We start from the raw sequence: 922,746 nt of genomic DNA on the forward strand, positions 1-922,746 counted from the left end.
CATGACCGGAAAAATGAATTTGTAAGACCGCCGATAGCCAACGTCGACCAAGCGTTGATTGTAACATCAGCCATCCATCCTGATTTTAATTCGCTTCTCCTGGACAGATTTCTCGTTCTCGTTGAGGCTAAACGGATCGAACCGTTTATCGTGATTTCCAAGATGGACCAGCTGGACAGCGCTATGGTGGAAGAAATGGAGCAGTATAAGGCCGAGTATGAGAAGGTCGGATACCCGGTCATTTTGTCGGCTGTGAACGATTCCCATTCCATGGATGAGATACAAGCACACCTGGCTGGGCGGACAACGGTGATTGCCGGGCAGTCCGGAGTCGGCAAGTCGTCGTTGCTGAATTCCATCGACCCCCGTCTTTCCATCGACACGGATGAAATCTCTGAAAGTCTTGGAAGAGGAAAGCATACGACACGCCACGTGGAACTGTATGACATTTCCGGTGGGCTAGTGGCCGATACGCCGGGGTTCAGCTCCCTTGAGTTTGGGGATTTAGAGCTTGAACAGCTGCCGGAGTGCTTCCCGGAATTTGTAGAAGTACAAAATGATTGTAAGTTCAGAGGCTGTCTGCATCATAAAGAGCCTAAATGTGCGGTGAAAGCCGGTGTGGAAAACGGCGTTATATCAGAGCACCGCTATGACCACTACCTGCAGTTCATGCAGGAAATCCAGAATAGAAAGCCGAGGTATTAAGGAATGACAAAAATTGCACCTTCCATCTTATCTTCTGATTTTGCAAGACTGGCTGAAGAAATCCAGGATGTGGACCAAGGTGGAGCGGATTACATTCATGTGGATGTTATGGACGGCCATTTTGTCCCTAATATAACAATAGGCCCCCTGATTGTGGATGCGGTAAGGCCGGTCACCAACCTTCCGCTTGATGTCCATTTAATGATTGAGAACCCGGACGCCTATATAGAGGCCTTTGCCAAAGCGGGAGCGGATATCATTACCGTCCATCAGGAAGCTTCTCCTCACCTCCACCGCACCCTGCAGCTGATCAAAAGCTTCGGAGTGAAAGCGGGCGTAGTCATCAATCCCGGGACACCGGTCGAAATGATCCGTCCGGTTCTTAGGGAAGTGGACGTTGTTTTATTGATGACCGTGAATCCAGGATTTGGCGGTCAGGCATTTATTCCTGATATGCTTGATAAAATCAGTCAGGTGGCTCAATTAAGAAGCGAATACGGCCTCTCCTATGAAATTGAAGTGGACGGCGGAGTCAACGAGAAGACCGCCCGTCTCTGCACAGAAGCAGGAGCGGATGTTCTTGTGGCAGGCAGTGCTGTCTTTAATCAATCGGACAGGAAAAAAGCCATTGAAGGGATCCGCGACTCGTTGTAAATAACAGGGAAAACCAAGCGGCTCTGCATTTGGAGTCTTAGTTGAAAGAGCTCAGAGGATCGATGAGAATCCTTTGGGCTTTTTCTATAGAAAGGATGAGCATACGTGAAAAAAATCATCGTAGTCGGTGGAGGGCCGAAAACCTATATCCCCAGCTTCCAACGATGGGCAGAGGAAGATGTAGAATGGATCGGAGCAGATCAGGGAGCAGAAGTGCTTGTAGAAGCCGGAATAATCCCTGATGTGGCCGTCGGCGATTTTGACTCGGTCAGCGCTGCTTCCTATCAGAAGATTAAAGATAAGGCCCGAAAGATGCATACATATCCGGACGAGAAGGATGAGACAGATTTGGAGCTTGCGATTAATGAGGCACTGAACCGGAAAGCAGAGCATATCGTATTACTCGGAGTGACGGGAGGAAGGATGGACCATTCCCAAGCGAATATTCAGCTGTTGTATCCGTTAATGAAAAAAGGGGTGAAGGCGGTTATCGTGGATCATCAGAACCAGGTGGAAATGGCAGCGTCCGGATCGCATAAAATCAATGAGGACCCACATTATCCCTATCTATCTTTTCTTCCTGTGACCCTGGAGGTGAAGGAGCTGACGCTCAACGGCTTTTATTATCCACTTTCCAAGGCTTATCTGCCCTTCGGGTCCACCTTATGTATCTCCAACAGGCTCGTTGAAGATACAGGTACTTTTTCATTTGAGTCAGGCATACTCTTAGTAATAAGAAGTACAGACTCAATGGATCACGGAAAAGGGAGTTCGCATTAGTTCACTTAGGAGGAGGGGGCTCTTTTGAAATTTTACACCATTAAACTCCCGCGTTTTGTCGGGGGGATAGTGCGCGCAGTCATAAGTACTTTTAAAAAGGATTAGCTCCGGGCCATACGTGCCTGAAGGGAGAGGATAGGTGTCTCCCGGAAGGCCCTGATGCGATTCGGTGGTCTTTGGGGGCGGAGTAGACGCTCCCGGGGACTGCCATAATCATATAAAGGCAAGAAAAAAAGCACCCGCAGAACGGGTGCTTTTTTCAGCTCGTTGTTATACGCGCTGGACTTTACCAGATTTAAGTTCACGCGCTGTTACGTAAACTTTCTGAGGCTTGCCATCCACAAGGATGCGTACTTTTTGAACATTTGCTTTGAATTTACGTTTATTAGCGTTCATCGCGTGTGAACGGTGGTTACCTGCGCGTGTACCTTTACCAGATAGAACACTTCTACGTGCCATGAAAATCCCTCCTGTTACATACAAAAATCATCAGATACTTAGTAACTTTATCATATGTATGTAGGCTTTGCAATAATCTCCGAACAATTATATCAAGAATTTTTTCTTGACAGACAGATTGAATTGTTTCAAAGTATATTAGGGGATAACCGGCTTATTTTCAACAGTCAACACAAATTCATCACCCTTCACTTGTGTTATAATTAGGAGAGAAATTGAGGAATCTAAAGGAGGATCTATATGTCTGTGGATTTGAACAACCAATACGGCCATATAACGATTAGCAATGAAGTTATTTCAACGATTGCTGGAGGAGCAGCTGTAGAGTGCTACGGTATCGTCGGCATGGCTTCTAAAAACCAGCTGCGGGACGGGCTGGCTGAAATGCTCCGTAAAGAGAACTTTTCCCGGGGTGTCGTTGTCAGACAGGAAGAAGATCACCTCCACATTGATATGTATATTATTGTGAGCTATGGTACGAAGATATCGGAAGTCGCTCATAACGTCCAATCTCAAGTAAAATACACATTAAACAAAACAGTCGGATTGTCCGTTGACTCTGTCAATATTTTCATCCAGGGAGTCCGCGTGACAAGCGAATAGGTTGCAGTTGCAGTCAAAGGAGGAAGTAAGTGTGACGTTACAAAAGCTTGACGGCAGAACATTAGCCGAGATGATTTTACAGGGAGCGCATTATTTAAAGCAGAACTCGCAGATGATCGATGCGCTGAATGTATTCCCTGTACCTGACGGGGATACAGGAACAAATATGAATCTTTCCATGACCTCCGGAGCGGACGAGGTGAGAAACGTTTCCCAGGACCATGCAGGAGCAGTTTCCACTTCTCTGTCCAAAGGTCTTCTTATGGGTGCGCGTGGAAATTCAGGAGTAATTCTTTCCCAGGTCTTCCGCGGCTTTGCAAAAGCCATTGAGAATAAAGAGGTGTTAACGACCCGTGATTTCTCTGATGCCCTGCAGGGTGGTGTGAAAACGGCTTATAAAGCTGTGATGAAGCCTGTAGAAGGAACAATCTTAACTGTTGCCCGTGAAGCAGCGGAAGCATCTGTGGAAATAGCTGAAAAGGAAGAGGACTTTATTCCTTTCATGGAAGGTGTCGTAGAAGCAGCCAAAGCTTCCCTGAAGCGGACACCTGAACTTCTTCCGGTTCTAAAGGAAGTCGGTGTGGTCGACAGCGGCGGCCAGGGACTTGTAACGATCTATGAAGGATTTCTGGCCAACTTGAAAGGCGAGGAAATGCCGGATGTCGAAGAAATGGTTTCCATGAACGAAATGGTAAACGCCGAACACCATAAACTTGCTCAGGACTTCATGAATACCGAAGATATCCATTACGGCTATTGTACGGAGTTCATGGTGAAATTCGAAGAGGATAAGCTGGCTGAGAATCCTTATGATGAAGAAGCTTTCCGTAACCGACTGAGTGAATTTGGTGATTCCCTGCTTGTCGTGTCTGACGAAGAACTGGTCAAAGTTCACGTCCACGTTGAGTACCCGGGTGAAGCAATGACGCTTGGACAGAAGTATGGCAGCCTGATCAATATGAAGATTGAAAACATGAGGGAGCAGCATACGTCCCTCGTTGGTAATAAGAAAGCGAAAGCCGCGCCCGAGAAAAAAGCGCCATATGGTATTGTAACCGTCAGCATGGGCGAGGGAATGAAAAAACTTTTCGAAAGCCTCGGAGCCACCGTAATCATCCAGGGTGGTCAAACGATGAATCCTAGTACCCAGGACTTATCGGAGGCTATTAAAGAAGCGCATGCAGAACGTGTGTTCATTCTTCCGAATAACAAAAACATCGTGATGGCAGCAGAGCAGGCTGCAGAGATGGCGGAAGCGGAAGTGGCTGTCATCCCGACGAAGACCATTCCTCAAGGGATGAGTGCTATGCTTGGTTTCAATCCCGAAGCAGATCTCGATACGAACAAAGAAGAAATGATTAGTTTGATGTCAGAAGTGAAAACGGGACAGATCACCTATGCGGTCCGGGACACCCAGATTGACGGGCTTGATATTGAAAAGGGTCATTTTATGGGGATTTCCGACGGAAAGATTTCAGCGACCGATAAAGACGCCCTCATGACGGCGAAAACACTGCTGAACCAGATGATTGATGAGGATGAAGATGAAATCCTTACCATTCTTACCGGGGAAGGTGTGGACGATAAGGATGTGGCTGAACTGGAAGCCTATGTGGAAGAAACCTTTGAAGATTTAGAGGTGGAAATCCATCACGGTGGTCAGCCGATTTACAGTTATATCTTCTCTATTGAATAAAAAAGCACTGGTTCTGAATTGAGAACAGCGCTTTAAGGCTGTCGGGATTTTTCCCGGCAGCCTTATTTATTGGTCTATGGTCTGAATGAAGGAGGGAAGATGAAAGAAATTGTTTCACAAAGGATATTGATAAAACAATCGACAAATGCCGCCCTGCTGCTGTAGAACGTCTTCCTCTGAAAATGCCTTGACGGTTTGTCTTCTTGGCTTGTCGTTCTATAGGCTGAAAGCGTAGTTCTCTATTAGAACTGCGCTTTTTTTAGTCGGGTTTCCGTATGCGGGTGCCGGTGCCGTTGAATATATTTTCGCACCGAGAAGATAACGGCAGCGGCATATCCGGCAAGCAGCAGGCTGTAGATAACAATTATAATCTGTTCACTCCATGTGGCATAGGTAAGCAGTGTCCGGCTGTTCGTCAAAATGATAAATCCACCCGCTGCCACACCAAGCACGAGAGGGGGGAGTTTTTTTACAAGCCAGGCAGCGAGGGGGGCTGCTATGACACCACCGATCACAAAGGCGAGCACAAGCAGCCAGCTCAGCTCCTCCCACCCAAGGAAAAGCAGGAATCCGGCCGTAGCGGATAAAGTAACGATGAATTCGCTTGTATCTACGGTGCCAATGACTTTTCTGGGAAGGATTCCTTTACTGGATAAGAGAACAGGAGTATTTACCGGCCCCCAACCACCACCGCCCACGGCATCAAGAAAACCACCCAGGAAACCTAAAGGAAACAAGAAGCGCCGTCGAAATGGTCTTTTTTCAGTTTGCAAGGGCTTCACTCGATTCATCAACAAAAAGCGGATGACCACATAAATGCCAAGCCCTAGTAAAAAGATGGAAATGTACGGACGGATCAAATCACCTGGAATCCAGCTGAGCAGAGCAGCCCCGGCAAAGGCACTGATCCCTCCGGGGAGGGCAAGAGTCAAAACGAGCCGTTTATCCACGTTTCCGAATTTATAATGGGAAAACCCGGAAGCTGCCGTTGTAGCAATCTGGGACAAATGAATGGAGGCGGAGGCTACCGCCGGAGCCATTCCGTAGGCGAGGAGGATGGTGGAGGAACTTAAACCAAACCCCATTCCGAGGGCTCCATCCATCAATTGAGCAAAGAATCCAACCAGTGAAAATATAAGTAATTTCTTCATCGTACCTCTCCTTTTGATTAAACACATAAGATTACTTGGTTTTAACCATGAAGAGGCACAAAAAAACCTCTTCATCCAGAAGAGGTCAAGCTTCCTCTCCTTATCTTTCAGACCACCGTCTGCTGGAATGAGCACCTTTTCCTATGCGAGGTTGCTGCGGGATCATCAGACCAGTTTCCTCCCCCGGCTCTTTATAAGGATATATGTAGCCCGCTCCGAAAGCGGAATTCCTAAGTACATGAATAATATATTCAAAGCTAAAACATGGATGACTATTTGTCAATGGTTTACATTAAAATAAACAGAAAACTAGTAATATTTTAAATACATGTTGACATATCATTAAATCGGGTCTAATATTTGAATCAAATCTTTTGAACAATATCTGGAAACATTTTTCTTATCGAGAGAGGTGGAGGGACTGGCCCTTGGAAGCCTCGGCAACGGATCTGTCTTCATGAACAGAAACTGTGCCAATTCCAGCAGGTGATCAACACTTGGAAGGATAAGAAGAACGGTTGAATCATGTATGATGACTCTCCTTTCTTCTTACTATCAGAAGAAAGGTTTTTTTGTTGAAGATAAGAAAGGAGGAGCTTATGAATACGAGTGCACCGACATATGAAACATTCACCAGCGATCCTTTACACCATATGGACATTGATAATGGACACAAAGGGGCAGAGAGTGTGATTCGATGGGCTTACGGGCAATATGGAAAACAGCTCGTTTATGCGTGCAGCTTCGGTGCTGAAGCTATCGTACTGCTTGATTTCATTGCAAAGGCACAACCTGATGCCGACGTCGTTTTTCTGGACACCGGACTTCACTTCCAGGAAACCTATGATTTAATTGAAAAAGTGAAAAAGAGATATCCGGAGTTGAACATCCATATGAAAAAGCCGGAGTTGACGGTGGAAGAACAGGCAGAGGAATATGGTCCGGCTCTTTGGAAAAGGAACCCCGACCAATGCTGTGCCATCAGAAAAATCAAACCGCTGGAAGAAGCCCTGACAGGAGCAGCGGCCTGGATGTCAGGATTAAGAAGGGAACAATCTGCAAGCCGGAGTCATACGAATTTCGTAAACAAGGACGAACGCTTCCGGTCCATCAAGGTATGCCCCTTAATTCACTGGACATGGGAAGACGTCTGGTCATATATCCGACTAAATAGCTTGGATTACAATGAATTGCACGACCAGAGTTATCCAAGTGTCGGATGCATCCCCTGCACAGCGAAAGCGCTGGATGACGGCCGCTCAGGAAGATGGCAGGGATTCAATAAAACGGAGTGTGGACTCCACACGGCCGGAGATACGAAACAATAAAGGAGAGATAATCTATGTCCATTATTCAACCGCATGGCGGGCAGTTAATCAATCGTTTTACAGCACAGCCTGAAACACTTCCGGAACAAAGGATCGAACTTGATGCGATGGCGTTGAGTGATATCGATTTAATCGCTAATGGGGCGTACAGTCCACTTCAAGGGTTTTTAACAAAGGATGATTATGAGCACGTCGTTGAAAACCTTCGTTTGCAAGACGGCACTCCCTGGAGTCTTCCGATCACACTGCCTGTATCTGAAGAGCAGGCCCGTTCGTTACAAGGTCAAGCGGCACTTGTCAAAGATGGGACGATCTACGGTGTGATTGAAATCGAAGATATTTACAAGCCGGATAAACAGAAAGAAGCTGCAAAGGTTTACTTAACGACAGAAGACGCTCATCCAGGGGTCAGTAAACTTTACAAGCGCCCGGATTTTTATGTGGGTGGCAGAATTGAAGTATTCCATCGTCCGGAGCGGGAGCATTCAGACCATTACTACCTTGATCCCGAAGAGACAAGAGAACGATTCCAACAGGCCGGATGGGAAAAGGTTGTCGGTTTCCAAACGCGTAATCCTGTTCACCGTGCTCATGAATATATCCAAAAAGCGGCCCTGGAAAGTGTAGATGGACTATTTCTGAATCCGCTCGTAGGAGAAACGAAAAGCGATGATATCCCGAGTGATGTGCGCATGAGAAGCTATGAAGTACTCTTGGATGAATATTATCCAGAAAACCGGGTGACCCTGGCTGTCTTTAATGCGGCTATGCGCTATGCAGGCCCGCGGGAAGCCATCTTCCATGCGATTGTCCGGAAGAATTTCGGCTGCTCCCATTTCATAGTCGGGAGGGATCATGCAGGTGTCGGCGATTATTATGGTACATATGACGCCCAAAAAATCTTCAGTCACTTTGAAGAAGGGGAGCTGGAAATAACCCCCGTCTTTTTTGAACACAGTTTTTACTGCAAAGCCTGTGAAGCAATGGCTTCTCATAAAACCTGCCCTCACAGCAAGGAGCATCACGTAATTTTATCAGGGACAAAAGTGCGCGAGCTGCTTCGCAGCGGGCAGAAACCACCGAAAACGTTCAGCCGCCCAGAGGTTGTGGAAGTGCTGATTGAAGGCCTTAAACAACAGACAGCGGATGTAAAGGGGTGAATGGAATGGCGACGAATTTGACATGGCATGAAGCTGCCGTACAAAAAAAAGATTACCGCAGTAAAAACGGTCATTTCAGTGGTGTGCTCTGGTTCACCGGCCTCTCAGGGGCTGGTAAATCCAGCATTGCAAACCATTTGAACCGCCTGCTTTTTGAGCACGGCATCCAAACCTACCTGCTTGACGGGGATAACGTCCGTCATGGGTTGAATCAAGATCTTGGTTTTTCTGAAGCCGACCGTACAGAAAACATCCGCCGGATTGGTGAGGTATCCAAGTTGTTTACAGACAATGGGTCCATCGTTTTGACGGCTTTTATTTCTCCATACAGGCAGGACCGTGACCGGGTCCGCTCCCTTTTGGAAGAGGATGAGTTTATGGAAGTCTTCGTCGATTGTCCTGTAGAGGAATGTGAAAACAGGGATCCAAAAGGATTGTACAAAAAAGCGAGAGCTGGTGAAATCTCGGGATTCACAGGCGTGGATGCGCCTTATGAGGCACCGGTCAATCCGGAATGTATCGTGCAGTCCGGTCAACATTCCATCCAGGATTGTGCGGAACAGATTTTTCAACTTCTCATTGATAAAAAGTGGCTGAACGACAAGGAGGGATGAACGTGACCAAAGTATATATCGTAGGCGCAGGTCCTGGAGACATTGATTTGATTACTGTGAAAGGTCTTAAAGCTGTCCAGAAGGCTGATGTTGTCCTGTATGACAGACTGATCAACCAGGATCTGCTGGAGGAAACAAAAGAGGGAGCTGAGCTTGTTTTCTGCGGGAAAAGACCCGATCATCACGCACTTTCCCAATCAACCATCAATCACCTTCTTGTCAAATACGCCCTCCAAGGGAAAGTGGTCACACGCCTTAAAGGGGGCGATCCATTTGTGTTCGGCCGCGGCGGGGAAGAAGCAGAAGCTCTCGCGAAGAGATCGATTCCTTTTGAAATTGTTCCGGGAATTACGTCCGGTACAGCTGCACCTGCGTACGCCGGCATCCCTGTTACACACAGGGATTACAGCTCATCGGTCGCTTTCATATCCGGAGTCAGCAAACCAGGAACCGATGAAGAAGCGTACTGGGAGCGGGTCGTCAAAAGCATGGATACGCTGTGCATCTATATGGGTGTCAAAAGACTTCCGGAGATTTGTGATCGGCTGAAAAACTATGGACGATCTCCAGATACACCTATGGCCCTTATCCAGAACGGAACGATGAGCAGCCAGAAAATGGTAAAGGGTACGATCGATACGATTGTAGAAAAGAGCCGTTTTATCGAAAACCCTGCCATGATCGTTGTGGGGGAAGTGGTGGAACTGAGCAGCCACCTCCAATGGTTCGACCCGGCCGGTGAGGATGCCCGCGTATCTGCGGAAACGATCGTAGGGTAGGAAGAGGAGGGTGAGGATGGAAGCTGTCCTGTATGTAAGTCACGGAAGCAGAAGAAAAGCAGCCACCAGACAGGCAGAGGACTTTTTACACCGTACAGCCGGTGCACATGATCTGCCTTATGAAATTTGTTATTTGGAACTCGCTGAACCCGATATATCAGAAGGGGTGCGGCGCCTTGTGGAAAGGGGAGCATCCAACATCGTTGTACAGCCGGTTCTGCTTTTGAGTGCCGGTCATTATTACAAAGATATTCCTGAAGAGATTGACCAAATCTCCGTCCTTTACCCCGACCTGACGTTTTCCTATGGAGAGCCTCTGGGGGTGCAGCCATCGATTATAAAAGCGCTCGCCGAACGTTTACATGGAACGGATATACCGGTTCAAAAGGGAACGAATATCCTCTTGGTCGGAAGAGGAAGCCGTCACCCGGATACACCAGAAGCTGTCGAAAAGATTGCGAAGCTGCTGAAGGAGGAAATCAACTACTCTCACGTGGAGGTATGTTACCTCGCGGCTCTTTCCCCGCGTTTTCCAGAGGCTTTCCACCGGTCGACGGTGTCTTATGAGCACACCATTGTGCTGCCGTACCTTTGGTTCACAGGTGTATTGATGGAAGAGATTGAAGCGGAAGTCGCAAAAGCTGTCCAACTCGGGTTTTCAGCGGCGGCTGCCCATCATCTGGAGGATCATCAGGCCATGGAGCATGCGCTTCAGCTGAGGGTGAACGAAGCGCTCAATAAACTTACCAGAATGGAGTGACCGGCCTGTGAAACCTTTATCCATCGATTTACACAAAAAGAAGGTCGTTATTGTCGGAGGTGGCAGAGTAGCAGAGAAGCGTTTGAGATCTCTCTTGTCAGAGGGCCCGGAAATGACGGTGATCAGTCCTGAATTGACCGAAGCCCTTCGGCAGTTATGGGAGCAGGGGGTATTTGAGTGGAAGCAGAAGACTTATTTCCAAGGTGACGCTTCCGGTGCTTTTCTGCTCATAACGGCTGCTGATCAGCCTGAGGTTAATGAACAGGCAGCAGCTGAGTCAGGAGACGTTCCGCTGCTCAACCGTGCGGACAATGGAGGCGGCAATGTTCATTTTCCTGCCCATATGAAGAGAGGAAGACTCTCTGTATCTATCACAACGAACGGGGCCAGCCCTAAATTGACAGCGGAGATCAAACAGAGGTTTGAAGAGCAGTTTCCCGAGGATTACGGGAGTTACGTGGATTTTTTGTTCGCGTTGAGGAATGAACTTCGCCATGCCGGCTTTTCATCTGACCGGAGGCGTTTTTATCTGGAGGAGGGATTGAAAGAAGCCTGTCAATCCAGGGTTAATCAACAGTCATTGTTGGAGGAAATACATAAGGAGAAGGAGGCGGATGACTGTGAAAGGACTGGCCGGTAAAAAGATAGGTGTGGCAGCCGATCGGAGAGCGGATGAAATTGCCAGGCTGATTCGTAATATGGATGGCCGCTCCGCCGGTTTTCCCATTCAGGGCTCTCATCAATACAATCAGGAAACGGCACGAAGAGATGTGCTTCATTTTCTGAAGAAGAGATTTGGCTACGTCCTGTTAACGACAGGTATAGGAGCAAGAACATTGGAAGATGCAGCTGCAGGCATTGGTCACCGCCGTTCATTTATAAAGAAATTATCTGATGAAACCCTGCTCATCCGTGGTCAGAAAACCGCAGACTGGTTGAAAGAACAAAACCTTGCTTATGAATGGATGGCTGAAGACGGGACGATGGCAAAGCTGTTGTCCTATATGGAGAAAGATACCGGAAAATCTGGAAAAAGTGTGTATTTACAAGCCTATAATCTGGATGATGCTGCCTTAAAAGACAGTTTGGAGGAAATGGGATACGATGTTTATTTATCAAAGCCCTACTCATTCCTGCCACCGGATCCCGTTATTTTAGGAAGGCTGCGCAGCGAAATTACAAAGGGAAACCTTGATGCGGTCGTTTTCACCAGTAAAACCCAGGTAAAACAGCTGTTTTCGAAAGAGCAGCAGCCGGTCATCGACGCCTTTAACCGAAGTGTTCTCGCTACAGCTGTCGGAAAGGTAACGGCAGCCGCTTTGGAAGAGCAGGGGATTTCCTATGTCCTGCAGCCTGAAAAAGCGAAAATGGGCGCTATGATTGTAGCGTTGGAGCGTTATTACCGGGAGGGCGCGCACACGGCCGCTCATTTTTGACTATGGAGGTGACAGAATTGTCGTTACAAGTAATCAACAGTCCGTTTAATAAAGAGCAGACGGATTTACTGAACCAGCTGCTTCCAACATTGAATGAGCAGCAGAAAATCTGGCTCAGCGGCTATCTGGCCGCAGGGGCAGACAGTGGAAGTGGAGCAATACAGGAAACAGAAGCAGGAGCGCCGGCGGTGGAAACAAGACACGTCACCCTTTTATATGGATCACACACTGGGAACTGCCAGGCGCTTGCGGAAGAGTTTTCAGGCAGGTTGAAGGAAAACGGCCTGCAGGTTTCTGTCGAAGATATGGACCGATACAAACCGAAGTCCTTAAAAAAGGAAGAAGATCTATTGATCATTACCAGTACCCATGGAGACGGCGACCCTCCGGATAATGCGCTTTCCTTTTATGAATTTCTTTACAGCAAGCGTGCACCAAAACTGGATGACGTCCGCTACAGCGTGCTTGCCCTTGGGGACAGCTCGTACGAATTTTATTGTCAGACAGGTAAAGACTTTGATAAACGTTTGGAAGAGCTTGGAGCAGAACGGATCGTAGAACGTGTGGATTGTGACCTCGATTATGAAGATGAGGCGGAAGACTGGATCAATAAAATCATCAATTCTCTGGAAACAGCTGAAGAAGGTAAAAAGGTGCAGGCCGCTCTCAATCCGCCATCAGCCGGACCAGTGTATACGAAGAAAAATCCGTTTCCGGCGGAAGTGCTGGAAAATATCAACTTGAACGGCCGCGGTTCCAATAAAGAGACACGCCATCTAGAACTGGATCTGGAAGACTCCAACCTGGAATATGAGCCTGGGGACAGTCTTGGGATCTACCCGCTTAATGATGAGAAGCTGGTCGATCAATTAATTACTCTGATGCAGTGGGATCCTGAGCTTTCGGTTACCCTTAATAAAGACGGAGAGGTCCGTGCATTACGGGAAGCCCTGCTGTCCCACTTCGAGATCACTGTGCTTACTAAACCGCTGCTCGAAAAGCTGGGAGCCTTCACCAGTAATGAAAAACTGCAGGAAATCCTTGCATCCAAAGAGGCGCTTCAAACGTATATGGACGGTCGAGATCTTCTTGATGTTCTCACAGACTTTGGTCCATGGAACCTTGGAGCAGAAGAATTGGTGCAGCAACTTCGCAAAATCCCGCCTCGTCTGTACTCTATAGCGAGCAGCAGGAAAGCGAACCCGGACGAAGTTCACTTGACTATCGGCACTGTGCGGTATGAGAGTCACGGAAGGAACCGGCTTGGTGTTTGTTCAGGCCAGTGTGCAGAGCGGATGGAGCCTGGTGGAAACGTAGATGTATTTGTCCAGAAAAACTCCAATTTCAAGCTGCCGGAAGATGACTCTGCTCCTGTCGTTATGATCGGTGCTGGAACTGGAATCGCCCCATACCGTGCGTTCCTTGAAGAGAGAGAGGAGCTTGGATCTGAAGGAAATGCCTGGCTGTTCTTTGGAGAACAGCATTTCACGACGGATTTCCTTTACCAAACGGAATGGCAGCGCTGGCTCAAGGACGGCGTTTTATCCAGGATGGATGTCGCCTTTTCAAGGGATAACGAAGAAAAAGTCTATGTACAACACCGAATGATAGAGCGTAGCAGGGAGCTTTTTGAATGGATGGAAGCAGGGGCTCATCTCTATGTATGTGGGGATGAAAAGCATATGGCCAAAGATGTCCATCAGGCCCTCGTATCCATCGTTCAGAAAGAATCCGGAAGGACCGAGGAAGAAGCAGAAAGCTATGTGGCAGAACTTAGACAGCAGAAGCGCTACCAGAGAGACGTGTATTAACTATTATTGATATGGAAGCAACGGAAAGGAGAGGTCGAACCATGACAAAATCCGAACAACCCTCTCATCAGACACAGGGCCCTCCGGATGTAATGGAAAAAATCAAGGAGGACAGCCGTCTCCTGCGCGGGTCCCTTGTAGAGAGTTTTCAAGATCCTATTACAGCCAGCATCCCGGATGATCAAACAAAGCTATTGAAGTTTCATGGAAGCTATATGCAGGATGATCGTGATATCCGGAATGAACGAAAAAAGCAGAAGCTTGAACCTGCCTATCAATTTATGGTGCGTGTCAGGCTTCCGGGCGGTGTAGCCACCCCCGAACAATGGCTGACAATGGATGAGCTTTCGGACCAACATGGAAATGGAACATTGAAATTGACGACTAGGCAGACCTTTCAAATGCATGGCATATTGAAATGGAACATGAAAAAAAGCATCCAACGCATGGATCAAGCACTCATGGATTCCATTGCTGCCTGCGGAGATGTGAACCGGAATGTCATGTGTAATGTATACCCGGACCAGTCCAATGTTCATAAGGAAGTGTATGAGTGGTCGAAGAAAGTTAGTGAGCATCTTCTGCCTAGAACGAGGGCTTACCATGAGATCTGGCTGGACGAAGAGAAAGTGGCGGACGGCAGGGAAGAAGAACCGATATATGGTCCTGTATATCTCCCCCGGAAATTCAAAATCGGGGTGGCCGTGCCTCCTTCCAACGATGTAGATGTCTTTTCACAGGATCTGGGCTTCATAGCTGTTGTGGAAGATGATCAACTCGCCGGCTTCAATATTGCCGTCGGTGGGGGAATGGGGATGACCCATGGAGATGAGAATACGTATCCGCAGCTATCACGTGTTATCGGCTTCTGTCCAGCGGATAAAATTGTAGAAACGGCTGAAAAAGTAGTCACGATCCAGCGTGATTATGGGAACCGGTCCAATCGAAAAAACGCCCGGTTTAAATATACGGTTGACCGTCTGGGGTTGGATTGGATCCGTGAAGAACTTGAAAACCGACTCGGCTGGGAACTTGAAGAAGCCAGAGAATACCACTTCGACCATAATGGAGACCGCTATGGCTGGATTAAAGCCGCGGACGGCACCTGGCATCACACCTTTTTTATCCAAAACGGCCGGATTAAAGATGAAAAAGAATACCAGTTAAAGGCCGGACTAAGAAAAATTGCCGGTATACACGATGGCGACTTCAGGTTAACTCCGAACCAGAACGTGAGCATAGCAGGTGTGACAGATGCAAAAAAAGATGAGATATCAGCGGTCATCGATGAGTACGGACTGACCGATGGCAGGCAGAATTCAGCGCTGAGGAGAAATTCCATGGCGTGTGTCGCTCTTCCGACCTGTGGACTTGCGATGGCAGAGTCTGAGAGATACCTCCCGTCCCTCGTGGATAAACTGGAAGATATTCTAGATGAATACGGGCTCTCAGATGAAGAAATCATTATCCGGATGTCGGGCTGCCCCAACGGATGCTCCCGACCGGCTCTTGGTGAAATTGGATTCATTGGCAAAGCACCGGGGAAATACAACATGTATTTAGGGGCTGGATTTGCAGGAGATCGATTGAATAAAATCTATAAAGAAAACATCGGTGAAGAAGAAATTCTTCTCGAGTTAAGACAAATGTTTAAGGAATTTGCGCTTACCCGTTCAGAAGGTGAAAAGTTCGGGGATTTCGTCATTCGAGCCGGTTATGTGACGGCCGTTTCGTCAGGCACAGAGTTCCACACCTCCTAAACAGGTGTCACCTGCCGGCTGTCTCTGCATATCTTGTAGGGGAAACGACAGGCAGAGAGGTGTAGCAGCATGGATGATAAAAAGAGTCAGCTCCCCGGTTTTTTTGAGCATACGTTTCTGGATCTGGTTCGGGCCGTGGACTCGTTTTTTGATCAGTCCCTACAAGCGGTGGAACCATTATTCCAAGGAAGTTCATTTTCAGTTGACATCTATGAATCCAACGGAGAAATTGTAGTGGAGGCCGTTCTCCCGGATGTGCAGGAGAATCAAATCCGTATCGACCGTTCCGGCCGGCAGCTCCGCATTCTTATTGAACAACAGCAGATGCGCGAAGTGAACGATGAAGTTCGTGATTATTACAGACGAACGCATTTTTTGAAGAGTAGAGAACAAACCGTGGAACTGCCATTTGAAGCGGATACGAACAGCAGCCGGGCTGCTTTTCATAACGGTGTCTTAAAGGTTGTCTTTCAAAAGCGGGGGCCGCTGGAGTCCATTCCAATTGAAGACTGAAAGGGGAGGGAAGTGTCACCGCTTCTCTTCCCTTTTTTTATGACATATATATGAAGGGGAAGGGGGAAGGCTGTGTATCGATATTGGATTCCCTGCTGCTGGAGACCGGTCACTCCGATGTACCCAAGACCTGCACCTTCATATCCGGAGGTGGAGGCATCATTGTTCAGAGAATCCGCTATGACGATGGAGGACCTGATCAGAGAAGCAGAAGGACTGGTTGGAAAAATTCACAACGATGAGTCTTACGCCGAGCAGATCATGATGGCTGCCCAGCAATCCGATGATAAGAAAGTGGAGGGCCTGCTTGGTGAGTATATATCAAGTGCTTTTCAGACCACCTATAACCCTGACCGTTTGAAGATCACCCTTGGATCGTCCGGGAGTAGGGTGGACTGCTGCCGGCTTACGCTTATACTCCGCTGGAGATAAAAAAGCTTGAAGAGAACGAAACCTCGTTCTCTTCAAGCTTTTTTTAACTAAATGAATCATTAATGTCCAAGCGAGCGTACGATAAATTCAACGAGAAAGATCATGGCGATGAATACGACAGGGGTGGACAATTCCCGATGCCTGCCAAGGGCAAGCTTTACAATCGGGTAGGCAATAAAGCCGAAGGCCATTCCGTCAGCGATGGAATACGTGAAAGGAATCATCACGATAATTAAAAACGCCGGCATGGATTCAGAAAGCTGATCAAATGGAATTTCCTTGATGTTCTGAACCATAAGGGCTCCAACGATGATCAGGATCGGAGCGATAGCTGAAGATGGAACCATGGAAATCCATGGTATCAAAAACAGTGTGGCACCGAATAGAACGGCCATGGTCAGCGCCGATTTCCCTGACTTTCCTCCGGATGCAATGACAGCAGCACTCTCTGCGGAAGAAACCGTCGGAGATGTACCAAGGAATCCGGTGGATAAGGCGGAAAATGCCGTTGCCTGATAGGACCGTTTGAATTTGTCCTCCTGATTGAGCATGGAAAGCTGGCCGTGGATCAGCCCCATATTCTCGAAGATGAGAACGATCGCCAGCGGGAAAACCGCCATCCAGAAACCGAACCCGAAGATTCCGGAAAAGTCCGGCAGCATCAGAAAGCTCTGCTCCTGAATATCGATGCTTTTTCCACTTTCCCCGAGCAGACCCGTGAAGTGAGCCAGAACGGTCCCGGCAATCATCGTTACTAAGAAGTTGCCGGGGACGTTTCTTGAAAATAGAAAAATCCCGATAAATAAGGTGATGACACTGGTAATCACCATGGCAGATGACGGGTTGCCGAGCGTGATCAGGGAATGTTCCCCCTTGACAACGAGACCTCCCTTTTCAAGTCCGATCAGCGTCAGGAAAAGCCCGAGCCCGACGGTGATAGCATGCTTCAAAGAAGCGGGAATGGCATGTTTCAGCCAGTCACCGAGCTTTGTGAAAGCAGTGATCAGAAAAATGATGGAAGCCATCGTCACGACAGCGAGTCCTTCCTGAAAGGACATACCGGTTCCTTCGACAATCGAGTAGGCGAACAACGCATTGACACCCATCCCCGGGATGAGAACCATCGGTGCATTCGCATAAAAAGCCATGATCAAGCAGCCTAACGCGCTGGCGAGAATGGTAGCGACCATACCGCTCTCAAGCGGCAGTCCCGCACTCTCCAGAATCTGACTGTTGACGGCTACGATATATACCGTTGTGAAATAACCGATCAAACCTGCCAGTCCTTCTTTTTTCCAGCCCGCCTGTTGATGTTGCTGATTGAGCATTTCAATCCCTCATATGAAATTATCCCTCTCCCGCCCGGTTACCGAGTAACCCACAATCTACTATTCTACTCTCTCATAAGGAAACAATCAACCAGTCAAAATATGGAGGACACGAAAAGGAAGGAAGTATAAAGTGGAATGTGATAAGATGATAGAGGAATGTTAGAATGTAGTAAGCGTTTTCAACACTTACCTGTTCAGGTTTATATAGAAAGGAAAGGGATCTTAATGAAGTTTAGATCTGTGTTTGACATCATCGGACCTGTTATGATCGGGCCTTCCAGCTCGCATACTGCAGGAGCGGCCCGCATCGGGAGGGCTGCCCGCCATTTATTCGGAAGGGAGCCGAAGTATGCGCATATCCACCTCTACGGGTCATTCGCTAAAACCTACAAGGGGCATGGAACGGATGTAGCTATTATTGGTGGTCTCCTGGACTATGAAACCTATGATGAAAGGATAAGCACTTCCCTTGAAACAGCCAGAGCTTCGGGCATGAAAATCCGTTTTCACGAAGAGGATGCCCATACAGATCATCCAAACACCGCCCGTGTTAAGATCGGCGATGAAGACGGGGAACTGGAGCTTGTCGGCATATCCATTGGAGGAGGCAAAGCTGAAATTACGGAATTGAATGGCTTTGAACTCCGGTTATCGGGGAGCCACCCGGCTATCCTCCTTATTCATAATGACCGTTACGGGGCTATTGCATCAGCGACAGCGGTCCTTGCAAAAAATGAAATCAATATCGGCCGGATGGAAGTATCCAGAAAAGCCCAGGGTGAGCAGGCTTTGATGGTCATTGAGGTTGACCAGAATATTGATGATTCCATACTTAATGAATTGGAACGCGCAGACCACATTACTCAAGTGGCTAAAATCTCAGACTAGACATACAAAAGGAGTGTTCGCATGTTTCGCAATGTAGCAGAACTGATAGAGCTTGCTGAAAGTGAGCAGATACAAATTTCTGAAGTAATGATTCGTCAGGAAATGGAAGTGAAGCAGCTTTCCAGGGAAGAGGTCTTTGCCCATATGGAAAGGAATCTCGACGTCATGGAAAAAGCGGTGGAAGATGGCTTGAAAGGTGTGAAGTCTCACAGCGGACTTACCGGCGGGGATGCCGTACTCATACAGGATTACATGAAAAATCATACGCCTTTGTCCGGCCAGCTGCTGATGGACGCTGTCAGTAAGGCAGTGGCCACGAACGAAGTGAATGCGGCTATGGGCACCATCTGCGCCACGCCGACAGCCGGTAGTGCGGGGTGTGTGCCGGGTACTTTATTTGCCGTTAAAAACCAGCTGAACCCCACACGGGAGCAGATGGTCCGGTATTTGTTCACATCCGGGGCCTTCGGTTTCGTCGTAGCAAATAATGCATCGATATCAGGGGCTGCAGGTGGATGTCAGGCAGAAGTCGGATCTGCTGCTGGAATGGCTGCCGCGGCTATTGTGGAAATGGCAGGAGGTACGCCTTCCCAGTCTGCCGAAGCCATGGCGATTACTTTGAAAAATATGCTTGGATTAATCTGTGATCCTGTTGCCGGGCTTGTCGAAGTCCCGTGCGTGAAACGAAATGCCATGGGGGCCTCCAACGCTGTCGTGGCGGCAGATATGGCCCTTGCCGGTGTGAAGAGCAGAATTCCATGTGATGAAGTCATCGATGCCATGTATAAAGTAGGACAGCGGATGCCGTCAGCTTTCAGGGAAACTGCCCAGGGTGGACTGGCTGCGACACCGACCGGACGCGAACTCGAAGCAAAAGTGTACGGAATATCTTTAAAGAAAGAGTGAATGATGTGCTGCAGCAACCCATTAGTGAAATCAAAGGAGTTGGAGAAAAACTGCAGTCCCATTTAAATGAACTGGGACTGTTTACAGTGGAGGATCTTTTGTTTTATTTTCCACATCGTTATGATTCCTATGAAGTGAAGCCGTTGACGGAGCTGGATCATAATGAAAAAGCGACCATTGAAGGGGAGATTGTCTCCGAACCTGTCGTCAGCTATTACGGGCGGAAGAAATCAAGGCTGACCTTTACCCTGCAGGTGGAGCATTTTGCTGTGAAGGCAGTCATGTTCAACCGGGCCTTTGCGAAAAAGCAGCTGCAGCAGGGGGACACCGTTACAGTAACAGGAAAATGGGATCAGCAGCGTCTTCAAGTGACGGTTAGTCAATTCAAAAAAGGGGAGTCGAAAAGTCAGGCTCCCATCCAGCCTGTGTACACATTAAAGGAAGGGGTGAACATGAACACTCTCCGGAAAGTGATGACGGCTGCCTTCGGGGAGTATGGAGGATCGGTTAAGGAAATCCTTCCTGAGGATCTTGCTCTTGCTTATAAACTCCCGCCCCGCCGGGAAGCCCTGCAGCAGATGCATTATCCAGAAAACCGGGTGATGCTCAAACATGCCAAGCGCCGGTTCGTATATGAGGAGTTTTTAATTTTCCAGCTGAAAATGCAGCTGCTGCGTAAGCATAACCGTGAATCGACACAGGGCATTGTTCAAAGGTATGATAATCAGAAGCTGACCGGTTTTGTCCAGTCCCTGCCCTTTGAACTGACTGGGGCACAGAAGCGTTCGCTTGCGGAAATTTTGAAGGATATGAAACGTCCCCACCGTATGAACCGCCTTCTTCAGGGGGACGTAGGCTCAGGGAAAACCGCCGTTGCGGCGATTGCTCTCTATGCTTCCATCACCGCTGGCTACCAGGGGGCATTGATGGTTCCGACGGAAATTCTGGCGGAACAGCATTATCAGTCCTTGTCGGCCATGTTTGAAGGGCGGGCAAGAGTGGAGCTTCTGACAGGTTCTATTAAAGGGAAGAAACGCCAGGAAATCCTCGAAGCAGTCAAAGCGGAGGAGATTGATATTCTTGTAGGAACACATGCGCTCATTCAAGATGAAGTCCTATTCAGTCATCTCGGCTTTGTCATTGTAGATGAACAGCACCGCTTCGGTGTAGAACAGCGGCGTACCTTGAGGGACAAAGGTCTTTCTCCCGACGTATTGTTCATGACGGCCACACCTATCCCGCGGACGCTGGCCATTACGGCTTTTGGTGATATGGATGTCAGTGTCATTGATGAAATGCCGGCGGGGCGTAAGCCTGTAGAGACGTACTGGGTGAAAGGGGAAATGACCGACCGGGTCTTGAATTTCATCAAGAAGGAAATCGATCAGGGACACCAGGCTTACGTCATCTGCCCGCTTATTGAAGAATCTGATCAGCTGGATATTCAGAATGCCATTGATCTGTATCATCAGCTCAGCAGCGTTTTTGAGCCGGACATTTCTGTCGGGCTGATGCATGGACGACTTCATAATGATGAAAAAGAAGAAGTGATGAAGGAATTCGCTGATAATCATCTGAATATCCTGGTCTCCACTACGGTGGTTGAAGTGGGTGTGAACGTTCCCAATGCGACGATGATGGTGATCTATGATGCGCAGCGCTTCGGCCTTTCCCAGCTGCACCAGCTGCGGGGCAGGGTCGGACGTGGATCGGACCAGAGCTATTGTATTCTTCTTGCTGACCCGAAAGGGGATGTCGGTAAAGAACGCATGCGGATCATGACGGAGACGAACGATGGCTTCGAATTATCTGAGCAGGACTTGAAACTCCGGGGGCCGGGGGACTTCTTTGGAAAAAAACAGAGCGGATTACCTGAATTTAAAGTCGGGGATATGGTACACGATTACCGCGCGCTTGAAACAGCAAGAAAAGATGCAGCCGAAATGATTGAAGAAGACGTCCTGGATCAACATGAATCCTACAGTTCGTTGAAGGAAGTCGTCTATAAGGATAAGCAGATCATGGAAAATGTTCTGGATTGAGTGGAAAAGTACACGTCCTGACAAAAGGGCGTGTTTTTTCATTTCCTCTTTTCGCATGCATCCGTATTTTTTTAATGAATGGGTTTTCAATCCTTGCGTTATGGTTTCCGGTATTATATATTACTATTAGTACCTAGTCATAAAACGAGACTTATGGCTGGATGAACGGTGGTATTTGTGTGAAGAAAACCAAGAGAGTACGTCAGGAAGAACTGAAGACACGTATTGAGCAAATGCCTTTCACAACGGATGAAGAACTCGCTAAATCCTTTGGTGTCAGCATACAGACGATCCGTCTCGACAGGATGGAGCTCGGAATTCCCGAGCTGCGGGAGCGCATAAAATCGGTGGCCACACAGGAATGGAATGAGACGGTGAAAGCTCTGCCGGTTGAAGAAATCATTGGAGAGGTCGTTGATTTAGAGCTTGATGACCGTGCCATTTCCATATTGGATATCCGTCCGGAACACGTCTTTTCAAGAAATCATATCGCTCGGGGGCACCATCTGTTTGCCCAGGCCAATTCACTAGCTGTCGCTTTGATCAATGATGAACTGGCTTTGACAGCCCGGTCGACGATTCATTTTTCCAGACCGGTCAAACTGGGTGAACGCGTGGTAGCGAAGGCGACGGCCAAAGGTGAAGATGATAAAGGACGAACGATCGTAAGCGTCCACAGTTTTGTTGGAAACGAGGAAGTGTTTGCCGGTACATTTGAAATGTACCGCTCGAATCAGTAAAGGAGTCGAATGTTCATGAAGTTAGCCATTGATGCAATGGGCGGGGACAACGCCCCTGAAGCCATTGTGAAAGGAGCTGTCAAGGCAGCTGAAACGATTGATGGTTTGTCCATCACACTTGTAGGAGACGAATCACAAATCCGTCCGTTTTTGAAAGAGCAGCCGAATATAACGGTCTTACATACAACAGAAATGATTACTTCGGAAGACGAACCCGTAAGGGCTGTACGCAGAAAGAAAAAAGCTTCCATGGTCATGGCTGCGACGGAAGTGAAAGAGGGGCGTGCGGATGGGTGCATCTCTGCCGGTAATACAGGCGCTCTTATGAGTGCAGGTCTTTTCATCGTCGGCCGCATGCCCGGTGTGGAACGGCCGGCTTTGAGTCCTACCCTCCCCACGATGGATGGAAAAGGCTTTTTAATGCTTGATGTTGGAGCGAACGTCGATGCCAAACCGGCCCACCTGCTGCAGTATGCCGTCATCGGTTCGATTTACTCAGAAAACGTCCGGAAAATCAACAACCCAAGAGTGGGGCTGTTAAATGTCGGAACGGAAGATGGAAAAGGAAGCGACCTTACGAAGCAGGCGTTTCAGCTCATGAAGGAAGCGCCGATTAACTTTGTTGGGAATGTGGAATCCCGCGATCTCCTTAATGGGGTCGCTGATGTCGTCGTAACAGACGGATTCACAGGAAACGTCGCTTTGAAAACAATAGAAGGAACGGCTCTTACGATGTTTTCCATGATGAAGGAGACATTTATGAGCAGCTGGAAAACGAAAATTGCTGCCGGACTCGTGAAAGATGAGCTCCGCGGCCTGAAAAACCAGCTGGACTATAGTGAATACGGGGGAGCCGGTTTGTTCGGCCTTGCCTCACCGGTTATTAAAGCCCACGGCTCCTCAAATGAGCGTGCTGTGCTGAATGCGATCCGCCAGGCATGTGAAATGGTTGAACTGAATGTAACAGAAACCATCTCCAGTACGCTGGACCGGATGAAGGAAAAGGAGGAATCAGAATGAAAAAGATTGCAGTCGTTTTTCCGGGCCAAGGCTCCCAGGAAGTCGGAATGGGACGGGCGATGTATGAAGCCTATCCTTCTGTGAAAGAATTGTTTGATAGAGCTGACGAAAGTCTCGGGTATTCCCTTACTTCCCTGATGTTTGAAGGCCCGGTCGAAGAACTCACGAAAACGGAAAATGCCCAGCCTGCTCTGCTGTTAAACAGTATTGCCATCCAGCAGGTGCTGACTGAAGAAGGAATCACACCAGATATGACGGCGGGACACAGTCTTGGTGAATATAGTGCTTTGACTGCTGCCGGGGCTCTGGACCCGCTTGAAGCGGTTCAGCTTGTCCATATCCGCGGAAAACTCATGGAGGAAGCGTACCCGACCGGGAAAGGTACGATGGCCGCTGTACTTGGACTTTCCCAGGAGGAAATCGAGGATGTCCTGACAGGGTTCGACGGAGAAAAAGCCGTTGATCTCGCTAATATTAACTGTCCGGGGCAGATCGTCATCTCTGGTACAAAAGAAGGCGTGGAGGAAGCGAGTGGACAATTGAAGGAAAAAGGCGCAAAACGTGTTCTGCCTTTGAACGTGAGCGGTCCTTTCCACTCCCGACTTATGGAACCCGCGAGTGAAGAATTCGCCGGTCATCTGGACGCCCGTACCATCAGGGATGCTTCCATTCCAGTATACGCCAACGTATCAGCGGAAGCTGTCACGGAGGCAGAAACGATTGAACGTCTGCTTGTTGAGCAGCTTTATTCTCCCGTGCGTTTTCAACAAATTCTTGAGGCATTTGTCGAAGAAGAAGTCGATGCCATCGTAGAAGTAGGGCAGGGGAAAGTTCTCAGCGGCCTTGTGAGAAAAGTCCAGCGCCGGATGAAGTCATTCAGTGTTCAGGATCCAGATTCATTAAAGGATTTTGTAAAGTGGTATAAGGAGGAAGCCTGATGTTGAACGAACAAGTAGCTCTCGTTACAGGAGCATCACGTGGCATAGGCCGTGCCATCGCTTTAGAACTTGCGCGACAAGGAGCTAAAGTGGCGGTCAATTATGCAGGAAGTGAAGATAAGGCGGAAGCGGTCGTGCAGGAAATCATTGCCGGCGGTGGTTCAGCTATGAAGATCCAGGCCGATGTAGCCAGCGAAGAAGATGTGAAGCAGATGGTGAAAGCGGTCGTCGATGAGTTCGGACGCCTGGACATTCTAGTCAATAATGCCGGAATCACCAAGGATAACCTTCTCATGCGTATGAAGGAAGAGGAATTTGATTCTGTTATCAATACGAATCTGAAGGGTGTTTTCCTCTGCACGAAAGGGGTTACCCGTCAGATGATGAAACAGAAGTACGGCCGGATTATTAATGTAGCCTCCATCGTCGGCGTTTCCGGGAACCCCGGACAGGCGAACTATGTGGCTGCGAAGGCAGGCGTCATCGGGATGACGAAATCCAATGCCAAGGAATTGGCGGCCCGTAATATTCAGGTGAACGCTGTAGCTCCCGGTTATATCACAACCGATATGACGGATGCTCTAACAGAAGAACAGCGTGAGCAGATGCTTGCCCTTATTCCATTGAAACGTCTGGGAGAAGGGGAGGATGTGGCGAGAGTGGTCCGTTTCCTGGCCTCAGAAGACGCCGCTTATATGACCGGACAGACGCTTCATGTGGATGGCGGAATGGTCATGTAAAAACCACTATGGTTTTTCTCTGCAAAATTTACTATAATGACTGAAGGGAGGTGAGGTTCCAATGGCAGAAACATTTGATCGCGTAAAACAGATCATCGTCGACCGTCTAGATGTTGACGAATCCAAAGTAGTTATGGAAGCTTCCTTCAAAGAAGATCTTGAAGCAGACTCTCTTGACGTAGTAGAGCTTGTAATGGAGCTTGAAGACGAGTTTGATATGGAAATTTCTGATGAAGAAGCTGAAAAAATCAATACAGTTGGCGACGCTGTGAATTACATAAGCAGCCAGTCATAAAAAGGTCAGCTGTCCGTTGTTCAACGGGCAGCCTTTCCTGTATTCAGAAACTTTTAGTAAAGGACAAGGTGATTTATGGGTGATTTCTCCAGTTTCCAGAAGCAGATAAATCAATCATTTCAGAACATTTCGTTGCTGGAGCAGGCTTTCACGCATTCATCTTATGTGAATGAGCATCGTAAAACCGACCGGGAGGACAACGAGCGTCTTGAATTTCTCGGGGATGCTGTTTTGGAGCTTGGTGTTTCCCAGTATCTATACCGGGAGTTTCCGGATATGGCCGAAGGGGAGCTGACGAAGTTCAGAGCCTCGATCGTCTGCGAAGCCTCATTGGTCGAGTTTGCCAATGAACTGAATTTTCAGGACTTGATCCTTCTCGGCAAGGGCGAGGAATTGACGGGCGGACGCAACAGGCCTGCTCTATTGGCAGACGTATTTGAAGCCTTTATCGGCGCGTTATATCTGGATCAGGGGTATGAGGCGGTTATTCGGTTTTTGAAGACCTACGTCTATCCGAGAGTCCAAAAAGGTGCTTTTTCTCATGCGATGGATTATAAAAGCCAGCTGCAGGAGTTTATACAGCGGGATAAAAACAGTAAAATTGAGTACGAAATTGTGGAAGAAAGAGGCCCAGCACACAGCCGGGAATTTATCGCTCACGTGATGATCCAGGATGACATCGGCGGTATCGGCGTCGGGCGTACGAAGAAGGAAGCAGAGCAGAAAGCAGCTCAGCAGGCTTTAGAGAATCAGGGCGCTCGATTTTAAAAAGGACCGTCATCAGCCTTAAGCGGCTGTAGACGGTCCTTTTTTTCATCGCCGGTACTGGCCCAGTTCCTGGACAAATGCCTGGATTTCAGAAACACTGAGCTGGCCCTTCATATTGATGATGTCGTAGAGGGATTTGATTTCCTCATATTTGTCTAAATCATAATCCTCCGGTTTCATAAGGGAACGATTGACCACCTGCAGTTTTTCGGCCATATCGTCAATGATAAATGCAAGATTCTCTTGTTTTGGTTCTTGTAAACTCAAAAGCTGATTCCTCCTTCGGCTGACTTCATCCGGTTTAGTACATATGATAAAGGACTTTGTCCAATTTTGAAACCCTTTGACGGTAGGAAAAGAACGCTGGAGGCTTCCTACCGTAGGGAAAGTGTTTATGATAAAATATATTAGTTGAGTGAATGAAAGATTGTGAAGATACAGGAGGATGACTATGTTCCTCAAACAGTTGGATACTATTGGATTTAAATCATTTGCCGACAGGGTGACCGTGGATTTCGTTTCAGGCGTTACATCTGTGGTCGGTCCGAACGGCAGTGGGAAAAGTAATATAACAGATGCCATCCGCTGGGTGCTCGGAGAGCAGTCGGCCCGTTCCCTGCGCGGTGCGAAGATGGAAGATATTATATTTGCAGGGAGCGACTCGCGTTCTGCCCTGAATATGGCAGAAGTGACCCTTACGCTCGATAACGAAGATCAGACCCTGCCGCTGGATTACCAGGAGGTCAGTGTAACAAGAAGGGTTTACCGATCAGGAGAAAGTGAATTTTACATCAATAACCAGACATGCCGGTTGAAGGATATTATTGACTTATTTATGGATTCTGGTCTTGGGAGAGAAGCTTTTTCCATTATCAGCCAAGGGAAAGTCGAGGAAATTCTAAGCTCGAAGGCTGAAGAGCGCCGGACCATTTTCGAAGAGGCGGCCGGTGTCCTTAAATATAAACAACGGAAGAAAAAAGCCGAATATAAACTCGCAGAGACTCAGGAGAACCTGAACCGTGTGGAAGACATCATTCATGAAATCGATGGACAGCTGGAACCTTTGAAAGAACAGGCCGCTGTGGCTGAAGATTACCTGGAGAAAAAAGAAGAGTTGAAGCATATCGAAATTTCCCTTTTGATTACTCAGATTGAGGGTCTCCACAAGGATTGGCAGCTTGTTCTAAAGGAACTGGAAGAGGTCAAGAACGGAGAAGCGGCGTTGAAGGCTGATATCACCGCCCGGCAGGAATCCGTGGAGTCGAAGCGGGACCGCATTCAAAAGCTGGATGAGTCCTTGGAAAGTCTTCAGGAAAAACTGGTGGAGCTGACGAGGGAACTTGAGAACCTGGAAGGTAAAAAGCAGCTCATGAAAGAGCGGCATAAACATTTCGAAGAGAACAAATCCAAACTTGAAGAAGCCTACGAAGAACTCTCGAACAAACTTGAGACACTGAAGGCCGTAACGGCAGAAGAAACCTCCAAATTGGAGGAGGTTCGGGAAAAAAGGCGGAAATCCAAGCGGGAGCTCAAGGAAACGAATCAGGCGCTCAATCAGAACCTGCAGGAGATGGAAGATCAGATTGAGGATTTAAAAAGTGATTATATCGAACTATTAAACAAGCAGGCCGCAAAACGAAATGAAAAACATCTGTTGGAAAAGCAGCTATCAGAACTGCATTCAAAAAAAGATGTTCAGAGTGGAAAATTCCAGGGCCTGAGAGAAGAGCGGGAAACGCTCGAAACGGAGCGCAGCCGGTTAACCGCAGAGCTTGAAAAACTAGCGGCTGACCGCAGCGAACTAGAAAGCAGCCTCCAGGAAGTGTCAGATTCGCTTGATGAAAACAAACAGGCGTATCAGGAATGGCAGGAAAAACTGTACAAAGGGTATCAATATCTTGAGAAGATGCGTTCCAAAAAGGAAATGCTGGAAGATATGAAAGAGGACTTCTCTGGTTATTTCCAAGGCGTAAGGGAAGTTTTGAAAGCGCGGCAGAATGGACGACTCTCCGGTATAGAAGGGGCCGTCCTTGAGTTGATTGATATCCCGTCCGCCTACATGACAGCCATCGAAACAGCCCTCGGAGCTCAGGCTCAGCACATTGTTGTCCAGGATGAAAAAGCAGGTAGACAGGCTATCCACTGGCTGAAAACCCAGCACAAAGGCCGAGCCACCTTCCTGCCGCTTTCCGCTATCCAGCCGCGGTATGTGACCGGCGCCGGTTCATTGAACGAGCAGGACGGCTATGTGGGGGTCGCAGCTGAACTGATCCACGTCCCGGATGTGTATGCCAAGGCCGTACAGCACCTTCTTGGCCATATCGTTGTAGCAGAAACCCTGGAACACGCGAATGCGATTGCCCGTGTGCTGAACCGGAAGTACCGCGTCGTCACACTGGAAGGAGATGTCGTTAATCCCGGCGGTTCCATGACGGGAGGAGCAAAAAAACAATCCGGCCAGTCGTTGTTTACCAGGGAAAAAGAGCTTCAGGAGACAACGGGAAAAATAAAGGATTATGAAAAGAAACTGCAGGATGTTGAACAAAAGGTTATGCAGCTGAAGCAAAGCCTGAGTGAACAGGAACAAGCGAAGGAGTCCTATGCGGAAAAGCTTTCTCATATGAAAAATAAAGAGTATGAAAAACAGTCCGATGCCAGGGAAAATGAAGTCAGATTGAATCATATTAACAGTCAGCTCCACCTTTACGATCAGGATCAGGCCCAGTTTGATCAAGATCGCACACAGGCGGATGACAGACTTCAAACCCTGACAGAGAACCTTGGCTCTCTTGAGGAGGAACTTGCCTCGACCCAGCAGAGGATCGAAGCTCTTACTGCAGCAAAGGACAGGCAGAAAGAAGATGAGGAGGCTCTTCAAAAGCGGCGTCAAGAACTACAGATCAAGCTCGCCGAGCAGGAATCGGCCGTCCATAACCAACAGGAAAAGGTCAGCCGTTATGAAGAGGAGAAAGCACTGATCGAGCAGGAGCTTCGTGGCAATAAAGCTTCCTATCAGCAGCTGATGGAAGTGGTGGAATCCAATCAAACCGAAGAAGAATTAACAGAGCTGATCAAAAATGCTGGACAGGAGAAAACGGCAGCCTCAAAAGATATTCAGTCCCTTCGCAAAGAACGGTCGGATATCAGTGCCGATGTGCATAAAGAGGATGCATCTCTGAAGGAACACAACCGGCTGCATCAGAACTATCTGCAGGATATTCAGCAGAAAGAAGTCAAAGCCAATCGTCTGGACGTAGAGCTTGATAATCTTCTCACGTACCTGCAGGAAGAATACGTGATGACATTTGAAAAGGCGAAACGGGATTACGATACCGTTGAGGATGTTGATCAGGCTGCAACGAGAGTGAAACTGATCAAACGGTCCATTGAAGAGCTTGGAACCGTCAACCTTGGATCTATTGACGAATATGAACGTATCAAAGAGCGCTACGAGTTTCTTAAAGGCCAGCAGGATGACCTTTTGGAAGCGAAAGGAACCCTCCATAGTGTCATTAATGAAATGGACGGGGAAATGAAACGGAAATTTGAAGATACCTTCACGAAGATCCGTGCCGAATTCAATGAAGTATTCCGGACACTCTTCGGAGGCGGTCGTGCCGATCTTCAGCTTACCGATCCGGAGAACATGCTGGAAACCGGTGTGGATATTGTCGCTCAGCCGCCTGGTAAGAAACTTCAGAACCTGAGTCTTTTATCTGGTGGTGAAAGAGCGTTGACAGCCATTGCCCTGCTGTTTTCTATATTAAGAGTCCGCCCCGTACCTTTCTGTGTCCTGGACGAAGTGGAAGCGGCTCTTGATGAAGCTAACGTCGACCGGTTTGCCCGGTTCCTGAAAGAATTCAGCAGAAATACACAGTTTATCGTGATCACCCACCGTAAGGGAACAATGGAAGAGTCGGATGTCCTGTATGGAGTAACGATGCAGGAATCCGGCGTGTCGAAACTTGTTTCCGTCCGTTTGGAAGAAACACCTGAACTAATGGAAGCATAGAAAGGAAGATTGGATGAGTTTTTTCAAAAAGCTGAAAGATAAATTTGTGAAAGAGCAGGATGCTGAGGAGGAAAACAAGGATCAACACCCTTCTGATCCTGCAGAAGGCGACAGTTCTGTTTCTTCAGATTCTGCAGATGAGGAGTCTTCTCCTGAAGTTTCTACTTCCCTCCCAGAAAAAGAGGAACCGCCCGTGAACGAGGAGCCTGCAGGGAGAGGGAGCGTTGATTCTCATGCTACCGGAACGGAAGAGGAAGACAGGGAAGAGGATGCCGATCCAGATGTACCCGGGACAGAAGAGGAAGAAGGTAGTGTCGGACCTGAAGCCGGAAATCCTGTGGAGGACGACGAGGGCGAACGTCCATCCGGGGCTGTAGAGGAAGAGGACGAGAAAGAAACGATCGCTTCCAAGTTTAAAAAAGGACTGGCCAAAACGAGGAATTCCTTCTCAAGTAAAATCAATGACCTTGTGGCCCGCTACCGTACTGTAGATGAAGACTTCTTTGAAGAATTGGAGGAAGTGCTGATTTCTGCTGACGTTGGAGTAACCACCGTCATGGAAATGATTGAAGAACTTGAGATGGAAGTGAAACGCCGGAATGTCCAGGATCCACAGAAGGTCAAGGAAATCATTTCTGAAAAACTGGTGGACATTTATTATGGAGACGACGATGCAGGAGAAGTGGAAGGCCTGACGGAAAATCCGGATGGTCTGACCGTGTACCTGTTTGTCGGAGTCAACGGTGTCGGAAAAACGACAACCATCGGGAAGCTGGCCCACCGCTTGAAATCCGAAGGAAAAAAAGTCACGCTGGCTGCCGGAGATACGTTCAGAGCCGGTGCTATTGAACAGTTGGAAGAGTGGGGGAGCCGCGTAGGAGTCAACGTCACGAAGCATTCAGAGGGCAGTGATCCGGCTGCCGTGGTTTATGACGGCATAAAAGCGGCTGAATCCCGCGGCGCGGATGTGCTGATTTGTGATACGGCAGGCCGCCTGCAGAATAAAGTCAATCTCATGAATGAGCTTTCCAAGGTGAAGCGGGTCATTGAACGTGAAATCCCTGGTGCTCCTCACGAGGTTCTGCTCGTACTGGATGCAACAACCGGTCAAAATGCCATGAGCCAGGCGAAAACTTTCGCAGAGGTAACAGACGTATCCGGGATCGTATTGTCGAAGCTTGACGGAACGGCTAAAGGCGGGATCGTCCTTGCCATCCGGAATGAATTGGAAATCCCGGTCAAGCTGGTCGGGCTTGGTGAAAAAGTGACCGATCTCGAAACGTTTGATGCCCACGCCTTTGTCTATGGGCTGTTTGCTGACATGATAGAGGAGTACGAAGAGGATTAAGAAAATACGCTGTAAACCTTGACACACATGGACCCGCTCCGTTAATATTTATGTGTAAAGGTATTTCACTTAACAAGGAGTGCTACAAGCGTGCTTGAAAAGACGACAAGAATCAATTACCTATTCGATTTTTACCAATCGCTGCTGACTCCTAAACAGAGAAATTACATGGAGTTGTATTATCTGGAAGATTATTCTCTTGGTGAAATATCCGAGACCTTTGAAGTATCCCGTCAAGCGGTGTATGATAATATCCGCCGGACGGAAACCATGCTTGAAGAATATGAAAAAAAGCTTCATTTATATGAGAAATTCCAAAAACGCCAGCAGGTAATGGCGGAAATGGAAGCTGCTGTTGATAAAAAGGAGCTTCCAGAGCACACGGCCGTCTGGCTTGATCAATTACAAGAATTAGAATAGGAGGGTTTCTTCGATGGCATTTGAAGGTTTATCCGACCGTTTGCAGGAAACGATTAAAAAAATCAAAGGCAAAGGGAAGGTAACCGAACAAGACGTAAAAGAGATGACGCGGGAAGTCCGTCTCGCCCTCCTCGAGGCCGATGTTAACTTCAAAGTAGTGAAGGATTTCGTCAAACGTATTCGTGAACGGGCTGTCGGCCAGGAAGTTATGGAAAGTCTGACTCCGGGCCAGCAGGTCATTAAAGTCGTTCAAGAAGAGCTGACCGAGCTCATGGGCGGCAATGAAAGTAAAATTGCCGTAGCCAAGCGTCCTCCAACCGTCATTATGATGGTTGGTCTTCAGGGTGCCGGTAAAACAACGACCACGGGAAAACTGGCAAACCTTCTTCGTAAGAGTTACAACCGTAACCCGATGCTGGTTGCTGCTGACGTCTATCGTCCGGCCGCCATCCAGCAGCTGGAAACGCTCGGGAAGCAGCTGGGCATGCCGGTTCACGCTGAAGGGACAGAGGCGGACCCTGTGGACATTGCGCGCAATGCGGTTGCCAAAGCGAAAGAGGAACATCACGACTATGTTCTTATCGATACTGCCGGCCGCCTTCATATTGACGGAGATCTTATGGGGGAACTGCAGCAGATCAAGGATGCTGTCAACCCGGATGAAATTTTCCTTGTCGTCGACTCCATGACCGGACAGGATGCCGTCAACGTAGCGGAAAGCTTTGATGAACAGCTGGATGTCAGCGGCGTTCTTTTGACGAAGCTTGATGGCGACACCCGTGGTGGTGCGGCACTGTCCATCAAGGCCGTCACTGGAAAACCGATTAAATTTGCCGGTATGGGAGAAAAGCTGGATCAGCTTGAAGTTTTCCACCCCGAGCGTATGGCCTCCCGTATCCTTGGTATGGGAGACGTGCTCACTCTTATTGAAAAGGCTCAGACACAGGTCGACGAAAAACAGGCCAAAGAGCTGGAATCAAAAATGAGGAATGCTTCTTTCACGTTTGAGGATTTCCTTGAGCAGATGGAGCAGGTGAAGAACATGGGGCCGCTCGATGAGATCTTGAATATGATCCCCGGAGCCAACAAGATGAAAGGACTGCAGAATGTCTCCTTTGACGATAAACAGATCGTCCATGTGGAAGCAATTATTCAGTCTATGACCAAGCATGAGCGTCAGGATCCGTCATTAATGAATGCCGGCCGTAAAAAACGGATTGCCAAAGGTTCAGGTACGTCTGTTTCAGAAGTCAACCGTCTTTTGAAACAGTTTGAAGAAATGAAGAAAATGATGAAGCAGATGAGCAATACCAAAGGGAAAAAAGGCCGCGGAATGAAATTTCCGTTTATGTAATGGAAAAAACCTTTACACACCCTTGAAGTTCTGCTAAAATCTAATTCTGTGTGAAACAATTAATTAAAGAAATTTTGGAGGTTGTTAAATATGGCAGTAAAAATTCGCCTAAAACGTATGGGATCCAAGCGTAACCCATTTTATCGTGTAGTAGTTGCAGATTCCCGCTCTCCTCGTGATGGCCGCATCATCGAGCAGATTGGAACATATAACCCGGTTGTAAACCCAGTTGAGGTTAAAATCGACGCTGAAAAAGCGATCGACTGGATGTCCAACGGTGCCAAGCCGAGCGATACAGTCCGTAACCTATTCTCTAACGAAGGCATCATGAAGCAGTTCCACGATAAGAAAAACCAATAATAAAATAGTGGTGATATCATGAAAGCCTTAATCGAAACGATCGTCACTCCGCTTGTCGATCATCCTGATGACATCAAGGTGGATGTGAAAGAAGAAGAGCACAAAATGGTGTATCATCTTTCCGTCCATCCGGATGATGTCGGTAAGGTGATCGGAAAAAACGGGCGGATAGCGAAAGCGATTCGAACTGTCGTGTATGCGGCAGGCTCTGATTCTGATAAAAGAATCTATTTGGATATCATGTAAGAAGGGAGAGGGAGAACCTTTCCCTTTTTTACTATGTAATCTTTAGGATAGGGAGGCGGTCAGTGCATGCAGATCATCAGAAAAGTACCTGTCAAACAAGTCCTGACAGATTCCAGCCGGGCCCAGCTTAAAGAAAGGTTCAACCAGAGGGAGCGCCAGCTTGATGAAGAATGCCGGCAGCTTGCTTTTGAACAGAAGAAACTGGAGCGCAAACCCGGTGTATCCAAACAGGAAGTGGAGCGGAGGTTTTCCCGTGAGATCGGCCGCCGGAAAGATCAGCTCAGGTGGGTGGAATATCAGCGTAAACAGCTTGATATCCTTCCAGATGGAAGCGAGCTGGAAACGGACGAAGTCGACACCCTTGTCACGATCGAGGAAGGTGACGTGTGGCAAGACATTGTCCAGGACCGCCAGATCATCATTAAAGATGGAAAAGTCATACGAGCGAGGTAATAACATGGATAGACAAATGTTTAATGTCGGAAAAATTATTAATACACATGGCATCAAAGGAGAAGTCAAAGTTCATCGAATCACGGATTTTGAAGAGCGCTTCCAGCCCGGGCAGCTTTTGTATTGGGTAAATGATAAACAGGAAACAAAGACCTTGGTCGTGCGTAGTCACCGGATCCATAAAGGATTCGATCTGATCAGCTTTGAGGGTCTTCCATCCATTAATGATGTGGAACCATTGAAGAACGTGACCTTGATGGTTTCAGAAGAGGAACAGGAAGAACTCGGAGATCATGAATTTTATTTTCATGAGATTATCGGATGTACCGTCTGCCTTGAATCAGGGGAAGAACTAGGGGTTATTAAAGAAATTCTGACACCGGGGGCCAACGACGTATGGGTCGTTAAGCGCCGGGGAAGCAAAGATCTGTTGATTCCTTATATCGAACCGGTTGTGAAGAAGGTAAATCCAACGGAAAAAACGATCATCATCGATCCAATAGAAGGGCTGCTGGACTGACATGCATATGGATATATTAACGCTGTTTCCAGAAATGTTCGAAGGTGTCCTACAGAATTCCATTATGAAGCGGGCTCGTGAGCAGCAGGCTTTTTCATATGAGTATGTGAATTTCCGTGATTACACAACAAGTAAGCATAATAAGGTGGATGACTATCCTTACGGGGGTGGAGCCGGTCTTGTACTCTCCCCGCAGCCAATTTTCGACAGCATTGAGGCCATCCGGGAAAAATCGGAAAAGTCTCCACGTGTCGTCCTGCTTTGTCCACAGGGGGAACCTTATTCCCAGCAGAAGGCGGAAGAACTTTCTGAGGAAGACCATCTTGTATTTATCTGCGGCCATTATGAAGGATATGATGAGCGCATCCGCCAAGAGCTTGTGACCGATGAGATTTCCATCGGAGACTACGTGCTCACTGGTGGTGAACTCGGAGCAATGGTGGTCATTGATTCCGTCGTCCGTCTGCTTCCCGGGGTGCTCGGAAATGAACAGTCGGCTCCGATGGATTCCTTTTCCAACGGCCTCCTGGAGCATCCTCATTATACGCGGCCGGCGGATTTCCGGGGGATGAAGGTCCCTGATGTCCTTCTTTCGGGCAATCACGCTAAAATCGATGAATGGAGACACAAAGAGTCTCTGAAGCGTACGTATGAACGCAGACCGGACCTGTTAGAGAAGAAAGAGCTGTCGGATCAGGAAAAAACATGGCTCGATGAGTGGAAAAATTAACAGCCGACGGTTGAAGTTTTTCTCCCCCTATGGTATATTAAATTTTGTGCTTAAACGATCGGTTTAAGTGGAAAACGATGTTCCGCTGCCTCTTAGAAGACAAGAGCATTAGTTAAAAAGGAGTGAAGATCATGCAACAGTTGATTCATGACATTACAAAAGAACAGCTTCGTACAGATCACCCTGACTTCCGTCCTGGTGACACTGTCAAAGTACACGTGAAGGTTGTCGAAGGCACCCGTGAGCGTATCCAGGTATTCGAAGGTGTTGTTATTAAACGTCAGAACGGTGGAATCAGCGAAACATTCACAGTTCGTAAGATTACTTACGGTACAGGTGTTGAGCGTACATTCCCAGTTCATTCACCACGTATTGCTAAAATCGAACGTTCCCGTCGTGGTAAAGTACGCCGTGCGAAACTTTACTATCTACGTAACCTTCGTGGTAAAGCAGCACGTATTAAAGAAATTATCTAAACCGGTGAAAAGGAGCTTGCGTATGCCAAGCTCCTTTTTTCTACTTTATAATAAGTTCCAGCTGTTATACGATGAAAACAGCGAAGATGAACGTCATAAGACAGGGAAGTGGGGAAATGAAGCAACAGTGGTTGGACTGGGTCAAAGCATTTGCCATTGCTGCTGTTCTGGCAGTGATTGTACGGGTATTTATTTTTGCACCTGTTGTCGTCGAAGGACCGTCTATGCTTACGACACTTCATAGTGGAGATCACCTCATTGTGAGTAAGCTGCATAAACGTCTGACTTCTCCTGATCGGTTTGATGTCGTCGTTTTTCATGCAACAGAACAGAAAGATTACATAAAACGGGTCATCGGTATCCCAGGGGATCACATCGCCTATGAAAATGATCAGTTATATGTGAATGGCGAACGGGTGGAGGAGCCTTTTCTTGAAGAAAGAAAGGCGCAGCTTCCGGAAGACGGAAGATTGACCAGTGACTTCAGGATGGAGGAGGACATTCCAGGGGGTTTTGAGGAAGTGCCTGAAGGTCATGTCTTTGTCCTTGGGGATAATCGGGACAATTCAACAGACAGCCGTGTTCTCGGCATGATTCCGGAAGAGCAGCTGGTTGGAGAAGCTGTGTTATCCTACTGGCCGCTGGACCGTATCCGTATCGTTAATTAGGAGGATTTACATGAGTATACAATGGTTTCCCGGGCACATGGCAAAAGCGAAACGGGAAGTAGCAGAAAAATTAAAGCTCGTTGACTTTGTCATTGAACTTGTCGATGCCCGAGCACCTTTATCTTCACAGAACCCGATGCTTCACGGGATTCTTCAGGAAAAGCCGAAAATGGTTGTGCTGATGAAAAAAGATCTGGCTGATCCTGCAGTCACAGAGCAGTGGATCGACTATTTCCAAAACAAGAATATTCCCGCTGTTGCGATTGAAGCCAATCAAAAGCAGGATGTCCAGCGGGTGGTTCAGAAGGCAAAAGCTCTCGGGAAGGAAAAAATCGATAAGCTCGTGGCCAAGGGGATTCGTCCAAGAGCTTCAAGAGCGATGATTATCGGTATCCCGAACGTCGGAAAATCGACGCTGATCAACCGTCTTGTAAATAAAAGAGCCGCAAAAACGGGAGATAAACCCGGGGTTACGACAAAACAGCAGTGGATTAAAGTGAAGAAAGAATTTGAACTGCTGGATACACCGGGAATCCTCTGGCCTAAATTTGAGGAAGAAGAGGTCGGATACCGCCTCGCGTCCATCGGGACGATCAAGGATCAAATTCTGCCTAAGGAAGATGTAGCCGCCTACGTTCTTGATTTTCTCAGCCGGGAATATCCAAGTATGCTTGAACATCGGTTCGGGCTGGAGCAGGTTGATGATATGATGGACGTTTTTGAGCACATTGGTAAAAAACGGGGCTGCCTGGAAAGCGGAGGCCACGTGAATTTTGAAAAAGTGTCCGATATTATTCTTCAGGATTTACGCACAGGAAAACTCGGGCTGATCAGTCTGGAAACCCCTGAATAGATGCAGGAAGGAGCGCTGCAGGCCCGTGCCTGGAGCGCTTTTTTTATGCGTGTGAACCTGTAGATCCGACAGTCGAATTAAAAGAAACGGAGGAGCCAACATGTCCAAACGTACAATCAATGAAATTAAAGCCATGCTGCAGGCACAGAAGCCGACAGAAGCCCAATGGGAGGAACTGTCCGGGGACACCCGAAAAGGCGTACAGCACCTGTTGAAGCAGTACACAGACAGGCAGAAGAAAAAAGAAGCCCTTCGCAAACAATATGAAGACATGCTTGTGTTTGAAAAGGAAGCCTGGGCAGGAGAGCGTCAATATGTATGCGGTATTGATGAAGCCGGAAGGGGGCCGCTTGCTGGTCCGGTCGTCGCAGGAGCGGTTGTCCTTCCCGATGATTATTATCTGGAAGGTCTATATGATTCCAAGCAGCTTTCAGAATCCAGGCGGGAAAGTTTTTATGAACAGATTACAAGAGATGCCGACTGGGCAGCCGGTATTGTATCCAGCGGGGAAATCGATCAGCTCAATATCTATCAGGCGGCCAGGCTCGCTATGAAACGAGCCGTATCCCAGTTGAAACACGAGCCGGATCACCTTTTGGTCGACGCGATGACGCTCGGTGATGGATGGAGTGAAACGAAACTGATCAAAGGGGATCAACGGAGTGTATCCATCGCTGCTGCCAGTGTGATTGCCAAGGTAACGAGGGACCGGATGATGGCAGAACTCGACGAAGTGTATCCGGGCTACCACTTCAAGTCCAACCAGGGCTATGGAACCAAAGATCACCTGTGGGCCCTTGAAACCTATGGAATCACCCCTGTACACAGGAAAACCTTTGCTCCCGTAAAAAACATGCTCTAGAAGGGGGAGCCGTTTTCGTTATTGAAAAAGACTCTTCAAGGGAGTAGGAACAGAGGAGACGGATCTGCTCTGTCCTACTCTCTTTTGTTTACATAAGATAATTTTTGTTAATCTATTGAATTTTTCGACAGATATCACGCTTTTTATGGACAATTGACAGCGTTTTTTTATACAATGTACTTGCAGTGAAAATTGATGGGAGGATGAAACATGAACATTCATGAGTATCAAGGAAAACAAATCATGCGTGATTTTGGCGTTTCTGTGCCAAATGGATACGTAGCTTATACAGTCGATGAAGCTGTTGAGGCAGCAGAGAAGCTTGGCAGCAGCGTTACTGTCGTGAAAGCGCAGATCCATGCAGGTGGGCGTGGAAAAGCGGGCGGAGTGAAAATCGCCAAAAATCTTGATGAAGTACGTACATATGCCGATGAAATACTGGGTTCAACGCTTGTCACCCATCAGACTGGACCAGAAGGCAAGGAAGTTAAGCGCTTACTCATCGAGGAAGGATGCGACATTCAGAGTGAATATTATGTCGGTCTTGTCCTTGACCGTGCTACAAGCCGGGTGACGATGATGGCCTCTGAAGAGGGGGGTACGGAGATTGAGGAAGTGGCATCTGAAACACCGGAAAAAATCTTCAAGGAAGTCATTGATCCGGTTACAGGTCTGACTCCTTTCCAGGCAAGACGTCTGGCTTTTAATATCAACATCCCTAAAGAAGCCGTAGGTAAAGCGGTCAAGTTCATGCTCGGCTTGTATGATGTGTTCGTTAAAAAGGATTGCTCCGTAGCTGAAATCAATCCCTTAGTCACTACTGGAGACGGGGACGTCCTTGCCCTGGATACAAAGTTGAATTTTGACGACAATGCTCTGTTCCGTCAAAAAGATATCATGGAGCTTCGTGATCTGGATGAAGAAGACCCGAAAGAAGTGGAAGCATCCAAGTATGATCTCAGCTACATCGCCCTGGATGGCAATATCGGCTGCATGGTTAACGGAGCTGGACTGGCTATGGCGACGATGGATACTATCAAGCACTACAGCGGTGATCCAGCGAACTTCCTTGATGTCGGCGGCGGTGCGACGACGGAGAAAGTCACCGAAGCTTTCAAAATTATTTTATCCGACGATAACGTAAAAGGGATTTTCGTCAACATTTTCGGAGGCATTATGAAATGTGATGTCATTGCTGAAGGTGTCGTAGAAGCGACGAAGCAGATCGGTTTGACACTTCCGCTTGTCGTCCGTCTGGAAGGAACCAACGTCGAGGACGGAAAGAAAATTCTTGATGAATCCGGTTTGAACATTACTTCTGCAGATTCCATGGCAGAAGGCGCACAAAAAATCGTGGAACTAGTGAAGTAGGAAAGGCGGGGAATGAGATGAGTGTATTTATTAACAAGGATACTAAAGTGATTGTTCAAGGGATTACAGGATCAACAGCCTTGTTTCACACGAAGCAGATGGTGGAATACGGCACACAGATTGTCGGTGGAGTAACACCAGGCAAAGGCGGCACAGAAGTGGAAGGCATTCCTGTTTTCAATACCGTATCAGAAGCGGTTGAAAAAACAGGTGCCAACGCTTCGGTCATCTACGTACCTGCCCCATTTGCTGCAGATGCCATTATGGAAGCGACAGATGCAGAAATGGATCTGGCCATCTGCATTACCGAGCATATTCCTGTTCTGGATATGATTAAAGTGAAACGGTATATGGAAGGCAGGAAGACGCGTCTTGTCGGGCCGAACTGTCCGGGAGTCATTACGCCGGATGAATGTAAAATCGGCATCATGCCTGGATACATCCATAAGAAAGGCCATGTAGGGGTTGTATCCCGGTCCGGTACATTGACGTATGAAGCCGTACACCAGCTGTCTGAGGCAGGAATCGGTCAATCCACAGCCGTCGGCATCGGTGGTGACCCTGTAAATGGCACTGACTTTATTGATGTCTTAAAAGCCTTCAATGAGGATGACGATACGGAAGCTGTCATTATGATTGGTGAAATCGGCGGAACCGCTGAGGAAGAAGCGGCTGAATGGGTGAAAGCGAACATGAACAAACCTGTTGTCGGCTTTATCGGAGGCAGAACAGCACCACCAGGGAAACGTATGGGGCACGCGGGTGCCATCATTTCCGGTGGTAAAGGGACAGCGGATGAGAAAATCCGTGTCATGAATGAATGTGGGATTCAAGTGGCAGAGACTCCATCTGTCATGGGAGAAACCCTTATTGAAGTATTGAAAAATGAAAATCTTTTCGACAAATGTAAGACCCATTAAAAGGGAGTCCGGGGAGGCCGTATCGATAAAGATGCGGCCTCCTTATCATGAAATCCAATACAAATGAGGTGCCGTATGAATTCCAAACGAATCAGACTGATCGGCCTGCACAGCCTTTCGATGATAAGCAGAGCACGGATAAGAACCCTGCTGACATCTGACCCTGAACTCGATTTCCTCACAAACTTTTCCCCCGAACAATTCGCTTCTTTAACAGGGATCCCTATCCACACCTCCCATATGATTTATCGAAGGCTGAAAGACCCTAATATAATGAAGAAACTCGACAACTATTTTTGGAGGTATACCATTTTAACGTGGTTTGATGACCGGTTTCCTCCTATGTTCCGCACCATTCCCGACCCTCCTTTAGTGTTGTATATAGAGGGCCATCCCGATCTTCTCTCCAACGCTTTCTCCCTCAGCGTCATCGGTACTAGAAAACCTTCTTCTTACGCTTTCCCAGCTATGAAACAGGTGCTCACTCCACTCATTAAGCAGGGAGCCTTGATTGTCAGCGGGATGGCTTATGGAATTGATCAGTATGCGCATACCCTCGCTGTTCATAATGGCGGAAAGACAGCCGCTGTTCTTGGGTCGGGTTTTGAGCACATTTACCCTTCAAACAACCTTTCTTTGTATAAACAAATGGCTGACCATCATATAGTCATTAGTGAATACCCTCCTGATATGCCGCCGAAGAAATATCATTTCCCTGAAAGGAACCGGCTTATTTCAGGATTGAGCCCCGCCACATTTGTCATTGAAGCAAAAATGAGAAGTGGGACAATGATTACGGTAGACCAGGCTCTGGAGCAGGGGAGAAGCGTGTATGCCCTTCCAGGTCCGGCGGGAAGCCCGACAAGTGAGGGGTGTCACCACCTTATAAATGAAGGGGCCAAGCTTGTTCACACGTACCAAGACATAGCCGAAGACTGGTTTGAAAAATTTGAATAATCGATGACAAAGGTGGTACAGTACTAAGAAGAATTAGTCGTTATTCCCTAATAAAGAGAGAGGACCGGTTTGACAAACGGTTTCATTGTATTTAATAATAGGGAAGATTTATTTTATGTAAAATTTATAGAGAAAACACCTCTATGGGAGGAACCTGTATGGCAGATTATCTTGTAATAGTGGAATCACCTGCAAAAGCAAAAACAATTGAACGCTATCTTGGAAAAAAATATAAAGTTAAAGCTTCCCTCGGGCATGTCCGTGACCTTCCAAAGAGTCAAATGGGTGTGGACGTGGAACATGAATTTGAACCAAAGTATATTACGATACGAGGCAAGGGTCCTGTATTAAAAGAATTGAAGACGGCCGCTAAGAAGGCCAAGAAAGTCTACCTTGCAGCCGACCCCGACCGTGAAGGGGAAGCCATTGCGTGGCACCTTGCCCACAGCCTGGACATTGATGATAAGTCCAAATGCCGTGTCGTATTTAATGAGATCACTAAAGAAGCTATTAAAGATTCCTTTAAACAACCGCGGAGCATCGATTCAGATCTTGTGGACGCTCAACAGGCCAGACGTATCCTTGACAGGCTTGTAGGATACAACATCAGCCCGATTCTCTGGAAAAAAGTGAAAAAAGGGCTGAGTGCCGGGCGTGTACAATCCGTTGCAGTAAAAATTATTATTGACCGCGAGAATGAAATTAAAAACTTCCAGCCGGAAGAATACTGGACCATCGAAGCTGATTTCCTGAAGGACAAGGAGCCTTTTGAAGGATCTTTCTACGGTGTCGATGGTAAAAAGCAGGAGCTTAAGACTCAGCAGGACGTTGAAACGATCCAGTCCCGTCTGGATGGCAGGAACTTTACAGTAGACAAAGTAAACAAGCGGGAAAGGCGACGGAATCCTTCGCTTCCTTTCACAACATCCTCCCTCCAGCAGGAAGCAGCACGAAAGCTCAACTTCAGGGCTAAGAAGACGATGATGATTGCCCAGCAGCTTTATGAAGGGATTGATCTCGGCGGCAAACAGGGGATCACTGGTTTGATCACCTATATGCGTACCGACTCGACACGTCTTTCGAATTCTGCAAAGGATGACGCCAAGCAGTACGTGGAAAACAATTTCGGTAAAGAGTTTCTTGGTGCCGGCAAAGCGGCTAAAAAGCAGGAAGGGGCACAGGATGCCCACGAAGCGATCCGTCCGACAGGTGCTGATAGAGATCCTAAAGCTATGAAGAGTATCCTCTCCAGGGACCAGTACCGTCTTTATAAGCTGATCTGGGACCGCTTCATAGCCAGTCAGATGGCACCGGCTGTCCTTGACACGATGACCGTCCACATGACCAATGAAGGGGTGGAGTTCCGTGCAACGGGCTCTGAGGTCAAATTCAAAGGTTTCATGAAAGTATATGTGGAAGGCAATGATGACAACAAGAAGGAAAAGGATAAGCTCCTGCCGCATCTCGAGGAAGGCATGACAGTGAAGGCAGAGGAAATCAAGCCAAACCAGCACTTCACTCAGCCGCCTCCACGCTATACCGAAGCGCGCCTTGTAAAAACGCTGGAGGAACTGGGGATTGGACGTCCTTCCACTTACGCTCCTACGCTCGATACCATCCAGCGCCGCGGATATGTCGCTTTGGATAATAAACGATTTGTTCCAACCGAGCTTGGTGAAATCGTCCTTGATCAACTGCGCGAGTACTTCCCGGAAATCATCGATGCTGCGTTTACGAAGGAAATGGAAGATGACCTTGATGCCATTGAAGAAGGCAAAGAGGAATGGGCCAACATCATCGGCCAGTTTTATCAAGGTTTTCAGCCGAGACTGGAAAAAGCAGAAAAAGAAATGGAAGAAGTGGAAATCAAGGATGAGCCTGCAGGCATTGATTGTGAAAAATGCGGCCATGAAATGGTCTATAAGATGGGACGCTACGGAAAGTTTCTCGCCTGTTCCAACTTCCCGGAGTGCCGGAATACGAAGCCGATTTTGAAAAAGGTCGGAGTGACTTGTCCGAAGTGTAAAGACGGAGAAGTGGTGGAAAGGAAGAGTAAGAAGAATCGGAAGTTCTTCGGGTGTGAAAATTATCCGGACTGCGATTTTATTTCCTGGGATAAACCGATCAGCCGGCCATGTCCGAAATGTGAGTCCCTGCTTGTAGAGAAGAAAGTCAAGAAAGGTACCCAGATCCAATGTACCAGCTGTGATTATAAAGAAGAACCGCAGGCCTGAGTCCTGTTATATTTTCAAGAGCCTATGACTATCCTTATAGTCATAGGCTCTTTCCAATTATTTTAATTGACACGGGTGGAGTTGGACGCTATAATTACGCTTTGGTAAGGCTACATACTTGACAGCACTGATGGCACAGCGGCTGGAGTCGGAAATACTGTAATCTTTTCCAATTAATTGTTCAGACTTGGAAACAATTCAGAATTTTGTTACATTTTAATTAAATCCATTGTTTATTCAGTCAATGGTGTGATAAAATTTAATCGCCTTTGTGAGGTGAAAAACTCATGCATTCCTATAAAGACTCTTTTATGGAGTACCTTCAGATTGAAAAGAACGCGTCCCCTCTGACAATCAAACATTATGGCAGAGATATTGATGAGTTCTATACTTTCCTTCATGCGGAAGGTACAGCCATTGAGAACTGTGATTATTCCACCGTCCGAGTATTTTTAACAAAGCAGTATGAAGCCGGGTACGCGAGAAAAACTGTTTCCAGGAAAGTGTCCAGTCTCCGGAGTTTTTTTAAGTATTTAGAAAGGGAGAATTGGTTTGACAGCAACCCGTTCGCCAATGTGTCGCTTCCTAAAGCGGAAGCCCCTATTCCTAATTTCTTTTATGAACAGGAACTGGATCAGCTTTTTCAAGTCAGTGATCTGACAGATCCACTCGGACAGAGAAATCAGGCTCTTCTCGAACTGTTGTATGGAACGGGAATTCGTGTGAGTGAATGTGTCCAGTTGAAAACAGGAGACCTGGACTTTTCCCTGAACACAGCTCTTGTCCTCGGGAAGGGAAGAAAAGAGCGGTATGTTCCTTTTGGAAAGTCAGCTTCACAAGCGCTCCGAACATACATGGAAGACGGCCGTCTTGACTTAGCGTCTAAACATAAGGACCCAGTCCGGACATTGTTTCTCAATGCCCGGGGAGGGCCGCTTACGGCTGATGGAATCCGTTTGATTTTAAATAAAATGGTGAAAGAAGCTGCGTTAACTGTGGATGTTCACCCTCATAAGCTCCGGCATACCTTTGCTACACATATGCTGAACGAGGGGGCTGATATGCGGTCCGTTCAGGAACTGCTCGGCCATGAGCATTTATCCTCCACACAGATTTATACGCATGTAACCAAGGATCGACTGAGAAATGTATATATGAACAGCCATCCAAGAGCGAATAAGAGGTGAACCACATGGATCAGCAATTTCACGCCACGACAATTTTTGCCGTCCAGCATAATGGGAAATCAGCCATGAGCGGGGACGGACAGGTGACTTTAGGAAATCAGGTAGTGATGAAGCATACAGCCAGGAAAGTGAGAAGACTGTTCAACGATCAGGTGCTCGCAGGCTTCGCCGGTTCCGTAGCCGATGCTTTTACACTTTTTGAGAAATTCGAAGGCAAGCTTGAGAATTATGACGGTAATCTGGCAAGAGCTTCTGTGGAACTGGCCAAGGAGTGGCGCAGTGACCAGGTACTAAGGAAACTGGAAGCCATGCTGATTGTAATGGATAAAGAAAAAATGTTTCTCGTCTCCGGAACGGGGGAAGTCATTGAACCAGATGACGGAATACTTGCCATCGGATCCGGCGGAAACTTTGCTCTCAGCGCCGGACGCGCATTAAAGAGATACTCCCCGGATCAGTCTGCTCCGGATATCGCAAGAGCTGCGCTGGAAATTGCCGGAGAAATCTGTGTGTTTACAAATGATCAGATCGTTTTGGAAGTTCTCGAATAAGGAGGACCAGGAATGTCTATACAGTTAACCCCTAAACAAATTGTAGAAAAACTTGATCAATACATTATTGGACAGGACAGTGCCAAACGCTCCGTCGCTATTGCTCTTAGGAACCGTTACCGCCGCATGCAGCTGACTGATGAGCTGAAGGACGAAATTGTTCCTAAGAATATTTTGATGATGGGTCCGACAGGCGTAGGTAAAACAGAAATCGCCCGCAGACTTGCCAAGCTTGTAGGAGCTCCTTTTGTAAAAGTTGAAGCCACCAAATTCACGGAAGTCGGTTATGTCGGCCGTGACGTCGAATCCATGGTGCGCGACCTCGTCGAAATGGCGGTCCGAATGGTCAAGGAAGAGAAAATGGACGCGGTCAAGGACCGGGCTGAAGAACAGGCGGATAAAAGACTGGTGAAACTTCTCGTTCCATCCAAAAAGAAGCAGAATAATAATTTCAAGAACCCTTTTGAAATGTTGTTTAACCAAAATGGCCAGCAGGACAACCAACCCGATGAGTCTCAGGAAGAAGCTGAAATCGAAACGAAGCGGAGCCGGATCCGCCACCAGCTCGATATAGGTGAGCTGGAAGACCGCATGGTGACGATAGAGGTCGAAGAATCGCAGTCTTCCATGTTTGATATGCTCCAAGGTTCAGGAATGGAACAGATGGGGATGAACATGCAGGATGCATTCAGCCAGTTTATGCCGAAGAAAAAGAAAAAGCGCCGCCTTTCCGTATCAGAAGCGAGAAAAGTGCTGACCCAGGAAGAAGCGGGAAAACTTGTGGACATGGATGAAGTCGGACAGGAAGCGGTTTATAAAGTAGAGCAGTCCGGGATGATCTTTATCGATGAGATTGATAAGGTCGCGGCAAAGGGAGACAACCAGGGGAATGTATCACGGGAAGGTGTACAGCGTGATATTCTTCCGATTGTGGAGGGATCCACGATTGTAACGAAGTATGGACCTGTAGCGACCGATCACATCCTCTTCGTAGCAGCAGGGGCCTTCCATATGTCCAAACCATCTGACCTGATCCCTGAACTGCAGGGACGCTTTCCGATCCGTGTGGAGCTTAACAAGCTCAGCGTCGCCGATTTCAAGCGTATATTAATGGAGCCTTCCAATGCCCTTTTAAAACAATATAAAGCTTTACTTGAAATCGAAGGTATAAAGGTTGAATTTTCTGACGATGCTGTTACCAGACTCGCAGAAATCGCTCATGAAGTGAATCAGGAAACAGATAATATCGGTGCCCGCAGACTTCATACGATTCTCGAAAAACTACTTGAGGATCTATCGTTTGAAGCTCCGGATGTCATGATGGAAACCATCGAAATTACACCGCAGTATGTAGACAGTAAATTATCATCAATTGTTAAAAACAAAGATCTCAGCCGATTTATCTTGTAGGAGAGATCAACAAGGAGGAAATGCACATGAAACTACTAGACCGTGCACGTAAGATCAACGCAATGCTGCAGAAAACAACAGGAAAGTCCGTCGACTTCAATGATATGTCCGCCACGATGCGTGATGTTATTGAAGCCAACACATTCGTACTGAGCCGCCGCGGAAAGCTTCTTGGCTTTGCGATTAATCAGGAGATTGAGAACGAGCGTATGAAGGCGATGCTTTCTGACCGCCAGTTCCCGCAGGAGTATACCCAGAGTCTGTTCAATATCCAGGAGACAACACCTGATATTGATATCGACAGTGAATATACTGCCTTCCCTATTGAAAACCGCGATTTGTTTGAGAACGGTCTGACAACCATCGTTCCGATCATCGGAGGCGGACAGCGCCTGGGTACATTGATTCTGAGCCGTCTTAACGGAAATTTCAATGACGATGACCTTCTTCTAGCTGAATATGGTGCCACTGTTGTAGGCATGGAGATTCTTCATGAGAAAACAGAGGAAATCGAGCAGGAAGCGCGGAGCAAAGCTGTTGTGCAAATGGCGATCAGTTCTCTGTCCTACAGTGAACTTGAAGCCATCGAACATATCTTTGATGAACTGGAAGGCAATGAAGGACTGCTGGTGGCAAGTAAAATTGCCGACCGAGTGGGGATTACCCGTTCTGTCATCGTAAATGCACTCCGTAAACTGGAAAGTGCAGGAGTCATCGAGTCCCGTTCTCTTGGGATGAAGGGAACCTATATTAAAGTTCTTAATAATAATTTCTTGCTGGAGCTTCAGAAGCTTCGCACAAATTAAAGGAAAGCAGGCCGTGTGCCTGCTTTTTTATTTTTATCCATTTATATATAATACAGCCTCTGCTGTATGCCTAATGGATTATTTTTTTATTTTCCAATAAATACATACTATTCGACACATTTTTATGACATAATGTTCATTATAAGATTCTTTTCGACACTTTTACCAATATCATGAACTTTTTAAGGTAATTTATCATAGTTAATATGTACTATTTGTAATACTCTCGTAAAAAAGATCAGGATTGTATAGACAAATTTTAAGTAATTTTTTTAAAATTGAAGATGTGGTTATGGAAAAAATGTCGAATAAAGGATAGAGGTGGATAGATGAGCCTGTTTAATGAAACATTTACGTCCCTTCAGGGTGCTCTCGATTATTCTGCGGCCAAGAACAAAGCGTTATCCAATAATATCGCCAATGTAGATACGCCGGGATACAAGGCAGAAGGGGTGGCTTTCAAAGATATCCTTGCCAAGGAAGCGTCGTTTCAGACCAAAACAACACATGCCGGACATATCAACTTCAGCGGTGAAGCTGGTCAATCCTATACTACATATAAGAAGCATGATTCATCCTATCATCCGAACGGAAACAATGTGGATATAGATAAAGAGATGAACGAGCTGGCACAGAACCAGATCCAATATCAGGCGCTGGTGGAACGTATGAACGGGAAGTTTCAAAGTCTTCAATCCGTATTAAAAGGTGGTGGTTAATCGATGAGTATTTTTCAGGCTATGAACGCCAGCGGCAGTGCATTGACGGCCCAGAGGCTGCGTATGGATGTTGCATCATCCAACATTGCCAATGCGAATTCCACGAGAGCTTCCATCAATGAAGCTGGAGAATGGGAACCATACCAAAGGAAGATGGTTGTCTTGGAACCGGAGAGGCAGAATTTCAGGCACGTTCTGCAGCAATCCACGGAGAACGGCAGCGCATCAGGTGTGAAAGCATCGGAAATTGTGGAGGACGAAGAACCATTCAAGATGGCGTACAACCCGTCCCATCCTGATGCGGATGACGAAGGATATGTTCGAGTTCCCAACGTGGACCCCCTGCAGGAAATGGTGGATATGATGAGTGCAACACGTTCATATGAAGCCAGCGTAACATCGCTGAACGCTTCGAAAAGTATGCTGATGAAAGCTTTAGAGATTGGCAGATAAGAAAGGGGATAGATAACGGATGGCAGAAATGATTCCATTAACGAGTGTGAAATCAATATCCGAACCTGTGCAGTCACAGTGGCAGAAAGGGGTTTCCCCAAGCGAGTCCCATCGTTCATTTTCCGGTCAGTTAAAGAACGCCGTGGAACAGCTGAATCACGTCCAGGTCGTATCAGACGAAAAAACGAAGGCTCTCGCCACCGGCGAAATCGATGATCTCCACGATGTCATGATTGCATCCCAGAAAGCCGGTATTACGATGCAGACGGCTGTGGAAGTGCAGAGCAAAGTTATCGACGCATATAAAGAAATGATGCGGATGCAGGTATAGCAGTTCATTAGAAGATTTGCATTATACGATTCGTTTGAATCGTAATTTTTTTGGGGGCAGTTATGAAAGAGCAATTACATGTATTTAAAGAGCGGCTGACTGCTTTTTGGAAAGGCCGCAGCAAAGGACAGCGCAGCTTGATGACAATTGCAGGAGCTGTGCTGATTATTGCTTTAATCGTGATCAGTGTGCTGGCATCCAATACGGGGATGGTACCTCTCTACAAGGATATTACTGTGCAGGAAGCCGGACAGATAAAAGCGGAACTGGATACACGCGGCATCCCTTATGAGCTTGATCAGGGGGGGACAAGCATTCTCGTTCCTGACTCAGAGGTGGAGGGGCTTCTTGTAGATCTGGCAGCCTCGGGCATTCCGAACAGTGGAACGATCGACTACAGCTTTTTCAGTAATAACATACAGTGGGGGATGACAGACAATGAATTTGATGTCATCAAACTGGATGCTATGCAGACGGAACTGGCGGGATTGATCACAGGTATTCAAGGGATTGAAAATGCAAAAGTGATGATTAACATGCCTGAAGAACAGCTTTTTGCTGCTGATGCCGAAGCGAATGCTTCAGCGTCAGTTGTCCTTGATGTCCAGCCGGGGTATCAGCTGGAAGCGAGCCAGGTTGAAACGCTTTATAACCTTGTTTCCAAGTCCGTTCCCGACTTGTCTAAAGATAATATCGTCATCATGGATCAAAATTTTAATTATTTTGACAATCAATCTGAACTGGCTGGACAGGAAGATATGTATACATACCAGCAGAAGGTCAAATCAGATATTGAGAAAGATATCAAGCAACGGCTGCAGCATATGCTCGGTATGATGATCGGGGAGCAGAAAGTAATTGCAACCGTAACGGCAGATATTGATTTCACTAAAGAAAACCGTGTGGAAGAGCTTGTGGAACCGGTGGACCCCGAAACAATGGAAGGGCTCCCTGTAAGTATGGAATTGATTGAAGAGACATACGAAGACGGTGTTGTACCCGAAGGCGGAACGGCCGGAACAGGGGACGAAGATATTCCGAACTATGAAGCTGGCGAAACCGGCAGCGGCGATTATGAAATGAAAAAAGAAACGATCAATAACGAATTCAATCGGATTAAGAAGAATATAGAGGAAAGTCCGTATAAAGTACGGGACCTCGGTATTCAGGTGGCTGTGGATAACAAAAAATCCGTAAACGAAGACGGATCTATTGAGTATTTGACTGCAGCAGAAGAGCAGACCGTTCAGGAAAGTGTTCAATCGATTGTGGACTCGATGATTACAACTTCCATCAATGAAGAATACGAGCAGGAGAATACCGACGGAAAGGTTTCGATCGTATTCCAGGAATTCAGTGGTCAAGTGGAATTTCCAACCGGTGAACCGTCAACGGGGCTTCCGATGTGGGCCTACATCGTGGCTGGTGGACTGCTTCTGGTCATCATTGTTTTAATCTGGAGATTATTGAGACGGAACAAGGAAGAGGAAGAAGAATTTTACGTGTATACAGAGGAAAGCGCCGTACCTGAAGAAAAAACAGAAATTCCGGAAATAAAGGAAAAAGAAGATGAATCAACTCAAAAACGGAAACAGCTGGAAAAGATGGCGAAAGAAAAGCCAGAGGATTTTGCGAAGTTACTGCGCTCCTGGATTTCGGATGATTAAGGAGGTCTGAAGATGGCTTTGAACAAGCAGACACTGACAGGAAAACAAAAAGCAGCCGTCCTCCTCATATCTCTGGGACCCGACGTTGCTGCACAGGTATATAAACATTTGACAGAAGAAGAGATTGAACAGCTCACTTTGGAGATTTCTTCTGTTCAAAAAGTAGAAGCTGACAAGAAAGAAGACATTCTTGATCAGTTCCATCAAATTGCTTTAGCCCAGGACTACATTTCCCAGGGAGGCATCGGATATGCCAAAACGATCCTGGAAAAGGCACTGGGCGTGGAAGAAGCGTCAAATATCATCGGTCGTCTGACCTCTTCTCTTCAGGTGAAACCGTTCGATTTTGCCAGAAGGGCTGATCCCGGACAAATTTTAAATTTCATTCAAAATGAACATCCCCAGACAATCGCTCTCGTACTATCCTACCTGGATGCCGAGCAGGCTGGACAAGTCTTATCAGAACTTCCACAGCAGCAGCAGGGCGATGTGGCCAGAAGAATTGCCGTGATGGATTCGACGTCTCCTGAAATCATCAGTCAGGTGGAGCAGATTCTTGAAAAGAAATTATCGGCCACTGTCACTAACGATTACACGGAAACGGGCGGTATTCAGGCAGTTGTCGAAGTATTGAACGGGGTTGACCGCAGTACAGAGCGTACCATTTTAGATTCCCTGGAAACACAGGATCCAAACCTGGCAGAGGAAATTAAAAAGAGAATGTTTGTGTTTGAAGATATCGTCGCCCTCGATAACCGGGCTGTCCAGCGTGTGGTCAGAGATGTTGATCAGGATGATCTGCGTCTTGCGCTTAAGGTGTCCAGTGAAGAAGTGAAAGAAGTTGTCTTCAATAATATGTCCGACCGCATGGCCCAGACCTTTAAGGAAGAAATGGAATTTATGGGTCCTGTGCGCCTGCGTGATGTGGAAGAAGCTCAAACAAGAGTGGTTTCCACTATTCGACATTTAGAAGACATTGGCGAGATCATTATCGCCAGAGGCGGGGGAGATGACATCATTGTCTAACTATCCCCGGGATACCGGCAGGGTTATTCAAATCAAGAAAGTAAATCCGGCCCCGCATCCTTCTGAAGAGGAATACAGCTCAGAGAATCTGGAGAACCACAAGCATTCCCTCCAACAGGAGATCCATCATCTTCAGACTAGAAAGCAGGAGATGATCCAACAGACGACTGCCGAAATTGAAGCAATGAAACAGACCTGGGAGGAAGAAAGAAAAGTCATTGAAAATGAAGCCTTCCGGAAAGGCTTTGAAGAAGGAACATCTAAAGGGAAGGAGGAAGGCAGACAGGTGTATGAAAGCCGGATCGAACAAGCGAATCTTGTCGTTGAAAAAGCCGGGCTCCTTCAAAAAGAAAAGGTGAAGGAAAGTGAACGTATGATTCTGGACCTTGCCTTGACGTGTGCGGAGAAAATCGTGAAAAAACAACTGGTGGAACAACCGGAAGCGTTCCTTCCCTTGGTCAGTGCAGCCATTGAAGAAGTGCAGGCGCAGCCAGAAGTGACCATTTATGTTCACCCGGATCAGTTCGGTCTTTTACAGGAGCAGAGGGAAGAGCTTCATGAAGCGGTCCGTCACAATACAGACCTTTCCATCTACGTTGAGGCAGAACTGCCTCCTTTAACATGCAGAGTCGAATCCCCATTTGGAATTATCGATGCAGGAATTGATACACAGCTGACAGAACTTCGTAAAGCCGTCTTGAAAGCTGCAGAAAGGGCGGCTGCAGATGAATGAAGCTTTTTTTGAATCTGTGATCCGCCAGGCAGATACGTATAAGCGCTACGGGAAAATTCACCGCGTTGTCGGTCTGATGATTGAGTCCAAAGGTCCGGAAGCTTCGATTGGAGAAGTGTGTACCATTCATTCGCCGATAAATGGACAGGTAACTATCCAGGCGGAAGTGGTCGGCTTCCATGATGAAAACATTCTGCTTATGCCTTATCAGGAAGTGACTCATATCAGCCCTGGAAGTCTGGTGGAAGCTACTGGATCCCCTTTGAACATTCATGTGGGCAGAGGCCTGATCGGGAGTGTGCTGGATGCTTCCGGACAGCCGCTGGACGGGAGCCGGCTGCCCAAGGGGTTGAAGGAATATCCGACGATTCAGGACCCCCCGAACCCTTTATCAAGGCCGCCGGTAAGAGAGCCGATACAAGTCGGTGTCCGTGCGGTTGATTCCCTGTTGAGTGTCGGCAAAGGGCAGCGCGTAGGGATTTTTGCAGGCAGTGGTGTTGGAAAAAGTACGTTGATGGGCATGATTGCCCGAAACAGCTCGGCGGATTTGAATGTGATCGCCTTAATTGGAGAGAGGGGCCGGGAAGTCCGGGAATTTATCGAACATGATCTTGGAGAAGAAGGGCTGAGGCGGTCCATTGTTGTTGTGGCAACTTCAGATCAGCCGGCTTTAATGAGAGTGAAAGGGGCCTATACGGCGACAGCCATCAGTGAGTATTTCCGTGACCTTGGCTATAACGTCAACCTTATGATGGATTCCGTCACAAGGTTTGCAATGGCCCAGCGTGAAATCGGTCTGGCCACTGGCGAACCTCCGACTACGAAAGGATACACGCCGTCTGTCTTCGCTCTCCTTCCAAAGCTTTTGGAACGTACAGGGGCTTCCAACAGGGGAACGATTACAGCCTTCTATACCGTTCTTGTAGATGGGGATGACTTAAACGAACCGATCGCTGACACAGTCCGCGGTATTCTGGACGGCCATTTTGTTCTTGATCGTAAACTGGCTGAGCAGGGAAGGTTTCCTGCAGTCAATATCCTGAAATCCATCAGCCGCGTGATGAAGCAGATTGTCACAGAGGATCATGCCCATGCAGCATCCCAGCTCCGTGCTCATCTGGCGACGTATGAAGAGAACAGAGAATTGATTCAAATTGGCGCTTATAAAAAAGGGTCCAGCCGGGACATTGATGAATCGATTTCCTACTATCCGCATCTGGTGAAGTTTTTAAAGCAGGATGTATATGAACCGGCAAGCTATGAAGGTTCGGTGGAAGATTTGAAAGGGTTATTTGAATAGGGGGATTTGTAAATGACGGCCGTTGTTCAAACCTATCAAAAGATTAAGGACTTGAGAGATAAAGACAAGCATGAAAAGCAGAAAGAGTACCAAAAAACAGTGGAAACCTTTGAAAAACGGGCCGGCGAGCTGTATGAAAGGCTCAGGGAAAAAGAGACGGCAGTTGAACAGTTCAACGATTCCTTATCACGGGGGACTCTCCAGGCCGCCGCTTTTGTTCAACACCGGCAGTATATTGAACATTTAGAAGCCATCGTTGATGATCTGCAGCCGTCCGTCCAACAGGCCCGTATGAAAATGGAGCACGCTCAAACTGTTCTCACAGATGCTTACATCGAAGTGAAAAAGTATGAAAAATTAATAGAAATGAAGGAAGAAGAAGAAGTGCAGTGGATGAAACACGAAGAAAATGCACGCATGGATGAACTGTCCATGAATCAATACTTAAATTTCTTAAACAGGTGATGGTATGGCTGGAAAAATAAAAAACAACCCAACAAAAGAGCGTTCCTTAGGTAAAATCATGCTCGCTGTCTTCATTCCTTTTATCTTTCTTGGTGTTCTCGCATGGGTAGCACTGACACTGTCAGGGATGAACGTTTCCAAACAGGTTGGAAAAGCTGCGTCTGCCATTCCGGGACTCTCAACAATCACTTCTTCCAATGAAGCAGAATCTACCGGGGATACCAGTGACCGTCTGGAGGCAGCACTGGCAAACAAAGAAGCTGAAATCAGCCAATTGAAACAGGAGGCTTCAGATAAAGAATCATTGATGGAAGAGAAGGATAGACAAATCCTTCAGCTTCAAGCCGATTTGGAAGAAGCTTCCCAGCCGTCAGTGCAGGAAGAGGAGGCTGAAGACTCCGTGAAGGATCTGGCCTTGTCATTCCGTGAGATGGACGCAGAAGATGCAGCACCCATTTTACAGGAAATGAATCAGGATAAAGCTGTACTCGTTCTAAAAGAGATTACGAATAAAGAACGTGGAACGATTTTAGGCGCTATGGAATCGGCAGCCGCAGCCGAGATTGCCGTACGTTTAATGGATGAATAAACGGCACATTTGAAAAGGGGGTGAAGAAGATAACGACGCTATTTTCATTAGTTCCAAGGTCGGTACCCACGCAGTCACTCACGAGCCCTTCTCCTAAGACTGATGGGCTTACATTCAAACAAGCGCTTCAGGCTGTAAAAATGTCTGAGATTGGTACAACTTTACCGGCGGATACCAACGAAAACGAAGTCCTGGAAGAGCTGACGAATCAAATGCAGCAGTTGATCAATGAAGTTGGGCAGCAGGTAAAGTCCTTGTCCCCAAAAGCTGTCTCTGAAAACGACGGATGGGATATACATAATCAATGGGCCCGTATTCAGGGAGAATTCCAGAAGTTTCTCTTGATGCATTCCGGAAAATCATCGAGTATCAAGGCTGATCTGCAGACGGAAATAAAGCCGGTGCAGGGTGTGCCGTCCGAGGTTGCTGACCAACATCCCCCTGTGAAAAATAGGGGGCCTGGTGAGGAACAATCACTGGAAGTGTTAAGGAAATTAGTTTCCGTTGGTACGTCCTCTGTAAGGCAGTCGGAAGAACAGAAGACGGGAAGTCCTCCGGTCGTGGACAAGGATCATGATTTGAACTTATTTTTGACATCGTTTATACCGAAAACATCCGGGTCACGATTATCATCCCCTCCCGATTCGGTGACGGAAGGGATGCCGGCAGGTTTGAACAGACTATCTCAACTAAAGGAACAAGGGGATATTCCCTTGTCATTTGATTTTCAAGAAAATTCCTCGATAAAAAATGAAGAAACAGTTCGGATGCTTGAGAAGGTTAGAGCAGAAGGAAATGTCCGTGAACAGGAACGTCCACTTTTTGTAACAAAAGAAGCCGTCGAGACTTTCGTTTCTCAACTGGAAGATTTATTGGAATCATTGAATTCAATAGCTGGTGCAGATGGAGAGCAGGCAGCGATGACAGATCTCGAAGATCAGCTGCACGCAATTGGGAATACGCAGTCCCTGTTCATCACTCGGGAAACAAAGGGTGATCATTCCCAAACGGCTCTCCAAGATGAAGCGGTAAGTGCAACCACCGCCCTTTCAAATGGATGGAGAGATTTTCATCAATCACTCCTGCATCTGGCTTCTCGCAGGGAGGGCATTGAAGCCATTGATTCTATCACCAGGGAGTTTGCTCCTATAGCGGCAGCTTTGCAAAACATGCATCCGGATGATGCAGCGGTTGAAATGGCTTCTCTTTTTCGGGAAAGCCACCCAAAAGTGAAGGATATGCTTACAGCCCTGCTCAGAGGGGGGCAGGTCATTGATGCATCTGCCAGTGTAGAAAAAGGAGACGTTCTGCCTCAGAGTGTTCTCAATCGTGTGCCTGCAGGGGCAGCTCTGGACGTCGAACCATCGCTGATGTCCTTTTCAAAACAGTTCAGGAGTTTGGTTGAGGCCGTCAGGAATGGTGAGCAGGCAGGGTCAGATTTAAAAAAAATACTGATTCCGCTGACAAAATCCGTTCATCAGGCTTCCATGGATTCTGGGAAACAGGACGTCATCGACCGGCTGTTCCGTGATGCCCCGGTCGAGAAACAAGTTTTTCTACAGCTTGCTGCACGCCTGGAGCAGCATCAGAAGCTCCCTCAAACCTATCAGCAGCAACACCCTTTGACGGGAAGAGAGATGGGCAGGTGGGTCCAGGAAACATTAAAAAACACAGCCGGTGCGGATGAAGCCTATACACCATCCTGGACGGGGACTTCTGGAGCGATGTCTAAAGTCGAACAATTTGTCCTCCATGTGAATCAAACGGGAAGTGATCAGACCCGTCCTGCTGGTTTTCTGCAGGAACTGGAGCGGATGGTCCATAACAGCCGCTTGTTGACACATTCATCAGGGATGAAGGAAATGCAGATCCAATTGAAACCAGGGAGCCTGGGAAACATGATGGTACAGGTGACCCAGCAGAATGGTGAGATGATTGTCAAACTAATGGTGCAGACCCAGGCAGCAAAGGAACTCCTTGAAGGGAACCTTCATCACTTGAGGCCTATGTTCTCACCCCAGCAGGTAGTGGTTGAAAAAAATGACGCCTTGGCATTCACACAGCACCATTCCAGCGCGCAGACTGCTGATGAACATGGATCGTCTGATGAGTCACGCGGGGAGAAAGAAGACAGGCAGCATGTGAATGAAGAAGAGGAAGGGGAGGATGGCGCTTCCTTTGAAGATATATTAATGAATGAGAAAGTGTAGGTGGTTCCGTGACTTCGATTGATCCGTCCTTTTATTTGAAAAATCAGCAGCCCCATACATCCGGAAGCAACATCCTTGAAAAGGATGATTTTCTGAAAATCCTGATGACTCAAATTCAAAATCAAAACCCGCTTGATCCTATGAAAGATCAAGAGTTTGTTTCTCAAATGACGCAGTTCTCAAGTCTGGAACAGATGACGAATATGTCGACAGCTTTTCAGTCCTTCACAGAGCAGCAGAACATGTCTTCCTTGATTACCTACAGTCATTTAATCGGAAAGGAAGTTACGTATTCTTCCAAGGATCAGGGAGGTTTGAAGACAGATGTCGTTGCTGCTGTTAACCAAAAAGAAGATGGCACATATGTTGAACTGCAGTCCGGCAGTCTTGTATCAGTACAGGATTTGACAAAGGTGAGTCAAGAGAGCGGATCAGGAAAGCAGGAAACCTGATGGACCCGCGCATCCATGCTGTCCAGCCCCCTTTAATGGGAAGGCAGACCAGCATAAGAACAGAGAAAGAAACGTCCGCTTCATTTAAGAACGCCCTGGAGGAAGCAGCAGGGTTGAAAATCAGCAAACATGCGGAGCAGCGCCTGAAAACAAGAAACATTTCCATTGCGCCGTCTTCCTGGGAACAGATCTCTGCAAAAATGCAGGAAGCTGAAACCAAGGGCGTGACCGATTCTCTTGTATTGACAAATGAAGCAGCGCTGATCGTCAGTACGAAGAATCGAACCGTCGTAACCGCGATGAACCGGGAGGAAACGCAGTCGCAAATCTTTACGAATATCAATGGCACCATTTTTATCAATGAATAGGCTGGACCCGTATGAAGGGAAGCCGCAGCTGGGGCGGAAGGACAGAAGCACCGGCATTAAAACCCGAAAGGAATGTTGACTACATGCTACGTTCACTATATTCAGGAGTTTCTGGAATGAAAGGTTTTCAAACAAAATTAGATACGATCGGCAACAATATTGCCAACGTGAACACATACGGCTTCAAACAGGGACGCGTAACTTTTCAGGATATGATGAGTCAGACGATGTCCAATGCCCAAGGTCCGATTGCAAATGATAATGGTGGCAATGTGACAGGGGGACTGAATGCAACCCAGGTCGGTCTTGGGACACAAATCGGCTCCATCGATACCATCCATACACAGGGGAATCGTCAGTCCACCGGTCGTCCACTTGATCTTGCGCTTGAAGGAGACGGCATGTTTGTGCTTGCGGAAGCGGGAACGGCTGGCGTTAACGTTGGTGGAGGAAACACAGATCTTTCACAACTGCAGATCAGTTTCACGAGAGCAGGGAACTTTTACTTGGATGATGATGGCTCACTCGTCAATAACAGTGGGAAGTATGTCATTGGTAACGATGGTGCGATTACTATTCCTGATGATGCACAGAGCTTCAGTGTCCAGACGGATGGAACCGTCAACTACATTGATGCAAATAATAACGTTCAGCAGGCGGGTCAAATTATGCTTGCCAAATTTTCCAATCCCGGCGGTCTTGAGAAAGTCGGCGGAAATGAATATCGTGCAACGCCCAACTCTGGTTTTATAAGCAGTAATGCAAATGACGATGAATTGAATGACGTGTCTGATCTATCCGTTGCCGGTCAGAATGGAACAGGCGGCATGATTGCAGGGGCGCTTGAAATGTCCAATGTCGACCTCGCCGATCAGTTCACCGAAATGATTACATCCCAGCGTGGATTCCAGGCCAATACGAAAATCATCACCACTTCTGATGAGATTCTGCAGGAACTAGTCAATCTGAAGCGATAAGGAGAGACGGAGGGTGCCGACCCTCCTCCTTTCTATGATTACATTGACAAAGTTAAACGGACAATCTTTCACCTATAATGCGATTTACATAGAACAGGTCCAGTCTAATCCGGATACGACCATCACCACTGCCCGCGGTCGTACATTTCTCGTGTTGGAATCAGAGGAAGAAGTGGCTCTGAAGGTAACGGACTATTTTCGCAGCATAGGCCTGATCCAGGCTGCAGATAAGGCAGGTGAGTAAAAAGATGAACATTTTCAAAGGAATGATCATCACGTTAAGTACCTTAACGATTCTCGGTGTTGTTGCGCTTGTTTTCGTCCTGAACGTCAATGGCGGAGAAGAAGCATCCGGAGAACGCAGCATTGATGATATCCGGGAGGCCTCATTTGTAACAGAGGAGATCACCACGGACTTGAAAGATGGAAGCTATGTGAGGATCAGCTTTCAAGTCGTCACAGACAGCACAGCTACGAAAAAGGAACTGGAAAAGAGAGATTTCCAAATCAGCAATACATTGATTAAGGAATTATCTGTGATGAAGTCGGAAAGCTTTCAATCTGGAATTTCTGATTTAGAGGAAAAGATGAAATTAAAGATGAACGAGCTTCTTACAGAAGGTAAAGTCACGGACGTTTATACCGTAAACAAAGTCCTTCAATAATCGAAGGAAGGGGGAGAAAATTTGGCGGAAGAGGTTCTCTCACAAAATGAAATAGATTCCCTTCTATCTGCACTGTCTTCAGGAGAGATGGACGCCGAGGAATTAAAGAAAGAAGAAAAAGAAAAGAAAGTCAGAGTGTATGATTTTAAGCGGGCCTTGAGATTTTCCAAGGATCAGGTCCGAAGCCTGTCTAGAATTCACGAGAATTTCTCCAGGCTGCTGACAACTTACTTTTCTGCGCAGTTACGCACGTATGTAGATATACAGGTAGCGTCGGTGGACCAGCTTCCTTATGAGGAATTTATCCGGTCGATCCCAGCCATGACCATTTTAAATATTTTCAGCGTCCCTCCACTGGAAGGGCGTATTCTGCTCGAAGCCAACCCGAACGTCGCTTACGCCATGCTGGACCGCGTTCTTGGAGGCCGTGGGAGCAGTGTGAACAAGGTGGATAATTTGACCGAGATTGAAACGACGATTATGTCCCACCTGTTTGAACGAGCGCTTGAAAATTATCAGGAGGCATGGGGATCGATTGTGGACATCGATCCTATGCTTGAGGATTTCGAGGTAAACCCTCAATTCCTTCAGATGGTTTCTCCCAATGAGACCGTCATCGTTGTTTCATTGAACACGACGATCGGAGAAACGAGCGGCATGATCAACGTCTGTATTCCACACGTTGTATTAGAGCCGATCATTCCGAAGCTTTCCGTCCATTACTGGATGCAGAAAGAGCAGTCCAAAGAAAGAAATCCGGAAGACTTTGAAGCGATCAGCCGGACGATCCAGGGAGCAGAGCTTAATGTCCTTGCCGTTCTCGGAGAGGCGGATATGAGTATTGAGCAGTTTTTGAACCTTGATGAAAATGATGTCATCCGACTTGATCAATCCATCGAACATCCGATGATTATGAAAGTGGATGATGAACCGAAATTTTACATTCAGCCTGGACAGGTGAAAAGTAAGATGGCTGTTCAAATATTAGACGAATTTACAAAAGGAGGCGGGGAAGATGAGTGATGACATGTTATCCCAGGACGAAATTGATGCGTTATTGAATGGCGGGGGTGACACAGGCAGCAATAAAGATTCAGATCTGTCTCCCAAAGAGTCGCATCTGGCCATTCTTGAGGAAGATGCGCTCGGCGAGATCGGAAATATATCGTTTGGAAGCTCCGCAACTGCGCTGTCTTCTCTGCTCAATCAAAAAGTAGAGATCACTACGCCGGAGATCGCTGTTGTGTACCGGAAGGATCTGGCGGACGAATTTCCCAAACCCCATGTCGCCGTCGGAGTGACTTATACAGACGGATTCACAGGGGAAAATGTGTTTGTTATGAAGACGAAGGATGCAGCCATCATCGCTGATTTGATGCTCGGGGGGGATGGTCTGAACCCGGACGAAAACTTGAATGAAATCGCATTAAGTGCCGTTCAGGAAGCTATGAATCAGATGATGGGGTCCGCAGCTACGAGTATGTCCACCATCTTTAATAAGAAAGTGGATATTTCTCCACCGTCGATCAATGTGCTGGACTTGGAGGATCAATCCGGGGAGGATATGATCCCTGAGGAGGAAACGTTAGTCAATGTAGCCTTTCAACTCAAAATTGGAACATTGATCGACTCGAAAATCATGCAGTTGATTCCACTGAATTTTGCTAAAGACCTGGTAGAGCAGCTTCTCGATCCGGAAGGCTCTCAAACAAGTGAACCTAACATTTCAGATGAAAAACAAGTGTTGGAACAAAACGGGCCTTCTTCACCTGAAGAACCGCAGTCGTCTTCAGGTACTTCACCGGATCGTGAAGTTACAGAATTTGAAGAGCATCCGGCTGATCCGCAGTATGTGGGGGGGCCTGCAGGCCGCAGTGCTCAGGATGCAGATGTGCAGCATGCACAGTTCCAACAGTTCGAGCAGTCTCCATCAATGACAGGAACCGCTCATAAAAACCTTGATATGCTGATGGACATCCCGTTAAAAGTCACGGTGGAACTGGGAAGGACGAAACGGACGGTGAAGGACATTCTTGAATTGTCTGCAGGGTCTGTTGTGGAACTGGATAAACTCGCCGGTGAGCCTGTCGACATTCATGTGAATGAAAAGTTGATGGCTAAAGGGGAAGTCGTCGTCATCGATGAAAATTTCGGTGTGCGGGTGACTGATATTTTAAGTCCAAAGGACCGACTGACAAAATTACGTTAATACAGGAACGATATGACAGGAGGAAGAGAAATGGGAGAAAGAATACTAATTGTAGATGATGCAGCGTTCATGCGTATGATGGTGAAGGACATTTTAACAAAAAACGGCTATGAAATTGCCGGCGAAGCGGAAGATGGACAGAAAGCAGTGGAGCTTTACAAAGAGGAAAAACCGGATCTTGTCACGATGGATATCACCATGCCGGAAATGGATGGGATTACGGCGTTGAAGGAAATTAAGGCGGTTAATCCAGACGCAAAAGTCATCATGTGTTCAGCTATGGGGCAGCAGGCGATGGTCGTGGACGCAATCCAGGCTGGCGCCAAGGACTTTATTGTGAAGCCTTTCCAGGCGGACCGTGTGATTGAAGCGATTCAGAAAGCGTTAAGCTGAAGCGGGGAATATGATGTTTTCTGCACCAAGAGTATCAGCAATGTTGATGTTTACGGTCCTCCTGCTGACGGTTTTTCCTTTGCAAACGATGGCCCAGCCCTCTGTGAACGAATGTTTATCCAATCCGGAACTGGAGGGCTGCCCTGGTGCAGATGCGGATATGGATCCATCTGAGCCGGCCGCTGGAACAGCACAGGATCAGCCTTCGCTTCTGTGGAACTTCATGAAGCTCGGACTGGCCCTGGTTTTTGTTGTGGCCTTGATTTATGGATTGCTGAAATTGTTCAACCGTAAAAACCAGTGGGTGAACCAATCAAGAACTATGGAGAACCTGGGGGGGATGAGTCTCGGTCCTAATCGTTCCATACAGGCTGTAAGAGTAGGGGAGCAGGTGTTTTTATTAGGTGTAGGAGATACGGTGGAGTTGATCACTGAAATTACGGATCAGGATACGAAGGCTTCTTTTCAGAAAAAGGACCAGGGCCCTTCCATTCCAACAGCTTCCGTGCAGAACCTGCTGCGTAAACTCCCCGGTCATCAAGAGTCAAAAAAAGATACCTCGACGTTTCAATTCCAACAGCTTTTTGAAACCCAGCTGAACGATATGAAACAGAAACAGAAAAAAGCAGTGGAGAGAACGAAAGGGGGACAGGATCATGAATGAATTTGTAGATATCTTTACAAGCTCAGATCCTGAAAACATCGCTACCTCTGTCAAACTGCTGCTGTTGTTGACGGTTTTATCACTGGCCCCCGGTCTGTTGATCTTAATGACCAGTTTTACAAGGATTCTTATCGTTTTGTCCTTTGTCCGGACATCGCTGGCTACTCAGCAGATGCCTCCCAACCAGGTGTTGATAGGAATCGCTCTGTTTCTGACGTTCTTTATCATGGCTCCTACGTTTGAGGAAGTCAACGAGCAGGCATTAACCCCGTTGTTTAATGAGGAAATCACATTAGATGAAGCGTATGACGAAGCGAGTGCTCCGATGAAGGAGTTCATGGGCAAACACACAAGGCAGAAGGATCTGGCCTTATTTATGAATTATTCCGGTCTGGAAGCTCCTTCTTCTATCCAGGAAGTGCCGCTGAATACACTGGTGCCTGCTTTTGCCATCAGTGAACTGAAAACCGCTTTTCAAATGGGTTTCATGATTTTTGTACCATTTTTAGTCATTGATATGGCTGTCGCCAGCGTGTTGATGTCGATGGGAATGATGATGCTTCCACCTGTCATGATTTCCCTGCCGTTTAAGATTCTGCTGTTTGTCCTCGTGGACGGCTGGTTCTTAATAACGAAATCCTTGCTGGAAGGCTTTTAAGGAGGAACCACGATGAATAGCAATATGGTTATCTCATTTGCCAAGGAAGGAATTTATACGGTTCTGCTGATTTCAGGGCCCCTCTTGATTCTTGCATTAGCCGTAGGGCTGGTTGTGAGTATATTCCAGGCTACAACGCAGATTCAGGAACAGACGCTTGCCTTTATCCCGAAAATCGTCGCCGTTTTAATTGGACTGATCGTCTTTGGGCCTTGGATGCTTACCAATATGGTTGAATACACAGCGGAAATCTTTAATAACTTGAATATGCTGGTGGGCTGACTATGATCGAATCGATTTCGCTCGTGAATCTGCCGGCATTTCTGCTGGTCTTCGTCCGGGTGGCCGCTTTTTTTGCATCCCTGCCTTTGTTTTCTTATCGGACAGTACCGGTCACTCATAAAGTAGGGTTCAGCTTTTTTTTAGCCGCCTTGATGGTTTTCACCCTTCCTGTTCCTGAAATGACGGTGGACGGGACCTATTTTCTTCTGCTTTTAAAAGAGGCAGCCGTGGGACTTGGGGTCGGTCTTTTGGCTTACATTATTCTGGGAGCCATACAAATCGCCGGAGGGTTCATCGATTTTCAAATGGGCTTTGCCGTCGCCAATGTGATCGACCCTCAAACAGGAGCTCAAAGTCCTTTGGTGGGCCAGTATATGTATATCATTACATTACTGTTCATTTTAGTCGTCGATGGTCATCATTTGATGATTGATGGAATTTTTTACAGCTATCAATTCATCGGCCTTGATCAATTTCTTCCTATGAAAGAAGAAGGATGGATCATGTTTGTCATCCAGTCGTTCAATAAGATGTTTATGATTGCTTTTTTAATGGCAGTACCTATCGTTGGGTGTCTGTTCCTTGTTGACATCGCCCTTGGAATCGTCGCCCGGACCGTTCCACAGTTGAACGTGTTTGTTGTGGGGCTGCCTTTGAAAATTTTTGTCGCGCTGTCCGTTCTCGTTATAGCAATGAGTTTTTATGTTTATCTGATTCAAATACTGTTCGAAACGATGCTTGAAACCATGAGGGGATTTATGGATGTACTTGGAGGCTGATGAACAATGGCATGGATGAAGTTGGATCTGCAATATTTCGCAGCCGATGAAAAGACGGAAAAAGCAACACCAAAAAAGAGGCAGGATACGAGAAAAAAAGGACAGGTACCCAAAAGTCAGGATGTAAACACAGGGGTCCTTCTGTTGTTTATGTTCGGCGGCCTTTTTCTCCTTGGCGGATATATGAGGGACGCGGTATTGAATATGTACCGCCATGCTTTTACTTATTATGTGCATCAGGACTTAACACAGGAGCAGACTCATACCATTTTTGTTGAAATGACGATGGAAACAGCGAAGGTGACGGCCCCGCTCATGGGTATTGCAGTCGTTGCAGGGATCGCTTCCAACCTTCTTCAAGTAGGCGTCATGTTCACAGGGGAGCCTTTGAAGGCGGATTTGAAAAAAATCGATCCGATTAAAGGAGCCAAGCGGATTTTTTCTGCACGAGCCCTTGTGGAATTGTTGAAGTCTCTTCTGAAAATCAGCGTCGTCGGGGTGATCACCTTCTCTATCATTTGGATAAACAAAGATCAGATGATGATGATGTCGCAGAAATCGGTGGAAGATGCCGTGTCTTTCTTCGGGACGATTACTGTCATCATGGGAATCGCTTCAGCTCTGGCCCTGCTGCTCCTATCCGTTCTCGATTATACATACCAGCGTTATGATCACGAGAAGAACATCCGAATGTCCAAAAAAGACATAAAGGATGAGTATAAAAACATAGAGGGTGACCCTCAAATCAAAGCGAAAATCAAAGAAAAGCAGCGCCAGATGTCAGCATCGAGGATGATGAGTGAAGTCCCACAGGCTGATGTCGTCATTACCAACCCGACCCATTACGCTGTTGCGGTGAAGTATGATGACCAGGAATCTGACGCTCCGATCGTCGTAGCTAAGGGTGTGGATTTTCTCGCCCTTAAAATTAAGGATATTGCCAGGGCGCACGACATTGTAACCGTGGAAAACAGACCGCTGGCCAGATCGCTTTATGCCAAATGTGAAATAGACAAGCCGATTGATGAAGAGTTTTTTAAAGCGGTGGCTGAAATACTCGCCTACGTCTACCGGCTGCAGGAAAAGATTTAAGAAAGGAGTGCCCTTATGTCACCAAGAGATTTATCCGTCCTGTTAGGTGTAATATTGATCATCATTATGCTTGTTATACCTTTACCTGGGTGGCTCCTCAGCTTTTTTATTCTTATTAATATCACGCTCGCCCTTATCGTTATTTTAGTATCCATGAATATGGATGAGGCGCTCCAGTTTGCCGTCTTTCCGACCCTTTTGCTGCTGCTTACGTTATTCCGTCTTGGTCTGAACGTATCAACAACGCGTTCGATTCTTTCTGAGGCGGAAGCCGGTGGTGTTGTAGAAACCTTCGGAACTTTTGTCATTGGTGGTAATCCTCTCGTTGGTTTTGTTGTATTCATCATCCTTGTCATCATACAATTTTTAGTTATTACCAAAGGGGCGGAACGGGTTTCCGAAGTAGCTGCTCGTTTCACTCTTGATGCGATGCCGGGAAAACAGATGAGTATTGATGCCGACTTAAACGCAGGCATGATTAATGAACATCAGGCTAAGGAACGACGGGGAAAAATTGAAAATGAGGCCGATTTTTACGGAGCCATGGACGGAGCCAGTAAGTTCGTAAAAGGGGATGCCATCGCCGGAATTATTATCGTGATCATCAACATTATTTTTGGATTGATTATCGGCATGGCCCAGATGGGCATGTCTTTTAATGAAGCTATTGATACATATATGCGTCTGACCGTTGGTGACGGACTCGTCAGTCAGATTCCGGCCCTGCTCATATCGACCGCAACCGGAATTGTAGTCACAAGAGTCGCCTCAAAAGGGAATTTGAGTTCTGATGTGACCAGTCAGCTGCTCCGCTATCCAAAGCTTCTTTATATTGCAGCCGCCTCCATCTTCCTTCTCGGCCTGACCCCGATTCCCATTTTCTTAACGAGCCTGATCGCCGGAGTGCTGGCGTTTGGAGGGTATCGCCTTTCCAGGCAGTCTGAAAAGCAGGACATTGAAGAACCGGAGGAAACCGATGAAGCAGAAGGGGATCAGATGCGGTCGCCGGAAAATGTGGTTGACCTTATTAGTATGGATCCGATTGAATTTGAGTTTGGTTATGCCTTAATTCCTATCGCCGACACGAGTCAGGGGGGAGATCTGCTCGATCGGATCGTTATGATCCGGCGGCAGCTTGCCATAGAACTCGGCCTTGTCATTCCTGTTGTGCGTATCCGTGATAACATTCAGCTCAGTCCCAACGAGTACCGGTTGAAAATCAAAGGAAACCAAGTTGCAGGTGGAGAGCTTCTGCTGGATCATTATCTGGCCATGACCCCAGGTGATGAGGATGACGGAGTCGAGGGCATGGATACCGTGGAACCTGCGTTTGGACTGCCGGCTAAGTGGATTACAGAAGATGTAAAAGATGAGGCGGAACTGTCAGGATACACCGTTGTCGATCCTCCGTCTGTCGTTTCGACTCACATAACGGAAGTGATTAAGCGTCATGCCCACGCCCTCCTTGGCCGTCAGGAAACCCAGCAGCTGATCGATCACTTGAAGGCCTCCTATCCAATATTGGTTCAGGAAGTCACCCCTGACCCACTCAGTGTCGGGGATGTTCAAAAAGTGCTGGCCAAACTGCTGCGTGAAAACATCTCAATTAAAAATCTGCCGGTCATTTTTGAAACACTGGCCGATTTTGCGAAGATGACCAATGATACAGAATTGTTAGGTGAGTATGTGCGCCAGTCTCTGTCTGCACAGATTACGAGTCAGTTTAAGGGTGGTCATGATCAGATGAAAGTGATTACGGTTTCCGGTCAAGTGGAGAAGCTGGTCGCTGATCATATTAAGCAGACGGAGCATGGCAGCTATCTTGCCCTTGACCCTGAAAGGCAACAGGCGGTATTACGCTCTGTAGCTGAACAGGTCGAACGGGTCACTCTTCAGGAGGAGACGGCGGTCGTCCTTTGTTCGCCGGCTGTGCGAATGTACATGAAGCAGCTGCTGGACCGGGCGCTGCCCCAGGTCGTCGTGCTTTCTTATAACGAATTAGATCCAAGTGCAGAAGTCCAGAGTGTCGGGGTGGTGAATGTATCGTGAGAATAAAAAAGTTTCACGGAGTGTCGATGCCGGAAGTTATGAAAAAAGTGAGAAGTGAATTTGGAACAGAAGCCGTGATCTTAAGCTCTAAAGTTATCAAAAACGGGGGCTTTCTCGGGTTGTTTAAAAAAGAAATGACAGAAGTGGTCGCAGGTATGGACCCGGATGTTCCAGTTGAACGAAAGAAAGCAATACCCTCTGAACCACTTCTGGATAAGGGGAATAATGGAGAAAACCAGAAGATTCTGGATGAAATTACTCAGTTGAAAGCCATCATTCAAGATGGATCAACAGGGAATCCAGCTTTGTCCCCGTTGATGCAGGAGTTGGAACAATATTTATCAGGACAGGGGCTTCAAAAGCCATACGTTCAAATCCTTGTCTCTTCCATACTGGAAAAGTATGAACCTCCGAACAAACGTGGTGATGTAAAGAGAATGGCGGTAGAGGAATTGACGGACATGCTGCGTCAGATTCCGTCCGGGCATACGTTTCAGAAACGGTACATTCACTTGTTCGGGCCGACAGGAGTCGGAAAGACGACCACCCTGGCCAAGCTGGCCGGAGATGCGGTGTTGAATAAGGGGTGGAAGGTTGGGTTCATAACAACCGATACGTACAGAATTGGAGCAGTTGAGCAGTTGAAAACCTATGCCGGAATTCTTAATGCCCCGGTCGAGGTGGCTTATAACATGGAGGATTACAGGTTGGCGAAGGAAAAACTGACGGATGTTGATCTTGTTCTCATCGATACCGCAGGGCGGAACTACCGGAATCGTGCATTTATTGAAGAGCTCCAGAAGGTGATTGATTTCGAAGAGCAGGCGGATCATTTTCTTGTCTTATCCTTAACGAGTAAATATGCAGACATGCAGGCGGTTTATGATAACTTTTCTTTCTTACCTGTGGAGAAGATTATTTTTACAAAAGAAGACGAAACATCAACGCTGGCGGATGCCGTCAATCTGATCCTGGAGAAAAAACGGGGGCCGGCCTATATTACAAATGGACAGGACGTGCCCGATGATATTCAAAGCATGTCTCCCGGAAAAATAGCTGTCCAGCTTATGAAGGGGTATACCGATGAAGGATCAGGCTGAGCTTCTTCGGACACGTATGATTTCCCGTGAATCCAAGCCTCCTGCGCGGGTGGTTGCCGTTGCCAGCGGAAAAGGAGGGGTCGGGAAAACGAATATCACGATAAATATGGCCTTATCCCTGTGCCGCTCCGGGAGGAAAGTGTTGGTGCTGGACATGGATGTCGGAATGGGGAATGTGGATATTCTTTTAGGACGAACATCGGCTTTCAGTCTGCCTGATCTTATTCGGAACCGGCTGACGTTTCAGGAAATTATTGAACACGGGCCTGGCGGGCTCGATTATGCTGCCGGCGGATCTGGTTTGACAGAGTTGTTCAATATGAATGCAGAGGACTACGAATTTTTGAACCAGCAGCTTGAAGACGTCTCGAAAATATATGATGTCATCCTTCTTGATATGGGAGCGGGGATTACAGAAAGCAGCCGCTCATGGCTGCTTTCCGCTCATGAAGTCATTATTGTGACAACGCCGGAGCCTACGTCGATTACCGACGCTTATGCACTGATGAAACAGCTGGTATATCTAAACCCCGTACTTCCTTTCTCGTTTATCGTCAATCGGGCGCAGACCAGACCATCGGGGGAACGCACATTGGCTCGTCTGCAGGAGGCTGCGCATAGATTTTTACATGTTGACGTGCATCAGCTCGGTGTTGTTCTTGAAGATCGGCAGGTTCTTGAAGCTGTTTTGAACCAGGTCCCTTTTCTGATCCATGCCCCTTCAGCAAAAGCGAGCCGGGCCGTGGATCAAATCACCGGACGGTTTTTAAACCGCACATCATACAGGATCCATTTGGAAGAACCGGGATTTTTGGAAAAATTAAAACGACTCGTAAGGAAGGGGGAAGCGTAGTGAAAGAAATCAAAGTACTGGTCGTCGATGACTCAGCCTTTATGAGACGGGTGTTGAGCGATATGCTCCAGCGGGATCAGCGCATCAAGGTGGTGGGTGCTGCCAGGAATGGACGGGATTGTCTTCAAAAACTGAAGCAGGTTCAACCCGATGTGATCACGATGGATGTGGAGATGCCTGTCATGGACGGTCTGTCCACACTGGAGTGGATCATGAAGGAAACACCCCTGCCTGTCGTCATGGTGTCCAGTCTTACTAAAGATGGGGCCGAGAGCACGTTGAAGGCGATGGAACTTGGCGCCGTCGATTTCATACCAAAACCTTCGGGCGCTATCTCTCTTGATATGGAAAAAGTAGAAGCTGAAGTAATAAAGAAAGTGAAAGGCGCGGCGGAAGCAAGGGTAAGAACTATGCCATGGAGCCATCCTGTTGAAAATCCTCCCTCTGTTTCATTCCAAAAGGGGAAGAAGAAACGGGTCGTAGCGATCGGCACCTCTACAGGAGGACCGAGAGCTCTTCAAAAGGTACTCGCCGCCCTTCCGGAACAACTGCCGGCGCCGCTTTTGGTCGTTCAGCATATGCCGCCGGGATTTACTAAGACCCTGGCTGACCGGCTGGATAAGCTTTCTTCCATCACCGTCAAAGAGGGGGAAGATGAAGAAGAGTTGAAAAATGGTGTCGCTTATATTGCTCCTGGAGGAACTCATATGACGGTTGTTCAGAAAGGGGAAGGGCTTTTCCTTGAATTAAATGTCCAGGCACCTGTGAATGGACATCGGCCGTCCGTCAATACATTATTTCAGTCCCTTGCTGCTGTACAAGGGTGGATGGTTACAGCGGTTGTGATGACCGGGATGGGCACGGATGGACTGGAAGGCATGATCAAGCTTCGAAGCAGCTGTCCGACCTACACGATTGCAGAATCTGAACAATCCTGTGTCGTCTATGGGATGCCGAAAGCGGTCGTTAAGTCAGGACTGGCTGATGAAGTGACAGATGTCTCGAATATAAGCGCCGCAATCGTGCATGCGCTAGAGAAGGGGTAAAGAAATGGAAATGAATCAGTATTTAGAAGTCTTTATTGATGAAAGTAAAGAACACCTCCAAGCCATCAATGATCATCTGCTTATTTTAGAAAAGAACCCGCTGGATACCGCTATCGTCCATGAGATTTTCCGTTCAGCCCATACCTTGAAAGGTATGGCGGCAACGATGGGATACCAGGATTTATCGGACCTGACCCACAACATGGAGAATGTGCTGGATGCGGTCCGCAATGAACAGCTTCAAGTGAATGAAGGGGTGCTGGACATCGTCTTTGATGCGGTCGACGACCTGGAAGCAATGGTCATGGATATTGCTGATGGCGGGACTGGGGAGCGGAATGTAGACAACGTCGTCCGAAGACTTGAAGCGGTTGAAAAGGGTGGAGAGCAGCTGTTAATAAGTCAAAACCCTCTGGATGGAACACAAGAAACAGAGCTCCAGATCGATGCATTTACAAAGAATGTGATCCATATGGCAGAAGAGTCCGGGAATAAGGCGCTGGTGATTCACACACGCCTTCGGGACGATTGCCTGTTAAAAGCTGCGAGAGTGTATATGGTTTTTGAAGTTCTTGAACAAGCGGGAGAAGTCGTCGCTGCCTCTCCATCTGTTGAAAAACTCGAAAATGAAGAGTTTGAGAACAGCTTTACCGTTCTTTTGATTTCAGAGGGGTCAGAAGATGACATCCAAGCAAAAATTGAAAAAGTGTCAGAGGTGGAGCACGTTTCTGTTGAGCTGTATAAGGAAGAGGAAACACAATCGATGGAACAAACCCCGGCTCAGCCTCAACCAGAAACAAACATCAGGGCAGGAAAAGAAACGAGTAAACCATCCTCCAGCGGGCGTACGATCCGGGTGAATATTGATCGTCTGGATGCTCTTATGAACTTGTTTGAAGAACTTGTGATTGACCGGGGACGCTTGGAACAGATTTCGGCCGACCTTGCCCATCAGGAGCTTCAGGAAACGGTGGAGCATATGACGAGAATATCCAGCGATCTGCAGAGCATCATTTTAAACATGCGTATGGTTCCGGTTGACCAGGTGTTTAACAGGTTCCCGCGTATGATCCGCCAGCTTTCAAAAGATTTACATAAACGTCTGGAATTAACCATTACGGGCGCGGATACAGAATTGGACCGCACCGTTATCGATGAAATCGGAGATCCGCTCGTCCATTTAATCAGGAATGCGGTGGATCATGGCATTGAGAGTCCTGATGAGCGTGAAGCCAAAGGGAAACCTGCGGCAGGGAAAATTGAATTAAAGGCTTACCACAGTGGCAATCATGTATTCATCGAAATCAAGGATGACGGAGCAGGGATCAACCGTACGAAAGTGGTCGAGAAAGCCGTCAAAAATCAGGTCGTTACAAAAGAGCAGGCCGAGGCAATGTCTGATTCCCAAGTGTTTGATTTGATTATGGAAAGTGGATTTTCCACGGCTGACCAGATTTCGGATATATCAGGGAGAGGTGTCGGCCTGGATGTCGTCAGGAACACCATCGAATCCCTTGGCGGGGCTATTACAATTGAGTCGGAGTTTGGAGAAGGCAGCCGGTTTTCCATCCAGCTCCCTCTGACACTTTCCATCATCTCTGTCATGCTGGTTGAGGTGCAGAAAGAGAAATATGCCATCCCGCTTTCTTCTATTATAGAGACCGCTATTGTGAAGAAGAAAGATCTGCTGCACGCCCATAACAAAAGGGTGATGGATTTCCGCGGCAGGGTCATTCCGCTCGTCTACTTGACAGAACTTCTTCAGGTGCCTGTGGAACGGGAAGAAGAAGATGATTATTCTGTTGTGATCGTCCGTAAAGGTGACAAGATGGCAGCTCTTGTCGTCCACTCATTCATTGGACAGCAGGAAGTGGTTTTGAAGTCTCTCGGTGACTATCTATCCGGAGCGTTTGCTATTTCCGGCGCCACTATTCTTGGTGATGGTCAGGTGGCATTAATCCTGGACAGCAATGCGTTAATCAAATAAAAGGAGGGATTTTCATGACAGAATATAAAGGGCACGCTCAAAAGGTCATCGTTTTTCAAATCCAGGACGAGGAATATACCCTCCCTGTCCAAACGGTGGGGTCGATTGAAAGAATGGTGCCGATCACCCGGGTACCGGGAGCCAGGTCTTTCGTAAAAGGAGTCATCAACTTAAGAGGGGTCGTCACTCCAGTGATAGATCTGCGGGAAAGGTTCGGCTTTGAACCGGCTCCGGAAACGGAACAGACGAGGATCATTACAGTGACAATTGAAGATATGAATGTTGGTTTGATTGTGGATGCTGCCAACGATGTTCTGGACCTCCAAGACGATTTGGTCGAGCCGCCTCCTGAAGTTGTCGGCACTGTGGAAGCCGCTTATATTCATGGCGTGGCGAAAATGGAAGACCGTTTATTTATCCTTTTGAATCTGGAAAAAGTACTGGATAAAGAAGATGTTTTGGAATTGGAAAAGATGTATGGATAATTCCTGGACCATTTCTGGACAATCCCGGGTTATACACGACCAAAAAAAGCGTATAAGAATCGGGATCGGACAAATGGCTGCTGCGGGAAAGGATGCCTTACTCACCACAACAGGACTTGGTTCCTGTGTTGGAGTGGTGCTGTACAACGGGAAGGGCATGGCCGGCATGATTCATATTATGCTCCCCGAAGCGCAAACGGCTCTCCATGGGCGTGTTAACCGATGGAGGTATGCAGATACGGCTGTTGATGACCTTGTTGATTCTCTCATCAACAAAGGGTGCAGGCCCGGGAGCTTAAAAGCGAAGATCGCAGGAGGGGCTCATATGTTTTCGGTGAAAGATCAGAGTCCAAGGATTCGTATAGGAGAGCGGAATGTGAGTGCGGTCAAAAGCCGCCTTACGGAGCACCTTATCCCGATCATTGCGGAGGATACAGGGGGACAGGTCGGAAGATCCATCCTATTTAATGTGGAAACCAGTGAAATGAACATAAAAAAGGCCGGCGGCGGTGAGCTTCTATTATGAGAGGATGCGCCCGGTTCAATGAAAAAATGAAAAAAATGCGGGGAGGATGAAAATGGCAGGTGGTTTATCTCCTCAGGAACAACAATGGTGGAATTTATGGACGAACGAAAGAGACGGTGAGGCGGCCAACCAGCTTGTCCAGCTTTACGATTATCTGGTGAATTATCACGTCCATCGGATTACGGCTCATTTACCAAAGAATGTGAGCAAAGACGATGTAAGAAGTCTCGGAATGCTTGGTCTTTATGATGCCTTGAAAAAGTTTGACCGGTCCCGGGATTTAAAATTCGATACGTACGCTTCCTTCCGCATCCGCGGTTCGATTATTGATGGTTTGAGGAAGGAAGACTGGCTGCCGCGTTCGGTGAGGGATCGGACTAAAAAAATCGAACAGGTGACAGAGGAGCTTGAGCAGAAGCTGCAGCGTCCAGTCACGTCCAAAGAAGTGGCAGAAGCTGTCGGAATATCCGCCCAGGAAGTAGAAGCGGCTGTCAAGGACTCATTGTTTGCCAATGTCCTTTCTATGGAAGAGAAACCGAAAGACGGGGGCGAAGATCATAAGGAAGGCATCGGATACTCGATTCCTGATGAGGAAACCGGTTCTCCGGACTCCTCGCTCATCAAACAGGAAAACTATAAGGAACTGGCGGAGCAGATTGACCAGCTGAAGGAAAAAGAGAAGCTGGTGATCAGTCTTTTCTATAAAGAAGAGCTCACGCTTACGGAAATCGGCCACGTCCTGAATTTAACGACGTCCCGGATTTCACAGATCCATGCCAAGGCGATTTATAAACTAAAGCAGTCCCTCCAGAATGTGATGTAGCTGGGCAGCGGACGGGGAAGAAAGGATGTGACTCTCCTTGACATCATTTGTATTAGTGATCAGTTTTCTAATTGACGGTTTAATTTTATTCGGCCTTATGATAATGATGAAAAAAATCCGCCGGACAGAAGAACTCGAGCTTCGACAGGAAAAGGTCGCTGCGGAGATCGAAGACTTGTTTTCCTCTTACTTGTATGAAATTAAAGAGGAAAACAAACGGATGGAAGCCTGGGCTTCTTCAGGCACCGGTTCAACGGAAGAGACCATGAGCCCTGTGAAAGAAACGAAAGGCGGCGGGTACGAGCCTCCCCTTCCGGATGAAGGAACAGGAGAGGAGCAGCCCTCGATTCATTCTATGGTCATGAATATGAAACAGGATGGGTGGTCTGTGGAGGAAACAGCGAAGGCCTTGAACAAAGGAAAAACAGAAGTGGAACTGATGTATAAGTTTAATCAGTAAAAATGCTGAAAAAACTTGAACCATTCATACCTTTGTGGTATATTTACTGACGGTGTCAATACACACGCCTTTGGATCTGCTTGTGAGGTTGCTCCGATAAGGAGTTCACAGGAAGGAAATGAAAAGGGCGGAGGATACTAAAAAAACCAAAACAGGAGGAACAAACATGTCTGTAATTTCTATGAAACAGCTTCTAGAAGCTGGTGTTCACTTTGGACACCAAACACGCCGCTGGAATCCGAAGATGAAGAAATACATCTTCACGGAGCGTAACGGCATTTATATCATTGACCTTCAGAAAACAGTGAAGAAGGTTGATGAAGCATTCAACTATGTGAAAGAGGTCGCTGCTGACGGCGGTAACGTTCTTTTCGTAGGTACGAAGAAACAAGCACAGGATACTGTACGTGATGAAGCTACCCGCTGTGGTATGTACTACATCAACCAACGCTGGTTGGGCGGTACCCTTACGAACTTTGAAACGATCCGCAAACGTATTAACCGTTTGAAAGATATCGAGCGTATGGAAGAAGACGGTACTTTCGATGTACTTCCTAAAAAAGAAGTCGTTGACATGCTTAAAGAAAAAGATCGTCTTGTTAAATTCCTTGGCGGTATTAAAGAAATGAAGAGCCTTCCTGATGCAATGTTCGTCATCGATCCTCGTAAAGAGCGCATCGCGATTGCTGAAGCTCATAAATTGAATATCCCAGTTGTAGGTATCGTTGATACGAACTGTGACCCTGACGAAATCGATTATGTCATCCCTGCAAACGATGACGCAATCCGTGCTGTCAAACTGCTTACTTCCAAGATGGCTGACGCTGTCCTTGAAGCGAAGCAGGGGGAAGAAACAGAAACAACTGAAGAAACTGAAGCTGCTGTAGAAGCTGCTCAGGAGTAAGAAGGGTCTAAAGGTGATAAGGGGGTATACCTTTATCACCTTTTTTAAAGAATTCCTTTTATTCAACCAGTTCCGGTACAAGGCCGGACTGTTTAACCTTGTACATTATAAAGGAGGCTTTCACAATGGCTGTAAATGCAAAGATGGTAAAAGAACTACGTGAAAAAACAGGTGCTGGAATGATGGATTGTAAGAAAGCACTGACTGAAACTGATGGTGACATGGACAAAGCGATCGAATGGCTTCGTGAGAAAGGGATTTCCAAAGCGGCTAAAAAAGCAGACCGTATCGCAGCAGAAGGTTCTGCAGCAATTGAAATCTCCGGAAACACGGCTGTTCTTTTTGAAGTGAACTGTGAAACAGACTTCGTTACGAAAAACGACCAGTTCAAGGAACTTCTTAAAGATCTTGGACAGCACCTTGTTTCCCAGAAACCTGCCTCTGTTGAAGAAGCTCTTGAACAGAAGCTTCATGGAGAAGGCGAAACACTAAGCACATACATTACAGAGCGCGTAGCGAAAATCGGTGAGAAAATCTCCCTTCGCCGTTTCTCTATCAAAGAGAAAACAGACAATGACGCATTTGGTGCCTACATTCACATGGGCGGCAGCATCGGCGTATTGACTGTTCTTGAAGGTTCTACAGATGAAGCTGCTGCTAAGGATGTTGCTATGCACGTAGCTGCTGTAAACCCTCGTTATGTTTCCCGTGATGAAATTCCTCAGGAGGAAGCAGAAAAAGAGCGCGAACTTCTTAAAACACAGGCCTTGAACGAAGGCAAGCCTGAAAACATCGTTGAAAAAATGGTGGAAGGCCGTTTGAACAAGTTCTTCGAGGAAATCTGCCTGCTTGACCAGAGCTTCGTTAAAGATCCGGACCAGAAAGTGAAGCAGTATGTTGCTTCCACAAGCGGCCAGATCACGAACTTCGATCGTTTCGAAGTCGGCGAAGGTATGGAAAAACGTGAAGAAAACTTCGCAGACGAAGTCATGAGCCAAGTTAAAAAATAATGATGGTGAAAATAGGGGACACTGCAGGTGTTCCCTATTTTCAAAAAGGCTACATACATGATATACATGCTATGAGCAGCCATGTTCGACTTTTAGAAAAACACACGGGAGGTAACTATGACTACTGCTCGCTATCGGAGAATTGTATTAAAATTAAGTGGAGAAGCCTTAAGTGGAGAAGCAGGATTCGGGCTTGAGCCAAGCATCATAAAATCTGTGTCACGTCAGGTGAAGGAAGTGGCTGAACTGGGCGTGGAAGTAGCGGTTGTTGTCGGTGGCGGCAACATCTGGCGCGGCAAGGTCGGTGCTGAAATGGGCATGGACCGTGCAAATGCTGATTATATGGGAATGCTTGCTACAGTCATGAACTCACTTGCTCTTCAGGACAGCCTTGAAAACTTAGGGATCCCAACCCGTGTCCAAACTTCTATCGAAATGAGACAGGTGGCTGAACCTTATATCCGCCGTAAAGCCATCCGTCATTTAGAGAAAAAGCGTGTAGTTATTTTTGCTGCCGGAACAGGAAACCCGTATTTCTCAACAGATACGACGGCTGCCTTAAGAGCGGCTGAAGTTGAAGCGGATGTCATTCTTATGGCGAAAAACAACGTGGACGGTGTCTATACAGACGATCCGAAAACGAACGAGGATGCCGTGAAATATGATGAGCTATCCTACATGGATGTTCTAAATGAAGGGCTGGGCGTTATGGATTCAACGGCTTCTTCATTATGTATGGACAACGATATCGATTTACTGGTATTCTCGATTACGGAAGATGGTAATATTAAAAAAGCCGTTATGGGCGAAAACATCGGAACCATTGTGAGGGGGAAATAAATTATGTCTGAAGCTGTGATTAATGAGACGAAACAACAAATGGAACAAGCGGTTCAAGCTTATTCCCGTCAACTTGCCACGGTAAGAGCGGGTCGTGCGAACCCTTCCATTCTTGACAACGTATATGTGGATTACTACGGTGCAGCTACACCGTTGAACCAACTGGCGCAGGTATCAGCGCCTGAACCACGCCTGCTTGTCATTACTCCATATGACAAAACAGCCATTGCAGAGATTGAAAAAGCGATTCTTAAAGCAGACCTTGGTCTTTCTCCATCCAGTGATGGTAATGTTGTACGTATCAACATTCCGGCACTTACGGAGGAACGTCGTAAGGACCTTGCTAAAGTTGTAGGAAAGTATTCGGAAGAAGCGAAAGTACAGGTTCGTAACATCCGCCGCGATTCCAACGACCGTTTGAAGAAGCTTGAAAAAGACGGTGAATTGACAGAAGACGATCTTCGTTCCTATCAGGACGATGTGCAGAAGCTTACGGACCAGAACGTAGAGAAGATCGATCAACTGGCTAAAACAAAAGAAGAAGAAATCATGGAAGTTTGATTTTTCTCTAACCTCATATGCCATAAAGTGGTAAAGCCGCGCTGTAGATGTTTGGCAGCGCGGTTTTCTTTTTTTCACCAGCTGCGGGTCTCGGCATATGCGTTTATTTTAGTATATAATAGAAAGATGGAAGAAACGGACTGGAGGATTAACGATGCCAATCAAGTTTCCATTCGCAAAAACAAAAAAACAAGCAGAAACACAGTCGCTCGGCCTTGACCATACTCATCTTCCGAAGCACGTGGCCATCATCATGGACGGAAACGGCCGCTGGGCTAAAAATAGAGGAATGCCGCGGATTGCGGGTCATAAAGAAGGCATGGGAGTTGTAAAAAGGATTGTCAGCTATGCTTCTGACCTCGGTGTTCAGGTTTTGACCCTGTATGCTTTCTCCACAGAGAACTGGAAACGACCGAAGAATGAAGTGGAGTTTCTCATGAAGCTTCCTGTAGATTTCCTGAATACATATCTGCCTGAATTGATTGAGAAAAATGTCCAGGTCCGTACCATTGGTGATTTTGATGTTCTGCCTCCACACACGAAAAATGCCGTCCAGGAGGCCATCCAAAGAACGAAAGACAACGATGGACTTGTACTGAATTTTGCCTTGAACTACGGCAGCCGTTTTGAAATGGTGCACGCTGTCAGGCAGATCGCAGAAAAAGTGAAAGAGGGCGTCCTCGATCCATCAGATATCAGTGAAGAAATGTTTTCATCAGAGCTGTATACGTCTGAGCTGATTGAGCCGGATCTTCTCATCCGCACAAGCGGGGAGCAGCGCTTAAGCAATTTTCTGTTATGGCAGCTTGCTTATGCAGAATTCTGGTTTACAGAGGTGTATTGGCCTGACTTTAATGAAAGCCATTTCGAAAAAGCTCTTTATGATTTTCAAAATCGCAAACGTCGGTTTGGCGGAGTATAAGGTGTGAATGAAGAAATGAAACAACGAACAATTACTGCTGTCGTAGCAGCACTTATTTTTATCCCGATCGTCCTCCTGGGGGGATGGCCGTTTAAAGCTTTTGTCTATTTCATAGCCAGTATCGCTCTGCTCGAGCTGATACGCATGAAAAAAATCGCCCGTTATTCGGTCGCTGCAGGTCTTGGTCTTGTCCTGATGTGGGCATTGATGTTTCCGTACGAAGTTTTTGATAAAGTGGTGGACGCCGATGATCTTGTAACCAAATCGGAGATCACTCTGTTGGCGGTCCTCGTCCTGCTGAGCTATACCGTTCTCGTGAAGAACAGGTTCACCTTTGATGATGCAGGGTTCCTGCTTCTCTCATCCATCTATATTGGAATGGGCTTCAATTACTTAATCGAGACAAGGGAAGCGGATTTAACGTACATTCTGTTTGCTTTATTCATCGTATGGGCGACGGATACAGGCGCCTATTTATTTGGAAGATCATTCGGAAAACGTAAACTGTGGCCGCAGATCAGCCCTAAGAAAACGATTGAAGGCTCTGTCGGGGGCGTGGTCCTTGCCTGTGTCGTTGCATTTATTTTTCATCTGATACAACCCCTGGAGCATTCCTTGATTGTCGTTCTACTCGTAACAGTGCTCATATCGATTGCAGGACAAATTGGAGATCTAGTTGAATCAGCATTCAAGAGGCATTATGCAGTGAAGGACTCTGGAAAGATCCTTCCCGGGCATGGTGGTGTTCTCGACCGGTTTGACAGTTTAATATTTATTCTGCCGATTCTGCATTTGATCAACTTTATTCAGTAATCAAGAAGGGATGGGGAATATGAAACACATTTCATTATTAGGAGCGACAGGCTCCATCGGAATACAAACCCTGGATGTCATCAGACTCCACCCTGAACAGTTTTCGCTGTACAGTATGGCTTTCGGCCGTAACGTTGAAAAAGCCGTTCCACTCATACAGGAATTCAAACCAGCAGTCATCGTTGTGCAGGACGAGGATACGAAGCAGCGTTTGAGCAGGGAAATCGATCATTCCCGCATTTTAACCGGCGGAGAAGGTTTAATTGAGGCCGCTTCTGCCGATGATGTGGATGTCGTCGTCAACGCTGTGATGGGAAGTATCGGTCTGCCGGCCACTTTAAAAGCGATTCAGGCCCGTAAACAAATTGCCATCGCCAATAAAGAAACCCTTGTAACCGCCGGTCATCTCGTTATGGCGGAAGCCAGGAAATACGGTGTGGAACTGCTTCCAGTGGACAGCGAGCATTCCGCGATATTCCAGGCTTTAAATGGCGAAAACAGGAAAGAAATTGAAAAATTGATTATTACCGCTTCCGGCGGCAGTTTTCGTGATAAATCGAGAGATGAATTGAAAGGCGTGACGGTGGAAGACGCGCTGAACCATCCTAACTGGAGCATGGGGGCGAAAATCACGATTGACTCAGCTTCCATGATGAACAAGGGACTGGAAGTTATTGAAGCCCACTGGCTTTTTCAAGTGCCTTATGAACAGATTCATGTTATTCTTCATAGGGAAAGCGTGATTCATTCCATGGTGGAGTACGTAGACAGGAATGTCATTGCCCAGCTGGGAACGCCTGACATGAAAGTGCCCATCCAGTACGCCTTGACTTATCCAAGCCGGATGGACCTTCCTATTACAAAGCATTTGAATTTAGAAGAAATTGCGACCCTGAATTTCGAGAAAATGGACATGGATCGTTTCCCATGCCTGCGCATGGCTTATGAAGCAGGCAGAGCAGGTGGATCGATGCCGGCCGTTTTGAACGCAGCGAATGAAGAAGCCGTGCAAATGTTTTTGGAAGGCCGAATTTCCTTCCTGGAAATCGAATCATACATCGAAGAAGCGTTGGAAAGGCATGACAAGATTCATAACCCGGACTTGTCTACCATAATTTCTATTGATGAGGAAACAAGGAAGAGAGTCCGTTTCCATTTAAATTAAAAGGAAGGTGCTTCATTTGACTACAGTGATTGCATTTATACTCATGTTCGGATTATTGGTGTTCGTCCATGAGTGGGGGCATCTCATATTTGCCAAACGGGCAGGTATGCTGGCGCGGGAGTTTGCCATCGGCTTCGGGCCGAAAATATATCATTTTAAGAAAAATGAAACCTTGTATACGATCCGCCTGCTTCCCATCGGGGGCTATGTCCGTGTAGCCGGGGAAGACCCTGAAATTGTAGAACTGAAAGCCGGTCATCATATCGGCCTGGAATTCAATAACGATGGGAAAGTAAATCGGATCATTGTGAATAACAAATCCAAGCATCCGGAAGCCCGTGTGATTGAAGTCGAAAAAGCGGATCTCGACCATCGGCTTGTTATTGAAGGTTATGAAGTGGATGAAGACGAAAAGCTGTTTTTTGAAGTCGATCCAAAAGCGATGTTTGTGATGGATGAAAATGAAACACAAATCGCTCCCTATAACCGCCAGTTTGCATCCAAAACTGTACCGCAGCGGGCGATGCAGCTCTTTGCCGGTCCAATGATGAATTTCGTCCTTGCGATTATCCTGTTTATGATCTTAGGTTTCATTCAAGGTGTGCCTTCAGATGAGGCCAAGCTTGGTGAAATTCAAAATGGCACACCAGCCCAGGAAGCTGGTTTGAAGGCCGGGGACGAAGTGACCGCTGTGGACGGGGAATCCGTCAGTACATGGGAGGAATTCACGGCTATCATCAGGGACCATCCCGGTGAAGAAGTTACATTAACGGTGGAACGGGAAGGATCCGTCCAGCAGATGAATGTAACCCCTGCGTCCATTGAAGACCGTGACATGACCATCGGCCAGGTGGGGGTAGCTCGAGCGTTTGAGGAATCGTTGACTGAAAAACTGACGTTTGGATTTACTCAGACGTATGAGTGGGCCGGGTTGATATTGACGAACCTTGGCAAACTCGTGACCGGCCAGTTTTCACTGGATATGCTTTCAGGTCCTGTCGGTATTTATGACGCTACGGACCAGGTTGTTCAGACAGGTTTCACCAATTTCGTCATGTGGACAGCCATCCTGAGCATTAACCTCGGGATCGTCAACCTTCTTCCGCTTCCTGCCCTAGATGGGGGCCGCCTGATTTTTGTCGGGCTTGAAGGCGTCAGAGGGAAGCCGATCGACCCGCAGAAGGAAGGTCTCGTCCATTTCATTGGATTTGCTCTTCTGATGCTGCTCATGCTGGTGGTAACATGGAACGATATTCAACGCTTATTCCTATGATGAATCCTACAGCTGGAAGTCTAAAGGCAACAGGCATTACCTGGACTTCCGGCTTTCTTTTATTAACATTGAATTGAGGTGTAGATGATGAGACAAAGTCATATGTTCATTCCTACTTTAAAAGAAAACCCAGCAGACGCTGACATTAAAAGCCATCAGCTTTTAGTCCGCGCCGGCTACATACGCCAGATTGCCTCGGGGATTTACAGTTTCCTTCCGATTGGGCAGCGTGTGCTGAGGAAAGTAGAAAATATTGTAAGAGAAGAAATGGAAAAAATCGGTGCTCACGAAATGGCTATGCCTGCTCTTGAACCTTCAGAACTATGGAAGGAAACCGGCCGCTGGTCCACCTTCGGCTCCGAGTTGATGCGCTTGAATGACCGTCACAACCGTGAATTTGCTCTTGGAGCGACGCATGAAGAGGTGATTACAAGCCTTGTTCGGCATGAGGTGAAAAGCTATAAGCAGCTTCCATTAACGGTTTTCCAAATACAGAATAAATTCCGTGACGAAGCACGCCCCCGGTTTGGACTGCTCCGCGGCCGTGAATTTTTAATGAAGGATGCCTACTCCTTTAACGAATCGTATGAGAGCCTTGACGAAACATACGAGAAGATGTTCCAGGCCTATTCCAACGTGTTTTCCCGTCTGGGCTTGAATTTCCGTGCAGTTATCGCGGATTCCGGTGCGATGGGCGGAAAAGATACGCATGAATTCATGGTCCTTTCCGAAGTCGGGGAAGATGTGATCGCCTATTCAGACACATCCCGTTATGCAGCGAATATAGAAATGGCACCTGTTACAGCTGTTTATGAAAAGTCTGCAGAAGCTCCTATCGATATGGAGAAAGTCGAAACCCCGGGCTGTAAAACGATGCAGGAGGTTGCTGACTTTTTTGGACACCAGCTGGAGGAAGGCTTAAAAGCCATCCTGTTCAAAGTAGACGAGCAGTTTGTGCTGGCCGTCACAAGAGGAGATCATGAAGTCAACGATGTGAAACTGAAAAACCTTTATGATGCTGGTGTCGTAGAACTTGCATCAGCGGAGGATACGAATCGTCTGATGGGTGCAGGATTCGGATCCCTGGGGCCTGTAGGAGTGCCGGAAGATGTGGATGTTGTCGCAGATGCAGCTGTTGAAGCTCTTGTGAACGTGACCTGTGGAGCCAACGAGGACGGATATCACTATAAAAATGCGACACCGGAAAAAGATTTCCACGTATCCCGCTATGCAGATCTCCGCTTCATTCAAGAAGGAGATCCTTCTCCTGACGGGGAAGGGGTTATCCAATTCGCCCGCGGCATCGAGGTTGGGCATGTCTTCAAACTTGGAGAATTCTATTCTCAGCGTATGAATGCCACCTTCCTCAATGACCAGGGGAAAGCGGAGACGATGATCATGGGATCTTATGGTATCGGTGTATCCCGGACACTCGCGGCTGTGGTAGAGCAGTATAATGATGACCGCGGCATCACGTGGCCGGCCAATGTTGCACCGTTCCAGGTTCATCTGCTTTCCATGAATCCGAAGAAGGAAGAGCAGAAGGAGCTTGCTGATCAATTGTATGACCAGCTGCTTGAATCCGGCATCGAAGTTTTATATGATGATCGTAAAGAAAGAGCCGGTGTTAAATTTGCCGACAGCGATTTATTTGGAATCCCGGTTCGTGTGACGGTTGGAAAACAAGCCGGTGAAGGAATTGTGGAAGTGAAAGAACGAGCGACTGGAGAGCAGAAGGAACTTTCCGCTTCAGAAATCGCAGACTATATAAAAAACTGGTACAAAGCTTAATTGTTTCACAGAAAATACCCTTGCTTGGGATAAGATGAGCAAGGGTATTTCCATGAATGAGCTAAGTCCTTATGGTAAAGGGAGGAATCACGATGAGTGTGAACAGTCAGGAGAAGATGCACTATTTACTGGAACAGATCCAGTTTCCTCATAATCTGATTGAACCTCATTTTAAAGAAAGCCGGATGGAGAAGCTGGTCGTATTCAAGGAGAAGAAAGCGTGGCATTTCCATTTTGCCATGCAAAGGCCGCTTCCACCTTCTGTTTATGAGCTGTTCACAAGTAAATTGGTCCATGCCTTTCGTTCCATTGCTGAAGTAGACTGGACAATTGACACAGCGGATAAAGAACTGGCCGGTGAAGATATCGTAGAATACTGGCAGAACTTTATTAAGACGATGACAAACCTGACTCCGGGATACAAAGATCTGCTGTTGGAACAGCAGCCTGAAGTTAACGGGAACAAGATTATGTTAACTTGCAGGAATTTAGCTGAGAGCCATGCCGTACAGAAAAAGCTGGAAGAGCCTCTCAAGCAGTATGCGCAGCGTGCAGGTCTTCCTGCATTTGTTTTATCAACACAGGTGAAACATGAAAAAGACGAGATCAAGAGGTTTCAGGAAGAACGGCAGAAAGAAGATAAAATCCTTGTCCAACAGGCTGTGAAGGAGCAGGAGGAGCGGGCGAAAGATAAGGACGATCAAAAGCCTAAAGGTCCGATTGAAATTGGTTATAAAATCCAGGATGATATCATCCCTATGGAAGAGATTCAGGAAGAAGAGAAGCGTATCGCTGTCCAGGGGTATGTGTTTGATGCAGAAGTGAAGGAACTCCGCTCAGGCCGGCACCTTCTGCTGCTGAAGGTCACGGATTACACCGATTCGTTCTCCATCAAAATGTTCTCCCGCGGCGATGATCATGCTGACATGTTCAAGCTTGTCCAGGCGGGAATGTGGATCAAAGCCCGCGGAGGCGTACAAACGGACAGCTTTACCAACGAGCTGACGATGATGGCCAATGATATCAACGAAGTGAAGCCGAAGCTGCGTCAGGACGAGGCACCTGAAGGAAAGAAACGAATTGAACTGCATGCCCATACGACAATGAGTGCCATGGATGCACCCGTGTCTCCATCCCGTCTGATTAAGCAGGCAGGGGACTGGGGCCATGAAGCAATTGCCATCACAGATCACGCTGTCGTTCAGGCTTATCCTGATGCCCATAGTGCAGGAGAAAAGAATGGGGTTAAAATCCTATACGGGGTTGAAGCCAACCTGGTTGATGATGGAGTGCCGATTGCCTATGGGGAGCAGGACCGCGATCTGGAGGATGCCTCTTATGTTGTTTTTGACGTTGAGACGACAGGTTTATCTGCTGTTTACGATAAAATCATTGAACTGGCAGCTGTCCGCATTCAAGGAGGAGAAATTGTCGACCGCTTCGAATCCTTCGCCAACCCTCATCATCCCCTGTCTCAGACGACCATTGATTTGACAGGGATTACGGATGATATGGTAAAGGATGCACCGGAAATCGAAGAAGTACTAAAGGATTTTCATACATGGACAGGGGATGACATTCTCGTTGCCCACAACGCAAGCTTTGATATGGGCTTCTTAAATGCCGGCTATCAGGCGATCGATCTTGGGAAAGCGGAAAACCCGGTCATCGATACGCTGGAGCTGGCCCGATTCCTTGTACCGGAACTTAAAAATCACCGGCTGAATACCCTTTGTAAGAAGTTCGATATCGAGCTTACCCAGCACCACCGGGCTATTTACGATGCTGAAGCAACCGGTTACCTTTTGTGGAAACTTCTAAAGAGAGCCATGGAACGGGAGATTACCAATCACCAGAATTTGAACGACTATATGGGAGAAGGAAAAGCCTATCAACGCTCGAGACCTTCCCATGCCACACTGCTTGCGACGAATAGTACCGGCTTGAAAAACATTTACCGGCTGGTTTCTGAAGCGCATGTAAATTATTTCTACCGTGTGCCGCGGATTCCAAGATCGCTGCTTAAAAAGTATCGGGAAGGCATCCTTGTCGGATCCGGCTGTGATAAAGGTGAGGTCTTTGAAACGATTATGCAGAAATCGGAAGAAGAAGCTGAAAAAGTGGCCGATTTCTACGATTATATTGAAATACAGCCACCGGGGAACTATTATCACCTTGTCGAAAAAGATCTCGTTCAGACAGAAGCACAGATCCTTGATATTCTGAAGCGTCTCACCGCTCTTGGCGAACGGCTCGGCAAAACAGTCGTGGCTACTGGGAATACACATTACCTTGAGCCTCATGAAAAGCAGTACCGCCAGATTCTCATATCGTCACAGAACGGAAATCCTTTAAACAGACAGACCCTTCCTGAGGTGCATTTTAAGACGACGAATGAAATGATCGATGAGCTTTCCTTCCTGGGAAAAGAAAAAGCTGAGGAACTCGTCGTAACGAATACACATAAAATCAATGATATGATCGGGGAAGTTTCCCCGGTGAAGGATGATCTCTATACACCCAACATTGAAGGAGCGGATCAGGAAATCCGTGAGATGTCCTATAACAAAGCGAGGAGCATCTATGGCGAATCCATCCCTCAGTTGATTGTGGACCGGTTGGAGAAGGAGCTCGACAGTATCATTGGAAACGGCTTTGCGGTCATCTATTTAATTTCACAAAAGCTTGTGACCAAATCCCTTGAAGACGGATACCTTGTTGGTTCACGGGGGTCGGTCGGCTCGTCCTTTGTTGCGACAATGACAGAAATCACCGAGGTTAATCCGCTCCCTCCCCATTATGTCTGTCCGTCGTGCCAGTACAACGAATTCTTTACTGATGGTTCTGTCGGTAGTGGGTTTGACCTGGATGAAAAAGACTGCCCGGAATGCGGGACATCTTTAAAGAAAGACGGCCAGGACATTCCATTTGAAACCTTCCTTGGGTTCAAGGGGGATAAAGTCCCGGATATTGACTTGAACTTCTCCGGGGAGTATCAGCCGCATGCGCACAATTATACGAAAGAGTTGTTCGGGGAGGATAACGTGTATCGTGCCGGAACGATTGGAACGATTGCCGAAAAGACCGCTTACGGCTATGTGAAGGGCTATGCCGGGGATCATCAGGTCCATTATAAGAACGCGGAGATAGACAGGCTTGTCCACGGATGCACAGGAGTCAAGCGGACGAGTGGTCAGCACCCTGGAGGAATCATCGTTGTACCGGATGATATGGAGATTTACGACTTTTCCCCCATCCAGTATCCGGCAGATGATACAAAATCCGAATGGAGAACAACGCACTTTGATTTCCACTCCATTCACGATAACCTCCTTAAGCTGGATATACTTGGACACGATGATCCGACCGTTATCCGTATGCTTCAGGATTTAAGTGGAATCGACCAGAAGGAGATTCCCGTCGACGACCCAGAAGTTATGAAAATCTTCAGCGGCCCTGAAGCCCTCGGAGTAACGGCGGACCAGATCATGTGTAAAACCGGAACCCTCGGTGTGCCTGAATTTGGTACACGTTTCGTAAGACAGATGCTCGAGGATACAAAGCCTAAAACCTTTGCCGAACTTGTCATCATTTCCGGTTTGTCTCACGGAACGGACGTATGGTTGGGAAATGCGGAACAGCTGATCAATGACGGCATTTGTACACTGCCCGAAGTTATCGGCTGCCGTGATGATATTATGGTGTATTTAATGCATAAGGGCCTTGATCCATCTCTTGCCTTTAAAATCATGGAATTTGTAAGGAAGGGACGCGGCCTGCAGGACGAATGGATTGAAGAAATGAAAAAACACGGAGTACCGGACTGGTATATTGATTCCTGTAAGAAGATCAAATACATGTTCCCGAAAGCCCACGCCGCCGCCTATGTCCTGATGGCCGTTCGGATCGCCTATTTTAAAGTCCATTACCCGATTTACTTTTATGCGGCATATTTCACCGTCCGTGCCAGCGATTTCGAACTGGAAACGATGATGAAGGGATCCGAAGCGATCCGTACCCGTATGAATGAAATTCAGAGCAAAGGGTTTGATGCGACACCGAAGGAGAAAAGTTTGATGACCGTGCTGGAAATTTCTCTTGAGATGTGTGAGCGTGGGTTCAGCTTTAAAAATGTGGACCTGTACAAATCAAGTGCTACGGACTTTTTAGTGGAAGGCAACCAGTTGATTCCACCATTCAATGCGGTTGACGGACTGGGTACAAACGCGGCCATTAACATTGTTCAGGCCCGCGGTGAAGGAGAATTCCTTTCCAAGCAGGATCTTAGAGAACGGAGCCGCATCTCCAAAACGGTTCTTGAGTATCTGGATAACTTCGGATGCCTGGAAGGAATGCCGGATGAAAACCAGCTCTCTCTTTTTTAGGGGCATGGTTTTCTCCATCATCTGCCCTCCGGTTGCAAACCATAGGCAGTTATGATATATTTTTTATGGTGAGAAGAGCGATAGGAACGCCGAAAGAGTGGGGGAACCCGCTCTTTTGTCATATTTCAGGCTCTTACTTTTGTGGAAACTTTTCAATGCAGCAGGGGCTTGTATGCCCGCGAAGAGAACCGCTATGATCCATGTCATAGCGGTTTCTCGTGGCCTCTGTGACTGGAAAGCACTGGTACTTAAATGAAATCAGCCCGACCATCTCATACTAAGGGAAACGAAACAATGAACAGGCCAAAGGAGGGAAAAGCATGAGCAATCATGTGACATCCGTAGCGGAACGTCTTGTCCAGCCAATCTTAAATGATATGAATTTGGAACTTGTCGACATCGAATACAAAAAAGAAGGACAGAACTGGTATCTGCGCGTCTTCATTGATAAGGAGGGCGGCGTTGATATTGAGGAATGCGGTCAAGTATCGGAGCAGCTGAGTGAGAAGCTGGATGATGAGGACCCTATTGATATCCCATATTTTCTAGAGGTTGCTTCTCCAGGAGCGGAACGTCCGTTGAAAACGGAAGCTGACTTTAAGAAGTATACCGGTCATTACGTTTATATGAAGCTGTATGAACCGATTGATGGGGAGAAGGAGTTTGAAGGGACACTGAAGTCTTTCGAAAATTCCACAGCTGTCGTAGAAATCCGTATAAAAACAAGAAAAAAACAGCTGGAAGTTCCTTATGAAAAGATAGCCAAAGCAAACCTAGCTGTTACGTTTAATTAAGGGGGAGAAATCGTTGAGTAGTGAACTATTTGATGCCATGGATTATCTGGAAAAGGAAAAAGGCATCGACAAGAATCTGTTATTGGAAGCGCTGGAAGCAGCACTTATCTCTGCTTATAAGAAAAACTTTAATTCCGCAACCAATGTTCGTGTGGATATTAATGAACAGGAAAGTACAATGAAGGTACTGGCGAGGAAAGAAATCGTAGAAGAAGTGATGGATCCACAACAGGAAATTTCCCTTGAGGAAGCCAGCGGAATCGATCCAAACTACGATATCGAAGACGTCATCGAAGTGGAAGTGACACCGATGGACTTCGGCCGGATCGCAGCTCAGGCGGCCAAGCAGGTGGTAACCCAGCGTGTCCGTGAAGCCGAACGAGGCATCATTTACGGGGAGTACGTCGATCGTGAAGAAGATGTGATGACAGGAATCATCCAGCGAAAGGATCCTCGTTTTGTTTATGTAAACCTCGGTAAAATTGAAGCGCGCCTTCCTGAAGGTGAGCAGATGCCTACAGAAACGTATGAGGTTCACGATCGTTTGAAAGTATTTGTGACCAAAGTGGAAAACAGCAACAAAGGACCACATATTTACGTGTCCAGAACGCACCCGGGTCTGCTGAAGCGTTTGTTTGAAATGGAAGTACCTGAGATTTATGATGGCACTGTGGAAGTCATGAGTGTTGCCCGTGAAGCGGGGGACCGTTCCAAGATTTCTGTTTACGCCCAAGATCAGGATATTGATCCGGTGGGCTCCTGCGTTGGGCAGCGCGGGCAGCGCGTCCAAACCATCGTAAACGAATTGAAAGGTGAAAAGATTGATATTGTACAGTGGTCTGAGGATCCTGTTGAATATGTTTCCAATGCGCTGAGCCCTTCCAAAGTCGTTGAAGTTCTTGTCGACGAGGAAGATAAAGCGACAACCGTCATCGTTCCTGATTACCAGCTTTCCCTGGCTATCGGAAAACGCGGCCAGAATGCCCGTCTGGCAGCTAAGCTGACGGGATGGAAGATTGATATCAAGAGCGAAAGCGAAGCACGTGAACAAGGTCTTCTTTCTGAAACAGCGGAAGTAGAAAGTGACGACCTTGATGAAGATCTTTTAGAGGATTAAGGAGGGGGAAGACAATGACCCGTTCCAAAAAACAGCCGCTTCGGAAATGTGTCGTCACACAGGAGATGCTTCCGAAGCAGCAGTTAATCCGAGTCGTCCGTAATAAAGACGGAGAGGTATTCGTGGACGACACTGGAAAAATGAATGGCCGTGGGGCCTATGTAACTAAAAATCTGGATGTTATTGAGCAGGCAGAAAAACAACAGCTGCTGAACCGTCATTTAAAAGCTTCCGTAAGTAAGGAAGTTTATGAGGATCTCAAATCCAAAGTACAGGCGGATCCATCATGAGTGGAAGCTACTTGAACCTGATCGGTCTTGCCGTCCGTGCGGGGAAATGCACGTTTGGAGAAGAATCCATCGTTAAGGACATCCGCAAGCGGAAAGCCAAGCTGGTTCTGATTGCCAATGACACTGGAAAACAAACAAAGAAAAAGCTGACAGATAAATGCAGCTTTTATCAAGTACCCTGCTACGAGGTGGATGACAGAGAAGTTCTGTCACAGGCCGTCGGTAAAGCGGGGAGAGTCGCGATCGCAGTTCTGGATCAAGGATTTGCGAAAAAGTTGCAATCGCTGCTCGATGAATCTATTCGGGGGTGAAAGATATATGAGTAAAATGCGCGTATATGAATATGCCAAAAAGAACGAACTATCAAGTAAACAAGTGATTGAGAAACTCCAAAGCCTGAACATTGAAGTGAACAATCATATGTCTACATTAGAAGACGGATCAGCGGAAAAGCTGGATAAAGCGTTTGGGAAATCTGCAGGGAAACAGAAGCAGGATAACAAACGTGGAAATTCCAAGCCGAACAACAACAAAAAGCTGGGGAACCAGAAATCCCGCGGGAACAACCAGAAGAGGCAGAATCCTTCTTCCCAGCAGCAGGCTCCGAAAAAGCCGAAGAAGCAGCTGCCTGAAAAAATCACCTTTGTCGGCAGCTTAACCGTCGGTGAACTGGCGGAAAAACTAGGCAAGGACTCTTCTGAAATCATTAAAAAGCTGATGTTCCTTGGCGTTATGGCAACTAAAAACCAGGAATTGGATGCAGAATCCATTGAGTTGATCTGTGAAGAATTTGGTGTGGAAGTCGAGGAAGAAGTCGTGATTGATGAAACAGATATCGAAAATATGACTTTTGACGACGAACCGGAAGATCTTCGTGAACGTCCGGCTGTTGTAACGATCATGGGTCACGTTGACCACGGTAAAACGACACTTCTTGACCAGATCCGCAACACAAAGGTAACCGAAGGGGAAGCTGGCGGAATTACCCAGCATATCGGTGCCTATCAAATTGAAGAAAACGACAAGAAAATCACGTTCCTTGATACACCAGGACACGCCGCTTTCACAAGTATGCGTTCCCGTGGTGCACAAGTAACAGATATCGCCATTCTTGTGGTTGCAGCTGACGACGGGGTTATGCCGCAGACAAAAGAAGCGATCAGCCACGCCAAAGCAGCGGAAGTCCCGATCATTGTTGCTGTCAACAAAATGGACAAAGAAGGGGCCAATCCGGACCGCGTCATGCAGGAGCTTATGGAGTATGAGCTTATTTCTGAAGAGTACGGTGGAGAAACGATTTTCGTTAAAATGTCCGCCGTTCAGGGAGAAGGTATTGACGAGCTTCTTGAAATGATCGTTCTTGTTTCTGAAATGGAAGAACTGAAAGCGAACCCTGAACGTCATGCATACGGAACAGTTATTGAAGCAGAGCTTGATAAAGGACGTGGCCCAGTCGCTACCCTTCTTGTTCAAAATGGTACGCTGAACGTCAGCGATTCCATTGTTGTAGGTAACACATGGGGTCGTGTCAGAGCGATGGTTAACGATATTGGCCGCCGCGTGAAAACAGCAGGACCATCCACTCCAGTTGAGATTACCGGATTGAACAATGTTCCACAGGCCGGGGACCGTTTCCTTGTCTTTGATGACGAGAAGAAAGCCCGCTCCATCGGAGAAGCCCGTGCGCAGAAACAGCTGGAAGTCAACCGTGGCTCCAATGCTAAAGTAAGCCTTGAGGACTTGTTCAACCAAATCAAGCAGGGTGAAGTGAAGGAAATCAACTTGATCCTTAAAGGAGACGTTCAGGGTTCTGTAGAAGCACTGGCCGGATCTCTTGAGAAGATCGAAGTAGAAGGCGTGAAAGTTAAAATCATCCACACAGGTGTCGGTGCGATTACAGAATCTGATGTAAACCTTGCATCCGCGTCCAATGGAATCATTATTGGTTTCAACGTGCGTCCTGACGGGAATGCTAGAAAAGCAGCAGAATCTGAGGATGTAGAAATCCGTCTTCACAACATTATCTATAAAGTTATGGAAGAGATCGAAGCAGCGATGAAAGGGATGCTTGATCCTGAATTCGAAGAGAAAATCATCGGTCAGGTGGAGGTTCGTGAAATCTTCAAAGTATCCAAGATCGGTACCATTGCCGGTTCCTATGTTACAGACGGAAAGATCACACGTAACTCCGGCATCCGTGTCATCCGCGACGGTGTCGTCATTTATGAAGGTGAAATCGATGCGCTGAAGCGTTACAAAGATGATGCGAAAGAAGTGGCGCAGGGGTATGAGTGTGGAATTACCATTAAGAACTTCAATGACCTTAAAATCGGCGACATCATTGAACCGTATGAAATGCAGGAAATTGAACGCAAATGATTATAAGCGCAGAAGTGGATTGCATAATCTATGATGCGCAGTCGTTGAAAAATAAGCGTGCTGTATTGAAAAGAATCAAAACGAGACTGCACAATGAATTCAATATCGCTGTCAGTGAACTGGAGTTTCAAAATCTCTGGCAGCGGACACGTCTCGGGCTGGTTACGATTGCCAGTGATAAAACCATCGCTGAGCAGACGATGCAGCAGGCGCTTACTTTCATCGATTCTTTTCCGGAAATTGAAAGGACGGAAACACAGGTTGAATGGCTGTGATGTTTTGTTTGGAAGAGGTGAATGAACATGAACGATTTACGTGCCAGCCGCGTAGGGGAGCAGATGAAAAAAGAGATGACTGACATCATCAGCAAGAAAATCAAAGATCCCCGCGTAGGTTTTGTCACGGTTACAGAAGTGAAAGTAACCGGTGATCTGCAGCAGGCAAAAGTATATATTTCCGTATTAGGGGACGACAAACAAAAGCATGATACGCTTGTAGGTCTTGCCAAAGCAAAAGGGTTTATCCGCTCTGAAATCGGGCAGCGGATCCGACTTCGGAAGACCCCGGAGATTATGTTTGAGTTTGACGAAGCCATCGAACGAGGAAATCGTATTGAAACGATTCTCCGCGATCTTAACGATACAGAAAGCTGATAGGAATCCGTGCTGCTACAGCACGGATTTATCTTTGAAAAAATAAGGATGCTGGAGGTGAGGGTATGGATGGAATTCTGCCGCTTTGGAAGCCGAAGGGCTTTACTTCCCATGACTGTGTAAGTAAGGCCCGCGGGATGCTGAAAACTAAGAAAATTGGACATACCGGAACGCTGGACCCGGATGTGGAAGGAGTGCTTCCGCTCTGCGTCGGAAAAGCGACGAAAATCGTTCCTTTTCTTATGGATACAACCAAAGTATATGAGGCTGTCGTTACCCTTGGGTATGCAATGGACACGGAAGATGCCTCTGGAACGACTGTAGAAACAAGCAGGCTGGACCAGCAGCCGGGAATGCAGGATATAAATGAGGTTCTCGCCGCTTTTACAGGAGAGATCACTCAGACGCCTCCAATGTACTCGGCCGTCAAGGTGAATGGGAAAAAACTATATGAATATGCCCGTGAAGGAAAGACGGTTGAACGTCCTTCCAGAAAGGTATACATAAGTGAACTGCATGTAACTTCTTATGACGCGTCTCTTAAGGATGGTACGTATTCATTCGGCATTCGTGCCGTCTGCTCAAAGGGGACGTACATCCGGACGCTTTGTGTGGATATCGGAAAAGCGCTCGGCTTTCCGGCTCATATGAAGAGTCTCATACGCACTGAAACGGGGGACATTCATAAGGAGGACTGCTTCACTTTCGATGCCGTGCAGGAAGCAGTGGATCAAAACCGCGCTGCCGAGCTGCTGCTGCCGCTTTCCAAAGGGCTCTCACATCTCCCGTCGATTGATGTTGACGAAGAAACGAGAGATATGATTAAGCACGGACGTGTCCTTGACGAACCTGATGATTTGGAAGCTGATACGTTTACGATTCAGCATGGACAGGAAGTTGCAGCAGTTTATCAAAAGCATCCTACGAAACCGGGGTACATCAAGCCGGTGAGAGTATTTTAAAATTTTGTAAAGCGGGTGACTGCAGTGGAGACCTTTTACTTAACTTATAAATCTGCTGATTTTCCGGTTCCCGATCCCAATGTTATGGCCGTGGGCTTCTTTGACGGTATTCATAAAGGCCATCAGAAGGTTATTGAAGCAGCAGTGAACGAAGCTGGACATACAGGGGTCCGCAGTTCGGTGATGACGTTTGATCCCCACCCCTCTGTTGTACTTGGGAAGGGGCGTCCGCACGTATCGTACATTACACCTGTTCAGGAAAAAGAACGTATCCTGAGCGCTATGGGCGTAGACTATTTATTCATCGTAACTTTTGACAGGGAGCTCGCAGCCCTTTCCCCACAAGATTTTGTGGACCATTTTTTCGGATCATTACAGGTGACGCATATTGCTGCAGGTTTTGATTTCACTTACGGCCACAAGGGGAAGGGCACGATGGACGATCTTCCACATTACGCAGACGGACGTTTTACACAAACGACTGTAGCCAAAGTGGAGGAGGATAAAGAAAAGGTCAGCTCGACGAGGATACGCGGCCTGTTGCAAACGGGACATATCCAGGAGATCAACCACCTTTTAGGGAGACCTTATTCTGTGGAAGGGGAAGTGTGGAGTTCCGGAAGCCGGAAAGTCCGCTTTACCCCTTCCAACCAGTATTTGTTTCCGGCGGCAGGGGAGTATTACTGTAAAATGCATATTCATAGGAAATCCAGCCCCTGCCTTGTTACCGTTCCGGAACAGGCGGATGCCGGCTGGACAGCAGCTTTGCTTGATGAACGTCCATTGGAACGAAATACAGCGGCGCGCGTGCAGTTTTTTGCACCGACCGAAAGCGTGGAAGAGCCGGGAAATGAGGATGTTGAAAGATTTTTCGGCATAGAATAAGGGTTTCTCTTGCATTTCGCGACAAAAAATTGTACTCTTTAATATGGAACCTTCGCTTGGCGGTTCGTAACTCCGACGACCGCTCGGGGAATGGGAATTCTTAAATATTTACAGGAGGTGTAGTCAACATGGCTATCACACAGGAACGTAAACAGGAACTAATCAACGAGTACAAAACTCACGAAAACGACACAGGTTCTCCAGAGGTACAGATTGCTGTACTTACTGAGCAGATCACGACATTGAACGAGCACCTGCGCGCTCACAAGCAGGACCACCACTCCCGTCGCGGACTGCTTAAAATGGTAGGTAAGCGTCGTAACCTATTGAACTACCTTCGTAATAAGGACATTACACGTTACCGCGAGTTAATCAAGAGCCTTGGCTTGCGCCGTTAATGAATGGAAAAAGCGGGAGTATTCCCGCTTTTTCTGTATGTTTACATACAGAAGGGTGTAAACTTACAATAGTCCCTTCAGTTGAATTAGAGTTATTGAGAGGAGTTTAGTTCTTTATGGCAGAAGAAAAACAAGTGTTTTCGATTGATGTCGCCGGACGTACTTTTTCAGTGGAAATTGGTGAACTGGCGAAACAAGCGAATGGCGCAGCACTCATCCATTATGGTGATACAACGGTGCTTTCCACGGCAACTGGTTCAAAAGAACCGAAGGACCTGCCGTTTTTCCCTTTAACCGTAAATTATGAAGAGCGTTTGTATGCCGTTGGTAAAATTCCAGGCGGCTTTATTAAAAGAGAAGGGCGTCCAAGTGACAAGGCAGTTCTTGCCTCCCGTTTGATTGACCGTCCGATCCGTCCTCTTTTCCCTGACGGATACCGGAATGATGTACAGGTGATCAGCTCCGTGATGAGTGTGGATCAGGACTGTTCATCTGAAATGGCCGCAATGCTTGGATCATCTATTTCCCTTGGGATTTCAGATATTCCATTTGAAGGACCAATTGCCGGTGTCATCGTCGGCCGTGTTGATGGAGAATATGTAATCAACCCGACGGTGGAGCAGCAGGAGAAGAGTGATATCGACTTGACTGTTGCCGGTACGAAGGATGCCATCAACATGGTGGAAGCGGGAGCACAGGAAGTTTCCGAGGAGGACATGCTCGAAGCGATCATGTTCGGACATGAGGAAATCAAGCGTCTTGTAGCTTTCCAGGAAGAGATTGTTGCAGCGGCCGGCCGTGAAAAGATGGAGGTCAAGCTGTTCGATCTTGATGCAGAATTGAAAGCGAAAGTAGAAGAACAGGCGAAGGCTTCTCTTGTAGATGCTATTAAGACAGAAGAGAAAAAAGCCCGTGAAACTGCAATCGATCAGGTGAAAGCGGATATCACTGCGCTTTATGAAGAGCAGGAAGCTGATGAGGAAACATTGAAGCAGGTCGGCTCCATTCTTGACGACATGGTGAAGACCGAAGTACGCCGCCTGATCACAAAAGATAAAATCCGTCCGGATGGCCGTGGTGTCGATGAAATTCGTTCATTGTCCTCCCGTGTCGGGCTGCTGCCACGTACACATGGATCTGGATTGTTCACACGTGGACAGACTCAGGCATTAAGCGTATGTACACTTGGAGCTCTGGGGGATGTTCAAATCCTTGATGGTCTTGACCTTGAAGAGTCCAAGCGCTTTATGCACCATTACAACTTTCCTAAATTCTCTGTTGGTGAAACAGGACCCATCCGCGGACCGGGCCGTCGTGAAATTGGACATGGAGCTTTAGGTGAGCGTGCCCTTGAGGTTGTTATTCCATCAGAAAATGATTTCCCTTATACGATCCGTCTTGTGTCTGAAGTGCTCGAATCCAACGGCTCGACTTCTCAGGCAAGTATCTGTGCAAGTACGCTTGCGATGATGGATGCGGGTGTGCCGATTAAAGCACCAGTAGCCGGTATTGCTATGGGACTTGTGAAATCCGGCGAGGATTACACGATTCTTACAGACATTCAGGGTATGGAAGATGCTCTTGGTGATATGGACTTTAAAGTAGCTGGAACAGCTAAAGGTGTCACAGCTCTTCAAATGGACATTAAGATCGATGGTCTTTCAAGAGAAATCCTCGAAGAAGCTCTCGCGCAGGCGAAAAAAGGTCGTATGGAGATTCTTGAGTCTATGCTGGCTACGCTTCCGGAAACTCGTTCCGAGCTTTCTGAGCATGCACCGAAGATCATGACGATGAAAATTAACCCTGACAAAATCCGTGACGTTATTGGACCAAGCGGAAAGCAGATTAACCAGATCATCGATGATACTGGCGTTAAAATCGATATTGAACAGGATGGGACGGTCTTTATTTCATCCACGGATGCCGGCATGAACGCAGCCGCTCAAAAAATCATTGAAGACATCGTCCGCGAAGTTGAAGTCGGTGAAGTTTACAATGGTAAAGTGAAGCGTATCGAAAAATTCGGAGCTTTCGTTGAACTCTTCAAAGGCAAAGAAGGACTCGTTCACATTTCTGAAATGGCTGAAGAACGCATCGGTAAAGTGGAGGATATCGTATCCATCGGAGACTTTATCAAAGTGAAAGTAAAAGAAATCGACAATCAAGGACGTATCAATCTGTCCCGTAAAGCTGTTCTGATCGATGAGAAAAAAGAACAGGAATCCAACGTCGAACAATCCTAAACATTAAAGAAAAGAAACTGGCTTGCCAGTCTCTTTTTTTTGTCTTTTTTCCTTTAAAACCGAGTCAGAGGACCGTTTCTGTATTTTCTAAGGTCTAACATCCATCCTTCTTCCATACGATGATAGCAGGGGGGATTGTCCATGAAGTTCCGAACCGCTGCGGCAGGTATTATCATTCTTTCTTTTTTAACAGGTGTGGGACTGGCTGTTCTTACAACAGATAAAAACGTCCCTGTCTATAAAGAAAGCTCCCTGTACCAAAAGATCCTGAATGAAAAAGACCGCTATGAACTAAAGGCGGAGGATGCTGTGATCGATTCGGTATGGAAAAAAACACCGGGGATCTCCGGGCGTGAGGTGGATGTTGAAGCTTCTTATCGGAAAATGAAAAAAGAAGGATCCTATAACGAGGATCACTTGGTATATAAGATGACCCGTCCGGATGTGTCCCTTGATGATCTCCCTCCTGCACCGATATACAGAGGACATCCTGATAAACAAGCGGTCTCGCTTCTCATCAACGTATCATGGGGAGAGGAGTACATTCCGGAAATGATTGACGTGTTGAATAAACACCAGGCTAAAGCCGCCTTTTTTATTGACGGGGCATTTGCCAATGAGTTTCCTCATTTAATACAGATGATTGAGGAAGAGGGGCATACCATTGGAAGTCATGGATACGGACATAAGGATATGGGGCGGATGTCAAGAGCCGAGGCTGCAGATAATTTGAAGCAGGCGGATGATATTCTCTTTGCTTTAACAAAGCAGAAAATAGAATATTTTGCTCCTCCATCCGGCAGTTTTCATATGGAAACCGTGGAGGCGGCAGATGAACTCGGGATGGAGACGATGTTATGGACCGTGGATACGATCGACTGGCAGAAACCAAGCAAAGACGTTCTTGTCACCCGGGTGCTCAATAAAGTACATAACGGAGCAACGATTCTGATGCATCCGACACAGGTGACGGTTGACAGTCTGCCTCAGCTTATGGAAGGCATCCGCAAAAAAGGGCTGCAGATCTCGGACCTTCCGAAAATGTTAAGTGAAGAAAGATAGGAGGGCGTAGGGATGAGAATGAAGGCTATGGCAAAGAAAGAAGTCATTGATGTGGATAACGGGGAGAAACTCGGGATTTTGGGACGTGCAGATTTGATTATTGATCCGGATACCGGTCGGATCATTTCGCTTGTCATTTTAAATCATGGGGTAATTGGAATTGGGTCTTCCAAGCGGGAAATGACGATTGATTGGGAACAGATACAAACAATCGGAGAGCATACGATTCTATTGAAAAGAAAGTGATGGGCCGCAGCGTGTGCTGCGGCTTTTTTTGTTGGTGGTTGAAATCACTAACTCCGCATTCCGGCATAGGATACAAGGAGATAAGACATTAGAAAAAGGAGACATCCGGGATGCTAACAGGATACCATATTGCAGTTATTGGTGGCGATGCCCGGCAGATTGAGCTGATAAGGAAGCTTAATGAATGGGGTGCTGCCGTTTATCTTGCAGGATTCGACCAACTGAATGAAAGCTTCAGGGAAGCTGTCGATCTTGATCTTGATAGTAAGCAGGTAGAACAGCTCGATGCCATCATTCTTCCCGTACCTGGAACGGATGGGAATGGAAATATAGAGGGGATTTTCTCCAATCAGTTGATTCAATTAAAGGAAGAGTGGTTAAAGAAAACACCTCCTCACTGTCAGATTTATACCGGAATCGCCAACGAACACTTATACACACTGGCAGAACGTGCGGACAGGAAATTAATCCCTCTTATGGACCGGGACGATGTAGCGATCTACAACTCCATCCCTACTGTAGAGGGGACATTGATGCTTGTTATCCAGCATACAGACTTCACTATTCACGGATCGAAAGTAATGGTGCTTGGACTCGGGCGTGTCGGGATGAGTCTGGCCCGCACTTTTCATCACTTAGGCGCCGACGTCAGCGTCGGTGTAAGAACAACGAGCAGCGCAGCGCGGGTGCATGAAATGGGGCTGACACCGATTGATATGAAACGGCTGGAAGGCAGAGACATGTCTTGTGACATCCTGATCAATACAATTCCGTCACAAGTCGTTACACCGGGGATCATTAAACAGCTTCCTTCGCATGCGCTGATTCTGGATCTCGCTTCCAAGCCCGGAGGAACGGATTTCCGATACGCCGATAAGCGCGGGATTAGAGCACTGCTGGCTCCGGGCCTCCCTGGTATTGTGGCACCGAAAACAGCAGGCCGGATCATTGCTGATGTCGTTTCCAGGCTGATCCAGGATCATTCCAGAAAGGAAAATGAAGCATGATAAACTTAAAAGGCAGAGTCATTGGATTTGGATTAACCGGTTCCCATTGTACGTACCATGAAGTTTTCCCAGTAATGCAGGAACTGGTCGATATGGGGGCCACCGTTGTTCCGGTGTTATCCTATACGGTTCAAAAAACAGATACGCGTTTCGGGGAAGCCGCGGATCATCTGAAGAAGATTGAAGAAATTACAGGGGAAAAACCGATCATGACCATTCCGGATGCGGAGCCACTCGGGCCTAAGCGGCCGCTTGACTGTATGGTCATTGCCCCATTAACCGGGAATTCCACAAGTAAACTAGCCAATGCTTTAACGGATTCTCCTGTGCTGATGGCAGCTAAAGCTACCCTCCGTAATGAAAGCCCCGTCGTGCTGGCCGTGTCGACAAATGATGCGCTCGGACTGAACGGCATCAACGTGATGCGCCTGATGGCTACGAAGAATATTTATTTCGTTCCGCTCGGTCAGGATCATCCATATAAAAAGCCGAATTCCCTTGTAGCGGATATGACTTTGATTCCGGAAACCATTGAAGCAGCTCTGGAAGGGAAGCAACGGCAGCCTGTCCTGATAGAAAGATATCCAAATTAATTAAAAGTTTCTTTTCAGTGATTCTTCCATTTATGATAAAATAACAAAAATAGTGACATGTTTTACTATTCTTACAATAAATCAGCGAAGAAAGGGTGCCGAAGATGAATGATACAAACCAATACAATGTAGCCGTCGTAGGAGCAACCGGAGCGGTAGGCTTGAAAATGCTCGAAACTCTGGAAGACAGGGATTTTCCTATTGGAGAACTTAAACTCCTTTCTTCCAGCCGATCTGCCGGACAGAAATTAACGTTCAAAGGCAGAGAATATGTCGTGGAGGAAGCTGTACCTGAGAGTTTTGATGATGTGGATATCGCATTGTTCTCTGCGGGGGGATCGGTTTCTAAAAAGTTCGCCCCTGAAGCTGTAGACAGAGGCGCAGTCGTCATTGATAATACGAGTGCATACCGGATGGCGGAAGGTGTACCGTTGGTCGTGCCGGAAGTGAATGAAGCGGATATTCAAAAACATAAAGGCATCATTGCCAATCCCAACTGTTCAACGATCCAAATGGTTGCTGCACTCGAGCCGGTAAGAAAGCAGCTCGGCCTCAGCCGGGTGATTGTTTCCACCTACCAGGCAGTATCCGGTGCGGGGAATGAAGCTGCTGATGAGCTGAGGGAACAGTCGATGGACTTTTTGAATGGCGAGGATTTAAAAGCAGAAATCCTTCCAGTAAAAGGAGACGAAAAGCATTTTCCAATCGCCTTCAATGCGCTGCCGCAAATTGACGTTTTTCAGGAAAACGGGTATACCTTTGAAGAAATGAAAATGATCAATGAAACGAAGAAAATCATGCATGCCCCGGATTTATCCGTCGCGGCAACGTGTGTGCGTCTTCCGTTCTTTACTTCCCATGCAGAAAGTGTCTATGTTGAGGTGGAACAGTCTGGAGTGAGCGTTCAGGATATTCAGAACCTGCTGAAACAGGCACCCGGTATCACACTTGAGGATGACCCTTCCACCCAGACATATCCGACACCGCTGACAGCTGCCGGGAAAAGAGATGTATTTGTAGGAAGAGTCCGGAAAGATCTTGACCACGAGAAAGGGTTCCATATGTGGGTTGTTTCTGACAATCTCCTGAAAGGTGCTGCATGGAATTCCGTTCAGATTGCAGAGCGTCTCGTTGCTAATCAATGGCTGTAAACTTCTTATGAGTTGAGGTGGCCGAATGAAATTGATTGTACAAAAGTTCGGAGGAACATCAGTCCGGGATCTGGAAAGCAGATCCCGGGCTGTCCATCATGTGAAAAAAGCGTTGAATGAGGGAAGTAAAGTAGTTGTGACCGTGTCTGCTATGGGGCGCAAGGGGAGTCCTTATGCCACGGATACGCTGTTAAGCCTGATTCATTTTCCAGATATTGATGTCTCACCAAGGGAACAGGATTTGTTGATGTCCTGTGGGGAGATTATCTCCTCGATTGTGTTTTGTCATGAATTGTGCAAAGAAGGGATCAAAGCGGTATCCTTGACTGGAGCTCAGGCTGGAATCGTTACCAATGATGATTTTACAAAAGCAAAAATCACTCAAATGAACCCCGGGCGCATTTACAGAGAATTGAAACAGGTGGATGTCGTTGTCGTCGCAGGATTCCAAGGGCAGACGCTTCAGGGAGAGACAACGACGATCGGCCGAGGAGGCAGTGATACAACAGCTGCTGCACTGGGAGCCTCACTTCAGGCGGAGTACATCGATATATTCACCGACGTGGAAGGGATTATGACCGCAGATCCGAGGCTTGTCGAAGGTGCCCGGCCCCTCCCGAGTATTACGTACAATGAAATCTGCAACCTGGCTTATCAAGGAGCTAAAGTCATCCATCCCCGTGCAGTTGAAATTGCCATGCATGCGAAAGTCCCCATCCGGGTGAGATCGACCTATTCCGATTCCCCTGGTACATTGGTGACGGGTTTGAAAGACCATGCATCCGGCCGTGATCTAATAGAAAGAACGGTGACCGGGATCGCCCATATCAACGGGCTCACTCAAATCAAAGTTCAGTCCAAGGAAGACCCTTCCAAACTTCAATCCGATGTCTTCAAATCGATGGCATCCGCCAACATTTCTGTTGACTTCATTAATATCTCTCCAAGCGGCGTTCTCTACACCATCAGCGACCTCTACACGAACAAAGCCCGCCGGATTCTGCAGGAAATCGGTTACGAACCGGAAATTCGGGAAGGGTGTGCGAAAGTATCCACAGTCGGGGCCGGCATTACCGGAATTCCCGGCGTCACAGCTGACATCGTTCAAGCACTGACAGACAAGGGAATTCAAATTCTTCAGTCCGCAGATTCCCATACCACCATCTGGGTTCTGATAAAAGAAGAACATCTGATCCAGGCTGTCAATGCCCTTCATGACGTCTTTCAGCTGAGTCATACAACAAGAAAGGGAGAAATGCAGCCATGAGTTTTGGGAAAGTTTTAACGGCTATGGTCACTCCTTTTGATGAACAAAACCGGGTGGATTTTCATCAAACCTCCATCCTTATTGAACACCTCATAAGCAGCGGCTCCGATGGCCTTGTCGTAACGGGGACCACAGGAGAATCTCCGACGCTGACCCGAAGTGAAAAGATTTCCTTATGGAAGCATGTCGTCCAGGTCGTTCATAAGCGAATTCCAGTCATCGCAGGCACAGGCAGCAACAACACGATGGATACGATTGAAATGTCCCGTCAGGCAGAGGCGGCAGGCGTTGATGCAGTTATGCTCGTAGCTCCGTATTATAACAAACCGGATCAGGAAGGGCTGTATCGTCACTTCAAAGCTGCAGCCGAATCCGTCTCCCTCCCGGTTATGGTTTACAATGTACCCGGGCGGTCTGTAACAAAAATAGATCCGGATACGGTCGTCAGGCTTTCGAAAATCAGCAACATAACGTCGGTGAAGGAGGCATCCGGTGACCTCAATGCCATTGCCTCCATCGTATCCCGCACAGCCCCCGGATTTGATGTGTACAGTGGTGATGATCATTTGACACTGCCGGCCTATGTGATTGGTGCTGCAGGCATCATTTCAGTAGCATCACACGTCATTGGAGATGAAATGCAGCGGATGCTTCGTTTGTTCGACCTTGGAAGAGGTCGGAAAGCAGGAGCCCTCCATCGGGAATTGCTTCCTATTTTTGAAGGCATGTTCTCAGCGCCTTCCCCTGCACCCGTGAAAGCAGCCCTGCGCTGTATAGGTATTGAAACCGGCGGTGTGAGGCTTCCGCTCCGTGCGTTGACGGATGAGGAAGAGAAAGGTATCCAAACACTGCTGGATCATTCTTCTTTGCAGAGCTGACCGGCTGACATGCCGGTCTTTTTCGTTTCCTATTCGGATTCCGCTAACGCAGCATTGGAATCTCTGTATGTTTCTTTCCGTTTTCAGTCATACTACGGGAAAAGCATGTGAAAGGAGCGGAACAGATGAAAGACGAACCTTCCAAAGAAAAAGATCCATCCAAATCCCAGTCATCCCTTGTTGACAAAATCCAGCAGCTTGGGCAGAGCAATGTCCCTCAGCCGGCAGATTCAAATATCCATGTCCTGCCGATCATCGGCCAGGTGGAGGGCCATGTCCAGCTGCCTTCACAAAACAAAACGACTAAATATGAGCACCTCATCCCACAGCTGATCGCTATTGAGCAGAACCCGAAAATCGAGGGCCTTGTCGTCCTTTTGAATACAGTGGGCGGCGATGTAGAAGCCGGGCTGGCTATATCAGAAATGATTTCTTCGCTTTCCAAGCCAACCGTATCGATCGTACTGGGAGGAGGACACTCCATCGGCGTCCCGATATCTGTATCAGCCGACTATTCATTTATTGTGGAAACAGCCACGATGACCATTCACCCGATTCGGATGACAGGTCTTGTTATCGGAGTACCGCAGACATTTGAATACATGGATAAGATGCAGGAGCGTGTCATCAGTTTCGTCACCAAGCATTCCAATATTCCTGAAGAAAAATTCAAGGAACTTATGTTTGATAAAGGGAACCTTACAAGGGATATCGGAACAAATGTTGTCGGCCAGCAGGCGGTGGATCACGGCCTCATTGATGCGGTGGGCGGTGTGAAGGAAGCGATGGCTAAATTGAACGAATTGATTGAGAGCAATAAAGATGCGGACAGTCAGGTGGTCCAATGACGATTATCTATACACCTCTAAGTGAGTATGATGTGTTTCCTGACGAATCCACCATGGAGATGGTGTATCATGAACACGGAGACTGTCCCATGATGTGCAGAAAGGGACAGGACGGTAAAAAGCAGATAGTCCAGATTCTCTCTACGGACCCTTCTCATTTTCTGGATCCGTCTTTACAGCCGGGTCAATGGTTGGACTCGTAACAAGAGGACAAGCTGTGGTATAATATAAGAACTGAATGGCGGGATGTCGGTCGTTTTTCTTCAGCAGTGGATGAAGGAAGCACCGGCATCCTTCTCTTTTCAGTTTTAGTCAGGAGGTGGAATTATTATGGCTGGAAAACGCAAAAAAAAGAAAAAGCAATCCAATCTGAAGAACCATGTAAAGTTTGAGCTCGTGGGGCTTTTGTTTCTTTTTCTTGCTGTGATTGGAAGCGGGGCATCTGCGATCAGCGATGGAGCCATACCGGGTGGATTGGAAAGGTTCTGGCAGTTCCTTTTCGGTGTCTGGTATTTTATCGCTTCGCTGTTCTTTCTCATTGTAGGGATCTTCTTAATGGTGAAGAGAAGGTGGCCTTCGTTTTTACATAAACGCTTATTTGGTATTTATCTGATTCTTATATCCCTCATTTTGTTTACGCATCTGGAGACGCTATCTGCTGATTTAGGAACAGGGAATGGCTCCATATTAACGATGACATGGGAACGGATTACAGAAATGATGCGCGGAGAGCGCTCCTTCTACAGTGCTGGAGGTGGGTTGACAGGAGCTGTTCTATTGTCCATCACCTATTATTTGTTCGCCCAGGCCGGGGCGGCCATCGTCGCCTTTTTCCTGTTTATCACAGGAATATTGTTTGTGAGTGAATGGTCGCTGGGAGAGTTGTTTGCGATTCTTGGAAAGAATATGAAAAAACTGGGCCGTGAGCAGGTGGCCAGAATGAAAAATCAAAAACAAGACCGGAAAGTGAAGAAAGAAGAAAAAACAAAGGAACAGGAAGAGGAAGCTGTGGTCTATGACATCAGTGATTCGCCATCCGTTGTGGAAGAAGAATCGAAGAATGAACCGATCATTCAGGATTTCACAGAAACCGCCTATGCGGCTCAGGAAAAAGAACAGCCTTCTCCTGCCAAGGCTTCAGCCGGTAAACCGGACCCTGAGGGGGAGGATACGGCGCTGGAAAAATCCATGCCGACAGCTGAGCTGGAAAACCATGATTATCATCTGCCTGGAATCGAACTGCTGGATGAACCCACGTCATCCCCACAGAGTCAGGGTCGTTCCCATATCCAGGCTACGGTAAGAAAACTGGAGAAAACGTTCCAGAGCTTCGGCGTGAAAGCAAAGGTAACCAAAGTTCACGTCGGGCCTTCGGTCACAAAATATGAGGTTTATCCGGATGTAGGGGTTAAGGTTAGTAAAATCGTAAACCTTAACGATGACCTTGCTCTTGCTCTTGCGGCGAAGGATATCCGAATTGAAGCACCAATCCCGGGGAAGTCTGCCGTCGGAATTGAAGTGCCCAATCAGGAAGTGTCGATGGTTTCTCTAAGGGAAGTACTGGAAACAGGCAGGTCAAATCCTGATTCCAAGCTCAGCTTTGCTCTTGGGCGGGACATATCCGGTGAAGCCGTGATGTCCGAATTGAATAAAATGCCGCACATGCTTGTCGCCGGTGCAACAGGAAGTGGTAAGAGTGTCTGCATCAATGGCATTATTACGAGTATTCTTATGAGAGCAAAGCCCCACGAAGTGAAAATGATGATGATAGACCCGAAAAAAGTGGAACTGAATGTGTATAATGGTATTCCTCACCTCCTTGCGCCCGTTGTGACGGATCCTAAAAAAGCCTCCCGTGCCTTGAAAAAAGTGGTATCGGAAATGGAGCGGAGGTACGACCTGTTTTCTGATACAGGAACGAGGAACATCGAGAGCTATAATGAGTACATTAAAAAACACAACCAGGAACAGGAAGATGAGCAGCCGCAGCTGCCTTACATCGTTGTCCTGGTGGATGAGCTTGCCGACTTAATGATGGTAGCTTCCAACGAAGTAGAAGATGCCATTACACGTCTGGCCCAGATGGCCCGTGCCGCCGGGATCCATTTGATTATTGCCACCCAGCGTCCTTCCGTGGATGTCATTACCGGTGTCATTAAAGCCAATATTCCATCCCGTATTGCGTTCAGCGTTTCCTCGCAGACCGATTCAAGGACCATCCTCGATTCCGGAGGAGCCGAAAAACTGCTCGGCAGGGGGGACATGCTGTTCACGCCGGTCGGTTCCAACAAGCCGACACGGGTACAGGGGGCCTTCTTGTCTGATGAGGAGGTCGAACGCGTCGTCCAGTTCTGTGTCGACCAGCAGAAAGCCCAGTACCAGGAGGAAATGATTCCTGAAGAGGAAAGTGAAGTAAAACAGGAAGTCGATGATGATCTCTATCCTGAAGCAGTACAGATGGTCATAGAAATGCAGAGTGCGAGTGTTTCCATGCTCCAGCGCCGTTTCCGTGTCGGATATACACGGGCTGCGCGCCTGATCGATGCTATGGAGGATAACGGAATCGTCGGTCCTTATGAAGGAAGCAAGCCGCGTTCTGTCCTGGTATCTCAGCAGAGTGAGGAACAGCATACATCTTGAGTAAAGACAGCCTGGATAACCAGGCTGTCTTTTTCTATAGAGAAAAAACTCGGGGATATGTTCAAAAATATGATCATTCTTAAAGTTTCACATTCTGTCAAAAATGAAGCAAAATTCATAAAAATGACCTAATTCTATTTATTTATCTGTTGAATAGTGTTATATTATTGTCAAAATATGATGTGTCGAACGTCAGAGGTCAGATCACTGCTGTGACACTGGCTGATCCATAGATTCCGGGGTGAAACATATGTCAATCAAACAGGATACACGTCACCTTTATTTACAGGTGATTGAACAAGTGAAAAGAGATATTGAAAACGGTATCTTTAAAGAAAAGCAGAAACTGCCTTCCGAGTTCCAGCTTTCCAAATCTCTCGGTGTTTCCCGAGCTACTTTAAGGGAGGCGCTGCGGATTCTGGAAGAAGAGGGAGTAGTCACAAGACGTCACGGGGTGGGGACGTTTGTGAACCCAAAACCATTGTTTACATCAGGCATTGAAGAACTCGACAGTGTGACAGGGATGATAACGAAGTCGGGGATGACTCCAGGGACCCAGTATCTATCTGCTGATTTAGTAGAAGCGACCGAAGAGGATAAAAAACGGTTTTCACCTTTGGATGTCCAGCACCTGGCCAAAGTGGAGCGTGTGCGGACAGCGGACGAGCATCCTGTCGTATACTGCACAGACAAGATTCCGGAAGGGCTGCTTCCCATTGATCAGATCCGAGAAGCGGACTCTCTGTTCAATGTACTGGAGAAATACACTGGAAAGACGATCGGCTATGCCGTCACGCACATTGAACCGATCGGCTTCCATGACCGGATTTCACCGATTCTGAACTGTGAGCCGGATCAGTCGCTGCTCCTGCTTAAACAGATGCATTATTCCCAGGATGATATCCCGATGCTTTTGTCCTCCAACTACTTCAGGGCTGATAAATTCAGCTTTCACGTTTTGAGAAAAAGAGTGTAAGCGTTTACAATTTGATAACTTCAGGGAGGTGAGGCCTCTACAAACTGCCGTAAGTTTCTCTTGCTTCAACTTATACTTAAACCAATAGGGGGGTAAACGTTTTGTTGAAAAGTCGTTTTCTTATGGTATTTGTTTTGTTTGTAACGTTTGGAATGGTCCTTGCTGCCTGTGGTTCATCAGATAGTGAAGAAAGTACTGGAGGAGATTCCGGTGAGAGCTCTGGCAATGAAGAGTCAGGCGGGGACGGCGGAAGTGGAGACTTCTCTGTGGCAATGGTTACCGACGTCGGCGGCGTTGATGATAAATCCTTCAACCAGTCAGCATGGGAAGGTCTGCAGTCGTTCGGTGAAGAGAATGGGTTGAGCAAAGGGGAAGGGATTGATTACGCTCAGTCTGAAAGTGATGCTGATTATGCGACAAACCTGAATCGTCTTGTTCGTCAGGATTATAACTTGATTTTCGGAATTGGTTACCTTCTGCAGCCGGCTATTAAAGAAGTCGCCGGGCAGTACCCTGATACAAGCTTTGCGCTTGTTGACTCCGTTCAGGAAGGGGACAACATTGCAAGTATCGTATTTAAGGAACATCAAGGTTCCTTCCTTGCTGGAGTTGCTGCTGCAAAGAAAACACAATCCAACCAAATTGGCTTCATCGGCGGGGTTGACGGAAACCTGATCAACAAATTCGAAGCCGGTTTTGTGGCGGGCGTAAAATCCGTGAATGCGGATATTGATGTGGAAATTGAATATGCTGAGAATTTCAACGATCCGGAAAAAGGACGTGCTTTAGCCTCCAATATGTATTCCAAAGGCGTTGACGTGATTTATCATGCTTCCGGCGGGACAGGGAACGGTGTCTTCGCAGAAGCGAAGGATTTAAAAAATGCCAGTCCTGATGAAGACGTATGGGTGATCGGTGTTGACCGTGACCAGTATGAGGAAGGTCAGATCGGTGATGCCAACGTTACACTCACTTCCATGGTGAAGCGGGTGGATATCGCTGTTCAGGATGTATCCGAGCAGGCGATGAACGGGGAGTTTCCGGGTGGCGAAGTCATTGAGTATGGTCTTGAGGACGATGCTATCAGCATCGCTGAAACAAATGAAGAAGCGATGACGGAGGAAATCACTTCTTCCGTTAATGAATGGAAGGAAAAAATCATTAACGGCGATGTGGAAGTTCCGAGCACTCGTGAAGAACTGGAATCCTTTGTAGACGCACTGTAGGGAGAAAAGGCTGGTGAAAGCCGGCCTTTTCTTATGTCAATGAAAATCATCAAATGAAAAGCTGTTCCGGCCCTTTTCCTTTGGTGATTTTTAAAGGTCAAACGGGGGAGGAAGAGAGATGGAATATGTTATTGAAATGCTGAAAATCAGAAAAGAATTTCCAGGCATTGTCGCCAATGACGATATTACGCTCCGGGTTCAAAAAGGGGAGATTCATGCGCTGCTAGGCGAGAATGGAGCGGGGAAATCCACCTTGATGAATGTTTTATTCGGCCTTTATCAGCCGGAACAAGGCGAAATAAAAGTCCGTGGTGAACAAGTGAAGATTACGGATCCGAACACAGCCAACGCCCATGGTATAGGGATGGTGCACCAGCACTTTATGCTTGTCGATACATTTACGGTCACTGAAAATATCATTCTTGGCAGCGAGCCTAAAAAAGGCGGAACGGTCGACATAAAAAAAGCGGAAAAGCAGGTCGCAGAGTTATCGGAACAGTACGGGCTGAATGTAGACCCGAGTGCAAAAATCCGTGATATATCTGTCGGTATGCAGCAGCGTGTAGAAATTTTGAAAACGCTTTATAGAGGGGCGGATATCTTAATTTTTGACGAGCCCACGGCCGTTCTGACTCCTCAGGAAATCAAAGAACTGATAGAGATCATGAACAACCTGGTGAAGGAAGGAAAATCCATTATCCTGATCACTCATAAGCTGAAGGAAATTATGGAAGTGTGTGACAGGTGTACAGTTATAAGAAAAGGTCGTGGAATTGGAACGGTGGATGTGAGCGAAACGACCCCTGATCAACTGGCAGCGCTTATGGTCGGCCGTGATGTCAGCTTTTCAACGGAGAAAACAGCCGCTCAACCGAATGAAGTCTATCTGTCTATTAAGGATCTTCATGTCAAGGACGGGCGTGGAGTTGATATGGTTAAAGGACTGAATCTGGACGTCCGGTCTGGTGAAATCGTCGGTATTGCCGGTGTTGACGGTAATGGACAGTCGGAGTTGATCGAAGCTGTTACAGGCTTGAGGAAAAGTGAATCAGGGACGATTCACCTGCACGAAAAAGTCATCTCCAATCTTACACCGCGGAAAGTAACCCAGTCCGGCGTCTCCCACATCCCGCAGGACCGCCATAAGTTTGGTCTTGTCCTTGATTTTCCGATTGGGGAAAATATGGTTCTTCAGACCTATTATGATGAGCCGTTTTCTAAAAAAGGTGTGATGAACTTTAAGAACATCTATGAAAAAGCGTCAGATTTGATCGAGGAGTATGACGTCCGGACCCCTGATGCCTATACAAAAGCAAGAGCTCTATCAGGCGGGAACCAGCAGAAAGCGATCATCGGCAGGGAAGTGGACAGATCACCAGATTTGATTATAGCCGCGCAGCCTACAAGAGGTCTGGACGTAGGAGCGATTGAATTCATTCATAAAAAACTGATCGAAGAACGGGATAAAGGGCGTGCCATTCTGCTTCTTTCCTTTGAACTGGATGAAATTATGAATGTCAGTGACCGGATTGCGGTTATGTTTGATGGTTCCATTATTCGAGAAGTTGCTCCGGAGGATACGAATGAGCAGGAGCTCGGTCTGCTTATGGCTGGAAATACTGGTCAGAAAGCGGGGGGCGTCTAATGTTCTCCAATCGGATGATTAATATCTTGATCCCTGTGCTTTCTGTTATCCTCGGTCTTGTTGCTGGTGCTGTGATTATGCTTGTATTCGGATACAACCCGTTAGATGGGTTCGCCGCTCTATGGAAGGGGGCTTTTGGGGATTCCTACTTCTTTGGTGAGACGATCCGGCAGGTGACTCCCTACATCCTATCGGGGCTGGCCGTTGCTTTTGCCCTCCGTTCTGGCCTGCTTAATATCGGCGTAGAGGGGCAGGTGTTTGTAGGCTGGCTGGCGTCTGTCTGGATCGGTATATCTTTTGAACTTCCAATGGTGGTCCATCTCCCTCTGGCGATTACTGCAGCGGCCTTTGCTGGAGCAGCGTGGGGCTTCATACCCGGACTTCTGAAAGCGAAATTAGGTGTCCATGAAGTGATCGTCACGATCATGATGAACTACATTGCTCTTTATGTCTCTAATGCCGTAATACGAAGTTTGTTGACCGATGGCGCTGACCGGACGGAAAATATCGCTGCTACCGCGTCATTGAAATCCGAATGGCTGGCTGAGATGACGTTTTATTCACGGATCCACTATGGATTTATTATCGCCATCGCTATGGCGGTGGTCATGTGGTTTATATTGAACCGGACAACGAAAGGGTTCGAACTGCGGGCCGTCGGGTTTAACCAGCATGCATCCAACTATGCAGGGATGAATGTGGGCCGGAACATTATTACCGCTATGGTCATATCCGGAGCATTTGCCGGCCTTGCGGGTGCCATGGAAGGTCTCGGTACGTTTGGATTCATGTCGATTAAGTCAGGTTTCACAAATATCGGTTTTGACGGCATCGCCGTCGCCCTTCTGGGAGCAAATACAGCTGTAGGGGTGGTTCTTGCCGCCTTCTTATTCGGTATCCTGAAGATAGGTGCCCTCAATATGCCGACAGAAGCCGGTGTGCCAACCGAACTCGTAGAAATCATCATCGCTCTTATTATTTTCTTTGTAGCATCCAGCTATATGATTCGCTGGGTCCTTCTACGGTTCAAGAAGGAGGGGAAATAAAATGGAATTTATAGAGGTGTTCAGCCGTATCCTCGGATCCGCTGTCATTTTTGCAACCCCGTTGATTTTCACAGCGCTTGGCGGAGTATTCAGTGAGCGTTCCGGTGTTATTAATATCGGACTGGAAGGTTTGATGATCATGGGGGCTTTTGTAGGGATTGTCTTTAACCTGACTTTCCACACGGTTTTTGGTGCTGCAACTCCCTGGATATCCATGCTGGCGGCGGTGATCGTATCCGCTCTGTTTTCCCTCGTCCACGCGGCAGCATCGATTACCTTCCGCGCCGATCAGGTTGTCAGCGGTGTGGCCATTAACTTTCTCGCTCTCGGAATCGGGCTGTTTCTTACAAAGCAGTGGTACGACAAAGGGCAGACAGACTTCATTAAACAGCCTTTTTACTCTTCGGATGTTCCTGTTCTTAACAATATTCCTATTGTTGGGGAGATGTTGTTCAGTGGCTGGTACTGGACGTCTTACCTTGCCATTGCCATGGCGTTTGCTGCCTGGTTCGTGCTGTACAAAACCCCGTTCGGCCTTCGGTTGAGGTCGGTGGGCGAACATCCGATGGCGGCGGATACGAACGGCATTCATGTATACCGGATGCGTTATATCGGAGTTATGATTTCAGGTGCCCTCGGGGGGCTGGGGGGTTCCGTTTATGCCATGACTGTAGCGTTGAATTTTTCTCATGGCACCATTTTAGGACAGGGGTTCATCTCGCTCGCCGCCGTTATTTTTGGTAAGTGGCATCCCCTTGGTGCCCTAGGAGCAGCCATCTTTTTCGGCTTCGCTCAAAGTCTGAGCATTGTTTCCTCCGATATTGCCTTTTTAGAAGATGTCCCTTCCGTTTTTATGCTGATCGCTCCATATGTCCTGACGATTCTCGCACTCGCTGGATTTATTGGACGGGCGGAAGCACCTAAATCACTCGGAGAAGCATATATTAAAGGAAACCGATAAATATCTGTCCGGTGCTTTGGTGCCGGGCTGATTTTTTTACTTTTGTCCATATTTCCCTTACTATAAAACATAGTTATAATGGATGAATATGGACATCTGCGTCTATACTACTAAAAAGTACAAGGAGGATGGAAATGAAAATTACAAAAGAAACGATACTCGAAAAAGATGGGTACCGTCTACATATTTTACCAAGTAAGAAATATAAAACGATGAATATAGTAGCCAAATTCAAAGCTCCCTTAAAACGTGATGGGATTACGGAGAGGGCGCTTCTTCCGCATGTGCTTCAAAAAGCTACAAACCAGCACCCATCTGTAAGGTCTTTTCAGGCAGCATTTGAAAATCTTTATGGAACAGCTTTATCCAGTGATGGTTCGAAAAAAGGCGAAAACCATGTCATTAGTTTCCGGATGGAAGTGGTGAATGAATCTTATCTGAATGACAACGAACCGATTCTGGAAGAAGCATTTCAGTTGTTCCACAATGTCCTGTTTGATCCGAAAACTGTGGAGAACGGTTTTGACCCTGAAATCGTTGAGCGTGAAAAACAGACACTTGAACAGAAAATCACTTCCATCAAGGATGATAAGATGAGCTATGCGAACCTTCGTCTCATGGACCACATGTGTAAAGGGGAGCCTTACGCCCTTCACGTCCATGGATATCAGGAGGACATGTCATCCATTACTCCGGAATCGCTTTACACTTATTATCAGCTGATGATCAAACAGGATATGCTGGATGTGTACGTGATCGGAGACATGGATGAAAAAGATGTGGAAACATTAACAGACCGGTATTTCCATCGCAGTGGCAGCACGAATGAGGATAACGATCAGGTTTCTGTGTCCAAAGATGTCCAGGACTCTTCAGAGATCATTGAACGAGAAGAGGTCAATCAGGGAAAACTTCATCTCGGCTATCGTACATACACGAAGTTCGGAGATGATGACTATTATGCGCTGCAGGTGTTTAATGGTATTTTCGGTGGATTTCCGAGCTCGAAGCTGTTCATGAATGTCCGGGAAAAGCACAGCCTTGCTTACTATGCGGCATCAAGATTTGAGAGTCACAAAGGTCTTCTGCTTGTCTTCAGCGGGGTGGATCCAAAGGACTATGATCAAGCGAAATCCATTATTCTGGATCAGATGGAAGCGATGAAAAATGGAGACTTCACAGAAGAGCAGGTGGAGGAGACGAAAGAACAAGTCATTAACCAGCTGAAAGAGACGATGGATAATGCCAATGGATTGATCGAAGTGCTTTACCATCAAATGCTTTCCGGGATCGACATGCCGGCGGACCAGCTTATCGAAAATATCCGTGGAGTAACCAAAGAGCAGGTCGTTCAAATGGCGGAAAAGATTAAACTGGACACTATTTATTTCTTAACAAGTCACGAGGGAGGGGAAGAGTGATGGAAGAGTTAGTCTATCAACAATTGAATGAAACGGTGTATCAGGAAACACTTGACAACGGCTTGAAGGTATTCCTTCTATCAAAGCCTGAAATGGCAAAAACTTTCGGGATTTTTACAACCAATTACGGTTCTATAGATCAAACATTCACACCGATCGGTCAAGATGAAAAAGTTACAGTTCCAGAAGGGATTGCTCACTTCCTGGAGCACAAGCTGTTTGAAAAAGAAGACCGGGACGTTTTTCAGGATTTCACCCGCCTCGGGGCTTCTGCAAACGCCTTTACTTCCTTTACGAAAACAGCCTATTTATTTACAGCGACCAGTCAGGTGGAGAAAAATGTTCAAACCCTGTTGGATTTTGTTCAGGATCCTTATTTTTCGGAGGAATCGGTAGAAAAAGAAAAAGGGATTATTGCACAGGAGATCCGCATGTATGACGATCAGCCGGACTGGAGATCCTTTTTCGGAACCATCCAGAGCCTCTACCATAATCACCCGGTAAAAGTCGATATAGCCGGAACGGTGGAAAGCATTCAGGAAATAACGAAAGACGACTTATATACGTGTTATGAAACGTTTTATCATCCGTCCAACATGGTTTTATTCGTGGCTGGTAACATTGAACCTGAATCCATGATGACATTGATCCGTGAAAACCAGGGGCAGAAGGAATTTCCTCCAGCACCTGAAATCAATCGTTCCTATCCGGATGAACCTACTCATGCAGCCCGCAAGGAACATTCCATTACGATGCCGGTAACAACGGCAAAAGCCATGGTTGGTGTTAAGGAAGATGTCAGCGGCCTTAAAGGAGAAGAACTGCTGCGGCGGGAACTTCTTTCCGGCATGATTCTTGATTATTATTTCTCCAAGAGCGGAGCCTTTTATGAAGAATTGTACAAAGCTGATCTTATTGATGACAGTTTCCAGTTCGAAACAGAACTCGACCGTCACTTCGGCTTTACTATTCTTGGCGGCGATTCAAGAAAACCAGATGAAATGGCTGCCCGTGTGAAGGAAATGCTGCATGAATTAAAAGATATGCGGATAGCTGATGAAGACTTTACTCGTATGAAGCGTAAAAAAATCGGTCAATTCATGCGTGCGCTCAATTCACTTGAGTTTATAGCGAACCAGTTCACTCATTACCATACGCTTGGTGTTGATCTATTCGAAGTGCTTCCAGTGATTGAATCATTGACAGCTGATGATGCTGAAGAATACCTCAAAGACTGGCTTAATGAAGAAGCCATTGCTGTTTTCCAAGTAAAACCACAGTCCAATGAGTCGTAAACGCTGCCTTATTCTTGGAGCGAGCGGTGGGATTGGTGAAGCTATTGTCCACCGGGTCGTCGAAGATGGCTGGGCTGCAGGGGTTCAGTATTATACCAATGAAGAGAAAATCCGTTCGATGCAGCAGGATGTACCAAAAGATCAATGGGCGGGGGCTTTTCAAGGGGACCTTTCGACAGAGGAAGGCCTGAATGCCTTTCTCAACCTGCTTCCCGCTGAGTGGGATGCGGTTATCTTTGCCGGCGGCCATATGTACAGCGGAATGTTTCAGGATATGGATGCAGAGGATATGGACGCATTGTATTATGTTCATGTGAAAGCCCTGTGGATGACAACCCGGCATGTACTGCCGTATATGATTCAGCAGAAACATGGGAATATCATCGTAATCTCCTCCATCTTCGGTACAGAAGGAGCAAGCATGGAAGTTGCCTACAGTTCGGTCAAGGGAGCGCAGAACACGTTTGTGAAAGGTCTGGGCCGGGAGCTTGCTCCCAGTCATATCCGGGTAAATGCAGTGGCTCCTGGCTTGATCCAGACGAAGATGAACGGGCACCTCACTTTGGAGGATCTTCAGGCTCTCGAAAATGATATACCTATGGGTCGTGCCGGAACTCCTGATGAGGTGGCTGATGCTGCCGGATTTTTACTCGGCGGAGCTTCCCGCTATGTAACAGGACAGATTCTCCATGTCAATGGCGGCTGGTCTTAATTTCATGAATAAGACCAGCTGTTCCTCCTCATACTAAGCTTGAAAAAATTCAGAGGAGGGAACAGACATGTCTGTGCTCGATAATTGGGATTCTTGGAAAGACTTTCTTGGTGATCGTCTCCATCAGGCTGAAGGACAGGGGATTAATGACAGAGCCGTTTCAGAATTAGCGTATGAAATCGGAGGGTACCTGGCCAATTCTGTTGACGCTAAAAACAATGAGGAAGCCGTTCTTCGTGATTTGTGGAACGTCGCAGATGAAAAAGAACAGCATGCAATCGCTAATATGATGGTGAAGCTTGTTCAAAATAACGGTTCCCAGCAGTAATTGAAAAAAATCCGTACAAATTGTACGGATTTTTTATTTATGTATTCCTGCTATTTTTTTGCAGAGATCATAGTTCCCGCCTTTCCTATTTAAAGAAAATCCTTTATGATAGATAAAAGAGTAGATCAATCCAAATATCACTCGTCTTTGACAAATACCGACATTTTTTTAGAGGGGTTGGAACATGGATAAAACAGAATGGTATCTGGAATATGAAATTCAATACAACCGTCCGGGACTTCTGGGGGACATCTCCTCATTGTTGGGTATGATGGCCATTAATATCGTGACGATCAATGGAGTTGAAAATTCGCACAGGGGCATGCTTCTTCTCTGCAAGGATGACGAGCAGATCACCCGCTTAAAATCGATTTTAAATACAATGGATACGATTAAAGTAACGAAACTCCGGCGCCCGAAATTAAGAGATCGTTTAGCGGTCCGTCATGGAAGGTACATACACAGTGATATCGATGACCGTAAAACATTCCGTTTCAACCGGGAAGATCTTGGACTCCTGGTTGATTTTATGGCGGAGTTGTTTATGAAGGAAGGCCATAAGCTTGTCGGCATCCGGGGCATGCCGCGTGTCGGTAAGACTGAATCGGTAGTCGCAGCAAGCGTTTGCGCCAACAAAAGGTGGCTGTTTGTCTCCAGTACATTGTTGAAGCAGACGGTAAGGAATCAGCTGATCGATGAGGAATACAGCGAAGATAACCTGTATATCATTGATGGAATCGTTTCTGCAAAACGGGCCAATGAGAAACACTGGCAGCTCGTCAGGGAGATTATGCGTCTTCCTGCGACCAAAGTCATTGAGCATCCGGATATTTTTGTTCAGGAAACCGAATACAAGATGGATGACTTTGATTACATCATTGAACTTCGAAACAATGAAGATGAGGAAATTACTTATGAACCTGTGGAAAAACCGGAAATGAAGATGAATGAGGGATTTTCCATGTTTGATTTTTAAAATTGGATGGTGTTACACATGGAGATTGGAGCTAGATTAAAGGAAGCAAGGGAGACGAAGGGACTTTCGCTTGAGGACCTTCAAGAAACAACGAAAATACAGAAACGTTATCTTCAAGCTATAGAAAGTAATGATTTTCAAGTTCTTCCGGGGAAATTTTATACCCGCGCATTCATTCGTGAATATGCTTCTGCTGTCGGTCTGGATCCGGAACAGGTAATGGAAGAGCATAAAAATGAACTGCCCACTTACGAAGAGGAAAATACGGTCCAGTTCAGCCGGGTGCAGAAATCAAAGCAGGAAGCCGCTCAGAAAAGCGGAGGCACTTCCCGTTTCCTTCCTACTTTCCTTACCGTAGGGCTTGTCGTCGGTGTGATCTTAGTCGTTTGGATTTTCATGCAGAGCGGCAGTGAGGACAGCGGAGCACCTGCTGACAGTTCTTCATCAGATGAAATCAGTGTTCCGGCCGGTTCTGAAGAAGACACGACTGAAGAGACGTCCGGTGATGAAGAAGAAGCGCAGTCTGGTGAGCAGGAGCAGAACGAAGACACCGGTGCTGAGGAAGAAAAGGCTGAAGAGAAAGAAGAGGATAGTGAGCCTGAAGAAAAACAACCGGGCGTGGAGCTTTCGGAAGAGGGGACAGGTTCATTCCCGATGCACACTTATGAAGTGGTGCCGGCCGGAGATTCCAAAGTAACTGTTGAATTTTCCGGAAATGTCTATATGGAGATTCAATCCCCGCAGGGGGGAGAGAATCTTGTGACTCCCCGTGAATATACATCTGCTGACTCTCCTGTCACGATTGATATAGGAGATAAGCAGGAAGTATACATCAAAACCGGAAATGCTCCCGGTATGACGGTGAACGTGGATGATCAACCAGTAACTTTCCCTGATCCGGAACTGACGACGCAGAAGTTATTGTTGCAAATGAAGGAATAAAATCTATATAATCATGAACGGGCTGCCCTTTCAATATCGACAGAGTGACAAAGCCTCTCGATTGACCGGGCAGTCTTTTATTTACTGTTTTGTAGGAGTGTGGAGAAATGAATTTACCAAACAAGATTACGTTATCCAGAATTTTTCTTATTCCCATTTTTATTATTCTCATGAGTGTGCCTTTTGGATGGGGCACGCTGGAAATGGGAGAAAGAGAACTTCCAGTGGCTCACCTTGCCGGTGCGGTTCTCTTTATTATTGCTTCCACTACGGATTGGATTGACGGGTATATTGCCCGTAAATATTCACTCGTGACCAACCTCGGAAAGTTTCTCGATCCTCTGGCCGATAAACTGCTTGTAAGTGCGGCCCTCATCCTGCTCGTAGAGATTGGACTTGCTCCGGCATGGATTGTCATTCTCATAATCAGCCGCGAGTTTGCTGTTACAGGTCTGAGGCTTGTCGCAGCAGGTGAGGGAAGTGTACTGGCTGCCAGTCAGATGGGTAAACTGAAAACGTGGATTCAGATCATTGCCATATCAGCACTGCTTCTGCATAACTGGCCATTCGCTTTTATCGGTTTTCCTTTTGGGATGATTACGCTGTATCTTGCCTTAATCATTACGGTGTATTCCGGTTATGATTACTTCAAGAAAAACTGGCATGTTATGAGAGATTCTAAATGAGAACAGAAGTTATAGCCGTAGGAACAGAACTGCTTTTAGGTCAGATTGCAAATACAAATGCCCAGTGGATATCACAGAGAATGGCAGAACTCGGACTTCCTGTATACAGTCATGCTGTGGTTGGGGATAACCTCGACCGTGTCGCGGGTTCTTTCAGGGAAGCGGCCAGACGTTCGGATATTATTATTGTTACAGGCGGCCTCGGGCCGACAGAGGATGACTTGACAAGGGATGCCGGGAGTATGATCCTCGGGAAGCCTGTCCATGAACATGCTCCGTCTATGGAAAGAATCGAAGCATATTATAAAAAAAACAATAAAACAATGAGTTTGAATAATAGAAAGCAGTCCCACGTTTTTGACGGGGCATTCGTACTGGACAACAAGGAAGGAATGGCCCCCGGCCAGATCATTCAACAGGGAGAAGTCACCTGGGTTTTCCTTCCCGGTGTGCCCCGTGAAATGAAGGCGTTAATGGAAAGCGGAGTGATTCCTTTTCTCCAGAGGTCCTTTTCTCTTCAATCAGAGATTGTTTCAGAGATGCTCCATTTTATAGGCATCGGGGAATCGGATCTTGAAACCCAGCTGCAGGCGCTCATTTCCCACCAGACTAATCCGACCCTTGCCCCACTGGCTAGTGAAGGGGAAGTGGGTTTACGGTTGACCGCAACAGGGGAAACGACAGATGAAGCAAAAGCGAAAATTGCTGAGATGAAGAGGGTTGTTCTTGATAAGGTTGGAGATTTTTATTATGGAAGTGACGATGAAACGATCGAAAGCACCGTCCAGCGGCTTCTTTCCCGGCACGGATATCGTCTGGGCGCCGCAGAGAGCTTCACAGGAGGGAAGTTCATAGAACGTATGATTTCCCTTCCCGGCGCTTCAGCGGTCTGTCAGGGCGGTCTGACGACTTATACGGCCGAAATGAAGGAACAGGTCCTTGATATCCCTAAATACCTGATCAGAGAATACGGAACGATCAGTCATGAGTGTGCCGAGATGATGGCACTGAATACCCAGTCCCTGCTTCATGTGGATGCTGCTGTCAGTTTTACAGGAGTAGCCGGACCGGATTCAAGTGAAGGGAAGGAGCCTGGAACCGTATTTATCGGCCTGCAGATCAGGGACAAGAGTCCTGAGGTCCACCGATTCCAATTCCAGGGTGGTCGTGATCAAGTAAGGGAACGTGCGGTGAAGAAAGGGTTTGAGCTTTTATTTCACCACTTGAAAGATTAAATTTTCAATAATGGAACGCAAAAGGTTTTTGATATTCTCCCTGGGAGAGCATCAAAAACCTTTCGTTCCCAGCAGGTAAATAAACGGGAACAAATATTCGCTTTTCGGTTGGCAAATCCTTTAAAACAAGTTATGATAGGTATAGAAATTTTGAAAGGCGGTATACAATGAGCGATCGTAAACAAGCATTAGATATGGCATTGCGTCAAATAGAGAAACAATTCGGAAAAGGTTCGATCATGAAGATGGGTGAAGGTGCGGAGCAGAGGGTTAATACTGTTCCCAGTGGGTCTCTAGCTCTTGATGTGGCCCTTGGAGTCGGCGGCTATCCACGCGGTCGGATTGTGGAAATATACGGACCGGAATCTTCAGGTAAAACTACGGTTGCCCTTCACGCGATTGCGGAAGCGCAGAGAAAAGGCGGCCAGGCGGCATTCATCGATGCGGAGCACGCCCTGGACCCGGTCTATGCAAGAGCTCTGGGTGTCGACATTGAAGAACTTCTGCTTTCCCAGCCGGATACAGGGGAACAGGCTTTGGAAATCGCTGAAGCTCTCGTACGAAGCGGGGCTGTAGATATGGTGGTCATTGACTCTGTGGCTGCCCTTGTTCCAAAAGCAGAGATTGAAGGGGAAATGGGTGATTCCCACGTGGGGCTGCAGGCGCGCTTAATGTCCCAGGCTCTTCGTAAGCTTTCTGGTGCGATTAATAAATCGAAGACAACGGCTATTTTCATCAACCAGATTCGTGAGAAGGTCGGCGTGATGTTTGGTAACCCGGAAACGACTCCGGGCGGCCGAGCCCTGAAATTCTACTCTTCTGTACGTCTTGAAGTTCGCCGTGCAGAAACATTGAAACAGGGGAACGAAATGGTGGGGAATAAAACCCGCTTGAAAGTGGTTAAGAACAAAGTGGCACCGCCATTCAGACAGGCCGAAGTAGATATTATGTACGGGGAAGGAATCTCCAGAGAGGGAGAACTTGTGGATATTGGAACAGACCTGGATCTCATTCAGAAGAGTGGATCATGGTATTCTTATAATGATGAACGTCTCGGTCAGGGGCGTGAGAATGCCAAACAGTACCTGAAAGAGAACGTTGAAGTTTATGAGGAAGTGAAACGACTGATCCGCGACCATTATGGTATGGAAGCGGACGAGGAAAAGGCTGAAACTTCCAGTAAGGACAGCCAGGAAACACTGGACGTATAAATCGTTCCTGCGGTGAAATGTTGGGTGAGAATGAAGAAAGCAGCGCTGAAAAAAGCGCTGCTTTTCCAATATATTCAGAGGTGGGAATAAACTGATATTTTTAAATTTTTGCATATGTCAGCAGATACATAGCGGGATTCCTTGACATTCCGCATAGTCAGGCATAAAATGAATGTGTATCATTTTCATCTTTATACCCTTAATTTAACAAATGAAACTGAAAATGAATCGTTTGTATTTACCGACAAACGGACCAAGTTCATAGCAAGAGGAGGTGAAATTATGGATTTGATATCCTCGCTCATCTTCATTTTGCTTGCCCTTATCATCGGTTCTGTTGTTGGTTATCTTATTCGGAAGTCGATAGCGGAAGCGAAAATTTCCAGTGCTGAGGAATTAGCCAGACAAATTGTGGAGGAAGGACACCGCAATGCTGAATCGGCTAAAAAAGAGGCTCTTCTTGAAGCGAAAGAAGAGAATCAGAAATTCCGCCAGGAAGCTGAAAGCGAAGTTCGCGAACGCCGCTTGGAACTGCAGAAAACCGAAAACCGTTTGAATCAGAAAGAAGAGAATCTTGATCGTAAGAGTGGAACGCTGGATCAGCGTGATCTTTCACTCGAGAAGAAAGAAGGAACTCTTGCCGAGAGACAACAACAAATTGAAGAAATGGAAAGCAAAGTGAAAGCTATGCTTCAAGAACAGCAGACTGAGCTTGAAAGAATATCAAGCTTAACATCTGATCAGGCCAAACAGGTTATTTTGGAACGTGTTGAACAGGAAGTCTCTCATGAATCGGCGCTTATGATTAAAGAAGCGGAGAACCGGGCGAAAGAGGAAGCCGATAAAAAAGCGAAAAATATTTTATCCCTTGCTCTCCAGCGTTGTGCCGCTGATCACGTAGCCGAAACCACCGTATCTGTTGTCAATCTGCCTAATGACGAAATGAAAGGTAGAATTATCGGTCGGGAAGGACGAAATATCCGTACGCTGGAAACGTTAACTGGTATTGATCTTATCATTGATGATACACCTGAAGCGGTTATTTTATCCGGTTTTGACCCAATCCGAAGAGAAACAGCACGTATGGCTCTTGAGAAACTTGTTCAAGATGGACGTATACACCCTGCGAGAATTGAAGAAATGGTTGATAAGTCCCGCCGCGAAGTGGATGATTACATCCGCGAGGTCGGGGAGCAGACAACCTTCGAAGTCGGGGTTCACGGTCTTCATCCAGACCTTATCAAGATTCTCGGCCGCCTTAAATATCGTACGAGTTATGGTCAGAATGTCCTTAAGCACTCCACGGAAGTTGCCTACTTATCCGGCCTTCTGGCCGCAGAACTAGGTGAAGATGAAATGCTTGCCCGCCGTGCCGGACTTCTGCATGACATCGGAAAAGCGATAGACCATGAGGTAGAAGGAAGCCACGTTGAAATTGGTAAGGAACTTGCCATTAAGTATAAGGAAAACGACACTGTTGTGAACGCAATCGCTTCCCACCACGGAGATGAAGAGCCTACGTCAATTATTTCTGTACTCGTTGCGGCTGCCGATGCCCTATCTGCAGCACGACCGGGCGCAAGAAGTGAAACGCTCGAAAATTACATCAAGCGTCTTGAAAAACTTGAGGAAATTTCTGAGTCTTACGAAGGTGTAGAGAAATCATTTGCGATTCAGGCAGGTCGTGAAGTACGTATTATGGTCCGCCCTGATGAAATTGATGATCTTGAAGCAACAAGACTGGCGCGCGATATCCGGAACAGAATCGAGGGAGAACTTGATTATCCGGGACATATTAAAGTAACGGTCATTCGTGAAACGCGCTCTGTCGAGTATGCGAAATAAATAAAGCGGCCTTAGCGGCCGCTTTATTTATTTTTCAGAGGAAAAACAGGAAACATTACACAACTAAAGGAATGAATGATCTATGAGAATTTTATTTATTGGAGACGTTGTTGGTTCTCCAGGCAGAGATATGGTAGAGACGTATCTTCCAAAATTGAAAAAAAAGTTTCAGCCCGCCGTCACGATTATCAATGGCGAAAATGCAGCCTCCGGCAAAGGAATTACGGAAAAGATTTACCGCCGGTTTCTGGAACTGGGTGCGCAGGCAGTGACCCTCGGAAACCATGCGTGGGATAAGAAGGAGATTTTTGAGTTTATTGATAAGGCGGATTATCTTGTCCGCCCGGCCAATTTCCCGGAAGGTACGCCGGGGCGGGGCCTTACGTATGTAAAGACACCAAAAGGAGAAATTGCTGTGATTAACCTTCAAGGGCGGACGTTTATGGCACCGAACGATGATCCGTTCCGAAAAGCAGATGAGTTAATAGAGCAGGCATCTAAGCGAACCTCTTTGATTTTCCTGGATTTCCATGCCGAGACGACCAGTGAAAAACAAGCCATGGGATGGTATGTGGATGGGCGTGTTAGTGTTCAGGTCGGTACACATACCCATGTTCAAACGGCAGATGAACGGATTCTTCCCGAAGGCACAGGATATATTTCAGATGTAGGAATGACGGGTCCATACGACGGAATCCTCGGAATGGATAGAGAAGCGGTCTTAAAACGCTTCAAAACGAATCTTCCTGTACGTTTTGAAGTGCCTAAAACGGGAAGAGCACAACTAAGTGCCTTCTTGGTGGATGTGGATGATAAAACAGGGAAAACGGTAAAAGTAAAGCGGATCTTAATCAACGACGACCATCCTTTTTTTGAGTGATTATTTGAATTTTGCGACAAATTCATTCATAATGAAAAGGTAATATCCTACATCTCCAAGAATATAGTAGTTATGGAACAACTATAGTGATTGAAGGAGGAACTAGTAATGGAAGTCTTAAAAGTATCAGCTAAATCCGTACCTAATTCTGTAGCAGGAGCTTTAGCGAATGTCATAAGAGAAAGAGGAACAGCTGAAATTCAAGCCATTGGTGCAGGGGCTCTAAACCAGGCTGTAAAAGCTGTAGCCATTGCTCGAGGATTTGTCGCCCCCAGCGGAATGGATTTAATATGCATTCCAGCTTTTACGGATATTCTAATTGACCAAGAAGAACGAACAGCGATTAAACTGATTGTCGAACCCAGATAACTGATCCTTCAGGGAGATCCATTACTTTACATTACCTGTTTCATTTTAACGGATAAACCGCACTTAATCAGTGCGGTTTTTTTATATGGATTCCCCGCAGCACCCGTCTCTATCGAAAGCGGTGTCATTTTATGATCATTTGTATTTTTACAGTGGACATGAAAATTTGATTATTTTTTCATTCGTGTTAGAATGGCTTTATAAAGGGATAAAGATGAAATATAATCAGGGGAGATGTTCACTGTGGATGGAAAGATGAAAGCGATCATAAAACATCACCGCGGACCCGGAGCGAAGCTTGAGGAAGTGGATATTCCTCAGGTTAAGGATGATGAAGTACTCATCCGTGTCAAAGCTACCTCCATCTGCGGAACGGATGTACATATTTATAACTGGGATGAATGGTCAGAAAGTCGTGTCCAGCCGCCATATGTGTTCGGGCATGAATTTTCCGGAGAAATTGTGGAAACAGGAACAAATGTGGAGCATTTTCAAAAAGGGGATTACGTCAGTGCGGAAACACATCTTGTCTGCGGCCACTGCCCACAGTGTTTGACAGGAAAGTATCATATCTGTGCCCATACAAAAATCATTGGTGTCGACACACAAGGGTGTTTTGCTGAATATGTGGCTCTTCCAGCGGAAAATCTATGGAATAATCCGGAAGATCTTCCTTCCGATATCGCCTCCATTCAAGAGCCGATGGGAAATGCCGTTCATACCGTCTTGAACGGGGAAGTAACAGGAAAAACCGTTGCGGTTATCGGCTGTGGTCCTATAGGCCTGATGGCTGTCGGCGTAGCTGTCGCTGCAGGCGCCTCCCAGGTGCTGGCTTTTGATTTGAATGCATACCGTCTGGGACTGGCAGAGAAGATGGGGGCAACAGCTGTTATTCAGTCATCTGAAGAAGATCCCGTGGAAAAAGCATTGGCGCTGACGAATCATCATGGAGTTGATGTGGTCTGTGAAATGAGCGGGCACCCTGTAGCGATGGATCAAGGTTTTAAGATGGTGACTAATGGAGGACGTGTTTCCATTTTGAGTCTGCCGACCAAACGGGTCAGCCTGGATGTCACGAACGACATCGTATTCAAAGGAGTGGAAGTCCAGGGGATCACTGGCAGGAAGATGTACGAAACGTGGCAGCAGGTCTCCCGTCTTCTGCAATCTGGTCAGGTGAATGTGAAACCGATCATCACCCACCATTTGAAACTGGAGGAATTTGAAAAAGGTTTTGAATTAATGAATGAAGGTCTATGCGGAAAAGTAATTCTTCACCCATAATTAAAGGAGGATGAACGATGAAAGGTTTTGAGTATTTACAAAAAGAACTGGATGAAATGCAGGAACAGGGAACATTCCGCCGCTTGATTCCATTGGAGTCCGCTCAAGGGTCCAAAGTGACAATCAAAGGAAAGGAAGTTATCCAGCTTTCTTCCAACAACTACCTGGGGCTGACTTCCCATCCGAGATTAAAAAAAGCGGCAGAAGAAGCGAATGCGGAATATGGCGTTGGAACAGGTTCAGTGAGGACCATTGCAGGTACATTGAAGATGCATGAAGATTTTGAAGAAAAACTGGCTGAATTCAAACATACAGAAGCTGCCCTTGTCTTCCAATCCGGGTTTACTACCAACCAGGGGGTATTATCCTCGATTCTTGGTAAAGACGATGTTGTCATCTCTGATGAATTGAATCATGCTTCGATTATAGACGGAATCCGCCTGACTAAAGCCGACCGGAAAATTTACAAGCATGTGAACATGGAATCTTTGGAAGAGGCATTGAAGGAGAGCGGGGACTACCGCACACGTCTCGTAGTGACAGATGGCGTTTTCTCTATGGATGGCAACATAGCACCGCTTCCAGAAATTGTTGCATTGGCCGAGAAGTATGATGCGCTGATTATGGTGGATGATGCACACGCGAGCGGTGTGCTTGGTGATAACGGTCGAGGTACAGTGAATCATTTTAATTTAGACGGTCGTGTTCACATCCAGGTGGGTACCTTGAGTAAAGCTATCGGTGTTCTCGGCGGTTATGTAGCCAGTACAAAAACGCTGAGAGAGTACTTGATTCATAAAGGGCGTCCATTCCTGTTCAGTACATCTCATCCACCTGCTGTGACTGCTGCCAATGAGGCTGCGATTGATGTCCTTCTGGAAGAGCCGGAATTAATTGAACGCCTCTGGGATAATACCTCATTCTTTAAGGGTGGTTTGACGAAGCTTGGATTTGATACGGGTATCAGTGAAACTCCGGTCACCCCGGTCATGATTGGCGATGACGCTCTGACCCACACCTTCTCGGATGAATTATTTGAAGAAGGAGTTTTTGCCCAGGGTATTGTCTTCCCGACTGTGCAGAGGGGGAAAGGTCGTATACGGACGATTGTAACGGCGGAAGATTCCACTGAAGAGCTTCAGCAGGCTTTGGACGCTTTTGAAAAAGTGGGCAGGAAGCTGAATATTATCTAAACCAAGGGGGCTTATGTAAGTCTCTGTGCTAATGTAAAGAAATACAGAATAAATGGAAAAGTCTAAAAGGATCGTTGGGTTTGGTCACTGCCGGAACGATCCTTTTTGTTCTGTATTTTTCCATTTGACTTAATTTATCATAGAAAACTTGATATAATGATACAGTTAGAAGGATCGGCTTGAAAGGAGATTATAATGAACGAACAGCAGAGAAAAGAAATGTCTCAGATCCGTCAGACTGATGTTTCCGCTGCAGATCAGGACAATTTGAACCGTTTGAAGCAGCAGTCAAGCGAAGATTACGTCAAATATTTCCAAACAACCTATCAGCCTCCAAATATGAGGGACGCCCAGCGCCGCAAGCGCAAGGAAACGGATATCCATTATGATTTTGAAATTCCGGAAGACATGGATCAGGCCGGCCGTGGGAAAAAATATATGATCCGTACATATGGATGCCAGATGAATGAACATGACACCGAAGTTATGGCCGGTATTTTTGAAGAAATGGGCTATGTTTCCACGAATGACACGAAAGAAGCAGATATTATCCTGTTGAACACGTGTGCCATCCGCGAAAATGCTGAAAACAAAGTTTTCGGAGAAATCGGACACCTTAAACCGTTGAAAATGGAGAACCCGAATCTGATTATTGGGATCTGCGGCTGTATGTCACAGGAGGAATCCGTAGTCAATCGTATTTTGAAGAAGCACCCATTCATCGACCTGATCTTTGGTACCCATAACATCCATCGTCTCCCGCAGCTTGTAAAAGAAGCGATGTTCGGGAAGGAAATGGTCATTGACGTATGGTCCAAGGAAGGCGATATCATTGAGAACCTTCCCCGCTCACGAAAAGGTAAGATTAAGGCATGGGTGAACATAATGTATGGATGCGATAAATTCTGTACATACTGCATCGTTCCGTATACCCGTGGGAAAGAGCGGAGCCGTCTCCCTGGAGACATCATCCAGGAAGTCCGTCATCTCGCAGCGCAGGGCTATAAGGAAGTGACACTTCTCGGCCAGAATGTGAACGCTTACGGAAAAGATCTGGATATGGAATATGGACTCGGGGACTTGATGGATGAACTTCGAAGCATTGATCTTCCACGTGTCCGTTTTACCACCTCCCATCCAAGGGATTTCGATGACAGGCTGATTGAAGTGCTCGCTAAAGGCGGCAACATGCTGGATCATATCCATCTTCCTGTGCAGTCCGGGAATACAGATGTTCTGAAAATTATGGGGCGTAAATATTCCCGGGAGGAGTATCTGGAGCTTGTCCGTCGTATACGCACAGCTATGCCGGGAGCTACGCTTACCACAGACATTATCGTCGGTTTTCCCAATGAAACAGAGGAACAGTTTCAGGACACCCTTTCCCTTGTAGAAGAGGTTGGATTTGAAGCGGCTTATACGTTCATCTATTCCCCAAGGGATAATACACCTGCAGCGAAGATGAAGGATAATGTATCGATGGAGGAGAAGAAAGACCGTCTCCAGCGTCTGAATAAATTGGTGAATCAGCAGTCAGCAGAAGCGATGAGTCAATATGAGGGCGAAGTGGTGGATGTTCTTGTCGAAGGTGAAAGTAAAAATAATCCAGACGTCCTGGCCGGATATACGAAACGAAACAAGCTTGTGAATTTCCGGGGGCCTCGTTCCATTATCGGAAAGATCGTACCTGTGAAAGTAATCAAGGCAAAAACTTGGTCTCTGGATGGAGAACTGGTAGAATCTAGCGTAGAGGTGAAATAAATGGCACAATACACACGTCAAGAAGTAGTCGATGAAGCAAAAAAACTGGCAAAAATGATGGCTGATATAGAAGAGATTGACCGCTTCAAGCAGCTGGAATCCAAGTTGAATGAAAACCAGAAGGTGCAGTCACACATTAAGAAAATTAAAGCGCTCCAAAAACAGGCCGTGAACTTCCAGGCTTATGGAAAAACGGAGGCGCTGAACCGAATTGAAAAAGAAATTGACCGTCTTCAGGATGAGCTGGATGAAATTCCAGTTGTGGCTGAGTTTAAAGAAACACAGACGGTCATCAATGATATTTTACAGATGGTTTCGAGCACGATTTCCCGTGAAGTTACCAATGAGGTGATCCGTTCCACAGGAGGAGATCTCCTTCAGGGGGAAACGGGTTCTTCCAACAATCAAAGTCATGGCTGCAGCCGTTGATGCATACACTTCCGTCAGAGGGGTTTCCCTCCGGCGGATTTTTTTTCGTACAATTTTATAGGCTCGTGCATACAATGAAGTAAACACGTCCTTAGGCTTATCTCATGGAATCACCATTCGCCCAGACCATGCATAGGATGGGTGGTAGAATAAGGAGGAATGAGAGCTCATGTCTTTTTTTGAACGGGATTACAGAGAAATTATTACAAAAGCTGTAATCGGTAAAGGTAAAAAGTTTACAGAATCCACGCACACCATCAGCCCTTCCCACCGTCCAACAAGTATTCTGGGATGCTGGGTTATCAACCACATCTACAATGCGAAGAAGAAAGGGGATCACGTAGAGGTATCCGGGAGTTATGATATCAACGTCTGGTATTCCTACAACGACAATACCAAGACAGAGGTCGTAACAGAACGGGTGACCTATTGCGACTACGTTAAGTTGAGTGTGAAAGACGACAACTGCATTCACGATGATTTTGAAGTCATTGCGAAAGTCGTCCAACAGCCGAACTGCCTGGAAGCTACGATTTCCGGAAACGGCCAGAAGATTGTAGTAGAAGTAGAAAGAGAGTTTGTGGTTGATGTCATTGGTGAAACCAAGCTTTGCGTGAAAGTGGACCCGCATGGCTGCGGACACGATGACGACTATGAGCAGGATTTGTCATCGGATGATTATTCAGCGATTGAAACGGACTTCCTTCCATCTTCTTCAAGCAGTGATGACCATGACGATAAGCATTAACTCCCTGATCTTTCAGCAGGGGGTTCTTTTTTTTGGAAAGGCCCTGAAAAACAGGGTTCTGCGTCAATGCTCTGCGTTTGGCTGGGAGGTTCCTTCCGGTTTACTTATGAGCGATTTGTTCAAGCGGGTTGTTTCTATGTGCTATAATGGATGAAGAATTCTACGTACGTTTTGGAGGATTGACCGAATGGCACAATATACACCAATGATGCAGCAATATTTAAAGATTAAAGCCGATCAGAAGGACGCGTTTTTATTCTTCAGGCTCGGTGATTTTTATGAGCTGTTTTTTGAAGATGCCTTGAAAGCATCGCAGGAACTTGAAATAACGTTAACAAGCAGAGATGGCGGGGGAAGTGAACGCATTCCGATGTGCGGTGTCCCGTATCACTCGGCAGAAAACTACATAAGGCAGCTGATTGAAAAAGGCTACAAGGTGGCGATTTGTGAACAGGTGGAAGACCCGAAGGAAGCCAAAGGCGTTGTGAAAAGGGAAGTCGTCCAGCTGATTACGCCGGGTACCGTAATGGAAGGCAGCATGCTGGATGAGAAGGAAAACAACTATCTGGCTTCATTAAGCGCTTTTGAAGATGGATCGTATACCGTGAGCTATAACGATCTAACTACCGGAGAAAACAGCACAGCCTTAATTCCCGGCGGTTTTGACGCAGCCTTGAGTGAACTTTACAGCCGACCTGTTCGTGAAGTTGTCGTTGCCTCCGATTTTGATGAAGAGCAGCAGTTGATGCTGAAGGAGCGCCTCGGGTACACACTCTCCCACCAGGATGAGACGACCATTAATGCAGACCTCACGTCATTGACGGCAGGAATCCAGCAGGACAAACTGTTAACGGGGTTTGGCCGGTTGCTGAACTACATCCAGCATACGCAGAAGCGCTCGCTCGATCATTTGCAGCCGGTAAAAGTCATTGAGCTGAAACAGTATATGACGCTCGATATGTACTCGAAAAGGAACCTTGAGCTGTTGGAAACCATCCGGAAGCAGGGGAAAACAGGCAGCCTGCTTTCAGTTGTAGATAAAACGAAGACATCCATGGGCGCACGCATGCTGAAAAAATGGATGGAGCGTCCGCTTCTTTCTAAACAGGCTATCGAAACACGGCATGAGCAGGTGGAAGGTTTCCTTGATCAATTTTTTGAAAGGGAAACGCTGCGGGAACAGCTCACCAACGTTTATGATCTGGAACGTTTGGCAGGACGCGTGGCTTTTGGAAATGTCAATGCCAGAGATCTTCTCCAGTTGAAAAATTCCCTTGCGCGTATTCCTGAAATACTTGCTACGCTTCAGCAGTTTGACAACACTTCAGTGAAAGAACTGTATCAGACGATTGATCCTCTTGGGGAGCTTAAGGATTTGTTGGAGCATAGTATTGCCCAAGATCCTCCTATCAGTGTGAAAGAAGGTGGGTTGATTTGTGACGGATACGACCAACGGCTGGATGACTATCGCTCAGCTTCGAAAAATGGTAAGCAGTGGATTGCCGAGCTTGAGAAGAAAGAGCGGGAAAAAACCGGCATTAAATCCCTGAAAGTCGGCTACAATCGTGTCTTTGGCTATTATATCGAAGTGACCAAAGCTAATCTCCGCTACCTGCCCGAAGGCATGTATGAGCGGAAGCAGACATTGACGAACGCAGAACGCTTTATTACACCGGAATTGAAGGAAAAGGAAACGTTGATCCTTGAGGCGCAGGAAAAGAGTGTGGAACTTGAATACCAGTTGTTCCTCAACGTCAGGGAGAACGTCAAGTCCTATGTGCAAAGGCTCCAGCACCTGGCTGAACAGATCAGCCGCATCGATGTACTGCAGGGTTTTGCCCAGGTGGCGGAATCGTATCAATATGTCCGTCCATCTTATAATGACCGTCGCATGGTCGATATCCAGCAGGGCCGGCATCCGGTGATCGAACGGGTCATGCAGGATGGAACATTTGTCCCGAATGACATCTATATGGATGATGAAACGGATGTCCTTCTGATTACCGGTCCGAACATGTCCGGTAAGAGTACGTATATGAGACAGCTTGCCTTAACAGCCGTGCTTGGTCAGATGGGAAGTTTCGTTCCGTGCGGTTCTGCATCTCTTCCAATATTCGATCAGATTTTCACACGAATTGGAGCGGCCGATGATATTGTTTCTGGTCACAGTACGTTCATGGTGGAAATGCTTGAAGCCAACCATGCCCTTACACATGCAACAGAAAACAGTATGATCCTGCTCGATGAAATCGGCAGAGGAACGAGTACCTATGACGGAATGGCTCTCGCCCAGTCCATCGTGGAGTACATTCATGGAAAAATTAAGGCTAAAACCTTATTTTCCACCCACTATCATGAATTAACATCATTGGAAAATGAACTGGATCGTTTGAAAAACGTCCACGTAAGGGCGGAAGAATACGAAGGAAATGTCGTCTTTCTGCACCAGATCAAAGATGGTCCAGCCGATGAAAGTTACGGCATCCATGTTGCAAAACTGGCCGATCTTCCGGATCCGCTGATTAAACGGGCGACAGAGCTGCTGGAGCACCTGGAAGGAGCATCAGGGCCCAAAGAATCGGCTGCAGTGGATGAGGAAGAGCAGCTCAGTTTATTTGTGGAAGAACCAAAAGAAAAACCGAAGCAGGAAAAGCAAAGCACGAGCCAGATTTCAAATCTTGAAAAGCGGCTCTCGTCTCTTGATTTGATGGAGATGACACCGATGGACGCTATGAACGAACTATATCAGCTTCAAAAAAGCTTGAAGAAATAAAGGAGGTTCACGAATGGCACGCATTCGACTGATGCCTGATCACCTGGCCAACAAAATCGCAGCCGGAGAAGTGGTCGAGCGGCCTGCCTCTGTGGTGAAGGAACTGGTGGAAAACAGCATTGACGCAGGTGCATCCTGGGTGAAGATCGACTTGATGGAAGCCGGTCTTCAACGCATTCGTATCATCGATAACGGAGCAGGGATGGAGGAAGAAGACTGTGAGCGGGCTTTCCACCGTCATGCAACGAGTAAAATCCTGGATGAAAATGATCTATTCCACGTACGGACCCTTGGTTTCCGGGGAGAAGCCCTGGCAAGTATTGCTGCCGTCAGCCGGCTCAGCATTCAGACGTCTACAGGTGAAGAAGCAGGGACGAAACTGGACCTTGAAGGCGGTCACCTTATGCAGAAGGGAAGGGGAGACGCCAGGAAAGGTACGGATATCACGGTGGAGGAGTTGTTTTTCAATACCCCGGCACGGTTGAAATATATGAAGACGATCCATACAGAACTCGGTCATATTACGGATGTGTTGAACCGGATATCCCTGGCCCATCCCGAAGTGCAGTTCGTTTGTACGCATAATGAAAAGCAGATTTTCAAAACCAACGGCCGCGGGGATCTGCTTCAGGTGATTGCAAGTATCTACGGCATGAATGTAGCGAGGAAAATGGTTCCTGTGGAAATGGAAACATCGGACTTTAAAGTGAAGGGATATATAGCCAAGCCGGAAGTGTACCGGGCTTCCCGTCAGTATATGTCTACGATCATTAACGGACGCTATATAAAAAGTGTGCCCTTGAATAAGGCCGTCCAACAGGGGTTCCATACGCTTCTGCCAATTGGAAAAAATCCAATTGTTGTCCTGAGTATTGATATGGATCCGATTCTTGTTGACGTCAACGTCCATCCATCTAAATTAGAAGTACGATTTAGTAAGGAAAAAGAGCTGTATGCTCTTCTTGAAGAAACGATCCGCAATACATTTCGTAAGGAAACCCTCATTCCTGATGTTCAGGAAACGAAAGCGAAACCGAAAAAGGAGTATTCCGAACAGAAAACGTTTGAGTTTCATGAAACAAGAAAAGAAGAAGCTCATAATCAAAGAGAGTCTTCTGCAGCTCATCTTCTGAAAGAAGAGCCGCCGGCTGCACCGGAGATGAAAGAAGAGACGTCCCCTGTCTTTGCAGGTGAGCAGGAAGCGATGCTGAAGGAAATGATGGCTGACTTCAAACCGGAAACCATCGATGAAGAAGCAGCTGGACAGCCGGATGAGCAGGAAAATGAAGCGTCGTCTAAAAAGAAAGAGGGCCGCCGCGTTCCCGTCATGTACCCGATCGGGCAGCTTCACGGGACTTATATTCTCGCTCAGAATGAAGAAGGCATGTATATCGTCGATCAGCACGCCGCCCAGGAGCGGATCAAATATGAATTTTTCCGGGATAAACTGGCTCAGGTTGATCATGAGGTCCAGGAGCTTTTAATTCCATTAACCTTTGATTTTTCTAAACAGGAAGCATTAAAAATTGAAGAATATAAAGAGGAACTTGAACAGGTTGGCTTGTTTTTTGAACCCTTCGGTGACAACACGTATATCATCCGCAGTCACCCGACATGGTTTCCGGCAGGTTTTGAGCAGGAAGTCATTGATGATATGATCCAGCAGCTTGTTCAGGATGAGCGGATAAACATTCTGAAATTGAGGGAGGAAGCGGCCATCCTCATGTCCTGCAAGCGATCCATCAAAGCCAACCATTACTTGAATCAATCCGATATGTTTCAGCTTCTTGAAGAGCTGAGGACGTCGACGGATCCATTTACCTGTCCACACGGACGCCCGATCATCGTTTTCTTCTCTGAATATGAAATGGAAAAGATGTTCAAACGTGTTATGTAAATAAAAAAAAGACAGTCGGTTTAAACCGGCTGTCTTTTTTTATGGGCAATATATATACAAACGCAAATAGTTTACATAATATTATTTCAGTATTTCTGCTCTGCTTCTCAAGAATAGGGGAGGGTCAGGAGATGTTTTTCTGCTGGAGCAGAAAACGAAAGTAATTATCGATCTGCTTGATATCTTCCGGCTGTATTCCGAACCAGGCTTTTTTATCAAAAAACACAGGTTTTGAATATCCCTTCGTTTCCAGAAGGTGCTTGATTTCCCTCATTTCATCTTCCAATTCGTCGCTCAATCCAAGGAGATAATCTGCAGTGGTATGAAGAGCATGAGCAATCTTCGACAAGTCTTCTAGATCAGGGGATGTATAGCTGCGCTCCCAGTTGGATACCACTTGGGGAGAAACACCGACTTTTTCAGCCAGCATAGCCTGAGTCAAACGTCTTTCTTTGCGAAGTGTGCGAATCCTTTCATGAACCACGGTAGACGCCTCCTTTTTCTATACTATAACACAAACTAACGATATGCGATAGTGAGACTAACGAATATTTTGAATTTAACTAACGGATTTCGTTACTATAACTAACGGATTCCGTTGATTAAGACGTTGAGGTATGATTGTAGAGCCATTCATGTATAATAGAGATGGAATAAAGGAGGTGGAAGTTTGAAACCAATGGTAGCTGCTGTTGTGGGACCGACCGCGGTCGGTAAAACAAAGCTGGGTGTCCAGATTGCCCGAAAGTTTAATGGAGAAGTCATCAGTGGCGATTCCATGCAGATCTACAGGACTATGGATATTGGAACAGCCAAAGTGACCCGGGAGGAAATGCAGGGGATCCCTCATCATATGATTGATATCAAGGATCCTGAAGAGTCATTTTCTGCAGCTGAGTTCCAAAGGAAGGTCCAGTCATTAATTCATGAGATTCAAAAGCGGGGGAAGCTCCCTGTTTTAGTAGGGGGAACCGGCCTTTACATACAAGCAACCTTGTTTGATTTTGAGTTTACAGAGGAAAAGAAGGACGAAGCAGTAATGAAACGGCTTGAAGAAGAGGCAGCCGTTCAAGGTCCCGTGCATATGTACGAAAAGCTTCAAAGCCTGGATCCTGACCAGGCAGCCAAAATACATCCGAATAACAGCCGCCGGGTGCTGCGTGCTCTCGAAATTTATGAAACGACTGGGAAAAAGATGAGTGAGCAGGAGGCAGCGAAAGCCTGGGATTCTCCATTCACCCCTCTTTTGATCGGGCTCGAGATGGATCGGGAGCGCCTCTATGAGCGTATTAACAACCGGGTGGATCAAATGGTGGAGGAAGGTCTTGTGGAGGAAGTCCGCCGTTTATATCAGGCGGGACTTAAAGATGCCCAGTCCATGAAGGCCATCGGCTATAAGGAATTGATTCCATTCCTGGAAGGAAAGATGGAGCTTCAGGAAGCGGTTGACCTTCTTAAACGGAGCTCCAGGCGCTATGCCAAGCGTCAGTACACGTACTTCAAAAATAAACTGGATGTCCACTGGTATGAGGTAACGCCTGAGAAATATGAGGATAAATTTCAAACGATTTTCGCAGATTTAGCAGGAATGATCGACAAAAGCGGCGAATCGTAATATTACAGATAGAAAAGAGGAGGAAGATCCATGGCTCAATCCGTAAACATTCAAGATAACTATTTAAATCAACTACGCAAGGAACGTATGCAGGTGACTGTCTTTCTGACCAACGGCTTCCAACTGCGTGGAGTAGTGAAGGCTTTTGACAATTTCACTATTTTATTGGAAACCGAAGGGAAACAGCAGTTGATATTCAAGCATGCCATCTCTACATTCGCACCAATCAAAAATGTATCGCTGGATAAGGAATAAGGCTTACATAAGTCTTGAGTGAATGGGAAAAGCGGGTGCTCTTGAAGCATCCGCTTTTTTGTGTTTCTATCGGGCTGTTTTCGCTGTGGGCGTTTGTCACAGGTTCTTTCCCTGATGCGTATGATGAAGCAGAATAAGGAGGGATCCACGTGTATCCGCAAGCTAAAACAGCAAGGCCTGGTACGATTAACATTGTGCTTCAAGATGCAAAGGCAAGGCCTGCACCAGAAAGCAGGGTCCTCACCAAGGAAATGTCCCCCGCACCCTTCCAGGTGATTGATGATTTCTTTTCTTCCATTGTAGGTCTTGAAGGTTTGAAAAGGCAGATGAAAGAGATTTATGCGCAGGTGGTCATTGCTGGAAAAAGGGCTGATGCCGGGTTGAAAAAGAACCAGCAGGTGCTTCACATGGTGTTTAAAGGGAATCCAGGAACAGGGAAAACGACATTGGCCCGTATGGTCGCCCGCCTCTTTCATGAAGCGGGAGTGCTTGAGAAGGGTCATTTTATTGAGGCGGACAGAAGTGACCTGGTTGGAGAATACATCGGGCATACCGCTCAAAAAACAAAGGATTTAATCCATAAAGCCCTTGGAGGGGTTCTTTTTATTGATGAGGCGTATTCACTGGCGCGTGGAGGTGAAAAGGACTTTGGTAAGGAAGCGATTGATACCATTGTGAAATGCATGGAGGATCACCATGATGAACTCGTCATCATCCTTGCCGGGTATCCGGAAGAAATGGAAGATTTCCTAACCATTAACCCCGGCCTATCCTCCCGGTTTCCATTAAAGCTTTCCTTCAAGGATTATTCGTGGCGTGAGTTGTCTTCTATAGCTGGAGGGATGCTTAAAGACAGGGAATACCAGCTGGCCCCTGCAGCTGAGGTAAAACTTCAGGAACACCTGCGTTCCGTCTGCTCCCGTTCCCGTTTGAATTTTTCCAATGCCAGATATGTGAGGAATATGATCGAGGAAGCAGTCCGGAGGCACGCGTTTCGTATCATGACAGAAGAGTCCCCGGCAAAATCGGTATTGATGACGCTTGAGGCTGAAGATTTTTTATTTCCAAAAGACGAAGGGCGTGTCCATTAAAGGGGATGATACTCATAGATCCCCTTTTTCTGTTATGATGAAGGTGGATGATACAGGTGTAGAAAAGAAGGTGTTTAGATGAGCGCAAATGAACGCGTCATTTTAGTAGCAAGAAAAGATCCGGCGGAGCTGGAAGAGCGCTTCCAATCTTCGTTGGAAGAACTGCAGTCCCTGACAGAAACCGCTGAGGGAGAAGTATGCAGAATCATTACGCAGAAGCGTGACCGAGTTCATCCGGCCACGTATCTTGGTGAAGGCAAGCTGCAGGAAATTAAGGAAGCAGCTGAAGAGAATGAAGCGGAACTGATTATATTCAATGATGAGCTTTCTCCAGGACAGCTTCGTAATATTCAGGATATCACTGAGGTCAGGGTCATTGACCGCAGCCAATTGATTCTGGATATTTTTGCTGGCCGGGCACGGACGAAAGAAGGGAAGCTTCAGGTAGAGCTCGCACAGCTGCAGTACCTCCTTCCACGTCTTTCCGGTCAGGGGACGTCACTGTCCCGACTTGGCGGTGGAATTGGAACCCGAGGTCCTGGTGAAACAAAACTCGAGACAGACAGAAGGCACATCCAACGCCGGATTGATGATATCAAACGACGGCTGGATGCTGTTGTGAAGCAGAGGGAGCAGTATAGAAAGAGGAGAAAAGAAAACCGGGCGTTTCAGGTCGCTATTGTAGGATACACCAACGCTGGAAAATCGACGTTCTTTAATAGAGTCACAGACAGCCGGTCGTTCGAGGAGGACCTTTTGTTTGCGACGCTGGATCCTTTGACACGACAGATGAGCCTGCCTTCGGGTTTCCAGGCGCTCGTATCGGATACGGTCGGTTTCATTCAGGATCTTCCAACAACGCTGATTGCCGCCTTCCGTTCCACGTTGGAAGAAGTAACGGAAGCGGATTTCATCATTCACATGGTGGATGCGTCTCATCCGGATCACATCCAACAGGAGAAAATCGTGCTGCAGCTGCTCGGGGACCTGGGTGCCTCGCAGCTTCCCATGCTTACGGTCTATAATAAGATGGACCTTCTGAACGAAGATTTCATTCCGGATTCTTTTCCCTCCATAACTGTGAGTGTCCATGATTCCATCGATTTGAAGCGGATCCTTCATAAACTCGAGGAGGTTCTTAAAGAAGAATGGGACGAGTATGACGTCTTCATCCCTGCTTCTCAAGGAAAACGTCTGCAGCAGTTCAAAACATACAGTATGATAACGTCGCTTACGTTCCATGAGGATGAGGAAGGGTATGCCCTTCACGGATATATCCATCCCGACCATCCATTGAAACATCAGATTTATTAATAGAAAGAGAGTGCAGCATGAATATTCAAGCTTTGAAAGAACAAGTAGAAACACAAATTACAGATCAACACAGACACATTGCCCGGATCGTTGAGGAAAATCAATCCAAGGTTCTTGATGCCTTTCAAAAACTACGGGTCAGTGATTCCCATTTCAACCCAACAACAGGGTATGGGTACGATGATTTCGGCAGAGATACCCTGGAAGCCTTGTATGCCGAGATTTTCCAAGCGGAGGATGCCCTTGTCCGTCCTCAGCTTATTTCAGGCACCCACGCGATTACGACTGCACTGTTCGGCGTGCTGCGCCCGGGAGATGAGCTTCTCTACATATCCGGGCATCCTTATGACACCCTGACAGAAGTGATCGGTACAGAGGATGGAGAGGATAAAGGCTCCCTTAAAGATTTTGGTGTAACGTATCGGTCCATTCCTCTGGATGATGCGGGTGGTTTTTCCAAAGGGGAAATTAAGGAAGCTGTATCGGAGAAGACAAAGGTTGTCGCAATTCAGCGCTCTAAAGGCTATGACAACAGACCTTCCTTCCCCATTAAGAAGATAGAGGAAATCATTTCGTTTGTTCGCAGCTTGAAAGAGGATGTCATCATTTTTGTGGATAACTGTTATGGCGAATTTGTGGAAACAAAAGAACCGCTCGAGGCAGGAGCGGACCTTATCGCGGGATCGCTGATTAAAAATCCCGGAGGAGGAATCGCCCGCATCGGCGGATATATAGCCGGGAAGAAAGATCTCATTGAATTGTGCAGCTACAGGCTGACAGCTCCGGGGCTCGGTAAGGAAACCGGGGCCAGTTTGAACAGCCTGCAGGAAATGTACCAGGGGATTTTCCTCGCTCCTCACGTCGTAGGAGAAGCACTGAAAGGAGCCGTCTTCACATCCAGATTTTTAAGTGAATTAGGCTTTGATACGAATCCGTCCTTTGATGCTCCGAGAACGGACTTGATCCAATCGGTCAATTTTGAAAATGCAGATCAGATGATCCGCTTCTGCCAGGCCATTCAGCAGGCATCGCCGGTGAACTCCCATGTAACACCACAGCCGAGTGCCATGCCTGGTTACGAGGATGAGGTCATCATGGCTGCGGGGACCTTTATACAGGGCGCGAGCCTGGAGCTCACGGCCGATGGTCCTGTACGCCCGCCGTACACCGCCTATGTACAGGGGGGGCTTACGTATGCTCATGTGAAAACAGCTGTGATGAAAGCGGTGCAGGGTCTTGCCGATGAAGGAATGGTAAAGGTGGATTCCAGAGCCTACTAAAGCCCTTACAAAAATAGCGCGGATATAGTGTGAACATTCCTCACATATGTTGACATCTTCCCTCTGTCACGTATAATAAAAGTATCATCTTTACGGGAGGAGGCACATCGATGAGTGATGAGATTCGTCGTTCTATGCCGTTGTTCCCGATGGGGATTGTTCAATCGTTAACAGACCTTACAGCCAGGCAGATCCGTTATTATGAACAGCACGAGCTGATTCACCCTGCCAGGTCTGAAGGGAACCGCCGGATTTTTTCCTTCAATGATGTCGATCGACTGCTTGAAATCAAGGACCTCATTGACCAGGGAGTGAATATGGCGGGAATCAAAAAAGTTCTTAAGCTTGAAGAACAGCAGGAGAACGAGGCATATGATGGAGACCGTGTGAAGGAAGTTCACAATGAATTGACCGATAAACAACTCCGCCGTATGCTGCAGCAGGAACTTTTCACCGCGGGAAGACAAGGAAAACTAGCCATCAGGCAGGGAGAAATGTCAAGATTCTTCCATTAATGAATTTTTGTTGGAGAGGGGTATTTCTATGGGTTTAACAAGAGAAGAAATATTTAAGAAAATCGATGAGGAAAATGTCAAGTTCATCCGTCTGCAGTTCACGGATATGCTCGGCACGATCAAAAATGTGGAGATTCCACTAAGCCAGCTCGACAAAGCACTGGACGGAAAAATGATGTTTGACGGATCCTCCATTGAAGGATTCGTTCGTATCGAGGAGTCGGATATGTATCTGATACCTGACCTGGATACGTTTGTCGTTTTCCCATGGACATCAGAAAAAGGGAAAGTGGCCCGATTCATCTGTGATATTTACAACCCGGACGAAACTCCTTTCGAAGGATGCCCGCGCTACAACTTGAAGCGCAACATTAAGAAAATGGAGAAACTCGGATTCTCTGCCTTTAATATCGGTACAGAACCTGAATTCTTCTTGTTTAAATTAGATGAAAAAGGCGACCCATCCATGGAGCTGAATGACCGTGGTGGTTATTTTGACCTCGCTCCTACCGATCTTGGGGAAAACTGCCGTCGTGATATTGTGCTGGAACTTGAGGAGATGGGCTTTGAAATTGAAGCCTCCCACCACGAAGTTGCCCCGGGGCAGCATGAAATTGACTTTAAGTATGCAGATGCTGTGAAGCACTGTGATGATATCCAGACGTTCAAGCTTGTTGTCAAAACGATCGCGCGTCAGCACGGTCTGCATGCAACCTTCATGCCAAAGCCTCTGTTTGGTGTGAACGGATCTGGTATGCATGCCAACATGTCCCTCTTTAAGAATGGGAACAATGCGTTCTTTGACGAAAATGGAAAGGAACAGCTTTCCGATGTGGCTTATCAGTTCACCGCCGGTATCATAAAGCACGCGACGAACTTTACAGCGGTTACCAACCCGACTGTAAACTCCTATAAGCGTCTTGTGCCGGGATATGAAGCGCCATGCTACGTAGCATGGTCCGGCCAGAACCGCAGTCCGCTTGTTCGTGTACCGACGTCCCGTGGTATCAGTACACGTATTGAAGTAAGAAGTGTGGATCCGGCTGCCAACCCTTACATGGCAATGGCTGTTCTGCTTGCTGCGGGTCTTGATGGTGTGGAAAATGGGCTTCAGGCTCCAGCACCAGTAGACCGCAACATCTACGTTATGGATAAGAAGGAACGTGAGGCTCACGGTGTCAAAGACCTTCCCGCAACATTATATGATGCATTGGAAGAGCTTCAGGAAGACCCGATCATGGTGGAAGCTCTCGGAGAGCACCTGTTCGAGCATTTCATTGAAGCGAAGGAAATCGAATGGGATATGTTCCGTACCCAGGTTCACCCATGGGAGCGCGAGCAATATCTGCAGACCTATTAAATAAAAAAGATGGAAGGCCCTGACTTACCTAAGTCGGGGCTTTTTATGTTTACCTCAGTATCTGCCATTGGAATTACCACGAAGCCCGGGAGAAAATCTAACATGATTCATCATTTTATAGGAAAGGCCGGCACCAACGTTCTTATCCAAGCATACATTTGGAATAGGATGATAGAAGAATGTCCTAGTAAACCCCTTTTCCGGGAAGGAAGAGTGGAGAGAGGGATGTATATGGCAAGATTAATCAATCCACCAGGAAAATGGAATGGACGTACAGTAGCTTTGGATGATGGACATGGAATGGAAACTCCGGGAAAAAGAACGCCATACATTCAGGAAATAGGCAGACAAATTAAGGAGAACGAATTCAATCGTAAAGTTGTGCAGTATTTATCGAACATTCTTCTGGATCATGGATTCCGCGTGCTTCTCGTAGCACCTACAGATGAAGACACACCATTATCCTACAGGACGAGAGCTGCCAATCAGAACAATGCGGATATTTATGTATCCGTCCACTACAATGCTTTTGATGGGTCCTTTGGAGGGGCAGATCCAAATGGAATCGAACTTTACGTCTACCCCGGATATTTGAACCGGCCCGCCGGACGACTTGCCTCATCACTTGCGAAATACTTACGCCAGGGCACCGATCAAAACTTCAGAGGGATTAAAGAAGCAAACTTCCACGTTTTACGTGAAACGGATATGCCGGCGGTATTAACAGAGAATGGCTATATGGATAACAAGCGGGAAGCTTTATTGATGATTGACGAACGCTTTCAAAAAGAAGTCGCAGAGGAGCACGCCCGGGGAATCTTAGAATACTTTGGAGTTCCGTTTAAGGGCGGAATCGATTATCTTTCTCTTGGAGATACCGGCGCAGAAGTGAAGGAGATGCAGGAGAACTTATTGAAGCTTGGTTATACGATGAATGGTTACGGAGCCGACGGCAGTTTCGGACCTGCCACAGAAGCTGCTGTTAAAGCCTTTCAAAACGATAATAATTTGGAAGTGGACGGTTTTTATGGGCCGAAAACGAAAGCGGCAGTGCAGATAGCTTTAGATAACCTGAACAAAGGAGAAGAGGAAATGGAGAAATTAGCAGTTGTTATAAACTCTTTTGCAGACTTCCCGGCCGTTGAGGCACTGGTCATCCGGAAAAATGCTTTAATCGCGCTCAGAGCTGTGGCGGAAAAACGTCAGGTAGCAGAACAGATCATTGTAGCTGGCGGTGGCACAGACGGGCTCAAAGGGAGTAACTTTATTGATTTGACAGGAAAAACACGTTATGAGACTTCCCAAAACATTAAAAATTATTTAGCTAAGTAAAGCGACTGTAAAACATTCCAGTGTACTTTCCATCCATTCCTGCATATAATAAAGGAAATAGAACAAATGTTCGCGGGAGGGATTACCCATTGGAAACGGTTTTTAAGCAGTCCGTTAAAAACAAGCAGGTCATTGATATCATCTATTTGTCCGAAGGCAGGCATTGGTCGCAGCGTTCTGTTAGAGTGATTCAAAATCAACCTGATGCCATCCTTGCCTACTGCCTGCAAAAGAGGGACGTCCGCACGTTTTTGAAGAAAAATATTTATTCAGCTGATTTTCAACGGCGGGGTAATGGAGCACGTGCGGGAGCTTCATAATTATAAGATAATTATTTTCAACACACGTAAAAACCGGCGGGGACCCTCCCGCCGGTTTTTACGTGTGTTTTAATGAACGGTCCGATATAAGCCGACAACCCGGCCGAGAATGGATACGTCATTTAAGATGATCGGTTCCATCGTGGCATTTTCAGGCTGGAGTCGGATATGATTCTTCTCCTTGAAGAATCGTTTGACAGTAGCCTCTTCCTCTTCGGTCATAGCCACAACTATATCCCCGTTCTGGGCGGTCTGCTGCTGTCTGACAATGACCATGTCCCCGTCAAGAATGCCGGCCTCAATCATACTTTCCCCCTGAACGATAAGGACGAACGTATTATCTTCCGATCCTGCAAGCGTATCCGGGAGGGGAACATATTCTTCAATGTTCTCTACTGCCGTAATCGGTGAACCGGCCGTAACTTTACCGATGACAGGGGCATATGTGGCTTCCCCGCGAGGGATACTGTGGTCTTCTTCCAGCTCAATCACTTCAATAGCCCTTGGTTTCGTCGGATCCCTGCGGATATATCCCTTTTTCTCAAGACGGGATAAATGACCGTGGACGGTGGAACTGGAGGCCAGCCCCACAGACTGACCGATCTCCCTTACAGATGGGGGATACCCTTTTAGTAGAACCTGTTCTTTTATGAAATCTAGTATTTCCTGCTGCCGCTTTGAAAGTTTGCTCATAGATTAGCACCTCGTACATAGGATTATAGTAACCACATTGTACCATGCCATCCTCAAAAATACAAACAAGCGTTCGAAAAAAGTCGTTGACAAGAACATACATTCGTCTATAATGAGAATTAGAAAACGCGAACAGAGGTTCTTAGGAACGTTCGTTCTTAAATGGAGGGTTAATTATGTTTAATAAACTATCAAAACTGGACTACACTTATATCGTTTTGTTTATTGTTAGTTTTGCTATTCTCTATTATTCTATGGTTACAAGCGGATAAACCTTGAAAACCAGTAGAAGCGGGGACATACATCATGAGAGTAATCCTATATTGTCGCGTAAGTACGGAAAAGGAAGCCCAGGTCAGCTCCTTGAAAAGACAGAAGGCAGAACTGTATGCCATGGCCGAACACCATGGAATGGAAGTGGCCGCCTGTATAGAGGAGCAGGCCAGCGGGTATGAGATTGAACGGGAAGGTGTTTTTGAGATGCTTGATGCTTTTTCCAATCATGAAGCAGAGGCTCTGTTGGTTCAGGATGAGACGAGGCTGGGCAGGGGAAACACAAAAATCGCTCTGTTCCATCAATTGAACCGGTTGAAAGTTAAGGTTTATTCCTTAACCCATAACGGGGAACTGCATCTTTCCGAGTCAGACTCCATGGTTCTTCAGATTGTAGGAATCGTGGAGGAGTACCAGAGAAAAATTCATAATATGAAAATCAGGCGGGGCATGCAGAAAGCGGTCTCCGAGGGCTATGATCCATCTTCAAACCTGTCCAATCAGCATCTGGCAGCGGGAAGAGAGAGGAAGGAATTTCCGATCGAAGAGGTTGTCAGACTCAGAGGGAGTGACTTGACGTTTAAGGACATTGCGGCAACACTAAGAGGGCTTGGATATGATGTATCCAAGGCAACGGTTCACCGTCGCTATCAAGAGTACATATCACTTGAAAAAGAAGAATAGGCAGGTTACTATAGGAACATAAGGGAGACAAGAGTCTTAGGGCTGCTTGTCTTTTTCATGTTCTAAAGCTGATCCAGACTATAAAAAAAGGAGAAGGATCTATGTTATCTCAAGAAAAATTGGACCGTATAAACGAATTAGCCAATAAATCCAAGCAGCAGGAATTAACGAAAGAAGAGAAAAGCGAACAGAAGAACCTGCGTCAGGAATATTTGCAGAGTGCCCGTAAATCATTTAAAAACCAGTTGAAAGGTGTTACGGTCATCGATCCTGCCGGGAATGATGTGACTCCTGCGAAACTGCGTCAAATGCAGGAGAACGAAAAGAAAAACTAAATGACTGAACAGATCCGCATCTTCTTTAAAAGGTGCGGTTTTTTTTCGTTTAATTCAGCGGAATCACGGGGAAATTAAGGAAGGGCGGAGGACAAAAGTTTGCACAACGCCTTGTTTCATTATAGGATAATACATGGTACATATACCTGTACAGAAAGGGGATTATTGGAAATGGTAAAAAGTCTTGAACAAACTTCAATTGATACAATTCGAACACTAACGATCGACGCAGTAGAAAAAGCAAGTTCCGGTCACCCGGGTATGCCTATGGGGGCTGCTCCAATGGCTTATAAACTCTGGACGGAATTTATGGATCATAATCCTAAAAATTCAAACTGGTTCGACCGCGACCGTTTCGTCCTCTCCGCAGGACACGGATCTATGCTTCTATACAGCCTTCTGCACCTTTCCGGCTATAACGTGACAATGGATGATCTAAAATCATTCCGCCAGTGGGATTCTAAAACTCCCGGACACCCGGAATATGGACATACAGACGGTGTCGAAGCAACAACCGGTCCTCTGGGACAGGGACTTGCTATGGCAACCGGAATGGCGATGGCGGAAGCCCACCTTGCCGGAAAATACAACCGCGAAGGCTACAACGTCGTGGACCACTATACATTCTCCATCTGCGGCGACGGTGATTTGATGGAAGGGGTTTCCCAGGAATCTGCTTCGCTTGCCGGCCACCTTGGTCTTGGAAAGCTGGTTGTCCTTTATGACTCCAACGATATTTCTCTAGATGGAGATCTTGACCGTTCCTTCAGTGAAAGTGTTGAAAAACGCTATGAAGCGTATGGATGGGAAGTTATCCGTGTTGAGGATGGTACCGACGTGGAAACGATCGGACAAGCGATCCAGCAGGCAAAAGCCAACACATCCCAGCCGACTATGATCGAAGTGAAGACCGTGATCGGCTATGGTTCTCCTAACAAATCCGGTAAATCTGATTCACACGGGGCTCCACTGGGTGAAGAAGAAGGAACAGCTGCCAAACAGTTTTACGGATGGGAACACGAACCATTCCATGTACCTGATGAAGTATACCAGGACTTCCAGGATAAAGTTCAGAAAAATGGTGAAGACAAAGAGCAGTCCTGGAACGAGTTGATGGCTTCCTATAAAGAAGCTTATCCAGAGCTTGCTGAAGAACTGGAAGCCGCTATCCGTGGAGAGCTGCCTGAAGGATGGGATAAGGAACTTCCATCTTACAAAGTCGGCGAAGACAGCCCGGCTACCCGCGCAGCATCCGGTGACGCCATCAATGCATTGTCCAAAGCCGTTCCATATTTCTTTGGTGGAAGTGCGGACCTTGCAGGATCCAACAAAACGGCTGTAAAAGGCGAAGAAGATTTCTCCCGTGAGAATTACGCCGGCCGAAACATCTGGTTTGGTGTACGTGAATTCGCCATGGCTGCAGCGTTGAATGGTATGGGTCTTCACGGCGGATTGAAGGTTTACGCTGGTACATTCTTCGTATTCAGTGATTATCTTCGTCCAGCAGTTCGACTTTCTGCTCTAATGAATCTTCCGGTCAATTACGTGTTCACTCACGATTCTGTTGCTGTTGGTGAAGACGGCCCGACACACGAACCTGTGGAACAGCTCGCTTCTCTAAGAGCTATGCCGAACCTTTCCGTGCTTCGTCCGGCGGATGGGAACGAAACCAACGCAGCTTGGAGACTGGCTCTTGAGTCTGAAGATAAGCCGTCAGCCCTTGTGTTGACTCGTCAGGGACTTCCTACACTGGAAGGAACAGAAGAGCATGCATACGAAGGTATGAAGCGTGGTGCTTACATTCTGAGTGATTCAGATAAAGATGAGCCGGATGCCATTCTTCTTGCTTCTGGTTCAGAGGTTCAGTTGATTGTTAAAGCACAGGAAGAACTTAAGACAAAAGGCTATGATGTCCGCGTCGTGAGTGTACCTTCCTTCGACCGCTTTAATGAGCAGTCCGCTGACTATAAAGAAAAGGTTCTTCCGAACAGCGTGCGCAAGCGCCTGGCTGTTGAAATGGGAGCATCCTTCGGCTGGGAGCGCTATGTAGGCCTTGACGGATCTGTCATCGGTATCGATACATTTGGTGCCTCAGCTCCAGGTAATACAGTCATTGAAAACTACGGCTTTACGGTTGAAAATGTTGTCAAACATGCTGAAAACCTTATGAAGTAAGTGGAGAAGGCTGTTCCTTTAGGGACAGCCTTCCTTATACATATGTGAATCTCATGTGATAAACTTTCATGATAGAAGCATCCAGCCGTTTTATAAGGAACAAGTCTGGGACCTTTTCGAAAATGGCTTGACCTATGGTATAATAAGAGTATGAATGAATGTTGTTTCTTCCAGAGGACGGGAATGGGGTACTATACTCATGTAAGGGGTATCTTCACCGATGGAGTCGTTTATGCAGGCTGCAGAGGTGGAGAGCAGGCCGCGTTTGAAATGGCTATTGTATTCTGATAATCGTTTTACTATACTGTTATGGGAGACAACACGAAGGAGGAAGACGAAGACATGACATTGGGGATCGTTTGGGTTATCATCATTGCTCTATTGACTCTTGTCGGTGGTGTTGCACTAGGCTTCTTCATCGCCAGAAGATATATGATGAACTATTTGAAAAAGAACCCGCCAATCAATGAACAAATGTTACGTACACTGATGATGCAGATGGGGCAGAAGCCTTCTCAGAAGAAGATCAATCAGATGATGCGTTCCATGAACAACCAAATGAAATAATCAATCAAGCCTTCTTTCCCGGGAAAGAAGGCTTTCTCTATGGGGGCGTTCAACAGATGTTCACATCGCCATGCCCTTTTAGAAGATTCATCTGCTAAAATAGACAACGGATCATATCATGAAACAGGAAGGGGAGGTCAATTATGGATGTTAATCTATTCCTTGCCTTTGGAGCAGGCTTTTTATCGTTTATTTCCCCATGTGTCTTTCCTTTATATCCCGCCTTTCTTTCTTACATAACAGGAATGAGTGTGCAGGAGTTAAAAGAGGACAATGGCATGTTGAAGCGGACCAGTTTTATACATACGCTGCTTTTTCTGCTGGGCTTCACAACAATTTTCCTGATCTTAGGTTTTTCGGGGTCGTTCTTTTCCCAGTTTCTTATCCAAAATGAAACGATTATCCGGAGACTGGGAGCCATTCTCATTATTTTCTTCGGGTTTGTCATTATTGGTGTATTCAATTTCGACTTCTTAATGAAAGACCGGAAAATAACGTTTAAAAACAGACCATCCGGGTATTTAGGGACGTTCTTAATCGGCCTTACGTTTTCCCTCGGGTGGACTCCGTGTACCGGACCGATTCTTGCTGCTGTCCTTTCCCTGGCTGCTGATTCACCTGATTTATTTCTCGTAATGATGATCGCCTATTCCCTGGGTTTTTCCATTCCATTTTTTGCGCTTTCCTTTTTCATCGGACGTCTGGGATGGATCAGAAGGCACAGCGCGGGTATTGTAAAAGCAGGTGGGTACATTATGATTACCGTAGGGATTGCCCTGTATTTCAACTGGATGTACATGCTTACGTCCTATTTAGCAGGTCTGTTTGATTTTCAAGGGTTTTAATGCGTGGATTTTACCCGTTTTTTGTATTATCATGAAAGTAGAAAACCACATCACTAAAGGAGAAATCGTATGACCCGGACCAATGACATCATTTTACGAACCACTACAACGCTGATTGCCTTCATTCTGCTTGGTTTTTCAGCCTACTTGTTTTTCGCCGGCCACAATGCGCCGGGAGGAGGCTTTATTGGGGGCCTCATGACATCAGCGGCCATCGTGCTTATGTACATGGCCTATGGCATCAAATCGATGGAGAAGATTCTTCCGATCAATTTCCGGCATATTATTCCTGTCGGGCTGTTGATTGCAGCATTGACGGGTATCGGTGGTCTTTTATTTGACCAGCCGTTTCTGACCCAGACCTTTGCCTATTTCCAGCTTCCTGTCCTGGGTAAAACCGAGCTTGCTACGGCACTGCTGTTTGATCTTGGAGTGTATCTCGCTGTCGTCGGCGTTACGATGACCATTATTCTCACCATTGCGAACGACCGTGGGGAAGAGGAAGGTGTGTAAGCACCTGCGAAATCACGGGCGCTTTCGCTGAAGGTGAAGTGACCGTGATGATCATCAATCCTTGATCCGGACCGGATGGAACAGAAAGAGTGGATTTATATGTTTTGGTTGATTGCAAGTACGGTGGCAGCAGCTTTCATGGCTACGGCGATGATCTTTGTGCGTCTGAGAGCAGCCAGAAAGCCTGCCAGTGTGAAAAAAATTATTCTACCGCCATTCTTTATGAGTACGGGCGCCTTGATGTTTGTTTTTCCGGTTTTTCGTGTCGAGTGGACTCAAGTTCTCGAGGCTGTATCCATCGGAGCGCTTTTTTCAATCTTCCTTATCCGGACCTCGAAGTTTGAAGTCCGGGATGGCGATATTTACTTAAAACCTTCAAAGTCATTCATCATGATTTTGTTCGGCCTTCTTGCTGTAAGGATCATTTTTAAATTGATTGTCGGCCAGCATGTGTCTCTGGGAGAGACGAGCGGCATGTTTTTCCTGCTCGCTTTTGGCATGATTATTACCTGGCGTCTTGCCATGCTGAAACAGTACTTAAGCCTGGAAAAGAAGATGCAGACAGGAAAGGACCCCGCCTGAACAGCGGGGTCCTTTTTTTAATTCTCCAGAAGCGTCTGGTAAGGGGTCATATCGATTTCTTTTTCATTCAGCTTCCTGACCAGAAACTTATGGTCCCTTTTCGGTGTGGCAAGAATGTAGCCTTCAATGAGAATTTCTTCTGTAATTTTTTTCTTGCGGCTGCTCAGGGCAAGTTCACCAATGCGGCCGGCGATTTTCTGACGGGCTACATCCCTGAACAGTTCTGGAACCGGAGATATCAATTCCTCCAAAAGCTCCTTCTGATCCTTCGACCACATATGCCGGGTCTTGTCCACATAGTATTCTTCCCAGTCTATGGTCGATTTTCCATCCTCTTTTGGGAGTCGTTTTAAAAATTTCCGGAACATAAAAAATCCGCCGATGGCCATCAGGCTGACCATAATGATTATCCAGCCGACAATAAAGAGTGCAAAACCACCTGACATATGATCACCCGTTTCATATTCAAATCTTTGTTAATTTTATTATAATTCGAAGTGTAAGCAAACTCAAGTAGAGATGGAATGTTGATTTTTGTATAAAAAACTCCCAATTCAGAAAAATTTGCTGTCATTCATTTTACTTATAAATCGTTTTCATTTACAATTAATAGTGCGGATTTGATACCTGGGTAATACATAAGGGTTCAAATGTACAAATTTGGGGAACAATGATGCCTCTGTAAAGGCCATTGTTTGAATATTGATGAGGGGGTAAAAGGAAAATGGCTAGCAATGCATTTCAAGCTCGCAAACAATTTGACCTAAACGGCCAAACCTATAACTATTACGACCTGAAAGCCTTAGAAGATGCGGGACACGGTAAGATTTCCCGTCTGCCTTTCTCCATCCGTATCCTACTGGAGTCTCTGCTTCGTCAGCACGACGGACGTGTCATCAAAGATGAGCACGTGGAGAGTCTAGCAAACTGGGGAACTGAAAAATCAAAAGGGGAAGATGTACCATTCAAACCTTCCCGTGTTATTCTGCAGGACTTCACCGGCGTACCGGCTGTTGTTGATCTTGCTTCCTTGAGAAAAGCGATGGTGGACATGGGCGGAAGTCCAGACAAAATCAACCCGGAAGTACCGGTGGATCTTGTCATCGACCACTCTGTACAGGTGGATAAATACGGAACACCTGATGCACTGAATGTGAATATGGAGCTGGAGTTCGAACGAAACAAAGAACGTTATGAATTCCTTCACTGGGCCCAGAAAGCTTTTGACAACTACCGTGCTGTTCCACCGGCAACAGGTATTGTCCACCAGGTAAACCTTGAATATATTGCAAACGTCGTTCACGCGCTGGAAGCAGAAGACGGCACGTACGAGGCTTATCCGGATACACTTGTAGGTACAGACTCCCATACGACGATGATCAACGGCCTTGGTGTTCTAGGCTGGGGTGTTGGTGGAATTGAGGCTGAAGCTGGAATGCTCGGTCAGCCGTCCTATTTCCCTGCACCGGAAGTCATCGGTGTTAAGCTGAATGGCAGCTTCCCACAGGGAACAACAGCTACGGACCTTGCGTTGAAAGTGACTCAGGTGCTTCGGGAGCAGAACGTTGTCGGGAAGTTTGTGGAGTTCTTTGGACCAGGACTACAGGAAATGCCATTGGCTGATCGTGCCACGATTTCCAACATGGCACCGGAATATGGAGCTACATGCGGCTTCTTCCCTGTGGATGGAGAGTCTTTGGAGTATCTCCGTCTGACTGGACGAAGCGAAGAGCAGATCAACCTTGTCGAAGAATATTCCAAGCGCAACAACCTCTGGTATGATCCATCTTTCGAAGATCCTGAATTTACGTCATTGGTTGAAATCGATCTCGGGGAGCTGGAGCCGAACTTGTCCGGTCCTAAGCGTCCACAGGATTTGATCCCATTATCCAAGATGAAGGATTCCTTCGAAAAAGCGATCACCGGACCTGCCGGCAACCACGGATTCGGACTTGATAAGTCTGAATTTAAGAAAGAGGCGGAAGTCCAGTTCGAAAACGGCGACAAAACGGTCATGAAAACAGGTGCTCTTGCAATCGCAGCGATTACGTCCTGTACAAACACCTCCAACCCGCACGTCATGCTTGGAGCCGGACTTGTTGCGAAAAAAGCGGTGGAAGCCGGACTGCAGGTTCCTGACTACGTCAAAACTTCTCTGGCGCCCGGATCCAAGGTTGTAACCCGTTATCTTGAAGATTCAGGATTAATGGATTACTTGAACCAGCTTGGCTTCAACCTTGTCGGGTACGGCTGTACGACATGTATCGGGAACTCCGGTCCGCTTCTTCCTGAGATTGAAAAAGCGATTGCTGACAGTGACCTAACCGTGTCCTCTGTTCTTTCCGGTAACCGGAACTTTGAAGGGCGTATCCACCCGCTTGTGAAAGCCAACTACCTGGCTTCTCCACCACTTGTTGTTGCGTATGCACTGGCTGGTACGGTTGATGTCGACCTGAAAAATGAGCCGATCGGTAAAACAGCGGATGGAAAAGATATCTACTTTGACGATATCTGGCCTTCCCAGGAAGAAATTAAAGCGGAAATCGCCCGTGTAGTTACTCCGGAAATTTTCCGTAAAGAATATGAAAGTGTCTTCAATTCCAATGAAAAATGGAATGAAATCCAGACGACAGATGAGCCATTATATGATTGGAACGATGATTCCACATATATCCAGAACCCTCCGTTCTTTGAAGGGCTTTCCAAAGATCCTGAAACAGTAAAACCGCTGAATGGAATGCGCGTTGTTGGTAAGTTCGGTGACTCTGTTACGACGGACCACATTTCACCGGCAGGAGCGATTCCGAAAGATATGCCGGCAGGGGAGTATCTGCAGGATAAAGGAGTCAGCCCGCGTAACTTCAACTCCTATGGTTCCCGCCGTGGTAACCATGAAGTGATGATGCGCGGAACGTTCGCCAACATCCGAATCCGTAACGAGCTTGCGCCGGGTACGGAAGGTGGCTTTACAACTTACTGGCCTACAGAAGAAGTCATGCCGATTTACACGGCAGCTATGAAGTATCAGGAAGATCAAACGCCTCTGATGGTCATTGCCGGTAATGATTATGGTATGGGAAGCTCCCGTGACTGGGCGGCCAAAGGGACCGACCTTCTCGGCATTAAGACGGTAATCGCTGAGAGCTTTGAGCGTATCCACCGTTCCAACCTTGTCATGATGGGAGTTCTTCCACTGCAGTTCAAACCGGAAGATTCTGTAGAATCCCTTGGTCTTACAGGCCGGGAGACGTTCGACGTTGAAGTCGGTGAAGATGTGAAGCCGCGTGACCTTGTTAAAGTGACCGCTGTGGACGAAGAAGGCAATAAGAAAGAATTTGATGTCATTGCCCGTTTTGACAGTGAAGTGGAAGTGGATTACTACCGCCATGGTGGAATCCTTCAAATGGTTCTGCGTAATAAGCTTAAATAATGGGAAAGAGAGGCCGCTCTTTTAGAGCGGTCTTTTTCTTTATTCCAGGCTTTACGGACATAATCTTTTTTTATATTCTTATACATAGAACAAGGACAACCAGAAGCGGGGGAAATCTATGCAGAAATGGATCGCTGGTCTTTTTTTAGCCGGACTTCTCATATTCGGCATCTTTTCTGTGACACAGGAAAAAAGCGCGGAGCAGCAGACATCAGATGAGCCTGGAATCAGCGGCAGTCAGGACGGTACAGGGATGACGGCCCCGAATGCTCCTGAAGGGCTGCAGGTGGGAGATACTGCCCCTGATTTTACGTTGGAAACTCTTGAGGGGGAAAAGGTCAGCCTCTCTGATTTCAAAGGGAAAAAAGTGTTTCTAAATTACTGGGCGACATGGTGTCCGCCGTGCAGGGAAGAAATGCCTGAAATGCAGCGTTTTCAGGAAGCGCACGGAGAGGAAGTCGTTATCCTTGCTGTGAATGGGACAGGTTCTGAAAAAAGTGTCGAGAATGTTGCCGCGTTCGTAAAGGACGGAGGCTACACTTTCCCTGTACTGCTGGACAAGGAATTATCCTTGAATCAGGACTATCAGATCATTTCGATACCGACCACCTATTTCATCGGGACAGACGGCACTATCCAGGAGCCCAGGATCGTAGGGCCCATGACTTATGAGCATATGGAAAAAATGAAAAATGCGCTAAAATAGGAATATTTTTTGTCCAAAGTGGAAATCATACCAGTAAAGGAGAGATTTCCATGAGAAAACATAAACCTGTTTCTTTTGAAGAGCGTGTAAAAGAAAACATAAGGACGATTGAATCTGATCAAAAGCTGATGGATCAGATTGATGATCGTATAGAAAAAAGACATAAGGACCGTTTAAAGCAGATTCCGTCATAAACCGGAATCTGCTTTTCTTTTTTTCCATGTTCATAATTCAGTCCTTTATGGGAAAAGTAAGAGATGACTCCATGAGGATGGGGCGATAGAACGCAGACAGGAGGGTTTTGTATGTCTCATAAACAACAGCATATGGCCAATCAGAAACCAAATCCAGATAACCGTGCCGATAACGTAGACCGTTTGCAGGAGAAAGTACAGAACACGATTGAAAATATCGAAGCTTCTCATGATGCTCTTGCGTATGCTACAGAAGAGGAACAGCATAACATTGAAGACAAGAACAAACGGAGAAACGAGTCTCTCCGTGCGATGAGGCAGGAAATCAAAGAAGAGTCCGCTCATTCCAGACATCAACAATATTAAAAGCTGGCCGCTTCTCCTTAAAGAGAAGCGGTTTTTCATATCCTGTGCATCTTCATCTACATGTTCCGGTGACTATGATAAAATGTAAACCGGTGATAGAAAAGGAAGTGATGTAGATGCTGAATACGTTGAGACAATGGCAAAGTATAGATCAGGCCCCTCCTATTACAGAGGTGGAGGCCCTTCGATATGTGAATGAGGGGACGGAGGATAAGGAACTGAAAGCGGTCCTTTATACAGCCCTTGCTTATCACAGGATGAAAAGACATCCCGGGGAAGACCCACTGGCCGATCAGTTTATTGATGAAGCCCGCCGGCTGGAAGGGTCCCACTCCCTGGTTACCGACCTTTATGAGTCAAAACAGCTGATGAAGGCGTACGCCATACTGAAGGAGACACCTTTGGAGCAGTGGATCCTGCACGAGACGGACCATGACTCTGCAAAAGCTAAAAAAGTAAAATCGATACATGAAGATGTGAAAGAAGTCATCAATCAATGGAATCATGACCTGGCAGAAAAGCCCCTGCTTGATGTTTCCAGTCGTCTTAAGATTTACCAGGATATTTATAACGAGCTGGTCGAGCTGAAGGAGATGCTTGAAGAAGCCATCCATTCCATTGAGAATCGGAGAATCCGTGTACCGGTCAAGGAAGTGAATGAGCGGACGAGGCAGCTTTCTGATAAACAGGATGACATCCACCGGCGGCTGCCGGAGTTTTTAACGGAAACAGCAAGCCGTAATCCGTTGGAAGCCCTGGATCAAATGGTCGGTCTGCAGGATGTGAAAGACTACATCCACCGCTACTATCGCTTCCTGCAGTATCAGCAGGAACGGAAGAACTTCGGCTTTACCATGGTGGATGAACCAGGGTTACATATGATCATTACAGGTAACCCGGGGACAGGGAAAACGACGATGGCCCGACTGCTGGCTAATATTTACCATGAGCTTGGTATTCTTGACACGAAAGAGGTTGTTGAAGTCAATCGTTCGCATTTGGTCGGCTCTTATGTCGGTCAAAGTGAAGAGAACACGATGAACTACGTGAAACAGGCCATCGGTGGTGTATTGTTCATTGACGAAGCCTACAGCCTGCGCAGGGAAGGTCAGACAGGCAATGATTACGGACAAGCCGTCATAGACACCCTGGTGTCTGCCATGACGAGCAAGGAATACGGCGGGAAGTTCGCGGTCATCATGGCTGGATATCCAGAGGAAATGCGTCAGTTCTTATGGTCCAACCCAGGGCTGAGGAGCCGGTTCCCCGAGCAGAATCACATTGAACTCCCGGACTATCAGATGGATGAACTCATGAATATAGCCGAACAGACGGCGCTTGAAAATGATTTCTTTTTTACAGAACAGGCAAGAAAGCAGTTTGACTCCCTGATCGATAAAGAACGGGTCGATGATTCATTCGGGAATGCCAGAACAGTAAAAAACCTTGTGTTAAAAACGGTGTTTCACAAAGGAGCGCAGGAAGCAGAGCGTGATAAACAGCACTGGCTTGACCATATGCGGATTACGACGGAAGACTTATCGTGGGATAAGGACGATAAGCTGGAAGAGCGTTCCCCTATGCAGCGGCTTGATGAATTGATCGGTCTTTCAAGTGTTAAAACCGAAGTCCGGAAGTTGTCATCATTCGTGCAGGCCCAGCAGAAGCGGAAAGAAAAAGGATACCCGGTTGTACCCATTCAGCTTCATTCCGTTTTCTCAGGAAACCCGGGAACAGGGAAGACAACCGTCGCCTCCATCTATGCCGATGTATTGAAAGAATGCGGTCTTCTGAAGAGGGGGCACATGGTTGTCGCCTCCCGATCTGATCTTGTAGCCGGCTATGTGGGCCAGACCGCCATCAAAACAAAACGAAAAATCAGAGAAGCGCTCGGCGGCGTTCTTTTTATCGATGAAGCGTATGCTCTTTACAATGGGGGGCGTGATGATTTCGGAAAAGAAGCCATTGAAACACTTGTGGATGAAATGACAAAGCATAATGAAAACCTCGTTGTCATTTTAGCGGGGTATAAGCAGGAGATGGAGCAGCTGGTTGAAAGTAATCCAGGGCTGTCGTCCCGATTCAAGAAATACTTTCAGTTTCCTGATTATACAGAACAGGAGCTGTTGGATATGACCCATTACCATGCACAGAACTACGGCTACTTTTTCAATGAATGGGCCGAGTCGTACCTGCTCGAAAAATATGCCGGGCACTATATTCGCGGAAACGGACGTTTTGTTAATAATCTAGTAAATGAAGCCGTCCAATACCAGGCCATCCGTATGCTTGAAGATGAGCCTGAGGATATGAATGAGCTTGAACTGCCAGACTTGGAAAAAGCCTGGAGTGCAGTGAGAAGGGAGTCTTAGTGATGAAAATCGTTGAAACACCAATCCAGGTCAGGTATCAGGAAACCGATATGATGGGGGTCGTCTATCATGCCAATTATTTGATTTGGTTTGAAATCGGCCGGACCGCTTTTATCGACGGCCTGGGGTTCAGCTATGCGGAAATTGAAAAAGAAGGAGTCGTTTCACCGGTTATTGACGCACAGGTCAGCTTTAAAAAACCTGTCCGCTACGGAGATGATGTCTGCGTGCGCACATGGGTGGAGTCCTATGACGGTCTCCGGGTATCCTACGGGTATGAAGTGGTGCACGCGGACGGGTCTACAGCCGTGACCGGTGTCACCAAGCACGTAGTTGTAAAAAGCGGCAGTTTCCGCCCGGTGTCTATCCGAAAAAGCTTTCCTGACTGGCATGAAGCCTATCTTTCAGCAATGGAGACGACAGGCTGATGGCGTTCGGTGTAAAAAGGGAAGAGCTGCAGGCGTGGAAACGTCAGGTCCAGAATGGGGAAGTCGCTTTTCTTACACATTTCTGGATCGATGATCGTTTTCCAGGCTGTGATACCGTGACAAAAGCCGGATGCAGTGATCTGGATGTTTTAAAGGAATGGGGAAGCTGCTACGACCTTCACCCAGGATGGATCCATCTCGACCCTTATCCTCATTTTGATTTGTTCGGAGATAAACAGTATGAGATTTTAAAAGCGGAAGGCAGATGGGATCATATTGAGCGTTTCGCGCTCAGGAGAAAAGAGACATAAATAAAGACGCCTCCAAGGGCGTCTTTATTTTTTATATTCGAAGGAAGGTTCTTCCCATTTTGTATCATATTGAACTTCCAGGGAATGGTCATCAAAATACCAGGCATCATCTGATTCTATAAAGAAGTGAATCCGTCCTGTTTTTGTTTCGGCGACCGGTTCAGTAGGTTCCTCCAATTTAATTGCGAGGGAAAATCCAGGCTGAAGGCCCCCGGTCCCACCGTACCTGACGTAAAAACGGAGATGGGCCTGTTCATCAATATCGAGTTCATTTACGTACCATTCGGCAGCTTCTTCGGTTACAGTTAAATTCATATCTCAGCTCAACTCCTGTCATTAAAAATCATCTATATCCTGCTATATCCGTAAAGCGGAGAGGATAAACGTTCCGTCTCCGCTTTACTTGTCTGCGTGTTCTTTTTTCAGCGGTACAGGGTCGAATCCACCTGGATGGAAAGGGTGGCATTTTAAAATCCGCCGGACTGTCAGCCATGTTCCTTTAAAAAAGCCAAAGCGGCTGTAAGCCTCGAGTCCGTATGAGGAGCAGGTAGGCTGAAAACGGCAGCTCGGTGGAAAAAAGGGGCTGATTCCCTTTTGATAAAAACGGATAATGCCGATCATGACCTGTTTCATCGTTCTTCCTGTGTACGCTCCAGCTTCTTGTCGTAGCTCAAGGAAGCCACTGCGTCGTGAAGGTGAATCGATTCCTCATTCCGGCACTGAACTTCAAAGGATTCCACAAACGGATATTCATACAGATCGGCGGCTACAAGTCGGACGATATCCTCGACAAATCGAGGATTCTCATAGGCCTGCTCCGTGACCATTTTCTCATCCGGACGTTTAAGCACCGGGTGGATTCTGGCACTCGCATTGCTTTCAGCGGCTTCCAGAAGGGCAGCTTTCCAATCGATCTCCTGTTCATTGAAGTCGTCTGTCAGTTTGACCGTCATCGTCACATTCCCGCGCTGATTGTGCGCACTGTACTCACTGATTTCCTTCGAACATGGGCACAGCGTCGTAATTTTCCCAGTCAGGGATACAGTAACATCATGACCGGTTTCCTGATCGTACTCCACCCGGATAGTGGCATCGGCATGATTCATTCCTGTCAGGTCGGAATAAGGACCTTTTCTCTCAAAGAACCATGGGAAGGTGACTTCCACTTCAGCGTCCGTCTGTTTCAGACGTCCGGCCAGCTCTTCGGTGAACTGCTTCAATGTTTCAATATCTATCGCAAAACCTTCGTTGTGATATTTATCAAGCTGTTCAGTGAACCGGCTCATATTCGTTCCTTTACTGCCTTTAGCAATCGAGGAACCAAAGGAAAAGGTACCGATAGTCGTTTGAATCTGCGGGGTCATGCTGCTTGGAATACGGATCGGATGCTTCACGTTGGAAATACCGACCATATCAATATCGAATAGAAAATCTTTTCTTGAATTTTGAAGATCAGCCATCTGATCTTTTTCAACGGGTTTCGTGCGTGGACCTGGATCGACAGACCCGAATAATTTATGTCTTTCTTCTTTAGTAGGCAGCTGTTTCGTTTGATTTAGTTCGGTTTTATTCATAGCAAGGACTCCTTTCAGGCCTTCTTTCTATGTCAAAGTATACCTTATGTATTTCTTTAATGACAATGGAATGCTTATGGAAATGTGCCGTCTATTTAGGATGCTTCAATTAAAGAAAGCCTATCCTTGGAGGACAGGCTTTCGTGTTACATCCACGTGATTTTAGGTTCTGTCTTATTGATGATTCTTTTAATATTAGAGCGGTGCCGGTAGATGACAAAAATCGTAAAGACAGATATAACCATCGTCAATCCATACTCCTGCAGAAGAATGGAAGCTGCTATCCCGACAAGGCCGCACACCATCGAGGAAAGGGATACATATTTGGTTATATATAATAGGATGAAAAACGATAACACAAGTACAAGAAACACCAGAGGGTTTACTCCGAGGATCACGCCTCCGGACGTAGCGACGGCCTTCCCTCCCTTGAACCCGGCAAATACGGGATACATATGACCGATCACGGCAAAAATACCTATAATAAGCGGGATGACTTCTGCTCCAAGAAAAAATGGAAGAGCGGCTGCCAGCGTCCCTTTTAAAATATCGGCAATGGTAACGATCAAGCCGGCTTTCACTCCGAGAACGCGGAACGTATTCGTCCCACCGAGATTTCCGCTTCCATGTTCTCTGATATCTGTGCCATAACCCACTTTTCCAACGATTAGTCCTGATGGAATGGAGCCGAGGAGATAGGCGGTAAGGGAATAGAGTAGATATTCCAATAAGTTCAACTCCTTCATTACTTTCTTTTATTTTATCATGACGACGTTGGAGAAAGAACGGAAAATTCTATCAGCTTCTCTTCCTTCCAGGAACCTCTATGTATGTGACGAAAAGCTGCAATTCAAACGCCGCAACATCTTATTATACCAATCAGAAAAGTTGTGACAAGGCTTTTCCACTGGTTTTGTGAGGGAAGGTTGAATAATTGCAATAGGTTTCAAGCTGTGTGAAAGTGGGTAAATAGTACGGTCTTTAGTTTATGAAGGAGGAAATGCATGATAACTTTTACAGATGTGTCCAAAACGTACCCGGATGGGACGGCGGCTTTAAATAATATAAATCTCGAGGTGAAAGAAGGAGAACTGCTCACTTTGATTGGTCCGAGTGGATGTGGAAAGACGACGACGATGAAAATGATCAACCGGCTTATTCATCCAACCGATGGAACGATTACGATACATAATAAGGACATTAAAGAATACAACGTTCATGAACTGCGTTGGAACATCGGCTATGTTCTTCAGGAAATCGCCCTCTTTCCACACATGACGATTGAGGAGAACATCGCTATTGTACCTGAAATGAAGAAATGGAAGAAAAAAGATGTATCCGCACGAATTGATGAGTTGATGCAGATGGTCGGTCTTGACCCTGAGAAACACCGGAAACGTAAACCGAGTGAGCTTTCAGGCGGACAGCAGCAGCGTGTAGGGGTAATTAGAGCATTGGCAGCGGATCCGGACATTATTCTCATGGACGAACCGTTCAGTGCCCTTGATCCAATCAGCCGGGAGCAGCTACAAAAGGATATCCGGAACCTTCAGCAGGAAATTAAAAAGACCATTGTGTTCGTTACGCACGATATGGATGAAGCCCTGGCCCTGGGAGACCGCGTCTGCCTGATGAAAGAAGGCGGGATTGTCCAGGTGGATACACCGCAGAACTTCCTTCTACACCCGGCGGATGATTTTGTCCGTGATTTCATCGGGGGCAGAAAATCACCATGGCTGACAGCGGTGGATGTTATTATGGACCAGTCTGGAAGCAGGATTTTCCCTTATCACGATTTCCGACAGGGCCTGATCCCGGACAACGGCGCCTATGTTCTCACCTCTGAAAAAGGAGTGTATCAGACGGGCGTCACAGACGGCAGGGAAGTCATGCTGCCGGTCCTGACGAACGGAACGGTTCTCCGCGAAGCCGTCTCTGAATTCGAGAAAGGCTCTCACCGGATTCTTCCTGTGATAAAGGGAGACCAGCTTGTCGGAACCCTTTCTTATAAAGATATCGTTCATTACTTAAAAGAGAAGTCTGATGAGGAACAGGGGGCTGTTCAACTGTGAATGGATTTATTCAGGTTTTTGCAGAACGACAGGACGTACTGTGGGAGAAAGTGTGGGAGCACCTGCAGATCTCTATTATTGCCCTTGTGATCGCAACATTAATTTCTGTACCGCTCGGCTTGCTGTTAACGAGGAAACTGAATATTGCTGAACCTGTAATCGGGGTGACAGCTGTTCTTCAGACCATTCCAAGCCTGGCCGTCCTCGCATTTTTAATTCCATTTTTCGGAATCGGTGAAACGCCCGCCATCATAGCTTTGGCAGCGTATGGACTGCTTCCCATTCTCAGAAATACGTACACAGGAATAAAAGAAGTGGACCCGGCGTTAAAAGAAGCGGCTACCGGGATGGGAATGAGTTCTTTCAGACGGTTATCCCGTGTCGAACTGCCGCTGGCGATGCCGGTCATCATGGCAGGTATCCGGACATCGATGGTGCTGATTGTCGGTACTACGACCATCGCTGCTCTGATTGGGGCTGGAGGTCTTGGTGATTTGATCCTTCTCGGCCTCGACCGTGGCGGCGACGCCAATTTAATTCTGCTGGGAGCTATTCCAGCTGCCCTTCTTGCGATCGTGCTGGATTTAATTCTGCGTTTGTTTGAACGCACTTCTGCAAAGTCAGGATTCCGTTCCCTCGTCAGCCTGCTGGTCATTGCAGCTCTTATCGCCGTTGGGCCGCTGTTGTTCAGCAGCAAATCGCAGAATGATCTTGTGCTGGGGGCTAAACTCGGGTCCGAACCGGCCATTTTAATCAACATGTACAAACTTCTCATCGAAGAGGAAACCGATCTTCAGGTTGGATTAAAACCGAACCTTGGGAAAACAGACCTTGTTTTCAGCGCCCTTGAGGAGGGGAGCATTGACATTTATCCTGAATTCACCGGAACAGCCATCGTTTCCCTTATGGGAGAGCAGGCTCAAAGTAACAAGGAACAGGAAGTCTACCAGCAGGCAGCCCAGGGAATGAGTGAACAATATGACATGGCCTACCTGGAGCCGATGCAGTTCAATAATACGTATGCCGTCGCAACGACGGAAGAGCTTGCCGGGCAGTATGGACTGGAAAGCATCGGGGACTTAAAACAGGTGGAAGATCAGATAACAGCCGGTTTCACCCTCGAATTCAATGACCGCCAGGACGGCTATCAGGGAATGAAGGAAGTGTATTCTCTTGATCTCGGGGAAGTAAGAACGATGGATCCAGGCCTCCGCCAGGGAGCGATCTCCAATGGCGAAGTAGACATCATTGATGCCTATGCAACAGCAGGGTATATGGTGGACTTGAACCTCAAAGTGCTGGAAGATCCGGAAAATCTGTTTCCTCCTTACCAGGGTGCCCCGCTGATGAGACAGGAAACGCTTGATCAGTATCCGGAAATCGAAGATGCGTTAAATCAACTGGGTGGTAAGATTACCGGAGATCAAATGCGGGAAATGAATTATGAAGTAGATTTTGAAAACCGTTCACCAGAAACGGTGGCCCGTGAATATCTCGTTGAAGAAGGGCTTATCGAAGAATAGGAGGAATGGACATGCCATTTGAAAATCCGTCTCCAGAGGAGATTAAGAATGTATTAAAAGAATCAAAAACAATTGCCGTTGTCGGACTATCCGATAAACCCCACCGCACGTCCTACCAGATCAGCGAAGCCATGCAGGCGGCAGGGTACAAAATTATTCCTGTAAACCCGACGATAACGGAAGTGCTTGGCGAACCGGCCGCCGCTTCGCTTCAGGAGATCGAGGAGCCGGTGGACATTGTGAATGTGTTCCGCCGATCTGAATACCTGCCGGGAGTGGCCGAAGAAGCCCGCAGCCTTGGTGCGAAGGCTTTCTGGGCTCAGCAGGGTGTGTATCATGAAGAAGCTTGGGAACACTTGAAAGATACACCGGCAAAGGTGATTATGGACTTCTGTATCAAGGTTGCGCACAGCTTGTACCGATGATCAAATAAAGATGAATTTGAAAAAATCCCTGTCCTCTCAGGGATTTTTTCACGTTATCTGGAAGAATTATGTTTGCGAAACGATGTAAAATCGCTACAATATAACAAGCAGTGTTTTTTTGAGAGCGGTTGTATAAACAGCATCCATTTCACGAAACGATATAAGCAGGCGTAAGACAGGCAGCAGAATAGAGCGGGAAAACCTCTGCTCCACTGCGTGTCTTATAACTGAATCTGCCCGTGTAAACAGGAAAGTCATTTACACAATCGAACGTTTGTTCTATTATGATAATTAGTTGCTGTGTAAGAGAAAGGAGCCGATTGGAAATTGTCGAGTCAAAATCATACGTATTCAGATGATTCTATACAAGTATTGGAGGGGCTGGAGGCTGTCCGGAAGCGACCGGGTATGTATATTGGATCTACGGACCACCGCGGTCTTCATCACCTCGTCCACGAAATCGTGGATAACGCCATCGATGAAGCTTTATCTGGATTCGGACAAAAGATGACGGTTACCCTTCATAAAGATGGAAGCGTTTCTGTGCAGGATGAAGCCCGCGGCATGCCTGTAGGGATGCATAAAACCGGTAAGCCGACACCGGAAGTGATTTTAACTGTTTTACACGCCGGAGGTAAATTCGGCCAGGGCGGATACAAATCCTCCGGCGGTCTCCACGGCGTCGGAGCATCCGTTGTTAATGCTTTATCCGAATGGCTGGAAGTTCATATCTGCCGTGATGGGGAGAAGTACTACCAGCGTTTTGAAAAAGGGGGCGTGCCTGTTACCTCCCTGGAAAAAAAGGGAGCCACACGCAAAACAGGGACAACCATCCGGTTTAAGCCGGACCCTGAAATTTTTTCTGTAACGAAGTTTAATTTTGAAACCCTTTCGGAAAGACTGAGAGAAGCGGCTTTTCTTCTGAAAGGCTTTCGTATCGTCTTAGTCGATGAGCGGAAAGGTGGAGAAAAAGAGGAATACCAGTATAATGACGGACTGGTTTCATTCGTTAAGTATTTAAATGAAGAGAAAGACACCCTTCATCACGTCGTATCGTTTGAGGGCATACAGTCAGAGATAGAAGTGGACTTTGCGTTTCAGTTTAACGATGGATTCGCAGAAAATATTCTTTCCTTCGTCAACAACGTTCGTACAAAGGATGGCGGCACGCATGAATCGGGAGCGAAGACAGCCGTTACCCGGGTGTTTAATGATTATGCACGCAGAACCCAGCTGTTGAAGGAAAAAGATAAGAACCTTGAAGGAAACGATATCAGGGAAGGCTTTACAGCGATCATATCAGCAAGAATCCCTGAGGAGCTTCTTCAGTTTGAAGGCCAGACGAAAAGCAAGCTGGGGACATCCGAAGCCCGTTCTGCTGTTGACAGTGTTGTAGCCGAGAAACTCACGTATTTCCTTGAGGAAAATCCCGATTCGGCCTCGATGCTGATTAAAAAGGCGATCAGGGCGAAAGAAGCAAGGGAAGCCGCGAGGAAAGCGAGAGAAGACGCCCGTTCCGGTAAGAAAAAGAAGCGGAAGGATACGCTTTTAAGTGGAAAGCTGACTCCGGCGCAGTCAAAAAATGCGGAGAAAAACGAACTGTATCTTGTAGAGGGGGACTCTGCGGGCGGTTCAGCCAAACAGGGGCGTGACCGCAAATTCCAGGCTGTTCTTCCTCTCCGCGGTAAAGTCATAAATACAGAGAAAGCTAAAATTGCGGATATCTTTAAAAACGAAGAGATTTCTACGATTATTCATACCATCGGTGCAGGTGTCGGAGGGGATTTCACCCTTGAGGACTGCAATTACGACAAAATTGTCATCATGACCGATGCGGATACAGATGGTGCCCACATCCAGGTGCTGCTGCTTACCTTCTTTTACCGCTATATGCGGCCCTTAGTGGAAGCGGGGAAAGTGTTCATCGCTCTTCCACCGCTTTATAAAGTTTCCAAAGGCAAAGGAAAGAAAGAGAAAACCGAATACGCCTGGGATGAGGATGGTATGCAGAAAATACTGAAGGAATTCAAAAATGGGTATACGATACAGCGCTACAAAGGTCTTGGTGAAATGAACGCCGACCAGCTGTGGGAAACGACCATGAATCCAGAATCCAGAACGCTGATCCGGGTAACAATTGATGATATTGCCCGTGTGGAACGAAGAGTTACGACATTGATGGGAGACAAAGTAGAACCTCGCCGAAAATGGATTGAATCCCACGTTGCCTTCGGTCTTGAAGACGAAGCAAACATTCTGGAAAACGATAAAATCCAATCATAAAAGGGGGACGTTCTGTTGGCTGAGGCAGAGAAGTTTTTAGATTTACCTTTAGAGGAAGTTCTCGGAGACCGTTTCGGGAGATACAGTAAATATATTATCCAGGAAAGGGCCCTCCCTGATGCCAGGGACGGGCTTAAGCCTGTTCAGCGGAGAATCCTGTATGCCATGCATCAGGAGAAGAATACGCACGATAAAGCGTACCGGAAATCCGCAAAAACGGTGGGTACCGTTATTGGTAATTATCACCCACACGGTGATACATCGGTGTATGATGCCATGGTACGTCTGAGTCAGACATGGAAAGTACGCAAACCGCTTGTGGAAATGCACGGAAACAACGGAAGTGTCGACGGCGACCCGCCGGCTGCCATGCGTTATACAGAAGCAAGGCTTTCTGCGATATCGTCTGAACTGCTGCGGGATATAGAGAAGCAGACCGTTGAATTCATCCCAAACTTCGATGACACGATTGAAGAGCCGACGGTGCTCCCAGCGAAGTTTCCCAACCTGCTGGTGAATGGATCCACAGGAATTTCAGCCGGATATGCAACTGAAATTCCCTCCCATAACCTTGGCGAGGTCATTGACGCGGTCATCATGAAAATTGACAAGCCTGAGGCGGAAGTATCGGAGCTGATGACCAAATTAAAAGGTCCGGACTTTTCCACTGGAGGAATTATTCAAGGCGTAGACGGAATCAAAAAAGCCTATGAAACAGGGAAAGGGAAAATTATTGTCCGCGGCCGGGCGGAGATCCAGGAACAGCGGGGCGGACGGGAACAGATCGTCATAGATGAAATCCCATTTGAAGTCAACAAGGCCAGCATGGTTAAGCGGATGGATGAACTCCGTATCGATAAAAAAGTGGAGGGCATTGCAGAAGTACGTGATGAAACAGACCGTACAGGCCTGCGCGTTGTCATTGAATTGAAAAAAGATGCCAACAGTGAAGGTGTCCTGAATTACTTATACAAGCATACCGACCTTCAAATATCCTATAACTTCAACATGGTCGCGATCCATGACCGGACTCCGAAGCTTCTCAATCTTCCGATGATGCTCGATGCCTATATCGCACACCAGAAAGAAGTCGTGACCAGGCAGTCCATTTATGACTTGAATAAAGCGAAACGCCGTGCGCATATTGTGGAAGGATTGATCAAAGCGATTTCAATCCTCGATGATGTCATCACTACAATTCGTGCGTCTAAAGATAAGGCAGATGCCAAGGCCCGGCTGATCCAGGAGTACGCCTTCAGTGAGGAACAGGCGGAAGCGATTGTAACCTTGCAGCTGTACCGCTTGACAAACACAGACATTACAGCTCTCCAAGCGGAAGCGGAAGAGTTAAGGAAGCAGATTGAAGAGCTCGAAAAGCTTCTCACAAGTGAGCGGGAAATGCTGAAAGTAATCAAGTCCGACCTGCGGGCCATGAAGAAAAAATACAAAGATGACCGCTTAACAAAAATCGAAGATAAAGTGCAGGAACTGAAAGTGGACTTGGATGTGATGGTGGCCAGTGAAGATGTCCTCGTTTCCATTACAAAACACGGCTACATCAAACGGACGAGTTTACGATCCTACGCGGCATCAAATGGCGAGGATTTTGCTTTGAAGGACGGCGACCACCTGCTGCGACTGGTGGAAATGAATACAACCGATACGATTCTGCTGTTTACGAACTTAGGCAAGTACCTGTTTCTTCCTGTTCATAAACTGCCGGATATCCGCTGGAAGGATTTAGGTCAGTTTATATCCAACATCGTTCAGGTGGAAAAAGACGAATATCTTGTAGAAGCTATTCCAATACGGGAATTCAATGACGAGGATTTCCTGATGTTCTTTACGAAAAACGGCATGGTTAAAAAGAGTGAACTTCGTCTGTATCAGGCGCAGCGGCATTCTAAAGCCCTCGTAGCTGTTAATCTGAAAGGCGATGATGAAGTCGTCGATGTTTATATGACAGATGGGACAGGAGAGATTTTCCTCACCTCCAGCAAAGGTTACGGCCTATGGTATAAGGAAGATGAAGTCAATACCGTTGGACAGCGGGCGGCCGGCGTAAAAGCTATGACATTGAAAGAAGGCGAACGAGTCGTGTCCGGACAGATTTTCAAAGCGGAAGAAGACCCTTCGATCGTCATGACCACTCACCGCGGGGCTGCCAAACGGATGAGACTGAAGGAATTCGATCGTACGTCCAGAGCCAAACGGGGCGTGATTATGCTTCGGGAGCTGAAGAAAGATCCGCATCAAATTGTAGATGTTCACCTCGTTCAAAGGGAAGACCAGGTTGTACTCATGACAGAAAAGCAGGAGACGACGACGGTTAATCCGATGGACTTGAAAGCGAATGACCGGTACAGCAACGGATCTTACGTCCTCGATGTAGATCAAAAAGGAAGTGTTGTCGAATCTTGGGTGAAACCGGGGTACGAAGCACCTTTCAAGCTGGAAGATGAAAACAGCCAGTAAAAACCTACGCGGAAGGTTCAAAGCTCATGAACCTTCCGCGTTCTTTATTCAAACTTAGTAGCAACTCCGATATATAAAACAAAAAAAACATCAATAAGAAAAAACCGGAAAGTCAAAAGGATTCACGTTTTTGGCACAGGAAAGAATTTGGATATGATTGTATTTTCAAAATACTATGATAAAATGAAGGTATATTCAGTTGAAGGGAGATGATGTATGAGCCGCTTACGCAGCACCATTCTCGAAACTTCTCTGCAGTTATTTGATGAGCACGGCTTTCACGGCGTGACGGTTAACCAGATTGTAGCAGCCTCGGGGACATCCAAAGGAGGCTTTTACCACCACTTTCAATCCAAGGATGAACTTTTATTTGTGATTCATGACACCTTTATTACATACGTATTGAAAGAGGCTGGAGCAGCCAACGTGATTCACACCTCACCAACAGCCAAAATACAGGCTGTCATCCATTCTTTTGTAAAAGTCTTTGATTTATACAAACCACATATTTCTGTATTCTATCAGGAAAGCACCTACTTAAAGCCTGCGTACGAGGAGAAAATCAAAAAGAAAAGGGATGAATTTAAAGACATCATTTTCGGGATTATTCATGAAGGTCAGGCGGGTGGTGATTTTAGAAAAGAACTTCCTCTTGAGGTAACCGCTATGGCTGTCTTAGGGATGGTCAATTGGATTTACAAGTGGTATCAGCAGGATGGAAGGTATTCCATTGATGAAATTGCGGAAGTGTATATTGATTTGATCCTTCATTTTTTACTGCCCGGAAGCAGCGAGCAGCTCATGCGTCATATGAATAAAGTCCCTTTTTTTTACGATGTTAAGTAAACGCTTTCATTCTTTTTGTGTGCTTTACAGACCAACCAGTCGGTCTATAACTTCAGCAAGGGGGAGTAAAATGAACTTTGAACTGACGAAGGAACAGGAAATGACACGGAAAATGGTGCGGGATTTTGCGAATGACGTTATTGCACCAAGAGCGGTGGATATTGATCGAAATGCGGAGTTTCCGAAGGACATTTTCGATGAGATGGGGAGACTCGGTCTGCTTGGCATTCCATTTCCTGAGGAGTACGGCGGATCCGGCGGAGATACGGTTACGTACGCTTTGGCTGTTGAGGAAATCGGACGTGTATGCGGATCGACAGGGTTGAGTTATGCTGCAGCGGTATCTCTTGGAGCAAGTCCCATCTATTATTTCGGCACCGAAGAGCAGAAACAAGAATATCTTATCCCGCTTGCTAAAGGAGAAGGACTTGCTTCATTTGGTTTAACAGAGCCAAATGCAGGTTCGGATGCCGGCGGTACGAAAACACGCGCTGAATTAGTGGGGGATCATTATGTGATCAATGGAGAGAAATGCTGGATTACCAATGCGGAGTATGCCAAGTCCATTACGGTTACGGCAGTATCGGGAAAGCGTGAGGACGGGAAAAACATCATTTCCGCGTTTATCATTCCCAAAGACACCAAAGGAATGAAAATTACCAGCCCTTACGAAAAAATGGGCGTCCGCGGTTCCAATACTTCAGAAATCATATTGGAAGATGTGAAAGTACCGAAGGAAAACATCCTCGGTGATCCTTCCAAAGGGTTTCATCAGTTTTTGTATACATTGGATGGCGGCCGTATATCCATTGCTGCCCTTGCTGTCGGAATTGCTCAGGCATCTTTGGATAAAGCCCTTGCCTACGCGAAGGAACGGAAGCAGTTCGGGCAGTCCATATCAAAATTTCAAGCCATTCAATTTAAACTGGCCGATATGGCCATGGAAGTGGAGCTTGCAAGAAACATGGTGTTAAAAGCCGCTTGGTTAAAGGATCAGAAAAAGGATTTCACGAAGGAATCCGCATATGCGAAACTTTTCGCCTCTGAAACAGCGTTCCGTTCATCCAATCAAGCCATTCAAATCCACGGCGGGTATGGATACATGAGGGAATATGAAGTCGAACGTTTTCTAAGAGACGCTAAGCTTCTTGAAATAGGAGAAGGAACATCTGAAATTCAGCGTATGGTCATCGCACGCCAGCTGGGATGTTAATTGAAGGAGGATGAGAGAATGACACTACTCGAACAAACAGTCGGACAGCTGTTGGAGGAAAAGGCTTCGCTTTATCCAGATCAGGAAGCTTATGTGTATCCGGAAAAAGGGATTCGCAAAACGTATGCGGCGTTTAATGAAGAAGCTGATGCAGCCGCAAAGGGACTGATGGCTTTAGGGATAGAAAAAGGCGATCATCTGGCTGTTTGGTCTGATAATAAGCCGGAGTGGCTGATCACGCAGTTTGCTTCAGGGAAAATGGGCGGTGTGCTCGTTACCGTAAATACGAACTACCGCGCGCAGGAGCTTGAATATTTGCTGAAACAGTCGGATGCCTCTACGCTCATTCTTGCTGAGGACTTCCGCGGAGCCTCCTATATGAACATTTTGAAGGAAATCTGTCCGGAACTGGAATACTCAGAAAAAGGCAGCCTGCAGAGTGAACGGCTTCCCTTTTTAAAGAACGTTGTTGTTCTGAGTAATACTCCGCATAAAGGGTGCTATTCCTGGCAGGACGTTGTCGATATGGGGATGACCATTCAGGATGAGGAGCTTGAAACAAGAAAACAGTCGCTGACGTCCACAGATGTCATCAACATGCAGTACACCTCTGGCACGACCGGCTTTCCTAAAGGCGTCATGCTTTCTCATTATAATATTGTGAACAATGGAAACCAGGTGGCCGGCAGCATGAATCTAACGCATCAGGATCGTTTATGCATTCCTGTACCGTTTTTCCACTGCTTCGGATGTGTCCTGGGCACGCTTGCTGCGGTATCCAAAGGCGCGGCAATGGTCATTTTAGAACAGTTTGAACCGAAAAAGGTCCTGCAGGCTGTAAAGGATGAGGCATGCACAGCCCTGCATGGGGTCCCGACGATGTTTATCGCAGAACTCAATCACCCAGAATTCGAAGACTTAAAACCTACGACTCTCCGCACCGGTATTATGGCGGGTTCGACATGCCCGATGGAAGTCATGAAAAATGTCATTCATAAAATGGGGGCGGAGGAAATTACGATTGCTTACGGGCAGACCGAGTCCTCCCCAGTCATCACCCAGACCAATGTTCATGATCCTGTCCACCTGCGGGTAAGCAGTGTCGGCCGTACCCACCCTAATGTAGAAGTGAAAATCATTGAACCGGCTACGGGTGAAGAAGTGGATCCGGGGATACCAGGAGAGCTTTGTACGCGGGGCTATCTTGTGATGGAAGGCTATTACAAAAACGAGGAAGCGACAAGCGCAGCCATAGATCCCGATGGATGGCTCCATACCGGGGATCTCGCTGTCAGGGATAAAGAGGGCTATATTGAAATAACCGGAAGGATGAAAGACATGATTATCCGCGGCGGAGAAAATGTGTATCCAAGGGAAATCGAAGAATTTCTGTATCAGCATCCCGATGTCCAGGATGTCCAGGTCGTCGGTGTACCGGATGAAACGTACGGGGAAGAGATTATGGCCTGGATCATTCCAAAAGAAAATACGCAAATAAATGAAAGCGATATCAAAGAATTTTGTGAAGGCCGGATTTCCAAACATAAAATCCCGCGTTATATCTTATTTACGCAGGAATACCCGATGACTGCCAGCGGAAAAATCCAGAAATTCAGATTGAGGGAAAATGCCCTTGATCTATTGCAGACAGGAAAATAAGGGAGGGATTGGATGTTCAAAAAAATATTGATTGCCAACCGGGGGGAAATTGCCGCCCGGATCATACGTACATGCCAGCGGATGCAGATCTCAACCGTTGCTGTTTATTCTGAAGCCGATCAACAGGCTCCTTTTGTAAAAATGGCGGACGAAAGTTATTTGATCGGAAAACCCAGGGTCAATGAGTCTTATTTGAACATCGATAAGATTTTGGAGGCGGCTTTGAAATCCGGGGCTGAAGCGGTTCATCCGGGATACGGGTTGTTAAGTGAAAATGCGCCGTTTGCACAACGAGTAAAGGAAGCAGGCCTCACATTTATTGGACCTGAGGGAGATGTCATCGCGAAAATGGGAGACAAAATTGCTGCGCGTGCCGAAATGAAACAGGCCGGTGTGCCTGTCGTCCCAGGTACCGAAGAAGCAGTGACATCTGTAGAAGCAGCGAAAGCAGCAGCTCAAACGTTCGGATATCCGGTCATGTTGAAGGCAGCTGCCGGCGGAGGCGGAATCGGTATGCAGGCCGTCCATTCCGATGAGGAGCTGGAAAAAGCCTTCGAAGGAAATTCCAAACGGGCCAAAGCATTTTTCGGAGACGGAAAAATGTTCATTGAAAAGTTAATCGAAGAGCCGCGGCACATCGAAATTCAGGTTCTTGCGGATCACCACGGCCATGCTGTTCATTTGTTTGAACGGGAATGCTCCATTCAAAGAAGGCATCAGAAAGTTGTAGAGGAAGCTCCTTCACCGTTCCTTTCAGAAAAAACACGTCAGGAAATGGGAGACAGTGCCATCAAGGCTGTGGAAAGTCTGCAATACACCAATGCGGGAACGATCGAATTTCTTGTGGACCGGAATGAGAACTATTATTTCCTTGAAATGAACACCCGTCTGCAGGTGGAACACCCAGTAACAGAGGAAATATCAGGTGTGGATATTGTGGAACAGCAGCTGAAAATAGCCGCTGGTGACAAACTTGAGCTTCATCAGGATGATCTGCAGATAAACGGACACGCGATTGAAGTACGGATCTATGCCGAGGATCCGAATACGTTTTATCCATCACCGGGGACGCTTTCCAACCTTGTGCTTCCGGAAGGGCCTGGAATCAGGCACGAACTGGCCGTGGAAAGCGGATCAGAGGTCACTCCATTCTATGATCCGATGATTGCTAAATTAGTCGTTCATGGTGGTGATCGAAACCAGGCTTCCGAACGGCTTGCCAAAGCTCTCCATGCCTATGAAATCGACGGAATCAAATGCAACCTGACGATGTTAAAACGCATCATCACCCATGACAAGTTCCGTGAAGGAGATACAACAACAAGCTTCATTCAAAACTATTATCTACCTACTCTAACCAACCACTAAAAGGAGGACTACACATGTTTGAAGTAAAAGCATCTATGGCAGGAAGTGTATGGAAAATCACAGCAGAAGAAGGGTCTAAGATCAATGATGGGGAGGATGTCGTTATCCTTGAATCGATGAAAATGGAAATCCCCATCTCCGCGGAAACGTCTGGTACCATCAAAGAGCTGAAAGTAAGCGAAGGGGACTTTGTCAACGAAGGCGATGTTATAGCCATTATTGAAGCATAGGAGCGGATGGTATGCTGAACCTGCCTGATCATGTAACGATAAAGGAAGTCGGACCAAGAGATGGTCTTCAGAACGAAGCAAAGGAAATCCCAACCGAAAATAAAGTCACTTGGATCAATCTGTTATCTGAAACCGGATTGTCTTCCATAGAAATCAGTTCGTTCGTACATCCGAAATGGATCCCGCAATTGAAGGATGCTGCCCAGGTCGCCGCATCCATAGAACGGAAACCAGCGGTTACGTATGCCGCCCTCGTTCCGAATCAAAAAGGTCTGGAGGCTGCTTTAACGGCAGATGTTGATGAAGTCGCCGTATTCATGTCCGCCAGTGAAACACATAACCTAAAGAACATTAATAAAACGATCCATGAAACGTTCCCGGTGCTGCAAAACGTTGTACAGACAGCCAAACGTGAAGGGAAACAGGTGCGGGGCTATGTGTCTACAGTCTTCGAGTGTCCATATGACGGGAAAACATCACAGGACCAGGTCCTTCGGATAAGTGACCGCTTGTTACGCATGGGCATTGATGAGTTGTCCATGGGAGACACTCTCGGGACAGCGGATCCCAAGCAGGTGGACGAAGCGCTCGTCTATTGGAAAAAGCATCTCTCATTGGAAAACATGGCGATGCACTTTCATAACACGAGAGGAATGGCGCTGGCGAACATCGTGGTATCCATGCAGCATGGAATCACCACCTTCGATGCGTCTCTCGGCGGTCTTGGCGGCTGCCCTTATGCGGACGGAGCCACAGGAAACCTCGCAACAGATGATCTTGTTCATATGCTCCACAAGATGGGGATTCACACAGGAATAGATGAAGCCGCTCTCAAAAAAGCAGCGGATTACATGCAGCGCGTACTTGGAAAACCGCTTCCCAGTCACGGCATGCAGATCCTGAATAAGGAAAGGGTGTAAGTCATGAACGAACTCATCCGTATGGAAGAACCGGCGGCCCACGTCTGTCAGCTTACATTAAATCGACCCGATGCGGCCAATGCTCTTTCACATGCGCTTTTAGATGAGCTGTCTGAAAAAATCGACCATATCCAATCCCGCTCCGATATCCGGGTCGTCTTACTTACAGGAGAAGGAAACAAGGCGTTTTGTGCGGGAGCGGATTTAAAGGAAAGGGCCGGAATGTCTGACGAGGAAGTCGTCAAAACTGTGCGGAAGATCGGGGATACTCTTCGTAAATGGGAAAAAGTCAATGTTCCTACGATTGCTCTCATCAATGGAGCGGCTTTCGGGGGCGGGCTTGAACTTGCTTTGGCCTGTGATTTACGTATGATGAGTTCTTCAGCGAAAGTGGGGCTCACCGAAACATCACTCGCGATCATTCCAGGGGCAGGCGGTACCCAGAGACTTTCCAGGCTTATCGGTCCGGGGCGGGCAAAATCAATGATTTATACAGCCAAACCTGTAGAAGCAGCCAAAGCATTCCAGATGGGTCTCGTTGAATATATGTATGAACCGCAGATGCTTATGGAAGAAGCACAGGATTTGGCTGCCTGTATAGCAAGAAACGGCCCTTTAGCTGTTAAGGCTGCCAAGAAAGCGATGGATACCGGGTTTGACATGCCACTGGAGGAAGGCCTTGAAATTGAACACGCAGCGTATAAGTCGACCATCCCGACGACAGACCGAACCGAGGGGCTGAACGCTTTTAAGGAAAAACGCAGACCGGAATACAAAGGAGAGTGAGCACGTGGAAAAAACGATGTCAGATCAGCAGACGTTTGAAGAACGGGTAAAGAAAATCGCCAGGGGCGGCGCAGAAAAATATCATGAAAAGAACGCAGAAAAAGGAAAAATGTTTGTTCGTGACCGCCTCCAGCTATTGTTTGATGAAGATATAGATATCGAGGACGCTTTTTTTGCCAATTGTCAATCAGAAGGACTTCCCGCAGACGGGGTCGTTACAGGAATCGGAAAAATTAACGGTGAAACCGTTTGTGTGATGGCCAATGACTCTACAGTCAAAGCTGGTTCCTGGGGTGCGAGAACGGTGGAAAAAATCATACGCATTCAGGAAACCGCTCTGAAAATCAATGCTCCAATGCTTTATCTGGTCGATTCAGCCGGGGCAAGAATCACCGATCAAGTCGATATGTTTCCGAACCGGCGCGGAGCGGGGCGTATTTTCCACAATCAAATCAAATTATCCGGACGAGTTCCACAAGTCTGTCTGTTATTCGGACCATCTGCTGCAGGAGGGGCTTATATTCCAGCATTCTGTGACATTGTCGTTATGGTCGACGGCAATGCCTCCATGTATCTTGGTTCTCCGAGGATGGCAGAAAAGGTAATCGGGGAGAAGGTCTCCCTGGAGGAGATGGGTGGGGCTTCCATGCACTGCTCTGTATCAGGATGTGGAGATGTGCTGGCATCAGATGAAAAGGAAGCTTTATGGTTTGCCAGGAACTATTTGAGCTACTTTCCAAGTTCTTATCAGGAGCGTCCGAAAACAAGGGAAGCAAGAGAACCGCAGGCGTTCGAAAAAACGATCGAAGAATTGATACCTGACAACCAGAATGCTCCTTTTGATATGTATCAGTTCATCGACCGGATTATTGATGAGGACTCCTTTTGTGAAATTAAGAAGAAGTTTGCACCGGAACTGATTACAGGACTCTCCAGAATCAACGGAAAATCTGTCGGCATCATTGCCAACCAGCCAAGGGCCAAGGGAGGCGTCTTATTTCCGGATTCGGCAGATAAAGCCGCCAAGTTCATTCAATTGTGTGATGCCTTTAATATTCCTCTGTTGTTTCTCGCCGATATCCCGGGCTTCATGATTGGGACGAAAGTGGAACGGGCGGGAATTATCCGGCATGGGGCAAAAATGCTGGCCGCCATGAGTGAAGCGACGGTTCCTAAAATCTCTGTCATTGTCAGAAAGGCGTATGGCGCAGGGTTGTATGCCATGGCAGGCCCCGCTTTTGAACCGGACGCTTGTCTTGCTCTGCCAACAGCACAAATTGCGGTTATGGGACCAGAAGCGGCTGTGAATGCTGTCTATGCCAACAAAATTGCTGCCCTTCCGGAAGAAGAGCGTCCTGCCTTCATTAAAGAAAAGCAGGAGGAGTATAAAGAAAACATCGATATTTACCGGCTGGCTTCAGAAATGGTCGTCGATGCTGTCGTGAAACCCGGCCGCCTCCGTCACGAATTGAGCACACGCTATGAAGCTTACACACGTAAAGATGTCCAATTTACAGACCGAAAGCACGGGGTCTACCCGGTTTGAAAACGAACGCCTGGATCTTTTCTGAGATCCAGGCGTTTCTCATGATTCTGCACCGGCTTTTTTGCCAAGGTCAGAGATTTTCTGTATACTCTCAGGGTTTTCAAGGGCACTCAAATCTCCTGTGGGCTGGTTTAAATAGGCAGACTTAACCGCACGCCGCATCACTTTAGCATTTCTCGTTTTAGGAAGGTCCGCTACCAGGTGGATGATGTCCGGTGACAAAGCTTTTCCAAGCTTCTGATGCAGATGCTTTTTCAACTCTTCAATCAGAGACGCCTGTTCCACCAGCTCATCGTTAACCACTACAAAAGCGACCGGTTCTTCCCCTTTGGTTTCATGAGGGATACCGATGACCCCGGCTTCCAAAACCCGGGGATGGTCCACAAGTACCGTTTCCACTTCCGCAGGACCCAGCCGTTTGCCCGCTACATTCAATACATCATCAGAGCGACCGGTAATTGTAAAATAGCCTTCTTCATTTTCTACCACCCAGTCTCCGTGCACCCAAGTATCCGTAAAGCGGCTCCAGTATGCCTCTTCGTATCGTTCGTCATCTTCAAAAAAGCTGTTGGTCATGCCTACCCATGGCTTACGAATCGCCAATTCACCCACTTCATTCATCACGCGATTTCCTTGATTATTCAATACAACAGCGTCCATACCAGGCAGGGCAGCATTGAAAGTGACCGGCTGGATCGGCTTGATCAGGATATTTCCAAGAATGCCGCCGGATATTTCTGTCCCTCCTGAATAATTAAAGATCGGCACCTGTTTATGACCTGCATGTTCAAACAGCCAGTTCCATGGTTCTTCATTCCATGGCTCTCCTGTGGATGCAATTAGTTTCAAGGAGGCAAGAGAGTGACGATGCAGCCATTCAGGCCCGTGCTTCATCGATGTGCGTACAAGCGTTGGAGAAAGACCGAGGTGTGTCACGTTATACGTGTCGACAATCTCCCATAAGCGGTCAGGTCTGGGATAATCCGGTGTGCCTTCAAACATGACGATCGAGGCACCGTTTATAAGACCACCGTATACGAGGAAGGGCCCCATCATCCATCCCATATCGGTGTACCAGAACAAGGTATCCTCTTTGGTAACGTCCATACAGATTCCCGCATCAAAAGCAGCTTTTATCGGAAAACCCGCATGTGTATGAACCGCTCCTTTCGGTTTACCTGTCGTACCTGACGTGTAAATCAACATGAAGGGGTCTTCGGCTTTTGTAGCGGCTGAAGAGAAAGGACCCGATTTTTTCTGCAGCGAAGACCAGGCAACGTCCCGCGGCTCATGCCACTGGATATCCGTACCGGAGCGTTCTACGACAAAGACATGTTCCAGAGAGGGGCACTGCTCTGCTGCTGCATCTGCCTGATCCTTCATTTGAATGGTTTTCCCACGCCGGTAGAAGCTATCGACCGTTACCATGGCTTTTGCTCTTGAAGCCTGGATTCTTTTTGCTACGGCATCTGCTTTATATCCGGAGAACGCAGGGGAAAAAACAGCACCGACTTTAGAAAGGGCAAGCATACTGATCAGGGTTTCCGGAATCATCGGCATATAAATCGTCACAATTTCCCCTTCCGCTATACCATAGCGCTTGAATCCGTGTGCGGTCTGATCGACAGCTTCCTGAAGTTCTATAAAAGAATAGGAGGAGGAATCGCCACGATCTCCTTCCCAGAACAGGGCCGTTCTATTTCTATGCTCTGGGTCTTCCGCCCATTTGTCGAGAGCATTATGAGCGGCGTTGATTTCTCCTCCGACAAACCATTGGGGATAAGGGAGGCCCCGGGACAGATCAAGAGTCTTTTTGCAGGGAACAGACCATTCGATACCGAGTTCCCGGCATGCTTCCTCCCACATCCATTCCACCTGGTCTGTTGTGGCTTTATGAAAGGAATCATAATCCGTAAAGCCTGATTTTTTCATCCACTGAAACAAACGGGTGGATTCTTTCTGCTTTTGTGTCGGATTCCATACATTTGGATATGTACGCATAGAAACTTCCTCCTCATTCAGGAAAGACTTGTATCCATTATATAATAAAGCGTTTTCACAAACTATAAATGTACAGATTTCACAAACTTTATAAAAAAATCCAGAAAATCTGAAACGAAGGGAGGGGGTTTTTCGATATGCTAGACAGCCCTTCTTTTTGCGAGGGACTAATGGAAGGAGTGGATGGTATGTTCGAGGGAGCTTTAACGGTTATTATTCTGGGAGTGCTTGGTGCTGTCTTAATCATCGGCGGAATTGTAACCTTTATCATTTTCCGTCTGCGTTATAAAACGGCAAGTTCCAACGAAGCCTTGATTGTAACGGGGCCGAAGCTTGGAGATCCGGAACAGGAAAAGAACGTGTTTGAAGATGATAACGGAAGGTCCGTTAAAATCATTCGAGGCGGCGGGTATCGCCTCCGCATGTTCCAGACGGCAACACCGATTGATTTAACGTCCTTTCAACTGCAGGTCAATTCTGAGAAAGCCTACACAAAGGAAGGGATTCCGGTACGCGTAGCCAGCACAGCCGTTATCAGTATCGGCAGTGAGCTTGAGATTATGGCAAACTTTGCTGAGAAGTTTCTCGGGAAGAAGCAGAAGGAGCGGGAATCAGAACTGAAGGATGTACTGAATGGACATCTGAGGTCCATCATCGCCTCCTTACCGATCGAGAAGATTTACAACGACTTTAAAGAAGTGAATACGCAGGTGAAGCGGATTGCAGAAGCGGACTTGAAGGGCATGGGCTTTGAGATCACGTCCTTTGCTTTGAATGATGTGGAAGATGTAGACACCGAGAACGGCTACATAGATGCGCTTGGGCGTCCTCATATTGCTGAAGTACAGAAAAAAGCGAATATGGCTGAATCGGATGCGACGAAGGAAACACGTATTTATCAGGCTAAGAACGATCAGGAAGCGCAGGATGAGGAAAACCGACGCCTGACAGCTGTTGCATCTTCCACTAAAGAAAAAGATATTAAGGAAGCGGAATTCCAGACAGAAACAAACCGCGCTAAAGCGAATGCCGACCAGGCTGGTGAACTGGAACGCCAGAAGCTTGCCCAGCAGATTAAGGAAGAGGAATTGAAAGTTCAGTATATTGAAAAGCAGCGGGCTGTGGAGCTTGAAGAAGAAGAAAACAAGCGGCGACGATCCATTGCTGATGCTGAAGCTTATGAAGTCACGAAACGGGCCCAGGCAGAAGCAGATAATGAGCGGATCAAAGGGGAGTCTGACGCCGAAGTTATCCGTCAGCGCGGTATAGCGGAAGCAGAATCGAAAGAACGTATGGCCAAAGCGATGGAACACTACGGTGAAGCGGCGATTATGGAAATGCTGATTAAGGTTCTTCCTGAATATGCAGAGAAAGTGTCCGCGCCGATCAGTCAGATCAAAGACATGAAAGTGATTGATATGGGTGGTGCAGACTCCAAGGGAGGTTCATCAAAAGTCGCAGGTAATGTAACGTCGACTATGCTTGGGATTCAGGAGTCCTTGAAGGAAACGACAGGCATGGATTTGAAAGCGATGCTTGAAAGCTATGTTTCCAGAGGAACCGTCAACGGTTTTGCTTCTGAGGATAAAAAGGGAGCAGAGGAAGCGGCAGCAGCGGCTGAATCGACTGATGAGGATGAAGAATCAGCAGGAGACAAACCTGAGGAAAACAAAGAGAAAGAAGAATGATGAAACAGCGGGGAGCGGATGATGCTTCCCGCCTTTTTTATCATTTAAGGTTTAAACATATGTTATCGTGGGTAAAATCTCATTTAGGTCTCAAAGTCCGACATATTTCGTTTTCTTCTGAGTGTTTATGGAGTTTACAAAGAATTAATTGTTTCAAAATTGAATTAATGGTAAAGTCAAAAACGTAGAGACCATGACTGAATAGGAAGGGCGCGCCGGGTTGGTGGAATCTTTCCAGTTTTCGAACATTAGTCAAAAGTGTTACTCTATAAAAGAGAATACGAGTATGCAAGATGTAACTAGGAGGTAGATTATGAGAATTATTGTAGCAGGGGGAGATGGTTTCTGCGGATGGCCGACTGCCCTGTACCTATCCAAGCAGGGTCATGATGTAACCATCGTAGACAATTTAGTACGCAGAAAGTATGATGACGAGCTTCGCTCCAATTCAGTAACACCCATTGCCACACTTGAAGAGCGGGTGGCAAAATGGAAAGAAGTATCAGGGAAAGAGATTAAAACCTTTATCGGCGATCTCAACCACTATGATTTCCTTAGTGAAGTTTTCCGTCAGGTTGAGCCTGAGGCGTTCGTTCACTTTGCCGAGCAGCGTTCTGCTCCTTATTCCATGATTGACCGTGAGCATGCGGTGTACACGCAGACGAATAACGTCATGGGGAACTTGAACGTTCTTTATGCCATCAAGGATTTCGCACCGGAATGCCATTTGATCAAACTGGGCACGATGGGCGAATACGGCACACCCAACATTGATATTGAAGAAGGATATATTGAAATTGAACATAAAGGAAGAAAAGACACGCTTCCGTACCCTAAGCAGCCGGGCTCTTTCTATCACTTATCCAAAGTGCATGACAGCCATAACATTACGTTCGCCTGCAAAATCTGGGGTATCCGTGCAACAGATCTAAACCAGGGCATCGTTTATGGTTTACATACCGAAGAGACACGAATGGACCCGGTGCTTGTGAACCGTGTGGACTATGACGGTGTGTTCGGAACGGCTCTGAACCGCTTCATCAATCAGGCAGCAATCGGGCATGATATTACGGTGTATGGTTCAGGCGGACAGACACGTGCGTTCCTAAACATTGAAGATACGGTACGCTGTGTGGAAATCGCCGCGGAAAACCCGGCAGATAAAGGGGAATTCCGTGTATTCAACCAGTTTACAGAATGGTTCTCCGTTCAGGAGCTGGCTGAAAGAGTTCATAAGATTGCGAAGGAGGAAGGTCTTCAAACAGAAGTGAAGAAGATTGAAAATCCTCGTATTGAGAACGAAGACCATTATTATAATGCGGTCAATACGAAACTCCGTGACCTTGGTCTGGAGCCTCATCTGCTGACAGACGATGTGATCCGGGATATTCTCCGCACAGCTGTTGAAAACAAAGATCGTATTATCCAGGAGAATGTTCTGCCATCAATTACCTGGAAGTAAGGAGTTTTCCGCTTTGAAAATCGCCATCATTACAGAAACTTTCCTGCCATCAACAGATGGAGTAGTTACAAGACTGAAGGAAGCCATTACGTATCTCCTCAATCAGGATCATGAAGTGGTTGTCATTGCTCCAGATCTTGGTGTGAAGGAATACAAAGGAGCGATTGTCGAAGGGGTAAAGCCGACAAAACTGCCTTTTTACAGGTCTAAGGAATTCAGCCTGCCACAAAAACGGGTGAAGGATCTGCTGCAAAAGCATAATCCCGACCTCGTTCACGTGGTCAACCCAGCCCTTGTCGGAGTTTCTGGTGTGTACTATGCGGATAAGCTGAATTACCCGTTAATTGCTTCATACCACACACATGTGCCGAAATACCTGGACTATTACAGGCTTTATCCATTTAAACCACTTGTATGGTGGTACTTCAGAAAGCTTCATAACTACGCCCATGTCAACTTATGTACATCACAGGCGATTAAAACGGAGTTGGATGATAAAAACTTCCATAACGTCAGCGTATGGGACAGAGGTGTAGCTGTGGATCATTATCATCCCAGACACCGGACCGAGACGATGCGCAGTCGTTTATCCAACGGTAAACCAGAAAATAAGCTGCTCGTGTTCGTCGGAAGATTGGCGCCTGAGAAGGAAATCCATAAAATCAGGCCGCTGCTGGACGAACGGGAAGACATATCTCTTGCGATTGTGGGAGATGGCCCGGTCAAAGGAGAACTCGAAGAGGCCTTTAAAGGGACAAACACCGTGTTTACAGGTCTGCTGCATGGAGATGAACTGGCTGAGGCTTTTTCTTCTTCAGACGCGCTTATTTTCCCATCTGTGACCGAAACACTGGGTCTTGTTATATTGGAGGCTATGGCATCAGGTTTACCCGTCATAGCAGCCAAAAGTGGTCCGACAATGGAGCAGGTGGAAGATGGCCGAACAGGGCTTTTATTTGAAAACGAGAATACAGAAAGCATGATTGACGCCATCAACCGTTTGGAAGAAACCTCCCTTTATGCCGACCTTTGTAAAAACGCCAGGAAGGAAGCTGAGAAACACAGCTGGCAGAAACCTTCTGAGCAGATTTTGGACTATTACTACACAACGCTTCGCGTGTATGAGGAAAGTACAGCTCAAACACCGAAAAAATCGAAAGTAAAGGTCACAGAGTAATGACTCTGTGGCTTTTTTTATGAAGTTTCAACCCAAATAATTAAATCGGAGCACAATGAGAACATACGTTCTAGACCCGAAAAAGAGGCACATTTTACACTTTATCATAATATTCTTACTTATTACTTAGTAGCAACTCCAATATATGTATAAAAACAAACCATCCATAACACATAACAAATCAAAGGGAGGTCAAACTAATACAAAATCATATTCAAATAAAGGAGATGATTCAATGAAAATGAAATGGCAGAGAATTGGTATCAGGCGCTTATATAAAGGAAACGAATCAGTTTGATATGCAGCAGATTAAGCATTTTCAAACAAATTCAATACTTAGTGAAGATCAATTGATTCATCTAAATGAATATTTGGAAAAACACAGAAATGATACAAATCATGTGTTAACCATCAATGAGCAAATGCTGGTGCCGTTAAACCGGATGGATGTTCATAAGATTCTGGAAGATTTTACGTCGATCCGAAATTTCATCAATCAATCGAAAAATGCTCATGGTATGTAATAATCATGTGTGCTGCGACAAATCAGTATTGTTTGAGTTTTCACTGAATGCTGAATGTCTATCATACTGTTTCATTTTGTTTTGTCTCAATAACATGAGTAAACTTGATATTTGAGACAAAATTACACAATTCACACTAGCTTAGTATAATATATATTATGTCTACTAGAATTATATAAAAAAAGAGAGGCTCCATATGTGCTTCCCTTTTCAAAAACCAAAATTACTTCAGCAAGTTTAAGAACGTCCTGTACTTTCTTTCCATATATATCCCTTTATCGGCATAAATCCAATTGAAGAAATTTAGAACATCTTTTTTACCACTAACATAAAGTCTGAAATAAGTTTCAAAGGTCTTTACCTGACTTCTAATAACTTGTTCTTCAAGCATATCGCTTAATGAATAAATAAAGTCTTTCGATCCACACACAATATTAATAAACTTCTTATCTTTGTATACACACCCATCTCCATCGAAATAACCCCTGACAAAATGTGATTTATAATTTTCCGGGATCTCGGGAATCTGTACTTTCATACTTTTTTTCGGTGTGAAACCATGAATTTGTATAAGATCGTCTTTTATAATCTTGCTGTTTATATTTAGGATGAAGACATCAGTCGTTTCATTTAAAATGATTGGATGATTAGAACTTAACTCTTGTTTGATTAGATGGAGTATGTGTCTATCTTTCTGAGAAAAGCTGATTTGCTGCCCATTAGTTGGTATCATCCCATCTGCAGCAAAGAAACCAAGGATATAGGCCATATTGTTCGACCAGGTTTTAAAGTAATGCTCGTTGACGTGATATTTACGTTTCCAGCTGCCACGGGGACGCATAGGAACATTCATTTTTTTCAAAATGAGACGAATGGCGTCCGGAGTAATACCCGCCTCCCCTGCAATCACAGCTGTCCTCTCCCCATTTTTGTACCGTTCTGCAATTTCTTCATTTGTCAGCCGGCGTCTCCTTGAATTCAATCCATTCGATACCATGATCAACCTCCTTATACGAGTTAAGATCATTATACCGAACATTTGTTCCCGCATCCATTTTTTCGCACTTTTACATGCCACACCTCCTTTTCCAATCCTTTAGGTAAGCGCATACATCGTTGCTGTTAAAGGATTCAGCTGAAATGCTCAAGGATACTTCGCTTTCGAGTGATTGAAATAACTCAGCGATTGTGATGAGCGCCTCCCAATTTTCATTGTAATCACTTCCTGTATAGGTAGCTTGATACAATACCCACAGTTCTTCAGGCAGAAATCGTTCAAAATATTTACCGGCACTGCCGACAGAGACCGAAAAGTCATGTTTTGAGCCAATGTACCAGCTCATCATTTGGTGCAGCATCCTTCTCACAGGACCCTCCATCATCGTTTTAGCATAGGGCAGCTGCTTCCGCTCCAAGCCTTTAGCCACATACAGGCTTACCCACCAGAATTCATTGCTGCAGCGATAGACATCTTCATGTGCAGGTTTCTCAACGATATAATCGCGGTTGTCCGGATCTGGAATTTCCGGAAGACGCCCATCCTTGTCGAGCAGAACTTCTGTTAAACTCTCGAAAGTCTCAGGCAGATCGTGGACGTCAACGAGAGTCAAATCAATTCTTGTCCCATCTGTAAACTGCATCAAATAAGCAAACTTTCCCCTCCTTCCATCCTCCGCGTATAAAGGATAATGATCAGGCATCTGCGTGATCAGCCGCTCCCCGAAAACATCAATCCATGTGTGATCCTTCATAAAGGACGAAAAATCAGACACGATATACTGAATGTCGTAATCCTGAAGAGCGTCATGCTCTGTTTCTGCATTCCTATTGACCCTTGATCCATTTAAAAGCACCGCTCGTATCCGATCATCCTGCTCAGCCGTATGTAAAAGTAAATCATACATTTCCTGTTCTTTGCGCATCTCTTACCCCCTCTTCCATAGTTGTGATTCTTTCATCCATTGCTTACGATAAGAATGAGGTGGTGCTTTATGAAAAAAATGTTCGTTTTGATTGTTAGCATTTTTCTTTTTATTCTCTATCGTCCTAAAAGAGTCCATTCCTGCACGTTTGATCCTTCAGAGGTCTTACCAGGAGATGTATTGTTTTCCCCGATTGGAAAACGGGAGTCCAAATATGTAGGCCACGCAGGCATTGTCACGACAGATAAAAAGGTTCTTCATTCCATTCCTTCCGGTTTGATCAAGGATGAACCTGATGTTTATAAAAGAAAATTCCGCAGAGTTTCCCACTATCGGGCGCATGAGAAAGACACAGGCCTGCGCTCTGCTGCATTTGCAGGATATCTACACCAGAGATACCCTGAAGCTTTGTATCGTATTCACACCCCTTTGAATGGCCCTGATGACGTTCAGTACTGTACAAAAATTGTCTGGCAGTCCTATTACGCTGCTGGAGTTAATTTAGGATCTCTGCCTGAAAAAGCCAGAGCCGTCCACCCCCTTTGGTTAAAAGACAGCAAGCATCTATATCCATTAAAGAGGCGTTCAAACCGTTGAACGCCTTACATAATTCAGAAAATCCGCTTCTGATAAAATTTCGATGGATGCTCCTTGGCTTAACAGTGTTTCCGCTCTTTCCAATTTGGACGTTTTCTCTCCTGCCGTGTAACGCTCATACGTTTTGGTTCCAACGACCACATAATTGGTGGCCGCTTCAATATCATAATGAAACACCCCTCCGTGCTGAATCACCTTCTCAACAGCTTCCTCCCTCTTCATATGGGAAAGTCGGCCGGTAAAGGAAACCGAGGCCTTGTACAAAGGATGAGAAGGGTCCAATTCTACGGATGCTGCTGTGAAAGAAGAAGCTGACGGCTTCTGTGCTCTCCGCTTTTTATTCAACCGCGCCGGTTCATAACCACCTTCATACATCATCCCGTTCGTTGTGCCTGATTTATCCACGAGATCTTTAGAGTCGGCCGCTTGCAGCTTTTCTTTTGCCTTCATGAAGATATGGGCCGCTGCTTTTGCATCTTCAAGAGCATGGTGATGGGAAAATGAAAAGCCTAGATGATCCGCTACTCGATTCAAATTGTATTTAGGAAGCTGCCACGTCTTCCTTGAAATATTTAATGTACAGTTGTAGGCAAGCATAGGATAAGGAAGGTTGTACTCATCAAGGACGGCTCTTAGAACCCCCATGTCAAACTGGGCATTATGAGCAATCAAAAGCTTTCCTTCCACCATGGATTTAATTTCATTTTCCCACAACGTATGAAATTCCTCGGCATCTTTGACATCTTCCTTGGTAATTCCGTGCACACGTACATTTATGGGAGCAAAATAATTCTTTTTCGGTTTCACCAAACGGTAATATTCCCTTACAAGCCGCCCGTTTTCATACTCCACAAGCCCGATGGAACAAACCGAACCTTTGGATGCATTAGCCGTTTCAAAATCAAGTGCTGTAAAATTCATAGCAATCTCCTTTCCACTTCCTTTCTTTATGATAAAACGCTCCGGATGATTCGTCTAATATAATCCATCCGGCCTGCATAGAGAACCGACGATCCGCTTATGATAACAAGGAAAGGAGTGGCATGAATGACCTTCGACTTCGCCCGCCTCCCCACAGATCAGCTGCAGCAGATCAAACAGCTGGAGGAGAAATACAACATTGTCTTGATTGCTTACGATGACAAATACATGAAATAGAAAAAAGGTGCCTGATCCTAAGGGCACCTTTTGTTTATCCACCCGCATATATTTGCGGATTCTATAAAAACTAATGGGGATAAAGGAGGAATGATGATGACGCATAGAGGAAAAAGGACATTCTATAAAGGAGCAGTCTTTCTTATGGCTCTTTTGTTTCTTTCCGTATCCTTCAACCACGTGTTTGCCCAGCCTGATTATGCCAAATGGGGGAAAGCTGCAGTTGAGGAAACGGCTAAGAACTATCCGGATTACGACCTGGTGAATTATGATTATCAGGGGAAAGTAGCCATTGCTGATAACCGGGAGCAGTATACCTTCCTATTTACTATGGATCAAGCGGGTACAAAAAAGAACGTACGCGTGTATGTCCTGGTCAATCCTGCAGAGGATCAATTGATTGAAGTCCAGTTTGAAGACATAGCGTCTTCTTCCCCGTAAAAAAGCACACCTCCTGAGGGGTGTGCTGGACTTATGGTGTATAAAGGGTGAATTTATCGTCAATGGACGTCCGTTTTTTAGGTTCTGGTTTTTCTTCAAAGTACCCCATGTGAATGAAGCCGACAATCTTTTCCTCCGGCTGAATCCCAAGCAGTTCATGAACGTCCGGGTCATAAATGTGCGGATTGGTCTTCCAAACCACACCAAGATCTCTTTCCCATGCCAGCAGCTGGAAGTTTTGAAGCAGACAGCTGACCGCACCGAAATTTTCCTCCCACACTTTCTGCCTTGGATCTTCATCCATCACAACAATTAAGAAAGCAGAAGGCTTGCTGAAATAATCTCTGCGGTCTTCCTTCCGTTCTTCCGGAAACGTGTCGACGAGGGAGGATACAAAATCCTCTTTCTGCTCAGAAGGTACATAGATAAACCGCCATGGTTCACGCATCCCGTGGGTAGGTGCCCATACCGCATCCTCCAGAAGTTCCTTTACGAGTTCTGTCGGTACAGGTTTATCCAGATAGCCGGTTTTGATGGAGCGTCTTTCTCTAATAACCTCTGCTAATTTTGATTTGGTTTGATTCATGCCTCTCACCCTCATTATCATCATTATTTATGGTAATGATAATCGTTCTCATTGATGTTGTCAAGGCCACATCCTTTAAAGCAGAAAAAAAGACAGGGGAATCCCCTGCCTTAAGCTTTATCAAATACCTCTAAAAACTCCCCGTAGCCTCTTTCCTCCATTTCATCAACAGGAATGAACTCAAGAGCGGCACTGTTCATGCAGTAGCGAAGCCCTGTCGGTTCAGGTCCATCATTGAACACGTGGCCAAGATGGCTGTCTCCCGCTTTACTGCGCACCTCTGTCCGCATGCCGAAAATGCCCGGATCGTCTTTCGTGACTATATTCTCTTCCACCAGTGGCTTAGTAAAACTCGGCCAGCCGGTTCCTGATTTGTATTTATCCCGGGAACTGAACAACGGTTCCTTAGAAACAATATCCACGTAAATGCCTGCCTGTTTATTGTCCCAGTATGCATTATCAAACGCCTTTTCTGTTCCATCCTGCTGGGTGACTTTATATTGAATATCACTCAGTTGATCTTTCAGTTGTGCCTTTGTCCATTCAACAGTGTCCCCGTTATACATTTCAATCATTTTCGTGCCGGAAGACGCCTTTTTTTCAGGATCGGATGAAGCACCTGTGTTTTTACTCCATGTGAAAAGGCCGACGCCTGCAACAACGATAATAAGGGAAAGCCAGATCGATAGACTTTTCATAATCATCCTCCTTAGATCGGATTACTTACATTTTAACATGCAGCAGGAACAATGAATAAATTTGTGCCTGCTGCATGTGTTATAAACAGGAGACAACTCGGCTATCCTGATTAACAGACAGGAGGTGCTATTCAATGCATACATGGATCATGCTTATTTTTTCTGCCTTTTTTCTACTTACTGCCTGCGGAGAACCTGCCGGCGAAAAGGAAGCAGAAACAGCCGAACCTAACGCCGTAGACAACATTTCGTATGAGTTGGCGGATTCAACCGCCGGAGCTTTTTCATTTACTGCCTTTAATCTTGATGTTCACTATCCCGGTGGTGTAACCTACCGCGTTTACTATTCAGCTTATGATCAAGGAGCACAGGCGGTTGTGTACGAAATGGGCAGAGAAAGAATCTCAGGGACAAAAGCCATGAATCAGTTGACTCCACTCTTCCGGGAAATGAGTTTTGATGAAGATTCCCCGGATGCCCTTGTCATCAACGACGTCCTGCATATTTTTGGACTGGATACCGGCTATGAACACTTTTCGCTGCGTGTCACCTATCCAGACGAGCCGGAGCGGCATTATGAAAGCAGTAAAAAACAGCCCTTGTCAAACCGATGACATAGCGGCTGTTTTGTTTTTGTTTAGGTTTGGAGTTGCTACGAAGTTCGAAGTGCCGATACTCAGTTATGCTTTATAACGGTACGTCCGTCTTTCTGCTCAACTTTATCCTGTTTCATCAGCTGACCAAGCGCACGCTTGAAAGCGGCTTTGCTGATTTGGAACGTTTCCCGGATTTCATCTGGAGAGCTTTTATCATGAAGTCCCATAACTCCGTCGTTTTCCTCAAGGAATTGGAAAATCATCTCGGCATCTTCAGACATGCTTTCCTGTTTTAACGGTCTTAGAGAAAGATTGATCGTACCATCTTCCTTGACGTCAATGACACGGGCCTCAATCGTCTGGCCAAGGCGCGGTTCTTCTTTACGTTCATGCGGATGGATAAACCCGCGGTAGCCTTCGCCTGTTAACACAGCTGTGCCGGCTTTTATGGCCCGGTAAACCCTTGCTGTGACTTCTTCCTTCAACAATTCCGCAGGAGCCGGCTCAAGATCGTCCATCACTTCCTGCTCGCTGATCGGTTCGCCTGTCAACCGGCCTTTTTTATCCAGTTCCAAACTTATAAATAAGTGATCCCCTTCTGCAGGCCAGACTGACTTAAACAGGGGCAGATGGTCAGAGGACACAAGAATATCCTTATCCGGAAGTCCGATGTCAACAAACACTCCTGTGTTTGGAGAAATTTCGACAACTTCGGCCCAGCCGTAGGAGTCACGGGTAATTTCCGGAAGGTCTACCACCGCTGCCGCTTCTCCCTTTTTATTCATATATAAAAAGCAAGACAGTTCATCACCAAGTTCAACAGACTCGTCCACTTCTTCATCAGGAAGGAAGTATTCTTCATTTCCTGCCGTCACCTTGAATCCATGGGTCACTTTTTTCGTTAAAACAGCTTTTCTTACTGTTCCTAAATATTGTTCTTTACTCACTTTATTCACCCTTTTTGACAAGTCATGTCGTCCATTATATCCTAGTTTGTCTCATTTTAAAATATCACGGGGTATGGAAGCATAAAAAAAGCACGGGGGAAACCCGCGCTTCTGCTTATCAGCACCACCAGGAAGCTCCGACAATAATAAGGAGAATGAACAATACAACGATCAGCGCAAATCCTCCACCATATCCTTTACTCATACTTATTCCCCCTTTCCCTTTTATATATGAGAAAAAGGAGGAATTGGTATGGGTGAATGACTCATTTTTCTTCCGAAGCCATTACGTATGGAATTGTTGAGCAATCAGGCGGTAGGATTCTTTCTTAGCCTCCAAGTCGTAAATATTCGTAATGATGAGAAATTCATCGGTCTGGTATTGCTCTGACAATTCGAGCAGACGTGCCTTCACCTGCCGGGGGGTTCCGATAACCGCACGCCGGCGGTTCTGCTCGATTTTTTTCTTTTCGATTTCAGAATACGTATAGCTTTCTGCCTCTTTTATAGGAGGAACACGGGTCTCGAGTCCTTTTTCAACCTTAAGGAGCCACAGATCCTGACTAAGCGCCAGCTTTTCCGCTTTTTCCTCTGTCTCTGCGCAGACAACAAAAATACAAACATTCACCTCCGGCTGATCAAGGGAGGGGGAAGGCTTGAATTTTTCCCGGTAGGCTCTCAGTGCAGCCTCACCGTTGTCTGGACTGATAAAATGTCCGAGTGTAAATCCGGTGCCATTCACTGCTGCATGACGTGCCCCGCGTTCAGACAAACCGAGAATCCACGTTTCCGGCTGACTGTCTGTCGCCGGTCTTGCCGTCACTCCGTAATAATCGCTTCCCTTAGGCATCGTCCCGTGCAGAAACTGCTGCAGCTCTTTCACCTGACGCGAAAAGGAGCTGAGCGGCTTTTCCACCCCATCCGTCAAGGCCAGTCTTGTTTTACGACCGCCCCCGGGTGAGCGTCCAAGGCCAAGGTCGATTCTCCCCGGGTAAAAAGCCTCCAGCACTCTGAAATTTTCCGCTACTTTCAATGGACTGTATTGAGGGAGGAGTACTCCCCCGGAACCGACACGCATCCGGCTGGTAGCTGCGGCAATCTGACCAATCAGGATTTCCGGAGAAGATCCAGCTAATCCATTCGTGCTGTGATGTTCGGCCACCCAGTACCGGTAATAACCAAGTTCCTCCGTCCAGCGGGCCAGCTCAATGGTGTTTTGCAGCGCCTGTTCGGCAGAATCCCCTTTGGATATAGGGCTTTGATCCAGTACACTCAGTCTCACTTGTTGTCATCCTTTCGAGCTTAACGATACACATCTTTCATAATCTGGTTTAAAATCTGAATCTGTTCTTCAAACAATAATTTATACCGCTTCTTTAAAACGTCAAATTCTTCTTTCCCCTGGTCGGTTAAATAATACCAGTAAACCTTCTGACGTTTTTTATCGTGGGATTTGTAATCTTCCTTCCGATAGAGTAACCCCTGCTCCGTCATTTCATGTAATGTATCCAGAAGTGTTGAAGGTGCCGGAATCCAGTTCTTCGTCAGTTTTTTAAACTCCTGCTTAAAATGTTCACTGATCATCGGCTGGCGGATTTGTAACAGGTGCATGATGTAAAATTTGGTGAACTGGGCTGCGCTCATATTTAACGCAAAACGCTTCGGGTTGTTTTTATGTGACACGGCGCTCCTCCCCTTCCTTATCGAATACTTTCATTCTACAATAAATGATGGTAGATTTGTCCAATCATAAGCACATTTGTTCGCTTGTTGATGGTTTTATTTTTTATTTTTCGGAGTTGCTACTAAGTTAGAAGAGAGAATATTATGACATTTGAAAGCCGATTTTCCCGAAGTTTTTAGTATCGCGGATGTACGTGAAAGCTTCCTCCGCTTGATCCAACGGGAATATCCTGTCGATTTCCGGACGGATGCTATGATGTTCGATAAAAGCGATCATCGACCTCAGCTCCTCTGCACTTCCCATCGTAGACCCCAGTAAATTATACTGTCCGTAAAAGAATTCACGGATATTCAAAGTGACTTCATCTTCCGTACTGGATCCAAATGTAACAATCGTTCCCCCTTTACGGACAGCACGCAGTGATTGATTGAATGTAGCGGCTCCTATACTCTCAATCAATAGATCCACGCTCTCACCAGTCAATTCCCCACTCCAATCCGACTCTGTAAGGAATGCTTTATCCGCTCCAGCGTCCAGTGCCTGTTTGAGCTTCTTCCTGGACCGTGATGTAACGATCACTCTGGCCCCTTCTGCCTTGGCGAATTTGAGGGCATACGTCAGAACGCCTCCACCGATTCCAGGAAGCATCACCGTGTCTCCTGATTTGAGGTTCCCTCTTGTAAACAGAGCTCTATAAGCCGTCAATGCAGCCAGTGAAAGAACCCCTGCTTCTTCCATAGTTAAATGCTTCGGTTTCAACTCCAGGTGTTCTTCAGTACATATGTAAGTCTCCGCAAACGTCCCGTGGTCAGGAAAGCCGACAATCTCAAATCCTTCTGGAGGAACATCACTATTCTCCTGCCAGCCGAGACCGGGGTTGACTATGACTTCATCCCCTTTGTTAAAACGCGTCACATCTTTTCCTGTTTCCTCAACGATCCCTGAAGCATCTGAACCGGGAATGACAGCCGGGTCTTTACCTTTATGCCTTTTTGTAACAACCGCAAGATCCCGCCGGTTCATTCCTGCTGTGTGAATGCGCACCTTCACTTCACGGGCGTCCGGCGTTTTCTCCTCCATCATTTTCACCTGAAGACCTTCCAGACCATCTTTTCCTTCATGTACAATCGCTCTCATCATTAGTCTCCTTTCCAACCATAAGATGTCTTAAGTCTATCAATAAGCCTTCCTATATAAAAGAAAAAAGACCTTTTCAGAAGAACTGAAAAGGTCTTTATCTTTCAAAATATTGAAATTAGTCCGCAAGCACCTGTACTTTTACAGTCTGGCGTCCGAAATCAAGAGCATCGCCGCGGTCCTGCATATAAAGGTCAACACGGTTCCCGTTGATGGCACCGCCGGTATCACCGGCAATGGCTGTTCCATAGCCTTCTACATATACTTTAGAACCTAATGGAATGACGTTCGGGTCTACAGCAATTACTTTCTGGTTTGGATTCGCATTTAAATCAATACCAGTTGCTGTTACGCCGCTGCAGCCTGTGCAGTTTGCCGTGTAGGCCGTTGCTTCGGCTGTAATTTCCTTAACTACATCATTGCTCGTTCCTTTGTTCGTGTTCGCTTGAACAGCTTCTGTGGACTCAGCAGATGTTTCTTTAGCAGAAGCATTGCTGGAGCTGCTTGATTTCTGGCTGCTTTCACTGGACTTGGCTGTGCTTTCTTTAGCAGGAGCTGTAGATGTCTCTGCTGCTGCTTTTTGTCCGTCCACCTTGAATTGTTCCCCTGGGTAGATGAGAGTGGAAGATAAGTTGTTCCAAGCCATCAGCTGATCGACGGAAATATTGAATTTTTGGCTGATCGCGAACAACGTATCTCCGGATTTAACCGTGTACGTGGATGCGTTCGAAGATTTAGTAGTAGAAGTAGATGCTTGATTGCTGTGTGCGTTAGATACGGCAAGTGTTTGACTTGGATAAATAAGATTGGAATTTAGATCGTTCCAAGATTTCAGATTGTTGACAGATACGTTGTATTTTTGAGAGATGCTCCAAAGAGTATCCCCTTTATTGACAGAATATTGTTCAGATTCGTGAGCACTCACAGATGTGGCAAATGCTCCAGTCAAGGCTACGGTTGCTGCAACAGAAAATACAGTTTTTTTCATAGGATAGTGCCTCCCCTTGTTTGTTCGATCACTTTGTATTTTTTGATGTGATCAATTCACAATTACTAGATTACCAGATATTTCGTATAAATTAAGAACAAACAAGCAACAGTTTCGTTGCAAACGTAACATCTATATTTCACTGTCATTACAAGAGGCAGAAAACCAGCGTCTTTTCGATGATAAAAGCGGAAGATTGACAAAATCCGTCACGCTTCAAGGCATGTTCCTAGGGGATTTGGTCATTCAGAAGGTCGAACAAGGAGAAATTAAAGGGGGAAAAAGAAGAAAAAAAGCCTGTCAAAGTGACAGGCTTTTCAGTATTTATGCGTATTGAGCAGCGACCTGCTTTTGAATTTCCGGATCATTCAAATAGTCATCATACGTCATTTCCTTATCTACAAGACCGCTTGGAGTCAATTCTATGATGCGGTTGGCGATCGTTTGAATAAACTCATGGTCATGAGAAGCAAAGATGACAGAACCTTTGAAATTGATCAACCCTTTGTTTAAGGCTGTAATGGACTCCAGGTCCAGGTGGTTGGTTGGTTCATCAAGAAGAAGAACGTTTGCCCCGGACAGCATCATCTTAGACAGCATGCAGCGGACTTTTTCTCCTCCGGACAAGACGTTCGCTTTCTTCAATGCTTCCTCACCGGAGAACAGCATACGGCCAAGGAATCCACGCAGGAACGTTTCTGTTTCGTCTTCCGGTGAATACTGACGGAGCCACTCAACGAGGCTGCGTTCAGAATCGAAGAACTCGGAGTTGTCTTTAGGGAAATAGCTTTGAGAGGTCGTAACGCCCCATTTATAACTTCCTTCATCCGGTTCGATCTCACCCATAAGAATCTGGAACAGCGTGGACTTGGCCACTTCGTTCGCACCTACGAGAGCCACTTTATCATCTTTGTTCAATGTAAAGCTGATGTTGTCCAGAACTTTCACACCATCAATGGTTTTGGACAGGTTTTTTACCGTCAGCAGGTCATTCCCGATTTCCCTGTCCGCCTGGAAGGAAATGTACGGATACTTACGGGAGGAAGGCTGAATATCATCCAGGGTGATTTTATCCAGTAGTTTCTTCCTGGATGTTGCCTGTTTGGATTTCGAGGCGTTGGCACTGAAACGGGCCACGAACTCTTTGAGATCCTTGATTTTTTCTTCCTTCTTCTTATTCTGCTCCTGAGCCAACTTCATTGCAAGCTGGCTGGATTCGTACCAGAAGTCATAGTTTCCGACATAGACCTGGATCTTCCCGAAGTCAAGATCAGCGATATGGGTACATACATTGTTCAGGAAGTGACGGTCGTGGGAAACAACGATCACGGTATTTTCAAAGTCGATAAGGAAATCCTCAAGCCACTGGATCGCTTTAATATCCAGGTGGTTGGTCGGCTCATCGAGAAGCAGGACATCCGGATTGCCGAACAGCGCCTGGGCAAGAAGGACCTTCACTTTTTCCGAACCGGCAAGCTCACTCATCTGCTTCGTCTGCAGATCTTCCCCGATTCCAAGTCCTTTAAGAAGGCGGGCAGCATCAGAATCCGCTTCCCACCCGTTCATTTCTGCGAATTCGCCTTCCAGTTCAGCCGCACGCATGCCGTCTTCCTCGGAAAAATCACCTTTCATATAAATGGCGTCTTTTTCTTTCATGACTTCATACAGGCGTGTATGGCCCATAATGACCGTTTCAAGAACCTGATATTCATCATATTCGAAGTGGTTCTGTTTCAAGACCGCCAGACGCTGGTCTTTTTTCAGGCTTACATCTCCGATTTGTGGTTCAATTTCTCCGCTCAGGATTTTAAGGAACGTGGATTTACCTGCTCCGTTTGCCCCGATTAACCCGTAGCAGTTTCCCGGGGTGAATTTTATATTGACGTCTTCGAACAGTTTCTGGTCACCGAATCGAAGCCCTACGTTATTAACTGTTAACATGTCTGAATCCTCCATTGCTTTCGTTTGTAGAACAAGAAAAGTATATCATTCATCCGCTTCATAGAACAGTCATCACGGAGATTTCACGTACTCATTTTCACGACACCATTCCAGAAACAGCTGATAATCCGTGCTGACTCTTTCCTTGTAATGTCTGGACCATAAAATGAGCTCTGTTTGGAAATCCGCCTTATGTCCGTGAATAACCTCCATAATGGCATCCTCACTATGATAGGGAAGGATGCCTTCATCGATATCTGCATCCGCCCGCGCATGAATTTTGGCACTGATCTGAGCCATCGTTTTCAGTGTCTTCTTCATCCGCTTCTCCTCCAACAGATGTTTCGGTTTAAGATCTTTGGAATAAGGAGAACGTTCGCGCACATAATAGTCGCTGTTATTCATCGTAAAGTACCCGAGATACGGGTCGGACAAATGGTGCATCGCCTGCTGGGTGTGAATCACCCGCCGCCCCTGTTGACAGTGTTCTGTCCAGAACTGCTCATCATAAGGGAAGAAGTAGGCAGGAATGGGCGTGCGCGCTTCCTTGGCTTCCAGTATGATGTCATCTTCATGACTGTCCCCCGATTGGCCTTCTATTAAAATGTAATACCGGTTCAGGCCGGTTGAGCCGATACCCGAGCCTCGTTTTTTTACGATATCTTTGATCCGGTAAAATTCACGCGGCCGGCGCAGCTTTTGATCAAGCGAATGGTAGTAATCGTCCCATGCTTTAACCAGCTGCTCATATTCCTGTTTCGGTACCGATGCTAATTTCACCTTGCCGATATCAAAGGAACGGATCGAATCATGCTTGACGATCGTCTGTTTCTCCAGTTCATGGGAAGCCCGCCGTTCTTCTACTTTTTGAATCGCTTTTTTTACAGCGCCTTTACTTTCCTCTTTGGTAAAGTACATCGTCTGTGGATCCTCATCTCTATGGTGGAAGGCTTCCATCTGTTTCACGTAATGTTTCAGATAATGATCGACCATCGCATCATGACTGTCTTCAGGATAACCCAGTTGATCCATAGTTAAACGGATGCTGACAACCATCCGCATCACGTCATATAAGTAAGAACCGAGATAGCCCTCATCGAAGTCATCGACATCAAAGACGATATCCTTGTTTTCATTTTGAAACACACTGAAATTATCAAAATGGAGATCTCCCATGATCCATGTCGGCGTTTCCCCAGGAGTGTGAAACCTGAACGGCAGTTCTGTAACATCGTGAAAGAATAGATAGGCGCTCCCCCGGAAAAAGCTGTAGGGATTCTCCATCATTTTTTGATACTTCTGCCTGCGCTGCTTTTTTGATAATTTCATTAAATCCCCGTCAAAGCGGTCCAAAATTGTGCCCAGCGTATTTTTTCTGAGTGCTTGTTTCGTTTCCAGCATCTGCTTTACTTTGTTATCCATGTCCGGTTTCTCCTCCTCTCACGGAAAAAAGCGACCGCCCGTGAGCAATCGCTTTTTTTACCATATCATGACTGAGATTTATAATACAGGCTGTTGTTTTCCACAACTTGAAGGACTTTGTTTTCTTCCTTCATATCGCTGCCGCACATCGGACATTTCTTCTCATTGTTCGTACGGAAATTATCCCTCTGCCAGCAGTTGCAGTCATCGGATGAACAAACCCAGATTTTTGTATCTTCTTCTTTCACTTCAGCTTGATTTTTCTTTCCGAATGCCATTGAAGCAGCCCCCTTTAACTCAATTATGATAGAAAAAAGACTGACTTACTAAAGCCAGTCTTTTTATGATTTTATAATTTCGTTACGTTTGCAGCTTGTGGTCCGCGATTTCCTTCAGTTACTTCAAACTCTACAGCTTGACCTTCTTCAAGAGATTTGAAGCCTTCTTCGTTGATTGCGCTGAAGTGTACGAATACATCATCTTCGCCTTCAACCTCGATAAAACCAAAACCTTTTTCCGCGTTAAACCACTTCACTGTACCTGTTTTCATGGAATGGATCCTCCAATATTTCTAAATTAATATGCGTTTTGCTTTAATGAAAAAATCACATATTATAAAAAGTACCAATAGAATTGATCACTCTTTATAATAGGTGATTGGGAAGAATGAACTTCTTAATATTGGTAATTCAATCTTTATACTTACTATACTACGCCTGCGGTATGAAGTCAAGTACACTCCCTTCACATCACTCTACTTCCATTATATCCGTAAAGGAGGAGCATTATTCCTCCCCATGATGATTTATCCGGATTGAATGACGGCACAGGCGATTCTTTTCCCTGAACGTCCGCTGGGCTGGGACTGATAATCATCCGGCCCTTGGTGAATGATGACACTTCTTCCGATGATATCACGGACTTGAAAACGATCGGTGAAAAAAATCATCCGTGCCCTTCCTTGATTGGAAAAAAGCACAGGGAAATCCCCCGCATGATTGCCATGTGGCTGCTGATCAGGATTCCAATGGCCGTCTGCCGTTGCAAACGGATCGCTGCCGTCCCCAATTTCACACAAACCCTTTTCGTGGATATGAAAGCCGTGAGGGCCCGTCTGAACTCCGTTTTTTTCCTTTTTAAACGAAGGCAGTCCTTCTACATAAACAAATACCTCAACACCATACGGCATCTGGTAAAACTGAACACTCCCCTTAAGCCCGGGGGCAGAGGGGCTTGACGAAAACTCAGCAGAAGCTGTCTGTGATGCATACTGCTGCCGGTACATTCCCTGGTTCGGATTATACAACATGTTCGTCATCCTCCTTTCCTGTACACTGTATGCGTCTGGTCAGCGGGTGATGATAAAAGAAATTCCCCGGCCGGGGAGGAGGAAGAGAACCCCGGCCGGGGAGAATCGTCTTAGTCTATGGTATGTTTTCCGTTTCTCGTTTAGACCTTGGAGAGCTGATGCCAGACTTTTTCCACCTGTTTCCGGTTTACAGGGGTGCTGTAATGGTCAATCAGCTGATCGAACTGCTTTGCCGTTTCATCTATCCAGGTACGGCGGGCCGTCGCATATAGATCTGCCCATTGAGTCTGGTAATAAGGCGTTACGTCTTTGGAAATCAGATTTAATTGCTGATGCAGAACATCCGATGCGCGTGGAGCGGCCGCTTCTTTCATTTTTTCTTTTTCATTTTTCTCAAAGAAAGATTTCGTCCCCTTGAACATTTTCCTGATCTGATCCTGTTCCGCAGCCGTGAGCTCGATCTGCCCTTCGATCTTTGGAACGGAGATATCAGGGAGCTCAAGTGTTTCCAGATGGATGGACGATTCGATATGATGGAGGTTTGTTTCAATTTTAGCCCTCGTCTCATCGAGGTGCTGCGCAATAAACTGCTCCACACGGACACATACGGCTTTGACTTCCTCTTTCATATCAAAGGTCATCTCTTCAAACAGCTGCTTTTGTGCCTCCTTCACCTGTTCTTTCACATCCTGCTGTAATCCATTAATAGCCGCAGGATTGAAACGTCGTTTGAACAGATCGTTGAATTGGAGCATCATCCGTTCATGGACGTAATGAAGCTGCTTATCCATTTTGTTCTGCACCGCTTTTTCAGCCCCGCCGTCATACTCTTTTTCGAAAAGAGCCAGTGCCTGCTGCCTGCGTTCTTCCAGTTGTGCCTTTTTCTTTTTTCTTTCCCCTTCATCCATGTGGCTGCTCTCCACCATGGATTGGATATAGCTTTTCACCCGCTCTAAATCGTTTTCAATGGAAGCTGTCATCACTTGGGATAACTCCTCTTCCAAAAAGGAAGAAAAACCGTCTTCAAATGCCCCCATACCGGAATTTTCATCTTGATGGTATTTTTTCTCTTTCAACCCAAGGAGACTTGAGACTGGGTAAAGCCTCGGATTCCGAATTCCGAATGCACTCAGCTGTGTTTCCACATAGGACTCGACCTGCTGCAGCTCTTCATTGGACTGCGCAAGGTCTTTGGCATTGATGAGGAAGAACATCTTATCCATGGCAAAACTGTCCTTGACCCTGCCCAGTTGTTTCAGGAACGTTTCATCGGCTCTTGAGAACGGGTGGTTGTAATAGGTGACAAATAAGACCGCATCGGCATCTTTAATGTACTGAAAGCTGACATTCGTATGGCGGGCATTGACGGAATCTGCCCCGGGTGTATCGACAAGCGTCACGCCAGCCCTTGTCCAGGCACAATCGTAGTACACATCTATCGACTCGATAAAACAGGACTTGTCCTCTTGTGAAACAAAAGCGGCCAGCTGCTCCCAAGGCACAGAAATCCTTTGTCCCAGCTGTTCCTTCATCTGGGGGTATCCATCATAAAAGGCTTTTAGGAAGGAGCGCTCCTTTTGCTCCCATGATCTCCACTTTTCTACATCCGCTTCATCAAGTTCCTTCCAGGCTGATTCCAAGGAAGAAAAAGATGCGTACACAGCTGCTATGTCCTCCAGCATATCCATTTCTGATTTTACGACAGCTTCTGCCGATTGGTGCGGATGGCCGCTTGATACGGGAGATATCCGGTTGATGGCTGCCGTTGTGGGATTGGGAGACACGGGCAGAACGTCATCTCCGAGAAGCGCATTGCCAAACGAGGATTTCCCTGCGCTGAAGGCACCAAATAAGGCTATTGTAAACGTCCGATTATCCAGTCGGGTCACTTTTTCCTCCAGCCGGCGGGAAAGGTCGTTCATATTTTCCAACTCCTGAATAACAGCCAGAGTCTTCTCTGTCCTCTCTTTCACCTGATCCACCGTTGAACTCGGAGAGGGGTCCGGCCTGCCTTCGGATGGTTCTTCCACTATAAGATTCCCGCCCTCGTCCATGACGCGTGCAGGATGTTCCGGAGCATCAGACACCCGCTCCTCCAGACGCCTCTCATCTTCTTCTGCCCGTTTCCTGTTTTCCGCAGATATCGTGTCAGAAAAACTTTCATGAAGGCGGTTTGAGAACTGCCGGACCTTTTCAATGATGGCTTCGAGTTCCTCGTCAATCTTCTGTATGTCTTCATACGTAGAGAATGCTTGTTCATGTTGACGCAGCACATCCTGTTTTTTTGCTGAGACTTCTTCCAGAAAAGCTTTTTTCCATTCTCTGAGAAAAGCTTTGGCCTGCCGTTGAATATCAGCTGCCACTTCATCCGTGTAACGAAGAACATAAGCCCCTGTAACCGAAGCCCCTGATTGAACCAGTGTTTCCAGACGTTCTTTTGGATAGTGAAAATCCATGTCCTGAACGATTTGAAGAAGCTCTGTGGAATGGATGCCGTAAGCGTCCAGCAGTTTCATCATCCGTTCTCTCACCGGCCATTTCAACTGTTCTTCCATCGTTTTTTTCAAGGCTTCGTAAAAAGCGTCTTCCCTCACCTGTTTTTCTTCCTCGGTTTTTTTCTTTGCAAACAGAAGGCCGACTTTAAAGTCCGGCTGCCGGGACTCCAGGTAAGCTTCCGCATGCTCACGGAGGGCGCTCGGCATCAGGTAGGCATTGGAAAGAAACTGAAAGATACGCTTTTCAAACGCCTCGTCTGCCGCTTCTTCCAGTTCGCTGTACTCATGGATCAGATCCGGATTCATCGGACTTTCTTCGATGACCGATTGAAGGTTTTCTCTCTGTTCAAGAAGTTCTTCCCGCTTTTCTTCAAAAGTCTCTTCATAATCCCTGACGGTTTCTTCCATTAAAGCAGCAGCTACATCATCCGCCTGCTGTTCTATGAGGGTAAAATCCCTGTCAAACAACTGTTGGAAATGGTTTTTCAACTGCCTGTACTCATTTTGTTCCATAGTAAAATCTCTCATGGATGTATAGTAGACCGCTTCCGGGTGAATTCCCCACTGTTGAAAGGCCGCTTCGACACTTTTTCGGTAGTCGTCAAACCGAAGCTGGTCCTCTACATGCTTATCCACCTGGTTGATCACAACGCTAAAAGGGGTCTTCCTCTGCTGCATTTCCAATAAGAACAGTAGATTTACTTCCGACTGAACATGGTTGTAATCCATGACATAATACATGTAGTCCATCACGTGCAGAGAAGATTCGGTGATCAGCCTGTCTGCATCATTCGTAGAATCTACGCCAGGGGTATCCAGGACAGAAACGTGGGGTGGAAGGAGACTATCCGGACGGCTGATTTCCAGCCCGGTCACACTTTCACCGTCCCTGCACCATGCCTGTATAGTCTCCGGCTCTACATCCGCTTCGTATTTCACAGGCGCATCTGAAAGGAAATAAGCCTTTGTATACAGGGGCCCTGTTCTTAAACGGACAATATTGGCGCTCGTTGGAATAGGACTCGAAGGGAGCAGCCGGCTTTCCAGCAGCGTATTGATCAATGTGGACTTGCCGGCGGAAAAGTGACCGGCAAAGCCGATAACCATTTCCTCCTGCTTGATTTTTTTAATCAGATCCATAACTTTATCTTTTTGTCTGCTCATCCCTTCTTGTATTAAAAAGGCATAAAGGTTTTGAAGTTTCATGGCATTTTTACGTGTCGTTGTGTGCATCAAAGGTCTCCTTTACGGTTTACGTCTATCCTTATTGTACGCCGCAGACCCCTTCATCTCAATATGGTTTTTCAGGTGATGCCGTCCAGATAGGGAATATCCATAGCTGTATCAATCCAGCCGAACATTTTTTTCACAGGTGAACGGCGTCCCTTGATCCAGTTGTCGAAGGAAAACGAAACAGCCTGTGCATCACCGCCAAGTCCGAATCGGAGAGAAAGCGTCTCCGGGGAATAACCAGCTGTATGAATCGTACCCGAAGACCGTTGATACTGATCGGAAAAAATCGGACCCGAACGGTCGTTTAAAAATCGAAAAGCGTCATTAGCACCCCACTCCTCCTTCTGCCTGTCCTTCATTTGGGAAAGCCGCGCTTCTGAATCTGACAAGTGTCTGCGGTTTTCCTCCGGCATGTGGGAAAAGTGGTTGGTACAAGCCCGTCCTTCCTTCTTGATCACCCCTCTGGGAGATCCCTCTAAAATAGAAGATCTGCCGGCTTTATCAAACAGGACATAATTGAATGAATGCCGGTGGGGGAGCTCTTTCAGCAGCTTCTCTGCTTCAATGGTATCCCGGCAGCTCTCCAAAAGAATTCTAGTCAATGTACAGCAGATGAATCCATCTTCCGGGTGAAGACGATTGACAAAGTTGTACCCTGCGCACAGTCCATGTTCATTCATGCCATCGGTGCGTCCAATGACCCGCTGCCCCGGCCCGATGGATGCGGTCCCGTCGTCCGGCTGGTAAATCAGGAACCGTCCTTCATAGGTTTTCGGGTTGTAGTCATAGTTGCGGATCATATAGTTACGACCAAGCATGATAGAGTATCCGGAATGATCCCATTCCTGCTGCCACCCGCTGTATTCATGAACGGTTTCTTCAAGAGGCCATTCCAAACCTTCCGATAGTCCCCTCAGCTTTTCCCAAAGGAGCGGCGCCCAGTGCATAAGCATCGCTTTCACGTGTTCTGTATCTGTTTGATAATGTCGGATGGACCGCGGTCTGCGCAGAAGATGACTTTCATAAAGCAGGGTCTCTTTCAGTCTTTTTCCCTGCTCGTATCCGAAATCATCAGCTCGGCCCTTGAACTGGATGACTTCACTGTAAAGTTTTTTCACTGACAGAACCGTCCATTTCATGAATGATTTTATGAAATCCGGCGTCATACAGAATGTCGTTATGATCGGCCCCTGGAAGAATATCGACTGGACGGTCCCAGATATCTTCGGCCCACTTCTTCAATTTTTCTGCTTCAATCACCTCATCCTCACTGCCGACAGCAATGGTCACTGGTGCCTGCACACCTTTCAGCAGAGCGGGAGTCACTTTCTCAGGAAATCGGGAAACCAACAACCGGAAGGAAAGGGACAGCCGGCCGGTGCTGGCGAATTCGTCAGGAATCTCAGCGGCTGAAGCCTTTTCAAACCGGTGAACATTCATTTTATATAAAGTCATTAACACCATGACCTTTTTCGTATAGACGGTGTACTCGACATCATCTCCTTCTCCGGAAGGATCAGAAGCTTCGTTTTTATAAACGGGAACAGCCGGATGGAAAAATGGAGCTGTGAAGATGTAGGCATCTCCGATGGCTGGATTTTTCTTGATCAGGCGGAGCAGGTTGGCACACCCCATGGAATGCCCCATCAGTGTGATCCGCTTGTAGCCTTTTTTCTTGATATAGTGAATGAAATCAAACAAATCATCATCATACTGTCCGATATAATCCAGGTCACCGCGCTTATTTTTATGGTCATAGCCTCTGAGGACCGGAAGAAAAACATCCGCATCTCTCCGGCAGGCGGAAGCGAACTTTTTCTGCTCCGTTAATTCTGCCGTGATGCCGTGAATGATGATTACCGCCTCCTCACAATGATCGGATTGATGGGAAGACATATAGGAAAGGGTAGAAAAATCACGCGCTGTATAGCTTTTCCATCTGGCTTCAGTCATAGGAACGACTCCTTTTCTCCATGTATTCTTGAAAATGCTGCACTTTTAAATCATCGAGAAACCTCTGCTTCAACGCCTCGATGTACTCCGAGGATAAATAACGTTCGCCACCGCGGACAATCTCTTCGGCATAATGAAAGGGCGGAGGCATGTCTTCTTTCTTAGAGAGCACAGTGAATGTGACAGCCTGCAGGACTGAACCATCATCCATTTCCACTGGCACAATGGAAGGTCTGTATGCCCCCGCTTCCACCCCTTCCCTTAAAAAAAGGTAATGAAGGGCCTGCTTGTTGATTCGATATAGGACACCTTCCACTTTTTGGTGCGCGCCCTCCCTGATATCCGCTCTTGCTCCATCATTCAAATGATAAGAAAAAGCTAGACGGTAGTCATAAAGCGTTCCTGTTCCTATAACATCCGCAAAGAGATGGTGGACCTTCTGGGTAATGAACCGGGCATCATCCATGCAGGACCCGTAGGCGAAATAAATGTAGGAGTCTTGATGGAGGAACTGATGAACCTTCCAGTCGTTGTGAGAAATCGATGCTTTCGTCACTCCGTTCCAGTAAAAGGTTTCTGCCATTACGGAGTCTGTGTCCGAAAAGACTTCTGTTTCTTTCCTATACCATTCCCCATCTTCATTGCCTGGTTGAAAGCCTTCGTAATCATCAAGCTCTGATAGTAAGGAGTGCCGAATATGATAGAGTTCACCATACGTCCATGTATGCTGGTCTTCCCGAAGAAGCGGTTCATCCAAAGGACCAGAATAAAGAGTGCCTCTCACAAAAGCCTGAGCGGATACAAGTTCTGCCTCTCGTAAAAGGTGATGATCGTCCTGCCCTGAACATAAGGATCCATAAACAAATACGTACACGTGTGTCATCCTTTCTTGTGAGAATCCCTGGCGGCTGGATATTCTTCCGTGGAAGCACTCGAGAGGACGGCATTCAGGACCGCTTTTTCCATACACAGGGCAGCAGCAGCAGCCAGGGCGTTTGTGTCACAGGGAACTTGATTGTCCGACATACAGAAAATCGTATCCCCGTCCACAAAAGTATGAGAGGGACGGATTGTCCTTGCCAGACCGTCATGAGCCGCATCGGCCACTTTAGATGCCTCCGCTTTTGTCAAAGCCGCATTTGTAAGGATGGTCCCAATGGTCGTATTTCCTTTGAAACGATTGGTATCCGTATCTTCCATTTGATGAAGAAGCTGCTTTTCTGTATGTAAAAACTCATTTCCTTCATAAAGACCTGCGATCACTTTTCCTGTGGCCGGATCAACCACATCGCCAAAACTGTTCACCGCTGCTACAGCTCCGATTTCCACTTGCCCAATTCTGCAGGCCCAGCTTCCGATTCCGCCTTTCATACTGTGCGTCTTTCCCAGCGCTTTTCCTACCGAAGCCCCGGCACCCGCTCCGTAATTTCCCATTTGAAAAGCAGGTGCTTCATAAGCGGAACGTGCGGCCTCATAGCCGAGTTGTGCGTCCGGACGTTTGACGGCGGGATCATCGGTCAGATCAAACAAAATAGCTCCTGGGATGATCGGAACTTTAGCCACCTGCACATCAAACCCGATTCCTTTTTCTTCAAGAAATTTCATGACACCCGAACCGACATCCAGTCCAAAAGCACTGCCGCCTGAAAGGAAGAGACCATGAATATGCTGGACAAGGTTTTCCGGCCGGAGGAGGTCGGTCTCCCTTGTTCCCGGTGCACCGCCCCGGACGCTTACACCTCCGACTGCACCTGTGTCATGAAGCACAACAGTACAGCCGGTACGGCCCGATGGATCTTCTTTCTGTCCGATTTTAAACGGGGACAGATCCGTAATCTTTATTTCTTTCATCCTTCTTCCTCCTTATTGAGGTTTGCCTGCAGGGGGATGCAGGGAATTGTTTAGAGAGGAACTGGAGGTGCTGACACAATGGAAAACAATAGAATTCTTGTACATGGACGCGTTCAGGGAGTCGGTTTCCGGGCTTCTGCCAAGCAGATGGCTGAACAACTCGGCGTAACAGGCTGGGTCAAAAACCAGCCGGACGGAACCGTCCTGATCGAAGCTGAAGCTGAAGAGGGTCAGCTGAAACGTTTCATTGAAAAGATCAACGAAGGTCCAACTCCTTTCAGCCAGGTTGAATCCCTTGATATAACAACTCATGATGAAATTCAGGGGTACAGCAGATTTAAAGTTGTCCATTAAAAGATGACCGCTTCCCGCGGTCATCTCCGCTTGTAGGAAAACTTCTGTTTTTCTACAAGCTTTTTTTATATTAAGACGCTGCTTTTTTCTGCAGGCTGAAATGACCGCTGCAAGCGGTCATTTTTGCTTATGCCTGATGCAGCGGCCGTACAATGATTTCATTTACATTCACGGATTTCGGCTGTGTCACAGCATACGAAACGGCGTTGGCAATATCCGCAGCTTCAAGGGGCTGCATACTGCGGTCTTTAAACATATCCAGAACCTCTCCGTCAGTGATGTGATCGGTGAGCTCTGTTTCCACCGCCCCGGGAGAAATGTTGGTGACCCGCACACCGGTTTTGGCGAGTTCTTTTTCCATACCCATGGACAGCGCTTTAACAGCGTACTTGGTCGCACTGTACACCGTGCTGGATGGAAACACTTCATGTCCCGCCACAGAGGAAACATTGATGATATGGCCGGAATCCTGTTCAAGCATAACGGGCAGTCCGGCATGAATGCCGTACAGCACACCTTTAATATTCACATCCACCATCTGTTCCCATTCGTCTACATGATCATTTTTCAGGAAGGAAAGCAGCATAACACCAGCATTATTGATGAAAATGTCCAAACGGCCGAAGGCATCTTTCGTTTCCTTCACGAGATTTTCGACATCCTCCCGCTTTGTAACGTCCGTTTCCACCACTTTCGCTTCTACATGATATTGACTTGTAATTTCGTCAGCAAGCTCCTGCAGGCGTTCCGCACGGCGGGCTGCCAATACGACATGAGCCCCCTGTTCTGCGAGGGAGTGGGCGATCGCTTTACCAATTCCGCTGCTTGCTCCTGTAATAACAGCTGCTTGATTTTGTAACGTTGTCATAAAATAATAGCCTCCTATGTCCGAATTCTTTATGTATCTACCCGGAATTCAAGATAATTATTCATTGGAAGGCCGTGAAGAAAGTGGATAATAAAAAAACGCCTCCTTAGTCGTAAGGGGGCGTTTTTCAGTATGTGCCTTATTGTTCTTCGAAGAACTTGCGGTTGATTTCGATGTATGGGGTTTCCTCTTCAGGAACTTCATCCTCGATATAAATAGCCTCTACCGGACACACAGCTTCACATGCGCCGCAATCTATGCAGATGGCAGGATCGATATAGAACATATCTTTTCCTTCCTCGATACAGTCAACCGGGCACACATCCATGCATTCTCCAGCTTTTTCATCTTTACAAGGGGATGTAATAACAAATGCCATTTCGTTTTCTCCTCCTTTAAGTGGAATTAAGTGTGCTTACATTTCTATATTCACCTTGAATAGCTAAGATAAACACCACAATCTATCATAACGATTTTATGTCAAAATCGCAATCCGAGGTCTGACAACAGGAGAAATAAAGAAAGGAAAGATGACAGCCGAGCTGTCAATCTTCCCAAATGCGTTCCACAATATATTCTCCGCCCTGTTTCTGGACAAGAAAAACATCCGGGCGTGACAGCCGTTTCCAATCATAAAATCCAATTTCACGGTTATACTTCTGCAGCAGCAGTGCAAGAAGATTTCCGTGCGTTACGAGGAGGACATTCCCACAGTCTTGATTTTCCAGCTCCTCAATGAGCGAGAGGACCCTGTCCTTCGCTTCTACAGAGGACTCACCTCCGGTTAACTTTAAATCAGGATCCTGAAACGTATCGTGAAGGACTTCTTCCCAGTCATCCAATGGTTCGTGACTGAGAACCCTTTCCTCCAGGCGGTCGTCTCTTTCAATTTCCATGTCCTTGGACCGGGCATAGGGTCTGATGGTCTCAACGGCCCTCAAATAGGGACTTGAGATTATCCGGTCAATGGTTACACCAGACTGATCCAGCAGGACCGCCAGTTTCTGTGCTTGACGTATTCCAAGCTTAGTTAAGGGTGAGTCTTCATGCTGCCCTTCTGTTTCACTGTGGCGGACGATAATTAGTTTATCCATTTCTACCCATCCTCCCCTTTCCGTCACCTTACTCTTATTATGGATGATGGAACGAGTGTTTACAAGAAAAGTCGTACTTATCTTTTATAGACCCTTTGTCCTCTGTGCCAGGTTTCCAGGACACTCAATTCGTGCAGGTGCTCCGGTTTGATTTCCTCTGGATGCTGATCCAGAAGAACAAAGTCAGCCTGATAACCACCTTTTATGATGCCCTTATGATCTTCATTGTATTCGAGTTCTGCCGGTGTTTTTGTAAATCCGGTGTAGGCCGCTTCAAGGCTGATCTTTTCCTGCGGCATCCAGCCACCTTCAGGGCGCCCGTCCAAGCCGGTCCGGTTGACCGCTGAAAAAATCGTCACGAAAGGATCCAGGGCGCCGATAGGAAGGTCCGAGCTCAACGTAATCGGAATCTGTTCCTTCAGAAGACTTTCATAAGCGTCAGCGAATGGAACGAGACTTTCCGGTGACCAGTTTTGTTTTTTATCCCATTCATCAAGCAGGAAGGAAGGCTGTGTTTCAATATAGGGGGCAGCCTCTCTCATGCGTTGGATAAGATCAGGAGCGAGCGTCTGGGCATGAATAATCCGGTGGCGGAACCTTTCTGTTTCTGCTTCCGGCTGTTCAAGGGCTGTCAACGCCTGCTCCACCGCCCGGTCTCCAATCGCATGCATAGCTACCTGCATTTTTTGTTCACTCGCATAACGGACCATTTCATTCAATTGATCCTGGGTGTAGATGAGAATGCCGTCCTTATCTGGTTGAACAGGGTAAGGGTTGCGCATGGCTGCTGTAAACAACCGTTGTGTCCCGTCAAGGAAGATTTTCACAGAGCCTACCCGTACTCGTTCTGTCCCCCCGCCTGTACGGAGTTCATTATGAAGGCAGTAGTTTTTCAAATCATCGATATTGAATATATAATGGTGCAGATGAACATCGATAGGAAGTTCTCCTTCTTGTTCCAGCTGTGTATACGCTTCCCACAGGCGTTGATAAGACCCGATGAAGTTGATGTCATCGGTATGAACCGATGTGATACCGTATCGGCTTAAGTAGGGAATTCCGGTTTTCAGCGCCTCTTTCGCATCCGCGGCGGAACGGCCCCAGAAATGGTGTTTAATGTAATGAACAGCAGTATCCTTAAAACGTCCGTTCCATTCCCCGCTTTCATCTGTTTCCTTGAATTCATCCGGTTCCTGTTTAAACGCTTCCTCCTCTTTCAAACGCTCCAACGCTTTCTGACTGATTACGCATTCATGTCCATCCTGATGCATGAAGTACATATTGGCATCAACGTGGATCTCGTTCAAGTCCTCAGCTGTGAGCAGACCATCCAAATCGTCAAAGTTCCCATCATTGAACCCTTTTCCATAAATCCAGTCATTTTGTTCAATTTTGTCATAGTGGTCCTCGACCATCTGTTTCATTTCCTTCCAGCTTTTCGCTTCGGTCAAATCCAGCTCCTTTTTCAAAAGACTGTAGCGTAAAAGGTGCATGTGACTGTCATTGAAGGAGGGGGCAAGGACTTTCCCTTTCCCATCTATGACCTCCCCGCCTTCTAAAGGCTCCTCAGAGATTTTTTCGAACGTTTTCCCATTTATTTTAACCGCATACGTTTGATCATCATAAGGGTGGGAAGGATCGTAAATTCGGACATTATTCATAATCATAAAGAAGGCATCCTTTCTTCCTGTAGGCTTATACCCCCATACCCCTGCCAATCTTGAATGTAAACGTCCAATCTTCACAACATTCGACATCCTTACAGCTAATAAAAAAGCTGAAGGGATGCCCTTCAGCTTGTCTCACACTTCTTTGAAGTAATCTTTGTAGAAACCACCGATTCTGCCGGAGTTGTCCACTACAAAGTAAAATTCTTCGCTCTCATTTTTAACGTCGTACACCTTACCTGGGGTGAGGACGTTGTTGACAACGAATTTAGCGGCATCATTATGGACGCATTCGATTCGTTTTATCGTTTTATTGTTTTCCCAATCTTTATGAATCACAGCACTACCTCCTTTGTTCCCTGCCTTCTATCATACACGGAACAAGGATCGGACTCAATACAGGCACCATTAAAACTGCGACGCATACCACTCGGCGGCTGCCCGTACTTCCTGTTCAGTGAGCTGGTGCCCCATCCGCTCCCAGTGATCCGTGACATGGGCTCCGGAAGCTTGAAGCAGTGATTTTAAATCCTGGGTTTCAGAAGCCGGACAGATCGGGTCGTTTTCACCGGCACCAATAAATACAGGAATCCCCGTCTGGTCGGGAAGCTCTATCCCCCTTCTTGGCACCATCGGGTGGAACAACACTGCCCCAAGCAGACTCTTTTCATAATGAAACAGCAGACTTCCTGCAATATTCGCCCCATTGGAGTATCCTGCGGCTACAATCTGATCCCGGCGGAAGCCGTAATGAGCGGCAGCTTCATCCAGGAACTCGTTTAATTCCTTCGTCCGCTCAACCAAATCCTCCTCATCGAAAACTCCTTCTCTAAGCCGCTTAAAGAAGCGCGGCATTCCGTTTTCAGAAACATTCCCCCGGACAGACAAGACAGAGGCTTCGGGGTCGATCATCCCAGCGAGTGGGAGAAGGTCCTGTTCTGTACCCCCAGTCCCGTGCAGAAGCAGAAGAACTTTCTCATTCTGCCCTTCTTTAAAAATGTGCTTTATATTCATGTGAATCCCTCCGTTTTTTCTTTATCATCATAACTAAAAACATAATATCTTTAATTCGAGATATTGTCAAAGAAAGAACCCACCTTTTACAAAGCGGCGGGTTCATTCGTTTCTTTTCGACAAACCATGTTCCATCATCTGGAATAATTGCTCTGTCATATCCTCTGCCCCGATTTTTTTTCTGTTGGAAAATAAAATCGAATGAAAAATTACGTCGGAGATGAGCGTGGAGGAAACATCTGTCGTCCATATTCCAGCTTCTTTGGCTTCTTCAATCCAGCTGCCCATAAGTTGATGGGTTTTCATGAGATCCTTATGAACCTCGGTTTTATAAAACAGGGCCACCTGCTTATCGCTCGTTTGAAGTTCGTGAATCATTTGATCAATGTGATACGTATCGGCGTGCTCCAGAAAAATGTGGAGCAGCTGCTTTAATTTTTCGTTCGGAGGAAGATCCGGCGGCACCGCCTGGATTTTTCGATTCATTTCATCCATCATTGCTCTCATGTACGAGAGAATCAGCTCCTCTTTATTTTTAAAGTACTCATAAAGGGTGCTGCGGCTGACTTGAAGCTCTTCAGCCAGTTTTTTGAAATGAACCTCCTGGATACCACCGTTTCGAAGTACTTCCCCAGTTACGTTTAAAATGTCATCTTTGGTTAGGATTCGTTTTCTGCCCAAGGTCGTTCCTCCTCATCCAATCATTATAGCATTGGATGACAGCTGCTTCTAACCCTGACTCTCTGAACAAACCATTCAGCGGAAAAGATGCTTCAAATAGCCGTAACCTTTTTCGTCCATCTGATCTTTAGGAATGAATTCGAGCGCTGCAGAGTTTATGCAGTAACGTAGTCCTCCCTTGTCTACAGGGCCATCCTCAAAGACGTGTCCGAGGTGCGAATCGGCTCCACCGCTCCTGATTTCCGTACGGAACATGCCGTGGGAAGTATCTACTTCCTCTTTGACCTGCTGTTTCTCGATCGGTTTGGTGAAGCTCGGCCACCCACAACCGGCGTCATATTTATCCTTCGAGCTGAATAACGGCTCTTTAGAAACAATATCCACATAGATGCCTTCATCTTCATGATCGTGAAATTCATTATCGTAAGGACGTTCCGTTGCATTTTCCTGTGTTACCTTATATTGAATATCACTCAGTCGTTTTTTTAGATCTTCAGGATCCTTTTTATAACTCCAGTTGTCTTGAATAAATCCAGCACGTCCGGATCCTTTTTTGTAACGCTTGTAGTGGAACGCATTTTTCTTATAATACTCCTGATGCTTGTCCTCCGCTTCATAAAAGACGGCAGCGGGAAGGATTTCAGTAACAATCGGCCGGCTGAATCTCCCTGATTTCTCAAGCTCCTGTCTGCTTTGTTCAGCGACGGCTTTCTGTTCTTCGTTATGATAATAGATGGCTGTTGTATAGGAATGGCCTCGGTCAGCAAACTGTCCCCCGTCATCTGTCGGGTCTATCTGCTGCCAGAATAGTTCTACGAGCCTTTCGTAGGGAAAGATTTCCGGATCGTATACGATTTGAACAGCTTCTCTATGTCCGGTTGCTTCTGAAACCACCTGCATATACGTCGGATTTTCCGTATGCCCCCCGGTGTAACCAGAAACAATGGATTCGATCCCAGGTCGTTCATCGAAAGGTTCCACCATGCACCAGAAGCATCCTCCGGCGAATGTTGCTTTTTGTAATGTATTAGTCAATATGAAGCCTCCTCCGGCATTGTGTAATCAATGACCTTTGTTCCTATTCTTGCTAATTCATAAAAAAAAATCAAGCCACACGCACAGCCTAAATAAACAATTTAGGCTGTGATGTTCCTTGACTCTTTTTCTTTTTGTGGGATTTGGCGGTATCTTTACTCCTCCCTTTCCCCCTGCTGGAGCTTTCTCTGGACTCCCAGCTGTAGGAGGAGGACGATGATTCACCCGATTTTTCTGATGACTCATCTGCCTCTTCTTCATCCGGCTCATTCATGATTTTCATCATATTAATCATTGCTGGGATATTTTTGATCATCGGACCGTACTGCTGCATCATCGGCGCGGCAGTCTGGACGGCCTTCAGCGCTGTCTGCATATGCCCAAGCCACCCGGCCCCTCCCGTTTTGGCAGCGGCGCCGGCCGCATTCAACGCATTGGACCCAAGCCCTCCGCCACCGAGGAGGCCCGCTCCGGGTACAGATCCTAATCCGGCATTCCCGAAAAACCCGGGAGCTCCAGCGCCAAAACCGCCTTTACCGAGCAGACCCGGCAGACCTCCGAATCCACGGGAACCGGCATTTGCGAGAGATCCCATAGAACGCATCATTTGTGGACCAGCTGCTTGTTGAAAGCCCGGGAACGCCCCCATGGGAGGGTATGGTGGTTGACCAGTAGGAAACATAACAACCCCTCCGAAACTTTAGAATACTGTAACATATGCCCTGGGTAACCGTATGGTCTGGGCTCAAGCCTCTTCAGGATTGACTGGAAGCGCCCAGTTCACAGGGGATTCCCCATGCACGTTCAGAAATTCATTAGCCTTGGAAAAAGGGCGGCTGCCGAAAAATCCACGATGGGCAGCAAACGGGCTGGGGTGGGAAGATTCTAAAACGAGATGACGCTCCCGGTCTACAAAATCAGCTTTCTTTTGAGCATGTTTTCCCCACAATATGAACACCACAGGCTGTTCTTTTTCATTGACCTTCCGGATTACAGCGTCGGTGAACTTTTCCCAGCCGATTCCTTTATGGGAATGGGGCTCATGCGCCCGCACCGTCAAGACATCGTTAAGTAACAAGACGCCTTCCGCAGCCCATGACTGGAGGCATCCGTGATTGGGTTTTTTTATGTTCAAATCATGTTCCAGCTCTTTATAGATATTACGAAGAGAAGGTGGAATAGACACGTGGGGACGGACCGAAAAGCTGTATCCATGAGCCTGACCCTCATTGTGATAAGGGTCCTGTCCTAAGATGACGACTTTCGTATCTGAAAGTGCCGTTCCCTCCATAGCGGCTAACACGTGCTCGCGCTCAGGGAACACATGCACCTGTTCATATTCTCTTTCGATTTCCTTTTCAAGCTCCTGGAAATATTCTTTCTGCTTTTCCTGCTGCAGCACCGTTTTCCAGTCATTTTCAATCGTAAGCAATCCGCTCTCTCCTCTCTATCATTGACAGGGGTGGACCAACTATTTCCCGGGCAAGCGCATCATTAGACAATAGTCTTAGAGCCGGACCTTCTCACCGGGACGAATTTTGTTGGACAACGTCAGCCCCTGTACTTTCCCGGCAGGTTTTGCTCCTCAACTATAAAGGAGCAAAACCGTTCTTTACCGGTTATTGAAAAACAAATTGAAGTGAAGAACCTTTAGGACCGGTATAAACTTGTAGTTTGGCCGGGATTTCTTCTTTCAGCTGAGACACGTGGGAAATAATCCCGAGCATGCGGTTTCCATCCTGAAGTGTCCGCAGACAACCGATGGCCTGCTCCAGAGATACTTCATCAAGGGTTCCGAACCCTTCATCAATAAATAAGGTATCAAGCTGGACCCCTCCCGCATGGGACTGGACAACATCAGCCATACCCAGGGCGAGACTGAGTGAGGTTTTAAAGCCTTCACCGCCCGACAGTGTCCGCACAGAACGCTGCTGCCCTGTATGATGATCGATCACTTCAAGGTCCAAGCCGCTCTGAGCACCTCTTTTGGCGATTGACCCGCTCCGGATGAGCTGGTATCGGTGATCAGTCATTTGATCAAGGCGGATATTCGCCTGGACTAGGATTTCATCAAGGAAAGAAGCCAGCACATATCGTTCAAGCGAGAGCCTCATAGGATTATCTCCAGAAGCAAGCTGGGCAAGTTCAGCCACATCATAGTAATCAGCAGCCAGTGCTCCAACTTCCTCCACGAGACGGGTTATATTTTTCTCAACGTCCCGGTTCTGCTTCAACATAACCTGAATTTCATTTAACTGCTCCTGCCTGGCGTCCCGGGCAGCCTTTTTTTCCTCCAATACCTTATGGAGAGCATCCATATCAGGTTTTTCGGCTTCTTTCAGCTCACGGTCCAACACGCCCAGCCGTTCTTCTACCATGCTTTTCCGCTTATCATGTTCAAGGATTCTTTTCTCCATAGCTTCCCGTTCAGCAGTTGGTTTAAGAGCCTCCCTGTACGCTTCCGTGGAGGGGAAGGAAAATTGGTCAAGCGTTTGATTCATTCGTTTTTTCCGATCCTCTACGGCTGCTTTCATTTCCTCTACATACGCACGGCCTTCTTCTACGGCAGTCTGGACCTGCTGCCGTTCCTCCCTTTTCTGCTGATATACGGCCTTTGCTTTTTCCCAGCTTTGTTCTGCTGCAAGATATAAAGCTTCCTGCTTCTCTGTTTCCTTTTTCAATGTCTCTGCATCCGTCGTTTCAAAGGAACCATTCTTTTCCATCGCATTGATGTCAGCTTGAACATCAGCAGTCTTCTGGCGGGAAGACTGGAGAGCTTCCTGAAGATTCTCTGCCTCCCCGCGGAGCTGAACGATCGTACCCTCCAGCTCTTCCAGCTGTTTGTTTTCTTTTTGGAGGCGGGCTCTCTTTTCTTGAAGGCTCTGAAGTTCTTTATTGTAAAAGTCAAGATGCTCCCCGGCCGTGTGCACAGCTTTTTGAATCGATGCATCCGACATGTCTGTCAGATTCTCCTGCAGTTCCTGGTACAGACGGTCAGTGAGCTGGCGCTGGGTTTCGCCTGCTGATTTCACCTGGACAAATTCCTCTTGAAGCTTGGAGAGCTGCTCGTCGTGTTTTCGGTAGGCTTCTTTAAGCTGTTGGATGTCCGCTGCACTTTTAACAGCTGCCGGTTTCCGGGCAGGTTGAGGATGGTGGTTCGAACCACATACCGGACAAGGCGTGTTCTCAACGAGGTTCACGGAAAGCGTATAGGTGTGGTGGCTCTGCACCTCTTCGAGAGCAGATTCATAGGCCTCCTTGGATTTCTGCTGGTCTTTTTTGGCTGAGTCAAAGCGGACCATGAACGATTGGTAGGTTTTCCGGAGCTTCTTCAACTGCTCCCATTCCCGGCTCAATTGCTGGAGCTTCTGCTTTTTATCACCCATGTTTTCCTGCTTCTGCTTTAATGTATATTCTTTTTCAGCGAGAGAAGGATCTTCTTTAACGCTTTCCTTCAGCTTTTCCACCGTGTGAGATGCGTCCAGCAGCTTTTTTCGATTGATTTCGACGGCTTCCTGATTTCGGCGGAAACTTTCCTTATGCTTCTTGAGCACCTCCGCCAGCGAAAGGTATTCCTTCAACAGTTGTTCTTCTTCCTGTTTCTTTTTCCATTTATTTTTCAACGATTCACGATGCGGGGCGTTCTGTTCCTCCGCACGGTATTTTTCTTCAGCTTCCTGATATTCCTTCAATAGGGAAGCTCTCCGCTCTTCTTTCTCCTGGAGGCTCGTCTGCCATTTTTCCAGCTCAGCTCTACGATTTAGATAATCCTTTTCATAAGGAAGGATTTCCGCAGCCTTTGCCGCCCACTGTTTTTTCTCCTGCAGACGGTTCATTTCAGGCTGCAGATCTTCAATCTGCTGCTGTTCACACTCCAGGTGCTCTTTTTCCTGGAAAAGTTCTGTCACCCGCTGCTGTTGATAGACATGTTCCTGGAAAGCGTCTGACTCCTTCTTGATTTCCTGCAGTTTCTCCTGCTTTTCATGATAATGATTTTCCTGGTCGATAATCCGCTGATGCAGACGCTCTCTCACTTTTGAGAGCTCCTGGATTTCTTCTTCTTCCCGCTGATCCGGGTGCCAGTGAATTTTCTCTTTCTCCTGCTCAATTCTCCATTCAAACTGCTTCATCTCATCTTCAAGTTTTTTTGCTTCAGCTTTGAAGTGAGAGGTCAAAGCGGCAAAAAATTCAGTTTTAAATATACGTTGGAGAATTTCTTCCCTTTCTTTACTATTTTCTGAAATCAGTTTCCTGAATTCTCCCTGGGGAATCATGATCATTTTTCGAAACTGCTCATAGTCGAGCCCCATCAATTCCTCAATGGTATCGTTCACTTCCTTGATCTTTGAAGCAAGCAGCTGCTCTTCATCATCCATGATCTGATACAGCTCCGCCCGGGCCGGCTCTTCTTTATATCCTTCACCGCGTTCCTTTCTCTTCTGCTGCTTCGGCAGACGCTTGATGCGGTAGGTTCTGCCTCTCAATTCGAATAGATAATCCACATACGTGAGGTCCTCAGGAGAAGCAAAGTGACTTCTTAAGGTATCCTGGTCACGGTCACTCCCGCTGGCCCGCCCGTACAGAGCAAAACACATGGCATCAAAAATCGTCGTCTTACCGGCTCCAGTCGGTCCTGTAATTAAAAAGATCGATTCACTGCCCAGGGTCGTAAAGTCGACCGTCTGCTTATCTCTGTATGGCCCGAAAGCATTCATCGTTATCGTTATGGCTCTCATATTACTGCTCCCTTTCCTTTTTCTTTAACGCATGAACGGCCTGTTCAATCATGTCCTTCCGCTTTTCAGGAAGGGGATCTCCTTTGATATCTTCATAGAAAGAGGCGAAAAGTTCCGAGTGAGAGAGGGTCTGTCTTTTCTTCACATGCTCCAGATCGTCCATTTCAGGGTTGGACATCGATCTTTTTCTTTCTAAATGAAGGATGTTCGGATAGACTTGGCGGAGTTTCCCCATCGGATCAAGCAGCTGTCCGTCATCCAATAGACGAACATGCAGATAGTCCTCTTGATTGGACACCGCCTCACCCGAAAGAAGATCTTCAAAATACCCTTCGATCACTTTGAAATCGCGCAGCGGGTGTAAAGGGATTTTCTCAATTTCACACGTCCCGTCCTCATCCATATGGACAAGGGATACGGATTTATTGTGACTGGCTTCAGAAAACGAGTATTTCAGCAGCGATCCGCTGTAGCGGATATATTCCCGGGTCACCCGCTGGGGTTGATGCAGATGACCGAGCGCCGTATACGCAAAATTCGTAAACAAGGACGCATCCACATAAGGGCTGCCCCCGATCATTGAAAGCCGTTCTTCTGATTCGGACTCCATCCCTCCGGCGAGGAACGAATGACCGATCCAGACATGTCTCTCCTCCGAATCAAAACGGTGTTCGATATCGTTGATGATTTTTTCAGCTGCCTGGTGATGGGATTTTATCGAGTCATCATCAAAGACCTTTGCCGCTTCTGCCGGCTCTAAATAAGGAATTAAATGAAAATGGACAGGCCCGTGATCGTCATATAACGTGACAGGCTCCCGATCTTTCTTTAATTTAGAATCTAGAAACAGTCCCTGCCTGCGGAACATTTCGCTTCCGAACTGTAGACGATCAGGACTGTCGTGGTTGCCTGAAATCGCAAGAACAGGGATCTGCAGATCATTGACCAACGTCGTCAGCGTATCATTTAACAGCTCCACAGCCTCTTTAGGAGGTATGGAACGATCGTATAAATCGCCAGCGATAATAATACAATCGGGCTCTTTTTCTTTGACAATATCAATGAACCGCTCAAGCATATAACGTTGATCATCCGTCATATGTACATAGTTGACGATTTTTCCTAAATGCCAGTCGGCGGTGTGAAGGAACTTCATTGGATCACCTCATTCTTCTACTTGTTCATATTCATCATAAAGCCGGTCAAAAAGGCTGAGAGCCCCTGCAAAAGGAGCATTCCACTCCAAATAGCGGCTGATTTCATCATAGGAGACCGACTGTTTGGGAAAGCTGTGATCTTTGAACATCCACTCAGCCAGCTGCTTCTCCTCATCCATTCTCTTGTTTCCGCGGTAACGCATCATATAATGATAAAAAGATTTCATACAAATCCTCCTGTCTCTCTTTCTATAGTTTTATCACGAATAAAAGAAGCCGGCAAAAATTCAAGCCGGTCTTCCTTGAATAAAAAAGATCCCCGGCCGGGGATCTTTCTTATTCTTCGATATCCGATTCCATAAATTCTCTGTGCTTTTCAAGTTTTTTCCGATAAACCATCCGCGATAATACGATACTGATTTCATATAAAATAATTAAGGGCACGGCCACGACCAGCTGCAGAATGAAATCCGGCGGAGATATAATCGTGCCGATAATGACCAGCACAAAGTAGGCATACTTCCTGATTTTCACGAGCAGGACAGGGTTTACAATCCCCAGACTGGTTAAGAACATGACGATGACCGGAATTTCAAATAACACAGCAAACGGTATGGTCACCCGGAATAAAAATCGGAAGTATCGTTCCACTGTATAAATCTCATTGAACATCCCATTGTTCAGCGACAGCAGAAATGGAAGGATCAACTCTACGAAAACGAGGTACCCGAACGTCAGCCCTCCTAGAAACAGGATGAAGATGGCTGGTATGTAGGAAAGAGATGCCTTCCGTTCCTTAGGGGTCAACGCAGGTTTAATAAACAGCCACAGCTGCAGAGACAGAACAGGAAGAGTTCCGACAACGGCAACCAGTGTGGCGAATGTGAAGATGATCCAGATGATTTCACCTGGACTGGTCATGTTCAGTTCAAAAGGTAGATCTTTGATGAAGAAGTATTGAATCTGATCTACGTAGAAGAAGCCGGCAATAAAAAAGGCGGCAAAAAAGACGAACGTCCAGATCACACGTTTACGTAATTCACTTAAATGGTCGGTTATGTTCATTTCGATATCTTGAGATATATTTTCGTCGGACAAATCATTCACCTCCAGGCTTGCTCCAGCCTGACAAAAAGGAAGATGCAAGGGGAAACCCTTACATCTCCCTTATTCATTTAGTCTGTCTTTTTCTTTTCAGTTTTCCCATTGTCCTCATCGGACATGATATCGCCGGTCGCTTTTTTGAATTCCTTCAGAGAGCTTCCAAAGGCCTTGCCGATTTCAGGAAGCTTGGAAGGGCCGAACACGACCAGGGCGATGATCAAAATCAGAATCAGCCCGGGTACTCCAATACTGGATAACATGGAAAATCACTCCGTTTTTACAGGGTGGTGGTTATTTTTCGGTCTTCTTTTCCTCTGAATCACTAGTCAAATCGCGGGCCGAATTCTTGAATTCCTTTAATGTCTCTCCGGCAGCCTTTCCGATTTCAGGAAGTTTCTTTGGACCAAATATCACCAAAGCAATCGTCAGAATTAAAATCAACCCGGGAATACCAATACTTGAGAGCATATCCTCACCGCCTTTTTCTCAAAACGACTGATCGTTGGACCGAACCGTCGTTGATGCTTGGAAAAATTCTCTTGATAGCCTTATCATATCATTCATGACGGGGGTTTGTCTCTATCCCTTCGTCTTTTTTCAACCATTCCTCCGCCTTTCTGTAATCGGACGGTGTATTCATGTTGAAGAAATGCTTGTCCAGGACAGTTGAAGGGATGGGAGAAAAATCGTTGATTTCCTGCGTTCTGATCCCGGCCAGGAATTCCCCAACTTTTCTTCCACCCTGCTGTATGAATGTGTCCAGGGTATGTACCGTCCGTTTGTGATACAGCCCGGATAATGGATGCCTGCGGCCGTTATAGACGGGAATCACCGCGTCTGTTTGGGAATCCGCATACGTAAGCAGGTGGCGGTAAATCTCCGCGGAAAGAAAGGGTGTATCACAGGCCGTGACGGCTATCCACTCCTCTTCTGCATGGTTCATGACAGCATGGATGCCCCCGAGCGGCCCCGTCTGCTCAAAATGTTCCGGAGCCGTCGGATAGACCGGGTGTGCATCGCTTTGATTAATAATCAAATGCGGCGTCAATACTGCAAGGCGGCACAAAATTCTTTCCAGCACCGATGTGTGACCGAGCGGCAAAGAACTTTTATCCATGCCCATCCTCGTTGACCCCCCTTCATTCAGAACAGCTCCGCACACGGGCTTCATGAAGTCCGCTTCCGGTCGTAGGTTCGGAAGTAATAGTCATAAGGGTTTTTTTCGTCCTTCATGCCTTTCGTTTCGGAGGATAACGTCCATTGATCGTAATTGAATGGCGGGAAGTACGTGTCGCCTTCAAATTCAGCGTCAATATACGTAAGATACATACGGTCGGCATAAGGAAGCATTTTCTCGAATAATACACTGCCTCCGATGACGAACCATTCCTTATCCGGCTGTTCCTGTTCCAGTTTCAGAATCTTGTCTATGGAGTGAATAACCGTACAGCCTTCCCTGTCATAGGATTCGTTTGACGTCAAGACGATATGCTTTCTTTCAGGAAGCGGACGGCCGAAGGATTCGAACGTTTTTCTTCCCATGATGATGGTTTTCCCCCAGGTCATATCCTTAAAGAATTTAAAATCGTTGGGGATATGCCAGGGAAGGTCGTTATCTTTTCCGATTAGTTGATGACGATCCATCGCAAAAATAAATGAAATCACAGTCTCACAGCCTTTCTATGGTTTACACCGCTACCGGTGCTTTTATTCCCGGATGAGGGTCATAGTCTTCGATTGTAATATCCTTCATCTCAAAGTCGAAAATACTTGAGATTTCACTGCTCAGCTGAAGCTTCGGCAGCCCTCGGGGTTCTCTGCTGAGCTGTCGTTGAATCTGGTCTATGTGATTGGTGTAAATATGGGCATCTCCAAGCGTATGAATGAATTCTCCGACCTCGAGCCCGCATTCGTGGGCGATCAAGTGTGTCAAAAGGGCGTAACTGGCGATGTTAAAAGGCACACCCAGGAAGATATCGCCGCTTCGCTGATAAAGCTGGCAGGAAAGCTTACCATCCGCTACGTAAAATTGGAACATGGCATGACAAGGGGGCAGTGCCATATTGGAAGGGACGTCCTCCGGGTTCCATGCCGTTACGATATGGCGGCGGGAATCAGGGTTGGATTTGATGCTTTCCACCACATTTTTCAATTGATCGATGCTGCCGTCCCTGCTCGTCTTCCATTCCCTCCACTGCTTTCCATAAACAGAACCAAGCTCACCGTAGGTATCAGCGAAGGTATCATCGGTAAGGATTTTCTCCTTAAAAAGATTCATCTGATCTTCATAAACCTTTTGGAATTCCGGATTCTGCTGACTCCTGCGGCCGAAGTCCGTCATATCCGGCCCGTGGTAGTCCTCACTTTCCACCCAGGTCTTGAACGCCCATTCATTCCAAATATTGTTGTTGTTCTGCAGAAGATATTTAATGTTTGTATCTCCTTTAATAAACCAGAGCAGCTCACTCGCAATCAAACGGAACGGCACCCGTTTGGTCGTTAAAAGAGGGAAACCTTCTTCTAAATCAAAGCGCATCTGATGGCCGAACACAGAATATGTACCTGTCCCTGTCCTGTCGGATTTTTCACTGCCTTCTTCCAATACGAGCCGGCACAAATCAAGATAGGCCTGTTCGTTATTTGTCATGATGATGAACCTCCTCATTGGTGATGAAAATATCATTTCGCATTTCTTCAAGGAATTGTACCATAAATGAATGGCGCCTGGACGCCTCATTTCTGCCTGTTTCCGTATTCATAAGAGAGACCAGTTTCAGTAACTTCTCCTCGAAATGACTGAACGAATCCCGGGATCCATCTTCTGAATACAACGGCTGTCCATGCGCTCCACCATAAGCAAACGTGCGTGCGATACCAATGGCACCTATCGCATCCAGCCGGTCAGCATCCTGGACGATTTTTCCTGTCCACGTTTGAGGGATACGTCCTTTTGAAAACGACACATCACGGATCGATGCATCCAGTTCTTCTACCTCTCTTTGGGTCAGGGACAGGGAAAGAAGAAACGAATCTCTTTCTTTCAACGCCTGTTCAGGATGTTTTGTCAGCTTCCGGTCTCCAATATCGTGGAGCCAGCCGGCAGCTTCACACATAAAGGGATCCCCCTTCTCCTTCCTGGCAATCGCAGCCGACCAGAAGGCGACCCGTTTCATATGCTCGTAATCATGGCCGGTCGCGTCCCCTGAAAACTGCGAGGCCGTATAGGTCCGGATTCTTTCCAACATCTCTGTCTTCTTCATAGAACCTCCTAAAAATTGAATAACTCCATCTGTCTTGGATTTAAATCGTTGTAATGGATGTTCAGCATTTCCTGAAACTGTTTGGCATTGTCTGCGGCATCCCCGCCGGAATTATTGTTGAATAGGAGCGTAACTTCAGGGGTCTCCTGTTCGAGCTCCCGGGCCCGCTCCGCCCATTCGGCAAGCTCATCATGGCTGTACCGGTAAAGAAAACGGACTTTACGCCAGTCTTTACGGCCATTTTTGTTCCACCCGTGTGTATTCCGTCCATGAAAACGCACGAGCGTCTTATTGGGATGGGTCGGCACAAGAATACGGGGAACGGACCCTTCTCCTGCCTGTGGTTCATCACAGATGCTGTGAATCCACTGCTGATCCTTCATAAAAGAAAGTGTCTGCGCCCTGTATTCCTCCTGAAACCACGTTCGGTTCCGGAATTCAAGAGCGATCGGATACGGCTCCAGCCACTCCCGTATATACCTTAATTTGCGGATATGCTCTTTTCTTACATCAAACCACGGAGGGAACTGAAACAGCAGGGCGTTTACTTTTCCAGCTTCCCATACCGGTTGGACCGACTCCTCATAACGGAGCATAAGATCTCTCGCTTCCTGAACGGACCTGGATTCCCTGTCATGTCCTGTCAGCTGGTTGAATGCTTTAATAACAAAAGAGAACGAGTCCGGTGTCTCTTTCAGCCATTTTTCGTAGCGGGACAGCGGCTGGATTGCATAAAAAGCTGTATCCACTTCGACTACAGGGAAATGAGAAGCATATTCGGAAAGCTTGTTTTCTGAACGCGTTTTCTCCGAATAGAGAGAGGCGTGATCGCCCCACCCGGTAAGTCCAATATTGATCGTCATCGATGTCCCTCCTCTTTGTATAACAGCGTCCACAGGAAGATGATCAAAGATTAGAACAATCCTTTTACAACTCCGGACGCATCAACATCCATCTGGAGAGCTGCCGGATTTTTAGGTAGACCCGGCATCGTCATGACATCTCCCGTCAAAGCTACCAGGAATCCAGCACCGATGGAAGGATATAAATCTCTCACTGTAATCGTGAAATCTTCCGGACGCCCAAGCTTCGATGGATCATCGGAAAGAGAGTACTGGGTTTTGGCCATACAAATCGGCAGGTTGTTAAAGCCCAGGTTGTTCATCTGACGCATCTGTTTTTCAGCTTTTGATGAGAATTCAACGCCGGCGGCTCCATAGATCCTGCGGGCAATTTTTTCTATTTTCTGCTCTATGGAATCTTCGAGCTCATACGTGTAGGCAAGCGGCTGATGTTTTTGATCCGCTGCAGCTATGACTTTTTCAGCAAGATCCAATCCACCGCTGCCGCCTTTCTCATGGACCTGAACAAGAGAGACGGGTGCCCCCTCTTGATTACACCACGCTGTCAAGGTATCAATCTCTGCTTTAGTATCTGTCGGGAACTCATTGATAGCAATAACATAAGGGACTTGGAACTGCTCTATCGTTTCCATATGTTTTTTTAAATTGGCAGCCCCTTCCATTAAAGCAGCTGTATTTTCGTTGTGAAGCTCCTTTTTATCTACACCCCCATGCATCTTCAAGGCACGGATCGTCGCCACAATCACTACGGCATCGGGTTCAAATCCGCCTGCACGTGTTTTGATATCCAGGAATTTCTCTGCGCCCAGGTCCGCTCCAAACCCGGCTTCTGTTACGACGTAATCGCCGAGTTTCGCAGCCATCTTCGTAGCCTTGACACTATTGCATCCGTGCGCAATATTGGCAAACGGCCCTCCATGTATGATTGCCGGGGTATTTTCCAAAGTCTGAACCAGATTGGGTTTAGCAGCATCCTTCAATAGGAGAGTCAGAGCACCTTCATAACCGAGTTCCTGTACCGTTACAGGTTTTCTGTCATGCGTATAGCCGATGACCATGCGGGCCAGGCGTTCTTTTAAGTCCTGAAGATCTGAGGCCAGACAAAGAACAGCCATAATCTCAGAGGCGACAGAAATCATAAATCCATCTTCCCGCGGTACACCTTTGACAGGCCCTCCCAGTCCTACGACCACTTCTCTTAACGCCCGGTCGTTCAAATCCACCACACGCTTCCATGAAATACGACGAGGGTCGATATTCAGCTCGTTGCCCTGGTGTATGTGATTATCTATAAAAGCCGAGAGGGCATTATTCGCAGAAGTGATCGCATGAATATCTCCTGTAAAGTGAAGGTTGATTTCCTCCATCGGGACCACTTGGGAATACCCACCACCGGCGGCTCCGCCTTTCAGTCCCATCGTCGGCCCAAGGGAGGGTTCCCTTAAAGCGATGACCGCCTTTTTGTTCAGCTTGTTCAATGCCTGTCCAAGCCCCACAGTAACCGTGGACTTTCCTTCACCGGCAGGCGTCGGGTTAATGGAGGTTGTAAGGATAATCTTCCCGGATGAACGACCTTCCAGCTTTTGTTCAAGTTTGTCAGACAGCTTCGCTTTGTAATGCCCGTAAGGTTCCCAGTCCTCTTCGGAGAGATTCAATCCGGCAGCTATGTCCTTAATGGGTTTCATTTGTGCTTCAAGGGCTATATCAATGTCTTTATTCATATGTATCATCCTTTCTCTTTTCCACCTCTATTGTACCTTACACCGCTTGATAGTTATAGTCATCCACTCTTGTGAACCCTCTCTACGTGTATCCGCTTCCTAATCTTAATCTGAAAGGTTTTTTTAAAGAAAAAAGTATAGTCAGAATGTTGACGCTTTTTTCCTCATAAGATATATTTGTAGTAAGCAAATATCACGATCGGAAAGATAAATGACTGGTAAAGCCCATAGGAGTGACCGGAATTTATTTTCCGCACTTGTATGGTTTTTTTATTTCGGTCTGTATTTGTAATTCCCACGTTTGACGTGCAAGATTTAGGAGGAAACAACATGCAGAATGGTACAGTAAAATGGTTTAATGCAGAAAAAGGCTACGGTTTTATCCAGGTAGAAGGCGGCAACGATGTATTCGTCCACTTCTCTGCGATCCAGGAGGAAGGCTTCAAATCCCTTGAAGAGGGACAGGCCGTAACATTTGAAATCGTTGAAGGCGACCGCGGTCCACAGGCGGCCAACGTTGAAAAAGCATAAATCACCAAAAAAGCAGTCTCTTTTGAGATTGCTTTTTTTCATTCTTCGTTATCCTTGCATTCCTGCCTATTCCGTCGTATAATTTAGCGCTGTTGTACGCATACGCGGTTCGGGAACTCCCGCGTTACCAAAACTAGGAGGAATTGCAGCATGAATAACGAAATGATATGGCTCATTTTTGCAATCATAAACTTCATACTTCTGCTTGGAGTTTACCGGATATTCGGTAGAACAGGCTTGTTTGTCTGGATCGGTATGGCTACAGTGGTGGCCAACATCCAGGTGGTGAAAACCATTGAGTTGTTCGGTCTACAGGCGACACTTGGGAACATCGTCTATGGAACAGCCTTTTTAGCTACGGACATATTAAATGAAAAATATGGAAAGAAAGAAGCTGGAAAAGCGGTTTGGCTCGGTTTCAGCTCTCTGCTTGCCATGACAGTCCTTATGCAGGGGGCTCTCTTGTTCACGCCAGGAACAAATGATATCGCTCAACCCGCACTGGAAACGCTGTTCGGTATTGTTCCGAGAGTAGCAGCCGGAAGTCTGGCTGCCTATCTGGTGAGTCAATATTTTGATGTGTGGCTCTACGCCGGGTTGAAGAAACGGTTTGCTGATGATAAATATTTATGGATCCGCAACAACGGAAGCACCATGATCAGCCAGCTGCTGGACACAGCGGTTTTCTGCTTCATCGCCTTTTACGGCGTTTATCCAGCTGATATATGGCTGGAAATATTCCTGACGACCTACGTCATTAAATTTATTGTATCGGCTTTGGATACCCCATTCTTTTATATAGCAAAAAAATTTCCACGCTCTGAGTGAGGAGGGTCTTCATGATTGAAGTACACACAGATGCTGCCTGCAGCGGCGATCCGGGCCTGAGCGCCGCGGGGATTGTGATCAAAACCAACAATCAAACCGAAGAACACCAGTTCTTTCTTGGAACATGGACCAATCATGAAGCGGAATTCCTTGCGGTCATCCGTGCTCTGGAATTGTGCCGATCGGATTATCCCGGTGAGATCATTTCCATCCGCTCTGATTCAAAAATCGTTGTGGATACACTGGATCGGAAATATACGAAAAACAAAAAGTTTCTTCCTTTATTCGAGCACATTCAGGAGCTGGAACAGTCCTTTTCTTTTGTATTTTATAAATGGATACCAGACAAACAAAACCGGCATGCGGACAAGCTTGCCCGCGAATGCCTGTTGAAACACGCACAAAACCCAGATCAATCCTGATCTGGGTTTTGTTATGACTTCTTTAAAGCCAGCTTCTGTTCCACTACTTCATAGGCCCGGCGCTTGCTTGTAATGGATGCGTCTGCAATAAGTTCCAGCACACTGATAAAGAAGCTGGCATCAAAGGACTGCTGTGCTTTCAATGTTGTCCGGACAGCAATAATGGTTTTCCATTCAGCTGCATTCGTCGAATTTTTACCAAAGTAAATAAACTGTACATCCTCATCACTCAGTTTAAAGCCTCTGCTCCATAGATCCTCAAGAAAATAAGCCAAGTCATGTTTTCGATTCATAGGACGCTCCTTCGTGCATAGATCGTTGAACCCTTCACGTTCGCGAAAGAGTACAAAATCACTCCTTCTGTCCGTCCCCATTATAGCATTTTTATTCGACAAATTTCTTCTGTCTTTGCTTCTTTTTCAAAAATAAAGCCAGGTCCTAGGGCCTGGCGGAAATGGACGTTTCATATTCTTTTCTCATTTCCTCAAGGGATGCACGCTTTTGTAATTTCAATCTGTCGATGACAGAAACGGCCGGCGCAGCCCCGACTTTAGCTGTTATATAGATCATAAGAACACTGTACACCATCGTCACAGCAAGAAGAAGCAGAACCATCATCTGCACACCTTTCTAATTGAAAATGATTTTCATTTCTATTTAGAAATTATAGCAGAGCTTCGGCAGGTCCGCAACGTAAAATCTCTCCTATATCCGCTCCTTCAGCGCTTTTTCTTCTTCCGGTATCCGGACCGTTAAAACCATAAGATGGAGAAAAGGAAAAACAAGTGCAGTCGCATAAGCATGAAACAACACAGGGATGACCAGAAGCTCAAAAAATACAATCACATAATTAGGATGCTTCATATATTTATATAACCCACGACTGATCGGTTTCTCCTCGGGAAGAACGAGAATCCTTGTGTTCCACCTTTTCCCAAGTGTAGATATGCACCATATTCTCATCCCTTGGAGAACTATAAAAAGAAAAACGGCGGGATAGAAGATGGGTTGAAACACAAAAGTAGTAAACGTATATTCTGCTATGATGGACAGAAAAAACAGGGCATGCAGAAGGATAAACAGATAATAATGATTACTCCCCCATTCTTTCGCGCCTTGAGAAAGCATCCATTTCCGATTTCTTGCTGCCAGAATAAGTTCACCAAAGCGCTGAAAAATAATCAACGAAAAGATCAGCCACAACAGCATCTCCATCTATACCCACTCCAAACTGATAATTTCTGAACTGAAGCCAGGTCCGAGAGATGTCATGAATGAACGCGTGCCCGCTTCAGGACGCTGGTCCATAATACGCTCCAGGACGAAATGGACGGTTGGTGAAGACATGTTTCCATGCTGCGCCAATACGTTTTTGGAGGAAGTCAGCACAGAATCTTCCAGTTGGAGAACCTCCTTGTACGCCTCCAGTACTTTCTTCCCTCCGGGGTGCGCGACGATAAATGGAAGCCCGTTGATATCCCATTGGTGCTCATTCAATACTTCACGTGCATGGACACTCCAGAAATCCTTCACTAACCGTGGAATACTTTTTTTGAAAATAACTTCAAAGCCATTGTCCACGACACGCCACCCCATCACATCTTCACTATTCCGTTTTGTTTTGGAGCTGGCACTGATTATCGAAGGAACCGTTTCTTGAAGCTGGTTGTTCATTTTCCATGTATCGCCCGAAACAAGTACGGCAGAAGCACCGTCTCCGAATAATGCTGTTCCCACAAAATTGCTTGTTGTTGCATCATCCAATTGGAATGTCAAACTGCACAGTTCCACACAAACCACCAGCACGCAGCTATCCGGATGTCCCAGCAGCCATTCATAAGCTTTTGCTACTCCACTCGTTCCACCTGCACAGCCAAGACCAAAAATCGGGGTTCGTTTCACACTCTCCTTAAAATGCAGTTCATTCATTATGTAGGTATCGAGAGTTGGAGTGGCGATTCCTGTTGATGAGACAAATATGACGTGATCGATGGATCCATAGTCAAAATCTCCTCCACACACCTTTCCTACACAGTTTTTCACCGCTTCTAAACTGTACTGGAGAGCTTTATCGACGTACAGGTCATTTCGTTCTTTTAATCCGTGCTGCTTTTTATACCAATCCAATGGCTGCGCAAACTGTCGTTCTTTTACTTCCGCATGTTCAAAGATGGGAAGCAGTCGTTTCATCTCGTGAGGTTTCATAGGAAACAGTTCTTTTACCAGGTGCTGGACATCTGTTTGAGGACAGGAATATTCCGCACGGGCCGTTCCTGCAGCAATAATGTAAGGCATTGTCATCCTCCTTTTTCTTACTATGTGTAAAAAAAGGAGATTTATGTTTGTATGGATTTCTTCTTAGTGATGGTTTTTTTGTTTTTTATAATTCGGAGTTGCTACTAAGTTTTAAGTTGGATTTAAAAGGCATGGATTCCACTATGGATGATGGCTGTTTTTTCATTTTTAAAAGCCGTAAATGGTCATGCCTCCATCTACAAGGAGCGTCTGTCCTGTCATATAATTGCCGGCGTCTGAAGCCAGAAATACGGCTGCGCCGCTGAGTTCTTCCAGCTTTCCAATCCTGTTTAACGGCGTCCGTGCGAGAATCTCTTTCACATACTCCTCATCCTGAAGCAGCTTTTCTGTCAAGGATGTTGGAAAGTACCACGGCCCGATCGCGTTGACATTGATGTTGTACTTCCCCCATTCAAGGGCAAGATTCTTAGTCATCTGAATGAGCGCACTCTTCGTCATGGCATAAACCACACCAGTCCGAAGAGCGGTGTGTCCCCCTACAGAAGAGATGTTAATAATCTTACCTGCCCTGTTATCCATCATGATCCGTCCGGCATATTGAGAAAGAAAGAAGGCGCTTTTCATATTGGTATTGATGATCTGGTCCCACTCCGATTCGGAGACAGAGGCGGCTTCACTCCGGATATTCATGCCGGCGTTATTCACCCAGATGTCAATGGGCCGTCCCTGCCTGATTTTCTCGACTTTTTCAATGATAAGATCATAATGATTAATGTCTTCTACTATTGGAAAAGCCCGCTGCCCCAGTTCCTCTACGTCATTCTTTACTTGGTCAAGCTCCACGCTGTTTCTGGCAATGACGATGACGTCAGCACCGGATTCAGCAAAGGCCAGCGTAATGGCCCTTCCGATCCCTTTCGTTCCTCCAGTGACAACAGCTAAGCGGTGATCCAGTCTGAAATTTGGCAGATACATAGGTCATCCTCCTGTTTATTCGATGAATTTTCAGTATATTGTAACATTTTTGCTAATTCTTTACATTTTTCTCCTGCTTTTTTACAATAAACGTTGTAACTACATAAGGGGGTCATAACTTTGAAAAAATGGTTGATTGCTCTCGGTGTAACTTCGGCATTGATAACAGCCGGATGCAGCGGAGACACAGAAGAAAGCAGTGATTCAGAAGGACAAAACGAAGAAACGGCTGAAACAGAAGAAAATAACAGCCAGGATCTAAAAAAATCACTGATGGATGCCCAGATGGAATTGACCGATACATTTAAACCGCACCAACAGAAAATTTCCGCCTATCAAGCAGCGGCTGCTGAGGAAGAGCCGGATACAGAAACCATTACATCAGCAGGCGAAGAAGCGAAAACAGCCGCTGGTGAAGCAGCGGCTGCCGCTTCAGACTACACCGTAGAAACCGAACTCCCTGATGAAACGAAAACAAAAATCCAGGAAGCCATGCCTTCTCTTCAGGCTTACTACGAGGAAGTAGAAAAAGCATTGGATGAAAATCTAGAAGAGGCCGACTTCTCAACTGCTGAAGAAAAAGCAGCGGAATTCAATGAGCAGTTTGGTCAGATTCTAAAAGATGCCGACTTCCCAGCAGCCCCGGATTTAATTGGTGAAATGTCATAATGATAAGATACCCAGCTGCATGCAGCTGGGTATCTTTTTAATTACTTGGATAACTTATAGATGTTCTGGTATTTTTCAGTTACGTACGTAATGAGGTAATCGGGATTCAACCCTTCTCCTGTCACATCCTGGATAATTTCAAGCGGCTTCTTCATTTTTCCATACTTGTGAATGTTCGCCGTCAACCACTCCTGAATCGGTTTGAAATTCCCTTTTTCCATACAATCATCCACATCAATATCTTTCCTCATCACCGCGTTCATCTGGGCTGCGTACATATAGCCGAGAGCGTAGGAAGGAAAGTAACCAAAATCCCCCCCTGACCAGTGGATATCCTGCAGCACTCCCTCACCGTCGTTGGAAGGAATGATGCCAAGGTAGTCCTCCATCTTCCTGTTCCATAAATCAGGCAGATCCTTCACTTCAATTTCCCCACCGATCAAGGCTTTCTCCAGCTCATAGCGGACCATAATATGAAGACAGTAGGTCAGCTCATCCGCTTCAATTCGTATGAACGAAGGCTTCACTTCATTTACAGCTTTATAAAAGTCACTCAAAGGAAGCTCCTTAAAGCTTTCGGGTGCATAGTTCTTGAAGACAGGGTAATGGTTTTTCCAGAAGCTTTCACTTCTTGCGATAAAGTTCTCCCAGAAAAGGGACTGGGATTCATGGATTCCCATGCTTGTCCCATCCGCCAGAGGAGTGAAGGCTAAGTCTTTTGAAATGTTCTGCTCATATAGAGCGTGACCACCTTCATGAATGGTACCGAATACAGCGGTCCGAAAATCTTTCTCATCGTATTTCGTCGTTACCCGCACATCATTCTGGTTCAAACCGATGGCAAATGGATGGATGGTTTCATCCAGCCGCCCCGCCTCGAAATCATAGCCCATCCGCTTCAAAATCTCCTCACTGAAGGCAGCCTGCTGATTTTTAGGGAAATGTCCTTCCAGAACAGATGGATCGGGTTTATTATCAGAAGCTTGAATATCAGACAGCAGACCTGTCAACGCCTCTCTTACCTTAGGAAAAACCTCATCAAGAATCCGGACGGTCATGCCAGGCTCATAACTGTGCAGGAGCGCGTCATATTTATGCTCTTCATATCCCCAATATTCAGCAAAGCGGCGCTTAAAGTCCACCAGTTTCTCTAAATAGGGCTGGAATAAGGCAAAGTCATTGTTGTCCTTTGCTTCCGCCCAGACCGATTCCGCCCGGCTCTGCAGTGTCACATATTCCCTGTATTCTTCTGCCGGTATTTTCACCGTGCGAAGATACGTTTCTTCCGCTTCTTCGACCGCTCTCTCCATCATCGGACTGGATGTCCGCCCCTTCAATTCGCTGATCATCGCTTTCATCTGATGTGAGGTCTGGATTTCATGCACTTTGGAAGAAAGGACTCCAATCACCTCTGAACGTCCTTCTATCCCTTTTTTCGGTGCTTTTGTCCGCATATCCCATGCCATTAAACCAATAGCTTCTTCATAGGACGCCTGTTCCTTCAGCAGATCCTGAAATTCCTTCTCGGTATGACTGCTCACAGTACCCTCTCCTTTTTACAACATCGTTATGTAGATACCTTTTCATTATAGCAGTCTTTCTCTCTACACACAGGAATAGAAAAAGACCGCCCGGTTATCCGGACGATCTTCTCCTTCACTCTTTAAAAGCCTTTGGCTGTCTGTTTTTTCTTCTTCCCGAAATATTGATAATAGTCCGTCTTGATATATCCATTGAAGAGCTTCCTCTTCTTCGTTGCGGACTGGCCGTACAGTTTTTCGAAGCCTTCGTGAGACGTCAGGATGTAAACGCTCCATGATGGATAATCACGCATGATCATGCCAAGATCTCTGTACATCTGTTCCACTTCTTCACGGTCACCGATCCGCTCCCCGTAAGGCGGGTTGGATACAATATATCCGCCGTCCTGCTTCGGTTTCAAATCATTCATCTGCATCTGCTTCCACGAGACAAGCTCACCAAGTCCCGCTTCCATCGCATTTTTTCTGGCGATTTCAATCATTTTCGGATCAAGGTCTGACCCTGTAATATCCAGAGGCTGGTCATAATCCGCGGCATCTTCCGCTTCCTGAAAGGCATCATCCCAGGCTTTTTGAGGGATGAATCCCCAGCCTTCCGATGCAAATTCGCGATTAAACCCTGGTGCAATATTCTGCCCGATTAAAGCGGCTTCGATTGCGATGGTTCCAGAGCCGCAGAAAGGATCGACAAACGGCTTGTCCGGATGCCAGTTCGTAATCTGAACGAGAGCTGCGGCCATTGTTTCTTTCAACGGGGCTTCCCCCTGTCCCACTCTATAGCCGCGCTTATGGAGGCCTGAACCGGATGTATCGATTGTAAGAAGGGCTTCATCTTTATGAATAGCCACTTCCACTCTGTAAAAGGAGCCGGTTTCCTTCAGCCACGAGGCCACTCCATGCTTTTTCTTCAATCGTTCCACAATCGCTTTTTTAACAATCGCCTGACAGTCCGGAACACTGTACAGTTTCGATTTAACCGATTTTCCTACAACGGGAAACTCTCCGTCTTCTTCAATGAACGTTTCCCATGGCAGGGCTTTCGTTTCTTCAAACAATTGATCAAAACTTGTCGCTTTGAACCGGCCGACAAGCAGTTTAACCCGGTCTGCTGTCCGCAGCCACAAATTCGTTCGCGGAATGGCTGACACATCGGCTTGGAAAATGACACGTCCATTTTCCACTTCCACATCCTCATACCCGAGCGCTTTCACTTCTTTACTGACGATTGACTCCAGGCCCATCGCCGCTGTCGCGATTAATGTTACTTTTCCCGGCATCTTTTTTCTCCCTGCCTTTCCATTTACATATGAAAGTCAAAATAAAAACCCTTCTAAAAAGCATAGGGCTTTCCAGAAGGGTAGCTTATACATAATGAACGACCTTTGAATACTCTGTAAGCCATGTTCTGTTCCATCGTACTGCCAGCGGTGGTCAGCCTCGTACTCCGGTGGCAATCATCTATCTGCCGTAAAACGGCCTTTTCTCAGGTTCGTTTCCCTTCAAAAAGTGCCCCTACCTAAATTTGGGTTGCTCGCTCGCGGGGTTTACCTCGTTCCACCCGGCATATTTCTATACCGGCTCCGTCACTGTGGCACTTTCAAGGTAGTCATTCCCTATCCGTAGACGTAGGAATTTTCCCTGCCGTAAGTTCAAAAGAACTCCCCTGACTTATGATTTCGTCAGGCACGAACACTACAGACATCTCAGTACTGTGCGAGCATGGACTTTCCTCTGCGCAGTCAAGCTGCGCAGCGATTACCCGAGTATTCAAATGTATGTTGTCATCTGTTTCATTTACGCTTTAATGACGCACTGATAGAGTATACCAGAATCCTTCGCTTTTGTCATGTGGATTTTTTTGTCATTCTTCGGCGTATTTGTTTCCGAACACAGCTTTTTCCAGATTGGATACCCGCTTCAGAATGTCGTAATTGACCTGCGGTGTGCTGCCTGTGTTCTGCTTCTGCCTGGAAGCAGTCTCTCTTGAGGACATTTTCTTCAAACGTTCATTTTCGTGTTGGAGGCGTTCAATCTCCTGCTGAAAGCGGTCATAGTCCTGAATAATTAAGTCCAGATACTCATCCACTTCTTCCTGATTGTACCCCCGCATGGATGTTTTAAAGTCTTTTTCCAGTATATCCTTACCTGTCAAATGATACTCTTCTAAGTTCATTCTTTTCACCTCTGTTCCACACATTACCTACATTTTTTCAAATGGAGCCCCAATTGTCAATTTCATTTTTGTATAAAAAAATCACTGACTCCAAAAATCCGGATCGGCCATCCGCATTTCCTCAACGGTTTCCTCCAAATCAAACGGGGTAATATATAGAATCTGATAATTTCCTTTTTCCACAGCTTTTTCTGCCATATTTAGAAAGAAGCGCGGACTGCCCTCGGTCTCTTCATTATATAAAACGAGGCAGGCATCCGAGTGTTCAATAAGAAACTGATCTCTCGCTTTGAACTGATACGGTGCTTCATATCCCTTATTATAAACAGGCTGGTAAAAATCAGCCGTCATCGTAACTTCCTCATAAATCATCTGCAGATCTTCCGGCCAGCGCTCCTGCTGGTTCTCAAAAGGAGGAATGACGCCGAGGTTGACCGCATAATCTTCATCCTTCAGGTCAAGAACGACTTCAGCTGTCCAGAGTTCCACACCCATCTGCCCGGAAACAAGCACCCATTCAAGACCTTCATCAATATATGTAACCAGACGCCTTTTGATGGTTTCCTTTATAAAGGAGACTTTATCATCCTGCTGCTTGAATATCCCTATTTCCATGGGTTTGTAACCGGTCACCACTAACGTTCTCACGGCCGCACCGCCTTTCATTTGTTCCTTGCTTTCCCTATTTTACCTAGGTTTAAGGCAAAAAGAAAATAAGCCACTGGTATGGTGGCTTATTGATTTACTCTCCGAACCCCGGACCCATCATCGGCATTTGGCCGTTCATCCCAGGCATCTGACCGTTCATACCGGGCATCTGACCTTGATTCATCATCGGCATCTGGCCGTTCATTCCGTTCATTCCGTTCATTCCAGGCATCTGGTTCATTGGCATTTGTCCGTTCATATCTGCCATTCCGCCTTCTTCCATATCTCCCATAGGGCCCGCACCCTGCTGGTTCATGTTTTCCATCCAATTATAGTCTGGAGAAGACCCTTGAGGGTAGGCAAATTCCTGCGTTTGGAAATTGTTTTGTTCGGAAACCATGTATGGGAAGTAATGGTTATTGTTCAACAGGTGGTTGTTTCTTACGAGAATGTGTGTCGGGTGAATGTAATCCTGATTTTCACAGAAAAAATTGTCTACAACACAATGTTGGACCGGACATACAATTGGACAGCGGTTGCTGCACTGTGACATCGGTCCACAGCCGCACGAGTCATGCATTGAATGATGATGCATTCTCCTTCACTCCTTGTTCTGTTATTCCTTATCAGCGTATGTCATAAACGGGAAGGATGTACTAGGCGAAATCATCATATCTCCCTCTTCCTCTGCTTGTGCACCAATAATTGGAAAGGAAGTGAGCTTCTTTTGTACGGTAGAAAGCATACGTAGGTCGCTGATTCACATTCCAACGTCCAAAGAATGTCAGAGAATACATAAAAGAAAGACTGCCGTAATTTCGACAGCCTTAATCGTCATCATGATCCATTACTCTTCCGGAAGATCAGAAGGCGCAAAGGAAAACGGCAGGATTTCATCCATCGTAAATGTTTTGGAATCACCGTTTAAGTTGGTTGTATAAATCGCTACTGAGGAATCGAAAAATTCACTCATCACCTGGCGGCAGGATCCGCAGGGAGGTACAGGCCTTCCTGTGTCAGCCGCTACAGCAAGAGACTTGAACTTTTTATGTCCATCGGAAATGGCTTTGAATATTGCGACGCGCTCTGCACATAAGGACACCGGATACGCGGCATTTTCAATATTGCACCCCGTATAAAGGCTGCCGTCCTCTGTAATGAGCGCTGCTCCTACAGGAAATTTAGAATAAGGTGTGTAAGCCGTACCTCTGGCTTCAACGGCATGTTTCATCAATTGTTTTTGTTCCAACGTCATCCCTCCCTATTAGTGGGAAGGTCATTATATATGAATGAAAAACAAAAGTAAAGCGATTTCAATAGAGAGAACCCGGCACATTGAGCAGATTGATATTTGACACATGTGTCGGAAAAAAGCGTATACTGGAGAAGCACATAGAGAATAAGATAAGGGAGGAAAGCACATGAAGACACTTTTACAATACAACAAGATTGTATGGGTATTTATCTTACTATTATTGTTTACAGGTATTTTTACGTACCTGCAGCTTCCCAAAAGGGAAATTCCTGAAATTAACGTGAACGTCGCTTCTATTTCCACGGTTTATCCTGGAGCCACGCCTCAGGAAGTGGAAAGTACCATAATCAACCCTCTTGAGGAGGAATTATCCTCGCTTGAAGGTGTGGACGAACTCACCTCCGCCTCTACATCAGGCTTCGGTTCTGTGACAGCGTCCCTGGCAGGCGGAGCATCTGTGGATACGGTGAATTCTAAAATCAGACAAGCCGTATCCGATGTTTCCCGCGGGTTCCCTGATGAGGTTCAGGAACCTGAAGTCAATACAGACACGACTATGTCTGCTGTCGCTTCCTATAACCTGACTGCAGATGAACAGGAAAGTCTTTATGACCTGCGCAGTGACATAATGGTGTGGGAAGAAAAACTCACCTCCATCACAGGGGTCCAGTCGATTTTGGTCAAAGGGCTGCCGGACGAGCAGTTGACCGTTTCTCTAGACAATGAAGCCCTCTCGGAAAACCAGCTCACACCTGTGGCTGTCATACAAAAAATCCAGCAGGAAATCAGTCCTTCCGCTATTGGAACAGAGGAAACCAATGGTGAAATCAAGCAGCTGCTGTTTCAAAAGTACGAAAGTGCAGAAGAACTGGGCGGGTTAAATATAGGCACCGGCGCTGACGGCTCCCCTCTTTCCTTATCCGATGTAGGGGAAACGACGGTCACAGACAAAGCACTGGAAGACCGTATTATCTACGAAGGAAAGCCGGCTCTTTCTGTAACGATTCTCGCCGAAGAAGGCGTCAACATATCCGCTTTACAGGAACAGATCACCGGGCAGATAAAGGAATTGAGCGGCGACCTTCCTGAAAACATAGAAGTCGAACAATTTTATACACAAAGTACCATCATTGAAGAAGTGTTTACGAACTTAATCACTTCCTTTGGAATATCGCTTCTTGCTGTTATCGTAATCATGGTACTGGGTCTGCCTCTATCATCGGCCGTTCTGGTGGCACTGGCTATACCGGTTTCCATCGTTATCGGCTTGATTCCACTGCCGTATGTAGGAGTTGACCTTAACCAGATTTCCATCATCGGCATGATCATAGCCATCGGTATTCTTGTTGATGACGCCATCGTGGTCAACGATAATATCCAACGCAGATTTCAACTGGGAGACGGCCCTCTTGAAGGAACGGTACGAGGAGTAAGAGAAGTTGGGAAATCAATTGTGACATCTACATTAATGATCATTTTCAGTTTCTTTCCGCTCATGTTCCTTTCAGGGACCAACGGCGATTTCATTCGAGCGCTTCCTTCTGTATTGATTTTTACGATTACCGCTTCCACCATCATCGCACTCACACTGATTCCAACGGTACAGTATGCGAGGAAACGCAGGACCAAACAAAAGAAAAAATCTAAAACAGGCTTGCTGGGCGGACTTTTTGACCGGCTTGAGCGTGTCTATGCCGGCCGTCTGCTTCCTAAAACGACGAAACGGCCATGGGTGACAGCTGGATCAGGAATCGTGATCTGCATCCTGCTTGCTCTGCTTGCCGTTAAAATTCCATTTGAATTTTTCCCGGCTGCCGACAGACCTGAAGTAACCATCAATGTGGAAAATCCGAAAGGAACAACGCTTGAGGACACAGAGACAACCCTGCAGGATATGGTTCGTTTTATCGAGGATTCGGAGGAACCCGTAACAGAAACAGCCACTTATGCAGGTACAGGTCTTCCGAACCTGTTCAGCTCCGGACTCCAGCAGACTGGAGAAAATACCGGACAGGTGCTCGTCCGGGTGGACAGGGATGAGACAAGCGCTTCCGCTTTTATTGAAAAATGGGAGGAACCGCTTCGCAATGAGTTTCCAAATGCGGAAATATTCCTGGAGACCATCGTGTCAGGTCCGCCGCCTTCTCCTCCTGTTCAAGTGAAAATTCAAGGCCCTGATATCAATCAGCTGTTTGAAACGGCTGAGCAGGCCAAGCAAGAGTTTTCCTCTATTGAAGAAGCCGAAATTGTAACCATCAACGCCGATAAAAATCAGCCGTTTGTTGAATATATCCCTGACAGATCCCTGCTTGCTGAAAATGGAATTGCTGTCGATACCGTAGTGTCCCAGCTTCAGCTGGCCAATTCTGGTGCACCGCTGGGTACATTCGACAATGGCGTCACACGCCTGCCTCTCCAAGTCATCCTCGATGATGGCAGCGAAGAAGGAGCAGCTCTTGAAGAACTCCGTGTAGCTGCTTCAAGCAGTGAAAACGGCCCACCTGAGACGTTCACACTGGATGAAGTAGTCTCTGTTGAGGAAACGGAAGGCATCGGAGTCATCCCTCACTTGAACGGAGAACGCACATTAACGATCGAAGCCTATCCACAGGAAGGTTCCGAGGATGAATTTTCCAGTAAAGCTGAAGAAGTGACTGCTTCTATTAAAGAGAACCTGCCTGAAGGCTATTCTCTTGTAGAAACCGGACAGAATGATGCGCAGACGGAATTCTTCATTGAAGTATCCAAGTTATTTGTAATCGTTCTGTTCCTGATCTATTTAACCATTGCCGTTCAATTCAACTCCCTGTTTATGCCGCTGCTGATTACCGGAACGGTATTCCTCGCTGTCACGGGTGCCATTGTAGGACTATTCGTTTCAGGAGAACCACTCAGCTTCCTGGCTGTACTGGGTATCGTATCCTTGTCAGGCATAGTCGTTCGAAATTCCGTCATTCTGGTGGAATTCATTGAGCAGAACCTCGGCTCCTATGCGACGACGGCAGAAGCTGTCATTGAAGCAGGGCGTGCCAGAATCCGGCCCATTGTCCTGACTTCCCTGACATCCATCGCTGCATTAACTCCGATCATCTTTTCCGGCGATGTCTTATTCAGACCATTAGCTGTATCGATCGTTTCGGGACTTGCTTTTTCCACAATACTCACATTACTGCTCGTTCCTTCTTTCTATTTGATTTTCGCAAAAGTGACGAAAAGGGAAAAGCGGGCATAACAAATAAAACCGGAGCTAACTTCATCAGCTCCGGTTTTATTTATCTCTTACGATGATCTTTTTTCGATATCACTCAAAATCATATCCAGCACATAATGGGATGACTGGTATAATTCCTTGAACCGTTTGCGATCCACATCCAGGTAATAGCTGTGGAGAATGATCATCTCAATATTTTCATGTGTCGATTTCACCTGATTCGGGTGAACGGACGATTCTCTATTTTTCACAAACTGCTCCGCTTCCTCCATCCATTGATGGTTGACCTCGAACATCGGTTTCGTTTTTTCCTTCACATGAGCGAAGAAATCCCGGTTGTTTCTGTCCACAGGTCCATCTGTATGGAGAAAGCGTTTATGCTGTTGATCGATTAAGGATTTTAATTCCCGTGTATATTCTTTTAACGACATCCTCCCACACCTTTCCCTTCTACTTTATCATGTGGGCAGGGATGGCATCAATTTTATCCGACAGACCTTTTTTTGGCCTGCTGCGCGATTCTTCCCATGTAAGCCTGGCGTTTTTCTCTTTTCATATGCCTCAACTCTCCCTGCAGGTTCAAAACCTCTTCCTTTAACTCATCCACTTCTTTCCGGTGGGCGACTGTCATGGAAAAAACAATTTCATCCGCTTTCAAGGACATTCTTCTTTCAAGGAGTGAGAATTTTTCCTGCAGCTGGAAAAGCTGACGCTCAAATTCCTCAGGCGTGACGACAATCGGATTGGTCATGGGCATCTCCCCCTTTATTGGATACGTAACAAATTCTCTTCCCCGTGCATATCTCCTTTAGGAATGACAAGACTAGAACTAAAGCAACAAAACAAGTCAAATCCATTAATACCTTCGACATTAAAGGAGGAGTCCACATGGCAGGGAAAAAAGATAAGAAGAAGAAAAAACCGGTGAAAGCCGAGACTGACAATCCTAAGCTGGCGGGAGAAAACCGTCCGGCCACATAAGGATGATGCTGCTGCTATTTCTTTTAGCAGCAGTTTTTTTATCCTCACAAACGCAAAGGGATTTTCGAAGGACTATATATACAGGTTTAACATGTCTGTTCATAGGGAAATTTCCCTGGTGCTGAATCTTTCTGTGTCGGAATTGTGACAAAATGAAACTTTCCTCTGGTTCAAACGTCTATAAGAATTGAACCATTAGTATATATGCGTGGAGCGTAAATTTTGGTATGATACTCTCATGGCTACAGGGAGGGAAAAACATTGAATTATCCCAACGGGAGACGCAGCTCAAGCCGTCATGCTGCTCCCCAAGGAAAGACAAAACCAGAATTCAGCAACAGAGGGATGACCCTTGAAGAAGACATTAATTTAACGAATGAATATTATCTGCAGGCCGGAATGGCGGTCATCCACAAAAAACCGACACCCGTTCAGATTGTTCAGGTGGATTACCCAAAGCGCAGTGCAGCCGTTATTAAGGAAGCTTATTTTAAACAGGCGTCCACGACAGACTATAATGGTGTCTATCGTGGCAGGTACATTGATTTTGAGGCAAAGGAGACGAAGAACAAAACGTCTTTTCCACTCAGCAATGTCCATCAGCATCAGGTGGATCATATGAAAGCCGTGGAAAAACACGGGGGCATCAGCTTTTTCATTATTAAATTCACCCCCAGGGATGAGGTCTATCTTCTACCCTCTTCAACGCTGTTCGCCTTTTGGGATGACCAGCAGAACGGAGGTCGGAAATCGATCCCCTACCACAGTATTGACAAGGAAGGTTTTCGTATTCCTTTTCGTTACCAGGCCCGGATTGATTACGCCGGGGTTTTGGATAAGCTTTATTTCTGAAATGGAGGATATGTAACATGGCAAACGATAGCCAGTCGCGTACAGCACGACGAAAACAAATGAAATCATCGAAAAAAACTAAAGGAACATCAAAGTTCAAAAAAATCTTTATGACCCTGTTAACCATAGGAATCGTTCTGATGATCGGTGTCGGTGCATTATTTACTTATTATGCTGTTTCCGCCCCCGCTCTGGATGAAGAGAAATTATCCGATCCATTTTCTTCGAAAGTGTATGACGATGACGGTGAGCTTATTGCTGATCTCGCCGGGGATGAAAGGCGTACAAAAATTACGTACGATGATATTCCTGCGGTCATGGAAGATGCTGTGCTGGCAACGGAAGACGTCCGCTTTTACGATCATATCGGTATTGACTTCCAAAGAATCGGCGGAGCCATTCTAGCCAACATCACAGGCGGGTTTGGAGCTGAAGGTGCCAGTACAATTACCCAGCAGGTTGTCAAGGAGTCCTTCCTGACAACAGAAAAAACGATTAAGCGGAAAGTTCAGGAACAGTATCTGGCCATTAAACTCGACCAGGAATATTCCAAAGAAGAAATTCTTGAGATGTACCTGAACAAGATCTATTACGGCGCAGGTGCCTACGGGGTAGCAGAAGCCGCAGAAACGTATTTCGGTAAAAAAGACCTGAATGAACTAACCCTGCCGGAAGCCGCTTTGCTTGCAGGTCTGCCCCAGCGTCCAAGTGGATACATGCCTTTTGAAAACCCGGATCTCGCCAAAGACAGGATGAATACAGTCTTGAGCCTGATGGTACAGCACGGCAAAATCACAGAAGCCGAGGCTGATGAAGCAAGGAATGTTGAAATTGAGGACATGCTGATCGAGAGACAACAGGAAGAAGCCACTCCTTATCAGGCCTTCATTGACAAAGTTGCCAAGGAAGTTGAGGAAAAAATGGATGGCGCTGATATTTACAAAGACGGATTGAACATTTATACAACCTTGGACACGGATACACAGGATTATGTCCAGCAGCTCCTCAGCAATGAAGGCGGTATTTCCTGGCCAGACGATGAACTGGAAACCGGTCTTGCTGTAACGGATACCAAGACAGGTGCTGTCAAAGCCATCGGTGGAGGACGGAACTATCAGAAAGAAGGCTTTAACTTTGCAACGGATATCAACCGTCAGCCTGGCTCCACCTTCAAGCCGATTGCTGCTTACGGGCCGGCGGTTGAATACAATAAAATTTCCACCTATCACCAGCTCAATGATGAACAGACAGACTTTGGTGACTGGTCGCCGAATAACTTTGACAATCAGTTTAGAGGATGGGTTTCTGCCCGCTATGCCTTAAGCCGCTCACTGAACATCCCTACCATTAAACTTCTGCAGGAAGTCGGCGTGGATAAGGCTCAAGACTTTGCCGAAGGACTCGGCGTTGATTTCGGAGAAGAAGGCATGTCCTTGAACGATGCCATTGGAGGAGGATCAACAGGTATGAATCCCCTGCAGATGGCAGGTGCTTATGCGGCCTTCGGTAATGAAGGCGTCTATGTGGAGCCCTACACTGTTGAAAGTGTTGAAATTCCCGGAGAAGGTACGATTGATTTAAAACCTGAACCGACTTCAGCTATGAGCAGTGCGACGGCTTATATGGTATCCAACATGCTGCAGACGACGATGAGTGAAGGCTCAGGTTCGGCTGCCAACGTTCCCAACCTTACAGAAGCCGGGAAAACAGGAACCACGAACATTGGAGATGTAGCCAACAACTCATGGTTCAGCGGTTATACGACGAATTATTCCATCTCCATCTGGACGGGGTATGGAGAAGATAACTCCCGTGGACTGTCAGATGCAGCTAGAAATATTCCGAAACAGATATTTAAACCTTTGATGACCCAGATATCTCAAGGCACGGATACAGCTGACTTTACGAAACCTGATTCCGTAGCCTGGGTGGATGTTGAGGAAGGATCCAATCCTGCCCGCCTTCCGAGTGATTATACACCGGAAAGCCGGATTGTTACAGAGCTCTTCCATGTAGACAATCAACCATCCAAAGTGTCACAGGTATTCCAAAAGCTTGACCCAGTTAAAGGATTGTCCGGTCAATTCAATGAAGAGTCATCGACGATTGATTTGAGCTGGAATTATGGCAGTAGTGATGGCGTGACCTTCCGTATCGCTGCATCCATTAACGGCAGTGAAAGCAGACAGCTTACGACAACGAAGGATACCAGCGTGGAAATTACCAGCATCGATCCTGCTGCCACCTATGAATTCTCGGTCGTTGCCATCAGTGATAACGAAGAAGCTGAAAACAGCGATCCTGCCACTGTTCGTGTTCAGACACCTGGCTCTATCGGAGATGAAGAACCGGAAGAAGAACCGGAGGAAACCGAAGAGAACGAAGAGAACGAAGAAAATAGTGATGAAGAACCGCCTTCTGATGAGCAGGAACCAGCAGAAGAAGAAAGCGGAGAATCTGATGAAAACTCCGCTGGAGAAGAAGGCAGCGGTGAGGAAAGTGAAACCACCCCTGAAGAAGAACAGGAGAACAATCAAGAGAACGAAAACAGCGAGCAGAATAATGAAGATAACAGCAATCCGGACACCAACAATGGAAATGCCGGAGGAAATTCTGATGAAGGCGGCTCAGAAGAGCAGCCCCCTCAGGAAGAAAATGACACAGAGTTACAACAGAATGAAGAAGATGAAGAAGAGTAAAAAAATACCCGTACGCTATGATGCGTACGGGTATTTTTATGCGTTTTTTTCTTTTTTCTTCATCCTCTTCTGCCCTTCCCTGCAAAGGGAAAGCAGCGGGCATTCTTCACAGTTGGGGCGCTGGGCTTTGCAGTGATAGCGTCCGAAAAAGATCATCCGGTGATGCGTGACGCTCCACTCCTCTACAGGGACTTTCCGCATCAATGTTTTTTCTACTTCAAGGACGGAGTCCTTCCAGCGGCAGATGCCAAGCCGTTTCGAAACACGCTCTACGTGTGTATCCACTGCGATGGCTGGTTCATCAAAAGCAACCGAAGCAACAACATTTGCCGTTTTCCTCCCCACCCCGGCAAGGCTTTCCAGCTGTTCTTTCGTGGGGGGAACTTCGCCGTCATACTTTTCAAGCAGGGTTTCCGACAGCTTTTTAATATTTTTGGCTTTGTTACGGAATAGGCCGATCCGCTTAATGTCATTCTGAAGCTCTTCCAGCGGTACGTTCACATAATCTTCGGGACTTTTATATTTGGCGAATAAATCCGGTGTCACTTTGTTTACCAGCGCATCCGTCGCCTGAGCAGATAGGACGACAGCTACGAGAAGTTCAAATGGATTGGTATGATTCAATTCACATTCAGCATCTGGATACATCGATTGGAAAATATCCAGGCAGTAACGAATTTGTGATTTATTTAACATGAGCCTTTTTTATGAATCCTCCTCCAGCCAGTTGTAATAGAGAGAAATATCCCTCTTTTTTCTTTCCTGGTTCTGTGTCCGCTGGGCGGGCTGACCCTGACGGAACTGCCTTCCCTGCTCCCTGGCCTGCTCCACCGTGCGGATTCCTTTTTTCTTCCATTCCCTCAAAATCCGGTCGATATATTTAAAATTAAGCTTACTCATCAATACAGCTTCTCTTAATGCCGCTTTAATTAAAGCAGGTGACTGCTCCTCTTCATCCAGCCAGATGTTGATCGTTTCAATCTCAAATGGTGACAAAGGTCTGCCGAATTCCTGTTCAAATAATGGAAAGATGTTATCCTCGTAATTCGTTTCCTTTTGCGGACGCGCTGTGTTCACGGTGAACAGTTTCTCCCATAATGGTTCAAGAGAATAACGCTCATTGAGCACCTGATGTTCATTATGGTTCTGCTCAATGGTCATCAATCGTTTTTGAATAAGGCTGCGCAGAACTTTTGAACAGTCCTGGCTTGTGATAGATAAATGCTCTGCGATTTGTTCAGGTGTCGGAAAATCATTTCCTTCTGTTCCGAACCTGTGAATCTGCAGCAGGACAACCAATTCGGTTTCATCCATATTCAACTGGTGATAATGCATCAGCAGCTGTTTGGGAACGACTATTTGGTTATCAAGGATGTCTTGAAAGCTTTGGTATTTTCCCAAATGAATCCCTCCGTTCCTATACTTGCTCATGGAATGAAAAACACCGATAAGCCTCAGGCTGGACATCGGTGTTTTTTCTCTGCCGTCTATTTTATCATGGATACAGGCGGTTAAGCAGACGCGGGAATGGAATGGTTTCACGCACGTGCTCGACACCTGCGATCCAGGCGACTGTCCGTTCTAACCCCAGTCCAAAACCTGAGTGAGGCACGCTGCCATACTCACGAAGCTGAAGGTACCATTTATAGGCATCTCCGGAAAGGCCGTGTTCTTCATAACGCTGTTTCATCAGTTCAAGATCATCAATACGCTGGGACCCACCGATGATTTCTCCATACCCTTCAGGGGCGATCATGTCTGCGCATAATACTACTTCCGGACGTTCCGGATCCGGCTTCATGTAAAACGCTTTGATTTCTGCCGGGTAATTCGTGATGAACACCGGTTTGTCATATGCTTCGGCAATCGCCGTTTCATGCGGTGCACCGAAATCTTCTCCCCACTCAATGTCATCAAAGCCTTTTTCCTTCAACAGTGTTACTGCATCATCGTAGCTGATTCTAGGGAACGGTGCCTTGATTTTTTCCAGTTTTTCTGTGTCACGGCCGAGCGTATCGAGTTCGATTCTGCAGTTGTCCAATACTGACTGGACCACATGGCTGACATACTGTTCCTGGACTTTCAGGCTGTCCTCATGATCCATAAAGGCCATCTCCGGCTCAATCATCCAAAACTCAATCAAGTGACGACGGGTTTTGGATTTTTCCGCACGGAACGTTGGTCCAAAACTGAAAACGCGTCCGAAGGCCATGGCTGCCGCTTCCATATAGAGCTGTCCACTTTGAGAAAGATAGGCATCCTCTTCGAAATACTTCGTATGGAACAATTCCGTGGATCCTTCTGCTGAGGAACCGGTCAGGATTGGTGGATCAATTTTGACATATCCGTTTGTATTGAAAAACTCATACGTTGCGCGGATAATTTCGTTCCGCACTTTCATAACCGCATGCTGACGCTTGGAACGGAGCCACAGATGGCGGTGATCCATTAGGAATTCTGTTCCGTGTTCCTTTGGCGTAATCGGGTAGTCGACCGCTTCCTGAATCACTTCAAACCCTGTCACCTGCATTTCATAGCCGAGGGGGGACCTTGTATCCTCTGCAATCACACCGGTCACATAAAGGGAGGTTTCCTGGGTAAGCCCTTTGGCCTCCTGAAACTTTTCTTCGCCGATGTCCGCTTTTACGACGATCCCCTGCATGAATCCTGTACCATCACGGAGCTGCAGGAAGGCGATCTTTCCGCTGGACCGCTTATTACTCAACCAGCCACCAATGGTGACTTCTTCTCCAATATGTTTTGCTGCTTCTGAAATCGTTGTTTTCACACTAATACCTCCAACACTGCTTTATGATTGATGTTTTTCGACGAACCGCTTGATACGTCCGGCTGCTTCCTCCAACTGCTCCAGGGAAGTTGCATAAGAAAGCCTGACGTTCTCAGGACTTCCAAAGCCGGATCCGGGAACCAGAGCGACTTTTTCTTCGTCCAATAATGCTTTCACCATGTCGTCCACAGATGAAAAGCCGCATAGGGAAGCGGTCTCCTGAACGTTCGGGAACAAGTAGAAGGCCCCGGAAGGTTTGGCACACTTCACTCCAGGAATCTCCAGAAGAAGCTCATGAAGAACGTCCAGCCTTTCCTTGAATGCTTTTTTCATTTCCACTACTTTTTCTTCTGAGCCTTTATAGGCGGCAAGTGCCGCATACTGGGCAATAGAAGTTGGATTTGATGTGGAATGGGAAGCCATATTGGTCATCCCTTTAATAATTTCTTTTGGACCAGCAGCGAATCCGATTCTCCATCCTGTCATGGAATGGGATTTGGATACACCATTGATGATCACTGTCTGATTGTATAATTCATCTGATAGCTGCGCAATGGAAACATGCTTTTCTTCGGTATAAATCAATTTCTCATAAATTTCATCCGAAACGATTAACAGTCCGTGTTCAAGACAGATGTCTCCCAGAGCTTTCAGTTCCTCTTCAGAATACATCATACCTGTCGGATTGCTCGGTGAATTGATAATCACCGCTTTGGTTTGATCTGTAATGGCCGCTTTCAACTGCTCCGGTGTCAATTTAAAGTGATTGGCTTCTTCTGCTGGAACAATCACCGGATTACCTTGAGCCAGTTTGATTTGTTCCGGATAGCTCACCCAGTAAGGGGCAGGAACGATCACTTCGTCACCTGGATTCAATATCACCTGGAAGAGCGTAAACAGGGCGTGTTTGGCTCCTGTTGTCACTATGATTTGTTCGTTGGAATACGTCAGCGCCTGATCGCGCTTCAATTTATCGGTGATGCTTACCTTCAATTCAGGAATTCCACCCGCTGGTGTGTATTTTGTCAATCCATCATCCATCGCTTTTTTAGCGGCGTCCAGTATATAGGAAGGCGTATTGAAGTCCGGTTCTCCCGCTCCAAGTCCGATGACATCATGTCCTTCTGCCTTCAACGCTTTCGCCTTGGCTGTAATCGCTAATGTCGTAGATGGTGTTAATGATTGTACACGTTCTGCTAACTTCATGAACCTCACTCCTTAATTGTTTTGTCGGAACGCAAACCTCTGATCAAAGGAGTCTCCGCTTAATGTAAAATAATCAAGTACATATCTGCCCTGCTCATCAGTATAAACGAGCTCAAAGACAGGCTGTTCCTCTTCGTATCCGTAGGAGACATCCTTGAAACGGCAGTCCGGACAGTTCGAGGACCACCGGCTGATCAGTTGTTCTTCTGAGAGAACTTCAGCTTGATTCACATCGGTCAAAACCGTGTCGACTGCTTCATTGATGAAAACGAGCGAGGATTCTCCGTCTGACCCTTCCCCTTTTACGACGAACACTTCTGTTTCCCCGTTGTACGTTTCAACCTGATCGACGGTCGTCAGATTCGTTTTCTGGACGGCAAAGGCTGCGGCCTGTTCGTGGCCTGCGGTTCTGTCCTGATTAATTTGTGTATACATCCAGATGAAAAAAATAAGTGAAAGAAGGACAAGTCCAGCGATAATTCCGCCGCCCCATTTGACCCAACTAGGTACGGTATATGGTGAAGACTGCGGTTTCAGCATCGTCATCATCCAGCGCCATTCCAAACATTAGATTATCTTCTTTCAATGTACGATTCAATGTGTCTACCACTTTATAGAGGTCATCTGTCTTTTTAATTTTAACCGTAGATAACGTTTCTATTTTGTTTTCCATCGTGTCATCCTCCCTTTACCAGGCCTGTGCCCGATTGTAATTATAACAGCTCTTTAAGCACCAGGGTATCGGTTACAGCCAGTTTTCAATCCGGTCCATTAGTTTTTTTGTCGAGTCATAAACGACCGGTATATCAGGAAGGGATGATAGAAAATACTTCCCATATTTCGCTTCCATCAGACGCTGATCACACACGATGACAACGCCTCGGTCACTGCTGCTTCTAATCAGCCGCCCGAACCCCTGTTTAAATCGGATAATCGCCTGTGGAAGGGACTTTTCCATAAACGCATTTTTCCCTTCCTGTTTTAGCCGTTGATCGATCGACTTCTGCACAGGCTGATCCGGGGGTGCAAAGGGCAGCCGGACCATCATGAGACAAGACAAATCATCCCCTGGAATATCTACACCTTCCCAAAAAGAACTGGTCCCGAGAAGGATGGCCTGATCGAATGCCTGGAAATTCTTTTTCAAACGGTCTCTGCTTCCGCTCGAAATCCCTTGTGCGAAAATCATAAATTCTTCAGGATCTATGAATTCCTTTAAGAGACTATATGTCCGGCGGAGCATATCATAGGAGGTGAAAAGCACCATCATCCGTCCGTTTGTGACATGTGCTGTCGAATAAATCGCTTCACTCAAAGCTTCGATAAATGTATCGGGATCGTTTTTAATATCAGGGAAGTCATCCGGGACCAACAGCTGCACCTGTTCGCGGAAAGGATATGGAGAAGGAATCGATGTCTCGATGACACCTGGTTCATCCCCAAGACCCAGCGATTCACGGATGTATTTGAAGGAATCTCCAGTTGTAAGCGTGGCACTGGTCAGTACGACGCTCTTCTTCTGATTGAACAACCGTTCCTTCAAAATGCCGGGAGTGTTCAATGGCTCACTATACAAATAAATCGAATTGGCCGCCCCTTCCCCTTCAATTTCAATCCAGCGGACACTCTCTTCATCCTGACTATCGAAATAGTCGATCAACTGATCCCGGATATCCAGACAGACATCCTTTTGTGTATGGATTCTCGAAAGAAGGATAGGAATGCCGTGGTCTTCTTTTAATGTAAGAAGGATCTGCAGTTCATTCTGCATGGACGTCATCTGCTCGGTTATGACAAACACAGCAGACAAAAAGCGGTTCGACATTTCCTTCGCACTCTGCATGAACGAGGCAGACCGTTCTTTTTCCAGAGTCATCTGTGTCCGCCCCACATCACTTCTGCCTCTGCTTGAATTCCTTTGTTTTTTCACATGCTGGTAAATGTACCTGGAAAACTGGCTGAGTTCTTCCTTAGCTTCATCAACGGCCTTTTGGAGTTTATTCAGGTGGCTGTAAAAGGACTGCGGGACAGGCCATCCCTTATACAGACTTTTCTGGGCAAGTTCCGTCGTCTGCGTTAAATACCTCTGGAGATCCCTGTAGTTCATCCGCAGGCCGAAATACCTTCCTGCTACGGCTTCCAGGTGATGGGCCTCATCCACAACGGCACGATCATAGGAAGGCAGGGATGTTTCTTCTTTGATGATATCAAGACAGAACAGAGCATGGTTGGTAATGATGATATCAGCCTCTTCCGCTCTTCTCAACGCCCATTGGAAAAAGGAATCATCTGTATACCCGAGCTGTTCCGTTTTGGAGGACTGCTCGGCTGAAACCTTATGCCAGAATTGACGGCCGTTCGAAGGAAGCTGAACTTCATCAATATCACCGGTTCGCGTTTTAGTGAGCCAGACGAGAAGCATGGCTTTCGTCAGAGCTGTATCATAATTATCCTGATAGCTGCGCTCAAGCTCATATTGAAAGTGAATCAAACTGATGTAATGACCTTTACCTTTGTATAAAACGGCACGGATTGGTCTTGGAAACATCCGTTCAATTTTCGGAATTTCTTCTTCAAGAAGCTGTTTCTGCAGACTGTTGGTATGTGTCGTTATTAAAATACGCTCGTCATTTTTCACCGCATGATAGACCGCAGGAAGAAGGTAGGCGGCGGACTTCCCGGTACCGGCCCCTGCTTCGATCACAGCGTGACGGTTCTCTTCCAGAGCCTTGTGGACATGGGAGGTCATTTCCTGCTGTCCCTTCCGGATTTCATATTCCGGAACCATTGATTTCAGACCGTTCTCCCCTTCATATACCTCTTTATTCCACTGCTCAAATGGTGGAAAGATTGGAGAAGAAGCGGAACGCACTTCATCCGGCCGGCGGCTCCGGACAGCTATACCGTACAAAATTTCGATATCGGTGTCTTTTTGGGTCCGATACCTCGCTTCCTCTACCGCAGACTCGATAAAGGACCTCAAGTCACTCTTCAGCTTCCCCTCGATTTTCAGAAGCTGGGATAGTGTCCTTTCCGGAAGGGCCTGCATCTGTTTCAGCAGATACTGCAGCAAGTCGGCAGTCACCTGGGCATCTGACAGCGCTCGATGTGGGCGGTCATGGCCCATGTCCAGCTTTTCAGCCAGATGTCCGAGCTTAAAAGCAGAAGAAGTCGGCAGCATGATCCTGGCCAGTTCTACTGTATCAATGATGGGATTATGTAAGCGTGGAAATCCGCATCTCTGCAATTCATCATTCAGGAAACCAAGATCAAATTCAATGTTATGCGCCACGATATAAGCATCTTTGAATAATGGATGAATGTCTCCAGCAATTTCTGAAAACAATGGCGCATCCATGACATCCTCTTCATCAATCCCGGTCAGAGACGTAATAAAAGGTGGAATGTCTCTTTCCGGATAGATCAAAGAAGAGAATTCACGAATCACGGAACCTGCTTCATTCATTAGAACGATTCCAATTTCAATGATCCGGTCTCCTTTTGGTGATGCGTTTCCTGTTGTTTCTAAATCTACGATTGCAAATGTTGTCATGTTACCCCTACTTTCACCACAAAAAGGAAGGACCCTGCCTTCACGGACAGGCACAGATCCTCTTCTTATGCTTTAAGCTTTCAATAAAGTGGAAGCGTTGATAAAGGCGGCTCTTCCTCTATCATTTCCACGACCTGATTCCGTTCATTCATGAGAGCAATTTTTGGACGGAATTCCCCAAGCTCTTCCTCACTAAGCACGGCATAAGCTACGATGATTACGATATCACCGGGCTGCACGAGACGGGCGGCTGCTCCGTTCAGGCAGACAACGCCACTGCCTCTTTCTCCGGCTATCACATAGGTCTCCAGCCGTGCACCATTATTATTGTTGACAACCTGGACTTTTTCGTGGGGAAGAATCTCCGCCTGATCCAGAATATCATGATCAATCGTAATGCTTCCCACATAGTTTAAATTCGCTTCCGTAACACGGGCGCGATGAATTTTTGATTTCATCATCGTTCGAAACATCTTGTTTCCTCCCTGTGCCTCACCCTGTTGTTATCTTTCCATTCCGGTCAAAAACCACATTATCAATCAGCCGGGCCTTTTCATAAAAAACGGCAGCGGCCAGAATAACAGGCCTGTCTATGACGTCCACAGATGTCAATTCAGGATAAGATAGTAATTCAATATAGTCTATTCTACCACGAGTTCTGCTTTCGAGAAACTTTGTAACCGATTCTATGATTCGGGCGGGGCTCCTCTCCCCATCCTCCACCATCTGCCTTCCTGCCTGCAGGGATTCCTGAATCGCCGGGGCCTCATCTCTTTCCCCCGCTGTGAGGTGGACGTTACGACTGCTTTTGGCAAGGCCGTCTTCCTCACGCACTGTAGCTACAGGGACGAGTTGGATATCATAATTGAAGTCGTTGATCAGCGCATCAACCACTGCCACCTGCTGAGCATCCTTCATCCCGAAATAAGCTTGATCAGGCATGACGATGTTGAATAATTTAGTCAAAACAGCGGCCACCCCGTCAAAGTGTCCGGGCCGGCTTTTCCCACACAGCACGTCCGTCCTTTTCGTGACAGACAGCTGAATTGACATGGGCTCCGGATACATCATGGCTGTGGTTGGTAAAAATAAAACATCCACGCCGTGTTCTTCAGCTAGGTTTCTGTCCCGCTCTTCATCGCGGGGATATGTATCCAGATCTTCTCCAGCTCCAAACTGCAGTGGATTGACGAAGATGCTGAGGATGACTATGTCATTTTCGCTCCGGGCGGTCTCGATCAACTTCAGATGTCCTTCATGAAGGTAACCCATCGTTGGAACAAATCCCACGGTGCGTCCTTCCTTTTTCACCTGTTTCACATGCTGCTGTACATCTCTAATGTTACCTAATACTTTCATTCCCAATCACTTACTCCTTTGGAAGACCCGACATATTCATTGTAAACGTATGTTTTTCCTCAGGAAATTCCCCGTTTTTAACCTCTTGTACATAGCGGGAAATCCCGTCACCAAAAGCTTGATTTCCATCGGTGTAGGACTTGACAAATTTAGGAAGACGCCCCACTCCATAGTTGAGAATATCATGATAGACGAGAACCTGCCCGTCACAGTCGGCTCCCGCTCCAATACCGATGGTAGGGATATTCAGTTTTTCGGTTATTAAGGAGGCCAGCTGACGAGGTACACATTCGAGAACGAGCATCATCGCCCCGGCCCTCTCGATTTCCAATGCCTCATCCAATAAACGCGCAGCGGTTTCCTTGTCTTTTCCCTGCACTTTGTAACCACCGAGCACATTGACCGACTGCGGCGTCAGTCCGATGTGTCCGACAACCGGAATGCCGGCTTTGACAAGCTTAGCCATGGTTTCAGAGACTTCTCCGCTTCCTTCCAGTTTCAAAGCCTGTGCGCCCGTTTCCTGGTAAAGCTTTTTCGCATTGCTGAGTGTATCGGCTGTGGAAATGTGATAGGACATGAACGGCATGTCTACAACTTTGAAGGTTTGGCCTGCCCCGCGGCTGACCGCTTTTCCGTGATGGATCATATCCTCGACGGTCACAGGAATCGTGGATTCATAACCGAGGACGGTCATACCAAGACTGTCTCCGACTAAAATCATATCAGCCCCCGCCGCTTCCACTAGTTTCGCAGAAGGATAATCGTAGCTTGTCACCATCGTTATTTTTTCTTGATCGTGTTTCATTTGAAGGAACTGCTGTTTGTTAAGCAAGATATCCACCTTCTCCCCAATGAATTTCCGCTGAATATAATTTCTCTTCTTCCCCTGTCTTTCTCCTGGCGCGCAGAGCTCCATCCGGTTCGATTCCCAGAAGAGTCGCTTCCCACGTCTCTTTCATCGTCGAAATCGTGACGTTTTCCCCGATCTTATATCCATACTTCTCCCAGTCTTCCTTGACCGATTGAAAACCATCACGGATGAACTGGTCGTAGGAGGATTCAAACAATGTAAGAAAATGCTGGATCGTTTTTTGTATGTTCCAATCAAGGCCGGATTCGATTTTAAAGGAAGAGGCTTTATAACGGATGTCAGAAGGGATGTCTTCCTCCTCCTGGTTGACGTTCATGCCGATGCCAAGCACTATGTACTGGATCGTATCCTGTTCCGCCTGCATTTCTGTAAGAATCCCCGACACCTTTTTGTGATGGATCAACACATCGTTCGGCCACTTGATCTGTGGCTCAAGATCGGAGCGCTCATCAATCATTTTAGCAATGACCGTAGCCGCAAGAAGGGTCAACTGCGGTGCTTCCACGGGTGGCAGATCCGGCTTGAGCAGAAAGCTCATCCAAATCCCTTTCCCTTTCGGTGAGTCCCAGCTCCGGGCCATCCGTCCTTTCCCTCCGACCTGTTCATCGGCGACCACAACGGTTCCATGTGGTTTCCCCTGCTTGGCCATCTGATGGACAATTTCCTGGGTGGACTCCACCTGATCATAATGATACAACTGGTGTCCCATCCACCGGGTTTCAAGACCCCACTGTAATGTGTTTTCGCTGATCTTGTCCGGGAACCCGTGGATTTTATACCCTTTCCGTTGAACCGCTTCGATTTCATAGCCGTCTTTTTTCAATTCATTCATATGCTTCCATACAGCAGTCCTTGATATATTCAGCTGTTCAGATAACTGCTGGCCGGATATATGACCTTCCTGCTTCGTCAATAATTCAATCAAATGTTTCCGGGTGGATTCCATGTGATGACCCACTCCTTTATTTTTTCATAATCGTTCTCCAGCACCCCTTCGACTACACGGCGCTCCACGGCCTTCATCGTTTCTGATATCCAGGGGCCTTTCCTTTTATCCGGGTGCAAGGCAATCAAGTCCACCGACTCAAACTCAAGGTCTTTCCTATCGCATATTGGCAGGTGATGCTTCCGATCCAACAGGCGTTCTTTTATGCCACGGTCCATTCCTGCCGCTTCCGTCACACGGTCAAATGAACTGTACAATGATTCCGGAAGACAGTAGGCCAGCCATGAGGTCACATCATCTGCATCCGTATAAAGGTTCATGGCTTCCTTCAGTTGATCCGTCTCTCTTTTTTCCTGATTCGATCGTTTCCACGTTTTAAGAAAAGCAGATACAGAAAAAGAAGAATCCTGAAGACAGAGGAAGATAGCGATCTCGGGCCACGATTTCAAAGGACTGAGCGGAGGATTTTTCTGGAGGCCCATATCTTCAAGGAAAGGAAGCTGATGAAACAGACCGGTTTCATCAAGAAGCCCCAATGCATTCTTTATGCCTTGACCAGCGAAGGTTTTTCTTGTCTCTTCTGCAACTCGTTCCATTGAGATGTTCGCGAGTAGTGAAGCCTGCTTTACAAGCGCCTCTTTTGTGGTGCCTGTCACTTCAAAACAAAGCTGGCTCGAAAAACGGACGGCCCTCATCATTCGTAAAGGGTCTTCCTGAAATCGGTCGTAAGGATTGCCGACAGCCCTGATCTGTTTATGCTTTATCGCCTTCCTACCATCAAAAGGATCAATGATCCTGCCGTGTCGGTCCATAGCCATTGCATTCATCGTAAAGTCCCGCCGGGCAAGATCTGTTCGAATATCAGAGACAAAGGTCACCTCATCCGGATGCCTGTAGTCCTCATATCCGGATTCTGTACGGAATGTCGTCACCTCATAGGAGGTGGACCGGTGTCTGACGATGACCGTGCCGTGCTCGATACCTACAGGAATGACCTTTTCAAAGATTTCCTGGATTTTCGAAGGAGGCAGAGATGAAGCGATATCTATGTCACCAACCGCTCTACCACTTACATGATCCCTAACAGCACCACCGGCTATATATGCTTCTCCACCGGCTTCCTCAATTCTCTGCATCACCTCAAAGGCCTGTTCAAAAAGAGGGTCATGCTTCATCAGCGAGCACCTGCCGATACAATTCTTCATATTCATTCAAAATGGTTGCTGTGGCAAATTTATCCTGCACAACGGTTTTCGCCCGTTCAGACATTTGGTGATGATGGTCCTTGTCAGCCAGGATTCTATTGGCGAAATATGCCGTCTGTTCAATATTCCCCAGTTCAGCTATATAACCCGTTTCACCGTGATCAATAACTTCCGGTATCCCTCCGATATTGGTGCCGATGGACGGAACACCGCAGGCCATCGCCTCAAGAAGAACCAGCCCAAAGCTCTCTTTTTCGGACAAGAGAAGCTTAAGATCAGCAATAGAAAGCAGATCACTGACATTTTCCTGCTTCCCAAGGAATAATACATCCTCATCCAATCCGAGGTCCTGTACAAGCTGATAACAGGCGGAATACTCCGGACCGTCACCGACGAGAAGGAGCTTTGCAGGTCTTTCCGACCGGACTTTAGCAAAGGTCTGGATCACATCAGGCACCCGCTTCACCTTCCTGAAATTGGAGATGTGGATCAGGACAGCGTCCTCATCCTTGATGCCGTAATGGTCCTTCAAGTGCTGGTTCGACTTCCGGTAATATTCACGTTCATCCACGAAATTGTAAATGACATCAATGGAACGATCTGTATGTAGCATTTCCTGCGTCTGTTCCACGAGACTATGGGATACAGCGGTCACACGGTCAGACTGCTCAATACCGAATTTGATCATTTCCTGGAGGCTCGTATCGATCCCCAGAACAGTAATATCCGTCCCATGAAGGGTCGTTATGATTTTCACATCACGGTTACACATCTGCTTGGCTAAAATAGCACAGACCGCATGCGGCATCGCATAGTGCACATGAAGAATATCCAGTTCTTCACGGTTGATGACATCCGCCATTTTTGCTGCTAATGCCAAATCATAGGGTGGATGTTGAAACACAGGATAGCTGCTGACCTCCACCTCGTGGTAATAAATATTCGGATACACCCGGTTCAGCCGGAAAGGTACCTGTGAGGCCACAAAATGTATTTCATGTCCATTTTCAGCCAGCAGCTTTCCCAGTTCTGTTGCGATGACACCTGATCCCCCGACAGTCGGGTAGCAGGTGATTCCTATTTTAGCCATACTACGTTCACTCCTGTTTTCTGTTCTCTTCTATGATGCTGTTCCATTCAATATCGTCATGATCGAGAGCTCTTACCATAATCTCTGCGCCTGCCAGGTTCGTTGCAACTGGAATCTGGTGGACATCACAAAGGCGCAGAAGAGCACTGATGTCCGGTTCATGAGGCTGGGCGGTAAGCGGGTCTCTGAAAAAAATGACCATCTGCATTTGTTCGTCTGCAATTCTCGCTCCAATCTGCTGATCCCCGCCGAGCGGACCGGATTGGAAACGTGTGACGTCCAATCCCGTTTCATCCGCAATCCGCATGCCTGTAGTACCCGTTGCGAAAAGTTCATGCTTCGAAAAAACACCGGCATGCTTTTTTGTAAACTGAATGATATCTTCTTTCTTTTTATCATGGGCAATTAAAGCAATATTCATGGTCAATCTCCCCTTTTAATCGAGTAGATGCTCTAATCCATAAACCAGCGTATCCAGTTCAACAGCTTTTTCAACAGCAAGCTTTACGCCGCTCATGAAGGATTCCCTGTGAATGGAATCATGCTTGATTGTGAGTGTTTCCCCAAGTCCACCGAAGACGACTTCCTGGTGAGCGACGAGCCCCGGAAGACGCATACTATGAATTCTCATCCCCTCTTCATCAGCACCACGGGCGCCCGGCAGAGTTTCTTTTTCATCCTTGTGGCCCTGATGATGAGGATTGCGGACTTCCTTAATCAATTCCGCCGTTTTCACCGCTGTCCCTGATGGGGCATCAAGCTTCTGGTCATGATGTTTTTCAATGATTTCGACATCAGGAAAATGCTTGGCGGCCCATTTGGAAAACTGCATCATTAAAACGGCGCCGATGGCGAAGTTCGGAGCAATGACGGTACCCAGCTGTTTTTCTTCGGCAAGACTGGTCAATTCCTGAAGCTGCTCCTGTGTAAACCCAGTTGTGCCGACCACCGGACGCACCCCATTGTTCAGCGCAAGCTTTGTATGGATATACCCGTTATCCGGTGTCGTAAGATCGATCAGTACGTCCGCCTCCACCTCATTCAGGCAGGCTTCAGCATCCGTGTAGATCAAAGCGTCCAAGTCAGGGAGTCCGTGGATATCCTTGACATTGATGCCGTCATTTTCCCTGTCAATACATGCGGCCAGGCTCAGGTGCTGCTCCCGTTGTATCATATTCAAGGCTTCACTGCCCATTTTACCACGAGGTCCTGCTACAATCACCTTAATCGTTTCCATTACTTTTCCTCCTTTTTGGTCCAACGGTCTTTGTCCCGTGTTTCAATTTTGCTCATGGACTGCTCAAATGCCTCAGACAGGTCGATATCAAGAGAGTTCGCGAAACAAGTCAGCACAAAGATTACATCGCCAAGCTCCTCTTCCAATGCTTTATCCTTCTCTGTCTTTTTCTTAGGTTTCTCCCCATACCGGTGATTGACTTCCCTTGCCATTTCTCCAACTTCTTCTGTAAGCCTTGCCTGAAGGCTGAGAGGTGAGAAATACCCTTCTTTAAATTGTGATATGTAGTTATCGACACGTTTTTGTATGTCCTGTGTTGTATATTCCATTATAGATCCCTCTTTTCCTTCACGGATTCTCTCTAAATGTTAGCCAAAAGGAGCTCATTTGACAAATTTTCCGTTTATTCCACCTTCTCCTGCCTGTTCATATTGCCGCTCATTCGACAAACAACTATAATGATAATCGTGCAGATGACCTTGGAGGTGGACATATGAAAATTTTCGGACTGCGTTTAAAAAATATAACCCTGATCATACTGGGGTCCGCTGTGTTTTCGTTCGGGATCGTTCATTTCAATATCCAGAATGAACTCGGTGAAGGCGGCTTTACAGGGATCACCCTTTTACTGCTGTATTTATTCAACTGGGATCCTGCTGTGATGAACATTGTTTTGAACATTCCCGTCCTTTTTATCGGATGGCGTATTTTAGGACGTACCACATTTTTGTACTCCTTGATTGGAATTGTCGCGGTTTCTGTATTCATCGCCCTGTCCCAGCGATTTATGATTACCATCGACCTTTCGGATGACCTTACACTGGCTTCGCTGTTTGCCGGGGTATTTATCGGCGTCGGTTTAGGAATCATATTCCGCTACGGCGGAACAACCGGCGGTGTGGACATCATCGCCAGGCTCATCAACAAATACCTCGGCTGGAGCATGGGCCGGGCGATGTTCGTTTTTGATGCTCTCGTGATTTTCATTTCTGCCATTACTTATCTGGAACATGTCCGGGGAATGTATACGCTTGTCGCTGTTTTTGTCGGTGCGAAGGTGATTGATTTCATCCAGGAAGGTGCCTACGCTGCCCGTGGGACGACAATCATATCGGAAAAGAGCGAAGAAATCTCACAAAAAGTTATGCAGGAGATGGATCGTGGTGTGACCGTACTTGACGGCCGTGGGTCGTTTTCCGGTTCCAAACGGGATGTTCTCTATTGTGTAATTGCAAAAAACGAAATTGTACGGCTGAAGACCATTATCGAACAAATTGACCCTCATGCGTTTGTAGCCGTCAGTCACGTCCATGATGTGATGGGTGAGGGGTTTACATTGGATGAAAACAAAAACCCCATTGACTAAGACCATCCTGGAAAACAAAAAAAGACCTCCGCTGCCGGAGGTCTTTTTCCTGTCTTTTACTCTTCGTTCATCCCAATGAACATGAATACGAAGCGGAGAAGTTCGGCAAGGGCAACGAGTGCACCTGCCACATATGTCATTGCCGCAGCATTGAGGACCTTTTTCGTTTTCCGTTCTTCATCGTTCCGGATAACGCCGGTCGACACCAGCTGTGCCATGGCACGGTTGGAAGCATCGAATTCTACAGGCAGTGTAACCAGCTGGAACAGCACGGCCGCTGCGAAGAAGACAATCCCGACTAAGACAAGGCCTGTCATCTGAAGCAGCATACCACCAATCAATAGAAAAATGGAGATATTGGAACCAAAGCTTGCTACCGGGACGAGGGCGCTTCGGAAACGAAGGAAAGCATAATCCTGAGCATCCTGTATGGCGTGCCCCACTTCGTGTGCTGCCACTGCTGCACCAGCTGTGGAGCGTCCGTGATAAATGTCTGAAGAAAGACGAATCACTTTGGAGCGCGGATCGTAATGGTCTGTCAAATGGCCGCGGACTTCTTCCACAGCTACATTAAAGAGGCCGTTGTCATTAAGAATTTTTCGTGCTACTTCAGCACCTGACATGGACGATGAAGTAGGGACTTGTGAATATTTTTTGTACGTAGACTTCACTTTAGACTGAGCCCACAAAGGGATAATTAAAATCAAAGCAAAGTAAATGATAAAACTCATTTGTCATTCCTCCATAAGAATGGTTCTTAGGTCAATTTTAGTCAAATCCCTGTGGAAAATCAACTATTATGTTCTTTTATTGTGTGTCTAATTTTTGAACGGGAAGGATGCTTCCTCACCCCTACATAAAAAAGAACAGCAAGGATAAATCCTCCCACCCCTGCAGCCATACCCGTCAAGGACACTCCTTCATCGGTGCCTTGGACAAACGCATCGACCATTGCGGATGCAGAGGCAGCCGTGTCGGTCGTCGGTTGAAGATGATGCTGTTCAAGTGCCTCCCGGAGCTGCTTGGTGTCAACAGAGTCATACACGTGCATCACGACGGGCTCAAGGTCTTCCCAGTCCAGAAGAACCTGCTCCGCCGGAGTACTAGACAACCCCTCACGAAAAGCTGCTAATTTTTGTTCCACTGCTGTCTCTCTGTCTGGTGCTGTGATCACTTCAAAGAAAAGGAGAGCCGCTTCCGACGGCCGGTCTCCATCTTGGTACATGTTCAAATCCTCCCAGACGGCCCGGTCCTCTTCCGACACCCCGCTCATATATGTTTCCATATCCGGCCATCTGCTATGCAGGAGCCTCTCTGCTGCCTCAGTTTTTCCGTCATGTAGAAGTGACCTGTACTGGCTGTAAAATCGTTCCCACTGCTCCTGGGCTCCCTCACCCCACCCACCATGCAGGCTCAGCGGCATGAGCGTGAATATCAGGGATATGAACACAACTTTACACACCTGTCCCATTTCACTTCTCCCCTCTCATTATCCCGGTTAGTTACATGTTATGAAAAGGGATCCACATTTAGACGTTCTGTATCTTTTTCATAAGGTAATAGGCTGCGCCTATACAGAACAGACTCAGCCAGAAGGTGAAATAGCCGATTTCCTTCATATGCTCCATAATAGCCGGGTAGACAGGCATCTGTTCAAAGACATAGTCAATGACATCATTATGAAGAGTCCATACAGCAGCAAAAAGAATATGCCTGGTCCGCATCGCATAAAAGGGTGCATACAGAATCCCTTGAACAGCCATGGCACTATGAGAAAAAATAAGCATATAACCGGTCCATGGCAGAGCGCCATATTCCATAAAGGTAAGACCATTCATCACCACCGCCCATACACCGTATTTAAGCAGAGTTATGAGCGCGAGGGCTTCTATATATGGGACATTCCTTCCAAATAGATAAAAACCAAGAAAGATTGTAAAAAACAAGCTGGCTGTGGGGCTGTCAGGAACAAACAGGAGGAAGATCGGTTCTGTCACCTCCAACTGCGGTTCATACCACAGGTACCCGTAAATGGTTCCTCCGAGATTAACAAAAAATAATACGATTAAAAAAAGCCGGTGCGTCAAAATATATGTCAACATCTGTTTCATGCGAACCTTCCTCCTGTAACAAAAGAAACCGCGCATATTTCAGCGCGGCATTCATCAATCTATTTTGTTCATTCTTCAGAAGACCCGTTCTCTTCTTCTGAATCATCACCATTCTCTCCTTCAGAAGAACTTTCTTCATCGGAAGATTCTTCTCCTTCAGATGAACCTTCTTCCCCGGAAGATCCCTCTTCATCAGACGAGCCTTCTCCTTCGGAGGAGCTTTCTTCTTCCGAAGATCCTTCTCCTTCAGATGAGCCTTCTCCCTCTGAAGATCCTTCCGCTTCAGATGAGCCTCCTTCTCCACTGCCGGCGCCGACAACAAACTCAGCAAGCTGCTGAAGTTCCTCATCTGTTCCGTTAAAGATTCCTGCCGGCATGGCGCCTTTACCATTCACGGCAATATCTTTCACTTGGTCAACAGTCAGCTCTGCATCAATTAATGCTGGATAACTCCCCTGACCTTGAAGGGCGTCGCCGTGACAGCTTAGACAGTTGGCTTCATAAACGGCATAACCTGGAGCTGATTTATCAATGGTTGATTCAACCGCTTCCACGTTCACGCCATATTTCTCCGCACGCATTTCGTAATCTGCATGTGTGACGGACTCATACGTAAGCCAAAAGGTGGCTGCGAAGCCAAGAAGCATCAGACCTACAGCAATTGGACGCTTGTGAGGACGTCGTTCCGGCCCCCGGTCCAGGAACGGTGCAAGCAGAAGTGCACCGAAGGCAAGCCCCGGCATAACAATTGCTCCCAGAACAATATAATCTCCGCCGGCAAATTGATATTTAAGGAATTGATACAAGAACAGGAAGTACCAGTCCGGCAGCGGAATGTAACTCGCGTTGTTTGGATCCGCCTGCTGCTCCAGCGGTGACGGGTGGGCAGCGGTAAGTATTAAAAACCCGATCAGAAAGACCGATCCTACCAGCCACTCTTTCAACAGGAAGTTGGGCCAGAACGCTTCCGTGCGGCCTGGATATTCTGAATAGTCTTTTGGTAAATTGGCTTTTTGTTCGGCAGTGACCCTTGAATCACCGACGAACTTCATCCCTTTTCCCCTATGCACAGCTTTCCCTCCTTCTTTTGCTATTTTATAGTGGTCCGGAAATACCTTGTTTACGGATTAGGACAAAGTGGAAGGCCATTAATCCGAACAATGCAGCCGGAAGGAAAAATACGTGGATAGCAAAGAAACGTGTAAGCGTTTGAGCACCAACAATCGATGGGTCACCGGCAAGCAGTGTACGGATTTGATCTCCGATAAACGGTGTTGCCGCTGCAATCTCAAGACCTACCTGAGTAGCGAAATAAGCTTTGTTATCCCATGGAAGCAGATATCCTGTAAAACCAAGACCAAGCATGACAAAGAACAATAGGACCCCAATCACCCAGTTCAATTCACGCGGTTTTTTATAAGCGCCTTGGAAGAATACCCGCAGTGTATGTAAGAATAACATCACAATGACGAGACTGGCGCCCCAGTGGTGCATCCCACGTACGATTTGACCGTAAGCAACCTCTCGCTGTAAGTAATAAACGGATTTCCATGCGTTCTCAATATCTGGTACATAGTACATGGTCAGGAACATTCCGGACAGAATCTGAATGACTGTTACGAAGAATGTAAGACCACCAAAACAATAAACAAATGCTGAAAAGTGATGCGCCGGGTTGACGTGCTCAGGAACTTCGTGATCCGCTATATCACGCCATAACGGGGTTACATCGACACGCTCGTCCACCCAGTCGTAAATTCTCTGAAGCATGTGTTATGCCCCCCCTCTGTCTTTTGCTTCACCTAAATAAAGCATACCTTCTTTGGTTTCGTGCTCAAAAACAGGTAATGGTGCGGTCGGCGGTGTGCCCGGAACGTTATCGCCGTCTTTTGTATAACGGCCCCCGTGACACGGACAGTAGAACTCATTCGGGTACTCATCATTGGAACCCCAGTCCACTGTGCAGCCTAAATGGGTGCAGATCGGTGACAGGGCAACGATTTCATCATTGTCATCCTTGTATACCCAGGCTGTTTTCTGTACTTCAGATTCGTACCAGCCGTCCACCTGATCGATGGTCCACTCGAAGCGCTGCGGCTCTTTTGTGATCTCATCGACAGAAGCAACCGATTTCAAATCTCCGCCTTCTTTGGATTTCAAAACGGGATCGATTGCGAACCGAACCATCGGAGCAAGCATACCGGCAGCCATGAAACCGCCTACACCAGTGAGCGTGTAGTTCAGAAACTGACGTCGGGACACCCTCTTTTTATCGCTCATACTTTTCCCCCCTCTATGCTGTAATCCATGCAGCATGGATCGATCACACATGGTTTAACTAGGACATTACCATGATAGCGCAATCTTATAGCCTGGTCAATAAAATATCAAACCTTGTCGGAAGTTTTATCCAGTCACCAATAGGCCTGGATAAGTTCACTGATGCCGCGGGCCTGTTCCTTCACAAATGCCTGTGTTTCTGTCGATTTCATGCTGCCGCTGGACATCCCTGGCACCCAGATTAAACGACCGGCCAGATCATCCTCATGTTTCTTCCAGCCGCTGTCGAACGTAAATAGGAAAACGTGTTCAAACGGCTGTTTCCTGAAACGCTGAATCCACTCATTTAATCTTTCTTTCTCCTTTTCGTATCCACCCTTTAAATAGGCATAGTCAGGGGAAAGAAAGATTCTGCCTCTGTATTCTTTTTCAATCAGGTTCGTAAACACCTGATTCAGCTCCCGTTGGAAAGCCTGCCCGGCCATCTGCTGATCCCCGGCGGGGTCAAATGGTATCAGTGGAATCATTAACGTGTCCACATATTGTTTTTCCGGTAAGTACTGGGTCATATCTGCTTTCGTCCATTTCATAAGTATCCCCTGCCTTTGTTATGTACGTTTTTCTATATTTTACTACATAAAAATAAAAAATAAAGTCAGCGAACATCATAGGATGCTCCTGACTTTATTTTTAATAAAACGCACTCAGTTCCTCTTTCACTTTTTCAAGCCGGCCGCACAACTCGGTAAAAACCGTCCGTTCCCCATTGATCAGGGATTCATCAATCTGTTCTTCAATCTGCTTTCTCCGGTGCTGGAGGAGGCTGATTTTCAACAGCCGGTCTGCTTCATTCTTATCACGGTCGTTTAAATAATAATCTTTGGGAAGATATGGATTTTCCTCAAGAACAAGCGCATATTTGGAACATTGCTGGGCATTCTCGAAGTTCATCTGAATATAAACCGGCTCCCCCTGATTCATACGAAGATCATGAAAGGATTTTTCCGCATCGTTGGTCATCACCTGACCTTTATAAAACCGGAAAGGGGGATCGGAAACTCCCTGCGCACTAATTTCCATACCACGGGGACAAAACTTCACTTCCTGGACGAAATGAACACTGGATAAAAGAGATTCATGATTCATTAAATAGTTAAGAATCCAGACACTTTCCCTCTTTTTCAACTGAAAGTGATTCAAAAACCAGCGGACAAAATCTTTTTTCTCATCCACAGAAATTGGTGTCTGCATATGCGCCCCTCCTGCGCTTTAGTTTTCCATTTATTCCTCATTCAGACGCTTAACGAAATCCTCGATCTCTGTATCAGCAGGGTCGATGGCAAGGTATTCCTTGAATACACGTACCCCTTCTTCCCTACGGCCGTCCTCAATGAGGAAGTATCCGTAGGATTTGAGAAAGTCGGTGTCTTCCTTAAGGGAAAGATAAGCCTGGCTGTATTGTTCATAGGCTTCCTTGAATCGCTCTTCCTCTTCCAGGGCCAGGGCCAGCTCCCATAGATAATGCGGATCTTCCTCACCTAAGGAGATCAGTTCTTGAATTAAATCGATGATCTGATCATAGTCCTCATCGGATTTATAGTTTTCAATCAGAAACAGAACAGCTTCTTTATAACCGGGATCAAGGGCGACCGCTTCCCGCATGAGACGGTAACCTTCTTCCTTTTTTCCCTGACGGTGGGAAAGACTGCCGGCCAGGTGGTAAAGTTCCTTGTTGAATTCGTCTTTAGCAAGGCCTTTTTGAGCCATATCAAGGGCTTCCTGAGGCATCCCTTCGGACTCATAAGCCTGAGCCAGGTGCGGATAAACCGATTGGAAGTAAGGATCCTTCTCAATCAGCTCCTCCCAGACGTGAATCGCGATATCATTACGGTTTGCCTGGAAAGCCACAAATCCATAACGGAAGAGAACATCCGGATTGTCCTCTTCCACCTTTTGGAAGAATTCCAGCGCCTGCTCAAATTCCCCATTGGCTGCATAGGCTTCAGCCAGTCGTGTGGCCACTTCTATATCACCAATCACAGGCTGATGGTACATAGCATTTTCATAATACGGGATACACTTGGAGTACTCTCCATTTGAAAACGCGAGTTCACCAAGAGCAAAATCAATAATGGCTGAGTTCGGCTCCACGTTTTTAGCAGCCAGAAGTTTTTGTTCGGCTACTTCATACAGCCCCTGGGCCTGATACAGGTCAGCAAGCTGTACCAGCGCCTGAAGATAGTCTTCGTCTTCAGGTCCGAATTGGTTCAGCAGTTCGATTGCTTCATCATCTTCATCTAGATCGATGTGAATTTCTGCCATCATCACTTTCAATTCCTGCTCTTTCGGATAGCGTTGAATCAGTTCGTGAAGCACCATTTTCGCTTCTTCCAGCATTCCCCACTGCATGTACAGTTCTGCAATGGTAAAACGCTCCTCTTCATCCGCCTCTGGCAGATATGTTGTCAGTGTGTGTATTGCATCTTCCGTCTTATGGGCTTCCATTTGACGAATGGCTTTTTGTATTTCCTCCATGATGACATCCTTTCCACGTAAAGCACATACATGTGATTCTTCACTTTATTTAGATCGGATGGGGTTTTCCATCCGTCCGCTCGTATTTTTGTATATTGGAACAGCACTATGATATCTGAAAATATCCTTCTCTTCAAACGTTCCGGCTCTCCATCGGAAAACCACGTCTTTCAGATTAATCATACCATAATGTCCATCCAGTGAAGACCACATTTCTGATTAGTCGTTCGACGATATTCCATTCCGCTGACGAATTTTGTCCAAGGTTACCATTCAGGAACGGATAAGATGAAAAGAAGAATAGATGTCAGGGTGCGGATGTCTGTTTATGTACAACAGACAGCTTCATGATGTGGTCATATTCCAGATATCTGCTGCGTAAGCTATTCACTAGGTGTTCAAACCGAAAATGCAGGTCCCTCTTTTCAGTCATAAACCGCCGTAATATAATCCCACCAGGCCGAATGCGCTTCCATAACCATCAAATCCTGTACACCCCATCCCTTTCCTCGTGGTGATCCTGCCTGAGACCACATCCCTGGATCATCTTCTCTTTCGTTTCATACAAAGAAGCTCTCTACGATTACATCCACCAGGCAGGCTTTTTATATCGTATGAGAGCTTCAATGAAACTATGAAGTTATTTTAACGGAGTACTTCATTTAAATGTTCGAAAAAGGAAGGATAGGAAATATTGATGCAGTCCTTGTCCTGAATCGTGACCGGCTCTGCACTGATAAGAGAAGCGACAGCACCCATCATACCTATTCTGTGATCACCATAAGAGTGGACACTTCCTCCTGTTAAAGAAGCCCCTCCATGAATGACCATTCCGTCCTCTGTGGCCTCTACTTCTGCGCCGAGCTTTGTAAGAGTGGTCACGACCGCTTCAATACGATCGGTTTCCTTGAATTTCAGTTCTTCCGCATCCTTAATAACAGTTGTTCCTTCAGCTTGTGTCGCAGCAAGCGCAATAATCGGGATTTCGTCAATAAGATTCGGAATCAGCTCACCATCGAGCTGTAGAGCCTTGAGACGGGAGCTTCTGACCCGGACGTCCCCGACCGGCTCGCGCCCGATATAGGTATGGATATCCGTTTCAATATCCGCCCCCATTTTTTTCATCGCCTGAATAATACCGTCCCGTGTAGCGTTCAACCCTACATCTTTAATAATGAGATCACTGCCGGGAACGATGGAAGCAGCGACAATGAAAAATGCGGCTGATGAAATGTCCCCGGGAATTTTTATATCTGATGCCTGTGGCTGCTGACCGCCCTCGATGGTAATGGCAGCGCCCTCTACGTTAAGGTTCACGCCGAATTCAGGAAGGAGCATTTCTGTATGATTTCTTGTCTGTCCGAGTTCGACCACTTTGGTCTCCCCGTCCGCCAGCATGCCTGCAAGAAGGAGCGCTGACTTCACCTGCGCGCTTCTAACGGTGAGCTCATGCACGGTCCCTTCCAATTTACGGCCTCTGAACGCTAGGGGAAGCAGACGATTCTCATCCCTGCCGGTGATATCCGCTCCCATCTGCTTTAATGGGACGACGACACGGTCCATCGGCCGCTTGGATAAGGACGCATCCCCAAACGCTGTCGTGAATAAAGGAAGCCCTGCTAAAATCCCGCTCATCAATCTTGCGGTTGTGCCGGAGTTACCGAAATTCAATGGCGAAGATGGCTCCTTGAGGCCTTGAATTCCTCTTCCATATACCGTCAGACGGTCATCCTGCTGATCAATTCTGACACCCATTTCTCGAAAAGCTTCGACAGTCCGAAGGCAGTCCTCTCCCGTTAGAAAATTGGTAATATGAGAGGTTCCCTCCGCTAATCCTGAAAATATAACAGACCGGTGGGATATTGATTTATCGCCAGGGACAGACATGGTCCCCTGCAGCTGCTTCTGTGTCGGCTGCAATTGTATATCCGTCATTCTTCTGCCTCCCTTGTTTACTGCTGCACCATTACTTCATATTTTTTCTCCTGCAGGACTTTATGACTCAGCTTCTGCTCTTCGCTTGTAGCAAAGCTTACACGGAGAACCCCTGTAATCCCTTCACGGATTTCGAGGATTTGAATGTTTTTTATGCTGATTCCTTCCGCAGCCAAAAGACCGATCACATCATGGATAGCTCCCGGCTGGTCATGAATATCTACATAAATGTCATAAAAAGCTGGAATAGCTCCCTTTTCCTTCACAGGAAGGCCGTCACGGTAAAGCTTGGCTTCTTTTAAATATTCATATGTTTCCTCTTCCGCCTCCTCCTTAAGAAAGGTGCGGACTTTATCCATTTCATTGATCCAATCTTCCAGCATTGCAATAAGGAGGTCCCTGTTTTGAAAGAAAATATCCTGCCAGAGCTTCGGGTTGCTGGAAGCGATCCGGGTGATATCCTTAAAACCGCCGGCAGCCAGGTGTTCAATGTATGGGTGGGTTTCCTGCCAAACCTTCGCCTGATGGACGAGAGAGGAAGCAATCAAATGTGGGAAGTGGGAAATGACCGCAGTCATTTCATCATGTTCACTTGTCGAAAACGTCAGGAAACGGGCGTTTGTTTCGGATAGTAAATCCTTAAGCCTGTCCGCTTCTGCCTTTGTACTATTAAGGGCGGGCGTGAGAACGTATATCGCATTTTCAAACAGATGAGGTTTCGCCGCTGTATAGCCCTGCTTGTGTGAGCCGGCCATTGGATGGCCGCCCACAAAGGAAAGCAGAGGATGTGTCAGGCGGTCCGCTGCTTTTAAAACCTGATTTTTGACAGATGACACATCCGTAACAAGCAGCGGTTTAGTCAGCTCCACGTTCTCCAGCTGATGGAGAAAATCAATGGTGACTGAAATAGGCGTAGCCAGGATACATACATCCGCCTCCACAACTGCTTTAGAAAAGTTAAACGATGCCTGGTCAATGACGCCCTGTTTCAGCGCCATATTCAAAGCTGCTTCGTCTCCGTCCATACCGATGACAAAAACATCTTCTTTTTTTGATACATTCATAGCAATCGATCCGCCGATTAATCCTAAACCGACGATCAGGACTGTCTGTTTCATGACTGCTTAACCATTTCCAGCTTCTTTTTCATTGCCTGTTGAATCTGGAGCATGTCATCTTCTCTGCCGATGGTCAATCGTATGGAATTCGGCAGTCCAAGCGCTTCACCGGAGCGCACGATAAACCCTTGAGTAAGGAGGTATTCAAACATCTCATCCCCGCTGATAGGAAGCTGGATCAAAAGGAAGTTCGCTTGTGTATCGTAATAGCCCAGATCGTTTTCATCACAGAAACGCATCAAGGCTTGTTTATTTTTATGGGTGGCTTCCACCGTTGTCGTTATAAATTCCTGATCGTCCAGAGCAAGTATAGCAGCAGCCTGGGCGACTGTAGAGGTATTGAACGGTTCTCTTGCTGGTTCCAGTACCTGGATGACATCCGCAGCGGCCAACCCAAAACCGATACGCAGGCCGGCAAGACCATAAGCTTTTGAAAAGGTACGGAGAACCATTAAGTTCGGGTATTGATTTAATGCGGAGACCGCATCAAAAGAATCTTCCGCTTCCAGGTATTCGTAGTAGGCTTCATCAAGCACGACCAGCACATGTTCAGGCACTCTGGCCAGCACGTCTTTTATCGTTTCTTCATTGATATGAACCCCTGTTGGGTTATTCGGAGTACAGATCCAGAAAACACGCGTGTCTTCATCAATTTGACGAATCATTTCCTCGAGATCATGATGGCCGTCCTTCAACGGAACTTCCCTTACTTCTGCACCTTCTATCAAGGCATTGTGACGGTACTGGGGGAACGTTGGAGAAGCCATAACCGTATTGGCACCAGGCTCAAGGAATGTGCGGCAGATGATTTGGACAACTTCATCCGATCCATTTCCAAAAATGATCTGATTCTCGTCCACGCCAAGAAAACTGGAAACCTTAGTCCTGACACCCGCTGCATAGCCGTCCGGATAAATTTCCAGTTTGGAAACGAGCTTCGGAAGCTCCTCCTTTACCACAGGAGAAAAGCCGTATGGGTTTTCATTGGAAGCCAATTTGACAATACGGTCAAGCCCATACTCTTTTTTCACCTCTTCAATGCCTTTACCGGGTTTATAAGGTTTCATCGTCTTAAGAATATCTTTTGCTTTCATGAAAAAAACTCCTCTCAACTCTTTAAATCAGGGCGAAGTTGAACGGCCTGATGATGATATACATGCTGGATCTGTGCCTGCTCAATCTCGGTCCGGGCCGTCACCATCACCCGGATGCATTTTTTCAGGCTGCCAGGTACGGGGATTTCTCTCATGCACATGACGGGCACATACGTCCAACCATCCATCTGCCTCAAGCTTTTCGCTGGAAAGGTATCTGTTAAGTCTTCGGTAACGGTAAAATAAACGGACACGACATCATCCGCATCCAGCTGATTAGCCGTAATGATCGCCTGCATCATTTCTAATGAACGGTTGACGATTTCATCCTGTTCATTGTTTTCGACGGTCGTAGCTCCTCTGATTCCTCTGATCATCATCCGTTCCCCACCTCTTCTATGACACATTTTAATTCATTTAACAGGAGACTGTCATCCATGGCCTGGACATAGGGATGTCCTACGCCATCCAGCAGAACAAAGTTAATCTGCCTGCCGATCGTTTTCTTATCCCACTTCATACGATCCACCAGCTTTTCAGCATCAAGGCCTCTCAGTAGATCAAGGGGATATTCATTTTCTCTCAACCAGTTTACATAATCATTTACTCGTAAATCTTCGTCGCTTTTCCTGCTGCTTAATTTCAAAGCATACAAAAGCCCGAGGGCTACAGCTTCTCCATGTGTCACTCTGCCATAACCGAGCTCTGATTCAATGGCGTGGGCGAGTGTGTGTCCGAGATTCAAGTACTGGCGGATATCCGCTTCCTTTTCGTCTTTTTCCACGATAGAGGCCTTCACTTGAATGCCTCTATATAAATCTTCCTCCAGCTGCCTGCTTGTCAAGGTATCCAGCGACACATCAAGAAGGCTTTCAAGCCAGTTTACATCACTTAGGAAAGCGTGTTTAATGACTTCTCCATAACCTGAGCGGATTTCCTTCCGGGAAAGTGTAGCGATGGTTTCAAGGTCATAAACAACTTTCTGAGGGTTGAAAAAGCTGCCGATAAGATTTTTACCTCTCGGATGATTGATGGCTACTTTCCCGCCGACACTGCTGTCATGAGCCAGAATCGTAGTCGGAACTTGGATATAATCGATACCTCTTAAGTACGTTGAAGCGGTAAAGCCCGCGAGGTCACCAATCATACCGCCGCCAAGGGCGATGATCAATGAGCGGCGGTCCAGCTGATGAGTCGTGCAGGCATCCAGGAGCTGCTCATAACATTCCATACTTTTCGATGCTTCCCCACTTGGGACCACAGCCGTATGGACGTGTTGTCCACCGGTAAACGACTGCCTCACATCTTCGAGGTAATAATCCGATACCTGATCATCGGTGATGATCAGGATGGACTGATAATCTTTTTCCAGCATGTCAGCAATCCTATGACGGATCCCTTCTCCGAGGACAACCTCATATTCATGTGTAGTTGCCTTGATCTGTAATGTCTTCATCAAAAATCCCTGATTTCTTTTCTGTAATCATCCACCGCCCGCTTAAGACGTGGGAAATAATCGGATGGAAATTCTTCTGTAATCGCTTTGGCCAGTTCAAAAGCAACGATATGTTCCATTACAACAGACGCTGCCGGTACTGCACACGAATCTGAACGCTCGATACTTGCATTAAATGGCTCTTTCGATTCGATATCAACACTCTGCAGAGGCTTGTATAACGTCGGAATCGGCTTCATAACGCCTTTGACCACAATCGGCATCCCAGTAGTCATCCCGCCTTCAAACCCGCCAAGACGGTTCGTCCTGCGTGTGTAACCTTCCTCTTCACTCCAAAGGATCTCATCATGGACCTGGCTTCCTGGTTTTCTTGCTGCTTCAAAACCAATTCCAAATTCCACCCCTTTGTAGGCATTGATACTCATTACGGCCTGGGCAATTTTAGCATCAAGCTTCCGGTCGTACTGAACATAAGAGCCAAGCCCTGCAGGCATCCCTTCTACGTATACCTCAGTGACGCCTCCGATGGAATCTCCATCCTTCTTCGCATCATCAATGGCTTTCATCATTTTTTCAGCCGCCTGTTCGTCAAATGTACGGACAGGAGACGCTTCGGAAATTTCACGGCGTTCACTCAGAGTAAGATTTTCATCTACATCACTGACGATGCCTGCAATTTCTCTTACATAGCCGGCAACTTCAATGCCAAGTTCTTTCAGGAGGACTTTCGCGACCGCTCCTGCTCCTACCCTTGCAGCTGTTTCCCTTGCTGAAGAACGCTCCAGCACATTCCGCATATCACGGTGACCATATTTCATTCCGCCATTAAGATCGGCGTGACCCGGACGGGGCTTCGTTACAGTCCGTCGGATTTTATCTGTGCCTTCTGGAAGTGGATCTTCTCCCATAATATCTGTCCAATGCTTAAAGTCATCATTATGTACAACAAGCGTAATGGGTGACCCTAACGTATATCCATGTCTTACACCACTTGTAATTTCTACGAGATCTTTTTCAATCTGCATCCGTTTTCCACGACCGTAGCCACCCTGGCGGCGTATGAGTGATTCATTGATCTGTTCCCTCAACAGTGGAAGATGAGAGGGGATGCCTTCCAGTATTGTTGTCAGTTGTTTTCCGTGTGATTCACCAGCGGTTAAGTAGCGCATGAATATTGTACCTCCTGTATAGGTACCCCCGGATATAACGGGGGATAAATTTTAGATACTACTATATCATAAGGAATCCCGTTTGTAACATCGAAAAATTCAATTTTTTTATTAATCTTTTATGAAAACGCTTTTACATCCAGGGCTGCAGATGTTCTATTTACTTTCTGGTAAAAAAAGGTGTCGAAAACCTTGAAATGATAGTGTTCCGGCGAAAAAATCTGCTCCGTACTGCCTACAAAGAAAATTCCATCCGTCTCCAAAGCCTGGTTGAATTTAAAGTATAATTCTTTTTTGGCCTCTTCCGTAAAATAAATCATGACATTGCGGCAGACGATCAGGTCGCACCTGGAAGGGAAAGCATCGGCCAGCAGATTGTGTTCCTTAAACACAACACGGCTCCTGATATCTTCATGAACACGGTAAAATGAACCCTCTTTAGTAAAGTGCGCCTGCTTAATTTCATCAGGAACTTCTTTGAGTGACCGCTCGTGATACACGCCTTCTTTCGCACGTGCCAGAGCTTGAGGGTCTATGTCTGTAGCGATAATTTCCAACTGTTCCCGAGGAAAAAAACGCGATAGGATCATCGCCAGAGTATAAGGCTCCTCCCCCGTAGAACAAGCGGCACTCCATACGCGTAGACGTTTATTCTTTTTCAATAAATGAGGGATCACTTTCTTTTCCAGAACATCAAAACGCTGCCGATTCCGGTAAAATTCAGAGACGTTGATGGTGACCTTGTTCATCAACTCTTCCAAAAGCTCCCGGTCTCCCTCCATAGCTTGAAAATAGCTGGAAAAACTGCGGTACCCTCTTTTGTCACGCAGTGAGGTAAGTCTCCGTTTCATCTGCGTCTCTTTATAGAGAGAAAGATCAATGCCTGTCTTTGCAAAAATATTTTCCATAAAGCTTATGTAATCATCTGTCATCCCCGTTCCCCCTGCTTCTATAATCTACCTTTAACATTACGCTACCGCCTGCTTATTGTAAATATAGAGAGGTAGAAACAAAAAAACCGCCCGCAGGCGGTTTTATCGTTCATTCATAGACCCAGGCAAGGCTGTCTTTTTGATAATCGACCAGTTCTCCTTCGTTGAAGAACAAGGAAATTTCTCTTTCTGCACTTTCTTTTGAATCGGAGCCATGGATGACATTCTTCCCAACGATCATACCAAAGTCCCCGCGGATCGTCCCAGGAGCAGCGTCTGAAGGCTTTGTAGCCCCCATCATCTGTCGTGCGGCCGCTATGACATCCTCACCTTCCCATACCATTGCAAATACAGGACCGGAAGTGATGAATTCGACCAATTCGCCAAAGAAAGGCTTCTCTTTATGCTCGCCATAATGCTCTTGTGCCAATTCCTCAGGAATAGACATCAGCTTGGCGCCGGCCAGCTTGAAACCTTTCCGCTCGAATCTGCCTGTGATTTCTCCAATCAAATTACGCTGTACACCGTCGGGTTTTACCATTAAAAAAGTCTTTTCCATGACAAACACCTCATCTTATGTATAGTCTGAAAGCGCTTTTAATAAGTGCCATAAAAAAGTCTATCAAACAATGAAAGGAAAGGCAATAGAATCATGCCCTTCTTTTTCCAATATACTTGGCAATCCCTTTCAAAGTCTGTTTGGCACGTCCTGCTGGAAGCTCATGTAATGACTGATAGGCTTTCTGAAGATACAGGTCGCTGATTTCAAGGGATCGTTCAATCGAACCATTTGACTGGATGGTCCGGATTAGAGGTTTCAGTTTTTCTGTCGTTTCTTCTTCTGTCCCTGTGAAAGCTTCCTGAAGCTGCTTTTTGAAGAGTGGGTCTTCCATAGAAAGAAGCACCGGCAGTGTAACATTTCCCTGCAGAAGGTCACTGCCTGCCGGCTTACCCAGCTCCTCTTCAGAAGCTGTAAAGTCCAGCACATCATCGATGATCTGATAAGACATTCCTACATTGTAGCCATATCGGTAAAGAGCTTTTTCTCTCTCTTCATCAACATTCGCTGCAATGGCTCCGAGACGGCAGCTGGCCGCAATAAGCAGAGCCGTTTTCCTTTTGATCCGTCGTAAGTAAGTGCGGAAATTTTGGTGGACATTGTATTTGTCCTTAATCTGTTCAATTTCACCAAGGCACAATTCTACCATCGTTCCAGCGAGAATCTGATGGGCCTTCGGGTTTTCAAGTACCGACAGCGTTTCCAGAGAGCGCGCAAATATGTAATCCCCTGTATACATCGCAATGCGGTTATCCCACCTTGCTTTAATGGTTGGTTCCCCTCTTCTCAGCTCCGCTTCATCTATGACATCATCATGGACGAGAGAGGCTGTATGTATCAGCTCTAAAGAAACAGCAACGGCTTTCATTCGTTCAATATCATAATCGCCGAATTTGCCCCCGAGAAGAACGAAGACAGGGCGGATTCTCTTGCCGCCTGCCTGGAGAAGCTGACTGGACGCATCTCTTAAAACCGTATTGTTGGACTGAATGGTATCATTGACTGCATCTTCAATCACAGCCAGGTCATTTTTTAGAAAAGAGTAGATCATGGCTAATTTCATTCTAGTTCATCCTCGGTTAAAGCTTTTCACCCATATGCATAGCTGCTACGCCGCCTGTATAGGATTTGACAATGACGTTGGAAAGGCCGGCTTCCTCAAACATCATTTTTAATTCTTTCTTGCCTGGAAAGTCCTTGGCTGATTCATGAAGCCAGCTGTACTCCTGATAACTCTTTGCGAACACCCTGCCGAAAAGCGGCATGATATTTCCGAAATAGAAGTAATACATCCGTTTAAAAAACGGATTTGTCGGCTGGGAGGTTTCCAAACAGACGACTTTACCGCCGGGCTTGACCACCCGGTACATTTCCCGCAGCACCTGCTGGTAGTCAGGCACGTTCCTTAAACCAAATCCAATGGTTACAAAATCGAATTGATCATCCTCAAATGGAAGAGCCATCGCATTTCCATGCTGAAACTCAACCTGGCGCACTCGACCGGCCAGCTTTTTCTTTATACCGACAGAGAGCATGTTCTCACTGAAATCCAGGCCGGTGACTTTCCCATTGCTGCTGACAGATTCTGCCAAAGCCATTGTCCAGTCCCCTGTCCCGCAACAGACGTCAAGGGCCGTATCGCCCGGCTGGACATTCATGCGCTTCATGACGTCCCTGCGCCAAAGCCTGTGCTGTTGGAAAGAAATAATGGAATTCATACTATCATAACGTTCGTATATTTTCTCAAACACATGGTGTACCCGTTCTTCTTTCGTCTGTGGATCCATAAATACTTACCCTTCTTCCGCGATCTGTCTATGATTAAATTGATGATGAATAGCTGCATGGACGTAGGATTTCAGCCAGTTGAAATGAATGGGCAGCTGAGCTACCGCTGCCTCAAGATGGTTCACATGACTCTGCACCATCTGTTCGAGGCTTCCGATCACCTGTCCGTGATTCCCGAAAAGGCCGGGCCTTTTCACAAGGGCTTCGATCAACGGCGATACGTTCCCTTCCTGATAACTGCGTTTTTCCTCCATCAATTTCTTAGCCAGCAGCCATTCCCCTGCCATGTCATTGATGGCTGTTTTTTGAACATACGCACCTACTCTTTGTATGAGCAGCGATTCAATTTTCTTCACACCATCCAGAAATTCCTGAAAAGACTCCACATCCTTATAGTAGAGTTCCATCTTGAGCTCATTGATTTCCTTGATGGCTCCCGCAAGGGTATGAATCATTGGAATATCATTCAACTGGGATAATAAATAATAGTAGAGCCCGCTGAAATAATCACCAGCCAGAACCGTGAGCTGGCGGTGCCTTACTGTTTCTTTATCATCCTCGTCATCAGTCAAGGTAACCAGATCATGGGTGTCCAGAGCAATTTGTACGAGCATGGTCGTAATAATATACTGCTCTTTCTTCTCCACCGGCAGTGTTGTATGGTTCATAATGGAAGATAAGATAACAAGTTTGTCGTCATCGATGTGCGGCTCAGGTATAAAACGAACCAAATAAGGATGGCGGACCTTGGCTGCGATTTTACTTTTGAGCTGCTTAATATCGTTATCTGAAGAATTCAACATGATCACCCGGTCCCTTCCCGAACACTAATAAACATTCCTATTATAGCATATTTCGCCAGTCCCTGTATGTATCGGACAACAGAGGATAACCATCACTCTGTGTCGTTGGTCATTTCCCCGTGGCTCGTCTGAATAACCGCTTTTCCGCGTACCTTCACAGCAGATGTATGCTCTGTAAACTGAGCAATCATCACTTCATTACGGTCCAGCTTTTCTGAATGGTGGAATCTTGTGTCCGTCCCTCTTGTAAGACCAATGACATTCACACCATCTTCCAGTGCTTTAATTACAAAAAAATCGTTGTTGGATGCAGACATCGCAGGAGCCCTCCTTCTTTATCTTAACTATGTCTTAATGAGCCGCCTTTGTCAAAATATCCACCCTGTTGAATGGGCTTCAGAGCGCGATTCAAGTACAGTATGGACGCATATCCGGCTTTTTACTATGAAAAAAAGGAAAAGGGTGCAGTGTGCACCCTTTTCCCAAGCCCTATGTAGCTGATTATTTAACCGCATCTTTAAGGGCTTTACCAGGTTTGAACGCTGGTACTTTGCTTGCAGAGATTTCAATCTCTTCACCAGTTTGTGGGTTACGGCCTTTACGTGCCGCACGCTCACGAACTTCAAAGTTACCGAATCCGATCAGCTGGACTTTGTCACCATCTTTAAGTGAATCCATGATAGATTCGAATACAGAATCTACAGCTTGAGTCGCATCTTTTTTAGAAAGATCTGCTTTTTCAGATACCGCATTGATTAGATCTGTTTTGTTCATGACATTCACCTCCTCCCGAGAAGGTTAAACTCATTCAAGCGGTGTTCACACCGCTATAAATGTTTATTTAACGGTCATCATTTGATGACAAGCCTTATAATAAACGAGTTTTTCATGAAATTCAATAGACAATCCTTTAAAAATCGCGTTACAATGCGATTTCAAAGCTGAATTGTGGTTCACTTTCCATTCAGACGCGGAAATGTCCAACAATTGCAAAAAAACCCGCAAAGCCTGCCATGACAACGTTTCTACCAGTATGAACATCTTCTCATAGGTTAATACGACGTTGTTGTGAAAAAATCCTTTATTTCAAAGTTTTTCAGTAAAAAAATTTTCAAATCCTTCGTCCAGAAAGCCTGAAAAGACGCGGTTTTCACATTACGCCCCCATTTGAGAGCGCCTCCAGGTTCCTTGAGCAGCCATCCGGAATGCTATTCTTATGTATCTCTTTTGAACATTTGCCGCAGTTCTTCCTGCTGCTTTTTTAACAAAACCAACAGGATGAAGACCAAAGGCCATGATAAAAAATAAAAACGGCTCTTAATAAGAGCCGTTACAGAATGATTGCGATCATGCCGCCTGAACCTTCATTGATAATCCGTTCCAGTGTTTCCTGAAGCTTGTAGCGGGCATTTTCAGGCATTAATGCCAGCTTGGCCTGGATGCCTTCTCTTACAATAGAACTCAGGGAACGTCCGAAAATATCGGAATTCCAAATGGAAAGCGGATCATCTTCAAAGTCCTGCATTAAATATCGGACGAGCTCTTCACTCTGTTTCTCTGTTCCGATAATCGGTGAAAATTCAGACTGCACATCTACTTTAACCATATGAATGGAAGGGGCTACCGCCTTGAGACGCACGCCAAACCTGGATCCCTGTCTGATGATTTCCGGCTCATCGAGCTTCATATCCTCAAGAGAAGGAGCTGCAATCCCATAACCGGTCTGCTTTACCATTTGCAGGGCATCAGCCACTTGATCATATTCACGTTTTGCATAGGAGAAATCCTGCATGATTTCCAACAGGTGATCCCTGCCCCGGATTTCTTCACCAACGATTTCCTTCAGGACATGATCATATAAGTGCTCCGGCGCCTGCAGGTCAATTTCAGCGATTCCTTCACCAAGATCCATGCCTGAAATATGTGCCCCTGTTATATACTCATACTGATCGAAACTGCCTACAACGTGGTCGACATCACGGAGACGTTTGATGTCTTTTACAGTATCCTCGATCGCCGCCTGCAGGTTCGATCTCAACCAGTGCCTGGAATCAAGCACCATAACCCAGCTCGGCAGGTTCACATTCACCTCAAGAACCGGAAATTCAAACAGCGCTTCCCGAAGGACACTCTGAACATCTTGTTCTCTCATACTCTCCACAGAAAGAGCCAGGCACGGGATATCATATTTCTCCGCAAGGGACTCCCGGAGGTGTTCGGTGTTCGGATGATGAGGCTGGGCGGAATTGATGATCATAATAAAAGGTTTTCCAACCTCCCTCAGTTCCTCAACAATTTTCTCCTCGGCCTCCACATAGTCCTGCCTCGGTATTTCGCCTATCGTCCCGTCTGTCGTAACAACAATTCCAATCGTGGAGTGCTCCTGAATCACTTTCTGCGTCCCTATTTCAGCTGCTTCATGAAATGGGATGGCCTCCTCATACCATGGAGTGTGAATCATCCTCGGCCCGTGTTCATCTTCATAGCCGACAGCCCCGTTAACAGCGTAACCCACACAGTCCACCATTCGGACCCTGATATCCAGATGGTCATCTATTGTAATATTAGCCGCTTGGTTAGGGACGAATTTAGGCTCGGTGGTCATAATCGTTTTTCCTGCTGCACTCTGTGGCAGTTCATCCAAAGCACGTTCCCTGTCAGATTCCTCATCCATGTTGGGCAGTACAACAAGCTCCATAAATTTCTTTATAAATGTTGACTTACCCGTGCGTACAGCACCGACAACACCTAAATAAATATCTCCATTTGTCCGTTTGGAAATATCACTGAAGATATCAACCTTTTCCAAAGGATCCCCTCCCAAATGTAATTTCACCACCATACAAGCCTAGACACTCTGATTCTATGACGTTGTCCCAGGTGAATATGCCAGAAATCTATAATCAAGCGGCACAAGCACATCAGCCAGGGAAAGGAACATGAAAGAGGTGGACATACGAAAAAACCGCTCCCACAGGGGGAACGGTTCAATCAGGAAGAGGACGGGGCGGTAAAAAATACCGGCTCTCCCTCTTCCACCGTATAGGCCGTTGAATAGGCAGGCACGATCGGGGTATAATCCGTCAGAAGAAAACGAATGTCCTCTCCAGCCTCATACGCATGGTCCTCTGATCGAAGATATGCGTAGAGATCTTTCCGGTAATCGATATAGACCTGCCCCTGTTCATCCAGGTAAACCGGAAGACGCTGATCAGAATATGGACTGTCAATCATTGGTGGTTCATCCATACCGATCTTCTCATAATCCAGCTCGTACACCCCTTGGGACACGAAATCTCCTAAAGGAGGATAGCGGTTGTTATCCGTATAGAATTTGACCTTCACCTGGAGTGACCTGACTTCTTCTGTTGTCCGCAGGTCCAGCACTTTCACCGTAGGGTCCGTTTCCGGATGAATAATGACGTACTGGTAATGGCCCCCGTTTTCAAAAGATGTCCCCGGAAGCTCTCCAAGAATGTTCATTTCCTTCAGCTTGCTGAACTCAATAGGATATTTTTGAAAAAGCGGTGTATCCTGATCTTTCGTCTTAATAGGAAGAAGCCCGTTTGTTCTTTCCTGATAAGTATCGACAGCGTCCTGTACCATATTCAGCTGCTGATCGTTGGGAACCTGATTTTTCTGAAGTCTTTCTTGAGGATATAAGCACCCGGTTAACAGGAAAAGAAGAATGAGCAGCCCTGAGTAGTGAAAAATCTTCATGCTGTTTCCTCCTTCGTTAAGCGGTTGGGCCGCTGAGTACAATGTAAAAAATAATCAAGCCGCCCACAATCATAAACAAGTAGGCAAACACGGCGGTAACGGCTGAAAAAATGCCCTTTAATTTAAATCTGCTTAAATAGATGAGACCAATAGCAAGGAATAAGGAGATGATTCCAGCAAAGGATATGTACATATTCAGCATGGATTCAGACATAAATGGCCCTCCTTTGATGTACATTCGACTTTTGACATTATACCATATCCCCTTCGTAAACGGATACATAAAAAAACCGGGGTGTTCCCACCCCGGGTGACTAAACAATTCCCTGACCAGCTCATGTGTAATGATTGCTGCGTGATATCTTATGCATACGATGGAAAGACCGCCTCCTCAGGCGCCCACCAGTTCGCAATTATTTCAAAAATTTACCTAACGTATTCATATCCAGAGGCATATTCTGACTAATGACTGCTTCGACGATTTTGTCTTCCTTCTGCTTCGATATGTTTTTGCCTGCGACCGCTGACAACTGCCGGACCAGCCCCCGCACCGTTTTTTCGTCCGAAAAATCTGCGTGCTGGACCTTATCAGCGACCTTGAATACATCCTGAGCATCGATGTTTGCTTTTTTCTTCAGGTGATCAAAAATACTCTTTTGAAAATCACTCATGAACAATTGACCTCCTCGTGCATTAGGTTCTGTGTAGTATATGCACAGAGGTCATCATGTGTCAGTCATTCAACTGCTGGTCAAGGATATTTGTCAAATCCTCCATTTCATGCCTGCGGATCCGTGTCATCAATTGATCAACGACATCACGCGGACTTTTGTCCTCAAACAAAATTTGGTAGATTCCTGTGGTGATGGGCATGTCGACATTCTGATCGGAGGCGAGTTGATAGGCTGCTTTAGCTGTACGAACCCCTTCAACAACCATCCCCATATCCTCAAGCACCTGTTCAAGCCCGTTCCCCTGACCAAGCTTGTATCCGGCACGCCAATTTCTACTATGGGAACTTGTACATGTAACGATCAGGTCACCGATTCCAGTCAAGCCTGAAAACGTCAGGGGATTCGCTCCCATGGATGTACCAAGACGGGCGATTTCAGCAAGGCCTCTTGTGATAAGCGCCGCTTTAGCATTATCTCCATACCCGAGACCATCGGAAATACCCGCTCCTAAAGCAATGATGTTCTTCAAGGCTCCACCAAGCTCCACACCGACAAGATCCGGGGAGGTGTATACACGGAAATTCTGGTTGATATAGATATCCTGTACTTTTTCTGCCACGGTTAGATCGGAAGCCGATACCGTTACAGTCGTCGGCTGCCGGCGGCTGACTTCCTCCGCATGACTCGGACCTGACAATACAACAATATCCTCATAACTTTCTTTCGGAATTTCTTCAGCTATGATTTCAGATACCCGTTTGTAAGTTCCGGGTTCAATCCCTTTAGCTGCGTGAGTAAGGATGACTTTATCCTGTAGAAGATCCTTTAACTGGGCACAGACCTCCCGCATAGCTTTCGTCGGAACAGCCAATAGAATATGGCCGGCCCCTCGAACGGCTTCAGCCATTTCATGTGTGGCCTGGAGCTGTTCAGGAAGCGCCACACCTTCCAGGTATTTTTCGTTTGTATGTGTGCGGCTGATCTCCTCAGCCAGACTCTTCCGATGTGCCCATAAATGGACATCATGACCATTATCAGCGAGAACGAGAGCCAGGGCCGTCCCCCAGCTTCCCGCGCCTAAAACCGCTATCTTTTCCACAGTATCGACTCCCTTCCTACAGCTTAACTCCGTTTTCTTGCAAAGATTTTAATTGGAGTTCCTTCAAATCCAAAAGCTTCCCGGATCCGATTTTCCAGGAATCGTTCGTACGTGAAGTGCATAAGTTCAGGTTCATTTACAAAAACCACAAAGCTCGGTGGTTTCACGGATACCTGGGCAGCATAGAAGATTTTCAGCTTCTGTCCTTTAATGGAAGGAGAAGGATTCATAGCCAGAGCATCCATGATAACTTCATTCAACACGTTGGTCTGCACTCGTTTGGCATGGTTTTCGCTGACTTCCAGCACTCTTGGAAGCAGGGTGTGAATACGTTTCTTCGTCTTGGCAGACAGATAGACGATGGGTGCATAATCAAGGAATCGGAAGTTATCCCGGACTTTATCCTCGAATTCCTTCATCGTTTTCTCATCAGTTTCCAGCGTGTCCCATTTATTCACGACAATGACGACCGCCTTACCGGCTTCATGGGCATATCCGGCAATTTTCTTGTCCTGTTCCTGGATCCCGGTGTCTGCATCAATTAACGTTAAAACAACGTCGGAACGCTCAATCGCTTTCAATGCACGGAGTATACTGTATTTCTCTGTAGATTCATACACTTTCCCACGCTTACGCATCCCTGCGGTGTCGATGATGACATAGTCACGGCCGTCTTTCGTGAATGGTGAATCAACCGCATCCCTTGTTGTTCCGGCTATATCACTGACAATTACGCGCTCTTGTCCGAGCAGACTGTTTACAAGCGAGGATTTTCCGACATTCGGCCGTCCAATCAAGCTGAACCGGATGGTGTCATCATCGATTTCCTCCTCGATCCGTTCAGGGAAGTGCTTAACCACTTCATCAAGCAGATCCCCAAGGCCGAGACCGTGTGTCCCGGAAATCGGGAAAGGCTCCCCGAATCCAAGGGAATAAAACTCGTAGATATTCTCCCTCATCTGCGGGTTATCTACTTTATTTACAGCCAGTACGACAGGCTTATTGGATTTGAAGAGCAGTTTTGCCACCTCTTCGTCGGCTCCGGTAATGCCGTCACGGCCATTGACCATGAATACGATGACATCCGCTTCATCTATAGCCACCTGTGCCTGAGCACGCATCTGCACAAGAAGAGGCTCGTCTCCGATTTCAATGCCGCCTGTATCAATGACATTAAAGGTGGAGGTGAGCCATTCGGCTTCTGCATAAATCCGGTCTCTGGTTACCCCCGGCGTGTCTTCTACAATAGATATTCTTTCTCCAACCAGCCGGTTAAAAATCGTTGATTTACCGACATTCGGTCGTCCTACGATTGCAATTACTGATTTTCTCATGAAAGGATCATCCTTTCTTCATTCTATTTTCATTATTTCATGTTTCAACAGCAGTGAAAAGCAAAAAAAGACTGCTCCCCTACGGCTTGATGGTTTCCGCCCATCACCCGAAGAACAGCAGCAAGCCATTAACTTTTTTATTTTAGCAGACTTTAGGAAAAGAAACAATTCTTTCTTCAACGTTCAGTGCTTGACAATAATATAGAGCTGGTCACTCAACCGGTGGGCGATCCCATCTAAAATGGCTTCCAAATTAGCGGCCACCGCCTCCATCTCCTCTTTTGTTTCACACTTGAAAACAGCCGCACTTCCCTGGACTTTATTATCCAGTGTCGTAATGGAGGCGAGGATCGCTTTTTCCATTTTCATTTGTCATCACCCACTCCTTTTCCCTGGTTTTTGTATCGCATTTTCCAGTACCGGTACATTGGCTATGACTTCTCTGGCACGGGCGGGATCCTTCTCCTGAGGGAGGATGAATACACCGATCCTCCCATCATTCAAGTCACGCTTGATGAGCGGCACAAGAGCCGGTGTTCCGGAATCACGGAAGACCCCGAGCGTCACAGACACATCATGTAGAATCGCCTGCCGCTGGCCGAGATTGGCAATCGTAGAACGGATGTTAAAAGATTTAGGCGTCAGGATAAACCCCATCCCATACCTTAAGATTTCATCCTGCCGTTCAGGGAGACCGATATTCATAATATAAATGTTATCCACGTAAAGACCAGCCCCGTCGAACGTGAGCTCCCTTTGTTCAATCGTTACGATGTCGCCAAGTTTAGAGCCACTCATTAAGATAGAAGACAACACAAAACAGGCCGCCGCAGCCCCGAGAGCGGCCCACATATTCACAGCAAGGTAGCAAAGCGTTACGATGAAAGATGTAAAGATCACCAGATAATTCCGGCTCTCAAAGGCTACAGCAATCCCCTCAATATAAGTGTTCCCACGAGGTACGAGTTCATAGCTGTCCATTTCAGCCAGTGTATTCCTCTCCATGTTCCGCACCTCTCTGAACTGGGAGGCAGCCAGAGTCAGAAAAGTAACGGCCGTGAATTCCTTTTCCATGATAGATGGAATGGCAATGGTCCCGAGGGCAGCGGCAATAAACCCGAGCGATAAATGGATGATCTTACCATGCAGATAGGTCGGATACTGACGGTAATCCGTCCGCATCATAAACACCCTCAAAACTGTTCCTGCGATAATCCCGAACATTATGGGATATGTATATTCATTCATGCATATGCGTCTCCCTTTTGTTTACTTTTTCCTGCTCCTGCATTATTTTTCTTCAATACACGTAAACCATGCACAAAAAGGAGAATTAACAACCCTTTCAGAACAAAAACAAGCAGTGGCTGAGCCGTTACCACCCCTTCCTTCCCATAGAAACGGAGAACAACATAGGTGAGGGTCATACCTGCGCCGTTGATAAACAACCAGAGACCAGCTAATCCTCTAAAATCAGTCAAAATCATCCTTAAAAGCAGGACCAAAACAAACCCTGTCGAAAATCCAGGCAGGTGCATCCAAACCGGATGAATGAGAATAAAAAGGCTGCCGGACGCATGACCGATGCTTAAGAAAAACAACCATAAATAAACCACCAGCGGCCTTTTTTGAAAAGAAATGAAATATAGACCAAACAGGATAAGAAGGATCAGATGAGCATAAAGGTAGACAGATGGGGAAATGATCTTCCAGCTGAAGGAGCACATAAGGAAGTAAAGAAAGAACAGTAAGGCTGTCCTTGTTCGAGTATTTTTCATAAAAAAGTAGACACAGATGACCAGCACCCAGGCATACCAGTAAACCGCCATATTTTCCAACTCCTTCACAGTCATTATGGAGGGTTTTGGACGTCTTTAAACGTGGAGCACAAAAAAAGACCTATGACTTTACTGTCATAGGTCTTTCCTGCGGGTAACCCCGGGGCCATCTGCTTTTATTTCAAAGATAGAACAGGGCAGAGCCATACGCACAGACTTCTGAAACAGGATGTATACTGCGCTGAAAAACTTTTTCCATGATAAAGTCATTCGTTCCATCACCCTTAACGGCCTTATTGAAAGAGCCTCCATAAAAATAAGGCTGCCGTCCTATTCGCGGCAGCCCCGGAGATTACCAGCGGCCATTCGTAATCCTCTGCTCCTGCCATGCTTTTGTTTCTCCTGTCAGAACATAAGGCTTACCAGAAAGTTCTTCCGGGCTGGAGGCGTTTAAAAGCATCATAGCCATTTTCAATTCCTGGTGGATATGATGAATTTCCTCTATCAACGCTTCTCTGCCTTCCTCCATAAGAACTTTTAATAGAGAGCCGGCCATCCCGAATCCGCAGGCTCCAAGAACCAAAGCTTTCGCCCCATCCAGTCCATGCCTGATGCCGCCTGAAGCGAATACGTGCAGGTCCTGGCTGCTCCGCGCCTCGAGAATAGAGGCTGGTGTAGGTATCCCCCAATTATTAAAGGAAGAGAAAGGTTTCTCCCTCCTCAGGTTTTCCACTCGTGAGAAGTTGGTACCCCCCCGGCCGCCGACATCTATGTAACGTACCCCGATATCATAGAGCGTTTGTGCCGTTTCCATCGACATGCCGTAGCCGACTTCCTTGACGACCACAGGAAGATCCAACCCGTTTACGATTTTCTGAATGTTGGACATCCGGGAAGTAAAGTCCCTGTCACCTTCCGGCATGATTAATTCCTGCAGGGTGTTGATGTGGATCTGCAGCGCATTCGCCTCAATCATGTTGGCAGCTTCTTCCGCCTGCTGCAATGATGCCTCACTGCCCACATTGGCGAATACCACCCCTTCCGGGTTCATTTCTCTTACGACTTCATAGGTTGATCGTTCTTCCGGCCTTTTGATTGCAGACATCTGGGAACCGACAGCCATTCCTATACCGGTTTCCCTTGCTGCAATAGCAAGATCGCGATTGATTTCTCTTGTCTTTTCTCCGCCTCCACCGGTCATGGCATTAACAAAAAGAGGGGAACTTAATTTAAGTTCCCCTGCTTCTGCCGTTAACGTGATTTGATTGAAATCCAAACGGGCCAGACTTTGATGAACGATATTCATATCATCAAAATGGTTATAAGGAGCCCGTTCATGACCTAAAGCATGGCGGATATGATCAATTTTTCTTTTCGATCTACTCATATCCATCACCACGTACGATTTATTTTTTGTATTTATCCAGCTTGTCACCAATCATATCGCTTAGAGAAAAGCCGGAATTGTCTTCTTCTCTTTCATATTGTTCAATATCCGCGCGCGTTTCATCACGCTCCAGTTCTTTCATGCTTAGGGAAAGGCGTTTAGCCCCTTCATCCACATCCAGAACTTTCACTTGAACGGTTTGTCCTTCTTCGAGCACCTCATCCGGCGTACCGATATGGCGGTTGGAAATTTGAGAGATATGCACAAGACCTTCTACTCCAGGGAAAACTTCGACAAAAGCGCCGAAGCTTACAAGGCGGCGTACCGTACCTTCAAGAGTTTCTCCAGAGTTCACCTTATTCTGGATATCGTGCCAAGGTCCCGGCTGAGTAGCTTTAAGGGAAAGAGAAATTCTTTCATTGTCGCGGTCAACAGAAAGTACTTTAACCTTCACGGACTGGCCTTCTTCAACCACATCTGCCGCTTTCTCCACATGCTGGTGGGAAAGCTGGGAGATATGTACAAGACCGTCAATACCTCCAAGGTTTACAAACGCGCCAAAGTCAGTCAGGCGCTGTACTGTACCTTCGATGACCTGTCCTTCCTCAAGGGATTGAAGAACTTCCTGCTTCTTGGCTGATTCCTCTTCTTCCACGACCGCACGGTGAGAAAGAATGACACGGTTCTGCTCACGATCAAGCTCAACCACTTTAAGAGAAAGTGTTTTCCCTTTGTAGTCTTCAAAATCTTCCACATAATACGTTTCAACAAGAGAAGCTGGAATAAATCCACGAAGACCGATATCAACAACAAGACCGCCTTTTACAACGTCCTTGACTTCTGCTTCGAAGATTTCTCCACTTTCGAATTTAGCCTCAAGATCCTGCCACGCCTTATCGGCGTCTACAGCACGCTTGGAAAGTACGATTTCATCGTCTTCCACTTTCTTTACCTGCAGGGTCAGTTCGTCCCCTTCATTAACTGCGTCTGATGCTTTTTCAACATGAAGGCTGGATAATTCACTGATGGGTACAATCCCCTCGACTTTATATCCAACATCTACAAGGACTTGTTTTTCTTCAATTTTCACGACCTTACCAGTCACGATGTCCCCTGCAGAGAATTCTTTCATTCCTGATACTTCCTGATTCATTTCATCCATACCAAGCTACCTCCTTCAATTTCCGACACAACCTAATAATACAGAAATGCCCTTTTGTCTAACTTCTAATATTTAGAGCATTTTGTCAAGTGATTACGCCATATCATTGATGAATTTTATGCAATTGTCTGATTTCTTCCATGATCCGGTCCGTTACGACCTGGGCCGACGCTTTCTGTTCACGATATTCCGACATATCTATCGGTTCTCCATAAACGACCTTCAGACGCTTAAACTTTTGATAAGGTCCGATGATGGCACATGGAACGATGGCAGCTTCAGACCGAAGGGCGAAGAACCCGGCACCGGCAAGTCCCTCGCCGATTTCCCCGCTCTTCTGCCTCGTTCCTTCAGGGAACAACCCGAGAGCGTGACCTTCTTTAAGAATATCCAGACCCTTGCGGAGAGCATTCCTGTCTCTCATCCCGCGCTTAATTGGGAACGCGTGGACTTTTTTCAATATTCCCCCAATCAGAGGGTTTTTAAACAACTCTTCTTTGGCGAGAAAGTAAATATTCCGGCTGCTTGTAATTCCAACCACAGGCGGGTCTACATTCGAAATATGATTGGAACAGATAATAACCGGTCCTTCTGCAGGAATATTTTCCTTCCCTACAACCTTAATCCGGTACAGGGGATAAAAAATGACAGCGCAGAGCAGTTTACCAATTTTATAGAGGCTCATCGTTATTCCCCCTTTGGACTTTTCTGTTTCACGATTTCCAGGATACGGGCGACAACTTCTTCAATGTTCATCGAAGTTGTATCCACTTCAACGGCGTCATCCGCTTTGAGGAGTGGGGATACAGCACGGTTGGAATCCAGCTCATCACGGCGGCGGATTTCCTCTTTTAATTCCTCAAGGTTTGAGGAAAATCCTTTTTCCACATTTTCCTTATGGCGGCGCTCCGCTCTTTCGTCGACAGATGCGATCATAAAGATTTTCACTTCCGCATCCGGAAGCACATGGGTTCCGATATCACGCCCGTCCATCACAACACCTTTGTCTTTAACCAATTCCTGCTGGCGGCGCACCATTTCCTCCCGCACTTTCCTGTGCTTCGCTGTAATAGATACCTGGTTGGTCACTTCTGCCGTACGGATCAGTTCAGATACATCATTCTTATCCACGAGGATACGCTGGCCTTCATCCGACTGGACAAGGTTCAAATCCGTTCTGTTTAAAAGGGAGAAAAGAGCATCCTCATCCTCGAGCGAAACATTCTCCTCGATAGCTTTCCATGTCAGAGCACGGTACATAGCTCCTGTATCCACATAAATGAATGAAAGTTTTTCTGCGACTTTTTTTGCTACTGTACTCTTTCCGGCAGCCGCTGGACCGTCAATTGCAATCGTCATTGTGTTCATCATACGTTCGATTTCCTCCATCTGTCCTGACTACAGGGTAGAAACCGATTCTACCCTTGTAATGACTCCTTTTACCATTGTTCAGAATAACACAATCCCCGGGAGAAAATCTATTTAAAAAGCTAATTCAGCGCTTTAGCCCGCCACTTCATCTGTTGTTCAAAGCAGTAGCGGATGATCTGCTGGCGGTCTTTCTCCTCTATATCCGTAAACTCTACGGATATACGGGCCGTTTGACTGGAAGTAGCCGGGACTACACGGACAACCAAACCTGTTGTAGGGATGTAAAAATAATCTCCGGCATTCATAGGAAGCACAATGATGAAGTCCATCTCATCCCCTTGTTGAATGTCATGATGCGGAGGCCTCGTAAACATCATCCCGCCACCACTGATGTCACTGGTTACGGTCGTGAAGGAATAGTCAGAGGAGAGCGCAGCTACATCTACAGCTGCATCTACCCGCACGTAACGACGCCGTTGAATACGAACAAGATCATTCATACCCGGAAAAGAAAGGACAATGACCGGAATGTTTTTGATTTTCCGCGTCAACACTTCTGTTTTAAACCAGTACACACAATCATCTTCTCCCACAAAACTCGCATGAAACGAAGTCCCTTCATAAAAGAAACCCGTCTTTCCTGTTTCTGTATGGATGGGATAATCAATATATACCTGGTCCTGATCAATATCCACGAGCCTGCACCTGTACTTATCGGGTACATCTTTTGAATGTCCGCCCTGCACTTCCAAGATGACAGATGTCCCTATAGGAAAAACCTCCATTTAAAAACCCTCCCTCAACATGAATAAGTTAAAGAAATTATCTCATGAGCAAGAAGAAAAAGGAAGAATATAGGCATAAAGTTTTAAGAAAAAAGACACCCTCCTGTTGGAAAGTGTCTTTTTCCTATTAAATTTCCTGATTGAATTTCATTTCTGCTTTCTTCAACGTTTCCACCTTTTCTTCTTCTCCTGTGGAAGCATTTATGAAAATACGATAGGTCGTACTTTCCATCGTAGTTAGGAATTCATAACACAGCACCTGTTCTTTCAAATCATTTTCAATTACAGACAAATGATGCTCCTGGATATCCACGTTCGGATTCACTTTGGAGCGTGCTTCTTCCAGAGAAATCTCAGGCTCATTCAACTCCTGATCCTTGTGATAGTCGTAATAATCTCTGGCCGACAGCCCGAGGACCTCGCCATTATCCAAGGCGACTTTAACAACGACGGCATCCGGGAAAAAGCGGATATCGTTTTTCGTGTAAAGGAAACGGAACACACCCATTTTGTCATACTGGTTGCTCTCGACAAGTTCAAGATTGTCAATATCCAATCCGCTGACAAACTCCTTGGCCTTCTCAGAAGCCTCATACAGGCTTATTTCAGGGTCATTGACGTCCCGGCTGATCATCATAGTCAACGGGTGTCCGCCTTTTTCAGTAAGATCGATATAGCCGTTTTTATCTCCTTCCTGAAAGGAGGCTGTATACGTAGGAACATCTGCTCCTTTTCCTGATTTCGTCAGCGTAAGCTTCTCGGTATCCACTTTTTCCAGCCATTTGGAAGCTGTTTTCTTCGCTTCTTCCTTGGTCAGGTTTTCTCCTTGAAGATTCCGGTAATTTTTCTCAGGCCCGGAACTTCCAAACCCGACCTCTGTAACAGAGCTTTCAAAGCTGTCCATCGACTTTTCAACCGTTTTAAATCCATTGACAATCGTATTATCGCCGGCTTCATCATTCGTAGCCAGCGCCAGCTCCACATCCATCCAGCGAAGGTTGTCACTCAACACTACATTCTGCACTTTCCTCAATTCGCTTTCAATCTCACCTGACTTTTCGTGCAGTTCCTCCAAGAGTTTAACCTCTTCATCACTCAGCGGCTTTTTCTCCAAGTCCCTCACCGCTGTGCGGTAGGCAAAATCACCAACGTCGTAAAGAAATTCTTCTGTCTTGCTAAACGGAAGAAGCGTCAAGGGCAGCTGCCCGACATCCGAATTAGCTTCAGAAGAAATTTTCCATATGTCCGCAAGCTGCGGAGAAAGACTCTGCTTGGAATTCATAGCCAGGCTGGAGCCGATCTTATCATGAAGGAGATCAATGTTAAACGTAAGATCATGAAAAGCGCGTTGATAACTGTTTTCCGCTTGAATAAGAACCGCATTTTTATCTTGGTTCTCCTGATACCCCCATACGCCAAGACCGACAGCGGCAATACTTAAGACAACAATGAAAGACCACCTGATCATACTCGCACCTCCTATTTACAAAAGATATGTTTTCCAATCTGCTTAATTTGAGGTCTTGTCCAAATCCAGTCTGAAGTGGCGGTATTCGGATTAAAGTAGTACAACGCCTGTCCGGATGGATCCCATCCATTGATGGCATCCATGACCGCTTCCTTGGCCTGGTCATTCGGCTCAAGCCAGATCTGACCGTCTGCCACAGCTGTGAACGCCCGAGGTTCAAATATGACCCCCGATGCTGTATTCGGGAACGAAGCACTCTGAACTCTGTTCAATATGACAGCCGCTACAGCAACCTGACCTACATAAGGTTCACCCCTGGCCTCCCCATAGACGGCATTCGCCATAAGCTGAATATCATTTTGTGAATATCCGCTTGGAACGTTGACGGCTGTCGGCTCATCCGGCTGTCCCCCGCCCTGGCCCCCCTCTTGTCCTTCCGGCTGTTTCGAGGATGGAGGTGATTGACCGGCAGGCTGTTTCGTCTGCTTGCTTTTCGGAACGCCACCGTAATGGGTGAAGTCTTTACCTTCCCGGATCTGTTTTTTTACATATCCTTCATCGTAATTACTTGCTTTGACAAGCTTATCCTTCACTTCCTGACCGGCCAGGCCATCGATTTCCAATCCGAATTCATACTGGAAATTCCGAAGTCCCCAATAAGTCCCCCAGCCGAACACACCATCAATATCGCCATTATAAAAGCCGAGGTACTGAAGCCTTGCCTGCAGTTCAATGACATCATCGCCTGTTGCCCCCTGCTGGATGACCTGACTGGAAAATCCATGAACTGGTTTGCTCCATGTTCCATCTGCTATTGGGAATATCAGCAGAACCAGACCTGCAGTAACGACCATTGTTTTCTTCCATAACATCCACCAAACACCCCTGACGCAATAATTTAGTTATGGAAGTAGTTTTTTACTTTCGCGCAACTTTATACATTGCCTGTTCTCTATACTCGTTGGAATGGATTTCTCCAAAAAAATGCCTGTGGGTCGCCTTTGATTAGAAAGCGGGTGAATGGCAGTAAAAAAACACCCTCAACGGGGTGTCTCTTGATTTCTATAATAGATGGATTCATGATGATCATTGGCGAGCCTGATTTTTCGAATCCCAACCATCCATAAACCGATCATAAACGGGGTGATCCAATACGCCCATGTATCCGTCTGAATCGTGATGATGTAATCATAAATCGTATGTAATACAACAGGGATGATAAGCGCACAAGCAAGTGACTTTCGGATATGGACCGTTGTAAACTTCGCTTTACCCATATAATACCCCATAATGATGCCGAACAGGGCATGGGAAGAAACGGGAAAGACGGCCCGGAGCATCGCAATTTCAATGCCTTTATTAAAAAGGAAAAGAACATTTTCGATAGTCGCGAATCCGAGACTGACCGCTCCACCATAAATGATGCCGTCATAGTGGTGGTCGAAATGAGAATGTCTGTAGGCGACAAACAATAGAAAGAACCATTTGAAAAATTCCTCAAGGAGACCTGCCAGGAAGAAGGATACAAATAACTGGTTTGTAATGACCTGTTCCGTCTCAAAGGCATACTGGATAAACATGATGGGAAAAACCATAATGACGCCGATAACAAACATCCGTATAATAAGAGGGAGAGGCTCAAGTTCTATACGCTTGCTTAAATATATGAATGTCATGATGGCCACAGCAGGTGATATGGCAGCGGTCAATATGGCCAAGGTAATCAACCCTCTCTCTTTCTTTCAGCTAAGATTCATCGTATCATGAAGAATAAAGAAAAGGAACTATCGATATAGAAAGTTGGTGGATGATTCATGAAGCGCATTTTAATTATACATACAGGTGGAACCATCTCGATGAAAGAAGATAAGGAAACCGGTGAAGTGAACACCTCCTCCCGCCATCCGCTGGAGGAAATTTCGACAGTTCTTCAAGGACGCGTGGAAATTGAGGATGACATTCTATTCTACCTGCCTTCCCCCCACATTCGTCCCGATCATATGCTGAAACTCGGCCGCTATGTACATGAGAAAATGGCCAAACGAAATTATGATGGCGTCGTGATCACTCACGGAACAGACACATTGGAGGAGACAGCCTACTTCCTGGATTTGTTTTTACAAACAAGAAAACCAGTCGTCGTAACTGGAGCGATGCGTTCAAGTAATGAAATAGGAGCGGACGGGCTCTACAACCTGCTAAGTGCCATAAAGGTGGCGAGCTGTGATGAAGCCCAGGACAAAGGTGTCCTCGTCGTTATGAATGACGAAATCCACACAGCCAAAAATGTAACGAAGACGAGCACAAGTAATGTTGCGACTTTCCAGAGCCCTCAATACGGCCCTATCGGAATTACAACAAAATCGGATGTCTTTTTCCACCATAAGATGACCCGGCATGACTCCTATCCGATCCAAAACATAGGCAAGCGTGTGTCTTTGATTAAAGCATACGCAGGGATGGACGGCGATTTAATCGATGCGGTACGCGAAAGCCGTGTGGACGGCCTGATCATTGAAGCACTCGGACAGGGCAACCTCCCTCCCGAAACGATGGAAGCACTGGAGAGAACGATTAAGGAAGGCATTCCCGTTGTCCTAGTTTCCCGCTGCTATCAGGGAATTGTCCAGGACACTTACGGCTATCCCGGAGGCGGACGGCAGCTTAGAAATATGGGCATCATCTTCGCAAACGGACTGACTGGTCCAAAAGCCCGCATCAAGTTAATGGTGGCTCTGGAGATGACGGCGAATATGACAGAGCTCGAGCATATGTTCAGCTGAAAAAAACGTTCAGGCAGCCGCCTGAACGTTTTTTTACGCTTTCGATTCCGCTGCGATGGAAGCAGCGATTTTCCCGCCGTGGTGGCGGCCGTTCTCAATAAAGATTTCATTGTTGTTATATCCGGCAGCGATTACACCGGCAATGTATATGCCTGGAACATTCGTTTCCATTGTGTCCTCATTAAAGGATGGACGACCGGTTTCTTCGTTTATCTCCACGCCCATTTTCGTCAGGAAGCTGTGGTCAGGCTGATAGCCGGTCATTGCAAAGACAAAGTCGTTCGCCACGCTTTTTTCTTCCCCATTGCATTCATATAGGACGGCATCCTGAGTAATTTCTTTTACGTTGGCACAAAATTCCATGGTAACGATCCCTTTTCTCACAAGGGCTTCAAACTGTGGGAGAATCCATGGCTTGATACTTTTCGAATAATCTTCACCACGGTAAAGAACGGTTACCTGCGCACCTGATTTTTCCAGTTCCAGAGCGGCATCCGCTGCAGAGTTTTTCCCACCGATGATGACAACATTCTTGTTGTAATAGGGATGCCCCTCTTTGAAGTAGTGCATCACTTTAGGAAGCTCCTCTCCCTGGACGCCCATGAAGTTCGGCTGATCATAATAGCCTGTCGCAACAATTACCTGGTCCGCTGCATACGATGATTGTTCACCCGATGATTTTTCTGTATGGATGATAAACCCGTTTGTTACTCTTTCAACCTGTTGAACCTTTTCGTACGTATGCACCCGCAGGTCCTCTCTCTCCGCAACCGCACGGTAATAAGCAAGCGCCTCATTACGCACCGGTTTCTGCCTTTCCGAAATAAAAGGAATTTCACCAATTTCCAGTTTTTCACTGGAACTGAAGAAAGTTTGGTGGGTCGGGTAATGATAAATAGAATTCACAATATTTCCTTTTTCAATGATTAACGGTTCAATACCAGCCTTCTGAAGTTCAATAGCTGCACTCATCCCACAGGGACCGCCGCCGATGATGATGGCTTTTTCTTGTTGATGCACGTATAACACTCCTCTTTCCAACAACGTTCTTCCGTTCATTTCAAAAAAATGAATCTCCTACCATCATCATGATAGGAGATTCCATTTATAGAATCAAGTTATATCCATCCACGGAAACGGGATGCTTCTGCCATTTTTCGGACTCCGACCATATAGGCGGCCAGTCTCATATCCACACGTCTTGTTTCTGATGTACGGTAGACGTTGTCAAAACCTTTGACGATGACTTTATGAAGCTTCTCTTCCACTTCTTCTTCTGTCCAGTAATATCCCTGGTTGTTCTGTACCCACTCAAAGTAGGAAACAGTTACGCCCCCGGAAGAAGCCAGCACATCCGGCACAAGAAGGATGCCGCGCTCAGAAAGAATTCTCGTTGCTTCCAGTGTCGTTGGCCCGTTGGCTGCCTCTACGACAATGTTCGCTTTCACGTTATAGGCGTTATCTTCTGTAATCTGGTTTTCAATAGCTGCGGGAACAAGAATATCACAGTCAAGCTCCAGCAGTTCTTCATTCGTAATCGTATTGTTGAACAGGTTGGTCACTGTGCCGAAGCTGTCACGACGGTCCAGAAGATAGTCAATATCAAGACCATCCGGATCGTGAAGCCCTCCGTAGGCATCCGATATACCGACCACTTTAGCCCCTTTATCATGCATGAATTTCGCAAGGAAGCTTCCGGCATTACCAAAGCCTTGAACGACGACTCTTGCGCCTTCGACATTGATGCCTTTTTTCTTGGCTGCTTCTTCAATGCAGATGGTTACGCCCTTCGCTGTCGCAGTTTCTCTTCCGTGGGAACCACCGAGTACAAGCGGTTTACCTGTAATGAAACCCGGGTTGTTAAATTCATCAATGCGGCTGTATTCATCCATCATCCACGCCATAATCTGTGAATTGGTAAATACATCGGGAGCGGGAATATCTTTCGTCGGGCCTACGATCTGGCTGATTGCCCGGACGTATCCGCGGCTGACTCCTTCCAGTTCACGGAAGGACATTTCCCTCGGATCACATACGATACCGCCCTTTCCTCCGCCGTACGGAAGATCGACGATACCGGCTTTCAAACTCATCCAGATGGAGAGCGCTTTGACTTCTTTTTCAGACACATTCGGATGAAAACGGACGCCGCCTTTGGTTGGACCTACAGCATCATTATGCTGGGACCTGTACCCTGTAAAGATTTTGATCTGATCGTTGTCCATTCTTACAGGAATTCTTACGGTCATCATGCGGACAGGCTCTTTCATTAATTCATATACTTCATTGGGGTATCCTAATTTATCAAGTGCTTTTTTAACCACGGTCTGCGTGGATTTCAACACGTCAAGTTTGTCATTTTTTTCGTTTGCATTGTCTGCAGGCTTATCGGCTACCATCCATTTACCTCCTATATCATCCATTCGATTAGGGCTCTTCTTTCAGTGAATAGTATACACGTTCCGCTGCCTGTTGGAAAGGTCGAAACCAGCTTTTTCATCCGTTTTCACAAAGAAGTTGTAAGCGATTACACTTTTTTCTCATACGCAGGCTGGGACAGATCCACGAACGATTGGATTAAATCATCATAACTTAAGCCGATCTCTTGAGCAGCATCAGGAAACAGACTCGTCGGAGTCATTCCCGGCAGAGTATTGACTTCAAGAATTACTGGTTCATTTTTATCATTAATAATGAAATCGACGCGTGAATAAACGTCACATCCCAGCAGCTGATGAGCACGTACGGCATCTTCCTGAAGCTTCGCCGTAATATCAGCCGGCAGTTCAGCTGGTACGATATGTTCACTTCCACCTGGTTGATATTTTGAATCAAAATCGTAATAATCATTCTTCGGAATAATTTCAATGACCGGTAGAGCCTTCTCTTCCCCTCTGCGCCCCATGACGGGTACAGTTACTTCTCTTCCTTTTACATAATCTTCTACGAGAATCATAGAATCCGACTGTGCTGCTGTTTTGACAGCCCGGCCGGCATCTGCCTCATCCTTTACGATAGTCAGACCCAGTGTGGACCCTTCCTGATTCGGTTTAATGACAAATGGAACCTGAAACTGCTGTTTGATATCATGTTCAATCGAAGACCATTGACTCTCATCTGTGACATCGAAGGCCGCGCTCTCCGCTGTGTTCAAGCCGTTCAGGGAAAAGATCTGCTTGGATTTAGCCTTATCCATGGCGAGAGCAGAAGCCAGCACCCCCGAACCAACATAAGGAAGACCCTTCATATCAAGAAGACCTTGAATCCTTCCGTCTTCGCCAAAGCGCCCGTGCAGACCAATGAATACAAGGTCGACATCAAGCCCTGTGACCTGGTCCAGACGATCCGGTGAAAAATCGACGGCCGTAACCTCATGGCCTTTATTCTCCAATGCTTGTATAATTCCCTTTCCAGTAGACAAGGAAACTTCCCGTTCCCCTGAGGTTCCTCCATATAAAACCGCAATCTTCATTTCCTACACTCCATTTCCTACCACGATATAGATTTGCCAACCTTTATAGTAACACGTTTGACAACAGCCCTTCTATCCATAAATAAAAAGAACGAGCTTATCTTCAAGACTCGTTCCTTCATCATTAAGAGAAATGTTTAGTTATTAATCCACAGGCATCTTTGTCCATAATCAACTTCCCATATTCAATCAGCCGATATGATGTTACGGCTGTAGCTGAAGCGTATTCAGAAAGCAGGGCAATGACCTGATCCTGGTCCAGGTGATCTATTTCTTTATCTTCCAGGAGCATATAATAGGAATCCTCATAATGATAAATACTTCCACCTGTCACACCAAGCTGATGGAGGTGGATCCCGGCCTGGATGACGTGTTCGAAATCAGAAAAGGAAAACATCATTTCCTTGCTCTCATCAAGGGTTACCTTCATTTCAAGGTAGTCTTCGTCATCTTCCTCAATATCAGCAGGCTCTGTTCTTGTCACAACGACAAGCATGCCTTGTGCCTGAAGCAGATAAACCTGCACGAGCAGAACTCCTGTAAGCTCTACTCCGAGCTCTATGCCTGCGTCATACATCATATCGCTGAATATCCGGTGTACGCGAGGTAGATCATTCCAAAGTTCCTCGCGGGAGAGGCCCCGGTCCATTAAATCGTCAAAAGTAAGGAAAATCTTGAACTTTTCACTCGTCATTCTCTCTACTCGCATATGATCGCCCCCCTAGTCACGATGTGTTATCTATATAGTATGATGACCAGCGCCATTATGGCACCTTTTTTCAAATTATATCCGACATTTCAAGCCGGGGGCAAATATAATTTCCCAGTCCATCAGTTCGTTTGCAGCCACTGTTCCCATGCACGCTTGGAATTTCCAACGATAAACGGCTGAATCCGTTTTTTGTCCAATTCAGACAGCCGGTCATAGGCATACCCTCCGAGACCTATCTTAAGAGAGGGAAATTCACGCTGAAGCGCTTCGGCCAGACGAATCGTGATCGGTATGTTTTTCTTTAGTGTACAGGACATGAACATATAAGCGGGCTCAATTTCATTGATTACGATATCGATATCCCCTCCGGCAATGCTCTGGCCGAGATAGATGACATCATAGCCTTTCCGCTTCAAAAAGAGGGCAAAAATAAGCAGGCCCAGTTCGTGCCGTTCATTCGGGCCGCATACGAGCAGAGCTCTAGGAAGCATACTGTCCGATGGAATGGAAAGAAGCATCATGCCTATACGGGAGCGGATGAACTGGCTGGCAAAGTGCTCGTGAGCACTTGTGATTTTGTTTTCCTCCCACAAATCCCCGATTTTCACGAGAATCGGGCCGATAATATCAATCGCGACCGTTTCAGGCGTGAACAGACTGAATGCATGATCAAGATGCCGCTGGGCGTCATTTTCATTAAATGAAAGAAGGCTGTCCAGCAGCTGATCACCAATTTTATCAAGCTGTGTGCGGTTTTCCGAGTGCTCATTATGGGTGACGGCTTCCTCATTGCTTTCCAGGAGTGAAACCGCCTGTGATATCGTAAAGCCTTTATCCACTTTTTCCATCAACCATTTTAATATTCTGATATGCTCATCTGTATAAAGCCGATGACCCGCTTCATTGCGCGAAGGACGGATCATTCTGTATCGACGTTCCCAGGCTCGGAGTGTTCCAGGCTGGATGCCCAGCATCTGTGACACCGCTTTAATATTATATTTTGCTTTAGTCGTAGCCATAAGCCTGCCTCCAAGTAAGTCTTTTGCTTTAATTATATAGGAATCAAACGTATTGTGTAAAATTTGTATATTCTTTATGCAAGGTTTTTAGATGAATTCTTTACATATCCACCGATGTCTATGACGTGACACTCTGCTCTTGTCCCGAGCCTTAACGGCAGCAGGGATGTTCCGTACCCTTCACTCACCAGGTGAGGAATAGAATCCCTCCTGCTCCATCCTCCACGCTGATAGGGACCCATGCCGAACAGCCTGATCTGTCCTCCATGAGTATGACCACTCAATATGAGATCATACTTCTTTTTTTCCTGGGCATTCATCTGACTGTATACATAAGGATCGTGTACGCATAAGATTCGGAAACAAGAAGAATCAGCCAGTTCCACCGACCGCCTCGGCTTCAGGAAATAAGGATCAAGACCCGTGACTATGAACGGTGTTCCTCCTTTTCCTTCTCCCTCCACATCCTCATTGGACAACGTTACAACCCGATGTCTGTCCAATACGGCTGTAAGCGGTTCTTCGATCAGTTCATGATCATTGTTGCCTGGTATAAAGTAAACCGGTACTTCCCAATGGTTCAAACGTCTCAGGTTCGTCTCTAGTTTAGAAATGGATGTCCGCTTATCCACCAGATCTCCACCGATAATGACGGCATCCACTTTCCCGGCGTTTTTTAATGTTTGTTCTTTAATGAGGCGGTTATGTATATCAGAGATAAAGAAAATACGCAGGCGGTCTTCGTCATTTCCAAAGGCGGTCTGCACCACTTCCTCCCTGACATGATCTCTACCAGCCAGATACCTCATATACAAAAGCATACTCAGTCCTGCCACAGCCAATACAAGTATCCATATCAACAACTCCATCCCACCTCCTTGATTCTCGCAATGAAAATATCATCATAGCATATCCAAAAAAACACCGCTATGCCCGGATAGGCACAGCGGCAGTGATTATACATGTTTGACACTTAAGATTCGAAAGCCTGATTTTTCAAGTTTCTTTGTAAAGGCTTCTATATTATCATTTTCCTCAATTTTCAAAACGATTCTCCTCGCCAGCTTATCCGTCTCGTCAAAGGTAGCAAGGGAAATTACGTTTTCGTGATAGTTTTTGATGATATCCCCCAGTCGTTCAATCCGGCCCTCAGACTCTTCTGATGTAAAGGCGATCCGAATGCCTTGTTTCTTTACACCAAAGGCACTCTCAAATTGTTCAATCACATCATACCGTGTCACAAGCCCTTGAAAAACTCGGTGGTCATCCACCACCGCGAGTACGGCAAAGCCCTTGAACATAGGTAGTGTCCGTTCAAACACTTCTTCATTGGTGATACAGAAATCTTCATATCCGGCCGCTTCCCCTGCAGGTGTTTCTTCCAGGAAAGTTCCCGTGTCCTGTCCACCGGCCTTTTTATAGCAGGATTCATAAATCATTTCCTTCGAAATCATACCTCTGAATAGGTTCCCTTCCAGTACAGGCACAGCCTCGATGTCTTTCTGCTCCAACAGTTCCAGCACGTCTTTCAAGCTGGTGTTTACATCTGCTGTAAATGACTGATGAACTGGTTTCATGATCCCTTTTACAAACATACCTGTCACCTCTTTCTTTTATCGTCAGTATCTTATTCGCCTGAAGCCGGCGGTTCTACTGCCTTAATCAGAATAGGACAACATTTGGACACATATATTTTTGGAGACAAAGGGAGTGTTGAAATATGTATACACCAGTGAAGTGCTACCACCCTTATTACGGGCCTTTTGATCCGTGTCCCCCCATCAGGACCAAGTGTTACCAGACACCACCTAATTTATACCTCGGATTCCAGCCAATGAACCTGCAGCAGTATCCTCTGCAGGAAGCTTTATACAAAGGAACCTTATGGCCCTGTCTTTATGACCCCTACCCGACGCCCGTACCTAAAGGAGGAAAAGGATGAAGCAGGGTCAATCCCACGATCAGGAGCGCTATTCCTTGATGGAAAAAATTCAAATGGTCGATTTCGCTCTGGTTGATTTAACGCTTTATTTGGACACACATCCCGAAGATACGCAGGCGGTTCAGCAGTTTAATCAGCTTGCAGTGGAAAGCCGGGATTTGAAAACCGTCTTTGAGCAGAAATACGGTCCCCTCCGTCAGTATGGGGGCAGTTTTTCCGGATACCCTTGGAACTGGTCCGATGCCCCTTGGCCATGGCAGCTGTAAATCTTTGAACTTTTAGGAGGAATCACATGTGGTTTTATGAAAAGAAACTGCAGTATCCGGTTAAAGTAACGGAATGCAACCCCAGACTGGCCAAATATCTCATCGAACAATACGGCGGGGCGGACGGGGAATTGTCGGCCGCCCTCCGCTATTTGAACCAGAGATATACCATCCCTGATAAAGTCATCGGATTACTAACAGATATAGGAACAGAGGAGTTTGCCCATCTTGAAATGATTGCGACCATGATTTATAAATTGACGAAGGATGCTACACCAGAACAAATGAAAGAGGCAGGGCTTGGCGCGCATTACGCCAACCACGATCACGCTCTGTATTATCAAAATGCAGCAGGGAGCCCTTGGACAGCTACATATATAGCAGCCAAAGGAGATCCCATCGCTGATTTGTATGAGGATATAGCTGCTGAGGAAAAAGCACGGGCCACCTATCAATGGATCATTAATATGTCCGATGACCCGTGCCTCAATGACAGCCTCAAATTTCTCAGGGAGCGCGAAGTCATCCACTCCCAGCGCTTCCGGGAAGCTGTGGAGATTTTAAAATTCGAAAAGGACCGTAAACAATTCTTTTAACCGTTCAGCGCTCCACCGTGATTTCTTCATGGTAGGGCGCTTTTTCATTCAGATTCAGCGGCTGAAAAGATATCCCCTTGAGCCATTCGCCCCATAAAGGATAAGAGAAGACAAAGCAAATGAGAACTATGAATACGATAAACCAAAAACGGATCCAGGCAGTGCTGACTTTCCACCTGACTCTTCCGGTTCTGCTTGTATGGACCTCCTGCCGCGGCGGCAGTCCCAGCACATCGAGGTCTTTCTGTTCTTTTTCTTCATGGTTTTCATGTTTATCCGTCTGATGCATGCTTCTCCCCCCATTTCCCGAGCCTGATCCAGACACCGAGAACAACATCAATGATGAAATGAGCTGTAATGGTAACAGCGAGACTTCCTGTTGCTTCATACATGTACCCGATAAAGAAACTGACAAATAAAACCGATAACAGCAGCACCACCCGTTTTAAGTAACGGATATGCAGAATGGCAAACAGCACACTTGCTGTTATATAACCGAACTCATGATGGAGGACGCCCCTGAACAGCATTTCCTCACTTACGGCAACAAGCAGAGTGATGAAGATAATCCCAGGAAAAGACCGGCTCGCAAAAACCCTTTTATTGACTCCTCCATCATCATAAGCACTCTCAGGTAAAACATACATGAGAAACAAATCAATGAGAAGGACAATAAGTCCCGGAATGACACCGTAAAGCCACCAGTCCCGCCAATTTATATGAAATTGTTCCTGCCACTCGGAAAGAAACGGGTCAAAAAGAAAGGCACTTGCCACGACAGCGGCAGACAGAATGATCATCTGCGTCAAAAGAAGGTGAAAGGTGATCTGTTTGTCTGACATTTCCTGGATCATTTCCTGCTGGGCCTTACGCATGGGGCGGCCCCTGATGAAAAATCATCTGCAGGCGCTCCTTCCATGATTCTGCTGCCGGAGTTTCCTGTGACTCACGAAAGGTCAGATGATTTACAGAAAAACCACAGGCATCACAGCATGGAACATAAGGCGGCCGGATATGGTCCTGAAAAGATTGGTATAAAGCTTCCCTGCGGCATCCTGTATGATGAATCCATGTCAGCATTTCCGTAAGTTTCCCCTGCTTATAGGTCCAACGCTCCCGCAGCAGCGCGTGCAGACCGCTTTCGAAATCCATGGGAAACGGCTGAACCTTTCCATGATCCAGCACGCCCCGCTCTTCTGCCTGGTATTTGATGAAATTCCACTGCGATTCAGAAAGCTGAAGCTGCTCCATGATTGACGCATCCTCCAGAAGCTCCTGTCCTTCCTGCCGTTTCAAATAACCAAGGACCAGATCCAGCTGCTCCCGTTCAGGCAGCTCACTCTGGATAAGCATTTGGGGAAGATAGTGATCTTTTTTTGTAAACAAAACGAGACTGGCAGAAGGTTTTCCGTCTCTTCCCGCACGACCGATTTCCTGAATAAACGACTCGGTCTGGGCCGGGAGGTGAAAATGAATAACCAGGCGGATGTCTTTTTTATCCACGCCCATGCCAAAGGCACTTGTACAGCAGATCACATCCAGCTGTCCACTCATAAACTGCTGCTGAACGAGCATACGGTCTGTCTGTTCCATGCCTCCGTGATAGAAGGCAGTCCGGTGGCTGAGCTTCTCTCTCAGCACAAAGCTTACCTTCTCAGCCCACTGGCGGCTGGAGAAATAGATCATCGTCGGCGCGTGTATATGGGAGAGAATGTTTACGATTCTATCTGTTTTCTCCTCGGGGCTTTGGACTTCCTCCACTGACAGACTGATGTTCTGTTTATCCATAGGGTGGATATGGCGGATCATCCCCGGGCGGTTTAATTTTTCCATGATATCTCCCTGGACTTCAGGTGTAGCGGTTGCACTCAGAGCAAGTACAGGAGGGCTTCCTATAGAGTCAATGATACGGTGCAGTTTTAAATAATCCGTACGAAATTCGTGCCCCCACTGGGAGATGCAGTGGGCTTCGTCAATGACAAAAAGAGGGACGGTCATTCGTCTAAAGTCCTCCTGGAGCCGTTCATTTTGAAGCATTTCCGGTGAAACATAGACAAGATCATACCGATCAAGATTCTGGATCACTTGTTTTTTTTCCTTTATATCCATAAAGCTGTTCAATGCTGTGACCGATTTATATCCGGATGCCTTCAACTGCTTCACCTGATCGACCATCAAGGATATAAGCGGGGAGACAACGATGGTTGTTCCTTGGAGAAGCCGTGCGGGCAGTTGATAGCATAAGGATTTACCCGTGCCTGTTGGAAGAATCCCCAGAACATCGTTTCCGCCCATCACATCCCGGATGACATCCTCCTGCCCTTCCCGGAACTGGTCGAAGCCGAAATATTTTTTTAATGCTGCTGCTAACTGTGTACTCACGGTAATGGTTTCCTTTCTATATGCGTGCTCCGCCCATGAGCCAGAGCCAGGCGGATTTCAAAATAATCATAGACGCCTCCAAGATCCTGATGTATGTGCTTCAGCCGCTGGGTATTCAAATCAATCGCTTTCTGATTGATCTCGGCGACCTGATCCACCGTCAAAAACGGGGAGACATCAAAGTCAGGAGTTACAAGGGCGGCTTCCACAATATGATCCTGTATGGTGCTTTTCTTCAGCCGCCGGATGGTTACAATCTCTTCAAGGGAGAGGCCCTGGGCAATAAGCTGATAGGTTTTCCCTGCAGACGCTGTAACGAGATGGGAGGCTTGAAGACCACGCGTGCATAAATGGAGGACAGGATAGGCATCCTGGTTCATTTTTGCCTGCTGAAATAGATAATAGTACGTATGTCTAAGCCCCAGCAGGACATCCTCCTTGGACATCCTGAATTTCTCTTTAAGCTGATCCAGAGTCAGGCCTATCCATCCACCACCAGTAAGGCGGTGAGTAAACAGCTCAGCCTGGACCGGATCATGAGCAGAAAGCAGCTTTTCCAGTTCCTCATACAGGGATTGGTTGAGGCGGGCCAGCTTATTCTGGAAAGTAGCAAACACCTTTTTCACCCATAGCTGGGCTGCCGGATTGTCAACAATGGCTACATAGGACTGAATCCCTGCTTCTTTATTCGAAGACGCCTGGACGAGAAGGTTTAAACGGGAAATGAAGGCCGGGACCACTTCATGCCATGTCATTCCCTTAAAATACGGGAACGTCTGCGTAGACGGCTGCCGGCTGGTTTCTGTTATTTGCGGAAAACTCTGCTCATTCAAAACGATTTCTCCACTATGAGACATCTCGTCGATCAGGGTATCCAATCGTCTGCGATCCAGCTCTGGAAAAATACCAAACAGATGATCAAGCTGATACGCTTTGGCATCCTGCATGGTCTGGGAGGATCTTTTCCCTGTCAGCATATTAAAAATACCAGATACCGTCCGTTCCCCCTTAAACCGCTGGATGCAGAGAAGGACAATAGATTCAAACATCCACCCACCACCTTTCTAGTTTGATTTTTTCACCGTTCATACAAAACCGCCCTGAAAAACAGCTCCATGTCAACCATTTGAAAAATACAGGGGGGAGATTTACAATAGGACGTGGACCACTTTCATAGACAATGACTGTCAATATAGAATGGTTAGAAAAAGGAGGGGAAATCCCTTTGGCGAAATACACGATGGTCGATAAAGAAACCTGTATTGCCTGCGGGGCCTGCGGGGCGGCTGCTCCGGACATCTATGATTATGATGACGAAGGACTTGCCTTTGCAGTGATGGATGATAATGAGGGGACGGAAGCTGTACCCGATTTATATGAGGAAGATATGGAAGATGCCTTTGACGGCTGTCCAACCGATTCTATTAAAATTGCGGAAGCTCCTTTTCATGGAGATCCGTTAAAATTCGAATGATATACACCGGCCCCTTCTAAACAGGGGCCGTTCTTATGTTTCACGTGCTATCTTCTCCAAATGGAGTTCTGCCTCCACACGATTCCATGTCGAAAAAAGCCTCGTTCCCGCTCTACTGATGCGGAAATGACCGCTTCTTTCATTTCGTTCAAGCTTAAGACTGCCTTTTTCAGTGATGACCGTCCACGTCACCGGCAGGCTGGACGTAGCTTTTTCCCCGGCGTATATATGAAGATGGGCAGCCGTTTCCAATATTTCAAGAGGCGCATCCCCCAAGACTCTCCTGATGATCTCACTTTCTCTGAAGAGCGCACAGACCGCAGTGACCGTTGTCCACCCGGCCGTCGTTCTCTGCTTTTCAATTTGAACTAGGGTCTTTTTGGACAGCCCGATGATTTCAGCCATCCGATTCTGCGTGTATCCATATTCCACTCGGATGAGCTTCATTTTTTGAGAAATTAATTCCTGTATCTGCATTTGATCCATCTGCATGTCTCCTTTTTCAGACGGTTCTATTTTAACACGCATCAGCCGGAACGTCCCAAAAAAACTCCCCTGAAATAGGGGAGTTTGCAAAGGATCATGGTTCTACGTTGAACGGGGCGGGCAGATCAACAGGTTTTGTTAAATCATACCTTCCGGCTTCCTCCACTCCCATTCCACCAAAGGTTACCCGGGACATCCCGAAATGGCGGGCCGTAGCTGAAACAGCCTCAATCATCAGAATGAGCTCCTGTTCGCTCCTCCATTCCTGATGAGAAATATCCAGCTGTACATGCCCTTCTTCAGCCTTATCGACGGCAAATTCAACATGGTCTGGAACAGAGGGTTTGATATACGTTCCACCACCTTTCTCCTTCATCAAGTTCAACACTTCTTCCAGAGATGGTTTTCCTTCCGTAGGCACCGGGGCCAGATAGGTGGGAGACTGCGCGTTATACTGGTACAGCTTAAACATATATTCCCCTTCCGAAATCGGGTCCAGGCTGTCCAGTTCCCCATAATTCCCCATCGGGACCGAATCATAGGAAGGACGATTCAGCGCAATGGTCTGCACTCCTTTACCTTCCAGCTCCCAGCGGATACTTTCCATAAGCATTTGCACATAAGCTGTTCCTGCTGGATCAAATTCATCCGGAAAAGTAACCTCCGCCTTTTCCGCCGCTTCATCAATATCAATTTCGACGTTCTGCAGCAGTCTGTCTGACAAGCCTTTCTCCTCCGCTATTTCCTTTGTAAAAGGAAGAGCATCATGAGTGGAAACCGGTATGACAACTTCCGCATTCCTTCCTGGATAAACAAATGTAAACCACTCATCCTCCATGATAGACAAGGAGGCATCGGGAGCCTCCGAAGACTCCTCCCCTTCCTTTGCAGCGGACCCTGTAGAACTTTCATTTTCAGGGTTCTCCAGAGACGGAGAAGCTTTATCACTGGTTTGTGTGGAAGGCTGGGTATTTAGTTGCTGATGCTGTGACATAAAGACAGGGATGAAGACGGCGAGCAGTATGAGTACAGCGCAGACGGAAAATCCAGGCCCCAGCCACGAAGGGACACGTTTTTTCTTCCGGTGTAACTTTTCGTTTACTGCCTGATAGAGGATTTCTCTGGATTGATGATCTTTTATGGAAGGGAGCCTGGACAACTGCTCTTCCACATCCTGTCTATTAGATTTTTTCATATTCTCCTCCCCCTCCTTCCACTGAATCTGTGTATTCCTTCACGGCTTTCAACGCTCGATGCTGCGTCGTTTTCACTTTGCTTTCTGTCCAGCCCGTAACCTCGGAAGTTTCCTTAATTGAAAGCCCTTGGATATAACGCAGGATTAAAACGGTCCGCTGATCGACAGAGCACTGGTTCATCGCCCGGTAGACATGCTTTACGTCCTCACTCTGGATAATGATTTCTTCAGGGAGCGGATCGCGGTCAGGAAGCTGGGGGCCCTTTTCACCCCAGTCAAAAAATTCAGCCACTCGATCCCGCTTTCTTTTCTGACGGCGGAAATGATCGATGGTTACGTGACGAGCAATGGAAAACAGCCACGTTTTTTCCGAGCTTTTCCCATGAAAAGAATGATAGGATTTCAACACTTTCACGTAAACATCCTGGACAAGATCCTCCGCCAGGTTCCGGTCTTTTACCATATAATAAATGAACTGAAACAGGTCCTGGTGGTAATGATCATAAAGTTCATCAAAGAACGCTCTCAATGGCTGTACCTCCTGCGATACTTATTTAGACGCTCCTATGTATCAAACGTTACACTTTCATCTTAAAGTCTTCGTTTAGAAAAGAAAACCAGATCTTTCAACCGTCCATAAAAAAACGTAGAAGCTGCCTGCAGCAGGCAGCTTCTACGTTACTGGTGGTAAGGGATCTTGAAGGTGAAGGTTGTCCCTTCCTTCAGTCGGCTGTGGACACTGATCGAACCTTCATGTGCCTCCACAATGTTCTTCGTGATGGCAAGCCCAAGGCCGGTCCCTTTCTTGTAATTCATATTTTCGCGCTTTCTTGATTTATCTGCTTTATAAAAACGCTCGAATACAAACGGCAGATCCTCTTCAGGAATACCGAGGCCGGAGTCGCTGACTGATCCCACCCACGCCCCGGTTCCGGCTTCCACACGGATCATGACTTCGCCGCCTGTTTCTGTATGACGGATGGCATTATCAATCAGATTGGTAAACACCTGCTCAATCCGGTCGGGATCAAAGGAGGCCGTTTCCACTTCAGGATCTATAGCCGAATGAAGGATCACGCCCTTATCATTCGCAACCCCCTGGAACTTCCTGATAATCTTATGCATGTAGGATTCCATATCCAGCGCTTCCATGGACAACTGGATATGGCCCGCCTCCATACGGGCCAGGTCGAGCAGTTCATTGACGAGCCTGCCGATCCGAAGCGATTCATCATGGATAATCTGAGCCAGTTCATTCTTTTCCTCTTTGCTTTCCGCGATGTCGTCCACAATAGCCTCGCTATAGCCCTGGAGCATTGAAATAGGCGTTCTAAGCTCATGGGATACATTGGCAATAAAATCTTTCCTTAGTTTGTCCAGACGCCTCTCATCTGTCATATCCCTTAGAACAGCCACTGCACCACGGATTTTCTGACGATCGTATAAAGGCGTCATTAAAATAACCCATGAACGCCCCTGCAGAGTTGCCTCTGTCATCAACTCCTGTTCTTCGATAATGACACGCTGCAGCAGTTCCTGTAATGGTTCAGGAAGATCTACGTGTCCATCTGTCCCTTGATTTTCAAACTCATACGCTTCCAAGTACTGTTCAGCAGGTGGATTGGATACAAGAACATCCCCTTGACGGTTCACGGTAATGACCCCGTCCGCCATGGATCGAAGAATCCCGGATAACTGTTCTTTCTCATGATTCAGTGCATTAATATGAAATTTCAGCTCCCGCCCCATCCGATTAAAAGCCATGGCAAGCTCGCCGATTTCATCATGAGTACGGATCGGGATTTTCGTATTGAAGCGGCCTTTAGCAAGTTCGAGGGCGCTTTCCCTCATTTTTATCAAGGGCGAAGTGATTCTCGTCGACAAGAAGAAAGCAAAGATGGTAGTTAAAACAATTGCAATCCCTGCACCAAGGAAGATGATTTTAGTCGTTTGTTCAGAAGTCTCTTCAATTGTATCCAGCGACTGATAGACAAACACAGCACCCTGTCCCTTGTTCAGAGGTGTACCTACAACCATAATGCCGGTTTCTCCGACACTCAGGTCAGCTACTTTTTTCACATCCATGCCTTCTTCCATAACCGTGGATAAATCAGGGTCGTTACTAAACCATTCATAATTGATGACAGGAAGATTCTCAGAGGAGCTTTCCGCCGCAATCTGACGGCCCGGTCCCCAGGTAATGACAGCACGGCTCGCTGGATCTTTGACGAGGTCTGTCGTAGACAAAAGAAGATCCTCATCCTCCTCATACCTCTCCACCACTTCCGAAATTTTATCAGCGGTCTGTAGAAGATGCCGTTCCGCCTCAAGAATGTGGTAGTTCTGAAAAAATTCCAATAGAAGAATGGTTAAAATAAATAGAACAAAACACACGAGAAAGAGGATGGTAAACCATAGTTTACCTACAACACTACGCCAGAACATCAATCGCCGGAGACCTCAAATTTATAGCCGATCCCCCATACCGTTACAATCATTCCGGCAGCTTCTGCGGACACTTTACTGAGTTTTTCACGCAGTCGTTTCACATGGGTATCGACCGTTCTTAAATCCCCGAAGAATTCGTACTGCCATACCTCTTTCAAAAGCCTTTCCCGATCAAAAACCTTATCCGGAGCCTGCGCCATAAAATGCAGCAGTTCATACTCTTTCGGTGTCAATGATACTTCATTCCCGTCAGCGGTTACACGGTGGGCATCATTATCAATTGTCATGTGCGGGAAAACAAGGACGTTGCGGGCAGAGGTTTCCGTTTCCAAAAACTTCGTCGAGGAAGACCTGCGCAGCAGGGCCTTCACCCGCAGAACCACTTCCCTGGGACTGAAGGGCTTCACAATATAATCGTCAGCCCCTGCTTCAAAGCCTTGGACACGGTTGGCTTCCTCTCCTTTGGCCGTCAGCATAATCACCGGTGTCGCCTTCTTCTCACGCAGTTCACGGCATACGTCAATGCCGTCTTTCCCCGGAAGCATCAAATCCAAAAGGATCACATCATAGTCTTCCTGGAGCGCTTTTTGGAAGGCTTCTTCGCCATCCTCCGCCTCTTCAATCACGTAATCTTCTCTCTCAAGATACATACGGATCAGCCGGCGGATACGTTCTTCATCGTCCACGACCAGTACTTTAGCTTCTCGTTCCATAATATCTTCCTCCATTACCATTTAAATCGATTGAATGTACATCAAGGGCAGCACGATTCAAAACCGTCTGCCCTTGACCTTATGCATAAGAATGCAAACCTGAAATGATTAAGTTAACGGCGATCAAGTTAAACATAATGATGCCGAAACCACCGACAGCCAGCCAGGCAGACTTCATCCCCTGCCATCCACGGGAAAGGCGGAGGTGCAGGTATGCGGCATAAAAGAAGAAGGTGATCAAAGCCCAGACTTCTTTCGGGTCCCAGCCCCAGAACCTGTCCCATGCCTGCTGGGCCCAAATCATAGCGAAGATCAGTGCCCCAAGCGTAAAGACCGGGAATCCGATGGCTACCGCCCGGTAAGACACTTCATCAACAAGCTCAGGATTAACCTTTTTCAATAGTGGCTGAATGACTGCCGCAATACGTCTGCGGAAAATGAGGCGTAAGCCCCAGTAAAAAACAAGTCCGCCTGCGACTGCCCAGAGGAATGTATTGAATTTCTTCGCTGCATCTTCGCCACGCATCCATTCAGGAGCATCAAACAAAGGAGATGCAGCATCTTCTGTCAGTAATTCCCCTCCAGCAGGACCCGTAATGGCGGGCATCTCATAGGTAATGGTCACCGGCTGTCCTTCGACTGGTGCTTCAAACTCCGCCTGATAATTAAGAGCGCTGAAGGTTGAGGAAAGCACGATAAACGCTACTGTAGCGGCAATGATATAAATGACAAACTCGAGCCACATCGTATGCTTGGATCGTTTCGTCTGATCCACCTGCCGGATAAGAAATATTAAACCGGCGACAAAGCTTACGGACAGGATTCCTTGACCGAGAGAAGCTGTCGTTACGTGAATATATAGCCAGTGCGACTGCAGGGACGGGACGAGAGGTGAAATCTCTGTCGGAAACATGCTCGCAAATGCAATGAGAAGCAAAGCAATCGGCAGTGCAAACAGACCCAGCAGATCCACACGGTAAATAAAGTAAAGGACAATAAAGGCAAAGACGAGCATCATCCCAAAGAATGTCGTATATTCAAACAAATTACTGACAGGGGCATGACCACTTGCTCCCCACCTTGTAAAGAAGTATCCAAGCTGCGTAAGAAATCCTATGATGGTAATCGTAATACCGATATTTCCAGCCACTCTGCTGCTGCCTTTCTTCTTGTCTCTTATTGTTCCGCCGAAGAAGAAGGTAGCCGTCAAGTAGATGAAAAATGCCGCATAAAGCAGGTTACTGCTTATGGTCGTTAAATCTCCCATGTTCATCCTCCTGACTCTATGATTTCATTTCGTGCTGATCGACGGGAGCCTCTATCCCTGTTCCCTCAATCGCTTTATCAATCTCCATCCTTAATGCATACCAGTTTTTATTCGTATGACCTGCAATCCAGACGCCATCACTTCGAGGCTGAAGCCAGATTCTGCGGTGGTTCCAGTACATGCCCTGGGCAACCCCGATCATAAAGACAGCGCCTCCAAAAGCAATCAACCAGAGCGTTTCATCCTTTTTCACTGTCAGACCGGTCACATCCCTGACATCAAATTCAGTCAGACCAAGCTTGTACTCATTTTCACCACCAGCATCAACATTGGCTCCTATACCGAGAAAACTAGTTTCAGGTTCTGACTCCCCTGGAGGAAATAATTGAAAAACAAAGGCCGGGTTCCTTGGATACTTCGACACGGAAACCGGTTCCCCATCTTCCAGTTCATAATCAGGAAAATAGTTGGCGATTTCCACTCTGTAGCCTTCGTCCAGTTCATATGTAGATTGAGGATTTGTCAGATCGACGGTGAATTCTCCATAGTTGGTCGATTCGTCATCCTTGTCATGAATCTTAAAGGACATTTCCTTGAATTCATTCAATTGATAACTGGCTTGATAAAGGGCATAATCACCGAATTTCAAAGGATTGTTCATCGTGGATGCACCTTCCTTCACCTGCTCCAGCTCCGCTTCAGCTCCTGTGACATCCGAGTTGGTGCGCTCATAGATCACAGCATCCGTCCGGAAAGTTTTAGGAATGGCTCCGTTCTGATTTTCAATCGCTTCTTTAAATCGGGCATCATCAGGATTATCCTTGTCATACGTTTCCAGTGTAAAAGCTTTATTTTCAATATAATACTGTCCATCCGTTCCGGAAATTAAAATGGTTTCCCCTTCCCGGACCCAGATGAATTCATCGACATAAAAAGCCGGGACGAATCGGAGAAGTGCCCCGAGCAGAAAAATGATCAGGCCGATGTGATTGACATACGGACCCCACCGGGCAAAGCGGTTTTTCTCAGCCAGCAGATGGCCATCCTGTTCATACACACGAAAGCGCCGCTTCTTCAGGTTGGCTTTAAAACGCTCCACATCCACGTTCTGAGTTTCTGTCGTTCCGAACACCCGCTGTTTCTTCATAAACAGCTCATGCCGTTTCGGCTTCTGGTTTTTCAAGGTTTTGTAAAGCGGAAAAAACCGGTCAATGCTGGCGATAACGATGGAAATACCAATCATGGCAATCAGCAGCATATACCACCAGGAACTGAATAAATCATGAAAACCAAGCTGATAATAAATCTGGCCGGCGATTCCGTATTGATCCCGGTAGTGGGTGGCCGGATCAGCATTACCAGGTATAAACACTTCCTGCGGAAAAATAGTTCCTACCGCTGAAGCTATGACAGTAATAAAAATGAGCCACACGCCCACTTTAACAGAGGAAAAGAAATTCCATATTTTATCAACCCACGTCCGATTATACGTCTGGGATCTGCGGGCACTCCCATCATAGCGCATGTTCAGCAGTTCCTTCTGGTCATTGCCGTCGATATGCTGATTCCCCTCGACCGGCTTTCCACAGGACTCACACAAAACGGTACCTTCGGGGTTTACGTGTCCGCACTCACAGGTAATCTCATTCATAATAAAACCTCACAATATATAAGTAGACTCTATTCCTCTGGTGAAATCTCCTGCAGGTACCCCTCCAATTTTTCCAGCGTAAGCGGGCCGATCACCTGCTCTTCAATATCACCTTCCGGATTGATGAATAAGGTCGAAGGGATCGGACCGATGTTATACAGGTCCATCACCTGTCCTTTTTTATCCTGAAGAATCGGGAAGGAGAGGTTATATTCATTCACAAAGTTTTCTACAACCAATTCTGTTGAATCCAGGTTGACGGCAAGGATCTCCACACCTTTTTCCTTATACTCGTCGTATAACTCTTCCATATAAGGCATCTCATCCTTGCACGGACCACAATACGTGGCCCAGAAGTTCAGCATGACTCCCTGCCCTTTCAAATCACTCAATCGAACCGTTTCTTCCGTACCGAATTTCTTCAATTGAAAATCAGGCGCCTCTTCCCCTTTGGCAACAGCCACCTGATCATCTTTTCCATTTGCCACAAGAGCAAAAACGACAAGACCAATCATAACCGTCAGCATGGCAGCCCGGAAGATCAGCCTTTTTTTCTTTTTCCGGATGGTTTTCTCTTTCATAGCAGTCACTCCCAGATCATTATATCATCGATTGGAAAGTCAGAATATGAACGTTATTCAACATTTTCTTCAGCGAGCTGGCGCAGCTGTTTCACTTCAAAAGGCTTCAGAGGACGGTAATCCCCGGCATTCAGCCCTTTAAGGTCCAGCGTTCCGTACCGTTCACGCTTCAGTTTATCTACTGGAAATCCGAGGGTATCAAACATACGGCGCACCTGACGGTTTTTCCCTTCGTGCAGGATAACCTGAACGATTGCTGTATTTTTCCTGGAATCCGTAGAATTGATTTTTGCATGGACAGCTTTCAAATACTCCCCGTCCACCGTGATCCCTTTTTTCAACTGCTTCAATTGTTCCGGTGTCGGAATCCCTTTCGTTTTCGCGATATATACTTTGTTGACTTCATGGCTGGGATGCATAAGCATATTGGCGAAGTCTCCGTCATTGGTGAGCAGGATCAAGCCGGATGTATCATAATCCAGGCGTCCGATCGGGAAAATCCTCTCTTTCACTTCAGGAAGAAAGTCTGTTACGACTTTCCGGCCTTTGTCATCGCTTACACTGGAAATCACACCTCTTGGTTTATAAAGCATGAAATAGACAGGTTCCTCTTTATCAATCGGGACACCCTCCACTTCAACATCGTCGTTTCTTCCAACCTTTGTTCCAAGTTCCGTGACAATTTCACCATTCACTTTCACTTTTCCATCCAAAATCATCTGTTCTGCTTTTCTTCGTGATGCAACACCAGCATGGGCGATCACCTTTTGTAGTCGTTCTTTCTCTGCCATACGACCGTCACCAACTTTCTTCTGCTTCTAAAATCTCACATGTTCCCTGCAACTTTCCTACAGCAAGTGAACATACCATTTACATTATACACATTCTATAAAGGTTTGAACAAAAAAATCATCCTATCATTGGAATAGGATGATAACAATTATGATTGATGCCAGTATACCAACTAAATCTGCAAGCAGTCCAACCTTCAATGCATCACCCATCCGCTTGATTCCAACAGCACCGAAATAGACGGTGATGATGTAGAGCGTTGTATCTGTGCTTCCCTGCATGACGGATGCCAGATAGCCGATGAAAGAATCAGGACCGAACGTGCGGATCAGTTCTGTCGTCATACTCAATGCGGCCGTTCCAGAGATGGGTCGGATAAAAGCCAGTGGCAGAATTTCCTCCGGTGCGCCGAAAGCATTCATAACGGGCTCGAACAATACGAGCACCGCTTCCATAGCTCCTGAGGCCTGAAAAACGGCAATGGATACCATCATGCCTAGAAGGAAGGGCAGCAGGGACACAGCAATCTGTAGCCCTTCCTTACTTCCTTCTACGAAAACCTCATAAGAGGGAATCTTTTTTATGGTAGCCGTGACCAGTACGAGACAGATGATTCCCGGAATCAGCCATATACTGATCATAATCCAAGCCTCCGCTTTCTCCTGTAATAAAAATAGCGGTCGATGCAGAGGGCGGCGCAGGTGGAAATGATTGTGGCGAGTATAGTAGCCCCGATGATCGATGTAGGGTCAGAGGATCCATATTTCATCCTGACCGCTATAACGGTTGTAGGAATCAACGTTAACGAGGATGTATTGAGGGCAAGCAGGGTAATCATGGAACGACTGGCATGATCCGATCCGGATAGATCCTTCAATTCCTTCATCGCTTTCAGCCCCATCGGCGTCGCTGCGTTCCCCAGTCCAAACATATTGGCCGTCATGTTCGATAAAATGTATCCAAGCGCAGGATGGTTGTCCGGGATATCTGGAAAGATCCGGCGGACTACAGGTTTAAATAAAACAGCAAGTCCTCTTAACAATCCAGCTTCTTCCGCAATCTTCATCAACCCGAGCCAGAACACCAGCACACCTGCAAGGCTGATCGTAATCATAACTGCCTCATCCAACGTCTGAAATATCGCCTGGTTGACCTCTTTCATCGTGCCGTTGAACGCCGCATAAACAATACCGATGATCGCAAGAAGCGCCCAGATCAGGTTGACCATGGCGCCACCCCCATCATCCGGTGGAGAAAATCACCGACTTCCCGTAAAAAAGACTGCGGTGGACGTTCCTTCCATACAGCAGCTTCAACAATAGGATTATTACCAGACTTATAATAGGTAACCCCCGCCATGAGTCCGGTCCCTTCTTCCACAGGGTAAAACACCGCTTCCAGCTGCTCTTTTTCGGATGAGGTTAAGGGATAAGCTAAATCTCTCGGTACATAATAAGCTTCTCCCCCCACTTTCACCGTGCCTTTCTTCTGCAGAAGGACGGTTTCAAAATGGGCGAATCCCCATTCGAACATGTTTCTATGATCATTCCAATCATCCGGGGCATTCAAAGTAACCGCAATCAATTCCATTCCCTCTTTAGCAGCAGAAGTGACCAGCGTCCGTCCTGCTGCCTTGGTGAAACCTGTCTTTCCACCATTTGTCGGATCATAATACTGAGTCAGCATTTTGTTTTTGTTCATCCAGGCATAATCCCTGTTTTCTGAAAGGTAGGACTCACTACCCGTAATTTCACGAAACGTTTCGTCTTTCATTGCATAAGCCATCAGCAGCCCTAAGTCGTAGGCGCTGGAAAGGTGGGATTCCCCGTCCAGTCCATGAGGATTTTCAAACCGGCTGTCATTCATTCCGAGCCATGCGGCTTTATCATTCATCATCTGGACAAAGCCTTCTACACTTCCTCCCACATGTTCAGCTATAGCGACCGCCGCATCATTCCCACTCCTGAGCATGAGACCATAAACAAGGTCCTTTAAGCGAATGCTTTCTTTTTCTGTTAAATAAATGGAAGATCCCTCTGTATACACGGCCCTCTTACTTACGGTAACCTTCTCATCCATTTTACCTGATTCAACAGCAATCAGCGCCGTCATGATTTTTGTTGTACTGGCAATCAAAGCTGGCTCGTACGCATCTTTCTCATACAGGACCCGTCCGGATGCTGCATCCATCAAAACCGCATGCTCGGCTGATACAGACAGCGCTCCTTCAGCTTGAACCGGGTGTAAACTAAACCATTGGAAAGCGAGCAGGGCGGTTAAAATCATATATAAACACCTTTTCAAGAGGAGCTCCTCCCATTCTAGTCGTTTGCTACACCTTATGCCTGAATGTACAGGCATATGAATCCAGAAGCCCTCCCCCGGCCGTAAAAAAATGCTACCCCTGGATCAGGAGCAGCATGTGTCAGTCTTCATCATTTAACGGATCTTTCTCAAATTTTTCAAAGAAAAGATCGGCATCTCCTGCCATATCCTCAGGGTGTTGCAGGTCCTCAAGAGGAGGGAGGTCGTCGATCGATGTCAAACCGAAGTAAATTAAAAAGTCCTTCGTTGTTCCATAAAGAATCGGACGACCAATGGCATCTTTGCGTCCTTTTTCCTCAATCAAACCTCTATTAACAAGGGTTTGTATAGAGCGGTCACTTTTCACCCCGCGCAGATCGTCCACTTCAATTCTCGTTATCGGCTGCTGATAAGCGATGATCGCCAGCGCTTCAAGGGACGCCTGCGAAAGTCTGGTTGCGCTCGGGGAATCCAGCAGACGTTTGTAGTAGGACGCATGCTCGGGTTTCGTTGTGAGATGCAGGGTTCCCTGGGACTCCATAATCATCAGCCCCCGTGATGGATGCATATAAGCCTCCTGCATACTCTCAATCAAATCATTTACAGAAGATTTGTCCATCCCCAGCAAATCCATCAACTTCTTTTTTGGCACTCCTTCTTCACCGGAGGCAAACAGCACCCCTTCAATGATTGCTCTGTATTCCTCTAATTCCATGGGGCATCCTCCATCTTAAACACAATTAACTCTTCAAAATGCTTCTGCTGCACGCAGGTAATTTCATTGCTTTTCATTAACTCAAGAAGTGCAATGAACGTAACGACAATATGGGGCCTCGTCCGTTTTTCGAACAACTGGTAAAACGGAGTCCCTTCTGGTGAACGCTCCATTTGATGTAATATTTCGTCCATACGCATCTGGATAGGGATTTCATCACGCCGGACTCTGGCTTCATCAGGCTGCTTTTCTTTACTACGTTTCATCAGCCTGCCCATGGCCTGGATCATGTCATAAATCGACGCTTCTCCCGGACGGACTTCCGCCTTTTCCTCTTGCTGGTCCTCCATACTCAAAGGTGGACGCGTATAGATCCGGTTAGCATCCAGCTCTTTCTGCTTCAATTCATCCGCGGCCTGCTTGTATTTACGGTATTCGATCAAGCGCCGCATCAATTCTTCCCGTGGGTCTTCTTCGAGTTCCATATCTTCCATATCTTCTTCCATTTGAGGCTGAGGAAGCAGCATCTGTGACTTTATAGCCAGCAGTGTTGCAGCCATTACCAAATATTCACTGGCAAGATCAAGTTCTAATTCCTGCATCGTGTGAATGTAATGCATGTATTGATCTGTTATCTGCGAAACAGGAATATCATAGATATCAATTTCGTATCGATTGATAAGATGTAAAAGAAGATCCAGAGGCCCTTCGAAGCCTTCCACTTTCACTTGGTAGCTTTTTGTCATGTTATTCTTCCTTTACCACTGATTCTTCTCTTTTATCATATCAGAAATGTTCTTCTGCCAACAGGTGGTGTAAACGGTGCCCCTTGTAGGTGGAATGGTGTGTCCTATAAACTATAGAGAGCGGGCGCTCCGGTTGCGGAAAATGATTCGGACCAACAGGCTCCCGCTTGAAATGGAGTGATTGCGATGTACCCTTCTCTTTACTTAGAATACCTGGCCCATTTTCATGGGACAAGGGATTACTTTGAATGCCATGAAGTGCTCGAGGAGCACTGGAAAAATACAGACCCGGGCAACCGGCAGTCTGTATGGGTTCTGCTTATACAAACAGCTGTGGCTATGTACCATGACCGGCGGGGCAACCAAAACGGGGCTGCCACTCTTTTAAAAAGGTGTGTCCATCATATGCCGGCACAGCGGGAATCTCTTGTTCATCTGGGGCTTGATCCAGTGCACATGGAACAGAAGCTTTCCTCAGAACTCTCTCGTGTACGGAGCGGTGAACCTTATGTAAGCTGGAACTTTTCTATTACGGACCCACAGCTTTCACAGGATGTTGGTGAGATCTGTAAAAGATGGGGAGTGGACTTCGGGTCACCCAGCAGGATGGAAGATGAAAGGCTGATTCATAAGCATAAGCGCAGAAGATAAAATTCCCCATGAGAAAAGAGGTGCCGCAGCGGCACCTCTTTCATCTTACAACTGGGAAGAAGCACTTTCCTCATCACATTTTTCCATGAACGTTTCTGTAGCTGTATCAGCACAGATTTCACATTGATCTTTAAAGTGAAGACGGATGCTTTGAATCATTCTGCGTCCGATCCCCTGATTACGGTGGGATGGATTAACGGAGACGTGCTGTACGACGGCTCTGCCGCCCTCCAGACGGACGCCGACCGCCCCCAGAATATCTTCTTCTTTCCATAAAAACAGATGCCAGTCAGGATCTGCATCGTACTGCCGGATGACATCCTGCAGATTGCGGATATCTGTAACTTCCGGCATAAAAGAAAGCAGACCCATAGCTATCTTTTCAAAAGATTTTTTATATCGAATCAGCATATTAACCCCTCAATTATGAAATAACTAATCGTATTGGTTACCCTCATACATTTAAGTCATATCATTCTATTCAAGTAATTGTCCACTAGTCTGTCAGGCCGTACTCAACGTTTTTACATAACAATGCCAAACCAGTAAAACAGGCCCCAGCCAATGCTGAATAAAGCGAGAATGGTAAACAGTGTCCAGTTTTTCCATTTCATCTTGTTTCCCCCGGTCGAACGAATTTCTTATCCCCGTTCAATAAGAATATAGCAACAGGAGAAAATATTCAACCCTGTCTCCACAAGCGCAACATACTACGGTTTGACGAGAGATGATACCACACCGCGCCTATGCTGGAAAACAGGCGGACGCCCGTCCACCTCAACGCGCCCTCTTTCAATGAATGACTCATCGTTCATTTCATAAGCGGATGCAACCGCTCTTTTCCTCCCGGCCGGACAGAAAAAGAGGAGCCGCTGATCCAACAATGGGTCATTGTCTTTTCAAGTCGGCTCATCCAATACCTTATTTATCTTCTACTCTTACCTTCTGCATGACGTCACCGACACGTACACGGTCAACGATATCCACACCTTCAATGACTTTTCCAAATACCGTATGACGGCCATCAAGGTGAGGCTGCGGAGAATGACAGACAAAAAACTGACTTCCTCCTGTGTCCTTGCCCGCATGGGCCATAGACAAGGATCCGCGCTCATGCTTATGCGGGTTTCCTTCTGTTTCACATTTAATTGTATATCCAGGACCACCAGTACCTGTTCCGTTCGGGCAGCCTCCCTGAATGACAAAGTCAGGAATGACACGGTGGAAAGTCAGGCCGTCATAAAACTCATCGTTGGCCAGTTTCTCGAAATTGGCTACCGTATTCGGCGCAGCTTCCTCATAAAGCTCAGCCACCATTTTTTCACCGTTTTCAAATTGAATCGTTGCTTGTTTCATTTCTCTTTCCCCTTTCCTTTCTCGTATGACAAATCAAGTCTGGTCATATCCTGATAACTTTCTCTTTGGACGACCAGCTGATGTTCCCCGTTTTCCACAAACACGACTGCCGGTTTCTGAAAGCGGTTATAATTACTTGCCATAGCATAACCATACGCTCCCGTACTGAAAACTGCAAGTGTATCTCCATGCTCTACAGCAGGAAGCGCCACATCCCATATTAGCATATCTCCGGATTCACAGCACTTCCCGGCAATTGAATATTTATTTTCTGCCGGCTCCTTCATTTTTTCCGTAAGGGCGGCTTCATATTTTGCATTATACAGAGCAGGCCGGATATTATCCGTCATCCCCCCATCAACAGATATGTACGTCCGCACGTCCGGAATGTTTTTCACAGAACCTACTGTGTAAAGGGTCGTACCCGCTTCTCCCACAATCGCCCGGCCGGGTTCAATCCAGATCTCAGGCATCGGGTAGTCGAACTGACGGGATAAGGCTTTCACCTCTTTAATAAGAGCGTGTGCGTACTGATCCAGTTCAAGCGGCTGATCCTCTTCTGTATACTGAATTCCGAATCCTCCACCAAGATTGACGACAGAAGCTTCATAGTAATAGGTCTCTTTCCACTCATGAAGGGTGCGGAATAGGCGCTGGGCAGCCATTTGAAAACCATCCGTTTCAAATATCTGGGAACCGATGTGGCAGTGGAGCCCCTTCATCTGTATATTCGGGTCTTCCTTGACTTTCAGAAAAGCCTCCTCGGCCTGGCCGCTGCTCAAGTCAAACCCGAACTTGGAATCTTCCTGACCTGTCAGAATATAGTCATGGGTATGCGCTTCAATCCCTGGTGTAACACGAAGAAGCACATCCATCGTTTTATTTTGTTCTTTCAATACAGCGCTCAGCAGTTCAATTTCAAAGAAGTTATCGACGACAATGCATCCGATGCTGCAGCGCACAGCCATCTCAATTTCCTGGATGTTCTTATTGTTTCCATGCATATGAATTTTTTCTACTGGAAAACCCGCTTCGAGAGCAGTATGAAGCTCTCCCTGTGAAACGACGTCCAGGCTCAGCCCTTCCTGATGGGCGACTTGAAGGATCGCTGTGGAAGAAAAAGCTTTACTGGCATAAGCGACCTGGGCAGGAACGTTATATTCTTCGAATGTGCGCACAAATGCCTGCGCATTCGCACGGATTCGGTCGACATCATAGACAAATAACGGCGTGCCGTAGTGGTGGGCGAGCTCTTTTGCCGGCACTCCGGCAATCATAAGCTGCCCTTGTTCATTTACTTCGTGATTCATACCATCCCGCCTTTTTTGTTCAAACGTATGTACTTGGAATAAAAAGAAAATGCCCTTTATTGGAAAAGGACATTTTTTTAATTGTCTATAATTTATCACATTGCTGAATGAGCGGCAATATGATTATTTCTGCCGCTGATTATTTTGAGGATGGACCACACTCGGCCGTACCTTGAGCGACGGCATACTGAGACGCAGTATAATCTGCAGCGCGGCTTTGGCATTGAAAGGCAGGAAAGGCCAGAGATAAGGCGTGTTCAGCGATTTCGTATGAGCCAGCAGGAGAACAAAACCCAGGAAACCGATCATTAAACCTTTGATACCAAAAGCGGCTACTAAAATGACAAACAGTACACGGGCCATCTTATTAGCGACGGACAATTCATAACTGGGTGTGGAATAGGACCCGATCGCCGCGACGGCTACATAAAGGATAACCTCCGGGACAAACATCCCCACGTCAATAGCAATCTGTCCAATCAACACGGCCGCAATCAGACCCATTGCCGTTGATAACGGTGTCGGGGTATGAATGGCGGCAATCCTAAGCATTTCAAGACCGAGATCCGCAAGTAGAATTTGAATAATGATCGGTATGGCCGTCTCTTCATTCGGACCGATAAATGCCAGCGCCTGAGGAAGCAGATCCGGCTGCATCACGAAAAGCATCCAGAGCGGCAGGACAAATATGGATGAAAATATTCCAAAAAACCGCACCCAGCGGACAAATGTACCTACGGCCGGGGCCTGCCTGAATTCCTCCGCATGTTGAACATGATGAAAGTAGGTCGTCGGCGTAATGATCACACTCGGAGAGGTGTCCACCATAATTACGACGTGCCCTTCAAACAAGTGGGACGATGCGACATCCGGTCTCTCTGTATAGCGGACAAGCGGAAAAGGGTTCCTCCCCTGCTTGACGAGGAATTCTTCAACCGTCTTATCTGCCATGGACAGTCCGTCGATGTCGATGTTTTTAATTTCACTCTTAATCAGGTCAACAAGCCCGGGATCTGCGACATCCTTTATATAAGAAATACAGATATCCGTCTTTGACCTTTCTCCTACTTGGAGAATTTCATGACGAAGACGTTCATCACGGATTCTGCGCCTTGTTAAAGCAGTATTTTCAATAATATTTTCAGTAAACCCATCCCTGGATCCACGGATTACTTTTTCTGTATCCGGCTCTTCTGGTGTACGGCCCGGGTAGGTACGGACATCCACGATAAACGCTTCCGTCTCCCCTTCTACAAAAATGACAATCAGCCCGGATAACAATTGGGTAATACACTGGTTCATGTCTGAAGAGGACTCCACCTGTTGGTGCGGAATATCGTTCTTGATCCGCGACCGGACGGAATCCTCCTTTTCCGATCCTTCATTCAATTCAAACAACTGCCTCATAATTTCTACTATGATGGGCGTTTCTACAAGACCTGTCACATAATACACATTGACTTCTGATCCAAGAATATGAACGGTGCGGAATCCAAGATCAAAGGATTGTTCAACCCCTATCCTCTCGTTCATTGCTTTTCTATTTTGTTCCAGTTTCATAACGATGGGTGCTTCTTTTTGATCCGGCATTCCTTTCACTCCTTGAGGCATCATTATCCTTTCGGTTTAAAAAACACAGCAACGATAAAGCCAAACAAAATGGCAGAGGCAATTCCTGCAGACGTTAGTTCGAAAATACCGACGGCTATCCCGATGAACCCATGCTTTTCCGACTGTTCCATCGCTCCGTGCAGAAGGGAATGTCCAAAGCTTGTAATCGGCACCGTAGCCCCAGCCCCTGCAAATTCAATGAGTTTATCATAAATGTCGAAAGCGTCGAGAACCGCCCCCGCCACAACAAATGAGGACATCACGTGCGCAGGTGTCAGTTTGAATACATCCAGCAGGATCTGACCGATGACACAGATCCCTCCCCCTACGATAAAAGCCCATAAAAAGGTCATGAGGCTCCCTCCCCGCGCTTTAATACGACAGCATGCGCTATACCTGGAATCGATTCCTTCTGTTGAATCATCATTGGACTCATCAAAGCTCCGGTGGCTGCGACGAGCACCTTGTTATATTTTCCTTCCATCAAATCCTGTATCAGTTTTCCATACGTAACCACAGCGGAACAGGCACAGCCGCTCCCCCCGGCAAATACAGGCTGATCGCTGTGATAGACAAGCATGCCACAGTCTTTATGGACTTCACTAAGGTCGTACCCATCCTGTTTCATCATATCTCTGAAAATCGGTGAACCTACAGATGACAAATCCCCCGTGGCTATCACATCATAATCCGAAGGCATTCTCCCCATATCCTCCAGGTGGGTTTTAATCGTATCCCAAGCCGCCGGAGCCATAGCGGATCCCATATCGAAAGGATCCTTGATGTTATAATCCATCACTCTTCCGATTGTTGCCGCTTCAACTTGAACAGGAGAAGGAGTCCTGGAAAGAAGAGCGGCACCGCTTCCGGTTACCGTATACGTCGCTGTTTTCGGCTTCTGCCCCCCATATTCCGTCGGATAACGAAATTGGCGTTCGGCTGTACAATTATGAGAACTGACAGCTACTAAAGCCTGATCTGCAAACCCGCTGTCGACGAGAGCGGCGCCTGAGGCCAGGGTCTCCATGCTCGTCGAGCAGGCACCGAACATTCCGAGAACGGGAATTCCAAGCTGGCGGGCCACGTAATTTCCGGTCACGTTTTGATTGAGAAGATCACCCGCAAGAAACAGATCGATGGCGGACTGATCGACTCCTGCTTTTTGCAGACACGCGTATACCGCATCAAACATCAACTTCCTTTCCGCCAGCTCCCAGTTGGATTCTCCACAATGGAGTTCCTCATGAATCACATCGTACGTTGACCCGAGAGGTCCTTCCCCTTCCATCGGCCCGACAGCTGTACCTGAAGCCTGTATATAAACTTGATTAGAAAATGTCCATGTATGCTTTCCAGCTTTACCCATTCCTGTTTCCTCCTAGAATATAAGTGACCAAAGATATCGAAAAATCCCCAGAACATAAGCAGCCACTACACCGAAGACAATGACCGACCCGGCAAGTTTAAACAGGTTGGTCGCCACCCCGAGAACAAGGCCTTCCGATTTATGTTCAAGGGCCGCACTCGTAATCGAGTTGGCAAAACCAGTCACCGGCACTGCCGATCCAGCCCCGGCAAACTGCCCCAGCTTGTCGTAAACACCAAAACCTGTCGCGAGCGCCGCCAAGAGAATAAGGGTGGCCACGGTAGGGTTCATTGCATTTTCCTCATTGTAGTCAAACCAATGTATATACATTTGTGATAACAATTCTCCAAACACACAGATGAGGCCGCCTACGATGAATGCTTTTATGCAGTTCATTACATAAGGCGGCTTCGGTTGATAGGATTTAACGGCATTTTCAAAATTCTGCTCATTCAAAGGCTGCTTATCCATTCATATCCCTCCAATTTGCGGATTATCTGACAAAAATGATCCATTGAAACAGCGAACCTGCGATTTTCCCAAGTACCAGCGCCATTAATAGCGTAAAGAGATAACCATCGACTCCTATCCTTTTAAAAAGCAGCGGAAAAACATTCAATACTTCTGTGAGAGCCGCTGCAAGCATGCCAATGAAGATGCCATGAAACAGTCCCCACACGCCGAGACCCCACCATGTCATCTGAAGAGGAAAGCTGCCAAATGACAAATATATCCCGAAAAACACACCGGTGATGACCGCCCATTCGTAATGCCTCAATTTTGATTCCGAATGACTTAACTGCATGAGCCGTGGTACAATGCCAAGAACAGTCAGGAATGCTACAAATCCTGTTCCGACGGCAATCCCTGAAGCCAACCCGATTAAGATTTCAACGATCCACATCCTTTTTTTCCACCTTATTTTCTTTAATGGCTACATAATGATCCAGATCCTCCTGGTAGTTAAAGATCTCCACTTCCATGGGACTTGGTTCTTCATTGAACCTTTTCTGGAACCAATGGTTAAAAAATAAGATCATACCGATTCCCAGTCCGATCGAATAAGGAATTTGTATCCATAATGGATATTCGGCTTCCCGGCCTGTCAGCATCAGGTGCAGCTTCTGCTGCACAGACTGCATGCTGACATCGAAATGGAAATTCATAATGGCCATGGCGGCTCCAATAAATAATAAAATCCAAATAGCACTGATCAGTATGGGATTCGGTTCCTTCCCGTGTTTCTCTACATGGACAACACAGCAGGATGGTCCGATCAATTGGACTTCTGTACCAGGCTGTTGGTGAAGGATCTGCTCCACAATCATGAACGCGTCAATGACGACAATGTTCTGGTCCTCGGGTGTCACGGCATGCAGAACGAGTTCCTTCAAAGGGGCGATCTGCTGTTCAGCCCCTGCGATTCCAGCCGTATCCTTAAGACGAATTTCAGCCTGAGGTTGAACGTAAATGGACTGTTTCAGACGAATATAGACAGGTGCTGCCATCTTTTGCGCCCCCTGTAATGGTTAGATACGTTTATTATGCGTGGTGCAGCAAAAAACATACGCCATCCACTTCTCCCTGCAGCATGTGACCAATAAAAAAACTGCACCTTCAGCAGGCGCAGTCGTTTAACTCGTATCATTCATGGTAGCTTTCATATCCGCCAGAATCTTTTTCTCCAGCCGGGATACCTGGACCTGTGATATTCCAAGCCTTTCAGCAACTTCTGTTTGTGTTTGGTCTTTGTAATACCTGAGATAAATGATGAGACGCTCTCGTTTATCCAGCCGGCTCATCACATCCTGCAGTGTAAGCTGATCAAACCAGCTGTCATCCTCCTCAGCGATCTGATCGACAAGGGTAATGGGATCTCCTTCATTTTCATAAACGGTTTCATAAATGGACTGAGGTGCCCGCCCGACATCTTCTGCCTGGACAATTTCCTCCTTGGACATGCCGAGGGCCTCAGCCAGTTCATTGACGGTTGGCGACCGGCCATATTCCTTTAAAAGCTCTTCTTTTTTTGCCCGGACTTTATGATTCAGTTCCTTCAGGCTGCGGCTCACCTTGACACTGCCGTCATCCCTGATAAACCGTTGAATTTCACCAATAATCATAGGAACGGCGTACGTAGAAAAACGCACATCATAACTAAGATCAAATTTGTCAATGGACTTCAAAAGACCGATGCAGCCGATTTGATAAAGATCATCCTGGTCATACCCCCGGCGCAGATAGCGTTGTACAACCGACCAAACAAGCCTGGTATTCTTTTCAACAAGAAAATCCCTGGCCTCTTGATCTCCTGCCTGACTTTTCTTAATCAATGCCTTTACATCTTTATCCGACAGACGTTCTTTAGTGGCATCTCCCATAGGCGCAGCCTCAATTACAGAGCGCACGGGTGGACGTCAGCTGCTTGGTCATACGGATGGTCGTCCCGACCCCGGGCTCAGATGTGATATCCACTTGATCCATAAAGTTCTCCATAATTGTAAATCCCATACCGGAACGCTCCCATTCCGGCTTGGAGGTATATAAGGGCTCCTTGGCAAGATCGATATTATCAATACCGCTTCCATGGTCCTTAATAATCAATTCGATTTCTTCACCATCAATGGCACAGGTAAGAACAATTTTTTCGTCATTCTTTTCTTCATAGCCATGAATAATTGCATTGGTAACCGCTTCGGATACAACGGTTTTAATATCCGTCAGTTCCTCCATCGTCGGGTTGAGCTGACTGATGAAGGAAGCGACGGAAACCCTGGCCAGAGATTCGTTGGCGCTGATACTTAGAAACTCAAGGGTCATTTCATTCCGCATGATGCCACCCCCAGACTTTCCAGTGCAACGGCTTCATTTTCCATCAGCTGTATTATTTTGAATAGACCGGACATGTCAAACAAGCGTGTAACTTCAGGGGATACGGAACAAACGACCATAACATTCCCTTTAGCCTGTACTTCTTTATAACGACCAAGCATGACACCAAGGCCGGAACTGTCCATAAAGGAAAGTTTTTCTAAATTGACGATCACATGTTCTACCGCTTCATTTTCCAGATGTTTCTGCCAGGCTTCCCTCAAGTATCCTGTCTCATGATGATCGAGTTCCCCATTTAAACGTACGATTAAAACATTTTCCCTGACAGCGAATTGACTTTGAAGACTCAAGTGAATTCCTCCTCTGACATTTAAGAGTCCCTAAGTCTTTTCGTCCTTTTCTGAGTCATTTCCTGCCCTGGAACAATACTAGTGGGAAAGTGCTAAAACCTCTGAAAGCTCGTCAAATTCCTCCAGGACCGTTCCCACAACTGGAAAAACCCTGCTTCTTCCACTGGCTCTGAAGTCTCCAGACGTACTTTGGCGACTTCCTCACCATCATTTTTTACAACGACCCATCCCATGTGCGCCCCTTTTTCATAGGGAAGACTTCGACTGTCGTCGATCTTCAACTCTGTTTCATAATCCGTCTTTTTATCATTTTTCTTCTTCAGGACAACAACATCTTTTTCCGGTTTCAATACCGCTTGACGAGGCTCTCCCCTTGTCAGGTTCAACGTTGTCATGGGATCGTCCTTGGAATAAAGTTTGACACCTTCAAACTGGGAAAAGCCATAGTCCAGCAGACTGGAGACATCAGCATTGCGTTCTTTCGGAGTGGCCGCCCCCATCACGACCGCAATCATATGCATATCATTCCGCTGGGCGGATGCGGTCAGGCAGTATTTTGCTTCGGACGTGTAGCCTGTTTTCAAACCATCCATCCCGGGATAGGTTTTGATGAGCTTGTTCGTATTCACCAGCCAAAATTCATTATCCTGTCCTTTACGCAAATAATCATCATAAATCTTTGTATAGGTGGTTACTTCATCATGCAGAAGTAGTTCACGGGCCATAACAGCCATATCACGGGCGGTACTCAGGTGGTTTTCAGCCGGGAGTCCCGTCGGATTTTCAAAATGGGTGTTTTTTAAACCGAGCGACTCTGCTTTTTCGTTCATCATCGCTACAAATTCTTTTTCACTACCCGCAATTCGTTCAGCCATTGCTACGCTGGCATCATTACCTGAAGCTACGGCAATCCCTTTGAGAAGGTCTTCCACTGTCATCTCCTCACCCGCTTCAAGGAAAATCTGCGACCCTCCCATGGAAGCGGCATGTTCACTGACGCGGACCATTTCGTCCAACGTGATACCGCCCTTTTCCAGTTCCTCCATGATCAACAAAAGCGTCATGACCTTTGTCATGCTTGCTGGAGGCAGCTTTTTATCTGCATCCTTATCAAAAAGTGTCCGCCCGCTGTTTTTTTCCATCAGCACAGCCGATTTTGCTGAGTTCACAATATCCAATGACGCCTTTTCCTCCGCTGATATGCCCGCCGGAAGGACAGCGGCGGATAAACATATAGCCAGGATGACACCTATTAATTTTCTCATTCCCTAAACCTCCCATATAGCTGTAAGTGTCCCTAGCTTTCCCTTTCCATGATCTTCTATACAAATCTCTTTGCCGCATGTGTTTTATGATCATCACCATAAAAAAAAGACGGAGCCCTAAGGACTCCGTCTTCCGGTTTATTTAATGATGTTGTGGATCAACGTAGGTTTTTCCACCTTTTCGTTTGAAATTGTATACGCCTGCTGTACCTTCTGGATCGAATCTTCCGGCTGTTCATCATCACTTAGAAGAACGACGAGAGGTTCTCCGGCTTTTACCGAATCTCCGATCTTTTTCTTCATCGTAATCCCGACGCCATGGTTGATTTCATCATCCTTTGTCGCACGACCTGCACCGAGGTACATAGCGGCGACGCCAATGGATTCGGCGTTAATAGCTGAGACGAATCCATCTTTGTCTGCTTTTACTTCTACTTGATACTTCGCCTGCGGAAGTTTGGAGAGGTCGTCGATCATAGATACATCTCCCCCCTGTGCTTCAATAAGGTTGCGCAGGGATTGGAACGCCTTGCCGTTTTCAATATTGGCTTCCAACGCTTCATATGCATCCTCGTAACTAGGGAATTTTTCAGCCAGGACAGCCATATGGGAAGCGATTTCCAAGGATAGTGTACGAAGGTCTTCCACAGGGCTTCCCTGTAAAATTTCCGCCGCTTCCTTAATCTCGTTCGCATTTCCAACTTCATAACCGAGCGGCTGATTCATGTCACTGATCACTGCTACGGTTTTTCTTCCCAGGTTATTACCGATATTCACCATTTCACGCGCAAGAGCTTCGGAATCCTCCAGTGTCTTCATGAAGGCACCCGTTCCTGTTTTTACATCCAAAACGATGCTGTCTGCCCCGGATGCAATCTTCTTACTCATAATCGAACCGGCGATGAGAGGCAGGGAGTTGACCGTTCCAGTTACGTCCCTCAGTGCATAAAGCTTCTTATCAGCTGGTGCCAGATTGCCCGTCTGTCCTGCAACCGCGAGCTTGAATTTGTTGACATTCTCGATGAACTTCTCTTTGCTCATCTCAATTTCAAGGCCTTTAACAGATTCCAGCTTGTCCAGTGTCCCGCCTGTATGACCGAGGCCGCGCCCGGACATTTTCGCAACTGGAATACCAATGGATGCAACGAGAGGCCCTACAATAAAGGTGACTTTGTCACCAACACCGCCTGTCGAGTGCTTATCCACTTTTTTCCCATCAATTTCCGAAAGGTCGATCGTTTCACCAGAGTCCACCATCGCTTTCGTCAACGTTGCCGTTTCTTCCTGTGTCATGCCCTGGAAATAGATGGCCATCGTAAGGGCGGATGCCTGGTAATCAGGAATGTCTCCTTTTGTATACCCTTCCACAAAAAACTGTATTTCTTCCTTTGTAAGTTCCCCGCCGTCACGCTTTTTAACAATTACATCATACATTCTCATATCCTATCACCCTTTGCTTTTACTAAGAATTTCAGGCGGTGACTGAACAGCCACCACCTTAGCTGCTTCATTCCAAACGCGTCAAACAGAAAGTGTACGGAGCAGTTCCTTAACGAAACCGAGAAAATCTTCACGAACCTGTGCTGTCGTTTCAATCACTTCATCATGGGTAAGCGGCTGGTCAAGAATACCAGCAGCCATGTTTGAAATGCAGGAAATGCCGAGAACTTTCATACCTGCGTGGTTGGCAACCATGACCTCCGGAACCGTGGACATTCCTACAGCATCTCCACCAAGTGTACGAAGCATACGGATTTCCGCTCCCGTTTCATAGGCAGGACCCGTGTTACCGACGTACACACCTTTTTGGATGCCAAGGTTTAACTTCTCTGCAGCTTTTTCTGCATGAGCAACCAGCTCCCGGTCATAAGCTTCAGACATGTCCGGGAAACGAGCTCCCAGTTCATCATCATTCGGTCCAATCAACGGGCTGTCACCCATGTTATTGATATGATCGGTAATCACCATCAAGTTTCCAGGCTCAAAGGAAGTATTGATGCCGCCGGCAGCATTTGTGACGAATAGAGTGTCAACACCAAGCTCCTTCATCACGCGTACAGGGAAGGTAACCTGCTTCATTGTATAGCCTTCGTAATAGTGGAAGCGGCCCTGCATGGCAATGACCTGCTGTCCTTCAAGCTCTCCGATGACGAGCTGCCCTTTATGACCCGAAACCGTCGATTCCGGAAAATGAGGAATTTCGGAATAAGGGATGGCTGTAGGGTTTTGGATTTCTTCCGCTAAAACCCCCAGGCCGGATCCTAAAATCAGACCTACCCCAGGCTGTCCGGTGAGCTGCTGTTTAATAAATTGAGATGCTTCTTTTACTTGCGATTGATTCATAATCATACCCCTCCTATTGGATATCCTTTAAGAAACTCCGTCCATGCTCAGGCATTTGAATGTCGAAGTTATCGGAAATTGTGGCCCCGATATCTGCGAACGTCCGGCGCTGCTCCAGTTCTTTCCCTTGATCGATACCTTTATGGTAAACGACAAGGGGAACGAGTTCACGCGTGTGATCTGTACCATGGTGGACCGGGTCATTGCCGTGATCAGCAGTAATGATTAACAAATCATCGTCTTCCATCTTTTCCAATACTTCTGGAAGGCGCTCATCATAAGCTTCCAAAGCTTCCCCATATCCTTGAGGATCACGACGGTGGCCGTACTTGGCATCAAAATCAACGAGGTTCAAAAAGCTCATGCCTCGGAAATCTTTATCCATGGATTTCACTAACTGGTCCATTCCGTCCATGTTGTCCTTCGTTCGAACCGCTTCTGTCACACCTTCTCCATCATAGATGTCGGAAATTTTACCAAGGGCTACAACGTCAAGACCTGCATCTGCCATTTCGTTCATGACTGTGCGACCGAATGGTTTCAAAGCATAATCGTGACGGTTGGACGTCCGTTCAAAAGCGCCGGGCTCGCCAACAAACGGCCGGGCAATTACGCGGCCGACCATATACTTTTCATCCTTGGTAATCTCCCTGCAGAATTCACAGATTTCAAACAGTTCTTCGGGTGGAACAACATCTTCATGGGCAGCAATTTGAAGAACAGAATCAGCCGAAGTATAAATAATTAAATCCCCGGTTTCCATATGGTGTTCGCCAAGCTCTTTAATGATTTCTGTTCCTGAGGCCGGCTTATTTCCTACGATGCCTCTACCTGTCTTTTCCTTGATTTGATCCAGCAGTTCGTCAGGAAAACCATCGGGGAAGGTGCGGAACGGCTGGTCGATGTACAGCCCCATAATCTCCCAGTGACCGGTCATCGTATCCTTCCCATTGGAGGCCTCCACCATAGTCGTATAATGCGCCTTAGGTGCAGAAGCTTGTTCAATTCCCTGAATCCTTCTGATATTGCTCAATCCGAGCTCTCCCATATGCGGCATGTTCAAGCCGTTCATGTGGTCGGCGATATGGCCGAGCGTATCTGCTCCCTTATCACCAAACTTTTCTGCATCCGGGGCTTCCCCGATCCCTACAGAGTCCATTACAATCAAAAATACGCGTTTAAATGAATTCATCAACGATCCCTCCTGTTTTTAATTTCCCAAATTCGTCTGAAACTACCCTTTTTCCAGAGATGTAGGATGTCAGACATCTGTAAAGCAAAAAAAGTTTACGCTCGCGGATGATACGAGCGGTAAACATCTTTCAACCTTGTTTTTGAGACGTGCGTGTAAATCTGTGTGGTGGAAATATCCGCATGTCCCAGCATCTCCTGTACCGCTCTTAAATCCGCTCCATTCTCAAGCAGATGAGTGGCAAACGAATGGCGGAGCGTGTGTGGAGTCAGTTCTTTCTCCACCCCCATCTCCCGAGCAACCGCTTTCAGAATCTTCCAAAAACCTTGTCTGGACAGCTTATTTCCATGATGATTCACAAATAATTCTTCCGTGTTTTTCTGTTTGACCAGCGCCCCGCGGCCTGTATCCAAATAATTTTCCACGGCTTCCTTCGCCATATCCCCAAGTGGGATGATCCGTTCTTTGGACCCTTTGCCAAGGCAGCGGACAAATCCCATCGTCAAATGGAGGTCACTGACCTTCAGAGACACCAGTTCCGTTACACGGAGGCCTGTGGCATAAAGCATTTCAAACATCGCTTTATTCCTGGAGGAAAGTGGATCCCTGGCATGGATGTTCAAAAGTTTATCCACGTCATCCGAGGATAGAACTTTAGGAAGCCGGCGTTCCTTTTTCGGTGTTTCTATATGTAGGCTCGGGTCATGCTCTGTCTTTTTCTCCCTGATCAAAAACTGATGAAAAAGACGGATGGAAGACAGGAAACGTGCCGTTGTAGCCGGAGATCTCCCCTGATCATTCAAGTGGTGGAGGTATTGCATAATATGTGCCCTCGTCACCACATCCCACGATTTGATCTGTTCTTTTTCCTGCATAAACGCCGTGTACTGCGTAAGATCCCTTTTATAGGATTGTATTGTGTTAGGTGAAAGTCCGCGCTCCACCGTTAAATAGTGATAAAAATCTTCAAGAGCATACTGCATCTTCCACCTACTCTCCTAATCGAAAAAATATCGATAGACGATCGGCCCAATCAGAATCTTGAGAACTGGACACCTTCACGGCTGACCCTCCTGGAGGATCATATCGATGCTGCCTTTCGTATTCTCCATGAACCATTCTCAATGCCATATAAAATACGAACGTGCAGACAGTAAAAACTAAGAGGACTTTGACTAAATCTCTTAAACTATGCCGAAGCCGGCCCACTCCATCACCCCCACCGCTGTCCTTTATTCAAGGATATGCCGGAAACGGCTCAAAATATACGCGGCGGAGGTGAAAGAATCCGTATCTAGAACACAAGTCCATCTAGCATTAACGTACACGATTTTTCTTCATTTGTAAATAAAAACGAGCAGATGCTTACCATCTGCCCGGTCCCTCTATAAAAAAAGCCACTATGATTCTGCATAGCGGCCTCCGGCGTTCACTTTTTATTTTCTTCCGCAGATGAAGCAGCGACCGCCTGCTTTTGACAGACCCGGCAGATGCCGTGAAAGGTCAAACGGTGATCCTTCACTTCAAATCCCCACTGACTTTCAACTATTTTTTCAACATCAAGTAGAAGGTCTTCCTCAATTTCCTCCACGGATCCACATTCGATGCAGACGAGATGGTGGTGGAAATGTTCGGCCCCTTCTTTTCTAAGATCATAACGGGAAACGCCGTCTCCAAAATTGATTTTGTCGACAACTTTCAATTCTGATAAAAGTTCAAGTGTACGATATACGGTAGCAAGACCAATTTCAGGTGCTTTCTCTTTTACGAGGAGGTAAACATCTTCCGCACTTAAATGATCTTCTTCGTTTTCCAGTAAAACCCGTACAGTTGCTTCCCGCTGTGGTGTAAGCTTATAACTTTGGGAATGCAGCTGCTTCTTTATCTTTTCAATACGATGTTCCATATCGTTCGTCCCTCCCTCGTCTTACCATTCTCATTATAATCAGAGACAGAACGAGTGTCAAATTATAATCATTTTAATCTGTTAATGATAATCGTTATTATCTAGAGATGGATTCATTCATTCGTAAAGCCACTTTAAAACCAGTTCCAAAATGGAATTCGAAATAAAAACCTCAACGACGGAAGATACCATCAACACAGCCATCAATGCGCCGAACAATCCACTGTACCGGACGAATCCCTTCATCAGAGGCTGGTGCACCCTTCTTATAAAAAGCTGCTTACAGAGGGTAAGTGAGAATATCAAGGCAAGAGAGCCGGCAATCAGGTAAACGGGAATGATAATCAAATTCTGAGGTGCTATGGAAACGGTGGAAATCAGCAGACCGTACCATCCCATCTGGTTGACAAGAAAGCCGACGGAAAAGCCGAGCACCAGTCCTTTAATAAATAGCAGCACAGTAATGACAGGCATACCGATGACGGAAATGCCCAGCAAAAACAACAGCAGCATATACTTTACATGGTAAAGGACGCTGTCCTTCCATAAAACAGCTTTCCCCGTTCCCGGAGACGAAGCCTGCTGCTCAAAAAACTGCTTCAAATAGAAAAAGAGATCTTGTTTTTGTACAAAGTTCATACTATTTACGATGACAGCCCCGAAAATGATCCCCATAAGAAACAACACAAAAATGAATACGAAAATATTCATATGCGACTGTACATCATTTTTAACCATCCGCATGCCCTGGTGCATTATCCCTCATCCTTTCTCCTACCTGGTCTATGACCAATCTATGAGAAAAGGTGAAAAAGTAGACCTGAAAAAGCTAGCGGATCCTCCCGTACTTACCTCCCCCTCCTTTGGTGATAGAAAGCCGTCCCTGCCTCATGTCCATAATTTTTTGAATGGTTGATTCGGGCAGAATACCGCCCAGGTCCTGTTCTGCTGTATGATGAATGATATTCATCTCATTTTGGAACGCTTCTATCAGCTTTTGATAGGTTTTCGGGCCGATTCCTGGAAGGGTATGGAGCGGCACCTGTGGAACATATGGCGGCCTTTCCCGCTCCTGGCGCTTGTCTGACAACTCACGGATTCGATCGGACACCCCTTTGACCCATTTTCCTTTCCCGCAGGAAGGGCAGCGGCTTTCCTGACCAGCAGACTGTTGCTGCAGACAGGCGGCACACACCGTCTGAAAGTATTTGCCCATTCTCGGATTCATACCATAGTTGGCCTTCACTTTCCTCCCTCTAAGGTTGTGCAGAGCCAGACGCAGTTCTTCAAATGAAGGGGTTTCCATCTGGATGGTTTGGTATTCCCTTGCCATATTGGCCGTAGAATGGGCGTCTGAATTGGTTACATACGTATAAGGCTGAAGTTCATAGATATGCGAAGCCATCTCCGTATCCGCACTCAACCCGAGTTCTACAGCATCAATGGCGGTACTGTCCAATACTTCTATTAATGACGTACGCACTCCCCTGCCATAGAGACTTTTAAATGGGGTGAAGATATGGGCCGGGATAAACAGCCCTCCATGCTCCCTGACATACGACTGGAGCTCACGGGCTGTACCGTAGAAACGCTGGGAGCTCAGGGAGATATTTTTCATTTTGTTGGAAAGCCAGCTTGAAAAACGAACCATGTCCCTCAAATACGGAAAATAACAGAGCAGATGCACAGGACCTGAACAAGAAGCATCATATACTTCAATTTCTGCTCCAAGAATCAAAACCGTATGCTTGTATTGAATGCCCCCATCCTGAAGCTCAACTGCTTGACCGTTCATTAAATGGGATTGAATTTCATCCTGGACAGCAGGAGACTGGGCATCAATAACTCCTACTATATCCAGTCCTTTGGAATGGGAAGCTTCTTCAACCACGCTCGTCAGGGTAAGCTTCTTGGATCCGGTAATTTTCACAGGACCGCCGTTCCAGTCGCGCCCGATATGGATATGTAAATCTGCGAAGTAATCCTTCATTTCTGCTTCAGCTGCAGATATAGGAGGGCGTAGGCTGTTTTCGCATCATGAATTCGCTGGTCCTTCTCCAGCTGGACGGCTTCGTCCAAAGTCAGTTCCATCACTTCTACAAATTCGTCTTCATCCCCGTCCGGCTGGATATCCATCGGCTTGATATGATCTGTGAAATAAACATAGACGAGCTCATCTGCAAAACCCGGGGATGTGTAGAAGGAGGTGACCAGTTCCAAATCTTCGGTTGTATAACCGGTTTCCTCCTCAAGCTCTCTCATGGCGCATGCTTTCGGTTCCTCTCCAGGTTCCAGTTTGCCGGCAGGAATTTCAACGATGCTTTTCTCCATCGCTTTTCGATACTGTTCCACAAGGACGAGTTTCCCTTCTTGGGTCGTCGCGATAACAGCTACTGCTCCCGGATGTCTGATGAGCTCCCGTTTAGATGTATGACCATCGGGTAAAGTAACACTGTCTACATCAAGCTGGACAATTTTACCTGTATAGATAGTTTCGGTCTGGTAGGTTTTCTCTTCGAATTTTTTCATCGTTTTCATCCTCTCTGATTATCTACCGCCATTCTATCACAGGAGTAGCGTCTACAATGAATATTACGATAAACTATACAGGAAAGGATGATTATATGAAGAAACGACGCCTTGGAAATTCAGATTTATACGTATCAGAAATCGGGCTGGGATGCATGTCCCTCGGAACCGACTACGCTAAAGCAGAAAACATCGTCCACGAGGCTCTGGACTCCGGCATTAATTATCTGGACACCGCTGACTTGTACGACTACGGACAAAATGAAGAAATCGTAGGTCAGGCGGTTAAAGGCCGCCGTGATGACGTGATCATTGGTTCAAAGGTCGGGAATAAATTCACCCCCGGTGAAGAAGGCTGGACATGGGACCCTTCTAAAAAACACATCAAAGAAGGGGTGAAGAGCAGTCTGAAACGGCTTGGTGTGGATTATATCGATTTATATCAGCTTCACGGGGGGACGATTGAAGACCCTGTAGATGAAAGTATTCAGGCTTTTGATGAACTCGTCGACGAAGGATTGGTACGCGCCTACGGAATATCATCCATCCGCCCGAATGTCATCAAACAATACGTGGAAAAGTCGAATATCGTAAGCATAATGATGCAGTACAACGCCTTGGACAGGCGCCCGGAGGAGCTTCTCGATTATCTTGCTGAACATGACATCAGCGTATTAGCCCGCGGTCCATTAGCCAAAGGCATGCTCTCAAGCCAAGGGCGTGAGAAAGCCGCCTCGAAAGCAGAAGACGGGTATTTGGAATACAGCAGGGATGAAGTGCTCGCCATCGCTGAAGAGTGGCCTTCCTTTACAGATTCAGATAAAAACGCTGAAGCGCTCGCCCTTCAGTATGTCCTCCACCACCCTGCAGTGGCCTCCGCCGTTTTTGGCGCCCGGACGACTGGCCAATTGGCTGACAGCCTGACATACAGGACTGCTCCTGCTCTAACAGATGAAACGTACAGGAAGATACAGTCGGTGACAAAACCTCTTACTTATCAAAAACACCGTTCTTAAATAAAAGCCTCCGGGATCAACCCGGAGGCTTTTATTATTCTTTCCATGTCTGCTCCAACACCCTGATCCAGTTTTTATAAGTGAGCTTCTCCAGTTCGCTCTTCTTCCACCCTCTTTGCTCAAGAACACTTAAAAGCATAGGAACCCCTGTGACATCCTTCATAGCATCCGGCACCATCGTACCGTCAAAATCTGATCCCAGAGCAACATGGTCTACACCAATCCGATTTCTGACATAATCGATATGATCAGCAATATCCTCCAGGGATGCCCCAGGGTCCCCTTCGGCACTTGGCGTTACCATATTCGGATCAATGCTGTACGTAATCCCTATCAGACCAGCGGACTGCCCTATCTTATCGATTTGAGGATCTGTTAAGTTTCTCGATACCGGGCAGATCCTGTGAACGTTGGCATGTGTAGCCACCAAGGGTTTATCGGAAATCGCTGCCACATCCCAGAATCCCCGCTCATTTAAATGAGAAAGGTCAACCATGATTCCCAGTTCACTGCACTTTCGGACAAGTTCTTTCCCTTCAGGTGTCAGTCCCGGGCCGGTATCAGGAGAAGAAGGGTATCCGTAAGGAACGCCTTCCCCAAACTGGTTCGACCTGCTCCAGACGGGCCCGATGGACCGCAGCCCTGCCTTGTAAAACACATATAGCAAATCAAGATCGTCATCCAACGCCTCTGCGCCTTCCATGTGGAGAATCCCTCCCATCCAGTCCCCATCAACGGCTTTCTTCAAATCTGCAATCGTCCGTATGGTTTTGAAGGTTCCCTTTGACAATTCTTCCAATTGGGAAAAACGGGCCATAGACCTGGTAGTAGCAGCAAGCGCATATTCCCGTGAAAGTATTGGAGGCAGAGATTTCATATAACCTGCCTCTGTATGTACAATGCTGGGATCAGGATCTGATATTGGATTGGGAGCAAAAACCGCAAAGAAACCGGCCGCAAAACCTGCTTTTTTCCCACGGGTAAAGTCCAGATGAGCAGACGGGAGTCCCGTAAAGAAAGCGTCAGATCCATCATTCAATTCCAGCAGCGTGTCGTGATGTCCGTCGATAAATCGAAGCATATGTATGTTCCTTTCCTCATGAATGGATTTGTTTTTTCTTACCAGCGCGCGGATTTAACCTCTGTTCATAAAGCCACTCATCCCCTCTCTTCAAACCTTTCCAATGTCCTTCTGCGGACGCCTTTCAATTGTTTAATATATAATGAAACGGGGGCTGAATGGATGGACTCCGCAGCTCTTCTTCCGAGCACCAGGGCATCTCCCCACCGCAGTCCCTCCTCTTCATTCACGTCTCGATGTTCAAAACTGATCACTTGACGGACATATTCTCCGGCCGCCGTATGGAGGTGAAGAGCTCCGGTGGAATCCCCCCCCTTCCTCCCTTTGATCCAATTCTTTCACAGTCAGATCACGGACCTCTTTCATCGTGACCGACCAGACGTGATTCATCCTCCGGACCAGCTCTCCGGTTTTGGTGGGAAACCCTTTTTCAGCTTGTATTTCATAAAAAATCAAAAAAACACCTCATTTATTTTTTACAAAATGTTCATGAATCAGATAGAATAACAGAATTTTTCCTTCCCTCTGCCTGTCTATTCGACAAAACCACCTGTTTACCTTTCTGTAACAGAAACATCCATCGAATTATGTAGATATTTTTGTGGTTTAAAACCGGTGAAATGACGGTATATGCTAAGTACTAACAAATCGGTTCTCTCCGTTCGGCACTTGTCCCCAAATCCATTCAAACCCCTGAGGAGGAAAACCAATGAAAATCAAAGTTGGTATTTGGACGCGTTTGACAAACAAGGACAAAATGATTCTCTTAAAAGCGGTAAGCCAGCAGTCCATCTCTAAAAAATCCGCATAAATCTTTCTACTTTACCCATGCCCCGGGAAAGCAGCGGAAACCGACAACCATCCTCCTATACGTATGGTCAAACCTGCCCAGGCAGGTTTTTTGCTGTTTTCAAATGTACATTATGAACGCTGTGTAAAGTTCACCTCGATATCCGCCTCCCCCGCATAATCATTTTTTCAGGCGAATAAATAAATACCAGTAGACATGCGTGAAAAACATGGAGGGGGAAAATCATGAAAGTCGCCATCTTCACCGATACCTACGCACCTCAAATCAATGGTGTTGCCAAAACGCTGAAGAAATGGACAGATTTCCTGGAAACAAAGCAGATATCCTACCGCCTATTCGCACCGAACCCCCTTGAAACCTGTGATTATAACGAGAATATCCACCGCTTTAAAAGTCTTCCTTTCTGGTTATATCCGGAATGCCGTCTGGCCCTTCCCCGTCTGTCCCATATCCGAATGGAACTGGAACAGTTCAAACCAGACATCATTCACGTTGCGACACCGTTCAATATGGGGTGGACAGGTCATCATTATGCCCGGAAACTGAACATCCCTTTGGTCGCGTCGTACCATACACATTTTCACAAGTACCTTGACTTTTACAAAATGTCCTGCTTAACCCCCTTGATCTGGAAGTATATGCGGTGGTTTCACAAGCCTTTCAAACGGATTTTCGTCCCGTCCATGGAGACGAGGGACGAGCTGCTTAAGAAAGGATTAACCAATGTGCGCATCTGGTCAAGAGGAGTGGACAGTGACCATTTCCACCCATGGCCACACTCTACTTACCTGCAAGACACATTCGGGGCCACTGAGCCCTTCATCTTAACGTATGTCGGCCGGCTGGCTCCTGAGAAGGGATTGGACATTCTCATGAAAACAGCTGCCGCTCTCCCTTCAGAATGGCAGCCATATATTCATTGGATGATAGTCGGAGAAGGGCCTTTATATCAAACGCTTCAACAGGAAGCACCGTCCAACATGACCTTTACCGGTTACAAAGGTGGGATGGATCTGAGCCGGATCTATTCAGAATCCGCTCTGCTCGTTTTCCCCTCTGCGACGGAGACATTCGGAAATGTCGTGCTGGAGGCTCTGGCATCCGGAACACCGGCCGTTGTAGCAGATTCCGGGGGCGTCAAGGAAATTGTCCAGCACGGGAAAACAGGCTGGGCCTGTACACCAGATGATCCTTCCAGCTTCGTTTCAGCAGTCACACACCTGCTGCAGAATCCGCTTTTATTGAAGGCCATGAGCGAAAAGGCCAGAGCATATGCCTTAACCCGTTCTTGGGATGCAGTATTCTATGGCTTGTTGCAGGAGTATCAAACCATCCTGGAAGAAGTTCCGATGCTGTCCCATGCGTAAAAAGGAGATGATGATGTGAATAAGCTGGCTGTCATTGGAACAGGGTACGTGGGACTAGTTACAGGAATCTGCCTGGCTTCCTGCGGGCATCATGTCACCTGTATGGATGTTGATGAATCTAAGATTGACCAGATCAGCCGGGGGGACCTCCCTCTTTTCGAGCCGGGGTTACAGGAGCTCCACGAAACATGCACAGCCGCCGGCAGCCTTTCCTATACGACGAGTCCGGAAGAAGCTGTCCAGGATGCAGAAGCGGTTTTCATTGCTGTCGGGACACCTCCACGCAAAGACGGGAGTGCTGATTTATCTTACCTTCATGCCGCCGCCCACGATATAGCTCCATTCATTCAAAGAAATACAGTCCTCATCATCAAAAGTACGGTTCCTGCTGGTACTCATGCAGATATTAAAGATCAGCTGGACCGAACGACCGGGCAGTCCGTCCAAGTGGTTTCCAACCCTGAATTTTTAAGAGAGGGATCAGCTGTCAACGATTTTTTTTACGGTGACCGTATTGTCATCGGTTCAACCGATCCTTGTGCAGCTGCCTTCGTTGAGCATATTTATGAGAGCCTCCCTGCCCCGGTCCTTCATACAGATCCACAGACAGCAGAAATGATCAAATATTCATCCAACGCCTTTCTGGCCGCTAAAATCAGCTTTATCAATGAGATGGCGTCCTTATGTGAAGCTGAAGGCGCCGATATCACGATAGTGGCTGCAGGAATGGGGATGGATAAACGGATCGGTGAAAGTTTCCTAAGGGCCGGCATCGGTTACGGTGGCTCTTGTTTCCCTAAAGATACAGCCGCTCTGCTTTATTCAGCCCAGCAGAAAAAACTGCCCGTCCCCCTGCTTTCCTCCATCCATGAAGTCAATCGAAAACAGCCGGGGGCTTTCATTCAAAAGATCCTCGATCGATTTGGGTCTATAGAAGGAAAAAAAGCCGCTGTGCTTGGTTTAACGTTCAAGCCCAATACAGATGACCTGCGTCTATCCCCCTCCCGGGACGTTATCAATCTCCTCACCTCGGAAGGAGCAATGGTCATTGGATATGATCCTCTTATTAGTAAAAGCAGGAAGCGGATATGGCAGATCCCTCTGGCGGAAACGATGGAAGAAGCGTTGACAGGTGCTGATTTGGCCGTCATATGTACAGAATGGAAAGAAATCGTTGACTTCCCTCCAGACCGCTATCCTTCACTTATGAAGGAAGCCAATATTTTTGATGGAAGAAATTGTTACGCAATCAAACAAGCTTTACATCTGCCTATTTATTACTCCTCTGTCGGCCGGCCTGTGTATAAAGGATTATAACAAGGAAGCCTTCAGCGAAGAACTGAGGGCTTTTTTTATACCCTTAGTTTACATAATAATATACTTGTAATCTATTAGAGCAGAATGGTTTTCCCGCTGAAGAACACGGCGTATAATGGACGTTTAGTAGGTTGAAAAAGGAGGAAGGAATGTGTCCGAACAGACCCCCAATCGAATCCTGATGGCAGCTTTACTGCTTGCAGGATCGTTTATAACCATATTAAATCAGACGCTGATGATCACAGCCATCCCACCGATTATGGATGAAATGAACGTGTCGGCCAACTCGGCCCAGTGGCTGACAACCGTGTTCATGCTTGTCAACGGCGTCATGATACCAGTGACCGCCTTTTTAATTGAGCGTTTTTCCACCCGGCAGCTATTTTTAAGTGCCATGGGAATTTTCACAGTGGGGACCATCCTCGGAGGGATTGCCCCAAACTTTCCTATGCTCTTATTCGGCCGGGTGGTCCAGTCCATGGGCGCAGGTGTAATGCTGCCATTGATGCAGACCGTTTTCTTAATGATTTTCCCTGTCGAGCGCCGCGGCACGGCCATGGGTTACATTGGACTGGTTATTTCTTTTGCACCGGCCATCGGCCCCGCCTTGTCAGGATGGATCACTTCTGAATTCAGCTGGAGATTTTTATTCTGGCTCATTCTCCCGCTGCCCATTCTTATCATCATTGTTGCGTATTTCATATTGAAAAATGTAACAAAACTGACCTATCCAACGGTCGATCCCCTATCAATCATCCTGTCTTCAGCAGGATTTGGAGGACTTTTGTATGGCTTTACACTGGCAGGAAACGCCGGATGGTCTTCACCATTTACACTAGCCGTTCTCGCTGGAAGCTCAGCTGCCCTCGCTTTATTCATAACAAGGCAGCTGAAAATGGAGCATCCGATGCTGGAATTCCGTGTGTTCTGCTATCCTGTTTTTTCAATAACGACCGGAATTGCCATGATTGCCTTTTTAGGCTTAATCGGATCGGAAACCTTGATCCCTCTTTACATGCAGGACATGCGGGAATTTACAGCCTTCGAATCCGGACTGGCCCTGCTTCCGGGTGCCGTTATTACAGCATTCATGTCTCCGATAACAGGAAGGATTTTTGACAAAATCGGTGCCCGGCTGCTGGCGGTCTGTGGACTGATCATTCTTACCGGAGCCACAGCAGCCTTTTCGTTCCTGGATATCCAGACAACATTCACGACCATTACAGTCCTGTATGCCATTCGGATGTTCGGCCTCTCCATGGTTATGATGCCTGTGACAACGGCAGGATTGAACCAGCTGCCTAACCGGTTGATTCCGCACGGGACTGCGATGAGTAATACCATGCGGATGGTGGCTGCATCTGTTGGCACAGCCGTTCTTGTAACGATTATGACATCAACAACCCAGACAGCTGGAGCTGATCCCGCCATTGATCATCCTGCGATTTTTGGAGTGAACACGGCCTTTATGGTCATTACAGCCTTATCTATTGCGGGAATTGTGCTGGCATTTTTTGTGAAAAAGACCCACCCGCCTGATGAAGCAGAAGCAGCTTCTCCTGCACCGGAAACGGACAAAGAAGAAGCTTCCCTTCACACTTCATATGGGCATTCCAAATAAAAAAAGCGTGTAGAGAAACTTCATGTTTTTCTACACGCTTTTTTCTTACGAGCTCTCTGACCACGCCGTATCCGCAATACAATATAGTCTCAGAACTTCTCATTGTTTCAATCCTATAAGCTTGCATCGATAGAAATAACATTACATATAAATAGAGCACCCCGGGCCGGTGGATAGACTGAATCGGGGCGTATATTTAATTTTATTCAAATGTTCCTTTAACTAGAGGCTCTCCATCTCTCACCATTTCCCTTCCTAAAGCGATGACACGAGAAATTCTCAGTGTTTCCGGCTCCATCAAGATAAGGTCAGCCTCTTTACCAACTTCGATCTTCCCTTTAGCAGGCAGCCCCAAAATAACAGCCGGATTAAGCGTGATGACACGCAGAGCATCCTCCAAGCGCACCTTCTGATCCAGAACGGCCTCTTTAAAAGCTTCATAAAGCGAGGAGATTTTGCCTACCTTCAAACCAATCAGAATGCCTTGATCATCAAAATCCGGAAGGCTTCCCTGGGCGTCGGAAGTAAAGGTGATTTGTTCAACCGGCACCCCCTGATCGAGCATGCGTTTCAAGGCTTCACTACTTTTTACTTCGCCGTCTTCTAAAAATTTCGGAATGGTACTTGTCGTTAAATCTACATATCCTCCCTTTTTGGCATATTGGATGCCTGCTTCAAATAGATCGGCATTACGATTGATGTGTGTCGGGTAAAATTGCGTTATGGGTATATCAGTCGTTTCGATAACTCTCTCTATAAGATTTAATTTATCTGGGCTATCCCCGACATGCACATTCACAACTCCCTTCTTTCCGGACAGCATCCCACCGATACGCGCCTCCGAAGCGATTTTTGCTATTTCTTCAACAGTCGGCTGAGAAGATCGATGGTCGGATATGGCGATTTCTCCCGCTCCTATAATCAAGTCAATCAACAAAATGTCGTCTTCAATGTTTCCTGTCAAAGTCTTTACCGGGACTTGGTAGGAACCTGTGTGACAATAACAGGTAATTCCCTCTTCCCTCAATGCACGCGCCTTAGCCAACAGATTCGGCATTGTCCGTGTCGTCCCATCCGTGCCGATGACACCTACAAGGGTTGTTACTCCACTTAAGGTGGCATCCGTCAGGGTTAATTCCGGTGTGCGGGTACGGAAGCCTCCTTCTCCGCCCCCTCCTGTAATATGGACGTGGCCATCAATAAACCCTGGAGTCAACACCTTCCCCTCAGCTTCGATGACATTCACCTGTGCACCGGACAAGTCTATACGGTCCTGGATATCTGCAATCCGCCCATCGGCAATCAACACATCTTTTTCCCCTAAAAACTCAGGAGCATATACGGTTGCCTGTTTGAATAGAGTGATCAATTCTCATACCTCCTGTGTTGTTTCACTTAATTGAAATTGATAAGTACGGCGACAATGATAAAAATTGACGCGAGTCCGAAGAGAAGCAGCTGGAATTTGAAGATGAAACGGAACCAGTTCGCCCAGTCCAACCGTGCTGCTCCTAATGTACCCATAAGAGCCGCAGAAGTAGGTACGATGATATTCGTCAACCCGTCACCTAATTGGAATGCAAGGACAGCTACCTGTCTCGTCACCCCTGCAATGTCAGCTAACGGAGCCATCAGCGGCATCGTCAGAGCCGCTTGACCGGAACCTGATACGACAAAGAAGTTGAAGACTGATTGGAATAAAAACATCAACCATGCAGAGATCACCTCAGGCACACCTTCGAACACCTGTCCCGCTGAATGAAGAACCGTATTCAGCACAGAAGCTGCAGCCGGATCGTCACCTCCTAAAATGATAATGATCCCTTTAGCCATCCCTACGACTAAAGCAGCTGGCAGGAGATCTTTCGCTCCTTGAGCAAACCCTTCGGCAATATCATTGACTCTCATATTGTTAAGCTTGAAGATTACACCAATCATTCCTGCCACAAGACCAATCGTAAAGAACTGGCTAGCGATTTCCGGAATATAATAAGCGTGTTGAATCACTCCCCATATGATCCAAGCAATACCTAATACAACCGTTAAAATAACAAGAATGTGACCGAATTTGAAATTGACCTTCAAGTCTTTTTGCTCAAAGTCATCCCTGAAGTATTGATCGGATTCATAAGCTAGTGATCGGGTCGGATCTTTTTTCACAGAACTGGCATATTTCCATGTATAGTAAGTACCAATGGCCGTAAAGACCAGCCACATGGTAAACCGGAACGGGGTCCCTGATAAAACAGGTACATCTGACACTCCTTGAGCAATGGCCACACCAAATGGGTTCATCCAGGATGTCGCAAATCCAATTTGCGTGGCTACATAAGTAATCATGATTCCTGTAATGGCATCATAGCCAAGCGCCACCACGAGCGGCACCAGAATCATAGCGAAAGCGATGGCTTCTTCTCCCATACCGAAGACAGCGCCACCCAAGGAAAACAAAAAGAACATGATCGGAATAATCAATACTTCTTTCCCCTTCGTTCGATCGATGACCGACAAAATCCCTTCCTCAACAGCCCGTGTTTTCATAATGATCCCAAAGGCACCGCCGATAATCAGGATAAACGCGACGACTCCCACAGCAGATCCCCACTTATCCCCTGAAACTAACCCCTCAAATACATAATTTAAAAGACCGGCTCCTCCAAAAGGCTCGAACAAGCTTGTCCCCTGCAGCGTACTTTCTTCAGCCACTGAAAAGCTATCGGGTACGAGAACTGTCCTTGATTCTTCTGTGCCTGAATTGTCATACGTCACCTCTTTTGTTTCAAATGTCCCAGCAGGTATTATATAGGTTAATAAAGCTGCAAATAGGACAACGAAAAAGATGATGATGTACGTATGAGGCATCTCGAACTTCTTTTTCCGCTTCTTATCCATGCGTTTTCCCCCTTTTTGATCCACCTACCATTACACATGCAAGTTTCATGCCAAAGATAAATTCTGAAAATTCCACCTGGCATAAGGCCGCAAACCTAAAACCGGTTTGAATTGGGTGTTATAATATAACCCAATAAAGACCAATAAAGGAATGATAGGATGAAAAATCAAATAACCTTGTTAACGGGAACAAAAGAAACAAAAATGGCACTCCACCAGCAATTGGAAGATATTCTAGGAGAATTCATTCACATTGAGAGTTATGCCGTGGATGAACAAGTCCTCGATCAAATCCGTGACGATTTAATCATCTTTTCTTCTTATTTAATTGAAAAGGAAGCCTCACCTTTCATTGCTCCTGGATCACATCAAAAAACAGCCATACGCACGATTAATTACCAACACATTGAACGATTATTGGAACTAGAAGAAGGAACCTCCGTTCTTTGTGTCAATGACACATTTGAAATGGCAGAAGAAACGATCGACACATTAAAAAAGATGGGTATGAACCATCTTTCCTATACCGCTTATTATCCAGGACAAAAGAATACATATGACATCTCAACCGCCATTACCCCAGGCGAGGTTACACTCGCCCCTCCTTCGGTAGACAAAATCATTGATATCGGTGTACGCCTTATCGATATTACGACATTGATTGAAATTCTCGATCACTTCCACTTAAAGGAAAAGCTCGGGGGAATGATTTCAAACCGGTACACAGGAAAAATCATTGATTTAAGCAAAAAACTTTCAGAAATGAACAAACAAACGGAGCTCTTAAACCAACACCTTCAGCAGGTGGTCGATGGGGTGAACGATGGAGTTATGGCAATTGACTCCGATCAAAAGGTTACAGTGTTCAATCCTTTCATTGAAAAATACAGTGGTCTAGCGAAAGTACATGCTATGGGAAAACCGGTCCACCAATTATTCAAGGAACCTAAGCTCCTTAAATTTATGACCTCCCCTCAGGAAGAAGGACTGTATTTTCCTTTAAACGGCTATAACCTTATGATCTACCGAATCCAATGGGAAGAAAGCGACAATGTGATCTTCATTTTCAAAAACTCTGATGAAACCATCACAATGGAAAAAGCGGCCCGGAAACAATTGTTGAAAACGGGATATATCGCAAAGTACACATTCAAACATATTATCGGAAACAGCCCGGCGATACAAAAAGCGAAAAACATCGGAATTAAACTTGCGAAGACTCCTCTCCCTGTTTTAATACATGGGGAGAGCGGAACCGGAAAAGAACTGTTCGCCCATGCGATTCACCATGAGTCCGACCGCCGTAATGAACCCTTCCTCGCGGTAAACTTCAGCGCATTACCAGAAGACTTATTGGAAAGTGAACTGTTCGGGTATGAAGAAGGAGCTTTTACAGGAGCTAAAAAAGGCGGTAAAAAAGGGTTGTTTGAACAAGCGGATGGCGGAACCATTTTCCTTGATGAAATCGGAGATATCAGCTTGAAGCTCCAAGCTCGTTTATTACGCGTGATCCAGGAGATGGAGATCCGTAAGATTGGAGGATCTAAGACCATCCCCATTAACATTAGGGTCATCGCCGCTACGAATAAGGATTTACTTGAGCTCATCGATCAGGGGAAATTTAGAGAAGACCTTTACCATAGACTTAAAGTTCTATACGTATCCGTTCCTCCACTTAGAGAACGAAAAACAGATATTCCTGCACTTGTGGAACAATTCTTATTGGAAAACTATACGCCCAATAAAGCGCTGGGCAAAGGATTGCTTGGAGAATTGATGAGCTATGAATGGTTCGGAAACATCCGCGAATTAAAAAATACAATTTCCTATCTCCTTACCGTGTCAGAAGGGGATACCATTACGATTGATGACCTTCCTGATGCAGATTTTTTCCAAAGGCCGAAGAAGAATACTAAACGCGAAACGACAAGTCTGGTGGATGATCATTTGAACAAGAAAGTGTTGTCGGTTGTCTTGTCATTAAATGAAGCGTTGATCAATGCGAGCCGTAAAAAAATCCTTGAGAAACTCTCCGCCGAAGAATCCATCCCCTTATCTGAACAGCAGGTTCGCAGAGTGTTGACAGAGTTAAAGGAACGTGGATTTGTTACGATTAAACGCGGCCGGGCAGGCACACAAATCACAGAGGCAGGGGCTGACTATATTCGCAAAAACTAACGCAACCCCATTTGTTAGAACGATATGCTGACAAACTCTCTGAACCGCAAGAAAAACATATAATAATACAGTTATTGTGCTGACATTCCCTCTTTCTCTTTCATTTTGTAAAAAGATCTGACAGCAGAAAAAGAAAAATCAAAGCAGGTCTTTTACATACATGAAACGCTGAAGTGATGGGAGATTGATGCCTTTTGTGATTGGAATATTCGTTTTCCTGAAGAGTCTTTGAAGTAAAGAAAAACACACCACTGAACAGTGATGTACTTCATGAATACCACATACTTTTCTTTAAAGACAAACTTTTGACATGGCAGAAATAGAAGTGATGCACGGACCTTACAATATACAAAACAGTCGTTTATCACTTAAATAACCGGTCGATTGTGTAAGGACTGATGTCCATGGACGTATCCTCTCCTGCTGCAAGAGCAGCCAGCTGTGCCCCGACAAAAGGACCACTCGTCAGGCCGGACGCCCCAAGACCGTTAGCAGCAAGGATATGCGGCTGATTAGGCAGGCGGCCGAAGACAGGGAGGGATCCAGGGGTAAAAGGTCTGAACCCTACCTTCGTTTCTACGTAGGCAGCCTCCTTCAACCCCGGAGCTGTACGAAGAGCTTTTTCCAGCAATTGATGAATCCCACCGGCTGTAACTCGTGAATCATGCTCCTGAACCTTTTCTTTCGTGGCTCCAACAACAAGTTTCCCTTCTTCAAAACCAAGCATATAGTAGCTGAAAGGCGGCAGGAGGACCGGCCAGTGCTCCGTTGCCTGCCCGGTCAGATGAAGGTGGATGATCTGCGCTTTCTCGAAGGTGACCCGGGGGCTCAGGGCAGAAGGCGCAAACAATTCCCGCATCCAGGATCCATTCGTAAGGATGATTTGATCGGCATGCTGCGGCACACCATCAATGTCGACACCTTGGATTTCCCCTTTATACGTACGCAAAGAGGCGTTCCCATGGATAACTTCTGCTCCTTTCCGTTCGGCCGCTTTCAAGAGGGATTCGGTGATACGGCTGCCGTTTACTCTGCCCGCCCCCGACAGGTGAAGAGAGCGGTAATGTTCCGCAAGAGGTGGAAACATCTCTCTTGTTTCTTTTGGAGACAGCTTCGAAATCTCCCCCATTTCGGGCGTTTCCATTTTCCGCATTTCTGCATAAGCGGCTTTCCGGTCAAGCTTTTCTTCTGTATCGAATATATTGAGGGCGCCCACTCTTTTATATCCCGGTTCAGAAATACCGGCTTCCTTGAGCTGTTCCACCAGTTCAGGGTAATATCCGGCGCCGTTGACAGCGAGCTGATACCAGTCCTTACTCGTCCGGTTCGTCAGCCACGGACAGATGATTCCAGCTGCATTCCGTGTAGCCTGTCCACCTTCCCCACGGTCTACAATCGCCACTTTTTCTCCTTTTGAAGCTAAATGATAAGCTGTGGAAGCTCCCAGTATCCCAGCTCCAACAATTATATAATTCATCCTATACACCTACATTTTAATCATTTTCTTATGACAGTTTAAAGCAAAAATGTCTGGAAAGATAGGGAGCGCCACTATTTTCAATGCACCTCTCTGTGCAGAGACTCGTTCTTTGACGACCATCGAAATATGATAGGATGGATGAGAAGTTCCAAAAAGGAGTGAATCCGCTCATGAATGAACAATTAAAAACAGGGATTGCTTTGATCGCAAGTTTTTTTCTGACTTTTGCGGGAGCAAGCCGGATGTTAACAAGCCAGCTGGAAGATATGGCGGTATGGGTGGCATGGATTTTTGTCATTACGGGTGTGATCGGAATCATTGCCAATGGTCTGAAATGGAAAAAAATTAACCGTTCCCCCGGGACATCCAGCCCTAAGAGAAACCATAAATAAGAAAACGTCCAGCAACCGCTGGACGTTTTCAGGATTACCGTTTTATTGATACTGATGGACATCTGTCTTCATTTCGTTACGCAAGTTTACGACTGTCTCACGGTCCGAAGAAAACGGACGTTGATAGGACTGCTTGTACGTTTCATGACCTTTGCCGGTGATTACAATGACATCTCCTTCCCTGCCAGCCTCGACGGCCGTTTTTATGGCTGAGGTTCTATCAGGAATGATCCGCCCGTGAGCCCGGCCTTCTTCTTCATGAAGTTTGGAGAGGGCGGCCGTCATATCCTCATGAGAAACCGCGTTCAAATCGTCAAGGGTCAGGATATAGCCGTCGCTCCATTCTGCTGAAGCTTGCAGCATAGACGGCCGCTTGGACTCATCCCGATTCCCTCTAAATCCGAACACATGAGTTATATTCCCGTCAAACTGCCGAGCAGCGGTTTGGAGGATGTGACGAATACTGTCTGCTGTATGAGCATAGTCGATAATCACATGAGCACCATTCGGCATGGAATACTGCTCAAAGCGACCAGGAATACCTGGGAACGATTCTAAAGCATCGACCATGTTCCCTTTTGAAACTCCTAAATAAGCAGCAGCTGTACAAGCCTGCAGCGTATTATAGCTGTTGTAGACACCTGCAATCGGGGTTGGATAATAAGAAGGTTTTCCTCCTTCAAGGAAGCGGATCCCTTCGTCACTGACCTCATCGATCTGGATATCACAAGCATCATTTCCACCTATTGAGGTGACCGCAAGTCCTTCGTCTCTTAGCAGGTTGGAGAGTCTGTCCCCCCATGGGTCATCCACATGGATGATGGCCTGTCCCCTCTCCTTCATCATAAAAAAGAGTTTGGACTTCGCCTTAAAATATTCTTCCATTGATGGATGGTAATCCAAGTGATCCTGCTGAAGATTGGTGAATATCGTAATATCAAAAGACACCCCCTCCAGGCGATGCTGGTCAAGCCCATGAGAGGAGACCTCCATCACGATCACATCGTCCCTGCTTTCATACAACCATTTATGAAGGTCCACCACGCCGGGGGTCGTCTGGAACCCTTCCACGGATTTCCCATTCATATAATTCCCTACTGTTCCAAAGCGTCCGCAGGAAAAACCGCTGGATTCCAGAAGATGATGAAGCAGGTGTGTAATGGTCGTTTTTCCATTGGTCCCTGTCACTCCTATAATCCTTTTGTCACGTGCTGGATATTGATAAAAAGCAGCTGCCAGTATGCCCAGCGCTCTTCTCGGATGTTCGACGTACAGAAATGGTACGGGGATATTTTCCGGCTTTTTGCTTCCTACAATGAGTGCGGCTCCATTACGGCAGGCTTCCAATATATAATCATGGCCATCTGCTTCATGACCTTCTACCGCTGTAAATACTTGACCAGGACTCACCTGTCTTGAATCATCTGTGATTCCTGTTATGTCTTTTTCCAACCCAAGCTTTGTAAAGGGCTGGGGGTCTATGTTTAACAGTTCGAATACCTTGTTGATTTTCACGTGGACGACTCCTTTACTGCGACATTCAGTTACAGCCTTTATTCTAAAACAAGTCTGCCTTTCACGTACAAAATTTTTCATGATGTTATTGAATTTTAATGTCATGACCTAAATTTTGGTTCATAAGGAAATTTTGAAACCAACTCCTCCCCCCATCCGTATAGTAATTGTCGATAGAAATTCGATGAACATGTATACTATGGAAGAGATTGAAAGGAGAGTACATATGACAAAAAGAATTACCGCGGCAGTCATTGCCGGTGCCCTGCTGATTGTAGCGATTGCCGTCCAGGCGGCTGGAGCATTTTTATCACAGGAAGACGAAGAAAAAAACGGGGCCATGTCCCTTTTCTCCTCCAGTGAAAAGCTGGAAGAAAAAGTGGTGGAGCAAGGGTCTGGATCCAGCCGCATTGTAGAAATCAACCTTGAAGGAGCGATTATGGACAGCCCAAGCTCCAACACCAATCCGTTCAGCGGTGGAGGCTACCAGCATGACCGTTTTATGAAAAAACTCGAACAGATCAAAAATGATCCAACCATTAAAGGAGTGCACTTATATGTGAACTCGCCGGGCGGCGGTGTTTATGAGAGTGCAGAAATCCATGATAAACTGATGGAGATTAAAGAAGAAGACAAAATGATCTACGTGTCCATGGGGAACACGGCCGCTTCCGGCGGGTATTACATTTCAGCGCCCGCTGATCAAATTTATGCTTCCAACGACACGTTCACCGGCTCCCTTGGTGTCATTATGCAGAGTGTGAATTATCAGGAGCTCGCTAATGAGTATGGCGTCAAATTCAACACGATCAAGAGTGGCGAGTTCAAGGATATTATGAGTCCTACTAAAGAAATGACGGAGGCTGACAGAGAAATCCTCCAGACCTTGGTTGATGAATCCTATCAACAGTTCGTTGACGTCATTTCTGAAGGAAGAGATATGTCGGAAAGCCGTGTGAAGGAACTGGCTGATGGAAGAATTTATTCCGGTAAGCAGGCAGCTGAAAACGGACTTGTTGACCAGATCGGCTTCCGCGAAGATACCCTTGCTGCTTTAAAAGAGGAAATAGGTGGAAACCCACAGGTGTTCGAATACAAAAATAACATTACCTCTTTCTTTGATTTTCCAATGGCGCAGAGCTTGATGCCTGACAGTGAAATCCGTTATATTGAACAGTTGATCAGTGAGCGTCAAGGACCGACATTGATGTATATGTACACAGAATAAGGAGGAGTAAAGATGGAAACGACAGAATTTGAACAACCCAATCACCCATTATCCACTTTAGTCCTTCAGCAGAAGGATGATATTCAGAGAGTCATCTTTGCGGGATTTATCCCCCGCTTTTTTGCCTATCTCATCGACCTTCTCGTCATCTGGAGTGTGAATTCCATCGTAACAAAACCGCTGCTGCGCCTCGTTAACCTGGAGGATGCGCAGGTGTGGATCCCTTTGTTCAGTGCAGAAAATATCATGACGTCCCTGATTTTCTTCCTGTACTTCATTCTGATGACAAAGTTTTTCCAGGCATCGCTTGGAAAGATGGTGTTCGGTCTATCCGTTGTGTCCCTGACACGCAGCAGGATGAGTAATAGTCAGATTATCTTCCGGGAGTGCATCGGACGTTATATCAGCATGGCCCTTGGAGGAATTCCGTATCTTGTCGTGGCCTTCACAAAACGCCACCAGGGCATCCATGATTTGTTCGCCGATACTTCTGTGATCAAAAACCGTTTCACAGAATTGAACGAGCAGATCGAAGAGAACAACAAGTAATGAAAAGCCTGCTCCCTAAGAAGGAGCAGGCTTTTTTCATCGATATGGATCCTGTTTTCCCGTACCGTTCGTTTCCCCTTTTTCTCTTCGAAGCGCATTTAAATCCTTCTTGCTTTTATTTTTCGCTTTTTTTCCCATGTTCCACCCTCCTTTCCTTCTTATCCTTTGTTATTTTTCAGCAGATAATGAAGCAGTTTCTTCCATTCAGAAGTCTCTTCCGCTTTTCAGGGTAATCCCACATGATTGGCTCATACTAATAAAAATTCCAAGAATCTTATGGAGGGCTTTCCGTTGAATGTTAAGGAGTTCCTGTCCCAGAAGAAAAACGATGACTGTGTGACGGTCAAAACCATCCCATTTGATTCCCACAACATTTATGTCTTGTATATGCCCTCTAATACAGATATGACCAAGATCCAGGATTCCATTCTTGCTCCGCTGCTTGAGTGGAACAACCCGGAGGACAAAACCGTAGACCATGCATTTTCTGCGGAACCTTTGACAATCCTATCTAAAACAAAGGATATGGATAGTCATCTTCTCAATGGATATACACTAATGCTTGAGAATGAGACCGTATATGCTGTTGAAACGTGCGGATTCCATTACCGCGCTGTATCAGAGCCCGTATCTGAAATGACTCTCCGGGGTGCCAGGGATGGGTTTATTGAATCACTGGAGGAAAATATCAAGCTCCTCCGGGTTCATTTGAGGTCTACGCATTTAAAGTTCGAACACCTTTCTCTCGGTTTAAAAGCCTTCACACATGTCACCATTGCTTATGTGGAGGATGAAGCCAACGAAAAATTGTTGGAAGAAGTCAGAAAGCGCATAAAGGCGGTTAAGGAAGATTACCTCCCTGATGGAGGGGTTGTCGAACAAAGTCTGGAAAAGAATACGTTCTCTTTATTTCCTGAGCTACAGGAAACCGAACGACCTGCTAAAGTCGCCAACGCTTTGGCTGAGGGGAAAGTAGCCATTTTCGTGGAAGGATCCCCTTCCGTCCTGTTAGCTCCTGTAACATTGAATTCCCTTTTTCAGACATCAGATGATTATAACTTCAAATGGATCCCTGCTTCTCTCATTCGTCTGATGCGGTTTGCTGCCGCATTTCTTGCTGTTATGCTTCCCTCTATCTATATTTCGCTGATTTCCTTTCATCATGGATTAATTCCTACAGATCTGGCTATTTCCATATCCAAAACGAGGGAAGGCGTTCCGATCCCCTCGTTTATGGAAGCATTTATTATGCAGATGACCATTGAAATCCTCAGGGAAGCAGGTATCCGGCTGCCTAAGCCTATCGGGCCTGCTGTCAGCATCGTAGGAGCCATAGTAATAGGTGAAGCGGCTGTGACAGCCGGAATCGTCAGTCCATTGATGATTATCGTCGTCGCTTTTGCTGCCATTTGTTCCTTTACCATTGTAGACTACAGCCTCAGCCTTGCGTTAAGGACGGTGAGTTTCATCATGCTGTTTGCTGCTGCCATGCTCGGCATTTACGGCTTAATCCTCGCTGTCTTTATTTTAAGTATCCATTTAATCCGGTTAAACAGTTTTACAGTCCCATACCTGGAGCCCTTTGCTCCTTATTACCCAAGCAGATGGAAAGACACATTGATCCGGTTACGATTTGATAAAGAAGGTGGTTCGGATGAGTGATTTAAGACAATTGACCTCCATCCAGCTGATCGTCATCTTTATATCGGCGATGATTGGTGTAGGAATCATATTAATGCCGCGAGACCTGGCCAACGCTGTTAATTCCCCGGACTTATGGGTCAGTATCATTACCGGTGCTTTTCTTATGTGCCTGATCGCCACTATGTATGTTTTACTAGTCACCCGTTATCCAGGTCTCACTTTCTTTGATATGTCAAAAAAGATCGCAGGCAGATGGATCGGAACGCTGATCAACCTCTTTTTCATTTTTTACTGTCTGATTGTAGCCTCTTATATTTTAAGAGTGACCACAGCGATTATTAAAAATTACCTGCTGGATACCACTCCTTTATACGTCATTATTGGCTCATTTCTGCTGGTCAGTCTTTATTTAATCAGTAACGGGCCGGGAGATGTCGTTCGGTTTTTCCAATTGTACTTTCCTGTCATGATGTTTATGTTTCTGATTCTTGCTCTGCTGAGCATCAAGGATGTAGATGTCCAGAACGTAAGGCCTGTTCTGCAAAGCAATCTGCTGACAACGGTCACACAATCGAAAATTACGTTTTTTTCGTTTATCGGCATTGAATTTCTAATGATTTTCTCCCCCCTTATCAAAAAGAAAAAAACAAGAAATCTGGCACTATCTGTATGGATCAGTATCATTGTGACAGCTGTGATCTATGTGATCTTTCACGTTTTAACTATTGGAGTTCTAGGCATAGCAGAACTGAAGGAAATCACATTTCCTACGATTGAAATGGCAAAGAGCATTGAGTTTCAAGGCTTTTTCTTTGAACGATTTGAATTGATATTTATTTTCGGCTGGCTGATCACTGTGTTCACCTCATTTACGACTTACACTTACGGCATGATTCTTGGGATCGAAAAGGTAACCAAGTCGGGCTGGTGGTGTATGGCTGGCGCAGGCCTTCTGATTTTCACCGTGGCCCTTTATCCGGAAGGGCTTACGGAAGTGCTGGATTATTCCTCACATATCCAATGGATCGGTGCTGTTGCGGTTATTGGTTTTCCCGCACTTATGCTGCTCATATCCTTGATGAGGAGGCAGACACATGACACTTAAATCTTTTTTCTGCCTGGTTTGTTCCGCCGTCCTTTTATCAGGATGCTGGGATACTAAGGAAATTGAAGATGTCGGTATTGTTACAGGACTTGCATTGGACGTAGCCGAAGAAGAAGAGCTGCTAATGATCAACCAATATGTAAAACCGGGGCAGATTCCTACACAGCAGGATAGTTCTCAGCAGGACAGCCCCTATCAGAATCTTGAATCGACCGGAACAACGCTGTTTGAAATGATACGTGAGAACTCTTTGGAGAGTAACCGTCCGCCCAACTATACCCATTTAAAATCGATTTTATTTTCAACCAAACTGCTCGAAAAAGAACCGCTCAATCAACTGATTGATCTTTACATCCGTGATCACGAATTCCGTAGAACTGTTCCTGTATTCATTACGATGGATCCCGTTCAGAAGATATTCAACGCCCAGCCTGAAAAAGAGCTGTTTCCATCCATACAGATTAAGGAATTAAGCGAGAACTATCATAAGAATAATACCAACCCTAAAAACTTAACGATCGGAGATATGTCCCAGTATATTTCAGAAAAAAAGAGCTTTATTATACCTGGAATGGCTATGATTAATGGAAATATCAAATCCTACGGAGCCGGCGTCATTTCAGGTGAAACTTCCCAATACATCGGCTGGATCCCTCTTGAAAAAATGGAGGGCATCCGGTACCTTCATAACAATGTGGAAGGCGGATACCTTTACTTAAGCGAAAAAGATATAACAGACGGACCGGTTGTTCTCGAGATTAAGGGAGCCAATTCCAATTTTGATGTTTCCCTCTCTGACGGAAATCTCTCCATGAGGGTCGATGTAGAGGTGACCACTTCCCTTGGAGAAGACTGGGGTGTCGACCGCAACGTTTTTAAAACCGGGTGGGAAAAGGAAATCAAAAAAGCTGCGGACAAAGATATCGAGGATAAGGTTGATGTCATTCTTCAAATAGCCCAGAAAGAATTAAAAACGGATTTTGCCCACCTTTCCCAATGGGTCCGCATCCATCAGCCGGACTACTGGAAAGAACATAAAGAGGAGTGGGATGAAATTTTCACTCAGATGGACATTGATGTCCAAGCGGATGTAAGTATAAAAGACTTTGGCACACAAAACTTCAATATGGAGTAACATCCTTTGAATCCTTTCGTTCTACCGTTTACACTTTAAATAGAAAATGTAAGAAAGGATGAGCAGAATGGGACAGGAAATCAAAGGAAAAACCGCCTATATCACAGGAGCTGGACGCGGCATCGGTAAAGCTGCCGCACTTAAACTTGCCGCTGAGGGCGTTCACGTCGGGTTGATGGCCCGCACAGAAGACGAGTTAAACAAAACAGCAGATGAAGCAAGAGCTTTTGGAGTACAAGCCGCTGCGGTCTCTGTGGACATTTCCGGACTGGAGGATGTAGAGCAGGCTGTGCAGCAATTAAAAGATGAGATCGGCCCCGCCGATATTCTCATTAATAATGCCGGTATTGGTCTTTACGGAGACTTTCTCGACATCGATCCCGAAGATTGGAAACGGACATTTGAAGTCAATGTGTTCGGCACATACCATATAACAAGAGCAGTCCTCCCTCATATGCTTAACAAAAATCATGGGGACATCATCAATGTTTCTTCAAGCAATGGACTTAAAGGAACAGCTGGATCCACTTCCTACAGTGCCTCAAAATTTGCTGTCCAGGGAATGACAGAAGCACTGATGCAGGAAGTGCGCCGCAGCAACATCCGCGTCTTCACACTAAATCCGAGCCTTGTGGCTACAGAACTTGCTTTCGGAGAGGACTTGGAAGAGCAGGATAAGGAAAAATACATGCAGCCGGAGGATATCGCCGAATATATGACGGCTCAATTGAAACTACACCCGAGAATCTTCATCAAACAGTCCCTTCAATGGGCCACCAATCCGTTCTAGTGGATACTGATAAAAAACCCCGTCCAGTGAGGGACATCTTCCCCACTGAACGGGGTTTTTCATATTCCTTCTATTGTCAAGATGATGCTCAACGGATGATTCAAGATGCTGCGTAAGATTCTACAAAAAGGATCTTTATTGACCACTCCAGCGGAAAAATCTAGCGGCTAGTATCGTGGATACTACGGCGATGCCGATCAACACCATTGACTCCAGTCCATATTCCATAATTGGCGCTTCGTTCCACGTCCCACGCAGAAGTTCAATCACATAATAAAGTGGAAGGATTCTGGCTGTATATTGGAGGACTTCCGGCATCATTTCCAGGGGAAAAGTAGCTCCTGACAAGAAGATCATCACATTCAAAAACAATGAACTGATCGCAGCCGCAGATTGTGTATTTTTAGCCAAAGATGTGATAAAAAGAGCAAAAGGGAAAAAGGCAGCTATACTTAGAAAAAGAGCAGCTAGTGTGCTTCCTATATAAAGAGGAATTTCCAGGTCGTACAGCAGCATTCCAAATACAAGAAGAAGCAGAGCAGAACAAAGAAAAATCACCGTCCCTTGAACCGTATGAGCAGCCAGAATCTTCCACGGTTGTAAAGGGGTGGATTGATATCTGCGCAGGACTCCGGTCTCCCTGTAGCCGGCCAGGACGGTTCCCAAGGTAAAAAAGGAAGTAGTCACGATATTCACCCCGATCCAGGAGGGTACAAATAATGCAGCAAATGAAAAGTTTCCTTCAGCATTGTCTCCAAACATGGATCCAAACAGCCAGATCATGACGACTGGAAATAAAAAGGTCCAGAATACACTGAGACGGTCGCGGAAAAACATTTTCGTTTCCAGCTGTGCAAGCTTCCATACGACATTCATTTGGCTTCCTCCTTCTCCAAGTACTGGACAAACAGATCCTCCAACGTTCCTTTAGTAAATTGGAAATGATTTAAGGATAGATTCTCTTGATGACCATAGGTGAAGAGATGATAACTGGTGAGCTGCAGATCGTCACTGTACACTTTAAACGTATCCTCTTCTTTTTCAACTTTGACCACCCCCGGCATAGTTGGAAGCTTTACATAAGGAAAGTCATCGCTTTGGAATGTGATCAGCATGGCACCACTCTGCTCAAGTAGAGCGGAGGGTCGGTCCATTGCTTTCAGTTCACCACTGTAAATCATTGCCACCCGGTCACAGAGCTGTTCAGCCTCTTCCATATAATGAGTTGTCAACACAATAGTGCTTCCCTTCTCTCTCAACCGGCGGATCAACGTCCACATTTCCCTTCTGGCGTGGGGGTCCAGCCCCATACTCGGTTCATCAAGAAAAATGATTTCCGGCTGATGGAGGGTAGCCAGTGCCAGGGTCACCCGCTGCTTCCATCCTCCTGACAAATCTTCGAAACGGACATTCATTTTCTCCTCCAGGCCCAGCATCTCCACAAGCTGTTGTTTCATTACTTTTCCTGGATAAAAGGCAGCAAATAAATCCAGGGCTTCTTTCACTTTCATTTTCTTTTGGATGGATGTCGCCTGAAACTGAACACCGATCCGCTGATTCAATTGTTGAAGTTCCTTATTCGGCGTAAGTCCTAATACATCAATGGTTCCACTGTCAGGCTTTAAAATGCCTTCAATCATTTCCAGTGTCGTTGTCTTGCCCGCGCCATTGGGTCCAATGATTCCAAAAATTTCTCCCTTTTTGACGCTGAATGAGACCCCTTTGACAGCCTGCACTTTTCCGAAGCTTTTGGTCAATCTGTCAACTTTGATTACAACCTCCATTTGCTCTCCACCCCTTCTTCGTCCTTTCTGACCCTTCTTACGTATCATACAGAGATAAGTTTCAGAATAGCAGGAAAAATCACGCGCCTGCTATAGTTCCATCATAAGACCGATGGTTGAAAAATTCCTCCGGTTCTGTCCGACACGTCAGATCATCCCGGTCAAATACCATCGTTCCTTCTTCACCTGCATAAACCTCCACTCAAAAAAGCCGCCTTCCAAAGGAAGACGGCTCAAATGTTATTCTTCTTCTTTCATCCATTGAGGCTTTCCAAAGCCTTCAAACTTCTCATCAATGATCTGTTCGAACTCTTCCGATTCCACAACTTCCTTAATATCCTTGGCAAACTGGGCATCCAGATCTTCAGTCTTCACGGCTACCCGGTTTCTGTAATCATCCGGCATATCCTCGAGGGCGAGAGCACTCAACAAGTCCATCTCGGCAGCAAGCGCATAGTTACCAGGGACCATGGAAAGATCTTCACTATCCACCAGTCGTGGCAGCTGGCCGGCTTCTACTTCAACGAATTGGATTTCTTTAGGGTTTTCTACAATATCATTCAGGGACGCTCGAAGAGGGTCCACATCTTCTTTCAATGTAACAAGACCTTCATCTTCGAGAATGATCAGAGCACGCGCCAGGTTTGTCGGGTCATTGGGAATCCCCATCGTACTGCCTGTTTCAACACTTTCAATATCCTTATACTCACTGGAATAAATCCCCATAGGAGCTGTAGGAACAATAATGACCTCGGACAGATCCAGGTTGTGTTCTTCGGCAAAGGACTCTAAATAGATTTTGTGCTGGAACAGGTTGGCATCCAGATCACCATTGGCTAACGCTTTGTTAGGCTGCACATAATCTGTAAACTCTTTATTGGTAACTTCATATCCTTTTTCCTCCAGCAGCGGGGCAATCGCTTCGGTGACCATATCACTGTAAGGACCGGATGTAGCTCCAAAGCGGATGGTTTTCTTCTCTTCTGCATCTGCATTTTCTTCTCCGCCACCACAGGCAGACAAAAAAGTAATGATTGTTAAGGCTGCAAACAAGGTTACGATTTTTTTCATTTTAATTTCCTCCTGAACTTCGTTTCGTCTTGGATTAACTCTTTTTCACTGTTTTTGCCAGGAAATCCCCTGCGTACTGGACTACCTGAACAAGGACGATCAACACAATAACCGTTGTAAACATGACGAAATTATCATAACGGTAATAGCCGTACCGGATGGCGAGGTCACCGATCCCTCCCCCGCCGATAGCCCCGGCCATGGCGGAATAACCAATTAAACTGATTGCTGTTATGGTTAAGCCGCTGATCAACCCAGGCTTGATTTCAGGAAAAATAATATCTTTAATAATCAGCCACGGTGAAGCTCCACATGCGATAGCCGCTTCAATGACCCCTTTATCGATATCCCTGGCGGATGATTCGACAATTCTTGCATAAAAAGGAATTGCAGCTGCCGATAAAGCAACGGAGGCGGCAATCGGTCCTGTTGTCGTACCTAATAGAAAATTAGTAAATGGGAATAAGAACACAAGCAGGATAATGAATGGAATGGAACGGACAAGGTTTACAAAAATGCCCACAGCTCCTTTGATCCACTTGTTTTCCAAAAATAAATCACGGTCGGTTACAAAAAGCAGCAGTCCAAGAGGCAGACCGGCGATAACGGCTACGCCAAGTCCGATTCCCACCATGATCAATGTCTCCATAAATGATTTATTCAGCTCGGGCCACAGGTTGATCAGCTGATCGATCATGATTCAGCACCTCCACTTCATCCAGTATCGTTTTCAGACTTTCCACGGCTCTCCCGACTTCCTGCGGGTCACCGGTTAATTCCATGACAAATGTGCCGAGGGCTTTTTCCTGTATGTAATCCACATTTCCATGCAGGATGTTTCCCTTGATTTTATAGTTCTGAAGCAGATCCGACACAACCGTATCCCCGGCCTGTCCGCCGGTAAACTTCATCTGAACAATGGTGCCGCTGCTTTTTTTCAGCAGTTCTTCCGGAACATGGAAATCGATCACTGTTCGAATAAACCGCTTTGTCAAAGCATTTTGAGGGGAGGCAAAAATTTCATAGGCCGCCCCCTGTTCTACCACTTTTCCTTCTTCCATGACCGCACAACGGTCGCAGATTTCTTTCACCACTTCCATTTCGTGTGTAATCAATACAATGGTCAGTCCAAGTTCCCGGTTGATTTTTTTTAATAGTTTCAGGATTGACTGTGTCGTGTTCGGATCGAGTGCGGAAGTTGCTTCATCGCACAGCAGCACTTTAGGATCGTTGGCCAGTGCCCGGGCAATACTGACCCGCTGCTTCTGCCCTCCACTCAATTGAGCGGGGTACTGATCGGCTTTATCGCTAAGACCTACAAGTTCCAGCAGATGCCTGGCACGATCATTGCGTTCCTGTTTTGGTTTACCGGCCGCCTTCAATGCAAAGGCCACATTTTCCAAAACCGTCTTCCCCATAGCAAGGTGGAACCCCTGGAAGATCATGCCGATGGACTGTCGTGCTTTTCTAAGGTCCTTTTTGGACAGAGAAAGAAGATCGATGTCATCGATATAAACCTTTCCTGATGTCGGGCGTTCCAATATGTTCATGCATCGGAGCAGTGTACTTTTGCCAGCTCCACTGTATCCGACGATTCCATAGATTTCCCCTTCCTGAATATCAAGAGAAACCTTGTCCACCCCGATCACCTGTTTTTTCTTGGATGTGTAAATTTTACTGAGCTCTTGGATGGAAATCATAACAATCCTCCTTTACCTAATAAAAAAACTCTCTTCCTTATCAAGAAGAGAGTTTCGCATAACTATCAGCCAAACTCTTATCTCCCGGAAATCATCATTCCGGCGGATTTAGCACCACTCCACATGGAAGGTTGCTGTGACGTCTACGGGCCTTTCCCTCAGTCACTCTTGATAAGAATTAGTTGTTGCTATTCGTTTATGATTTACAACTTTAACGCATCATTCTGCATTTGTAAACAATTTTCTCAACATTTCATCAATGAAGACAGATATGCCGGGAAGCCTATTACGCTGTTTAAAGGTCTGGAAGAGTAAGGAATAAAAGGAATAACAAAGAAAAGGGAGAGTGAAAGAATGAACAAGCAAGGAGAAGACCTGCTCAAAGAGTATAGAAATGGCATTGAAACCCTTACCGAACACCTGCCGGAGGCCACAAAGGAATACAATCACTTTACCGGCTCGTTCTTTGAAGACGGAGAACTGAGCAAGGGCACCAAGCACTTAATGGCTCTTGCTATCAGTGTGAAAGATGGAGATGAAGCCAGTATGGCCTACCATATGGATCAGTGCGTGGAAGCAGATTGTTCAGACAGGGAAATTCTTGAAACGATGGGTGTATCAGCTGCTTATGGCGGAGGCTCTGCCATGAGTCAGGCCGTAACCACAGGTCTGAACATTCTTCATGAATTCCGAAACCGTTAACTCACAAAACCGGGAGGCCTGCTCCCGGTTTTGTTATTGACATATTATTCTGTCATCTGGATAATGATGGCTATATCATTTCCAGAGGTGATCAACCATGAAAAACGTAACTGTACAAGGAGCACCTGCGATTTATAAAGCTGAGCCTGGAATTCTAAGGGATCTTCCAGAAATGCTGGAAAACCAGGCCTTTTCAAAAGCAGGAATCATTCACGGTGAGCAGTCGTGGAAGGCTGCACAGCCCTATTTTCCAAAGCTGACGATGCCGGTCCAATCGGAAGCCTACGCTGGGGAGTGCTCCCACAAAGAGGTCATGCGCCTCAGTGAAGCCCTGCGGGGCTGTGATGTCTTGATCAGCATCGGAGGCGGAAAGGTCCTTGATCTCGGAAAAGCCTGTGCCGATCAATTGGATATTCCAGCCGTGCTCATCCCCACACTAGCCTCAAACTGCGCACCTTGGACGCCGCTCAGTGTGTTTTACGATGATGAAGGAAATTTTGAGGAGTACATTATTTATCCACGTAGTACATGGATGCTGCTTGTAGAGCCTGATCTGCTCGTTCGTGCCCCGGAACCTTATCTCAGGGCCGGCATCGGCGATACGCTCGCCAAATGGTATGAAGCGGATGTTCTTACGAGGTCTCTCGCCTCCAAGCCGATCTCGGTAGACATTGCGCTGCACGCGGCCAGATTATGCAGGGATGTTCTCATACAAGATGGCAGAGAAGCTGTGGAAGCCGTTCGTCAGCAAGCTGTCATACCTGCCTTTATGAGAGTCGCGGAAACCATTATCATGGCTGGAGGTATGGTAGGTGGGTACGGGGATAGTTATGGAAGAATCGCCGGAGCCCATTCGATCCATAACGGCTTGACCAAAGTACCTGAAACCCACGATTTTCTTCACGGTGAAAAAGTGGCTTATGGTATTCTCGTCCAGCTTGCTCTGGAAGGCCGCTTTGACGAAATTGAAGCACTCACCCCTTATTATCAGGAAATGGACCTGCCGGTAACCCTCGATGACTTCAACTTGACCAACAAAGCAGAAGCCATCTCCATAACAGCGGAACATGCCGTAAAACCCGGGGAATCCATCCGATTAATGAACGTCATGGATGCAGCTCAAGTCGAGGAAGCGATGACAAAGATTGAAAAAGGTTAACCGCTGATGCGGTTAACCTTTTTCAATTTTCTTATTCCCTAGTATGGATGAACATTTCCAAGTGAAACTGCTCAATACAACGGTTTGTGATTCCTGCCCAAGTCAGCTGAGGCCGTTCCCGCATCAGGCATCCACCAGTAAGCGGAACGTGAATTTCCACATAAAAGGGAAGCTCCACGAGAAGACACGTTCTTTCTACAGCCTGAGAAAAACGGCCGATTCCGTTATCCTCCTATTACCTCTCCTACATAAATCCCACTAGCCGCTGCCTGGGACAAGGAATGAGTGACGGATGAGCAGTCTCCGACCAGAAACAGTCCCGGGACGTCTGTTTCGAAATTCCTGTTGGTTGGAATAACTGGTTCGTAAAATTTAGCATCAAGACCATAAAGCAGTGTGTCTGGATCCACCGGTTCACCTATCGCTGCTTCAAGAGAGGTCAGGAACTCGATGAGAGCCTCTATATAAATATGTGGCACTTCCTCTATCAGCGACCCTTCTTCAGCGGAAAGGGAAGGGATCACGGGGTTTGTATGAAGAGAAGTCGTCCCCTTTCCCCTTTTCAAATCTTCGAGGCGCTGGACAACAATTCTTCCCCTCGAACGATTGATTCCACCGATTACACGTGAAGCTTCTTCCACCGCCTGCTTTTGACTCGGAAAGTAACGCGGGACAAACAGAGTGAAATTCAAATTGTCTCCCGGCATATCCTGTTCACGTAAATTCTGGCCATCAGGCATGACAAGCCCATGCTGATGCTTCTGAATAATCCTGCCATTGGGATTCATACAGTATGTGTAAGCCGTAAAACGTGTCGTTTTTTTCAAAAGTTTCGTTTCAAATGTTTCCCTTAGGAGAGCATCCAGCTGGCCGCCCCGCATTTCCACCCGTATACCCAGGTCCAGTCGCGTATCCCTCGGTTCGATGCCAAGCGGTTCCGTTATCCGCGCGAACCACTCACGACCACTGTTTCCTGTCGCAAGCACAACTTTCCGACTTAAAAACTCCTCACAATCTGTAACGAGACGGAAACCTTGACCCAGCCGTGTAATGGACTTGACACGGCTGTTAAAAGAAAAGGACAGCTTATTTACCAAATGTTCATAAAGGTTTTGAAATACCTCCTTCGCCAGGGAAGTACCAAGATGGCGTACCTCCGTCGTTAAAACTGTCAAGTCACCACATGCAGCCCTTCTTTTCACATGCTCGTTATCCGTTGAATACGTGTCCACTCGGTCTCCTCCATAACCGGTTAGAATGCGGTCCACTTCTTTCATAAGGCGGTCGGTTTCCTGCTCGCCGATTTTTCGTGGAAGCTCTCCTCCAAAGGCATTGGTAAAATTGAATTTCCCTTCTGACTTCCCAAGACCGCCAAAGCCTATGTACTGATCGCAGGCTCCAGAGCACGTGCAAGGTTGTCCATGCCCCTGTGCACAGGATCTCTCTTTCAACGGTTTTCCTACGTCTACGACTTTCACTTGAAGACCGGGGTGTTTCTGGACAAGGGTGTAGGCCATAAATGTTCCCGCTACACCAGCACCGACAATGGTCACATCATACATGTTTCTGCCTCCGTTCCTTTATCTTTGCGTAGACACATGTATCTGTCAGATGTTTCCCATCCACGGACCGGTCATCATTACGTAACATTCCTTCAAAATGGTAGCCAAGTTTTTCTGGAACCTGCCTGCTTTTTTCATTTTCCCTTTCACATCTGATTTCTACACGCGCTCCACCGAGGTCATAAAGAGCAAGCCGCGTTATTTCACGGACGGCTTCCTGCATATACCCATGTCCGCTCCATTTGGTGTCGATCCAGTACCCGATTTCGAACTTCGGAATATCCCAGTCAATATTATGAAGTCCAGTCGACCCAACAAACTCTCCATTTTCCTTGCGAAAAACAAGATACCGGAGTTTTTTTCTTTCCATAAAATCTGCATGGGCCTGCCTGACATTGCTTTCTGCATCTTCAACCGAAGGCATCTCCTGAACAAAAGGAAGCCACGGCTTCAATTCCTGTTCCGACCGGTGGACAGCTTCATTAATCGCCTGGCCGTCTCCAGCCTCCGGCCTCCGTAGACAAAGGCGTTTGGTATGCAGAACATAGGGAACGTCGATATGTATAGGATCCAAGATTTCCTCTCCCCTTTCTTAATAATAGAATACCAAACTGTTAACCTGTTAGAAAAAAGATTCACATTCATCTGATTAAAAATAAAAACGAGGAAGAAGGCCTTTCCCATTCTTCCTCGTTTTCATACATCTATGAAACCGCCGGCTGCCCCTTGCCTGCAGCGATCCGGTAATAATAATTTTTGGCCCTCCACCTTTGAAACCCGGAATAAAAACCGACCCCCAGACTAAACACGGAAAGAACAACTGCCATAACCCAGGAGAAGTCCGTAGTGATAATAGCCGGAAGCCACACTTGAGCCGATTGGGAAAATGATGAGCGCAGACTATATAAAAACGGCCGTTCCAGCCAACGCTCTTCCCAAATCTGCCATAATTGTTCATTCGTTTTACGAGCCATTAAGGTTTCATATAAAAACAGCCCGAAAAAGAGCATGGCCGCAAGATAAATGATTCCAGTCACCGATTCAAAAAAAAGCTGAGAGACCCCTACCAGAAAAGCCATAATCAGAAAGTTGTACCACATGGATTTCCGGCTTTTCATTCGAATGGAAATTTGATCCAGACTTTCTTCATCCAACGCTTTTTCCATAACATGCTCCCTTCCTACCTTTTTTGTTATTTTACCAAAAAAATACAGAGAGGGAAAAACCCCTTACATCAAAGGTGGGTTTCCTTGTTTCGAATCTACTGGATACGTACCATCTGCGTCGTGTTTTTCCTGCCCTTGTAGAGGTGGATTAAACACACAGACCATCCGCATATCCGTGAAGGCACGCAGCACGTGTTCATCATGCTGATCCAATGCGTATAAGGTGTTTTTGCGAATGGGCCAGATCCTTTGATCAGAAGCTGTCACGACCTCACCTTCCCCTTCTATGCAGTAGACCGATTCGAGGTGATGCTTATACCACATTTTCGTTTCCGTCCCCGCCCTGATCAAAGTATCGTGGACAGAATAACCCATATGGTCTTCAGCAACAAGTAAACGCCGGCTGATCCAGTTCCCTCCATCCACTTCCCTGTTGGATCCAACAACATCTTCCAGTGCTCTCACTTTCATCAGCTATCCCTCCTTGCCTTACTTTATTCCATAGCCACCATCATAGACCCTTTCATCACATTCTCTTTCTGTAAACAAAACAAGCCTGAGGGCCCATGTCATCGATGGTCCCTCAGGCCTTCCTGCGAGAAGTTGAATGTGCCGCTCTTCAGGCAAGCAGACATTCATGATCATACAAATAGGCGTATCTCAAATCAATGAAAAGAAAATGCTGGTCGGTTAATGGAAAACTGAATGTGCGGACCATTTCTTTCGTTTCTATATCAGAGTAAAGGTCCGAAAGCAGACCAGCGTGCGACTCCCTCATTTTCATCACATTTTCCAGAAAATATGGACGGAAAGCCCAGTTGGATCCTTTTTTATCCGTTTCCACAAACCACTCGTCTTCTTTTTTACGGAAGTTGGAGGATACCTGCTGACCATCCATATGGCAAATGAACATACGGAAACTTTCATTGTGAAACTTCTCTGTCACACCATCAATAAACGCATCTGATTTCTTTGGTCCTTCCCACCTGGCCAGGAGCTGCCTCACCTTTGCTTCCCAATGTTTCACATACTGCTGGCGATTTTCCAACAGGCGTTTTTCCCGCTGTACAAAGCCGCTCATCCGTTCTTTGATATCCACCGACAGCGCCCCTTTACCGACAGGGTCGAAGGATGGAAGGGCAAGGTAATATCCCTGATAGAACCTGCTGCCGTGCTTCCAGGCAAAATACAATTGAAAATCATCCTCGATATTCTCAAATAAAAGAGCCGCCCCGATCCGATGGGCGAGCATAGATAACGAGTACATGATATCCTGAAAAGCATCTCCATCCTGTCTGCGAATGATCCCTGTATCAATTTTTAAAATATGGGGTTCCAAAAGCCTGATCCGGTCGATATTCGAGCTCTTTGCTCCAACATGATCCACGGCAATCTGAATACCGTACGTTTTAAAATACAGCAGAAGGTGGTTCAGGGTTTCAAAGTCTTCATCAAAATCATGTTCAGTCACTTCAATGACAATACGACTCAGGTCAAACCCCTGGTCCTTGAATTGAAGGAGCGACTGCAGGAGATCATCCCCATTGTTCACCATCAGCTGCTTAGCATTGCGGTTAATAAACAGCAGACCTTCTTTTCTGTTATCCATCATCATTTGGACCGCTTGAGTGAGGACGACTTGATCGACCTCCACTTTGAATTCCTCCGGCACGTCCGTATCATGGAAAAAGGGACCAAGACTCTCCCACGTCTGATTCTCTTTATAACGGGCCAGCACCTCATATCCGATCACATCGTGATTAATTGCACTGACAATCGGTTGAAAGACAGGCTTTATTCTATGTAAGTTCCCTACAATATCCAGTGGATCCATGAGTCTCCTCCTTTTCACGTCATTCTATTATTATACAATACAAGTCGTATCCAGCTAAAGCATGTGTTTGACAAGGTGATTTTGCCGCTTCATCCATACAAGTATCTAAGAAAACTCATATACTAAAAGAGATTCTTGAGAGGAGAAAGATTGATATGAAAACCATTGTCATTGACCCGGGGCACGGAGGTACAGATCCAGGTGCCGTTTACCGAGGGTATCAGGAAAAGACCTTTAACCTATCCATTGCCCTCAACGTCCAGCGTTATCTTACGGAGCATTATGAAGCTGAAATTGTGATGACGAGAACATCCGATATAACGGTTTCCTTGAGCAGGCGGACAGCGGCCGCTAATGCCATCGACGCTGACTTCTTCCTATCGATCCACAATAATGCCGCCGGTGGAAGCGGCTTTGAAAGTTATATCTATAACGGGGCTCTTGCTCCGAATACTCAAGCTTACCAGTCCATCATCCATAACACGATTTATCAAACGGCTTCGAAATACAGAGTGAACAACCGCGGCATGAAACAAGCCAACTTGTTCGTCACCCGCGAAACACATATGAGTTCCCTTTTACTCGAACTATTATTTGTCGATCACCCCGACGATCTGGCCCTGCTGAGAAACTCCACATTCATCAACGACATATCCAGAGCTATCGCGGAAGGAACAGCCAAAGCTCTACAGCTGCCGAAGCTTTCCAGCGCCGCATCGCCAGAGCGCTCCACGTTATACAAAGTGATGGCTGGATCTTTCCAAAGCAGAGAAAACGCAGAACAAAGAGCCGAATTCTTATCTCAAAACGGTGTCGCTGCTTTTATCGTGCCTGCCTCCTTCTCAGGCGGTGTCTATTACCGTGTTCAAACAGGGGCCTTCTCTAAGGAAACAAATGCCAAATCACAGGTAGAACAATTAAAGCGGATAGGGATTGCAGACGCGTATATCCTTGCCGGAACCGACAAATCCGAATCCCCTGTGCGTGAAGATGATCTGTACCGGGTCATTGCCGGATCGTTCAGAGAAAGGAAAAATGCCGAGGAACGGGTGAACCTGCTTACCGCTGCCGGATTTCCATCATTTATCACGACTTTAGATATTGGCGGCCTCACCTATTACCGTGTTCAAGCCGGCGCTTTTCAAGAAATGGATCATGCGAAAGCTCTTGTGCAAAAATTGAAGTCGTTCGGTATCATCGACGCCTTCATCTGGTCGGGTTCTGATCTGCCACCCTTACCAGATTCACCAGCCCCTGAAACACCGGAGGACAAATGGACAATTCTTGGGCAGAGCGTGATTGACGGTTGTCAGCTTGACCAATTTGTCCGTTCGGTCTATCCAGATGCTCCACAGCTTGGTAGGTACTATAGGGTATACGGAAACCTTTACGGCATACGAGGGGATATTGCATTCGCCCAGGCCGTTCATGAAACGAACTATTTCCGTTTCACGGGCGATGTACAAAGAGATCAAAATAATTTTGCAGGAATTGGAGCTGTAGGCGGTGGAGCTGCCGGGGCATCCTTTTCGACACCCGAAGAAGGTGTCCACGCTCAGATTCAACACTTATATGCCTATGCTTCCAGCGATCCGATTCCAGCAGGGGTGAAGCTTGTAGACCCACGATTCGATCTTGTTGCACGGGGAAGCGCGCGCACATGGACTGCGCTGAATGGAAAATGGGCTGTACCCGGCAATCAGTATGGTCAGCTTGTTTTATCAATCTATGAACGAATGGCCGAATACACGCAGAAGTCTATAGAAATCCAGCAGCAGACCCTGCAAAAACTTATTCAAGATTTAAACCAATAAATAGAACCGGTTGCTTTACAGGAACCGGTTTTTCGTTTTAAAACAGGAACATTACTTCTCTTTTGTTTCTCTTGGCTTCATCGTTGTAAAGGATATGAGTTCCCCCCAGCTCCGTCCTTTTTTATCCAATACGGATGTTGCGGCAGAGACCAACAGCCACCACCCGTTGGTCAACAGCACCGGGCCGAATCCAAGAACAGCTCTTACCATGGATTGAAATACATGGGGGCTTCCTCCATGCGTCGATACGACAGACATATTTGTCAGCAGCATGCCTAAAGTTCTGCCCTGTAGGAATAATGGCAGAACCATCAACGTGCTCAGGTGGATCGTGATAAAGGCCTGCCAGAATACAGGATTGGGATCAAATCCCCTCCCGGTATCCTGCAGATACGTGTAAAGGGCAGCCCATATTCCGGATATGAGCAGCTCCCCGCCAAATCCTAGAAATTTCAAAAACAAGTATTTACGGCGCATAAACTTCCCTCCTTGTACGTATCCTATGGATTCTTTCTGGATAAGGTCAGCCCATTATTCCGTCTTTTGTCACGAGTGTGAGCCATCATGAAGTGACAGTTTCGTTAACGTTCGACATCATGAGATGATTTTCAAGCGGATTTTTTATATACTATTCCTGCAGTCTATTAAGAGATGGGGTATTACTTTGGAAATAAAAAAAGATTTTAATTATGTACCATGGGTGGTGGGACTATCCATTGCTATCAATCTAATTGTGGTGGCCTTGTTGTTCCTTCCGGAGATTGGAAGCGAGACCAGCTTTGATATTACGCTGCTCCCGTTACTTAATGCCGTATTCAATTCCTTCACATTCGTGTTTCTTTTGGCGGCTTTATTTATGATTATCCGAAAGAACATTACGTGGCATAAACGGTTCATTTTTGCTGCCTTTACAACTACAGCGTTGTTTTTAGTTTCATATCTCACGTACCATTCCATGTCTGAATCAACGTCCTTCGGCGGCGAGGGTCTGGTGGCGGGTATTTATTACTTTATTCTGATCACCCATATTGTGCTGGCCGCACTTATTGTACCCCTGGCCCTGTTAACACTGTTCAGAGGTCTGGCAATGAAAGTGGATAAACATAGGAGAATCGCCCGCTGGACGATGCCGATCTGGCTTTATGTCAGTTTCACAGGCGTCGTTGTCTATTTAATGATTTCTCCCTATTACTAAGAACAGTCACGTGTCTTTGGATACGTGGCTTTTTTCTTTTTTATATTACAAAAACAATAAGTAGACGGGAAAAGTTGGCTATTTTCCAAGATATTTGTTATTGTAGAATAACAGCCGGTAGGTATCGAAGCCGGTTAAGTCTATGAAAATATAATGAGCACATGTCCAACCAGCTTACGGCCATAAGGAGACTAACTAATGGACATTCTTAACTTTATCAAGGAAGAAGGATTTACGTCTGCAAGATTCCAATCGTTCGCAGGGAAAGATACGCTCATTCAATTGAATCGGATTACGGATATGAAGGAACTATTCGGCCTGCTTGATATGAACCCGACAACTGTGCGGTACTATCCTTATGAAAAACTTCCTTATCTGGACTGCTCTCAGAATGAAGACAACTTAAAATTAAGATTGTTTAAGCCATAAAAATAACCGGGATACATAACACATGTATCCCGGTTTTCTTTATTCCTTTATATTACTGAAAAAGGAGCCTTCACAGCAAGTGGTCTTTTAACCAAGGGTGATCTCCTTCAGGTCATCCACTGAGTAGACGCTTGTGAAACATCGTCTGATTCAACCATTAACAAAAGCAGCACAGATACTCCCGGTCACCAGGACGTCCCCCTCATGAATCAGGACACGGATAACCACAAAACCAGCACCTGCTGCTAAGTGAAACAAACAGGTATGAGCCCGCTTATCTTTGCTCCTCCCTCTGTGCTGGTTATCCCCACTGTATAAAGAACCGATTTCCTCTATCGGGAGATAACGGGAAACAGGATTCCATAAAGAAGGAAGGGGCTGGGAAAAGATAAAAAACGCCCCTTTTTCCAACCTCCACGTACAACAGAGACGCTATGGCCTCTATGTCGTTTTACCATTCTCCTTGAAAAGCATGGATGATTTTCCAACGCTGAACTGCCATAATTCCTTTCCATTGTTGTTCGGCTACAGCAAAAGCTTTTGTTCCGTCTCCCCAGTCCCAGGTGATATCCCAGATGCCTTCTTCCTTCAGCGTCTTCAAATAATAACGGATGTTTTCCAATACTAAAGGTTTATATTTAGCATATAACGGATGCTGTGGGGACGATATTATGTCAGTCGGAAGAGCACCGTACCCACTTCCCCATTCCGAAGGATCCTGACTAAAGCAGTTCTCGCCTAAAGCAAGAAGGTGGGACTGCACCTGATCAAGTCCATAAGGCATTAGATTATGAACATGTCCTTTATGCTTGTCCAAGGAGATCAGTAGATTTTGAAAGCACTGCCATTCGTGGAAATCCATCTGACTGACACTCATCAAATGTTCTACAGCTTTAACAGCACCAGCCACACCCGTTTCCCAGGCTTCCGTATCCCGTTGGGAGCAGTCGATGAGAAAACCGGCCAATTCCGCCGCCGGGTTAAACATCCAGTTGGACTGCACCCCTTCCCTCCACGACCACCAGGGTGCATGAGGAAAATGGTTGACCTCAGGAACAACCGAGGGCCACATCCCTGATTGACGATCATACGAGCGAAGCAGGTAGGAAACCATCTGTTGAAGCATCGGCTCTTTGGAAGATACATTCAATTCAGTCAGCACTTGGGAAGCTGCCCATGTGGCCATTGGAGAAGAAGCTGGAAGTTGAAAATCCGGCTCAATTCCATGACCAAAACCTCCATCTTCATTTTGGAACGCACTCAAATAATCGAGAACTTTTTCTTTAGGACCTCTTCCAAAAAGAGCTTCCCATCTGGCGGCTTCCAATGGACGTGCATACCGCTTTATCCACCTGTTTGCCCGATGCATGTGATTGTTCATGCCTGTCTCCCCTTCCTGTTGATGGTATCCCTTGTCTTCTGATTGCCCGACTCTTTTATTCCACTCAATAAATGACGGATTCTATTACCCTCAGCGTACCACGATTGGAAGATTTTGAAAATGAACTCTATCGTTCGTATTCATAAAAAGAAGAATAAACATTTACAAATATTCCAACATCCGCTACGATAGAATCAATACAAAAAACTGTATACATATGAGGCACTAGGGGAGCTGCTGCGAGCGGCTGAGAGGATGATCCGACCCTTGGCACCCGAACTAGATAATACTAGCGTGGGGAAGTGCAGCCGTTCTATCAATCAGGCCTTTACAGGTTTTATTCATCGATCAACGGACTGCATTCCCATGGGATGCAGTTTTTTTGTGTTTAAAAAAAGGAGGAATGATGGATGGATCAAGTTTGTGGTACATCAAAAATTGCCGGATGTTCGTTTTCTATACATCCGATGAGTGATGAGTTTGCGGGTATAATTCTGGAAAGCTTAAAGAAAGTGGATACATCTAAAGTATGGCTCGATACCGATGATGTCACAACGACGGTACGGGGACGAGTGGAACATATTTTTGATGTGACGAAGGCCATCCTTCTTCATGTATCCAAAACAAATGTTCATGCGGCTTTTCATGCGACTTATTCAATTGGGTGCCCGGGAGATTCGGCTGGAGATACGTATATGGCTGAATCCCTGCACCGGAGGAATGAAGACGCCTCCCGCTCGATCACCCAGCCATTGGCAGCTAAGTTTTCCCTGTATCCAATGGGAGGGGGCAGCTATATGGATACAATATACAAGCAGATTGAAGCGATGAAATCGAAGGGCATCCAAGTGACGCCCGCCCACTATTCTACAAGGCTTGACGGAGATACCCATACGGTTTTCGAAGGGTTGGAAAATGTTTTCCGTGAGACAGAAGCTTCAGGGTCGTCTCACACCGTCATGACTGTATCGGTGTCGGTCAACAGCCCTTCCTCAAAGGAGAGCATCTTATGAAAAACTGGAAACTCAAAGAAATCGTTGTTCTATCTGTTTTGTCTGTCGTTTTCGCTGTTGTCTACCTCGCTTTCCTGCCTGTTGGAAAACTTCTCTCAGGTCTCTTTGGTCCAATCGGATATGATTTTATCTTTGGTATCTGGTTCATCGTATCCATCATTGCCGCCTATATTTTACGCCGCCCGGGCGCAGCTTTTCTCTCTGAAACCATCGCAGCGACAATTGAAGTTCTGCTTGGAAATGCTTCCGGACCTATTTTGATCTTAACGGGAATGGTTCAGGGACTCGGAGCCGAAAGTGCGTTTGCTCTGACGCGTTACCGGTCTTATCATCTTTCTGTACTCATGCTCGCCGGCGTGATGGCTGCCGTTTTCAGTTTTGCATGGGGGTATTTCCAATCTGGATACGCTGCGTTAAGTGGTGGATACGTTGCTGCCATGCTGATTGTCCGTATGGTCAGCGGCGCTGTGATTTCCGGAGTATTTGGTAAGGCCATCGCTGACGGACTTGCACGTACCGGCGTCCTTTCCAGTTTTGCTCTCGGACGGGAACTGAGAAAGAAGAGGGCTTCCTGATGAAGACGGCTGTACAATTGGAAAACCTGACGCTTACGTATGAAGAAAATGAAAAAACCGTATTGACGGATATCACCCTCTCCATCCAAAACGAACAGGACACACTCATCCTTGGCCCGAGCGGTTCAGGAAAAAGCTCACTTGTCCAATGTATAAACGGGCTTTACCCGGAGGATTTGGATGGTGAGATGAAGGGCCGTGTTACCATTTACGGACGTTCAACACGCGCATTCAAACCTGGAGAGCTGGCTAAAACCGTTGGAAGTGTTTTTCAAGACCCCGAAACTCAATTTTGTATGCTCACCGTCGAGGATGAAATCGCCTTCGGTTTAGAAAACCTTCATGTACCTGCTGAGGAGATGGAACACAAAATAGATGATGTCCTTGCACAGGTGAATTTACTGGATAAAAAAACATCCTTCATCCATCATTTGTCCGGCGGACAGAAGCAGAAACTGGCCCTTGCCTGTGTGCTGGTGATGGAACCGGACATCCTTCTCCTGGATGAACCGACAGCCAATCTGGATCCGCAGTCAGCTCGTGATTTCATTACAACTCTGACTTCAATAAAAAAAACAAGGAGTCTCACCTTGATTGTAATCGAACACAGATTAGAAGGATGGCTGGAGCTTCTCAAGCATGTCGTTGTACTCCATTCCGATGGAGGGATTCTTACTCAGGGACCGTTAAAAGAAGTCCTCAATAACCAGGCCCGCGCCATCCACAATCAAGGTATCCGGCTTCCCTATGCTGTGCAGTACAGCATAGACGAAGGCAGCCCTCCTCCCTATCCATTTACCCTGGAAGAACTGACGCAGCGGGACATTGAAGTTCCTTCAGGTGTTCGTCACCCGAACCGACGCGGGAAGCCGCTCCTGGAATTATCCGATGTTCAGTGGAAAGCTATTTTACAAGATCTTACGTTCTCCCTTTATGAAGAAGAATGGATTGCTGTGGTAGGGGCGAATGGAAGTGGCAAATCCAGCCTATCCAAAATAATGGCCGGCATCACAAAGCCCGACAAAGGCACGGTTACATGGAAAGCGGACGACTTACGGTCACAGGTGGGGTATGTTTTTCAAAATCCGGAGCACCAATTTGTAACCGATGAAATGTTCGAGGAAATTGCGTTCAGTTTAAGACAGCGGGGAACACCCGAATTGGAAATATGCCGGCAGGTTGAAAATCTGCTCTCCCTTTGCCGATTGGATGGATTAGACAAGCATCATCCTTATCAGTTAAGTCAGGGGCAGAAACGCCGCTTAAGCGTGGCCACGATGATAGTGGAAAATCAATCACTTCTCTTGCTGGATGAACCGACTTTCGGCCAGGATGCAGTCTCCACCCAACAGCTGATGGCTCTGCTTGAAAAGCGCTTTCAACAAGGGACCACCTTATTTATGATCACACATGATATGGAGCTTGTTCACCACTATGCGACAAGGGTGATCGTGTTGGAACAAGGAAGGATCGCTTACGATGGTCTCCCAGAGCATCTGTGGAAACATAACCGACTTTCGGATTGGCATATTGAACCTCCCCTTCCTGTTCAACTGGATCGATTATTAATAGAAAGGAGCTGCCTTCATGTCCCTTCATACTCTTAATCCTGCCATGAAAGCCTGCACGATAATCGGACTCGTCTTTGTCCTTGCCTTTTTATTCGATCCTGTAACGCCTTTTGTCTTCACAGGATTCACAATCGCTTTGACATTGATTTTCGGCAGGTTTCGGAAACGAGTATATCTCCTATACCTCTCAGCGTTCACCCTGTTCGCCTTCGGGATGCTGTGGACGACCATTGCCTTTGCCGATGAACCAGCCAGGCCCGGCGAGACTATCCGCCTTGCTGGTTTTCTGTTCCCAAAAGAAGACTTGTTGATGGCTCTGGCGCTTTCCTTTCGTGTAATGGCCTTTGCCGCCTTATCTCTTTTGTTTGTATTTACGACAAACATGGTTCATTTCATATTAAGCCTCATTCAACAGTTGAAACTGCCTCCGAAGCTTGCTTATGGACTGATGGCAGGATACCGTTTCCTTCCAATGATGAAAGAAGAATTCGATCAGATCCGGGCGGCCCACCGGATACGTGGAGTCACAGAATCCAAATCAGTAAAAGGAAGATTCAAACAGCTGAAGCGCTATTCCATCCCTCTTTTGGCAGGCGCTGTCAGAAAAGCAGAGCGAACAGCTGCTGCGATGGAGTCCAAAGGATTTACGGGGGAACGGTCACGTACGTTTTACAGACCTATGAAAATCAGCACAAAGGACTGGGGGTTTCCTCTACTCATGTTTACGGTGCTGGGGGCATTGATCGTTCTGTCTATTCAATTGGACTATTTCCAATGGTATAACGGCCAGTTTTAAATCCATGTTGAGCTGGATACCTCCCCGGATATTACTAGAGAAAAAAAGAGAGGGCGCCCTCCCTCTCTATCATTCCATTCACTTTAAATAAAGCACTTACCAAAAACGATGAATTATTCTTCGCCGACGATGGACCGGATGTATGAGGCATCGTTTTGTGACAACTCCGAAAACCGGATACTATTCCACGTCTGTCCACTACGGATCCCAAGTACAGCCCTGTCTTCTTCAAACCAAACCCTTGCATCCAGAATGCCGATGGAACGCTCCGGACTGATCAACTTCAAGGTTACATCTGGATTTTCCATGTCCACAGATGCCCCTTCCATCGGCTTTTGATTCAGCAAAATATTGAGCATCGTATCCAGTTCAGCCTGATGCTCTCCATTATGAAGTGTGGTAGCCGTTTCTTTATTCTCTCCTGCTTTCACGGCAGTCAGCGTATAGGAAGGCGTGTCACCAACATACACAGCAGTCGCATACCCTCCACCAAAAATAAGTGCAATACCGGCTATCCATAATAAAAGTTTCCCTATGTTCATTGGTTACACATCCCTACTTTGACGTTTACTGAATTCGGTACGCAGTATGGAATACATATAGGCATGATGATTTTCTCCATTTTGAAACAGGTAGCCCCGCAGCAAGCCCTCTCTAAGAAACCCTGTTTTCTCAAGCACTCTTGATGAAGGAGTATTCGCCGGGAAGGTAACCGCTCCCACCCTGAACAGTCCTAATTCTTCGAACGCATAAGTAAGAACATGTGCAACTGCTTCCGTAATCAATCCCCTTTTCCAATAGCCGGGGTGCAGTTCATACCCTATTTCAGCTTTTCTCCCCCAGAGGCTTAAATGACTCAGCCCCACCGTACCGATAAACTTTTCTTCTTCGCTGAGCAAAATACCCCATCGTATAGCCTTTTCAGACTTAAACTGTTCTTTAAAGGTTTGAATCATTCCGTCAGCTTGATCCCGGTGGGTGAGGGAAGGCATCCCAATATACTTTGTCACTTCGTCTCTGGACAAGATGTGAAAATAGTCATCAATATATCCATCAGTCATTTCCACAAGACGCAGCCGTTCTGTAGTCAATTCCTTAAACTCCATATCGTTCCCCCATCCGCCATCCTGAGCCTATTCATCTAACTTAATCCTTTATGTCCGAAATAAAATCATGCTGTCTGTCATGTTATAACCGTTTTTACGTACATAAAAGCGATATTCACTGGTTAACCCTTGCGAACCGGGCACTTCCCACACGACAGCCTTATGATGGATGACTGCTGTTTTGTAATCCAGCCCCGACTGTGTAAGCTTTGAAGCTGTTTTGTTATAATCTATCCGCAGGAACGTTGTGTACACTCCTGTTTTTTATTTGAAAACAGATAGGAAAATAAATGATTCACTTGCATTCAAGAACCTTCCTACCCTCTACTTTATCATAATTTTCCAACAACTATAACCCTGCCATATGGAATCAAAGAAGAATAGAATAAAAGATTGACGACTCCATGAGGTTGGAATATTATACAAGTGTAGACAGCTGAAAGAACGATAACCAGCTCTTCACTACCCCGTTTGAAAAAGCGAACAAAATATTCATTCACCCTCATTCCCGGGTGGAGTCATTTATTCTGATTATGAAGGAGAAATCAGCCTATGCTTGCCAAACTTTTCAGCTGGATCAAAACCGGATTTCCTCAAGTGGATCTAGTCTTATCAGGAAACCAATTCAAACCCGGCGATTCAGTCCAGGGCTCTTTTCACGTTAAAGGGGGACTCACCCATCAAACCATTCAACGTCTGGAATGTGACTTATTTAAAAAGGAAGCAGGAAGAAAACCGGCTTTCATCCAGCCCATTACAACCATCTTAATGAATAGAGAACTTGATTCCAACGAAGAAACTCAGTACCCGTTCCATTTCGTCCTGCCTGAAGACATGGAACAGAGCTCTCCCGATATCGCCTATGTTCTTCAAACGAAACTTGTTCTCGGAAATAACCGTAAAACATCCGATACGGATGAGATTCGTATCACTCTTCTTCCTCATTAAGGGAAAGATTAAAAAAGCGTCATCCTCCATGGATGACGCTTTTCAGCTGCCGGCAATTTAAAATTGAAATTCCCCCTCTTTCATCAGCAGGACTTCACTTCCATCCTCGTTTATGCCTGTTACTTCCATATCTCCAGTACCAAAGGTCACATTAACGGACAATAGCGACGTATTCAGCCCAGCTGTCTTCAATTCTTTCTCAGATTGGTTCATGCCGTTCTGAATATTGGAAGGAGAAGCATGTCCAATTCCGATATGACAGGATGTATTCTCATCAAACAGCGTGTTGTAAAAAAGAGTATCCTCCTGAGCAAGTGGGGATGTATGAGAGACGAGAGCGATTTCCCCGAGGTAATGGGATCCCTCGTCTGCAGCAATAAGATGCTCCAGCACTTCCTGCCCCTCTGCCGCATAATAGTCCGTAATCCGACCGTTTTTAAAAATTAGATAAAACCCATCAATAACACGCCCCTCATAAACAAGGGGTTTACTACCTGCCAGTCTGCCATTCACTTTATTTTTATGGGGAGCAGTAAATACTTCTTCGGTAGGAATGTTCGGAAAGAATGGGATATCTTCTTTATCTGAGACTCCCCCGCCGATATAGAGATGGTTTTCAGGTAGACCAACGTGTATATCAGTTCCCCAGCTATTCTTAAAATGCAGGGATTCAAATTGGCTCTCATTCAGGAAATTCTTCCGGGACTCGAAGGCTGTATGGTGCGTTTTCCAATCCTTTACAGGGAAATCCCCGTCTGCCCGGGCTCCTTTTAAAATCGACGTCCACAATGATTGCACAGCTTCTTCTTTACGTAGGTTCGGGAATACCTTCAATGCCCAGTCAACACTCGGTACAGCCAGAAGACACCAGCGTATCTCGTGGCATCTAACCTTATTGTGATAATCCCTCAATTTGGTACGAGAAGCTTTTTGAAAACGGGCCACCCTCTCAGCAGAAACCTCCTTAAATATCTCCGTATTCTCAGTAATAATATGGATATAAGCGGCGTCTGCCTCTTCCCATTCCTTAAAACGGGCGGCCTGCCAATCCGGATAGTACCCGATGATGCGATCTGGTGCATGTAAGAAAAATTCTTTGGCAGACTGCACATCAGTCCAATCTATATGTACGTTTGATGCACCTGCCTTATAGGCTGCCGTTAGAATGAGACGTGCAAACGGAGCATTTTGGATATCACTATGAATAATCAACATCTGCTGTTTTTGTAGATTCACACCAACTTTTACAGCGAGTTCTGCGTACTTGTATAATGCTTCTTCACTTACACACTCATAGATTCCTGTAGTCATTTGATAACTCCCCAGAAGTAGTATGATAGATTCTCCTGCCAGGCTCTCTTCTGCTTTGATCTCCCAGCTTTTTATACATGTCTATTTCATTGTTTCTATCCTTAGCAAATTCTTTATAGATGAGTTTTTCCTTTTCACCATTTTGATTGAAAGTTTCAATCCGGATCACATTACCTGCATGAGCCCCTTTAATCATTTCTGAATGAATGGGGGACTTTTTCACTTCTTGTAGTCTTTGGTTTAGAAGATCCAAAAAAACCTTCCTTTCATTGCATAAGATCAACAGGGAAAGCTGAACCATCAATCCTTAGAGTGGTTGAAACGGTTTCGTAAAATGAGAGATGAGGCGGCAAAAACAGCAAAAGAACCTGCTGATCCAGCAGCCAATAAGAGTTCAAAGTCTCCTGTTGGAGATTTAAATAATAAAGGAACAGATAGCATTAAAATCACACCACTACAACTTAAACCTAATATAGAAAAGGCCAATAACTGATTCACAAAAACACTCCTCCGTTATGACTGCTTATATTTTTTTAGATCCTGTTATGGCAGAAGCCGGGCTTTGGATATTTGAGATTTGCGCGAAATTGATATTTCCTTCAACCAGAGGGCGAGTTAACAAAGGTACTATTGATTGTATTCCTATTTAACATTGAATCCTTGTTCAATCCATGACCCTTTCACGTACTTCATTTCACCTTAAATGCAACAGCAAAGGACAGAATAGCAAAAAGCATAAAAAAGAAACAAAGAATGCCATAAGCTGCCCCTTCGAATCCCCTGATGTTAACAAATCCAATATAAAAAAGGATAAGAGCTGCAATACTCAATAAAGCTCCGGGTAACATCCTGATAAACAGAGAAAAACCCTTTCTGCTGAACCACCACGTAAGACCCAATACAAGGATCCCTGGAAAGAATGATACGAGTAAAGGTCCGTAAATCATCATAAAATTCCCTCCATTTTATTATGTCTATGTGGCTCATATGATACCATAAAATGGATATTAACAGGTTGCATATGGAGCCTAATATCACGGAATACGGTGTAGGAAAGTAAAACCATTTCCATTCCTATTCCTTTCATTTTCTGAAAGACCTTCATGGATTCCAACATCACTTTGAGAGCTTTGATTCCGAAAGATACAAAGGGAAGATCTTTTGTTAAACAAAAGATCTTCCCTTTTTCAAATGATTATTGGGTGAGGGTACGGGGGGTGTTCAATGATGATGACTGCGCGCCAAAGATCTACTAGAGCAGGGGCTCGGATGACACCCACCGATAAGCGATACGTTAACGCAACTACGACATGGTGGGCAGCGATTGTTTCTCGACAGACAGAAAGCCGCTGCCTAAGCAGCGGCTTTTTACTACAATCGGTCTTCCTTATCCAACGTTTTGACCAGATACAGGAATATCCTCTTGTTTCCCTTTTTTCATAAGTTTATCAGCAATCGCAGTAATGGCTCCATCGCCTGTAACGTTCGTTGCTGTACCAAAGCTGTCTTGAGCTAGGTAGAGAGCAATAATTAAGGAAACCATGGTGGAATCGAACCCTAACATGGATTCGAGGAGGCCGATAGCTGCCATAACTGCTCCTCCCGGCACACCTGGGGCTGCAATCATTGTAATTCCTACCATAAGAATGAATGGAAATACATCGGCAAATGTTGTGGCTTGTCCAAGCATATACATAACCGCCATGGCACAGCTGGTAATTGTGATTGTACTTCCTGCTAAGTGGACATTCGCAAGTAACGGTACAGCAAAATCTGCGACACGTTCGCGCACTCCCATTTTCTTCACTTGCTTTAATGTAACTGGAATCGTAGCTGCCGAAGACTGCGTTCCTAATGCTGTAAAGTAGGCTGGCGTCATTTTCTTCAATAAGCTGAATGGATTTCTGCCATGCATACTGCCTGCAATACCATAGATAACGACAAGATAAAGCAGATGCAGGGCTATGATCATCAGAAATACTTTGGCGAATACACTTAAAATCGTACCGACTTGTCCTGCATACGTCATATTCGCAAAGATTCCAAATATATGAAATGGTAAGAGTGGAATAATGATATTCTCTATTACCTTTTGGATAATGGAACGAAACTCATTCATGACATGTAATAAGGAATCGCCTTGAACAGCCGTCATTCCAACTCCTAATAGGAAAGATAATATAAGTGCGGCCATTACGCCCATAATTGGAGTCATTTCGACTGAAAAAGGTGCTTCCACCAGGGATTCCTCCGGATTAGCAAAAGACCCCCCTCTTTGTCCTTGCAAAAAAGATGGATACAGATTCTTGGCGAATAAAAAAGCCGCTGTACCTGCCAGAACTGTGGAGGCATAGGCTAATCCAGTCGTCAGACCCAGCATCTTTCCTGCCCCCTTGCCCATTGATGCAATCCCCGGTGCAATAAAACCGAGAATGATTAACGGGATGACAAAGCTTAGGAAATTACCGAATAAACCTGTGAATGTTGCAGCGATTTCAATCAAAATCTCCGGTGCAAACTGTCCTATAATGATCCCCAGCGCTATTGCCAGGACAATCCTTACTAATAATGGTATTCTTTTCATCTCCCTCTCCCCTTCTTCATTTGTAAAAATTTAACGAGGTCATGTGTTATAGAACAAATCATGGTTTATACACTACCCTTTTTTCTATGGTTTGTGAAGTATAAAAAACAATAAAACAATGGATATGTAAAGAATAAAGTTACGGACTGGTGTTACCAACCTTCTGCGTCCCGTCTCAGCTGTTCAGGTCATCCTTTGACCAGCGCTGCACCACAGTCTGGAACGTGCTTTATAAAAACAAAAGCGCCACCCTCAAGGGGTGACGCCTTTTTATGCGGCAGCTCTTTCTTCCTGATTCTTTTTGATTTTAGAAATAGCGTGGATATTGATTAAAATTCCTGCAGAAAACATCATCATCAATAACGAGGTTCCACCAAAACTGACAAACGGAAGCGGAACTCCCGTCAAAGGAATTAATCCTGTCAATCCTCCCAGATTGATAACAGCCTGAATGCCAATCAAACCGGAAACACCGATAGATAGCAGCCTTCCGAAGGTATCATGACTGTTCATACTGACATAAAAACCACGCAGGACGATAAGAGCGATCAGTCCGATCACAACAGCCACTCCGATAATTCCCAGCTCTTCCGCTATGACGGCCATAATAAAGTCGGTATGCGCTTCCGGCAGATATCCAAGCTTTTGCACACCTGCCCCAAGGCCTGTACCGATAATCCCGCCATTATGGATAGCGAGATAGGAATTAATCAGCTGGTACCCTGCGTCATCCGCATATTCGAAGGGCTGGTAGGCACCATCAAACCGGGAGAGCTGTTCTTCACTCAATCCGAATTGATACATCGTAACTGCAGCCACTAAAACGAGACCGAGCATAAAGAACAAATGGGACTTCTTCAAGCCGCTGGACATAATGATCAATCCGGAAACAGCCAGCGCGATCACTGCCGTGCCCAAGTCCGGCTGCTTTAAGATCATGGCCACGACAAGCATCGTAATGATCATAGGAGGAAGCAGCCCTCGTGTGAAATCCTGTATGTAGCTGCTTTTTTTCGTATAAATAGCAGCCAGGTAGATAATTAGTGACATCTTTGCGAGTTCCGCCGGCTGAAAGCGTCCGATCAGCGGGAGGCTGATCCAGGACTGAGCGTTGTTGGTCGTTTGTCCAATGACAAAAACCATTCCTAATAAAATGACGGTCACCAGTAAAATGAGTTTAAATAAACGGCGGTAGTTTTTATACGGAAAGATGATCCCGAAAAATAAAGCGCCGATTCCCAGACCCCAGGAAAGCAGCTGTTTTTCAAAGAAATATCCGGGGGTTACGTCATACACCATGACACCACTGACCATGCTCGCGCTGTATACCATGACAGTACCAAAGGCGGAAAGTGCCAGTACGGCGAAAAGGATTGAAAAATCGATGTTCTTTAAGATTCTGACTATCATTGGTAACCCTCTTTCATTTTGGTGCTGATAGATAAATTATAAGGGTTCTCCCCATGTAAAAAAAGCATTCCTTTTAAATTAAATCAAAAGTCTTTATAATATCGATGAGAATGGTAGGAGGTTTGTGGAATGATCTATCTTTATGTCGGCTTTGGTGGGTTTATCGGGGCATCCCTGAGGTACTTGATTGGTCTATTATTTGTAAATACGAGTGGATTTCCTTATTCCACCCTGCTTGTGAATCTATCCGGCAGCTTTCTGCTGGCTTGGTTGACCGCGGGACTGATCAACAAATATCAGCTGGCGGCTGAGTGGAAAGCTTTTCTGGGCACCGGACTCATTGGATCTTACACGACGTTTTCCGCTTTGACAGCAGATGCGTTTTCGTTGTATGAGCATGGCAGTGAATGGGAAAGCCTTCTCTACATAAGCCTGAGCATCGGGGGCGGATTTCTATGCTCATCCCTTGGATACCACCTCGCAGGGAGGAAGACTCGATGACGATACTGTTATTACTCCTGGCGGGGGCAGGCGGATTCATTGGAGCTGTCCTGCGCTATACCATAAGTAAATGGATCAACAGACGGACATCTTCTTCCTTTCCTTGGGCCACTTTTACTGTCAATATGACCGGTTCCTTCCTGCTCGGTACAACAGCCGGCATGCATCTTTCAGAAGCATGGATAACATTGGCCGGAACAGGGATCATGGGAGGTTTGACCACGTTTTCCACGTTTAAACTGGAAGCCCTCCACCTCCACAGGGGAAGGGAGTGGAAAACACTTACAGCTTATACAATTGCCAGCTATACCTTGGGCCTGACCCTGTATATCATTGGGTATACCTTCCCTTCCCTGCTGTCACAGCTTTAACTGACGGGGCCCGCTCCTTTCCAGTGCGACGCCCTATCCTCCTGAAGGAGCCCTTTATAATCAGAAACTTCCACCAGCCGGACGACCTCCTTAACGAGATGCTCTGTCTCCTGCAGCGCCTGTGCAGGAGATGCGTGAAAGATGTGAGTCAATCTCTCAGACATCCGTTCAGGGTGAACGTCCATCTGCTTCAAGGTTTCTTTCATCCATTTAAAGGAAGGGTGTTTGACGTACATCCGGTTTAATCCGTGAAGAATGCCGAAAAGATTTTGGTGAACTCTGCAGATGACAGAATAAAACATCAGCCAGTCTTCTCTTTCACACAATACTCTCCGGCTGCGCCACGGGCTGCCAAAATCCAGGTGGATTTTGATCATCTTTTCCGCTAAGGCATCCGGGTAAACATCCACCTCCTGCTTCAGTATCTCTCCTACATGATGGCCATGTAATACGACCCCGTCCTGAATAGCTGCAAGAAGGCACTGTTTTTCATAACTCACATCCAGCTTTTTCTTTACATCGTGAATCACCTCTGAAATCGTAGTCGTTAAAAAGCTGCTGATTTCAAACTTCACCCCGCTTTGATCGTGATACGTCTCAGACCACTCACCATCTTCATAAGGGTAAAACGTATGAAGAATCCCTTCTCCTCTTTTTACCGGATCCATGCGGTCATAATCACTCGGTGGCTCTTTCCACAACACATGCAGTTCAATATCAGAATGCTGATCATCCAGGTTCCTGGACAAAGAACCAGCTAAAATGACAGCTTCCACATTGGCATTCTCCTGATAGAAGGACGCATTGTTTACAGCTTTTTTATTTAAACTCAACCAAATCCCTCCTCATATGTTCAATCTCATTCTGCCTGCCCTGCAAGCAGCATCTTCATACTCCGACAGAAAAGAGTTACGGTGGATGTCTGCCGGCAGGGAAGACGGTCTGCAAAGAAAAACCCGTACGATGATCCCATTTTTCACCGTACGGGTGTTATTTTCTTATTCGGTTTTACTAAGCTTTAGGTTTACAAAGCTTTATACCATATATTCATATCTTCGAGTCCACTGCCGATCATACTGTTTTGAATCATACAGCCCCCGAACGTGAAGCCCTGCTGTCTTGCTACGATATTCATCCCCATGGAAGCTGCACGCGTGTAGGAGAACATCGTCTGAACGCCGAGATGTTTCATCTTTTCTTCCAGGTGTGGGTATTGACAGGATAAAAGACCTTTTCCTCTATGAGAAGGAAGGGTTGCGCAGTCCGTGAATTCCGCTGCATTAAATTCAGGAAATAGATCAGCGGAACAGGAGCTCACCAGCTGGTGCCGGTCATGAATGAGGGAAAAATAAACTTCTTCTCTCATCAGCTGTTTAATATAGGAAGGGTCATGAATAGGGGTTGGGTATTTCGGAAAAACCTCCCGGTACAACTCGGCCATTTCCTCTGCATCCTTTTCCTCCGCCCATCGGATATCATAACCTTCAGGCAGGTGCTTAACCCCGGTCTGCTCCTGTATGTTTAATTCCTTGAGGCGTGGGATCACATTGCCCGTGCCGGCTCTCCCTCTGTCAGGATTCAAGTACCTGGCATAAATCAGCGCATCCTCCCCTTGAAAAAAACCTTGGATTTCACCTTCATATATAAAGGAAAGCTCCTCTGCAATCGATGTTTCTTTTTGATCCGCCCGCACATAGAAAATGATTTTATCGCAGTCGTTATCCAGAGCCGTCTGAGAAAGTTCATCCAGTTCTTCCTCAGTGATCCAGTCTGGAAGCTTGTACACCTTGATCCGTTTATTGACAGGTTCCAAATGAACATCATCGTTTTCCAAAAGCGTTTGAACAGAAAGATCCACCTTAGACATAATCACTTTTTCTCCCCTTTATGAGTTTCAAGTCAGCTTTCATTCACCTCTACTCTTTTATTTTACAGGGGCCTGGATAAAGAAGGAATATGTCTCGAGGGACTAATTATGACGACATTTGTAGAATTTCCGAGAGTGCATCGTCGATGGCAGGATATTCAAAGGAAAACCCTGCTTTGACCAGACGATCCGGAATGACCCAACGGCTTTTCAACACCAATTCGGTTTCTGTGCGGATAAATGCAGAACCAATCTCAAGCATCCACTTCGAAGCGGAAAGTCCAGAGCTCCGCCCCATTTGTTCCCGCATGATTTCCATGAAATGAGCGTTGGTGACCGGCCCGGGTGCTGAACAATTAAAAGCACCGGTTAAATCAGACCGGTCTTTCAGGAATAACACAATCCTGAACAAATCCTCCACGTGAATCCAGCTGAACATCTGCTTTCCACTCCCTTGGACACCTCCGAGACCAAACTTGACTAAATTTTTATAAGGGCCCATCACACCTCCCTCTTTACCGAGGACGATCGCTGTCCGAAGCGCGACCCTGCGGACTCCAGGCAGGCTGTGGGCATAGAAGTGATCCTCCCAGGTCGATGCGACATTGACGGAAAACCCACTCCCTGTTTCCCCCGACTCCTCAGTCATCGGCCGGTCTTCCGCATGCCGGTAAATCGTAGCTGTACTCGAGTTCATCCACACTTCCGGCGGGTGGGAACACGCTTTGAGAGCTTTACTTAGAACATGCGTCGTCATGACGCGAGAGATCATAATTTCGTTTTGATTACGTGGATGATACCGGCAGTTCACAGATTTGCCTGCCAGATTCACCAACAGATCGGCTCCTTCAAGAGCCTGAACAATCCCGTCAAAGTCTTCCCAGTGAATATACCCGGGCTGCCTGGAAATCATACAGGTTTCAACACCCATCTCTTCGAATCGCTGCTTAAAATAGTTGCCGATAAATCCAGTTCCCCCAGCTAATACCACTTTTTTCATATGTAAACCACCTTTCAGGAAAATAATGAAAGAGCAAAACGCTCCTTACTATGGCATGTAAACCATAGGTTTATTTTACCATGAAGGTCATGTTCTTTTCTTGAATTGACGGGCATGGGATTTGGCAAAATCTATAATCCGCTCGTACGTGTCTTCGTCAAAATCTTTTTTGGTTGTATTAAAAAGGGCAGCACTATCCTCATCAATGATCTTTACCCTCGCCCCTCCACGAACATAAAGCGTGACGTAAAGAAAGGGCTCTTTCATCCCCAGTGTCTTTTTCAGTTCAGGTGCAAAATCAGCAGTGATTAAGAGTCTGTCCTCGACCTGCTTCAAGGATAGCTGGCTGAGAAACTGCAGATTGTCGATTTCTTTCCATACCATGTTTACGCACTCCCTGTTTTTTCTTTACCTTACCAATATCTTCTTCTTTTAAACATCATCACCCATCCTACTGTTGAGCGGCACTGATTTCATGCGGTGTCACCAGTATAGCTCCGGGATATTCATCCTGTCTGAATTCTATGTAAAAATTAAGAAAAGAGGGGGTCGCCCCCTCTTTTCCTACACTTTATGATTTCGTTCTGTAATGACAACTCCCCGCTTCGCCATTTCCCTGATATAAAAATCACCAGGAACAATTCTTTCGGGAGGATGGACGCCCCGCTTTGTGATCCGGCCGCTTCCGATCATCTGTGCAGCAACGGATATCGTATTAGCGGTCGCTCTTGCCATCGCCGTTACATTGGCTTCCCTGTCTTTATATGTGATCATTTCATAGCAGCAGGATTGGTCTTCCCCATCCTTCCGCCCTTCTACCAGGACTCTTAAAAGCACAGCGTCATCTTTTTCTTTTAGTTCCAAAAGAGGGTCAATGCTTTTCAGTAGAACCTTTCTCGTATTTACTTTCCTCCCGTCTACTTCCACTTCTTTGCCGGCTCCTGTGAGGTTCAGGTCCACGAGCAGCTTCATCTTCGCTGCATGGCCGGGGTAACGGATCGTTTTATATTCCAGCGTTTCAATATCCGGGTAGGATTGCAGCAGCGTTGATGTGCCGCCGGAAGTGTGAAAAGCCTCCAGAGGGCCGAAGCGGTCAAAGTAAATCGGCTCTATTTCTGTCAGGGATTCCACCTCTTCCAGTTTCCCTTTTCTTATTATCGTGGAAGGATCAGAATAGTGGTCCAGCAGTCCTTCCATAGAAAAGACATGGTTATACTCGAGCGGGGGCTCTGGGCGGACAGGAATCCCCCCGACGAACAGCTTTATACCACTCAAGCTGTCCAGTTTTGATGCGCCATACCCGGAAAGGATATTAATCATCCCGGGGGCTACACCGAGGTCAGGGATGATGGTAACCCCCGCCTTTCGGGCCGATTCATCCAGCTGTAGCACACGGTCGGTAATGTGACCGATATGACCTCCAAGATCGACGGAGTGGACACCCGCATTCACTGCTGTACGCGCAACGATTTCGTTAAACGAATAAAACAAGGCATTGATCACGACATCGTAATCTTGTAAAAAGCTCTCGAGCTGCTGTTCATTGCCTGCATCAACCTGAAAGGCGGAGAGCTTTGGAGAATGCAGCGTATTAACCACAGCCTCGGCTCTTTTCTGATCAATATCAGCCAGACCGACATGTGTTACACCAGGACTGTGAACAAGGTCTCTGGCCGCTTCCTTTCCCATGAGACCGGACCCTAAAACAGCCACCTTCATTGGATCACTCCTTCTGCCCGTTATGAACCTTCCTCTACATCAATCTGCGCCCGCTGCAGGCGGCCGCTGAAATCGACATAAACGGCCTTCCATTCTGTGAACACATCAAGAGCAGCTACTCCGGAATCTCTATGGCCGTTGCCTGTGCCTTTTGTTCCGCCAAACGGAAGATGGATCTCAGCACCTGTCGTTCCTGCGTTCACATAAACGATTCCTGTGTCGAGATCCCGTTGAGCAGCAAACACTCGGTTTACATCCTTAGTGAAAATCGAACTGGACAGGCCGAATTCGACTTGATTATTGATATGAACCGCTTCTTCAAAGCTTTTAACAGGAATAAGGGATACCACCGGACCGAAAATTTCTTCACGGGCAATCCGCATGTCCGGGGTAACATCTGTGAAAATGGTCGGGGCGAAGTAACAGCCTTTTTCCAATGCGCCCTGGTTCATCACAGAACCTCCTGTAAGCAGCTTGGCCCCTTCTTGTTTTCCAATGTCTACGTACTGCTGAATTTTTTCAAGGCCGCCCCGATTGATAATCGGTCCCACCTTTATCGACTCATCAAGGCCGCTTCCTATCGTCAGCTTTGCCGTTTCCCTGAGCAGCCGCTCCTCCAGCTCTTTTTTGACGTTCTCGTGCACCATAACACGGCTGCAGGCGGTGCAGCGCTGTCCGCTCGTGCCGAACGCACTCCACAAAATCCCTTCAACAGCAAGGGATAAGTCAGCGTCATCCATGACGATCACACCATTTTTTCCACCCATTTCCAATGACACTTTCTTCAGGCGGCTTCCGCACTTACCAGCAATGTGCCTGCCAACTTCGTTCGATCCGGTGAAGGATATAACACGGATGTCATCTTCTTCGATCATCGCCTCCCCTACGTTGGAACCGGATCCGAACACAACGTTCAGAACCCCTTCTGGAAGGCCTGATTCCTGAAGAATCCCGGCCAGTTCGAAGGCCATGAACGGGGTTTCGGTTGCAGGTTTCCAAACGACGGCATTTCCAGCCACGATGGCAGGAAAGGACTTCCACGTTGCTATGGCAATGGGAAAGTTCCAAGGGGTAATAATTCCGACGACACCTACTGGGGCACGGACGCTCATAGCAAACTTATCCTTCAGCTCGGAAGGAGTCGTCTGTCCAAACAGGCGCCGTCCTTCTCCAGCCATATAGAATGCCATGTCGATCCCTTCCTGCACCTCCCCACGCGCCTCTTCAATGACTTTACCGTTTTCCATCGTCAGCAGACGAGCCAGATACTCTTTTTTCTCCTTCATGATCAAGCCTGCTTTATAAAGGACCTCCGCCCGCTGCGGTGCAGGAACAAGCGCCCATTTCTTCTGGGCAGAAACGGCCGCCCTGGTCGCCGCCTTGACGTCCTCTGCGCTGGACAACGGAACGTCGGCTAGTATTTCAGAATCAGCCGGATTATACACCTTGGTCATTTTTTCTGTAGAAGGTGCCTTCCATTCACCATTGATAAAGTTCTTTAACTTTTTCACCTGGGTGATTTCCACGTGCTCACTCCTCTTGGTTACTGATTTGACCGGAGACTTGAAATGGTCCGGTTCAAGGAAATCTGCTCCGGATCGCATTCAATTTCAATGACTACAGGGACGTTCGACCGTAGAGCTTTCTCCAGGGCGCCTTCGAATTCCTCTGCTGTTTGTACATAGAACCCTTCCGCTCCCATATGACGGGCTATTTTACTGAACCGGACCTCCCCCAGGTCTGTTCCGGCGACCTGATGCGGGTAATGCATTTCCTGATGCATGCGGATGGTTCCGTACATACGATTGTTAAAGACAAGACTGATTACAGGAATGTTGTATCTGACGGCGGTCTCCACTTCCTGCATGGTCATCATAAACCCTCCATCTCCGGAGAGAGAGACGACGGTTTTGTCAGGAGATGCCAGCTTCACTCCAAGGGCTGCAGGGAGTCCGTAGCCCATTGCCCCGGATGTCGGACCCACATAGGAATGGGGATGACGAAACACAAAGAATGAATGAAGCCATCCCGCAAAATTACCAGCATCGTTGGTAATCACACTGTTTTCTTTGAGTTTGTTCTGCAAACACTCGATAACCCGGCCGTTCAACATCTGCCTTCCAGCGTTGGTCAGCGTGCGTTCATATTTCAGCCGCCTTTGTTCCGCCCACGAAATCCATCCGGCGGTAATATCCATGGATCTCAGCTTTTTCAATGTCTGTCGTGCGTCAGCGGCCACCCCCAGAAACGGCGGATGCACACTTCCAATCGTCTGTTCATCGATATCTATATGAATGACCTTGTGGTCGGGAGTGAGAAGCTTATAGTCCTGTGTTGTAATTTCTGATAAACGGGTGCCGACCGCAACAATCGTATCGGCTTGACGGACCGTTTCCAGAATCTCCGCATCGGTTCCTAACCCGAGATGGCCGGCATATAAACGGTGGTCGTTTGGAAAGCTGTCATGTCTGCGAAAGGCTGTAACGACGGGAAGGCTGAAGCGTTCTGCGAAAGAGACCAGCTCTTGTTCTGCGCCTGCACGCTTAATCCCGCCCCCGGCAATCACCACCGGACGGACAGCGGAATTCAAGACAGTCTTTACGGCTTCTACTTCCTCATCAGAAGGTGCAGGTGCAGGTATTGTAACCGCCGTCCCGAATGTCATAAGGGCTTCTTTGTTCAAAACATCCTCAGGCAGCGAAACCACCACTGGTCCGGGGCGCCCCGTTTGTGCAATCCGGAAGGCACGCTGAATGATTTCGGTTGTCCGGGGCGGCTCTCTGATTTCCGCCACCCACTTCGCGATAGGTTTGAAAAAGGCTTCCAAATCCACTTCCTGAAACCCTTCACGCCCCTTGAAGCTGGAATGCACTTGTCCAAGGAGAACGACAAGAGGTGTGGAGTCCTGCGCAGCCGTATGGACACCAATAGCAAGGTTGGCCGCTCCAACTCCTCTAGTGGCCATGACGACTCCAGGACAGGAGCCCGCTTTCCCATAGGCTTCCGCCATAAACGATGCACCGCCTTCATGCCTGGCGGAAATCAACTGCATGGAACGTTCCCTTGATATAGCATCCAGCACCGGCAGAAAACTTTCACCTGGGACGCAGAAAATATGTCGGACACCTTCCATTTTTATACACTCCACAATGGCCCGGGCACTGGACATAACCGCTTGCTTCACACCATCACCCTCCCTTCATCGCCTTTTTCATCCGGAGCACAGCCTCATGCAGACGCTCGACGGGGTGGGTCAGACTGATGCGGATGTACCCTTCTCCCTGCTGCCCAAAGGCTGTTCCGGGTGTTAGAATGATTCCGGCTTCATCGAGCATTTTTTCAGCAAAGCTCTGGGATGTGAACCCTTCCGGGACCTGCGCCCAGACAAAAAACGTCCCTCTTGGTTTTACGGCACGGACATTCATTTCCTCCAGCTCTGGAAGAATAATAGTAAAGCGCATCTCGTACGTCCTGTTATTGGCCGCGACAGAATCAAAACTGCTGTTTAAAGCGGCTGCTCCCGCTTTTTGAATGGCAGGGAACTGCCCTGTGTCCCTGTTGCTTTTGACAAGACCGAGGCCTTGGATAAGTTCTTCGTTCCCCGCGGCATATCCCATTCTCCACCCTGCCATATTGAAGCTTTTAGACAGAGAGCCGAATTCAATCCCAACATCCTTTCCTCCCTCAGCCTGTAGAAGACTTGGAGATTGATAGTCTCCGAAGGTCACAAGATCATAAGCGGCATCCTGCAGAAGGATCAGTTGATTTTTCTTCGCAAATCGGACAGCTTGTTCATACGTTTCCAATCCAACCGTTCCACCGGTCGGATTGTTCGGATAGTTCAGGATCATCAATTTTGCCCGGGTGCAGTCCCGCTCCGAAATTTGATCAAATGCAGGTGCAAAATTCTCCTCTGGATTGAGAGGATAAGGAATCGTCATCCCGTAGGCCAAATGCACAGCTGATTGATACACCGGGTAGCCGGGGTCCGGCGCCAGGACGCCGTCGCCAGGATTGAGCATGGACTGGATTAAATGGGCAATGCCTTCCTTTGAACCGATCAGGGCCAAGACCTCCCTGTCCACATCAAGGGATACATGAAAACGGCGCTGATAAAAATCGGTCACGGCCTGCTTGAATTCCATGCACCCATGATAAGGGGGATATTTATGGTTCTCCGGCTTTCTGACTTCCTGAATAAGCTTGTCTATAATAAACGGCGGTGTAGAAAGATCCGGAGCTCCGATCCCCAGATCAATCACATCAATCCCCTGCGCCGTAAGAGCCATCTTCTTTTTATGAAAAAGAGAAAACAGATATGCAGGCAGACTCTGCACCTGTTTGGAAAGTGGAATCATTTACCCTACCTCCAGCCTGTCCTATATTCACATTCACCGTACTGTCTTATCCTATTAGCTGGATAAGGCAGGTATGATGATAGATTTTACCCATTCATAGGCTGCCCCCTTTCTGCATAGGATGAGATACACCCCGTAAAGGACAACTTTGAACCGTAACCCCCGCGTTTCCCAAGCCAGTCGGATTCATACCACGTATGGGTTCTTCTGGCTTTTTCTATGGAAGGAAGTGGTCGTAAATGGAGACAGCCTTGAAAGGACGTCGGATCCTTGATTTGACCCGTGTGCTGGCAGGCCCCTACTGTTCCATGATCCTCGGTGACCTTGGCGCAGAAGTCATAAAAATAGAGGCCCCGGGCGGCAGTGATGAAACACGCTGCTGGGGTCCTCCCTTCAAAAATGGGGTCAGCTCCTATTTTTTGTGTACCAATCGGAACAAAAAAAGCTTAACGGTGAACCTCAAAAAGCCGGAAGGCATACAGATCATCGAAAAACTCGTCCAAACATGCGATGTGGTCATTCATAACTTCAAGACAGGGACGATGGAAAAGCTCGGAATCGGATATGACCGTTTAAAAGAGATCCATCCAGGGATCGTCTTCTGTTCTATTACCGGATTCGGTGAAACCGGACCGTACCGTGACAGACCGGGATACGATTTTATCATTCAGGCCATGAGCGGCTTAATGAGCATTACCGGAGATGAAACATCCGGCCCGCAGAAACTGGGAGTAGCGATTACCGATATTCTGACCGGTCTTTACGCGTGTATCGGCATCCAGTCCGCTTTATTGGAACGCGAGGTTTCCGGAACAGGGCAGAAAATCGACCTGTCCCTTTTCGATTCAGCTGTAAGCGCCCTTGTGAATATCGGCAGCAATTATTTAATGACCGGTCATCTACCTGAAAGACTCGGCAGCCGTCATGCCAATATCGTCCCTTACCAATCGTTCTATACGAAGGACGGAGAAATTGTTATTGCTGTAGGAAATGACCGACAGTTCATGCAATTGGCAGAAATGCTCGGTAAACCCGAACTGGGATCGGATGAGAAGTTCAACTCCAATACGGGAAGAGTAGAAAACAGGAAGGAACTTTCAGCCATCCTGCAGAAGTTGTTTCTAGAGGGAAATACTTCCTTTTGGGAACAAGCCTGCCTGGCTAGGAATATCCCTTTCGGCCCCATCCAAACGTTGGAGGACGTCCGGAACGACCCGCAATTAAAGGACAGAGAAATGTTTATCCGCATGCATCACCCACAAGCCGGAGCGACATCCATCATCGGAAGTCCGTTGAAACTCTCAAAAACTCCCGTGACCTTCCGCACGGCTCCACCTGAACCAGGTGCCGACAGTGCTGTCCTTCTATCGGAACTCGGCTATGCCCCAAACGAAATACAACGACTGAAAAAAGGTGAGATCATATAAGGAGTGATGGTATGAATTTTTCATTTACGCAGGAACAGGACATGCTTCGTAAAACGGTCCGCAGCTTCGTTGATCAGGAAATTATGCCGAACATCAGACAATGGGATGCTTCCGGTCATTTTGACCACGGTGTCCTTCGACAGCTGGCAGACCTTGGGCTGATGGGGGTATGCATACCTGAAGATTATGGAGGAAGCGGGATGGATTATAACGCCCTGGCGATTGTATGTGAGGAACTGGAGCGTGGCGATACCGCTTTCCGCACCGCGGTGTCTGTGCACACAGGCCTGAACTGTATGACGCTTCTGCAGTGGGCCTCCGAGGAACAGAAGCAGCGTTATCTCATCCCTCAGGCCAAAGGAGAAAAAGTGGGTGCGTTTGGACTCACGGAACCAGGCGCCGGATCTGATGTTGCCGCCCTTCAGACGACGGCTGTCAAAGATGGGACCGAATACGTTTTGAACGGGCAGAAAACCTGGATCTCCCTCTGTGATGCTGCCGATCATTTTCTCGTCTTTGCCTATACAGATAAAAGTAAAAAGCACCACGGTATATCCGCCTTTATAGTCGAACGGACATTCCCAGGCTTTTCATCAAAAGCTCAAAAAGGAAAGCTCGGCATACGTGCGGGGAATACGGGAGAATTGTTTTTTGATGGTGTGCGCGTGCCGGAAGATAACCTGGTCGGTCAGGAAGGGGACGGGTTTAAAATAGCGATGTCCGCCCTTGATAATGGACGCTTTACTGTGGCAGCCGGAGCCTGCGGACAAATTATGGCCTGCCTGGAAGCATGCGTGGATTACTGCCTTGAGCGGAAAACGTTCGGAATGGAAATCGGCAGGCATCAGCTCGTCCAGCAGATGATCGCCCGAATGGAAGCCGGCCTGCAGATGAGCCGCCTGCTCGTCTATAAAGCAGGTGAATTAAAAAACGAAGGAAAAAGAAACACAAGAGAAACATCTCTGGCCAAATGGCAGGCGTGCGATTTTGCCAACAAAGCCGCTGATGATGCTGTACAGATTCATGGTGCTTATGGTTATTCTGATGAATACCCAGTTGAACGGTATCTGAGGAATTCCAAAGCTCCAGTCATTTATGAAGGCACACGGGAGATCCATACCATCATGCAGGCCGAGTATGTCCTCGGATATCGGAAAGATAAACCATTAGACCGCATGCTGCCGGCGTGGAAGTCATAAATCAATTAAAAAACAACAGCCTGCAGGTGCCCCCCTGCAGGCTGTTGTTCCTTACCTCATCCACTCAAAGCTGCTCTCACTTCTCATTTTGATTCGAGGATGCTTCCGAAGCTCTCCAACCAGTTGAAAAAGAGCTTCATCTTTTTGTTTCGCCTCAATCATACAGTCAATCTGGTCTGTTGTACCGGCAGTTTTCTCAATGAAAGTCAGGAACATATCCGGATCAACGTAATCCGCATGACTTTTGAATGCTTCCGGGCTCTTCGGGCTGGAGATATGCATTTTCACAGGAAGTGGGGAATGAGTCCACGTCTCAAGTACGCGGCTCCAATTCTCTTCCCATTCCTCATGATCATAGTTCGCCATATGATGATGAAGATCAAAAACGAGGGGGATTTGAAGTTTTTCACATACATAGAGACAATCATTCAACGTGTAGGAAGTATCATCATTTTCGATCATCACCATTTTCTGGATCCCTTTCGGCACAAGTGCCCAGTTCTCTATAAAACGCTCCAGAGATGATTCTTTATCCTTGTACCGCCCTCCGAGGTGGAAGACGCATCGATGGGTCGGATCGATCCCCATATGGTGCAGAAGGAGATAATGATACTTCAACACAGTGATAGACGATTGGAAAATCTCTTGATCACGGGCGTTCAGCACCACAAAATGATCAGGGTGGAAATCCAGGCGCATCCTATTCTCTCCCGCGTAATCTCCAAGCATCTTCAAGTCCTGCTTAATCGGACCGATGTAATCCCACCCTTGCAAAGCCTCATGCGTGGCGAGGGGAACAAGACGGGAACTCAATCGAAAAAACTGGATATCGTGTGCTTTGTTATGCTTCAAAAGTCTGAGGCAGTTCTGTAAATTGGCAGAAGCGGTCCGCTCCAGTTTCCTTTTTGCAGCTTCCTGATCTTTCATCTGAGCAAATCGTTTATAAGTTACGGTCTGAGAAGGAGAAGCATTGTGCAGATGAACACTCATAGCCACATAACCGAGTCGGAATAAAGTCATAACCATCACCAAGATTCTTTTTCTATATCATCTGTCATGGAATTCCCGCTTATGCATGGTCCATTCGTTTTAACAGCACCCAGCTCATACTGAGGAAAAGAGGATAAAAAACAAGGGCTAGTGCGACCGGCATCACCCAGGTGAACATACTGACACTCACGGGCACGGCTGTTAAAATGAACCACTTCACCGTCAGCGTAACGAGGACGACACTGGGAAGAAGCACAGCCAGGTATCCCGTTGTTACATCCGTTCTCTTCGTGAAATAGCAGCCAAGACCTGTACATACAAGAGCACTTCCTACGAGGAACAATCCAAACAAGGTCAGTATCATGGAAATACTCAATGGAAACGCCTCCTTACTATATGTCCTTCTAGATGAATGATGGGATCCCCTGCCATTTTCCTCATTTTTCCACTGGATGTTTTCCGAATGTTTCACTACCCATCAATACGGATATACACCTTAATGTGTACACGATGAATTACAAAAAAGAGCGTAATGATACACAAGTTAGAAACTACCAGAGGAGGAAATTAAAATGAAAGATCCAAAAGAACAGGCAGCACAGATGAATGAAGAGAAAAAAGATGAAATCATGAGCAACTTCCAAACATTTAAGGACTACCTCGGCGATAAAGTCCATAAAGGCGAAAAATTGGGCCTTGGTGAAGAAGGTCTTACAAAGGGCGCTAAACGCGTAGCGGATTATTTAGCTGAATACGAAGAACCGAGAAACAGGGAAGAAAAGGTTCTCAATGAACTGTGGAATGCGGCGGACAATAATGAGCGGGAGCACATTGCACACGCTCTTGTAAAAATGGCCGACCAAACCAATTAAAACCAGAACCCCCGAGGCTGATGCAGCCCTCGGGGGTTTTTTAACGTGGAAGAAGAGGGTGGAACAACGCCCCTGCTGCTTTACGGATCGCTGCTTCCTCTTCTTTTTTATAGCTGATGATAAAGCAGGTGGAAGGGCCGCCTGATTTATTTATATCCAATGAACAATGTTCAGGAAAAGTTTCTGCTAAATCGTTCGCTTTCAACATTTCCTGCAGCTCGTAAAGAATTCCTTTGGAGCCGACAGGAACCATTTCAAAAACGGACGGATGATCAGCGAGTTCTTTGAATAACGACAACGGCGCTATCCGGTCCTGCTTTTCCATCACTTCCTGCCCGACCAGCGGCTCACCGATGACAGCAAAGGCTGCATATTCCGGCGTACAGCCTGTCTTTACTTTTGACGGGCTTACTTTCCCCATGACAGTAAGGCTGAGCGCAGACTGCTGCAGAGGAAAGTTGGATTCTGTGCTTCCAGTCACGGAAACAGAAAGACCGAGACCTTCAGTCAATTCGTTGATCCGATCCACGCACGGCTGCCACACTCCTTCTCCTGAAAAATTGTGCAGCAGAATGGATAATGGCTCCGCTCCTACTGCGTAATTTTCCATAAAAGCCACCCTGAACATAGATTCCGCCACAAGTGGATAAGGAGCTTGGATGTGATCGGCATCCTTTTCGCCGATGTTCGCTGCGTTATCAGAACTGATGACCAAATCGAACTGTTTATCAAAAGGAATAAACGTACTATCCCGCACTGACTTTCTCCTCCTTTACCCCCATGAGTGCCGGTTTTATTTTCTGTAATACGAAGCAGAACAAGATGACATTAATGCAAGCCCCTGCTGTGAGAGCTGGTACAAGAGTCCAGTAAAACACAGAGTTCATCATCCATAAAAAAGGGAGCGGTAAAACAAGGCTGTTGAAGGTGATGAAAAACAAATATCCCATCCATCTGCTCTTATTGTAGATAAAAGGAAACAACAAAAGGAGCATAGCCATTTCCACCGAAATAAACAGATGAAAAGGACCGAGTGGAAAACCGCCGGTTAATGCGGAAAGAAGATGGCCGAGACCACCGGCAACCGCTCCACTGACTGGTCCAAGAAGAATAGATGCAAGAAGCGCCGGCACCGCATCAAGCGCGATACTTCCAATACCGACAGGAATTTTCAATAAGCCGCCTAGAGCGGCCATGGAAGTGAACATTGCAGTCCACACGAATTTCTTCACGTATCTTTAGACTTCCGCGGGCGGCCTTTGAACACTTCAGCACTGCGGATATACTCTACATCCTTCTCCCCGCTTACGAAATTGATGTAGCGGCTCACCGCAAAAAAGTAGTCGGATAACCGGTTTAAATATCGCAGGCACACATCATGAATGTCCTCTACTTTCGCAAGGGAAACTACATTCCTTTCCGCTCTCCTCGTAACCGTCCGTGCGATATGCAGTGTGCCGGAAGCCGGAGCCCCTCCAGGTAGGATAAACCGTTTGAGCTCAGGCGTTTCTGCAATATAATCATCCATCCGGTCTTCCAGCCAGTTCACACTTGTCTCTTCCAATTTATAGGGATGATCCGCTTTTTTATTAGCCAGATCGCCTCCACAGTCAAACAATTCATGCTGAATCCGTTCCAGTTCCTGATCCACCTGCTGAAGTGAATCGATCGACAGATCCAATTCTGTTCTTGCTTTTCCGACAAAGCTGTTAGCTTCATCAACCGTACCATAGGCCTCCACACGGATATCATCCTTGTCCACACGTCCACCGATGACACTCGTCTGGCCTTTATCACCAGATTTTGTATAAAGTCTCATTTGATAACCTCCTGTTTATTTCAATTGTTCTGCAATACCGAACCACACCACATACGCATGAGCTGCCTCTTCCATAATCCTTTGATATAAGAAACCTGTCCGGTCACGCCACTCTCTGTCCAACTTTTCCAATGGAACAATCCCTCTGGTAATATCCGTACCTATCAGAAGCAGACGGCGCTGAGGGGCCTGGCTCTCCCATAACAACAACGGCTTCAGCCAGGACCAGCCTTCTTCCGTTTCCCTGGCCATGAATTCAATGTTTTCAACAACAAGCTGATCTGTGTCCGGCATATGCACCTCCTGGGATTTCATATCCATCCATGTGTGCTCTTTATAATGGTTCAGCCACATATCCCTGGCCCATTTTCCTTTCCCGTTATAGGCTCCACCTGTAACAAATTCCATGACATCCCCCCTTCCCCTTTTAGCTGAAGCTTAATTTTGACGCCTTCTCCAGGGTGGACTCGATATGTCCAGAGAGGTGTTCCTGTCACCCAGCTGATCATTTCCCTTAACGGACCTCCGTGGGTCACGACCGCAGCGGATTCAACCGGCTGTTTCTTGACTGCTTTTAGCAGATAGAGCAAAAATCGTTCCACTCTCTGTTGGAAATGAGGATACGATTCACCCTCGGGCGGTGTAAACCGATCCGGCCGGGACACCCACGCCCTATAGAGGGCTTTATCCTTTAAATCCTCATATGTGCAGGTTTCCCAATCACCGAAATGGATTTCCCTCAAGGAAGAACTTCTTCCGTATCGACAGCCGGGGAACAACAGCTCCGTCGTTTCCAGGCAGCGAAGCAGATCACTGCTGTAAATCAACCCCATATCAGGGAGCTGGTCCTTGAGCTTTTGTATGTTTGTTTTCCCTTCTTTGAGAAGCGGAAAATCACTCCAGCCAATATATTGTCTCTGTTTGTTTCCTTTGGTTAATCCATGACGGATAAAATAGAGATCCACCATACGATCCACAACAGTGTTTCCCCTCCTTCTACCGTTGCACCTAGAACATCGCCCGTCATTCCCTCGAACGATCGGATAGATAAGTACCGGAACAGCCAATACATCAAAAAAGCAGCTGATAACGAAAGAAAGACCGGAACCCAGAACAGGTGATATCCAGCAATGAATAATGCAGTCAAAATAATGTTCTGCATAAGACTGATGATCATTAGTTTTTTTTCATAGGCTGACTGAAAAAGCACGCATAACCCTACCTGCTTCGCAGGCGGTGTCCAGGCAAAATGATAAAGAAGGATACCTCTGCTTATCCATGGAAGGACAAGGAGTCCGAACGCAAATGCAGCAAAGGATACATGCAGGGTTTCCATTAAAAACAGGAATCGGACAGAAAGGAGCAGAAGGACGGAAAGGACGCCGAAAGCCCCCGTGCGTGGATCACTCATGATCTCCAATCGTTTATCGATGGATTGATAGGAGAAATAAGCATCCCCTGTATCCATCCACCCATCCAGATGAATACCTCCAGTGAACACACTGCTGATAATCAAAGCTGCGAGCGCAATCCCTCCAACAGACATAGGCGTATACACATCCAACAGAAAAGAAACTGCTAGTGCGCATCCCCCGGCAGCAAGCCCGACCCAGGGTAGACTTACTATGGCTCCCTTCAACTGTCTTTCCTCCATCGGCAGCTCACGGCGCACAGGTAAAATGGAGAAGAATTGAAAAGCCAGAAGAAACCCTTGGACCCATGCCTTCATGGTATAAGCTCCTCCCCATTTAATAAACGCAGGAGCGCATCGGTATCCACTTCTGCTGCGAATTCTTCCGCCACTTTGTCATAAGGATCTCCGTCCTGATCCGCTTCAGGACGGACGGGAAGCTGCTTTGCATTACGAAGCCTGTTCAACCAATCCGTTCGAAAGCCATCATTATGGAAGACATGATGCAGATGGGTGCCTATCACTTTGCCATCGTTCCAGACTGCTCCTTCCTCATGGCCATTAAAACTGAACAAAGCTGAAACTTCGTCTTCAGCTGTGACTTCTCCGAGGTGAATTTCATACCCTTCAACAGACTGGAGTCCGAAACCACTGGAAGAGTGTACTTCTCCGTGCACCTTCCTCGTCTGCTTGTCGGTATGAAACACCGACCTCATCGGCAGAATGGACAGTCCCTCATGGGAACCGTGTTGATCTGTCAACTGCCGGGTGAGCATTTGATATCCTCCGCATATCCCCGCTGCTGTTCCTCCCCTATGTATATAAGAGGTCAGAGCTTCAGCCAAACCTTTGCTTCGCAATGCTTTCAAGTCTTCAATCGTACTTCTTGTTCCCGGAAGAAGTACGGCATCCGGACATCCAAATTCTTCCTTCTTATACACATAGCGTATACTGACATCCTTTTCCCTATAGAACGGATCGACATCTGTAAAATTGGAAACGTAAGGAAAAACGATGACGGCAAGGTCCAGAGACTTGGGAACGGTGGAAGCCTTAGGGGGACGTAATGACAAGGAATCCTCCGCTTCAATATGATGTTCGACATGCGGAAGAACCCCAAGGATAGGGAGTCCCGTATAGACTTCGAGCCACTTCCGTCCATCTTCGAACAAGGCAGGGTCCCCACGGAACTTATTGATGATGATCCCTTTGATCCTGTCCCTGTGATGCGGGGGAAGAAGTTCCAGCGTACCGACAATGGATGCAAAAACTCCGCCCCTGTCGATATCCGCTGCCAGCAGGACCGGAACGTCAGCAAGGTCGGCGACAGCCATATTCACAAGCTCCCGGTCATTCAAATTCACTTCAACAGGGCTTCCGGCTCCTTCAATCACGATATAGTCAAAAGAATTATTCAGTTTGTCAAGGCTCTGCTTGATGGCTTGAAGCCCCTCTTCATAAAAACCGGCCCGGTAATCACTCCCTGATAATGTCTTCACCGACTTTCCGAGACAGATGACTTCCGCATGCTGATCGTTTCTCGGCTTTAGCAGGATTGGGTTCATTTCCGGAAGGGCCGGTGTCCTGCACGCCTCAGCCTGGACTCCCTGTGCCCTTCCGATTTCTGTACCCCAATCGGTTACATAAGAATTATTCGACATGTTCTGCGATTTAAACGGGGCTGCTCGATATCCCTGGTTGGAGAGCCACCGGCAGATTGCAGTTACAATGAAGCTCTTCCCTACATTGGAAGCTGTTCCTTGTATCATTAGTCCCTTCATAGCTGTTTCCCCTTTTTAAGCTGGGCATGACCGAACTGCACTTGATAAACAAAGTCGGCCATAGCAACCAATTTTACATGGAGGGTTCCCAGCAGTTGTAGATATTCTTCAATCACAGGCGGATGATTGGATGCATCCGAAAAAAGATCATTAGAAACAACAATCAAATGACCTGCCCGTCCATTTAAATGAATGATTTCACCCAGAATCGCGGCCACAAGATCATCGACGTCGTCATCATCGTCCATCTTCATCCATTCATTCGTCGCCCAGGTCGTCAAACAGTCCAGGATGACAACGCTCCCATCAGGAAAAGAAGCTTCCGAAGGTTGTACTGGATGCTCATGAAGAACCCATGTATATAACGAATTTTCCCTGGACTTTTGATGATGATTAATCCGGTGCTGCATTTCTTCATCTGTGTTAACCCCTGCAGCAATATAATGAAGGCTTTCTTCTCCTGTATCCACAGCTTTCCTCTCCGCCATGCTGCTTTTGCCACTTCTGACACCGCCTATCACTACTGTAAGCATACACTTCTCCATTTTTCCAGAGCTTCGAGAAGCTGTTCATTATCCGTCCGCTGTTTCACCGCCACACGAACAAACGCACCGTTCAACCCCTTGAAGTTATTCGTATGCCGGACCGTTAACCCTTCCTGCAGAAGAAACCCGATCATGTCATCGGCCTGGGTGTGGAAAGGGTCTCTCATAAGAAAGAAGTTGGTTTCCGTGGATAAAGGAGTGTAGCCCAGCCTCTTCAATTGTAAAAAGAGATAGGCTTTCTCCCTGGAAATATCAGCAGCTGTCTTCCGGGCGAATCCTTCCTGACTTAAACAATACATACCCGCTTCCTCAGCAAGTGCGTTGACACTCCACTCCGGCTGCAGACGCTTCAGTGCTTCAACCACCGCTGCCTCCCCCATCAGATAACCGAGACGGAGTCCGGGAATGCTGTACATTTTTGTGAGTGAGCGAAGAAGAAGAACATTCGGAAATTCAAACAAGTCTGGTGAGAAGAAAGGCTCTCCTGAAACAAAATCGTAAAAAGCCTCATCAATCACGACCTGGACATTGTTGAATTTACAGAGTTTTAATAACCCATACAATACATCAGGCCGATAGGTTCTCCCTGTGGGATTGTTGGGATGACACAAGATTAATAGATCCAGGTTCGGGAGGTGTGGAAGAATATCTGGAATAAAGAGATGAAAATTCCTCTTTTCAGATACATGAAAGTCGATGATTTCACAGCCATACGCCTCACACGCTTTTTGGTATTCAGAAAAGGTTGGTTGAATAATCCCTACCCTCCTGCCCTGCCAAAACCGGGTTAGCATATGAATAAGTTCAGAAGCTCCGTTGCCGACGAGTACTTTTTCTTCCGGCAGGTCCTGCATCAAAGCAATTCGTTCTGTGAGACGCTTTTGTTCAGGATCAGGGTATTCCTGGATCAAGTCCAGATGGTTTGCCATATGATCCTTCAACCCTTCCGGAGACCCGTATGGATTTGTATTCACGCTGAAGTCCGTAATCGTTTCTTTCGGTATTTTCCCATGCATTTGATAAAGTTTATAAGGATTTGCCCCATGAGACGGCCAGTTCAAACCCAATCCCCCCTAACCAGAGCAGGACAATCCATGCTGCCACCGTCCGTGTTAACAGTACATTGACCTGCTTGATATGTATGTCTGCCAATTCATGATGAGGAAAACCAATATACGGGCGGAATGACTTTTCCCCGAAATACGTATTTTCTCCACCTAAACGTACGCCAAGCGATAAAGCGGCTGCGGCTTCCCCCCAGCCACTGTTCGGGCTTGGGTGATGCGAGGCCTGAGAAGGCAGGTGACGGAACCTCCATCGCTTTTCACGGAATGTTCCATTGGAAACGATGAGCGTCACCCAAGCCGTCAGCCGGCTTGGGATATAGTTAAACACATCATCCATTTTCGCTGATACATACCCGAAGGCTTTGTATCGGTCTGTTTTGTAACCGACCATTGAATCGCACGTATTCACTGCTCGATACAACACCGCGAGAGGTGCTCCTCCGATTAAAGCGTAAAAAAGTGGTGCTGTAACGCCGTCACTTGCATTTTCAGCCACCGTCTCGACCGTACCACGGACAATCTCATCCTCTTCAAGATGGTCCGTATCCCGGCCGACAATCCACCCAAGCTCCCCACGTGCGGTCTTCCAATCCCCGTCCTTCAAAGGTAAATATACCTTGAGAGCGGCTTCTTTCAGCCCTTTTCCTGCAATCGTCGTCCATATGAGAAGCCCTTCTACAATGACGGACGCCGGTTGACTCCATAAAGCCACAGCGGCTGTCATCCCCCATGCAATCAGAAAAGCAGAACCTGTAACGGCAATCCAAAGAAGGGCTCCTTTCCAAACCTGGTGACGGCCTTTGTTCCAGGACTTCTCCAAAAACGCAATAAGCTTTCCCATTCCTGTGACAGGGTGAGGCATCTTTGTCGGGTCACCAAAAAAGTAGTCAAGCAGGCAGCCTAATGTGAGGGCAAGCAGATGGGGAATCAAAACCCGTCCTCTTTTCGGTTGAGGTATCGGGCAGCCGCTTCCTTCGTCGCTTTGTATACAGCAAGACCGACCGCTCTGCCTAATTTGGAAATGGTTCCCCCATATTCCAACGTCGTTCCCTGCTGGGTGCCTGCGATTAATACACTATCCGTAGAAGTTCCTGTTGCCGCTGTACCCGTTACAGGATCGTTAATCCCCATATCCATCAAAGCCCTCACCTTGGCCTCTGTGGCGGTCATCAAGCTTTGAGCATAGGCCTGTTCAGATAAATGTCCGTCTATGAACACCCAGGTGTTGATCGTCCCAGGCACGGTTTCTTGTATATGACTGCTGCCGTGGACGACATCCACAGCGTTACCTGTTCCTGCAGTGACGACGACGAGCAGCGTAAAATCTTCGTTTTCCATAAACTCGATTGAAACATCCTCGACGTCCGCCGCTGTCATCATGCCCACGGTCCTATGGATCTGACAGCCCCATCGCTCCGCTTCTGTCATTAAATACCCCGCTGGATCATCACATCGGAAAGAATGGTCTACCTGGACGTTGATAAATTCTTCAAACCAGCCGAAGCCGGGATGAAGAACGGCCGAGGAATAACACTTCAAAGGTTGACGACTTTTGTAATAGACCCGCTCCTTTGAAACGTCCAACTCATCTGGTGATAGGATGGATTTTGGTTTATCTTCGTTAAAAGAGGGGACGACATTTGTAAAAGGCTTTGAAAAGGAGGGGTGGGCATGGACATGGATATCTGATCGGTAGACGGCTGATAGATGCTGTTCATTCAGCACTATTTCCGGTTCTTCAAGCGCCTTCACCTTTCCTTGATCCAAAAGAAGGAGACGGTCGCAGTACAGGCTTGCCAAATTCAAATCGTGGAAGATCGCGACGACCGTCAGTCCGTTTTTCAAGGACCATTGCTTTAACGCGTCCAGCATCTGCTTTTGATAACTGAAATCCAGGTGGTTCGTCGGTTCATCCAATAGTAGAATACCAGGTTTTTGAGCAAGCGCCTGTGCCAGGAAAACCCGCTGGCGCTCTCCTCCACTAAGGGATAACAGCGACTGATGTCTGAACTGTGTCACCCCGGTTTGTTCCATCACCTCTTCAGCAATCCGGTAATCCTCATTTGTCCACTGCTTGAAAAGGCCTTTTTGATAAGGGTAGCGGCCTATCAATACGGTCTGCTCCACTGTTGTGGAAAAGGACACATCATGATGCTGGGGCAGGACTGCCATTTCCCTCGCTGTTTCTTTCGCTGTCATACGGGTGATCGGACGGCCTTGAATGGCAATGTCTCCCCTGACTCCCGGCAGCGTCCCGTTTATCGCTTTGAGTAACGTCGTCTTTCCACTGCCGTTCGGACCGAGGACACCAAACATTTCACCCTTAAGTACAGAAAAGGACAGATCATGAAGAATGTCATGGTCGTAGCCGGCATAGAGATGTTGCACGTCAATCATGAACTTCTACCTCCTTTTCTTCTTCGGATTAGTATGGCAGCAAACATCGGTGCCCCGATTAGAGCGGTCACCACACCTATAGGAAGCTCGGATGGGGTGACGATCGTTCGGGCCAGTAAATCAGCGAGAATTAAAAACGCACTGCCATTCAAGACACACAATGGTATAAGGTGCCGGTGGTCACTCCCAAACAACTTCCTGCATATATGAGGGATCACCAGTCCGACAAATCCGATCGTCCCGGATACGGCGACAGCCGCACCAGTCAAAATAGAGGCCGCAGACAGGACCACGTATTTCTGAAGCTCCACATGAACCCCGAGCTGCCTGGCCCGTTCCTCACCAAATGTCATCGCATTCAGTTCCTGTCCTGTAAACATGAGTAATAAGACTCCACCAACAAAGAAAGGAAGAATCAAATGGACATAATCCCAGCCACGGTTACCGACACTGCCAAGCAGCCAGTTGATGATCTGCCGCAGCTCCTCTCCTGTCAAAGAAATCATAAGGGAGATGAATGATCCGAGGAATGAGCTGAAGATGATCCCAGTTAATATGATCGTCGTCATGGACATTGATCGGTCCACAAGCCTGGCAAAACCTACGACGATAAAAATCGTGCAGATCGCAGCCGTAATACTTACGACTGGAAGCGTAAAAGAACCGGCAAAAGGAAGACTTATGCCCAGGAACAAAACCGCAACGGCTCCCACCGACGCACCTGATGACACGCCGAGTGTATAGGGATCTGCGAGTGGGTTTTTTAGCAGCCCTTGAAAAGCAGCCCCTGATACAGCCAGTGCGCCGCCTACCAACCCTGCAAGAACGACCCTCGGCAGCCGGATCTGCAGAATAATCGCCTGCAGAGTAGGATCTGTCCCTTCAGACATATGTGAAAATGGAAGCAGCTGCCCGCCGATGATGCGGGCAATCGCTTCGAAGGAAATCGGGACACTGCCTAGGGACGTCCCAAGAAAAATGCTGAAAACTAAAAACAAGACACTACCAGTATAATGAGTGGTCTTATTCGCTAAAAACGTCTGGATAAACGGCTTCTGCAAGTTCCTGAACCCCTTCAACTAAACGTGGACCCGGACGTGTGACAAGGTCGGAATGAACATCATAGACCTGTTCATCCTCAACAGCAGGTACGGTGTCCCAGCCATCCCGGCTTAACACACTGCCTTGAGGATCTTCTGTGTAATAGCCATACGTCGTAATGATGACCTCCGGCTGCAGTTCAACGATCGCTTCATTATTCATTTTGAACCAGCCTTCCTGATCCCCGACGACATTTTCCGCCTGAATAACAGCCAGCATTTCATTCAAAAATGTCCCTTGTCCACCTGTGTAGATTTCAGGTTCCGGTGACACTTCCACAAATACATCTTTTTTGTCTTCCTCAGCAATTGCAGCCGCCTTTTCTTCGACCGCTTTCAAGTCGTTCTGCATACCAGAGACGATGTCTGAAGCTTTTTCGCTAGTTGCGGTAATATCTCCAATCGTGGCAATCGTTTCATAGACCGTATCGAACGAAGAAGCATCCTGGACGACATAAACGGCAATCCCAGCATCACGAATCTGCTGAAGGGCTTCTTGGGAAGTATGCGCTCCGGAAGCATGAGCAAGGACTACGTCCGGCTCAAGAGAAAGGATTTTCTCTACATTCAAATCCTGACCTCCAATTTTTTCCTTTTTGGCAGCTTCTTCCGGGTAATTGGCGAAATCACTAACCCCGACCACTTCCTCGTTCAAGCCAAGTGCAAACAGGATTTCCCCATTGCTTGGAATTGTACTGATGATTTGATCCGGTTCTTCTTCTATGGTTACTTCATTATCCATAGCATCCGTTAAGATCAATGGAAAAGAACCCTCATCTCCGGACGTTTCGTTTTCTTCTGTCGTTTGTTCAGACTGGTCATCGGAAGACTCTGCCTCCTCATTTCCACCTGAAGCACACCCTGCCAATAGACCGATGACAAATAACACAGCCAGCAGCTTTCTCCATAAATGTTCCATCTTTATTCCTCCCCTTATTCCTTGGAACACAAAAAAACACATCCCCGGAAAAGATGTGCACCATTAGAAAACACCGCAGACGGGTCTCTTCTAATCTTTCGACACACCCTCCTATCCGCGTAGGTTTTTTTGGTGTTTAAAGCAGGCAGGTCTCCTGACTTCAGGTCAACAAGCCCCGCTCCTTCCCATACGATTTCGCGTACAGTGGATCATGCGGGTCTCTCTCTGTTACAGTGGCGGGACCGTGCTGGAATTACACCAGCTTCCCTATTAAGCAATTGAGTCGTTCAATTGCGCCTGCTTTTCCAATATGTAATTCAATTCTATTGTAAACGAAATTTGACTAAATTGCTCCCATTTTCTTTTTTTCCGTCGGACTTTATTGAACCCAACCTGCCTTTCAAAGCTGTCCATCCTGTTCTTGTCATGATCCGTCCATTTCACTAACGTGCACCAAAGAAGCTTGAATAATATACCTTTCCGGCGCATCTCCAACAAAATTAAACGGATAACAGGTAGTCAATGTCAATGTCGGCTCCTTCTTATCCACAATGACAGAGCGGTCGTCTGCATCGGTAATCCAGGTCTTCTCTACTTTGTATTCATAACGCTTTTGTTCATACTCATAAAAAAGGGAATCTCCTTGCTTGATATCGCCCAGGTTCGTAAAAACCGTCTCCCGGTGCCCGCTTAACACGGTATGCCCTTTTTCATCAGGAGTGGTGGTCCACTCACTCACATACATGCCGACGCCTCGCTTCAGTGAATCCTCATCTGCTCCCCAGTAAGTGGTGTATCCTTTGTTAAGCATCGGGATGATTAACCTTCCCATCTGTTCTCCTTTTTCATATGTAGATACTTGCTCACTGTATACCTTTTCTTCCCCGGCCGTTTTACGGTCCGGCCCATCCATGACCGCCCTTTCATTTATTTCCGTGGAAGCTTCCTCCCATGTACTGATTTCTTCTTGGGAGACCTTCTCTACTGCACCGGCAGCATTCCACCATTGAAGTCCATAAAACAGAGAGATGGAAAGCCCGATGGTTATGATCCCAATAAGAAATTTATTCACGAAAAAACCTCCTTTTCATTAATAAAGAAAGGGAGAAGCCGCTGTGCGGCTTCTCTATCTCCTTCTTATGCTGTCTCTTTTCTTCTGTACAAAAGGACGGCTCCGGCAGCAGCGGCAGCAAGTGCGCCTGCTAATGCGTAAACCGGTTCATGGGAAGATGTGTCTGGAAGCTCACCACCGGCAGTCTCTTCGAGTGTCTGGGCATCCAGGACTTCCTGAGGAATTTCGATAGAGCCTACTCCATTGAAATTGGAAAGAGTGACATCAGATGTCTGACTGATGGTTATAGATTCACTGCTGTCCTCAAACGTCAGTTTCATATCCATCATCATACCTGTCATATAATGGTTTTCCTTATCAATGGTTACTTGATAGGAGAAATCTTCAATTTCAACTTTCTCCATCAACTGCTCAATCATCTTCTGCATTTCAGCAGACTGCTCCGAATCCTGCTGACTGCCGGAAGATTGAAGCATTTGCGTGGACATTTTCAATAGTTTTTCGCCGTCACCTTCATAGGTCAGAACATAAGCGTCATCTTCCTCACTGACGGTCATGTCCGAGGCAAGCGGCATGGCTTGGGACATCTGGCCTTCTGCCATCATGGATTTTTGAAGATTTCCAAGATCTCCGGACATTTTTACCCAGCCTTCCTCAGGCATCTGTACGTAATACCCATCTTCAGTCAAATATGATTCCGTTTCCTGACCGGCAATGGTCGTCGTCATATGCATTTTAAGAGGATCAAGCATGACATCCGCTTTTGATTCAGATGTCACTTCTGAGTTTTCTCCACCCTCCATACCAGGTACTTTCTGATCAGAAGACGTATGGATCGTATAGCTGTCCAGATCCATCATCGCTTCATTCGATTTTTTCAAGATGTCTTCCGCACTCATGTCAGCCGCAGCGGCTTGAAGAGGTAACGCAAACATTACAGCACCGGCCATCATCGTACTCAAAAACTTTTTCTTCATCCAAACACTCCCGTTTCATATTGGCTTCTACGGTGAGTTTCCTATGTATGTATGATCCAAAAGCTGACACAACCCACTATTTTCCACCTACAAGTTAATAACCCACCCTACCTACTCTTAAACATAAAATCCTCATTTTCTGCATTTTTATTCCAGATGTTGTCGAAGGATTGGGTCTATAGTTGGGAGGACCGTCGATTACTTTCCCGAAAGGTACAGGGATCCATCCTGATGAATTTGACAGGCTGAAATTTCCTTAAAAGAAACATACCCCGCCGTTTTCACCTGCTCCTGAAGCCATTGTTCGCTGAAACCGCTCTGCTGCAGCTGTTTTTTGACAACTTTTCCATCAGTGATCACAAGGTAGGGAGAAGAAATGGTTTGAGTGACAAGGTTCATCTGTGCGGGGGTGACCGGAGAAGCGTCCGCTTTCCTCAATACACTTACAGTCCCGTCGGTTTCGAGTACAGCTGCCTCCACCTGACTGAAGCTGAAGACACCTTTCTTCCTTAACTCTGCAATGAGTTCATCCACTGTAAAACGTACTTTTTTCATTTCTTCCATCTGAATCCGCCCATCTTTCATGAGCATGCTTGCTTCACTATTGAAAATCCGGCGGATCAAAAGACTTTTCAACGTCAAATGGTCGATAAGAAAAACCAGTCCGGAAAATAAAGCGAGGGCAAGGATGCCACGCGGAAGGGACACACTTGGAGATAGAAACGTCGTCGCTGTCATACTTCCCAAGGTTATACCTGCAATAAAATCGAAAAGCGTCATCTGGGATGTCAATTTCTTTCCAAGCGTCCGGGCCAGCATGTATAAAACAAAAAATAACACGATCCCGTTTCCAAGGTACATAACCGTATTCATAAGTCACCCTCCTTACTCTTTTTCCATAATCCTAGCGTTCCATAATCATCAGGGAATATGAAAAAGCCCCCGAATCTTACACTTACAGGGTATTCCAGTGTGAATGAAAAGCCTTTAAGTTGATGAAATGAAGCGGCTCTGAAATAATAAGACCACACCTACTAGAAACGGAGGTATGAACATGGATGCATTTATCCGCTCCGATCAATACCATTATATAAAGAATGAAACCCAGAATCTGTTGAACGGCCACCGGACGACCAATGATTCATCGGTCACTCAGGCACTTACCTCTCTCTCTTCCGAAAAAGCCCTCGATGTTTTTGAAACGTTAACGGAAGGCCAGCACGAATTGATCCGTCAGATTGAACAGGTGCAGGAAGAAACGGATGCCATTTTTTATTTTTCCAGACTGAAGCATTACGTGATTCCTTTCCCGAAGCTGACTGACGCAGAAATCAGTCTACTGTTTCCTAAAGTAAAAAAACTCCAGGTTCCGGAATTCGATGAAATGGACTGGGCTGAAATGTCCTATATGGGATGGAATGACCCTGCAGCCAATCGGAAATATATCATCACTAAAGTCGACGGCCGGTATACCGGTCTTTACGGACACTACCTGCCATCCCGGCAGAAAAACATATGCACGCTCTGCCATGAACAGGAGCGTGTCGGCCTGTTTACGGTCACCAGCAAAGGGAAAGATGCTGAAGAAAGCGTAAGCCGTGGGAATTATATCTGCTATGACAGCAGGAAATGCAACGAAAATATTAAATCCAGAAAACCTCTGGAGTCGTTCATCATCCGTATGATGAATCTATAATAAAAAAAGCCCATCCGGAATCCGGATGGGTCTTTTTTATGCTTGTTTCTGTTCAGTTTCTTTGTCGTAATCAGGAGAAACCGCACGCTTAATCGTAAGAGCAATGACCACTGTGATAACTCCCAGGGCAAGCGCAAACCAGTAGGCTTGATGGACGCCGGCGGTCATGGCTTCGGTCATAAGGGCACTTCCCTCCTGTGCCTGTTCTCCATCGAGGTAATTTCTCTGCCCCTGGCTCATTATGCTGACAAAAATGGATACTCCAAGCGCTCCACCGATCGGCTGCAGCGTATTGGCTATCGCTGTTCCATGAGGATACAAGTGCTTCGGCAGCTCATTCAGCGCATTGGTCTGGGAAGGCATCATAATGGCTGAAATTGACAACATCAGCAGTATATAAGCAAGAACAAAACTCCACGTCGGGATGGAGGGCGTGATTTGGCTGAAGAAGAACATGACGCCTGTCAGGACAATAGTCCCGGGAATAATCAGCTTCCGCGGGCCGACTTTGTCAAATAACGTCCCCATAACCGGTGACATTAACCCATTAAGCAAAGCGCCGGGAAGTAAAAGCAGTCCGGCGATTTTAGCAGAGTAACCAAGCGGCCCCTGGAGATACATCGGCATGACGATTTCGGAAGCGAACATTGCCATAATGACAATAACAAAAATAGAGATGCCTCTAGTATAGCTGGGATATTGAAAAACCCGCACATCCAGAAGCGGCTCTTCCAAACGGAGCTGCCGGAAAACAAACCAGGCTATGCTGATGACTGCCACAGCTAGAATCACAATGATTAATGGTGAGGCGAATCCTGCTTCTGTTTCCCCGGCACTGCTGAATCCATAGACAATCCCCCCGATTCCTATAGAAGAAAGGACAATCGAAAGTGCGTCCGCCTTCGGTCGTGTGATCTCACCGACGTTCTCAAGGAATTTCCATGCAAAAACGATGGAAAACAAGGCAAATGGAATGACAGTAATAAACAACCAGCGCCATCCAAGGAAATCGACAATGACTCCCGATAATGTCGGTCCAATCGCTGGAGCGAACATGATGACAAGTCCGAATGTCCCCATAATCCTTCCTCTGACCGCAGGCTCATAAAGCAAAAGGAGGGCATTCATAATTACAGGTATTAATAAACCCGTTCCAACCGCCTGAATCATGCGCCCTGTTAAAAGCATCGGGAAGTTCAATGCGGTCGCAGCAATTGTCGTTCCTATTAAGAAGATCGTCATAACTCCGATAAACATCTGTCTCGTGGTAAACCATTGAATCAAGAGGGCGGATATCGGCATCAATACCCCCATCACCAACATGAAGCCCGTGGCCATCCACTGGACCGTCGGAGCACTTAAGCCGAAAACATCCATAAGTTCTGTTAATGCTATGTTTAAAAGCGTCTCATTGAGAATCGCGAAAAACGCCCCGATCATAAACGTTGCCAAAATAATTTTTCTATTCTGCGTCGTCTCCATTTTGAACCTCCATCTTCTGTTTCAAAGTACAATCCTTCCCTATGTTCTATAAAATGATTCACTTTTGCAAGGGTTTTGTTTTTCTTTTTGATCATTTTAATCGGCTTTTACAATGGCTTCCCTCTTAATAGAAAGGAAATCAATCTTTCTTTGACAGGAAGCGCACAATGATGTAAATTACTATTGTACGAACAATATATTTAATTATTACTAAAATATTCGTGTTTCAGGAGTGATTTTGATGGAAAATGTATTTGATTATGAAGATGTTCAATTAATTCCCGCAAAATGTGTCGTAAATAGTCGTTCTGAATGCAATACCTCTGTTCAATTTGGAAATCATACGTTCAAGCTGCCTGTGGTTCCCGCCAACATGCAGACCATTATTGATGATGAAACAGCAACAAAGCTTGCTGAAAATGGATATTTCTATATTATGCACCGCTTCCAGCCTGAAACACGTACCCGTTTTATTGAAACAATGAAGGAAAGAGGTTTGATTTCTTCCATTAGTGTAGGTGTGAAGGAAGACGAATATGAATTTATCGAATCCTTAGCTGCCCGCCATCTGACTCCGGATTATATTACGATCGACATCGCCCACGGACATTCCAGCGCTGTCATTCATATGATTCAGCACATCAAAGCCCACCTCCCATCCACGTTCGTTATTGCCGGGAATGTCGGTACTCCCGAAGCTGTCAGGGAACTTGAAAACGCCGGGGCCGATGCCACTAAAGTAGGAATCGGACCAGGAAAGGTTTGTATTACAAAAGTCAAAACCGGTTTCGGTACTGGTGGGTGGCAGCTGGCAGCTTTACGCTGGTGTGCAAAGGCAGCCAGTAAACCTGTTATTGCCGACGGCGGAATCCGCACCCATGGAGATATCGCAAAATCCATCCGTTTCGGCGCCTCCATGGTAATGATCGGCTCTCTCTTTGCCGGTCACGAAGAATCTCCGGGAGAAACCGTTGAAAAAGGTGGGAAACTATACAAAGAATATTTTGGTTCAGCTTCTGAATATCAAAAAGGAGAAAAGAAGAACGTCGAGGGCAAGAAGATGTTCGTGGAATACAAAGGACATTTGAAAGATACCCTCACAGAGATGGAACAGGATCTTCAGTCCGCTATCAGCTATGCGGGCGGTACCGATCTTGATGGCATCCGACACGTGGACTATGTCATTGTGAAAAACTCCATCTTCAATGGAGACAAAGTTTATTAAAAGAAAACCGGCCGTAAGAGCGGCCGGTGAGGCTGTCGGTAAAGTTCCCGGCAGCTTTTTTGTACTTGGATTCCCGATCTTATGAAAAAAGCCCGTTAAGTATGCCTGAAGAAGCACCATCATCCGAAGATCTGCTTGGTCAGGAATCTCTACCGGAAAAAGGTAACGGAGGCCGTGCTCCCTACAGACTTCTTCCCAATATGCGGACCTTCGCAATCCAGATGACATACAGCTACCTCTACGTAATGTTTCTAAAGCTGGGACGGTCTTCTTTTTTGATCCGGATCAATGATCTCGCTGCTGAAGTGGGATGTAGATATCAAAATCATGATGATCCATTTTCCTTGGCACCGGGTACTTCTCGAACTTGATTGGCAGATCATCATAATACTCCACATCAGGTTCACGATGAGGTTGTCTCCCCGTATTCTTAAACCATTGATAGACAGCTGTATAGGTGTCTGCAACACTTTTTCCTTTCATATGCTGCACGTGAAGATAGGTTTGTTCTGGAATCGTTTGAATGTTCATCGTCGAAGGAAATTCCACCGACTCGTCAACCTGAAACCCTGAATAGTGCACAAATCCATCAGTCCTTGTATGATAGGAAAACCCCCACTGTTCAGATACATACTCAAGGTCAGCTCTTCCTATTATTTCCTCCATTACACCCTCAATCAACCCTTTCAGATCCGAAAGTTCTGTGTAACCTCCTTCCCATCTCCTGCAGGCTGCCTTCCATTCCGGAAGCGTAATGATTTCCATAGACTCGCTCCTTTCCCGTAAAACAGGATTGATTAGTTATGTGAGACGTTCAATCTGTTTTCTCTACTACATATGAGTCTCTTCCCTTCCAATCCAGCCCTTATAAATGATCAGGTCCTCCACCTTACGGTTTCCATAATTCGCTGGACAGCGTTGCCTGCTCTTCTACACGGTCGACGAACTCCTGGACGACTTTATCATTCCCTTTTTTATTCGCCAGCTTCATCATGGCACGGCCGACAAAGTTAGTCCCACGATTGGACCCGGAATATATCAACCTTGTTGTCGACTGATCCACTTTTTCCAATCGGAAGGACGCCGTTACTTCAAAAGCTTTGCCGATCACAAAAGCGATTTTCTTATGTTTAAATGCCGGCTTGTCCTCATACACAAGCGTATCTACAGTATAGGTTTCGAGACGCTTCCCTTCTCTGTAGGTCTGCAGGTGTTTCGCACCTGCTTCCGTTTCTGTTTTTTCAATCAGCTTATGCTCTTCCACCTTAGGCATGATCCGCTTAATGTTTTGATCTTTGAAAAGATCCCACACATCCTCAAGAGAAGCGTCGATCATTTTTTCTTTTTCCCATTCTATCATTCGTTCTCCTCCTTACCTGATTGGATAAAAGCATCCAGTTCCTTAATTCTTGCCTGAATATCTTCGGCCTCCTGTTCCATCTTTCTCTTCTTTTCTGCTAACAATTCTTCAAGACTGGCAAAGGATTCATCGTCCATTACGGTTTTCATTTCCTGTATGGAAAAACCGAACCTCCGCAGTTTACCAAGCAGAAGAGCGAGAAAATAGCTGCCGTCATCATAGTACCTGTACTTGTTTTCCGGATGAATAAAAGCCGGTTCCAACAGGCCCACCTCTGCATAATACCGGAGTGTATCCTTGCTGAGTCCCGTAAGGTTTGAGAATTCACTTCTTTTATACATGACACACCCTCCTGCACTTATTATAAACCGTGGGGTACACGCCATAGTCAAGGAATCTTTCCAAATGAAAAAACATCCCCTCCCATTGACCTTATTCACTCTATCTTTACGAATCTTTCACGCTGCACCTGGCAGGATAAAAGTCCGGGTAGTTTTTGTTTCATCTTGTTAAATGGTGAAAGATACTGTCTAAAACTGTTGATTTCAACCATATTATGTTAATCATGAACAGGAGGAATTTACCTTGTCATATAATGGAAATTTACATACACTTAATCATAAACATGTTAAACAATCTATCGCAAAGGAGTCCACCATGCTCACTAAAGTAAAGCAAGTCCTATTTTTAAAACGCTTGGAAAAAATGCTGGGATCTTACAGGATAGACGTTCTCCATTTTATTCCCGGCAGAGTCCGGCTTTCGTCACCATACTGGGAAGGCCGTTCTAAAATTATTACGCGTTTGATTCCATTGTTGGAATTGGAAAATAAAATATATACCGTCAAACACACACCAGAGACCGGAACACTGCTTGTAGAGTACGATCCTGATCCAAATGTAGGGGAAAAACAAATAGAAAACTGGTTAACCATCATTCAACGCGTTCACAATGATGTAATCTCCAAAGAAGTGACTGAATTATGATCCAGAATTTAATCGGGCTGGGTGCATCTTTGGCCGCTCCAGAAATCATGAAGCGGATGAAGGATCAAAAAGTTCAGGTCCTCCATGCGATGCCGGGAAGAGTCCGTCTCCAAAGCGATCATTGGAAAAATGAAACGACAGCCGCTGCTCTGGAAGAAGTATTCACGGAAATCCCCATCGTCCAGCATGTGGAAGCTTCAGGAATCACAGGGAGTCTTCTGATCTTGTTCAACAGCAGTACCCTGACATCAGAACAATTTGATGCCTTAATCCAGCTGGCCGTCGACACGTCTACATCGACCTACCCCTACATAGAATCAAAGATGAAAAGTTCGTTCCGAAAAGGGATGAACTCTCTGAACAATGCGGTTAAGAAACAAACCGGAGGGAAAACCGATGCGGAATCCCTTTTGGTTTTATGGCTCCTATATAAAGGAACAACAGGTTTCGGCGGCAACCCGGCCTTTGCCAGCAGCCTCCTTTACTGGGCTTATACTCTCATCCAGAAAGATGGTGACGATAAACCTTGATGCAAGGAACAATCATACATCAGCTGCCAGGAAGGACACGGTTGAGAATGGAAAAAGAACATAGGCCAGAAGTCGTCGAAGCTTTTCATCGAAACCTTCCAGGGGTGAAATCCGCCCTTTACACCCCGGAAACAGGATCGCTGCTGCTCCACCACGACGTTCACTGGAATGCGGACAGCAGCAGGACAGCTCGTTTACTCTCTTCTGTGTCTGAACTTTCACTGTATAAAAAAGAACTTCGAACAGCAGGTGCTGCGTTCCTGATGGACTTTTTCCTACCTGCCTCCCGGTTCACTGGAATGCTGAAAGTCCTTTCCCCTTCAGCATTGACCACCCTGTACGCTTGCAGGAATACTTTAAAGAACGGGGTGCGGCCACTTCAGGAAAAGACCCGCCCAAATGCCGACACATTGAGTATGGCTGCTATCATCGCTTCTATTATAAAAGGAAATCCGAAGTCAGCCGTTATGATTCTCATCATGTCGACGTTAAGTGAGATTATTACCGATATGACGTCACAGCGAACGAAAACATACGTGCGGGATATGATGAGTGTAGATACGCCATATGTATGGAAAGTAATTCATAACGGCAGGGAAGAGAAAGTCCCCATTCAAACCATCAATCCCGGTGATACACTGGCGGTTTTCGAAGGGGAAAAAATTTCAGCGGATGGCCAAGTGTGCCAAGGAACCGCCACCATAGATCAATCGGCCATTACAGGAGAATACATGCCTCAAGAAGTGTTCAAAGGACAGGAAGTGTATGCTGGGACTATTGTACAGTCCGGAAGTCTGCAGATGGAAGTCACCCGCGTCGGAGAAGACACGACCGCTGCCGGAATCATTCATATGATTGAACATGCTCAGGATTCCAAAGCCCCGATTCAAAATTACGCCGACGACATGTCGGAACGGCTGGTACCCGTGTCATTCCTGCTGGCATTATTGACATACGCCCTTACAAGAAGCTGGGACCGTGTGTTGAACATGCTTGTCATTGATTATGTATGTGGGATCAAGCTGGCTACAGCTACTGCTGTTTCCGCTTCAATCGGCAGAGCAGCCAGTCAAGGTGCCATCATGAAAGGCGGGCAGCACCTGCAGTCCTTAGCCTCTGTCGATACGGCTATATTGGATAAAACCGGAACAATTACGGAAGGACGCCCTGAAATTGTTCAAATCCTTCCATTTAATGGTTTCACCGAAAACGACATACTCCGATACGCGGCGTCTGCTGAGGAGCATTCCTCTCATCCAATAGCTGAATCTATTTTAACTAAAATGAAAAAGAATGGCCTTACTGCCTATGACCATGACCACTCAAGCATTGAAAATATCGTAGGTCACGGAGTTAGAGCGATCGTCAATAAAAAGGAAGTACTGGTCGGCAGCCAGGAACTTCTCATAAAGTCACATGTGGATATGACCAGCCTGCCTTTTCTTAAAAAATCTTTAAAAAAGAAAAACACCGTATATGCAGCAGTTGATCAGTCCATTGCCGGTGTGATTGTTATCGAAGATGCTGTCCGCTCAGGAATGAAGCGGACGATCAACCAATTAAGAAGAAGCGGGATTGATGAAATTGTCATGATTACAGGGGATAAAAAGGAGACAGCTGAAGAAGTTTTCAAGGAGCTTCATCTGGATCACTATTACCCTGAAGTCCTCCCTCACGAGAAAGCAGCCTTTGTCCATCATTACAAAAATCAAGGAAGAAATGTCATGATGGTCGGTGACGGAATCAATGATGCTCCTGCTTTGGCAGCAGCTGATATAGGAGTAAGCATGGGAGGAAAACGGACGGATATTGCCGTGGAAGCCAGTGACCTTGTTATCACCTCAGACGATCCGCTAATCCTGGCAGATATGGTCGATCTATCCAAGTCCACCATGCGGATGATCCGGAGGAATTTCGCTGTCACCATTGCTTTAAATAGCGCGGCTATATTGTTCGGCCTTTTCGGATGGATTACACCGACAGTGGGTGCCGCCATACACAACTCGGCTACAATCGGAGTTGTCCTGAACAGCACACGCTTGTTGGTGAACAAGGAGAGAAAACCATGCAGGCAACCTTTACCATCGTCCACGACATACCTGGTCGACTCCGCCTGATCATTCCTGCTCTCTACGATAAGAAAGAGCACGGGCAGATCCAGGATATGTTTACGTCCATTAAAGGAATACAAAAGGTAAACATTGAACCGGCTATTCAATCGATGACGGTCCACTACTCCAAGGATGTGATTAACAGAAAAATCATCCTCCGTTTTATCAGTTTATTTTTTAAGCAGACGCAGTTTGATCCGCTGGACAATATCATGATCAATATTGCCCCTGCCCAGCGCAAGGATTTTTTCCGAAGTCTTGTAACAGGAATCCTTATTCTGCTGGCCTATTTGAACAACAAGCCCGGCAGCGTCCCTGGAATGCTCGACTATGCCGTTGTCATTTCCACTGCTTATACGGTTCTGTCCCACGGAGAAAACAAACTCCGTCACCCGGATGTTCTCACGGGAATTGTAAGCATGCTGTCCATCGGGGCAGGAAACATTCTTCAGGTAGCTATGGTAACTTGGGCTGTCAACGTCCTTGAGCTTTTAAATGATTCAAACAAAAAAAGAATACTGCCATTCTAAAAAAACAGGAGGTATTACTATGGTATTAAATAAGGATTTCATGATGGGATTTGTATCAGGAACAGTCGTTGGAGCAGTCGGCTACCGGCTCTATGAACAAAACCAGGGTCAGCTTTCACAGCTCATTCAAAACCCCGGCGTTCAATCTATGAATTCACTGCCTTCCCTTTCAACCAACCAACATGAAGTAACGATGGAGGATTTAATCGCACAGAAAGAACGCCTGGAAGATTATATTGCCGAGAAAAAAGTGAACAGCGCCCAATAAGAAGAAGGCCAAAAAGGTACACTCCCCCGGGAATGTACCTTTTTTATAAACTTTCGTATAATATTCTGACTTCACTGTTGACATTTCGTGGAGTTAGCTATATATTTTGCACTAAGGAAACTTTTTATGCTGAAAGCAATACTGTCATCTTTTTTCGGGACCCCCATATAGTAAAGGGGTATCTTTTTTAAACTAAAAGTTGCACTCGGCAAATTTAAATGCCCTAATATAAATTTCATGAAGACATGCACGAACTATGTATAAAGAAAATGATTAAAGGAGGATCATCATGCACCACCCTGCTATTTCCATCAAAGACCTTCACGTTTCCTATTACGGAAATGAAGCTGTCAAAGGTATCAGTCTCTCGGTGCAGCCAGGGAACCTTATAGGAATTATCGGGCCTAACGGCGCAGGTAAATCTACGTTTCTAAAAGCTGTACTGAATTTGATTCCTAAAGATAAAGGAACCATTCATTTATTCGGGAATTCCATTCAGGAAGCACGACGGAAAATCGCCTATGTCCCTCAAAGAAATGATATCGACTGGGATTTTCCAATCACTGTTCTGGATGCTGTCCTGCTCGGCACCTACCCCAACTTGAAATTGTTCCGTAGACCGGGAAAAAAAGAAAAAATCTGGGCACTGGAGTGTTTGGACAGAGTCGGTATGAAAGATTTCAGCAAGAGACAGATCGGTGAACTTTCCGGGGGGCAGCAGCAGCGTGTATTCCTCGCCCGTGCTCTGGCCCAGAAAGCGGATATGTTCTTTCTTGACGAGCCTTTTGTAGGAGTCGACGTGTCCAGTGAGGAAACGATCGTCAAAATCCTAAAGGAATTATGCTGGCAGGGAAAAACCGTCGTGGTCGTCCATCACGATTTAAGTAAAGCAGAAGAATATTTTGACCAGCTGATTTTACTAAATAAGGAATTGGTTGATTTCGGCCCTGTCAGTGAAGTTTTCCGTACAGAAACCATTGCCAAAGCGTATCAAGGGCAATTTGCCTTCATGAAAGAGATTGGAGTGTAACTATGGAATTTATCGAGGCCGTCTTTCAATATGAATTTTTACAAAAAGCCCTGCTTACATCGATTATGGTCGGCATCATCTGCGGAGTCATCGGCTGCTTCATTATCTTAAGAGGGATGGCACTTATGGGAGACGCCATCTCACATGCCGTCCTACCTGGTGTTGCCATTTCTTATATGCTGGGAATCAACTTCTTTTTCGGTGCCGTTTTCAGCGGTGTACTAACCGCCATTGCCATTGGATTCGTCAGTCAAAACAGCCGGATCAAACATGACACATCCATTGGAATTATGTTCACCGCTGCATTTGCTGCCGGGATCATCATTATTACACTGCTGAAAAGCAGTACAGATCTGTATCACATTCTGTTCGGGAATGTCCTGGCCGTCCGTTCCTCAGACATGTGGATCACCATGGGCATAGGTTTAGTTGTCCTGGCAGCTGTTTACTTATTCTATAAAGAACTGCTCGTTACATCTTTTGACGAAACAATGGGAGCCGCCTATGGGCTGCCTGTACGTATGATTCATTATTTTCTTATGACTCTGTTAACGATGGTGACCGTGGCTTCTCTGCAGACCGTGGGCATTGTCCTCGTCGTAGCCATGCTGATTACACCGGCAGCCGCCGCTTACCTATTAACAGACCGGCTGTCCATCATGATTTTTCTTGCTGCCGGTATCGGCGTCATATCAAGCATTACAGGGTTGTACTTCAGTTTCACCTACAACCTGGCTTCAGGAGCTGCCATTGTTTTAGCAGCAACCGCCCTTTTTATTCTCGTATTCCTTTTTTCACCAAAGCACGGGCTTCTATGGAAAATGCTGAAGGTAAGAAAAAAGCGGGCATCCCTTGTTTAATGAATGAATAAGGTAAATGGGAGTCATCACTCCCCTAGTCATCATTTATGCCGGGAAGACAAGTACCTCTTCCCTTCTAACACTTGTTATCTAAAGCACCATTGAATAAAACAACGTTTTACGAATAGTCAGGAGGAATTATGTTTATGTTGAAAAAGAATTGGATCCTTAGTGTACTCGTGTTTTCCACTCTGCTCTTTCTGGCAGCCTGTGGAGACAACGAAGCAAGCGGAACGAAAGATGAAGATGAAAAAGTACAGGTCGTTACGACGTATTCCATTATTTATGACATCGTTAAGAATGTCGGTGGTGACAAAGTGGATATTCACAGTCTCGCTCCCATCGGCTCCAACCCCCATGAATACGATCCACTACCGGAAGATGTCAAGAAAACAACGGATGCTGATGCCGTATTCTACAATGGTTTGAATTTGGAAGCCGGAAATTCATGGTTCAATAAACTGATGGAAACCACCGGAAAAGCCGGCGACGATGCTCCTGTCTTTTTAATGAGTGAAAATGTTGAAGCCATGTACTTAACGACAGAAGGCAAGGAGGGTGAAGAAGATCCTCACGCCTGGCTGGATATTCAAAACGGTATCCAGTATGCTGAAAACGCACGGGACGGCCTGATTAAGGTGGATCCTGAAAACAAGGAAGTCTATGAAAGAAATGCAGAAGAATATATCGCAGAACTGCAAGATCTGCATGATGAAGCAGTGGCCCAGTTCGAGGAAATCCCCGAAGAGGAACGTGTGCTCGTTACAAGTGAAGGAGCATTCAAATATTTCAGTGAGGCTTACAACTTCCAAGCCGAATACATTTGGGAAATCAACCAGGAAAACCAGGGAACTCCTGATCAAATTACTAGAATTGTAGATTTGATCAACGAAAGACAAATCACTGGATTGTTCCTCGAAACCAGTATTGATGCCCGGAGTATGGAAGCTGTATCATCAGAAACCGATGTTCCGATCAGAGGTAAAGTCTTTACCGATTCCCTTGCTGAACCTGGAGAGGATGGAGACAGTTACATCTCCATGATGGAATGGAATATCAAAACCATAAAAGAAGGATTGACTCAATAAATGGTAAAAACGCCTCCCGGCTGATCGGGAGGCGTTTTTTGTATAACGGACAGCAGCCGAAGCCACTCTCCTGTACATGTACATCCATTTACGTATCTTACAGCCCGCTTTCAAGTGATCCAAGGGACATTCGGCTGCCCTACGACTCTAAAATATAAAAAGGGAGACTTTCTGTACTTCAGAAAATCTCCCTTTCTTCAAGACAAGCATTTGGTGAGTCCTCGTTCTGATTACCGGGAGACCTCCATACTTTTCCGAATGGTAATTGATGTTCCTCAATAGGAAACAGGTTATCAAGACTTCTTCAATAATAGATAAATAAAATAAGGAGCTCCGATTAGCGCGGTCATAATTCCGGCAGCAATCCCGTCAGGTTCTGCGATGTTTCTCCCGACCGTGTCAGCAAACAACAGGAGCCATCCTCCTATCAGGATACTCAAAGGCAGGTACAGCTGACTTCTCGGACCGATCAGTACTTTGGCCAGGTGGGGAGCCATCAAACCGACAAACGCAATCCCTCCGGTAACGGATACAGCCGAAGCAGCAAGAGCTACAGCGGTCATCAACATAATAAAACGCTCTTTCTTAAGCGGAAGACCAACACCGATGGAAACCGGTTCACTTGTGTTTAGTATGTTCATAACGTTGCTTTTCCAAAGCGCAAATGGAATCAAAACGATGATCCATGGCAGCAGCGCAAGGATGAAAGGCCAGTCTGTGCCCCAGATACTTCCTGCCAGCCATTTGGAGATAAAGTCCACTTTCTCCCTTGGTGCTGATGATATGAGAATAATCATTAAACCGGAAAGAGCCATGGAAAATCCGACACCGACCAGCACTAATCGTACAGGCTCAAAACCGGTCCGTTTATTATAGGAAAACAAATAAATTCCCAAGGCCGTAATCATTGCTCCCCCGAATGCGATCAGTGGAAGAATATAAACGAAAGAGCCTGCATCAATGGGGGCAAACAAAAAGAAGAGCGCAACAGCAGCCCCTGCCCCGGCGTTGATTCCAATAATTCCCGGATCGGCGAGATCATTGCGGCTGATCCCTTGAAGAATAGCGCCGGATAAAGCAAGGGCCATCCCCGCCAGTACCGTTATGATCATCCGGGGAAGACGAATCGAAAATAAAACAAATGCCTCTTTGAATTCGCCGTTCCCGAGAATCGTTGGAAGAATCCGATCATAGGAAACGGAGGAATATCCAAGGCCAAGTCCTACTACAGCGGTTGCTACAATTAAGAGAGAAAGCAGGATCAGATATAGACGTTGTTTTTTCAAGACGGAAGGATGAATCATGAGAATGCACTCCCCTTTTTTTGTATAACAAAGAGGAAGAACGGCAGACCGAGTACAGCAACAATCGCTGCAACAGGTGTCTCATAAGGGGCGTTAATGATCCGGGCCAATGTGTCCGCGAGGAGAAGGAAAGCCCCACCGAACAAAGCGGACATCGGAAGCACCATTCTGTAATCATTACCCACGATCGGTCTGACCATATGGGGCACCATCAAGCCGACAAAGGCAAGGTTTCCGACAAGCGCCACCGCTGCTCCGGCCAGCAGGGTAATGACGATGAATAATATAATTTTTACAGTCAGGATGTTCTGCCCGAGTCCGACGGCCACTTCTTCGTTCAAGCTGATAATCGTCAGCTGACGGGCCAGCAGAACAGCAACAATGGTCCCGATGAATACAATGGGAGCAATCAGCTGTATCTGACTCCAGGACGTTCCGATCAATCCGCCGGCCGTCCACATGGATACATCTTTGGACACTTTGAAATAAAGGGCTACACCTTCGGCCACAGCGAACAAAAACGCAGAGATGGCGGCTCCGGCAAGTACAATCCTGAACGGAGAAAAACCGCCGCGTTTAGCTGAACCGATTCCAAACACAAGAACCACTCCGACTGCCGCTCCAATGAAACAGGCCAGCATAATTCCCATGTAATTCGTAGAAGGGAAAAAAGCAAGTGTAACCGCAAGAGCAGCATTTGCCCCTGCGGTTAAACCAAGCAGACCCGGATCAGCAAGAGGGTTTCGGGTCAACCCCTGCATAATCGCTCCTGACACCGCCAGCGCTGCCCCTACCAAGGCTGCAGCAATCTCCCGGGGCAGACGAATTTCCCTTAACATCGTCGTAGTCGAGTCCAGCGAACTGGTCGTCATGGAAGCCCACGCCTGCTTAAAGGTGGTGTCCGCCGCCCCAAATGTCATGGCGACAAAGAAAGAAAGGATGAGGACGGCGATTCCAATTATGAATTTATATAGTTGCTTTAATGAAAAAGTATGCATAAAGTCTCATCTTTTCTACCAAAGGTTTATTCGTTCAAAAACTTCTCTTGAAAGAAGCTGAGCTGGTGTTCCAGTGAAATGGGATCATTGAAGTAGAAAGCTTCGGCATCTGCTTCAAACACTTGATCGTTCTCTACAGCAGGAATGTTCTTGTACGTTTCGGTTTCCTGGAAGGAACTGTCTGCACCATCGGACTTACTGAAAATCATGTAATCCCCGGCATAGTCTGAGAGCACTTCCGGAGAAATCGCATAGAAACCATCTTCCAGTGCCATTTCCTTCACTTTTTCAGGCATCTTCAGTTCCATCTCTTGATAGAGAATTTCTGTTCCGCGTGCCCAGTTATCTCCGAAGACATAAAGCTGCTTATCAAACTCTTCGAATACAGTGACCGTCGCATCTTCACCGATTTCATTTTTGATTTCTGTGCCTGCTTCACCGGCTTTTTCCTTAAATTCATCCACCCACTGCTGGGCTTCCTCTTCTTTGTTCAGAAGTTTCCCGATTTCCACATGCTGTTCCAAATAATCGAGCTTTCCATATGTGTAGGTGACAGTCGGAGCAATTTCATTCAGCTTGTCCGTGTTTTTCGTGTTCGCCAGCCCGATAATCAAATCCGGGTCAAGCTCGATGATTTTCTCAAGGCTTTCATCGGAAAGCTCTTCTGCATCCGCAAGATCCTCTTCAAACAACGGGTTTCCTTTAGACCATGCGTCCACCCCTACAATATTCGTATCCAGCGCAAGGACATTTCCTGCGAAGGACGAAAGGACAACAACGCGCTCCGGATCAGCAGGAACTTCAATTTCACCGTTTTCTGACTCATACATTCTTGTTTCTGAATCAGAGCTCGTCTCTTCGGTTTGTGTATCGTCATCGCTTTCATTCCCTGTATTTTCGTTTTCTGTTTCGCCACCACCACAGGCGCTAAGAATGAGCAGCAGTGACAAGAGACCGATCAGCCAGATTTTCTTCATGATTTCTATCTCCCTTTAATAAGTTGTATGTCAAACAAATAGGTTTTCCTGTTCGAGGGTCCGCAACGATTTCAGCATCAATATGAAAGACGCTTCTTAACACGCTTTTATGAATGACTTCCTGTCCGGATCCAGCTTTTATGATTCGCCCGTGCTTCAATGCAATCAGGTGATCAGCAAACCTGGCAGCCTGGTTGACATCATGAAGCACCATGACAATCGTACGCCCTTCCTCTTTATTCAGCCGTTCCAGCAGTTCTAGAACTTCCAGCTGGTGTGCCATATCAAGATAGGTCGTCGGTTCATCAAGCAGGATTAAATCTGTTTCCTGAGCCAGAGCCATCGCAATCCATACCCGCTGCCGCTGTCCACCCGACAAGGCATCCACGGGCCGGTATTTAAATTCCATCATTCCTGTCATTTCGATCGACCAGTCAATGACCTCCCGATCTTTTTTCGATAGACGGCCGAATCCTTTTTGATAAGGAAAGCGTCCGTACGATACAAGCTCACCGACTGTCAATCCTGGAGCACCTTCCGGAGATTGAGGAAGAATCGCCATCTTTTTCGCCAGTTCCTTCGTCGGGTGATTATGGATACTTTCACCGTCCAGATAAATGCTGCCTTCCTGTTTAGGAATGATACGTGCAATCGATTTCAGCAGTGTGGATTTTCCACAGCCATTGGCCCCAATAATCGTCGTTATTTTCCCTTCCGGAATTTCCAGTGTCATATCCTCTACAATGAGTTTATCCTCGTAGCCCACATGGAGACCATCCGTATGTAGACGTGTCATAATAAGGACCCCTTTCGAACATTTAAACCATTTAACAGTGATAATGATTCTCACTCTCGTACATTATACTACGTGCTGCTGAGAAATTTGTCAACGCTTCATTCCCTCTCAAATGTGCGAAAATACCCATTCCATGAAAAAATACGATCCTATTTTGTATTTTCCATAAAAAAAGAAGCAGAGCTGTGGCTCTGCTTCTTTGGCTGTAGAAAAAGTCTGTGTTAACCAGTTAGAGTTGTCCATTTGTCGTGTGAAGAGTCACATTCCGCTTGTTGGTGGATGAATGCCTCGGGTTCGCAGATTCAAAAGAACGGCACGGGCTGCACTATGGCCGCTCACGTGGAAAAGAAAAAGGGAAAGAACAAGCGCTGATGACGGCTGTCTACCGGAATATGAAAAAGACTCTCCTCCATCCAGCAAGGATGAGCGGGGTGAAGGAGAGTCTTTTTCGATTTTATAGAACGCCCAAGGAGCGGTGCCCCTTCCACTCCTGCGGAAGAACGAGTGGTCCGAGATCGCCGAGCGTGGGTTTTGCGAGGAAGCTCGGACGCTCGTCCGCGGAAAGGGAAGGGGCTTTCGCTCCTGGCGGTAAGAAAGAAAAAAGCTTGTAAAGAAACAGGGGTTTCTCTACAAGCTGAGAAGCAGAGCTGTGGCTCTGCTTCTTTTGGTCCTCTTCTTAATTGACTCCTACATTATTCCAAGCCTGTGTAACAGCGCTGGCTGTTGAAGATCCATACAGATCCTGGGCTGACTGCTCAAGCGCCTGCTTGGCACTGGAGAAGTTGCTGTTTGGTGTCAGGTAAACGGTAAGGGCACGATAATATATTTTTTCTGCTTTCGATTTCCCAATGCTGTTAATGGTATAGTATGCAGCTTTGTTCGGAATTCCGCTGTTAATGTGGACGCCGCCCCAGTCTCCAGCTTCTGTATTTGGAAGGTTCCGGTATTCATTCATATGATCCGGCTGATCGTAGGCATTCGGATTGGACATGGAACGGAGCGCATCTCCGGAACGCCCTGGTGTATACACATCCTCACCCATCAGCCAGTCCTCCGAATCCACGAAATATCCAAATACATCTGAAAATGATTCGTTTAACGCTCCCGGCTCATTTTCATACACAAGGTCAGCGGTTGTATCTGTCACAGCATGAGTCAATTCATGAGCGACGATATCGTCAGCACCGGAAAGATATGTGAACGTACTGCCATCCCCATCCCCATAAATCATCTGGTTCCCTGTCCAGGCTGCGTTATTGTAATTCGAACCATAATGGACGGTGGAACGGATATTGGATCCCTGGTCGTCATAACTTTCACGACCGAATGTATCATAGAAATAATCAAAAACTTCTCCAGCATAGTAATGAGCATCTACAGCCGCTTTCTGTCTTTCGCTTGTGAATGTGTTACCAGAATCGGTAACATAGCTTCCTGGTAGATTACTAAATTGCCCACCATAGTTATCAAATGTTTCAATAACGCCGCTCATTGGCTTTGTCGTATCATATAAGTAGTACGTGTTGTTATACGCGTAGGTGTTAAGTGATTTCGTATCTCCCAATACACCTGTTCCCGTACCTGTAGCTTCGTGGACAGCGTTGGCAGCTTTCAACACTTCTCCTGACTCCGCATTAATATAAACCTTCCAATTGGCAGGATAAGGCTGAGCAAACTGAAGCTCCACTTGGTAAGCCAGCGTGTAACCCTGTTCACCATTGAACACAACAAGGTCCGTGTTTTCCGTTAACGTTTCAAAATCTTCACCTACATCACTTTTCTGAACTTTATCCGCTTCACTGCGATCCACGTCAATGTGCTTCCAAGCAAGCATCAACGATTTTGTCTTGCTTACTCTTCGTTTTTCTTCAAGCTTGTCAGGTGCATCCATATGAAATTCACCATTCACAGCTGTAACAGTCCCGTTCTTATCGGTATGTACCACGATTTCTGAATCAGCGACAGGAATTCCCTCAATCACCCGTTGGTATGTGTAATGCTTCATTCCAAGTTCATCGGTTTCTGCATCCACCAGTTTCAAATCTTTGGATGGGTTCAGCTGAAAGTCTTTCGCGTTCTGCTTAAAGAATTCCTGGATCCCTTTTTCTGATTTGACATTTTTCGCCTGCCATTCTTTCTGCATAAACTCCGATGCGTTTGGTACCTCTTTTACATCTTTGCCTGTTTCAGCATGAGCGAGTGTCCCGCCAGACACAAGACTCGTACCCAGCACAAAGGTAGCCATTACTGATTTCCAATTCATCGAATCCCTCCTATTTATCTAGCACATTTACAATATATCATAATTTTCAGTTAATGAAATTGTGAAAGTAAGAGGGTTTAAAACCGTTTAAGATTGTCTTTTTTCATCGAACTTGGGAATATTTCTGCGGTTCAACTAACGAATATCTCATCAACCATAAAAAATCCCGGATTTCTCATCCGGGATTTCCTTCGATTTATGCGTTTTTGCGAAGCAGTCTCATACTATTGAGAATGACGATCAGAGCAGCACCTGTATCACTTAACACAGCCATCCACAAAGTTAAGAAACCTGGAAAAATCAAAACGAGCGCCGCTAGTTTCGTAAGCAGGGAGAACCAAACGTTCTGTTTGATAATGGTTAAGGCTTTCCGGCTCAATCGTATCGTATGAGGCAGCATTTCCAGATTATCCGCCATCAGAACAACGTCAGCTGTTTCCATAGCTGTATCCGTCCCTGCACCGCCCATCGCAATACCGAGATCTGAGGAAGCAAGAGCAGGAGCATCGTTAATCCCATCTCCTACCATAGCCACTTGTTTCCCTTCCTCCTGCAGTTTCTCGATCGCTTTAGTTTTATCTTCCGGCATCAAATCGGCAAAATAACGGTCCACACCTGCTTCTGCTGCTATCCGCCTGGCGGTCCCCTCGTTATCTCCCGTAAGCATAACCAGTTCTTTTAATCCGGATTTTTTCAAGGATTGGATCGATCGGATCGTGATTTCCCTAATAGAGTCAGCGACAGAGATGATCCCTTGGATTTCTTTTTCCGTACCTATAAGAACAAGGGTTTTCCCTTCTGACTCGAGCTGATCCAATTGATTTTTCAATTGACCCAGATCGACTCCCATTTCTTTGAACAATTTCGGATTCCCTGCGTAATAGACAGTCCCAGCAATCCGGGCCTGGGCCCCTTTGCCAGGCAGTGTACGGAAATCACTCCCGTGGGCTGTTGATATATGCCGTTCTGATGCATAGGAAGATACGGCTGCCGCTATCGGATGAGTAGAATATTCTTCGATCGTCCCAGCAATCCTGATCAGATTCTCCTTTTCCCCATTAAGAGCAATAACATCCGCTACTTTCGGTTTACCTTCTGTCAGGGTACCGGTTTTATCAAAGGCAATAGCTTGTATGGCACCCGCTTTTTCTAAGAATGTTCCACCTTTGATCAGTACACCCTGCCGGGCTGCATTACCAATGGCCGATACGATCGCAACCGGTGTGGAAATGACCAGGGCACACGGACAGGCAACAACAAGCAGGGAAATCCCTTTATAAAGCCATTCACCCCATGCTCCTCCTATAAACAACGGAGGGATCACCATCACTAAAAGAGCCAGCATAAACACAATAGGTGTATAAACAGCTGCGAATCGGTCTACAAACGCCTGGGTAGGAGCTTTCTTTTCCTGTGCTTCTTCAACCAGATGTATGATTTTTGCGATGGCTGTATCTTCGGATCGTTTCGTTACACGGACTTCCAAAGAGCCACTCTCATTAATCGTCCCGGCATAAACTGAATCTCCTTCCTGCTTATCAACAGGAAGAGATTCACCTGTAATGGGTGCCTGGTTCAAGCTGGAAGCTCCTTGGATGATCTCTCCATCCAAAGGGACGCGATCCCCCGGCTTGACAACGATGACCTCCCCGATCGATACCTCTTCAACAGCTTTGCTGACCCACTGACGGCCTTCTTTCACCAACGCTTCAGCTGGAGCTATGTTCATTAAGCTGCGAATCGAATCTCTCGTTTTTTCCAACGATCGATTTTGAAGGGAATTCCCTAATGCAAACAACCAGACGACCATAGCTCCTTCGAACCATTCCCCAATCAGGGCTGCTCCAAGAGCCGCGGAAGCCATCAGCACGTTCATATCAAGCGAGCCGCTTCTCACAGCATAGAAGGCACTTCTTAACGGTTTCCACCCTCCCACTGCAATGGCCAGCGCATAGAAAGCCGTCACCCATTCAGCAGACAGCGTCGTGAAGGTCCCGATAAAGCCCAGGGCAAGAAGAGCCCCCGATATTGCAGCAGAAGGGAAAGGTCTTCGAGCAGTTCTTTGTCTCTCCTTAGAGGAATCCCCTTTTTCAAGATAAGCTTCAAAACCCGATTTTTGGACTTCCCTCATGATTTCTTCAGGTTTTATCGTGTGAAGGACATGAAGCTTACCTGTGGAAAAATTCACGCGTACATCCTGAACATTGGGATGATTTGACAGGTGCTTTTCAATGGTTGCGGCACACGAACCACAGTCCATCCCTTCAACTTTATACGTTTCCATCTCCCTGCCGGTTTGAAGAGGCTCGGCTTCAAATCCCAGCTTTTTCATCTGGTGAGGAATTTGATCATAAACAGCCTGGTTTTCCCCGCCCACAGCCATTTTAGCCGTACCATAATGGACGGAAACAGATTGAACACCCTCTTTTTTTCGGATACTTTTTTCAATCGTTGCGGCACACGACGGACAATCCATACCTTTAACCTGGTATTCCACAAGCTGTGTCGGAGGTGCCGATGGACTGGAATCCTCATCTTCCTCTTCTTCACTGGTTTCACAGCATAAGTTTTCCCGCTCCTCTTTTCGTTGATTGGAAGGGCAGGAATTTTCCTCAACTCTCCTGCTGGGTTTCTCTTTCGAGCAGCAGGAAGATCCGGACTGGATCACTCCCGGTATTTGTTCGTTACTGCCGGAACAACAGCTATTTTGTATATCTTTTTCGTTCGTACTCATTAACCCCATCTCCATTCTGTAACATCACTCATGTTCGTTATGCAGCAAGGCGATCGATACTAATTGCCGGACATGTTCATCAGCCAGGGAATAAAAGACGAGCTTCCCCTTCTTCCTATGCTTAGCAAGATTCATATTACGCAGGAGCCGCAAATGATGAGAGGCCGTAGCGGTTGTCGATCCAATAATATTCGCCACATCACAAACGCACAGCTCATCTTCCAGGGTCAGAGCATAGGCGATTTTCATGCGTGTCGGATCGGACAGAGCTTTAAAAATCTGCTCCACCCCGGACACCCGCTCCACCTGAGGCTGCACGCGCTGAACAAGCGCCTCATCGTAACAGAAGATATCACACGTATCTTTGGCTTGCTTTTTCATTACCTCTTCAGGCATTCTGTCCACCTCATTCAAATACATGTTTGATTATATACTCATCATATGCTTTACGCTTTCACGCGTCAACATTCAAACGAAGATTAGAATGAAAAAAACTGCCTCTCTAGAGACAGTTTTTCCCTGGTTTCATCGCAAAACCGATCTTATGTATCAAGCTGCTTCCGGAATACCGAACTCACTTTGTCGTACTGCATATGTTTCTCGTAAAACTTATGAGCTCTTTGTCTTGTGAGTCCTGAAGATAAAGCGATGCTTGTAAATCCGTTCCGCTCGGCCCATCCTTCAATGAACTGCAGAAGGATGCTTCCCCATCCAGAAGAGCGTGCTCCGGCAGTCGTGACTAAATCACATACCCATACGAACCGGCCGTAGTACAGCGTCGTCATCGGCTTGAAACCTGCAGCAGCCACAAGCACTCCATCGTTCCATAATCCATAAAGGTGATAACGATCCACAGAGACGGCCTCTTGAACAAGTTCTACATAGCTCTGCTCACTTAAATGGGGACGCAGCTCCTGCATGACTGGAAAAACAGAACGGATATCAGATTCCGTTTTCATTTCTATGATTTTGTACCCTTTCATCTTCCCCCTCCTCCTGCATTTCAAGACCCTGCTGCAACCATGAACCAGACCATGCTTCCTACGACAATCACCAATAAGATGACCATCATCCATATGATCGACTTCATACGATTCACTCTCCTTTTGTTCATTGTAACAAAGAAAAAAGTAAAAAAATAAACCTTCATCCGGTACGATCATGCCAGATAAAGGTTTTCCTTTTACTTTTTCTTCTTCATCATTTTCTCCATAGAAGCCATGTCTTTCGGTACTTTGCCATCAAGAATAGCCTTGACGATCATATCTTCTTTCTCCCTGGATACCGGACGATTGGCAAGGGAAGATACTTTCTTAATTACGTTGCGAATGGTTTTTTCATCTTTAAAGTTTGCCCCCTGCAGGGATTGTGCCAGCTTAAAGACTTCATCCATTTTGACGCCTGTCTTTTTTTCAAATTTATCAAACAACGAGAACCCTCCTCCTCCATTCATAAGATTCATACATATCCTATGTGCAGAAAAGAAAGGCCGTATATGCATCTGTCCCTGTTTCCTTGATTCCTTCCATGTAGCAGCTACGGAGCGTTTTTTTAACTACTTGTCAGTAAAAAGGGAACCATGATAGATTTCTGCTGCACTCTTTTGCAGCAGGGAAAGCATCGTTTCTTCCGGGTGGGACCTATGGTAGGACTCCACCATCCGGTAGCCCAGCTGGTATCCGGCCCACTTCGGAAGTCCCTGCCTTTGACTGCCATACAAATAATCCATATGCTTCTCCTGACCTCTCAAATAGATGGAAGGAAGGTATTTCTTTTTCCAGATCTGCTTCAAATGCCGGTCGGAATACCTTTGTGTCCACGGTGCGGTGTATTCTTCCCCATAGAGCTGCAGGACTGCGTATTCTCCTAAACCCTCAATGATAAGGGAATCCAGAAGTGTGACCTTATTTAATGAATAGGACCCTTGGTGGAGGCGGCAGACATGGTTATACTCATGAGCAAGTACAGCTTTCCAGTCGTCCTTTTCTGAAGGTGCGCCATAAAAGATATATAAGGCTTCTTTGAAAGCTGCTCCACCTCTTCCTCGTTTTCCGAAGAGACCTCCCGTTTCTTGAAAAGGATACAAATAGACGGGCACATCAGGACCGCGCCACATTTTTTTCAGACGCTTGAATTCCTTCTCCAGACGCGAATATAACTGGTGCTCCTTCCACTCTTTCACCAACATTTCTGCTCTTTGGTAGTTTTCAGGCTTGAACAATCCATAGAAATGGAGAAGCCGTTGGATCTCCTTTTCTGTAAACTCTGGAAACGGATGGTCCTCCGCCCTGCATAACATGTTTCGCTGTATTTCGTTTGCATCCGCTCTGCTTTTCGCTGCAGCCTTGCAAAACCGTTCCACTGATTCCGCCGTCGGCACCACGCCCATGCCTATCCCCCACTTCAGCTTAACTTTTGTACAAGTATATGTATCAACTTTAAACTCATGTGAATCCCTGGTGAGTTAGACAACCGCACACGCATGATTCAGACCTGGACATATGCTATCAGTGTAGAGGAACCATCCTCAATTCATGTCAGAAAGGAGTTTTCCTCAATGGGCTTTGGATATGGTGGATACCCTGGTGGTTTCGGCGGCTATGGCTGTGGTTATGGATACGGCGGATACGGATCCGGCGGCGGTTTCGTATTGATTGTTGTATTGTTCATTCTCTTGATTATCGTTGGAGCAGCTTTCGTCTGCTGATCAACCAGCGGGTGCCCATCGCAGGCACCCGCTTTCCTGTTTTCCTATCATTTTATGTTATATCCAGTGTGAAAAGGGTATAGGACTAGGAATGAAATAGAAAAGGAGTGTCCAACTTTGACTACATTCAAATTAAACCAAGATGCACCTGATTTCACACTACCAACCGTGTCCGGGGAAACCTTCAGCTTCTCAGACACGTTAAAAGAAGAAGGGGAAAACTGGAACCTCATCGTCTATTTCCGCGGTTCCTGGTGCCCGGCGTGCATGAGTGAACTTGATGAATTCCAAAACAGCAGAGACTATTTCGACAAACATAACATCCGCCTCATAACTGTCACGCATGACGATAAGGAAGCTCTTGAGAAAATGGTGGAAGAGCATGATTTCACATTCCCTGTTCTTATTGATGAGAACCTGGAATTCCTTTCTTCCTACGGTGTCCATTATCATGATGAGCAGGCGCCATATGAAGATCACGGTACTCATGGAGAACCGGCCTACTTTCTGACAGATGATCAGGGGAAAGTCTTGTATCAACAGCGTCAGACAAGCCCGTTCGGCCGGCCACACCCAAATGAAATCCGTAAAATCGTTAAGTATATCCGAAGCAACCTGAAATAACAGACCTTTTCCTATACGACCGGTGAGAAAAGCACTGGTCCTGCGGCTGACGGGAATATTTCCGTCAGCCTTTTTCTATCCTTGATCTGCTGCTGTATTATGGTCCATGCACAACGGACTCTATCCGCTTTTATTCTAAAACGTACTGTATCGACAAAAAGACCGGTGCTGAACGCACCGGTCTTCCTTATTGCAGCAGGTGATAAAACAATCGTTCCCGATCTTCGATGAACTGTTTCATAATGTGGTAATGGCTCGTTTCTTCAACCCCGACTTTCCGGGATCCTTCCTCTGTAAGCTGAATAATATCAGCATGAGGATAAGCCATAAGAATCGGGGAGTGGGTGGATATGATGAACTGGGATTCATTCTCTACAAGATCATGAATTCTCGAGAGCATCGAAAGCTGCCTCAATGGAGAGAGGGCAGCTTCAGGTTCATCCAGAATATACAGCCCCTTTCCGAAGAAACGATGATTGAAGGCAGCAAAAAAAGACTCTCCATGGGACTGCTCATGCAGGGAGGTACCGCCAAAGGAATCAATAACCTTCCCCCCTCCCATTGGATCACTATCCATATCCTCAATATTTGTTGCTACATTATAGAACGTTTCTGCTCTGAAGAAAAATTGATCGTCCGGTTTTTTTATCCCTTTGACAAGGCGCAGGTACTCATCAAGGTGAGAGTGGGAATCATAGCTGGAGAAATTGAAATTCTTTGTCCCGCCTTCCGGATTAAACCCATAGGCTGCAGCCGCTCCTTCAAGCAGTGTGGATTTCCCCATTCCATTCTCACCTACGATGAACGTGACATTAGGATGGAACTGAAGTTCGTCTAATTCCCTCAGCACAGGTAAATGAAAAGGATAGGATTGAAAGGATGGAACCTTTTCTCTTAACAATTGAAGGGATCGGATATACATATCATTGCTCGATAATTTTGCCACGGGATGTCCCCCTTTCTGATATACATGAAATATTCTTTCTGCCCATACGATGGTAGAAGCACGTATGATGAGGGAGGAGCAGATTAGTGAAAAAAATCATCCTGTTTGCCGACCCTGGTATTGATGATTCCATCGCCATTATGTATGCCCTGATGCATCCCCAAATTGAAGTGCTTGCCATCGTCTCAAGCTACGGAAATGTAACGAAACAAAAAGCTGTTGATAACGCAGCTTTTCTTTTGAATAAAGCCGGCTTCTCTTCCATTCCCATGATCGGTGGAACAAACAGTCCATTGAGTGGTGAAACCCCTGAGTACTACCCGGAAATTCATGGGCCGGACGGACTCGGTCCATTGACTCCTCCACCCTTTAAAGGAAGACTCAACAACTTTTCTGATTTGTATGATATCCTCCATGCCCATACCGATGTAACGATAGTGGACATCGGGCGGAACACGGCGCTTGCGCATTTATTTCTCCTCGGGAGCGATATAGAGCCACACATTAAAGACATATTCCTCATGGGCGGGGCCTTTTTGGTTCCAGGCAATGTCACCCCATCTGCGGAAGCCAATTTTTTTGGTGATCCTGTGGCCGCCAACATCGTCCTTCAACGGGCTACGACCATCTATATCATTCCCTTGAATGTGACATCAAAAGCCGTCATTACCCCTCACCATATCCAGCAGATCACGGCGTATTCTTCTCATCCCCTTGTACCGATTATCAAAGAACTTATGGATTACTATACAGAAGCTTATCAAACCCTTATCCCCGGAATCAAAGGGGCTCCTCTCCATGATGTACTGACTTTATACTTGATGCTCAACCCTGGAAAGGGAAGGTATATAAGGAGATCCGTATCTGTTTTAGTCGAAGGGGAAGGAAAAGGAACGTCTATTGCCGATTTCCGCCCGGGGTCGCGCTCCAACCCGGGTGACCCTGCGATCTGTCTTGAATTTGATGTGCAGGCTTTTATCGATGATTTCATCTTTACCATCAGCTCATTCCCCATTTCCACCAGGGCACATCTGAAAAGGGAGGACCGCTCATGAAGGATGCAGCAGAAAAGGCCGTTTCGGAAATCACTTCTGCCGTCCAGGCTGAACAGGACTATGATGGTCACTACTCATACTGTTTTGAAAACAGTCTTTCCACAGATGTCTCGATGATCCTTTTGCTGCACTCGTTCACGAATGATGCTTCCACCGTCCAGAGTCTGTGCACACGACTCGCTTCCCTACAACATGCAGAAGGCTGGTGGTCCCTCTATCATGATGAAAAAGGGAACCTATCTGCAACGATCGAAGCTTCCTTCGCTCTTCTTTACGCTGGGTTCTATAAGAAGGAAAGTCAGGAAATACAAAAAGCCTTTCATTTCATCCGTGCCAAAGGAGGTCTTCGCCGCTCCCACTCCATGACAAAAATTATACTTGCCATCTATGGGGAATATGAATGGCCGCATGTCTTCCACCTGCCTGTTCATATCAGTCTTCTCCCCCCTGCATCGCCTTTGTCGTTTTATGATTTCAGCAGCTATGCAAGGGTTCATATGGCACCGATTCTGCTTATGTCTGACATAAAATTCCGTATTTTGAAACCAGGGATTCCAGACTTTCACACATTGAACAACCGAACAGTGGAAGATGGCTCGGACCCCCGTTCTCCGCAGCTGCTTTCTCATATAAAAAGGAAAATCCTCAATCTTGCCGGTGCTCCAGAGCAGTTGTACTGGACCGCTAGAAAAAGACTGGAATCCTATATGATCGATCGAATTGAATCGGATGGAACACTTTATAGTTATACGAGCTCCACCGTTTATATGATTTATGCCCTGCTGTCATGCGGGTATAAAGAATCCCATCCTGTTATTCAACAGGCCATTTCAGGATTGAGAACCCACCTCTTTCCACTCAAGGAAGGGTACCATATGCAGAACTCCCCCTCAGCCATATGGGATACGGCCCTGGCGGCTCATGCTCTAGCCCTTCCTCCATCATCTAAAGCAGGCTGTACCAAAGCATTATCCTTCCTCCTCCAACATCAGCAATACAGATACGGAGACTGGGTGATGGGAGCCCCTTCTCTTCTACCCGGAGGATGGGGGTTTTCAAAAAGCAATTCCATCCATCCTGATATTGATGATACCACGGCAGCTTTACGAGCTCTTACCCCCTTTTTAAAAAGTCACCCTTCGCTCACGAACCACTATACCCGTGGGTTGAACTGGGTGCTGGGACTTCAAAATGAGGATGGGGGCTGGCCGGCTTTTGAAAAAGGGAAAACAAACCCGCTCCTCCGCTATGTGCCGATGGATGGAGCTGAGCACGCTGCTCTTGATCCATCCACAGCGGACCTGACAGGGAGAACACTGGAATTCTTATGTGCAGATGGAGGTCTTAAATCTGATCATCCAAGCGTAAAAAAAGCCGTCCATTGGCTGACCGATCATCAAGAAAAGGATGGTTCATGGTACGGACGCTGGGGAGTCTGTTTCATTTACGGGACATGGGCGGCACTGACCGGTATGGCCGCTGCTGGAAAAACCACCGCCCACCCTGCCGTCCTCAAGGCAGCTGAATGGTTGATGTCCATTCAGAACACGGATGGCGGCTGGGGAGAGTCATGCCGGAGTGATCAAAATGGAACATACACTCCGTTAGGCACCAGCACACCCTCTCAGACAGCCTGGGCTTTGGATGCTCTTCTTTCTGTTTACAAAAAAAGGACTCCTGTCATCGATCAAGGAGTCTCCAGTCTGTTAAAGCAGCTGAAAAACGATGATTGGAGCACCCGATACCCTACGGGAGCCGGCCTGCCCGGAAATTTCTATATCCACTACCACAGCTATAATGCTATCTGGCCGCTCATCGCCTTGAAAAAATACCTGCAGATGGACGAATAAATCAGCCGTGGGCTTCAAGCCCGCAGCTGATGTTCCTCTGTATGTTCACTTACCTCCGGCTTTTTCTCCAGTTTATAGACGAGGACACCACCGATCAGAAGCGCAATACCAAGCAGCTTCTGCCAGGATAAATCGGAAGCAGCAAATCCGAACCATCCTCCTGTATTAATGATGAATGCAAGAACGATCTGGGAAATCAAAGCAATTGATATAGCATAAGCCGGGCCGATCAACGTAACTCCCTGCATTAAAAAGAAAACGATCCCAACACCGAAGACCCCGCCGAATAGATAAATCGGATTTACATTTCCAAAAGTGAACAGACTTTCCCTTTCAACTGCGTAAAACACTGGCAGCGAACAGACAAGGCCAAGACCAAGTACAAGAGTTGTTGTGGCCCATGGCCCTGTTTTTTCGCTGACCCGGGCATTAAAGACATTTTGCAGACTGATTAATATGCCTGCCGCGACGGCAAGAACGATGCCTGACATCGAATTCCTCCTTATTCATAAATATTACCTTTTGCCAGCAGCCGAAGCTCCTGTAAATTTTTTATCATAATCGATCCTCTCGACCTCTCGATAACTTCATCAGCTTCCATCTTTCTCAGGACCCGGTTCAAGTGGCGGTAGCTCGTTCCAATCCACTCGGCGAGTTCGGATAAGTTAGACGTACGCATTTCCTGATGAAAAGCGGTCCCTTCACCTACAGAAGAGATAGACAGCAAGTACCCGGCCAGCCGGACTTCAACAGGGTAAAGCATATGCATACTCGTAAAATGAGCCTCTGTATAAAATTTATGCGCCACCATTTCCAAAAGGAAACGGAGAATAGCCGGGTGCTCCTTTTCCAAATCCTTCAGTGCTGCATAAGGAAAGCCGATCATTTCACCCGAACTGACCGCTTCGACAGAATTAAGTACGGCACTTTGCTTTATATATTCAACATCTCCGATGACCGCGAGCGGTTTTTTAAACCGGTTGATCAGTGACTGGCCTTCTGGTGTGAGGGTGTAAATTTTAATTTTCCCTTCGACTAAGAAATAAAGCCGGTCCAGCCTTTCCCCCGGGACAAATAAATCTTCGCCTTCTGTAAAGGAAAACAATTGAAGCTTATCCTTGTAAGTTCCAGGAAAATACGGATCAAGATTATACATGGACAGGTAGTCCATCATTTTCTTTGTGCTTGCTTCTTTCATGGTGATGTCTCCTCTAAATCAAAGTTGAAAAAGGATCACGCCCAGCACCATCATCGTCAGTCCTGCCGCCTGCCTCAGGGTAATTGGAATTTTCTTCTCTCCAAACCAGCCGCGTGATTCAATGATAAAGGCGGTACCAATCTGCGCGACGAGTAAAACAGCAATAGCAGCTGCCGGACCGATCTGATGGATAGCGGTTAATTCGGAAAAGACGACAATGACACCAAAAGTTCCTCCGGTCAAATATACGAAGGGAACACGCGCAAAGCTTTTCCCTTTTCCATCTCTTACTTTCATATAAATGGAGAATGAAATGGCAAAGGCCACCAAATGAACCATTGATGTTGTATGCCAGCCGCCAATGGAATCACTCATTCTCGCGTTGAAAATACCCTGCAGGGTGATGCAAAGACCTCCAAGCAGGGAAAATAATGCACCTTTCATACGTCAACCTCCTGTTCTTCCTATATTAAAAAGGAAGACAGAGCGCCCGGAAAGGACATATGTCCTTTTTTGTCATAGATGCAAAAAAATACAGAAACAGACACGTTAGTTGACCGCGTCCTGTTTCTGCTTTTCTTTTTGTTTCTCTTTACTTTTTTTCACCCGCTCCTCCAGTGTCCGCTTCAGCTGGGCCTTATACTTCTCCTCGACAAGGATGTATAAAAAGTCCCCAGCGTGAATCTCTGTCTCTCCGTAGGGAGTAATCACTTCGTTATCGCGTATAATGGCACTGATATTGGCACGGTTGGGAAAGCTTACCTCATGGAGTTTTTTTCCGACAACCGCTGATTCAGCATTGGTCTGGTACTGAATCATCTCTGCCTTGGCTTTCCCCATAGATATAAGTTCGATGCTGTGGTGGGGCACATCCTTTTTCGGACCTACCAATGTCATCTTCTTGGCTACATAGGAAATCGTTGATCCCTGTACAAGGGCTGATGTCAGAACTACAAAGAAAACGAGGTTGAACAAGCTCTGGCTGTTTTCCAAACCTTCTACAATCGGGAACGTGGCGAGAACAATGGGTACAGCTCCCCGTAAACCAGCCCACGATATAAACAACTTTTCCTTATTCGAGTAGTTCATTCCAAGTAATGACAAAAATACGGCGGCGGGTCGGGCAATTAAAATAAGCACCGCCGAAAGCAGGAGACCATTGATCATGATCGGGGCTGTGAACAATTCACTCGGAAAAACGAAAAGGCCGAGAATCACAAACATTAAAATCTGTGCCATCCACGCGAAGCCTTCGTTAAACTGGAAGATGGAATACCGATATGTCAATTCGCTATTACCAATCACAAGCGCTGCTACATATACTCCAAGAAAGCCACTGCCTCCGCTGAATGCTGTAATGCTGTAAGTAGCCAGGGCAAAGGCTACAGAGAAAATCGGATAAAGAGCACTGGAATCCAGTTTAATCTTATTAATCGAAACCGAAGCGAGTTTCCCCAACACAAAACCAAATACAAGACCAAGACCCATCTGGAAGAAAAAGCGCGGAATCAGCATCCATAGGGACGTATCCGGTGATGTAATCAATTCAATGAAAGATAAAGTTAAGAAAACGGCCATCGGGTCGTTCGTCCCTGACTCGGCTTCAAGAGTCGCTCCCATTTTCGCCTTGATATTCCTTTCTTTCAAGGCAGCGAAAACGGCTGCAGCATCAGTGGATCCTACAATGGCACCAAACAAAAGGCTCTCCAATAAACTGAGTTCAAACAAAAAATAGACGGAAAACCCGGCAATCATCGAGGTAAGGAGCACACCGAGGGTCGCGAGTGACAGGGACGGAAGTGCGACAGACTTCACTGTAGCCCACTTCGTATGGAGCCCACCTTCAAATAGAATAATGACAAGGGCAAATACACCTATCAACTGTGCCGTTGATGCATCGTTGAAATAAACGATACCGAGGCCCTCACTTCCGAATAACATGCCGATCAAAATGAATAAAATAAGCGCCGGGATCCCCCAGCGGCTTGAGAATTTAGCTACAAATACACCGCTGAAAAGTAATAAAGCGGTTAATAATAAAAATGAGTCTGTTCCAAAAGCTTCGAAAAACATGGAAGGTCTATGCTCCTTCGTTGGTAATGGGGATTTTGAGGAAAAAGACGTGAGTCATCTATAATTATCCTACAGGACCGGTCCAAAATCAAAAAGACTGCCTGTGAAGCCATTTGTGAATCCAAACCGCCGCCTGAGCTCCATCAGCTGCAGCTGTACTGACCAGCTGGGAATGCATCAAGATATCCCCCGCAGCCCAGACGCCTTCAATATTTGTCATTTTCGTGCGGGGCTCCACGAGAACGTGTCCTTTATCATCCTGAATGACACCAAGTGAGTAAGCTAATTCAGTTCGGGGGCGGCTTCCACCGAAAGCAAGGAAGATTTTTTCCACAGCCCATGACTCTCCCGTGGAACTTCTCAAAGACTGGACCTGTCCATGATGCTGGATAAGGTCCGTAACCACCGCTTCATAGACAGGGATTTCCTTATCCTCCAGCCCTCTTCTTTTCTCAGCAGACAATGGGAAGGCACCATGATTGACATAAATAATATCTCTCGTCCAGTAATAGATGGTTCCCACCATGTCCGCCCCTGGGTCTCCACGCCCCCAGACAGCTGTCCGTTTACCTTTCACTTCATACCCGTCGCAATCTGGACAAATATACACAGAAACCCCTAGACATTCCTGCAAACCAGGGACATACGGATAGGCATCCTGGATACCTGTAGCGAACAAAAGACTCTTCCCTTTGTAAACACGGTCTTTCCGGGTCTGGACAATAAAATCTGTGAAAGACTTATGAACACGGCTGACCTCTTCTTCCACATGCGTAACTCCAAGAGCCTCTATATGTTTCAGACCACGCCTTCTCAATGTATCCCCGCTGACACCTTCCGGAAAACCAAGCAGGTTACTATATTTCCGGCACGCCGAGGACCTCCCGGAACCAGCATCTACGATAAGGACGCTCCGCATATATCTTCCAAGCTGGACGGCTGCCTGCAGACCAGCCGGGCCTCCTCCTATAATAATACAGTCATATTTCATCATATCCACGCCCGTTCAACCTTTTCGCTTACCTTACCCACGTGCGGATTATTTACTCTTTTTTTCTCCGCACCCTGTCATCCAACGGCCATCCCCTTTATAATGAGTAAGAGCAATTTTACTACAAGGAAAAAAGGTGTTTACGACTATGAGTTTACTAACAGTAAAAAACCTGAGCCACGGCTTTGGTGACCGTGCGATTTTTGAGGATGTGTCCTTCCGTCTTTTAAAAGGGGAGCACATCGGGTTGATCGGTGCCAATGGCGAAGGTAAATCAACGTTTATGAATATCATTACTGGAAAACTTGAACCGGATGCAGGTTCCATCACCTGGTCCAAGCGGATCCGGATTGGTTACCTTGACCAACACGCAGACCTTGCCAAGGGCATGACCATCCGTGACGTGCTGAGAACAGCTTTTCAGTATTTATTTGATATGGAACAGGAAATGAACGACCTCTTCGCAAAAATGGGAGAAGTCTCCCCGGAAGAACTGGAAACCCTCTTAGAGGAAACCGGAAGTATTCAGGATATGCTGACCAACAATGATTTTTACACCATTGATGCAAAGGTGGATGAAGTCGCCAATGGCATCGGGCTGGATGATATCGGCCTTGAGAGGGATGTTCACGACTTGAGTGGTGGTCAGAGAACGAAAGTGCTGCTTGCCAAGCTGCTGCTGGAAAAACCGGATATCCTGCTTCTGGATGAGCCGACCAACTACTTGGACGTCGAGCATATTGAATGGCTGCGCACTTACCTGCAGCAGTATGAGAATGCCTTTATCCTCATCTCTCACGACATTCCCTTCCTGAACAGTGTGGTCAATTTGATTTATCACATGGAAAACCAGGAGCTGACCCGTTATCCGGGAGATTATGAGGAATTTCAAAGAGTATACGAAATGAAGAAACAACAGCTGGAGGCCGCTTATAAAAAACAGCAGAAGGAAATCGCCAACCTCAAGGATTTCGTGGCCCGTAATAAAGCGAATGCCGCTACAAGTAAAATGGCGATGAGCCGCCAGAAAAAGCTGGATAAGATGGATGTCATCGAACTGGATAAAGAAAAACCGAAACCGAGCTTCCAATTCAAGCAGGCCCGTACACCAGGAAAGTATCTATTTGAGACCGAAGACCTCGTCATCGGCTACGACGAGCCTCTGTCCCGTCCTTTGAATTTATCTATGGAACGCGGCCAGAAAATAGCCCTCTCCGGGGCAAACGGAATCGGTAAGACGACCTTGCTGAAAAGTATTCTCGGGGAAATTCAACCTGTCTCCGGATCCGTGGAACTTGGGGAACACCTGCACATCGGATACTTCGAACAGGAGCTGACCGATGTCGGAAGCCGCACCTGCATTGAAGAAGTCTGGGAAGAGTTCCGGCACTTCACCCAGTATGAAGTACGCGCCGCCCTCGCTAAGTGCGGACTGACTAGAAAACACATTGAGAGCAAAGTCCAGGTGCTCAGTGGTGGAGAAAAAGCAAAAGTCCGCCTCTGCAAGCTGATCAATAAAGAAACCAACCTTCTCGTTCTTGACGAGCCGACCAATCACCTGGATGTGGATGCAAAAGATGAGCTGAAAAGAGCCCTTAAAGAATATAAGGGCAGCGTTCTGCTCATTTCACACGAACCAGAATTTTACCAGGATATCGTAACGGATGTATGGAATTGCGAAGACTGGACGACGAAGGTCTTTTAATGGAAAAAGGCTGCATCCTTTTCAGCAGCTTTCGAACACACGGCAAAAAAAGGAGGTATTCTGTCCAACAGAATACCTCCTTTTTTCATTTTAAATGTCAGAGGCAGCAGGTGCGGGAGTATCCTCTGCAATTCCGGAACGAGCTCACACTCCTCCACTGCTGCAGAAACAGAAGGGTTTTAAAGATGAGTCCGAATTTTGAGTTCCGGACTTTTTTTAAGACGTTCACAAGAACGCAGCCACTTCTCTTCCTCTTCCAAAATTTTATGATTGACACCCCCTCTTCCACCCTAATAAAATGTGGTGAGAAATTTAGAGAGTGCTGTGCATTTTCATTTGGAAAAGGAAGGGAGGAACATGTATGCTTTACCGTTCAATCGTCTATCTGACCGGTATGCTTATTAACTTCTTCGGTGTTGCGCTGCTTATCAATGCCACACTGGGAGCTGGATTCTGGACGTCATTTTTCATCGGGGTCTCTGACCACCTCGGATTTACGGTCGGTTTCTGGTACGGGGCTTTTCAGCTGATTATTATCTTTATCAATGCAAAGCTCATGAAATCGATGCCTGAAGTCCGGGCGGTCATCCCTGTATTTCTGGAAAGTCTCATCTTGGACTTCTGGCTTGAAATCGTCTTTGCAAGTGTAAACTTGACGGCTGCCCCGTTCTTCGTTAAAGTCTTGACTCTGCTTGCCGGTGTCATCATTATCGGTATTGGTGTAGCCATCTACATTCTGCCGGAATTCCCGAGAGCGCCTGTCGATCAGCTTTTCCTTGCTGTCAGTGAACGTTTCCAATTAAGCCTTCAGGCAGGTCAGACGATTGTAGCGGTCATCATGACCTCTCTGGCCTTCCTTATTGGAGGACCTGTGGGAATTGGAACACTGGCCCCTATGCTGTTTCTCGGTCCCGTGATCCAACTGGCTTATACAAGAGTTTATCCGCTGTATCACCGACTGCCGGCAGCAGCAGATAAAGCCTATCAGGAAGCTCCTTATTAAAGCATAATCGAATTGTTTTACCATCCGCCTGCAGAGAAACCTCATGTTTCCCTGCAGGCTTTTTCATTAACCATTCCCATTCATAACAAGAACCCGGGCTTCTTAACGCCCGGGTTCTTCACTTTACCATTCACGTAAAAAGGGCTGATTCTTTTCATCAAGACACGCCTGAATCCTTTCCAGGAAATTCGTCCATGTGACAAGTTTTTCAGCCTCTTCCAAATTGAAAAAACCAACATCAAGAGCCTCTTCTGTCGTTTTCAATTCTCCTCCAATCACTTTTCCAATGAAAAGGGCATTACAGATAGACCGATCAACGTTTTGAAAAATGCCGCAGAACCGGATCACTTCAATCTTCAATCCACATTCCTCTTCAGCCTCCCTGACAGCAGCTGCCGTTAAGGATTCTCCTTCCTCCACCTGCCCACCGGGAATCTCCCAGCCCCGCTTCGGCCCTTGAATCAGTACAAATCTTCCTTCTTCATTCAATATGACCGTCGCTGCCGATATGATGTGCTTTGGTGCCATTCCTCCCGCAACCTCCCCTTATTCTGTAAACTGTGCGTATGTTCACCTGCTCTTCCTTATGTAGATGACCAGGTGATGGGCAGCACCCGATGTTCTTCAACATAGGATACAAGATCGCTGATTACTTCTCCAGCTGAAGTGTCTCTGCTGAGCCTTGGGCTCTGCCCCGACCAGAGGGACATGTATTCCGGGTTTCCTTCGGCTGCGGAAGCCTGTCTGATCGCTTTTGTCATCTGGTTTTGCAAAGGGTATGGGAGCAGGTCCTCATGTCTGCTCAACGATTTTGTAAAAGTGTTACGGATGCCCCGGGCCGGCTTTCCGCTGAAGGCGCTGGTTAATGTCATTTCATCTTCTCTGGCCTTTTGGATCATCTCCTTATGCAACTCATGGGCTCCACTCTCCCGGCTTGTTACGAAGGCGGTTCCCATCTGGACCCCTTCAGCGCCAAGGGACAGAGCAGCCGAAAAACCACGGCCATCCATGATTCCGCCCGCTCCAATAACTGGAACCTTCACCGCATCTACGACCTGGGGAATGAGTGAAAAGAGACCGATCATACTTTTTTCAAAACTCTGCAGGAAAGAGCCTCTGTGCCCGCCTGCTTCACTTCCCTGAGCAACGACGATATCCAGGCCTTTCATTTCATTCAAAACAGCTTCTTCAACGGTTGTTGCTGTTCCTATTGTGATCACACCTGAATGTTTCAATGCTTTCATCACTCTTCCTGAAGGGAGACCGAATGTAAAGCTTACGACTCGTATTTTTTCTTCCAATACGACATTGATCTGCTGTTCAAACAATTCCACATCAAGAAAGGGGTCCTGACGTTCGTGTACAGCCAATTTATCATAGTAGGGTTTCAGCGCCTTACGGGCGGCTGTCACCTCTTCTCCACTTACATCGGGATATTCTGGCACAAACAGGTTCACAGCAAATGCCCTGCTGGTTTTTTCTTTGATATTCTTAATGGCCGATCTCAATTCCTCAGGGTGCATATAGCCACCGCCGAGTGTACCGAGACCTCCATGGTTCGACACTTCTGCTATAAGGGACGGAGTCGTGACTCCACCTGCCATTCCCGCCTGTATGATGGGATACTTAATAGAAAGCATATGGACAAGTCGGTTTTGCTTCTCCATTTACCGAACCTCCTCTTTTCAGATGCATCCAAAATCAACATTGACAGATCATCAGCAGATTGCCATCTGGATCCTTGAAATTAAAATAGTGGTGATGCTGAATTTCTGTCACGACATTGAAGTTATGACACATCATAAAATCATAAGCAGCTTCTATATCTGTCGTATTCAAATGAAAAACCGGAGTATCAAATGTTTTGCCGGGTTCATACATCCGGCTGTCCAAAACCGCTCCAGTACCCTTCATCGGCAGGATATACAAGTGGTCATGGACGATTTCACCGTCATTGGGTACACCTAATAGGCGGCAGTACCAGTCACGGGATTTTTCTATATCATGGACAGGGATAAAAACGGTCCCGATTTCATTTTTGACCGGGGTGGTCATATTACTTCCTCCTCTGTTTAGGTTATACCTTCACCGATAAAGAGCATCCGTCACAAGGATGCTGTACAAGTAGGAATCCCGCCAGCCTTGATCGAGTTTCAAATGCCCTCTCATCCGTCCTTCCTTTTCCATTCCGTTCTTTTCCAAAACACGGATGGCTGCGGCGTTGCGTGGATCACAGACAGCCTCAATTCTATGGAGGGTCAAGTTTTGAAATCCGTAGGAAATCATCTGCTCCGCGGCCTGTGTAGCGATGCCGCGTCCCCAGTACCCGGGATGGATCACATAAGAGATCCGGCCGATTTCATTTTCCTTATCCAAAATATTCATTTCAGCAGCTCCGATCAAGTGACCTTCTTCAATATCCGCCAGCCCCCAAACATATCTGGTCGGGTCCTCCACGCTCGTATCGGAAAGGACCTGCTCTATGTAAAGTTTTGTTTCCCTCTCTGAATTCGGGCCCCATGCCTGAAAACGACAGACGTCAGAAATGGACGCATAGCTGTGGACCGCTTCCCAGTCCTCTGATGTAATCTCCCGCATAAAGAAATTCGTTGCTGTTTTCATTCGTCTGCTCCTCTCAAGATCCATACTCTTCCTTTACCTTTTACTTCTCTCTGGGAACAGAAAAATCCTTTTCCCAACAAAAAAAAGCACAATTCGAGAATGAATTGTGCTTACTTCCCTCACTTTTGTACGGGAATCCAAATCTCAGAAGAGTAATCGTTACTGTAGGGATTTCCTTCAGGGTAGACTTCGAGTTCGGGCCCGGGGGCCTGGGTGTACCTGCTTGAAGGAAACCATTCGGAATAGATGCGTTCCCACTTCTCCTGCATCGCCTGAGGCATTGGACCTTTCACTTCAAATACAGCCCAAACAGCTTTTGGAATAGAGATGGAGGTCATAGAGGCAGGAACTTCGTTCACACTGGCTGCAGCAATCGAGTAATCAATGACACCTTCTTTTTCATCCGACCGGTCTTCACATATCCCCAGAATCCCTCTGACCGGTCCGTTATTCACTGCTGCGATTTCCTCAACCGTGCCATCCGTATTTAATTCCACCCACATCTCAGGGATCTTCTTTAGGTTTTCCCCGTGCAGACAGGATATTTCCCTTTTCACTCCAACAGCCTTAAACCCTTCCTTTTCCTCAATATGAAACTTCATCGGCTCAGCTCCTTTAATAGTTACTTGAATGACGAGGGGATTATAAACAGTCACCTTCCTTTCAGGAAGCCGTATATCTCTCGGCGGGCATCCATGCTGTTTTCGGAAGGCCCGGGTAAAAGATTCCGGTGATTCATAGCCATATCGATACGCAGCATCTATGACTCTGGTGTTCCCCTGCTTCAACTCCAGGGCTGCAAGTGTCAACCTTCTTCTTCTGATGTATTCCATTACCGTTGTACCTGTTAAAAGATGAAATGTTCTTTGGAATTGAAACGGAGAAAGACAGGCCTCCCTGGCAGCTTCCTTCACCGAAATATCCTTTTTCAAATGGCTTTCTAAATATTGAAGTGCTTTCTGCATTGTTTCAATGCCCTTCACATCTTCCCCCCTTTCCTTCTCCTTTACTTTAGCACGTGTAAATATTAAAAACCTGTCATCCCATGCTCTTGGATGACAGGTTGACGGTTGTAATGAAAAACCGTTGTCCGTTATCGTTCTGTATTTGGAATATCTTCATATGTTTCTACATCTATCGCGTACACATCACCGGATGCGACACCTTCTAAAATTCCATAAACACCCATTTCAACAGCGTTAACGAGCTGCCCTCGTTTCTTCTGACCATAACTCTGTGTCTGCCCCGTCACCTCAAACAGCACCGTTCCACTTCCATTAAGCGCAAATGAACCAAGCGCCGTTCCAGGTAGATCCAGGTCTTGAGGATAAAGGGAAATATGATCAAAAGGAGAATTCCCCCTTGTCTGCAGCGCACGATAAGCAGCTACATTCAATTGTTTGGAAAAATCCCCATCATACCTGTCTGCGTATTCCTCGTATTTTTCACCCGCTTTCGAAGCAGGATCAGGCACAAAACTCCCTGAAAGTGACAGGGTTACTTTATCTTTTGTCCCTTCTACAAAGTATTCGCCCTGGTGATGAAGATCAACAAAGACATCCACCTTACCAAATTCTTTAATCAATCCTTTATAAACGTCCCGTATCGTTTGGGCTTCAGGTGTGATAAACCAACCTGGCTTGGAAGAAGCGCCTGGAAAATCTTCAGGTGACGGCTGGTAGTTTAAATCAGGATTAAAGTCTCGGTTTACATCAAATCCGGGATTCGATTCATAGTCCCAGTATTGATTTGTATATGTATAGTAATTCCAAGATGGGGACGCATTTTCCAACTGAGGGAAATCTTCAATGATTTCATTCCATGAAAGGTCGTTTCCTCTTCGATTAAGTTCTGAAGCATCTGGATTCACCATTGGCATAGCTACAATAGTTACTTCATTCAGGATGGATCGTATTTCCTTTGAACCATTTGATCCCAGCTGTTGAAGCATGTTCAACAGGGCGGCTGTCCCTGTCTTTTCGTTCCCGTGAATTTCACTTTGAACAAGCATTACCTTATCTCCATCTCCTACACGAGCGGTATAAATTTCTCTCCCCATATTGGAATAACCAGCAGTATTCACATCCACTTGTCCTTGGCTGCTTTTCTCTATCTGGTTCAGCTTCCGGCCTAATTCTTCATGGCTGATAAACCCTTCCACAGAATACGTCTGATTCACCGGCGTACCGGGATTCGCAGCCGCTGAAACTGGAGCAAGGAGTCCCGCTGAGAGGAGGACCGCCCCACAGGCTGCCGATAAAGTTTTTATTTTTTTCATAAAAAGCCTCCTTTACTATAGTAAGTCTCTTATAGATGAACTTCTCTTTTTTCCTGATTTTACCTCCAAATAAAACACAAATAGCCGCTTTTGTACCATATTTCTATAGCAGACCAGGTCATTTAACCCATCTATTAAGGAATCATTTGAATTTAAACGAAAGGCTCTGTTATTGCTTGGTGTTGTTATTTAACATGTGAGCTCAGATCACCCCTTTCTGTCATGGGATTTGTATGAGGCGGCCTTGGGAATGACTCCCTTTCCGTGGGGTACCGTGAGCCTCCTCAGGCTGCGCCTTCCGGGGTCTCACGATGTACCTTCATCCCACAGGAGTCTCGCCATTCCCAAGGCCGCCTCTTCAAAGAAGGGTGGTTAGAAAGGACATAACCGAAGTCCGTTCCACCACTACGAAAGGGATGGCAGGGAAAACAGGTAGACTCCTGCGGGAAAAAGGAACAAGGTGAGACCCCGGAGAACGAAGTTCGAGGAGGCTCATCGTTCCCCGCGGAAAGCGGACGGTTTTCCCTGCCATCCCATGCTCTGAGTAAATAACGGACCGGACCCTTAATTCCAGACGGAGACGATTTAGTAATCATTTAAAATATCAACAACAGACTTTAACAGAGCTAAACGAAAAGAAGAGATGCATCTCTGCATCTCTTGAAAATGAATCCCTATTGTTTTTATTGCTTCATGGATATGCTTTAAGTAATCGTTCTACTCGTCCGACTTAGTGGTGATTTCCCGAGTGCTTCTTTCTATCATTTACGTGATGGACCCCAACATCGATAAGGCCGAGGATGTATCCCTATTTCCTCCGGGTATTACATATCTACTATTGATAATTAATCACCGCAGGGTTTGGGTCCAGCCTCAGTACATCTTCAGCACTCATCACCGGTTCGTCCTTGTTGTAAAAGATTTTAAAACCACCGTACTGGACGGCTTCATTGCGCACAAATTTACGGTAAAGAGACATTTTAGTCGCTGAATCCCCCCACCCATCATAGTTGAGAACGACTTCAACGTTATCTGTCGGCGTGATGGCTTCCTTGTTTGTCAGAGCTTCATCCATGAATTGGTGGACGAGGATCATTTTATCCGGCAGGTCGTTTTCCTCCACCAACTTCGATAAATAATCGACCGCCTGCTGCACTTCTGCTCCATCTACCTGACCTAGGTTCACTCCCGGCGTTTCGCCTTCAGCCACGTGAAATTCCGTATCGATGGCAAGATGGACATACGGGAGTTTCAGCCATTTCTCCAACAGCTTGACCTGATTCATCACAGAATCGGTTCCCAGCTGAACATCAAGCATCAACAAAGCATCATTCTCCTCGGCGAGTTCCGCGTAACGGTCGATATCTTCAGGCGAGGTGCGGTGATAATATTTACCTTCCGGACCAGGCGTGCGCTGCGCGACCGTACTGATCAACTCAATCATCGGAACAGCCGGTCGCTCAGGATCAGCGTTGGAAAAGGCCTGTGTCTGTTCCTTTAGTTTTTCCATGAGTGCGTCGGGTTCCATTTCCCCAAGGATTCCCATATTTTCAGAATCCGGGTGCCCATAATAAGCAACGATTCTATGATCCTTCAAAGGACCTGAACTTTCATCTTCAGCCCCTTTCACAAGTGTTTCTCCCACCGGCACCATCCGGGTCCGGTCACCCCCATGCGCCTCTGCAGACGGCATGTTGTTTAATTCTTCTTCGGTCAATCCTTCTCTTACAGGAGCTGCTGAATCATCCGGCTCTACGGCTTTAAATGGTTGTTCAGAATGTTGGGCATCTGATGAAGCTGATTCTGTTTCATCCTTTTCCTTCGTTTCTTCTTCCGTTTCTGTTTTATTTTCCTGTTGATCCGAAGATGATTCTTCTGAGCATGCGGCTGCGAATACTCCCAGAATCAACACAAATAGTATCACTGTAATCTTTCTCATGCAGTCACTTCCTATGTAGTAGATTCAGTTTCCTATTTGATAGAAAACTTCCTATATTTTAACATAAGCCGTAGAATGTTTTGATAGGTAGAATCGATTAGATTATTCACAGCAGATTACGATATTCCTTTATAAAAAAGGGTAAACAGACAAGAGAATCTGTCAATCTATCAAACCAACGTTTAGGAGGGAGTTCGATGCCGACATGTCCGTCATGCGGCCGCCGGTGGACCTACATGGAAACGTTCACCCGGATGTGGGCGGTCCGGAAACATCAAAGCACCTGTCCTTCATGCCATAGAGAAAGCAAGGTCGGGATAAAGTTGAGAATGGTTTTCCTGTGTTCTTTTATACCCTTAGTCCTGTATCCATTTGTCTTAACTGAAAGGATTCAAATCCCCGTCTATATGATTGGTTTAACCTTGACCGCTCTTTCGTTGATTTCTCTTATGCCCTTCTGCACTTATGTAAGAAACCGCCCATAAAAAAACCGCCGGGAGACGGCGGTTTCATTGAACTTTTTCCAATTTATGAACTTCACGTGAGGAGGTCAGATCTTTGGTTGCTTCACGATAGGCCTGATAATGGTCAGAATCGATATGCATCTGCAGGGCTTCCTGGTCCTTCCATGTTTCATAAAAAGCGAATACAGAAGCATCATCAAGAGAACGGTGAAGGACGTAATCAATACAACCCGCTTCCTTGCGGGAGGGCTCAATCACTTTTTTCAATTCGTTGAACAGTTCCTCCTCACGCCCTTCTTTCGCTGTTAGAAATGCATTAATGGTAATCATAGTTATTCTCCTTTTTTTACAGCCGGGTCCGGCTGATGACTTACTGCCTTTTCATTTTACAAAAACTCATTTCAGTAGAGAAATCATCCGCTCATAGAGTGAACAAAGATCCGACGCTTATTGTTCCCAAAAGCCTTCTTTGCATACCAGCATTCATCATATGGTGATTAAGAAAACTCATCCAAGAGGTGTTTCGCCGTCTTAAGCAGACGCGTGCTGATGTTTACTTGTGAGTGTAAAGAAAAGAACCGCTCCAATAAAGGATGTACTGAATAAAATCAGCCCCATAGGTACAGCAGACGTTTCATCCAAACCGACGAGCGGCGAAACAACGGCTCCAAACAACAGCGGAAGCATACCGAGAACTGCACTGGCGCTTCCTGCCCGGTGGCCTTGATGCTCCATGGCAAGGGTGAAGGTACTCGTCAGCACCATTCCCATCGCTGTCATATAAATGAAAATAGGGGTAACGATGGAATACAACGGCCCCTCTATCCAAGTCATTACCAAGAGAAACCCTGTGGCGGTTACCGCTGTCAGGACAGCCGTACGCAGCAGGCTGCGTTCATGGATGATTCCGCCGAGACGGCCGATCAAAAAGCTCCCTGTGATGATGGCAAGTCCATTGATTCCAAACAAGATACTGAAGACTTGAGGAGATACGTTATAAATACCTTGATAAACGAACGGTGTTCCGGATACATACGCAAAGCTTCCGCCATGGACAAAGCCGATGGTCAACGCGTACCCAATGAAGGAACGATCTTTAAGCAGACGTCCAATCGTCAAAATAGATTCTTTGACAGAGCTTGGGATCCTTCTCTCCTTTGGAAGAGTTTCCGGCATTTTCGCAATGACCGTCAAAACAATAGCCGCTCCGACAATACTTAAGAAAAAGAAAATCGTTTCCCATGTTGAAAACGGCAGAAGAAGAATCGCTCCTCCTGTCATTGGAGCAATCATTGGAGCTGTCGCATTAATAACCATCAATAATGCAAAAAACTTCGTCAATTCGCGTCCTGTAAAAACATCACGCACAACGGCACGTGAGAGAACGATTCCTGCTGAAGCAGTAAAACCCTGCAGAAACCTTGCTATAACAAGAATGGTAATGTTCGGTGCCAGTGCACTTAAAAGTGAAGCAATAGAGAATAAGGCCAGAAATATGGTTAATGGCTTTTTTCTGCCCTGCGCATCACTAATCGGACCTACGACGATCTGTCCAACAGCCAGACCAATAAGACAGGCGGTCAGACTGAGCTGCACCAATGAAGCACTTGTATTTAGGTCAGACGCGATGGCGGGAAAACTCGGCAGATACATATCAATATTCAGCGGACCCAGAATTCCGAGCATTCCAAGCAGAAACGCTAATCCGATTCTTTCTTTCCCTGTAGGATTTTGTAACATTGTTCAAACACCTTCCTCTTTCTCTCTATCTGTAAACAATCCCTGCTATATATCCCTCAATCACCTGTTTGTTAAACTTCGATTTTATCCCTCTTCCTTTGAAAAGTCTATGATTTTCTTAATGATTCACTGCTCTTGATAGAAAACAGACATTAGAAAGCGGTTCCTTCATCCATCAAAAAAAGACCTGACTGCGTCAGGTCCATAATCCTTCCTTGATCTAAATCCTTTCTTCCTGTGACTGCGTTTGTTCCGGCTGGGGTTCATAGGCTTGTCCAAAAAGCCTGGCGGGGTTTTTGGAAAAGATCTGCTCCAGCTGCCCGCTGGTTACGGCCCCTTCCTCCAGTAGACCAGGAAGAACATGCTGGAATAAATAGTCCGGCTTCCAATTTTTCAGGAGTTCCTTCAGAGGTTCAGGCATGACTGGTTCCCGTCCCCACCAGACGTTGACTGTATCATGCGAAAGAAACAGCTGGTCTTCATACCCTGACCCAAGAAGAGCCTTTAAAACAATTGTCCGCTCCTCATCCGCAGGAGCCCCGACTATCCCCTGAAGTCCCCAGCGATCCATCGCAAGATAGACTCCGTGCTTCAGCACCTGCAGATGTTCGGTAATGTCTGTCGTCCCACACATATGGCCGATCACAACTTTTTTAGGATCGGCTCCTTCTTCCATTAGAAATGCTGCCTGTTCCGGTCCCATCGTTCCTTCCTGCGTATGGGTTAAAAGAACGACGCCGGTTTCCTTCTGAACCCTCACCGCCGCCCGGAAAAACATGCGCTCATATGCAGTAATTTCGCCCTTGCTAGAAGCGAGCTTGATGATGCCCGGTTTAATACCGGTCCCTTCAATCCCCTCGGTTATTTCTGCTTTGAATAATTGATAGATTTCCTCTTCCGCTGTTCCTAGCTGCTGACGAAACTTAAAATAAGGCGTCGCCCCTTCCCCTTCATAGTAATAACCAGTAGCACAAATGATGTTCAGGCCACTTGCTTCAGAAACGGCTCTGAGCAGTTCAACATGACGTCCGCATTCATTCGGGGTAGGATCGACGACTGTTTCAATCCCCTGCGTTTGAATCAATTCGGCCACTTTAAGGCCCTGCTGTTTTTTCTCTTCAAAATCGTACCCTCCAAGGGTCAGGTCCCCTTGGAAACCAGGATACCCAAAGAAAAAGTGTTCGTGAATCAACGTTTTCCCAAGCTTGTCTGCCTTGATCGGTCCTGTTACCGTTTCAACGTACTGCATGGACTCCTCCTCCTCCTCGAAATACCTACCAGTCAGTATGTTAAGGCCAAAAAATAACCTTATCTTAAGGATAAGGTTATTTTTCAGAATATTCAATGCAATTATGAAAATATAGCGGTTAGTCACCGTAGGACCGCAAAGCTTTTTCAAAAACATTCCAGAACTTTTCCTTGTCCAAATCAACAGCGAAATGGACATTCGGTTCTTTTTTCGTCACACCAAGGAGATCGACACTTGTCATGCCCGTGGTATATTCTCCTCTAGTCTCCACGTCCACATGCACATGCCTGCATTCAAAGATATCTGGTTCTATAAGGTACATAGCTGTACAGGCGTCATGAATGGGTCCGGCTTCAAAGTTAAAGACATCCTTATACGTTTTCGAAAAAAATTCCAGAAGCTCAAAAACAAATTGAGCAACGGGGTGATCGACAGCTGCAACCATGTCCATAATTTTCCGGTCTGCGAGTGCTTGATGTGTCACGTCAAGACCAAACATCGTAATCGGGATGCCGCTTTCGAATACATGCTTCGCCGCTTCTGCATCCACCCATATATTAAATTCGGCCGCTGGTGTCCAGTTTCCGAACGTTCCCCCGCCCATCAAGACGATTTCCTCAATATTCTTCTTAATTCCGGGCTCCTTGATGAGAGCTGAGGCAATATTTGTCAAAGGACCTGTCGGGACGAGTGTAATTTTCTGTTCTGTTTGAAGGGCTTTTTCAATAATCAAGTCAACCGCATGCTGTTCAACCGGCCCTTTTGTCGGAATGGTTGGGAGTTCAGGACCATCAAGCCCCGATTCGCCATGAAAATCCCCTGCCGTCACCCGACCCCCTTTTAAAGGTTTTGCTGCTCCCTCAGCCACTGGAACGTCCAGTCCTATCATTTCACAGACATTTAGAGCATTGTATGTACATTTCTCCACTTCTACATTTCCAGCCACTGTCGTTATTGCTTCTATTTGAAGCGGACTTATTTGAGAAGCTGCTAAAATAATCGATATGGCATCATCATGACCGGGATCACAGTCGAGAATCACTTTCCTTTTCATTGTACACACCTCCCCTTCCCACGTCAGGAATAATTCGGATCTTTTTCGTCTGTAATAAGCATGTGTCCGGGCGCATGGGTAATCATAATCGAAGGCTGTGCCTGAAGGGCGGCATTCTGAGGAGTTACTCCGCATGCCCAGAACACCGGTGTCATTTCATCCCTGTCAAATGTAACAGCTTCACCATAATCCGGTTGTTGAATGTCGTCGATTCCGATCTGCTCCGGAGAACCGATATGGACAGGCTCACCATGGGAAGATTCAAATTGGTGGGAGATTTTCAAAGCCTGATCCACTAAATGATTCGGAACAGCACGCATACTTACAACCATATTTCCCTTGAAGATGCCTGCTTCTTTTAAGGGAATATTCGTATCAAACATTGGGACGACTTTGTTCTGGTCTTGATGCAGCAGAGGAATCCCCCCGTCAAGAAGGGCTTGTTCAAAGGTAAAGGAACATCCGATGAGAAAAGTAACAAAATCATCCTGCCAGACTTCGTTGAGATCCAGGACTTCCTCTGAAAAGAAGCCATTTCTATAAATCCGATAGCGCGGGAGATCGGTGCGGATGTCCGCATCAGCGGTAGAGGGCTTCGTCACCCCTGCTTCCATAACTTCCACAACCGGGCATGGTTTTGGGTTTCTCATGCAGAATAAAAGAAAATCGAAAGCGTAGGCTTTCGGGAGCGTTACCAGATTGGTTTGTATATACTGTTCGCACAAGCCGGAAGTTGTTCCAGTCAACTCCTGATTTCGAAATTTCATTCGTGTTTCCAATGGATTCATACCAACACCCTCTCTTGTCTATGGTTCTATTATAGCGAAAACAACCCTGATTTTTAAACCATTCCGAGTATTCTGTGGTTTTATGAAGCGGGAGTCTTTGTATTTCCAGTGTACCCGGGAGGGGAAAATTTATCTTTCCGGAAGAAAGGTTTACGATAACGTTCTTCTTTTATAAACATACCCATCACTCGGATCATGCAAAATACCCGGGGAGCGCCCCCGGGTATGCTTCAGGATATGAAGTCTGCCAGAAAGTTGAAAAAGGCGAGCCATGCTAAGGAAGCGGCACTCATAGCCAGTACGAATATAGACAATATGGGATGGAACCCTTTTTTATACTGAGCCTGGAATATGAAGAGAGCAGAAACAACGATGCCTGCAGCGAAGGCAAAGCCGAACAATAGATTTAGTACCCCTTCAAAGGTGAAATCGTATCTGAAAATGATGGTAAGCATGTATAGGATATCTATAGCAGCAAGAATAATTAAAAGACTTCTCTTCACGGATTCTCCTCCAATTATGATCTGTCGTCCTTCATCCTTTGCCTTTTCCATAAAAAAATAAACGTACGGATGTTCGAACAGAGCGCACAAAAAAACACCCGAGGATCTCAGGTGCTTTCGTTTTACAAAAGAAACATTCCAGCAATGCTGGCTGACAGGAAATTGGCCAGCGTTGCGGCAACAACAGCTTTAAGACCAAAGCTGGCTACGTCCTTCCTCCTGTCAGGAGCAAGACCGCCAAGGGCGCCGATCTGTACGCCGATACCAGACAGGCTGCCAAAGCCCGTTAATGCAAAGGTCGTCACTATCTCTGCCTTCGCACTTAATTCATTTTTAGCTTCGCCAAGACTGGAAAACGCAACAAATTCATTGGCCATGATTTTCTCCCCAATAAATCCAGCTGCTCTAACAGCTTCTTCCCATGGGACACCAATCACAAAAGCCAGAGGAGCCAGCACATATCCAAGCAGCTGCTGGATGGTAATCGTAAAGCCGAGCAAACCACCGATCCAGCTGACCATCCCGTTCAACAGGGCTAGAAGGGCAATGAACGAGAGCAGGATCGCTCCGATATTCAAGGCCAGCCGTAAACCGGTCACCGCTCCGTTTGCCACAGCATCGAATACGTTCGACGTATCGCTGTCTTCCGGATTGATATCAGAGAACTCTTCTGAACGCGGCTCAGTCTCTGGAAGAAATAATTTAGCCATCACAAGGGCCGCGGGTGCAGCCATAAAAGAAGCGGCCAGCAGGTACTCTACGTTAATGCCCAGAAGTGTATATCCTACAAGCGTTGACCCGGCTATAGATGTGAATCCACCAGTCATAACAGCAAATAATTCCGATTTGGAAATTTTGGATATAAATGGACGGATCAATAACGGAGCCTCTGTCTGTCCGACAAAAATATTCCCTGCAGCATTGATGCTTTCCACCTTCGTCGTGCCAAGAACTTTAGACAGGAATCCTCCGATCAGCTTTATGACAATCTGCATAATGCCAAGGTGATACAATACAGCAATCAAGGAACTGAAGAAGATGATCGTCGGCAGGACTTGAAAGGCGAACAGCATCCCCATCCCTTCCTGATTGATCAGCGGTCCGTAAAGGAAACCGATTCCTTCCTCTGTGTATCCGATCAGCTTACTTACTCCGGAGGACATGGCTCCGAGAAGTTTCTGCCCTCCACTGGTTGCAAAAACCAGGAAGGCAAAAGAAACTTGAAGCAGAAGACCTGCGCCAACAGTTCTCCAGCGAATCGCTTTTCTATTTGTTGAAAATAGCAGGGCCAGAATGAAGACGATACTCACGCCGCCTAACCCCCACAAGATATTTATCATGTTGAAACCCCTCTTCCTTTTCATCCACTGTTTCATGTGCTACCGTTTCGAACTAAAGGATAAATGATACCAGTTGAAAAAAAGGGCCGCAATAGGTTTATAACAAGTAAGAATTGTCCGATAATGCAAAAAATGGACCCCTTCTATGGGATCCATTCTCATTAAGAAGCCTTTTTTTCGTACGCTTTGTTCAGGTCACGACCGGACAGGAGCCAGCCACCGACAGCGACACCAAGTAAAATGGTCCAGAAGATCACCGTCCACCCAAGACCATGAGCGAAATGTTCATCCAGTATACCGACATCCTTATGGGATAACGTTATGACAGCAAGTTTCACCCCGACCCAGGCAACAATTAGATAAGCCGTCGTCTCCAAACTTGGACGTGTTTCTAAAAGCTTCACGAACCAGGAAGCAGCGAATTTAATCAAAACCAAACCGGCAATACCTGCTGTTATAACCACGATAAATTGACCACCGTCCATGCCTCCGATCACTGGCAGCGGTGAATCTGGAAGCGCAAGAGCCAGGGCCACAGCTGCAAGGATGGAGTCGATAGCGAAAACCAAATCGGCAAACCCGATTTTCACGATCGTCGGCCAGAAGCCCTTTCCTTTCCCTTCCTGTGCTGTTTCTTCATCGTCACTATCCCTCGATAAAATATTTTTCAAACCAAGGTAGATCAGGTAGGCGGCACCAAGAGCCTGCACCTGCCATACACTGGCGATGAATGATATAGCAAATAAAGCACTGAAACGGAAAATAAAAGCTCCGATAATTCCATAATTGATGGCTCGTTTTTTCTGATCCTCCGGCAGATGTTTAGCTATCACGGCGAGAACAAGGGCATTATCCGCAGATAACAAACCTTCAAGGCCGATTAAAATTAACAGGGTCCACCCGTATTCAATCCAAATAGATTCCATGTATTATTCCCCTTCCTGATAAAGGCTCCAGTATCATTTACAGAAGCACACAAAAAGACCCTTACCCTGATTGGTAAAGGTCCTGCCAGCAGCATGTATGCCGCCAGTAAAGCCGAGAGCGGAAACTCTGTCACGATGACTTTACTGTTAAAGCTACTCCCCTTTATAACTAGTAAAACTATAGCAGAAGGATAGAGAAGTGGTCAATACAGCTTAAATACTATACACGGCACAAAGAAGGGGTGCCTTGAAGTTCCTTATTCACTTCGGCCGCAATCATTACAGAAATCCTCTTCTGCGATTCCTCTGTTAAACCGGCGATGTGAGGAGTCAGCCTAACGCCCGGTGCATGGAGGATAGGGTTTTCAGGTTGGGCAGGTTCATTTTCCAACACATCTAGAAAAGCACCTGCCAAACGCCCTTCATGTAAGGTGTCAGCCAGAGCAGTTTCATCGACAATGCCGCCCCTCGCGGTATTGATGACCCAGGCAGAAGGTTTCATCATCTGTAAGGCTTCTCTGTCCACAAGGTTTTTCGTAGCCGCATTTAATGGCACGTGAATGGAAAGAAAATCGGACGTCCTCAGTACGTCTTCCCATTCTTTTTTCACAACGCCTGTTTCGTCAATCATATAATCATATTCAGTACGAAAAGGATCATAGCCGATCACATTCATGCCGAAAGCCTTAGCCCGTTTTGCTGTCCTGTGGGAAATCTCCCCCAGACCAATGAACCCGAGCGTTTTTCCACTTATTTCAAATCCGGTATGTACCTTTCTTTCCCACTTGCCTTCAGTTACACTCTTGTGGGCCTCATGAAGAGGGCGACCGGCGCTGAGAACTGCCTGCATCACATACTCCGCCACGGAAACGGCATTCGCGTTTTTAGCTGAGATGACAGAAATCCCACGGTTTTCCGCTTCGTTCCGTTCAATATTATCCAAACCTACGCCCAGTCGGCCGATGACCTTAAGATTTGGTGCATGGCTCAGCAGCTCCTCATCCACCTGGGTCTGGTTCCGCACAATCAACGCATCAGCGTCCCGAAGATGCTCCAGCAGCTCTCTTCTGTTCTTATACCATTCTTTATCGTATGTTACTTTGTGACCCTGATTCTCAAGAATCTCCACGCCCTCCAGCCATATCACTTCACTTATGAGAATATTCACAGTTCTCCCACCCTTTCCTTTCTTTCATTAAACCATTTTGTTGGAGAAGGGACAAAGGATGTCGTATGGTTTGTCGAATTTGAAGGATAATCAATCAAGGTGACCAACCAGCAGTCAGGAAAAGACTGCGTCGATCCAAGGTTCCTTCCTTTACACCTCTTTCTCAGGATGACTTTTTAAAATCCGTTCATCTCCATCATTTCTACTGCTCATATCCGAATATCACCTTTTGACAGACTTCACACCTGTGAGCTGGAATCTTCCTTACTTTAAGAAGAGCACTTTCTACCAGAACCTCACTGCCAAAATCCATAACCATCGAATCAGGCGATTCTGACCAGCAAATCTTCCGCGGAGAGAATATGTACCCCGCTTTGAGTTTACGGCCACAGTCAGGGCATAGCATGATGTCCTTGTTCATTTTTTCAGCACCACCTCTTTAATGCTTGGAAGGGAACAGCGTACTCTTGTGGTTATAAAACGCTTTAACCTCCACATAAATAGACATGAGCGTTATAAAAAGATCAGGATGCACCTTCCACTTATTCAAAAGACTCCGCTACTAAAACGAGGGTACCTATAGATAACTGCTCCAGACGACTTTCGAGTTTATAGGTGATAGAATCTGCCGTCCATTTCAAATATTTTGTGTTGTTATCCACGGCATACTTTCCTGTCCCATCACCAACCGCAACCTCTTCCGTTTCCATGCCCTCCAATGAAAGGCCTCCCTCTTTCATCGTGGTCAATGTCATGGATTCTCCTGACTCACCATGAAAAATAAACGTTAAAAGAGTATCTTTATCTTCCTTCGTTCCAGCTTTTATTTCGACACCATCCACCTCATAAGGCATCACTCGAGGGAATTGGGGCTGAAACGATTCATCAGAAGAACGGGTCTCCAGACTTGAATGGTCATACTCATATAATCCTTCCGATGTTTTTTCTACGGTATCAAGAGCATGACTCAATGCCTGGCCCTCCGTAAAATAGATCCGAGTGATTTCCCCATCTTCATTTGTGTTTACTCTCCCACGAACATCAGCCGTTTCGCCATTATCTACATTCACCTGGTAATCAAAAATATAACCTGTTTCAACGTCGCTTTGCTGGATGTCTTTATTTTCCACTCCCATCTTCACTTCGCTGCTGTACGCTTGTTGGTGATACCTTGTAAGCAGATTCGTCTGCATCGCCTGATCCATATAATCCTCCGTTAAATAGGGTGCGAACTGCTCCGTATAATAGGCATGAACCTTTTCATAACTGCCTTCTTCATACAACTCCTTAACCTCTTCTCCCGGTCCTGTGAACAGCTGCGTGAGCACTTTCGATACATCATCTTTCGTTGTGTTATTTTCTTCATGGTCCAAAGAAGACTGTGAAGATGTGCATCCTGCAGTAAAAAAAAGAACAGCAAAGACAATGGAAACCTTTTTGATCATGAAACAACCTCCACCTCTCCTTCTTTCCTGACTCTACGAACACCAGGGGCATCCAGTTTCAAAATTTAGTAAATGATTCCTTATTTTAGAACGTATCAAACGTTGTCGACGAAAAAAAGAAGCTGCGTTTAAGCAGCTTCCTTGTCTACTCTTGGTTCTTTTGTTTCCCAAAATGGAAAATGCCGACCAATATACCCAGGGCCGTCATGCATAAAGAGAGAATAAGTCCTGCCCACGGACCGACCCCGGCAATGAATGGGACAGAAAGTGCGGTGACGAGGCCACCTCCTAAAAATGGTTCATAAACGAGCTGCTTATAGCCGAAAGCTTCAAATGCCGGGGACTCGTTGTCCGGATCGACGATACGCATCAATAGAAGGCCCGTTGCCGTCACACCCATGGATTGACCAAAATCTCCGATTCCACGTTCAAACCAGTAATTTGGAATGATCTTGGGAGCAAGGAAAATAAAGCTGAAGAGGTTCCATGAAATCCCGGCCACAGCCAAAATTAAGAAAGGCACAAGATAGTCTCCGATCACTTCCAGGGAAACCGTTGCGATGGCTGAGATAATTAACAAGTCGAGAGCCAGCCCCTGGATGCGGTTCACCATTCTCCGATCAATCAAGTTGTACTTATCATTTTTGTTAAAGAAAATCTGAATGATAATGCCGCCGAACATAGCAACCGGAAACAATGGAATGTATGTCATGAAGCTCGATCCTGTCCAATTGGCAATCGTAATGCTTTCAAGTCCGATCAGTCCCTGTAAAATACCCCAGCCGATCAGAATGGCGACCATAATGATGGAGAGGTGGAAGGATAACGGCTCGATGGATTCAGGGCGGAGCGTCATTTTCCCGGCAGGTTCACGATTCTGATATTCCATGATCCCACTCTTCCGCAGTTCAGAAAATCCATGAGCATCTTTGATGACCTCGGTCTTGTTGTTCCGGACCGCCCAGTTAATCAGAATAATACCGAAGATGACACCTGATAAAACACCCACGGTGGCCAGGCCGATCGCTAAATCGAAGGCTTCTGAAAAACCAAGCTCTTCGAATGTACTTGCCATTCCCGCAGCTGTACCGTGTCCTCCTTCAAAAGCCACTTCAATAAGAGCACCGGCCATCGCTGGAATATCGAAAAACGGTGTAAGAATCAGCAGTACCACTAACAAGCCGATTACATACTGTCCCCACCCTACGGCCCAGCCGAAAGCAAGCTGTGGGCCGCCGTATGTCCAGACATCTTTCAATTTAGGCATAGCCGCTCCCAAGAAGAGAGAAGCAAAAACTACGTTAATCATTAACCCTGGAAGGGCTGACCAAACCTGGATAATCGTATCTGTCATAATCCCGTTCGTTAAGAAATGCCCTTCTGATACAAATAGAGATGCAATTTTACCAAGCACCTGCGGCCCTAATAATAAAGCAATAAAGCCGCCGATAATTGATGCCGGCAAAAAGAGATCCTGAAATATTTTCACTTTTACTCTGATAATCTTCCCGATGATAAGAAATACACCAATGTATAATAGCGCAAAACCTATTTGTTCCGGACTCATTATCCCTTCACCCCGCTGTTATTTTGACTTCAATCCATTTCATGAATAACCTTTTCCCCCGATTCCCGCTGAAAAATGAGTTTTAAACACTTATATAAAAAGAAAGACTTTTCAATTATTTCCCTTGAATAGTCTTTCTTTCCTATCTCTCCTATCATAGATCCCAACCTATCCCCGCCATGGAAGCCATCCTCTGTCCGGAACCTGAGCCGAATAGAAAACGAAATAAACCTCGATCTTGGTTACCTCCCGCAAAGAACGAAGTTTACGTTTCATAATCTAATGGGGCATGCTTCACCTACATGTATAACTCGGGCTATCGCAATTCCACTTGCCATAGTAAAAATAATAGAAGATCCATCTTCTTCTCTATCTTTTTAGAGACTGTGATATACATCTATACCATAGTTCATATCCTGTCATAGAATGAACTATCTTGATGTTTAGGAGGTGTATAGTATGAACCATAAACCGTGTAAAAAGGATTGTCATTCCGATGTGGATGTGATCACATGCAGCTGCTGTGTTACTGGACTAGCTAATGTCATCTCCAGCCGTTTCCGCTGCGGAGATACGATAGGAATCACTTTTTTCGTAGAAGAAGGAGCAGGGATTTTTGTCGGCAGGTATCGAGGACTGGAAGACTATGTTCTTGAAATTGATGATCTCCTTGTACCTGGGACAACCAGTTTCATTCCTCTATGTGATGTAGGAAGTGTCGAAAAAGGACTTCCACTGCAGGAGGAGCCTATGCAGATCACAAAGGTTAACAAGACGGCGGAGTAAACGAATGGATCGACCCTTGTCATTGAACGAAGAAAAGGGAGACACTTTTATAGTGCTCCCTTTTTTTCGTGTGATGTATTATGAAATCCTTTCATTCGTCCTGATGCATCAGTGGCTCCAGTTCAGCTAATAAGCGAGTGGCTTGGAATGCTTTGTCATGCTCCCCTCCTATCCCACCTTGAGAATTCACTTTCATCACTTCAATTGAATCTATTTCTCCAAAGTTACCATTAATTTGTAACACCTGTGTCGAAATCCTTATACCATCCTTCCAAGGTTCTTTCTGAGCAAATGTCTAAATGCTTAAGTGGAGGATAAAGGAGATCTCATCCGTCGTTATATCAGGTGTACGCCTCATCCCTCCCGTCTTCTCTTAAATCACTGCCCCTGAGCTCAACCCAGCGGTTACACAGTCAATTCCCCAGTCTGCCAAGGTTCATAAAGCATAAACGTAAACGTTCATTCTACTAATCTCCACTCATTACTCACTTCCTAACTCAATCCTTAAGACGAAAAACCATTCCGGTTAAAATGGAGCCCTTGCCTATTTACTATTCCATTAGAAACTTCTTTCATCGACTACGAATTGGCTTGTAAAAAGTTTCATAATGAAGAATATCCATCCATCTATAAGTCTATGGTCATTTTCCCATCATCGTCGAAACGGCGCAGCCTTCTTCTTCACGATTTTTTAATACCGGTAGATTTTTTCCGAAAATTCTATTGATTCTCACTATATTTTCCTGTATTGTAAAACGCAAGCGAAAGGATAAACGTTGATCAAACGGATCAGCTGCTTTAAAAACTACATACGAACTTATCCAGAGAGGTGTAGGGACTGGCCCTTTGATACCTCAGCAACCAGCCATTGGCACGGTGCTAAATCCAGAAGGCAGTCTTACTGCCTTGAAGATAAGGAGTCTTAGATAAATAGAAGGCCCCCTTATCAAAGGAGGTCTTTTTTTAATGGAAATATACACCACCTCTTCTGTTGAAAAGATCTCCCTCATAAACTGCGAGTCAGCATATTCCTGTAGAAGGATGAGCTTTCTAATATATTTGATCAATACTAAATGGAGAGGTTGTTGTGAAATGAAACGATCATTAGAGCAGAGGTTACAAGATGGACCCGTCATTTGTGGAGAAGGTTACTTGTTTGAACTGGAGCGACGCGGCTATTTACAAGCTGGATCCTTCGTACCGGAAGTAGCGCTGGATAACCCAGAGGCACTCAAACAGACCTATCGCGACTATATGCTTGCTGGCTCCGACGTTGTTTTAGCTTTCACCTACAATGGTCACCGTGAAAAAATGAGGATCATTGGCAAAGAGGATCTTTTAGAACCGCTGAACCGCCAGGCGGTTCGTCTGGCTAAAGAGGTGGCTCAAGAGCATCCAGAGGAAGAAGCTCTTGTCGCTGGGAACGTTTCCAATACCAACCTGTTCAATCCGGATGATCCTGAATCTGTTGAGAAAACAAGGAGCATGTTCGCAGAGATGATCGGATGGTGTAAAGAGGAAGGTGTAGATTTTGTTAACGGTGAAACCTTCTACTACTATGAAGAAGCTCTTATTGCTCTTGAAGAAATTCAAAAGCAGGACCTCCCTGCTGTCATCACCTTCGGTCTTATGGGTGAAAATGTTCTGCGGGACGGTTATGAAGTTGAAGAAGCCTGCCGTTTGCTGGAAGAAAAAGGGGCGCTTGTTGTAGGTATGAACTGTTTCCGCGGTCCGGCAACGATGCAGCCGTACGTAGAGAAAATCCGCAGCACCGTGGACGGTTATGTAGGGGCCCTTCCAATCCCTTACCGGACAACGGAGGAGCACCCTACTTTCTTCAACCTGCCGGACGGTGGCTGTGCCTGCACCCTTCCAACGGAAACAACGTTCCCAACATCACTTGACCCACTCTACACGAACCGCTATGAATTGGCGGAATGGGCTAAGGAAGCCCATAGTATCGGTGTGAACTACCTGGGGCTCTGCTGTGGAGCGTCTCCGGCTATGCTTCGCGAAGTAGCCGAAACCGTCGGACGTACAGCAGTAAACTCTACGTACTCTCCGGATATGAAGAAACATTTCTTATTCGGCAGTGATGACACCCTTCAGGATCACATGACATCTTATAAAACGAAAGCTTAAGCAAAAAAACCGCCTGTTCTACTTGGACAGGCGGCAGCTTGTAGAGAAACCTCTGTTTCTTTACAAGCTTTTTTCTTTCTTGCCGCCAGGAGCGAAAGCCCCTTCCCTTTCCGCGGACGAGCGGACGAGCGCCCGAGCTTCCTCGCAAAACCCACGCTCGGCGATCTCGGACCACTCGTTCTTCCGCAGGAGTGGAAGGGGCACCGCTCCTTGGGCGTTCTTTAACATCGAAAAAGACTCTCCTTCACCCAGCTCACCTTTGCTGGATGGAGAAGAGTCTTTGTCATATTCCGGCAGCCAGCCGTCATCAGCGCCTGTTCTTTCTCTTTTTCTTTTCCACGCAAGCGGCCATAGCGCAGCCCATGCCGTTCTTTTGAATCTGCGAACCTGCTTAGTGCACAATCTCTCTCCTCTATATTCTAACGTCGGCACGAGGAGCGTTCGGTGGTGACGCCTGTGGGAACAGCGCGAGCCAAAGATCCACTTGGTCCAATGGTTTTCTTGACCAAGTCAGGTGAGGCCGCCGTGCCCGCGGCAAGCATCCACCGATAAGCGGAACGTGTCCCCTCAACACGACATGCGGAGAACTCTAGCTGGATAACAGCCTGACGCCTTTCCCACCTGGACAGGCGGCTTTATTCAAACGAAAACGGCAAGGCTCACAAAGCATATGGATTCCCTTACTTTTCTTCCCTCTTGTATAAGGTGCGTCCTTCCTTAATTGTTTCTACAATCTGTATTTCCTTGATCTGAATGGGGTCTACTTGGAACGGGCTCTGATCAAGGATGACCAAATCAGCTAGCTTCCCTGCCTGAAGGCTTCCTTTTGTCTCTTCTTCTCCATATTGATAGGCGGCATGAATCGTAACGGCTTGAAGAGCTTCCCTTACAGAAACGCGTTGGTCCACCCCTATCGTTACACCTGACCTCGTTTTTCGATTCACCGCACTCCAAATGGTGTGAAGCATATCCGGCTTAATGACGGGGGCATCCTGGTGAAAATTGACAGGAAGACCTTTATCTATGGCTGATTTAGCCGGACTGATCCGGTTTCCCCGCTCTTCCCCGAGGTTTCTCAAGTGGACATCTCCCCAGTAATACGTATGATCAACAAACATAGAGGGAATCATCCCGATTTCTTTCATTACATCCAATTGATCGTCACGAACGGTCTGACAGTGGATCATAACAGGTCTCCTTGCTTTTGTTTCAGGTTGTTCTGTTTCTGCCAGAGAGGCTTTATAGCTTCTCAGCAATTGATCGGCTGCTGCATCTCCATTACAGTGGGTTAACAATTGGACATTGTCTTGCACCGCCTGTTTTGTAAACTGCTTCACCTGCTCATCACTGTACCAGGCACTGCCTCTATACGTTTCCTCTCCTTCATATGGTTCCGTAAGCCAGGCTGTTTTTCCCTGGGGAGACCCGTCCAAAAACATTTTGTATCCACCGAGTTTGAAGCGTTTATGATACTGTTTCGCATAAAGAGGATTTGATGTAAAAATCTCATTCGGATTTGTGTCCATGAGCGGGTAGGATACCACATCAATGAGCAGCCTTTCCTCTTCAGCTAAAGCTTTACACAACTCGACGAATTGCAGAGAGGCGGCTCCATCCTGGACAGTCGTTATCCCATTTCGTATATAAACGTCCTGACCTTCTTCCACCAGCTTCAAATAATCAAGTTCCATTCCTTTTTGTAAATACGGCTGAATCAACGAAAGACTTGTTTCCTCCACATATCCGTTTGGTTCCATACTGTCTGCCATTCGACCAATGGTTCCACCTTCGACTTCCTCCGTTCGGGAATCTACACCTGCCATTTGTAAAAGAGCGTCGTTGGCACAGCCCATATGAGCCGACGCATGAAAGACAAATACCGGTTGATCTGTAACTTGGTTCAGGATTTCCTTGGTAGGATGCTGCCCCTCCTCCAGGATAGTATGATCGTATCCAAACCCAATGATCACTTCACCTTGTCCATCCTCCTGCTGCTTTATGTATTGTCTGAGCGCGCGCTTTACATCTTCAAAATTTTCGCAGCCGCTCAAATCTGCCATTCGGGAAACCGGACCTACAAAAGAGATGTGTCCGTGAGGGTCAATAAATGAAGGCATTAACGTTTTCCCTTTCAAATCCACTTTTTCCACCTCTAATGGATGTGCTTCCTTCTCGATTTCCTGAAGCGCGCCCTTACGTTTAATCCATCCATCCTCGATCAAGATCGATTCGACAATCGAACTTTCCTCTTCCATAGTATGAATATTTCCTCCGTAGTAAATCGTCTGCATGGTCATGTCTCCTCTCATAGTCAGGTCATGTGAGAAGGGATCTAATGGTTTGATGTCCATTTTTTCCCTTAATTAATGAAGAGGACAGTATAACATGAGGAAAAAATGACCAAAAAGAGACTTTACACCGGGTCCCTTGCTCCTACTCTTTTATGTTCCCCACTCATTCATCATCCATAGATTCACTTACAAAAACCCTGGTGTAGGTCTCGGCAATCTTTACATCATTGTCCATACAGATGCCGTTTTTTTAGAAAAGAAGGAACAGAATCTATCCAATCCTTCCAGATTCTGATAGCATTCCATATATCAAATCGTATGGAGGAAGTCACTATGAGTCAAAAGTCTGCTCTTTTTTCAATCGGTACAGGCGCCGCTTTATGGGGGATCATCGGTTTTTACGTCACTTACTTGTACAATATCGGATTCACCCCGGCCCAAGTCGTATCGCTCCGGGTTTTATCAGCCAGCCTGCTTCTGGGATTTTACCTATTATCAAAAGACCGCCGCCTCTTTAAAATAAAAGCAGGTGACAGCCGATACTTTATCGGAACCGGGATCATCAGTATCGTCCTCTTTAACTGGTGCTTGTTCAGTGCGATTGAGGAAACGTCTATTTCTGTAGCATCCATCCTTCTCTACACAGCCCCGGCGTTTGTCACGATACTTTCAAGACTGATTTTTAAAGAATCGTTGACGGTGCGCAAAGTATCTGCTCTTTTGATTACTTTTCTTGGCTGTGCACTCGTCGTTGGCATCGTTCCACATTCGGAACAGTCCATTTCCATGTATGGCTTGATACTAGGACTTGGGTCAGGATTATTTTATGCCTTATACAGCATTTTCGGTAAGTTTGCCCTTGTGCACTACGATTCACTGACCGTCACCTTTTATACATTTGTATTCGCATCGATCGCTATCGTCCCATTCAGCGGCCTTTGGAATGAGGCTTCTTTATTTTCAACCGTATCCACATGGCTCTATGTACTGGGGCTGGGGCTCTTATCTACGATGCTTCCGTTTATTTTATACACGAAAGGTTTGAGCTTCATAGAATCGAGCAAGGCCTCCATTATCGCTACCATTGAGCCTGTGGTTGCGACACTTATGGGTTTTCTCGTTTTTCAGGAGCAGTTGACGCTTTGGCAGTACTCAGGAGTCGGCCTCGTCATTACGGCTGTCATTGTGGTACAGGATTCGAAGAAAAACACCCGTTCCATCAACCCGGAAAAGGAGAGAGCAGCAGCCAATTAGCCGGGAAGGCCTCTTTGCTTCAACCTATTTCCACAAAAAAGGAACCGTTCATTTCATGAAATGAACGGTTCCTTTTTTTGTGATTCTACTCATTTTCTCCTACTTACTGAGCTGTGTACCCGCCATCAATAAGAACGGTTTGACCAGTAACACTCTTCGCCTTATCACTGGCAAGGAACATAGAGTAGTCTGCAATTTCCTCTACTTGAAGCAGGCGTTTTTGAGGAACTAGTGGATAAATAACTTCCTCCAACACCTTTTCCAGTTCTACACCGCGGGATTTGGCAAGATCCTTCAATTGACCACGTACAAGTGGTGTATCTACATACCCAGGGGCTACGGCGTTTACTGTAATGCCGTGTTCTGCACCTTCAAGGGCACTCACTTTCGTCAATCCGATGACACCATGCTTCGCACTATTGTAAGCGGCTTTACCAGAGAATCCGATGACTCCGTTAATGGAAGCCATGTTCAGGATACGTCCCTGTCCCTGTTCCTTCATGATTGGGAAGACAGCCTTCGTTGCGATGAATGGTGCTGTCAGCATAATGTCCTGCATCAGCTTGAATTTTTCTGTTGGGAATTCTTCAAGAGGAGATACGTGCTGAAGCCCTGCGTTATTGATAAGTACGTCAATGCGGCCATAGGTTTCAACCGTTTTGTTAATAGCGGCATTGATTTCGTCTTCACTCGTGACATCCGCTTTTACACCAATAGCTGTTAAATTCTGCTCGGTCAGCGATTTGGCCGCCTCTTGTACACCTTCTTCGTTAATATCAGACAAGACGACTTTCGCGCCGTTCTCTGCAAAAACTTTTCCGATTTGATACCCGATACCCTGGGCCGCTCCTGTAATAAATACAACTTTGTTTTCAACCATGTCTATCAACCTCTCTCATGTATGTTCTTGATGAGCTGCTGCTTTTAACTCAAATTCGATTGTACCCAAAAACTTTTTCCATTTCATGCATTACGAATTATACGGAATATTCGTTTTTCCCCGAAAAATGCATGAATTCTCTATCTTTCTATTTCTATTGATTACTATAAAGCGTGAGAGTAAGATATTTCTTGTTGCAAAAATATTGTCGAGTTTTGTCAAACATCATTCTATTAAAACGAATACCAAAGGAGGTTATCCCATGTTTGCTATCATAATTGGACTTGTTTCTTTAATGATTATGGCGTATTTAGGCTGGTCCATTCTATGGATTGCCCCAATTGCTGCTTCCATCGTAGCGATTCTATCAGGCATGAATATTCTGGACGCGTTCACGTCTGACTTCATGAGTGGATTTGCTTCATTTGCCAGAGACTTCTTCCCGATCTTTCTGTTTGGTGCTGTCTTCGGAAAACTGATGGAAGTTACAGGAAGTGCCCGCAAAGTAGCCAGCTTTTTATCAAGAATTGTCGGAAAAGAGCGGGCGATTTTAGGGGTCCTTTTAGGTGCTGCCATCCTTACTTACGGCGGTGTGAGCCTGTTTGTTGTCGTCTTTGTTATGTACCCTCTGGCTCTTAACTTGTTCAGAGAGGCCGATATCAGCCGGAAAGTGATTCCGGGTACGATTGTGCTTGGTGCATTCACCTTTACGATGACAGCTCTGCCCGGTACAGCTCAGGTCCAGAACTATATTCCTACCGAATACTTTAATACAACGATGATGGCCGCGCCGATCATCGGTATTGTCACTGGATTGATTATGGCTGTCGGCGGATACTTTTATCTTTCCTACCGCGCAAATAAACTGACCAAAGCAGGAGAAGGCTTTACTGAACCGAAGAACAAAGTGGGGACGGAAAGTTCCGGGAACGATCCCAGCGTCTTTTTATCCTTCCTGCCATTACTTTGTGTAGTCCTGTTGATTAACATCTTCAACGTAGAAATGCTGATTGCTTTATTCATCGGAATTATTCTAACGATTATCTTGAATTGGAAAGCATTTCACGAGTTCATCACAGCATTGAATGATGGAGCCAAAGGTGCTGTAACTGCCGTCGTGAATACAGGTGCAGCCGTAGGATTCGGAGCAGTTGTTCAGGCTTCCCCTGCTTTTCCAGCGATTAAAGAAGCGCTATTGAACATCAAAGGTGGACTTGTCATCTCTGATGCATTAGCCACACAGGTGCTTGCGATGATTACCGGCTCCGCATCCGGCGGAATGAATATTACTTTGAATGCTCTTGGCTCTGATTACTATCAGCAGGCGATGGAGATGGGAATGAACCCGGAAATCCTTCACCGGATTACAGCCATCGCTTCCGGAGCCTCCATTCTTCCGCATAACGGTGCCCTTCTGACCGTATTTGCGATTACAGGCTTAACCCATAAAGATTCCTATAAAGATATCTTCATCGTTGCTCTGCTCATTCCTTTTGTGGCAACAGTAGTAGGAATTTTGATGTCCTATATCGGAATTGTATAAAACAGACTGAGAAGACCATATTCCTTTATCTGTGAAAGAATTCCTAAAAAAAAGCAGGACCCGTCGTCTATTATTTCGGCGGGTCCTGCTTGCTTTCTATCCATGGTGTTTTTTCCAAGCGAGACGGCTCCTGTTCAACGTCCGCTCGTATTGATGGTGCCGGTCCTGTAATGACGGTGGGAAAGCCGTCCCATCAACGGAGTGCTTTTTACCAACAGAAATCATAAGGGTGCAGAGGCGGTTCGGCTTGATCGATCCAGGGAGAGGCCAATTCTGAGTCATTCCAGCCCCATGCGGCAAGAGCAGCTGCGCAGGCGGCCAGCGTATGGACAAGATCCAATGATTCTTCCGGAATACGGAGCATATTCATTTGACCTCTCAACCAATCCAGCACTTCTTTTGGAACAGAGCAATCATAGTCGGAGTTATAATAGAAGAGGAGCGCCCTCGTTTTTCTGTGAGAAACTGCCGTAAAGAACGGTCTCTCATCCTGTCTCCGCCCTAATAAGCGAATAGCGCATCAATTCCGATCACGATCTGCTGCTCCGATACATCAAGATGAACGGATGGCTTCAACAGGAATCTGGCTGAACATCAGCTGCATCCTCTTCTCTTTTGTCATTGTCTATTTCTAAGTTCCTGTTATTTTTGGAGGGTTACTGTACTAACAACCTGAATCAGGGGCTCTGCTTTGTGCAGGGCCTCTGTTTTATTCTTTTGGAAAACGGATTACAAATCATGGAATAAGGGAATGGACGTACTGTATTTGATTCATGACAAGGAGGGTATGGAATGACTGCAAAGAAAGTGCTGATTATTACTGGAGATGCTGTTGAAGCCCTGGAAGTGTACTACCCTTATTTCCGCTGCCTGGAGGAAGGTTTCCAAGTTGACATTGCCGCCCCTCATCAAAAGAAACTGAATACCGTCATCCACGATTTCGAGGATTGGGAAACGTATACGGAAAAGCCTGGATACTTAATTGAAGCTGGAATCGCCTTTGCTGATGTGACACCGGAAAATTATGATGCCCTGATCATCCCTGGTGGACGCTCGCCGGAACACATCCGCATGAACGAAGAAATTCCGGGTATTGTCCGACACTTTTTTGAAAACGATAAGCCGGTTGCCGTCATGTGCCACGGCAGCCTTGTCCTGACAACGGTCCCTGATGTGGTCCGGGGAAGGAAGATGACTGCTTACTCAGCCTGTCAGCCGGAGGTGGAGAGTATTGGAGCCGAATATATGAATGAAATGGATTATGTTGATGGTAATCTCGTATCCGGACATGCCTGGCCGGATCTCCCGAACATCATGAAAGAGTTCGTGAAGCAGGTAAAAGAAACAACCGTTCATACGTAAGTACAAAAAGGACACCCTTAAAAAGGTGTCCTTTTTGATAGATTCACGCTTTGTCTGCCTCTAAGTATGAAAGAACATTTCCAATAGAAACGGTTCGTATACAACGGATTGTGATTGAGCTGCCGTGGAGCGATCGGCGCCTGTGGGAACAGTGCGAGCCGAAAATCCATTAGGTCAAGTGACTTTTCACGGCTGGTTAGCTGAGGCCGTGCCTGGGTCAGGCTTCCGCCGATAAGCGGAACATGAATATCCATAAAAAAGGGACAGCTCCACGGAGAAACAAGTGCTTTTTCTACAGTCCAGGGACACCGTCAAAAGGTGTCCCTTTTATTATTTCGTGACTGGGAAAGAAATTCCGGTAAGACGCTCAGATTCTGCCCAAAGTTCCTCCGCATCCACCACATCGAGGGTTTCCGTCTTCGGTTTCACCACAACAGGATCTCCTTTCATCTCCATAAATCCTGAAGGTCCAAGATAACGGCCGCCCTCAAGGTCCGGATCAGTAGCTGCGCGGATCCCTGGAAGTGCCCCTTCATAGGCACTCTGGGTGACACGTTTCAACACACCACTCAGAGCTTTGTATAAGAAGCGGTCTTCAATATGACGGGCGAGATCTGTCTGTGCTCCCCCGGGGTGGGCCCCCAGCGATTTAATGGACAGTCCAGCCTGATCGATCCTTCGCTGCAGTTCAAAGGCAAATAGTAAATTAGCAAACTTTGAGCGGCTGTATGATTTCATAGGGGTATATCCTTTCCCCTGTTCAAACATAAGGTTTTCAAAGTTCACAGAGCCCGATTTGTGGGCATTGCTGCTGATTGTCACAACCCTGGAGCCATCAGTAGCGGCTAACCGTTCAAATAAGCGGGCCGTTAAAGCAAAGTGACCCAGGTGGTTGGTTCCGAACTGAAGCTCGAACCCATTCTTCGTTTTGCCATAAGGCGTTGTCATTACCCCGGCATTATTCATCAATATATCAAGGCGGTCATATTTTCCCTTGAATTGTTCTGCAAAGGAAGCGACAGAATCCAGATCTGCTAAATCCAGTTCCATCACGTCTACGATGATATCCGCCTTTTTTCTCTTTAGTAGATCGGCAGCTTCTTCTCCACGTTTCTTAGAACGTGAAGCCATAATAACTGTGGCCCCTTTTTCACCGAGGACTTTGACTGCTTCCAGACCCAGCCCTCCATTCCCACCTGTCACAACTACGACTTTTCCTTCCATGGATGGTATCGATGGAACGGACCATTCTGTTACGTTCATGATTTCATCTCCTCCTGTGTGTTCATCTTTCATTTGCAGCTGCCTTTACGAGAAAGGTTCCTACTATAAATCATAAGACAAAGTTCATATAGAAGAAAAGAAAACGCCTTGATTATCAAAAAATTCTAACTACATCCAAAAAAAGGCGGCGTCCATATCAGACACCACCTTTTAAAACCCTCTATAGAAAACAATGGCGGGGTGAGAACACCCCGTCATTGGAAACCGTTCTTTTTATGCTTGATCCTGCTTACGGCGGAAGCCGATGAAGGCAGCTAGAACAGCCATACCCATGGAAGCAAAGGCGATCATCCAGGCATTCAGCCCGCCATCTTCACTCGTACCGCCCATGCCGGTTTTCGGCATTTCAGATGGCATGTCGCTGGCAAACATATCAGGATTCTGCTGTACAATGGCTCCGGATAACCCTTCTCCTACGCCGTACATATGGCCGTAAGCTTCACGTACCTGCTCATATGCCATTTCGTAGTCACCGTTCACATAGTTATCAAACGCTCCAGTAAGCTGCTGCACGTGCATCTGCAGACCTTCTGCTGTATTTTCAGCCATCAATTTACCTTCGGTCGCTGTATCAAGGAATTTGGAGAATTCCTGTCTGTACCCATCAAGAGCTTTCAATGCTTCTTCTTTCGCCTGCTCATCATCATTTCCTGTTGCTTTTACATAATCAACAAAGTAGCCGATGTGCTCGGACCACATCTCTTCAAACTGTGCACCCGCTTCTTCCCCGTAAACAGAGGATATAGCTGCTGATAGATCTTCTGTATTATGACTCAAAGCTTCGGCAGCTTCTTCAAAGTCCTCCGCTCCGTCGCCGCCTTTCTGCATAGCCAGAACTGCCAAGGCCGCATGTTCAGAAAGGAGATGGTTCAAATCAGCACGGAGATCGGCCGCAGGTGTGGCCGGCGTTGTATTTTCAAACTTCTCCGGGAACTGGTCTGTAATGGCGGTGGATAAACCTTTTCCAACACCGTACATATGCTCGATGCTCATACGGAGATTTTCGTAAGCTTCATCAAAATCGCCTTCCTCGTAGCTGTCAAAAGCTCCAACTAGTTGATCTACGTGCATTTGAAGCCCTTCAGCCAAGGCAGAGGCTTCTAATCTCTCTCCTGTCGCTGATTCCATAAAGGATGAGAAGTCCTGTCTGTAGTCGTCAAGATTATCAAGGGCTGTCTGACGTCCTTCTTCATCATCTTCCGCTGTTGCTTTTACATAATCCACGAAATAACCAATGTGTTCGGACCATAGGTCTTCAAACTGGCTGCCGGCTTCTTCCCCGTAGACAGATCCGACAGCACCGGATAGGTCCTTCGTATTCGCCTGCAGGGCAGCGGCTGCCTGTTCAAAGTCTTCTCCGCCTTCTAATCCTTTCTGCATGGTTACAACAGCCAGATAGGCATGTTCAGAAAGATAATGATCCAATGTCGCACGAAGATCGGCGGCTGGCGTAGACACCGTTACTTTGTCCATTTTTTCATGGTCGCCATGATGGTCGGCAAATGCCGGGCTTGCTGTAGGTATTAATAGAGCTGCTGACAGCGGAAGCGCTGCAAAAGTCTTCTTCCAATTTACTTTGTGTGTCATTGATTCATCCACTCCTCTTTGAATTGGTTTCATACAGCTAACGAGAGGAGATGACATATGGATCACTATTTCTATTATTTTTTTGGGAAACTTGTCACGCATCTCCGAAATAACGTCTATAAAGCCCTCTATGACAGAGAACTCGGTATGTTTTCTATTTACTTATTCCATTTCATCTGGCCTGTCACCCTGCCGGAGCAGAGGCAGGCGCATATACTATTCCTAGGACATTTTCATAACCTGGAGGTTACTATTAATATGGATAATATAAACAACCCTGTGCAGCCTGGAAAAATTAAATCGGGAAACTTGTGGGTGTTGGATGACTTTAATCCGGAGCTGATTTTAAATGATATCCTCCGGCTGAACTTAAACACTGTGAATGTACCGATACGTGTGGACATTCCCAGCCGTACATCATTAACCATGACGATCAATGAAGCTCAAAAACAAAAAGCGGTCGAATTGATTGAGGTTTTGACAGGTAAAGGGATTCAAGTGATGCTGGAGCCGTTCCCATTCATCCAAGGAGGGCAGTTCGGGGAAACCGAATGGAACCCCGCAGATAAAAAGCGATGGTTTATGTTGTGGCAGACGACGGTGCTTAATCCATTAATTAACACCATCGCCATCCCCTACCAAGTCTGGGGTTTGAATATTGCCTCCAACCTCGTCAACTTTGAATCAATGGAAGCCGAATGGGATGCAATGATCGAGGAAACCAGGCGCCAATTCGGAGGTAATGTCGTATTCCGTACAAACTGGTGGTATACAGCATCCTGGAGTCCACAGACACAGCAGGCCTTCACAACAAAAATCAACCGCTCTTATTGGAAACTCGTTGATTTCATATCCATTGATGCCTGGTTTGAACTGAACAACCAGGCCGTTCCATCTGTCGAACAAATTAAATCTTCCATGACTTCCACAGAGGTTTACAACAGGAAGCAGAATGTTCTGCAGGAAATTCAGCGGTTCCATGAAGTAACCGGAAAAGATATTTACTTTGGCGGGTTTAACATTCCAGCACTTGAATATGGATTGAAGTTTCCTTGGAACGAAGCCGTTTCTCCTGTTAAATCCCCCGCCGTTCAAGCGAATGGCTGGACTGCCTACAAAGAAATGCTGGAGGACCTTTCCTATTTTCTCGGCTTCTCCGTATGGGTCATCGGAAATAACGATCCGGAATATTCGTACAGAGTAGAGCCTGAAACCGCCCTGGTCATCCATGACTGGTATTATGATGACACATGCTCGGAAAAGGAGTTAGAAGAGCTGCGTAAGGAATTGGAGACGCTTCAAGGAGAGATGAACCACCTTCAGGAACAGATTGAGGAGCTTGAGCTTGAGCGGGGACAATGGCTTGTAAGAGAAGGAGAATTAATAAACCGGATAGAAGACCAGCAACAGATCTTAAATGAAATTAAGAGATTAATCGACAACGGGGCCTGATCTAATCAAAAAAAGCTTTCCGTCTTTGGACGGAAAGCTCTTTTCTATTAAAGTCCGGCTTGGAGAATAATCTCTCCCTGCGGGGTTTGGTTGCCTGTCTGTGGTTCCTTCGTAATGGCGACGGCGTCCCACGATTTTTCTTCATTAATCGTAAACGCTACTCCACCACTGCCGGTATCATTCGTTGTAAAAGCACCAGCCGGTTCTGGTGTCTCTCCTTCAATCAGCCATACTTGATACACTTCGCCTGATTCCAGGTTTTCCAGGTTCTGCGTTTGTACGAGAAGTTCCTGTTTAGTTTCCCGATTTAATAACGTAGCTGTTCCAGCAGCATTGGTCCCTTCAGCAGAAGCCAGTTCTGTCTGCTGAAGCGGTGAAGCTGTACCGGATTCGCTGTCCTCCAGTTCGGAAAGAGCTGTTTGGATTTCTGTAAGACTTGATTCCAACTGTTCATTTTCTGTGGCCAGATCGGACACTTCAAGTCCCGTATACACATTCATACCAATGGAAAGAAGCAGTCCTGCAGCCAGTACACCTGACCAGGCTTTCCACTTCACAGGTCTCTTCGTACGGACAGGTGCGGTGTCTTCCTCCTCATTGGAGAAGACTTCGTCCAATACCCTCTGCTTCATACCTGCTGGCGGTTCCGTCTGCTCCATATACGTCGGCAGATCCCCCATCAAATCTTCCATTTCCTTCAGTTCTTCCTGACACCGGGGGCATTCGGATAAGTGTTTTTCAAATTGCTTCCGCTCAATATCTGATAATTGATCATTTATATAATCCAGGATGTGGTCACATGGTTTATCGTTCATAAACGATCCCCCCTTCTTTCTCAAGGTGCTCTCTCAATTTCTTCAGCGCCAGCCGGACACGTCCTTTGACGGTACCGAGGGGAATATCACATTTTTCCGCAATCTCTCTTTGAGACATCCCTTGAAAATAAAAGAGACAAATCATTCTTTGTTGTTCGTCCGGGAGCGTATGAACAGCTCGTCGAAGCTGATCCCGCTCCTCCTTATCTTCAATTTCCTGCTCAACACCCGGCAGGTCTTCATGAACAGAATCACGCTGATCCCATTCTACTTCCTGAACTTTTTTCTTTCTTATTAAATCAATGGAAGCATTTCTGGTGATCGTCAAAAGCCAGCTGGAGAACTTTCCCCGACCGCTGACATACTGACCTGCCCCTTTTCCTCTCCACAACTTCATAAATACATCCTGCATGACTTCCTCTGCCGCCTGCGAATCTTTCATCATCCGATAGGCAAAGGAGTACAACAGCTTTTCATAACGGTCGTAAAGAACTTCAAGGGCCTCTTTATCTTTCTGCCTGATTCGTTCATACAAATCCAAGTCTGTCGGTTGGGCCATTCAGAAATCTCCTTTAAATCCATAATGATACTAGTATATCTGTTTTTATCAAATCCTTCACGTTTTATATAGAATACGGAAGAAAACACATTTTGGATGTGTCTGAAGCAAAAAAATCCTCCACTCCGCAAAACGTGAAATTCACCATAACCCATGATGGATGCCTTTCCCAAACAAAAACCCCCCGCATAAACTAATTATGAACAGGGGGTGAGATCATGAGCTACGGATACGGAGCAGGCTTTGCGCTGATTGTTGTTTTGTTCATTCTCCTTATTATTGTTGGAGCTGCTTATGTTAAATACTAAAATGAAACGCCGGTCAGAGTGCTCCACTCTGACTCTTTTCTACTTTTCCGGAAATGCATGCAGGATCCTGTCCGAAAGATGGCTGACTCTTGCTCTGTTATAGCGCTGGATCATAATGAATGGCAGATTAAACAACAGTGCATACATAATCATGACCCACCCTGCCCATGGTGGGTTAAATAGAAAAAACAAGGGGGCTGGGAAAATCTGCATCCAGTGTGAGAGTTCCGACCTGGTCAGCTGCTCTCCCAGCTCATCATATGCATACACGTTTCTGATCGAAGCCGCCGTCTTTCCTCTACCTTTGTTCACCCACTTCCTCGCTTCCGGAAGCATCGTTTTCCATTTATGAATTCCGAAAGACCGGTAAATACGCCCACGACCTTCCCAGCTTTTCGTCCTTAACAATGGCTGCAGGAACCGAATGAAGGAAGCAGGTGCCATAGCTGTGATGCCGCTGACGGCTATATGGATGAACAACCACATAACTGCATTGAAGATCATCGATTCACCTTCTTTTATCCTTTTCCATATACATAATAATCAAGTCCTTATCACCTGGTGCTTCTCGGGCTTCGTTTTCCCCTTTTTCCAAAGGTGTATTCACCTCAGACGGTTTGATTAATGTTGGATATCTAAGGGAACACTACCCTAAAAAAAAGAGAGGTCTTTTATGTTTATCCAATGGATTGCTCATCTCCTGCGTATGCTTCCCAATAAAGCAGCACGCACGTCTACCATACAAAAACAGGAGGTAAAGAAGCGCGTCGATGTTTTAGTCGACACTTCAATTGCTCCAGTAGCTGTCACCTATTACGAACCGCTCCACTCTCCCTATAAAAAGCTGCCTGTTTATATAAACCTCCACGGCGGGGCCTTCATTATGTATAACAAAGAAATGGATGACCCTTACTGCCGGTACCTGGCCAATAGGACAGGTTGTGTGATCATCAACGTGGAATACGCCAAAGCGCCGGAGCATCCCTTCCCTGCTCCAATCATTCAGCTCTATGAAGTATTGGCCTGGATGAAAAGCCATGCAGAAGGGTTGAACATCGATCCTGACAAGTGGATGATTGGAGGACAGAGTTCCGGTGCCAACATCGCTGCCGCATTGTGTTTATACTTGAAGGATCAACAGGAGCCTCAGCCCCTCCTTCAAATTTTATCATGCGCCATGCTTGATTTTGCTACACCGTTTTCCGAAAAACCAGAACCAAATAAATGGCGCTCCAAATACCCTCAGTTCGCTCATTTCCTGAATCTGTGCTATGTCCCGGAACAAGGACAGGATGCCCATCCCTACGCATCGCCTGTTTATGCAGAGAATGTTCACGGTGCAGCTGAAACTGTCATAATTACAGCGGAATATGATGCCTTCAAACCTGAAGCGGAGAGGTATGCCAAAAATCTGAAAAAAGCAGGTGTCCCTGTCCATCACCACCTATTTGAAGACTGTTACCACCTGTTCACCCATCTTGGTCCCACCGAAGCGGCTACGGAGGCATGGGATACGATTGCTTCTCACATAAGGAAGGTCGCAGCCCATTCGGCTGCGCCTTTCAAGCAGATATCCTCATGAATAAATCCCCCTCCTTAAGGAGAGGGATTATTTTCCACTGATAACAATCTGCATGGCAATGAAACTGAAGATGAGGCCCTGTGCTTTTTGAAGCTTACCGGTCGAAATCCGGTGAAGCACGTTCTGTTGAATTTTTCCTGATAACACCGAGACCAGGAAGAAAACGAGAAAAGCCTGGGTGATAAAAATCAATCCGAGTAAAAGCATCTGTAAAGAAACACTCCCGCGGGACGGATCGGCGAAAGGAGGAAGAAGGGCGAGGAAGAATAACGATACCTTCGGATTGAGAAGGTTCATAAGGATCCCTTTCCTGTAAAGCTTTTGGTATTTTTCCGTAGTCCCCTGCGCTGCTCCATTCGCTGGTGCTCCACCCCGGAAGGATTGAAAAGCAAGAAAAAGCAGGTAAGCGGCTCCTGCATACTTCACGACCTCAAATGCGGCCGCTGACTGATAGATGACCGCTGATACCCCAAGGGCAGCGGCCGAAACGTGAACCACCAGCCCTGTGCACAACCCAAGAGACGTAACGATTCCCGCCTTCGCATGCTGAGCAAGACTTTGAGCAAGTACAAAAAGGATGTCAGGTCCCGGACTCAGGGTCAACAAAAGAGAAATGCCGATAAATGATAAAACAACAGAAACTTCCAAAGCGTTTACCTCCCCGCTCCAACTTCCCTTGTTTCATACAGTTCCAAAGGCAGCTGATCCGGGTCTTTAAAGAAAGTGAACCTCCTGCCGGTATATGGATCAACCCTCACCTCTTCTACACTCACCCCTTTTTCCTCCAGCTCTTGTTTAGAGTGCTCCACGTCCTCCACGGCAAAGGCAAGGTGTCTTAGACCTCTCGCTTCCGGAGCATCCGGCCGTTCTGGTGGTGATGGAAAGGAAAACAATTCAAGTTGACTTTCACCTGCCAGAAGATCGAGTTTATAAGACCCTCTTTCTTCCCGGTAGTTTTCTGCGATAATCGAAAAACCGAGAATATGTACATAAAAATGCTTTGAAATTTCATAATCTGAACAAATAATCGCTGCATGGTGTATCTGTTTCACGTGCATCCAATCCCTCCTTTTGTCTGATCTCTTTTACTATAACGGGACGACCAATCACCTGTCATCCTTCTCTCTGGTTTTTATTGACTTTTCCATGAAAGCGTTTTTATAATAGATCAAACAAATGTTTGACTATTCAAACATTTGTTCACAAAGGGGGACCTATGATAAATGGAAAAGTTGACCACACGTGAGCGTCAGGTGTACCAGCAGATTGTCAAAAACCCTTATATATCCCAGCAGACCCTCTCAGAAGCTCTTCAACTGTCCCGTTCCACTGTCGCGAATCTTATTTCCGGTCTCGTTCAGAAAAATGTCCTTCTCGGCCGCGCCTATGTGTTAAACAAGTCCAGACAGGTGCTCTGCATCGGTGGAGCCAATGTCGACCGGAAACTCCACACCTATGAGCCACTTCAAATGTACACATCCAACCCTGTTTATTCTCGTTCCAGTGCCGGAGGTGTTGCGAGAAACATCGCTGAAAACCTTGGAAGGCTGGGTTTTCACCCTTCGCTTATTACAGCATCCGGCATGGATGCTGACTGGGACATGATCGAAAAAGCCTCCCGTCCCTTTATGAATCTGGAAGGTACTCTTCATCTCCCTCACGCCACCACAGGTACATACACAGCATTGATGAATCCTCAGGGGGAATTGCTTACTGCGCTCGCGGATATGGAGGTTTTCGAGGCGATTCTTCCTCCCCTTGTTATGAAAAGTGAAATAAAGATGAGGCAGTCGGAATGTATGGTTGCTGACCTCAACTGTCCAAAAGAGACGTTGGAACTCCTGCTTCGGATGAGCCGCAGTTTCTCTGTCCCCCTTGCGTTTGTTACCGTCTCTGCCCCTAAGATGAAGCGCCTGCCCGAAAATCTGCACGGACTTACGTGGCTGATGACCAATATTGAAGAAACCGAAGCCCAATTCGATATGTCCATTGACTCCAAAGAAAAATGGTACCTCGCCGCAGGTTTATGGCTGGAGATGGGCATCGAAAAAGTGACCATTACCTCCGGAAAGGACGGCGTCGTCGTTGGAGAGAAGGAAGGAGATATCCATCACTTCCCTTCTTTTTCAACAGGGGATGTCAACGATGTGACCGGTGCGGGAGATGCTTTCTGCGCCGGGGTTTTATACGGATGGATGGAAGGCATGGAACTTCAGGAAATTATAAAAACGGGGATGATGAATGCAGTAAAGTGTATTCAGTCCCCCTACACGGTCCGGCAGGATTTGACACCGTCCCTGCTGACCCAGGATGTGGAGGAATTTGTATGAACCCTTATGTAGACATCTCAAAAGAAGTGGCTTACGCTCTGGCAGAAAACCTCCCCGTAGTCGCTCTTGAATCGACCATCATCTCACACGGGATGCCCTATCCTCACAATTTACAAACGGCGGAGGAAGTGGCTGCCATTATCCGGGAGCATGGCGCAGTACCAGCCACAACAGCCATTATGGATGGAAAAATTAAAGTGGGGCTGACAAAAGAAGAATTAACGAGACTTGCCTCTGAAAAAGAAGTGATCAAAGCTTCCCGCAAAGATATTGCGTACCTGGCTGCTTCAGGAAAAACAGGTGCGACTACCGTGGCGGGGACGATGTTCTGCGCCGGCCTTGCCGGTATCCCCGTTTTTGTCACAGGCGGCATCGGCGGCGTCCACCGGGGCGCCGAGTCCACGATGGATATTTCAGCGGACCTTGAGGAACTGGCACAGACGAACGTGGCCGTTATATGTGCCGGTGCCAAATCCATTCTCGATCTCGGCCTGACGCTGGAATATCTGGAGACGAAAGGGGTTCCTGTCCTAAGCTATCAAACAGACCAGCTTCCTGCCTTTTTCTCAAGATCGAGCACTTTTTCCTCCAACTATCAAGTCAATCATCCGGAGGAAATTGCCGCAGTGATCGACACCAAATGGTCGCTTGGCCTTGACGGTGGCCTGGTCATTGCCAATCCTATTCCTGAACACAGCGCACTGGAAGAATCCTACATGAACCAGATGATCGACGAAGCTTTACAAGAGGCCGGCAAACAAAATATTACACAGAAGGACGTTACCCCCTTCCTCCTTGATTTTATCCACAAGGCGACACAAGGGAAAAGTCTCCAGGCGAACATTGCGTTAATCAAATCCAATGCGGCCTTAGGAGCAGAAATAGCCGCTGCCTATCAAAAACAAAGACAAACCGTCCAATCGATATAGCTCTTATATCAAAATGATGACATTCCCCTGTGTTTTTTTACAAATAATGGGCCGGATGCCCTGTTTCCTGTCAGACAGCACTAGACCATCTGAAAACCGGGAATAGTAGAATACAAGTCATAAAACCCCGAGGAGGATGATTATGTTGTGGCTGCTGCTCGGCATTCTGGCTGTAGTTATTGCTGTGTCAATTTATTTTGATCAAAAAAGAAGAAAACGTATGAAGCGGGAGACTCAGTCTGAGGACACCCACCGGTTAAAGGAAACCTACTATATCGATGGAGCCGGAAGAAAATCATCAGATCCAAAGTACAATAAACAGTTGTAAACACAGAAAAGGACAGGGGAGCTCCCTGTCCTTTCACTGTTTAATTAAAAATCGAATTCATCCGGATGTGGGCCGCTGCGGGCATTTTCATTGAGTCCATCCAGCTGCTTCATCTCTTCCGTATCTAGTTCAAAATCGTAGATACTGATATTATCTCTAATTCGGGAAGGTGTCATGGATTTCGGTATGGTCACGACATCATGCTGGATATCCCAGCGCAGAATAATCTGAGCCGGTGATTTATCATGACGCTGTGCCAACTGTTGGATAACCGGATGATCCAAAAGATCCGCATTCATTAATGGAGACCATGCCTCGACTTGAATGTCGTGTTTTTTCCCGTATTCACGAACCTCCTGCTGGGTCAGTTTAGGATGAAACTCGACCTGGTTGATAACAGGCTTGACCTCTGCGTAGGACAACAGATCATCCAAATGGTGCACTTGGAAGTTACTGACGCCTATGGATTTTACACGCCCTTCCTTATAAAGGGATTCCATGGCTTTCCACGGCTGCTCATATTTCTTATTTCCCGGCCAGTGAATCAAGTAAAGGTCCAGATAGTCCAGACCCAGTTTCTCTAAACTCTCTTCGTAGGCATTGATGGTCCCTTCATAATCGAGGCCGTCATTCCACACTTTGGAAGTCACGAAAAGATCCCCGCGTTTTACAAGCCCCTGATCCACGGCTTTCTTAATTCCATTCCCTACACTGCGTTCATTTCCATAAATCGCAGCGGTATCGATACTGCGGTAGCCTTCTTTAATCGCTGTAACGACAGCTTCCTCAAGAGCCTCCCCTTCGTCGACACGGAAGACCCCGTAACCGATTTCCGGCATTTCCAGACCGTTGTTCAATGTTTTCGTATTGGTTTTCATGTTATTTTCCTCCTCTTCTTTCTTTGCTTCTTTTCGGCTGCTTGAAAATAATTACCGAAAAAAAGAGAGTCCAAACATTGTTACTGTTCTACTTTTCTCAATAAACCTGTTAAGAATACAGCCCCGACAACCATGATGGCACCAATCCAAGGGGTATGAATAAGACCGATACCGTCTACGACGATTCCTCCAACAAAAGAACCGATGGCAATTCCGACATTAAAGGCGGCAATGTTCAGCGCAGATGCGACATTGACTGCAGATGGGACGTATTTTTCAGCCAGGTTAACGACGAGCACTTGAAGGCCGGGAACGTTCATAAAGGCAAACAGCCCCATAAGGAAGATAGCGATAAGACCCGCAGCTTTGAAAGGAGCGGCAAACGTCAATCCAAATAGGATGACAGCTTGAAGCACAAACATCCAGAATAATGCTCGAAGCGGGTTTTTGTTAGAAGCTTTCCCACCTACAACGTTACCGATCGCTACAGCCACCCCATACACAAGCAGGATGATACTGACCCACTTGGAACTGAATCCTGTTACATCTTCAAGTAAAGGAGTCAGATAAGTGAAGGCGACAAAGGTCCCTCCATATCCAAGGGCTGTAATCAGGAAAGCAAGCATGAGTTTTCCGTTTTTCAGGATTTTCAATTGGTCACTGAATTTAGCAGGCGGCGCTTCTTTCAAGTTACTTGGAACTAAAATGGAACTGGCAATAATACCGACTAAACCCAGCAATGCAACACCCCAGAAGGTGGCTCTCCAGCCGAAAGCCTGTCCAATGAACGTCCCCAACGGAACACCCGTGACCGTAGCGACCGTCAGTCCTGTAAACATAAAGGCGATGGCACTGGCCCGTTTATGTTCAGGTACAAGATCTGCGGCTATCGTGGAACCGATGGAAAAAAAGATCCCATGGGAGAAAGCGGTAATGAAGCGCGCCACGAGCAGCAGGCCGAAGCTTGTCGACAGGGCAGCTACCGAGTTCCCGATAATAAACAAGACCATCAACGACAATAAAAGTGATTTACGGCTCATCTTACTCGTCAGAGCCGTTAACACCGGCGCTCCGACAGCTACCCCGAGGGCATAGCCGGAAATCAAAAGCCCCGCCAGTGTAATGGATATCGATAAATCATCGGCAATGGAAGATAATAAACCTACAGGAACAAATTCCGTCGTTCCAATACCGAAGGCACTAATGGCTAAAGCAATCAGCGCAGGAGTGCCTCCTTTTGATTTAGGTTGATCAATCGTTTCTGCGTATGAACTCATGAAGAAGTCCTCCTCTTTCATTTTGTGAGTCCGGAAAAGCAAAGGCGCCTTTGACCATTTCCGGATTGCTCTCTTGAATGTTATGCACGCCAGGGGAACATAGATGGCATATCGTCGGGCAGTTAAACGTGCCCGGGCTCTTTAATGCCGGCCCATCCCCCCGGGGACAAAAATGATTATGCTACGAATCCAACTTTTTGCAAAGTACGTACTTTAAAGTCACGTAGGTACTTTTTAGTAACATTTGTGCCATCAGAGGAGTTGACCGGAACCCTGGCGGTACAATTTTTTACGGATCCCGACAAAGGAAGTCATAACGATGGAACATTTCATTAAGATATGATAAATTTTTTAAAGCATTGAAAAGTATAAAAGACGTGTCTTCCATTCATAAGGAACGTGGGTCATGAAGGAGTGGATCATGATGAAAAAATACAACATCCCCGTAGAGGCAGCTCTTGAAGTCATCGGCGGGAAGTGGAAAGTCGTTATTTTATGTCATTTGATAAAGAACGAATTACGAACGAGTGAATTGAAGCGACTCATGCCGGGGATTACCCAGAAAATGCTTACCCAGCAGCTAAGGGAGCTCGAGCAGGACGGGGTGCTGGACCGGGTGGTCTTCAATCAGGTGCCCCCGAAAGTCGTGTACAAACTAACAGACTACGGGTGGTCCTTAAAGCCTGCTCTGGATATGCTCTGTGCATGGGGAGAACAGCACATCGAGAACTGCTATCCCGATAAATCCGAAGTTCTTGCAGATGATCATGAATTAGAAAAAGTATAAAAAAAGGTCAATGCCGCGGTCGGCATTGACCTTTTTCATTTAATCGGAATCCACACTTCTTCTTCAGCATTTAGATCATCCATCCGGTATTCCGGACCCATTCTCTCGAAATGAGGGCGCTCATCCAGATCATAGAGAGAGTTCGGAAGCCACTCATTAAAAATAGTATCAAGTGTGCGAACAAAGGTTCGCGCTGGTCCTTTATGAATAAAAACGGCGAACAATCCTCCATTTAAAGTAAAGCTTTCCATACTTTCTGGAGGTTCATCATTAGAAGGAACGTGTACAGCTGCCCATCGGGTAAAACACGTATCACAGGCAAACGTGTTCCATTCAAAACCTTCCGGATAAATGGATAGGTTATAAAAGTACTCATCCTTCCGCTCTGGAATCATTTTCACCTTTGGTTTGAAGCTTTTCCACAATTCTATGGTCTTATCTTTGGTCAACGTCATGCTCCTGCTTTCTCCAATAACGTACACGTTTTCAAGCTGAACGATTTGTGGCTCCATACGGCTGCCTCCTCTACATATTTCTACATCTTGTAACAAATTTAACAAAAATAGGATTTAATTGTAGACTTTAAGGGTAATAAGAAGAATCAATCCCCTGCTTTTTATTATTACATATGAGGTGAAAAAATGAAGAATGTAACTCCTGTTTTTTGGTATGGGTTGACCATTTGCGCGTTGTTCGTGGCCTGGGGAGCAATCAGCCCTGATCAGCTCCAGAACGCCACTGCCGAAATTACGGCCGGTATTTCAAACACGTTTGGATGGTACTACCTGATCATTGTTTTAGCAATGCTGATTTTTTGTATCTATCTAGTTTTCTCCAGGTTCAAAAACCTGAAGCTCGGAAAACAGGACGAGAAACCTGAATTCTCCCTGCCTACATGGTTTGCCATGCTTTTCAGTGCCGGTATGGGAATGGGCGTCGTCTTTTGGACAACAGCCGAGCCTGCTTCCCACGCGTTCAAAAGCAGTCCTATAGCTCCTGAGGGAAGCGAACAGGCGATCAAGGATGCCATGCAGTACTCTTTTTTCCACTGGGGCATCCACGCTTGGGCGATTTATGCTCTCGTCGCTCTTGTCCTTGCCTACTTCAAATTCCACAAAGGTTACCCCGGATTGATCAGCGCCACTTTGATTCCGTTGTTCGGCAAAAAAGCGATGGGCGGCCTGCCGGGCAGGCTGATTGATGTACTTGCCGTCGTCGCCACCGTCGTTGGTGTAGCCGCGACACTTGGGTTCGGCTCCGCCCAGATCAACGAAGGACTGGGGTACTTATTCAACGTTCCCACTAACTTCACCACCCAGTTTATTATACTCATTGTTTCCATGGTGCTCTTTATCGCATCCGCCTGGTCCGGAATCAGTAAGGGAATCAAATATTTAAGCAATACGAACCTATTTCTCGGATTTGCTTTGATGATTCTTTTGTTTATTGTCGGACCTTCCATCCTGACATTGAATATGTTCACACAGTCCCTTGGAAACTACGTGACCAACTTTTTCGATATGAGTCTCCGCATTGCCCCTCTTAATGAGGAAAGCCGATCGTGGATCAACTCGTGGACCATTTTTTACTGGGCGTGGTGGATTTCCTGGTCGCCTTTCGTCGGTATCTTCATTGCAAGGATTTCCCGTGGACGAACAATCAAGGAATTCATGACCGGTGTGCTGGTGGTTCCATCTCTCGTCTGCTTCGTCTTCTTTGCTGTTTTCGGAACAGCAGCCATCGATCTGCAGCAGCGTGGCATAGAAGCTATTTCAGAATTCCCGATTGAAACCGCAACGTTTGCGACACTGGATTACTATCCGCTTGGCACACTCATGTCCTTCATTACGATTTTTGTAATTGCGATTTTCTTTATCACATCTGCGGACTCCGCTACGTTCGTATTAGGAATGCTTTCGACCAAAGGCTCATTAAATCCAGATGGTGCAGTTAAAATTTTGTGGGGGCTGGCCCTCACAGGTATGGCCGCCACCATCGTTTATTTCGGGGGTACACAAGGCCTGCAGAACGTCCTGATCATTGCCGCCCTCCCTTTTTCAGTGGTCATTTTACTTATGGGTGGTTCTTTCTTCAAGGAAGCCAACCGTGAAATCAAAGAGCTCAAAAAAGTAGAATCCAAGCCGTCCAGAATGAAGAAAAAGGCGCAGTAGCCTGCTTATTTCTTTTTAAAATTCCATAACTCCTCCGATTATCTGTCATAGGATCTTGATATCGAACTTTTATATGTTACAATACCAATAACATTCGGATATTTTCATATAATAGCAGGGATAAGGCCTGCAAGTTTCTACCGGTTTGCCGTAAATGAACCGACTATGAAAAGCCTGACAGACGAAGGATCCTTAGGAAGGATTCTTCTCCTTACGATGCCAGCTGTGCGTATCGTCCGGCTTCTCATGACTTTGAGAGGTGGGCGATACGCATTTTTTTATGAAACATCCAATGTAATTCATCTTCAAGGTGGGAATCCCATGGAACTGTTGGAAAGAAAAATCAGAGAAGAAGGACGTGTACTCTCCGCATCTGTCTTAAAGGTGGATGCCTTCATCAATCATCAGATCGACCCTGTATTAATGGCCAGCATTGGACGCGAATTCGCCGACCGATTTTCAGGAGCAGGCATTACAAAAATATTGACGCTTGAATCCTCGGGAATCGCTCCTGCTCAAATGACAGGCCTTCACTTACAGGTTCCTGTTATCTTTGCGAGAAAGCGCAGATCATTGACGCTGAACGATCAGTTGTACACATCAGAAGTCTACTCCTTTACAAAAGAACAGTCGAATGAGATTGCCGTCTCTCACGACTTCATAAACGCAGACGATCACGTCTTGATCCTTGATGATTTCCTGGCGAATGGACAAGCGGCACTCGGTCTCCTACATATTGTTGAACAAGCAGGAGCTTCCCTGGAAGGAATCGGCATTCTTATCGAAAAAGCCTTCCAGGAAGGCGGAGAAGGATTAAGAAACAGGGGGGTCCGAGTTGAATCCTTAGCCCGTATTGCTTCATTGGAAAACGGACGTGTCCAATTTGTTGAAAAGGTGGGAGCACAGTGAAACAGATCACGCTGGCCATTCAGCATCTTCTTGCGATGTACGCAGGTGCGATTCTCGTCCCATTGATTGTAGGAAGTTCTCTCGGATTAACCTCTTCACAGCTCACCTACCTTGTAGCAGTCGATATTTTCATGTGTGGAGCGGCAACCATCCTGCAGGTTGTGAAGAACAAATATTTCGGTATCGGACTGCCTGTTGTCCTCGGCTGTACCTTTACCGCCGTGGGACCGATGATTGCTATCGGAAGCGAATATGGAGTAACAGCCATATACGGCGCCATCCTTGTATCCGGCCTGTTCGTACTTATAATCAGCCGCTTTTTCAGTAAGCTTGTCCGGTTTTTCCCTCCGGTTGTAACGGGTTCTGTCGTTACCATCATAGGAATTACTTTGATCCCGGTTGCCGTACAGAACATGGGCGGCGGACAGGGAGCAGAAGACTTCGGTTCACTATTCAACTTGTCTCTGGCTTTCGGTACTCTGGGAGGCATTATCCTTTTATACCGGTTCACCCGTGGATTTTTCCAGTCAATCTCAATCCTTCTGGGAATTACTGCCGGTACACTGGCCGCGTTCTTCTTCGGCCGGGTTGATACATCAGCGGTTACGGAAACTTCCTTCTTCCACATGATTGAACCGCTTTACTTCGGTGTCCCTACATTCCACTGGTCGGCCATTTTGACGATGATTCTTGTCGCTATGGTATCCCTTGTTGAATCGACGGGCGTTTATTTTGCTGTCGGTGATTTGACTGATCAAGAAGTGAAGGAAAAAGACTTGAGAAATGGGTATCGGGCTGAAGGTATCGCCATTCTGCTCGGCGGCTTTTTCAATGCTTTTCCTTACACCGCATTTTCTCAAAATGTCGGTCTTATGAACATGACTGGTGTGAAATCAAAAAAAGTCATCTTTATTATGGGCGGCATGCTGCTTGGACTGGGTCTGCTCCCTAAGGCAGCCGCTTTAACAACAATCATCCCGACCCCTGTTCTAGGTGGAGCCATGCTTGCCATGTTCGGTATGGTCATCGCCCAGGGAATCAAAATGTTAAGCAGAGAAGCCGCCGCTTCTCCTGAGAATTCCATGATTGTTGCCTGTTCCATCGGCATGGGGCTTGGTGTAACTGTAGCACCGGAGCTATTCGCCCAGCTGCCAAACAGTATTCAAATCTTAACAAGCAACGGCATTGTAGCCGGAAGCCTTACAGCTATCGGACTTCACATTGTTTTCCATATGACCCGCAGACCGTCTGAGAAAAAAGCAGCCGCTGTGTGGCAGGAAGGGGCCTGAAACAACCCCCGGCAGAATCTGCCGGGGGTTGTTTTTTTATTCATAAGGCTGGTTGGGAATTTCAAGGTTCCACCGTTTCTCAAAATCCACATACTCCGTAAAGTTATGCTGCTCTCCAATCATATCCTCGTCTAAATAAGGGGAATAGGTTCTGTGGGTCAGCGTGTTCTTGTTTAAATCAAATTCAATGATCCGCAGAAACCCTTCTCCACCATTCGGGTAACCTTGGTAATCGGATACATACTGATGAACCGGCAGCCCTGCCTCATTTTTACGAATCTTCCGGTGAGTCCCGCTGTAATGGCCATTCACTGTCATGAAGATCTGACTGTTCTTGGCAATCCATTCGTCATAAATGAAAGCAGGAGAATTTCCTTGAGACTTTCTAACGTATGGTTTTTCAGCAAGCCTTCCTTTTGTATCCATAAGCAGATGAGACACAACGATGACCGGCATGCCGGGATGTTCATCCAGGACACGCTGGGCCCAGGCAAGATCTTCACCGGGCAGATCGATATTTAGAAAAAGGAGAAGAAACTCTTTTCCTTCTGTTGAAAATGTATAATAGGAATTCAATTCATTTCGAGAGTGCCCTCCATATCCTGGACGCTCCTCCATCCGCCTGCTTCCGAAGTACTGTTTATAGCGGGACGCTTTCCCACCCATGTCATGGTTTCCTATCGCTATCCCATAGGGCACTCCGGCTTGATCCAACCGATCAACGGCCTGGTCCGCATTTTCCCATTGATGTTTTTGGTTTTTATCCACCACATCTCCTAAGTGGGCTGCAAAGCGTATGTCCTCTTTTTGAAAGTTATCTGCAAGCCACTGAGTCTGAGCATAAAATCTTTCCGGAAATTCATCCGAATACAACTGGGTATCCGGGAGTAGAACAATTTTAAATTTCCCATCCCCTTCGAAATCTGTGGCTTCACTACTTACGGTATAAGCAACGGCAAGACTGAGAAATAGTATAAGAAGGCTCTCATTGATCCAAAAAACAGCCGTTCTCACCGAAACCCTTCCTTTCTCTGTAAAAGAACTAACCATCTTTCTCTGTGGTTACTTAGTGTGTCCATTCCAGAACGGGATATGAAGGAAATGAACTGGAGCTCTCTGGAAGGAATCGAAAAAGAACGCAAACAAATTATTTTGAGTCTCGAAACAAAATTGATAAGATTAACGATAGGATTTTACAAAGAAATGAGGACAGGATATGACTGAAAAAACACTTTCGCAAACGAAATACAGCGTTTTGGACCTGGCTCCTGTAACAGAAGGCGGCACTCCCGCTGATTCCTTTAAGAATTCAGTGGATCTGGCTCAGCATGCGGAGCGCTGGGGATTTAACAGATATTGGATGGCCGAACACCACAATATGCCGTTCATCGCAAGCTCGGCTACTTCTATAGCCATCAGCCACGTCCTGCATCACACTGATTCTATTCGTGTCGGATCAGGCGGGGTTATGCTCCCAAACCATGCCCCACTCGTCGTTGCTGAGCAGTTTGGTACGCTGGAAACCTTATTCCCAGGGCGCGTTGATTTAGGCCTCGGGCGGGCACCGGGAACAGATCAGCTGACAGCTGGTGCGTTAAGGAGAAACCTGGAAAGTGATCCAAATGAATTTCCTGAACAGCTGGAAGAATTAAGAGGCTATTTTGCAGGAGAAAACCGTATTCATGCTGTACCAGGGGAAGGGCTGAATGTGCCGATCTGGCTGCTTGGCTCCAGCGGATTCAGTGCACAGCTGGCCGGACAGCTCGGGCTGCCATTCTCATTCGCCAGCCACTTTTCCCCCAACAATACCGAAGGGGCGCTTCGATTATACAGACAACAATTCCGCCCTTCTGATGTGTTGGATGAGCCTTATGTGATGGTCGGTGTGAATGTGATTGCCGCCGATACCGATGAAGAAGCAGAATACCTGGCAACGTCCCTGCAGCAGCAGTTCCTGAATCTCGTCCGGAACACAAACATGCTTCTGCAGCCACCTGTAGAAAACATGGAGGACGTATGGACGCCAAGGGAAAAGCTGGCACTCATGCAGCAGCTCGGCTCTTCCATTATCGGAAGTAAAGAAACAGTCAAAGCGAAACTGGGAAGCTTCCTTCAAGAGACGGAGGCAGACGAAATGATGGTTATTTCCCAAATTTACGATCACGATAAACGTCTGCGCTCTTATGAAATCATTTCCGAAATTATGAGCACATAAAAAAAGAGCGTCCTCTGGGCGCTCTTTTTTGTGGAATATTTTACTCGATTAACATCCCTTCTTCAGCCGAACACTATGGACGATGATTGTAAGGAGGGATGTTATATGGGAAAGCGCACGTCACAAATGAACGCTGCCAAAACTAATAATAAAACACCAAAAGAAAGCCTGCCTGTTGAAGAAGAAACAGGACACCGCACCAATAAAAATCGTCCTAAACCAGGCCCGGGCGCTGATTCATTCTAATTAGACACGGCAGGTGGGAGGGTCTCCTCTCACCTGTTTTCCAAATGCAGATCCCCGGACTGAGTAGCAATCCGGATGATGTTCTCTTCAGTTCCATCCCCAAGTACAGCTTCGAATGAGTGCTCCTTTTTCGTTTCATATAGCAAATCTTTCCAGTTAACGACCGCGTCGCCTGACTGGCTCGTAAATAAAACTTTTCCGTCTTGAGGAGCTGCCAATGCATAACTTACATGCACATCCCCACTGTTCGTTTCCACTTCCAGACCATTCAGCACCTGCATTCCGCTCAAGGATAGATCACCGGAAGTCGTGTCGACTGTTGTTTTCCCACCATCAGCGTCTTCTTCTCTAATGGATCCGCTCTTTGTTTTGTATGTTCGCGCGCCTGCTGTAACAGCTTCCCCTGTGACATCTCCACTGGAAGTTTCAACAGCCAGCGTCTTTTGAATCTCATTATCCACCATGTCCACAGATCCTGAAGAAGCCTCGATATGTATAGTCTCTGCTGTCAGCCCCTCGATACGGATGTCTCCGGACGATGCCTGCATGGTTAACCCCTCATATTTTTTCTTAGGTAACACGATGCTTAAGGAAGCATCTTTGAATGGAGAAAAAGGAAGCAGACGGATCCCTTTTCGTTCCCCTTCTTCAATATGTAATGTTCCCTCGGAGTAGTGGTACGTAAAAAGAGGCTGGTCCGTCTTTCCTTCTGCGCTCATTTCAATGTCGGAAACAGATGCGGTCTGAATGTCCACATCCATGGATGCCACTTCGATTTCAAACCTCTCAACTTCTTGTTTTTCATACTCCGTCACAGCTTTCACCTCCTGGCTTCCCCATAAAGAATACAAAACGACGCCTGAAAGCAGAACAAGAAGAACTAAACAGATGCCTGTCCATATTTTTTTCATAAGCCCCCTCTTTCGTCGATACAATACCGGATACAATGCTGGCAGATGTATGAAGAATGCGCCGTGTATCTGTTCATCAGCCCCCTGCCTCCATACTTTTTCTAAGAAAGATCAAACACATCCCTGAACAGCTTTCCTATACATGTAAACACCCAGAAAAACAGCCGCCCGATACCGAAAGCCACCTCCGGAACCCAGCCAATACATTCGATAAGAAATTCAAAGAAGGCGGATACACGTCCACTTCTTCTTCGCCCATGATTCTTGTTATGATTCACATGCATCCTCCTCCGCTGTTATCATGGTTTACGGAAAAGAATGGAAAAAAGTTTCACATTTGACAGCATTTACAGACCGGTTTGTTTTATATCCTCCACCCACGCGTCCCGGGAGGAAGGATCTTCCTCTTGTTTTTCTACCGGTCTCTTTGACCAGAACGTCGCAAGTATTGGACCAGAGATGTTGTGCCATACAGCAGCAAGAACGTTCGGCAGCGCAGCAAGGGGACCAAAATGGGCCGTAGCAAGAGCTACACCAAGACCTGAATTCTGCATCCCTACTTCAATAGAAATCGCCCGTCGCTTGCTCTCATCCAGCTTCATCATTTTCGCTGTTCCATAACCAAGGGAAAGCCCGAAAAGGTTATGAAGCATAACGGCAGCAAAAACCATCACACCAGAACTGACGATACTGTCAACATTCGCCGCCACTACAGCCATAACAATAATGATGATTGCCAGAACAGAGATCAGCGGGATGATGGACGTTCCTTTTTCAACGACTACGGGGGCGAGTTTACGCACCCCAACCCCGAGAGCAATAGGAATAATAATAACCTGAACGATGGAAACAAACATAGATACCGGGTCAACAGGAAGCCACTGCCCTGCCAAAACAAGAAGAATCAACGGCGTAAAGACAGGGGCCAGAAGCGTCGACAACGAGGTCATCGCCACAGACAATGCGAGATTTCCTCTTGCAAGAAAAACCATGACATTGGAAGAGGTCCCTCCCGGAACTGAACCGAGCAGCACAAGTCCTGCCGCAAGTTCAGCGGGAAGATTCAGTAGATAAGCAATGGCAAAAGCAGCGACCGGCATAATCAAATATTGGGACAACACACCGATGATTACAGGGACCGGCTTTTGTACGACCATTTTAAAATCCACCGGCTTCAATGTGAGTCCCATTCCGAACATAACAACACCTAACAGAATGGTGATATAGGCTCCCAGGCCGAGAAATGTGGAAGGGAGAAAGAAAGCGATCAGAGCAGCTCCCACCACCCAGAAAGCAAAATACTTCCCAGCGATATGGCTGATTAACTCCAACATTTTCATACGTTTGTCCTCCTTGTTGGAACGAGTTTGCCTGGATTCATAATTCCTTTCGGGTCGAGTGCCTGCTTAATTTTCTCCATTACAGCAAGCGCGGAGCCGTGTTCCTGCTCCTGGTATTTCATCTTTCCTCGTCCAACTCCATGTTCACCTGTCGAGGTCCCACCGCAGGCAAGCGCATATTCTACAATGGCTTCATTCAACTGCTCCGCTTTAGCAGCTTCACTGGGAAGATCCGGATCCAGCATAAGAAGTGCATGATAATTCCCGTCGCCCACATGACCCAGTATCCCTGCTTGAAGACCGAGATCTTCAATGACTCTTCGCGCGTGAATAACAGCTCCAGCCAGTTCAGAAATCGGAACACACACATCCGTCACCATCAGCTTCCTGCCGGGAAAGCTGTGAATATAGGCATAAGCCAGCTGATGCCTCGCCTCCCACAGCTTCACCCGGGCAGCGTTATCTTCTTCAAAATGGATGCCCTGACAATCATGTTCCTGCACAATCGCTTTCACAAAATCCACATCCTGTAACAGGCCGGCCTCATTCCCGTGAAACTCTAAAAATAAAGTCGGCTTTTCTTCATACGTCGTGTTGTTGTAGCGATTTACCTGCTGGATCGACCGGTCATCCACGAGCTCCACCCTTGCAATGGGAACGCCTGCCTGCAGGATGGATACCACTGCCTCTACGGCATCATTGACGGTTGGAAAGGCCGCCCTTCCTGCCATGATGTGCTCCGGAATGCCATAGACGCGCAGCGTTAATTCCGTTATGCACCCGAGAGTCCCTTCTGAACCTACATAAAGACTGTTCAGATGAATACCGGAGGAGGACTTCCTTGCCATACTGCCTGTATGTATTCGACTTCCATCAGGCGTGACCACTTCAAGGTCATGGACCTGATCTTTCATGACTCCATATTTGACGGATGTTGTTCCACTTGCATTAGTCGCTGCCATCCCCCCGAGTGTGGCATCCGCCCCCGGATCTACAGTAAAGAACAGGCCGTATTTCTTCAACTCCTTATTAAGTTGAGACCTGGTCACTCCCGGCTGGACTTTTACGAGAAAATCCTTCTCCCTCACTTCAAGCACGTTGTTCATTTGTGAAAAATCAATCGTTATCCCGCGTCCACAAGGGATGACGTGGCCCTCAAGGCTTGTCCCAAGCCCAAAAGGAATAATCGGTACGCCGAAAGATTCTGCTGCTTTTACTACCACCTGCACCTCCTCAGTTGTCTCTGGAAAGACAACAAGCTCCGGCTTTGCCGGTTTATGATAAGATTCGTCCCTGCTGTGATGTTCAAGAACGGTGTCATTCGTTGAAAATTGATGTTCTTCAAGCACCTGTTTTAATTCTTGTATGAGATGGGTCATATTTACTGCCACTGCTATTCCTCCTGCCTGTATTGTGTCTCACATTATACATAATAGTCTGAATTTTACAACACAAGGGTGTTTTTTTCATTTTTTTCTAAAGATATGTAACACATGCGGAGATTTTTTCACACAAAAAAGCACCCCTTTCAATCAGGAGTGCCTTATTTTAAAGAAGCAAGTTTTGTATAGACTTCCCCGAGCGTCCGGTAACCGTTCTCTCGTGCTTCCTTGACAGACTGAATCCATAAAGCAGCGGCGGCTTTGGCATCCGATAAAGCATGATGACGCTGATCAATCGATACCTCATACGCTGCACAGCATTCATCAAGCGAATTCAGAGCTTGGTCCGGACGATTCACCCTGGTGAGAAAAGTTGTATCAAGAAGGCGGTGATGAAACTTCCGCTTCATCGTCGTCCATGCAGCATGGTTCATAAACTTCCGCTCGTGGCCGGCGTGATGCGCCACTAAAACATCACTTTGGATATACCTGTAAAAACCATTCAGAACTTCATTCAGGGACGGGGCTGCCTCCGTCATGTCATTTGTAATTCCGGTGAGACGGGTGATTTCCTCAGATATGGATACACCGCTATGGACGAGTGAATAAAACGGTTCTTCTTCCACCTGCAAACCTCTGACTTTTACAGCCCCTATGGAAAGAATCCGGTCTCCCTGGTAAGGATGAAAGCCGGTCGTCTCCAAATCAAAGACGACTACAGGCAGATCAATAAGTGACTGATCCAGCACGTTTTTTTCTTTGATTTCGCGCTCCAGGTTTCGAATGTAAGCCTGGTTGGAAGCGCTGGTCTGGTTCAGGGATGAAAAACCGCTGCCCAGCCGCCCGGAAAGGTCCTTCACAAATTGAGCAAATGGATTCATAGTACACCTGCTTTAGATAAAATCTTCCCGGCGTACTCAAAGGCTTCATGACTGTATTTCATCCATGCTTTTAACTGCTTCTTTTCCCCCGGATTCAAAGACTGTACAGGAATATAATGCACGTGGTCATACCCGTCCGACTTCTCTACTTTTCGGAGCCTGAACTGAAGGAATTCACTGAACTGCCGTTTATAAAAACGGAGAGCGGGATAATCGTCCTCCAGACATGCATACCTGGAAAGGGTCGAAGGGACATGCAGCTGTTTATAAAAGGCCAGAAGTCTCGCTGCGTTGACAAAAGGAAAATAAATCGTTTGTTTAAGGTCGAGGCTGCCCTGTCTGCTCCCTTTCTGTTCAGGCAGCAGCTGTCCAAATACGCCCCTTCCTTTTTTTATCAGCCTTACATTTTCAATAAGCCTTTGATACAGGTCATTGCGCTCCTTCAATGTGGAGAATATGATGTTTTTCACCGGGGTCAGCATGTCTTTTTCACCAATGAGAACTCGTGAATCGAAGAAAATCTGCATGTGACGGAGAGCCTGCCAGTCCCCCTGCTGAAGCCACCCCGATACCTGCTGCTTCATTGCTTCTTCCGGCAGACACCAAAGTGGATTGGAGGACATGACTCCACCTTCACATTCATCATAACCGACCGCTGCGAGTCCTCGCTTAATTTCAGCACCGAGGACGAGAAAATAATCCTGTTCAGATCTTCCCCCTGCAAAAATCAGCCCGTGATCCTGATCGCTCCAAATCGACTGCTCGCAGCGTCCGGCGCTCCCCATGAGATAAAAAGCATATGGAGCAGGCGGATTTCCCTGCTCACGTTTCACCCGTTCCTCTGCAAGTCTCATCGTCCTGGAAATGAGCTGATCATGGAACAAGTTCAATTGCTCCGAGTCGGATAACAGACCAGGAATTTCCCTGTCCCGCCATATACGCAGGTCTTCGTAGCTTTCGTGCATCTTGACTCCATCCTTTATCTCCATTCAGGCACCGGAATTCGATTTCGGCGGGGTCAAGTTCTCCGGATACCCATACCCACCGTGTTCACTTATATCAAGACCCAGAATCTCTTCTTCTTCAGATACACGGAGACCGCCCATCGCCTTATCCATCACCTTCAGAATGATGAAGGAAACGATAAACGCATAGAGACCTGCACTTACAACCCCCAGAATCTGGACGCCCAGCTGTTCAAAGCCGCCACCGTAGAAAAGTCCGGGCCGACCGACAACAGCAAGTTCCGGCGTTGCAAACAACCCGTTGGATAACGTCCCCCATACCCCTACAGTCCCGTGAACGGAAAGAGCGAATATAGGATCATCGATTCTCCGCTTATCAAAGAATCTCATACTGAAAAATACGAACGCTCCCCCGATTAAACCAATCAGAACAGCCGCCCATGGAGCAACGAACGCACACGAGGCCGTAATGGCAACAAGACCAGCCAAAGCCCCGTTCAGTGTTGTCGGTACATCAGCCTTACCTGTGACAGCCCACACCATAAGCATGGCCCCCACGGCACCCGCTCCGGCTGCCAGCTGAGTGTTCAAGGCTACATAACCGAAAAAGGCATCCGCCACACCAAACGTACTACCTGCATTAAACCCAAACCATCCCACCCACAGAATAAGTACACCAAGAGCTGTAAAGACTTGGTTATGACCAGCAATCTCGTTGGAGGTCCCATCGTTGTTATATTTTCCGATCCGAGGCTTTAAGATAATGGTTGCGGCAAGAGCTGCCATAGCTCCGGTCAGGTGAACAACCGTGGAGCCGGCGAAGTCCTGCTTCCCGTGTTCGGCAAGCCAGCCGCCTCCCCAGATCCAATGAGCGATAACCGGGTAGATAAGTATAGAAAATAAGACGGCAAAAATAACATAACCCATCAGCTTCGCCCGTTCAGCGAAGCCCCCAAATGCAATGGTCATGGCAATAGCAGCGAACGCCAACTGGAACATAAAATCAACAGAACCCGCTAACCCTTCCCCCATTGTTTCTGCATCCCCGTAAAAGAACTGGGATAAGCCGACAAAGGCATTACCTTCCCCGTAAATCAACCCATATCCGACCGCCCAGAAAACAAGCGAGACGATCCCTACTGTAAAAACGGTCTTTCCTGCAATGTGACCAGCATTTTTCATTCGTGTTGAGCCTGCCTCCAAAAGGATAAAACCACCCTGCATTAACAAAACAAGAATCGTACAGACAACAATCCAGAGATTGTTCATTAAAAAAGCAGCTTCCATGACTTTTCCCTCCATGTTAGATTTCTTAACATCATATGATATATACTACTGTAACAAAGTCAGAATGTTAACACAATTGTTTGTGTAAGGATTCTTTACATTTCTTTACTTAATCCTACGGCAGATACGATGAGACCATTCTTTATTGATCCATAGATTAAGCCGGTTGAGAACGTGTCCTCAACCGGCTTAATCTATGATCTTACACTCGTGTGTGCGTCGGCCTTCTTATTCCATGAAAAAAAGCTCCCCCCGTAAATGGAGAGAGCCTTAACGCTTATTTATCCGGTTTTAAGATAGTCCGCTGCAGAGGGGCGCCGCCCATGGAAACATTTCGTTCCATAAAAACATAGCGTCTTCCATTGATTGAAAATATACCGTTTCCTTCGTAGGATGCTTCATATCCGCGATCCTTCAGTTCAGCGAGAACAGCTTTGACATATGGACCGAAATCAAAGTACCGCTGATCCAAATCCATTTGGATATGCCCTTTCCGGTATCCCATAAGCCAGTTGAATAACATATACAAACCGAAACCTGATACGAGTATCACAATAACTTGAATCATTGGATAAGCCTCCCTGTTCATCCTCTACTATACCGTACGAAAAAGATAAGGAAACCGTTTCAATTTGTGCTTTTTTTCTGTTTAATCCTGCTGCTTCGTCGGTGCCAGGTCAATTTCCCGAATGGTTACAGATGATGGCTGCTGATAGGCAAAGTAAACTGTCTCAGCGACAACGTCCGGCTCAAGACCTCCATTGATGGAGGCTTTCCAATCCTTGTAGCCTTGCTTAATGCCGTCATCAGATGTATGATCGAGCAATTCTGTTTCCACAACACCCGGGGCTATGATCGTGACACGGATATTGTCGCCGGCTGCTTCCTCCCGCACATTTTCCGTCATCGCATGAACGGCAAATTTTGTCCCTACATAAGCCGCATGATCCGGAAAGGTTTTTCTACCGGCAATCGATCCGATATTTATGATGGTCCCGCGCTGCCGTTCTTTCATCGAGGGGAGAACGGCCTGCATCCCATTCAATACCCCAAGCACGTTAACATCATACATTTCTTTCCATTCAGCTGAGTTTTGACTGGTAATGTCACCAAGAAGCATCCGTCCTGCATTGTTTACGATCAGGTCAACCGCACCAAACCGCTCCTCCGCTTTCCCTATGGCTTCCTTCAATGCCTTTTCATCTGTAACATCCACTTCCACTTTCATGACGTGATCTCCTGAAAATTCTTCCAGAAGATGCTGTCTTCTGGCCAAAAGCAGGACATTAAAACCCTTGTTCACAAATAATGAAGCCGTCGCTTTCCCTATCCCGCTGGAAGCACCTGTAATGGCGATAAATCCCGATTTCATCTTCATTCCCCTTTCTTTTCTTTCACTCATGGGTAGTGTACAGTAGGAACCATGCAGAAAAAAGTACGCACTTTCATGTCAGATGGTGACATGAAGGTAACGTATGGAAAGGAAACCATATGGAAAAGGCGCTTTATTTAAATGAGTTCGATGCGACGCTGCAGATCATTCAAGGAAAATGGAAAGTTCTGATCCTGTATGAAATTCATGAGTCCGGTTGTAGACGTTTCGGTGATTTGAAGCAGTATATACAAGATGTATCCCACAAAACATTGACAAGACAGTTAAGAGAACTGGAACAAGACGGACTTCTTTCCAGGAAGGTTTATCCAGAAGTTCCTCCCAAGGTTGAATATTCGCTGACAGAACGCGGGCGGTCCCTGATTCCTGTGCTTGATTTGATCTGTGACTGGGGGCTGCAAAACGTACCGAAGACGCAGCTGCAGCGTGTTTTGTGTGAGGAAGATTAAAGGACGGCTCTTTATAAAAAACGCTCCATTCCTGTGCAGGGGCAGCTGAGGAATGGAGCGTTTTTTAGAATCCGTCATGAGTACTTACGTTAACCATGAACATTTATGAGCCGGCCATACAAGGAACTTTCGGACATTCTTCACACTCGCCGGCAATGGCGTAGCCTTCAATGGTGAATCCTTTTTTTCTAAGGACCCTTGCCGCCATGTTTTTCTCAACTTCGTTCGTGGAGATCAACACAAGCGGCTGCTCCGGCAGCTCTCCTGCGTGCCGTTTTAAATAGGCAAGAGGCAGGCAGTACGCCTGAGGATACGGATCTTTATATGAAATCTGATAATCCCGTGTATCGACAACCGCTCTGCCTGTAAAAGATTTACCTGGAGTCATGGGAACTTTATGAACCGAGTGCACCGGCCAAATCCGATAGAGGATATGGTATAAGACAAACATAACCAGGGCAGTCATTACTACCGTCATGATCCGTCCCTCCTTTTCTAATTGTATTTTATACCCCCAAAGGTATAAATGTCAACGCAGATCCCCCCATTTTAATGAGGGAGATACTGATTAATGGACCATCCGGCTGTGACCTTTCCAGAATTCCTTCCGGATCGCCACTTTTTGTATTTTTCCAGATGCGGTTTTTGGTAATTCTTCAATAAAGGAAATGCTCTTCGGCACTTTAAAATGAGCGAGTTTTTCCCTGCAGAAACGTACCACCTCTTCTTCTGTGAGCATTTCCCCTTCTCTGAGAACGATGCTTGCGTGCGGAACCTCCCCCCATTTTTCGTGTGGAACCGCTACGACCGCGGCCTCCAATATAGAGGGGTGATCGTACAATGTTCCTTCCACCTCGATGGAAGAGATGTTTTCACCACCGCTGATAATGACGTCCTTCTTCCGGTCTACGATTTCAATATAACCGTTTTTATCCACGGCAGCCATATCTCCTGTGTACAGCCACCCATCACGAATGGCAGCTGTCGTAGCTTCTTCGTTTTTGTAATAACCATCCATGACATTATTCGATCGTGTAATGATTTCGCCTATCGATCTTCCATCGTGAGGCACTTGATTTCCCTGTTCATCCACGACCTTAACCCGGCTTCCTATCATACTGTAACCTGCTTTCGCCTTCAATCGATAGCGTTCTTCCGGCGCCTTTTCCCTATCCATAGACTTGAGCTCAGAGGTCGTAATGAGTGGGGAGATTTCAGTCATGCCGTACACTTGAATGAACTTCCACCCTAAGCCCTCTTCCACTTTCCTGACAAAAGCCGGAGGAGGAGCCGACCCCGCAATAACGACGCGGACATCCTGCTCGATTTTTGGATCAGCCGCTTCATATGCCTCAATCACCATATTCAACACCGTGGGAGCCATATGTAGGACACTCACCTTATGCTTCTCCACCTTATCAATGATGAGGGATGGTTCAGTTCTACGGAGCATCACCTGTGTCGCCCCATTTGCTGTATAGTAAAAAGGAGACCCCCATCCGTTTACATGAAACATCGGAAGTACATGCAGCAGGGTATCCTGATCTGATACACGCAAATGGTGCATCGATGATAAAGCATGTAAATAGTTCGACCGATGATTCAGCAACACACCTTTGGGGTTTCCGGTGGTCCCGCTTGTATACAAGAGAGAGGCCGGGTCCGTTTCCTCTACTTCAGCCCGTGGAAATGGATCGCCGGAAAAGGAGTGGAGCCAATGTTCATATCCCTGATCGGAGGAATCCCCATGGACAATCACGTGCTCCAGGGAAGGAATATCACCAGCAATGCCTTCAACCATTGGATACAACGTTTCATCAACAAGCAGAACTTTACTTTCACTATGTCTCAAAATAAATTGATAATCTCCCGGCTGCAGACGGGTATTCAACGGTGTCATGACCGCTCCGAGTTGAAAGACCCCGTAGAATCCTTCAAGCATTTCTGTTGAATTGGGAGCCAGATAAGCGACTTTATCCCCCTTTCCGACGCCGATGGACTGCAGGCCGCGGGAAAGCCGGTTGACCCTCTGATTCAACTGACTGTAGGTCAAGGAAAAGGTATCATCAATAACGGCTGTTTTTTCTCCATATAAATCGACCGCCCGATCCAGAAAATCTGTTAAGACTAAAGGTACATGCATGCCAACACCCTCCTATTTTAAAGCGCTTACAAAAAGTGTAAAGAAACTTTTGATATCGAGCAAGTTATCCATCCTCTTCTCCTCCGACGGAATTGCCGTCAGGATGGTAGCCTTCCCCCTGATTTTCCTTCCGAAGTGAGAAATACCTGTGTCCCGGGAAAAATACCCGTGTAATCTGACACTCCCTGCCTGTAAAAACATCCTGGATATTCGACAACCCATCCGTTTTGGTCAACGACCAGCGCCGTTTCGTAATTCCGGCACCTGTACTGGAAAATCCGGCAGCCATCAGAATCCCCTAGATACGTATACGTCTGCATTAGTGGTATAACTTCCCTGCTCAGCGGCTGTACAGAGACCATTTTAAACGTTCTTTTCTCTCCAACCATCCATGAAACCCGGTTGATCGGAAGCGAGTGGGTGACAGGAGTGATCGGCATATCGACATTGGACGCCCCATCCAGCGCCTCCATATAACAGCCTCCCACCCACCACTTGTCCTCTTTAACTGCTTCAATAACGAACGGGTCTTTTTCTTCGTTGGTAAAAACCTTCAGCTTCTTCGTTTTCCAGTCATGACCAAGCCTTAAAACATAAGAGATGCGGCAGGGGCTGCTGTCACTGATCAACAGCACGGTACCGTTCACTTCCATACCATCTGCCCCTTTGTCTATCGTGACATATTCCGAACCGGCGGCATCAAGATGATCCCACATCATACGCTGCACCAATAGGACTTCCTCCTTTGTAATTTCGACACTCCGCTGCCACACTTCCCCCTCTTTATCCCCTTATTTTAGAAAGATTCGTTGAGATCCAACGATATTCCTTCCTTGTTTTACATACGGTTTAAATTCCTGCATACACTAGAAAAATCATGAAAAACTTCAGCACTTTTGTGTATAGGGGAGGGGGTACAGTGAATTTCCGTTCTGATGCAGGTGTTCTAAAGAAGCAGTTGAAGAATGCTTTAAAATCGAGTCCACCACCACAGCTGGATAATAAAGAAAAAAAACTGTTGGAGACCATTAGATATAAAACGAAGAAAGCCAATCAGAACAATGTCACCCGTACAAAAGCCTATTTGGATTTCTTTCTCATTCACCCAGAAATCCACTGGGCTCTCCTTGCCCATTTAGTCTCGAGAAATGCCGGTTGGAATATGACCGATTTAAAGGGAACTTATCTCCCTAAACTGCTGACAGCAAAAGAAGCGGTCGATTTTTATATGTTTTTGGAACGGGGGAACTGGCTCATTTTTCAGGATGCCTATCCTCAACTTCTTCTCTATGAATACAGCCGGAAGCGGGGAGAGCCCCTTTGGCATTTGTTACCCTCTCTGAATGTATCCGCCTTCATGCGCCCTTTCTGGGAACGTTTCTGGGAAAGCGGCTGCAGTGAAGAAATCACCAAAGCCCTGATTGTAAACGAACAGCATTATATTGAAAATCGTGTCCTTAACAACTCTCTGTACATGCAGACAGTGATGGATAAAGTCATGTTTAAGCTTCAGGAACTCATGTCCATGAACCACATCCTTTTCCCTTATCTGACACCTGTACAAAAGCGGATAAAATTGACGGGTGGGACGGTTCACCATTTCACTTCCGTAAATAAACGCGTATCACTGGGGCGTTCCCTCTACGACCTCCTCTATTCTATAGAATCACGGCTGGAATCCATCATTCTGTGGGCCGAATCCCGTCCTCATACCGGATCAAGAGCGGATTACTGGCCTGAGTTATTCCTTATGGAAGGGAACAGTTCGACACCTGTATCATCTTCAAGTCCATGCAGAGGGCTTGGGAGAAACAAGCTTTTCAGTCCGGCGCTAACAAGTGCCTGGGATGACTGGATCCACCCTCCCGCTGAAGAAGGAGACTGGTTTACCGATTGTCATGTGCTTCGTCTGCTGAAAAAGAAACCGGAAAAATTTTCAGGAGAAATCGAAGCTGCCTGCTGCCAGTCTCTGGAGGAAGTCCACACCGCGGTCCAGGCGAAACAAACCTTTTTTCCGTAATCAGAGATTCTCCCTGATGTACGTAAAGCAGGCAGCACCTTGATCAAGGTGCTGCCTGCTGTTATTCTCCTACAACCAAAACCTTCTGTCCCCCTACCCTTTAACCGCCTTTGTCGCAATCATCGTCTTTATGTACTTATCGATAGTCCGGCCGTCTCCAAAATCATCCTCGTAAAAACCGGTCATCAACAGTCCGGCTTCGATCTGTCCTTGAATCTGATCTTCAAGCGTATGTCCAAACTCTATTGCCTCGTTTTCCTCAACAAGATCTTCCAGTCCTGAGTACGGGATCGCATGAGCCACTTCAAGCTTTCCTTCCTCTTCTTTCTGATCATCAAACAGATATAGCACTGGATTCATAAAACCAGCAATCAATGTGCCTTTTGTTTTCAACACCCGGGAGGCTTCCTTCCATACCGGCCGGACATTTTCCACAAATACGTTGGAAACCGGGTGAACAATCAAATCAAAGGTTTCATCTTCAAAAATGGACAAGTCGGTCATATCTCCTTGAACGGTTTGAAGCGAAAGCCCTTCCCTTTCACTGACTCTTTTATCCTGTTCCAACTGTGCTGCCGATAAATCGAATACCGTTACGTCAGCTCCTGCGGCAGCGAGCACCGGGCCCTGCTGTCCACCTCCGGAAGCTAAACACAGAATTTTCAACGTATGGACAGGAGCAGGAAACCAGTCCATCGGCACCTGACGTACGGCCGTCACCCCGACGGACCAATCACCAGTAGAAGCCTTCTTAATGACTTCCGCATCGACCGCTCTTGTATATCGAACCTGATCCTCGACTTTTCGATCCCAGGCTTTTTCGTTGTGCTTTGTAATTTTCGTCATTCATTTTCCCCCTTGTCATTGGATGGACCGGTCCCAGTGCTTTTCAATTTCCAGGAGCAGAGACTTCTGGTCTTTTGGACATCAGTACTCCATATACAGTCTCCCCTTTCACACCTCCTTACGTCACTCCGTTTTCAAATGTTTCATTTTTTTAAAAAATTCCGTCAATTTTCCATCTATTCCTTCCTCTTGACAGTAAACCGACCGGTATGGTTATATTGCATTAAGATATACCGTTCGGTTTACTTGAAAGGAAGGATGATGCTTCATGAATAAACAATTAAATATACTGGCTGCGACAGGCTTTGTAATCATGTGGAGCTCAGGGTTTATCGGAGCGAGGCTCGGGACCGATGAAGCAGCTTCTATGACGGTGTTGATGTGGCGTTTTATAACGGCCGCTGCTATTTGGGGAATTTGGTGGTTATGGAAACAGCGTACCCGGTTGAGTCTTAAGAGTGTAATGACACAGGTGTTGATTGGACTGCTGGCTCAGGGAGGATACTTATACTGTGTATTCCTTTCCGTGGAACAAGGAGTTTCAGCAGGGACCTCCAATTTAATAACGACGCTGCAGCCTATAGCTGCGGCACTGCTGGCGGGACCTGTTTTAAAGGAAGGGACATCACGTAAACAGTGGATCGGATTATTCATCGGCATCACAGGCGTATTGTTCGTCGTTTACGGTGATCTCGGAAAAGCTTCAGACGTACCGATCTGGGCTTATGGACTGTCATTTGCTGCCATGATTTCCCTTGTCATAGCCACACTATTTGAAAAGACAATCAAACGTCCCTTATCTTTAATGGATGCGCTGCCGATTCAAACGGCCGTAACTGCTGTTTTCTTTACAGCCATTGGGATAGCAACGGACAATGCGGAGCCCCCGGCTACCTTTGATTTCTGGTTCGCAATCGCCTGGGTCGCCGGTTTGTCCACCATTGGAGGATACGGTTTTTACTGGTTGAACTTAAAAATCGGCAGTGTCACAAGAGTCAGCAGTCTCCTTTATTTAACACCACCTGTAACAATGATCTGGGCTTATGTTATGTTTGGAGATACAATTGGTTTCTTAACCCTCTTAGGAATGATAATATGTTTTCTAGGTGTATGGGTCATTCAAAAGGCAGAAGCCGATCCTTATGAGACCGATCCATACAAACAGATAGATGGAGGTGGCTTGCATGGGTGAAACGACAAAAATGACACCGGCGGCCCGGCGGATTCTTGATACCGCTTCAGAGCTGTTTTATTCCAAAGGCATCCATGCTGTAGGTGTGGAAACAATCGCAAGTGAAGCTGGTGTCACCAAAAAGACCTTGTATGACCGTTTCGGATCCAAAGATCAGCTTATTGTGGCGTACTTGGAAGAGCGGGATCAAAAGTGGAGGAAGCACCTGTTCTCCTGCATGGACGAAGTTCCGGACAATCAGCCGATGGATAAAATCCTGCGTATTTTCGATGCCCTTGAAAACTGGATGAGCACACGGAACAAAAGAGGCTGTGCCTTCGTAAATGCCCTGGCTGAGCTTTCTGAAGAAACCCATCCAGGACGGAAGGTTATTATTGAAGAGAAAAAATGGCTGAAGGAATTGTTTGCCTCTCTTTTGAGACAACTGCAGCTGGAAAATCCTGATCCTATAGCAGAACAATTGTTTATTCTTCACGAAGGATTAATGGTGACCTATTCCCTTGATATTTATGAACGAGGGACCGCTGGAGCGAAAGAAACAGCACACATGCTCATACAATCCGCAGACTATAAAAAAGAGGAAGCCTGATATCAGGCTTCCTCTTCAGCTTGTAGAGAAACCCCTGTTTCTTTACAAGCTTTTTTCTTACCGCCAGGAGCGAAAGCCCCTTCCCTTTCCGCGGACGAGCGCCTGAGCTTCCTCGTTCCTGAACGCTTTCCCTTCACATGCTTCAAGAGAGCAACAATAAGAAAACTGACAATCACAAGCAGCAGCCAGGAGCTGATCTTCCCCACGTGAACAAGCGTCCAGGCTTCCTGCTGGCCGGGATACTGCCACGCACCGAAAAATGTTGCAATGTTTTCAGCAATCCAGATAAAAAAACCGATCAGGACAAAGGACAGAACGAGCGGCATTGAATATTCCCGCCCATGAACAATATAAGTTACCCGTGTCCGAATAAACAGGAGAACGACAAGGGATGCGAGCCACCAACGGATATCAATCCAGAAGTGATGAAAGAAGAAATTGAGGTAAACCGCCCCTGCCAAACCTCCGGCCAAAAGGGAGGAAGGCCAGTGAACCAACTGTACGTCCAGTCTCCTCCAAGCCTGACACAGATAACTGGCTACACTGGCATACATAAATCCGCTGTACAACGGGACTCCCCAGACCTTACTGTACCCGGGCTCCGGATATGACCACGAACCCATGTGCACTTTAAAGATTTCCAATGCCAGACCGATGACGTGAAAAAGCGTGATCACCTTCAGTTCATCTCTTGTTTCAAGACCGGACCGAAGCATCAGCCACTGCGTCAGTAAGAAGAAGATCAACAGCCAGTCATAACGTGGAAGAACAGGCAGCGGGAATACCTGCGTAACTGCAAGCGCTGCAAAAATGATAACCGGAAAGATGCATGATAGTGCCTGCTGCCAGCCAAAGTGAAAAAGCTGATGCACAGCGTCTGACACCTTATGAAAACATCTATGTTTCATCACGTTCATCCTCTACATACTCCAACAAATCACCAGGCTGGCAGTCCAAGGCTTTACAAATGGCTTCCAAGGTGGAAAAACGAACGGCCTTCGCTTTTCCATTTTTCAAAATGGAAAGGTTGGCCATCGTTATCCCCACTTTATCCGCCAGTTCTGTCACACTCATCTTCCTTTTCGCAAGCATCACATCTATATGAACCCTCACCGCCATCTCATCACCTCACACCGTCAGATCATTTTCTTTTTTTATTTCAAGTGCCTGTTTAAGCAGGGCCTGCAGGACCGCAGCGAAAACGCCTATGACAAAGGACGCTGCCATGAAGGCAAGGCCGGCGGCAATCAATCCAGGAGCATCATCCACTTCCCCTGCTTTGTAAAAGAACGGAAACACCAGCACATAAATCGCACTGACCGTAAAAGCACTCCGCTTGATTTTGGCTAATGAGTGTACCGATGCCTCGGAAAATGCCGCTTCTTTTTCAATCAGCCGCAGCAGGCGGAGTGCCTCGTATAAGGCGGTGAAAAAAGGAACAGCCGCTGCATACATTCCGATCAGCACAGGATAATGCGAACCCCACATCCCCTTTGCTCCCGCTTCTGTCCAAGGAAGCAGAAACACGCATAAAATCAGCACTCCCAGTCCCAGCACATAAATCACAGCCGTTAAAAATATCGTCGATCCTTTTTTCACTTTCCTCCCCCCATTCTTATTTTCTATTTTATCGATACATTTATCGAAAAACAATAAATTTTTATTCCTAATCAATATTCATATCTTTGCAGTACAAGTTCTCTATTGACCCACCATCATCTCCGTACGTATAATATCAAAAAGGGACACTGTCCCAAAATGGAGGTTTTACGATGAATAAAGTGCTGTTGATCGGAACTGGTGAAGTTGGCAGTCATATTATGGAATTTCTCGTTCGTGATCCTAAATGCCCAGAGCTGGTGGTTTGTGATATTAATGAGGAAGACGGCAGAAAGAAAGTGCATAACGCCTTAAGGGGAGCGGCCGTCCACCGTTTGTACCCTGAAGTTACGTTCAAAAGGCTGGACGTAACCAATGTCCACGAAACAGCTGATCTCCTTAATAGAGAGCAACCAGACGTAATCATCAACTGCGCCGTTCTTCAGACATGGCATACCATTCGCAAGCTTCCTAAGGAAATCTATGAAAAGTTGAGCGCAGCCAGTCTGGGAGCCTGGCTTCCATGCCAGCTCGCCCTTGTCTATCACCTTATGCTGGCCGTCCGCCAGTCTTCTGTTTCCCCGCACGTGATTAATACAGCTTTATCCGACCTGGTCAATCCTGCCCTTGGGAAACTCGGACTTGCCCCTACCATCGGCATTGGGAATGTGGATGTAATCGAACCTTCTGTAAAACTTTCAGTTGCTGAAACCCTTCATGTACCGGCCGACGCCGTAACGATCTACCTGGTCATCCATCATCAATGGTGGGTCTATCCAAGAGAAGCCGGCTATCAGAAAGCCCCGCATTATATGAAAATCATGGTGCATGACCAAGATGTTACGAGCCAGTTTGACACCGAACAGCTGCTGTGGGACGCCATCAAACAGTATCCGGAGGGCACAGCATTCACGACCGTTTCCGCAAGCTCCACAATTAAAAATATGTTTGCCCTCCTCCAGCCGGCCAAGTGGTTTACACACTCCCCCTCTCCTCAAGGACTGCCCGGCGGGTATCCTGTCTATTTGAGCCGGGAAGGGGCTGAACCCGTCCTCCCAGAAGGATTAACGCTGGAAGAAGCCGTTCAGATCAATGAAGCTTCTGCCAAGCTGGATGGGATTGATCACATCAGCGAGGATGGGACCATTTATTATTCGGACTACACCCATCAGATTTTGAAAGAAATGCTGCATTTCGATCATGCCAGCTTCAGACCGGAAGACAGCCTCCAGCTCGCAAAAGAAATGATGAGCAGTTATCAAAAGCTCGCTGCCCGGTACCCGTCTTAAAAAGTCCATCCACTAAAAAGACGTGGTATGATAGAGGGAAAATGCGTTTGTTACGTAAAGGAGGTCATGCGATGCCTGCGCGTATTGCAGCCATTGATAATGCGATTGACATATTAATGGTTCTCAGCCAGAACAAAGAAAAGAGCATCCGGGAGCTTGGCGGCCAGCTTGATATCTCAAAAAGCACGCTGCACCGGACGCTTCAGACATTGGAATCCCGAGGATTTGTTAAACAAGACAGCGCTACACAAAAATACTCTCTTGGTTATCAAATTCTTGAACTCGGTGTTCAATTAAAGGCTCATCACGAATTAAGAAATGCAGCCGTTCCCCATATGGTGGACCTGCGTGACCGGCTGGGGGAAACGGTACAGCTGGCTGTTATGGAAAATGATCAGCTGCTGATCATCGAAGCGGTGGAAGGAACGAAGGAATTGAGGTTTTTCTCCAAAGCAGGCCAAACCCTCCCCGTCACGTATGGTAATTTCGGAAAAGTATTTCTGGCTTTTATGGATATCGACGAGCGGGAGAATTATTTAGCCGGCCAGCCACTGGAGAAATACGGATCCCTTTCCATTGTCGATCGTAGCGAATATATAAAGCAGCTGGAACACGTAAAGGAAGAACGGCTCTCCAAAAGCGTGGATGACCCGATTGATGGGTCGATCAGCATGGCCGTACCGATTTTCAGCAAAACCGAAACCGCCGCAGCCCTCTCCATCGTCGGTGCAAAAACCAATCAGCTCCTGGCTGATCAGGAAAGATGGGAGAAACTCCTCAAAAAAGCAGGAGAAGCTGTATCAAACGAACTCTCCAAAACATAACAAAAAGACAGACCGCTGCCCCGCAGCGGTCTCAGCTTGTAGAGAAACCCCTGTTTCTTTACAAGCTTTTTTCTTTCTTACCGCCAGGAGCGAAAGCGCCTGTTCTTTCCCTTTTTGTTTTCCACGCAAGTGCGCAATAGCGCAGCCCATGCCGTTCTTTTGAACCTGCGTACACGAGGAGCGTTCGTTGGGGACGCCTGCGGGAACAGCACGAGCCGAAAATCCACTTCGGCAGGTGTTCTTCCTCTCCAAGTCAACGGAGGCCGTGCCCGCCTTAAGCATCCACCGATAAGCGGAACGCGACCACACACATGTCATGCGATAAGTAGTATTTTCCGGACACGATGAACCCGGCCTTTTTGTGTTAAACGTCGGTTTTCATCCTTTACACACGGGCGTTCACGTCAGCGACAATGGACGTAATGATGTGAAAGGAATCCCATTCTCCATCAGAGTAAGAAATAATCGGATATTCCTTCGGGAACAGCTTCTTTTGAATGTCACGATCGGACAGTCCGGATTCGTGAAGGTGCTTGACTTCTCCATAGAGGTGCTGCAGATGGTCCAGTTTCTCTTCCAGGCGGCTGCGCCCATCCTCTATATAACCGGCATGACCACAAAACATCGGGCCAAAATCGTAAGTGAGCACCTTTTGTATGGAATCCATGATCTGCGGGATGGATTCCTCCCGCATGATTACCTTTGTCTTCGGCCGTACGAACAAATCTCCTGAAAATAACAGACCACGATCTTTGTTGAACAGGGAAACGTGATCCACAGCATGGCCCGGAGTTTCAATCACTTCCCAATCCAAATGCCGGGAGGAAAGCTGAGACGGGTATGGGACAGGATGAAAGGCTTCCCGAAGCCCCCACGTCTTCCTCCGGTATTCCGGGTAAGGAGCAAATTCTGTACACGTATCAATACCAGATGGGTGAACATAGATCGGAGAACGGTGGTGCTGCTCCAGCCACGCAGCAGTCCCTGTATGATCTTCATGGTTATGTGTCAGAGCTGTCACATCTATCGGCATGCGTTCATAAAACGAAATGAGTTCATTTTCAAAATGTCGGGTGCCCGTATCCACAATCATACCGTCTACGTAATACGCATACACACTGCCCATATGAGGGACGACCATTTCCACACATGTGACCTGCTCTTTTTCAAAGACTTGAAACATAGGGTTCACTCCTTTTTTGATTCTTTCCCTATTGTAACATGAATGAATAATCATTCACTATATAATAAAGTCATCAAAAAATAAATAGTCCCTGCCGTAGAAGTGTTTATGTCTAAAGTGGTTGCACTGCCTCCTTTTTCGCAGGAATCACCGGGTCCCTGATCCGTTTAGAAAAACATGCGGTTTCTCTGCAAACTAAAAAATAAGCACCCCTGGAGGGCGTGCTTATTTTTTAAAACTTTTCCAATCGAGTTCACTCTCATTAAGAAGCTCTTCAAAACTCTTATTGGCTTCTCTGCGCTTTCTTTCTTCCATCCGGCGCTGTTTTTCCTGTTCTTCCCGTTCTGCTGCCTGCTGTTTCCATTCATTCTGCTTCGACTTGAGCTTGGATAAAACATCGGCGTTCAGCTGGGAGCCCAGAGAGCCTTCTTCCAGTTTCCTTTTACTCATATCGTCGCTCCTTCTTTCACGTCTTTGATCGGGATGATCGGATTCAAGATACCATCAGGGCTGGAAAGGCGGAAAGTGCCACGGACAAAATCAAGCTTCATCTCCTTTTTGAAGAAAATGGCCTGCTGGTTGTCAATAATGACCGGATAATCCTCATTTTCCACTTTCTCATCCGTCGTCCGTTCTTCATGCTCCAGACGAAGGGTCGGGAGTCCGTTCACTCCACAGCCGCACCCTTCGGTATCATAAAAAAGACGGAGAAGCGGCCGGCCGGCTTCCTGTATCTGCTCGAGCTGTTGTTTAGCTTCATCTGTGATGCGTAGTTTCATCTTTCATCCCTCCTGTCCTTCTATTGTAAAAAATCCTTTGACAAAGAACAATCGTTTTGATTTTATTCGGCATAATGTCCGCCAACTAGACGGCTGCGATGTCGAGCTGTGCCGGCGTCCGTCCAGGAAACCGCCCGGAGCAGCATATCCTGGCCGAACCGCTCACGAATCTCATCCATGACATAACCGAGGTCACGTTTTTTATCCCTTCCTTGATCAAACAAGTCCAGCTGAACACTGGCATCCTCAGTAATATTGCCAAGCGAAATGGATATGCGGCGGACGACTCCCCCGTGGTAAAAGCGGTGAAACAATGTGAGGCAGGCATGGTAAATATCCATCGTAATGCTTGTCGGCTGGTTGATGGATACAGACCGGTGAAAGCCGCTGCCATCTTCCCTTTTACTGTAGCCGATACCGAGCGAAATCGTCCGGCCCGCATGGCCCTTGCGGCGCGCACGACGGGCCACCTCCTCACACATTTCCAGGATAACGTACTTCACTTCCTCAGGGTCCGGATAATCCCTGAGGAGAATCTGACTTTTTCCATAGCTGACCTGGCCATGGATAATCGGAGCTCCCGGATCGGATAAGTCCACCCCATTCGCATGGTAATAAAGCTGATTCCCCATCACACCAAATGCCTTCTCCAGTCGTTCCAGCGGGAATTTTGCCAGCTGGCCGACTGACCAGATGCCCATCCGGTTCAGCCTGTGCTCCATCCGCGGCCCGATCCCCCACATCTCAGACAAGGGAGCGACGGGCCACAGTTTCTCCTGGAAGTCCTCAAACGTCCAGCGGGCTATGCCCTTTTTTTTCGCTTCCAGATCGAGACACAGTTTTGATAACAGCATATTCGGTCCGATTCCGATGGCGGCATCCAAATGGAAGGTTTCCTTCAATTCATTAATAATCATCCGTGCCGTCTCATCCGGACGGCCGAATTTCCCCTTGTTCCCCCCAACTTCCAAAAAGCTTTCATCGACACTGTACGTATGGATGTTCTCTTTGGGAACGAATTTATGAAAGAGGTGCGTGACTTGTGTAGACACCTCCAAATATTTCCTCATCTGAGCGGACACAATCACAATATCCGGTGACGATGGTATTTCAAACAGACGGCTCCCCGTGCGGATGCCGTATTTCTGTTTCATGGCCGGTGTAGCAGCCAAAACAACGCTCCCTCTCCGGTTCATATCCGCAACGACGGCCAGTGGACAGGTTAAAGGATCAAGCCCGCGATCAATCGCTGCACAGCTGGCGTAAAAACTTTTCATATCTACACAGAGGATTCCACGATCCGGATAGCGGGTGTAATCAATATTCGGATTGCTCATGCCCCTTCTCCTTTCGTTTTTACTACTATTATGCGAATATATGTTCGTGTTTGCAAGTTCCAATTCCTGTCATCCTGCTCCTGAATATAAAAAAACCTCCGGGCAGCAGGCCCGGAGGTGGGATATCCTTATTTTTTCTTAAACTGTTTATGCATGATTTTTTCGACCGCTGAAGGTGCCACCGCGTAGACTTTACTTCCTGAATTCATCCAGGAAGGCAGGTTGATTTCCCGCTGTTTCGTGAATAAGCGGCTGATGACAATCCTTGCCACCTTATTCGGATCCAGCATCATCTTATCCACGGCTTTTTCATAATTCCCGCTCGGGTCCGCCTGTTTAAAAAAGTTTGTACGGACAGGGCCGAGATTGACGCTCGTAACATGAAGGCCGAGCGGCTCTACTTCCATCCTTAATGCGTTGGTAAACCCGAGTACCGCATGTTTCGTAGCGGCGTAAACAGCGGATTTAGGCGTCGCCATCTTTCCAGCCTGGGAGGCGATATTCACAATATGCCCTTCCCCGTTCTGAAGCAGGTGGGGCAGCAGTTGATGAGTCGCGCGGAACAACGACGTCACATTGACCGACACCATCCGGTCAATATCCTGCCAATTTGAATCGGCTACATAATCGAACACTGCCACCCCTGCATTGTTAATCAATGCATCAACAGACCCCTGCTCATAGCAGATTCTGTCAATCGTGTCTTTCCATTCTGCATCATTGGACAGATCCGCTTTATACCATGGGCAGGATGTGCCGAAAGTGCTTTCAATGGTTTCACTCATCAGTTCCAGTTTATCCTCTGACCTGGCCGTCAAAATCGGAACAGCACCTTCTGATGCTGCATGGATGGCAAGAAACTGTCCGATTCCACTGGAGGCCCCGGTAATCAGGATCTTTTTTCCCTTTAAACGTTCATTCATGTCATCACCCGTTCATTTCGTAAAATTTCTCCCCTTCTATGATAGACGTTTTCAGCCGATTTATCGACTCCAAATAATCCAGCTGCCCTACGGTCTCCGACATCGTCAGCCCAAGCTGGGATTCTACATGCTTGGGAAACAGACGCTCACATATGTCATAGGCACGCTGCGGTCCGTCCTTAAACATGCGGAAAACTTTTTCCGCCCGCTGCTCCTGCTTTGTCAGGCGCGTTTGTATAAGAGCGTTCACGTCACCGAACACCTTCCCATGGCCCGGGTAAACCGTGTTCATGTTCAAAGGAAGTAGTTTTTTCATGGAAGCCCGGTACTGAAGAAGAGGCTTCGGCCGTCCTTCTCCCGGACTGTAGGCAGGCTCTAGTAAAGGGTTGGAGGAAATATGGGCAAGAAGATGATCTCCCCCGATCAGGGCACCGTCCTCTTTGCGGAAAAAGGACAGATGGTTCTGGGCATGACCAGGGGTTTCAAGCACCTGCCATTCGTCATGGCCCGGAAGAAGACGGCCTTCTTCCAGGAGGTGCGTCATTTTCCCCTCTGCCGTCCATTTCAAAGGTTTTTTCAGTCCTTTCAAAAGGGAATCAAAACGCTCCGGGACACCCGATTCCTTATACATCCACTTAAAAAAAGATTCGTATCGTTCAAAGAAGCCGTCATCCCTCTCCAGCCACGGCTTCAATTTTGGATGACCTGCGATCGTCTGGACACGTGAAAAACGATCCACCCATCCCATATGATCCGGATGATGATGAGTAAGGATCACCTGCTCAATATCCTCCGGCTGGTACCCTGTCATTTTCAACTGATCGACAAGCGCGTTCCAGGCATCTTCTGTACGGACACCGGCATCCACAAGGGTAAGGCGGTCCCCTTTCAACAGGTACGTATGGACATCTCCCACCGCATAGGGCGTCGGCATTGTGATTTGAGTAATTGTATCTTTCAACGTTTTCATACCTTCCCTCCAAACTGAATGAACATTCATTTCTTATATTGTACCATGTTTCTTTTCGGATTTCCCGTGTGCGGATGTTTAAATATCCTATAATTCGTAATACTCTTTCTAGTAGCACTTTTTCAAACACCCTTCAAAAAAGTCTTACAATTCTTTATACTTTAACGCGTCTATGTAAAAGAAAGAACTTTTTGAAAAGCTGTAAGGAGGAGAATCATGGAAAAACAGGAGAAAAAAGGGCTGACAATGCGCCTGCTTGACGGCGTGGAACGTGTCGGGAACAAACTTCCCCACCCTGTTACATTGTTTGCTGTTTTTGCACTGCTGGTTATCATTGCTTCATGGATTGCTTCCACAGCAGGTGTTGAAGTGGAAGATCCCGCTTCAGGTGAAACCCTGCAGGTGGTGAATCTGCTTTCCAGTGAAGGTATTAAATATATGTTTGAAAGTATGGTTGAAAACTTTGTAGGGTTCGCACCGCTTGGAACCGTGTTGGTCACGATGCTGGGTATCGGGATTGCTGAGAGGTCCGGATTGATCAGTGCGATGCTCCGGGGTCTGGTTACATCCGTGCCACGCTCATTAATGACCGCGTCCCTCGTGTTCGGAGGAATTATGTCCAGTATGGCCGCAGACGCCGGGTATGTCGTACTGACGCCTCTCGGTGCCGTACTGTTTGCCGGCCTCGGCCGACATCCGCTCGCAGGACTTGCAGCTGCTTTTGCCGGTGTATCCGCCGGGTTCAGCGCCAACCTGCTGCTGACCGCTCTGGATCCACTGCTTGGTGATTTAACGATTCAGGCAGCTGCTACCATTGATCCGGAGTATGCGGACACGATTTTGTATACGATGAACTATTACTTCATGATTGTCTCTGTGTTTGTCTTAACGATTGTCGGTACCATTGTAACAGATAAAATCGTTGAGCCGCGTCTTGGCACGTATAAGGGCGGCGTGAAGGAAGAAGTCAACTACTTAACAGCCCTTGAGAAAAAAGGAATGACAGGTGCTCTGGTCGGTTTCATCGTGACCATCGCTCTCATGGCTCTTCTTGTTGTCCCGGAGTGGGGGCCGCTGCGGGATCCGGATGATATTCTGGCTTCTCCATTTTTCCACAGCCTTGTTCCTGTTATCTTGATTTTGTTCTTTGTCCCAGGATTTATTTATGGAAAAGTGACGAAGGAAATTAAAAACGATAAGGATGTCGCCGGGCAGATGTCCGATACGATGGCTTCCATGGGCATGTACATCGTCCTTGCCTTTACGGCAGGACAGTTCGTTGCCTACTTCAACCATACCAACCTTGGTAAAGTCATTGCCGTCAGTGGCGCGGAATTCCTTGATAATCTCGGCTTTACAGGCATCGGGTTAATCATTGCGTTCATTTTTGTCGCTGGTTTCATCAACCTGTTTATCGGAAGCTCTTCCGCCAAATGGGCCATCATGGCGCCGGTTTTCGTCCCACTTATGATGCAGCTCGGCTATTCACCGGAACTGACAACCCTTGCCTACCGGATTGCAGATTCTACGACCAACGTCATCTCACCGTTGATGCCGTACTTTGCGATTGTGATTGCTTTTGCACAAAAATATGATAAAAAAGTGGGCATTGGTACACTGATTTCCGCCATGCTCCCTTATTCCATTGCATTCTTCATCATCTGGATGATTATGCTCCTCATCTGGATGATGACAGGTCTTCCAATCGGTCCTGGTGCCGGTTTCGAATACAATGGATAATCAAAAAGCCTGGAATGATTTTCATTCCAGGCTTTTCTTATGTGTTTCAAGCTTTAAATAGTTCGTGAATCGTTTCGGTTACGATTTTTGGAAGCTTCTCAAAACTGTAGGTCAACTCAAGCCGCTCCGTCCACTGGTGAGGATCCCTGCCCAGAGGGCCTACGTTAATAATCGGCATTGTGATCGATTCCATGTCCTCCGCCGGCCATTCAAACCCATTTCCATGAATCGGCATCTGTTTCGTCAAATCCGTCAGGGACGAGCGGGCGGATGTCGGGCCGATGAAACTCAAGTCTGACAATCCTGTAAAGTACTCCACCACTTCAAGTTCTTCACCATAATGTGTCCGGGCATAATCCATAGCTGTCTGCGCTCCGTGCTGGATCATTGGATCGTGGTGCGAGGAAACCGCCGGGTAGAACGGTGGACTGTAGAAAAGAACAATCATTGGACTGATATCCTTACACAGGGAGGCGAGACTCTGCACGAGAGTCGTTGAGAAATCACGATCTCCCTGGTCACGCAGTTTAACAAGCCGGTTCTGCCGACGTTCCACTTCCATCTCCCCATACCTTTCGACCGCTTCTTTGTAAAGCTGGTCATACGTAAGGATCGTGATATCCGGATGAAAGGCTGACGTCTGGGTGCCTTCCAAATAATACGATGCCTGATGATGATAATGATTGATGATCTTGGCTTTTGCACGTTGGGCGGCCAGCAGCAGCTTCTCATTCAATTCCTTGATCGTCTGCTTCATATACAGGACGTTGTACATGGCCACAGCTGCCTGCGGGGTCTGTACGGAATATTCAAATTTCAAGTCCCGCTGCATCAAACTGATCGGCGGCGGTGTCCGCTCCTCCCCGACCTTTTCGATAAAGGCTTCATTCAGCTCCATTTCCTGAGCCAGATAGCTGACCATTAAATTGGCATTCAGACCACCGAAGGGCTCCCCTGCATGGGTTTCCTTCCCGTAACACAGGAAACCGGGCAGCGCTTTCCCTATGGAACCGGTATATAAATAGTAGGCCGGATCACCAGGATACTTACTGAACATCGGCTCTCCGTTCAAAGCGGTCTTATACACGAGACCTTCTTGTTCTTTGATTTCCCTCAAGGCCGGGAGTGCTGCCAGCATCCCTTCAGAGTTCACTTCCTCATCGGGGACCGCAATGAGCAGTAGATTCCCTTCAAATTCACCATTCATCGCCTTTTCCAGAAGAGACAAATGAACGGTTAGACCGGCTTTCATATCCATCGTCCCCCGCCCGAAGAGCCAGTTTCCGGATTCCAAATCCTTCAACGCTTCTTTTGGCAGGTCGCTGCTGTTTTTATGTAGTTCCTGTGTTAACTCACGTGGATAGAACGCCAGATTCTGATACGATCCGTAATCTTCGACACCAACGACATCCACATGAGCAAGCAGGACGATGGTTTCCTCCGCTTCTCCATTTTTCACAAGCGCAGTGAGAAGCTGTCGTCCATCATCAAGAGGATGCCGCTTGAGGTGATCGGGATGCTTTTTATAATAATCCCTGTCCTCCAAAATATAATATAAGTATTCAATGATGGCGATCTCTTCATCACTGTTCGTAATACTCGGATACTCCACCAGCGAACAGAGCAGATCCGTCAATTGTTCTTTCGTCTGCCATACCTTCATCACTCCACACTCCTTGTTGACTTTTCAAAGAATATCAAACACAATCAGACTCATAGAGCCCACTTGGAAGAGGTGACCCCCTTGGTAAAAACACTCGTTTATGCCCACAGAGGAGCAAGTAAACTGGCTCCGGAAAACACCATGCCCGCTTTTGAGCTGGCTCGTCAGGCTGGCGCAGAGGGAATTGAAACCGACGTCCAGCTGACGAAAGACCAGGTTCCCGTCCTCATCCATGATGAAAACCTGAGACGTACGACGAACGGAACCGGGTTCGTACAAGATTATACATATGCGGAACTCCGGCTTCTTGATGCTGGAAGCTGGTTTTCGCCGGAATTTTCTGATACATCCATTGTATCACTAGACGAGTTCCTTCGCTGGTTTCGGGACCAGCCGATGTTCCTGAATGTGGAATTAAAAACAAATGTCATTGAATACAAGAATATTGAACGCATCGTCTACGATTCCTTAAAGCGGTATCACGTTCTGGAACGGACCGTCATATCAAGCTTCAATTCGGATTCTATCGAACGGATGAAAAAAATTAACCCCTCCGTAGAGACAGCCTTTCTCACCTCTACAAAAATGAGGCGGCTTCCTCACTATGCGAAATCCCTGCAGGCCGATGCCCTTCATGTGAAGCACCGCCTGTTGGACAAACGACTCGTTAAACAGGCCGCCAAGGAAAAACTGGCCCTGCGCATCTATACCGTCAATCGACCGGCCCTGATGAAAAAATGCTACAAGCTTGGAGTCAATGGTATTTTTACCGATGTGCCGCACCTTGCTCTTGAATACAGAGATCTGCACCATAAACGGAGTGGACGATAATGCTGTTCTGGATCTACGTGCTGACAGCGGTTGTATGGTTCGTTCTACTTGTTGATTTTAAGACAGGGATACGGAAAATCCCCTCCCTGTCTTCAGCCGGCCTTTCACATTCAAATCCTGTGTCGGACATTTCCATTATCATCGCTGCGAAGGACGAGGAAACAGCGATCACCCAGACGCTGGACTCCCTTGTTCAACAAACCCTCCCTCCTAATGAAATCATCGTCATCAATGACCGTTCTACCGACAAGACAGGCACATGGATTGATGAGGCGGCTGCCCGTCATCCGCAGATTATCCCTGTTCACGTAACGGATCTCCCGGAAGGCTGGCTCGGTAAAAATCACGCCCTTCACCTGGGAGCCTCCAAGGCCGGAGGAGACTATCTAGTATTTACAGATGCGGATATCCATTTCCACGAGGATACCCTCCGATATGCCGTGAAGCTGATGGAAAAGCATCAGCTCGACTATGTAACAGCCGCTCCTGATCTCAAGGCCGGTTCGTTCCTTTTAAAAGGTTTAATCTCTTTTTTCTTATTCGGGTTCAGTTACTTGAAACGACCATGGACCGCAAATGATCCGGAGTCAAATCAAGGGATGGGAATTGGTGCCTTCCAGTTGATTCGAGCTGAGGCGTATCAAAATATCGGCGGCCATGAAAAAATGAAAATGCGGGCGGACGATGATCTGGCTCTTGGTCAGCGGATGAAAGCCGCAGGTTACTCTCAAATGTTAGTTTCCGCTACACAGCACCTCTCTGTTGAATGGTATCCAGATCTCCCTTCTGCCCTGAAAGGGTTTGAGAAAAACGCCTTTGCCGGACTGAACTATTCATTCCTGCTTTCCATTTCTGCTTTATTTGGTGTCTTTCTATCCCAGGTCCTTCCCTTTTTCCTTTTGTTTCATCCCGATTCCTCCGTGCAGATGATTAGCTTCATCAATGTCCTTTTGTTATTTTATTTATATATCTTATCGACCCGGGCGTTTACAACGTATCCACTGTGGCTCGCCTCTGCCCTCCCGCTGTCCGCCGTTCTGTTTCTCTACATGCTGGCACGGGCCCTCATCCTGACATGGTTCAGAGGCGGCATTGAGTGGCGGGGAAGCCGGTATTCGCTTCGTGAACTGAAACAGAATTTCCGGGACACCAAGGAGGAGTCTGAATGAAACATCAATTATTCCAACCCTGCACGATAAAAAACGTCACGTTAAAAAACCGGATCGTTATGTCTCCCATGTGTATGTATTCCTCACACGAACAGGACGGAAGAGTCCAGCCCTTCCACCTCGCCCACTACGAAAGCCGCGCTGCCGGCCAGGCTGGTCTTGTGATGATTGAAGCAACCTCCGTTCTACCGGAAGGAAGGATTTCCCACGAGGACCTCGGCATCTGGGAGGATGACCATATCGAAGGATTGAAGAAGATCAATGATGGCATTCACCGTCATGGAGCTGCCTCCGCCATACAACTTGCTCATGCCGGACGTAAAGCGAATCTCCAGGGAGAGATTTTCGCTCCGAGCGCAAAAGCATTCAACTCTTCGATGAAAGAACCTGTGGAAATGTCCAAGGAAAAAATTGAATCAGCCATCGAAGCTTTCCGCAAAAGTGCCAAACGTGCAGAAAAAGCCGGATTCGATATCATCGAACTTCACGCCGCCCATGGCTACTTGATTAACCAGTTTTTGTCCCCGCTCACCAACTTCCGGACGGACCAATACGGAGGCAGCCGCGAGCGCCGGTACCTCTTTCTTCGTAAAGTCATTGAAGCCGTCAAAGAAGTGTGGTCCGGTCCATTGTTTGTACGGATATCCGGTGAAGAATATCATGAGGATGGGAATACCATGGATGACTTTCTTTATTTCTCCTCCGAGATGAAAACGCAGGGAGTGGATCTCATCGATGTCAGCTCAGGGGGCGTCGTCCCTGCATCCATCGAGCCTTACCCCGGTTATCAGGTGACATTTGCTGAACAGATCAAGCACGGGGCGGATATCGCGGCAGGAGCCGTCGGGTTAATCACCAGCGGGATACAGGCAGAGGAAATTCTGCAGAACGAACGGGCCGACTTGATCTTCATCGCCCGCGCCTTTTTAAGGAACCCTTACTGGCCGAAACAGGCTGCTGATGATCTTGGTTATTCATTAGAAGGACCAAGGCCGTATACAAGAGCCTGGTAAAGGATGCACCTCAACTGCCGGATCCAAGTCCGGCAGTTTTTTGTACCATATGAAGTGAGTTCTCCTTCCGCGGATGGTATGATGGAGAAAGTAGGAGTGTGTTGCTATGGAACTATTTTTTCTAGGGACAGGATCCGGAGTCCCATCAAAAGAGCGGAATGTTTCTTCGCTCGTTTTACGAATGCTCGAAGAACGGGGAACCACATGGGTCTTTGACTGCGGGGAAGGCACCCAGCAGCAGATCCTGAATACAACGATAAGGCCCCGCAGAATCGAAGCTATTTTCATTACCCACCTGCACGGCGACCATATATACGGGCTGCCCGGTTTATTAAGCAGCCGGTCCTTCCAGGGCGGCGAGAGTCCTGTAACCGTTTACGGTCCTCGCGGATTAAAAGAATACATTGATATCAGCTTGAGATTAAGCGGAACACACCTGCGCTACCCTCTGTATGTCGAAGAGGTTGAAGAGGGTCTGTTGTTTGAGGATAAACAGTTTATTGTTGAAGCTGTCCGTCTGGAGCATGGGCTTGAGAGCTTTGGGTATCTCCTAAAGGAAAAGGACCAGCTCGGTGAACTCCTCCCATCAAAGCTGCAGGAGCTTGGTATCCAGCCAGGCCCTCTTTATCAGCAGATTAAAAGCCGGCCGGAAACAGAGCTGGAGGATGGACGAATCATTCAACGGAACGATGTCACCGGTCCCCCTAAAAAAGGAAGGAAAGTAGCCATTCTTGGTGATACCCGCTGTCTTCCGGAGCTTGCAGGGACCTTGAAAGACTTTGATGTCCTCGTTCATGAAGCAACGTTTGCCGGTGATCAGGAGGAAATGGCCTTTAATTATTTCCACTCCACCGTGAAACAGGCCGCCTCCCTTGCTAAAGAAGCCGGCGTGCGCGAGTTGATTCTCAACCACATCTCATCCAGGTACCAGGGAAAAGCTGTCCAGCAGCTGCTGGATGAAGCCAGGGAAATTTTCCCGAACACGACCATTTCCAAAGATTTTTACCAGCATTATATTTCCAGAAATCATTGAGGAGGCCCTAGGATGCATACCATTGTACAAGCACAGAAATCATGGTTCCAGGAAGGTCACACGAGAAGCTACACCTTTCGCAGGGAGCAGCTGCAGAAGATGAAACAGATGCTCACCACCTTTGAAAAACCGATTTTGAATGCATTAAAATTTGATTTGAACAAATCCGAATATGAAGCCTATGCCTCAGAGATTGCTTTTCTTAAGAGTGAAATTGACCATCATCTTAAACAGTTGAAAAACTGGATGCAGCCGACAAAGGTTAAAGCGCCTCTCACACATACCGGTTCAAAAAACTACATCAAAAAAGAGCCATTCGGAACCGTCCTTGTCATTGCCCCGTGGAATTATCCGATTCAGCTGGCCCTCGCCCCGGTGATCGGAGCCGTTGCGGCCGGAAATACGGTCATCCTTAAACCCTCCGAACTGACACCGACCGTTTCCTGGGTATTGAAAAAGATGGTGGAGCAGTACTTCCCTTCCTCCTATATTACTGTTGTGGAAGGGGATAAGGACGTGACACAGGAGCTGCTCGACCAGCCTCTGGACTACATCTTCTTCACAGGAAGTGTTCCGGTTGGGAAAATCATCATGGAAAAAGCGAGCCAACGGTTGATTCCAGTCACACTCGAACTTGGCGGGAAGAGCCCGACCATCGTCCATAAAGATGCTTCCGTAGACCTTGCTGCCAAACGGATTGTCTGGGGGAAATTCACCAATGCCGGGCAGACCTGCATTGCTCCAGACTATTTGTACGTCCATCATGAAGTGAAGGCTGACCTGATCCGATCGATGAAGAAGTACATCCAGGAGTTCTACGGAGAACATCCTCTCAAAAACCCGGACTATACGAAAATCGTGAATGCCTCCCACTTTGAGAGACTTTCCAATTATTTAACGTCCGGTACGACCGTTGTCGGGGGAGCTGTCGATGAACGCCAGGAGAAAATCGCTCCCACCATCCTCGATCAGGTGACTTGGGCTGATCCTGTGATGCAGGATGAGATTTTCGGACCGATTCTTCCGGTCCTCACCTATGATGAACTGGATGAGGTGGTTGAACAGATTAACGAACGTCCAAAACCACTGGCCCTTTATTACTTCGGAGAAAATGAAATCGAACAGCAGCAGGTGCTCAACCGCATTTCATTCGGTGGAGGCTGTATCAATGACACCCTTTACCATATTATCAACCCTCACCTCCCCTTCGGGGGCGTTGGTGAAAGCGGCATGGGTCATTACCACGGCCAGGCCAGCTTTGACACGTTCACCCATCAGAAGAGCATTACAAAACAAACCACTAAATTCGATCAAAGCTTCCGTTACCCTGGGTCATCCCTTGGACTGGCTATCATGAAGCGGATCTTCGGTTAATTAAAAGACTCTGTTAAATTTTAGAGTTGATATTACTACAAAAAGGAACTTCCAATTTTATGGGAGTTCCTTTTTTTATAGTAATTTGCTTATTGAAGTAAAGCCCCCGTTAGCGTAAGACATGAATTCGAGGTAAATTAAAACTACATACCATACCTATCACTTAAAAAAATAATCCTTTTACCACTTCATAAATTGCAATTCCTACTACTACTCCTAATAAAAGTTTTACGAAGTTCATAGTTTTCCTTTCCAAAACGATTTCCCCTTTACCTTAGCTTCGATTTTATTAAACATCATTAATGTTGAAAGCAAGCATTATATTGAACAATAGCCCCCGTTAATGTAAAACTTGATTTCAAGATGTCTCCAGAAAAGACTAAATACAAAAAGCAATTGTGGCGATTGCTCTATTGAGCAACCGCCATCTAACGTTTCTAAAAGATACCTATAATTTTCAATCCTATAAATACAAATATCCAGCTATCCAAGCGATCTAAAACGCCTCCATGCCCCGGGAATATATTTCCTGAATCTTTAACCTGGAAGTAACGTTTTAATGCTGACTCTGCTAAGTCGCCTATTTGTCCTAAGATGGAAATGAAAATAATAACCATAATGGAAATAAAATAGCTGGAGAAAACCTCCCATTGCCATTGCATTAATAGTCCTACTAAAAAAGCAACTACTATTCCTCCCACTGAACCTTCAACCGTTTTATTTGGACTAGTATTGGGGGCAAGCTTTGTTTTACCCAGCGTTTTACCAACAAAATAAGCGCCCGTATCTGTGGACCATATAATAATTAAAACAGTGAATGTCCATATGATTCCTTCCTCTAATCTTGCTTGAACTAACAACTGGAATCCGAATCCAATATATAACACCCCAATTAAAAGGGTTCCAGCCTTTTCGATAGAAAATTGTTCTGTAGCTCTTTCTTCACTTAGAATCGTAGCTGTAAGAAAAGAAACAATCAGAGCAAGTATTACTTTTATATGTATATCTTCATAGGAGGGGTTAAACAAAGGAATGAATAATAGGAAAACTCCTAAGGCCCCTATGAACCATTTCCTTCCCCATTTCTTAATCTTTATGATCGTAGTAAATTCATAATATCCAACTAAGGCTAGTAACAACATTGAATATATAAACCATTGTTGACCTATGTAAAACACAATTAAGAACAATATGGCTATTAATATTCCAGTACTAACACGTTCTTTCATTGCCAAAACCCCAAGCATAAGAAAATGTATGTAGCATTATCCCTCGTTAATTACAATTATTTCAAATTCACTTTAATACCACAACCTATAAGATTAAACTTACCCGAAACTCATTAAAGAGGGAGAGCCATCACTTATAGCGCTCTATCGAGCAATCGCCTCTATTGGGGAAGACTCGGTTTCAAAGTGTTTAATCATCATGTAATTGTAGGTATTAACTATATTTGTTTTGACACCCAAATGAGCATCCCTCCAAATAAAATAGCTAAAAAAGAGACTAATAAAAATATCCCTCCAAGAAATATAGAGGGGAAGAAGTAGCATGTAGCAACAACTACTATGAACCAGCCTATTACGAATGAAAAGCTTGAGAATAAATCAATAAAATATTTTATAGAAACGCCCCCGTTAACGTAAGACTTGATATCGAGATATTCTTGAAACGTTATATAACTCTAATTACCCTATTTGCACTGATCGATATTACTTTTAAGTACAACTGGACCTAACTTTTTGGTTTTGGTATTTGAGAGTCTCACTTGTACGTCTACGTTTTTCATATCCGCTGTAATTAAATCAAATCTTCCTGCCCATGTTGGACTAATTTCTTCAGGAGTAGGAAATAGTCTAAATCTCCAACTTATTTCGTCGGGAATATAGGCAAATCCTTCGTAGCTATCAAAATCCCCATAATTTGATGGTTCTGGAAGATGCACAGCAAGAATGCTGATATTAGTGCGAGCAAAACTTGGTGGGAATAGCTGGACTTTATATAATAATGCCGTTCCCTTTGCATTTATTAAATTTTGATCAACAGGTTCTAAAACCATACTGCAGGGCATAGAAATTGCATTTACTTGACTTGGAGAAATAACAAGTAAAAAAATAATCATTGGAACCAAAATAAATCGTTTCATAAAACACCTCAACCAATTTATTTTGGCTAGTATCCCCTATTTTAAAGTCATTAATTATTTTGTTTACCCACTTTAACTGTTTATTTCATAAGTAAAGAAGGAGAGCGACAACTCAAATTGAGTAATCGCCCCTGTTTAGGTCCTCTTTTACTTTAGTTACCCATTAACTTAATTAAGCAAATACTATTATTGAAATGGACTTTTCTTCTTACTAGGATAATCAATTGAGTTAGCTATTTTAACTAATACTTCAGCATTGACCTTATCAGAAGCCCTTTTATCAATACTAAACATGTATTGCCAATCATCCCTCTCAAAAACTAATGCATAAGGCCCTCTACTAAATTTCATATAGACTGCTTTATTCCCGTTCTTTAGGTTAACCTTTTTAACAATATACTTATCTGGGATTTGAATTTTATGCTCGATAGGTCGAACGTCTATTTTGTAATGATTTCCAGGTGATTCCTCGCTTATGAACGTCAGTTCTAAAGAATCATTTATGTCGCCATCTAAATCACTAAATCTCCCCAAATAATGAGTAAAAGTTATAGGTGGAATTCTAAGTGGCAGCTTTAAGTCTTGGTTATAATGTTCTTCAAATTCTTTTATAGCTTCTTCAGCCGTTGTGTACCCGCCAAATTCAGGATAGAATTCCTCTATGGGTTTAGGTTTATCGTTAGAATTTGCATTTACTGTTCCATGGTTCCCTCCCCAAAAGAAAATACTGAAAATGATTAATAAAAGAGATATACATTTCTCCATATAATACCACCCTAAAATTATATTTAGGCGTATTATTAACAGTTAATTAACAACTATTCTTTCTGCACTAACCTGGTCGATAGTTCATAAAAAAGGACCAAACCGTTATTCCTGATTTGCCCCCGTTTCATGAAGACTTGATTTCGAGATAATTCGCCATTACTTATAAAACTTTAAACTGCTTTAATTTACGTTATCAAAAAGATAATCGAAGTAATCAGAAATGGTGAACCGAATATGCCAATCATCATTCCTAACCTTCTTTCTTCTCTATCTCCTTTATCTGTTGAAGCCACATTTAATTCAGACCTTCTAATAAACGTTTTCATAAGGAAAGCAGAAATTAAAGCTGACCCAAAACCGATAATATTAACTAAACTAATGAACATTTTCAGGCTAAAGAATATTGTAATTGACAATATGATTAATAATAAGAAACCATACCCTAAAGCGTTTCTCAATGTCACACCTCTTTCTTTATTTTAATCGGGGTTATGCCAAAACAAGTAAACAAGAAATATTAACTTATGATATTCCCTATTAAATTAAAGCCCCTGTTTGTTTAAGACTCGATTTCGAGATATCTTAAGTGGTATCCATATTTTGCTCAAGACAATAACTAAGTTCGGTTTAGAGCAAAATCTAATACTTCTTGGTGCAATTCATTCCAATCATGATGATATTCATTGAACTCATCTGGATTAATAAATATCCTTTCTGTCGATTCATATTTGGCTTGAAAGTTATGTAGTTGTTCGATGTCCATACGATAAAAAACCTGATAACCTACCTTAGGGTAAGGACTATTCTCATCCCAGCATTGGTTTTTACTGTGGTCTACTTCAATATACCCTAAAAGAGAGCACCTTCCAGTAACATATCCTTCTTCATACGCTTCACGCTCCATGCATTCTTCTGGAGATTCTTTAAATTCTATATGACCTCCTGGAAAGTCCCATCCTCTGTGATCTAAATTCACTAACATTAACCTATCATCTTTAAAACAAAATCCATGGACACTCGTTATAAGTCTTTTCGGAGGAAGCACTTTATTATACTTCCACGTTAACTTAACTAGTGCTTCTCCCCAATTAACGTATTTAGTTGTCATAACCACTCTCCTTTGCAAGTCGTGGCAAAATTAAAATGTTAAAGGGTTGACCCCGTTTCTATAAGACTAGGTTTCGAGATATCATTTACTCTCGACATTTAATTGTTTATTTTCTTCCTTCGAAAATGTCTCCAACATTAATTTTAGAAAAGGAATAGTTCGATTATCTTTTTCAAACTGTCCTTTTATCCAGTTAAATTCCATATTTATAAGAGACGTTATTTTTTTAATGGCGAGTTCATGATCGGAAGGAGTGGTGTATTCATAAATCTCTTGAATTCTATTTTGCTTTTCTTTAGGTAAATGTGCATGTATCGCTTTTAAACCCAGCTGAGAACGGTCTCTACAATATCTAAAGAGGATGATGCTACATAAACCCCTCATTACATGGCGCAACATTTCAGGAGCCCATGTGGGATTACCTCGTTCCATTGCTTTTTTATATTGAAACAAAAACCAAGCTACGTCTATTACATGATCTTTAAATTCATCTTCTGAAAGAGTAAGTTTTTGGCTGGAATTATAGGCGTTCATTAGATTATCTGGATCGTAAAGGACAGTAAAATAATCCTTATTCTGAAATGTCTTTTCTGTCACTGTAAAGAGGTCTACATGCAACCAATCTTCATATATAGCAATAATTTGCGGCGCTACAATGAAAATATCATCATAGAAGATTATATCCTTATATGATTTAAGATGACTCAATCGACGAGATAAAAATGTTTTTTCCTCCTCTTCATCAATTAGACAATATAAGTCTATATCTGAGTGTTTATCATGTTCATTTCTTCCCATAGACCCTTTTAAGAAAATACTCCGAACACAAGGGTCCTCCCTTAAACTATCTACTAACTTATTAACAGCTTCCTCTTGACGCATAGTTATCACCTCAAAACTAGTAATGATAGATATTACGCCATCATATCGCTTATTTACATAATATTCAATAATCTTAAAACAATATAGTCTTCACGAACAACTAAGCCTTTAATAGTCTTATGCATAAAAAAGGGAATTACTCTTATTGAATAATCGCCCCCTTTACTTTAAGACTCGAATTCAAGGTATATATAGCGGGAAGCTTCAACTCTGTAACGTCTACTATCGAACCATTCATGTAAAAAGTGCATTTTAAATCCTTTATGATTACCCCCTGGTATGTCCGTGCCTGCCTCCCCACCACGTTAAATTTATTATCGTTAAAAAAGAGATGCATTTCTCGTTAAATTTTGAGAAAAAGGAGCTTTCCTGTTTGGAAGAGCTCCTTTTTTCTCACTTTTGCGATTCCAACATTCTTTCGTATGCGGCTTCATCCCGCATTATTTTTAAATATTCCAAGTCTCTTTCAGCTGCTAATACCTTTAATCTCTCAGACGACTCAGGTATTTGAGATGTTATTAGTGAGTTAACCAAAACCGTTAAAGGTTCTCCTATCGCTCGCTTATAATTGAAGCCTAATAACTGAAGAATAGTAATTGTTTTTTTAGACAATAAAGGTTTTATATTTTCTAAGTTCTTCAAATTATCTTCAGCTTTAGCATAAGCTTCGCCATCTCCTGCTTCTTCATCAGTCTCTAAAAACTTCTCTAGAAGAGGAATCAGATTATGCGAAATGTATTCTATATCTTCTTCAGAAATCTTTTGTGAAATTACCTCTTCATCATACGTTTGAGCAATTTGAATAAGTTCATTTTTTTCAGTAATTAAATCTCTTATGATTTCCTCGAGCTCTTGAATCGTCGCTTCTTGATCCTTCTGAGCCTTGGTTGTACGGATCTTGTCATAAATGGCTTGAGAACTATTTTTAGTAGCAATCGAAGTAAGTTGAGTACTTATACTCTGGAGATCAAAATATTCTAACATATAACATCCTCCTTCTATTTCTAAATTATAGCTTCTACTAAAAAGAGGAAATTCCTCCCATATAGTCGAATTTTAGTCATAGGAAGGAAGTGTTTCTTTGGATGAAAATAAGCTAGGTGGAGTGCTCAATTTTCAAATGATGGGACGAATCTTTCTTGCAGATTCGCCCCCGTTTCTGTAAGACTAGAAACCAAGGTATCACCGAAAATTTCTTTAAAGATCTGTGAATATCCCAAAGTCTATTTTAATTTCTTATGTTAAACAGTAATTGTTTTAAAATTTTGTATAACCTATTTGTAAACCATAGTAAAAGACCAGCGACTATAACTGCCATTGGCATACTTAACCATACTGGCATAGTAACCCCTGGTAAAATACTCATTGGTATGCTCTCTATTCCTGAAGCCCTAAGTACTCCGCTTATTACTGCAATAAAAGCAGAAAAGAGCAATCCAACATAAAGAACAACTATTACTGGTAGACTAAAAAGGCTAACTATTTTAATCCCAACATTCATACATACACCCTCCCTCATAACTTTTTTACGTAACAAACAGGACATTATCCCTATCTCAAACACTAATTTTTTCCATCATATCATACAAATTTATACTTATATATGAACTTCAGATTTATTTAGCCATAAGTCTTGAGGCTTAGGAAACACTAATTCCAAAAAAGTAAACACATGCTTTATCAATAATTATCTCGAAACTGAGTCTTCAACTAACCTGCCCTTTAGCGAAAGACTCAGTTTCAAGATAAATATCCAATAAGATTCAATGGTTACATAGTGAAAGTAGAAAAACTAAGGGTATCATAGGTTTCGACACTTGGAAATAAACTCCTTTTTACCATCACCTCATTCTTCGTCACTTCATTCCGCTGATGATGGATACTCTCTAACACCTGATACAAGGTCAGGTACAGGAATTAGGTGTCGTCCATTTCAACGATACCCTGGAATGTTGAACTTTCCATCTGTTTTAATGCCGAAAGAAGCTTGTGCCTCCAATAGAACAAGGTTACGTGGATAACGTCTCCCATCAACTTGGCTGCTAACCCTCTATCATACATTCAATAAACTTCATCCAACGATGAAGATGGCGCGAGCGGTATATAATATCAACATTAAACTTCAGCAGAGCTAATAAAAAAAGACACTCCGTTTTTCATGAGTGTCTTTTTTTATATTAATCCTGTTGTTTTTTCAAAGCTTCCTGCAGGGAGACCTGTTTCAACTTCCGTTTGGAAAGAGCAATCGAGAGCGCATAGGTCAGCATAATGACGACAAATCCTGTAGCTGCCATCCACAAGGATACATCTGTCGGAAGAATGAATCCTGTCTGCTCTACGAGGGAATTCATCAACTGCCCAAGCGTCAATCCTGCCAGAGGTATCGAAATCAAATAAGAGAGCATAACAACAGGTGTATAAACACTAAGAACAAGCTTGGATACTTCACTGTTGTGATAGCCCATGACCTTGAACAAGGAGATGGAAGGCGAATTTTCCTCAACAATTAAATTCGTCAGCAGCGTAAGGACGATGACACTGATGACGACAGCAAAAACAGCCATTCCGATCACCGATGACCGCGTAGCTCCGGATGTCGCTTCAAAACTGTCAATCACCTTCTGCTTATCTTCAATTTGATAAACATCCGCCCCCCGTTCCGGTTCTTCAGACTGCCAGACGGCACTGTAAGCATCACCGGGATAGCCGAGAAATTCGTTAAAGGCTTCCCGGGGCAGGTAGATCTGACTGCCAATATACACATCAGCCACTCCCGCTACCTGAACGGTCATTTCCTCGTCATTTAAGGAGTTGGTAAGCGTTATGTCCTCCCCTGCCCCGACACCAAGGACTGCCGCAGCTGGTGTACTCAGAACAGCACCTTCCTTAAGTTCGGAGTTGAGTTTTTCCTCGTCAGAAAGAAGATGGATATAAGGGGTGCCTGTTTCAATTCCATACCCCGTCAATTTTGCATCCTGACCTTTTACATTCACTTCGCCGACGGTAAAAGGATCAGAACCATCGGCTGGTTCTTCCGTTTGTAAAGACTGGTAATAAACCGCATAATCGTAGGTCATAATGTCCTCATACGTCGTTTCAACCAGTTGATCCATACTGTTGAATGTAATAAAACCAAACAGCAGTAAAACGGTTGAAAACATGACACCAAGGAATATATAGAGACTCCTCGCTTTGTTACGTACAAGGAGACGCAGTCGGAACCGTTGAATAAAGCTGCCTTTGTTCAATAACGGAAGACGCTCCAGCCACGATTTCCTGCCGACCGTCACTTCTTTCGGGCGCAGAAGTGTCAAAGGCTCGACTTTTAAAGCCCTGTGAATCCCCCACGCTGTCAATGAGAGCATGAGCACCAGAGGAATAATCAGACCAATGACGAGCACCATCGGATTAAAATCGAACATAGATAAGGCAGGTAGATTGAAATAGTTTGCATATAGATTAGATAACGGAACGGATAAGCCGGCACCCGCTGCCAGTCCGAGAACCGTACCACTTAGGCCGATGACCCACGCATAGCCGAGGTAATGCCGAAGCAGTTCATTCCTCCGGTAGCCAAGCGCCAGCAGCGTCCCGATTTCCTTGCGCTGCATCTCGATCCGGCGTCTCATTAAAAGAAGGACCATCGCTGCAGCAAGAGCCAGAATGAAGAGCGGGAGCGTATTGTTCATACTTTTTGCGCCTTCAATTTCCGTATCCACGAACTGAATCCGGGGGTTGTCACCGGCTTCTACAAATTGCAGAATGGTCGTCTCCGCACGGACAGCCTCCATGAAACCATCAGGAACCTCTCCATCACTGGACCAGCCTGTGATTTCTGTCTGGGACCGGGAAGACCATTGATCCATGACACGTTCTGAAGCTATGGCTATACCGAATTTCTCGGCATCGCTGATCAAATCCGTCAATTGTTCAATCATGTAAATATAGTCAGGAAGATAAACAAATCCTGTCACTTCCATCCGTTCTCCGCTGATTTCCACCTCATCACCGATATGCAGGTCATTTTTTTCAGCAAAAACGGAGGAAACAGCGATTTCACTACCGTCTGTCGGGTTTGAACCCTCTGATAGATAAGGAAGGTTGATTTCTTCTGTTTGTGAAAAGACCCTGAGTACTGAATCGTCTACATCAGCATCATAATAGGACCTGGCCTCAAGGGTGACATCAAACTCCTCCTCCCACTCCTGCAGCTTGGAGGAGTCCACAGGTTCAGATGGTACGAAATGGAAGGTCTCCTGTTTATAATCTTCGGTAAACCTGGCATTCCGCTCTTCCAACGTCGTCACAGCCATCGACAAGGAGACATACAGTGTAACAGCCAGCAGGAGGAGCAGACTGACACCTGCATATTGAAATTTCTTCTCTTTCAGTGTACGGATCATCGATTTTTTTAAAATCATGACCACGTCACCTGCTCAGGGTCCACCAGTGTCTCGTTTTCATACGTCTCTACGATTTCCCCGCTGCTCATCCGGATCACCTGATGGGCCATCTCTCCGATTCCCTGGTTATGAGTAATGATGAGAACGGTCGTTCCGTAGGTTTCGTTCACGTATTTCAGCAGCTTCAAAATATTCTTACCCGTATCCTCATCCAGGGCTCCCGTAGGCTCATCACATAATAGGATGTTCGGATTTTTGATTAATGCACGGGCGATGGCCACACGCTGCTGCTCTCCACCACTCAATTGAAAGGGGAATTTGTCTTTTTTATCAAGCATTCCCACTTTTTTCAGCGTATCCTCCATAGGAAGCGGATTACTGCTCAATTCCCGGCCGACTTCAACATTTTCCTCGACAGTGAGAGTGGGAATAAGATTATACTGTTGAAAAATGAACCCAATGTTTTTTCTTCGATATTCCGTCAGCTGTTTGTCCTTCAATCCATCAAGCATCCGGCCATCCACTACAATCTGTCCTTCGTCATAGCGGTCGATGCCGCCGATCACGTTCAATAGTGTGGATTTACCCGATCCGGAAGGTCCTAGAATTGTGACAATCTTTTTGTCCGGTACAGTCAGGCTCGCCTCACGCAGCGCCTTAACCGTCACCTCTCCGCTTTGATACGTCTTTGTTACCTTTTCTGCGAAGATCGCCATTTCATCATCCCCATTAAAAAGTTTTGTAATATTTTATGTTTTATATTTCATTTTAAGTTTACAACACCCCTAAAAAAAGTCAACTACTTTTGAAATATTTATATGATCTTATTTCATTTTCATCACATCCATCTGATCTGTCCATTGATCTCTATATTTGAAAGCAAAAAAACCGGACAGAGCTTTGTGTGCTCTGTCCGGCTTTCTTTAGAAAGAGGGAAGGTTGTCCAGGTTGTTGGATTGTATGCCATCCGGCTCACTGCGCAGATGGTCTTCCCCATCCTTACCACGAATCAGGTTCACGTGTTCCAGCTCACCGCTGCGCGCCATATCGTGGGCCTGTTTATAATCGACCACACGTCCTGACGACAGCTGCATCTCAACAATGCTTCCCTGCCCGTTCTTTTTTACAGCGACAATTCGTTCCGGCATAGTTCTCAACCTCCTCCTTTATAGAATCCCCTGAAGCCTTGAAGCTATGAACTGTAAAGAATGGAAAAAGCAGCCGCTTCCGGCTGCTTTTGATTACATGTCGTGCGAAGTTTTTTGTTTTTGACGGGAATGACGGGCCTGCTTGGCTTTGTGTGAGCCCTGCGCCTTTTCGCCATATGCCTGATCCGGACCGAGAGGAATGTCCGGACGCGTTTGTTGTTTGGGTCCCATGCGGCGTCCACCCATAAGAAACCGCCTCCTTATCTGCGTTTTCGAGCAGGCTCCGGCCCCTCCATCATCGTCGCCCCTGGATAACTGAGGCTCTGATCACGGTCGGACTGGACCTTTCCGGACTTTTTCAATTTCTTTTCTTGTCGATCTCTACCCATGATTCCTTCCTCCCTTCCTGTTTAGTATGAAACAAAAAAGCGGAGTCATGCCTGGGAATCACTTTTTGTAATCGTCCAGAAAGTCTTTTTGAAAGCTGGTGGATACTTTAGTTTCATCCGGATTCGTCAACGTGCGGAAAGGGTTTTTCCCATATTTCTCCGTGAGTGTATCAATGGTTTTATACAGCTTTTCCTTACCGGCATACTGCTCATAATTGAATAGATCAAGCTGCTGGGTGACCTCGGATTTTTCTGCGAGGTCACCGGCGGTTACACCGAGAAGCCGGACAGGGTCCTGATTCCAGTGCTGGTCAAAAAGCTGGATGCTGTGTTGGAACAGTTCATCGGGTTTACTGATGAATTCCTGGAGCTGGCGGCTCCTCGTCACCGTTTTCCTGTCATGATACCGGATCATGAGCTGCACGTTCCTGGCGAGGACCTTTTTCCCGTTCATCCTCGCAGCAACCTTATTGGAAAGACGGCGCAGGACGGTTTGGATTTCATCCTCGTCCGTCGTGTCATGAGGAAGCGTCGTGGAAGTGCCGATACTTTTGAAATCATGCACAGCTTCAGGGTCCACCGGTCTGTCGTCCAATCCGTTGGCTCTGTTCTGCAGGCGCTCTCCATTTATACCGAGGATTCTTTTCAGTTCTATGACGGAATGCGAAGCAAGTCCGCCGATCGTTTCGATCCCAATTTTTCTTAACTTCTCTGCTGTTTTTGATCCCACGCCGTGCATGTCTTCAATCGGAAGCTTCCAGAGCGTATGTTCGAGATCTCTTTTCCTTAAAATGGTTATCCCCATGGGTTTTTTCATATCGGAAGCCATTTTCGCCAGAAATTTATTGGGAGCAATCCCGATACTGCATGGAAGGTCAAGCTCTTCGGCTATCCGCTGCTGAATGCGTTCTGCAATTTCAGGAGGAGAACCTTGGTCGGAACACTCGGTAATGTCCATGTAGCCTTCATCAATGGATACAGGCTGCACGAGAGAGGTCACATCGGCAAGAATTTTAAACATCTCTTTGGATGCTGTGCGATAGCGTTCAAAATTCGGCCGCATCACCATCAGGTCCGGACAGAGCCTTCTGGCTTCTCCAAGCGGCATGGTCGTTTTCACTCCGTATTTTCTTGCTTCATAGCTGCTCGTCACGATAATCCCGCGGCGTTCTTCCGGATTTCCGGCAATAGCTAAAGGCTTCCCTTTTAAGCTGGGATCAAAGGCAGCTTCCACTGAAGCATAGAAGCTGTTCATATCCACATGAAAAATGACCCGCCCTTTTTTTGGATACCACTTTGAAGCCATACGTCTTTCCTCCATTAGAACATTTGTTCTTTTATTATAGCATAGACCACGGGATGTATGGAGCGGACTGCTCGCAGAGGACACGCTGCATCATTCAACTGAAAAAACGGCCGAAATAAAAACCCGTACGGTGGTTGTGGATCACCGTACGGGTTTTGTACCGGGGAAGGAACTCTTCCTCTTCGTTATGATGCTGCTTCTTCAGCAATAGCTGTAATAAATTCGGCAATTTTTTCAAGTTCAGCTACAGGGATGCGCTCATTGGTCGTATGGATTTCTTCGTAACCGACGCTCAAGTTTACCGTCGGAACTCCGTGGCCGGCAATCACGTTGGCATCACTGCCGCCGCCGCTGCGGAGCAGTTCGCTTTCCCGGCCGATTCGTTTGGCTGCCGAGCGGGCCACTTCGACCACTTCGTCACCAGCCTCCTGCTTATAGCCCGGGTACATGACCTGGATATCCAAGTCCACTTCTCCACCCATTTCTTCTGCTGTTTCATAAAATGCCTGTTTCATTTTTTCGACCTGCTCTTCCATTTTCGCAGGGTCGAGCGAGCGGGCTTCAGCGAGAATTTCGGCATGATCGCACACGATGTTCGTTTTCTGACCACCTTCAAAGCGACCGATATTCGCTGTCGTTTCCTCATCAATACGTCCCAGAGGCATTTTTGCGATGGCGCGTGACGCCAGCGTGATAGCTGAAACCCCTTTTTCAGGAGCTACACCGGCATGAGCCGTTCTGCCTTTGACGACAGCATTGATTTTCGCCTGTGTCGGAGCAGCCACGACGATATTTCCAACCTGCCCGTCACTGTCAATCGCATAGCCGTATTTCGCTTTCAAGAGGGAACTGTCCAGAGCTTTCGCACCGACAAGGCCGCTCTCTTCTCCGACTGTAATAACGAATTGAATATCTCCATGCTCTACGCTTTGTTCTTTCAGAGAACGGATGGCCTCAAGGATCGCAGCAATCCCTGCTTTGTCATCCGCACCGAGAATCGTCGTTCCGTCCGTGACGACATACCCGTCCTCAATGGAAGGTTTCACGCCGTTCCCTGGCACAACGGTATCCATATGCGAAGTGAAGTAAATCGTATCGGCTCCATCTTTCGAGCCTTTGAGATTACAGATCAGGTTGTTGGCTCCGTGACCTGTCGCGGAAGCCGCCTCATCTTCCAGTACTTCAAGTCCGAGGTCCGTAAATTTCTTCTTGAGTACTTTGGAAATCTCTGCTTCCTGCGTTGTTTCGGAATCAATTTGTACGAGTTCTAAAAATTCGTCCAGCAAGCGCTGTTTGTTGATTTCTGCCATGGATGTTTCCTCCTTCATATGTAACCACATTCCTCTTTGTACGTTAGCGGAACGAAAGAATCATGTCAATTAAAGAGGAATATTTCCATGCTTTTTATAAGGACGTTCCTCCCGCTTGTCCTGCAGCATATCCAAAGCCTTTACAAGTGTGCTCCGTGTTTCCCGTGGATCGATGACGTCATCGATCATCCCGAGACCTGCAGCAACGTAAGGGTTGGCAAAACGTTCGCGGTATTCATTGATCTTATTCTTCCTCGTTTCTTCAGGCTGTTCACTTTCCTTGATTTCCTTGGCGAAAATGATGTTGGCTGCTCCTTCAGGCCCCATGACAGCAATTTCAGCGTTCGGCCAGGCGTAGACAAGATCCGCTCCTATGGACTTACTGTTCAGCGCCACATAGGCCCCGCCATACGCCTTTCGGGTGATCACTGTAAGTTTGGGCACCGTAGCTTCTGAATAAGCATACAGAATTTTTGCTCCGTGTCGTATGATTCCCCCGTGTTCCTGCTTAATACCGGGGAAAAATCCGGTAACATCCTCAAACGTAATAATTGGGATGTTAAAGGAATCGCACGTACGGATAAATCGTGCGGCTTTATCACTGGAGTCGATATCCAGTCCGCCCGCCATATATTTCGGCTGATTGCAGACAAGGCCGACAGCCCGGCCGTTCATTCGGGCAAAACCAACGACAATGTTTTTGGCAAAGTCTTTTTGAATTTCAAAGAATGACGACTCGTCCACCACTTCATCAATAATGACGCGGACATCATAAGGACGGATGGGATCAAAAGGGATCTTATCGGTCAGGTCCGGACGGAAATGATCCTTCATTTCTTCCTGGATCATTGGTGTCTTCTCTTCGTTATTCTGAGGAAGATAACTGATGAGCCTTCGTACAGCATCCAGGGCCTCCGCTTCATCCGTTGTCTTCATATGGGCATTTCCACTGAGCGTATTGTGAACGCCGGCGCCTCCGAGATCCTCAGCGGATATTTGTTCTCCCGTAACCGTTTCAATGACTTTCGGACCTGTAATGAACATCTGGGACGTCTTTTCCACCATGATGACAAAATCGGTGATGGCCGGTGAATAAACCGCTCCACCTGCACACGGTCCCATGATGACTGAGATCTGGGGGATGACTCCCGAATAGATCGAATTGCGGTAAAACACCTGTCCATATCCATCCAGAGATGAAACCCCCTCCTGGATTCTCGCTCCTCCCGAGTCATTCAAACCAATGAAAGGCGTTCCGTTTTTGGCAGCCAGGTCCATGACGGCAGCAATTTTCTTTGCATGCATCTCCCCCAATGCTCCGCCATACACTGTGAAATCCTGGGCAAAAAGATACACACTTCTTCCATCAATTTTCCCGTATCCTGTGACTACCCCTTCTCCCGGCGCTGTTTTGCCGTCCATCCCGAAGGCATCATGGCGATGCTCTATGAAAGGGTTCAGCTCAATGAAACTGTCCTCATCCAAAAGGTGATCGATCCGTTCACGGGCCGTCCATTTCCCTTTTTCGTGCTGCTTATCGATTCGTTCATCCCCGCCGCCGAGTTCAACCTCTCTGCGCTTATCGTAAAGTTCATTGATCTTATCAAAAATATCCAATGTCTACTCCTCCTTCCCGGACTGCCAGAGTTCATAAAGAACACCGCCGGAGGCTTTCGGATGCATAAAGGCAATATCGGCCTGATGAGCCCCGGTTTTCGGTTCGTCATGTATCATCCGGATTCCCTGTTCCTTGTATTGCTGGAGGCGTTTATGCAGATCATCGACTTCCAAGGCGATGTGATGGATTCCACTGCCTCTTTTCTCCAAAAAGGAAGCGATGGCGGAGGTTTCATTCAGAGGCTCCAAAAGCTCCAGCTTCGTTTCACCAATTCTTAAAAAAGCAGCACGAACATGCTCCGATTCTACGTCCTCTACCGCTTCCAGTTCCATCCCCAGCGTATGCTGATAAAAAGGAAGTGCTGCATCTATACTTTCCACTGCAATCCCAATATGGGCAATTTTCTTTGGAGTGCTGATCGTTTCCTGATGAATCAGCTGTTTAATATAAACGGCAATAGCGTCTGTCGGCGATCCGCTGGTGAAAATTTTGTGGACCCCTTTTCCTTCCAGATACGGAATATCCTCAGCGGGAATAACTCCTCCACCGATGACAGGGATGTCATCGGCCCCTTCCTTCTTGAGAGCTTCCACTACTTTCGGAAACAAGGATTTGTGCGCTCCGGATAACGAAGATAAACCGACGACATCGACATCCTCCTGCACGGCAGCCCGGGCAATCTGCACGGCAGACTGTCTGAGACCTGTATAGATAACTTCCATTCCGTGGTCCCGGAGAGCCTGGGCGATGATTAAAGCACCACGGTCATGCCCATCCAGTCCTGGTTTAGCTATAAGTACTCGAATTGGCTTCATACTGACTCATCCCTTTCTACATCGCTGTATATTCACCGAATTCCTCACGCAGGACGTTGGCAATTTCCCCGACTGTGGCGTACGCCTGGACAGCCCTGACGATCGGAGGCATGACATTGTCCTGCTTCGCTGCTGCGTTGCGGAGTTCCTGAAGGCAGCGATCGACAACTTCCTGATTTCTCTGCTCTCTTACCTGCTTTGTTTTTTCTATCTGTCCTTTTTCAAGGGCTTCATCCACTTTCAAGAGATCCGCGTGGATTTCTTCATCCACCTGATACTCGTTCATGCCGACAACGATATCCTCTTTGGATTCCATCCGTTTCTGCGCCTCGTAGGCCGCCTGATGGATTTCCCGCTGCATGTACCCCTCTTCTACAGCCTGAACAGCCCCGCCGAATTCACTGATCCGCTCCAGGTACGCACCGGCCTCTTTTTCAATCTGGTCAGTCAAGGACTCGACATAGTAGGATCCAGCAAGCGGATCGACTGTATCAGCGACACCGCTCTCATTGGCGATAATCTGCTGTGTCCGCAGAGCAATCCTCGCAGAATCCTCTGTCGGAAGCGCCAGAGCCTCATCCCTGGAATTGGTATGAAGACTCTGTGTGCCTCCTAATACAGCGGCCAGAGCCTGCATCGTTACGCGGACAATATTATTATCCGGCTGCTGGGCCGTCAGCGTACTTCCACCTGTCTGGGTGTGGAAACGCATTTTCCAGCTCTTTGGGTCTTCCGCTTTGTAGTGCTCTTTCATGATTTTCGCCCACATCCGGCGTGCTGCCCTGAATTTGGCTGCTTCTTCAAAAAACTGATTGTGGGCATTAAAGAAGAAGGCCAGGCGGGGAGCAAATTGATCCACTTTCAATCCTGCTTCAATGGCAGCATCTACATATGCCATGCCGTTGGCGATCGTAAAAGCGACTTCCTGTACAGCGGTCGATCCTGCTTCACGGATATGATAGCCGGATATGCTGATGGTGTTGAATTTAGGCAGGTGCTCCTGACAGTAGGCAAAAATATCCGTGATGAGCCGCATCGATGGTTTAGGAGGATAAATATACGTCCCTCGAGCAATGTACTCCTTCAAAATATCGTTTTGAATCGTACCCGTCAGCTTTTCCCTCGGCACCCCCTGCTTCTCCCCTACAGCAATGTACATCGCAAGGAGTATGCCTGCAGGCGCGTTTATAGTCATGGAGGTGCTCACTTGATCGAGTGGAATTTCATGGAACAGCTGCTCCATATCTTTCAGTGAATCAATCGCTACTCCGACTTTGCCGACTTCGCCCTCAGCCATGGGGTCGTCTGAGTCATAGCCGATCTGTGTCGGCAGATCAAAGGCGACGGATAAGCCTGTCTGGCCCTGTTTCAGCAGGTAACGGAAACGCTCGTTCGTCTCTTCTGCTGAACCAAAACCTGCATACTGGCGCATTGTCCAGTACCGGGAGCGGAACATCGTCGGCTGAATCCCTCGCGTATATGGATACTGGCCTGGAAAACCGATTTGGTTTATGTAATCTTCACTTAACGATTCGGGTGTATAGAGACGATCCACAGGAATATCCGAACTCGTATGAAAAGAACGACGGCGCTCTGGGAAACGCTGCATGGTTTTTTCTACATTCTTCTCCCATTCCTGCTTGAAATGTTGTCCATTGGATGACAGGGTCATTGGAAAAGCCTCCTCTTTCGTCTATTCTCTTCTAGCATACCAGAAATGAAGCGCTTACCTATCTAAAAATTAACATAATTCACAACAAATTGTGAATCCAAACGTCCCCTTGTCCATTTTCTTTTTTTTCGGTAAAATATTGAACAGGAACGACTGAGAAGGAGGTTACCAACCTTGGCTGAAACGAAAAAACGCTCAAAGCGGGAACGCCGCATGAAAATCGTTATTTATATTATGATTCTCTCCATGGTTCTCTCTACGGTACTGGCGGGAGCGAGCTTCTTCCTATAAAAAGAGGAAAAGCCGGGCAAGGTGGTTCTCCACCCTTCCCGGCTTTTTTTAATTCAGAAACTGCTGCCATTTATTTTTCAGCCACTGTTCATACAAAACTTCCATTGTTACGTCCGGATCGTCCACGATCCACACGTCCATCTCTTCTTCGATCATGGTGTATAAGGTTTCGACGTCGTCATTCTTCAGCCTGATACACCCTGCGGAAGCAGAGGTTCCGACCGACTCCGGCTGATTCGTACCGTGGATGCCGTAAATCCGGCCATCCGTTCCCTCTGCATCAAACCCGATCCAACGGCTTCCCAGTGGATTTTCCGGAACGCCGCCTGGAATATTGTTTTTTCGATAATACGGATCTACGGCTTTCACTTTAATTACGAATAGTCCTTCCGGTGTGAGTTTATCGGTTTTCCCGATAGCCGCAGGAGCTTGGAATGTCCGCTGCCCGTCCTCATACACTACGAGTTCGTGTACGGCTTTGTTGACAAGAACGACAGGCTCTTCAGCTGACGCAGGAAGCAGCAGCTGGAGGCTGGAGAAGACCAGAAAAAAGAATGTCATGCATATCCCTTCTTTTTAATTCAAGTTTCCCCGCCCCCATGTCCTTTATACGTCACTCTTCTTAAATGACCGTTTAATGATTAAATATTCCTCAATCTCATTAAGCAGGTGAAAAAGACTGGCACGCATCTCAAATTCCTCGCGCGTCTGTGGAAGGTCATCCTCCCTGAACTCCTCCTTCATCTCTTTGAACCGCTGCAGGTAAATGACCGCTGTATTACCAGGATGAATTGCCCCGGCTAAATCATCAAAGAAATCAGCGATTTTAGAGCTGTGCATATTCGAGGTGGAAATCCGGCTCACAAGCGGAAGCATCCGCTCCAATAACTCAAACTGTTTCGTCCGCATGTGAAAGTAATGATAAAAATGGTTATGAGTCCGAAGCAGGTGGTTTTCAACATCCCTGTAGGATAAGGACTTGGCTTTTTCAAGCAGTGCCGCTGTTTCTGTAAGCTCGTGTCCTGTCCAGTCATTGTCTCCATCTCTTAAAAACGTAGCAAGCTCCTTCATGATCAGGGAAAAGTTATGCTCGACCTGACTCCGGTACTCTCCCAGTTTATTTTCCAGACTCGGCATGTATAAATTCAGCAGCAGAGCCGTACCGATTCCTACAGTAATCAGGATCACTTCGTTTATAATAATCTCCCAGCCTATACTGCCTGAGCCGTATAGATGGAGAATGATGACTGAACTCGTCACAATACCAGGTGTAATGTTCAGCCAGACGGTCACAGGGATAAAGGCAAACAGCATGATCCCGATAGCCAGCGGGTTATATCCAATCAGCTCAAAAAAGGCGAACGAAAAAACCATAGCTACAATACACGCTGAAAAACGGTGCCATGCACTTAAAAATGACCGCTTCCTCGTAATCTGGATGCAGAGAATCGTCAAGATCCCTGCTGATGCAAAGTTTTCCAGCTGCAGCATCTGTGCCACCCAGATGGCAAAAGGGGTGCCTAACGCTGTCTTAATGGTACGGTATCCTATCTTCAATGTGTGTCTAATCCTTTCTCTTCCTAATACTGTCTAAAAACCAATCAGAAAAGCAAAAGGACCTTTGCTCATCACAAAGATCCCAAGCCTTTTCTTTATTATACCTCTTCGCAGTATTCTTCAAAACTGCGCTGAAGCTTTCCGATGACTTCCATCGGTTCAAAGCCTTCGATATCATGACGCTCCACCATCGTCTGGATTTTCCCATCCTTCAAAAGTGCGAAGGAAGGAGAAGACGGCGGGTATCCTTCGAAATACTCACGTGCCCGGTTCGTCGCTTCGCGATCCTGACCGGCAAACACTGTGACCAGGCGGTCCGGGCGTTTATCATAATGAATAGCATGAGCAGCGGCTGGACGTGCAATCCCTCCTGCACACCCGCAGACGGAATTGACCATGACAAGAGTGGTTCCTTCCTGAGTCAGTGCCTGATCGACTTCTTCAGGTGAAGTAAGTTCGGTGTACCCCGCTTGCGTAATTTCTTCACGTGCTTTTGTAACGACATCATTCATGAAAATATTGAAATCCATTAGACATGGCCCCTTTTTATAAATACTATGAACATTTTACCAAGATAACAGAAGGCTTTCAATTCTTCTGCCGTTTCTTTCCTGTCTATAAAAACCTTTCCCCCTGCCGGAACCTGGAACTATACTTTTCCCCCAGAGACATATCGATGTCCGGCAGATCATAAAACATCTTCCGGCAAAGAGGCATCCAATAAAAAACAGGCTGCCTGAAACTTTAGCAGGCAGCCTGGAAGCAGCCGATGCAGCCGCTTTTCCTCTTTAGTAGATGGAAGTATTCTCTTCACTCATTTTCTCGAGTATTTCCTTTACACGGGCAAGGAAATTACCAGCAACAAGACCATCAAGCACGCGGTGATCCAGCGACAGACAGAGATTAACCATATCACGCGCACCAAACATGCCGTTTTGATAAACCGGTTTTTTCACAATGGATTCCACCTGTAAAATGGCTGACTGTGGATGATTGATTACACCCATGGACTGAACGGATCCGAACGAACCCGTATTGTTTACAGTAAAGGTTCCGCCTTCCATATCCTTGGACGTCAATTTCCCGTCACGGGCTTTACCTGCCAGTTCTGTAATATCACGGGCAATGCCTTTGATACTTTTTTCATCCGCATTTTTAATCACGGGCACAAACAACTGATCTTCTTTAGCGACAGCGATGTTCAAGTTAATCGCCTTGCGTTGAATGATCTTATCACCTGCCCATGTACTATTAAGCTGTGGATATTCTTTCAAGGCCTGGGCGACAGCTTTGACGAAGAAAGCAAAATACGTCAGGCTGTAGCCTTCCTGTTTTTTAAATTGATTTTTCTTCGCATTTCTAAGCTCCACCAGATTGGTCACATCCACTTCGACCATCATCCACGCATGTGGAATTTCGGTTTTGGATTTCACCATATTGGCGGCAATCGCCTTACGGACGCCGGTGACAGGGATTTCGATATCCCCTTCTCCTGCCTGGACATCAGGAACAGATGGAGCCGGCTTTGCTGCGGATTCGGGCGCAGACGGTTCGGCAGACGGAGCTTTCTGTTCCGCCTGTGGACGGTCTTCGGCTTTTGGAACCCCTCCACTTTCAATCACCTTCTCGATGTCTTTGCGGGTGATCCGGCCGCCGCGTCCAGTCCCTTCCACCTGATTTAAATCAATGTCATTTTCCTGAGCAAGGGTCATAACTGCCGGTGAATAGCGTTTCTTCTGCCCCTGGTCTTTCCCATTCGAAGCTGACTCGGATGCCTGTGACTTTGAAGTCGACGTTGAAGGTTCTTCTTCTTTCTGCTCAGCAGCTGCCGGTTCTGAGGAAGAGCCTCCTCCTTCGATTTCAATATGACACATCAGTTCACCAACTTCGATGGTATCTCCTTCAGAAGCCACTAAATCCTTGATCACACCCGTGAAGGACGAAGGGACTTCCGCGTTCACCTTATCCGTCATGACTTCAGCAATCGGATCATATTTGTTTACTTTATCTCCTGGCTGGACCAGCCAAGTGCTGATGGTGCCCTCTGTTACACTCTCTCCGAGTTGAGGCATATTGATTTTTTCTACGCCCACGACGAACGCCTCCTTCATTAAAATTCTGCGAGATCACGCATCGCTTTTTCGACTTTATCAGGATTCATCATGAAATGCTTTTCCATTGTTGGTGCATACGGCATGGAAGGAATATCAGGACCAGCGAGACGCTGGACAGGAGCGTCCAGATCAAACAGACAGTTTTCGCTGACAATAGCAGAAACCTCTGAAATAATCCCGCCTTCTTTGTTATCTTCCGTGACAAGCAGCACTTTTCCAGTTTTGGAGGCTGCTTCAATGATGCTTTCCTTATCTAAAGGATAGACCGTACGAAGGTCGAGGATGTGGGCATCAATGCCTTCTTCTGCAAGCTTTTCTGCTGCCTGAAGAGCAAAATGAACGCACAATCCATACGTAATGACCGTAATGTCCGAGCCTTCCCGCTTCACATCTGCTTTTCCAATCGGAAGTGTGTAATCTTCTTCAGGAACTTCCCCTTTGATCAAACGGTAGGCCCGTTTATGCTCAAAGAAAAGAACAGGATCGTTATCACGGATGGACGCTTTAAGCAGACCTTTCACATCATATGGTGTGGACGGCATAACAATTTTAAGGCCCGGTTGATTGGCGAATACTGCTTCAACAGACTGAGAGTGGTAAAGAGCCCCGTGAACTCCCCCGCCATAAGGCGCACGAATAGTGATAGGAGCGCTCCAGTCGTTGTTGGACCGGTAACGGATCTTCGCTGCTTCTGAAATAATCTGGTTGACCGCCGGCATGATAAAGTCAGCAAACTGCATTTCAGCAACCGGGCGCATCCCATACATAGCCGCTCCTATGCCTACACCAGCAATCGCAGACTCGGCAAGAGGCGTATCCAGTACACGATCTTCTCCAAATTCATCATAAAGGCCGTCCGTTGCACGGAAAACGCCTCCGCGTTTACCAACGTCCTCTCCTAATACAAATACTTTTTCATCCCGCTGCATTTCTTCCCGAAGTGCCTGGGTGACAGCTTGAATATACGAAATGACTGCCATAATCGTGCCCCCTCCTTACTCTTCGTACACGAATTTCATTGCTGATTCCGGCTCGGCATAAGCCGCGTTTTCAGCATAGTCGGTGGCTTCATTGACGATGTGATTGATTTCGTCATTCAGCTCTGTTTCTTTCTCTTCCGTCAAAATCCCCTGTTCACGGAGATAGTTGGCAAACGTAACGATGGAATCTTTCTTCTTCGCTTCATCCACTTCGTCACGCTCACGATAAACACGGTCGTCATCATCACTGGAGTGCGGCGTCAGGCGGTAGGAAACCGTCTCGATCAATGTCGGCCCCTCTCCGTTACGTCCGCGGTCTGCAGCAGCTTTTACTGCTTCATAAACGGCAAGTGGATCATTTCCGTCGACTGTATACCCAGGCATGCCGTACCCGATCGCCCTGTCTGATACCTTCTCACAGGCCAGCTGTTTGGAGACAGGAACAGAAATAGCGTATTTATTATTTTCAACCATGAAGATCACAGGGAGTTTATGGACGCCTGCAAAGTTGGCTCCCTCATGAAAATCCCCTTGGTTGGAAGATCCTTCTCCAAAAGTAACAAGAGAAACGAAATCTTTCTTCTCCATTTTCCCTGCAAGAGCGATTCCTACAGCGTGAGGAACCTGGGTGGTTACTGGAGATGACCCTGTAACAATCCGGTTTTTCTTCTGACCGAAGTGTCCAGGCATCTGTCTCCCCCCGGAGTTAGGATCTTCCGCTTTAGCGAAACCGGAAAGCATCAAATCCTGTGCCGTCATGCCAAAGGAAAGCACAACTCCCATGTCACGGTAGTAAGGCAGCGCATAGTCCTTATCTCGATCAAGTGCATAGGAGGCGCCGACCTGGGCGGCTTCCTGCCCTTGACAGGAAATGACGAATGGGATTTTCCCTGCACGGTTCAAAAGCCACATCCGTTCGTCAATTCTTCTAGCTAATAGCATGGTGCGGAACATATCCAGCACCTGTTCATCCGTTAATCCTAAATCCTTATGGCGGTTTTCAGCCATGGGTTTCCCTCCTTTGTTCTTATCCGTGAATCTGATTCCCATCAACAGCCATCGCTGCCTCTCCGACAGCCTCGGCGAGGGTTGGGTGAGGATGGATGGTTTCAGCAATCTCCCAAGGGGTTGCATCCAGAACTTTGGCCAGCCCTGCTTCTGAAATCATATCGGTGACATGCGGGCCGATCATATGGACACCCAGCAGATCGTCGGTGTCCTTATCAGCAATGATTTTCACGAATCCGTCCGTTTCCCCATGTACGAGTGCCTTACCGATGGCCTGAAACGGAAACTTACCGGTCTTAATGTTATAACCTTTTTCCTTGGCCTGTGCTTCCGTCAGTCCGACACTGGAGGCTTCCGGGCTGGAATAAATGCAGCTTGGAATTTGTTCGGGATTCAATGGATGGGGCTCGTTGTCTGACATGTGCTCCACCGCCGTCATTCCTTCATGGGAAGCGACATGGGCCAGCTGCATACCACCGATCACATCACCGATCGCATAAATATGACTTTCTTTTGTTTGATAATAGTCATTCGTTTGTATGAAGCCGTTCTCTACTTGAATATCCGTATTCTCAAGGCCGATGTTGGTCACATTGGCGGACCGCCCGACAGATACAAGCATTTTTTCTGCTTTATAGGTTGTGGTTTCTCCGTCAACTTCAGCCTGGATCGTTACACCATCATCCGTTTCAAGCGTTTCGGAAAGGACTTTGGCACCGGTAACAACGTCCACACCTTTTTTCTTCATCTGTTTTTTCATTTCCCTGGAAATATCCTCGTCTTCTGTTGGGAGAATGTGAGGAAGATACTCAAGGACCGTCACCTCAACGCCGAAGTCCGCGAGCATGGAAGCCCACTCGATGCCGATAACTCCGCCCCCGACAATGATGATGGACGATGGCAGTTCTTCCATATTCAAGGCTTCATCTGAGGTCATCACATACTGCCCATCTACTTCCAGGCCGGGCAGACTTTTTGGACTGGAGCCGGTTGCAATAAGGACGTTTTTCGGAATCAGCATTTCATTCTCTTCACCGTTGTTCATTTCAACAGAAATGGTTCCTGCGGTCGGTGAAAAGATGGAAGGGCCGAGAATTCGGCCGAAACCTTCATAAACATCAATTTTCCCTTTTTTCATCAAACCTTGAACACCTTTATGTAATGTGTCCACAATCGACTGCTTACGCTCCTGGACTTTCTGGAAGTTCAATACAGGGTTTTCAACTGTAATGCCGTAGCTGTCGGCTTCTTTCGTTTGTTTGAAAACTTCTGCACTTCTCAATAATGCTTTTGATGGAATACAGCCTCTATGAAGACAGGTTCCGCCCAGCTCACGTTTTTCAACAATCGCTGTTTTCAAGCCGATCCTTGAAGCACGGATGGCGGCCACGTATCCTCCCGTCCCGCCTCCTAGAACTACTAGATCATACTCCTCTGCCATATCTACCGCTCCTTTTTATTCCTGAAAATTCGGATACTGCTTTGGAATTTCTTCGTGATTGAGGACGCGCAGCGTTCCTTCGTTCAATGCCTCCAGTTCATTTTCTCCCGGATAAACAAGCACATCAGCAATCCAGTGCACCCGTTTGGAAATCTCTTTGATGAAGGCTTTTCCATAGGCCAGTCCACCTGTCAAAGCGACGGCGTCCACCCGGCCTTCCATCACAGCACTCATGCTTCCGATCTCTTTGGCAATCTGATAGGCCATAGCGTTGAAGACCATTTCGGCCTTTTTGTCGCCATGGGCGATCATATTTTCGACTTCCCTGGCGTCATTGGTATCGAGATAAGCCATGAGCCCTCCCTGCCCGACGAGTTTCTTCATAACTTCATCACGGTAATACTGGCCTGAGTAACACATCGAGACAAGGTCACCGGCAGGCACGGTACCGGCTCTTTCAGGTGAAAAAGGACCATCGCCGTGAAGACCGTTGTTAACATCAACCACCCGGCCTCCAATATGAGCACCGACGGTAATTCCTCCCCCCATATGAGCGACAATCAGACGGGCCTCCGGATAATCCATCTCCAGATCAGCTGCTGCACGCCGGGCGACCGCCTTCTGGTTCAAGGCGTGGAAAATACTCTTCCTTGGGATTTCCGGCACGCCTGAGATCCGGGCAAGCTCCTGGAGCTCATCGACAACCACAGGATCGACGATATAGGCTCCGATGTTCAGGCCGCGGGCAATTTCATAGGCGATGATGCCGCCAAGGTTGGAGGCATGTTCTCCATTATAGCCGTTTTTCAAATCTTCAAGCATAGCGGCATTCACTTCGTAGGTGCCGCCTTCAATTGGACGCAGGAGTCCGCCTCTTCCGCAGACGGCGCTGAGTTTGCTTATGTTAATCCCTTCCTGATCGAGCACATCAAGAATGACCTGCTTTCGAAAATCGTACTGGTCGATAATACGTTTGAATTGATTGATTTCATCTCCGCTGTGGCGGATCGTTTTTTCAAAGACGGCTTCCAGGTCATCAAACACACCGATTTTTGTTGACGTGGAACCGGGGTTTATAACCAGGATTCGATGAGTGTGCACAACAAAGACCTCCGTTATCCGTTCTGTCTTCTGCTTAGGATGTGATGGCCGTTCTGAAGGAACTGGCTGCGGGAACGACGCATACGCTCAATGCGTTCTTCCGCCATACGATCCGCTGCAAGATACGTAGGGATATTATCACGGCGGGAAATTTCAAATACACGGGATACGTTATCGTAGATGGTTTCCACTCGCTTCATCGCACGGTCCTTATTGTACCCATGAAGTTCATCAGCAACGTTGATCACGCCGCCCGCATTGATGACATAGTCCGGTGTATAGACGATGCCTTTCTCATGAAGAATATCGCCATGTTTCGTTTCTTTGAGCTGGTTGTTTGCTGCACCGGCAATGACTTTCGCTTTCAACTGTGGGATCGTTTCATCATTGATGGTCGCACCCAGGGCACACGGTGCATAAATATCACAGTCCACGCTGTAGATTTCGTCCGTCTCCACTGCTTTAGCTCCGAATTCCTCAACAGCACGCTGAACAGCTTCTTTATTAATATCGGTCACAACCAGATTCGCACCTTCCTCGTGAAGATGGCGGCACAAGGTGAAAGCTACGTTCCCGACACCTTGGACAGCAACTGTTTTACCTTCCAGGGAATCTGATCCAAAGCCTTCCTTAGCAGCTGCTTTCATTCCGCGGTACACCCCATAGGCTGTTACTGGGGAAGGGTTGCCGGAAGAACCGAAGGCAGGTGAAATCCCAGTGACATAATCGGTTTCCTCATGAATTAAATCCATATCCTGAACCGTTGTTCCCACATCTTCGGCTGTAATGTACCTTCCGTTCAGTCCTTGAATGTAACGGCCGAATGCGCGGAACATCTCCTCATTTTTATCCTTTTTCGGATCACCGATGATTACGGTCTTTCCACCGCCGAGATTCAGACCGGCCGCTGCGTTTTTATAGGTCATTCCTTTAGCAAGACGCAGAGCATCTTCAACAGCATCGTCTTCGGATGCGTACGTCCACATGCGTGTCCCTCCAAGAGCGGGTCCGAGGGTCGTATCATGGACGGCGATAATCGCTTTCAAACCAGACTGTTCATCCTGACAAAACAACAATTGCTCGTAATCATATTCCTGCATATAGCTGAAAATTTCCATTTTGTATTCCTCCTAGGATTGACTGGCTTTTAATGCTAAAGCCAGTGAGTAAATTTTGCTCTGGGCATCATCAGCCCTTGATGTTAACACGATGGGAGCGGATGCTCCACTGATCACACCCGCCACTTTGGCATGGGCAAAGTATACAAACGATTTATAAAGCGCATTGGCCGTCTCGATGGTAGGAACAACGAGGATATCTGCCTGACCGGCTACTTCTGATTGAATGTTCTTATGAGCAGCCGCTTCTGCATCCACCGCATTGTCAAAGGCGAGCGGCCCGTCCACCACACATCCCGCGATTTGACCACGGCGGTTCATCTGGGTGAGCAAGGCAGCATCGGTGGATGCCGGCATTTTAGGGTTGACTGCCTCTACGGCTGCGAGGGCAGCCACTTTCGGATTGTCCCACCCTGCTTTGTGGGCCACTTCCACCGCATTGAGAATAATCTCCACTTTGTCCTCCAGCGTTGGCTGAATGTTCATAGCGGCATCAGTTAAGTATATTAATCGGTCTCTCCCGGGAATTTCAAACAAAGCTACGTGGGAAAGGACCTTTCTTTTCTTAAGGCCGTATTCCTTATGGAGCACTGCCTGCAGAAGGGTTTTCGTATCTACATGCCCTTTCATCAGGACATCCGCTTCCCCCTCTGCTACAGCCTGTACAGCCAGGAGGGCACTTTCTTTCGGCTGCGCCGGTTTCCACTGCAGATCCGGGTGGTCAAGCGGCAGGCCCGCCTCCGCGGCACACGTTTTAAGATCCGCTTCTTCACCTGTAAGGATAAAACGAGCCAGTTCCTGGTCCAAGGCCATTTTCACGGCTTTTAACACTTCTGGATCTGCGGCCTGTGCGACAGCCACGGTTTGTCTGCTGGTGCGGTCAATTGTCTCTACCAGTTCATCTAACGATTTCAAAGCTTCACCTCATCCCTAATCTCATTCATGCAAATTTCATGCCAAAAGTCTGATGCGCCCGGACAGCCATACATGGCTTTTCGGCACATGCAGGATTCTGCATTATGAAAAATACTGCATGCTGTTTTTATCCAGCCCATACTTTTCAAGCTTATAATAAAGATTTCTAATGGAAATACCGAGAGCCTTGGCTGTTTTGGTCTTATTAAACTCGTGCGAACGATACGCTTCGACGAGCAGTTTCTTTTCATAGTCGTCCACAGCCTCCTGCAGCGTCTCCCCTGTCCAACCGGAAGCTGTCCGGCCCGGTTCGACGGTATCCTCTTGTTTTTTAAGAGTGGGCAGATGTTCAGGCTTTATGATTTCATCTGTATGTTCCATATAGATCATAGCTCTTCCGATAATATTCTCCAGTTCCCTTACGTTTCCAGGCCACGGATAGTCCATTAAACACTGGTAAGCCTCTCCATTGAGGGACGTTACGTTCCGCCCATAATCCTCATTGAGCTTTTGAATCAGGTGGGCGGTCAGCAAGGGGATGTCCTCGATCCTTTCCCGGAGAGGGGGGATATAGATAGGAAGACGGTTCAGCCGGTAGTACAAGTCTTCTCTGAAATTTTTATTCATAATCGCTTTTTCCAGGTTTATATTTGTAGCAGCAATGACCCGCACATCAATGTGAACCGGTTTGGTTCCGCCCACACGAATCATTTCATTTTCCTGAAGCACACGCAAAAGTTTCGCCTGCATCGGCAGGGTCAACTCGCCGATTTCATCTAGAAAAATGCTCCCGTTGTCTGCTTCCTCAAATAATCCCTTTTTCCCTCCACGGCGCGCTCCGGAGAAAGCCCCATCCTCATATCCGAACAACTCACTTTCAAGCAGCGACTCGGCAATGGCCGCGCAATTCACCCGGATAAACTTGTTATGACGTCTCCCGCTTTCGTTATGGATGGCGTGCGCAAACAGTTCCTTCCCTGTACCTGATTCGCCACGCAGAAGCACAGAAGCCGGAGTCCGCGCTCCAACCTTAGCCTGTTCAAGTGCCAGGGTCATTTCAGGAGAATCTCCGATAATATCATCAAACGTGTATTTCGCTTCAAGGCTTCGGATGATCTGACGGGCTCTTTTCAATTCACTCGTCAGGGATTTAATCTCTGACACATCATGCAGAACCCCGACACTTCCCTTCAATTTGCCATCGACAATGACTGGGGCTACGTTAACGAGGACATCTTTCCTGGCAGGACCAACCTTCATCCGCACTCCTCGGACAGGCCTGCGCGTACGGAGGACTTTCATATGCATACTTTCCCCTTCTGAAATATCCACTGTCGCAGGCTTTCCGACGATGTCTTTTTCCGGGAGACCGGTAATCCTTGTGTAGGCAGGATTCACCATTAAACCGCTTCCATTCTCATCTACAACAGAAATCGCCTCATCCGACGATTGTATAATAGCTTCCAGCATTGTTTTGACTTCTTTCAGATCGGTGACTTCCTCAGCCAGGTGAACCACCTCTGTGATATCCTTGAACACCGCATAGGCACCAATGACACTTCCACTTTCGTCAATCATTGGAATCCTGGTCGTCACCACCGTCTTTCCATTTTCCAGTTCCAGCTTCTTGTTCACTTCCTCGTGTTTGGAAGCCATCGCGTAAGGCAGTCTGGAGGCAGGAATAATCTCTTGAACGGGACAATGGAGAACGTCCTGATGATTTCTGCCCAGAATCCGGGCAGCGCTGGGGTTGATGAATGTAATGTTCTCCTTGTGATCGACGACGATCATACCATCGTGAATGCTGTTTAAAATGAAATGCTGGTTATCCGTCTGTCGTTTCAGCTTTTGAACAAGAGCTTCCTTTTCTTCCAGAAGTTCAGCTGTCACATAAGCCACAGACCCTGGAATAACCACCGTCGTTTCATCTCTTTCTTCTCTAATCGACTGGAACACACCTTCCTGTCCAGTCGCTTCAATAACGATATCAATCTTTTTATGTATCCACTGCTCCCAGGACCGGCCCGCTGGAATTCCATAGGATTCCGCAAGAGCAAGACCAGGAGCATCTGAATTGATGTCTGTCACAGCCACTACCTGCATACGGTCCACTTGACTAAGCAGCTTCAGCAGAGCAGTACCGCCTTTGCCGGCTCCAACAATCAATACTCGTTTCATTTCACCACACCCTGCAATATTTTGCGTAACTTCATCGTATATCAATCTGCACATTTTAGCAAGCATGGGATTGTTCCCACTTCCTTCCCCATTTGATATACTGTGAATGGACTATAAAAAGGAGCGATGCCCATGCGCCTCATAGCACTACTGCTATTAGTAACTCCGGGTTTGATCGCCGTCTACGGCATAAAATTAATCCGTGATGCCCTGTTCGGGGAATTCCATGATCTTTATTTTCATATTGCCCTCCAGGGTCTGGCTGGTATTCTATTTTTCGCAGGCGGACTGGCTTTCATTGGAGGCTTCATTCTCCACCGGGACAGAAAAAGGAACTTGACTAAAGGAAGGTTCAAACAATCCAACTATCCAGAATGAAGGAGTTTTGCTCTGTGACAGAGTTTGAATTATTCAGGCAGCAGTACCCGTTTGATCTGTTGTCTGAGGAGGAATTCCAGGACGTTTTCGGAAAAGCTTCCGTAAAGGAATACAGCACGAACGAATTTATCATTCATGAGGATCAGGAAGATGATTCGATCGATATCCACTTTATGATCTCCGGTCTCGCCAAGAATATTATGCACCGGTCCAACGGCCGGCAGCTGTCTGTCCGCTTTTATTACCCAGGTGATTTGATCGGGGTCATGATCTTATTGACCAGCGGAGAAATGCGATTCTCTGTACAGGCTCTTGAGCCGATAAAAACGATCTGTTTTGAACGTGAATCCTTCCTGCAGATCATGTCAAACAACACCCAGTTTTCCAAAGTGGTGATGGACGGAATCAGCCACTTGATGAAAAGCTTGTATGACGAGGTCAAATATAAGAGTTCCTCCACAGATGAGGAGGACGACCGTGAATTATATAAAAAAAGAGCCGATGCTTACATGGAGCCCCCTACATTCATCCATCCCCAGGCCTCCATTGAAAAAGCAGCCCGGATGCTGCAGCAGCAGAAAATTGAAGCGCTTATCGTGAGCGAAGATTCAAGGTCAATGCTTGGGATGATCGGCTACAGTGAAATTTTAAAGGCCTACTTCGAAAATGATCATAACAACCCCGTCCAAGCCTATATGTCAGAGGAAGCATATGAAATTAGTGAGCAGGAGTTCATCTATGATGCGCTTAGTTATTTGAAACACCATCCGACGGAAATCATTCCGGTCCTGCACAAGGACAAAGTGGTCGGCATCTTAAGGCAGTCGTCGTTTTTCACCATTAAGAACTCGGTTTATTTCGACCTTACCTACAAAATTTCCAATTCTGCGAGTGTGGAGGAAATCAAGTCATTGTCCCCGATTTATAATGAACGGTTCCAGCAGTTTGTCCGCAGCTTGATTAAAGACAAGATGCTCGCCTATGATATTGCGGAATTGATGACGAACTACAACGATCGAATTCATAAGCAGATTGTTCAAATTGCAGAAGATGAAATGATCCGCGAGGGCTATGGGGCGCCGCCGGTGAACTATTGTTTTCTTGTGCTCGGAAGTGAAGGCCGTAAAGAACAGGCCTTTTCCACCGATCAGGATAATGCGATGATCATGGCGGATTACGATAAGTCCAAGCATAAGAAGAAAATCGATGCCTATTTCTCCATTTTTTCCAGGAAGATCAATGATATGCTTAATGAGTGCGGATATCCGTACTGCACAGGAGGAATCATGGCCAAAGAGGATAAATGGAGAAAACAGACAGATGAGTGGCATGCGGATATCGATCAATGGATCTCCAAGATGGATGCAGAAGAAATCCGCGACTTCACTATTTTTATGGATTTCAGACCTATCAGCGGAGACTACTCCCTGGCCTACGATTTAAAAAAATACGTAACACAAAAAGTTCAGAAATCCTTGAACCTTCATCAGCTTCTGATGAAGGATACCCTCCGGTTCCGCGTACCCGTCCAGCCCTTTGGCAGGATTTCAGGCATCGGTAAAAAACGGACCTTGAATATTAAAAAATCTGCCATCATGCAGATTGTCAACGCCATACGCATATACAGCATGAAATATGGAATTGAAGAAATCAATACAGTCAACCGCCTGGACGCCCTGGCCGAACATGAACGTTTCCACCCCAGGGACGTGGAAAACGCAAAAACAGCCCTGCACAGGCTGATGCTTTTCCGTCTGCAGTCCAACCTTGAGCAGTTGGAAGAAGGAGACACCTTATCCAATGATTTAAAGCTCGCTCCACTGAAAAAGGAAGAACGCCGCTCCTTGAGAGAAGCACTTATTATTGCGAAGCGGCTGCAGCAGGTGCTTGAACTGAGTTATAACCGAAATCGGGTGGTTTGATGTTACCTGTTGACTTACAGATCATAAAGTATCTGCTTTTTGAAAAACCTTTATATTATTACAAAATAAAGCCTTATTTAAAATGGCATACGTATCACCAGCTGGAACAGAGGCTTCACGAGGCCGGGAAAGAGGCGCACTTCAAAGAACAGTCGCTGACCTCTCTCGATTTTACCATCTTCGATTTAGAGACCACCGGCTTTCTTCCTGAGATCGGTCACGAGATCATTTCCATCGGGGCGATTCGTCTGAACGGATGGAATGCCTGTCACAGAAAGACGTTTTATCAAGTGATCCGGCCAATCCGGCCTGTCAACAAGCAGACTCTCCGCCTTACAGGACTTTCCAAGGATCAGTTGAAAAACGCCAGCCCCTTTATAGAAGGGTTTCAATCTTTCATGGAGTTCAGCGAAGGATCCGTCTTAGTCGCTCATCCAGCTAAATTTGATATGCGTTTTCTCAAAACGATGTTGAAACGATGGAAGCTCCCTGACTATGACCCGCACGTGATTGATTCCCAGGTGATGGCCCAATGGCTGCTCCCGCATGTCCGCCATCAGCTCGATCCACTATTGAAACATGTCGGCATTGAAAAAAGGGACCGGCACCATGCCTTGAATGATGCCATTATGACTGCAGAGTTGTTCCGTTTCCTTTTGGAGAAGACCGAACAGCATGGCATTCACACGCTGAATGATTTATACCAGCAGTTAGATGGTCTAAAAAAGACGAAGCCCCGGTCATAAGGGCTTCGTCTTTTTCTATCTGTTATTCAAAAAATGTACGGTATAACGACTGAACAGCATCGGCCAGTCCTTCTGTCTTCACCCCAAACATCATGGAAACCTCAGAAGATCCCTGGTTAATCATCTCGATGTTCACATCGGCTTCTCTGAAGGCACAGGCTGCCTGGCTGGCAATTCCGATGGTCTGGTTCATTCCTTCTCCCACGATCATAATCATTGCCATATCCCGTTCAATGATAACCGTGTCCACTTTCAATTCTTCCTTAATTCTGCCGACAACCACTTTCTCTTTCTCCGGCGGAAGCTGGTGATCCCTTAGTACAACAGACATGTCATCGATTCCAGAAGGTGCATGCTCAAAAGAGACTCCTTCATCTTCCAGAATCTGCAGAAGTTTCCGCCCAAAACCAAGCTCTCTGTTCATCAAGTATTTACTGACATACAAGTTAAGAAAGCCTTTGTCACTGGCAATTCCCACTACATGGGATTCACGGTCAGGCAGATCTGCTGTAATCATCGTCCCAGGGGCGGAAGGGTTGTTTGTGTTTTTAATACAGACGGGAATTTTAGCTTTAAAAGCAGGAATAAGCGCTTCATCATGAAAAACCGAAAAGCCGGCATACGATAATTCACGCATCTCCCTGTAAGTCAAAGATGTAAGTTCCTTCGGCCGGTCCACATACATCGGATTCACACAATAGACTGAATCCACATCGGTGAAGTTCTCATAAAGCTCCGCCTGCAGCCCTGCTGCAACAATCGAACCAGTAATATCCGATCCACCTCTGGAGAAGGTCACGAGTGTCCCTTCAGGTGTATAACCGAAAAATCCAGGAATCACGAGGATTTCCCTGCGCTCCCTTAAACGGTAAAGCTGGTCGAAACTTTCTTCTAACACAAGAGCGCCACCTGGCTCATCACGCACCAGAATGCCCGCTTCCTTCGGATTTACATACGAGGAATCATAGCCTTCCTGTCTTAAATAAGCGCTCAAGATTAATGCAGTCCCATCTTCACCACAGGATTTCAGGGAGTCTATGGCTTTGGCTTCTTTTTTCTGCACCTGCTCCATTGAGAACTCCAACCGCTTCCTCACTTCTTCCAATACATTCAGCGGAAGGTTCAACTCATCCACCATCGATTGAAAACGGTCAACGATCATTTTATATACCTCATGGTCAACCTGATCGTGTTGGATTGATTCGCCCAGTTTGATGAGCAGATCGGTCACTTTCTGATCGCCGCTGTATCGTTTCCCAGGGGCGGAGACGACGACAACACGACGATTGTCTTCAGATGTAACGATATTCTTCACTTTTTGGAGCTGTCCTGCATCGGCAACGGAGCTGCCGCCAAATTTTACGACTTTCATATGTACAACACCTCATTAGAGTACCAAAGTAATTAATAATTAAGAATTGTAACACAAATGAGGTGCAAAGTTGAACAGATTTATCAAAAAATTTTCAAAAACTTTTTTTCTTATATTTCTACAAGTTTTTTACAATTTCCTTATAATTTTGTTACATATTTGTTCATTATCCTATATTATGGATACTAGGAGGATGGGTGATCAGATGGTTTTGATGAATGACGGGTTCGGTGGAACACGATATTATCCAGAAAACAGCGAAATGTCTGTCCTTTGCAGCTATTTTGATCAAGGACACAGATATGTCATTATTCAATATTTGGACCTTCCTTTCAGTTACCGGTTGATTAACCTCGACGGCCTTGCCTTTGTCGATAAGGAAGCCCATGATTTCTTGAAGGAGGAGCTCTTCTCCATTGACGAAGGGGTTTATGATAACGCAGAACTCGCAGGTCAAATTAAACAGCTAATGACATAAAAAAGCACGTATGTTGTCACATACGTGCTTTTTCAATGGATCAGCTTGCTCGATGCTCCAGGCGGAGACGATCAGCCACCATCGCGATGAATTCGCTGTTGGTCGGTTTTGCTTTCGTGTTGGAAATCGTGTAGCCGAACAAGGAGGAAATGGCATCGATATTGCCCCGGTTCCAGGCTACTTCAATGGCGTGATGGATAGCTCAAAGGATTTAAAGATCTTATTTATGTTCTTATTCATTGGGGTATTGGTTGGGATAGTATCCAAGAGTTTGTCGGTCAACTGTGTCTCTTTTCTACTATATAATATGTAGTATAAATGGATACTACGATTAATTCAAGCAATTGTCTGATAACTCATTAGTTAAACATAATATCCCACATTAAAAGCTCAGTTCCTCTATAATAGAAAAAGTTGTTCACTTATCAAGGAGGCTTCATATATGACCCCCCAACTATCTGTAAAAGACAACATAAAGTTAGCTGAACAGTCACTTCCTTCATTAATATACAGTTGTTCTCTTATAGAAAATATCCCTGTTACTAAATCTCAAGTATCCACATTACTTCAAGGACATTCTGTATCAGGTATGCGTGTAGATGATTTACAAAAAGTACTGAACCTTATATATGCGTGGAGATATATGTTAAATAACATACACACCCCTCTAGATTTAACCTTTATGAAGAATATCAACCGCTACGTTGCCTATAACGAGAGTATAGAATGGGGAGTGTTGAGAACTGGTCGAGTGGGCATTACTGGTACCACTTTTAAGCCCCCTATTCCACAGGAAGAAAAGGTAAATGATCAAATAAAAAAATACCGCTCCACTAATGATATAGAAGTAGCGATATCATATACACTTTGGTTTATGAAAGCACAGCTGTTTTGGGACGGTAATAAAAGGACTGGCTTAATTTGTTTAAATAAATATTTACTATCACACGGCTTAGGAATATTAAGTCTCTCTTCTAAACAAATATATAAATTTAATAAGCACTTATCCTTCTATTACCAAACTGATTCAAATCATGAAATTAAAGATTTACTGTTAAATTGCATCAGTTTAACCACGGTATAATCAACAATATTCAGTTATATTATTTTTCCCTACTTAAAGAAATTCTAATTTCACCAACTCTTCCCCATCGTCATCTTTATTATTGTAATAGAGAGTGATTTGACCATCTGAACTAACCTTAAAAACCTTCATACCGTGCAGGTGGGCTGATAAAGAAGCCAGACTTCTAGCACCTAATTCTCCATCTGCATCCGGATGAGAATTTACCATAGCACCAAAAGCAATCAGATCTCCTTTCGCATCAAATATAATCGCTCCATCAACACTTGCTAATTCCAATATTAATTCCTTGGATATGCTTTTTCTATCTCCACTTTGAATATTTATTGAATTTAATCTTTCTGAAAGTGTTTGATATAATGGCGAGGAAGAATGATTTATTATACTTGATTGATTACTAACGACACTTTCATGGACATTATCCGTATCTATGAGTATTAAAGCTCCATGTCTTCTATAGCTTAAATCAAAAAGTATCTCAAAGAGATTACACCCAATTCTATATATACCTACGTGATCTACAATTGCATTTTTTAGAGGTTGAGGATCATAAATCTTCCATTCACCTTTTCTACATGAAGCTAACAAACCACTTCCGTCATATATTATTAAGTCCCCACGTTTAGTTTTAGTTATTGCACATTCACCCTGGTTTAGGATAGATTTATAAGGATATACAAACTGAGGTACTAGCTCATAACCCGAGCTGTCGCTTATATCATCCCATTTAACATAATCGTAATCAACATAATCCCAATTTTTACCGATTCTAAAGAATGTGAATTGGGTTTCACCTAGTACATCTAATATTTTCATACTTTCATTGTCCAGCAAATCAAAATCTCCTGAATGCTTTTGATTATATATAAAGGTAAAACTAATATCCGAATTCTCATATGTTCTATTTTCTAGCATCCTGCTATAATCAAATAACCTTTCCCAATCACCCACGTACCCTTTCAAATCTAGCCATTCTTTGACTAGAGTTGCTTGAATTAATTCTTCATCAATACTCTTCGCATTTGTAGAAGGTCTCTGCAATAGCTCCTCCGCCAAATGTTCACATTTTTCTTTCCACCTGTGCATTATAGGAGTAGCGTTTCTGTAGGCTGATATATAATATTTCGTATCGTCTCCTTTTATATTTAAATTTATTTCATGCGGAGCCCAATGGTCTGAGATGAACCATTGCGGAACCATACTCACAATAGTTTTGTAATATTCTTTATTTGATATCATCTTTATCATCCTATTCGAACATTTTATAAAATCCAGTAACAGCAACATCTAAACTTTCGATCAATTCAAACAAATTTTTGGCATTCTCTTGAATGGTTACTAAGACCTCTAAATCTATGACCTCTTTAGAGTTGGAATTAATAAAATTCTGTAATGTTACAAGGTGAAAATGATCTTGTCTATTCTTATCAAGTTTCTTAAATGCTTTGCTCCCTAATATCCGCTCACAAATCTTTATAGGAGGCAAGAAATGAAGCTCAGGTTGATGCATACGTATATGACTTATCACTCCACTAAAAGAACTGTTGTTTGAAGCATCTACTTCAAACAACTCTCTAATAACTTTACTAATTTTGTCATAGACTGAATAAATTCTTATTAGCCCACTTAGCAAGAAATACCTATAATTTAATCCATCAAAATAAATCCAATAGTTATCTAAATCTTTATAGTTTTGATCAACGGCTTCAAAGAACATTTTTTCCATATAACTTAAACTTCTAGAAGTTTCATGCAACCTGAAAACTGCATCACTCAATTGATAATTTACCCATCTTAGATTGGGTGAAGAGTAATTTTTATTCCATTTCTTTGTACCCGCTAGTCTAGTGCTAATAGTTCGGATATACTCTACAGTAGAATCATATAACTGCTTGTTCAAATTTTCATTGTATGCATGCTGCAATCTACCATACTTTTTCTTAATTACTTTTTCGTTAGGTCTAATTACAACCAACTTTCTACTTTGCGAGTAGTGAACATTAGACAACACACATCTACTGGAGAATATCTCCAAAGCCTCTGTAATAGCTTCATAAACACTCTCATTCGCTTGAACCACGTATTCTGAAACCTTTGAATATGTATATAAATCCGTTCCTAAATGGTAGGACAAAGAGTGGTCGTTAGTCTTTCTTACTTTATCAAGTTCATTAAATACATTATGACTCTTAAGTTTCCAAAGTAAGTTATAAGTTTTTGTCTCTTTAAATCCCTTTCTCTTAAGCTGTTTTTGCAATTGCGTCAAAGTATTTTTTGAACTTTTATCAGAAAGTTCAACACCATAAAAAACAGCAAAATATCTTATTAACTTCTCCCATGCACCTATCGACTTTAGGACAGCGTTGTGCAAGAAGAATCGTTCATTAAAAAACTCTGGTGTGTAATTTTCAAATAATTCAGCGTATAAATAAGATTCAAACAATGCATTATAAGAAAATTGATGCACTTCTTCCAGCAAAGAAAATAAATACTCTCTAACTTGGATAGAACCAACTGATTGCCTAGAATCAGTTTCTGTAACCTTTATATGGTTCATTTCATTGCTGTAGACTAAATCAAATTTAGAATTAATATCGTTATTTTTTTGGATTAGCTTTAATGCTTTATTCTTTACGTCCTGGTGCTTCTTTAAAAGTAATTTACTACAAGAATCACAACAGTATTCTATAGAGCTACAAAAATTACTTTTGGGCGTTTTTATTTCTTTTTCATTACAACTCAAGCATATATTTTCCACATATTTCACTCCCGAAGTTATTATTCACTCCTGTTTTAATTCACCACTTTCTATTACTCACAAAAGAAGAGTACTTATTTTTATAGACCTTTTATCATATAAAATACAGTAGATTACGAAAAGAACTAATATACTCATCGTACCACAAATGGTTTTTATTTCTAAATAAAAACCACTGTGTTTACCCCTTACATGTTAATAAAATTCATGTTTCATATAATATAGGTTTATCTTTAAACAATGCATCTTTGATTTCTTTACTTAGGTAATCTCTATTAAGCCAAGGGAAAAAGTAAGGTATCCGTAGTAACTTCAAACCATTGTTAGGGATCTCTTTATTTTTTATTGCATCATTCTCTTGCGTCTTATTAAATGAAGATATACCACCATAAAACTCAACTGGTTCAAAGTGCTGTATTCCATCATATTCTACTACCAGTTTAAACTCATGAAAATAACCATCACATCTTAGTGGCATCCCACTTACACCTACCAACCACGGGAATTGTTTCTGCGTTTCATATGATGCACCTAAAATATCACTAATCATGTTTAAAAGTTGTTTTTCTGTTTTATTAGATACTTCTATCTTATAACCGTACATTTCGCATACTTCTGTCCAAGCCATTTTAAACTTTTTCCGATATGTACGATCGTCAAATTTAGAAAGCATATTAAATCCTCTTCGTGTAGGAGTTTCCCCGAACTCTGATAACCAATATTCAAAAACTCTATTAAATTCTTCTTCGTAATCAGATTCACTGTATTTCGCACTCATTTTTCCAGTTTGCTGACCAACTTTCTTTTTATATTCGGCTCTCCTCTTATTATACATATCAATTTTTTCTTCTGAGCAGTATTGCTCTAGTACTTTTGTATATACTTCCCCATCAGTCAGTTCAAAACGATATGCATATGTTGATATAGCTATCTCACTTCTTTCGATGAATTCAGTATAAGTTGGTACTGCTTCTAAACGTTTCATCACTTTAAGAAAGTTTTCCTTTAAATCATAATCTGAGTATCTTAATTTTTTCGCACCAGCAGCCCGCCTTATTTTATCAAGACCAATTGATTGCAAAAATCTGTAAGTAATATACGGGTGATTTCTACAAAACACTTGGAGATTCTGTTTACTGGTAAACTCAATATATTTTTTATATTCTTTTACAATATAAAGATGTAAGGTTGAAAGCTCTCCGAACATTTCAACCACTGCTATCCAATTTTTCTGTTTAAGTAATCTCGCGTATGATCTAACCCCTATTTTAGATACTGATTCAAAACCTTTAGTAGTGAGATGGTAAGGGGCTGTAACTACCTCATTGAAGTTTCTTACTAAAGCTTCATTACTATAGTCTCTCTTACGATTCTCTCGATGAATCTCATTTGTGTTTAAACGCCTACAGGTGTTGCCACAATATTTTTCTGTCGGTTTTTGCGGAATAAATAGTTCCCCACAATATTTACAATTCCTCACCACTATCACCTCACGAAGTAATTAAAAACATAATACCTCGCACAAGCAGATTTTAAACCAACTTATAATTATTCCCGTTTAAATACTAAATTAAACACCGAACGAAGAATATTTTATCGATCGGATAACTTACAGCCTTTCACCTAATTATAGATAAAAAATAAAAAAGATAAATCCCTTGTTATTTAATTATATATCCCTCTAGGCTCACAGCAGTTCAAAGTTAATAATTTCGTTCGGTGCCATTAAAGATGTTATATTTAAAGTTGTGTCTAAATTCTTCCAATACTATCACTTCACTGAACAAATAAAGGAGTGGTATTCACACCACTCCTTTACTTGGTTTTTTTATTTAAAGTGTTGTTGTTATTCAAACGGAAGCTCATCCATATCGTCATCATCATAGAAACTACCTCGCAAATCACCGCTAGGCAATTCGTCTAAAAGATGGGAAATATCCTTTTTATGTTTTCTTTTTTTATATTCTACTGTTCTATGAAAACTTTCGTCGCTTAAATCTTCTGCTATTTTCTTTTCCAACTTTTCATTAATTCTCTCTTGACGTTCTTTTGCAGCAATTTCTTTCTTTGCTTCATTACTAAGATTTTCAATTAACGTCTTACCACCTTCCCCACTCCTCTCAATAGCATTAACTCTCGCTGTTGCAGCCTCTTTTAAGTTCTTTGAATTTGTTGTTAAAAATATGATAAAGTCATTTGCATTTAGTCTGTTTTTTCTGCCATACCAATTATGATTTCTTATTTCAGTACATTCTGACTCTAATTTATCTATGTAATCCCCGTGAACCAGATCTCTTTCATCATCTTCATCACCCGATGTTTCTTCATCTTGATTTGTAGTATATCTGTTAGTCTCTTGGCGAATGTCACCAAAGCTATCTATGTAATATTGCCCTCGTTCTTTCTTAATTAACCCAGCCTCAACACAATCTTTTATGTTATTTATAGCTGTTTGATGAGATATGTTTAAAACACTACTCCACTCAAGGTATGAAATCTGATAATCAATAGTTTGCCTCCACAATATATACACTAGAGTCCTAAATTGCCTAAGTGTAGCAGCTTTTTCCCAATAGTCATTTGTAACTTCAGTGTACCCTCTATATTGCCAACTTCCACTCTTCACCATTTTGTCTGTATATTTTTTTTGGTTACTAAGCAAAGTTATACTTAAAGTGGTGTCATACTTCATAGGGACATGAGTATAACTAATGCCTATGTGCCCTTTTTCTTCTAGACTCATTAAAGCATCTCTTATCTTAGCTTTTGCTCTCCCTTGGTTTTTTGCTCCAAACTTAAACAAATCATAGATTAAATGTACATTCGTTTTTACAGTTTTAGTGTCTCGTGCTAGTACATTACAACCTAAGAGGTAGAAAACCCCAAACTCAAAATCCGATACATAATCCTTACTTTCAAATGCATGCATTCTATTCGGCATAGATACATATTTCTCTTGACTGCTAATATGATCACTTCCAATCTCAGTACCCCGCAACATTACCTCCACTCTTTATGTTTTAGTTTTTATGTTTCTTTTTATGTTTTATACTGTCTAGATATTGTCTTAAAAGATACTATATTTTTACTTCACCAACATAATAAATGAATAAATACACTCACTTTTTAGAATAAAAGAGTACTCATTTATACACAAATTATGTGTGCAGGTGAGTACATAAAAATATACCACCGTTCCAAGCACCTGGCAAGCGACATAGGCGTGATATGCAATACCTCCATTAAGCAAAACAACATACTTATATTAATGAAAGTAATGGAATAATTTTTTCTACAATAACTCCAAAGAGTACGTATGAACTTTAGAACAGAAAGTTACGTTTAACAAAAAGCATTAGCTATAATTAAAATTTTATATTATATCACAAACAAATACTGAATTAAATATTAAAATAATAAATGATTATATATACCCATTAATCCTGAAAATCAAATGTGCTACTATAAGCTTGCACACTTTACAAACTTTGCGGGGATGAAGAGTGTGCTACTTCTTCACTTATACACAGGAGTGACTCAACTTAACACTCCTGTGTACACCTTTATTTAGGAGTGTTGTTAATGAATAAACGTGAAATTGCACATATGATTCTAAACAGCTTTGAGGAAAAGGATTTAATTGATGTAATCTCAGCATTAGATAGGTTGGCACTCAAAAAGAACGGGTTAACTGAGAAAGAAGTTCTTGAAATTGTGAGATCAGATAAGGATATACAAGATGGCACCTACTATACTCATGAAGAAGTGTTTAATAAGGATATAAATGACAACAGCTAGTTCTTGGGTGTGGGGGTGTGTAGTGGAAAATAAAGATAAGTAAAAAGGATATTCTCCAGCAGGTGATTAAGTGCTCAACTGACAGACCACTGAAACTTTTTACCTCTTTTTTACGTAAAAGACATAGTAGCTTTGAACTAAACAAACTATACTATTATGTGAAAGGAGGGGTGACAATGGAATTTATTACATTAGATTCAGGTTTTGGTTACGATAACGAATACCCATGTGAAGATGATCTTAATGTTCTATTCACTATTAATCAAGAACACGAGCGATTCATTTTTCTTAACTACACTTCTGTATTCCGCCTAAGAAAAGTTCTCCAATCAGAAATCCACAGTGTAGATGACCACGCAAAATCTTTTCTCTTAAGTAACTTACAAGACATATCGAATGGTAAGTTTGATACGAAAAATGAACGTTTGCTCCGCTTATACAGTTGATTCAAATATAAAAACCGTGCAGCGATTATGCTCACGGTTTTTTTCTTACCATTTTTTTCGCTGCACCTGTAGCGAATGAACTACTGCCTTCATATTTTAGTGGTTAAATTAACATGGTCCTGTAAAGCACCCCCACCGTACTAAGTCCTAACTTTAGCCTCTCTATATATAGTAGCTTTGCTTATTTTAGTAATATTCGATATTTCCTTTACTGTTAAACCATTCTTTTCTCTATTATCAAAAAGTTCCAAAGCATGCAGTAAACCTTTGTTATTGTAGGTATACCTCTTCGGTCTTCCTTTATATACCCCTCTCTTTTTAGCCTCGGCTATCCCTTCCATTTGCCTTTCTCTTATCATATCTGCTTCAAATTCAGCTATTCCTGCAAGAACTGTTATCATTAACTTACCTATTGGAGTAGATGTGTTGATACTATCTCCACCCATATTAAGAATAACCAAACCTACACCTTTTTCATCTAGATACTCAATTGTTTTTAAAGCATCCTTTGTACTTCTAGCGAACCTATCCAATTTTGTGACTACTATTACATCACCCGCTTCGACACTCACCAGTAATTCATTAAATCGTTCCCTCTTCTCAACCTTACGACCAGATACTTTCTCTTTATATATTACCTTACAGCCGTGCCTTTCTAATTGTTCAACCTGAATGTCTAAACTCTGAGCCTTAGATGATACACGAGCATAACCATAAATCATTTGCTCACTCCCTATTTTGATACATGTATATGAGACTCTATTAAGCTAATGATACCAGTATCTCTAAAATGTATCAATTGGGTGTACTCATTTGAGTCATATCTCTAAAATAGGTGTAATTTGTATCAAATAGTGGGATTTTTTTGAACAGTGTTGTAAAATAATGTTAAAACTAAATACTTACACAGGAGGATATTTATGCCTTATAGTGCTCTGTATCGATTTGAAGCGATTTCTCATGAACTAAATGCTAGAGATATTGATTCAGTTTCGTATAAAAATAAATACAAAGGCAATTTATATTGTACAACTGAAAACTGTGATGCCAAATTCATTACTGTATTTAGATTTTCTAGACCTAATTATTTTAGAACACATCCAAAAGAGGATCACAATGAAGATTGTATCTACAGCTTTGAAAGGTCAGCTACCAGAAGTGGAATTGATTCAAAAGAAACGATAAATGTGAGAATGTCTGAAAATCAGAAAAGAAATGCCCTTAAAAGAGCATATCGTCTCTCAAAGATGAGTGAAGAAGAAATTGAGAGGAAGAAACAAAAAGAGAAAGAAAAAAGGAACAAGTCAAAAATCACAAGTGGAAAAAAAGCTAATACAAGGATTAAAAATACACTCAGCAAAGAAGTAGATGAAGAGAAAGAAGCAGTTGCTTTAAAAAAGCAAAAAGCTCCTAGTTTATTTAATAGAGCTGTAGATGCTATTAACGACTCTGACCTTAACAATCCTAGGATAGTAACCGGTGAAGTGGTTGATGTATATTCTGAAAAAAATTTCGCTGTAGTAAGGATTTCTAAAGGTAAAAGGGTTCTTACTGTGAAGTTCGAAGAAGCATTTTTCGCCGATACTCCCAACTACGACGGTTTATTTGAAAATATCACCAAGTATGCTGAAAAGAAAGGTATATTGACTTTTATTGGTATAGGTGAGATAAGGAAATCTTCGAAGAATGATGAATACGAGCTAGTTATTTTTAACGGGAATGATTTTAATATAGAGGGAAATACTTTAGGATCACTTTCGGGAATTGTGGCTAAATGGAAACAATAAACTATATGATTAATGCTTAGATCGCTCTTTAATTTATTCCTTTGCTTTTTCCTATCTCGTTTTTTATTCACCTTTTCTTATCTCTGGTGAACCCCTGGTTCCAGACTCTAGCCATATCCATTTTAAACTAAGTACTGCTCATATTGAATTTGATCATCTTTTAGATAGACCGGCTAAATGTGTATCTAAAAGAGTAAACTTCTGAAGTTCACTTAAGTGATATAGGCTAAAATACAATATATGTAAATATTATAATTATATGGTGTGTTTGACTCAGAATTAATTTTTGCTTTTACGGGAGGTATTCCTAATGTCTAAGTACCAAACCTACCTAGAATCGTCACTTGCTAGACTCAGAACTGTATTGGATGATAGCGGCAGTAGACCCATCTTATTTATAGGATCTGGAATGTCAATAAGATACTTAAACACTCCTGATTGGATAGGGTTGTTGGAAAAGCTAATTGACTTAAACCCACAAAAACGTTTTCCAATTGGATACTATACCCAAAACACTAATAATGATTACCCAGCAGTTGCAAGTGCATTAATTGAAGAATATCAAGATTTTGCTTGGGATAAACATGAAGAGGGAATCTTTCCAGAAAACCTCTATGGTCACACTTTTCATAAAAGCATATTTTTAAAGTATCAAATATCAGAAGTACTCACAGATTATATAAACCATTTTAATGTAGAAAATAACCCCTACGCTGAAGAACTGGAGTCATTCATAACACTTAACCCCCATGCTGTAATAACCACAAATTATGATACTCTCATAGAAAAACTACTAACAAATTATAAAGTTGTAATCGGTCAACAAGTTATTAAACGAAAAGAAGCAACTGAGATAGGACATATCCTAAAGGTTCACGGATGTATGACTAATCCTTCCGAAATAATTGTTTCTTCAGAAGACTACAAGATATTTAAAGAAAAGCAAAAGTATTTGATAGCCAAGTTGTTAACCTATTTCTTAGAACATCCAGTTATATTTTTAGGGTATTCTATAAATGATTCTAATATTAAAAATATTTTGTCAGATGTTGCTGAAATTATAAATGAAGATGGTGATGAAGTCGTAAATAATATTTGGTTTATTGACTATAAGGAAGATATAAAAAGCGATGATAACCCACCAATGGATAAGACAATTGATTTAGGCGAAAGTAAAAGTATACGCGTGAATTACTTACAATTAAATAACTTCAAGCCCCTTTATGACAGTTTATACCAGCACAACTCAATGACAATGGATACATTAAGAGAATTACAAAGCAATATTTATAATATTATAAAAAGCAGAACGATTACAAACCTTGAAGTGGATATGATTAGTATAGAAAGTATCAAAGATGAGGAAGAGCTAAGTAAACTTTTGGGAGTCACTACTAGCAGTGATACTGAATATCTTACTGGTCGTGATGATGGAGTTAAAGTAATTGGAGTGGGGAATGTTTCTAGCACTGAGCAGTTGGTGGCAATGTATCCAATGAAAATTTCTCAAGTCGCAAAGAAATTAGGTTTCTCATACTGGTACCCTGTTGACAAGATGATACAGCAAGTTCATGTAGAAACTGGATTTAATATCAAAGGATCAAATAACCTGTATCATATTGATATTGGAATTACCCAACCTGAGCATAGATATTCAAAGAAGGCTCTTCAGTTATTTGAGCAAATCATTAACAACGATAGATATGAAGTAATAAACGAGGATGAAGTAGTGATATCTCCCTAAATACGCAGTATTGTTTTAAATATGATAAAAGCATAAAGATCTTAATAGGAGGTATTTAAAATGGATATAACGCAGATAAAAGAGGTTGTAACAGCACAGGTTAATGAGTTATTCCCACAATTAAAAACAAAACAAAGTTATCATCATGGGGTAGTTATGCTTATTACTAAAAATATCCAAAGAGACTATGACATTGCTGCGTTCGAGGATACCACTTACGCGGCAAAAATAATTAATAATGAAATCCAAGAACTACAAGTAGCACTTTGTATATAGGGAGGAGATTTCCTCCCTATATTTTATATATCCAAAGTATTTAGAGGAGAGTGTTTATTGTATTTAATTCTTATCTCATCGTCTGTAAAGTCCAAGTAATGCTTCTGTGTGACCTCGGCACTACTATGACCGAGTATCCTTGATAAACTAACCCAATCACCACCATTTAACAAGTAAAATTTAGCAAAGTTATTCCTCAACTGGTGCGGATGTACCTCAACACCTACACGCTTACCTGCTTCCTTTAAGCTTCTTCTAAAATTCCTGATGTCCTGCCTCGTACCTCTAATTGTTGGGAACATATACTCACTATCAGAGAAACGATCTCGATATTTCAGCCAACGTTTTAACTCATTTGACAACTTATGTGAAAAGTAAACATAACGCTCATGCCCGCTCTTAGTATTTTTGACCAGAATAGACTTATACTTAAAATCAACCTCATCGGGCATTAGATTGCAGCACTCTCCTGCACGCAGTCCTGTATCTAAAATAAGCCTCGTTTGAACCCACAACCGATATTCATGAAATATAGAAGTATCCATGGTGTTGAGCATTTTCTTAAGTTCTTCCCGTTTTAACAACGGCTTTTTCTTTCTTTGAGGCTTAACGTTCTCTAATTTATCTACTGGATTTATTTGTATTTCTCTTTCTGCATAAAGAAAGTTAAAGAACACCTTGATATTCCGTACATAGTTACTAATTGTAGTATCTGAAATTTCTTTACCATTATCCGTTCTACGGTCAGGAAAGTTTACATTTAAGCTTCTTTGATTACTTACTACAGTGTATTTACCTCTTTCACGCAGGTACTTTATATACATTCTTATATGTGCACTTTTAACATACTTCACTTCTGTAAGACCGTGCTCCTGCTGCACGTAGTAAGTGAATAACCTCAGCGTTTGCTCATAACTCGTGAGTGTTTTTCGACTTAACCCTTTGGAGTCACAGTAAAGCATGAAATTGTCTAGATGAAACTCAAAATTGTTCATAAAAAAACCTCCTAAAAATGGATGTGAAAAACCACACCCAATGAATAAGAGGTATAAATCTGTTGCCTTACACCACCGATATTTATCGGTACAGAAAGATGTTTATTGGTCATTAGTGTCAAGCAACAGACATTACATAAGTTCTATAAATCCCTTTGTAGAGCCTTCAGCTTGCCCGATGCTCCAGGCGGAGACGATCAGCCACCATCGCGATGAATTCGCTGTTCGTGGGTTTTGCTTTTGTATTGGAAATCGTATAGCCGAACAAGGAGGAAATAGCATCGATATTGCCTCTGTTCCAAGCTACTTCAATGGCGTGGCGGATAGCCCGTTCGACACGGGAAGCGGTCGTATTATATTTAGTGGCGATATCTGGATAAAGAACTTTTGTAATGGATCCAAGCAGTTCCAAATCTTTATAAACCATTGTGATGGCTTCACGAAGGTACTGATACCCTTTAATGTGGGCCGGCACCCCGACTTCATGAATGATATGGGTGATGCTTGTATCCAGATCCGGTTTTTTCGATCTTGCTGAGGAATAACTGCTGCCGAGGGCACGATTGATTGGATCGCCGGCATGTTTGATCTGGCGGACCTGCTCTCCAAGGTGATCAAGGTCGAATGGCTTCATCATAAAATAAGCCGCTCCAAGTTCGACAGCTTTTTTCGTCACTTCTTCCTGCCCGAACGCTGTTAACATAATGACCTCAGGATGCTTGTCCATATCCCTCAGCTTGTTCAACACAGCAAGACCATCGAGATGCGGCATAATGATATCCAAAATCAGCACGTCCGGTTTCTTCTCTTCGACCATTTGCAGACAGTCTTTTCCATTGTAGGAAGTACCGACCACTTCTATATCGTGAGTGTCTTCAAAATACTCTTCAAGAAGCTTTACCAGCTCTCTATTATCATCAGCCAAACACACTTGAATCTTTTCCATTCCTTTTTCCTCCTTAAGAGAATAGTCCTCTTTATTTCCGTAATACACGTATTCGACAGTCATAAGAAACATTCCTTTTTTATTATAACAAAAAATATAAGGAATTAGAGAATATCTGGCAAATGCTTAAAAATACTCGTTTTTTCGTATGTATTCGACATACGGCCGGTCAGTTTTGTCGAAATTTGTCGACAAAAAGGAAAAGGAGCCCTTTATGAGCTCCTAGCCTGCTTTCTTTTCCCCTTCTTCTTCATGAAGGGCAATACCTGCTTCCTGAAGCATCCATTCAATATGGACACCGTATCCGCTTGTCGGATCATTGACAAACACATGGGTCACTGCACCGATGATTTTTCCATTTTGGATGATCGGGCTGCCACTCATCCCCTGAACAATTCCTCCCGTTTTATCCAGAAGTTCAGGGTCTGTGATTTTAACAATCATTCCTTTTGTCACCGCAGATTTCTTTGGCATATTGCTGACAATCTCCACATCGAAGGTCTGCATTTTTTCCCCGTCAAGGACCGTCATGATTTGAGCCGGACCTTCTTCCACCTGTTCTGCGAAACCGATCGGAAGTCCCTCCGGGTATTCCTCATTCGTCATATCATCATCCAATGTTCCAAAGATACCGAACGGCGTGTTTTTGGTGATGATTCCGAGGCGGTCGTTCCTCAAGGAAAACCTGGCTTTTTTCTCTCCTGGAACGCCCTGTGCTCCTTTTTCAATCGAGGTGACCTGCGATTTGACAATGGTGCCTTCATGGATTTCAATCGGCTTTTTCGTATCCATATCCGAAATGACATGACCGAGAGCGCCGTACTTTTTCGTTTCAGGATCATAAAAAGTCATTGTCCCTATGCCGGCTGCAGAATCACGAATATACAGACCAATCTGATATTCCTTTTCCCGCGGGTTGTAGGCCGGCGTCAGACTTGCCGTCGTTATTTCCTTTCCCCGTTTAATTTTCAGTTCCAGGGATTCTTCCTTTTCTCCGGTTTCCTTTACGATGGAGGATAATTTCTCCATACTGTTAATTTCCTCTCCATTACCTTCAAGCAGGATGTCGCCGATGAGAATTTCCGCTTGTTCTCCTGGCGAAGTCCGTTGTTCGCCTTTGCCGTTTACAAGGTGGTGCCCTACGACAAGCACACCTTTCGTATGAAGCTCTACACCTACCGACTGACCGCCGGGGATCAACCGGATATCTTTGAACGGCTCCAGGCTTGTTTTCTTAACCGGTACACCTGCAAATTCATAAAACACTTCGTGATCATTTGTGGACGAAAACGCCGTCCACGCTTCTTGATCAACAGAATGCTGATCAGGGCTGGCGCCGACCTTTACTTCTGTCGGGATGGATAGATAGTGCTGGACAGGGGCATAAAAGGGCAAAATAAGCATAAACAGCAGGAGAACAGAACCACATATATAGTTAAAGGCTTGATTTTTCACGGGTTCACTCTCCTTGTACTCCAGTACCAACTAAATGGCTTACTTATAATGTGGTCTTCCTTAATCCTTTTTAAACGAGCATAATCTGAGTAATTATAGTACCGTTTGCCTTGCTTTGAAACATTCTCCAACGTATAGGTAAACGTTGTATAAAGAGGTGTGTCGGTGGAAATGATAAAACAAACAAAAGCGCATGGACTCGTCCATGCGCTTAGGTACATCATTATGATTTACTTTTATGTTTATCTGCCATCGTAAGCAGTTCCCGCGCATGCTCAACGGTTGTAGCGGTTAATTCTGCTCCGGTAATCATGCGGGAGATTTCGTCAGCTTTTTCGTCCATTGAAAGTTCCTTGGCTGCTGTCGACGTCCGCTCATCCTCCACACGCTTTTCAATGCGGACATGTGTATCCGCCATAGCCGCTACCTGTGGCAGGTGGGAAATACAGAGCACCTGTGATCCCTCTGAGATCCCGTAAATCTTCTCAGCAATTGCCTGGGCCACTCTTCCGCTTACACCCGTATCCACTTCATCAAAAATCACGCTTGTAATGCCCTGATGACGAGAGAAAATCCGCTTCAACGCAAGCATAATCCGGGACATCTCACCCCCGGATGCTACTTTATGTAGTTCCTTCAACGGCTCTCCGGGATTGGTCGTGATCAGGAATTTCACTAAATCAATACCGTTCGGCAGCAGCTGGACAGGAGTACCATCCAGTTCCGGATCTCCTTGTTTCCCCGGTTTCGTCTGCAGGTCCACAGCAAAAGCTGCTTTCTCCAAGTAAAGATCTCTCAATTCTACATGAATGAATTCAGCCAGCTGATCTGCAGCTTTCACACGGATTTCACGCATCCCCTGCGCCTCAAGAAGAGCATCCTCGGACAATTCGGCAATTTCACTCTCCATCTTACTCAGATGAGAATCTTTATTGCGGATTTCATCAATCTCCTCTTCAATCCGTGAAGCATACTGCAGCATATCATCCACCGTAGCTCCGTACTTCTTCTTCAGACGGTTCAGTTCGTTCAGCCGGGATTCGATCTGGTTGAGTCTTTCAGGATCAAATTCGAGCTCTGCCATCTGATTACTCAGCTTAAACGTCATTTCTTCCATCAGGTAATATGTGTTCGTCATTTCTTCCGAAAGTTTTGCCAGGTTATCATCCACATCGGATGTACTTTCCAAAGAGGTCATTGCATGACTCAGCCAGTCCATTCCGCGCTGTTCCCCGTACAAAGAATAATACGCATCATGAATGCCTTGGTACACCTTCTCAAAATTCATGAGTTTCTTCCGCTCTTCGGAAAGCTCTTCATCTTCAAGCGGCTGCATTTCAGCTCCTTGAAGCTCACGGAGCTGAAATTCAAGCAGATCCAGACGCTGAGCCATTTCCTGTTCATTCTCACTCAATTCTTTATAACGCTTCTTCATCGTTCTGTATTTGTCATAAACGCTTACATACTCGTCCAGGACCGAGCGAAGCTCTTCACCGGCAAATACATCAAGAAGCTCGACGTGCCGGTCAGGATCCATAAGCGACTGCGTCTCATGCTGGCTGTGAATGTCTATCAAGGAATGTCCGAACTCCTTCATGATTCCGAGTGTAACCAGCTTTCCATTCACCCGGCAGATGCTTTTCCCCTGATGGGTAATGGTCCGTTCAAGCACCACCATGCCGTCCTCATCAATATCGACACCATAGTTCTGTCCGACCTTATAGATCGGATGGTCAGGCTGCACGGTAAACAACCCTTCAATTTCAGCTTTTTTTGTTCCATGACGAACAAACTCAACGGATCCCCGACCACCGGAAAGAAGCTGGATCGCATCAATAATGATGGATTTACCAGCACCTGTTTCACCGGTCAGTACAGTCAACCCTTCTTTGAACGTGATTGAGATCTCATCAATGATTGCAAAATCACGAATAGACAACTCTGTTAGCATGAAACCATCCACCTCAGTTATAGCATATTTAGCAACTGCTCACTAATTGACTCCGTATGATCTTCACTGCGGCAGATAATTAAGCAGGTATCATCTCCGCAGATGGTCCCCATAATTTCATCCCATTCCAGATTATCCACGAGAGCACCTACAGCATTGGCGTTTCCCGGCAGAGTTTTCAAAATAATAAAATGTCCGGCCCGATCTATACTGACAAAGGCATCCATCATGAGCCGTTTCAGCTTTTCAAACGGATTGAAGCGCTGATCTGCAGGGAGACTGTATTTGTACCGGCCATCCATCATCGGCACCTTTACAAGATGTAGTTCTTTGATATCGCGGGATACGGTTGCCTGAGTGACATTGTATCCCATACCCTTCAATCGATCGACCAGCTCATCCTGGGTTTCAATATCGTCGTTTGTGATCAGTTCCCTGATTTTGATGTGACGTTGTCCTTTGTTCATGACCATCCTCCGTTTCAAGTCCTTCCATAAGAAAAGGGCCTGTGCTAAGCCCTTTTACACTCATTATGCGTTTCTGCTGTGCGCCTCATGCGCTTCTTTGACTACAGCATCGATATCCACCTGTTCTCCACTGCTGCCGCCATCATCAAGCCGCAGATGGACGAGGAATTCTATATTCCCATCCCCGCCGGTAATCGGAGAAAAAGTGAGTCCATAAACAGAATATCCGTGATCGGAAGCAAAATCAAGAATTGTTTTTACGACCTCTTTATGAATCGATGGGTCTCTCACAATTCCTTTTTTCCCTACCTGTTCTCTACCTGCTTCGAACTGTGGTTTTATTAGTGCTGCCACATCTCCCTGCTGCTCCAGAATCTCAGCAAGAACCGGCAGAATGATACGGAGGGATATGAAGGAGACATCGATGGAAGCAAACTGCGGCTGACCGTGTGTAAGATCCTCTTTCGTCACATATCGGAAATTGGTCCGTTCCATAACGACCACCTGGTCATGATTACGGAGACGCCAGTCAAGCTGATTATATCCGACATCCACGGCATAGCTGAGCCTGGCACCGTTCTGAAGCGCGCAGTCCGTAAAACCGCCGGTGGATGAACCGATATCAATCATGATCTTGTCCTTAACGGAAAGATCAAAGTGCTTCAATGCTTTTTCAAGCTTTAATCCGCCGCGGCTGACATACGGAATGGGACGGCCTTTAACAATCAATTCCAGTTCCTCATCCACTTTCAAGCCGGGTTTATCAAGGCGGACCTGCTCATGAAAAACAAGTCCCGCCATGATGGTCCGTTTCGCTTTTTCACGCGTTTCTATATAGCCTTTTTCTACAAGTAAAACATCTAAACGTACTTTTCTGCCCATATGATTTATGCCCTCTGTTGTTTTGTAGGTATCAATTCTTTTAGGTTTTTCACCATGTTTTCCGGGGTCAACCCGATCTCTTCCCAGAGTTTCGGTACACTGCCGTGTTCGATGAACCGGTCTGGAACGCCCATCCGGCGCACCCATTGGGAGGTGTAATTGTTTTCCTCAGCGAATTCAAGCACTGCTGAACCGAATCCTCCCTGCAGAACCGCTTCCTCTACCGTAAGAATCGGCAGCCCCTGCTTCATCATATCATGCAGCATGGACTCGTCCATCGGTTTGATGTAACGGGCATTTACCACCCGCACAGACCGTCCTTCTTTTTCCAGGCGGCCCGCCGCATCAAGGGCTGCATCAATGGTCGTCCCGAACGTAAGGATGACAGCCTCTGTCCCCTCTTTCAGGACTTCCCAGCTGCCGACGGGAATGGACCTCATATGTTTATCCGTATCGATCCCTTTCGCGTTACCCCGCGGATAACGGATCGCAAATGGCCCCTCTTCATATTCTGCAGCTGTATGAACGAGGTGCTGGGCTTCATCCTCATCTTTTGGCATGCTGATAATCATATTCGGAACAGACCTCAGGAATGCAATATCAAACACACCCTGGTGGGTCTCTCCGTCAGCTCCGACGAGTCCTGCGCGGTCAATACCGAAAATCACATTCAATTTCTGACGGGCCACATCATGAACCACCTGATCATAACCACGCTGCAGGAAGGTGGAATAAATGGCCAGAAACGGCTTCATGCCCTGAGTTGCAAGGCCAGCGGACATCGTCGTAGCATGCTGTTCGGCAATGCCTACGTCAAATAAACGGTCCGGGAATTCCTCACCGAATTTTTCCAGTTTGGACCCAAGAATCATGGCAGGAGTCACAGCTACAATGCGCTCATCTTCACGCGCTTTTTTAATCAGCGCATCACTGATGACCGAGCTCCACGCCGGAGGAGCATCGACCGGTTTGATTTTCTCTCCTGATTCGATTTTATAAGGACCTACACCGTGCCACTTATCCTTCACATCGGTTTCGGCGGGATGATACCCCTTCCCTTTCTTGGTCATCACATGAACGATAACCGGTCCGTCTGTTTTTCTTGCATAATTCAGGTTTTCCATCAAGTCTTCAAAATCATGCCCATCCACCGGTCCGTAATACGTAAACCCGAGCTCTTCAAAGAACATTCCCGGAACAACAAAGTACTTCATGCTGTCCTTCAAGCGCTCTGCTGCCTGCGCCAGCTTTCCTCCAACGGCGGGAATCTTCTTAAGAAGCCATTCGAGATCATCCTTGGCACGATTGTACTTCCCTGCGCTTCTCATCCGTCCGAGCGCACCGTGCAGGGCTCCTACGTTTTTGGCAATCGACATTTCATTATCATTCAAGATAACGGTTACATTCTTTTTCTCATGCCCGATATGGTTCAGCGCCTCCAGCGCCATCCCCCCTGTCAGGGCTCCATCACCAATGATGGGAAGGATTGAATGATCCTGTTTTTTCAAGTCGCGCGCAATAGCCATCCCCATGGCAGCGGACAATGAAGTTGAACTGTGGCCGGTTTCCCATACATCATGCTCACTTTCATCCCGCTTCGGGAACCCGCACAGTCCCTTATACTGCCGCAGTGTGTCGAACTGCCCTCCACGGCCGGTCAGAATCTTATGGATATACGACTGGTGCCCGACATCCCAAATAAAACGGTCGACGGGACTGTTATATACTTTATGAAGAGCCAGGGTCAGCTCCACTACTCCCAGGTTCGCACCGAGGTGGCCGCCTGTTGTGGCCAGGTTTTCAATTAAAAACTGTCTCACTTCTGCTGCAAATTCTTCCAATTGTTTCGTATTCATATCCTTCAATAACGAAGGGTCGTTGATTCTGCTCAGATCCATTGAAGGACCCCCTTGTAATTATCTTGATTTTTTAGTGGACGACATGACATTTGATAATATTCTTACATTTAATTTGGTTTCTAACCATGCAATCACCCTGGCAGCGAAAAAGATAATCTGCGTGGATTTATTGATGGCGAAGAATTTACCAATGGCTTTTCCTCCCACCGTCACTGCTGCCACGATACTGGTAAGGGCCACGTTAATACCGATTTGGACGGCAGACCCTTCTGTATACCCAAAACTCGAAGCGAGCTGAAGTACGACGACAGTGGAGGCCGTACCACTAACTATACCAGATATATCCCCTATAACGTCGTTACAGAAACTTGCGAATCGATCCGCATTTCTGACAATCGCAATAGCTTCCTTGGAGCCCGGGACTTTCTCGGAAGCCATCGCATGGAAGGGCTTCTCTTCAGCAGCTGTAGCTGCTATACCAAGCATATCAAAGACTACACCGGTAAGCACGATGATAAATACAATGATCAGTCCAATGACCCACATGACTCCACTTAAAACGGAAGAAGAGATAACTGAAAAAATAGCCGCTAACACAAATGTGATAACGGCAATGCTCAAACTGAAATTTACGGCTTTTTTTAATTTATTATCCATTCTTAACCTCTATATCTATATATAATCATAATTTGTTTATGTAAACAGAAAGGAATGGTCACAAAACGGGTAAAAATTGCGGCTTAGGTCTAGTAGGTTTTCCCAATCAAGTACCGAGTGTCACCACTCTGGCGGTTCCCCTTTAAACTCGACTCAGCCTCGTTTCCGATAACTGGACTAGATTGCCACTTAGTCCGCACTATAATTCCCGTTTTATGTCCATAGAACAGTCTAGGGGATTTCCCCGACAGCCTTTGACCGTTCCTTAGCCTCTTTTGCAGTTGTGATTTCATACAGCTTACGTCCCAGGACCACAGTGGCCATCTGTAGTCACAGGGGCTCATGGACTGTAATCCCCTCAAAAACCACTCAAGGCAGGCTACGCTGCGCATATAGATGTTACTCCATATGCTGCAGGTTCATACCCCATTTCATAACGGTATCTGGCTCAGAGCCCGTTACAAGAATGGGCCTCCGCGGAAGCAGGGTCAACGCCCACATGCCTTTGTGGATCGCCCTGCGACCTTAACTCCCAGCATCGACCCAAGGCTGGGCGCCTCAAGCCAACACAAGGAACTTCATCGATGTGCCCTTTGGCGGATTTTTAGGCCCGCCTTCAGGAACGGAGGACCGACTAGAATACTGCACCATTCCTTTTGTAAAAATAATATATCATATTTCAGCACACACCTCAATCGAAATCCTTCCGATTAATGATCGCGCGTACTCAAATATTGAATAAGTTGTGACAGAACCGTACCTTCCACACCTGCTTCCGTTAAAGCGGACTCAGCTGTTTTGACGTAATGATTCTTCTGCTCTTTTGCACCGTCCAGACCGAGAAGACCCGGATAGGTACTTTTATCATTCACCACATCACTGCCTACAGGCTTACCGATCACCTCTGCATCGCCGGTCACATCCAGAATGTCGTCCTGAATCTGGAAAATAAGGCCGAGCGCTTCCGCCATCTCACTCATCTGCTGCATGGATTGCTCTGAGGCCTTTCCGAGCTTTGCACCTGCACGGATCGCATATTTCAATAACTCGCCGGTTTTATTCTTATGAATAGCTTCCAGAGATTCCAGAGAAATCTCTTTTCCTTCACTCAGCATATCCTGCATCTGACCCTCGACCATACCTCTTGGACCGGCGGCTTTAGTCAGCTCCTGAATAAGAAATATTTTTTCTTCCTGTTCAAGGGACGGGTCTTCTGAAATCAGCTGGGTACTCATGGTGAGCAGGGCATCTCCGGCAAGGATAGCTGTTGCTTCATCGAATTTTTTATGATTGGTAGGCAGCCCGCGCCTGATATCATCATCATCCATAGCTGGAAGGTCGTCATGAATCAAGGAGTACGTGTGGACCATTTCAAGAGCGGCGGCGGCGGTCAGCCCTTTTCCCACCGGCGCGCCAAAGGCTTCCGCTGTGGCCAGAAGCAGAATAGGACGCAGCCTTTTCCCACCGGCTTCAATGGAATAAAGGATCGAATCCTGAAGTCTGCCCGGCACGGTATAATCTCTCACATACATGGTCAACTGATCGTTAATGAATGTTTGTTTATCTGTTAAATAAGCTTTCAAGTCCACAGGCTATTCTTCCTCCTGTACGGTGAAAGGTTCAAAATTCCCATGCTCATTCAAAATCTGCTGCATCTGCTCTTCCACTGTTCCGAGCTTTTCACTGCATACCTTTGAAAGCTTCATCCCCTCTTGATAGTATTGAATAGCTTTTTCAAGAGGGACTTCGCCGGTTTCCAGCTTCTCGACAATTTCCTCAAGCTGATTCATGGCTTCTTCAAAACTGATTTCCTGTTTATTTTCCTCCATGTTCATCCTCCTTCACCGATGTAACCTGACATTGAATGAAACCGTCCTGGACTTGAAGGGAAAGACTGTTTCCCTCCGACACCTGAGCAGCCTTTTTAATGACCTGATTTTCCTCGTCAAAAGGAATGGCATAGCCGCGTTTCATAATTTCAAGCGGATTCAGCAGGGTCAGCTTATCCAGCGTCGAATGAAAACGGTCTTTTTTCCGGGAGACGATGGTATCGAAAGCTTTCTGGAGCTGTTTCGTATCCCTTTGAAGAGCCTCTGTTCCTTCTTTGATTTTTTTATCCGGTCCCTGCTGCTCCAGCCGTTTGGTTAAATAACCCAGCTGCTCACGCTGGCTCGACTGCTGACGGTTCATCTGTTTGGTCAGACGCTCGAGCACTCGGTCCAGGTCCTGTTCTTTTTGACGCATCAGCTGTTCCGGATACTTAAACGCATAGGATTTTTTTAATCGGTTCAGCTTCTGCCTTGATTCAGTCCGCTGCCCGTCCATGGATCTTATGAGCCTCTGTCTGAACTGCTGCACCTGTTCTCTCAGTTCCGTAATGGAAGGTACGGCTACTTCTGCGGCCCCGGTAGGCGTCGGAGCTCTCCAATCAGCTGCAAAATCACTGATGGTTGTATCCGTTTCGTGACCGACGGCAGAAATAATGGGAATCGAAGATGCTGCAATCGCCCGGGCGACTATTTCTTCATTGAATCCCCAGAGATCTTCAATAGATCCACCTCCGCGGCCGACGATTAAAACATCGCAATCCAGATGCTCATTGGCGTACCTTATGGCGTTGGATACCGATTCTGCTGCGCGCTCCCCCTGGACAAGAACCGGAAGGATGGATACCGGCACAATCGGATAGCGTCTCTTGATCGTTGTCAAAATGTCCCTGACAGCCGCACCGGTAGGAGAAGTGATCACACCGATATGCTTTGGATATGTAGGAAGCTTTTTCTTACGTTCTTCAGCAAACAGACCTTCCTTCTCCAATTTCTCCTTCAGCTGTTCAAAAGCAAAATACAAGGCACCGATTCCATCCGGCTGCATTTCCTTAATATAAAGCTGATACTGCCCCATCGGTTCGTATACGTTGATCTCACCTTTTACGAGGACATTCATACCGTTTTCAGGCATGAATTTCAGCGAGCGGTTGCTTCCGGCAAACATAACCGCCTGAATTCTTGCCTGATCATCTTTTAAGGACATGTACATATGCCCTCTGGAATGATGTTTGAAGTTGGAAATTTCTCCTCTGAGCCATACGGTCTTCAAATGAGGATCACCGGATAGTTTCCGTTTGATATATTTGGTTAAAGCCGTTACCGTCAAATACTGATCCTGCACGACAACGCCTCCTTACACGCGGTGAATCTGCTTCGCCGCCTTAATGGTATTGTGGAGCAGCATGGTAATGGTCATCGGCCCCACCCCTTTTGGAACAGGAGTGATATGGGAGGCCACTTCCTTTGCTGATTCAAAGTCAACATCGCCGGTCAGTTTCCCATCGACACGGTTGACTCCGACATCAATGACGACAGCGCCTTCCTTCACATGCTCCCCGGATACAAGTCCCGGCCTGCCTGCGGCTACAATCAGAATATCTGCCTGTTTCGTATGGGATTTTAAATCCTTTGTACGGGAGTGACAATGGGTGACCGTTGCATTCTTATTGAGAAGGAGCTGTCCAACAGGCTTGCCGACGAGGTTGCTGCGTCCTATAATGACGGCGTGTTTTCCTTCCACATCAATATCCGCACGTTCAAGCATCACCATAATCCCATATGGCGTGCAGGGGAAAAAGGTATCCTGGCCTGTCAGCATCCTGCCTGCGTTTTCAGGGTGGAAACCATCCACGTCCTTGCCAGGGTCGATTGCTTCAATTATTTTCTGGTCAGAAATATGCTCCGGAACTGGAAGCTGCACCAGAATACCATGAACCGTATCATCTTGGTTCAACCGGTGAATCAAATCCAGAAGCTCCTGCTCGGAGGTTTCCTCAGAAAGTTCAATGAGATCAGAATCCATACCGATTTTTTCAGAAGCCCGCTGCTTCCCTTTTACATAAGATTTTGAGGCAGGATCTTCTCCGATAATGACGACAACCAGTTTAGGGTGTACACCTTTTTCATGGAGCACCGCCACCTCCTGCTTCATCTCTTCCCGTAAATCTTCCGCTAACTGTTTTCCATAAATAACTTCCGCTGCCATCTCCGATTCCCCCTGTTCAAAGTTAGATCATCTTGGATAAAACGCCGTTGACGAACTTCCCGGAATCTTCTTCACCGAAGATTTTAGCAAGTTCTACTGCTTCGTTGATTGCTACTTGTGTCGGGACATCTTCGTTATGTTTCATTTCATACGCGGCCATTCGAAGAACGGTCTTCTCTACTTTAGGTAGACGTGGGAACGTCCAGTTGTCCAAATGGTCGGCAATCCACTGATCCAGGTCATCCCTGTAGTCCATGACTCCGTGAACCAGGTCGTGCAGAAATGGATCAACCTCCGGATCTTCTACCACGTGCTGGATGGCCTCATCCGTATCAATATCCTCTGTAATCGTTTGAAAAAGCGCCTGAAATGCTTTTTCTCGTGCTGTGCGTCGTTTCATGTTCATTCTCCTTTAAGGTAATATCCGTTAGAATCATAACATTTTAGTTGGATAAAAGCCATGATAACAGGGATATACAGCCTGGTGTTTCCTTTGTGCAAAAAGAAAAATCAGAAAGGGTCTCCCCTTTCTGATTCCTATGAATAGGCTTCCGTTTCGTTTTCTTCTTCTTTTGCTCCATCCATTTGGATACCAACGATGTGCACGTTGATTTCACTAATTTCAAGAGCTGTCATATTTTTCAATGCCTGGCGGGTATTGTCCTGGATTTTCTGGGCGGTATCAGGAATACTGATGCCATAATCCATAACGACGTAGGCATCAATCAAAATGCCGCTTTCTGTCAGCTCCACTTTGACACCCTTGCCGTGATTTTTCTTACCCAGTCGTTCTGCAACACCGGAGGCAAAGTTCCCCCGCATCGAAGCAACTCCAGCCACTTCGGATACGGCAATGCCCGCGATGACTTCAATTACTTCAGGAGCAATCTCAATATTGCCTAATGTCGATCCATCTGTCACATTCAACAATTGCTTATCAGTCATTTATGACCACTCCTTTTAAGCTTCATCTTTCATAATCGTATACTTCTCAAGGAATTTCGTATTAAAGTCGCCATTTACAAAGACTTCATGCTCCATCATACGCTGATGGAACGGAATCGTTGTATGGACACCCTCTACGACAAATTCATCGAGAGCACGTCTCATACGGCGGATGGCTTCATCTCTGTCACGGCCGTACGTAATGAGCTTGGCCACCATAGAATCATAATAGGGAGGGATGGTATAACCCGGGTAAGCTGCAGAATCCACACGCACGCCGAGACCACCCGGCGGCAGGTACATATCAATTCTACCTGCAGAAGGCATGAAGTTTTTATAAGGATTCTCCGCATTGATCCGGCATTCAATGGACCAGCCTTCAAACTCGATGTCTTCTTGTTTAAAGGAAAGTTTTTCATCGTTGGCAACCAGAAGCATCTCTTTAATAAGATCTACGCCTGTTACCATTTCGGTCACCGGGTGCTCCACTTGAATACGCGTATTCATTTCCATAAAGTAGAAGGAGTCCGACTCTTTATCGAAAATGAATTCTACGGTACCGGCCCCTGAATAATTGACAGCAAGAGCGGCTTTGACTGCAGCATCCCCCATCTTCTTCCTCATCTTTTCGGAAATAGCCGGAGATGGCGTTTCTTCAATGAGCTTCTGAAGACGGCGCTGGATCGTACAGTCGCGCTCTCCCAGGTGAACAGCATTCCCGTGATTATCGGCAAGCACCTGGATTTCCACGTGGCGGAAATCCTCTATGAACTTCTCAATATAGACGCCGGGGTTGCCGAACGCCGTTTCCGCTTCCTGCTGGGTCATGCGGATTCCTGTTTTCAAATCATCTTCATTACGGGCTACACGGATTCCTTTTCCTCCACCGCCGGCTGTCGCTTTGATGATGACCGGGTATCCGATGTCTTCCGCTACCTTCAAGCCTTCTTCCTCGCTGTTGATGATTCCAGCGGAACCGGGTACAACCGGAACCCCTGCTTCTCTCATCGTTTCTCTGGCCACATCTTTCGTCCCCATTTTTTGAATGGCATAGGCGGATGGGCCAATGAAAGTGATGTTACATTCTTCACACATCTCGGCGAACTCTGCGTTTTCAGAAAGGAACCCGTATCCTGGATGGATCGCATCCGTCTGCGTCAGCGTCGCCAGACTTAAAATATTGGTGTAGCTCAAGTAACTGTCTTTACTTAATGTAGGTCCAACACAATAGGCTTCATCCGCCAGCTGGACGTGCAAGGCTTCTTTATCTGCTTCAGAATAAATGGCGACCGTCTCGATGCCCATCTCTTTGCAGGCACGGATGATCCGGACAGCAATTTCACCTCTGTTGGCTATTAAAACTTTTTTTATCAACGTCTCATCCCCCGCTTACTTAGACTTCACTCGGAACAACGGCTGTCCATATTCGACCAGTTCGCCGTCTTTAACAAGAATTTCTACAACCTCACCAGAAACTTCCGCTTCAATTTCATTGAAAAGCTTCATCGCTTCCACAATACATACGACAGAGTCCTCTTTGACATCGTCGCCGAGTTTCACGTAGGCATCCTGGTCCGGTGACGGAGATACATAAAATGTTCCAACCATCGGAGACTTGATTTCAGCATCGTAATCGCTGGAGGGTGTATCTGCTTTAGGTGCTTCCTCTACAGCGGGCTCCTGTTCTACTTCCTTGCTCTGTGCAGGCTCCTGAGTCTGTGGTTTCGGCTGTGCCTGGACCGCCTGCTGCGGCTGTACAGCTTCTGTAACAACCTGCTCCTGTTGTTTTTTCATCGAAACTTTCGTCCCATTAGCTTCATAGCTGAATTCATCGATGGAAGACTGATCGATCAGCTTAATAATTTCTCTGATTTCCTGTACCTTTAACATAGCTGGCACCCCTTTTATGTATAGTTGCTTTATAACTGGTACTAATAACTCCTCTTAACATTCTATTATAAATTCCTGCTTCCCTGCAACTGAACCTCCTGAAAGAAGGTAGAAAGACAGACCTTATCCGTTAACAATTGGCAGTTCTATAGGTCTGTGGATTTCTTTCTCCACCACTATTTCCATACAGCCGGCTTTTTAACCATGCACAAAAAGAAGCTGCCGTTTTCAACGGCAGCTTCTCAGCTTGTAGAGAAACCTCTTTTTCTTTACAACCTTTTTTCTTTCTTACCGCCAGGAACGAAAGCCCCTTCCCTTTCCGCGGACGAGCGACCGAGCTTCCCCAGGAGTGGAAGGGGCACCGCTCCTTGGGCGTTCTTTAAAATCGAAAAAGACTCTCCTTCACCCAACACATCCTTGCTGGATGGAGGAGAGTCTTTGTCATATTCAGGCAGGAAGCCGTCATCAGCGCCTGTTCTTCCCCTTTTACTTTTCCACGCAAGCGGCCATAGCGCAGCCCATGCCGTTCTTTTGAATCTGCGAACCTGCGTAGTGGGCAGTCTCTCTTCTATATTCTAACGTCGGCACGAGGAGCGTTGGTGGTGATGCCTGCGGGAACAGCACGGGCCGAAGATCCACTTGGGCAGGTGTTCTTCCTGACCAAGTTAGCTGAGGGCGTGCCCGCGGCATTCATCCACCGATAAGCGGAAAGTGACACTTCGCACGACAAATGGAGAACTCTAACTGGTTAACACAGGCTTTTCTACAGCCAAAGAAGCTGCCGTTTTCAACGGCAGCTTCTTTTATTCAGCCTGCAGGCTGGAATTGAACCTGGACCTGCTTATGTCCGAATTCATCGGAGACCATCTGGATAATCTGGTTCGTGTCTTCCTTGGATAACTCCTGGGCTTTGACGGTTACGTGAACGACGTCATCTTCAGCACGGACGAGCACATCATCATACTGGGCACTTGCCAGAATTGTATTTTCGATGATGGATTCTTTTGATTGATTGGTTTTAATCGTTTCCATTTTTTCCAGTGCTTCATTTTTCTCCTCAGTCGTGAAATCACTGGACGCTACAATTTCTGAAAGCTGCTCCTGGACCTGGTCACGCTGGTTTTTCATATCCAGGCGGATAGCTGAAAATAATTCATCGGTGGAAATTTGAGAAATCACTGTCCCGTCTCCTGCCGTTTCAACATTTTCCCCTTCTGCTTCTTCACTGGTCATTTCAGCCCAGTCCTCTTCCTGAATAAAAGCCATTTCTCCGTTTTCCGGGGATGTCATGTAGTAAACACTCAGCACAATCAAAAGACTCAACATTGTCAACAGCCACACCGTTTGTTTTTTTACCAAGGTAATCCCTCCTTATTGTTTAGGCAGAACTGATATTCTATGTGTCGGTACATCAAGCACCCGGGAAACAGCTTCGACCACCCATTCCTTCACCTGAATTTGATCGACCCCCTTGGCCGTTACGAAAACTCCGCTGACTTCAGGCTTGGATGTCTGGGTGAGCAGCGGAACTTCACGGTCGCCCTGTCGGACTAGAACCAGCTGTTGTTCTCTCGTATAATCTTCAATTTCTCTTTCTCCTCCATTCTTATCGGATTCTTTTGTGTTCTGTTTGCCTATGATTAAGTTTTTGTCATACTCCTTTTTGTGTGTGGATGATAGATTTATCATAATGTCCACAGCGCTGACACCCTGAATATTTTCAAGAAGCGGCTTGAGCTGTTTTTCATATTCTCCCTCCAGCTGTGTGATGGAATCGGTCTGTTCCGGAGATGGAGAAGTTTCCGATGCCGCCTGCTCCTGTGTACTCCCTGCCGCGGGAGGGGTGCGCGGCTCTGCATCCGGCTGGAACCAGCTGCTGACAAGAATGATAAGAACCCCGATCATTCCAAGACCAATTAAATACTTGGTCTTGTTCACCTTCTTCCCTTCCTTATCGGACGATAGAGTGATCTTATTCCACCATTTATTCATCCTGATCCTCCCAGTGGATTTCTATTTGTTCAGGCTTCAAGTCCAGTTTGCCAGCCACCCAGTTCACCAGTTCCGCATCCTCTTCTGAAGAGACTGCCGGGGAGGGCTCATCCATAAAGGAGATATCGACATTCTCCACGTCCCCCATCTCCTGGCTCCGTGATATCGTCAGTGTCACCTTTTCAAGAGTTTCCACGCTGTATGGCTGTCCGGTAAAAGTCATCGACGTATCCTGAAGCATGACATCCTTCTCTTCTTCCAACGAAGGCTGCAGTTCAGCAGATAGAGCTTGGGTAACCTGTTCTAATCTATATGCATCTTGTCCCTGCAGTATTTCATTTTTCTTCGATTCAATAGTGTCATCCAAACCGTCGGTATCCCACTGTTCTTCCATTTTCTGATCGGCCGACTGCAACAGACGCTCAGGGTCAATCTGCAGGAGTTGAAGCAGGGGGCCAAGGAAAACAAGAAGCAGTAAAATGGACATCACAAGCCTTGCATAGTTCTTCATGACACCCGATGGCAGGAGCGCATCTGCGACCATTGCCAATAGAAGGAATAATACAATTCTTGTAATCCACTCAATAAATAATTCCATTACCGCTCCCCCCTATCTGATCATCATTGTAATATTGCTTGCCGCCACCATAATGACTATGACAAGGAAAAACATCATGGAGACCATAAGCAGCGCGGCAAAAATGTAGAAAATGTGCCGGCTGACTACATCCATCGCCTGGATGACCGGTCCATCGCCGAGAGGCTGCAGCAGGGCAGCGGCCAGTTTATAGATAATCGCGATAGCAAGGACTTTGATTGACGGAAAAACAGCAATACCGAGGAGAATGACCACTCCTGCAATCCCAAGGGTGTTTTTTAATACAAGGGAAGCCCCCAGGATGGTGTCGGTGGCATCTGTAAACAAACGCCCGACAACAGGCACAAAATTTCCGGTCACAAACCGGGCTGTTTTCATCGTGATGCCGTCCTGTACAGCCGTAACGGTTCCCTGGACGGAAATGACACCAAGAAAAACGGTAAGGAAGATCCCCATGACAGCCATCCCCGTCTTCCTTAACAACTCTGCTAAGTGATCGACCTTGAAGTCTTCATTCAAACTCCCGACAATCAATAAAAGAGCTGATGATGTAAATAACGGAATAAGCAGGTATTTGACCAGCAGACCACTGGACTGAACGAGAGCGATAATGATGGGATGGAAAAAAGAAATGGACATGAGATGACTGAAGGAAGCCATGATACCAAGAAGAAGAGGGATCAGACCGATCATGAAACTGCTCATCCGCTCCACCGCATCCAATGTATAGACAATCACCTGCCTGAAACTTTCCAATGCAAGAGTCAGCAGGACAAGATAGACGACCATGTACGCTGCTTTACTTACGACTGAATTTTGAAAGGCAGACTGCACAGACTGCAGGAGCGTGCTGAATAAGGTTAGAAATAAAAGAGAAGAGAGCAGCCGGCCGTTTAAAAGAAGTTCGTGAAAGAAAAATTCCACCATTCCGGAGTACCAGTCGGAGGATTCGAGCGCCCCTTCCTTTTGAATAAACTCCATAAAATTGTCATGTTGAAAAGTCGGAATATAATCTCCATACTGCTGCTGCAGGTCCTCCCAGTTCGCTTCCATATCTTCTGTTGAAATGTATTCCGACATGGAAGGTCCTGTCGTTTCCGGAGCTTCAGGGGATGCCGCAGAAGCCGAAGGAAAAAGGATAACCCCGATGATTCCTGCACACAGCCACATCCATAGACGTTTCATCTGCTCCCCGCCTCCCTAACCTCCGGGTATAAATTGAAGAATGGTTTCAATAACAGCTGTAACAATCGGGATCGCAAGCATCAAAATGAATAATTTCCCAGCCAGTTCCACTTTCGATGCCAAAGCATTGAGGCCGGCATCCCGGATCAGCTGGGCACCGAATTCAGCAATGTATGCAATGCCGATGATTTTCAAAATCGTTTTGAAATACATCGGTTCCACCTGGGCCTGGTCAGCCATATAGGAAAGCAATGTAAATACATAAGTCAGCTGATCGAGGACGGTCAGGAAAATAACGATGACGGTAAAAAGGAGAAGAAGAAAAGCGGCTGATGATTTCTGTTCCTGCAGCAGAATGATCAGCATAGCCGCAACAAGCCCCAGCGAAACAACCTGGATAATATCCATAAAGCTATCCCTGGTAGAGAAAGACGGATTTAATCTGTTGGAACAAGTCAGCCAGACGGTGCAGGACGATAAACAGTACAATGATAAATCCTGTCAATGTGACAGCCTGGGCGATCTCTTCCTTTCCCATTTGTTTTAGAATACTGTGAATCATGGCGACGATAATTCCTACTCCCGCTATTTGAAAAAGGATTGTGGCATCTTGGAGCACAATGGTCCTTCCCCCTTCTATATAATTAAAATGATGACGAGAAGACCGCTTAAAACCCCCATCCCTCTGGCCATCTTCTGGTACTGCTCGCCTACCTCCAATGCTTCATGAAGGACTCTGTCTAAATGGTGGATGGTCAATTGGATCTGTTTCTGCTGCTGCTCCAGATCATGTTGTCCGAGGGTCCGGCCAAACTGAAGCAGAATTTCCATTTCTGTTTTGCCCATGGCATTCCAGGGCCAATGTTTTTTCAAGAGGGTTTCCCAGAGAACGGAAAAATCACGGCAGCTGTCCTGCTCTTTTTGAAGCTGCTCAAAAAATCCAGCTACCGGCATAGGCAGATGCCTCGATAAGGTTTCACACACCTCCCAGAGTGAAGACTGACCATAAACCATCTCCGCTTCAATCAGTTGAAGAGCATTTTTCCACTGTCTAATATGGCCGGGTCTTTTTTTGAACCGGGATGCAATTTCAAACCCGCCCAGTGTTGTAACGGTTAAAATGATGACGGCGCCGATCCACTCCATCCATCCGCCCTCCTTCCCCTTCACCAAGAACTTGTCCAAGGTGGTTATACACCTTCCACGTAATGACCGATCCTGCACGCAGACGTTCGAGTGTGATGTAACGTTCAAATACCTGGTCGTGCATAAGCTGCGAAACCGACGGTCGCCGGCTGACGGATTCCACCCCGTTACCATGCAGACTGCATATGACCTTCACTCCGGTATAAACCGCTTCCTGAACAGCAAGGGCATCCCTTTCACCGCCGATTTCATCGACGATTAAAACATCCGGGGACATGGAACGGATCATCATCATCATACCGTCCGCTTTTGGACAGGCATCCATCACATCGGTGCGGGTGCCGACATCCAGCTGCGGAACTCCCCGTAAACTGGCTGCTATTTCCGACCGCTCGTCCACAATGGCAACTTTTGACGGTGAATAGGAACCAGCTGCTGCGCCAATAACACAGGCAAGTTCACGGAGCAGTGTCGTTTTTCCGGAATGAGGCGGGCCTATGATCAAAACACTTCTCCATCCCATATCGTCATAAAGATAAGGAAGCAGAGAGGATACCTGCCCCCTCGTGGACCGAGCGACGCGGATGTTCATAAAAGAAATATGCTTCAGCGTCTCTACTTTATCTTCCTGTGTGTTCGCTTTGCCCGCCAGCCCAACGCGGTGGCCGCCTTCAATAGTAATAAACCCCTCTTTCAGTTCATCCTTAAATCGATAGAGAGAAAACTGGCTGATTTGGTTCAAAACGTAGGAGAGATGATCCGCGGTCATCGAGAGAGACTCTATAACGGAATAGCCTGAACTGCTGATCATCTCTATGGGGCGATCCACCCTTAAACGGATCTCCTGGACTCTCCTCCAATCCACCTGCTCTAGTAAAACCTTCTGAAATGAAGGCGGAAACAGACGTAATATCTCTTTCATCCTTCTCCTACTCCTTTATTTGGTTTACTTCATATGTATGTCCCACGTTTATACTTATGACAGGTCAAATCATATAAAAGTAGAAGAACATCAGCCCGTACTAGAGTTCTACTAGAGCGGGCATCTAATGCTAATAGGAGGGCGGACATAAAAAAAAGCGTGCTCCCAACGGGAACACGCTTGATGATCTATTTCATTACGCACGGGAGACATATTTGCCGTCTGTTGTGCTGATGAGTAGTACTTCTCCTTCATTAATGAAGAAAGGTACCTGAACCGATAATCCTGTTTCAAGCGTCGCAGGCTTCGTACCTCCGCTTGCCGTATCACCTTTGATGCCCGGTTCTGTTTCTGTTACTTTCAATTCAACGTTTTTCGGAAGCTCGACGCCGATCGTCTCACCCTGATATGACTGAATCTGAACTTCCATGTTTTCCTTCAAATAATTCAGCTGTTCCTGAATAGTCGCAGTAGGAATTTCCACCTGCTCATACGTTTCCATATCCATGAATGCGTGCATGTCCCCATTAGCGTAAAGGTACTGCATTTTACGGTTTTCAATATGAGCACGTTCTACTTTTTCTCCGCCGCGGAACGTTTTTTCCTGGATGTTTCCATTACGCAGGTTACGAAGCTTCGAACGAACAAAAGCAGCTCCCTTGCCCGGTTTTACGTGTTGGAATTCCATGACCTGCCAGATTCCACCATCTACTTCAATTGTTAAACCTGTACGAAAATCGTTTACTGAAATCATACGTTGCTCCTCCTTCTTTCCTTACAAAGTAATTAGCTCTTTCGTTGAATGACTCAGACGCTCGTTGCCGGTCTTCGTTACGATTGTGTCATCCTCAATACGGCATCCGCCGACATCCGGCACATAAATCCCCGGCTCTACAGTAACGACCATGCCTTCTTCAAGGATCGTCTGTTCAGAACGGAAGGAAAGCCCCGGACCCTCGTGAACATCAAGTCCAATACCATGGCCTGTCGAGTGCCCGAAATAGTCTCCGTATCCCTTTTCTTTAATATAGTCACGGGTGAGAGCATCCGCTTCCTTACCGGTAATGCCTGCTTTAATTCCTTCCATACCTCTTAACTGGGCCTGCAAAACCGTGTCATATATATCTCTAAGCTGATCACTGATTTCCCCAACAGCGACGGTTCTCGTAATATCAGAACAATACCCTTTATAAAGAGCACCAAAATCCAGCGTGACAAGTTCCCCCGACTGAATTTCCTTTTCCGACGCTGTGCCGTGCGGAAGAGCTGAGCGGTAACCGGACGCCACTATAATGTCAAAGCTGGAAGAGACAGCTCCCTGCTTCCTCATGAAAAATTCCAGTTCATTGGAAATATCAATTTCCTTCACACCTGGTTTTATGTAGCTTAGAATGTGGTCAAAAGCGTCATCGGCAATCTTAACAGCATCCTTTAATATACTAATCTCCTCATCGGTCTTAATCAAGCGTAATTTTTCAACGAGCCCTGAGGTTGGGACAAGTTCAGCATCCATCAACTGTTTGTACTGCTCGTAGGACGAATATGTAACGTGATCTTTTTCAAAGCCGATCCGTTTCAAACCAAGTTCCCTGGCTTTGGCAGCCGCCTCTTCGTGCAGGGGACGTTTATGCTCGATAATGTCGAACCCTTCCGTCTGATCTGCGGCCTGCTTGGTATATCGGAAGTCTGTAATTAGAAAAGCATCACGGTCTGTAATGAGCAAAGCTCCGGAAGAACCTGTAAAGCCGGAAAGGTAGCGTCTGTTTTTCGAACTCGTGATCAATAGTCCATCCAGTTCTTTTGAAGCAGCTGCTGTACGCAGTCCTGTCAATTTCATCATATTAGTGGTCTCCTCTCTCAATTCAGCTTTTGAATCAATCCTTCTACCGCCAGTCGATACCCATCGATTCCGAATCCTACGATCTGCCCTGCCGTGACAGGAGCAAGCATCGACGTGTGCCGGAAAGCTTCTCTCGCGTGGACGTTGGAAATGTGGATTTCAATGACAGGCAGGGAAACAGAACTCACTGCATCCCGAAGGGCTACACTCGTATGGGTGTAGGCAGCAGGATTAATGATGATGCCGTCCGCCATTCCTTCAGCCTGATGAATCCAGTCTACGAGATCCCCCTCGTGATTGGATTGGTAAGCCTCCACCTCGAAGCCGGCTTTCTGCGCGGTCTCTGTAACGAGCCGGACCACATCCTCAAGTGTACCGGTACCATATGTACCGGGCTCGCGGACACCCAGGCGGTTCAGGTTCGGCCCATTCAGTAAATAAATCTTCTTTTTCTCCATTCCATATCCCCACCGTTCCCCAAAGGATCATACATTTAAATCTTATCATACTCCCTCCTTATTTGAATAAGAATCTGCCGTTTGATTAAATTCATGATACTCATAAGATATGGAATACCCTACAAACACACCGTATAAGATAAATAAACAGGCCGTTGTCACCCACGTATCACTGCTCAGTTCCATGAAACCAGGGATCGCTGGAAACACAGGGGTTAACACAAAATAGACCACGCCCCACAGAAGCAGTCCGAAAATGGCGCCCGGCCAAATGCCTTTTCTTGATCTTAAAGTAAAGTAATAAACGAACGCCGTTCCGATTGAGAGAAGCGCAACAATCAGCACCGACAGAACTTCTGCGAGCCATGTTCCAGTCCAATCCGTCTGCCAGAAGGACCGGAATATAAAGGATGCTGCGGACACTTCCGTAAAATGAAAATAATAGGCGCCGGCACCCAGAGCACTCCATAAAAGCCCCCCGGCAAAACCTGTTGCTGCCGCTTTTGAGGCAACACTCTGCCGAGGCTCTTGCTTCCGTTGATCTTTAGTTTGTTCTGCCATCTCCATCACCTCTTTCCTCATTTTAACCAACCCGCATTTTTTCATGCCTGCTTTCATAATAGACCTAGTGATTCTTCTCCATTTGTTGTAAAATAAAGGTCCAGAGATACTTATCATGTTTCTAGTTTAGAGGTGACAGTCTAAAGGAAAGAAAAGAATAACCCCGAATCTTTCACCTGAACTTTGAGTATAAATACTGCATAAATTCATCTACTACGGAAACAATTGAAAATAGCACATACCCGCCACAGGAAATGATGAAAAGTGTACAATCCAGGGTATATATAACTAATAGATGTCGTACAGGTGACCTAATACTAGAAGGGAGGACATTGATATGCGTAACTGGATGACACCAGTCATGTACATTTTGATCGGGCTTGCCATTTTCTTTGTAGGCGTTCAGCTGTTTACCAATACATCAGGTTTCTTAACAAACATAGTGGTTATGATCGGGATGGCGGCTATCCTCTATGGAGCCATCTACTACTTCTTCCTCCGCGGACGCGGATTTGGCGGGGGTTCCGGCAACCGCAATGAAATGAAAAAATACAAACAGGCCGTTAAACAATCCAAACAGAAGTACAAACAGCCTGCACCGGTCGTTAAGAAAAGTCCGGCTGCCAAAACAGCTGTTAAATCCGCTCCGTTCCCACGCAAAAAAAGCAGAAGAACCAATGGGCCACAACTCCGGGTCATTGAAGGAAATAAAAACAAAGACAAAAATCGAGCCTCTTTTTAAAGGCTCGATTTTATTTTGTCCACCTTTTTAAAAACTCCAATGCATGCTGGCGTCCGTAATTCATCAAATGTTCCTTTTCCTCATTCGTCATATGAAAATCAGTGGTTTCAATGCCGCTTACAGGGATGAAAAGAATATCCTTACTGATGGATTTTGAAATGTAGCGGGAGTCATGAGCCCGCTGCATCGTTTTAAACAGCGCATGAAACATCTGGATGGCGTTTCTGATTTTCTGTTCAGGAAGCTTATCCGGCTCATCACTTAATTTTAAGCCGATTACTGGTCTCGTCCGGCACCCATCCTGCTTTTCCCATATCCACAGCGGAAAATTACTAAGGACCCCTCCATCGACAATCACTGATTTCCCACGCTTTCCATGAATCTTCACAGGAATGAAGAAATATGGAAGACTCGAGCTCATCCTTACAGCTTTTGCCACGGAAAAGGTAGCAGGATCAATGCCATAAGTGCTCTTCAAGTCATCAGGGAGGACGACGATCCTCCCTAAAGTAAGATCTGAACAGATAATCTTCAACGATCCGGGCCGGAGATCTGCAAACGTACGCACACCCTTTTCCTCCAGCCAGTGAGCCATTACGGTTTCCATCTGCGCTCCGTTGTATAGGCCGAGACGATAATACAGGAACAACCATTTCATAAAAGGGAAGACGCGGTCTGTCAGTGGAACATGGATCATCTCTTCAAAAGACATGGACATCAGACGGGATTTGATTTCCCCGGCTGTATAGCCCGCTGCTGTTAATGCTGCCAGAATCGCTCCTGCGGAGGTACCGGCAACACGTCTGAACACATAGCCCTGACTCTGCAGTTCCTCAACGGCTCCTATAAAAGCGAGTGCCTTCACCCCACCTCCAGAAAACACCCCATCTACTTTCACCATGCTTCACCCCGCTTTAATTCATTATAAACAGCGGGTCCACTAAATAGAACGCAGGTGGAAGAATTCCACCCTTCCTCAAAAACCCCTCCCATGAGCTGTTGGACACAAAAAAAAGACACGGACATCCGTGTCTCAGGCACTCTATTCGTTATTCTGGTCTTCGTTTTTCTTCTGCACTTCTCTCAAAGCTTCGACATACCCTTTATTCTCATCGAAGAACTGGACAAGATCGCCGATGCGGTCGATGGAATTCCAGCTCATATGGTGCTCAATACCTTCGACATCCTCATAGATGTTTTCCTTATCTACTCCGATCAGCTCCAGGAACTGTTCCAGCAGCTCGTGGCGATATACCAGCCGCTTCCCGATTTTTTTCCCTTTCGGAGTCAAAATCAATCCCCTGTATTTTTCATAATTCAAATACTGGTCGCGATCGAGTTTCTGGACCATCTTCGTCACGGAAGACGGGTGAACATCCAGGTTCTCAGCAATATCCGAGACGCGGGCATAACCCTTTTCTTCAATGAGTATATAAATTTGTTCAATATAATCTTCCATGCTTGGTGTTGGCATGATGAACCTCCAATACCCTGTCTTTATGTAGATATAACGCTTGTGATCTGCTGATGACTACATAGAAAAATGATACACTAGTTTCTTATGCGATACAAGCAGCCTCTGTTTAACATAAAAAACAGCCCTTCAAATCTGAAGGGCTGTTCTTTTATTTATTACAAACCGCACTTCAACTGAGCATTACAGTTGGTACATGTGTTACAGCCACCGATGTCTTCCACGGTTCCTTGACGGCAGACCGGGCATGTATCGCCGACTTCTGATCCGATTGTCACGTTAGTCTTATCCAGTTCATGAACTGTATCGACCAGGACAACACGAGGACGCTTGTCATCTTCAAACAGTTCCGTCTGCTCTCCATCAAAAGCGTTTTCCTCGGCTTTCAAAGTAAGCACCTGGCTGTCACGGCTCCCATCCACGTACACTGTACCACCTTTGGCACCGCCACGGTACAGGCGCTGATAGACGCTTTCCACTTGTTCGACCGTATATCCTTTCGGTGCATTGACCGTCTTGGAGATACTGCTGTCGACCCAGCGCTGAATGACGCACTGTGTATCAGCGTGGGCTTCCGGAGACATCGTCATCGCCGTCACAAACCATTCAGGAAGCTGCTCCGGATCCTGCTCTGGATGCGCATCCAGATACTCCTGAAGGATATCCGCCTTCACTTCAATAAACTTGCCTAAACGACCACTGCGGTAGTAGGAGAAAGAGAAGTATGGCTCAAGACCTGTACTCACTCCTACCATTGTTCCTGTACTTCCGGTTGGAGCTACAGTAAGCAGGTGGGAGTTACGGATTCCATAAGCCAGAACATCCTGTCGAATGTCTTCCGGCATCTGCTTCATATACCCTGTCTGAATAAAGTTTTCACGAAGCTGTCGTGTTTCATCATCCGTTGCTCCGACAAGGAACGGGAAGCTGCCTTTCTCCTTTGCAAGTTCAATGGATGCGCGGTAGGCGGTTACAGCAATCGTTTCGAAGATTTCATCCACCAGTTTGTTGCCTTCTTCTGATCCATAGGTTGTTTCACAATAGATCAGAAGATCATGGAGACCCATGACACCCAGGCCTACACGACGCTCACCAAGGGCCTGTACTTTATTTTCTTCCAGGAAGTAAGGAGTAGCATCAATCACGTTATCCTGCATACGGACACCGCGTTTAACGGTTTGTTTAAGCTTGTCAAAATCAACCGTTTTATTTTCCTTATCCGCTACAGACGCCAGGTTTACAGCAGCCAGGTTACAGACGGAATATGGTGCAAGCGGCTGTTCCCCGCATGGGTTGGTCGCAACGACCTTCTGTCCATAAGCTGTGGCATTTGTCTTTTCGTTGGCATTATCAATAAAGAAAATCCCCGGTTCTGCTGAATACGTCGCGCAGACATTGATCAGATTCCACAGCTCTTTCGCTTTAATGGATTTGTAGGCACGCACACCGAAGCCGCGTTTTTCCCACTCACGTACATCGCCGCTCTCATGCCATTCTTCATTATAGGCGTTCATTTCCTCCGCTGTGTAATTCTCTACATCAGGGAAACGAAGCTGGTATTCGTCGTCGTTTTCCACGGCTTCCATGAACTCATTCGTAATACAGACGGAAATGTTGGCTCCTGTCAGGAATTCTGAATTATGAACGGAATACGTCCCGCCGAGAGCCAGTTTTTCCTGTGCTTCCTGCACGCTTTGATCTGTAAAACCACCCTGACCCTGAATGTGCTTGTAATTGACCACACTTTGATAAAGGTCTTTTTCCACTTCGGTCAACGGCGTGAATTTCAGCTTATCCTTCGCCAGTTGTTTAATAGTTTCGTCTTCCGTGTTTTCGATGAGAAAACGGAGGATACGCGGGTTCTGCATCTTGGAAATAATGAATTCAAGAATGTCCGGATGCCAGTCTGCCAGCATGATCATCTGGGCACCGCGTCTGGATCCTCCCTGCTCCACCAAGTGGGTCAGTTTAGCAATATCATCAAGCCATGAAACGGAACCGGATGACTTCCCGTTCACCCCGCGGGCGAGCGTGTTCCTCGGGCGCAAGGTCGATCCGTTCGTCCCGACACCACCGCCGCGTGACATGATTTCCATGACTTGTTTACGGTGATCGGAAATACCCTCCCGTGAATCCTGGATATAAGGCATCACGTAACAGTTGAAGTAGGTCACATCCGTGTTGGATCCTGCTCCGTACAGCACACGGCCGGCAGGAATGAAGTTCAGGCTGGATAGCTCCTCGTAAAATTCCTCAAAGCTCTGCGTCTGTCTTTCCGGATCTGTTTCAACCTCTGATAGTCCTGTCGCATTTCTTAAAGCAATTTGCTCATAATAGACTTCCAGCGGTTTATCGATGGTATCAAGATTTCGTTTGATGACACCGGTCTCTCTTTCTTCCTCACGGTCGAGAACGTTCACGAACTCATCTTCCACTTTTACAAACGCTTCATGGGTCTGCCAGTCAACGGACTGAATGAAACCGAAGCCGCGGGCTGGAAACTTTGGATCGTCCTTTACAGTAAGTACGACAAAATCCCCTTCGGACAACGTAAGCTTTTCTGTATCTTTGAACGCATAACGGTCCAGCATGACAAGCCTGGATACCCCTTTGTGGGTAATGGACATGTTGTCCGTAACCGGGTGGACCTGTGGGAACTGTCTGATATCGGCATTCAGCCGGTCTATGTTGATTTTTGTATGCACGTCTTTAGAAGTTGTAGTCTGCATGTTCGCATCTCTCCCTTATCTTGAAAAAGCCAATTCCATAATTGATATATGTAACATACCACATATACAGATTTTTAATCAATATATTGTGTTTGTTTATTATTCGATCACCATATATTGTGTTATTGAACGAATGTGTTGAAATTTGTCAATCAGAAAATCGTAAGATACAGGTAGAAAAAAGCAGGGAATAAGAGGAAAGCACCTCTCATGTCTTTTTTTTTCGATTTTTCCTGTCTTGCATCTGTTAAATCGATATAATCCCCTTCAAAACGGCATTTTTTTCAGGAAGAAAGAAAAATTTTTTTGAAATACCTGTCCTTCCCTTCTATAATAGATAAAAGAATAGAGAAAACAGGGGGGAAATGAAAATGGAATTATGGATCTTACTCGGAGCACTAGTTCTACTTATTGCTTTCGGTTTGTATAGATTCTTCAAGACAAGAAAAATCTTGAACACGATATCTGAAGAAGAATTCCGTCAGGGTTACCGCAAAGCTCAGCTGATAGATGTCCGTGAACCAAAGGAATTTGACGGGGGTCACATCCTCGGAGCGAGAAATATTCCGCTCTCACAGCTGAACAACAGGCTCGTGGAAATCCGCAAGGACAAACCCGTCTACTTGTACTGCCAGAGCGGCGCAAGGTCTGCACGTGCGGCAATGACCCTTCATAAAAAAGGGTACAATGACCTGAACATGCTTGAAGGCGGCTTCAAGAAATGGACCGGTAAAATCAAAACGAAGAAATAACAGAACATATCTCAAAACAGGAAAACCGGCTCCCGCGAAGGGGCCGGTTTTTCTCTATTCCATCGGGTGACGAAGAACAGGCTTTCTTGCCGCCTGAGTTTCATCCATTCGGCTTACAATTGTCGTATGAGGAGCTTCCTGAACCGTCTCGGGCTCTTCTTCTGCTTCCTTGGCTATTTGAAGCATACGGTCGATGAAGTCATCAAGAGTTTCCTTGGACTCCGTTTCCGTCGGCTCAATCATCAACGCTTCTTCAACATTGATCGGGAAATAGATCGTCGGCGGATGATAGCCGAAATCAAGCAGGCGCTTGGCCATATCCAGTGTTCGTACGCCGAGTTTTTTCTGACGGCGGCCCGACAGAATAAATTCATGCTTACAGTGCCTGTCAAAAGGAAGATCGAATGCTTCCTGCAGTCTGCGCATCATATAGTTGGCGTTCAAAACAGCGTACTCACTTACTTTTTTCAACCCTTCCGGCCCCATGGTGCGAATGTACGTGTAGGCTCGTACATTGATTCCGAAATTCCCGTAATAAGGCTTCACCCGGCCGATGGAACGGGGACGATCGTCATCAAATTTGTACCGGCCGTCTTTTTTCGTAAGAATCGGTTTTGGAAGAAACGGCTCAAGCTCTGCCGTAACACCCACCGGACCTGATCCCGGACCACCACCGCCGTGAGGGCCTGTGAAGGTCTTATGCAGGTTCAAGTGGACAACATCAAAGCCCATATCCCCCGGCCTTGCATACCCTAATATAGCATTCAGGTTGGCGCCGTCGTAATACAACCTGCCACCCGCTTCATGGACGATGGCCGCCATTTCTTCGATATCCTCTTCAAACAGACCGAGCGTGTTCGGGTTTGTCAGCATAAGTGCAGCTGTCTGTTCGTCTACGACACGCTTCAGGTCTTCAAGGTCCACTAATCCCCGTTCGTCTGATTTTACCGTCACGGCTTCGAATCCAGCTACCGTAGCAGAAGCAGGGTTTGTCCCGTGGGCAGAATCAGGCACAATAACTTTTGTTCGCTGATGATCACCATTCGCCTCATGGAAGGCACGAATCATCATCAGTCCTGTCCATTCGCCATGAGCACCTGCCGCAGGCTGAAGCGTGACGGTATCCATTCCTGTAATTTCCACCAGCGATTCCTGGAGATCATACATGAGGTGGAGCGCCCCCTGAACCGTTTCCTCCGGCTGGTATGGATGGATATGGCTGAATCCAGCCAGTCTGGCTACATCTTCATTCATTTTCGGATTGTATTTCATCGTACACGATCCAAGAGGATAAAATCCGGAGTCCACCCCGTGGTTACGTTTGGACAGACCTGTGTAATGCCGCATAATCTGCAGTTCACTGACCTCCGGCAGTTGAGGTGCGTCCTGTCTCACGTACGCATCTTCAAACATCTCATCAATATCGGTATCCGGCACATCCAGTTCAGGAAGACTGAACCCTGTCCGGCTCTCCTGGCTCCATTCAAAAATTAATGGAAAGTCTTGATTAGCCATTCAAATCCCCCATTTCCCCTGCGAAGGTGTCGATTTCTTCTTTTGTACGGATTTCAGTAACAGCAACCAGCATACAGCCTGCCAGACGCTCCTCCGTCCGTCCAAGGTCATATCCTCCGATGAACCCTTTCTCGAGCAGCTGTTGATTGATGTCTTTCACAGGCTTCTTCAACCGGATGACCAGCTCATTGAAAAAGGCTCCCTTATACAAAACTTCGATGCCCCTGGCTTGAAGCTGTTGTTTCATGTATAACGTCTTCTTAATGTTCATCGCCGCCATCTTCTTCAATCCCTGTTTTCCTATGGACGACAAAGCAACAGAAGCCGCCAGCGCATTCAATGCCTGGTTGGAACAGATGTTGGAGGTCGCCTTATCCCGGCGGATATGCTGTTCGCGGGCTTGAAGGGTAAGGACGAAACCTCTGCGTCCATCCTCATCCACCGTCTGTCCGACAAGCCGGCCCGGCACTTTTCTCATCAGCTTTTTCGTTGTTGCAAAATAACCGCAGTGCGGACCGCCATACTGAGCAGGAATTCCAAACACTTGAGCATCGCCAACGACAATATCAGAGCCAAACGCTCCAGGAGGAGTTAAGTACCCGAGCGCAAGCGGATTGCTTGAAGTAATCATCATCGCCTTTTTCTGCTTGTCTACGAGGCGGCGGATAGACTCAAGCGGCTCCACCTGGCCGAAGAAATTGGGATATTGAACGACTACTCCAGCTGTATCTTCATCGAGGTGATGGTCCAGCTGTTCAAGGTCTGTCAAGCCTTCCTTGTGATCGATTTCGATAATTTCAACCCCCGGCCCCTTGGCGTAGGAATGAATCACAGCGAGAGATTCTGGATGGACGGCTTTGGATACAAGCACTTTTTTCTTTTTCGTCTGTCCAGCAGCAAGGTTAACGGCTTCTGCCAGTGCTGTTCCGCCATCATACATAGAAGAGTTGGCCACATCCATGCCTGTCAATTCACAAATCATCGTTTGAAATTCAAAGATGGCCTGCAGCTCCCCCTGGGATATTTCCGGCTGATAAGGGGTGTAAGCTGTATAAAATTCAGACCTTGATATGACGTGGTCAACAATGGAAGGAATGTAATGATCATAAACCCCTGCTCCAAGAAAAGACGTATGGGATTTGAGATTGACGTTCCGACCGGCTGTATCCGCCAGTTCTTTCATCAACTGGTATTCATTTTTCGGCGGCTTAATATTCAAATCACCTTGAAACCTTATGCGTTCAGGAATATCAGCAAACAATTCTTCAGATGTCTGGACACCGATGGTCTCAAGCATTTCTTTTTTATCTTTTTCCGTCATAGGCAAATATCGAAATTCCATTGTTCCATCCCCCTCAGGTATTTATCTTTTGTAGAAAGGTGTCGGGACGACCCTGGCCTTCAGGCGTCTCTTCCGCACCTGAACAGTTACTTCTGTCCCTTCCTCTGTATACGCACGGTTAAGAAGCGCGAGTCCGACATTTTTACCTAAGGTCGGCGACTGGGTCCCGGTTGTTACAAAACCAATCTTCGCATCTCTGTCATACACCTCATAATGAGTACGCGGAATACCTTTATCGAGCATTTCAATACCGACCAGCTTCCGATCGGGCCCCTCTTTTTTCTGTTTCATGAGAGTTTCCTTTCCAATGAAATCCTCTTCTTTCTTTATTTTGACGGCAAAATTCAGACCGGCTTCAATCGGTGTAATATCTCTGCTCAACTCCTGTCCGTAAAGAGCGAGATTCGCTTCAAACCTGAGCGTATCTCTTGCACCGAGACCGATCGGACGCAGCCCTTCCGGCTCACCTGCTTTTAATAAAACCTGCCAGAGATCCGGTCCTGAAGCTGAAGGAAGATAGATTTCAAATCCATCCTCCCCTGTGTAACCTGTACGGGAAACAATGGCGCTGTCTTTCACTCCATCAACGGAAACGCCCTGTTCAAATCGGAAAAACTTAATGGCGGACACATCTGTGTCCGTGAGCTTCTGTAGAATCTTTTCTGCCTTCGGCCCTTGGACAGCCAGTTGAACATATGCATCGGAAACGTCTCTCACTGACACATCGCCCTCTGCGTGACGTTGAAGCCATTCAAAATCCTTTTCCCTGTTCGCCGCATTAACGACTAATAGATACGTGTTTTCAGAAAGGTGATAAACGATCAAATCATCAACCGTCCCGCCATTTTCATAGCACATAATCGTGTACTGCGCTTTTCCAGGGACGAGCTTAGAAGCATCGTTCGTCAGCATTTTCTGCAGAAAAGCCAGGCTGTCGGATCCTTCGATCATGATTTCCCCCATGTGAGACACATCAAAAAGACCAGCCGCATTTCTTGTCGCAGCATGCTCATCTTTAATGCCGGAGAAATGCACCGGCAGATCCCAGCCTCCGAAATCAATGGTTTTCGCTCCAAGCTTTTCATACTCTGCATATAAAGGTGTTCGTTTCAATTCTGTCAATTCAACCACTCCTTTACGTCGTTCTGCCCATAAAAAAAGAGACTCCTCCGCTATGAGCGGGAGTCTCTGTCCGTGAACCAGAAAGTTTCACACCTGTAGAGGGTGTTTGCTTCTTGGGTGGTCTGCCCGTAGAAGGCAGACGCTCTCCAGAGCTGCGTCCTGCAGAGGTCTTTTTGCCTGAGAGATTCACAATTCTGCTTGCTCCTTCGGCGCCCTTACAAGGGTCTCTCCCTCTGCAGTCATTCGCGTTTGTATTTTCCTAGATTTTACCGGGCATACTATCGTGTAATGTATGGATGACACATCTTTTCCCGTTCATTATATCACGCGTCTCCAGCAAAGAACACGAAAATTCTACAACAATTCACAATCTTAAAATATCGGAATACGGAGGGTTGTTTCCATGTTTACTATTCATCCAGATCAAACGTTCATTCACTCTCTGTCCAGCCACCTTGACCAATCGGAACATCTGGCCTCCTGGGAAGGATTTAAACTGGCCTACCAGGCCGCCCAATTCAAAACCGTGCCGGAATTCGGGGGTCTGCTTGCGCTTGATCACCTTCCTCATGTGGACTTTATGGATCATCAGGTAGAAGCGGCTGAAACCGTCGTACACCATATGAACGGCCGTGCGATTCTGGCTGATGAGGTCGGACTCGGAAAAACATTGGAAGCCGGACTGATTTTAAAAGAATACATGATTCGAGGCCGAGCTGAAAAAGTTCTCATACTTACTCCTGCATCCCTCGTCAATCAGTGGATTCAGGAATTGAATGAGAAATTCTACATCCAGGCAGCATCCCCGAGAAAAAAGCAGGCATCCTGGAAAGAATGGGATGTGGCGGTTACATCCATTGATATGGCTAAAAGGGACCATCACAGGGAGGAGATTCTTTCCCAGGAATACGATTTCATCATCATTGATGAAGCCCATAAGCTGAAGAATCATCAAACGAAGAATTATCAGTTTGTCCAGTCTTTAAAAAAGACCTACTGCCTTCTTCTCACAGCCACCCCCATTCAGAATAAACTGAGTGACTTATTTAACCTTGTATCCATCCTGAAGCCCGGATATTTAGGAAACCTGACGGACTTTAAAAAGAAATATCAAAAGCATGCCCAGGAAGAAGAGCATATCCAGCATATCCACTCCCTTGTCGGTCAGCTTATGATCCGCAACCGCAGAAAGGATACAGGGCTGGATTCCTCTAAACGCAGAGTGAGGAATGAAAGACTGACGTTTACAAATGAAGAAGCCGAACTGTACCAATCCCTTGAACAGTTAAAAGCTGATCATCCTTCGTTCACATGGCTGACCCTGGCCAAAGAGCTGTGTTCTTCAAGGGAAGCCTGTTACATGTCTTTGAACCAATTGAAGAAGAAAGCCCCACCTGAAAAACAAGCGGTTTATGATGATTTCATTGAGGCCCTCGGCCGTCTTCCCCACCACATTAAAGCTGAACGTATGGTGGATCTGATAAAGGAAAAAGAAGAGAAATTCATCGTTTTCACCGAATACAGAGCCACCCAGTTTTACCTGCAGTGGTATTTACAGCAGCATGGGATCACCTCTGTTCCATTCAGCGGGAAATTTAACAAGAGCAAGCGTGACTGGATGAAACAGCTTTTTCAAAACAAAGCACAGGTGATGGTCGCCACAGAAGCAGGCGGAGAGGGCATCAACCTCCAGTTCTGCCACCATATGATCAACTATGACCTCCCCTGGAATCCCATGCGTCTTGAACAGCGGATTGGAAGAATCCATCGTTTCGGACAAAAGTATGATGTAAACATTTACAATTTTGCTGTAGAAAACACGATTGAGGACCACATTATGCACATGCTATACGAAAAAATTGAGGTCTTTAAGAATGCGGTCGGGGATTTGGATCACATCTTGGAGCAGATTCCCGGCGGGACGTTTGAGCAGCAGATACAGTCGATTGTCAAACAGTCCGAAAGTCAGGGGGAAATGGACATTAAGTTAAAAAATCTTGTCAGTTACGTTGAACATACGGTTAATGAAAGGAGAGAATCCAGTTGAGTGTTCCCCACCCCTACGCTGCATTTGTTGAACATTTTTTCGCCGCATATAACTGTCCGGTTCTTGAAAAAGGTCCGACTCATTTCACCGTCCAGTTGACGAGTGAGATGGATGAAGAGATCATGAACCGCCCCTTTTACTGGCACTATATGAAAAAAATGGGCCGCGAAGGCGAACCGATGCGCCTCACGTTCACCCAGACGGATGGGAGTCAGAAACAAGGCATCTACCTTCATGCCGGAACACCTAAACTGCATGCCCTCTATCAAACAGCCATCAATAAAGGAAAAACTGCACGGCTGTATGAGCGGATCCCGCCGGAGAATGCAGGTCATACAGCTGTAAGTCCGTGGCTTGTCGTCAACTTCCTGCTGCATTACCGAGGGAAACAGGCACGGGATGAGCCACTATCTATCGGATTGAATCTCATTCATGGAACGATGATGCTGAAGATGATGGAAAAACTGGAAATGGTCCCGTTTGGAAACACTGTATCAGACTATACGTTTCCCATGACGCCTGTCATTTCTCTTTCCAACGCATACAGACGGATGGAAAAGCACGTGGAGACGTATATTTCATCACAAAATAATCAATGGGCTGTGGAATCCCATCAACATTTACAAAGAGAAACAGCGCTGCTTGAGTCCTTTTATGCGTCGGAAGACATCGATCTCGAGTCGTTCACGAAAGAACGTGACCAGATGGATACCCGCTATAAGCCCTGCATTAAGCTTGAAGTGGTTAATGGAGGTTTGTTTTATATTTCTCAGGAAACAAGTGCTCCCTGGATCCATCAAAAAAGCCGCTGATGACCAGCGGCTTTTTCAATGATGAGAGATGTTCCGTTTCCTTTTGAACATGCGTATGGCAAGGGGAATCAATCCAAACCAGTAAACAGACGATTTCTTTGAAGGTTTTTCCCGCTTTCGCTGTTTCTTTTCTTCTTTGGACAACTGCATGTATTTGACCATTTCCTGAGTCAAAAACTTTACATAATCATTTTGGTTCATAAAATCCCCTCTTTTAAGCATCAGTTACAATGAGTATGCCCGGGAATTCATCATTTTAGACGTGCGGCGATTTCCTCAGCAATGACTTCTGGAGCTTTGTCGTCCACGACAACCACATGATGAGCGGCTTCCTTATAAAGCCTAAGCCTGTCTTCAAAACGCTGCTTTTTTTCCGATTCGTCGCCTGACCATAACGGCCGGGATGTATCATTTTTCAATCGATGCACAATGGTCTCCCATCCGGCATGAAGGTAGATCACGGTGCCCTCCCGCATCATCTCACAGTTCTCCTTGGACAATATGACACCGCCTCCGGTGGAAACAACAGCTTCACCCTCTAAACTTCGCAGAAAATCCCGCTCTTTTTCCCTGAAATAGCTTTCTCCATGCTGAGCAAACATCTCCGGGATAGTCAGACCCTCCTGCTTTTCGATACTTTCATCCATTTCTATGCAGGAGCACTGCAGTTTCTCTGCAAGCCTTGAAGCGATGGTTGATTTTCCACTTCCCATAAAACCAATTAAATAAATCATTTTGTTCCCCTTTCCCATTTCCATGCAGGATATTTTCACTTTATGTCGAATACTTCTATTTAACCACGATATAAATGAGGTGATAACCCTTTGAAATCCATTGCGACTTATGCTTATGACCTGATCGTCTCCGCAGTACAGCAGTCCGCCTCGGACATCCACTTTTCCCCCTACCGCGAATCATGCTCCATTTATTTCAGGATCCACGGCGAAAGAATTTTCCACTCCAGTCTTCCTATGCCTTTGTATCAAAAAACACTCTCCTACTTTAAGTTCACATCCGGGATGGATATCGGTGAGCAGAAACGTCCGCAGAACGGGACTTTTCAACACCGCTCCGGCAGCAGTCTCTTTGACCTCCGTCTCTCTACCCTTCCTATCCAGGACTCCGAAAGCCTCGCTGTCCGAATCCTCAATCCCATGGATCATACCCCGCTGGAACAGTTATTTCTTTTCCCTCATCAAGGAAAACGGTTAAAACGATGGCTTCATCACCGCAGCGGTATGATTTTATTCACGGGGCCGACCGGCAGTGGAAAGACCACGACCTTATATGCCCTTCTTCAAGCCCTGACGACGCAGAGTTCGTATCAGGCCATCACTCTCGAGGATCCTATTGAGAAAAATATTAACAACCTCATCCAGGTACAGGTGAATGAGCGTGCAGGCATCACTTATGATACCGGGTTGAAAGCAGCCCTCAGACATGATCCTGATCTCCTCATGGTTGGTGAAATCCGTGATCAGGCAACCGCTCAATTCGCCTTCCGAGCGGCCTTAAGCGGGCATCTCGTCATCAGTACAATCCACGCTAAAAATGCCGAGGGAACCCTGCACAGGCTGAAGGAAATGAACATTCAACAAGTGGAAATGGAACAGACGCTCCTGGCCATCGCCGCTCAGCAGCTGGTTTCCCTTACTGGAAGAGACCGCCTCCCTAAACGTGCGGCCATTCTTGAAACACTGGAGGGCGGTCAGCTGCTCCGGGCTCTGAACGGGAGTCCCGCCTCTATTCATACTTTCGAACAACTAAGGAGGAAAGCTTATGCGCTCGGCTTCATTTCTGAGGAAGAAATGGCCGATTAAACGAACACCGGGCCCTTCCATTCAACTGCAGATCGATTTTTTTCACAGGTTGAGTCATATCCTCGAAAAAGGATACCCCCTGCTCGATTCCCTCTCTATGACAGGATGGGACGCGCGCCTCAAGCCAGTCAGCCATCAATTGATTGAAGTGCTGAAAGGAGGTGACACCTTAAGCCTTGCGCTGGAGAAAGCCCATTTTTCCAATACCGTCACCCAGTACCTCTCCTTCAGTCAGTACCAGGATGACCTTCCTAAAACGTTTAAACAGTGCCGTGAACTTCTTCTTATGAAGAAAGAATACAAAGAGAAATTTCTCGCGGCTGTCCGCTACCCCGTTTTCCTTCTTCTGTTCCTTTTCCTTACTTTTATCATTATGAAAAGGACAATCATTCCTAATTTCACTATCTTGTTTGCTGATCAGGAAAGTTCTTCTTTGACGCTTATGCACCTTATGAACCATGGATTAAACACTGCCGGCATCTTGTTTACCGCTATCCTTATTCTAGGGGCAGGGCTCGCTGTTTTCATCCCAATGCTGCCGTTTGAGAAAAAAATGAAGGTGATCGAAGGTTTCCTCCACTGCGTATGTATCATTCCTACAGGCTTTCTTTTCTCTTTTCCTCTCACCTGGCCTCTCTTTTCCAAGCCGGCCTTCCTCTGAAGGATGCCCTTATGCTGGTCAAGGAGCACAAGCAGTATGACATCCTGTCCTATTATTGTACGAACATTCTAGAAAACCTGTCTGAAGGGAGCACCATATCCGCTTCCCTTCACCAATGCCGTTTGTTACGAAAAGAACTCACGGATGTGTTCCATCATACCAATGATATGCATGCTCTCAAGCACGAACTGGATCTGTTCTCGGAATTTCTCATGACCCTCATGCAGGAAAAAATCCAGAAATCCATCCAATGGATCCAGCCTGTCTTTTTTGTCGGCATTGCTTTTGTCATTGTAATGGTCTATGCCGCTATTATGCTGCCCCTCTACCAATGGATGAATCAATTATAAATAAAGGAGATCGACCTATGTGGAAAAATGAAAAAGGGTTTACGCTGATAGAAATGCTGATTGTTCTGCTCGTGATTTCTGTTCTGCTGATAATCACCATCCCCAATCTGTCGCAGAACACAGAAAATATCAGAACTAAAGGATGTGACGCCTTAAAAGTGACGGTGGAAGCTCAGATGGAAGCTTATCAAGTCGAAAACAATGCTGTTCCGACCATTGAAGAGTTGAAAACAGCTGAATACATCAAGACAACTGAATGTCCAGATGGTACAGCCCTGACCATTACAAACGGCGAGGTAGTGGAAGCTGCGGGGGAATAAAGGATTTACCCTGACAGAAACGCTTCTTGTCCTGCTGACATGGTCTGTGCTGATCCTCTGCCTGACTCCGGTCCACCGCTCCACTTATGAGCAAGTAAAGGCTGCGCAGGTCCTGGAACAATTCAAGGAAGATGTATACCTCATTCAACACTTATCCATGAACGATCATGCGTACCATTCACTCCGTTTTAATACAAGCCGGAGATACTATTATATTTACGACTCCCTTCACAGGGAAACCATCACAAAAACTACACTGCCTGAAGGGTGGACGATTGAAATGCTGACACTTCCCTATAACGTTTACTTCAACCAGCAGGGGGTCATCCGGAAAGCCGGGACGATGAGAATTTCATCACCTGATGCTACGTATAAAATCACGTTTCCTTTTGGGACGAGCAGGATGAGAATTGAGAAACTCTAACGGGTTTACTCTTCTGGAAACCGTTACAGCGTTCAGTGTCCTGCTGGTGCTTCTTCTCACCCTCTTCCCGGCTCTTATCTCACTCGAAAACGGCAGGGCTGCTCTATCATGGGAACGGGAAGCTGTTTCCCTTTTATACGATGAATATCACCTTCACCTCAAAGAGAACCGGCCCTACCCTTACACAAAAGTGTATCAAATTCACAACCCAGTCACACTGATATTCACAGAGGAAGGCGGTGGCAAGGGCTGTGCCTATTGGAAGGATACCAAAAATCGCGAAAATAAGTTCTGCCTGTATGATGTTCCGCCCGAATAAGGGCTATACCTTCACGGAGGTTGTCCTGAGTCTGACGATCCTGACAATCGTGACAGCCTTCATCAGTCCTGTCTTTCCTCTCATCAAAGGTATGAGCAGCTATACGGAGGAATTTGCTGTGGAACAATTCACCCATGTTCTTTATGAGGAGGTAAGTCAGTCTAAGACGTATACCTTCACCCGGGACGTCCTTGTCATTACAGACAAGGATGACCGGACTATCGAAATCTCCAAAAACGGATCCACGATTAAACGAACGGTAAATGGAAAGGGATACGAAATCCTTCTGGAAAACGTTAAAAACCTGTCGTATATCGAAAAAGACTTTACGGTATCTGTAGAGGTGGGTTTAACAAATGAGGAAACCTTTGAAGAGGTGGTTCATCTGCCTCACAAAAAATGAATCCGGCATGATTTTCCCATGGGTCCTGATGGTTACCCTTGTCTTTGTCCTTCTTGTATCATTCACAGCTGCTTCCTTTGAAAACCACCAAAGGCTTACACAAAGCCATCAATATGGCATTACAAAAAAGCATCTGCTGGAGAGAGCACGGCACTACATCAACACTGAGCTGACACTAGCACAGGACAGCGAAGCGGTTTTTCCCTATTCCTACCGTACCGCCAACGGAACAGCTGCTGCCGACTGCAGGAAAGAAACAGAAACGTTATGGAAGTGCAGCTGGGAATTATCCGTAAACGAATCGGGAAGTAAATATGTCGTTACTTTCCAATATCCAGACAAATAAAAATGCACCTCCATTCAGGTGCACCATTAAGTAAGTTCATGAAATTTTTTCCGTGTATTCCACGCGTTTATCTGTAATTCCACGCAATCCCTCAGGATCATAACCAATGACAACCTTTTCTCCATTTGTCAAAATCGGACGGCGCAGCAACTTCGGCTTTTCAATCACAAGGTTCAAAAATTCATTGAGGGAAAGGTCATCTACATCAATATCCAAAGCCTTGAATTCCTTGCTTCTTTTGGCTAGTATCTCATCAATTCCGTTTGTTGTAAGGGCGAGAATCTGCTTCAGTTCATCGGCTGTAGGAGTTTCACGGAACAGGTGCTGTTCGTTAAAAACGACCCCCTGGCTGTTCAACCATGACTTCGTTCGGCGGCAGGACGTGCAACTCGGGTAGGTATAAAATTTCAACTCTTCCATGCTCAGCTCTCCTCGCTGTGTGTTTTTTGTTGTACAGTGATTGTATAACCTTTGTACAATATTTTAAACACATTTCTTCACTTGACATAAAATGTTCACAATTCTAAGGCATTTTTCTGCATCATTCCGCAGCACTCCGCGAAAGATATACGTACTGTCCATCAAAGGTCTGATGAGAAAAAGAAAGGTTCGTACTGAATCAGGACGATTACGAGTAAGCGTTAACGGATATACATATACTACACAAAGGAACATGTATCCGTTTTATTTACAATTATTTCAGGGTCGTATATAATATGGGTGATGGTTTAACGACAGAAAAGGAGGGGGAAAAAAGCATGGATCGTATGTTTCGAGTTCTGGCCTTTTGGACAGGTATTTTCGCTGTCATGTTTTATACCGGTGATATGGTGGAAGCATCTCTACTTTCACTAGTTCAAACGGCTTTTTTCCTTACTATTGGGTATCTTAAGCTGTCAGAACGTATGTATGTGTACATATTCTTCTCATACCTGACAGTCTTTATGATTGGTTTTACTTACTACTGTTCGTTTATTCTGGTACCGGGGTTTGGTGGACACTAGAAAAAAAGCTGTTATCCAGTTCAATGGATAACAGCTTTTTTTTAGTTCAGGAAAGGATTTTCTTCCATCTCTTCGCCCACTGTTGTCGGTTGTCCATGTCCGGGGAAAATCCGCATATCCGCCCGCAGCGAAAACAACTGCGTCCGGATGCTGTCCTCCAGCACCTCCCGGCTTCCACCAGGAAGATCCGTTCTCCCAATGCCGCGCTGGAAGAGAGTATCACCCGCGATGGTAAACCTTTGATTTCTAAACACAAAGGACACGCTGCCGGGTGAATGACCGGGAGTAAAACGCACTTCAAACGGAAAGCCTTCCAGTTCCATCGGTCCTTCCTTAAGGAACTCATCCGCTGGAGCCGCTGTGATCCGGCCAAGCCCAAACAGCTGAGAACCATTTTTTTCAGGATCTCCGAGCCACCCGGCTTCGTTTTCGTGTATGTAAACAGGAGCACCATATGCCTCCCTCACCTCATCAACGGCACCGATATGGTCGAAATGCGCATGAGTAAGAAGGACCGCTTTCACGTCCAGTTCTCTTTCCTGGAGATAACTTTCCAGCTTTTTGTAATCACCGCCGGGATCGATAACCAGCGCTTTTTTATTCTCATGAATAATGTAAGCGTTTGTGGATACCGGTCCTAAGGGAAGACGGGAAATTTTCATCATAGGATCCACCTCTTTTTGATTTTCAGAAAATACGGAGAGATAACTCGACATTTTCCTTATAATACTATAAAATATATGAGTATCAACGTTCGTTACATATAGTATAACATCCATGGTTTTGGGATGATAATAAAGAAAAGTGAGCCGGGAGGTGCTGAATTTGGTAACAGCTATTCTTCTATTACTTGTTACAATTCTTTGTGTTTTTGCAATTTTCCGCGAACTGAAAACAAAAAACTTTTTCGCTGTCCTTTTTGCAGGGGCATCAGCTTTAGTTTTTGGCTGGTTCTCTGTCATGACAATCTGGTACAATCTCTTTGCTTAAATGAAAAAGCAGGCTCTTCTGATGAAGAGCCTGCTTTTTTTAGGATCTGGAACTGCGGATTTCCTCTTCCGACTGGAGGAGCTGCTTCTCCCTATTAAAGAAATACCTATACATAGCGAGCGTAATAAACATAGAGCTCAAGGATACAGAAGAAAAGATACTCAGGGAAATCACAAGCTGATATTTAATCGCCATGACCGGAGATACACCTCCGAGTATCAAACCCGTCATCATTCCGGGAAGCTGCACAAGACCAATGGTCTTCAACCGGTCTACGTTTGGGATTAATGAAGCATGCAGTGTTTTTTGTACGATTAAGTGCGAGGCCTGCTTCGGCTCCGCTCCGAGTGATAAAGCCGCCAGCAGCCGACCATTATTTTCCTTGAACTCACTCTTCATCCTTTCAAGAGCCAGTCCCATGGCTGTCATACTGTTCCCAATGACCATCCCACTCATCGGGATGACTTCTGAGGGCTTGAACTGGATCATGTCAAAAATCAGCCAGAGACCGAGCACTCCTGCCTCAATCGCAACCAGACCGGCAAATAAGACATAGCCGACATAAGGCAGCTCTTTTCCCCGTTGTCTGGCATGAAAAGTAGCGATAATGATCATGACCGAGAGCATAAAAGGAATACCATAAGAGGCCGGGAGTTCAAATAGAAAGGTTAGGATGTAGCCGATGGCAAACAACTGCACAGTCCCTCTGAATGTTGACCACAATACACTTTTACTGACTCCAAGCTGATAAAAATAAGACAAAGCAAGCGGGACGATGACAAAGATTACTAAAAATAATAATGACTGATTTGATATTTCAGGAGCCAACCTTCACCACATCCTTACTGTTCCAAAAATTCACGAAGTCGTTCCGTTTCCGGGTTCTCCAACATTTCCGGGATGGTTCCATCCTCTTGAAGCTTTCCATCAGCAACAAAAAGGCCGCGCGTTCCAAGCCGCCGGGCCTGATTCAAATTATGGGTAACCATCACCATCGTCAGTTCATGTTCCTGTATGAGCCCTTCCAACACTTCTTCGATTTCTTCAGCCGTCCGGTAATCCAGTGCACTTGTTGGTTCGTCGAGGAGCAGGACATCCGGTGAATTCGCAAGTGTCCTTGCCAGAGAGACCCGCTGCTTTTCTCCTCCGGACAGCTGATCGACATTCCTTTCCAAATAGCTGGATGGCAGCTGCACATAATCCAGGAGCCTCCTGCCGTCCTCTTCCTGCCACTCACCAAAAAGGCTTGGACCATATTTCAAATTGTCCAGAACCGTTCCGGGAAACAAATTCGGAGCCTGCAGGACCAGCCCCACCTTTTTTCTTAATTCTGTTACAGGATGTTCAGAGATAGGCGCATCTTTAAAATAGATGGTCCCCTTCTCGGGATCATTCAGTCGATTCAATAAAAATAACAGCGTGCTTTTTCCAGCTCCTGATGGGCCGAATAAAATGACTTGGTCTTTTTTTTCAATTGTAAAGTTCAAATCCTCCAGCGGCTGCTGGCTGACGTGTTCAAAACGAAACACAGCCCTTCCCCCTTTTTCATCTATCTGCCTATCTTTACCCTTCCGAAGAAACATTTATGCAGCAGAAAAAAAGCCTGCACAGTTCACTGTACAGGCTTTTCTTATTATTTAAAATCATAGAACCGGAATAAATCTCCGTAAATAATGTTATCAGAGTAGTTCAACTCCTGGTCCACTTCCTGCTTCACAGGTTCACAGGCTTCCATCAGCCCTTCTTCCAGCGGTTCCCCGGTTTTCCTGTCATAGCATGTCTCACTGGTATAGACATACTCTTCCGTCACAAAACTTCCATCTCGGAGGGCGATGAAATCTTTTTTCTTCTCAGAAAACATGTTGTCACCAAAGGTCATATCCCCTCCGGAATCAACCCCCAGGAGATGCAGCAGCGTCGGTTTCACATCAATCTGCCCGACGACCTTATCCTCCACGCCCCCATTTTCATACCCTGGAATATGGATCATGAACGGGACACGCTGCAGCTGTGTTTGAACGAATGGATCTACTTCTTCTCCAAGGAACTGACTCATCGCTTTATTATGAAAATCACTAATGCCGTAGTGGTCACCCATCATAACAATAATGGAATCCTCATAAAGATCTGCATCCTTCAGCTGTTGGAAAAACTGTTCAAGTGCTTCATCTGTGTACTTTGCGGTCTGGAAGTATGCATTCAACGTATTGGAATTGGAATCGTATTTGTCGATATGCGCCTTTTCTTCCGGCAGTTCGAAAGGGAAATGGTGGGTCAGCGTAATAAACTTGCTGTAAAACGGCTGCTCCTGATCTTTCAAATAATCAATCGACTGCTCGAAAAACGCCTTATCCTCAAGTCCCCATCCAAAGGAATTTTCCGGTGTCACTTCGAAGGACTGTTCATCGTGGAACTCATCGTATCCGATATTGTCATACATCACATCCCTGTTCCAGAAGCTTCCATTGTTAGCATGGAAAACGGATGTTTCATATCCTTCATTGTTGAGGATTTCAGGAAGCGCATGGTACTCATTCCCGGCATGGGTGAAGTACACCGCTCCCCTGCCAAGAGGGTACAACGAATTTTCAACGATAAACTCTGAGTCAGACGTTTTCCCTTGGGCAGTCTGATGATAGAAGTTTTCAAACGTAACCGTATCACTGCTTTCCTTCAATTCGTTCAGGAAAGGTGTGGTCTCTACTCCATTGATTTCTGAATCATATAAAAAGTGCTGGAAAGATTCCACACTGACGAAAATCACATTTTTATCTTCAGCGATCCCGTACAATTCAGCATCCTTATCAGCTTCATCCGGTGATTTCTCTTGAAGATAGGTCTCGATTTCACTGATTTCACTACCATCAGCGAATACTCTCTGCGCTCTCGTTTTTGTCTGCATGGTCGCATCATACACGTGATAGTTAAAGATGCCTATGTTTTTGACGAGATACTCGCGGTCAAACGCACGTACAAACAGCATCGGACGCTCAATTTCAGCAAGGACGACATTGCCGGCCAGCAGTAGAAAAGTGACGGCCGTTGCAGCGATCTTCCCACGCTTAGGAAGCTTTACAGTCAAATCAAACCTCTGTCTGCTCAAGTACCAGACGATGGCTGCATCGGCAAAAATGAAAACATCTTCGATATGCAGAAGCGTAAGAAAACTCCCTGTTAAGTCCGCTGCATTATTCCCCTGGAACAATACAGGAATGGTAATGAAATCTGTGAAATTCCGATAGAAGATCAAGTTCACGAACAAAATAAAAGAACCGAGAAGCACGGTCCACCGTAAGTATTTCCGTTGATTCTTTGGTTTCATCCATACACTGATGGCGAAAATCAAATAGGCACTCGCAATAGGATTAAACAGCAGGATCAATTCCTGCATTGGGTTTTCAATCGATAGATCGAACATAAATCGGTAAACGACGTATGTTTTAATACCAAACAAAACCGTAGCAATCATAAATAAAGGCATGCGAATATTTCTCAATTGCATGGTGGTTCCTCCTCTAGTACATCTATGGCCATATCTTTACATTTTTTAACCATAGCCATTATTTAACTTTACATTTTCCACTTATTATCAATATTAAACCGTCACTTTATATATGACGTCTATTGTACCATAAAAGTTTCAAATTTTATTACCCTGATTTTACCAGTTTTAATAAGGTCCATCTGCCTATTCCATCATAATGGATCTCTCCTCCAGAATGAAGAATGTTTTATATGAACCGAATCCCCACAAAAAAACTGGAGCCGACAAGGCTCCAGCTTTTTTCATTTGTTCTTCTTCACAAGATAGGCTCCGCCGATAACCCCGGCATCATTTCCAAGTTCTGCAAATTCAAAAGTGGACGCTTCCGCCGTTCTGGAGAGAGCATATTTACGGTATGCCGTCTTCAAGGGATTCAGCAGTTGATCACCAGCCTGCGAAACCCCTCCGCCGATGACAATTTTCTCAGGGTTGATAACGATCGCCATGTTGGCAATCGCCATACCAAGCACATCGGTTACCTGATGAAGAACAACCGATGCCGCTTCGTCTCCCTCCGCAGCAGCTTGGAAGACATCTTTAGCTGTAAGCTCATTGGATTGAATAAGGGAATGAAGAGCAGAGTCCTCATAGTTCTCCGCTGCCACTTTCGCCTTTCTAACAATCCCTGTAGCTGACGCCTCTGTTTCCAGACATCCGGTCTTCCCACAATTACAAGGGGCCCCACCTTCCGGGATGACCGTCACGTGGCCGAGTTCTGCTGCTGTGCCATTCGCTCCATTCAATACACTGCCGTTGGCGATCACACCTCCGCCTACTCCAGTTCCAAGCGTAACCGCAATGAGTTCTTTACATCCGCGCCCTGCTCCGAGCCAGTTCTCTCCGAGTGCTGCAAGGTTGGCATCATTATCGACCCAAACGTCATAGCCGGTCAGTCCACTTAAAATTTGGCCAAAGTCAAAATCTTTCCAGCCTATGTTTACAGCCTCATGAATATAACCGGTTGAAGTTTCCACAAATCCAGGAGCTCCTGCCCCGATCCCCATAATTTGTGACGGATTGATGCCCAGCTCCGCCCGGACCTGCTCAATGGCTTCGGCAATGTCATCAGGAATGGCCGCCCCTTTGTCATCTGTATTCGTCGGAACTTCCCACTTTTTCATAATTTGTCCTTCTTCATTAATGAAAGCAAGCTTAATCGTTGTACCGCCGATATCAGCACCTATGTACACGTGTCCGCTCATCGTCTATTGTCCCCCTCCTGCCGGTCTCTCTCCCGGGCAATTTCACTGCGGAGCAGCAATAAAGCCATCTGAAAATCTTCTGTTGTCATACACTGGGATTGATAGAGCTCCCGGATCTCATCTTCCATCATTTCTAAATCAGCTGTCCGATCACCAATATATATGATCGTTCCAAATTTTTTTAAAAACTGCTGAACATCGTAAATCGTTTTCATATTTTATCACCAGTTCCTATTATAGCAAGAGTCGGTCCGATTGAAAATGAAGAAAAACCCCGGCCGTCAGCGGTCAGGGTCTTTCGGATGAAGAAATGCCGGTCGTCTGTTTTTCAATGGAATGGGAGAACGCAGCAGCACATCTCTTAAGGGCTTCCAGGAAAACGGCATAAACGGCCAGAGATACGGCGTTTTAAACGTCTGCATCCGCGTCAGGTAGATCAGCCAGAACGTAATCCCGATCACATACCCTTTAAGGCCGAAAAGTCCCACAGCCAAAAGAAGCGCGAGCCTGGAAAGGCGGTCCGCCAGGCCGACCTCATAACTTGGCGTAGCAAATGTTCCCACCGCAGCAAGAGCGAGATACAGCACGACCTCACTTGAAAAGAGCCCGACTTCCACGGCGACCTGCCCGATTAATATGGCAGCCACGAGCCCCAGAGCTGTCCCAAGAGAAGACGGGGTGTGGATGGCGGCCATCCGCAGCATATCTATTCCAATCTCAGCAAAAAGGAACTGCACAAGTAATGGGATGGTTCCCGCTTCTGTCGGACCGATATAAGAAAGGGATTCCGGCAGCAGGTCTGGATTTTTTGAAAATAAGAAGTACAGGGGCAGAACAAAAATAGATGCAAAAAACGCAAAATAGCGGACCCACCGTAAATAAGCCCCCACCAATGGTTTCTGCCTGTATTCCTCCGCATGCTGCATATGGTGCCAGAACGTTGCCGGAGTAATCATGACACTTGGAGATCCATCAATAATGACAAGAATATGTCCCTCATACAAGTGAGCGGCCGCTGTATCCGGCCGCTCTGTGTAACGAATGACCGGGTAGGGATTCCAATGCTGCCCACTGATATATTCTTCGATCGTCTTTTCCGCCATAGGAAGAGCGTCTGTATCAATTTCCTGCAGCACCCTTTTCAAATGGTCCACTCGATCTGTATCGGCAATATCCTTGATGTAACAGATACAAACATCTGTCAGCGACCTTCTCCCGACCTGCAGATACTCCATTCGTAAGGACCGGTCCCTCACACGCCTTCTAGTCAGGGCGGTGTTAAAAATAATCGTTTCTACAAAGCCGTCCCTGGAGCCACGGACAACCCTCTCCAGATCTGGTTCCTGCGGCCCGCGTACGGGGTAGGTCCGGGCATCGATGATAATGATCTCGTCGACCCCTTCTACAAGAAGGGCTGTCGGCCCTCCCAGAACGAGATTGGCCGCCTGATTCATATCTTTTTCCTGCCCCAGTTCTACGTAGGGAAGATGGGTTTTCAATAATTTATCTAAAGGATCGGGATCGAGCTGCTCTGGCTCCAGACGGGACAATAGCTTCATTAAATAGTGAAGAATATCATCCTTCACAAAACCATCGATAAAGAACAAGGACATCCCCCGGCCGGCATAAACCAGGTCAAGATGAACCATATCAAAGCTTTCATCCACGCCGAGGCGTTTTCTCATATACGCTACGTTTTCTTCATAACTGTCAAACAATCGCTGCTCCTTTTGTTCTTCCACGCGCCTGCCTCCTTACACTCTCCTGTGCTATCTTTTATTTTCCTACAAACCCCCGATTTCATGCGTAAAGGTTCATGTAGAAGTTCCAGGTCAGAGGCATGTCCTGCTTTTTCAATACATATCCTTTACTAATTCAAGATTGTGACAGGCCAAGGAGAGAGTCGAATGAAAAAAGTGTGGATCTACTGGGTGCTGGGCCTGCTGACTCTGGCAGTCGCCCTGGCATTATTTACCCAGACTGGAGAGCAGCCCGTCATCAAATATTTCCCTATCGATCAATCGGAAACATTCGAATCATTTGGAACCGCCCTTGACTACGACGCTGAGGAAGACGAGGATGAATACAAAGTATCCTGGAAGGTAGCTTCCAAAAGTGAAAATCCTGTGTATTTAAGGCAGGACGTTTCCCTGCTTTACGTGAATGGAAGATTGAAAGGGGTTGTATCGAAGTGGAAGGAGAATGCAGACGTCATTGAAAAAGAGACGTCGCTCCATGGCGAAGACAGTCAAAAATATCAGGCGGTTTCCTTTCACCACGGAGAGGTACATGAAGGTGAAAATGAAATTAAGAGTATGCAGGCCACCTCCAAGGATGAACTGTACGTCATCGATTCCCCCCACTCGCTCCGAACCGCTTTTAAGCAGCCGGGAACCGAGGAGGAGAAGGAATGGAAACAAAGGCTTGATCATTCTATTCAACAACAGATTGAAGCCCAGTGGCAGGAGCTTATCACCCATTATCAAATTCCACGGGATAAATATACAGCGGTCGCTCTTACAGAACTTGCTGATTACAACAACAAGCCCTTCCCCGGGACAAATGAAGCTGATTCTGAACGCATCAAAGGACAACTATGGGAAGGGCTGTATAAAAATTATGTGCTGGGTATAAGCGATACAAAATCATCGCATCCGATTCAAAGTTACATTCCCCTGATTCTGTTTGACAAGAATGGGAAGCATTTAATTGTATTATACGAAGATGATACAGGGAAAAAGCATCAGCTCATTCAATATTATTGAGCTAATTCTTTATTCAGCTGTTGGAAGTTCGTGTTGTCCGGATTTAATTCAGCGGCTGTGGACGCCCGTTCAGCCGCTTTTTCCAATTCACCATCCTGCTGAAGCAGAAGGGCAAGGTTGTAGTGGGCTTCTGCCAGATCCGGCGCAATGGATATGACCTGCTCAAGGTCGTCTTTAGCTTCTGACGACTCCCCAGACTGCAGATAGGCAAAGGACCTGTGGAAAAGGAGTTGCGCCTCATAGCCCTGCGGGTCCTCAAGAGCCTGGGTGGTTCGTTGGATTACTTCCCCGTAGGACTGCTGTTCGTTCAACTCACTTACTTCCTCAACAACCACCCTGGCCTGCTCCCCATTAAATACGCCTGTGATACCAAGATATACCATAGCTGCCATGGCTCCAATATAAAGCAGCGCAGCAGCGGGCTGCCATTTTTTCATGGAATGCGCAGGCATATGGACCATTGCAGAAGCTGTAAAACCTCCGATTAATCCACCAATATGGGCGCCGTTATCCACTTGGGGAACCATCACACCAAAAGCAATATTGATCCCAATAATTACGATAAGGTTATACCCCATCGTCCGGAGGAACAGCTGCTTGTACTGAACACCGAAAAACAATAGTGCCCCAAACAACCCAAAGATAGCTCCCGATGCCCCGGCAGCGACCGAAGGATTCATCATGAAGCTTGCCATGCCTCCGAACAGGCCGGCGGCAAAATAGATGACGGCAAAACGCACCGTGCCGTAAATCCTCTCTACTGCAGAACCTAAATAATACAAGGCCAGCATGTTCATAAAGAGGTGGATGAAGCCAATATGAAGGAAGGTCGACGTAAAGATCCGCCACCATTCTCCATCCATAATAGCCGGGTTATATTTGGCACCATAGGAAATCAACGTTTCAACGGAGGTTGTGCTTCCGATCATCTCCAGATAAAGAAAGACCAAAATGTTTACGGCTAACAGAACATAGGTCAATCGGGGACGACCGTAATCAAAAATGGAAGCTGCAGCCTCTCTTTGTTCTCTCTGTTTCTTCACGAGCTGATGCTTCATATAAGGAAGGGAGGCTTCCATTTCCTCTGCCCCCATACTTCGGTCGATTACAGGCTTATCGATGTCTAATGGTTGAAAAAGATCGGCCAGTGCCTGTTCCTTGTTTTCATCATTCATATAATACAAATGCAATGGGATTTTTCGACCTTTATAATCCTTTACAGTATCTTCCCACTCGTCAACAGGAGGATGTTCAGATACGAATACCATGTGAAACTCAAGCTTCCCTCCGCGAAAAAGAGACCGGTTTTGATTGAGCTGCCGATACCCGGTTTCCAATTCCCTCGCCAGCTCATTTCTCCAATTCAGCTGTTTATGAGAAAGCCTGAACACATGGTTTTTTTTATTCACTTTTTTCTCCAGCCATATCTCCCCATGACTCGTATTCACATGGAGTACCTGGAAATGATGAACCTGGACCATATAGTCAGCCATTTTCCAGAGGTAATATTCCTGTTCAATAAACAATGGCGGTCCCTCCCTGCACCTTTCATATTACCACGCTTCCCACCTGCACAGCCATTCACACTACCTGACTGTAAATATAAAAAACGGCCAGGATAACCTGACCGCTTCAAGAGTGCCCCCGAAACATCTGGGATAGAAATTTCTGCCGCACCCAAGGGATATTCATAGAAAAACGTACAAGCATCCGGCGCAGGGCAGGAAATCTCGTGACTATATCCAGGGCTTGGTAACGATACTTGTATAACGCTGTAGTCAAAGACCCGATAATGAAGATCCACCGAAAGAATAGACGCATGTAAGCCACCTCATTTGTGATTGGATACGCCTAGTTTCTGTTCAGCTCCCTTCCCTTATACAAGCTTCTTTTGATTTTTAAACCAGCATTGTATTACAGAGTATAGGTGGAATGAATCCCTTTTTCTGTGAGTACATATTCCACACGCTGATCATAGTCCTCAAATGGAAGGATATCCTCCCGCTGTTTTTCTGAAGCAATCATCATCGTTTTCCCTCGGAAGCCTTCAATAAAACGGTCATAGTACCCACCACCATAACCAATTCTGTACCCTTTGGAATCAAACAGCAGTCCGGGAACAAGCAGCAGATCAATGGCATTTTTTTCAACGAACCAATCTTTATCGCGCACTGGCTCCCTCAAGCCAAAGTAAACGCGCTCCAACTGATTGTAGCTGTCCAGCTGATAAAATTCCAGCTGCTTTTCCTTAGGCAGACACCGGGGCGCCGCAATGGTCTTCCCTGCTTTCCAGCCTTCTTCTATAATCGGCTCTGTAGACCATTCATGGTCCTGCGAAAGAGTGACTCCGATAATCTTGGCTTTATTCCATTCTTCACTGGAGAACAAGCTCTGATACATGGATGATTCAATGGACTGTTTCTCTCTTAATGATATGTTATGAAGGATGCTTTTCCCTTTAAAGCGGTACGCTGTTTTATCCATCCCGTCACCTCCGATATGTATAAAAAAAACAGTAGGAATAAATCCTACTGCTTACTTTGTTTCGCGGTGAAGTGTGTGCTTACCAACGCGCGGGCTGTATTTCATAAGCTCGATGCGCTCAGGGTTTTTACGTTTGTTTTTAGTGCTAATATAGTTGCGGTCACCTGTTTCAGTGCAGGCAAGTGTAATGTTTACACGCATGTTCATTCCTCCTAGGTATCTAATCACTGACTTATTCACATTATCAGACTTACTCATAATAACAAAAACCTTCCCTTCTTTCAAGTGAATATTCCAGTAAAAACGGCTGAATATCCCATAGCCATGCTGAGATTTGTATGATATAAATAAACAGGGATTCGTTTAGGAGTGATATTATGCTTTATGCAGTTGCAGCGCTGTCGGGCGCAGCTATTGTTTTTTTCATTCTTTCCTTCTTTGCTAAAGACCGCATCAAACAGTTGGAGAATCAAATGGAACAGATGAACCTGACAATGATGCAGAACGATTATCAAATGAAGAAAAAAATGAAAGTCCTTGAAGAAGAATTGCTTGCTGGCGATTTAACACAGGAAATTGTCGATCAGCACAATCAAAAACAAACAAGCAGGCCTTCCACACCACAGAATGCAGCAGATACGGTGCTTACCATGTATCAAAAGGGTTATAAAACCCATTACATAGCGAAGCAGACGAATTTGAGTGAAGATGAGGTTCTTGCCATGGTCCATCGACCGAAGCAGGGAGTGCAATCATGAAGCAGTGGATACAGGCCTTTTCCATAGGATTACTGACATCAACCGCTGTTCTAGGAATAACATACTGGAATACGGAATCCCCTGAAGCGGAAGTGATTACAGAATCTATGAGTGAACAGGATATGATGGACGATCTGGAGCAGTCCGGATACCGGGTACTCTCCAATGAGGAATGGGCAGCGGTAAAAGCAGAAAATCCCTCAACCCAAAAAGCAGAACCATCCAGTTCCGGGGATACAACGTATACCATTGATATTGCCGAAGGGACGACAACTCCCGAAATCGGCGGGAAATTAGTGGATGCCGGCATTATTGAGGATGCGGATGATTTTACTGCATTTATGGAAGATGGCGATTACAGCCGGTACATTCAAATCGGCCAGGCTACGGTCAAGTCAACAATGTCGTTGGAGGAAATTGCCGGAGCCATTACTTCAAAATAAACGTCTATAAAGAAACCGTTAGAGCTCACGCTCTAACGGTTTCTTAAGTTTTTTACAGCTACTACAAAAAAGCGTCTGGATGTAGGTATCCAGACGCTTTTTATCAGTTTAAATCATACGTTCTCCCTTTGACCTGGTAAAATATATTTTCACCAATGTTTGTGATGTGATCAGCATAACGTTCTATATACCTTGCAATATAAGCCATCTGCATGACATGCTGTACCTGTTCGGGGTTGATGGCTGTAAATGCAAGCATCTGCTTCACTACATCCCCACATTTCCGGTCAACGACATCATCCATTTCAGCAAGCTTATTTGCCAGCGAAATATCTTCGTATTCAAAGGCCTTTACAGCTAAATCCACCATATCCATAGCTAATATAGCCATTTCACGCAGTTCAGGATCAATCTCTATCCCATGATTCTTTCCAAGGTGAATCGTCGCCTTGGCAATGTTTGTAGAGTGATCGGCCATCCGCTCCAAATCAGAAGAAATTTTAATAGCTGTTACGATTCTTCGTAAATCGCGGGCAACCGGCTGCTGCTTGGCAAGCATCAAAATAGCATCATCATTGATTTTTTCTTCTTTAGAATCAATTACCGCATCATTTTCAATTAATTTTTCAGCCGCCTCTACATCACCCTGATACAACAGATGGATAGCTGTATCAAGGGAATACTTGGCATCGATAGCTAAATCTTTAATTTGTTCTTTTATACTTTCAAGTTCTCCCTCAAAGTGAACACGAATGGACATAGAATCCCCCTTCCTGAATTAGCCGAACCGTCCTGTAATATAATCCTCTGTACGCTTATCCTGAGGGTTTTGGAACAGGTTATCTGTATCGGCATATTCAATAAGCTCCCCATTTAGGAAGAAGGCCGTTTTATCAGAAATACGCGCTGCCTGCTGCATGTTGTGTGTGACAATGACAATGCTGTACTTCTCCTTCAGTTCCTGAACCAATTCCTCTACTTTTGCTGTAGAAATAGGGTCTAAGGCTGAAGTCGGCTCATCCATAAGAATGACGTCAGGTTCTACAGCGAGGGCACGAGCGATACATACACGCTGCTGCTGACCACCGGACAATCCATACGCATTTTCATGAAGACGGTCTTTCAACTCATCCCAGATAGCTGCCCCTTTCAGACTCTTTTCAACAATCTGATCAAGAATTTCTTTCTTCTTCACACCGTGAATACGCGGACCATAAGCAACGTTGTCATAGATGGACTTAGGGAACGGGTTCGGCTTTTGGAAAACCATCCCTACTTTTGTACGAAGGTATTCTTCCTTGAATTTGCTGCTGAAGATATCCTGTTCTCGATATTTAATAGAACCTGATGTTTTAACAATCGGCACCATTTCAACCATACGGTTCAATGTTTTTAGGAACGTGGATTTACCACAGCCTGAAGGTCCGATTATAGCCGTTACCCGCTCCTGTGGAATATCCATGCTTACTTCATAAAGAGCCTGATCGGATCCGTACCATAGATTCAAATCATTCACTTCGATGATGCTGTTGGTTTTCTCTTTTTTAACCTCTGATTTCACTTCAGGTTTCTTTGTCTGTTCGTTTCTCACGTTTGTTTTCTCTTCCATTACTTTACTCATAATGAAACCCTCCTCATCCTAATTAAAAGCGTCTCTGATATTTGTTCCGGATCAAGACAGCGATCGAGTTCATCAAAAGCAGGACAGCCAGTAGAATAATGATTCCCGCACCGGCTACATACTGCCACTCTTCCTGTGGTCTGCCCGTCCAGTTATAAATTTGAATCGGCATCACTGTATACTTCGCAAGCAGTGAATCCGGCAGTGTATAAATAGCTGTTGCTGCTCCTACAATAATCAACGGAGCTGTTTCCCCAATGGCCCGAGACAAGGCAATGATCGCGCCTGTCAATATTCCTGGAATTGCCGCTGGAAGTACAACGCGGGCAATCGTCTGCCACTTGGAGGCTCCCATTCCATAGGAAGCTTCCTTGATCTCAGACGGTACAGACCGTACAGCTTCCTGCGCTGCCACAACGATGACAGGAAGAATAAGAAGCGCCATGGTTAAACCACCAGCAAGAAGGGTGTACCCAAAGCTGAACATATAGACAAAGAAAGTTAATCCCAGAAGTCCAAAAACAATCGACGGTACGCCGGCAAGGTTTTGGATATTCACACGAATAAAGTCTGTAAAGCGGTTCTGTGGTGCGTATTCTTCAAGATAAATGGCTGTTGCCACACCAATAATGATGGCAAACACGGCAACGATGATCATTAAGAAAATCGATCCGATCAAGCCGGCATATATCCCTGCCTCTTCCGGGTACGGTGCAGGAAAGTTCAAAATATAATCCAAGCTGAGGTATCCAACCCCTTGAGTCAATACACGGTAAAACAGTAAAACTAGAACGATCAGGCCGACAGCTGTAGCAAGTCCGAATAAAACCATGGAGATTTTATTCGCGGCTACTCTGCCTTCCATGCGCTTCTTCATATTTTGTTCATTCTGTCCAAGCATTAATATTCCTCCCTGAACTTACGCGAAATGTACTGGGCAATCAGGTTCATGACCAAGGTGAATACAAATAAGGTCATCCCTACTGCATAAAGGCTGTAATAGATCGTGGATCCGAATGTCGTATCCCCTGTTGCAGCCTGTACAATAAAGGCAGTCATCGTCTGGATGGACTCCGTCGGGTTGAAAGTAAGATTCGGTGTAGCGCCGGCCGCAATCGTTACAATCATTGTTTCCCCAATCGCACGGGAAATGGCAAGTACAATAGACGCAACGATTCCGGAAAGAGCGGCTGGAAGAACAACCTTAAATACAACTTCCAATTTCGTAGCACCCAGTCCATACGCACCTTCGCGTAGAGCATTCGGAACAGAGTTCATGGCATCTTCAGAAAGGGATGCAACCATAGGAATAATCATAATTCCTACGACAACCCCTGCGCTTAAAGCGTTGAAAATTCCAAGATCAGGAATAATGGATTGAAACATTGGAGTGATGAACGTCAAAGCAAAATATCCGTAGACGACTGTAGGAATACCAGCCAGTACTTCCAGGATAGGCTTGATGATCCTTCTAACTTTATCATTCGCATACTCACTCAAGAAAATGGCTGCCATTAGTCCAAGTGGAACTGCAACAAGTGTTGCAATCAGCGTAACAAGCAGCGTACCACCGATTAACGGAGCAACCCCATATTCGCCGGACCACGGAGACCAGTTTGTACCTGTATAGAAATTAACAATTGAAACATCGGAGAAAAATCCGATGGATTCCCTTAATAAAGTAAATAGAATTCCCAGTGTCGTGAGAACACTTACCGCTGCACAAAGTAACAGGAAAAACGGGATGATTTTCTCTATTCTTTCACCGACCGTTTTCTTTTTCTTATTGTTCTCAATCATCTGCTGGACGTCAATCATATTCCCCTCTGATTGTAAACCTTTGTCCATCATTAAACTCCTCTCATCCATAAGGCAAGGTGAGACTGGATTCAGCCTCACCCTCCTCGTTAGGTTTTAAAGTAACTTACTCTGCCCAGCCTTGAACTGTATCAAGTTGTTCTTGATATTTTTCGTCTGGAAGAGCTACATAACCAACTTCTTCAGCTGCTTTACCAGCATTGTTCAACGTGTACTCTACAAAGTCACGAACCTGTGCTTTTTCTTTATAAGCATTCACGTTCACATATGTGAATAGCGGGCGGGAAAGCGGCGTATAGGAACCATCCTGGATTGTTTCCGGATTCGGCTCAACAGCTTCGCCTTCACCTTCAGAAATGGCAAGAGCTTTCAGGCTGTCCTGGTTTTCAGCATAGTAGGCATATCCAAAGAATCCGATAGCGTTTGGATTGTCTTTAATTCCACGTACAAGAACGTTGTCATCCTCAGAAAGAGTTGTGTTTTCGCCTTCTTTCATCGGTTCTTCTTCAAGAACAATTTCGTTGAAGTAGTCGAATGTACCGGAATCATGACCAGGGCTGAAGATTTTGATTTCTTCTTCAGGCCAGTCAGGGTTAATGTCAGACCACATTTGAGCGTCAGAAGAATCAAGGAAAATCTGCTTAAGCTGATCGATTGTAAGCTCTTCAGCGAAATCATTTTCAGCACTCACTACTACAGAAAGACCATCGTAAGCCAGCTCTATAGGCTCAAGAGTAACATCATTTTCTTCAGCAATTGCTTTTTCTTCTTCCTTGATCTCACGGGAAGCGTTACTTAGATCAATTTCACCAACTGTAGATTTTTTAAATCCACCGCCGGAACCAGAAGAGTTCAATGTCGCGTCAACTTCCGGTTGTTCCTGCTGATAGGAATAAGTTAAGTTTTCCATGATCGGGAACACAGTTGAAGAACCATCAATGTCGATTGGGCCGGATACTTCTTCGGAGCTTCCTTCTCCAGAACCTTCACCGCTTGTGCTGTCCTGTTCTTCTGTGTTGCCTTCCTCGGAACCACCACATGCTGCAAGCACTCCTACTACAAGGATGAATGCGAGCATTAATGCTAAACTCTTGAAGTTTTTCATTTCTTTCTCCCCCTATTGTTTACGGATATTTAATGCCGTCGGCCGCTTGGCCAACTCACATTTTCTATACTAACGACGGAGTTTTAATAACATATGAATGAAACGTAAAGCTTTTGTAAATTGAGGTTTTTTAGCGAAAAAGATGGAGAATTGACTTGTTTTCACGTTATTCCCTCCGTCTTTATATAAAAAAAGGAGCGATACGTTGTGTATCACTCCTCAGTTTCTGCATCTTCTCCATTGTTATTCTCTTGTTCATCCGGTCCTTCTTCAGCGGTTCCATTTTCCCTTGCTTTTTTCAACTCGAAGTACGCCTCACCGATCCGGGCACCAATGTTATTGCTGATGCTGAACGTACTTGTTGCCCCTTCTCCCAGGTAAGGGGAGATGATGGAAAAGGCAATTTCCGGATTATCCGATGGAGCATAGCCGACCAATGTCTTGTTCAGAAGCTCATCGTAGGTGGTTCTCTCTCCATCTTCACTGAAAACAGTTTTAGACGCCTGTGCCGTTCCCGTCTTCACAGCCATATCATACTGGGCATAGGGCTGCTTTGAGAATATTGAGCTCGCCGTTCCTTCGCTCGTCTGGGCCACCTGCCTGAACCCTTCCTGTACCCGCTCAATATAGGACGAATCCATATCAAGCTGGTTCAGCACCTCCGGCGTATAATCTTTATAAACCGGACCGAGTCCATCGCTGCTGGATGGTTCGTGGACACTGTTGACCAGGCTTGGGCGAATACGGTCGCCGCCATTTGCAATCGTCGAGACGTATTGATTCAACTGCATTGCTGTATACGTATTGAACTGCCCGATGGAAAAGTCGAGGATTTGTCCGGGTTGAGTCAAGTTTCCTTTGACGCCTGAAGCCTCATAAGGAAAATCAATACCAGTAGGCACACCCAATCCAAATTGATCAAAATTATAAATAAACTTGTCTAACGTCCCATCTTCAAGCTGAAGACTGTTCATATCATATCGGTTACTGGTTTCCCCACCTAAATACATAGCCAGGAAATACATATATACGTTTGAAGATTGCTGCAGAGCAGCAATATCATTTACAGATCCAATTCCTGAAGTATAAGATCCTTTTGGTGGACCTCCACCAATTGTGACAGGTTTGTCATTGATCCATGTATTCGGTGTAACGACACCCTCATGGAGGCCTGTCAGAACCGTCGCTCCCTTAACCGTTGACCCCGGCATATAGGCATTATATAACGCCTGATGGGAGGTATCTGTGAAACGGTCCTCTCCTTCTTCCGGACTGCGGTTATAGGTCTGTCCGCTGATCGCCAGAATTTCTCCTGTCTGCGGATTGGAAACGACAGCAATGGCATTCTCCAGATGACGGTTTAGAGAAGGCGCATTGACGATTGCTGACTGAAGCTCTTCCTGGACGATTTTATTCACTTCTTCCTGAAGCTCCATATCAAGTGTCAATTGAAGGTCTTTTCCTGCCTGTCCTTCACGGATGACTTTGGAATTGATCACGGTGTTGTTGCTGTCCGTTTCATACTGGACCTTTTCCTTCGTCCCCCGGAGAACATCCTCATATTCCTGTTCAAGTCCGCTTGTACCTACACGATCATTACGGCTGTAATCCAAAGACATGTAATAATCAAGATCATCCTTAGGGAGACCCTGCTCACTGGATGTGATACTTCCGAGGTAACTGCGGAATGTGGACTCATAAGGATATGTACGTTCCCAGTCTGAAGTTACATTCACGCCGGGAAGCTTAGCCAGATTTTCTGCCACCGCGGAATATTCTGCTTCTGTAATATCTGAATTCTTAATTACATGCGGCGCCAGGGAATACGCCTGATCGAGTTCCTTTTTCACAGCGATGACTTCTTTCGTCTGATTATCGTAGCCGGAGATCTCTTCTTCTGTAATGCTGTCCAGCTGAAGCTGATATACATCACCGTTATCCATATCTTCTGTCACCTGATCTTCTACACGATCACGAACCTCCTGCTCATTCTGCAGATAGAAATATTCCTTCAAGTCACGATCTGTCAGGTTTTCATAGTCCATATCTATATAAGAGGACAATGCTTGAGCAAGTTCCAGCTTGTCCCCGGCCTGCACCCCTTTGGGTGGTGTATACGTAATCGAGTATAACGGTTCATTATCAACAATCACCTGGCCATTACGATCATACATTTCACCCCGCGGCACAGAAATGGTCGTTGTTGTATTTTCGGTGCGGTCAATTTCATCCTGTGCTTCTTCGCCGTTTAATATTTGAATAACACCAAGCTGCAGAATGATCCCGGCAAATAAGACGAACACAATAAAAAACACCACGTTCAACCGAAAGGGAAGGTGTGTATTATCTTTATGTCGTTTGTTTTTCCCCATGAACTCCTCTCCTTCTTTCAAAATCCTTCTGCTATTATACCATTTTTTCAGGTCTTAAGAATAGAAGAAGCTCATGGGTGTTTGGTTTCAATTATGTGTGACACGGGGAGGCTTCGAATCAATACCTCGAATGAAAAAGTAAATCAGGAAGTGTCCTCCGCCGACAAGGAGCAGAATGTAAGGAATCCCCGTTTCCGGTGGAATAAATGTAATGGCCCCTAAAAAGACGAGGATGGAAAGAACTCTTCCCATATTCAAAAAAATTTCCCGAACTACGATATACTCGATCCGCATTTCGGCCGCATTCCACGATCTCCCGATGACATCATAGGTGAGAGACACATATGGTACGTACAACAACGGAAAGAAGACTCCGGCAACAGCTGCGTACAATAAAAGCAGCGGCATCGTGCTGCTGAATAGAAGGATGACGACACTGACATATAAGCAGAGTCCTGAGATAAAGATCGATGTTTTCCTCCGCTTCGGTTTCACCCATCTGCTGACAAGAAAATAAAACATAAATGAAAAACCGGAATAGACCAAATTAAAAACTCCGAGAGACAGTTCATTTTTTGTAAGCAGGAAAATCCAAATGGATACAGCAAACAAAAAAGTCCCCTCTCTGAACCCCTGGGCTACATGAGCATTCAAAATACGTTTCCAGTCTACATTATGTTTCCGCTCGGTTATAATCCGCCGGAAAGAAAAATTCCCCCGTGCTTTTCTTCTTGATAACCCAAAACTCACGAGTACCGCTACAATAAATAAGGCAAACGAAGCACTGAAAATCACAGTATACCCTGTAAAGTTATTGAGACGTGAAATAATAAAGCCGGCCAACAGAGGTCCTGTCATACCGCCAAGCGACTGCAGGACACCGAGAAAGCCGTTAAAAAAATCCCTTGTGTCCGGCTCTGTGATTTCAAAAGTCAGTACGTTATAAGCAAGCCAGTAAAAACCGTAACCGATTCCGAGCAGGGCACCGAGCATCAAGTTGAAGGAAGCTGCCCGTTCCCCCACAACCAGCACAGTCAGGAAAAATAACGAAAGGACTGTTACTCCTGTTCTCAGAACAATGACACGGTCCATCTTTTTTGCCCACCGTCCCGCAACGATAAAGGTAAGCGGCTGAAAAATGTATATGCTGAGGTTGTAAAGAGCGATATCCGTGTAGCTGTTGGACTGCTTCCATAAGTATATGTTCACAAAGGTACTGGATAAGAATATTCCGAGGGAGTACAAGCCTCCAATGAGAAGTAACAATAATAAATCTCTAGAAACGTTTTGGCGGCTCAGCCATGTGCTCAGCTTACTCATCATATGCATGTCTCCTTTATGTTCTCCTTTAGTGTTTTCAGAACATATGGAGATATACAAAAAGAGAGGGACGGAAATATCCGTCCCTCTCTCACATATTCTTCATAAGATTATTTAGCTGCATCGAAGCGCTTCGCTACTTCATCCCAGTTTACAACATTCCAGAATGCAGAAACATAATCCGGACGGCGGTTCTGGTAGTTCAAGTAGTACGCATGCTCCCATACGTCCAGGCAAAGGATAGGTGTTTTACCTTCCATGATCGGAGAATCCTGGTTTAGTGTATCAATCACTTCCAGGCTGCCATTATTGACTACAAGCCAAGCCCAGCCTGAACCGAAACGGCCGGTTGCTGTCGTTTCGAATTTTTCTTTGAATTGATCAAAGCTTCCGAATGTGTCGTTGATCTGAGTAGCAAGATCCCCTGCCGGCTCACCGCCGCCATTTGGAGACATGATCGTCCAGAAAAGACTGTGGTTGGCATGACCACCGCCATTACGGCGCACAGCAGTGCGGATATCTTCCGGTACAGCTGAAAGGTTGTTGGAAAGAAGCTCTTCCAATGATTTGTCCTGAAGATCAGCATGTCCTTCAAGTGCGTTGTTCAGCTTTGTTACATATCCGTTGTGGTGCTTCGTATGGTGAATGTTCATTGTTTCCTTATCAATAGTTGGTTCCAGTGCATCGTATGCGTAAGGTAGTTCTGGTAGTTCGAATTTAGCCATAATGTAACTCCTCCTTTAAAATAGTATGTAAAATAAGAAGCCTCTGCCTCTTGTTTTACATTATCAAACAGACCTGCCGGTTGCAACTGATTTGCAAGGCAAAGAAATGGAATATCTTCCGGTATTATAAATTCCCTTATGTATCGGTCTTAAACATAAAAAAAACAAGCACATCGCTTGTTCATTCAAAATGGTGGCTCGGGACGGAATCGAACCGCCGACACACGGATTTTCAGTCCGTTGCTCTACCGACTGAGCTACCGAGCCATAAAAGTATGCTGTTTTATATATTCTTTTATAATAAAAGAAAAGATGGCGGAGGAGGAGGGATTCGAACCCCCGCGGGGCGTAAACCCCCTGGCGGTTTTCAAGACCGCTCCCTTCAGCCAAACTTGGGTACTCCTCCGGAATCTATATGGTGGACCCTGCAGGACTCGAACCTGCGACCGATCGGTTATGAGCCGATAGCTCTAACCAGCTGAGCTAAGGGTCCACATGGGGCGGCTGATGGGAATCGAACCCACGAATGCCGGAACCACAATCCGGTGCGTTAACCACTTCGCCACAACCGCCATGTTTATAGATAAGATCATATGTATGGTGGCGGTGGAGGGAATCGAACCCACGACCTCACGGGTATGAACCGTACGCTCTAGCCAGCTGAGCTACACCGCCATATTCGCTCTGTAAGCGACTTAATTAATATACCATTTATGTATCACTGTGTCAATTTATTTTTTCGACCCGTTTTCAGCGACAAAAATAATATACCATGCAATTGACGGCTCGGCAAGGATTTTATAAAAAAAGGTGAAAGCTTTTTTAAGCTTTCACCTCGTTCATTACAGACTCTCTTTTTCTCCCAGTACTTCTTCTGCGATATTCACAGCGTGGTCTCCGATTCGTTCGAGATTACTGATCATATCTACAAAGACGATACCGGCCTGTCCTGTACATACTCCTTCATTCAGACGGATGATGTGTTTCTTACGATAGCTTCGTTCCATCCGGTCCAGTTCATTTTCCTTCTGGACAACAGCGAGTGCTTCCTCACGGCTCATGTTTTCAAGGGATTTTGTTGCCTGCTTCACTGTCATCAATGTCAGATCGAACATTGTATTCAAGTCGTCGACAGCTTGAGCAGTAAGATTTACTTTGTTGGAATTCTTATAATCGATGAGCTCGATGATGTTCTCAAAGTGATCCCCGATCCGCTCCAGATCACGGACAGAATCCATGAGAGCTGAGTGTTTCCGGCTTTCTTCGTCCGTAAGGGATGCTTGAGAAAGATCAACCAGATAATCAGTAATTTTCCGATCAAGGTTATTCAATGCATCTTCAATCTGCATCGCAATTTCTGAATGCTTCTGCTGCTTATTGTTTAAATACAGACTCGTTTCTTCCAATCCTTTATAGGCATATTCACCCATGCGGATCACTTCTTCTTTCGCTTGATCAAGCGCAAGAGAAGGAGACTGCTCGATAAAGATTGGATCCAGATGCTGAGGCTTGAACTCAATCAGGGAATCATTTCCTGGTACGAGTTTAACAACAATCCACGCCAGAACAGCGATGAATGGGAACTGGACCACCGTGTTGGCAATGTTGAATGATCCATGCGCGAAAGCAATGGTCATCTCCGGCCCAAGGTCCATATAGTTCTGGAGCCACTCCACGTATAAGGTAAAAGGCTTCAATAGAATGAGGAAAACGGTAGCACCGAGTACGTTGAAAATCACGTGTACAAAAGCGGCACGCTTCGCCCCTACACTTGCTCCAATCGCTGCAATGACAGCTGTGATGGTTGTTCCAATGTTATCTCCAAAAAGTACCGGCAAAGCTGCCTGTATATCTACAAGGCCTTCTCCAAACAACCCTTGCAGAATACCGATCGTAGCACTGGAACTTTGTACGATTACTGTGAACAGTGTACCGATCACAACACCAAGTACAGGGTTTTCACTCATACTGAGTGTCAGTTCCCTGAATGCTTCAAGGGAACGCAGCGGCTTCATTCCTCCGCTCATTAATTCAAGTCCAAAGAATAAAGCACCGAGTCCAAAAACGGTCTGGCCGATGTTGGATACTTTCTTATTCTTAAAGAAGAAAATCAAAAGGGCACCTAGAGCCAGGATCGGCAGTCCATACTCTTTAATATCAATACCAATAATGAATGCGGTAAATGTCGTCCCAATATTGGCACCCATTATAACGCCGATGGCTTGTCTAAAGGTCATAAATCCAGCGTTAACCAATCCGACAGTCAGAACGGTTGTTGTAGAACTACTTTGAACGAGAATCGTTACTACGGCACCAGCAATGACACCCATTAACGGATTGCTGGTAAAACGGTCTAAAAGCTCTCTCAAACGGTCTCCGGCTACTTTTTGGAGGCCGTCCCCCATAAATTTAATTCCAAACAGGAAAATACCTAGCCCGCCGATGAATTCAAATATCATCTGCTGCACATCGATTTCCATGTTTTCCACCCTTTCCTCATCCAAAATTTCTGTATGTCTCTCTTTAAAACACCTCATCCATTATTAACGAACTACGATTCTTTTGTAAAGATGAAATAGAAAACTTAACATTAAATTTACATTGGCGTTTTTTCTTGTAAAGACTGCCCCCGGGGTGCAAGCCACCTTAGCTGCCATACATATCAGTCTTTTCTAAAACAAAAAAGGCCTCCTTTTACAAGGAAGCCTTCGATATGTACAGGTACTTCAAAAATCTCGATGTTTACGAAGCATGAGGCTCAGAAAAATCCTCCCCACCTTCATAAACCAACTGTTTAGTTGTAATCATGTCGGACAGTTCCCGAGTCAGAACGACCAATTCTCTTGTGAACTCCTCCGTCATTCTCACATTTTCCTCCTGCCAGTCTGATGCCAGTGCTAAATGGTCAATGGACGAGGACTGGTCCCTTGTCAGGCGTTCCATCCCTCTTATAATCTTCTGCATCCGTGGCATCACTTCTTCTCCATCCACCAAATGAAGGTATGCGGATTCTAATTGTACGTTGAACGTTTCCATTCCAGAGGAAAGATCTCGGAAAGCTGCTTTTGAAATATCCATTTGCTTCTGCTGATCATGCATTTCAACAGAAAGGCGCCTGAACTGTTTAGAAAAGTCTGCTCCAAGCTCGATGAGATCCGCCATTCTTTGATCGATGTTCAAGGCCGGGTGCCAGGATAGATCGGCCAGCTTACCCACTTCCCTGGCTACAACAGCAAATCCCCGGCCATGGTCTCCGGCTCCCGCTGCCTCAATGGAAGCGTTTAAAGCAAGCACCCTCGTCTGCTCAGCCAGCCCTTGGATTTTAGCTCCCGAATCCTGTACCGAATGCATATAGCTCTGAAAAGATTCTACTCTTGATGTTATTTCTGTCAGTTCTCTTCTTATAGTCATATAGGAGCTTTCCACGCGCTCCACCCCGTCATTACCGGAAGCAGCCGACTGGTTCAACTGCCCTTGTCTTTCCATCATGCTATCCATGGATGATTTCAAATGGGAGAAAACTTGAGAAAGTTCACGAAAGACTTCCTGCTGATCCTCCATAAATCCTTCTGTTTCGGCAGCGGCTCTATCTACTTTAAGAAGCTCTTCCTTTAACGCCCGCTGGGATTGATCAAGGACCCGCGCCGATTCATCCATGCGGCTTCCCCCTTGATCAAGGTTTTGGACGGCTGCTTTTACCGTAGAAAGAATATCTACAATAGTGGTAATGGACTTCTCATAACTCCTTTTTAATGACCGGACCTCCGGCAGGCTCGTTTTTACAGCCGATGCTTCCCCGATCACCCCTTCACCAATCTTCCCCATCATTTCCTCCAGCTGTTTAAGGGGACGGACAGTCTTTCGAATAATATAGGAAACCATGACTCCAGCTACAACCGCCGTCCCAGCTCCTGGACAGGGGCAAACGAATACACAAACGATTCTCCATTTGTCGTCCACTGTTCTGTGCCATTTTCCTTACTTAAAATCTCCTCTACTTCCTCTTCGGTAAAAGAAGGAACAGGAGTCAAGTCTGGATAGGAATACACAGCTTGTTCAGTGAACAGGTATGCATCCGCTGTCAGACCATCCTGCTGCATCTGAGCTTTCTGTGCATCTGCACAGCCTTGAAAACGCTGATCGAATTCCTGCTGATCCCCTACAAAGGCATACATCAATTGCTGCGCTACATCCTGAACTACTAGCAGTTCACGTTCCAATCGGTCCTGCACAAGACCCAGCTGGTTTTCCTCTCCTTTCGTATAGGAAAAAAAACCAGTTGCAGATACGGAGAGAAGAACAAGTAAAATAATCAGGAGCGTCAGCCTTACCTGAAGAGGCCATCCACCCCGTGTTAATCTTAATAAGCCGGTCTTTCTTTTAAAGTTCATTAGAAAACACTCCATTGTCATTTGAATAATCATCCAAATAAATGATGACAATGAAGTGTTAAGAAATGATGAAGAATATGTGAACAATTGTTAATTCTGAACCTTTTTAACCATGATTTTAGTCCCGTCGACAGAGGCGACCGTTACCGGCTCCCCTTTGTAAATCCACTGTCCGTTCGAAACAGCGCTGTAGTCCTCTCCATCTACCTCTATCGTACCGGAAGGACGCATATCCGTCTGTGCAGACCCTGTTTTCCCTAAAAGCTTCTGATAGGATTCATTCATGGAATTGTAGCCCATTTCCGAGGTCATCTGATCGTTCAACGCCATTTTGTTCCACATGTTTCTCCGCTTAAAAACCTTGAGAAAAATGAGGGCAGAAAAACCTCCGGCAATGACACCGATGACACTGTATAATCCCGCCGTCCAGTTGGGCGCACTGAAACCGACAGCTGTAATCATCGCTGCTGCACCTATAGTGGCAAGCGTTCCATCATTAATCAGCTTTCCATCAATAATCATAAGTGTAAGACCTAGAAAGTAAACAAACATCATGATAATGAACATATCGACAGCCAGGTAACTGGAAAAAAACACGGTAATAAATCCAAGCCCCAGCACAGCAAAAACCCCACGCATGTTAACAAGCAGCTCACCAATCAGGAACATTGTTCCTAAAAATGTAATCAGGAGTGCTATCCAGTCTGTTTGAAGCATAACCGCTCACCCTCTCTTCTATTACTATACATACGAACGACTGTGGTGCTATGTTTCAAATGATAACAATTTTCTTCCGTTTCCTCTCGTGATATACTTTTCACGTCGAGGAAATCCAATCTGTTTACACAAATTTAACGTGAAATCCGGGGCTTTTAAGAGTCCTTACTTCTCATTTCCGGCCATTAGCCTTATAATGAAGATTGGAAAAACATCCTGCAACCCTTTTTTTAATTTAAAGGAGCGATATTCATGCCAATTACGCACAGAAAAGATACTCGTCCCGTGAAAGTCGGGGACCTTACTATAGGTGGTTCTGATGAAGTTGTCATTCAGTCCATGACCACGACGAAGACCCATGATGTGGAGGCTACTGTAGCTGAGATCAAACGTCTGGAAGAAGCCGGGTGCCAGGTCGTCCGTGTGGCCTGCCCTGATGATCGTGCTGCTGACGCCATCCCTGAAATCAAAAAACGCATCAATATCCCGCTTGTTGTCGATATTCACTTCGATTATAAGAAAGCATTGAAAGCGATCGAGGGCGGCGCGGATAAAATCCGGATCAATCCGGGGAACATTGGGAAGCGCGAAAAAGTTGAAGCTGTCGTAAAAGCAGCAAAAGCAAAAGGGATTCCCATCCGTATCGGTGTCAACGCCGGTTCTCTTGAGCGTCACATCCTTGAAAAATACGGTTATCCAACGGCTGATGGAATGGTTGAGAGTGCCCTTCACCACATTAAAATTCTTGAAGATCTCGACTTCCACGACATCATCGTTTCTTTGAAAGCTTCTGATGTAAAACTGGCGATTGAAGCCTACGAAAAAGCAGCAGCCGCTTTCAATTACCCGATTCACCTTGGTATTACAGAATCCGGGACGCTTTTCGCAGGTACTGTAAAAAGTGCTGCCGGTCTTGGTGCCATTTTAAGCAAAGGGATCGGAAGCACCGTCCGTATCAGTTTAAGTGCTGATCCTGTAGAGGAAGTAAAAGTAGCGAAGGAACTTCTGAAGACTTTCGGACTTGCGTCCAACGCTGCCACGCTGATCTCCTGCCCAACATGCGGTCGTATTGAAATCGACTTGATTTCCATCGCCAACGAGGTTGAGGAATACATCCAGACCATCAAGGCTCCCATTAAAGTAGCTGTTCTTGGCTGCGCAGTAAATGGACCAGGCGAGGCCCGTGAAGCTGATATCGGTATCGCCGGTGCCCGAGGGGAAGGTCTTCTCTTCCGTCACGGAGAAATTATCCGGAAAGTTCCTGAGGACATCATGGTCGAAGAACTTAAAAAAGAAGTAGATAAACTTGCTGAAGAGCACTATGAGAAAGAGCGTCAGAAAAAGCTTGAACAGCAGCAATCCTAAGATAAAAAAGGGTGGACCATTATGGTCCACCCTTTTTTTACAGGAAATTGATAAACGGAGCGAAGAAAAGAGAAAAGGCAATGGAAACGACACTGATAATGATCGCCGTGTTTCCAAGAGTATCGGCTCCCCTTCTCTTCCCGACAATCCCAAGAATAATCCCTGCGGCACCGAGAATAAGTGGAGCAAAAAAGAAGGATAGAATAGCGGCTGACAGCCCTAGCCAGCCCATTCCTACTTTCACATCATCCTCCATCGTCGTTTCCTGCTCACCATTATTCATTGGTTCATCAATGGGACCGACAGCGGCCTCCTGGGCAAATTCCTCTTCATAACTGTCGCCATAAACAGGCTGATAAGGACCGCGGCCATGGTCATCCACGGACTCCACCTTGTCATACCCGGATTCTTTTCTTAAATCGCTGTCCTGGATTTCATCAAACGCTTCATCCAGCACCTGCTCCGTTGTCGGCTCATCTTCATGAACCTGTTCCCGTGCGTCCCCGTAATGGGGCGCATTTTCCGTTTGATTCTCAACAGTTTCTTTTGGATCGTACATGCGAATTCCCTCACTTTCTGTATGGAGAATCACCTATATTATGTGACATTTCTTCTGTATTTAACGAAGGGATTTGATGGCAGAAAAAAACCGGATGAGATCATCCGGTTTTATCATTATTCAGCTGAAGCCAGTGTGGTATGAGCTTCAGCGTTTTCCTGAATCTCTACGGCATACCAGCTCTCCGCATGTCCATGTTCACTTTTATACTGTTCAAGACCTGACATTCCCCTGTGATAAGCGGTTAATGCCTCGTCCCAGTTTTGATAACGGCTGTTTAAATAATCCAGATAAACCAGGGATAACTGCATGGAATAATAAGGATCAAACAACAGCTCCTCTTCATAGGGAAGCCCGGCCATATCCGCAATCCACGGCGCTGTATTCTTCATGAACTGAGACATACCATAGGCACGACCATACTTTGTTTCAGGTCCTACAAGTTCAGGATCAAATGTCCCGCCCGTTTCCACCTTCAACAACTCATATACGAGGTATGGATCCAAATCATAGCGTTTGGACTCCTTCACTAAATACATGGCCCATGCCTTCTTGAAGGCTCCCTCACTTTCCTGTACCAGAATATCAGCCTGGTCTTCAATCCCCGGCCAAGTCAGATATCCATTTTTTTGTTTATTCTCTGAAGACTGCTCCTTCAAATAATCGTTGACAGAAGACAGCTTTTCCTTATCTCCCTCAAGCTTTTCTTGGTTCTGCTCCAGCGTTTTATTTTCATCTGCCAGTGCCTGCTGTTCGTTTTGATGCCATTGATGATAAGTTATAAAGACAAGACTCATTAACAGCATAGCAAAGACCGTTCGAATGATTGGCTTTTGATCCCTCATTCTGTTCACTCCTTCCCATGACTCTTCCTTTTACATAAGAGCCAATGAAACCCATTGCGCCATCTTACCCGAATGGATGTTTGATTTCAATTTATCTACTCACGCGTGAATATTTTGTAAAACACACATCATTCCCACAATTCATATGGTGTATGAAACAGGGGAAAAAGGTGATGACGTGATGAAGAAGATGGCCCAACAGTTCATTACCCAGAAATTGAAGCAGTTAACCGTCAAAGAACTGCTTCAATACAGCAGGAAGTATCGGATACCGATTACCGAGGGAGAGGCACAGGCTATTGTTCAAGCGTTGAAAAAGAATAAGGAAAACCCTTTTGAAAAGGACGGCCGGAAGAAAATGTTGAAGAAACTGGCCGGGCTGACCTCCGCAGACACGGCTCGCTCTGTAAATAAACTGCTTCATAAACTGGCGAAGGAGTACGGGGTCGAGGACTGGCTGAAATAAAAAAAGGCGGAAGGTACAAGACCCCCGCCTTTTTCTTATGACTGTTGTAGAATTTTTTCTTTAAGGTCCGGATCAAACGTCCCTTGTTTAACCATATCGATTTCAAATCGATACGGAGGCTTTTTGTTCTTCTTATCTTCCCCGACGTACGGGGTTTCCAAAATTTTAGGCAGATCCTTCAACTGCGGGTGATGAATCACCTGATGAAGGGCATCAAAGCCGATATGACCGAAGCCGATATTTTCATGGCGGTCCTTGGCTGCTCCCTGAATGTTCTTACTATCATTGACGTGAATGACTTTCAGGCGGTCCAGTCCGACAATTTTATCAAACTCGTTCAACACGCCATCAAAATCTTCCACTACATTGTAGCCCGCATCATGAATGTGGCACGTATCCATGCAGACGGAAAGCTTTTCGTTCAAGGTGACACCGTCAATAATCTGTGCAAGCTCATCAAAGCTCCTTCCAATTTCAGAGCCTTTGCCGGCCATTGTTTCCAGGGCAATCTGGACATTTTGATCTTTATGAAGGACTTCATTCAGCCCTTCAATGATTTTCGGAAGACCCTTTTCCACTCCCTGACCTACATGGGACCCCGGGTGAAGAACGATTTGTCTTGCTCCCAGCGCTTCTGTACGCTCAATTTCGCTGCGCAGGAAATCAACACCCAGCTGAAAGGTTTCCGGCTTGGTCGTATTACCTACATTAATGATATAGGGGGCATGCACAATGATATCCTGAATACCGTTGGCCTTCATATGCTCCTGTCCCGCATCGATATTCAATTCTTCAATTGGACGACGGCGCGTATTTTGAGGGGCGCCTGTATAAATCATAAATGTGCCGGATCCGTAGGAAGCTGCCTCTTCACTTGCCCCAAGAAGCATTTTCTTCCCTTTCATTGATACGTGTGAACCAATTTTAACCATGACGATCTCGACCCTTTCTTATTTCTTTTTAAAGCGGTTCTGCTTCAATCTGCGTTTATTTTGTTCCGCCTGCTTTTTCATCTTTTTCTTATAGCCCGGCTTCACCTTTTTCGGACGACGGACGAGCTGTTTCGCCTGTTTATCCAGATCCGTTTCTTTCTTTTCACGGATCTGCCGCTCATTATAGGCATTGACTTCTTTCCATTCTCCTTGTTTCACTTCATAGAATTGGAAAGACAACCCCTTCTTCTCAAGTTTCTGGATCAATGGAAGATCGGCTTCCTGATAAAGGTTGATCGCTGTACCTTCCAACCCGGCCCTTGCTGTCCGGCCGACACGGTGTATATAAAATTCCTCTTCCTTCGGCATCTGGGCATTGATTACGTGGCTCACACCCTGGATATCAATGCCACGCGCAGCAAGGTCGGTCGCTACGATGTATTGATAACGAAGGTTTTGGATTTCTTTCAGGACTCTTTTACGCTCACGCGGGGACAAACCTCCGTGAAGGACGCCTGTTTCTAGTCCACGGCTCATCAAGTCCTCCGCCAGTTCGTCTGCAAGACCTTTTCCATTCGTGAAAATAATGGCGAGATAAGGCTGAATCGCCTTCGTGATATCCATGATTACTTCTCCAGGCTGTTTATGTCGGAGAGGAATCAGCCGGTGCTCCATCGTTTCCGGAGATGGCTTATCGTCCTCGATTTGAATATGGACCGGATTGGTCAAGTATTTCTTCAGGAATGGCTGCAGCCGTTCAGGAATAGTTGCAGAGAAAACAAGCATCTGTACGTCTTCGGCCATGCGAACAAGAATCTGATCCACTTCTTCGATAAATCCGAGGTCCAGCATTAAATCCGCTTCGTCCAGAACGAACGATTTTGCTTGATAAAGGTCTACGGCTTCCTCTTTGACCATATCGAGTATACGGCCCGGTGTTCCTACAACAATGTGTGGCGGATTGGAAGCCAGTTTCTCCACCATCTTCTGTTTATCCGTTCCACCGATCAACAGCTTGGACCGCCAGATCTCTTGTTTACCTGCGTGCTTCACTGCTTTTTTCACTTCTTCATGAATCTGGATAGCCAGTTCACGTGTCGGTGCTGTAATGACAAACTGTACGGCATCAGCGTTTTCATCCATGCGGCTGAATAATGCCAGCAGATAGGCATGTGTCTTACCGGATCCAGTGTGGGATTGTCCGATCAAACTTTCCCCTCTTAATGCCGGCGGCAGCACCTGCTGCTGGATCGGCGTCGGCTGTTTAAAGCCCAACCCTTCTACAATTCTGCTTACTGTAGAGGAAATTGCGTATTGTTCAAAAGTATGCTTACTCATGTCCGTTCTCCTTTAAAGTAAAATGTTCCTTCCCTATTATAATAGAGTGCGCCATAAATTGCACGATAACGTTGTCTGACCACCGCTTTCTTTGTCAACTTACGCTTTACCCTTTATAATGAAGATGGTATCTTAAAAGTTGTTCGATTGGATAAAGAGGAGGACGTTAATCAATGGAAGTTATTAAAATCGCCCCTCGCGGTTATTGTTACGGAGTCGTAGATGCCATGGTCATTGCGAGAAATGCCTCAAAAGACCAGAATCTGCCGCGCCCGATTTATATATTAGGTATGATTGTCCATAATTCCCATGTGACTGAAGCCTTCAAAGAAGAAGGCATCATCACTGTCGATGGTAAAAACCGCAGCGATATGCTGGAAGGTATTCATGAAGGTACGGTTATTTTCACGGCCCACGGCGTTTCCCCGCAGGTAAAGGAAAGGGCGCGCGATAAAGGACTGACTGTTCTTGATGCCACATGTCCGGATGTTACCAACACCCACAACTTGATCCGCAAAAAAGTTGCGGAAGGATTTGAAGTCATCTACGTCGGTAAAAAAGGACATCCTGAGCCGGAAGGGGCGATGGGCGTCGCTCCCGGAAAGGTCCACCTTGTACAGACTGAAGAGGATGTTGAGAATCTGGAGCTGGATCATGATAAGCTTATGATTACCAACCAGACGACGATGAGTCAATGGGACGTCTATGATGTCATGGAAAAAGCCAAGGAAAAGTTCCCTCAGCTTGAGAAGCAGCAGGAAATCTGCATGGCAACACAGGTACGCCAGGAAGCTGTTTCAGAACAGGCAGGTGAAGCCGATTTGACGCTCGTTGTTGGTGACCCGATGAGCAATAACTCCAACAGGCTTGCCCAGGTATCCAAAGAAAAAGCTGGAACCACCGCCTACCGGATTGCTGATGTAACCGAAATTCAGCTGGAATGGCTGGAAGGTGTCCATAAAGTAGCCGTAACCGCCGGTGCTTCAACTCCTACGCCGATCACAAAAGAAGTGATCAAATTCATTGAGCAGTTTGACCATGAGGACGATGCTACTTGGATTCGTGAATCCAAGGTCGAGCAGAAGAAAATTCTCCCTCCTGTAAGAGCACGCAAAAAAGTGAAACGATAATAAAAAGGATGAAAGCTTCCCGCTTTCATCCTTTTTTTACTGGATTGTAAAGGGTTCTGTATCTACTTCGGACACCAGGATGTTCAATGCTCCATCTTTATTGCAGCGCTCCTCAAGATACTGCTGTACTTTTACGCAGACCACTTTCTCGACATGGTGACCGGGATCAATCACATGTAAGCCCATCTCCACAGCATCCTGGGTCATATGGAAGGTCATATCTCCAGTCACATATACATCCGCTCCGCTGCTCTTAGCCTTATGGATATATTTTTCTCCGCTTCCACCCAGAAGGGCGACCGTTTGTACGGTTTTTCCCATTTTCCCTGCCACACGCACATGAGGGACATCAAAACGCTCCTTCACTTTGTCAGCAAAGTCCTGAAGAGAAATTGGCTCGTCCAGCCGGCCCACTCTTCCAATTCCGAGGCTCCTGCCTTCATTGAGAAGAGGATAAAGATCATAAGCCACTTCTTCATATGGATGGGCTTTTTCCATCGCTTGAAGAACTTTAGACAGCTTACTCTGCGGAACGATGGTTTCCAAACGTTTCTCCTGGACCTGCTCCAACCGGCCCTGCTCCCCAATAAAAGGATTTGTACCCTCTTGTGGTTTGAACGTCCCTTCACCGGAAACCTGATAGGTGCAGTGGCTGTAATCACCGATAAAGCCTGCCCCTGCTTCGCTCACCGCATCCCGTACAGCTTCCAGATGGGAATCAGGGACAAAAACAGCCAGTTTCACAAGCTGTTCCGTTTCTGTCGGAATCAAAGGCCGGTGGTTTTTAACATCGAGAAGGTCTGCCATCACATCATTCACTCCGCCTTCTGCAACATCCAGGTTCGTGTGCGCCGCATAAACCGTAATGTCGTGTTTAAGAAGCTTCTGCACTATCCGTCCTTTTGGCGTATCCACATTGATTTGATGAAGTTTCACAAATAACAGAGGGTGATGGGCAATGATAAGATCCACCTTTTTTTCAACCGCCTCATCCACTACACTTTCAACAACATCAAGCGTTACCATGACATTCTGCACCGGCTTGTTCAGACTGCCTACCTGCAGCCCTACGTTGTCCCAGTCATAAGCAAAGCTTTTGGGAGCCCACGTTTCCAATGTTTTTATGATTTCCCGGGCTGTTACTTTATTCATTGTGATAAAACCTCCTGCAGCCATTTTATTTCCTTTTGAAGCGTGTCCACTTTTACTGCATCGACAGTGGCAGCCTTCTGCATTTGATCCAGGATATATTCCTTCTTGATCATTTCCTCACGCCACTTCTTCCTAAACGCTGCTGCCTTTTCCTTCATAAGGTAAGGGCCGAGCCAAAGCTCTTTTTCCAAGTCAGCGGATTCATAAGCACTGGCAGGGTCCCCTTTTTCCGCTGCGAGGATTTCATAGATGTGCCCGCCTTCTTCCATAATCTGTTCGTCAATCAGGCTGTATCCATGCGTGTAAAACCATTGACGAATCGAGCGTGCGTCAATGTTCGGCTGGGCGATGATGCGGTTAACGGCTGTTAATTTATCCCTGCCTCTTTCCAGGATATCCCGGATTAACGGCCCTCCCATACCAGCGATGGTGACCTGCTTTACTTCTCCAGGCTGGATCACTTCCAGACCGTCTCCCAATCTGACATCGATCCTGGATTGAAGATCATGGGCTTTCACTTCATTCAGGGCGCTGTCATAAGGGCCTTGATTAACCTCTCCGGCTATCGCTTGTGCCTGTGGATCCTTTAAACAGACATAACAAGGCAGATAGGCATGGTCAGACCCAATATCAGCGAATACAGCTCCAGCAGGCAGGTATTCCGCTACCTTTGCCAGCCGTTCGGATAGTTGGTGTACATTCATAAAAAATCGTTCCTCTCATAAAGAAAAGCTTTCTGACAGCAGCAGAAAGCTTCTCACGTACTTCTTATTTTTTCTCAGCGAGCCATTCTGCCAGCTGAGTGGCCTGCTCACCGGTATAAAGACCTGCAGGCATCTGTGATCCTTTACCATTGATGATAATGTCCTGGATCTCTTCTGCTGAATAACGGGAGCCGACTTCCTGAAGATTCGGACCTGCGCCTCCACTCAAGTCACCGCCATGGCAGTTTGAACACTTGTTCTGGTACATTTCTTCCGGATCAGCGGATGCAGTTTCTTCCGTCTGTTCTCCGCCGCCTTCTTCCTCGCTTTGAATCGCTTCACGTTGGTTGATACCGGCAGAAGAAACAATGATCATGGCTACGATCCCCAGTACAGCGATAATTGCAAATGGGATCACAGGGTTCTTTCTCATGAATGGCAACCTCCTTATGTATTCCCTATATGAATTTTTCGCGTCTATTCGACTATTTTTATTTTATATGAAAACCGTTACTTATTAAAGGCTTAACCACCGAAAACTTATAAAACAATGAAAATGATCCATAAAATGACAGCGGTTACGCCACTCCATAACAAAAACCTGATTTTCATGAACATTCCGAGGCTGATCCAGATAAGAAAATGAAACAGCATCGTTATGTAGACAGCCTGGACGGATGTTGTCCAGTGATCCACTACGAAGATGGACATCGTTAGAAGGATCAACAGACCGTTGACAAAAGGGATCAAATACCAGTCGGTCCGTTTATAGTGTAACCATCCACTTATAAACCATACCGACCCTACAAAAAACGACAAAAGCCCTGTTTGCATTATGAACCCCATTTGAGTAAAATAAATGACAAGTAATGTAAGGGGTATCATAAACAGGCTGAGCAGAACAAAGGCCGGGACCAGCAGCTGTACGGTCTGTACAGGAGCATGGCCGGGTTTTTCTTCCTCGCCTTTGGTGTACAACGCCAAAAGAAAGTCACAGTATTCCGCGGGGAGAAGCCTGCTTTCTTTCCAATACTGAATCTCATGAATGATGGTTTTCGTACGCTCATCCTGCATACTGTCCTCCAAAACACAGGTAAACTCAAGATCCTCCTACATAGGCGTTGTAAAAGAACCCTGAGTCTACGGCTGTTCTTATTCCATAAAGTCTTTCAGGCGTTTGCTGCGGCTCGGGTGTCTCAGCTTACGAAGAGCTTTCGCTTCAATCTGCCGGATTCTTTCCCGGGTTACTCCGAACACTTTTCCGACCTCTTCGAGTGTTCGCGTACGTCCGTCATCAAGGCCAAAACGGAGGCGCAGGACATTTTCTTCTCTATCTGTCAGTGTGTCCAGGACGTCTTCAAGCTGTTCCTTCAATAGTTCATAGGCGGCATGGTCAGATGGGGAGGTTGCTTCCTGGTCCTCAATGAAATCACCAAGATGGGAGTCGTCTTCTTCCCCGATCGGTGTTTCCAGTGATACGGGCTCCTGGGCAATCTTAAGGATTTCACGGACTTTATCCGGTGTAAGATCCATATCCTGAGCAATTTCCTCTGGTGTCGGTTCGCGGCCGAGGTCCTGAAGAAGCTGCCGCTGAACACGGATTAGTTTGTTAATCGTTTCCACCATGTGAACCGGAATACGGATGGTACGTGCCTGGTCGGCAATCGCACGGGTAATCGCCTGTCTGATCCACCATGTAGCATAGGTACTGAATTTGTAACCTTTGCGGTAATCGAATTTTTCAACCGCTTTGATCAGACCCATGTTCCCTTCCTGGATAAGATCAAGGAAAAGCATACCACGGCCGACGTAACGCTTGGCAATACTTACAACAAGACGAAGGTTGGCTTCTGCCAGATCCCTTTTCGCTTCCTCATCCCCATTTTCTATACGCTGGGCAAGACTGATTTCGTCTTTGGCTGATAATAGATTGACGCGGCCGATTTCTTTCAAATACATACGGACCGGGTCATTGATTTTCACACCTGGAGGCACACTCAGGTCATTGAGGTCGAATTCCTCTTCCTTATCAAGCTGCTTAATACTAGGGTCCGATTCAGAATCACCGATGACCTCTACACCCTGTTCATTCAGGTGCTCGTAAAATTCATCCATTTGATCGGAGTCGAGTTCGAAGCTGGATAATTTCTCAGCCACCTCTTCATACGCGAGGATTCCGCGCTTTTTCCCTAACTCTACGACCTGCTCTTTGGCCTGCTCCAGTGTCAATTCCGTCTGATTTTCAGTTTCTTTAGAACGTGATGGCTGTTGTTTCTTCTCTGCCATAAGTCCCCCTCCTTCCAACAATCTATCCAAACTCTACCTGATTACGCTTTTAATTCTTTTTTCCGTTTTATAATCTCCATCGCAATTTCCGCGGCCTTGATCGGCTCGTTCTGCTGTTCAGCCCGCTTCAACTCGGATTCCAGGCTCTTAATATCCGTTCGATCCCAGTTTTCCAATCGGATCCGCTCCATATAATCATGGATTTCCTGATCGGATACTTCCTCACTGACGGGCGCCATTGCGAGCTCGATCACGAGGTTTTTGATGGACATATCCTCAATCATTTCAACGAACTGACTGATATCTGATTCATAGCCGTCTTCATAATATGCGTAAAGATGTGTGACAATGACCTGATGGTCTTCTATATTGAAAGCCCCTCCTATTTCCTCCTGAACTTTATCAGCAATGTAGGGATCTTTCAACATATATGCAATCAGCTTTCTTTCCGCATTATGAAATGCAGGAAGAAGCTTGTTCTGAACCGATGTTTCCCTCTTAGGATTAGTATATCGGTTCTTTGGCTCATTATCCTTCACACCCTGCTGACTTCTTATCTGACTGATTTCCTCTTTCAAGGTTTCCAGAGATAACTGAAATTCAGACGACATCTCATTCAGGTAATGCTCTCTCTCGACCGCACGATCCAGAGTGGCAATCTCCTGTAGTACTTTTTCGATATAGGCGATACGATCTCCTTCCACCTGCAGGTTATAATCCCTGCGGAGATAACTCATCATAAAGGAGATGTACGTGTCGCTGGTATCAAGCACTTCCTTTTTGAAACGGTCCCCGCCGTGCCGCTGGATGAAGTCATCCGGGTCCAGACCGTCGGGTACACGGGCTACAAACGTCTGACAACCGATGCTCTTTGTCAGTCTGGCAGCCTTGACAGCCGCCTCAATCCCTGCGCGGTCACCGTCGTAACAGACGATAATCTGATCCGTATACTTTTTCAGCAAGTTGGCCTGTGTACTGGAAAGCGATGTTCCCATGGTCCCTACTGCATAAGGGATACCCGACTGGGCAGCGGATATAACATCCCCGAACCCTTCGAATAGAACAACGGTTTTTTCCTTACGTATGGAGGACCGGGCAAGATCGAAGTTATAAAGCAGCCGGCCCTTATGAAAGAGTTCCGTTTCCGGACTATTCAAATACTTGGGCTGCTGATCTCCAAGAGCTCTTCCGGCAAAAGCCACGGTCTTCCCCAGGTGGTTGCGCAGCGGAAACATGACCCTTCCGCGAAAGCGATCGGCATAGTTCCCCTGATCATTCACACTCAACAGGCCGGCTTTGACCATCGTCTGGGGATGAAAGCCTTTTTTCTCAAGAAAGGTAACGACGAAGTCCTTATCATCCGGCGAATAACCGAGCTGATACTTCTGGATGGTTTCTTCTGTGAACCCTCTGTCCAAAAGATATTCATAGGCTTTCCGGCCGTCCTTGGAATTCTTTAACAAATGATGGTATAATTTTGTCAGCCACTGGTGTGCTTCAAGCATCGCCTGTGATTCCTGGTTATCCGCCCCGGTGTGGTTCTCATCAGCAATCTGCTCTGGAATTTCCACACCCGTGCGTTCAGAAAGCTGCTTGAGTGCCTGTATAAAACTGTATCCTTCCATTTCCATAAGGAAGGTGTAGACATTCCCTCCCTTTCCACAACCAAAGCAATGGAAAATCTGCTTATCCTGTGAAACGGAAAAAGAAGGAGTGTTTTCCCCATGGAATGGACAAAGGCCAAAATGATTTCTTCCCTGCTTTTTGAGGTCAACATAATCGCCGATCACTTCCACAATGTCGGCTGATTTCCGAATCTCATCTACTTTTTCTTCTGGAATGTGTCCAGCCATATGATCACCATACTACTCAATTATTCTCTTCCAAAGGCTAAATTCCTTCATGATCAGACAACAAATATTGGAAAGTTTCCCGGAACTCTTCTCTGTGCTTGTCCGTAAAGGCGGAAGGCCCCTTCCATTTACGCTTCTGCTTCATCGTCTGCTGCCGGATAAACTTCTGGTTCATAATGTGATCCGCATCGGTTTCCTTTATCAGTTTTCCTCGCGGCGTCATCACATAAACCCCTTTAGAGGTCAGAAGAACAGCCAGCGACAAGTCCTGCGTAATGACCACATCTCCCCTGGCAGCTGCATTCAAAATGTAAAGGTCTACAGACTGGGAACCATCATCAACAAAGGTCCAGGATGCCTGTGACTTCTCTGTACTGAAATGATTTACCGTAGCAATGAATCTGGCCGTCACGCCGCACTCCGCGCTCATTTCCTCGATTTCCTTCTGAACGGGACAGCTGTCTGCGTCCACCCAGATCGTTCGATGTATTTTTGGCATAGTATCAATATTTCTACAGCAAGCGGTAGAATCCTCCTAAAATGCAAATGTTTTATTTTTCTGAAAAATAGACAATGTGCGTAAGGAGTAAGGATCCTGCAGATATGAAAACGGACCTGTCAGGATTTTTCCACAAAAAAATATTATAATACATTTCTCCTGTGAATGCTATGTCTAATTTTACCTAATTTCATTCTTCCCAACAAAAGCCGCGCTTAATCAAAGCGCGACTTTTTGAGATTCTGCATTATTCCTGAGCATCTTTCCTCAGCTTATTCATAATGATATTCGCCGTTTCCTCTACGGCTTTATTAGAGACATCAATAACCGGACAGCCGATTTTATCGACTATTCTGTTGAAATGCTCCAGCTCCTGGCTGATCCGTTCAAGGTTGGCATATGTAGCCTGATCACCGAGTCCCAGGGATTTCAAACGTTCCTTCCGGATATCATTCAGCTTTTCTGCACTGATTTTCAAGCCGATGCATTTCTCCGGGTCCACCCGGAACAATTCAGACGGTGGCTGGACTTCCGGAACAATCGGGACGTTTGCCACTTTCAGCCTCTTATGAGCAAGATACTGGGACAGTGGAGTTTTGGACGTTCGGGATACGCCGATCAAAACGATATCTGCCTTGGAAATGCCCCGCGGGTCACGGCCATCATCATACCGGACAGCGAATTCAATGGCTTCCACCCGCTTGAAATAATCCTCATCAAGCTTGTGGACGAGACCCGGCTCCAGTCTCGGCTGTATTTTGAGGTGACTTTCCATCGCTTCCATCATCGGCCCCATAATATCAACACAGCGGACCCCGTGTTTTTCGGCTTCCTGTTTCAGGTGAATCCTGTATTCAGGAACGACAAGGGTAAAGCCGATCATGGCATCGTGCTCTTTCGCTTGAAGGACAGCTTCGTTAATCGTCCCTTTATCTTCTACATACGGGATGCGCTGAAGGTCAAAAGGTCCGTCATCAAACTGACTCAAGCAAGCCTTTGTAACAAGCTCAGCGGTCTCCCCTACGGAATCGGATAGTACATAAATTAATGGTTTCTCCATACTGCCCCTCCTAATCCTGAATCAAATATGCTGATCGCGTGCAAGTTCTACAAGGGCTTTGGTTATATTTGTTTTCGTTAATCTTCCAACGACCTCAAGCCCATCCTCTGCAGGATTCACGACCGGCAGTCCGTCGATCTGTTTTTCTATTAACTTCTGGGCGGCGTCCAAAAGGAGATCCTCAGGCTCACATATCGTAATATTCGGCATCCGCGTCATAATGATATGGACCGGGATGGACGTTAAGTCCTTCGATCCTATGCTTGCCCTCAGCAGGTCCTTTCTGGAAAGGACGCCGACAAGATGGGATTTATGGTTCGTGACAAACAATGTTCCGACATCTTCAAGAAACATCGCACAGATCGCATCATACGCCGATACGTCTTCCTCTACAACTATCGGGAGGGACTGGTATTCCCTCACTTTGAACTTTTTCAGTTTTTCCGTGAAAAGTTCAGAACCTGTTTTCCCCGTGAAAAAATAACCCACCCGGGGCCGCGCATCCAGATAGCCTGCCATCGTTAATATAGCAAGATCCGGACGCAGGGTCGCCCGTGTTAATTCCAGTCTTTCTGCGATGTTCTCTCCGGTAATCGGTCCATTATCCTTCACAATTTGAATAATCTGCTCCTGCCGGTTTGATAATTCCAAGTTCTCACCACCCTGAACACTGAATGTGACATACTATTCACTATTATACCTCATTTTCCTGAATGGGTAAAAGAAGGGTGCTTAGAACTGCTGTTTCCACTCGATTCGTGTCAGATCGGCATACTGATAAATATCTCCAGCCATCTGCTTCAACAGGCCGAGTCGGTTGGCTCTGACTCTTTCATCCTCTGCCATGACCATGACCGCATCAAAGAAGGAGTGAATCGGCTCCGCCAGTCCGGACAGGGTCTCCAGTGCCTCTTCCACACGGCCTTCAGACATCTGACGGCTGTACGATTCATGGACCGTCTGGAACACATCGTAAAGCTGCTGTTCTTCCTTGCTTTCAAACAGTTCTGGATGGACTTCCTCTGCATCGGCTTTTTCAGCTAAATTCAATACACGGCCGAGGGCTTCCTGCACAGGTTTGAAAGAGGGCTCATTCCGTTTTTCAACAAGCAGATCCGCTTTTCGCCCTGCAACAGGGAAGTGACCGATACCCTGTGCGAGAACAGCTTCCACGATGTCTGGATCCACTTCATTTTCACGTAGCAGATAGGCGGCACGGACACGGAAAAATTCATGAAGATCCTTGTGAACCTCTTCTTCCGATCTTGTCGGGAGTTCAAGTTCGATATAGAACTGATGAACAAGATCGATCAGTTTTTCAACGGACACGGCCCAGCCACGGCTGTTCAGCGTTTGAAGAATACCGAGGGCCTGTCTTCTCAACCCGTATGGGTCCTGAGATCCTGTTGGTACATGACCGATAGAAACACTTCCGACGATCGTATCGAGTTTATCTGCAATGCTCACAATGGATCCGATCGTAGATGATGGCACTTCACCATTGGCCTGCCGAGGCATATAGTGTTCATTGACAGCCGCAGCCACTTCCTCATCTTCCCCAAACAGACGGGCATACTTCTCACCCATCACTCCTTGAAGCTCGGTGAATTCGTCGACCATCTGGGTGACAAGGTCAAATTTGCAGATTTCCGCAGCACGCGTAGCTTTTTGTTTTTCTTCTTCACTCAGGCCGAGCCATTCACTCAGTTTACCAGTAATGGCTGTTATACGCTGAACCTTATCCGCAAGCGTACCAAGTTCCTCCTGATAAACCATACGGGAAAGCTTCTCCATCTTCTCATCGATGCTTCCCTTCTGGTCTTCCTCATAAAAGAACTGCGCATCTTTCAAGCGTGCTTTCAACACCTTTTCGTTTCCACGGGCTACGATATCAATGTTCTGGTCGTCCCCATTACGCACACCGACGAAATATGGCAGCAGCTTGTTATCATGGGAGCGGACAGGGAAATAACGCTGGTGCTCTTTCATGGATGTAATCAATGCTTCTTCAGGCACCTCCAGGAATTCCTCTGAGAATGCTCCGCTGAAAACAGCTGGATATTCCACCAGATGGGTCACTTCTTCGAGAAGCTCCTCATCTATCATAAGCTTCCAGCTCTGTTTCTCTTCCAGCTGTTTAAGCTGGCTTACAATTCGACCCTGACGCTTTTCCACAGAAGCCATAACGTATTGATCAGAAAGCGTCTGTTCGTAGTGATCCGCACTCGGGATGGTTGTTTCTGATCCAAGAAAACGATGGCCGAATGTCCGGCGGTCTGTATGAACGTTCTCGATTTGGAAAGGAATCACCTGTTCCCCGAATAAAGCCACCATCCAGCGGATCGGACGGGCAAAACGGAGATCACGGTCTCCCCAGCGCATATTCTTTGGGAAATTCAGAGATAGAAAAACCTCTCCAAACTGCTCAAGCAGGGCGGCCGTTTCCTTTCCTTCAATGAATTTACGCACGTGCACATATTCTGTACCTTTGATTTCCTTGAAGTAAATATCATCGACGTCTCTGCCCTGCCCTTTTGTAAATCCAATGGCTGCCTTCGACCAGTTCCCTTCTTCATCGAGGGCGATCTTTTTAGCAGGACCCTTCGCCTCTTCCTCAAGGTCCGGCTGCTTATCAGCGACTTCTGTGATTTGGACAGCCAGTCTTCTTGGTGTGGCAAAGCCGTGGATATCACCAAAAGGGATCCGGTTATCTGTCAGCCACTTCTCTGTCTTATCTTTCAACTGGGCAAGAGCATCATTAATAAAACGGGCAGGAAGCTCCTCCAGGCCGAGCTCAAATAATACAGTCTTACTCATCTGCTCCACCTTCTTTCTTCAACATTGGGAATCCGAGGCGTTCCCTTTCTTCTACATAGGTTTTCGCAATTTTACGGGCAAGGTTCCGGACCCGGGAAATGTATCCCGTCCTCTCTGTGACACTGATGACGCCCTTAGCATCCAGAAGGTTGAACGTATGCGAACACTTCAGCACGTAATCATACGCAGGGAACACGAGTCCCTCTTCCATGATGCGTTCCGCTTCTTTCTCATAGGTTGCAAACAAATCAAAGAGCATCTTTTCATCGGACGCTTCGAACGTATAAACGGAATGTTCGTATTCCGGCTGTGTAAAGATGTCTCCTACTGTCACGCCGTTGGTCCATTCCAGATCAAAAACATTTTCCTTATCCTGAATATAGGACGCCAGACGCTCAAGCCCGTACGTGATTTCCGCTGACACCGGCTTCGCTTCCAATCCACCAATCTGTTGGAAGTACGTGAATTGAGTAATTTCCATACCGTCCAACCATACTTCCCATCCAAGGCCGGCGGCTCCAAGTGTCGGGTTTTCCCAGTTATCTTCAACGAAGCGGATATCATGCTTCAATGGATCGATGCCAAGGGCACGCAGGGATTCTAAATACAGCTCCTGAATGTTATCCGGAGATGGTTTCATGATGACCTGGAACTGATGGTGCTGGTACAAACGGTTTGGGTTCTGGCCATAGCGTCCATCAGCCGGACGACGGGAAGGTTCTACATAGGCTACGTTCCAAGGTTCCGGACCAAGGCTTCGAAGCAGCGTCATCGGAGACATCGTTCCTGCCCCTTTTTCCGTATCATAAGCCTGCATGAGCAGACACCCCTGGCTGGACCAGTGATTCTGCAGGGTTAAAATCATATCTTGAATATTCAAGTCTTTTCCTCCTCCTAGAAAGTGAGCGGATAAAGAAAATCCCGCCCCTATGCCTGAATCAGACATAGGGACGGGATTTCCGCGGTTCCACCCTAATTGCTCTTCTATGTAGAAAAGCCACTTTAAAAAACTGCTCCAGAGCGCCTTCACTGAATGGTTCCCGCCTGACTTTCACCGGCTCAGGCTCGCTTGTGGAGAACGGAGTTCAGCTACTCCTCTCTTTCACTGCAGTACGTATATTTGATATTAGAATCATACTCTAGTTGCAAGGATGCTGTCAAACCTCACTCAGAAAATAAATCAAGCTGCTTCAAAAACTTTTTGGATTTGATAAAATATCCGCCGTAACGGTCATAGTATTCATCCATCAGCTGACGGAGCAGCTTTTTATTTTCTTCCTTCATGGTAATCTGTCCGAGTCGTTTTACATCAATATGTAAAAATACACGCAGCAGCTTTGGCAGCGGATCCGGCAGGCCGTAGGCTCCGGGATCGATATGCTTGCAGCGGTAACAGAGAAGACCGCCTTCGGACATGGAAAAGGAATACGGACCTTCTGTACTGCCGCAGTTCAGGCAGTGATCGACCACCGGTGCAAATCCGGCCTTTTTAAAAAGCTTCAATTCATACATCATAGTGAGGATGTTCGGATCTTTATCTTCATTCATCCACACCATCGTCTGCAGAAGCTGTTCAAAAAGAAAAGGATCCGGTTGTTTTTCTTCTATGAGCTTGTCGGTCAGCTCTGCAATGTAGGAAGCATAGGCTGTTTTGACAATATCCTCGCGGATGGAACGGAGGGAGGATAACATTTCCCCCTGGCTCATAGATCCAAGTCCGGATCCTGACTGTATGAGATACATTCCGTGAATAAACGGCTGGGATACAGATGCCATCCGGCTCTTCGGCTTCTTAGCGCCTCTGGCCATGACACCTATTTTCCCTTTCTCCCTTGTCATCATCGTGACTATCTTATGTGTTTCCCCATAATTATTAGTACGGATCACAAGGCCTTCCACTTTGTCCATCAAGTGTATCACCTGCTCCGTTTACGAATTTTGATCATTCGTTGTCAGGGGATCAGGGGAGGAAGCAAATGGTTCCTGAGACTGTTGTTGATCCTGCGACTCAAATTCTTTCATCATCAAGTAAGTTTCCACACTTCCCGTCTGCCTGAAAACATTCCATGAAAGGTTGTCGAGCACAAGAAACACCGCCTTTCTTTTATTCGCTGATACCATTTACATGCTTATCTTGCTTTCCCCGGCCTGATCTATAAGGCTTAATTTTTTCCAACCTTTAATATTCGTCGTCCCTGTAACCGAAATCGCTGAGTTGAATCTGCTTGTTCCGCCAGTCTTTCTGTACTTTCACCCACAGTTCAAGATACACTTTACTGCCGAGCAGGGATTCAATATCCTTACGGGCTCTCTTGCCGACTTCCTTCAGCATGCTGCCCTGCTTCCCAATAATAATCCCTTTTTGAGATTTGCGTTCCACGATGATGGCCGCCTGGATATAAACGCCGGGAGCATCTTCCCTGGGCTTTATCCCTTCAATGACCACAGCAATGGAATGCGGAATTTCCTCTCTCGTCAGGTGAAGCACTTTTTCGCGGATGAATTCACTGATGACAAACCGCTCCGGGTGATCGGTAATCTGGTCTTCCGGATAAAACTGCGGACCTTCCGGCAGATGGCTTTTTAAAACCCCGAGCAGATGGTTGACGTTGTTACCCTCGAGAGCGGAGATCGGGATGATTTCTTCAAAATCATACATGTCCTTGTACTGCTCGATCAACGGCAGCAGCTTGTCCGGGTGAACCCGGTCGATTTTGTTGATGATCAGGAAGACAGGCTGGTTCACGCGCTGCAGGCGATCGATAATGAACTGATCCCCGCGCCCGTATCCTTCTTCTGCATTGATCATAAACAGGACGGCATCCACTTCATTAAGCGTATTTTCAGCTGTATTCACCATAAAATCGCCGAGTTTGTGCTTTGGTTTATGAATACCAGGGGTGTCGATAAAGACCATCTGGGATTCTTCATCGGTGTAGACACCCTGGATTTTGTTTCTTGTTGTCTGCGGCTTATCACTCATGATGGCAATTTTCTCACCAATTACGCGGTTCATGAACGTGGATTTACCAACGTTCGGACGGCCCACAATCGTAATAAAGCCTGATTTGAAATTCTCTGTCATACATGTTCCTCCAATAAAATCTAACCTTTAGGTTCTTCTGTATTCTATTATAACATCCCGTAAGGTTTACCGTTACATCAATAAAGCAAGGAGCTTAGGCCCGAACAGGAAAACACCTACGACCACAGATCCACCGGCAGCCGTAAGTACGGCCCCTGCTGCCACGTCCTTGACAGCACCCACGGCAGGGTGACGGTCCGGATGGAGGTGGTCCAGCAGTTTTTCAATAGCGGAATTAACCATCTCTAATGTCAGGACCAAAGCAATTGTAACCGTAAGTACAGCCCATTCCACTAAGGATAACCGCAGAATTCCGCCTGCTGTTAAGGCAAGGATGGCAGCCGCAGCATGAATGCGGAAATTCCGCTCCGATGTCCAGACCAGTTTGATGCCCCTCCATGCATAGGCAAATCCTATTCCTTTTTTCTTAGGATCGCTGGAGCCCGAATTCACGGAGAATGTCCTCCTGGCGGGTGAACATCTTCTTTTCATCCTCTTCATTCAGATGATCATATCCCAGCAGGTGAAGGAATCCGTGAAGAGCAAGGAAGCCGAATTCCCTTTCCAGAGAGTGATGATAATCCTCCGCCTGCTCCTTGGCCTTGTCCACAGAGATGACGATATCACCGAGCATCATTGGCAGGTTTTCATCCAGGATGTCCACTTCGCCTTCCCCTGTCTCCTGCATGGCAAAGGAAATGACGTCTGTCGGCTCATCCTTTTGTCGGTAGTTGCGGTTGAGTTCCTGAATTTCTTTATTGTCAACAAAGCTTACCGATACTTCAGCATCTCCGGTGATGCCTTCCCGTCCGCCTGCAAATTCAAGTATGCGCTGGATCATATCAACAAAAGCTTCGTCTACAGAGTTCGTTTCATCGTGAAAATCAATGGTGATCACTTGTCTTCCTCCTTATTTAAGGGCTTCTTCAGCCTCATGTAAAGTAACTGCGTCTGCTGCAGGGGATGTTATGATGGATCTTTTTCTTTCCGGCCATAAACCCGCTTTTCCAAGTGAAAAGCTCCCCTCTCCCCCTATCATATAGGGTGTCATGCTCCAAGGCAAATGGTTCATGGTAAGCGGACACAAAAAGAAATAAGACCCGGGGAGGGTCTTATTGTTTATCGCCTTCATATGCATCAATGATTCTCTGTACAAGCGGGTGACGGACAACGTCCGACTGATCAAGCTTAATGAACGATGCACCTTTGACAGAGCCAAGCGTCTCTTCAGCTACACGCAGCCCGGACTTGACACCTTTCGGCAGGTCAACCTGGGTAATATCCCCGGTGATGATCATCTTCGATCCAAAGCCAAGGCGGGTGAGGAACATTTTCATTTGTTCAGGGGTGGTATTCTGCGCTTCATCCAGAATGGCAAACGCATCATCCAGGGTACGGCCCCTCATATAGGCAAGCGGGGCGATCTCAATCGTTCCCCGGTCAATCAGTCTTGCTGTGTGTTCTGCTCCGAAAACGTCATGAAGAGAATCATACAGCGGCCGTAGATAAGGATCCACTTTTTCCTTCAAATCCCCGGGCAGGAAACCAAGGCTTTCCCCGGCTTCAACGGCAGGGCGTGTCAAGATGATCCTTTTTACGTCTCCATTTTTCAGGGCATTGACGGCCATAATGACAGCTAAGTATGTTTTTCCGGTTCCGGCCGGGCCGATTCCGAATACAAGATCATGATTTTTAATGGCAGCAATATAATTCCGCTGTCCGAGAGTTTTCACCCTGATGGACTTACCTTTAGAGTTTTTCGTGATTTCGTCTTCAAACAACGCTTCAAACTGATTGATTTTTCCTTTTTTAGCCAGTTCCACGGCGTAGACAATGTCTCGCTCTGTTACGGAAAGTCCTTTACGGATCAGAGCAAGGACACTCAGAAGAATATCCTCAACTAATTGAACATGTTCCGCCTGCCCGGACACCCGGACCTGGCCGCCGCGGGAGATGATCGTCACCTGCAGCTGTTCTTCAATTTGCTTCAAATTACGGTCCTCTGTCCCGAACAGGGCCAGAGTTTCTGTTGTATTATCCAATTGGATGTCCATTGTTTTCAACTCTTCCGGCATACTCAATCTCCTTGACTAATATACTTGGTCTCTGCAATGTTTTCATAAACTTTGTACAATAGGATTAATTTTACTTTACCATGCTCCTCACTAAGGTGCAAAACTTTTTCGTCTTTGATTTCTGCTCCCGGTTCAAGCTCCTGCAGCAGGCTCTGCCCCGCAGCCTTCCGTCCTATTTTCTCTATTTCCTTACGGGATGATTCCATCGCTCCTGTATCAATGGCGAAATGGTCTACGCGCTTCATGTTCAAAGGGAGTGAGTAAGAAAAAACCCTCCAGTCTGTTGTTACATTTTCGTCTCTGTAGCTTCCATCTGTTCCGCGCCACCACCCCCATACCGGAACAGACCAGCCTCCAATTTTCAAGTGATACTCGGTTTCAACTGTGCCGTCAGTGAGTGTTATGATCTGCTGAAGGGGAAGCTCCTGCTCCACCCTGTACCATGTCTCCGCTGTAACATCCCCCTCTGTGTGGACAAACGTCTCTCCTTCTTCGACGAGTTCACCTGTGGCGAGGACCTGTCCTTTCTTTACGACATCATAGACAGACACAAGCGGCCGGCCTTTTTTTATAAAGGTCTGAACGATCATCCCCTTCTTTGATGCGACGAGGTTGGAGGGCTGGTTGTCCTGATTCGTATCATGCCTGGTCTTTTTCACACCGTACAAATGGTAGCTTGTCCCTTGTTTTTTCACCCCGATCCATAACAGATCCGGAATATCCTCCAACAGCTGCTGCTGGATATCGTTTGGATCCTTCATTCCGATGGTCAACCGTCCCGGGGATACCCCATAAGTGTTCAGTTTCTTTTCAACTGCTGCCTCTAATTCAGGCGTCAATCCCTCGACCTTGATCGACCACAATGTATTCGCCGCCAGAAAGACGAGAACGAGCGCAGCCAGAAATGCCGCCGCCACGGAAAGCCGCCTCCGCATGAGCTTGTATAAAAAAGGAACGCCCTTCCCTTCCTTAATGGTCAGGCGGCACTTGTATTTTCTCCGGAGCGACCGGAGAATTTTCCAATCCTTGAGCCGGATGGTGAAGCGGACAGTCGTTTCGTCCAGTCGCCTCAGGCTGGTCACCCTGCACCCGCGCCGTGTGCACGCCTGTAAAAAAGGTTCCAGCAGTGGACCGGAAGCCTCGATGGTTAACACACCTTCAAAATATCCCCGCTGGTTTCCCATAAGACTCACCCTCCTTTGGAATCAGGAAAAAACTCAACAGATTTCAACTCTCCTTCCAGGAGAAGTTCTTCTTTCAGCATCATTTTCACCCCGAGGTCTCTGCCAACAATCCGGACCTGGCCCTTTTTGTATTGAATCCTTACTTCTTCCTCTGAAAAATGCAGGAGGCCTGTATGATTTTCTATGTAGACATGTATGGAGCCGATCGTAGTAATTCGTGGTAAATCCAGCATCACATCAGCCGGAAGGTCAAAGTAACGGCCGATCCATGTTCTAATCTGCTGCTGCCATTTTGGCATACAACGCCCCCCCTTCTTTTCATTTATACGAAAAACGCCCGAATTGTATCACTACAATTCGGGCGTTCGTCTATCTTTTTCGGGGGTGCGAGCGATGCGGCTTGTGCGCACGCGGGGGTCCAAGGATTTCAGCCATGACAATTCCTTCGGCCAGTTTTTTCTTATCCCACTTCCGCGCCTGCTCTACCAGAGGGCCCTCCATCGTTAACGGAGGAGCCTTTGTCGAGGCTTTCCGCCCAGCCGGAGGGTTTTCCTCCATAGGGCTGGATTTCTCTGCGTTATAGACCGGAGAATCCGTTATGGTCCGGTTATTGTTGTATCCAGAAGCGTCAGACCTTGATTTTTCAGCTATTTCTTCCAGACGCTTCTGTTTTTCTTCATAATACTCACGGAGACGGCCTCCTTTATCTTGCTGACCCTCTTTTTCCTGCTGCGGTTCCCCCTGGGACTTATTCGGATAAGGACGGGGCGCCGTTTGTTTCTTCGGAGCTCCCGGCTTTTGATCCTTTTCTTTTGACATCCCGCTGAACCAGCTGATAATTCCACCGATAATCGCAGCGACGATGACAAAATTACTGAATATCAATTCAATAAGATCTGCCATATGCATGCTCCTTTAAGTCAGCGAGGATTTACTTATCTTCTTCCGCTTCTTCGTCTGATGTGCGGCCGAGAGTATTTCTCATATCCGTATCAGCATTGATGTTCTGATAGTTCATGTAATCCATAACGCCCATTTTTCCGGAACGAAGAGCTTCTGCAAGGGCTTGAGGAACCTGGGCTTCTGCTTCCACAACCTTCGCCTGCATTTCCTGTACGCGGGCGCGCATTTCCTGCTCCTGCGCAATGGCCATCGCACGTCGTTCTTCTGCTTTCGCCTGAGCGATGTTTTTATCTGCTTCTGCCTGGTCGGTCTGAAGAATCGCACCGATGTTTTTACCGATATCAATATCAGCAATATCGATGGAGAGGATTTCAAAAGCCGTACCCGCATCCAGCCCTTTGCTCAATACGTTTTGAGAAATACGATCCGGATTTTCCAATACTTTGTTGTGGTTTTCACTGGAACCGATGGTCGATACAATTCCTTCACCAACACGGGCGATCACGGTATCTTCACCAGCACCACCGACAAGACGGTCGATATTAGCACGAACGGTGATACGCGCTTTGGCTTTCACTTCAATTCCGTCCATCGCTACACCAGCGATAAATGGTGTTTCAATAACCTTAGGGTTGACACTCATCTGTACGGCTTCCAGAACGTCACGGCCGGCCAGATCGATCGCAGCACAGCGTTCAAAGCTCAGTTCGATATTCGCACGCTGAGCGGCAATCAGCGCATTGACCACACGGTCGACGTTACCACCGGCAAGGTAGTGGCTTTCCAGCTGGTTGGTGTTGACGTTGACGCCGGCTTTATGGGCTTTAATCAACGGGTTGATGACGCGGGAAGGAATAACCCTTCTCAATCTCATTCCAACAAGCGTAAAGATATTGATCTTAACTCCGGCAGCCAGGGCACTGATCCAGAGCATGACCGGGATAAATGTGAAGAGCACAGCCAGTACGATAATAATGATACCGATAATGATAATCGGCATGAGTTCCTGCAATGTCACGTTGTTTCCTCCTCTTTTTTCAGTTCACGGACCACGATTCGTGATCCTTCGGTTTTCTTAATTTTCACTTTCTGATTCACTCCGATAAAGACACCTTCGGTAACGACGTCCAGCCGTTCCCCGTCAAATTCAGCGGTTCCCGAAGGCCGCAGCGGCGTCACGGCCGTCCCTTCCAGACCGATCAGATCCAGACGGTTAACCGATGAAACATACCCCTGCTCGGATGAGGTGGAATCATTCAGAATGATGTGCCGGAAAAAGCCACGTTCAAGCCCCATCGTCTTAAACAGGATTACGGATACAATTACAGTTACCAGAAGCGCAATACCAATGCTCATCGCCATATGTCCCATATCCGCTGAAGAAAGCATCAGGGAAAAGACGACGGCCGCCACCCCGGCAATTCCGGCTATCCCACCAGGCAGAAAGAATTCGGCAACAATAAGACCTATCCCCAGTACGAGTAAGATAATGGCCTCATAGCCGGCCAGACCGGCAACAATATGACCGTAGAAAAACAGGACAAGGGCTGTAGCCCCCATTGTTCCCGGTATCCCGAACCCTGGTGAGTAAAGTTCCACCACAAGCCCGAGACTTGCGACTGATAATAATATCGGTATGACAACGGGATCTGTTAGAAAACGGGCTGCGTTTTCTGACAGTGTCGGATTCTGTTCCACCACTTCCGCCCCGGATAAAGAAAGCTCATTTAATAATTCGTTCCGGTCTTCGACAATTCCTTCTGCATAGCCGACTTCTTCTGCTTCTCCCGGTCCCAGGGTAAGGAACTCGCCCTCAGGAGCCCCGTAATCGGGAAGATCAACGGCTGCATCGGCCATGGCACGGGCATAGAGTGGATCTCTTCCATTCGTTTCTGCTGCAGCAGCCATGGAGGAAATCCAGGCGGACTGGGCCTTTTTATCAGCCGCTGTCCCATCTGAGTTGATCACTCCGGAAGCCCCCATAGTCGCCTGCGGCTTCATGTATATGCTATCGGCATTCAAGGCGATGTAGGAACCCGCCGAGTAGGCACGGCTCGTTACAAACGCTGTGTTAGGTATATCAAGATCCTGGAAAATTTCTCCAATTTCTCCTGCCGCATCAACACGGCCTCCGGGTGTATCCACTTCAAAAATAATGTGATCGACACCATTTTCCTCAGCTTCCCCTGTGGTCCTCTTCAGAAAAGCAGCCATTCCACGTTCAACGGTATCTTCAACTGGAATGACGTAAACGGTTTCTCCTTCTCCTTCTGCTGCAGCAAAATCGAAACTGAGCACCAAAGAAGCTGCGGTTCCAAGCATAAACAATGTCAGCCAGAGTCGTAAACGCCAAGTACGTGTCATCGAACAATCACCCCCTCTTTTATCTTCCCCTCCGTATACTTCCTATACGAATGACAAAACAAAAAGTTTCGTTAAAAATAAAAAGGCCTCTCTTTCTACAGAGAGGCCTTTTATATTTACGATAATTGCTGAAGAACGAACTTATTGACCTGTGAACCATCGGCTCTGCCTTTTACTTTAGGCATGATGGCACTCATCACCTTGCCCATGTCGCTCTTGGAAGCAGCTCCTACTTCCTCGATTGTTTCATTGACAATCTGTTCAAGTTCTTCATCAGTGAGCTGTTTCGGCATATATACTTGTAAAATCTCAATTTCACGCTCGAGTCCTTCTACAAGATCGTCACGTCCAGCTTCTTTGAATTCATGGAGGGAATCATTTCTCTGCTTTACCTCACGAGATAAAACAGTCAATGCTTCTTCTTCAGATAATGAATCTTTACCCAATTTAATTGCTTCATTTTGCATAGAAGCACGGACCATGCGGATCGTAGATAATTTTTCCTTATCCCGCGCCTTCATGGCTGTTTTCATGTCCTGGGTCAGACGGTCAGTGATCGTCATCTATTCAACACCCTCTTTGATTACTTACGCTTTCTAGCCGCCTCAGACTTTTTCTTACGGCGTACGCTAGGCTTATCGTAATATTCACGCTTACGATATTCCGCTAATGTACCACTCTTTGATACAGAACGCTTAAAGCGACGAAGAGCATCTTCAAGAGACTCGTTTTTACGAACGCGAGTTGTATTTGACATGCTAATTTCCCTCCCTCCGAAGCAAACAAAACTGTTTCTCTTGTATGGGACCTCCCATACCTTTGACAATTATAGTATATGGTTTAAGGATGGTCAACTTTTTTTATAAGAAAAAGGGTCGATAAAGGATTGTTTTTTTATCTTTTCATCAAGCTTTATGTACTCGGAACGACCTAAATACAAAGGAATGTGCAGGTTTTTAAAATTGGGAAGACCATTTTCATTAAAAATTTCAGGAATATAGGAACAGGCGGTAATGGACCCGGTCACCCAGTCATGATCTCCAGTTGGAAGCACCTGATCAAGGCTGCATTCATAAGTAAGGTAGGCCTTCTCCAGGACCGGCCCTCCGTCCTTCCCTCTTTTCCATGCCTGACCGAAACTGGAAGCTTTATCTGTATCCACCCCGGAAGTACTTCCTGCATATTGAATAAAAGCCGCCTCCTCATAGGGCAGAAAATTAATCGTGAATGCACCGGCCTGCCGGATCAGCTGATAGGAATAACGTTCTCTTCCCACCGCCACTCCATACATCGGCGGGTCCATAGATAAAAAGGAATGCCACCCAGCTGACATGAAATTCACTTCTCCATCATACTCACTGCCTACAACGGCCACCATCCCTGGATAGCTGTGCATTTTCAATGGTTGTTTTTCCATTCCATTCTTCCTTTTTTAAATAGTGTATCAAAAAAAGGAAATTAAAAAAAGCGGCCGTAAGAGGCCGCTTTCGACATTTTAATAATCAGATGTCCCTTGTCCACCACTGATAATTGCTTTACCAGAGCTTGCACCAATACGTGTAGCGCCGGCTTCAATCATCGCTTTAGCTCCTTCATAATCACGGACGCCTCCAGAGGCTTTAACCCCCATGTCCGGTCCTACGGTTTTGCGCATCAAGCTGATATCCTCCACGGTTGCTCCACCACCAGAGAATCCAGTGGATGTTTTCACGTAATCAGCTCCAGCTGCTTTCGCCAATTCAGAAGCTTTCACTTTCTCTTCTTCCGTCAGCAGGGATGTTTCAATGATGACTTTCACAAGAGCTTTTCCTTCAGCTTCACGAACGACAGCTTCGATATCCTGCTGCACGTTGTCGTGATTTCCTGATTTCAGCTCTCCAACGTTGATCACCATGTCCACTTCTGTGGCTCCTTTTTCAATGGCCTGCTTCGTTTCGAAAGCTTTTGTTTCTTTCGTAACTGCTCCAAGCGGGAAGCCGATGACTGTGCAGACTTTTACATCTGTATCCGCCAGCAGTTCTGCGCAGTATTCCACCCAGTATGGGTTGACACAGACAGACATGAAGCCGCTCTCTTTGGCTTCCTCACAAATCTGTGTAATTTTTTCTTTCGGTGTATCTGGTTTCAACTGTGTATGATCAATCATTTTTGCAAGATTTTGTTCCATTTCTAAACGCTCCTTTATCATAGGTTGTACGTACCTCTCCACTATCTTAGCATGAAAGCGGTTTGATTGCGAGAGTTAACGAAGTGGTTTATGCTTCCTCCAACATGTAGGACAAAGCGGATAAAAAGTAAAGCGGGGCTGTTTCCATCCGCAGAATGCGAGGTCCCAGCCGGATGGATAAAAACCCGGCATTCTTGAAGGCTTCCACTTCTTTTTCAGAAAAGCCGCCCTCCGGACCAAAAATGACAGCGATGGAATCGCCTGGTCGAATGCCGCGCAGAACTTCGGAAAACTCCTGCTCTGACTCACTCCTCGCTTCCTCTGCATGGGCGAACAAGCACCAGTCATGGGATGCTTTCAAGTCAGTAATGTCCTTCATGGAATAAAGTCCGGAGATAGAAGGGATGACTGTCCGTTCTGACTGTTCGCTTGCTTCTTTCGCAATCTTCTCCAGCCGCTGAATTTTCTTGGGCGCCTTTTTCCCATCCCATTTGGCCACAGAGCGGTCAGCCTGATAGGGGATAAAGGAGAATGCGCCAAGCTCTGTCCCCTTTTGAACAACCTGCTCCAGCTTGTCCCCTTTACCTAAGCCTGCGGCGACAGTCACTTTGACCGGCAGCTCACGATCTTCTTCAATCCAGCGGGTGATGGAGCAGACAATCTCCTCAGAGAGGCTGTCAATCTTACATGCAGCAGGTCCATGGACAGGATGGACCGCAATGAGCTGGTCGCCCTCTCCCATCCTCATCACTCTGTTGATATGATGGACATCATCCCCGGCAATGGTTACCGACGTGTCACTCCAATACGGAGCGTCTATAAAATAACGCTGCATAGGGGTTCACTCCGGCTTTTTAGCGATAATGCTGATCCAGTCTTCCATTTTATTTGTTTCCACAATGTCGAAGCCTGATTCAATTAAACGGTCGCGCACCATTTCCTTGCGGGCAGAGATAATTCCACATGTAATGAAATAGCCGCCTGGTTTCACGACGCGGAACGCATCATCTGTGAATTTCACAATAATCTCAGCCAGAATGTTGGAAACGATCAAATCCGCTTCCCAATCCACACCTTCAAGCAGATCATTCACTTCGGAAGTCACCTGGTTTTCGACCCCGTTCAATATGGCATTATTCTTCGTGCTCGAAACAGCCACATCGTCCAGGTCGTAGGCGTACGCATGCTCGGCTCCAAGGAGGACGGAAGCGACACTCAGAATCCCGGACCCGGCACCGACATCAGCGACGACATCTCCCTTTTCCAGGTACTGCTCAAGCGCCTGGATGCTCAGCACCGTTGTCGGGTGAGTCCCTGTACCAAAGGCCATCCCGGGATCCATTTCTATGATAATTTCATCACTGGATACAGGGGTATAATCCTCCCACTCAGGGATAATGGTGATTTTTTCGGATATTTTAACGGGCTTGTAATACTTTTTCCAAGCTGTTGCCCAGTCCTCCTCATGGATTTCCTGGATCGTCACTTCATTGCGGCCGATATCAATGCCGAATTCAGTCAGATTGCTGATGGTTTTCTTCACTCCATCGACGGTCTCCATAAGAAAACTGTTCATAGGCATATAAGCTTTAACATAAACACCTTCAGCCGGATAGTCGGCAGGGTTCAACTCGTATATTTCTCCAAGCTTCGTTTTTTTACGCTGCATATCCGCAGGATCCTCAATAACCACTCCGCTGGCACCGGATTCATGCAGGATGTTTGATACAGGTTCAACCGCTTCTGTCGTCGTATGAACACAGACTTCAGACCATTTCATTACACTCCACCCTCTTCTCTTATTTCTAAAAAAGCCCGCAGGCCCTTTCTTCCCTCTCAAAAAAAGTCTGTACGATGAAAAACAGGACATTGGATAAAAATCACCTGCAGCTTCCATCGTACAGACTCTGATACGTCCTTAATCGCCTTTAAATGCGCGCTTCATTCGTTCAAAGAAATTGCCGTGCTGTTCTTCAGCCGCTTCGTTGCCACTAATGTCATTGAATTCACGAAGCAGCTCCTTTTGACGTTCGGTCAGGTTTTTCGGTGTGATGACTTTCGTCTTCACGTGCTGATCGCCCTGACCACGGCCATGAACATTCGGTGCCCCTTTTTCCTTCAGGCGGAACGTTTTGCCAGTCTGCGTACCGGCAGGAATTTTAAGCTTCACATTCCCATGAACCGTCGGCACTTGGATTTCGTCCCCAAGAGCTGCCTGAGCGAAAGTCAGGGGTACTTCACAGAAGATATGGTCGCCTTCGCGCTGGAAGAATTCATGAGGCTGGACACGGATGACGACAAACAAGTCTCCCGCTGGTCCGCCGTTGGCTCCTTCTTCCCCTTTGCCCTGCACACGGATCTGCTGTCCATCATCAATACCTGCCGGAATATCAAGATGGATCTTGTTGCGTTTTTTCACACGGCCGTCTCCACCGCAGGTATTACATTTATCCTTAACAATTTTCCCGCTTCCTTGACAGTGATGACAGACACGACGGTTCACAACACGGCCGAATGGTGTGTTCTGTTCCTGATTAATCTGACCGGAGCCTTGACAATGGGAACATGTTTCCGGAGTGGTCCCCGGCTTCGCTCCGGATCCATCACACGTATCACATTCTTCCTCAACAGGAATTTCAATATCTGTGGATTTTCCGAAGATGGCTTCCTCAAACTGAAGGGTCATCGTGTATTGAAGATCGGCACCTTTACGCGGTGCGTTCGGATCACGGCGACGGCCTCCACCGCCGAAGAACATATCAAAGATATCGCCGAAGCCACCGAAGTCTTCCGCTCCACCGCCAAATCCGCCGAAGCCTCCCTGGTTCGGACCGGCGTGGCCGAATTGGTCATACTGCGCTCTCTTCTGCTGATCACTCAAGGTTTCATAAGCTTCTTTTGCTTCCTTGAATTTCTCAGAAGCATTTTCCTCTTTGCTGACGTCTGGGTGGTATTGACGAGCCAGCTTACGGTAGGCTTTCTTAATTTCATCCTTCGAGGCATCCTTGGATACACCAAGCACCTCATAATAGTCACGTTTACTCACTTGTAGATCACTCTCCCGGACGCTATTGCATAACGTTAATATTAACATTGAAGGGTGGGGCGGGCAACTGTCGCCGCTTCCCCTTCTTATTCATTAAAAAAGTCAAAGTCAAGAAGACCCTGACTTTGACTTTTTTCTACGCTATCTTACTTCTTATCGTCTTCGTTGACTTCTTCATAGTCAGCATCTACGACATCTTCATCGGCTCCGCCTGACTGTTCACCCTGCTGGGCTTCAGCCTGCGCCTGTGCCTGCTCGTAAAGCTTAACGGAAAGAGCCTGGACCTGCTCCTGAAGAGCGTCTTTCTTCTCCTTGATTGCATCAAGGTCTTCGCCTTCAAGGGCTGTTTGAAGTTCTTCTTTAGCTGTTTCTGCTTTTTGTTTTTCCTCTTCACTGACCTGCTCACCAAGATCCTTGATGGTCTTGTCTGTTGTGAAGATCAGCTGATCAGCTTCGTTGCGAAGTTCAACAGTCTCACGCTTTTTCTTGTCTTCTTCGGCATTTTCTTCTGCCTGACGAACCATCTCTTCTACTTCGTCATCAGAAAGACCAGAAGAAGATTTGATTGTGATGGACTGCTCTTTGTTCGTACCAAGATCTTTCGCACGGACATTTACAATACCGTTGGCATCAATGTCGAAGGATACTTCGATTTGTGGTACCCCGCGTGGTGCCGGTGGGATATCCGTCAACTGGAAGCGTCCAAGAGTTTTATTATCCTGAGCCATTTCGCGCTCCCCTTGAAGGACGTGAATGTCTACAGCTGTCTGGTTGTCCGCCGCTGTAGAGAACGTCTGGGAGTGGCTTGTAGGGATCGTTGTGTTTCGTTCAATCAGCTTCGTCGTTACGCCGCCCATCGTTTCGATACCCAGGGAAAGTGGAGTGACGTCAAGTAGCACAACATCTTTTACGTCCCCTTGAAGGACACCACCCTGAATAGAGGCACCAAGAGCTACCACTTCGTCAGGGTTTACGCCTTTGGAAGGGTCCTGGCCGATTTCACGCTTGATGGCTTCCTGTACAGCTGGAATACGTGTAGAACCACCAACAAGGATGACTTTGTGGATGTCTCCAGCACTCATGCCGGCATCTTTAAGCGCCTGACGTGTCGGCTTCATGGAACGCTCAACAAGATCAGAAGCAAGCTCTTCAAATTTCGCACGAGTCAAGTTCATTTCAAGGTGAAGCGGTCCAGCTTCCCCTGCTGTGATGAACGGAAGGGAAATTTGTGTCTGTGCAACGCCGGAAAGATCTTTCTTCGCTTTTTCAGCTGCGTCTTTCAAGCGTTGTTTTGCCATTTTGTCCTGGGACAAGTCAATGCCGTTTTCTTTTTTGAATTCAGCTACCATGTGGTCGATAATGACTTGGTCGAAGTCGTCTCCGCCCAGACGATTGTCACCAGCTGTGGAAACTACTTCAAAAGTACCGTCACCGATGTCAAGGATGGATACGTCGAACGTACCGCCGCCAAGGTCATAAACAAGAATCGTCTGATCCTGGTCTTCCTTGTCAATGCCGTAGGCCAATGCTGCAGCTGTTGGCTCGTTAATGATCCGCTCTACCTGAAGACCAGCAATCTTACCGGCATCTTTGGTTGCCTGACGCTCAGCATCGTTAAAGTAGGCTGGAACTGTGATAACCGCTTTATCAACGGTTTCTCCAAGATAATCTTCAGCATAGTTCTTGATGTATTGAAGGATGATTGCAGAAACCTCTTGAGGTGTGTACTCTTTTCCTTCAACTTCCACCTTATAGTCTGTACCCATGTGACGCTTGATGGAAAGAAGAGTGTTCGGGTTGGTGATTGCCTGACGCTTCGCAACCTCCCCTACCTGACGTTCTCCATTTTTGAATGCCACTGCGGATGGCGTTGTGCGGTTACCTTCAGGGTTAGGGATAACTTTCGCTTCCCCACCTTCCATCACTGCCACACAAGAGTTCGTTGTACCTAAGTCAATACCAATGATTTTACCCATGGTTGAATGTCCTCCTTTACGTACTCATCTACCTGTTTTTTTATTGGTTTACTTTTACCATTGACGGGCGGATAACCCGGTCTTTCAATCGATAGCCCTTTTGGAGCTCTTCCACTACGATATTGGATTCGTAGTTTTCATCCTCTACCTGCATCACTGCCTGGTGAAGGTGTGGATCAAACTCCTCTCCCTGTGCAGGGATGACTTCAACGCCTTCTTTCTCAAGAGCGGATTTGAATTGGTCGTAGACCATCTTCATACCGTTGGCAAGATTTTTGGCGGCGTCACTGTCGACTTCCACCTGAAGGGCTCTATCGAAGTTATCTAAAGCTGGAATCAGCTCTTCAATAAGACTTTGGGATCGATATTTCCGATCCGCCTCTTTTTCTTTCTGAGTACGGCGGCGGAAATTATCATAGTCTGCCTGAAGACGAACCAGACGGTTGTTCAGCTCTTCTTTTTCCTGACGGAGCTGCTCTGTTTCACCTTGAGACTCTTCAGTTTCTTCTACTACTTCACCTTGAACCTCTTCCGGTTCATGCTGTTCATCTTTTTCATCAATGATTTCCTGTTTGTTCTCTTCCATGACTTCCACCTCCTACTATCCATTACACCGTTAATGAATATAACATGAATCTATATCCTAAAAAAGCATCACACAAAAAGAAGCGATGGGAAACCCCGCCCATCCTCTTTATGCCATCCGCAGGGTTAATACCAGCCCCGGAACGTATTGGTCATATGCTTGGATAGTACATTCATCAATGAAAACATCCGGTTATACTCCATGCGCGTCGGACCTAATAAAGCGATGGTCCCCATCTGGTTGTTGCCAAGATGATAGGTGGCCGTTATCAGGCTGCAGTTCTGCATGGAATCGAATGGATTCTCCTGACCTATTCTGACTTGGATGCCTTCCTGACCGGAACGCAGCAGATCAGCCATTTCATTTTCCTGTTCAATCGTAGCATAAAGCGACCGGACCTTTTCAAGATCCCTGAATTCCGGCTGCATGAGAATGTTCGTCTTACCACCGATGTAAAGCTTCGTCGGGTGGTCTTCCACAAGAGCGGCTCTTAAATAAGCGAACGCTTCTTCGTGGTGCTCTGTATGGTGTCTTAACAAGGCGTTGATTTCCGTATAGAGCTTCTCGTGCAGCTTGACAAGGGGAACCCCCTGCAGACGCTGGTTCAGGATGTTGACCATCTTCTCAAGGTCGGTGCCTTTCATTTCCACAGGTACATTGAAAGCCCTGTGCTCCACATGCCCGGTGTCTGTAACAAGGATGGCAATCGCAGAGTGATCAGAGAGCGGAACGATTTGGAGCTGCTTCAGCTTCGTTTCAAAAACTTCCGGCCCAAGTATGATGGACGTGTAGTTGGTCATTTCAGACAGGATCCCCGCCGATTTTTGAACCACTCTTTCAAATTCCATCATTTTATCATTAAAGGCATCTCTGATCGTAACGATTTCCTGCTGGGACAACCGCAATGGAGAAAGCAGATGGTCGACATAAAAGCGGTAGCCTTTTTCAGAAGGCACCCTTCCGGATGAGGAATGGGTCTTTTCAATAAACCCCTGATCCTCAAGGTCGGCCATTTCGTTACGTATCGTAGCGGAGCTGAACGTTACAGCTTCTTTCTTCGCTATGGTACGCGATCCTACCGGCTGAGCGGTCAGAATGAAATCATCAATAATCACTTGCAAAATCAGCAATTGTCTATCTGTTAACATCGATGATCACCTCTGTTAGCACTCGTTTAAAGTGAGTGCTAAATCTAATAATAAATTATCAAAAGGGTTCGGTGATGTCAACGGAAAACCATCAATTTTTCATTCGTCCAGAAGGAATTCCTGAAACACTTCGTTCCCAAGGATTCTTCCCCGTGGTGTGAGCTGGATAAACCCGTTGTTTTCCTGAATCAGCTGCCTGTTTTTCAATATACCCAGTGCGTCACCGAAAACGTCATCCATGGGCTTCTGGTATTTTTCGTAAAACTGCTCGATGGATACGCCCTGCGTTTTCCTCAATCCGAGGAACATCTCTTCTTCCATTTCTTCCTTGGTTGTGATGGGTTCTTCGTGAAGAATCGGCTTTCCGTCTTCTCCTGCCTTTTTCACATAGGCTGGAAGCGGACGGATATTGATCGTTCGTTTTCCAGGCATATAGCCATGGGCACCTGCCCCGATTCCGTAGTAATACTCGTTATTCCAGTATGTCAGGTTGTGTTTGCTTTCAAACCCAGGAAGGGCGAAGTTGCTGATCTCATACTGATGGGCTCCGGCGGCACCGAGTTTACGCTGTAGCAGCTCATACATCTCGGCCTCATCCTCTTCCGGCGCTTTTGTCAGTTTCCCTTTTTTATAGCGTTGATAAAAAATCGTTTTCGGTTCAATCTGCAGTGAATAGGACGAATAGTGAGGCAGACCGAACTGGACCGCTTCATCCACCGTTTTTTCGAAGTCTTCCACCGTCTGGCCGGGAAGAGCATACATTAAGTCAATGCTTATATTGGTAAGGCCCGCCTGTACGAGACGGTCAATATTCGTATAGACGTCCTTCACTTTGTGTACACGTCCGATTTTTTCCAGCATCTCATCATCAAAAACCTGGACACCGAGAGAAATCCGATCCACCCCGTAGGCTTTCAGCAGACGTACTTTCTCCACGTCAAGGTCTCCCGGGTTCGCTTCGAATGTATATTCCTCACAGGAGGCGGTATCAAAGTGATCATCAATCATCTTCAGCAGTTTTTCCAACTGCTTATGATTGACGGCTGTAGGGGTACCTCCACCTACGAAGATCGTGCGCACGCGGGCCTTCTCCCCCGGGATGTACGTGTGAATTTCTTTCTCCAATGCTTCTAAATATTCATCTGCCAGCCGTTCATTGTAAAAGAACTTCGTAAAGTCGCAGTAATGGCAGATCTGCTGACAGAAAGGAATGTGTATATAAGCGGATGGGATATTCATGGATGTTTCCACCTTTCATAAGGAAAACCGCAAGAGAATAGTCTCCTGCGGTCTTTATAGTAAGTCTGTTCGTTTAGTCTTCGTTCAAATCAAGCACAGACATGAAGGCTTCCTGCGGAACTTCCACAGAGCCTACCATCTTCATGCGCTTCTTCCCTTCCTTCTGCTTCTCAAGCAGTTTACGCTTACGGGAGATATCTCCTCCGTAACATTTGGAAAGGACGTTCTTACGCATCGCCTTGATCGTCGTACGGGCGATGATTTTGTTTCCGATTGCAGCCTGGACCGGAACCTCGAACTGCTGTCTCGGAATGAGTTCTTTTAACTTATCCGCAATCAGCTTCCCGCGCTCGTAGGCGAAATCTCTGTGCACGATGAAGGAAAGCGCGTCAATGGTGTCTCCGTTCAGAAGGATATCCATTTTCACAAGGTTGGATACACGGTAGCCGATGAGTTCATAATCAAAGGACGCATATCCTTTCGTCTGGGACTTCAAGGAATCGAAGAAGTCATAGACAATTTCAGACAATGGAATTTCATATACGATGTTGACACGGTTGTCATCAAGATACTGCATATCCATGAAGTTTCCGCGCTTGCGCTGACAGATCTCCATAACCGGACCAACATAATCATTCGGAACCATTATCGTAGCCCTGACAAAAGGCTCCTGCACCTCATCCAATGTCTGATTATCAGGCATCATGGACGGGTTGTCGACATTCATTTCAGAACCGTCTGTCGTCGAAACCTTATAAATAACGCTCGGAGCTGTGGTAATAAGGTCGATTTTATATTCGCGTTCGATCCGTTCCTGGATGATTTCCATGTGCAGCATTCCGAGGAAACCACAGCGGAAACCAAACCCAAGCGCCTGGGAGGTCTCTGCTTCGAACTGCAGGGAGGAATCGTTCAATTCCAGACGCTCCAACGCATCACGAAGATCGTTATATTTACTGGCATCCACCGGATACATCCCACAGAATACCATCGGATTCATACGCTTGTAACCCGGAAGCGGTTCAGCCGCAGGGTTGGAGGCCAGCGTAATCGTGTCACCCACACGGCTGTCTCCGATGTTTTTAATGGAGGCTGTCAAGTAACCGACATCACCGACCGTCAGTTCTTTTTTCTGAGTCGGAGTCGGACGGAAGACGCCGAGTTCATTCACTTCGAACTCTTTGCCTGTTGCCATCATTTTTATTTTGTCGCCCATTTTAATAGAGCCCTCACGGACACAGACATAGGCAACGACACCGCGGTAGGAATCATAGAGGGAATCAAAGATCAACGCTTTCGTCGGGTCTTTGACACCGCCCTCCGGTGCAGGAATATCGGTCACGATCCGCTCCAGAATTTCGTCGATGCCGACTCCCTCTTTAGCTGACGCAAGGATCGCATCGGACGCATCAATGCCGATCACGTCTTCGATTTCCTGCTTAATCCGCTCAGGATCCGCACCAGGAAGGTCGATTTTGTTAATTACCGGGATGATTTCCAAATCGTTTTCCAACGCCAGATACACGTTCGCAAGCGTCTGGGCTTCGATTCCCTGTGCAGCGTCGACGACGAGGATCGCCCCTTCGCAGGCAGCAAGACTTCGGGAAACCTCATATGTAAAATCGACGTGGCCCGGTGTATCAATCAGGTGAAACGTATAATCCAAACCGTCATTCGCTTCATAATTCAATTGAACGGCGTTCAGTTTAATCGTAATCCCGCGCTCACGTTCCAGATCCATAGCATCAAGGAACTGCTCTTTCATTTCACGCTGGGTTAAGGCTTTTGTTTTTTCTAGGATACGGTCCGCCAATGTCGATTTCCCGTGGTCGATATGGGCAATAATCGAAAAGTTCCGAACCCTCTCCTGTTTGTTTTGTGCTGTCAACTTAAATCACTCCTACTGAATTCGACACAAATATCTAGGTTGATTATAGCAGTATCCCCCGGATTATTCAATGGCATAGAAAAGCAGGACGTGTCAGCCTGCCTGCATGATTTCCGAAGCCACGACGATCAAACCGTTGAACGTGACCGCCACTCCTTCCCCGATCCCTGCAGCGAGACGGGTAATCCAGGGGACGTCTTCTTCTTGAAAAGATGGGCGGCAGTCTTTTTCATCCGTGGGGATTTGTTCTGTTGTTTGGGAGGAGGTCTGCCCGCTTTCTGTTTCCACTTTTTCCTCCTCCACACGGTCCTGATGGACAGGCGCGGCCTCATCAAACTTTTCATTGTTCTTCTCAACGCCATACAAAGCTCCAGCAATAAAGACGCCGAACAGGATGATCAGACCGGCCAGTCCCTTCATGATCGTCCCTCCTTATGGTTCTGTCGTTACTTTTTGTTCATCAAAGTAGTAATCGCTGAATACTTCAGCCATGATATCCGCAGAACGGTACAATTCATCCAGATTATTATAAACCCCGCCGAACTCGATAAGAATGGCATTCGGGTTGATATCCTGATTGTAGACGCCATCGACGCCTGACCCTTTTTTCGTAATAACTCCCCGGCTGATGCCTGGATATGTTTCCTCCAGCTTGTTATGAAGGGCAGTGGCAAAGGCCAGGTTTTTCTCATAACCTGGATGCTCTGCTCCAATGACAAAAGCGAAACGAGCGTAATCCTTTCCATCGATCGTTGTCGTTGTGTGCTCCCTTGCAAGACTGTCCCTGTGAAGATCGAAGAAGTAGGTCAACGAACCGTTGGAGCTTACCGCCTCTTCCACAACCGGACGGACGGCATCGTAGGACTGGTAGTACTCCATACCATTTTCGCTCCGGAGGGCGGCTACATCTGTTTTATCCACCACCGCTCCAACCCCTCTTCTTTCCAGACTCTGTCCTAAGCGGTCTCCCACAAGGGTGATGTTCACTTTCCCATCGTACACGGTCGTTTCGTCTGGGAGATGAGGATAAAAGGATTCGGTATTGTGCGTATGGTAAATATAGACAGAGTCTTCGCCCGCCGGTTCAGCTTCCTGATCTGTACCAGGATCCTCCTGCTCCTCTATATCCCCTTCTTCTCCACGATCCTCTACTTCAAGCGGTGGCTCTGATTCAATCGGCAGTGTAGAAAAGTCCGTCCCCTGCCCGGCAATAATAATCTGACTGTTGTAGGAGGACAGCCCGGGAATCTCTCTGCCGAGCAGGCTTCGTGGATCATTGGGAGTCAGACTTGTCAGCAATTGAAAAGAGAGGGAGGTGAGACCCGGGATCCGGTTCCCCTCTGGATGCGCGTCCTTAAACACACGGTTTTCCATTTCAAACAGGTAGATGAAGGATCCCCCTTTTAACTTCGCCGTCCACTCCTGTATCGTATCGGAATACAGCCGGTAGGTCGTTTTCGCACCAGTAAGCACACCGATACCAATGAATAATAGAATCAGGATCGTGACACTCAGAACCACCCACCGGGTCCCGCGCTTCACTACGTTTTTGTCCGCCTTTTTCCACTTGTCCGGGTAACGGGACATAAAAAATCCTCCTCTCATACACATCTAGTAAATGGTATGAGAAAGAGGATTTTCATAGAACCGGTCTCTATCATTTTTTCTATTTCAGTATGACTCCAGCCGGCCGTCTTCTACTCCGGAGTGAAGCGCGCCGTTGATCCCGGCAGCAATGACACAGGCCATATCCTTGATAAAACTGTCGACTTCCTTCGGGGTCACCATCAAATTGTGACCAAGAGGGGTCAGGACTTCCTTGATCAACTGCTTTTTCTCGTGCGCCGCAAGCTGACCGAACATGCCCATCACCGCCTGGCTTTGTTCGTCATCAGGGTGGTCTTCTTCTGTCAGTGTTTTTCTTTCAAATGGATTGAGGGCAGGGGACAATGCGTTGGAGGGACGGTCTTTCTCCCTCCATTCACGGCCGAAGTGCTTGAGAACATAGTCAATCGTATCGCTCGTAATGGTAACGGCATCCACAACTGTTGGTACACCTATAGATATGACAGGAATGCCGTACGTTTCCCGGCTGATTTCCTTTCGTTTGTTTCCGACACCGGATCCTGGGTGAATACCTGTATCCGACAATTGAATGGTAGCATTAATCCGGTTGATGGATCTGGAGGCCAATGCGTCAATAACGAGGACAAAATCTGGCTTGATCTCCTCGATGATTCCATGGACCATATCACTCGTTTCTATCCCTGTGACCCCCATCACTCCCGGTGTCACTGCAGAAACCGGGCGCCACCCCTCCGCAACCGTTTCCGGGTGCAGTTCAAACAGATGACTGGTCACGTAGACATCTTCGGTAACAAGCGGTCCAAGAGCATCCGGGGTTACATTATGATTTCCGAGCCCGACAATCAAGCCTCTGTCCATATCTTTAATGCCGCAAGCTTCCATTAATTTTCTCAATTGAACCGACATCGTTTCTGCCAGGTTTTCCTGAAGTTCCTTATCCTGTTTGCGGATGGCCAGGGATTCCAACGTCACATAGTGTCCTGGTTTTTTACCAATTCTTTCTGCCCCCGCTTCATCTACGGTCACATACGTAATGGTAATATCATTTTTCTTATTTTCATGAACTTCCACCCCGTCGCTGTCTGAGGATGACGGATCATCCTTAACATTCATTTCCTGCGCTTCAAGCGCCAGATCCGTGCGGATGGAGTAGTGTAATTGTTCTTCCATATCGTCAGCCTCCTTACTCAAATGTTCTCCCAAGCAGAAGAAAACTATGCAGATGATAAGATAAGGAATGAGATAAGTATTGAAAACACCTCGCTGCTCTGGTAAAATGTCTCTTGTTCGATATGAATGAGTCTTTTGTTTTTACCTAGGAGGTGAAACCATGCCTAACATTAAATCAGCGAAAAAACGTGTACGTGTAAACGATGATGCCCGCGCTCTTAACGCAGCATTCAAATCTGACATGCGTACGGCGGTTAAACGTGTAGAAAAGCTTGTTGAAGCTAAAGATGTAGAAAACGCGAAAGAAGTGCTTCCTACAGCTGTTAAGAAAATTGACAAAGCTGTTCAGCGCGGCGCCCTGCCTCAAAACACAGGAAACCGTAAAAAATCCCGCCTAACTAAATTAGTTAACGCACTATAATTAAATCGTAATTTATGACCAACAGACGATCCTTCTTATGAATGGGTCGTTTTTACATGAAGGAAGCCCTCCGGCCTGCTGCCGGAGGGCTTCTTTGTTTTATATCGTCGCTTTCGTATCAGCCGCCTGCTGTTTAATGTGGATCAACCGGTACAGGAGCATTTCAAAAGCGAGCGCTTTTTCCATTTTCCCCTGCTTCAGATTATAATCCGTCTCTGCAAGTTCATTCATGATTTGGTTCAGTTCCTGGTTTGTGAAAAAACGCTCTCTTTTCAGCGCCATTTTTATGACGTAGGGATGAGCTTTAATATACGTCTTCATCTGGTTCTGGGCATAACCCTTCTGTTTAAGCACTTTCGCTTGATTGATGATGCGGAACTGGGAGGAAAGGAGGGCCGTCAGCGCAATCGGCTCTTCATTGACTTTCTCAAGATCCTTATAAATCCGGATCGCTTTTCCAAGATCCCTTTCCATCACAGCATCGACGAGTTTAAGCCCGGATGCCTCCGCACTGTGTGAAAGGAGCTGCTCCGCCACTTCTTTCGTAACTACGCCGCCTTCCCCTACATAAAGGGCAAGCTTTTCCATTTCATTTCGCAAAGCCATCAGGTTCGCGCCAATTTCCTGTGTGAACAATTCATAAATATCCTCCGGCACGGTAATATGTAAATCCCGCGCGAGACTTGAAATCCACTTATCCATATTCCATTCTTTCACAGGCTCACAGTGAATGATCTCGCCATGTTTTTTCAATTCCTTGAAAAGCTTTTTCCGTTCGTCCAGTTTTTCATAGGGAGCGATGAGGATCAGTGTCGTGTATTCTGCTGGATTTTGTATATACTTCAGCAGCGTATCCACATCATGCTCAAAGGAAAGCTTGTCCGGTTTTGCTTTTAAGAAGACAGGACTGGCGGCGATCACCACTTTCCCGTCCCCTAGAAACGGAAAGGTTTCCGCATCCGTAACAACATCCTCGACAGGGATTTCCTCCAGGTCGTACTGGGATACATTAAATTCGCGATCTTCTTTCTTTAACGCCTGCTTAATGATTTTATCTTTATTCTCTTGTATCAGATACGGCTCTACTCCATATAGTAAGTACACCTGTGATTGATTCAGCTTGGCCATACAGTGGTTGTCCTTTCTTATAAAAAAAGAATACGGCACCCTCCTGAGAGGGAGCTCAGTGTCACTATTTTATTGTCCTTTTCAAGATCTGTCAAAAAGTGACCTGAGCATGCCGTATGAACCATCTATATAAACGCCATTTCAAAAGCCCCGGGTGCTTTTGAAGAGGACGATGTTGTTCGTCTCTTGCGTTTAGTTTGACCGCCTCGGGAAGAATTATCTGTGACAAGTCTTGCTAGCTGTGGCAAACGTATGAATCCAGGATAATTTTAGAAATCCTTTTCACACCATGTAGATTTTTGGCTGTAAATGGACTATACTTAGTAATTGATATAGGAGGGGTAATATGAACGAGTTCAAGAATGATATTCAATCCAAAACGAATGATGTTATTGATTCCGGATTGGGATTTGTCTTCTCATTTGTCTTCTTCTTCATTATTTTCGCAATCGGGGTTGTATTTTCTGTGGTCGGTCAATAATGGTGCAATTCCGGAAGGCTGCTTTATGAAGCAGTCTTTTTTTATTTTCTGCTTGCATTATACGGAAGGAAAGTAGAAAACGTTCCATCATCTCCATAAAAATTATAGCTGACAGCCCCGGATTGGTCTGTCCGGAGGATGACCGCCTCCTGATCCATCAGCCTTTCCAGAACTTCTTCATGCGGGTGACCGTAACGATTATCAACGCCTGCAGATACCCATACCACCTCAGCACCCACCCGCTCCAGCCATTGCTCACTTGAAGATGTGTTACTGCCATGGTGAGCTGCCTTCAAGACATCTGCGCGAACAGACACAGCCCCTTGAAGCAGCTCTTTCTCTACAGGGGCCGAGATGTCTCCGGTGAACATCCACTTCTTCCCACCAAGATCAAAATCCACCACAAGGGAATTGTCATTGGCATCTCCCCTGTCTTCTGCCGGATGCCGTACGCGCATTTCAAGGCCGCCGCCCTTCAACAAGTCTCCTGCCTCCACCCTTTTCTGCTCCACCCCTTTATACTGGACAGGATTATAAGGTGATGTCACCAGACGATTCACATTATGATGTTGCAGCAGATAAGGAACACTTCCATCATGATCACTATCCTCATGAGTAATGAGAAGGGTATCAACTGTATGGATGCCTCTGGATTTCAAAAAAGGGACAATAATGGTTTCCGCCGTCGCCGCCTTATCCTCCATATAAACAGGAGGCCCCGCAGCATCAATCATCCATACCCCTTTCCTGTAAGGCAGTTCAATGATAAAGCTGTCCCCCTGACCAACATCGAGCATTGTCACAGTCCCTTTCGGTGACAAGTAAGGAAGGGAAGTGTAAACCATAAGCACACCCACACACGCAGCGCCGAAGAAAAGAGCCTTCCCACGTTTTTCTCTACACCAATGGAACATCATCCTGACAAACAAGACCATAAACACGAGGATAGCTGAAGCCGCGAGTTCACCAATGACCCAGGGTAAGTCCAGCAAACCTCCCACTTTCATAACTGCTGAAAGGACACGCTGGTGAAAATCAGAAAATATCGAGGAAAACCCATAAGTGACAGGACCGGGAAAAATGAGCGCAGCAAGAAACAAAAGAAAGGACACCGGAATGACAAAGAAGGAAAAATAAGGGACCACCGCCACATTTACGAATAGGGACAGCGGTTGAAATTCATAAAAATAGTGGATTTGAAGAGGGAGGATGGCCAGCAGACAAATAAGGCTGATGATCACCGTCTGCTGCCAAAGACCAGATGCTTTCTTCAACACAGGCGCAGAAAGGATGAGGCTGAAGGTGACAAGGAAGGAGAATTGAAAACCGATCTGATGCAGGTAATCAGGATTCCAAACGAGCAGGAAACCAGCTGTCCAGGCAATAACATCCGACAAAGGGATCCGGCGGTTACTCATCGAAAATACAAGCACGATAAGGGCCATAACACAAGCACGGATGACTGATGGCGCGGCGCCGGCGAGGATTGTATAGGATGGGAGAAAGAGAAACAGAAAGATGCGGGCCTGTCTTTTTGTTGCCAGGCCGGACCGGTAAAGAGAGACATAGACTCCTCCGGACAGCAGTCCGGCGTGCAGTCCTGAAATAGCAAGGATATGAGAAAGGTTATACGCTTGAAACCAATTCACGATATCCTCGGGGAGAGCATCTTTCTCTCCAAAGACCAGCGCTTTGACCCAGCTGTACGATTCAGGATCCAAATGACGCTGAACCTTTTTCAGAAGATGTGTCCGCCATTCATACAGATAACTTAACCGTGACCTTCCCTCGCACGCTGTGTCTGAATGGTCCTGCACCACCATCTCCGCAAAGACACCCTGCGCGTACATATACTCCGCATAATCAAATGCACCCGGGTTCCGGGCAGAAGCAAACGGGCCCGTCACACCGGAAGCCGTGCAGACAGATCCGTGGTGGAACACAGGTACCCGCTCATCAGGATCACTTTTTAAAATACGCACCTGCCTTTTGATGCCGTCTGCATTTTCCATAAGGAACTGCACAGCGTAGGAGGTTTCCTTCACTTCTGAATCAATGACACCGGTCCATGTTTCACTGTTTTCCATTTGTGTTTGGGGAGTCTGAGGGGCAAGGTAGAAAAAACCAGCAGCGAGGAGAATACAAAGGAGAAAAAATTGAGGGGGATGGTTACGGTAACCATAGAGAACAACGGTTATCAATACCGCAAAAACATAAACGGCATCCCCTTCCAGGGAGGCCAGAACCCCGCCCGATGCAAAAGCAAGGACGGGAAGGTGCCACCGGCCGGTACAGGCGTTCATTTTTCGGGAAGGGAGAAGTAATGGCCGGCTAATTCCCTTAACTGCTCTACTTCAGGATCCCGGGACTCTTCCAGTTTCTCAATAAGGCGGCCGACAAGATCCCGCTGCTCCGTCTGCATAGGAGGAATTTCCAGGGGTACCTTTTTCATACGGACACCGGCCTGTTGGAAAAGCTCGACAGCATATGGATCATTTTTATAATCCTCTCCATAATAAACGGCTTTAATTCCCGCCTGTATTAATGCCTTCGTACAGTGGACGCAGGGAAAGTGAGTAACATAGACCTCCGCTCCGTCTGCAGCTACGCCAAACTTCGAACACTGAAGCAGAGCATTCATTTCAGCATGAATCGTCCGGACACAGTGGCCGCCTACGACATAGCATCCTTCATCAATACAATGCACTCCCCCGCTCACGCTGCCGTTATAACCGCCGGCTATCATACGTTTATCCCGGACAATGACAGCTCCTACGGCAAGCCTCTGACAGGTGCTTCTGGATTTCAACAGGTAACTCTGTGCCATAAAATATTGGTTCCACGTGATTCGTTCCATCTATGTATCCCCCTATTTTTTCATTAAGTTTACTTGCTGTATGTCCTGCCGTCAACGTTATGGAACAGCGATATATTCCTTAAGCTGGTCTAATGTTTTCTCTCCGATTCCGGGTACATCGAGCAGTTCCTCGACAGATCCAAACGGACCATGCTCTTCCCTGTATTTGATGATGCTTTCGGCTTTTGACGGCCCGATACCGTTCAATGTCTGGATTTCCTCCATAGAAGCCTGATTCACCCTTATTCTGCCCGTATCCATACTTGATGACTGGGATGTGTCTTCCCCCTCTGCAGCCGCCTCTGTCACGAGAACAACCATTTCATCCTGCAGGACCTGGGCGAGGTTGACGCTGTGAGGGTCTGCTTCCTTCGTCATTCCCCCTGCCTTCGCAATGACATCATCCACCCTTGCACCACCCTTCATGGAGTACACGCCCGGACGTAAGACTTCTCCTTTTACGTCGACCACAATTTCCTCACTGGAAACCTCTCCTTCAGCCATGACCTCTACCTGCTCTTCTTCAGTTACAACTGTGTTTTCAACATCTGCAGCCGGCTGCGCCTGCCTGTAAACGAGTACAAACAGGAGAACAGCCATTCCTATCCATCCGTATCGTTTGATCATGAATTGTCCGCCCTTCTTTCATAAAACTTTACTCTTGGAATACTATTGTATAGGTAACCATTAAGGGAGGGATTCCAATGAGATGGGGAATCATCGGAACCGGAAATATGGGAAGCATGCTTACAACATCGCTGATCAAAAGCGGAGCCGTGCGCAGCGATCAATTAACGATTTACAATAGAACAAAAACAAAGGCGGAAGCGTTAAAAGAAGAATTGGGTTTAATTACTGTGGCGGATACGATTCTGGAAACGCAGCAGAACAGCGATATCCTTTTCATTTGTGTGAAACCACATCATTATAAAGAGATCCTGGACCAGCTGAAAGGAAAGTGGAAAAAAGATCAATGCCTTGTTTCCATCACCTCCCCAATCGCTGTGGACCAGCTGGAGAAAGCTGTGCCCTGTGAAGTCGCCCGTGTTGTGCCGTCCATAACGAACCACGCTCTTGCCGGTGTCAGCTTAATGACTTTCGGAGAAAAAACGAGTGAAGCCTATCGAACGGCCCTTCACAAGGCCTTCTCTCATGTATCGACTCCGGTGGAAATTGAAGAAGAATATATCCGGGCAGCCTCTGACATCGTATCCTGCGGCCCGGCATTTATCAGTTTTCTTCTGAGTGAATGGATCAAAGCCGCTGGAGAGGTCGCCGGCATGCCAAAGGAAAAAGCTGCTGTCTTAACAGAAAATATGATGACAGGACTTGGAGAACTGCTTTCAAGGCGGATTATGACATTGGAAGAACTCATGGAGAAAGTGACTGTCAAAGGAGGGGTGACCGGCGAGGGCCTTCAGGCTCTGGAGGATCATATCGGCCCTTTATTCCAGAAGATGTTCGAAGCAACACAGAGGAAACATCAGGAGGATAAGAAACACATTCACTTGTAATTTTATTATTCGACATTACTTGACGAATTCCTGCTGGATAAGATAAAAAAAGAGTCCGATTTTCCAATCGGACTCTTCCCTATTTTGTACAAGCAATCAACCAGCGGTCTCCTTCGCCACCGGGTTCTGTACTAAAGTCTGCATAGACTCCCTGGAAGCTGAAGCCCGCGTCCTCCAGCCACGCTTTAAGATCATCAAGCTCAAACCCCTGTTGGTAATGAACCTCATCAAATCGGTGATAACTGGACCCTTCCTGGATAAAGAAGGTCAAGTCGTGAACGATGCTGTTGTCCTTTTCACCGGGATCACAAAACCATACATAGGACAAATCATCATACACCTCTGCGAAGGTGGAACCACTCAGGTCACTCTGAATATGATCTATAGAGTGAACGTCAAATAAAAACAGCCCGCCCTTTTCAAGAGAAGCATAAATACTGTTGAACGCCGCTTTTACCTGCCCCGGTTCCTGCAGGTAGTTAAAAACGTCACAATAACTGATGACCGCATCAAAAGCCTTTGGAAGTTCAAGCTCGGTCATATCCTGTTTCAACCATTGGATGGAGGAACGGGGATTTTTCTGCTGGGCGACAGCAAGCATCTCCTCCGACAAGTCCACACCTGTCATTTGAAATCCTTCCTGATCCAGTCTATGGGTGATCTCACCTGTACCACAGCCGACATCAAGAATTCTGCTCCCAGTCACATTGTGGTGCTTCATCTGATTCCTGGTGAATGTCACCCAGCTGCTGTATGGAGCGTCTTCCATCAGACGGTCGTACACCCGCGCCATGTCCCTGTAACTCATATTAGTTTTCCAAGCCCTCAACGAACACCGTGTCGGCGTCTCCCCAAAGTCTTTCCAGGTTGTAATAATGACGTTCATCTTTATGGAAGATGTGACACACGACACCGTTCAGGTCAATCAACACCCAGCGGGCCTGCTCAAAACCTTCCATACGTTTCACTTCCATACCATTCTCTTCAGCCTGAGCCTTTACTTCTCTGGCAATAGCCTGTACCTGTCTTTCATTGGATCCTTCACATATCACGAAGTAATCCGCGATTAAAGATACATCCGCCATATCCAATACGACGATATCCTGAGCTCTTTTTTCATCACAGGCCTGTGCGGCCAGTGTTACCAATTCTCTGCTTTCCATGAGTTTCCTCCCTTATTCATCCTATATCTCTTTGGGTTTCTTTCTGTTTATAATAAATCATTATATGCATGAAACGTGTCCGGATAAACAGTCCTTCCCTTGCCGACCAAAAATACAATGGTGTTTTTTAATGCAAGGAGACAGGCTTGATCCAAATCCGTTTCCGCCGTTTTACGGACTTCATCAACTCCGGGGAAGTTCCGCCCGGGTTCAATGTAATCCGCTAAAAAAACAACTTTATCCAAAAGACTCATATGTTTCTTTCCTGTCGTATGACAGGATACTGCACTGGACACCTCAGGATCTGTCAAATGAATTTCCTGTTCCAGCATCAGGGCTCCAACAGGGCCGTGCCAAAGCTCATGATGATAATCAAGAAGATCTTTAGGCAGACGTCTGTCGCTTTCAATCCAGCGCCTCATCAGGTCCCTGTCCTTGTACTTGGCATAATCATGGAGTGCACCGGCAAGGGCTGCCTTTTTTACATCAGCGCCAAAACGCTCAGCGAGTATGACCGCCTCATCAGCGACTCTGACAGTGTGGTCAAAACGCTCTTGTTTAAGAAAAGGTTTGACGTACTCCAACGCTTGTTCACGAGTCATTTCCATAGAGGTGATGCTCCTTTATATAAGAATTCACCGCTTCCGGTACGAGGTAACGGACACCTTTTCCATCTTTAAGCTTTTCCCTGATCATGGTGGAGGAAACATCAACACCGGGGATCTCTACGTAATGAACACCGGCTTCCGGATTCCACTCATACCCCGGCCGCTTCACTCCGACAAAATCCACAATGGTTTTCAGTTCATTTATTTTATACCATTGCGGCAGATTTTGTACCATATCTCCACCTATGATAAAGAAAAAATGGTGATCCGGGTATTCGTTATTCAAAAGTGTCAGCGTGTCATAGGTATAAGACGTTCCCTTTCGAACAAGTTCGATATCACACAACCGAAAATCCGGATGACCGGTAATCGCCCGTTCGACCATCTCCAGACGAAGCTCAGCGTCTGTCTGTGATTCTTTTTTATGAGGGGGGATATAGGACGGCATAAACCAGACTTCATCCAGCCCCATATCCTCCCGGCAGTATTCAGCCATTAACAAATGTCCATAATGGGGTGGATCAAACGTTCCGCCGAGGATGCCGATTTTTTTCATAAGGGCATCCTGCTTTACGGCAGCTCAATCTGCTTATTTTCTTTAGACTCTTTATACAGGATGATCGTGCTTCCGATCACTTGTACGATGTGGGCATCTGTAGCATCTACAATTTCTTCTGCTACAGCCGCGGGTTCTTCCAGGCAGTTCTGCAGAATGCTGACTTTAATCAGTTCACGCTTTTCAAGCGCCTCATTGATCTGTGTCGTCATATTTTCATTGACCCCTGCTTTACCAACCTGGAAGATCGGCTGCACCTGGTGGGAAGCCGCACGCAAATGCTTTTTCTGTTTACTTGTTAACATGTTATTCCCCTTTCAACTTTCGTTCGAACTTTTCAAGGAGCGGATGCGCTTCAGGATGAAGGTCCGTCCAGATTTGGAAGGCATAAACCGCCTGCTGCAGCAACATTTCATGGCCAAAATGCAGACGGGCCCCTTTTTGTTCCGCCTCTTTTAAGAAGTTCGTCATCACCGGCCGGTAGACAATATCACTGACTACCGTACCTTCCTTGATATTTTGGAGCGGCATAATGGATGTGTCATCATTCGGGCTCATGCCAACCGTGGTGGTTTGGATAATTAAATCATAACCTCCGGCTGCTTGTTCAGCTTCCTCAATCGTAACCGCTCTGGCAGCATGGTCACCACCGGTTTCAGCAATCATGGCCTCTGCTCTGCTGACCGTCCGGTTCGCTACATCAACCTTAACCTCTGCCTGGTCTATCAGCGCGGCAAAGATACCTCTGGCCGCTCCTCCGCTTCCAAGAAGCAGAACGTTGATCTTCTGATGAAAAAGATCTGGAAAACGTGCCTGAAGCGAATGCAGAAACCCTGTTCCATCTGTATTATAGCCGATCCAGCCATCAGATGTCCGCTTGACTGTGTTCACGGCCCCCAGCTGTTCGGCACTCGCGTCGATTCCATCAAGATATGGAATGATCTTTTCCTTATAGGGAACCGTCACGTTGAAACCATCCAGCTGCTGTTTTTTGATCTGATCGATCTGCTCATCGAAATTTTCCGGTGTGATTTCGAACAGTTGATATTCTCCTTCAACCCCCGTCTGTTCCATCAATTGTTCATGAATCCATGGAGACAGCGAGTGGCCGACCGGAAATCCTGCCAAGCCGAATGTATACAAAAAATCTCCCCCTAAATGAGTGATGCGCGAAGGGATACTTTCACACCTTCCGGAACGTGAGCCGTAACTGTGACATCTCCTTCTGGAACAGTGATCCATCCCAGCCCCGAAAATACGATATCTGTCTTAGGCTCCGTAATTTTCAATGTCTGGGCTCTCAAAGGAGGCAGTTTCTCTTTTGTATCCTGATCCGGTGGTGTTAGAAGCTCCCCTAAATGATTCTTATACAAGTTATCAGCTTTCTCCATTTTCGTCCGGTGAATGTGGAGTTCATTGGAGAAATAACCGATAAAGGACGAACGCTCCCCTTTTTCAAAATCAAGCCTTGCCAGTCCGCCGATAAACAGAGTCTGCTGTTCATTCAGCTGATAGACCTTCGGCTTTACTTCTTTGCGGGGTGTAATCAGTTTCAAGTCTTTATCCGACACATAGTGGGCCATCTGATGACGATGAATCACTCCAGGTGTATCGAACATAGAACTCTGCTCATCCAGCGGGATATCGATGAATCCGAGGGTCGTTCCCGGGAAGTAAGAAGTCGTAATCGCATCTTTCACTCCTGATGTGTTGGAAATAAGGGTGTTGATGAACGTTGATTTTCCTACGTTCGTCGTCCCTACTACATAAACATCTTTTCCATTACGGTAATCCTCCACGGCTCTTGATAATTCTTCGACACCCTGGTTTTTTTCAGCGGAAATCAAGAACACATCCTCGACCTCCAAGCCATTTTCCCTGGCGGAGCGCTTCAGCCAGTGCTTCACCTTGTTATGGTTCACCGATTTTGGCAGCACGTCCATTTTATTCCCTACTAGAAGAACGGGATTATTCCCGGTCAGTCGTTTCAACCCTGGAATAAAACTTCCATTGAAATCAAAAATATCAATCAGCTGGATGACGAGGCTTTTCGTCCCATTGATCTGATTGAGCATCTCGAGGAAATCATCATCCTGATACGGTACATCCTGCACCTCATTATAGTGTTTCAAGCGGAAGCACCGTTTGCAAATGATGTCTTCCCGATTTAAAGCGGAAGCGGGGGCGTAACCCGGTTGTTCAGGGTTTGTTGTTTGTATTTCCGCTCCGCAGCCCTGGCATTGAATCTCTGCCATTATCCATCTCTCCTCTGCCACGTAATTTTCCCTTTTCTTCTCATCCAATCTAAAATCCGCCGCTCAATCTTCCGGTTAAAACGGGTAACGAATCCGTCTGTTTCGACGATCGGTACGACGAGAATGGTATGGTAACCCGCAGAGTTGCCTCCAAGAACATCCGTGAGAAGCTGGTCACCAATAACAGCCACCTCGTTCTTATTTAATTTCATCTGCTTGCGTGCTTTTTTGAACGCTTTGGACAGGGGCTTCCGGGCGCTGTGAATAAACGTGGCATCCAAAGGCTCCGAAAACAATTTCACACGCGCTTCATTATTATTTGAAGCGATGGTCACCTGAATTCCATGACTGTTCATCTTTTTAAACCATGCCTTGATTTCTTCGGTAGCATCAGGAACATCCCAGGCTACCAGCGTATTATCCAGATCTGTGATAACACCTTTGATTCCTTTGTCCTTGAGTTCCTGTGGATCTATATCAAATACACTTGGAACGTGTTCATCAGGCAGAAAATTATTTAACATCAACTCACTCCATCTCTTATACAACGGCAAAATCTCCTTCACCATCATATACAAAATTTCGTTATGTTTCAAAAGGTCTTCCATTAAGAACAAAATTCGTTCGACATTTACCGACAAATCCGGGCTGTGGATAAGTTTATACACACTTTCCACACAGTTACTTCTTTGTTATCACTAAACCTAGATGGTTTTTCCAATTAGTTATCTACATTTTCTTGTAGATAACTTCTATATTGTGGCAAATTTCGGGTCATGGTAAGGTAAACATACATTCAAAGATGGACGTTGAGAGATTAAGAAAACGGGAGGTGACTGTCACATGAGTGACAGCGGTATGAAGCAATTATCGGATTCCCTGCTTATACAATCTTACCACAAAGCCATTGAACTCAATCTTTCCAAAGAATTTGTCGAACAGATCAGTAATGAAATCAAAAAGAGAGCCATCCAGAACCAATTGAAAAAAACGATTCCCCGGGTCGGGTAGAAAAAATAAAAGGGCGTCATCGTAAACATTCGTTTCTCTCAAGAGAATGAATGTTTTTTTGTGTTTTTTTATTTTTATTTTTGATGTGTCTCTTCTTATTTATAAGGAAAGACTAAAATAAGTCTACAACATGCTGCTGCTGGTATGCTACAGTTGAACAATGACCGTTTTTTTGATTACAATTGAATGGATACAAGGCTGTCATCATCCCTATTCGAACTAAATAGATGAAACATAGCCAAAGGAGGAATTATCCGCATGCTGGTGGCCGTATTACTGCCTTTTATTCTTGCTGTTTTCATTCCATTCTTAAGCAGATGGAAAGAAAAGCTGCACCCGGGCTTTTTTGTAACACTTGTGCCTGTGGTCATTTTTATTTACTTTGTCCGTCATATCGGATCAGGTTTTGAGCCTGTCGTCCAGGAGTACTCATGGATTCCCTCGCTTGGGATCAACATGGTTTTCCACCTGGATGGACTGAGTCTGCTGTTTGTTCTTCTTATCAGTGGAATCGGTGCCTTAGTGGCTTTCTACTCGATTTACTATCTACATAAATCTGAGCAGCTGGGCCATTTCTACGTGTATTTTCTTATTTTCATGGGATCGATGCTCGGTGTCGTTCTCTCCGACAACGTATTTGCCCTGTACAGCTTTTGGGAATTTACGTCGTTATCTTCTTTCCTGTTAATCGGTTTTTGGAATTATAAACAGGAATCTCGTTATGGTGCACTTAAATCCATGTTGATTACCGTATTCGGAGGCTTGAGCCTGCTCGGTGCGTTGATTTTCATGAGTGAGTTAACGAATACAACAAGTATCCGCGCGATGTTTGACCAGCAGCAGCTGGTTTTAAACAGTGAATACTTCCCGCTGATTTTAAGTCTGCTTCTCTTAGGGGCTTTCACGAAATCCGCACAGTTTCCTTTCCACATCTGGCTTCCTGATGCCATGGAAGCACCGACGCCTGTCAGTGCATATCTTCACTCAGCAACCATGGTTAAAGCTGGAATCTATTTAGTAGCCAGATACTCTCCGATGTTATCTTCCAGTGAATGGTTCTTCATTATTGTGTCCACAGCTGGGATTGTTACATTATGCTGGGGATCTTATATGGCTGTCCGACAGACAGACTTGAAAGGAATTCTCGCCTTTTCCACCATCAGTCAATTGGGAATGATTATGGCGATGCTCGGGTTCGGAACGAAAGCCGCCGTGTTTGGCGCAGTATTCCATATTCTGAACCACGCTACCTTTAAAGGGAGCCTCTTCATGGTTGCCGGAATCATTGACCATGAAACAGGGACTAGGGATATCCGCCGTCTTGGCGGCTTGATGACTTATCTGCCGATCACAGCGACGCTGGCTGTTTTTGCATCATTCTCCATGGCCGGTGTACCGCTCCCGTTCTTAAACGGGTTCTATAGTAAAGAAATGTTCTTTGAATCTTCCCTTCACCTGGAAGCATCAGCTGCTGGTTTCTCTGGTTTTATGATGAGTGTCATTCCTTACCTGGCTGTTCTGGGAAGCATATTCACATTCGTCTATTCCATGTATTTCTTCTTCGGGACCTTCCGAGGACGGGCGAAGATTGATCAACTTCCGAAAAAACCACACGAGGCTCCAATCGGAATGCTTGTATCTCCGATGATTCTGGTCGCTGGTGTGATCATTATCGGTCTATTCCCATTCCTTGTGAACGGATCGTTCATCGCCCATGCGGCGGAGGCCGTTAAAGGCACAGCCCTTGAAGAAAAACATATTACATTCTGGCACGGCATTATCCCGCCGTTTGTCATGTCCTTAACCGTTGTGGTCTTCGGTGCAATCCTGGCCATATCAAGGAAAGGATGGACGCCGGTGTACAACTTCCTGCCTGGACGTCTAAGTCTGAACAAGCTTTATGATGGACTTGTCGATCGGACAGAGAGGTATTCCGGAGTCATTACCAAAGGCTATATGAACGGATCGCTCGGCCGCTATGTCCGCTTGATTCTTGCAGCCATCTTAATCGTCAGCTTTGCCTTTATGGCTCTGACCGGCGGATTTACCGTGGATACGTCCAACTTATCCAGAATTACCGCACCTGAAATTGCTGTGGCTGTCACAATGGTCTTGGCCGCCATCGGTACAGCCCTGACCAACAACCGGATAGCGGCCATTTTGATTCTAGGTGTCGTTGGATACGGACTTTCCATGCTGTTCGTCCTTTACAGGGCTCCTGACCTGGCCTTGACTCAGCTCATCGTGGAAACCGTAACGGTAGCTCTATTCCTGCTTGTGTTCTATCACCTGCCTAAGCTGAAGAAGAAGGACCAGCCAATGAGCACCCAGGTTCTTAACGTGATTATCTCTGTCGGCTTCGGGGCACTCATGACAATGGTTGCCATCTCTGCCCACAGCAGTAAATGGTTTGATTCCATCTCCGAATACTTTGTTAAGAACTCCTATAAGCTTGGAGGCGGAGATAACATTGTCAACGTCATTCTTGTTGACTTCCGTGGTCTGGATACGTTATTTGAAATCGTCGTTCTCGGAATCGCTGCTATGGCCATTTACGGGTTAATCCGATTAAAGAAACCGAAGGAGGATGAATAAAAAATGGAATTCATTATGGCTGTATTAGCCGGTATTTTATTCACCACCGGCGTGTATAACCTCCTTCAAAAACAATTGCTGAGAATCATTATTGGAACAGGGCTCATTTCCCATGGAGCTCACCTGTTCATTCTTACAATGGGAGAGCTGAAACGGGGGGCACCCCCGGTTCTAACAGAAGGAATCGAGAAGTACACAGATCCGCTCCCACAGGCTTTGATTTTGACGTCCATTGTTATCAGCTTTGGGGTCACCAGCCTTCTGCTGGTCCTTGCCTATCGTGCCGCTAAAATCAATGGTACGGATAATATGGAGCAACTGAGGGGTAACGACTATGAGTAATCTAGCTATACTGCCGATTCTGCTGCCGCTTTTGGCAGGAATCATAACTGCCTTTATACACAAAAAAACAAAACTGGTCCGCTCCTTTTCCCAGATTACAGCGGTCATCAACCTGATTGTGGTTGGGTACGTCTTTATGACCATCCGCTCTCAAGGTACCATCGTGCTTGAGGTCGGTAGCTGGGAAGCACCGTTCGGAATTGTTCTTGTCGGTGATTTATTAGCTGCCGTCCTCGTTCTGACCACCAATATCATTGGTGTGGCGGCCGTATTTTTTGCTCCGAAGTCTTTAACAGAAAAAGAGGAGTCCTTCTATTTCTACAGCTTTTTCTTCCTGCTGATTGCAGGGGTCAGTGGAGCCTTCCTTACCGGAGACTTATTCAACCTCTTCGTTTTCTTTGAAGTTCTATTGATGGCTTCTTACGGATTGATCGTTCTCGGTAATGGAAAAGCCCAGCTTCGGGAATCGATTAAATACGTCTTAATCAACCTGTTTTCTTCTATGCTGTTTGTCACAACGATCAGCTTTCTCTACTCTGTTGTGGGAACCGTCAACATGGCGCAGATTGCCCAGCGTGTGCAGGAAGTCGAACAGCAGGGGATCTTAACAACCATTGGCATTCTGCTGTTTTTCGTTTTTGCTACAAAAGCAGCCGTATTCCCGCTGTACTACTGGCTTCCAAGGCCTTATTCAGCACCGAATGCCGTCGTTTCAGCACTCTTTGGAGCGCTGCTGACGAAGGTCGGAATCTACTCTATCCTGCGGACCTTCACACTGATGTTCAATCAGGAGGTGGATATGACACATACCTTGTTCATCTATCTTGCCGCACTGACAATGATCTTCGGTGTGATCGGCGCTTTATCTACGCACAACGTGAAGCTGATCGTTGCGTATAACATCATTCCAGCTGTCGGGTTTATGCTGATGGGGATCGGAATCTTCTCTGAAGTTTCTCTAAGTGGTACGGTTTATTACCTTATTCATGACATGATTATTAAAGCCGCTCTCTTCATCCTTGCCGGTGCCACGGTATATGTGGCGGGCACATCGGATTTAAGAAAAATGGGAGGCTTGATCCACCACTATCCTGTACTCGGCTGGATGATGTTCCTTGCTTCACTTGTTCTTGCTGGAATACCTCCGTTCAGCGGATTTATCGGCAAGCTGCAGTTGATCCGGGGAGCTGTTGGTCAGGGAGAAGTTATGATAGTCATTGTGGCGTTGATCTCGAGTCTGTTGATTCTATTCTCGATGATTCGTATTTTCATCAGGGGATTCTGGGGAGACAAGACCGATATCCCTCGGCCGGATCGGAAAGAAAAAGGCAGCCGTATGGTTTACCCGGCTGTATTTCTATTAACGCTTTCCGTGTTGTTAGGCGTTGGCGCTGAATGGTTCTTCCCCGTAGTGGAGTCCATCGCCCAATACTTAATGGATCCGGAAATCTACATTGATTCTGTATTAAAGGAGTAGAAGCCGATGCCATTACAAATTGTACTGAACATCATTATCGCCATCATGTGGATGTTCCTGAGTGAAAGTTACACGTTCACCTCTTTCCTTGTCGGCTATATTCTCGGGATTATTCTTCTGTTTCTTTTACGTCGTTTCGTCCCTGATTCCTTTTACATGAAACGGACGTGGAAGTTTGTCCAGCTGATCCTCCTGTTTGTAAGGGAGCTGGTCCTGTCCAACCTGGATATACTGAAATATGTATACAAACCGAAGCAGGATATGCAGCCTGGGATTTTCGCTCTTCCCATTGATGTGAAAACGAATTTTGAGATTACACTGCTTGCCAATCTGATTACACTTACGCCTGGTACACTCTCTGTTGTAGTCAGTGAAGATCATACGAAGATTTATATTCACGCAATGGATATTCCCGACGTACAGGAAACCATTAATGATATTAAGAACTCATTTGAAAAACAAATCATGGAGGTGACGCGTTAAATGGAGACTGTTTTAGATACGACACAGACGCTGATTGAAGTTTCAGCCATCATCGCCATTGTAGCGGTTGCTGCATCCGTCATCCTTCTTCTTTACAGGGCGATTCTCGGTCCAACCAACCCGGACCGGGCCGTTGCTCTTGATACCATCGGAATTAATTTAATGGCCCTCGCAGGTCTGATTGCCATCCTGCTTGTGACAACCAAATTTAATGACGTCGTGCTGTTGATTGGAATTCTCCTGTTCATCGGGACAGTAGCTCTGGCGAAATTCTTAGAAAAGGGTGTTATTATTGAGCGGGACGTGGATTAACTTCATCTTTGATATTGTCATTTGTCTATTCCTGCTGAGCGGTGCCTTTTTCCTCGTTTCAGGGTCCATTGGGATTCTTAGGTTCCCCGATGTCTATACCCGCCTTCACGCGGCTACAAAGAGTTCTACACTCGGGGTGGCCGGCATTATGATCGGAGCTTTCCTCTTTCTTTATGTAGAGAATGGGATTGTCAGCGGGAAACTGCTGCTTGGAATCTTCTTTGTCCTTCTGACAGCTCCTGTTTCAGGTCATATGATTTCAAGAGCCGCCTACCGTGCCGGCGTGCCTCTTTGGGAAAAGAGTGTGCAGGATGATTATGCAGAAGCTCTGGAAAAGGAAAAGAAACACCAGGCCCAGGATTCATAAGTAACGAAGAATGTTCGACAAACATTTATTGATACAATAAACCCCATGCGGTGATGAAGAGATTTCCATCACCGCATGGGGTTTTCATTATGGTAAGAATTTGTCCTCTTCTCCCGGTTATGCTTTTTATTTTTGGGAGCAGACAAGCACGGAGCCTCCTTTCTCTACATACACATGAGATAGGCAGTTGCCTAATTCATGAGGAGGTGCATCCATGAGCAGTCTGATTGCTTCGATCCTTTATTTTTTCAAAGAGTCCCTCTTTTTCATGTCCTATGTAAAAAACCAGGCCTTCCCCAACCCCCTCTCATCCGAAGAAGAAGCCAAGCAGCTCCAGTTGATGGCCGAGGGCAGTCATGAGGCACGGAACAAACTGATTGAGCATAACCTCCGTCTTGTGGCACACATCGTCAAGAAGTTCGAGAATACGAAAGAAGATTTCGAGGACTTGATCTCTATTGGCACGATAGGACTGATCAAGGGCATCGAAAGCTACTCGACTGGAAAAGGAACAAAATTGGCCACCTATGCCGCCCGGTGTATCGAAAATGAAATTTTAATGCACCTCAGATCCACGAAGAAAATGAGCAAGGATGTTTCCCTTCAGGATCCGATCGGCCACGATAAGGAAGGAAATGAACTCAATCTCCTAGATATTCTGCAGGCGGATGTCACGGACATCGTAGAAGAAATTCAGCTTCACATGGAGCTTGAGAAAATCAAAGATTTTATTAATGTGCTGGATGATCGGGAAAAAGAGGTGATCATCTTCAGATACGGACTTAATCAAACAGAGGAGAAAACGCAGAGGGAGATTGCCAAAGAACTTGGAATATCAAGAAGCTATGTCTCCCGCATTGAAAAAAGGGCATTAATGAAGATCTTTCATGAATTTTATAAGCAGAGTAAGCAGGGAGGCCTTTCATAAAAAAAGCTTCATTGACAATAGTCAATGAAGCTTTTTCGGTATTTATTCCTCGAGCGTCTGCTGTTTCCACTTTTTCATTTTAAGAATCATGAAAAAGGCAGCCGCAGATGAAGCGGATATCACGGGGTACATATATAAATGAGCCCGGGATTCATACACATACAGACTGATCAACGCTCCTGCATAAAGATAAGCGTTTAAAATGATGAGTGTTAAAACAAATCTTCGATAGTCTTTTAATTTCACGGCTGGAGCTTCCCTGGATGACAACTCCTCCACCTCCCGATTTCCATCATCGTATCATAAAGAAGTTGTCAAATAAGGTGGAAATGACTGTCAATCCGCTTCGATCATCGTCATGATCATCTGTGCTGCATTTTCGGCAGCAACCGGTAGAAACTGATCAAAGGAAATCGAAGACTCTTTCCCGGCTATGTCGGATAACGCACGAAGCACGACAAAAGGTGTGCCGTATTTGTAGCAAACCTGGGCGATTGCTGCCGCTTCCATCTCCGCAGCGATCATTTCCGGGAAGCGGCTCCTGACCAAGGCCACTCTCTCCGGATCCTGCATGAAGGAATCACCGGTCGCAATAATCCCTTTGGCCGCACGGGCATTTGTGCTCCCGACCGCCTTCATCGCTTTTTCCACCAGGACAGTGTCCGCCTCATACATCGCCGGCATACCGGGCACCTGGCCGTAGGCGTACTTGAAAGCTGTTACGTCAACATCGTGATGCGTGACGAAGTCGGATACGACAATATCTCCGACTTCCAGGTCTTCAGCGAAACCACCGGCCGATCCGGTATTGATGACACTTTCAATCTCATACTGCTCATGCAGAATGGTTGTCGAAACAGCTGCGTTTACTTTGCCGATTCCTGATTTAAGGAGAACGACTTTTTTCCCACGCAGCATTCCTTCGATAAACAAGCTTCCAGCCGTTTCTTTTTCAACTTTATCTGTCATTTCTGTCTGCAGGCGTTCGACTTCCTCATCCATCGCTCCAATAATTCCAATCGCCATCATCCATACGTCCTTTCTATCTTTCCACGACTTTTTCTTTTAGTACTTCCAGCTTCACCGGTTTGTACCCTTCGTTGTCCACCCATTGGACATGCACACGAAGATATCCGGTTTCACTCTTATCAGAAACGGTGGCTACAGCTCTTTGCGGGCCGCCATCGTTTCCAATCCACCAGTAAATAATATTGCCCTCAGAAAGGTTCACAGCGCTCCTGACAGCTTCTTGAAGCTCTCTATAGTCCTGGGTACCCTTATTGTACGAAATGCTGTGACTGCCGTTTGTATCCATTTCTGTCGGAATAACCGGCCAGTCCTTAGTTACGACACTCTCAACGTTAGGATCGTCACTTTCTTCTATCTGCAGGCCTTCCTCTTCCTTAATCGGCTCCAATTCTTCAAAACCTTCCAGGGACACGCTTGTTTTGTCAGGATCGGCTTCTTCCTCAGGTTCTTTTTCAGCTTCTTTCTCTTGTTCCTCCTGGGTTTCATCCTTTGCAGTGTCCTCCTGCTGTTCTTCCTCCGGATTCTGAGCTTGTCCGGTCTGATCATTTCCGTTAAATAACATCAAAGAAATCAACAGCACTGCAAATACCCCGGCCGCTCCTGCAAGCCACGGAAGTCGTTTGGTCCATTGACGCTTTTTTTCAAAACGCCCGGTACGGGACTCGGATGTATGCTTATCTGCCATGTTCATTTCCTCCTTCGAATACGCCGTACATTATACAATATCCGGCTGTTATGACCAATCCATCCAAGGTCCTCTCTATTTCCCGGGGAATAACAGCTCCCCTTTGGTCTATAAATGCAGATGAAGAAAAAGACAGGGGCATCCCCTGTCTTTCGTTCTATTCCACCGTAATGATTTGAACGTCAATCTCTCCACCTGGTGTGGCTACTTTCACTTTATCACCGACAACGTGGCCGATCAGGCTCTGGGCCATCGGAGAATCGTTGGAGATTTTCCCTTCGAAAGGATCGGCTTCTGCACTGCCGACAATGGTATACGTTTCCTCATCTCCATCAGGAAGTTCCTTGAAGGTTACGGATTTACCCATTGTTACCGTATCAGGGTTCTGATTGTCATTCTCAATAATAACAGCATTGCGGATCATATTTTCCACCTGTGTAATCCGTGCTTCAACAAAGGCCTGCTCGTCCTTGGCTGCATCGTACTCCGAGTTCTCGGAAAGGTCGCCGAAGCCGCGGGCAATCTTAATCCGTTCCACCACTTCTTTACGGCGCTCTGTTTTCAGGTGATGAAGCTCATCTTCGAGCTTCTGTTTTCCTTCTTCTGTCATATAATAACTTTTTTCTTCTGCCATGGTCCGTCTACACTCCTTTAGTACAAGAAAAAATGAGATGTCCTTAATATAGGAAATGAGCAGTACATCTGTACGCTCATTGTAGAGATTTACTATACTTTACCCGAGGACATAAAATTTTAGAACTACTATTGAAAACTATGCCAGATTTTTGCCAGTATTTCAACTATTTTCTTCGTCTATCAGTAAACCCTTTTCATAGAGAACCGTCTGGATTTTCGAAGCCATCAAATCAATAGCCACGTGGTTCTGTCCACCTTCTGGAATGATGATATCCGCATACCTCTTCGTAGGTTCTACAAATTGAAGATGCATCGGGCGGACGACATTAATATACTGCTCAATAACCGAATCCAGGGTGCGTCCCCGCTCATTAATGTCTCTCATCATGCGGCGGATAATCCGGACGTCAGCATCTGTGTCGACAAACACTTTAATATCCATCATATCACGGAGGCGCTCATCCTCCAAAACAAGGATCCCTTCGACAATGATGACTTCCTTCGGCTCCACGTGAATCGTCTCATCCGAACGGGTATGCATTTTATAATCATACACCGGCTTTTCAACGGATTTCTGGTCGATCAGCTCCTGGAGATGTTCCATCAACAGGTCATTATCAAAAGCAAGAGGATGATCATAGTTCGTTTCAAGTCTCTCCTCAAAAGGTACATCGCTTTGATCCTTATAATAATAATCCTGTTCGATCATCAATAAAGTTTTATCCGTGAAGCGCTGGATAATGGATCTGGTTACACTCGTTTTCCCAGAACCTGTTCCCCCCGCTACACCAATGACTACCGGTTTATCGTTCATAGTTACGTGGTTCTCCTTTCATCCCATCCGCGAGTCAGCTGTGACTGCTTTTCTTCTTTGTAATGGCAACGCCGTCCCCGATGGGCACAATCGTTGTATCATAGTCCGGGTGCTTGACAAGCCATTCGTTGAACTTACGGATTTTACCTGCTATTTTTGCCATCCGTGGACTGGCTTCCCGGTCATCAGCAACATAGCCTTTAAATAGAACGTTATCCGTAATAATGACTCCGTCATCCTTCAGCATCGGGGCATACAAGTGGAAAAATTCCTCATACTTCCCTTTGGCTGCATCAATGAACAGCACATCATACGGCCCTTCTTCACGTGCTTGGTCCCCTGTTTCCAGCGCATCCCCAAAGATGACAGAAACACGGTCCCCGGCCTCTATGTTTTCTATATTTTTCAAGGCTTCCTTATAGCGCCATTCATCTCTTTCAACGGTCGTAATACGGGCTGCGGGATAGGCCTCCAGCATACACAGGGCTGAATAGCCGATGGCTGTCCCGATTTCCAGAATCCGCTCCGGCTTCTGCATACGGATCAGCTGCATAAGGAAGTTCATTCCCAACGGCTCCATAATCGGTATATTATGTTCTTCAGCGAACGACTCCATATCTTGAAATGATTTGGAAGGCTTAGAGAGCAACGACTGTAGGTAATTCTCCTGCTCCATCCTGCTTCATCCCTTCACATCAAATTTACATCGTTTTTACAACCCCACTATTTTAACACAAATCTCTTAGGTAACGCCATTGTTCTTTGGAGCTGCATTCGTTTACAGAAACTTCAGAACGTTGCCTGTGAAAGGCTGAAGAAGGGTAGTAAGGTCATTCTTCTTTGTTTTCATGAAGTAGAGAAAAGAACGGGACACTCATGAAGGAGTGTCCCGTTCTAAGCTGCCCTTGTTCACTTGATGCGCAGCCATTTAATTGATGTATTTTTCTTTCAGCTCATTATGCTCTTTCAGCGTATCAGCATAATGAATTTCCCCTTCACTGTCTGCGAGGAAATACAAATGATTATGCTCTACAGGTTCCACAGCTGCCTGAAGGGAGTTTTGATTGAAGTTGGAAATCGGGCCGACAGGCAGGCCCTTCACATGATATGTGTTGTAAGGTGATTCAATCTCCAGATCCTTATAGTAGACCTTTTCCTGGTGCTCGCCTTTCGCATAAAGGACCGTAGGATCGGTCTGCAGCATCATATCTTCTTCCAGCCTGTTATAAAAAACACCGGATATCTTCTGGCGGCTCTCTGCTGTCCGTGCTTCATTTTCCAACAGGGAGGCCATGGTCACTAAATCGTGGACATTTTCTATATCATTCAGTTCTTCGATTTGGCTGTAGTAGGGCGCGACTACTTTATTCGTCTGATCCAGCATTTTCCTCACGATTTGATCTATGCTTGGATCCTCGACATACATCGGATAGGTGGCTGCAAATAAGTATCCTTCCAGCGGATAACGGATATCCTCATCAAGGATATCCTCGGTCAGCAGCTGAGGGTAATCTTCCATCAGCGTTTCCACATAAGAGACATCATTGATTTTGTCCATGAATTCTTCGGAAGTAAAGGAGAATTCCTCTGCGTAAATGGCCGCAATCTGCTCTACATTCTGTCCTTCCGGAACAGTGACAGTAAGAGCGGGATCCTTCACCAGTTTCCCGGATTTCAGAGATTCAATCACCTCATCCAATGTCATGGAGGATGTGAACTGATAGTCTCCAGCTTGAAAACCGGATTCATTTTTGAACTTTGTATAGAAGCGGAAAATCATATCATTTTTGATGATATCGTTCTCTTCAAGGATGGAAGCGATATTGGAAGTAGAGGAACCGAGCGGGATTTCCACATCCACCTGCTTATCATTTCCTGGATCCACAGGTTCGAGTGCGGATTTCACATAAAGGTATCCGGATATTCCTACGATAAGAATCACAAGTGTGAAAACCGTAAGAATAATGGCGACAATTTTTCTCACTTTGCCGGCTTCTTCTATTCTATTTTTCAATTTCTTTTGGTATTGGGATTTAAAGTCAGAATTAGACAACGGACTTCCTCCTTTCATCCGGTACATTATACTATAAGTAGAGAGAATCTTTCTACATATTCCCGGAATTTTCAACAATATCCGAAGACCGACAGTGATAAGTTTCTTCTTCTCAAGGGTATACAAAAACAATCGTGCCCATACAAAAAAGCTGCCGGGAGATCCCGGCAGCTTTATCGTTTCATGCATTACGTCAGATTTTCATCTGTCAGTGTGTTGAGCATTTCCTCAACCATTTCCCACTCATCATCTGATTCGATCTGGAAAAGAGCAAGATCGTCTTCCTCGTTGCCTTTTTCTTCAAAACGGAAAGCAAAGACTTCTACTTCCTCGCCATCCTTTTGTTCAGCTGGAATAACAGCAATATAGGAATGTCCCGTCTTTTCCACATCAAAGGTGAACAAGACTTCAAATAAATGCTCTTCCCCATTTTCATCAGGGATAATAATGCGTTCTTCTTTTTCTAATGCCATACAGACATCCTCCTCATTGTTTCGAATCTAAATAGCTTTGTAAAATCATGACCGCTGCCATTTTATCAATGACTTTCTTTCTTTTTTTCCGGCTCATATCAGCATCAAGCAGCACACGTTCTGCTGCCATCGTCGTTAACCGCTCATCCCAGAGATGGGAAGTGAGCTGAAATTCCTGTTCCAACCAGGAGGCGAAAACCTGGCTGGCTTCTCCGCGCGGGCCGACCGTGCCGTTCATATTTTTCGGAAAGCCGACAACAGCTTCCGTAATCTGATGATCGTCAATGATCTGTTTCAGCTCTGCCCGCGCTGTAGAATAGTCCTGTTCATCCCAGTGAAGTGTTGTAAGCCCCTGGGCTGTCCAGCCTAAGGCATCCGATATAGCAATGCCTATCGTTTTTTCGCCTACATCCAAACCTATTTTTTTCATTTACTGCCCTCTTTATTCTCATTAATGTAAAATTTGACCAGTTCCTCGATCAGTTCATCACGTTCAATCTTACGGATTAAATTCCTAGCATCCTGATGACGGGGAATGTAGGCAGGATCACCGGAAAGCAGATAGCCGACAATCTGGTTGATCGGATTGTACCCCTTCTCCTGCAGCGCCCCGTAAACAGAAAGCAGTACAGACTGAACATCCTGATCGAAGGGTTCTTCTGAAAAATTAAACCGCATCGTTTTATCCATTGAACTCATTTCGGTCACCTCACACATAAATGTATTTACTCCATTATATACCTAAATCTCGTCCAGGAAAAACTAGGAGTTTTGACCGGCGTACTCTTTGGCGTACTGCAGGGCATCCGGAATCTTGGAAGCGTCTTTCCCGCCGGCCTGAGCCATATCCGGACGACCGCCTCCTCCGCCGCCGCACAGAGTGGCGGCTTCTTTGATCAATTTGCCGGCATGATAGCCCTCTTCGACCAAATCCTTGGAAACCCCGGCAATCAACTGAACTTTTTCTCCATTTGGAGCGGCCAGAAGAATAATGCCTGAATCGATTTTCTGTTTCAAATCATCCACCATGGTTCTCAATGCGTTCATATCTTTTACATCCACCTGTTTCGCAAGCACGTTTACACCATTCACCTGCTCCACTTCATCAAGAATGCTGGATGCCTCCATATTGGACAGCTTCGCGCTCAGGGAGTCATTCTCCTTCTGAAGATCCTTCATTTCTTTATGAAGGGTTTCAATGCGTTCCGGCACCTGCTCCGGAGACGTCTTCAACAGAGCTCCGGCCTGCTTCAGGACAGAAGCTTTCTGATTCATGTAAAGATACGCATCTTTAGCCGTGACCGCTTCAATTCTGCGTGTTCCTGCCCCGATGCCCGATTCAGATACAATCTTGAACAGGCCGATTTCCGCTGTATTCAGGACGTGACAGCCTCCGCAGAGCTCCAGGCTGTAGTCGCCTACTTGAACGACGCGGACCGTCTCGCCATACTTTTCACCAAAGAGCGCCATCGCTCCTTTGGCTTTAGCTTCCTCAATGGAGTTGGTTTCAATGGAAACCGGGATGGACTGCCATACTTTTTCGTTGACGATCGCTTCGATTTTTTCCATTTCTTCATTGGTTACTGCTCCAAAGTGAGAGAAATCAAAACGCAGACGATCTGGAGCGACAAGAGAGCCGGCCTGGTTCACATGCTCACCAAGGACATCTTTCAGTGCCTGATGCAGCAGATGGGTGGCCGTATGATTCTTCACAATGAACGAACGGCTGCCCTGGTCGACCTCTGCTGTGACCTCCGCCCCTTTTTCAATCGTTCCTTCCTTCACGAACGCTTCATGCATGTGCTGTCCGTTCGGAGCTTTTTGGACATTCGTCACTTCAAGCACACCGTGATTTGTTTTTATCCAGCCTTTATCCGCCATCTGTCCGCCGCTTTCAGCGTAGAATGGTGTTTCTGACAAGAAAAGATAAACGGTGTCGCCTTCCTCTGCCTTCTCGGCGAAACCTTTGTCTTTAATTAATTCCACCAACGTGGTAGAAACCGTAAGCTGATCATACCCAACAAAAGTACTGTCTACATGGACCTCACCAAGCACACCATCCTGGACCTGCATGGAATCGGTTTTCTGACGGGCACTGCGGGCACGTTCCCGCTGTTTCTCCATCTCCTGCTTAAAACCAGCTTCATCAATGGTAAAGCCGGCTTCAGCTACATACTCTTCTGTCAGTTCTTTCGGGAATCCGTACGTATCATACAGACGGAACACTTCCGTTCCTGGGAATACGGTGCTTCCTTTTTCCGTTTCCTCTTTCATGATGGTAGAAAGAATCTGAAGACCATCGTTCAGCGTTTCGTGGAAACGTTCTTCTTCTGTCTGGATCACGTTCTGAATGAAGGCTTCTTTCTTCTTCACTTCAGGATAGAAATCCACCATTATATTGGAAACTTCAGGGACAAGCTTATACATGAACGGCTTATCAATACCAATCTGTTTAGCAAATCGTACCGCACGACGCAGCAGGCGGCGGAGGACATAGCCGCGCCCCTCGTTTGAAGGCAGAGCTCCATCGCTGACAGCGAACGTGACGGTTCTCATATGGTCCGCGATGACCTTGAAGGAAGAATCTCCTTCGACGCTGTCGCCGTATTTGTGTGACGTCATTGTCTCTGTCGCTTCGATAATCGGTTTGAACAAGTCTGTTTCAAAGTTCGTCTCTGTTTCCTGGATCACACAGACGATCCGCTCAAGCCCCATCCCTGTATCAATGTTTTTCTTCGGAAGCGGTGTGTAGGTATCATCCGGATTGTGGTTAAACTGGGAGAATACAAGGTTCCAGATCTCCAGATAACGCTCGTTTTCACCGCCTGGATACAATTCAGGATCACCGGCGTCACTGCCGAACGCTTCCCCGCGGTCATAGAAAATCTCCGTGTTGGGGCCGCTCGGGCCTTCTCCGATATCCCAGAAGTTTTCTTCAATGCGGATGATGCGCTCTTCTGGAAGTCCGATGCTGTCCCGCCAGATTTGGAACGCCTCGTCATCTTCAGGGTGAACAGTTACTGAGAGCTTCTCAGGATCAAAGCCGATCCATTGGTCACTCGTCAGGAATTCCCATGCCCATTCCATCGCTTCTTTCTTGAAATAATCGCCGATGGAAAAATTGCCAAGCATCTCGAAAAACGTATGGTGACGGGCGGTAAAGCCGACATTTTCAATATCGTTGGTACGGATGGATTTCTGGGCATTGACAATTCTCGGGTTATCCGGAATCACGCGGCCGTCAAAGTATTTTTTCAATGTCGCTACACCACTGTTGATCCATAAAAGCGTCGGATCTTCGTGGGGAACGAGTGATGCACTGGGTTCTACGCTGTGGCCCTTTTCCTTGAAAAAGTCCAGAAACATTTGACGCACGTCAGCAGATGTCAAATTTCTCATAATAAAGCTGCCTCCTTAAGTATATATAGAGAGACCGTAACGAACGAAGAAAAATAAAAACTCCCGCCTCTGCCTTCATCGGCAGGGACGGGAGCTTTTCCGCGGTACCACCCTGGTTACAGGTTCTGCACCTGTCAGCTTGGAATGCCTGTAACGCGGCATGACTACGGCGGGGATTAACCGCACTCGGGAATAGCGTTCAGCACGATCATGCAGCGTGTTTTACAGCCGGGAACACGCCTCTCTGTCCATGAATAAAGCACCTACTCGTTTCCTTCATCGTTTTCTTCGTTCAAAAAGTCTACGCTAAGCGTAATTATAGGGAAGTGTTCTTCATCTGTCAATATGGAGCCTTCCAGCCCGCACTTCATCGACAATCACCTTCAGACACGTCAAAACCGGCACAGCCAGAATCAAGCCGGGAATCCCCGCAATTTCCCCTCCCAGTAGAAGGGCGAAGATGATGAACAAGGGGTGGGTATGGATACTCCGGCCCATAATATAGGGAGATAAAAGGTTCCCTTCAATCACCTGAATCAGGATGACAACGAGAAGGGTAAGGAGCAGGCTGTTCACCGAAACGGTTACAGCGACCACAACAGCAGGAACGGCCCCAAGGATCGGACCGAAATACGGAATGATATTGGTGAGCCCTGCAATCAATCCGAGAACGAGCGGATAGGGAAGATCGATCAGCCAAAAACCAACAGCTGCCAGCACCCCGACAACAAGACTGATAAGCAGCTGCCCCCGGATGTAGCCGCCAAGTGAGTGATTCAGCTGAACAGCAAGACGCCCGGCTTCGCTGTGCCACGTTCGCGGAAGCAGGGTGAGTAAGTACCGTCCGATCATTTTATAATCCTTCAAAAAGTAGAAGGTCATTACAGGAATAACAGCAAGAAGCAGAATCATATTGAAAAGACCGCTGATTCCGGTAAAAACCGTCATCACTTTTTGACTGATCCATCCTTCAAAAGCTTCAAAACGCTGATCCAGTTTTTTATGAATCCCGTCCGGCAGACGCTCGGTCTGGGCATACCACTCCTTCGTCCAGCCTTGATACGATTCCACAAGAGCCGGAAGATGCTCATTCAGAAGCTTCAATTGATCCAGCAGCCTCGGAATCCCTTTATAAAGCCCATAGCTCGCCAACGTAAAAAAAGCCAGAAAGATGACCAGAATGGCTATGGGACGGGGTACACCGGTTTCCTCAAGCCCATGCACCAATGGATGGAGCAGGAGTGAAAGCACAAGGGCCGCAGCAAAAGGGAGAAGAACCTTCCCAATCACTGCCAGCCCCTGGTCATAATAAGGAAAAAGCCAGGCCAGAAGCAGCAGGGACAACAAGGTAACAAAGAAGATGGTTAATCGTTTGAGCCACTTGGAAGAACGCTCACCCATGAAACATCAGGATCCCTGTTGGTAAAAGATATCATTCAGGGAACTGAGACTGCCATCCTCTTCGATCTGGTTGATATTGATTTTCCCATCCTCGACTGAAAGCTCCAGACAGCAGTTCCAACAGTAATACTGCTCACTACCGATTTTCCCCAGATTTTTATTGTTACAATTCGGGCACCGCATAGGACATACTCCTTTTTTTACCCATCAGTATGTCCTCATAACGGAAATTCATACCCCGCCGAGCACGTCCTTCACCCAGCGGATTCCTTCGTCCACTTCTTCGGGTGTTGGATTCACGTGCGGGGTATGTTCGAATATGAAGTATTTCCCTCTGCCTTCACCAAGCATCTGCAGCATTGGCTCCATGTCATACGCCCCATTCCATTTCCCTTTGTCCGGATGAAGCGGAATCCAGAAATACTTGTCTTCGATATAACAGACATTGTGAAGATGTACGACAGACGCAAAAGGCAGGAGAGGCTCCACATACGCGCGCCACTTCTCCCCTGCCGCCATCCGGTAGTCTCCAAGGTCGACACAGATATCCAGACCATAACGCTTCCACAGTTCAACAGGGAACTGCCGTAAGTATTCCACTCCTTTACCTGAACGGTTCCGACCGAGTTTTGGCTCACAGACAATTGGCAGAGCATAGGTTTCTTTCAATCTATGTAAAAATTTCAACCCTTCTTCGATTCGTTGTGAAGGGTTGGTTGAGGTTCCCGCAAAATAGGGAAAATGAACAAGCACATAGGCCGCCCCCTGTTCAGCGAGACGGGCCACTTCCTGCTCAAAGGCCTCCCTGGCCTGCTCCGGGTCCATAGCGACATGTTCAATCAAGTCGTACTTGCTCCTTCCCCTGATTAAAGGAGAGTGGATGCCGAAGCTTTCGAGGTGATGATCATTGGTCATCTGCCTGAACGTCTGATAAGAGGCTTCATCCGGGAATTCCCCAATTTCGACATGGTCCAGACCTCGTTCAAATAAAAAAGAAAGCTGGTCCGGATCAGATAATATCGTACTTCCTGACAGTCCTAGTCTATGATTCAATGCAATCCCCTTCCTACATAAAGTCATAAGGAGACAGCTGCTCTTCTTCCTCTTCAGGCTGGATCTCAGGTGTGCTTTGTTCCTGCAGCTTGTCTTTAAGTCTCGTATACCGCGTGTTCGTATCGGTCGTCCGGATTCCTTCTAAAAAGGCGTCTTTGTCCCCGCAGATAATAAGGGACTGTTTGGATCTTGTAATCGCCGTGTACAGCAGATTTTTACGCAGCATCCGCCGGTAGCTCCTCACCACAGGAAGAATAACAATGGAAAATTCACTGCCCTGTGACTTATGAATCGACGTACAGTAGGCATGCATAATGCTGTTCAATTCCTTCTTCGGATACACAACTTCCTTGCCGTCAAAATCTACGACAACCTGTTCGACACCATCGACGTTTTCCTCCGCGCGGAAAATAGCCGCTACTTCCCCGATATCGCCGTTGTAGACACCATCATCCGGCTGGTTGACAAGTTGAATCACCTTGTCCCCTTTACGGTAAGTCACTTCAAAATGCTTTAAATCACGCTTCTGCTTCTTTTGCGGGTTCACTGTCTGCTGAATCGTTTCATTGAGCTTATGGATCCCGACATCGGTCCGGTACATCGGGGCAAGCACCTGGAGCTCCTTCGCATCAATGCCTTTATCCATGGCTTTTTTTACAATGTTAGTGACAAGGTCGGCCAGCTGGTGTTCTTTGGCCGGGATAAAGTTGAAATCATGTTCTTTTTGAAGCGACGCCTGTGTGCAGGCATCATTTTTGATTTCATGGGCCAGCTGGATGATTTTCGATCCTTCCTTCTGTCTGTACACTTCGGTCAGTTTGGAAGAAGGCAGCTGATCAGAAGCCAGTAAATCAGCGAGCACCTGTCCGGGGCCGACAGAAGGCAGCTGATCTTCATCTCCTACAAGAAGCACCTGCATGTCGTTGGGAATGGCTCGGAACAGCTGATTGGCCAGCCAGATATCCACCATCGAAAATTCATCTACAATCAACAGCTTCCCTTCCAGTGGATTGTTTCTGTTCCGTTCAAAGGAGTCGTGACCATCCCAGCCAAGGAGCCGGTGAATCGTACTCGCCGGCAGTCCCGTTGATTCGGTCATCCGTTTAGCCGCCCGTCCTGTCGGAGCAGCAAGAATGAACGGAAAGGTCTTATCCCCACTGTAATCCTCCGGGTCCACCGTTTCCTCGTTCAAGGAAGCATACGTATGGATAATTCCCTTAATTACAGTAGTTTTTCCAGTTCCCGGACCGCCGGTAAGAATCATCAACTTGGAGGTAAGAGCTTTTTCGATGGCATTGAACTGATCTTCACCATAGCTCATCGCCTCTTCCTCTTCCAGATCACCGATGATCTTCATTAAGTCCGCCTGCGTGTGTGTGACTTCAACCTCTTCCTCCATGATCCGTTCGATATGACCGCGGAAGCCGTTCTCTGCAAAATAAAGAGAAGGAAGATAGAGACGGTCATCTTCGATATAGATGAACTTATCCTCGCCAAGGTGGATGATCTGCTCAGACAGCTGGTCGAAGGTGATCGCTGTGTCCGTTCCATGGTTCAACAGGCTCTCCACCTGGACAAGGCATTCTTCCGTTGGAAGATAGACGTGGCCGGCACTCATGCTTTTCTGCATCACATACAGACAGCCGGCCCGTATTCTCGTTGGATGGTCGTAGGAAAGGTTCTGCATCCGTGCCATCTCGTCCGCCCGGTGGAAACCGAATCCTTCTACGTGAAAGACGAGCTGATAGGGATCCTCTTCAATAATGGAAAGCGTCCGATCCTTAAACGCTTCATAGATTTTCTGAGAAAGCTTCAAACCGAAACCGTACTGGGACAAATGAATCATGACGTGCTCAAATCCCTGATGCTCTTTCAAGGCCTCATAAAGCTGATCCGCCCGTTCCTTCGGCAGTTTCGGAACTTGATCCAGCACACCCCTGTCCTCGAGAATACGGCTGACCGCTGTTTCACCAAGGGTCTCTACCACCCGCTCGGCGGTTTTTTTTCCAATCCCGTGAAAAAGGTCACTGGAAAGGTATAAGATGAGGCCGTCCTTTGTTTCAGGAAGCACCCGGTTATACATTTCCACTTCATACTGCTTCCCGAATTTCTTATGATCTGTGAATGATCCGTGGAAGATATAGGTCTCTCCTTCTTCCAACGGCGAGAAATGCCCTTTGATGACAAGCGTTTTTTCTTCAAAGGCCTCATTCGTCTCCTTCACGTTGATAGAGGCGATGGAAAAATGCTCCGACTCGTTGTGAAAAATCATCCGATTGAGCTCCCCTTTGACATAGGGACGTTCTTCTTCATTCATTTCGCTAAAAAAGGATTGTTGAGTCATATCCATCGTTCTCCTTCGTTCTTACTCGTTTAACGCCTGCTCCACCTGGCTTTTCGCATGAGCGGCGAGCATGTGCTCGGGATTGATCTCCAGTGCCTGTCGGAAATGATCCAGGGCTTTATGAGCATCTTCCTTATGAAGCGCCACTACGCCCAGATTATAGTGGGCATCACTATGCTGTTCCTCCAATTGTAGCACATGATTCATCACCTTTTCAGACGCATCGATCTGCCCGTTCTGTGCGAGACACAGACCATACTGGAACTGAACATCCACGTCATCCGGAGCCAGTTCGGCTGCCCGTAAAAGGTAAGGCAGAGCCAGTTTGACATACTCCTGATGGATGAAGGTCATGCCGAGCATAAAGTGAACATCCGCTTCCTCCAGACCATTCTTCACAGCAAGAAGGAACTGCTCCTGCGCTTTCGTATATTTCTCCTGCTCATAGTAAGCATTGCCAAGACCATAATAAGCGGTGGCTGCCGTCTCATCGATTTCAATGGCTCGGTTGAAGAACCGCACGGCCCTTTCATTATCGTTCATATGCATCAAGAGGTTTCCGAAGTTGATATACCCGACCGGCTCTTTCGGATTTTCATCAATGGCTTCTGTGAAAAGCCTCGCCGCCTCTTCATAATTGTGGTTCTGCATTTCCTGGATCCCCTGTTTCAATTTATCCATATTATCCACTCCTTTTCCAACGTTCATTTTAATACGAATCACATAAAAAAGTCATGCCCCTCCAAAGATGGACATGACTTTTTTATTATCCTACATAGTTGAGGGCTGTATCCTCTTTCAATACTGTGTCAATGGTGGCACCACCAAGGCAGACATCCCCATCATAGAAAACGACGGCCTGACCAGGAGTGATTGCACGCTCTGGTTCGTGGAATTCCACTTTCCAGTTTCCATTTTCTGCCGGATGCACGGTTACACGGCTGTCATCCTGACGGTAACGGAATTTTGCCGTACACTCAAACGGAGCTTCTGGTGCTTTTCCACTCGCCCAGTTCGCTTCTGAAGCCATCAGACCATCAGAGTAGAGAGCATCATGGTGGAAGCCTTGTCCGACGTAAAGAATGTTATCTTCTACATTCTTTCCAACGACGAACCATGGATCACCGGCGCCGCCGATTCCGAGCCCTTGGCGCTGTCCAAGCGTATAGTACATCAGACCGTCATGCTGGCCTTTCACTTCTCCATCCAGGGTTTCCATCCGGCCCGGCTGTGCAGGCAGGAATTCACTTAAGAACTCTTTGAAGTTCCGCTCACCGATGAAGCAGATGCCGGTGGAATCTTTTTTCTTGGCTGTTGCCAGATCATTTTCCTCGGCGATGGCACGTACTTCTTTCTTATCCAGATGCCCGAGCGGGAACATGACTTTAGACAATACATCCTGGGATAGCTGGTTCAGGAAGTAGGTTTGGTCTTTGTTGTTATCTTTCCCGCGCAGCATTTCATACTGTCCATCATTTTCGCGGATCTGCGCGTAATGGCCGGTAGCCAGGTAATCAGCCCCAAGCGACATGGCGTGATCCATAAACGCTTTGAACTTGATTTCTTTATTACACATGACATCCGGGTTCGGTGTCCGGCCTTTTTTATATTCATCAAGGAAGTAAGTAAATACTTTATCCCAGTACTGTTTCTCAAAATTCACGGCATAATACGGGATGTCCAGCTGGTTACAGACACGGATCACATCCTCATAATCCTCTGTTGCTGTACAGACGCCGTTCTCATCTGTATCATCCCAGTTTTTCATAAAAATACCCACAACGTCATACCCCTGCTCTTTGAGCATCAGGGCCGCTACGGAAGAGTCCACTCCTCCACTCATACCGACTACGACGCGTGTGTCTTTCGGTTCTTTCATTATCTTTCACCTTCCTTAAATCAAGCGAGACGCTTGATGATCTGGCTGATCTTCTCAGCCGCTTCTATCACGTCGTCCTCATTATTAGCCAAACCAAAACTGAATCGAATCGAATTTGTCGTTTTCGGATGACCGGTTCCGAACATAGCTGTCAGCACGTGGGAAGGCTCCACAGAACCTGCTGTGCAGGCACTTCCACTCGATGCAGCAATCCCGGACAGGTCGAAATTCGTAAGGAGCGTTTCCACGTTCATTCCTGTAAAACTGATGTTTACAATGGAAGCGGCCGTTGTCTCTTCCTTTCCGTTCACTTCAAACGCAACTTCTTGATCCTTCAATGTCTGGATAAAACTTCTTTTATAATGAAGATACTTTTCCTGATACGTCGAACGCTCAGCTTCCATCACTTCAATCGCAGCCTGAAGTCCCCGAACCGCCGGCACATTTTCTGTACCCGCCCGGCGTTTCCGCTCCTGCTCTCCTCCGTATTGCTGAGAAGAAAGGACGGTGCCCTCCTTCACATAAAGGAAGCCGACGCCTTTAGGGCCGTTGATTTTATGACCGGACACAGCAAGAAGATCTACACCGAGTTCCTTCACATCCATCTCCATCAACCCGTAGGCCTGTACGATATCGGAGTGAAAGTAAGCCTGATGGTCCTTTAACAATTCTGCTGTCTCTGCAATCGGCTGGACAGCCCCTGTTTCATTATTGACCATCATGATCGAAACGAGGATGGTATCCTCCCTTAACGCCTGTTTGATGTCCTCAAGTTGAACGAGGCCGTTTTCATCAACAGGGAGGTAGGTCACATCAAAACCTTCTGTTTCTAAAAATTCGACTGCATGTAATGTAGCATGATGTTCAATCGAAGTGGTAATGATATGACTTCCCTTAGCTTTATTTGCGCGGGCCGTTCCGATGACAGCGAGATTATCCGCCTCCGTACCCCCGCTTGTAAACACAATTTCCTTTTCATCCGCATTCAGACTGGATGCCGCTTGACGACGCGCCTTGTCCAGGATGCTTCTTGCTTTCCTTCCAAACTGATGAACACTGGAAGGGTTGCCGAATGTCTCCTGATAGACAGGCACCATCGCCTCCACCACATCCGGATGGACAGGTGTCGTCGCTGCATGATCCAAATAAATGGATTTCATAGAATTCCCTCCCATGAATCAAATGTAAAACATATAGGCGTCCTGGGTCTGGTCGTCTACATGATCTTTTAAGTCTTCCAGAGTTGTCGTATCGAGCACATCTTTCACGGCATCCCGGACTCTTTTCCATAAGGCCTGTTTGGCAGGCTCCTCATTTTCTATGCCTTCCACCGGAGTGATCGGTCCCTCAAGGACGCGGATGACATCACCGGCAGTAATTTCGTGCGGGGCTTTGGTCAGCATATAGCCACCGTAAGCTCCGCGGACACTTTTCACCAAGCTGGCATTCCTTAGTGGAGCAATCAACTGCTCCAAGTAGTGCTCGGACAAATCATTATCCCTGGCGATCTGCTTCAGGGAAATCGGACCGTCCCCGAACTTTCTTGCCAGTTCAATCATAATGGTCAGCCCGTAACGGCCTTTCGTAGATATCTTCATATAGTTCACCCTTCATTATTAAAAACTGCAGCCATCTTTTTGCATGAGGCAGTGTGTATCCTACAAATGTACCCAAGAATAAAGCAATGAATACTGTCCCTGCTCCAACAGGTCCACCCAGAAGAAAACCAAATACAGCAATGATGATTTCTATTCCATTCCGGACACTCGAAACCTTCCATCCGGTTTTCTCAGTAATCAACAGCATCAGACTGTCTCTCGGACCTGCTCCAATTTCAGGGGCCACATAGATCCCGATACCAAGAGCAGTGACAAAGATTCCTGACACAAATACAAGAAGCTGCATCCATAACATGTGAGGTTCGGGCAGCAGCCAATTAAAGAAATCAATAAATACACCTATAAAAACCATATTTAAAATGGTCCCGATCTGCGGCCATCTTTTCTGAAGTACGGAACTTACAACGACAATGAAAAGACCGGCGATAATGGACCATGTTCCAACTGTCAGTCCCAGCTGCAGGAAAAGGCCGTAGTGAAATACGTCCCATGGACCGATACCGAAGTCCTTGACCTGCATAGTCATTGAAATGCCCATTCCGAGGATGATCAATCCCATACAAAAAAAGGTCCAGCGAAGCCACAGGGCACGCTTTTTATTCGTGGTCGATTGCACGGCCATCCTCCTCTCTCTATTATACCAAACGCTATTATAGCATGGATGGCAAGTCCCTTGCATTTTATGTGCAATCATTCTACGCTTACATTTATCACCCCTTAAAGGAGAATGAACCATGAGTCAGCAACCTCTTGCCTACCGGATGCGCCCGGAGGATATTCATGAAATCATCGGGCAGTCCCACCTCGTTGACGAGGGAAAAACAATCAACCGAATGGTCAAGGCCGGCCGCCTGGCTTCGATGATCCTGTTCGGACCGCCCGGGACAGGTAAAACATCGATGGCAACGGCGCTAGCTAAATGTCTACGTATTCCTTTTAAAATGTTGAACGCTGTTACAGATAAGAAAAAAGATATGGAGGCTGCTGTCGAAGAGGCAAAAATGCACGGCCGGCTCGTCCTTATCCTTGATGAAGTGCACCGCCTGGATAAGGCGAAGCAGGATTTTCTGCTTCCCCACCTTGAAAATAACCGGATCACCTTGATCGGATGTACAACAAGCAACCCTTATCATTCCATCAACCCGGCCATACGCAGCCGCTGTCACCTGTTCGAACTGCAGAAACTGACGATGGATGAAATTAAACAGGCCCTTACCCGTGCGATAGAAGACGACGGGAAAGGGCTCGGGCATTTATCCATTAAAATCAGTGACGACGCGCTTGACCATCTGGCAGGGGCTTCAAACGGAGACCTCCGCTCAGCCATGAACGGTTTGGAACTCGCCGCCTTCTCCACACCGGAAAACAACGGAACAATCTCCATTGATCTTGAAGCCGCCGAGGAATGTATGCAGAAAAAAAGCTTTTCCCACGATAAGAACGGAGATGCTCATTACGATGTTTTGTCAGCCTTTCAAAAATCAATCCGGGGCAGTGATGTCAACGCCTCCCTGCATTATCTCGGCCGTTTAATCGAAGCAGGTGACCTGGACAGCATCGCCAGAAGGCTCGTTGTTATTGCTTATGAAGACATCGGTCTGGCCAACCCGCAGGCAGGCCCAAGGGCACTCGCAGCCGTCGAAGCAGCGGAACGGATTGGTTTTCCGGAGGCGCGGATCCCTTTATCGGTAACCGTCACAGAACTCGCTCTGTCACCAAAGTCCAACAGCGCTTATAAAGCACTGGATGCCGCGTTATCCGATATCCGTAAAGGAAAAAGCGGTGATGTTCCCGCCCATTTAAAGGATGCTCATTATAAAGGAGCAGAAGCACTCGGACGTGGAATCGGTTATCAATACCCACATAACTATGATAATGCCTGGGTCGATCAGCAGTACCTGCCGGATACACTGAAAAATAAGCGGTATTATGAACCGAAGAAGACCGGAAAATTTGAACAGGCTCTGGAACAGGTATACAGCAGGATTAATAAACAGCGGACCACCTGAGTATATTCCTGTCCTATGTTGGCTACACTACTACTAAATCTGACAAACTATTACCTTTTCAATTAGATTTAGGAGTGATGAAGATGCCTAAAGTAAGGCAGGATGCCTGGTCTCATGAAGATGATTTACTATTAGCGGAAACGGTGCTGAGGCACATCAGAGAAGGCAGTACACAACTGAAAGCTTTCGATGAGGTCGGTGATCTGTTGAACCGGACGTCTGCAGCCTGCGGGTTCCGCTGGAATGCTGAAGTCCGCCAGAAATATGAACAGGCCGTTGAACTGGCTAAAAAACAGCGCAAGGAAAAGAAAAGGAAAGAGGCCAAAGAACAGCAGGCGTATCAGAAACCTCAGCCGGCTGCTTATTATCCACCATCCCCTGATCCGGAAGATTTCAAGCTCCCAGATCAGGAAACGACAGAAGCCGAATCCCCTTCGATGGCTCTCCAGGAAGAGATCGGCTTGAACGAAGTCATTCAGTTCCTTAAGGAGCTTCAACAGGAATCTTCCGGTCAGACTGGTGTCCAGGCCCGCCTCAATGAATTGGAGAAGGAAAATCAATCCCTTTCCGAGCAGAACACCCAGCTTCATAGAAAACTGGAATCCGTGACAGAAGATTATCAAGCCTTGATTCAAATTATGGACAGAGCCAGAAAAATGGTTATGTTCGATGAACCTGAACAGGATTACAAGCCGCAGTTCCGTATGGAAAAGAACGGGAATCTCGAAAATATCGCCAGATAAATGCAAAAGAGGAGCTCTCTATTCAGAGAGCTCCTCTTTGTGCATAAAAAAACCAATCCCAATCGTGCCGTTGCATCATGAGTTTTGAACCCGCTCTAGGCAGGTGGGTGCCCTGTTCCACATTTCTTGCGTCCTCCCATCAGTGATGGTTATGAGGCGTGCATTCCATGTGGAAACACCAGGCTCCCGTATCAAAAATGTTCGGTCAAAACGTACATTCGAACAACGTACACATCAGGATTGGTTTCTTTAATTTTGTAAATTCATCTTAGCATATTTACATAAGCTTATCAAGAATGAAGATGAAAATTTACTGGTCGGATTTCAATGTTTCCGGCGGCTTCAATTGAAGATGAAGTTCATCCAGCTGAGCTTCACTGACCGTGCCGGGGGCTTCCGTCAATAGATCGGACGCAGAGGCCGTTTTAGGGAACAGAATGGTATCCCTCAAGTTTGTCCGTCCGGCAAGAAGCATCACAAGACGGTCAAGACCAAAGGCAATTCCTCCATGTGGAGGCGTCCCATATTCCAAAGCTTCAAGCAGGAAGCCGAATTGCTCTTCCGCTTCTTCCCTGCTGAAACCAAGCACATCAAACATTTCATTCTGCATTTCTTTTTCATAAATACGAAGGGAGCCACCGCCAAGCTCATATCCGTTCAGCACGATATCATACGCTTCCGCCATCACATCACGAGGGTTTTTCTTCAATTCCTCCAGATCCCCGCCGGCAGGCATCGTAAACGGGTGGTGAGCTGCGAAATAGCGGCCGGCTTCTTCGTCGTATTCGAATAACGGCCAGTCGGTTACCCATAAGAAGTTGAATTTCGTTTCATCGATAAGGTCGAGGCGGCGCGCAAGTTTCTGGCGAAGTGAACCGAGGCTGTCCCAGACGATCTCCGTTTTATCCGCAACAAACAGAAGGAGGTCTCCGTCTTCCGCTTGAAGCTTATCTTTTATGGCTCCAGCCTCTTCTTCAGCGAAGAATTTGGCAATTGGACCGTTGAATTCCCCGTCCTTCACTTTCAACCAGGCCAGTCCTTTCGCTCCGTACACTTTGACGTCTTCGGTCAGCTTATCAATATCTTTTCTGGAAAAGGCATCCGCCTGTCCCTTCACATTGATGGCGCTGACCTGTCCTCCGGATGCTACCGCACTATGGAAGACTTTGAATCCAGAATCCTTCACAACGTCTGAAAGATTGACCAGTTCAAGTCCGAACCGGGTGTCCGGTTTGTCTGAACCAAATCGTTCCATCGCTTCTGTGTAGGGCATACGTACGAACGGCGTCTCAATATCAAGTCCTTTGACTTCTTTCATGACGCGCTTCATCATCCGCTCTGTCATGGCCATGATATCCTCTTTAGTCATAAAGGATGTTTCAATATCCACCTGAGTGAATTCGGGCTGACGGTCGGCACGAAGGTCTTCATCACGGAAACAGCGCGCAATTTGATAATATTTTTCAAAACCTGAAATCATCAACAGCTGTTTAAATAACTGAGGGGACTGCGGCAGCGCATAAAACTCACCCTCATGTACACGGCTCGGAACAAGGTAGTCACGGGCCCCTTCCGGCGTGCTCTTCGTAAGCATCGGCGTTTCCATATCCAGAAACTCCTCTTCGTTAAGGAAGCTGCGGATGGACTGGGTCGTCTGGTGACGCATTTTGAACGTTTCCTGCATTTCTTTTCTTCTAAGGTCAAGATAACGGTATTTCAAGCGGAGGTCCTCAGATACCTCGGACTGCTCTTCAATCATGAATGGAGGAGTTTTAGCCTTGTTAAGGATCGTCACTTCCTGGGCAGCGACTTCAATTTCCCCGGTTCCAAGATTCACATTGACCGTTTTAGGATCACGTGCAACCACATGCCCCTTGACTTCCAGTACATACTCACTTCTTACGTCTTCCGCTGTCTTGAGAGCTTCTACGGATGTTTCAGGGTTGAATACCACCTGTACCAGTCCGGAACGATCGCGCAGATCAATGAAAATTAAACCGCCCAGATCCCGACGCTTCTGCACCCAGCCTTTTAAAGTAACTTCCTGTTCTAGATGTTCTTTGCGGATCGTTCCGCTTTGAGTTCGTGTCATCTTACTTTCCTCCTGCCATCTGTTCTTTCATATATTCAATCACCGAACCAAGTTCGATTTCCTTCTGTTCACCTGTGGCCATTTCCTTCACATTGATGACCCCGTTTTCAAGTTCCTGTTCTCCCAGGACGAGTACGTATTTCGCATTCAAGCGATCCGCCGACTTGAACTGGGCTTTCATTTTCTTACCCAGATAATCCTTGTCGACTTGAAGACCGGCCAGACGCATGGCATCTGCAAGACGGACCGCTTCGACCTGCGCTTCGTCGCCAAGAGCCACGACATAACAGTCCAGATCCTCATCGACAGGCAGCTCAACACCTTCAGCCTCCAGAGCCATCAGAAGGCGTTCAATGCTCATTGCAAAACCGATGCCGGACGTTTCCGGGCCTCCGACTTCCTGAACAAGCCCTGTGTAACGGCCGCCTCCGCTTAATGTCGTAATCGCACCGAACCCTTCTGCTTCACTCATGATTTCAAAAGCGGTGTGATTGTAATAATCAAGACCTCGTACAAGATTCGGGTCAATGACATATTCAATACCCATCGCATCCAGGTAACTTTTCACTTTCTCAAAATAATCTTTAGAATAGTCATTTAAGTATTCCAGGATGGAAGGAGCCGTTTTCATGGCCGGGTGATCCTTGTCCTTTTTACAATCCAGCACACGCAGCGGATTTTGATCAAGGCGTACCTGACAATCGGAACACAGCTCTTCACGATGTGGATCGAAGTGACGGACAAGCGCCGCCCGGTGAGCTTCACGGCTTTCTGCATCCCCAAGGCTGTTCAATACCAGTTTCAAGGAGGAGAGGCCGAGTTCCCTGTAGGAATTCAAAGCAAGGGACAGTACTTCTGCATCGATCGCCGGATCGTCGCTTCCGAGTGCTTCAATGCCGAACTGAACGAACTGGCGCATTCTTCCCTGCTGTGGACGCTCATACCGGAACATCGGCCCCATGTAGAAGTATTTGGACGGCTGGTTCGGCAGGCCGTAAATTTTGTTCTGGACATAAGCCCGGACTACAGAGGCGGTGCCTTCCGGACGAAGGGTAATACTGCGCCCCCCACGGTCTTCAAATGTGTACATTTCCTTTTGTACGATATCTGTGCTGTCACCTACTCCCCGCTGAAACAACTCTGTGTGTTCAAAAATCGGGGTTCTGATTTCTTTATAATTAAAGCGGCGGCACAAATCCACCAGCTTCTGCTCCACGTACTGCCATTTTTCTGATGTACCCGGCAGAATATCCTGCGTACCTCTCGGTGCATTGATCGTCATAATTATTCCTCCTGTCATTTCAACCATTTTTTCCCACAAAAAATCCGTCCCTTTTCCTGTTACGGAAAAGGGACGGATTTAACCGCGTTGCCACCCTGATTGGAGCTTCCTGCAGCTCCCGCTCAAAACAGTTAACGCCTGTGTACGTCTATGCCTACTCTAAGGATTTCGACATAGAACCTAAGGAATGTCTTTCGTCTGCACGTGACGGGGGGATACTTTCAGCCTATGGTATTCCCTCTCTGTCCGCATGGGTGCTGATTACTTTTTCCCTCAACGGTTTTTTCGTTTCATGTTAGAATTGATTTCTATCATATATTCTCCTTTCCACTTATGTCAAGTTGATGCTTCGATAAAAGTATGAAAAAAATTCACAAACTTTGAAGGATACCAAAGTCTTTTGTCGAATAGTGAAAGGAGCTTATTGAAATAGGAGGTGGAAAAATATTGAAAAAAGGACTTTTTCTTATTGTCTTTTTATTAGCAGCTTTCAGCATGCTGGAAGCTGAAAGCAGGACGGTGCATGCGGATCAAGCCGTCATTCAGGTGGATTACCTGAACGTAAGAACAGGTCCTGATACAAGCTACAACCGGATCGGCCAGGTGCACGCCAACGAAACGTACACCATCGTCAAAGAGCAGAACAACTGGCTGAAAATCAAATGGAATGGCAAAACCGGATGGGTAGCTAAATGGCTTACCACTGTAAAGAAGGAAACCTCACAGGCTTCCGGTACGTATTATTCCAAGTATGATTACTTAAGGATCCGCTCTTCGGCGGGACTGGACGGAAAAATCAAAGGGTACTTGATGAAGAATGATGTCGTAACTCCGCAGAAATCCAGCGGGAAATGGGTGTATATCCAGCACGGCAGCATCAAAGGCTGGGTGCATGGGGATTATCTGGCCCAGAAGAAATCATCCACTTCTTCATCCGGAAGCTCGTCATCCAATGAAAGCTCCGGCAGTCAATCTGTTATTGGAAAGATTGAAGTAGACACACCGGTCCTGAATGTTCGTAGTCAAAATTCAACCAATGGGACCATCCTGACGCAGATTAAAAAAGGCGAGGTTTATGAATACATAAACGAAAAGGATCGCTGGTACCAGATCAAGTGGGGAAACGGCCGGACAGGCTGGGTGGCCGGCTGGCTCGTCGATCCTGTGAGCGGAAACAGCTCCTCAGGGACGACAACGGCGAATGCAGCCGTCACACTGGACTATAACTACACCAATATCCGCAGTGGTCCATCGACAGGATATAAAGTTGTAGGTCAGGCTCATAAGGGCGATCAATTTGATGTTATCGCTGAAGAGGGACGCTGGTATAAGATCAAATTCAACGGCAGTACAGCCTATGTCGCCGGATGGATTGTCACGGAAACGACAAAAGGCGCCCAGCATACCAATTATTCTTCAGGATCTTTGAAAGGAAAAACGATTATGCTTGACCCCGGTCACGGCGGGCGTGATTCAGGCGCCGTTGGAAGAGCCGGAAGTTACGAGAGTGATCTGACGTTGAGTACAGCTCTTATTTTGAAGAAACAACTGGAGCAGGCTGGTGCGGACGTCCTGATGACAAGAAGCAGCAATGAGTATGTCGCTCTATCAGCGAGGACTTACTACTCCAACGCTTCCAGTGCCGACGCATTCATCAGTCTTCACTACAATAGTGCTCCTTTGTATATTTCAGCAACCGGATTGAATACGTACTATTATCATTCCAGAGACAAAAACCTTGCCTCAGCGCTTCAGGCAGGCATGGTCCAAAAAACGGGACTGCGGGACCGCGGAATTAAATACGGCAACTTCCATGTTATCCGCGAGAACCAGAAACCATCTGCACTATTGGAGCTCGGCTTCATTTCGGATGCCCGTGAAGAGCAGACCGTACGTACATCCTCCTATCAGCAGAAAGTCAGCCAGGGGGTTGTCCAGGGACTTATTCAATATTTTAAATAAGCTGGACTTATAACAAAACAAAAACAGCTGCGGGAATCGTTCCCGCAGCTGTTTTTTATCGGTCTTTACTATCCAGAATAAGAGTGACAGGTCCTTCGTTCGTTAACTGCACATTCATCATCGCTCCGAAAGAACCGGTTTCCACCTGGACTCCCTGATCCATCACCATCTTATTAAAGGACTCATAGAGCTGAGCGGCTGTATCGGGCCGGGCAGCCCCCATAAAGTTCGGCCGGCGGCCTTTACGCGTATCCCCATACAACGTGAACTGGGAGATGGACAGCATCTGCCCCTCGACGTCCTTAAGAGAATGATTCATTTTCCCGTGCTCATCTTCAAAAATCCTCAAATGAGGAATCTTATCAGCTAAATAACGGGCGTCTTCCTCTGTATCTTCATGTGTAACCCCAAGCAGGATTACGAGACCGCGCTCGATACTTCCGACCGTTTCATTTTCAACAGTAACAGAAGCATCAACCGCACGCTGGACAACGGCTTTCATCTTCTATTCCCCTTTTTACTGCATAACACGGCGTACCGTGTATACTTCCTGTATTTGTTTGATCCGTTCCACAATTTTTCTCAAATGATTTGTATTCTGAATCAGAATCGTAATGTGGATGGTCGCCATTTTATTCCGGTCTGATTTACCCGAAACAGCAGTAATATTGGTTTTCGTTTCATTGACCGCCTGCAGCACTTCGTTCAACAGGCCTCTCCGGTCGTAGCCCCAGATTTCCAAATCGACATGATACTGTTTGGAATCGGTGACCGATGTCTCCCATTTCACAGGAAGAAGACGTGTCTGCGCTTCCTCTGTGTGGACGTTCGGACAGTCGGTACGGTGAACCGACACTCCACGCCCTTTGGTAATATAGCCGATGATATCGTCGCCGGGTACCGGGTTGCAGCACTTGGAAAGCCGCACTAACAGATTGTCGACACCTTCGACGCGGACCCCGGAATCCTTTTTACCTTTTCTGGAAGGCTTCTTGATTTCCGTTGTGCTTACATCAGCCAGGGTCTGCTCAAGATCCTGCTCCTTCTGCTTCTGCTTCCTTATCTTCTCCGTAAGTCTGGTAGCAATCTGAGCCGCAGTTATGCCTTGGTATCCGACAGCAGCAAACATATCTTCTTCATTGGCAAAATTGAACTTCTCAGACACTCGGTTCAGGTTGTCCTGCGTATATACATCTTTCGGCTGAAGACCGAAATTCCGGATTTCCCGTTCCACCAGCTCTTTCCCTTTGGACGTATTTTCGTCCTTCTGCTGCTTTTTGAAGAACTGCTTGATTTTGTTTTTAGCCTGAGATGTCTGGGCCAGTTTAATCCAGTCTTTTGAAGGGCCGTATGCATGCTTGGACGTCATGATTTCCACAATGTCACCGGTTTTCAACTCATAGTCCAGCGGCTCCATTTTTCCGTTGACCTTGGCGCCGATTGTCTGATTCCCCACTTCTGTGTGAATACGGAAAGCAAAGTCTACAGGGACAGAGCCGGAAGGAAGTTCTATGACGTCCCCCTTCGGCGTGAAGACATAGACCATGTCGGAAAAGAGATCGACTTTCAGCGATTCCATAAACTCTTCGGCATCATGGGTTTCACTCTGCCACTCCAGAATCTCACGGAACCATGTCAATTTCTCTTCAAACGATTGTCCGGATACGGTCTGCCTGCCTTCCTTATAAGCCCAGTGGGCGGCAATTCCGTACTCGGCAATTTCATGCATTTCATGGGTACGGATCTGAACCTCCAGCGGGTCGCCTTTCGGGCCGATCACTGTTGTATGAAGGGACTGATAAAGGTTCGGCTTCGGCATAGCAATGTAATCCTTGAAACGGCCGGGCATCGGTTTCCAACAGGTATGGATGATTCCAAGAACTGCGTAACAGTCCTTAATGCTGTTCACGGTAATTCTAACGGCTAACAAGTCATAGATTTCATTGAACTGCTTGTTCTGCAGCACCATCTTCCGGTAGATGCTGTACAAGTGCTTCGGCCTTCCGTTTAAATCGGCACCAATGTTCACATCGTCCAGCTGTTCACGGATTTCATCGATCACTTCTTCGATGTAATGCTCACGTTCGTTCCGCTTCTGCTTCATCAAGTGAACAATCCGGTAATACTGCTGCGGATTTAAATACCGGAGCGCTGTATCTTCCAGCTCCCACTTAATCGTTGAAATCCCAAGACGATGGGCAAGCGGAGCGAAAATCTCCAGCGTTTCATTGGAAATTCTCCGCTGTTTTTCAGCCGGAAGGTGCTTCAGTGTTCTCATATTATGCAGACGGTCAGCCAGCTTAATAAGGATGACACGCATATCCTTCGCCATAGCTACAAACATTTTCCGATGGTTTTCCGCCTGCTGAGCTTCCTTGGACTTGTATTTGATTTTACCCAATTTGGTAACGCCATCGACAAGCATGGAAACCTCTTCATTGAAAGCTTCCTCAATCTGCTCCAGTGTAATATCCGTATCCTCCACAACATCGTGCAGGAATCCCCCTGCAACCGTCTCAGGATCCATTTCCAGATTGACCAGTATCCCTGCAACCTGAATGGGATGGATAATATAAGGTTCACCGGATTTGCGGAATTGACTGCTGTGCGCTTCTTCTGCGAACGCATAGGCACGGCGAATAAAAGCCAGGTCCGACTCGTTTAAATACTGACTCGCCTGTTCTATGACCTCTTCCGCAGTTAGAACTGTATCTTTCGCCATTCAATCACCCTGATTCCTTTAAGACTTTCTAAAGTTATTTGTCATCATTATCAAAAAAAGCACCTTCTTTGTAAAGTCATACACTTCAAGCGCTTGTAAAACAAAGAGCGCCCTAAAGAAAGGGCACTCTTTTCTATTAATATTGCATCAACGTCAATACGTCGTTGTTTTTCAATTTTTCACGGCCATTCAAATACGTAAGTTCAATTAAGAACGCGCATCCGGCTACTTCTCCACCCAGCTGCTCAACAAGGTCAATGGTCGCTTCAATCGTTCCACCAGTAGCCAGCAGGTCATCCACAATCAAAACACGCTGACCAGGCTTGATGGCATCCTTGTGAATAGTCAGGACATCTTTGCCGTATTCCAGACCGTAATCCACTTTGATGGTTTCACGAGGGAGTTTCCCTTCCTTACGTACCGGCGCAAAGCCGATTTCAAGAGCATAGGAAACCGGGCATCCTACGATGAAGCCACGCGCTTCCGGACCTACGACAATATCAATTTCCAGCTGTTTCGCATACTCTACAATCTCATCAACAGCGGACTTAAAGGCAGGGCCGTTATCCATCAATGGGGTGATGTCCTTAAACTGGACGCCTTCTTTCGGCCAGTCCTGTACGATTGCAATATGTTCTTTATAATCCATTAACTACTTCCTCCTTGACTTGCTTCGAACGTTGGTTCAGATAGCGGTCGAACCATTCCTTCAATTCTTTATATGTGGAATAATATAGCGTTTGTTCCATTTTCAACTGTTCTTCGCGTTCGATGTAAAGCGAAGATTCACGTAAATCTTTTTGAGATGGTTCGGATTCAACCGTTAAAATCCCATCTTTTATTTTAACAAACTGAAGTTCAAAAAACACCTCTGAAATAAATTCCACCATGGATCGGTCCCAGCCTTTTCTCCCGGCCAGAAGATCCGCTTCTTTATTCATGTCAAAACGGCCGCGCTTCAACAGCATACCATAAAACCACTTGAAGTGGTCCCGTGACGGCCATGTTTTTAGGAAGGTACTCTCTTCCAGGTGATAGCAGGCATACACCTTCTTCACTTGAACGGCCTCCAGCATGGATGTCAGCTCCTTCATTTCCCGCGGCAGATCCAGAATCAGAAGGCCGTCCCACGAAGATTCATCCATGACCTGTTCCGGTTTCAGAACGGGGAGGTCGAACGGGGCTGCCTCTTTATCTTGGAAACTTACAGCCCCATACTTTTCCTGTAGCGGCACAGCTATATTTTTTTCAAGATGCCTGGACCCGCGGTGATCAAAAAGCTGCCACTCTGTTACGCTGATGTCCCTGATCATGACCTGAAGGTTTTTCCTTCCATTCCACTCATTGACACCCAGCTCCCCGACAAAGTCCATAACAGCATGCGGAGACAGCTGTGTATACAACTCTCCAAGGCCAAAAGCAATGCCGTCCACTTTTACCTGTTCACCTTGGAATTGGAATTTCAGATGGTTTTTTTTGCTTCCTATCAACCGTACTTCTTTAGGGGTATGCTTGAGATGAAACAAAGGCTTAGGGTTACCCATACCGAACGGCCGGAGCTGATCAATTTCTTCAATCTGCTTCAGAGAGACATCGTCCACAGCTACAGTGGTTTCTATGTCAAGCACCTGTTGGTAATCGTCAGCAGACAGCTTTTTCCGTGCAATGCCGATCAAGTCTTCTCTCAAGGCATCCAGCTGATCCAGCTCTACGGTCATTCCTGCTGCCTGGGCATGTCCCCCAAAATGAAGGAACCGGTGACGGACTTCCATACAATTGGTAAACATATCAAAGGCATCGATACTACGGGCCGAACCTTTGGCTACCCCTTTTTCGGAATCAACGCCAAGAACGATGGCGGGCCTGTCAAACTGACGGACAAGCTTGGAAGCTACAATACCGAGTACACCAGGATTCCATCCTTCCTTGGCTACAACGATGACTTCATCAGCCACGCCCTGTTCATTCACAACCATCTCTTCTGCCTCTTTGGCAATGGCAGCCACGATCTTTTGACGCTCCTGATTCAACTGGTTGATAAAAGCGGCCATTTCCTGAGCCTCTTCCAAACTTTCGGACAACAATAGGTCAACCGCCGGAGCGGCGTCCTGAAGACGGCCGACAGCGTTGATTCTCGGGCCGATGGTGAAACCGATCGTTTCCTCATCCATCTCCCCTTCAATTGAACAGACATTCCGAAGGGCCTGAATCCCCGGCCTTTTGGACTGGGAGATCGCCTTTAGACCAAAGTAGGAAAGGACGCGGTTCTCATCAACAAGAGGGACAAGGTCCGCAATGGTGCCGATGACAACAAGATCAAGAAAATGCTTCGGACATTCTCCTAAAAGGGCGTGAGCGAATTTAAAAGCAACGCCGACGCCTGCCAATTCCTGAAACGGGTAATCCGCTGATGTTTTCGGATGGATGATGGCAAACGCATCGGGAAGGGTTTCCTGGACTTCGTGGTGATCGGTAATAATTAAATCCAGACCCAGCTCTTTGGCAAACGCCGCCTCTTCGACTGCAGCAATTCCTGTATCGACGGTTATAATGACGCCATACCCGGAATCGAAGGCAAATTGGAAGGCTTCCTTATTCGGGCCGTATCCTTCTGTGAAACGGTTGGGAATATAAAAGTCGCATTCCACCCCAGCCTCTCTCAGCGCCTCAATCATAAGGGTAGTGGAGCTGACCCCGTCTGCATCATAATCGCCGAACACAAGCACAGACTCACCGGCTGCGGCAGCCTCTTTCACGCGTGCAACAGCCTTTTCCATCCCTTCCATCAGAAATGGATCATGCAGTTGCTCAAAAGACGGGTGCAGGAAACGCTGTTCCGCCTCCGGCTCAAAAATCCCCCGCTTTTCCAACAGCTGCTTCGTAAGCGGCGTCAGTCCGCCCGGTCGGCTGCTTCTATCTCCCTGGACCGGATCGTTATATGTAATTTTCCATTTCATCTTACTTTCTATCATAAGTTCACCCCTGACCCATCTATTATACAAGAGCGGATCAGGGGTAGCAAATGCAATTATGTGATGTTTTCCCTGGAGTCATTCTCTTCACCGGCTTCAGAGGCGGGCTCTGTTTTCTCTCCGTTTTCCTTCTCGAATGCCTGCAGTTTTTCCAGCAAGGAGCGTTTCTCTCTTCTTAATCTGAAGTAGCGGACGGCCCCTACAGAGGCTGTAGCAAGACCTCCAAGCAGCACGGAAACGAGAATAACAAGAATTAATGGAGCCTCCCCGGTTCCGAATAGATAATTGACCTGCACAGACTCGACGTTGATGACCGCAAACACAGCAATGACAACAGCAAAAATAAGAGCTGAAATGATGTACGTTTGACCTTTCATAGAGCATCTCTCCTTTTTCATATCCTATCACTAAAGATATACCCGATCTCTAAACAAACAAAAAGCGGTCTTTCCACCAGGAAAGACCGCTTGATCAGGACCATACTCCATTCCCCGAAGGAACGGTTACACCTGAGGTCCGTCATTACGCTTTTTCTTCACATAGTTGATCGGCTTATCTTTGATATTTCTTCCGCGCCAGACGAGCCATAGCTGGGACGCAATAAACAGGGACGAATATGTTCCTGCCAGTAGTCCGATGACAAGGGCGAAAGAGAAATTCGTAATCGATGAGGCACCGAAGACGAGCAGCATAACCGCTGCAAAGATGACCGTAATCACCGTATTGAAACTTCTAGCCAAGGTCTGCATTAAGCTGTCATTCACAATCTTAGCCAGCTCCGTAAAGGACTTGACTTTCTTCTTCAGTTTCAAGTTCTCCCGGATCCGGTCAAACGTAACGATGGTATCGTTGACAGAATAACCGACGATGGTGAGAATGGCTGCAATAATCGTGATATCGAATTCCAGCCTTGTAATGCTGAAGAAGGCGAGAATGAAGAACGCATCATGCAGCAGAGCGATAATGGCGGTAATCGCAAAGAATATTTCAAACCGGATCGTTACATAGATGATGATTCCAATCGAAGCATAGAGAACAGCAAGCGCTGCGTTTTTCGCCAGTTCCTTAGCCACAATTGGAGAAACTGTACTGATATTCGGTGTACTACCGAACTCCTCTTCATAGTACGACTGGATGTCAGCTACTTTGTCCTTGCTCAGTTCAGAATCAAACCTCGCAACGGCAATTTCATTGTTATCCCCTGAAATGACGACCTGCTCAGGAGAAACATCAAATTCACTTTCCATTGTCTCCTCCACTTGAGAAGCGGTTATATCCCCGTCCGATAAAATGGAGACACGGGAACCATTGGAGAAATCTATGCCGAGATTGAGTCGGAAAACAGACAGCGCAAGAACACCAGCTGCGATCAGAACAATGGAAATCGTGAAGAACAACTTCCGCTTGCCTACAAAGTTAAAGGAACGCTTCATGAAGGTGGCATCCACTTCTCCACCATCTTCGATATTTTGAATCTGCTCCGGTTTAACTCCGAACCAGCGCGGACGTTTATTGAGGAAGCGGCTCTTCACCCACAAACTCATAAACAGGCGCGTGCCATATACCGCTGTTACGAAACTCACCAAAATACTGACGATCAGCATTGTAGCGAAGCCTTTTACCGAACTTGTACCGAAAATGAACAGCACACCGGCCGCAATCAACGTGGTTATGTTTGCATCCATGATGGTGGACAGCGAGCGCTTATTCCCTGCTTTATAGGCAGACATCAGCGACTTGCCTGATTTCAGTTCTTCTTTGATCCGTTCATAAGTAATGATGTTGGCATCGACGGCCATCCCCACACCCAGAATCAAGGCAGCGATTCCCGGGAGGGTCAGAACCCCGTTCATCAATTCAAACACAACTAAAATCAAATAAATATAGACGGACAGCGTCAGAGATGCTATGACACCCGGGAACCGGTAGTAGGCTATCATAAACAGGAAAATAGCGGCTACGCCGATCACTCCCGCGATGATCGTTTTGTTCATCGCCTGTTCCCCGAATTGCGCCCCGACGGAATTGGAATACGTTTCTTCCAGATTCACAGGCAGAGAACCTGCATTCAAAACGTCGGCCAGCTGCTGGGCTGACTCAACGGTGAAGTCGCCGCTGATCTGAATGGAATTGCTGCGGATCGGTCCATTCTCCCGGAAGGACGGTGCTGAAATGTATTCAGGATCCGCTGAACCATACTGTTCTGCAAAGGATGTATCCTCATCGTAATCCAGCCAGATGACAAGCAGATCGTCCGGGTAAGGGGTCGATGGATCATCCAGTGTATTATAAACTTCCTCTGAAACATCGTAAAACTCGGAGGCGCTTTTCACCTTCAAAGTTACGACCGGTTCATTTGTATTTGGATCGAAGGACTGCTGGGCACTCCCTTCCACTAAATCGGATCCGTCAAGAAACAGCTTTCCATCTGTACTTCTGAATGTTAATTCCGCTGTTGTGGAAAGCAGTTCCCTTGCCGTCTGCTGGTCCTCCACACCGGCCAGCTGCACACGGATCCGCCCGTTATCTTCAATGGATATGTTGGTTTCACTGATTCCGAGCGTGTTGACACGCTGACTCAATGATTCCGCCGTGGCTTCCAATACCTGCTCATTCACTTCCTGGTCTTCGTTGAGAGGCTCTACGTCATAAAGAATTTCAAAGCCGCCCTGCAGATCCAGTCCTAATTTGATATCTTTTGTAACTCCAGTAATCGTCGTCCCAATCGTAGCTGCCAACAACAGCACCACGATGAAAAAGGCGACAATCCGCCCTCGTTTCACCATTCGCTTCTGCTCCTCCTTTATGTATCCCAGCACGGGGAATGGCCCCGTATGGTTGTACAAAACAGGGTCCGGTCTTTCCCGTCCCTATTCTACTACTTTTTACTTTTTTCGCAACAGCATCCGTGTAAAGCTGTGTTTTTATTCCGATTCTGTCTGGTTGAGTGCTTCAATAGACGCGAGCAGATCATCATTTTGATAGGCTTCAACCGTCAAATAACTTGTGTATGTATGACTGGATAAATGAAAAATATCCTGAACCACCTGGTGAAGCCTCATTTCCGGCTCCCCTTTCCACACTTTGGACATCAGACAATTCCAGATTTCCGCTTCTGTCGCACGCGGATAACCAAGCAGTCTGAATTCCTCCGCTTTACTCTTTGTCACAGGAGCTACTTCCTTTTTCCACAATCCGACACGCTTATAAGGTTCCATATCGATACTCCTCACTTCATCATTTCGTAGAATCCGTAGTCATGCCTTGTCCACGATTGAGCATATACTTCATTGTATCGGAATTTCATTTCTTTGAGAAGGCGGATCGAAATATGTCTAAACAAACTTTTCTGCATGGGGCTCTGATCCTCGTTGCCGCCGGATTAATTACCCGGTTCCTCGGCTTTGTGAACCGCATAGTCGTGGCACGGGTCATGGGCCCGGAAGGCGTCGGCCTCTATATGATGGCCCTCCCGACCTTAATCATGGCGATTACCATCACCCAGTTCGGACTTCCCGTAGCGATTTCCAAACGTGTATCAGAAGCAGAGGCTACAGGGAACGAAGGGAAAATCAAGCGGATTTTGATTGTATCCCTCGCTGTCACCACAACATTAAGCATTGTATTTACAATCGGTATTTTCATGCTGGCCCCTGTCATTGCTGAACACTTTTTAACGGATGCACGGGCACTTTCCCCGCTGCTTGCGGTTACACCAATCATACCGATCATTGCCGTCAGCTCTGTCATCCGCGGGTATTTCCAAGGAAGGCAGAACATGAAACCGCAGGCTGTTTCCCAAGTCATTGAGCAGATCGTCCGCATCGGATCGGTCATTCTTTTTACGAAGATGCTCTATCCATATGGTGTCCAGTATGCAGCTGCCGGTGCCATGGGAAGCGCTGTCCTTGGAGAATTGATCTCGCTTTTGTATATGCTCAGGCAGTTCAATGTTCATAAAAGCTTCCGGCTGAGAAAATCATGGAAAAAGAATCTTGGCGAAGGGCGGAAGACGTTAAATGAGCTGATGACCATTGCCCTGCCTACGACCGGCAGTCGTTTTATCGGTTCGCTGACTTACTTTTTCGAACCAATCCTTGTCGCCCAGAGTCTGGCCCTTGCCGGTTTTGCAGCTGTAGAATCCACAAAACTTTATGGAGAATTAACCGGTTATGTGCTCCCGCTTCTCTTTTTGCCGACGTTTCTTACGCATGCCCTTTCTACAGCACTCGTCCCCTCCATCAGCGAAGCCGCAGCCAAAGGTAACAAGGAAACCATCCGCTACAGGATTATGCAGTCCATCCGTCTATCGATCGCTTCCGGCGGTTTAATCACGATTGTGTTCATGATTTTCCCTGTCGTGATTTTAACCGCTGTATACGGGACAAGCCATGCTTCTTTCATGCTCCAGTTCATGGCCCCTTTCTTCCTGCTACATTATATCCAGACGCCTCTCCAGGCCGCCCTGCAGGCTCTTGATCTTGCACGTCCGGCTATGTGGAACACCCTCATTGGAGCGGTTGTGAAATTCGTCGTCCTTGTCGCTCTTACCTCCCGTCCTGAATTCGGCATTCACGGAGCGGCAGCGGCCATCTGTGTCGGTGTTGTCATTGTCACCCTGCTCCATCTTCAAGTTCTTGTGAAATACAACGTCCTCCGTTTTCCATTTCTACTGTTCTTTAAATTTTTTATCGTCATCGGAACGACCGGTATCGTCGGTTTTATTTGGAAAAACAACTGGCTCGATGAAACCCGGCCGCTTTCCCAGCTGCTCATTATGGGTGGCGGGCTTGCTATCCTATACCTGCTTCTGACGTATGTGTTCCAGCTGATTCGAAATGAAGAATGGAAAATGATCCCCTGGAAGAGAATCCTGCCAAAAAAATAAGGATCCGGGCCTCCTGGAGCGGCATGGATTTTTGTACCCGTTCCATGTTTACTTAATAGAAATCAGGTCTCCCTGCCTGCTATAGACAAGCATTGAACCATTTTGAAAAGAAAAGAGGAGGATCTTCTATTCAACAGAAGATCCTCCTCTTTTCAGCTTATGTTTGTTTCGCGTGTCCATGGCATCCTTTCAATGACAAACGGTCCTGCACCAACCGCCCTGCAGGCAGCTGTTTTAATGGAATTCATTCTTTTGATCAAACTGAAGCTCTCCCTGATCATTTATCGTGCAGAGAGAGACTTCCTTCACCTCGTTGTACCCTTGATGGTGGAGCCGTTCCAGCAGCCAGCGTCTGCTTTTTCCGATGATCTTCAGACCGCTCTTTTGAATCTCTCCGTCTGCTATTAAAACGACTGCGTAATCAGAGGTTCCATCTTCCTTTTTCTCAAAAACAGACAGTTTCCCTGAAGGCTCTAAAACGGCATATGCCACATCCTGCACTTCGTGAACGCCATGCTCGCGGAGCTGCAGAAGCAGATCATTGAAGTTATAACGCTGCCGCCTCATTTCATATTCGTCCACTCTTCCATGCTTGATGATCACAGAGGGCTTTCCGTCAAACCAGTTTCTGAACGACTGATTTTTAAGAGAAATCCAGGCGCTGCCGATTTGTATCGCCAGGAGGACCGCCATAGGGACAATCGCCTTCCAGATTTCTTCATCAGGCTCTTCGATAAGGAAAACAGCAATCTCAGCCAGCATGATAAATACGACAAGATCCATGACACTCAGCTCTCCGATTTCCCTTTTGCCCATAAACCGGAAGACGAGCAGAATAATCAGATAGGTAATGAGAGTTCGAAAAATTACAGAGATGACAAGCACGTCCATCCACGACCTTTCCTCTTCCGTGCCTTTGTTGTTAACATCACCTATTTTTCAAAATTTATGACAGGAACGGAAGCAGATACCGGAACCAGATATACACAGTGCAGATGAGCAGGGATACGAGCAGAACAGGAATTCCGTACAGAGAAAACTTCAGAAAAGGAATCGGCTTGTTGTGGCTTGCCGCGAGTCCGGCTACAACGACGTTGGCAGAAGCTCCCACCAACGTCCCATTTCCTCCAAGGCACGCCCCAAGCGCCAGCGCCCACCAAATAGGATCCACGTTCATCATTCCATAGCCTTGAAGCTCCTGAACGACAGGGATCATAGCCGCCACGAATGGGATGTTATCCACGACCCCTGACAAGATTCCTGCACTCCACAGCATGACCATGGCGGTCACAGGCAGGTCCCCGCCGGAAAGCCAGACCATTCCACGGGCCATTTCATCAATGACGCCGACCGTCTCCAGTCCTCCAACCAGCATGAACAGTCCCATGAAGAAGAATAACGTGACCCACTCCACCTCTTGAAACACATGCTCCACGTCAAGCTCTTTTTCAGAGAGGAACAACAGCAGGAGCGCACCGCTGACAGCGATGGTCGTAATATCCATATGGATGAACGGGTGCATCATAAATCCTGTAATGGTCAGAAGCAGGACACCGATCGATTGGAAAAGAAGCGGGGTGACCTTCAAATCGGCTTTGGCGTTTCTCTCCATCAACCGCCGGGCCAGTGCTTCATCATAAACGAGTCGTTTGCGGTATAAAAGGATTATTCCAGCCATCATGACTACAAAAATGACAATAACGATAGGACCAAGATGGTACATAAAGGAGACAAAACTGAAATGCTCTACGGCTTGTCCGATCATAATGTTGGGCGGATCACCGATCAGCGTCGCTGTCCCGCCGATATTGGAGCTGAAAATGGTCGTAATCAAATAAGGAAAGGCAGGGAGCTTCAACTCATCGATGAGGGACAGGAGAACTGGAACAAATAAAAGTACTGTTGTCACGTTGTCTAAAAAGGCAGAGCCTACTGCGGTAAAAATGCCGGTGACGATCAACAGTGGAACAGGCCGCCCCTGGACGAGCTGGACGAGTCGGACAGCCATAAATGAAAAAATACCGGTTTTCTTTGTAATGGAGACAAGGACCATCATCGAGAACAAGAGGGCGACCGTTTCCCAGTCAATAAACCCGAAAGCATCCTCCCACGCGTAAACCTTCGTCATTAATAAAAGGACGCCGCCGGCAACAGCCACGAGTGCCCGGTTCAGTTTCTCTGTCATGATGAGGATGTAACTTGCAGTAAATATGAGAATTGCCAGTACGGTTGACATAGATCTTCCCCTTTTATACGGACTTTTTATATACGTATTCACGGGAAGGCAGAAATATCTGCTTCTATCTCTATGGATTTTGCGCATATAGTGAAAGTGACAAGCTGAATCCAGGAGGGTCGATATGAAGAAAATGATGCAGGGTGTGCTGGGCTACGGGATTGGTTCCATCTTTATCCTGATGATTGTTTTTTCCGGGGTACTGGCCGGCTTACTGAAGCTGACAGAAATGGAATACGGCACATTGAACCAGCTCGCATTAATCGTCGGAATCAGTATTCTGGCATTCGGAGGTGGGGCGGCCGCCTATAAAGGAGAACAGAAAGGATGGCTGGCCGGCGTCTTGACCGGTGCTGTATTTGTAGGGGCGATGGCCTTATTCCAAATCATTTTTGAAAATACTATGGTAACACTGCCGCAGCTCAGCTATTTCGGAGGTCTGATCCTTGCTGCATGGCTCGGGGGAATGATCGGGGTGAACCTGCCTAAAAAAACAGCAAAGCGGTAAAAAATATAAAACCCCGCTCCATGAGCGGGGTTCTGTATTATTCGCTGGCTTTTTCACGAATGGATGAACGGTCGAATTTCATCTGCGTTCCATCCTGTACACTGATAACAAGGGTACCTTCGTCAATCGCATGTATCGTACCGTGCATTCCTCCGATAGTAATGATCTTGTCACCTTTCTGTAAATCCGACTGCATCTGCTGCACTTGTTTCTGTTTCTTCTGCTGCGGACGGATCAATAGGAAATAGAAAATGACAAACATTAGAATAATCGGTAACAGGCCTACTAATGTGTCCATCTATTATTCCCCCTTTCTAAAAGTTCTTTGCATTTGGTTTATTGAAACCATATTGTTCAAAGAATTCTTCTCTAAAATCACCGAGTCGATCTTCTCTAATGGCTTCACGCACTTGCCTCATTAAGTTTAACAGAAAATAAAGATTATGATAAGTCGTAAGTCTAAAACCAAAAGTTTCGTTGGCTTTGACTAAATGACGGATGTACGCCCGGCTGTAATTCCGGCACGTATGGCAGTCACAATTTTCATCAATCGGGCGGAAATCGCGGGCATATTTCGCATTGCGGACAACGAGACGGCCCTGGGAGGTCATCAATGTACCATTCCTGGCAATACGTGTCGGCAGGACACAGTCAAACATGTCAATGCCGCGGATGCTTCCGTCGATCAGGGAATCCGGTGAACCGACGCCCATCAGGTAACGGGGCTTTTGGTCCGGAAGAAGCGGTGTCGTAAAGTCGAGCACACGATTCATGACGTCTTTCGGCTCCCCTACAGACAATCCTCCAATAGCATAGCCGGGGAAGTCCATGGACGTCAGATCACGGGCGCTCTGCTGACGAAGGTCTTCGTATTCGCCGCCCTGGATGATTCCGAACAAGCCTTGATCATGAGGACGCTTATGAGCTTCCAGACATCTTTCTGCCCAGCGGCTCGTCCGTTCTACAGAGTCTTTCATATATTTGTGTTCAGCTGGATACGGCGGGCATTCATCAAAGGCCATCATAATATCCGCGCCAAGAGAGTTTTGAATGTGCATCGCTTTTTCAGGAGAAAGGAACAGCTTCTCTCCGCTGATGTGGTTACGGAAGTGCACACCCTCTTCTTCGATCTGCCGCAGGTCGCTCAAGCTGAACACTTGGAAACCGCCGGAATCCGTTAAAATGGAGCCGTTCCAATTCATAAATTTATGAAGGCCGCCGGCTTCCTCCACGATATCCTCCCCGGGACGGAGCCACAGGTGGTACGTGTTGGAAAGGATAATCTGAGCCCCCATCCGTTCGAGTTCCTCGGGACTCATCGTCTTCACTGTAGCAAGAGTACCGACAGGCATAAACATCGGCGTTTCAAAAGAGCCATGTGGTGTATGGACTTTTCCGAGGCGCGCGCCTGTCTGCTTACAAGTTTTTATTAATTCATATGTGATTGCCATTTTTCCTATCCTTTCTTCCATAGATCATCCTGATCATTTAATAAACATAGCATCCCCGAAGCTGAAGAAACGATAGCGCTCCTCAACAGCACGGTGATAGGCTTCCATTACGAAGTCACGCCCGGCAAATGCACTCACCAGCATGATGAGCGTGGATTTTGGAAGGTGGAAGTTCGTAATCAGCCCGTCGATGGCCTGAAGCTTCTGCGGGGGATAAATAAAGATATCCGTCCATCCGCTCGCTTCTGTAAACGTTCCGTGGTCCCTCATGATCGTCTCCAGTGTTCTGGTGGACGTTGTACCCACAGAAATAATTCTTCCGCCGTTTTCGCGTACCCTGTTCAGCTGATCGGCGGTTTCGCGGCTGAGCTGATAAAATTCCGCATGCATATCATGCTCTTCGATATGATCGACGCTCACCGGGCGGAACGTTCCAAGACCAACATGCAGTGTCAGGTAGGCAAGCTCCACCCCTTTTTTCTGCAGCTCCTCTAAAAGAGCGTTCGTAAAATGAAGCCCCGCTGTTGGAGCCGCTGCCGAGCCCTCTTCTTTTGCATAGACCGTCTGGTACCGTTCTCTGTCCGAGAGCTGCTCTTTGATGTAAGGAGGCAGCGGCATTTCTCCAAGGGATTCCAGGACTTCCAGAAAGATGCCTTCATAACTGAACTTCACCTTCCGGCCGCCATGCTCCTGGATTTCCGTACATTCAGCCGTCAGCTTTCCGCCCCCGAAGACGATTTTCGTTCCTTCCTTCACCTTCTTCGCTGGTTTCACAAGAACTTCCCATTCATCTTCCTCTGTCTGATGCAGAAGCAGCACTTCTACTTTCCCTCCGCTGTCTTCCTTTGCTCCGAACAACCGGGCTGGAAGGACACGTGTGTCGTTCAATACAAGACAGTCCCCGGAATTCAAGTCTTCCGTAATATCAGCAAAATGCTTATGCTCAATGTTCTCTGTGCTGCGGTCGCAGACCATCAATCGGGAAGAGGAGCGGTCCTCAAGCGGAACCTGCGCAATCAGCTCTTCCGGCAGATCGAAATCATACTGCTTAATATCCATACAAATCCCCTATTCTTCCTGAGATAATTCTTCTTTCCTCGTGCCCGTTTCCTGCAGGTGCTGCTAAAATCTTCGAATCAAATAAAAAATCAAAGATAAAACAATACTCGCAATAATCGAGGTCATAATCGGAAAATAAAATGTGACATTTCCTTTTTTAAAAGAAAGGTCACCAGGGAGCCTGCCGAACAGACTCCACACGATTCCTATGACAATAAACACAATCCCTATAACAATAAAGATTCTGCCAAACCCCGTCAAGAGCCGGGCACCTCCCTGTTAAAGTGGGCATAGGCTTTCGGGGTCACAACCCGGCCGCGCGGTGTGCGCTGGATATAACCGATCTGCAGCAGATACGGCTCGTATACATCTTCGATCGTCTGCGATTCCTCGCCGATCGTCGCTGCAATCGTATCCAGGCCCACAGGGCCGCCCTGAAAGCTGTCCATGATACCCATCAGTAGTTTATGATCAATAAAATCCAGGCCTTCTGCGTCGACCTGAAGCATCCTCAGCGCTTCCTTCGTTGTCGCTTTGGAGATGACGGTTTCACCTTTGACCTGGGCAATATCCCGGACCCGTTTCAGGAGCCGGTTGGCAATCCGGGGGGTTCCGCGTGAACGGCGGGCCACTTCAACAGCAGCATCCTTCTCAATCGATACAGAAAAAATTTCCGCCGTCCGTTCTACAATGGAACAGAGCGCTTTCGTATCGTAATATTCCAGGCGGCTGTGTACACCGAAACGGTCCCGGAGCGGTGAGGACAAGAGCCCCGCCCTTGTCGTTGCCCCTACAAGCGTAAAGGGAGGGAGATCGAGGCGTACAGACCTTGCACTCGGCCCGGTCCCGACGACAATATCAAGACAGAAATCCTCCATCGCTGGATAAAGCACTTCCTCAACGGAACGGGGAAGCCGATGGATTTCATCAATGAAAAGGACGTCCCCCGGCTCAAGAGAGGATAAAATAGCAGCCAAATCCCCGGCCCGTTCGATGGCAGGACCCGCTGTGGTCCTGAACTGCACACCCATCTCGTTGGCGATGATCGAAGCGAGCGTCGTTTTACCAAGTCCCGGAGGCCCGTACAAAAGGGCGTGATCAAGCGGTTCTTCCCGCATTTTAGCGGCTTCAATAAAGATGCTCAAGTTGTTCTTCACCTGATCCTGTCCGATGTACTGGCTTAACCTTTCCGGCCTCAGGCTCAGCTCAAGATCCTGATCGACCTGCTGCTGCTCACCGGATATCATCCGTTCATCCATGGATATCCCTCCTTTTCTTTATGATTTCATCAACATCTGAAGTCCTTGTCTTACGTAATCATCCACGGTACCCTGCTTGGATTTCTCAAGCTGGGTGCGGACCATCTTCACTTCCTTCTCTGTATATCCAAGCGCCTTCAAGGCTTCAATAGCATCATCGATCAGCTCTCGCTTCTCACGCGACGTCAAATCCTCCTGATAGAACAAGGTCTCTTCGTTCTGCTCATCCGGCAGCCATACAATCAGCTTGCCTTTCAAATCAAGGATCATCTGACGGGCTGTCTTCTTACCGACACCAGGGAATTTAGTCAGGTATTTTTCGTCTTCCTGCTCAATTGCAGAAACAAACTCCGGTACACTGACCGTTCCGAGAATAGCCAGTGCTCCTTTCGGTCCGATCCCGGATACGTTGAGCAATTGGCCGAACAACTGTTTATCTTCCTTTTTCCTAAATCCATACAACGATTGGTTGTCTTCCCGGATATAGTGGTACGTATGTACTTTCACTTCTTTATTCATCTGTGTTTCAAAATGAAAAGGATTGGCACATAAAATCTCGTAACCGATCCCGCTTACTTCTATCGTGATCGACCCTTCTTCAAGCGTCGTCAGCTGACCTTTGATATAACTTATCATCTGCTGCAACCTCTCCTGCTCTCTAGTCTTAACCCTCTTATTGTAACATAGAACCATATGTTCGCCTATGTACACGCACGGAAAATGAAGGGGGTAAAACCAGTGAAAGTGGGAGAGCTTCCACACCGAAAACAGCCGCAGACAGGCTGCGGCTGTTTGTCCTTACATCTGCTTTTCTTCTGAATATTGGTGGACCACCTGCTCAAAGTGGACGGAGTCCTTAATCTTTATGCCGTTCTTCAATACATCGATACGCTTCGACTCCAACGGTTTTACAGGAATCGGCTTGAACGACTCGATGACCTTCCCTTCGTTGGGAATCCCTTGAAAAACGGCCAGTTCGCCGTCCTCATTCAATCCAAAATATCCGTGTTGTTTAGTCAGTGGTGATATATCTTCCACCTGCCGTTGAAAAACAATACGATCCAGCTCCTGATTTTCCACTCTCCAGCCTTCATATGAAGCCCAGAAATCCACCATCGACCAGATCGTTTCCTGTTTGGTTGTTGTTTCCACCACTCCATCGAGGTAGTGCTCCTTCATGACAATCGTCAATTCCAAAGGTTCAGCCTGGACCAGCGTTTCGACGCTCGGTTCTGATGCTCCTTTTTCCGTCGGGTCCACACTTCTCATCAGGCTGTGGTCCTTCCCTTCCAGAACAGCGGGAGAACAGGAAGCAAGAATCAGACATACGAGAAGCCAGCTGATGATTCCATAGGCGACAGCTTTCACAGCACTCACCCTCCCAAATAAAAATAACTTCTATTTCCATTGTGTCCAGAAATAGAAGTTATTATCATAGAAAGGCAGAATCAGGACAATTTTTCGAGAACCGCTTCATCCGCATCGAGATTGTGATACACTTCCTGGACATCATCGTTGTCCTCCAGCATATCAATCAGCTTCAGCATTTTTTCTACGCCCTCTTCATCGAGTTCTGTATAGGTTTCAGGAATCATCGTCACTTCACTTGTCGAGAACGAATAACCCTCTTCTTCCAACGCCGCTTTCACAACAGAAAAAGCTTCTGGTTCCGTATAGATTTCAAAGCTTTCTTCTGTTGTCTCCATTTCCTCAGCGCCTGCTTCAATCACTTGCAGCATGACGTCTTCTTCATCTGCATCCGTCGTGGACCGGTCAATGACAAGATAACCGGAGCGGTTGAACATAAAGGCGACACAGCCGTTTTCACCAAGGTTGCCGTCATTTTTGCTGAAGGCATGGCGTACTTCTCCGGCGGTACGGTTTTTGTTATCCGTCAGCACTTTGACCATCACAGCTACGCCCCCGGGACCATATCCTTCATACGTGAACTCTTCATAGTTGACGCCTTCCAGATCCCCGGTGGCCTTTTTAACGGCCCTTTCGATGTTATCCTTCGGCATATTGTTAGACCTTGCTTTATCCACTGCTATCCGGAGGGCTGGATTGGTTTCCTCGTCCCCTCCGCCCTGTTTAGCAGCCATGAAAATTTCACGGGCCAGCTTCATAAAGAGTTTTCCCCTTTTTGCATCCTGGGCCCCTTTACGATGCTTGATGTTGCTCCATTTTGAATGGCCTGCCATTGGACATTCTCCTCTCCCCAAAACATTTCTATCTTTCACTATACCATAATCATTTTATGGCATAAAAGCAGGAGGTTTACTCCCGGTTAAAGAACTCACGAATCCGTTTTTTCACGGAGTCCGGTGCTTCCGCGGCGTTCAAGCGGGCATTCAGATCCTTCATATGATCCCAGTTGTTATTATTCGTATAGATGGTGAGCTTCTTATCTGTCAGTTCCCCGGCTTTCTGTTTGATTTTTTCTGTTACGTCGGTGTCTCTCCGATCTGTCGGATTGATCATGACGGCAATATACATAGCATCGTCCGTAGAATAGGCTTGAGCCATCGTTACTTCCTTGATTTCATGAATTTTCTCTACGACGGCCATAGCATCTTCATTGTTGAAATCATTATCATGAGATCGGTTCGTCTCCCCGTACCGGGCGTTACGAAAATCCTTTTCAGCGGTCCGCTTAAAATAGCTGTCCTTACCCGTTGGAATCCGGCCGCTTCTTTCCGTGTCCTCCACTCCCCCGTAGCTGATCGGCTCATAAATTTCATCAGAGGTTCCCTCCGGCTCCCGGGCTTCCTCTGATTGACACGCGCTAAAGAGACAGGCAGCAAGCAGCACTCCAATAATTTTCCACATAAAAACATTCTCCTTTTCCCCTTACTATGGGTAAAGAAGAATGTTTTAGTCTGACAAATTCCACCAAAGTTACTGCGGTGGTGCAGGAGGAAGCTGACGCTTATGGGCGGACCGCTTATGCATCGCTTCGATGATTTTACGGTCTTCTTCAGGAATTTCCTCTCCTTTAAGATGACGGTCGATCATGGCATAGCTGGTACCCATTTCATTTTCGTCCGTCTGACCTTCCCAAAGCCCCGCACTCGGCTGTTTATGAATGACTTCATTCGGTACTCCTAAGTATTCGGCCATCTCTCTCACTTCACCTTTGGTCAGGTTCGCAAGCGGCACAAGGTCAACACCGCCGTCTCCAAATTTCGTGAAGTAGCCTGTATACCATTCAGCAGCATTATCTGTTCCCACGACAAGATACTTATGGTTGGTGGCAATCGTATAAAGGGTGCTCATCCGAAGCCTTGCTCTCAGGTTGGCATCCGCAAGTTTCAACTGATCCTCATTCAACTGTCCCGCAGCTTCCAGCTGGGTTTGAATGTTTTTGAACATCACGTTATGCGTTTCCGTCAAATCCACCGTCAAAGCTGGAAGGTCACAGGCTTCCACTACAAGGCGGGCATGATCCTGATCTTCTGATTGGCTCTTACAGGGCATAATTACACCGAGAGAGCGCTCAGGAAATGCTTTTTTAATCAAGTTGGCTACGACTGCGGAATCAATGCCGCCGCTCACTCCGACAAGGAGACCGTCGACATGGGCTTCTTTCACTTTATCCTGAAGCCAGGCTGTTATTTGCTGTACTTTTTCTTCCACCGGATTGTTCATCCTTTCACACATATGATAACTAATCATAGCATATGTTCTGCATATCGGACAAACTCCTTCCGGCTCTCCCACGCGTTTTCCAGTTTCTTTATCTGGCGGACGAAGGAGCTTTCCTCCCTTAAGCAGCTTCTGTAACCGTACAGCCATTCACGCAGGAGATCAGAAGGCACAAGGACACCTTTCCACCAGATTTCCCGTTCTTTCACGTGAGGAAAATATTGGACCAGTGTGGAGCGTTCAGATTCCACATGGGGGAGGAAACGTTGGGCAAGCTGGATATGATCATACACGCGCGGGCCAGTATGCAGGAGATCAAAATCAATCATACGGATGGATTGGTCACGGGTGACGATGAAATTATGATGCGCGACATCCCCGTGGAGCCATTCATGATTATCCCATGCTCGTTCTTCTATCTCCCCCCACGGACAATCTGAGAAGGCCTCCAGCCTCCGCTCCACAAGGGAGGATATATCCTGAAACATATGGCGTCTGCCAAAGTCCGTAAAAACATCTTTCGTTTCCAAAAACTGCTCCAGCCTCCGCTCCCATTTCACATACAATGGATCTTTCGGGATCGACAGGACCGCGATGCCCTTCGTTGTACGATGGAACTGATGCAGAATACGGACCGCTTTCTTTCGATCTTGATGCCGGTCAAAGTCGGCGTGCCTTCCTTCCATCCTTTCGAACAAAGCCCAGTCACAGCCTAATTTTCCCAGCGTGAATGTTTCCGGACGGAACGGAACCGGACGGGCGGCTGTCCGGGAAGCATAATTCCAGTGTTCAAAGAAGTCGATCTGCTGCTGTATGACATGAAGCCTCCGGTAGCCCTTTAAAATCATCGGTCTTCCTGCAAACGATACTTTGTAAACTTTTGGCTTGATGGTACGTTCAAACACGACAGGAAGATTTTCTTCTTTTTGTATCCAAGGAAAAAGGCGATCCGTGTATGAATCGCCCTTTTTATATTCAGCTTTCATCTACATCATCGTCTCTCCAGGGCTGCGGCATCCCCTGACCGGCCTGTTGTGGGTTCCATGGTCCCATCTGAGGGTAAGGACCCCACCCTTGGTATGGCTGCTGCCCCCAGCCTTGCTGAGGATATTGGTGGTGCTGGGGATGCTGCGGGTACGGCTGACCCCAGCCACCCGGCTGCTGCATACCGCCATAAGGCATCTGCTGCCATGGATGTTGAGGGTGATGTGGGTGATGGCCAGGATGATGGCCGCCGTACGCAGGACCATAGCCTTTCACAGAACCCCCATCACAGCCGCAGTCCTCATCCGACTGGGCGCCCTGCACCATATCATCATCCGACTCGAAGTCGTCTCCATACATCGGCTGCCCCATTGGCTGCTGCATCGGATGTGGCATACCGCCGTATGGCATCGGCATCATAACCGGATAAGGAGGACAGCAGTAGTAATCCGTATGAACCAGTTGAGGCTGCATCGGAGGACAGTAGGGCTGCTGCATCGGCTGATACTGCTCTCCTTTCACTTCCTCTTTTGGCGACTCCGGTGATTCCGGGGACTCTTCAGGCTTCGGTCCCGGCATTTGAGGAAGATGGAAGGTTGTATAATAATTCTGCATCTGCTGATCGATACTCGGCATGGTGATCGGCATATTCATATGGATCGGCTGCATAGGCTGCATGGGCTGCATCGGTTTTTCCTTTACCCCTTTAGGCGCAGGCTTTTTCTCATCTTCTTTAATGGAAGGAATAGGCTTTGCCTTTTCCTTATAAGGGGCTGAAGGCATTTCCTTTGCAGGTGCCTGAGCCTTCGGTGCTTCTTTCTTTACAGGCTTAGTACCTTGAGGGACTTTGATTTTCATACCCGGCATAATCATATCAGGATTGGAAAGCTGGGTATTTACGGATTTTAACTCCTCAAAGTCAACCCCATATTTCTTGGCTATGTTCCAGAGTGTATCTCCTTTTTGTACAATGTGAATTCTCACAATTGCAACTCCCTTCCTGTCATTGCTGAGGAACAATAAAACAAAAATAACTTCATAACACTCTATGCAGCACAAGCCGAAAGTTTGATGAAAAAGCCTATAATAATTTCTATAAAATATAAACAAACCCCGGATGTCCCTGCCACAGCAGGGATTCCGGGGTTTTTAGGTTCAAGCTTTATGGACAGGCGCAGGGATGTCGATCTGATAGCTTGGATACGTCCCAATCACCTTCAAGCGGCAGCCAAGGGCTTGCAGCTCCGCCTGTACACCTGGGAACAGCACCTGATCATAGGGCTGATCTACATCTATCAGGAAAAAGTAGTTGCCTAGACCTGTCTTCATTGGTCTCGACTCAATTTTTGATAAGTTCATCTTTCTCCACGCAAAAGCTGCGAGTACTTGATGCAGGGCACCGACATAATCTTTAGGCAGTGTCACCATGACTGTCGTCTTATGTTTGCTGACAGGATGATCCTTCACCTTCAATGTCTGCGGGTTCTTCTGGACGACAGCAAAACGTGTGTGGTTGTTATCATAGTCATGAATATTTGTATCCAGGAAGGTCAGTCCATTCCCTTCTGCAGCCAGGTGGTTCGCAATAGCCGCCACTCCGTCACGCTCGGCTGCCACAAGTTCAGCGGCTTTAGCCGTCGAAGCGGTATACTCAATCTCAGCGTTAGGATAGTGCTTATGAAGGTATTCGTGACACTGGGCAATGGCGTGGCTGTGGGAATACACCTTTCGGATCTCTTCCCCGTTCCTTGCCGGATGTACTAGTAGATGCTGCTTAATAGGTACGGTCAGTTCTGCAATAATAGACTGATCCACCTGATGTGCTAAATAATCGATCGTCAAATGGACGGAGCCCTCAATCGCATTTTCAAGCGGAACAACGGCTGTTCCTATCTCACCACGCTCCACCGCATCCAGGCAGGATGGAATGCTCTCATAAGCAATGAATGACCCGCCATCAAATAAAGCATCCACCGCCATTTTTGTAAACGTCCCCTGGGGTCCCAAGTACCCAATCTGCTGTTCCGACATGATTTCCCCTCCAATTAAGCTCCTGAACTTAAAATTTCAACACGATCGACGAAATCGAGTTTATGGAGCTGTTGTAACAATTTCTCGATGCTTTCCTTCATTCCTGACGTATTTAAGGAGAGAGTCACATTGGCCTTGCCCTGAAGAGGGATTGTCTGGTGGATGGTCAGTACGTTACAGCCTGATTCCGCCACCGTCATCAATAAATTCGACAATGTCCCGCTCCGGTCTTCTAAATGGAAGAAAAGGGTGATCATCTGTTCTTTCACCATGGCCTGGAAAGGAAAAACCGCATCCCGGTATTTATAAAACGCACTCCGGGATAATCCCACATGCTTGACCGCTTCATAAATCGAGCCGACTTTGCCTCTTTCCAGCAGCTCCTTTGCCTCAATCGTCTTCATCATCGCTTCCGGGAGAATATCACTACGGACTAAATAAAACGTTTCGTTATAATCCGCCATGACCTCTTCCTCCCTTCTTAATCCACAAATTCGAATTCATAATCCATGAGTCTTACCGTATCGCCATCTTTAGCTCCCCGTTTTCTGAGGGCTTCGTCCACGCCCATGCTGCGCATCTGACGGGCAAAGCGATTGATCGATTGGTCCCTGGAGAAGTCTGTCCGTCTAAACAAGGATTCAATTTTCTCTCCATATAACACGTAGGCCCCATCATCGGCCCGTGTTACTTTGAATGGAGCTTCTTCTTTTTCAAACTTATAAAGAACACGTTCATCGACTTCTTCCAGTTCTTCTTCCTGCTTCGGCATTTGATCAAGCTTATCTGCCACCGCATAAAGAAGCTCATCCAGGCCTTCCCGTGTCACGGTGGAAATCGGATAGATGTCGATTTCCTGATCTCCGAGCTGCTCTTTGAAGAGTTCAAGGTTATCCTCTGCTCCAGGCATATCCATTTTGTTAGCGACAATAAGCTGTGGACGGTTCTTCAACCGCTCATCGTAGGAGGATAGTTCCTGATTGATCGTTACATAATCCTCGTAGGGATCACGGCCTTCCATAGCTGACATATCAATGACGTGAAGAAGAAGCCGGGTACGTTCTACGTGGCGCAGGAATTGGTGGCCGAGTCCGACCCCTTCGTGGGCTCCTTCAATCAGGCCGGGAAGGTCCGCCATCACAAAACTCCTGTGATCCTGACTTTCTACGACGCCTAAATTCGGTGCCAGTGTCGTGAAATGGTAATCTGCGATTTTCGGACGTGCTGCGGTGACGACTGAAAGGAATGTAGACTTCCCGACACTTGGAAAACCGACAAGGCCGACATCAGCAAGCAGTTTCAATTCAACCACGACATCAAGCTCTTCCCCTGGTTCGCCATTTTCAGCAATTTCAGGAGCCGGGTTTCTCGGACTTGCGAAACGAGCGTTTCCACGTCCCCCGCGCCCACCTTTGGCGATGACCGCTCTCTGCTTATGTTCCGTCAAATCGGCGATGACTTTATCAGAGTCCGCGCTTTTCACTGTTGTCCCCGGCGGTACGCTGATAACAAGCGGCTCGGCGTTTTTTCCGTGCTGCTTCTGATTCATTCCATTTTGTCCACGCACCGCTTTAAAATGGTGCTGGTACCGGAAATCCATGAGAGTGTTCAAGCCCTCGTCCACTTCAAAGACGACATCTCCTCCATTACCGCCGTCTCCACCGGCAGGACCACCTTTTGGTACATATTTTTCACGGCGGTAGGCGACAAGACCATTTCCGCCGTCTCCACCTTTTACAAATACTTTAACCTGATCGACAAACATTTGTATTCACCTCTTCATTCTATTGTCATTTCAATAGAAAGTTCTTTCCTGTCATAAATGGAAGCGACAAACCCTTCATCCTGGAGGGATTCCAGCACGGAATCGGGGTCGGGGAAGCGTCCATCCCATTCCCAGCTTAAACCGAGAGCCCCTTGTCCTCCACGATAAAGGGTGACAGTCCCTTCATAGAGTTCATCTTTATCCTTATACTTTTCCATTATTTCCATCATACGCCTGCCATAAGCAGCCAGTGTCTGATCATGACTGGATAAATCAAGCCCCTGCTCCAGCGAATAGGTGAGGCGGAACGACTGGTACGACCAGTTAAACGTGAGAAGCCATAACGAAAATTCATCCGCTTCTGTATTCAACAGTCTGCGTTCTTCCTCCGATTCTGCCTTCACAGTATCCAGCAGATCCATCAGACGATCGTGCTTCCCAAGCGAAGCATACCCTTGAATCAATTGGATTTGATTCATCCAGTCATGACGCTTATGTCTAAGCAGTCCGATGATCTCTTTCTCCTCCATCGTTTCAACTCCCTCGAACACCCATAATAATAAAAAGTATAGCAGAGATTACAGCCGGCAAAAACAGTTCCGGTAAAATTCTGCCGGGAGCTTCCTGACGGTTGCGGAGCCTGGAAAAGCAGATATAAAAAAAGCCGCGCTTTGCTTTCTGCAATAAGCGCGGCTTTTGCTGCACGAAATTATTCGTTTACGCTTCCTGTGCTACAGGATAAACGCTGACTTTTTTACGGTTGCGTCCGTAACGTTCGAACTTAACAACACCGTCTACTTTCGCAAACAATGTGTCATCTCCACCACGGCCAACGTTGGCTCCTGGATAGATTTTCGTACCGCGCTGGCGGTAAAGGATAGAACCAGCGGATGCGTGCTGTCCGTCTGCGCGTTTAGCTCCAAGACGCTTGGACTCAGAGTCACGACCGTTCTTTGTACTACCTACACCCTTCTTCTGGGCGAAAAACTGCAAATCAAGACGTAGCATGAGTCTTCACCTCCTTATCGTTGGGATATATGAATATATTGATCGTAATCTTGTTCAATCGTTTGTAAGGAAACCTGCATGCCTTCCAAAAGCGTCTGGGCTTTCGTTTTTACCGGCTCCTGCAGATCGTCGGGGAGTGTGATTTTCAAATAACCACCCTCGCCCCCCTGTACAACATGAGGTTCGAATTCACAAAGGCTTACAATAGCATTGACGGCTCCGAACGAGACAGCTGACACAGCAGCACAGACTAAGTCATGGCCGTAGGGTCCGCTTTCTGCATGACCGGATATTTCAAAACCTGTAATATCCCCTTGTGAGCGAAACATGGATACTTTAATCATCCGGAACAATCCTTACGCGTTGATTTCATCAACGATAAGTTTCGTGTACGGCTGACGGTGACCCTGCTTGCGCTTGTAGTTCTTCTTAGGCTTGTATTTGAAGACAGTCAATTTCTTCTGTAGGCCTTGTTTTTCAACTTTAGCTGTTACAGAAGCACCGTCTACGTATGGAGCACCAACTTTTGTATCGTCTCCACCTACGAATAGAACTTTGTCAAAAGTGACCGTTTCGCCAGCTTCCACGTCCATTTTCTCAACGTAGATTTCCTGACCCTGTTCAACTTTTACTTGTTTACCACCAGTTTCAATAATTGCGTACATACCTGCACCTCCTCAATATACTCAGACTCGCCATTCAGGTACCGTTTCCGGTTTAAAACCTGTTCTGCGCGGTTGTAGCAGCGGGTGCTACTAGAATAACAAAATAATGTTACCACAGATCAAAACAAGTTGTCAACACGTGCATCACGGCTTTCCGCCACTTCTTTAATCATGTCGGAAGACCCTTCAAGCTCTATCTGCCAGCCGTGGATTTGGTCATCCACCCTGACAAACAGCTCCTGTGGAATTTTACTAGATACAGCCTCAGAAAACAAGCGTTTTTTTATTTTCAGGCATGCAGGATGCACGGCCAACAGGACAGCTTCTGTATCGCCAAGCTCCATCAATGCGCGCTCCAGCTGGTAAACCATCGTCTCATAGGTGAACGTATTTTCTTTCCGGACGGCAAGAAGGGAGAACGGCGGCGCCTCTTCCTTTTTCCTCGTCATCTCCATAAGCCCGAGTTTCGTAAGTCCATGGACGACTGTGGGGACAGGATCCTTCCTCATCTGCTGTCTCCATGTCCGCTCCAGCTTTTTGTTATGATCCGGATGATTCATCGAGATAAAATCAATCATAATGATCCCGGAAAGGTTCCTCAAACGGATCTGTCTTTGAATTTCCTCAACGGCTTTCAGATTCACATCCAGAGCCTGGGCATTGGAAAAAGAACGGCCTTTGAACTGGCTGCTGTTGACGTCGATCACCACCATAGCCTCGGTTTGTTCGATAACGAGCGTAATTCCCTCTTTCGTTTGAACTTCCGGCTGGAGGAGAGCCTTTTGGAGCGTGTGGATCGGTACAGGCAGGTGCTGCTTCAAGTTTTTGGCCCATTGAACCCTGCCGGCCAGGGCCGGCAGACGCTTCTTCACACGGTTCGCTGTCTCGATGTCGTCGATGAGGACCTGATCAATGGAGGAAACCGGGAACTTCCTCAACCACTGGTCCGGCAGAAAATCCTCCTGCCAGATGCACCCTGGTTTCCCCGCCGCACCATTCACTGTACGCTTCCATTCTTCTTTTAAACGCTGCCATTCTTCCATTAAAGATTCTTTGGATGCATCTTTGGCTCCGGTTCGAACAATCATGCCTTCCGGTTCTTCAAGAAGAGGGTGAAACAAAGCCTGGAGGTCCGACTGTTCGGATGGGGACAGCTTTTTGGAGAGAGCCGTTGTTCCGCCATAAGGTCTGTAGACCATATGGGTTCCTGCAAGGGTCACATCTGCCGTTACTTTCGCTCCTTTATCACCAGCAGGATCCTTCTCGACCTGGACGTACAGACGCTCTCCGACCTTCACTCTGCTTTCGATTTTCCCTTCTCCCCATGGAATCGAATTCCCCCGTAGAAATGCTTTTTTCTCTAAACCGATATCCACAAAGGCCGCCTGCAGTCCTTGATCGATTTGAGCGATCACGCCGCAGTAAATAGAGCCCGTGAGCGTACGCGCTCCGGGCCTGTCCATTTTATATTCCTGAACCTTTCCACTCTCTATAAGCAGCCCGGTTCGTTCTGTCGTTTTCGTCTGTATGATCAACGTTCGCATGCCATCCCTCTTTTTCAAGCAAATTGGCGGATGTCCTTAAACTTTAAATACGGCTGCTTATTTTCGAAATAAGCGCGCAGACATTCCTGTTCATCTACTATATAAAAGTGGGGCGCCTGTTTCAATATATACTTCACCCTCCGGTTGGGACGCACGTGTTTCACAGCATCCATGATCCGCATATCCGGGGATACGTGCTGGTATTCCGTCTTCATCCCTTCCCTGTCTTGATAGGCGCAGAAGAGCAGGTAGCGCATATGGCTGAACGCACGCTTTCTCCATTCCAGAACGTGTTCTGTAATGAGAAAGGCTGTGAGCAGGACGGCTGCAAGCGTCCACCGCTGTTCAAGGAACAACCACCCGGCCGCCGCTGTCAAAATGAGCGCAGAAAAAAGAAGCGTCCTTTTCAAGCTCTTTTGGAAGGAATACGCCTGGCAGAAGAAATAGAAGATGAGTTTGCCGCCATCCAGCGGCCATACGGGCATCAGGTTAAAACACAGGATCAAGGTGTTGTAAAACAAGGCCGTCGTAATGAAAGGGTGCGGTCCCGCCCCCATTGCAATGCCGTACAGAAGAAGATAGATCCAAAGGTGCTGAAGGGGGCCTGCGAGGACGACGGCTGCCTGCTCTTTAAACGGGCGGGTGTGGTGTTCTTCACTGACAACCGCTCCGCCGAACAGCCAGATTTCAAGTTTTTCCACCCGCCAGTTGAAATGACGAGCCGTCCAAAAATGACCCATTTCATGAATGAAGACGATCGAGAATAAAAGAATAAAATCAAGAATGGCTCCTGTAAGAATAGCCGAGAAAGCCAGCAGAAAGAAAAGAGGGTGGATATGAAGCCAGCCGGCCACCCTAAGATCCTTCATTTACTTTGATCACCTGAACCGGGTCCAGGTACGTGTTGTCTTTTTCTATAGCAAAGAAAAATTCAGCCGTCTCTCCCTCTTCCGCTTTCACAGAACCGAGTCCACCCTGGGACTGAACATTTTCATACAAATACACATCGATCTCGGACAAATAGCCGTAGGTCGTTTCCGTGCCGTCCTGATGCTGCAGGACAACCGTCTTACCTGAGTCGGGGTCATTTCCGGCAAACACGACCGTTCCTTCTCTGACAGCGCGCACTTTGGAATCACTGGCTGTCGTCAAAATGATTCCCTTCCCGTCGTTTTGAAAAGGGGTTGTCACTGTCCCATTCACAGGCATGGCAAGGGGCTCTTCCACCTGCTCTTCTTTCGGTTTCATAACTTGCAGAGGATCACCAAACCGGTCATTATACCAGGCCGTGACTTTAGCAAACGGAAACTCATCCGTCATCTGTCCAGCTGCCCAGTCCGCTGGTGCTTTCAAGAGGGCGGTACTGGAATGTGTACCAGCGGCCATGACGGCAAATAACAGCGCTGCGAAGAATACCTGCAGGCCGATCCGGCTGCTACGGCGGTTTTCAACTGGTTCCCTTGGAGGCCCTCCATCATGATCATTGGTTATCAACGGCGGGAAACCGTGAACCTCTTCATCCTGGGGAGGCTGATAAACCGGCCCCTTCCGCGGCGCCTGCCGGTCCAGCCTCTTTTTCTTCCGGCCTGCTATATTCCTCCGTACATCCCTTATATTCTTATTCACACTCAAACCCCTCTCTATGGCCCTTTTTTCTATTATTCTATGGGACAAGGGGTCGGTTTATTAATCCTTTCTCGCTTCTGAAGAACCGGTGTCGTTCCAGCTTCCTTCTCGACGGGACATGCTTGGATATAAAAAAGCTGTCGAGAGTATTCTCGACAGCTTTCAGGCCCAGCAGGATGACGCTGGTTCGTATTTTAGGTGCGCATTCCGAAGAACCGCTTCACTTTTGCAAGCACGCCTTTATCCTCTTCCAGACTTAACAGAGGTACGGTTTCACCCAGGATCCGGCGGGCAATATTTCTATAGGCTAACGACGCTTTGGAGTTCGGCTTCATCGCAACAGGCTCTCCACTGTTGGATGCCTTGATGACGGCTTCATCATCAATGACGATGCCGAGAAGATCAATGGACAACACGTTGACGATTTCATCCACATCCATCATATCTCCATTTTTCATCATGTGGTTCCGTATCCGGTTGATGACCAGTTTCGGCGCTTCCAGCTCTTCCTGCTCAAGCAGTCCGATAATCCGGTCGGCGTCACGAACACTTGATTTTTCCGGCGTTGTAACGACGATCGCTTTATCTGCACCGGCTACGGCATTTTTATACCCTTGTTCAATACCAGCGGGGCAGTCAATCACTACATAATCATAGTCCTGCTTCAGTTCCTCGACAATGGCTTTAATGCCTTCCGGCGTGACCTCCGATTTATCAGACGTCTGTGCAGCCGGCAGCACGTGGAGGCATTCGAAGCGTTTATCTGTAATCAGTGCCTGTTTCGTTTTACAGCGCCCTTTTACGACATCCACGATGTCATAGATAATCCGGTTCTCAAGCCCCATCACAACATCTAAATTCCTGAGACCGATATCAGTATCAACTAAGCAGACTTTTTTGTCCTGCAAGGCCAAAGCGGTCCCCAGATTGGCAGTTGTAGTCGTTTTTCCGACGCCTCCCTTTCCAGAGGTAATGACAATCGCTTCACCCATTGATCATTCTCCTTTCAAAACTTACGAGATTCGGTCTCTTCTTTACAACTTCCTGTAACCGATCAATACGAATCTTCTGAAAGTCCTTATCAATAAACCCGCATTCCATATACACGCCCTCAGACTCGTAGTCCGGGGATCGGCTGAGCTGATCGGCAATTCTCAGCTGACTGGGCTGCATATAAGCGGCCGCAATCACAGCAGCCGTATCCCCTTCACACCCGGCGTGGGCAATCCCTTTCAGACGCCCCATGACAAAGATGTTTCCAGTGGCATTCACCTGGCCACCGGGATTGACATCTCCGACAAGAAGCAGATCACCCTTCACTTCAACAACCTGTCCTGAACGGACAGTTCTGGCTACGGGAGTAATTTCTGTGTTTTCTTTCCAATCCAACGCTTCTTTTTTTGTCAAAACGTCCGATTCGATTTTATCTACGACGAGTTTCTGTTTTTCACGGACAACGGCAGACAGTTCTTCTTTCTGCTCTTCTGTCAAGTAGCGCTTTCCGACTTGAATAATGACCCGGATCATCGGCTCATCTTCCGTGACTCCGTTCATGGACAGCTTATCCTGCAGATCCCGGAGGAGCCTATCGAATGAACACTGGTCATCCAATTTCAAGATCAATCCATCTCTCGTTCCTTTAATCATGATTCTCTGACCATTCGCCGACATTGGCAATCACCTCAAGACCTTAGACATTCACTACACTAAACGTTACTGATTTCTTCCGACCAATCGTATGCCCTCTCTTTCACGAGCGGATAAAGCAGGGTGAAAAAGATCATATTCGCCGCCAGTGTAGGCAGCAGACGAAGCAGACCATAGTCCACCCAGCTGATTGACGTAATCTGAACGAACGAATACACGATATAAAGAAGGGCATCCGCCAGTATGAGGCCGATGACTGCAAGTAAAAATGCGGCAGGGAAATTGGCGTGAACCAGTTTTTTCAACCCGTGAACCACATAAATAATCAGGGTGTAGGTAATCATGTACACCCCGAGCACCCCTGTGTATACGACATCAATCAACAGGCCAAAGACAAGACCGTACCAGACAGCGTGGTACGTATGATCCTTATCGTAAAAGATCGCAATGATAAATAGAAAGATCAATATCCAGTGAGGAGTGATCAGGAGATCCGAATAGACAAGCTTTGCAGGAAGCAGGCTCATTGCCATTCCCTGCATCACAAGGAGGAAAAGACAGAAAAGCGGGATGACATACCGGCTCATGATTCATCCCCCTCCGCTTCATTGCTTGTATCAATCGTTTCCACTGAACGATCCACCACCATCACGTGGTTGATGTCGAATAAATCAGCAAACGGTTCCACGTACGCGGTTTTTGTCAGACCATACTGATCATTCACCACTTCTTCGACCGTTCCAATTCTCAGGTTACTTGGAAAGACACCTCCAAGCCCTGAGGAAATAACCGTGTCCCCAGGCTCCAGCTCCTCATCAAGCTTGATGCCTTCAAGGAGAAGACGACCCGATTCATCATCATAACCTTCGATCAAACCGAAGGCTTCTTCCTTATCTTCCCGGACTACCCAGGAGGAAATCTTATTGGAGCGGTCAAATCCGCTCAGCAGCAGTACAGTGGAATGGAAGGCTCCTGCGGATTTAACTTTTCCAACCAGACCGTCACTCGTCATGACCGCCATGTCCTTTTCCACACCATCTTCCTCGCCTTTGTTGATGGTCATCTGCTCAAACCACCGATCCGAGCTTCGGGCGATGACTGTCGCCTGAATCGAGGAATAATCGCTGAGCCCCTCCGACTTCCCGAGGGTATCCTGAAGTTCGTCCACTTCTTTGTTAAGACGCTGATTCTCCTGAATCACACCTTTATATTCAGACAGGCGGGTTTTCAACACCTGGTTCTGCTCGTATACGTTGAACATATCCTGTACGTTCTCAACCGTCGTATCTACGAAGCTGACCGGCTTATGAAAAATCGTCTGCATCCATCCGACCGAATCCTGAAGGAATTTTTCAGGAGTGCTGAGAGAATCCCGATCACGGATGGAAAATCCAATTAACGTGACAAGTACTATGAAACCAAGCAATACAATCATCAGTCTTTTTCTGCGGAATAAAGAAGGCATAACCTATTCGTTTACTCCATGTTCGCCCGGCTGGCCACATTGGGCTGTGAGCGGAAGTGATGGATGTATTCCAGGGATTTCCCTGTTCCGATGGCTACGCAGTCAAGCGGTTCGTCCGCAATAAAGACCGGCATATTGGTTTCGTCACTGATGACTGTATCGATGTTTTTAAGCAGAGCGCCGCCCCCTGTCAGGACAATGCCTCGTTCCATAATGTCCGCAGCAAGTTCAGGCGGGGTTTTCTCCAATGTGTTTTTCACCGTTTCTATAATCGAATCGACCGTATCTTTCATGGCTTCATAAATTTCATCGTTCTTAACCGTAATCGTCTTTGGAAGACCGCTCAAAAGATCGCGGCCGCGGATATCCATTTCCTCGATATCCTTGACTTCACCGGCGCCGCCAAGCTCCATTTTTACGTCTTCGGCTGTACGCTCACCGATCATCAAATTATATTTTTTACGCACATGCTGGATGATGTTGTCATCCATTTCGTCCCCGGCTACACGGATGGACTGGCTCGTCACGATCCCGCCGAGGGAAATGATGGCTACTTCGGTCGTACCGCCGCCGATATCGACGACCATGCTTCCTGTCGGCTCCCATACCGGGAGGCCTGCCCCGATAGCCGCAGCAAACGGCTCTGCAATCGGATAGGCTTCCTTGGCACCGGCCTGTTTCGTTGCATCTACAACAGCTCTTTCCTCCACCATGGTGATCCCGGACGGTACACAGACCATAACGTTCGGTTTGCTTGCGAACGAAGAACGGTTTTTCAAGGCTTTTTTAATGTAATACTTCATCATCTGCGCCGTGGTATCATAATCAGCAATGACCCCGTCCTTCATTGGGCGGATCACGTTTATGTATCCGGGTGTCCTTCCAATCATATTCCGCGCATCATTTCCTACGGCTTCAATCTCTCCAGTTTGAGAGTTTTTGGCTACGACAGAAGGCTCCCTGACGATAACCCCTTTATTTTTCAAAAATACAAGTGTATTCGCTGTACCCAGGTCAATCCCGAGGTCTTGAGAGAATCCAAAAATCCCCAATTCTATCTTCCTTTCTAAGAGCCCGCTTTCCTCAGGCGGGGGTGAGACATCCCCAAAATTGTCTGATTAGAAGAAGCGCCGATTTATAAGAAGATCCTATAAATGGCGCTCATCTTTTTCATCTATTCAATTATACGAAAAAACTACAAAAATAGATAGTGGTACAACAATCCCTATTAAACTTTTTCCAGAAACATACGAAAGCTTATGGTAAGTCCATGAAAAGAAAGCGCGACCATTCATAGATAGCCTTTTTCTTTCAGGCTGATGAATGTACGATCACCAATAACAATGTGGTCAAGCAGTTCAATGCCGATCATTTTCCCGCATTCTTTCAGTCGCTGGGTGACCTGAATATCTTCCTGGGAAGGTGTAGGGTCTCCGGAGGGATGGTTGTGGGCACAGATAATCGAGGCTGCGGAACGTTTCACCGCTTCTTTGTATACTTCTCTAGGGTGGACGATGGATGCATTTAAACTTCCAATGAAGATGGTCTGCCTGTGAAGCACCTGGTTCTTCGTATTTAAGAACAAGCAGATGAAATGCTCCTGCTTTAAATCACGCATTTCCTCCATAATAAAATCCGCTCCGTCTTCAGGACTCCGGATCATATAGCGTTCCGCCGGCTTCATTTTGTGCATCCGTTTCCCAAGTTCAACCGCCGCCAGAAGCTGCACCGCTTTGGCGGCTCCGATGCCCTTGATGGCAGTAAGCTCCTCAATGGCCGCATCCTTTAACAGGGTCATCCCTTCAAAATGAACGAGCAGACGATTGGAAAGCTCCATCACGGACTCTTGTTTCGTTCCGCTTCCCAGAAGGATGGCGAGAAGCTCCTGGTTGGACAAGTGGGCCGGTCCCAGTTGAATCAACCTTTCACGCGGGCGGTCCTGCTTTGGAACATCTTTAATCATTACGTTTGGCGTAGTCAAAGATTCACATCCTTCCTCAATCCTCCCCAGGGAATAAGCTGTTAATGGATGAAGATGCCAAACGCTCTCAACTCCCGGATGACCCGGGCGATAGGGAGACCGACAACGTTGTAATAATCACCTTTGATTTCCTTGACGAACAGGCCGCCCTTTCCCTGAATCCCATACCCGCCCGCTTTATCCCAGGGCTCTTTAGTGTTCAGGTAGTGATCGATCTCCTCGTCCGTCAACGTATAAAAGCTTACATCCGTCCCTGTCGTAAAGGTTCGTTTCTCCTCAAGGGTCCGCAGGCATACAGCTGTGTACACTTGATGCGTCCGCCCGCTCATTGTTTCCAGCATACGACGGGCTTCACCGGTATCAGCAGGTTTACCTAAAAGGTCTCCGTCAATCGATACAACAGTATCTGAAGTCAGCAGCACTTCTTTCTCGTTCAATTGCACAGCGACACTTTTTTGTTCCGCCAGAAAAGCGGCTGCTTCCTCGGCAGGCATGGCATGATCCAGCATTTCATCAGCATAGGAGGGGCGGATAAGCGGGGAAGCCCCCGCCATTTCCAACAAGGCTTTCCGCCGGGGGGATTGAGAGCCGAGCACAAGCGTCTTCATCACAACAAACATCCTTTCTATCCATGGGGTTACATGTATCATACTAAAAATAACCGGAAATGCAGATGACTGAAACATCCGTCTTTTAGAATTTCCTGATATAAAAAAGGAAGGGCTGCCTGAGCAAATTTCCTTTTCTCACTCTTCTTTTACAACGAACAGCTTATTCCAGGGATTTTGCGACTTTCAGCCAGTTCAGGTTGTTCTCATCCTGTGACTCCCAGTTCACAAGGGCCTGGCCAAGGGCGGAATCTTCGCCGGCCGCTTTGGCGATTTCCTTCCGCTGTGACTCATTGATTGAACCGAGGGTGTGGGTTTTCATCCCTTCCTGCAGGGCCGGAGGCAGCTCTTTCTCAATGGTCACGACCCACGGTTTCACATAGGTTTCGATACTTTTAGACTTCATCTCTTCTGCCATGTAGGCTGCCTCCTGCTTGGAAGAAGCACTTCCGACAAACAGAAAATACTGCCCGTCCCGCTTCCATATGACTGACGATATGGACTGGGCGTTCAAACGGCTCTGCCACTCGCCGGCTTTTCCCTCTGTAGAAAAAGCACCGGCCTGGACAATGTATGTATCCAGCGTGGCTGCCGCACTGGCCGGCAGTTGGTTTTCAGCTCCTTCTTCTGCCCCCTGTACCTGTCCGGCCGGTGCTTCGGGAGAAGGAAGAGTTTCTGTCCCTGCCGTTGTGACATCCGTCAAGGAAACAAACATCCGTAACAGAACGAAACCAATTCCCAGGCTGAGCAGGAGGGCAATCACTGCCGTAGCAAGGACCGGCCGGTAGGATCCAGGGATCCGCCACTTCTTTTTCACAGGAAGTGGATAAACAGGAGTGGCCCGCTTATCTTTTTCCTTATCTTGATCCACAGCCGCCGCCTGTTCATTTTGAGTACGGACCACTTCGTTTTTTGAACCGTTCTCAGGCCGGAATGAAATCGAAATTTTCTTTTTTGAATCCATGGTTATCACTCCTGCAACGTTTGTCCCAACCCTATCACAGAAGAAATAAAAACCATGCTTAATTTTGTCGGGGCCGCTTCGACAATTTCGGCTTATTCATAAGCTCCTCTTCTCTCCTTTTCCCCTGCAGTTCCTTATTATTGAAAGCTTTGGACGTAGAACGCCAGTATAGCGTCACCATAATAAAAACTGATAACGGCCCCGGCCATGATAAACGGGCCGAAAGGGAAAGGCTGACGGCGGCTGATCACCTTGGCAGCCAGCAGAAATGTGCTGATCAGAGTTCCTGCTGTCACAGCCAGAAAGAATGTCAAGAGAGTCAACGGGCCCCCGAAAAACAAACCGAGCACGGCCAGCAGTTTCATATCGCCTCCCCCCATCCCTCCACGGCTCAGAACAATGATTAAAAGCACGATTGCAAAGCCGGTACAGGCACCAAGCAGCGAGGCATACCATGGACTCAGAGGAAAAAACAAACGCAGAACGACAAACGCAAAGGCAAAAAACATCAGAAGCCGGTTGGGAATGATCATATACTTCACGTCGCTGACGGTCACGATGACCGCCAATGAAAGGAGGAGGACAGCCTCCAATACGTCCACCGACCACCCGAATTGACAATAGGAAAACAGAAACAAGCCTCCTGTGATCAGCTCTACAGCAGGGTAAACCAGAGAAATGTGCGTTTGACAATGGCGGCACTTCCCTTTGGCGAGCGTGTAGGAAGCGAGAGGAATTAAATCTCTGGCCTGCAGCGTCGTCGAACAAACCGGGCAGGCAGATCTTGATGTGATAAATGGAGCGTTTTGAGGCAGTCTCACCCCAACCACATGAAAGAAAGAACCTAATATGGTTCCAGTGAGGAAAAAGTAGAAAGAGAAAAGGATATACATACGCGGATCTCCTTTTTCAGAAATGAATAGCCGGTGTAAAAGGAGAGAAGGGAGTTTAATCAGGCGGTGGGTTCAAAAGCAGAGGATCATAAAAATTATAGCCCACATCTCCGGTTTTGTCTCAAAAAAATAAAAAGCCAGTCCAATAAAAATTTATTGGACTGGCTGCATCAAATCTTTATATCCCGCAACTCTGTTTCTCCCTCTTTGTTTCGCTCCGACGTACATCGCCCTGTCCGCCTGACGAATCAAGTCGAGGGGTTCCTCACACGGGTCAGGATAGGAGGCCGCACCGATGCTTGCAGTGACTTGCACGGAAACAGGCCCCTCTTGTTTCAGAATATGTTCAACTACGGTAAACGGATCCTCCGTAATGACGCCCTGGATATGAAGGGCGAAAGCAAGAGCCGCTTGTTCGTCGAATCCCGGCAGAAGAAAAACAAATTCTTCTCCTCCGTAACGGGCCAGTGTCATGTCCTCCCCGGCTGCTTCCTTTAAACGACCGGCGAGTTCAATCAAAATTTCGTTTCCGCTTTCGTGCCCATACGTGTCGTTCACCTTTTTGAAGTGATCAATATCCAGGAGGATCAGCGAAACCGGTTCCCGTTCATCTTCCTCATGCTTTAGGAACGACTGCTTCATAAAATCATCGAAATAGCGGTAATTGTAAACGCCTGTCAGCGCACAGCGCTCACTTTCCTCTTTCGTTTTCTCATAGTGACGCGCATTTTCAATGGCTACACCGAGATAGTTGGCCAAAATGGACAATATGAGGAGCTGAAACTGCAAAAACGCCCGTTTTTGGTTCGAGTATACCGTAATCACACCAACCGTCTCATTATTCCGGACGACCGGGACGGATAAGACACTTTCCGAAGCGTCCGGTATATAAGGACTTTCCAACGGTCTCCATTCTGTCCGTTTTTTGTAGTAGGCCCCTTTTCCAGCCTGGAGCGTATGACCACTCACACTCTCCCCTTTTTGTAAGGTAATCGGCGGAAACTCCAACGTTCCCGACCGGTCGAAAAAACGGATCAGTTTCAAACGGCCGCTTTCCTTCACATCAAACACATACAAATGATCCAGCGGAAGAAGGTCCGACATGTGATCGACGAATATGTTCAGCACCTCTGTCACGCTTAGCTCGCCTGTCAATTCATGGCCGATCCGGCTCGCCCGCTTCAAATACTCATTCACCTGACTGCTGTTATGGTACATCATCATCATGCCTGATATGAACACAAAAGGAATACCAACAAAGAAAATCCCACTGATTCCAAATGGGAGAAAGACGACGAACAGGACAAAACCGATCGGCAGCACCAGCCCCGCTGTCATCACATCCCATAACAAACCTTGATCCAGCCATTTGAACGGCCGTTTATACAGCCATTTGGAGATGGCCGATAGAAAAAGCTGGTTCAACACAATCTGGGAGACAGCATAGGAAACGATAGGAAAAAGATCACGAAATTCATCCACAGCCTCAGGACCATGTCCGCCCCCGAGTCCTTCATAAAGGAGCGCGGAAAAAACAGAGATCATCAGAAACATAAGCTGGTTGATGGGGATTCTGTACATCGTATGCCTGCTCAACCTTACTTTGATGAGCAGGGCACCTAAGGCAATTTGAGAAATGACTATTTCTGCAAACAGTCCGTAATGGAGAAATACGGCGAAAGCCACTCCCTGTGAAAAAAACACCGGGTGGTCTCCGATCCGCAGTGGAAACAGAGCTACAATGACCGTAAGCAGCGCAAATATCACCAGGTTGATCCAGCTTCCGGAAATCGCCGGCGTTTCCAAGTTGTAAATCAGTACAAGACCCAGGGGCCAGATGACCGCCCAGACCAGCCAGACACCAATAATTTTTTCTTTGGACATCGTATCACCTCTGCCTGTAAACGCCGTTCATTATAGTATATTTTACCATAAAACATTGAAAAATTTTCTATAAATTCCCACTTTCACAAGCATTACTTAAGAAATGACCGGACTATAGAGATAAAATAAAGTGAACCGGAGACGACAATAACGTCCTCCCCACCCGCTTCTGTCATTGCTTCACGGACCGCCTGCTTATAATCAGCAAAAGCCTCGGTATGGGGCACAGGGGAAAGTTCCTTCAAAGCCTCTGAAGATAATGCTCTTGGAAAATCAAAGGTGGTGACATAGAGGTGATCTGACACTTCCTTCAGCTTCCCCAACATTTTTTCCACCGGTTTATCTTCCAAAGCTGCATAAACCAACAGAATGCGACGGTCTGAGTAGTGGCGCTTCACTGTTTCCACAAGAGCATCGGTGCCTTCTTCATTATGCGCCCCGTCCACGATCGTCAACGGCCGGCGACGGAGCGTTTCAAATCTTGCCGGCCAGAACGTTTTCTCAATGGCTTTTCCATACTGTTCTGTTTCCAAAGGCACGCCCTGCTCTCTTAGCACCTCCGCTGCCTGGATCGCAAGCGAAGCATTGGTCACCTGATGGGGCCCTAGCAGCGAGCTTTTCCAAACAGGAGAGGTGAAGGTTGGACTGATGAAACGGAAGGTTTCCCTGCCTTCTCCACTTGCCAGGTGATCCGCGTGAAATTCCTTCCCGTATCCATACATACGGGCTCCACACTCTTCCGCTTTTGCGGCAATGACATCAACCGCTGCCTGCTGGGAGGCACCGGTGACAAGGGGGACTCCCTGCTTGATGATCCCGGCTTTTTCGCCGGCGATCTCACTGATTGTAGAGCCGAGGATGTTCATATGATCATGACCGACGTTCGTGATAACACTCAACACAGGATGAATGATATTTGTAGAGTCATACGTACCGCCAAGCCCTGTTTCCATCAGGACAAAATCCAGGTCCAACTGTGAAAAGTGCAAAAGAGCCGCAGCCGTAATCACTTCAAATTCCGTCGGTTCTCCGAGCGAGGTCTGCTTCAGTTCCTCCGACAATGGACGAATCTGCCCGACAGTCTCTGCAAGCTCACGGTCCGAAATCGGACGGCCATTCACACTGATCCGCTCATTGAACGTTTCAATATACGGAGAGGTAAAAGTACCTACCGATTGACCCTGCCCCTGCAGGATATGCCTTAAAAACGAAACCGTGGATCCCTTGCCGTTCGTGCCTGCTATATGAACGGCGGTTATCTTCTGTTCTGGATGATCCAGACGCTTCATCATCCATTCCATCCTTTTCAAGCCCGGTTTGATTTTGAATTTTTCCCTTGCGTGTATCCATTGAACCGCTTCTTCGTAATTCATAGGTCTTCCCTCTCTTTAAAAAGAGGAGAGTATTCCGTAGAATACCCTCCTTCTCCTCTTATGCTTTCAGTTCTTTAATACGTGCTTCCACTTTCGTACGTTTATCGAGATAATCGGTTTCTTTCTTCCGCTCTTCCTCAACAACGTGCTCAGGGGCTTTACTTACGAAGCCTTCATTGGAAAGCTTCTTCTGCACACGAGTCACTTCCTGATCCCATTTCTTCCATTCGTTCTCCAGACGCTTGATTTCGTCTTCGATATTGATCAGGCCTGCCAGCGGCAGATAAAGTTCAGCGCCTGTAACAACGGCGGACATCGCTTTTTCAGGGGCCTGCAGATCGGTGGCGATCGTCAGTTCACTCGGGTTGCAGAACCTCTCTACATAGGAGCGGTTCTTCTCGAGCTCCTGAACAACATCCTCATCCTTCGCCTGAATGAGCAGCTGGATCTGCTTGGACATTGGTGTATCCACTTCCGCACGGATGTTACGAACGGAACGGATGATGGAAACGAGACGATCCATTTCCGCAACCGCCTGTTCATTATGGAAATCTTCTCTTACGGCAGGCCATGATGCCTGGGTAATGGATTCCCCTTCATGAGGAAGGTGCTGCCAGATTTCCTCTGTAATGAACGGCATGAATGGATGAAGCATTCTCATGGTCTGATCCAGTGTATAAGCCAGAATCGAACGCGTAGTATGAATGCGCTGCTCATCTTCTCCGTACAATGGAAGTTTGGCCATTTCAATATACCAGTCACAGAAATCATCCCAGATGAAGTTATACAAGTGACGTCCGGCTTCCCCGAATTCGTATTTATCAATGTTGGTCGTCACCTGCTCGATCGTCTGGTTGAGTCGTGTAAGAATCCATTGATCCGCAACGGATTTTTCTCCGGATAGATCGATATCCTCAAATTCCAACCCGCCCATGTTCATCAGAGCAAAACGGGAGGCATTCCAGATCTTGTTTGCGAAGTTCCATGTCGACTCCACCTTTTCCCAGTGGAATCGCAGGTCCTGGCCTGGTGATGAGCCGGTGGACAGGAAGTAACGGAGTGAGTCCGCCCCGTATTTCTCTATGACATCCATAGGATCGACACCGTTTCCTAAGGATTTACTCATTTTACGGCCGTCAGCATCACGGACAAGCCCGTGGATGAGAACGTCGTTAAACGGACGTTCACCAGTGAATTCAAGCGATTGGAAAATCATTCGGCTCACCCAGAAACCGATGATGTCATAGCCGGTTACGAGAACGTTGGTCGGGAAGTAGCGCTGGTAGTCACTGCTGTCTTCATCCGGCCAGCCCATCGTTGAAAACGGCCAGAGGGCGGAAGAGAACCACGTATCCAGGACATCATCATCCTGCTTCCAGTTCTCCGGGTCCTTCGGCGCTTCCTTGCCTACATGGATTTCACCGGTCTCTTTATGGTACCAGGCCGGAATGCGATGGCCCCACCACAGCTGTCTGGAAATACACCAGTCACGGGTGTTCTCCATCCAATGCAGATATGGTTTTTCAAAACGGTCCGGAACAAACTGAACGGCTTCCTCTCCTTTTTGAAGGTCAACGGAGGCATCCGCCAGCGGCTTCATATCAACAAACCACTGTGTGGAAAGATAGGGCTCGACTACAGCGCCGCTTCTTTCGGAGTGACCGACGGAATGCATATGATCTTCTATTTCAAACAGGACGCCCTGCTCCTGAAGATCTTTGACAATCTGCTTGCGGCATTCAAAACGATCCATACCTTTGTACGCCCCGGCATTTTCATTCATCGTACCGTCTTCATTCATGACGAGCACACGCTCAAGGCTGTGGCGGTTCCCGATTTCAAAGTCATTCGGATCGTGAGCCGGCGTAATCTTCACAGCACCTGAACCAAATTCCATGTCGACGTAGTCATCAGCGACAATTTCAATTTCTCTTCCCACAATAGGAAGAACCGCTTTTTTACCGATCAGATGCTTGTAGCGCTCATCTTCCGGGTGAACCGCAATGGCGGTATCCCCAAGCATCGTCTCTGGACGGGTCGTAGCAATTTCTATGGATCCTTCTTCATCCTTCAGCGGGTAGCGCATATGATAAAACGCTCCCTGGACATCCTTGTACTCCACTTCAATGTCCGACAAAGCCGTCTGTGTAGCCGGATCCCAGTTGATGATGTATTCCCCTCGGTAAATCAAGCCTTTTTCATATAAAGTAACGAATACTTCCTTAACAGCATCTGAAAGACCTTCATCAAGCGTAAACCGTTCGCGGGAATAATCAAGGCCGAGGCCGAGCTTTTCCCACTGCGCGCGGATGAACTTCGCATATTCATGCTTCCATTCCCATGCTTTATCAAGGAATTTCTCACGGCCGAGGTCGTGACGGGAAACCCCCTGTTCACGAAGTTTGGCATCCACCTTCGCCTGTGTAGCGATACCGGCATGGTCCATCCCGGGCAGCCACAGGACATCATAGCCCTGCATCCGCTTCACACGGGATAAAATATCCTGCAGGGTCGTATCCCATGCGTGGCCGAGGTGAAGCTTTCCTGTAACGTTCGGCGGGGGAATAACGATGGTATACGGTTCTTTGTCCGTATCACCTTCCGCTTCAAAAAATTTCCCATCCACCCAGTACTGGTACCGGTCCTTTTCGACAGCGGCCGGATCATATTTGGTTGGCATTGAAAGATCCTGTTCACTCATTCTGATCTTCCTCCTTTAATTGATATCAGTCATTACACTCTGCAAGGGGTTTACCAGGCGAGAAAATAAAAAAACCCTTTCATCCAGTAAAAGGACGAAAGGGTTTGATTTCCGTGGTACCACCTTATTTCACAGGAGAGACTCCTGCACACTCACAATCATAACGGCTTCGAACCGGCTTCTCCTACTCATGTTCAAAGAAGCTGCATCAAGGGCGACTTTCATAATCAGGGTTCATGGAAAACTTCCACCATTTGTTTTCCTCTCTGAAAGAAATGATTACGTACTACTCCCTATCTAAGCATTTCACGTATAAAGACTATATTACATATTGTATATAGAACATACGTCTTTAGTCAACTGTCTGACAAAAAATATGCAGAAGCCCGCAGACAGGGCCTGCGGGCTTCTGGATTTAAGAAACGAGGTGAACAGATGAGCCGAATGTACCGCTACCGGCTGCCTCCATGGTGTAAGACGTGGTTGATTGTCATTGAAACCTCTCTGCTTCCGATTGTGATTTTCCAGGCTTTACGTACCATTTTCTGGCCGACGACCTTCGATATTTTCCTTCTTGGACTCGTCATCGGTCTGTGGCTGGCTTTTAAATACAAATGGATTTAATCAGGAATATACACAATCTGTCCAGGGGCTACATCCTCATCACAGCTGTTCACACGCTCCAGCTGTCTGACCGGAACATCATACTTCTCAGCAATGGATGTCAAGGTCTCCTCCCCCTGGGCAATATACATTTTCATCCGAGTATACGTATCCTCACGGTTCGGGAACAAGTGCTTGAAAATTTGTTTGATGCCATCCATCCCACCAGGGGCCGCCTCAGATTCACTGGACTCTGAGGATTCCTCCACACTGACCTCTCCCCAGTCTGACGTACTATCGGAGGAAGGCTGGATGTCATGGACAGCTTCCTGCTCTGTTCCGAAAAATTCAGGAAAGCTTTGTGATTTCTTGTAAAACCAGCGTCCGTCATCCTCCTGCTCCTGTTCTTCCTGTTCCTGTCCGTTCATCCGGAATACAGGGGCTTCTTTTTCGGGGACCGCCCGCTCCGCTTCCGGCGTTTCCTCCTTGAAGTTGACAGGTCCCGCCTGGACAGGCTCATCGAACGCATCATCATTGGCCGCTTCATTCCGGGCTTCCTCGACTCCGTTAATCGTGATTTGTGCGTGAAGGCGGAGCTGACGGTCAGCCGGCAGTTCATAATCAAACGTCTCAATATCAATCAGCACATCATCCAAATTGGAAACACGCTCCAACGGGACCCGTATTTCTACTGGAAAAGCGTGGGAAAAGACGTAGACACCATCCTCCTGCGCTTCGACGCTGTCCATCACCCTTGCTCCCGAAGCTCCCGATGGCTCCGCTTCGGATTGAGGACCCGTCGGAATATATTCACCGCCGAGATCAACGGTCCCCTTCAGGCAGACTTCATCTCCGCGGTCTTCAATCGTAATATCTGGCTCCAAAGAAATACCAATCAGCTCTCTTACACCCTGTCCTTCCTGAAACCATATCGATTCATCCAGATAAAAGGAAAATACATTTTGTTTATTCGGCAATCCAGAGTCCCTCCCTAAGGTATTCCTGTTCTCTACTAACACCTTATGCGGAAGATATCGTTATATACATGAATGGGAGGAATCGCCGTAAAACATCCTGCTACCCACCGGTCTTCTTTCAAAAGAAAACAGGCAGCCGATGATAACGGCTGCCTGTTTCTAAAAGGGGTGTTTATTTAAGTGTTGAAAATACTTTGTTGACCGCCTCAATCGTTTGTTCAATGTCTGCTTCCGTGTGCTTCACGGAAAGGAACATCCCTTCAAATTGGGAAGGTGGAAGATAGACACCTTCCTGAATCATACCCTGATAGTATCTCTTAAACATGTCCAGGTCAGATTGGTTGGCCGTTTCAAAGTTATAGACAGGTTCGTTGGTAAAGAAGAAACCGACCATGGAACCTGCGCGGTTAACAGTAAGTGGAATGTCATAGGTTTCGGCCGCCTTTTTATAACCTTCAATCAGCTGATCCACACGTTCACTGATGGAAGCATAGGCTTCCTCTGTCATCGCCGATATCGTCTGGTACCCGGCCGTCATGGCAAGCGGATTTCCTGATAACGTCCCTGCCTGGTAGATATCACCAACCGGCGCGACACGTTCCATGATTTCACGCTTCCCACCATAGGCACCGACAGGAAGTCCGCCGCCGATTACCTTACCAAGACAGGTCATATCCGGAGTGACACCGAAATGGCCCTGAGCACTGTGATAGCCGACACGGAAGCCCGTCATAACTTCATCAAAGATCAGAACCGTGCCATTGTCTTCGGTCAGCTGGCGAAGCTCCTGGAGAAAGCTTTCCTTCGGAGGGACTACACCCATGTTTCCGGAAACCGGCTCAATAATGACCGCCGCCAGGTCATCCCCGTACTCTTCAAAGACATATTGGACACTTTTCAGATCGTTGTATGGGACCGTAATCGTGTTTTGGGCTATGGAAGCTGGAACACCAGGCGAATCAGGAAGTCCGAGTGTCGCCACCCCGGATCCAGCCTTAATCAGCAGAGAGTCTCCATGACCATGATAGTTCCCTTCAAATTTAAGGATTTTATCCCGGCCGGTATAGCCGCGTGCCACTCTCAAGGCACTCATCGTAGCTTCTGTCCCGGAGTTGACCATACGCAGCATTTCAATAGAAGGAACGCGCTCGCGAACGAGATCAGCCAGTTGATTCTCAATCTCTGTCGGCGCTCCGAAACTTGTTCCATGGGCCGTCACTTTTGTTAAAGCGTCGGTCACCCTTTCATCGGCATGGCCGAGGATCAACGGGCCATAACTCAGGACATAATCGATATACTCGTTGCCGTCGACATCAAAGAGCCTGGAGCCTTCTCCTTTTTCCATGAAAATCGGATCCATGCCTACGGATTTGAATGCACGAACTGGAGAGTTGACTCCCCCGGGCATCAATTCTACAGCTTCCTGATACGCTTGTTTGGAACGATCAAAGTTTTTCATCGTCAGCACCTTCCTTCTTATGATTGGTCTTCCTTCAGCCAGTCTGCCGCATCTTTAGCAAAATACGTAATGATCAAATCCGCACCGGCCCGCTTCATAGCGGTCAGCTTTTCAAGGACGATTTCTTTTTCATTGACCCAGCCGTTCTGGGCAGCAGCCTTGATCATGGAATATTCGCCGCTGACGTTGTAGGCGACGACAGGCAGGTTGTAACGGTCTTTCACTTCGCGCATAATATCGAGATAAGCCAGTGCCGGTTTGACAATAAGGAAGTCAGCGCCTTCCTCGACGTCAGACTCTGCTTCTCTAAGAGCTTCCAGTCGGTTGGATGGATCCATTTGATAGGCACGGCGGTCTCCAAACTGAGGAGAGCTGTGAGCAGCATCGCGGAATGGTCCGTAAAAGGCGGACGCAAACTTCACGGCATAGGACATCACTGGAATATGGCTGAAGCCGGCTTCATCAAGTCCCAGGCGGATGGCTGCAACAAAGCCGTCCATCATATTGGACGGAGCAATAATATCCGCACCGGCCTGTGCCTGGGTGACAGCTGTCTGGGTAATGTAGGTTAAGGATTCATCGTTATCGATATCCCCGTCACGAACGATGCCGCAGTGGCCGTGATCGGTATACTGGCACAGGCACGTATCAGCAATGACGGTCAAGGAAGGCACCTCTTCTTTAATCTGGCGGATCGCACGCTGGACGATGCCTTCTTCATTATAAGCTTCACTCCCGACGTCATCCTTATGTCCAGGAACTCCGAAGACGATCACTGAACGGATGCCTCGCGTCACAAGCTCCTCCATTTCGGACGTCAAGTGGTCAAGAGACACTTGATGGACTCCCGGCATAGAAGCTACTGGATTTTTAATATCCCGGCCTTCGACGACAAAAATCGGATAGATCAAATCATCTGTGCGCAGATGTGTTTCTCTTACGAGGGCCCTCATGGATTCCGTACGGCGCAGTCGACGGTGCCGTTTAAATTGCAGATCTTTCATTCCTATCGATTCCTTTCGTTCTTAAAATAGAAAACCATCTGTTCCACCATGTGTTCTATGGTATACTGCGGCGGAGTAAACACGCAGGTAAACCCTTCCGCCTCCGCTTTCCGGGCCGTCGTCGGTCCGATACAGAAGCAGGGCAGGGACAACCCACTTTCCCGGCTGCCCTTCGTCACCGCTCTAAAAGCCTGTATGGTGGACGGGCTTGTAAACGTTAAGGCATCCAGGTCCCCGTTCTCCAGCCAGCTGGTAATATTTTTCTGATTACTCGTCAATAACAGCGTATCATAAACGGTCAGCGATTTGAAAAACACGCCACGTTTACGAAAAGCTTCCGGAAGAACGTCCCGGGAACGGTTTCCCCGTATGTATAAAAGCTTTCCCGGATCCGGGTACATTTGAAAAAATTCCTCTTCCATTTTAGCCGCTTGAAAGGATGCAGGCAAAAAATCCGCTTTTCTTCCATACCTCTGCAGCGCCCGATCTGTTTTTGTGCCGATGACAGCCATACGGACCTGATCAGGAAGAACCAAGCCATATCTATGCAGCCATTTGAAAAAAAACTTCACGGCATTGGAACTGGTTAAAAAAATCCAGGAAAATTCGTGAAGTTCATCTTCTATGTGTTCGTTTTTCTGTTGATCGTTCAATTGAAAAGCGAGAAGCGGGGTGTGTCTTGGAACACCGCCCGCTTCCTCGATCCGCTCTTTCAACGGCGCCGCCTGGGATCTGCCTCTAGTAATGAGGATGTTCTTCCCCTGCAGTGGCGCGTCCATTACTGACCATACTCCTCTTTGGCACGATCAACGATTTCCTGTGCCCCCTGGTCTCTTAAAAGATCAGCCGCTTGTCTGCCGACTTCAATTGGATCCTGTCCGGTTACGGTTTCATGAAGGATCGTATTCCCGTCCGGCGTTCCCACTAAAGCGGTAAGGACGATGTCATCGCCTTTCCGGTACGCGTATCCACCAATAGGAACCTGGCAGCCGCCATTCAAATCGTGGAGGAATTTCCGTTCGGCCGCCACTGTCGTCTGCGTGTATTCATGATTCAGTTTCATAAGAAAATCACGCAGTTCTTTATCCTCTTCACGGCACTGGATGGCTAGCGCTCCTTGACCGACAGCAGGTACACAAACCTCCGGCTCCAAATACTCTGTGACGAGGTTGTCATCCCAGCCCATCCGCTTCAAACCGGCAGCAGCCAGAACGATAGCGTCATAATCTTCCTCTTTCAATTTCCTAAGGCGTGTGTCAATATTCCCGCGGATCCATTTAATTTCAAGATCCGGACGGACCGCTTTGATCTGAGACCCACGGCGGAGACTGCTTGTCCCTACAATGGCGCCTTCCGGAAGATCCTTCAAGGCAACGTGATTATTGGAAACGAACGCATCGCGGTGATCTTCACGGATCGGCACGGAAGCGACTGTCAACCCTTCGGCCACCACAGCCGGCATATCCTTCATACTATGGACAGCCATATCAATGGTACCGTCGTACATCGCCTGTTCGATCTCTTTGATGAACAAGCCTTTGCCTCCGACTTTAGATAACGTCACATCAAGAATCTGATCACCTTTTGTCGTGATGCGCTTGATTTCGAAATCGTAGGATGGATCAATCTGTTTCAGCTGATCGATCACCCATTCCGTCTGAGTGATGGCCAGATTACTCTTTCTAGAGCCGATAATGATTTTCCTCATGCTTGTTCCTCCTCTTTAAAAGTGAAAGTTGGATAGAGAGCTGAATAAAAAGAAATTGATAAGCAGAAATAAAAAGGCGGCGGCGTTAAATATGGAAATGGTCCGTCCCTGATACCCTTTAACCACCCGCAGAATGAGATAAATCATATAACCGATCAACACGAGGAAAGAGCCGAGCGTCTTAAAATCATACCAGTAGAACACATCTGTTGAAACATAGCCCCAGACAACCCCGAGAATGATGGCGATGAGGAGGAGGGGCACGCCTAAAATGACCGCAACATAAGAAAAATGGTCCAGCTTAGTTAAATCCCCGAGCCGGAACAATTTGGCATTCCATTTTTTCTTTTTTAACAGCCGGTACTGCAGTAAATACATGATGGAGAAAATAAAGGAAAGCGTGAAAAAGCCATAGGAGATAATCGCCAGGCTGATATGGATGACGAGAAGCTCATTGACCAGCGCCACCCCTTCCTTCTCCATTACATTTTGAGCCCTTGTGAAAATATGAATAATCATAATCAAAAAACCGACGACATTCGTAAAGAATACGAGAAAATCCATCTTGAACAGCCGGTTGATTAATAGGGAAAACGTGACCAGAATCCACGTATAAAAATATAAGCCGTCATACACCGTCATGATTGGAAAGTTGTCGTTCATAAAAAACTGGGACAACAGAAAAACGCTTTGCAGAACCCAGACCATACTAAGCAACCAGAAGGCCGCACGGTTGGCCTTCCGGTTTGTCTGGACAAAATCAATAAAATACCCGATCAGGCTGAGTCCATATAGGAATAGGATCAGCTCGTACACCCATTTCAACTCAAACATGGAGCCGCCCCCCTCAGGAATGAATCATAGGGCTGATGATGGAAACAGAGTGATCGGCCTCTATATGACGCTCATTCGCTGAGCTTTTCTTTTTTTCCTGCTGCTGGACCTCTTTTTCCACCTGCTCTTCAATACCGAAGATCTGGGTGAACAGCTTCAGGGTTTCTTCAGAATCCGGCTGGGCCGCCAGTTCCTTGGCCTGTGAAATCGGTTCTTTTAACATTTGGTTGACGATACTCTTCGTATGCTTGTTCAACACTTTCCGTTCACGATCGGATAAGTCAGGCATTTTCCGTTCAATGCTTTTCATCGTTTCCGACTGGATGTCGAGGGCTTTGGAACGAAGCGCAGAAATCACCGGAACTACACCGATTGTCTGGAGCCACTGCTTGAACTCCACGATTTCCGCTTCCATCATAATCTCGATTTCCTCTGCGGCCTGCCTGCGCATTTCCAGGTTGGCATCTACGATTCCCTGAAGGTCATCAATATCATAGAGGAAGACACTTTCCAAGGATTCCATCGCTGGATCCAGGTCTCTAGGCACAGCAATATCGACGAAGAACAGCGGCTTGCCCTTCCGTTTCTTATGGACAGGCTCCATCATTTCCTTCGTAATCACATATTCGGACGCACCTGTAGAACTGATGACGATATCGGCATCAGCGAGTACCGTTTCCAGTTCATCCATCGTCCTGGCATACCCGTTAAATTGACCGGCAACAGTCCGTGCTTTTTCCAGCGTGCGGTTGATGACGGTCACTTTACGGACACCGGAGCCGTGAAGGTTTTTGGCGGCCAGTTCGCCCATTTTTCCGGCGCCCAGAATCACAATGTGCTTATGAACGAGGTCACCGAATATTTTCCGAGCCAGTTCAACAGCTGCATAACTGACCGAGACAGCGTTTTCACCGATTTCCGTGTCACTATGTGCTTTTTTCGCCATGGTGACGGCCTGTCGGAACAGCTGATTGAAAATGGTTCCGGTCGTGCCTGCATTCTGTGCACGCAGGAAGGCCTGCTTCATCTGGCCAAGGATCTGCGTCTCTCCGAGGACCATGGAATCAAGGCCGGAAGTGACTCGCAGCAGATGCTCGACAGCTCCATCTGTTTCATATATCGCAAGGTAAGAGGTGAACGCCTCTTTATCCACTTGAAACCAGTCAGCTAAAAACTGTTTAATATAATACCGCCCTGTATGGATCTGGTCCACAACGGCGAAGATTTCCGTACGGTTGCATGTAGAAATAATCACATTCTCCAGGACACTTTTACGCCCGTTCAACTGAGCCATAGCTTCCTCAAGCTTCTCTTCAGAAAATGTGAGCCTCTCTCGAATTTCCACAGGGGCTGTTTTGTAATTAAGACCGACGGCTATAATGTGCATTTCGTATACCCCCATTACACGTGCAGATTTTCTCCTGTAGTGTAGATTATAACATAAATAACGGAAGATTTTTTGTCCCAATTATGAACAGATCTTGAATCTGTTATGATAGGATGAAATAGAGTTATTCAATCAAATACTTATAATTATTAGATTAGAACGAATCTAATTTATAATTCGTTTGTAATATACCAAATCTACAGGAGAATATCAAGGAACAAACATTATCATTACATAATGACTGGATGTGAGCACATTGAATAAAAACCATACCCTGCTTGGGTTTCTCTTCATTGGACTGGGTGCGTATTTTTTTCTTCGTCATCTCAATATTCCCCACTTGCAGCCGTTTTACTCGTGGCCGTTCCTGCTCGTTCTGGTCGGCGCAGCCTTTTTATTTCACAGCTATGTGAGTAAAGATACTTCCAGTCTGTTTACAGGAACGATCGTTACTGGTTTCGGGATTCATTTTCTAGCTGTTGATCAACTGGCTTTCTGGCGCGATCACTGGGGCGTTTATCTCTGTATTGTCGGCGCAGCCTTTCTGCTTCAGTATAGAAAAACAAAAAAAGGACTCATTCCAGCCCTTGTCCTGCTCGGAACAGGAGCTTTCGTCCTTTTTTCACCTACAATGCCTGCCTGGATGCAGTGGATCAACCAATTCTTCCTTTTACTCGAAAGGTTCTGGCCTCTGGCCTTGATTGCCTTCGGTCTGTATCTTCTTAAAAAGAAACCATAAGGGAAGCAGAAAAACAAGGCTGTCGATGAATGTCATCGACAGCCTTGTTTTTATTTTACAGGATGGAACTTAAGAAGGCTTGTGTCCGCTCTTCTTTCGGATTTTCAAAAATCTCCTGTGGGGTCCCGCTCTCGACGATCTTTCCATCGTGCATATACACGACTCTGTCGGCCACTTCACGGGCAAAGCCCATTTCGTGCGTAACGACGACCATCGTCATCCCTTCCTGAGCAAGGGTCTTCATCGTTTGAAGCACTTCTCCGACAAGCTCCGGATCAAGTGCTGAGGTGGGCTCATCAAACAGCATGATTTCAGGCTTCATCGCCAGGGCGCGGGCGATGGCTACACGCTGCTTCTGCCCGCCGGACAAGCGGGACGGGAATACATCCGCCTTATCGCCGAGCCCGACTTTTTCAAGCAGCTGCTTCCCTTCCTCTCCCGCCTGCGCCTTGGAGAGCTTTTTCACCTGCAGCGGAGCTTCCATTACATTCCCGAGCACCGTTTTATGCGGAAACAGATTGAAGTGCTGGAATACCATTCCTACCCGCTGGCGCACTTCGTTCAGGTTATCCTTCTTCGGATTGATTTCTTTCCCCTGAATGTAAAGCTCTCCGCCATTTTTCATTTCCAGGAAATTAAGGCAGCGAAGCATCGTACTTTTCCCGGAACCACTGGCCCCGATCAATACGACGACTTCACTTTCCTTTACTTGAAAGTCAATATCCTTCAAGACGTGCAGGTCCCCAAAATATTTATTTAATTGATTCGCTTCAATCATATAATCAGACAATCGATTTCCTCCTCCATTAATCGCTGGCCGCCAGTTTCTTCTCAACAGCCCCGACAACAAGGGTCAGCAGGAAGACCAGAATCAAATACCATACCGCACTGACGAGCAGCCAGGTCATGTAATCAAAGGTATTCGCCCCCTGAGTGGTGGCGACAGCGAAAATCTCCGATACCCCGATAAATGCAGCCAGGGATGAATCTTTCAACCCAATAATAAACTGATTTCCCAGCGGTGGCAATGCACGCCTGAACGCCTGCGGCAGAATGATCCGGCGCATCGTAAGCGCCTGACTCATTCCGAGGGAGCGCCCTGCTTCCGTCTGCCCTTTTCCAATCGACTGAATCGAACCTCTGAATATCTCAGCAATATAGGCTCCATTATGGAAGGCAAGACCGAGCGCTACCGACCAGAACCCACTGATCATCCAGATTTCGGTCAGCCCGTAGTAGAAAACAAAAATCTGGACGATCAACGGTGTTCCTCTGACTACATAAATGTAGATATTCGCTATCCATTCCAACACTTTGATATCGGAAATCTTCATAAAAGCAAACATAAGTCCGATGAAAATCGCAATAAAGATGGATACAGCCGTTAAGGCGAGCGTCAGTTGAGCCGCTTCAAAGAACATCCCCCGGCTGCTGATCAATGAATCCCAGAAATGAACAACATTCAAATACATGTGCACCAACTCCTCTGTCATATGAAAAAGAGTACGCGACTGCGCACTCTTCACCTTCGTTTCTGTCTAACATCACGGTTTATTCAGGAGCCGTTGTGATGTCATCCCCAAAATATTCCTCACTGATTTCAGAAAGGGTTCCATTTTCTCGAAGTGTTTCCAGCGCTGTATTGATCTCATCTAGTAATTCTGTGTTTTCCTTCGATACAGCGACGGCCTGCTCGCTGCGTTCAATCATTTCCTTCGCCTCGATATCCAGTCCTTCACCGGAAGCTTCCTTTCCGGTCAGAAAATCGGTAATGACAGCATCGTGACGGCCCTTGGACAAGGATTGCAGGGCCACAACATCACTGTCGTAGGTCTTTATATTCTCCGTCACTTCTTCTGCATACTGACTGTATGTGGATCCCTTAGAAAGAGCAATCTCTTTGCCCTCCAGATCCTCAAGGGTTTCAATGTCACTGTCTGCACGGGTGAAAATCTGTGCACCTGAGTAATAATAAGGTGTCGAGAAGTCCACCTCCTGCTTACGCTCGTCTGTAATCGTATGGCTGGCGACCGCTGCGTCAAAACGACCGGTTTTCACCCCTTCTACAATACTTGCGAACTTCTGTTTCTGAGGACTTGGTTCAAGTCCCAGTTCCTCTGCAATGGCGTTGGCCACATCAATATCGAAGCCCTCCATCTCTCCATCGGCCCCTGTCATACTGAAAGGACGGAACTCTCCGGACGCCGCAAAGGTAAATGTCCCTTCCTCCACCAGCTCGTAATCCGTATTATTTTCTGATGTATCCTCTGAACCACTGTCTCCTTCATCTCCGGAAGCTCCTTCTTCACTGCTTCCACAAGCAGCAAGGAAAAGCACCAGAGTCATGAATAACAGCAGCATTCCATTCATTTTCTTCATCAGCCCTGTATCATCCCTTCTCTGTTTGTCATCGTTCTGTAATATTAAAAGTATATCGATTTATCAAATATTTCCCAAAATTAGTGAGATTCTAAAAATGGGTATATAGAAGGGTACAGCGGATATAATGCATAAATACTACATATGCCTTATAAATACTCTATATTCCTCCTCTTTAATAGAAAAATACATAAAAAAACCGCTCTCCCATAGGGAGAACGGTCTGATTTTATACCTTCAGATGAGAGAGCATCGCTTTCCAGGCTTTATCTTTTCCTTCACCTGTTTCGGATGAAAATGGAATAAGGGTATCCTCTTCTTCCATTTCCAGCACCTCCTGAATCATTTTCAGCTGCTTATGGCGCTGCCCTTTTTTAATTTTATCCAGCTTTGTTGCAATGACCATCACCGGCACGTCAAAATGCTTCAAATAGTCATACATCGCCTGGTCATCCTCGGAAGGCTTATGACGGACGTCAATGATAAGCGCTGTCGCTTTCAGCTGTTCACGCTCGGCAAAATATTCCTCCATCATTTCTCCCCATTTGGCCCGTTCCTTTTTGGAAACTTTCGCATACCCATAGCCGGGCACATCAACGAAATGGAATTTATCATTAATGATATAAAAATTAAGCGTCTGCGTTTTTCCCGGCTTGGAAGATGTCCGGGCCAGGTTCTTTCGTTGAATCATCTTGTTAATAAACGATGACTTACCGACGTTGGAACGCCCGGCAAGGGCGATCTCCGGAATCGGTTGGTTGGGATACTGTTTCCTGCTCGCCGCACTAATGACGATGTCTGCGGTATTAACCTTCATGTGCACCCTCCGCCAATGCCTGATCCAATACTTCATCCAAGTGTTTCACAGGGACGAAGGTCAAGCCTTCTTTAATACTGTCTGGAATATCTTCCAGGTCTTTTTTATTTTCATCAGGAATAATGATTTTCGTTAAGCCCGCCCGGTGCGCACTCAAGGATTTCTCCTTCAAGCCGCCGATCGGAAGCACACGGCCGCGGAGTGTGATTTCACCAGTCATCCCGACTTCCTTGCGGACAGGACGTCCGGTAAGAGCGGAAACAAGAGCGGTGGCCATCGTGATACCCGCTGAAGGCCCGTCTTTCGGTGTCGCTCCTTCAGGTACGTGAATGTGGATGTCGTTCTTCTCCACAAATTCCGGATCAATATCAAGCTCAGCTGCGCGTGAACGGATATAGCTGAATGCAGCCTGAGCGGATTCTTTCATGACATCTCCCAGTTTACCCGTCAACGTCAAGTTGCCTTTTCCTGGATAGATGGACACTTCAATAGAAAGTGTATCCCCGCCCGCTGTCGTATAGGCAAGACCGGTGGCTGCACCAATTTGATCTTCAAGCTCTGCCCGTCCATAACGGAATTTTGGACGGCCGAGAAGTTCTTCAAGCATTTTTTCGGTGACGACGACGCGCTGCTTGTCACCGGCTACGATAATCTTCGCCGCTTTCCGGCACAATCCGGCCAGTTCTCTTTCCAATCCCCGGACACCCGCTTCACGGGTATAGCGGCGGATCAGTTTGAGAAGGGCTTCTTCTCTCACCTGCAGCTGGCTTTTCTTCAGTCCGTTTTCCTTAATCTGTTTGGGAAGCAGATGCTCTTTGGCAATCTGCTGTTTCTCCACTTCTGTATAACCGGCGATCGTAATCATTTCCATCCGGTCGCGCAACGGTCCGGGGATGTTGGCTACGTTGTTCGCCGTAGCTATGAACATAACTTTCGATAAGTCATAGTTTTCTTCAATGAAATGATCACTGAATGTCCCGTTCTGCTCTGGATCGAGCACTTCAAGCATCGCAGAAGAAGGATCACCCCTAAAATCGCTTGCCATTTTGTCGATTTCATCCAGAAGGAAAACAGGGTTGACGGTTTCCGCCCGCTTCATTCCCTGAATGATCCGACCCGGCATCGCTCCGATATAGGTCCGGCGGTGACCACGGATTTCAGCTTCGTCCCTCACACCACCAAGAGATACTCGGACAAATTTACGATTGATGGAACGTGCGATGGACTTGGCCAGAGATGTTTTCCCAACCCCTGGAGGTCCGGCAAGGCATAAAATCGGCCCTTTAATCGTCTGGGTGAGCTTCTGGACAGCCAGATACTCCAGTACCCGTTCCTTCACTTTCTCAAGTCCGTAGTGATCTTCATCCAAAATACCTTCCGCACGGTTTACATCCAGGTTGTCTTCCGTTTCCTCAGACCAAGGCAGAGAAACGAGCCATTCGATGTAGTTGCGGATGACAGAGCTTTCTGCAGAACTTTGAGGCACCTTCTCATAACGGCCAAGCTCTTTAAGAGCAACCTGTTCCACCCGTTCCGGCATGGAAGCCTTGTCGATTTTCTCTTTCAGCTGAGCGACTTCTCCAGTTTTCCCGTCTTTATCACCGAGTTCATTCTGGATCGCTTTCATCTGTTCGCGGAGATAGTATTCCTTCTGCGTTTTCTCCATCGATTTTTTCACCTGACGACCGATCTTCTGTTCGATCTGCAGCACTTCTCGTTCATTGCCGATCAGTTCAATCAGCTTATTCAAGCGCTTTTTCACATTACGGGTTTCCAACACGTCCTGCTTGTCCTTCAATTTAATCGGCAGGTGGGAGGAGACGATATCAGCCAGGTGGCTTGGATCATCCGTGTCCGCTACAGTGTTGTACGTTTCCTGTGTGACTTTTTTCGAAACTTTCACAAACTTCTCGAATTGATCGAGCAGCATGCGCATCAATGCTTCTTCTTCGTTTTTATCTTCATGTTCATCTTCAATGATTTTAATAGAGGCCCGGTAAAAGTCGCCATCCTCACTGAATTCATCCATACCTGCCCGGTGCAGCCCCTCGACGAGCACACGGTTGGTTCCGTTCGGAAGCTTCACCATCTGCTTGACGCGGGCTACAGTCCCTACGGAATAAAGGTCTTCATACGCTGGTTCATCAATGTTCACTTCTTTTTGAGAAACAAGAAAAATTTCATTATCATCCATCATGGACTGCTCCAGGGCCTGGACAGATTTCTCCCGGCCGACATCCAGGTGTAACACCATGGACGGGTAGACAAGCAGTCCTCTGAGAGGAAGTAGAGGTATATTGTTTCTTTGTTTGTCTGTCATCTATTTGCACCTCCGATAAATGCGGATACGTAGTTTAATCATATAGAAATGTAAGTGGAAAGTAAACGAAACGATACCAGATGGTGCCAACACGCATAGCCCCGGCCTCGAGTCAGGCAGGGGAGCTTTCCTTATGGTATCCCTATTATAAGCAGAAACCACGGTTTCATGCTTGGATCGAGCCTGCAAAGCCCCTATAAAAAAGCCGTGCTACAGTTATTCGTAGCACGGCTTTTTCAAGGGGAACCCCCTCAGGCGTTACGCACTTTCTTTCGGTGACTGTTTGTTGTCATCCTCTACGGTTCCATCTGTAAGCACAAGCTTTGGACGGCCGTTTTCCGCTTTGACTGTATCTTTCGTGATAATACACTTCTCGATATCATCGCGGGAAGGAAGTTCATACATCACATCAAGCATGATGCCTTCAATAATGGAGCGGAGGCCGCGTGCCCCTGTCTTCCGTTCAATGGCAAGACGGGAAATTTCACGAAGCGCTTCCTCTTCCATTTCCAGCTCAACATGGTCGATTTGAAGCAGCTTCTGATACTGTTTGACAAGAGCGTTTTTCGGTTTTGTAAGAATTTCAACCAACGCTTCCTCATCCAGCTGCTCAAGACTGCCGATAACCGGCAGACGTCCGATGAATTCCGGAATAAGACCGTAGCTTAGAAGGTCTTCAGGCAGCACTTTCGTCAGAAGGTCCTTTTTCTCTGCTTCGTCCGTCACCTGCTCGGAGCCGAATCCGATCACTTTTCTGCCCAGGCGGCGTTTGATAATCTGGTCGATCCCATCGAAGGCCCCACCCACGATAAACAGGACATTCGTCGTGTCAATCTGGATGAATTCTTGATGAGGATGCTTCCGTCCACCTTGTGGAGGAACACTCGCCTGCGTTCCTTCAAGGATCTTAAGAAGCGCCTGCTGAACACCTTCACCGGACACATCACGTGTAATGGAAGGGTTTTCGGATTTACGTGCTACTTTATCGATTTCATCAATATAGATGATTCCTTTTTCTGCTTTCTCTACATCATAATCAGCAGCCTGGATCAGTTTAAGAAGAATGTTCTCCACATCCTCCCCGACATAACCGGCTTCTGTAAGAGACGTGGCATCTGCAATAGCGAACGGAACATTCAAGATACGTGCAAGGGTCTGGGCAAGCAGTGTTTTACCGCTTCCGGTAGGTCCAAGCATCAGAATGTTACTCTTCGCAAGCTCCACCTCATCATTTTTCACTCCGGCGTTAATACGCTTGTAGTGGTTGTAAACAGCGACGGAGAGGTTCTTTTTCGCCTGATCCTGTCCGATGACATAATCATTCAGAATGTCACGGATTTCCTGAGGTTTCGGAACTTCCTTGAACTCCACCTCTTCTTCGTTGCCAAGCTCCTCTTCCACGATTTCTGTGCACAATTCAATGCATTCATCACATATATATACGCCAGGTCCTGCAACGAGTTTTCGGACTTGTTCCTGACTCTTTCCGCAGAAAGAACATTTCAATTGTCCTTTTTCATCGTTAAATTTAAACATACGTTTCACCCCTTAATAAAATGACGCAATCGTTGCGACTGAAGTTACTGATACGACGCCAACGTTTCGCTTCTTTTGCCCATCATACCAAATAAACTCCAAACACAAAAGCAATACCTTTTAGAGGTGTGCCGTCAATTCCTGCGACACCCTCATTATGTAGATATAAAACGCATAAGTCAAACCTTTGAGCATCTTAAATAGTATATGTAAAAACGCTTGGAAGTATCATTATTTTCCCCACAAACCACCCCGCCTAAACGGTGTTTCCGAAGAAAATATATGAGAAGACAAGGTACCCGGGCACCTTGTCTTCCACCAGTATTATTCAGCTTTGCTGTTTTCGACAAGAACGTCGATGGCTTTGCGGACTTTCAGATCTTCTTTGATCATGTCCGTGTTACCGCCAAGCATCTGCGTCAGCTGAGCAACATCTGTCTGGTACATGCCAGCCATGTTTTCTAGTTCAGCATTGACATCTTCGTCGGTTACGCCGACATTTTCCGCCTCGGAAATAGCTTCAAGAGTCAAGTTCGTTTTCACACGCTTCGAAGCATCTTCTTTCATCTGCTCGCGAAGGGCGTCTTCGTCCTGACCAGTGAACTGGAAGTACATGTCTTTCGTCATGCCCTGCATCTGAAGACGCTGTTCGAATTCCTGAACCATACGGTCAAGCTCTGTGTCGACCATGGCATCCGGAATTTCAACCTCTGCATTGTCAGAAGCTTTGTTTACAAGAGTTTCACGCTTCTGGTTGTCTGCATCGGTTTTCTTCTGGTCTTCCAGACGCGTGCGTGTTTTCGTTTTAAGTTCTTCCAGGGATTCGACTTCTTCGTCGACATCTTTCGCGAATTCATCATCAAGTTCTGGAAGCTCTTTGCCTTTGATTTCGTGAACTTTCACTTTGAAAGTAGCCGCTTTACCAGCAAGCTCTTCTGCGTGATATTCTTCAGGGAATGTGACTTCCACTTCTGTTTCTTCGCCGGCCTGCTTACCAACAAGCTGCTCTTCGAAACCAGGGATGAAAGAACCGGAACCTACTTCAAGAGAGTAGTTATCCGCCTGGCCGCCTTCGAAGGCTTCCCCATCAACGAAACCTTCGAAGTCCATAACGACTGTATCGCCGTTCTCAATGGAACCTTCTTCTTTAACAACAAGCTCAGCCTGACGCTCCTGCATCTGCTTCAGTTCGCTGTCTACATCTTCGTCTGTAACTTCTGTACTTTCTTCTTCAAAAGTAAGACCTTTGTATTCGCCAAGTTTCACTTCAGGCTTCACCGTTACTTCAGCAGTGAAAATCAAGTCCTGGCCTTTTTCGATCTGCTTCACGTCAACTTCGGGACGGTCAACCGGCTCGATGCCCGCTTCGTCCACTGCGTTAGAGTAAGCTTCCGGAAGGATGATATCAAGAGCATCCTGATACAGAGATTCTACTCCGAAACGCTGTTCGAATAATTTACGAGGTACCTTCCCTTTACGGAATCCAGGTACCTGTACCTGTTTAACTACTTTTTTAAAGGCAGAATCAAGCGCTTTGTCGAACTCGCCTGCAGGTACTTCAACTGTTAATGTACCTACATTGCCTTCTTGCTTTTCCCATTTTGCTGACATAAAAAATTCCCTCCAACATCTATTCACATTTTCGTCCGGAGACGATGGTTTACTGATTCTATGACTCTGATTACATACGAATCTCTTTTGCAACCATTACATTATAACATAATCCCCGCTGCTTTCAAGGCGTGACCCTCATTGGTTTTTCTAGGAACCGGTCACGAAAACATAATGCTGCTCACACAGTTCAATTTCTGATTTATACCGGTCCACTTCTTCTAAATGGGGATCCGGTTTATATGGAAGCTGCAGGTATTCATGTCCGAGCTGTTTCAGCGCCTCGACGAGCAGCGGCACTTCCTCTTCATCAGGGAACAGCGGGTAACGAACATAACAGTAGTGAAACAGCAGGTTATTAACCATCTCGTACATGGTCGGGTTTTTCTGTTCCACCTGGCCGAGCCTCATCTGGATCTGCTTCATAATGTAATCATGCTGAAGCATCGATAAATGGCCGGGGACAATAGTCATCTCGACCCCGAATTTAGTCAGGGCCACTTCTCTATCCACACGTCCATCTCTAAACCATTCCAAAATCGAGGATTTTACCATGGGGTGTACGGCTGGTTCCTGAAGGTAGACGATAAACTCCTCCAGATAATCATGGGGGTCCTGTTTCTTTAGTTGATCGAGGGTCTGCCACTGCTTATGTATGTGATCTGATTCCAAGGCTTCCTTGAAGGCGAGAGACAATTCCTTCCCCTGCTCCCTGCGGCTGTCTTCCAACAGCTTTCTGCTCACTTCATACATCTGCCACAGCTGTGTACGGCTCTGATGGGGGATGTCCTCGGATTCAAAAACTTCATCGAGCAGGTCAATAATATCGCTGTAACGGCTGCTTTGGAAAAGGATCGTAATATAGATATGTAAGTAATGGTAATACTGGTCGATCGTTTCCTTCATCTGCTCCTGACACAATTCCTCAGCCTGATCAAAATGACCGAGCTCAATCCAGCTCATCAGGAGCCCTGTAATGACATCATGGCCGGCCTGATTATACTCGACAAGTGGTTCGAAGGCTTCAGCCGCTTCCTTGTAGCGCTTTTCCTTCAAAGCCTCCAGTCCCGACTGCTCCAGTCTCGATTTCCATCCAGGAAACATCACAAGGTTTCCTCTTTTATTCTCCATAAGACACCCTTCCCTAAAAAACGTCCTTATTTCCTTATTCTATCCTATCGCTGCTCCGTTCAAACCATCGTTCCTCAGCTTATTACGCTATACTAAAGCAAATACAACAGAAATACAATTGAAATCCAGTGTCCCCTCTCCACTTTCCGCTATTCCTGTTGTTTAGACACGAACAAACAGGAATGTACACGTCCGCATCAATCGTATAGAAGAATAATTTCTTAATCCTCAATCAATTGTGCAAAACAGGTCTTTCTACTCATGATGAAACAGATTTTTTTGCTAGAATAAGTAAATGTCAATAAAATAATAACGAATCATACGCTAAGGAGTTGTATCGTTTTGTCACTGCTTGATGATCAAACCTTGCTGGAAACCTATCTGGAGTCCGTAAAGCTTCAGCTGGACGACGAATTTGTTCACTTAGTCACGCAAGAAATTGATAAACGATCCATCCAACTACCAACCGAGAATTCCACACATCTTATATAAATGGACGTGGAAAAAGGCATGCAGTCATCTGCATGCCTTTTTCATTTACTGATTAGAGGTTGTTCCTTGTTTCCCGGACATCTTCGCTAAACTCGGGATGACATTCTGCAGTTGTCCGGCCTGACCAGTCATCATGCTGTATGTGGCCGCACCGATACCGACCGAAGCGATAACCGGCAGCCACTGCACATTTTTCTTTTCCATCCTGATCACTCCTCAAATCGGTTGGCTTAAAGCCTCTCTTATTGTCTGCACCCACCCTCCGACTATGACCGGCAATCTTTTGCGTTTCTGCCTTTAAATCCCTCGCATGAGTCTTCGTATAAGAAACACCGGCCATAGAACAATCCATCCAAGCAGATAAAACATATATACCGCCTGCTCCTGTTTGTCCTTCAGCACCGGTTCTTTTTTAAAAAAGCAGAAAAACACGCCGATGAACAGATATGTGAAAAGCAGCACATCCACCACTCCTTCCCTCCATAGCGTATGAGAAAAAGAGACGCTGTGACGCTTTTCCAAAGCAGACGTTTTCTTGAAATTCCTTAGAGGATCCCTGCATAAAATGGTATAATCATACATGAGGTGATACGTATGAGTGCCATCATATTATTCGACGGGGACTGCCATTTCTGCGACAAAAGTGTCCAGTTCATCATTCAAAGAGATCCCCGCAGCCGGTTTCAATTTGCATCGCTTCAAGGTGACAAGGGACGAGAACTGCTTTTGCAGTATAACATTCCTGACGACACCGACAGTCTTGTGTTAATCCAGAACGGAAAAGCCCGTCTGGAATCCACCGCCGCTTTGACGATCAGCCGGCAGTTGAAAGGATTCTGGAAGCTTACGTACTTTTTGATTCTGATCCCAAGACCGCTGCGCAACGCTTTTTACCGGTGGTTTGCATCCAATCGTTACAAATGGTTCGGAAAAAAAGACGTTACTTGTCCTATACCATCGCCGGATGTTCGTAAACGATTTTTATAAAAATTGATATAAATGGAGGGACCTGCCATCAGCGGTCAACAAGTCCAGCATCTGAAAATTACGTCCAAGGAGTTTACAAAACGCGCGGTTTTCATCACGCTCGGTGCCATCATTATGGCTGTAGGACTGGAAATTTTCCTCGTTCCTAATCAGGTCATTGATGGTGGAATCGTCGGAATCTCCATTATCCTGTCGCATTTGACGGAATGGAAACTCGGGCTGTTCATCTTCCTATTGAATATCCCATTTTTCTTTCTTGGATATAACTTGATTGGAAAAACATTTGCCTGGTCAACGGTGTACGGAATTGCCATCCTTTCAACGGCCACAACTGTACTTCATCCGGTCCCTGCCTTTACCGATGATATTCTGCTTGCGACATTATTCGGGGGATTTATCCTCGGGATCGGTGTAGGAATGGTCATCCGCTACGGAGGTTGTCTTGACGGGACAGAAATCTCTGCAATTCTGATCAGCAGCAAAATCCCCTTTTCTGTCGGGGAAATCATTATGTTCATCAACCTGTTCATCCTTGGAAGCGCGGGCTTCGTCTTCGGATGGGACCGGGCAATGTATTCCCTGCTTGCCTATTTTGTTGCTTATAAAATGATCGACATTACGATTAAAGGACTGGATGAATCAAAGGCTGTACATATCATCAGCGATGAATACGAGAGCATCAGTGAAGCCATCATCCAGCGCCTCGGCCGCGGCGTCACCTTTTTGAAAGGAGAAGGAGCCTTCTCCAATGACGAGAAAAAAGTGATCTTCTGCGTCATCAACCGGTTAGAGGAAGCGAAGCTGAAAGCGCTCGTCCAAGAGCACGATGAACAAGCCTTCATGGCGATCGGAGATATCGCCGAAGTGCGGGGCGGCCGTTTTAAGAAAAAAGAAATTCACTAAAAAGAGGCGCTTTTCACTGCGCCTCTTTTCTATGGATGTCTCTTTCGTATGGATGGTTACGTGCCGCTCATCCGTGGATGTCTGTTACGGGTACGGCCTCACTCGGAACGAGCGCTGCTTTTCCTCACCCCTGTGTACTTCTTTTTCAGTCTCGGGATTCTTCTTTCAGCACGCGCCTTAGGATTTTACCCGCGCCGGTCTGAGGGAGGGATGTGCGGAATTCGACAAACGCCGGAACTTTATAACGGGCCATATGGGCTTTTGCCCATTGGATCAATGCTTCTTTCTCCAGTGCTGCTTCCTCTTTTAGAACAATGAACGCTTTGACGACCTCCCCCTTTGATTCATCCGGCACACCGATGACAGCCGCCTGGGAGATGGCAGGATGTTCCTTCAGTAATGCTTCGACATCTTCAGGGAAAATGCTGAATCCTGACGATTTGATCATTTCCTTCAGACGCCCCTGGAAATATAAATAGCCGTCTTCGTCGAAATAACCGATATCACCCGTATGCATCCATCCGTCCACCAGCACTTCCGCTGTCGCATCAGGCCTCCCCCAGTAGCCTTTGAAAACACCGGGACTTTTCACAGCGATTTCCCCTGACTCACCGAGGGGCAGCTGTTCTTTTGTTAATGGATCGCGGACAGCCAGTGATGACCCAGGAACAGGAAGGCCGACAGATCCGAATTTCACACCGTCACCGGGCATATAGGTGTCCACGGTATGCGTCTCGCTCAGACCGTAAGCCGCCTCATACAACGAACTGTCCGGCGCAAAAGAGCGCCAGCGTTCTGCCAGATCTTCTGTCACAGGCATACCGAAGCTCGTACACAAATTGAGCCTCAGAGCATCCGCTTTTTCCCCGTCCGCCACGGATAACACAGCCTCATTCATCGGGGCGATGCTGTACCACACCGACACATCGTAAGCAGTCAGTGCTTTGACCACCTGCCGGGGATCAAACCTCGCAAACAACACACAGGGGGAACCGGTAAACGCCGGGATGTTCACGCCCATCACCATTCCCGCAATGTGACAAAGCGGCATCACCGCAAGCCACGTCTCTTCCTCTTCCACCCCATTCGCTTCCACAGCCGCTGCTGTTTTATACAAAGCATTTTCATACGTGAGCATCGCCGCTTTCGGTCTACCGGTCGTTCCTGACGTGAAAGCAAGCAGAGCCGTATCATCCAAATCGATATTTTCAGACGCTTTTAGTGGTTCCGATTCGTTTACAGCATCGCTCCAGTGGGTTTCCTTATTCTCTAGTTTCAAATCCGGAACCCTAAAGTCACCCGGCACTTCCCATTCGGTCTGCTCAGGGATATAATCTTCGTAAGAAACGACAAGAACCGCATGAAGATCGCTGTCTGTTTTTCTCACATCACTTAACAGTTCCCCACCGGTAAATAGTCCTTTCATGCCGACTTCCTTCATTAAATAGGTTAATTCGCTCGCTTTGTACATCGGGTTCAACGGACAGACAATCCCACCAATTGACTGGATGGCATAGTGGGCAATGATATACTGCGGGCTGTTCTGCATATAAAGCCCGACCCGGTCCCCTTTTTCAAAACCCTTCTGTGACAAAAATCCAGCCATCTTTTCAATATCATTCAAAAGCTCCGCCCACGTCAGTGTGGATCCATAATAAAAGTAAGCAGCCTCATGCGGGCGCTCCTCTGCGTGGTGTTGGACGTATACGAGAAGCGGGTGTTTTCCAAGAGGGTACATGTTCTCTATTTGATGCCGTTTCATTTCGCTTTTCATTCGATTCCTCCTTATGTGGACATCGGCCAGTCTGCCAGCCGTCTTTCACTTTTATCCGACGCCGTTCGTAAAAACCGAAGCAGAAAATCCCGGGTCTGTTCCGGCTCGATGATTTCCTGAATCAAGAACTTACCCGCGGCTTTCGCTGGTGAGCTGTCGAAGCTCCACTGTTCCAGATAAGCCGCACGGGCTTCAGAAGGATTGTCCGCCTGCTTGATCTGCCTTCCATAAACAACATTCACACCGACGTCGGGGCCGGTAAAGTTAATTTCAGCCTCCGGCCAGGCAGCCACCACGTCCGCCCCCATGCCTGGACCACCCATGTTTCCATAAGCCGCTCCAATGCTTTTGCGAATGACGATGGAGTACTTGGGAACAGTGGATTTAGCAAGCGCCGTATTCCAATTCATAATCTTTGAAGGCATTTTCCGCTTTTCTGCCTGACTGCTGATCCTGAACCCGGGAGTATCATGAAGAAAAATCAATGGAATATGATAGGAATCACAGAGGCAGATGAAATCCACCGCCTTATCACACTCCTCCGGCCCTGGAGCTCCCGCCATATGAAGCGGCTGACTCGCCACCACTCCTGTTACTCGCCCGTCCATACGCGCAAGACCTGTCAGGAGTGCTTTTCCGTAAAAAGGTCGGTAAGCCATAAAGGATTCCGGATCGACAATCTCACGAATGAGTTTATTCATGTCATACGGACGTCTCATGTTCGAAGGAACAACAGCCGCTGCGTTTTCCCCTGAAGATGAGGGCGAAGGCACAGATACTTTAAAAGGAGGCGTGTCTTCATATGAAGAAGGCAGATAGCTGAAAAACCGCTTCATAGCCGTTATCGCTTCTTCCTCTGTTTCAGCGACGTGATCAATCTGTCCGGTATATGCCGCATGCATATCAGGCCCCCCAAGGTCTTCGGCTGTAATCTCTTCTCCACTCGCCATCTCCAACATCCTCGGCCCGGCAACGGCCATTCCCGTTCCGCGCACCTGTGTGACAAAATCCGATGTCACGGCCATCCACGTCGGACCGCCGAAGCTGTCCCCAAGAATGGCGGTAAGGGTCGGGGTTTCTCTGGAGTGATCCAGCAGACAGTTCGGAAAAAGCTTGTCACTGATTCCGTCTGAACCCATCCCATCCGGCATCCGCAGCCCACCACCTTCACACAAATTAAAAAGCGGCAGCTTCCTCTTTTTCGCGTACTGATGAAAATACTCACTCTTCCGGAGATGAACCTCCCCCTCCGTTCCAGATAACACACTCACATCCATCGCCTGAACAACCGCTTCCCGGCCATCGACACGGATCAAACCGCCGATCAGCCCATCGGCAGGCGTCCGTTCTTCCATTCCCGGGACAGATGAATGGGCAGATTTTCCGAGTTCAAGAAAGGATCCGTCATCAGCAAGCAGGTGAATTCTTTCATGAGCAGTAAGCTTGATAGCCTTTTGTTCTGTAGAGGAATCGGTTTGTTTTTCGTTTGTTTTCATAAGAGCCTCCTTTAGATACTGACTGGTTGGTATGTAGTGGTCAAAAAATATAGGGTTTATATTTGTAAGTATAGGTTAATTAATCTGAAAATTCAATTCTTTTAAGGGTGACCTGATATATTACACTGTGAAAGCTTTTTGCTTTTCCAGTTAGTTTTCCAATTGAAATTACAAAACCACTATCAATCATAAACCTTGTTCTATGATTGATAGTGGTTCTAAAAAATTATCTACTCTCCATCATTCAAACCCGCATGAGAAGGTCAATCCTTCTCCACTGATTATAATTTCTTTTTCTACACATGCTCGGACCCAATCCAATACACGTGTCACTCTAATACACCCCTCTCTCTGCTTTATTTCCCCCGATCGATCTATTTGTTCAATGTGAATCACTCCCGACATTTGTGATTGAAGGTTTTGTTCCAGCAATAAACCCAATACTACATTATTCAATCTACCGTTTCGACAGACCAGTTCCACCTGACAGCCCGCTACAGCTACGGAACAATCGATGACAGTACCTCTCGGTGCACACATCAATACTTGATGATAAACACAATGTTCTACAGGATCACTGACGCAGATTCCATCTGTCCCTATTATAGTTATAGTGATGTCGAAATTCGTTACGATACGCACCATCTCAAGGGGTACCTCTTCGCCATTCGGCAGATTCACTAGTACAACCTCTCTATTATTCGGATCACTGATTTCCCGGCAGTTTAGATTTTCTACGGTGCACGAAGCTTTGCGCTGATTAAGGATACATGGATCTGAAAACGCCAATTCCTCCCTGACATAGGTGGTTTCTCCTTCCACGACCTCGATTGTAATCGTGTCAGCCTCATACCCTGGCCGTGTCATGCGAAGACGATACGTTCCTGATGGGACATCCTCAAAACGGAACAAACCGTCTTGATCCGTTGTCGTGGAAGCGATGGTAACCCCGTCACTATTAATAAGATCCACCTCTGCCCCTGCGATAGGAGCCGTTGTCCTTTCATCGGCGACTTGACCAATCACCCGTCCTAATGGAATAGGGTCCAGGGAAACACTCAACTCAAGTACTACGTTCGGATCGATCTCCACGATTTGGAGGTCAACGATATAATTTTCCTTACTTGTGAATACATTAAGCTCTCCTGGTGGCAGACCTGTTATCAATCCATCTCCATTACTGTCTGTTGTCCCTGCTCCGACCACCGTCCCATCAGGAAGCGCGACGGTTACACTTGCCCCTGTGACCGGATCCCCTGTCTCGGCATCCGTAACACTGACCGATAATGTTCCGGGATCTTCTTCAAGAATGATGGTTACTTCCAAGGTTTGACCTGCTACAATGGAAACCTCTACCGCTGCTGTTCCATAACCAGGGGCAGAAATCACCAACACATATTCCCCAAGGCTCAAGTTCTCTACTGCAAAGTTTCCTGAAGGATCAGCTAGGACGGCTTCCACCAGCTTTCCATCATTATCATACACCTGAATGCTGATCCCCTGCTCTGCTAAAGGGTCACCTGCAGCATCCAAAATTTGACCTTCCACCCCTCCTGACAGAGAGCTCAATGGGATGTTTATCCTTTCGGTTTCACCCGTTTCTACGACTACTGTCACGATATTCGTTCCATATCCAGTAACGCTTGCGGTAATTGTATAAACCCCCGGAGACAGCCCCCTTACTATATAAGCTCCCGCTGAATCTGAACTGGTACCTGTAACGATAGTCGTTGAACCATCCTCCAGGCGCCTTACCTCTAGACGAGCACCAGCTACCGGCAGATCGGTCCTCGTATCAAACACTATTCCTGTCACGGTTCCAGCAAATGCTTCTAGTACAGCATCAACGACTGTCGCCTCTCCTTGGGACAAAATCACACCTGTTACAAAATCTCCAAAGCCTGCGGCTCTGAAAATAAGAGTGTAGGAACCAGGCGGTAAATTTCCGATTGCAAATGCACCGTCGGCAGAGGTGAACCCTATTCCCACAACTGTTCCATTCCGATCCACGACTCTTACAGATGCCCCTTGGATCGGCATGCCGTTTATATCTGTTACCGTACCATTAATAGAAGCTGGATCTTCTACAAGGAAAAGGTCAACAGAGGCAATTTCACCTGCAAGCACTACAACACCTGTGGTAGCCGCAGCATAGCCAGCAATAGCAGCGGTAAGGATATAACTTCCGGGCGCAGCTCCTTCAAAAACATAGGATCCATCTTGATCTGTAACGGCAGTGGCAACCGGAACTAAACCTTGGACAGGATACAGTTGGACGACCGCTCCCGAAAGAGGAAGCTCATCAAATGCATCGAACACGAAACCTTCCACTCTTCCCGGATCAGGGCTCAAACCCGCATTGACTACAGTTGTCTGCCCGGCAAAGATATCCCCTCCGATACTCATTGATTGGTAGGAAGGATTAGAGAAGACAACCGTATAAGTCCCTGGTTCCAGGCCTCCCACACGGTATCTTCCTTCATCGTCTGTTTGAGTCGTTACAATTAAGGTACCCTCATCCCCGATTACGAAAATGGCAACATTTCTTAGTCTAACTTCAGAAACCGATGATGTAACAACTCCCTCCAAAGTTCCTGGACCCGGAGAAAGCTCAAATCTTACGAATGAAGTGGCATCTGCGGAAATGCTGATGGTTGCCGTTTGTGAACGAAGCGAAGATGAGGAAACCGTAACAGCATAGACCCCCGGTGTTAACCCAGAAACTGCAAAATCCCCGTCACTGTCAGTGGCGGTTGCCACTACAACCGGACCTGTCGGAGACCCCTCCCGAATAACAACTGTCGCTCCTATAACAGGTACACCACTGTCTTGCTCAATGACCAACCCTTCCAAACGCCCTGGATTTTCGGATAATGAAAAATCGGTCTGTGCCAATTGTCCCGAAATGACCTCAATATCCTGATTGGCGTTACCAAAACCTTCAGCTGACACGTTCAGACGGTATACACCTGTCGCTAAACCACTAAATTGAAAAGCACCATCAGGGTCTGTCACTACCGTAGCTATCAACGCTCCTGTGCGATCAATAATTTCGACCACTGCGCCAACAATCGGATCCCCACTGTCTTCCGACGATACGCTCCCTGCCACTCCTCCTGGATTTGGCTGAAGAGCCAGAGTCGTTGTAACGACAGCACCTGGAGATAACAGCACAGCTGCGGATGCCGCCCCATAATTTGCAGCAACAGCAGAGATGATCATTGGCGAAGGCGGAAGTCCTGAAATCGAAAAGTTCCCTTCACTATCTGTCACAGCCCCAGTTATCGGAAGGCCGTTTACATCAGTGACCGTAATAAGCGCTCCCCCAATTGGATCAAGGGTTGCTGCATCTATGACCTGACCAAGAACACGTGCAGGGGTCAGCCCTAATGGAATGCCCACAATAGATGTCTCTCCAGCTTCAATTGTCACCCCTACAGTGGTTGCAGCATAATCCGGTGCGGTTACAGAAAGCGTATAAGACCCAGGAGATAAATCAGAAACAGAAAACTCTCCAAGAGCATCTCCCAACACCGTTTCTATCAAATTCCCCGCCTGGTCAAACACTCTGATTTCAATTCTCGAGTCCAGGATTGGAAGACCATCAGGGTCAGTCACGACTCCTATTACCGTCCCAACCACAGGAGACAAGGACAAATCTGCTGTTGTCGTTTGTCCGCTTCCTACAATCGCGCCTACCGTAGTAACTGCATAGCCAGAAGCCGCACAGGAAATGGAATAGGACCCAGAGGCCAATCCGTCAATAAAATAGTTTCCATTTTCATCTGTAGAACTTGAGGCTACAATTACCGGTACTCCGGCAACTGTCCTTATAACGGCGATTGCTCCAACTACCGGAAGGCCTGTCACCGCATCTGTTACCTGTCCTTGGACACTCCCTGGATTTAGGTTTAAAACAAAATCAACATGTTCAATTTGATCACCAGTTTCGAGAATGACCCCCTGGGTAGCTCCTGCAAAATCAGCAGCTCTTACGACCACCTGAAGATTTCCTGGGGGCAGATTGGAAAATCCATAATTTCCATCTCCGTCGGTGACTGTTGATTCGAGTACTGTTTCATTTTGATCCAGAACGACAACTGATGCATTAGGAACAGGTGTCCCTGACAATGACCGAACATTACCACTGATGCCAGCAGGGGTCGGAGACAATAGGATGGTCGCGCTGGACGTTTCATTCGGGTAAACTGTAACGCCCGTTTGTGAAGTGGAATAGTTTTCTGAAGTGGCAACTAAAAGGTATGATCCAGGTGTCAGACTGGAAATCGAAAAACTACCGGTTCCATCTGTAACCAATGTAGCAATTGGAAGTAATCCACGTGATGGAAACACTCGAACAGAAGCTCCTGTTAACGGAACGCGATCTGGATCAAGCACTTGCCCGGCAATAGCACCCGGATTCAGTTCCAGGCCAGCATCCACCACTGTCGTTGCATTAGCCATAGCGGTAAAACGAACGCTCAGCTGTTGGTAGTCCGGATGAGAGAATGCTACGGTATACTCTCCCGGGGATAACCCATCCACCCGATACGTACCATTCGCTCCGGTCTGGGCAGTTGCAACCAACACGCCGTTTGTATCAAACACTTGCACAAGTACACCTTCTAAAACATCTCCTGATCCTGTTGCCGAAACCACTCCTTCTACAGCAGACGGCTGCCCCATTAACACAAAGTTCTCAGTGACCGTGCTTCCAGGTTCCAGGAGCACAGAAGAAGTTTCCTGTGCATAGGCAATCGCTTTAGCTATGATCACATATGACCCTTGCGGGAGGGATGTAATCAAATAATCTCCATTGGTATCTGTAGTGGCTGTCGCAATAATAGGACCTGTTGAAGTAAACTGTCTGACTACAATTTCTGCCCCTGCTAAAGGACCACCGTTTTCATCCGTCACGATCCCTTGTATTGTCGAAGGGTCCGGATCCAATGAAAAGCTCGCTACAGAAGTCTCTCCAGAAACAACTGTAAATCCGATAAGCTGGCTGCTATAACCTTCCAAACTTGCCATCGCCGTATAGTTCCCCGGCGAAAGTCCAAAAGCACTGAAATTCCCATTCGAATTCGTGGAGGTGGATAAAATGAACGCCCCGGTTTCATCGAATATTTCTACACTGGCCCCTCCCAATGGTTCCCCTGTCATTCGATCACTTACTGAACCTGCTACTTCCCCGGGATTCGGAGAGAGAGACAGGACTACAGCTGTTGTATTTCCTGATTCCAGAAGAACGGAGGTGGAGACAGAACCGAACCCTGATGCAGAAGCTGTCACGTTATAGGAACCTGCCGCAAGATTATTCAGGATGAAATTCCCATCAGCATCTGTGAACGTATCCCCTATGATCTTGCCTGTGAACGGATCCGTAACCGTGACGGAGCTTCCGTCGATTCCTATTCCTGTCAATTGATTGAGCACCTGACCTGTAAGAGTTGCAGGAAAAGGGGCAAGTGAAAGGGTTGCCTGGGATGTTTCATCGGCTTCTACCGTTACGCCTACTGATCCTGACTGATATCCAGTTGCATTTGCCGAAACGATATAAGAGCCCGGGAGAATATTTTCAAATTGGAAACTCCCATCAGGCTGAGCGAGTGTCGTTGCGATCACGACATTCAGTTCATTAAGCAATCGGACCTGAAGTCCCGCACCAGTTATAGGGTTACCATCTGAATCTATCAGTTGGCCTTCGATAGACCCTCGTACTTGGGAGAGCGCAATGTTGCCATTCGCATTCATGTCACTGACTACCGTTACACCGAATGTCTGAGTTCCGTACCCGGTCAATGAAGCCGTGATCGTGTAACTTCCAGGAGAAAGACCCGTTACCGTATAGTTTCCAAACGGATCTGTGGTCACTGTGGCCACAGCCTGATCTTCTGTGCCTGACTCTCTGACGACGACGACCGCATTAGGCAGGGCACTCCCTGTATCAGCATCTGTGACTTCGCCGTTAATCCCACCTGGGTTCGCCAATAATACAAAGTCCACATCGCTCACGTCTCCCCCAGGAGGAAGAATGATTTCAGATAGGACAAGACTGTATCCGGGAGCACTAATAACGATCGTTGAAGGCCCAGCAGGGATATTAGCGATGGAATAAAAACCATCCGCATCCGTCCCTGCAATTCCTATCGGGGTTTCGTTCGCGTCCAAGACTGAAATGGTCGCATTCCCAATCGGTTCGCCGCCCTCATCCACAACTTGCCCTGAGAAGGAAGCTGGATTTGCATTCAATGTCAAATCGACAGTTGTCGACTGATTGGATACGACCAATGCCCCTGCCGACACTGTAGAATAATCAGGTGCGCTTGCTGAAACGATATAACTTCCTGGTGCTAAATTCATAAACTCATAGTTTCCAGCAGCATCTGCGAGTGTACTGATCAAAAAGACATTCTCAGCTGAATAAAGCTGAACAAGTGTTTTTGGTTGGACAGGAGTGATAGTACCGATGATCGTCCCAGGCTGCACATCCAAGGAAAGGTCGACAACGCTTGTCGAACCTGCAAGAACGATCGCTCCTCCGACTTTTGTTTCAAATCCTTCTGCGCTGGCCACGATACTGTAGCTGCCTGGTGGGAGACCCGCAATGGTATAGTGGCCATTTTGATCGGCAACCACACTGTCAACCTGCACATTGTTTTGGTCGATGACCTTGAGTACCGCTCCTGAAATTGGGTCTCCGGATAGCAGAGAATCGATTGTCCCCATGATAGTTCCTGGATTCGGCGTCATCCCGATGTCGACCGTCTCCATACCTCCAGGTGGAATAGTAACCGTAGAGAAGTTCGTCTGATATCCCTGAAAAGAAGCAAATAAAGTATAAGTCCCTGGGGCGAGTTGATCCACCAAATAATTCCCATTAGTATCCGTAAACGTCGTTTGAATGACAGAACCGTTGGCATCCAAAATTCTGACTTCAATTTCCGCACTCGTAAGCGGGGCCCCAGTCTGATTATTAATGACCGTCCCTTCAATGGAAACTGGATTAGGCAAAAGGGTGAAATCGGCGGTAGACGTCATATTTGAATCAATGAATACTCCTTGAGAGGACGACTGATAATTGTGCGCAGTAACTGTTACATTATAGGACCCTGGAGCTAATTGGGGAATCGTATAAAACCCGTTTTCATCCGTAACTCCGGTAGCCACAACAACATTACCGGCATCCGTTCTCACCGTTATCACCGAACCCGGTACTGCGGACATCCCATTATCCAAAATGGTACCCTCAAGAACGCCGGGCTGTGGAAGCAAGGTGAAGTTGACGATCGTGATGTCTCCTTCATTGATCTGGGCACCGAGGACCTGGATTTGATAATCTACAGCCGAAGCACGAACGTTATAGTTCCCAGGTTCCAAATTAGGTAATGAATACGCCCCTGTGATATCCGTTAAGGTGGAAGCAATCGCCACCCCGTTGAGAAGGAGTTGGACAGTTGCATTACTGAGCGGTTGATTATTTCCATCCTCAACGATTCCTTCAAGATCTCCTGCATTCCTTAACAACTGAACATCTAAGGTTGTTACATTACCTGGAGTGATGATAGCCCCGACGGTTTGCACAGCATATCCCGCATGACTGACCGTCACCGTATAAGATCCAGGAGGAAGACTCGGAATAGTGTAGTTTCCAAATGGATCCGTAAGAACAGATGCCACCGTCACCCCGCTCTGGTTAACCACTTGAACCGTTGCATCTTCAATCGATGCTCCGGTAGCGTCATCTGTCACTTCACCACTTAATGATCCGGGTTGATCGACCAAGGTCACGTCCTGGTTTACCATTTCTCCCTGTTCCACAGAGAATCCAAGAAAACTCGTTTGATAACCCGTTGCAGTGGTACGCAGCGTATAAGTACCCGGAGCTAAGGCATCAATGAAATAGACCCCCAGGGCATCCGTAGTCGTCGATACGATGACATTGTTGCCGGCATCCAATACTTCAATTACTGCACTTGGAATCGGGTCGCTCGCATCTGTTTGGACGGTTCCTGTGACTGTTCCCGGTGATCCTGCCAGTTCAAAGTTCTCGATTGTCGTTTGATTGGACTGAACCGAGGTCCCTCTCGTCTCTGCCTGATACGTAGGGGCACTTACCGTAAGAACATAACTCCCGGGTGAAACGGAGTTGAATACATAATCTCCTAGCACATCCGTAACTTCCGTAGCAATGATCGCATTGAAACTGTCGATGAGGTTGACCTCAGCCCCTGGTAAAGGCACATTTCCAGAGGAAATCACAGTTCCTAAAATCGATCCATCTTCCGGATTCAATAATACATTGATCACCTCGATTTCGCCGCTGTTCAAGGTAACCGGCTCGACTACTGTCATGAAATCTGGGTATACGTACGTTACCGTATAATCTCCTGGGGCGATTCCATTTAAAGAGTACTCACCATTTCCATTCGTCACCACCGTCGCCACCAACACGTTCATCGAATCTCGCAGTTCGACGGTCACCCCCGTTAATGGCAATCCAGTCTCCCCGGAGATGACCTGACCAGTAATAGCTCCATCCACCTGTACCTCGATCAGATTCGTTACAACCTCATCCGGCAGCTGTTCACCACTATAATCATCTACACCTGTCGTCGTAACCGTATTCAAAGGCTGAGTGCCTGGCGTTGTAAAAATTCCTACAATTGTATAGGTCAATAAAGCAGTAGCCCCTGGTGTTAGATTTCCAATATCCCACGACAATGTGGTCATCGCGCTATTGTAAACCGCACTTCCTGTTGATGCAGAGATATTACTTACACTCGCCAGTAAATCGATTTGGATCAGATCATCTACGACAATCTGACGAGCTAATGACCTGCCGGTGTTCGTTACCGTAACTTCCAGGTCCCATATTCCTTCTTCCCCATTCAGGATGGACAAAGGACCAGCAATGATTGTCTTCGTTGTCTCTAATACCGCACGGATATCTCCGTCTTCAGGTGAAACGGGATTAGAGAAGGCGTCCACAAATTCAAAATCTTCGTTCACACGCAGGGAATCCTTATTATAATTGTTCGCATTCGCGGAAGAAAAGATTAAAAATTGCAACGGAGTTTCTTCAGTTATTCCGAGTGTCTGAAAGAAAACACTCGCTGAAAATTGAAAATCGATGAAGTAATCCGGATCTCCACCAAAATCGGAGCCGTCATTGGTCATGACCGCACGAGCAACGTCAAAGTTGACGATCGGTCTTGAGTAATTAGGTGTTCCGCTCCCATCGGTCCCTTCTGCAGAATCTGTCCAGGAATTGAATTCCTGGACGGTGTTTTCAATCAGGTTGATACTCGTATCCAACCCATCGACGTTCACCAGCCAATCGTAAACTCCCGGTGCCCCCGAGGTGTTCACCAACACCCCCCATGCTGAGTTCCTGAATCCCGTGCCCTGATTATTAAGTGGATCGTCGTTCAAGCGAATTCTGAAATAAATATTCTCCCCATCATAGGAGAAAAAACCCGCCGGGTACTGCGAGTCTCCTACAATATCTACATAATCAGGATTCTCATCCCCCACTAAGTCATAAATCGGTTCTGCTCCTAATATAAATGGCTGAAACTGATCGTTAGATGGAAATGCCATAGTTTCCCTTCCCTTTCTTCGCTTTATCTTACTAGTCTATTTCAAATAAGACTCTTGGACTGTCCGCACGCCTATTTTTAGAAAACTACCAAACCAGCCACATCCATAGAGGCGAAACACCCATAAAGACAGTTCTATATAAATCCAATATGGGCCTGAATAGAAACAACAAGTAAAAATTTTAAAAAAAAGGAAAAATTTTAATATAAAATAGTGCAAGTCCATGGTGAGAGGACTTTAGAAAACAAAATAATCTCAACATGCAGGTCATGGAAAGAATTTAAAAAAACGAAAGGTATTCACAGATAATTTTTGTGAGCCAATACCTAAGACATAAAAAAACGCTGAAACCTTTTCAAAGGTTTCAGCGTTTTATATTAGCGTCCCAGGAGAGATTCGAACTCCCGACCCACAGCTTAGAAGGCTGTTGCTCTATCCAGCTGAGCTACTGGGACAAATAAATATGTATGGAGCGGGTGAAGGGAATCGAACCCTCATCATCAGCTTGGAAGGCTGAGGTTTTACCACTAAACTACACCCGCATGTAAAGCTATGTATGTGTGTTTCAAAAGAAATTTTCGAACGTCCTTTTGAAGCGGACAAGAATTATTATATTAGGGATTCGCTCATATGTCAACAGATTGCAGCAAAGAATTTTAATTCTTTGCTGCTACTGCTGTTTCCATGGAGAGACCGTCGATTTTCTGCCCGTTCACATGGTAATACTGCAGGCGGACGTGATCGAGATCCTCCCACTCCAGAATGGCGTAGGTCGGTTCTTCGCGGTCCCGTGGAAGTCTTGCGCTTCCAGGATTGATGAAGAGGGTATCCTTCACCTTTTCCGCTCCTGCAATGTGAGAATGTCCGAAGCAGGCGATCTGGGCTCCAGCCTCTTCTGCTCTGTAGGACAGCGGCATGAGGGTGGATTTCACTTGAAACAAATGCCCGTGCGTAACGAGGAATGTGATGTCTCCGACAGTGAAAACCTGATCGTTTTCCATTTCGGGTTCGAAGTCACAGTTTCCTTTGGCATAATGAAAGCCTTCCAGCTCCTTCGATCCGTAGGAGAGCTCGGAGTCGCCACAGTGGATCATAGCATCCACATCGCTGTGGCGATTCTTCACTTCAATTACTTCGTCGGTTAGTCCGTGTGTGTCACTGATGATGAGTACTTTCGGCATCCTTCATCCCCACTTTCAGGATTGAGTTTTCAGCCAGTCTTCGATCTGCACGATGGCATGATGACGGTGGCTGATGGCGTTCTTTTCGTCGGACGTGTGTTCAGCCATCGTCCGGCTGGAGCCTTCCGGAATGAACACAGGATCATATCCGAATCCTTGCTCTCCCTGCGGCTCCTCGGCAATCCGGCCTTCACACGTGCCGCGCTTCGTAAACGTCGCTTCTCCCGGTCGTGCGACGGCAACGGCGCAGACGAAACGAGCGGTCCGTTCTTCTTCGGACACTCTGTTCAGCTCGTTCAGCAGTTTAGCTGTGTTTTTTGCGTCATTTTTTTCTATTCCTGCATAGCGGGCGGAATAAACCCCAGGCTCTCCGTTCAGGGCATCGACCTCTAAACCGGAGTCATCGGCTACAACAGGAATGTTCAAAGCGTTCATCATCGCTTCTGCTTTAATGACGGCATTCTCCTCAAACGTTGTACCGGTTTCTTCAATATCGATGGAAGGATCATGATCGAGAAGAGAAACGACGGAGATGCCGTATTTGGAAAACATCTCGCGGAACTCTTTGATCTTCCCTTCGTTCTTTGTGGCGATTAAGAGCTCCTTCATGCTTTGGCCGCCCCCGCTTTCGCACGAATCACGTCCGCCCATTCTCCGATCGCTTCTTCCTGAAGCTTGATCAGTTCCTGGACACCTTCATCGGCAAGAGAAAGCATTTTCTGAAGCTGCTGCATAGAGAAGGTTGCTTCTTCTCCTGTCCCTTGAAGCTCTACGAATTCGCCTTTGCCGGTCATGATAACGTTCATATCTACTTCAGCACGGCTGTCTTCTTCGTAGCAGAGGTCGAGTACTTCCTTGCCGTCCGGCAGTACCCCGACGGAAATCGCCGTCAAGTAATCGGTGATCGGCAGCTCTTTCATGGATTTTTTGTTCACAAGCTTTCCAAGGGCAAGCACGACAGCTACAAAGGCACCTGTAATGGAAGCTGTCCGCGTTCCACCATCGGCCTGGATGACGTCACAGTCGACCCAGATGGTACGTTCTCCGATTTTATCAAGATCGACGACCGCACGAAGGGAGCGGCCGATCAGGCGCTGAATTTCCATCGTCCGGCCGGATACCTTCCCTTTGGAAGATTCACGGATGTTGCGTGATTCCGTGGCTCTTGGAAGCATGGCGTATTCAGCTGTAATCCAGCCTTTGCCCTGACCACGTAAAAAAGGAGGCACTCGGTCCTCAATGCTGGCATTACAGATCACTTTTGTATCTCCAAAGCTGATGAGTACAGATCCTTCCGGGTGTTTCACATAATCGGTTTCTATTGTAACGGTTCTTAATTCATTGACTTCGCGTTGATCATTTCGCATCAATGATGACCTCCTTTTTCTTCATCATTATCCTTGCCCATCTTAACACAAATTACATATGTGCGGGTAGTTATTCATGAACGTAAAAGGCGCTTCAAAAGTGATTCACTTCTGAAGCGCCGGGTTTTACATTTCTTCAGCACCGCTGATGTCGGTTCTTGACACAGGCTCGGCGAGCGGTTCACCCACTTCATTGATGACCTGCTCCGATCCTTCGACCTGAACTTCGACCGATTCCACATCATCAAGATCCGTCATGCTCAACACAAGACTGGCGAGGGCAGCATCAGACAGGGCCGGCTGATCTGATCCTGTCAGGATTTTTTCATTGAAAGAAAGAGCGAGGACGCCGTTCTCCAGCCGGGAGCTGACCATTTCCGCCCCTTCATGGAAGGGGTTGGTCAATGAGCTGCCGAGCTCAGGCCCTTCAAACAGGGCTTCCACTCTTGCCGCATATTCATCACTGTCTTCAGCGACACGTGTGGTGACAGGAACGTGGTACACCTGCTCCCCGTTCTGGGCAGGGAAGTAAACGGTAACGGCCTTACTGTTCAGCACATCCCGCTGCACGCCGACGTTGTTATTAATCCCGTCCGCCCGGGAGACTCCCTGGGAGATCGGGGTGCCATCTACAGGCATGACTTCCTGCTCGTGTCCGTTGATCCACAGCTTAATCCGCTTCACGTTGTCAAACTGAGTGAGTGTGTAGGTCATCGCCTGAAGGATTTTCTCTTCATCCTTGGCTTCGTAATTTTTAAAGTCCTCCGACACATCGACGACAAGCGTTCCATTTTCCTCCGTATTCAACCCAAGAATTTCTGTTCCCGCCGGCAGAACGGCTTCAAACCCGTTCGGCAGCAGATTCGTGACCGGCCCATCCTTCACAAGGTATTCCAACGCCTGGGAAGCGACTTCCTGAGAAGCCGGCAGTTCCACCGTCTGCGGGGCGATCATTCCATTGGCATCCATTAAATAAAGCTCACGAGGGACGGTTGCTGTGGATTCCTGTTCTGTCGAATCCTCTGCTTTCTCTCCATCCTCCTCCGGTGCTGAACCATCCTCTTCCGCTTCCGGTGATGTTGTCACAGCTTCATCCGGAGCATCCATTTTCTCCAGCGACTGCTCTCCTTCAAACAGGCATCCGGCAAGCAGCCCTGTGCACATTAGAAGCACCAGAGCCGTCAAAAAGGATTTATAGCTGTATTTTCTCATTCTTTTCCCCCCTGAGATAGATTGTACTACCATGTATACGAGCCCTCGATTGGAATAGACCAGGGTAATTTGGAGGAGAAAAGCATATGAAAAAACTCCGCCTGAATCAGGCGGAGCTTGAGACGTGTTCCAGTTCTACCGATTTCAGGATCTGAATCGGCTCTTCAAACCAGCTGTTGGCGACGAGACGGAATTTCTCCATATCGCCGGTCGTGTAAAATTCATGCCTTGGTGTATGGTCATCGGTTTCCAGTGCTTTGTGATAGGCAAGAATCAGGCTCGCTTCACGGGCCGTTTCCTCACCGGAGCTGATCACCTGGATGTGATCCCCCATCTCGTTCTGGACCAGATCCTTGATGAGCGGATAATGGGTGCAGCCGAGGATCAATGTATCAATATAATTCATGTCCTTCAATGGCTGCAGCGTTCGGGAAACGATTCCTTCCGCTTTCGGGCCGGATAAGATCCCCTCTTCGACCATCGGCACAAACGGCGGACAGGCCAGATCGTTCACCCGGATGTCCTGATCAATGGAAGCAAGCGCCTGCGGATAGGCTTTACTTTCAATGGTCCCTTCTGTACCAATGACGCCGATCCGTTTGTTCTGACTCACCTTGATGGCGGCACGTGCCCCCGGATCAATGACTCCGATGACCGGGATATCCAGTTCTTCCTGCAGCTCAGCCAGCGTATAAGCCGTCGCTGTGTTACACGCGACAACAAGCATTTTAATATTTTTCCCAAGCAGATAATTGACCATCTGCCATGTGAACGCCCGCACTTCTTCCTCTGAACGCGGACCGTACGGGCACCGCTTCGTATCCCCAAGATAGATAAAGGTTTCCTTTGGTAACTGCCTCATCAACTCTCTCGCTACCGTCAGTCCCCCGACGCCAGAATCAATGACTCCGATTGCCTGTTTCACTCTGCATCCCTCTTTTATGCCTTAATGTTCTTCTTCATCGATTTCAATCATGTTCCCGTGAAGGACGTGGAGCAGACGGTTCAGCGTTTCCACATCTTCTTCCGGAACATTTCTCAACACGTTTTCCAGGTAGTTCTGTCGTTTTTCGATCACTTCATGAATGATCTTCTGTCCTTTGCTCAGTACATGGATCCTGACGACCCGGCGGTCCTTCGGGTCCCTGACCCGCTCAACCAGCTCGTTTTTCTCCATACGGTCGACAAGGTCCGTTGTCGTACTGCAGGCCAGGTGTATATGATTGGAGAGTTCCCCGATCGTTAAGTCCCCTTTTTCCATCAGCCACTGCAGCGCAACAAACTGCGGAGCTGTAATCGAGTAATGATTCAGGATAACTCGTCCTCTTTGTTTAATGATCCCGGATATGTAACGAAGTTCCTTCTCTACATCAGCGATCATGGATGTCTGCTGGGTTTCAGCCACATTCAGCACTCCTAACGAAATGACTTGATAAATATCATTGTGGTCGTTTCTCACTAAAATTTCAAGGTGAATGTATCCGGCGATACAAAAAAACCCTTTCAGGTATGATCATCACCACGTGACAGACCCTACCTGAAAGGACTCCCTCCATTCCACAGGCCAATGCCTCTGCTGCTTCATGGAATTAAAGCTCCAGTTCACCCATACGCAGCAGTTCAACCACTGCCTGGGAACGGCCTTTCACTCCTAGCTTCTGCATGGCATTTGAAATGTGGTTCCGCACAGTTTTCTCCGAAATGAAGAGCTCTTTTGCGATCTCCCTTGTCGTCTTATCCTGTACTAGAAGCTCGAAGACTTCTCGCTCCCGCTTGGTAAGAATTTGTGTTGGCCGATAGCCGTCCTCCTTCACAAGCGTACCCCTCCTTGTTGTTCCTGAGCTTTTCTTGAGGGGAATTATTTAGTCTTTGTATCGTATGAGGGGATTAGCCCCCGTGTGCTACGCGTTCATGATTTAGACACAAGCCCGAGTTCCTGGGCTTTGAAAAGGGCTTCCGTCCTCGAACGGACGTTCAGCTTGTTGAAGATGCCCGTGAGCGTGTATTCCACGCTCCGCTGGGACATATGGAGCGTCTGGGCGATTTCCCTGTTGGTGAAACCGGAAGCGACTTCCTTTAAAATCGACTGCTCTTTTTCATTCAAGGAGATTCCTTTGTTTTCAGCCGACTCAATCGTTTCCGCCGTGCAGGCTTCTGTCCGGCGCAGCTGCTTGAAAAGGTGGAGCGGAATAATCACTTCGTCTCTTAGAGCGGCTTTGATCGCTGTAACCAGCTGTTCACTTGCTGCAGTCTTGCTGACAAAGCCGTTGATATCCGCTTCTACAATCATATTGAAATGCGTGCTCAAATCAAATCCGGTATAGATCAGCATTTTAATATCCGGGAACGTTTTTCTGAGGCGTTTGGCCAGTTCAATGCCGTTCAGGCCTGGCATATACAAATCCAGAAGCAGCACATCGTAGGCTTTCTTTTCGAGGCAGCTTTCCAGATGGTCGGTTTCGTGGATGACATCCACCTGCATATCCCCCTCCTGCTCGAGCATCGCTTTCGTGCCTGCTCCAACCGCGGGGTGGTCGTCGACAATTAATACGTGAATCATACGTGCTGGACCTCCTTGTGTGACGGATAGGGGAAAGTGATGGTCGTCCTGAATCCTTCCCCTGGTGCTGTGGTGATTTCCAGACTTCCATTTAAACCGTTGACCCTCTGCTCGATCCCAGAAAGTCCGATATGGGAAAATAAGTCCCGCTTCATGGAATAATCCATTCCTTTTCCATTATCTGAATAGTAGAGAACCACCTGGTCCTTCTCATTGAAAAGAGAGAGTTTGACGATCTTCGCTCCGGAATGCTTCATCGCATTGGTTAAAAGCTCCTGGACAATCCGGAAAATTCCGAGAATCCTTTCTTGATCCAGCTCTGATTCAAACCGTTCATGAGAAAAGTAGACGGTGAAATTGGAACGAAGCTGATACTGATGGATCAAATTCTTCAATGACTGCACGAGGCCGAGTTCTTCGATGAATGCCGGCCGCAGCTCGTTACACGTTTCCCTTGTGAGGTGAATACTGTCCAGAAGAGATTCCTTATACATCTTCAACTCTGCATGAAGACTCGTGGATAAATCGGTCCGGTTGCGGATCAGGTCGTCCATTTTACGATACAGGTACAGCTGTTCCTGAAGCACCGTATCGTGGATATCGATCGACAGCTGCTTCCGCTGGTTCTCCGCAATCGTAAATAAGAGCCGGGACAGCCATGCCGGATACTTCTGCGTCTGATCGTTCCTCAATGTCCTGAGCTCCTTGACCAGGTCCTCAATCAAATTCATATTCTCTATTGCAATGTTGGCATTATGAGAGATGGTTTGTAAATACGTTTTTTCATCTCTATTTAACGTCGTGAAGTCTTTCTTTCCCCGGCACCAGAGCATCGTCATCTTCTCAAGCGACAGTCCGACGACGACCCCGAATCCTTTTTCCGTTTCAATGATGGATCCGATATCATAGGGTTGATGGAACAGGTGGTCGTCAAAATGGTCGACAATCCCCTCAGGAATTTCGTTGTAGACACAGTACATCTTCCGCTTATTGTGTTTGGAGAAAATGTAGATATCGCGTACACTCATCACGTTTTTAATTTCATCCCTCACGACCTTCATCAAATCGACCGCATTGGACTGATCCTTCATGTCGCTGGCCAGCCGGTGCATACTTTCCTGGTAACTGTACCGTGCTGAAAAGAGAAACCGCTGCATACGGACGTCAAGCACTTCCTTTAATGATAAGAAAGCAATCAGCGCCGTGTGCATCAATAAATACAGCTGGATGAAGGACACCATCGACAAGCCGGATACGATCCACCCGATGGCAGCTGTCAAAACAAAAGACGGCAGAACAGAAAGGATAAAGTAATAGCGCAGGCGGTTCATAATGAAATTGATATCAATCAGCTGTTCCCGTGTAATCAAATACATGAATGTAGCTGGAATAGCGATTAGAAACACAGCACCGAACTCCAACGACACAATGGTCACACCGGATACGAGAAAAGGAATCAGGTAAAGAAGAATATAAGGGAAAAACGCGACGGTCATCCCGATCGCCATATACTTAAAGACCGGTCCGACAGCGGCATGCCGGTAAATAAATACGCCCCTGTACACGATCACAAAGGTAATGATATACAACCCAAGCAGACACGTGAGCGTCACCAGTTGAAAGTAGGGCGGGTTTTGAAGAGTCACTAAATAATACGTATCCAGCAGGGAAACACCTGCCATGGCAGCGTATAAGAAATAGAGAAAGTTCTTAGAGAACCAGATGACCTTCAATTCCTGAAAATAATTGTGCAGGAAATGGAGAAGGATAACAGGAGCAATCAGGAATAAACTGGTATTCAAAACAAGACTATACAAGTCATCTCTTACAGCTCCACTGTTACTCAAATAAGCCGTAGCAATCGCCAGGAAATACAAAATCAGCTGTTCCGCCGAATACCGTTTAGGCACCCGTTTATGAACCAGATAAGAGATTCCTAGAATCGCCACAAAAAACAGAGCAGGAAGCAGAATATAAAACACCCAGTGCACCCGGCTGAACTGGTCAATATCGCTGTAACGAAGCACTTCTCCGGAAGATTCCACCCTGAAGGACTGGGCATTTTCCAGTTCGTTGAACATCGTAAGAGAATGATGAAGACCCGGATTCCCCCCATCCACAGAGAGAATAACAGATCCCGGCGGGACGTCCTGCCTGTCCGCCCAGCCCCCACTCTCTACATCGGTAATGACCCAGCCGCTTTCCTGCTGTTCAGCATCAATCCCAAGATAGGGCTGGGTCACCGATAAAATAATTAAATAGCACGCTGATACAATAAAAAAGGTCAAAACAATCCATTGAGACCATTTGAAGTTTTTCATACTACGGCTCACCTTCTTACTCGAGCGAATTTCAGTCACATCTATTATACTATCCTTCTCAAGTCCTACAACCCCTTTCACATATGGAAAAAGAAAAAGGACCCCGGTCAGTTCCGGGGTCCTTCGTAAAGACTTATACCTGCTTATCACTGCCAAAGAAGCTCTTGAAAGATTCAACGGCGGTATCACGGTTCAATGCAGCAATGGATGTCGTCAAAGGAATGCCTTTCGGACAGGACTGTACGCAGTTTTGTGCGTTCCCGCAGCCCATCAGACCTTCGCCATCCATAATCGTCTGCAGGCGCTCGCTCTTGTTCATTTCCCCTGTCGGATGGGAGTTGAACAGGCGCACCTGAGACAACGGTGCAGGTCCGATAAAGTCGGACTTGCTGTTCACGTTCGGGCAGGCTTCCAGGCAGACACCACATGTCATACATTTGGAAAGCTCATAGGCCCACTGACGCTTGCTTTCGGCCATACGTGGTCCAGGACCAAGATCGTATGTACCATCGATCGGGATCCAGGCTTTGACCTTCTTCAAGGAATCAAACATCCGGCTCCGGTCAACAGCAAGGTCACGGTTGATCGGGAACGTGGACATCGGCTCCAGGCGGATCGGCTGTTCCAGCTGATCCACCAGCGCTGTACAGGATTGTCGTGGTGTTCCGTTAATCACCATAGAACAGGCACCACATACTTCTTCCAGGCAGCCCATGTCCCAATAGACAGGAGTCGTCGCCTGGCCTTCTGCATTGACAGGGTTACGGCGGATTTCCATAAGCGCAGAGATGACATTCATATTTTCACGATACGGAATCTCAAACTTCTCTTCATACGGAGACTGATCAGGATCGTCCTGCCGTTTGATGATCATCGTAATCATTTTATTTTCGCTCATGATCGTTACCTCCTTTATTTACTCTTCGAGTAGTCACGTTTACGAGGCTCGATTAAGGATGTATCGACATCGTCATAACGGAAAACCGGCTTGTTATTTTCTTTGTCGTAGCTTGCTACCGTTGTCTTCAGCCATTCTTCATCGTTACGATCCGGGAATTCAGGCTTATAATGGGCACCGCGGCTTTCATTACGGTTATAGGCCCCCTGTGTGATGACACGGGCCAGCTGCAGCATATTCCAAAGCTGGCGGGTAAACATAGCTCCCTGGTTGCTCCAGCGGGATGTATCGTTGATGTTTATGCGTTCATAACGTTCCATCAGCTCAACAATCTTTTTATCCGTCTCCAACAGCTTGTCATTATCACGGACAACGGTCACGTTATCCGTCATCCATTCCCCAAGCTCTTTATGAATCTGGTAGGCGTTTTCGTCGCCGTCCATACTCATAATTTTCTCGAATTTGTCCTGCTCTTCTTTGACGGCTTTATCAAACAGAGCTGAACTCATATCGTCCGCAAGGGTTTCAAGACCATCCAGGTATTTCACAGCATTCGGACCTGCTTCCATACCGCCGTAAATGGAGGAAAGAAGGGAGTTGGCTCCGAGACGGTTGCCTCCGTGCTGCGTATAATCACATTCACCGGCAGCAAAAATACCAGGAATGTTGGTCATCTGATCATAGTCGACCCACATGCCGCCCATCGAATAGTGTACGGCAGGGAAAATTTTCATCGGAACCTTCTTCGGATCTTCACCGACGAACTTCTCATATATCTCAATGATGCCGCCAAGCTTAACATCCAGTTCCTTAGGATCTTTATGAGAGAGATCAAGGTATACCATGTTTTCTCCGTTGATTCCCAGTTTCTGGTTAACACAAACGTCGAAAATTTCCCTCGTTGCGATATCACGCGGCACAAGGTTTCCGTATGCCGGATATTTTTCCTCAAGGAAATACCATGGCTCCCCGTCTTTGTATGTCCAGACACGTCCACCTTCTCCACGTGCCGACTCACTCATCAGGCGCAGTTTATCATCGCCGGGAATAGCAGTCGGGTGGATCTGGATGAACTCCCCGTTGGCGTAGTTCACACCCTGCTGATACAAGGATCCGGCAGCAGAGCCCGTATTGATGACCGAGTTGGTGGACTTACCAAAGATAATCCCGGGACCTCCGGTTGCCATAATGACGGCATCGGAAGGGAACGCTTTAATTTCATGGGTGCTCAAGTTCTGTCCGATCACTCCACGGCCGACGCCATCGTCGCCGATAATCGCGGAAAGGAACTCCCAGTTTTCGTATTTCGTTACAAGGCCGTTCACCTCGTGGCGGCGGACCTGTTCATCAAGGGCATACAGAAGCTGCTGCCCTGTCGTAGCTCCCGCATAGGCTGTCCGGTGGTGCTGGGTTCCGCCGAAACGTCGGAAATCGAGAAGCCCTTCCGGCGTACGGTTGAACATGACCCCCATACGGTCCAGAAGGTGAATGATGCCGGGCGCTGCATCACACATCGCTTTCACCGGTGGCTGGTTGGCGAGGAAGTCGCCGCCGTAGACCGTATCATCAAAGTGCTCCCACGGGGAATCCCCTTCCCCTTTTGTATTGACGGCCCCGTTAATTCCGCCCTGGGCACATACAGAGTGAGAACGTTTAACGGGCACAATAGATAGAAGATCTACGTGAACCCCTTGTTCTGCTGCTTTAATTGTTGCCATCAAGCCGGCCAGGCCGCCGCCGACAACAACAATATTTTTATTTGTCATGATTGAAGCTCACTCCCTTAAGTACTGAAAATCTATAAAACTGCCATTGTTATGTTCATAGTTTTAAATTCCGTAGGCAAACTGAATCAACGTGCGCACTCCAACATAGGAAATGGCAACGAAAACGATGATGCTTACGTAGGTCATGATCTTCTGAGAGCGTGGTGACACGGTGATGCCCCAGCTGACAAAGAAAGACCACAGTCCGTTGGAAAAGTGGAAGGTTGTAGAGATTACACCAATTACATAGAACCAGAAGAAGAACGGCTCCGTTAAAATCCCTTCCATCAACTGGTAGTTAAGATCCGCCCATCCAAAACCGATGGCGATCCGTGTCTCCCAGACGTGCCACGCGATAAAGATCAGCGTAACAATCCCTGTGATTCTTTGGAAAATGAACATCCAGTTCCGGAAATATCCGAAATTAGACAAGTTGCTTTTGGCTGTAAAGGCAATATACACACCATAAATTGCGTGAAACAACAGTGGTAGGAAAATGATAAATGTTTCCAGCACATACCGATAAGGCAGACTCTCCATGAAGTGTGCCGCATCATTGAATGCCTGTGGACCACGTGTTGCAAAATAGTTTACAGTCAAGTGCTGAATCAAAAAGATCCCGATTGGAATAACTCCCAGTAATGAATGTAGTCTTCGATTGACGTATCCGCGCGTTCCCGCCATATTTACCCCCCTCAAGATAGTAACAGATTGAATATGGACATTTTTCAGACAGTTAAGCGCTTTAATTCCGCTTAAAAAAATTATAGGAAAAGCCCCATTCCCTAAACTTGTCTGACGAATGTACAATTTGTGACATGTTTATTGTACTTCTATCCCGAATAAGCGTCAAGAAAGCGGGATTATAAAATGTTCAAAAATACACATTTATTTCCTTTTGATAAAATGAGAGAAATCATATTGCACCACTGAAGATTTCGAGTGATAATAAAGGGAGAAAGGAATGAGCGTTTTGAAAGAATCTACGAAACTAACAACAAGCAACATTTCATCGCTTGTGGGCACCGGAGCAGGGTTCGATTTAATGCGCTACTTCGCCCTCCCTGACTTTCTTGGAAAGGATGCCCCTTATCTCCTTTATTATATGGGGAAAAACATGGCACGACAGACCAGTCTTGAAACCTTCGATGAGCTCTTTGAATTCTTCCAGTACATGGGCTGGGGAGAGCTCGTTAAAATAAAAGAAAAGAAAAACGAATACACCTTTCACCTGAAAGGGCACATGATTGAAAAACGCCTCCACCAAAAACTGCTGGACGTGGATTTTCGTATGGAATGCGGATTTCTTTCCGAATCCATTAAACAAATGACGGATGATACATATGAGTGCTTTGAAGAAGTCAATAAAAAAGAAAATGTCGTGGAAATCAAAGCGATGAAAGCATAAGAAAAGAACCAGCTGTTATTCCTCAGCTGGTTCTTCTTGTTCATCAGGGTCGTCCTGGTTATCATTCAAATGAATGAGGATCGTGTTGGCTACGGGTTCCGGTATTCCGAGCTTCGTAATTGACTGAATATCCGCTTCCTTGATTTCTGTCACGGACTTAAAATGACGAAGCAGAAGGCGTCTCCGCTTTTGACCGACACCAGGAATTTCATCCAGTTCAGACTGGATGGCTCCCTTTCCGCGCAGCTGCCTGTGGAAGGAGATGGCGAATCGGTGGACTTCGTCCTGAATCCGCTGGACGAGGTAAAATTCCTGCGATTTCCTATCCAGATCCACCGGCGAAGGAGGATCTCCATACAGGAGTTCGCTCGTCTTGTGCTTATCGTCCTTGGCAAGGCCGCAGAGCGGAACATCTATCCCCAGCTCATTCTCCAATACATCCAAGGCCGCCGACATCTGTCCTTTTCCTCCATCAACGACAATCAGATCCGGCAACGGAAGGTCTTCTTTTAAGACACGCTGGTAGCGCCTTCGAACCACTTCGCGCATCGTTTCATAGTCATCCGGGCCTTTAACATCCCGGACTTTGTATTTTCTATACTCTTTTTTATCGGCACGGCCGTCCGTAAAGACGACCATCGCTGAAACCGGATCCGCTCCCTGGATATTGGAGTTATCAAACGCCTCAATCCGGTGCGGGGTTTCAATATGAAGCTTCTCTCCCAGCGATTCAACCGCTTTAATCGTCCGCTCTTCATCCCGCTCAATCAAGGCGAACTTCTCTTCAAGGGAAATCTTGGCGTTTTTCATTGCCAGTTCCACCAGTTCCTTCTTGCGCCCGCGCATCGGAATCATAACCTTCGTATCGATGGCGCCTTCCAGAACATCTACGTTCGTCGCCACAGGCACGAGCACCTGCTTTGGATACGGGTGGTTTTGATGCAGGTAAAACCTGGCGATGTAGCTGAGGAAGGTTTCTTCCGGATCATCAAAGAACGGGAACAGCGAGACGTCGCGTTCGATCAGCTTGCCCTGGCGGATGAAAAAGACCTGCACGCACATCCACCCTTTATCATAGCTGTATCCAAAAATATCCCGGTCCACTTGATCGTTCATGGTCATCTTCTGCTGCTCCATGACCGATTCAATGTGTTCGATCTGATCCCTGAGTTCCTTGGCCCGCTCAAAATCGAGTTCCTCAGACGCATCGAGCATTTTCTGCTTCAAATCTTTTTTGATTTCCTTATGTCCACCGTTCAGGAAGGAAGTAATCTGCTGGACGATTTCATCATTCGTCTGTTTTGTAACCTTGTACTCACAGGGGCCAAGGCACTGGTGCATATGATAGTACAGACAGACGCGGTCCGGCATCGTGTTGCATTTTCTTAGAGGGTACAGCCGGTCAAGCAGTTTCTTCGTTTCCCTTGCCGCAATGACGTTCGGATAGGGACCGAAGTATTTCCCCTTATCTTTCTTCACATTCCTCGTTACAATCAGTCGGGGATGACGTTCACCGGTCACCTTCAAATAAGGATAAGTCTTATCATCTTTCAATAGAACATTGTATTTCGGGTCATACTTTTTGATCAGGTTCATCTCAAGAATCAGCGCCTCTATTTCAGAGGTGGTGACAATGTATTCAAAATTGACGATCTCCCGCACAAGACGCTGGGTCTTCCCGTCATGGGCTCCGGTAAAGTAGGAGCGCACGCGGTTCTTCAATACTTTGGATTTCCCCACATAAATAATTGTCCCATGCTTATCTTTCATTAAATAACAGCCGGGCTGGTCTGGTAAAACGGCCAGTTTCTCCTTAATCGTTGAATTCATTGTTTTCACTCCATACTGTCAGAAGGATATATAATGAAAATACCACACGACCGGTACATTTATGCATGATAAAAGCCGCGCTGCATACAGCGCGGCTTTCTACGATCACCTTTTTACTCAGGCATGTTTCGTAATGATTTCAGTTAGCGCTTCTTTAGGCTGGAAGCCGATAACCTGGTCAACAACCTGGCCGTCTTTGAAAAGAAGCAGTGTCGGGATACTCATAACGCCGAACTTACCAGCTGTTTCCTGGTTTTCATCAACATCGAGTTTCACGATTTTAACTTGGTCGCTCATTTCCGCATCAATTTCTTCCAATACAGGAGCGATCATTTTACAAGGTCCGCACCAAGGTGCCCAGAAATCTGCAAGGACAAGTCCCTGGCCTGTTTCTTCTGTAAATGTTTGATCAGTAGCTTTTACAATTGCCATACTATAATTCCTCCTCGACCTTTTAGTCTGTAAAGAGTATATCACTATCTATTGTTAGTGACTAATATTTTGTTTATACCTTATTTAAACATGGAATAAAGCCGAAGCCAAATGATCGGCTCCGGCTTTTTCCTATGCGTTTACTTTCATCTGCTTGATTTCTTCGGTCAGTTTCGGGATGACATCGAACAAGTCACCGACGATGCCGTAATCAGCTACATTGAAAATATTCGCTTCCGGATCTTTATTGACGGCTACAATGACTTTGGAATTGGACATTCCCGCTAAGTGCTGAATCGCACCGGAAATCCCGCAGGCAATGTAGAGGTCTGGTGTAACAACCTTCCCTGTCTGACCGATCTGCAGGGAGTAGTCGCAGTAACCGGCATCGCACGCACCGCGGGAGGCCCCTACGGTTCCGCCGAGCGCTTCGGCCAGCTTTTCAAGCGGTTCGAACCCTTCTGCACTTTTCACACCGCGTCCTCCGGCTACAATGACTTTGGCTTCGGATAAATCCACACCATCGGAGGATTTTTTCAGGACCTCTTTAATGATTGTGCGGATATTGGAGATTTGAACCTCTTTCTCTGACACCGTACCGGTCAAGGAATCATCACGATTCAGGGACGGAATGTTGTTTGGACGAATGGTAGCAAAAATCAATCCGTCTGTAATCTTTTTCTTTTCAAAAGCTTTACCAGAATAAATCGGACGGGTGAAGACGATATCTCCGCCTTCGACTACAACTTCCGTTGCATCTGAAATCAGCCCGGACTCCAGCCTGCTGGCAAGCTTCGGCGTCAAGTCCTTCCCGATGGCGGTATGCCCCATGATGATCCCTTCCGGAGACTCATCGTCAATGACCTGCTGGACCGCCTGGGCATATCCATCAGATGTATACGTTTTCAATTCCGGGTTTGAAACAGTGATGACACGTGCGGCGCCGTAGTACACCATTTCCTGTGCCATTCCCTTCAAATCCCCATCTCCGCAGAGGACACCGACCACTTCGCCGCCATCACTGACGAGATTCGCTGCAGCAATTGCTTCAAAAGTTACGTTACGAAGAGATCCCTCTCTCGATTCACCAATGACCAATACTTTTTTGCTCATAACCCATTCTCCTTTCCCTTTGTCTATTTACAGAACTTTCGCTTCAGTTTTTAGTAAGGAAACCAATTCTTTCACCTGATCGTCGACTTCCCCTTCAAGAACCTTACCCGCTTCTTTCGCAGGCGGTAGGAAAATCTCCATGGTGGTTGTTTTCGCTTCTACATCATCTTCCTCTAAGTCCAGATCATCTATCTCAAGCTCTTCCAGCGGCTTTTTCTTCGCTTTCATGATTCCAGGAAGAGATGGATAGCGCGGCTCGTTCAATCCCTGCTGGCACGTAACGAGCAATGGCAGAGAAGTTTCAACTTTCTCTACATCACCTTCCACATCCCGCTCGATATTGACGGTCGTGCCATCGACTTCGATCTTCGTGATCGTTGTCACACAGGCTATATCAAGACGTTCTGCCAGGCGCGGACCAACCTGACCGCTGGCCTCGTCAATCGCGACGTTACCAGCTAATATGATGTCAGCTTCCTTACCCTCGAAAAAGGCCTCTAAAATCTTGACGGTTGTAAACTGGTCTCCTTCTTCAAGGTCATCCTCTGTATTAATTAAGACGGCTTTGTCCGCCCCCATCGCCAGTGCTGTACGCAGCTGTTTCTCAGCGTCTTCCTCGCCAATCGTTACGACCGTAACCTCACCGCCGTGGGCGTCACGGAGATTGATCGCTTCCTCCACGGCATATTCATCATAAGGGTTGATGATGTATTCGGCTCCGTCATCAGCAATCGCTCCACCGTTGACCGCAATCTTTTCCTCTGTATCAAACGTTCTTTTAAGCAGTACATAAATGTTCATTGTCTATGACCTCCTAAAGCATTAATGTTTGAAATCAGGTTTCCTTTTCTCAATAAACGCCTGAATGCCTTCTTTGGCATCCTCTTTCCCAAATACATCGCCAAAGGCTTCTGCCTCAGCGCGGTTCCCTTCCTCAAACTGAGGATTGTGTGTCAGGGGAACGAGATTCATCACATGATGAATCGTCGGACCACTCTTCTCCGCAATAGCAGCAGCCAGCTTTGATGCTTCCCCATGCACTTCCTCAGCAGAAAAGCTCTTGTTAACCAGCCCGCTGGCCGCCGCTTCCTGCCCGGTGATCGGAACACCCGTCAAAATCATTTCATACGCTTTAGCTGCTCCGACATATCTCGGAAGCCGCTGGGTCCCTGCGAATCCGGGAATTATTCCAAGATTGATTTCCGGAAGTCCGAGTTTGGCATCTTCTGCTGCGTAGCGGATGTGACAGGCCATCGCCAGTTCCAGGCCGCCTCCAAGGGCAGCTCCGTGTATGGATGCGATTACTGGAACATGGAAGTGTTCAATCCGCTGAAAAAGCTTCTGTCCCTTGGAGGACAGGGATTTGTAATCATCCGCGCCCTGCAGTGTCGTGAATTCCTTAATATCTGCCCCGGCTGAGAAAAATCTTCCTTCGCCTTTCAGAAGGATGGCCTTGACGGATGCGTCCTGCTCCACCTTATCCAGTTCCGCGGAAAGATCCTTTAGAATATGACTCGACAAAGCATTGGCCGGAGGACTCTGCAGGGTAATCTCTGCGACATGGTTATGGATTTCCATCGTTAACGTTGACAACATTACCTCTCCTCTTCTTCACGATTCCGGGCTAATCCATAGATAATCAAGCTATGGACTTCACTTGCCTGGTCTACTATGTTATAACGCTGATCCTTCATGACCCAGTTGGTTACCGTCTCATCCATCATCCCGAAAATCATCTGACGTACGAGACGGCGGTCCAAGCCATTGCGGAACAGCCTTTCCTCCACACCTTCCTCGACGATTTGGTCGATGACATTCAAATAGCGCTTTAAGACATTGTTGATCTTCTGTCTTAAGTCCTTGTTTGATTGTCTCAGCTCCAACTGGGTGACAATAGCCAGATGGTGATCGGCAGCCAGCTGCTCAAAGTGCGTATGGATCAGCGTATGGAGCTTTTCATCCGCTGACTGCCTGGAGGTGGTTTCCTGCTCAATCTTTTCTATGAACTGCCCCATTTTCTCCTGGAACAGTGAAACGAGGATATCTTCCTTGTTTTTGAAGTACAAATAAATCGTGCCGTCAGCCACTCCTGCTTTTTTAGCAATCTTTGATACCTGTGAGGAGTGGTACCCATTTTCAGCAATGACCTCGACCGCTGCATCTATAATCTGTTTGAATTTTGGTTTGTTTTTTTTCATGTGGATATCTCCTTGATCTGTATACTGAAAATGAATGAATCATCATTCACTTATTATATTACATTCAAGGAAATATTCTGTCAACTTTCTTTTTTATGTTTATTGAATACTTTCGGATTCTTCATACTTCGCCTTCTCCTCCTCGACGAGCTGACGACGCAGAATCTTACCTACAGCCGTCTTCGGAAGCTCATCTCTGAATTCATATAACCGCGGTACTTTAAAGGCCGCCATATGCTTTCTGCAGAATTCATTCAGTTCGTCTTCCGTAATATCGCTGTCCTGCTTTCTTACGATGAAAGCTTTGACGGTTTCCCCGCGATACGGATCCGGTACTCCGACTACAACCGCTTCCTGCACTTCGGAGTGCTCATACAGCACTTCCTCCACTTCACGCGGGTAAATGTTGTACCCACCTGCGATGATCATATCCTTTTTACGGTCAACAATATAGAAATAACCATCTTCGTTCATATAGCCCATATCCCCGGTCCGGAACCAGCCGTCTTCACTCAACACCTGAGCTGTTTCCTCCGGACGGTTCCAATATCCCTTCATGACTTGAGGTCCTTTGACGACAATTTCCCCGATTTCTCCATAGTCCGCTTCCTCATCCGCATCCATCCTGAAAATTTTCGAGTCTGTATCCGGCCATGGAATCCCGATGCTTCCGCTGATCCGGTGTCCCCAGATAAGGTTGGAATGCGTGGTCGGTGACGTTTCAGTCAAACCATACCCCTCTACGAGACGGCCTCCGGTGATTTTCTCAAATTGTTCCTGCACTTCAACCGGGAGAGGCGCAGAACCACTGATGCAGGCTTCAATCGAGGATAGATCATATTTCTTCAAATTTGGATGGTTCAACAGCGCAATATAAATGGTCGGTGCTCCAGGGAAAAGCGTCGGACGCTGTTTCTCGATCACCTTCAATACGGCTTCCGCATCGAATTTCGGCATAAGGATCATTTTGTTGCCCATCATGACCGACAAGTTCATCACCGAAGTCATGCCGTACACGTGGAAGAATGGCAGGATGGCAAGCACCCGCTCTTCTCCGTCCCTGCATTTATACAGCCATTTCTTCGCCATCTGTGTATTGACGATCAAATTGTAATGGGTCAGCATCACCCCTTTTGGAAATCCAGTCGTGCCGCCGGTATACTGCAGCAGCGCTAAATCCTCCAAAGGATCCACATCAACCGGCTTTACTTCCCGAGTGCTCTCCTTTAAAAGGTGGGTCCAGAGGTGGGTGTCCGTCGATTGCTCCGGTTTAACGAGCACTTGATACTGGCGCTTCTGTATAAAAGGATAAATCTTATTCTTAGGAAATGGAAGGTAATCCTTAATCCCCGTCACTATAATATGTTCCAGGTCCGTTTCGGGCTTCACATTCGCTGCCTTCGGATACAGTATGTCGAGACAAATGATGACCTTGGCTCCAGAGTCCTTCATCTGGTACTCCAGTTCCCTCTCCATATACAGCGGGTTCGTCTGAACGACGATCCCACCGGCAAGAAGCACACCGTAATAGGCAACGACCGACTGTGGACAGTTGGGCAGCATGATCGAAACGCGGTCCCCCTTTTCCACACCCAGCTGCTGCAGGTAACTGGCTACAGCGAGGGATTGATCGTACACTTCCTTATAGGAAAGCTCCTTCCCCATAAAATAAAGCGCTTTCTTTCCTCCGTAAGCTTGAGCGGTATCGCGCAGGTAATCCTGCAGTGGACGTTGGTCGTACTCCATTTCCACCGGTACTTCCGGCGGGTAGTATTTGTGCCATGGACGCTGAAAGTCTGTCATACTCACATGCCCCCTTTTTTATCTTCTCTTCTATTATAACGACACTTTCCCAACATTTGAAATACAATTTAAAATTTTGAGAATATTTGACAGGATTCTACAGAAAATAAAAAAATTCACCGGAGTCTGTCTCCGATGAATTCAATCGTTCTCTTTTTGTACGTTTTCGGACGTCTCCCATCAGGAGCTGTTGATGCATCCTTCTCACGTCCCGGGATATCAGCTGTGATCCACACTCGTTCAGGAGGATACAACCCACGCCATAGCTAAATGATGAAAAACAATATACCGACTATGAGAAATAGAGCGGCAACGACCATGAGGACTTTCGCTAATGTTTCCAAACGACTCGCTCCCTAAATAATATTCGCCCCGATCACATAGGAAAGACCGACGGATATGATGAGGGAAATAAAACCGACAGCCCTGTTGTCCGCAGCAATTTCCTCGTCAATCTTAAACGAAGGCGTTAAAAATTCAAAGATGAAATACCCGCCAAGCAGAAGACAGAAGCCGTAAAGGCCCCATCCCATCGTCTGGGTGAGGGCATCATTATGTTCAATGGAGAAGCGGAATATGTTAGCGATTCCGAATAGTTTCCCGCCCGTAGCCATAGCTACGGCGAGATTGCCTTTTTTTATTTCCTCCCAGTTGTTGTAGGAAGTCACAATTTCAAAAATCGCCATGAATACGACCAGACACAGGACGACAACACTGTAACTGGCGGCTGTTTCCACTAATGGATGTTCCCAAAAATCAGTCATACTCGCTCCCGCTCCCCTTTTCTTTGAACATTAGCGGAGTTCCAGTACGGTGACTCCACTTCCACCTTCATTCATCCCCCCTGCACGGTGGGAGGCTATGCTCCGGTGGTTTTTCGCATAGTTCTGAACCGCTGTCCGCAGCGCTCCTGTACCTTTTCCGTGAATAATGGACACTTGCGGATATCCGGCAAGCAGCGCATCATCCACATACTTCTCCAACCGGTTCAGGGCATCTTCGTAACGCTCCCCGCGCAGGTCCAGTTCTGTTTTTACATGAAAACTTTTTCCTTTGACCGTCGCCATCGGCTTTTCTTTATAAGGCTCTTTAGCTTTTACGAATTCAAGCTCTTTTCGTTTCGCTTTTACCTTCATAACTCCAACTTGGACCTGATATTCATTTTTTCCCGTCTGGTCCACGATGGTACCCTGCTGGTTGAGTGTAAGCAGCTTCACTTCGTCACCCGGCTTCAGTTCTTTTGTTTCTTTCTTTTTAGGTGTCGGAGCTTCCTTGGCTTTTTTCTTCGCCAGCTCAGGCTGCGCCTCGTCGAACATCTTCCGGGCTTCAATCCACTCATGCTCTTTCATCTGCGACTGGGTTTTCATATTACGGATTTCGCCGACAATGGTTTCCGCTTCTTCACGGGCCTGCTGGATGGCTTTTTCTGCTTTCTGCTCCGCTTTTTCATACAGCTTTTCCCGTTGATTTTCGAACTGATTCCATTTTTCCTCCAGTTCACGCTTCAGCTTCTCTGCCGAGGCAAGCATCTCTTCGGCTTCTTCATAGTCGCGTTCGGCTTCACGCTTAGACTCTTCGAGAGAGGCAATCATATTTTCCACACTCTGTGAATCGACACCGATATGGCTTTTCGCAGATTCAATCACGTCTTCCTTCAAACCAAGACGTCTGGATATCTCAAAAGCGTTACTGCGTCCCGGGACACCGATTAACAGCCGGTACGTCGGTTTCAATGTCTGGATGTCAAACTCCACTGAGGCATTAATTACACCGTCCCGGTTATATCCGTAGGCTTTCAGCTCTGGATAGTGAGTCGTAGCAATGACGCGGGCGTCCCGTTGAACGACCTCATCCAGGATTGACATCGCAAGAGCGGCCCCCTCCTGTGGGTCTGTTCCTGCTCCCAACTCATCGAATAAGACAAGGGATTGATGGTCGACCTTATCTAAAATATCCACGATGTTAGTCATATGGGAAGAGAACGTAGATAAGCTCTGTTCGATGGACTGCTCATCCCCTATATCGGCATAGACTTCTTTGAATACCGCAAGCTCACATCCATCAAGCGCGGGGACCTGCAGGCCGGACTGAGCCATAAGCGTACATAAGCCGACCAGCTTCAGGGTGACGGTTTTACCCCCGGTGTTCGGACCGGTAATGACGATGGATGTGTAGTCCTCTCCGATCTCAATATCGTTCGGGACTACTTCATCCCCGCCGATTAGAGGGTGTCTCGCCTGCTTCATTTTAATACGGCCTTCATCATTCATGGCGGGCATGGAGGCTTTCATCTGCTGTCCGAGTTTGGCTCTGGCAAACATGAAGTCGATCTGTCCAAGAATCTGCACATTGTACGACAAGACCGCGTGTTCTTCAGCGATCGATTCAGATAGTTCTTTGAGAATCTTTTCAATCTCATTTCTTTCCTTTACGCGAGCTTCCTGCAGGTTATTGTTCAAATCTACAACGGACTGAGGTTCGATAAACAAGGTGGCTCCTGAAGAAGACTGATCATGGACAATCCCTCCAATCGAGCCTCGGTACTCTTGTTTGACCGGGAGGACGTAACGCTCGTTACGGATGGTCACAATGGAGTCTGAGAGCATTTTGGATTTTGATTTTGTAAAGGAATCCATTTTGTCCCTCACCCGGCTCTCATACGTACGGATGCTGGAGCGGATGGTGCGGAGTTTTTCAGAAGCCCCATCCATCACTGTTCCATGCTCGTCGATGCAGTTCCTGATTTCCTGCTCCAGTTCTTTTAAGGGAACAAGACTGGCTGCCAGTACTCTCAGAATCGGCATTTCCGGCTCTTCCATATCATCTATGAAACGTTTCAGCTGACGGCCGCCGTAAATGGTGCTCGCTATATCCAGACACTCCAGCGGGCTCAGTGTTCCGCCAATGGTTGTGCGCTTAATGCTCGGCTTAATATCAAAGATCCCACCAAGAGGTACATGCCCTTTTAAACGGAGGACCTGCCCGGCTTCATCTGTTTCTTTCTGCAGCTGGATGACTTCATCAAGATCTGATGACGGCTTGAGTGCTGCTGTCTTCTCTTTCCCTAAAGAAGAGGCTGCCTGCTCATTGAGCTGTTCGATTATTTTTTTGTATTCAAGTACATGAAGGATTCTTTGATTCATGCCTGACCGACTCCTTTTATTCCTACTTACGAATCTTACATTGGTCCATGAACTGCTCTTTCGTCCATGTGTTCACAACCGTTTCTTTTCTTAACCAGCCTTTACGGGCGGTGCCGACACCAATTCTCATGTGCTCCAGCATGGCGTAGCTGTGAGCATCCGTGTTGATGGCGATATTCACACCGGCTTCCTGAGCCTTCATGAGCCACTCCCAGTTCAAATCGAGACGGTTGGGGTTGGCGTTCAGCTCAAGAATGGTACCTGTGCGTGCTGCTCCTTCAATCAACTGTTCCAGATTTACCGCGTAGCCTTCACGACGTCCAATTAAACGTCCCGTAGGGTGGGCAATCATATGCACATGCGGATTCTCCAGGGCATTCATCAATCGTTCCATGATCTGCTCCTCGGATTGTTGGAAGCTTGAGTGGATCGACGCGATTACGAAGTCCATCTCTTTAAGAAAGTCATCCTCAAAGTCGAGGCTTCCGTCTGGGAGGATGTCCATCTCTATGCCTGCAAATATATGAAAATCTTCCATCGTTTCATTGATTTCTTCAATTTCTTTCCGCTGCTCGCGCAATCGTTTTTCATTCAAACCGTTTGCCACTCGCAAATACTTGGAGTGGTCGGTAATGACGATGTAGTCATACCCTTTTTCCTTCGCTCTTTCCGCCATTTCCTTAATGGACTGGGCGCCGTCACTCCACGTCGAGTGCATATGAAGATCGGAGCGTATATCAGGAAGATCGACTAATTGGATCTTTTTCTTAAATTTTTCCACCTCTCCATAATTCTCACGGACCTCCGGAGGGATGAAGTGGAGATCAAAATGCTTAAAGAAGTCTTCCTCGGATTCAAAAGTTTTCACTTCACCCGTATGGATGTCTTCAATTCCGTACTCGCTGATTTTTTCATCCTGCTCTTTCGCCAGCTGTCTCATGGCCACGTTATGGTCTTTGGATCCGGTAAAATGATGAAGGGTGGTCGCAAATTCATGAGGCGCCACGATACGAAAGTCAATGCCGATATCATAGCCTTCATGGACAACGATGGAAACCTTTGTTTCCCCGGAAGCGACGACTTCTTTCACGTCTGGATAAGCCAGAAGCTCATCTCTTGTTGCTGCCGGGTTCTCCGACGCAATAATAAAATCAAGATCCTTGATTGTTTCTCTCATTCTCCGCAGACTGCCTGCGCGGGAAAAGCGCTTAAACGTCCCCGCCTGCTCCAAGTAAGCTTCCACCTTCTCTGCCAGCGGCAGCATGATTGCAATCGGCAGACGCTCTGGGCGGGAATGGGCGTCTTCAAGAGCTTTCAGCATTTTTTCGGCAGACTTTTTACCGAAACCTTCCAGTTCCTCCACCCTGCCGGACTCCAGTGCTTCTTTCAGCGTTTCTGCGTCCGTCACCTCAAGCTTTTGGTAAAGCTTGGCCAGCTTTTTGCCGCCAAGTCCCGGCAGGTCCAAGAGAGGAACGAGCCCTTCAGGAACTTCTGCCTGCAGCTGCTTCAGCGTATCAGATTCTTCGTTGGCGATATATTCGTCGATGACCGCCGCCGTTCCTTTCCCGATTCCATTCATCTTTGTAAAATCATCGATCTCACTCAGGGAGCGGTCATCCCGCTCCAACGCCTGGGCCGCTTTCCGGTAGGCGGATATTTTAAATGGGTTTTCGCCTTTCAATTCCAAATAAACAGCGATTTGTTCCAGTATTTTAATGACCTGTTTCTTATCGAGAGCCATTGTTCATCGTCTCCTTTTTTTATGAGTGATGCAGATGCTCATGAAAAAACCGCCATGATTACTATCACAGCGGCTCAACCTTCATTCCTAAATCGTACCTGCTCAGCCCGCTACGTGTTCAATCCACAGATTTTCCAATTCATTGGAAAGCATCGGCGTATGTTCAATGATCAGCTGGGCTAACAGGGATCCGTCCAACGCACTCTGCACCCCGGCTACAGGTACCAGTGCGGCTATGTACAACACGACAAATAGAATGACATAGTTCTCGACGAAGCCTAGTATGCCACCCAGCAGGGTATTCAATGAATTCAAAATCGGCAGCTCCGATACGAAATCCAGCATGGAGGCTATAATATGAAGCACAATCTTCGCTCCGAAAAACAGGATGGCAAAGGCCACTGCATTATAAAAAGCCTGTTCAAGCGGGAGGTTATCCAAAAATACAGCCCACGAGGCGTCTGCCGGCAGTTCGGGGTAGGGAACCCACAGGGTAAGCTTCGGGGAGAGATCGTCATAATAGATGACAGCTACCACAAAGGCAACGATAAAACCGATTAAATGAAAGAGCTGAAGGATAAAACCTCTCTTCAACCCGGTAAGTATTCCGATAAACAAAAGAAACAATAGCAGTAAATCAATCATTTTCTCTGTCGTCCTCTTTCTCTAGCTTTTCAATATAGTTCATAAGTTCCGCACATTCGTCTTTTAATTTAATGTATTCATTCATTGTATTCACAGCGGTCAATACAGCGAGCATGGAAGTATCCAGACTAGGGTTCGCTTCATGGATTTCACGCATTTTTTGATCCACCAGACTCGATACCATACGGATATGATGAGGCTCTTCATGACCAACTATCGTGTAAGATCGTTTATTGATCTCCACGGTGATTCTTTTTTTCTCTTGGTCTGACTGCGACACATTCATACCCCCTAGTTTCTCTCAATCCTAAACTTAATATTAACATGACTATTCTCCTTAGGGAAACCAATATGGATGTTTTTCGCAAATGTTCTCATTTTTACGCCGTTCTGCTATACTGTGGTTATTATTTTGGTACGAAAGAAAGGAACGAATTATGCCTCAAGTTGTCTTAACACTTCCCACCTCAACCTTAGAGAAAATGAAAACCTATTACGCATCCCAGAGCAAGCCGAACGTCCCTTCCAGTGCATTATTTGCTGCAAAAACAACGGCCTGCACCATTACCGCCTACCGCTCAGGGAAAGTCCTCTTCCAAGGGAAGAATCCTGAAGAAGAAGCCGACAAATGGGGCACTGGATCTTCTGCATCCGGTCAGAAGAAGAAGAGTTCCTCCCACCACCGCTATCATCCGTCCGAAAGCTTATTTACCAGCTCTCATATCGGATCGGATGAAGCCGGGACCGGAGACTATTTCGGCCCCATCACTGTCGCTGCCGCATATGTAACGGCGGAGCAGATTCCACAGTTGAAGGCCATCGGTGTTAAGGACTCTAAAAATCTGTCAGATGCACAGATTACCGACCTGGCCAAGGACCTGGCTGCCTTGAAGATTCCTTACAGCCTGCTGCGTCTGCCTAATAAAAAATACAACCAGCTGCAGAAAAAAGGATGGAGCCAGGGTAAAATGAAAACGATCCTTCACCACCAGGCCATCAACCGGCTGCTGGAAAAAATCGCTCCGGAAAAGCCTGAAGGGATCCTGGTTGACCAGTTTTCCCAGCCGGATGTCTATCAGAAGCATTTGCGGTCTGAAAAACAGCAGCTTCAGGAAAATGTCTACTTCATGACAAAAGCTGAAAGCTATTCCATTGCAGTAGCAGCTGGATCGATCATTGCCCGGTCAGCTTTCGTCAAAGCGATGGACACGCTTGAATTCGATACGGGGCTGCCGATTCCAAAGGGCGCTTCAGGGAAAGTGGATAAGGCCGCTGCCGCCGTCATTGAAGCCTATGGAGAAGACAAGCTCGATGAACTGGCGAAAGTCCACTTTGCCAACACCGAAAAAGCGAAAAAATTTGTAAAGTGACAGAGAAAACCCCCGCCGGGACATCCCGGCGGGGGTTTTGCATTACCCGCGAAGTTCTGCTTCGTGCTTGTCTTTGACAGCAGCTAAGATTTGTTCATGGGCTTCTTCTACTTCCTGGTCTTTCAATGTACGAACAGGATCAAGATAAAGCAGACGGAAGGCCAGGGACTTCTTGCCAGCTTCCAGATGCTCTCCCTGATAAACGTCGAACACTTGAACATCTTTTACAAGCGGCGCACCTGCTTCAGAAATCGTCGCTTCAATCGCACCTGCTGATACATCCTCATCCACGACCAGCGCAATATCCCTTGAAACAGAAGGATGTCTCGGAATGACACGGAACGTCTCTTCTTTTTCATACGACTGGAACAAGGCTTCAAGGTTAAGATCGAACACGTATGTTTCTTTCAAGCCGAATTCCTTCTGCAGCTTCGGATGCACCTGACCGGCAAAGCCTATGACACGGCCTTCGTGACGGATGACAGCTGTACGGCCCGGGTGCATGGATGGCAGTTTCGCCTTTTCATAAGTGAAGGAAAGGCCGAGCTGATCTCCAAGACCTTCGACAATGCCTTTGACGACAAAGAAGTCAACCGCTTTTTTCTCCTGCTGCCACAGATGGGACGTCCAGTCACCGGTAAGGGCTCCTGAGGCACGCAGCATTTCGGATGGCTGGTTCGTCACCTCCTGCTCGTCACTAATGAATACTGTACCTACTTCATAATAGGCCAGGTTCTCTTGACGACGGGCAACGTTATAAGATAAGGATTCGAGCAATTCAGGCAGGATGCTCAACCGAAGGTAGGCGTGATCCTCACTCATCGGCATTGCCAGACCTACAGGGCTCTCGGCTGCCTCCTCTACTTCCGGACTGACGAGCATAACGGCTTTATCTTGATGTGTCAGGGAATACGTAATGGTTTCGTGAAGACCTGCACCTTCGAAGTATGCTTTCACGCGGCGTTTCAACTGTTGATTCACAGTGAGTCCACCTGCCTGTGATTCTCCTTCCGGAAGGGTGAATGGCAGATTATCATAGCCGTAAATACGCGCAACTTCCTCAAGGATATCTTCAAAAATGGTGATATCGCCGCGGCGGGTCGGAATCGTTACATCGAACTGCTCACCGTCCTGGTTGTATACAAACTGCAGTCGACGGAAAATATCAGCCATTTCCTCGTTGGAAATCTCTGTACCGAGCCGGTCATTGATTACACTCGTACGGACGGTCACCTGCTTTTCGGAACGGTCCAGCTTATCGAAGGAAGCATTCCCTTCCAGCACACGGCCTCCGGCATACTTCTGAAGAAGCTCACAGGCACGCTTTCCGGCGCGTTCTACACGGTTAGGGTCCACCCCTTTTTCAAAACGTGAGCTTGATTCACTGCGCAGCCCGTGGTCCTTGGAAGCTTCACGAACGACAGAAGGGGCAAAATACGCCGCTTCCAGGATGATCGTTGTCGTATCTTCCTGGACTTCTGATTCCGCTCCGCCCATCACACCGGCGATCGCATGCGGTTGTTCCCCATTCGTTATGACCAGGTGACGGCTGTTCAATGTGCGCTCCTGGTCATCCAATGTGACGATTTTCTCGCCATCTTCCGCTCGGCGTGTGCGGATGGTTTGAGAACCGAAGCGGTCATAGTCAAATGCATGAAGGGGCTGGCCGCACTCCATTAACACGTAGTTGGTAATATCCACAACATTATTGATCGGACGGATTCCAGCCGCTGTCAGACGGTTGCGCATCCATAACGGTGATGGGCCGATCTGAACATCCTTGATGACGAAAGCGCCGTAATAAGGATTGGCCTCTGGGTCGTCTACTTCAACCGTAAGCAGATCAGATGCTTTCTCATCAATGGTTTCAACTTTTTCTTCAGCCAGCGTATAGGTGCCGTCAATCGCAGCAGCTACTTCATAAGCAACTCCCGCCATACTCATCGCATCCGAACGGTTCGGAGTCAGACCAAGCTCAATGATCAAATCATCAAGGTTCAGCTCAGAGACAGCGTCGGCACCGATTTCTGTATCCTCCGGGAACACGAAAATCCCTTCCGCATATTCCTTGGGTACATCCTTTTCATCCACCCCAAGCTCTTGAAGCGAACAGATCATCCCATTGGAGGCTTCCCCGCGGAGCTTCGTTTTCTTAATTTTGAAGTTTCCCGGAAGGACGGCTCCCGGTACAGCGACTGCGACTTTCTGTCCTTCGGCCACGTTCGGCGCCCCACATACGATCTGAAGCGTTTCTTCGCCAACGTCGACCTGACAGAGGTTCAATTTATCCGCATTCGGGTGCTGCATACAGGATGTCACATGTCCGACGACGACCCCCGTGACGCCCTCTGCTACAGGCTCCACGCTTTCTACTTCAATCCCCGTTTTTGTAATGATTTCAGCCAGTTCCTCCGGAGAGTAGGCGCTGACATCAATGTATTCGTTCAACCAGTTTAAAGATACAAGCATTTTTCCATTCCTCCCTTAAGCTTTATGATACTGTTCCAAGAACCGGATATCGTTAGTATAGAAGTGACGGATATCGTCTACTCCGTATTTCAGCATGGCGATCCGTTCAGGTCCCATTCCGAAAGCAAAGCCGGAGTATTCACTGGAATCATAGCCGGCCATTTCCAATACGTTCGGGTGGACCATGCCCCCGCCGAGAATTTCAATCCAGCCCGTTCCCTTACAGACAGAGCAGCCTTTACCTCCGCACACTTTACAGGAAATATCCATTTCAACCGACGGTTCTGTGAACGGGAAGAAACTTGGACGAAGGCGGATTTCACGTTCCGCTCCGAACATCTGCTTCGCAAATGCATTCAGTACGCCTTTCAGATCACTCATGCGGACATGCTTATCTACAAGCAGACCTTCAATCTGGGTGAACTGGTGGGAGTGCGTGGCATCATCGGTATCACGGCGGTACACTTTACCAGGACAGATCATTTTCACAGGTTCAGCACCGTTTCTTGCTCCCATCGTTCTTGCTTGTACAGGCGAAGTATGGGTACGCATCAACAACTCTTCTGTAACGTAGAAGGAATCCTGCATATCACGGGCCGGGTGGCCTTTCGGCAGATTCAGCGCCTCGAAGTTGTAATAATCGGTTTCCACCTCTGGTCCTTCCTTGATTTCAAATCCCATACCGATGAATAAATCCTCAATTTCTTCTACAATGCTCGTCAGCAGGTGCGGGCCGCCTACGTGAACCGGACGGGCAGGAAGGGTGACATCAATGCTTTCCTCTTCCAGCTGTTTCTCAAGCGCCTCGTCCTCAAGACCTGTCTGTTTCACTTCGATCGCATCTGCAATGCTCTCACGCACTTCATTAGCGAGCTGTCCGATGACCGGGCGCTCTTCCTTCGATAATTTCCCCATGCCGCGGAGTACTTCCGTGATTGGTCCTTTCTTCCCAAGGTACTCAACACGAATGTCTTTCAACCCTTGAATGGAATCAGCGTTCTCCACCTTCTGCAGCGCTTCCTGTTTCAGCTGCTCTAAACGTTCCTTCATCAGTAATTCCTCCTTTAATGAAAATAAAAAAAGCCCCCTCCCTGTAAAAAGGGACGAGACTTGTATGGTTTGTTTCGCGGTACCACCCTTGTTGACACCTGTGGTGCCCACTTGTATGAAATAACGGACGTTCATCCGGGCCGAAACGGCCAGCTCCAGAGTGAAATTTCAACGAATGTCACGATGGCAGCACTCCCAGTCTATGGTGCTTCCTCCCTGAAACGATTCCCATTCATTTACTTTGCTCTATCTCAGCTATTGATCCATGTAATTGTTAGAACTGCATTAATTATAGTCAAAGTTGCTGCTGGATGCAACCTCAGCTTTTCAAATGATACATTAGAACAGCACCGGCAACAGCAGCATTCAATGATTCTGCCTGACCATATATCGGAATATACACCTGCTGGTCTGCTGCCTCAACGAGTTCTTCTGAAATTCCGCTGCCTTCATTTCCAATCACTAAAGCAGCTTTCTCAGGAACCGCCAGCTCTTTAAAAGAGACGGAGTTCTCCAGCGCAGAGGCCCAGATTTCCACACCCTGATCCTTCAATTCGTTCACGTAAGCGCCGAGGTCTCCTGTAAAGACCGGTAAATGAAACAGAGATCCTTGAGAAGCACGGATCACTTTATCATTAAAAATATCCACAGAACCCGTGCCGACAATGACCTGGTCGAAACCGGCAGCATCTGCTGTACGGATCAGTGTCCCGATATTCCCCGGATCCTGTACAGCATCAAGCATCAAAGTAAGGCTTCCCGGCGTAAAGGTATAATCTTCTTTAGCGACAACAGCAGCAATCCCTTGAGGCGTTTCGGTTTCAGCAACGGCCGCAAAAACATCCCGGCTGACAATCGTATAAGGAATATCATCCGGAAGTTCGATGTCCGTTTCTTCGCGGATGATCAATTCTTTAACGGTCCAGCCGCTTTTCATCACCTCTTCAAACAGATGAAACCCTTCTACAAGAAACGTACCTGTTTGATTTCTATACTTTCGTTTATGTAGTTTCTTCCAATCCTTCACTTTTGCATTTTGTAAGGAAGTGAGCATTATCGTCCCTCTTTTCCTGTTTATTTCTCATTCATCATACATAGCCACACCACGGTTGGTCAAACTAATCATGAATAATTTTCGAATCCTATTACAAAGGAGGACGCGACGATGAATTTAAATCTGCGCGCAGCGATTCTGTCCAATGTCAGCAATCATAATGCCGAACAGCTTGAAGCCACTATTGATGATGCCCTGCAGAAGGGTGAGGAAAAAATGCTTCCCGGGCTTGGCGTATTCTTTGAAATGCTGTGGAAAGAATCCGATGAACAGGAACGCCAGGAAATTCTTGATACATTAGAACAAGGCTTAAAACAACAGAAATAAGCACGAAAAAAGCCAGCCCTTTACGGCTGGCTTTTTAGTATTACTGGAAGGTAATTTCTTTGACTGTATCAGCATCCAGGCCTTTAATAACTTCTACAATTAATCGTACCGCATTTTCAAAATCATCACGGTGAAGCATAGCCGCATGAGAGTGAATATAACGCGTAGCAATCGTAATAGAAAGAGCTGGAACCCCGTCATGGCTTAAGTGGATGGCACCTGAGTCCGTGCCGCCGCCGGCGAGGGAATCAAACTGATAAGGAATGTCGTTCGCATCCGCTGTATCCGTAACAAAGTCACGAAGTCCTTTATGGGAAATCATAGAGGCATCGTACAGGATGATCTGCGGGCCGTCTCCCATTTTACTGGAAGCGTCTTTATCCGATACACCCGGAGTATCCCCGGCAATACCGACATCGACACCGAAAGCAATATCAGGGTTGATCAGGTTGGCGGATGTGCGGGCACCGCGGAGACCGACCTCTTCCTGAACCGTTCCGACACCGTAAACCGTATTCGGGTGCTTTTCACCCTTCAACTGCTTCAGCACTTCAATCGCAATGGCACAGCCGATGCGGTTATCCCATGCTTTAGCCAGCAGCATTTTTTCATTTTTCATCTGTGTAAATTCAAAGTATGGAACGACAGAATCTCCCGGCTTCACACCGAATTCCATCGCCTCTTCACGGCTGGAAGCGCCGATATCGATGAACATATCCTTGATTTCCACAGCTTTCTTGCGCTGCTCCGCAGGCAGGATGTGCGGTGGTTTTGAACCGATCACACCGGTAAGGTCGCCATTACGTGTCATAATCGTAACACGCTGGGCGAGCATAACCTGACTCCACCATCCTCCGACGGTCTGGAAGTAAATATAGCCATGATCATCAATGCGGGTAACCATGAATCCAACCTCATCGAGGTGACCGGCTACCATAACGCTCGGGCCCTTTTTATTTCCTACTTTCTTCGCAATCAGACTTCCAAGATTATCTGTGAAGACTTCATCCGCATAGGGAGTGATGTACTGCTTCATGACGTCACGGGCTTCCCTTTCGTTCCCCGGTACACCTTTCGCATCCGTCAGATCTTTCAACATCTGCAGTGTTTCATCTTTTTTAGCCATATGTATTCAAATCCTCCTTTTTCTGTCCAATGTTATTATAAACCTTTTGAAGCGATTTCACAAAAATTCTGCCATTTTGTAATTAATAGCCCTGGTCCTGTCTTTTAAAATTCACTTCATTTTTATTTATATACGCTTCTTTCAAATCCTCTGCCGTAATTCCGATGGTCCGCCCTAAGGAAACGTAGGCGCGAAACAGTTCTTCGTAGTTTCCCTTCGTCTGTTCATGACGGAACGTCTCTACGCTGCTGTATACGTCCAAAAATGCTTCCGTCTCTGTCATGGAGCGGCTCTCTTCTTCCTGGCTGGTATAGCGGAAGCCAAGATCCAAACCAAGGGACAACAGGAAATGAACCCCATCTACATACTCTTCCTGAATGACCGATGGAGCGCTCGGCCCTTTTGTACTCCAAAATTTAAAGCAGCGTGTTTCATTCGCCAGCTCGCCAAGCTCTACAAATAAGGCCAGGATTTTGGATTCGACATAAGCGCTTTTCTCCAAATTGTGCTGTTGTTCAATATAATGATCCAGTCTTTCCTGCATCTGATATAACGATTCCCAAAACATTGGTTGTCCCTCCTAAAAAAATCATCGATAATAATGTATCATTTTCTGAAACAAAAAGACATGCTGATACGTATAGCAGGCACGTACCTTCAAGGAAGGAGTCCGATGCTCATGATCATCCTTTTGTTCAGACTACTGCTGCTTCTGGCGATAGCCTTTATTATGTACACCGCTTATAAATTCATCGTCAATCCAAGGAGAAAGCTGGATCTCGCCCGGGATAAAAAAGAATTTTACTTTCATGATAACCAGGAAGATACGAAAGAGAATTTCCTGATGACTTTGAAAGGTCATGTGTTTGAAGGGGAAAAATATTTAGGGACAACCGAAGATGCCTTTGAGGTCGTTACCATCAATGTAAGTGCCCACGACCCGAACAAGCTTCAGGGGCTGGAACGGGAAGATATATACTTTATGGAAAAAGAAATCCTTCTCCGTTATCCACATGCTTCTATCGAATGGAAGTACCCGATCAACCGCCTGATTATCCATCCACTGAAAAATCATGACGATTTCCATTAAAACAACCCTCTGCCCTTTGCTGCAGAGGGTTGTTCTTTTATGGATTCGTCTGGAAGAAATCGTTCCATAAAAACACTTCACTTTTCTTCCGGATCATGAAACTCACACCAACAAGCGCGCCTGAAAAAGCGACCATCATCGGCAGCGAAAAAAGCGTGACCCACTGACCGACAGATGTGTAAATAAAGGCGAGTGGAAAATTAGCAAATAAAGATGATTTCGCATAATCCTTAAAATCTGCGCTGCTTTCAATAAGACAATAAGACAACAGGTGAAAGTGAATAAAAGGAACAAGACGCAGCACTGCTACCTGCTTGACGGACAGAGATGCCTGTTTTTTCATCCATCGCTCCTTGATTCCCGCCATCCTTTTCATCACCCAAGGCACCATCCGGATCGTCCGGTAAAACAACAGGCTGGATATCATCGTCCCAATGACCGAGTACGCGGTTCCCGCAATCGGTCCGAACAATACTCCTCCGGTTATGCAGACAAGCATGACCGGTAGAAACAAAAAAGGCCGAAGCAGATGAATTCCGATAAACAAGAGCGGCGCCCAGGCTTCCTGATGTTCCAACCATGCCAGCACTGCTGTCGTTGTCCCGCCCACGTCAATCCCCTCCCTGCCTACATCTTATGACAAGATACTCAGGTGTAGAACCGCACGTACAAATACCAGATCAATACGCCATGCGCGGCTATGAGTAATGGAAAACCGACGGTAAACGACTTATGCTTCGTCTTATGACGAAACACCTTCATCCCGAGCACTCCTCCGAATGCGCCTCCCAGCAAAGCCGCCAGCCATAACTGCTTTTCGGGTATTCTCCATTTCTGCTCTCTTGCCCTCTTCTTGTCCACTCCCATCAGGATAAACAGCCAGATATTCACTCCGAGATAAAACAATCCTGCATACATCATCACCTTCACGCTCCCCTTATGTATTCAAACAGGGTATAAAAAAAGAGCCATTTCCAACCGGACGGAAATGGCTCTTCTCATAAAATTACTTAAGAGCAGATTTTGCTTGCTCTGCAAGACTTGCGAAACCTTGGGCGTCATTGACAGCAAGGTCAGCTAGCATCTTACGGTTCACTTCGATACCCGCAAGTTTAAGACCGTGCATAAGACGGCTGTAGGAAATGTCGTTCAAACGCGCTGCAGCGTTGATACGAGCGATCCAAAGCTGACGGAAGTCGCGCTTTTTCTGACGACGGTCGCGGTAAGCGTACTGTCCTGATTTCATTACCTGCTGTTTAGCAGTTTTAAATAGTGCGTGTTTTGAACCATAATAACCTTTTGCTAGTTTAAGGACACGGTTACGACGTTGACGTGTCACTGTTCCACCTTTTACTCGTGGCATGGTAATCCCTCCTAATTAAATCAGTCTTTATTAGTCTTTCGGAAGCATATGCTTGATACGGCGGTAGTCTCCTGCAGAAACCAGTGCCTCTTTACGAAGCTTACGCTTTTGCTTAGTTGATTTGTTCGCGAACAAGTGGCTTGTGAAAGCGTGGGAACGTTTCACTTTACCTGTCCCAGTTTTTTTGAAGCGTTTTTGAGAACCTTTGTGGGTCTTCATTTTTGGCATGTGAATTTCCTCCTTTAAACTTGATACTTTGTCTTACTTCTCGCTCAGAGGAGCAAGCATTAAGAACATGCTGCGACCTTCCATTTTAGGCTTGGTCTCAACTTGGGCGACATCTTTGCACTCTTCAGCCAGGCGTTCGAGTACTTTCTGCCCTAGTTCTTTGTGTGTGATGGCACGTCCGCGGAAACGGACAGATGCTTTCACTTTGTCACCTTTAGACAAGAACTTGCGTGCGTTACGAAGTTTTGTGTTAAAGTCGTGGTCTTCAATCCCTGGGCTGAGACGCACTTCCTTCACTTTGATGACGGTTTGTTTCTTACGAGCTTCTTTGTCTTTCTTCTGCTGCTCGAAACGATATTTTCCGTAGTCCATCACTCGGCAAACCGGAGGCTTCGCATTTGGGGCCACCATAACAAGATCAAGATTTGCATTTGCTGCAATATCAAGCGCTTCGTTACGGGATTTAACTCCAAGCTGCTCACCATTTACGTCGATCAGACGGACTTCACGGGCACGGATTTTTTCATTAACGTTCATGTTATCCTTGCTAATATCGAGCCACCTCCAACTAGTTTTAGAAAACTTATATGAGATCTGTCATCGACAAGATTCCTGCTGAAAATAAAAAAAGTGTCGGTACACATTCTGCACCCACACGTATCCTAACATTTAAGGAATTAGTGACCTGCCAACTGCTTTATCAGCGTCGATCAGGTGAGAAGCGGGTGCTCCTACTTGTCTCTAGATCCGTTCATTCAGTTACCTAAACAATAATAGCATGCCTGATGATGCATGTCAACAATCAAATGTTGTTTGTCTGACTACCTAATCAAGGATAATCGAAATCCAGATAAAAATCAATCCTTTTCCTGCAAACCAATACCTGGAGGAAGAAGATCCGGCGTCTGCCCGGAGGTACTCGGCGTGAAAACAAAACGAGATAAAATGATAAAAACCCATACCAGGATGAAAACTCCTCCAACCTGGTATGGGTTTACAAAATCGTCTCCGCTTCTTCTGCTTACTTTCTCAGAAGCTTCTGATCAATTTCATTTTTGATTTCAGACTTGAACGTGTCTACGGACTTTGTAGCAGAATCCTGTTCTCCGTAGCGACGGACGTTTACAGCATGGTCTTCGATTTCCTTATCTCCAACGACAAGCTGGAACGGGATTTTCTGCATCTGTGCTTCACGGATCTTATAACCGATTTTTTCATTCCGCTCATCCACTTCGACACGCACACCAGCTTCACGAAGTTCATCTTCCAGTTTTTTCGCATAGTCCAGATGGACGTCTGCAGATACTGGAATAATTTTCGCCTGGACAGGGGCAAGCCATGTCGGGAAGACACCTTTGTATTCTTCAATAAGGAAGGCAACAAAACGTTCCATTGTCGACACGACCCCACGGTGAATAACGACCGGACGGTGATCGGCTCCATCCTCCCCAACGTATGTCAGATCAAAGCGTTCTGGAAGGTGGAAGTCCAGCTGGACAGTCGAAAGCGTTTCGTCCTTACCAAGCGCCGTTTTCACTTGAACATCCAGTTTCGGACCGTAGAAAGCAGCTTCTCCTTCGGCTTCCACATACTCCAGTTTCATGTCTTCCATCGTTTCTTTCAGCATCCCCTGCGCTTTATCCCACATGGCATCATTGTCGATGTACTTTTCCTTATCCTCTGGGTCACGGTAGGACAGACGGAAATAGTAATCGTTGATACCGAAATCGCGGTACACTTCCTGAACGAGACGAACAACACGCTTGAATTCATCTTTCAGCTGATCCGGGCGGGCAAAAATATGCGCATCATTCAATGTCATGGCACGCACACGCTGCAGGCCGGCAAGAGCTCCGGACATTTCATAGCGGTGCATCGTACCCAGTTCAGCAATACGGACAGGCAGGTTCCGGTAGCTGTGCATCTGGTTTTTATAGACCATCATATGGTGCGGGCAGTTCATCGGTCGAAGAACAAGGTCTTCGTTGTCCATTTCCATTGTCGGGAACATATCATCCTGATAGTGATCCCAGTGTCCGCTTGTTTTGTACAGGTCAACACTTCCCAAAACAGGTGTATACACGTGATCGTATCCCAGGCGCTCTTCTGTATCTACAATGTAGCGCTCAATTGTACGACGGATGGTCGAACCTTTTGGCAGCCACATCGGAAGTCCCTGACCGACCTTCTGGTTGATCGTAAAGATCTCCAGTTCCTTACCGAGTTTACGGTGATCGCGTTCCTTCGCTTCTTCAAGCATCTGAAGGTATTCATCCAGATGGGCTTTTTTCTCAAAGGCCGTTCCGTAGATACGTTGAAGCATTTGATTGTCGCTGTCCCCTCTCCAGTAGGCACCGGAAATGCTCAACAGCTTGAAGACTTTGATTTTACTTGTCTGTGGAACGTGGACGCCGCGGCAGAGATCAAAGAATTCCCCCTGCTTATAAATCGTCACCTGTTCGCCTTCAGGGATGGCTTCGATCAGTTCAAGCTTCAGCTCATCGCCGATTTCCTTATACTTTTCGATCGCTTCCTCCCTTGAAAGCTCTATGCGTTCAATTTCGTGGTTTTCATCTACAATCTTCTGCATTTCTTTTTCGATTTTCGGAAGATCTTCCGGTGTCAGGGATTCCTCCATATCGATATCATAATAAAATCCATTTTCAATGACCGGACCAACGCCAAGTTTGACGTTTCCATAAAGGCGCTTAACGGCCTGTGCCATCAGGTGGGCTGTAGAGTGGCGCACCACTTCCAAGCCTTCCGGATTTTTATAGGTAAGAATCTCAATTTCCCCATCCTGTTCAATCGGACGTCTCAGGTCGTAAGGTTCGCCGTCCAGCTTTATGGCCAGGGCCTGCTTTTTCAAGCCTGAAGAAATCGATTTAGCGACGTCTTCCCCTGTGGTCCCTCTCTCAAACTCCTTGATGTTTCCGTCTGGGAACTTGATTTGAATCGCATCCGCCATGTGTAACACTCCTTTTCTAAATAAATATAAAAAAACGCCCATCCCTCAGCATAGTGCTAAGGGACGAGCGTTGTCTCTCGTGGTTCCACCCAGGTTCCCGCATCCTCGCAAGGCTGCGGCTTCAATATCCTTAACGCGGATCAGTCGCTGTCCATTACTCTGAATCATTTCACAGACAGGGCTCAAAGGTGGTAAACGATAAGCCGTTAAGAAGGAGCTTCCAGCCGATGACTCCTCTCTCTGATCATACGCCACTTTCCGTTCGTATCCTTATCAAAGCCATTGATTTAATATGTACGTATTATATCCATTTGCGAAAAGGAAATCAAGGGCTTTAAAAAGGAAATTGCGATTTGGGCTTCCAGACAGCCTTTTCCTCAAAGATATTCATCAGCAGTTCCAAGTTGGAATTCTCCGCCTGATCGGAGTAAATGATGATTTCCTCAGGGGCATGGACGAGCGCCGGCGTGACCGGCCATTCAAGAGGAAGATCAGACACGGCTTCATCCGGGTACTGCTTTTGGTAGAGACGCGTCTCCGAATCACTCAGCGGATTGCCTTCATCGTGGAAGTAAGTCAGTCCATGGTCATCGAGAATATGAAGAAGCTGCACTCCCGTATCCTGATGATGAACACGGTGACGCCATGAATCGACCAGCAGCTGATACGATTCCTCCTGCTTATACTCATCAATGACCTTGCCTGTATAATCCGTAAGGCATCTGTGGACATGCGCCAGACAGCCGGCACTCAAGTCATCAAACAGGACGGTATCCCTTACATGCACGTACTCCTGTATAAAAGACTTGATGTAGTGGTGAATGGGCGGAAGCCGCAGACCTGCTGGAGGATGGGAGTCAAAGTCCTGCTCAATCTCAAGAATGCGCTGAATTTCATCGGCATCCTCGAAGTGATAGGAGAACCGGAGGACCCCTTCCATCCAGGCAGGGATTTTCCTTTTCCTGACAACATGGTGCAGCGCACGCACGACATCCACATAGGCAGACTCCCTTGAGGAAGCATGCATCAATTTGACAGAAAAACGTTTTCCGCTCTCCTCATAAACCCACAGCTTCTGCTCGGAAACGATGGCATTATAAAACGTTTCGGCTTCCAGACGCTTGGAAAAAGATAAGTCAAACACCAGAATTCCCCCTCATCCCGACTTTCCATCCTATGTCTATCATCAATGCTTCCTGGAAGCATAGAAAATATCATCAAGACCGGCTCGTCTTTTCATTGTTATATTTATGAAAGGGATAGGTAAATCATGTCACTGACCTTCTTGTTCACAAAGATTTATGAACGCCTGTTCTGACCGCCGACATAAACCGTTTCACTCAGCTGTTTGATCCGTTCGGTAATCCGCTTGGCTTTCACCTGTTCCACATCGCCGCGGCTGCTTGTCATCAACACTTTTTCAAGCTCATTCAGCGTATAGTTGGAGGTGAAAAAGACAGGCAGACGCTCCATCATCCGATAGTGCAGGATACTGCCTAATATCTCATCCCTGAACCAGGCCGACTGGGACTCTGCTCCGATATCGTCCAGCATTAACACCGGCGTTTCTTTAAAGGCGGTGATTTTGTCATTGAGGGAATCATCTTTGATGGATGATTTCATTTCCCTTACAAATTCAGGCATATAAATAATCATCGATGGGATCTGCTTGTCACTGAGAGCATTGGCGACCGCCCCGAGGAAATACGTTTTCCCCACACCGAACGGTCCATGGAAATACAATCCTTTTGCAGGAAGCTCATCCCTGAGAGTTTCAATGTACTGGACGGTTTTCGCTACTGCCCCTCCGCGGTCGGGGTCTTCCAGATCCATTCGTTCCAGCGATGCTTCCAGAATTTCTCTAGGCATATGAAGGCTGCTTACCAATGACTTCTGATACGACTGCTGCTCCTGTGAACGCTGGCGTCTGCATTTATCATAAATCAGCTTGACGTCGGTCCCTTCCACTTCCAGCGATGGAACGTATCCGGGCAGGATGTTGATACACGCCTCCCTCGACGGACATTTTTCGCAGTTTTTCGATTGGGTCCTGTATTCATAAAGCTTGATCAAGTGTTTCTCCACCGCTTTTTCATCCAGGCCTTCATTTTCCTGCATCAGACGCTGGACTTCAGCAGAGTCCAGGACTTCCGCTTTCATATGATTGTAGCGCTGCTGAAACTGCTTGTTCTCTTTCATCCATTTTTTCAACGATTGCTGAATGGGCTCCATTCCATTCACCCCTTACTCTAGTTTCCTCTATTGGTCAGCCTCGCGATTCTGGCTGCGATATCTTCTTTATCGACCTGAGGCTCAGCAGACGCTGCGGCATGCTGCTTCTCTTCCTGTTTATTAAACCAGACAGGAATGACTTCGTCTTTTTGGGAGGTCCGTTTCTGTGTTTTCTGACGGCCCCACTGCTGGTATTTCTGATGCTCTGCCTTGGCCAGATTCATGGCCTGGCGCACGGTGGTCACGTTTTTACGCGCCCAGTGGCTGGCAATTTTCTCCATGTAGGATTTCGACAGTTTCATATCCGTTTTCAACATCACATAATGGACAAGCACGTTCATAACCCCGGCTGTGATGCCTTGTTCGGTCATGACATCCCGGATCAGCTTCAAATCCTGTTCCGATGCACGGTTGCCGTTGGATAAATCCTCAAGCAGCTCCCTCGGGGATATCTGCTCGAGCATTTCAATAAACTGGTCTTCCTTGGATCCTGTCGTTTCTTTTTCCATGGACGCCCACTTCTCACGATCATCGACAGAGGCGGGCTGTACATTTTTTTCTTCTTTCATAAAGTCGTGACATGCAGCCTTAAACTCTTCCTCGACTAAGCAGTGATTTTCATCTATGGCCCATGTCACCGCTTTTTCCAATTCAACGTTGGACAAATCATACAACGTCGCCAGCTGTATGATCAGTTTCTTATTCCGTCCCGTCAAGATCCGTTCACTTGGATACATTCTCTTTTGAAGCGCTTGGCGGAGCCAGGTGAAATCGACGCGGCTTTCCGAGGTTCGGGGGCCGCGGTATTCCTGAAAACGCTTCTGCTCAGCAATCACTTCGGTTTCCCTCTGCACAGACTCCATCATTTTATGATGAAACACTTCGTCAAAAGAAGCCGTGATTTCTTCGTATCCTTCCACCGAAGGCTCAGGCTTAACAAACCGGCTTTTTACCTGTTCATACTTGTCCTGACCCAATTCATGGGTCAAGAGAAGCGCGAGCATGTCATCCTGGAAAAATTCCTCCGGCGTAAAAGGGGGGTGAACCGCATAAATATAGACAGTCTGGTCGCTCTCTTCGTTCGAACGATACGTTCTCAGCAGCCCAAGAGCCTCCAGCCTCCCTCTGGCTTGATAAATTTTATCCAGAGGAGCGGAAAGGTAAGCCATCAATGAATGGTGGGTCTGAACCGTATCCTGATCCGCAAGATCCGCTTCAGAAAGCAGTAAATGGTAGAGAGATACAGCCAGACGTCCTACAATCGGCTGGTATAGATGGGATAACGAACGATGAAAATTTCGAGGCATTTCTCCGCCGTTCCTGATTTTAAAACCGTCTACAGGCAGCAGTCTGCCAATGGATTGATTCATCGTCTACACCTCCTTCGTTCATCCAAATCTATGAAAAAGAAAATGAGCCGGCTCAGGCTCATTCGTCATGATCATCTTTAATTAATTCCTTCAATTCGTCAATAAATACGTTTATATCCTTAAACTGGCGGTAAACGGACGCAAACCGGACGTAGGCCACTTCATCAACTTCGGAGAGACGGCCCATGACCATTTCGCCGATATCCTCACTCAGCACTTCTGAAACGCCGCGGTTCCTCAGTTCCTTTTCAATATCGAGCGTAACGGCTTCAAGCTTTTCCACTTCAACCGGACGCTTTTCACAGGCTCTGATCAATCCCCGCATCAGCTTTTCCCTGCTGAATTCCTCCCGCGTTCCCTCTTTTTTCACGACAATCAGAGGGACCTCTTCAATCCGCTCAAACGTTGTAAAACGAAAGCCGCACTGTTCACACTCTCTCCGTCTTCTGATTGTCTGACCTTCCTCTATTGGTCTTGAATCAAGCACCTTCGTGCTTTTGTAGTGACAGTTTGGACACTTCACCTTTGATCAACTCCACATCGTCTTCGTTTCATCATCCAATCATCCGGGATCCACAGCTGTAAACTGCCGGTCCAGCTGTTCATAGAACTGCACGATCAGGTTACGGCTGTAGCCGAAATCCACAGGGCCTCCTGAATCAGTGGTGACCGAAAAGTCCACGGCCGTGCGGAACGGACGGACCATAATAATTGTTGCGACAACAAAGGCCCGCCGTTTTCCTTTATAAGTGATCGTCAGTTCTCCGCGCTCCCTGGAGACGGCTTTGATTTCAGAAGGTGAAGGGAACATTTCTTCCACGGCGCGGAAAACCTCATCATGCTTGGCTTTGTAATAGTGTGTGATAAGGGCCGTGTCCTTATGCTGTTCACTGGTTTCGGAATGAGTGCTGAGATACCTGGAAATAAATGCTTTCACTAATCTGACTCCTTCAGTCCATTCGACATAATCTTAATTTATTTTAACATGACTTTAAAAAATTAGAAACGGTTTTACAGAAGGAGGGAGCAGACAGCTTTATCCAATAGGAAAGCAGAAAAAAAGCCATGCAGAACCTCCTGCATGACTTTCTCATTTTGTGCATTTACAGAGCACGGGCTTCCTTGACTTCTACAGGACCCATTCCTCTTGGTACTTCAACCGTTTCGTTCCGGCCGGCTTCCAAAGCCTCCACAATGTAGTGCGCAGCTACATTGGGATCGATCCGGTCTCCACACGTATACACGTCAATGCTTGCATATCCGTGCTCCGGGAAGCTGTGTATCGTCAGATGTGACTCTGAAATGATAACAACACCACTAACACCGTGAGGGGCAAACTTGTGAAAAGCCACCTCTCTCACTTCTGCACCGGCTTTGAGTGCAGCATCAACAAAAACTTGTTCTATATACGACATATCGTTCAATTTTGATTCATTACAATCCCATAGTTCAGCTATTACGTGTCTTCCCATTGTATCCATAACGGATCCCCCTTTGTACATTAACTTCTTCCCCTCTGAAATTGCGGCCATGTACTACCACGGGGGAAAGTTAGTCCTGAGAGGTCCTAACCCTTTGAGTAGACATGAAGATTTTTGAAATTCAGAAGTTCAAAAGAAAGTATAAAGGGTTTATCCCGTTTTTGCAAGATATATTTAAGAAGCCTGAAAAGGGTCGTGAAGAGTCTTCACCCGGAATCAGAGGCGTCCTTTAAGACACTCTCGCCGTCCTTTCCTGTTTCAATAATTTTCCCACATATTTCGCCAGATCAACGACGCGGCAGGAGTAGCCCCACTCATTATCATACCAGGCAAGCACTTTCACTTTTGAGCCTTCCATCACCTGTGTGGACAGCCCATCAATGATGGCGGAAGACGGAGAGGTCGTGTAATCAATGGATACCAGTGGTTCATCGCTGTACTCCAGAATGCCTTTCATGTCCCTCTGTGAGGCAGATGCGAACGCTTCATTCAACTCTTCCTTCGTAACCGCTTTCTTCAGATCGACGACTAGATCCACTAAAGAGACGTTCGGTGTCGGTACACGTAAAGCCATTCCGTTCAGCTTTCCCTTCATACTTGGAATGACCTCTCCCAGGGCTTTGGCCGCTCCTGTGGAGGTCGGTATGATCGACTGCGTACACCCACGGGCTCTCCGCAGATCCTTGTGAGGGTTATCCAGGTTCTTCTGATCATTGGTAAAAGAATGAACCGTCGTCATCAAGCCGTTTTCAATACCGAATTCATCTTCCAGCACTTTGACCACCGGCGCCAGACAGTTGGTCGTGCACGAAGCATTGGAAATAACATCATGCGTTTCAGGGGAATAGGAATCCTCATTGACCCCCATCACAATGGTCGCATCGACTTCCTTACCCGGAGCTGTAATGATGACTTTTTTTGCACCTGCATCCAGATGGAGAGCAGCCTCATCCTTCGTACGGAACTTTCCGGTAGCTTCGATTACGATGTCCACACCAAGCTCTTTCCAAGGGAGCTCAGCCGGGTTTCTCGTAGAACAGAGCTTGATTTTCTTCCCATTTACCATTAACCCTTCAGGAATCGTACGTACTTCTCCGTCGAATCGTCCATGAACACTGTCATATTTCACCATGTGAGCGATCGTTTCAGCAGGATAGCTGGCATTGACAGCCACAAGCTCCACGGTATCATCTACTGCCGCCTGTCTGAATACCATACGTCCGATTCTTCCCAAGCCATTAATGGCGATCTTTGTTTTCCCCATGATGTTCCAGCCCCCTATATATGATATACTTTTTTGGATCATTTCTAGGATTAGTATAACATATTGCAAGCGCTTTTGAAGTGGGTTCAATAATTTTACACAAAAATAACACGTCTTTCTCAGACGTGTTATTATACGAGGTCCCACCGGTGAAGTATGTCTCTTAATTGGTGAAAGCTTTCCTCTTTCGTTCCATTATTATCGATAACCGCATCCGCCATTTCCGATTTGCGGCTGACAGGAATCTGCGAAGCGATCCGCTCCTGTGCATCTTCCCTCGATGAACCATCCCGTTCCATCAGCCGTTGGAGCTGTGTTTCCTCATCGACTGCAACGACAAGCACCTTTTCTACATAATCCGTCAGTCCGCTCTCAAAAAGAAGGGGAATATCCAGAACGACCGCTTTGGCCTCTTTTGTTTTATAAGATTCCCGCCGCCGGATCATTTCTTCCCGGACACGAGGGTGAACGATATCGTTCAGTTCTTTCCTTCGTCCTTCGCTGCTGAAAATCACCTTCCCGAGCTTTTTGCGATCCAGTGTTCCATCATCAAAAAGGACGTCTTTCCCAAAAACCCGTACGATGTCCTCGTAGGCGGGCTCACCAGGGCGGACGACATCCCTCGATATTTGATCCGCATCGATGACAGGAATCTCCCATTCATCGAACATGCCGGATACGGTACTTTTTCCACTTGCGATACTACCGGTTAAACCAATGACCAGTGTCATAAAACCCTTCCTTTACGATAGCTTGATCAAGCCGATGATAATCAATAGAACCCCCGGGAGAATAGAGATACTTTCCACCCTGTTCGTCAGTTTTGCCCCGGCCATCATCCCAGTTCCGAGCATAAGAAACGTAGATGAAGCGATAAGTCCACCCGTCAACAGAACAGGGAGACCGATCAGCGCTCCGCTGATGCCTGCCCCTATGGTATCAAGGGAAAGGGCGGTTCCAAGCAGCCACACTTCTTTACCTTGAATCCCTCCGGATTTATCCACATCAGCGGTCACTGGATCATTCAAAACTTTTGCGGGGTTCAGCCAGGGGTCCTGCTGATTTTCGGTATGTTGTTTAAAAAACTGTCTTAAAAAATACATGCCGATACCTATTAAGGCAACAGCTCCAGCCTTTTCCGCCATTTCCGGTTTGACAACTTGAACGAGCAGCTGACCGAAATACGAGGAAAGAAGAAAGACTATACCTGAAACAGAGGCAATCACCACAATGCCACAGAATGCGAGCTTTACTTTTTTCAAACCGAGCACGCAGCCAATCCCGAAGCTGTCGACACTCACGGCTGTAACAAATAAAAAAATGAACATCCCGATGCCCATACCGCCCACTCCTCTAACATGGAAGTGGGATAGTATATGGCTGTTTATTCAGATACGTGAAGCGGCTGGCAGACTGGACAGACGTGTGTGCCCCTGCCGCCGACTTTTGTCTTAACAATCGGTGTCCCACAGTTCTGGCACTCCATATCCTGTTTACCATACACACGGAGCTGCTGTTGGAACATTCCGATTTCACCCTGGCTGTTTAAGTAGGAGCGGATCGTTGTGCCTCCCTGCTCGATTGCCTCCAGAATAACCGTGATGCTCGCTTCCCGGATGCTTTCGGCCTCTTCTCTCGTCAGCGTATTCGCCGTCCGTTCCGGATGTAGTCCGGCTCGGAACAGCGCTTCATCTACATAGATATTGCCAAGACCGGCAACAATGGACTGATCCAGGAGGACCGCCTTCATGTTGCGGCTTGTTTTCAGCAGCCTCTGATGAAAATAATCGAGGGTGAAGGCCTCATCGAAAGGATCGGGGCCGAGCTGGACCAATGGTTTATTCAAGGCTTCTTCGCCCTTTTTAAACGCATGCATCGTGCCGAACTTCCGGACATCGTTGTAGCGGAGCTCTGTTCCATCTGTAAAATGGAAAATCACATGAGTATGCTTCGGTTTCTCAAGCGTTCCATCATAAACGCCGAATTTCCCCTCCATCCGCAGATGGGAAACGAGGGCAATGTCATCAAGGTGGAAAATGAGAAATTTCCCCTTGCGATCAATATCCTTGATGGATTGTCCTCTAAGCAGGTCACCAAAGGCATTGGGATCCTTCGGCTGTTTAATGATGTTCCCCCAGAAAATGGAGACATCCTTTATTTCTTTTCCTACAGTTAAATGCTTTAACGTTTTTCTTACAGTTTCCACTTCTGGTAATTCGGGCATCTCTCATTCTCCTTATTTATTTCGCGTCGTACCATGTATTTCCATAAGAGGAATCCACTTTCAATGGTACATCAAGCTCTACGGTGTTTTCCATAACATCTGCGACGAGCGTTTCCAGCTTTTTAATTTCGGCTTCCGGCGCTTCAATGATGAGTTCATCGTGCACCTGCAGGAGAACTCTTGCTTCCATCTTTTCTTCCTGGAGCTTTTCTTCCAGATCGATCATGGCTTTTTTAATGACATCAGCCGCACTGCCCTGGATCGGGGTATTCATTGCCGTCCGCTCAGCAAAGCTGCGTTTATTGAAATTCCGGCTTGTAATATCCGGAAGATAACGCCTGCGGTTCATGAACGTCCGCACATAGCCCGTTTCCTTCGCTTCACGGACAGACTCTTCCATATAGGTTTTGACTCCCGGATAACTTTCCAGGTATTTATCGATGAACGCCTGGGCTTCTTTTCTCGATATGCCGAGACTTTGTGACAAGCCATAATCACTGATTCCATAGACGATGCCGAAGTTGACGGCTTTCGCCTGCCTGCGCATTTCACCCGTTACGTCCGAAGCCGGCACACCGAAAACCTCAGAGGCGGTCTGAGTGTGAATGTCCTTATCTTCACGGAACGCTTCAATCAGCTTCTCATCCCCTGCAATGTGTGCCAGTACACGCAGTTCAATCTGGGAATAGTCACTGGCAAACATGACCCAGCCTTCCCTGGACGGAATGAACGCCTGGCGGATTTTCCGTCCTTCCTCAAGCCGGATCGGAATGTTCTGCAGGTTCGGATCTGTGGAACTCAAACGTCCTGTCTGGGTAAGCGCCTGATTGAAACGGGTGTGGATCTTACCGGTATCTTCATGAACCACCTTCAGCAGTCCTTCAATATAGGTGGATTTCAACTTGGACAACTGTCGGTTCAACAAAATTTTAGAAATGATTTCATGTTGATCCTCCAGCTGTTCCAATACATCTGCGGAGGTGGAATAGCCTGTTTTCGTTTTCTTAATGACAGGAAGGCCGAGTTTTTCGAACAAAATCGGTCCAAGCTGTTTTGGAGAATTCAAGTTGAACTCTTCTCCCGCCAGCTCATAGACTTCCTGTTCTACTTTATTCAAGCGCTCTTCAAGCTCTGCCCCCATTTCCTGCAGACGGCTGACATCCACCGAGACACCCCGGTGCTCCATCCGCCCGAGAATAACAGCCAGAGGCATTTCCAGCTCAACGAGAAGCTCATACTGTTCATTGGCTTTCAGCTGTTCCTCCATATTCCCTTTCAGCTTATACAGAATTGCAGCCTTCCTTGCAATATGCTCGTAGACGACTTGATCGTCTTCCGGACGTTTCATTTTTGCTCCTTTTCCGTAGACCTCTTCATCATATTGGACCGCTGTCTCCCCCATTCGATGGGCGATGGCAGGAATATCATGATTATTTTCAGAAGGGTTCAGCAGGTAGGAAGCAAGAAGCAGATCAAAGCTGATCCCTTTGATGTCCACGCCGTGTCTCATGAGAGCTACAGCGGTCTGTTTTGCATCGAAGACCCATTTTTCCTTGGACGCATCCTCTGCCCAGGATACAAAGGCTTCTGACTTCACTGCATTCTCCATAGAAAGGACCACTTTGGAATCCTCATTGACGATGGCAATCCCTTCGACTGGAGCGGTATGATAGTTTTCATACAGCATCTCCACGACAAGCGCTTCCCCGCCTGTAAACAGATCGGGTGTTACTTCTTCGACAACTTTCACATCGATGTCCGGCAGAGACTCAGCCACAGACTCCCCTTCTCCGCCTTCCTGGATCCTCGGAAGCAGGGACTGGAAGCCGAGTTCTTTGAAGAAACCGCTCACCTGCTGCGTTTGATATCCTTCATAGCCAATCGTATCGACGCTGACATCAATCGGCGCATTTCTCTCGATGGTTACGAGCTGCTGACTCATGAAAGCATTGCCGCGGTTTGTCTCCAGCTTTTCTTTCAGCTTTTTACCACTGACCTCGTCCAAGTTCTCATACAGGTTTTCCAACGTATCAAACTGCTTCAGCAGCTTAACAGCCGTTTTCTCTCCAACACCGGGAACACCCGGGATGTTATCGGAGTTATCTCCCATAAGAGCTTTCAAGTCGATAATCTGATCTGCCCGCACCTCCATTTTTTCCATAAGGAAAGAAGGGGTATATGTATCGACGTTCGTAATCCCTTTTTTCGTAAGGCTGACCGTGATCTGATCGTTGACCAGCTGCAGAAGATCCTTGTCTCCGGAGATGACCTTCACCTCATGATCTTTCTCTCCAGCCTGGGTCGCCAGCGTACCGATAATGTCATCTGCCTCATAGTTCGGAAGCTGATAATATTTCACTCCAAACGCATCGAGCAGTTCCTTTAGGACAGGAAACTGTTCGGACAGCTCAGATGGTGTTTTCTGCCTTCCACCCTTGTATTCCTGATACGTTTCATGACGAAAAGTCGTTTTCCCGGCATCAAATGCAACAAGCAGATGATCCGGCTGGTCTTCTTCCAATATTTTAAGCAGCATTGTCGTAAAACCATAGACGGCGTTTGTGTACACACCTTTATCATTATTCAGCAGCGGCAGGGCAAAAAATGCCCGGTAAGCGATACTGTTTCCATCAATCAATACAACTTTCTCAGCCATAAACTCACTCCTTAACCGGAAATGCCTTTCTCTCCTTTAAAGAGGAGCGTCTGCATTTTCCAGCGTAATTATTCCAGTGTTCCCTTAAAGAAAACGCCTTTTCCTTCATTCTACCATGATTCATGGAGAGAAGGAAAAGGCGTACCCCGCCGTTATTCGTAGTAGCCGAGAAGCAGGTCGGCGTATGGTGATCCCTGTGGCAGAATAATCGTTGTTTCACCGTCAATGGTTTTCTTGTATGATTCCAGCGTTCGGTACAATTGATAAAATTCAGGATCCTCAGAGAAGGAATTGTTATAGATCTGTGCCGCCTCCTGCTCACCTTCCGCCCGGATCTTTTCCGCATCGGCCCTGGCTGTAGACAGCATCTCTTTGACTTCTCTATCCACAGAAGCCCGGATACGGCTTTTTTCTGCTTCCCCTTCCGACAAATACGTCTGGGCAATTTTTTCCCTGTCCGTGATCATCTGATTGAACACGGCCTCCTCGTTCGCCTGCGGAAGATCCGAACGCTTAATACGGACATCATCCACGACTATGCCGTAATTATCACGATCCAGGTATTCATTCACCCGCTTGGCAATTTCTTCGTTCAGTGTCCCCCGTGAGCTTTCTTCCTCATTGATGATTTCAGAGAAATTCATTTTCCCGAGTTCCGCCCGGACGATCGAAAAGATAAATTCTCCCATCCGCGCTTCTGCACTCATCATTGTTCTCGCATTGGAAATCATTTTCTCAGGGTCAGATATGCTCCAGACGGCATAGTTATCAATGATCATCCTTTTCTTATCAAGCGTTGTGATTTCCTTCTCATCCACGTCATACACCATTTTCTTTTGAGAAAGCGTGGATACCTCCTGGATCAGCGGGATCTTGAATTTCAAGCCGGGGCTTTCATGGATTTTGATAACATCACCGAACTGCCTTACTACCTTATATTCCCCTTCTTTGACAATCACTACAGAACTGAGGGCGATCAATATCAATGCGGCAGCAGCCACTAAAGCAAGGCCGCCTTTGATGATTTTCCGAAAATCCTTCTGCTGCTTTTCATTGATATCCTGAATCCGATCGTCGGTCATGATTGCTCCTCCTCTTCTTGTTCTGTTTCCCCGTCCTCTTCCTGTGCAGGTGCGGCGGGCTGATTCTGCTGCTGAAGAGGAAGGTACTTCATCGTATCTCCGTCATCGTTCATGACATACACATCTGCTTCAGGCAGGACTTCCTCGAGCGTTTCCATGACAAGACGCTCCCTTGTTACACTTTCATTGCCTTGATATTCACTTAGCAGTGCATCAAATTTGGACACTGCTCCTTCCGCTGTCCGGACCCTGTCCACCTTGTCCCCTTCCGCTCTTTGTATAATGGCATCTTTCTCACCTTTGGCTTCCTCCCGCATCTGGTTCGCATACTTTTCGGCTTCATTCACTTTACTTTGTTTTTGTTCACGCGCATCCGTCACCTTCGTGAAGGCACTACGGACGTCTTCGTTTGGCAGGTCCACCTCCTGCAGACGGACATCTATGATGGATATTCCAATCTCATAGCCTTCAATCAGGCGGACAAGGTCTTCTCTGACTTCATTTTCGATTTCAGCTTTTCCTGATGTTAACGCTTCATCAATTTCACTGCTGCCTATGACCCCTCTCAGTGTTGAAGAGGTGGCGTTAAACAGCACCTGCTCAGGGTTCTCCGATGCAAATAAATAACCGGATGGATCTGTGATTTTCCATTGTACGACAAGATCTGCCTGCACAATCATGTCGTCTCCTGTAATCATTGTCACTTTATCAGCCTCTTCTCCTTCTTCATCAAAACCAAAATCAAGGCTGAATGTTTCCTTGGACATTTTCTCTACTTCCTGCACAGGCCACGGCATCTTAAAATGAAGACCGGGCTCTGTAATGCCATCCTCTGCTTCTCCGAACGTAAGCACGACCGCCTGCTCGGACTCATCAACGGTGTACCATGTGGTCATGAATACGACAAGCAGGACTGCCGCCCCGGCAATTAAGCCGGCCCACTTATATATCTGTTTCAGACTCATGTAGATTTCCCCTTTTATGTAGATTACTATTCTTTACGAAACTGTAACAAAAAGGTTTCAAAAGCCTGTTTTTTGATACAAAAAAAAAGACAGAAGCGAGGGAAGCTTCTGCCAATAAGAGAAAACACCTTGGATGAAAGGGTTTCAAAGATATTTTATCGAAACATTGTTAATTCCAATTTAATGAAATATTAATTTTCCGTAAACTTCTTCGGAATCTCAACATGGAAGGTCGTGCCTTGATCCACTACACTCTCCACGTGAATGTTTCCGTGATGGGCTTCTACAATATGTTTGACGATGGCCAGACCGAGCCCGGTACCACCAGAATTCCGGCTTCTTGCCTTATCGACGCGATAGAAGCGTTCGAAAATCCTCGGAACCTCGTCTTCCGGAATACCTACACCATTGTCAGATATAGAAATCATCACCGTCTCTTCTTTTTCTCTAAATGTCAATGAAACGTCTCCATGATCACGACTATAATTAATCGCATTGGCCAGTAAATTCATAAACACCTGTTTTAAACGACTGGAATCTCCGCGGATAATGGTTTCTCCTTCCACAGATGCCTGCAGTTGCACACCTTTTTGTTCAGCATGCTGCTCGACAATGGGTAGAAGATCGTGTAGAAGACGCTGGACGTCGACTTTCTCAATATTGAGAAGAAAATCTTCCCTTTCCAGCTTGGACAGCTCAAGGAGATCCTGAATAAGAGATTGAAGACGTCCACTTTCCTTCAATATGATCTGAAGAAACTGCTCCAGCATCTGCTCATCCTTCATTGCGCCGTCCAGAAGCGTTTCTGAAAATCCCCGGATGGAGGTAATCGGTGTTTTCAGCTCATGGGAGACGTTAGCCACAAAGTCCTTTCTCATCTGCTCCAAATGCTTCAACTCTGAAATGTCATGGAAGACCAGCACAACGCCTTTCCATTTCCGGCCTTCACTGAAAATAGGGGCTCCTGTTACCTCAAGGTGTTTCCGATCGATATTGACCGGGAGCACGAATGTTTCACTGATGGTTTCTTCAAACATATAAATCTTTTTCACCGTCTCGTGAATGGTTGTATATGGGATGGCATCATGGTAAAGAAATCCGATGTAATCCTTCTGCTCCCCGCCGAAAGTCTCCATAAAGGCACGGTTGGTCAAAAGGATATACCCTTTTTCATCGATCAGCATCAGACCGTTACCCATGTTGTTAATAACCGCTTCCAGCTGATTCTCCTGCATCCCCTTCGTACTGGTCATTTCCTGAAGGTTGCGTGCAAGGATATTAATCGACTGACTAAGCTGACCAGCTTCACCGAAGTGCCCTTCATACGTGCGGGCTTTATAATTCCCTTCTGCCAGTTCATTCGCTACATCAGCTGCCGAACGGATCGGACGGATGTATTTTGAAAAGACATTATAGCCAAGAACAAAAATAATCACCAGTCCGATTAACAGTGTGCATCCGATCAACAGCCAGATGTTCTTGGTAATGTTGGTCAAAGAATTGACCGGCGAGAGGAGAATGAGCGTCCCGTCGACATCGTTGACCTGGTTATCGACCGAATAATAAAAGATATTGTCGATCAAATACCCTTCATTATCTGCAATTTGGTCGGCCTCCACTCTGGTCAGGACATGCTGTTTTTCACGATCACTGATAATGGGAACAGCCTCCACCGTATCCAGCAGTTTGTCACCGTCATCTGAAATAAAAACCATTCCGGTATTCAGCTGGTCACTGAACTCTAGAAGTTCATCCTGACTGACATCCTCTTCATCCGTGAATCTCTCCAGGTAGGTGACGAAATACCGGCTTTCAAGCTCCACCCGCTCTTCAAAAATGTTTATAAAATACCCGCGCGTCAGCTGGGCAAGAATGACACCAAGACCAAGCATGACGATTACGACGAGTACGGAGTATGTCATGAGTGGTTTTGTATTGGTGGAAGACATTTATTTCGGCTCCTCCATTTTATAGCCAAGGCCGCGGATCGTCTTGATATACACCGGCTTTTTCGTGTCGGGTTCAATTTTCTCCCGCAAATGACTGACGTGGACATCGACGATACGGGTATCTCCGGCAAAATCATAATTCCAGACCGCGCTCAGCAGCTGGTCTCTGGATAAGACACGCCCGAGATTCTGCCCTAAGTAGAGAAGCAGTTCAAACTCTTTCGGTGTGAATGTCAGAGGCTTGTCTTTAATGGATGCCTCATACTGCTCCGGGTAAATCACTAAATCGGCCACTTGAATCATTTTCATTTCCGGACCGGCCGGTTCCCGGACCATCCTTCTTAAGATTGCTTTAATACGAGCAACAACTTCTCTTGGACTGAAAGGTTTCGTTAGGTAGTCGTCCGCCCCGAGCTCCAGGCCGAGCACCTTATCAAATTCATCATCCTTGGCTGTTAACATCAAAATCGGCGTGGACACCTGCATCTGACGCAGCTGCTTACACACTTCCATGCCATCCATCCCTGGAAGCATCACGTCCAGAACGATGAGATCGAACGTAGATTTTGATGCTTTTTCAAGCGCATCCGTGCCGGAATAAGCCACTTCCGTTTCAAATCCAGCCTGGTCTATATTGTATTTCAACAATGTTACGATGGATTCTTCATCATCGACAATTAGTATTCTTTGTTGTTCCAATCCCATCACCTCAACTGCAAAGTTAATCTCATCATACAATGAAGTTTACATTTTGAATACGGATCTTTATGATTTTTACTTAATTTTAATATAGTCCCAATCCCTGTCTTCATACGTGAAGACTCTGTTTCTGCTGCCATAAAAAAACCAGGCTTGCGGGATACAATCCCGGAAGCCTGGTTGAGAGAGCTTGTCCATAAGACGAGAGAATGACTCAATAAAAGTTTTCGAGGGAAACGGCATTCATAGAGGCAGGTTCATATGGTGGAATGACCGTCAGTTGTCCCTGAATGACTTCCTTTCCTTCCTCGTCATATCCATGCATATCCACAACGACATGGTGTTCCTCATGATTAATATCCGTTATTTCTGCATGAAATCGGACTTCTGCATAGTGGTAAAGAGGATGGGGATAGCTTAACTGCTGATGTATAATATGACTACCCGGTCCCGGAAGATGCATGGACACGATGGATGATGCCATACCACACAGCATAACGCTGGGTACAATCGGCTGTTTGAAGGGGGTCTGGGATGCATAATCATGTTGAATATAAAGCGGATTCGCATCATCGGTCAGCCCAAGATAAATAAGCAGATCCCGGTCTTCTACTCTTGATGTGGTTGTAAAAGTATCTCCTACTTTCAAAGCCTGTATCTTTCTGCCGAGTTTTCTTTTCTTCCCAATCATGGCAGTCACTCCTTTTTTTGAAAGCGTTTGCTAATTTGGTGTGAAAAAGGGGCTCGAGATATCCCCGAACCCCTTCTTTCCTTTATTTTAATACATGGAGGACATTTTTAACAGAGTCAGCTGATTGATCCAGCTGTTGTTTTTCTTCCTCTGTCAATTCGAGCTCAATGACTTCCTCGATACCGTTACCGCCAAGGATGGTAGGCACACCGAGGTAAATGCCGTCATACCCGTATTCGCCTTCCAGGTAGGCGATGGCTGGGATAATACGACGCTGATCCTTCAAGATCGCCTCTGCCATTTGAACAAGAGAAGCCGCAGGAGCGTAATAGGCGCTGCCGTTTCCAAGCAGACCTACAATTTCTCCTCCACCTTTTCTCGTGCGTTCCACAATTGCCTCGAGACGTTCTTTGGAAATCAACCGTTCAAGCGGAATACCTCCCGCAAAGGAATAGCGAAGCATTGGTACCATATCGTCCCCGTGCCCGCCGAGCACAAAGCCTGTGACATCTTTCACGGAAATGTTCAATTCCTCTGCGACGAACGTACGGAACCTGGCTGTATCCAAAACACCAGACTGACCTATGACCCGGTTCTTAGGAAGACCGGCTTCCTGAAAGACGGAATAAGTCATCGCATCGACAGGGTTCGTCAATACGACGATGAAACAGTCGGGGGAGTTTTTCACAATCTCTTTCGTTACGCTCTTCATAATCTTGGAGTTGGTACTGACAAGATCATCACGGCTCATTCCCGGTTTCCGGGCAATACCGGCAGTAATGATCACAAGGTCGGAACCTTCCGTATCCGCATAGTCCGAAGTTCCCTGGATTTTCGCATCAAATCCCTGGACAGGGCTGGCTTCCAGCATATCCAGTGCCTTTCCTTTCGTCGGATCTTCCATATCCGGAACATCTACAAGGACGACATCCCCAAGTTCCTTCTGAGCAAGCATTAATGCCGTAGTTGCACCAGTAAATCCGGCACCGATGACAGAGATCTTCCTTCTTTGAATACTCATCGTTCCTCTCCTTCCACTTGCCATTAGTCCATGTTCTTAATCAGTTCGTCACCAAACTCTGAACATTTCACTTCTGTTGCCCCATCCATCATACGGGCGAAGTCGTAAGTAACGACTTTGCTTCCGATGGTTTTATCCATGGATTGAGCGATAAGATCAGCCGCTTCTCTCCATCCCAGGTGTTCAAGCATAAGGACACCGGAAAGGATGACAGAAGATGGGTTCACTTTATCAAGCCCGGCATATTTAGGAGCTGTACCGTGAGTCGCTTCAAAAATAGCATGGCCGGTTTCGAAGTTAATATTTGCTCCAGGAGCGATTCCGATACCGCCGACTTGAGCAGCAAGAGCATCAGAAATATAGTCTCCGTTCAAGTTCATCGTAGCAACAACGTCGAATTCTTTCGGACGTGTCAGGATTTGTTGAAGGAAAATATCAGCAATCGCATCTTTGACGATGATTTTGCCTGCCGCTTCCGCCTCATCCTGAGCTTTGTTGGCTGCATCCTTGCCTTCTTTTTCAACGATGCGGTCATATTCAGCCCATGTAAAGACTTTGCCTGCATACTCTTCTTCTGCTACTTCGTAACCCCATGACTTGAAGGAACCTTCTGTAAACTTCATAATGTTTCCTTTATGGACAAGCGTTACGTTTTTACGTCCTTCGTTGATCGCGTAGTCAATCGCGGCACGGACCAGACGTTTCGTACCCTCTTCAGATACTGGTTTGATACCGATACCGGAAGTTTCAGGGAAACGAATGTTATGTACACCCATTTCGTTCTGCAGAAAATCGATGACTTTTTTAACTTCCGGAGTGCCCTTCTGCCACTCAATACCTGCATAAATATCTTCAGTATTCTCACGGAAGATCGCCATATCCGTATCTTCAGGACGTTTCACCGGAGAAGGGACGCCTTTGAAGTAGCGGACCGGACGAAGACATGTGAATAGATCCAATTCCTGGCGCAGCGCTACGTTCAAGGAACGGATTCCACCACCGATTGGAGTCGTTAGAGGTCCTTTGATTGCAATCTTATAATCGCGGATCGTGTCCAGTGTAGCTTCCGGAAGCCATTCACCTGTCTGATCATAGGCTTTCTGTCCAGCAAGGACTTCTTTCCACTCAACCGATTTCTGACCATTATAGGCTTTATCTACAGCTGCTTCAATAACACGGCTGGCTGCTGCCCAGATGTCAGGGCCGATACCATCACCTTCAATATATGGGATCACCGGACGATCAGGTACATTTAATGTTCCGTTTTGTTCTACTGCGATTTTTTGTGCTTGTGTCAAAATAAACCCTCCTAAATTTTCTGTAATCATGGATGATTCATCCTATTCTATCATACGTTAAAATAGGATGAATAAAAAGCCGGTACAACTTCACTGCCGGTTATTAACGGTCTTCAATCGGAGTATACGTCTGGCCTTTAGGCCCTGCATATTCCGCACGAGGACGGATCAGGCGGTTGTTGGAATATTGTTCAAGGATATGAGCAAGCCATCCGGACACACGGCTGACGGCGAAAATCGGCGTGAACAAGTCGTGATCGATTCCAAGACTGTGATAGACAGAAGCGGAATAGAAGTCCACATTTGCCGGCAGTCCTTTGTTTTCCTTGATATAATCTTCAATTTTAATAGACATTTCATAGTATTTGGAGTGGCCGGTCAGCTTTGTAAGCTCACGGGACATCTCTTTCAAATGCTTGGCGCGTGGATCGCCGGAACGGTAGACACGGTGGCCCATTCCCATGATTTTTTCTTTGTTTTCAAGTTTCTTCTCAATGGCCGGTACGGCATTTTCCACACTGTCGATTTCCGTAAGCATCTTCATGACACGCTCATTGGCACCACCATGAAGCGGCCCTTTCAGTGCCCCGATAGCTGCTGTTACACCGGAATATACATCGGATAAAGTGGCTACACAAACACGGGCTGTGAATGTAGATGCATTCAATTCATGGTCTGCGTGCAGGACAAGTGCTTTGTTGAAGGCTTCAACTTCAAGATCTTCCGGGTCTTTTCCATTCAGCATGTAAAGGAAATTCGCTGCAAAGCTGAGTTCTTTTTTAGGTGAGACAGGCTCCTTCCCTTTACGGATCCGGGCAAAAGCCGTGACCACAGTAGGAATTTTCGCCTGCAGACGAAGCGCCTTGCGGTTGTTTGCTTCCTCTTCCATCACGTCGGATTCAGAATCGTACAGACCGAGCATTGAAACGGCTGTACGCAGGGCAGCCATTGGATGAACTGTCTTTAAATCATAGGATTTAAGATGATCAATGACCTCTTTTGGAATATCCATATTGGAAATTAAATCTTCTTTGAAATCTTTCAATTCCTGTGAATTAGGAAGCTTTAAATTCCAAAGAAGGTAGATCACTTCTTCAAAGCTTGAGTTATTAGCTAAATCATCGATATCGTACCCAACATACGTAAGTTTATCGTCTATGATGGAACTGATGGATGATTCCGTTGCTGTAATCCCTTCAAGACCTTTAGTTGATGATGACATACAATCTCTCCCTTTCGAAAAGTTCCAAACGAATGCTTGTCCGTTTGACAAGAAAACGCTTTACATTTAACAGAATCCCTTTATAGGAAAATGACCCCACACACAATTATAAAGTATTCTGAAGAGAATGTGAATTGAAACCGTTTAATTTTGATGGAATTTATCGAACCTTTTTCCTTTTATTCCCTTAGTGAACAGGGTGCAAACAGGTCAGAAGTTTTACAATCTACATTGAAAAAGAGGGTGCAGGAGTTGACCAACCACCTTATTTCCATCATCTTAAGGTCCGTTCTGCTGCTCGCAGGCTTAACGGCAGCCACTATACTTTTCCTGTTCCTATGGAATTATTTACATCCTTTTCTGAGTGCCTACCTTTTTGCGGCACTCCTTCGTCCTTTTATCCTTCTGGTATCCCGCAGGCTTCATCTGCCCCGTTTCCTCTCTATTCTACTTGTACTCGGGATGTTCACCCTGCTTGCACTCAGCACCTTCGCCCTTGTGGTAGCTGAGCTGATCAAAGGATTTCAGCACTATTCCACAGATCTCCCTGCCCAGGCAGCCGCTTTATCGGTGTTTATAATGAATCAAGGAAGAGAATGGGCAGAGCCGTTGATTTTAAGACTGCAGTCCTCTCTGGAGCACTCCGGAATCGTGACCTCTTCCATCGATGAATACCTGCAGGCTGTGCAGAGCCAGGCAGGTCGGGTTAGTATGGATTTGTTAAGTGGTCTGTTCGAGGGTATCCGGCATATAGCAGGGATGGTTCCGACTTCTTTAGCTTACACAGGTATCGTTATCATCGGTACTTTTTTCTTCAGCAAGGATTGGGAAGCGATTCACCGACCTCTTGGGAGTATCATTCCGGCTGTTATCCAGGAACGTGCGGTACAGGTGCGTGTTGAAATCGGAAAGACATTCAAAGGACTGATCAAGGCTCAATGTATGCTTGTAACGATCAGCACTCTTATTATAGGAACCGGTCTCTATCTGCTTGATGCTCCCCACGCTCTCACTGTAACGGCTGCCGCCTGTCTGGTCGACTTCATTCCTTATGTAGGGACAGGGGTGATTTTCATCCCATGGATGCTGTTCCAGTTTTTTTCGGGGGATTTCCCGATGACGATCGGGCTTGCTGTTCTATACGCTGTCGTCGTTACGACAAGGCAGCTTCTGGAGCCCAAGCTGATGGCTGATCAATTCGGTGTCCCTCCTATTGTCCTGCTTCTTACCTTTGCTGTGGGATTTCAACTTCTCGGCGTCTATGGCATCATGCTCAGTCCGCTTTTGCTGATGGTCTTTCAAACATTAAAGAGGACTGGAGCTTTGAAAGAACTCTTTCATTTTGTTACAGCAAAATAAAACTCCATTTCCAGTCCGGAAATGGAGTTTTTTTATTTTCTGTAAATGGTTACGGTTCCTTTATCCATAGCTTTTTGAATCGCCCGTTTCACAAGTCCTTTTAACGGCGTTCGCGTCACGGGCAGGAGAAGGATGAATCCTGCCGCATCTGTAATGAATCCAGGCGTTAACAGGACAGCTCCTCCTACAAGGATACAAGCCCCATCCAATAAAGCATCCTGAGGCATACGCCCCTGCTGCATGGAGAGCTGGACATTCTGGATCGTTTCCAGTCCTTGTTTTTTCGCAAGCCAGGCTCCAAGGGCCCCCGTAGTTATAATCAGAAGAATGACCCACCATGGTCCGATGACATTACCGGCCCCGATCAGCAGACCGATTTCCAATGCGGGTATGATCAATATGAGGATGAATAACCAGCGAAACATAGCATCTTCCCTTCTTTTCCTTTCCTCCATTATACCTTTATAATGCTGTAAGGTAAAAAAATAAAAGGCAGGGATCTCAATCCCTGCCTTTCCTTCTACCTATTACAGGACGCTTGCATGTCCTTCGTAAATGTCACCACGGGAACTGTCAATGGTAAGATCGGAACCATCCTTGATCAGTTCAAGAGCATTTGGTACGCCGACGATAACCGGGATACCAAGGCTTAGTCCGACAACGGCTGCGTGAGAAGTCAGACCGCCTTCAAGTGTAACGATTCCAGCCGCCTTTTCGATGGCAGGCATCATGTCACGATCGGTTCCGTGAGTGACGATGATATCGCCGTCTTCTACACGGTTGATGGCATCCTGAGCATCTTTAGCGATGATGGCACGACCATACGCGCTCTTCTGGCCGACACCCTGGCCTTTGACTAAAACATCACCGATGACGTGAACTTTCATCAGGTTGGTTGTACCGCTCTCACCTACAGGTACGCCTCCTGTAATGATGACACGATCACCGCGGTCAGCAAGACCTGAAGCAAGGCTGCGTTCAACGGCAACATCAAGCATGTCATCCGTAGAGTACGCGCGAGGCCCCATTACTGCATAGACACCCCATACAAGAGAAAGCTTGCGATTTACTTCTTCGTCAGATGTAATCGCTACGATCGGAGCTTTTGGACGATACTTGGAAATCATGCGGGCTGTATGTCCGCTTTCAGTCGGCGTAACGATGGCTGCTGCATCCAGGTTGATCGCTGTGTGGGTAACAGACTGGCTGATGGCATCTGTGATTGTCATGTCACTGTGCTTGGAGCGGTCCTGCAGCAGGGATACGTGGTTCAAGCCTGTTTCTGTTTTAGAAGCAATATTATGCATCGTTTGGACTGCTTCCACCGGATAGTCACCAGCAGCTGTTTCGCCGGAAAGCATGATCGCATCGGTGCCATCAAAAATGGCATTGGCTACGTCAGAAGCTTCCGCACGCGTTGGACGTGGGTTGCGCTGCATGGAATCAAGCATTTGTGTAGCTGTAATAACCGGCTTGCCGGCTTTGTTGCATTTGCGGATCAACTGCTTCTGTACAAGAGGTACATCTTCTGCTGGAATTTCAACACCAAGGTCACCACGGGCAACCATCAATCCATCACTGACTTCAAGAATTTCGTCGATGTTGTCGACACCTTCCTGGTTCTCGATTTTTGGAATGATTTGAATATGGTTGGCGTTATGCTTTTCAAGAAGTTCTTTGATTTCAAGAACATCAGAGGCACGACGTACGAAAGATGCAGCGATGAAATCAACACCCTGCTCAATTCCGAACTCGATATCCTTGGCATCTTTTTCTGTAATACCAGGCAGGTTGACGCTCACGTTTGGAACGTTGACCCCTTTTTTGTTCTTCAATGGTCCATTGTTAAGAACGGTTGTCTTGATTTCTTCATTTTCCTTGTCTACTTCTTCCACCTGAAGTTCCACAAGACCGTCATCAAGAAGGATTTTTGATCCAGGGTGCACGTCATTGATGAGACCGGAATAAGTCACAGAGAAGCGTCCTGCATCGCCTTCGATATCCTTCATGGATACGTAGGCTGTGGATCCTTTTTCAAGGTAGCACTCTCCACCTTTTAGAGAACCGGTTCGAATTTCCGGACCTTTGGTATCCAGAAGGATCGCTACAGTCTTTCCTACGGCTTTTGAAGCTTCACGGATGTTTGTAATACGTGCGCCATGTTCATCGAAATCTCCGTGTGAAAAGTTCAGACGGGCGACGTTCATCCCTGATTCAATAAGCTGTGTCAACTTTTCTACAGATTCAGACGCTGGTCCAATTGTGCTGACGATTTTTGTTTTTCTAAACATATTATTTCCTCCTCTAGTGCCTCTTACGTTTATATAGATAGTTCTTTGGAAAGACGATACATATCAAGGTCAACCGTATGCTTGGCGTTCAAGATCTCCACAATGTCATGGTCCACCAGTTTGTTCGCTTGGATACCGACCATGCGGCCTGCTTTTCCTTCGATAAGCAGATCGACGGCATAAGCGCCTAAGCGGCTTGCAAGAACTCTATCCGCAGCGCTCGGGGATCCTCCGCGCTGTGTATGTCCCAGTACAGTGACACGGGATTCCAAGCCGGCAGCTTCATCAATACGGCGGGCAAGTTCGCCGCCTGTGCAGACGCCTTCGGCAACGATGATAATGCTGTGTTTTTTGCCACGTTCATGTCCTCTTCGAAGACGGTCGATAATATCTTCCAGCTCATCTTCCGCTTCCGGAATCATGATACTTTCCGCACCATCCGCAAGTCCAGCCCAAAGGGCAAGGTCCCCGGCGTCGCGGCCCATGACTTCTATGATGAACGTCCGCTCATGGGACGTAGCTGTATCACGAATTTTGTCAATGGCATCAATAATGGTATTCAATGCGGTATCAAACCCAATTGTGAAATCAGTTCCAGGTATGTCGTTATCGATCGTTCCTGGTACACCGATGCATGGGTAGCCTTTTTCCGTAAGTTTCTTAGCCCCCATAAAGGTACCATCACCGCCGACAGCTATCAAGCCTTCTATACCATGTTTTTTTAATTGTTCAATGCCTTTCAACTGACCCTCTTCGGTTTTGAACTCTTCACAACGGGCAGAATAAAGCTTGGTTCCTCCGCGCTGAATGATGTCACCTACAGATCCCAGTTCCATTTTTTCGATGTCGCCGTCGATCAAACCCTGGTAACCGTATTTAATGCCGTATACTTCAATGTCATGATAGATAGCTTTCCTGACAACTGAACGGATGGCCGCGTTCATACCTGGAGCGTCTCCACCACTCGTAAGTACTCCAATTTTTTTCATTCTCATCACCTCAAAAGTAATCTATTTATGTTGTTTCCAACTAAAGATGAATTGAAACCTCAGTCCCCCTGATCTCTAGGACTCCCTTTACAGTCTACCCTTTTTTGCACAGCCGGACCATTCTTTTTCCCGTGATAACGTTACCATCCTGTAAAGATGCGAAAAGCCGCACGAAATGTGCGACCTTCCAATAACGGACCTTTATATTTCAACCCTACCATTATAAATCAAGATATGAGTAATCGCCAATGTTTTTATATTTTTTGAAACGATTCTCCAACAGTTGATCATGATTCAAAGTATGAAGTTCATTCAGAGAATCGGTCAGTACCTGTTTGATTTCCTGCGCCTGCTTCTCGACATCACGGTGGGCTCCACCCCTCACTTCTGGGATGACACCGTCAATGACGTTTAATTTTTTCAAGTCGTAGGAAGTAATCTTCATCGATTCAGCGGCCTCCTGAGCAAGACCCGCATCCTTCCATAAAATGGACGATGCTCCTTCTGGAGAAATAACAGAATACGTGGAGTTTTCCAGCATGAATATTTTATCTCCGATGCCGAGTCCGAGAGCTCCCCCACTTCCTCCTTCACCAATGACAATGCAGATGATGGGCACAGTCAAGCCGGCCATTTCCATCAAATTGCGGGCAATCGCTTCACTCTGCCCGCGTTCTTCTGCTGCTTTCCCTGGATAAGCGCCTTTCGTATCGATGAACGTAATGATCGGGCGCTTGAACTTCTCCGCCTGCTTCATTAAACGAAGCGCTTTACGATACCCTTCCGGATGAGGCATCCCGAAGTTACGCCGGATGTTTTCTTTCGTATCTTTCCCACGCTGATGACCAATGACTGTGACTGGCTGTTCATTGAACCTGGCAATTCCAGAAACAATGGCCGCATCATCACCAAATGTACGATCTCCATGAAGCTCCAGGAAATCTGTAAATAAGTGCTCAATATAATCAAGGGTCGTCGGCCGCTCCGGATGGCGGGCCATTTGGACTCTGTCCCATGGCGCCATCCGGTCATAGACGTCCGTTTCCAGCTTTTCCAGACGTTTTTCCAGCTTGGCGATTTCATCGCTTAAATCCATTTCACTGCTGTCTGTGAGCTGTTTCAAATCTACAATTTTTTCTCTTAGTTCGATGACTGGTTTTTCAAATTCTAACACGTGTTTCATAACCGGCTTCCTCCTACTGCGTGAAGATCCAGAACAGTGGTCAGTGTCTCTCTCAGTTCATGGCGGTGGACAACACGGTCCAACTGGCCATGCTCCAACAGAAATTCAGCCGTCTGAAAATCATCCGGCAGTTTTTCCCGGATGGTCTGTTCAATAATCCTTCGTCCCGCAAAACCAATCAAAGCTCCAGGTTCTGCAAAGTTATAATCACCAAGGGAAGCAAAACTGGCTGATACACCGCCTGTAGTCGGGTGAGTCATGACAGAAATGAACAAGCCCCCTTCTGCATGAAGGCGCTGCAGCGCGACAGAAGTTTTTCCCATCTGCATGAGACTGAGGACTCCTTCCTGCATACGTGCGCCCCCGGATGCCGTAAAGATGATAAATGGAACCCCTTCTTCGCGGGCCTTTTCAATGGCGTTCGTTATTTTTTCACCGACTACGGATCCCATACTCCCCATTCTGAACCGGGAATCCATGACAGCTACTGCCGCCTCAAGGCCGTTCATCCGGGCTTTACCCGTTACTACAGCTTCATTGAGGTCGGATTTCAACCGGTCTTTCTCTAATTTCTCCTCGTAATCGGGAAAGCCGAGCGGGTTGCTGGAAATCATATGCTTATCCCATTCGGTAAACGTACCCTCATCAAACAAGTGCTCAATCCGTTCATAGGCATTGAGACGGTGATGATGATCACAATATGGGCAGACATTCATATTCCGATTTAATTCTTTACGATAGAAGATTTTTTGACAGTTGGGGCATTTCTGCATTAAACCTTCCGGTACATCCTGTTTGGCTTCCTGGCTTGGTATGGATGCATACCTTTTTTTCTTGCTGAAAAAGTCTCTAAGCAAGGTGATTCCTCCTTTGGGACAAAGCTTCCTTTCTATTCAATATACAAAAAGTACTTTGCGTAATACTGCTGAATTTGTCGTTATGGTTTCGACATCATTTTCAACGATAGAGCTGTATGATATCCATTGTATTGCCCTTCTGCAGGGTTTCCGCCACAGCATCATACCAGCTTTTATCATAGTGCACATGATGTACGGTATTGGTAAATCCGGCTATAAACTGCCACATAGAGAAAAGCAGCTCCTGCCCACATGTAGAAAAAAGATAGTCAAACACATGGTGATGCCTTTCCTTACCAACATGTCCTTCTATGATGTCTTTTAGACGGTGGAGCTGTTCGCTGGTCAGCTTATGCTGCAGAATCGTCAATACTTCTTTTTCGATCATCTGCATAGCTGTCAATAGTTCCTCTTTTGTCCTCTTTTCCGTTAACAGGAAGTTCGACAGCAGTTCAACCATATGATACGGGCGGTAGGATCTCATATAGGTACCTTCTCCGCGGCGGGTTTCAATCAGACCGAGCAGTTCCATTGCTCGGAACGCCTCGCGGATCGATGACCTTCCTACACCGAGCTGTTCGCTTAGTTCGCGTTCAGAAGGCAGCTTATCACCAGGGCTCAATTGATTCTCCTCAATGTAGGCTTTCAATTGATACAAAACCCCTTCATATACCTTCCCTTGTGGTTTAGTCAACGTACCCGAACACCTCTTTCCCGCTTTTATCCTATGGCCATATGTAAGGGGAAAGATTCCTTTCCCCTTTTCCGGCACTTATTCTTCATCAATTAAAGTGAGCTGTCTCGTCTTTTCTGCCACCTCTTCAGGGTCTACATGATGACGGGCTACGCCTGATTCCATCGCGGCCTTTGCAACGCTTGCTGCCACAGCTGGAGCTACACGCGGATCAAAGGGAGCAGGAATAACATAATCCTCATTCAACTCTTCCTCACTTACAAGGGAAGCAATCGCCTCCGCAGCTGCGATTTTCATTTTCTCATTGATTCGAGTCGCACGTACATCAAGAGCCCCCCGGAAGATTCCTGGAAAAGCCAGAACGTTATTTACCTGGTTAGGAAAATCGGACCGTCCTGTACCGATGACACGGGCCCCTGCTTCCTTCGCATCATCCGGCATGATTTCCGGTTCCGGGTTGGCCATGGCAAAGATGATGGAGTCATCCTTCATACGGGAGACCGTTTCTTTGGACAACAAACCACCCACAGATACACCGATGAAGACGTCAGCATCTTCCATGACCTCCTCAAGGGCACCCTCGACACGGTCTTTATTCGTAATTTTAGCAATTTCATCTTTGACATCATTCATTCCGTAGTCGCGGCCTTCAAAGATAGCGCCTTTGGAATCACACATAATAATATCACGTACACCGAAATGATAAAGTAATTTAATAATAGCAATTCCTGCGGCCCCTGCCCCATTGGCCACCACTTTAATATCCGACCAAGATTTTCCTGTCAGCTTCAAAGCGTTCATCAAGCCTGCGACCGTCACGATGGCCGTTCCGTGCTGATCATCATGGAAGATCGGGATGTTCGTTTCTTTCTTCAAACGCTCTTCAATGATGAAGCAGTTTGGTGCAGCGATATCCTCAAGGTTTACGCCGCCAAACGTAGGCTCCATCAACTTCACCGTCTGCACAATCTGATCAATCTCTCTCGTGTTCAGGCAGATAGGAAAAGCATCAACGCCGGCAAAGCTTTTGAACAATGCGGCTTTCCCTTCCATGACTGGAAGAGCAGCCTCAGGACCGATATTTCCAAGTCCAAGCACGGCAGAGCCGTCACTGACCACCGCCACCATGTTCCCCTTCATGGTATAATCGTAGACCGTTTCTTTATGGTCGTAGATTTCCTTACATGGCTCAGCCACTCCAGGGGAGTAGGCAAGACTTAGATCCTTAGCATTCCGTACAGGTACTTTTGAATGTGTTTCCAGCTTCCCCTTGTTCACTCGGTGTATATGCAATGCTTCATCTCGCAGATTTGACACAACAACACGCTCCTTTAAATGAATGAATGAATGATTAAACCGACCCAGGTGGTCTGACCACCAGTAACTCCTTAATTATAACAGATGAAAAGGTCGTGTAAAGATTTTCAAAAATATGGACTTGGTTTTTAATTTTCCGCCTTCTTTTTATTACTTCTTAATGCGACATTTTTCTCACCAAAAAATGCGTTCAACTGATCAAGACAGTCTCTTGTCGGCTGCAGGCCATAGCTTTCATCAAGGCGGTAGGTCTTCCGATCTTCTGACCGGAAAAGAAAAACTGGTGTATTCCCCGGGAAATATTGTGCCGTTTCTTTCAACTGTTGAAGAGCTTCGTTTTCGTTTTCATCCGTCACTTTGACGAACAGCCGTCTTTCTTCCTGTGCCGACTCATGGGATGATTCATCCATTTCAAAAGGGTGAAGGGACTGAATAATAAGCTGCTTTCTTCCGTTTCTTTCCTCTACTTTTCCCGATGTTGTCACAAGCATCTGTTCTTTCAGCCACACTTTAACGTCCCGGTACGTATCCGGAAAGATGACAGCATCCACTTCAGCGCTCTCATCACTCATGGATAAAAAGGCCATCGGGTCCCCGCGCTTTGTACGGATTTCCCGAATACTGTCAACGACCGCAGCCGTATCGACTTTTTTATTCATTTTCATCCTGTAAAGCTGAGAAAGAGCAAGGATGCCTCTTCGTCGGAGGGATTTCCGCTGACTCTCCAGGGGATGATCGGATAAATAAGTGCCGAGGACTTCTTTTTCCATCGCCAGATTCTTCAAAAGTGGAAAAGGTTCCACGTCCACCATATCCATGACCATTTCCTGATCGAAGAAACCGGGCTGATCCTGGAATTCCTTGAACAACTCCCCCTGCTCAAGAGCCTGATCAATGGTGGCCAGAGCACTGGCGCGGTTGGAGTGCAGTTCATCAAAAGCTCCGGCAATAATCAGACCTTCAATCACTTTTCTCGATACAATTTTCGTATCCACACGCAGACAGAAGTCGTTCAAATGGCGGAAAGGCTGTTGCCCACGCCCTTCTACAATCGCTTTAGCCGCCTGATACCCTACGCCTTTAATGGAGAGAAAACCCATAGTGATTTCACTGCGCTGCCCCCGAGCGGCCGCCCCGCTTTTATTTATAGAAGGAGCTTTTACTCGTACGTGCATCTCCCGCGCTTCCCGAATGTACGTGGCCAGTTTGTCCCGGTCCCCCAGATTCGCGTTGATAAGCTCAGCCATGAATGCAGACGGATGATGAGCTTTCATAAAGGCCAGCTGGTAGGAAATCAAGCTGTAGGCGACGGCATGGCTCCGGTTGAATCCATAATTGGAGAATTTGACAATCCAGTCAAACAGCTGCTCGGCCACCTGCTCGGAATATCCATTTTCCAATGCTCCTGATACAAACGCTTTCCTCTCACTCTCCAAAACGCCGCCCTGCTTTTTGCTGACCGCTCTTCGAAGCATGTCCGCCTGGCCGAGCGAATAGCCCGCAGCAAGTCCCGCCACCTGCATAATCTGCTCCTGATAGACGAGTACGCCATAAGTCGGGCTTAAAATTCTCTCCAGATCCTCGTGTGGAAGTTCGATCGCTGCCTTTTTATTCTTTCTTTCAATATAAGTATCGATATATTCCATCGGGCCCGGCCTGTAAAGAGCGTTAACAGCCACCACATCTTCAAAATGAGTGGGCTTCAGCTTTGTGAGCACCTGCTTCATGCCCTGCGACTCCAGTTGGAAGACACCATTGGTTTTTCCTTCCGAAAGCAGGGAGAAAGTTGCAGAATCATTCAATGGAATCTGATCCAGAGTAAAGGAGCGGTTTCCCGCCCTTTGAATCTTCCGTTCCAGATTTTCCATAAAGGTCAAGTTCCTCAGTCCCAGAAAATCAATTTTCAAAAGACCGATTTTCTCCAAATCCCCCATAGTAAGCTGTGTTACATACACCTCTCCCTGGCTTTTCATTAAAGGTGTATATTCCATAAGCGGCTTTTCAGAAAGCACGACACCTGCAGCATGCGTGGAAATATGGCGGGGAAGGCCCTCCAGCTTGGCTGCAATTTTGAACAAATGCTTCAGTTTTTCCGAGTTTCTAATATAATCTTTCAATTCTTCCGACTGACGGACGATTTCTACGAGAGGTTGAGCCGCCTGTTTCGGAAGCTGATGAAGGATGAAAGACGCATCGCTCTCCTCAATATGGAGAACCTTGAACAATTCCCTCAGCACACTTTTTGCAGCGAATGTACCGAACGTGCTGATTTGAGCTGCATGCTGTTTTCCATACTTTTCAGCTACGTAGGAAATGACCTCCTCCCTGCGCTGGTCAGGAAAATCGATGTCGATATCCGGCATCGTAATCCGTTCCGGATTTAAGAACCGTTCAAAGAGCAGTTGATATTCGAGCGGATCCACTTTCGTGATGTCGAGAAGATAAGCGACAATCGATCCAGCCGCCGATCCCCTCCCAGGTCCGGCATTGATCCCCTTTGCGCGGGCGAAATCGATAAAGTCCCACACAATTAAAAAGTAATCACTGAAGCCCATGGATTCAATGACACTTAACTCATGGTTGAGCCGCTCGACAGCCTCTGTCTTTCCGTCATATTTTTTCTTCAGGGCACGCTCACAGAGTTCCCGCAGATAGGCCGCGCCGCTTTTTCCTTCCGGTGCCGGATATGTAGGAAGAAGCTGCTGGTTCAGATCCATGTCCCATTGACACCGGCGCGCGATGTGGTCTGCTGCTTCAAGAACTTCCGGCCACCATTCCCCAAAAAATGATTCCATCTCTTCCGCACTTTTTAAATAGAAGGGGCCGTGAGCACTGTTTGGTGTATAACGCGTACCTTCATCGACAGCCCTTAAGCATTGATAGGCGTCGGCTTCCTCTTTTCTTATGTAACGCACGTCCCCGACAGCCGTTACCTGCAGCCCTTTTTCAACCGTCCATTCACGCAGAGGGGTGTGCATCTGCCGTTCAGAATGAAGATCCAAATCTTGAATACTTAAGTAAAAGTCCTCTTTCTTCACTGCGTGCATCCATCGGTTCAGCCCGTCCTCCATATGCTCGAACATCCGGTCGGATAAGGGTTCCCCCCATGGTGAGGCGGAGGTCATATGAATGACGATCAACCCCTGACTTACGTCGGCGAATGTTTCCAGGTTCATCGGATGATCTTTTGTGTTAGCCCACGTAGCTATTTTCATCAGGTTTTTATACCCGGTCTGGCTGGTCGCAAGAAGCCGTACGGGATGGAGAAGGGAACGGTCCTCGATGGTCGTCGTTAAACCGATCACCGGCTTGATCCCCTGCGCCCGGCATTCCTCGTAGAATGCCAGCGCCCCGCTCAACGTGTTCTCATCCGTCAACGCGATGGATTCAAACCCAAGGGCCTTCGCCTCATGGACCAAATCGTTAATCTTCACCGTACTCTTCATAAGACTATAGCCGCTGCGGACATTTAAATGGGTGAAAGTCATTTCGCACACCTTCTTTCATGTGTAAATTATAGCTACTATTGGATAGGGAATAAAGCCCTCTGCATAAAACCACAGGAAAAAGAATATTCGTTTAAATAGAAACACATTTTCCAGGCGGAAAGAGGGACAAGATGGAAGACCGTTTAATCGTATCCATGATCCAATGCTTCTTTATCGCTTTTGGAGTTATTGTAGGTGGAACACTTATTGGAAGTATCGGCAGTTACTTAACAGGGGAAGCTCCGCTGACCGCCATGTTCCGCATCGCCAAAAGTTTAAGAATCTGGGCTGTTGTTGCAGCCATCGGGGGAACCTTTGATGCCATCAGCAACTTTGAAAAAGGCATTCTCGACGGCTCCACTTTCGATATGTTCAAGCAGATCGTCATAATCGTTGCGGCTATGGGCGGGGTGAAGGCAGCACTTCTGTTGTTTGAGTGGCTGCTCGGAGAAGAGGTGACCTGATGCATTTCCCTCCTTACCATAAAAGCAGGGAATGGAGGCGTTTTTTCGCCGGTGTTCTGCTCGGCACCCTGGCCGGCTGGCTCTTTTTTCTTTATACTCATGGGCAGCTCCAGCAGAAATATACCGAAGAACATATCGGCTTGACTACAGAGCTGCACGAACTGGAAGTGAAGTATGAGGGACTGCTGAACAATAAAAATCAGGATTCTGAATCCGCACCACTGACGGTTGGCGAAATGGACGTTTCCTACACCAATGCCAAAAAGCTGGAAGTCGACCTGCTTACGCAGCACCAGCTGACGACGATGGTCAAGGATCAGCTTTCTTCCCTGCCAGGGAAGCCCGTAAAGGTGGTAGCTGATCAGGCGGATCTGATCTTAACCGCCCTTGAAAACAAAAACTATGTGGTGGATGACTTCACCTACCAACTGAAAGTGAACCAACTGATCATTTCCGAGGTCATTACGTTAAGACTTGAAATAAAGCTGGTACGTTAAAAACGAGCAGGCTATCTTATGCCTGCTCGTTTCGATATGCTTTACAAACCTCTTCCAATTCCCCGGCAATGTCCTCGGTTTCCGCCCAGTTGGGAGCAGAAGCCCCTGAGGCCATCGGGTGTCCACCACCATTATGAGCAGCGGCAACTCCGTTAATCACCGGACCTTTGGAACGCAGGCGGACGCGGATATTATCTTCTTCTTCCACGAAGAACGCCCACGCAAGAATGCCTTCAATATCTCCGAGAAGGCCGACCAGCTGGCTCGTTTCGGTCGCTGTTACACCAAAACGCTCCAAAGTATCCTTATCAAGTCGTATGGTGGAATAGCCGGCCGGGTGAAGCGTGAAGTTCTCAAGGACATAGCCTTTTAACCTGGCTACGTGGACAGGAGTCTTATACATTTCGTTAAACAGGGAAGATCGATCAAAATCATAATGCACTAAATCCGCAGCGTAGGAGAGCGTTCTGTTCGTTGTGCTTGGAAAAAGAAAACGCCCGGTATCCCCTACAATTCCTGCATACAGAAGCTTTGCAGAACGTTCATTCATTTTCAGTCCTGCCTCGATTCCTTCCTTGTATAAATGATAAATCATTTCGGAGGTGGAGCTGGATGTCGTATCCACCCATTGAATGTCTCCATACTGATCGACGTCAGGGTGATGATCAATTTTCACGAGCTGTTTTCCGGATCCAAATCTTTGGTCATCAATACGGGCCTGATTGGCTGTGTCACAGACGATGACTAAAGCTTCCTTAAAAGTGTCATCAGCAATATCATCCATTTCGGCAAGAAATGCCAGTGACGGCTCCCCTCCGCCCGCAAGATACACCTGCTTTTCCGGAAAGCTCGCACGAATTATTTCGGCAAGTCCGGCCTGGGAACCATAGGCATCAGGATCCGGCCGGACGTGGCGGTGGATAATGATAGTCGAATGAGATTTAATGGACTGAATGATGGCTTGTGTAGACATGAAATAAAGCCTCCTATTATTTTTTCCTGACAACCGCTTGCAGAATTCCCGGCACAGGTAGCCTTTTCCAACAAAACAAGCTACAATGAAAAGGAATTCTTAACGATCAGGAGTCGATTCACCTTGATTATTTTTCCGATTCTCATCTTAGTTTCCCTTGTTCTTTACATTTACTACAAAGTGATGGTCATCCGGGCCCGAGATCCACTTACACAGGAATACTTGAACAGCAGATCGAAGATTTTTCTCGGCGGATTCTTGTTTTTCTTTGCGATTAACCAGTATGTATTTTATCAGACAAGGCTTTCCTTGTTTGTCGGGCTGGTCTTCCTTATACTCGGAGCTGCTCAGGCACGGCTCGGCTTTAAGGCGAGCCGCCATTACCAGCAGGAATATAAAAAGCAGGAAGCCCGTTCCCAGACCTGAATGGTTCACAAAGCCGCTGCCCGGACAGCGGCTTTTTTTATCGGTCGATCAACTGGGCCATAAGAAGAGCTTTTCCGACAATCGATTTTCCGTGGTGAACTTCAATGTCCACCTTGGCAAATTTGCGGCCGACTTCTAAAATCTGTGGAATAATTTCAATATCACTTTCAATTTGAACCGGCTTGATAAAATAGACGGAAATATTTTCGACGACCAGATCCCCTTTTTTGTACTTTCGGAGCATCCGGCTGGAGGCCTCCGTAATCAGGGAAACAAACACGCCGTACGACATCGTCCCAAGCTGGTTGGTCATCTGCGGTGTTACTCTCGTACTCCAGCGCTGCGGGCTCTGATCGCTCTCCACCATCACCATCCGGTTTGTAGCCAGGTCATCGATGGTTTCTCCAACCTGAGGCTGCCGTTGAATGTGCTGCAGCGCCTTCAGCACATCCTGCCGGGAGATAATCCCCTGGAATTTATGACTGGTATCAACGACCGGCATCAGTTCGATTCCTTCCCACACCATTACATGCGCCGCATTAGCCAGGGATGTCGTCGTATGAGCCGTCATCGGATTACGGGTCATCACCTTATCGATCCTGACCGTTTTCTCCTGCCCGATGACATCTTTAGAAGTGACAATTCCAACCACACGGTTCTGCTCATCCACTACCGGATAGCGGCTGTGCTTCGTTTCCTCATTCAGGTCATGCCAGCGCTGGACAGTATCCCTTGTGGAAAGAAACCTGGAATCATCAAAAGAAGTGTAGATATCATCCACCAGTACGATTTCCTTTTTAATAAGCTGATCGTAAATGGCTCTATTAATCATTGTCGCTACAGTAAATGTATCATAACTTGTAGAGATGACAGGGAGCTTCTTTTCGTCGGCCAGTTTTTTCACGGTATCTGTCGTATCAAATCCACCCGTTACTAACACAGCCGCGCCCTCTTTCACTGCCAGCTCATGGGCATTCGTCCGGTTCCCGACAATGAGGAGGGAACCCGCTTCTGTATAACGCATCATCGCTTCCAGTTTCATAGCTCCGATGACAAACTTTCCAAGGGTTTTATAAAGGCCTTCTCTGCCACCCAGAACCTGCCCATCAACGACGTTGACGATTTCAGCGAACGTCAGACGCTCAATATTCTCTTTCTTCTTCTTCTCAATCCGGATGGTCCCCACACGCTCCATCGTACTGACAAGATGCTGGTTTTCCGCTTCCTTAATGGCACGATAGGCCGTTCCTTCACTGACATTCAGCGCTTTTGCAATCCCGCGTACGGATATTTTACTTCCTACGGATAAGGACTCGATGTGTTCCAGGATCTGTTCATGTTTTGTAGCCATTCACCCACCAAACTTTCTATCTGTACTAGTCATTTCTCTCTTTATTGTTATTATACAACTGATACAGATGTTCTGCAATTTCTTCCAGAATTCAGGGGCATGGTTTCCAGGACTGAATCGGTATGGGATAAAAAAAGCGGCAGGGCCACAATGGCCTGCCGCCTTTCCAACGCTCTACAATTCTATGACTTCTCCCGGCTGAAGCGCACGTCCTGTTCCAGGCTTCACCTGTGAAGCAAATCCTTCTCCATCCTGATTGATGAGGTCGAAGGTGTTATAGTGAACTGGAACGACCTGTTTCGCCTGCAGCCATTCTGCTGCGGTTAAAGCATCCTCCGGCCCCATCGTGAAATTATCCCCGATCGGAAGAAAAGCCAGATCAATATTATTGCGTTCCCCGATCAGTTTCATATCAGAAAACAACCCGGTATCACCGGCATGGAAAATGGTTTTGCCATCGATAGTCAGAAGGATCCCCGTCGGCATTCCTGTATAGACAATGGTGCCATCCTCTTCGGTATAAGCTGAACCATGAAAAGCCTGGGTGAACTTCACATGTCCGAAATCAAATTCATGCCCCCCGCCGATATGCATCGGGTGGGCGTTTAACCCTTTGTTTCCAAGGTAGGTAGCCAGCTCAAACGGGGCAACAACCTGCGCATTGGTCCGTTCGGCAATTTCGAACGTATCCCCTACGTGGTCGTTATGTCCATGAGTCAGCAGAATGACATCCGGTTCCACCTGATCCGCATTCAAATCCGTGTTCCCGTTATCTGAGATGAATGGGTCAAACAAAATCGTCTTTCCATTGGCTTCCACTTTGACTACGGCGTGTCCATGATAAGAAACTTTCATCCTTCCACTCCTTCTCACAAAAAGTAATGTATACGGCTGGATGCATTTATCCAACCCTTTCCATTTCCTTCTACACTTCTCTTCATTTCCCTGTCTTTCTACTCCTGAAACACGGGCGGACCTATATGGCCGTTACCGTGGAAGTCCTTGATCTCTACGACTATCCGCTTAAAAAAAGGAAGTTTATGAACTATCCGGAACCAGAGCTGCGCCAGCGGTATTCATACAAACAAAGACCCCCGGAAGCCGGGGGTCTCGCCGTTACTCTTTATTCATTTTACGCTTCAGCGCCTGCAGTTCATCATCCACATCATCTTTTTTGTCCATTTCCTCGAATTCATCATCAATGGAGCGGGCTTCTGATGAAAGATCATCACTTGTATCCGCCTCCGCTTCATACTGCATGACCTTTTCTTCCATACGCTCAAAGCCTTGACGGGATTCATCCCCGCCGATACTGGACATGGTCCGGTTCATCTTCGTACGGGTTTTCGCTGATTCCGCACGGGCTTTCAAGGAATCTTTCTTCAGTTTCATTTCCTGGTATTCTTTCTTCATTTCATCGAGCTTTTCACGGAGATTGGAAGCGTCTGTCTGAGCGCGCTCCCAGGACGCTTTCAACTGCTCGGCCTGTTCCTGATGATTTTTCTTATCTTCCAGGGCGCGGCGGGCAAGATCTTCATTACCGGCTTCAATGGCTTTTTCAGCCTGCTGCATCCGCTTATCCGCAAGAGCCTGGGCATCATCGTACTTGCGCTTCAGCATTTTCTCATTGGCGATCTGCTTAGCAACAGCGCTCTCTGCTTCACGAATGTCATTTTCCATGTCCCTCATAAATTGGTCGAGCATTTTCACTGGATCTTCAGCTTTATCAAGCATCGCATTCATTTCAGAACCTACGACCGTCTTCACACGTTTGAAAAATTTGAACATGTAAATTCCTCCTTGTTATTTAGAACCTGCTATAATTTTCAATTCATACGCTTCAATGTCTGCCCCGATACTGACTTCAACTTCCGTCCCCCAGGCTTCAACACTCAGGTATGCTTCTTCATCTTCAGATATATAGTCCGCATAGTTGACGGTCCGGCCGTTCACATTCGCACTGCGGCCTTCCCCTGTCACCTGGGCTTCCCCTTCTTCATCCTTCGTGTAGGTCACACCTTCGTATTCAAGAGAGGAGGGGTACGGCCTGCCCACAGGCAGATTGACCTTCTCATACATCCCAAGCTCCAGCTCGTCATCCATTTCAGCAGCGAGCCATTTGGTTCGATTCCCTTCCAGCAGCTGATAGGCATACCATTCATAAGAACCGTCCCGGTAGGTGATTTTCCCTACTACTTCGTAATCGGCGAGGTCGTAGGTCACGATATCTCCTACTTCAATCGTCAGCGGCGTCCGTTCTTTCACCTCGGGCACCTGCTGGTCTTTCTTTTGAAACAATCGAGAGAAAAAACCCAATCCTTCACTTCCCTTCTGCTTTGCCCTGTGTACCTTATGTACGGAAAGCCCCGGGCAGAGGTTTCACTTTTTCTAAAAATATTCACCCTCCCCCCTTAACGATGGCGGTGGATGACATCAAGACCGCCGGTGACTTCGTATATTGTGCCTGTAATCATATCCGAGCGTTCATCACATAGAAAATCGATGGTCCGTGCGATATCCTCCCCTGTCCCGGGTCTTCCTATCGGTGTCTCGTCATCCGTCGTATTCCGGCTTTGATCGATGGAAGACTCCTTCCATTCGCCCACAATATTTCCAGGGCAGATCATATTTGAGGTGATGCCGTGCTCGGCTTCCTCATAGGCAATCGTTTTGGTCAGGGAAACGAGGCCTACTTTCGCTGCAGCGAAGGCTGATCGGTAAATCCAACCGGACGCCGAATGAGCTCCTTGAAATCCATAATTGATGATCCGGCCGAAATGCTGTCTGCGCATATAGGGAATGGTCAGCTTAAGCAGGTAAAAGACGGCATCCAGATTCCCACGGATCATTTGATTCCATTCTTCTTTAGAATAGTCCATCAGCTTTTTCCGTTCAAATATATAAGGCCCTGCATTATTAATTAAGAAGTCGATACGGCCGTAGCGGTCCACCGCCTGCTCGACCACACGTTCCAAATCCTGTTCCACTGTGACATCCGCCTTTACAAGCTGAATACGCCCGCGTGCGGAAGCAAAGTCATTCAGGAGTGTCTGCGCCTTCTGCTCGTCGTTAAAATAGGTTACCGTTACGGAATACCCCTGAGCAAGCATGTGTTCCGTAACTTTTCTGCCGAGGCCTTTCGTGCCGGCTGTTATGATGGCATGGCGCATCTAAACCCCTCCTTTTATCGATCCATCTCTACTTTCAAACAGTTGTATTGTTTACTTCTTCTGCCCCGTTCTGTACAATGAGCTCGTCAGAAAGGACGTGACAATCATGAGAGCTGCTGCAGGCAGTAAGTCTGTTGTGGAGAGGTACGGACTTGAAGCCGTGCCTCTCCACCAGAAAAATACGCCCTGGTACCGTTTCGCTTTTATCCAGATGGCCGTTGCGGCCAATGCCGGAAACTTCCTCGTGCCCGCTCTTGCTGTCATGGAAGGCGGGCTTTCCTTCTGGAGCGCTGTTCTCTGCACCTGTGCAGGTGCCTGGCTTGGGTTTCTTTTTGTATCCTATTTATCTTTACCCGGGGCACGGCTCGGCATCCCCGCCCAGTACGCGATCCGGACAATGCTGGGTGTTCGAGGCGCACAGTTTCTATCATCTCCTGTAAGGAGTTTGACTTCTCTTTACTGGTTCGCGGTCCAGACCATCGGAGGAACGTACGTCATTCAAGAACTGGTATCCAGAATTTCCGGAGCTGCGCTTCCCTTCTGGATTGTTTCCCTGCCGTTATCTCTTTTGATGGTCCTATTAGCTATCCTCGGTTTTAACGCCGTTAAGAAGGCGACCAGTTATTTCCTTCCGCTCCTGCTTTTTGGAGAGGGAACTATGCTCTATGTATACTTTACTACAAACAATGAATCCGGTGCATCCTTGACGCTTGCCATGGATGGCTGGAGCGGCTCTCTCCCGATGATGCTGTTCTTCTCAAGCCTGGCCTTCGTCCAGTATGTTTCTGGAGTGAGCGCATCAGCTGATATGACGAGGTATGCGCAGACACCGGCCCAAGGTTTCTGGGGACTGCTTACTGGCAACGCCGCCGGGTTTCTTCTAACAGCAGTGATCGGATGTGCTTCCGCTACTCTTTATGGAAGTCTCAACCCATATGTATCCTCTTCAAACCAGACGGCATCCCCCGTGATCATCACGGTGATTACTTTGACAGCTGTCATTTCCATGATCAGCATCAACGTCAGCAATGCCTATACCGGCGGTTTCAGTCTTCTCAACATTTTCCCTAAGCTGTCCAGAGTTCAGAGTGCCGTGCTTTTTGGCAGCGCAGGCGTTATTCTGAGTGGATTTCCGAACCTCGTGAATGAAGCGGAATCATTTATCTCTCTGCTGGGCGGCTTGATCATTCCGATTTCTGCGGTTCTTGTCAGTGATTTCCTTGTGGTAAAACGCGGCCGTCTGACCAACGAGGATTTGAACCTGCTTCCTTCTGCCCCGGCTGTCAATCGTTCAGCGATGGGTGCTGTGACCGTCGGGACACTGTTGTACTTTGCCTTTCCGGACGATTGGTCCCCTGGGTTTCTTACCTTTGTAGTTATTGCAATGATTTACCCGCTCACTCAGAGAAACGCAGAAGCATAAGAAAACATAGGTTACGAAAAATCCCCCGCTTTTTTCCAGGCGGGGGACTTCTTATTTATCGACGTTTTTGGCGACGGTCACCGGACTGGTAGCTTTCATTCAAAGCACTCATGATCCGGCGTTGGTCGATGCTTTCTTTTTCAAGAGGGTTCATTGGCTTCTTCATTGACATCACCTCTGTCTTATTGTTCACACAATTCTCCCGATTATGTATGGAACAACGGTCTACAATAGAGGATAGCATGATATAATAAAAGTAATTAAATGGGAGGGGGTAATTGGGATGACTTATGAATATAAAGATATCGTCGTTGCCGTGGATGGTTCCGTTACAGCAGAGGAGGCTTTTTCAAAAGCGATTGACATAGCCAATCGAAACGGAGCAAAACTGATTCTTGCTCACGTAGTGGATACAAGAGCTTTTGCTACCGTGGAAGCGTATGACCGTTCCTTAGCAATACGGGCAGAGCAGTACGCCACGGAGCTGTTGAACGACTATCAAAAGAAAGCAGAACAAGCCGGCGTCACCAACGTCGTGATTGATATTGAGTATGGGTCCCCGAAAGTGAAAATCGCTAAAGACATTGCGCCTAAACATCACGCTGATTTAATTATCTGCGGTGCGACCGGTCTGAATGCTATGGAACGCTTCTTTATTGGAAGTGTTTCCGAGCACATTACCCGCTATTCCCCATGTGACGTTCTCGTTGTCCGCGCCGGTGCCGATAAACAAGATGAGTAAAGAGCCCTTTTAAGGGCTCTTTTTTTATTGATCTTTTCTTAATTCACGGACAACATGGTGGAGCTCCGGTAAAATCAACTTATCCATAGCCAGTTTCACCGCTCCTGTTGAACCAGGCGTGGAAAAGACCGCTTTTCCACCTGCCACCCCTGCCGCTGCCCTGGACAGGATAGCGGCAGATCCAATGTCTTCTGTGTAGCTGAGCATACGGAAAATTTCTCCAAAGCCCGGCATTTCCTTTTCAAAAACACTTTCCACTGCTTCAATAGTGACATCCCTGGCGGCGATTCCTGTGCCGCCATTCAGTAAAATGACGTCCATAGAAGGATGAGCTATATTCTCATGAAGTTCTTGGAGAATAGACGCTTTCTCATCGGGCACAATCGAAGAGCGGAGGATTTCATGATTGTGCTCAAGCAGTTTTTCCTTCATCAGTCTGCCGCTCTTATCCGTATCGACTGTCCTTGTATCACTAACGGTAATGATCCCGCAGCGGACAGGCCCTTTTACTGCTTGCTTATGTTCATCAACGGACACATTCAGCCTCCTTCCTCACTCGTGATATGACGATACTGGTAAAATTTCATAGCGAATTCCGTCACACGCTTGGTTAAATGGTAGTTCGAATATGCGCCGATGGCTATGCTTATAAAGGGAAGACCCTGCACCAGTTTTTTTCTGAACATCAAAATGAACAGGGACTTGAAGCAGTGCTTCAGCGGCTGCTCCAGCCACCCTTCATCCGTCAGACGGTCATCACCGGCTACAATGAAGTTGTGTTCTTTTTTCTCGACTTCCTGAATCAAATCCTCCCAGGCCTGCGCTTTCAAACGCTTGGGGAGTGTCGCCGCATGAAACACCTTCAAGGAAATCATCATTTCGTAAGGATGATTCATTTCATGCCCAAAGGTAAGTCCGATCAACTGAATAGCCCGGATGTTCATAAGCATCATCATCGGATAGTCGACACCGAGAAACAACCACCCTCCAGCCCCCGTCAATCCACCCTGAGCAAAAGAATACAGGCGCCCACGGGCCATCTGCTGCTCAGCAATGTAGGTCAATTGATCAGTGGTTAACTCTTTTTCCATATCCTGAATGTGATGGATGTTGGAAGAAAAGATCCGTCCTGCAGTCAAAATACGCGCGCGTGCCTCATATTGATAGGACGTCCCTTGGAGAAATGCATGGGTGTGAAAGAACCACGCATCCAGCTTGGAAAAGAATTTATTCCTGACTCCAGGGTCGAGGTTTTGAAAATTTTGATGCATCCATTGATCATACATGTTTTCAAAATCATTCGGCTGGTACTGCCGGAACTGCTGAAGCCATATCTCAAGTTCTCTGCGGATTCGATCATCAGCCAATCCATTCTCCCCCTTATAAGGCAGCCTTTTCCTCTATTGTAGCCTTAACAACGAAAAAAAAGCAATGAACCCGGAGAACCGGATTCACTGCTTTGACCTTTCTTATAAACCTTTTTCCACAGTGTCGCGGGCAATCATGACTTCCTCGTTGGTAGGAATGACCATAACTTTGACCGGAGAGTGCGGGTAGTTCACAAATGCTTCTTTTCCACGGACTTTGTTCAAGGATGGATCCCAGTAAACGCCCATGAACTCCAATCCTTTAAGGACACGTTCACGCATTGTAATACTGTTTTCACCAACACCTGCTGTGAAGATGATGCCATCGATTCCGTGCATGCGGGCGGCATAGGAACCAATATATTTGTGGATACGGGCTGCGAACACTTCGAGAGCAAGCTCTGCGCGTTCGTCCCCTTCATTCGCCTGCACTTCGATGTCTCTCAGATCGCTGGAGAAACCGGAAAGAGCCAGCATTCCACTTTCTTTATTCAATACATTCATAACTTCTGACGCTGTCTTACCCGTCTTTTCCATAATGAATGGAATAAGGGCAGGGTCAATGTTCCCGGAACGTGTTCCCATTGTTACCCCGGCAAGCGGTGTGAAGCCCATGGATGTATCGATGGACTTTCCGCCTTCGATGGCTGCTATACTCGCTCCATTACCAAGGTGGCAGGAAAGCAGACGAAGCTCCTCAACCGGACGGCCGAGCATTTCCGCTGCACGCTCAGACACATATTTGTGCGACGTACCGTGGAAACCATACTTCCGAATGCCGTACTCTTCATAGTATTCATATGGCAGGCTGTACAAGTAAGACTGCTCAGGCATGGACTGGTGGAAGGCTGTATCGAAAACGGCCACGTGAGGAACGTTCGGCAGCACTTCACGGAAAGCATTGATCCCTGTCAGGTTGGCAGGGTTATGCAGTGGTGCAAGGTCCGATACCTGTTCGATTTCTTTGATCACTTCGTCTGTAATCAATACAGATTCACTGAAGCGCTCGCCTCCATGAACGACACGGTGGCCGACACCGTTAATTTCATCCAGAGAGTTGATGATGCCGTTGGCTGTCAGCTTATCCAAAAGCATTTTTACCGCTTCGGCATGATCAGGAATTTCTGTTACCGTTTTATCTTCTTCATCATTAAATTCAATGGTGAATACAGCGTCATCCAGACCGATTCGTTCGACGAGGCCTTTTGTAACGACTGTTTCCTCAGGCATTTCAATCAGTTGGAATTTCAACGATGAACTGCCGGCATTGATAGCAAGAATGTTATTACTCAACGATGCTCATCCCCTTAAATATAGGTTCGTAACTTTCTACCATTACTATTTAATCACCCGCACCCTTTGATTTCAAGGCAGTTCCGTGATGTTAACGTTTACTTGTTATATTCATTATTTTCTCACAATTACCGGCTTTTATATTCGTCAAACCAGGCGTTCATCTGACTGAGAATATCCGCCATGCCATTTGGATTTTTAAAGGACGGAAGTTTCACAAGAAGGGCCTGCTTCGGCGCTTTTGTATCCTTCCCTTTCTTCTGCAGGATTAGTATGCTCTTGCCGTGCTTTTCATCCTTAAAGAGAGAATCAGAAAGCTGGAGCATCCCTACAATATGGGCGTGTTCACGCAGGTAGGCATTCAAAGCTTTGGACTGATCGCTTTCAAACAGGAAGTTTGGCACGATGAACATCATATACCCGCCTTCCTTCGTGTAGTTCAAGCCCTGTTCAATGAATAAATGGTGAGCGTAGGAAAGACCTTCCTCTGCTTTCAGCTCATATTTCGCTGCCTGTACGTCATCCGGATAGTAACCGACCGGGAGATCTCCCATAACAAAATCAACAGGCTCCATTAAGAACGGGGCAAGACTGTCCTGGTGGAAGAACTCAATCTTGTTTTTCTGCAGGTTGGCGTTGGTGACTGCCAGCTGGATTAATGTAGGATCGACTTCACTGGCGTAGGCGTTCACCGGCATGTCAAGCTGGTTCATCACCGACGTAATCAAGTTGGCACTTCCGGCAGCCGGATCGAAGATTTTCAATTCCTCTTCGCCTTCAAACAAGCGGGAGGCGAGATACCCCATAAACATCGCGACAGAATCCGGGGTGATCAAGTGCTGCTGCTGCGTGGCCCCTTTCATCCCCTTCAGAATCGCCAGCTGAACAGCTTTCCGGATTTCTTCCTTCTCATGATTGTCTTTTTTCACTTTCGTCAATTCATTTGTCAAATACGTTTGAAGGTTTTCACTCATGTCATCAAACGGCTGCCCGTTGAATAAAACGTCCATTGTTTCCGCAATGGATTCGAGGTAGGTAATATTCATATCCTCTGAAATCGTTGTCGCTGTATTGTCAATCCATTGAAATAGTTGCTCTACATGTTCCTGCTTCATACTATTAGACTCCTTCTCTGTAAAAATTCCAAAGAAATGACGCACGTTGTCAATAACAAAATGCGCCCGTTTACGTACTTGTTCCATTATGGTCTAAACTAACCATAACGAAAACCATGATGTAATTCAACAATGTGAAACTTTCCCGATTTATTTGAAAACTGTGTGCGCTTACACTTTTGAAATGATATGATATGGCTGAAGCTGTACAACTTAAAGGAGGAGTCACGATGACGGATCAACGTAGAAACCTATACTTTTATTATCATCAAAAAACCGAACTTCAGGATAAATTAGAAGCTCTCTTCCAGCTGGCAAGGGACAACGATTTCCATATTGTTGAAAATTCCAAAGACGCCAACATCGTTATTGCTGTTGGAGGAGACGGTGCCTTTCTTCAAGCTGTCAGAAAAACAGGATTCCGCCAGAACTGCCTGTACGTAGGAATCCGCAGTGAAAATGAAGCAGGTCTGTACTGTGATTTTAATATTGATGACCACGATGAAATGATAGAAGCCATGAAAAATGCAGAAGTAGAAGTCCGCCGCTTTCCTGTCATCGATACCACCATCAACGATGAATCTACCTTCTCCTGTCTGAATGAATGCAGTGTACGCTCGACATTGATTAAGTCCATTGTCATTGATGTCTATATTGATGACCTTCATTTTGAAACGTTCCGGGGAGACGGATTGATCATCGCCACTCCAACAGGAAGTACAGCCTACAACAAATCCATTAATGGAGCCGTTGTCGATCCAAAACTTCCGTGCTTCCAAATCAGTGAGCTTGCCTCCTTGAATAACAACCGCTATCGGACCCTCGGTTCATCCTTCATCCTCAGTGGAGAAAGAACCTTGAACCTTAAGGTCAGGCAGGATGGAAACGACTACCCTATTATCGGCATGGACAATGAAGCGTTCTCTATCCGCAACATCCATGACGTTACTGTAAACCTTAGTGAAAAAGTGATCAAAACGGTCAAGCTGAAAAATAATACGTACTGGGATCGAGTGAAACGCACATTCCTATAACTGTCAAAAAAGGCCTCCGCGGAAAAATATCCGTGGAGGCCTTTTGTATTAGGAGCGCTGATAGACAATGTCTTCGTCGATTACTGTCATCATCACTTTTGCATCTGCAAGTTCGTGCGATTTCAGCGTAAACAGGTCTCTGTCCAGCACCGTAAAGTCAGCGGTGAATCCAGGCTGGATCATCCCCTGCTCTCCCTCTTTATGAATCGCTTCAGCACTTCCTTTCGTATACAGACAGACGGCTTCATAAACGCTCAGTTTTTCTTCTGCCTGGTAGACTTCATGATCATAGGAGGCTCTTCGGTCCACGGCAGCCCGGATACCGAGAAGCGGATTGATTTCTTCAATCGGAGCATCTGATCCACCCGCACATTTTATTCCTGCATCAAGAAGCGTCTTCCACGAATACGAGTTTTTCAGACGCATGTTCCCCAGCCTTTCCATCACCCACGGAAAGTCGGAGGCTACAAAGGTCGGCTGGATATCCAGAACGACGTTCAAATGCTGAAGCTTATGAATCAATTCACTGCTTAAAATCTGGGCGTGAATGATACGGTCACGCTCGCCTGTCTTGAGAGGGTTTCTGGCCACTGCGTCTGCTACAGCTTCCACCGCTCCGTCTCCGATGGCATGAACGGCCACAGGCATGTTCCGCTTCCGCGCTTCACCGACGAGGGTGTCCAGCTCCTCCTGTGTATGGATGGCTACCCCGTAATTGTCCGGATCATCCGCATAAGGTTGTTTCAGCCATGCCGTCCGTCCTCCAAGAGCCCCATCAGAAAAAATTTTCAACGCTCCCAGTTCTACAAAGTCTGTTCCCTGCTTGAATCCAAGCCCGGACTCATCCACCTGCTCGATCACACCGTGATGAACGAGCAGATGGGCCCTGAACTTCGTTGTTTTTCCGTCAATCACATCCAAAAAGGCGTCATAGGTTCTTTTGAATCCTCCGTAATAGTTCAAATCCTCACTGTGACCACCGACAAGTCCGAAGGCATGCATATCCTTGACGGCAAGATCTGCTGCTTTCCTTAAGTATTCCGGTGTAACCTCCGGCATGGCTGATTTGATCAGGTCCTGAGCTTTATCGTGAAAATACCCGGTCACACGACCGGACTCATCTTTAACGACCACCCCTCCCTGAGGATCGGGAGTACGATCTGTAACCTTCGCGAGCTCCATTGCTTTTGTATTGGCAAGCAGAGCATGACGACAGACACGCGTAAGCATCATGGGATGATTTCGGGAGATTTCGTCCAGTTCATCTTTATGTATGATCCGCTTTTCCTCCCACTGATTTTCATTCCAGCCGTCCCCGATAATCCACTCCCCTTCAGGAAGCTGTTCAGCGTGAAGCTGGAGAGCCTGCTTGACTTCCTCGGCCGATTTCATAAAAGACAGATCCAGACGCATCAGGCGTTCCCCGTGCCCGAGGATGTGCAGATGGCTGTCAGTAAAACCGGGGTACATCACCGCCCCTTTCAAATCGATTTCTTCCTTTATTCCGTCTTTGTAGGTTTCAAACAGATCCTGTGTATCTCCTACAGCTTTAATCCGCCCGCCTTCGGTCACAACAGATTCCACCCAGGCGTCTTCAGCTGTCAGCGTATAAATTTTCCCACCATACCAAAGCTTCATCCCAGCACTTCCTCTCTTTTCATTTACTACTATCTATAACATATCCAGAAAAAAAAGAGAACTGTAAACAAAACCCTGACCTAGGATAGGTCAGGGTTTCAATGGCTTATAAGAGATCATCAAAAGCGTCTTCCTGCTGATCCGTACTTCCCTGCGCATCTACTTCGATGGTGTAGGATTCACGGACCGCCTTCTCAAGATCTTCCGAAAAGTCGGTATTGGATTCGTAGTAATTCGCATTCGCTCTTGTCGGTTTTGTTTTTGGTGCTTTTGGTACGAAGACCGTACAGCAGTCTTCAAATGGACGGATCGAAATATCATACGTTCCTATTTTCCGGGAAATATCAATGATTTCAAGCTTATCCATTGCCGCAAGTGGACGAATGACAGGGTAATTGGTTACTTCATTAATGGTGTTCATACTCTCCATCGTCTGGCTGGCCACCTGACCAAGACTTTCGCCGGTCGTAATGGACAAAATCCCCTGCTGTTCTGCAATTTTCTCACTGATCCTCATCATCATCCGTCTCGTAATCGTCATGCTGTACCCGGACGGCATCTCCCTATGAATTTTCTGCTGAACAGCTGTAAACGGGATGACGTGTATTTTCACCTTGCTTCCGTATTTCGCCAGTTCCTGAGCGAGGTCAATCACTTTTTGTTTCGCACGCTCACTCGTATAAGGCGGAGAGTGGAAGTGGACCGCTTCAAGTTCCACACCGCGCTTCATCGTCAAATACCCGGCCACAGGACTGTCGATTCCTCCGGAAAGCATCAACAGACTCTTTCCTGTCGTACCCGCCGGAAGACCACCGGCTCCCGGGTAATCACGTGCAGTGATGAGGACACCTTCGTGGCGGACCTCCACTTTGATTTCCACGTCAGGACGGTGAACATCGACTGTGACACCGTCTGTATTTCTTAAAATATGACCGCCAAGCATTGGATTGATTTCCTGGGAGGGAAGCGGAAACGATTTGTCCGTACGCTTGGAAGAGATCTTAAAGGTCTGCGCTCCCCGGGCATCATGAAAAGCCAGGAGGACAGCTTCTTTCATCGCTTCCTCTGACTGCTCAACCTTCACAGCAAAGCTTAGGCTGTGAATACCGAATACTTTCTGGCACGCTTCCATCACTTTTTGGGGATGCTCTCCATTCAAATGTACATACATGCGCCCCTGCGTCTTTTCAATCGTCGTTTCAGGGAACTCCTTGAGTTTACCCGACAAATTGTACTTCAGTTTCTGTTCAAATAACTTTTTATTTTTTCCTTTTAACGCCATTTCACCATAACGGATCATAATACGATCAAATTTCATTGATTGCTCACCTCATTGCAGCTTGTAAGTGATGGACAGCTTCATCCAGTGCATCTACAAATTGTTTAATATCCTCTTCCGTATTCTGTGAAGAAAAACTGACTCTTAACGCTGATGTGGTACGTTCATAATCAAAATTACAAGCCTTCAGTACAGCACTCACATCCGGCTGCTTAGAAGAGCAGGCGGACTTGGTCGAAATATAAATTTCTTTCTGCCCTAATGCGTGGATGACCACCTCAGGTTTTAAGCCGGGTATAGAAAAATTGGTAATGTGGGAAACCCCGTCCTCTGGAGAATTCAACACACAGTAAGGCCGATCCCTTAAGGCTTCCCTCAGCCGGGCTCTCAGCTTCCATAAATGGTCCCGGTTTTGCTGCTCTTTTTCCTTCAGGATGCGGAGGGCTTTAACAAAGGCTACCGTTCCTGGGAGGTTCTCGGTACCCGCTCTCAATTCAGCTTCCTGGCTTCCTCCATGAAGCATTGGAAATAAGGAAACATGCTTTCGCACAAGGAGGGCCCCTGTCCCTTTCACACCATGAATTTTATGACCGGATATGGTACACAAATCAATGCCCCATTCATTCATGGGAAGATCGATTTTACCAAGTCCCTGAACATGGTCTACATGAAAGTGGATTTTTGGATGTGCTTTCAGTTTCCGCCCGATGTCCTTAATGGGTTGAATGGAACCCAGCTCGTTATTTACAGACATCACACTGACTAAAATGGTATCCGGCCTGACGGCATTCATGACAGCTTCCGCATCTACAAGACCGTCTCGATTTACATCTATATAGGTAACTTCAAAGCCCAATGACTCCAAGGCTCGAAAAGCTTCCATGACAGATGGGTGCTCAATAGAAGTCGTAATCAGATGTTTCCCTCTATTTTGATGCTGCAGAGCCACCCCTTTCACCGCCATATTGTTCCCCTCTGTACCACCAGATGTAAAGATCACTTCATTTGTATCCACATGCAGCAGACTGGCTGCCTGCTTGCGGGAACGATCTAGCAGTCGCTCCACTTCACTTCCCAGACTGTGAATGGAGGAAGGATTGGCGAAATACTGCTCTGCGGCTTTCTGGAAACTTGCCAGCACTTCCGGATAAGGTTGGGTCGTCGCGCTGTTATCCAAGTATATCATTGGCTTTGACTCCTTTTTTTCAAATTGCAGTCCATAATTCTACCACACCAACGGCAGAAATGGAACAGCCGGACCCTGCCGCAGCCCTGCAAAAAAAGGCATCTGCACGACTGCAGATGCCTTTTTCACCGGAAGACGGCTTATTCCATTGAATCCAAATGTTCGAGGATTGTATCTATACTAAGCTTTCCATCTTCCGTCACATCGTCCACCCAGGACTGCGTGTATTCCATGCTTCCTAAAATATCTTCAGGCTGGCCTTCAGAAGATAGGATTGCGGACGGGTTGTCTCTATCCACCTGTTTCATCAGCTTTTCCTCCACTCCGTAGTCCAGACGGCTGTAGCTGTGTTCCGATGCAGGAAGACGTCCGCTGTCACGAGGCAGGAGGAGAATAACAAGCACTGTTGTCCATAGGAGGACGACACATGCGGATAAGCCTATTAAGAGTTTTTTTCTCATGCATCCACGTCCTAGACTAGCATTTCTTCTTCTGCTTCCATTTTCTCAAGCGCTCCGGGGTCAACTTCTTTTACCGCTTCGGCCGCCAGAGCTAAAGCTTCGTCATACTGATAGGAACGGAACTTCTCTTCAGCTTCAAGCAGCTTAGCCGCCAGCAGTGGATGCTTGCTCCGATATCGATTCCCATGTTGGATGAGACGCTCTGATAAATGAGCTTTATCCATCACTTTTTCAGCATCGTTTCCCAGCTTTTCCACCAGTTCAACTGCTTCATCTAAAGATGCATGAACATCATTCATATCCAGAGGCTGTTTCTCCAGGTTCTGAAAAACTTCATCTACTTTCTCACTCGCTGTTTTCATATCTTCAAAGATAAAAACAGGAATTCCCGGGATATTGCTCCTCTTCAGACGGCGGTGGGTTTCCATCAGCAGCTCTTCCATTTTTCTCAACTGCTGCTTCGCCTCGCGTTCGTCTTTCCTCAGGTTTTCCACCCGCTCCTGGAAGAATTCATGTTTTTCCTGGAGGTCAGCGGTCTGTTTCTGCAGCTGCTCCAGATCATCACGCAGTTCAGAATAGGCGGTTTCCCCATCCTGGCGCTTGAATTCGAGACTGGTCATTTTCTTTCTCAGCTGATTGAACCAGTTTTTCAATCCTTGATGGGATTCCACATCTTCTTCTTCAAGCTGATAGGTTACAAGCAGCTCATTCAGTTCTTGTTCTGTCACACTCAGCGTGCTTTCCAGCTCATCCAGCTTCGCTTTAAGAGGTTCAAACTGTTTTTCTACATATTGATGAGCAACGGCTTCGCCTTCCAAGACCTGATACATCTCCTGAATTCTGGACTCAATGGCTTCTACAGCTTCCTGAACATCGGACTGATCCCCTTGCTCCAGCTTTTCAAAAGCTTCGGTCAGTGTGCGCTCATGTTTATGTATTTCCGGCAGAAATTCGAAATGGGTAATCCGATAGCCTTCTGCTTTCATTTCCTCGATTCCACTTTTCAACTCCCTCAACTGTTCCGGGAGTTCTACTTTCACTTTACGGTACCGTTCGGGGAAAGCTTCAACATCCTCCTGCAGCAGGACGGTCTCTTCTTTTACGGTCTGCACCAGTTTATTGGCCTCCAGGTAATCCCCCTGCTCTGTCAGCTGTTCAAACTGGGACAGCTTTTCTTTCTGTGCATCCACCCTTTTTTCAAAAAAACTGACGGCTTTCCCGTACTGGTGACGGTTCTGGATCAGACGTTTCGTCAATTCTTTCAATTCAGGAGCAATGGATTCGATTTCCACACGGCTCTCTTTTTCAGAGTTCAGAAGATATTCCAATTCTGTCAGCATCGTTTTTATATCTTCCTCAATCGATTCCAGTTTCTTTTCAGTATTTTCAATCACGGACCTGACTTTCTTCAGCCGGTATTTGTCGGCCGCTTCCTCTGCGTCAAAAAGGTATTCTTCCAGTTCGGGCAGTTCTTTTGTAAGGATTTGATCCCAACGTTCACGCCATGTTTCGAACTTTTCTTGTGTCTCGCCGGAAAGGTTCAGGTTCTTTACTTTGGATAATTCCTCCGTTACGCGCCGGTTCATAATATCCATTTTCCAACCTTCCAGACGATCCACTTCATCATAGACCTTTTTACGCCAAATCAGCCCGATGATGAACATTGCAATTAGTAGTAATATAGCCCCTATGACGTACTTCATAAATAGCCTCCTTACAATAAACATGTCCTACGGATGAATTACGTTCCGATATGTGATTTAGTTGTTTATAATGATACCATGTAAAACAGCCTTTTGGCTAAATTATTTCAAAATTATTAGTGTGCTGACAAAAAATTCTAATTAAGGAGGACAGCCGGATGAAAGACGGTCACATCCATACTCCCTACTGCCCTCACGGGTCGAAGGATTCGCTGGAAAGTTATATAGAAAATGCCATAAAAGCAGGATATTCCGCCTTGACGTTCACCGAACACGCTCCTCTTCCTGATTCCTTTACAGATCCTGCACCAGCTAAAGACAGCAGCATGACAATCGAGGACCTGGAAAACTACCTGGCGGATCTGGGCGGGCTGCAGAAAAAGTATGAGAAGGATTTGACGATTCTGAAAGGACTCGAAGTGGATTATATTGAAGGGTACGAGAAGGAAACCGCATCGTTTCTTGACACCTATGGTCCGGAACTGGATGACAGCATCCTCTCCGTTCATTTTCTCAAGGGGAACAAGGCGTGGTACTGTATCGATTACAGTCCGGAAATGTTCGAAGAGGCAGCGGCAGACTTTGGAAGCATAGAGACTCTCTACCGCGCCTATTATGACGTCCTTGCCGAATCAGTCCAAGCTCCTCTAGGCTCCTATAAACCAAAACGGATCGGGCACATGACTTTAGTAAGGAAGTTTCAGAGGCTTTATCCCGGTCCGGAAGAATGGTCGTCCAGGGCTTCCCACTTTTTGACCCTGGTCAGGGAACATGGCTTTGAGCTCGATTATAACGGGGCAGGAATGAAAAAAAACCACTGTAAAGAAACCTACCCGCCGCTTGCCATCGCCCGGGAGGCTTCTTCCATGGGAATTCCATTGATTTATGGCTCGGATGCTCATACCGCTTCAGCTTTGAAGCAGGGCTGGGAGGCTGTTGATCATTCCTTGATCAAGCCCTGGCCGCGATAAGCTGCACCGATTGATGTTCATTCATTAAGTCACTGTATACTTCAACAAAATGGTCGATGGAGGCTTCTGTTATAAACGGATCTTTAAATTCATGAGGCATCGTGAAGGGTGCATTCAAGAGACCCTTCAGCTGTAAAAGGCAGAGCTTCTCCTTGAAGGTCACTTCAATGTGGGAATGTTTATCAAATAAAATCTGCGTGAACAAATGATTTTCCTTAGCCAGATAGGTGACAAGCATTTCCCTGGCAAATACAGTATTCAAGGAAAGCTCCCGGTTCAAGAGACAGGATAGTTGATAATGAGTCTGTTTATAATGTAGAATTTTCTTCACTAACGAATGAAGACGGCTGCCATCCTCAGAGGGCTGCTCACTTTCAAGCATTTCAAGATAGGGTTCAAAGTAACTGACAGCGAGCGATTCAAAAAGGCCCTGCTTGCTTTTGAAGTAGTAATGGATCAATGAAACATTCACATTGGCTGCCTTAGCAATATCTCTGACCGATGTTCCATTAAACCCCTGGCTGTAGAATAGGCGGCAGGCTACGTCCAACACTTTATTACGTGTTCCATTCGGTCGATTCATTATTTTTCCCCCTCGGGATAGGATTCTCTATAATTTTGGGAAATCCTGCTTAGAATCGTCCTGCAAATCCCGACAAATCTCCCATGTTTTGTCGAATAAAAAATGATCAGGAGGTCTATGATGTTCCAATCCATGACTTATTCAGGTACAAAAGAGCAACAGTATGATCTGCTAAATAAGCAGTTGAAAGCCTTGATTGAGGATGAAAAAGATGATGTGGCCAACCTCTCCAACGCATCGTCCCTGCTCAACCAGTTCCTCGATGATGTAAACTGGGTCGGCTTTTATGTATGGAAGGAAGACGAGCTTGTACTCGGACCATTCCAAGGCATGCCCGCCTGTGTCCGCATCCCTTCTGGAAGAGGCGTATGCGGGACAGCGGTCGCTGAAAGAAAAGTTCAGCGCGTAGAAGATGTTCACGCTTTCCCGGGTCATATTGCCTGCGATGCAGCCAGTCAGTCCGAAATTGTCGTTCCTATTCTTAAAAACGGAGACATTTACGGCGTTCTGGATATCGACAGTCCTTCTAAAGGCCGCTTTGATAAAGTGGACGAGCAGAAGCTGGTCGAGTTCGTGGAAACTCTACAAAACTATATTTAATAGACAAAAAAAGTTCCGTTCCATAAAAGAACGGAACTTTTTTGTGTCTATCTCCCCTTTGCACACTCTGAAATCAAGAATCATCCAGGTAAAATACCTGGATCATTTTTTTTGATGCAGTTCCGTCCTGCTTTCTTAGCTTGATAGAGGGCGCGGTCCGCTTGAAGGATAAGCTCTTTCCTTTCCGGCCTGCCGTGTATAGCTTTCCAGGAGGAAAACCCGCAGGATACAGTGACCCCGGGATGGGTCTCTGAAGCAATTCGCTCACGTATGCTTTCCGTGATTTGATAGGCCTCCCCTGAACTGATCGAAGGGAAATATACTGCCAGCTCCTCCCCACCCCAGCGCGCGGCCAGACCGGAAGATCCAGCCATTTCCTCCTGAATCACTGCCGCAGCCTGGCAGATGACTTCATCTCCTGTCTGGTGTCCATACGTGTCATTCACCGCTTTGAAATGATCAATATCTATCAATATTAAATGCCCCTGCTCATCTTCCTTGATATGCTTTTCCACACGATGATCAAGATAAATCCTGGAGTGAAGTTTTGTTAAATAATCGGTGATCACTGCTCGTTCCAGCTCCTCTTGAAGGATGGAATTGGCAAAGGCTAGAGCCGAATGTTGAACAAGGGACTGCAGGAGCTTAAAGGAATCAAAAGAGAAAAAAGAAGGTTTCTTATGCAGGACGACCGCAAACCCGGTTTGTTGATGATGGTCCTTCATGGGCACAGCCATCAGTGATCGGTATGGATGAAGGACGTCCGCACCGTCCCCATGAAGATCACTGATAAAAACCGGGCCGCTCTCCCTTTCGAACAGGGATCGGATAGCTGAAACCTCCTCAAGGTTGAAAATCGACGTGAAGTAGTTAGAACTGCCTTCCAGGACGCTCGCTCCCCCATCCCCTGCATAGGTAAGAAAGCCTGCCTCGTCTGCTTGAAAAATCTCCTGGATTTGTTCTACCATAAATGCAGCCTTTTCCGATAGTTTGGTGTAGGAATTCAAACGCTGGGAGGCTGCGGTAATAATTTGAAGGTCATTATTCTGTTTCCGGGCCTGCTCATATAAACGTGCATTTTCAAAGGCCTTTCCCGCTCTATCGGCAATTTGTATAAAGAACTCCACCTCCTTCCCTCTGATGGGAAGGGTATAGGGAATAGTAATCTGAAGCACGCCATACACGCCCTGCCTCCCTTTAAGCGGCGCGTATAATAAGAACTGCTGCCCATCCGGATTTTCAATGATTTGAAATTCACCTGTGATAAAAGCCTGAAGACCCGTATTGCTGCTGGAGCTTTCATTATAGGAGAGGACGTACACAGGCAGGTCAGGCATTTCCTCAAACTCCTGAGAAAGGTGAAGATGGTACTGAAAGGATGGGTACACTTCAGAAAGCGTCGCAATGATCTCCTTTAACACGGTTTGGATATCAATAGAAGAATGAAAATGAGCGGTCACATTCAAGAGACGCTCAAACATATTTTTCTCTTCCTTCATCGTATAAAAATTATCCGCTTTTTCAATAACCTTCTCCAAGCTTTCAGATGCAGCCTTTAGATAGGAGGAAGGGATCAGAGAAGAATCTTTATCTGTGTAAGTGAAAGCCAGATACCCGACGATTCCGCTCATTTTTTTCAAAGGAAGGACAATAACCTGATCATCATGACCAGGTTGTGCCAGCATCCGCCCTTTTATAGAAGGACCAGGCATCTGTTCTTCCTGACCGGGTGGAGCAGCCGGGGCGAAGGAATGATGAAAATAGACCGGTGTATCTTCTTGTCTGTAAAGCTGATACACGCCTCTCCATTGATGAAACATGTAGCAGGCTGTGCCTTCTGCGTGCATAAAATCCTTCATTTCCTTCATCAGCTTGACGAGGAATTGTTCAAACGCAGGGGGCGTCTCTGTCATCATCCATTCAAAGAGACGACTGTTCAAGCGGTTAAACTTCATTTCCATAGAGCATGGGACACTCATCCGATTCACCTGTCTTCCTGCACACACTTTTTTAAGTATATTGTACCATCCCTTTATACCCAAAAGTGGGTGTGTATATGTAAAAAATGACAATCCAATGTGCTGTGGCAGTAAATAATCGGTGTACGTTGGAAATCTTAAATAAAAAAGCAGAGAACACCTTGACTTCCTCTATTATTCTTTATATAATATTCGTTGTGTAAAATAAATGGCAGCCTATGTGAGCCGCCGTTGTTATCATTTTGTTCCTCTACGGAGGTGCATCGTGTAACCCTCTGCTGCTGGGGCGATGGTGCATGAAAACATAATGAGCAATGGAAGCAGGACACACTGTTTTTATTTTATGCGAAATAAAATAAAAAGGAGGAAATTCCTATGGCACGATATACAGGTCCAACTTGGAAAAAATCACGTCGCTATGGTATTTCTTTAAGCGGAACAGGTAAGGAGCTTGAAAAGCGCCCTTACGCACCAGGACAACACGGTCCTAACCAACGTAAAAAACTTTCTGAATTCGGTCTTCAGCTTCAAGAGAAGCAGAAGCTTCGTTTCATGTACGGCTTGACTGAGCGTCAATTCCGCCGCATGTTCGAAGAAGCCGGAAATATGAAAGGTATCCACGGTGAGAACTTCATGATTCTTCTTGAATCTCGTCTGGATAACCTTGTGTACCGTCTCGGTCTTGCACGTACACGCAGCCAGGCGCGTCAGCTTGTTACACACGGTCACGTTACTGTTAATGGCGGCCGCGTTGACATTCCATCCTACCGCGTAGCTCCTGGTCAAGTGATCAGCCTTCGCGAAAAATCTCAAAAGCTTAACGTCGTAGAAGAGGCTATCGAAGTGAACAACTTCGTTCCAGAATACCTTACTTTCGACGAAGACAAGCGTGAGGGTACGTACACTCGTTTCCCTGAGCGTTCTGAGCTTCCATCTGAAATCAACGAAGCTCTTATCGTTGAATTCTACTCTCGTTAATAGCTTTTCAAAAAAACCGCCATTTCGGCGGTTTTTTTATTTATGTTGTCTCCAAACGCTTTTTAAAGAAGATCCGGAAGTCATCTCTTCCTGATTCCTCCCACCCCATCGATGTGTAGAAAGCCACGTTCTCTGTAAGGAGTCTATGTGTGGCCAGACGCATTTCAAAACAGCCACGCTCCACAGATTTCTCCTCAGCAAATCCTAATAACCTTCGTCCCAGCCCGTGCCCTTGATAATCAGGATCGACAGCAATGTTGGCGACTTGCGTGTACGTCGGGTGGAACATCAAAATGACACCCCCAAGAATTTCATCCCCCTTATCCAGAACCCACACTGGATAGGAAACGATTTCACCTTTATAATCAGCTTCCAACGGAGGGAGCTGATTTCCATTCATCCGTTTTTTATAAACACTGTATGCTTTTTGCATACATGCTTCCAATTGCAGCGCATCTCCCGGTACAGCTCTTCTTATTACACCCCGAATATCAAGCATCAATCCATCTTCCTTCCTGGTTTCATGATAGAAAAAAAGCAGGGGTATCCCTGCTTTTTTCGTGATATTAGTAACGGATAAGGAAGTATTTCTTTTTCCCTCTACGAATGATCGTAAAGCGGTCTTCAATCCGTTCTTCCTGTTGAATGGTGTGCTTCAGATCCTGGTTCCGCTCCCCATTGATGTAAATCGCACCGTTGCTGATATCTTCCCGGGCCTGGCGCTTGGACGGTGAGATTCCGGCATTCACCAATAAATCAAGCAGCTGAGAGTCTTTGGATTCAGACGTAAAGGACGGGACATCTTTAAAGCCTTGTTCAATTTCTTCCCCTGAGAGAGCTTTGATATCACCGCTGAATAAAGCTTCTGAAATACGCTCTGCCTGCTGAAGTGCTTTTTCATCATGGACAAGCTTTGTCATTTCCTCCGCAAGTCTGCGCTGCGCCACACGTTTTTCCGGACGCTCCTGCACCTCTTTTTCAAGTGCTGCAATTTCATCCATATCAAGGAAAGTAAAGACCTTCAAGTACCGGATGACATCACGGTCATCCGCATTGATCCAAAACTGGTAAAACTCGTATGGCGAAGTTTTTTCAGGATCAAGCCAGACAGCGCCGCCTGCTGTTTTTCCGAATTTGGATCCATCTGCCTTCGTAATAAGAGGCACCGTCAATCCATAGGCTTCCACCTCTTCATCCCCTGCTGTAGAACGGCGCAGAAGTTCAAGACCCGCTGTAATGTTGCCCCACTGATCACTGCCGCCGATCTGTAGCGTACAGTTTTCTTTCTGGTACAGCTGCTGGAAGTCCAGGGACTGTAGAATCATGTAGCTGAATTCTGTGAAGCTGATCCCCTGTTCAATCCGAGATTCCACAGAATCCTTTGCCAGCATGTAATTGACGCCAAAGTGCTTTCCTGTATCCCGCAGAAAATCGATGATTGTCATTTGAGAAAGCCAGTCGTGATTATTGCGTGCGACAGCAGCATTTTCCCCATCGTCAAAGTTGAGGATCTTAGCAAGCTGATCCTTGATACGGTCGCTGTATCCTTTCACAACATCTGCACTGTTCAATTGACGTTCTGAAGACCGGCCGCTTGGGTCTCCGATCATCCCTGTTCCCCCACCGACAAGAGCAATCGGACGGTGACCCGCTACCTGGAACCTTTTCAGCATCAGCACAGGAAGCAGATGGCCGATATGCAGGCTGTCCGCCGTTGGGTCAAACCCACAGTACAATGTCACCTGATTGTTCTCCAAATGCTTTTGCAAGCCTTCTTCATCCGTCATTTGATTGACCAGTCCCCGCTGATGCAGATCCTCTAATAAATTCATTACAAACACTCCTCTACTTGTCATTACTTCCATTAAGCTGTGGCTTCAGATTCGGAACACAAAAAAGACCCCATCCCTGAAAAAGGGACGAGGTCTTCGCGGTACCACCCTTGTTGCACATAAAAAACGTGCCACTTCTATCGATAACGGTTTCCACCGTCTTCTGATTCCTACCAGAAGATGCTCCGGGTCGTAATTCGAAATCCAATATGTACTGACTCGCACCAACCGTCAGCTCTCTGCAACAGGGATCTTCATTCTACTTCAATCCATCCACGCACACTTATTAAACTATGTACTATATTTAACACATTCCCAAAAAAAATGCAACAAAATCCCCAAGTCCCGTCGTGTCTTAATACAGAGGGGTATGTTATAATATTGATGGATTTTTTAGGAGGTTTTATTCATGTCTAATAACCAGAAGAACGGTCGAAATAAGATAGATTTCCGCTCTTTATGGGAGCAGGGGCGTATACAGAAAAACACACGGATTACATACGATGTCGTTTGGAACGTCATCTTATTTTTTATCATTATCGGTGTGATCGGTTTGTTTTTCGCCGGCGGTGTCGGAGCTGGATACTTTGCTTCCCTCGTAAAGGACGAGCCAGTACGGAGCCAGGCGGATATGGAAGACGATATTTATAATTATTCGCAGACGTCCACGATGTTATTCACGGACGAAACAGAAATTGGAGATGTCAGTTCCGACCTGTACCGGGAGGTCGTTGAACTCGATCAGGTCAGTGATTATTTAAAAAATGCTGTCATCGCTACGGAAGACGAGTATTTCGAAGAGCACCAGGGTGTTGTTCCGAAGGCCGTCATGCGTGCGGTCGTTCAGGAAGTGACGAACTCCTCTGTGAAAACCGGCGGAAGTACACTTACTCAACAGCTCGTTAAAAACCAGATTTTAACGAACGAAGTATCATTTGAGCGGAAGGCCAAGGAAATGCTCATCGCCCTTCGTATCGAGCGTTTCTTTGAAAAAGAAGAAATACTCGAAGCTTACTTGAACATCGTCCCGTTCGGGCGGAATGCGAACGGGCAGAATGTAGCGGGTGTACAAACAGCTGCACAGGGCATTTTCGGCGTAAATGCCGGTGAACTCTCCTTGGCCCAGTCGGCCTTTATTGCCGGCCTGCCACAATCCCCCTTCGGTTATACCCCTTTCAACAATGATGGGACGATTAAGGACGAAGCAGGACTGGAACCCGGCATAGACCGGATGCACGAAGTACTCGAACGTATGCTGGAAGCGGAATACATTACGAAAGCGGAATACGATGAGGCGATGGCTTTTTCGTTGAACGATGAAACGCTTGCTGATGCTAAACCGACAGCGATCAGCAAGTATCCCGCTATCAACCAGGAAGTACAGAGTCGTGCTAGAAGTCTCATTAAAGATTACTTAATGAAAGAAAACGGTCATACCCAGGAAGACCTGGAGGATGATGAAGAACTAGCCCGGGAGTACGATGAACTGGCGGAGCGGGAAATGTCTTCCGGCGGTTATCAAATCCATACGACACTGGATAAAGAAGTTTATGATGCTATGCAGGATGTGAAAGACTCCTATACATCGTCAAACTGGCCATGGGGGAAAGAAACGATTTATGATGAAAACGGGGAGCCAACTGGAAAAACAGCTCCTATCCCCCTTCAGCTCGGAAGTGTGATTATAGAAAATTCAACAGGTAAAATTCACGGATTTATCGGTGGCTATGACTTCGAAGAAGAAAACCTAAACCACGCTACGCAAGCCCGCCGATCCAATGGTAGTACGATGAAGCCGCTTCTCGTATACGGGCCGAGCTTCGACATGGGTGCTGCTCAGCCGGGATCCGTCATTCCCGATGTTCCTTATTACTACAGCGGCGGGAAAGAAGTACGGAACTTCTCCAGAAGTCATAAAGGATTCGTATCTGCGCGTTATGCTTTAGCACAGTCTTACAACGTTCCAGCTGTGAAACAGTATTCTGAAATTCTGGACAAAAATCCAGTTAAAAACTACCTCAATAAAATGGATATTAAAGATACACTTTACGAAAATGACTATACAAACCCATCCATGGCTCTAGGGGCATTGACTGATGGAATAACTGTAGAACAGAATGTGAATGCATTTGCTACTTTTGCCAACATGGGTAAATTCGTCGATGCGTATATGATTGAAAAAATTGAAACGAAAGACGGGGAGACCGTCTATCAGCACGAAGCAGAAGAAACAGAGGTATTCAGCCCGCAGGCCTCCTATCTTACACTTGATGTTATGAGGGATGTCCTTGATTATGGCACAGGGTCCCGTGTCCGCGGCCTGCTCGCTGACCGCGGTGTAGACTGGGCGGGAAAAACCGGGACATCACAGGCAACGAAGGACTCTTGGTTTGTCGCTACGAACCCGAATGTCTCTGTCGGAATGTGGACTGGTTTCTCCGAAGGCAACATGCAGAACATGAACTACAACCAGCGGACACAGGGACTTTGGGCCGATGTAGTCAATGCAGTCACGGAATTACGGCCGGAACTGATGGCTCCAAGCAATGATTTCGAGAACCCGGGCGGCCTTGTTACAAGTTCCTACTGTGCGACATCAGGGATGCTGCCATCTGACTTATGCTCGTCCGCAGGTCTTGTTGACAGCGACATTTTTGATGCCGACTATGCTCCTTCAAAAGCCGATGACAGCTTGATCGGCGGCGACTTCGTAAGCGTGAAAGATAAATTGGTTATCGCCGGACCGGATACACCGCGTGAATTCGTCAAAGACGGCGGCGGTGTCACATTGAGTCCTGAATGGCTGGAAGAGGAAGGATTGACGTCCTCTGAAGAATTAAGAGCATTGATTCCTAATTCATCACGATGGAGCAATGTAGCTCTGCCTTCCTCTTCTTCGATTGGATCTACCGTGTCGTCCATTGATAATGATGGCAAGGCTCCTTCCGCTCCGGGATCTGTTTCTGCCAGCGGATCAAAAATCAGCTGGAATGCATCCGGAAGCAATGATGTCGTCGGGTACCGGATCTACCGGGCTTCTGAGCCGGGTGGCAGCTATTCCCTGCTTGGCAGCACAGTGAACACGTCGTACAGCTTTTCAAGCGATGGTGTCTACGCCGTTCGAGCGGTGGATTATTTCGGTCAATCATCCAGTCTTTCTTCTTCCGTGACGGTCGGAAATCCAGGGGCGCCGGAACCAGAGCCGGAGCCGGACCCTGAGCCAGACCCGGAACCGGAGCCGGAAGAGGATACGAATGATTCCAGTAATGAAAACAGCAGCGAAGGTAACAATGGCAACAATAACGAAAACACGAACGACTCCAATGCAGATGAGTCAAATGAGAGTACAGAAGAGAATAATGATCCCGCTAATGACAATAATCAAGGTGGTGAATCCGACGATTCAGAAGGAAATTCCGATGATGGTTCAAACGATACACCACCGGAAGAAGACTCAGATAACGGGAACAGCGACGAGTCCAGCGGAGATGAAACAACGGAAAATGAAGAATAAATGAATCAAACCAGCCCGCCATGGGCTGGTTTTCTTTTTGGAGAACAATTAACAATCCCATATTTTGTTGTATAATAGAAACAATCGCTCTATGAATCTCTTTTTCAGGTGGTGACTGAATGAATCATGAAAAAACTTATTACAGCGAATCCTTCAGCTCCGAGCATGGACCGATCATTGTTGAAGGACCGCTGACATCAGACGAATTGTCACATTTTACGTTTAACGAAGGCCTTATCGCTTTCCGTCCGCCGGAAAAACAATTTGAAGCTGTAAAAAGCATTGCGGATTTCGATGAAGGCCGGATCATCATTGCAAGAAACAGTGAAGAGATCATCGGCTATGTGACCTACCTGCATCCAGATCCTTTGGAACGGTGGTCGGAAGGCAGCATGGAAGATTTAATTGAACTGGGTGCCATTGAAGTCAGCCCGGAATTCCGTGGACACCGGATTGGCTCACGTCTCTTGAAACTTTCCATGATGGATGACTATATGGAAAAATACATTATTATCTCCACCGAATATTACTGGCATTGGGACTTGAAAGGGACAGGGCTGAACATATGGGATTATCGAAAGGTCATGGAAAAGATGATGGCCGCAGGCGGATTGACCCCTTCCCCCACCGATGATCCTGAAATCATATCCCATCCAGCCAACTGCCTGATGGTCAGAGTAGGCAGCCGGGTTCCTGAATCATCAGTGGAGACATTTGATCAACTGCGCTTTTTAACGAGGCATCGAAACCGCCAGCTGAGGAGGTAGCGGAATTGTTAGTAGAAGAAATCATGAAGGACCATGTGATTACACTTACTCCGGATGAAACGATTGAAACAGCGTTGAAACTTCTCCATGAACACCATATCCGGCATATCCCTATTATAGATGAGGACCGAGCCGTCATAGGTATTGTTTCTGACCGTGATGTCAGAGATGCCAGTCCATCGATTTTGGAAGAAGACACCGGGCAGGAGGAACTGCAGTATCCAATCCGCTCCATCATGACCTATCCGGTAACGACCGTGCATCCCCTTGATTTTGTCGAAGAAACAGCATCCATCTTTTATGAACAGGAAATTGCCTGTGTTCCTGTCACCAGAGATGGAAAACTGGTCGGAATTGTAACTGAAAAAGACATGCTCTATACGTTGATTCAATTAACGGGCACTCACGTCCAGAGTTCGCAGATTGAAGTGAAAGTAATCAACAAGCCAGGGATCCTTCCTCAAGTGACGCAAGTATTCGGAAAACGAAAGGTGAATATCAGCTCCATCCTCATTTATCCTTATAAGCCGGATGCCAACTACAAAGTTGTCGTCGTCCGGATTCAGACGATGAACCCACTTCCAACTGTTCAAGATCTGGAGGAAGCAGGCTATGAAGTTTTGTGGCCTAAGAAGCCGGAGAGTCCCTATGACTTGTAAAGCAGGGTTTGTATACTCCAACGATTTTACTTCCTACCGGTTCCGGGAAGACCACCCGTTTAATCAGATGAGAGTCGTCCTGGCAAAGGAACTACTGGATGCAGCAGGAATGCTTGAGGAAAATCACTTGATCACTCCCAGAATGGCGACAGAGGAAGAACTGCGCCTTGCCCACAGTCCAGCATATATCCAGGCAGTGAAAAAAGCATCAGAAGGTAAACTGTCGGAAGAGGAAGGGCTTGAATACGGAATAGGAACAGAAGATACACCAATGTTTAAAGGCATGCATGAGGCTTCTCAGCTGCTTGTGGGCAGTACATTGTCTGCTATTGATGCGGTTCTGGGCGGTGATGTCACCCATGCCCTTAATCTGGGTGGCGGCCTGCATCATGGATTTGAACGCAAAGCCTCAGGCTTCTGTATCTACAATGACGGGGCCGTAGGTATTAAATACATCCGCCGGAAATACGATTACAAGGTCCTGTATGTTGATACAGACGCCCATCACGGCGATGGTGTACAGTGGGCCTTTTATGATGATCCCAACGTCTGCACACTGTCCATCCACGAAACAGGGCGTTATTTGTTTCCCGGCACCGGACATGTGAATGAACGAGGATTGAAGGAAGGGTACGGATACTCTTTTAATCTACCGATCGATGCCTTCACTGAAGATGAATCATTTCTGCACGTTTATGAATCCGCTTTCAAGGAAATCACCGATTATTTCAAGCCCGACATCATTATTACACAAAACGGGGCGGATGCTCATTTTCTTGATCCCCTCACCCATCTAAGCTCCACGATGGCCATTTACGAGCGCATACCTGCGATTGCCCACGAATTGGCTCATCAATACTGTGAAGGGCGCTGGGTGGCTCTTGGCGGGGGCGGATATGACATCTGGCGTGTTGTCCCGAGAGCATGGGCTCAAATTTGGAAAGTCATGTTGGATGAAGAGCCTTTTACAGGTCCCCTTCCTGTCGAGTGGCTGAAGAAATGGGAAAAAGAATCCCCCGTTTCTCTGCCCGATGCATGGAACGATCCACCAAACGCTTTCAAACCTATACCGAGAAGAGAAGAAATTACAGAAAAGAACAATAAGCTGTTGGAAAAAGCACTGCAGCTGATTCATAACCAAAAGAAATTCAACTCCTTGTAACAAAAAAAGCCACTACTTTTATGTAGTGGCTTTTAAGATCCGGAATTTTCGTAAGCCGGATCTAAAATGACAATTTCAACCCTTCGGTTCCTGCTCCAGTTCTCCTCAGAATCATTCGGTGCTACCGGTCTCGTCTCTCCGTAAGCAACAGCCGTAAACCGCTTCGGGTCCATGTCCTGTGTGTTATCAAGGATATAACGGATAACACTGCTCGCCCGTGCTCCGGACAATTCCCAGTTTGAAGGATAGCGGTAGCTGGAAATCTGACGGTTATCCGTATGCCCTTCCACTTTGACAAAGTTCGGAATGTTTTCAAGCAGGGTTCCTACCTTGGATAAGAACGGCTTAGCCTGCTCCAGAATTTCCGCCTCACTTGTTTCAAAGAGCAGCTGTTCTTCCAGAACGAGGACGACGCCGCGTTCGGAATTCGTCGCAGCAATAATGTCACTCAAGTCGTTCTCCTTAAGGTATTCATCGATCTCCTGCTTCAATTCATCCAGATCCTGCTCCTTTTCCGCTTCAGCCTTACTTGATTGTGAAGCTTCCACTTCTTCCGGCGGCATGTCAAATTCATTATTCTTTTCATCATTTCCCTCTATCTCAGCCTGATCGGCGGGGTTCTTGTTTTCCACAGCAGAAGGATAAAAGTCCAAAATCATCCGGTTTCGGAAGCTTTCTGTTATAGCCTCAAATTTATCGAGATTAATCTGGGACATGGAAAATAAAAGAATAAAGAATACAAGGACAAGGGTGATCATGTCTGCATATGTAGTCATCCATTTGGGAGCGCCGTCCTGTTTCTGCTTTTTAGGTCTACGCCTCATTGGCTGCTTCCCCAAGTGGATCGTTTTGTTCTTCGTCTTCCAGAATCTTCTTATCATTTTCAGACAGGAATGCTCCCAGTTTTTCTTCCAGGAGTTTCGGATTCTGGCCGGACTGGACGCCGATGACCCCTTCAATGATAATCTGCTTCATGAACACTTCCTGGTCTGTTTTGTTCTCAAGCTTCCCCGCCATCGGAATGAAAACAAGGTTGGCTAGCAGTGTTCCGTAAAAAGTAGTAAGAAGAGCGACGGCCATTTTGGGACCAAGCTCTTCCGGGGTGGATAAGCTGGAAAGCATCAGGACAAGACCGATCAGCGTTCCAATCATACCCCAGGCAGGAGCATATTCCCCCGCCTTTTCAATAAGAGCTCTTCCTTTTTG

945 protein-coding genes, 7 tRNA genes, 2 other RNA genes, 4 pseudogenes, 8 riboswitches and 5 other annotated features (2 of these 971 running past the window's edge) are annotated in these 922,746 nt (G+C 46.6%); of the genes and pseudogenes, 334 read left to right on the plus strand and 624 right to left on the minus strand.

The genetic code is table 11. The features are described 5' to 3' along the window. The 4 genes from rsgA to spoVM form a co-directional block, all read left to right on the plus strand. Positions 1-705, plus strand: partial view of a ribosome small subunit-dependent GTPase A gene (rsgA, locus tag QMA39_RS03125; RefSeq protein ID WP_281657969.1) — the 3' portion only. Its footprint begins 177 nt before the window's first position; 705 of the gene's 882 nt are visible here — the last part of the coding sequence; its start codon lies beyond the left edge, outside the window; it ends in the stop codon at positions 703-705. A 3-nt stretch (positions 706-708) separates the two neighbouring features. Next, the gene (gene rpe, locus QMA39_RS03130) at positions 709-1,359 is read left to right on the plus strand and encodes a ribulose-phosphate 3-epimerase (RefSeq protein ID WP_281657970.1); all 651 of its coding nucleotides are present in this window, start codon (positions 709-711) and stop codon (positions 1,357-1,359) included. 105 nt (positions 1,360-1,464) lie between these two features. After that, positions 1,465-2,139, plus strand: coding sequence for a thiamine diphosphokinase (locus QMA39_RS03135; protein ID WP_281657971.1), 675 nt, complete (start codon positions 1,465-1,467; stop codon positions 2,137-2,139). Between the two features lie 24 nt (positions 2,140-2,163). Further along, positions 2,164-2,244 (plus strand): stage V sporulation protein SpoVM, encoded by an 81-nt coding sequence (gene spoVM, locus QMA39_RS03140; RefSeq protein ID WP_035531293.1) that lies wholly within the window; start codon positions 2,164-2,166, stop codon positions 2,242-2,244. 165 nt (positions 2,245-2,409) lie between these two features. Here spoVM and rpmB read toward each other — a convergent pair whose 3' ends face one another. Continuing rightward, entirely contained in the window at positions 2,410-2,598 is a 189-nt protein-coding gene (gene rpmB, locus QMA39_RS03145) for a 50S ribosomal protein L28 (RefSeq protein ID WP_027954154.1), read from the minus strand. A gap of 240 nt (positions 2,599-2,838) precedes the next feature. Here rpmB and QMA39_RS03150 point away from each other — a divergent pair, with 240 nt between their 5' ends. Both QMA39_RS03150 and QMA39_RS03155 read left to right on the plus strand, forming a co-directional pair. After that, on the plus strand, positions 2,839-3,201 hold the full coding sequence (locus QMA39_RS03150; protein WP_027954155.1) for an Asp23/Gls24 family envelope stress response protein: 363 nt from the start codon (positions 2,839-2,841) through the stop codon (positions 3,199-3,201). 31 nt (positions 3,202-3,232) lie between these two features. Further along, the gene (locus QMA39_RS03155; protein WP_281657972.1) at positions 3,233-4,897 is read left to right on the plus strand and encodes a DAK2 domain-containing protein; all 1,665 of its coding nucleotides are present in this window, start codon (positions 3,233-3,235) and stop codon (positions 4,895-4,897) included. A 242-nt stretch (positions 4,898-5,139) separates the two neighbouring features. On the opposite strand, the gene QMA39_RS03160 is transcribed toward QMA39_RS03155, so the two are convergent. Then, positions 5,140-6,048 carry a sulfite exporter TauE/SafE family protein gene (locus QMA39_RS03160; RefSeq protein ID WP_281657973.1) on the minus strand — a complete coding sequence of 303 codons (909 nt, stop codon included), beginning with the start codon at positions 6,046-6,048 and terminating at the stop codon, positions 5,140-5,142. 97 nt (positions 6,049-6,145) lie between these two features. Next, positions 6,146-6,248, minus strand: a riboswitch (SAM riboswitch). A gap of 197 nt (positions 6,249-6,445) precedes the next feature. Then, positions 6,446-6,560: riboswitch (SAM riboswitch) on the plus strand. 87 nt (positions 6,561-6,647) lie between these two features. Here QMA39_RS03160 and QMA39_RS03165 point away from each other — a divergent pair. The 11 genes from QMA39_RS03165 (at position 6,648) to QMA39_RS03215 (ending at position 16,641) form a co-directional block, all read left to right on the plus strand. After that, a complete protein-coding gene (locus QMA39_RS03165) occupies positions 6,648-7,376 on the plus strand; it encodes a phosphoadenylyl-sulfate reductase (protein WP_281657974.1) in 729 nt (242 codons plus the stop codon). 14 nt (positions 7,377-7,390) lie between these two features. Next, entirely contained in the window at positions 7,391-8,536 is a 1,146-nt protein-coding gene (sat, locus tag QMA39_RS03170; protein WP_281657975.1) for a sulfate adenylyltransferase, read from the plus strand. 5 nt (positions 8,537-8,541) lie between these two features. Beyond that, a complete protein-coding gene (gene cysC / locus QMA39_RS03175) occupies positions 8,542-9,150 on the plus strand; it encodes an adenylyl-sulfate kinase (RefSeq protein ID WP_027954160.1) in 609 nt (202 codons plus the stop codon). Between the two features lie 2 nt (positions 9,151-9,152). Continuing rightward, a complete protein-coding gene (gene cobA, locus QMA39_RS03180) occupies positions 9,153-9,929 on the plus strand; it encodes a uroporphyrinogen-III C-methyltransferase (RefSeq protein ID WP_281657976.1) in 777 nt (258 codons plus the stop codon). A gap of 16 nt (positions 9,930-9,945) precedes the next feature. Beyond that, entirely contained in the window at positions 9,946-10,689 is a 744-nt protein-coding gene (locus tag QMA39_RS03185; protein ID WP_281657977.1) for a sirohydrochlorin chelatase, read from the plus strand. A gap of 7 nt (positions 10,690-10,696) precedes the next feature. Further along, positions 10,697-11,329, plus strand: a complete 633-nt coding sequence (locus QMA39_RS03190) for an NAD(P)-dependent oxidoreductase (protein WP_206932529.1) — start codon at positions 10,697-10,699, stop codon at positions 11,327-11,329. Further along, a complete protein-coding gene (locus tag QMA39_RS03195; protein ID WP_281657978.1) occupies positions 11,304-12,125 on the plus strand; it encodes a uroporphyrinogen-III synthase in 822 nt (273 codons plus the stop codon). The genes QMA39_RS03190 and QMA39_RS03195 overlap by 26 nt, the downstream gene beginning before the upstream one ends. A 17-nt stretch (positions 12,126-12,142) precedes the next feature. After that, positions 12,143-13,936, plus strand: coding sequence for an assimilatory sulfite reductase (NADPH) flavoprotein subunit (locus QMA39_RS03200; protein WP_281657979.1), 1,794 nt, complete (start codon positions 12,143-12,145; stop codon positions 13,934-13,936). Between the two features lie 41 nt (positions 13,937-13,977). After that, entirely contained in the window at positions 13,978-15,696 is a 1,719-nt protein-coding gene (cysI, locus tag QMA39_RS03205; RefSeq protein WP_281657980.1) for an assimilatory sulfite reductase (NADPH) hemoprotein subunit, read from the plus strand. Between the two features lie 69 nt (positions 15,697-15,765). Then, positions 15,766-16,209, plus strand: coding sequence for an Hsp20/alpha crystallin family protein (locus QMA39_RS03210; RefSeq protein ID WP_027954166.1), 444 nt, complete (start codon positions 15,766-15,768; stop codon positions 16,207-16,209). A gap of 72 nt (positions 16,210-16,281) precedes the next feature. Further along, positions 16,282-16,641: a hypothetical protein gene (locus QMA39_RS03215; RefSeq protein ID WP_206932536.1), complete on the plus strand. Its 360-nt coding sequence runs from the start codon at positions 16,282-16,284 to the stop codon at positions 16,639-16,641. Between the two features lie 59 nt (positions 16,642-16,700). Here the strand turns inward: QMA39_RS03215 and QMA39_RS03220 are convergent, their stop codons facing one another. Next, positions 16,701-17,969: an NCS2 family permease gene (locus QMA39_RS03220; RefSeq protein WP_027954168.1), complete on the minus strand. Its 1,269-nt coding sequence runs from the start codon at positions 17,967-17,969 to the stop codon at positions 16,701-16,703. A gap of 228 nt (positions 17,970-18,197) precedes the next feature. Here QMA39_RS03220 and sdaAB point away from each other — a divergent pair, with 228 nt between their 5' ends. From sdaAB to rnc, 9 genes are all read left to right on the plus strand, one after another. Next, the gene (sdaAB, locus tag QMA39_RS03225) at positions 18,198-18,860 is read left to right on the plus strand and encodes an L-serine ammonia-lyase, iron-sulfur-dependent subunit beta (protein WP_027954169.1); all 663 of its coding nucleotides are present in this window, start codon (positions 18,198-18,200) and stop codon (positions 18,858-18,860) included. A gap of 21 nt (positions 18,861-18,881) precedes the next feature. Next, entirely contained in the window at positions 18,882-19,766 is an 885-nt protein-coding gene (gene sdaAA / locus QMA39_RS03230) for an L-serine ammonia-lyase, iron-sulfur-dependent, subunit alpha (RefSeq protein ID WP_027954170.1), read from the plus strand. A 5-nt stretch (positions 19,767-19,771) separates the two neighbouring features. Beyond that, a complete protein-coding gene (gene recG / locus QMA39_RS03235) occupies positions 19,772-21,808 on the plus strand; it encodes an ATP-dependent DNA helicase RecG (RefSeq protein WP_027954171.1) in 2,037 nt (678 codons plus the stop codon). Between the two features lie 179 nt (positions 21,809-21,987). Beyond that, on the plus strand, positions 21,988-22,548 hold the full coding sequence (fapR, locus tag QMA39_RS03240; RefSeq protein ID WP_027954172.1) for a transcription factor FapR: 561 nt from the start codon (positions 21,988-21,990) through the stop codon (positions 22,546-22,548). Positions 22,549-22,563: 15 nt separating this feature from the next. Then, positions 22,564-23,568 carry a phosphate acyltransferase PlsX gene (gene plsX, locus QMA39_RS03245; RefSeq protein ID WP_027954173.1) on the plus strand — a complete coding sequence of 335 codons (1,005 nt, stop codon included), beginning with the start codon at positions 22,564-22,566 and terminating at the stop codon, positions 23,566-23,568. Continuing rightward, entirely contained in the window at positions 23,565-24,506 is a 942-nt protein-coding gene (fabD, locus tag QMA39_RS03250; RefSeq protein WP_027954174.1) for an ACP S-malonyltransferase, read from the plus strand. The genes plsX and fabD overlap by 4 nt, the downstream gene beginning before the upstream one ends. Further along, positions 24,506-25,246: a 3-oxoacyl-[acyl-carrier-protein] reductase gene (gene fabG / locus QMA39_RS03255; RefSeq protein WP_027954175.1), complete on the plus strand. Its 741-nt coding sequence runs from the start codon at positions 24,506-24,508 to the stop codon at positions 25,244-25,246. Before fabD ends, fabG begins: the two co-directional genes overlap by 1 nt. Positions 25,247-25,307: 61 nt before the next feature. Next, positions 25,308-25,541, plus strand: coding sequence for an acyl carrier protein (gene acpP / locus QMA39_RS03260; RefSeq protein ID WP_027954176.1), 234 nt, complete (start codon positions 25,308-25,310; stop codon positions 25,539-25,541). A 75-nt stretch (positions 25,542-25,616) separates the two neighbouring features. Further along, a complete protein-coding gene (gene rnc, locus QMA39_RS03265) occupies positions 25,617-26,309 on the plus strand; it encodes a ribonuclease III (RefSeq protein ID WP_027954177.1) in 693 nt (230 codons plus the stop codon). 45 nt (positions 26,310-26,354) lie between these two features. On the opposite strand, the gene QMA39_RS03270 is transcribed toward rnc, so the two are convergent. Beyond that, positions 26,355-26,576 (minus strand): DUF1128 domain-containing protein, encoded by a 222-nt coding sequence (locus tag QMA39_RS03270; RefSeq protein WP_027954178.1) that lies wholly within the window; start codon positions 26,574-26,576, stop codon positions 26,355-26,357. A 184-nt stretch (positions 26,577-26,760) separates the two neighbouring features. Here QMA39_RS03270 and smc point away from each other — a divergent pair, with 184 nt between their 5' ends. The 108 genes from smc to mutL all read left to right on the plus strand — a co-directional run bounded on the left by smc (position 26,761) and on the right by mutL (position 136,324). After that, complete coding sequence (gene smc, locus QMA39_RS03275; protein ID WP_281657981.1) at positions 26,761-30,321, plus strand: chromosome segregation protein SMC; 3,561 nt, start codon at positions 26,761-26,763, stop codon at positions 30,319-30,321. A gap of 337 nt (positions 30,322-30,658) precedes the next feature. Then, positions 30,659-31,669 carry a signal recognition particle-docking protein FtsY gene (gene ftsY / locus QMA39_RS03280; protein ID WP_051254634.1) on the plus strand — a complete coding sequence of 337 codons (1,011 nt, stop codon included), beginning with the start codon at positions 30,659-30,661 and terminating at the stop codon, positions 31,667-31,669. Between the two features lie 90 nt (positions 31,670-31,759). Beyond that, positions 31,760-32,089 carry a putative DNA-binding protein gene (locus QMA39_RS03285; protein WP_027954181.1) on the plus strand — a complete coding sequence of 110 codons (330 nt, stop codon included), beginning with the start codon at positions 31,760-31,762 and terminating at the stop codon, positions 32,087-32,089. A gap of 13 nt (positions 32,090-32,102) precedes the next feature. Beyond that, positions 32,103-33,443 carry a signal recognition particle protein gene (gene ffh, locus QMA39_RS03290; RefSeq protein ID WP_027954182.1) on the plus strand — a complete coding sequence of 447 codons (1,341 nt, stop codon included), beginning with the start codon at positions 32,103-32,105 and terminating at the stop codon, positions 33,441-33,443. A gap of 90 nt (positions 33,444-33,533) precedes the next feature. After that, positions 33,534-33,803, plus strand: coding sequence for a 30S ribosomal protein S16 (gene rpsP / locus QMA39_RS03295; RefSeq protein ID WP_027954183.1), 270 nt, complete (start codon positions 33,534-33,536; stop codon positions 33,801-33,803). Positions 33,804-33,821: 18 nt separating this feature from the next. Further along, positions 33,822-34,049, plus strand: a complete 228-nt coding sequence (locus tag QMA39_RS03300) for a KH domain-containing protein (protein WP_027954184.1) — start codon at positions 33,822-33,824, stop codon at positions 34,047-34,049. 66 nt (positions 34,050-34,115) lie between these two features. Further along, positions 34,116-34,502, plus strand: a complete 387-nt coding sequence (locus QMA39_RS03305) for a YlqD family protein (protein ID WP_027954185.1) — start codon at positions 34,116-34,118, stop codon at positions 34,500-34,502. 4 nt (positions 34,503-34,506) lie between these two features. Further along, positions 34,507-35,022 (plus strand): ribosome maturation factor RimM, encoded by a 516-nt coding sequence (gene rimM / locus QMA39_RS03310; protein WP_281657983.1) that lies wholly within the window; start codon positions 34,507-34,509, stop codon positions 35,020-35,022. Between the two features lies 1 nt (position 35,023). After that, on the plus strand, positions 35,024-35,752 hold the full coding sequence (gene trmD / locus QMA39_RS03315) for a tRNA (guanosine(37)-N1)-methyltransferase TrmD (RefSeq protein WP_281657984.1): 729 nt from the start codon (positions 35,024-35,026) through the stop codon (positions 35,750-35,752). 131 nt (positions 35,753-35,883) lie between these two features. Next, positions 35,884-36,228, plus strand: a complete 345-nt coding sequence (gene rplS, locus QMA39_RS03320) for a 50S ribosomal protein L19 (protein ID WP_027954188.1) — start codon at positions 35,884-35,886, stop codon at positions 36,226-36,228. A 116-nt stretch (positions 36,229-36,344) separates the two neighbouring features. After that, entirely contained in the window at positions 36,345-36,896 is a 552-nt protein-coding gene (gene lepB, locus QMA39_RS03325; RefSeq protein WP_027954189.1) for a signal peptidase I, read from the plus strand. Between the two features lie 10 nt (positions 36,897-36,906). Then, positions 36,907-37,749 (plus strand): ribosome biogenesis GTPase YlqF, encoded by an 843-nt coding sequence (gene ylqF / locus QMA39_RS03330; protein ID WP_206932561.1) that lies wholly within the window; start codon positions 36,907-36,909, stop codon positions 37,747-37,749. 100 nt (positions 37,750-37,849) lie between these two features. Beyond that, positions 37,850-38,611 (plus strand): ribonuclease HII, encoded by a 762-nt coding sequence (locus QMA39_RS03335; RefSeq protein WP_281657985.1) that lies wholly within the window; start codon positions 37,850-37,852, stop codon positions 38,609-38,611. 210 nt (positions 38,612-38,821) lie between these two features. Further along, entirely contained in the window at positions 38,822-39,982 is a 1,161-nt protein-coding gene (sucC, locus tag QMA39_RS03340) for an ADP-forming succinate--CoA ligase subunit beta (RefSeq protein WP_027954192.1), read from the plus strand. 17 nt (positions 39,983-39,999) lie between these two features. Further along, positions 40,000-40,902, plus strand: a complete 903-nt coding sequence (sucD, locus tag QMA39_RS03345) for a succinate--CoA ligase subunit alpha (protein WP_027954193.1) — start codon at positions 40,000-40,002, stop codon at positions 40,900-40,902. A gap of 75 nt (positions 40,903-40,977) precedes the next feature. Next, a complete protein-coding gene (dprA, locus tag QMA39_RS03350; protein ID WP_281657986.1) occupies positions 40,978-41,859 on the plus strand; it encodes a DNA-processing protein DprA in 882 nt (293 codons plus the stop codon). A 158-nt stretch (positions 41,860-42,017) separates the two neighbouring features. Next, positions 42,018-44,093 (plus strand): type I DNA topoisomerase, encoded by a 2,076-nt coding sequence (gene topA / locus QMA39_RS03355; protein ID WP_027954195.1) that lies wholly within the window; start codon positions 42,018-42,020, stop codon positions 44,091-44,093. 287 nt (positions 44,094-44,380) lie between these two features. Beyond that, positions 44,381-45,280 (plus strand): tyrosine recombinase XerC, encoded by a 900-nt coding sequence (xerC, locus tag QMA39_RS03360; RefSeq protein ID WP_027954196.1) that lies wholly within the window; start codon positions 44,381-44,383, stop codon positions 45,278-45,280. A gap of 5 nt (positions 45,281-45,285) precedes the next feature. Continuing rightward, the gene (gene hslV / locus QMA39_RS03365; protein ID WP_281657987.1) at positions 45,286-45,831 is read left to right on the plus strand and encodes an ATP-dependent protease subunit HslV; all 546 of its coding nucleotides are present in this window, start codon (positions 45,286-45,288) and stop codon (positions 45,829-45,831) included. A gap of 12 nt (positions 45,832-45,843) precedes the next feature. Next, entirely contained in the window at positions 45,844-47,241 is a 1,398-nt protein-coding gene (gene hslU, locus QMA39_RS03370; protein ID WP_281657988.1) for an HslU--HslV peptidase ATPase subunit, read from the plus strand. A gap of 26 nt (positions 47,242-47,267) precedes the next feature. Continuing rightward, positions 47,268-48,047, plus strand: coding sequence for a GTP-sensing pleiotropic transcriptional regulator CodY (gene codY, locus QMA39_RS03375; RefSeq protein WP_027954199.1), 780 nt, complete (start codon positions 47,268-47,270; stop codon positions 48,045-48,047). A gap of 329 nt (positions 48,048-48,376) precedes the next feature. Beyond that, on the plus strand, positions 48,377-48,766 hold the full coding sequence (flgB, locus tag QMA39_RS03380; RefSeq protein WP_281657989.1) for a flagellar basal body rod protein FlgB: 390 nt from the start codon (positions 48,377-48,379) through the stop codon (positions 48,764-48,766). Between the two features lie 3 nt (positions 48,767-48,769). Beyond that, entirely contained in the window at positions 48,770-49,219 is a 450-nt protein-coding gene (gene flgC / locus QMA39_RS03385) for a flagellar basal body rod protein FlgC (protein WP_027954201.1), read from the plus strand. Between the two features lie 19 nt (positions 49,220-49,238). Continuing rightward, positions 49,239-49,550, plus strand: a complete 312-nt coding sequence (gene fliE / locus QMA39_RS03390) for a flagellar hook-basal body complex protein FliE (protein ID WP_281657990.1) — start codon at positions 49,239-49,241, stop codon at positions 49,548-49,550. Positions 49,551-49,612: 62 nt separating this feature from the next. Further along, entirely contained in the window at positions 49,613-51,217 is a 1,605-nt protein-coding gene (fliF, locus tag QMA39_RS03395) for a flagellar basal-body MS-ring/collar protein FliF (protein WP_281657991.1), read from the plus strand. Positions 51,218-51,229: 12 nt separating this feature from the next. Next, a complete protein-coding gene (fliG, locus tag QMA39_RS03400) occupies positions 51,230-52,243 on the plus strand; it encodes a flagellar motor switch protein FliG (protein WP_027954204.1) in 1,014 nt (337 codons plus the stop codon). Further along, positions 52,236-52,976 (plus strand): flagellar assembly protein FliH, encoded by a 741-nt coding sequence (fliH, locus tag QMA39_RS03405; RefSeq protein ID WP_281657992.1) that lies wholly within the window; start codon positions 52,236-52,238, stop codon positions 52,974-52,976. The genes fliG and fliH overlap by 8 nt, the downstream gene beginning before the upstream one ends. Continuing rightward, the gene (gene fliI / locus QMA39_RS03410; RefSeq protein WP_027954206.1) at positions 52,969-54,276 is read left to right on the plus strand and encodes a flagellar protein export ATPase FliI; all 1,308 of its coding nucleotides are present in this window, start codon (positions 52,969-52,971) and stop codon (positions 54,274-54,276) included. The genes fliH and fliI overlap by 8 nt, the downstream gene beginning before the upstream one ends. Positions 54,277-54,288: 12 nt before the next feature. Then, a complete protein-coding gene (gene fliJ / locus QMA39_RS03415) occupies positions 54,289-54,741 on the plus strand; it encodes a flagellar export protein FliJ (RefSeq protein ID WP_027954207.1) in 453 nt (150 codons plus the stop codon). A gap of 4 nt (positions 54,742-54,745) precedes the next feature. Then, positions 54,746-55,330, plus strand: coding sequence for a hypothetical protein (locus QMA39_RS03420; protein ID WP_281657993.1), 585 nt, complete (start codon positions 54,746-54,748; stop codon positions 55,328-55,330). Positions 55,331-55,470: 140 nt separating this feature from the next. Beyond that, positions 55,471-57,540: a flagellar hook-length control protein FliK gene (locus QMA39_RS03425; RefSeq protein ID WP_281657994.1), complete on the plus strand. Its 2,070-nt coding sequence runs from the start codon at positions 55,471-55,473 to the stop codon at positions 57,538-57,540. Positions 57,541-57,548: 8 nt separating this feature from the next. Further along, complete coding sequence (flgD, locus tag QMA39_RS03430) at positions 57,549-57,992, plus strand: flagellar hook assembly protein FlgD (protein WP_027954210.1); 444 nt, start codon at positions 57,549-57,551, stop codon at positions 57,990-57,992. Beyond that, positions 57,992-58,360 carry a TIGR02530 family flagellar biosynthesis protein gene (locus QMA39_RS03435; RefSeq protein WP_206932583.1) on the plus strand — a complete coding sequence of 123 codons (369 nt, stop codon included), beginning with the start codon at positions 57,992-57,994 and terminating at the stop codon, positions 58,358-58,360. The genes flgD and QMA39_RS03435 overlap by 1 nt, the downstream gene beginning before the upstream one ends. Before the next feature lie 83 nt (positions 58,361-58,443). Beyond that, a complete protein-coding gene (gene flgG, locus QMA39_RS03440) occupies positions 58,444-59,337 on the plus strand; it encodes a flagellar basal body rod protein FlgG (protein WP_206932589.1) in 894 nt (297 codons plus the stop codon). 34 nt (positions 59,338-59,371) lie between these two features. Then, on the plus strand, positions 59,372-59,581 hold the full coding sequence (locus QMA39_RS03445) for a flagellar FlbD family protein (protein WP_027954213.1): 210 nt from the start codon (positions 59,372-59,374) through the stop codon (positions 59,579-59,581). 4 nt (positions 59,582-59,585) lie between these two features. Next, positions 59,586-60,002, plus strand: coding sequence for a flagellar basal body-associated protein FliL (gene fliL / locus QMA39_RS03450; protein WP_027954214.1), 417 nt, complete (start codon positions 59,586-59,588; stop codon positions 60,000-60,002). Between the two features lie 21 nt (positions 60,003-60,023). Beyond that, a complete protein-coding gene (fliM, locus tag QMA39_RS03455) occupies positions 60,024-61,025 on the plus strand; it encodes a flagellar motor switch protein FliM (protein WP_027954215.1) in 1,002 nt (333 codons plus the stop codon). After that, complete coding sequence (fliY, locus tag QMA39_RS03460) at positions 61,018-62,211, plus strand: flagellar motor switch phosphatase FliY (protein WP_281657995.1); 1,194 nt, start codon at positions 61,018-61,020, stop codon at positions 62,209-62,211. Before fliM ends, fliY begins: the two co-directional genes overlap by 8 nt. Positions 62,212-62,241: 30 nt before the next feature. Then, positions 62,242-62,604: a response regulator gene (locus QMA39_RS03465; RefSeq protein WP_027954217.1), complete on the plus strand. Its 363-nt coding sequence runs from the start codon at positions 62,242-62,244 to the stop codon at positions 62,602-62,604. A gap of 40 nt (positions 62,605-62,644) precedes the next feature. Next, entirely contained in the window at positions 62,645-63,268 is a 624-nt protein-coding gene (locus QMA39_RS03470; RefSeq protein WP_281657996.1) for a flagellar biosynthetic protein FliO, read from the plus strand. Next, positions 63,261-63,926: a flagellar type III secretion system pore protein FliP gene (gene fliP / locus QMA39_RS03475; RefSeq protein ID WP_281657997.1), complete on the plus strand. Its 666-nt coding sequence runs from the start codon at positions 63,261-63,263 to the stop codon at positions 63,924-63,926. Before QMA39_RS03470 ends, fliP begins: the two co-directional genes overlap by 8 nt. Positions 63,927-63,938: 12 nt before the next feature. Then, entirely contained in the window at positions 63,939-64,208 is a 270-nt protein-coding gene (gene fliQ / locus QMA39_RS03480) for a flagellar biosynthesis protein FliQ (protein WP_206932599.1), read from the plus strand. Positions 64,209-64,210: 2 nt separating this feature from the next. After that, a complete protein-coding gene (gene fliR, locus QMA39_RS03485) occupies positions 64,211-64,987 on the plus strand; it encodes a flagellar biosynthetic protein FliR (RefSeq protein ID WP_206932600.1) in 777 nt (258 codons plus the stop codon). A 6-nt stretch (positions 64,988-64,993) separates the two neighbouring features. After that, entirely contained in the window at positions 64,994-66,079 is a 1,086-nt protein-coding gene (flhB, locus tag QMA39_RS03490; protein ID WP_027954222.1) for a flagellar biosynthesis protein FlhB, read from the plus strand. A gap of 15 nt (positions 66,080-66,094) precedes the next feature. Further along, positions 66,095-68,128 carry a flagellar biosynthesis protein FlhA gene (gene flhA / locus QMA39_RS03495; protein ID WP_281657998.1) on the plus strand — a complete coding sequence of 678 codons (2,034 nt, stop codon included), beginning with the start codon at positions 66,095-66,097 and terminating at the stop codon, positions 68,126-68,128. Then, entirely contained in the window at positions 68,125-69,228 is a 1,104-nt protein-coding gene (gene flhF, locus QMA39_RS03500) for a flagellar biosynthesis protein FlhF (RefSeq protein WP_281657999.1), read from the plus strand. The genes flhA and flhF overlap by 4 nt, the downstream gene beginning before the upstream one ends. Then, a complete protein-coding gene (locus tag QMA39_RS03505; protein WP_281658000.1) occupies positions 69,212-70,081 on the plus strand; it encodes a MinD/ParA family protein in 870 nt (289 codons plus the stop codon). The genes flhF and QMA39_RS03505 overlap by 17 nt, the downstream gene beginning before the upstream one ends. After that, the gene (locus tag QMA39_RS03510; RefSeq protein ID WP_281658001.1) at positions 70,081-71,127 is read left to right on the plus strand and encodes a chemotaxis response regulator protein-glutamate methylesterase; all 1,047 of its coding nucleotides are present in this window, start codon (positions 70,081-70,083) and stop codon (positions 71,125-71,127) included. The genes QMA39_RS03505 and QMA39_RS03510 overlap by 1 nt, the downstream gene beginning before the upstream one ends. A gap of 4 nt (positions 71,128-71,131) precedes the next feature. Beyond that, the gene (locus tag QMA39_RS03515; protein WP_281658002.1) at positions 71,132-73,114 is read left to right on the plus strand and encodes a chemotaxis protein CheA; all 1,983 of its coding nucleotides are present in this window, start codon (positions 71,132-71,134) and stop codon (positions 73,112-73,114) included. Between the two features lie 14 nt (positions 73,115-73,128). Further along, positions 73,129-73,599 carry a chemotaxis protein CheW gene (locus QMA39_RS03520; RefSeq protein WP_027954228.1) on the plus strand — a complete coding sequence of 157 codons (471 nt, stop codon included), beginning with the start codon at positions 73,129-73,131 and terminating at the stop codon, positions 73,597-73,599. Next, a complete protein-coding gene (locus QMA39_RS03525; RefSeq protein ID WP_281658003.1) occupies positions 73,592-74,125 on the plus strand; it encodes a chemotaxis protein CheD in 534 nt (177 codons plus the stop codon). Before QMA39_RS03520 ends, QMA39_RS03525 begins: the two co-directional genes overlap by 8 nt. Positions 74,126-74,177: 52 nt before the next feature. Beyond that, positions 74,178-74,948, plus strand: a complete 771-nt coding sequence (locus QMA39_RS03530) for a FliA/WhiG family RNA polymerase sigma factor (protein WP_027954230.1) — start codon at positions 74,178-74,180, stop codon at positions 74,946-74,948. Between the two features lie 37 nt (positions 74,949-74,985). Further along, positions 74,986-75,408, plus strand: coding sequence for a hypothetical protein (locus QMA39_RS03535; RefSeq protein WP_281658004.1), 423 nt, complete (start codon positions 74,986-74,988; stop codon positions 75,406-75,408). 166 nt (positions 75,409-75,574) lie between these two features. Then, a complete protein-coding gene (gene rpsB, locus QMA39_RS03540; RefSeq protein ID WP_027954232.1) occupies positions 75,575-76,312 on the plus strand; it encodes a 30S ribosomal protein S2 in 738 nt (245 codons plus the stop codon). Between the two features lie 125 nt (positions 76,313-76,437). Continuing rightward, the gene (gene tsf / locus QMA39_RS03545) at positions 76,438-77,322 is read left to right on the plus strand and encodes a translation elongation factor Ts (protein ID WP_027954233.1); all 885 of its coding nucleotides are present in this window, start codon (positions 76,438-76,440) and stop codon (positions 77,320-77,322) included. A 117-nt stretch (positions 77,323-77,439) separates the two neighbouring features. Further along, positions 77,440-78,162 (plus strand): UMP kinase, encoded by a 723-nt coding sequence (pyrH, locus tag QMA39_RS03550; protein ID WP_027954234.1) that lies wholly within the window; start codon positions 77,440-77,442, stop codon positions 78,160-78,162. A 3-nt stretch (positions 78,163-78,165) separates the two neighbouring features. After that, positions 78,166-78,723, plus strand: coding sequence for a ribosome recycling factor (gene frr, locus QMA39_RS03555; RefSeq protein ID WP_027954235.1), 558 nt, complete (start codon positions 78,166-78,168; stop codon positions 78,721-78,723). Positions 78,724-78,877: 154 nt separating this feature from the next. Then, on the plus strand, positions 78,878-79,645 hold the full coding sequence (locus tag QMA39_RS03560; RefSeq protein ID WP_027954236.1) for an isoprenyl transferase: 768 nt from the start codon (positions 78,878-78,880) through the stop codon (positions 79,643-79,645). A 15-nt stretch (positions 79,646-79,660) separates the two neighbouring features. Next, positions 79,661-80,458 (plus strand): phosphatidate cytidylyltransferase, encoded by a 798-nt coding sequence (locus tag QMA39_RS03565; protein WP_027954237.1) that lies wholly within the window; start codon positions 79,661-79,663, stop codon positions 80,456-80,458. Positions 80,459-80,477: 19 nt separating this feature from the next. After that, complete coding sequence (locus tag QMA39_RS03570) at positions 80,478-81,623, plus strand: 1-deoxy-D-xylulose-5-phosphate reductoisomerase (RefSeq protein ID WP_206932617.1); 1,146 nt, start codon at positions 80,478-80,480, stop codon at positions 81,621-81,623. Positions 81,624-81,639: 16 nt separating this feature from the next. Then, positions 81,640-82,896: an RIP metalloprotease RseP gene (gene rseP, locus QMA39_RS03575; RefSeq protein ID WP_027954239.1), complete on the plus strand. Its 1,257-nt coding sequence runs from the start codon at positions 81,640-81,642 to the stop codon at positions 82,894-82,896. An 87-nt stretch (positions 82,897-82,983) separates the two neighbouring features. Continuing rightward, the gene (locus QMA39_RS03580) at positions 82,984-84,687 is read left to right on the plus strand and encodes a proline--tRNA ligase (protein ID WP_281658005.1); all 1,704 of its coding nucleotides are present in this window, start codon (positions 82,984-82,986) and stop codon (positions 84,685-84,687) included. A 92-nt stretch (positions 84,688-84,779) separates the two neighbouring features. Continuing rightward, on the plus strand, positions 84,780-89,072 hold the full coding sequence (locus QMA39_RS03585; RefSeq protein ID WP_281658006.1) for a PolC-type DNA polymerase III: 4,293 nt from the start codon (positions 84,780-84,782) through the stop codon (positions 89,070-89,072). A gap of 320 nt (positions 89,073-89,392) precedes the next feature. Next, complete coding sequence (gene rimP / locus QMA39_RS03590) at positions 89,393-89,866, plus strand: ribosome maturation factor RimP (RefSeq protein ID WP_027954242.1); 474 nt, start codon at positions 89,393-89,395, stop codon at positions 89,864-89,866. Between the two features lie 13 nt (positions 89,867-89,879). After that, complete coding sequence (nusA, locus tag QMA39_RS03595; RefSeq protein WP_206932619.1) at positions 89,880-90,983, plus strand: transcription termination factor NusA; 1,104 nt, start codon at positions 89,880-89,882, stop codon at positions 90,981-90,983. Positions 90,984-90,997: 14 nt separating this feature from the next. After that, positions 90,998-91,273: a YlxR family protein gene (locus QMA39_RS03600; protein ID WP_027954244.1), complete on the plus strand. Its 276-nt coding sequence runs from the start codon at positions 90,998-91,000 to the stop codon at positions 91,271-91,273. Then, positions 91,270-91,584 carry a YlxQ family RNA-binding protein gene (locus QMA39_RS03605; protein ID WP_027954245.1) on the plus strand — a complete coding sequence of 105 codons (315 nt, stop codon included), beginning with the start codon at positions 91,270-91,272 and terminating at the stop codon, positions 91,582-91,584. Before QMA39_RS03600 ends, QMA39_RS03605 begins: the two co-directional genes overlap by 4 nt. 7 nt (positions 91,585-91,591) lie before the next feature. Beyond that, on the plus strand, positions 91,592-93,652 hold the full coding sequence (gene infB, locus QMA39_RS03610) for a translation initiation factor IF-2 (protein ID WP_281658007.1): 2,061 nt from the start codon (positions 91,592-91,594) through the stop codon (positions 93,650-93,652). After that, positions 93,649-93,927, plus strand: coding sequence for a DUF503 family protein (locus QMA39_RS03615; protein ID WP_281658008.1), 279 nt, complete (start codon positions 93,649-93,651; stop codon positions 93,925-93,927). The genes infB and QMA39_RS03615 overlap by 4 nt, the downstream gene beginning before the upstream one ends. 27 nt (positions 93,928-93,954) lie before the next feature. Then, positions 93,955-94,305 (plus strand): 30S ribosome-binding factor RbfA, encoded by a 351-nt coding sequence (gene rbfA / locus QMA39_RS03620; RefSeq protein WP_027954248.1) that lies wholly within the window; start codon positions 93,955-93,957, stop codon positions 94,303-94,305. A gap of 65 nt (positions 94,306-94,370) precedes the next feature. Then, on the plus strand, positions 94,371-95,267 hold the full coding sequence (gene truB, locus QMA39_RS03625; protein ID WP_281658009.1) for a tRNA pseudouridine(55) synthase TruB: 897 nt from the start codon (positions 94,371-94,373) through the stop codon (positions 95,265-95,267). Positions 95,268-95,291: 24 nt separating this feature from the next. Next, complete coding sequence (locus QMA39_RS03630) at positions 95,292-96,152, plus strand: FAD synthetase family protein (protein WP_281658010.1); 861 nt, start codon at positions 95,292-95,294, stop codon at positions 96,150-96,152. A 128-nt stretch (positions 96,153-96,280) separates the two neighbouring features. Next, positions 96,281-96,550, plus strand: coding sequence for a 30S ribosomal protein S15 (gene rpsO, locus QMA39_RS03635; protein WP_027954250.1), 270 nt, complete (start codon positions 96,281-96,283; stop codon positions 96,548-96,550). A gap of 116 nt (positions 96,551-96,666) precedes the next feature. Further along, the gene (gene pnp, locus QMA39_RS03640) at positions 96,667-98,793 is read left to right on the plus strand and encodes a polyribonucleotide nucleotidyltransferase (protein WP_027954251.1); all 2,127 of its coding nucleotides are present in this window, start codon (positions 96,667-96,669) and stop codon (positions 98,791-98,793) included. A gap of 141 nt (positions 98,794-98,934) precedes the next feature. After that, entirely contained in the window at positions 98,935-99,855 is a 921-nt protein-coding gene (locus QMA39_RS03645; protein WP_281658011.1) for a polysaccharide deacetylase family protein, read from the plus strand. Between the two features lie 12 nt (positions 99,856-99,867). Beyond that, complete coding sequence (locus QMA39_RS03650; RefSeq protein WP_206932627.1) at positions 99,868-100,101, plus strand: YlmC/YmxH family sporulation protein; 234 nt, start codon at positions 99,868-99,870, stop codon at positions 100,099-100,101. Between the two features lie 110 nt (positions 100,102-100,211). Further along, positions 100,212-101,108 (plus strand): dipicolinic acid synthetase subunit A, encoded by an 897-nt coding sequence (gene dpaA, locus QMA39_RS03655; protein ID WP_206932635.1) that lies wholly within the window; start codon positions 100,212-100,214, stop codon positions 101,106-101,108. Beyond that, complete coding sequence (locus QMA39_RS03660; protein ID WP_027954255.1) at positions 101,108-101,701, plus strand: dipicolinate synthase subunit B; 594 nt, start codon at positions 101,108-101,110, stop codon at positions 101,699-101,701. The genes dpaA and QMA39_RS03660 overlap by 1 nt, the downstream gene beginning before the upstream one ends. Before the next feature lie 104 nt (positions 101,702-101,805). Continuing rightward, the gene (locus QMA39_RS03665) at positions 101,806-102,852 is read left to right on the plus strand and encodes an aspartate-semialdehyde dehydrogenase (RefSeq protein ID WP_027954256.1); all 1,047 of its coding nucleotides are present in this window, start codon (positions 101,806-101,808) and stop codon (positions 102,850-102,852) included. A 25-nt stretch (positions 102,853-102,877) separates the two neighbouring features. Beyond that, positions 102,878-104,119 carry an aspartate kinase gene (gene dapG, locus QMA39_RS03670; protein WP_281658012.1) on the plus strand — a complete coding sequence of 414 codons (1,242 nt, stop codon included), beginning with the start codon at positions 102,878-102,880 and terminating at the stop codon, positions 104,117-104,119. Continuing rightward, positions 104,116-104,997, plus strand: coding sequence for a 4-hydroxy-tetrahydrodipicolinate synthase (gene dapA, locus QMA39_RS03675; protein WP_027954258.1), 882 nt, complete (start codon positions 104,116-104,118; stop codon positions 104,995-104,997). The genes dapG and dapA overlap by 4 nt, the downstream gene beginning before the upstream one ends. A gap of 125 nt (positions 104,998-105,122) precedes the next feature. Then, on the plus strand, positions 105,123-105,845 hold the full coding sequence (locus tag QMA39_RS03680) for an ATP-dependent Clp protease proteolytic subunit (RefSeq protein ID WP_027954259.1): 723 nt from the start codon (positions 105,123-105,125) through the stop codon (positions 105,843-105,845). After that, positions 105,842-106,048, plus strand: coding sequence for a YlzJ-like family protein (locus QMA39_RS03685; RefSeq protein ID WP_027954260.1), 207 nt, complete (start codon positions 105,842-105,844; stop codon positions 106,046-106,048). Before QMA39_RS03680 ends, QMA39_RS03685 begins: the two co-directional genes overlap by 4 nt. 127 nt (positions 106,049-106,175) lie before the next feature. Continuing rightward, a complete protein-coding gene (locus tag QMA39_RS03690; RefSeq protein WP_281658013.1) occupies positions 106,176-108,485 on the plus strand; it encodes a DNA translocase FtsK in 2,310 nt (769 codons plus the stop codon). A 250-nt stretch (positions 108,486-108,735) separates the two neighbouring features. After that, positions 108,736-109,461, plus strand: a complete 726-nt coding sequence (locus QMA39_RS03695; protein WP_027954262.1) for a GntR family transcriptional regulator — start codon at positions 108,736-108,738, stop codon at positions 109,459-109,461. 104 nt (positions 109,462-109,565) lie between these two features. Continuing rightward, entirely contained in the window at positions 109,566-110,687 is a 1,122-nt protein-coding gene (locus QMA39_RS03700; protein ID WP_281658372.1) for a BMP family protein, read from the plus strand. Positions 110,688-110,805: 118 nt separating this feature from the next. Further along, positions 110,806-112,332 carry an ABC transporter ATP-binding protein gene (locus QMA39_RS03705; protein ID WP_281658014.1) on the plus strand — a complete coding sequence of 509 codons (1,527 nt, stop codon included), beginning with the start codon at positions 110,806-110,808 and terminating at the stop codon, positions 112,330-112,332. Continuing rightward, positions 112,332-113,378, plus strand: a complete 1,047-nt coding sequence (locus QMA39_RS03710; RefSeq protein ID WP_027954265.1) for an ABC transporter permease — start codon at positions 112,332-112,334, stop codon at positions 113,376-113,378. Before QMA39_RS03705 ends, QMA39_RS03710 begins: the two co-directional genes overlap by 1 nt. Position 113,379: 1 nt before the next feature. Further along, on the plus strand, positions 113,380-114,339 hold the full coding sequence (locus QMA39_RS03715) for an ABC transporter permease (RefSeq protein ID WP_281658015.1): 960 nt from the start codon (positions 113,380-113,382) through the stop codon (positions 114,337-114,339). A gap of 134 nt (positions 114,340-114,473) precedes the next feature. Then, positions 114,474-115,760, plus strand: coding sequence for a pitrilysin family protein (locus QMA39_RS03720; RefSeq protein ID WP_281658016.1), 1,287 nt, complete (start codon positions 114,474-114,476; stop codon positions 115,758-115,760). Beyond that, positions 115,760-117,055: a pitrilysin family protein gene (locus QMA39_RS03725; RefSeq protein WP_027954268.1), complete on the plus strand. Its 1,296-nt coding sequence runs from the start codon at positions 115,760-115,762 to the stop codon at positions 117,053-117,055. Before QMA39_RS03720 ends, QMA39_RS03725 begins: the two co-directional genes overlap by 1 nt. Then, on the plus strand, positions 117,045-117,767 hold the full coding sequence (locus tag QMA39_RS03730) for an SDR family oxidoreductase (RefSeq protein ID WP_281658017.1): 723 nt from the start codon (positions 117,045-117,047) through the stop codon (positions 117,765-117,767). The genes QMA39_RS03725 and QMA39_RS03730 overlap by 11 nt, the downstream gene beginning before the upstream one ends. 67 nt (positions 117,768-117,834) lie before the next feature. Further along, positions 117,835-118,095 carry a DUF3243 domain-containing protein gene (locus tag QMA39_RS03735; RefSeq protein ID WP_027954270.1) on the plus strand — a complete coding sequence of 87 codons (261 nt, stop codon included), beginning with the start codon at positions 117,835-117,837 and terminating at the stop codon, positions 118,093-118,095. A gap of 184 nt (positions 118,096-118,279) precedes the next feature. After that, positions 118,280-119,071, plus strand: a complete 792-nt coding sequence (locus QMA39_RS03740; protein WP_027954271.1) for a DUF3388 domain-containing protein — start codon at positions 118,280-118,282, stop codon at positions 119,069-119,071. 18 nt (positions 119,072-119,089) lie between these two features. Continuing rightward, positions 119,090-120,013 carry a helix-turn-helix domain-containing protein gene (locus tag QMA39_RS03745; RefSeq protein ID WP_281658018.1) on the plus strand — a complete coding sequence of 308 codons (924 nt, stop codon included), beginning with the start codon at positions 119,090-119,092 and terminating at the stop codon, positions 120,011-120,013. Positions 120,014-120,120: 107 nt separating this feature from the next. Then, entirely contained in the window at positions 120,121-120,699 is a 579-nt protein-coding gene (pgsA, locus tag QMA39_RS03750; RefSeq protein WP_027954273.1) for a CDP-diacylglycerol--glycerol-3-phosphate 3-phosphatidyltransferase, read from the plus strand. Then, positions 120,696-121,934 carry a competence/damage-inducible protein A gene (locus tag QMA39_RS03755; RefSeq protein WP_027954274.1) on the plus strand — a complete coding sequence of 413 codons (1,239 nt, stop codon included), beginning with the start codon at positions 120,696-120,698 and terminating at the stop codon, positions 121,932-121,934. The genes pgsA and QMA39_RS03755 overlap by 4 nt, the downstream gene beginning before the upstream one ends. Positions 121,935-122,101: 167 nt before the next feature. Beyond that, complete coding sequence (gene recA, locus QMA39_RS03760; protein ID WP_027954275.1) at positions 122,102-123,145, plus strand: recombinase RecA; 1,044 nt, start codon at positions 122,102-122,104, stop codon at positions 123,143-123,145. A gap of 282 nt (positions 123,146-123,427) precedes the next feature. Beyond that, a complete protein-coding gene (gene rny, locus QMA39_RS03765) occupies positions 123,428-124,990 on the plus strand; it encodes a ribonuclease Y (protein ID WP_027954276.1) in 1,563 nt (520 codons plus the stop codon). Between the two features lie 82 nt (positions 124,991-125,072). Continuing rightward, positions 125,073-125,870, plus strand: coding sequence for a TIGR00282 family metallophosphoesterase (locus QMA39_RS03770; RefSeq protein WP_027954277.1), 798 nt, complete (start codon positions 125,073-125,075; stop codon positions 125,868-125,870). A gap of 108 nt (positions 125,871-125,978) precedes the next feature. Beyond that, on the plus strand, positions 125,979-126,239 hold the full coding sequence (locus QMA39_RS03775) for a stage V sporulation protein S (RefSeq protein WP_027954278.1): 261 nt from the start codon (positions 125,979-125,981) through the stop codon (positions 126,237-126,239). 243 nt (positions 126,240-126,482) lie between these two features. Then, positions 126,483-127,523 carry an L-threonine 3-dehydrogenase gene (gene tdh / locus QMA39_RS03780; RefSeq protein ID WP_281658019.1) on the plus strand — a complete coding sequence of 347 codons (1,041 nt, stop codon included), beginning with the start codon at positions 126,483-126,485 and terminating at the stop codon, positions 127,521-127,523. 17 nt (positions 127,524-127,540) lie between these two features. Then, positions 127,541-128,716 carry a glycine C-acetyltransferase gene (locus QMA39_RS03785; RefSeq protein WP_281658020.1) on the plus strand — a complete coding sequence of 392 codons (1,176 nt, stop codon included), beginning with the start codon at positions 127,541-127,543 and terminating at the stop codon, positions 128,714-128,716. Positions 128,717-128,911: 195 nt separating this feature from the next. Continuing rightward, positions 128,912-130,477, plus strand: coding sequence for a tRNA (N6-isopentenyl adenosine(37)-C2)-methylthiotransferase MiaB (miaB, locus tag QMA39_RS03790; protein ID WP_281658021.1), 1,566 nt, complete (start codon positions 128,912-128,914; stop codon positions 130,475-130,477). Then, positions 130,478-130,906, plus strand: coding sequence for a YlbF family regulator (locus QMA39_RS03795; RefSeq protein ID WP_027954282.1), 429 nt, complete (start codon positions 130,478-130,480; stop codon positions 130,904-130,906). A 169-nt stretch (positions 130,907-131,075) separates the two neighbouring features. Then, the gene (locus QMA39_RS03800; RefSeq protein ID WP_027954283.1) at positions 131,076-131,654 is read left to right on the plus strand and encodes an outer spore coat protein CotE; all 579 of its coding nucleotides are present in this window, start codon (positions 131,076-131,078) and stop codon (positions 131,652-131,654) included. A 187-nt stretch (positions 131,655-131,841) separates the two neighbouring features. After that, the gene (gene mutS, locus QMA39_RS03805) at positions 131,842-134,427 is read left to right on the plus strand and encodes a DNA mismatch repair protein MutS (RefSeq protein WP_281658022.1); all 2,586 of its coding nucleotides are present in this window, start codon (positions 131,842-131,844) and stop codon (positions 134,425-134,427) included. A 13-nt stretch (positions 134,428-134,440) separates the two neighbouring features. Beyond that, positions 134,441-136,324, plus strand: a complete 1,884-nt coding sequence (mutL, locus tag QMA39_RS03810) for a DNA mismatch repair endonuclease MutL (protein WP_281658023.1) — start codon at positions 134,441-134,443, stop codon at positions 136,322-136,324. Between the two features lie 124 nt (positions 136,325-136,448). Here mutL and QMA39_RS03815 read toward each other — a convergent pair whose 3' ends face one another. Beyond that, a complete protein-coding gene (locus tag QMA39_RS03815; RefSeq protein WP_160835678.1) occupies positions 136,449-136,808 on the minus strand; it encodes a helix-turn-helix transcriptional regulator in 360 nt (119 codons plus the stop codon). Between the two features lie 186 nt (positions 136,809-136,994). On the opposite strand from QMA39_RS03815, the gene miaA reads away from it, so the two are divergent. The 9 genes from miaA (at position 136,995) to QMA39_RS03860 (ending at position 145,406) form a co-directional block, all read left to right on the plus strand. After that, positions 136,995-137,939: a tRNA (adenosine(37)-N6)-dimethylallyltransferase MiaA gene (miaA, locus tag QMA39_RS03820; RefSeq protein WP_281658024.1), complete on the plus strand. Its 945-nt coding sequence runs from the start codon at positions 136,995-136,997 to the stop codon at positions 137,937-137,939. A 30-nt stretch (positions 137,940-137,969) separates the two neighbouring features. Beyond that, a complete protein-coding gene (gene hfq, locus QMA39_RS03825; protein ID WP_027954288.1) occupies positions 137,970-138,194 on the plus strand; it encodes an RNA chaperone Hfq in 225 nt (74 codons plus the stop codon). Positions 138,195-138,343: 149 nt separating this feature from the next. After that, positions 138,344-139,285, plus strand: a complete 942-nt coding sequence (locus tag QMA39_RS03830) for an AAA family ATPase (protein WP_281658025.1) — start codon at positions 138,344-138,346, stop codon at positions 139,283-139,285. Positions 139,286-139,363: 78 nt separating this feature from the next. Further along, complete coding sequence (hflX, locus tag QMA39_RS03835; RefSeq protein ID WP_027954290.1) at positions 139,364-140,599, plus strand: GTPase HflX; 1,236 nt, start codon at positions 139,364-139,366, stop codon at positions 140,597-140,599. Between the two features lie 17 nt (positions 140,600-140,616). Beyond that, complete coding sequence (locus QMA39_RS03840) at positions 140,617-141,879, plus strand: methionine gamma-lyase family protein (protein ID WP_281658026.1); 1,263 nt, start codon at positions 140,617-140,619, stop codon at positions 141,877-141,879. Between the two features lie 110 nt (positions 141,880-141,989). Beyond that, entirely contained in the window at positions 141,990-142,394 is a 405-nt protein-coding gene (locus tag QMA39_RS03845; RefSeq protein WP_206932689.1) for a MerR family transcriptional regulator, read from the plus strand. A 28-nt stretch (positions 142,395-142,422) separates the two neighbouring features. Beyond that, the gene (gene glnA / locus QMA39_RS03850) at positions 142,423-143,754 is read left to right on the plus strand and encodes a type I glutamate--ammonia ligase (protein WP_281658027.1); all 1,332 of its coding nucleotides are present in this window, start codon (positions 142,423-142,425) and stop codon (positions 143,752-143,754) included. A 231-nt stretch (positions 143,755-143,985) separates the two neighbouring features. Continuing rightward, complete coding sequence (locus QMA39_RS03855) at positions 143,986-145,086, plus strand: N-acetylmuramoyl-L-alanine amidase (protein ID WP_281658028.1); 1,101 nt, start codon at positions 143,986-143,988, stop codon at positions 145,084-145,086. A gap of 89 nt (positions 145,087-145,175) precedes the next feature. After that, entirely contained in the window at positions 145,176-145,406 is a 231-nt protein-coding gene (locus QMA39_RS03860) for a hypothetical protein (protein WP_281658029.1), read from the plus strand. Positions 145,407-145,475: 69 nt separating this feature from the next. Here QMA39_RS03860 and lexA read toward each other — a convergent pair whose 3' ends face one another. Next, positions 145,476-146,099, minus strand: a complete 624-nt coding sequence (lexA, locus tag QMA39_RS03865) for a transcriptional repressor LexA (RefSeq protein WP_027954294.1) — start codon at positions 146,097-146,099, stop codon at positions 145,476-145,478. 306 nt (positions 146,100-146,405) lie between these two features. On the opposite strand from lexA, the gene QMA39_RS03870 reads away from it, so the two are divergent. The 7 genes from QMA39_RS03870 to QMA39_RS03900 all read left to right on the plus strand — a co-directional run bounded on the left by QMA39_RS03870 (position 146,406) and on the right by QMA39_RS03900 (position 152,073). Further along, complete coding sequence (locus QMA39_RS03870; RefSeq protein WP_027954295.1) at positions 146,406-147,056, plus strand: recombinase family protein; 651 nt, start codon at positions 146,406-146,408, stop codon at positions 147,054-147,056. A 101-nt stretch (positions 147,057-147,157) separates the two neighbouring features. Continuing rightward, complete coding sequence (locus QMA39_RS03875) at positions 147,158-147,391, plus strand: DUF896 domain-containing protein (protein ID WP_027954296.1); 234 nt, start codon at positions 147,158-147,160, stop codon at positions 147,389-147,391. A 171-nt stretch (positions 147,392-147,562) separates the two neighbouring features. Further along, complete coding sequence (tkt, locus tag QMA39_RS03880) at positions 147,563-149,566, plus strand: transketolase (protein WP_206932691.1); 2,004 nt, start codon at positions 147,563-147,565, stop codon at positions 149,564-149,566. A gap of 348 nt (positions 149,567-149,914) precedes the next feature. Beyond that, a complete protein-coding gene (locus QMA39_RS03885) occupies positions 149,915-150,133 on the plus strand; it encodes a YneF family protein (protein WP_181471720.1) in 219 nt (72 codons plus the stop codon). Positions 150,134-150,273: 140 nt separating this feature from the next. Continuing rightward, positions 150,274-150,978: a cytochrome c biogenesis protein CcdA gene (locus tag QMA39_RS03890; protein ID WP_281658373.1), complete on the plus strand. Its 705-nt coding sequence runs from the start codon at positions 150,274-150,276 to the stop codon at positions 150,976-150,978. Positions 150,979-151,047: 69 nt separating this feature from the next. Next, complete coding sequence (locus QMA39_RS03895; RefSeq protein ID WP_027954299.1) at positions 151,048-151,491, plus strand: Na(+)/H(+) antiporter subunit B; 444 nt, start codon at positions 151,048-151,050, stop codon at positions 151,489-151,491. A 99-nt stretch (positions 151,492-151,590) separates the two neighbouring features. Then, a complete protein-coding gene (locus QMA39_RS03900) occupies positions 151,591-152,073 on the plus strand; it encodes a cytochrome c biogenesis protein CcdC (RefSeq protein ID WP_206933016.1) in 483 nt (160 codons plus the stop codon). 17 nt (positions 152,074-152,090) lie between these two features. On the opposite strand, the gene QMA39_RS03905 is transcribed toward QMA39_RS03900, so the two are convergent. Further along, complete coding sequence (locus QMA39_RS03905) at positions 152,091-152,519, minus strand: DUF2621 domain-containing protein (RefSeq protein ID WP_027954301.1); 429 nt, start codon at positions 152,517-152,519, stop codon at positions 152,091-152,093. Between the two features lie 278 nt (positions 152,520-152,797). Here QMA39_RS03905 and acnA point away from each other — a divergent pair, with 278 nt between their 5' ends. From acnA to QMA39_RS03940, 7 genes are all read left to right on the plus strand, one after another. Then, complete coding sequence (acnA, locus tag QMA39_RS03910) at positions 152,798-155,503, plus strand: aconitate hydratase AcnA (protein ID WP_281658030.1); 2,706 nt, start codon at positions 152,798-152,800, stop codon at positions 155,501-155,503. A 118-nt stretch (positions 155,504-155,621) separates the two neighbouring features. Further along, on the plus strand, positions 155,622-156,209 hold the full coding sequence (locus QMA39_RS03915) for a TlpA disulfide reductase family protein (protein ID WP_281658031.1): 588 nt from the start codon (positions 155,622-155,624) through the stop codon (positions 156,207-156,209). A gap of 50 nt (positions 156,210-156,259) precedes the next feature. Continuing rightward, positions 156,260-156,403, plus strand: a complete 144-nt coding sequence (locus QMA39_RS03920; RefSeq protein WP_084163013.1) for an FbpB family small basic protein — start codon at positions 156,260-156,262, stop codon at positions 156,401-156,403. Positions 156,404-156,535: 132 nt separating this feature from the next. Then, the gene (gene tlp, locus QMA39_RS03925; RefSeq protein WP_027954304.1) at positions 156,536-156,769 is read left to right on the plus strand and encodes a small acid-soluble spore protein Tlp; all 234 of its coding nucleotides are present in this window, start codon (positions 156,536-156,538) and stop codon (positions 156,767-156,769) included. A gap of 116 nt (positions 156,770-156,885) precedes the next feature. Then, positions 156,886-159,141 (plus strand): AAA family ATPase, encoded by a 2,256-nt coding sequence (locus tag QMA39_RS03930; protein ID WP_027954305.1) that lies wholly within the window; start codon positions 156,886-156,888, stop codon positions 159,139-159,141. 2 nt (positions 159,142-159,143) lie between these two features. Further along, positions 159,144-159,569 (plus strand): thioesterase family protein, encoded by a 426-nt coding sequence (locus QMA39_RS03935; RefSeq protein ID WP_027954306.1) that lies wholly within the window; start codon positions 159,144-159,146, stop codon positions 159,567-159,569. Further along, positions 159,569-159,880, plus strand: coding sequence for a hypothetical protein (locus QMA39_RS03940; protein WP_206932701.1), 312 nt, complete (start codon positions 159,569-159,571; stop codon positions 159,878-159,880). Before QMA39_RS03935 ends, QMA39_RS03940 begins: the two co-directional genes overlap by 1 nt. 24 nt (positions 159,881-159,904) lie before the next feature. Here the strand turns inward: QMA39_RS03940 and QMA39_RS03945 are convergent, their stop codons facing one another. The 4 genes from QMA39_RS03945 to plsY form a co-directional block, all read right to left on the minus strand. Next, the gene (locus tag QMA39_RS03945; RefSeq protein WP_027954308.1) at positions 159,905-160,195 is read right to left on the minus strand and encodes a HesB/YadR/YfhF family protein; all 291 of its coding nucleotides are present in this window, start codon (positions 160,193-160,195) and stop codon (positions 159,905-159,907) included. An 84-nt stretch (positions 160,196-160,279) separates the two neighbouring features. Further along, positions 160,280-160,513 (minus strand): membrane protein insertion efficiency factor YidD, encoded by a 234-nt coding sequence (gene yidD, locus QMA39_RS03950; RefSeq protein WP_206932702.1) that lies wholly within the window; start codon positions 160,511-160,513, stop codon positions 160,280-160,282. Next, positions 160,510-161,454, minus strand: a complete 945-nt coding sequence (gene folE2 / locus QMA39_RS03955) for a GTP cyclohydrolase FolE2 (RefSeq protein ID WP_027954310.1) — start codon at positions 161,452-161,454, stop codon at positions 160,510-160,512. Before folE2 ends, yidD begins: the two co-directional genes overlap by 4 nt. A 146-nt stretch (positions 161,455-161,600) precedes the next feature. Further along, on the minus strand, positions 161,601-162,182 hold the full coding sequence (plsY, locus tag QMA39_RS03960) for a glycerol-3-phosphate 1-O-acyltransferase PlsY (RefSeq protein ID WP_027954311.1): 582 nt from the start codon (positions 162,180-162,182) through the stop codon (positions 161,601-161,603). A gap of 276 nt (positions 162,183-162,458) precedes the next feature. Between plsY and QMA39_RS03965 the strand changes: the two genes are divergently transcribed. The 13 genes from QMA39_RS03965 to QMA39_RS04025 all read left to right on the plus strand — a co-directional run bounded on the left by QMA39_RS03965 (position 162,459) and on the right by QMA39_RS04025 (position 178,800). Next, complete coding sequence (locus QMA39_RS03965; RefSeq protein WP_027954312.1) at positions 162,459-163,526, plus strand: ABC transporter ATP-binding protein; 1,068 nt, start codon at positions 162,459-162,461, stop codon at positions 163,524-163,526. After that, positions 163,523-165,049: an ABC transporter permease/substrate-binding protein gene (locus QMA39_RS03970; RefSeq protein ID WP_281658032.1), complete on the plus strand. Its 1,527-nt coding sequence runs from the start codon at positions 163,523-163,525 to the stop codon at positions 165,047-165,049. The genes QMA39_RS03965 and QMA39_RS03970 overlap by 4 nt, the downstream gene beginning before the upstream one ends. Positions 165,050-165,060: 11 nt before the next feature. After that, positions 165,061-165,474, plus strand: coding sequence for a CoA-binding protein (locus QMA39_RS03975; protein ID WP_027954314.1), 414 nt, complete (start codon positions 165,061-165,063; stop codon positions 165,472-165,474). A 327-nt stretch (positions 165,475-165,801) separates the two neighbouring features. Further along, positions 165,802-167,757 (plus strand): DNA topoisomerase IV subunit B, encoded by a 1,956-nt coding sequence (parE, locus tag QMA39_RS03980; RefSeq protein ID WP_281658033.1) that lies wholly within the window; start codon positions 165,802-165,804, stop codon positions 167,755-167,757. Between the two features lie 15 nt (positions 167,758-167,772). Continuing rightward, complete coding sequence (parC, locus tag QMA39_RS03985; protein ID WP_281658034.1) at positions 167,773-170,232, plus strand: DNA topoisomerase IV subunit A; 2,460 nt, start codon at positions 167,773-167,775, stop codon at positions 170,230-170,232. Positions 170,233-170,448: 216 nt separating this feature from the next. Beyond that, entirely contained in the window at positions 170,449-171,078 is a 630-nt protein-coding gene (locus QMA39_RS03990) for a TetR/AcrR family transcriptional regulator (protein WP_027954317.1), read from the plus strand. 70 nt (positions 171,079-171,148) lie between these two features. Then, positions 171,149-172,291 (plus strand): acyl-CoA dehydrogenase, encoded by a 1,143-nt coding sequence (locus tag QMA39_RS03995; protein ID WP_281658035.1) that lies wholly within the window; start codon positions 171,149-171,151, stop codon positions 172,289-172,291. A gap of 18 nt (positions 172,292-172,309) precedes the next feature. Beyond that, on the plus strand, positions 172,310-173,950 hold the full coding sequence (locus QMA39_RS04000) for an AMP-binding protein (RefSeq protein WP_281658036.1): 1,641 nt from the start codon (positions 172,310-172,312) through the stop codon (positions 173,948-173,950). Between the two features lie 12 nt (positions 173,951-173,962). Further along, entirely contained in the window at positions 173,963-175,318 is a 1,356-nt protein-coding gene (locus tag QMA39_RS04005) for an acetyl-CoA carboxylase biotin carboxylase subunit (protein ID WP_281658037.1), read from the plus strand. A 14-nt stretch (positions 175,319-175,332) separates the two neighbouring features. Beyond that, positions 175,333-175,548 carry an acetyl-CoA carboxylase biotin carboxyl carrier protein subunit gene (locus QMA39_RS04010; protein ID WP_206932709.1) on the plus strand — a complete coding sequence of 72 codons (216 nt, stop codon included), beginning with the start codon at positions 175,333-175,335 and terminating at the stop codon, positions 175,546-175,548. Positions 175,549-175,559: 11 nt separating this feature from the next. Next, positions 175,560-176,468: a hydroxymethylglutaryl-CoA lyase gene (locus tag QMA39_RS04015; protein WP_281658038.1), complete on the plus strand. Its 909-nt coding sequence runs from the start codon at positions 175,560-175,562 to the stop codon at positions 176,466-176,468. 3 nt (positions 176,469-176,471) lie between these two features. Beyond that, complete coding sequence (locus QMA39_RS04020) at positions 176,472-177,254, plus strand: enoyl-CoA hydratase-related protein (protein ID WP_281658039.1); 783 nt, start codon at positions 176,472-176,474, stop codon at positions 177,252-177,254. A 16-nt stretch (positions 177,255-177,270) separates the two neighbouring features. Continuing rightward, entirely contained in the window at positions 177,271-178,800 is a 1,530-nt protein-coding gene (locus QMA39_RS04025; protein WP_281658374.1) for an acyl-CoA carboxylase subunit beta, read from the plus strand. Positions 178,801-178,839: 39 nt separating this feature from the next. On the opposite strand, the gene QMA39_RS04030 is transcribed toward QMA39_RS04025, so the two are convergent. Further along, a complete protein-coding gene (locus tag QMA39_RS04030) occupies positions 178,840-180,801 on the minus strand; it encodes an AMP-binding protein (RefSeq protein ID WP_281658040.1) in 1,962 nt (653 codons plus the stop codon). Between the two features lie 188 nt (positions 180,802-180,989). On the opposite strand from QMA39_RS04030, the gene QMA39_RS04035 reads away from it, so the two are divergent. From QMA39_RS04035 to QMA39_RS04050, 4 genes are all read left to right on the plus strand, one after another. Next, on the plus strand, positions 180,990-182,489 hold the full coding sequence (locus QMA39_RS04035) for an SPFH domain-containing protein (protein ID WP_281658041.1): 1,500 nt from the start codon (positions 180,990-180,992) through the stop codon (positions 182,487-182,489). Between the two features lie 313 nt (positions 182,490-182,802). Then, on the plus strand, positions 182,803-183,951 hold the full coding sequence (locus QMA39_RS04040; protein WP_206932720.1) for an NAD-dependent epimerase/dehydratase family protein: 1,149 nt from the start codon (positions 182,803-182,805) through the stop codon (positions 183,949-183,951). 13 nt (positions 183,952-183,964) lie between these two features. Next, positions 183,965-185,128, plus strand: a complete 1,164-nt coding sequence (locus QMA39_RS04045) for a glycosyltransferase family 1 protein (protein ID WP_281658042.1) — start codon at positions 183,965-183,967, stop codon at positions 185,126-185,128. Positions 185,129-185,427: 299 nt separating this feature from the next. Next, positions 185,428-185,652, plus strand: a complete 225-nt coding sequence (locus QMA39_RS04050) for a hypothetical protein (RefSeq protein ID WP_281658043.1) — start codon at positions 185,428-185,430, stop codon at positions 185,650-185,652. A gap of 223 nt (positions 185,653-185,875) precedes the next feature. Here QMA39_RS04050 and QMA39_RS04055 read toward each other — a convergent pair whose 3' ends face one another. Together QMA39_RS04055 and QMA39_RS04060 are read right to left on the minus strand one after the other, a co-directional pair. After that, positions 185,876-186,649, minus strand: coding sequence for an LAGLIDADG family homing endonuclease (locus QMA39_RS04055; RefSeq protein ID WP_281658044.1), 774 nt, complete (start codon positions 186,647-186,649; stop codon positions 185,876-185,878). Positions 186,650-186,719: 70 nt separating this feature from the next. Next, positions 186,720-187,574, minus strand: a complete 855-nt coding sequence (locus QMA39_RS04060; protein ID WP_281658045.1) for an aminoglycoside 6-adenylyltransferase — start codon at positions 187,572-187,574, stop codon at positions 186,720-186,722. Positions 187,575-187,643: 69 nt separating this feature from the next. Here QMA39_RS04060 and QMA39_RS04065 point away from each other — a divergent pair, with 69 nt between their 5' ends. After that, positions 187,644-188,171 (plus strand): hypothetical protein, encoded by a 528-nt coding sequence (locus QMA39_RS04065; RefSeq protein WP_281658046.1) that lies wholly within the window; start codon positions 187,644-187,646, stop codon positions 188,169-188,171. Here QMA39_RS04065 and QMA39_RS04070 read toward each other — a convergent pair. After that, positions 188,160-189,092, minus strand: coding sequence for an exonuclease domain-containing protein (locus QMA39_RS04070; RefSeq protein WP_206932730.1), 933 nt, complete (start codon positions 189,090-189,092; stop codon positions 188,160-188,162). The two genes, QMA39_RS04065 and QMA39_RS04070, sit on opposite strands and share 12 nt — an antisense overlap. Before the next feature lie 333 nt (positions 189,093-189,425). Here QMA39_RS04070 and QMA39_RS04075 point away from each other — a divergent pair, with 333 nt between their 5' ends. Continuing rightward, the gene (locus QMA39_RS04075) at positions 189,426-189,770 is read left to right on the plus strand and encodes a DUF3889 domain-containing protein (protein ID WP_051254601.1); all 345 of its coding nucleotides are present in this window, start codon (positions 189,426-189,428) and stop codon (positions 189,768-189,770) included. A gap of 31 nt (positions 189,771-189,801) precedes the next feature. On the opposite strand, the gene QMA39_RS04080 is transcribed toward QMA39_RS04075, so the two are convergent. After that, on the minus strand, positions 189,802-190,356 hold the full coding sequence (locus QMA39_RS04080; RefSeq protein WP_027954333.1) for a nitroreductase: 555 nt from the start codon (positions 190,354-190,356) through the stop codon (positions 189,802-189,804). A gap of 110 nt (positions 190,357-190,466) precedes the next feature. Beyond that, positions 190,467-191,054, minus strand: coding sequence for a peptide-methionine (R)-S-oxide reductase MsrB (gene msrB, locus QMA39_RS04085; RefSeq protein WP_027954334.1), 588 nt, complete (start codon positions 191,052-191,054; stop codon positions 190,467-190,469). A gap of 134 nt (positions 191,055-191,188) precedes the next feature. Here msrB (QMA39_RS04085) and QMA39_RS04090 point away from each other — a divergent pair, with 134 nt between their 5' ends. Next, positions 191,189-191,668: a YusW family protein gene (locus QMA39_RS04090; protein WP_051254602.1), complete on the plus strand. Its 480-nt coding sequence runs from the start codon at positions 191,189-191,191 to the stop codon at positions 191,666-191,668. A 62-nt stretch (positions 191,669-191,730) separates the two neighbouring features. Here the strand turns inward: QMA39_RS04090 and QMA39_RS04095 are convergent, their stop codons facing one another. The 16 genes from QMA39_RS04095 to QMA39_RS04170 form a co-directional block, all read right to left on the minus strand. After that, on the minus strand, positions 191,731-192,597 hold the full coding sequence (locus QMA39_RS04095) for a S1-like domain-containing RNA-binding protein (RefSeq protein ID WP_206932735.1): 867 nt from the start codon (positions 192,595-192,597) through the stop codon (positions 191,731-191,733). Positions 192,598-192,715: 118 nt separating this feature from the next. Continuing rightward, positions 192,716-192,802 carry a YjcZ family sporulation protein gene (locus QMA39_RS04100; protein ID WP_035531317.1) on the minus strand — a complete coding sequence of 29 codons (87 nt, stop codon included), beginning with the start codon at positions 192,800-192,802 and terminating at the stop codon, positions 192,716-192,718. Between the two features lie 81 nt (positions 192,803-192,883). After that, positions 192,884-193,879, minus strand: a complete 996-nt coding sequence (locus QMA39_RS04105) for an LLM class flavin-dependent oxidoreductase (protein ID WP_281658047.1) — start codon at positions 193,877-193,879, stop codon at positions 192,884-192,886. A 20-nt stretch (positions 193,880-193,899) separates the two neighbouring features. Next, a complete protein-coding gene (locus QMA39_RS04110; RefSeq protein WP_027954338.1) occupies positions 193,900-194,280 on the minus strand; it encodes a helix-turn-helix transcriptional regulator in 381 nt (126 codons plus the stop codon). Positions 194,281-194,422: 142 nt separating this feature from the next. Further along, positions 194,423-195,418, minus strand: coding sequence for a zinc-binding dehydrogenase (locus QMA39_RS04115; protein ID WP_281658048.1), 996 nt, complete (start codon positions 195,416-195,418; stop codon positions 194,423-194,425). Between the two features lie 118 nt (positions 195,419-195,536). Beyond that, the gene (locus tag QMA39_RS04120) at positions 195,537-196,406 is read right to left on the minus strand and encodes a 3D domain-containing protein (protein ID WP_027954340.1); all 870 of its coding nucleotides are present in this window, start codon (positions 196,404-196,406) and stop codon (positions 195,537-195,539) included. Between the two features lie 324 nt (positions 196,407-196,730). After that, positions 196,731-198,347, minus strand: coding sequence for an ATP-binding cassette domain-containing protein (locus QMA39_RS04125; RefSeq protein ID WP_027954341.1), 1,617 nt, complete (start codon positions 198,345-198,347; stop codon positions 196,731-196,733). 72 nt (positions 198,348-198,419) lie between these two features. After that, the gene (locus QMA39_RS04130) at positions 198,420-199,769 is read right to left on the minus strand and encodes a DUF2252 family protein (protein WP_281658049.1); all 1,350 of its coding nucleotides are present in this window, start codon (positions 199,767-199,769) and stop codon (positions 198,420-198,422) included. Between the two features lie 65 nt (positions 199,770-199,834). Then, complete coding sequence (locus tag QMA39_RS04135; RefSeq protein WP_027954343.1) at positions 199,835-200,047, minus strand: cold-shock protein; 213 nt, start codon at positions 200,045-200,047, stop codon at positions 199,835-199,837. Between the two features lie 71 nt (positions 200,048-200,118). Next, on the minus strand, positions 200,119-200,319 hold the full coding sequence (locus QMA39_RS04140) for a cold-shock protein (RefSeq protein WP_027954344.1): 201 nt from the start codon (positions 200,317-200,319) through the stop codon (positions 200,119-200,121). Between the two features lie 255 nt (positions 200,320-200,574). Then, positions 200,575-201,078, minus strand: coding sequence for a superoxide dismutase family protein (locus tag QMA39_RS04145; protein ID WP_035531320.1), 504 nt, complete (start codon positions 201,076-201,078; stop codon positions 200,575-200,577). A 140-nt stretch (positions 201,079-201,218) separates the two neighbouring features. Then, a complete protein-coding gene (locus QMA39_RS04150; RefSeq protein ID WP_281658050.1) occupies positions 201,219-204,806 on the minus strand; it encodes a dynamin family protein in 3,588 nt (1,195 codons plus the stop codon). 71 nt (positions 204,807-204,877) lie between these two features. Beyond that, positions 204,878-205,924: a C45 family peptidase gene (locus QMA39_RS04155; RefSeq protein WP_281658051.1), complete on the minus strand. Its 1,047-nt coding sequence runs from the start codon at positions 205,922-205,924 to the stop codon at positions 204,878-204,880. Beyond that, positions 205,905-206,759 carry an alpha/beta hydrolase gene (locus QMA39_RS04160; protein WP_281658052.1) on the minus strand — a complete coding sequence of 285 codons (855 nt, stop codon included), beginning with the start codon at positions 206,757-206,759 and terminating at the stop codon, positions 205,905-205,907. The genes QMA39_RS04155 and QMA39_RS04160 overlap by 20 nt, the downstream gene beginning before the upstream one ends. Continuing rightward, positions 206,752-207,633, minus strand: coding sequence for a gamma-glutamylcyclotransferase family protein (locus QMA39_RS04165; RefSeq protein ID WP_281658053.1), 882 nt, complete (start codon positions 207,631-207,633; stop codon positions 206,752-206,754). Before QMA39_RS04165 ends, QMA39_RS04160 begins: the two co-directional genes overlap by 8 nt. Positions 207,634-207,638: 5 nt before the next feature. Continuing rightward, positions 207,639-208,610, minus strand: coding sequence for a P1 family peptidase (locus QMA39_RS04170; RefSeq protein ID WP_035531323.1), 972 nt, complete (start codon positions 208,608-208,610; stop codon positions 207,639-207,641). Between the two features lie 78 nt (positions 208,611-208,688). Between QMA39_RS04170 and QMA39_RS04175 the strand changes: the two genes are divergently transcribed. Continuing rightward, on the plus strand, positions 208,689-208,964 hold the full coding sequence (locus QMA39_RS04175; protein WP_027954348.1) for an acylphosphatase: 276 nt from the start codon (positions 208,689-208,691) through the stop codon (positions 208,962-208,964). A gap of 127 nt (positions 208,965-209,091) precedes the next feature. Here QMA39_RS04175 and QMA39_RS04180 read toward each other — a convergent pair whose 3' ends face one another. From QMA39_RS04180 to QMA39_RS04285, 22 genes are all read right to left on the minus strand, one after another. Further along, positions 209,092-209,832: an SDR family oxidoreductase gene (locus QMA39_RS04180; protein WP_206932752.1), complete on the minus strand. Its 741-nt coding sequence runs from the start codon at positions 209,830-209,832 to the stop codon at positions 209,092-209,094. 139 nt (positions 209,833-209,971) lie between these two features. After that, complete coding sequence (locus QMA39_RS04185; RefSeq protein WP_008640010.1) at positions 209,972-210,211, minus strand: 4Fe-4S dicluster domain-containing protein; 240 nt, start codon at positions 210,209-210,211, stop codon at positions 209,972-209,974. Positions 210,212-210,377: 166 nt separating this feature from the next. Further along, positions 210,378-210,926, minus strand: a complete 549-nt coding sequence (locus QMA39_RS04190) for a histidine phosphatase family protein (RefSeq protein WP_206932753.1) — start codon at positions 210,924-210,926, stop codon at positions 210,378-210,380. Positions 210,927-211,003: 77 nt separating this feature from the next. Then, positions 211,004-212,593: an amidohydrolase gene (locus QMA39_RS04195; RefSeq protein ID WP_027954351.1), complete on the minus strand. Its 1,590-nt coding sequence runs from the start codon at positions 212,591-212,593 to the stop codon at positions 211,004-211,006. A 135-nt stretch (positions 212,594-212,728) separates the two neighbouring features. Further along, positions 212,729-212,932, minus strand: a complete 204-nt coding sequence (locus tag QMA39_RS04200) for a DUF6501 family protein (RefSeq protein ID WP_027954352.1) — start codon at positions 212,930-212,932, stop codon at positions 212,729-212,731. Between the two features lie 69 nt (positions 212,933-213,001). Further along, the gene (locus QMA39_RS04205) at positions 213,002-213,601 is read right to left on the minus strand and encodes an alpha/beta hydrolase (protein ID WP_281658375.1); all 600 of its coding nucleotides are present in this window, start codon (positions 213,599-213,601) and stop codon (positions 213,002-213,004) included. 108 nt (positions 213,602-213,709) lie between these two features. Then, the gene (locus QMA39_RS04210) at positions 213,710-214,288 is read right to left on the minus strand and encodes a TetR/AcrR family transcriptional regulator (RefSeq protein WP_281658054.1); all 579 of its coding nucleotides are present in this window, start codon (positions 214,286-214,288) and stop codon (positions 213,710-213,712) included. 75 nt (positions 214,289-214,363) lie between these two features. Beyond that, positions 214,364-215,323: a peptide-methionine (R)-S-oxide reductase MsrB gene (msrB, locus tag QMA39_RS04215; protein ID WP_281658055.1), complete on the minus strand. Its 960-nt coding sequence runs from the start codon at positions 215,321-215,323 to the stop codon at positions 214,364-214,366. 88 nt (positions 215,324-215,411) lie between these two features. Continuing rightward, entirely contained in the window at positions 215,412-216,005 is a 594-nt protein-coding gene (vrrA, locus tag QMA39_RS04220; RefSeq protein WP_027954356.1) for a VrrA/YqfQ family protein, read from the minus strand. 63 nt (positions 216,006-216,068) lie between these two features. Further along, positions 216,069-216,755: a uracil-DNA glycosylase gene (locus QMA39_RS04225; protein WP_027954357.1), complete on the minus strand. Its 687-nt coding sequence runs from the start codon at positions 216,753-216,755 to the stop codon at positions 216,069-216,071. A 187-nt stretch (positions 216,756-216,942) separates the two neighbouring features. Further along, on the minus strand, positions 216,943-220,059 hold the full coding sequence (locus QMA39_RS04230; RefSeq protein WP_281658056.1) for an SMC family ATPase: 3,117 nt from the start codon (positions 220,057-220,059) through the stop codon (positions 216,943-216,945). Between the two features lies 1 nt (position 220,060). Next, positions 220,061-221,215, minus strand: a complete 1,155-nt coding sequence (locus QMA39_RS04235) for an exonuclease SbcCD subunit D (RefSeq protein WP_281658057.1) — start codon at positions 221,213-221,215, stop codon at positions 220,061-220,063. A 9-nt stretch (positions 221,216-221,224) separates the two neighbouring features. After that, complete coding sequence (locus QMA39_RS04240) at positions 221,225-221,443, minus strand: YozE family protein (protein WP_027954360.1); 219 nt, start codon at positions 221,441-221,443, stop codon at positions 221,225-221,227. A 109-nt stretch (positions 221,444-221,552) separates the two neighbouring features. After that, positions 221,553-222,281 (minus strand): twin-arginine translocase subunit TatC, encoded by a 729-nt coding sequence (gene tatC / locus QMA39_RS04245; protein ID WP_084163067.1) that lies wholly within the window; start codon positions 222,279-222,281, stop codon positions 221,553-221,555. Positions 222,282-222,391: 110 nt separating this feature from the next. After that, positions 222,392-222,580: a twin-arginine translocase TatA/TatE family subunit gene (gene tatA / locus QMA39_RS04250; protein WP_027954362.1), complete on the minus strand. Its 189-nt coding sequence runs from the start codon at positions 222,578-222,580 to the stop codon at positions 222,392-222,394. A 31-nt stretch (positions 222,581-222,611) separates the two neighbouring features. Next, complete coding sequence (locus QMA39_RS04255; protein ID WP_084163020.1) at positions 222,612-222,788, minus strand: twin-arginine translocase TatA/TatE family subunit; 177 nt, start codon at positions 222,786-222,788, stop codon at positions 222,612-222,614. 88 nt (positions 222,789-222,876) lie between these two features. After that, on the minus strand, positions 222,877-223,491 hold the full coding sequence (locus QMA39_RS04260) for a molybdenum cofactor guanylyltransferase (protein ID WP_281658058.1): 615 nt from the start codon (positions 223,489-223,491) through the stop codon (positions 222,877-222,879). After that, complete coding sequence (locus QMA39_RS04265; protein WP_281658059.1) at positions 223,488-223,985, minus strand: dihydrofolate reductase; 498 nt, start codon at positions 223,983-223,985, stop codon at positions 223,488-223,490. Before QMA39_RS04265 ends, QMA39_RS04260 begins: the two co-directional genes overlap by 4 nt. Positions 223,986-224,007: 22 nt before the next feature. Next, positions 224,008-224,967, minus strand: coding sequence for a thymidylate synthase (locus QMA39_RS04270; protein ID WP_281658060.1), 960 nt, complete (start codon positions 224,965-224,967; stop codon positions 224,008-224,010). Continuing rightward, positions 224,957-225,580 (minus strand): HD domain-containing protein, encoded by a 624-nt coding sequence (locus tag QMA39_RS04275; protein WP_051254605.1) that lies wholly within the window; start codon positions 225,578-225,580, stop codon positions 224,957-224,959. The genes QMA39_RS04270 and QMA39_RS04275 overlap by 11 nt, the downstream gene beginning before the upstream one ends. Before the next feature lie 8 nt (positions 225,581-225,588). Beyond that, positions 225,589-226,443, minus strand: coding sequence for a DUF72 domain-containing protein (locus QMA39_RS04280; RefSeq protein ID WP_281658061.1), 855 nt, complete (start codon positions 226,441-226,443; stop codon positions 225,589-225,591). A 50-nt stretch (positions 226,444-226,493) separates the two neighbouring features. Next, the gene (locus QMA39_RS04285; RefSeq protein WP_027954367.1) at positions 226,494-228,164 is read right to left on the minus strand and encodes a formate--tetrahydrofolate ligase; all 1,671 of its coding nucleotides are present in this window, start codon (positions 228,162-228,164) and stop codon (positions 226,494-226,496) included. 330 nt (positions 228,165-228,494) lie between these two features. Here QMA39_RS04285 and QMA39_RS04290 point away from each other — a divergent pair, with 330 nt between their 5' ends. From QMA39_RS04290 to QMA39_RS04300, 3 genes are all read left to right on the plus strand, one after another. Continuing rightward, positions 228,495-228,695 (plus strand): cold-shock protein, encoded by a 201-nt coding sequence (locus tag QMA39_RS04290; RefSeq protein ID WP_027954368.1) that lies wholly within the window; start codon positions 228,495-228,497, stop codon positions 228,693-228,695. A 150-nt stretch (positions 228,696-228,845) separates the two neighbouring features. Next, on the plus strand, positions 228,846-229,523 hold the full coding sequence (locus QMA39_RS04295) for a queuosine precursor transporter (protein WP_027954369.1): 678 nt from the start codon (positions 228,846-228,848) through the stop codon (positions 229,521-229,523). 11 nt (positions 229,524-229,534) lie between these two features. Beyond that, complete coding sequence (locus QMA39_RS04300; RefSeq protein ID WP_281658062.1) at positions 229,535-229,945, plus strand: ribonuclease HI family protein; 411 nt, start codon at positions 229,535-229,537, stop codon at positions 229,943-229,945. An 11-nt stretch (positions 229,946-229,956) separates the two neighbouring features. Here QMA39_RS04300 and QMA39_RS04305 read toward each other — a convergent pair whose 3' ends face one another. The 5 genes from QMA39_RS04305 to QMA39_RS04325 all read right to left on the minus strand — a co-directional run bounded on the left by QMA39_RS04305 (position 229,957) and on the right by QMA39_RS04325 (position 233,176). Continuing rightward, positions 229,957-230,238, minus strand: a complete 282-nt coding sequence (locus QMA39_RS04305) for a DUF6123 family protein (protein ID WP_027954371.1) — start codon at positions 230,236-230,238, stop codon at positions 229,957-229,959. 145 nt (positions 230,239-230,383) lie between these two features. After that, positions 230,384-230,560 (minus strand): hypothetical protein, encoded by a 177-nt coding sequence (locus QMA39_RS04310; RefSeq protein WP_156896448.1) that lies wholly within the window; start codon positions 230,558-230,560, stop codon positions 230,384-230,386. Between the two features lie 90 nt (positions 230,561-230,650). Then, positions 230,651-231,160 carry an isoprenylcysteine carboxylmethyltransferase family protein gene (locus QMA39_RS04315; protein WP_027954372.1) on the minus strand — a complete coding sequence of 170 codons (510 nt, stop codon included), beginning with the start codon at positions 231,158-231,160 and terminating at the stop codon, positions 230,651-230,653. Further along, entirely contained in the window at positions 231,161-232,240 is a 1,080-nt protein-coding gene (locus tag QMA39_RS04320; RefSeq protein WP_281658063.1) for a naringenin-chalcone synthase, read from the minus strand. Positions 232,241-232,408: 168 nt separating this feature from the next. Then, entirely contained in the window at positions 232,409-233,176 is a 768-nt protein-coding gene (locus QMA39_RS04325) for an SDR family oxidoreductase (RefSeq protein WP_206932776.1), read from the minus strand. Between the two features lie 120 nt (positions 233,177-233,296). Here QMA39_RS04325 and QMA39_RS04330 point away from each other — a divergent pair, with 120 nt between their 5' ends. Continuing rightward, a complete protein-coding gene (locus QMA39_RS04330; protein WP_206932777.1) occupies positions 233,297-233,845 on the plus strand; it encodes a hypothetical protein in 549 nt (182 codons plus the stop codon). Positions 233,846-233,886: 41 nt separating this feature from the next. On the opposite strand, the gene QMA39_RS04335 is transcribed toward QMA39_RS04330, so the two are convergent. The 7 genes from QMA39_RS04335 to QMA39_RS04365 form a co-directional block, all read right to left on the minus strand. Further along, entirely contained in the window at positions 233,887-235,386 is a 1,500-nt protein-coding gene (locus QMA39_RS04335) for a carboxypeptidase M32 (protein ID WP_281658064.1), read from the minus strand. Between the two features lie 122 nt (positions 235,387-235,508). Next, positions 235,509-236,663: a class I SAM-dependent RNA methyltransferase gene (locus QMA39_RS04340; protein WP_027954377.1), complete on the minus strand. Its 1,155-nt coding sequence runs from the start codon at positions 236,661-236,663 to the stop codon at positions 235,509-235,511. 112 nt (positions 236,664-236,775) lie between these two features. After that, positions 236,776-237,153: RNase P RNA component class B (rnpB, locus tag QMA39_RS04345), an RNA gene on the minus strand. Positions 237,154-237,247: 94 nt separating this feature from the next. Continuing rightward, the gene (gene gpsB, locus QMA39_RS04350) at positions 237,248-237,559 is read right to left on the minus strand and encodes a cell division regulator GpsB (protein ID WP_281658065.1); all 312 of its coding nucleotides are present in this window, start codon (positions 237,557-237,559) and stop codon (positions 237,248-237,250) included. Positions 237,560-237,640: 81 nt separating this feature from the next. Beyond that, positions 237,641-238,207 (minus strand): DUF1273 domain-containing protein, encoded by a 567-nt coding sequence (locus QMA39_RS04355; RefSeq protein ID WP_027954379.1) that lies wholly within the window; start codon positions 238,205-238,207, stop codon positions 237,641-237,643. Positions 238,208-238,301: 94 nt separating this feature from the next. After that, complete coding sequence (locus tag QMA39_RS04360) at positions 238,302-238,802, minus strand: CotD family spore coat protein (protein ID WP_281658066.1); 501 nt, start codon at positions 238,800-238,802, stop codon at positions 238,302-238,304. Between the two features lie 252 nt (positions 238,803-239,054). Next, positions 239,055-239,456 (minus strand): cytidine deaminase, encoded by a 402-nt coding sequence (locus QMA39_RS04365; RefSeq protein WP_027954381.1) that lies wholly within the window; start codon positions 239,454-239,456, stop codon positions 239,055-239,057. Between the two features lie 172 nt (positions 239,457-239,628). On the opposite strand from QMA39_RS04365, the gene QMA39_RS04370 reads away from it, so the two are divergent. Then, complete coding sequence (locus QMA39_RS04370; protein ID WP_281658067.1) at positions 239,629-242,694, plus strand: efflux RND transporter permease subunit; 3,066 nt, start codon at positions 239,629-239,631, stop codon at positions 242,692-242,694. 47 nt (positions 242,695-242,741) lie between these two features. Here QMA39_RS04370 and QMA39_RS04375 read toward each other — a convergent pair whose 3' ends face one another. Next, positions 242,742-243,104 (minus strand): DUF1798 family protein, encoded by a 363-nt coding sequence (locus QMA39_RS04375; RefSeq protein ID WP_281658068.1) that lies wholly within the window; start codon positions 243,102-243,104, stop codon positions 242,742-242,744. A gap of 53 nt (positions 243,105-243,157) precedes the next feature. Beyond that, complete coding sequence (locus QMA39_RS04380) at positions 243,158-243,424, minus strand: hypothetical protein (protein ID WP_281658069.1); 267 nt, start codon at positions 243,422-243,424, stop codon at positions 243,158-243,160. 491 nt (positions 243,425-243,915) lie between these two features. Here QMA39_RS04380 and recU point away from each other — a divergent pair, with 491 nt between their 5' ends. Beyond that, positions 243,916-244,506 (plus strand): Holliday junction resolvase RecU, encoded by a 591-nt coding sequence (recU, locus tag QMA39_RS04385; protein WP_027954385.1) that lies wholly within the window; start codon positions 243,916-243,918, stop codon positions 244,504-244,506. A 17-nt stretch (positions 244,507-244,523) separates the two neighbouring features. Then, positions 244,524-247,205 (plus strand): PBP1A family penicillin-binding protein, encoded by a 2,682-nt coding sequence (locus QMA39_RS04390; RefSeq protein WP_281658070.1) that lies wholly within the window; start codon positions 244,524-244,526, stop codon positions 247,203-247,205. A gap of 36 nt (positions 247,206-247,241) precedes the next feature. On the opposite strand, the gene nth is transcribed toward QMA39_RS04390, so the two are convergent. The 16 genes from nth to QMA39_RS04470 all read right to left on the minus strand — a co-directional run bounded on the left by nth (position 247,242) and on the right by QMA39_RS04470 (position 261,789). Beyond that, on the minus strand, positions 247,242-247,901 hold the full coding sequence (gene nth / locus QMA39_RS04395) for an endonuclease III (RefSeq protein WP_206932782.1): 660 nt from the start codon (positions 247,899-247,901) through the stop codon (positions 247,242-247,244). Between the two features lie 9 nt (positions 247,902-247,910). Beyond that, positions 247,911-248,606, minus strand: coding sequence for a DnaD domain-containing protein (locus QMA39_RS04400; protein WP_027954388.1), 696 nt, complete (start codon positions 248,604-248,606; stop codon positions 247,911-247,913). Positions 248,607-248,700: 94 nt separating this feature from the next. Then, the gene (gene asnS / locus QMA39_RS04405; protein ID WP_027954389.1) at positions 248,701-249,993 is read right to left on the minus strand and encodes an asparagine--tRNA ligase; all 1,293 of its coding nucleotides are present in this window, start codon (positions 249,991-249,993) and stop codon (positions 248,701-248,703) included. Positions 249,994-250,014: 21 nt separating this feature from the next. Continuing rightward, the gene (locus tag QMA39_RS04410) at positions 250,015-251,199 is read right to left on the minus strand and encodes a pyridoxal phosphate-dependent aminotransferase (protein ID WP_206932787.1); all 1,185 of its coding nucleotides are present in this window, start codon (positions 251,197-251,199) and stop codon (positions 250,015-250,017) included. Between the two features lie 12 nt (positions 251,200-251,211). Then, the gene (locus QMA39_RS04415) at positions 251,212-251,739 is read right to left on the minus strand and encodes a DUF5590 domain-containing protein (protein ID WP_281658071.1); all 528 of its coding nucleotides are present in this window, start codon (positions 251,737-251,739) and stop codon (positions 251,212-251,214) included. Next, entirely contained in the window at positions 251,702-251,872 is a 171-nt protein-coding gene (locus QMA39_RS04420) for a YpmA family protein (protein ID WP_084163023.1), read from the minus strand. The genes QMA39_RS04415 and QMA39_RS04420 overlap by 38 nt, the downstream gene beginning before the upstream one ends. 72 nt (positions 251,873-251,944) lie before the next feature. Continuing rightward, on the minus strand, positions 251,945-254,752 hold the full coding sequence (dinG, locus tag QMA39_RS04425) for an ATP-dependent DNA helicase DinG (RefSeq protein WP_281658072.1): 2,808 nt from the start codon (positions 254,750-254,752) through the stop codon (positions 251,945-251,947). A gap of 80 nt (positions 254,753-254,832) precedes the next feature. Next, positions 254,833-255,225, minus strand: a complete 393-nt coding sequence (panD, locus tag QMA39_RS04430; protein ID WP_281658073.1) for an aspartate 1-decarboxylase — start codon at positions 255,223-255,225, stop codon at positions 254,833-254,835. Positions 255,226-255,244: 19 nt separating this feature from the next. After that, entirely contained in the window at positions 255,245-256,111 is an 867-nt protein-coding gene (gene panC / locus QMA39_RS04435) for a pantoate--beta-alanine ligase (RefSeq protein ID WP_206932797.1), read from the minus strand. A 10-nt stretch (positions 256,112-256,121) separates the two neighbouring features. Further along, a complete protein-coding gene (gene panB, locus QMA39_RS04440; RefSeq protein ID WP_027954395.1) occupies positions 256,122-256,943 on the minus strand; it encodes a 3-methyl-2-oxobutanoate hydroxymethyltransferase in 822 nt (273 codons plus the stop codon). Further along, entirely contained in the window at positions 256,936-257,928 is a 993-nt protein-coding gene (locus QMA39_RS04445; protein ID WP_206932798.1) for a biotin--[acetyl-CoA-carboxylase] ligase, read from the minus strand. The genes panB and QMA39_RS04445 overlap by 8 nt, the downstream gene beginning before the upstream one ends. Continuing rightward, the gene (locus QMA39_RS04450; RefSeq protein WP_281658074.1) at positions 257,904-259,103 is read right to left on the minus strand and encodes a CCA tRNA nucleotidyltransferase; all 1,200 of its coding nucleotides are present in this window, start codon (positions 259,101-259,103) and stop codon (positions 257,904-257,906) included. The genes QMA39_RS04445 and QMA39_RS04450 overlap by 25 nt, the downstream gene beginning before the upstream one ends. Continuing rightward, entirely contained in the window at positions 259,093-260,223 is a 1,131-nt protein-coding gene (gene bshA / locus QMA39_RS04455) for an N-acetyl-alpha-D-glucosaminyl L-malate synthase BshA (protein ID WP_027954398.1), read from the minus strand. The genes QMA39_RS04450 and bshA overlap by 11 nt, the downstream gene beginning before the upstream one ends. Before the next feature lie 7 nt (positions 260,224-260,230). Then, entirely contained in the window at positions 260,231-260,644 is a 414-nt protein-coding gene (gene mgsA / locus QMA39_RS04460) for a methylglyoxal synthase (RefSeq protein ID WP_027954399.1), read from the minus strand. Between the two features lie 15 nt (positions 260,645-260,659). After that, a complete protein-coding gene (dapB, locus tag QMA39_RS04465; RefSeq protein WP_206932800.1) occupies positions 260,660-261,460 on the minus strand; it encodes a 4-hydroxy-tetrahydrodipicolinate reductase in 801 nt (266 codons plus the stop codon). Next, a complete protein-coding gene (locus tag QMA39_RS04470; RefSeq protein ID WP_281658075.1) occupies positions 261,460-261,789 on the minus strand; it encodes a nucleotide pyrophosphohydrolase in 330 nt (109 codons plus the stop codon). Before QMA39_RS04470 ends, dapB begins: the two co-directional genes overlap by 1 nt. Positions 261,790-261,953: 164 nt before the next feature. Between QMA39_RS04470 and QMA39_RS04475 the strand changes: the two genes are divergently transcribed. After that, positions 261,954-262,826 carry a YitT family protein gene (locus QMA39_RS04475; protein ID WP_035531335.1) on the plus strand — a complete coding sequence of 291 codons (873 nt, stop codon included), beginning with the start codon at positions 261,954-261,956 and terminating at the stop codon, positions 262,824-262,826. Between the two features lie 56 nt (positions 262,827-262,882). Here the strand turns inward: QMA39_RS04475 and QMA39_RS04480 are convergent, their stop codons facing one another. The 39 genes and pseudogenes from QMA39_RS04480 to prsW all read right to left on the minus strand — a co-directional run bounded on the left by QMA39_RS04480 (position 262,883) and on the right by prsW (position 297,102). Continuing rightward, entirely contained in the window at positions 262,883-263,557 is a 675-nt protein-coding gene (locus QMA39_RS04480; RefSeq protein WP_027954403.1) for a zinc metallopeptidase, read from the minus strand. Positions 263,558-263,616: 59 nt separating this feature from the next. After that, positions 263,617-264,111, minus strand: coding sequence for a hypothetical protein (locus QMA39_RS04485; RefSeq protein WP_206932801.1), 495 nt, complete (start codon positions 264,109-264,111; stop codon positions 263,617-263,619). 244 nt (positions 264,112-264,355) lie between these two features. After that, on the minus strand, positions 264,356-264,937 hold the full coding sequence (locus QMA39_RS04490) for a DUF1405 domain-containing protein (protein WP_035531338.1): 582 nt from the start codon (positions 264,935-264,937) through the stop codon (positions 264,356-264,358). Between the two features lie 311 nt (positions 264,938-265,248). Further along, positions 265,249-266,007 (minus strand): annotated as a pseudogene (locus tag QMA39_RS04495) (c-type cytochrome); the annotation flags it as partial. Between the two features lie 25 nt (positions 266,008-266,032). Next, positions 266,033-266,707, minus strand: coding sequence for a menaquinol-cytochrome c reductase cytochrome b subunit (gene qcrB / locus QMA39_RS04500; RefSeq protein ID WP_027954406.1), 675 nt, complete (start codon positions 266,705-266,707; stop codon positions 266,033-266,035). A 3-nt stretch (positions 266,708-266,710) separates the two neighbouring features. Then, positions 266,711-267,217: a ubiquinol-cytochrome c reductase iron-sulfur subunit gene (locus QMA39_RS04505; RefSeq protein ID WP_027954407.1), complete on the minus strand. Its 507-nt coding sequence runs from the start codon at positions 267,215-267,217 to the stop codon at positions 266,711-266,713. Positions 267,218-267,351: 134 nt separating this feature from the next. Further along, the gene (locus QMA39_RS04510) at positions 267,352-267,807 is read right to left on the minus strand and encodes a YpiF family protein (protein ID WP_281658076.1); all 456 of its coding nucleotides are present in this window, start codon (positions 267,805-267,807) and stop codon (positions 267,352-267,354) included. Between the two features lie 100 nt (positions 267,808-267,907). Continuing rightward, the gene (locus QMA39_RS04515) at positions 267,908-268,468 is read right to left on the minus strand and encodes a ReoY family proteolytic degradation factor (RefSeq protein WP_027954409.1); all 561 of its coding nucleotides are present in this window, start codon (positions 268,466-268,468) and stop codon (positions 267,908-267,910) included. A 30-nt stretch (positions 268,469-268,498) separates the two neighbouring features. Further along, positions 268,499-269,752 carry a tetratricopeptide repeat protein gene (locus tag QMA39_RS04520; RefSeq protein ID WP_027954410.1) on the minus strand — a complete coding sequence of 418 codons (1,254 nt, stop codon included), beginning with the start codon at positions 269,750-269,752 and terminating at the stop codon, positions 268,499-268,501. Positions 269,753-270,397: 645 nt separating this feature from the next. Next, entirely contained in the window at positions 270,398-271,687 is a 1,290-nt protein-coding gene (aroA, locus tag QMA39_RS04525) for a 3-phosphoshikimate 1-carboxyvinyltransferase (RefSeq protein WP_206932805.1), read from the minus strand. Positions 271,688-271,704: 17 nt separating this feature from the next. Next, positions 271,705-272,805: a prephenate dehydrogenase gene (locus QMA39_RS04530; protein ID WP_027954412.1), complete on the minus strand. Its 1,101-nt coding sequence runs from the start codon at positions 272,803-272,805 to the stop codon at positions 271,705-271,707. Next, the gene (gene hisC / locus QMA39_RS04535) at positions 272,802-273,899 is read right to left on the minus strand and encodes a histidinol-phosphate transaminase (protein ID WP_206932807.1); all 1,098 of its coding nucleotides are present in this window, start codon (positions 273,897-273,899) and stop codon (positions 272,802-272,804) included. The genes QMA39_RS04530 and hisC overlap by 4 nt, the downstream gene beginning before the upstream one ends. A 14-nt stretch (positions 273,900-273,913) precedes the next feature. Beyond that, the gene (gene aroH, locus QMA39_RS04540) at positions 273,914-274,279 is read right to left on the minus strand and encodes a chorismate mutase (RefSeq protein WP_340689448.1); all 366 of its coding nucleotides are present in this window, start codon (positions 274,277-274,279) and stop codon (positions 273,914-273,916) included. Beyond that, a complete protein-coding gene (gene aroB, locus QMA39_RS04545; protein ID WP_281658077.1) occupies positions 274,276-275,355 on the minus strand; it encodes a 3-dehydroquinate synthase in 1,080 nt (359 codons plus the stop codon). The genes aroH and aroB overlap by 4 nt, the downstream gene beginning before the upstream one ends. Next, positions 275,355-276,524: a chorismate synthase gene (gene aroC, locus QMA39_RS04550; RefSeq protein ID WP_027954416.1), complete on the minus strand. Its 1,170-nt coding sequence runs from the start codon at positions 276,522-276,524 to the stop codon at positions 275,355-275,357. The genes aroB and aroC overlap by 1 nt, the downstream gene beginning before the upstream one ends. A gap of 119 nt (positions 276,525-276,643) precedes the next feature. Then, positions 276,644-277,456, minus strand: a complete 813-nt coding sequence (locus tag QMA39_RS04555; RefSeq protein ID WP_281658078.1) for a protein-glutamate O-methyltransferase CheR — start codon at positions 277,454-277,456, stop codon at positions 276,644-276,646. Between the two features lie 109 nt (positions 277,457-277,565). Then, on the minus strand, positions 277,566-278,015 hold the full coding sequence (gene ndk / locus QMA39_RS04560) for a nucleoside-diphosphate kinase (protein ID WP_027954418.1): 450 nt from the start codon (positions 278,013-278,015) through the stop codon (positions 277,566-277,568). A gap of 91 nt (positions 278,016-278,106) precedes the next feature. Beyond that, positions 278,107-279,078, minus strand: coding sequence for a heptaprenyl diphosphate synthase component II (hepT, locus tag QMA39_RS04565; protein WP_281658079.1), 972 nt, complete (start codon positions 279,076-279,078; stop codon positions 278,107-278,109). A gap of 16 nt (positions 279,079-279,094) precedes the next feature. Beyond that, entirely contained in the window at positions 279,095-279,802 is a 708-nt protein-coding gene (locus tag QMA39_RS04570) for a demethylmenaquinone methyltransferase (protein ID WP_027954420.1), read from the minus strand. Positions 279,803-279,808: 6 nt separating this feature from the next. Next, a complete protein-coding gene (locus QMA39_RS04575; protein WP_242520198.1) occupies positions 279,809-280,606 on the minus strand; it encodes a heptaprenyl diphosphate synthase component 1 in 798 nt (265 codons plus the stop codon). Positions 280,607-280,698: 92 nt separating this feature from the next. Next, positions 280,699-280,923: a trp RNA-binding attenuation protein MtrB gene (gene mtrB / locus QMA39_RS04580; RefSeq protein WP_027954422.1), complete on the minus strand. Its 225-nt coding sequence runs from the start codon at positions 280,921-280,923 to the stop codon at positions 280,699-280,701. 184 nt (positions 280,924-281,107) lie between these two features. After that, positions 281,108-281,380: an HU family DNA-binding protein gene (locus QMA39_RS04585; protein ID WP_008638574.1), complete on the minus strand. Its 273-nt coding sequence runs from the start codon at positions 281,378-281,380 to the stop codon at positions 281,108-281,110. Positions 281,381-281,936: 556 nt separating this feature from the next. After that, positions 281,937-283,415 carry a stage IV sporulation protein A gene (gene spoIVA, locus QMA39_RS04590; RefSeq protein ID WP_027954424.1) on the minus strand — a complete coding sequence of 493 codons (1,479 nt, stop codon included), beginning with the start codon at positions 283,413-283,415 and terminating at the stop codon, positions 281,937-281,939. Between the two features lie 182 nt (positions 283,416-283,597). Continuing rightward, a complete protein-coding gene (locus QMA39_RS04595) occupies positions 283,598-284,326 on the minus strand; it encodes a hypothetical protein (RefSeq protein ID WP_027954425.1) in 729 nt (242 codons plus the stop codon). 16 nt (positions 284,327-284,342) lie between these two features. Continuing rightward, positions 284,343-284,540, minus strand: a complete 198-nt coding sequence (locus tag QMA39_RS04600) for a DUF2768 domain-containing protein (protein WP_027954426.1) — start codon at positions 284,538-284,540, stop codon at positions 284,343-284,345. A gap of 199 nt (positions 284,541-284,739) precedes the next feature. Then, the gene (locus QMA39_RS04605; protein WP_027954427.1) at positions 284,740-284,997 is read right to left on the minus strand and encodes a stage VI sporulation protein F; all 258 of its coding nucleotides are present in this window, start codon (positions 284,995-284,997) and stop codon (positions 284,740-284,742) included. Positions 284,998-285,058: 61 nt separating this feature from the next. Further along, positions 285,059-286,099: an NAD(P)H-dependent glycerol-3-phosphate dehydrogenase gene (locus QMA39_RS04610; RefSeq protein WP_281658080.1), complete on the minus strand. Its 1,041-nt coding sequence runs from the start codon at positions 286,097-286,099 to the stop codon at positions 285,059-285,061. Between the two features lie 23 nt (positions 286,100-286,122). Next, entirely contained in the window at positions 286,123-287,433 is a 1,311-nt protein-coding gene (gene der, locus QMA39_RS04615) for a ribosome biogenesis GTPase Der (RefSeq protein ID WP_206932813.1), read from the minus strand. Between the two features lie 183 nt (positions 287,434-287,616). After that, the gene (locus QMA39_RS04620) at positions 287,617-287,802 is read right to left on the minus strand and encodes a hypothetical protein (protein WP_027954430.1); all 186 of its coding nucleotides are present in this window, start codon (positions 287,800-287,802) and stop codon (positions 287,617-287,619) included. 6 nt (positions 287,803-287,808) lie between these two features. Further along, a complete protein-coding gene (locus tag QMA39_RS04625) occupies positions 287,809-288,681 on the minus strand; it encodes a YIEGIA family protein (RefSeq protein WP_027954431.1) in 873 nt (290 codons plus the stop codon). Further along, positions 288,678-289,262 (minus strand): hypothetical protein, encoded by a 585-nt coding sequence (locus tag QMA39_RS04630; protein ID WP_281658081.1) that lies wholly within the window; start codon positions 289,260-289,262, stop codon positions 288,678-288,680. The genes QMA39_RS04625 and QMA39_RS04630 overlap by 4 nt, the downstream gene beginning before the upstream one ends. 301 nt (positions 289,263-289,563) lie before the next feature. Next, positions 289,564-290,598 carry a type 2 isopentenyl-diphosphate Delta-isomerase gene (gene fni, locus QMA39_RS04635; RefSeq protein WP_206932816.1) on the minus strand — a complete coding sequence of 345 codons (1,035 nt, stop codon included), beginning with the start codon at positions 290,596-290,598 and terminating at the stop codon, positions 289,564-289,566. Positions 290,599-290,617: 19 nt separating this feature from the next. Beyond that, complete coding sequence (rpsA, locus tag QMA39_RS04640; protein ID WP_027954434.1) at positions 290,618-291,760, minus strand: 30S ribosomal protein S1; 1,143 nt, start codon at positions 291,758-291,760, stop codon at positions 290,618-290,620. 103 nt (positions 291,761-291,863) lie between these two features. Further along, the gene (locus QMA39_RS04645; RefSeq protein ID WP_027954435.1) at positions 291,864-292,445 is read right to left on the minus strand and encodes a lysophospholipid acyltransferase family protein; all 582 of its coding nucleotides are present in this window, start codon (positions 292,443-292,445) and stop codon (positions 291,864-291,866) included. 2 nt (positions 292,446-292,447) lie between these two features. After that, positions 292,448-293,131, minus strand: a complete 684-nt coding sequence (cmk, locus tag QMA39_RS04650; protein WP_206933022.1) for a (d)CMP kinase — start codon at positions 293,129-293,131, stop codon at positions 292,448-292,450. A 119-nt stretch (positions 293,132-293,250) separates the two neighbouring features. Next, positions 293,251-293,916, minus strand: a complete 666-nt coding sequence (locus QMA39_RS04655; RefSeq protein WP_027954437.1) for a flagellar brake domain-containing protein — start codon at positions 293,914-293,916, stop codon at positions 293,251-293,253. Between the two features lie 127 nt (positions 293,917-294,043). Further along, the gene (gene ypeB, locus QMA39_RS04660) at positions 294,044-295,384 is read right to left on the minus strand and encodes a germination protein YpeB (protein ID WP_281658082.1); all 1,341 of its coding nucleotides are present in this window, start codon (positions 295,382-295,384) and stop codon (positions 294,044-294,046) included. A gap of 11 nt (positions 295,385-295,395) precedes the next feature. Then, positions 295,396-296,256 carry a spore cortex-lytic enzyme gene (gene sleB / locus QMA39_RS04665; protein WP_027954439.1) on the minus strand — a complete coding sequence of 287 codons (861 nt, stop codon included), beginning with the start codon at positions 296,254-296,256 and terminating at the stop codon, positions 295,396-295,398. Between the two features lie 168 nt (positions 296,257-296,424). Then, on the minus strand, positions 296,425-297,102 hold the full coding sequence (gene prsW / locus QMA39_RS04670; protein WP_027954440.1) for a glutamic-type intramembrane protease PrsW: 678 nt from the start codon (positions 297,100-297,102) through the stop codon (positions 296,425-296,427). Positions 297,103-297,198: 96 nt separating this feature from the next. On the opposite strand from prsW, the gene QMA39_RS04675 reads away from it, so the two are divergent. Next, entirely contained in the window at positions 297,199-298,167 is a 969-nt protein-coding gene (locus QMA39_RS04675) for an asparaginase (protein ID WP_084163027.1), read from the plus strand. A gap of 33 nt (positions 298,168-298,200) precedes the next feature. Here QMA39_RS04675 and QMA39_RS04680 read toward each other — a convergent pair whose 3' ends face one another. From QMA39_RS04680 to QMA39_RS04710, 7 genes are all read right to left on the minus strand, one after another. Then, entirely contained in the window at positions 298,201-299,187 is a 987-nt protein-coding gene (locus QMA39_RS04680; RefSeq protein WP_027954442.1) for a YpdA family putative bacillithiol disulfide reductase, read from the minus strand. A 98-nt stretch (positions 299,188-299,285) separates the two neighbouring features. After that, positions 299,286-300,566: a Glu/Leu/Phe/Val dehydrogenase gene (locus QMA39_RS04685; RefSeq protein ID WP_027954443.1), complete on the minus strand. Its 1,281-nt coding sequence runs from the start codon at positions 300,564-300,566 to the stop codon at positions 299,286-299,288. Positions 300,567-300,694: 128 nt separating this feature from the next. Continuing rightward, the gene (locus QMA39_RS04690) at positions 300,695-301,639 is read right to left on the minus strand and encodes a D-alanine--D-alanine ligase (RefSeq protein ID WP_281658083.1); all 945 of its coding nucleotides are present in this window, start codon (positions 301,637-301,639) and stop codon (positions 300,695-300,697) included. Between the two features lie 124 nt (positions 301,640-301,763). Next, positions 301,764-302,348, minus strand: a complete 585-nt coding sequence (locus QMA39_RS04695; RefSeq protein WP_027954445.1) for a genetic competence negative regulator — start codon at positions 302,346-302,348, stop codon at positions 301,764-301,766. A 122-nt stretch (positions 302,349-302,470) separates the two neighbouring features. Further along, positions 302,471-303,370 (minus strand): MerR family transcriptional regulator, encoded by a 900-nt coding sequence (locus QMA39_RS04700; protein ID WP_027954446.1) that lies wholly within the window; start codon positions 303,368-303,370, stop codon positions 302,471-302,473. A gap of 74 nt (positions 303,371-303,444) precedes the next feature. Beyond that, on the minus strand, positions 303,445-304,233 hold the full coding sequence (locus QMA39_RS04705; RefSeq protein ID WP_169516184.1) for a metallophosphoesterase: 789 nt from the start codon (positions 304,231-304,233) through the stop codon (positions 303,445-303,447). Between the two features lie 93 nt (positions 304,234-304,326). Next, complete coding sequence (locus QMA39_RS04710; RefSeq protein ID WP_281658084.1) at positions 304,327-304,965, minus strand: CBS domain-containing protein; 639 nt, start codon at positions 304,963-304,965, stop codon at positions 304,327-304,329. A gap of 125 nt (positions 304,966-305,090) precedes the next feature. Here QMA39_RS04710 and QMA39_RS04715 point away from each other — a divergent pair, with 125 nt between their 5' ends. The 3 genes from QMA39_RS04715 to QMA39_RS04725 are packed head-to-tail and all read left to right on the plus strand — an operon-like array spanning position 305,091 to position 306,174. Then, the gene (locus QMA39_RS04715) at positions 305,091-305,312 is read left to right on the plus strand and encodes a spore coat associated protein CotJA (RefSeq protein ID WP_027954449.1); all 222 of its coding nucleotides are present in this window, start codon (positions 305,091-305,093) and stop codon (positions 305,310-305,312) included. Beyond that, the gene (locus QMA39_RS04720) at positions 305,309-305,578 is read left to right on the plus strand and encodes a spore coat protein CotJB (RefSeq protein WP_027954450.1); all 270 of its coding nucleotides are present in this window, start codon (positions 305,309-305,311) and stop codon (positions 305,576-305,578) included. The genes QMA39_RS04715 and QMA39_RS04720 overlap by 4 nt, the downstream gene beginning before the upstream one ends. Before the next feature lie 26 nt (positions 305,579-305,604). Further along, complete coding sequence (locus tag QMA39_RS04725) at positions 305,605-306,174, plus strand: manganese catalase family protein (RefSeq protein ID WP_027954451.1); 570 nt, start codon at positions 305,605-305,607, stop codon at positions 306,172-306,174. A gap of 4 nt (positions 306,175-306,178) precedes the next feature. Here the strand turns inward: QMA39_RS04725 and QMA39_RS04730 are convergent, their stop codons facing one another. The 4 genes from QMA39_RS04730 to QMA39_RS04745 are packed head-to-tail and all read right to left on the minus strand — an operon-like array spanning position 306,179 to position 309,605. Next, the gene (locus tag QMA39_RS04730; protein ID WP_027954452.1) at positions 306,179-306,463 is read right to left on the minus strand and encodes a hypothetical protein; all 285 of its coding nucleotides are present in this window, start codon (positions 306,461-306,463) and stop codon (positions 306,179-306,181) included. Then, positions 306,447-307,049, minus strand: a complete 603-nt coding sequence (locus QMA39_RS04735) for a CPBP family intramembrane glutamic endopeptidase (RefSeq protein WP_027954453.1) — start codon at positions 307,047-307,049, stop codon at positions 306,447-306,449. The genes QMA39_RS04730 and QMA39_RS04735 overlap by 17 nt, the downstream gene beginning before the upstream one ends. Further along, a complete protein-coding gene (locus QMA39_RS04740; protein WP_281658085.1) occupies positions 307,042-308,556 on the minus strand; it encodes a RecQ family ATP-dependent DNA helicase in 1,515 nt (504 codons plus the stop codon). The genes QMA39_RS04735 and QMA39_RS04740 overlap by 8 nt, the downstream gene beginning before the upstream one ends. After that, positions 308,553-309,605 carry a helix-turn-helix domain-containing protein gene (locus tag QMA39_RS04745; protein WP_206932835.1) on the minus strand — a complete coding sequence of 351 codons (1,053 nt, stop codon included), beginning with the start codon at positions 309,603-309,605 and terminating at the stop codon, positions 308,553-308,555. Before QMA39_RS04745 ends, QMA39_RS04740 begins: the two co-directional genes overlap by 4 nt. A 176-nt stretch (positions 309,606-309,781) precedes the next feature. Between QMA39_RS04745 and QMA39_RS04750 the strand changes: the two genes are divergently transcribed. Then, positions 309,782-310,030: a ferredoxin gene (locus QMA39_RS04750; protein ID WP_027954456.1), complete on the plus strand. Its 249-nt coding sequence runs from the start codon at positions 309,782-309,784 to the stop codon at positions 310,028-310,030. A gap of 33 nt (positions 310,031-310,063) precedes the next feature. On the opposite strand, the gene QMA39_RS04755 is transcribed toward QMA39_RS04750, so the two are convergent. From QMA39_RS04755 to QMA39_RS04820, 14 genes are all read right to left on the minus strand, one after another. Beyond that, positions 310,064-310,516, minus strand: coding sequence for a helix-turn-helix domain-containing protein (locus QMA39_RS04755; RefSeq protein WP_027954457.1), 453 nt, complete (start codon positions 310,514-310,516; stop codon positions 310,064-310,066). A 94-nt stretch (positions 310,517-310,610) separates the two neighbouring features. Continuing rightward, positions 310,611-311,711 carry a hypothetical protein gene (locus QMA39_RS04760; RefSeq protein WP_281658086.1) on the minus strand — a complete coding sequence of 367 codons (1,101 nt, stop codon included), beginning with the start codon at positions 311,709-311,711 and terminating at the stop codon, positions 310,611-310,613. Next, a complete protein-coding gene (gene sigX, locus QMA39_RS04765; protein ID WP_206932838.1) occupies positions 311,698-312,240 on the minus strand; it encodes an RNA polymerase sigma factor SigX in 543 nt (180 codons plus the stop codon). The genes QMA39_RS04760 and sigX overlap by 14 nt, the downstream gene beginning before the upstream one ends. 149 nt (positions 312,241-312,389) lie before the next feature. Then, positions 312,390-314,156 carry an ATP-binding protein gene (locus QMA39_RS04770; protein WP_281658376.1) on the minus strand — a complete coding sequence of 589 codons (1,767 nt, stop codon included), beginning with the start codon at positions 314,154-314,156 and terminating at the stop codon, positions 312,390-312,392. Continuing rightward, positions 314,156-314,872: a response regulator transcription factor gene (locus QMA39_RS04775; RefSeq protein WP_027954461.1), complete on the minus strand. Its 717-nt coding sequence runs from the start codon at positions 314,870-314,872 to the stop codon at positions 314,156-314,158. Before QMA39_RS04775 ends, QMA39_RS04770 begins: the two co-directional genes overlap by 1 nt. A gap of 79 nt (positions 314,873-314,951) precedes the next feature. Then, positions 314,952-316,139 carry a c-type cytochrome biogenesis protein CcsB gene (gene ccsB / locus QMA39_RS04780; RefSeq protein WP_281658087.1) on the minus strand — a complete coding sequence of 396 codons (1,188 nt, stop codon included), beginning with the start codon at positions 316,137-316,139 and terminating at the stop codon, positions 314,952-314,954. A 16-nt stretch (positions 316,140-316,155) separates the two neighbouring features. Beyond that, positions 316,156-317,790, minus strand: coding sequence for a cytochrome c biogenesis protein ResB (locus QMA39_RS04785; protein ID WP_027954463.1), 1,635 nt, complete (start codon positions 317,788-317,790; stop codon positions 316,156-316,158). A 29-nt stretch (positions 317,791-317,819) separates the two neighbouring features. Next, on the minus strand, positions 317,820-318,371 hold the full coding sequence (gene resA / locus QMA39_RS04790) for a thiol-disulfide oxidoreductase ResA (RefSeq protein ID WP_027954464.1): 552 nt from the start codon (positions 318,369-318,371) through the stop codon (positions 317,820-317,822). A gap of 53 nt (positions 318,372-318,424) precedes the next feature. Continuing rightward, positions 318,425-319,162: a pseudouridine synthase gene (locus tag QMA39_RS04795; protein ID WP_027954465.1), complete on the minus strand. Its 738-nt coding sequence runs from the start codon at positions 319,160-319,162 to the stop codon at positions 318,425-318,427. A 126-nt stretch (positions 319,163-319,288) separates the two neighbouring features. Beyond that, entirely contained in the window at positions 319,289-319,804 is a 516-nt protein-coding gene (locus tag QMA39_RS04800; protein WP_035531347.1) for a spore maturation protein, read from the minus strand. Further along, complete coding sequence (locus QMA39_RS04805) at positions 319,801-320,391, minus strand: nucleoside recognition domain-containing protein (RefSeq protein WP_027954467.1); 591 nt, start codon at positions 320,389-320,391, stop codon at positions 319,801-319,803. Before QMA39_RS04805 ends, QMA39_RS04800 begins: the two co-directional genes overlap by 4 nt. Beyond that, complete coding sequence (locus QMA39_RS04810; RefSeq protein WP_281658377.1) at positions 320,379-321,449, minus strand: D-alanyl-D-alanine carboxypeptidase family protein; 1,071 nt, start codon at positions 321,447-321,449, stop codon at positions 320,379-320,381. Before QMA39_RS04810 ends, QMA39_RS04805 begins: the two co-directional genes overlap by 13 nt. A 139-nt stretch (positions 321,450-321,588) precedes the next feature. Then, positions 321,589-322,182, minus strand: coding sequence for an SMC-Scp complex subunit ScpB (gene scpB / locus QMA39_RS04815; RefSeq protein ID WP_206932840.1), 594 nt, complete (start codon positions 322,180-322,182; stop codon positions 321,589-321,591). Beyond that, positions 322,173-322,928 carry a segregation/condensation protein A gene (locus tag QMA39_RS04820; protein ID WP_206932842.1) on the minus strand — a complete coding sequence of 252 codons (756 nt, stop codon included), beginning with the start codon at positions 322,926-322,928 and terminating at the stop codon, positions 322,173-322,175. The genes scpB and QMA39_RS04820 overlap by 10 nt, the downstream gene beginning before the upstream one ends. 186 nt (positions 322,929-323,114) lie before the next feature. On the opposite strand from QMA39_RS04820, the gene QMA39_RS04825 reads away from it, so the two are divergent. Beyond that, positions 323,115-323,579: a DUF309 domain-containing protein gene (locus tag QMA39_RS04825; RefSeq protein WP_206933024.1), complete on the plus strand. Its 465-nt coding sequence runs from the start codon at positions 323,115-323,117 to the stop codon at positions 323,577-323,579. Between the two features lie 45 nt (positions 323,580-323,624). Here the strand turns inward: QMA39_RS04825 and QMA39_RS04830 are convergent, their stop codons facing one another. The 22 genes from QMA39_RS04830 to QMA39_RS04935 all read right to left on the minus strand — a co-directional run bounded on the left by QMA39_RS04830 (position 323,625) and on the right by QMA39_RS04935 (position 341,639). Beyond that, positions 323,625-323,990 (minus strand): GNAT family N-acetyltransferase, encoded by a 366-nt coding sequence (locus tag QMA39_RS04830; protein ID WP_027954472.1) that lies wholly within the window; start codon positions 323,988-323,990, stop codon positions 323,625-323,627. 510 nt (positions 323,991-324,500) lie between these two features. Then, positions 324,501-324,935 carry a peptidylprolyl isomerase gene (locus QMA39_RS04835; protein ID WP_027954473.1) on the minus strand — a complete coding sequence of 145 codons (435 nt, stop codon included), beginning with the start codon at positions 324,933-324,935 and terminating at the stop codon, positions 324,501-324,503. Then, complete coding sequence (gene lysA / locus QMA39_RS04840) at positions 324,932-326,245, minus strand: diaminopimelate decarboxylase (protein ID WP_027954474.1); 1,314 nt, start codon at positions 326,243-326,245, stop codon at positions 324,932-324,934. The genes QMA39_RS04835 and lysA overlap by 4 nt, the downstream gene beginning before the upstream one ends. Before the next feature lie 123 nt (positions 326,246-326,368). Then, the gene (locus QMA39_RS04845) at positions 326,369-327,835 is read right to left on the minus strand and encodes a spore germination protein (protein WP_206932844.1); all 1,467 of its coding nucleotides are present in this window, start codon (positions 327,833-327,835) and stop codon (positions 326,369-326,371) included. A gap of 23 nt (positions 327,836-327,858) precedes the next feature. After that, a complete protein-coding gene (spoVAE, locus tag QMA39_RS04850) occupies positions 327,859-328,209 on the minus strand; it encodes a stage V sporulation protein AE (protein ID WP_027954476.1) in 351 nt (116 codons plus the stop codon). After that, the gene (gene spoVAD / locus QMA39_RS04855; protein ID WP_027954477.1) at positions 328,206-329,222 is read right to left on the minus strand and encodes a stage V sporulation protein AD; all 1,017 of its coding nucleotides are present in this window, start codon (positions 329,220-329,222) and stop codon (positions 328,206-328,208) included. Before spoVAD ends, spoVAE begins: the two co-directional genes overlap by 4 nt. A 12-nt stretch (positions 329,223-329,234) precedes the next feature. Further along, a complete protein-coding gene (spoVAC, locus tag QMA39_RS04860) occupies positions 329,235-329,693 on the minus strand; it encodes a stage V sporulation protein AC (protein WP_206932846.1) in 459 nt (152 codons plus the stop codon). Between the two features lie 22 nt (positions 329,694-329,715). Beyond that, on the minus strand, positions 329,716-330,126 hold the full coding sequence (locus tag QMA39_RS04865) for a stage V sporulation protein AB (protein WP_027954479.1): 411 nt from the start codon (positions 330,124-330,126) through the stop codon (positions 329,716-329,718). Continuing rightward, on the minus strand, positions 330,113-330,730 hold the full coding sequence (locus QMA39_RS04870; RefSeq protein WP_281658088.1) for a stage V sporulation protein AA: 618 nt from the start codon (positions 330,728-330,730) through the stop codon (positions 330,113-330,115). The genes QMA39_RS04865 and QMA39_RS04870 overlap by 14 nt, the downstream gene beginning before the upstream one ends. Positions 330,731-330,856: 126 nt before the next feature. Then, positions 330,857-331,603: an RNA polymerase sporulation sigma factor SigF gene (gene sigF / locus QMA39_RS04875; RefSeq protein ID WP_206932848.1), complete on the minus strand. Its 747-nt coding sequence runs from the start codon at positions 331,601-331,603 to the stop codon at positions 330,857-330,859. Between the two features lie 10 nt (positions 331,604-331,613). After that, positions 331,614-332,054 carry an anti-sigma F factor gene (gene spoIIAB, locus QMA39_RS04880; RefSeq protein WP_027954482.1) on the minus strand — a complete coding sequence of 147 codons (441 nt, stop codon included), beginning with the start codon at positions 332,052-332,054 and terminating at the stop codon, positions 331,614-331,616. Next, entirely contained in the window at positions 332,039-332,404 is a 366-nt protein-coding gene (spoIIAA, locus tag QMA39_RS04885; protein ID WP_027954483.1) for an anti-sigma F factor antagonist, read from the minus strand. Before spoIIAA ends, spoIIAB begins: the two co-directional genes overlap by 16 nt. A gap of 92 nt (positions 332,405-332,496) precedes the next feature. Continuing rightward, positions 332,497-333,669, minus strand: a complete 1,173-nt coding sequence (locus QMA39_RS04890; protein ID WP_281658089.1) for a D-alanyl-D-alanine carboxypeptidase family protein — start codon at positions 333,667-333,669, stop codon at positions 332,497-332,499. A gap of 138 nt (positions 333,670-333,807) precedes the next feature. Further along, the gene (locus tag QMA39_RS04895) at positions 333,808-335,109 is read right to left on the minus strand and encodes a pyrimidine-nucleoside phosphorylase (protein ID WP_281658090.1); all 1,302 of its coding nucleotides are present in this window, start codon (positions 335,107-335,109) and stop codon (positions 333,808-333,810) included. Positions 335,110-335,190: 81 nt separating this feature from the next. Next, complete coding sequence (locus tag QMA39_RS04900) at positions 335,191-336,012, minus strand: purine-nucleoside phosphorylase (protein WP_027954486.1); 822 nt, start codon at positions 336,010-336,012, stop codon at positions 335,191-335,193. Positions 336,013-336,025: 13 nt separating this feature from the next. Next, entirely contained in the window at positions 336,026-337,204 is a 1,179-nt protein-coding gene (gene deoB, locus QMA39_RS04905; RefSeq protein ID WP_281658091.1) for a phosphopentomutase, read from the minus strand. Positions 337,205-337,299: 95 nt separating this feature from the next. Beyond that, positions 337,300-338,187 carry a site-specific tyrosine recombinase XerD gene (gene xerD / locus QMA39_RS04910; RefSeq protein WP_027954488.1) on the minus strand — a complete coding sequence of 296 codons (888 nt, stop codon included), beginning with the start codon at positions 338,185-338,187 and terminating at the stop codon, positions 337,300-337,302. Positions 338,188-338,194: 7 nt separating this feature from the next. Continuing rightward, entirely contained in the window at positions 338,195-338,413 is a 219-nt protein-coding gene (locus tag QMA39_RS04915) for a DUF4227 family protein (protein ID WP_084163029.1), read from the minus strand. 220 nt (positions 338,414-338,633) lie between these two features. Further along, positions 338,634-339,110, minus strand: coding sequence for a Fur family transcriptional regulator (locus tag QMA39_RS04920; protein WP_027954489.1), 477 nt, complete (start codon positions 339,108-339,110; stop codon positions 338,634-338,636). Between the two features lie 117 nt (positions 339,111-339,227). Next, a complete protein-coding gene (spoIIM, locus tag QMA39_RS04925) occupies positions 339,228-339,866 on the minus strand; it encodes a stage II sporulation protein M (protein ID WP_027954490.1) in 639 nt (212 codons plus the stop codon). Between the two features lie 73 nt (positions 339,867-339,939). Further along, positions 339,940-341,100, minus strand: coding sequence for an endonuclease Q family protein (locus QMA39_RS04930; protein WP_281658092.1), 1,161 nt, complete (start codon positions 341,098-341,100; stop codon positions 339,940-339,942). Next, complete coding sequence (locus QMA39_RS04935; RefSeq protein ID WP_281658093.1) at positions 341,097-341,639, minus strand: NUDIX hydrolase; 543 nt, start codon at positions 341,637-341,639, stop codon at positions 341,097-341,099. Before QMA39_RS04935 ends, QMA39_RS04930 begins: the two co-directional genes overlap by 4 nt. A gap of 95 nt (positions 341,640-341,734) precedes the next feature. Between QMA39_RS04935 and QMA39_RS04940 the strand changes: the two genes are divergently transcribed. Next, positions 341,735-342,655, plus strand: a complete 921-nt coding sequence (locus QMA39_RS04940; protein ID WP_281658378.1) for an aldo/keto reductase — start codon at positions 341,735-341,737, stop codon at positions 342,653-342,655. 34 nt (positions 342,656-342,689) lie between these two features. Here the strand turns inward: QMA39_RS04940 and QMA39_RS04945 are convergent, their stop codons facing one another. Further along, positions 342,690-343,736: a membrane dipeptidase gene (locus QMA39_RS04945; RefSeq protein ID WP_281658094.1), complete on the minus strand. Its 1,047-nt coding sequence runs from the start codon at positions 343,734-343,736 to the stop codon at positions 342,690-342,692. Positions 343,737-344,771: 1,035 nt separating this feature from the next. On the opposite strand from QMA39_RS04945, the gene QMA39_RS04950 reads away from it, so the two are divergent. The 3 genes from QMA39_RS04950 to QMA39_RS04960 all read left to right on the plus strand — a co-directional run bounded on the left by QMA39_RS04950 (position 344,772) and on the right by QMA39_RS04960 (position 348,852). Next, the gene (locus QMA39_RS04950; protein ID WP_281658095.1) at positions 344,772-345,914 is read left to right on the plus strand and encodes a glycosyltransferase family 1 protein; all 1,143 of its coding nucleotides are present in this window, start codon (positions 344,772-344,774) and stop codon (positions 345,912-345,914) included. Between the two features lie 15 nt (positions 345,915-345,929). Beyond that, on the plus strand, positions 345,930-347,231 hold the full coding sequence (locus QMA39_RS04955) for a UDP-glucose/GDP-mannose dehydrogenase family protein (protein WP_281658096.1): 1,302 nt from the start codon (positions 345,930-345,932) through the stop codon (positions 347,229-347,231). A 181-nt stretch (positions 347,232-347,412) separates the two neighbouring features. After that, positions 347,413-348,852 (plus strand): MDR family MFS transporter, encoded by a 1,440-nt coding sequence (locus QMA39_RS04960; protein WP_281658379.1) that lies wholly within the window; start codon positions 347,413-347,415, stop codon positions 348,850-348,852. A gap of 202 nt (positions 348,853-349,054) precedes the next feature. Here the strand turns inward: QMA39_RS04960 and iadA are convergent, their stop codons facing one another. Further along, positions 349,055-350,221, minus strand: coding sequence for a beta-aspartyl-peptidase (gene iadA / locus QMA39_RS04965; RefSeq protein WP_281658097.1), 1,167 nt, complete (start codon positions 350,219-350,221; stop codon positions 349,055-349,057). Between the two features lie 26 nt (positions 350,222-350,247). After that, a complete protein-coding gene (yfcC, locus tag QMA39_RS04970; RefSeq protein ID WP_281658098.1) occupies positions 350,248-351,744 on the minus strand; it encodes a putative basic amino acid antiporter YfcC in 1,497 nt (498 codons plus the stop codon). A 159-nt stretch (positions 351,745-351,903) separates the two neighbouring features. Here yfcC and QMA39_RS04975 point away from each other — a divergent pair, with 159 nt between their 5' ends. Continuing rightward, positions 351,904-353,922 carry a sigma 54-interacting transcriptional regulator gene (locus QMA39_RS04975; protein WP_281658099.1) on the plus strand — a complete coding sequence of 673 codons (2,019 nt, stop codon included), beginning with the start codon at positions 351,904-351,906 and terminating at the stop codon, positions 353,920-353,922. A 364-nt stretch (positions 353,923-354,286) separates the two neighbouring features. Here the strand turns inward: QMA39_RS04975 and QMA39_RS04980 are convergent, their stop codons facing one another. Further along, positions 354,287-355,399 (minus strand): FAD-dependent oxidoreductase, encoded by a 1,113-nt coding sequence (locus QMA39_RS04980; RefSeq protein WP_281658100.1) that lies wholly within the window; start codon positions 355,397-355,399, stop codon positions 354,287-354,289. A 173-nt stretch (positions 355,400-355,572) separates the two neighbouring features. Here QMA39_RS04980 and QMA39_RS04985 point away from each other — a divergent pair, with 173 nt between their 5' ends. Then, the gene (locus QMA39_RS04985) at positions 355,573-355,794 is read left to right on the plus strand and encodes a hypothetical protein (protein ID WP_281658101.1); all 222 of its coding nucleotides are present in this window, start codon (positions 355,573-355,575) and stop codon (positions 355,792-355,794) included. Between the two features lie 42 nt (positions 355,795-355,836). Here the strand turns inward: QMA39_RS04985 and QMA39_RS04990 are convergent, their stop codons facing one another. Next, a complete protein-coding gene (locus tag QMA39_RS04990) occupies positions 355,837-357,309 on the minus strand; it encodes a UDP-N-acetylmuramoyl-L-alanyl-D-glutamate--2,6-diaminopimelate ligase (protein WP_281658102.1) in 1,473 nt (490 codons plus the stop codon). Positions 357,310-357,535: 226 nt separating this feature from the next. Between QMA39_RS04990 and sppA the strand changes: the two genes are divergently transcribed. The 6 genes from sppA (at position 357,536) to QMA39_RS05020 (ending at position 363,760) form a co-directional block, all read left to right on the plus strand. Next, positions 357,536-358,537, plus strand: a complete 1,002-nt coding sequence (sppA, locus tag QMA39_RS04995) for a signal peptide peptidase SppA (protein WP_206932872.1) — start codon at positions 357,536-357,538, stop codon at positions 358,535-358,537. A 12-nt stretch (positions 358,538-358,549) separates the two neighbouring features. After that, entirely contained in the window at positions 358,550-359,086 is a 537-nt protein-coding gene (locus QMA39_RS05000) for an RDD family protein (RefSeq protein ID WP_206932873.1), read from the plus strand. Positions 359,087-359,377: 291 nt separating this feature from the next. Continuing rightward, the gene (locus tag QMA39_RS05005; protein ID WP_281658103.1) at positions 359,378-360,748 is read left to right on the plus strand and encodes a spore germination protein; all 1,371 of its coding nucleotides are present in this window, start codon (positions 359,378-359,380) and stop codon (positions 360,746-360,748) included. Then, positions 360,741-361,835 (plus strand): endospore germination permease, encoded by a 1,095-nt coding sequence (locus QMA39_RS05010; RefSeq protein WP_281658104.1) that lies wholly within the window; start codon positions 360,741-360,743, stop codon positions 361,833-361,835. The genes QMA39_RS05005 and QMA39_RS05010 overlap by 8 nt, the downstream gene beginning before the upstream one ends. Next, positions 361,825-362,970, plus strand: a complete 1,146-nt coding sequence (locus QMA39_RS05015; protein ID WP_281658105.1) for a Ger(x)C family spore germination protein — start codon at positions 361,825-361,827, stop codon at positions 362,968-362,970. Before QMA39_RS05010 ends, QMA39_RS05015 begins: the two co-directional genes overlap by 11 nt. A 67-nt stretch (positions 362,971-363,037) precedes the next feature. After that, positions 363,038-363,760 (plus strand): 3-ketoacyl-ACP reductase, encoded by a 723-nt coding sequence (locus QMA39_RS05020; protein ID WP_281658106.1) that lies wholly within the window; start codon positions 363,038-363,040, stop codon positions 363,758-363,760. A gap of 135 nt (positions 363,761-363,895) precedes the next feature. On the opposite strand, the gene QMA39_RS05025 is transcribed toward QMA39_RS05020, so the two are convergent. The 6 genes from QMA39_RS05025 to QMA39_RS05050 all read right to left on the minus strand — a co-directional run bounded on the left by QMA39_RS05025 (position 363,896) and on the right by QMA39_RS05050 (position 368,315). After that, positions 363,896-364,636 (minus strand): ABC transporter permease, encoded by a 741-nt coding sequence (locus tag QMA39_RS05025; protein ID WP_281658107.1) that lies wholly within the window; start codon positions 364,634-364,636, stop codon positions 363,896-363,898. After that, a complete protein-coding gene (locus QMA39_RS05030) occupies positions 364,633-365,544 on the minus strand; it encodes an ABC transporter ATP-binding protein (protein WP_206932882.1) in 912 nt (303 codons plus the stop codon). The genes QMA39_RS05025 and QMA39_RS05030 overlap by 4 nt, the downstream gene beginning before the upstream one ends. 79 nt (positions 365,545-365,623) lie before the next feature. After that, the gene (locus tag QMA39_RS05035) at positions 365,624-365,746 is read right to left on the minus strand and encodes a hypothetical protein (protein ID WP_277988082.1); all 123 of its coding nucleotides are present in this window, start codon (positions 365,744-365,746) and stop codon (positions 365,624-365,626) included. 38 nt (positions 365,747-365,784) lie between these two features. Beyond that, complete coding sequence (locus QMA39_RS05040) at positions 365,785-366,615, minus strand: MetQ/NlpA family ABC transporter substrate-binding protein (RefSeq protein ID WP_027954510.1); 831 nt, start codon at positions 366,613-366,615, stop codon at positions 365,785-365,787. Between the two features lie 34 nt (positions 366,616-366,649). Next, positions 366,650-367,315, minus strand: a complete 666-nt coding sequence (locus QMA39_RS05045; protein ID WP_027954511.1) for a methionine ABC transporter permease — start codon at positions 367,313-367,315, stop codon at positions 366,650-366,652. Beyond that, positions 367,272-368,315, minus strand: a complete 1,044-nt coding sequence (locus QMA39_RS05050; protein WP_281658108.1) for a methionine ABC transporter ATP-binding protein — start codon at positions 368,313-368,315, stop codon at positions 367,272-367,274. Before QMA39_RS05050 ends, QMA39_RS05045 begins: the two co-directional genes overlap by 44 nt. 74 nt (positions 368,316-368,389) lie before the next feature. Next, a riboswitch (SAM riboswitch) is annotated at positions 368,390-368,493 on the minus strand. Between the two features lie 176 nt (positions 368,494-368,669). Here QMA39_RS05050 and QMA39_RS05055 point away from each other — a divergent pair. Together QMA39_RS05055 and QMA39_RS05060 are read left to right on the plus strand one after the other, a co-directional pair. Next, the gene (locus QMA39_RS05055) at positions 368,670-369,017 is read left to right on the plus strand and encodes a carboxymuconolactone decarboxylase family protein (RefSeq protein WP_027954513.1); all 348 of its coding nucleotides are present in this window, start codon (positions 368,670-368,672) and stop codon (positions 369,015-369,017) included. Positions 369,018-369,114: 97 nt separating this feature from the next. Further along, positions 369,115-370,176: an iron-containing alcohol dehydrogenase family protein gene (locus QMA39_RS05060; protein WP_281658109.1), complete on the plus strand. Its 1,062-nt coding sequence runs from the start codon at positions 369,115-369,117 to the stop codon at positions 370,174-370,176. A 224-nt stretch (positions 370,177-370,400) separates the two neighbouring features. Here the strand turns inward: QMA39_RS05060 and QMA39_RS05065 are convergent, their stop codons facing one another. The 5 genes from QMA39_RS05065 to QMA39_RS05085 form a co-directional block, all read right to left on the minus strand. Beyond that, positions 370,401-371,738, minus strand: coding sequence for an NAD(FAD)-utilizing dehydrogenase (locus tag QMA39_RS05065; protein WP_281658110.1), 1,338 nt, complete (start codon positions 371,736-371,738; stop codon positions 370,401-370,403). Beyond that, on the minus strand, positions 371,731-372,312 hold the full coding sequence (locus QMA39_RS05070) for a GNAT family N-acetyltransferase (protein ID WP_281658111.1): 582 nt from the start codon (positions 372,310-372,312) through the stop codon (positions 371,731-371,733). Before QMA39_RS05070 ends, QMA39_RS05065 begins: the two co-directional genes overlap by 8 nt. A gap of 130 nt (positions 372,313-372,442) precedes the next feature. Then, on the minus strand, positions 372,443-372,904 hold the full coding sequence (locus QMA39_RS05075) for a hypothetical protein (RefSeq protein WP_281658112.1): 462 nt from the start codon (positions 372,902-372,904) through the stop codon (positions 372,443-372,445). A 63-nt stretch (positions 372,905-372,967) separates the two neighbouring features. Beyond that, positions 372,968-373,375: an ectoine synthase gene (locus QMA39_RS05080; protein WP_027954518.1), complete on the minus strand. Its 408-nt coding sequence runs from the start codon at positions 373,373-373,375 to the stop codon at positions 372,968-372,970. A 148-nt stretch (positions 373,376-373,523) separates the two neighbouring features. Beyond that, positions 373,524-374,738 carry an EAL domain-containing protein gene (locus tag QMA39_RS05085; protein ID WP_206932888.1) on the minus strand — a complete coding sequence of 405 codons (1,215 nt, stop codon included), beginning with the start codon at positions 374,736-374,738 and terminating at the stop codon, positions 373,524-373,526. Between the two features lie 155 nt (positions 374,739-374,893). Between QMA39_RS05085 and QMA39_RS05090 the strand changes: the two genes are divergently transcribed. Next, entirely contained in the window at positions 374,894-376,552 is a 1,659-nt protein-coding gene (locus tag QMA39_RS05090) for an N-acetylmuramoyl-L-alanine amidase (RefSeq protein WP_281658113.1), read from the plus strand. A 51-nt stretch (positions 376,553-376,603) separates the two neighbouring features. On the opposite strand, the gene QMA39_RS05095 is transcribed toward QMA39_RS05090, so the two are convergent. Then, a complete protein-coding gene (locus tag QMA39_RS05095; protein WP_027954520.1) occupies positions 376,604-377,029 on the minus strand; it encodes an RDD family protein in 426 nt (141 codons plus the stop codon). 187 nt (positions 377,030-377,216) lie between these two features. On the opposite strand from QMA39_RS05095, the gene QMA39_RS05100 reads away from it, so the two are divergent. Together QMA39_RS05100 and QMA39_RS05105 are read left to right on the plus strand one after the other, a co-directional pair. Further along, entirely contained in the window at positions 377,217-377,747 is a 531-nt protein-coding gene (locus tag QMA39_RS05100; RefSeq protein ID WP_242520203.1) for a DUF420 domain-containing protein, read from the plus strand. A 198-nt stretch (positions 377,748-377,945) separates the two neighbouring features. Continuing rightward, complete coding sequence (locus QMA39_RS05105; protein WP_027954522.1) at positions 377,946-378,176, plus strand: hypothetical protein; 231 nt, start codon at positions 377,946-377,948, stop codon at positions 378,174-378,176. A 451-nt stretch (positions 378,177-378,627) separates the two neighbouring features. Here QMA39_RS05105 and QMA39_RS05110 read toward each other — a convergent pair whose 3' ends face one another. Next, positions 378,628-379,557, minus strand: coding sequence for a hypothetical protein (locus tag QMA39_RS05110; protein WP_281658114.1), 930 nt, complete (start codon positions 379,555-379,557; stop codon positions 378,628-378,630). A 217-nt stretch (positions 379,558-379,774) separates the two neighbouring features. Next, positions 379,775-379,875: riboswitch (TPP riboswitch) on the plus strand. Between the two features lie 92 nt (positions 379,876-379,967). On the opposite strand from QMA39_RS05110, the gene QMA39_RS05115 reads away from it, so the two are divergent. Genes QMA39_RS05115 through QMA39_RS05130 form a run of 4 tightly spaced genes read left to right on the plus strand, consistent with a single transcriptional unit; the run spans position 379,968 to position 383,512 of the window. After that, positions 379,968-380,570, plus strand: a complete 603-nt coding sequence (locus tag QMA39_RS05115; protein WP_027954525.1) for a YkoF family thiamine/hydroxymethylpyrimidine-binding protein — start codon at positions 379,968-379,970, stop codon at positions 380,568-380,570. Continuing rightward, entirely contained in the window at positions 380,567-381,145 is a 579-nt protein-coding gene (locus QMA39_RS05120; RefSeq protein WP_027954526.1) for an ECF transporter S component, read from the plus strand. Before QMA39_RS05115 ends, QMA39_RS05120 begins: the two co-directional genes overlap by 4 nt. Continuing rightward, positions 381,145-382,752, plus strand: coding sequence for an ABC transporter ATP-binding protein (locus tag QMA39_RS05125; RefSeq protein ID WP_281658115.1), 1,608 nt, complete (start codon positions 381,145-381,147; stop codon positions 382,750-382,752). Before QMA39_RS05120 ends, QMA39_RS05125 begins: the two co-directional genes overlap by 1 nt. After that, positions 382,733-383,512, plus strand: a complete 780-nt coding sequence (locus QMA39_RS05130) for an energy-coupling factor transporter transmembrane component T (RefSeq protein WP_027954527.1) — start codon at positions 382,733-382,735, stop codon at positions 383,510-383,512. The genes QMA39_RS05125 and QMA39_RS05130 overlap by 20 nt, the downstream gene beginning before the upstream one ends. A gap of 113 nt (positions 383,513-383,625) precedes the next feature. Here the strand turns inward: QMA39_RS05130 and QMA39_RS05135 are convergent, their stop codons facing one another. After that, a complete protein-coding gene (locus QMA39_RS05135) occupies positions 383,626-384,054 on the minus strand; it encodes a hypothetical protein (protein WP_281658116.1) in 429 nt (142 codons plus the stop codon). A gap of 3 nt (positions 384,055-384,057) precedes the next feature. Further along, positions 384,058-384,618 carry a GNAT family N-acetyltransferase gene (locus tag QMA39_RS05140; protein WP_027954529.1) on the minus strand — a complete coding sequence of 187 codons (561 nt, stop codon included), beginning with the start codon at positions 384,616-384,618 and terminating at the stop codon, positions 384,058-384,060. A gap of 552 nt (positions 384,619-385,170) precedes the next feature. Between QMA39_RS05140 and QMA39_RS05145 the strand changes: the two genes are divergently transcribed. Further along, the gene (locus tag QMA39_RS05145) at positions 385,171-385,566 is read left to right on the plus strand and encodes a sporulation protein (protein ID WP_281658117.1); all 396 of its coding nucleotides are present in this window, start codon (positions 385,171-385,173) and stop codon (positions 385,564-385,566) included. A gap of 57 nt (positions 385,567-385,623) precedes the next feature. Here QMA39_RS05145 and QMA39_RS05150 read toward each other — a convergent pair whose 3' ends face one another. From QMA39_RS05150 to QMA39_RS05175, 6 genes are all read right to left on the minus strand, one after another. Further along, on the minus strand, positions 385,624-386,877 hold the full coding sequence (locus QMA39_RS05150; RefSeq protein ID WP_281658118.1) for an aminopeptidase: 1,254 nt from the start codon (positions 386,875-386,877) through the stop codon (positions 385,624-385,626). Beyond that, a complete protein-coding gene (locus tag QMA39_RS05155) occupies positions 386,858-387,130 on the minus strand; it encodes a hypothetical protein (RefSeq protein WP_281658119.1) in 273 nt (90 codons plus the stop codon). The genes QMA39_RS05150 and QMA39_RS05155 overlap by 20 nt, the downstream gene beginning before the upstream one ends. 47 nt (positions 387,131-387,177) lie before the next feature. Continuing rightward, positions 387,178-387,375: a hypothetical protein gene (locus tag QMA39_RS05160; RefSeq protein WP_281658120.1), complete on the minus strand. Its 198-nt coding sequence runs from the start codon at positions 387,373-387,375 to the stop codon at positions 387,178-387,180. Between the two features lie 191 nt (positions 387,376-387,566). Then, positions 387,567-387,827, minus strand: a complete 261-nt coding sequence (locus QMA39_RS05165; RefSeq protein WP_281658121.1) for a YesK family protein — start codon at positions 387,825-387,827, stop codon at positions 387,567-387,569. Between the two features lie 437 nt (positions 387,828-388,264). Continuing rightward, complete coding sequence (locus tag QMA39_RS05170) at positions 388,265-389,461, minus strand: dicarboxylate/amino acid:cation symporter (RefSeq protein ID WP_281658122.1); 1,197 nt, start codon at positions 389,459-389,461, stop codon at positions 388,265-388,267. Positions 389,462-389,731: 270 nt separating this feature from the next. Next, positions 389,732-390,871: an FtsW/RodA/SpoVE family cell cycle protein gene (locus QMA39_RS05175; RefSeq protein WP_027954536.1), complete on the minus strand. Its 1,140-nt coding sequence runs from the start codon at positions 390,869-390,871 to the stop codon at positions 389,732-389,734. Between the two features lie 129 nt (positions 390,872-391,000). Here QMA39_RS05175 and QMA39_RS05180 point away from each other — a divergent pair, with 129 nt between their 5' ends. Further along, positions 391,001-391,372 carry a CrcB family protein gene (locus tag QMA39_RS05180; RefSeq protein WP_027954537.1) on the plus strand — a complete coding sequence of 124 codons (372 nt, stop codon included), beginning with the start codon at positions 391,001-391,003 and terminating at the stop codon, positions 391,370-391,372. Continuing rightward, a complete protein-coding gene (locus QMA39_RS05185; protein ID WP_281658123.1) occupies positions 391,369-391,743 on the plus strand; it encodes a CrcB family protein in 375 nt (124 codons plus the stop codon). The genes QMA39_RS05180 and QMA39_RS05185 overlap by 4 nt, the downstream gene beginning before the upstream one ends. Here the strand turns inward: QMA39_RS05185 and QMA39_RS05190 are convergent. The 8 genes from QMA39_RS05190 to QMA39_RS05225 all read right to left on the minus strand — a co-directional run bounded on the left by QMA39_RS05190 (position 391,740) and on the right by QMA39_RS05225 (position 400,687). Further along, positions 391,740-392,576: a DUF4037 domain-containing protein gene (locus tag QMA39_RS05190; RefSeq protein ID WP_281658124.1), complete on the minus strand. Its 837-nt coding sequence runs from the start codon at positions 392,574-392,576 to the stop codon at positions 391,740-391,742. The genes QMA39_RS05185 and QMA39_RS05190 overlap by 4 nt on opposite strands. Before the next feature lie 191 nt (positions 392,577-392,767). Beyond that, on the minus strand, positions 392,768-393,610 hold the full coding sequence (ablB, locus tag QMA39_RS05195) for a putative beta-lysine N-acetyltransferase (RefSeq protein ID WP_035531367.1): 843 nt from the start codon (positions 393,608-393,610) through the stop codon (positions 392,768-392,770). Between the two features lie 106 nt (positions 393,611-393,716). Then, complete coding sequence (locus tag QMA39_RS05200) at positions 393,717-394,610, minus strand: TIGR01777 family oxidoreductase (protein ID WP_027954539.1); 894 nt, start codon at positions 394,608-394,610, stop codon at positions 393,717-393,719. Positions 394,611-394,697: 87 nt separating this feature from the next. Beyond that, positions 394,698-394,994, minus strand: a complete 297-nt coding sequence (locus QMA39_RS05205) for a hypothetical protein (RefSeq protein ID WP_206932914.1) — start codon at positions 394,992-394,994, stop codon at positions 394,698-394,700. A gap of 180 nt (positions 394,995-395,174) precedes the next feature. Then, positions 395,175-396,329 (minus strand): saccharopine dehydrogenase C-terminal domain-containing protein, encoded by a 1,155-nt coding sequence (locus QMA39_RS05210; protein WP_281658125.1) that lies wholly within the window; start codon positions 396,327-396,329, stop codon positions 395,175-395,177. Positions 396,330-396,349: 20 nt separating this feature from the next. After that, a complete protein-coding gene (locus tag QMA39_RS05215) occupies positions 396,350-397,855 on the minus strand; it encodes an aldehyde dehydrogenase family protein (RefSeq protein WP_281658126.1) in 1,506 nt (501 codons plus the stop codon). A 17-nt stretch (positions 397,856-397,872) separates the two neighbouring features. Then, entirely contained in the window at positions 397,873-399,513 is a 1,641-nt protein-coding gene (locus QMA39_RS05220; RefSeq protein ID WP_281658127.1) for a thiamine pyrophosphate-dependent enzyme, read from the minus strand. A 4-nt stretch (positions 399,514-399,517) separates the two neighbouring features. Next, positions 399,518-400,687 carry an aminotransferase class I/II-fold pyridoxal phosphate-dependent enzyme gene (locus QMA39_RS05225; protein ID WP_281658128.1) on the minus strand — a complete coding sequence of 390 codons (1,170 nt, stop codon included), beginning with the start codon at positions 400,685-400,687 and terminating at the stop codon, positions 399,518-399,520. Between the two features lie 239 nt (positions 400,688-400,926). On the opposite strand from QMA39_RS05225, the gene QMA39_RS05230 reads away from it, so the two are divergent. Together QMA39_RS05230 and QMA39_RS05235 are read left to right on the plus strand one after the other, a co-directional pair. Continuing rightward, the gene (locus QMA39_RS05230) at positions 400,927-402,114 is read left to right on the plus strand and encodes a CaiB/BaiF CoA-transferase family protein (protein ID WP_281658129.1); all 1,188 of its coding nucleotides are present in this window, start codon (positions 400,927-400,929) and stop codon (positions 402,112-402,114) included. Between the two features lie 11 nt (positions 402,115-402,125). Continuing rightward, entirely contained in the window at positions 402,126-403,313 is a 1,188-nt protein-coding gene (locus QMA39_RS05235) for an acyl-CoA dehydrogenase family protein (protein WP_027954546.1), read from the plus strand. A gap of 51 nt (positions 403,314-403,364) precedes the next feature. Here QMA39_RS05235 and uvsE read toward each other — a convergent pair whose 3' ends face one another. After that, on the minus strand, positions 403,365-404,333 hold the full coding sequence (uvsE, locus tag QMA39_RS05240; RefSeq protein ID WP_281658380.1) for a UV DNA damage repair endonuclease UvsE: 969 nt from the start codon (positions 404,331-404,333) through the stop codon (positions 403,365-403,367). 49 nt (positions 404,334-404,382) lie between these two features. After that, a complete protein-coding gene (locus tag QMA39_RS05245; protein WP_281658130.1) occupies positions 404,383-404,679 on the minus strand; it encodes a hypothetical protein in 297 nt (98 codons plus the stop codon). 196 nt (positions 404,680-404,875) lie between these two features. Here QMA39_RS05245 and QMA39_RS05250 point away from each other — a divergent pair, with 196 nt between their 5' ends. Beyond that, positions 404,876-405,175, plus strand: coding sequence for a DUF3243 domain-containing protein (locus QMA39_RS05250; RefSeq protein WP_206932924.1), 300 nt, complete (start codon positions 404,876-404,878; stop codon positions 405,173-405,175). Positions 405,176-405,215: 40 nt separating this feature from the next. Here the strand turns inward: QMA39_RS05250 and QMA39_RS05255 are convergent, their stop codons facing one another. The 15 genes from QMA39_RS05255 to QMA39_RS05325 all read right to left on the minus strand — a co-directional run bounded on the left by QMA39_RS05255 (position 405,216) and on the right by QMA39_RS05325 (position 419,136). Continuing rightward, positions 405,216-405,932, minus strand: coding sequence for an ATPase (locus QMA39_RS05255; protein WP_281658131.1), 717 nt, complete (start codon positions 405,930-405,932; stop codon positions 405,216-405,218). Continuing rightward, the gene (locus QMA39_RS05260) at positions 405,922-406,407 is read right to left on the minus strand and encodes an ECF transporter S component (RefSeq protein ID WP_281658132.1); all 486 of its coding nucleotides are present in this window, start codon (positions 406,405-406,407) and stop codon (positions 405,922-405,924) included. Before QMA39_RS05260 ends, QMA39_RS05255 begins: the two co-directional genes overlap by 11 nt. Beyond that, the gene (locus QMA39_RS05265; protein WP_281658133.1) at positions 406,404-406,994 is read right to left on the minus strand and encodes a cob(I)yrinic acid a,c-diamide adenosyltransferase; all 591 of its coding nucleotides are present in this window, start codon (positions 406,992-406,994) and stop codon (positions 406,404-406,406) included. The genes QMA39_RS05260 and QMA39_RS05265 overlap by 4 nt, the downstream gene beginning before the upstream one ends. A gap of 15 nt (positions 406,995-407,009) precedes the next feature. After that, the gene (locus tag QMA39_RS05270) at positions 407,010-407,402 is read right to left on the minus strand and encodes a bifunctional adenosylcobinamide kinase/adenosylcobinamide-phosphate guanylyltransferase (RefSeq protein WP_281658134.1); all 393 of its coding nucleotides are present in this window, start codon (positions 407,400-407,402) and stop codon (positions 407,010-407,012) included. A gap of 526 nt (positions 407,403-407,928) precedes the next feature. Next, positions 407,929-408,723, minus strand: coding sequence for an adenosylcobinamide-GDP ribazoletransferase (locus QMA39_RS05275; RefSeq protein ID WP_281658135.1), 795 nt, complete (start codon positions 408,721-408,723; stop codon positions 407,929-407,931). Then, positions 408,720-410,186: a cobyric acid synthase gene (locus tag QMA39_RS05280; RefSeq protein WP_281658136.1), complete on the minus strand. Its 1,467-nt coding sequence runs from the start codon at positions 410,184-410,186 to the stop codon at positions 408,720-408,722. The genes QMA39_RS05275 and QMA39_RS05280 overlap by 4 nt, the downstream gene beginning before the upstream one ends. After that, entirely contained in the window at positions 410,183-410,719 is a 537-nt protein-coding gene (locus QMA39_RS05285) for a bifunctional adenosylcobinamide kinase/adenosylcobinamide-phosphate guanylyltransferase (RefSeq protein WP_281658137.1), read from the minus strand. Before QMA39_RS05285 ends, QMA39_RS05280 begins: the two co-directional genes overlap by 4 nt. After that, on the minus strand, positions 410,707-411,792 hold the full coding sequence (cobD, locus tag QMA39_RS05290; protein WP_281658138.1) for a threonine-phosphate decarboxylase CobD: 1,086 nt from the start codon (positions 411,790-411,792) through the stop codon (positions 410,707-410,709). The genes QMA39_RS05285 and cobD overlap by 13 nt, the downstream gene beginning before the upstream one ends. Then, positions 411,758-412,726, minus strand: coding sequence for an adenosylcobinamide-phosphate synthase CbiB (cbiB, locus tag QMA39_RS05295; protein ID WP_281658381.1), 969 nt, complete (start codon positions 412,724-412,726; stop codon positions 411,758-411,760). The genes cobD and cbiB overlap by 35 nt, the downstream gene beginning before the upstream one ends. Continuing rightward, positions 412,726-414,195, minus strand: coding sequence for an adenosylcobinamide amidohydrolase (locus QMA39_RS05300; RefSeq protein ID WP_281658139.1), 1,470 nt, complete (start codon positions 414,193-414,195; stop codon positions 412,726-412,728). Before QMA39_RS05300 ends, cbiB begins: the two co-directional genes overlap by 1 nt. After that, positions 414,192-415,256: an iron ABC transporter permease gene (locus QMA39_RS05305; RefSeq protein ID WP_027954560.1), complete on the minus strand. Its 1,065-nt coding sequence runs from the start codon at positions 415,254-415,256 to the stop codon at positions 414,192-414,194. The genes QMA39_RS05300 and QMA39_RS05305 overlap by 4 nt, the downstream gene beginning before the upstream one ends. Beyond that, positions 415,219-416,214: an ABC transporter substrate-binding protein gene (locus tag QMA39_RS05310; RefSeq protein ID WP_281658140.1), complete on the minus strand. Its 996-nt coding sequence runs from the start codon at positions 416,212-416,214 to the stop codon at positions 415,219-415,221. Before QMA39_RS05310 ends, QMA39_RS05305 begins: the two co-directional genes overlap by 38 nt. Before the next feature lie 126 nt (positions 416,215-416,340). Continuing rightward, a riboswitch (cobalamin riboswitch) is annotated at positions 416,341-416,530 on the minus strand. A 108-nt stretch (positions 416,531-416,638) separates the two neighbouring features. Continuing rightward, on the minus strand, positions 416,639-417,286 hold the full coding sequence (locus QMA39_RS05315; protein ID WP_281658141.1) for a class D sortase: 648 nt from the start codon (positions 417,284-417,286) through the stop codon (positions 416,639-416,641). Between the two features lie 65 nt (positions 417,287-417,351). After that, positions 417,352-418,263: a DUF6612 family protein gene (locus QMA39_RS05320; protein ID WP_281658142.1), complete on the minus strand. Its 912-nt coding sequence runs from the start codon at positions 418,261-418,263 to the stop codon at positions 417,352-417,354. A gap of 198 nt (positions 418,264-418,461) precedes the next feature. Next, positions 418,462-419,136, minus strand: a complete 675-nt coding sequence (locus QMA39_RS05325; RefSeq protein ID WP_281658143.1) for a DUF421 domain-containing protein — start codon at positions 419,134-419,136, stop codon at positions 418,462-418,464. 181 nt (positions 419,137-419,317) lie between these two features. On the opposite strand from QMA39_RS05325, the gene QMA39_RS05330 reads away from it, so the two are divergent. Further along, positions 419,318-419,959: an elongation factor G-binding protein gene (locus QMA39_RS05330; protein ID WP_027954565.1), complete on the plus strand. Its 642-nt coding sequence runs from the start codon at positions 419,318-419,320 to the stop codon at positions 419,957-419,959. A gap of 36 nt (positions 419,960-419,995) precedes the next feature. On the opposite strand, the gene QMA39_RS05335 is transcribed toward QMA39_RS05330, so the two are convergent. After that, positions 419,996-421,441: an MDR family MFS transporter gene (locus tag QMA39_RS05335; RefSeq protein ID WP_206932939.1), complete on the minus strand. Its 1,446-nt coding sequence runs from the start codon at positions 421,439-421,441 to the stop codon at positions 419,996-419,998. Between the two features lie 241 nt (positions 421,442-421,682). Here QMA39_RS05335 and guaC point away from each other — a divergent pair, with 241 nt between their 5' ends. Beyond that, positions 421,683-422,666, plus strand: a complete 984-nt coding sequence (gene guaC, locus QMA39_RS05340) for a GMP reductase (protein ID WP_281658144.1) — start codon at positions 421,683-421,685, stop codon at positions 422,664-422,666. 285 nt (positions 422,667-422,951) lie between these two features. Here the strand turns inward: guaC and QMA39_RS05345 are convergent, their stop codons facing one another. The 3 genes from QMA39_RS05345 to QMA39_RS05355 all read right to left on the minus strand — a co-directional run bounded on the left by QMA39_RS05345 (position 422,952) and on the right by QMA39_RS05355 (position 424,367). Beyond that, positions 422,952-423,431 (minus strand): effector binding domain-containing protein, encoded by a 480-nt coding sequence (locus QMA39_RS05345; protein WP_281658145.1) that lies wholly within the window; start codon positions 423,429-423,431, stop codon positions 422,952-422,954. 124 nt (positions 423,432-423,555) lie between these two features. Further along, complete coding sequence (locus tag QMA39_RS05350; protein ID WP_027954570.1) at positions 423,556-424,026, minus strand: SRPBCC family protein; 471 nt, start codon at positions 424,024-424,026, stop codon at positions 423,556-423,558. Next, positions 424,023-424,367 (minus strand): MerR family transcriptional regulator, encoded by a 345-nt coding sequence (locus QMA39_RS05355; protein ID WP_281658146.1) that lies wholly within the window; start codon positions 424,365-424,367, stop codon positions 424,023-424,025. Before QMA39_RS05355 ends, QMA39_RS05350 begins: the two co-directional genes overlap by 4 nt. Before the next feature lie 244 nt (positions 424,368-424,611). Between QMA39_RS05355 and QMA39_RS05360 the strand changes: the two genes are divergently transcribed. The 8 genes from QMA39_RS05360 (at position 424,612) to QMA39_RS05395 (ending at position 431,430) form a co-directional block, all read left to right on the plus strand. Next, on the plus strand, positions 424,612-425,013 hold the full coding sequence (locus QMA39_RS05360) for a hypothetical protein (protein ID WP_281658147.1): 402 nt from the start codon (positions 424,612-424,614) through the stop codon (positions 425,011-425,013). Further along, on the plus strand, positions 425,010-425,543 hold the full coding sequence (locus QMA39_RS05365) for an HMA2 domain-containing protein (protein ID WP_281658148.1): 534 nt from the start codon (positions 425,010-425,012) through the stop codon (positions 425,541-425,543). The genes QMA39_RS05360 and QMA39_RS05365 overlap by 4 nt, the downstream gene beginning before the upstream one ends. A 47-nt stretch (positions 425,544-425,590) precedes the next feature. Beyond that, positions 425,591-427,660, plus strand: coding sequence for a cation-translocating P-type ATPase (locus QMA39_RS05370; RefSeq protein WP_281658149.1), 2,070 nt, complete (start codon positions 425,591-425,593; stop codon positions 427,658-427,660). Next, positions 427,609-428,184 carry an HMA2 domain-containing protein gene (locus tag QMA39_RS05375; protein WP_206932948.1) on the plus strand — a complete coding sequence of 192 codons (576 nt, stop codon included), beginning with the start codon at positions 427,609-427,611 and terminating at the stop codon, positions 428,182-428,184. Before QMA39_RS05370 ends, QMA39_RS05375 begins: the two co-directional genes overlap by 52 nt. Before the next feature lie 19 nt (positions 428,185-428,203). Beyond that, entirely contained in the window at positions 428,204-428,452 is a 249-nt protein-coding gene (locus QMA39_RS05380) for a hypothetical protein (protein ID WP_027954575.1), read from the plus strand. A gap of 289 nt (positions 428,453-428,741) precedes the next feature. Continuing rightward, a complete protein-coding gene (locus QMA39_RS05385) occupies positions 428,742-429,482 on the plus strand; it encodes a metal ABC transporter ATP-binding protein (protein WP_206932949.1) in 741 nt (246 codons plus the stop codon). Positions 429,483-429,484: 2 nt separating this feature from the next. After that, positions 429,485-430,342, plus strand: coding sequence for a metal ABC transporter permease (locus QMA39_RS05390; protein WP_027954577.1), 858 nt, complete (start codon positions 429,485-429,487; stop codon positions 430,340-430,342). A gap of 146 nt (positions 430,343-430,488) precedes the next feature. Then, positions 430,489-431,430 carry a zinc ABC transporter substrate-binding protein gene (locus QMA39_RS05395; protein ID WP_035531376.1) on the plus strand — a complete coding sequence of 314 codons (942 nt, stop codon included), beginning with the start codon at positions 430,489-430,491 and terminating at the stop codon, positions 431,428-431,430. A 293-nt stretch (positions 431,431-431,723) separates the two neighbouring features. On the opposite strand, the gene QMA39_RS05400 is transcribed toward QMA39_RS05395, so the two are convergent. From QMA39_RS05400 to QMA39_RS05445, 10 genes are all read right to left on the minus strand, one after another. Then, the gene (locus tag QMA39_RS05400) at positions 431,724-432,734 is read right to left on the minus strand and encodes an iron ABC transporter permease (protein WP_281658150.1); all 1,011 of its coding nucleotides are present in this window, start codon (positions 432,732-432,734) and stop codon (positions 431,724-431,726) included. Next, positions 432,731-433,732: an iron ABC transporter permease gene (locus tag QMA39_RS05405; RefSeq protein ID WP_281658151.1), complete on the minus strand. Its 1,002-nt coding sequence runs from the start codon at positions 433,730-433,732 to the stop codon at positions 432,731-432,733. Before QMA39_RS05405 ends, QMA39_RS05400 begins: the two co-directional genes overlap by 4 nt. A gap of 26 nt (positions 433,733-433,758) precedes the next feature. Next, the gene (locus tag QMA39_RS05410; RefSeq protein WP_281658152.1) at positions 433,759-434,709 is read right to left on the minus strand and encodes an iron-hydroxamate ABC transporter substrate-binding protein; all 951 of its coding nucleotides are present in this window, start codon (positions 434,707-434,709) and stop codon (positions 433,759-433,761) included. Beyond that, complete coding sequence (locus tag QMA39_RS05415; protein ID WP_027954582.1) at positions 434,660-435,505, minus strand: ABC transporter ATP-binding protein; 846 nt, start codon at positions 435,503-435,505, stop codon at positions 434,660-434,662. The genes QMA39_RS05410 and QMA39_RS05415 overlap by 50 nt, the downstream gene beginning before the upstream one ends. 676 nt (positions 435,506-436,181) lie before the next feature. Next, complete coding sequence (locus tag QMA39_RS05420) at positions 436,182-437,768, minus strand: M4 family metallopeptidase (protein ID WP_281658153.1); 1,587 nt, start codon at positions 437,766-437,768, stop codon at positions 436,182-436,184. Positions 437,769-437,964: 196 nt separating this feature from the next. After that, complete coding sequence (locus QMA39_RS05425; RefSeq protein WP_281658154.1) at positions 437,965-440,502, minus strand: heavy metal translocating P-type ATPase; 2,538 nt, start codon at positions 440,500-440,502, stop codon at positions 437,965-437,967. 24 nt (positions 440,503-440,526) lie between these two features. Continuing rightward, a complete protein-coding gene (locus QMA39_RS05430) occupies positions 440,527-440,898 on the minus strand; it encodes a metalloregulator ArsR/SmtB family transcription factor (protein WP_277988083.1) in 372 nt (123 codons plus the stop codon). A gap of 146 nt (positions 440,899-441,044) precedes the next feature. Continuing rightward, positions 441,045-441,485, minus strand: a complete 441-nt coding sequence (locus tag QMA39_RS05435; RefSeq protein WP_206932958.1) for a GNAT family N-acetyltransferase — start codon at positions 441,483-441,485, stop codon at positions 441,045-441,047. 200 nt (positions 441,486-441,685) lie between these two features. Beyond that, positions 441,686-441,955, minus strand: coding sequence for a stage VI sporulation protein F (locus QMA39_RS05440; RefSeq protein ID WP_035531607.1), 270 nt, complete (start codon positions 441,953-441,955; stop codon positions 441,686-441,688). A 102-nt stretch (positions 441,956-442,057) separates the two neighbouring features. Continuing rightward, a complete protein-coding gene (locus tag QMA39_RS05445; RefSeq protein ID WP_281658155.1) occupies positions 442,058-442,891 on the minus strand; it encodes a DUF2268 domain-containing putative Zn-dependent protease in 834 nt (277 codons plus the stop codon). 168 nt (positions 442,892-443,059) lie between these two features. Between QMA39_RS05445 and QMA39_RS05450 the strand changes: the two genes are divergently transcribed. Then, on the plus strand, positions 443,060-443,209 hold the full coding sequence (locus QMA39_RS05450; protein ID WP_084163045.1) for a YjcZ family sporulation protein: 150 nt from the start codon (positions 443,060-443,062) through the stop codon (positions 443,207-443,209). Positions 443,210-443,326: 117 nt separating this feature from the next. After that, a complete protein-coding gene (locus QMA39_RS05455; protein ID WP_027954589.1) occupies positions 443,327-443,833 on the plus strand; it encodes a redoxin domain-containing protein in 507 nt (168 codons plus the stop codon). A 187-nt stretch (positions 443,834-444,020) separates the two neighbouring features. Here the strand turns inward: QMA39_RS05455 and QMA39_RS05460 are convergent, their stop codons facing one another. Next, positions 444,021-444,755, minus strand: a complete 735-nt coding sequence (locus QMA39_RS05460) for an AAA family ATPase (RefSeq protein ID WP_035531610.1) — start codon at positions 444,753-444,755, stop codon at positions 444,021-444,023. Between the two features lie 110 nt (positions 444,756-444,865). On the opposite strand from QMA39_RS05460, the gene QMA39_RS05465 reads away from it, so the two are divergent. Continuing rightward, complete coding sequence (locus tag QMA39_RS05465) at positions 444,866-445,834, plus strand: nucleoside hydrolase (RefSeq protein ID WP_281658156.1); 969 nt, start codon at positions 444,866-444,868, stop codon at positions 445,832-445,834. Beyond that, positions 445,831-447,684 carry a prenyltransferase/squalene oxidase repeat-containing protein gene (locus tag QMA39_RS05470; RefSeq protein WP_281658157.1) on the plus strand — a complete coding sequence of 618 codons (1,854 nt, stop codon included), beginning with the start codon at positions 445,831-445,833 and terminating at the stop codon, positions 447,682-447,684. Before QMA39_RS05465 ends, QMA39_RS05470 begins: the two co-directional genes overlap by 4 nt. Before the next feature lie 14 nt (positions 447,685-447,698). Here QMA39_RS05470 and QMA39_RS05475 read toward each other — a convergent pair whose 3' ends face one another. The 5 genes from QMA39_RS05475 to QMA39_RS05495 form a co-directional block, all read right to left on the minus strand. Beyond that, positions 447,699-448,175, minus strand: coding sequence for a DMT family transporter (locus QMA39_RS05475; protein WP_027954592.1), 477 nt, complete (start codon positions 448,173-448,175; stop codon positions 447,699-447,701). Positions 448,176-448,186: 11 nt separating this feature from the next. Then, positions 448,187-448,882: a Crp/Fnr family transcriptional regulator gene (locus tag QMA39_RS05480; RefSeq protein WP_281658158.1), complete on the minus strand. Its 696-nt coding sequence runs from the start codon at positions 448,880-448,882 to the stop codon at positions 448,187-448,189. A gap of 18 nt (positions 448,883-448,900) precedes the next feature. After that, the gene (locus QMA39_RS05485) at positions 448,901-449,326 is read right to left on the minus strand and encodes a DMT family transporter (RefSeq protein ID WP_027954594.1); all 426 of its coding nucleotides are present in this window, start codon (positions 449,324-449,326) and stop codon (positions 448,901-448,903) included. A 105-nt stretch (positions 449,327-449,431) separates the two neighbouring features. After that, entirely contained in the window at positions 449,432-450,955 is a 1,524-nt protein-coding gene (locus QMA39_RS05490; RefSeq protein WP_027954595.1) for a potassium/proton antiporter, read from the minus strand. An 88-nt stretch (positions 450,956-451,043) separates the two neighbouring features. Continuing rightward, positions 451,044-451,949 carry an NAD(P)/FAD-dependent oxidoreductase gene (locus tag QMA39_RS05495; protein WP_281658382.1) on the minus strand — a complete coding sequence of 302 codons (906 nt, stop codon included), beginning with the start codon at positions 451,947-451,949 and terminating at the stop codon, positions 451,044-451,046. 145 nt (positions 451,950-452,094) lie between these two features. Between QMA39_RS05495 and QMA39_RS05500 the strand changes: the two genes are divergently transcribed. Further along, on the plus strand, positions 452,095-453,651 hold the full coding sequence (locus tag QMA39_RS05500; protein WP_281658159.1) for an ABC-F family ATP-binding cassette domain-containing protein: 1,557 nt from the start codon (positions 452,095-452,097) through the stop codon (positions 453,649-453,651). Between the two features lie 361 nt (positions 453,652-454,012). Next, complete coding sequence (locus QMA39_RS05505; RefSeq protein ID WP_281658160.1) at positions 454,013-454,654, plus strand: hypothetical protein; 642 nt, start codon at positions 454,013-454,015, stop codon at positions 454,652-454,654. 123 nt (positions 454,655-454,777) lie between these two features. On the opposite strand, the gene QMA39_RS05510 is transcribed toward QMA39_RS05505, so the two are convergent. The 19 genes from QMA39_RS05510 to QMA39_RS05600 form a co-directional block, all read right to left on the minus strand. Continuing rightward, the gene (locus tag QMA39_RS05510; protein WP_206932968.1) at positions 454,778-455,182 is read right to left on the minus strand and encodes an NUDIX domain-containing protein; all 405 of its coding nucleotides are present in this window, start codon (positions 455,180-455,182) and stop codon (positions 454,778-454,780) included. Positions 455,183-455,238: 56 nt separating this feature from the next. Next, the gene (locus tag QMA39_RS05515; RefSeq protein WP_206932970.1) at positions 455,239-456,321 is read right to left on the minus strand and encodes a nitronate monooxygenase family protein; all 1,083 of its coding nucleotides are present in this window, start codon (positions 456,319-456,321) and stop codon (positions 455,239-455,241) included. Positions 456,322-456,355: 34 nt separating this feature from the next. Continuing rightward, a complete protein-coding gene (locus QMA39_RS05520; protein ID WP_206932971.1) occupies positions 456,356-456,709 on the minus strand; it encodes a VOC family protein in 354 nt (117 codons plus the stop codon). A gap of 30 nt (positions 456,710-456,739) precedes the next feature. Further along, positions 456,740-457,276: a GNAT family N-acetyltransferase gene (locus QMA39_RS05525; RefSeq protein ID WP_027954602.1), complete on the minus strand. Its 537-nt coding sequence runs from the start codon at positions 457,274-457,276 to the stop codon at positions 456,740-456,742. A 119-nt stretch (positions 457,277-457,395) separates the two neighbouring features. Further along, a complete protein-coding gene (locus QMA39_RS05530) occupies positions 457,396-458,259 on the minus strand; it encodes an AraC family transcriptional regulator (RefSeq protein ID WP_156896456.1) in 864 nt (287 codons plus the stop codon). A gap of 110 nt (positions 458,260-458,369) precedes the next feature. Continuing rightward, positions 458,370-459,554: a M14 family zinc carboxypeptidase gene (locus tag QMA39_RS05535; protein ID WP_206932972.1), complete on the minus strand. Its 1,185-nt coding sequence runs from the start codon at positions 459,552-459,554 to the stop codon at positions 458,370-458,372. Between the two features lie 835 nt (positions 459,555-460,389). Next, entirely contained in the window at positions 460,390-461,493 is a 1,104-nt protein-coding gene (locus QMA39_RS05540) for a hypothetical protein (protein WP_281658161.1), read from the minus strand. Between the two features lie 509 nt (positions 461,494-462,002). Beyond that, a complete protein-coding gene (locus QMA39_RS05545; protein WP_206935831.1) occupies positions 462,003-462,287 on the minus strand; it encodes a putative quinol monooxygenase in 285 nt (94 codons plus the stop codon). A gap of 201 nt (positions 462,288-462,488) precedes the next feature. Then, positions 462,489-463,697, minus strand: coding sequence for a Bcr/CflA family efflux MFS transporter (locus QMA39_RS05550; RefSeq protein ID WP_206935833.1), 1,209 nt, complete (start codon positions 463,695-463,697; stop codon positions 462,489-462,491). Between the two features lie 220 nt (positions 463,698-463,917). After that, complete coding sequence (locus QMA39_RS05555) at positions 463,918-464,946, minus strand: phosphotriesterase-related protein (protein ID WP_206935835.1); 1,029 nt, start codon at positions 464,944-464,946, stop codon at positions 463,918-463,920. A gap of 118 nt (positions 464,947-465,064) precedes the next feature. Continuing rightward, complete coding sequence (locus QMA39_RS05560) at positions 465,065-466,000, minus strand: nucleoside hydrolase (protein ID WP_027954608.1); 936 nt, start codon at positions 465,998-466,000, stop codon at positions 465,065-465,067. A 23-nt stretch (positions 466,001-466,023) separates the two neighbouring features. Continuing rightward, positions 466,024-466,788: a putative hydro-lyase gene (locus QMA39_RS05565; protein ID WP_206935839.1), complete on the minus strand. Its 765-nt coding sequence runs from the start codon at positions 466,786-466,788 to the stop codon at positions 466,024-466,026. 230 nt (positions 466,789-467,018) lie between these two features. Continuing rightward, positions 467,019-467,291 (minus strand): hypothetical protein, encoded by a 273-nt coding sequence (locus QMA39_RS05570; RefSeq protein WP_281658162.1) that lies wholly within the window; start codon positions 467,289-467,291, stop codon positions 467,019-467,021. A gap of 122 nt (positions 467,292-467,413) precedes the next feature. Further along, a complete protein-coding gene (locus QMA39_RS05575) occupies positions 467,414-468,628 on the minus strand; it encodes a NupC/NupG family nucleoside CNT transporter (RefSeq protein ID WP_281658383.1) in 1,215 nt (404 codons plus the stop codon). A gap of 164 nt (positions 468,629-468,792) precedes the next feature. After that, on the minus strand, positions 468,793-469,557 hold the full coding sequence (locus tag QMA39_RS05580) for a TerC family protein (protein ID WP_281658163.1): 765 nt from the start codon (positions 469,555-469,557) through the stop codon (positions 468,793-468,795). Between the two features lie 220 nt (positions 469,558-469,777). Continuing rightward, positions 469,778-470,725 (minus strand): hydroxyacid dehydrogenase, encoded by a 948-nt coding sequence (locus QMA39_RS05585; protein WP_281658164.1) that lies wholly within the window; start codon positions 470,723-470,725, stop codon positions 469,778-469,780. Between the two features lie 202 nt (positions 470,726-470,927). Next, entirely contained in the window at positions 470,928-471,146 is a 219-nt protein-coding gene (locus tag QMA39_RS05590; protein WP_348646590.1) for a PF20097 family protein, read from the minus strand. Between the two features lie 121 nt (positions 471,147-471,267). Next, complete coding sequence (locus QMA39_RS05595; protein ID WP_281658165.1) at positions 471,268-472,170, minus strand: DUF4367 domain-containing protein; 903 nt, start codon at positions 472,168-472,170, stop codon at positions 471,268-471,270. 145 nt (positions 472,171-472,315) lie between these two features. After that, positions 472,316-473,737: a sodium/glutamate symporter gene (locus tag QMA39_RS05600; protein WP_281658166.1), complete on the minus strand. Its 1,422-nt coding sequence runs from the start codon at positions 473,735-473,737 to the stop codon at positions 472,316-472,318. Positions 473,738-474,196: 459 nt separating this feature from the next. On the opposite strand from QMA39_RS05600, the gene QMA39_RS05605 reads away from it, so the two are divergent. After that, positions 474,197-474,523: a hypothetical protein gene (locus QMA39_RS05605; RefSeq protein WP_281658167.1), complete on the plus strand. Its 327-nt coding sequence runs from the start codon at positions 474,197-474,199 to the stop codon at positions 474,521-474,523. A 91-nt stretch (positions 474,524-474,614) separates the two neighbouring features. On the opposite strand, the gene QMA39_RS05610 is transcribed toward QMA39_RS05605, so the two are convergent. After that, positions 474,615-474,767: a hypothetical protein gene (locus QMA39_RS05610; RefSeq protein WP_281658168.1), complete on the minus strand. Its 153-nt coding sequence runs from the start codon at positions 474,765-474,767 to the stop codon at positions 474,615-474,617. 570 nt (positions 474,768-475,337) lie between these two features. Continuing rightward, positions 475,338-475,442, plus strand: a riboswitch (SAM riboswitch). Between the two features lie 173 nt (positions 475,443-475,615). On the opposite strand from QMA39_RS05610, the gene QMA39_RS05615 reads away from it, so the two are divergent. Continuing rightward, positions 475,616-476,665, plus strand: a complete 1,050-nt coding sequence (locus QMA39_RS05615; RefSeq protein WP_206935859.1) for a homocysteine S-methyltransferase family protein — start codon at positions 475,616-475,618, stop codon at positions 476,663-476,665. Positions 476,666-476,886: 221 nt separating this feature from the next. Here the strand turns inward: QMA39_RS05615 and QMA39_RS05620 are convergent. Together QMA39_RS05620 and QMA39_RS05625 are read right to left on the minus strand one after the other, a co-directional pair. Next, a pseudogene (locus QMA39_RS05620) lies at positions 476,887-477,051 on the minus strand (IS5/IS1182 family transposase); the annotation flags it as partial. 294 nt (positions 477,052-477,345) lie between these two features. Continuing rightward, positions 477,346-478,956 carry an amidohydrolase gene (locus QMA39_RS05625; RefSeq protein ID WP_281658169.1) on the minus strand — a complete coding sequence of 537 codons (1,611 nt, stop codon included), beginning with the start codon at positions 478,954-478,956 and terminating at the stop codon, positions 477,346-477,348. A gap of 333 nt (positions 478,957-479,289) precedes the next feature. Between QMA39_RS05625 and QMA39_RS05630 the strand changes: the two genes are divergently transcribed. Beyond that, the gene (locus QMA39_RS05630) at positions 479,290-480,210 is read left to right on the plus strand and encodes a DMT family transporter (protein ID WP_027954624.1); all 921 of its coding nucleotides are present in this window, start codon (positions 479,290-479,292) and stop codon (positions 480,208-480,210) included. A 103-nt stretch (positions 480,211-480,313) separates the two neighbouring features. Here the strand turns inward: QMA39_RS05630 and QMA39_RS05635 are convergent, their stop codons facing one another. After that, positions 480,314-481,090: a 3-hydroxybutyrate dehydrogenase gene (locus tag QMA39_RS05635; RefSeq protein ID WP_027954625.1), complete on the minus strand. Its 777-nt coding sequence runs from the start codon at positions 481,088-481,090 to the stop codon at positions 480,314-480,316. A gap of 262 nt (positions 481,091-481,352) precedes the next feature. On the opposite strand from QMA39_RS05635, the gene QMA39_RS05640 reads away from it, so the two are divergent. Continuing rightward, on the plus strand, positions 481,353-482,633 hold the full coding sequence (locus QMA39_RS05640) for a GntP family permease (protein ID WP_027954626.1): 1,281 nt from the start codon (positions 481,353-481,355) through the stop codon (positions 482,631-482,633). A gap of 208 nt (positions 482,634-482,841) precedes the next feature. On the opposite strand, the gene QMA39_RS05645 is transcribed toward QMA39_RS05640, so the two are convergent. Further along, complete coding sequence (locus QMA39_RS05645) at positions 482,842-483,003, minus strand: hypothetical protein (RefSeq protein WP_281658170.1); 162 nt, start codon at positions 483,001-483,003, stop codon at positions 482,842-482,844. A gap of 422 nt (positions 483,004-483,425) precedes the next feature. On the opposite strand from QMA39_RS05645, the gene QMA39_RS05650 reads away from it, so the two are divergent. Further along, positions 483,426-483,995 (plus strand): DJ-1/PfpI family protein, encoded by a 570-nt coding sequence (locus QMA39_RS05650; protein WP_281658171.1) that lies wholly within the window; start codon positions 483,426-483,428, stop codon positions 483,993-483,995. Positions 483,996-484,325: 330 nt separating this feature from the next. Here QMA39_RS05650 and QMA39_RS05655 read toward each other — a convergent pair whose 3' ends face one another. Further along, entirely contained in the window at positions 484,326-485,258 is a 933-nt protein-coding gene (locus QMA39_RS05655) for an oxidoreductase (RefSeq protein WP_206935876.1), read from the minus strand. Between the two features lie 234 nt (positions 485,259-485,492). Then, positions 485,493-486,866: a hypothetical protein gene (locus QMA39_RS05660; protein WP_035531390.1), complete on the minus strand. Its 1,374-nt coding sequence runs from the start codon at positions 486,864-486,866 to the stop codon at positions 485,493-485,495. A 57-nt stretch (positions 486,867-486,923) separates the two neighbouring features. Between QMA39_RS05660 and QMA39_RS05665 the strand changes: the two genes are divergently transcribed. After that, positions 486,924-488,318: a hypothetical protein gene (locus QMA39_RS05665; RefSeq protein ID WP_281658172.1), complete on the plus strand. Its 1,395-nt coding sequence runs from the start codon at positions 486,924-486,926 to the stop codon at positions 488,316-488,318. A gap of 47 nt (positions 488,319-488,365) precedes the next feature. Here the strand turns inward: QMA39_RS05665 and QMA39_RS05670 are convergent, their stop codons facing one another. Together QMA39_RS05670 and QMA39_RS05675 are read right to left on the minus strand one after the other, a co-directional pair. After that, positions 488,366-489,133 (minus strand): anti-sigma factor, encoded by a 768-nt coding sequence (locus QMA39_RS05670; protein WP_281658173.1) that lies wholly within the window; start codon positions 489,131-489,133, stop codon positions 488,366-488,368. After that, positions 489,123-489,692, minus strand: a complete 570-nt coding sequence (locus QMA39_RS05675; protein ID WP_206935880.1) for a sigma-70 family RNA polymerase sigma factor — start codon at positions 489,690-489,692, stop codon at positions 489,123-489,125. Before QMA39_RS05675 ends, QMA39_RS05670 begins: the two co-directional genes overlap by 11 nt. Positions 489,693-489,910: 218 nt before the next feature. Here QMA39_RS05675 and QMA39_RS05680 point away from each other — a divergent pair, with 218 nt between their 5' ends. Continuing rightward, positions 489,911-490,000 (plus strand): YjcZ family sporulation protein, encoded by a 90-nt coding sequence (locus QMA39_RS05680; protein WP_035531392.1) that lies wholly within the window; start codon positions 489,911-489,913, stop codon positions 489,998-490,000. A gap of 39 nt (positions 490,001-490,039) precedes the next feature. Here QMA39_RS05680 and QMA39_RS05685 read toward each other — a convergent pair whose 3' ends face one another. Continuing rightward, complete coding sequence (locus tag QMA39_RS05685; RefSeq protein WP_281658174.1) at positions 490,040-490,504, minus strand: hypothetical protein; 465 nt, start codon at positions 490,502-490,504, stop codon at positions 490,040-490,042. A gap of 169 nt (positions 490,505-490,673) precedes the next feature. On the opposite strand from QMA39_RS05685, the gene QMA39_RS05690 reads away from it, so the two are divergent. Then, positions 490,674-491,582, plus strand: coding sequence for an alpha/beta hydrolase (locus QMA39_RS05690; RefSeq protein ID WP_281658175.1), 909 nt, complete (start codon positions 490,674-490,676; stop codon positions 491,580-491,582). Between the two features lie 27 nt (positions 491,583-491,609). Here QMA39_RS05690 and QMA39_RS05695 read toward each other — a convergent pair whose 3' ends face one another. Together QMA39_RS05695 and QMA39_RS05700 are read right to left on the minus strand one after the other, a co-directional pair. Further along, positions 491,610-492,230 carry a LysE family translocator gene (locus QMA39_RS05695; RefSeq protein ID WP_281658176.1) on the minus strand — a complete coding sequence of 207 codons (621 nt, stop codon included), beginning with the start codon at positions 492,228-492,230 and terminating at the stop codon, positions 491,610-491,612. A 5-nt stretch (positions 492,231-492,235) separates the two neighbouring features. Then, entirely contained in the window at positions 492,236-492,640 is a 405-nt protein-coding gene (locus tag QMA39_RS05700) for a VOC family protein (RefSeq protein WP_281658177.1), read from the minus strand. 165 nt (positions 492,641-492,805) lie between these two features. Here QMA39_RS05700 and QMA39_RS05705 point away from each other — a divergent pair, with 165 nt between their 5' ends. The 3 genes from QMA39_RS05705 to QMA39_RS05715 all read left to right on the plus strand — a co-directional run bounded on the left by QMA39_RS05705 (position 492,806) and on the right by QMA39_RS05715 (position 495,169). Further along, positions 492,806-493,912 (plus strand): PfkB family carbohydrate kinase, encoded by a 1,107-nt coding sequence (locus QMA39_RS05705; RefSeq protein WP_281658178.1) that lies wholly within the window; start codon positions 492,806-492,808, stop codon positions 493,910-493,912. Continuing rightward, positions 493,909-494,841 carry a pseudouridine-5'-phosphate glycosidase gene (locus tag QMA39_RS05710; protein ID WP_281658179.1) on the plus strand — a complete coding sequence of 311 codons (933 nt, stop codon included), beginning with the start codon at positions 493,909-493,911 and terminating at the stop codon, positions 494,839-494,841. The genes QMA39_RS05705 and QMA39_RS05710 overlap by 4 nt, the downstream gene beginning before the upstream one ends. Before the next feature lie 142 nt (positions 494,842-494,983). Then, on the plus strand, positions 494,984-495,169 hold the full coding sequence (locus QMA39_RS05715; RefSeq protein ID WP_027954642.1) for a hypothetical protein: 186 nt from the start codon (positions 494,984-494,986) through the stop codon (positions 495,167-495,169). 44 nt (positions 495,170-495,213) lie between these two features. Here the strand turns inward: QMA39_RS05715 and QMA39_RS05720 are convergent, their stop codons facing one another. Together QMA39_RS05720 and QMA39_RS05725 are read right to left on the minus strand one after the other, a co-directional pair. Then, entirely contained in the window at positions 495,214-496,047 is an 834-nt protein-coding gene (locus QMA39_RS05720) for an aldo/keto reductase (RefSeq protein ID WP_206935895.1), read from the minus strand. Between the two features lie 80 nt (positions 496,048-496,127). Beyond that, the gene (locus tag QMA39_RS05725) at positions 496,128-497,324 is read right to left on the minus strand and encodes an MFS transporter (protein ID WP_281658180.1); all 1,197 of its coding nucleotides are present in this window, start codon (positions 497,322-497,324) and stop codon (positions 496,128-496,130) included. Between the two features lie 424 nt (positions 497,325-497,748). Between QMA39_RS05725 and QMA39_RS05730 the strand changes: the two genes are divergently transcribed. After that, a complete protein-coding gene (locus QMA39_RS05730) occupies positions 497,749-498,111 on the plus strand; it encodes a helix-turn-helix domain-containing protein (RefSeq protein WP_206936002.1) in 363 nt (120 codons plus the stop codon). Positions 498,112-498,146: 35 nt separating this feature from the next. On the opposite strand, the gene QMA39_RS05735 is transcribed toward QMA39_RS05730, so the two are convergent. Continuing rightward, positions 498,147-498,623, minus strand: coding sequence for a GyrI-like domain-containing protein (locus tag QMA39_RS05735; RefSeq protein ID WP_281658181.1), 477 nt, complete (start codon positions 498,621-498,623; stop codon positions 498,147-498,149). Between the two features lie 129 nt (positions 498,624-498,752). Here QMA39_RS05735 and QMA39_RS05740 point away from each other — a divergent pair, with 129 nt between their 5' ends. From QMA39_RS05740 to QMA39_RS05750, 3 genes are all read left to right on the plus strand, one after another. Further along, positions 498,753-500,282, plus strand: coding sequence for a BCCT family transporter (locus tag QMA39_RS05740; RefSeq protein ID WP_281658182.1), 1,530 nt, complete (start codon positions 498,753-498,755; stop codon positions 500,280-500,282). 84 nt (positions 500,283-500,366) lie between these two features. Continuing rightward, a riboswitch (purine riboswitch) is annotated at positions 500,367-500,468 on the plus strand. Between the two features lie 135 nt (positions 500,469-500,603). Further along, a complete protein-coding gene (locus QMA39_RS05745) occupies positions 500,604-501,191 on the plus strand; it encodes a xanthine phosphoribosyltransferase (RefSeq protein ID WP_281658183.1) in 588 nt (195 codons plus the stop codon). After that, positions 501,188-502,480 (plus strand): nucleobase:cation symporter-2 family protein, encoded by a 1,293-nt coding sequence (locus tag QMA39_RS05750; protein WP_281658184.1) that lies wholly within the window; start codon positions 501,188-501,190, stop codon positions 502,478-502,480. Before QMA39_RS05745 ends, QMA39_RS05750 begins: the two co-directional genes overlap by 4 nt. Before the next feature lie 36 nt (positions 502,481-502,516). Here QMA39_RS05750 and QMA39_RS05755 read toward each other — a convergent pair whose 3' ends face one another. Further along, the gene (locus tag QMA39_RS05755; protein WP_281658185.1) at positions 502,517-503,494 is read right to left on the minus strand and encodes a metallophosphoesterase; all 978 of its coding nucleotides are present in this window, start codon (positions 503,492-503,494) and stop codon (positions 502,517-502,519) included. Positions 503,495-503,696: 202 nt separating this feature from the next. On the opposite strand from QMA39_RS05755, the gene QMA39_RS05760 reads away from it, so the two are divergent. Together QMA39_RS05760 and QMA39_RS05765 are read left to right on the plus strand one after the other, a co-directional pair. After that, positions 503,697-504,695 (plus strand): LLM class flavin-dependent oxidoreductase, encoded by a 999-nt coding sequence (locus QMA39_RS05760; RefSeq protein ID WP_281658186.1) that lies wholly within the window; start codon positions 503,697-503,699, stop codon positions 504,693-504,695. Positions 504,696-504,800: 105 nt separating this feature from the next. Further along, complete coding sequence (locus QMA39_RS05765; protein ID WP_156896457.1) at positions 504,801-504,941, plus strand: hypothetical protein; 141 nt, start codon at positions 504,801-504,803, stop codon at positions 504,939-504,941. Positions 504,942-504,970: 29 nt separating this feature from the next. Here the strand turns inward: QMA39_RS05765 and QMA39_RS05770 are convergent, their stop codons facing one another. The 9 genes from QMA39_RS05770 to QMA39_RS05810 form a co-directional block, all read right to left on the minus strand. After that, entirely contained in the window at positions 504,971-505,852 is an 882-nt protein-coding gene (locus QMA39_RS05770; protein ID WP_281658187.1) for a DUF4097 family beta strand repeat-containing protein, read from the minus strand. Positions 505,853-505,953: 101 nt separating this feature from the next. Further along, positions 505,954-506,130, minus strand: a complete 177-nt coding sequence (locus tag QMA39_RS05775) for a hypothetical protein (protein WP_156896458.1) — start codon at positions 506,128-506,130, stop codon at positions 505,954-505,956. Positions 506,131-506,199: 69 nt separating this feature from the next. After that, entirely contained in the window at positions 506,200-507,192 is a 993-nt protein-coding gene (locus QMA39_RS05780) for a bile acid:sodium symporter family protein (RefSeq protein ID WP_281658188.1), read from the minus strand. After that, positions 507,189-508,571 carry an FAD-linked oxidase C-terminal domain-containing protein gene (locus tag QMA39_RS05785; RefSeq protein ID WP_281658384.1) on the minus strand — a complete coding sequence of 461 codons (1,383 nt, stop codon included), beginning with the start codon at positions 508,569-508,571 and terminating at the stop codon, positions 507,189-507,191. Before QMA39_RS05785 ends, QMA39_RS05780 begins: the two co-directional genes overlap by 4 nt. Before the next feature lie 164 nt (positions 508,572-508,735). After that, positions 508,736-509,455, minus strand: coding sequence for an exonuclease domain-containing protein (locus QMA39_RS05790; RefSeq protein ID WP_281658189.1), 720 nt, complete (start codon positions 509,453-509,455; stop codon positions 508,736-508,738). Further along, positions 509,452-510,420 carry a DUF294 nucleotidyltransferase-like domain-containing protein gene (locus tag QMA39_RS05795; RefSeq protein ID WP_281658190.1) on the minus strand — a complete coding sequence of 323 codons (969 nt, stop codon included), beginning with the start codon at positions 510,418-510,420 and terminating at the stop codon, positions 509,452-509,454. Before QMA39_RS05795 ends, QMA39_RS05790 begins: the two co-directional genes overlap by 4 nt. Before the next feature lie 24 nt (positions 510,421-510,444). Beyond that, the gene (locus QMA39_RS05800) at positions 510,445-511,707 is read right to left on the minus strand and encodes an ammonium transporter (protein ID WP_027955507.1); all 1,263 of its coding nucleotides are present in this window, start codon (positions 511,705-511,707) and stop codon (positions 510,445-510,447) included. Between the two features lie 277 nt (positions 511,708-511,984). After that, a complete protein-coding gene (locus tag QMA39_RS05805; RefSeq protein WP_035532074.1) occupies positions 511,985-512,275 on the minus strand; it encodes a hypothetical protein in 291 nt (96 codons plus the stop codon). An 81-nt stretch (positions 512,276-512,356) separates the two neighbouring features. After that, a complete protein-coding gene (locus QMA39_RS05810; RefSeq protein WP_027955505.1) occupies positions 512,357-513,079 on the minus strand; it encodes an SDR family oxidoreductase in 723 nt (240 codons plus the stop codon). A 119-nt stretch (positions 513,080-513,198) separates the two neighbouring features. On the opposite strand from QMA39_RS05810, the gene QMA39_RS05815 reads away from it, so the two are divergent. Beyond that, entirely contained in the window at positions 513,199-513,549 is a 351-nt protein-coding gene (locus tag QMA39_RS05815) for a helix-turn-helix domain-containing protein (RefSeq protein WP_027955504.1), read from the plus strand. 103 nt (positions 513,550-513,652) lie between these two features. Here the strand turns inward: QMA39_RS05815 and QMA39_RS05820 are convergent, their stop codons facing one another. The 3 genes from QMA39_RS05820 to QMA39_RS05830 form a co-directional block, all read right to left on the minus strand. Beyond that, positions 513,653-514,027 (minus strand): hypothetical protein, encoded by a 375-nt coding sequence (locus tag QMA39_RS05820; RefSeq protein WP_281658191.1) that lies wholly within the window; start codon positions 514,025-514,027, stop codon positions 513,653-513,655. Positions 514,028-514,117: 90 nt separating this feature from the next. Next, complete coding sequence (locus tag QMA39_RS05825) at positions 514,118-515,692, minus strand: long-chain-fatty-acid--CoA ligase (RefSeq protein ID WP_281658192.1); 1,575 nt, start codon at positions 515,690-515,692, stop codon at positions 514,118-514,120. A 98-nt stretch (positions 515,693-515,790) separates the two neighbouring features. After that, positions 515,791-516,411: a putative glycolipid-binding domain-containing protein gene (locus tag QMA39_RS05830; protein WP_281658385.1), complete on the minus strand. Its 621-nt coding sequence runs from the start codon at positions 516,409-516,411 to the stop codon at positions 515,791-515,793. Positions 516,412-516,611: 200 nt separating this feature from the next. Here QMA39_RS05830 and QMA39_RS05835 point away from each other — a divergent pair, with 200 nt between their 5' ends. Continuing rightward, positions 516,612-517,712 carry a DUF2515 family protein gene (locus QMA39_RS05835; RefSeq protein WP_035532071.1) on the plus strand — a complete coding sequence of 367 codons (1,101 nt, stop codon included), beginning with the start codon at positions 516,612-516,614 and terminating at the stop codon, positions 517,710-517,712. Positions 517,713-517,805: 93 nt separating this feature from the next. Here QMA39_RS05835 and QMA39_RS05840 read toward each other — a convergent pair whose 3' ends face one another. After that, positions 517,806-518,558 (minus strand): class I SAM-dependent methyltransferase, encoded by a 753-nt coding sequence (locus tag QMA39_RS05840; protein WP_281658193.1) that lies wholly within the window; start codon positions 518,556-518,558, stop codon positions 517,806-517,808. A gap of 268 nt (positions 518,559-518,826) precedes the next feature. On the opposite strand from QMA39_RS05840, the gene QMA39_RS05845 reads away from it, so the two are divergent. Together QMA39_RS05845 and QMA39_RS05850 are read left to right on the plus strand one after the other, a co-directional pair. Next, positions 518,827-519,750 carry a DMT family transporter gene (locus tag QMA39_RS05845; RefSeq protein WP_281658194.1) on the plus strand — a complete coding sequence of 308 codons (924 nt, stop codon included), beginning with the start codon at positions 518,827-518,829 and terminating at the stop codon, positions 519,748-519,750. Continuing rightward, positions 519,743-520,339: a TetR/AcrR family transcriptional regulator gene (locus QMA39_RS05850; protein WP_281658195.1), complete on the plus strand. Its 597-nt coding sequence runs from the start codon at positions 519,743-519,745 to the stop codon at positions 520,337-520,339. Before QMA39_RS05845 ends, QMA39_RS05850 begins: the two co-directional genes overlap by 8 nt. A gap of 2 nt (positions 520,340-520,341) precedes the next feature. Here the strand turns inward: QMA39_RS05850 and QMA39_RS05855 are convergent, their stop codons facing one another. From QMA39_RS05855 to QMA39_RS05865, 3 genes are read right to left on the minus strand one after another with little or no spacing between them, the layout of a single operon-like run. Continuing rightward, on the minus strand, positions 520,342-521,247 hold the full coding sequence (locus tag QMA39_RS05855) for a DUF817 domain-containing protein (RefSeq protein WP_281658196.1): 906 nt from the start codon (positions 521,245-521,247) through the stop codon (positions 520,342-520,344). After that, positions 521,237-521,458, minus strand: coding sequence for a helix-turn-helix transcriptional regulator (locus tag QMA39_RS05860; protein WP_027955496.1), 222 nt, complete (start codon positions 521,456-521,458; stop codon positions 521,237-521,239). The genes QMA39_RS05855 and QMA39_RS05860 overlap by 11 nt, the downstream gene beginning before the upstream one ends. Before the next feature lie 9 nt (positions 521,459-521,467). Then, entirely contained in the window at positions 521,468-521,938 is a 471-nt protein-coding gene (locus tag QMA39_RS05865) for a DUF2975 domain-containing protein (RefSeq protein WP_281658197.1), read from the minus strand. Positions 521,939-522,111: 173 nt separating this feature from the next. Between QMA39_RS05865 and QMA39_RS05870 the strand changes: the two genes are divergently transcribed. Both QMA39_RS05870 and QMA39_RS05875 read left to right on the plus strand, forming a co-directional pair. Next, positions 522,112-523,227 carry a saccharopine dehydrogenase NADP-binding domain-containing protein gene (locus QMA39_RS05870; protein ID WP_281658198.1) on the plus strand — a complete coding sequence of 372 codons (1,116 nt, stop codon included), beginning with the start codon at positions 522,112-522,114 and terminating at the stop codon, positions 523,225-523,227. Positions 523,228-523,298: 71 nt separating this feature from the next. Next, positions 523,299-524,051, plus strand: coding sequence for an IclR family transcriptional regulator (locus tag QMA39_RS05875; protein WP_027955493.1), 753 nt, complete (start codon positions 523,299-523,301; stop codon positions 524,049-524,051). 385 nt (positions 524,052-524,436) lie between these two features. Here the strand turns inward: QMA39_RS05875 and QMA39_RS05880 are convergent, their stop codons facing one another. The 6 genes from QMA39_RS05880 to QMA39_RS05905 all read right to left on the minus strand — a co-directional run bounded on the left by QMA39_RS05880 (position 524,437) and on the right by QMA39_RS05905 (position 529,243). Next, on the minus strand, positions 524,437-525,234 hold the full coding sequence (locus tag QMA39_RS05880) for an MBL fold metallo-hydrolase (RefSeq protein WP_027955492.1): 798 nt from the start codon (positions 525,232-525,234) through the stop codon (positions 524,437-524,439). Positions 525,235-525,459: 225 nt separating this feature from the next. Next, on the minus strand, positions 525,460-525,684 hold the full coding sequence (locus QMA39_RS05885; RefSeq protein ID WP_206935949.1) for a YqkE family protein: 225 nt from the start codon (positions 525,682-525,684) through the stop codon (positions 525,460-525,462). Further along, complete coding sequence (locus QMA39_RS05890; protein ID WP_027955490.1) at positions 525,681-526,013, minus strand: iron-sulfur cluster biosynthesis family protein; 333 nt, start codon at positions 526,011-526,013, stop codon at positions 525,681-525,683. The genes QMA39_RS05885 and QMA39_RS05890 overlap by 4 nt, the downstream gene beginning before the upstream one ends. Positions 526,014-526,075: 62 nt before the next feature. Further along, positions 526,076-527,350 carry a UV damage repair protein UvrX gene (locus QMA39_RS05895; protein WP_281658199.1) on the minus strand — a complete coding sequence of 425 codons (1,275 nt, stop codon included), beginning with the start codon at positions 527,348-527,350 and terminating at the stop codon, positions 526,076-526,078. A gap of 128 nt (positions 527,351-527,478) precedes the next feature. After that, positions 527,479-528,273 carry an SDR family oxidoreductase gene (locus tag QMA39_RS05900; protein WP_027955488.1) on the minus strand — a complete coding sequence of 265 codons (795 nt, stop codon included), beginning with the start codon at positions 528,271-528,273 and terminating at the stop codon, positions 527,479-527,481. 4 nt (positions 528,274-528,277) lie between these two features. Continuing rightward, a complete protein-coding gene (locus tag QMA39_RS05905; RefSeq protein ID WP_027955487.1) occupies positions 528,278-529,243 on the minus strand; it encodes an MBL fold metallo-hydrolase in 966 nt (321 codons plus the stop codon). 216 nt (positions 529,244-529,459) lie between these two features. On the opposite strand from QMA39_RS05905, the gene QMA39_RS05910 reads away from it, so the two are divergent. Continuing rightward, complete coding sequence (locus QMA39_RS05910; protein ID WP_281658200.1) at positions 529,460-530,983, plus strand: AbgT family transporter; 1,524 nt, start codon at positions 529,460-529,462, stop codon at positions 530,981-530,983. A gap of 46 nt (positions 530,984-531,029) precedes the next feature. Here the strand turns inward: QMA39_RS05910 and QMA39_RS05915 are convergent, their stop codons facing one another. Next, a complete protein-coding gene (locus QMA39_RS05915; protein WP_281658201.1) occupies positions 531,030-532,646 on the minus strand; it encodes a M20/M25/M40 family metallo-hydrolase in 1,617 nt (538 codons plus the stop codon). A gap of 81 nt (positions 532,647-532,727) precedes the next feature. Here QMA39_RS05915 and QMA39_RS05920 point away from each other — a divergent pair, with 81 nt between their 5' ends. The 5 genes from QMA39_RS05920 (at position 532,728) to QMA39_RS05940 (ending at position 538,066) form a co-directional block, all read left to right on the plus strand. Then, positions 532,728-533,477, plus strand: coding sequence for a glycerophosphodiester phosphodiesterase (locus QMA39_RS05920; RefSeq protein ID WP_035532061.1), 750 nt, complete (start codon positions 532,728-532,730; stop codon positions 533,475-533,477). Further along, on the plus strand, positions 533,477-534,646 hold the full coding sequence (locus QMA39_RS05925) for a glycosyltransferase family 2 protein (RefSeq protein WP_281658202.1): 1,170 nt from the start codon (positions 533,477-533,479) through the stop codon (positions 534,644-534,646). The genes QMA39_RS05920 and QMA39_RS05925 overlap by 1 nt, the downstream gene beginning before the upstream one ends. Further along, positions 534,643-535,659 carry an NADPH dehydrogenase NamA gene (gene namA, locus QMA39_RS05930; protein ID WP_281658203.1) on the plus strand — a complete coding sequence of 339 codons (1,017 nt, stop codon included), beginning with the start codon at positions 534,643-534,645 and terminating at the stop codon, positions 535,657-535,659. The genes QMA39_RS05925 and namA overlap by 4 nt, the downstream gene beginning before the upstream one ends. Before the next feature lie 106 nt (positions 535,660-535,765). Continuing rightward, positions 535,766-536,692 (plus strand): ribonuclease Z, encoded by a 927-nt coding sequence (rnz, locus tag QMA39_RS05935; protein ID WP_281658204.1) that lies wholly within the window; start codon positions 535,766-535,768, stop codon positions 536,690-536,692. Positions 536,693-536,704: 12 nt separating this feature from the next. Next, on the plus strand, positions 536,705-538,066 hold the full coding sequence (locus QMA39_RS05940) for an aldehyde dehydrogenase (RefSeq protein ID WP_027955480.1): 1,362 nt from the start codon (positions 536,705-536,707) through the stop codon (positions 538,064-538,066). A gap of 437 nt (positions 538,067-538,503) precedes the next feature. Here the strand turns inward: QMA39_RS05940 and QMA39_RS05945 are convergent, their stop codons facing one another. The 18 genes and pseudogenes from QMA39_RS05945 to QMA39_RS06030 all read right to left on the minus strand — a co-directional run bounded on the left by QMA39_RS05945 (position 538,504) and on the right by QMA39_RS06030 (position 555,631). Further along, positions 538,504-539,295: a phosphatidate cytidylyltransferase gene (locus tag QMA39_RS05945; RefSeq protein WP_281658205.1), complete on the minus strand. Its 792-nt coding sequence runs from the start codon at positions 539,293-539,295 to the stop codon at positions 538,504-538,506. Positions 539,296-539,759: 464 nt separating this feature from the next. After that, complete coding sequence (locus tag QMA39_RS05950; RefSeq protein WP_281658206.1) at positions 539,760-540,212, minus strand: hypothetical protein; 453 nt, start codon at positions 540,210-540,212, stop codon at positions 539,760-539,762. A 186-nt stretch (positions 540,213-540,398) separates the two neighbouring features. Beyond that, positions 540,399-540,977, minus strand: coding sequence for a hypothetical protein (locus QMA39_RS05955; protein ID WP_281658207.1), 579 nt, complete (start codon positions 540,975-540,977; stop codon positions 540,399-540,401). Between the two features lie 619 nt (positions 540,978-541,596). Then, positions 541,597-542,088: an NUDIX domain-containing protein gene (locus QMA39_RS05960; protein ID WP_281658208.1), complete on the minus strand. Its 492-nt coding sequence runs from the start codon at positions 542,086-542,088 to the stop codon at positions 541,597-541,599. 81 nt (positions 542,089-542,169) lie between these two features. Beyond that, on the minus strand, positions 542,170-542,970 hold the full coding sequence (locus QMA39_RS05965) for a nucleotidyltransferase domain-containing protein (RefSeq protein WP_281658209.1): 801 nt from the start codon (positions 542,968-542,970) through the stop codon (positions 542,170-542,172). Positions 542,971-543,363: 393 nt separating this feature from the next. Then, positions 543,364-543,954, minus strand: a complete 591-nt coding sequence (locus tag QMA39_RS05970) for a hypothetical protein (protein WP_281658210.1) — start codon at positions 543,952-543,954, stop codon at positions 543,364-543,366. A gap of 244 nt (positions 543,955-544,198) precedes the next feature. Next, positions 544,199-544,471, minus strand: a complete 273-nt coding sequence (locus tag QMA39_RS05975) for a hypothetical protein (RefSeq protein ID WP_206931859.1) — start codon at positions 544,469-544,471, stop codon at positions 544,199-544,201. A 269-nt stretch (positions 544,472-544,740) separates the two neighbouring features. Continuing rightward, a pseudogene (locus QMA39_RS05980) lies at positions 544,741-545,075 on the minus strand (hypothetical protein); the annotation flags it as partial. Between the two features lie 72 nt (positions 545,076-545,147). Beyond that, a complete protein-coding gene (locus QMA39_RS05985) occupies positions 545,148-547,391 on the minus strand; it encodes an ABC transporter permease (protein ID WP_281658211.1) in 2,244 nt (747 codons plus the stop codon). Beyond that, the gene (locus QMA39_RS05990) at positions 547,388-548,089 is read right to left on the minus strand and encodes an ABC transporter ATP-binding protein (protein ID WP_281658212.1); all 702 of its coding nucleotides are present in this window, start codon (positions 548,087-548,089) and stop codon (positions 547,388-547,390) included. Before QMA39_RS05990 ends, QMA39_RS05985 begins: the two co-directional genes overlap by 4 nt. 207 nt (positions 548,090-548,296) lie before the next feature. Then, positions 548,297-548,521: a DUF3892 domain-containing protein gene (locus QMA39_RS05995; protein WP_027955474.1), complete on the minus strand. Its 225-nt coding sequence runs from the start codon at positions 548,519-548,521 to the stop codon at positions 548,297-548,299. 93 nt (positions 548,522-548,614) lie between these two features. Further along, positions 548,615-548,767 (minus strand): small acid-soluble spore protein P, encoded by a 153-nt coding sequence (locus QMA39_RS06000; RefSeq protein ID WP_027955473.1) that lies wholly within the window; start codon positions 548,765-548,767, stop codon positions 548,615-548,617. 14 nt (positions 548,768-548,781) lie between these two features. Next, positions 548,782-548,910, minus strand: a complete 129-nt coding sequence (locus QMA39_RS06005) for a YpzI family protein (RefSeq protein ID WP_084163123.1) — start codon at positions 548,908-548,910, stop codon at positions 548,782-548,784. A gap of 58 nt (positions 548,911-548,968) precedes the next feature. Beyond that, positions 548,969-550,216, minus strand: coding sequence for a DNA polymerase IV (locus tag QMA39_RS06010; RefSeq protein ID WP_281658213.1), 1,248 nt, complete (start codon positions 550,214-550,216; stop codon positions 548,969-548,971). Positions 550,217-550,401: 185 nt separating this feature from the next. Beyond that, positions 550,402-551,526, minus strand: coding sequence for a M20/M25/M40 family metallo-hydrolase (locus QMA39_RS06015; protein WP_206935097.1), 1,125 nt, complete (start codon positions 551,524-551,526; stop codon positions 550,402-550,404). 69 nt (positions 551,527-551,595) lie between these two features. After that, entirely contained in the window at positions 551,596-553,143 is a 1,548-nt protein-coding gene (locus QMA39_RS06020; protein ID WP_281658214.1) for an acyl-CoA carboxylase subunit beta, read from the minus strand. A 3-nt stretch (positions 553,144-553,146) separates the two neighbouring features. After that, positions 553,147-553,959 carry a methylmalonyl-CoA epimerase gene (mce, locus tag QMA39_RS06025; RefSeq protein ID WP_281658215.1) on the minus strand — a complete coding sequence of 271 codons (813 nt, stop codon included), beginning with the start codon at positions 553,957-553,959 and terminating at the stop codon, positions 553,147-553,149. Between the two features lie 16 nt (positions 553,960-553,975). Continuing rightward, entirely contained in the window at positions 553,976-555,631 is a 1,656-nt protein-coding gene (locus QMA39_RS06030) for a methylmalonyl-CoA mutase family protein (RefSeq protein WP_281658216.1), read from the minus strand. 174 nt (positions 555,632-555,805) lie between these two features. Here QMA39_RS06030 and prli42 point away from each other — a divergent pair, with 174 nt between their 5' ends. After that, positions 555,806-555,922, plus strand: a complete 117-nt coding sequence (gene prli42, locus QMA39_RS06035) for a stressosome-associated protein Prli42 (protein WP_242520466.1) — start codon at positions 555,806-555,808, stop codon at positions 555,920-555,922. 48 nt (positions 555,923-555,970) lie between these two features. On the opposite strand, the gene QMA39_RS06040 is transcribed toward prli42, so the two are convergent. From QMA39_RS06040 to QMA39_RS06090, 11 genes are all read right to left on the minus strand, one after another. Then, positions 555,971-556,483, minus strand: coding sequence for a L,D-transpeptidase (locus tag QMA39_RS06040; RefSeq protein WP_281658217.1), 513 nt, complete (start codon positions 556,481-556,483; stop codon positions 555,971-555,973). A gap of 45 nt (positions 556,484-556,528) precedes the next feature. Further along, a complete protein-coding gene (locus QMA39_RS06045) occupies positions 556,529-557,479 on the minus strand; it encodes an aromatic acid exporter family protein (protein WP_027955466.1) in 951 nt (316 codons plus the stop codon). A 98-nt stretch (positions 557,480-557,577) separates the two neighbouring features. Further along, positions 557,578-558,009 carry a BrxA/BrxB family bacilliredoxin gene (locus tag QMA39_RS06050; protein ID WP_027955465.1) on the minus strand — a complete coding sequence of 144 codons (432 nt, stop codon included), beginning with the start codon at positions 558,007-558,009 and terminating at the stop codon, positions 557,578-557,580. A gap of 258 nt (positions 558,010-558,267) precedes the next feature. After that, a complete protein-coding gene (locus tag QMA39_RS06055; protein ID WP_281658218.1) occupies positions 558,268-559,572 on the minus strand; it encodes a dihydrolipoamide acetyltransferase family protein in 1,305 nt (434 codons plus the stop codon). A gap of 17 nt (positions 559,573-559,589) precedes the next feature. Further along, on the minus strand, positions 559,590-560,573 hold the full coding sequence (locus tag QMA39_RS06060) for an alpha-ketoacid dehydrogenase subunit beta (protein ID WP_027955463.1): 984 nt from the start codon (positions 560,571-560,573) through the stop codon (positions 559,590-559,592). 15 nt (positions 560,574-560,588) lie between these two features. Further along, complete coding sequence (locus QMA39_RS06065) at positions 560,589-561,581, minus strand: thiamine pyrophosphate-dependent dehydrogenase E1 component subunit alpha (protein ID WP_206935105.1); 993 nt, start codon at positions 561,579-561,581, stop codon at positions 560,589-560,591. A 19-nt stretch (positions 561,582-561,600) separates the two neighbouring features. After that, positions 561,601-563,022, minus strand: a complete 1,422-nt coding sequence (gene lpdA / locus QMA39_RS06070; RefSeq protein ID WP_206935107.1) for a dihydrolipoyl dehydrogenase — start codon at positions 563,020-563,022, stop codon at positions 561,601-561,603. Between the two features lie 15 nt (positions 563,023-563,037). Beyond that, entirely contained in the window at positions 563,038-564,123 is a 1,086-nt protein-coding gene (gene buk / locus QMA39_RS06075; RefSeq protein ID WP_027955460.1) for a butyrate kinase, read from the minus strand. A 14-nt stretch (positions 564,124-564,137) separates the two neighbouring features. Next, positions 564,138-565,241, minus strand: coding sequence for a branched-chain amino acid dehydrogenase (gene bcd, locus QMA39_RS06080; RefSeq protein WP_027955459.1), 1,104 nt, complete (start codon positions 565,239-565,241; stop codon positions 564,138-564,140). 12 nt (positions 565,242-565,253) lie between these two features. Then, positions 565,254-566,156: a phosphate butyryltransferase gene (yqiS, locus tag QMA39_RS06085; RefSeq protein ID WP_206935112.1), complete on the minus strand. Its 903-nt coding sequence runs from the start codon at positions 566,154-566,156 to the stop codon at positions 565,254-565,256. Positions 566,157-566,258: 102 nt separating this feature from the next. Then, positions 566,259-568,334, minus strand: a complete 2,076-nt coding sequence (locus tag QMA39_RS06090) for a sigma 54-interacting transcriptional regulator (protein WP_281658219.1) — start codon at positions 568,332-568,334, stop codon at positions 566,259-566,261. A gap of 132 nt (positions 568,335-568,466) precedes the next feature. Between QMA39_RS06090 and QMA39_RS06095 the strand changes: the two genes are divergently transcribed. Genes QMA39_RS06095 through QMA39_RS06105 form a run of 3 tightly spaced genes read left to right on the plus strand, consistent with a single transcriptional unit; the run spans position 568,467 to position 571,380 of the window. Beyond that, positions 568,467-568,712: a DUF2627 domain-containing protein gene (locus tag QMA39_RS06095; RefSeq protein WP_027955456.1), complete on the plus strand. Its 246-nt coding sequence runs from the start codon at positions 568,467-568,469 to the stop codon at positions 568,710-568,712. Positions 568,713-568,726: 14 nt separating this feature from the next. Then, positions 568,727-570,634, plus strand: coding sequence for a DUF294 nucleotidyltransferase-like domain-containing protein (locus tag QMA39_RS06100; RefSeq protein WP_027955455.1), 1,908 nt, complete (start codon positions 568,727-568,729; stop codon positions 570,632-570,634). After that, a complete protein-coding gene (locus tag QMA39_RS06105) occupies positions 570,634-571,380 on the plus strand; it encodes an exonuclease domain-containing protein (RefSeq protein WP_027955454.1) in 747 nt (248 codons plus the stop codon). Before QMA39_RS06100 ends, QMA39_RS06105 begins: the two co-directional genes overlap by 1 nt. A gap of 22 nt (positions 571,381-571,402) precedes the next feature. On the opposite strand, the gene QMA39_RS06110 is transcribed toward QMA39_RS06105, so the two are convergent. Continuing rightward, on the minus strand, positions 571,403-572,752 hold the full coding sequence (locus tag QMA39_RS06110; RefSeq protein ID WP_027955453.1) for an aspartate kinase: 1,350 nt from the start codon (positions 572,750-572,752) through the stop codon (positions 571,403-571,405). A 193-nt stretch (positions 572,753-572,945) separates the two neighbouring features. Here QMA39_RS06110 and QMA39_RS06115 point away from each other — a divergent pair, with 193 nt between their 5' ends. Further along, positions 572,946-573,230, plus strand: a complete 285-nt coding sequence (locus QMA39_RS06115; RefSeq protein ID WP_281658220.1) for a hypothetical protein — start codon at positions 572,946-572,948, stop codon at positions 573,228-573,230. Between the two features lie 40 nt (positions 573,231-573,270). Here the strand turns inward: QMA39_RS06115 and QMA39_RS06120 are convergent. Continuing rightward, positions 573,271-573,432 (minus strand): annotated as a pseudogene (locus QMA39_RS06120) (sporulation initiation factor Spo0A C-terminal domain-containing protein); the annotation flags it as partial. Between the two features lie 240 nt (positions 573,433-573,672). On the opposite strand from QMA39_RS06120, the gene QMA39_RS06125 reads away from it, so the two are divergent. Next, positions 573,673-574,314: a Fic family protein gene (locus QMA39_RS06125; protein WP_281658221.1), complete on the plus strand. Its 642-nt coding sequence runs from the start codon at positions 573,673-573,675 to the stop codon at positions 574,312-574,314. A gap of 33 nt (positions 574,315-574,347) precedes the next feature. On the opposite strand, the gene QMA39_RS06130 is transcribed toward QMA39_RS06125, so the two are convergent. The 4 genes from QMA39_RS06130 to QMA39_RS06145 all read right to left on the minus strand — a co-directional run bounded on the left by QMA39_RS06130 (position 574,348) and on the right by QMA39_RS06145 (position 580,073). Continuing rightward, positions 574,348-575,553 carry a diadenylate cyclase gene (locus tag QMA39_RS06130; RefSeq protein WP_281658222.1) on the minus strand — a complete coding sequence of 402 codons (1,206 nt, stop codon included), beginning with the start codon at positions 575,551-575,553 and terminating at the stop codon, positions 574,348-574,350. 10 nt (positions 575,554-575,563) lie between these two features. Then, positions 575,564-577,072 (minus strand): Cthe_2314 family HEPN domain-containing protein, encoded by a 1,509-nt coding sequence (locus QMA39_RS06135; protein ID WP_281658223.1) that lies wholly within the window; start codon positions 577,070-577,072, stop codon positions 575,564-575,566. Positions 577,073-577,277: 205 nt separating this feature from the next. Then, positions 577,278-578,552 (minus strand): hypothetical protein, encoded by a 1,275-nt coding sequence (locus QMA39_RS06140; RefSeq protein WP_281658224.1) that lies wholly within the window; start codon positions 578,550-578,552, stop codon positions 577,278-577,280. A gap of 366 nt (positions 578,553-578,918) precedes the next feature. Next, on the minus strand, positions 578,919-580,073 hold the full coding sequence (locus tag QMA39_RS06145) for a hypothetical protein (protein WP_281658225.1): 1,155 nt from the start codon (positions 580,071-580,073) through the stop codon (positions 578,919-578,921). A gap of 581 nt (positions 580,074-580,654) precedes the next feature. On the opposite strand from QMA39_RS06145, the gene QMA39_RS06150 reads away from it, so the two are divergent. Together QMA39_RS06150 and QMA39_RS06155 are read left to right on the plus strand one after the other, a co-directional pair. Beyond that, positions 580,655-580,870, plus strand: a complete 216-nt coding sequence (locus QMA39_RS06150; RefSeq protein WP_281658226.1) for a hypothetical protein — start codon at positions 580,655-580,657, stop codon at positions 580,868-580,870. Between the two features lie 176 nt (positions 580,871-581,046). Then, the gene (locus QMA39_RS06155; RefSeq protein WP_281658227.1) at positions 581,047-581,316 is read left to right on the plus strand and encodes a hypothetical protein; all 270 of its coding nucleotides are present in this window, start codon (positions 581,047-581,049) and stop codon (positions 581,314-581,316) included. A 140-nt stretch (positions 581,317-581,456) separates the two neighbouring features. On the opposite strand, the gene QMA39_RS06160 is transcribed toward QMA39_RS06155, so the two are convergent. Next, positions 581,457-582,038 (minus strand): recombinase family protein, encoded by a 582-nt coding sequence (locus QMA39_RS06160; protein WP_281658228.1) that lies wholly within the window; start codon positions 582,036-582,038, stop codon positions 581,457-581,459. Positions 582,039-582,236: 198 nt separating this feature from the next. On the opposite strand from QMA39_RS06160, the gene QMA39_RS06165 reads away from it, so the two are divergent. The 3 genes from QMA39_RS06165 to QMA39_RS06175 all read left to right on the plus strand — a co-directional run bounded on the left by QMA39_RS06165 (position 582,237) and on the right by QMA39_RS06175 (position 585,123). Further along, the gene (locus tag QMA39_RS06165; protein ID WP_281658229.1) at positions 582,237-583,103 is read left to right on the plus strand and encodes a hypothetical protein; all 867 of its coding nucleotides are present in this window, start codon (positions 582,237-582,239) and stop codon (positions 583,101-583,103) included. A gap of 310 nt (positions 583,104-583,413) precedes the next feature. Then, positions 583,414-584,847, plus strand: a complete 1,434-nt coding sequence (locus QMA39_RS06170; RefSeq protein ID WP_281658230.1) for an SIR2 family protein — start codon at positions 583,414-583,416, stop codon at positions 584,845-584,847. 60 nt (positions 584,848-584,907) lie between these two features. After that, on the plus strand, positions 584,908-585,123 hold the full coding sequence (locus tag QMA39_RS06175) for a hypothetical protein (protein ID WP_281658231.1): 216 nt from the start codon (positions 584,908-584,910) through the stop codon (positions 585,121-585,123). 23 nt (positions 585,124-585,146) lie between these two features. Here the strand turns inward: QMA39_RS06175 and QMA39_RS06180 are convergent, their stop codons facing one another. The 28 genes from QMA39_RS06180 to QMA39_RS06315 form a co-directional block, all read right to left on the minus strand. Next, positions 585,147-586,118 (minus strand): tyrosine-type recombinase/integrase, encoded by a 972-nt coding sequence (locus QMA39_RS06180; protein ID WP_281658232.1) that lies wholly within the window; start codon positions 586,116-586,118, stop codon positions 585,147-585,149. Positions 586,119-586,284: 166 nt separating this feature from the next. Further along, a complete protein-coding gene (spo0A, locus tag QMA39_RS06185; protein WP_027955451.1) occupies positions 586,285-587,064 on the minus strand; it encodes a sporulation transcription factor Spo0A in 780 nt (259 codons plus the stop codon). Positions 587,065-587,286: 222 nt separating this feature from the next. Beyond that, entirely contained in the window at positions 587,287-588,519 is a 1,233-nt protein-coding gene (gene spoIVB / locus QMA39_RS06190) for a SpoIVB peptidase (RefSeq protein WP_281658233.1), read from the minus strand. Between the two features lie 223 nt (positions 588,520-588,742). Continuing rightward, positions 588,743-590,470, minus strand: a complete 1,728-nt coding sequence (gene recN / locus QMA39_RS06195; RefSeq protein WP_027955449.1) for a DNA repair protein RecN — start codon at positions 590,468-590,470, stop codon at positions 588,743-588,745. Between the two features lie 17 nt (positions 590,471-590,487). Continuing rightward, positions 590,488-590,937 (minus strand): transcriptional regulator ArgR, encoded by a 450-nt coding sequence (argR, locus tag QMA39_RS06200; protein WP_027955448.1) that lies wholly within the window; start codon positions 590,935-590,937, stop codon positions 590,488-590,490. A 63-nt stretch (positions 590,938-591,000) separates the two neighbouring features. Next, positions 591,001-591,819, minus strand: coding sequence for a TlyA family RNA methyltransferase (locus QMA39_RS06205; protein WP_027955447.1), 819 nt, complete (start codon positions 591,817-591,819; stop codon positions 591,001-591,003). Between the two features lie 5 nt (positions 591,820-591,824). Continuing rightward, positions 591,825-593,717, minus strand: a complete 1,893-nt coding sequence (gene dxs, locus QMA39_RS06210) for a 1-deoxy-D-xylulose-5-phosphate synthase (RefSeq protein ID WP_206935121.1) — start codon at positions 593,715-593,717, stop codon at positions 591,825-591,827. Positions 593,718-593,735: 18 nt separating this feature from the next. Continuing rightward, the gene (locus QMA39_RS06215; protein WP_027955445.1) at positions 593,736-594,335 is read right to left on the minus strand and encodes a hypothetical protein; all 600 of its coding nucleotides are present in this window, start codon (positions 594,333-594,335) and stop codon (positions 593,736-593,738) included. Between the two features lie 710 nt (positions 594,336-595,045). Continuing rightward, positions 595,046-595,924 (minus strand): polyprenyl synthetase family protein, encoded by an 879-nt coding sequence (locus tag QMA39_RS06220; RefSeq protein WP_348646592.1) that lies wholly within the window; start codon positions 595,922-595,924, stop codon positions 595,046-595,048. Between the two features lie 3 nt (positions 595,925-595,927). Further along, a complete protein-coding gene (locus tag QMA39_RS06225) occupies positions 595,928-596,164 on the minus strand; it encodes an exodeoxyribonuclease VII small subunit (protein WP_281658234.1) in 237 nt (78 codons plus the stop codon). Then, complete coding sequence (xseA, locus tag QMA39_RS06230; RefSeq protein ID WP_281658235.1) at positions 596,151-597,506, minus strand: exodeoxyribonuclease VII large subunit; 1,356 nt, start codon at positions 597,504-597,506, stop codon at positions 596,151-596,153. The genes QMA39_RS06225 and xseA overlap by 14 nt, the downstream gene beginning before the upstream one ends. Before the next feature lie 12 nt (positions 597,507-597,518). Next, a complete protein-coding gene (folD, locus tag QMA39_RS06235; protein WP_206935125.1) occupies positions 597,519-598,370 on the minus strand; it encodes a bifunctional methylenetetrahydrofolate dehydrogenase/methenyltetrahydrofolate cyclohydrolase FolD in 852 nt (283 codons plus the stop codon). Between the two features lie 22 nt (positions 598,371-598,392). Further along, the gene (nusB, locus tag QMA39_RS06240) at positions 598,393-598,770 is read right to left on the minus strand and encodes a transcription antitermination factor NusB (protein ID WP_027955439.1); all 378 of its coding nucleotides are present in this window, start codon (positions 598,768-598,770) and stop codon (positions 598,393-598,395) included. Positions 598,771-598,907: 137 nt separating this feature from the next. Then, on the minus strand, positions 598,908-599,315 hold the full coding sequence (locus QMA39_RS06245) for an Asp23/Gls24 family envelope stress response protein (RefSeq protein WP_027955438.1): 408 nt from the start codon (positions 599,313-599,315) through the stop codon (positions 598,908-598,910). Positions 599,316-599,330: 15 nt separating this feature from the next. Then, positions 599,331-600,689, minus strand: coding sequence for an acetyl-CoA carboxylase biotin carboxylase subunit (gene accC / locus QMA39_RS06250; RefSeq protein ID WP_281658236.1), 1,359 nt, complete (start codon positions 600,687-600,689; stop codon positions 599,331-599,333). Positions 600,690-600,704: 15 nt separating this feature from the next. Next, complete coding sequence (gene accB, locus QMA39_RS06255; protein ID WP_281658237.1) at positions 600,705-601,205, minus strand: acetyl-CoA carboxylase biotin carboxyl carrier protein; 501 nt, start codon at positions 601,203-601,205, stop codon at positions 600,705-600,707. An 807-nt stretch (positions 601,206-602,012) separates the two neighbouring features. Beyond that, positions 602,013-602,564 (minus strand): SpoIIIAH-like family protein, encoded by a 552-nt coding sequence (locus tag QMA39_RS06260; protein ID WP_281658238.1) that lies wholly within the window; start codon positions 602,562-602,564, stop codon positions 602,013-602,015. Between the two features lie 12 nt (positions 602,565-602,576). Further along, positions 602,577-603,197, minus strand: a complete 621-nt coding sequence (gene spoIIIAG / locus QMA39_RS06265) for a stage III sporulation protein AG (RefSeq protein WP_206935132.1) — start codon at positions 603,195-603,197, stop codon at positions 602,577-602,579. Next, positions 603,190-603,795 (minus strand): stage III sporulation protein AF, encoded by a 606-nt coding sequence (spoIIIAF, locus tag QMA39_RS06270; protein WP_206935135.1) that lies wholly within the window; start codon positions 603,793-603,795, stop codon positions 603,190-603,192. Before spoIIIAF ends, spoIIIAG begins: the two co-directional genes overlap by 8 nt. Before the next feature lie 12 nt (positions 603,796-603,807). Then, entirely contained in the window at positions 603,808-604,980 is a 1,173-nt protein-coding gene (gene spoIIIAE, locus QMA39_RS06275; protein WP_281658239.1) for a stage III sporulation protein AE, read from the minus strand. 15 nt (positions 604,981-604,995) lie between these two features. After that, the gene (gene spoIIIAD, locus QMA39_RS06280; protein ID WP_027955431.1) at positions 604,996-605,388 is read right to left on the minus strand and encodes a stage III sporulation protein AD; all 393 of its coding nucleotides are present in this window, start codon (positions 605,386-605,388) and stop codon (positions 604,996-604,998) included. A gap of 4 nt (positions 605,389-605,392) precedes the next feature. Next, positions 605,393-605,599 carry a stage III sporulation protein AC gene (gene spoIIIAC, locus QMA39_RS06285; protein WP_008637060.1) on the minus strand — a complete coding sequence of 69 codons (207 nt, stop codon included), beginning with the start codon at positions 605,597-605,599 and terminating at the stop codon, positions 605,393-605,395. 17 nt (positions 605,600-605,616) lie between these two features. Continuing rightward, on the minus strand, positions 605,617-606,126 hold the full coding sequence (gene spoIIIAB, locus QMA39_RS06290; protein ID WP_027955430.1) for a stage III sporulation protein SpoIIIAB: 510 nt from the start codon (positions 606,124-606,126) through the stop codon (positions 605,617-605,619). After that, a complete protein-coding gene (gene spoIIIAA / locus QMA39_RS06295) occupies positions 606,071-607,048 on the minus strand; it encodes a stage III sporulation protein AA (RefSeq protein ID WP_027955429.1) in 978 nt (325 codons plus the stop codon). Before spoIIIAA ends, spoIIIAB begins: the two co-directional genes overlap by 56 nt. A gap of 196 nt (positions 607,049-607,244) precedes the next feature. After that, positions 607,245-607,802 carry an elongation factor P gene (efp, locus tag QMA39_RS06300; RefSeq protein ID WP_027955428.1) on the minus strand — a complete coding sequence of 186 codons (558 nt, stop codon included), beginning with the start codon at positions 607,800-607,802 and terminating at the stop codon, positions 607,245-607,247. A 21-nt stretch (positions 607,803-607,823) separates the two neighbouring features. Continuing rightward, positions 607,824-608,888, minus strand: coding sequence for a Xaa-Pro peptidase family protein (locus tag QMA39_RS06305; RefSeq protein WP_281658240.1), 1,065 nt, complete (start codon positions 608,886-608,888; stop codon positions 607,824-607,826). Positions 608,889-608,905: 17 nt separating this feature from the next. After that, complete coding sequence (gene aroQ, locus QMA39_RS06310; RefSeq protein ID WP_206935143.1) at positions 608,906-609,346, minus strand: type II 3-dehydroquinate dehydratase; 441 nt, start codon at positions 609,344-609,346, stop codon at positions 608,906-608,908. A 45-nt stretch (positions 609,347-609,391) separates the two neighbouring features. Beyond that, the gene (locus tag QMA39_RS06315; protein WP_051254697.1) at positions 609,392-609,907 is read right to left on the minus strand and encodes a YqhR family membrane protein; all 516 of its coding nucleotides are present in this window, start codon (positions 609,905-609,907) and stop codon (positions 609,392-609,394) included. 337 nt (positions 609,908-610,244) lie between these two features. On the opposite strand from QMA39_RS06315, the gene QMA39_RS06320 reads away from it, so the two are divergent. Beyond that, positions 610,245-610,649 carry an SA1362 family protein gene (locus QMA39_RS06320; RefSeq protein WP_027955425.1) on the plus strand — a complete coding sequence of 135 codons (405 nt, stop codon included), beginning with the start codon at positions 610,245-610,247 and terminating at the stop codon, positions 610,647-610,649. A 10-nt stretch (positions 610,650-610,659) separates the two neighbouring features. Here QMA39_RS06320 and QMA39_RS06325 read toward each other — a convergent pair whose 3' ends face one another. From QMA39_RS06325 to QMA39_RS06335, 3 genes are all read right to left on the minus strand, one after another. Further along, positions 610,660-611,550, minus strand: coding sequence for a patatin-like phospholipase family protein (locus QMA39_RS06325; RefSeq protein WP_242520468.1), 891 nt, complete (start codon positions 611,548-611,550; stop codon positions 610,660-610,662). Positions 611,551-611,691: 141 nt separating this feature from the next. Next, on the minus strand, positions 611,692-612,123 hold the full coding sequence (gene mntR, locus QMA39_RS06330) for a transcriptional regulator MntR (protein ID WP_027955423.1): 432 nt from the start codon (positions 612,121-612,123) through the stop codon (positions 611,692-611,694). Positions 612,124-612,281: 158 nt separating this feature from the next. Further along, positions 612,282-614,852, minus strand: coding sequence for a vitamin B12-dependent ribonucleotide reductase (locus tag QMA39_RS06335; RefSeq protein WP_051254691.1), 2,571 nt, complete (start codon positions 614,850-614,852; stop codon positions 612,282-612,284). A gap of 371 nt (positions 614,853-615,223) precedes the next feature. Between QMA39_RS06335 and QMA39_RS06340 the strand changes: the two genes are divergently transcribed. Continuing rightward, the gene (locus tag QMA39_RS06340) at positions 615,224-615,604 is read left to right on the plus strand and encodes a rhodanese-like domain-containing protein (protein WP_027955421.1); all 381 of its coding nucleotides are present in this window, start codon (positions 615,224-615,226) and stop codon (positions 615,602-615,604) included. Between the two features lie 54 nt (positions 615,605-615,658). Here the strand turns inward: QMA39_RS06340 and gcvPB are convergent, their stop codons facing one another. From gcvPB to gcvT, 3 genes are read right to left on the minus strand one after another with little or no spacing between them, the layout of a single operon-like run. Beyond that, positions 615,659-617,119, minus strand: coding sequence for an aminomethyl-transferring glycine dehydrogenase subunit GcvPB (gene gcvPB / locus QMA39_RS06345; protein WP_027955420.1), 1,461 nt, complete (start codon positions 617,117-617,119; stop codon positions 615,659-615,661). Then, positions 617,112-618,461 carry an aminomethyl-transferring glycine dehydrogenase subunit GcvPA gene (gene gcvPA / locus QMA39_RS06350; protein WP_027955419.1) on the minus strand — a complete coding sequence of 450 codons (1,350 nt, stop codon included), beginning with the start codon at positions 618,459-618,461 and terminating at the stop codon, positions 617,112-617,114. Before gcvPA ends, gcvPB begins: the two co-directional genes overlap by 8 nt. Positions 618,462-618,482: 21 nt before the next feature. Further along, positions 618,483-619,583 carry a glycine cleavage system aminomethyltransferase GcvT gene (gene gcvT / locus QMA39_RS06355; protein WP_281658241.1) on the minus strand — a complete coding sequence of 367 codons (1,101 nt, stop codon included), beginning with the start codon at positions 619,581-619,583 and terminating at the stop codon, positions 618,483-618,485. A 155-nt stretch (positions 619,584-619,738) separates the two neighbouring features. After that, positions 619,739-619,826: riboswitch (glycine riboswitch) on the minus strand. Between the two features lie 160 nt (positions 619,827-619,986). Between gcvT and QMA39_RS06360 the strand changes: the two genes are divergently transcribed. Both QMA39_RS06360 and QMA39_RS06365 read left to right on the plus strand, forming a co-directional pair. Continuing rightward, a complete protein-coding gene (locus QMA39_RS06360) occupies positions 619,987-621,630 on the plus strand; it encodes an SNF2-related protein (protein ID WP_206935150.1) in 1,644 nt (547 codons plus the stop codon). Next, positions 621,627-622,442 carry a YqhG family protein gene (locus QMA39_RS06365; RefSeq protein ID WP_206935151.1) on the plus strand — a complete coding sequence of 272 codons (816 nt, stop codon included), beginning with the start codon at positions 621,627-621,629 and terminating at the stop codon, positions 622,440-622,442. Before QMA39_RS06360 ends, QMA39_RS06365 begins: the two co-directional genes overlap by 4 nt. 15 nt (positions 622,443-622,457) lie before the next feature. Here the strand turns inward: QMA39_RS06365 and QMA39_RS06370 are convergent, their stop codons facing one another. Then, positions 622,458-622,643: a YqzE family protein gene (locus QMA39_RS06370; RefSeq protein ID WP_027955415.1), complete on the minus strand. Its 186-nt coding sequence runs from the start codon at positions 622,641-622,643 to the stop codon at positions 622,458-622,460. Positions 622,644-622,693: 50 nt separating this feature from the next. Then, positions 622,694-623,176, minus strand: a complete 483-nt coding sequence (locus tag QMA39_RS06375) for a shikimate kinase (RefSeq protein WP_206935153.1) — start codon at positions 623,174-623,176, stop codon at positions 622,694-622,696. Positions 623,177-623,266: 90 nt separating this feature from the next. Between QMA39_RS06375 and comGA the strand changes: the two genes are divergently transcribed. The 8 genes from comGA to QMA39_RS06415 are packed head-to-tail and all read left to right on the plus strand — an operon-like array spanning position 623,267 to position 627,085. Next, complete coding sequence (gene comGA, locus QMA39_RS06380; RefSeq protein ID WP_281658242.1) at positions 623,267-624,262, plus strand: competence type IV pilus ATPase ComGA; 996 nt, start codon at positions 623,267-623,269, stop codon at positions 624,260-624,262. Next, positions 624,222-624,923, plus strand: a complete 702-nt coding sequence (locus QMA39_RS06385) for a type II secretion system F family protein (protein WP_281658243.1) — start codon at positions 624,222-624,224, stop codon at positions 624,921-624,923. Before comGA ends, QMA39_RS06385 begins: the two co-directional genes overlap by 41 nt. A gap of 11 nt (positions 624,924-624,934) precedes the next feature. Next, the gene (locus QMA39_RS06390) at positions 624,935-625,273 is read left to right on the plus strand and encodes a type II secretion system F family protein (protein ID WP_281658244.1); all 339 of its coding nucleotides are present in this window, start codon (positions 624,935-624,937) and stop codon (positions 625,271-625,273) included. Between the two features lie 17 nt (positions 625,274-625,290). Then, positions 625,291-625,593 (plus strand): competence type IV pilus major pilin ComGC, encoded by a 303-nt coding sequence (gene comGC, locus QMA39_RS06395; protein WP_027955411.1) that lies wholly within the window; start codon positions 625,291-625,293, stop codon positions 625,591-625,593. A gap of 46 nt (positions 625,594-625,639) precedes the next feature. Continuing rightward, positions 625,640-626,017, plus strand: a complete 378-nt coding sequence (locus QMA39_RS06400) for a hypothetical protein (protein WP_051254690.1) — start codon at positions 625,640-625,642, stop codon at positions 626,015-626,017. Beyond that, entirely contained in the window at positions 626,004-626,336 is a 333-nt protein-coding gene (locus QMA39_RS06405) for a prepilin-type N-terminal cleavage/methylation domain-containing protein (protein ID WP_027955409.1), read from the plus strand. Before QMA39_RS06400 ends, QMA39_RS06405 begins: the two co-directional genes overlap by 14 nt. Beyond that, positions 626,317-626,739 (plus strand): ComGF family competence protein, encoded by a 423-nt coding sequence (locus QMA39_RS06410; protein WP_027955408.1) that lies wholly within the window; start codon positions 626,317-626,319, stop codon positions 626,737-626,739. The genes QMA39_RS06405 and QMA39_RS06410 overlap by 20 nt, the downstream gene beginning before the upstream one ends. After that, entirely contained in the window at positions 626,705-627,085 is a 381-nt protein-coding gene (locus QMA39_RS06415) for a hypothetical protein (RefSeq protein WP_169516201.1), read from the plus strand. Before QMA39_RS06410 ends, QMA39_RS06415 begins: the two co-directional genes overlap by 35 nt. A gap of 36 nt (positions 627,086-627,121) precedes the next feature. On the opposite strand, the gene QMA39_RS06420 is transcribed toward QMA39_RS06415, so the two are convergent. Further along, positions 627,122-627,505, minus strand: coding sequence for a Spx/MgsR family RNA polymerase-binding regulatory protein (locus QMA39_RS06420; RefSeq protein ID WP_035532041.1), 384 nt, complete (start codon positions 627,503-627,505; stop codon positions 627,122-627,124). Positions 627,506-627,843: 338 nt separating this feature from the next. Here QMA39_RS06420 and QMA39_RS06425 point away from each other — a divergent pair, with 338 nt between their 5' ends. Beyond that, positions 627,844-628,089: a DUF2626 domain-containing protein gene (locus QMA39_RS06425; protein WP_027955405.1), complete on the plus strand. Its 246-nt coding sequence runs from the start codon at positions 627,844-627,846 to the stop codon at positions 628,087-628,089. 41 nt (positions 628,090-628,130) lie between these two features. Here QMA39_RS06425 and QMA39_RS06430 read toward each other — a convergent pair whose 3' ends face one another. Further along, a complete protein-coding gene (locus tag QMA39_RS06430; RefSeq protein WP_084163121.1) occupies positions 628,131-628,754 on the minus strand; it encodes an MBL fold metallo-hydrolase in 624 nt (207 codons plus the stop codon). Positions 628,755-628,914: 160 nt separating this feature from the next. Here QMA39_RS06430 and QMA39_RS06435 point away from each other — a divergent pair, with 160 nt between their 5' ends. Then, complete coding sequence (locus tag QMA39_RS06435) at positions 628,915-629,079, plus strand: DUF2759 domain-containing protein (protein ID WP_084163120.1); 165 nt, start codon at positions 628,915-628,917, stop codon at positions 629,077-629,079. 39 nt (positions 629,080-629,118) lie between these two features. On the opposite strand, the gene fetB is transcribed toward QMA39_RS06435, so the two are convergent. The 6 genes from fetB to QMA39_RS06465 form a co-directional block, all read right to left on the minus strand. Beyond that, positions 629,119-629,907, minus strand: a complete 789-nt coding sequence (gene fetB, locus QMA39_RS06440; RefSeq protein WP_027955403.1) for an iron export ABC transporter permease subunit FetB — start codon at positions 629,905-629,907, stop codon at positions 629,119-629,121. A gap of 14 nt (positions 629,908-629,921) precedes the next feature. Beyond that, positions 629,922-630,608: a phosphate ABC transporter ATP-binding protein gene (locus QMA39_RS06445; RefSeq protein WP_206935170.1), complete on the minus strand. Its 687-nt coding sequence runs from the start codon at positions 630,606-630,608 to the stop codon at positions 629,922-629,924. Between the two features lie 104 nt (positions 630,609-630,712). Beyond that, positions 630,713-632,581: an LTA synthase family protein gene (locus QMA39_RS06450; protein WP_206935172.1), complete on the minus strand. Its 1,869-nt coding sequence runs from the start codon at positions 632,579-632,581 to the stop codon at positions 630,713-630,715. Positions 632,582-632,865: 284 nt separating this feature from the next. Beyond that, the gene (locus QMA39_RS06455; protein ID WP_206935175.1) at positions 632,866-633,825 is read right to left on the minus strand and encodes an ROK family glucokinase; all 960 of its coding nucleotides are present in this window, start codon (positions 633,823-633,825) and stop codon (positions 632,866-632,868) included. Continuing rightward, positions 633,822-634,040: a YqgQ family protein gene (locus QMA39_RS06460; RefSeq protein WP_027955399.1), complete on the minus strand. Its 219-nt coding sequence runs from the start codon at positions 634,038-634,040 to the stop codon at positions 633,822-633,824. The genes QMA39_RS06455 and QMA39_RS06460 overlap by 4 nt, the downstream gene beginning before the upstream one ends. 66 nt (positions 634,041-634,106) lie before the next feature. Further along, positions 634,107-635,510, minus strand: coding sequence for a spore germination protein (locus tag QMA39_RS06465; RefSeq protein ID WP_281658387.1), 1,404 nt, complete (start codon positions 635,508-635,510; stop codon positions 634,107-634,109). Between the two features lie 222 nt (positions 635,511-635,732). Here QMA39_RS06465 and QMA39_RS06470 point away from each other — a divergent pair, with 222 nt between their 5' ends. Next, a complete protein-coding gene (locus QMA39_RS06470) occupies positions 635,733-636,590 on the plus strand; it encodes a hypothetical protein (RefSeq protein ID WP_027955397.1) in 858 nt (285 codons plus the stop codon). On the opposite strand, the gene QMA39_RS06475 is transcribed toward QMA39_RS06470, so the two are convergent. The 3 genes from QMA39_RS06475 to rpmG all read right to left on the minus strand — a co-directional run bounded on the left by QMA39_RS06475 (position 636,584) and on the right by rpmG (position 639,275). Further along, the gene (locus QMA39_RS06475; RefSeq protein ID WP_027955396.1) at positions 636,584-638,116 is read right to left on the minus strand and encodes a rhomboid family intramembrane serine protease; all 1,533 of its coding nucleotides are present in this window, start codon (positions 638,114-638,116) and stop codon (positions 636,584-636,586) included. The genes QMA39_RS06470 and QMA39_RS06475 overlap by 7 nt on opposite strands. Before the next feature lie 388 nt (positions 638,117-638,504). After that, positions 638,505-639,074 (minus strand): 5-formyltetrahydrofolate cyclo-ligase, encoded by a 570-nt coding sequence (locus QMA39_RS06480; RefSeq protein WP_281658245.1) that lies wholly within the window; start codon positions 639,072-639,074, stop codon positions 638,505-638,507. A 51-nt stretch (positions 639,075-639,125) separates the two neighbouring features. Then, entirely contained in the window at positions 639,126-639,275 is a 150-nt protein-coding gene (gene rpmG, locus QMA39_RS06485) for a 50S ribosomal protein L33 (protein WP_027955394.1), read from the minus strand. Between the two features lie 176 nt (positions 639,276-639,451). Between rpmG and QMA39_RS06490 the strand changes: the two genes are divergently transcribed. Next, positions 639,452-639,832: a hypothetical protein gene (locus tag QMA39_RS06490; protein ID WP_206935179.1), complete on the plus strand. Its 381-nt coding sequence runs from the start codon at positions 639,452-639,454 to the stop codon at positions 639,830-639,832. Beyond that, positions 639,829-640,275, plus strand: coding sequence for a hypothetical protein (locus QMA39_RS06495; protein ID WP_027955392.1), 447 nt, complete (start codon positions 639,829-639,831; stop codon positions 640,273-640,275). The genes QMA39_RS06490 and QMA39_RS06495 overlap by 4 nt, the downstream gene beginning before the upstream one ends. Before the next feature lie 103 nt (positions 640,276-640,378). Here the strand turns inward: QMA39_RS06495 and phoU are convergent, their stop codons facing one another. From phoU to QMA39_RS06580, 17 genes are all read right to left on the minus strand, one after another. Continuing rightward, positions 640,379-641,035: a phosphate signaling complex protein PhoU gene (gene phoU, locus QMA39_RS06500; RefSeq protein ID WP_206935181.1), complete on the minus strand. Its 657-nt coding sequence runs from the start codon at positions 641,033-641,035 to the stop codon at positions 640,379-640,381. Between the two features lie 18 nt (positions 641,036-641,053). Then, positions 641,054-641,896 (minus strand): phosphate ABC transporter ATP-binding protein PstB, encoded by an 843-nt coding sequence (gene pstB / locus QMA39_RS06505; RefSeq protein WP_281658246.1) that lies wholly within the window; start codon positions 641,894-641,896, stop codon positions 641,054-641,056. Positions 641,897-641,918: 22 nt separating this feature from the next. Further along, positions 641,919-642,797, minus strand: coding sequence for a phosphate ABC transporter permease PstA (gene pstA / locus QMA39_RS06510; protein ID WP_027955390.1), 879 nt, complete (start codon positions 642,795-642,797; stop codon positions 641,919-641,921). Then, entirely contained in the window at positions 642,797-643,744 is a 948-nt protein-coding gene (gene pstC, locus QMA39_RS06515) for a phosphate ABC transporter permease subunit PstC (RefSeq protein WP_035532038.1), read from the minus strand. Before pstC ends, pstA begins: the two co-directional genes overlap by 1 nt. A gap of 76 nt (positions 643,745-643,820) precedes the next feature. Next, the gene (locus QMA39_RS06520) at positions 643,821-644,819 is read right to left on the minus strand and encodes a PstS family phosphate ABC transporter substrate-binding protein (protein ID WP_027955388.1); all 999 of its coding nucleotides are present in this window, start codon (positions 644,817-644,819) and stop codon (positions 643,821-643,823) included. A gap of 212 nt (positions 644,820-645,031) precedes the next feature. Next, entirely contained in the window at positions 645,032-647,191 is a 2,160-nt protein-coding gene (locus tag QMA39_RS06525; protein ID WP_281658247.1) for a penicillin-binding protein 2, read from the minus strand. An 87-nt stretch (positions 647,192-647,278) separates the two neighbouring features. Continuing rightward, positions 647,279-648,514, minus strand: coding sequence for an MFS transporter (locus tag QMA39_RS06530; RefSeq protein WP_281658248.1), 1,236 nt, complete (start codon positions 648,512-648,514; stop codon positions 647,279-647,281). Between the two features lie 107 nt (positions 648,515-648,621). Further along, positions 648,622-649,236: a superoxide dismutase gene (locus QMA39_RS06535; protein WP_281658249.1), complete on the minus strand. Its 615-nt coding sequence runs from the start codon at positions 649,234-649,236 to the stop codon at positions 648,622-648,624. Positions 649,237-649,427: 191 nt separating this feature from the next. Further along, positions 649,428-649,503 (minus strand) — tRNA-Phe (locus QMA39_RS06540). A 46-nt stretch (positions 649,504-649,549) separates the two neighbouring features. Continuing rightward, positions 649,550-649,642: transfer RNA gene (locus tag QMA39_RS06545), tRNA-Ser, on the minus strand. A gap of 10 nt (positions 649,643-649,652) precedes the next feature. Then, positions 649,653-649,729, minus strand: a tRNA-Ile gene (locus QMA39_RS06550). 3 nt (positions 649,730-649,732) lie between these two features. Continuing rightward, a tRNA-His gene (locus QMA39_RS06555) sits at positions 649,733-649,808 on the minus strand. A 26-nt stretch (positions 649,809-649,834) separates the two neighbouring features. Continuing rightward, positions 649,835-649,911, minus strand: a tRNA-Met gene (locus QMA39_RS06560). Between the two features lie 167 nt (positions 649,912-650,078). Further along, the gene (locus tag QMA39_RS06565; protein WP_027955385.1) at positions 650,079-651,716 is read right to left on the minus strand and encodes a Na/Pi cotransporter family protein; all 1,638 of its coding nucleotides are present in this window, start codon (positions 651,714-651,716) and stop codon (positions 650,079-650,081) included. 262 nt (positions 651,717-651,978) lie between these two features. Continuing rightward, positions 651,979-653,061: a methyl-accepting chemotaxis protein gene (locus tag QMA39_RS06570; protein ID WP_281658250.1), complete on the minus strand. Its 1,083-nt coding sequence runs from the start codon at positions 653,059-653,061 to the stop codon at positions 651,979-651,981. Positions 653,062-653,126: 65 nt separating this feature from the next. Further along, on the minus strand, positions 653,127-653,627 hold the full coding sequence (locus tag QMA39_RS06575; RefSeq protein ID WP_281658251.1) for a hypothetical protein: 501 nt from the start codon (positions 653,625-653,627) through the stop codon (positions 653,127-653,129). A gap of 90 nt (positions 653,628-653,717) precedes the next feature. Further along, positions 653,718-654,344 (minus strand): NfeD family protein, encoded by a 627-nt coding sequence (locus tag QMA39_RS06580; protein WP_027955383.1) that lies wholly within the window; start codon positions 654,342-654,344, stop codon positions 653,718-653,720. A gap of 258 nt (positions 654,345-654,602) precedes the next feature. Here QMA39_RS06580 and ispG point away from each other — a divergent pair, with 258 nt between their 5' ends. Further along, on the plus strand, positions 654,603-655,709 hold the full coding sequence (gene ispG, locus QMA39_RS06585) for a flavodoxin-dependent (E)-4-hydroxy-3-methylbut-2-enyl-diphosphate synthase (protein ID WP_206935641.1): 1,107 nt from the start codon (positions 654,603-654,605) through the stop codon (positions 655,707-655,709). 37 nt (positions 655,710-655,746) lie between these two features. Here ispG and QMA39_RS06590 read toward each other — a convergent pair whose 3' ends face one another. Together QMA39_RS06590 and QMA39_RS06595 are read right to left on the minus strand one after the other, a co-directional pair. Next, on the minus strand, positions 655,747-656,268 hold the full coding sequence (locus tag QMA39_RS06590) for a DUF4190 domain-containing protein (RefSeq protein WP_027955381.1): 522 nt from the start codon (positions 656,266-656,268) through the stop codon (positions 655,747-655,749). Positions 656,269-656,384: 116 nt separating this feature from the next. Then, positions 656,385-657,113, minus strand: coding sequence for a transglycosylase SLT domain-containing protein (locus QMA39_RS06595; RefSeq protein WP_027955380.1), 729 nt, complete (start codon positions 657,111-657,113; stop codon positions 656,385-656,387). A gap of 181 nt (positions 657,114-657,294) precedes the next feature. On the opposite strand from QMA39_RS06595, the gene QMA39_RS06600 reads away from it, so the two are divergent. Beyond that, on the plus strand, positions 657,295-657,579 hold the full coding sequence (locus QMA39_RS06600; protein WP_027955379.1) for a DUF2624 domain-containing protein: 285 nt from the start codon (positions 657,295-657,297) through the stop codon (positions 657,577-657,579). A 35-nt stretch (positions 657,580-657,614) separates the two neighbouring features. Here QMA39_RS06600 and QMA39_RS06605 read toward each other — a convergent pair whose 3' ends face one another. Both QMA39_RS06605 and QMA39_RS06610 read right to left on the minus strand, forming a co-directional pair. Further along, positions 657,615-658,511: a deoxyribonuclease IV gene (locus QMA39_RS06605; protein ID WP_281658252.1), complete on the minus strand. Its 897-nt coding sequence runs from the start codon at positions 658,509-658,511 to the stop codon at positions 657,615-657,617. 18 nt (positions 658,512-658,529) lie between these two features. Next, on the minus strand, positions 658,530-659,849 hold the full coding sequence (locus QMA39_RS06610; RefSeq protein WP_027955377.1) for a DEAD/DEAH box helicase: 1,320 nt from the start codon (positions 659,847-659,849) through the stop codon (positions 658,530-658,532). 173 nt (positions 659,850-660,022) lie between these two features. Between QMA39_RS06610 and QMA39_RS06615 the strand changes: the two genes are divergently transcribed. Further along, on the plus strand, positions 660,023-660,979 hold the full coding sequence (locus QMA39_RS06615) for a 4-hydroxy-3-methylbut-2-enyl diphosphate reductase (protein WP_027955376.1): 957 nt from the start codon (positions 660,023-660,025) through the stop codon (positions 660,977-660,979). Positions 660,980-661,015: 36 nt separating this feature from the next. Here QMA39_RS06615 and QMA39_RS06620 read toward each other — a convergent pair whose 3' ends face one another. The 37 genes from QMA39_RS06620 to gpr all read right to left on the minus strand — a co-directional run bounded on the left by QMA39_RS06620 (position 661,016) and on the right by gpr (position 695,768). Next, positions 661,016-662,131 carry a Nif3-like dinuclear metal center hexameric protein gene (locus tag QMA39_RS06620; RefSeq protein WP_281658253.1) on the minus strand — a complete coding sequence of 372 codons (1,116 nt, stop codon included), beginning with the start codon at positions 662,129-662,131 and terminating at the stop codon, positions 661,016-661,018. Then, complete coding sequence (locus tag QMA39_RS06625) at positions 662,128-662,835, minus strand: tRNA (adenine(22)-N(1))-methyltransferase TrmK (RefSeq protein ID WP_281658254.1); 708 nt, start codon at positions 662,833-662,835, stop codon at positions 662,128-662,130. Before QMA39_RS06625 ends, QMA39_RS06620 begins: the two co-directional genes overlap by 4 nt. A 64-nt stretch (positions 662,836-662,899) precedes the next feature. Beyond that, the gene (gene cccA / locus QMA39_RS06630) at positions 662,900-663,268 is read right to left on the minus strand and encodes a cytochrome c550 (protein WP_281658255.1); all 369 of its coding nucleotides are present in this window, start codon (positions 663,266-663,268) and stop codon (positions 662,900-662,902) included. 107 nt (positions 663,269-663,375) lie between these two features. Continuing rightward, the gene (locus tag QMA39_RS06635) at positions 663,376-663,909 is read right to left on the minus strand and encodes a hypothetical protein (RefSeq protein ID WP_027955372.1); all 534 of its coding nucleotides are present in this window, start codon (positions 663,907-663,909) and stop codon (positions 663,376-663,378) included. Positions 663,910-663,987: 78 nt separating this feature from the next. Next, positions 663,988-665,121 (minus strand): RNA polymerase sigma factor RpoD, encoded by a 1,134-nt coding sequence (gene rpoD / locus QMA39_RS06640; protein WP_027955371.1) that lies wholly within the window; start codon positions 665,119-665,121, stop codon positions 663,988-663,990. 41 nt (positions 665,122-665,162) lie between these two features. Further along, on the minus strand, positions 665,163-666,974 hold the full coding sequence (gene dnaG, locus QMA39_RS06645) for a DNA primase (protein ID WP_281658256.1): 1,812 nt from the start codon (positions 666,972-666,974) through the stop codon (positions 665,163-665,165). Between the two features lie 37 nt (positions 666,975-667,011). Next, a complete protein-coding gene (locus QMA39_RS06650; RefSeq protein WP_027955369.1) occupies positions 667,012-667,473 on the minus strand; it encodes a DUF188 domain-containing protein in 462 nt (153 codons plus the stop codon). A gap of 247 nt (positions 667,474-667,720) precedes the next feature. Beyond that, positions 667,721-668,533 carry a pyruvate, water dikinase regulatory protein gene (locus QMA39_RS06655; protein WP_027955368.1) on the minus strand — a complete coding sequence of 271 codons (813 nt, stop codon included), beginning with the start codon at positions 668,531-668,533 and terminating at the stop codon, positions 667,721-667,723. 21 nt (positions 668,534-668,554) lie between these two features. Then, on the minus strand, positions 668,555-669,184 hold the full coding sequence (locus QMA39_RS06660; RefSeq protein WP_027955367.1) for a helix-turn-helix transcriptional regulator: 630 nt from the start codon (positions 669,182-669,184) through the stop codon (positions 668,555-668,557). An 81-nt stretch (positions 669,185-669,265) separates the two neighbouring features. After that, positions 669,266-671,350: a glycine--tRNA ligase subunit beta gene (gene glyS / locus QMA39_RS06665; RefSeq protein WP_281658257.1), complete on the minus strand. Its 2,085-nt coding sequence runs from the start codon at positions 671,348-671,350 to the stop codon at positions 669,266-669,268. Then, positions 671,343-672,230, minus strand: coding sequence for a glycine--tRNA ligase subunit alpha (glyQ, locus tag QMA39_RS06670; protein ID WP_027955365.1), 888 nt, complete (start codon positions 672,228-672,230; stop codon positions 671,343-671,345). Before glyQ ends, glyS begins: the two co-directional genes overlap by 8 nt. A gap of 284 nt (positions 672,231-672,514) precedes the next feature. Next, the gene (gene recO, locus QMA39_RS06675) at positions 672,515-673,261 is read right to left on the minus strand and encodes a DNA repair protein RecO (RefSeq protein ID WP_027955364.1); all 747 of its coding nucleotides are present in this window, start codon (positions 673,259-673,261) and stop codon (positions 672,515-672,517) included. A gap of 18 nt (positions 673,262-673,279) precedes the next feature. Beyond that, a complete protein-coding gene (locus QMA39_RS06680) occupies positions 673,280-673,471 on the minus strand; it encodes a YqzL family protein (protein ID WP_035532030.1) in 192 nt (63 codons plus the stop codon). A gap of 58 nt (positions 673,472-673,529) precedes the next feature. Next, the gene (era, locus tag QMA39_RS06685) at positions 673,530-674,435 is read right to left on the minus strand and encodes a GTPase Era (protein WP_027955363.1); all 906 of its coding nucleotides are present in this window, start codon (positions 674,433-674,435) and stop codon (positions 673,530-673,532) included. A gap of 72 nt (positions 674,436-674,507) precedes the next feature. Continuing rightward, positions 674,508-674,888: a diacylglycerol kinase gene (locus tag QMA39_RS06690; RefSeq protein ID WP_027955362.1), complete on the minus strand. Its 381-nt coding sequence runs from the start codon at positions 674,886-674,888 to the stop codon at positions 674,508-674,510. Next, complete coding sequence (gene ybeY / locus QMA39_RS06695; RefSeq protein ID WP_027955361.1) at positions 674,863-675,330, minus strand: rRNA maturation RNase YbeY; 468 nt, start codon at positions 675,328-675,330, stop codon at positions 674,863-674,865. Before ybeY ends, QMA39_RS06690 begins: the two co-directional genes overlap by 26 nt. A 217-nt stretch (positions 675,331-675,547) precedes the next feature. Next, positions 675,548-676,510, minus strand: coding sequence for a PhoH family protein (locus tag QMA39_RS06700; protein WP_027955360.1), 963 nt, complete (start codon positions 676,508-676,510; stop codon positions 675,548-675,550). Between the two features lie 2 nt (positions 676,511-676,512). Further along, positions 676,513-677,694 carry a sporulation protein YqfD gene (gene yqfD / locus QMA39_RS06705; RefSeq protein WP_027955359.1) on the minus strand — a complete coding sequence of 394 codons (1,182 nt, stop codon included), beginning with the start codon at positions 677,692-677,694 and terminating at the stop codon, positions 676,513-676,515. A 5-nt stretch (positions 677,695-677,699) separates the two neighbouring features. Next, positions 677,700-677,993, minus strand: coding sequence for a sporulation protein YqfC (gene yqfC, locus QMA39_RS06710; protein ID WP_027955358.1), 294 nt, complete (start codon positions 677,991-677,993; stop codon positions 677,700-677,702). Positions 677,994-678,063: 70 nt separating this feature from the next. After that, positions 678,064-678,597, minus strand: coding sequence for a hypothetical protein (locus QMA39_RS06715; RefSeq protein ID WP_206935223.1), 534 nt, complete (start codon positions 678,595-678,597; stop codon positions 678,064-678,066). 28 nt (positions 678,598-678,625) lie between these two features. Next, positions 678,626-679,615 (minus strand): flotillin-like protein FloA, encoded by a 990-nt coding sequence (gene floA, locus QMA39_RS06720; protein ID WP_027955356.1) that lies wholly within the window; start codon positions 679,613-679,615, stop codon positions 678,626-678,628. Then, positions 679,612-680,919 (minus strand): nodulation protein NfeD, encoded by a 1,308-nt coding sequence (locus tag QMA39_RS06725; protein WP_281658388.1) that lies wholly within the window; start codon positions 680,917-680,919, stop codon positions 679,612-679,614. Before QMA39_RS06725 ends, floA begins: the two co-directional genes overlap by 4 nt. Before the next feature lie 158 nt (positions 680,920-681,077). Further along, positions 681,078-681,524: a GatB/YqeY domain-containing protein gene (locus QMA39_RS06730; RefSeq protein WP_027955354.1), complete on the minus strand. Its 447-nt coding sequence runs from the start codon at positions 681,522-681,524 to the stop codon at positions 681,078-681,080. Positions 681,525-681,544: 20 nt separating this feature from the next. Beyond that, positions 681,545-681,718: a 30S ribosomal protein S21 gene (gene rpsU, locus QMA39_RS06735; protein WP_027955353.1), complete on the minus strand. Its 174-nt coding sequence runs from the start codon at positions 681,716-681,718 to the stop codon at positions 681,545-681,547. Between the two features lie 93 nt (positions 681,719-681,811). Continuing rightward, entirely contained in the window at positions 681,812-682,378 is a 567-nt protein-coding gene (locus QMA39_RS06740; protein ID WP_281658258.1) for a flavin reductase family protein, read from the minus strand. Positions 682,379-682,456: 78 nt separating this feature from the next. Next, positions 682,457-683,128: a deoxyribose-phosphate aldolase gene (gene deoC, locus QMA39_RS06745; protein ID WP_206935232.1), complete on the minus strand. Its 672-nt coding sequence runs from the start codon at positions 683,126-683,128 to the stop codon at positions 682,457-682,459. An 88-nt stretch (positions 683,129-683,216) separates the two neighbouring features. Further along, positions 683,217-683,963: a 16S rRNA (uracil(1498)-N(3))-methyltransferase gene (locus QMA39_RS06750; RefSeq protein ID WP_281658259.1), complete on the minus strand. Its 747-nt coding sequence runs from the start codon at positions 683,961-683,963 to the stop codon at positions 683,217-683,219. A gap of 6 nt (positions 683,964-683,969) precedes the next feature. Further along, positions 683,970-684,908, minus strand: a complete 939-nt coding sequence (gene prmA, locus QMA39_RS06755) for a 50S ribosomal protein L11 methyltransferase (RefSeq protein ID WP_206935238.1) — start codon at positions 684,906-684,908, stop codon at positions 683,970-683,972. A 138-nt stretch (positions 684,909-685,046) separates the two neighbouring features. Further along, entirely contained in the window at positions 685,047-686,174 is a 1,128-nt protein-coding gene (gene dnaJ / locus QMA39_RS06760; protein ID WP_206935645.1) for a molecular chaperone DnaJ, read from the minus strand. A 146-nt stretch (positions 686,175-686,320) separates the two neighbouring features. Beyond that, complete coding sequence (dnaK, locus tag QMA39_RS06765; protein WP_027955347.1) at positions 686,321-688,150, minus strand: molecular chaperone DnaK; 1,830 nt, start codon at positions 688,148-688,150, stop codon at positions 686,321-686,323. A gap of 40 nt (positions 688,151-688,190) precedes the next feature. Then, complete coding sequence (gene grpE, locus QMA39_RS06770) at positions 688,191-688,736, minus strand: nucleotide exchange factor GrpE (protein WP_027955346.1); 546 nt, start codon at positions 688,734-688,736, stop codon at positions 688,191-688,193. A gap of 125 nt (positions 688,737-688,861) precedes the next feature. Continuing rightward, complete coding sequence (gene hrcA, locus QMA39_RS06775) at positions 688,862-689,884, minus strand: heat-inducible transcriptional repressor HrcA (protein WP_206935241.1); 1,023 nt, start codon at positions 689,882-689,884, stop codon at positions 688,862-688,864. Positions 689,885-689,983: 99 nt separating this feature from the next. Continuing rightward, positions 689,984-691,123 (minus strand): radical SAM family heme chaperone HemW, encoded by a 1,140-nt coding sequence (gene hemW, locus QMA39_RS06780; protein ID WP_281658260.1) that lies wholly within the window; start codon positions 691,121-691,123, stop codon positions 689,984-689,986. A gap of 73 nt (positions 691,124-691,196) precedes the next feature. Further along, entirely contained in the window at positions 691,197-693,011 is a 1,815-nt protein-coding gene (lepA, locus tag QMA39_RS06785) for a translation elongation factor 4 (protein ID WP_206935247.1), read from the minus strand. 93 nt (positions 693,012-693,104) lie between these two features. Continuing rightward, positions 693,105-693,431, minus strand: coding sequence for a hypothetical protein (locus tag QMA39_RS06790; RefSeq protein WP_281658261.1), 327 nt, complete (start codon positions 693,429-693,431; stop codon positions 693,105-693,107). 12 nt (positions 693,432-693,443) lie between these two features. After that, positions 693,444-694,598 (minus strand): stage II sporulation protein P, encoded by a 1,155-nt coding sequence (locus QMA39_RS06795; protein ID WP_281658262.1) that lies wholly within the window; start codon positions 694,596-694,598, stop codon positions 693,444-693,446. 84 nt (positions 694,599-694,682) lie between these two features. Continuing rightward, the gene (gene gpr / locus QMA39_RS06800) at positions 694,683-695,768 is read right to left on the minus strand and encodes a GPR endopeptidase (RefSeq protein WP_027955340.1); all 1,086 of its coding nucleotides are present in this window, start codon (positions 695,766-695,768) and stop codon (positions 694,683-694,685) included. Positions 695,769-695,928: 160 nt separating this feature from the next. Between gpr and rpsT the strand changes: the two genes are divergently transcribed. After that, complete coding sequence (rpsT, locus tag QMA39_RS06805; RefSeq protein ID WP_027955339.1) at positions 695,929-696,189, plus strand: 30S ribosomal protein S20; 261 nt, start codon at positions 695,929-695,931, stop codon at positions 696,187-696,189. A gap of 99 nt (positions 696,190-696,288) precedes the next feature. Here the strand turns inward: rpsT and holA are convergent, their stop codons facing one another. Next, a complete protein-coding gene (holA, locus tag QMA39_RS06810) occupies positions 696,289-697,317 on the minus strand; it encodes a DNA polymerase III subunit delta (protein ID WP_206935260.1) in 1,029 nt (342 codons plus the stop codon). 346 nt (positions 697,318-697,663) lie between these two features. On the opposite strand from holA, the gene QMA39_RS06815 reads away from it, so the two are divergent. After that, positions 697,664-697,798, plus strand: coding sequence for a YqzM family protein (locus QMA39_RS06815; protein WP_027955338.1), 135 nt, complete (start codon positions 697,664-697,666; stop codon positions 697,796-697,798). A gap of 41 nt (positions 697,799-697,839) precedes the next feature. Here the strand turns inward: QMA39_RS06815 and QMA39_RS06820 are convergent, their stop codons facing one another. The 3 genes from QMA39_RS06820 to QMA39_RS06830 are packed head-to-tail and all read right to left on the minus strand — an operon-like array spanning position 697,840 to position 701,282. Continuing rightward, complete coding sequence (locus QMA39_RS06820) at positions 697,840-700,101, minus strand: DNA internalization-related competence protein ComEC/Rec2 (RefSeq protein ID WP_281658263.1); 2,262 nt, start codon at positions 700,099-700,101, stop codon at positions 697,840-697,842. After that, on the minus strand, positions 700,098-700,655 hold the full coding sequence (locus QMA39_RS06825) for a ComE operon protein 2 (RefSeq protein ID WP_027955336.1): 558 nt from the start codon (positions 700,653-700,655) through the stop codon (positions 700,098-700,100). The genes QMA39_RS06820 and QMA39_RS06825 overlap by 4 nt, the downstream gene beginning before the upstream one ends. Positions 700,656-700,712: 57 nt before the next feature. Next, a complete protein-coding gene (locus QMA39_RS06830) occupies positions 700,713-701,282 on the minus strand; it encodes a helix-hairpin-helix domain-containing protein (protein WP_027955335.1) in 570 nt (189 codons plus the stop codon). A 77-nt stretch (positions 701,283-701,359) separates the two neighbouring features. On the opposite strand from QMA39_RS06830, the gene comER reads away from it, so the two are divergent. Further along, the gene (gene comER / locus QMA39_RS06835) at positions 701,360-702,169 is read left to right on the plus strand and encodes a late competence protein ComER (RefSeq protein ID WP_281658264.1); all 810 of its coding nucleotides are present in this window, start codon (positions 701,360-701,362) and stop codon (positions 702,167-702,169) included. 79 nt (positions 702,170-702,248) lie between these two features. Here comER and QMA39_RS06840 read toward each other — a convergent pair whose 3' ends face one another. The 8 genes from QMA39_RS06840 to QMA39_RS06875 are packed head-to-tail and all read right to left on the minus strand — an operon-like array spanning position 702,249 to position 707,359. After that, positions 702,249-702,977, minus strand: a complete 729-nt coding sequence (locus tag QMA39_RS06840; RefSeq protein ID WP_281658265.1) for a class I SAM-dependent methyltransferase — start codon at positions 702,975-702,977, stop codon at positions 702,249-702,251. Position 702,978: 1 nt separating this feature from the next. Then, a complete protein-coding gene (rsfS, locus tag QMA39_RS06845; RefSeq protein ID WP_027955332.1) occupies positions 702,979-703,332 on the minus strand; it encodes a ribosome silencing factor in 354 nt (117 codons plus the stop codon). Between the two features lie 47 nt (positions 703,333-703,379). Further along, positions 703,380-703,940, minus strand: coding sequence for a bis(5'-nucleosyl)-tetraphosphatase (symmetrical) YqeK (yqeK, locus tag QMA39_RS06850; protein WP_242520473.1), 561 nt, complete (start codon positions 703,938-703,940; stop codon positions 703,380-703,382). Continuing rightward, positions 703,924-704,496, minus strand: coding sequence for a nicotinate-nucleotide adenylyltransferase (locus QMA39_RS06855; RefSeq protein WP_206935268.1), 573 nt, complete (start codon positions 704,494-704,496; stop codon positions 703,924-703,926). Before QMA39_RS06855 ends, yqeK begins: the two co-directional genes overlap by 17 nt. A 14-nt stretch (positions 704,497-704,510) precedes the next feature. After that, a complete protein-coding gene (gene yhbY / locus QMA39_RS06860; protein WP_027955329.1) occupies positions 704,511-704,801 on the minus strand; it encodes a ribosome assembly RNA-binding protein YhbY in 291 nt (96 codons plus the stop codon). A 1-nt stretch (position 704,802) separates the two neighbouring features. Continuing rightward, on the minus strand, positions 704,803-705,639 hold the full coding sequence (aroE, locus tag QMA39_RS06865; protein ID WP_281658266.1) for a shikimate dehydrogenase: 837 nt from the start codon (positions 705,637-705,639) through the stop codon (positions 704,803-704,805). An 11-nt stretch (positions 705,640-705,650) separates the two neighbouring features. After that, the gene (gene yqeH / locus QMA39_RS06870) at positions 705,651-706,751 is read right to left on the minus strand and encodes a ribosome biogenesis GTPase YqeH (RefSeq protein WP_281658267.1); all 1,101 of its coding nucleotides are present in this window, start codon (positions 706,749-706,751) and stop codon (positions 705,651-705,653) included. After that, a complete protein-coding gene (locus tag QMA39_RS06875) occupies positions 706,751-707,359 on the minus strand; it encodes a YqeG family HAD IIIA-type phosphatase (protein WP_280513304.1) in 609 nt (202 codons plus the stop codon). The genes yqeH and QMA39_RS06875 overlap by 1 nt, the downstream gene beginning before the upstream one ends. 250 nt (positions 707,360-707,609) lie before the next feature. Here QMA39_RS06875 and QMA39_RS06880 point away from each other — a divergent pair, with 250 nt between their 5' ends. From QMA39_RS06880 to sigK, 8 genes are all read left to right on the plus strand, one after another. Then, positions 707,610-707,762: a sporulation histidine kinase inhibitor Sda gene (locus QMA39_RS06880; RefSeq protein ID WP_084163136.1), complete on the plus strand. Its 153-nt coding sequence runs from the start codon at positions 707,610-707,612 to the stop codon at positions 707,760-707,762. 258 nt (positions 707,763-708,020) lie between these two features. Further along, positions 708,021-710,357, plus strand: a complete 2,337-nt coding sequence (locus QMA39_RS06885) for a Na+/H+ antiporter subunit A (protein WP_281658268.1) — start codon at positions 708,021-708,023, stop codon at positions 710,355-710,357. A 3-nt stretch (positions 710,358-710,360) separates the two neighbouring features. After that, positions 710,361-710,699 carry a Na(+)/H(+) antiporter subunit C gene (locus QMA39_RS06890; RefSeq protein ID WP_027955324.1) on the plus strand — a complete coding sequence of 113 codons (339 nt, stop codon included), beginning with the start codon at positions 710,361-710,363 and terminating at the stop codon, positions 710,697-710,699. Then, positions 710,692-712,176: a Na+/H+ antiporter subunit D gene (locus QMA39_RS06895; protein ID WP_027955323.1), complete on the plus strand. Its 1,485-nt coding sequence runs from the start codon at positions 710,692-710,694 to the stop codon at positions 712,174-712,176. Before QMA39_RS06890 ends, QMA39_RS06895 begins: the two co-directional genes overlap by 8 nt. Before the next feature lie 6 nt (positions 712,177-712,182). Continuing rightward, positions 712,183-712,659, plus strand: coding sequence for a Na+/H+ antiporter subunit E (locus QMA39_RS06900; RefSeq protein WP_206935273.1), 477 nt, complete (start codon positions 712,183-712,185; stop codon positions 712,657-712,659). After that, entirely contained in the window at positions 712,660-712,971 is a 312-nt protein-coding gene (locus QMA39_RS06905; RefSeq protein WP_027955321.1) for a Na(+)/H(+) antiporter subunit F1, read from the plus strand. Continuing rightward, on the plus strand, positions 712,952-713,338 hold the full coding sequence (mnhG, locus tag QMA39_RS06910; protein ID WP_027955320.1) for a monovalent cation/H(+) antiporter subunit G: 387 nt from the start codon (positions 712,952-712,954) through the stop codon (positions 713,336-713,338). The genes QMA39_RS06905 and mnhG overlap by 20 nt, the downstream gene beginning before the upstream one ends. 214 nt (positions 713,339-713,552) lie before the next feature. Beyond that, complete coding sequence (sigK, locus tag QMA39_RS06915) at positions 713,553-714,266, plus strand: RNA polymerase sporulation sigma factor SigK (RefSeq protein WP_206935276.1); 714 nt, start codon at positions 713,553-713,555, stop codon at positions 714,264-714,266. 42 nt (positions 714,267-714,308) lie between these two features. Here sigK and QMA39_RS06920 read toward each other — a convergent pair whose 3' ends face one another. The 20 genes from QMA39_RS06920 to QMA39_RS07015 all read right to left on the minus strand — a co-directional run bounded on the left by QMA39_RS06920 (position 714,309) and on the right by QMA39_RS07015 (position 732,210). Next, on the minus strand, positions 714,309-714,536 hold the full coding sequence (locus QMA39_RS06920) for a YrhC family protein (protein ID WP_027955318.1): 228 nt from the start codon (positions 714,534-714,536) through the stop codon (positions 714,309-714,311). Positions 714,537-714,602: 66 nt separating this feature from the next. Then, positions 714,603-715,292, minus strand: a complete 690-nt coding sequence (gene mtnN, locus QMA39_RS06925) for a 5'-methylthioadenosine/S-adenosylhomocysteine nucleosidase (protein WP_027955317.1) — start codon at positions 715,290-715,292, stop codon at positions 714,603-714,605. A gap of 16 nt (positions 715,293-715,308) precedes the next feature. Further along, positions 715,309-715,980 carry a YrrS family protein gene (locus QMA39_RS06930; RefSeq protein ID WP_281658269.1) on the minus strand — a complete coding sequence of 224 codons (672 nt, stop codon included), beginning with the start codon at positions 715,978-715,980 and terminating at the stop codon, positions 715,309-715,311. Positions 715,981-716,137: 157 nt separating this feature from the next. Then, positions 716,138-716,614 (minus strand): transcription elongation factor GreA, encoded by a 477-nt coding sequence (gene greA, locus QMA39_RS06935; protein ID WP_027955316.1) that lies wholly within the window; start codon positions 716,612-716,614, stop codon positions 716,138-716,140. Positions 716,615-716,776: 162 nt separating this feature from the next. Then, positions 716,777-717,430: a uridine kinase gene (gene udk / locus QMA39_RS06940; RefSeq protein ID WP_027955315.1), complete on the minus strand. Its 654-nt coding sequence runs from the start codon at positions 717,428-717,430 to the stop codon at positions 716,777-716,779. A gap of 34 nt (positions 717,431-717,464) precedes the next feature. Then, positions 717,465-718,106: an O-methyltransferase gene (locus QMA39_RS06945; protein ID WP_206935290.1), complete on the minus strand. Its 642-nt coding sequence runs from the start codon at positions 718,104-718,106 to the stop codon at positions 717,465-717,467. Positions 718,107-718,358: 252 nt separating this feature from the next. Then, a complete protein-coding gene (gene mltG / locus QMA39_RS06950; RefSeq protein WP_027955313.1) occupies positions 718,359-719,483 on the minus strand; it encodes an endolytic transglycosylase MltG in 1,125 nt (374 codons plus the stop codon). Positions 719,484-719,671: 188 nt separating this feature from the next. Next, complete coding sequence (locus QMA39_RS06955) at positions 719,672-719,956, minus strand: DUF1292 domain-containing protein (protein WP_027955312.1); 285 nt, start codon at positions 719,954-719,956, stop codon at positions 719,672-719,674. A 13-nt stretch (positions 719,957-719,969) separates the two neighbouring features. After that, positions 719,970-720,386 carry a Holliday junction resolvase RuvX gene (gene ruvX, locus QMA39_RS06960; protein WP_027955311.1) on the minus strand — a complete coding sequence of 139 codons (417 nt, stop codon included), beginning with the start codon at positions 720,384-720,386 and terminating at the stop codon, positions 719,970-719,972. Beyond that, the gene (locus tag QMA39_RS06965) at positions 720,383-720,655 is read right to left on the minus strand and encodes an IreB family regulatory phosphoprotein (RefSeq protein WP_027955310.1); all 273 of its coding nucleotides are present in this window, start codon (positions 720,653-720,655) and stop codon (positions 720,383-720,385) included. Before QMA39_RS06965 ends, ruvX begins: the two co-directional genes overlap by 4 nt. 63 nt (positions 720,656-720,718) lie before the next feature. Further along, positions 720,719-723,355 (minus strand): alanine--tRNA ligase, encoded by a 2,637-nt coding sequence (gene alaS / locus QMA39_RS06970; protein WP_281658270.1) that lies wholly within the window; start codon positions 723,353-723,355, stop codon positions 720,719-720,721. 333 nt (positions 723,356-723,688) lie between these two features. After that, complete coding sequence (locus tag QMA39_RS06975) at positions 723,689-724,756, minus strand: AI-2E family transporter (RefSeq protein ID WP_206935298.1); 1,068 nt, start codon at positions 724,754-724,756, stop codon at positions 723,689-723,691. A gap of 6 nt (positions 724,757-724,762) precedes the next feature. Next, entirely contained in the window at positions 724,763-724,939 is a 177-nt protein-coding gene (locus QMA39_RS06980) for a hypothetical protein (RefSeq protein WP_169516199.1), read from the minus strand. A gap of 48 nt (positions 724,940-724,987) precedes the next feature. Then, positions 724,988-725,809 carry a TIM barrel protein gene (locus QMA39_RS06985; protein WP_027955307.1) on the minus strand — a complete coding sequence of 274 codons (822 nt, stop codon included), beginning with the start codon at positions 725,807-725,809 and terminating at the stop codon, positions 724,988-724,990. Between the two features lie 13 nt (positions 725,810-725,822). Further along, complete coding sequence (locus tag QMA39_RS06990; RefSeq protein WP_035532020.1) at positions 725,823-728,153, minus strand: ATP-dependent RecD-like DNA helicase; 2,331 nt, start codon at positions 728,151-728,153, stop codon at positions 725,823-725,825. A 21-nt stretch (positions 728,154-728,174) separates the two neighbouring features. Continuing rightward, complete coding sequence (locus tag QMA39_RS06995) at positions 728,175-728,834, minus strand: tetratricopeptide repeat protein (protein WP_281658271.1); 660 nt, start codon at positions 728,832-728,834, stop codon at positions 728,175-728,177. A gap of 85 nt (positions 728,835-728,919) precedes the next feature. Then, positions 728,920-730,032: a tRNA 2-thiouridine(34) synthase MnmA gene (gene mnmA / locus QMA39_RS07000; protein WP_242520475.1), complete on the minus strand. Its 1,113-nt coding sequence runs from the start codon at positions 730,030-730,032 to the stop codon at positions 728,920-728,922. 20 nt (positions 730,033-730,052) lie between these two features. Further along, positions 730,053-731,192, minus strand: coding sequence for a cysteine desulfurase family protein (locus tag QMA39_RS07005; RefSeq protein ID WP_027955303.1), 1,140 nt, complete (start codon positions 731,190-731,192; stop codon positions 730,053-730,055). An 18-nt stretch (positions 731,193-731,210) separates the two neighbouring features. Next, positions 731,211-731,630: an Rrf2 family transcriptional regulator gene (locus tag QMA39_RS07010; RefSeq protein ID WP_027955302.1), complete on the minus strand. Its 420-nt coding sequence runs from the start codon at positions 731,628-731,630 to the stop codon at positions 731,211-731,213. After that, positions 731,584-732,210, minus strand: coding sequence for a YitT family protein (locus QMA39_RS07015; RefSeq protein ID WP_242520488.1), 627 nt, complete (start codon positions 732,208-732,210; stop codon positions 731,584-731,586). Before QMA39_RS07015 ends, QMA39_RS07010 begins: the two co-directional genes overlap by 47 nt. Before the next feature lie 175 nt (positions 732,211-732,385). Here QMA39_RS07015 and QMA39_RS07020 point away from each other — a divergent pair, with 175 nt between their 5' ends. Together QMA39_RS07020 and QMA39_RS07025 are read left to right on the plus strand one after the other, a co-directional pair. Continuing rightward, the gene (locus QMA39_RS07020; RefSeq protein WP_281658272.1) at positions 732,386-733,660 is read left to right on the plus strand and encodes a replication-associated recombination protein A; all 1,275 of its coding nucleotides are present in this window, start codon (positions 732,386-732,388) and stop codon (positions 733,658-733,660) included. 83 nt (positions 733,661-733,743) lie between these two features. Then, positions 733,744-734,403: an RsfA family transcriptional regulator gene (locus QMA39_RS07025; protein ID WP_027955299.1), complete on the plus strand. Its 660-nt coding sequence runs from the start codon at positions 733,744-733,746 to the stop codon at positions 734,401-734,403. Positions 734,404-734,454: 51 nt separating this feature from the next. Here the strand turns inward: QMA39_RS07025 and ssrS are convergent. From ssrS to hisS, 3 genes are all read right to left on the minus strand, one after another. Then, positions 734,455-734,647: non-coding RNA, 6S RNA (gene ssrS / locus QMA39_RS07030), on the minus strand. Between the two features lie 66 nt (positions 734,648-734,713). Beyond that, entirely contained in the window at positions 734,714-736,495 is a 1,782-nt protein-coding gene (aspS, locus tag QMA39_RS07035) for an aspartate--tRNA ligase (RefSeq protein WP_281658273.1), read from the minus strand. A gap of 1 nt (position 736,496) precedes the next feature. Beyond that, positions 736,497-737,777: a histidine--tRNA ligase gene (hisS, locus tag QMA39_RS07040; protein ID WP_206935311.1), complete on the minus strand. Its 1,281-nt coding sequence runs from the start codon at positions 737,775-737,777 to the stop codon at positions 736,497-736,499. A 65-nt stretch (positions 737,778-737,842) separates the two neighbouring features. After that, positions 737,843-738,063 (minus strand) — a binding site (T-box leader). A 161-nt stretch (positions 738,064-738,224) separates the two neighbouring features. Here hisS and QMA39_RS07045 point away from each other — a divergent pair. Next, positions 738,225-739,739 (plus strand): SH3 domain-containing protein, encoded by a 1,515-nt coding sequence (locus QMA39_RS07045; protein ID WP_281658274.1) that lies wholly within the window; start codon positions 738,225-738,227, stop codon positions 739,737-739,739. Between the two features lie 55 nt (positions 739,740-739,794). Here the strand turns inward: QMA39_RS07045 and dtd are convergent, their stop codons facing one another. The 7 genes from dtd to QMA39_RS07080 all read right to left on the minus strand — a co-directional run bounded on the left by dtd (position 739,795) and on the right by QMA39_RS07080 (position 748,651). Next, the gene (gene dtd / locus QMA39_RS07050; protein ID WP_027955295.1) at positions 739,795-740,241 is read right to left on the minus strand and encodes a D-aminoacyl-tRNA deacylase; all 447 of its coding nucleotides are present in this window, start codon (positions 740,239-740,241) and stop codon (positions 739,795-739,797) included. 15 nt (positions 740,242-740,256) lie between these two features. Beyond that, positions 740,257-742,461 carry a bifunctional (p)ppGpp synthetase/guanosine-3',5'-bis(diphosphate) 3'-pyrophosphohydrolase gene (locus tag QMA39_RS07055; protein ID WP_027955294.1) on the minus strand — a complete coding sequence of 735 codons (2,205 nt, stop codon included), beginning with the start codon at positions 742,459-742,461 and terminating at the stop codon, positions 740,257-740,259. Positions 742,462-742,597: 136 nt separating this feature from the next. Then, complete coding sequence (locus QMA39_RS07060) at positions 742,598-743,110, minus strand: adenine phosphoribosyltransferase (RefSeq protein WP_027955293.1); 513 nt, start codon at positions 743,108-743,110, stop codon at positions 742,598-742,600. Continuing rightward, on the minus strand, positions 743,100-745,433 hold the full coding sequence (recJ, locus tag QMA39_RS07065; RefSeq protein WP_281658275.1) for a single-stranded-DNA-specific exonuclease RecJ: 2,334 nt from the start codon (positions 745,431-745,433) through the stop codon (positions 743,100-743,102). The genes QMA39_RS07060 and recJ overlap by 11 nt, the downstream gene beginning before the upstream one ends. 56 nt (positions 745,434-745,489) lie before the next feature. Beyond that, positions 745,490-745,810: a lipopolysaccharide assembly protein LapA domain-containing protein gene (locus QMA39_RS07070; protein WP_027955291.1), complete on the minus strand. Its 321-nt coding sequence runs from the start codon at positions 745,808-745,810 to the stop codon at positions 745,490-745,492. 126 nt (positions 745,811-745,936) lie between these two features. Continuing rightward, positions 745,937-748,219, minus strand: a complete 2,283-nt coding sequence (secDF, locus tag QMA39_RS07075) for a protein translocase subunit SecDF (RefSeq protein ID WP_281658276.1) — start codon at positions 748,217-748,219, stop codon at positions 745,937-745,939. 138 nt (positions 748,220-748,357) lie between these two features. Further along, on the minus strand, positions 748,358-748,651 hold the full coding sequence (locus QMA39_RS07080) for a post-transcriptional regulator (RefSeq protein WP_035532011.1): 294 nt from the start codon (positions 748,649-748,651) through the stop codon (positions 748,358-748,360). Positions 748,652-748,764: 113 nt separating this feature from the next. Here QMA39_RS07080 and spoVB point away from each other — a divergent pair, with 113 nt between their 5' ends. After that, positions 748,765-750,321 carry a stage V sporulation protein B gene (gene spoVB / locus QMA39_RS07085; protein WP_281658277.1) on the plus strand — a complete coding sequence of 519 codons (1,557 nt, stop codon included), beginning with the start codon at positions 748,765-748,767 and terminating at the stop codon, positions 750,319-750,321. Between the two features lie 234 nt (positions 750,322-750,555). Here the strand turns inward: spoVB and QMA39_RS07090 are convergent, their stop codons facing one another. Both QMA39_RS07090 and QMA39_RS07095 read right to left on the minus strand, forming a co-directional pair. Then, positions 750,556-751,212: a DUF421 domain-containing protein gene (locus QMA39_RS07090; RefSeq protein WP_206935326.1), complete on the minus strand. Its 657-nt coding sequence runs from the start codon at positions 751,210-751,212 to the stop codon at positions 750,556-750,558. A 55-nt stretch (positions 751,213-751,267) separates the two neighbouring features. Next, the gene (locus QMA39_RS07095) at positions 751,268-752,557 is read right to left on the minus strand and encodes an ArsB/NhaD family transporter (protein WP_027955286.1); all 1,290 of its coding nucleotides are present in this window, start codon (positions 752,555-752,557) and stop codon (positions 751,268-751,270) included. 124 nt (positions 752,558-752,681) lie between these two features. On the opposite strand from QMA39_RS07095, the gene QMA39_RS07100 reads away from it, so the two are divergent. Continuing rightward, positions 752,682-753,065 (plus strand): TIGR04086 family membrane protein, encoded by a 384-nt coding sequence (locus QMA39_RS07100; RefSeq protein ID WP_027955285.1) that lies wholly within the window; start codon positions 752,682-752,684, stop codon positions 753,063-753,065. A 37-nt stretch (positions 753,066-753,102) separates the two neighbouring features. Here QMA39_RS07100 and yajC read toward each other — a convergent pair whose 3' ends face one another. The 34 genes from yajC to QMA39_RS07270 all read right to left on the minus strand — a co-directional run bounded on the left by yajC (position 753,103) and on the right by QMA39_RS07270 (position 783,618). Next, positions 753,103-753,363 carry a preprotein translocase subunit YajC gene (yajC, locus tag QMA39_RS07105; protein ID WP_027955284.1) on the minus strand — a complete coding sequence of 87 codons (261 nt, stop codon included), beginning with the start codon at positions 753,361-753,363 and terminating at the stop codon, positions 753,103-753,105. 16 nt (positions 753,364-753,379) lie between these two features. After that, positions 753,380-754,516 (minus strand): tRNA guanosine(34) transglycosylase Tgt, encoded by a 1,137-nt coding sequence (tgt, locus tag QMA39_RS07110; protein WP_035532109.1) that lies wholly within the window; start codon positions 754,514-754,516, stop codon positions 753,380-753,382. A 33-nt stretch (positions 754,517-754,549) separates the two neighbouring features. Next, the gene (gene queA, locus QMA39_RS07115; protein ID WP_281658278.1) at positions 754,550-755,575 is read right to left on the minus strand and encodes a tRNA preQ1(34) S-adenosylmethionine ribosyltransferase-isomerase QueA; all 1,026 of its coding nucleotides are present in this window, start codon (positions 755,573-755,575) and stop codon (positions 754,550-754,552) included. 63 nt (positions 755,576-755,638) lie between these two features. Next, entirely contained in the window at positions 755,639-755,836 is a 198-nt protein-coding gene (locus tag QMA39_RS07120) for a DUF2905 domain-containing protein (protein ID WP_027955281.1), read from the minus strand. Beyond that, entirely contained in the window at positions 755,833-756,834 is a 1,002-nt protein-coding gene (gene ruvB / locus QMA39_RS07125; protein ID WP_281658279.1) for a Holliday junction branch migration DNA helicase RuvB, read from the minus strand. The genes QMA39_RS07120 and ruvB overlap by 4 nt, the downstream gene beginning before the upstream one ends. Before the next feature lie 18 nt (positions 756,835-756,852). Continuing rightward, positions 756,853-757,470 carry a Holliday junction branch migration protein RuvA gene (gene ruvA / locus QMA39_RS07130; protein WP_206935334.1) on the minus strand — a complete coding sequence of 206 codons (618 nt, stop codon included), beginning with the start codon at positions 757,468-757,470 and terminating at the stop codon, positions 756,853-756,855. A gap of 162 nt (positions 757,471-757,632) precedes the next feature. Continuing rightward, positions 757,633-758,211, minus strand: coding sequence for a BofC C-terminal domain-containing protein (locus QMA39_RS07135; RefSeq protein WP_281658280.1), 579 nt, complete (start codon positions 758,209-758,211; stop codon positions 757,633-757,635). A 71-nt stretch (positions 758,212-758,282) separates the two neighbouring features. Continuing rightward, positions 758,283-759,035 (minus strand): YebC/PmpR family DNA-binding transcriptional regulator, encoded by a 753-nt coding sequence (locus QMA39_RS07140; protein WP_281658281.1) that lies wholly within the window; start codon positions 759,033-759,035, stop codon positions 758,283-758,285. 76 nt (positions 759,036-759,111) lie between these two features. After that, on the minus strand, positions 759,112-759,663 hold the full coding sequence (locus QMA39_RS07145; protein ID WP_206935338.1) for a YhcN/YlaJ family sporulation lipoprotein: 552 nt from the start codon (positions 759,661-759,663) through the stop codon (positions 759,112-759,114). A 69-nt stretch (positions 759,664-759,732) separates the two neighbouring features. Next, on the minus strand, positions 759,733-760,470 hold the full coding sequence (gene nadE, locus QMA39_RS07150; protein ID WP_281658282.1) for an NAD(+) synthase: 738 nt from the start codon (positions 760,468-760,470) through the stop codon (positions 759,733-759,735). Between the two features lie 35 nt (positions 760,471-760,505). Beyond that, positions 760,506-761,465 (minus strand): aminoglycoside phosphotransferase family protein, encoded by a 960-nt coding sequence (locus tag QMA39_RS07155; protein WP_281658283.1) that lies wholly within the window; start codon positions 761,463-761,465, stop codon positions 760,506-760,508. Then, positions 761,455-762,447: a SafA/ExsA family spore coat assembly protein gene (gene safA, locus QMA39_RS07160; protein ID WP_084163109.1), complete on the minus strand. Its 993-nt coding sequence runs from the start codon at positions 762,445-762,447 to the stop codon at positions 761,455-761,457. The genes QMA39_RS07155 and safA overlap by 11 nt, the downstream gene beginning before the upstream one ends. A gap of 171 nt (positions 762,448-762,618) precedes the next feature. Further along, a complete protein-coding gene (gene pheA, locus QMA39_RS07165) occupies positions 762,619-763,494 on the minus strand; it encodes a prephenate dehydratase (RefSeq protein WP_027955272.1) in 876 nt (291 codons plus the stop codon). Positions 763,495-763,508: 14 nt separating this feature from the next. Further along, positions 763,509-763,958, minus strand: coding sequence for an ACT domain-containing protein (locus QMA39_RS07170; protein ID WP_027955271.1), 450 nt, complete (start codon positions 763,956-763,958; stop codon positions 763,509-763,511). 17 nt (positions 763,959-763,975) lie between these two features. After that, a complete protein-coding gene (obgE, locus tag QMA39_RS07175) occupies positions 763,976-765,259 on the minus strand; it encodes a GTPase ObgE (protein ID WP_027955270.1) in 1,284 nt (427 codons plus the stop codon). Positions 765,260-765,273: 14 nt separating this feature from the next. Further along, positions 765,274-765,789 carry a Spo0B domain-containing protein gene (locus QMA39_RS07180; RefSeq protein ID WP_281658284.1) on the minus strand — a complete coding sequence of 172 codons (516 nt, stop codon included), beginning with the start codon at positions 765,787-765,789 and terminating at the stop codon, positions 765,274-765,276. A 187-nt stretch (positions 765,790-765,976) separates the two neighbouring features. Continuing rightward, the gene (gene rpmA / locus QMA39_RS07185; protein WP_027955268.1) at positions 765,977-766,267 is read right to left on the minus strand and encodes a 50S ribosomal protein L27; all 291 of its coding nucleotides are present in this window, start codon (positions 766,265-766,267) and stop codon (positions 765,977-765,979) included. 14 nt (positions 766,268-766,281) lie between these two features. Further along, complete coding sequence (locus tag QMA39_RS07190) at positions 766,282-766,611, minus strand: ribosomal-processing cysteine protease Prp (RefSeq protein WP_027955267.1); 330 nt, start codon at positions 766,609-766,611, stop codon at positions 766,282-766,284. Positions 766,612-766,623: 12 nt separating this feature from the next. Beyond that, positions 766,624-766,932: a 50S ribosomal protein L21 gene (gene rplU / locus QMA39_RS07195; protein WP_027955266.1), complete on the minus strand. Its 309-nt coding sequence runs from the start codon at positions 766,930-766,932 to the stop codon at positions 766,624-766,626. A 13-nt stretch (positions 766,933-766,945) separates the two neighbouring features. Further along, positions 766,946-767,016, minus strand: a sequence feature (ribosomal protein L21 leader region). A gap of 35 nt (positions 767,017-767,051) precedes the next feature. Continuing rightward, complete coding sequence (locus tag QMA39_RS07200) at positions 767,052-768,476, minus strand: ribonuclease E/G (RefSeq protein WP_281658285.1); 1,425 nt, start codon at positions 768,474-768,476, stop codon at positions 767,052-767,054. Between the two features lie 14 nt (positions 768,477-768,490). Further along, positions 768,491-769,345 carry a site-2 protease family protein gene (locus QMA39_RS07205; RefSeq protein WP_027955264.1) on the minus strand — a complete coding sequence of 285 codons (855 nt, stop codon included), beginning with the start codon at positions 769,343-769,345 and terminating at the stop codon, positions 768,491-768,493. Then, positions 769,332-770,102 carry a M23 family metallopeptidase gene (locus QMA39_RS07210; protein WP_206935344.1) on the minus strand — a complete coding sequence of 257 codons (771 nt, stop codon included), beginning with the start codon at positions 770,100-770,102 and terminating at the stop codon, positions 769,332-769,334. The genes QMA39_RS07205 and QMA39_RS07210 overlap by 14 nt, the downstream gene beginning before the upstream one ends. Positions 770,103-770,296: 194 nt before the next feature. Continuing rightward, positions 770,297-771,094: a septum site-determining protein MinD gene (gene minD / locus QMA39_RS07215; protein ID WP_027955262.1), complete on the minus strand. Its 798-nt coding sequence runs from the start codon at positions 771,092-771,094 to the stop codon at positions 770,297-770,299. After that, positions 771,087-771,773, minus strand: coding sequence for a septum site-determining protein MinC (minC, locus tag QMA39_RS07220; RefSeq protein WP_027955261.1), 687 nt, complete (start codon positions 771,771-771,773; stop codon positions 771,087-771,089). The genes minD and minC overlap by 8 nt, the downstream gene beginning before the upstream one ends. A 35-nt stretch (positions 771,774-771,808) precedes the next feature. Continuing rightward, positions 771,809-772,336 (minus strand): rod shape-determining protein MreD, encoded by a 528-nt coding sequence (mreD, locus tag QMA39_RS07225; protein ID WP_027955260.1) that lies wholly within the window; start codon positions 772,334-772,336, stop codon positions 771,809-771,811. Then, on the minus strand, positions 772,333-773,184 hold the full coding sequence (mreC, locus tag QMA39_RS07230; RefSeq protein ID WP_348646593.1) for a rod shape-determining protein MreC: 852 nt from the start codon (positions 773,182-773,184) through the stop codon (positions 772,333-772,335). The genes mreD and mreC overlap by 4 nt, the downstream gene beginning before the upstream one ends. Before the next feature lie 41 nt (positions 773,185-773,225). Beyond that, positions 773,226-774,266: a rod shape-determining protein gene (locus QMA39_RS07235; protein ID WP_027955258.1), complete on the minus strand. Its 1,041-nt coding sequence runs from the start codon at positions 774,264-774,266 to the stop codon at positions 773,226-773,228. A 239-nt stretch (positions 774,267-774,505) separates the two neighbouring features. Further along, the gene (gene radC, locus QMA39_RS07240; RefSeq protein ID WP_281658287.1) at positions 774,506-775,195 is read right to left on the minus strand and encodes a DNA repair protein RadC; all 690 of its coding nucleotides are present in this window, start codon (positions 775,193-775,195) and stop codon (positions 774,506-774,508) included. 41 nt (positions 775,196-775,236) lie between these two features. Beyond that, entirely contained in the window at positions 775,237-775,803 is a 567-nt protein-coding gene (locus tag QMA39_RS07245) for a Maf family protein (protein ID WP_027955256.1), read from the minus strand. A gap of 163 nt (positions 775,804-775,966) precedes the next feature. Beyond that, a complete protein-coding gene (locus tag QMA39_RS07250) occupies positions 775,967-776,767 on the minus strand; it encodes an SPOR domain-containing protein (RefSeq protein ID WP_281658288.1) in 801 nt (266 codons plus the stop codon). A 137-nt stretch (positions 776,768-776,904) separates the two neighbouring features. Continuing rightward, positions 776,905-777,660 carry an A24 family peptidase gene (locus QMA39_RS07255; protein ID WP_281658289.1) on the minus strand — a complete coding sequence of 252 codons (756 nt, stop codon included), beginning with the start codon at positions 777,658-777,660 and terminating at the stop codon, positions 776,905-776,907. A gap of 153 nt (positions 777,661-777,813) precedes the next feature. Next, positions 777,814-779,544: a sensor domain-containing diguanylate cyclase gene (locus QMA39_RS07260; RefSeq protein ID WP_281658290.1), complete on the minus strand. Its 1,731-nt coding sequence runs from the start codon at positions 779,542-779,544 to the stop codon at positions 777,814-777,816. A gap of 92 nt (positions 779,545-779,636) precedes the next feature. Next, complete coding sequence (locus tag QMA39_RS07265; RefSeq protein ID WP_281658291.1) at positions 779,637-780,917, minus strand: folylpolyglutamate synthase/dihydrofolate synthase family protein; 1,281 nt, start codon at positions 780,915-780,917, stop codon at positions 779,637-779,639. Positions 780,918-780,975: 58 nt separating this feature from the next. After that, positions 780,976-783,618, minus strand: a complete 2,643-nt coding sequence (locus QMA39_RS07270; protein ID WP_281658292.1) for a valine--tRNA ligase — start codon at positions 783,616-783,618, stop codon at positions 780,976-780,978. An 87-nt stretch (positions 783,619-783,705) separates the two neighbouring features. Further along, positions 783,706-783,927: a binding site (T-box leader), on the minus strand. A 126-nt stretch (positions 783,928-784,053) separates the two neighbouring features. Here QMA39_RS07270 and QMA39_RS07275 point away from each other — a divergent pair. Beyond that, positions 784,054-784,242, plus strand: coding sequence for a hypothetical protein (locus QMA39_RS07275; RefSeq protein WP_027955250.1), 189 nt, complete (start codon positions 784,054-784,056; stop codon positions 784,240-784,242). Here the strand turns inward: QMA39_RS07275 and QMA39_RS07280 are convergent. From QMA39_RS07280 to hemA, 7 genes are all read right to left on the minus strand, one after another. Continuing rightward, on the minus strand, positions 784,239-785,198 hold the full coding sequence (locus QMA39_RS07280; RefSeq protein ID WP_281658293.1) for a LysM peptidoglycan-binding domain-containing protein: 960 nt from the start codon (positions 785,196-785,198) through the stop codon (positions 784,239-784,241). The two genes, QMA39_RS07275 and QMA39_RS07280, sit on opposite strands and share 4 nt — an antisense overlap. 172 nt (positions 785,199-785,370) lie before the next feature. Further along, the gene (hemL, locus tag QMA39_RS07285) at positions 785,371-786,657 is read right to left on the minus strand and encodes a glutamate-1-semialdehyde 2,1-aminomutase (protein WP_206935361.1); all 1,287 of its coding nucleotides are present in this window, start codon (positions 786,655-786,657) and stop codon (positions 785,371-785,373) included. Between the two features lie 17 nt (positions 786,658-786,674). After that, complete coding sequence (gene hemB / locus QMA39_RS07290; RefSeq protein WP_281658294.1) at positions 786,675-787,661, minus strand: porphobilinogen synthase; 987 nt, start codon at positions 787,659-787,661, stop codon at positions 786,675-786,677. A 2-nt stretch (positions 787,662-787,663) separates the two neighbouring features. Next, entirely contained in the window at positions 787,664-788,440 is a 777-nt protein-coding gene (locus QMA39_RS07295; protein ID WP_027955246.1) for a uroporphyrinogen-III synthase, read from the minus strand. Next, entirely contained in the window at positions 788,440-789,369 is a 930-nt protein-coding gene (hemC, locus tag QMA39_RS07300) for a hydroxymethylbilane synthase (protein WP_027955245.1), read from the minus strand. Before hemC ends, QMA39_RS07295 begins: the two co-directional genes overlap by 1 nt. Positions 789,370-789,384: 15 nt before the next feature. After that, complete coding sequence (gene ccsA / locus QMA39_RS07305) at positions 789,385-790,203, minus strand: cytochrome c biogenesis protein CcsA (RefSeq protein WP_027955244.1); 819 nt, start codon at positions 790,201-790,203, stop codon at positions 789,385-789,387. A 13-nt stretch (positions 790,204-790,216) separates the two neighbouring features. Then, a complete protein-coding gene (gene hemA / locus QMA39_RS07310) occupies positions 790,217-791,590 on the minus strand; it encodes a glutamyl-tRNA reductase (protein ID WP_281658295.1) in 1,374 nt (457 codons plus the stop codon). Positions 791,591-791,846: 256 nt separating this feature from the next. On the opposite strand from hemA, the gene QMA39_RS07315 reads away from it, so the two are divergent. Then, positions 791,847-792,329: a DUF5668 domain-containing protein gene (locus QMA39_RS07315; protein WP_027955242.1), complete on the plus strand. Its 483-nt coding sequence runs from the start codon at positions 791,847-791,849 to the stop codon at positions 792,327-792,329. Between the two features lie 55 nt (positions 792,330-792,384). Here the strand turns inward: QMA39_RS07315 and QMA39_RS07320 are convergent, their stop codons facing one another. The 8 genes from QMA39_RS07320 to QMA39_RS07355 all read right to left on the minus strand — a co-directional run bounded on the left by QMA39_RS07320 (position 792,385) and on the right by QMA39_RS07355 (position 802,123). Continuing rightward, positions 792,385-793,107 (minus strand): amino acid ABC transporter ATP-binding protein, encoded by a 723-nt coding sequence (locus tag QMA39_RS07320; RefSeq protein ID WP_027955241.1) that lies wholly within the window; start codon positions 793,105-793,107, stop codon positions 792,385-792,387. A 28-nt stretch (positions 793,108-793,135) separates the two neighbouring features. Beyond that, a complete protein-coding gene (locus QMA39_RS07325; protein ID WP_051254688.1) occupies positions 793,136-793,801 on the minus strand; it encodes an amino acid ABC transporter permease in 666 nt (221 codons plus the stop codon). A gap of 79 nt (positions 793,802-793,880) precedes the next feature. After that, the gene (locus tag QMA39_RS07330; protein ID WP_027955239.1) at positions 793,881-794,708 is read right to left on the minus strand and encodes a transporter substrate-binding domain-containing protein; all 828 of its coding nucleotides are present in this window, start codon (positions 794,706-794,708) and stop codon (positions 793,881-793,883) included. Positions 794,709-794,937: 229 nt separating this feature from the next. Next, positions 794,938-795,525 carry a ribosome biogenesis GTP-binding protein YihA/YsxC gene (yihA, locus tag QMA39_RS07335; protein WP_281658296.1) on the minus strand — a complete coding sequence of 196 codons (588 nt, stop codon included), beginning with the start codon at positions 795,523-795,525 and terminating at the stop codon, positions 794,938-794,940. Further along, a complete protein-coding gene (gene lon / locus QMA39_RS07340) occupies positions 795,515-797,845 on the minus strand; it encodes an endopeptidase La (RefSeq protein ID WP_281658297.1) in 2,331 nt (776 codons plus the stop codon). The genes yihA and lon overlap by 11 nt, the downstream gene beginning before the upstream one ends. Before the next feature lie 258 nt (positions 797,846-798,103). Next, positions 798,104-799,381 (minus strand): ATP-dependent protease ATP-binding subunit ClpX, encoded by a 1,278-nt coding sequence (clpX, locus tag QMA39_RS07345; protein WP_027955236.1) that lies wholly within the window; start codon positions 799,379-799,381, stop codon positions 798,104-798,106. 324 nt (positions 799,382-799,705) lie between these two features. Continuing rightward, entirely contained in the window at positions 799,706-800,992 is a 1,287-nt protein-coding gene (gene tig, locus QMA39_RS07350) for a trigger factor (RefSeq protein ID WP_206935372.1), read from the minus strand. Between the two features lie 150 nt (positions 800,993-801,142). Beyond that, positions 801,143-802,123, minus strand: coding sequence for a tetratricopeptide repeat protein (locus QMA39_RS07355; protein WP_281658298.1), 981 nt, complete (start codon positions 802,121-802,123; stop codon positions 801,143-801,145). A gap of 342 nt (positions 802,124-802,465) precedes the next feature. On the opposite strand from QMA39_RS07355, the gene sda reads away from it, so the two are divergent. After that, positions 802,466-802,615, plus strand: a complete 150-nt coding sequence (sda, locus tag QMA39_RS07360) for a sporulation histidine kinase inhibitor Sda (protein ID WP_277988129.1) — start codon at positions 802,466-802,468, stop codon at positions 802,613-802,615. Between the two features lie 45 nt (positions 802,616-802,660). Here the strand turns inward: sda and QMA39_RS07365 are convergent, their stop codons facing one another. Together QMA39_RS07365 and QMA39_RS07370 are read right to left on the minus strand one after the other, a co-directional pair. After that, complete coding sequence (locus tag QMA39_RS07365; protein WP_281658299.1) at positions 802,661-802,819, minus strand: hypothetical protein; 159 nt, start codon at positions 802,817-802,819, stop codon at positions 802,661-802,663. Positions 802,820-802,912: 93 nt separating this feature from the next. Next, positions 802,913-803,086 (minus strand): hypothetical protein, encoded by a 174-nt coding sequence (locus tag QMA39_RS07370; protein WP_281658300.1) that lies wholly within the window; start codon positions 803,084-803,086, stop codon positions 802,913-802,915. A 123-nt stretch (positions 803,087-803,209) separates the two neighbouring features. On the opposite strand from QMA39_RS07370, the gene QMA39_RS07375 reads away from it, so the two are divergent. Next, positions 803,210-803,602 carry a thiol-disulfide oxidoreductase DCC family protein gene (locus QMA39_RS07375; RefSeq protein WP_281658301.1) on the plus strand — a complete coding sequence of 131 codons (393 nt, stop codon included), beginning with the start codon at positions 803,210-803,212 and terminating at the stop codon, positions 803,600-803,602. A gap of 12 nt (positions 803,603-803,614) precedes the next feature. After that, a complete protein-coding gene (locus QMA39_RS07380) occupies positions 803,615-804,505 on the plus strand; it encodes a YitT family protein (RefSeq protein ID WP_027955232.1) in 891 nt (296 codons plus the stop codon). A gap of 145 nt (positions 804,506-804,650) precedes the next feature. Here QMA39_RS07380 and QMA39_RS07385 read toward each other — a convergent pair whose 3' ends face one another. The 17 genes from QMA39_RS07385 to QMA39_RS07465 form a co-directional block, all read right to left on the minus strand. Continuing rightward, positions 804,651-806,279 (minus strand): class I adenylate-forming enzyme family protein, encoded by a 1,629-nt coding sequence (locus QMA39_RS07385; RefSeq protein ID WP_281658302.1) that lies wholly within the window; start codon positions 806,277-806,279, stop codon positions 804,651-804,653. A gap of 11 nt (positions 806,280-806,290) precedes the next feature. Beyond that, positions 806,291-807,775: a carboxyl transferase domain-containing protein gene (locus tag QMA39_RS07390; RefSeq protein ID WP_281658303.1), complete on the minus strand. Its 1,485-nt coding sequence runs from the start codon at positions 807,773-807,775 to the stop codon at positions 806,291-806,293. Between the two features lie 240 nt (positions 807,776-808,015). Beyond that, positions 808,016-817,378 (minus strand): carboxypeptidase regulatory-like domain-containing protein, encoded by a 9,363-nt coding sequence (locus tag QMA39_RS07395; RefSeq protein WP_281658304.1) that lies wholly within the window; start codon positions 817,376-817,378, stop codon positions 808,016-808,018. A 381-nt stretch (positions 817,379-817,759) separates the two neighbouring features. Then, positions 817,760-817,833, minus strand: a tRNA-Arg gene (locus QMA39_RS07400). 13 nt (positions 817,834-817,846) lie between these two features. Further along, positions 817,847-817,920, minus strand: a tRNA-Gly gene (locus QMA39_RS07405). A gap of 114 nt (positions 817,921-818,034) precedes the next feature. Then, positions 818,035-818,559, minus strand: coding sequence for a metallophosphoesterase (locus tag QMA39_RS07410; RefSeq protein ID WP_206935386.1), 525 nt, complete (start codon positions 818,557-818,559; stop codon positions 818,035-818,037). 15 nt (positions 818,560-818,574) lie between these two features. After that, positions 818,575-819,168, minus strand: a complete 594-nt coding sequence (locus QMA39_RS07415) for an XTP/dITP diphosphatase (RefSeq protein ID WP_206935389.1) — start codon at positions 819,166-819,168, stop codon at positions 818,575-818,577. Continuing rightward, positions 819,165-819,926, minus strand: coding sequence for a ribonuclease PH (gene rph, locus QMA39_RS07420; RefSeq protein WP_206935392.1), 762 nt, complete (start codon positions 819,924-819,926; stop codon positions 819,165-819,167). The genes QMA39_RS07415 and rph overlap by 4 nt, the downstream gene beginning before the upstream one ends. Before the next feature lie 126 nt (positions 819,927-820,052). Further along, entirely contained in the window at positions 820,053-821,138 is a 1,086-nt protein-coding gene (locus QMA39_RS07425; protein WP_206935395.1) for a GerMN domain-containing protein, read from the minus strand. A 106-nt stretch (positions 821,139-821,244) separates the two neighbouring features. Then, on the minus strand, positions 821,245-822,063 hold the full coding sequence (racE, locus tag QMA39_RS07430) for a glutamate racemase (protein ID WP_281658305.1): 819 nt from the start codon (positions 822,061-822,063) through the stop codon (positions 821,245-821,247). 21 nt (positions 822,064-822,084) lie between these two features. Next, positions 822,085-822,519 carry a MarR family transcriptional regulator gene (locus QMA39_RS07435; RefSeq protein WP_160836516.1) on the minus strand — a complete coding sequence of 145 codons (435 nt, stop codon included), beginning with the start codon at positions 822,517-822,519 and terminating at the stop codon, positions 822,085-822,087. 208 nt (positions 822,520-822,727) lie between these two features. Next, positions 822,728-822,952, minus strand: a complete 225-nt coding sequence (locus QMA39_RS07440; RefSeq protein WP_008635211.1) for a response regulator transcription factor — start codon at positions 822,950-822,952, stop codon at positions 822,728-822,730. Between the two features lie 95 nt (positions 822,953-823,047). Further along, entirely contained in the window at positions 823,048-823,698 is a 651-nt protein-coding gene (locus tag QMA39_RS07445; RefSeq protein ID WP_027955211.1) for a response regulator transcription factor, read from the minus strand. Continuing rightward, positions 823,695-826,019, minus strand: coding sequence for an ATP-binding protein (locus QMA39_RS07450; RefSeq protein WP_281658306.1), 2,325 nt, complete (start codon positions 826,017-826,019; stop codon positions 823,695-823,697). Before QMA39_RS07450 ends, QMA39_RS07445 begins: the two co-directional genes overlap by 4 nt. Before the next feature lie 133 nt (positions 826,020-826,152). Then, positions 826,153-826,917, minus strand: a complete 765-nt coding sequence (gene sdhB, locus QMA39_RS07455; RefSeq protein ID WP_281658307.1) for a succinate dehydrogenase iron-sulfur subunit — start codon at positions 826,915-826,917, stop codon at positions 826,153-826,155. A gap of 14 nt (positions 826,918-826,931) precedes the next feature. Beyond that, entirely contained in the window at positions 826,932-828,683 is a 1,752-nt protein-coding gene (gene sdhA, locus QMA39_RS07460) for a succinate dehydrogenase flavoprotein subunit (RefSeq protein ID WP_027955208.1), read from the minus strand. A gap of 63 nt (positions 828,684-828,746) precedes the next feature. Then, entirely contained in the window at positions 828,747-829,367 is a 621-nt protein-coding gene (locus QMA39_RS07465) for a succinate dehydrogenase cytochrome b558 subunit (protein WP_027955207.1), read from the minus strand. Positions 829,368-829,647: 280 nt separating this feature from the next. Between QMA39_RS07465 and QMA39_RS07470 the strand changes: the two genes are divergently transcribed. Further along, positions 829,648-830,091 carry a YslB family protein gene (locus QMA39_RS07470; protein WP_027955206.1) on the plus strand — a complete coding sequence of 148 codons (444 nt, stop codon included), beginning with the start codon at positions 829,648-829,650 and terminating at the stop codon, positions 830,089-830,091. A 15-nt stretch (positions 830,092-830,106) separates the two neighbouring features. Here QMA39_RS07470 and uvrC read toward each other — a convergent pair whose 3' ends face one another. The 12 genes from uvrC to zapA all read right to left on the minus strand — a co-directional run bounded on the left by uvrC (position 830,107) and on the right by zapA (position 843,282). Next, on the minus strand, positions 830,107-831,921 hold the full coding sequence (gene uvrC, locus QMA39_RS07475; RefSeq protein WP_027955205.1) for an excinuclease ABC subunit UvrC: 1,815 nt from the start codon (positions 831,919-831,921) through the stop codon (positions 830,107-830,109). Positions 831,922-832,038: 117 nt separating this feature from the next. Next, complete coding sequence (gene trxA, locus QMA39_RS07480; RefSeq protein WP_280513303.1) at positions 832,039-832,395, minus strand: thioredoxin; 357 nt, start codon at positions 832,393-832,395, stop codon at positions 832,039-832,041. A 90-nt stretch (positions 832,396-832,485) separates the two neighbouring features. Continuing rightward, positions 832,486-833,466 (minus strand): electron transfer flavoprotein subunit alpha/FixB family protein, encoded by a 981-nt coding sequence (locus tag QMA39_RS07485; RefSeq protein ID WP_281658308.1) that lies wholly within the window; start codon positions 833,464-833,466, stop codon positions 832,486-832,488. Between the two features lie 27 nt (positions 833,467-833,493). Then, positions 833,494-834,267 carry an electron transfer flavoprotein subunit beta/FixA family protein gene (locus QMA39_RS07490; protein ID WP_027955202.1) on the minus strand — a complete coding sequence of 258 codons (774 nt, stop codon included), beginning with the start codon at positions 834,265-834,267 and terminating at the stop codon, positions 833,494-833,496. A gap of 21 nt (positions 834,268-834,288) precedes the next feature. Then, positions 834,289-835,062 carry an enoyl-CoA hydratase gene (locus QMA39_RS07495; RefSeq protein ID WP_027955201.1) on the minus strand — a complete coding sequence of 258 codons (774 nt, stop codon included), beginning with the start codon at positions 835,060-835,062 and terminating at the stop codon, positions 834,289-834,291. Further along, positions 835,062-835,664, minus strand: a complete 603-nt coding sequence (locus QMA39_RS07500) for a TetR/AcrR family transcriptional regulator (protein ID WP_281658309.1) — start codon at positions 835,662-835,664, stop codon at positions 835,062-835,064. The genes QMA39_RS07495 and QMA39_RS07500 overlap by 1 nt, the downstream gene beginning before the upstream one ends. A gap of 99 nt (positions 835,665-835,763) precedes the next feature. After that, a complete protein-coding gene (locus QMA39_RS07505; RefSeq protein WP_027955199.1) occupies positions 835,764-837,467 on the minus strand; it encodes a long-chain-fatty-acid--CoA ligase in 1,704 nt (567 codons plus the stop codon). A gap of 356 nt (positions 837,468-837,823) precedes the next feature. Next, positions 837,824-838,231 carry a DUF350 domain-containing protein gene (locus tag QMA39_RS07510; protein ID WP_027955198.1) on the minus strand — a complete coding sequence of 136 codons (408 nt, stop codon included), beginning with the start codon at positions 838,229-838,231 and terminating at the stop codon, positions 837,824-837,826. 30 nt (positions 838,232-838,261) lie between these two features. After that, positions 838,262-840,610 (minus strand): endonuclease MutS2, encoded by a 2,349-nt coding sequence (locus tag QMA39_RS07515; RefSeq protein ID WP_281658310.1) that lies wholly within the window; start codon positions 840,608-840,610, stop codon positions 838,262-838,264. A gap of 22 nt (positions 840,611-840,632) precedes the next feature. Beyond that, a complete protein-coding gene (gene polX, locus QMA39_RS07520; RefSeq protein ID WP_281658311.1) occupies positions 840,633-842,351 on the minus strand; it encodes a DNA polymerase/3'-5' exonuclease PolX in 1,719 nt (572 codons plus the stop codon). Positions 842,352-842,453: 102 nt separating this feature from the next. Continuing rightward, positions 842,454-842,996, minus strand: coding sequence for a CvpA family protein (locus QMA39_RS07525; protein WP_281658312.1), 543 nt, complete (start codon positions 842,994-842,996; stop codon positions 842,454-842,456). After that, positions 842,989-843,282, minus strand: a complete 294-nt coding sequence (zapA, locus tag QMA39_RS07530) for a cell division protein ZapA (protein ID WP_035531990.1) — start codon at positions 843,280-843,282, stop codon at positions 842,989-842,991. Before zapA ends, QMA39_RS07525 begins: the two co-directional genes overlap by 8 nt. A 151-nt stretch (positions 843,283-843,433) precedes the next feature. Between zapA and rnhC the strand changes: the two genes are divergently transcribed. Continuing rightward, positions 843,434-844,366: a ribonuclease HIII gene (gene rnhC / locus QMA39_RS07535; RefSeq protein ID WP_281658313.1), complete on the plus strand. Its 933-nt coding sequence runs from the start codon at positions 843,434-843,436 to the stop codon at positions 844,364-844,366. A gap of 42 nt (positions 844,367-844,408) precedes the next feature. Here the strand turns inward: rnhC and pheT are convergent, their stop codons facing one another. The 3 genes from pheT to QMA39_RS07550 form a co-directional block, all read right to left on the minus strand. Continuing rightward, the gene (pheT, locus tag QMA39_RS07540) at positions 844,409-846,835 is read right to left on the minus strand and encodes a phenylalanine--tRNA ligase subunit beta (protein WP_281658314.1); all 2,427 of its coding nucleotides are present in this window, start codon (positions 846,833-846,835) and stop codon (positions 844,409-844,411) included. A gap of 15 nt (positions 846,836-846,850) precedes the next feature. Continuing rightward, on the minus strand, positions 846,851-847,885 hold the full coding sequence (gene pheS / locus QMA39_RS07545; protein WP_281658315.1) for a phenylalanine--tRNA ligase subunit alpha: 1,035 nt from the start codon (positions 847,883-847,885) through the stop codon (positions 846,851-846,853). 319 nt (positions 847,886-848,204) lie between these two features. Beyond that, positions 848,205-848,939 carry an RNA methyltransferase gene (locus QMA39_RS07550; protein WP_206935517.1) on the minus strand — a complete coding sequence of 245 codons (735 nt, stop codon included), beginning with the start codon at positions 848,937-848,939 and terminating at the stop codon, positions 848,205-848,207. Between the two features lie 111 nt (positions 848,940-849,050). Between QMA39_RS07550 and sspI the strand changes: the two genes are divergently transcribed. Continuing rightward, positions 849,051-849,266, plus strand: coding sequence for a small acid-soluble spore protein SspI (gene sspI / locus QMA39_RS07555; RefSeq protein ID WP_027955189.1), 216 nt, complete (start codon positions 849,051-849,053; stop codon positions 849,264-849,266). 40 nt (positions 849,267-849,306) lie between these two features. Here sspI and QMA39_RS07560 read toward each other — a convergent pair whose 3' ends face one another. Both QMA39_RS07560 and QMA39_RS07565 read right to left on the minus strand, forming a co-directional pair. After that, positions 849,307-850,392, minus strand: a complete 1,086-nt coding sequence (locus tag QMA39_RS07560; protein WP_027955188.1) for a M42 family metallopeptidase — start codon at positions 850,390-850,392, stop codon at positions 849,307-849,309. An 82-nt stretch (positions 850,393-850,474) separates the two neighbouring features. Next, the gene (locus QMA39_RS07565) at positions 850,475-850,960 is read right to left on the minus strand and encodes a dUTP diphosphatase (protein ID WP_027955187.1); all 486 of its coding nucleotides are present in this window, start codon (positions 850,958-850,960) and stop codon (positions 850,475-850,477) included. Between the two features lie 111 nt (positions 850,961-851,071). Here QMA39_RS07565 and QMA39_RS07570 point away from each other — a divergent pair, with 111 nt between their 5' ends. Beyond that, positions 851,072-851,482 (plus strand): hypothetical protein, encoded by a 411-nt coding sequence (locus QMA39_RS07570; protein WP_027955186.1) that lies wholly within the window; start codon positions 851,072-851,074, stop codon positions 851,480-851,482. Positions 851,483-851,519: 37 nt separating this feature from the next. On the opposite strand, the gene QMA39_RS07575 is transcribed toward QMA39_RS07570, so the two are convergent. From QMA39_RS07575 to citZ, 25 genes are all read right to left on the minus strand, one after another. After that, positions 851,520-852,092 (minus strand): VTT domain-containing protein, encoded by a 573-nt coding sequence (locus QMA39_RS07575; protein WP_051254684.1) that lies wholly within the window; start codon positions 852,090-852,092, stop codon positions 851,520-851,522. A gap of 38 nt (positions 852,093-852,130) precedes the next feature. Next, positions 852,131-852,403, minus strand: coding sequence for a DUF1294 domain-containing protein (locus QMA39_RS07580; protein WP_035532084.1), 273 nt, complete (start codon positions 852,401-852,403; stop codon positions 852,131-852,133). 85 nt (positions 852,404-852,488) lie between these two features. After that, positions 852,489-852,845, minus strand: a complete 357-nt coding sequence (gene rplT, locus QMA39_RS07585; protein ID WP_027955183.1) for a 50S ribosomal protein L20 — start codon at positions 852,843-852,845, stop codon at positions 852,489-852,491. A gap of 30 nt (positions 852,846-852,875) precedes the next feature. Continuing rightward, complete coding sequence (rpmI, locus tag QMA39_RS07590; protein WP_027955182.1) at positions 852,876-853,073, minus strand: 50S ribosomal protein L35; 198 nt, start codon at positions 853,071-853,073, stop codon at positions 852,876-852,878. A gap of 33 nt (positions 853,074-853,106) precedes the next feature. Further along, entirely contained in the window at positions 853,107-853,610 is a 504-nt protein-coding gene (gene infC, locus QMA39_RS07595; RefSeq protein WP_027955181.1) for a translation initiation factor IF-3, read from the minus strand. A gap of 81 nt (positions 853,611-853,691) precedes the next feature. Then, positions 853,692-853,816, minus strand: a sequence feature (ribosomal protein L20 leader region). Positions 853,817-854,094: 278 nt separating this feature from the next. Further along, on the minus strand, positions 854,095-856,041 hold the full coding sequence (thrS, locus tag QMA39_RS07600; protein ID WP_281658316.1) for a threonine--tRNA ligase: 1,947 nt from the start codon (positions 856,039-856,041) through the stop codon (positions 854,095-854,097). A gap of 334 nt (positions 856,042-856,375) precedes the next feature. Then, on the minus strand, positions 856,376-857,185 hold the full coding sequence (ytxC, locus tag QMA39_RS07605) for a sporulation protein YtxC (RefSeq protein WP_281658317.1): 810 nt from the start codon (positions 857,183-857,185) through the stop codon (positions 856,376-856,378). Between the two features lie 155 nt (positions 857,186-857,340). Next, positions 857,341-858,273: a primosomal protein DnaI gene (gene dnaI / locus QMA39_RS07610; RefSeq protein ID WP_206935523.1), complete on the minus strand. Its 933-nt coding sequence runs from the start codon at positions 858,271-858,273 to the stop codon at positions 857,341-857,343. Positions 858,274-858,290: 17 nt separating this feature from the next. Continuing rightward, positions 858,291-859,643, minus strand: a complete 1,353-nt coding sequence (locus tag QMA39_RS07615; RefSeq protein WP_027955177.1) for a DnaD domain protein — start codon at positions 859,641-859,643, stop codon at positions 858,291-858,293. A gap of 58 nt (positions 859,644-859,701) precedes the next feature. Then, the gene (gene nrdR / locus QMA39_RS07620; protein WP_027955176.1) at positions 859,702-860,166 is read right to left on the minus strand and encodes a transcriptional regulator NrdR; all 465 of its coding nucleotides are present in this window, start codon (positions 860,164-860,166) and stop codon (positions 859,702-859,704) included. A gap of 39 nt (positions 860,167-860,205) precedes the next feature. Then, positions 860,206-860,580 carry a cytosolic protein gene (locus QMA39_RS07625; RefSeq protein ID WP_206935525.1) on the minus strand — a complete coding sequence of 125 codons (375 nt, stop codon included), beginning with the start codon at positions 860,578-860,580 and terminating at the stop codon, positions 860,206-860,208. A gap of 166 nt (positions 860,581-860,746) precedes the next feature. Then, the gene (gene speD, locus QMA39_RS07630) at positions 860,747-861,124 is read right to left on the minus strand and encodes an adenosylmethionine decarboxylase (protein WP_027955174.1); all 378 of its coding nucleotides are present in this window, start codon (positions 861,122-861,124) and stop codon (positions 860,747-860,749) included. Between the two features lie 229 nt (positions 861,125-861,353). Beyond that, positions 861,354-862,388: a glyceraldehyde-3-phosphate dehydrogenase gene (locus tag QMA39_RS07635; protein ID WP_206935527.1), complete on the minus strand. Its 1,035-nt coding sequence runs from the start codon at positions 862,386-862,388 to the stop codon at positions 861,354-861,356. Between the two features lie 131 nt (positions 862,389-862,519). Next, entirely contained in the window at positions 862,520-863,119 is a 600-nt protein-coding gene (coaE, locus tag QMA39_RS07640) for a dephospho-CoA kinase (protein WP_027955172.1), read from the minus strand. Between the two features lie 12 nt (positions 863,120-863,131). Then, positions 863,132-863,728 (minus strand): manganese efflux pump, encoded by a 597-nt coding sequence (locus tag QMA39_RS07645; RefSeq protein WP_281658318.1) that lies wholly within the window; start codon positions 863,726-863,728, stop codon positions 863,132-863,134. A gap of 44 nt (positions 863,729-863,772) precedes the next feature. Continuing rightward, entirely contained in the window at positions 863,773-864,612 is an 840-nt protein-coding gene (gene mutM / locus QMA39_RS07650) for a DNA-formamidopyrimidine glycosylase (RefSeq protein ID WP_281658319.1), read from the minus strand. Positions 864,613-864,628: 16 nt separating this feature from the next. After that, on the minus strand, positions 864,629-867,268 hold the full coding sequence (polA, locus tag QMA39_RS07655; RefSeq protein WP_281658320.1) for a DNA polymerase I: 2,640 nt from the start codon (positions 867,266-867,268) through the stop codon (positions 864,629-864,631). 152 nt (positions 867,269-867,420) lie between these two features. After that, positions 867,421-868,350 carry a protease modulator HflC gene (locus QMA39_RS07660; RefSeq protein WP_027955168.1) on the minus strand — a complete coding sequence of 310 codons (930 nt, stop codon included), beginning with the start codon at positions 868,348-868,350 and terminating at the stop codon, positions 867,421-867,423. Next, complete coding sequence (gene hflK / locus QMA39_RS07665; RefSeq protein ID WP_027955167.1) at positions 868,347-869,315, minus strand: FtsH protease activity modulator HflK; 969 nt, start codon at positions 869,313-869,315, stop codon at positions 868,347-868,349. The genes QMA39_RS07660 and hflK overlap by 4 nt, the downstream gene beginning before the upstream one ends. A gap of 191 nt (positions 869,316-869,506) precedes the next feature. After that, a complete protein-coding gene (locus tag QMA39_RS07670) occupies positions 869,507-871,264 on the minus strand; it encodes a HAMP domain-containing sensor histidine kinase (RefSeq protein WP_027955166.1) in 1,758 nt (585 codons plus the stop codon). Then, on the minus strand, positions 871,265-871,969 hold the full coding sequence (locus QMA39_RS07675) for a response regulator transcription factor (protein WP_027955165.1): 705 nt from the start codon (positions 871,967-871,969) through the stop codon (positions 871,265-871,267). It lies immediately after the preceding gene. Positions 871,970-872,177: 208 nt separating this feature from the next. Beyond that, positions 872,178-872,654, minus strand: coding sequence for a MaoC/PaaZ C-terminal domain-containing protein (locus tag QMA39_RS07680; protein ID WP_027955164.1), 477 nt, complete (start codon positions 872,652-872,654; stop codon positions 872,178-872,180). An 82-nt stretch (positions 872,655-872,736) separates the two neighbouring features. Next, positions 872,737-873,675, minus strand: coding sequence for a malate dehydrogenase (gene mdh / locus QMA39_RS07685; RefSeq protein WP_027955163.1), 939 nt, complete (start codon positions 873,673-873,675; stop codon positions 872,737-872,739). 23 nt (positions 873,676-873,698) lie between these two features. Continuing rightward, on the minus strand, positions 873,699-874,973 hold the full coding sequence (icd, locus tag QMA39_RS07690) for an NADP-dependent isocitrate dehydrogenase (protein ID WP_027955162.1): 1,275 nt from the start codon (positions 874,971-874,973) through the stop codon (positions 873,699-873,701). A gap of 103 nt (positions 874,974-875,076) precedes the next feature. Further along, positions 875,077-876,195, minus strand: coding sequence for a citrate synthase (citZ, locus tag QMA39_RS07695; RefSeq protein ID WP_027955161.1), 1,119 nt, complete (start codon positions 876,193-876,195; stop codon positions 875,077-875,079). 252 nt (positions 876,196-876,447) lie between these two features. Between citZ and ytvI the strand changes: the two genes are divergently transcribed. Next, complete coding sequence (ytvI, locus tag QMA39_RS07700; RefSeq protein WP_281658321.1) at positions 876,448-877,554, plus strand: sporulation integral membrane protein YtvI; 1,107 nt, start codon at positions 876,448-876,450, stop codon at positions 877,552-877,554. Positions 877,555-877,586: 32 nt separating this feature from the next. Here ytvI and QMA39_RS07705 read toward each other — a convergent pair whose 3' ends face one another. From QMA39_RS07705 to dnaE, 8 genes are all read right to left on the minus strand, one after another. Further along, positions 877,587-877,979 (minus strand): FxsA family protein, encoded by a 393-nt coding sequence (locus QMA39_RS07705; RefSeq protein WP_206935542.1) that lies wholly within the window; start codon positions 877,977-877,979, stop codon positions 877,587-877,589. Positions 877,980-878,081: 102 nt separating this feature from the next. Continuing rightward, complete coding sequence (gene pyk, locus QMA39_RS07710) at positions 878,082-879,845, minus strand: pyruvate kinase (RefSeq protein WP_027955158.1); 1,764 nt, start codon at positions 879,843-879,845, stop codon at positions 878,082-878,084. A gap of 29 nt (positions 879,846-879,874) precedes the next feature. Further along, a complete protein-coding gene (gene pfkA, locus QMA39_RS07715) occupies positions 879,875-880,834 on the minus strand; it encodes a 6-phosphofructokinase (RefSeq protein WP_027955157.1) in 960 nt (319 codons plus the stop codon). A 220-nt stretch (positions 880,835-881,054) separates the two neighbouring features. Continuing rightward, positions 881,055-882,017, minus strand: coding sequence for an acetyl-CoA carboxylase carboxyltransferase subunit alpha (locus QMA39_RS07720; RefSeq protein WP_027955156.1), 963 nt, complete (start codon positions 882,015-882,017; stop codon positions 881,055-881,057). Further along, positions 882,014-882,874: an acetyl-CoA carboxylase, carboxyltransferase subunit beta gene (gene accD, locus QMA39_RS07725; RefSeq protein WP_281658322.1), complete on the minus strand. Its 861-nt coding sequence runs from the start codon at positions 882,872-882,874 to the stop codon at positions 882,014-882,016. Before accD ends, QMA39_RS07720 begins: the two co-directional genes overlap by 4 nt. Positions 882,875-882,974: 100 nt before the next feature. Then, the gene (locus QMA39_RS07730; protein ID WP_027955154.1) at positions 882,975-883,568 is read right to left on the minus strand and encodes a GntR family transcriptional regulator; all 594 of its coding nucleotides are present in this window, start codon (positions 883,566-883,568) and stop codon (positions 882,975-882,977) included. 78 nt (positions 883,569-883,646) lie between these two features. Then, positions 883,647-884,885 carry a malic enzyme-like NAD(P)-binding protein gene (locus QMA39_RS07735; RefSeq protein ID WP_027955153.1) on the minus strand — a complete coding sequence of 413 codons (1,239 nt, stop codon included), beginning with the start codon at positions 884,883-884,885 and terminating at the stop codon, positions 883,647-883,649. Positions 884,886-885,013: 128 nt separating this feature from the next. After that, positions 885,014-888,373 carry a DNA polymerase III subunit alpha gene (dnaE, locus tag QMA39_RS07740; protein WP_281658323.1) on the minus strand — a complete coding sequence of 1,120 codons (3,360 nt, stop codon included), beginning with the start codon at positions 888,371-888,373 and terminating at the stop codon, positions 885,014-885,016. Positions 888,374-888,504: 131 nt separating this feature from the next. On the opposite strand from dnaE, the gene QMA39_RS07745 reads away from it, so the two are divergent. Next, positions 888,505-888,837, plus strand: a complete 333-nt coding sequence (locus tag QMA39_RS07745) for a YtrH family sporulation protein (protein ID WP_027955151.1) — start codon at positions 888,505-888,507, stop codon at positions 888,835-888,837. Further along, the gene (gene ytrI / locus QMA39_RS07750; RefSeq protein WP_027955150.1) at positions 888,837-889,334 is read left to right on the plus strand and encodes a sporulation membrane protein YtrI; all 498 of its coding nucleotides are present in this window, start codon (positions 888,837-888,839) and stop codon (positions 889,332-889,334) included. The genes QMA39_RS07745 and ytrI overlap by 1 nt, the downstream gene beginning before the upstream one ends. A gap of 16 nt (positions 889,335-889,350) precedes the next feature. Here the strand turns inward: ytrI and QMA39_RS07755 are convergent, their stop codons facing one another. Next, positions 889,351-890,307 (minus strand): bifunctional oligoribonuclease/PAP phosphatase NrnA, encoded by a 957-nt coding sequence (locus tag QMA39_RS07755; RefSeq protein WP_281658324.1) that lies wholly within the window; start codon positions 890,305-890,307, stop codon positions 889,351-889,353. Between the two features lie 123 nt (positions 890,308-890,430). Between QMA39_RS07755 and QMA39_RS07760 the strand changes: the two genes are divergently transcribed. Further along, positions 890,431-890,733, plus strand: coding sequence for a YtpI family protein (locus QMA39_RS07760; protein WP_027955148.1), 303 nt, complete (start codon positions 890,431-890,433; stop codon positions 890,731-890,733). Between the two features lie 37 nt (positions 890,734-890,770). On the opposite strand, the gene QMA39_RS07765 is transcribed toward QMA39_RS07760, so the two are convergent. From QMA39_RS07765 to QMA39_RS07785, 5 genes are all read right to left on the minus strand, one after another. Then, entirely contained in the window at positions 890,771-892,084 is a 1,314-nt protein-coding gene (locus tag QMA39_RS07765; protein WP_027955147.1) for a DRTGG domain-containing protein, read from the minus strand. A 174-nt stretch (positions 892,085-892,258) separates the two neighbouring features. Next, a complete protein-coding gene (locus tag QMA39_RS07770) occupies positions 892,259-892,939 on the minus strand; it encodes a metal-dependent hydrolase (RefSeq protein WP_281658325.1) in 681 nt (226 codons plus the stop codon). Positions 892,940-893,200: 261 nt separating this feature from the next. Then, positions 893,201-893,872 (minus strand): PspA/IM30 family protein, encoded by a 672-nt coding sequence (locus QMA39_RS07775; protein ID WP_027955144.1) that lies wholly within the window; start codon positions 893,870-893,872, stop codon positions 893,201-893,203. A gap of 15 nt (positions 893,873-893,887) precedes the next feature. After that, positions 893,888-894,400 (minus strand): DUF4178 domain-containing protein, encoded by a 513-nt coding sequence (locus QMA39_RS07780; RefSeq protein ID WP_281658326.1) that lies wholly within the window; start codon positions 894,398-894,400, stop codon positions 893,888-893,890. Between the two features lie 95 nt (positions 894,401-894,495). Beyond that, positions 894,496-895,254, minus strand: coding sequence for an SDR family oxidoreductase (locus QMA39_RS07785; protein ID WP_027955142.1), 759 nt, complete (start codon positions 895,252-895,254; stop codon positions 894,496-894,498). A 106-nt stretch (positions 895,255-895,360) separates the two neighbouring features. Here QMA39_RS07785 and QMA39_RS07790 point away from each other — a divergent pair, with 106 nt between their 5' ends. After that, positions 895,361-896,677 (plus strand): cytosine permease, encoded by a 1,317-nt coding sequence (locus QMA39_RS07790; RefSeq protein WP_281658327.1) that lies wholly within the window; start codon positions 895,361-895,363, stop codon positions 896,675-896,677. 283 nt (positions 896,678-896,960) lie between these two features. After that, the gene (locus QMA39_RS07795) at positions 896,961-897,419 is read left to right on the plus strand and encodes a universal stress protein (protein ID WP_027955140.1); all 459 of its coding nucleotides are present in this window, start codon (positions 896,961-896,963) and stop codon (positions 897,417-897,419) included. 24 nt (positions 897,420-897,443) lie between these two features. Here the strand turns inward: QMA39_RS07795 and QMA39_RS07800 are convergent, their stop codons facing one another. From QMA39_RS07800 to QMA39_RS07815, 4 genes are all read right to left on the minus strand, one after another. Further along, a complete protein-coding gene (locus QMA39_RS07800) occupies positions 897,444-897,956 on the minus strand; it encodes a molybdenum cofactor biosynthesis protein B (protein ID WP_206935557.1) in 513 nt (170 codons plus the stop codon). A 2-nt stretch (positions 897,957-897,958) separates the two neighbouring features. After that, complete coding sequence (locus QMA39_RS07805) at positions 897,959-898,786, minus strand: EcsC family protein (RefSeq protein WP_206935559.1); 828 nt, start codon at positions 898,784-898,786, stop codon at positions 897,959-897,961. Between the two features lie 102 nt (positions 898,787-898,888). Continuing rightward, positions 898,889-900,079 carry an acetate kinase gene (locus tag QMA39_RS07810; RefSeq protein WP_027955137.1) on the minus strand — a complete coding sequence of 397 codons (1,191 nt, stop codon included), beginning with the start codon at positions 900,077-900,079 and terminating at the stop codon, positions 898,889-898,891. A gap of 128 nt (positions 900,080-900,207) precedes the next feature. After that, positions 900,208-901,194: a class I SAM-dependent methyltransferase gene (locus QMA39_RS07815; RefSeq protein ID WP_027955136.1), complete on the minus strand. Its 987-nt coding sequence runs from the start codon at positions 901,192-901,194 to the stop codon at positions 900,208-900,210. A gap of 230 nt (positions 901,195-901,424) precedes the next feature. Between QMA39_RS07815 and QMA39_RS07820 the strand changes: the two genes are divergently transcribed. Next, entirely contained in the window at positions 901,425-902,228 is an 804-nt protein-coding gene (locus QMA39_RS07820) for an NAD kinase (protein ID WP_281658328.1), read from the plus strand. 48 nt (positions 902,229-902,276) lie between these two features. On the opposite strand, the gene QMA39_RS07825 is transcribed toward QMA39_RS07820, so the two are convergent. The 5 genes from QMA39_RS07825 to ezrA form a co-directional block, all read right to left on the minus strand. Next, positions 902,277-903,866, minus strand: a complete 1,590-nt coding sequence (locus tag QMA39_RS07825) for an amidohydrolase (protein WP_281658329.1) — start codon at positions 903,864-903,866, stop codon at positions 902,277-902,279. 106 nt (positions 903,867-903,972) lie between these two features. Next, positions 903,973-905,184, minus strand: coding sequence for a tRNA uracil 4-sulfurtransferase ThiI (gene thiI / locus QMA39_RS07830; RefSeq protein ID WP_206935564.1), 1,212 nt, complete (start codon positions 905,182-905,184; stop codon positions 903,973-903,975). A gap of 7 nt (positions 905,185-905,191) precedes the next feature. After that, on the minus strand, positions 905,192-906,331 hold the full coding sequence (locus tag QMA39_RS07835; RefSeq protein ID WP_281658330.1) for a cysteine desulfurase family protein: 1,140 nt from the start codon (positions 906,329-906,331) through the stop codon (positions 905,192-905,194). A gap of 140 nt (positions 906,332-906,471) precedes the next feature. Continuing rightward, positions 906,472-906,792 (minus strand): hypothetical protein, encoded by a 321-nt coding sequence (locus QMA39_RS07840; RefSeq protein ID WP_206935568.1) that lies wholly within the window; start codon positions 906,790-906,792, stop codon positions 906,472-906,474. Between the two features lie 11 nt (positions 906,793-906,803). After that, positions 906,804-908,495, minus strand: coding sequence for a septation ring formation regulator EzrA (gene ezrA, locus QMA39_RS07845; RefSeq protein WP_281658331.1), 1,692 nt, complete (start codon positions 908,493-908,495; stop codon positions 906,804-906,806). A 158-nt stretch (positions 908,496-908,653) separates the two neighbouring features. Between ezrA and hisJ the strand changes: the two genes are divergently transcribed. Then, on the plus strand, positions 908,654-909,466 hold the full coding sequence (hisJ, locus tag QMA39_RS07850; RefSeq protein ID WP_281658332.1) for a histidinol-phosphatase HisJ: 813 nt from the start codon (positions 908,654-908,656) through the stop codon (positions 909,464-909,466). Here the strand turns inward: hisJ and refZ are convergent. Further along, positions 909,447-910,049, minus strand: a complete 603-nt coding sequence (gene refZ / locus QMA39_RS07855; protein WP_035531980.1) for a forespore capture DNA-binding protein RefZ — start codon at positions 910,047-910,049, stop codon at positions 909,447-909,449. The two genes, hisJ and refZ, sit on opposite strands and share 20 nt — an antisense overlap. Positions 910,050-910,169: 120 nt before the next feature. Between refZ and QMA39_RS07860 the strand changes: the two genes are divergently transcribed. Continuing rightward, on the plus strand, positions 910,170-910,649 hold the full coding sequence (locus tag QMA39_RS07860; protein WP_281658333.1) for a GAF domain-containing protein: 480 nt from the start codon (positions 910,170-910,172) through the stop codon (positions 910,647-910,649). A gap of 80 nt (positions 910,650-910,729) precedes the next feature. Here QMA39_RS07860 and QMA39_RS07865 read toward each other — a convergent pair whose 3' ends face one another. After that, complete coding sequence (locus tag QMA39_RS07865; RefSeq protein ID WP_281658334.1) at positions 910,730-912,628, minus strand: sensor domain-containing diguanylate cyclase; 1,899 nt, start codon at positions 912,626-912,628, stop codon at positions 910,730-910,732. A 375-nt stretch (positions 912,629-913,003) separates the two neighbouring features. On the opposite strand from QMA39_RS07865, the gene rpsD reads away from it, so the two are divergent. After that, on the plus strand, positions 913,004-913,606 hold the full coding sequence (gene rpsD / locus QMA39_RS07870; protein WP_027955125.1) for a 30S ribosomal protein S4: 603 nt from the start codon (positions 913,004-913,006) through the stop codon (positions 913,604-913,606). Positions 913,607-913,646: 40 nt separating this feature from the next. Here rpsD and QMA39_RS07875 read toward each other — a convergent pair whose 3' ends face one another. Beyond that, entirely contained in the window at positions 913,647-914,105 is a 459-nt protein-coding gene (locus tag QMA39_RS07875; RefSeq protein WP_281658335.1) for a GNAT family N-acetyltransferase, read from the minus strand. A 67-nt stretch (positions 914,106-914,172) separates the two neighbouring features. Then, complete coding sequence (tyrS, locus tag QMA39_RS07880; RefSeq protein ID WP_281658336.1) at positions 914,173-915,438, minus strand: tyrosine--tRNA ligase; 1,266 nt, start codon at positions 915,436-915,438, stop codon at positions 914,173-914,175. Positions 915,439-915,518: 80 nt separating this feature from the next. After that, positions 915,519-915,723: a binding site (T-box leader), on the minus strand. Positions 915,724-915,847: 124 nt separating this feature from the next. Here tyrS and QMA39_RS07885 point away from each other — a divergent pair. The 4 genes from QMA39_RS07885 (at position 915,848) to QMA39_RS07900 (ending at position 921,540) form a co-directional block, all read left to right on the plus strand. Beyond that, on the plus strand, positions 915,848-918,952 hold the full coding sequence (locus tag QMA39_RS07885; RefSeq protein ID WP_281658337.1) for a transglycosylase domain-containing protein: 3,105 nt from the start codon (positions 915,848-915,850) through the stop codon (positions 918,950-918,952). A gap of 119 nt (positions 918,953-919,071) precedes the next feature. Then, positions 919,072-919,719, plus strand: coding sequence for a GNAT family N-acetyltransferase (locus QMA39_RS07890; RefSeq protein ID WP_281658338.1), 648 nt, complete (start codon positions 919,072-919,074; stop codon positions 919,717-919,719). A gap of 5 nt (positions 919,720-919,724) precedes the next feature. After that, positions 919,725-920,378: an acetoin utilization AcuB family protein gene (locus QMA39_RS07895; RefSeq protein WP_027955121.1), complete on the plus strand. Its 654-nt coding sequence runs from the start codon at positions 919,725-919,727 to the stop codon at positions 920,376-920,378. Next, a complete protein-coding gene (locus tag QMA39_RS07900; RefSeq protein WP_281658339.1) occupies positions 920,368-921,540 on the plus strand; it encodes an acetoin utilization protein AcuC in 1,173 nt (390 codons plus the stop codon). Before QMA39_RS07895 ends, QMA39_RS07900 begins: the two co-directional genes overlap by 11 nt. A gap of 32 nt (positions 921,541-921,572) precedes the next feature. On the opposite strand, the gene motS is transcribed toward QMA39_RS07900, so the two are convergent. Both motS and motP read right to left on the minus strand, forming a co-directional pair. After that, complete coding sequence (motS, locus tag QMA39_RS07905) at positions 921,573-922,364, minus strand: flagellar motor protein MotS (protein ID WP_281658340.1); 792 nt, start codon at positions 922,362-922,364, stop codon at positions 921,573-921,575. Further along, positions 922,354-922,746, minus strand: partial view of a flagellar motor protein MotP gene (motP, locus tag QMA39_RS07910; RefSeq protein WP_027955118.1) — the end only. Its footprint extends 432 nt past the window's final position; the window shows 393 of its 825 coding nt (coding positions 433-825); its start codon lies beyond the right edge, outside the window; the stop codon is at positions 922,354-922,356. Before motP ends, motS begins: the two co-directional genes overlap by 11 nt.

Source organism: Halobacillus sp. Cin3 (genome assembly GCF_947311855.1).
GTDB classification, from domain to species: Bacteria; Bacillota; Bacilli; order Bacillales; family Halobacillaceae; genus Halobacillus; species Halobacillus kuroshimensis.

Bases quoted from the DNA above. Each gene is read 5' to 3' on its own strand.
- rpe (WP_281657970.1), top strand. From the start codon at position 709: ATGACAAAAATTGCACCTTCCATCTTATCTTCTGATTTTGCAAGACTG.
- rpmB (WP_027954154.1), bottom strand. From the start codon at position 2,598: ATGGCACGTAGAAGTGTTCTATCTGGTAAAGGTACACGCGCAGGTAAC.
- QMA39_RS03150 (WP_027954155.1), top strand. From the start codon at position 2,839: ATGTCTGTGGATTTGAACAACCAATACGGCCATATAACGATTAGCAAT.
- QMA39_RS03160 (WP_281657973.1), bottom strand. From the start codon at position 6,048: ATGAAGAAATTACTTATATTTTCACTGGTTGGATTCTTTGCTCAATTG.
- QMA39_RS03165 (WP_281657974.1), top strand. From the start codon at position 6,648: ATGAATACGAGTGCACCGACATATGAAACATTCACCAGCGATCCTTTA.
- sat (WP_281657975.1), top strand. From the start codon at position 7,391: ATGTCCATTATTCAACCGCATGGCGGGCAGTTAATCAATCGTTTTACA.
- cysC (WP_027954160.1), top strand. From the start codon at position 8,542: ATGGCGACGAATTTGACATGGCATGAAGCTGCCGTACAAAAAAAAGAT.
- QMA39_RS03185 (WP_281657977.1), top strand. From the start codon at position 9,946: ATGGAAGCTGTCCTGTATGTAAGTCACGGAAGCAGAAGAAAAGCAGCC.
- QMA39_RS03195 (WP_281657978.1), top strand. From the start codon at position 11,304: ATGACTGTGAAAGGACTGGCCGGTAAAAAGATAGGTGTGGCAGCCGAT.
- cysI (WP_281657980.1), top strand. From the start codon at position 13,978: ATGACAAAATCCGAACAACCCTCTCATCAGACACAGGGCCCTCCGGAT.
- QMA39_RS03210 (WP_027954166.1), top strand. From the start codon at position 15,766: ATGGATGATAAAAAGAGTCAGCTCCCCGGTTTTTTTGAGCATACGTTT.
- QMA39_RS03220 (WP_027954168.1), bottom strand. From the start codon at position 17,969: ATGCTCAATCAGCAACATCAACAGGCGGGCTGGAAAAAAGAAGGACTG.
- sdaAB (WP_027954169.1), top strand. From the start codon at position 18,198: ATGAAGTTTAGATCTGTGTTTGACATCATCGGACCTGTTATGATCGGG.
- sdaAA (WP_027954170.1), top strand. From the start codon at position 18,882: ATGTTTCGCAATGTAGCAGAACTGATAGAGCTTGCTGAAAGTGAGCAG.
- plsX (WP_027954173.1), top strand. From the start codon at position 22,564: ATGAAGTTAGCCATTGATGCAATGGGCGGGGACAACGCCCCTGAAGCC.
- fabD (WP_027954174.1), top strand. From the start codon at position 23,565: ATGAAAAAGATTGCAGTCGTTTTTCCGGGCCAAGGCTCCCAGGAAGTC.
- fabG (WP_027954175.1), top strand. From the start codon at position 24,506: ATGTTGAACGAACAAGTAGCTCTCGTTACAGGAGCATCACGTGGCATA.
- acpP (WP_027954176.1), top strand. From the start codon at position 25,308: ATGGCAGAAACATTTGATCGCGTAAAACAGATCATCGTCGACCGTCTA.
- rnc (WP_027954177.1), top strand. From the start codon at position 25,617: ATGGGTGATTTCTCCAGTTTCCAGAAGCAGATAAATCAATCATTTCAG.
- smc (WP_281657981.1), top strand. From the start codon at position 26,761: ATGTTCCTCAAACAGTTGGATACTATTGGATTTAAATCATTTGCCGAC.
- ffh (WP_027954182.1), top strand. From the start codon at position 32,103: ATGGCATTTGAAGGTTTATCCGACCGTTTGCAGGAAACGATTAAAAAA.
- rpsP (WP_027954183.1), top strand. From the start codon at position 33,534: ATGGCAGTAAAAATTCGCCTAAAACGTATGGGATCCAAGCGTAACCCA.
- QMA39_RS03300 (WP_027954184.1), top strand. From the start codon at position 33,822: ATGAAAGCCTTAATCGAAACGATCGTCACTCCGCTTGTCGATCATCCT.
- QMA39_RS03305 (WP_027954185.1), top strand. From the start codon at position 34,116: ATGCAGATCATCAGAAAAGTACCTGTCAAACAAGTCCTGACAGATTCC.
- rimM (WP_281657983.1), top strand. From the start codon at position 34,507: ATGGATAGACAAATGTTTAATGTCGGAAAAATTATTAATACACATGGC.
- trmD (WP_281657984.1), top strand. From the start codon at position 35,024: ATGCATATGGATATATTAACGCTGTTTCCAGAAATGTTCGAAGGTGTC.
- rplS (WP_027954188.1), top strand. From the start codon at position 35,884: ATGCAACAGTTGATTCATGACATTACAAAAGAACAGCTTCGTACAGAT.
- lepB (WP_027954189.1), top strand. From the start codon at position 36,345: ATGAAGCAACAGTGGTTGGACTGGGTCAAAGCATTTGCCATTGCTGCT.
- ylqF (WP_206932561.1), top strand. From the start codon at position 36,907: ATGAGTATACAATGGTTTCCCGGGCACATGGCAAAAGCGAAACGGGAA.
- QMA39_RS03335 (WP_281657985.1), top strand. From the start codon at position 37,850: ATGTCCAAACGTACAATCAATGAAATTAAAGCCATGCTGCAGGCACAG.
- sucC (WP_027954192.1), top strand. From the start codon at position 38,822: ATGAACATTCATGAGTATCAAGGAAAACAAATCATGCGTGATTTTGGC.
- sucD (WP_027954193.1), top strand. From the start codon at position 40,000: ATGAGTGTATTTATTAACAAGGATACTAAAGTGATTGTTCAAGGGATT.
- dprA (WP_281657986.1), top strand. From the start codon at position 40,978: ATGAATTCCAAACGAATCAGACTGATCGGCCTGCACAGCCTTTCGATG.
- topA (WP_027954195.1), top strand. From the start codon at position 42,018: ATGGCAGATTATCTTGTAATAGTGGAATCACCTGCAAAAGCAAAAACA.
- xerC (WP_027954196.1), top strand. From the start codon at position 44,381: ATGCATTCCTATAAAGACTCTTTTATGGAGTACCTTCAGATTGAAAAG.
- hslV (WP_281657987.1), top strand. From the start codon at position 45,286: ATGGATCAGCAATTTCACGCCACGACAATTTTTGCCGTCCAGCATAAT.
- hslU (WP_281657988.1), top strand. From the start codon at position 45,844: ATGTCTATACAGTTAACCCCTAAACAAATTGTAGAAAAACTTGATCAA.
- codY (WP_027954199.1), top strand. From the start codon at position 47,268: ATGAAACTACTAGACCGTGCACGTAAGATCAACGCAATGCTGCAGAAA.
- flgB (WP_281657989.1), top strand. From the start codon at position 48,377: ATGAGCCTGTTTAATGAAACATTTACGTCCCTTCAGGGTGCTCTCGAT.
- flgC (WP_027954201.1), top strand. From the start codon at position 48,770: ATGAGTATTTTTCAGGCTATGAACGCCAGCGGCAGTGCATTGACGGCC.
- fliE (WP_281657990.1), top strand. From the start codon at position 49,239: ATGGCAGAAATGATTCCATTAACGAGTGTGAAATCAATATCCGAACCT.
- fliF (WP_281657991.1), top strand. From the start codon at position 49,613: ATGAAAGAGCAATTACATGTATTTAAAGAGCGGCTGACTGCTTTTTGG.
- fliG (WP_027954204.1), top strand. From the start codon at position 51,230: ATGGCTTTGAACAAGCAGACACTGACAGGAAAACAAAAAGCAGCCGTC.
- fliI (WP_027954206.1), top strand. From the start codon at position 52,969: ATGAATGAAGCTTTTTTTGAATCTGTGATCCGCCAGGCAGATACGTAT.
- fliJ (WP_027954207.1), top strand. From the start codon at position 54,289: ATGACGGCCGTTGTTCAAACCTATCAAAAGATTAAGGACTTGAGAGAT.
- QMA39_RS03420 (WP_281657993.1), top strand. From the start codon at position 54,746: ATGGCTGGAAAAATAAAAAACAACCCAACAAAAGAGCGTTCCTTAGGT.
- QMA39_RS03425 (WP_281657994.1), top strand. From the start codon at position 55,471: ATGTCTGAGATTGGTACAACTTTACCGGCGGATACCAACGAAAACGAA.
- QMA39_RS03435 (WP_206932583.1), top strand. From the start codon at position 57,992: ATGGACCCGCGCATCCATGCTGTCCAGCCCCCTTTAATGGGAAGGCAG.
- flgG (WP_206932589.1), top strand. From the start codon at position 58,444: ATGCTACGTTCACTATATTCAGGAGTTTCTGGAATGAAAGGTTTTCAA.
- QMA39_RS03445 (WP_027954213.1), top strand. From the start codon at position 59,372: ATGATTACATTGACAAAGTTAAACGGACAATCTTTCACCTATAATGCG.
- fliL (WP_027954214.1), top strand. From the start codon at position 59,586: ATGAACATTTTCAAAGGAATGATCATCACGTTAAGTACCTTAACGATT.
- fliY (WP_281657995.1), top strand. From the start codon at position 61,018: ATGAGTGATGACATGTTATCCCAGGACGAAATTGATGCGTTATTGAAT.
- QMA39_RS03465 (WP_027954217.1), top strand. From the start codon at position 62,242: ATGGGAGAAAGAATACTAATTGTAGATGATGCAGCGTTCATGCGTATG.
- QMA39_RS03470 (WP_281657996.1), top strand. From the start codon at position 62,645: ATGTTGATGTTTACGGTCCTCCTGCTGACGGTTTTTCCTTTGCAAACG.
- fliP (WP_281657997.1), top strand. From the start codon at position 63,261: ATGAATGAATTTGTAGATATCTTTACAAGCTCAGATCCTGAAAACATC.
- fliQ (WP_206932599.1), top strand. From the start codon at position 63,939: ATGAATAGCAATATGGTTATCTCATTTGCCAAGGAAGGAATTTATACG.
- fliR (WP_206932600.1), top strand. From the start codon at position 64,211: ATGATCGAATCGATTTCGCTCGTGAATCTGCCGGCATTTCTGCTGGTC.
- flhB (WP_027954222.1), top strand. From the start codon at position 64,994: ATGGCATGGATGAAGTTGGATCTGCAATATTTCGCAGCCGATGAAAAG.
- flhA (WP_281657998.1), top strand. From the start codon at position 66,095: ATGTCACCAAGAGATTTATCCGTCCTGTTAGGTGTAATATTGATCATC.
- QMA39_RS03505 (WP_281658000.1), top strand. From the start codon at position 69,212: ATGAAGGATCAGGCTGAGCTTCTTCGGACACGTATGATTTCCCGTGAA.
- QMA39_RS03515 (WP_281658002.1), top strand. From the start codon at position 71,132: ATGGAAATGAATCAGTATTTAGAAGTCTTTATTGATGAAAGTAAAGAA.
- QMA39_RS03520 (WP_027954228.1), top strand. From the start codon at position 73,129: ATGACAGAATATAAAGGGCACGCTCAAAAGGTCATCGTTTTTCAAATC.
- QMA39_RS03525 (WP_281658003.1), top strand. From the start codon at position 73,592: ATGGATAATTCCTGGACCATTTCTGGACAATCCCGGGTTATACACGAC.
- QMA39_RS03530 (WP_027954230.1), top strand. From the start codon at position 74,178: ATGGCAGGTGGTTTATCTCCTCAGGAACAACAATGGTGGAATTTATGG.
- rpsB (WP_027954232.1), top strand. From the start codon at position 75,575: ATGTCTGTAATTTCTATGAAACAGCTTCTAGAAGCTGGTGTTCACTTT.
- tsf (WP_027954233.1), top strand. From the start codon at position 76,438: ATGGCTGTAAATGCAAAGATGGTAAAAGAACTACGTGAAAAAACAGGT.
- pyrH (WP_027954234.1), top strand. From the start codon at position 77,440: ATGACTACTGCTCGCTATCGGAGAATTGTATTAAAATTAAGTGGAGAA.
- frr (WP_027954235.1), top strand. From the start codon at position 78,166: ATGTCTGAAGCTGTGATTAATGAGACGAAACAACAAATGGAACAAGCG.
- QMA39_RS03560 (WP_027954236.1), top strand. From the start codon at position 78,878: ATGCCAATCAAGTTTCCATTCGCAAAAACAAAAAAACAAGCAGAAACA.
- QMA39_RS03565 (WP_027954237.1), top strand. From the start codon at position 79,661: ATGAAACAACGAACAATTACTGCTGTCGTAGCAGCACTTATTTTTATC.
- QMA39_RS03570 (WP_206932617.1), top strand. From the start codon at position 80,478: ATGAAACACATTTCATTATTAGGAGCGACAGGCTCCATCGGAATACAA.
- QMA39_RS03580 (WP_281658005.1), top strand. From the start codon at position 82,984: ATGAGACAAAGTCATATGTTCATTCCTACTTTAAAAGAAAACCCAGCA.
- QMA39_RS03585 (WP_281658006.1), top strand. From the start codon at position 84,780: ATGAGTGTGAACAGTCAGGAGAAGATGCACTATTTACTGGAACAGATC.
- rimP (WP_027954242.1), top strand. From the start codon at position 89,393: ATGAGCAATCATGTGACATCCGTAGCGGAACGTCTTGTCCAGCCAATC.
- QMA39_RS03600 (WP_027954244.1), top strand. From the start codon at position 90,998: ATGACCCGTTCCAAAAAACAGCCGCTTCGGAAATGTGTCGTCACACAG.
- QMA39_RS03605 (WP_027954245.1), top strand. From the start codon at position 91,270: ATGAGTGGAAGCTACTTGAACCTGATCGGTCTTGCCGTCCGTGCGGGG.
- infB (WP_281658007.1), top strand. From the start codon at position 91,592: ATGAGTAAAATGCGCGTATATGAATATGCCAAAAAGAACGAACTATCA.
- QMA39_RS03615 (WP_281658008.1), top strand. From the start codon at position 93,649: ATGATTATAAGCGCAGAAGTGGATTGCATAATCTATGATGCGCAGTCG.
- rbfA (WP_027954248.1), top strand. From the start codon at position 93,955: ATGAACGATTTACGTGCCAGCCGCGTAGGGGAGCAGATGAAAAAAGAG.
- truB (WP_281658009.1), top strand. From the start codon at position 94,371: ATGGATGGAATTCTGCCGCTTTGGAAGCCGAAGGGCTTTACTTCCCAT.
- rpsO (WP_027954250.1), top strand. From the start codon at position 96,281: ATGGCTATCACACAGGAACGTAAACAGGAACTAATCAACGAGTACAAA.
- pnp (WP_027954251.1), top strand. From the start codon at position 96,667: ATGGCAGAAGAAAAACAAGTGTTTTCGATTGATGTCGCCGGACGTACT.
- QMA39_RS03645 (WP_281658011.1), top strand. From the start codon at position 98,935: ATGAAGTTCCGAACCGCTGCGGCAGGTATTATCATTCTTTCTTTTTTA.
- QMA39_RS03650 (WP_206932627.1), top strand. From the start codon at position 99,868: ATGAGAATGAAGGCTATGGCAAAGAAAGAAGTCATTGATGTGGATAAC.
- dpaA (WP_206932635.1), top strand. From the start codon at position 100,212: ATGCTAACAGGATACCATATTGCAGTTATTGGTGGCGATGCCCGGCAG.
- QMA39_RS03665 (WP_027954256.1), top strand. From the start codon at position 101,806: ATGAATGATACAAACCAATACAATGTAGCCGTCGTAGGAGCAACCGGA.
- dapG (WP_281658012.1), top strand. From the start codon at position 102,878: ATGAAATTGATTGTACAAAAGTTCGGAGGAACATCAGTCCGGGATCTG.
- dapA (WP_027954258.1), top strand. From the start codon at position 104,116: ATGAGTTTTGGGAAAGTTTTAACGGCTATGGTCACTCCTTTTGATGAA.
- QMA39_RS03680 (WP_027954259.1), top strand. From the start codon at position 105,123: ATGAAAGACGAACCTTCCAAAGAAAAAGATCCATCCAAATCCCAGTCA.
- QMA39_RS03685 (WP_027954260.1), top strand. From the start codon at position 105,842: ATGACGATTATCTATACACCTCTAAGTGAGTATGATGTGTTTCCTGAC.
- QMA39_RS03690 (WP_281658013.1), top strand. From the start codon at position 106,176: ATGGCTGGAAAACGCAAAAAAAAGAAAAAGCAATCCAATCTGAAGAAC.
- QMA39_RS03695 (WP_027954262.1), top strand. From the start codon at position 108,736: ATGTCAATCAAACAGGATACACGTCACCTTTATTTACAGGTGATTGAA.
- QMA39_RS03705 (WP_281658014.1), top strand. From the start codon at position 110,806: ATGGAATATGTTATTGAAATGCTGAAAATCAGAAAAGAATTTCCAGGC.
- QMA39_RS03710 (WP_027954265.1), top strand. From the start codon at position 112,332: ATGTTCTCCAATCGGATGATTAATATCTTGATCCCTGTGCTTTCTGTT.
- QMA39_RS03715 (WP_281658015.1), top strand. From the start codon at position 113,380: ATGGAATTTATAGAGGTGTTCAGCCGTATCCTCGGATCCGCTGTCATT.
- QMA39_RS03720 (WP_281658016.1), top strand. From the start codon at position 114,474: ATGAAAATTACAAAAGAAACGATACTCGAAAAAGATGGGTACCGTCTA.
- QMA39_RS03725 (WP_027954268.1), top strand. From the start codon at position 115,760: ATGGAAGAGTTAGTCTATCAACAATTGAATGAAACGGTGTATCAGGAA.
- QMA39_RS03730 (WP_281658017.1), top strand. From the start codon at position 117,045: ATGAGTCGTAAACGCTGCCTTATTCTTGGAGCGAGCGGTGGGATTGGT.
- QMA39_RS03735 (WP_027954270.1), top strand. From the start codon at position 117,835: ATGTCTGTGCTCGATAATTGGGATTCTTGGAAAGACTTTCTTGGTGAT.
- QMA39_RS03740 (WP_027954271.1), top strand. From the start codon at position 118,280: ATGGATAAAACAGAATGGTATCTGGAATATGAAATTCAATACAACCGT.
- QMA39_RS03745 (WP_281658018.1), top strand. From the start codon at position 119,090: ATGGAGATTGGAGCTAGATTAAAGGAAGCAAGGGAGACGAAGGGACTT.
- pgsA (WP_027954273.1), top strand. From the start codon at position 120,121: ATGAATTTACCAAACAAGATTACGTTATCCAGAATTTTTCTTATTCCC.
- QMA39_RS03755 (WP_027954274.1), top strand. From the start codon at position 120,696: ATGAGAACAGAAGTTATAGCCGTAGGAACAGAACTGCTTTTAGGTCAG.
- recA (WP_027954275.1), top strand. From the start codon at position 122,102: ATGAGCGATCGTAAACAAGCATTAGATATGGCATTGCGTCAAATAGAG.
- rny (WP_027954276.1), top strand. From the start codon at position 123,428: ATGGATTTGATATCCTCGCTCATCTTCATTTTGCTTGCCCTTATCATC.
- QMA39_RS03770 (WP_027954277.1), top strand. From the start codon at position 125,073: ATGAGAATTTTATTTATTGGAGACGTTGTTGGTTCTCCAGGCAGAGAT.
- QMA39_RS03775 (WP_027954278.1), top strand. From the start codon at position 125,979: ATGGAAGTCTTAAAAGTATCAGCTAAATCCGTACCTAATTCTGTAGCA.
- QMA39_RS03785 (WP_281658020.1), top strand. From the start codon at position 127,541: ATGAAAGGTTTTGAGTATTTACAAAAAGAACTGGATGAAATGCAGGAA.
- miaB (WP_281658021.1), top strand. From the start codon at position 128,912: ATGAACGAACAGCAGAGAAAAGAAATGTCTCAGATCCGTCAGACTGAT.
- QMA39_RS03795 (WP_027954282.1), top strand. From the start codon at position 130,478: ATGGCACAATACACACGTCAAGAAGTAGTCGATGAAGCAAAAAAACTG.
- QMA39_RS03800 (WP_027954283.1), top strand. From the start codon at position 131,076: ATGTCTTTTTTTGAACGGGATTACAGAGAAATTATTACAAAAGCTGTA.
- mutS (WP_281658022.1), top strand. From the start codon at position 131,842: ATGGCACAATATACACCAATGATGCAGCAATATTTAAAGATTAAAGCC.
- mutL (WP_281658023.1), top strand. From the start codon at position 134,441: ATGGCACGCATTCGACTGATGCCTGATCACCTGGCCAACAAAATCGCA.
- hfq (WP_027954288.1), top strand. From the start codon at position 137,970: ATGGCTCAATCCGTAAACATTCAAGATAACTATTTAAATCAACTACGC.
- hflX (WP_027954290.1), top strand. From the start codon at position 139,364: ATGAGCGCAAATGAACGCGTCATTTTAGTAGCAAGAAAAGATCCGGCG.
- QMA39_RS03840 (WP_281658026.1), top strand. From the start codon at position 140,617: ATGAATATTCAAGCTTTGAAAGAACAAGTAGAAACACAAATTACAGAT.
- QMA39_RS03845 (WP_206932689.1), top strand. From the start codon at position 141,990: ATGAGTGATGAGATTCGTCGTTCTATGCCGTTGTTCCCGATGGGGATT.
- glnA (WP_281658027.1), top strand. From the start codon at position 142,423: ATGGGTTTAACAAGAGAAGAAATATTTAAGAAAATCGATGAGGAAAAT.
- QMA39_RS03855 (WP_281658028.1), top strand. From the start codon at position 143,986: ATGGCAAGATTAATCAATCCACCAGGAAAATGGAATGGACGTACAGTA.
- lexA (WP_027954294.1), bottom strand. From the start codon at position 146,099: ATGAGCAAACTTTCAAAGCGGCAGCAGGAAATACTAGATTTCATAAAA.
- QMA39_RS03870 (WP_027954295.1), top strand. From the start codon at position 146,406: ATGAGAGTAATCCTATATTGTCGCGTAAGTACGGAAAAGGAAGCCCAG.
- QMA39_RS03875 (WP_027954296.1), top strand. From the start codon at position 147,158: ATGTTATCTCAAGAAAAATTGGACCGTATAAACGAATTAGCCAATAAA.
- tkt (WP_206932691.1), top strand. From the start codon at position 147,563: ATGGTAAAAAGTCTTGAACAAACTTCAATTGATACAATTCGAACACTA.
- QMA39_RS03895 (WP_027954299.1), top strand. From the start codon at position 151,048: ATGACCCGGACCAATGACATCATTTTACGAACCACTACAACGCTGATT.
- QMA39_RS03900 (WP_206933016.1), top strand. From the start codon at position 151,591: ATGTTTTGGTTGATTGCAAGTACGGTGGCAGCAGCTTTCATGGCTACG.
- QMA39_RS03905 (WP_027954301.1), bottom strand. From the start codon at position 152,519: ATGTCAGGTGGTTTTGCACTCTTTATTGTCGGCTGGATAATCATTATG.
- acnA (WP_281658030.1), top strand. From the start codon at position 152,798: ATGGCTAGCAATGCATTTCAAGCTCGCAAACAATTTGACCTAAACGGC.
- QMA39_RS03915 (WP_281658031.1), top strand. From the start codon at position 155,622: ATGCAGAAATGGATCGCTGGTCTTTTTTTAGCCGGACTTCTCATATTC.
- QMA39_RS03920 (WP_084163013.1), top strand. From the start codon at position 156,260: ATGAGAAAACATAAACCTGTTTCTTTTGAAGAGCGTGTAAAAGAAAAC.
- tlp (WP_027954304.1), top strand. From the start codon at position 156,536: ATGGCCAATCAGAAACCAAATCCAGATAACCGTGCCGATAACGTAGAC.
- QMA39_RS03930 (WP_027954305.1), top strand. From the start codon at position 156,886: ATGCTGAATACGTTGAGACAATGGCAAAGTATAGATCAGGCCCCTCCT.
- QMA39_RS03935 (WP_027954306.1), top strand. From the start codon at position 159,144: ATGAAAATCGTTGAAACACCAATCCAGGTCAGGTATCAGGAAACCGAT.
- QMA39_RS03940 (WP_206932701.1), top strand. From the start codon at position 159,569: ATGGCGTTCGGTGTAAAAAGGGAAGAGCTGCAGGCGTGGAAACGTCAG.
- QMA39_RS03945 (WP_027954308.1), bottom strand. From the start codon at position 160,195: ATGAATTTAACTGTAACCGAAGAAGCTGCCGAATGGTACGTAAATGAA.
- yidD (WP_206932702.1), bottom strand. From the start codon at position 160,513: ATGAAACAGGTCATGATCGGCATTATCCGTTTTTATCAAAAGGGAATC.
- folE2 (WP_027954310.1), bottom strand. From the start codon at position 161,454: ATGAATAAAACCGAACTAAATCAAACGAAACAGCTGCCTACTAAAGAA.
- QMA39_RS03965 (WP_027954312.1), top strand. From the start codon at position 162,459: ATGATAACTTTTACAGATGTGTCCAAAACGTACCCGGATGGGACGGCG.
- QMA39_RS03975 (WP_027954314.1), top strand. From the start codon at position 165,061: ATGCCATTTGAAAATCCGTCTCCAGAGGAGATTAAGAATGTATTAAAA.
- QMA39_RS03990 (WP_027954317.1), top strand. From the start codon at position 170,449: ATGAGCCGCTTACGCAGCACCATTCTCGAAACTTCTCTGCAGTTATTT.
- QMA39_RS03995 (WP_281658035.1), top strand. From the start codon at position 171,149: ATGAACTTTGAACTGACGAAGGAACAGGAAATGACACGGAAAATGGTG.
- QMA39_RS04000 (WP_281658036.1), top strand. From the start codon at position 172,310: ATGACACTACTCGAACAAACAGTCGGACAGCTGTTGGAGGAAAAGGCT.
- QMA39_RS04005 (WP_281658037.1), top strand. From the start codon at position 173,963: ATGTTCAAAAAAATATTGATTGCCAACCGGGGGGAAATTGCCGCCCGG.
- QMA39_RS04010 (WP_206932709.1), top strand. From the start codon at position 175,333: ATGTTTGAAGTAAAAGCATCTATGGCAGGAAGTGTATGGAAAATCACA.
- QMA39_RS04015 (WP_281658038.1), top strand. From the start codon at position 175,560: ATGCTGAACCTGCCTGATCATGTAACGATAAAGGAAGTCGGACCAAGA.
- QMA39_RS04020 (WP_281658039.1), top strand. From the start codon at position 176,472: ATGAACGAACTCATCCGTATGGAAGAACCGGCGGCCCACGTCTGTCAG.
- QMA39_RS04025 (WP_281658374.1), top strand. From the start codon at position 177,271: ATGTCAGATCAGCAGACGTTTGAAGAACGGGTAAAGAAAATCGCCAGG.
- QMA39_RS04030 (WP_281658040.1), bottom strand. From the start codon at position 180,801: ATGCGTACATATCCAAATGTATGGAATCCGACACAAAAGCAGAAAGAA.
- QMA39_RS04035 (WP_281658041.1), top strand. From the start codon at position 180,990: ATGTTCGAGGGAGCTTTAACGGTTATTATTCTGGGAGTGCTTGGTGCT.
- QMA39_RS04040 (WP_206932720.1), top strand. From the start codon at position 182,803: ATGAGAATTATTGTAGCAGGGGGAGATGGTTTCTGCGGATGGCCGACT.
- QMA39_RS04050 (WP_281658043.1), top strand. From the start codon at position 185,428: ATGCAGCAGATTAAGCATTTTCAAACAAATTCAATACTTAGTGAAGAT.
- QMA39_RS04055 (WP_281658044.1), bottom strand. From the start codon at position 186,649: ATGGTATCGAATGGATTGAATTCAAGGAGACGCCGGCTGACAAATGAA.
- QMA39_RS04060 (WP_281658045.1), bottom strand. From the start codon at position 187,574: ATGCGCAAAGAACAGGAAATGTATGATTTACTTTTACATACGGCTGAG.
- QMA39_RS04065 (WP_281658046.1), top strand. From the start codon at position 187,644: ATGAAAAAAATGTTCGTTTTGATTGTTAGCATTTTTCTTTTTATTCTC.
- QMA39_RS04070 (WP_206932730.1), bottom strand. From the start codon at position 189,092: ATGAATTTTACAGCACTTGATTTTGAAACGGCTAATGCATCCAAAGGT.
- QMA39_RS04075 (WP_051254601.1), top strand. From the start codon at position 189,426: ATGACGCATAGAGGAAAAAGGACATTCTATAAAGGAGCAGTCTTTCTT.
- QMA39_RS04080 (WP_027954333.1), bottom strand. From the start codon at position 190,356: ATGAATCAAACCAAATCAAAATTAGCAGAGGTTATTAGAGAAAGACGC.
- msrB (WP_027954334.1), bottom strand. From the start codon at position 191,054: ATGAAAAGTCTATCGATCTGGCTTTCCCTTATTATCGTTGTTGCAGGC.
- QMA39_RS04090 (WP_051254602.1), top strand. From the start codon at position 191,189: ATGCATACATGGATCATGCTTATTTTTTCTGCCTTTTTTCTACTTACT.
- QMA39_RS04100 (WP_035531317.1), bottom strand. From the start codon at position 192,802: ATGAGTAAAGGATATGGTGGAGGATTTGCGCTGATCGTTGTATTGTTC.
- QMA39_RS04115 (WP_281658048.1), bottom strand. From the start codon at position 195,418: ATGAGAGCGATTGTACATGAAGGAAAAGATGGTCTGGAAGGTCTTCAG.
- QMA39_RS04120 (WP_027954340.1), bottom strand. From the start codon at position 196,406: ATGAAAAAAACTGTATTTTCTGTTGCAGCAACCGTAGCCTTGACTGGA.
- QMA39_RS04125 (WP_027954341.1), bottom strand. From the start codon at position 198,347: ATGTTAACAGTTAATAACGTAGGGCTTCGATTCGGTGACCAGAAACTG.
- QMA39_RS04130 (WP_281658049.1), bottom strand. From the start codon at position 199,769: ATGGATAACAAAGTAAAGCAGATGCTGGAAACGAAACAAGCACTCAGA.
- QMA39_RS04135 (WP_027954343.1), bottom strand. From the start codon at position 200,047: ATGGCATTCGGAAAGAAAAATCAAGCTGAAGTGAAAGAAGAAGATACA.
- QMA39_RS04140 (WP_027954344.1), bottom strand. From the start codon at position 200,319: ATGAAAACAGGTACAGTGAAGTGGTTTAACGCGGAAAAAGGTTTTGGT.
- QMA39_RS04145 (WP_035531320.1), bottom strand. From the start codon at position 201,078: ATGTTGTATAATCCGAACCAGGGAATGTACCGGCAGCAGTATGCATCA.
- QMA39_RS04150 (WP_281658050.1), bottom strand. From the start codon at position 204,806: ATGCACACAACGACACGTAAAAATGCCATGAAACTTCAAAACCTTTAT.
- QMA39_RS04160 (WP_281658052.1), bottom strand. From the start codon at position 206,759: ATGACTGAAGCCAGATGGAAAAGCTATACAGCGCGTGATTTTTCTACC.
- QMA39_RS04170 (WP_035531323.1), bottom strand. From the start codon at position 208,610: ATGAAAGAAATAAAGATTACGGATCTGTCCCCGTTTAAAATCGGACAG.
- QMA39_RS04175 (WP_027954348.1), top strand. From the start codon at position 208,689: ATGGAAAACAATAGAATTCTTGTACATGGACGCGTTCAGGGAGTCGGT.
- QMA39_RS04180 (WP_206932752.1), bottom strand. From the start codon at position 209,832: ATGACAACGTTACAAAATCAAGCAGCTGTTATTACAGGAGCAAGCAGC.
- QMA39_RS04185 (WP_008640010.1), bottom strand. From the start codon at position 210,211: ATGGCATTTGTTATTACATCCCCTTGTAAAGATGAAAAAGCTGGAGAA.
- QMA39_RS04190 (WP_206932753.1), bottom strand. From the start codon at position 210,926: ATGGATAAACTAATTATCGTCCGCCACAGTGAAACAGAAGGGCAGCAT.
- QMA39_RS04195 (WP_027954351.1), bottom strand. From the start codon at position 212,593: ATGATTATGAATAATGTCCGAATTTACGATCCTTCCCACCCTTATGAT.
- vrrA (WP_027954356.1), bottom strand. From the start codon at position 216,005: ATGTTTCCTACTGGTCAACCACCATACCCTCCCATGGGGGCGTTCCCG.
- QMA39_RS04230 (WP_281658056.1), bottom strand. From the start codon at position 220,059: ATGAGAGCCATAACGATAACGATGAATGCTTTCGGGCCATACAGAGAT.
- QMA39_RS04235 (WP_281658057.1), bottom strand. From the start codon at position 221,215: ATGAAGTTCCTTCACACCGCCGACTGGCATTTAGGAAAAATCGTCAAC.
- QMA39_RS04240 (WP_027954360.1), bottom strand. From the start codon at position 221,443: ATGAAATCTTTTTATCATTATATGATGCGTTACCGCGGAAACAAGAGA.
- tatC (WP_084163067.1), bottom strand. From the start codon at position 222,281: ATGAACATAACCGACCATTTAAGTGAATTACGTAAACGTGTGATCTGG.
- tatA (WP_027954362.1), bottom strand. From the start codon at position 222,580: ATGTTATCCAGTATTGGAGTACCCGGGCTGATTCTGATTTTGATCATC.
- QMA39_RS04255 (WP_084163020.1), bottom strand. From the start codon at position 222,788: ATGCTCTCAAGTATTGGTATTCCCGGGTTGATTTTAATTCTGACGATT.
- QMA39_RS04260 (WP_281658058.1), bottom strand. From the start codon at position 223,491: ATGAAGCCCGTGTGCGGAGCTGTTCTGAATGAAGGGGGGTCAACGAGG.
- QMA39_RS04270 (WP_281658060.1), bottom strand. From the start codon at position 224,967: ATGACAAATAACGAACAGGCCTATCTTGATTTGTGCCGGCTCGTATTG.
- QMA39_RS04275 (WP_051254605.1), bottom strand. From the start codon at position 225,580: ATGAAGAAGACAGAGATGTTGGAAAGAATCCGGACCTATACGGCCTCG.
- QMA39_RS04280 (WP_281658061.1), bottom strand. From the start codon at position 226,443: ATGACGATCAATATTGGACTTACCGGGTGGGGCGATCACGCCTCTCTC.
- QMA39_RS04285 (WP_027954367.1), bottom strand. From the start codon at position 228,164: ATGAATAAAGACATTGATATAGCCCTTGAAGCACAAATGAAACCCATT.
- QMA39_RS04290 (WP_027954368.1), top strand. From the start codon at position 228,495: ATGCAGAATGGTACAGTAAAATGGTTTAATGCAGAAAAAGGCTACGGT.
- QMA39_RS04295 (WP_027954369.1), top strand. From the start codon at position 228,846: ATGAATAACGAAATGATATGGCTCATTTTTGCAATCATAAACTTCATA.
- QMA39_RS04300 (WP_281658062.1), top strand. From the start codon at position 229,535: ATGATTGAAGTACACACAGATGCTGCCTGCAGCGGCGATCCGGGCCTG.
- QMA39_RS04305 (WP_027954371.1), bottom strand. From the start codon at position 230,238: ATGAATCGAAAACATGACTTGGCTTATTTTCTTGAGGATCTATGGAGC.
- QMA39_RS04310 (WP_156896448.1), bottom strand. From the start codon at position 230,560: ATGGTTCTGCTTCTTCTTGCTGTGACGATGGTGTACAGTGTTCTTATG.
- QMA39_RS04315 (WP_027954372.1), bottom strand. From the start codon at position 231,160: ATGGAGATGCTGTTGTGGCTGATCTTTTCGTTGATTATTTTTCAGCGC.
- QMA39_RS04320 (WP_281658063.1), bottom strand. From the start codon at position 232,240: ATGCCTTACATTATTGCTGCAGGAACGGCCCGTGCGGAATATTCCTGT.
- QMA39_RS04325 (WP_206932776.1), bottom strand. From the start codon at position 233,176: ATGTATCTGCCAAATTTCAGACTGGATCACCGCTTAGCTGTTGTCACT.
- QMA39_RS04340 (WP_027954377.1), bottom strand. From the start codon at position 236,663: ATGCCGGGAAAAGTAACATTAATCGCGACAGCGGCGATGGGCCTGGAG.
- gpsB (WP_281658065.1), bottom strand. From the start codon at position 237,559: ATGAACTTAGAAGAGTATCATTTGACAGGTAAGGATATACTGGAAAAA.
- QMA39_RS04360 (WP_281658066.1), bottom strand. From the start codon at position 238,802: ATGCATCATCATTCAATGCATGACTCGTGCGGCTGTGGACCGATGTCA.
- QMA39_RS04370 (WP_281658067.1), top strand. From the start codon at position 239,629: ATGAAGACACTTTTACAATACAACAAGATTGTATGGGTATTTATCTTA.
- QMA39_RS04375 (WP_281658068.1), bottom strand. From the start codon at position 243,104: ATGTCGTTAAAAGAATATACACGGGAATTAAAATCCTTAATCGATCAA.
- QMA39_RS04380 (WP_281658069.1), bottom strand. From the start codon at position 243,424: ATGACCAATCCGATTGTCGTCACGCCTGAGGAATTTGAGCGTCAGCTT.
- QMA39_RS04390 (WP_281658070.1), top strand. From the start codon at position 244,524: ATGGCAAACGATAGCCAGTCGCGTACAGCACGACGAAAACAAATGAAA.
- nth (WP_206932782.1), bottom strand. From the start codon at position 247,901: ATGTTAAATAAATCACAAATTCGTTACTGCCTGGATATTTTCCAATCG.
- QMA39_RS04410 (WP_206932787.1), bottom strand. From the start codon at position 251,199: ATGAAGTTAGCAGAACGTGTACAATCATTAACACCATCTACGACATTA.
- QMA39_RS04415 (WP_281658071.1), bottom strand. From the start codon at position 251,739: ATGCTGAAACCGCAGTCTTCACCATATACCGTACCTAGTTGGGTCAAA.
- QMA39_RS04420 (WP_084163023.1), bottom strand. From the start codon at position 251,872: ATGGAAAACAAAATAGAAACGTTATCTACGGTTAAAATTAAAAAGACA.
- dinG (WP_281658072.1), bottom strand. From the start codon at position 254,752: ATGACAACATTTGCAATCGTAGATTTAGAAACAACAGGAAACGCATCA.
- panD (WP_281658073.1), bottom strand. From the start codon at position 255,225: ATGTTTCGAACGATGATGAAATCAAAAATTCATCGCGCCCGTGTTACG.
- panC (WP_206932797.1), bottom strand. From the start codon at position 256,111: ATGAAAGTATTAGGTAACATTAGAGATGTACAGCAGCATGTGAAACAG.
- QMA39_RS04445 (WP_206932798.1), bottom strand. From the start codon at position 257,928: ATGGAATCCACCCGGAAACATTTGATTGAATTATTGACGAAGCAGGAA.
- QMA39_RS04450 (WP_281658074.1), bottom strand. From the start codon at position 259,103: ATGAAGCATGACCCTCTTTTTGAACAGGCCTTTGAGGTGATGCAGAGA.
- bshA (WP_027954398.1), bottom strand. From the start codon at position 260,223: ATGGCTAAAATAGGAATCACCTGCTACCCGACTGTCGGGGGATCAGGT.
- mgsA (WP_027954399.1), bottom strand. From the start codon at position 260,644: ATGAATATTGCTTTAATTGCCCATGATAAAAAGAAAGAAGATATCATT.
- dapB (WP_206932800.1), bottom strand. From the start codon at position 261,460: ATGGAAACGATTAAGGTGATTGTAGCAGGACCTCGTGGTAAAATGGGC.
- QMA39_RS04470 (WP_281658075.1), bottom strand. From the start codon at position 261,789: ATGGAATATACAACACAGGACATACAAAAACGTGTCGATAACTACATA.
- QMA39_RS04475 (WP_035531335.1), top strand. From the start codon at position 261,954: ATGAAAATTTTCGGACTGCGTTTAAAAAATATAACCCTGATCATACTG.
- QMA39_RS04480 (WP_027954403.1), bottom strand. From the start codon at position 263,557: ATGAGTTTTATCATTTACTTTGCTTTGATTTTAATTATCCCTTTGTGG.
- QMA39_RS04485 (WP_206932801.1), bottom strand. From the start codon at position 264,111: ATGGAAACATATATGAGCGGGGTGTCGGAAGAGGACCGGGCCGTCTGG.
- QMA39_RS04490 (WP_035531338.1), bottom strand. From the start codon at position 264,937: ATGAAACAGATGTTGACATATATTTTGACGCACCGGCTTTTTTTAATC.
- qcrB (WP_027954406.1), bottom strand. From the start codon at position 266,707: ATGCTTCAGAGAATTTACGACTGGGTGGACGAGCGTGTCGATGTAACC.
- QMA39_RS04505 (WP_027954407.1), bottom strand. From the start codon at position 267,217: ATGAGCGATAAAAAGAGGGTGTCCCGACGTCAGTTTCTGAACTACACG.
- QMA39_RS04510 (WP_281658076.1), bottom strand. From the start codon at position 267,807: ATGAAATGGACGAAAGCAGATATGACCCAGTACTTACCGGAAAAACAA.
- QMA39_RS04515 (WP_027954409.1), bottom strand. From the start codon at position 268,468: ATGCAGACACCAATTTCTGTGGATGAGAAAAAAGATTTTGTCCGCTGG.
- QMA39_RS04520 (WP_027954410.1), bottom strand. From the start codon at position 269,752: ATGGAGGAAATACAAAAAGCCATTCGTCAAATGGAAGCCCATAAGACG.
- aroA (WP_206932805.1), bottom strand. From the start codon at position 271,687: ATGACGGATATACAATTGCAGCCGACACAGAAGCAGCTGCAGGGGACC.
- QMA39_RS04530 (WP_027954412.1), bottom strand. From the start codon at position 272,805: ATGAAACAGACAGTCCTGATCGTCGGTTTAGGATTAATCGGCGGATCG.
- hisC (WP_206932807.1), bottom strand. From the start codon at position 273,899: ATGAAAGCAAAAGATATTCTTAAGACGATGAAACCTTATAAACCCGGT.
- aroH (WP_340689448.1), bottom strand. From the start codon at position 274,279: ATGATGATCAGAGGAATCAGAGGAGCTACGACCGTCGAAAACAATGAA.
- aroB (WP_281658077.1), bottom strand. From the start codon at position 275,355: ATGAAGACATTACAGATCAAGGCAACTACACATGAATATGAGGTTGTC.
- aroC (WP_027954416.1), bottom strand. From the start codon at position 276,524: ATGCGCTACTTAACCGCTGGTGAATCACACGGAAAACAACTGACAACA.
- QMA39_RS04555 (WP_281658078.1), bottom strand. From the start codon at position 277,456: ATGACAGATGATTACATAAGCTTTATGGAAAATATTTTTGCAAAGACA.
- ndk (WP_027954418.1), bottom strand. From the start codon at position 278,015: ATGGAAAAGACTTTTTTAATGGTAAAACCCGACGGTGTACAGCGTAAT.
- hepT (WP_281658079.1), bottom strand. From the start codon at position 279,078: ATGAAATTAGCCATGATCTACTCTTTTCTAAAAAATGACCTGGCTGTG.
- QMA39_RS04570 (WP_027954420.1), bottom strand. From the start codon at position 279,802: ATGGATCCACAGACGAAAGAAGAACGGGTACACCATGTGTTTGAGAAA.
- QMA39_RS04575 (WP_242520198.1), bottom strand. From the start codon at position 280,606: ATGTTGAATTCTTCAGATAACGATATTAAGCAGCTCAAAAGTAAAATC.
- mtrB (WP_027954422.1), bottom strand. From the start codon at position 280,923: ATGTCTGCATCCAACAACGATTTTTTTGTAATTAAAGCACTGGAAGAT.
- QMA39_RS04585 (WP_008638574.1), bottom strand. From the start codon at position 281,380: ATGAACAAAACAGATCTAATCAATGCGGTATCTGAAAAAGCAGATCTT.
- QMA39_RS04595 (WP_027954425.1), bottom strand. From the start codon at position 284,326: ATGAAGATTTTTCACTACTCAGGGCTGCTCATTCTTCTTTTCCTGTTA.
- QMA39_RS04600 (WP_027954426.1), bottom strand. From the start codon at position 284,540: ATGTCTGAATCCATGCTGAATATGTACATATCCTTTGCTGGAATCATC.
- QMA39_RS04605 (WP_027954427.1), bottom strand. From the start codon at position 284,997: ATGAGTGATTTTCAAAAGAGTATTTTTGATCACCTGAAGAAAAAAGCA.
- der (WP_206932813.1), bottom strand. From the start codon at position 287,433: ATGAGAAAATCAGTAATTGCAATCGTAGGACGACCGAATGTCGGTAAA.
- QMA39_RS04620 (WP_027954430.1), bottom strand. From the start codon at position 287,802: ATGAAAATGGAAAAAGCGATCCTCGCCTCCATTACGACACTGGATAAT.
- QMA39_RS04625 (WP_027954431.1), bottom strand. From the start codon at position 288,681: ATGAATGAATATACATATCCCATAATGTTCGGGATTATCGCAGGAACA.
- QMA39_RS04630 (WP_281658081.1), bottom strand. From the start codon at position 289,262: ATGGCGGTTTACTGGTATGCCTGGGTGCTGGTCATCTGTGTCTACTTT.
- fni (WP_206932816.1), bottom strand. From the start codon at position 290,598: ATGAGTAGATCGAAAAGAAAAATTGATCATATCCGCCATGCTTTAGGT.
- rpsA (WP_027954434.1), bottom strand. From the start codon at position 291,760: ATGGATGAAATGAATCAGGAAGTATCAGGAATGAAAGAATTCTCTGCA.
- QMA39_RS04645 (WP_027954435.1), bottom strand. From the start codon at position 292,445: ATGAGCCTCTATAAAATTGGTAAACTGCTCTGCGCTGTCATTTTTTAT.
- cmk (WP_206933022.1), bottom strand. From the start codon at position 293,131: ATGATGAACACAATGACGATTGCAATTGACGGTCCAGCGGCTGCCGGA.
- QMA39_RS04655 (WP_027954437.1), bottom strand. From the start codon at position 293,916: ATGGAGGTTTTTCCTATAGGGACATCTGTCATCTTGGAAGTGCAGGGC.
- ypeB (WP_281658082.1), bottom strand. From the start codon at position 295,384: ATGATCAGGTGGTCTTTCATTGTTGTCTTAAGTATTGCCGCTGTCGGT.
- sleB (WP_027954439.1), bottom strand. From the start codon at position 296,256: ATGTTATGGAAGAAAACAATGGTCGTTACTGCAGGTCTGGTTCTGCTG.
- QMA39_RS04675 (WP_084163027.1), top strand. From the start codon at position 297,199: ATGAAGCGCATTTTAATTATACATACAGGTGGAACCATCTCGATGAAA.
- QMA39_RS04685 (WP_027954443.1), bottom strand. From the start codon at position 300,566: ATGGTAGCCGATAAGCCTGCAGACAATGCAAACGAAAAAAATGACAAA.
- QMA39_RS04690 (WP_281658083.1), bottom strand. From the start codon at position 301,639: ATGAAGATTGCGGTTTTATATGGAGGAACCTCAGGGGAACGGGAAGTT.
- QMA39_RS04695 (WP_027954445.1), bottom strand. From the start codon at position 302,348: ATGCGAGTAGAGAGAATGACGAGTGAAAAGTTCAAGATTTTCCTTACT.
- QMA39_RS04700 (WP_027954446.1), bottom strand. From the start codon at position 303,370: ATGGCTACGACTAAAGCAAAATATAATATTAAAGCGGTGTCACAGATG.
- QMA39_RS04710 (WP_281658084.1), bottom strand. From the start codon at position 304,965: ATGTTTGTAAAAGGGATCATGAAACCAGTTCATCAGTCATTTACAGCA.
- QMA39_RS04715 (WP_027954449.1), top strand. From the start codon at position 305,091: ATGTATACACCAGTGAAGTGCTACCACCCTTATTACGGGCCTTTTGAT.
- QMA39_RS04720 (WP_027954450.1), top strand. From the start codon at position 305,309: ATGAAGCAGGGTCAATCCCACGATCAGGAGCGCTATTCCTTGATGGAA.
- QMA39_RS04725 (WP_027954451.1), top strand. From the start codon at position 305,605: ATGTGGTTTTATGAAAAGAAACTGCAGTATCCGGTTAAAGTAACGGAA.
- QMA39_RS04730 (WP_027954452.1), bottom strand. From the start codon at position 306,463: ATGCATCAGACGGATAAACATGAAAACCATGAAGAAAAAGAACAGAAA.
- QMA39_RS04735 (WP_027954453.1), bottom strand. From the start codon at position 307,049: ATGCGTAAGGCCCAGCAGGAAATGATCCAGGAAATGTCAGACAAACAG.
- QMA39_RS04745 (WP_206932835.1), bottom strand. From the start codon at position 309,605: ATGTTTGAATCTATTGTCCTTCTCTGCATCCAGCGGTTTAAGGGGGAA.
- QMA39_RS04755 (WP_027954457.1), bottom strand. From the start codon at position 310,516: ATGGATCAAATGCAGATACAGGAATTAATTTCTCAAAAAATGAAGCTC.
- QMA39_RS04760 (WP_281658086.1), bottom strand. From the start codon at position 311,711: ATGAAAAAATCTAATAGACAGGATGTGGAAGAGCAGTTGTCCAGGCTC.
- QMA39_RS04770 (WP_281658376.1), bottom strand. From the start codon at position 314,156: ATGTTCTGGCGTAGTGTTGTAGGTAAACTATGGTTTACCATCCTCTTT.
- QMA39_RS04775 (WP_027954461.1), bottom strand. From the start codon at position 314,872: ATGGAACGAGAAGCTAAAGTACTGGTCGTGGACGATGAAGAACGTATC.
- ccsB (WP_281658087.1), bottom strand. From the start codon at position 316,139: ATGGGAGATTTAACGACCATAAGCAGTAACCTGCTTTATGCGGCATTT.
- QMA39_RS04785 (WP_027954463.1), bottom strand. From the start codon at position 317,790: ATGAATGAGATTACCTGTGAGTGCGGACACGTAAACCCCGAAGGTACC.
- resA (WP_027954464.1), bottom strand. From the start codon at position 318,371: ATGAAAGAGAAAACCATCCGGAAAAAGAAAAAAAGGCTGATCTTCCGG.
- QMA39_RS04795 (WP_027954465.1), bottom strand. From the start codon at position 319,162: ATGGCAGAGAAAGAACGACTACAAAAGGTGATCGCCCATGCTGGTGTT.
- QMA39_RS04800 (WP_035531347.1), bottom strand. From the start codon at position 319,804: ATGATCAGTATATGGCTGATTCCGGGAATCATCTGTCTCGTACTGGTC.
- QMA39_RS04805 (WP_027954467.1), bottom strand. From the start codon at position 320,391: ATGGTCAACCTGATCTGGGCGCTTCTTGCGATCATCGGTATTGTTTAT.
- QMA39_RS04810 (WP_281658377.1), bottom strand. From the start codon at position 321,449: ATGATTTTAACCGCCCTGCTCGCTTTCCAATGGTTTAGTTTACACCCG.
- scpB (WP_206932840.1), bottom strand. From the start codon at position 322,182: ATGGAATTAGAGGAATACAGAGCAATCATTGAAGGGGTGCTGTTTGCC.
- QMA39_RS04820 (WP_206932842.1), bottom strand. From the start codon at position 322,928: ATGACAAAAAGCTACCAAGTGAAAGTGGAAGGCTTCGAAGGGCCTCTG.
- QMA39_RS04825 (WP_206933024.1), top strand. From the start codon at position 323,115: ATGTACCCTTCTCTTTACTTAGAATACCTGGCCCATTTTCATGGGACA.
- QMA39_RS04830 (WP_027954472.1), bottom strand. From the start codon at position 323,990: ATGCTGATTCGATATAAAAAATCTTTTGAAAAGATAGCTATGGGTCTG.
- QMA39_RS04835 (WP_027954473.1), bottom strand. From the start codon at position 324,935: ATGAAACAAGCAACGATTCAATTTGAAAACGGTGAAAAAATGGTGGCT.
- lysA (WP_027954474.1), bottom strand. From the start codon at position 326,245: ATGAATCACGAAGTAAATGAACAAGGGCAGCTTATGATTGCCGGAGTG.
- QMA39_RS04845 (WP_206932844.1), bottom strand. From the start codon at position 327,835: ATGCCGGATCAAAAAGAAGCACCCATCGTTATGAAACTGGAACAAAAT.
- spoVAE (WP_027954476.1), bottom strand. From the start codon at position 328,209: ATGACCTTTTTATGGGCTTTTATCGTAGGGGGAGGGATCTGTGTCATC.
- spoVAD (WP_027954477.1), bottom strand. From the start codon at position 329,222: ATGGGTAAAGCTGGAAAGCATACATGGACATTTTCTAATCAAGTTTAT.
- spoVAC (WP_206932846.1), bottom strand. From the start codon at position 329,693: ATGGATAAGCAGCCTTTGAATGAGCAGAATTTTGAAAATGCCGTTAAA.
- QMA39_RS04865 (WP_027954479.1), bottom strand. From the start codon at position 330,126: ATGTGGATCGTTGAAATCTTAATCGGGTTGGCTTCAGGGATTGCCGTC.
- QMA39_RS04870 (WP_281658088.1), bottom strand. From the start codon at position 330,730: ATGGCAGCACCTGTCTATATTCGTCTGAAACAGTCCATTTACGTTCAA.
- sigF (WP_206932848.1), bottom strand. From the start codon at position 331,603: ATGGGAGATGCCACTAAAGAACGTCTGTCGGATAAAGATGTAAAGGCA.
- spoIIAB (WP_027954482.1), bottom strand. From the start codon at position 332,054: ATGCGGAATGAAATGACCCTTGAGTTTCTAAGTATCAGCGCCAACGAA.
- QMA39_RS04890 (WP_281658089.1), bottom strand. From the start codon at position 333,669: ATGAGAAAATTAATAGGTGTCATCCTGGCTATATGTTTATCCGCCGCT.
- QMA39_RS04895 (WP_281658090.1), bottom strand. From the start codon at position 335,109: ATGAGAATGTATGATGTAATTGTTAAAAAGCGTGACGGCGGGGAACTT.
- QMA39_RS04900 (WP_027954486.1), bottom strand. From the start codon at position 336,012: ATGAATCAATCGCAAGTAAAAGAAGCATCTCAATTTATTAAACAGCAG.
- deoB (WP_281658091.1), bottom strand. From the start codon at position 337,204: ATGAATTCATTTAAACGCGTATTTTTGATTGTAATGGACTCTGTAGGG.
- xerD (WP_027954488.1), bottom strand. From the start codon at position 338,187: ATGCAGTATGCTCTTGAAGATTTTTATCACTATTTAACGGTGGAGCGC.
- QMA39_RS04920 (WP_027954489.1), bottom strand. From the start codon at position 339,110: ATGGAACATCGTATTGAAAAGATAAAGAAGCAGCTGCATTCCCAAAGT.
- spoIIM (WP_027954490.1), bottom strand. From the start codon at position 339,866: ATGCACCAGGGCATGCGGATGGTTAAAAATGATGTACAGTCGCATATG.
- QMA39_RS04930 (WP_281658092.1), bottom strand. From the start codon at position 341,100: ATGAAGGATTACTTCGCAGATTTACATATCCATATCGGGCGCGACTGG.
- QMA39_RS04935 (WP_281658093.1), bottom strand. From the start codon at position 341,639: ATGAAAAAATTCGAAGAGAAAACCTACCAGACCGAAACTATCTATACA.
- QMA39_RS04940 (WP_281658378.1), top strand. From the start codon at position 341,735: ATGAAGAAACGACGCCTTGGAAATTCAGATTTATACGTATCAGAAATC.
- QMA39_RS04945 (WP_281658094.1), bottom strand. From the start codon at position 343,736: ATGCTTCGATTTATCGACGGACATCACGACACGCTGCTGGAATTGAAT.
- QMA39_RS04950 (WP_281658095.1), top strand. From the start codon at position 344,772: ATGAAAGTCGCCATCTTCACCGATACCTACGCACCTCAAATCAATGGT.
- QMA39_RS04960 (WP_281658379.1), top strand. From the start codon at position 347,413: ATGGCAGCTTTACTGCTTGCAGGATCGTTTATAACCATATTAAATCAG.
- yfcC (WP_281658098.1), bottom strand. From the start codon at position 351,744: ATGGATAAGAAGCGGAAAAAGAAGTTCGAGATGCCTCATACGTACATC.
- QMA39_RS04975 (WP_281658099.1), top strand. From the start codon at position 351,904: ATGAAAAATCAAATAACCTTGTTAACGGGAACAAAAGAAACAAAAATG.
- QMA39_RS04980 (WP_281658100.1), bottom strand. From the start codon at position 355,399: ATGAATTATATAATTGTTGGAGCTGGGATACTGGGAGCTTCCACAGCT.
- QMA39_RS04985 (WP_281658101.1), top strand. From the start codon at position 355,573: ATGAATGAACAATTAAAAACAGGGATTGCTTTGATCGCAAGTTTTTTT.
- sppA (WP_206932872.1), top strand. From the start codon at position 357,536: ATGACAAAAAGAATTACCGCGGCAGTCATTGCCGGTGCCCTGCTGATT.
- QMA39_RS05000 (WP_206932873.1), top strand. From the start codon at position 358,550: ATGGAAACGACAGAATTTGAACAACCCAATCACCCATTATCCACTTTA.
- QMA39_RS05010 (WP_281658104.1), top strand. From the start codon at position 360,741: ATGAGTGATTTAAGACAATTGACCTCCATCCAGCTGATCGTCATCTTT.
- QMA39_RS05015 (WP_281658105.1), top strand. From the start codon at position 361,825: ATGACACTTAAATCTTTTTTCTGCCTGGTTTGTTCCGCCGTCCTTTTA.
- QMA39_RS05020 (WP_281658106.1), top strand. From the start codon at position 363,038: ATGGGACAGGAAATCAAAGGAAAAACCGCCTATATCACAGGAGCTGGA.
- QMA39_RS05025 (WP_281658107.1), bottom strand. From the start codon at position 364,636: ATGAATGTCGTATGGAAGCTTGCACAGCTGGAAACGAAAATGTTTTTC.
- QMA39_RS05030 (WP_206932882.1), bottom strand. From the start codon at position 365,544: ATGGAGGTTGTAATCAAAGTTGACAGATTGACCAAAAGCTTCGGAAAA.
- QMA39_RS05040 (WP_027954510.1), bottom strand. From the start codon at position 366,615: ATGAAAAAAATCGTAACCTTGTTTGCAGCCTTAACAATCATTACTTTT.
- QMA39_RS05050 (WP_281658108.1), bottom strand. From the start codon at position 368,315: ATGATTTCCATCCAAGAGCTCAGTAAAATTTACACATCCAAGAAAAAA.
- QMA39_RS05055 (WP_027954513.1), top strand. From the start codon at position 368,670: ATGAACAAGCAAGGAGAAGACCTGCTCAAAGAGTATAGAAATGGCATT.
- QMA39_RS05060 (WP_281658109.1), top strand. From the start codon at position 369,115: ATGAAAAACGTAACTGTACAAGGAGCACCTGCGATTTATAAAGCTGAG.
- QMA39_RS05065 (WP_281658110.1), bottom strand. From the start codon at position 371,738: ATGTATGATGTGACCATTGTCGGTGCTGGTGTAGCGGGAACATTTATG.
- QMA39_RS05075 (WP_281658112.1), bottom strand. From the start codon at position 372,904: ATGGAAAAAGCGTTGGATGAAGAAAGTCTGGATCAAATTTCCATTCGA.
- QMA39_RS05080 (WP_027954518.1), bottom strand. From the start codon at position 373,375: ATGAAAGTGAGAGCACTGGAAGATGTTGTTGGATCCAACAGGGAAGTG.
- QMA39_RS05085 (WP_206932888.1), bottom strand. From the start codon at position 374,738: ATGGATCCACTGGATATTGTAGGGAACTTACATAGAATAAAGCCTGTC.
- QMA39_RS05090 (WP_281658113.1), top strand. From the start codon at position 374,894: ATGAAAACCATTGTCATTGACCCGGGGCACGGAGGTACAGATCCAGGT.
- QMA39_RS05095 (WP_027954520.1), bottom strand. From the start codon at position 377,029: ATGCGCCGTAAATACTTGTTTTTGAAATTTCTAGGATTTGGCGGGGAG.
- QMA39_RS05105 (WP_027954522.1), top strand. From the start codon at position 377,946: ATGGACATTCTTAACTTTATCAAGGAAGAAGGATTTACGTCTGCAAGA.
- QMA39_RS05110 (WP_281658114.1), bottom strand. From the start codon at position 379,557: ATGAACAATCACATGCATCGGGCAAACAGGTGGATAAAGCGGTATGCA.
- QMA39_RS05115 (WP_027954525.1), top strand. From the start codon at position 379,968: ATGGATCAAGTTTGTGGTACATCAAAAATTGCCGGATGTTCGTTTTCT.
- QMA39_RS05120 (WP_027954526.1), top strand. From the start codon at position 380,567: ATGAAAAACTGGAAACTCAAAGAAATCGTTGTTCTATCTGTTTTGTCT.
- QMA39_RS05125 (WP_281658115.1), top strand. From the start codon at position 381,145: ATGAAGACGGCTGTACAATTGGAAAACCTGACGCTTACGTATGAAGAA.
- QMA39_RS05130 (WP_027954527.1), top strand. From the start codon at position 382,733: ATGTCCCTTCATACTCTTAATCCTGCCATGAAAGCCTGCACGATAATC.
- QMA39_RS05135 (WP_281658116.1), bottom strand. From the start codon at position 384,054: ATGAACATAGGGAAACTTTTATTATGGATAGCCGGTATTGCACTTATT.
- QMA39_RS05140 (WP_027954529.1), bottom strand. From the start codon at position 384,618: ATGGAGTTTAAGGAATTGACTACAGAACGGCTGCGTCTTGTGGAAATG.
- QMA39_RS05145 (WP_281658117.1), top strand. From the start codon at position 385,171: ATGCTTGCCAAACTTTTCAGCTGGATCAAAACCGGATTTCCTCAAGTG.
- QMA39_RS05150 (WP_281658118.1), bottom strand. From the start codon at position 386,877: ATGACTACAGGAATCTATGAGTGTGTAAGTGAAGAAGCATTATACAAG.
- QMA39_RS05165 (WP_281658121.1), bottom strand. From the start codon at position 387,827: ATGATGATTTACGGACCTTTACTCGTATCATTCTTTCCAGGGATCCTT.
- QMA39_RS05170 (WP_281658122.1), bottom strand. From the start codon at position 389,461: ATGAAAAGAATACCATTATTAGTAAGGATTGTCCTGGCAATAGCGCTG.
- QMA39_RS05175 (WP_027954536.1), bottom strand. From the start codon at position 390,871: ATGATAGTCAGAATCTTAAAGAACATCGATTTTTCAATCCTTTTCGCC.
- QMA39_RS05180 (WP_027954537.1), top strand. From the start codon at position 391,001: ATGATCTATCTTTATGTCGGCTTTGGTGGGTTTATCGGGGCATCCCTG.
- QMA39_RS05185 (WP_281658123.1), top strand. From the start codon at position 391,369: ATGACGATACTGTTATTACTCCTGGCGGGGGCAGGCGGATTCATTGGA.
- ablB (WP_035531367.1), bottom strand. From the start codon at position 393,610: ATGTCTAAGGTGGATCTTTCTGTTCAAACGCTTTTGGAAAACGATGAT.
- QMA39_RS05200 (WP_027954539.1), bottom strand. From the start codon at position 394,610: ATGAAAAAAGTGGTATTAGCTGGGGGAACTGGATTTATCGGCAACTAT.
- QMA39_RS05205 (WP_206932914.1), bottom strand. From the start codon at position 394,994: ATGGTATGGAAAGAAATCGACAATCTGCAGTTTCTCAGCCAGCTATCC.
- QMA39_RS05210 (WP_281658125.1), bottom strand. From the start codon at position 396,329: ATGAAGGTGGCTGTTTTAGGGTCCGGTCTCATGGGAAAGGAAGCGGCC.
- QMA39_RS05225 (WP_281658128.1), bottom strand. From the start codon at position 400,687: ATGATTCCACTTTCCAAACAGGTGCAGAGTCTGCCTGCATATCTGTTT.
- QMA39_RS05230 (WP_281658129.1), top strand. From the start codon at position 400,927: ATGGAGACAGCCTTGAAAGGACGTCGGATCCTTGATTTGACCCGTGTG.
- QMA39_RS05235 (WP_027954546.1), top strand. From the start codon at position 402,126: ATGAATTTTTCATTTACGCAGGAACAGGACATGCTTCGTAAAACGGTC.
- uvsE (WP_281658380.1), bottom strand. From the start codon at position 404,333: ATGACTTTATTCCGACTCGGTTATGTGGCTATGAGTGTTCATCTGCAC.
- QMA39_RS05250 (WP_206932924.1), top strand. From the start codon at position 404,876: ATGAAAGATCCAAAAGAACAGGCAGCACAGATGAATGAAGAGAAAAAA.
- QMA39_RS05265 (WP_281658133.1), bottom strand. From the start codon at position 406,994: ATGAGACTTTATACAAAATCTGGTGATAAAGGCCAGACGAGTGTCATC.
- QMA39_RS05270 (WP_281658134.1), bottom strand. From the start codon at position 407,402: ATGGAATTTGTTACAGGTGGAGCCTATAACGGGAAAGGAAAATGGGCC.
- QMA39_RS05275 (WP_281658135.1), bottom strand. From the start codon at position 408,723: ATGAAGGCATGGGTCCAAGGGTTTCTTCTGGCTTTTCAATTCTTCTCC.
- QMA39_RS05280 (WP_281658136.1), bottom strand. From the start codon at position 410,186: ATGAAGGGACTAATGATACAAGGAACAGCTTCCAATGTAGGGAAGAGC.
- QMA39_RS05285 (WP_281658137.1), bottom strand. From the start codon at position 410,719: ATGCTTACAGTAGTGATAGGCGGTGTCAGAAGTGGCAAAAGCAGCATG.
- QMA39_RS05300 (WP_281658139.1), bottom strand. From the start codon at position 414,195: ATGATTGACGTGCAACATCTCTATGCCGGCTACGACCATGACATTCTT.
- QMA39_RS05310 (WP_281658140.1), bottom strand. From the start codon at position 416,214: ATGGAACATTTATGGAGAAAGCTGCTGGCTGTGTTATTTGTCATCGGT.
- QMA39_RS05320 (WP_281658142.1), bottom strand. From the start codon at position 418,263: ATGAAGAAAAAGTTTTTGAGTACGATGATGGCCGGTGCTGTAATGTTT.
- QMA39_RS05325 (WP_281658143.1), bottom strand. From the start codon at position 419,136: ATGAATACGGTTATGTACCTTGGAAACGGGATCGTGTTATTTTTTGTT.
- QMA39_RS05330 (WP_027954565.1), top strand. From the start codon at position 419,318: ATGGATGCATTTATCCGCTCCGATCAATACCATTATATAAAGAATGAA.
- QMA39_RS05335 (WP_206932939.1), bottom strand. From the start codon at position 421,441: ATGGAGACGACGCAGAATAGAAAAATTATTTTGGCAACGTTTATGATC.
- guaC (WP_281658144.1), top strand. From the start codon at position 421,683: ATGGAAAATGTATTTGATTATGAAGATGTTCAATTAATTCCCGCAAAA.
- QMA39_RS05345 (WP_281658145.1), bottom strand. From the start codon at position 423,431: ATGGAAATCATTACGCTTCCGGAATGGAAGGCAGCCTGCAGGAGATGG.
- QMA39_RS05350 (WP_027954570.1), bottom strand. From the start codon at position 424,026: ATGATAGAATGGGAAAAAGAAAAAATGATCGACGCTTCTCTTGAGGAT.
- QMA39_RS05355 (WP_281658146.1), bottom strand. From the start codon at position 424,367: ATGTATAAAAGAAGTGAATTCTCAAACCTTACGGGACTCAGCAAGGAT.
- QMA39_RS05365 (WP_281658148.1), top strand. From the start codon at position 425,010: ATGATCCAGAATTTAATCGGGCTGGGTGCATCTTTGGCCGCTCCAGAA.
- QMA39_RS05370 (WP_281658149.1), top strand. From the start codon at position 425,591: ATGGAAAAAGAACATAGGCCAGAAGTCGTCGAAGCTTTTCATCGAAAC.
- QMA39_RS05375 (WP_206932948.1), top strand. From the start codon at position 427,609: ATGCAGGCAACCTTTACCATCGTCCACGACATACCTGGTCGACTCCGC.
- QMA39_RS05380 (WP_027954575.1), top strand. From the start codon at position 428,204: ATGGTATTAAATAAGGATTTCATGATGGGATTTGTATCAGGAACAGTC.
- QMA39_RS05385 (WP_206932949.1), top strand. From the start codon at position 428,742: ATGCACCACCCTGCTATTTCCATCAAAGACCTTCACGTTTCCTATTAC.
- QMA39_RS05390 (WP_027954577.1), top strand. From the start codon at position 429,485: ATGGAATTTATCGAGGCCGTCTTTCAATATGAATTTTTACAAAAAGCC.
- QMA39_RS05395 (WP_035531376.1), top strand. From the start codon at position 430,489: ATGTTGAAAAAGAATTGGATCCTTAGTGTACTCGTGTTTTCCACTCTG.
- QMA39_RS05400 (WP_281658150.1), bottom strand. From the start codon at position 432,734: ATGATTCATCCTTCCGTCTTGAAAAAACAACGTCTATATCTGATCCTG.
- QMA39_RS05405 (WP_281658151.1), bottom strand. From the start codon at position 433,732: ATGCATACTTTTTCATTAAAGCAACTATATAAATTCATAATTGGAATC.
- QMA39_RS05410 (WP_281658152.1), bottom strand. From the start codon at position 434,709: ATGAAGAAAATCTGGCTGATCGGTCTCTTGTCACTGCTGCTCATTCTT.
- QMA39_RS05415 (WP_027954582.1), bottom strand. From the start codon at position 435,505: ATGACACGTCTACATACGGATGGTCTCCATGTGGGCTACGAGGATAAA.
- QMA39_RS05420 (WP_281658153.1), bottom strand. From the start codon at position 437,768: ATGAATTGGAAATCAGTAATGGCTACCTTTGTGCTGGGTACGAGTCTT.
- QMA39_RS05425 (WP_281658154.1), bottom strand. From the start codon at position 440,502: ATGAGTACGAACGAAAAAGATATACAAAATAGCTGTTGTTCCGGCAGT.
- QMA39_RS05430 (WP_277988083.1), bottom strand. From the start codon at position 440,898: ATGCCTGAAGAGGTAATGAAAAAGCAAGCCAAAGATACGTGTGATATC.
- QMA39_RS05435 (WP_206932958.1), bottom strand. From the start codon at position 441,485: ATGAAAGGGTACAAAATCATAGAAATGAAAACGGAATCTGATATCCGT.
- QMA39_RS05440 (WP_035531607.1), bottom strand. From the start codon at position 441,955: ATGAATGGAGGAGGAGGGTTCTCGTTGTTTGATAAATTTGAAAAAAAG.
- QMA39_RS05445 (WP_281658155.1), bottom strand. From the start codon at position 442,891: ATGGGCGTGGTGCCGACGGCGGAATCAGTGGAACGGTTTTGCAAGGCT.
- QMA39_RS05450 (WP_084163045.1), top strand. From the start codon at position 443,060: ATGGGCTTTGGATATGGTGGATACCCTGGTGGTTTCGGCGGCTATGGC.
- QMA39_RS05460 (WP_035531610.1), bottom strand. From the start codon at position 444,755: ATGTATATCCGATCCCTTCAATTGTTAAGAGAAAAGGTTCCATCCTTT.
- QMA39_RS05470 (WP_281658157.1), top strand. From the start codon at position 445,831: ATGAAGGATGCAGCAGAAAAGGCCGTTTCGGAAATCACTTCTGCCGTC.
- QMA39_RS05475 (WP_027954592.1), bottom strand. From the start codon at position 448,175: ATGTCAGGCATCGTTCTTGCCGTCGCGGCAGGCATATTAATCAGTCTG.
- QMA39_RS05480 (WP_281658158.1), bottom strand. From the start codon at position 448,882: ATGAAAGAAGCAAGCACAAAGAAAATGATGGACTACCTGTCCATGTAT.
- QMA39_RS05485 (WP_027954594.1), bottom strand. From the start codon at position 449,326: ATGAAAGGTGCATTATTTTCCCTGCTTGGAGGTCTTTGCATCACCCTG.
- QMA39_RS05490 (WP_027954595.1), bottom strand. From the start codon at position 450,955: ATGTTTTTCGAAGCTTTTGGAACAGACTCATTTTTATTATTAACCGCT.
- QMA39_RS05495 (WP_281658382.1), bottom strand. From the start codon at position 451,949: ATGATGAAATATGACTGTATTATTATAGGAGGAGGCCCGGCTGGTCTG.
- QMA39_RS05500 (WP_281658159.1), top strand. From the start codon at position 452,095: ATGAGTTTACTAACAGTAAAAAACCTGAGCCACGGCTTTGGTGACCGT.
- QMA39_RS05505 (WP_281658160.1), top strand. From the start codon at position 454,013: ATGCTTTACCGTTCAATCGTCTATCTGACCGGTATGCTTATTAACTTC.
- QMA39_RS05510 (WP_206932968.1), bottom strand. From the start codon at position 455,182: ATGGCACCAAAGCACATCATATCGGCAGCGACGGTCATATTGAATGAA.
- QMA39_RS05515 (WP_206932970.1), bottom strand. From the start codon at position 456,321: ATGGAGAAGCAAAACCGACTTGTCCATATGCTTTCTATTAAGTATCCC.
- QMA39_RS05520 (WP_206932971.1), bottom strand. From the start codon at position 456,709: ATGACCACCCCGGTCAAAAATGAAATCGGGACCGTTTTTATCCCTGTC.
- QMA39_RS05525 (WP_027954602.1), bottom strand. From the start codon at position 457,276: ATGAAAACAGCAACGAATTTCTTTATGCGGGAGATTACATCAGAGGAC.
- QMA39_RS05535 (WP_206932972.1), bottom strand. From the start codon at position 459,554: ATGAAAAAAATAAAAACTTTATCGGCAGCCTGTGGGGCGGTCCTCCTC.
- QMA39_RS05540 (WP_281658161.1), bottom strand. From the start codon at position 461,493: ATGAGAAAGATTACAGTGATACTATTTGTGTTGATTCTGGGAGTATTC.
- QMA39_RS05545 (WP_206935831.1), bottom strand. From the start codon at position 462,287: ATGATTACCATTAATGCATTTCTAACAGCGAAAGAAGGGCGTGAGGAG.
- QMA39_RS05550 (WP_206935833.1), bottom strand. From the start codon at position 463,697: ATGTTACAAAATCCTACAGGGAAAGAAAGAATCGGATTAGCGTTTCTG.
- QMA39_RS05555 (WP_206935835.1), bottom strand. From the start codon at position 464,946: ATGCAGTACGTTGAAACGGTAACAGGACCGATCAAGGCAGACAAGCTT.
- QMA39_RS05560 (WP_027954608.1), bottom strand. From the start codon at position 466,000: ATGAAAAGGAAAGTGATTCTCGACTGTGATCCCGGTCATGATGATGCC.
- QMA39_RS05565 (WP_206935839.1), bottom strand. From the start codon at position 466,788: ATGAATCCATTGGAAACACGAATGAAATTTCGAAATCAGGAGTTGACT.
- QMA39_RS05580 (WP_281658163.1), bottom strand. From the start codon at position 469,557: ATGGAATCTATTTGGATTGAATACGGGTGGACCCTGTTAATTTTAATC.
- QMA39_RS05590 (WP_348646590.1), bottom strand. From the start codon at position 471,146: ATGAACAAGGACATCATGCTATGCCCTGACTGTGGCCGTAAACTCAAA.
- QMA39_RS05595 (WP_281658165.1), bottom strand. From the start codon at position 472,170: ATGATCAAAAAGGTTTCCATTGTCTTTGCTGTTCTTTTTTTTACTGCA.
- QMA39_RS05600 (WP_281658166.1), bottom strand. From the start codon at position 473,737: ATGAGTCCGGAACAAATAGGTTTTGCGCTATTATACATTGGTGTATTT.
- QMA39_RS05605 (WP_281658167.1), top strand. From the start codon at position 474,197: ATGAACCATAAACCGTGTAAAAAGGATTGTCATTCCGATGTGGATGTG.
- QMA39_RS05615 (WP_206935859.1), top strand. From the start codon at position 475,616: ATGAAACGATCATTAGAGCAGAGGTTACAAGATGGACCCGTCATTTGT.
- QMA39_RS05625 (WP_281658169.1), bottom strand. From the start codon at position 478,956: ATGCAGACGATTTACTACGGAGGAAATATTCATACTATGGAAGAGGAA.
- QMA39_RS05630 (WP_027954624.1), top strand. From the start codon at position 479,290: ATGAGTCAAAAGTCTGCTCTTTTTTCAATCGGTACAGGCGCCGCTTTA.
- QMA39_RS05635 (WP_027954625.1), bottom strand. From the start codon at position 481,090: ATGGTTGAAAACAAAGTTGTATTTATTACAGGAGCGGCCCAGGGTATC.
- QMA39_RS05640 (WP_027954626.1), top strand. From the start codon at position 481,353: ATGTTTGCTATCATAATTGGACTTGTTTCTTTAATGATTATGGCGTAT.
- QMA39_RS05645 (WP_281658170.1), bottom strand. From the start codon at position 483,003: ATGAATATGCTCCGTATTCCGGAAGAATCATTGGATCTTGTCCATACG.
- QMA39_RS05650 (WP_281658171.1), top strand. From the start codon at position 483,426: ATGACTGCAAAGAAAGTGCTGATTATTACTGGAGATGCTGTTGAAGCC.
- QMA39_RS05655 (WP_206935876.1), bottom strand. From the start codon at position 485,258: ATGAACGTAACAGAATGGTCCGTTCCATCGATACCATCCATGGAAGGA.
- QMA39_RS05660 (WP_035531390.1), bottom strand. From the start codon at position 486,866: ATGACACACAAAGTAAATTGGAAGAAGACTTTTGCAGCGCTTCCGCTG.
- QMA39_RS05665 (WP_281658172.1), top strand. From the start codon at position 486,924: ATGGATCACTATTTCTATTATTTTTTTGGGAAACTTGTCACGCATCTC.
- QMA39_RS05670 (WP_281658173.1), bottom strand. From the start codon at position 489,133: ATGAACGATAAACCATGTGACCACATCCTGGATTATATAAATGATCAA.
- QMA39_RS05675 (WP_206935880.1), bottom strand. From the start codon at position 489,692: ATGGCCCAACCGACAGACTTGGATTTGTATGAACGAATCAGGCAGAAA.
- QMA39_RS05680 (WP_035531392.1), top strand. From the start codon at position 489,911: ATGAGCTACGGATACGGAGCAGGCTTTGCGCTGATTGTTGTTTTGTTC.
- QMA39_RS05685 (WP_281658174.1), bottom strand. From the start codon at position 490,504: ATGATCTTCAATGCAGTTATGTGGTTGTTCATCCATATAGCCGTCAGC.
- QMA39_RS05690 (WP_281658175.1), top strand. From the start codon at position 490,674: ATGTTTATCCAATGGATTGCTCATCTCCTGCGTATGCTTCCCAATAAA.
- QMA39_RS05700 (WP_281658177.1), bottom strand. From the start codon at position 492,640: ATGCACGTGAAACAGATACACCATGCAGCGATTATTTGTTCAGATTAT.
- QMA39_RS05705 (WP_281658178.1), top strand. From the start codon at position 492,806: ATGGAAAAGTTGACCACACGTGAGCGTCAGGTGTACCAGCAGATTGTC.
- QMA39_RS05710 (WP_281658179.1), top strand. From the start codon at position 493,909: ATGAACCCTTATGTAGACATCTCAAAAGAAGTGGCTTACGCTCTGGCA.
- QMA39_RS05715 (WP_027954642.1), top strand. From the start codon at position 494,984: ATGTTGTGGCTGCTGCTCGGCATTCTGGCTGTAGTTATTGCTGTGTCA.
- QMA39_RS05720 (WP_206935895.1), bottom strand. From the start codon at position 496,047: ATGAAAACCAATACGAAAACATTGAACAACGGTCTGGAAATGCCGGAA.
- QMA39_RS05725 (WP_281658180.1), bottom strand. From the start codon at position 497,324: ATGAGTTCATACGCAGAAACGATTGATCAACCTAAATCAAAAGGAGGC.
- QMA39_RS05730 (WP_206936002.1), top strand. From the start codon at position 497,749: ATGAAAAAATACAACATCCCCGTAGAGGCAGCTCTTGAAGTCATCGGC.
- QMA39_RS05735 (WP_281658181.1), bottom strand. From the start codon at position 498,623: ATGGAGCCACAAATCGTTCAGCTTGAAAACGTGTACGTTATTGGAGAA.
- QMA39_RS05740 (WP_281658182.1), top strand. From the start codon at position 498,753: ATGAAGAATGTAACTCCTGTTTTTTGGTATGGGTTGACCATTTGCGCG.
- QMA39_RS05745 (WP_281658183.1), top strand. From the start codon at position 500,604: ATGGAACTGTTGGAAAGAAAAATCAGAGAAGAAGGACGTGTACTCTCC.
- QMA39_RS05760 (WP_281658186.1), top strand. From the start codon at position 503,697: ATGACTGAAAAAACACTTTCGCAAACGAAATACAGCGTTTTGGACCTG.
- QMA39_RS05765 (WP_156896457.1), top strand. From the start codon at position 504,801: ATGGGAAAGCGCACGTCACAAATGAACGCTGCCAAAACTAATAATAAA.
- QMA39_RS05770 (WP_281658187.1), bottom strand. From the start codon at position 505,852: ATGAAAAAAATATGGACAGGCATCTGTTTAGTTCTTCTTGTTCTGCTT.
- QMA39_RS05780 (WP_281658188.1), bottom strand. From the start codon at position 507,192: ATGAAAATGTTGGAGTTAATCAGCCATATCGCTGGGAAGTATTTTGCT.
- QMA39_RS05785 (WP_281658384.1), bottom strand. From the start codon at position 508,571: ATGACCCATCTCATACAAGAATTAAAACAGGTGCTTGAAGAACATCAA.
- QMA39_RS05790 (WP_281658189.1), bottom strand. From the start codon at position 509,455: ATGAATCCATTTGCTCAATTTGTGAAGGACCTTTCCGGGCGGCTGGGC.
- QMA39_RS05795 (WP_281658190.1), bottom strand. From the start codon at position 510,420: ATGCACGAAAGCTACGAAGACCTGCGTATATGGCGGGACAGGGAAATT.
- QMA39_RS05800 (WP_027955507.1), bottom strand. From the start codon at position 511,707: ATGGAAGCTGCTTTTTTAATGAACAATCTCTGGATTGTTGTCTGTACG.
- QMA39_RS05805 (WP_035532074.1), bottom strand. From the start codon at position 512,275: ATGATTCAAGTTATTGTGATACTCGTATCAGGTTTCGGTTTGTATATG.
- QMA39_RS05810 (WP_027955505.1), bottom strand. From the start codon at position 513,079: ATGAAATCGGGATTTATCGCCATTACAGGTGCTTCCAGCGGGATAGGG.
- QMA39_RS05815 (WP_027955504.1), top strand. From the start codon at position 513,199: ATGGAAAAGGCGCTTTATTTAAATGAGTTCGATGCGACGCTGCAGATC.
- QMA39_RS05820 (WP_281658191.1), bottom strand. From the start codon at position 514,027: ATGACGGTAGTAATGACTGCCCTGGTTATGTTTGTCTTATACCATATC.
- QMA39_RS05825 (WP_281658192.1), bottom strand. From the start codon at position 515,692: ATGCATGTACCTTTAGTCTTAACAGATTTTCTGGATCGGGCGGTCGAT.
- QMA39_RS05830 (WP_281658385.1), bottom strand. From the start codon at position 516,411: ATGATGTGGGATCATCTTGATGCCGCCGGTTCGGAATATGTCACGATA.
- QMA39_RS05840 (WP_281658193.1), bottom strand. From the start codon at position 518,558: ATGACGAAAATTACAAAGCACAACGAAAAAGCCTGGGATCGAAAAGTC.
- QMA39_RS05845 (WP_281658194.1), top strand. From the start codon at position 518,827: ATGAATAAACAATTAAATATACTGGCTGCGACAGGCTTTGTAATCATG.
- QMA39_RS05850 (WP_281658195.1), top strand. From the start codon at position 519,743: ATGGGTGAAACGACAAAAATGACACCGGCGGCCCGGCGGATTCTTGAT.
- QMA39_RS05855 (WP_281658196.1), bottom strand. From the start codon at position 521,247: ATGAAACATAGATGTTTTCATAAGGTGTCAGACGCTGTGCATCAGCTT.
- QMA39_RS05860 (WP_027955496.1), bottom strand. From the start codon at position 521,458: ATGGCGGTGAGGGTTCATATAGATGTGATGCTTGCGAAAAGGAAGATG.
- QMA39_RS05870 (WP_281658198.1), top strand. From the start codon at position 522,112: ATGAATAAAGTGCTGTTGATCGGAACTGGTGAAGTTGGCAGTCATATT.
- QMA39_RS05875 (WP_027955493.1), top strand. From the start codon at position 523,299: ATGCCTGCGCGTATTGCAGCCATTGATAATGCGATTGACATATTAATG.
- QMA39_RS05880 (WP_027955492.1), bottom strand. From the start codon at position 525,234: ATGTTTCAAGTCTTTGAAAAAGAGCAGGTCACATGTGTGGAAATGGTC.
- QMA39_RS05885 (WP_206935949.1), bottom strand. From the start codon at position 525,684: ATGAGTAAAAGGAAACTGGAAGAAGGCTCTCTGGGCTCCCAGCTGAAC.
- QMA39_RS05890 (WP_027955490.1), bottom strand. From the start codon at position 526,013: ATGAAACTACGCATCACAGATGAAGCTAAACAACAGCTCGAGCAGATA.
- QMA39_RS05895 (WP_281658199.1), bottom strand. From the start codon at position 527,350: ATGAGCAATCCGAATATTGATTACACCCGCTATCCGGATCGTGGAATC.
- QMA39_RS05900 (WP_027955488.1), bottom strand. From the start codon at position 528,273: ATGAATGAACGTTTAAAGGGAAAAAAGATCCTGATTACCGGGGCCTCC.
- QMA39_RS05905 (WP_027955487.1), bottom strand. From the start codon at position 529,243: ATGAAAACGTTGAAAGATACAATTACTCAAATCACAATGCCGACGCCC.
- QMA39_RS05910 (WP_281658200.1), top strand. From the start codon at position 529,460: ATGGAAAAACAGGAGAAAAAAGGGCTGACAATGCGCCTGCTTGACGGC.
- QMA39_RS05915 (WP_281658201.1), bottom strand. From the start codon at position 532,646: ATGAAGGTATGGCAGACGAAAGAACAATTGACGGATCTGCTCTGTTCG.
- QMA39_RS05925 (WP_281658202.1), top strand. From the start codon at position 533,477: ATGCTGTTCTGGATCTACGTGCTGACAGCGGTTGTATGGTTCGTTCTA.
- namA (WP_281658203.1), top strand. From the start codon at position 534,643: ATGAAACATCAATTATTCCAACCCTGCACGATAAAAAACGTCACGTTA.
- rnz (WP_281658204.1), top strand. From the start codon at position 535,766: ATGGAACTATTTTTTCTAGGGACAGGATCCGGAGTCCCATCAAAAGAG.
- QMA39_RS05940 (WP_027955480.1), top strand. From the start codon at position 536,705: ATGCATACCATTGTACAAGCACAGAAATCATGGTTCCAGGAAGGTCAC.
- QMA39_RS05945 (WP_281658205.1), bottom strand. From the start codon at position 539,295: ATGAAAGAACGTGTTAGTACTGGAATATTAATAGCCATATTGTTCTTA.
- QMA39_RS05950 (WP_281658206.1), bottom strand. From the start codon at position 540,212: ATGAAACGATTTATTTTGGTTCCAATGATTATTTTTTTACTTGTTATT.
- QMA39_RS05955 (WP_281658207.1), bottom strand. From the start codon at position 540,977: ATGGAGAAATGTATATCTCTTTTATTAATCATTTTCAGTATTTTCTTT.
- QMA39_RS05960 (WP_281658208.1), bottom strand. From the start codon at position 542,088: ATGACAACTAAATACGTTAATTGGGGAGAAGCACTAGTTAAGTTAACG.
- QMA39_RS05965 (WP_281658209.1), bottom strand. From the start codon at position 542,970: ATGCGTCAAGAGGAAGCTGTTAATAAGTTAGTAGATAGTTTAAGGGAG.
- QMA39_RS05970 (WP_281658210.1), bottom strand. From the start codon at position 543,954: ATGTTAGAATATTTTGATCTCCAGAGTATAAGTACTCAACTTACTTCG.
- QMA39_RS05975 (WP_206931859.1), bottom strand. From the start codon at position 544,471: ATGAATGTTGGGATTAAAATAGTTAGCCTTTTTAGTCTACCAGTAATA.
- QMA39_RS05985 (WP_281658211.1), bottom strand. From the start codon at position 547,391: ATGATTTTAAAAAAATCGATGATCCGTACACTGAAAGAGAAGAAATTT.
- QMA39_RS05990 (WP_281658212.1), bottom strand. From the start codon at position 548,089: ATGGCGATCTTCGCAGAAAAGGTAACAAAGACGTATCAAAGCGGAGAG.
- QMA39_RS05995 (WP_027955474.1), bottom strand. From the start codon at position 548,521: ATGCCGGAACGAATTGTCGCTGTAAAAAAGAACGGGCAGGGAAGCATT.
- QMA39_RS06000 (WP_027955473.1), bottom strand. From the start codon at position 548,767: ATGGGTGGACGCCGCATGGGACCCAAACAACAAACGCGTCCGGACATT.
- QMA39_RS06005 (WP_084163123.1), bottom strand. From the start codon at position 548,910: ATGGGTAGAGATCGACAAGAAAAGAAATTGAAAAAGTCCGGAAAGGTC.
- QMA39_RS06010 (WP_281658213.1), bottom strand. From the start codon at position 550,216: ATGGCTTCAAAGTGGTATCCAAAAAAAGGGCGGGTCATTTTTCATGTG.
- QMA39_RS06015 (WP_206935097.1), bottom strand. From the start codon at position 551,526: ATGGCAGAAATCAACAAACAGCGCTTGCTGGACGAATTTTTAGAACTC.
- mce (WP_281658215.1), bottom strand. From the start codon at position 553,959: ATGAAGCCAATTCGAGTACTTATAGCTAAACCAGGACTGGATGGGCAT.
- QMA39_RS06030 (WP_281658216.1), bottom strand. From the start codon at position 555,631: ATGACCCTGTCATCCAATGGACAACATTTCAAGCAGGAATGGGAGAAG.
- QMA39_RS06040 (WP_281658217.1), bottom strand. From the start codon at position 556,483: ATGACATTCTTTTTTCTGGTCTTCTCCAGCCTCCAGCTGCTGCTTCCT.
- QMA39_RS06050 (WP_027955465.1), bottom strand. From the start codon at position 558,009: ATGGATTTCAATATTTTCATGAATGATGTCGTTACAAAAGCACGTGAA.
- QMA39_RS06060 (WP_027955463.1), bottom strand. From the start codon at position 560,573: ATGGCAGTCATTTCGTATATTCAAGCTGTCACCCAGGCACTTCGGGAA.
- QMA39_RS06065 (WP_206935105.1), bottom strand. From the start codon at position 561,581: ATGGCTGAAAACCGCCATAAGGATTTAGGATTAACGGATGAACAGGTG.
- lpdA (WP_206935107.1), bottom strand. From the start codon at position 563,022: ATGGCAGAGGAGTATGATCTAGTAGTTCTAGGAGGCGGGACGGGAGGA.
- bcd (WP_027955459.1), bottom strand. From the start codon at position 565,241: ATGGAAATTTTCAGCTATATGCAGGAATATGATTACGAGCAATTGTTG.
- QMA39_RS06090 (WP_281658219.1), bottom strand. From the start codon at position 568,334: ATGAAACGAGTATTGATTGTTGGAGCCGGCAAAGGCGGTACTGCTCTG.
- QMA39_RS06095 (WP_027955456.1), top strand. From the start codon at position 568,467: ATGCGCCTCATAGCACTACTGCTATTAGTAACTCCGGGTTTGATCGCC.
- QMA39_RS06105 (WP_027955454.1), top strand. From the start codon at position 570,634: ATGTTACCTGTTGACTTACAGATCATAAAGTATCTGCTTTTTGAAAAA.
- QMA39_RS06110 (WP_027955453.1), bottom strand. From the start codon at position 572,752: ATGAAAGTCGTAAAATTTGGCGGCAGCTCCGTTGCCGATGCAGGACAG.
- QMA39_RS06115 (WP_281658220.1), top strand. From the start codon at position 572,946: ATGGGTGATCAGATGGTTTTGATGAATGACGGGTTCGGTGGAACACGA.
- QMA39_RS06125 (WP_281658221.1), top strand. From the start codon at position 573,673: ATGACCCCCCAACTATCTGTAAAAGACAACATAAAGTTAGCTGAACAG.
- QMA39_RS06130 (WP_281658222.1), bottom strand. From the start codon at position 575,553: ATGATATCAAATAAAGAATATTACAAAACTATTGTGAGTATGGTTCCG.
- QMA39_RS06145 (WP_281658225.1), bottom strand. From the start codon at position 580,073: ATGTTGCGGGGTACTGAGATTGGAAGTGATCATATTAGCAGTCAAGAG.
- QMA39_RS06150 (WP_281658226.1), top strand. From the start codon at position 580,655: ATGAATAAACGTGAAATTGCACATATGATTCTAAACAGCTTTGAGGAA.
- QMA39_RS06155 (WP_281658227.1), top strand. From the start codon at position 581,047: ATGGAATTTATTACATTAGATTCAGGTTTTGGTTACGATAACGAATAC.
- QMA39_RS06160 (WP_281658228.1), bottom strand. From the start codon at position 582,038: ATGATTTATGGTTATGCTCGTGTATCATCTAAGGCTCAGAGTTTAGAC.
- QMA39_RS06165 (WP_281658229.1), top strand. From the start codon at position 582,237: ATGCCTTATAGTGCTCTGTATCGATTTGAAGCGATTTCTCATGAACTA.
- QMA39_RS06170 (WP_281658230.1), top strand. From the start codon at position 583,414: ATGTCTAAGTACCAAACCTACCTAGAATCGTCACTTGCTAGACTCAGA.
- QMA39_RS06175 (WP_281658231.1), top strand. From the start codon at position 584,908: ATGGATATAACGCAGATAAAAGAGGTTGTAACAGCACAGGTTAATGAG.
- QMA39_RS06180 (WP_281658232.1), bottom strand. From the start codon at position 586,118: ATGAACAATTTTGAGTTTCATCTAGACAATTTCATGCTTTACTGTGAC.
- spo0A (WP_027955451.1), bottom strand. From the start codon at position 587,064: ATGGAAAAGATTCAAGTGTGTTTGGCTGATGATAATAGAGAGCTGGTA.
- recN (WP_027955449.1), bottom strand. From the start codon at position 590,470: ATGCTAACAGAGTTGTCTATTCGTGATTTTGCAATCATTGATGAGATC.
- argR (WP_027955448.1), bottom strand. From the start codon at position 590,937: ATGAACAAAGGACAACGTCACATCAAAATCAGGGAACTGATCACAAAC.
- QMA39_RS06205 (WP_027955447.1), bottom strand. From the start codon at position 591,819: ATGGGCAGAAAAGTACGTTTAGATGTTTTACTTGTAGAAAAAGGCTAT.
- dxs (WP_206935121.1), bottom strand. From the start codon at position 593,717: ATGGATCTGAGCAGAATCAACGACCCTTCGTTATTGAAGGATATGAAT.
- QMA39_RS06215 (WP_027955445.1), bottom strand. From the start codon at position 594,335: ATGGATAATAAATTAAAAAAAGCCGTAAATTTCAGTTTGAGCATTGCC.
- QMA39_RS06225 (WP_281658234.1), bottom strand. From the start codon at position 596,164: ATGGAGGAAAATAAACAGGAAATCAGTTTTGAAGAAGCCATGAATCAG.
- folD (WP_206935125.1), bottom strand. From the start codon at position 598,370: ATGGCAGCGGAAGTTATTTATGGAAAACAGTTAGCGGAAGATTTACGG.
- nusB (WP_027955439.1), bottom strand. From the start codon at position 598,770: ATGAAACGACGCACAGCACGAGAAAAAGCATTTCAGGCGCTTTTTCAA.
- QMA39_RS06245 (WP_027955438.1), bottom strand. From the start codon at position 599,315: ATGACTGATAAGCAATTGTTGAATGTGACAGATGGATCGACATTAGGC.
- accB (WP_281658237.1), bottom strand. From the start codon at position 601,205: ATGTTAAAGGTACAGGAAATCAGAGAAATTATTAAGCTGATCGATCAG.
- spoIIIAG (WP_206935132.1), bottom strand. From the start codon at position 603,197: ATGAATAAATGGTGGAATAAGATCACTCTATCGTCCGATAAGGAAGGG.
- spoIIIAF (WP_206935135.1), bottom strand. From the start codon at position 603,795: ATGGAATTATTTATTGAGTGGATTACAAGAATTGTATTATTCCTTCTA.
- spoIIIAE (WP_281658239.1), bottom strand. From the start codon at position 604,980: ATGAAACGTCTATGGATGTGGCTGTGTGCAGGAATCATCGGGGTTATC.
- spoIIIAD (WP_027955431.1), bottom strand. From the start codon at position 605,388: ATGGATATTATCCAGGTTGTTTCGCTGGGGCTTGTTGCGGCTATGCTG.
- spoIIIAB (WP_027955430.1), bottom strand. From the start codon at position 606,126: ATGGAGTGGATCGGCGCCGTCATCATTTTAACCGTTACAACACTGGGC.
- spoIIIAA (WP_027955429.1), bottom strand. From the start codon at position 607,048: ATGAAAGAGATATTACGTCTGTTTCCGCCTTCATTTCAGAAGGTTTTA.
- efp (WP_027955428.1), bottom strand. From the start codon at position 607,802: ATGATTTCAGTAAACGATTTTCGTACAGGTTTAACAATTGAAGTAGAT.
- QMA39_RS06305 (WP_281658240.1), bottom strand. From the start codon at position 608,888: ATGATGAAATTGACAGGACTGCGTACAGCAGCTGCTTCAAAAGAACTG.
- aroQ (WP_206935143.1), bottom strand. From the start codon at position 609,346: ATGGAGAAAAAGAAGATTTATTTACTGAATGGGCCGAACCTGAACCGC.
- QMA39_RS06315 (WP_051254697.1), bottom strand. From the start codon at position 609,907: ATGGCAGAACAAACTAAAGATCAACGGAAGCAAGAGCCTCGGCAGAGT.
- QMA39_RS06320 (WP_027955425.1), top strand. From the start codon at position 610,245: ATGCGTAACTGGATGACACCAGTCATGTACATTTTGATCGGGCTTGCC.
- QMA39_RS06325 (WP_242520468.1), bottom strand. From the start codon at position 611,550: ATGGTGAAAGTAGATGGGGTGTTTTCTGGAGGTGGGGTGAAGGCACTC.
- mntR (WP_027955423.1), bottom strand. From the start codon at position 612,123: ATGCCAACACCAAGCATGGAAGATTATATTGAACAAATTTATATACTC.
- QMA39_RS06335 (WP_051254691.1), bottom strand. From the start codon at position 614,852: ATGCAGACTACAACTTCTAAAGACGTGCATACAAAAATCAACATAGAC.
- QMA39_RS06340 (WP_027955421.1), top strand. From the start codon at position 615,224: ATGGAATTATGGATCTTACTCGGAGCACTAGTTCTACTTATTGCTTTC.
- gcvPB (WP_027955420.1), bottom strand. From the start codon at position 617,119: ATGGCTAATCAAGACTTTCCATTAATTTTTGAATGGAGCCAGGAGAGC.
- gcvPA (WP_027955419.1), bottom strand. From the start codon at position 618,461: ATGGAATTTCGATATTTGCCTATGACGGAAAAAGATAAAAAAGAAATG.
- QMA39_RS06360 (WP_206935150.1), top strand. From the start codon at position 619,987: ATGTTTACTATTCATCCAGATCAAACGTTCATTCACTCTCTGTCCAGC.
- QMA39_RS06370 (WP_027955415.1), bottom strand. From the start codon at position 622,643: ATGAACCAAAATGATTATGTAAAGTTTTTGACTCAGGAAATGGTCAAA.
- QMA39_RS06375 (WP_206935153.1), bottom strand. From the start codon at position 623,176: ATGATTTATTTAATTGGTTTTATGGGAAGTGGAAAATCAACCATCGCT.
- QMA39_RS06385 (WP_281658243.1), top strand. From the start codon at position 624,222: ATGCGCTCGGCTTCATTTCTGAGGAAGAAATGGCCGATTAAACGAACA.
- QMA39_RS06390 (WP_281658244.1), top strand. From the start codon at position 624,935: ATGCTGGTCAAGGAGCACAAGCAGTATGACATCCTGTCCTATTATTGT.
- comGC (WP_027955411.1), top strand. From the start codon at position 625,291: ATGTGGAAAAATGAAAAAGGGTTTACGCTGATAGAAATGCTGATTGTT.
- QMA39_RS06410 (WP_027955408.1), top strand. From the start codon at position 626,317: ATGATGTTCCGCCCGAATAAGGGCTATACCTTCACGGAGGTTGTCCTG.
- QMA39_RS06420 (WP_035532041.1), bottom strand. From the start codon at position 627,505: ATGGAAGAGTTGAAATTTTATACCTACCCGAGTTGCACGTCCTGCCGC.
- QMA39_RS06425 (WP_027955405.1), top strand. From the start codon at position 627,844: ATGGATCGTATGTTTCGAGTTCTGGCCTTTTGGACAGGTATTTTCGCT.
- QMA39_RS06430 (WP_084163121.1), bottom strand. From the start codon at position 628,754: ATGATGAAAATTTCCCGTCTTCCCTTAGGACCGGTATCCACAAACGCT.
- QMA39_RS06450 (WP_206935172.1), bottom strand. From the start codon at position 632,581: ATGCAATTGAGAAATATTCGCATGCCTTTATTTATGATTGCTACGGTT.
- QMA39_RS06455 (WP_206935175.1), bottom strand. From the start codon at position 633,825: ATGAGCGGACACGTGTACATAGGTGCTGATATCGGCGGTACAACGATT.
- QMA39_RS06460 (WP_027955399.1), bottom strand. From the start codon at position 634,040: ATGAAAACGATTTACGATGTTCAGCAGTTTTTAAAAAAATTTGGAACG.
- QMA39_RS06465 (WP_281658387.1), bottom strand. From the start codon at position 635,510: ATGAGAAAACGCCTCGGCGTGGATGAAAGCTTTGATATGGTTCATCTT.
- QMA39_RS06470 (WP_027955397.1), top strand. From the start codon at position 635,733: ATGAAAAAAGTGTGGATCTACTGGGTGCTGGGCCTGCTGACTCTGGCA.
- QMA39_RS06480 (WP_281658245.1), bottom strand. From the start codon at position 639,074: ATGGATAAAACAGCGTACCGCTTTAAAGGGAAAAGCATCCTTCATAAC.
- rpmG (WP_027955394.1), bottom strand. From the start codon at position 639,275: ATGCGTGTAAACATTACACTTGCCTGCACTGAAACAGGTGACCGCAAC.
- QMA39_RS06490 (WP_206935179.1), top strand. From the start codon at position 639,452: ATGCTTTATGCAGTTGCAGCGCTGTCGGGCGCAGCTATTGTTTTTTTC.
- QMA39_RS06495 (WP_027955392.1), top strand. From the start codon at position 639,829: ATGAAGCAGTGGATACAGGCCTTTTCCATAGGATTACTGACATCAACC.
- phoU (WP_206935181.1), bottom strand. From the start codon at position 641,035: ATGTCCATTCGTGTTCACTTTGAGGGAGAACTTGAAAGTATAAAAGAA.
- pstB (WP_281658246.1), bottom strand. From the start codon at position 641,896: ATGAGTAAAGTAATGGAAGAGAAAACAAACGTGAGAAACGAACAGACA.
- pstA (WP_027955390.1), bottom strand. From the start codon at position 642,797: ATGCTTGGACAGAATGAACAAAATATGAAGAAGCGCATGGAAGGCAGA.
- pstC (WP_035532038.1), bottom strand. From the start codon at position 643,744: ATGGACAAAGGTTTACAATCAGAGGGGAATATGATTGACGTCCAGCAG.
- QMA39_RS06520 (WP_027955388.1), bottom strand. From the start codon at position 644,819: ATGAAAAACTTCAAGAGTTTAGCATTAATGCTCGCATTCATCCTTGTA.
- QMA39_RS06525 (WP_281658247.1), bottom strand. From the start codon at position 647,191: ATGGGGAAAAACAAACGACATAAAGATAATACACACCTTCCCTTTCGG.
- QMA39_RS06530 (WP_281658248.1), bottom strand. From the start codon at position 648,514: ATGATGAGTAAGCTGAGCACATGGCTGAGCCGCCAAAACGTTTCTAGA.
- QMA39_RS06535 (WP_281658249.1), bottom strand. From the start codon at position 649,236: ATGGCTAAATTCGAACTACCAGAACTACCTTACGCATACGATGCACTG.
- QMA39_RS06565 (WP_027955385.1), bottom strand. From the start codon at position 651,716: ATGGAAATCGATGTGCAGCAGATGATATTTGAATTCATCGGCGGGCTA.
- QMA39_RS06570 (WP_281658250.1), bottom strand. From the start codon at position 653,061: ATGGGGAAGATTGGTGAAGGGGTGATCGGGGAAGCATCGGCTGTAAAA.
- QMA39_RS06575 (WP_281658251.1), bottom strand. From the start codon at position 653,627: ATGAACTTTAAAAGAAAGACCGGCTTATTAAGATTAACACGGGGTGGA.
- QMA39_RS06580 (WP_027955383.1), bottom strand. From the start codon at position 654,344: ATGCTTCAAACAGACTGGATAGCACTCCTGATTACATTTTTAGGAACA.
- QMA39_RS06590 (WP_027955381.1), bottom strand. From the start codon at position 656,268: ATGTACGATCCAAAAGAAACTGTTGAGAATCAAACGGAAAATGCGCCC.
- QMA39_RS06595 (WP_027955380.1), bottom strand. From the start codon at position 657,113: ATGAGGGATCAAAAGCCAATCATTCGAACGGTCTTTGCTATGCTGTTA.
- QMA39_RS06600 (WP_027955379.1), top strand. From the start codon at position 657,295: ATGAAGAAGATGGCCCAACAGTTCATTACCCAGAAATTGAAGCAGTTA.
- QMA39_RS06605 (WP_281658252.1), bottom strand. From the start codon at position 658,511: ATGGTTAAAATTGGTTCACACGTATCAATGAAAGGGAAGAAAATGCTT.
- QMA39_RS06610 (WP_027955377.1), bottom strand. From the start codon at position 659,849: ATGAGTAAGCATACTTTTGAACAATACGCAATTTCCTCTACAGTAAGC.
- QMA39_RS06615 (WP_027955376.1), top strand. From the start codon at position 660,023: ATGGAAGTTATTAAAATCGCCCCTCGCGGTTATTGTTACGGAGTCGTA.
- QMA39_RS06620 (WP_281658253.1), bottom strand. From the start codon at position 662,131: ATGAATAAAGTAACAGCCCGGGAAATCATAAAAACATTGGAAACGTGG.
- QMA39_RS06625 (WP_281658254.1), bottom strand. From the start codon at position 662,835: ATGAATGTACACCAACTATCCGAACGGCTGGCAAAGGTAGCGGAATAC.
- cccA (WP_281658255.1), bottom strand. From the start codon at position 663,268: ATGAGAAAGAACCCTGTGATCCCATTTGCAATTATCGCTGTACTGGGG.
- QMA39_RS06635 (WP_027955372.1), bottom strand. From the start codon at position 663,909: ATGCAGGATGAGCGTACGAAAACCATCATTCATGAGATTCAGTATTGG.
- rpoD (WP_027955371.1), bottom strand. From the start codon at position 665,121: ATGGCAGAGAAGAAACAACAGCCATCACGTTCTAAAGAAACTGAAAAT.
- dnaG (WP_281658256.1), bottom strand. From the start codon at position 666,974: ATGGCTGGACACATTCCAGAAGAAAAAGTAGATGAGATTCGGAAATCA.
- QMA39_RS06650 (WP_027955369.1), bottom strand. From the start codon at position 667,473: ATGCCAAAAATACATCGAACGATCTGGGTGGACGCAGACAGCTGTCCC.
- QMA39_RS06655 (WP_027955368.1), bottom strand. From the start codon at position 668,533: ATGGAGAAACCATTAATTTATGTACTATCCGATTCCGTAGGGGAGACC.
- glyS (WP_281658257.1), bottom strand. From the start codon at position 671,350: ATGAGTAAGACTGTATTATTTGAGCTCGGCCTGGAGGAGCTTCCTGCC.
- QMA39_RS06680 (WP_035532030.1), bottom strand. From the start codon at position 673,471: ATGGTATCAGCGAATAAAAGAAAGGCGGTGTTTCTTGTGCTCGACAAC.
- era (WP_027955363.1), bottom strand. From the start codon at position 674,435: ATGACAGAGAATTTCAAATCAGGCTTTATTACGATTGTGGGCCGTCCG.
- QMA39_RS06700 (WP_027955360.1), bottom strand. From the start codon at position 676,510: ATGCCGGAAGAGTTGAAAACAATGGACATCCAATTGGATAATACAACA.
- yqfD (WP_027955359.1), bottom strand. From the start codon at position 677,694: ATGGGAAACCAGCGGGGATATTTTGAAGGTGTGTTAACCATCGAGGCT.
- yqfC (WP_027955358.1), bottom strand. From the start codon at position 677,993: ATGCCAAAATGGCAGCAGCAGATTAGAACATGGATCGGCCGTTACTTT.
- QMA39_RS06715 (WP_206935223.1), bottom strand. From the start codon at position 678,597: ATGGCAGATCTTATTGAATTGATATTCAGTAATTTTGTCATCGTCGCT.
- QMA39_RS06725 (WP_281658388.1), bottom strand. From the start codon at position 680,919: ATGCTTGGAACCGCAGCTTCTTTGGTGCTCAGTTTCGATTTTGCTGCA.
- QMA39_RS06730 (WP_027955354.1), bottom strand. From the start codon at position 681,524: ATGACGATCACTGACCGTCTGACCCAGGACATGAAAACAGCCATGAAG.
- rpsU (WP_027955353.1), bottom strand. From the start codon at position 681,718: ATGTCAAATACAACTCGCGTTCGTAAAAACGAGTCTCTTGAAGATGCT.
- QMA39_RS06740 (WP_281658258.1), bottom strand. From the start codon at position 682,378: ATGGAAAAACAACCATTGAAAATGCACAGCTATCCAGGGATGGTGGCC.
- deoC (WP_206935232.1), bottom strand. From the start codon at position 683,128: ATGGAACAAAATCTTGCAAAAATGATTGATCATACACAGTTGAAACCA.
- QMA39_RS06750 (WP_281658259.1), bottom strand. From the start codon at position 683,963: ATGCAGCGTTATTTTATAGACGCTCCGTATTGGAGTGACACGTCGGTA.
- prmA (WP_206935238.1), bottom strand. From the start codon at position 684,908: ATGAAATGGTCTGAAGTCTGTGTTCATACGACGACAGAAGCGGTTGAA.
- dnaK (WP_027955347.1), bottom strand. From the start codon at position 688,150: ATGGGTAAAATCATTGGTATTGACTTAGGTACAACGAACTCTTGTGTG.
- grpE (WP_027955346.1), bottom strand. From the start codon at position 688,736: ATGGAAGAGAACAAACAGGAAATCATTGATGAAAAAGATGAACAGCAT.
- hrcA (WP_206935241.1), bottom strand. From the start codon at position 689,884: ATGTTAACAGATAGACAATTGCTGATTTTGCAAGTGATTATTGATGAT.
- hemW (WP_281658260.1), bottom strand. From the start codon at position 691,123: ATGAATATCCCATCCGCTTATATACACATTCCTTTCTGTCAGCAGATC.
- QMA39_RS06790 (WP_281658261.1), bottom strand. From the start codon at position 693,431: ATGAAGGGACTGGCCGGTCTGATCATCCTGTTCGGCGTCTTTATTGCT.
- QMA39_RS06795 (WP_281658262.1), bottom strand. From the start codon at position 694,598: ATGTCCCGTTACCCGGACAAGTGGAAAAAGGCGGACAAAAACGTAGTG.
- gpr (WP_027955340.1), bottom strand. From the start codon at position 695,768: ATGGAAGAACAATTACACTACTCCATCCGCACGGATCTGGCGCTTGAA.
- rpsT (WP_027955339.1), top strand. From the start codon at position 695,929: ATGCCTAACATTAAATCAGCGAAAAAACGTGTACGTGTAAACGATGAT.
- holA (WP_206935260.1), bottom strand. From the start codon at position 697,317: ATGGCCAAGCTGAATCAATCACAGGTGTACTTACTATATGGAGTAGAG.
- QMA39_RS06815 (WP_027955338.1), top strand. From the start codon at position 697,664: ATGAACGAGTTCAAGAATGATATTCAATCCAAAACGAATGATGTTATT.
- QMA39_RS06820 (WP_281658263.1), bottom strand. From the start codon at position 700,101: ATGAACGCCTGTACCGGCCGGTGGCACCTTCCCGTCCTTGCTTTTGCA.
- QMA39_RS06825 (WP_027955336.1), bottom strand. From the start codon at position 700,655: ATGGAACGAATCACGTGGAACCAATATTTTATGGCACAGAGTTACCTG.
- QMA39_RS06830 (WP_027955335.1), bottom strand. From the start codon at position 701,282: ATGATCAAACGATACGGATGGATAGGAATGGCTGTTCTCCTGTTTGTA.
- comER (WP_281658264.1), top strand. From the start codon at position 701,360: ATGAGATGGGGAATCATCGGAACCGGAAATATGGGAAGCATGCTTACA.
- QMA39_RS06840 (WP_281658265.1), bottom strand. From the start codon at position 702,977: ATGAGTTACAGGGACATGGCGCGGGTGTACGACCGTCTGATGGAAGAC.
- rsfS (WP_027955332.1), bottom strand. From the start codon at position 703,332: ATGGAAAGCAGAGAATTGGTAACACTGGCCGCACAGGCCTGTGATGAA.
- yqeK (WP_242520473.1), bottom strand. From the start codon at position 703,940: ATGGAAATGACTCGTGAACAAGCGTTGGAGTACGTCAAACCTTTTCTT.
- QMA39_RS06855 (WP_206935268.1), bottom strand. From the start codon at position 704,496: ATGAAAAAAATCGGCATCCTCGGCGGAACGTTTGATCCACCCCATTAT.
- yhbY (WP_027955329.1), bottom strand. From the start codon at position 704,801: ATGTTAACAAGTAAACAGAAAAAGCATTTGCGTGCGGCTTCCCACCAG.
- yqeH (WP_281658267.1), bottom strand. From the start codon at position 706,751: ATGGCAGAGATTCAATGCCAGGGCTGCGGAGCGGAAATACAAACAACA.
- QMA39_RS06875 (WP_280513304.1), bottom strand. From the start codon at position 707,359: ATGGAAGACCTTTTGAAACATAACGAAATTTTGTATATGATGGTGAAG.
- QMA39_RS06880 (WP_084163136.1), top strand. From the start codon at position 707,610: ATGAAGCAATTATCGGATTCCCTGCTTATACAATCTTACCACAAAGCC.
- QMA39_RS06885 (WP_281658268.1), top strand. From the start codon at position 708,021: ATGCTGGTGGCCGTATTACTGCCTTTTATTCTTGCTGTTTTCATTCCA.
- QMA39_RS06890 (WP_027955324.1), top strand. From the start codon at position 710,361: ATGGAATTCATTATGGCTGTATTAGCCGGTATTTTATTCACCACCGGC.
- QMA39_RS06895 (WP_027955323.1), top strand. From the start codon at position 710,692: ATGAGTAATCTAGCTATACTGCCGATTCTGCTGCCGCTTTTGGCAGGA.
- QMA39_RS06900 (WP_206935273.1), top strand. From the start codon at position 712,183: ATGCCATTACAAATTGTACTGAACATCATTATCGCCATCATGTGGATG.
- QMA39_RS06905 (WP_027955321.1), top strand. From the start codon at position 712,660: ATGGAGACTGTTTTAGATACGACACAGACGCTGATTGAAGTTTCAGCC.
- sigK (WP_206935276.1), top strand. From the start codon at position 713,553: ATGAGCAGTCTGATTGCTTCGATCCTTTATTTTTTCAAAGAGTCCCTC.
- mtnN (WP_027955317.1), bottom strand. From the start codon at position 715,292: ATGGCGATTGGAATTATTGGAGCGATGGATGAGGAAGTCGAACGCCTG.
- QMA39_RS06930 (WP_281658269.1), bottom strand. From the start codon at position 715,980: ATGGCAGATAAGCATACATCCGAGTCCCGTACCGGGCGTTTTGAAAAA.
- greA (WP_027955316.1), bottom strand. From the start codon at position 716,614: ATGGCAGAAGAAAAAAGTTATTATATGACAGAAGAAGGAAAACAGAAG.
- udk (WP_027955315.1), bottom strand. From the start codon at position 717,430: ATGAACGATAAACCGGTAGTCATTGGTGTAGCGGGGGGAACAGGTTCT.
- QMA39_RS06945 (WP_206935290.1), bottom strand. From the start codon at position 718,106: ATGGAGCAGGAGAATTACCTACAGTCGTTGCTCTCTAAGCCTTCCAAA.
- QMA39_RS06955 (WP_027955312.1), bottom strand. From the start codon at position 719,956: ATGGCATTAGAAAAAGAAGAACGCATTATTATCCCTGATGAAAATGGG.
- ruvX (WP_027955311.1), bottom strand. From the start codon at position 720,386: ATGAAAAAAATAGGTTTGGATGTAGGCGAAAAAACGATAGGCATTGCT.
- QMA39_RS06965 (WP_027955310.1), bottom strand. From the start codon at position 720,655: ATGAGTTCAATGGATAAAACGATGCGGTTTAATTTTTCAGAAGAACCC.
- alaS (WP_281658270.1), bottom strand. From the start codon at position 723,355: ATGAGAAATTTGACATCTGCTGACGTGCGTCAAATGTTTCTGGACTTT.
- QMA39_RS06975 (WP_206935298.1), bottom strand. From the start codon at position 724,756: ATGGGTGAGCGTTCTTCCAAGTGGCTCAAACGATTAACCATCTTCTTT.
- QMA39_RS06980 (WP_169516199.1), bottom strand. From the start codon at position 724,939: ATGCGGTGCCCGAATTGTAACAATAAAAATCTGGGGAAAATCGGTAGT.
- QMA39_RS06990 (WP_035532020.1), bottom strand. From the start codon at position 728,153: ATGACTCAACAATCCTTTTTTAGCGAAATGAATGAAGAAGAACGTCCC.
- QMA39_RS06995 (WP_281658271.1), bottom strand. From the start codon at position 728,834: ATGGATAAATTGAAACAGGGGATCCAGGAAATGCAGAACCACAATTAT.
- mnmA (WP_242520475.1), bottom strand. From the start codon at position 730,032: ATGAAAGAACCGAAAGACACACGCGTCGTAGTCGGTATGAGTGGAGGA.
- QMA39_RS07005 (WP_027955303.1), bottom strand. From the start codon at position 731,192: ATGAAATCCATTTATTTGGATCATGCAGCGACGACACCTGTCCATCCG.
- QMA39_RS07010 (WP_027955302.1), bottom strand. From the start codon at position 731,630: ATGAAGATATCTACGAAAGGCCGTTACGGGCTGACCATTATGATTGAA.
- QMA39_RS07015 (WP_242520488.1), bottom strand. From the start codon at position 732,210: ATGGGATTGATCATCCTCGGAATGGGCATTTCAATGACTATGCAGGTC.
- QMA39_RS07020 (WP_281658272.1), top strand. From the start codon at position 732,386: ATGAGTCAGCAACCTCTTGCCTACCGGATGCGCCCGGAGGATATTCAT.
- QMA39_RS07025 (WP_027955299.1), top strand. From the start codon at position 733,744: ATGCCTAAAGTAAGGCAGGATGCCTGGTCTCATGAAGATGATTTACTA.
- aspS (WP_281658273.1), bottom strand. From the start codon at position 736,495: ATGACACGAACTCAAAGCGGAACGATCCGCAAAGAACATCTAGAACAG.
- hisS (WP_206935311.1), bottom strand. From the start codon at position 737,777: ATGACGATCAATGCACCGAGAGGTACGCAGGATATTCTGCCGGGTACA.
- dtd (WP_027955295.1), bottom strand. From the start codon at position 740,241: ATGAAAGCCGTTGTCCAGCGTGCGGTTGATGCTTCTGTTACTGTTGAA.
- QMA39_RS07055 (WP_027955294.1), bottom strand. From the start codon at position 742,461: ATGGCGAAAGATACAGTTCTAACTGCGGAAGAGGTCATAGAACAGGCG.
- QMA39_RS07060 (WP_027955293.1), bottom strand. From the start codon at position 743,110: ATGGATTATAAAGAACATATTGCAATCGTACAGGACTGGCCGAAAGAA.
- recJ (WP_281658275.1), bottom strand. From the start codon at position 745,433: ATGATAGAAAGTAAGATGAAATGGAAAATTACATATAACGATCCGGTC.
- QMA39_RS07070 (WP_027955291.1), bottom strand. From the start codon at position 745,810: ATGAAAGGTCAAACGTACATCATTTCAGCTCTTATTTTTGCTGTTGTC.
- secDF (WP_281658276.1), bottom strand. From the start codon at position 748,219: ATGGTGAAACGAGGGCGGATTGTCGCCTTTTTCATCGTGGTGCTGTTG.
- QMA39_RS07080 (WP_035532011.1), bottom strand. From the start codon at position 748,651: ATGGAACCTTATAAGCGTGTCGGATTGTGGAAAAAGGAAGTAGCTCCT.
- spoVB (WP_281658277.1), top strand. From the start codon at position 748,765: ATGTCTAAACAAACTTTTCTGCATGGGGCTCTGATCCTCGTTGCCGCC.
- QMA39_RS07090 (WP_206935326.1), bottom strand. From the start codon at position 751,212: ATGGACGTGCTTGTCATCTCTGTAATTTTTCGAACTCTCATTACCTAT.
- QMA39_RS07095 (WP_027955286.1), bottom strand. From the start codon at position 752,557: ATGTCAACCGTACTGGCAATTCTCATATTTACTGCAAGTTACATCCTC.
- QMA39_RS07100 (WP_027955285.1), top strand. From the start codon at position 752,682: ATGAAGAAAATGATGCAGGGTGTGCTGGGCTACGGGATTGGTTCCATC.
- yajC (WP_027955284.1), bottom strand. From the start codon at position 753,363: ATGGACACATTAGTAGGCCTGTTACCGATTATTCTAATGTTTGTCATT.
- tgt (WP_035532109.1), bottom strand. From the start codon at position 754,516: ATGGCAATCACATATGAATTAATAAAAACTTGTAAGCAGACAGGCGCG.
- queA (WP_281658278.1), bottom strand. From the start codon at position 755,575: ATGGATATTAAGCAGTATGATTTCGATCTGCCGGAAGAGCTGATTGCG.
- ruvB (WP_281658279.1), bottom strand. From the start codon at position 756,834: ATGGATGAACGGATGATATCCGGTGAGCAGCAGCAGGTCGATCAGGAT.
- ruvA (WP_206935334.1), bottom strand. From the start codon at position 757,470: ATGATAAGTTATATCAAAGGTCAGCTGACGACGCTTGAAGAAGGGTCG.
- QMA39_RS07140 (WP_281658281.1), bottom strand. From the start codon at position 759,035: ATGGCAGGCCATTCAAAATGGAGCAACATCAAGCATCGTAAAGGGGCC.
- QMA39_RS07145 (WP_206935338.1), bottom strand. From the start codon at position 759,663: ATGTGGAAAATTATTGGAGTGCTGCTTGCTGCCTGTCTCTTTAGCGCG.
- QMA39_RS07155 (WP_281658283.1), bottom strand. From the start codon at position 761,465: ATGAAAGCTGAATATAAAAAGGGCGATTCATACACGGATCGCCTTTTT.
- pheA (WP_027955272.1), bottom strand. From the start codon at position 763,494: ATGTCGGAACAGCAGATTGGGTACTTGGGACCCCAGGGGACGTTTACA.
- QMA39_RS07170 (WP_027955271.1), bottom strand. From the start codon at position 763,958: ATGGCGGATTATAACGAAACGTTTTATTTAGTCCGTAGTGATATTCTC.
- obgE (WP_027955270.1), bottom strand. From the start codon at position 765,259: ATGTTTGTCGATCAGGTTAAAGTATTTGTAAAAGGTGGAGACGGCGGA.
- QMA39_RS07180 (WP_281658284.1), bottom strand. From the start codon at position 765,789: ATGGAGGAGAAAGAGATCATCGGACTGCTTAGACATAAGCGTCATGAC.
- rpmA (WP_027955268.1), bottom strand. From the start codon at position 766,267: ATGCTACGTCTTGATTTGCAGTTTTTCGCCCAGAAGAAGGGTGTAGGT.
- QMA39_RS07190 (WP_027955267.1), bottom strand. From the start codon at position 766,611: ATGATTAAAGTATCCATGTTTCGCTCACAAGGGGATATTACAGGTTTT.
- rplU (WP_027955266.1), bottom strand. From the start codon at position 766,932: ATGTACGCAATTATTGAAACTGGTGGTAAACAAGTAAAAGTTGAACAG.
- QMA39_RS07200 (WP_281658285.1), bottom strand. From the start codon at position 768,476: ATGCGAACGTTGATCATACAGACGAAAACGACAGAACGAACCGGGCTG.
- QMA39_RS07205 (WP_027955264.1), bottom strand. From the start codon at position 769,345: ATGAAGGATCTTAGGGTGGCCGGCTGGCTTCATATCCACCCTCTTTTC.
- minD (WP_027955262.1), bottom strand. From the start codon at position 771,094: ATGGGTGAAGCGATTGTCATTACCTCTGGAAAGGGAGGCGTCGGAAAA.
- minC (WP_027955261.1), bottom strand. From the start codon at position 771,773: ATGTCGGCGAATGGTCAGAGAATCATGATTAAAGGAACGAGAGATGGA.
- mreD (WP_027955260.1), bottom strand. From the start codon at position 772,336: ATGAGCCGGTATGTCATCCCGCTTTTCTGTCTTTTCCTCCTTGTGATG.
- mreC (WP_348646593.1), bottom strand. From the start codon at position 773,184: ATGATTGTATTGCTTGGTTTCATAGTACTTGTCACGTTAATTGGATTT.
- QMA39_RS07245 (WP_027955256.1), bottom strand. From the start codon at position 775,803: ATGAAGACGCTTGTGCTCGGCTCTCAATCCCCCCGGCGGAAAGCCTTG.
- QMA39_RS07250 (WP_281658288.1), bottom strand. From the start codon at position 776,767: ATGGATTCAAAAAAGAAAATTTCGATTTCATTCCGGCCTGAGAACGGT.
- QMA39_RS07255 (WP_281658289.1), bottom strand. From the start codon at position 777,660: ATGTATATCCTTTTCTCTTTCTACTTTTTCCTCACTGGAACCATATTA.
- QMA39_RS07260 (WP_281658290.1), bottom strand. From the start codon at position 779,544: ATGTCCAAAGAAAAAATTATTGGTGTCTGGCTGGTCTGGGCGGTCATC.
- QMA39_RS07265 (WP_281658291.1), bottom strand. From the start codon at position 780,917: ATGAATTACGAAGAAGCGGTTCAATGGATACACGCAAGGGAAAAATTC.
- QMA39_RS07270 (WP_281658292.1), bottom strand. From the start codon at position 783,618: ATGAGTGAACAGGATCTTTCAATGCCAACCAAATATGATCCGGCCGCT.
- QMA39_RS07275 (WP_027955250.1), top strand. From the start codon at position 784,054: ATGAGCCGAATGTACCGCTACCGGCTGCCTCCATGGTGTAAGACGTGG.
- hemL (WP_206935361.1), bottom strand. From the start codon at position 786,657: ATGAAAAACTTTGATCGTTCCAAACAAGCGTATCAGGAAGCTGTAGAA.
- hemB (WP_281658294.1), bottom strand. From the start codon at position 787,661: ATGAAAGATCTGCAATTTAAACGGCACCGTCGACTGCGCCGTACGGAA.
- QMA39_RS07295 (WP_027955246.1), bottom strand. From the start codon at position 788,440: ATGGACGCGCCACTGCAGGGGAAGAACATCCTCATTACTAGAGGCAGA.
- hemC (WP_027955245.1), bottom strand. From the start codon at position 789,369: ATGAGGAAAATCATTATCGGCTCTAGAAAGAGTAATCTGGCCATCACT.
- ccsA (WP_027955244.1), bottom strand. From the start codon at position 790,203: ATGTTTGAGTTGAAATGGGTGTACGAGCTGATCCTATTCCTATATGGA.
- hemA (WP_281658295.1), bottom strand. From the start codon at position 791,590: ATGCACATTATAGCCGTCGGTCTTAATTACAAAACAGCCCCTGTGGAA.
- QMA39_RS07320 (WP_027955241.1), bottom strand. From the start codon at position 793,107: ATGATTGAAGCGAATCAATTAAATAAATATTTTGGGGACCTGCACGTC.
- QMA39_RS07325 (WP_051254688.1), bottom strand. From the start codon at position 793,801: ATGTATTTGAATGTTGTTCATTTCTGGGATTCATTGATCAGCAGCCGG.
- QMA39_RS07330 (WP_027955239.1), bottom strand. From the start codon at position 794,708: ATGAAGAAAATGAATGGAATGCTGCTGTTATTCATGACTCTGGTGCTT.
- yihA (WP_281658296.1), bottom strand. From the start codon at position 795,525: ATGAAGGTTAATACCGCAGACATCGTCATTAGTGCGGCGAGCAGGAAA.
- lon (WP_281658297.1), bottom strand. From the start codon at position 797,845: ATGACAGACAAACAAAGAAACAATATACCTCTACTTCCTCTCAGAGGA.
- clpX (WP_027955236.1), bottom strand. From the start codon at position 799,381: ATGTTTAAATTTAACGATGAAAAAGGACAATTGAAATGTTCTTTCTGC.
- tig (WP_206935372.1), bottom strand. From the start codon at position 800,992: ATGTCAGCAAAATGGGAAAAGCAAGAAGGCAATGTAGGTACATTAACA.
- QMA39_RS07355 (WP_281658298.1), bottom strand. From the start codon at position 802,123: ATGGAGAATAAAAGAGGAAACCTTGTGATGTTTCCTGGATGGAAATCG.
- QMA39_RS07365 (WP_281658299.1), bottom strand. From the start codon at position 802,819: ATGGAAAAGAAAAATGTGCAGTGGCTGCCGGTTATCGCTTCGGTCGGT.
- QMA39_RS07375 (WP_281658301.1), top strand. From the start codon at position 803,210: ATGAGTGCCATCATATTATTCGACGGGGACTGCCATTTCTGCGACAAA.
- QMA39_RS07380 (WP_027955232.1), top strand. From the start codon at position 803,615: ATGGAGGGACCTGCCATCAGCGGTCAACAAGTCCAGCATCTGAAAATT.
- QMA39_RS07385 (WP_281658302.1), bottom strand. From the start codon at position 806,279: ATGAAAAGCGAAATGAAACGGCATCAAATAGAGAACATGTACCCTCTT.
- QMA39_RS07390 (WP_281658303.1), bottom strand. From the start codon at position 807,775: ATGAAAACAAACGAAAAACAAACCGATTCCTCTACAGAACAAAAGGCT.
- QMA39_RS07395 (WP_281658304.1), bottom strand. From the start codon at position 817,378: ATGGCATTTCCATCTAACGATCAGTTTCAGCCATTTATATTAGGAGCA.
- QMA39_RS07410 (WP_206935386.1), bottom strand. From the start codon at position 818,559: ATGCCGAAAGTACTCATCATCAGTGACACACACGGACTAACCGACGAA.
- QMA39_RS07415 (WP_206935389.1), bottom strand. From the start codon at position 819,168: ATGAAGGAGCTCTTAATCGCCACAAAGAACGAAGGGAAGATCAAAGAG.
- rph (WP_206935392.1), bottom strand. From the start codon at position 819,926: ATGCGAAATGATCAACGCGAAGTCAATGAATTAAGAACCGTTACAATA.
- QMA39_RS07425 (WP_206935395.1), bottom strand. From the start codon at position 821,138: ATGAGAAAATACAGCTATAAATCCTTTTTGACGGCTCTGGTGCTTCTA.
- QMA39_RS07435 (WP_160836516.1), bottom strand. From the start codon at position 822,519: ATGATCGCTGATGTAGAGAAGGAACTTCGTTACATATCCGGGATCATT.
- QMA39_RS07445 (WP_027955211.1), bottom strand. From the start codon at position 823,698: ATGATTCACGTATTAATTGTCGACGACCACCCCGCGGTTGGAGCAGGC.
- QMA39_RS07450 (WP_281658306.1), bottom strand. From the start codon at position 826,019: ATGAAAAACTTCAAATGGTCTCAATGGATTGTTTTGACCTTTTTTATT.
- sdhB (WP_281658307.1), bottom strand. From the start codon at position 826,917: ATGAGCGAAAATAAAATGATTACGATGATCATCAAACGGCAGGACGAT.
- sdhA (WP_027955208.1), bottom strand. From the start codon at position 828,683: ATGACAAATAAAAATATTGTTGTTGTCGGCGGCGGCCTGGCCGGCTTG.
- QMA39_RS07465 (WP_027955207.1), bottom strand. From the start codon at position 829,367: ATGGCGGGAACGCGCGGATACGTCAATCGAAGACTACATTCATTACTG.
- QMA39_RS07470 (WP_027955206.1), top strand. From the start codon at position 829,648: ATGAGCGTTTTGAAAGAATCTACGAAACTAACAACAAGCAACATTTCA.
- uvrC (WP_027955205.1), bottom strand. From the start codon at position 831,921: ATGAATTCAACGATTAAGGAGAAACTGGCCGTTTTACCAGACCAGCCC.
- QMA39_RS07485 (WP_281658308.1), bottom strand. From the start codon at position 833,466: ATGAGCAAAAAAGTATTGGTCATTGGTGAATCGAGAGAGGGATCTCTT.
- QMA39_RS07490 (WP_027955202.1), bottom strand. From the start codon at position 834,267: ATGAACATTTATGTACTGCTTAAAAGAACGTTTGATACAGAGGAAAAG.
- QMA39_RS07495 (WP_027955201.1), bottom strand. From the start codon at position 835,062: ATGTTGTCAACGTTAACGATGGAAATCCATAACCATGTCGCAGAGATT.
- QMA39_RS07500 (WP_281658309.1), bottom strand. From the start codon at position 835,664: ATGAAAAAAAACAAACCAAAATTCAAACAGATTATAGATGCAGCGGTC.
- QMA39_RS07505 (WP_027955199.1), bottom strand. From the start codon at position 837,467: ATGACAGACTTTCAGCGTCCATGGCACAAATACTACCCGCCGGAAGTA.
- QMA39_RS07510 (WP_027955198.1), bottom strand. From the start codon at position 838,231: ATGACTGATTTTTGGGAACATCCATTAGTGGAAACAGCCGCCAGTTAC.
- QMA39_RS07515 (WP_281658310.1), bottom strand. From the start codon at position 840,610: ATGAATCAAAGAATCCTTCATGTACTTGAATACAAAAAAATAATCGAA.
- polX (WP_281658311.1), bottom strand. From the start codon at position 842,351: ATGGCTCTCGATAAGAAACAGGTCATTAAAATACTGGAACAAATCGCT.
- QMA39_RS07525 (WP_281658312.1), bottom strand. From the start codon at position 842,996: ATGATTGATTTACTGCTATTGTTTCTTTTGTTTATCGGAATACTTACC.
- zapA (WP_035531990.1), bottom strand. From the start codon at position 843,282: ATGAATGTGTCGCAGTCAGACCAAGAGAAAAAAAGAATCACCGTGGAG.
- rnhC (WP_281658313.1), top strand. From the start codon at position 843,434: ATGCCTCAAGTTGTCTTAACACTTCCCACCTCAACCTTAGAGAAAATG.
- pheT (WP_281658314.1), bottom strand. From the start codon at position 846,835: ATGCTTGTATCTTTAAACTGGTTGAACGAATACATTGATGTCAGCGCC.
- pheS (WP_281658315.1), bottom strand. From the start codon at position 847,885: ATGAAGGAACGTTTAGAGCAGCTGAAACAGGAAGCGCTGCAGAAGGTG.
- QMA39_RS07550 (WP_206935517.1), bottom strand. From the start codon at position 848,939: ATGCTCACTTCCTTACAAAATGCAAAAGTGAAGGATTGGAAGAAACTA.
- sspI (WP_027955189.1), top strand. From the start codon at position 849,051: ATGAATTTAAATCTGCGCGCAGCGATTCTGTCCAATGTCAGCAATCAT.
- QMA39_RS07560 (WP_027955188.1), bottom strand. From the start codon at position 850,392: ATGGCTAAAAAAGATGAAACACTGCAGATGTTGAAAGATCTGACGGAT.
- QMA39_RS07565 (WP_027955187.1), bottom strand. From the start codon at position 850,960: ATGTTTTGGGAATCGTTATATCAGATGCAGGAAAGACTGGATCATTAT.
- QMA39_RS07570 (WP_027955186.1), top strand. From the start codon at position 851,072: ATGATCATCCTTTTGTTCAGACTACTGCTGCTTCTGGCGATAGCCTTT.
- QMA39_RS07580 (WP_035532084.1), bottom strand. From the start codon at position 852,403: ATGATGTATGCAGGATTGTTTTATCTCGGAGTGAATATCTGGCTGTTT.
- rplT (WP_027955183.1), bottom strand. From the start codon at position 852,845: ATGCCACGAGTAAAAGGTGGAACAGTGACACGTCAACGTCGTAACCGT.
- rpmI (WP_027955182.1), bottom strand. From the start codon at position 853,073: ATGCCAAAAATGAAGACCCACAAAGGTTCTCAAAAACGCTTCAAAAAA.
- infC (WP_027955181.1), bottom strand. From the start codon at position 853,610: ATGAACGTTAATGAAAAAATCCGTGCCCGTGAAGTCCGTCTGATCGAC.
- thrS (WP_281658316.1), bottom strand. From the start codon at position 856,041: ATGGCGGATGCGATTCAAATCAAGTTCCCAGACGGAAACATCAAGGAG.
- dnaI (WP_206935523.1), bottom strand. From the start codon at position 858,273: ATGGAGCCCATTCAGCAATCGTTGAAAAAATGGATGAAAGAGAACAAG.
- QMA39_RS07615 (WP_027955177.1), bottom strand. From the start codon at position 859,643: ATGAATCAATCCATTGGCAGACTGCTGCCTGTAGACGGTTTTAAAATC.
- speD (WP_027955174.1), bottom strand. From the start codon at position 861,124: ATGGATACAATGGGAAGACACGTAATAGCTGAACTATGGGATTGTAAT.
- QMA39_RS07635 (WP_206935527.1), bottom strand. From the start codon at position 862,388: ATGGGGAAAACAAAGATCGCCATTAATGGCTTGGGAAGAATCGGACGT.
- coaE (WP_027955172.1), bottom strand. From the start codon at position 863,119: ATGACACTGGTCATTGGTTTAACCGGTAGTATCGCAAGTGGAAAAAGT.
- QMA39_RS07645 (WP_281658318.1), bottom strand. From the start codon at position 863,728: ATGGGCATCGGGATGTTCATTTTTTTATTTGTTACAGCCGTGAGTGTC.
- mutM (WP_281658319.1), bottom strand. From the start codon at position 864,612: ATGCCCGAATTACCAGAAGTGGAAACTGTAAGAAAAACGTTAAAGCAT.
- polA (WP_281658320.1), bottom strand. From the start codon at position 867,268: ATGGCTGAGAAAGTTGTATTGATTGATGGAAACAGTATCGCTTACCGG.
- QMA39_RS07660 (WP_027955168.1), bottom strand. From the start codon at position 868,350: ATGACCGACGATCGGATTCAGGATATCAATGAAAAGCAGCAGAAGGAT.
- hflK (WP_027955167.1), bottom strand. From the start codon at position 869,315: ATGAGTCTGAAACAGATATATAAGTGGGCCGGCTTAATTGCCGGGGCG.
- QMA39_RS07670 (WP_027955166.1), bottom strand. From the start codon at position 871,264: ATGTCTTCCACCAATACAAAACCACTCATGACATACTCCGTACTCGTC.
- QMA39_RS07675 (WP_027955165.1), bottom strand. From the start codon at position 871,969: ATGGGATTGGAACAACAAAGAATACTAATTGTCGATGATGAAGAATCC.
- QMA39_RS07680 (WP_027955164.1), bottom strand. From the start codon at position 872,654: ATGATTGGGAAGAAAAGAAAACTCGGCAGAAAGATACAGGCTTTGAAA.
- mdh (WP_027955163.1), bottom strand. From the start codon at position 873,675: ATGAGTATTCAAAGAAGGAAGATCTCTGTCATCGGTGCCGGATTTACT.
- citZ (WP_027955161.1), bottom strand. From the start codon at position 876,195: ATGTCATCATCAACTAAAGGTCTTGAAGGGATTACAGCAACGGAATCA.
- QMA39_RS07705 (WP_206935542.1), bottom strand. From the start codon at position 877,979: ATGTTTCGCTGGTTATTCATCCTCATATTGATCATACCCGCATTGGAA.
- pyk (WP_027955158.1), bottom strand. From the start codon at position 879,845: ATGTTTAGAAAAACAAAAATCGTCAGCACAATTGGACCAGCGTCTGAA.
- pfkA (WP_027955157.1), bottom strand. From the start codon at position 880,834: ATGAAAAAAATTGGAGTACTTACGAGTGGTGGAGACGCTCCAGGTATG.
- QMA39_RS07720 (WP_027955156.1), bottom strand. From the start codon at position 882,017: ATGAAACACGTGTTAGAATTTGAAAAACCAGTCATCGAACTAAGAGAA.
- dnaE (WP_281658323.1), bottom strand. From the start codon at position 888,373: ATGACTTTCACCCATTTAAATGTCCGCAGCGGCTATAGTCTTATGAAG.
- QMA39_RS07745 (WP_027955151.1), top strand. From the start codon at position 888,505: ATGGAAGACCGTTTAATCGTATCCATGATCCAATGCTTCTTTATCGCT.
- ytrI (WP_027955150.1), top strand. From the start codon at position 888,837: ATGCATTTCCCTCCTTACCATAAAAGCAGGGAATGGAGGCGTTTTTTC.
- QMA39_RS07755 (WP_281658324.1), bottom strand. From the start codon at position 890,307: ATGTCTACACAAGCCATCATTCAGTCCATTAAATCTCATTCGACTATC.
- QMA39_RS07765 (WP_027955147.1), bottom strand. From the start codon at position 892,084: ATGGCTACAAAACATGAACAGATCCTGGAACACATCGAGTCCTTATCC.
- QMA39_RS07770 (WP_281658325.1), bottom strand. From the start codon at position 892,939: ATGAAAGTTTCTTATCATGGACACGCCGTAGTCAAAGTGGAAGCCAAT.
- QMA39_RS07775 (WP_027955144.1), bottom strand. From the start codon at position 893,872: ATGTTCAAATTTTTCAAACGTGTGAAGACGGTCGTAGGTTCTGAAATG.
- QMA39_RS07785 (WP_027955142.1), bottom strand. From the start codon at position 895,254: ATGCGCCATGCCATCATAACAGCCGGCACGAAAGGCCTCGGCAGAAAA.
- QMA39_RS07790 (WP_281658327.1), top strand. From the start codon at position 895,361: ATGAGAGCTGCTGCAGGCAGTAAGTCTGTTGTGGAGAGGTACGGACTT.
- QMA39_RS07795 (WP_027955140.1), top strand. From the start codon at position 896,961: ATGACTTATGAATATAAAGATATCGTCGTTGCCGTGGATGGTTCCGTT.
- QMA39_RS07815 (WP_027955136.1), bottom strand. From the start codon at position 901,194: ATGAAGCAGGAACATGTAGAGCAACTATTTCAATGGATTGACAATACA.
- QMA39_RS07820 (WP_281658328.1), top strand. From the start codon at position 901,425: ATGACGGATCAACGTAGAAACCTATACTTTTATTATCATCAAAAAACC.
- QMA39_RS07825 (WP_281658329.1), bottom strand. From the start codon at position 903,866: ATGAAGCTTTGGTATGGTGGGAAAATTTATACGCTGACAGCTGAAGAC.
- thiI (WP_206935564.1), bottom strand. From the start codon at position 905,184: ATGAAATTTGATCGTATTATGATCCGTTATGGTGAAATGGCGTTAAAA.
- QMA39_RS07835 (WP_281658330.1), bottom strand. From the start codon at position 906,331: ATGATATACTTGGATAACAGCGCGACGACCCAACCTTATCCGGAAGTG.
- QMA39_RS07840 (WP_206935568.1), bottom strand. From the start codon at position 906,792: ATGAGAAAAAAACTCTTAATAGGCTTATCCGCATGTGTCGTCCTCCTA.
- ezrA (WP_281658331.1), bottom strand. From the start codon at position 908,495: ATGAAGTACGTCATAGGGGCTATATTACTACTAATTGCAATGTTCATC.
- hisJ (WP_281658332.1), top strand. From the start codon at position 908,654: ATGAAAGACGGTCACATCCATACTCCCTACTGCCCTCACGGGTCGAAG.
- refZ (WP_035531980.1), bottom strand. From the start codon at position 910,049: ATGAATCGACCGAATGGAACACGTAATAAAGTGTTGGACGTAGCCTGC.
- QMA39_RS07860 (WP_281658333.1), top strand. From the start codon at position 910,170: ATGTTCCAATCCATGACTTATTCAGGTACAAAAGAGCAACAGTATGAT.
- QMA39_RS07865 (WP_281658334.1), bottom strand. From the start codon at position 912,628: ATGAGTGTCCCATGCTCTATGGAAATGAAGTTTAACCGCTTGAACAGT.
- rpsD (WP_027955125.1), top strand. From the start codon at position 913,004: ATGGCACGATATACAGGTCCAACTTGGAAAAAATCACGTCGCTATGGT.
- QMA39_RS07875 (WP_281658335.1), bottom strand. From the start codon at position 914,105: ATGCTTGATATTCGGGGTGTAATAAGAAGAGCTGTACCGGGAGATGCG.
- tyrS (WP_281658336.1), bottom strand. From the start codon at position 915,438: ATGAATTTATTAGAGGATCTGCATCAGCGGGGACTGGTCAATCAAATG.
- QMA39_RS07885 (WP_281658337.1), top strand. From the start codon at position 915,848: ATGTCTAATAACCAGAAGAACGGTCGAAATAAGATAGATTTCCGCTCT.
- QMA39_RS07890 (WP_281658338.1), top strand. From the start codon at position 919,072: ATGAATCATGAAAAAACTTATTACAGCGAATCCTTCAGCTCCGAGCAT.
- QMA39_RS07900 (WP_281658339.1), top strand. From the start codon at position 920,368: ATGACTTGTAAAGCAGGGTTTGTATACTCCAACGATTTTACTTCCTAC.
- motS (WP_281658340.1), bottom strand. From the start codon at position 922,364: ATGAGGCGTAGACCTAAAAAGCAGAAACAGGACGGCGCTCCCAAATGG.